The following is a 922,746-nucleotide window of genomic DNA, read 5'->3' as shown; positions in this document are numbered from 1 at the left end:
GCTCCATAAGCGAGGGCATCCGCGCGGATTGCGGCACCGATCCATTCCCGGTACGGATTCAGATGCATCCGTACCCGCTCCTGCCGCAGCGGCCAGTCAGCCGGCTTCTCCCCGTGCAGATGGGAGGTCTCCTGAGCAAAGTTCATATAGCTCTGCGTTTCCGCCGTGCAGACCTGACTATAGGTCAGATGCCCGTGCCACAGCTTGCCGATATCCCAGGAATCCCAATTCAGCCCTTTTTGCTCCAGCAGGATAAGGCCAAGCACGGTATAACGGATATCATCATCACTCTCCATATAGCTGATCTTCTCGCGCGTGCTGGTGAACGACCAGTCGCTTAAGCCCAGGCCGTATTCCTCCCGGGCCGTAGAGAATTCCGGGGTATAGCCCGTAATCGGCCAGGCATCCGCACCACGGAACCACAGCTCGATATTCTCCCATCCGGTCCGGCCGTCCTTCCCGTACAGATAGTCCCAATATTCCAGCGGCTTGCCCAACGCGCAGCCTACACTCCGCCCAAGCCAGGCACCGTAGAATCTGTCTCTCCACTGGTCCGGCGTCCAGTCCACTGCAAGCTTACGCGGACCCTCCGGACGAAGCTGTCTGATCGCTTCCAGATCCGACGGCTCCTGGTAAGGAAAGCCCCCGTCCACGGGAAGTGCCATCAGCTCCCGGTATACCTCCATCAGCTTGTCCTCATCGCTCCCGGCTGCATCCAGCTTCTCCGCCAGGCTGCCCGGCTGGCAGCCCTCCTCGATCCGCTGCTGCAGCTCGAACCTTACCGTCTCCTGCAGACGTTCCCAGCCCGCCATCTGCTAAGCTTCTCCTGCCGGCGACTCCAGCTGCCGGTCTAAGCGGTCCAACGAATCGAATAGCAGCTTGATGAAGGCTTCGCGGTCCACGCCAAGCAGCACCTCCGTATTCGCAGGCTGCTCCGGCTTCTTGCGGCGGTCGGCCACGGTCATGCCCCGGGTAAGTTTGCCTTCGGTCTCTACCGTTACATACAGGTGCTCAGATTCGAACAGCTCCGGATGCAGCAGCCAGGCAATGGCGCAAGGGTCATGCAGTGCATTGCCGACAAAGCCCATTTTCTTCCCGTAGATCGAATAGAAATCCAGCAGCTCACCGACCATGACGGACACGGGGCCGCGCGTCTTGAGCTCCTGAATCTCCTCTTCGAAGATCGCTGCCTTATCCGTTACATCCAGTCCGCTCATAACAATCGGAATGCCGGATTCAAAAACGATCCGCGCCGCCTCCGGGTCCACATAAATATTGAACTCCGCTGTCAGGGTCACATTGCCGTAAGCCAGCCCGCCGCCCATTAGAGAAATCTTCTCGATCCGCTCCTTCACTTCCGGGTAAGCGGTAATCAGCAGGGCGATATTCGTCAGCGGAGCGGTAGGCACCAGGGTAATCTTCTCTTCCGAGGCACGGATAATTTCCAGCATGAATTCCACTGCGCCCTGCTCTACGGGCTTGAACTTGCTCGCCGGCAGCGCCGGGCCGTCCATCCCGGACTCCCCGTGGGCTTCTTCCCCGGTAACAAGCTTGCCCAGCAGCGGCGCCGCCGCGCCTTTGGCTACTGGAATATCTGCATTTACAAAGCTGAGAATCTTGAGTGCGTTGTCGGTGATTTTGTCCAGAATCTGGTTGCCGCCAACGGTTGTAATCCCCCGGATATCCAGCTCTCCCGGATGTGCCAGCGCAAGCAGAATGGCAATCGCGTCGTCATGCCCCGGATCGCAGTCAATAATGATAGGTGTTGGCATCGTTGTCGCTCCCTTAGATTAGTTGTGAGTGGATACTTTATTTCGTAACAGTAGCCTTAAGCTTCTTATTCTTCTTCCGTGTCTCGGAGATGGCGTAGATAATCAGACCAATGACCGTTGCCACATAAGGTAGCGTAGCGATCAGCTCGGCTGGAATCTTCAGTACCTGCAGAGCATTGGAGAGCGCGTCAGCTGCGCCGAAGAGCAGTGAGGTTAGCGCTGTGCCCACGGTGGTGCTGCGGCCCATGGATTCAGCGGCAATGGCAATCCAGCCCCGGCCGGCGATCATATCACGGGTGAACAGCGACAGGTAGCCCATCGACATATAGGCTCCGCCCAGACTGGCGAAGAAGCCGCTGAGCAGCAGCGCGCTGTACTGAATGCGGACCACACTGACACCTACGGACTGGGCAGCATGCGGATTCTCGCCCACAGAGCGGATTCGCAGTCCCAGCGGTGTACGGTTGAGCAGATAGTAGACTACGAGCACTGACAATATAGAGAAATACGTCAGAATGTGGTGCCCCGACAGAATCGGGCCCAGCACCGGAATATCCTGCAGGAGCGGAATATCTATACTCGGCAGCACTTTACTCGCTAAGGAGGTGGAAGATCCTTTGTCGCCGCTCAGGAGATACAGAATAAAGACCGTACCGCCGGAAGCGAACATATTAATCGCCACCCCGCCGAGAATAATATGGGTCTTGAACTTCAAGGTGAAAAAAGCCAGAATCCCCGCAATCAACGTTCCCGACAGCACCGCCCCAAGCAGCCCCACCCAGGCACTCTGCGTGTAGGCACTCACGATAACCCCGGCCAGCGCCGAGACCAGCATGATCCCTTCCATTCCGATGTTGATAATTCCGGCACGGTTCGAGATCAGCGCCCCCAGTGCAGCGAACAGTATAGGCGTAGTTACACGCAGGACAGAGAAGGCAAAATCCGTAGTCAGTATGACATTCAGCAGACTGTTCATGCTTCCTTCGCCTCCTTCAGCAGCATGCGGTTCTTCCAGAACTTGAGGAACTGCTCAGCGGATATCAGCAGAATAATGACAGCCTGGATAATCGAGATCATCTCGGACGGCACATCGGAAAGGCGTGACATCATATCGGCGCCAATGCGGATATAGGCCAGGAAGAGCGCCGAGACAATGACGGAGAACGGATTATTCTTAGCCAGCATGGCCACCAGAGCACCATCCATACCGTAGCCCGGCAAGGAGGTCCACTGAAACCGGCTGTACATCCCGAGCACCTCCACCGAGCCTCCCATACCGGCAATGAACCCGGCGATCAGATGGACCAGAATGATCACCTTGGCCGTCTTCATCCCCGAGTAACGGGCGAATTCCCGGTTAACCCCGGTCATCCGCAGCTCGTAGCCCCATTTGGTCTTGTAGAGGAACAGATGGGCCAGTACGATTAGCACCAGCACAATAATAAGTCCGGTGTGAATCCGCGTTCCTGCAAACAGCTTGCTGAGCTGGGCCGTTTTCTCAAATTTAAAAGAAACATTGGCAAACGCCTTGGCATCCCGCAGATGATAGTTCAGCAGATACAGCCCCACCCCGAACAGGATGTTATTGAACATCAGCGAAGTGACCAGCTCATTGGCATTCCACCTGGCTTTGAGAATACCGGGGATGGCGGAGAGCAACGCCCCCACGATGGAGCCTGCAAGAATCGCCACTACCGGATGCAGCCAGCTGTTCAGGCTGAGATGAATCGCCAGGACCGTGGCTACGATACCGGAGAAATAGAAGATGCCTTCTGCTCCCAGGTTGAACATATTGGCCCGGAACAGCAGAGAGACCGCAAGACCGGTGAACATCAACGGGATCGCCATTTCAATGACGTTGCCGATATGGCCCTTCGTGGACAACGGCTCCCAGAGGAAAATTCCGATCGTCTTCACCGGGTGGTCACTGACCAGCGAGATGATCAGGAACGCGATAATAAGTGCAATGACGATGACCGCCGCTGTGCGGATCGCCTCGAAATATTTGACTTTAAACATGATTTGCGGCCCTCCCGGTCTGCTCTTTGTCCTGCCGGTTAATTCCCAGCATATAGAGCCCCAGCTCTTCCTCACCGACTGCTGACGGATGTTCGAAATAGGCCACAATCTGGCCCTCATACATCACGAGAAGACTGTCACTCAGCTCCAGAATTTCATTCAGATCCGCTGATACCAGCAGCGTGGCACAGTTCGCCGAGCGCAGCTCCAGCAGCTTCTGGTGAATGAACTGGGCAGCCCCGATATCCACGCCCCGGGTCGGCTGCTCGGCGATCAGCAGCTGCGGATTCGTGGAGCACTCTCTCGCTACGACCACCTTCTGCATGTTACCGCCGGACAGCATGCCGATCGGCTGCTGCGGACCGGAGCACCGCACCTTGAATTCCTCTACCAGCGCAGAGGCCAGCGCAGCAATTCTGGACCCGTGCAGAAATGGCCCCTTATTCATATCCTTCTGGCGGTAGCGCGTGGAGATCAGGTTGTCGGCAATGCTGGCTTCTCCAGCAGAGCCCTGGCGCATCCGGTCCTCAGGGATATAGGATACCCCCAGGTTGCGGATGTCCAGAATATCCAGTTCACGGATATCCTTCCCCTTCACCTGTACCGACCCGCTGCCGCCAACCCCGCGCAGGCCGCCGGTCAGCGCCTCGATCAGCTGCGTCTGTCCGTTCCCTTCAACGCCGGCGATGCCGACAATCTGGCCTTCACGGACCGAGAAGCTGATCTCGGAGAGCAGCGCTTTGCCTTGGCTGTCTGAGACGCTCAGCCCTTCCACCGCAAGCACCGGCTTGCCGTAGGGAAGATCGCTTTTGTCATACTTCAGCACCACATCCCGTCCCACCATCAGCCGCGAAATCTCCTGCTCCGTTACTTCCTTGGTCTCGAAGACGCCTTCACTCCGGCCGCCGCGCATGATGGTAATCCGGTCACAGATGGCTTTGACCTCCTTCAGCTTGTGCGAGATGAACACAATCGTGTGTCCCTGCTCCTTAAGCTGCTGCAGCTCATGGAACAGCTCCTCCGTCTCCTGCGGAGTCAGCACCGCTGTCGGCTCATCAAGGATGAGTATCTTGGCCCCGCGCACCAGCGCCTTCAGAATTTCCACCTTCTGCTTCATGCCGACGCTCAGGTCCTCCACCTTCGCCTTGGCATTCACCGAGAGATTATATTTACGCGCAGTTGCTTCCGTCAGACGTACGGCCTCTGCATAATTGAAGCCCACGCCCTTCTTCGGCTCCATTCCCAGCACCATATTCTCCGCCACTGTAAAAGAAGGCACCAGCATGAAATGCTGATGCACCATACCAATGCCGCGGTCAATCGCGTCCTGCGGAGACTGTAGCTTCACTTGTTCTCCCCGAATGTAGAGCCCGCCTTCGCTCGGGCTCTCCATTCCGAACATAATTTTCATCAGAGTCGATTTACCGGCTCCGTTCTCACCCGCAATCGCATGGATCTCGCCTTCGCGCAGAGAGAACTCAACGTCCTTGTTGGCAACCACACCGTTCGGATACACTTTGGTGATTCCCCGCATTTCCAGCAGAGCATTTGCCATGGGTCATCAACGCCTTTCAACCAAAGTTAGATTCATGTCCTTAAGGTTTAACGGCATTACGGATCGCTTCCACTTCAGAAGTCTCCATACCCATTGCGTTATCCACCTTAATTTCCTTATTGATCAGCTTCTGCTTCACTTCTTCAATCTTGGTCTGCAGTTCCGCCGGGAATGCTGCCTTGTAGATCTCGTTCTCGGCAATGCCCACGCCGTCTTCAACAAAGCCAAGCACATCGCGTTTACCCATTTCAAGCGTACCGTCCTGCAGCTTCTTCACTGCACCAAGGATGGCAGAATCAATCTTTTTAATCGCAGAAGTAACGATCAGGTTGGCTTTCACACTGTCTGTATCCTTCAGCAGCATCGCCTGGTCAGAATCGACGCCGATGGCATATTTGTTCTTTTCCTTCGCTGCATCGAAGATGCCAAGGCCCGTACCGCCCGCTACGTTGAAGATAATATCCACACCCGAGTTATACTGGATCAGCGACAATTCCTTGCCCTTGGCAGGGTTTACGAAATCTCCGGCATAAGAGACAGCTACCTTCACTTCCGGATCAACATACTGTGCTCCCTGAATGTAACCGACCAGGAAGGCATTGATGCCGGGAATGTCCATTCCGCCCAGGAATCCGATCACATTGTCCTTGTTGGCATTAGGCATATCGGACTGGGTAGCAAGCGCCGCAGCCGCTCCGGCCAGGAAGGAGACCTCATTGGTCGAGTAAGACATATTGTACATATTGGCAGGCGCTTCCTCGATGTCAGTATCATAGTTGATGAATTTTTTATCAGGATTCGCTTCAGCCGTTGCATTGAACATTTCGGTAATTTCCGAGCCGCCGGAGATGACAACATCCCAATCCTCAGCAGCGATATCATTAAAAGTCGGCTCCCATTTCGTCTTGTCAGCGCCCATTTCCACAACCTTCGTTTCCGCGCCAAGCTCGCTTTTCACCTTCTGCAGACCATTGTTCGCCGCATCAAAAAACGACTTGTCCCCCAGCGTCCCTGGAATCAGCAGCACCACCTTGAGCTTGTCCCCCGCAGCCGCGCCGCCTTCCGCATTCGTTCCCGGAGTTGCTGCCGCACCATTTCCATTACCGGATTTGTTGTTTCCGCACGCAGCAACCAGTACCATAACTGCCAGTAACATTAAAGTGAGCATTTTCTTTTTCATTTTCTAAGTTCACACCCCTATTTGTAATAGATCCACCCTGCTGAATAGCATAAAATCCCAATTACACGTTTTGTTGGTCCCTTCGAATCGGGAAGCATGAATAAGCGACTGTTGAAATTCTGAAAATAAGCAATTTACTCTGAAAACCAAACATTTCATGTTACATTTCGCTAAAAAACCGTAAAATATCCGAACAAGATGGCCAGTCCAGTTGAGAATCTTCGGTTTTATTGATAAGATCATATCAAATGAAAACATAAATATTTATATATTTTCGGTCATGTTTTTGTACGATTCGGCTAAATGACGATCAAGGGAGGCTCATCATGGATCGTGTCCTATATATTGTAAATGCAGAACATGAAGCGGGTACCTATATCCCTCCGCACCAGCATGAGTGCTTCGAGCTTGTCTATTACATCCATGGTCAGGGCACCTGCAGCATCGGCCAGCGCAGCTATCACTTCCGGCCCTCTACCTTCGCCCTCATACCGGCAGGCTTCAAGCATGATGAGAATCATCAGCCCAGCCCGGAGGTGCTGTTCGTTGGCTTTCACTGTGGCAATCCGGTGATTAATTCGCTGTCCGGTGTGTTTGATGACGATAAAGAGCACACCGTACTACAGACCCTGCAACGGATGAGCGCCGAGTTCAAGCGCAAACGCGACGGGTTCAGCGAGCTGCTGAATCTGCAAATGAGTGAAATTACCGTCTATCTCCAGCGGCTGCTCAGCGCCTCCGATTTCCATTCCCCGGCAGAGGATCAGATGCAGTATGTGCTCAATTATATGAACGAGCATTACCGCCACAAGCTCTCGGTGGCTTCGCTGGCAGAGATGTCCGGATACAGCTATGACCGCTTCCGGCATTTGTTCAAGGAGCGGTTCATGCACTCCCCTCACCGTTATCTTTTACTAAAACGCCTGGATTATGCCAAGTCGCTCCTCCTGCACAGCCAAATGCATATTTCCGAGGTCTCGGCTGCAGCCGGATTCGTCAACGATGCCCAGTTCTGCAATATGTTCAAACGGGAGATCGGCCTCTCCCCGCGCACCTTCCGCATTCAGAGCAGAGTTTTATAGGAATAGTCCTCCCTGGCACAAGTAGCTTTTGTACACGAATCTTGCATTTGTTCACTGTGCAGGGGTCCAGCCAGTTCACTGTTGTAAGCTTGTTCCACTGTCCTGTTCATAGGCTGGAGCTTATAATCGTACTATGAACATTTAAGACAAAGGACGGTACCCGCAAGAATACACAGTGAGTCAGGGGGGCTACTTGGATGAGACTGAACAAGATCGGCAATCAACGGGCACTGTACAGCAGACTGCTTGTGAGCATAACGCTTTGCGTATCCTTAACCTTTCTGGTCTCCACCATCATTTATTACAACTACTATATCGGCGTAGAAAAGAAACAGACCTTCCAGTCCGATCTCGGCAACCTAACGCAGACCAGCCGGGAGGTCATGAACATGACCGATGCTGCGCAATCGCTTTCTTTTCAAATCTACCGCAACAGCACCATCTCCAAAATCGTGTTCTACGATAAGCCGGACATCTACGATGTCACCGCCGCCATGTCCGAGCTGGGCAACTATCTGAGCTCCATGCCTTATATTGAATCCATCTATGTATATAATCCCAAGGGCGGGCAGCTGTATGTTGCCTCCTCCCATGGCCAGAACGGCGTATATACCGAAAAGGAGCTGGTCGACACCTCCATTCTGGATATCCTGAGCCACTATCAGAACTATAAGGCGTTCACCCCAATTCCCAGGGTCTATTCTAACGGCGCACTGGAGAATGATCAGGTCCGTGCCTACACCTTCCTGTGTCTGGATGCCATCGGCTGGGACCGGGCCATCAATTCGGCAGTGATTGTGAATATTTCGGCTCCGTGGATTAACAAAGAGATCGCCGGCCCGGCGGACTCTACCAGCGCGACCTACATTCTGGACGACCAGTGCGCGTTCCGCTCCAGCAACAGCCTGCAGCCGCAGGAGCTTACCCGGGAAGAAACGGGTTTCATTGAGCAGCGGATCAAAGGCCGGGAGGCCGGATATTTCATCGCGCCCTTTAAGGGGGTCAACTCGCTAATCTCCTATACCTCGCCGGATGATTTAAGCTGGCAGTATGTGCGGATTACGCCTTATGAGATCATTACGAAGCAGACCAACAACATCCGTAACACCACCCTGCTGATTGCAGGTCTTGTGCTCGTGGCCGGCATCGGCCTCTCCTGGATCATGTCCAGAAGCCTCTACCTGCCAATGAACCGGATTGTCAGCGAGATGCATATCCTGGAGACCGAGAAGCGTGACAGCATGTTCATGATCCGGCAAAATACACTGCGGGACCTGATCCTCGGCCTGAAGCCGCTGCAATCCATGCAGCAAGTGGAGAAGCTGCGCCAGCTGGGCATTCATTTCACCTTCAATGATGATTACCGGCTGATCCTGCTGCGGATTGACCGTTACCGGGAGTTCCGGGAAGCCCGCTCTTCTTATCTGCTGGCCTCCAAGTTCGCCATTATGAACATCGCCTCCGAAATTTGCGGCCAGACCTACCGCGTGGAGACTGTGGATATGAACGATGACGGAATTCTGGTGCTGCTGAACATTATCGATCCCGTGGAGTATACGGATACCGGCCTGATCGAGGCCCTGCTCCGGCAGATTCAGCAGGCCTGCTCCGACTATCTGAAGATCAGCCTTACCCTGACCTACAGCCATATTGACCGTAATGCCAGCCAGCTGCATCAGCTCTATCAACAGGTTCGCGAGGCGTCGAATCACCGCCTGTTCTATGGACATGGCTGCATCCTTAATGCCCGGGACATCTGTGCGCTGGATTCAAGCACTTATCATTATCCGGCGGACAAGGAGAAAAAACTGGCGGATGCGCTGCTGAGCGGCAAGCTGACGGACGCCGCCGAACAGTTCAGCGCGATGATCCGCGAGACCGGGGCCTTCCCTTACCAGACCGCGCAGTTAACCGTGTCCAGGCTCAGCGTCACCGTCAGAGAGATCATGAACACTATCCAGAAGCGTAATCGCTTACAAATCGATGGAATGGCTGAGCTGCCTAGCCTGGACGCTATCGAAACGATAGACGAGCTGGAGGAGGCCTTCGCCGCCCTCTTCCATACCCTGCAGGAGCAGCTGGCCGGCAAAAAGAACACCAAGCAGCACGATCTCATCTGCCAGATTAACGCGAAGATCAACGAGGATTACATGAAGCCTCATCTGAGCCTGAACCAGATCGCCGATGAGCTGGATATGTCACCCATCTATATCAGCCGCCTCTACAAGCAGCAAACCATGAACAGCATCGTGGATGTCATTCTGGAGGTGCGGATGCGTGAGGTGTGTGCCCTGCTGGAGAACACCGACCTGCCCGTCACTGCGATAGCCGAGCGCTGCGGCTTCACCAGCAGCTCCTACCTGCACCGGATGTTCAAGCGCAGCTTCGGTACAACGCCTACCGATTACCGGCGGTTGAAGAGTGTGCGGATGAACTAGGATGGGGTTAAACAAACTAGCCTGATCGAAATGTTGCAGAAACTGCAACCTGGAGACCTGAATCCTTAGCTTCTGTGTTAAATTGTTGCACCAAATGCAGCAACTCGCTCAAGTATCCGCTAAACCTGAGCGGAATGCTGCATTCCCTGCAACATTTGCTGCTCAGGTCCCATTTATAAAGTATAATGATGCAATTTGTGCAAGATTTCGTCATGGAGCCGCTTTTGTTTTTGCTTTGGTGGAACACCAAGCCCCTGCCGTTAGCTTTTCTGGTTTAGTGAAGCACCATGCACCTCAGGTGTCACTAACCCGCACATTGTCGAGATACACATATCATCTGAACAAACTCGGCCAGTCGAGATGTTGCAGTTAATGCAACTTGGAGCCCCTATCCTTAGCTATTTAGTTGAATTGTTGCACCAAATGCAGCAACTCGCCCAAGTATCCGTCGAATTCAAGTGAATTGCTGACTTTTCTGCAACAATTCCCACCTGGAGCCAGTTTTAGAGTGTCGAATGTTGCAATTCATGCAGGATTTTAGAAATCGAGCCGTTCCATGCTTTGGTGGAACACCAAGCCCCCGCCGTTAGCTTTCCCGCTTTGGTGGAACACCAAGCCAGTGTTTTGGCACCTTGCATTTGCTCTGTTACGCTTTAGATGTAGAACAACATCAGCCCGTCTCCAAATCCATGGAGACGGGCTTCTGCTCTTCCCTCCTGCCGCAGAGGCCGTAGGGCTGACGCGGCCCTGCAGCTGTGGTCCGGTTGCGCCCAGCGCTTAAACAGCGGAGAAAACGGAATGAATGTGGAGAAGCGGAGCGTTCGCCTTTGTGTCCGGATTTTCACCGCTAAGGTAAAATCAAAAAAATCCGGACACAACAGCGATCGGAACATCATTCCGTTTTCGGAGCGTCCACCCAAGCGCCCAAACGCCCAAGCATCCACCCAAGCTCCCACTGCAGCAAAAACAAGCCCCTAAAGCCATATGGCTCCCGGGGCTCACCTCTCTACTCCAGCAACTCTACTTTAGATTCTTCTCCGCAACATAAGCCTCCCACTGCTTCGTCCACTCCGCCTGAATTTTCTCCAGGCCCGCCTGCTTGGCCTTCTGCATGAAGGTCTCCAGGCCCTTATCCACATCATCTACCAGACCGGCCTCCAGCGGGAACAGATACTGCTTCTCTACCTGCTCAAGCGCAGCCTTCTCTGCCTGATAAGAGCTGTAGTCCTCGGCGAAGCCCAGGAACAGATCCGGCTTCTGGATTTTATCCAGCTCATCAAAGATCGCCTTGACCCCGTCAAAGCCCTTGTCGAACAGCATGAACTCCGGATTTCTCCACGCCCAGCCGTTCATGCCTTCCCGGGTGAAGCCGTTGGAGGTGCTGGTGCCAACAAGCTTGTAGTAGCCATCTTCGACCGTGTAGTTCTTGCCTTCAATGCCGTATTGCGTCAGCTGATTATACCGTTTGTCCAGCACCATCTTCTGATAGAAGGCCAGTGCCCGTTCCGGGTTCTTGCTGCTCTTCGGAATCGCGAATCCGTTGTGAATCGGATGGACCGGAGTCGCATAGCCCGTAGTCAAACCAAACGGAGAATAAGCCATTTCCCAATCCGGGTGAGTCGTGCTGATCTTCATCTTCATATCATTGAACCGGTTAGGGTTATCTCCGAACATACTGGCGGCTTTGCCGGAGGTCATCGGGTCCTGCATCGTATCCTTGATGTTCAGCACGTTCTTCGGAATGAAGCCCTTGTCCGCCCAGCGCTTCATCGTCTTCAGCTCTTCCTTCTGCTCGTCCGAGCCCCAGTAGGAGTAGACGGTTCCCGGGGAGTCATACTTCACACCCATTCCATAAGGCAGCGCGCCAATCATCTTGTTTAGCTCCGTGTAGATGTAGTGCAGGTTATTGCCCACATCGCTGTTCAGGGACATCGGCATCATATCCGGCTCATTTTTGGCAATGCCGTCCATGTAGGCCTCATAGCTGGCCAAGTCCTTGGGCACCGGTAGATTGTATTTCTTGCGCAGATCCTCGCGGTAGACGAACCCGTTGGTGACATACTCCTTGAAGGTCGCCGGAACCGTGTAGATTTTACCGTCAACCTTAACATCCTCCCACATTTGCTCAGGGACGAACTTCTGCAGCTCAGGAGCCGCCTTCGGCAGTAGATCATCCAGTGCCAGGAAGGCACCGCGCTTCGCATAGGATTGATATTGAGTCCAGTCCGCCGTAAAAATCAGATCAATCGCCTGCCCGGAGGACAGCAGCAGCTTATACTTCTGATCCCAGTCCGTCCAGCTGGTGAAGTTGAACTTCACCGTGGCGTTCAGGTCTGCCTCAGCCATTTTGTTGACTTCAGCCTGGATGGCCGGAAGATCCTTAGGAGCATCGCCGAGCATATAGAATTGCAGCTCCACCTTCTTCGAGGTGTCGATCCCGGTATCCGCTGCCTTCGCCGCTCCCTCTGATGCAGCCGGTGTGCCTGCGTTGCCGTCCTTCCCGGCACTGCTGCCCGTGTTGCCATTGCTGTTCCCCCCGCCGCAGCCGGCCAGGAGTGATAGAGCGAGCACCCCCGCTGTAAGCGTAACCACAGATCGTCTGCCTGCTTTCTTTCTCATGAATGAACCCTCCTAGAATTTTTTGTAAGCTCAGATTCCTGATGCCCCTCGTGCTGTTCTCTCCCCGGAAGCATACCGCCCTTGTGTGTGACTCTATGTTAGCCGATATAGCAGCTGTACGGTAAAGGTACAATCTGCCACACGGTTCTAACCTTTGACCGCTCCGATTGTCAGTCCCTTCACGAAATAACGCTGGATGAACGGATACAGGAACAGAATCGGCCCCGTGACCACAATGGCCATCGCCATCTTGGTGGATTCTGTAGGCAGATCACTGCCTAAGCTGACCCCGGTACCCGCGCCCATATTGGCGATGAAGGAGGCCGAATTGATGACATTATACAAATGGAACTGCAGCTGATACTTATGCGGATCATTGATGAACAGCGACGAGGAGAACCAGTCGTTCCAGTAGGCCAGCGCAAGGAAGAGTCCTACCGTAGCAATCCCGGGCATCGAGAGCTGCAGCACAATGCGCCAGTATATTTTGAAATCCCCCGCCCCGTCAATCTTGGCCGATTCGAACAGCTCCTCCGGCACCGCCGAGCGGATGAAATTCTTCATCAGAATAATCAGGAACGGCGTCATCAAGCCGGGAAAAATCAACGCCCCATAAGAATCGGTCAGATGCAGATACTTGGTAATCATAATGTACCAGGGCACCAGCCCCCCGCCGAACAGGGTCGTGAAGTAAATATAGAACGAGAAGGTATTGCGGTATTTGAAATCCTTGCGGGCCAGCACATAACCGGCCATCGTCATGAAGAACAATCCCAGCGTCGTACCAATCACCGTAGTGAACAGCGTCACCCCATACGCCCGCAGCACCTCATCAGGAAAAGTAAATACTGTCTTATAGCCCTCCAGCGAGAACTGCGCCGGGATGAAATGATAACCGTCCTTAATGATGGACTCATTAGCCGTCAAGGATGCTGAAATAATCAGCAGGAACGGAATCAAACAGGCTAAGGAGCCCAGTATAATTACCGTATAAGCTACTCCCTGCAATAGCCTGGTGTACGAGTCGTCTTTGATTTGCATGCTCTTTCTCTCCTTCCGCAGCAGGTTCCGCACAACCTAGAACAAGGCGTAATCGTCATTTATTTTACGGATGATATAGTTGACCGTCATAATCAGGATGAAGCCGAACAGCGATTGATACAGGCCGGCCGCCGTAGCCATCCCGACATCGAAGGTCACCTTGAGCGAGCGGAACACGTACGTATCCAGAATATCCGTTGTATTGTACAGCACCCCGTTATTGCCAATCAGCTGGTAAAAGAGGTCAAACTGCCCCTTCATAATACTCCCCAGAGAGAACAGCAGCAGCATGACAAAGGTCGATTTCAGCATCGGCACCGTGATATACCAGATCCGCTGAAAAATGTGGGCACCGTCAATTTTGGCCGCTTCATAATATTCCTCGCTGATGCCCGTGATGGAGGCCAGGTAGATGACCATGCTGTAGCCGAGATTTTTCCAGAGATAAAAGAGAATAATCAGGAAAATCCAGATGACCGGATTATTATAGACATCCACAGGATTCGCCCCGAATTGCGTCAGTAGCGTGTTGAGGAAACCGTTATCATAATTGAACACATTGTAGACGATAACGCTTAAGATAACGAACGATACGAAGTACGGCAGGAACATGACCGACTGGGTCAGCTTCTTGAACCACTTCACCCGCAGCTCGCTAAGCAGAATCGCACAGATAATCGCCAGCACATTCCCGAGTAAAATAAACGCCAGATTGTAGCCGATCGTATTGAGCGTCAGCTTCACCAGCGTGCCGGACTTCCAGAGAAATTCAAAATTCTTCAGCCCCACGAACGGAGCGTCGAACAGCCCGGAATTGAAATCAAACTGCGTGAATGCATAATAGACCCCGACCATCGGAAAATACGAATTAATTAGAAAGAACAATAGCGTAGGCAGCAGCATCAGGAACAGAATCCGGTTATGGACCAGCTCATGCACGAAGCCCTTCTTCCTTTTCTTACGGGTACCGGAGTCAAGCTGCGGGGACAGCCCGCTTGTTCCCTTCAGGGGAAACTGGGCGACAAGCGGCATACCGGTCTTGCGTTTGCGGTGTCTCAAAGCCTTCACTCTCCTATGCCTATAGATAAGTTGCCGCGTCACTTGGTCCGAAGCCTACGTCCTTGATGGCCCCTATAGCTTCGTTAAGTCCAAGTGTATGACTTGTATGACCTGAGTATAGAAGAAGCCTCCTGCGACTGAACAGTGAAGCTTCGGGATATTCCTGTACTTTACAGCTAACCGCACTGTGCACTTATCATACATTTGTGCAGAAATCGCAGGTTCAACGCAAATAAGCCCCCGGAGTACTCCTTAAGGAGAAGAATCCGGGGGAATTCGGGAGGTCGCGCAGGACCTATCCATAGCCTTACGATTTAAACTTGCCTGTAATAAATTATAGATGATATACTCTGGAAAATGTACTAATTCTCCAACCTAAACTTTCAATATCCAAACTTTTCTTCAGGAGGCCAGCCCATGAACCCGCTTCTGTTCCGCATCCCTCCCCTGCCGCATTATATAGCCAGCGGCCTCAATTACTGCCAGCCCGGCTATAAGCACCGGAGCCGCCAGCAGATCAAGGTATTTGATTTGCTCATTGTCCAGCAGGGCTGCCTGTATCTTGGCGAGGAGGAGCAGCGGTTCACCGTGAAGGCAGGCGATGCCTTGATTCTGCGCCCCGACTGTCACCACTTTGGAACCGAAGGCTGCAGGGAGGAGACGGCCTATCATTGGCTTCACTTCCAGACCTTCCATGACCTGCCTTCCTTATCCGCAGCAGGGTCCGCTTCCGGCAACCCCAACGAGACTACAGGAGAGCTTGCTGCTTCTCTATTCGATATCAGCTCCTTCAATTTGGTGTTATCCCAGTTTGTTAACTTACTTCTGCCGGACAGAGCTTACGGGGTATTGGAGCAGCTCACACAATTGCAGGCCACCGCCCACCTTGAAGCCGTCCGCTTCCGGCAGCAGCTCCTCTTCCAGGATCTCCTGCAGCAGCTGGCCGCTTCTGTGAACCCGGAGCACCGCAGCTCCCAAACCACCCTATGTGCCGAGCAGGCCGCCTCCTATCTCCGCACCCACTACCGTGAAGAGATTACAACCGCCATGCTGGGAGACAGCCTCAACTTCCATCCGGTCTATATTGCCCGCTGCATGAACAAGGTATATGGCTGTTCACCCATGGAGTATCTGCTCCGCTACCGTATCGGGCAGAGCAAGCTGCTGCTGATGCAGACCAGCTTCCCGATTGCCCGGATTGCCGAAGAGGTGGGCTTCAACCAATCCTCCTACTTCAGTTCCACCTTCATGAAGCTGGAGGGGTTGTCGCCGCGGGAGTACCGGCAACGCTTCTCATGAAACAGGCCATCAGCGAAGCATACGCTGATGGCCTGTTTCTATATGATTCTTACACCTCCGGCAATGCCGCCGTCAGTGTGAACTCGAATTCCAGCTGCTGATTAGCTGCGATCCGGTATTCCGGATGCACCGGCGCTCCCCAGCTGTCATCCCCGCCCACACCCATCTGCTGTGCCGCGAGGGTGACAACCGTGTAGTGCACCTTAGGCAGCTCATAAGCATGTGCTGCCTGCTCCAGCTCGAACGCTGTATACGGTGACAGCGTACATTCCAGCGGCTGGCCTGCAGCCGCCTGAACCTGCAGCCCATACCCCCGGCTGTCCGTGATGCTCACCTCACGGACGCCCGTCCGGTTGCCGGATTCCTGCGGCACCAGATACGGTGACGGCAGCTCCGTCACCTTACGCCGGAAGCGGGTGAGCCGCGCTCCATAGGCGCGGTCACTGTAGTTCTCTTCCGGTCCGCGGGCATACCACTCGGAGGCCTCGTAGTCTGCCGACATCCGGAAGGCTACCGCCACAACCGGAACATCCGGCAGGCCGTCTGCCCCGGTGTAGACCATGCGTACACGGACGCTGCCATCGGCATGAACCGTGTACTGAATACTTGCCTTCAGCTCACTGCTGATGCTGAAGGCATAATCGAAGCTGACCGTAGCCCGGTCTGCTTCCGCTTGCAGTCTGACCGCCGTGCACTGGCGGGTCAGACTGGCTGCAAACCAGCCGCCGGCATGGTACCCCAGCGCGGTCCCCTTGTCATTGTCAGTCGTTGCCCGCCAGAACAATGGAGCCGGCGGAGTCGCAATCATCTCGCGCCCCCCGTAACAGAGCGATACCAGGGAGCCTGCCTGCTTGGAGAACAAGGCGGAGAAGCCGCGCCCGGTGACCCCGATGTTCACATCCCCTTCAATCACGCGGAACTCCGCTGCCGCAGGCAACAGCGCCGTTTCTCCGCCTGCTTTTGCCCCGGCCGCTTCTGCGCGAGCTGCTTCAACCCGGAAGACATGCTCTCCATAAGCAGTCTCGAACCCCCGCTCCGCCCATAGCTCGGCTTCCTTCAGCACCAGACCTACAGCCAAAGTGTACTCCCCTGGAACTGCTGACACATCTGGCAATTCTAACGTAATTCTCGCCTCTTCCTGAGCCGCAACCGCAAGCTCCTTCTGCCCCTTGAAAATCTCCCGTCCCTCTTTCAATAACCGGAACTCCAGCAGCAGCCGCCCCGTCCCCTCGAACAGATTCCCGTTGACCACTGTCACCGCATCCCGTTCAGGAACAAGCCGGAGATTCTGGTAGAGGAACTTCACCTCCTGCATCTTCGGCGTGATCGTCCGGTCAGCGAACACAATCCCGTTGCCGCAGAAGCTGTAGTCCGTCGGCCGGTCATCGAAATCTCCGCCATACGCCAGATACTCTTCACCGTAACGGTTCTTGGCTACCAGCGCCTGATCGATGTAATCCCAGATGAAGCCTCCCTGATACAACGGATAACGGCTCTCCAGCTCGATATATTTATGGAGTCCCCCTACCGAATTGCCCATAGCATGCATGTACTCACAGCTGATATATGGCTTCTCCGGCTGATTCTCCAAATATTCTATAATATCTGCAGGCTTGGCATACATCCGGCTCTCCATATCACTGCTGTCATTATATTTGCGGTTATGGAAGACTCCTTCATAATGCACCAGCCGTCCCGGATCAGCCTTGCGGAAGTAATGGGACACCTTCAGAATGACCTCGCCCGCATACGATTCATTGCCGCAGGACCAGATCAGGATCGACGGATGGTTTTTATCGCGCTCCAGCATCGATACTGCCCGGTCCATGACAATCCCCTCCCATTCCGGCTTATCCCCCGGAACGTTCCAGGACGGCTCAACGGCGCCCATTTTCTGCCACGAGCCATGGGATTCCAGATTCATCTCATCAATCACATACACCCCGTATTCATCACACAACTCATACCAGAGTGTCTGATTCGGATAATGCGAGGTCCGCACCGCATTGATATTGTTCTGCTTCAGGATGATGATATCCTTAATCATATCTTCCCGGGAGATGTTCCGGCCCGTGCGGGGGTTGAACTCGTGGCGGTTGACGCCTTTGAACATGATCCGTTTGCCGTTCAGCAGCATCAGCTTGTCCTTCAGCTCGAACGTGCGGAACCCGGCCCGCTGCACAATCGCCTCCACCAGTTCCCCTTCGCCATTACACACAGAGATACAGACGTTATACAGGTACGGATTCTCCGCGCTCCACAGGAACACCTTGCCTGCATCTATACTTAGAGCCGCCTTGCCCGCCACAGCCTGTCCTTCTGCTTTTGCCACCACAACGCCTTCCGCATCCTTCAGCTCCATTCGGATCACAGCTTCGGCCTCTGACGCCATGCGAAGCTCAGCCGTTAACTTGCCTTGCTCATAGGAAGCATCCAGCCCCGCCTGAATTCGCAAATCCTGCACATGCAGCTCAGGGACCGTATACAAATACACCTCGCGAAAAATCCCCGAGAACCGCCAGAAATCCTGATCCTCCAGCCAGCTCCCCGTACAGCGCTGATACACCTCAACCGCCAGCTTGTTGGCTCCTTCCTGCAGATAAGGCGTCAGCTCGAACTCGGCAGGAGTGAAGCTATCTTCGCTGTAGCCGACGAAGTGTCCATTTAACCAGACATAACAAGCCGCCTCTACGCCCTGAAAAGAAATAAACACAGGCCCCTTCTTCCACTCTGCCGGAACCTCGAACATCTTCACATAACTGCCCACCGTATTGCTGCTCACCGGAATGTCTGGCGGGCGTACAGCATCCAGGCCATCCCACGGGTACATGGTGTTGGCATATTGCGGCCTGCCGTATCCCTGAAGCTGGATATGGCCCGGTACCTGAATATCTCCCCAGCCCCTGGTATCGTAATTAGCCTTATAGAAATCCTGCACACGGGCTTCCGCATTCACCGCATAACTGAATTTCCAGTCTCCGTTCAGAGAACGGCGCAGCGCCATCGCTCCTTGCCGCTCCGCTTCCTCCATCGTTCTATAATAGCGGTGGTCCGAATGCGCTTCCAACCGGTTCACCTTAAATACAGATACATCGCTTAGCCAATCCAGACTTGGTTCATTGCCAGACATCATCTTGTCCTCCTTCATCTTCTTGAAGTGAATCTGGTCCTTATTCTACCCAAAGTTGGCCCCGGCTCCAAGTAGCGGATCACAACTTCGGTGCAGATAACTGACTTTTCAGGTGATTTTATGATTTCCGGAGGCTGTCGCTTCATTCTCTAGTGAGGCGAAATAAGCAATCTTATGATCAATCTTCCGGGCAAAGCTCTGAAAGAACTTAATCTTCTCATCGATATGCTGTTTATGCTCCTGCAGCAGCTTGCGCTGATCGGGCAGACGGTCCCTGCCTTCCTGCGAGAGCGCAATGAATTGCTTAATGTCGGCGATAGCCATGCCGGTATCCTTCAGGCAGCAGATTAAAGAGATCAGCTCCAGATCCTCGTCATTGAAGCAGCGGTTGCCGTTGGCATCCCTGCCCACAACCGGCAACACTCCCTCCCGCTCATAGTAACGCAGCGTATATTGGCTTAGTCCGCTTTTTTGTGCTATGGTTTTGATGCTGTAGCCCATCTGTGCAGCTCCTCTCTGTCAGCAAGCGTTGGTTTCCCTTATAACGTACACCAATCGGATGCGATGAACAACTACTCTATCAATCTATTGACTTACACCTAACTCTAAGGTCTAAGCTTAACTCAGAACCTTTCATTTAAGGAGTGAAATATTAATGGTAAAAAGAATTAACGTCGCGAACGGCACACTTGACGTCTCCGAGATTTCTCTGGGTTGTATGCGGATTGCCGATTTATCGCCCCAAGAGGCTGAGGTCCATATCCACAGCGCCCTTGAAGTGGGCATAGACTTTTTTGACCATGCGGATATTTATGCCGGCGGTCAGGCAGAGGAAGTATTCGGCCACGTTCTGGCTGCAAATCCCGGCATGCGCAAACGGCTGATGATTCAGGCCAAATGCGGCATCCGCAACGGCTTCTTCGACTTCTCCAAGGAGCATATTGTCAGTTCAGTAGAGAACAGCCTGAAGCGGCTGCAGACTGATTATGTAGATGTCCTTCTCCTGCACCGTCCCGACACCTTGATGGAGCCGGAGGAAGTAGCCGAAGCCTTCGATAATCTGGAGCGCAGAGGTCTGGTCAAGCATTTTGGCGTCAGTAACCAGAACCCGCTGCAGATTGAGCTGCTGAAAAAAAACGTCAAGCAGCCCCTCCTGTTCAACCAGCTTCAGCTCAGCATTATGGTAACCGGAATGATTGATGCTGGCTTCAACGTCAACATGACGAATGCCGGTTCCGTAGTCCACGATGGCGGTATCCTGGAGTACAGCCGCCTGCACGATATGACCATCCAGCCATGGTCGCCGTTCCAGTACGGCTTCTTCGAGGGCGTATTCCTGGGCAACGAGAAGTTCCCTAAGGTGAACGAAGTCATTAACCGTATCGCCGGGGATAAAGGAGTAGCCGATACTGCGATTGCCATCGCCTGGCTGCTTAGACACCCGGCCAAAATGCAGCCGATTGTCGGCACCACCAACACCGCCCGCCTGCTCGACATCGCTAAGGCCTCTGACATCACCCTCAGCCGCGAGGAATGGTACGAGATTTACCGCGCAGCCGGGAATGTGCTGCCTTAAGGAAAACCTTAACTTTTTGTATGACAAAACCCGCAAACCTCTTAGTATAGAGGGTTTGCGGGTTCTTTTATCACATGCAAAAATTTTTTATATCATAATAGTCTTGTCACAGACATCTAGGTGTAAATTGTAATTATTCAAAAATCATTAAATCATCTATCTCTCCTAACGCAACATACAAGAATCTCTTAAATTTATCAATCGTAACATTACTTAAAATATCAACAAAATCCTCGTAATCTTTTATTACTTGAAAATTATTAAAGTACACTATATTCAATATCTCTGCTTCGCATTCACTTCGACTTATTGGACCAAAACTATTACTGTGTACATTTATCCTTAACTCTTCTTTTAACTCATAGAAATTCACATTTTCAAGCATAAGATTTATGATTTGTTCCAAATTTAGCGTTATCTTATTTGGAGTCTCGAAAATATCATTGCTGCTCATTAATTCAAATATATAGTAAATTTTAGTAGAATCTTCATTACTAAAGAATATAACTTCAAATTTACAGTTATTTTTGACACCATAAGCTTTATCTAATAATTTGCAAATACTTATCATGTACAATTCATTGAGAATCGTTTGTTCTTTGTTAAAAATCCTAGAGAAAAAAGCGCTAGAAAGTGCAGCTTTTTTATTACTATTACCAAATACTTTTAATATTTGAAGATCTATATTTGAATTAGTTGTTATCCGTTCCAACTCTTTGTCATGGAATTCCTGCTTTTCTTCACTACCTCTTCGCTTTGTTTTTTGAGGCAAGTCACAAAAAACAAATTCATTTTTTTCATGATCAAAAATGAAATATCTTAAATTTTCTGATACATAAGTACTGCTTAAAGTATCAAATAATTGGTCAATGTTCAAACCTTTAACGTCCTCAAGTAGGCCTATGGGACGAGAAAAAATATCATTATTTAAAGAATGAATCATTACATTGATCTTTGTCGCTTCATTGTGTTTTGATAGTATCTCTTCCTCGACCTCTCTAATTGCCATTAACATTAAGTCATAATATTCATTTTTATCATTTAATATCTTCATCACATAATTTTCAAATTCAAGAATAAGGTTTAACCCGACTTGGTAATTCGCATTGCTCCAGCTATACAAGCAATAACAGTAACTTGTTTGTCCTCTCAAATTGCTTTTTCTCTCTGGGAAAAAATCTTTGAGCATCGCCAGTATAACAAAGTGCTCTAGAACGTGAGCTAAACCGTTTTTGCTAATGCCATCTTTTTCTGATCCCGCTTCGCATAAAATAAAAAATGAATACATCCACTACCTTCTTTCTGAACTCTCAATTCATTTTTTCCTTGATGTGATTTTAACTATGCATAATGCTCACTCTAAGAAGTAAAACTCATTTTATTAAACCGTCTTTGCAAAAATAGTAGGAGTAAGAATAAAACTGCAACAGTAATGGAAGGAACGGCAATGATTGTTGAAATACCCCCATAGGATTCAAAACTTGTATAATAGCTGTTGAACTCGGCTATCTGCATGGGTAGAAAGTTACCCATGTAATGTTTCAGAAAGAAAACATCGCTCATCTGAACGGCATAAGATATGGCTATTGTGAACAATAACAGGGCGTAGCCAGTATAAACCTGTGTGACTAATATGCTGATCAATAAGGTTATCCCTGTCATCAAGGAGATTGCCACATAACCAATGACCAGGTTGATCAAAAACTGCTCGAAATAATTGACCTCAACCATTGATAAAAAAAATTGTGGGTTACTTTGTATAGGCAAATCTGCTCCTTGCAGACCATACATGAAGAATATAGGCGTAACGTAAATCGCCACCCCCACCAGATAAAGCAATAAAGAGAGTTGGAAGGCGTTGATAATTCGTATTCTACTCAGCTTACGTTTCCCAAACTTCGTGGAATTCACCAGTCCGTCCACGCCCAGGTTCTCATCCTCATTAAAAATTGGAACCAGTATAATGGAAATTAGAACCAGGACAATGAAAACACACTGACTCATTCCAGAGTTAACGTTCTTCCACCCCTCGCTATAACCCATCCGGATAGGTTCGGAGAGAGAAGTTGCTGCAAAAATCCCATTGCTACTTCCTTCCCCAGAGCTCCCCGCTTCCTTCTTTGCACTTCTGATGATGTCTGCCCTATCCTGATTGAATTGTTCTGCTGAAACATCCCGTATTCCAGTCCAGTCCCAGCCATATACCTGGATAATCATATCCAAGGCTGGCAAATCTGCAACATCTGCTTTATTTCTGTCTTCTGGTAGGCTTAGTTCTCTGTATTTATTCAAGATTTTATTAATCTCAACTTCATCCAACACCTGCGGTTGATAGATATACCGGTATTCCGTCCCATCTGTTACCTCATATCTTGCCTGATTTAAATAACCTGATTTGATGGTGCCTAGATTGTAAAAAGTAAGTATCAGAAACAAAGCCAACAAAAAACCGAATACATTAATATTTAGGATTTTACTTCTGTTCAATTTTGATAAATAGCTCATGATTTCACCTACCTTCCTCTACTGTAAATAATATCTTCTCATCCAGATAGAGATAGCGATTCGAGATAAGAGAATGTACACAATGCCCAGAAACAGGGCGACAAAAACATAGGGAAACACAGTATTACCCACAAAATATAATTTTTCTATGCCTAGAAGATTATTGATAAAATTCTGGGGCATGAAGATCATCACTTTTTCAATCAGCGCCCCCCTCCCCATTTGATAAGTATTGACGAGATAGAAATAAATCAATGAAAGTGCTAATACCATTTTCCCTCTTTTAAAAACCACAGATAAGAACAGGATAAGATGCGTCACGACAAGTGTGGAAAAGTATCCCATTAAAATATAAAGTAACCCCTCTTGAAGCTGATTAATGGAATAAAATGTAGTTGTTCCGATTTGAACCGAAGAGTCCCAGCCGTGCAGCGTATACACTGCAGTAATAAACAACAGTACAATCGCAATATATACAAAATAGGCTATCGTAGAAAACACACAGGCGGAACCAAGCTTATAGCTGAGCAACTTCCCCCTGCTCTCCTTAGTGGATAATATTACTTTGTCAATTCCTTTGCTGCTGTTTTTGGAGAATCCCTCGCATAGAATAAAGGCCAAGAACATAAAGAACAGATAGATTGTATTTAATAGACCTATTTTCAGGTACTCCCAGCCACTATCGTATTTGAATATAAATGGGGTGTGTACTTTTTGCATTTTTTGGGATATGATTTCGATTTGTTTGTCTGTATAAGGAAATAGATTTTGTTCAGTGGATAAATATTCGGTAAAGCTGCCCTTCCAATCCACATAATAATTGGCGAGCTGCTTATCCTTTAAATTCAAGCTGTTATCGAGCGTACGGTATTTTATATATGGAAAGTTCAGTTCCCAGTTCAGCGCGTCGTGAGGGAAGGTCAATCTTTTTCCCAGCTTACGGTCTGTATCCACTGTGCCCTCAATATAAGGTTTGTCTACGCTGTGTTCGTAGTTTTGCTTCATTTTTAATAAGTAATCCAGCGTCATTGTACCCTCAACCGTGCGCTCCCTCAAAATTTTCCAGCCTCCAATACCGCTATGTATGGTTCCCTCATCATCCAAGACATCGATGCTTTTGGCCGTTTGTATCCAGGGAATCAGAATAATTATGAGAAAAAGCAGGCTGATAATCAGCGTACTTTTATTTCGCATTTTTTTCAGTTCTAGAGGAATGAAATTACGCATGGCTTCCACTCCCTAAGTAGATGTAGTAATCTTCCAGCGTGGGTTCGCATTCAATTGCGCCATATTCCATTTTTCCCAAGTAACGTACATTGACAACGTTCTCTTCCTGACGGATCCGTACGACAAGGTGTTCCTTTTTAAAGGAGGCGAGCCGCTCTCTGTCCATCTCCGCGGTGAACACTTTCCCTTTAATCCCCGATAACATCTTTTGCACATTACCTTGCTCTTTAATTTTGCCCTGATTTAGGATGATCACATTGGTGGTGATTGCTTCAATGTCCGAAATAATGTGGGTAGAAAACAAAATGATCTTATCCTGCCCCATTTCGCTTATGATGTTTGAAAAACGGATTCGCTCATTGGGGTCAAGCCCAGCGGTAGGCTCGTCAAAAATTAATATCTTCGGATCGTTAATTATGGCTTGGGCAATGCCCACCCGCCTTTTCATCCCTCCGGAAAAAGTTTTGACCTTTTTATTAGCAACCTTCTCTAGGTTAACAAACTGTAGTACCTCTGGAACTTTGTGCTTCAGTTCCTTTTTTGACAGACCTTTCAGTGCCCCCATATATTCCAGATATTCTGATGCCGTAAATGCGGGATACACCTCGAAATCCTGAGGAATATATCCCACAAGATTCCGGTATTCATCGTTCATATGAAAAATGTCTTTGCCGTTAAAGGTAACCTTGCCACTAGTTTGATGGTCGATTGCCACTAGAATTCTCATCAGGGTGCTCTTCCCTGCCCCATTATCTCCCAAAAGCCCATACACGCCTTCAGGCAATGTAAAATTCAGTTCATCGTTTGCCCGTTTTAATCCAAAAGTTCTTGTTAAATTCTCCGCTTTAATTTCCATCGCTAATCTCCTCTCTCAATTGATATACGTCTCCTTCCAAGAGAACTTTCCATTCCTCTCCCGCAGACTTTCTCCCTAACAGGAGGTTGGTATATTCTCCGTTCAGTTTTTTCACTTCCCAAGCTACCAGATTTTCATTTTCGAATCCTGCTATGATACCTGATTTTTCTCCTGCATATAGAATATTTTGAATTCTCGGATCATCCGTGTTTCCCCTGGTGCCATCGTCCGCTGGTTCGGGAAACCGATCTGCATTTTTCCTCATGTACGCATCAACAGTTTTGTAGATTCCTATTACATCCTCAATAGAAAGATGCGGAACTTCTATTGTCGGTCTAAATGCTGACTCTTTTCTTCCTTGCTCCCGATAAGTTCTTTCATTTTTTTTCCTCACTTCATCAAGACGTTTGTCCAAGGCAATATCCTCAAAAGTCCTTTTATTATTTACCTTTGCATTCTCCGGATGTTTCTCATTGCCCGGATTCTCATTCTTTGTCGTTTCAAACTTCGGATTATTATCTACGGTAATTAACTCCTCCGGGATGGTTTTATCATCCTGTAAGCTTGCATATTCTGAGTAGCTACTTTGATTTTGAAAGTAGAGGCTTCCTCCAATCAAAATGGTTATAGTTAATACAATCATTAAGATTTTTTTCACTAAGACACCTCCGTCTTTAACATGTGATCCTACATTTAAACACTCCGAGTACAATCCGAGAAGAATAATTGCCAAACCTGATATTCTTACTGCATTGGGTTTGCTGTTATATAGCGGACCACATTCCCCTTTCTTCATTTCCATTTTATACCTAATACTGGTATCAGTATAGACTCAACAACTTAAAAATCTAGGTGTGTAGATCTTAAATTTTTCTTAAATAATATAATCCAACAAATTTTAAGATTAAAAAAATATGATGTCACTATTTTTAGATTGATATATTTTAATTTAGCAATTATAATAAGCACAATCTACTATATAAAGGGTGAATGATATGAAAAAACTACCAAGAATCAGTCAAAAAGAACAAGATGTAATGTTTGTTTTTTGGCGAGATGGTGGAAATATGACCGCATCTGCCATCGCAGATAAAGGGGATGGATTGGGTATTAATACTGTTCAAGCAGCGGTTCGGAATTTATTGAAAAAGGAGTATATTGAAATTGCTGACATTGTATATAGTGGTACCGTACTAACAAGAAGCTATAAGCCTGTCATAAGTGCAGAACAATTTGCTGCATACCAATTGCAAATTCTAAAAATAAATGCTAATAACTTTTCAGTATCGAGCTTTATAGAACATTTTAAAGCAAATAATGAGATAGAATGTTTCAAAGAGTTGACATAGTCATTAATGATATGCTGCAAAGTTCCCCCTTTCAACTACTCTCCTGCAATAGCAGGCTCTTTAATGAATCCTTTATAGTTGTCTGCTTGAATGTCATACAGCTCTGCGTATATTTTATTATTGCTCATTAGCAAATTATGATCACCCACAGCGTCTACTTTGCCTTTGTGTATAACAATTATTTGATCAATATTTTTTATATTAGTGAATCTATGAGTAATAATTATATTAATCCTATCTGTTTTTTTGTTCACCATACTTTTAAAGACTTCCCCTTCTGTCTTAGCATCTAGTGCTGCTGTCGGTTCATCAAATACCATAACATCTGCTTCCCGGACGAAACTTCTTGAGATAGCCAGTCTTTGCCATTGTCCTGTCGAAATATCTTCACTATTCTCCCATCCAATTAATAAATTCGTATCAAACTTTCTATTCAATTCATTAATAAAATCATGTGCTTGACCTAAGACTGAAGCTTCTATTATAACTGGCATATTGTTAATATTTTCAACCATGGAAATCCCAATATTTTCTCTTATTGAAAGCGGAAACTTCACAAAATCCTGAAACATTGCACTCATTTTTTCGAAATACGCTTCTTTGTCATACAAAGTTCTATTAATGCCATTGATTAATATCTCGCCTTTTGTTGGTGCATACAACCCTAAAATGAGCTTGATCAACGTAGTTTTACCGCTTCCGTTATATCCGACCACTGCATAATCAAATCCCTTTTTCAATGTCAAATTTATATCTTCTAAAATATAGTGACATGAGCTTGGATATTTAAAATAAACTCCTATAAACTCAATTGAATCCACGACGAAATCCTTTATTAAATCCTCCCTAACCTCCTCGTTTTTTGTTGATTTTAATTTGTTTAACCTTTCAAAACTCAACAAATACAAACAATTTTCATATAGAGTCAAAGTACAGCTTATTAAATTGATCAAAGCATTTTGCAGCTTAGTAGCAGTTTCAATGCTCATTATAATAACACCGATTGACAGTTTACTTATAACACCATTCACAACTATGATTATTTTCAATAAATATGTAAGTAAATGTTGAATAGAATCGCCTAAGGTAGATTTTATAGTCAAAGCTCTTTTTACATTTTTATCTTGCTCAATGATCTGTTCAAAAATATTATTAATAATATTCTGTATAAAAGATATATTGGAAAACAACTTCATTTCTTTGAAATTTTCATATGTAACTATCATTTCCTTCAAAGAACCATAGTATCTGATTTTTTCATACCGTTTATCATATACTTCAAATAACTTTGACATAGATTTTAAATTAATTATTGTACTTGGGACTATTGATAGTATGATGATAATCACTATACTTACCTGGTACGATGCCAATATACTTATTGTCCCAACGAATATAGTTATATTCATGATAATCTCAATAATGTTATTCAAGATGCCTATACTTCTCACTGTGGACTCATCATTTGTTTTTTGGATGTCATTATGTAGCCCCGGATCTTCAAAATCTTGCATTTCCATGCTATTTACAATTTCAATAGTTTTATTTGTTATATACTTATCAACTAATACAGTATAAATTTCCTTTACATAATTTGTAGTTTTATTAAGTATCAATTTTAGTAGTACAATAATGAAATGAAGAAGGAATAGATATATTACGATCATATAATCTTTGTTATTATTTATTAAAAGAGAACCTATTTGATCTATGATATGCTGCCATACAATTAAGTTTATGATATCAGGTAAAGCCATAACAGAACTTAAAACTAAAATTAATATGAAGTATTTTCTTGAAGAAGCGAATAAAACACCTAGAGCAGTTTTCATAATAGCCAAGTAGTTAATAACGTGTCTAAAATTGTTGAGTTTCTTCATCTGATTATCCTCCAGTATTCATTGTGTTCTAAGTACTAAGGACGTGACTACACCCTGAAGAATAATAAGGTTATTTTATTATATTCGACATAGCTCCTAGCCTACCGATGGGTAGCAACTCTAGTTGAACAACCTTAGATTTGAATACAACAATGTCTTCGCCCATTTCTGACGAAGACACTGTTGTATTATGCACTTAGTTTCTTGCCTCGTCGAAGTTCTACGTGTTTTTTACAGAACCGGCGCAAGAGCATGTTTAGTCAAGTGCTAAAATTTTAGTTACTGAATAGTTCGTTAATTGAGAATTACACATACTGCTGGTTTCTAAAACTAGTTTCTTGCTGCGTCTTGGTTAGCCGCTTCATTCACAGAACCGATGCAAGAGCATTGACAACCAGTTCCTGAAACCTTAGTAGCTGCTTGGTTATTTAATTTAGAGTTACATACACATGGTGCACGAAAAGCGATACTCTCATTGTCAATAGCTTGCTGTTGATATGGATTCATAATTTTCAGCATATTCTCACCTCCTTTCATTTATGTATTTATCCAGGTTTAAATGAGAACAATTAAACCGAGAAATCAATTGTTATAAAAGAACATCGTCATTAAAGATTGCTAACTGTTCCGGTGATGTCCTAAGTAAGTTGTGATAATTCTTTAAACTACGTTCTGTTGTACTTCTATAATATTCACACTCTGCAAGGTCAGGTTCCCTGACGCCCGAAGAATCCATTCTATCTACATAACAACTACTACAAAGTTTAGCGGCCCAACAATCAGAGCAAATATTTTCCCAAACTTCGGAAAATTCATAAACGTATTTATTATAAATCTTTTCCTCAATAATCCCTTGATTTATATCTCCTATTGAAGGACTGTTTCCTATTCTTTCACATGCAAGAAAATCGCCATCTGCAGAAACAAATAACCGTCGGGATCCAACAACACAACAACCATTCATTGGCACAAAATTAGTAGCTCTTTTGGTTACGCTTCTTTTATGAATTCTATCAAGTGAATTAAAAATAGTTTGTTCTTTAAGCTCTTCCAAATTGCTTGTAATACTGAGTTGCTTATCCTGCCATTGACGTAACGATTGATCATTATAATCAGAGCTTTTAAGCAATTCTTCCGGCACAGTGCCAGGACCGGCATAGCCTAATTGATATCGAAAATCTTCATGAGTAAAATCTAAATTTGTAAAAAATTCATCTATTTGAGAAACCTTTTCGACGCTATAGGGAGGCATGTACACCGCATTTGCACTTATGTGCATTTTCTTGCCATTTTTTCTGGCTACGCTATTTAATAATTTGAATTTCTTGAAAACGTCATCAAATGAGCCAGTGCCACTCTTATAAACCCGATACATATCATGTATTTCTTTGGGACCATCAATGCTGCAAAGAATAGATAAATTATCAACGGTAGCAAAATATTCAGCCATTTTGGGGGTTAATACAGACAAGTTAGTAGTAAAAGAAAATTGTATAGTCCTGCCCGCTAAAGCAACCTTTGAGTATTCAATAACTTCTTTTAATAGCTCGAATTCAAGTAACGGCTCTCCGCCATAAAAAGTAATAGAAACCTCCTGCTGATCCCCATAAAGTTTCATGTAATCAATAGATTTAAGCGCCGTATCAGATGACATTCTTTTTGAAGTAAAAGCCCGATTATGAGGATACCCATCATGGTAAATGCAATAGCGGCAACGCATGTTGCATTTACCAGTTAATTCTAAAATGAGTTGTGTTGTACCTGTATTCATTTCTTTTTTTATATACTCTAGGGATATGTCATTATATAAGTGTTTAATTTTGAACCCTTTGAATAAGTCCTCCTCATTAATTGAAGTCATTAATTCGTCTACATTAACGTTGTGAGCATAAATATATTGATTTAATTCATCTAAACTTTTAGTAGAGGAAATTAACAATTCAAATAACTGAGCTATATCATTGTCAAGCATCACAACCTTACTTGTACCACTATCGTAGAAGTAATAAAAGTTATGTTCTGAAAATATCTTCCCCATAGAAAGTGCTGTTTGTGCTGGTTTCTCTTTTTTGTATTCTTGGATGTAATTAAAAAGCTCTGAAAAGTTCTCGAAGTTATCTTTATATGTATCCATCCCATTCCCTCCTACCATTAAAATACAACTATTGAATATTATTATAATGACAAATTAAAAAAATATCAACAAATTATTTTTTTGACATATAATAATTTTCTTTCTTAACTCATTTGGCTTGTAAAGTTTAGTAGGCGAATACTTTGCTTGATATGACAAAAACTGAGCCCCATACTTTAATAGACAAATTCGCATAGGAACTTGCAACAGTCTAAACCAAAAAAGAGCAGCATAAGCGCTGCTCTTTTTTGCTAAACTGGGATCGAATTCTTAATCTCTAGAGTCATACTATTTACTTTTGTTGTGTGTGCTACCACGATATAAATGTTTCTTCATACTACCCTTCAACCTTCTTAAGAAGAAGCTTCATTGCTCTGCGCCTGGCTCTGGTCAAATAGGATCTAATATTAACCGCTTGGACATTCATAGAAGCAGCAAGCTCGTGATCACTCCATTCAAGAATATACTTGTTATACAATAACGTCTGATCCCGTTCTGATAACTCACTGAGTACCTTGGCAATCTCTCTATAATCCTCCTTGAGGCTATACATCTCCTCAATGCTGGGTTGCTTGTCTGCAATTTGTTCTAAACTTTCAACGGTTATTCCCGCATAGATATGATTCAGATACCCCTTTCGCTGCTTCGCATGATTAATAGTAGTATTATGTACTGTATGAACCAGATAGGAAACTTGTTTATACGGTTCCAGGGAACGCAATAATGTAGCTTTACTGATTAATCGGACGAAGGACTCCTGTATCATATCATCGACAACATGATAGTTCCGCAAGATCTCATAAGCCTTCTTTTTCATTATAGAATAATACTTATCATATAGTTCAGTTAGAAATACAACATCCTCATTAACTTCAAAAGTCGATAGGATAGTGAAGAACATGAATAATTCCGCCTCCCTTTCACTTACATTATAATACATAATTATAATTTAACTCCTTATTTTGTAAGTGACATATGTTTCACTGGATGCTACTAATACAGCATCAGCTTTAAAATAGTTAAAATATGGTGAATGTGAAGATGAGAGTCCGATGAAACCGGCAAGCAGCTGAGAGAAGACTCCGAATACGTAAGCCATAGAACTTGTAGTATCTTTATTTTCACGTAACCGCTTGCGGGACATTGCTGAAGTGGAAACTAGACTTACTATAAAATGCTAAAACTCGCAAAAATCCTTGTAAATTCAAGGTTCTTGCGAGTTTTTTTGTATCCACTAATTCTATCTTAATATGTACTCATTTATTACATTCCGTGTTATTTTGTCATAATTTGAATCCGATGATTGGTTCACTGTTGATCCCGTCAAATGTTAATGCAGCTACTGAATCTGAGAATACATCGGCTAAGATCGTGACCGCCGCGTCCTTTACTCAAATAGATTCGGGCTACAGTTCTTATCGTACATTGGCCCCTGGAGCAACAGAGTCATTCAAAATCACTAATAGCAGTCCTTACGCCCGGGGATTTCAACTAACTGTTAACAGCCCAGGAGCCAATCATTATCCATCGTACATTAACTTTACTGGTTCAGGAAGATTCCCCCTATGTCGCAGCAATTCGGACTCTATGTATGTGACATTATAATTCAGCCGGTTCAACTTGTAACATTGAGATAACCGGCGCCACATATCAGACTGGCCCCAGTAATTATGTAATTACTGTTTATTAAATTATTGCCCTTCCTTCTCAGCAACCGTTAGTTACAGAAGTCTCAAAAAACACCGCCAGACTTTAGACCTTTTCGGCTAAAGCTGGCGGTGTTTTTTTACTACCTCGTGATTGGACTTGCTTTTTTACCCATCCTATAAATTCCAATCCAGGCTAACAATAATACAATTTGAGCCAGAACGACCAGCCACAAGACTTCCGTGAAACCTCCTATGAGGCAAAATATAGTATTAACCAGCGGGAATCCTACGAAAGTAAACATGATCGGAAAATCTTTTTTGGGCGTGATTGAATAATTAGCCTTCCGGTCCCAGAACTTTATGAAGGTTAATGCTAAAACTCCGATGGTAATGACAGAAAGTGCAATCAACATCACCCATTGCATATTAGAGGTTCTTTCGAAGAACGGCCCCATATAGTTAAAGAAGTTAGATAAAGGTGAGAACATACAAGCCAATGACGCAATGGCCGCCAGAAACGGATAGATGTAACCCACGGATTTACTGTAGCCTTTCTTTTTATGCCACCATTCCCCAATTAGAATAAAGACTGTCCAATACCCCGCTATATAAATCCATCCTGTAAAATTCATCACCGGTTCCCCATAGATTTGAGGTTCACCGGCCAGCGGATAATACGTCCATCTTGCAATGGTTCCATCCATGGTCTCAAAAATCTGTTTAACAGCCACCGGGTCGAGTGAAAAGTCAAACACCATAGCGCTTAATCCCGTAATAAAGGGCTTCGTCCAGGACGGTATATTAACAGACTTTAGAACACGCAAGGTGGAATAAATGATCAGGAACTCAATAATAGGTACCGTAATCGGTATATTAAATAACATTAACATACTCCGGCCATAAGCGTAGAAGCCTTCCCCAAGCGATGAAGCCGTAATTTCAAAAACGGCGGCGTAAAAAAACACAAAACCTATAAATTGCAATAGAACCGTTTTGGGATGCGTTTCCTTATCAAGGATATAAAAAAACATTAGAATAGCAGCAATTAAGACGGTAATATCTTGAATTATCCATACAGGTACGACAGTTAGTTCACCCATATTGTTCCTCCAATTAATTTAATTTGAATCGAACGTTCAAATAAATTATAATATCACCGTGTTAGTAAAACAACAGACTGTTCGTTTGGATTATGTTAGTTATCATACAAATCATATTAGATTTGTTCATTTACTATTTTATTATTTTAAATTGGGAGGATACGATGTCAGACAAAAAAACAGATCACAGAGTGAGATATACAAAAATGGTGATCAAAGAAAGCTTGTTGAAGCTGTTGACAGAACGCTCTATCAACAAAGTTACCGTGACCGACATTTGCTGCGAAGCAGGGATTAACCGCAACACCTTTTATTCACACTATGCGAATCAGTTTGAGCTTCTTTCAACGATTGAAAATGAGCTTTACGAAGACATTAAGCAGGTCGGGATGAGTTCGTCCAACCCTCAGAAGCTATCTTATGAATTATGTAAGTATATAAAAGCGAATAAAACGATATGTGAGGTTCTATTCTCCGAGCATGGCGATAAAGAATTATTAGAAAGAATCCTGTATATCAGTCACGATCTAACCATTGAGCGCTGGAAGCAGGAATTAAAATATTTTGATCCCCAATTATTTGAGTCCTGGTATACGTTCACCGCTCATGGCAGCATAGCCATTATTAAAAAGTGGGTGAGCAGTGGTCTCAAGGAAAACCCGAGTAAGGTTGCGGCTTTTATTGATAAAGCGACTGAGGCCGTATCAAAAGCATTTTATGCCGAAAATTCATAATCTATTAAAATAAGCGGCCGCTCATTGTTGAGGGCCGCTATTCTACACTCTTACTGCTTTATCCCTTAATAGCTCCCACCAGGGCGCCTTTTACAAAATACTTCTGCAGAAAGGGATAGATGACCAGAACAGGTACCGTAGAGATCACGATGGTTGCATATTTGATCGTTTCGCCAATTTTCGCGGCCTCTCCTACGCCCGCCCCGTACGAAATATTATCCGTGGCGTTATTGAGGAGAATCTCGCGCAGGACGAGCTGCAGCGGATACAGCGTACGCTCCTGAATGAACACGGAAGGAATAAACCACATATTCCATTTGTCTGCTGCCGTATACAGTACAATAACGCTAATGACCGGCAAGGACAAAGGCAGCACGATGTTGAGCAGCAGCGTCAGATGGTTAGCGCCGTCGATCTGGGCCGACTCCTCAAGCTCGGCGGGAAGCGACAGAAAGGCGGTGCGCAGAATAATCAGATGGAACGTATTGATTGCAAACGGAAGGAGCAGCGCCCCCAGAGTATTCATAAGCCCCATCCCTTTTACCACAAGATAGAACGGAATCAGGCCTGCGTTAAAGAACATCGTCACTACAACGAATTGCATGAACAGCTTATTCCACAGCACCAGACGCCGCGAAAGCACATAGGCCGCCACAATCGTCATGGTTAAATTAAGAACGATACCGCCGGCAACAAGCTTGATTGTATTCCCGTACCCCGTCCAAATCGCCGGATTGGCAAGCGCTCGCTCATAGGCCAGTATACTGAATCCGGCCGGCTTCCACAGCAGGCTGCCGCTTGCCATAAGCCTATCCCCTTCGCTAAAGGAAGCAAACAGGACATACATTAGCGGATACAGGGTAACAACCACAAGAACCGTCAACAGAGCATATACGATAATACCAAGAATCCGGTCCGACAATTGCATAGATTTGGCCTCCTACCATAAGCTGTTTTGATTTATTTTGCGGCTGAGCGCGTTGGCGGACAGCAGAAGCAGGAGATTAATCGCGGAATTGAACAACCCAATGGCGGAGCTAAAGCTCCAGTCGTTGTCAAGCAGCCCCTTACGGTATACAAATGTGGAAACGACGTCAGCCGTCCCGTAAATGACGGGATTGTAGAGTAACAGGATTTTCTCATAACCCACCTCCAGCAAACGGCCCATCCGCAATATACCCATGACCATAATCGTCGGCAACAGCCCGGGCAGCGTTATGCTTATCATCTGACGGAGCCGACTGGCACCGTCTATTCGTGCCGCCTCGTACTGCTCCCTTGGAATTGTGGTGAGCGCAGCCGCATAAATGATCGACTCCCAGCCCATCCGCTGCCAGATTTCGGACAGTACATAGATGCCCCGGAACAGCCCCGGCTGCTGCAGCATATCCTGGCCATCCCCGCCGGTCAGCCACGTATAGGCCAGATTCACAATGCCGCCGCTATGGGTCAAGTCCTTGATCAGGCTGCTGACAACGATCAGCGAGATGAAGTAAGGCATGAACGATACCGTCTGCACAAAAGACTTGATATAACGGGAACGAACCTCATGGATCAGCAGCGCGAGGACGATAGGAGCCGTAAACTCAAACAGCAGTGAGTATAGGCTCAGCAGCACTGTATTCCCGAGCAAGCGCCAGAAATAGTAGCTGTTGAAGAAGGAGCGGAAGTGCTCCAGTCCTATCCACTCGCTTCCCCAAATCCCTTTCATAGGCGTATAATTCTGAAAAGCAATAACTGCTCCGTACATGGGCAGGTATTGAAACAACACATAATAGATGACAACCGGAAGCGCTAATACATACAGCCATTTATTGCGTTTGAAATCCCTGGCGATACTGCGTCTGTTCATCGGCTAAGGAAGCGCTCATAAGCAGCTTGCTGAATTTCGAGCGCGCGGCCGATGCCCAGTTGCTCAAGCTGGTCCGCAAACCTGCGGTAAGCGTCATCCGCAGACACTGTGCCCAGAATAATCTTAAGCGTTGTCTCGTCGACAAGTGTATTAATATCGGCCATAATACGCGCATATTCGCCTGATTCCTCCGCCGTAATCGAGACGGGAGGCAGAACATGCTTCAGATTGTCCGTTTTCCAGCGGTCATAATTATGATCCTCGTTCGTCAGGGCCAATTTGCCGATCAGCTCTTTGGATTCGACATAGGGGCCTGGATTCACAGTATGGGTATACAGAGTCAACGCTTCAAGATAGGACAGGTTGTCCGGATTTTGTGTAATCAGACCAGTTACCTCCGGCTTGCCGTCTTTCATGATATAGGACTGCCCCTCCGTCCCATAGTTGAACAATAGATAGCCCTCTTCTCCATAAGCATAATCAAGCACCTGAACGGCGAGCTCGGGATGCTTGCTGGTGGCGGACACGGCAGCGGATGCTTCAGCCCCGTATAACCAGGCTTCCTGTCCGAACTTTGGAGTCTCGCCCTTATTCAGTACGGGATACGGCGCAAACACGAAGACTGCCTGCGGATTCCCGGCGGCAAGCGCCGTCTCCCATTTATCTATATTGGCACCTGAAGAGAAGGTCGCTCCGGAAGCTCCGGTCATGATATTGGCATCCTGCGTTTTGCGGTCGTTCTGGGAGAAGCTCTGGTCCAGCAGCCCTTCCTTGTACCAGGCGTTCATCGTCTCCAGAAACTGCCTGTACCCAGGCTGCAACGGGCCATACTTCACCTTCCCGTCTTCAACGTAGAAGTCACGAATGACCCCGAACGCTCCGATGAATGCCCCGTCCAGGAAACCCTGCAGCGCACTAGATTGACTATTGAAAGTCAGCGGGGCCCGCGCTCCCTTTTGTTCCTTGAACGCCGTAAGTACTTTGTGCCACTCCTCAATAGTCGCCGGAACGTCCAAATTCAATTCCTGCAGCCAATCCTTTCGCAGCACCGGACCCGCCCATTGCGTGGTCATCCCTCCCTCTTTGAGAAACGGGAAAGCATAATAGTCTCCGTTATCCGTTTTGACCAGCTTGTCGATGTCGGGGTGCTCCTGCAAATACTTTTTCAGGTTCGGCGCGTACTGATCAATCAGATCGTTTAACCGCAGAATGTAGCCATCCTTAATCGCCTTTTCCGGTCCCCCCGGTAAGCCGGTCAGCCAGTTGTATTCGATAATGTCGGTCAGCTCCCCCGAAGACAGCATAACGCTGAACGCTTCCTTCGCCTGAGCCGAGGAGATTTCCGAGAACCGGACCGGTACGCCAATCCGCTTCTGCCATTCCTGATAAAAGGGGATATCCTTGATGCTTGGTTTAAGAGTCGTCTGAGTTAGCAGCCAATAGGTTAGTTCAGTATCCGTCTGAATCGGATAATCCGGGCCTGAGCCGTTGCCCGACTGCACCGCTTCCGGTGCTTCGCCCCGTCCTGAGCACGCTGTGATTAGGAACAGCAGAGCCATCACAAACGGCAGCACGAATGTTTTTTTCATTGTCAGCATATCTTGAAGGTTCACTCCTTATGAGCTGCGGTTGTCACTCTTGTAAACAGAGGGCCCGCTTTGCTATAATCCATAGTAAATATAGATAATTACTCGACATTCCTGCAAAAAAAAGAGGAGGCTCAACAATGATCAGGTACCGCAATCACGATTTCATGTGCACCTCCGAAATTGCCCTGGGGTTGATCAGCGGCAAATGGAAGCCCTTGATTCTAGGCCATTTATCGCAACAAACCTACCGGTTCAATGAACTGCTGCGCTTGATGCCCGGAGCCACGCAAAAAATGCTGACGATACAGCTAAGAGACCTGGAAACCGCCGGTTTAATCGTCCGCAAAGTGTATGTCGTCGTTCCGCCGAAGGTGGAATACTCCCTTACCGATACGGGTAAAAGACTTATGTCCATCTTAGTCCAGCTCTGCGACTTTGGCGCCGATTATATACAGGCATTTCCGGAGGAGGACCAGACGGCTGCGGAGCATCGCGCTTAACCTCCTCTGCTGCTGAACTCCTTCCGGTAAACTTAGGAAATGCCGCGGTGGAGCAGGAATTTAGCACCGAATTGTTTGCCTGCCCGAAGCGCCCCTGCGTATTCATCCGCCCCACCTCCGCCGATCACGACGACGTTCTGCGGGAACAGCTTACCGAGCAGTCCCAGGAGGAGAGGCGTGTTTCCTTTAGCCGAAACATAGTATATGCTGTCCCGGGAGCTGTCCGCCAGACCAGGTAGCCCTAATAGATCAGCCGCTTCGTACTCAAGCCAACCGGAACGTCCTTCACTCCCAGAGGTGGGACTGGAGGATTCTGATTCTGTGGAAATAACAGCCTCGGGACGGTACATATAGCGCTGTCCCCGCAGAGCCTGTCCGAGATCCACACCATACTCCCTTCCCTCAGAATCAGTCAACCGCAGCACAAGCGAAGCGCGTCCCGGCTCAAGCATCCGGGGTACGATATCGGCATCACTTCTAAAATGCAGACTTGCCGCATTGGTCTTGTCCCCGTTTGACTTGCCGGGCGCACAAGAATCAATCCAGCTGCGGGGCGCCGCCCCGTAATCAGCCTGCTCATAATCGAAAGCGATTGCTTCCGTATTCCCGGCTTCCGAACCTGGCAGGATTTGTGCAGGGTGCCAGCGGAGCAGGCACGGGGCTGCGGTTACCGGCGACTTCCCGACCGCTGCGGGCAGCACAGTCCCGAGCCGGTATTGGAATCCGTAACCAACCGTGACAAGCTCCGGGCACAACACCTTCTGGGTAAAGCGTACGATTTCCTTGTGTCCAATCCGTTTGACAATCAGCTCGGTGAAGAAGCTGTCCCGCGCTGGTTCAAGGTTACGCAATCCAATGACCTCGCGATCCTCTCCAATCTCCAAGGGAACCTCCTCCCAATTTTCATATGGAATCAATATATCCCTGAGCAACACAAGCTGATGCAAATACTCGTTGAACAACTGCATGACTTCCGGGCTGCCGGCCGGTCCCATCAAAATACTTACCGCCTCCAGCGTCCATAAATGCTGATCGCACCGGCTCCGATGAACGAGCCGGAGCAAGGCATCATATCCATACCTTTGCCTTCCCGTCTGCTCAGTATAAATTTCCCGCGCCCAGCCTGATAGAGCTGTTCCGATTTGCTCTGCCTGGGCGAGGAACAGGCTCTTTCGCTCCTCGCCCGCCGCAAGCGAAGCGAACGGCAGCACTGCTTCTCTCCCGGAGACCGCCAGGCTTGCTTGAAGATTCTTTAACAGCGGCCCAGCAGAAGCAGCTCCCAGCCGGGCACACACCGCTTCGAGCAGAATTCCGGCTTCACGGACAATCTCCTTGGCCCGGTACACACCAGCAGGAATATCCCACTTTGCCAGCTCCCGGACAGTTTTAGAATTCCACGATAGCGCTTCTGGTGTAGGGTCCAACTGCGTTCCAAAGCGCAGAGTTCCTCCCTCCATTCGGATCCGATAATCCACTTGCGACCTCCCCCAATCATTATGTTTGACTCAGTATAGAATCATTCCTCCAGCTTGAAAAGTACGCACTTTAAAGTATGTTAATTTCATTTCCGTAAGTCAGTTTCAATAAGGAAACTGTCCTTCCTTTTCATTCTGATTGATCTAATTGATCCTTTGCCTTTTGTAAAAGTGCAGTCTCTTGAGCGGAAAGCTCATTTAGAGTCGTAAAAAAAGGTTCTATAGGTATCATCACACCACAGGTTGAACCTAATCCCAGCATCAATCTGAGGTAAAATTGAACCTTTCTTTTCTCACTGGCAATTTGCTCTAATTCTGAGAGACCCGGTTTTTTTTCTTCATCACCTGATGCTTCCTTCCGTCTCGAATTAAATATCTTCATTTCCGTTAAACTTCCCCTCGGAGTATTCTTCGGCGCGCGCCAACAAATCACTCATGAACTTCCCAATCGTCTGTAATTCAGCCTCTGAATAAGCTTCAATAAACTGATAAAAACCCTCTTCTTTCTCTTGATGCATCTTTTGGTGCAGTTGATACACCTGTCTTCCCTTATCCGTTAGACTGAAATAACTTTCCTTTCGGTTGTTGTTCATTTGACTTCTCACAATGAAACCCATCTCCAATAACTTTGAACTAATATTTGTAATGCTTGCTTTGGACAAATTCATTTTTTGGGTTATTCCGGTATGATTAATCGGCTCATGATCACCAATGCAATCAATAACGTGCACACTGGTAATATTATTGGAGAGCATATCGATTTGAAGCTTTTGTGCTTGCTCCCGAAACACGTTAATTTCATGTTCTGTATATAATTCGTTCAAATGCAGCATTCTGATATATTGCTCATAAAGGTGGCCTTTAGAATGATTTTGAAATTCCACTTGCCGGGTCTCTCCTCTCTTGTGTTTGATTCAGCCCATGGTTAAAGGCAGCCATCCATTGCTTTTATTTTTGTTCACAACTGAACAAAATCATATTAGCACGACTGAGATTGAGAATCAATATCATTTTCATCTTTTCAAGCCGAATTGAATCTGCTATAATTCAACCAAAGTACCAAACATCCTACGTTTGCAAAGGAATGATACAATTGTTAGCTCAGACTCAACGTTTAACCTTGGTGGAACAGGTGGCCTACCAGATCCAAGAGAAGATCGAAAGCAGCGAATGGCAAGTAGGGACGCGTATTCCTCCAGAGCCGGAGCTAATGGAGCAGCTTCATGTCAGTCGTAATACCTTAAGGGAAGCGATTCGGGCTCTAACCTATGCGGGTCTGCTCAAGACCAGACAAGGGGACGGCACATATGTCTGCTCCTCCAGTGTTTTGGGGTCAGTGATTAGAAAAGTAATAGAACATACCGATAAGTTTGAGAGCCTGGAGGTCCGGTATGCATTAGAGAGAGAGGCGGCTGCCCTGGCTGCGCTCAGGAGAGACGAGGAAGATTTGGCGGCACTTCGGACATGTCTTGACCAGTGCAGACAAGCAGCCGCCCGGCAAGATCTTGAAGCTTATGCCTATTTGGATGTGGAGTTTCACAAAATGGTGATAGCCGCTTCGCATAACCAATTGATGTCGAATTTATACAATCATATTTCCGCGGCGCTGCAAAACATGATTTTGGAAATGAAGGATCTCAAAACCGTAGATTTTTATCTCGATTCTCATGCCCTGCTCTATCAAGCCATTGCTGACCAGAATAGTCATCAAGCGGAGGAGGCTGTTCGTTTATACATTGATAAAGCCCGTACACAGGAGGCACATCTATGAGTTCACCAGAACAATTGTTAAACAAGCACGATGGAATATCCAATACCGGTATTAAGAAGCAAACGACACTCTGGTTCATGATCATAGGAATTATTTTTATCGCAGCGAATTTGCGCGCCCCTCTCACATCAGTGGGACCCTTGGTCAGCCTTATTCGGGACAATGTGCATATTTCTAATACTTTAGCAGGCCTGATTACTACAGTTCCACTAATTGCATTTGCCCTATTATCACCTTTTGTACCCAAATTAGGACATAGATATGGTATAGAACGAATTATCCTGATTTCTCTGATTTTTTTAGTCATAGGTATTGCTGTTCGGTCGTTATCTGGAGCAGCGACATTATATGTTGGAACTGCAATTCTGGGATTTGCTATTACTATATGTAATGTATTACTTCCCAGCCTGATTAAACGGGAATTTCCGCAGCAAATGGGGACTATGACAGGGGTCTATTCAGTTTCCATGAATCTATGCGGGGCGATTGCTTCCGGTATTAGTATTCCCTTAGCTGTGGGAGCAGGTATGAACTGGCAAGGTGCTCTGGGAGTATGGGGAATACTTAGCATCATCTCCATTCTCTTTTGGATACCGCTGCTCAAGACTCCAACGAAACCCGCCATTATTAGTAACAGCACAGGTAAGAACCATCAGGTTAAAATATGGCGCTCTCCATTAGCTTGGCAGGTGACTCTTTTTATGGGAATTCAATCAGCCATTTTCTATGTGCTGGTTGCCTGGTTGCCTGAAATCCTAAAAGAACAAGGCATCAATTCAAGTCAATCCGGCTGGTTTCTCTCGGTTTTGATTATGGCTTCCCTCCCCTTTGCATTTATCGTCCCTGTTATGGCAGGGCGTATGTCTAACCAGCGGTCCTTAGTGGTTATTACAACAATCCTACTTTTAATCGGAACGCTTGGGCTTCTCTATAGCAGTATCCAACTGCTTCTGTTGTGGGTAATTATTCTTGGAATTGGAGCGGGCTTTGCCTTTGGCTTGTCTATGATGTTTTTCGGCTTGCGCACTCAAAGTGCCCATCAAGCGGCGGAATTATCGGGCATGGCCCAATCCATCGGGTATCTGCTGGCAGCCATCGGCCCGGCGCTGATTGGATACCTGCATGATGCCACTCATAGTTGGAGTGCTCCACTCCTGATTTTGGTTGGCGCTTCTGCTCTCCTCGGTATTGTTGGTCTAGGTGCAGGCAGAAATCAATTTGTGGGTTCGGCGCGCAAAAAATTAAAAATTTCATAAATGAAGAGCCCATATCCGATTCCGATGTGAATTCATGAAATCAAAAAAGCGATAGTCATGGACGAGAAATAAATTCCCAGACTTTCGCTTTTTCATTGAAGGAAACCATAAAACAGAGCGCAGACCCTCCCCAAAGTCTTCCTTCAGCAAGCCGCGCAAAAGCACCTCCGAACCGGGTATATATTCCTCTGACGGCATGGTTGTTACATTCATCATTCCTAATTGCTGTTCCATGGGGCAGCCTCCTTTGCAATATCCCCCCCTCTCCGCCTGAGCAAACTGACAGCGGTCAGCTCATACAAGGACGAATGGGGATTGTTTCGCGGTACCACCCAAGTTCGCTGCCACCCTCGCGGATGCAGCCTCATGAGGTAAAACTAATGCCTTACTTGTGCGTTATCGAGTACCATTTCGGTTAAGCTTTATGATTATTGAGCTCTTGTACCCGGTAGGTTAACGATAGAAGTCAACCATTTCTCCAAACAACCGTTTAATAAATTCGAGCTCGCTTTCGTTATATTTTTCCAAAAATTCGTACATTCTTTGCTTTTCCTTCGCATGAAGCTCATCATGAGCAGCAAATAGCTTTTTGCCGACAGACGTTAGCCGAAAGTACACTTCCTTTTTGTTGTCGTTGAGCTGGGCTTTTCGAACCCAACCTGCCTTTAATAATTTATTTGCGATCTTGGAGGTATTTCCTTTGCTTAAATTTATTCTCTCCGCGATGGAAGTGAGATTGATCGGCTCCTGCTCACCGATGCACGCAATGATGTGCAGTTCCGTCATATTCAAGCTGAATTCTGATTCAATATGTTTCCGGATATCCTCCAGGTATGTGGCAGTTATTCGGGTTTCATACTGCTCTTTTTGCTCAAGAAACTGAACGAAAAATTCATGAATGGCGGTTTTGTTCTTACTGGCAGTATCCATGATTATGCTGGCTCCTTAACTTGTTTTTATCATTATATCACATATTGTTTTACATGAAACAAATTATCATAACTTATTATTATTGGGGTTGACAGAACAAATAGCAACAAAGTAAACTAATATTGTTTCATATGAAACTAAATAAGCATATAATTTTCATCACACTTGTTTTAACAGGCAGTAAAAAAGGTTCTAACGAAACAATAATTGATGAAGGAGGTTTACTGGAAATACTTGACCACTTTTCAAGAGAAGATTTATATATATGGGAATGGAGCCTACCTGCCTATGGAAATTGTGAATCCGAAGATATTGACGGACAAGGTTACATCTGTAATTTCTCATGTCGTGGTAACTACTGCCTCCAAATTGGCTTTCATCTCAGGTCAGGTCTCTGTAGATGAATCAGGAGCATTGATCGGTTCAGGGGATTATTACGCGCAAGCGATTCAAGTGTTCACCAATCTTAAGTATGCTTTGGAAGCCGTGCAAGCGGATCCCTTGTGCATTGCAAAAATGAATATTTTTGTCGTAAACCACAGCCCGGATTTGATTTCGATTATTTTTAAGGCCGGATTCCATGTGTTTGGCCCTAACTGGCCGAGGACAGCAAGTACCTATATAGGCGTTCAAGCACTAGCCGATCCTGAATGGCTTATCGAAATAGATGCTATCGTGATCTTCCCATAATGTATAAGAAAAGAGGTTGTTGATATGAAATATGAAGTCATCCTGATCGGTGGCGGTCCTGTCGGCATGATGTTGGCTGGAGAATTGGCCTTAGCCGGTGTAAAGGTGTGCGTCATTGAGCGACTAAAGGAGACAACCCCATATTCACGTGCGCTTACCGTACATCCACGCACGCTTGAAATATTAGATATGCGTGGAGTGAAATCACAATTAATCAAGCAAGGCCGCTTACTTTCGAGAGGACATTTCGCCGGATTGGAAACTCCTTTGGATTTCTCGGTGTTGGATTCTTCTTCCAATCACACCCTCTTTTTACCGCAGAGTGAGACAGAGAAGGTGCTGGAGGATTGGGCTCTTAGTCTTGGCGCGGAGGTCTTGAGAGAGGTCGAGGCTCTGTCTGTGCATCAGGATGAGAATGGGGTCGACGTTAAGATCGCGGGACCGCATGGAGAAACAACGTTAAGATCAGCTTACGTGGTAGGTACGGATGGAGCCAGAAGCTTGGTTCGCAAACACGCAAATATATCCTTTGAAGGTACAGATGCGACCTTCACGGCTATTCTGGGGGATGCTGTTCTATCTGATTTGGCTCCTATGAGTGTCATATCCCGAATTACAGAACAAGGATTGGTCAGCATCATTCCAATCAATGATCATATCTATCGAGTCTTGATGATCGATATGGAGAGACGTAACGTCTCCAAGGATGAGAGCGTTACATTGGAAGAGTTTCGTTCATCGCTCATCCGTACGACCGGAAGTGACCTGGGATTGAACGATGTGAAATGGATGTCCCGATTCGGAAATGCTACGCGGCAAGCGGAACGCTATCGGAATGGCCGATTGTTCTTGGCGGGAGATTCGGCGCACATTCATTTTCCCGCTGGTGGACAGGGAATGAACGTCGGCTTACAAGAAGCGATGAACTTAGGCTGGAAGCTTGCAGGAGCAATCAAAGGCTGGGCTCCAGACTGGCTATTGGACAGTTATCATGCCGAACGTATTCCATGGAATACGGCCTTGCTCCGGAATACCGAGGTCCAGACCCTGCTTCTGGACGTGACGCCTCTCATCATGGAACTGCGAAGCATGCTGGCTAATCTGATTCAAATACCGGAGGCTAATTATCAAATCGCTGCACAAATTTCTGCCCTAGACGTACATTATGTACCCGACGCCGAAGCGCCTTCCCATCCTTTAAACGGGAAACGTTTCAAAGATCTAAGCTTAAAGCTGAAAGACGGGCAATTAATTAACTCCTACCCGCTCTTGCACAAAGGTACTTTTCTTCTGTTGCATTTCCATTCTGATGAACAGAATAGCGGTCAATGGGAAACGTATAGCAACCTTCAAGTGGTACATGCCTCTTTGACTGAGGCTGACGCAGATTGGAACGACGTCCACACGGCGCTGATTCGGCCGGATGGACATATTGCCTGGGCGATTTCTCTATCCGATCCCAATCCAATTCAAACCATAAAAGAAGGAATCATTCGCTGGTGCGGAGACATTACCGTGTAGTAATTCGCTTGAGGTGTGTAACAATAGATTTTGAATGATCCGAGAAAAATAAAAACGGCCCATTAGATGAAGAGTCTAATGGGCCGTTCCTTTTAAAAATAATACCGGCGAGAGGACTCGAACCTCCACGGTTTCCCACTCGATTTTGAGTCGAGCGCGTCTGCCATTCCGCCACGCCGGCGTATACATATACAATTCCTAAAAAATAATGGAGGTGCCACCCAGATTTGAACTGGGGATAAAGCTTTTGCAGAGCTTTGCCTTACCACTTGGCTATGGCACCGAAAAAATGGAGCGGACGACGGGAATCGAACCCGCGACCCTCGCCTTGGCAAGGCGATGCTCTACCGCTGAGCCACGTCCGCATATAATGGCTGGGGATATAGGAATCGAACCTATGAATGACGGAGTCAAAGTCCGTTGCCTTACCGCTTGGCTAATCCCCAACAACTTATTGAATAAAAATGGGGCGACTGATGGGTCTCGAACCCACGAATGCCGGAACCACAATCCGGTGCGTTAACCCCTTCGCCACAGTCGCCATATGAAGCTTTTAAGTTGTATTCCTATGTAATTCTTATAAAAGAAATGGGGCGACCGATGGGTCTCGAACCCACGAATGCCGGAACCACAATCCGGTGCGTTAACCCCTTCGCCACGGTCGCCATATGATTCTTTTATATGAAATTACTTGGCAGGGGCAGCAGGAATTGAACCCACACCAACGGTTTTGGAGACCGTTGTTCTACCTTTAAACTATGCCCCTAAAAAATGGTGGAGGCTGATGGATTCGAACCACCGAACACGTACGTGAGCAGATTTACAGTCTGATGCGTTTGGCCACTTCGCTAAGCCTCCACGGGATGGTGCCGGCGAGAGGACTTGAACCCCCAACCTACTGATTACAAGTCAGTTGCTCTACCAATTGAGCTACACCGGCATATTAAGTTGTATATGGTGGCGCGGGAGGGAATCGAACCCCCGACACAAGGATTTTCAGTCCTTTGCTCTACCGACTGAGCTACCGAGCCATAAAAGTGATTCTGTAAAGATGGCGGAACCGACGGGATACTCTTCACTACGTTACGAGATTGCGGTGTAATGCTAACGAAGCTTATGCTCCAACGAACCCATAATGGATTCTCATCCCTGAAGCAATTAAAGATGGCGGAACCGACGGGATTCGAACCCGCGGTCTCCTGCGTGACAGGCAGGCATGTTAGGCCAACTACACCACGGTTCCAGGTTTGGTACTTTGTGAAGATTGGTTGCGGGGGCAGGATTTGAACCTGCGGCCTTCGGGTTATGAGCCCGACGAGCTACCGGGCTGCTCCACCCCGCGTCATTGAACATAATCTATTCGGTTAAGATAGATGGTGGAGGCTGAGGGGTTCGAACCCCCGACCCTCTGCTTGTAAGGCAGATGCTCTCCCAGCTGAGCTAAGCCTCCATATATGACTCGTATGGGATTCGAACCCATGTTACCTCCGTGAAAGGGAGGTGTCTTAACCCCTTGACCAACGAGCCATGCTGTAAATACATTTACTCTCATCCCCTTGCAGGGAGGTAACGCTACGGAGAGAGAGGGATACTCTTCACTTCGTTACGAGATTGCGATGTAGTGCTAACGAAGCTTATGCTCCAACGAACCACAGAGGGTTCTCATCCCCTTGCAGGGAAGTACAGCTACGGAGAGAGAGGGATTCGAACCCTCGAGACGCTTGTGGCGCCTACACGATTTCCAATCGTGCTCCTTCGGCCAAACTCGGACACCTCTCCATATGGCTCCCCGAACAGGACTCGAACCTGTGACAACTCGATTAACAGTCGAGTGCTCTACCAACTGAGCTATCAGGGAATATACATACCAGGCTTAATCGCCTGAAAACTGAATCCGAAACGAATCTGCGTGATCGAAATTTGGATAAGCCCTCGACCGATTAGTATTGGTCAGCTCCATGCATTGCTGCACTTCCACCTCCAACCTATCTACCTCGTCGTCTTCAAGGGGTCTTACATACTGGGAAATCTCATCTTGAGGGGGGCTTCACGCTTAGATGCTTTCAGCGCTTATCCCGTCCGTACGTAGCTACTCAGCCATGCTCCTGGCGGAACAACTGATGCACCAGCGGTACGTCCATCCCGGTCCTCTCGTACTAAGGACAGCTCCTCTCAAATTTCCTGCGCCCACGACAGATAGGGACCGAACTGTCTCACGACGTTCTGAACCCAGCTCGCGTACCGCTTTAATGGGCGAACAGCCCAACCCTTGGGACCTACTTCAGCCCCAGGATGCGATGAGCCGACATCGAGGTGCCAAACCTCCCCGTCGATGTGGACTCTTGGGGGAGATAAGCCTGTTATCCCCAGGGTAGCTTTTATCCGTTGAGCGATGGCCCTTCCATGCGGTACCACCGGATCACTAAGTCCGACTTTCGTCCCTGCTCGACTTGTAGGTCTCGCAGTCAAGCTCCCTTATGCCTTTGCACTCTGCGAATGATTTCCAACCATTCTGAGGGAACCTTTGAACGCCTCCGTTACTCTTTAGGAGGCGACCGCCCCAGTCAAACTGCCCGCCTGACACGGTCCCCGTACCCGCTTAGGGTACCAGGTTAGAACCTAGATACGATCAGGGTGGTATCCCAACGGCGCCTCCACAGAAGCTTGCGCTCCTGCTTCTACGGCTCCCACCTATCCTGTACAGATCGTACCCAAATTCAATATCAAGCTGCAGTAAAGCTCCATGGGGTCTTTCCGTCTTGTCGCGGGTAACCTGCATCTTCACAGGTATTAAAATTTCACCGGATCTCTCGTTGAGACAGCGCCCAAGTCGTTACGCCATTCGTGCGGGTCAGAATTTACCTGACAAGGAATTTCGCTACCTTAGGACCGTTATAGTTACGGCCGCCGTTTACTGGGGCTTCGGTTCACAGCTTCGGATTGCTCCTAACCGCTCCCCTTAACCTTCCAGCACCGGGCAGGCGTCAGCCCGTATACTTCGCCTTACGGCTTCGCACAGACCTGTGTTTTTGCTAAACAGTCGCTTGGGCCTTTTCACTGCGGCCCCCTCGGGCTATTCACCCTACCGAGGCACCCCTTCTCCCGAAGTTACGGGGTCATTTTGCCGAGTTCCTTAACGAGAGTTCTTCCGCGCGCCTTAGAATTCTCTTCTCGCCTACCTGTGTCGGTTTGCGGTACGGGCACCTTCTCCTGACTAGAGGCTTTTCTTGGCAGTGTGAGATCATGACCTTCGCTACTGTAATTTTCGCTCCCCATCACAGCCCAGCCTTCACGGTGTGCGGATTTGCCTGCACACCAGCCTCACTGCTTAGACGGACATCCATCAGTCCGCGTCACTACCCTCCTGCGTCACCCCATCGCTCATAGCGGATTACGGTGGTACAGTAATTTCAAACTGTTGTCCTTCGACTACGCCTGTCGGCCTCGCCTTAGGTCCCGACTTACCCTGAGCGGACGAGCCTTCCTCAGGAAACCTTGGGCTTTCGGCGGATCAGATTCTCACTGATCTTTTCGTTACTCATACCGGCATTCTCACTTGTGTAGTGTCCAGCGCTCCTTACGGTACACCTTCAACCCCTACACAACGCTCCCCTACCCCAGATGCAAAGCATCTAGCCATAGCTTCGGTGGTGTGTTTAGCCCCGTTACATTTTCGGCGCAGAGTCACTCGACCAGTGAGCTATTACGCACTCTTTCAATGGTGGCTGCTTCTAAGCCAACATCCTGGTTGTCTGTGCAACTCCACATCCTTTCCCACTTAACACACACTTGGGGACCTTAGCTGATGGTCTGGGCTGTTTCCCTTTTGACAATGGATCTTAGCACTCACTGTCTGACTCCCGGCAAGAAGGTAATGGCATTCGGAGTTTGACTGAGCTTGGTAACCCTTGCGGGCCCCGCACCCAATCAGTGCTCTACCTCCACCACTCCATTCACCGAGGCTAGCCCTAAAGCTATTTCGGGGAGAACCAGCTATCTCCGAGTTCGATTGGAATTTCTCCGCTACCCCCACCTCATCCCCGCATTTTTCAACATGCGTGGGTTCGGGCCTCCAGTGCGTGTTACCGCACCTTCACCCTGGACAGGGGTAGATCACACGGTTTCGGGTCTACGTCCACATACTCAGTCGCCCTATTCAGACTCGCTTTCGCTGCGGCTCCGGCTTCTCACCTTAACCTTGCATGTTAAACGTAACTCGCCGGTTCATTCTACAAAAGGCACGCCATCATCCATAAAGAGGACTCTGACTTTTTGTAAGCACACGGTTTCAGGTTCTATTTCACTCCCCTTCCGGGGTGCTTTTCACCTTTCCCTCACGGTACTGTTTCACTATCGGTCGCCAGGTAGTATTTAGCCTTAGCAGATGGTCCTGCTGGATTCATACGGGGTTTCACGTGCCCCGCACTACTCGGGATCCGTCTCGGAGAGAATACCATTTCGGCTACAGGGCTTTTACCTCTATCGCGGGCCTTTCCAGACCTCTTCGCCTACCGTATTCCTTTGTAACTCCATGTGAGACGTCCCACAACCCCAAGGGGCAAGCCCCTTGGTTTAGGCTGTTCCGCGTTCGCTCGCCGCTACTGACGGAATCACTATTGTTTTCTCTTCCTCAGGGTACTTAGATGTTTCAGTTCCCCTGGTCTGCCTCTGCGTATCCTATGTATTCAGATACGAGTAACTGCGAATTACCACAGCTGGGTTTCCCCATTCGGACACCCCCGGATCAAAGCTTGCTTACAGCTCCCCGAGGCAGTTTCGTTGTTCGCCACGTCCTTCGTCGGCTCCTGGCGCCTAGGCATCCTCCGTGTGCTCTTAGTAGCTTAACCAAATCGCTCCGGTATTGGCTTATTCGCTCATCTTGTTTTGAATAGCGCAACCGGATCACTCCGCCTGCTAGAATATTCAAAGCCAAAAGTCCCTCATAATCCAAAACCATCGCTCAGTATCGCTAAAAACTTCAAAACTTGTTTACACAAGTTCAGCTTAAAGGAATGTTCTAAAACGCAAATTCGTTTCGGTATCCAGTTTTCAAGGATCAAGTTTCTTGCGTGAGAGTTTGAGCTCTCAAAACTGACCAACGAGTGAGTAACTAGCCGACCGGCTAGATTTAAGATTTGAATGTTTCCGTTGCAGGAAACGATTCTCCATAGAAAGGAGGTGATCCAGCCGCACCTTCCGATACGGCTACCTTGTTACGACTTCACCCCAATCATCTACCCCACCTTCGGCGGCTGGCTCCCTTGCGGGTTACCCCACCGACTTCGGGTGTTGTAAACTCTCGTGGTGTGACGGGCGGTGTGTACAAGACCCGGGAACGTATTCACCGCGGCATGCTGATCCGCGATTACTAGCAATTCCGACTTCATGCAGGCGAGTTGCAGCCTGCAATCCGAACTGAGACCGGCTTTGCTGGGATTGGCTCCACCTCGCGGCTTCGCTTCCCGTTGTACCGGCCATTGTAGTACGTGTGTAGCCCAGGTCATAAGGGGCATGATGATTTGACGTCATCCCCACCTTCCTCCGGTTTGTCACCGGCAGTCACTCTAGAGTGCCCAGCTCAACCTGCTGGCAACTAAAGTCAAGGGTTGCGCTCGTTGCGGGACTTAACCCAACATCTCACGACACGAGCTGACGACAACCATGCACCACCTGTCTCAACTTTCCCCGAAGGGCACCTGATGCATCTCTGCTTCGTTAGTTGGATGTCAAGACCTGGTAAGGTTCTTCGCGTTGCTTCGAATTAAACCACATACTCCACTGCTTGTGCGGGTCCCCGTCAATTCCTTTGAGTTTCAGTCTTGCGACCGTACTCCCCAGGCGGAGTGCTTACTGTGTTAACTTCGGCACCAAGGGTATCGAAACCCCTAACACCTAGCACTCATCGTTTACGGCGTGGACTACCAGGGTATCTAATCCTGTTTGCTCCCCACGCTTTCGCGCCTCAGCGTCAGTTACAGCCCAGAAAGTCGCCTTCGCCACTGGTGTTCCTCCACATATCTACGCATTTCACCGCTACACGTGGAATTCCACTTTCCTCTTCTGTACTCAAGTCACCCAGTTTCCAGTGCGACCTCAGGTTGAGCCCAAGGTTTAAACACCAGACTTAAATAACCGCCTGCGCGCGCTTTACGCCCAATAATTCCGGACAACGCTTGCCCCCTACGTATTACCGCGGCTGCTGGCACGTAGTTAGCCGGGGCTTTCTTCTCAGGTACCGTCACTCCGGCAGCAGTTACTCTACCGGACGTTCTTCCCTGGCAACAGAGCTTTACGATCCGAAAACCTTCATCACTCACGCGGCGTTGCTCCGTCAGGCTTGCGCCCATTGCGGAAGATTCCCTACTGCTGCCTCCCGTAGGAGTCTGGGCCGTGTCTCAGTCCCAGTGTGGCCGTTCACCCTCTCAGGTCGGCTACGCATCGTCGCCTTGGTGGGCCGTTACCCCACCAACTAGCTAATGCGCCGCAGGCCCATCCCCAAGCAGCAGATTGCTCCGCCTTTCATTCTCTCCTCAGGAGAAGAAAGAAATTATCCGGTATTAGCTACCGTTTCCGGTAGTTATCCCAGCCTTGAGGGCAGGTTGCCTACGTGTTACTCACCCGTCCGCCGCTAAGTCTGAAAGGAAGCAAGCTTCCTCTCAGACTCCGCTCGACTTGCATGTATTAGGCACGCCGCCAGCGTTCGTCCTGAGCCAGGATCAAACTCTCCAAATTGGTATTTAGAAAGAGCGATTGCTCATTTTGAAACATCTGACGAGAATTTACATTCTCTAATTTTGGATCTCACCGAAGTGATCTCCAGATACTCACTCGTTGTTCAGTTTTCAAAGATCAAGTTCATCTTCCGTCGCCGTTTTTTGTCTCAGCAGCGACCTTTATAATATATCACAGCGCCCTCGTTTTAGTCAACCTTTTTTTCAATTTCTTTTTTCGGCTGATTTACGACTGCATTGCTGCGCATCGTTATGTCAGAGGGACGAGTTATAATTTATCATAAGAACTGCACCCTAGTCAACCCTAAATATTATGCTCTCCCTCAGCTCTTCTACAAACCCGGAAAAATAAAAAAAGAGAGTATATTCACTCTCTCCATTCTCCCGCTAATGCTATCTATATAGAGCTACTACCGCCAGTGGGCGATTTATTAGTTTAGAGCGTATAACGAATGGCATGACCATCTCCGGCGTCCACTGCCCAGGATGCTATCTCCCGAATTAATGAACGGGATACCAGCTTGCGAAGCACAAGCGGCAATTCTGCCTGGAGCGGGCTGAGCCCCGAATGCTGCAGAAGCTCCTTCATACTCCACGCCTCCTTACGGCTGCCCAGAATATGAAGCAGCATGGTACAGCACTCCTCCATTTTTGACATGAGGGCAAATTCACAGGCAAGCAGAATCAGTTCAATTCTCTGGTCCAGTGTCTCTGTGCTGATAGTCAATTCTTCGTATAGCTTATGGACCGGGGAGTTGAGGCTTTTCACCTGCCCCCATACTGCCGGTTCCGGGAAATCCCCCGCTTCACTCACTTCAATGCGCGCCCAATGATACAAAGCAATAAGTACGCAATTATAGGCGTCCATGGTACAGCCTGCCTCAATATACCGCTTGGACTTAATATACATATGTAAAAAACGGGCGAATTCCATAAACATTACCCGTTCTTTAAGCGGGCCCTCAAACTGAATGAGCTGCTTGCGCATCTCCGCCAAGATCCCCTTCGGGTCCCAGAGTACCTCTCCGGATATCAGGCTGCTCAGCAGCTCGTTGTTATCCCCTGCCATGACAGCACGTTCCAGTGCAGACAGACCTACATGCACCGATTGTGTCCGCTTATCACCGGCAATGCTATGGGTTATGATGCGTTCCGTCTCCTGTTCCTCGTGCAGCAGAAGGACCACCATATCAAAATCATGCAATAGCGCACTTTGAAACGTGGCATCCCCTCTTTGCCGCCAAGCAACGGCTCCAAGAACATTCTCCTCAAATGTCTCCCCGCTTAATAGGGTCAAATTGGACAGTTCCATACTTCCCTCCATCAAATTTGGCGATTTTGCGTCCGTCAGTTATAATCTCTATACATAAGCTTATTCTACATATTCATGCCAGTTCCTCCTGAACAACCGAACTATATTTCAGTTAGGAGATCATACTCATGAAATTTAAATCGGCCAAAATCAATGCTTTTCGCACCTGGGGACTGCTTCTGACCATGCTGGGCATGGGTCTCATGATCATGGGAACCGCAGGCATCGTATTCTGGGGATCTGCCGGAAAAGTCGTCGCTGCTGTCGGTCTTGTCATTGGACTCGTCTCCATGATGGCCAGTCTGGCTATTTATTTCTGGGCGGGCATGCTCTCAACCAGTGCAGTTCAGGTGGAATGTCCGGAGTGCCATAAGCTGACCAAAATGCTGGGCAAAACCGACCGCTGTATGTTCTGCCACACCATCCTCACCATGGACGCTGCACAAGCTACTATTACCGCCGAAGAGCTTGAAATCCAACAGCTTAAACATTAACCCTGTTCATGAAGCGTTAACTTCAATCATTTGTTGTGATGTGGGCATTCAGATTTTCTTGCAAAAAAGGTGTTGTCCTCCCTAGGACAACACCTTTTTTATGATTATGATCAGCAGGAGATCATTCTTATTTAATAATTCCCTTCAATGCTTCCCAAGCCTCCGGACTGGCGAAGCTCCGGTTCCAGGCGGCCACTCCGCCCAGCTTCAAGGACTGGGCCAGCTCTACCCTGGCTGTGAGCGAGGTGCTGTCCTCGATCCAGATTTTGCGGAGAACATCATCTTCCTTATACTCCACATAGTTCTGTCCGGCTTCCTTATCGAATACCGGTGTCAGCTTCTTCTCGGCGATAATCTCCTTGACCGCATTCATGCTGACGGCCTTGGAGCTTACTTTGGTCTTGCCCTTCTCGGTGGCTTCCGTCCAGATCCGCGTATAGAGCGGCACTCCCAGAATCAGCTTCTCTGACGGCACCATATCCTCCTCGATAATCCGGTTCATAGAGGTCTTAACCCATGGTAGAGAGGCTACTGAGCCTGCAACCGGACTGGCTGCCCAGTGCTCGTCGTAGGCCATTACAATCAGGAAGTCTGATGCGGCTGCAAGCGCCGAGCGGTCGAGGAACAGGGACCACATCTCGCTCTTGGACTTCGGCGTTACGTCAATAGAGACAATCAGATTCCGGCTCTGGGCCATCGGCTTGAGTTCCCGCATGAACTGGGTTACGTTCGGTCCATCCTTGGTGTACACATTCTCGAAGTCGATATTAATCCCGTCTAAGTTATACAGGTCTGCATACTTAAGCATCTGCACAATGGCATTCATCCGATTGTCATACGTGGATAAGGCTTCCGTAGTCAAATCAGGTTCAAAGCTGTTGCTCAGCAGCCCCCATACCTCCATCCCCTGATTATGCGCCCAATCCACATAAGAGCGGTCCGCCTGGCTGCGCACATTCCCCTTCACATCAATAATGCTGAACCAGGTGGGGCTAACCACATTAATTCCAGGCAAGGCTGCAAATTTGGCCGGGTTTGGCTTGCGTTCGTACACGGCTTCCCAGAACATGTTAACCGGTTTATCCTTCCAGCTGCGCTGCGCACGTGTAGGTGTTTCGGGCTTCTTTTCTACCGTTCGGGTGCCGTCTCCGGTAATATCATCAGCCTGGGCGTAGCCCGAATAACCATTATCAAGCTGGGCGTATACCCAGTCCTTGGTGTCCGTGTTCCAGATCCGTACAACATCGCCAGGATTCATATCGGCCAAAATCGGTGCATGCACCGAAGGTTCACTGCGCAGGGCTTTCGTTTTCCCGCCTTCTTTACCCTTCACCTTGCCAAGCGGCACCGATTCTCCCGCAGTCATTAGCAGCACCGCACCGGTATTCGCATTCTCTTCGATCTCGAAGCCGTACAGATTCTCCAGTGTATCTGCCGGAAGATAGGTCACTTTATCTTTAACCTCGGGAGCAAGGCGAAGCTGCAGAGGTTCATTGTTCAGAGCTGCGGCCTTGGATTCCTCCTGCATGTACAGCAGACTGCTGTCCGTTGAGAGGATGACTGATTTGCTCTCTTTTTCATAACGGATAGAAGGATCTACATATTCCTGCAAAAAAGGCAGCGGTAAAAGCAGACTGTCCCCCGTACCCGATGCTGAATAGCCGGTAAGCTGTCCCTTCACAAAAATCGGCTTGTCCAGCCCCTTCCAGTCCGGGTCCAGATGCTGGCGGTTCGGCAGTACATAATAAACAACCCAAAAGGCTGCGGCGGCTATGATGACAAGTCCCAATAAGCGGCGAGTAAGACTTCCACGCTTCGTGACGCGTCTTTGTCTCTGTCTTCTGTCCAAAATAGGTCCTCCAAACCGTTCGTTGAATTTTAAAAGCAGGCAACACTTCTGTTAAGTATACGCCATGCAGGCGAGCTTGGTTGCGCGAATCTGTTGGAAGGTTTGTATTTTTGTAACAGCTTGATTGTATCTCCATACAAAAAAAGCGTGCAGAATCCGTATTTGGACTCCACACGCTTACCGGTACTATTTCATTCAGTGCTGCTTCTCGCCGCAGCCTTTGCACACACCGTACAGCTCCATACGTAATCCATGAATCTTGAAGCCTGTAGCCTGTTCGGCCTGCAGCTCTACCTCATGAAGAGTAGAATAGCTGAAATCCTCAATCTTGCCGCATTCCTGGCAGATAACATGATAATGATCAGATACATTGGCGTCGAAACGGCTGGAATTATCACCGTAGGTCAGCTCACGGACCATACCTGCTTCCATGAACATCTTAAGATTGTTATACACAGTTGCCACGCTCATGCTCGGAAATTGAGGCTCAAGAGCCCGGTAGATGTCGTCTGCCGTAGGATGATTCATCGCTTCCATCAGATACGTTAGAATCGCATGACGCTGAGGCGTAATACGAACACCGGTTGTTTTGAGTTGCTCCAATGCATGCTGTACGCCACTACCCATCCATGCCACCGCCTTTGATTATACAACTTAATAATAATTCTAATGTAATTGTATGACTCTGCTTTCTACGTTGTCAATGAAGTCATTACATTATATTCATTATTATATAATAAAAATTCCTTATTTCAATATTTGCTCACATTTAAATTGCTGTTTCCGTCTACGCGCAGCTTGAATTCGCCGGTTCCGATTTGGCCGGAAAGCACCTTTTTATCAATCACAAGCCCTGGCAGGTCTGTTACGATGTCTCCATAGCCGCTGGAGCCTTCCACCGTATAATTACCCGTCAGCGGCAGGAATAGTTCAATATCCCCCACTGCACTGTAAATATCCCAGTCTCCCCCGAAATCTCCGGAGCGGATGCTGATCCGGCCGTTCAGGGATTCGGCATGCAGCTTGGATCTTGCTCCGGATACCTCCACATTGCCGTTCTTCGTGGACAGATCCAGTGTATCCCCGCTGTCATATGCCGTAATGTTGCCGACTGCCGTGGACAGCTTCAGAGCGCCTCTGACATCCCAGGCCCCCATATCGCCTCCGCTTGTCCCCAGCTCCACATTGCCCAGGACATCTCTGGCGCGTACTGCGCCGTTTAAGGTTTTACCTTTTACATTGCCGTAAATGCGGTGCAGGATCAGCTCCCCGTTCCCTGTCTCCAGCGAGATGTCTGCAATAGCTTCCACATTCTGCAGCGTAATTCCGCCGTTCATCGTACGGACGTTCAGGTCGAACCGCCGGTCTTCCGGCAGGGAGATATCGAGGTTAATCCGCGGCTGGCGTTTGCCGGATTCACCGTACGCCTTACTCTGGGGTGTAATCTTGATCGTTGTGCCCTCTGTCACCTCGACAAAAGACTGATCGGCTATGGATTCAGCCAGTACCCCGTCCAACTGGTCCACCCATACGGTTGCCGTAATCTCGATATCCTCCACAGCAGCCCGGTGAATGAGAATGTCTCCATTAATAGCGTCAATATTGACCTTGGAGGTGTTCAGTTCGACCGGCACCATTACCGGAGCCTTCGTATAAGAGCTTCCTTCCGCTTCCCCGTAATCGACCGCCGCCACGGTCAGGTTAAGACTCACCTTGTTCCACAAATGCAGATAGTGCTCCTGCTCGGTTACGATAAACACACAGGCAGCCAGTATTACCGCAGAGAACAATCCCCGCAGATCCATACGCGCTCTTCCAGCCGTACCATTCTGCTTCAGCCGGCGGAAAAGAATATAGATCAGCAGATACTCTACTCCCCATAATACCGGAATGATGGGCCACCATTTGAGCAGCAGCATCATATAATCTGTTCCATCGCGCCAGTCCAGGAGAAGCAGGATTCCGACAGCAGCCAGCGTTACTGAGGCCGTATATCTGCCGATCCGCCGTTTCTTACGCTCCTTGTCCTGACGCGCTATGGAGTCCCTGGCCATTTCTCTGATTCCCATAAGCAGGCCAAGTCCTATCAGCACCACGGAGACGGCAGCACCGGCAGAGGTCTCAATGAATACGCGAAGCCAGGGCGGCTTTTGCTGAAAAAGGAAGAGCAGCGCCCCGCCGATAAGCAGCAGGAGGCCAAAGGAAATGCCCGGCTCGCTGATCCTTACGCGTCGTCTTGAGGTGGTACCGCCACTCATGGTCTCCAGCTCTTCAGGATCATGCTCTTCAGGATAACGCAGAATCCGGTCTGCGGTCTGGAGCGCGTCAAACACATTATAGAAGTATAACACCGGGATCAGCAGCCCCAGTAAAATCAGCAGCGGTACATTAATCTGCATCCCGATAGATGAGAAATACAGCAGTGCCACAATATCCAGCACAATAAGGAAAATGACAGAAATCCCTTTGCGGAGCAGCCCGAGATAGAGATGTCCCGTGCCGGGAAGCACTGCAGCAAGCAGGCCGGCTATAAATTTACGTTTGCGCGGACGGCGCTTGGGACGGGGAGGGATGTAGGGGCGCTTCAATTCTCCGTCTGCTTCAGACAGCGGCATGTCTGCCTCGTTCTCTTCCTCCCGCACGGGAAGCTCCTCATGATTCTGATAACCGGAATTCATTCTCGGTACTCCTCCTTTCTAAAGTGGGATGTACTCTTGTCATTTCAGCCTGCCTGGCCGGTGAAGCTCCAGCAGTTCTACTCCCGGAGCCACCTCTTCGGACCCGGCAGGAATGAACCCATGCTTGGTATAGAGCGTCACTGCCGGAAGGTTCAGCTTCCCCGTAGATACGATAAACTGCTCCATCTCCGCATAACGGGCAAAGATAAATTCTAACATCCTTCCGGCCACGCCTTGGCGGAAATGATCCGGGCTGACCATCATCCGGGTAACCGTTAGCTTGCCGGGAGACTCCTCTATGACTGCGACAGCGCCGAGCAGCTCTTCCGTCTCATTGAAGCAGCCATAGAACTCCTCTGTGACCCGGCTGAGCATATCCCTCGTCTCCAGCAGCGGCGGTATGTCACGAAACCCGATGATCTCAGCCTCCAGGCGGTAGGCCTTATGCTGAAGGCTCCACAGCTCATCAAGCAGGAACTCATCCTGCAGATCCAGTTTCACGATTGTATCCATCCGTACATTCCCCTTATATACTGCACAGGGCCTGCCGTTGCCGACAAGCCCTGTGCCAAGATTCTATGATCTATTACCCAAAAGCAGTCTATCTGTTCAACACTTCTGTGAGCAGGGTGTTCGCAAGACCCGGGTTAGCCTTCCCTTTGCTTGCCTTCATGACCTGTCCTACAAGGAAGCCGATGGCTTTTTGCTTACCCGCCTTGTAGTCTTCGACCGATTGCGGATTGGCCGCGACCACTTCCTCAACGATTCGTTTGATCGCCCCTTCATCGCTGATCTGAACGAGGCCTTGCTCTTCCACAATAACCGCCGGCAGCTTTCCGCTCTCCAGCATTTCTTTGAATACCGTTTTGGCGATTTTGCTGCTGATGGTTCCGCCTGCGATCAGGCCGATCATCTCGCCCAATCCCTGCGGCGTAATCTTCACCTGGGATAATTCCAGATTATTGCTGTTCAAATATCCGAGCAGATCGCCCATCATCCAGTTAGCGACAGCCTTGGCATCCTGCGTGAAGGCCAGACTGCCCTCGAAGAAGTCCGCAAGCGGCTTGGAGGAGGTGAGCACTCCGGCATCATAGGCAGTCAGGCCGAATTCTTCGCTGTAACGCGCCCGACGGGCATCTGGAAGCTCGGGAATGGTGGAGCGGATCGCTTCCCTCCATGCATCGTCGATATGCAGCACAATCAGATCCGGGTCCGGGAAATAACGGTAGTCATGGGCTTCCTCCTTGCCGCGCATGGACAAGGTCTTGCCTCCGGCTTCATCCCAGCGGCGGGTCTCCTGTACAACGACTCCCCCGTCATCCAGGATCTCTGCCTGGCGGATCTGTTCGTACTCCAGCCCGCGCAGAACCCCGCGGAAGGAGTTCATATTCTTCAGTTCCGCACGGATACCGAATTCTTCCTGGCCTGCCGGCCGCAGGCTGATGTTGGCATCACAACGCATGGAGCCTTCCTCCATCTTCACATCGGACACATCGCAGTACTGCATAATAGCGCGGATCTTCTCCAGGTAAGCACGCGCTTCCTCCGGCGAACGCAGATCAGGCTCCGACACAATCTCAATCAGCGGCGTTCCCACACGGTTGAAGTCAACCAGTGAAGCGAAGCCTCCATCCACATGCGTCAGCTTACCCGCGTCCTCTTCCAGATGAAGACGGGTGATCCCGATCCGTTTGGTCTCTCCGTTCACTTCAATATCAATCCAGCCGCCGAGGCCGATAGGCTGATCGTATTGCGAAATCTGGTAGGCTTTTGGAGAGTCAGGGTAAAAATAGTTCTTGCGGTCGAATTTGCTGACATCGCCGATCGTACAGTTCAGAGCCATTGCCGCTTTCATGGCATACTCCACCGCTTGGCGGTTCAGCACCGGCAGTACACCGGGGTGACCGAGACAAACCGGGCAGGTATGTGTATTAGGCGGCGCGCCGAATTCAGTGGAGCAGCCGCAGAAGATTTTGGACTTGGTATGAAGCTCCACATGAACTTCCAGCCCGATGACCGTTTCATATTTAGACATAGATAATCTCATCCCTTAAAAGTTTATGGTCAACTAACTTCAAGCTACAGTTGCGGGCGGGCCTTGTGATGCTCTGTATGTTGTTCAAAGGCATGCGCTACGCGCAGTACCGTACTCTCATCAAACTCCTTGCCGATAATCTGCAGGCCCACAGGCAGACCTTCCGCGAAGCCGCAAGGGATACTGATGGCAGGAATACCGGCAAGGCTGACAGGAATGGTTAGGATGTCATTCAGATACATGGTCAGCGGATCTTCAGTCTGCGAGCCCAGCTTGAAGGCTGTAGTTGGCGCAGTCGGCCCGATGACAACATCATACTTGCGGAACACTTCGTCGAAATCCTGCTTGATCAAGGTGCGGACCTTCTGTGCCTTCAAATAATAGGCATCATAATATCCGGAGCTGAGCGCGTAGGTGCCGAGCATGATCCGGCGTTTGACTTCAGGGCCGAAGCCCTGGCTGCGGGAGTTATGGTACAGATCCAGTAATCCGCCCCCATCATCCACACGCACTCCGTAACGGACACCGTCAAAACGGGCCAGGTTGGAGGAAGCCTCCGAGGAGGAGAGCAGATAATAAGCGGCTACAGCATATTCTGTATGCGGAAGAGAGACCTCTTCCCACACTGCCCCAAGGCCTTCCAGCACTTTGAGTGCTGCGAGCACCGATTCACGGACCTGGGCATCCACACCTTCACCTAAGTACTCCTTAGGTACGGCAATCCGCAGACCCGAGATGTCACCGGTCAGCGAGTTCAGATAATCAGGTATGTTAACCTTAGCTGAGGTGGAATCCTGGGCATCGTAACCGGCAATTGCCTGCAGGACATATGCGGAATCCTCCACGGTACGGGTAATCGGACCGATCTGATCCAGGGAGGAAGCAAAAGCGACCAGCCCGTAACGGGAAACCAGGCCATACGTAGGCTTAAGGCCGACTACTCCGCAATAGGAGGCCGGCTGGCGAATGGAGCCGCCTGTGTCTGAACCGAGGGTGAAGAAGACTTCCCCGGCTGCAACCGCTGCTGCCGAACCGCCGCTCGAACCGCCTGGAACACGCTCCAGGTCCCATGGATTGCGTACAGCGCCGAAGCTGGAATTCTCATTGGACCCGCCCATGGCGAACTCGTCCATGTTCAGCTTCCCCATTGTGACGGCATCAGCCTGACGCAGCTTGGAGACTACGGTCGCATCATAGACCGGCTGGAAATTGGTGAGAAATTGGCTGGCACAGGTGGTGCGCAAACCTTGGGTCACGATATTATCCTTAATACCGGCAGGCAGTCCGAAGAGCAGACCGCGTGAAGCCCCGGACGCGAGCTTGTCATCAAGCTCGCGTGCCTTGGCACGGGCCCCCTCTTCATTCAGTGTCAAAAAGGCATGAACCTTGCGCTCACGCTCCGCAATAACGGATAGCGAATCCTCGGTCAGCTCACTGACCGAGACCGCTTTGGTGTTCAGCATGTTATGTACTTCAGGTAATCGGTATTGAAACAGGCTCAACTTGCTTCCTCCTCTCAGGTATGGGGTTATTCCAGAACAGCGGGAACCTTGAAATGTCCGTCTTCGTCTTCAGGTGCGTTAAGCAGAGCTGCCTCCTGGGCCAGGCTCTCCTTGACCACATCGTCACGCATTACATTGCTAACCTGCAACACATGGGTGGTCGGCGGAACATTCTCGGTATCCAGCTCATTCAACTTCTCGGCATATTGTAAAATAGCATTCATTTGTTCGGTGAAGGTAGCCTCTTCTTCCGGGCTTAATTGCAGTCGGGCCAGCTTGGCCACATGCTGCACATCTTTGACGGTGATGCTCATAATGAATATCCCTCCTGTTTAAAGGGCTAAAGCGCCCGGATAACGTTTTTAATTATAGGGTAGACGGCCTTACAATTCAATGCGCTTGTCGATTGAGGGGGATATATGGAGAGTAAGCTTACAGAATTCCTGCAGCTAGGGGGCGGCACTGCGATTGTTGCACATGGAGTCACATGGAGCAGGTTTAATGCAGCTTAGCAGATCAAATACGGGATTGGTGTACGTTGTGCAGGAAGCAGAGGATACAAAAAAGCCGGCATTTCGCCGGCTCTTACTTAAATCCAAGCGCGAAGATTCACCTGCTTGATGAAATCCGCCTGGGACAAACTTTCTGGGGATGTTGTCTCTATCTCTTCCGCTTCAACTTCTTCGCCGTTCATCAGGTGATGGAACAGCTTCTCGTTGTACGTTGACAGTGCATAATCTATCAGCGCTTCGTGCGTGGCTCTTTCAGCTTCTGCTACCAGCAATTGCTCCTCGGCCTCAATATCCTCTGCCGTAACATAGAAATTCCGGTTAGCTTCGGGAACACGAATGACATAATCAAACGCATTATCTGGATTGCGGTCGTAAGCAATCAGGTAGCCATAGTCTCCGATAGGAAGACTCTGCTCAAAAGCGTCTGCGACAATGACAATCTTCTCTCCTAAACGCAGCATCATCCTACCTCCTGACAAAATCTATCATGGATTTGCTTGTTTCAACAGTCTACTAAAAAAAGATAGAGCTGTCCAGCAGCAGGATGACTGTACGATGAATTTTCGCAGAAAACACTCTGAAAACTCATGAAAGATCGCTTTCTTATTGCAAAGCTTGCTAGACTGGTAATTTATTTCTTCCAGCGAGCAGTGAGGCACCGGTAATACAAATCATAATCAGGAGCAATGCAGAGACAATCGGTGCCACGCTCACTCCGGTGCCCCCATCTGCAAGCACAGCGGCAGACATTCCGGGCAGAGCAGCAGGCATCCAGTTCAGCTTAACTGGCAACAGGCCATTTACGAGACTCATGACCGCTGCCAGCAAGAGTGACAGGCCGGCAGCTGCAGGCCCGCGCAGCCAGGCACTGAAGAGCAGCGTAAGCGACACTGCACAGAGCAGCCACAGCGCATACAATCCAGACGCTACAATGACATCCCCCCAGGATAAAGCTCCCATAAGCTGTACTGTGTAATAAGCTGCTCCCGCTGCCCCAAGCCCAATGGCAATAACCAGCACCGTGAAGTTCGCGGCCCATTTGGCTGCAACAACGGATATAGAGGAGACCGGCTTAGCCATTAACAGTTCGGAGGTGCCGCTGCTGCGCTCTCCTGCCAGGCTGTTCATCGTTCCCAGCACCAGAATCAGCATGCCAATTGTTCCATACTGGCTTAGGGCCTGAGCCATTACAGAGGACGCGGCCGGTCTCTCCATATTCTCCATCAGTCCAGCCGGGACATTGGAAGAGAACGCCAGGATATCCGCCATATAAAAGCTCACCAGCGGCTGCATAATTCCCAGAACAATAAACACCACGGGAACCCATATCAGCTTATAGCTGCGCACATTCTCCAGCATCTCCTTCAAATACAGAGCCCAAAGCTTCCTCATGTTCCCACCACCTTCATGAACAGGTCCTCCAGTGTCGATGAGCCTGCTTCAAATTGCAGCAGCGGAATATCCAGCTCTACAGCTTCCTTCAAAAGCGTCCGGCGGGCGAGTGCTACATCCGTGACATTGAACATGGCCTTGCTATCCGAAATTAGCGCTTCTTCGATAAAATCCTTGTGTCTAAGCCCTTCTAGCCAGCGGACAGCCGATTCTTCCTTCCCAGTAGTGAGCCGGATTACTGGCAGACTGTATTCTGCGCGGAGACTGGACAAGGTTCCTTGAACGGCTATAGCCCCCTGGTTCATCAATACGACATCATCGCATATCTCTTCCGCATCATGCAGCACATGCGTGGAGAAAATAACGGTTGTCTCCTCCCGGATTTCCCTAAGCAGCTCCATGACTTCCCGGCGTCCGATAGGATCAAGCGCGGAGACAGGCTCATCCAGCAAGAGCAGACGCGGGCGGTGTACCAGGGCCTGGCCCAGCCCGAGGCGCTGCTTCATACCCCCGGAATAACCGCCAATCCGCCGCCGTGCCGCAGAACCCAGTCCCACACGCTCCAGCACATCGCCCGATGCCGCCGCAGCCTCCCGCGCATTCATGCCGCTCATCCTGGCGGCAAATACGATATATTCGTGCCCGCTCATCCAGTTGTAAAAAGCCGGGGCTTGCGGCAGATAGCCCAGCTGCCGGCGGTAATCCGTCCCCGGAGACCCGTCAAAAGTGATTGTTCCGGCAGTCTGCGGCAGAAGACCGGCAAGCATACGCAGCGTAGTTGTCTTCCCGGCTCCATTGGGTCCGAGCAGCGCGACACAGCGTCCCGCTTCAATTCCAAAGCTGATGCCATTCACTGAGGGATGCCCCTTAAAGCTCTTGTGAAGATCCTTAACCTCTAAGAGCGGCATCAGAACTCTTTCCTTCCCAGCGTGAAATAAGCCACGCTGCCCAGCAGGTTGCCCAAAATCAAGAACAGCACCCACATCCATTTTGGTCCGCGTACCTGCTCTGTCTTGCTCAGAGAAATCAGACCGATTATTGCCAGCACGACCTGCAGTGCAAGCAGCGGCCCAATCAAACCCCAATTCAAATCATTCATAGCCATATCCTCCTTATCTCCCCGGCAATCAGCTATTGTCTCAGCGGCTCCTTCCGGCCTTCCGTCTGCGCTTATCTGGAAGAACTACAAACAGCAGGTAACATACTGCCGGTGAGGGCGCCCCAGTAAGTCCCCAGATTCCCCACAACCAGGCCTTCATCCCCTGACCTCTGTCTCTGGCATCGTGGAACAGCCAGGTTCCCTGCAGCAGCAGTAAGGCCGCAATAATCATCCAGAGCCAAATAGGTATCTCCTGCAGCTCCTTCACGATTATGATTCCTCCCGCCCGTGTCTGATCCGCGCTGCTCCCAGGCTGCCAAGTGCGCCCAGGATGAACACTGCCTGCAGACTCCAATACAGCACCGGCGCTGTGCTTAGAACAGAAATCACTATGGTAACCAGCACAAGAGCCACCAATAGGAATAGCAGCAGCTCCTTACGGCGCCGCTTCCTCCGGCGGACAGCTTCCCCGGCAATAAGCTGCTCCAGCTCCGGCAAGGAGGGCGGAGTAACATCGGCATACAGCATATCCAGATGATCCAGCTCCGTGGACAGCTTACCCAGCAGCTCCTCGTCACTCTTAAACCTCATCCTCATTCAGCTCCTTTCGCAGTTGACCCAGTCCGGCAGCTACCCGTGATTTGACCGTTCCGGAAGGGATCTCCAGCATCTCCCCGATCTCATCATAGCTGTACCCGTAATAATGCTTCAGCAGTACAGCCATTCTGTGCGCAGAGGATAGACGCGACAAGGCGTCGAGCACTTCACTCCACTCCATATTCCGGCTCTCAAAGCTCCAGCGTAAACTGCGGTTCCCCTGCTCCTGCATCTGCCCTTCCCGCCACTGCGCCTCACGGCTCCAGCGCCGCTTACGGTCAATGTACAACCTGCTGCCAATGGTAATCAGCCAAGAAGAAAATGCCGAGGTCCCGTTATATGTCCCGATCTTCTCCATGCATCTGACCATCGTGTCCTGCGCAATCTCTTCCGCAAGCAAAGGGTCAAGTGTCGCTTTGATCAGATACTTGTACAGGAAGGGATAATGCTCCTGCAGCAGCACGGCCAGTGCAGCAGCGTCACCCTGCTGTGCCTGACTGATCATCTCCAGCGTCCTGTCGCCCATAGCCCCTCCCCTTATCTCTTCTGTCACACCTGTAATACGTCTATGTAATAGCTATCGTTCATTCAGAGTCCGAATTATTCTGCAGCTCCCACAGTCTGCGTCTCCATGGCTGTACAGCCCCCTTGCCTCCGGGAAAGCTCCAGAACAGCGTATACTTAGTATCACTCTTCCCGGTCAGATCATTCACTTCATTCCGCTCTGCTATCAATGAATCATTCGCTTCCAATTCCCCGTAATCCAGCTGGCAATGCATATTATTCTTCATTCTGCTTCCCCCTAAAAAATTCATATCTATAGGCAAAAAAAAGAACGCAAACCGGGATTATTCCACAGTCTGCGTGCTTCGCTGGGTAAATGTTACATTTAATTAACCATATTGTAACAACCTGGCCCCGGCTTGTCTACCTCTAATTTCCCGGTTTGTGTCAAATCCAGCCAGAGGATGTCGTTACAATGCACAATCATCCCAATTGATATTCCTTCCTACATCGGAACATACGGGTTGTGCAGCTTCTCATAGCCGATTGAGGTTCGCGGACCATGTCCCGGGAACACTCTCACTTCTTCATCCAGCCGGTAGAGCTTGCCGCGGATCGAATCAATCAGATCCCGTTCTCTGCCGCCCGGAAGATCGGTACGTCCCACTCCCATTTTGAACAAGACATCACCGGCGAACAGATCATTCCCGCATAAAAAGCTGACGCTGCCCGGCGAATGTCCCGGCGTATGCAGCACACGGAAAGAAAGGCCGAGCAGCTTCAGAATCTGGCCTTCCGCCAAATCGTATTCTGCCGGATCTGTGCTGATGGGAGGCGTGGTATCAGGCCACATCAAGGAGCCGTTCAGCTTCGGGCTGCCCAGCCACTCACTCTCCAGCGGATGGATATAGACCGGGCACTTCTTGGCTTTGCGGACCTCGTCCAGCCCGGCAATATGATCGAAATGGGCATGTGTCAGCAGAATCGCCTCAATCTCCATTCCTTCGGCGCCGCGGAGAAGACCCGCAGGATTAGCCCCCGGATCAATGATGACACCGCGCTTAGGGTCTGCCCCTGTCAGAAGATAGGCATTGGTCTGGAGTGCCCCCAGATTATAGGAACGAATATTAAGCATCGGCATTAGAATCCGGAGATCAAACTGCGCAGCTCTTTGGCGATAACCGCGTGTGATTCCGTTCCTTCTCCGTAGGCTTGCCCCATTGCTTTGCGCACTTCGGTAATTTTGCTGTCATAGTCCGCTGCTTCGCGGTCCGGGTTCTCCCGTTTGAATTCTCTCATCAGGGTCTGGACATGCTCCGGACGCGGTCCCCACTGCCCCAGTACATAACCTCCGGTATCCGCAAATATCACGATGGGTACGGAGCGTCCGCCCATGGTCAGGAAGTTGTCCATCAGCTCCTGGTTCTCTTCGAGAATCAGCACTTCCGTCTTGATGCCTGCAGTCTCCAGAATCCGGAAGACGACCGGAACATTGCGGACCACATCTCCGCACCAGTCCGCAGCCAGAATCAGCACACGCAGATCATCACGGTGATTCAGGCTCTCGAAATATTCGCGGTCACTCTCGTCTTCCCAGGCGAACTTCTCATACCAGGATTCAAAAGCCTGCTGGTTCTTCGTCATGGCTTCCACGAACTGGCGCGGAGTCAGGCCTTGGCCAAATTTGGATGCTACATTCTGCTTCATACTGCACTACCCTTCTTTTTGGATTTGTACCACTTGAACAGGAAATACAGAATAATTACCGCAATGGCGCCCAGAAGAATCTCATGAGTGTACTTGGCTGCGACCTCATCAATGGTCTTCCACTTGTCTCCGAGCGTATACCCCAGATAGACAAACAACGCGCTCCACGGAATAACTGCAAGGGTTGTCAACAAAGTGAATTTGCCCAGCGGCATGCAGGAAATACCAGCCGGAACCGATATGGCATGGCGGACAACCGGGATAAAGCGGGCTGTGAAAATCACACCGGTCCCATACTTTTGAAACCATTCTTCGGAGTGGTCAATATGCTTTTTGGAGATAAAAATGTACTTGCCGTACTTCTCCAGCACAGGCCTGCCGCCATAACGGCCAATCCAATAAACGAAGATCTGGGCGACTACTCCCCCGACGGTACCGAACAGCACGGCACCAAAAAAGTTAATATCGCCTTGTGAGACCAAATAGCCGCCAAACGCCAGGACAATCTCACTTGGAATGACTTCAATCATGAGCCCGATCATAATCCCGAAGTAGCCCAGAGACTGAATCCATTCAAACAAATGTGAAATGATATCAGATATAAATTGCACTGCAGGTCTCCTCCCGTATGGCGTAATAGCCTGGTATTCTGCTGGCAGAACCCATCTGCTTAACCGCTCTATGTATCCAGCTTCTCCTAGCCTATTCTAGCATATGCAGGCTTACGACTTCTACTTAAGGAATGCAAGCGTAAACGGCTTTGCTGTTCTTTTAAAGGACGGTAGCGTTTCAGCGGGACATGAAGGATAATTTATAGCGTGAAGCATATAGGAGCTTCTGTATTGACAAAGATTGGACATGGAGTTGAATGAATCGTTCAAAGCGCTCTCCGACCCGACCCGGAGGCAAATTCTCCGGCTGCTGCGTGAAAAAGACCGGACGGCCGGGGAAATCGCGGATTTTTTCAATATGACCAAGCCCAGCATCTCTCACCACCTCAATGCGCTGAAGCACGCGGGGCTGGTGCAGGACGAACGTAACGGGCAATTCATCGTCTATTCGCTGGACTCCACGGTACTTGAAGAGGTGCTTGGCTGGTTCCTGGAATTGACGGGTACGGGCAAGGGAAACAGGGACCGCCAACCGGAAGCTCAGGCGGATGCTGGCTCAAAGGGCTCTGGGACCAAAGGGAAAAGTAACCCGCACGCTATTAAACATACGGAGGATGAACATTGATGAAGAATTTCACATGGAAGTGGCAGGATACGCTGATTGTCATTCTCGGGCTCCTCTCACTGGGCTACGCGCTGGTCAATTACGGCAAGCTGCCGGATCAGCTGCCCGCCCAATTCGGTATAACCGGCCAGGTCAATACTTACTGGAGCAAGGGTTCGGTTATCGCCTTGTTCTCTTTTTTGGGCTTGGTTTTTCCGCTAATGATGCAGTTCATACGCAATGTTGACCCCAAGGGAGAGAATTATAATAAGTTCCCTGGCGCTTACAAAATGATCCGTCTCACCGTTGCGGTTATGTGTGATGCCGCTCTTGTCCTGTCGGTCAGCTTCGGGCTTGATGAGCAATTTGCCGCCGGAAAATGGGTGCTTGTAAGCATCGGACTGCTGCTGGCTGCAACAGGAAATTTCCTGCCGCAGATCAGAGATAATTATTTCACGGGAATCCGCACGCCCTGGACGCTCCATAACCCTGCCGTATGGCGGAGAACCCACCGCTTCTCCGGAAGGATGTGGGTGACCGGCGGTCTACTAATTGTGCTTGCCGCCTTCATGCCCGTTACGCTGTCGATCAGCATGATCATCACCGCTCTGGTAATCATGATTGTTCTCCCTATTGTTTACTCATGGCTGATCTCGCGGCGTGTTAAGGCTTGAGATTAGTTGGAGGATGGGTAGGAACTGAGACTCGGGTGATGAGCAGCGGCAGGCAGTCCTAGTAGCTCATCAGATTTAAACGTGTGAAAATTACTTTGACTAATAGCTTGCTGAGGGTTTACCTCACCCTAATTAAGGTGCACGGGGTAGGCTTAGTTGTAATTTGTACAACTAAATCACCCGATGTGCTTCCAAATCTCCGTTTAGTTGTAGTTCGTGCAATTAAAATACCTCTAGTTCTGGATTTTCGCCCATCCGGGTAAATTTAGTTGTACAGACTACAATTAGACGAGGAAGTCCACCCGTTTCACTGTTTTTAGTTGTACAGAATACACTTATCCCTGTTTTTGGCTACGAACGCAGCTTCATCCCTTACCACATTTATGAAATGAAATCGCTTGTTTGAATCTGATGTTCTACTAGGTTGAAGCTGCGGTCATTATGCTGATGTATTTACCGCAACGGCGGTCAAGCTCCGAATTACACTCTGAGATGCGTCTTATCTGTCATTGGAGCTAAGCGCCGCCCGGAACTGTAAATGTGTTAACTGAAAGTAGATCTCTTCGCTCTGCGGAAGCAGGGTAAAGTTGCGGTCATTGTGCTGCGGTCCTCTGTCCTGCTCCATGGTGGTCAGCAGGCTGTACTGCCGCAGCAGCTCTAATCCCGCCGTCGCGCTGTCCGCCGCTATACGTCTGTCTCCCTCTGCCAAGCTGCGTTCCCCCATCTCAAGCATTCCTCTTAAAGCGGCAAGCCGCCCCGCAGCATTAAAGTGATCTGTCTGTTGACTTCGGCGGACCCAGTACAACGCTGCTCCAGGATCACTGCCGTGCAGATAACTTGCCGCAAGCCCCCTATAAAGAGCAACATCCCCCGGAGAGAATGACAGGCTTCGCAGGAGCAGATCAACCCCCTGCTTCTGTGGAAGCAGCCGCGATAAAGCAACCGCAGTCTGCGGCTCTCTCGGATTCCATCTCAGTGATTGCTGCAGCAGTATAATTCGTACGGCAGGATCATTCTCTCTGACCGCCTGCTTGAATAGGGCAGCCCCCTTCATGGCCTGAAAGGAAAAAGCGCTGCACAGGAGGGTCAGCCCACAGAGAACGGTTATGCCTGCATAAATCCATAATCGGCGCGGCCGGTTCCTTCGCTGCCCATGCGGCTTGCTGCGCCACCAACGGGAGTCATGCAGAACTGTAGGCACAGCCGTCCCAGCGGTCCGGCTGTTTGCTTCGGCAATTGCCCAGGCGGGCAGCAGGAGCAGCAGCAGCCAGACCAGTCCATAGCTCCAGTCGAAATCGGCTGCGCTATGCAGCACGATTACGAGCAGAGGCGGAAGCAGTCTTGGTGACGCCTTGAATACCAACCCTCCTGCGGCCAGAAGCAGCAGGAGGACCGCAGCCAGACCCGCCATCCCGAGGTTCAGCAGGATGTCGAGGTAACCGCTGTGCACCTGGCTGCCTACGTAGGGGCGGGACTGGGCGGCAAGGTACGTATGCCGCCAGGTCTCGCCCCCGCGCCCCAGCCAGGGCGCTTCTGCCGCGAGCTTCCAGGCATCGCGGTAGAACAGCCCGCGCGCGGCGGCCGTCGGTGACGGCCCGGTGATCCGCGCGCGTACCAGCAGCAGGACGGCGCTGGCCGCCGCCGTCCAGCCCGCCGCCGCCAGCGCCAGCACGGCGGCGCGGACCCCGCCCGCCGCATGGCAGCTGCGGCGGTGCAGCCATAGGCCGGCCAGCCACGCGCCGGCCCAGAGCCCGGCCAGCAGCAGCAGGCCGGGCAGGGGCTCTGCCGCCAGCCCGGAGCGGGCCAGCTGGCGGTAGAGCAGCGCCGCCGCGGCAACGGGGGCGGCGCCGGTGATTAGAAGCGGCACGAACAGTTGCCGCTTCAGGAGAAGGGCTGCGGCACCGGCGGCAGCCGCAGCCAGCCATGCGCCGCGCGACTCGCTGAGCAGCAGCGCGGCGGCGTACGGGAAGAGCGGCAGCAGGCGCGCCGCTCTTAGCCATTGCGAAGCGGACCAGGCTCTGGTCCGCTTTGCAATGATGCCTGCATCTCCTGCACCTGACTCATCTACTCCGCCGACACCTGAACGTACCGAATTATTGCCCGCACCCGCAGTTTCTGCACCTGACTCATCTACTCCGCCGACACCCGTGCATACCCAATTATTGCCCGCGTTCACACCTTCTGTACCTACCTCACCCGCTCTGCTAACATCCGTACGCTCAGCAATATTTCCCGCCCCCGCACCTTCTGCCCCTACCTCACCCGCTCCGCTGACACTCGCACGCACCGCACTGCTGCCCGCACCTTCCTGAGACTCTCCAGGCCAGAAGCTATAAGCGGCAGCAAACAGCCGTTCCAGCAGATACACCGCCATCACCGCACCAAAGGCATTCGGATACTGAAGCAGTCCGGCCAGCCTGGCACCAGTAGCACTGACCCCGGGCGATTGGGTATAAGCCACCGCATAAGGAACCGGCAGACCTCCGCAGACCGCCAAAAGGGCTGACAAACTAATAGCAATTCCAAGCAGATGCCACACTGCCGCAAGAAGGGCCCCTCCCCGACGGGTTCGTGCCGCCAACAAAGCAAATATCATAAAGCTGGTGTAGAAGCCTGAGCGCAGCATTTCATTTAGCGTTCCTTGCGCGGATACGGGACTGCCCAGTGATTGAATAGCATACAAGAGACATAGTAGCACACAACCGCTGAGTAACCCCCAGACAGCCAGCCCCCTTACTCTACCTATACTGCCAGCCAACTCCCGGGTATTCTCTCTGCGTTCAAACTGTTCCTCAATTTGCGTCCTATTTAAGTAACCACCAGACAACTTCGGATCTACCTTGTGCAGCCTCAGCCCAGCCCCTCTGCCAGCCGCCATATAGATAATTACCAATCCCAGCAAGACCCCGCACAAGCCAAACCACACCGTCAAGAACAAATACATCTCCCCGGTGAAAAAGAAACCTCTCAGCACACAGGCCGCTGTCCCCGCTGCTATTAACGCCAACCCGCAAACCAAAGTAACCAACCATTCACTTTGCCGTTCATGCCCTTTCACGCGCATCCTAAATCTCCTATTACTCATGATGCTTAACAGTCTGCCCATATATACTGGAAAACAGAAGAGGCAGCTGGTCCCCCTAAGTTAACTCAAACGCGCGAATGAAGGGCACTTATACACCTGATTCCACCAAAAGTAGCTCACACGCTCAAATGAAGAGCACTTATGCTCCTCATTCCACCAAACACAGCTCTCACGCTCAATTGAGGAGCACTTATGCACCTAGCAGCAAAAAAACAGCCGCCCCCATCAGGAAGCAGCCGTTCTGTCATACCCTTAACTATTCATCACATAAATTAAGCTTCCGGACTGCCGGCGGGCAGCAGGTCGGAGCAGACGCGCTCCAGATAAGGCTTCGCGCCGAGGAAATCGCGGAATGCCGTGTATTCGCGCCATTTGGCGGCCTGATCGCCGCTGTCGCTGCGGACGGCGCGAATCAGGATGTTCTTCGGGGTGTGCTCCATGTCGATGAATTCCAGCAGCTGGCTGCGGTAGCCCATCAGGTCCAGCAGCTTCGCCCGGATCGCATCGGTGGCGAGCGCCGAGAACCGCTCCTTCAGGATGCCGTGTGACAGCAGCGGATTCAGCACCTCGCTCTCGACCTGCGCGAACAGCTCATGCTGGCAGCAGGGCACCGAGAGGATTACCGATGCGCCCCAGCGCACGGCCTTCTCCAGTGCAGCATCGGTGGCGGTATCACAAGCATGCAGCGTGACCACCATGTCCACCTGATCCAGCTCATTATAGTCCGCGATATCGCCCACCAGGAACTTCAGCCGGTCATAGCCCAGCCTGGCAGCCAGCGCATCGCAGTGCGCAATGACATCCGCCTTAAGGTCAAGACCGACGATATTCAGCTCCCGCTGCTCGCGGACGGCAAGATAATGGTACAGGGCGAAGGTCAAATAAGACTTGCCGCAGCCAAAATCCACAATTGTCAGCGGCCGGCCTACCGGCAGATCGCCCAGCACATCCTGAACCATCTCCAGGAACCGGTTGATCTGGCGGAACTTATCATATTTTTTGGCCAGCACCTTGCCTTCGCTGTTCATAATGCCAAGCTCGACCAGGAACGGCACCGGCTCCCCTTCATCCAGCACATACTGCTTCCGGCGGTTATGAGCCAGATCTGGTGCTTCCTGCTTGCTGGCTGATTTGGTCAGAATAGATACCTTGTATTTCTTGCTGATCAGCACTTGGTAGTCGGCACCAGCCGTACACAGCAGACCTTGGCGGAAGGTGTCCCTCAGCAAAGAGAGCATCTCTCCAGCGGCCTCCTCTGCGGGAATGTTGCGGTGTTCGACCTTAGGGCCGATGTAATAGGCAAACTGATAATGCAGCTTTCCTTTTAGCTCAACAGGCTTAACCTGCACTTTATTGTAGGGGGCGTCGCCCTTGCTGCGCAGTTGGCTTAGTGTAGCCGTAATCAGAGTGCGGCCGGTCATCACTTGCTCGATCAAGTCCTTCAACGCTTCCAAATGGGTACATCTCACTTTCGGGTTCATAAAATAGAGCACGTAGTCTCCTGAATATCGTTACATTATAGCATTAACGGTAAGCTTGCTCCATTCTTCCATGCCCTGCCGCACTTCCTCTAGCGGAAGACCGCCCTGGTCTAACTGCTCCGGACATAACAGCAGCAGGCGTTCATACAGCGCCCTGCCTTCCTCCGCTACATTCTCCCCCTGCTCCCAGAGCCGGTAGAGACTGTCCTCCGCCTTGGCGTATAGTCCCCGGGATTCGTGGTAAGCCATCAGGAGGCGTTCGGTCTTGGCGGGAAGGCGATACGGCCCCACCTCCTCAAGCAGCTCATGGATCTCTTCCGTCATGTTCAGCAGTTCACGGTCCGCACCATGAAGATCGGCATAGATGAATAAATGCAGGGAACGCATCGCCCTGAACAGGGCTGCATCCCGGTCTCCTTTGGCCGCGTAAATCCCGCCTTCCTCCTTCAGCAGCCGGGCTACTCCTTGCAGCTTATCAGCCTCCAGCACTCCTCCGAGACGAAACATATCAATAATATCCTCTACAGACAACGAATTAAGCAGACGCGAATTCAGGCGAAAATGCCGCATCAGCAGCTCATCTACCTCCCACAGCGCCTCCGTTGTTTTTTTATCCTGCTTCAAGGTCAGCACCTTGGCGACCATCGCCGTCATATCCTCAATCATCCGTACAATATAATCTCTCCGGAACATACCGAGCTCCTTTCGTTACGCAGTTGCTTCTCTTCTGTATCAAGCTCAAAGGCTAGTCCCTAGCCCAATCCTTGCAATATCACATGGCTAGTTTCAGTAGGTTTTGAGCAGCATTTACATCCCGATCATGATGCACGTTACATTCTGGACAAGTCCACTCTCGCAAGGCGAGATTCTTCACCTCTGCGTTCTTATAACCGCAACAGGAGCAAAGCTGACTGCTTGCATAGTGCTTAGGGGCAATAATAAGCTCTCTGCCATACCATTGAGCCTTATATTCAAGCATCGAACGGAACATACTCCAAGATACCTCGCTAATCGCTTTTGCAAGTTTGTGATTCTTCAGCATATTCTTTACACGCAAGTCTTCCATCACGATAACTTGGTTTTCGTTTATCATTTGGGCAGACGTTTTATGCAAGAAGTCTTTACGCTGATTCGCTATTTTTTCATGGTGCTTGGCCACTTTCAGCCTAGCCTTATGACGGTTATGGCTTCCCTTCTTCTTCCGTGATACATCCTTTTGCAGCTTCGCTAACCGCTTTTCAGACGTACGCAAGTATTTAGGATTGGATAGGATTTCGCCATTTGAAGTTATCGCAAAGTCTTTCAGCCCAAGATCAACGCCAATCTTCGTATGCATGTTGGGCAACTGGACGATATCCGTTTCAACCAATACGGAAGCATAATACTTTCCCGTTGGTGTTTTTGAAATCGTGCATGATTTGATCAGCCCCCCGAATGGGCGGTGTAGCTTGATTTTGATGCCCGTTTTTAGCTTTGGAATCTTGAGATATCCATCCTCTATGGCCACTGCTCCATTTTGGTTATTCGTTGTGAAGCTATGATGATTCGTCTTCTTGCTCTTGAATTTAGGAAATCCCGTTTTCTGATCCCGAAAAAATTCGTATAAGCCTTGTCTAAATTCAGTTGTGTATTCGCTAAGGCAAGACTATCGACTTCTTTCAGCCAGTCGAATTCCTTTTTGTATTGTGCGGGTGTATTCCTCAGCATCGTTTCCGTTTGCTTGTAATGTTCCATTTTATCTGCAAGCATTCTGTTGTAGATGAAGCGAACGCATCCGAACACTTTAGCGAAGTAGTGTTGTTGCCCATGGCTTGGATAGATACGGTATTTGTAGGCTTTCAGCAATGGTGATCACCCTTTCCCCCTTGGGTTTCGATGTATTTTTGAATGACGTCTATTGGCGCTTCACCCGTTGTAAGCAAGCAATAGGAGCGTGACCAAAAGGCCTCTTTCCAAAGTGATGTTCGGAGGGTAGGAAACTCCTTCTTGATCAGCCTAGATGATGCACTCTTATAAGCGTTGAGAAATTTAGAAATGTCGGTATTAGGATGAGTTTTCATTAAAATATGAACGTGATCCCTGTCATGATTCCATTCCTGCAAAGTCACATTGTAAGTAGGCTGAATGGATGCAAATATCTCTTTCAGACGTTCGGATATGGGATCTGTAATGACTTTCCTACGATACTTGATGACTAGAATAAGGTGAAAGTGAAGGGAGAACACTGAATGGTTATTTGAGTCTAATTTCATTAACTTCACCGACCTTCCCAAGATACGACTGAACACTTTAATTATAGCATCTCAGGCGGTTAGAATCCATGTAGATTAGACCGTTTCCATTCATCCCCCACTTAAAGAAGATGGGAGAATTCTGTCAACTGAGGGTTAAACTATTCGTCTCTCCGGCGCCACTCTGCGGAGTTAAGTCTTGACCACACTATAACGATGAACTATAATCCAGTTATCCAATCTGTATTACAGATCGAACTATTTAACAGACCGTAAATTGGATACAGACTGTATACCTGTTAATACGGACCCTGCATAGGAGGCTTATTGATGACCAAACCAACCGGCAAAATGCAAGACTCCTTCACAACAGCCGTTTCAGCTCAACCGGACTTGCAGGCAAGCAACCGGCTTTTGAACGTTACCCCGGAACAGGATAAGCTGCTGGAGAGCGCCTTACGGATTAAAATTATGCACACGCTGTCGGCAGAGCCGCTTACATCCAAGCAGGTTGCGGAGAAGCTGAACAAGACTCCGGGTAATATTCACTACCATATCGTCAAGCTCTATGAGGGCGGTCTGCTGGAGCTTGTCCGTACAGAAGCCGCAGGAGGCATCATCCAGAAATTTTACCGTTCCAAAGGTACGATGTTCCACTCGGAAGCGCTTCGCAGCCTTAACTTCCGCAAAGAAGACCAAACCCGGCATTTCACTACCAGACTTACTCTCTCTCCTCAGGAGCTTGCGGAGTTCCACCAGGAGCTGCTGCAGCTGATTACCGCCTGGGAGTCCAAGGTAACGGAAGGTGACGAATACGGCGTAGAAGTGATGCTGGGCCGTTTGCAGTCTGTCGATGCTGCTGCACAGCGGGAAGAGGAGGCACAGCAATAGATGAGCACCACTGGCCCTTCCGGACAACTGAAGCATCATCCGCTTGAAGGCTTCGCGGCCCCTTTCCGGCAATCCCGCGCCTTTCCTTACCTGTGGCTGGGACATTTAGTTTCTTTTTTGGGCAGCTCGGTAACCATGGTTATCCTGCCTGTCCTGGTCTATTCCCTGACCGGCTCCACCACCATTATGGGGATGGTCATGGCCGCCTATATGCTGCCTAATGTAATTATGCTGCCGGTATCCGGCCATATTGTCGACCGCTACGACCGTGTACGGATTATGATGCTGGCCGATATTGCCCGGTTCGTCGTTATGATTACGACGGCTGTGCTGTCCTTGACCGGAGTGCTGAGCATTCCGTTGCTCTATGGACTTGTTGCCTGCTACGGCCTGCTGGACGGCTTATTCCAGCCTGCCTACGCTGCCGTCCGCGCTACCGTATTCACTCCGGATATCCGCGTAGCAGCGAATTCTCTAACTCAGATCACAACCCAGTCCGTGCGGCTGATCGGTCCCGCGTTAGGGGGACTGCTGATTACCCGCCTGTCCGCGGGCATCGGCTTCGGAATTGATGCCTTCACCTATCTTATCTCCCTCATCTGCCTGATCTATCTGCGCAGAGTGATGATGGCCCGGCTGCAATCTGCTGCCGTTGAGACGGAAATCCCGGCTAAGCCTGCTGCCGGGACCTCTGCCACTCCGCACTGGAGGAAGGATTTCGCCGAAGGAATACTTGTTCTCCGGAGCCAGCCCTGGCTCTGGATTACAATTCTCGCCTTTTGCTTCGTCAATATATGTTATACAGGGGTAATCAGCGTCCTTCTTCCCTGGCTGTTCAAGGTCCATCACGGCTGGCCTCCCTATTTCTATGGCCTGGCCGTTACGTTCTCCGGTGTCGGGGCCATAGCGGCCGGCCTGCTATACGGCCTGCGGCCGAAATGGAATCACCGCGGCATCCTGGCTTACGGCGGCGCCATGATCAGCGGGGCTGCTCTGCTGCTGCTCCCGTTCGCAGGCACTCCGGCAGCAGCCGTCACCTTATTTGCCGTAGAAGGCTTTGGATTAATGATCTTCGGACTGATCTGGGAGATCAGCCTGCAGGAGCTTGTTCCGAAGGAAGCCTTCGGACGGGTAGCCAGTCTGGATATGTTCGGGTCCTTCGCCCTGCTGCCGGTCGGATATATCTTAGTCGGCTGGCTGGCCGACCGGATCGGAGGAGTACCGACCATTATTATTTTTTCCGGCCTGGGCCTCTCTTGTGTTGCCCTGGTGCTGTGCGTTCCGGCGATCCGTAAGTTTCAATAAAATCCAGGCAAGCGGAAACAGCTTTGCACAACAAACAGAAGGCAGCACCCGCCGGAGAGCGGAAGTGCTGCCTTCTGTCCTTAATGCCTGATGTCATTTACTTCTTCACAGGCGAATATACGAAATCCTTAATAATCTTCGCCAACTGCTCCGGTGCTTCAAACATCCCCATATGGCCTACACCCGGCAGCGTCACCTTGGTGATGTTCCGGTTGTCTGAGGTGAACGTGCGCTCCGGTGTCACCTTCGAATCCTCTGCTCCGGCAACCAGCAGCACCGGCAGCGCCGTTGCCGAGATCACATCGCGGCGGTCCGGGCGCTCACGCATAGCCAAGGACGCGCCAACCGCACCTTGCGGCGGAGTCTTGTAGCCAATCTCCTTGGCACGTTCCAGCAGCTTGGATTCCGCACCAGGGGCAAAGAGTCCGGGCACCAGCTGATCCACAAAAGCAAAGATGCCTTCGCTCTGGATCATGGTGACGCTCTTCAGCCGGTTCTCCTTGGCTTCTTCACTGTCCGGATACCCGGAGGAATGAATCAGCCCGAAGCCCTTCAACCGGGAGGCATGGCGCTGGGCAAACGAGAGGGTAATATAGCCTCCGAGCGAATGTCCCAGCAGATAACATTCTTGAATCTCCAAGGCATTCAGCAGCGACAGCACATCATCAGCCATCTGCTCGATGGTATAGGCTCCAAGCGGAGCATCCGAAGCCCCATGCCCGCGCAGATCCGGGGCAATGACACGGTAATTGTCAGTCAGGCTTGGAATCACCTTTTCCCAGTACTCGGCACTCCCGCAGAATCCATGCAGCAGCACGATTACATCCCCTTTGCCTTGATCACTGTAGCAGATGTTGCTTCCCTCGCATCGAACATTTTCCATGGCTGTTTACCCTCTTTCTATGTAGTGGTCTATATTAATAAGCTAGAACAGGCTGATTTGAAACGCTCTCAATCCGTAAGTCTGAATCCCTGTGCAGCTGCCTTGGCAATCTGATCTGCCATAACCATTACCCGGTAGAGCGGGGTAGTCTGTATCGTCCGGTAAGGGCGCGGACTGTTCACGTCAACGATTGCTGCCAGACTGTAATTCCCAACAGCTGGCAGGAGTCCTCCTACCGATTCTGCCGGACGCAGCGGCTGCGCCGCCGCAAAATAACAGCCCAGTGCGGCCGGCGGTCCCAGGCAGGCATCGACAGCGATAATAATCTGCCCTTCCGGAATCTCTGTTATCCGCTGGACCAGATTATCCGCATCGCAGGGCGCCGGAAGCGTACCCGTTACATTCGGAAATCCGTACTCCAGCAGGCGGCTTCCCGTCAGCGGTCCCAGCGCATCTCCGGTGGAGCGGTCTGTTCCGATACAGAGAAAGGTCAGCTGCTCAGCGGAATACACATCTGCGATTCCGCGGAAGAAAGCCGCCAGCTCCCCGGCATTCATTTTACGCCGCTTTCTGCTCTCTTCTTCTCTGATGGCCAAAGACTCTCTCCTCCTTGCTAAGCAGCCTGTTATATTTATCTTTAATTTAACATGTTTGCGGGATCTGGACAAAAAAATGGTCATCTGCTGCCCGACATGATAAGATATTTGAACTATATCAATTCACATTCTATATTACTCAGGAAGGACGGTTATACTCAATGGATTTGTCTAACCCAAGCCAGGAGAACGTTGAATATATGATTGAAGGCATCAAAAACAAGCTGAAAATGGCCAGTGCTGCTGCCATGCAGGCCTCAGCCTTTTCGGTGGAGCAATATGAGGATATCCAGGATATTTACGAGGTGGCGATGGGCAGTGACCGGCTCAGCATCTCCCAGGTGGAGGCACTGGTCTCAGAGCTTGGACGTCTGCGCAAGAAATAACACCAGCCCATAAGAAAGCCCTTCAGCTTCATTGTCCGTAAATCCGGACGTTGAAGCTGAAGGGCTTTTATATGCTGCAATAATACTCTTACTGTCACGCTCCGGCTGTTATGGAAGATCAATCAGAATGAATTCTGCATCTCCTGAGCTGCTGATGCCTTTGAGTGTAAGCTCACAGCTCTTGCGGATACGCGCCGCATCCCCCTGCTGGAGCTGGAATGTACCATCCGCGCAGGAGATCTCCAGATTCCCGGAAATGACATACAGATGGGTGCGCCGCTCCTCCTGCTGGGGATAACACAGCTCACGGTTCGTCTGCAGCACGGACAAGTAGATGTTAACGTCATTCTCCAGCTGCAGCGAGCCCTGAAGCCCTTCGCTTGAAGCCACAGGCAGCAGGTGGTTGAGCTTAAGCTCTGCCGGGAAGAACCGGGCATCCCATTTCGGGTCCTTCCCGGGCCGGTCGGGCAAAAGCCAGATCTGCAGGAACCGGACATCCCCATGGCCTGAGGGATTCGTCTCCGAATGATTAATGCCTGTTCCTGCGCTCATCAGCTGCACACTGCCCGCCTGCAGATCTGCATGATTCCCCAGGCTATCCTGATGCTTGAGCACACCAGACACTACGTACGTGATAATCTCCAGATCATGATGCGGATGCTCATGCATGCCTTGCTCCGGCTTCAACTCATTGTCATTATGCGCCAGCAGCGCACCGAAGTGGGCATTGCTGGGGTCATCATAATCGGCAAAGGAGAAGCTGAATTCACTGTGTATCCATTCTCTATTCGAAGTATGACGCTCGGCTGCTGTAACTACTTTAATCATAATAATGCACCTCCATAGATGTTAGAAACTTATCAATATCCTAAGCAGGGAAATGAATGCTCCTTAATATGAGATGTATATGGGCGCTATAATTTACTATTTCTTACCCCCTTCTTTTCCAGGTCAATCAACATTGTAAAGCCGCAAATTCTGCGGAAAAGGGTTACTAAAGCACGTTTTTGACAGCCATGCTTCTTTATTCTCCGGCAATCTTTGCCAAGCTGTTCCGCTGTTTCAGCCGATAGCCCAAAGTTTATATACGAAGTAAGAACATTCAGGCTAACCTGAATTTGAATGACAATTCTGATAAGGAGTGATTGATAATGAATAAAGCAGAGAAGGAATTTCCGGTAGAAAGCGGCAGCACGTTCTTTAAAGGGATCTTCATCGGCGGTCTGCTCGGAGCAGCAGCGGCCCTGTTATTCGCACCAAAGCCTGGACGCGAGATGCGTAGCGATCTGTCAGATAAGCTGACTGTAGCTACGGACAAGACTAAAGAGGTTGCCGGAACGGTAACGGACAAAACCAAATCCTTGGCTACAACAGTTAGCGAAAAGGCTACCGATCTGGCCGGCACAGTATCCGCCAAGGTCTCTGATATCTTCACAACCGTTAGTGACAGCAAACAGCAGATCGCAGCTACTCTTGCGGAAACCGGTAAAAAGATTGGCGAAACAGTAACGGATGCTTCCAAGGATATTTCGGAGAACGTGAAGGATGCCTCCGGCGAGGTAGCCGACAAGGCGAAGGATGCTTCCAAAGAAGTTGCAGACGAGGCGAAGGACGCTAAAGAGGAAGTTAAGAGCACTTACAAATCCTCCTATTGAAGCCGGGGCTCCGGCTGAATAGACATTCAAGAGAGCGGCCAGATCGTCTATAGCTGGCTGCTCTCTATTTATGCATGCCTTATATTCCATTAAAGCCTGGTTCAGGCTACAGAAAGCAGGTACGCCTTATGGGAGAAGCGGACAACAGAACCAAAGCTTATGACGTAGATGAGCATCCCTTCGAGCTGCGGCATGAGGTCAAACGCTTGAATGCGAGGCTGGACAAGATCGCTGACTCACTGGAGAAATCCGAGTTCAAGGATATCCTGGAGAACTATACAGACCCCAAGAAGCGGATCATCACCAATCTGATGGCCGGCATCTCCAGAGGCCTGGGCCTCTCACTCGGTACCTTTCTCATTCTCGGTATTCTTGGCTATATTCTCAGTTTGTTTCTCAATGTACCGGTTATCGGGGAATATCTTGGAGAAATCAAAAAGTATATCGATGCGAACTAAATACATTTCCCGCGCATCCCTCCTGCAGCCTACTCTACCGTGAATAGACTGCAGGAGGGATGTTGCTACGACGCATAAAAAGGGCAGGTTCCATCCCATAAGGGATAGAGCCTGCCCTGATAAATATAATGGCATTGATATTTAATAGGATGAATTAGCCATGATCTGCTTCAGCTTCTCGGTGGCCCGCTTCTGGATACGGGAGACACTCATCTGCGAGACGCCCAGCTTCTGGGCAATAGCCCGCTGGGATTGACCATCCTGGAAGGCCAAGAGCAGCACCTGCTGCTCCTGCTCCTTCAGCTGTCCGAGCGCCTGCTGGAGATCCATACGCTTCTCCACCGTCTCGTAGTCATTCGCATCGGAGCTGATCAATTCACCGAGTGTAGCTCCACTCTCTTCCTGGGAGAGCGGTGAATCCAGAGAGACATAATGATAACACTCTCTGCCGGCCAGTACTTCTACAGTTTCTTCTACAGTAAGATCCAGATAATGGGCGATCTCTTCAACCGCCGGAGAACGTTCGAGCCGGATGGTCAGTTCATCAATGGCCTGCTGAACAAGCGCGCCTTTTTCCTTAATCCGCCGCGGAACCTGTATGTACCAGGATTTATCGCGCAGGAAGTTTTTCATATGTCCAATCATGCTCTTCATCGCATACGGCTCGAAGGGAATCCCCAAGCTGATGTCGTATTGCTGCAGCAGCCGGATCAGCGCCATTTGCCCCACCTGGTACAGATCCTCGTAGAGATCCGGACGGTTACGGGCAATTTTGCCGGCGGCCATCTTCACCATGGGTTCATATTTGCGGATGAGCACTGTTGCAATTTCATTGTCTTTCGTCTGCTGGTATTCCCAGATCAGGCTTACCGCTTCATTCATGGACTCTGGGGGAGTCACTTTGTCATTCATACTTTCTCCTCGCTGAAATTGAGCCGTTTAGTCAGGGTAACGACTGTCCCTTTCCCTGCTTCGCTAACGACGCTAACGTCATCCATCAGCGCCTGCATTAAATAGAATCCGAGTCCGCCCACTTGAACATCATTCAGCTCCTTGTCATGAAGCGTCAGACGTTCTCCGGACGCATCCAAACTATCAAAGCTCTCCCCCTCATCTTTGACAGTAATGGATAAGACGCTTGTTCCTACCTCAAAGATTACATCAACCATACCGTCTGCCTGCCCATAGGCATAGAGCACGGAGTTATTACACGCTTCTGAGACGGCTACCTTCATATCTTCAATGTCTTCATAAGTGAAACCCATCTTGGAGGCAATGCCGTATAAATTAAGTCTGACAATATCGACATATTCTGCACTGGCGGGTAACTGAAGAACTACTCTTTGTATGTCATCACTCATTCTTAGTTCGATCCTTTCCTAGTGGGAATTCTCTTGGGAGGCAAAAAACTTGGAAATGCCGGTCATGTCAAACAGCTTCTGTATTTGCGGGGGAACTTCAGCAACGGTGAATTTAACGTCCATTCCATGTCTTGCTTTGAGAATCGACAACAGGATTCCGATACCGGTGCTGTCAATGTATTTCAGATCCTTCAGATTAATCACGAGATCAAGCCCCGTGTCTCCCACTAGCGGTTCCATCACCAGACGAAAGTCAGGCGCTACAGACAGATCGAGTTCACCTACAAGATAAACCGTACATACCGAACCAACGGTTTCGGTCTTTGCGTGAAACTTTTCGCTTTTATGTGTATTCATAGACAACTCTCCTGGTTTAAATGTTTTCTTTACCAATAACCCTAATAGCCTAGGCTTGAAACAATAAAGGGACAATGCCGGCGCTGGTAATTCATGGGTCAAGCATTAAAAAGTGAAGTGTTCCGCTGGGTGGCGGGATTATCTCTGCCTGAATATCTGGAGATCATTTGTTTGATGCTGCTAAGCTTGAGCGGCTTGCTGATGTATCCGTCCATCCCGGCAGCGGTGCAGCGGTCTTGAATCCCCTCCATCACATTCGCAGTCATCGCAATGATCACTGTCTTGTCCGGAGAACCGCTGCCTTCCTGACGGATCAGGGAGGTTGCTTCCAGTCCATCCATCACCGGCATCTGCAGGTCCATGAAGATAAAATCATAAGCCGATTTCCGGGCCAGCTCAACAGCCTGATTCCCGTCCTCGGCCACATCGGCCCGGTACCCGAGCTTATCCAGCATGCTAACCATAAGCCGCTGGTTAATCGGATGGTCATCCACGACCAGCACTTTGCTCCGGTTTGCCTCGTCTGCCTGGGCCGCTGTGCCTTCCTCTTCCCCGCTGCTGCCCTCCAGCTCATGCTCAGGCACGGCTACCTGAATATTGAATACAAAGGTAGCCCCCTTCTCTTCCATTGACTCTACACGGATATCTCCGCCCATCATGCCTACGAGGGATTTACAGATGGCGAGGCCGAGGCCCGTTCCTCCGTACTTACGTGTCATGGAGGAATCAAGCTGGGAGAAGGGCTGGAACAGCCGGTCGCATTTCTCCGGCGAGATTCCGATGCCGGTATCTTTAACCGTAAATTCCACTACCAGTTTATTATCCGCTGCAGGCAGGCTGGAAGCAACCAAATACACGCCGCCCTGGTTGGTAAATTTCACCGCATTGGATACAAGGTTAATGAGCACCTGACGCAGACGGGCCATATCGCCATAGATCAGCCGCGGCAGCTTCTGGTCGATGAAATAGGCCAGCTCCAGATTTTTTTTGCCGGCTTCCGCCGAAAACAGGCTAAATACCTCCTGAACGGTGGTATGCAGCTCGAATAATTGCTCTTCCATTTCCATTTTGCCCGATTCCATCTTGGTGAAGTCAAGAATATCATTAATCACGGTTATTAGGGTGTCCGCACTTTTACGTATAATCTCTGTATATTCCTTCTGCTCCGGAGCAAGCTCGGTCTCCATCAAAAGATCAATCATCCCCACTACACCATTCATCGGCGTGCGGATCTCATGGCTCATCATCGCCAGAAACTCGGTCTTGGCCTTAGCCGCGATCTCTGCTTCTTCCTTGGCTTTGATTAATTCGCCGTTCATACGCTCAAGCTCCAGCGTCTTTTGCTGCAGCTGCATCGCTTGAATCTGCTGCTTCTTGCTGGTCAGATACATATTCACAAAGCCTTCAATCTTCGACTTCAGAATCTGCGGGATAAACGGTTTGACCATATAATCAATGGCGCCGGCAGAATACCCTGCGAACAGATGCTCCGACTCCCGGCTGTTGGCTGAGATGAAGATGATCGGAATATCCTTGGTTTTCTCCCTGGCTTTGATTAATTTGGCGGTTTCGATCCCGTCCATACCTGGCATCTGAACGTCCAGAACAATCACGGCGAATTCATATTTCAATAAGCACCGCAGTGCTTCTTCTCCAGAATTGGCTTTGACAAGCTTGTAATGCTGACTCTCAAGGACGGCTTCGAGTGCCAGCAAATTCTCGGGACGGTCGTCAACCAGCAGTATATGAATCGGTTCCTGAACCCCCATAGGTCCCTCCTTACCCGCTATTTATTTTTGCGGTATATTTTCTCAACCCGGTCCAGAGGCTCATAGCTGTCACTGTAGCGAGTGAAATGAATGGATTCCTTGGAACCGAGGACCAGCACTCCGAACCGGCTGAGGCTCTCATGGAACAAGCCATGCACATGATCGCGGAGCTCATCGTTGAAGTAGATCATTACGTTCCGGCACAGGATCACATTGAATTCATTGAAGGAAGTGTCCGTTGCCAGATTATGCTCTGCAAAAATGATATTCTTGCGCAAATACGGCTGCAGAATCACTGAGTTATATTTCGCTGTATAGTATTCCGAGAAGACACCTGTGCCTCCGGCCTCCAGGTAGTTCTTGGTGTATTGTTTCATCTTGCCGATCTCGTACACGCCTTCTTTGGCCTGCTGCAAGGAACGGGCGTTCATGTCCGTGGCATAAATTCTTGCCTTGTCATACAGTCCTTCCTCATGCAGCATAATTGCCATCGAGTAGACCTCTTCGCCTGTGGAGCAGCCGGCGTGCCAGATCCGGATATAAGGATAGGTCCGCAGGAGCGGAATGACCTTCTGACGGAAGGTCAGGAAGAGTCCGGGATCACGGAACATCTCTGTCACAGGGATCGAGAGACTGTACACGAACCGCTCGAAGCATGCACGGTCATGCAGCACCTTTTCCTGCAGGGCAGAAATGGTAGGTAAGCTCTCTGCATGGACATGATGCCAGATGCGCCGCTTCAAGGAGGGCAGGGCATAATTCCTGAAATCATATCCATACAAACGGTGTACTCCGTTCAGAAGCAGCTCAATCTCAATCTGTTCAAGCTCCTGCTTGTTCTCCGGCGGATTCCCCTGCCCCTCATATCCGTGCTCCATCGCTGCCATTGTCATCAATACTCCCTTGCCTGCGCCTTATTTCCGTACTTGGTTTGAACCTGCTGTATAGGTATTACCCCGAAATCACCCTTACGAATACAACCAGACGCGCATTAACGAAAGAAGCTGATCTGTACTGATCGGTTTCTTCATATAATCGGAGGCTCCGGCTTCAATACACTTGGCCCGGTCTTCCTTCATAGCCTTGGCTGTGAGGGCGATAATCGGCAATTTCTGGTACTGCGGCATCTGCCGGATGCGGCGCATCGCTTCATACCCGTCCATCTCGGGCATCATCATATCCATCAGCACCAGGTCATAATCAGTCTGTTCGACAAGCATGTCGATGGCCTCGCGGCCGTTCTCGGCAAATTTCACTTCCATGTGATAGCCTTCGAGCACACTGGAGAGGGCAAAGACGTTGCGGATATCATCATCGACGAGCAGAATTTTTTTGCCGTCAAACAGCTCCTCTTTATTGTGCAGCTTTTGCAGGATTTTACGCTTATCCTCCGGCAGATTTGCTTCTACCCGGTGCATGAAGAGCGTTGTCTCATCCAAAAGCCGTTCCGGCGAGCGGACATCCTTGATGATAATGGATTCCGCATATTTGCGCAGCTTGGTCTCTTCCTTGCTGTCCAGATCCTTGCCGGTATATATAATAATCGGCAGATCGTTTAGCTCCTCATCGTCACGGATCTGATCCAGCAGCTCGAAGCCGGTCATATCATCCAGCATCAGATCAAGCACCATACAATCATATCTCTGCTTGTGCAGTTCATTCAGAGCCTCTTGACCTGAAGACACCGCCGTAATCACTACATCATCATGTCCGATAAGCTCCTCAATAGAGCGGCGCTGGATATCGTCGTCCTCGACGATCAGGAGATGCTTCATCGTGCTGGCGGTGTAATTCTCAATCTGCGAGAAGGCCCGGTCCAGCGCTTCACGCGAGGACGGCTTTCTAAGATAGGCCATCGCTCCCATCATGAGCCCCTGCTTCATCTCATCATTCACAGAGATCACATGCACCGGAATATGGCGTGTCTGGGAGTCGCTCTTAAGCTCCCTCAGAATCGACCAGCCGTCCATGACCGGCAGCTGGATGTCGAGAATGATCGCGTCCGGCAGCAGAGTCTTCGCCATCTGCAGGCCGGTATCGCCCTGCAGGGCTACCAGTCCCTTGAAGCCGCGCCCGCGGGCCATGCCCAGCAGAATCTTGGCAAAGCTCTCGTCATCCTCAATAATCAGCAGCACCTTGTCGCCGCTGGCCAGAGAATCGCGGTCATCTTCCACAACTACAGGCATAACAGGTGTAGGCGCGATATCCCCTGCTCTATCCCATGACAGTTCCTCCCGGAACTCCTCAAGCTGCAAGGGCTCCCCGGCAGGAGCGGCTTCTACCGCTCCCGGCAACAGGCTGAAGTTCCCCTGAACCGGCAAATACAGTGTGAATACACTTCCTTGCCCTTCGCGGGACTCCAGTCCGATGGCTCCGCCCATCAGGCGGGCTAATTCGCGGCTGATGGAGAGACCAAGCCCCGTGCCGCCATATTTGCGGCTCGTCGTCCCATCCACCTGCTGGAACGCCTCGAAGACGATATCCATCTTATCGGACGGAATACCGATGCCGCTGTCCTTAACGGCTATGGCAATATAATCATAATCATGCGGCAGATAGGCAGGCAGCCGCTTGACGTCCGCACGGCTGACAGAGAATTCCACATACCCTTCGCTGGTGAATTTGAAGGCATTGGACAACAGGTTACGCAGGATCTGCTTCAGTCTGTGACTGTCGCTATATACGCTGTCCGGCAGCGGCTCGTCAAAGGACAGGCGCAGCGACAGCCCCTTCTTCGCAGCCAGCGGAGCAAAGTTCTGCTTCACGAAGGTCTTCAGCTCAATCAGCGGAATCTCTTCGTGATTCAGCTCCATTTTGCCGGCATCGACCTTGGACAAATCAAGAATCTCGTCAATCATCTTAAGCAGATCTGCACCTGACATATAGATGGTATGGGCAAATTCCACCTGCTTCTCGCTCAGATTGCCTTCCTTATTCTCCGTAAGGAGCTGGGAGAGAATGAGCAGGCTGTTCAGCGGTGTGCGCAGCTCATGGGACATATTGGCCAGGAATTCGGATTTGTATTTGCTGGTTACTGCAAGCTGCATAGCCTGCTTCTCCAACTGCATGCGGGCATGCTCGATTTCATCCTTCTTCTCCTCAACCTCCTGCACCTGATCCTGCAGTGCACGGGTCTTGGCGACCAGCTCTGTATTGTAATGCTCCAGCTCTTCCTGCTGGCGCTGCAGCAGCTCCTCTGAACGCTTCAGGGCATCCGTCTGCTCCTCCAGATTCTCGTTGGAGCGGCGCAGCTCCTCCTGCTGGGTCTGCAGCTCTTCCGACTGGCATTGCAGCTCTTCGGTCAGTGCCTGCGATTCGCGCAGCAATTCCTCAACCACTAGCCTGCGGCTGATGTTGTTCAGAATAATCCCCAGATTACTGGAGAGCTGATGAAGCAGTTCATTCTGCAGCACCGAGAACGGTGTGAAGGATGCGAATTCTACTACACCCAGCACTTCATCCTCGAATAAAAGCGGGTGAATGGAAATATAACTCGGATGCGCTTCCCCGAATCCCGAAGACACCGAGATATAGTTGTCAGGCGCCTCTGTCAGCTTGATCGGCAGCTTATCCAAGGCGCTCTGCCCGATTAGGCCCTGGCCAATCTCGAAGCTCTCCTTCGGCGTAACCCCCTCCTCACCGGCATAAAAGGCACTGCTGACCAGCAGGTTCGGATTGTCCTGGCTCTTCAGGTAGACGGCACCATACTGTGCTCCCAGCACCGGCGTGAACTCACTGATGAAGGTCTGGGATACCTGATCCAGTGAGCTGACACCGCGCAGCAGCTCGGTAATCCGGGCAATGTTGGCATTCAGCCAAGCCTGGTCACTCTGTGCCTGGGAATAGGATCTCTCCAGCTCCTGCTTCTGCTCAATATCCTCAGCCATCCGCTGGAATACCCGTGCTACATCGCCAATCTCATCCTTCGATTTCACCTTGATCCTGCGGATCGCCCGCATCTTGCCGTTGCCGAAGCTGGTAATCATCATGGAGACGACGCTTAGGCCGCGTGTGATACTCGGTATCACCCACAGAATGACACCCAGCCCCAGCAGCAGCCCCAAGACCATGATCAGTGTGACCATCTGAATCGATCGGCTCGAAGCCTCCTGGGCATTGGCCGTCTCCTCGGTCATGCGGAAGGCATTATAATCAGACAACGCATTCAGACTGTTCAGCACCTCGTTCTGAACGTCCTGTCCTTCTGCGTTACGGTACGTGTTGGCATTCTGAAAGTATCCGGCTCCCAGCATCTCCAGAACCTTATCCTGATATTTCAGATACGCAGAATAGGAGTTCTCAATCCGGGATAATATTTGCAGTTCCTCTGCGGTCTTCAGCGAAGCCTTAATGTTCTTCAGATGCTCCGCTGACTTGAGAACCTTGCTGTCAATCTCCGCCTTCTGCGCTTCCAGGGTTACAGTATCGGCATTAAGCATGGAGGTGGTCAATATCCTTGCCATGTCGTTCACTTCCCCGCGAAGTCCTGAAGAAGCCCGGCCCTTGCTGTATCTCTCCTGGTAGCTGTCCAGCTGGCTGCTCATATAATGAAGCCTGTCATACCCGATCAGGGTCAGCGCAAGCATAATTGCCAGCATGGCACTGAACCCGATCAGCAGTTTAGCCTTTATCTTCATTCCATATCGGTTCCTTTCTTCAGCGAGATCCAGACCAGACATTTATCGTCATCCCGGTCCGCGTTAACAGGCTCGCTCAGGAATGCAGCGCGTACCAGTTCTTCCTGCCAGTCATGAGTGGTATTCAAATGTCCGATCATGAATTGCAGCTGCTCCTCCTGACCTCCCTCCACCATCTCCAAAAGGCCGTCCGTGAACAGCACCAGATGCCCCTCATCCTCATAGCTAAGGCTCTGCTGCTGGATATCGATCCGGTCAAACAGGCCCACAGGGTGACAATTGCTCTCAAGCAGCACCGGAGTCTTAGCGTTCCCTTCAAAGAACAGCGCCGGCGGATGCCCGGCATTCACATAATTAATCCGCTTCATGCGGGTATCAATGACAAGATAAATGGCCGTGAAATAATACTGGACCAGCTGCTTCTCAATATAGAGCTGATTGAATCGTCTGTTCAGCTCCTGAATGACTTTTTCCGGCTCCACATACGTAGTTACAGTATCCTTCAGCACAGAGGCCAGGAACATACAGAACAGGGAAGACGAGATCCCATGGCCCATCATATCCAGCAGAATCACCGCATAACGCCCGTCCCCCAGCGGATACCAGGCATACAGATCTCCGGCCAGCTCGAAGGAAGGCTGATAGATGGCATGCACCTCCAGGCTCTCCTCGGCCAGCGGCAGACTGAGTACCGCATTCTGCACCAGGGCAGCCAGCTTCAATTCATCCTGTATCCGCTGGTCCCGCTCCTTATGCCAGTCCTTCTCACGCTTCAGCCGCAGCGCGAGGCGGATGCGGGCCATCAGCTCCACCTTGTTGATGGGCTTCGTTACATAATCCACCGCTCCGGCATCCAGCGCCTCGGCAAGCTTCTTAGAGTCACCTACAGCCGTAACCATAATAATAGGAATATCCTTCAGATGCTCATATTGCTGAACTACACGGCAGGCTTCAATCCCATCCATCTCCGGCATCATCATATCCAGCAGAATCAGGTCCACGTCAGACGGCCGGGGCTGCCCGTTCTCTTCCCCTGCACCGACGCCGAGCAGCTTCAGCATATCTTTAGCGGACGAAGCCGTTATGAAATTCCGGTAATCTTCCTTCTTGAGGATCTCACGAATGATAATTACATTGGTAGGATTGTCGTCTACGATTAATATTCTCAAGCTCTTCACCTCACGCGAATGATATTAAGACCATAAACCCGCAACTCTATCGTTCTATCATACGATATTTACACGGCCTGTTACCATCCAGCTAGATATTGGCATAAACAGGTTCCGGTTTCAACAAAGTAACCTCCAGCTCCACTACGTTTAGTGGGACTGGAGGTTACGCTATTGTACTATTGAGGTCAACGAAGCTGACCCGCGATTATTGTGGGTTTCTTTTGGCAATCACCAGAACCTTGCCAGTATCCAGCTCTTTCTCGTAAAATGCCGCCTCCGCTGCGCTGAAGCCCAGTGAAGTAATCTTGAAGCGTAAAGCGTCGCCACGCGAACGGAAGAGGTTGGCAATGGCACCGAACAGCCCTTCTTCGCTCAGCCCCACTTCATTAGTATCTGCGGCGTCTACGATACGCCCTTCGCGGTCTTCATCGTGACTGATCACATAAAGATCCTCTCTGGTGTAGCCGCTGCTGCGGAGCCGATTCACTTCTTCTATCGCTTGAACGCCGTTCTCCAGCAGCTTGGCATAAGCCTGTGTACCGGTTGAATCCATGAAATCACTCTCCTTCATAATGAATAAGGGCCCAGCCACCGGATAGATGACTGACCATTCATTAACCAATACCGCCGTATTTGAATCAGCCTCAGAAGGAATATGCGTCGAACAAATCCAAGCCGTCCCATTCGCCGTTCTTCATATTACGGTAGATCTTGAGCGCGGCCTCTCCTCTAATGTAAACATCCCCATCCTCGGCTTCAAAATCAGGCGCTCCCAGCATATCCTGCACATTCATCGTCCGGGGATGGAGCATCAGCCCGTTAAGGCTCAGACCGTATTGCCCTGCCTGGGCAGGGGAAACATGTACATAGAGGACCACACCGCCACATACCCCCGCCGAGAGATCGGCATATTGATATTCAAGGCAGCCCGCCCAAGGATCTTCAGCAATCTGCTGAGGCGTTCCTTTGGCCTGCTGCAGCTTCTCTTCTGTCATATATAAGCTAATCCCGGACAGGGAATCGAAGCTGCTTATGTAAGGATCGGCAACTGCGCTATGCCCGAAGGCGAACATTGCCGGCAGCTGTGCGGCGGTAACGGGACCGGGCGTAACCGTCTCTCCTTGCGGCGGTGCAGAAATGAAGGGAGCAAGCAGACTAAGCAAGAGAATAACCATTTTCATAGAGTTCCCGCCTTTCATGTGCTGGTATTGCCCCGTCCTGTGCCCCGCCGTATATCATTTCATTAAGGTATTAGTGGCGGAATTTCTGCCAGATCGCGGCGGCTGCATCCACGCCTTTGAGGGCTGCAGCAATCTTGCCCTTGGGTTTGGTTGAACTCACTGCCTCATAGGATTGAACGGTTCTCTCCTCCGCCGGTGTTAACGGGACTTCTGCGATAGATACCGATTTTGCCTTATCCTTCAGTTCACGTGATTTACGGAATTTCTCAATTACCGTTACCGATACCTGCTTCACGGTCAATGTCAGCTCGTTCATGACATCGCCCAGATTCTTCACGGAATCCACGATCGGGTCAATCTTCTGGATTTTGCCCTGGACATCAGCAGTGATGTCATTGGCATGCCGGACTGTTGTTTTCACTTCATAGGTAAGCTCATCGATAGTCTTCTGAACCTCCTGCAGCGTCTGGCTGACCTTGTCGAGCGAGTCCTTCGCCGATTTCAAGGTTTTGATTAAAAAGAATACGAGTACTGCAAAGGCGATAGCAGCCAGTGCAACGCTAAGTTCAATGATCATAGCAGATAACCCCTTCCAAAATGTTTAAATTGTCGGTTTGCCCTGTGTGATACTGCATAGTTACCCTTACAGAATTCGGCCGAAACAAAGGCCAAGCACCTGGAATCCTCTTCCTTTCCTCCCTGTTTCAAATGGATAAGCCCCGTTTAAACAATGACTACATCAACGTACAGAAAGGATGACATCTCATGCTCAGATGGTCCATAATTCTGCTGGTAGTGGCCCTGATTGCCGGTATCTTCGGCTTCTTCAATATCGTGGCGGCGGCTGTCGGCATCGCCAAAGTATTGTTCTACATCTTCCTGATCCTCTTCGTGGTCTCACTCTTTATGGGGCGCAGGGGACGATCCATGTAGGTAAGCATACCGTTAACTGACTGCCGGCCAGGCAGTGCTCAAGGCCCGGAGTTCTTCGTCAGGAAGCCTCCGGGCTTCTTGCTGCCCTTCAAAAAGTATAGGCCTTTCCGCTCAGAATGTCATCGGTGATTCAGACCGGATGAAGCGGTTCCCGTCAAGCTGGACAAGAAAAATAAAATTTCTTGGTTACGCTGGTTCATTCAATGCAAATTATGTTTACATCCATATTAGCACAGCAAGAACATAGAACATCACACCAACATACCTAGGAGGAATCATCGATGAAAAAATTAGCCAGTTTAACAGTAGCAATGGGTCTTATGGCTTCCCTGGCAGCAACAGCTTCCGCTGCTGAGGTAGTAACAGGAACAACAGCAACTACCAAAACCACTTCTTCCGATGCAGTAACCACTGTAACCGGAGCAACTTACCTGAATCCGGCAGACCCGGTCATTACTGCAGCTAATGTCAAGCCTGCAACTCCTCAGATCATTCTGACCAAACTCACAGCATTCCATCTTTCTGCGGGAAGCACGACTGCTATTGGCTGGCTGGGTGCACAGACTGTTGATACTACTGGTGTGATCACGAGAGACACTATGGGCAACGAATGGAGAGAAATCTACACTTGGCTGGGTAAAGCCTGGATCAAGGTTCCTGCTTCCGCATACGTAATCAATCCATAAGCGATTCGACACATAAGAGTCATAGCTGCTCCACTCCTATGCTGCAGCTATGACTCAACGGATGTACCCTGACAAGGCACGTGGACGCCAATCCAAACGGCCTTTTTTTTGTGTCTAATTCATGTGAAAAAGGGTTATCCCTTCAGCAGAATCTTCTACTGAAGGGATAACCCCGCCATACACCCGCTTGTAGTTCACCCGTCACAAACTTGTACTGCCTGTCGCTTCTTGCTGTCCTGGCTGTATATATTAGCGGATGACCGAGCCTCCGTACAGGAAACGGTTCATCCAAGAAGCGCTAAGATTATCTACTCTTACACCGCCGGAGCTTACTGAATAGGTATGCAGCAGCTTCCCGTCACCCAAATACATAGCGACATGCGTAATTCTTGCCGTAGACTTGTTGATTCCGGCATAAGCAGAGGGCGAAGTTCCTTTATAATCCATGAAGAACATCAAATCACCGCGCTTCAAGCCGGAGATATCCGTAGTTACACCGCTGTTCTGCTTCACCCAGTCCCCTTGCTGCCGGGAATCGGCAGGCAGCTTGAGGTTCGCTGCATCCATGAAGATCTGGCGGATGAAATCCGAGCAATCGAAGGTACTCGTATCATTACGGCTGGAACCGAATTCATACGGTGTACCCAGATAGCCCATCCCCGCTGCGATCACACGTTCAATCACGGCCGTCTGACCGGCTGTAGGTACAGGTGCCTGTGTTGGAACAGGCGCCGGCACCGGCGTCTGAACAGGTACCGGTGTTGGAGCTGGAGTTGCTGGAGCAGACGGCGATGAAGCACCCGCTGTAATATATTGATCGGATGAGCTGGTATAACCCACCGTCCCATTTGCCGTTCTTATTTTGTACCAATAGCTGTTGGTCTCTTCAAGGATGGTTACCTGATCATTCTTATAGAGATATCCAACCACTTGACCACTGGTTGCAGGGGTCTCCCTTACACGGACCGTGGCCTGAATCACTGCTGTCCGGGACGCAGGTGCGGAAGCCGTAAGCAATCGGATGTAGGAATCTCCCGAGCTCATATACCCCACAATGCCCTCTGCCGTTCTTACTTTGTACCAGTAGCTGTTCGCAGCTTCCAGAATAACGACCTGGTCGCCTTTATTTAGATATTTCAGTACCGTGCTGCTGGTAGACGGATCTGTACGCAGCCGGACCGAAGCTTGAATAAGGCCTGTCTGTCCAGTGGAGGCCGCAAGTGTTGTAATCGATGAATCGGTTGCAGCGAAAGCCTGACTTGGACTGAACACTCCCAAGGATAATGCCAGTGATGCGGAAACCCATAACGATGCTGTAATTTTCTTGCGTGATACGATCATAGCGTTCCCCCGCTTAGCGTATTAAGAAATTCAACAACGGCGCGCGCTACGTTTGTTGCTTTCTGCCCTCATTATAGGCTGGCCCGGGATTTGGAACATGCTCCAAATTTCACAAAAAACCTTTCCATCTTATGGTAACATGCAGGTCTAAAGTCGCTATTTCTCCTTGGATTTGGTGGAAATTACAGCTAACTAGGAGAAATCATGGAATGTTAGTCCTTGGGCTCCACGTGAACTTGCACATGCATGATATTATGCAGCTTGGTCATCCGCTCTTCAATCGAATCGCTGATCTCATGCCCTTCCATGACCGTCATGCGGGCATTCACCTCTACGACTACATCCACCAGCACATGATTGCCGTGTACACGGGCTTTTAAATCCTTGATACCCTCTACGCCAGGGGTCCGGGCAATGGTGCTTCGCAGGTCAAGCAGCTTATCTTCGTCAAAGCCGTCTGTCAGCCGGTACGTGGAATCGCGGAAAATATCCCAGGCTGTCTTGATAATCAGCAAGCCGACTCCGATGGCAGCCGCCGAATCAATCCACGGCAGTCCGAACTGCGCCCCAACAATGCCTACAGCCGCCCCTACGCTTACAATGGCATCCGAGAAATTATCCTTCGCTGCAGCCATCAGCGCATGGTTATTAATTCGCTCTGCCAGACGCTTGTTATATATATATACCCCCATCATCGCTACTGCACACACCAGCGCAACGCCGGCAGACCAGAGCTGCGGCGTGGCCTTCCCGCCCTCGAACAGCGAGCGCACCGCCTCCACAATAACCTGAATGCCCACCAGCGCCATAATAAAAGAGGCCATCAGCGCCGCAATCGTCTCGGCCCGGAAATGCCCGTAGGTATGATCGGAATCCGGCGGCTTCCGCGAGATGCGCAGCCCGATCAGCACCGCCAGCGAGGCCACAATATCGGTTAAATTGTTGAATCCGTCCGCCAGGAGCGCACTGGAGGCGAACAGATAGCCGCAGATCAGCTTAAAGGCTGACAGAATCAGATAAGCGGCGATACTGACCAGCGCACCCTTCTCACCCTTGCGAATATCTTCATAAATATCGGTCATCTCTGCCTCTCTCCCTATTCCTGCCGCATAAATACAGGAAAACTTTCTTTGAGTTATTCTTGCCCTTGTAGCAGCATTTAAAAACATTTAGAATAAGGAAAAGGACTTGCTGCCTAAGGGGGTAACATAATGAGCGAGAACAACGAGAAACCAAAAATTAATTTGGCTGATGCCATCCGCCAGAAGCTGGAGCAGAAGAAACAGCATGCTTCGGGAAAACCGGGTTCAACCTTCCAGGCCGGCTCCGCGAAGCCGCTGAAAAGCCAGAATAACAAGAAGCCTAACAATCAGCGCCGCCGGACTGGCGGTTCCTAGACCTTAGATTTCAAGTGGAAACGGCTGCGTTATCCCTCCGGGGACGACGCAGCCGTTTTTCATATGAACTCATAACTGTTCATTCTGTCTATATCTGATTCTTAAGCCTCTACAGGGTACATCCGGGCCCGCATTTCCTTGATCTCCGGGTTCTCCAGATATTCGTCATAGCTCATCGTACGGTCAATGATGCCAGCCGGAGTAATCTCAATGATGCGGTTGGCAATCGTCTGGATGAACTGATGGTCATGGGAGGTGAACAGGATTGTGCCGTCAAAATCGATCAGGCCGTTATTGAGCGCGGTGATCGATTCCAGGTCCAAGTGATTGGTCGGCTCATCGAATACCAGCACGTTGGCTCCGTTCAGCATCATCTTGGCCAGCATACAGCGGACCTTTTCGCCCCCGGACAGTACGCTTGCCTTCTTCAGTGCCTCTTCGCCGGCGAACAGCATCCGGCCCAGGAACCCGCGCAGGAAGGTCTCGTCCTGATCCTTGGAGTATTGGCGCAGCCATTCCACCAGGTTCATGTTCACCCCGTCGAAGTAGCTGGAGTTATCCTTAGGGAAATACGCCTGGGTAGTTGTCACTCCCCAAGTATACTCGCCTGCATCTGCTTCCTTCTCACCCATAATCACATCGAACAGCAGGGATTTAGGCTGGGAATGCGGTCCTACAAAAGCGATTTTATCTCCTTTGTTGACTACAAAGCTGATTTCATCCAGTACCTTCTCACCGTCCACTGCCTTGGTCAGGCCGCTGATCGTCAGCAGCTGCTTGCCGGCTTCACGCTCCGGCTTGAAGTTCAGGAACGGATATTTACGGTTGGACGGACGGATGTCATCCAGGGTAATCTTCTCAAGCTGCTTCTTACGGGAAGTCGCCTGCTTCGATTTGGAAGCATTGGCCGAGAAGCGCTGAATGAAGGCCTGCAGCTCCTTCATCTTGTCTTCCTTCTTCTTGTTGGCATCGCGCTGCAGCGCCTGGGCCAATTGGCTGGACTCATACCAGAAGTCGTAGTTGCCGACATACATCTGGATTTTGCCGAAATCGATATCCGCAATATGCGTACAGACCTTGTTCAGGAAGTGACGGTCATGGGATACCACGATAACGGTGCCTTCGTAATCCATAAGGAAATTCTCCAGCCAGCCAATCGATTCAAGATCCAAATGGTTGGTAGGCTCATCGAGCAGCAGGTTGTTCGGGCGACCGAACAGGGCCTGGGCCAGCAGGACCCGCACCTTCTCGTTGCCGCTGAGTTCGGCCATTTTCTTGTCATGCATCTCACGCATGATCCCAAGACCTATCAGCATAGCAGCAGCGTCAGGCTCAGCATCCCAGCCGTTCAACTCCGCGAATTCGCCTTCCAGCTCACCGGCACGAAGTCCGTCTGCTTCAGTGAAGTCGCTCTTTGCGTACAGGGCGTCCTTTTCCTTCATAATTTCATACAGGCGGGTATGACCCATAATTACGGTCTCCAGCACCTGGAACTCGTCATACTCGAAATGGTTCTGTTTCAGTACGGCCAGCCGTTCACCGGGTGTGATATGCACATCGCCGATGTTCGCTTCGATCTCTCCGGACAGAATCTTTAGGAAGGTCGATTTGCCGGCGCCGTTCGCGCCAATCAGACCGTAGCAGTTGCCGGGTGTGAATTTTATGTTTACATCCTCAAATAGTGCGCGTTTTCCGTAGCGGAGTGTTATACCGCTTGTGCTAATCATTAAGCATTACCATCCTTTTCACATAGGTTCCGGCTCATTATAGCATAAATCTAAGCAAAATGGCCCTTATTACGGCTCTTATTTAAGTAGAAGTGTTTAATACAAGCCTTCTCCGGGTTATTGCCCCTCCGGGCGTTCTTCGGGCTGGACGACCAGCGTCTCCCCATAGCCCAAGGTACGGATACGCTCCTCACCAAGCCCTTGCGCTACCCTCGCCTGCTCCATCCGGTCCAGCGCTTCGCGCGCGGTATCATCGGCCAGCCTGAAGGTTCCGAAGTGCATCGGAATCATCAGCTCGGCGCCTACATCCAGGAAGGCCTGCACGGCCTCCTCGGGATTCACATGCTGGGAGTTCATGAACCATTCAGGCTCATAAGCGCCAATCGGCATCAGCGCGACATGCAGCTTGAAGCGTCTGCCGATCTCCTTAAAGCCCGGGAAGAAGCCGCTGTCTCCGGCAAAATAGAGGTTCGGCGGAAGCAGCTTATGCTGCGCCTTGCCCTCCTCCCCCTCCGGGTGCTTCTGCGGATCTGCCGGCTGAAGCACATAACCGCCCCAGTGCGAGGAATTCGTATCGAACGGCGTTCTCCGCGTCCAGTGCTGGGTCGGGACAAATGTCAGCTTGACGGCACCCAGCGTAATCTCCTGCCACCACTGCATTTCCCGGCAGTTCGGGAAGCCTTTGCGGAGCATTTTGCGCTTAAGCCCCGCAGGCACCACAATGGTTGTCCCTGCCCGGTACAGCTTGCGGATGGACGCTATATGCAGATGGTCATAATGGGAATGGGAGATCAGAATCAGGTCGATCGGCGGGATATCCGCGAGCGGAATGCCCGGCTGACCGATCCGCTTCTCGAAGCCCAGCCGCCGCGCCCAGATCGGGTCGGTGATGATATTAAGCCCTTCATATTGCAGAAAAAAGGTAGAATGCCCGATCCACGTAATCGTCGTCTCCAGCCGGTTCCCGGCCAGATAGTCGAGGCGCGGCGGATGATTCGGCACTTTATAGCTGTAATCCTTCTTTTTCCTGCGGCGCTCCTCACGCCATTGGCGGAATTCCTTAAGTGTTTTATCGGTGCTGACATTGTCGATGTTGTTGTAACGTATTCTGGCCATGCAAGAACCACTCCTTATAGCAGATTTGCCGTTTCTGTTGCCGGGCGGCAAACCACATATCTTAACTATAGGGTTCCGCAGAATCATTTGCAAAATTACAGGGCTCTGCGGGACGCTTACTACAAATTGTACCCAAATGGGTGGGCGGGAAACGTCGGGGCATCTTTTGTCAGGGATGTTGCGGACTTAGCGGCGGTATCGGGCGGGAGGGGACGGTATGGGGAAGGATGAAATCCTGCACGGATTGCAACATCCCCTCCCTATCTTCAGCCTCATACCCAAGATTATTGCATAAATATCAGCATTTCTACTCCACCGTGGGGTCTTAGCGGGACATTTCCTTCATTTTATGCAACATTCCCCAACAACCCGGTTATATATGAAGTCAAAATTGCAAAAAGTGCAACACTTTCCGTTTGAGTTGCAATATTTAAAATTTTAGAGGGTTCGCGTCCGCCCCTTTGTATTCACTTGCTTAAATGAGGTAAAATGCGGGTAAAGCAAACGGTGCTTATGCTACTTAGAAGAGGAGCTGACATATGAAGATTACCTTTATTGAACCAACCCCGAGTCCAAATACCATGAAGCTTCATCTGGACGAAAGCCTTGCCCCCGGGATCCGCCGGACGTATACCCCGGAGACCCGGCGCTCCGCCCCTTCCTGGGCGCAGGAGATGCTGGAGATTCCGGGCGTGACCAGTATTTATCATGCCGCTGACTTCGCCGCGCTGGAGCGCAAGGGCAGCGCGGACTGGGCGGCGATTCTGCGCGAGGTCCAGAACCGCTTCGGGGCGGATGGCCTCAGCGCGGAATATAGTCTTGGCGATGAGAATGACGGCGCCCACTTCGGGGAGTCCCAGGTGTTCGTGCAGATGTTCCGCGGTATCCCGATTCAAATACGCGTCAAGACCGGCGCGAAGGAGGAGCGCATCGCCCTCTCCAGCCGCTTCACCCAGGCGGTGACTGATGTGGCCAGCGCTGTGATGATCAAGGAGCGCAAGCTCAGCGATTACGGCGTACGCTACGGCGTGCCGCCGGAGATTGCCCGCGAGGTCGAGCAGGAGCTGGAGGCGGCGTATCCGCAGGAACGCCTCGACTCCCTCGTGCAGCAGGCCATCGCGCACGGGGCTGCCGGCGAGTTCGTCGAGCAGCGGCACAAGAAAGAGCAGGCCGAGCTGCTGCGGGACCTGCACGATGCGGATTGGCGCGTGCGCTATGCCGCGCTGGAGGATCTGGCGCCGGGCGAGCAGCTCCTGCCGGAGCTGCGGGCGGCGCTGCACGACCCCAAGCTGCAGATTCGCAGATTGGCGGTCGTGTACCTGGGCGATATCCGCACCCCGGGCGCGATGGAGCTGCTCTATGAGGCGATGAAGGACAGCGCCCCGGCCGTGCGGCGCACCGCCGGGGACACGCTCTCCGACATCGGCGACCCGGCGGCGACGCCGGTGATGACGGCGTCGCTGAGTGATGCGAGCAAGCTGGTGCGCTGGCGGGCGGCACGCTTCCTCTACGAAGTCGGCACAGCCGAGGCTCAGGACGCGCTTAGCGTGGCTGCCGAAGACCCCGAATTCGAGGTCGGGCTCCAGGCCAAGATGGCACTGGAGCGGATTCTGTCCGGCGAGGAAGCAGCGGGTACGGTCTGGCAGCAGATGTCTGAGCGCCGGCGGAGCTGACGTGAACCTGCCGTATTTTGTCATTGCCTGAGAAGCCGCTATGCCTTATACTGATTCCTGTTGTTCATATCGTTCAAAGATAGCCTCATCATACCTAGGATGAGGTAGAGGTCGCGGATAAGAAGAGTAAGCGCGTGGAGATGCCTAAGAGCCATCGGTGATACGCGCCCAAAGGAATATCCGCCGAAATCGTTAACTGCTGCTCTTAATCCGCAGTTACGATTGGGGCCGTTTGCCGAAAGGCGCGGAACTGTCACTGTGCATGCCCCCTGTCAGGAGACTGCGGGAGCTGCACCGTGTTGCGCTATCTTAACAGGGAGTATGATGCGGAGCCTATAATCAGGAAACCGCAGCGTCCGTCTGCGGTTTTTTTGCGTGCAGCATGCCGGGAAGAAGACACTGGCCCATGCAGGCAGCGGCACTCCCCCTGTGAACAGAACCATCAATCTAAAGGGAGTGTCTTATTCATGCAAGCACAGCAGCCTAAACGGCCGGCAGTACAGGCGGGTAACGCCAATACGCCGGGCCTGCGCAAATCCTTCAAAGCAAGACATCTGACCATGATCGCCCTCGGCGGCTCGATCGGAACCGGACTGTTCCTCGCCAGCGGCGGGGCCATTGCCTCCTCCGGTCCGGGCGGAGCCCTGCTCGCCTACACGGCCGTCGGCATTATGGTCTATTTTCTGATGACCAGCCTTGGGGAGCTGGCCACCTACCTGCCCGATTCCGGTTCCTTCAGCACCTATGGCACACGGTTCGTCAGTCCCGCCTTCGGCTTCGCTATCGGCTGGAACTTCTGGTACAACTGGGCAGTGACCATTGCAGCCGAACTCTCTGCAGCTACCGTTATCATTAAGTACTGGTTCCCGGACAGTCCTTCCTTCCTGTGGAGTCTGCTCTTCCTGGCGCTCATGTTCGGCCTGAACTTCCTGTCTGCGCGGGGGTACGGTGAGTCAGAATACTGGTTCGCCATTATCAAGATTATTACGGTGGTCGTCTTCCTGACGGTCGGCGTCCTGATGATCTTCGGAATTCTGGGCGGCAAGGCGGTGGGCTTCAGCAACTTCCACCTCGGAGGCAGCTCCTTCCATGGCGGCTTCTTCGCCTTCGTCGGGGTCTTCATGGCCGCCGGGTTCTCCTTCCAGGGAACGGAGCTGGTGGGCGTAGCCGCCGGAGAGAGCGAGAACCCGCGCCGCAATGTGCCGATCGCGATCCGCCAGGTATTCTGGCGCATTCTGATCTTCTATATTTTTGCAATTGCCGTCATCGGTATGCTGATTCCTTATACGAATCCCGATCTGCTCCGCGGCGGTATTGATGATATCGGCGTCAGCCCGTTCACCATCGTCTTCAACAAAGCAGGGCTGGCGATTGCCGCTTCGGTAATGAATGCCGTAATTCTCAGCTCCGTGCTGTCTGCCGGGAACTCCGGGATGTACGCCTCCACCCGTGTCCTGTACGCCATGGCCAAGGATGGAATGGCACCGCGCGCGCTCGGCAAGCTGAACCGCAGAGGTGTTCCTGTAGGCGCACTGCTCGTGACGACTGCTGTCGGCATGCTCGCCTTCCTTGCCTCCTTCTTCGGAGACGGCGCGGTGTACAATTGGCTGCTTAACGCTTCCGGGATGTGCGGCTTCATCAACTGGCTCGGGATTGCCGTCTGCCATTACCGTTTCCGCCGGGCCTTCGTGAAGCAAGGCCATTCCCTGGAGGAGCTGCCTTACCGGGCAAGATGGTTCCCGTTCGGTCCGCTGTTTGCCTTCGCTCTGTGTATGGTCGCCGTATTCGGCCAGAACATGGGCGCCTTCACCGGTGCGAAGATCGACTGGTACGGCATTCTGGTCTCCTATGTCAGCGTGCCGCTGTTCCTGCTGATCTGGCTGGGCTATGGATGGTTCCGCAAAAGCAGCCTGATCCCGCTGGAGAAGTGTGATCTGAGCACCCGCGCAGACTGATTCATTGCAGCATAAGTGGAACCGGCATTGCCGTCCGTTTAAGGACGGTACCGTTTCAGCGGATAAGATAAGGTAATTATAGCGTGAAGCATATGAATTTTTATTTTTCAGCAAAAGACCGGTTTTGATCCGCAGCAGCGGGCCAAAACCGGTCTTTTAAATATAGCTAGTACGTTATCAGATTTAAAATAGTGGAACAGATGCAATCCCCCTTCAAATTACATCTTTTTCCAAGCGGATCTTGTTCTTCAGGGGCGTTTGGCTTCGCGTAACGGACTGAGTCCATTAAGCTGCAAAAAGTGGCGTTTTCGCGGGGATAAGATTCTCTCCGGTCCGTTAGATATTCGTGGGAATTCCTGCAACTGTTGCTTACGCCCAGGTTGTGATCGTATCGACCGGCAGGCGGTAAGATGGATAGCCTTCCTTGGCAGCCTTGCCAATCGAAATTAACATGACCGGCTGGAACCGTTCCTTGTCAAGGCCAAATACTTCGGCAATATGCTCCTTGTCATACCCGGCCATCGGATTGGTATCGTATCCGTGGGCGCGGGCCACCAGCATTAACTGCATCGAAATAAGCCCCGAGTCAATCAGATTCACATCCCGCAATTCGGACGCTGAGATGTTGGCATAATAAGGTTTGACCTGCTGCAGCTGCATTTCCATTACCTCGCGGGGCATGTACCCAAGCTCTACAGCTTTGCCGAAAATTTCGTCCATATATTCAGTGTTGTTAGCATCATAGAATACCGCAATTACAGCAGCGGATGTGAGTGCCTGGGTCTGGTTGAAGGAGGCCAGCGGCGCAAGCTTTGCTTTGCCTTCAGCGCTGTCAATGACGAGGAACCGCCATGACTGCATGTTAATGGAGGATGGGGCACGGGTGGCTTCCGCCAGAATCTCGGTCATTTCCTCTCTGCTGATTTTAACCTCAGGATCATAGACCTTCACGGAACGGCGCTCCAGGACAATTGTGTTGAAATCATTGGTTGTGCGGAATTTACCTGTCGTTGTGCTCATGGTTATTTCTCTCCTTTGTATATAATGTGCTGATGTTGAATCATCACTAGGAGAATTGTAAACTATAAACTATAGTTCATAGCAAGAACAAACCATGAGGTGATGGCATGAAGATCAGTGAAGTCGCAACAAAGGTCGGTCTTCCTATTTCAACCCTGCGTTATTATGAGAAAATGGGCATCATTACGGAGGAGTATATCCTTAGAGAAGAGAATAATTACCGGAATTATGTCCCGGAAATCGTTCAATATATTGAAGTGGTAAAGAACTGTATAGCGGTCGGATTTTCAATTCAGGACATTAAAGACATGATTGCCAAGCATGGAATATCCAAGAATGAGCAAGCACGCATTATACATCACAAAATAGCAGAGATTGAAGACGCGCAGAAAAAAATGGAGGCTTCCAAGCAATCTCTGTACGAGATTCTGGATATGAACATCACGTGTGAGAACGGGTTCGGGAAAACCTGAATCCATAAGAAGCAATCCAGGCATAGAAGCGCCTTAGAAGGGACACGCTAACCAGTATTCACACCCCAAGGAGGCCGCTATGAAAATGAAAAAAAACTGGATGATAGCCTTGCTGATGCTCCTGCTTGTCACCGCCGCCCCTGTTAGCATGAGCTCCGCTGCGCCTGAATATGCCCGGTGGGGAACCATCGCCGTCAAGGAGACGCAGCAGAAATACAACGCCGAGATCATCGATTACAAGCACATCGGCCGGACCCAGATCCAGCCGAAGCTTGCAGAAGAGAAGTTCAAGCTGCTGGTCCGCAGCAAGGCGGGCCGGGAATTCGGCGTAGTCGTGATGGTCCGCTTCAACCCTTCAACAAACAAGCTTCAGACCATTCAGTTCCTGGAGACCAAGGCCTGAAATAAACTCCACCCTGGCTGGTTCGCCGGACAGCTGACACTCTTTTATTTCCAGGTCGCATATACCTTAAGATCTCCTGTATTCTCGAACGGCGAGCTGTTGAAGGCCAGATTGTTCAGTCCCAGCCCATAGAGCGCCTGCAGATCCTGCCTAAGCAGCTTGTCGCTTCCGCGATAGCGGAACAGCAGCGATTGCTGTCCGGCCTCTGCCGCCTGCTTCGCAAGCGCCTTGAGCTGTTCCGCCGACGAAACCACCTGATTCTCCTCGTACAGCCAGTAGTTCAGGTCCTTCTGCAGCGTCTTGTATGCCTCCCCCCCCTGGTCCCCTTGATTAACCAGCTTAGTCAAGGTCTGGGCATAACTGGTGGAGGCCGCCGGATAGGACTTGGTCCAAGTGTGGTCAAGCCGCATCTGGGCATCGGTCCTCATATAATAGAGCGTGCTGATTCCGCCCTCCGGACTCGGGTCCGGGTCATCCCAGGTGGTATCGAGATGATACCATGCCCCGTTCAAGAGCACCAGATTCCAGGCATGGGACTGGGTCACACCGTCTGCCGCCCTGGCCGTCCCTTCCACAATTCTGTTCGGAATGCCCGCTCCCAGCAGCAGCTTATAGGTTAGCAGCGTATAGCCCTGGCAGACCGCACTTCCGGTCTGAAGTCCCTCATAAGCGGTGTATTTGCGGTGCGAGTGATCATATTCCAAATTCAGCACGACCCAGTCGTGAATCGCTTTTACCTTCTGGTGATTGTTCATGCCCGGTGTTATGATCTGCTGCAGAATAGCCTTCACCTGCTTGTTAACATATGCCGTCTGCTGCAGCGTCTCCCGGTATTCCACCTGAACCGTCACATAAACAGCCCGCGTGCTTCCACGGTAAGAGAAAGCATAGCTGTCAATAATATAATACAGGTACGGGTCGCTCCCCATCGCCTGATTAATGGCCGTCTGGATCTCACTTTTCAGCTTGGCAGTCTTACCCTGATAAGTGAAGGTAATCGTCTCTCTGCGGTTACTCATCGCTCCGGCCAGCTTCTGCGTCATTCCTTGTGTCGTCTGCACCACCGCCGAATCCGCTGCAGCATACGCATGCTCGTATCCCCAGTACATCGCAGGCGGAATAGCTGCACACACAAGCATAAGTCCAACCGCCGTTTTCATCAGCGATCTATATCTCTTCCCCATATGATCCGCGTGCCTCCTGCAATCTATATTATCGGCCATAGCCGTATACTCTATATTAAATGCCAATAATGCCCTAATTACAACTTCAACCTGAAGAATAGGCAGGCGGTCGTGCCTGTACTCTCCATTACATTATATCGGCTCTGCCCTCTCCCTGCATCATAAGCCATTCTCTCCCCGCTGTGAGCATTAAACCAATGTGTAGAGGTGAACACAGGAATATACGCCCCCCTCACACCCCCACAAAGTACACCCCGCCAGCCGTAACCTCAAGCACACCGTTCAGCGCCTGGCGGCGGCCGTCTGCAAGCTGTAACTTCAGCTCTTGCGTATACCTGAGACGAAGTGTTCCATCGAACCGGGCTGTAATTCGCGCGGAGACCAGTACTCCAGCCTGCCATTCCATGTCGACCGTATACCCTCCGCGCGCCTTCAGGCCGCTGATAGATCCGTTCTTCCAGACTCCCGGCAACGCCGGGAGCAGCGTAAGCTCCCCGAGATGACTCTGCAGCAGCATTTCTGCGATTCCGGCGGCCGCACCAAAATTACCGTCAATCTGAAACGGCGGATGTGCATCGAACAGGTTGGTGTAGACGGAGCGGGTTAGCAGCGTGCGCACATAGCCGTAAGCCGCATCCCCGTCTGCGAGCCGGGCATAGAGGTTGATCAACCAGGCACAGCTCCAGCCGGTATGTCCCCCGCCGGAAGCAACCCGCTGCTCCAGTGTTATGCGGCTGGCTTCCAGCAGCTCCGGCGTGTCCCGCCTGTTAATCCGGTTGCCCGGATACAGGCTGTACAGGTGGGAGACATGGCGGTGCCCCGGCTCAGCTTCGGCGAAGTCATAGAGCCATTCCTGCACCCGTCCGCTCTTGCTGATCTTCAGCGGAGACAGACGTACGAGTGTCTGTTCCAGCTCCTCCTGAAACTCAGCGTCTACGCCAAGAATACGAGCAGCCTCCAGGCAGTGCTGCATCAGCTCAGCGATGAGGCTCATATCCATGGCCGAGCCCATAGATATACTGCAAGCTCTGCCGTCCTCCGCGATGAACCGGTTCTCCGGCGAAGTAGACGGGCTGGTAACCAGCCGGCCCTCCGGTCCTTCCACCAGCCAATCCAGGCAGAAGAGGGCTGCTCCTTTCATTAGCGGATAAGCGCTCTCGCCCAAATACTCCAAATTGGGGTTGAATTCGTAATGCTCCCACAGGTGACGGCATAGCCACACGCCGCCCATTGGCCAGAAGGCCCAGCTGGCATCTCCGCCCGACGGTGTGGAGGCCCTCCACAGGTCCACATTATGATGAGCCACCCAGCCGCGCGCCCCGTAATGAATAGCCGCCGTTCTGGCTCCGGTCTCACTAAGCTCCTTAATTAACTCAAGGAGCGGCTCGTGGCATTCGCTGAGATTGCAGACCTCCGCCAGCCAGTAGTTCATCTGTGTATTGATATTGGTCGTGTAATTGCTGTTCCATGGTGGCTGAACATGGGGATTCCAGATCCCCTGCAGATTCGCTGCCTGTGTTCCGGCCCGTGAGCTGCCCATCAGCAGATAGCGGCCATATTGGAACAATAGGGCCTCCAGCGCCGGGTCTTCTGCCCCCTCCTGATATGCAGCCAAACGTTCATCGGTTGGCCGCTCCTCCGCCTCGTGACCGCCCAGATCCAGATCCATCCGGCAGAAGATCGCCTGATGCTCCCCGGTATGCCTTCTCCGCAGCTCCTCATAAGTCTTACCCGCCGCAGCGCTTAATCTGCTGGCGCACAGCTCTGCCGGACTTAGCATAGCTGTGGAATACTGAGCTGGCGCTGCGGCTCTATGGCTTGCTCTTGACCGCACCTCCTCATAGTCCGTTCCGGCAGCCAGCAACAGCAGCACACGCTCCGCGCCATTGATTACAAGCTTGTCTGCGGAATGCCGGATACTTCCCCCGGTGGCCTGTACATGCAGGTGCAGCTCGAACGCAACTCCAAGCCCCTCCTCATAGAGCACCGCAAGCGGATGATCCTGGCGGTAATTGTCGGCAATATGTGAGGGACAGCGGCCCTGCATTACAAGCCCAAGCCCGTTCCCCTCCAATGGGCTAACGCTATGCTGTAATTGGCTGTCCAGCTCCAGCTCTAACTGAATTCCCCGCGGCTGATCGCTTGTCAGATACACGACACCGACCTGGTCCGGCGTGCTGATGAATACTTCACGGGTGAAGTTGCCCTGCTCCGTCTGATAAGTCACTTTGGCAACCCCGCTATCTAAATCCAGCTCTCTTTCATAGGCCGTACAGTTCTCTGCGCCCGGCTGCGTAAGAATCAGGTCCCCGAGCGGCATGTAGGCCTGGGCGTTGACCCCCAGCATATGGGCATTCACCATATCCTCGGCCTCGCCATAGTGGCCTGCAGCAATTAGCTCCCGGGTTCTTTTCAAATACCTGAGCGCTTCGTAATTATTGGTATCCCGGGGGAACCCGGACCATAAGGTATCCTCATTCAGCGAGATCAGCTCTCTGGCGGTACCGCCGAATACCATAGCTCCCATATGCCCGTTCCCCAGCGGCAGCGCCTCTTCCCAGGCGGCTGCGGGCTGGCTGTATCTAAGCTTCCACGCGGATTTCCTTTGTTCAGTTTCCATATTCTCCTCATCCTTCCTGCTAAGAGTTCTGAATACAGCAAAAGGCCCTGACCTAAGTCGGGCCTTTCTGCCTCCTGCTCTACTCTAAATCATGCTACATCTCATTAATGATTACAGATTTTTGCCTGTCCACAGGGATACTCTCTTCTTCACCAGCTCAGTGAATTCTTTTTCCATATCCTGAGCGCCGGCTTTGTCCAGCTCGGCCAGGAAGGCATCATAGACTTTATCGAAATCACCCGGTTTGGACAGAATCGCTTCCGGGATACGTTTACGTACGATATCCTGGGTCTTTTTGAAGATGACCTGATATTTGCCGTCTGTCGGAACCGGCAGGTTGTACAGGGCACCTGTTTCTTTTACAGGGAATTCATCCTCTTTCGGGAACAGATCCTTCCAGGTAGTCGCCTTGTATCCGGCAAGGGATTCCTTCTCAGCTTCGGAGTACGAAGCAACAATCTGCTCAGGGAAGCTTGTGGTGTAGTAGTTGTCTGTTGAATCCTTCACTCCGTCGCCGTAACGGGCACCGAAGATCAGGTACTGGCCGATCCCGGTTGTTTTTTGAGTGTTCGCTGTATCATTGGCTAAGCCGTCACGGATTTCAGGCAGAACCTCACGTTTGCCATTCGCATCCACAGTATAGTGCTTGTCTTTAATCCCCCAGGTTCTCAGGATCTGGCCTTCATCGGAGGACATCCAGTCCAGCCATTTGATGATCCGCTCCGGATCTTTGGCAGCCGTAGTGATCGCAATCCCGTAGCCGTCGATTCCCGTCTGCATGAAGGAATGATCCTTATACTCTTCGGACAGAGTTACAGGGAAGTGTCCATAGGTATACTCGTCTTTACCAGCAGCCTTCAGCGCATTTTCGCCATCCTGGTACTCCCATTCCTGGGAGATCAGACCGAGCACGCGCCCGCTGGCCACTTTCGCTTTGTATTGGTCATCTTTTTGCACGAAGGTGTCTTTATCCAGCAGGCCCTGGTTATACATGCCGTTCAGCCAGCGGAAATATTCCTTTTCTTCAGTACGTTTATAATGAAGCTTCGCTTCAAAGGTCTCAGGGTCCACATAATATTCACCATCATCCGGTGCACCGGTTGTAATAAAGGCCGGGTTCGTCACGGTGATCATAATCTTCCAGTCATCGGCATTTAGCGTCAACGGAATGGTAGGCTGCCCATCGGTTTCCGGATGCAAGGCGACATAATCCTTCAGCACCTTTTCAAAATCAGCTACTGTACGCACTTTCGGATAGCCCAGTTCTTTAAGCACACGATGCTGAATTTCAAATCCGCCTGTGGCATCGAAGGATTTCTGGCCGACACCCATATTCGTAGGAATCTGATAGATACTCTGATCGTCCAGGCTGTACTTCAGACGGTTCATGTTCTCGCCGTAGACTTTCTTGAGGTTGGGGCCATATTTGTCAATCAGGTCCGTCATATCAATGATCAGGCCGGCATCCACCAGGGTACTCAGACTTCCTTTAGCGAAAATAATATCAGGAACGTCGCCGCTGGCCGCCATCATGGCGATTTTTTGGTCACCGCCGCCGCTGCCTACATCGAATTCTGCCTCAAGGGTGACGCCTGTCTTTTCTGTGATGGCTTTACCGACATCATCCTGCATCTTGTTCCAGTTCGGGCTGGCATCCGCTCCGAAGAAGGTGAACGTAGCCGGTGAGGTATCTAGAGCCGTATCATCTGCTGCAGCAGTAGCATCAGGTGTAGTTCCTGAGTTGTTAGGCGTCGTATTGTTGGCTGGATTATTGCTGTTGCCTCCACAACCAGCGATCAGCATCGAGCTCATCAGCAGGAGCGTGAAGATCGTCTTGGTACTCTTGCGGTTCATTGTGTATCCCCCTTATATCTTAATATGTTGCCTTTATGCATATCAGGTGAGACCTGAATATACCATTGTGAACGCTTGCAAAACTACTATAAATATAAGTTCCCACTAATTAACACTTCACCCACAGCGGGTAAGCTGCCCGGCTCTGCACTGAACCCGGCAGCTTCTCCCCTGTCGCTCTGGGTTAAGGCCTATGCCTTGACTGCACCCAGCGTCATCCCGCCGACAAAATACTTTTGCAGGAACGGATAAACCACGAGAATCGGCACGGTTACGACAATGGTAATCGCCATCTTGATCGACTCCGGTGAAATCTGGGCCATCTGTCTGGCCATATCATTCGCATTCACCATGCCGCTGCCCTGATTGGTCGAAGACAGGACCTTCATCAGCTCGAACTGCAGCGTAGTCAGATGCGGCTTGTTGCCGTTGTAGAGATAGGTAGTGAACCATTCATTCCATTGCCCCACGGCCAGGAACAAGGCGATTGTCGCCAGCACCGGCTTACAGAGCGGAAGAATGATTTTGTAGAAAATCATAAAGTCATTCGCCCCGTCCAGCTTGGCGGATTCCTGCAAGGCAAACGGCAGGCCGTCCATGAAGGAGCGGATAATGAAGACGTTGAACGCGGATACCATACCCGGCAGGATGTAAATCCAGAACGTTCCGATCAGGTTCAAGTCCTTCATGAGAATGTACATCGGAACCATACCGCCAGAGAAATACATGGTCAGGGCCAGGAATACCGAGACGAATCTTCTGGCTCTGAACTCCGGACGGCTGAGCGTAAAGGCCAGCATGGAAGCACTGACTAGCCCTAGAAGAGTACCGGAAATAGTACGCAGAATCGATATTTTGAAGCCTTGAATCAGCCCTGTATAACTGAAGATCCGCTGGTAATTCTCCAGAGTCCAGGCCCGCGGGAAGATATAGATGCCGCCCCGGACTGTATCTGTAGATTCATTGAAGGAAATTGCCAGCACGTTCAGAAAGGGATATAACGTCACAATCATAACCAGGATTAGAGCGATGTAGAGAAAAATATCGAAGACACGTTCACCTTTTGACATTTGGAATGCTTTGCCACCCATAGTTGATCCCCTCCTTACATAATGCTTTCTTTAGCAAATTTCTTCATCAGACCGTTGGCGGTAAACAGCAGGATGACACTGACTACCGAGGTGAACATGCTTATCGCTGTACCGTAGGAGAACCGTGAAATCTGTATCCCGTATTTAAGCGCATACAAATCCAGCACTTCCGAATAATCGGTAACCATGTTGTTCTGCAGCTGGAATTGCTTCTCGAAGCCGATGCCGACCAGATGGCCGATATTCATAATCAGCAGCACCATCACCGTTGTGCGGATACCCGGCAGCGTAATATTGAACATCTGCTTGACCCGTCCTGCACCGTCTACTTTGGCCGCTTCATACAGCTCTTTATCAATGCCTGTAATCGCTGCCAGATAGATGATCGCATTCCAGCCCGTTTCCTTCCAGATGTCAGCAGCTGTTAGGACTCCCCAGAAGTATTTCCCTTGGGCCATGAACTGAATCGGCTCATCAATAAGATTCGTCCAGAGCAGCAGATCATTCACGATCCCTCCGTCGATGGCAAGCGTCTTGTAGACAATCCCTCCTACAACGACCCAGGATACAAAGTGGGGCAGGTAAGAGATCGTCTGGACCGTTCTCTTGAAGACGTTCCCGCGCAGCTCGTTGAGCATCACGGCGAACAGGATAGGAACCACGAAGCCGAAGATCAGTCCCAGCATGCTCATCGCCAGTGTATTTCTTAATACGAGATAGAAGCGTTCGTCCTGGAACAGCTCCCTGAAGTTGTCCAATCCGACCCATTTCTGCTCGCTGAACGATCTGACCGGCTTATAATTCTGAAAGGCCATTAGCCATCCCCATATGGGTACATAGCTGAAAATAAATACCCAGATTACGAATGGAAGGGACATCAGGTATAAGTACTTTTGCTGGAGTACGCTTTTCCAAAATCCACTATTCCGTTTCGCAGGTGGGCGGGGGGTTACGCTTTCATTTGCTGTAACACCGCTTTCAGTGAGCGCTTTCACGATCAATATTCCCCCTTCGCTTTGATAGCTTTATCTTATCCCAGCGCCGGGGGCGAGAATACCCAACAGATTTCACGTAAAAACCTATAGAAATTAGACATTCTCCCCGCCAGTATCCCCTTAAGCCTTCAAATCACTGTCCCTCGGGATTGAAAATGTAATCCGGGTCCCCTCTCCTTCCCGGCTTGAGATGTTCAGCCCGTGCTCCGCTCCGTAATACAGAGTCAGTCTCTGCTGCACATTACGCAGCCCGATCCTGCCCTGCTCCTCTTCCTCCACCTTGGTGATGACCTCCATAATCTCGGACAGCCGTCCTTCCCTCATGCCGATCCCGTCATCCATTACAATCACCTGAATCTCCTGATTCTCTGTGAGGGTAACAGCGATGCTGACATGCACGGTGCCCTCCTTGTTCTCCAGACCATGAACGACCGAATTCTCCACCAGCGGCTGGATAATCAGCGGCGGAATCATCACCTCAGCGGCGGCAGGATCGCAGGTAATCTCATATTCCAGCCTGTCCTCGTAGCGGAACTTCTGAATCTCCAGATAGGAGCGGATCATCTCAATCTCTTCCTTGATCGGCGCTCTCTCCCGGCCTACTTCCAGATTCTTGCGCATCAGCTTGCCCAGCAGCCTGACAATATTTGCAATCTCCTTCTCTCCCCGCAGATGGGCGTTCATACGGATGGACTCCAGGGCGTTGAACAGAAAATGCGGATGAATCTGACTGGCCATCATCTTCAGCTTAATCTCCCGCTGCGCAATCTCCAGCGTACTGTTCTTCTCATTGCTCTCTATCACCTGGTTAATCAACTGGTTAATGCTGGCTACCATGTAGTTGAACTGGCGCGACAGCTGGCCGATCTCGTCTGTTCCGTCTATGTGGGAGACGACATTCAGGTTCCCGAGGGCCACTTGATTGAGCTGGCGGCTCAGCCGCAGCAGCCGGTTGCTGGTCAGCAGCGAGATCGTATAGACCAGTACAAGCGCAACCAGCAGCACCCCGATTACGATAAGCAGGCCCAGCTGACTCACCTTGTTGGCATCGCTCAGAATACTTTTAGTCTCAAATACCGAGATAATCTTCAGCTTGCTGACACTCAGCTCAGGGATCATCTCATCGATGATGACGTAGGAATCCTTGTCCTTCACCTGGGTCGTGAACACACCCTTGGTCTGCGCCTGCACATCAATCCCTATGTCGAAAGCATCCACCGTGCTGCCCACCAGCTGCGGATTCTTAGCGGATACAATATAGCCCTGCTCATCGATAATAATGGTCTCGAACGGCTCCTGGTGCAGCATCTGGTTCAGCTCATTCTGATTCACCTGCACCATCAGAATTCCTGACTTGCTGTATTCCGGGTAGGGCACCTGGCGGACCAGGCTCAGCTTGTTGATCGTTCCTTTGGGACTGTTGAAATAAGGGTCCTTGTCGTGGATATACATCCAGTAGATCTGATTGTTCTGCATAGCCTGTGTATACCAGTTTCTCGTGCGGATCTCCGGCGTTACCGGTGCGATGGACATATCGTCCACCAGTGTGGGATTATCGATGAAAAAGCGGATATTGGAGATTTCCCGGTACCGCAGCACATATTCCTTGAGGTCGGTATAATTCAGGTAAGCCTTGGTCAGCTCCAGGATACTCGGATAATGCGTATTGACCAGCCGCTCCAGATCCTCATCGAAATAGAGCAGATTCGAAATATCTGTAGGAACCCGCAGCTTGCTGTACAGCTGGCTTTTGATCTTTTCCACATTGTTGGTGGCCTGATCTATCGCTCTGTTCAAGGCTCCCTCCCGAAAATAATTCGTCAGAATAATCCCGGCAATCAGCACGGGAATCATCACCACTATGATATAAAAGAAGATCAGCTTGTATTTCAGCTTCATGTTATTGACCATCCGCACCAGCTTCTTGATATCAATCTCCCCTCTCTATACAAACAGGCTGCTCCCGGGTCTTCTGCAAGAAGGGGAACAGCCTGTATATCATAAGCCTCATACCTGATTTTCTGCAAGCTTGCCAATGGTCTAACGAAAGCGCACTAAAAAATTCGAACTCAAAGCTTGGTCGTCACTGCGGTGAACATTTGGAGTTACGGCCGCTGTTGTCTCCAGATGTTGTTGATTATATGGCTTGCAGCAGGTTTACCGCGCCCCATTTAGTGTGCGGGTGGAGACTTAATTGCAATTTGTACAACTAAGTCGTCTGATATGCTGCCAAATCTTCGTTTAGTTGTATTTCCTACAATTAAAATGCCTCTATATCTGGATTTTCACCAATCCGGGCAAATTTAGTTGTACAGACTACAATTCGACGAGGAAGTCCACCCGTTTCACTATTTTTAGTTGTACAGAATACACTTATCCCTGTTTTTTTGCTACGAACACAGCTTCATCCCTTACCGCATTTATGGAATAAAATCACTTGTTTAAATCTGATGGTCTACTAGTTCTCCTTACGGTACGCGCTAGGGGAGACGCCGACATATTTGCGGAATTTGGCGTTGAAGTAGTCGGAGTTCATGTATCCAACCTGCTCGGCCACCTCATAGACCTTCATGCCCTGGGTAAGCAGCTGCTTAGCCTTCTCGATCCGCACCTTATCCAGATACGTGTTGAAGTGCTCGCCCACCTGGTTCTTGAACATTTTACCCAAATAAGCACTATTGTAGTTAAAAATCTCCGCAAGTGTGCCCAGCTTCAAATTCTCCTTATACCGGCGCTGGATCAGATCCGTGATCCGCTTAATCTCATCGCCGCGTCCGCCTCCACTGCCCGTCAGCCGGGAGAGCTGCTCCATGTAGCCCGACACCAGCCGCTCTGTATCATGCAGGTACCTGCTGCTGTACACCTCGCCCATCGGCGAGGCTTGTCCGGCAATCAGCGGGCGCAGCTCAGGACTCGCCGCCTCCAGCCGGGCAATGGTACTGCTGACAATCCGCAGCAGCTGATCCTTGATGTAAGTCTCATCCCGCTGGGTATGCACAAGCTGGCGGATAATCTGCAGCGTAAGCTCCCTGGCCACCTCGCTGCTTCCAGCCTCCACTGCCAGTAACAGCTGCACCTCAATATCACGCTCGGGGTCCGGCTCCTCCTCCAGTTCCACCGCGCCTTGTGCAGGCTCCTCCCACAGGTCCGGTATTCCGCAGAGGAGGGTATTCTTCTGCCCGAAGAAGGCATCGTCCAGCCGGTCGCGTGCAGCCGCGAAGGACTGTCCGGCCTCCTCCGGCCGGACAGCTGCTCCGCCCGCTGCGGCCACGAACTCCAGCCCCTCCTTCGAGATCAGCTGGTGCAGCTCCTGCCAGAGCGCTGCCCGTGCACCTTCATCCCGGAGCGGCTCCTTCAGCAGAATTCCCATGTACGGGGGAAGGGTGAAGAAGAAGCCGCGCTCCTCCTCCTGCCAATGCCGCTCCATCAGCCGCTTCACTGCATCTTCGCGGGTATCCTCGCCCTTGTTAAGCCCTTTCAATTCCAGCAGCACCACTTCGCAGCTGCTGTCCTTAAGGCCCAGCTCGGCCGCCGACTCTCCGGCTTCCTTCGACTGCAGCAGCTCCCGCACCAGCACCTCGGTAGTTCTTGCCGGCTCCAGCGCCTGCCATTCATTGATCCGTTCCTCCAGGCTGATCTTCTCCCGCAGCTCCTGCAGGTAGCTGATCAGCTCCTCTTCATCCACCGGCTTCAGCAAGTAGCCGTCAATATGATAGGAGATGGCCTGCTTCGCATATTCAAAATCGGCATAGCCGCTCAGAATCAGCACATGGCAGCCTGGATTCTCCTTACGCAGTTCAGCGATCAATTCCAGTCCGGTCATGCCCGGCATGCGGATATCCGCCATTACAAGTCCAGGCTTCAGCTCACGGAATTTGTCCAGCGCTTCATAACCGTTAGCCGCTGTCGCCACCACGGTATACCCCTCTTCCTCCCAGGGAATCAAGGTGCGCATCCCTTCCCTCAGCTTGGGCTCATCATCCACAATCAGTACTTTGATCAATGGGGGCCTCCCTTCACAGAGCTTATTACAAACTTTACAGCAAGCTTATACCATAACCTATACAAGTGGAAACGGCATTGCCGTCCTTTTAAAGGACGGTACCGTTTCAGCGAGAAATAGAAGGATAAATTATCGTGTGAAACATATAAATTCTTATATTTTAAAAGAAAATAAGCTGCCACCCTGTACAGGATGGCAGTCATTCCGTGCGGATATTCTATTTACGGTAAGAAGCCAGCTTCTCATTCAGCTCGCGGGTCTGGCCGTATACATCCTGATACAAAGCGAAGATCCCGTCATATAGCGCCGCCTGATCTGCATTAGGGGTATAGGTCTCTGCCGGACGGATGAAGGCTTCCGCACATGCACCCAGGGATTCAAACCAGCCTGCGCCATAGGCTGCCAGCATAGCTGCGCCCATAGCCGGACCCTGCTCGCTCTCCAGCTTGATGATCGTAGCACCGAAGATATCCGCCTGCATCTGCAGCCAGGCTTCATTCTTGGCCCCGCCGCCGATCGCTACAACCTCGGTAATCTCTTTGCCGGATTCACGCACAATCTCGATGGATTCACGCAGCGAGAAGGTGATGCCCTCCAGCACAGCCCGGGTAAAGTGGGACAGAGTATGTCCGGAATCCATGCCGATAAAGCTGCCGCGGATGCTCGCATCCGGGTGCGGTGTACGTTCCCCGCTGATGTAAGGGGTGAACAGCAGCCCGCTGCTGCCGGCCGGGATTTCATTCACACCCTTAAGCAATTCGTCAAAGCTCTTGTCCGCTGCAAAGGTCTCCTTGAACCAGGTCAGGCTGTGTCCTGCCGCCAAGGTAACACCCATGATATAGAAGGCATCCTTCTCACTGTGGTTGAAGAAATGCACCTTGCCTTCGAGGTTAAGATCCTTATTGCTCTCGTAGGACAGCACCACACCGGAGGTTCCGATGCTGCACATCGTCCGGCCTTCACCCAGAATGCCGGCACCCAGTGCGCCGCAGGCATTGTCTGCCCCGCCGGCGAACACCTTGGTGGTAGGCAGCAAGCCGGAGGCTTCGGCAACTGCCGGAAGCAGGGTTCCGGTCTGCTCGAAGGATTCCACGAGTCTCGGGCAGAGGGAGACCGGCAGATCGAACGCCCCGGCAATCTCCGCACTCCACTGCTTCGCACCAACGTCGAGCAGCAGAGTTCCGGCTGCATCGGAGTAGTCCATGGCGTAATCACCTGTCAGGTGGTAGCGCACATAATCCTTCGGCAGCAGGAATAGTTCAGCCTTCGCGAGTACCTCCGGCTCATGCTCCTGGACCCACAGAATCTTCGGAAGCGTGAAGCCTTCGAGCGCACGGTTCCGGGCGATATCGATCAGCTTGCTGCCAAGCTTCTTCTCAATCTTGCGGCATTCCGCAGTTGTACGCGTATCATTCCATAGAATGGCGGGACGCAGCGCCTTGCCTTCGCCGTCAACGAGCACAAGCCCGTGCATCTGGCCGGAAAAGCTGATACCGTCGATCTGTTCAGGCTTAGCGCCGGATACTTCCATCAGACGCTTCAGACTGGCGATGGTTCCCTTCACCCAATCCTCCGGATTCTGCTCACTCCAGTTCGGCTGGGGTCTGCTGAGCGGATACGCTTCAGAGTGCTCAAAAGCCACCTTGCCCTGAGGATCTACCAGTACAGTCTTTACCGCGCTGGTTCCCAGATCGACACCAATTACATATTTCATAGTTATCCTCCTAAAAGTTATATGAAGCAATTCTTCTTATGAAACTTCTCCGCAATATAACTCGCTTCGTAAGCACAATCTTAAGTTTTGCGGGGGGCCCGCATCCTGTAGTCACTTCGAGCAAAACTCGTTTCGTAAGCATACGCTTAGTTATATGAAGCAATTCTTCTTATGAAACTTCTCCGCAGCGGTTCAAAAACACCTTCCACTTAAGGGATGGCCAAAGTACGCGAGAGGTACACCTAAGATGCAGCCGCAATTGTATTTCCTGCAATAGATTCTCGTTAAATTGGCCGAAAATCGTAGGCTATTGCACTTTGTACACTAGAATTTGTTGAAAAGGCTGTTTTGTACATGATCCTCAAATATCTGTTGTACGAAATACAGCAGAATGCTATTTTCCAGCGAAATTAGAGCATTCTATTGCACAAAATACACTCACACAGTTTGAGCCATACTTCATACTTACCGCGTTTACGGAATAACTTCACTTCTGCAATCCTGATGCCCTGCTTCGCAGCAAACCCTACCATCTCAGTATTAAAAAAGGGGCTGCCGAAGAATGCTCTCTTCAGCAACCCCCGTTGCGTGTATTCTCTAATGAATCTGCGGGCACTCCCGCAAATCCGGCAGCGTCTTACTCAGCAGTCAGGATGTACTGGTTAAGTGTAGCTCTCAGCAGTTCCTGACGTCCGGATTTGTTCGGACGCGGGCTCTCGTTGTTCAGCGCGTAGTCAGCCAGCGAAGCCAGTGTTGCTTTGCCGGATACGATGTCAGCGCCAACGCCTTCGTTGAAGCTGCTGTAACGCTCAGCGATGAAGTTCTCGAATACGCCGTCTTCCAGCAGCTTAGCAGCTACCTTCAAGCCCTTAGCGTATACGTCCATACCGGAGATGTGTGCCAGGAACAGATCCTCAGGCTCGAAGGAAGGACGGCGTACTTTGGAGTCAAAGTTGATTCCGCCTTTGCCCAGACCATCGTTCTTCAGTACTTCATACAGAGTCAGTGTAGCATCGTAGATGCTTGCAGGGAATTCATCTGTATCCCAGCCGAGCAATGGATCGCCCTGGTTCGCATCGAGTGATCCCAGCATACCGTTGATACGGGCTACATGCAGCTCGTGCTCGAAGGTGTGGCCGGCCAGTGTAGCATGATTCGCTTCAAGGTTCAGCTTGAAGTGCTTATCCAGGTTGTACTTCTGCAGGAACGCGATGCAGGTTGCAGCGTCGAAGTCATATTGGTGCTTGGTAGGCTCTTTCGGCTTAGGCTCGATCAGGAATTGTCCGTCGAAGCCGATTTCCTTCGCATAATCAACAGCCATGCTGAACAGACGGGCAATGTTGTCTTGCTCCAGTTGCATGTTGGTGTTGAGCAGAGTTTCATAACCTTCACGGCCGCCCCAGAATACATAGTTGTCAGCGCCCAGACGTTTACCCACTTCCAGACCTTTCTTCACTTGTGCAGCAGCGTGTGCGAATACGTCAGCGTTACAGGTAGAACCTGCACCGTGCATGTAGCGCGGGTTGGTGAACATGTTGGCAGTGTTCCACAGCAATTTTTTGCCGGAAGCCTTCATGCCTTGTTCAAGGATGTCTACGATAGTATCGATGTTGCTGTAGAATTCACGCAGGGACGCGCCTTCAGGAGCGATGTCCACATCATGGAAGCAGTAGTACTGCAGGTCCATCTTCTCCATGAATTCGAATGCTGCTTCCGCACGTGCCTTAGCTTTGTCCAGTGTGCTCAGTTTGTCCCAAGCGCGGACTGCAGTTTCAGCGCCGAACGGATCGGAACCGCCAGCTGTTAATGTATGCCAGTAAGCCATTGCAAATTTCAGGTGCTCTTCCATTGTTTTGCCGGCTACGATTTCTGTAGGATTGTAGAATTTGAATGCATAAGGGTTGGTGGAACGGCTTCCCTCGTAAGAGATCTTGCTCACTGTTTCAAAATAAGCCATTTGTAAAATCCTCCTCGATATTTTGCTTCGCCCGCAAGCGTTTACAGCATCATCTTAACACATCTCTTTAACTTTGTATATTGGTTAAACAAAGTTTTTTTATTTTTATTTTTCCCGCTGTATTGAGCGATCCCGGTACCTGTTCCCACCTCTATAAGTTCCTTATATTTAAAAATATGTAACATCCGGATCGTCCTAATTCAATGGATGCAGTTGCATTTTTGCGCTCTTCATTCTAGACTAGGGGGCATACCCGCGCAGCGGAGAGCGTCTTCACGCTCACGTTTCAGCGGGAATTAGAACGTTAGGTTATAGTGTGAAACCTATAAATTCTTATATTGCAGAAGGAAGTGTGCCGCTTGAAAGTTACCGGTGATCAGGCGCTGGTCAAAAAAATAAACAAATCGATTATTTTACATACCATCCGTATGCATTCCCCTATCTCACGGGCCAAGGTATCCGGGGTGACAGGCCTTAATAAAGCCACCGTCTCCAATCTGGTAGCCGAGCTATGCGGACAGCAGCTGGTTACTGAGGCCGGACCCGGAGAATCCAGCGGCGGGCGCAAGCCGCTGATGCTGCATTTTAACGAAATGGCGGGAAGTGTGATCGGGATCGAGCTGCGGGTGAAACAGCTTAAGGCTGTACTCTGCGACCTGGGGGGCGGCATTCTTCATGAACGGGACAGTGTGCTGGAGACCCACGACTTCCCTTATGTGCTCGGGCAGATGCAGCAGATGATCTCAGAGCTGATTGCTACGGCCCCGCCTTCTCATTACGGGCTCGTCGGCATTGGTGTCGGCGTCCCGGGAATGGTCGATGAGCAAGGTGTTGTCCTGTTCGCGCCCAACCTGGGCTGGGAGATGGTAGACCTGCGTTCGATTCTGGAAAGCGCCTTCGCGGTGCCGGTCACCATTGATAATGAGGCCAATGCAGGCGCCCAGGGTGAGCTGAACTTCGGAGCGGCCCGCGATGTGCGCCATCTGCTGTATATCAGTGCGGGGTCGGGGATCGGGTCGGGGATTATTATTGGCGGAGAGCTGTACAAGGGCGCGCGCGGCTATGCCGGTGAGACAGGACATATGACGATTGAAGCGGAAGGCAAGCCATGCAGCTGCGGCAGCCGGGGCTGCTGGGAGCTGTACGCCTCCGAGAAAACCTATGATAACCCCGGCCTCTCCCTCCCGGCCCGTACTACGACCGGACTGGTCAAGTATGCACTTGAGGGGCAGCCCGATACGTTAAGCCATTTCAACTCCATTGGCGAGTATCTGGGGATCGGAGTTACCAATCTGATCAACAGCTTCAACCCCGAGCTGATCGTTATCGGCGGCGCTTTATCGGAGGCGGAGCCTTGGCTCGGCGAGCCGCTGCGCCGGGTGGTAGCTGAGCGTACCCTCCCCTATCACAAGCAGCAGCTCGAAATCACCTTCTCCAGGCTGGGAAGCCGGGGAACCATGATTGGAGCGGGTTTTTCAGCGGTTATGCATTTCCTGGGCAACATTCGCGTGACCCTATAGACGAATTGACGTAAAATCGCCGCATTTTTTTCTGCATTTCCTGCTCTAAAGGGAGTAGCTATCCTATATAATAAGGATACTTGTGTGACATTTGTCACCATACCCCTTTTTTTGAAATGGAGAGAGAATCCATGACTTATGTTGATACGTCTGATATTTCGGCGAAGATGTTCATCGCGGTGCTGCTGCTGCTCATCGTCATTGCTCCGCTCGTCAGCCTCGGTGTCCTGCGTCTGTTCCAGTCGCGGAAGAAATCGGGATTCCTCCTTATCGCCAGCGGCATTGCCGTTTATGCTGTCTTTCAGATGTTCATGTCTCTTACCTGAGGCCTGCAAGCAGACAGTAACAACGCAAGCAAGTGGAGAAGCAGTATTTAAGATTGTTCATATTCGTTAAAACAAGTCAGACCCATGGGCAGATTTAAATGTTGTTTTTCCGCCGCCGTACGCAAAGAGCCGCCTCCCATCGGGAAGCGGCTCTTTATATTTCAGGATTGCCGGCTATTATTCCGTTGCAGCCAGAGCCTTGTCGAACTTGGTCTTGTTCATTCCGACGATCTTCATATCCCCGATCACCGTAATCGGCACGGCTCTCATGCCCATATCCCACACCTGCTGGGCGTACTCTTCATTCTGCTCGATGTTGCGTTCTTCGTACGCTACCCCTTTATCGCTCAGGAAGCTTTTCACCTGACGGCAATGCGGGCAATTCGTCGATGTGTATACAATTACATTCTCCATAGTATGATTTCCTCCTCGTATCTAAGTATTAGACTCTGAGATCTATTGTAGCACCGGAATCCTTGCTTCTCCAAATGCCAGACTTACATAATTACTGCGCTGTGCTCCAGGCTCTCGATATATTTCTCGGCATCCATAGCCGCCATACAGCCGCTGCCTGCAGCCGTGATGGCCTGTCTGTAACGGGTATCCTGCACATCGCCGCAGGCGAATACGCCGGGAATGTTCGTCTCGGAGGTTCCGGGGTTCGATACAATATAACCGTTCGCATCCGTAGTAATCTGTCCGCCCAGGAATGCCGTATTCGGATGATGGCCGACCGCCACGAATACCCCGCTGGCTTCAATGAACTCTTCTTCGCCTGTCTCGTTGTTGACCACCTTCAGCCCGGTTACCCCCTTGTCTCCGGCAACCACTTCAACAGGGGTGCGGTTCAGTCCCCAGCTCACTTTGGCGTTATCGCGGACACGGTCCTGCATAATCTTCGAGGCCCGCAGCTCTTCACGCCGGTGTACCAGGGTTACCTTGGAGGCAAAACGTGTCAGGAAGCCCGCTTCTTCAAGCGCGGAATCGCCGCCGCCGACCACCACGATCTCTTTGCCGCGGAAGAAAAATCCGTCACAGGTGGCACAAGTGCTGACCCCGCGTCCGATGTTATCCTGCTCCCCGGGAATCCCGAGATACTTGGCCGTAGCACCCGTGGAGATAATCAAAGTATCCGTGATCAGCGTGCCCATGCCTTCCACATTCAGCTTGAACGGACGGTCGCCCAGCTCCACGCTGTTCACCCAGCCGGTCACGAACTGTGCACCGAAACGCTCTGCCTGCTTGCGCATATTATCCATCAGATCGGGACCCAGAATGCCTTCCGGGAAGCCCGGGAAGTTCTCGATCTCCGTTGTAGTTGTAAGCTGTCCGCCAGGCTGCGGACCTTCGATAACGAGCGGGTTCAGGTTCGCACGGGCCAAATATATAGCAGCTGTCAATCCGGCCGGTCCAGTACCGACAATAATTGATTTGTACATGATGATATCCCCCTTGAGATGGACGGAAAAGACGCCGTTCCTTATTTAAAATAATTATAATCTAGTATTTATTATGATCACCTCAAGGGGAGTTGTCAATATGTCAGAACCGTTGTAAACGCTCCTTTTTGTGAACAATTCAATTTTAAGCAATTAAGTTGAACCGGCTTTGCCGGCCCTATGGAGGACGGTACCGTTTCAGCGGGAAATAGAAGGATAATTTATAGAGTGAAACCTAAAAATTCTTATATTTTTAAAATATTAACGCAGTAGACGCAATCCGTTAAGGATGACGAGAATCGTGCTTCCCTCATGCCCAACCACCCCGAACGGCAGCGCAATCCCCTGCACAAAGTTGCTGATCATCAAGGTGGCAATGACCGTTACGGCAAAAATCATATTCTGCTTCACAATCCGCTGCGTCCGGCGCGCCAGGGCAATCGTCCCGGCAATCTCTTCAATGTTGTCATTCATCAGCACCACATCGGCAATCTCCAGGGCAGCCCCGCTGCCCTTCATTCCCATGCCCATGCCAACCGTTGCGGTAGCGAGTGCAGGTGCATCATTCACCCCGTCGCCTACCATGATGACATGACCGTATTGCTCCCGAAGCGCCTTGACATGCGATACCTTATCTTCCGGCAAAAGTCCCGCGAACACGAAATCAACGCCGCTCTGCCCCGCAATGACCCGGGCTGTAGCCTCGCGGTCTCCGGTCAGCATCGCTACCTTGATCCCCAGAGCATGCAGCTTGCGCACGGCAGCCGCCGCCTGGGGGCGAACGGTGTCCTGCAGGGCAATCATTCCGGCGATGATCTCGCCGGCAAGGATCAGCGATACCGTTTTGCCTTCCTGTTCCAGCCTGCTGCGCAGAGCCTTCCAATGGTCCGCAGCCGCCCCTTCTGCTTCATCCAGCAGATTCGACTTGCCGATCCGCCACAGCTGGCCGTCTATGACGCCTTCAATTCCCCAGCCGGTAACCGACTGGCTCTCTTCAATCTCACGCAGTCCGATCTGCTCCGCTTCTGCCAGCGCGACAATGGCTTCTGCCAGCGGATGCCCCGACAGCTTCTCGATGGATGCACTCACGGCCAGCAGCTCTTCCCGCACATACCCTTCTCCGGCGATGAAGTCCGTGACCTGCGGAATTCCCTCCGTCAAAGTACCGGTTTTGTCAAAAGCAACGACCGAAGTCCGCGCCATATTCTCCAGATGAACTCCGCCTTTGAACAGGATGCCTTTGCGGGCGCTCTTGGAGATGGCCGACAGCATGGCAGGCATGATTGAGGATACCAGCGCACACGGGGATGCCACGACCAGGAAGACCATTGCCTTGTAGAACGTATTGCTCCAGCTCCAGTCCAGCACAAACGGCGGCAAGGTAATCAGCAGGACTGTGGCAGCCACCACAACCCGGGCATATACGGATTCCAGCCGTTTGATAAAACGCTGCGAATCCGGCACTTCGTTCTCCGCCTCTTCCACCATGCGGATGATTTTGGCAAACAGTGTATTCTCGGCAGTCTTCGTCACTTCTATATAGAGGGGGCCTTCTCCATTGACGGTACCGGCGAATACTTCACTGCCGACAGCTTTGTCTACGGGAAGCGATTCTCCCGTGATAGAGGCCTGATTCACAGAGGATTCCCCCCGGCATACCTTGCCGTCAGCGGGAACCAGCTCACCCGGACGGACCAGCAGCAGATCGCCCAGCACAAGCTGATCAATGGGCACCTCGCTCATCGTTCCCTGCTCAATGCGCACAGCGGTAGCCGGCTTGAGGGCCAGCAGAGAGGAGATATCCTTTTTGCTGCGTTCCATCGTATAGCTCTCCAGCGCTCCGCTCAGGGCAAAGATGAAGATGAGCATCGCCCCTTCATTCCAGTATCCGATGGAGGCGGCACCCAATGCTGCAGCAATCATCAGCAGGTTGACATCCAGGTCACGCTCTTTGACCAGCGTCTCCACGCCTTCCTTCGCCTTCATCCAGCCGCCCAGTGTATAAGAGATCACGTAGAGAATTACGGATAAGACCTCCGACCAGCCGCTGGCAGCCCAGGCTACCAGCATAATCAGCCCGCTCCCCAGAGCAGCCTGCATTTCGGAGTTACTAAGCACCGCCAGCGGATCGAAGCGGCGCGGTCCCGGAGTCCGGGGCTGCTGCGCCCCTCCTTGACGCGCTATGGATTTGGGCATTGATTTCGAGGTTGCTTGCATCATAAATCACCTTCCTGAATGGTTTTGGTTAAGCGCACACTTGAGAATGAGAGCCATTATTAACACCCTTAAAATGACACATGCTGCCCCGGCATCGCCGGGACAGCATGTTGAATAGGTATGGTTGTTGAGGATAATGACTGGGATGATGGCATGACTCAAAGTGATGACTGGAAGATAGTCATGCCTGGAAGAGAGTAAGAGATAAATGAATGACTGAGAGATGAATGAGAATGATAATCATTGTTGCGATAGAGCAACTATATTTCCTTCGTGCAACTTATACCTATACTATACCACGCAAGGCGTAAAAGTAAACCCGGGGGCAAGCCTGATTTTTGAGGAGAGAGGGTTGGCCTGGAGACAGGGTAAGGGTTGCTGGGGCGGATGAAGAGAATTCGGGTTAGGGAGTTATTGAAGGTGCTTGGGAATTTGTTTAACGTCATTAACAGTAATTTCTGGTTCACCTGCGAATTCAGGTGCACTTCTGCACCTCATTGATCCAGCGATTTCAAGTGGTGGGGCCAGGTGCGCAGTTCCTGTTTGCATCAATCGGCTGATCGTTGAACGCCAAAAAAGTGCCCCGTACGGGCGATGCTAGAGGCCGCCCACGGGACACTTTTAAATACTGCTTATACACTCTGTCTCTACAGAAAGCCTGCAGCTACATTATGACCTCCACTTTCACTGATGGTTTGTGCGGGTATGAGGGGATGACTGTGCCTTCGAGCCGTTCGCCATCCACCCGGATTTCTTGTACGCCTGAGCAGACACGGCTGTTGTTCTTCACGGTAATCTCATACTCGCAGCCACGGAACCGCCGGGTGACCGAGAAGCCCTCCCAGGCAGACGGGATGCACGGGTTAATGGACAGTCCGGCCAGCACCGGCTTGATGCCCATAATATACTGCGTAGCGGCCACATACATCCACGCGGCCGTCCCGGTCAGCCAGGAGACATTCGCCAGACCGAATCTGTCGGACTCCGGCCCGAACAGGTTCGAGGCATAAACATACGGCTCCGCTTTGTAGCGCCGGATTCCGGCCTGCTCCATGGCGATGTTCGGGATGAGCTGACGGTAATATTTATACGCCTGGTCCCCTCTGCCCAGCATACACTCCGCAATAATCGCCCAGGTATTGGCGTGGCAGAAGACGGCACCGTTCTCCCCGGTTCCTTTGTTATAGTTGGTTAGCGGATCGGCGGGATCGGGGAAGGTGGTGATGGACGGATGCAGTTTTTTGATGCCCAGCTCTGTATCGAGAATGTCGCGCACACTATCCATCGCCTTCAGCCCCTTGTCAGCCTCAGCCATCCCGGACAGGGTAGCCCAGGTCTGGGCATTGAGCCAGATCTGGGCCTCCTCATGCTCAGCGGTACCCAGATACCGCCCGTCATCCATCACCGCACGCCGGAACCATTGGCCGTCCCAGCCCAGCGTGTTCACGAGTAACTTCTGCTCCCCGTAGAGCCGCTCATAGTCCGCCGCATGCTCCGGGTAACCGGAGGCCGCCGCCAGATCCTTCATGCGCAGCAGCACCGTCCCGAACTGCATCGCTGTCCAGATGCTTTCCCCCCTGCCCTCACGGCATACACGGAAGAGCTGGTCATTCCAGTCCGAGCGCAGCATCAGCGGGAAGCCGTTCGGTCCCAGCCGGGAGACGGTGAAGTCCACCGCCCGCTTCAAATGATCATAGAGCGTCGCTTCACCGCCGTCATAGAATGGAATATTTTCCTGGAGGAATGAGGCATCCCCGGTCTCGGCAAGAATGTCCCATACCGCCAGCGCCGTCCACAGGTGATCATCCGAGTGGATGCTGGTCACCGGGTCCCATCCCTCATTCGGGAAAAAGTAATGATTCACATGCCCGTCCTGATATTGCTGCCCCAGGAGCAGGCGGACTTTATCTTTGGCGGCCTCCGGATCGTAGGGTACAACCGCCAGAATATCCTGGGCCGTATCCCGGTAGCCTACACCCCGGAAGGTGCCGGTGGCATAATACGAAATATTGCGCGAGAACAGGAAGTTCCGCTGTGACTGGTACGGATTCCAGGTGTTGAGCATACGCTGCGCATCCTGATCCGGCAGCTCACAGCTCCACGCCCCGAGGTAACGCTCCCAGTTCTCCTGAAGCGCCGCATAGGAACGGGTGACGAAATCTGCCTCCCGCGAATGGCCGATGGCCCGTACAATCTCTTCCTCGTTCATCGCTGTCCCCAGGAAAAAGTTCACGGTGCGGGTCTCGCCGGGCGCAAGCGTTACCCGGACCTGGAGTGCGCCGCAGGGGTCGCCACCCAGAATGGACGAACCGGTGCAGCCCCCCTGCTCAATAGCGGCCGGATTGGATTCGCTGCGGTAGCTGCCGATGAATTCTTCACGGTCTCCGTCATACCCGGCGAGCGGTGCATCGGACATCATATAGACCAGCGGGGTTTCGTCCGGCTTGGGCTGATTCTCCACCCCGTATTTGTAGATCAGCGCTTCCTTGTCATGGTACTGCACCGACACCTGATGCTTGTTATAGCATTGCCATTGCAGCTCGCGCATGAATTCCATCATCCCAAATTCGGCGTAGGCATACACGTTCAGCTCCTTGACCTTGCTGCTATGGTTCGTCAGCGTCAGATTCCAGATCAGGGAATTCTCATGGGGCCCGACAAAATAAACTGTCTTCGCCGCCAGCTCATCCGCCTGCGCTTCAAAGCGGGTATAACCCATTCCGTGGCTGCTCTTCCACTCCTGAGGTTTCTGGAAGGCCGGCTCATAGGTAGGACACCAGTAGCTGCCTGTACCGGCATCCTGCAAATAAATATAAGGGCCGGAGCGGTCGGTGGGCAGATGGAAGAAACGGTAGCGGGTAATCCGCCAGATCTGCGGAGAATTATAGAAGGCCAATCCGCCGCCTGCATGGGACAGCATCGTATGGAAGGTCCCGTTGGATAAATAGTTCAGCCAGGGAGTCGGCATATCATGCCGCTTGAATTCCACCTCCCTCGCCTCATCGTTGAAGGCAAAATACTGGTCAAGCTCAGCAGTGCGGGCAAGCAAATTGTTCCCATAAGGCGGTTCTACAGTATTGTTACTCTGTGCGTGGCCAGATGAGTCTACGGGTGGTACGGATGATGTGGACGGTGCGGGTGATGCAGATGCTGCGGATGGTACCGGTTCATTGGCGTTCATATCGGTCTGCTCCTCTCTATTGCTCTTGCTCACTTGGGCTCCACCTCATCCATCGTCAGGCGGAATTCCAGATCATTCATATACGTGCCGTCTGTATTCAGGAACACCATGCCGAAGGCAATATCCTCCTGCGTTCCCCGGACGATGGCGATCAGGCGGTTGATTCCGCTTGTCAGCGTAATCTCCTGTTCAGGCTCCGGCACTAACCGGCCATTCATGTAGATGTCAAAAGCACAGGCCGATTTCACCCGGAGTCTGCCGGTTCTTGTGCCGTCCGGCTTCCCGCTGCCTGTGGCTGCGGCTGCGGCTTCGGTAGTGGCTGCAACTTCGGTAGCAGCTGCGCCCGCCGTCTCCGGCAGGTATACGAAGCAGCTCAGGAACAGGGGCCGGCCTTCCGGTGCGGGGATGAGGAAGGTTCCGTCCGGGCGGCGTTCTTTTTTCTTCATCCAGCCGTATAGGCCTTCCCCCAGATTGTTCAGGGAGAACTCGGGGTCGGTATAGTAATCCTTCATCGCCTCGTAGTCGATGTGCGGCGGACAGAACAACGTCATTGCGGCCTCCACCGCCCACTGCGCATCCTCCTTGTCATGAAGCAGCAGCTCATCGGCGAACGAGGCTCCGAGATTGCCGAGCAGGCGGGTGTAGAGCCTGAGACTCTTGTCACTGTCCGGATCGGCGAGCAGCTGCGAGCAGAGGATCTCTCCCGCTCCGGCCGCCTGCCGGATTACAAAAGCCCCGGGAGCAGCGGCCTGGCGGCGGTTCAGCTCGACCAGCGCCAGCCGGCTGTATTCCGCCGTATGCTGCCCGGCGAAATAGTCCTTCCAGGCTGTGCCTTCGACGCTGGTGCACAGCACCTCCGCGTCCGGCACCTCCAGCCTGCAAACGGCAAGCTCCCGGTTGACGACATCCCGGGGCGAGAGATGCACCTTGTCGAAGCCGAACAGGTCGACCGGGCTGATGCCCTGCATGGCGGCGTGCGCATAGTCCGCCGCCAGATGATACGTCCCGTGCGGCGCGATGCGCACGGGAGCATCCAGCAGGCGGGCAAGTGCCTCCTGCCCGCCGGGCTCCGCCGGCAGCACCAGCACGCTGCCGCCGGCCAGGACCGCCTGGCGCACGGCTTCCGCCGCGCCCGGCGCGTCCAGCAGTGCGGCCTCCACGACGAGGAGGCCGGGGGGCAGGCCGGACAAGCCTGCGGCGCTGTCCAGCCTGTGGCCCTTGAGGCGGAGCTTGCTGAGCAAGGCCTCCGCCATGCCGCCGCTGCGGACCCAGACCGCAGCGGACCCAGCCGCCGCGGGCGCCAGCGCGGCGGCTGGCTTGGCTGCGGCGGAACGCGCAGCCGGGGGTGCAGCCGCGTGGACCGCGCGGCCCGCGTACTGCAGCAGGCTGCGCAGCAGCAGCTGTGCCTGGGGAACCCGCTGGAGATGATCCATAATCTCCAGCTGATTCGCCAGGAGCATGCCCGCACCGCTGCGGTATTCGAGCAGCGGCGACCACAGATCGCCGCCGTCTCCGAAGTCCCCTGCGCTGCATTCCAGCAGCAGGGTGAAGTCGCCGGTTACCGGCTTCTCGAATGCCGCCCGGATGATTGGCAGCGGCCCGTCCTCGCGCAGCTCCCCATGCCAATACATCAGATCCTCCGCGCCTAATCCCCGGAGCACCGGATGTCCGTAATCCCCGCTATGTGCGCGGATGAATTCCCGGCGGTTGAGCGGCAGCCGGCCAGGAGAGAGCTGAAGCTGCTCCAGCAGCAGCAGCCGGCCGCCCCGCTGCACGAAGCCTCTCAGCCTCCGGTCCAGCGCCCCGTCCTTATCCTGCATTTTGCTGCCGACAATCAACAGGGTTCCGGCCGCAAGCTTATCTACCGCTTCCGGCTCTGCCCGGACCAGCGCAGGCACCAGCACGTGAATCGCCTGGAAGTCCCGGTCTGAGCCGATGTATGCTGCGGGCAGAGCGATCTCTACCCGCTCCGTCCGGCAGCTCCCGGACACCAGGCGGTAGCTTACCTCAAGCTCATGCATCAGTTCACTGCCATGGAACAGCCGGGCAGACAGCTTAGCTTCGCCTTCACTTGCCGTTGCGCCTATTTCAGCCCCATCTCCTGCTGCTGGCCCAGTTCCTTCACCATTGACCGGGTCCGGCATCCACTCCAGCCGGATGCTCCGGCGCTGAGCAGGCTCATGACGGAAGCGGAAGGCCTCGCTGTGTACCCTGCGCCCGCCCTGCATAACTTCACATTCAATCGTCACATCCTGCGCGGACAGCGTATCGTTATAGACATCGAAGCTGCGGGAGACCGGCGCATCATCGAAGAAGCAGCGGTTGTATTCGGCTGCAATCAGCGTGACCGGCTTGAAGGCCGCAGCCATAATGGCAAAAGCAGGATTAGGCAGGTAGACCGGATACTCCTCGGGCAGCAGCCCGTTGTTCAGCGAAAGCGAGTAGGCCGGAATCACAGCAGGCTTAGGGCCGGGTGTGGTCAGGTCGGCCTGCGGCAGCTTCAACTCCTGCTCCGGCATGGCCCGCATGAAGTAGTGGACAAAGTTAAAGGTGGAGATCCCTGAGACGCCTTGCCGCCGTGCATATTCCACAAACAGCCGCTCCTTGTGGGCCAGCCCGGCTGCACTTGCGTCCGAATCCTTATATACCTCCATTCCTGAGTACATACTGCTGTTCTGCGGGCAGATGTACCACCAGCCGCCATGCTCGCCGAAGGTGAGCGGAACCTTCCGGTCCCACTGCGCGATCGTGCCGTCAATGTTATAATGACGGCTCTCCACCTCGGTCTGCTGCTTGGAGACCAGACGGTTATCTCCTTCCACCATCACCGGACGGGTATCATCCAGCACCTTCATCAGCTCAATCAGGCCTGGGATATGCTGCTTGTATTGATCGCGCCCATCCACCCAGCGCATCTCGTTCTGCACACTCCACAGAATGACCGAAGGGTGATTCTTGTCCCGCTGCACCAGCCGCTGCACATGCGCGCGGCAATTGCCGATGAAATCGGGATGGGCGGCATCCATGCTTTTGCTGGAGCCGTAGATGGCCGTCTCATCGACAATCAGCATCCCCTCCTCATCGGCAATCCGCAGATAATCGGACGGATACGGCTGCGCATGAAGCCGGATGCTGTTAATCCCGGCCTGCCGGCACATCCGGTACCAGCCCCGGATATAGTCCTCTGTCTGCTGGGCCGCCCCCTGAAAATGCCAGGAATCCCCCCGCAGATTAACAGGAATCCCGTTCAGCATAAATTGCGGCCCTTCGCACCAGAACTCCCGGAAGCCGAAGGTCTCGCTCCGGCGGTCCAGAATCTCGCCGTCCGCTTGCAGCACAAGCTCCAGCTCATACAGGACAGGGGAATCCGGGCTCCACAGCATAGCCTCCTGCCAAGGCAGGCTGAAGGCCGCTCCGCCCCATTCCCGGCTGCCGGTATTGACGCATAACTGCCGCCCGGCCGCACCCTCCGCAGGGCGGGGCGTTACTCCCGCTTCCGCTTCAAGGACGGGCAGCGGACGGGCGGACGAGAGCGGCTGCGGACGATTCTGCGGCTCTGCCAGCGCGGCCTGTACGCCGGTCTCCCGCTCGCGGACCTGCAGGAGCAGCCGCAGCCCTTCGGGTGAAAGCCCGTCTTCTGTGCTGCTGCTTATCAGAGTATCCACTTCCAGCCTTCCCTGGCGGACAGAGGTGCGGATCGTAAGATCCTCCAGCGAGACCTGCGGATAACCCTCCAGGACAACATCCTGCCAGATGCCCCGGGCGATTCTGCCGAACCAGGAGCCGGAGAGTCCGGTGATTTTGGTCTCCCCGGAGGGGAGCACCGCCGTGTCGAAGCTGCCGCAGACTACATGGAGCTGCTGCTCCCGGCCGGGCTTCACCAGCGCGGTGATATCCAGCCGCAGGGGCAGGAAGCCGTCCTCCCAGAGCGCAATCCGCTCGCGGTCCAGATAGATGGCCGATTTTTGCAGAATGCCCTCGAACCGCAGTACGACCCGCTGCCCAAGCATCGTCTCCGGCACCTGAAAGCTGCGGTGAAGCACCCCGGCTTCAGCTTCGTTCCATTCCTCGGGGTATCTATACACATCGAAGGGCTGGAACTGGTATTCGGCGACTTCGCCGAATTTGCTGCCCGAAGGCGCAGTATAGCTGTAGCGCCAGCTTGAGGGAACCTGTATTTTGCGGGCCTCGTATTGCAGTCTCTTTGGAAGCGCGCGGCTGCGCGGCTGGCCATAGAGCGGCATGAAATCCCACTCACCATTGAGACATATGGATGTACGTAGCATAATCATTCTCCTTTTCCTGTATGGGGGCGGGGGATGGTAAGGACGTGCGCAAGCTTTTTCCAAATGGCCTGATCCGGCTCCACCTCACTCCATTTCCTGAAATGCGGGTCCATCACCTCACCCCAGTTGTCCGGCCGCAGATTCGTGGTAAGCTTCCCGTTGTATGGTGCAGGCTCTACCGTTGCAGGCAGCTCGGAATAGAAAAACAGCAGGTTCTCATGCAGCCCGATAATCCCGTACTTGTCACCGTCTCCCGGGTGCTCCTCCTGGTACTGATAATGGTGATACACATAGCTTGCGACCTGCTCCGGCTTCAGTACCGCCACTCTTCCGTAGGGGGTTCCCGCCGAATGACTGCGCTTCCAATGCTCTGCGGAAACCGGCTGCTGATAATGAAAAATATCCATCATAGGCACCCACAACCGGGGCTGCTCCCCTCCCGGCCATTCCTTGAGAATCTCTGCCGCACCCTGGAATAACTGCTCCGGCTCCACCTCCCGGCTGGTGCACTCATAGTACAGAAACAGCTCCTGGCCATCCTGAAAAATACTCAGCCATTCAAGTCTCAGCCTATCCATACGTTCATTCAGTAACGGGGTATGTGCATCCCAGAACGCTGACGAATTAGCTTCGTCCCTGCACTCGGCTCTATATAAACAACGCTGCATCCGTGTCCCTCCAACCTTATGTCATCTACCCCTTTAGAGTACCGTATCCGTCGGGCCGATTCCTTGACGATCATGCCCTTCTTTAGCATGATAACGACATGCGAAAATGCGGCTAAACGTGCACATGATACGGCAGCGGGACCAATGGTGGATTGGCCGTAATGTGGTGCATTTATGCTCTTCATTCGTGCGCCTGTGGTGAATTTTCGGAAATATAGTGTATTTATACCCTTCATTCGCACTCCAACGGGAGATTTCCAGAAATGTAGTGTATTTATGCTCTTCATTCTCACACCAATGGTGGATTTCCAAATATGTGGTGTATTTATACCTTTCATTCGTGCGCCGCTGTCCGCCCCCGTTTCCGTCACGGGTTTATGAGCCTAATCCTCCTATCAACAATCCCCCCTGCGGCCACTCCCAATTGTCCATCGCAATAATTCCGAAAGGTACGGTCTCCTGAATCGAGCCTTGCATATCCTTCATCCGCTCAATGACACGGGCGATATGGCCTTCCAGTGCTGTTCGTGACACGGTCTTCATCCTGTTCCCCCTTGTGAATGTCCTGACCAGGGCCTGCTGCTGCTAAGCTGCTGCCCAATCGCCCTGTTCGCCACCTCAGTGTAGCCAAGCGGCGGAATGCCGTCCATTAACAAGAATCTTGCTAATCGCCCTCCATTCTGGCATTGTTCTTGGTGGAGCCGTATTCGTCTTAGGCGGGAGCGGTGCTCACATGCATATTCGGTATATTTTATAGTCAGGGAGGATAACAGCAATGAGAGTTAAATTCGATCTTTTTCCAGGCGGAGTTTCTAAAGCGCTAACAACGAGCTGGGATGATGGAAGAATCCACGACCGTAAGCTCGTGGAGATTCTGAATGGGCATGGACTGAAGGGGTCTTTTCATCTGAATTCGGGGTTATTCGGCAATGAGGGCTACATCTCGCGGGACGAGGTGGCTGCGCTCTATGAGGGGCATGAGATTTCGGCGCATACCAGCACCCATCCCTTCCTCACCATGACCCCGCGCGAGGGGATCGCCGATGAGATTCTGACCGACCGTAAGGCGCTGGAGGCGTTGGCCGGTTATCCGGTAAGAGGCATGTCCTATCCGTTCGGCAATTACGATGATCAGGTGATCGGCTTGCTGCCTGCCCTGGGCATTGAATATTCCCGCACGGTGAATTCCCACCGCAGCTTCAGCCTGCCGGACAACCTGCTGGCCTGGCACCCTACCTGCCACCACAAGGAGATGCTCAGCCTGGGCCAAAAGTTCCTGGAGGAGAAGCCCCGCTTCTCGTACATGCAGCTTCTCTATGTCTGGGGACACAGCTATGAGTTCAATGACGATGACAACTGGGGAGAGCTGGAGCAGTTCGCCGCTATGATAGGCGGCCATGAAGACATCTGGTATGCGACAAACATTGAGATTGTGAACTACCTGTCTGCTGTACAGGGACTGCGCTTCTCCGCTTCGCAGGAGATGGTCTATAATCCTTCGGCTACGGAGGTGTGGGTCTCTGCGGGGGATGAGGTCCGCCGGATTCCGGGCGGGGGGACGGTTAGACTGGGGTAGAAATTGCTGGCCACGAAGGAGAAATGTTGCACAAATTGCAGCTTTGATTCATTACTCCCGGGGTTTTGAAAGGAATGTTGTACAAAATGCAGGAATTGTCTCTCCCATCAGTTCGGGGGATGAGAAATGCTGCATTTCATGCAGCAATCCATAGTTACAGCCGACTTAACGCGGGGAATGTTGTATTTAGTGCAGGATTTCGGCTACAGCATCCGAAAGGTACACGGTGGTGTGGCAACTCCCTGCCTTAAGCAGCACAAGATAACCCGATTCCGCCGCAGCCTGAATGGCTGGAGGAATCGGGTTATTGTTATAGCAGAGTCGCTTAGGCACTGAGAGTTATCGGTAATGATGTATAGTCTGGCGGCCCAAAGGCCTGATCACCGGCGTGTGTCGGTGATCAGGCTTAGATGGTGGCAGCAGCTTGAGCACAGTTCGCGGTTCTAGATGAATTAGGAACAGCCGCCCTGTCTGCCTCCTACTGCCAGCTTCCGGCGGCAGCATCGGAATGCTCCTGCCTCGCTATCCAAGTGAGGCAGGCCGCCCGCAGCAGCGCTTCGGTCCGCTGGGCCGCGCTGCAAAAGATCCCGCTCAGGCCGATCTCATACAGATCAGCCAGCGCGTACGCCGCCGGTGCCCCCGCGGCGAGCACTGCCGCCGCCGGCCGCACCCGGCGCACGGCGGCCAGCACCCCGGCCGCCGCCTGCGCGAAGCCCTCGGCGGCGCTCTCCCCCGGCGCGGCTTCGCCCGCCGCGCCGTCCAGCACCAGGAAATCGGCGATGCGCGCGATTTCCCCGGCGGCAGCCTGCCCCACATCGGGCGCGAGCAGCGCCCCGATACGGCAGGCTGCCGCATAAGCGTGGCCGAGGGTCTGCTCGGCCACGCCCTCAATGAATTCGCGCTGCGCCGCGAATTCCTCCAGGCTGGCGGGGTACGGCGCCAGCAAGTCGATGCGGCTGTCGCCGCCCAGCCGCTGGCTGTGCAGCGCGGCAGCGAACAGCGCGTCAAGCTGCGCATCCTGAAGCGCAGCGAGCCTGGCCGGGCGGGCAGCAAGCTCCGGCGTATAGAGCAGAGCCACTGCGGCCCAGACGCCATCCGCCGACTCCAGGAGGTCGGCAGCAGCAGCCCGCAGCCGGTGATAGATCCGCTGCAGGATACGCTCCGCCTGCTCCTCATCACTGCATGACATCCAGCTTGAATAGAGTGTTGCAACCTCCGGCGCAAGCAGCCATTCTTCGCCCCGGATCAGGCAAGGGCCCGCAGGGTAGACACCCGGCTCTGCGCGTTGAAGAGACCGCTCGCCCGCTCCATCGCGCAGGACCAGGAATGCCTGTCGCTCACCCGGGCGGCGGGAATACGTCCGGTCCCGGTTCACCTTTCCCTTACGCGGTTCCCCTTCAGCAAGAAATTCCGCTGCGGCGGAAGCGACAGATGCGGACTGGCTCATCTCTATGCCAAGGGTCCGGTCGCCGGTGTTATACTTGAACGGGCGCTCTTCCTTGTTTGGATCATCCTTCTGCTGGCGTTCACCCTTCATCCTCGCACCCACCCTTTACCTTTGAATTACTGCCGCTCCGCTCTCCCTGGGGAGAAGCTGCCAGCATTTTAAGAGGCTTCAATCTATAAATACTGGCAATGACACTGAAATATGCAAGCGGTAACAAATGAATGCGACAGCAGCACCTCACCGGATGAGTAGTGAGCAGGCGGTGGGGCGGCGAGTTAAGGTGGAACGACGACCTGGAGTCCGTGGGTAAGCTGACGTGAGTGGGTGAGCTGGAGTGAGTGGAGCGAGTTGGAGCAGGTAGGAAGTAACCTTTACATATTTGTTGTTAATCTCTTAAGGCTTTGAAATGGTTCGGGGTCGGGGTTGGAGTTCGGGTTGGCTTCGGCTTGACGCTTGAGTGATCTATTGTATTTACTACAGCAGATTTTCTCCCGCTCCTCTCACGAACCGCTTTTCTTGCGAACCGCTTTCCTCACAATCCGCTTCCTCATTTCTCACATCCCCGCCCCTTCTCCCTCTTCCCATTACTCCCCCCCATCTCCTGCTCCCGCTAAAAAAAGACCACCGCCTAATACAGAAACATTCTGCATCAAACAGTGGTCTTTAATTTCTCTTCCTAAGTTTCTTGGAGGAATACACGGCTTCTGCTCACCGTCTATCCGGCTGCAACTCTCCGGCAGCTCAGCGGCTCAACCGCTCCCCCAAACACAGCCCGTTCCCGCTAGACTAGCCCTGCTGGCTGGCAGCGATCGCCTGCTCCAGGTCGTAGAGGATGTCATCGATGGATTCGGTTCCGATCGACAAGCGCAGCAGCTCCGGCGTTACACCAGCCGCCTTCTGTTCCTCATCCGACAGCTGCTGGTGGGTCGTGCTGGCCGGGTGGATGATCAGCGACTTGGAATCGCCGACATTGGCCAGATGCGAGAACAGCTTCACGTTCTCGATAACCTTCACCCCTGCGGCAGCCCCGCCCTTGATGCCGAAGGTCAGGATCGCCCCTTGGCCCTTAGGCAGATATTTCTGGGCCAGCTCATAGGATGGATGGCTCTGCAGTCCGGCATAGCTGACCCACTCTACATCATCATGCGCCTCCAGATACCGGGCAACCTTCAGTGCATTCTCGCTGTGGCGCTCCAGACGCAAATGCAGCGTCTCCAGACCCTGCAGCAGCAGCCAGGAGTTGAACGGGGAGATCGCCGCGCCAAGGTCGCGGAGCAATTGCACGCGGGCTTTGATGATGTAGGCGATTGGCCCCACCGCTTCCGTGTAGACTACACCGTGGTAGCTCGGGTCCGGTTCGGTCAGGCCCGGGAACTTGCCGCTGGCCTTCCAGTCGAACTTGCCGCCGTCCACGATGATACCGCCGATGGAGGTTCCGTGTCCGCCGATGAATTTGGTGGCCGAGTGTACGACGATATCTGCCCCGTGTTCGATTGGACGCAGCAGATACGGGCTCGGGAAGGTATTGTCCACAATCAGCGGAATGCCGTGCTCGTGGGCGATGGCGGCAACTTTTTCGATATCCAGAATGTTCCCTTGCGGATTGCCAATCGTCTCGGCGTAGAGCGCCTTGGTCTTATCTGTGATCGCTGCCCGGAAGTTCTCAGGGTCATCGGAATTCACGAAGTTCACCTTAATCCCCAGCTTGGGCAGCGTCGTGGAGAACATATTATAGGTTCCGCCGTAGAGACTGGCCGAAGAGACAATCTCATCGCCTGCTCCGGCAATATTCAGAATAGAGAAGGAAATCGCCGCTTGCCCGGAAGCGGTCGCCAGTGCCCCTGCCCCGCCCTCCAGAGCAGCCAGCCGCTGTTCAAACACATCAGTCGTCGGATTCATCAGCCGGGTGTAGATATTGCCGAACTCCTTGAGCGCGAACAGATTTGCAGCGTGCTCCGCATCGCGGAACCCGTAGGAAGTGGTCTGGTACAACGGCACGGCACGGGCTAGAGTAGTGGGATCAATCTCCTGGCCTGCGTGGACAGCGAGGGTTTCAAAGGACAGCTTGCGCTCTTCTGACATGGTGTTTCCTCCTCTAAAATAGGTAATGTCAAATGTTAACTCTACAAGATTGTACCTATTCTCTCACAAACCATGTCATTTGAAAAGATAAAATTCTTATTAATTCACTGTGTTTTATTAAGTTTAGTAAATCCCCGGCAGAGCCTCATGGCTGCTGCCCCATCCCCTTCATGAAGCTCATGAATTTCTCCGCAATTTCTGCGGGATGAGAACGGTATAAATAATGATTGGCATCCAGCAGCTCCATTTCGGCATGGACGGAATTCTGAATCAGCTTCTCATGCTCAGGAATCCATTGATCGGTTGCCGGATGCTCTGCTTGAACAAAAAGAAGGACAGGGAGATTGGGAGGGAATGTTACCCCCCGCTGTTCAGCCTCTTTAAAGCTGGAGTACATGTTCTCCGCCTCATTTAACAGCGTCGTATTGTACATATTTTTCTGTATCAGCAGGTTCAATTGTTCTTTGGTATGTTCATCATACGCCAGTCCCTCGTAAGGGTCAGCACTCAGCTTCAATTGCAGCCGGGCAAAGCCCAAATTGCGGAACCATTTAACCATAGTTGTCTCTGAAGACTCAATCTTTTTCTCGCTCAGCGAGGGTACACTGTTGTCCAGTCCGACAAATGCACTGACTTCATCTGAGTATTTATTCACATAATCCAGACTATAAATGCCTGATATAGAATGGCCCATAAGGATATAACGGTCAATATCGAGCTGCTGCAGTGCTTCATGGATTTCACTTACGATATTCTCTGAGGTTCGTTCTTTCTTCGTTGCGTCGCTTAAGCCGTAGCCGAAAGGCTCCACCACTACAACCTTGTAATGCGCAGACAGCTCATCGATGAGCAGCTTGAAATCAAGCACCGGTGAAGCGGTTCCGAAGCCGGGAAGCAGCACGACTGTGTCCGGGCCGTCGCCCTCTATGAACACATTCATATTCTTGCCGTCTACGGATACATGCTGGCCGTAAGGCTCTATCCTTTTGGCCTCGGCATTGCCGCTGATGACATTCGTGATATACACAATCCCTACAAAAAGCACAATAGCGAGTAGGATGGCTCCCAATATTTTAAACAGAATCTTGCGCACTTTCTTGAACTTCGTTTGCTCTCCCGTTGTCTTCTTCTCCGGTGGTCTCATGATCATCTTCCCCTGTCTGTTAGTAGGCTTGCTTCATGGCCGTTCATGCAAGCTTACTGGATGAAGATGTCCTCTTTATGACGGCAATATGAACGGAGGATGAACGGAATATGTACTATCCAAGTGGAAACGGCTTTGCCGTCCTTTTGAAGGACGGTACCGTTTCAGCGAGAAATAGGAGGAGAAGTTATCGCTGTGCAACATATTAATTATATTTGAACAAAATCACCCTAACGGGTGAAGGATGCCTGCGCCCGATTGTGTTTGATTTTTCGAATACAAGCTAGCTCTTCATTCCGATGAATCAAAGATTACTTACCCTCAAATTTATCACGGTTTTTTCCATAACAGAGGAAAATCTTAATTTCCTAAAAGCAAAAATGCCACGGCTGCCAACAAGCAAGCTTGTGTGCAACCGTAGCATTGTAATGAGAGTGACGAGCCTCAAGTGTCGTAGCTGACCAGATAATGATGCAGCTCCGTATTATAGCAGCCGATACTGTGTTCGATCAGCCGGCCTTCCGCATCATAGGAGTTGCGCAGGCGCTTGAGTACATACGCACCGGGAGGGAGGTTCAGCAGCAGGCATACCTCAGGCGGCGCCGGCTCCACGAAGAAGCGGTCCCTGAAGTTCTCCAGCACAATGTCGTTCTCCTCCAGCGAGTCGTACAGGGACTGGATGTCTGCCCCCATCTCTGCTGTTCCCCCGCCGGGCAGAGCGGCTGCCGTCAGAAAATGCACCAGATGGATATAGGGCTGGCCATCCAGAATATACAGGCGTTCGATCCGCTGGCAATACGGCCCGTAACGGCTGTATTCCTCTGATCCTGCTTCATTCGCGAGGCGCTGGGATGCGAGCAGCTTCTTTTCCAGCTTATGGCCCGCTTCGACCAGCAGTTCTGTGAACCGCTTGCCCTTGGAGAGCTTCTGGTAGGCGGTATTGCGCATGACAATGGTTCCGACGCCGCTCTTCTTCTGCACATAACCTTCCTGGGCCAGCTCCTGAACCGCGCCGCGGACCGTCATTTTGCTGACACCGAACTCTTTCTCCAGCTGCGGCTCGGAGGGGATAATGCTGCCGAGCGGATATACCCCGTGCAGAATCCGGTCCTTGAGGATCTTCTGGATCTGCTGGTATAAGGGGCCTTGCTTGCGTTTCAGTGACACCTTACGTTCACTACCTTTCAACATCTGAGGTATGGCCATCCAGCGCCCGGAGCACCTCACTCTCGGTGAACAACGCTGTATCGCCCGGGATGGTGTGGGCCAGCATCGCTGCGGCTGCTGCCATATCCACCGTCTGCTGCTGCGGATAATCCTGCAATTCACCATGAATAACGGCGCTGGCAAAAGCATCCCCGGCACCAATCCGGTCATACACCGGGAAGGTCAGCTTGGGGGAGAACGCAAATGTACCTTGACGGTACAAATATCCTGTCAGGGAATGCGTATTGTCCGCATTAATCTCACGGTGGGTGCCCGCTGCCGCTCTGATTCCGAAGCGCTCCGCCACAGCGGGAACGGCTTGCTTCAACTGTGTTATTCTATCATAATCTGCCGCTTCGGTGCCAAGAATGTACAGCGCATCCTTTTCGTTCATCAGCACCAGATCGGCAAGCGCAAGCAGCTCCTCATAATGCGGGCGGGCCTTGGCATAGCCGTCTTCGCCCCATAACGCCGGACGGTAGTTGCAGTCGAAAACCACTCTGCCCCCGGCACGCTTCACCTCTGCTGCAAGCTGCTTCATTTGCCCGCGTACCCCGTCATTCATAGCCAGCGTAATGCCGCATAGATGAAGCACATCCGCCCGGGAAGCCAGCGCCGCCATATCATATTGATTGGCTTCTGCGGTATTGAAGCTGCTGCCCAGCCGGTCGGTATACGTGACTCTTCCGGGACGGGCCCCGAACCCGTTCTCCAGGAAGTACATCCCGAGGTGCCTGCCGCCCCGGCGGATCAGTGACGTATCTACCCCAAGCTTGCGCAGATAAGCGATGGCGGCTTCCCCCACCGGAGTCTCCGGCAAGGTCGAGATCAGTGCTCCGTTATGACCATATCTGGCCAGCGCTGCCGTTACATTTACCCCGCTGCCCGAAAAAGAGTACTCCAGCCTGCTGCTCTGGGCCAGTGTCTCCACCCCCGGAACCTGTAGCCGCATCATCACTTCGCCAAAGGCAGCGATTCTAGACATACCGGTCCACCAGCAATTTCATCGTGCTGAGCAGCGTGCGGACATCCTGCACCCTTGTGCTTCCCGTCTCGGAATCAATGATGGAGGAATAGACATGCGGGATCACCTGCGGCACCCCCGCCTGAAGCGCAATCTCCAGAATGGGCGCGAAGTTATCCAGATCGATGCCGCCCGTAGGCTCCAGGGCAAAGCCTTCTTCTCCGCAGGCCTTGGCTACCGCACGGTACTCTTCTTCCAGCTCCAGCCCCTTCATCGGATAATATTTGAGCGCATTGCCGCCCATATCCCGGACCAGCGCAATGGCAGCGTGCACCGGAACGATGGCCTGCCGGGCATTCCCCGCACTGACCGGCCCGGTGGAAATATTGACATAGCCCGGCTGTCCGCAGGGAGAGACCAGGCTGTTAATCCAGCTGTCCTTCGCTCCCAGATTAGCACGGGTTGCGCCTACAGCCGGAAAGACCTGGTTGATATGGCTGCCCGCGTAGCTTGCAGCAATCTCTGCGACCACCGCCGCCTGGCGGTTGTCCCCGGCACCAAGCCCGATGGATACGGCATCCTGGATCGCCTGTCCGTACTCCGTCATAGCGGCGGACGCTTCCTGGGCGTTGGCGTAATTCTTGGAGAGTACGCCTACCAGCACATGCCCGTCGGCAGCCTCGTAGATGTCCTTGGCGTTCGCGATGCTGCCGGACAGTACATTCAGTGCCGCTCTGTTCTTATAGAAACGCTCCTGAATTTTGCTCATTATGATCTGCCCCCTATAATCTCATGAATTCTGCTGACGATAACCTGTAGATCATCGCCCTGCAGCGATCTCGGATCGATATCGAAATATCCCTGCTTCACGCCATAGTCCCGCGTATACACGGCAATATTGCCTTCCCGCAGGCGGTCATTGACCTCTCGCGCATTCACGCCCGCAGCAGCGGCATCAATCTGGATGCGTCCCCGGTAAATCGCCCGGCCCGCTTCATCCTGCACGGTGCGGACCGATACTCCGGGAAGACCTGCGAGCGGCTGAAGTGCTTCCAGCGCCTGCTTCTCCTGCTGGCTGTTCTCCGCCTTGTCCTGATATTCATCCAAGGCCTGAAGCAGTCCGAAGGTCGTCTCTTTGCCGACCTTCATGCTGCGGCCGATTCCGTGCAGCTGCACCTTCAGCCACCCGATGTACTTCTGCTTGCCCGCTACAATGCCCGAAGTAGGACCTTCCACCGCCTTCGAGCCGCTGTAGATGGCCAGATCGGAATACTGGACATATTTGCGCAGGTCCTCTTCCGCAGCGGCGTCGACAATCATCGGCACGCCCCTGCGCTGTGCAACCTCCCAGGCTTCCTCCACCGAGATCATATTCTTCTGGACGGCGTGGTGGGATTTCACATAGAGAATCGCTGCGGTATGTTCCCCGATGGCTTGTTCAATGTGCTCTGCGCGGCCTTCGTTGGCATACCCAACCTCGATCACCCGGCCGCCGCCGAGGAAGACCATCGTCTCCATCGGTGCTCCATACTGTACATTATGGCCCTTCAGCATAATAATCTCATTCTTCAGCACCGGCTCCTGGTGCAGGCGCAGACTGAGGCGGGGATCTCCGGCGGTTACAATCGCCGCCACCGACAGCGCAATGCCGCTGGAGGCTGAGTTCACGACAACGGCTCCTTCGGAGCCGAGCAGGCGGGCGATGTAATCGCCCGATTTGTCCACCAGATCCGCGATCTCCACATACCGCTGCCCGCCCTGCTTCATGGCCTCCATCACCGAATCAGTCGGTGCGGAGACGCCGAGGATGCTCATTCTTCCACTGGCATTAATCACACGCTTTAATCCATATTTAGCCTGTAATGAGTGATCCATTGATAAAGACTCCTTTTGCTTCAATATAGTGGTGCGCAGTCCGGACCTCACCCTCTGAGTCTGTAAGCTGTTTCTCACCGTCTTCCAGGGAGAACAAGGTCAGATTCGCCTGCTCCCCTACCCGGATCTGCCCAAGCTCCGGCTTGCCGAGCCACGCTGCGGCGCTGCTGGTTACGGCACGGATCACCTCTTCCAGACTGTAGCCGAGATAGAGAAACTTGGTCAGTACATCTGACATACTGTACACCGGACCGTTAAGCCGGTTCCCCCGGTAGATATCTGTGCTGATCGTATTCAGTGCAATTCCGGCCCGCTTCGCCTGCTCAGCCACCTGGAAGGAGAAGCTTGCCGTGCCATGCCCGACATCCAGATGAACACCCCGGGCCACAGCATATAGCAGCTCTTGCAGCGGTGTGCCGTCCGGCCCGAACAGATTATTGGCTTTGCCGTTCAGGTAGTGGGTAATTACATCGCCCGCCCGCAGCAGCTCCAGCACCTCAGAGATAGCAGGTGGCGCGGAACCGATATGCACCATGAGCGGAAGCTTCGTCTCATCCGATAATGCCCGTGCCAGCTTAAGCGGCTGTATGCCGCTGCCCTTAACGACACTTTGGCTGATGCGGGCTTTCAGGCCGACGATGAACTCAGGATAAGCCTCCGCTGCCTTAAGGGCGCGAGTCCGGTCAATCCAGTCCAGCTTGGAGAGCTCATCGGTCCGCGCGAGGCCGATTCTTGAGATATTGAGCAGTGCGTATACCCGGGTAGCAGCTAGAAGACTCGCACTGTAAAAAGCCCCGATCCGGTCTGCCCCGCAGCTTCCGGCATCCACCAGTGTCGTCACCCCCTGCTTCACCCCGATCTCGTCGATCTGATCGCCGTAGGGGTCAAGCTCCGGCACAGCATGTACATGCAGATCAATCCATCCGCTGGAGCCGTATAACCCGGAGCAGTCCAGCAGGGTCCTGCCTTCCGCCTGGCCCGGCGGGGTAATCCCGGTGATGACCCCCTCCTGAATGGAGATATCCACCGTCCGGCCGTCCACCAGCCGCAAATTGCGCAGCACGTTCTCTGTGCCCACTCATCCCATCTCCTTCTTCAATTACAGATTTACAGGGGAATTACAAAAAATGATTAATGACATGAACTCCATACATCCTTATATTTAACAAGTAGCAACGGCGGTGCCGTCCTTTAATAAAAATATAAAGCTGCTTCATTCTAAAGATTATAATGTTATAATGTTTATAGTAGCACAAGTATAATCCGAAAGAGAACTGCGATTTCTATTCCAAGAGGCTCCATCCAAGAATTCTAATCCGAATATCTTAACACTGGAGGTACTGCTGCATGTCCAATCCCGCACCCCAGCCATCCTTGCTGCACCGGTTCCGGCTGACCTGGAATCATTTCAAGTCAAGGCTGCTGCTGAAATACGCTTTTTCCTATATCCTCATGTTCCTTATTCCTCTAACGGGCGTTACCATCTTCGTCTATGAAAACGCCGTCAAGGGCCTGCGGGTCGAAATTGAACAATCCAATGTTAATCAGCTGAATCAGGTGAAAAGCACCATCGACGGCCGGATGAATGAGCTTCAGGAGATCGCCGGCAGAATCGCCTATGACAAGCATCTGACCCCTTATATGGTCCGGCATCCTTATTACAGTCTGGAGGCGATTCAGGCACTGGCGAATTACAAGGCCAGCAGCAGCATCGCGGAGGATCTGCTCCTCTACTTCCACGGCGACTCCAATATCTATTCTTACCGTGGGCTGGCTGATCTTCATGTCACCTTCGATACCCTCTATCAGTTTGAGCGCTGGACCCCGGAGGAGCTGCGGCGTGACTTGAACGAGACCCGTCAGCCGCTGGTACGGCCGGCTGAGAATGTGACCGTCAACTCGCGTGTGGAGCCAATGCTGGCCATGCTCGTCCCGGTGAAGCCGAATGACCCGTTCCCCTACGGAACGGTAGTCTATCTGATGAAGGAATCCAACCTAACAGGCGTCATGGATTCGGTTCTAAGTGATTTCTCGGGCAGCAGCTATATCTTCGGCCCCTCCGGCGAGGTGCTGACCGCGAACAGCCATGGCGTCAGCTTCCCCCAGAACGAGCTCCAGACTCTCTCCGTCCTTGAGCCGGGAATTCACAACCTGGAGCTGGACGGGGAGCAGTACTCCGTGGTCTCTGTAAAGTCTGAAGAGAACGGCTGGACCTACGTCACCACAATGCCCAGCTTCCAGTTCTTCAGCCGGGTTGCCCATGTCCAGACGCTGATTCTGATCGTCTTCTGTATTACAGTCGTTACCGGCATAGCAGCGGCGCTGCTGCTGGCCAAGCGGCAATACCACCCGATCCGCGATCTGATGGAATTCGCCAAGCCGCGGGGCAGCGGCAATGACGCTCCGAAGCTGCGCAATGAATGGGAGTCCATCCGGCAGACGCTGCATGACTACAGTGCCCGGATTGATCTACAGGAGCCTTTTGTCCGCAACCAGTGCATGCTGCTGCTGCTCAAGCACGGCCAGCCGGATGATCCCGAGATTGAGCAAATGATTCTGAGCGCAGGCTTCCGGCATCCGCAGGGACAGGGCCTCTACTTCTCAGCCATCCTGTCTTGGGATGATACCGCTCCAGGCGGCAAGTCCTGGCAGGAACGCCATCTGCTGCAGGAGATGCTCAGTAATATCTGCCTGCCGGGCCCGGATGCGCAGATCTTCGGGATTGAATTCTCGGTCAAGGACCAGTTCGCCCTGATTATCTCCCTTCCAGGGGAGGGAGAACTGGCCGTTCAGAGCCGGATGGAACAGGTCATTGAAGGAATTCAGGCAGTGATCCGTGAACACTCGCAGCTTGCGCTGAGCATCGGTGTCGGTATGGCCTACCGCGATCTCGCCCGGCTGAACCAGTCCTTCATTGAAGCCTCTGCTGCTCTTGAGCACCGGATGATCCGGCGCAGCGGCCAGGTCACCTACTTCGAGCAGCTTGCGGAGCTGAACCCCGCCGCGGCCGAGAGCTTCTGGATTCCGCGCAAATCCATGCTGAAGCTGGAGCAGAGTCTGAAGCAGGGTAACGAATCGGTAGCCGCCCAGATGATTGCCGACACCATTGATACGATCAAGGACGAGCCGCTGCAGGTTCATCTGCTGCGGTGTATCTGCTTCGATTTGTTGAATGCTTTTCTGCGTACCGCCTCGGAGCTGGGCATGGATGATGTGTTCACCAATATGCCGGAGCTGACCTCCTTCGAGACGCTGGAGGAGCTGGAGAGCCGGCTGCTCTCGCTGGCTTCCGCCATTTGCGCCCAGGTAGAGCGGAACACCGAGACCAGAGAGTCTTCCCTGATGGATGACATTCTGGCCTATGTGGACCAGCAGTTCGCCGACTACACCCTTAGCCTGGAGCATGTGGCGCTGAAGTTCGCCATCTCGACCTCTTATTTAAGCCGGAGCTTCAAGGAGAAGACCGGCAGCAATTTCTCGCAATATATCTGGCAGCGGCGTGTGGACGAGGTCATCCGGCTGCTGGAGAACACCAGCGCACCGCTCAAGGAGATTATCGAGCAGGTCGGTTACCTGGATGCGCCCAATTTCATCCGCAAGTTCAAAAAAGAAACCGGTCTGACGCCGGGGCAATACCGCAAGGAACATGCCTTGAAGGGGACCGCTGCGAAAAGACCGGTTTGAAAAACGGGCGGAGCGTCCGCCATGGATGTTGAGATACCACCAATACTGCACTTAATGCAACATTTCACTCATCGGATTGGCAAGAACGCGTAATTGTTGCACAAAAGGCAGGATTCCATCTTTTCCAGGCAGTGTGGCAGGATTATTCCTGCATTCTATGCAACATTCCTCCCGCAAAGCTGGCTATCTGTGAACCGAAGCTGCAAAATATGCAACATTTATGTCACTATATAAATTGAACTAATGGTTTTTATGTTTTGGGATTATCCGTAACTCCAGAGAAGTTTTGGACTTCCGGCCGCTGTTGTCTGCAGATTTCTTGATTTATCCCGTTTTTAACGGTTGAAATCCGCAGACAGCTGATGCTTCCGAAGTGAGCTTTCCTGCGGAAAGCTTTCAGGCGGTCGCTACCGCTCCTCCAGTTCCAAAATTCCCCTCCGCCACTTTTCCTTTAACTTAAATTTTTAGTTCAATATATAGCCGCTATACAGGAGACTCGCCACCGCGCCATTTGCTGTAATCAGGCGTCCGACTTAGCTGGTGCTTCCGGCTACTCCGCTTCCTGCAGAATATGCTCCACCAGTTCATCCAGCGGCACTGTAGCCAGCGCGATCGCTGTGTCGGTTACGCCGTAGTAGATATAGAGCAGGCCGTCCTTCACCACATTGCCGGTCGGGAAGATGACATTCGGAATCTGGAAGCCGAATTTCTCGTAATACGTCTCCGGCTCCATAATGAAATTATGGGTCCGGGCAATGATTTTCTCCGGCTGCTCCAGATCCAGCAGCATCGCTCCTACGCGGTACACGATATCCTCATCTACTCCGTGATAGAGTACCAGCCAGCCCTTGTCTGTACGGATTGGAGGCGTTGAGCCGCCGATCTTCCGCGATTCCCAGGACAGGTTCCCGGCGGTGGCGAGCAGCTTGGGCTCTTCCCAATGCACGAGATCCTCGGAATAGGTAATCCACATAGCGGCTTTTTCCGTTCCGTAAGCCTCGCCAACATATTCTTCGGGGCGGCGGAGCAGCACGAATTTGCCGTTGATTTTCTCAGGGAACAGGATGTTGTCCCGGTCGTTGATGTCCAGCGGTGTGGTGTCGGCCACGAACTCCCAGTCCAGCAGATTGGTTGACTTCAGAATCGAGGAGCGGGTCAGCCAGTGGCCCTCCTCTTCCCCCCAGCCGTCCGGGTATTTCGGAATGGAGCGCTCAGGGACGCCACGCCCGGTAGGATAATAGCTCATGGCGCAGGGGCGCAGGGCATAGTTCAGGTAGAAGGTTCCGTCGATCTTCACAATGCGCGGGTCCTGCACACTGCCGTACGGGAAGCCCAGCATATCCGGTGTAACAATTGGCTCATCCTTCACATGGGTGAAGTTCACGCCGTCCTCGCTCTCCAGCAGCCCCAGGAAGTTCTTGCACGGGGTCAGGGAACCAGCGGTACGTTCGATCATATAGAATTTGCCGTTATCAATGATAACCGCCGGATTGAACACGGTCACCTTACGCCATTCATAGCCGCCCGGGACGACAATCGGATTATTGGGATGTCTTGTAATTTGCATGTCTATTCCTCCTGCGAATGATGTTCGTGGTATATAGGAAGCATTTGAGTTGTGAACTTGAAGCTTCATCGTCACTCCGGTGAACATTTGGACTTCCGGCCGCGGCCCGTATACAGATTTCTTGATTCAAGCCGCTGGTTGCGGTTGAAATCCGTTGACTGCTGATGCTTCCGAAGTGAGCTTTCCTGCGGAAAGCTTTCAGGCGGACGCTACCGCTCCTACAGTTCCAAATTTCCCCTCCGCTCTTTGCTTTCAGTTAATTTCATTCATGCTTCTTATATAACTTAAGCGTCTGCACCTCGTAAGGTCTGAAGGACAGCGGGATCACACCGCTGGCGGTATCCACGGAGCCGATAGTGCTCTCCAGCAGATTGACGCGGCAGGCGCTGACGTTCTCGTCCTTCCAGTCCAGTGTAGCCGTCTCTCTGCTGCCCGCCGCTTCATACAGCCGGACAATCGTGCCGCTGCCGTCCTCGGCCGGCTTGATCGTGTCCAGCATGACATGATTGCTCTGGAAGGCCAGCCAGGCATGGGTGCTTGGATAACGTCCGGTATGCGGGGCTTCGCTCACCGCCAGCAGTGGCTCATTCAGCGCCGCCGCTTCGCGTACTACATCGGCCTGCCGCCAATCTCCGCTGTGCGGATAGAGCGAGTAGGTGAATTCATGCTCCCCCTGGTCGGCATTGCGGTCCGGCCAGCGCGGGGAGCGCAGCAGCGAGAGCCACAGCACCCCGTCATGGATGTCATAGCCGTATTTGCAGTCGTTCAGCAGGCTGACACCGTAGCTGCCTTCAGATAGATCAGCCCACCGGTGTCCGCAAACCTCGAATTTCGCCTGCTCCCAGCTGGTGTTGCGGTGGGTCGGACGCTCCAGCGCGCCGAACGGAATCTCATAGGTAGCCTTCGCAGCCACAATATCGACCGGAAAAGCAACCTTCAGCAGCTTATGCTGCTCCCGCCAGCTTACACTGGTGCGGAAATCCACTCTGCGGCTGTTCCGGGGCAGGACGATCTCCTGCTCAATCTGCGATTCACCGAGCTGCCAGCGGAACTTCAGCACAGTCTGCACAGGTCCGCTGCTGACTACCCGGCGCTCAAGCAGCTTTGCCTTGCCCGCCGGCTGCTGCTCATAACGCGGGTCTATATCCCAGGCATCCCACAGCGGCGGGGTATCATGATAGAACTGCAGCTGGTTGCCGGTCTGGCCGGGCTGGAGCAGCTCGCGGTCTGCGCTTTTGTCATACCAGTTGCTGATCTCGCCGTCTTCATTGAACTTCAGGATATAATGGTCTGTCTCCCATTGCTCCGGGAAGCCGTCTCCAGTAGCAGAATCTGCACGTGACACATGCCTTACTCCGGCTGGCTCCGCAGCCTCCCGCAGCCAGATCGTGCGGCAGCCGAAGGCCGGAACCTTGCGGACCTGCACAGCCAGCGTGTAGCTATCCCCGCCAGCCTCCGTGTTCCAGTATTCGCTTGGCAGCAGGCCATCTTCATCGAATACCTGCACCGCAGCCAGTTCAGGACCGCCTTGCAGCCGGATGACCTCCGTCCGCTCCCAGCTCAGGCTGTTGAAGACCACATAAGGGCGGCCTTCGCCCGATGTATTCACTTGGCCTGCCAGAGTGTGCAGAGCGGTGTCCAGCACCTGCCCGCCCAGACGGAAAATCTCCGCGTATTCCTCCCGCGAGGTTGTATACACCTCCGGGATTGAAGTCCCCGGAATGATGTCATGGAACTGGTTGAGCAGCAGCAGCTTCCAGCCCTCGGCCAGTCCCTGGGCAGGCATCATACGCTGCAAATCGGGCTGATCCGGCTGTTCCGGCTGATTCGGCAGCTCCGGCTGATCCAACCCCAGAGCACCGTCCTTCTGTGCCAGCACGCTCCAGATCTCCGCCTGCCGGTATAAGATCTCCGCCTTGCGGTTGCTGCGTTTATTGAAGGCATGGGTCGTGAAGGTGCCCCGATGCAGCTCCAGATAGAGATCGCCGTGCCACGCCGGAAGCTCCGGCTGGCGTGCACCGATCCCCGAGAAGAAGGCTTCTGCCGTCGAGAATGTGCTGACCGGCTGGCCCGTCGCGAGGCTGGTGCGGCTCACATATTCCAGCATCTCGTGAGTCACTCCGCCTCCGCCGTCCCCGTGGCCGTAGAGCAGCATCAGCTCATCATGCTCTTCCTTCTGGGTGTTGGCCTGCCAGTGCTCCTGCACATCCTTCGGATGCGTATGCTCGTTCACCCCATGGTTCTGATAGGCCACAATCTTCGTCCCGTCAATGCCGACCCAATGGAATAAGGTATGCGGGAAGGGATTGGTATCATTCCAGCCCAGCTTGGTGGTCATGAAATAATCGATGCCTGCCTGCTTCAGCAGCTGCGGCAGGGAGGCGCAATAGCCGAAGGTATCCGGCAGCCATTCAATCGTGGAATGCTTGCCGAATTCCTTCATATAGAAATCCTGCCCGTACAGCATCTGCCGGACCAGCGACTCCCCGCCGGGAATGTTCAGATCCGGCTCCACCCACATACCGCCGACTAGCTCCCATCGGCCTTCGGCAATCCGCTCCTTGATCCGCCCGTACAGCTCGGGATAATGCTCTTTGGCGAAGGTATAGAGCTGGGGCTGGCTCTGCGAGTACCGGAAGTCCGGGTACTTGTCCATCAGGGTGCAGACGGTGGAGAAGGTCCGGCTGACCTTGCGCACCGTCTCCCGGACCGGCCACAGCCAGGCCACATCAATATGCGACTGGCCGACCATATGCATCGTCCCGGGGTCCAGTCCCGCAGGCCGTTCCGCCTCTGCCGCAGCCCGCAGTTGCTGTTCAGCCGCAGTTACAGCACCGCCGTCAAGCAGCAGCTCCTCCTTCATATAGAGCGTGTCCATCACCCGCTCCAGCGCCTTAAGGCTGCGGATGCGGCGCATGTCGCCCTCCGGCAGCAGGAGGGCCGCTTCGTGCACGATTCTCACCGTATGCAGCAGGCTGTATACCGGACGATTGACGCGCACCAGCTTGATTTCAATGCCCGTCAGCGGCGGCTTAATCACCGCCTGCCGGTTCAGCGGGTCCTCCGGCTCCGGCACCGGATCATACAGCTCGATGTCCAGCTTCAGGCGTTCACCCGCAGCGCCGGACGGCAGCGGAATGAACCAGTGATTGCTGTCCAGGCCATGATACGGCGCTCCGTCCAGCCTCAGCAGGCCTTCCCCGCGTCCCAGATAGAGCAGCGCCGCCTCTTCAGGTGCCCAGTCTCCCGGAACCGTAATCTCCCGGTGAAGGAAATACGTAGTGCCATACCCGCCGTCCAGCAGAGAAATATTGTATTCCTGATGCACTTCCTCCTCATGCTCATAGCAGCCGGGAGTAAAGTAGCGGGATTTACGCATAGTCCATTCCGCAAGCTCTCTCTTCTCAGCCCACTGCCGCTTGGCCAGCCATCCGGTGAACCGGTCCATTCGCTTCATGGCTTAGCCCTCCTCTCTGACCTGGAGAGGCGCGCTCAGATACTCGGCGGAGTTCGGACCAGCCATCACTGTGAAATCTCCCGGCTCGACGATCCGCGTCAGATCCGCCGATACATACTCCAGCTCCTCCCGGCCTACACGGAATGTCACCGTCTGCGTATCTCCCGGCTGAAGGCTGATTTTGCGGAAGCCCTTAAGCTGCTTCTCGGGACGGGTAATGGAAGAGGCGAGGTCAGAAATATACAGCTGGACCACCTCGCTGCCCGCCCGGTCCCCCCTGTTAGTTACATCCACGTAGACCAGCGCTTCTTCCTCCGCAGAGATGACAGCAGGCTCGACCTTCAGATTGCTATAGTTGAATTCAGTGAAGCTAAGACCATAACCGAAGGGGTATTCAGCATGGAAATCCGTCTCCAGATATCGTTTGCCTCTTGTCCGCCGCTTGTAGTAATACACGGGAAGCTGGCCGACATGCTTCGGAATGCTGATCGTCAGCCGCCCGGAAGGGTTCACCTCACCGAACAGGATATCGGCAATCGCATGTCCGCCCTCCTGCCCCGGGTACCAGGCCTCCAGAATGGCATCGGCGTGCTCTACAATCCAAGGCTCGGCAATCGGGCGGCCGTTGATATAGACCACAATCAGCGGCTTGCCCAGCTTATGAAGCTCCTGCGCCAATTCAAGCTGCACGCCCATCAGATTCAGCGTGGACCGGTCGATGCCCTCCCCGCATTCCATGTCGCTCCAGGAATGTTCGGTCACGACAGAAGCGCCGGTGAGCAGATCAATCGTCCCCTCACCGAAATCCCTGGCGCTGGAGCCGCCGATCGCCAGCACTATCGCATCGGCTTCAGCCGCACAAGCCAGCGCAGGGGCGAAGCCTTCCCGGGAATCGCCCTTGATACGGCAGCCGGGTGCATACGATACCCGGTCCGCACCGCCGCCCAGCGCTTGCCGGATGCCCTCCAGCACGGTAACAATCGCGCCTGCGGGCTGCGGCGAGGTGTAGTCGCCAAGCTGGTTGTACGGGGCATCCGCATTGGGTCCGATTACGGCAAGCTTGCGAATCCCCTTACTCAGCGGCAGCGCTGCGTTCTCATTTTTCAGCATGATGATGCTCTCACCGGCGATCCGCCGGGCTAGCTCGCGGTGCTCCGGCTTGCCGATGGTGCTCTCCGCCTGCTCAGGATCAGCATAAGGACGGTCGAACAGCCCCAGCTTGAATTTCAGCTCCAGAATCCGCGCCGCTGCGCGGTCGAGATCGGATTCCTGAAGCCGTCCATGCTCGATAGCAGCCGCGATATGCTGCTCAAACATTTCACCCGACATCTCCATGTCGATGCCCGCCAACAGTGCCTGGGCTACAGCCGTTTCTCCGCTGTCTGCGGTGTTATGACCATTCGTCAGCATCCCCAGCGCTCCGCAGTCCGTGATCACGAACCCTTCGAAGCCCCACTGCTCCCGCAGCACATCCTGCAAAAGATAACGGTTCGTCGTACAAGGAACGCCGTCAATCTCGTTGTACGCTGTCATGATAGACAGTGCTCCGGCCTCCACCGCCTTACGGAACGGCAGCAGATCGACCTCATGCAGCTCGCGCAGTCCCATGTGCACGGGCGCAGAGTTCCGCCCGCCTTCAGAACTGCCATAGGCGGCGAAATGCTTCAAGGTCGCCAGCACGGAATCCTCCGCCTCCAGCCTTTCTCCCTGCAAGCCCTTCACGGCCTCCACGCCCATAGCCGCAATCAGGAACGGGTCTTCGCCGAAGGTCTCCTCCGTCCGGCCCCAGCGCGGATCACGCACCACATCCAGCACCGGCGAGTAGGTCGCCGCCCCGCCCTGGCTGCGGGTCTCAAGCGCTACCACCCGGCACATCTCCCGGTACAGCTCCGGGTTCCACATGCTGCCCAGTGCAAGCGGCACCGGAAATACAGTAGCCCCGATCGCCATATGCCCGTGGGAGCATTCCTCCCCGAACAGAATCGGAATCCCGAGCCGGCTCTCCTTCATCGCATAGGCCTGAATCGCATTGACCGCCTCCGCCCCTTCCTTCGGGGACAGGCCGGTCTCCAGCGTAACTCCGGTCCACGGGTCGGCACGCAGCGTTCCATACAGGGAGCCGACACCACCGGCGGCAACCTGCCTTTTGAAAGCCTCCGTCATACCCGTAGTTCCGTCCGCGTGCTTCTCATAGCACTGCCAGCCGAAAGGCTGGACTAATTGTCCAGCCTTCTCTCCAAGTGTCATGCGCTGCAGCAGGTCCTGTACCCGATCCGCCACAGTCCGCGTTTTATCCTTATAGATCATTTTTACAGCACCTTTCTGCTGAGCCTGAATCAGTTAGTCTTCCAGCGGTCATACGCAGCCTGGTTAATCTCGGCTACACGCTCTCCGCCCATCTTCTTGACAGTTGCCACATAGTTGTCCCAGCCGGTCAGCGGCTCGGCGCCGGTGATGAACTTCGCTTCCATCTGCTTCACATAGGTGCTCAGATCTGAATTCAGACTGCTGATTTCAGTCTGCTCTTCCACCGTGAGGAACAGGGCCGGGAACGGAATCCGCGCGCCTTTATCCAGCAGCTTCTGCTTAGTCTCCTGCTCTACCCAGAGGTCGAAGTCTGTCTTCAGCCCCTTGTTGATGTCATCCATCGACAGGGTTGGTGCAGGAATGCCGTAGTTCGGCGTCAAAGTAGCCCGGAAATCCTCCATCTCCTTGCCGTCCGGTACAGGCAGGTATTGCTTCACGCGGTTGTCTTTGTCCGTGTACTCCCAGAGCGTACCCTCCGGCCCTTTGTTGAAGAACAGAGCGCCTTCATAGGAATAGAGGTAATCTACCCAGCGGAGCGAGGCTTCCGGTGCAGGGTTACTGTTCGTAATGGCGAATGCGCCTGTTGTAATCCCTCTGTTCTTGGCAATCGCCGGAGCGGACACCGATTCACTGCGCACAGGGGCGAACATCGGATCTGCCGTGGACGGCTCTCCGCCCTTCGTCATATAAGCATGCCAGTCGGAAAAGAGTGCCACGCGGTTGTTCTGCGCCTTGGCCTTCTTCTGCTCCGCCGTCTGCGAGAAGCTCTCATGATCCAGCAGCTCCTCGGACCACAGGCGGTTCATATACGTCAGGTACTCCTTATAGCCTTCTTCAAGCGGGGTATAGTGGACCTTGTCCGCATCGTCTACATAGATTTCTTCTTCATAGATGCCAAAAGCGCCCAGCAGCCAGGTGCGGATATCGCGGAGGTTCGCAGCGGTTGTCGTCACCGAGGAGATTGGAATCTCATCGGCCACCCCGTTGCCGTTCGGATCTTCATCCTTGACGCGCTTCAGGTAGGTGTACAGCTCCTCTGTCGTTTCCGGCAGCTTATCGATGTTCAGCGCCTTCAGGAAGTCGCCGTTATACCACATCGGGTTGCGGTACCAGTGCTGGCTCATTTCCACCACCGGCAGGGAGTAGATATGACCGTCCGGGGCGGTAATCGATTTGCGCACATCCGGGTTCTCCTCCAGCAGTGCCTTGAAGTTCGGGGCATACTCTTCGATCAGGTCCTCCAGCGGGATCAGAATCCCCTGTTCACCGTAATTCATCTGCTCGGCAGTCGTCAGACCGGCCGCATAGAAAATATCCGGGTAATCGCCGCTGGCGAATACCAGATTCTTTTTGGTATCGAAGCTGTCCTTCGGCGCATTTTTATATTCCATCGTAATCCCGGTCTTCTCCTTCATCTGCTGGAGCACCGGCATGTTCTCCCAGTTCTGAATGCCTACATCCGGGGCCATCATGGACAGAGTGATCGGCTCATTCACAATCGGGAAGCCCTCTTTGTTCACTGTAGCCTCTGCGGTACCCTTGTCCGTTTTACCTTCATCTGACCCCGAGCTCCCGCAGCCTGCCAGCAGCCCGACAATCACAGCCGAAGACAGCAGAATCTTCCATGGTTTACGTGTGATCTGCATTCATAATTCCTCCCTTAGGTTCATTACATTTTAACCTTTAGCCTTTCACAGAGCCAATCATGACCCCTTGGACAAAATAACGCTGCAGGAACGGGTAGACCGCCACAATCGGCAGCGTCGATACAACGATAACTCCGTATTTGACCAGCGATGCTGTCTCTGCCTTATTATTCATGGCCATAGCTACCTCGCCGTTGATCGCAGCGCCTGTGGTCTCGGCCGACATCTCCTGTAGGACCAGGATCTGGCGCAGCACCATCTGCAGCGGATACTTCGCTTCATCATTCAAATAGATCAGGGACGGGAAGTAACTGTTCCAGTGTCCAACCCCGTAGAACAGGGCCATTACGGCGACAATCGGCGCGGACAGCGGCAGGATAATGCGGATGAACAGCTTCAGATTCGTACAGCCGTCGATGTGGGCCGCTTCCTGTAGTTCTTTTGGAATGGTGGACTGGAAAAAGGTGCGGGCGACCACGATGTTCCACACCGACGCAGCCACCGGCAGGATCAGCGCCCCCATGCTGTTAATGAGGCCCAGGTTCTTAACCAGCAGATACGTCGGCACCAGCCCGCCGCTGAAGAACATTGTGAACAGAATGAGGCCCATGAACAACTGGCGTCCGACAAAATCAGACCGGCTAAGCGCATAGGCAGCAGGCAGTGTAACCGCCAGATTCAACAGAGTGCCCACCGCAGTGTAAATGATAGTATTCAGATACCCGTTCCAGATCTTCGGGTTCTCGAACACCAGCTTGTAGCCGTCCAGCGTCACATTCTTCGGGAACAGCCACATGGCGCCCGAATTGACATCCTGCGGCGAACTGATGGACGCGCTGAGGATGTAGATCAGCGGATAGAGGACCACTACCAGCGCAAGGCACAGATAGATGTAGGTGCTGATCAGAAACAGCTTATCTCCCCTGGATTCTTTCATCGCAGTAACCAAAGACTTCAACTCCTTTCTACCAGAGGCTGTTCTCACTGGTGCGTTTGGCAATCCGGTTGACGGTAACGAGCAGTATTACATTGACCACCGAGTTGAACAATCCGACAGCGGTCGAGAAGCTGTATTGGGCGTTCACCAGACCGGCTCGGTAGACATAGGTGGATATGACATCAGAGGCTTCCATGTTGAGCGAATTCTGCAGCAGCAGGATTTTCTCGAAGCCCAGGCCCAGAATGTTACCCATGTTCAGAATCAGCATGATCGTAATCGTGGGTATAATCGTCGGCAGATTGATATGCAGCACCCGCTTGATCCGGCTCGCTCCATCCACAATGGCCGCTTCATGCAGCTGTGGATCGACGCCGGACAGGGCCGCGAGATAGATAATCGTCCCCCACCCGGTGCTCTGCCAGACGCCTGAGAAGACGTACACCGTCTTGAACCAGGCCGGATCGGTCAGGAACTGTGCGGGCTCCAAGCCCAGGAATTCAATCGCCCGGACGATCATTCCGCTGGAGGGCGACAGGAAGGTAATAATCATCCCCGCCATGACGACCACTGAGATGAAATGCGGCGCATAGGTAACCGTCTGGACCGACTTCTTGAACGGGCCGTTGCGGACCTCATTGAAGGCCAGGGCCAGAATGATCGGCAGCGGGAACCCGATGGCAAGCTCATAGAAGCTGATGCTGAACGTGTTCCACAGCAGATCCCAGAAGAAATAAGAATTGAAGAACCGTTCGAAATGGTCGAAGCCTACCCAGTCGCTGCCTGTAATTCCTTTAGAAGGTACGAAGTTTTTGAAGGCAATCTGAATGCCGTACATCGGACCATAATGAAAGATGAAGAAATACAGTAACGCGGGAAGCATGAACAGATAGAGCTCCCAATTCTGCCAGATTCGTTTGCCAAGGGACTTGTTCCCCTTCATTCTCCCACTCCTCTCTATGTTAGTTTTCATTACAAGTAAATCTGTATCCGCTTCGCATTATTGTGAAGGCCCTTCCTGCTAACGCTTACATCCCAAATTGTAGAGAAACTAAGCTGACATCGTAAATATGTAGGTTGTGCATTGTCATGTTAACCAAGTGTAAAACCGCGCTGCTACGGGGCTTACGGGCTGAATAGCTTGTCTGCGCTGCTCCCCGCTGTCTGCGGTAAATGTGTGAATTATGAACCCTCCTCCCCTCTGCAAAAGTTACATATTGTGCTCCCCCGGCAGGTATGCAAACATTTGCTACGAATGCCAACGCTACAACACCCGACTGACATATAGGAGGTTTCTGTCATGACCCGTACAACTGCCCACCTGATCTCACACACCCACTGGGACCGGGAATGGTATATGCCTTATGAGCGGCACCATGTGCTGCTGGCGAAGCTGATGAACGAGCTGCTGGAGACGCTGGAGCAGGACGAGCGCTACCGGTACTTCCACCTGGACGGACAGACCATAATTATTGAAGACTATCTGCAAGTGCATCCTGAGCGGAGAGAGCAGCTCGAGCGGTTCATCCGCGAAGGCCGGATTGTCATCGGTCCCTGGTATGTGCTCCAGGATGAATTCCTGACCAGCTCCGAGGCCAATGTGCGCAATCTGCTGATCGGCCATCAGGATGCGGCGAAATATGGCGTGATCTCGAAGCTCGGCTACTTCCCCGATTCCTTCGGCAATATGGGCCAAGCCCCCCAGCTGCTCAAGCAGGCTGACATCGAGACTGCGGTGTTCGGCCGCGGCGTGAAGCCGACAGGCTTCGATAACATGGTCGGCGAGCTGAACAGCACCAGCTATGAGTCGCCATACTCGGAGATGTACTGGGAATCCCCGGATGGCTCGGTTGTACTTGGATTACTGTTTGCGAACTGGTACAGCAACGGCAATGAGGTGCCGGTGGATGCCGCGGAAGCTAAGGTTTTCTGGGACAAAAAAATCGCAGATGCCGGCAAATACGCCTCCACCCCGGAGCTGCTGTTCATGAACGGCTGTGATCATCAGCCGGTGCAGCGTGATCTCGCGGATGCGCTGGAGACGGCCCGGAAGCTGTACCCGGACACGGACTTTGTCCATTCCAGCTTCGAGAAGTATCTGAAGGCACTGGCTCCTTCGCTTCCTGAGGATCTGGTCACCGTGCATGGCGAGCTGCGCAGCCAGCATACGGACGGCTGGGGGACGCTGGTGAATACCGCTTCTGCCCGCGTCTACCTGAAGCAGCTCAACCAGCAGGGCCAGACGCTGCTAGAGAAGGGCGCTGAGCCGCTGGCGGCACTCGCTTACCTGGTCAGCGGGCAGGCTTATCCCCATGCCCTGCTGACCTACGCCTGGAAGACGCTGATGCAGAATCACCCGCATGACAGCATCTGCGGCTGCAGTGTCGATGAGGTCCACCGCGAGATGATCAGCCGCTTCAAGAAGAGCCGCCATGTCGGCGAAGCTATTATAGAAGACAGTCTGAAAGCGGTCTCCGCGCAGATTGGCACCCGGAAGGTCGCGGCCTGGAGCGAATCGGCCCGGCCGGTGACGGTGTTCAATACTACCGGCTGGGAGCGCAGCGGAACAGTAAGCGTGGAGGTGATCTTCGCCAAGCGTTACTTCAAGGAAGGACCGAATCCGGCGGCGATTGCTGAAGCGCTGGATCAGCTTCCGCTTGACCTTACGCGCGGGCGGCTGCTCGATGCTGAAGGGCGGAGCGTGGCTTGCAAGGCGGAGGATCTCTGCACCCGGTTCGGCTATGAGCTGCCGGATGACCAGTTCCGCAAGCCTTATATGGCCCGGATGGTCCGGCTGACCTTCGAGGCCGCACAGGTGCCAGCGTTAGGCTACAGCACCTACGCCTGGGTAGAATCGGCGGATGAATCCGCCGGGGCTGCTGCTGAGGGCCCGCTTAAGCTGCTGGAACGGGGGATGGAGAATGAATTCCTGGCTGTCCGTATCCGCGAAGACGGTTCTTATGATGTGGCCGACAAGCGGACGGGCCGCAGCTTCACTGGACTCGGCGTCTATGAGAACTGCGGCGATATCGGCAATGAATATGTGTTCCGCCAGCCGGAGGGCGATGCTGCACTGACGACCAAGGGCCTCGCTGCCCGCATCTCGCTTGCCGAGCATGAGCCTTACCGCATCACGTATGAAATTGTGCACGAGTGGACGATTCCGGTCTCCGCCGATGCTTCGTTCGAGGATGAGAAGCGCAGAATGGTGCAGTTCCGGCAGCGCAAGGCCGGACGCTCTACGGAGCAGGTGCCGCTGCGGATCGTGACCCGGATCAGCCTGGAGGCCGGCGAGACCGGCGTTCAGGTCTCGGCCGCGTTCAATAATCAGGCCAAGGACCACCGGCTGCGCGTGCTTTTCCCTACCGGGCTGGCCGCTTCCACCCTGCGGGCCGATTCCATCTTCGAAGCCGCCGAGCGCGACATTGAACCGGCTGCGGACTGGATCAATCCAAGCAATGCCCAGCACCAGCAGGCTTATGTCAGTGTGTCGGACGGCAGCGCCGGACTGCTGGTGGCCAACAAGGGGCTGAACGAATACGAGGTGCTGCGGGACGGCAGCAATACGATTGCCGTTACCCTGCTGCGCAGCGTATCGGAGCTGGGCGACTGGGGTGTGTTCCCTACACCGGAAGCACAATGCCTTGGCGAGCAGACCGTGGAATTCGCGATTCGTCCCTTTGCCGGGGATGCAGACTGGACGGAGGCTTGTGCCTGGGCCTACCAGTACCAGGTGCCTTGGTTCACGGTCCAGACCGGCTGGCAGGAGGGCTCCCTCCCTGCGGTTTATCAGCCGCTAGAGTGGCAGGGCCGCACCCTGGCACTGTCCGCCTGCAAAATGTCCGCAGACCATGAGGACATTATCCTGCGCTGGTACAATCTGGCGGGAGTAGAGCAAGAGCTTGCGCTTACGCCGCATTTTCCGGTGGAGGCTGTCTATGCCAGTGATATTCTGGAACGGCGCAAGCAGCGGGAAGCCCTGGATGAAGGCACTATCCGCCGCTCTATCGGTAAAGCTCAAATCGTCACCTATGCCTTGCAACCCGTACAACCCTAAATTCACTAAGCCAGGAGGAGTTATACTATGAAGTTGCCCGCTTCCATTACCGCCTATCTGAATGAGGCCGATGAACGGCTAGCGCATCACCCGAAACTGCAGCAGTTGTTCCGCAACTGCTTCCCGAACACGCTGGAGACCACAACCAAGCTGCTGGATGACGGCACGACCTTCGTGTTCACCGGCGATATTCCGGCCATGTGGCTGCGTGATTCGACGGAGCAGGTGCGGCACTATATTCCTTTTGCCAAAAACGACCCTGAATTGCAGCGGATTCTCCGCGGCCTGATTGCCCGCCAGATGTTCTATGTAAATATTGATCCGTACACCAATGCCTTCAACGAGACGGCAAGCGACAAGCATTACCGGGATACGGACGACTGCAACTTGAATCCGTGGATGTGGGAGCGCAAATATGAGCTGGACTCGCTCTGCTTTGTCGTTCAACTGGCTTATATGTACTGGAAGGAAGCGGAGCAGACCGACATCTTCGATGCCGCCTGCTATCAGGCGCTGACCTCGATTGTAAACACGATTGAGACTGAGCAGCGCCACGGGGAGAAGTCTCCGTACCACTTCATCCGCCAGACGCTGAAGGATACCGAGACCTTGCAGAATGAGGGCCGGGGAATGCCGGTCAACTATACGGGGATGAGCTGGTCGGGCTTCCGCCCGAGCGATGATAGCTGCGAATTCGGCTACAATATTCCCTCGAATATGTTCGCTGTAGTCATTCTGGGGTATATCGGCGAGATGGCCAGCGAGGTCTACCAGGACGAGCGGCTGGCGGCGAGAGCGGCGAAGCTGCGCAAGGAGATCGACTTCGGCATCCGCACCTACGGCATCGTGAACCATCCGAAATACGGCAGAATCTATGCCTATGAGACGGACGGCTACGGCAACTACTCGCTGATGGACGATGCCGGAACCCCGGGGCTGATCTCTATTCCTTACATTGGTTACGTGGGCGTGGAGGATGAGATTTATCAGAATACCCGCCGGTTCGCGCTCAGCTTCGATAACCCCTTCTATTTCGAGGGCAAGCACGCCAAGGGCATCGGCAGTCCGCACACCCCGGGCGGTTACGTCTGGCATATGGCACTCTCGATGCAGGCGCTGACGGCGGATAACGATGAGGAGATCAAGGCGCTGATCGACATGCTGATTCGCACCGACGCCGATACCGGCTACATGCACGAAGGCTTCCACCCGGATAATCCGGCCGACTTCTCGCGCGAATGGTTCGCCTGGTCCAACAGCCTGTTCGCTACGCTGATCGGCAAGGCGATGGATAAGGGGCTGGTTTAAGGGGGCTCGGTAAGGGGGGAATTGAACAGTCATTTCTCTCTCACCGATCAGTTATATAGAGAGCATTGTTGCATATTTTGCAGAATTCTTCTATAACTTGATTGTGGTAGAAGGTTGCATTATTTATTCCCTGGAAATCAACCTTCAATAATGCCTACTGCCTTGCCCCTCAACCATAGATCATTCATAAAATTGGCTACCTGGAATATATATGGAAATGGGGCGAGGGGATTAACTATGCTAAAGCTCAATAATATCAGTTGTATGTATGCTTTATTATTATTCATTGAATTACAATTAATGGGGAATGTAAATAGATTGAGTAGGACAACTGGTTTAGATTTCGTTTTTACAAATAGATTGGTCTCAATTTTTAATATAATATTTTTTATATTAGGCACGGCTTTCTTCGTTTTTTATACCAACAAACATTTTAAAGAATCTAAATTAAATTATTTCACGGCAATTCTATGGTTGCCATACTTCGCCATTTTCGTATTTGTTTTTACCGCAATATGGCCAAATGTGAATCCTGCTGAAATGGTTCCTCCAGTGCATGGACTCCTTGCTATTGGTGCTATGGTTACATATCCTTTTTATATAACTTTTATTAATTTGTTAAGCACCCTTAAATACAATTAATTAAAAAGTGGTTCGGCAGCGCTCATTCGTTCATTAACAGTTGGAGGAAATCCATCTCCCCTACTTCCCACAAGCAGAAAACGGCTGCGGCTCCCTTGAACTCAAGGACGCCGCAGCCGTTTCTTCATCTAGCTGTATTTTGCTTAGTAACCGCTCTGGCTCTGCTCGCCCTTGGCAATGGCTACGCCGCCGCTGGTTCCGATCCGGCTGGCGCCTGCGCCGATCATCACGAGGGCGTCTTCCGCGCTGCGGACTCCGCCGGAAGCCTTCACGCCGATCTCCGGTCCGACCGTTGCCCGCATCAGGGCGATATCTTCCTTCGTTGCCCCGCCGGTCGAGAAGCCGGTCGAAGTCTTCACGAAGTCTGCTCCCGCTTCTACAGCAAGCTTGCAGGCACGGACCTTCTCCTCTTCAGTCAGCAGGCAGGCCTCAATAATGACCTTGGTCAGCGCTTTGCCGCGCGCGGCTTCGACTACAGCAACCATATCGCGCTTGACCAGCTCGTCATTGCCGTCCTTCAGTGCGCCGATATTAATGACCATATCCACCTCACCGGCGCCGTTCGCAATGGCATCCTTCGTCTCAAAAGCCTTCGTCTCAGGCGTCGATGCCCCCAGCGGGAAGCCGATTACTGTACACACCTTCACTTCTGGCGTATCCTTTAGCACAGCATGCGCAGTAGCTACCCAAGCCGGATTCACACACACAGAGGCGAATTTGTAGGCTTTAGCCTCTTCGGCAAGCTTGATAATATCGTCTTTCCGGGCATCCGCCTTCAGCAGCGTATGATCAATAATCCCGGATATTGTAGTTTCACTCATGTTCAATTCCTCCATATAATCGGTAATAGATGTTCAACATCCCTTGTAATCATACCAATAGTCGTAAGCTTTTGAAAGCTGGAGGGCATAACATCTGCTAATCCTGTATCCACTCCGGGCAATATATAGATCAAGCCCACTGAACCTCTTGCCTTATACATTCACCTGCCGGATGGCCTCCCGCAGATCGCCCGTACTCGCGCTGACGCTTAGTGAAGCCTCATAGACTTCTTTGATTCGCGCCAATTGCAGATCGGTCAGCTCACGGATCTCCCGGGTCTGCTCCGAGACCTCTCCGGCAATATCCGCCATGCTGCCCACCGCTGCCGCAACCTCCTCCGAGCCGGCGGAGAGCTGCTCCGCTGTCGCCGACACATCAATGATCTGTCCGGCCACCTCCCGGAAGGCGGCGGAGGCCTCCAGCAGAGCAACCTCCGCCTCGGCTGACATCCGCACCCCCTCCTTCACTTCAGCAGCCGCTTCCGTCATCTGTACCCCGATGCTCGCCGAAGCCTGGCTGATATGCAGCAGCAGCTCAGCCACCCGCTCGGCCGAGGCAGCGGAGCCTTCCGCCAGCTTGCGTACTTCACCGGCTACGACAGTGAAGCCTCTGCCGTGCTCCCCCGCACGCGCCGCCTCAATCGAGGCATTCAGCGCCAGCAGCTTCGTCTGATCTGCTGACTGCCTGATCGCAGCCAGCGCGCCTTCTATCTCATCCGTGTACCCTTGCAGCCGCTGCACAATATCCAGCGTCTCCCCGGTGGATATAGAGATCGACTTCATCTGCTGATTGGTGTGGTTCATAGCCGTCTGGGACGCCTCTGCAATGTCCAGCGCCTTGACTGCGAATTCCGAGACCGCAGCCGAGGCCTCCGAGATGCGCGAGATGCCCAGTGCCATCTCATCCATAGCCACAGCGCTGCTCTGTGCGCCTTCCGTCTGCGAGTTAGCCCCCGCATGGATATCGCTGATTCTGCCGCTCACCGTCTCACTCATCTTCAGCACATCATCGGCATTCCTGGCGAAGGTCTCGGAAGAGCCGTAGAGACTGTCGGATGCGGTAGACACCCCGGACACCATCCCCCGCACTCTGGCATTCAGATCCCCTGACATCTGGAGCATCGCCTGATAAGCCCTGCCAATCTCATCCCGGGAGGTGACCGGACGGGAATGCAGGATACGGGCAGCCCCAGCGAGCTCTCCTTCAGCCATCTTGCCCGCACTCTGCGTAATCGTCTTCAGCGGACGCAATGACCTGGATACGAACCATGCCAGCACCGCGAGTGCGCCCAGAGACAGAGCCAGAATAATACTATAGAGCGGCAGGCTCTCGATCAGGACATCACGGGTCAGCGTACTCAGCACAGCCACATCCGTATCAATGCCCAGCGCCCCGACCAGCTTCCCGGCGGTGTCCTTCATAGGAACGAATGCCGAGATATAATCTCCGTATTCGGGATTGCTGATCAGCGGCGTGCTGGCATTCTCCCCGGCAAGCACAGCCGTAACTGCGGCCGCTGGCATATCGGTACTCTCATTAATCCCCGAAGCCAGCGGGTCTCCCTCCGGCCTGCCGTCAATCATCAGCTGCGGCTGGCGGGCATCATCAATCCGCACAAAATATACATAACGGGCACCAATCGACTTCCGGAACTGATCCAGTTCATGACGGAGCGACCAATACAGGTCCGACTGCTGCGGATCGGCCAGGAATTCACTGTAGCGCCCGGCATCAATCTGCGTCACATAATGGCTGGCAATACTCATGTTGTAGCTGCTGATCGTCCCTTTGACCGCTGATCCGGTGTTCACCCACTGAATGGCGGCATTGCCTGCTGTAATGCAGAGAATCACTAAAGTCATAACACACAGAATACGGGCAATCAATCTGGTTTGGATAAAAGAAAACATGGAGGCCTTCCCTTTCGCGCATCACAATTGCGTAATTATAGTAGGGCCATCCGAAGAAGCAATGACAAATGTCCCTCTACCGGAAAATTTCGACAAACTTTTTAAAAACCCTTTTCCTAAGACGGCACAAATGATTAAATTTTGAATATTCAAATAAAGAAATTTTATATTATAAAAAAAGGCTGCTTCCGAAGCCCGCTCGCTCCAAAAACAGCCTTCTGTCCTACCGGTTAACGGTATAATCCCGAAGCCTTCACTTCATTGAAGAAGGTGTTGAACTCCTCAATATTAAGCTGCTGCGCCGCATCGGACAAGGCGGTGGCCGGATCAGGATGCACCTCAACCATAATCCCGTCGGCACCGGCAGCAAGCGCGGCCTTGGCACATGGAATCAGGATATCCTTGCGTCCGGTGGAATGGGTGACATCGACCAGCACCGGCAGATGGCATTCCTGCTTAAGAATCGGCACCGCCGAGATATCCAGCGTATTGCGCGTTGACCGCTCATAGGTGCGGATACCGCGTTCAATCAGCATAATCTCCATATTGCCGCGGGACATAATATATTCTGCCGCATGAACGAATTCATCCAGCGTGGCGGATAGTCCGCGCTTCAGCAGCACCGGCTTATTCACTTCTCCTACCGCCTTAAGCAGCTCGAAGTTGTGCATGTTCCGCGCGCCGACCTGAATGACATCCACATAATCCAGCGCTTCTTCAATATGCCGGGGATCGACAATCTCACTGATCGTCAAAAGCCCGTATTCACTCGCCGCTTCACGCAGAATCCGCAGGCCATCCATGCCCAGCCCCTGGAAATCATAAGGGGAGGTCCGGGGCTTGAAGGCTCCGCCGCGCATCACCTTCACGCCTGCCTTCTGCAGGGCCGCAGCTACCGTACGGGTCTGCAGCTCACTCTCCACCGAGCATGGTCCAGCTACCATCAGCGAGGATAATCCGCCAACAGTAACGCCGCCCGGCAGCTCGATAACTGTATCTTCTGCATGGTCTTTACGCGCTACCAGCAGGGTCTTCTTATGCTCCGTGCTTTGCAGATCAAGCGAAGCAGAGAAAATCTGCTTGAACAGCGTGCGGATGGTTCCATCCGTGAACGGCCCTTTATTGCCTGCCACCATCTTCTCCAGCATCGCCTTCTCCCGTTCAGGATCGAACTTCGGCACGCCCTGCTTCTCTTTGAGCACCCCAATCTCCTGAACGATTCCGGCACGCTCCGAGATCAGCTCCAGCAGCTGACTGTTAATCTCATCCAATCTCGCTCTCAGATCATCCAATTCCACATTACTCATTCCCAGACACTCCTTTGTGATATTAATAATTAAGGCTATGAACGAACGCAAAAAGACCCCCCGCCGCAAGGGACGAGGAGCCGTGGTACCACCCTTATTTAGAGCTGAATCCTGCTGACGAAGCAGCATATGACGGCATCCCTGAAGGTTACCGGCCATAGATTCATTCTGTCTTACATCCGTTAACGCAGGAAGCGGGCCACCCTACTCATACCTGCTGCAGCAGTGTACTTCAGGGACCGACTCGGAAGTGAACTTCGGCACTAAACGTCTCATGAGGGTGCTCTCAGTCTCCGGCACGCCTTCCCTGTTAAGATCCGCTATGAAGTGCTTACTCTCTTCGTCATTGTCATTACTAGGTATATCAGTGCTCTTATGCACCAGTTTCTGCTATCTTAATCAAAAAGACTTCCATATGCAAGATAGTACAGCACTGCATTGCAGCTTTAGCTCAGTATTGTGATTATTCTGTGAAGAGAGAACCGCTTATTCCTGTTCTGCAAAAAATTTCCCGATCACTTTAGCAATGCTGCCAGTTCTCAGCGGCTTGCTGATATACTCGTCCATTCCTGCTTCGAGGCACAGCTCCCGGTCGCCCTTAAGCGCGTTGGCCGTTACTGCAACAATAACCGGCTGCCGGTCTGCCGGCTGCTCTGCCCTGATGGCAGCTGTGGCCTCCAGGCCATTCATCCCGGGCATCTGCACATCCATGAAGATCAGATCATAGCCGTGCCGGGCCGTCATATCGACCGCCTGCCGCCCGTCCTCGGCCACATCGACGGTGAAGCCGCGCTTCTCCAGGATCTTACGCAGGACGATCTGGTTGATCACATTGTCCTCGGCGACCAGAATATGCAGGGAACGGCCTGCTGATTGCTGCTCCGGCAGAATTCCCTCCAGCCCGTCAGCCGGAAGCGCCTGCGCTTCTGTCCGGAGGACCACGGTGAACACAAAGGTCGCCCCTTGCTCGGCCGCTGTATCCAGATAAATGCCGCCGCCCATCCGTTCGGCCAATTGCTTGCTGATCGCCAGCCCCAGACCGGTGCCTTCCCCCTGACGGCCCCTGAAATGCTCCAGCTGATAGAACGGCTCGAACAAGCGGCTGCGGGCCTCCTCGGGAATGCCGCTGCCCGTATCCGCCACGGTGAACTGGAGCGTTACTCCTGCCGGGCCATCGGCAATGCGCTTTACGCTTACCTTTACCCCTCCGGTACAGGTGAACTTCACAGCATTGCCGGCCAGATTGAGCAGGATCTGCTTCAGCCGCTCCCCGTCCCCGATCAGCCGCTGCGGCACATCCGGCCCGGTCTCCACGCTAAGGGTCAGCCCCTTGCGCTCCGCCTTGAGCTGAAGCAGCTCCAGCACGGAATCCAAGCAGTGCCGGAGAATGAACGGCTCGTCCTGGAGTGAGATTTTGCCAGCCTCAATCTTGGAGAGATCGAGAATGTCGTTGATGATATTGAGCAGGGATTCGCCGCTCTGGCGGATAATCTCCAGGAACTCCCGCTGCTGCGAACCCGGCTCACTGCTCTCCAGGAGCAGGTCGGTCATCCCGATCACCCCGTTCATTGGGGTACGGATTTCGTGGCTCATCATGGCCAGGAACTCACTTTTGGCGCGGTTCGTATTCTCTGCGGTCTCCTTGGCAATCAGCAGCCGCTTCTGCTCGGTAATATCCTTGACGATAATATAAAAGCCTACGGTAGACTGGTTGATAATAATCGGCGCAAGGGTGGTCAGAACCTCGACCGAATGCCCGTCCTTATGCCAGATCAGGTTGATATCCTGTCCCGCGGAGCCGTTCTGCCGGCGGGGACCGATTACATTCTGCAGCTGGCGCTCGCCGATGATCCGGCTGACACTCATGCCCACCAACTCAGCTATCGTATACCCTGTCAGCCGTACCGCCTGTTCATTCCCGTTAATAATATGGCCTTCCAGGTCCAGCGATATGATCGCGTCATGATTATATTTCTTCAGCGAGGTATAACGCTCGACGGACTCCTGAAGCTTCTGCTCCACAATCTTGCGCCGGGTCACATCGCGGCCGACAGCCAGCACCCCGCGCTCCCCGCCGTCTTCCACCGTTCTCAGAGAGAATTCAATCCAGATATATTGGCCATTCGCATGTAATATCCGGAGCTGGACATCAGGCGATTCTGCCATCTGCTCCGCACTGATTAAGGCCAGATCCTCAGGATGAACCAATCTGCTACTGTCACGGCCGATCAGCTCTTCCGGTCTATACCCGAGCACCTCTTCCACTGAGGGGGAGCAATAACGGCAGACTGAACCCGGCGCCGCATAGTAGACAATGTCCCTGATGTTGCCGGCAATCAGCCGGTACAGCCGCTCAGACGGTCCGGGAAGTGTCTCAGCCGGTGCCTCAAGCAGCCTTCCGGCCAAGTGAACGATATAATATAACCCCTCTCCCGTAGAAGGCTCGCTCACCCTCGCTACATGCAGCAGCACTGGAACCGCCGAACCGTCCGCATGGCGCAGCTTGATTTCGGCTTCAAAAAAAGGGGCTGCTCCGCTCCTGAGGCTCCCCATCCTGTAACTATGTATGTGCAGGCTAGCTTCATCCCAGAACGCTTGGAAGCTGCGTCCCAGCAGCTGCTCTTCGGAATATCCGAGCAAGAGGGTTACCGCCGGATTCACTTTCATCCATTCTTCAGCCATGGAGAGAAAGGCTACTCCGGCAGTTCCTGTCTTAAATGCCTGTTCAAATGGAGAAGACGACTCCGTATGATGCCCTAGCATAAGATCCACCGCCCGTTTGTGAAATATTGAATGCAATTCTTTTATATTAAATCTGCAATATAAATATCTTGCATAATCGGGCGAAAGTCAAATCATTATGTCGAATACCAATAATTCCTTATTCAGCGGATTACAGCAGTTCGTGAACCCGCCGCCAGACAGAGATCTCCCCAGCTCCCCACCTTAATGAATCCCCTGTTACTGTTTTCGTGCTAAATCTTCTGTAGGTCTTCTCCGTAGAGCAGCCTTTTCACGGTTTCGGTGAACGCTTTAACCTGAAAGGGCTTGGTGATATATTCGGCAAAGCCCTTCTTCCGGGCCTTTTCAATATCCGAGTTTTGCGCAAACGCACTGGTTGCCAGCACCGGAATATGACAGGTTGCCTGATCCTGCTGCAGTATTTCCAGGGCTTCATATCCGTTAAGTCCGGGAAGCCCGATGTCCAGGATGATCAGATCCGGCAGAGCTTCCTGTGCTATTTGCAGTCCAAGCTCTGCCGTTTCAGCCTTCAGCAGCAATACGGAGGGCAGATTTCTTTTGAAGATATGGTGTACTAAGGCCATATTGAGCTGATTATCTTCTACATATAATACCGTCCACTTGCACTCCTCCATCCAGCTTATCCTCCTAAAAAGTCTCAGCACCCCTAACTGCAGATGGGCAGAAAATAAAAAAACCGAAGAAAGGGACCATTCCCCCTTCTTCGGCTCATGTTCGGCTCATTTGCATGTCCGACTCATTTCCACCCATATATGGTTAGACTTCAGTGAAAAGTATAGGCTATCACGCTGGTATCTTTGTCGAAATCCCAGTCCACATAAATATCCGACAGCTCTTTGCCAAGCATCTGGGCGATTGTGGTGGTATCCTCCAAATATCGTTTTTCCATCTTCCGCTTGGTGGTCTTCAGTGTATTCTCGTAGCCGAGGCCAATCAATTCCTTCTCCAAAGGAATCATGATGCCTTCGCGCTTGATAATCAGAATGCGGGGTCCCAGCCACCAGGAGTCTGTATAGACCGGTTCCTTTTGGACCTTCCTGGTTACCTCGTTAATCTGGGTATGGACTTCTTCGCGCCCGGCATAATCATCAACCGGTACGTCGTCATTCTTGATGAGTGCCACGATCATACCCGATGCGTTATGAATGCCCCAATCATAAAAAAGCTCGCCGACCTCAATAGCCATGCTGTCCTTCAGGTACGCTGCAAGCTCGGGAAGCAGGGACTTCATCAGAAGCTCCCGTGTATAACGAAACGCCTGTTCTTCTTCCTTATTCAATAGAAACCTCTCCACAGGTCCGATGAAATTACGGATATGCAGTGCAATACACTGCTGCCCGATCGAGGCGTGTATCGATTCAGGTCCCTTCCCGAAGCGTTCCCGCAGTAGCCTTCCTGTAAAACTGGAAAGTTGGCTAGTAAGTTCTGTAATGCTCATTCAATTTCCTCCAGCATAATATTCTAGTGTCTGTGTGTGTACATCTGGGGAGACGCTCCGCCTGCTGAAGAAACGGTTCGTTCAACTTAGTATAATCTCAACCGCCCAGTTAGTATATATAAAACTTTATGGGCTGTCTCCAGCTACTCCGGTTAAGGACACAGAAGCTCCTATAAATAGGGTACCCAATATTCAGAACTTCCCGCCGTACACACAGAACAATAAAGGCGCTCCACTGCCTTGAACCGCAGCGGAACACCTTCAGACACTCAGGTTATTCAGCTGTTATTCAAGCTGCCAATCGCTGATATTGAAATCCTTCTTGGCCAGCTTCTCATCGACGAGGAAATTCTTGGTGCCCTCCAGCAGCTTAAGGCCGTCATCCGTGAAGGCTGTATCCTTGATATCACTGATCGGAGTGACCTGCTTCGCGATTTCCGGGGTGGTATCTCCGATCTCCGCCAGGAACTGATAATATTCATCTTCATGCTGCTTCAGATCGGCCAGTGCCTTCTCCCGTGCTGCATTCCAGACCTTAGGGAAATCCGGGAATTTCGCAAGATACTCCTCCGACACTACGGTAGCGCTGCTTCCGAGCAGATCCGGATGGGTCGAAGCATCATCCAGATGGGTGTACCCCTGCTCTATCTGCTTAAGCGCCGCTACACCGTTATTGGTGGTCGCGTCTACATCGCCGCGGGCCAGTGCTGCGGTTGCATCGGGAATCAGCATGTGAACCAGCTTATAATCAGTTACGCCCTCCTGCTTCAGTAAGCCGACTACGTAACGGTGCATAAACGAACCTTTTTGGATGGCAATCGTCTTGCCCTTCAGATCCTGCACCGTCTTCGGCCCGTCCTTCTTGCCGATCAGATAACCAACCGTATGCGCTGAAGTCTGGGCGATCAGCCGGGTCTTGGCTCCTGAGGCGTAGGCGATAATCGCCGGGGTATCCCCGAGGCTGCCGAAATCAAGTCTTCCGCTGATTAAGGATTCCGTCTGATCCGGTCCGTTCGGGAAGCCGGTCAGCTTCACTTCGGTAATCCCATACTGTTTCAGTTCTTCCTGAATAATACCTTTGTAAAGACCCCACCCTTCCGCCCCTCCCGGCAGATTCAGCTTGTTGGAGCCGATGTATCCGAAATTCAGCACGGCCGGAACATTGCTTGCCGCCTTACCGCCAGCTGCTTCAGCGGTATTGGTACCTCCACTGCCTGCTGCCGGGCTGCCTCCCGAGCCTGTGTTATTGCCGCAAGCCTGCAGTACCAGCATGATCATCACCACAGCTGTAATCAGCGTGAGGCGTCCCCTTTTGCTCCATACACCTGTAATCTCTCTGTACAATCTGCTCATTGCTGTATTCTCCCCTCAGTCGTCTACTGGATGTTGTTCACGCATATCTGAAATCAGAATCCTGCCCGGGCCGCCAGCTTCACCATGAAGTCATGACTAGCCACCGGCTGTCTGCCCTTGCCCCAGCCTACCTTCTCGCGGTAGCCGCCAAGCAGGCCTTGCTGCTCAAGCTCTGCCTCTGTAATGCCGGTAAGCCCCTCGGAATCCGGAGCCACATACAGCGCGTCCACCGGACAATACAGCTCACACATGAAGCAGGTCTGGCAGTCGCTCTGCCGGGCGATTACGGGAATTCCGTTCTCTACCCGGTCGAATACATTGGTCGGGCAGACGGATACGCACTGGTTACATTCTACACACCGGTCAGCGCTGATGACTTCAATCACAGCAATACACTCTCCTTCGCTACCTCTTCTGCCTTCACCCATATCTGATCCAGTCCGCCGCTGATTAAGCGGTGATGCTGGCTGTCATCACTTCCCTTGAAGTCCTCCCGTTTGTGCATTCCCCGGGTTTCGGTGCGGGCCAGTGCGGAGTTGTACATCCAGCGTGCCGTTGCCGTCATCGCTTCGGCTTCACGCGCCTTCACGCCTTCCGGCGTGCGCTGGATTTCCCGGCTGCGCTGCTCCTTCCATAGTCCGTCCAGACGCTCCAGCGAGGACGCCAGCCCCTGCTCTGTACGGAACAGATTAATATCGTACGGTTTGACTTCTGCCTGCACAGCCTCCACATACTCTGCGGTTCTGGCCGCAGCTCCCGCCCTCACTTCCTGGTGAACCAGCGGTGAAGAGGATAGCCCGGCAGGTGCGCGGTGATCTGAATACCGGCCGAGTCCGGCTGCATAGGCGGCCGCCCCTTCTCCGGCGAAGGAGCCGGAGGACATCGCCCAGGCGGCATTATGACTGCCGCCTCCGGTGAATCCGCCGCAGATCAGCTCGCGGGTGGCGGCATCCCCCGCCGCGTACAAGCCGGGTACGCCTGTACCGCACTGCTCATCCGTAATCCGGATGCCGCCGGTTCCCCGGACGGTCCCCTCCAGCCGCAGGGTTACCGGGAAGAGATCCTTAAAGGGATTAATTCCCCGCCGGTCGAACGGCAGGAAGAAGTTCGTCTGTGCCACCCGCAGCAGCGGCTGCAAGGCCTCATCGGCTCCGTCCAGCTTCGCAAACACCTGGCGGCCGGCCAGCAGATTCCTGGCAATGACCGAGCGGCCCTTTTTGGAGCCCGCTCCTTCCACCACGCTGCCGTCCTCATAATAGAAGCTGGCATAGCTGTAATACGCGGTCTTCGTTACAGAGGAGAAGGTCGGGCAGATCGCATAGGCATTGGAGAACTCCATGCCGGACAGGCTCGCCCCTGCTTCCGCAGCGAATAAGTAGCCATCACCCGTCAGGACGTTGCAGCCCAGCGCCTTACTGAGGAAAGCGCAGCCCCCGGTGGCGATAACTACCGCCCCGGCATGCACACTCCAGGCTTCCCCGCTCTGGGTCTGCACGCCGGCCGCTCCGGCTACCCCGTGCTCATCGGCGAGCAGCTCCAGCACGGGACTGTGGTCCAGAATCTTCACCCCCGCCTTCTTCACCAGCTTGCGCATCAGCCGCATATATTCAGGTCCCTGCAGACCCCGGCGGTATGGATTGCCTTCTTCGTCCACCGGGAACGGATAGCCGCTGACGCCCAGTCTGTTCATATTCTCATACGTACGGTCCAGCACCCGGTCCATCCAGCGCTGCTCGGCCAGCTTGCCGCCCATCGCGTAGCGGCTGGCCTTCGCTGCCTCGCGCAGCTCCGCCTCCGGCTTCACGTACCACACGCCTGTTCCCGACGGGGCAGTCGCACCGCTGGTGCCGCAGTAGCCCTTATCGGCCAGGATCACCTTCACTCCCTTGGCTGCGGCTGTAAGTGCCGCCCATGTTCCTGCCGGACCTCCGCCGATTACCAGTACATCTGCTGTCAGTTTCAATGCTTCCTTCAGTGCCGGTTGGTTCATGTTGTTGCCCCCTTGGTTTCATTAGCGTTAGCGTTGCAATAACCCGTCTTTACCCTTGATAGCTGTCCCGCCAGTACAGGAATCTGCGTTCAATGATGCGGAATAGCGAATCGATTAGCTTGCCGACCACGGCGAAAATAAGTATCCCGACAAATATAACTGCCGTATTGGAATTCTGCTTCGCTTCATTAATGAGAAAGCCAACCCCGGACTGTGATCCGATCAGTTCAGCAACCACCAGACCGATCCAGGCCACCGCCATCGATAAGCGCAGGCCCAGGAGAATGCCGGGCAGCGCAGCCGGCAGGATCAGCCGCCGCAGCTTCTGCAGCGGACTGAAGCCGAGCACCCGGGCCACTTCGAACAGCTTGTTGTCCACTCCCCGGATGCCCATGAAGGTATTAACATAGAGCGGGAAGAAGGAGCCGCTCATGATAATCACCACCTTCGAAATCTCCCCGAAGCCAAACCACAGAATAATTAGCGGGGCTATGGCCAGATGCGGAACCAGACGCAGAATCTGTATACTTGGGTCCAGCAGATAGGCTGCGCTGCGGAACAGGCCGGTCAATGTCCCCAGCAGCAGGCCGAGAATTCCTCCAATCAGGAACCCGAGGCCCGCCCGACCGATGCTGACGCCCAGATGGTGGATAAGCTCCCCCTTAACGGCCAGATCCGCAAATGCGGAGAGAATCGTCAGCGGTGCCGGAAGGAACTCCGGCGAGATCCAGCCTGTGTTCCCGCCAAGCTGCCATATGGCTAGTACTGCTGCGGGAATGGCTGCCCCGGTGCCCCAGTCATACAGAAGCTTTTTCCAGACTACAGATTCTGTCTCTCTCTTGTTGTTAGACGTAGTAATTGAAGCAGTTCCGCTATAATCACGGGCTTCCCTTACCCCCTTGGCTGTCTTGATTATGGCTTCGATCCCTTCACTCATGCTACGCTTCCCCTCCTATCCCTGATAACTGTCCCGCCACCGGAGCAGACGCTGTTCAACCAGGCGGACAATCGTGTCACTCAGCAGCCCGACAGCGGCAAATATAATAATTCCGACAAATACAACCGGCGTATCAGCGAACTGGCGGGCATCTGACATCATGTAGCCGATCCCCGAGGTAGAAGCAATAAGCTCCGCGACCACCAGTCCCAGCCAGGAGAGTCCCAGCGACAAACGCACCCCGAGCATAATATTCGGTACCGCCGCAGGCAGCACCAGCCGTACAATCTGCTTCCCTCTGCTGAAGCCAAGGACTCTGGCTACCTCAAACAGCTTGTTATCCGTCCCGCGTATACCGATAAAGGTATTGATATAGACCGGGAAAAACGCGCCTTTGGCAATCAGCAGCACCTTGGATTCTTCGCCGATGCCGAACCAGAGAATGAACAGCGGCACTACGGCAAGGCTCGGAATCATCCGGATCATTTGCAGCGAGGGGTCCAGCAGCTTCTCCGACCGGCGGAATAATCCGACCAGTATGCCAAAGAATAGGCCGAGCCCGCCGCCAAGCAGAAAGCCTGACAATGCCCGCAGGGCACTGATTCTCAGGTTGCTCCATAAATCCCCGGCAGACGCCAGCGTAATGAAGGACTGGGCAATCGTATAAGGCGTCGGGAACAGCATCTCCGAGATCACTCCGTAATGGCCCAGCATCTGCCACAGGATCAGCACTCCTGCCGGAAGCAGCAGCCCCAGACCGGCAATGACCACTTTTCCGGGTCCATCGGACCGTCCGGTTCTTCCGGCATTTCCTGCCGCTACAGTTCTTTGAGCCATGGCTGTCCCTCCTTCTGAATCAATTAATAAATTCGCATGGATTGAGTCGGATATAAATCGGAGCTTAGCCTCACTTTTCGACAATAAGCATCTGGTTTACTTTATATTCCGGCCCCGTCCTTCAGCTCCAGCTCATCCACCTTCTCGAAGTAATTCAAGACCTTGAGCCGCAGCTCCTGAAAGGAGGTTGTAGTTTTGGTGCGCGGATACGGCAGGTCAATGGGAACGATTTTGCGAATTCGCCCGGGACGGGGCTCCAGAATGACCACCCGGTTGCCCAGGAACACGGCTTCATCAATATCATGTGTCACAAAAATCATCGTTGTCCGGTTACGCCGCCAAATGTCGAGCAGCACCGCCTGCATATGCGCCCGGGTAAAAGCATCCAGCGCGCCAAAGGGCTCATCCAGCAGCAGAACCTTGGGACTGCGCAGCAGCGCCCGGGCAATCGCTACCCGCTGGGCCATCCCTCCCGACAGCTCGCGGGGATAGGATTTCTCGAAGCCGCCAAGCTTCACCAGCTCAATCAGCTCATCTACCCGCTGCCGGATATCCGGCCTGCCCAGCGGCAGATCCGAGGCAATATTCTTCTCTACCGTAAGCCAGGGAAACAAGCGGTGCTCCTGAAAAATAAACCCCTTATCGATTCCCGGCCCGCTGATCGCTGCCCCCTCCAAAGTAACACTGCCCGTATAGCCGGTATCCAGACCGGCGATGATGCGCAGCAGGGTGCTTTTGCCGCAGCCGCTGGGTCCAATCACCGTAATGAACTCACCCTCCTGCACCTCCAGCTCCACATCCTCCAGCGCATGCACCAGGCCCCCGGCGGTACCAAAGTGCTTATTCAGTTCTGTGATAGACAACAAAGCCTCGCCCATATCTGCTCCTCCTTCTGGCTGAATTCCCTTAGCAAGTGGAAACGGCTTTTCCGTCCTTTTAAAAGGACGGTACCGTTTCAGCGAGAAAGATAAGAATAGTTATAGCGAGAAGCATATAAATTCTTATCTTTCAACAAAAAAACAGAGGAACCTCGCGCAGCAATCACGCAGGCACCTCTGTATGTACAGTCGGCAAATTATAATCCAAAGTAAGTTGATTGGAATTTGTAAATTTAAAATATCATCCCCCAGGTGATCTGTCAATAAAAATACACAATATCCGGGCGGATTAATTTGATTTAGTACTGACATTCTTCTAAAACTATGAAACAGTAACTAGGAAGCAGCCACGATGAAACAGCAAATGTTAATAAGTTCGCAAACTTCCACTCATATACTTACAATTAGTAAGTATATGTGTTATACTGGGCTATATCTTTGCATTAACGGACAAGCTTACAAGATAACTGCTGCTCACTATTATGGATGATAAGGGGTCTGTACCATGAATGATCAAGGGAACAATGAAGGAAATACACAAGCTAATGAGCAACTAAATACTCAAGCGAATATAGAAGCGGATGCGCAAGCGGATATACAAGCGAATACGAAAGCCAAAGAAGCAAGCCTGCCGGAGTTTGAATTCGGCATTTATACATTGGGCGATATCGTCACCGATTGCCATACCGGACAACGTATCAGCCCCGCCCAGCGCCTGAAGGAAGTGATTGCCGCCGCGAAGCTGGCCGATGAGGCCGGGCTGGATGTGTTCGGCGTCGGGGAGCATCACCGGCTGGATTTCGTGATCTCTTCGGTGCCCGTTGTCCTGGCGGCCATTGCCCAGGTTACACAGCGGATCAAGCTCACCAGCGCCACGACCGTGCTAAGCACCATTGATCCCGTGCGGGTTTTCGAGGATTTCGCCACCCTGGACCTGCTGTCGGACGGGCGGGCTGAGATTATTGCCGGGCGCGGCGCTTTTCTGGAATCGTTCCCGCTATTCGGCTACGAGCTGGAGGATTACAAGCAGCTATTCAGCGAGAATCTCGATCTGCTGCTCACCCTGAACCAGCATGAGGTCATGAACTGGCAGGGCAAATTCCGCTCCCCGCTGCATAACGCCGAGATTGCTCCGCGTCCGCTCCAGCAGAAGCTGCCGCTCTGGGTCGGCATCGGCGGCTCGGCCGAGAGCGCAGCGAAGGCCGGGGCCCTTGGCATCGGCATGGCGATCGCGATCCTGAGCGGCAGCCCGGAGCCGTTCCAGAACCTGGCCGGCACCTACCGCCGCGCCGGGGCCGCCGCCGGCCACCAGCCGGAGGACCTGAAGATCGCCATCACCAGCCATGGCTACATTGCCAAGACCTCTCAGCAGGCACTGGATGAGTATTATCCTTATTACTACAGCTACCGTAACAGCATCAGCCCGCGCCCCGGTCAGGAGTACCGGATCTCCCGCAGCGAATTCGGCAGGTTCACCTCCCCGGACAACACCCTGGCCGTGGGCAGCCCGCAACAGATTATCGAGAAGATTCTCTATCAGCATGAGCTGTTCGGCCATAACCGCTTCATGACCCAACTCGACATCGGCGGCCTCCCCTACCCCAAGGTAGCCGCCGCCATTGAACTGCTCGCCACCGAGGTCGCCCCGGTGGTGCGCCGCGAGCTTGCGAAGAACCCGCGCGGAATTGCCTCCGCGCAATAGGGGACTATTGCGCGGGATGGGGTGCCGCCTAACTGATTGGCTCATTTAACTAACAGCTACTTGAATCAGGTGCACTTGTGCTCCTGATTTGCTCGTTTAACTAACTTTTACTCGATTCAGGGGCACTTGTGCTCCTGATTTGCTCATCTAACTAACTTTTCCTTGATTCAGGTGTACTTGTGCTCCTGATTTGCTCATTTAACCAACTTGCACTCCTCATCCGACCTACTTTCAGCACCATCAAGGGGATTTATCCCTCTCATTTCTACATCCAGTCCACTTTCAGCTCCATCAAGGGGATTTATCCCTCTCATTTCTCCGTCCAGCCCACTTTTCAGCTCCATCAAGGGGATTTATCCCTCTCATTTCCCCATCCAGCCCACTTTTCAGTGTCACCAAGGGGATTTATCCCTCTCATTTCCCCATCCGGCCCACTTTTCAGCGCCACCAAGGGGATTTATCCCTCTCATTTCTACATCCGGCCCACTTTTCAGCGTCACCAAGGGGATTTATCCCTCTCATTTCCCCATCCGGCCCACTTTTCAGCGTCACCAAGGGGATTTATCCCTCTCATTTCCCCATCCGGCCCACTTTTCAGCTCCATCAAGGGGATTTATCCCTCTCATTTCCCCATCCGGCCCACTTTTCAGTGTCACCAAGGGGATTTATCCCTCTCATTTCCCCATCCGGCCCACTTTTCAGCACCACCAAGGGGATTTATCCCTCTCATTTCCCCGTCCACCCCATTTTTCAGCGCCACCAAAGGGACTTATCCCTCTCATTTCCCCGTCCACCCCATTTTTCAGCGCCACCAAAGGGACTTATCCCTCTCACTCTCACTCTCACTTTCCCCGCCGCAGCACTCGGCCCGCTTCCAGCAGAGTCCACAGAATCACCCTAATTCTTATATTAGTTTAAATTCAAGACCGGGCAGACAAAGAAAGCCACGGATGTGAGTGAGCAGGCGCATCAGGATAGCTTCTAACCTAAGTGGCGGCGGCCGTTCGTTCCTTCATTCGTTCTTCGTTCCGCCATTCGTTCAAAATACAAAAAAAGCCCCCAGCAATCGCTGGGGACCTGTTCAATAATATGATTTAGCCAATGTTCAGGCAAATGATGGCTTGTTATTATCCACTTTACCGCTGATCAGCTTCTTGTACTCGTCGTCTCCACCCTCCACGGATGGTGCCAAATACACGCTTGACGCTGAGGGCGTAAGCTTGGGGCCGGATTTGCGTCTTGTGCGGCCTTTGCCTCCCGCGCTGTTGCCGTCACCGCTTGCAGACCGGCGGACAGTACTGGATACACTAACGGCATTCTTCATATTCTTCATCCTGTTAGTCCCCTCCCACTAAATGATTGACGGTGCGGAACAAATCCCGGTTATAGGCCACGACTGCTGTAATATCCTCTGCCGATAATCCCTGACTTCCTGAGAAGTGCACGGACAGCACATGGTTCTTACCTAAAGGATAGCATAGGATATATACCTCCGCAACTTCCGTACGCTGTAAAAAAGTCCATTCTTTTGCCAAAAAAGCATCCAGCACCCCCGGCTTCACACTCCCGCCCTTGAAGGCGGAGAACGGATACATCTGCCCGCGTCCCACATTGCCGCCGACCTGCTTCAGGGCCGTTTCCGCTTCGGCCCGCCACATGGCCGCTCCGATGACCCGGCAATCCTCCGGAGGCAGGAAGGAATTGCGGACGGCTTCACTCAGTGCCTGATATTTCTCGGCTGCCTGAGGCGGGGTTACATTATTATTATATTGCCAAAAGAAGTGAAGGATACTTTCTTTTCGCCTAAGCTCTGCCCGAAGCTGCAATAACTCTACAGCCGGGTCGTGATACATCCCCTGTGCCTGGATGCTGTCGATGATTTTGCCGCAGCTCACATCCACCGCCGCAGTAACATTGTCATGCTGCCACTCATATTCCAGCGGGGTTAGTCCCGACAGATCCGACAGCAAATGATACTCTTCCACATTCTCACCCGGGATCAGATCACCGCGGGCGGGCACCTGATCCGGCAGCAGGCAGAAGACCCGGCCTCGCCGCAGCCTTGCCCAGAACAGGCCCATTTCGAACTGGGTGTTGTCCCGGGTCACATAATAATATTTACCCCTAATCCGGGCTACATCATCCGGCGAGAACACAAAGACGGCAAAATCGCTGATATCCAGATTCCGCTCCAGCGCTTCCATGGTGTATTCATTCGGCCGGAAAGCTGCGGCATACCACGGATGGACCTCGGCGGTCCGCTTCAGCTGTTCGTGGATAGCCCTGGCATAGCGGATAGATTCTCTGGAAGAACCAATGAATAATCTAGGTCTGATCACGGCGGCACTCCTTTGTCTGTTTCCCCAATATGTAATAATTATACAGACATTTCCTGCCAACGAATAGGGCTTCGGGCGATATTCAACTGCTGCAGAGGAAGATAAGAGGATTGTAATTATCAGCGTTGTTAGCGGTAGTTGGAGTAGGTATTTATCTTCAATTTTAATTTTTTGGTATTCTCCTGCCGATGAAACGGGTAATAGAATGTTATCTCTAGGGGAAATGGGGCTTTATTTGTATGCGACAAAAAATACATACCGCAGTTCTGTCAGCCTGTCTGCTGACTTCATTCATACTGGCACCTGTCCTGCCGTCTTCTACCGCTTATGCTGCAACTGCTTACACAGCCAAAGTGTACGCCAGCTCCCTGAATGTACGCAGTGAGCCTGCTGCAAGCGCCGCCGTCACAGGCTCTCTGGCTGCCGGAGCCACCGTTACCGTAACTGAGGAGCAGCATGGCTGGCTCAAGGTCCGGGCCGGCTCTGTCTCCGGCTGGGTAGCCGGTTACTACCTGAAGCGAACCAGTGGAAGCTCCTCCACCAGTGCCTCTTCCAGCTCTACCGCCTCCAAGGCATCTGCCAAGGTGGCGGTGAAGACCACCTCGGCTTCCAGCGGAACGGCTGTCGTGACCGCGTCTTCCCTGCGCATCCGCAGCGGGCCGGGAACGGGCTATGAGGTGGTCGGCTCCCTGCAATCCGGCAACAAGGTGACCCTCCTGCTCCGGCAGGGAGAGTGGGCGCGGGTCCGCACCGCCGGAGGAACGGTCGGCTGGGTATCCTCCGGGTATTTGTCAGGCGGAACCGTCCGCAGCGCAAGCACGGTCAGCTCGAATAGCCAGGCTCAGAGTGTGGTACGGAAATCCGGCAGCATCCGGGGCAAGCTGATCATAGTGGACCCTGGCCACGGCGGCACCGATCCCGGCATGCTCGGGACAACCTATGACACGATGGAGAAGGATCTGACGCTCCAGACCTCCCTGTACCTGCGGGATTATCTAACCGCCAAGGGAGCCAGAGTGGAGATGACCCGGACCCGCGGGGACCAGAAGCCTGCGCTCTCCCAGCGGGTGCAGCTCGGACGGCAGCTCGGTGCGGACGCTTTTGTCAGCATTCATTATAATTCATCGCCGAAGAATGTCTCCGGCACGCTGACCTTCTTTTATTCGCAGCAGAATGATCTGCGGCTGGCCCGGGCAGTGGAGACCCGGCTGGGTGAGGGCATCGGTCTGCGCAGCAACGGCCTCTCCTTCGGCGACTACCATATTCTGCGGGAGAATCCGCTGCCGGCCACCCTTGTAGAGCTGGGCTTCCTGTCGAACCCGTACGATGAATCGATTGTGCGCAAAGCGGCTTATCAGCGGAAGGCGGCTCAAGCAGTCGCTGAGGGAGTGGCCGATTATTTCAACCAGTAGACCGGAATCAGAGGCTGATCTCCCGGATGTTAAGCTCCGTTCTTTTGCTCAGATCAATATATTCATCCCCGATGCGGATCAGCGGAGTCTCGATGTCATGCGGGTTCAAGTAGACAATCTCGCCGACCCGGCCATCGGTTAGGACAACTTCACGCCCGACAGACCGCTTCACGATATTTTCCAGAAAAACGGTTACAATATGCGGGTCCAGCGCGCCGAAGCTGCCTCTTCTCATCTGATCCACAATCATATGGAACGGCGTCGGTTCATGATACGGGCGCTTGCTGGACATCGCATGAAAAATATCGGCCACGGCCACTATTTTGCTGTACGGATCGATCTGTTCGTCCTTCAGCCCCAGCGGATATCCCTTGCCGTCGTTTCGCTCATGATGCTGAAGCGCCACCAGGGCAATGCGTGAATTGGCTCCGGCGGTTTCTTTGAGGATCTCGTAGCCATAGACGGTATGTTTCTTCACCTGAGTGTATTCCTCGTCCGTCAGCTTGCCGGGCTTATTCAGCAGCTCTGAGGGAATCTTCAGCTTGCCGATGTCATGCAGAGTTGCAGCCATGGAGAGCACGGACAGCTCCGCTTCACTCATCTCCAGCCATCTCCCGATCAGGGTAGAGAGCACCGCAACGCCGACATTGTGCTCATATGTATAATCATCCTTGCCCTGCACCGAATGGAACAAGGCGAAGATATCCGGGTTGCGCGAGATCTCCTGGATAACCGGAAGAACTTCCTTGCGTATATCCGCCAGCGGGATTTTGCGGGAGATCCGGTAGGATTCGAATAATTCCTTGGACAGATCCACTGTATTGTTGACCATCTTCTGGTAGGAGGGCGTCTGGTCAGCCTCATCTGCAAAAAGAATGTCGAATCTGTCGATTTTTTGTTTGCGGATAAGCTCCAGATGCTCGGCAGTCAGTCTGCTTCCCGCCGGAATTACAGTCACTCCATAGGCATTAATCAGGTCATTCTTAATCGTTCTTCCCAGATCATTGTCCATATTATCCAGCTCTCCCCTATAACCGCAGCTATGTATTCATTGCCCATATAGCTATTATCGGTTGCAGACCGGGAAATGCTGAAAGGCAGGCTGTGAACGATACATACTCACGCTTCTTCTTCCTGCTTGCGGTATTCTCTTGGCGTAAGGCCGGCGGTTTTCTTGAAGACACGGCTGAAATACTTCTCATCCTCATAGCCCACCAGCTCCGCGATCTGCGACAGCCGCAGATTCGTATTCTGGAGCAGCGTCTTCGCCTTCTCCACGCGGAGGCCGGTCAGATAATCCGACAGATTCTCCCCGGTAACCTGCTTGAACTTGCGCGACACGTTCTCCCTGCTGATGAAAAAGCGTTCCGCAATATGCTGCAGTGTCATCTCCTGCGCATAGTTCCGGTCCAGGTACTCCCTGATCTCCTGGACGAGCCGGCTGTCCGGGGCCTGCGGGCTGCTCTTGGACAAGCGGTGCAGCAGCGATTTCAGCCGGAACTGCCAGTTCTCCACCGAGAACAGCCCCTCGGCGTCATAACAGCGCTCCAGGCTGAGCTCCTCCTCCGGCCGCCAGCGCTTCAGAACCCCCAGAATCTCCGTCTGCTGCTGGAGCAGAACGCGCTCCGTGAGCAGCGGCAGCCCGGCCAGATGCCCGGCCCACTCCTCCGCCACCCGCTCCATCCGCTCCAGATCGCCGGACAATACGGCGATTCTAAGCTTATCCAGCCGTTCCTCCAAGCCGTAGTCGTGTGCAGGTCCACTTCCGTCCCCATGCGCTCTGAAGGGATGGATTCGCCCGTCCCGCTGTAATAGATTCCGCTCCGCAAGCGCCTGTCCTGCCTGTTCAAAAGCAGACCGCAGCCCTTCCGGCAACGGGTTCAGCGGACTAAGCCCGATATCCAGCTGAACGCCAAACGCCTGGCGGATGGCTTCATTCATGCGGTTAAGCATCTCCTCCGCCTGGGCCGCAGCGCTCCACAGCAGAACTACAAGCTCGCCGCCGCCCTGCCAATTGCGGAAGGCATAGCCGTTCTGGTCTGCGGCCATCACTTCATTGCAGACATTAGCCAGCACGAAGGCCGTCAAGGCCACATCCCCGCGGAATCTCCGCAGCAGGTGGCAGTCTGCAGCTTGCAGCGGGATGACGGCGATTCTGCACTCCTGCGCCCCGATCGGCATCCCCAGCTCTTCACAGAGGGACAGCTTCAGCTCATGGAACGAGGCCTGTCCGCTCACCAGATCGGACAGCATCTTGTCCCAGTAGAGCGGACGCAGCGCGTTGAGCTGCATGTTCTGGCGCTGCCGCCGCTTTCGTTCCGCTTCCTCTTCCATCCACAGCTTGAAGGCATGCTCCGCAGAGGCAATCAGCTGCTTGCTGTTCAGCGGCTTCAGCAGATAATCCGTACCGCCGTATACGATGGCCGGCTTCACATAATTGAAATCCTGATATCCGCTGATGACAATCGTCTTCGTATGCGGATAATGCCGGTGCAGCCATTCCAGCAGCTCCGCCCCGTCCATCAGCGGCATCCGCATATCCGTGAACACGACAGCCGGCTGATGCTCCTCCATGATCCGTGTCGCCTCCTGCCCGTTAGTCGCCTCATAGATCCCGGAGATGTTATAGCTGTCCCACGGAACAAAATAACGGATGGCCTCCCGCACATGCTTCTCATCATCTACAATCAGCACCTTCATCTCAGCCGCTCCTTTTAAGGATCATTTATCGTGTTAAATATTTATGCTGTGAGCTTCACTGGACAAAAGCCCAAATTAACGGTCTATCTCCTCCAGCGGAATAATCAGCGTAACGGTAAGTCCCTGGCCGTTTTCATTATTCTTAAGCTGCATTTCCGCTGCGCTGCCGAACTGGAGCCGCAGGCGGGCCAGCACATTGTACAGGCCGATCTCCTCCTGGCCTTGCTGGCTGCTGCCTCTGAGGCAGGCCGTAATCTCCTCCAGCCGCTCCGGGCTCATGCCCCGGCCGTTATCCTTCACAGCAAGCACCAGCTTGGCCACCCCCTCCAGCCTGCACTCGATCTGGATCAGCCCCCCGCTTATCCCGTCAGCGAAGGCATGCTTGAAGATATTCTCCACAATCGGCTGCAGGATCATCTTCGGCAGGATCAGCTCCAGAGTCTCCGGCCCCGCTTCAACCGCAAGCTGCAGATTCTCTTCGCCGAACCGCTCTGTCTGGAGAACCATATAGTTCTGCACATGCTCAATCTCATCACGCAGCGGTACCTGGGTCCGCTCGGTATTCATTGAATAACGCATCATGCTGCCCAGGGAATAGATGAGATCATACACCTTCGGCGCATTATAGCGCAAGGACAGGCTGGCGATGGATTGCAGTGCATTGTAGAGAAAATGCGGGTTCACCTGGGCCTGGAGCGCCTTCAGCTGATTCGTCTTGTTCGCCAGCTCCAGCCGGTATTCCTTAACGATCAGCTCATTGATCGTGCGGGTCATGCCGGTGATCTTGCGGGTAAGGAGCCCGAATTCGTCCTCCCGCTCGGCATCCATATGCGCATCCAGCTGGCCGGTCTGCACCTTCTGTGTGAAGTGAATCAGCTTCTTGATCGGACGGGTGAAGCCGATGGAGATCAGCACGGCACTGATGCCCCCGATCAGGAGGAACAGCAGTCCGATGCCCATATTGAACCGGGTAATTACCCTTGCGTCTGTGTAGAGATCCTCATACGGCACCAGCTTGATAATGCTTCCGCTGAACAGAGGGTCCTTGATCTGCTTGTACATTACAATCCCCTGGAAGCCGTCCTTCTTCCAGGCGAAATGCCCGCTGTCCTGCTCTGCGGGCAGACGGCTCCAGCCCGCAGTGACCGGCTTCCCGATCCAGTCCGGATCGGAGGCGAACAGCGCCTCGCCTTGCTCATTCAGCACATACAGGCGCTCGGTGTCTGAATTGTACATCGACTCCACAATCCCCTCCAGCTCCCCCAGCGTATAATCAATCGACAAATCTGCCAGTACGCTGTCACTAGGGGTCCGGTAGATGGGAAAATGAGCCGTAAAAACCGGCACGCTCCCCGGCTTCAGATTGGGGAAGCCGGACTTCACTCCATATTGATGGTCCATATGCGCCACTTCGAGATATGGTCGGTAGGTGCCTGCGGCAAGCCCGCTCGCCGCGGCATAGCTGCCGTTATCCTCACGGCGGAAATACCCCTTAAGCAGCAGATTGGACTGCCTGGCAGCCCTCACATACAGATGAATCTGATACGTATTGCGGTCAGAGAGAAACAGATTGTACAGCTGGGTAGAGATGATGGCCCGGGTGTCCGGCAGAATCGTGCCAGGCGGGGCCTGAGCGGAATTTTTGGCGGTAAGCAGGGTGGTGTAAAAGGAGCCGGGAACATTAATTCCACTATATAGCGACATCGCCCGCTGATTCATGCCGCTGAAATAACTCCGGAGATTCGCCTCCCCCAGCGTCAGCAGCTTCGTATTCTGCTTCACGGACTGGTCCGTAACCGACTGCCTCGTATAGAGATAAGAGAAGGTCACAGAGATGCCTGACGGGATCACTGACGCCAGCAGCACTAAGGCCATCAGCCGTGTACGGATGCTGTTCTTGAACATGGGGGAACCTCCTAGAAGTTGTGTGAGCCGTACGGCCTGCAATATAATCCACTTTTCCCGGCATGAAATGAAGTGTTAGCGGTGGCCCGGGCTTTCTATAATCAAGCTGTGAACCCGTAGATAGCTTACCCAAACTTACCCAAAGGAGAGTCTATATGAGAAAAACTCTAGGTATACAGCGCGGCTGGGGACAGCAAATCGTATTTCTCGGCCCCTGTCTGCTCTTTTTCCTGACCATTGTGGTCACCCCGTTCTTCCTTGGCTTCTACTACTCCTCCACGGACTGGAACGGGCTGGATCTGGACAAAGCGGTCTGGACCGGCGCGGCCAACTGGAAACGGATTTTCATGAATGACGATAAGTTCTGGGAGTCCCTGGTCTTCACCCTGCGCTTCACCGTAATCTCGGTTGTGGCTGCCAACGTGCTTGCGCTGCTGCTGGCCTTCATTCTAATGACGACGCTGAAGACGAAGAAGCTGCTCCGTACTGTCTTTTTCATGCCCAATGTGATCGGCGGCATTCTGCTCGGCTACATCTGGCAGTTCATCTTCACCAAGGGCTTCGCTACAATCGGCGAGCTGACCGGGATTTCATTCTTCCAGCTGCCCTGGCTGGGCACGCCAAGCACCGGGTTCTGGGGTCTGGTGATCGTGTTCGTCTGGCAGACGGCCGGTTATATGATGGTCATCTATATCGCCGGGCTGGCCGGGATTCCGAAGGATCTCATTGAAGCTGCCCGCATAGACGGTGCCCGCGCTCCGCAGCTGTTCAAGAGCGTCTACATCCCGCTGATTATGCCGGCGATCACCATTTGCCTGTTCCTGACGACCTCCAATGCCTTCAAAATGTTCGACCTCAACCTGTCGCTGACCAAAGGCGGGCCGGGCACCTCGACCCAGTCGCTGGCCTATAACATTTATGCGGAGGCGCTGATCAACAACCGGTATGGCCTGGGTACAGCCAAAGCGCTGCTCTTCTTCGCCGCCGTCTCCCTGATCACCGTCACCCAGGTCTGGCTTACCAAACGAAAAGAGGTGTCCGCCTAATGAACAGCAGCCGCTACCGCCCGGGCAACTTCATCCTCGAAATTGCCGCCATTCTGCTGGCTATTGTCTTTCTGTCACCGTTCTATCTGGTCCTGAGCAACTCGGTTAAGGGGCTGAAGGACATCCTGATCGATGCCGCTTCCTGGCCGCAAGTATTCCACTGGAGTAACTATTCCAAGGTCTGGGATGCCATTAACTTCCCGCAGGCCTTCTTCAACTCTCTGTCCATTACGATTCTAAGTGTAATCTTCATCGTCCTGTTCAGCTCGATGGCCGCTTACCAGATTGTGCGCAAGCCGACACGCTTCAATTCCTTCGTCTTCCTGCTGCTGGTCTCGGCGATGATCATTCCGTTCCAGTCACTCATGCTGCAGTTGGTCCGGGTGACCAGCCTGCTGGAGCTGCGCGGCGAGCTATACGGCATTGTGGCCTGTTATCTAGGCTTCGGGATGCCGCTGTCGGTCTTTCTGTTCCACGGGTTCATCAAGACAGTGCCTCTGGAGCTGGAGGAAGCCGCGCGGGTGGATGGCTCGAATCCGTACGGCGTGTTCTTCCGGATCGTCTTCCCGCTGCTGCTGCCGATTATTGTAACCGTCATTATCCTGAATACGCTATGGATCTGGAATGACTACCTGCTGCCTGTCCTGGTGATCGGCGGGAATAAGGATCTGACGACCCTGCCTGTAGCTGTGACCAAATTCTTCGGACAGTACACCAAGAAGTGGGATCTGGCCCTTGCGGGTCTCGTCATGGCAATTACGCCTATTCTCTTGTTCTTCCTGTCGCTCCAGCGTTATATTGTGGAAGGCGTGACGGCAGGCTCCATTAAAGGGTGATCTCTCGGCCGGCTTTCCTTTGCAGCAATAATATCCACTTTTTCGAGCAACATATGAAGTGTAAGTCATCTAACCATTCCATTAAGCTCTAAGAGCAGGAACCACAGACCAGGGAGGTTATTCTATGAAAAGAAAGTTCGCGTTCATCATGGCAACCGTTTGCACCCTCATTATCGCAGGTTGCGGGAACAGCGGCAATACGAATTCCGCAGGCAATGGAAGCGCTACGAATGCTCCTAACGCGTCAACCGAATCCGCAGCACCGGAAGCCAGCAAAGCGCCTGCCAAGGATGTTACAATTAAGATGTTCCAGTTCAAGGTGGAAATTGCCGAGCAGCTGAATGCGCTCGCTGAAGAATATGAGAAGGAGACGGGGGTGAAGGTTGAGGTCGAAACGCACGGCGGCGGTGAGGATTACGGTGCACTGCTGAAGGCGGAGATTGCTTCCGGCTCTGAGCCTGAGATTTTCAATAACGGCGGGTATACAGCCCTTGTTCCTTATATGGACCGTGCCACTGACCTGAGCAATGAGCCTTGGGCCGCCCAGCTGATTCCGACCGCCAAGACACCGGCAACCGTAGACGGCAAGCTCTATGGCATGCCTATGAATGTTGAAGGCTACGGGCTGATCTATAACAAGGATCTGTTCGCCAAGGCCGGTATTACGGAAGAGCCTAAGACACTTCCCCAGCTCAAGGACGCCGTAGCCAAGTTGAAGACCGCTGGTATCACGCCGTTCGAAGCGACCAATGAGTGGTGGTCCATGGGGATTCACCTTGTTAACGTGGGTATGGCGCACCAGCCTGATCCCAAGCAGTTCATTGATGATGTGAAGGCGGGCAAACAGACCATCAAGGGCAACGCTGTCTTCAAGCAATGGCTGGATCTCGTAGATGTGATCATAGGCAATGCCCAGGACAACAAGATGACTACCGATTACGCGACCCAGGTGGCTGAATTTGCCTCCGGCAAGGCCGCCATGATGCTGCAAGGGAACTGGACGCAAGGCGATATCGACAAAATTGATCCGGCCCTGAACCTGGGCCTCCTCCCGCTCCCGATCAATAACGAGGAAGGCACCATCCTGGTGGGCGTGCCTAACAACTATATCGTGAACAGCAAATCCGCACATCCGGAGGAAGCCAAGGCCTTCCTGAACTGGATGGTCAGCTCGGAAACGGGCCAGAAGTATCTGACCAAGGAATTCAAGTTCATTCCGGCGGAAGCGAACATCACCGCAGACGCTGCCGATATCGGCCAGGTCGCCGTTGCCGTGCAGGAGAAATCCGGGAATGCGCTGGGCTGGAACTGGGATATGTTCCCTGACGGCGTCACCCAGGGCTTCGGCGCAGCCATGCAGGAATACCTCGGCGGCCAGCTGAACCATGACCAGCTGCTGGAGAAGCTGGACAAAGCGGTGCAGGATATTGTGAAGCAATAGCAGCAGGCTGATCCTTTAACAGAAAAGAGGTGTCCCAGAAGCCGGCAAACGGCAAATGAGACACCTCTTTTGTTATGCGCATGATTTACGTACGACGCCCGGTGAGCACGCTCCGCAAACGGAATGTTGTTCCAATCGCTCTTGTATCCAGGTTTTTTTCATTCCCCTAATCGGTGAAAATCCGGATACAAAGGCGAACGCTCCGCTTCTCCGCGGATCATTCCGCCCGCTCCGCTGTTTAAGAGTGGGAGTTACAAACTCTAATTCAAGTGCACATCTGCTCTTCATTCTCGCCTATCGCCCGCCTCCGGCAAGTTCAGGTGAACTGTACGTGGTATCCAATGTAGCTTCTTCCTTTCCTGGAGGTGCTCCACCTATCTCTCGCCAATTCCGAGACTTTCCGCTCACGGATCGCTTGTATGGATCGCATTGTTGCACATTTTGCAGGATTCCTCTAAAAAAGTTACGGGCTACGGTAGATTGTTGCATCTTTTGCAGGAATTCTGGTGTTTATAGCAAGTTAGCGCTGAATTTGTTGCATTTTATGCAGGATTTCAGCATAAGGCGCTTCTATGGGGCAGTATTGTTGCACATCTTGCAGGATTCCTCTATAAATGTTACTGGCCGTGGAGCATAGGGTCCACACTTCAAATAATCAATTCCATGCACAACTTACACAAACATCTCCACTACCAGAAACAGGTTCAGCGCGACCACCAGGGCGGAGATGATCCAGCCGAGGATGGTGGTGATCCGGTGGTTCACCAGCCCCTGCATGATCCGGCGGTCACTGGTGAAGATGACGAGCGGAATCAGGGCGAAGGCAATCCCGAAGGAAAGGACGACCTGGCTCATCACCAGTGCGCTGGTCGCATTAACGCCTAAAGCGATGATGGCGAGCGGCGGAATAATGGTGATCGCCCGGCGGAGGTAGAGATTGATTTTTTTATTAATGAAGCCCTGCATGACCACATCACCGGCCATTGTGCCCACCGACGAGCTGGACAGACCTGCGATCAGCAGGCTGAGGCCGAAGGAGATCGCTGTAACCGGACCCGCCAGATTGCGGAACTGCTCGAAGGCGATATCCAAATCCTCGACGACCAGACCATTCTTGAAGAACAGTGCTGCTGCGACGATGACCATAGCCATATTTACTGCACCGGCAATCAGCATCGCAATCAGGATATCGATGAATTCGAGCCGGAAAATCTGCTTCTTCTCCTTCTCATTAGCGCCGACGATACGGCTCTGGGTCAGCGAAGAATGCAGATAGATGGCATGGGGCATAACCGTTGCACCGAGAATCCCGGCAGCCAGCAGAATGCTGTCCACGCCTTCGAATCTGGGGGTGAACATCCCCGCCACTACGCTGCCTGCATCCGGCTTCGCCATAATGACCTGGAATACAAACGCCAGAACAACGATCATCACCATGCCGGCGATTCCGGCCTCAAGCGTACGGTAACCGCGCCGCTGTAATTCCAGAATAGCAAACGATCCTACCGCGGTAATCAGTGCCGCCGGAAGCATCGGGATGCCGAACAGCAGATAAAGTCCTAGCGCTGCGCCGATGAATTCCGCAAGATCGGTGGCGATAATGACGATTTCACTCTGAATCCACAGGAAGATCGACACGCCCTTCGGGAATTGCTCCCGCGCGACCTCCGGCAGATTCTTGCCGGTAGCAATGCCAAGCTTGGCAGATAAGGATTGAATTAGTACAGCCATCAGATTCGAGGCGAAGATGACCCAGAGCAGCAGATAACCGTATTTCGAGCCTGCGGTAATATTAGTGGCGAAATTGCCGGGGTCCAGGTAAGCTACGGAAGCTATAAAAGCCGGGCCCAGAAAAGGAAGAAGTCTCTTCAGTCCTTTGACATCTCCGTTAAGCACCGATTGCGCCGAATGTTTGTTAGTATGACCTGTATGACCCTTAAGTATAGGGGATGATTCTACTGCGGTATTTTGCTCCATCATGTTCTGTCCTCCTCTTGCCCGGAAAAAGTTGTCTATACACACGAAAGTTTCCCTGGTGCAACATTTGATCTGGTTTTATTATAATCCTCAAGATGAGAATTGTAAATGTATTTTCACTGGGTTTTCATACGCTGCCTGATCTTATGCCTGCACACCTAATCCTTCACCCATATTATGTAATTCGACTCTATAAAGTGAGGCTTATGCCTTATGTTATTACCCGCTCCCACAATCGGGCGAACTCCTTTGCTGGAGGTGATTGTACTTTGTGCGCTGTATAAACTACAATAGAAGCCGTTTTTTGATCGATTTTAATGAAATCTAATGTACAAAGTGCAGACAACGCTCTACTCCCAACCGGAAACGGTATTCTCCCGCTTGTCGACCCTTAACATGGCAGACGCCTCACGCAAATCAGCGATGCTCCCATAACAAGAGCATCGCTGATTGTGTAACTCTGTAAGCTTTTAAGAAATAGCCTTAGCGTAGCCAGTCCGTACAACGTTCCTAGAAGGTGTGAGAAAGGTCTTGTACTTATTACACTTCCGCAGATGTTGCTGCGTTGCCCTTCCAAGTGTCCTTAAGCGGGACAATTCGGTTGAACACCAGCTTCTGAGCTGTGCTATGCCTGCTGTCGATGCAGAAATAGCCGTGACGCAGGAACTGGTAGGTATCCCCGGGCTGAGGGTTACCGGCAAGCGGCTCCAGCAGGCAATCCTTAAGCAAGGTTGCGGAACCCGGATTGATGTATTCCTCCCAGCTCTCCCCTTCCTCCTTCGGCCCGTTGTTATCCGTCAGCAGTTGCTCATACAGATGTACGTCACTCTTCCGCGCATGAGCAGCCGAGACCCATTGCACGGTCCCCCTCACCTTCCGGCCGCTGAGTGTACCGCCGCTCTTAGTCTCCGGGTCGTAGGTACACCGCAGTTCGAGAATGGCTCCCGTCTGCGCATCCTTAATGACCTCATGGCAGCAGATAATATAACCGCCCTTAAGCCGCACCTCGCCGCCTGGAACCAATCTGCGGAAGCCCTTCACAGGCACCTCCATGAAATCGGCCCGCTCAATATAGAGCGTACCGGAGAACGGCACCTCTCTTGAGCCCAGCCCGGCATTCTCGGGGTTGTTATTGATAGTAAGCAGCTCGGAGGCCCCGGCTGCGTAATTGGTAAGCACGACCTTCAGCGGGTCAAGCACAGCCATGACAGCCGGCACCTTGGCCTTAAGATCCTGTCTCAGGCAATGCTCCAGCAGCGAGAAATCCACCATGGCCGTATTCCGGACCATCCCGATCTCCCGGACGAAATCCCTGATGCTCTCCGGCGTGAATCCCCGTCTGCGCAGTCCGCTGAGTGTTGGCAGCCGCGGATCATCCCAGCCGTCCACATAGCCCCCGGCAACCAGCTCCCGGAGATACCGCTTGCTGGTGACCACTCCCGTCAGGTTCACCCGGCCAAACTCCCTTTGCCTAGGGGCTTCAGGAATTTCCAGTTCCCGCAGCACCCACTCATACAGCGGCCGGTGATCTTTGAATTCGATCGAGCACAGCGAATGCGTCACTCCTTCCAGCGCATCCTGAATCGGATGAGCGAAATCATACATGGGATAGATACACCAGGCACTGCCTGTTCGGTAATGTTCTGCATGAATAATCCGGAACAGCACCGGATCTCGCAGATTCATGTTCGGCGAGGCCATGTCGATCCGCGCCCGCAGCACTTTGGCGCCGTCCGGGTATTCCCCCTCGCGCATCGCCCGGAACAACCGCAGGTTCTCCTGCGGCGTGCGGCTGCGGTAAGGACTGTCCTTGCCCGGCCCGGTTAAGCTTCCCCGGTAAGCCGTCACCTCTGCTACCGTCAGATCACAGACATAGGCTTTCCCCTTCAGAATGAGCATTTCTGCCCTGCGGTAGATCTCCTCCGAATAATCGGAGCCGTAGTAGACATGTTCTCCCGGGCTGCAGCCCAGCCATTCAAGATCACGGATGATCGCCTCCACGTATTCCTTATCCTCTTTGAGCGGGTTGGTATCGTCGAAGCGCAGGTGGAAGCGTCCGCCATATTTACGGGCGATTCCCACATTCGTGTGGATGGCAAAAGCACTCCCGATATGCAGATAGCCATTGGGCTCCGGCGGAAACCGGGTGCAAATCTCCCGGCTGAAGACTCCCGCCTCCACATCCTCTTTAATCAGCTTATCCATATAATTCTCCGGCAGAGCCGGTCCATTATTCTCTGTCATTCCAATCTCCTCCTGTTCATGGGTGGTACACCGCTTGATCTGGGTACAACAAAAAAGAACCTCACCTCCAAGACCGTAAGTCTTGGGGACGAAATTCTCGCGGTACCACCCCAGGTTTATTAATATGTCACCATATTAATCTCATCAAGTACGGCGCTGCCATCCGGCAGGGCTTATACTCTAGCTCTGTAACAGGAGCTCCTGTCGTACCATCCCCGGCTGCTGCCTGGTTCCGGTAAGCCGCTCAGAGGCTTGTTTCCATCCAGCCTTCCCTGCTCCTTCACACCAGCCGGAGCTCTCTGTGAGGGAAGAACCTGAATGTACTCTTCTCGTCATCGCGTTTAAATTATTGGATACAGAATATCAAATCTCACGCAGCGTGTAAAGGCCGGCTGCTTGCGGCAGGAAGACAATTACCCTAATGGATGTGCGATACTGGCGGTAGCCGGTTGGCCCATGGCCAACGTGCCTTTGCACCGTCCAATATAACCCCAGCCCAGAAGCTCCCCATCTACCCTACGCTTCGCTCAGCGCCGCCAGCAGCTCCAGTGCTTCCTCATGCTCCGGCTCGATCAGCAGGGATCTGCGCGTATAATCCAGCGCCGCCTCATCATCCTCCTGCTCATAGCTGCAGATCGCCAGGCAGTACAGCACGGTAATTACCGGCTCCTCCTCACTCGCCGCCAGCGAATGCTCCAGGAAGCGGCGGGATTCCCCGTACTGCTCCATCTCGAACAGCAGCAGGCCGCAGTCCAGCGCCAGATCATACTTTTGCGGCATCGGGTAGAAGCCCCGCCACATCCGGTCAATCCCCCGCTGAAGGTCCAGCAGCTCCTCGTCGCTGGCATCCGGCAGCAGCGCGGAGATCCGCTCGGCGCTCTGAATGAACAGCTCCGCGTCATATCCCCCCAGCCGCCAGAAGGCCAGGATCTGCTGCATGCCGATAGTGTCATAATTCTTGTCGATCCACACCTTCAGGCTGAAGAAATCATCCGGCCCGAACCGCTCGACAAACCGCCGGTAGGCCAGCCGGGTATGCGGATGCAGCATCGGCTCCTCCAGCATCAGGATGCAGCCCACATTGAGATTCTTATAATGATGCTGCGTGAACTGAGACTGTGCGCCTTTCCGCTCAAAAAAATGCACCAGCGCATGATAATTCGCCGTAAGCGAGATGCTGCCGTGGTGCATCAGCTTCGGCGGCTCGATAAATTCCCAGTTCTCCAGCCGGTGATCGCCCTTGTCGGCAGTGAGCAGCAGGAAGCTTCCCCGGGACAGTGCCCCCAGACGCTCCATGCAGGACAGGGCTGCCTCCGGGAACAATACATGTGAATCCTCCAGCTTGTCCAGATAGAAGGAAATCACTTCATGATAAGGATACGAGCTGTCTTCATAGCCCGCTGCACGCTTGTAATGGTATTCCGGCACCAGATCACGAAGCACCTCGGACGGCCCCATCGTAGCGGATTGCTCAGGATATTTCAGCGAGACCTCACATTCATAGATTTTGCCTTCATCCACATAGAGCAGCTCCTGCGGGATACTGTCGAAGAAATAGTTGGCGATCACCATCAGCGGCTGCTCCAGCTCCCCGGGCTTAATCACCAATCCGCTCTGCGTTAAGGACAGCTCCGTATCCCGGACCGCATCGAAGCGGGCAAAATCAAGCATTCCCTGCTCTACAAAAGGCTTCAGCCCCTCATGCTGCTGCCAGCCTTCAATGTTCTTCCACGGTAAATCACTCATCACGTAACGGAACGGCGGCAGCGGCACGCCCGCATACTGGATCAGCTCACAGAGCTGCTGGAGCACATGGAACGCCAGACGTCCCACTCCTGCACCCAGCTCCAGTACCACTACCGGCTCTCTAGTGAATCCCTTCTGCGCACGGTCCTGAAGAAAGCCGAAGATGATCTCAGCATACGCCGTTCCAATCATCGGATTGCTTGTAATATACTGCGGAACCTGGTCATTGGCCCAAGCCTGGAGACCCAGCTGTTCATAATAGGTGCGCTGCAATTCCCATATAGGCGCTTCGCTGAAGCGGTAGCGTTCTTGTCCACTTAATGTCATTAGTTCTAACCCTGCTCTCTGATTATCGTACGGATCTTTGTCCGGTAGTCAAATATTATCACATTTGCGCATATATTTTCTTGAAATGCTGTGCGTTCCAGAAAGGAGCAATGTGATGAATCCTGAGCATCCCCGTTCTCCAGGCCAGCCCGTCATTCCCCAGCCCATCCGCAGTGACGGTGCAGGCAATGTCGACCTGGGTCCACGTGACATCATGCGCGACCGGGAGAATCCCGATATGTTCGTTCCTCCGGTCACAGACAACGGGCTGATCCCGAATCTGAAGTTCTCATTCTCCGACGCCCATATGCAGCTGAATCATGGCGGCTGGTCCCGTGAGGTGACGGTCAGGGAGCTGCCGGTGGCCACTACCCTTGCAGGCGTGAATATGAGCCTGACGCCGGGCGGTGTACGTGAGCTGCACTGGCATCAGCAGGCAGAATGGTCCTACATGTTACTTGGCAGCGCAAGGATTACAGCCGTGGACCAGAATGGCCGCAACTTCATTGCCGATGTCGGTCCCGGCGATCTGTGGTATTTCCCTCCAGGCATCCCGCATTCCATTCAGGGTCTGGCTGAGGGATGTGAATTCCTGCTTGTGTTCGACGATGGAGGCTTCTCGGACCTGAACACCCTGTCAATCTCCGACTGGTTCGCCCATACGCCGCGTGAAGTCCTGTCCGCGAACTTCGGTGTACCTGAATCTGCATTCGCCTATCTTCCCAAGAAGCAGGTGTACATCTATCAGGATCAGGTGCCCGGCCCGATTGCAAGCCAGCGGGTCGAATCGCCCTACGGGGAGATTCCGCTGAGCTTCAAGCACCGGCTGATGGCCCAGCCGCCGCTTAAGACCCCGGGAGGCAGTGTGCGGATTGTCGACTCCAGCAATTTCCCCATCTCCCGGAATATCGCCGCAGCACTGGTAGAGATTGAACCCGGGGCGATGCGCGAGCTGCACTGGCACCCGAATAATGATGAGTGGCAGTATTACCTCAGCGGCCAAGGACGAATGACCGTCTTCGGAGGCAACGGCGATGCCCGCACCTTCAATGTCAGGGCCGGGGATGTCGGCTATGTGCCTTTTGCACAGGGGCATTATGTTCAGAATACCGGCACCGAGACGCTCTGGTTCCTGGAGATGTTCCGCAGTGACCGCTTCGCCGACGTCTCCCTCAACCAGTGGATGGCGCTCACGCCACAGCAGCTGGTCAGCAGCAATCTGCATGCCGGGCCGGAGCTGTTGAACGCCCTGCGCAAGGTGAAATGGCCTGTGGTGAAGTACCCGGAGCAGGAACAGGAGAAGACGAAGGAATGATAGGCTTAGATTTCACAATAGCCCCACAAAGTGTGGCTTTAGCTTCGATGATATTCAGGTAATTTGCGGGGACCCCAATCAAAAAAGAGCGGTCAGACTAAGGTCTGCACCGCTCCTTGTATATTATGAATGGTACACGGGATCGTGGCCCCCAGTTCGCTTACCAGATCCCTGATCAGAGCCACCTCAGCTCCAGATATAGACCCAGCAATGTGATGAACAGTGTGGGAACCGTGAGGATAATCCCTATTTTGAAATAGGTGCCCCAGGAGATCTTCACACCCTTGCCGGACAGCACATGCAGCCACAGCAGGGTGGCCAGTGAACCGATCGGTGTAATTTTCGGCCCCAGATCCGAACCGATAACATTGGCGTAGATCAGAGCCTCCTTCACCAGACCCGCGGCGTGTGCGGTATCAATGGCCAGCGCCCCGATCAGCACCGTCGGCAGATTATTCATCACCGAGGAGAGCAGCGCAGCCAGGAAGCCCATGCCCATCGTGGCTGCGAACAGCCCGTGCTTCGCAATCCCGCCGATCATCTCTGCAAGCACATCCGTCAGTCCCGCATTACGCAGGCCATACACCACCACGTACATACCAATAGAGAAGAAAACAATCGCCCAAGGTGCCCCCTTGACCACTTCCATCGTCTTCACGTAAGGACTTCTGCGGGCCATCAGCAGGAAGCAGATGGCGATTACTCCCGCTACCACGGATACTGGAATGTCCAGGAATTCACTGACGAAATATCCGGCTACCAGAAGCGCGAGTACGAACCAGGAGAGCCGGAACATCCGCTGGTCCTTGATGGCATCTCCCGGAAGCTTCATGCCAGCGGTGTCATATGCCTTCGGGATGCTGCGGCGGAAGTACAGATATAAGACCAGAATACTTGCTCCAAGCGAGAACAAGGTAGGCAGCCACATATGTCCTGCGTACTGCATGAAGGTAATGCCGAAGAAATCGGCGGATACAATATTAACCAGATTACTGACGGTCAGCGGCAGCGAGGTGGTATCAGCAATGAAGCCGCTGGCAATAATGAAAGGAAAGACCTTGCGCTCGTCGAGATTCAGCGCGCGGACCATCGCCAGCACGATCGGTGTCAGAATCAACGCTGCCCCGTCATTGGCGAACAGCATCGCCACGACTGCACCCAGTACAATCACATAGATGAACATCAGCGTGCCGTTGCCGCGTGCCGCCGCCGCCATATGCAGTGCCGCCCACTCGAAGAAGCCGACACGATCAAGAATTAAAGAAATTAGAATAATCGCTACGAAGGCAAGCGTCGCATTCCAGACAATCAGCGTCACATCACGGACATCGCCGAAGCTGACCACTCCTGCTGCAAGCGCGAGAATCGCCCCGCCGCAGGCGGACCAGCCAATCGATAAATTCCGCGGCTGCCAGATCACAAAAACCAAAGTCACAACAAAAATCAGGCAGGCTATCACAACCATAATTCAGCCCCCCATTTGATCTGCAGCATTCCCCGATGCACTCCTTACAGTAGATATAAATATAAGCCAATTTATATATACTAAAGCAGCCTTATCCGAAGTACAAGCTAAAAATTGCTGGAAGGTTCACCTGCGTTACGCAAGGCTGGTTAGAGGCATTGCCGCTCCGCCCGGCAGACGTCTGCTGCAATAATATTTATATGCTTAAGTGCTAAGTGTATGTATGAATACATAGGCTGGATTATGGGGAACGAAGCAGCTTCTTGGAGAGGAGATGCAGGTCCGTAAAGAGCCATCCTTGTTACGGGATTGGAGGTTCGGACTACCATGAGTACAGACCAGCTCATCGCACTGCTCGTTCTCGTTATTATGATTGTACAGCTTGCCGTCAAGAAGGATAAATCCTGAATCCTGAAGACAGCAGGCCGCCAAAGAGGCCGGGGCAACCCGGTCTCTTTGGCGTGGAGAAGTGTAGACCCTCGCCCCCTCGTACCTGGCAAAATGCCCATTGTAATCGGTTCTTCGATTACATTTCGCCTACGCGCCGCGTCCGGTCCAATTGTAATCGGTTTTTCGATTACATTTCGCCTACACGCCGCGTCCGGTCCAATTGTAATCGGTTTTTCGATTACATTTCACCTTCGCGCCGCGTCCGGTGGTAGCGTCAAGAAGTTTGTGTAAGAGAGTAGAAGTACCTCCCCCGGGTTACGGGTTGGGGTGCAGTGTTTCTGGGGGGAGGGGGAACCCCGACCCCCAGAAACTGGATTTCTCTGCTACGCCTCTTCCGGTGCGGGTAAAGAGGGGTAGCGTGTTTCGAATAGCTCTTTTAGCTTCTTTTTAACGGCATCCATGCCAAAGCCTTGGGCGACCCGCCCTGCATGACGTTCATTGTATTCCAGCATCTCCAGGTACACGATTTTCTCTGCCGCATCCATGTTCGTCAGACTGTTCATCGGTTTCAGACGCTTGCGGATTTCCTTGTTCATCCGTTCGATGGGGTTCGACGTGTAGATCGCTTTACGGATCGATTCCGGATACTTGTAGAACGTCAGGAGTGTGGATAACTGTTCCTCCCAGGACCTCATTTCCTTCGGATATAGCTTGTTCCACTTCGCTTTGACCGTATCAAAGTTAGCCCGGGCTACCACTTCATCCGGTGCGGTATATACGGTTTTCAACGCTTCAAGGACATCAGTTTTGTGCTCCATCCGGATTTTAGGGAACGTGGCCCGCACTTTGTGCACTACGCAATGCTGTACATCTGCCTGAGGATAGGTCTCTTTAAACGCCGCATCCAGCCCCGGTAGTCCGTCAAACACACCCAGCAGGACTTCCTGCGCTCCGCGGTCGTACAGGTCTTTGAGTACCTCCCGCCAGCCATTCGAACTCTCTTGGCCGCCCACGTAAAACCCGAGAATTTGACGCTGTCCCTCCTCGTCAATCCCCATCGCAAAGTAGACCACTTCGCCACGGACCGTGCCCCGTTTCAGCTTCACGTACAGCCCATCCAAGTAGATCACGGAGTACCGTTTGCTCAGGGGCCGTTTCTGCCACTGGTGGATATCGTCCAGCACCGTAGCCGTAATATTGCTGACCGTGGTGGGGGAGTAGTGGCTGCCAAACATACTTTCAATGAACCGGGCCACATCCCGCGTGCCCATGCCCGATTTATACATTTGGATGACAGCCTCTTCTAACCATCCGTCCCGCCGCTGGTACGGCTCAAACATCTGCGTCTGGAAAAGGCTTTGGCGGTCCCGGGGCACCTGAAGATCCTCGATATGGCCGTATTTCGTGTGTAAGTCTCGCGTATAATAGCCGTTACGACTATTACTGGCACCCGCTTCTTCACTGTCCATAAACCCCTGGATTTCGGCGCGCAACAGGCGTTCCATGTTGTCTTTCACAAAATCTTTAACAAGTTTTTCAAATAGATTATTCAGAGAACTTTCGGGTAAAATATTCATTGGTAGGGTTCCTCCTTGGTGGTTTCGCAATCCCGAGGATACCCTACTTTTTTGGTGTCTGACTAGACTCCAAATCTTGGTACACAACTTACTTTACGCCATCCGTCCGGTCCAATTGTAATCGGTTTTTCGATTACATTTCGCCTACGCGCCGCGTCCGGTCCCATTGTAATCGGTTTTTCGATTACATTTCGCCTTCGCGCCGCGTGCGGTTCAATTGTAATCGGTTTTTCGATTACATTTCACCTTCGCGCCGCGTCCGGTCCCATTGTAATCGGTTTTTCGATTACAATCGCCTACACGCCGCGTCCGGTTCAATTGTAATCGGTTTTTCGATTACATCCGCACACGTCCCCACGTACTTGTCCAGTGTGTTCGGTTTTTCGCATACATCGGCGCGTCCTGCTAATCACGGAGTCTTCCGTATATACTAATAAAAATCATCCATTTCACTTACTAAAGTTGAGAAACATTAAAAAGTATAGTAGAATGATGACATGAAGAAAGGGGCGGATCATTATGGCCGAGGATAAGAAAATTATGGAAATTGGGATAAGTACGTTTTTGGAGACTACACCGGACCCGGTGACAGGGCAGACGATCAGTCATGCAGAACGGCTGCGGGAAGCTGTCGAGGAGATCGTGCTCGCTGATCAGGTGGGCCTGGACGTATATGGAATAGGCGAGCATCACCGTAAGGATTATGCAGGAAGTGCCCCGGCTGTAATCCTCGCCGCAGCGGCAGCGACAACCAAGCGGATTAGACTGACCAGTGCGGTCAGCGTCTTATCTTCGGATGACCCGGTGCGGGTTTACCAGGATTTCGCTACGCTGGACGGCCTCTCGAACGGCAGGGCAGAGATTATGGCCGGACGCGGTTCGTTCACTGAGTCCTTCCCGCTGTTCGGTTACAGTCTGGAGGATTACGATGAATTGTTCGAGGAGAATCTGGAGCTGCTGCTGGCGATCCGCGCCTCCGAGAAGGTCACCTGGCGCGGCGGGCATCGTCCTGCAATTCACAATCTGCCGGTCTATCCCCGTGCTGTTCAGGACCCGCTTCCGGTCTGGGTCGCCAGCGGCGGCAATCCCGAATCTGCCGTGCGGGCCGGAACACTGGGTCTGCCCATTGCCTTCGCCATTATTGGCGGAATGCCGGAGCGGTTCGCTCCGCTGGTGAACCTGTACAAGGAAGCAGCAGCACGCGCCGGGCATAATCCGGACAAGCTGCAGATTGCCACACACTCCCATGGCTTCGTAGGTGAAACTAACGAACAGGCCGCGGCCTTGTTCTACCCTTCCACCCAGGCCCAGATGAATGTCATCGGACGCGAACGCGGATGGGGCGGAACCTACAACCGCGCAGCCTTCGACGATGCCCGCAGCTTACGCGGCGCCCTCTATGTCGGTGACGCAGAGTATGTCGCCGAGAAGATCATTCTGCTGCGTAAGAATCTCGGCGTGACCCGGTTCTTCCTGCATGTGAATGTAGGCTACATGCCGCACCGTGAGGTCCTGCGCGCCATCGAGCTGTTGGGCACCAAGGTGGCCCCTATCGTGCATGCAGAGTTAGCCCGTGCTGAGGGGAAATAACTGCACGCAAGCACAGCACAGCATACCCAAAACACCTCAAGGCCCATTCGGCGCCGGAGGTGTTTTTGCTCACATCATCTGAAGCTTCCTATCTTATCTTCGTATCGTCCGGCTTTCCTTCTCCAGTTAAGATTGAACCAGGGCCTGAATCACAGGATAAGAAATCAGATTCCGGTCTCTGTAAGCCGCCGTGATTACATCCTTGTGCGAGCTTAGAATCCCATTCTGCAGCAGCACCGCCTTAATTCCCCTCTCGGCAGCACCGTTATACGTGAACAGAACACAATGCTCAGCGGCATAGCCGGAGAGGATCAGCAGATCGATGCCCTGCTCCCGCGCAAGCTCCTCCAGATCCGTCCTCCAAAAGGCGTTCGAGTATTCCTTCTTCACATTGAAATCCGTCTCCTGAACCTCGACTCCAGGGATAATCGCGAACCTCGCTTCCTCAGACGGCTGCATGCCCTCAATATCCTGAATATGAATAACGGCATGTCCCTTGGCGCGCAGCAGTCCCGAGACAAAATTGATATACTCGCAGGCGCGGTCAATTTCCTTCTGCTCTACCCCGCTTACATGGACCTCTTGCAGGTCGATAATTAACAATCCGATTTTCACTGCTGCTTCCCCCCTATCCGTTGATCCTTCCACCTTACCTGATGCCGGATGTTCATTCAACCCGCCGCACACAAAAAACTGCAGTAGAATGTTCCACCGGAATGGACCTTCTCTGCAGTATGGTTTGTCTTCACAGCTATCCTGATCCGGTTATTCTTTGACTCCGCCCAGTGCTACACCTGCGATAATATAACGGGACAGCAGGAAGTAGACTACGAACAGCGGCAATGCCGTCAGCGCCAGCCCCATGTAAATCGAGCCGAAGGAGGTCTTGTATATATCCCCCCGGAGCAAGCTGACCATGATCGGCATCGTGTACTTCTCCTTCTGAGTAAGGAGGATTAACGGCATAAACAAGTTGTTCCAGTTGCCCACGAAGGCGAAGATGGCCTGCGTTGCGACTGCCGGAACCATCAGCGGCAAGATGATGCGGTTAAAGGTTTTGAACTCACCGGACCCGTCCACGCGTGCTGCTTCCACAATCTCAATCGACAGTGTGGCCAGCAGATACTGGCGCATAAAGAACACTACAGCCGGCGCGGCAATTGCAGGAAGAATCAGTGGAAGGAAGCTGTTCGTCCAATGAATTTTATACATAAACTGATAGAAACCAATGGCACTTGCCTGAGAGGGAATCATCATTACACACAAAATAAAGGTAAAGAATGCCCCGCGCAGCTTCCAGCTATAAGTCACTAGACCATACGCCGCAAGGGATGAGAAATAGACAGTCAGGAGAGTGGCTGAAGCCGAAATAATAAATGAATTCATGAACCCCTGAATCGGATCGAAGCTCTTTTCGAGCAGCACCCGCAGGTTGTCCATCATATGCGTTGAAGGCAATAGCGAGAGACCTGCTTGAATTTGTGCCGAAGAGCGGGTGGCGTTAACAAACATGATCCAAAACGGTAAAATGCTGAGCAACGCCAGGCTGATACAAACGATATAAATAATCGTTTTATTGATCGTCCGGGTGACATTTCCGCCTTTTTGATTATTGTCCATGTGCTACGCCCCCCTTTTGGCTGCTCTTGGTGGATTTCCGGTGCATTTTTTCGATTTTTTTAAGTCTGGCCGCGTCACGGTCACGCATTAGATAGAACACAAATGCGGACAATATCCCCGAAATCAGGAACATAATCATACTCGCAGCAGCTGCACGGTTGTACAAATAGCTTCCTTTAAAGGCTTGCCCATAAATGAACATGGAGGTGGTAAGCGTAGAGTCATCCGGTCCGCCTGCAAGGAAGAGCTGCGGAATATCAAACATAGTCAAGCCACCGACCATCGATGTAATCAGCGTGAATAACATAATGGTACGTAAACTTGGCAGCGTGATCCGGAAGAACGTCTGAACTCCGTTTGCACCGTCAATCGCCGCAGACTCGAAGAGCGCAGGATTGATCCCCATAACACCTGCGATAAGGATGATCATGGTGTTTCCGTACCACATCCAGAACTGGATGAATGCCACAATGCCCCGCGCTACCGTCTTATCCTGAAGGAAGTAGATTGGAGCGTCGGACCAGCCCATCATTTGAAAAAAGCTGTTTACCGGACCCATCGGATAGCCAAACAGAGTGCTGAACAGCAAGGCGATGGTACCCGCAGTAATAACATTTGGCATGTAGAGCAGAACCTTGAAAAAGCCCTGTCCCCTAATTTTAAGACGCTGGTTAGTGAACCATGCAGTGAGTAAGAGCGCAAGAAGGATCTGAGGAACGAAGTTAAGGAACCAGAGCAATCCGGTGTTAATTAGTGATTTCCGGAAAGAGGCGTTACTAAAAAGCAAATCTTTGAAATTCTGAAAAGGATTATCCAAAATATGTATTGGTTTTGGTATTAATCCCTGCAAATCCGTGAACCCGATGAATGCGGTGTATAAAATAGGATAGAGTGAGAAAATCAGAAATGCCAAAACAAACGGAAACGTAAAAATATAGCCAAATTTAGAGTAGTTCACACCTTTGCGGCGCATGCTCTCACCCCTTTAGTTGATATGAAGGGGCGGGATGACTCCCCCGCCCCTTCGTTTAATTTTTATTCGCTATCAATATTAAGTTGGTCTTTGACTTGCTGTTTGAAGGTTTCGATTGCTTTATCACGGGTCTTATTGCCTGCCGTATATTCGCGTACTTGATCACGCCAGAGCTTGTTGATCGTTTCGTCGAATGCAGTCAAGTTCTTACCGGAAGCATTGGCATTCGCCGGAACAAAGATATCGAAGATGTTCTGTCCGCCAACGAGTTCCAAGTCACCCTTGGACTTGTCCATGACAACGGAGGAAGCAACGCTGTCCTTCGCGCCTTGCTCGCCATCTTTCAACGTTCCGTTAGCCCAGTAGTACTGGAGTCCGGTTTCAGTGGTATCGAGCGTTACCCACTTGATAAAGTCTGCAACCGCCTTTTTCTTGGCTTCGTCCTTGACTACGTCTTTGTTAGCGAGCAACCAAGTGCCTCCCCAGAAGAATCCTGTTGGGGATTCAGTAACTGCCCAGTCACCCTTTGTATCTTTGGCATGTTCGCTTAATGTATAGTTAATGAGCCAAGCCGGACCGAAGAATCCGAAGACTGGTTTTTCGCCAGTGCCGTTCATATCAGCGAACCAGGCTTCTTGCCAATCTGTCGTATCGTTGTAGTAGTTATTGTCTTTAAGCTTCTTAGAGAGATCAAGGAATTCTTCACGCTTCGGATCGATATGCAGCTTGCCATCGACAATCCAGCCTTTATCCGAGCTGTTTTCGATCGCGTGCCAGATATCGCCGTCACCGGAAACTGCAGCATACCCTTTAGCTTTCAGCTTCTCTGCTGCACTGAAGAATTTATCCCAGCCTGGACCCACCTCATCCTTAATCTTAGCCGGGTCATCTGTTCCAAATACATCCTTGGCAAGCGAGCGGCGATAGATAAAGGCTCCGCCTGTGGCCTGATAGCCGAGACCTTTCAGCTGTCCGTCAGTGCTGCTGCCAATATCTACAGAGTACTGGGCAATGCCTGCATCCTTAACCATTTGATCAGTAAGGCCCAGGTCCGCATAGTTGGCTGCAAAAGTGGATGCATCACCTTGTGTATATTTGAGTACGAATGCGCCTTCAGTAGCATAAATATCAGGTGCATCTTTGCCGCCGGCAGCTAGAGCCTGGTCAAGCGCAGGCTGATATGCGCCGTCTGTAGTTGCAACAATCGTAGTTTTGAACTCTACATTTGCCTCGGGATGGATTTCCAAATACTTCTTAGTCATGTTCGGAATTTCATCGGTGAAGCTCCACAGATTGATCGTTACCTTCTCACCGCTACCTGCATCAGGAGCTTTGGTTGCCTCTGCCGCATTCGATGCCGGAGCCGTTGTTGCAGCTGCGCCGGACGAGCTATTACCTGAGTTCCCGCCGCAGCCTGCCAGAGCAGATGACATTACGAGTACTGTTGAGAGCCCCGCTAAAACACGCTTCATACTTTTCATACTTTGCCTCCCCTTTTATATTCATCCTCGGTTTTATGTAACCGCCTTCATATTATAGTGCCTGTCCCTCTCCGGCATAAGGAACCCTCATTGGGAAAAATACCACTTTTTATGGGTTTTGCTCTAAAAGTACAAAAAAAGACGCCTGGGCATGGCCCTTAGCGTCTCTGGTTCCGCAACACTATAACTATTTTCTTTGATTTTATACAAAAGCCGCCCTTTGGGGTATAAGTAATTAGCCGCCCGGGCTGAAAATCTTGAAACTTGTCATACTATATAACGTAAATTTGGACCATACAGACTAAAGAATAACTAACGGGAGAGGAGCTTGTACCTGATGGAATATTACCGCCGCCATATATCAGACACCCTGGAAGAAGTCGGCAGTTCCGCAAGCGGGCTTACGTCTGCTGAAGCAGAGAACCGGCTGGCCAAGGAAGGCTACAATGAGTTGAAGGGCAAAGCGAAGGACCCGCTATGGAAGCTGTTTCTGGAGAATTTCAAAGATCCTATGGTCATTGTGCTGCTCATCGCGGCTACCGTTCAGATCGTAATGGGACATATTATGGAATCCGTCATCATCTTCGTGGTGCTGATTCTGAATGCTGTTATCAGTGTGGTGCAGACCCGGAAGGCGGAGAGCTCACTGGACGCCCTGCGCAAAATGTCCGCACCCGAAGCCAAGGTCATGCGTGACGGGGCCTTACTGTCGATTCCGGCAAGGGAGCTTGTCCGGGGAGACATCGTCTTCCTGGAGGCTGGTGATTATGTGCCTGCGGATGGACGGATTATTGAATCCGGGAGTCTGCGGATTGATGAGGGCATGCTGACCGGCGAATCCGAAGCCGTGGAAAAGCATACTGACCCGATCCCGCAGGAGGCTCCGCTGGGTGACCGGCGCAACATGGCCTTCAGCGGCTCACTGGTCGTCTATGGACGGGGAACTCTGGTGATTACAGGAACGGCACTCGGCACCGAGCTCGGAAAGATCGCCGGGCTGATCGAGAGTGCCGAAGCCAAACAGACGCCCCTGCAGCGCAAGCTGGAGAGCTTCGGCAAAAAGCTGGGGATCGCCGTCCTGCTGCTGTCGGTGCTGATCTTCGCTATTCAGGCCGCACGCGTCTGGCTCTCGAATGACACGGTGGACACCACCGAAGCCATCCTGAATGCCCTGATGTTCGCTGTTGCAGTAGCCGTCGCCGCTATCCCCGAGGCGTTGTCTTCTATCGTAACCATTGTACTCTCCGTGGGCACGAACAAAATGGCCCGTCAGCATGCAATTATCCGTAAACTGCCTGCTGTAGAGGCACTGGGATCAACGAGCGTCATCTGTACGGACAAGACCGGAACGCTGACCCAGAATAAAATGACGGTTGTCGATTATTTCCTCCCCGGAGGCCCGAAGGAGCAGTTCAAGCTGAAAGCCGATGACTGGTCGGAAGAAGCCCGCAAGCTGCTGCATATCGCCGTACTCTGTAACGACTCCAATATTAATGAAGAAGGCAAGGAGCTGGGCGACCCGACCGAGGTAGCACTGATTGCCTTCAGTAATAACAAGGACAGGGATTACCGCGAGATCCGCGATAACTTCCCGCGCGAGGCCGAGCTGCCGTTCGATTCGGAGCGCAAGCTAATGACCACGCTGCATACATTCGAAGGACAGAAAGCCCTGCTTACCAAAGGCGGCCCGGATGTTCTGTTCAGCAGATGCTCCCATGTCCTGCTGGAGGGCCAGGAGGTTCCGCTGACGGCGGAGGTCCTGGAAAACTTCAATGAAGCGAATGAACAGTTCTCCAGCAGAGCGCTGCGCGTGCTTGCTTATGCCTATAAGAACGTGCCGGACACGGTGACTGAGGTGGGCCTTGACGATGAGCATGACATGGTTCTGGTCGGCCTGTCGGCGATGATTGACCCGCCGCGCGAGGCCGTATATGGCTCTATTGCGGAGTCGAACAAAGCAGGTATCCGCACGATTATGATCACCGGGGACCATAAAACCACCGCCCAAGCCATCGGCCGCGACATCGGGCTGATGGCGGAGCATGAGATCGCCGTTACCGGTCAGGAGCTGGATGCCATGTCCGACGAAGAGCTGGACAGCAGGCTGGAGCAGATCGGCGTGTATGCCCGCGTCTCCCCGGAGAACAAGATCCGGATTGTCCGGGCCTGGCAGCGCAAAGGCAAAATCACCGCCATGACCGGTGACGGCGTCAACGACGCCCCGGCCCTGAAGCAGGCGGATATCGGGGTTGCGATGGGCAGCGGTACCGATGTCGCCAAGGATTCGGCGGCTATGATCCTCACCGATGATAACTTCGTATCCATCGTCAACGCAGTGGCCGTTGGCCGGACAGTGTTCGATAACATTAAGAAGGCAATCGCCTATCTGTTCGCCGGCAATCTGGGTGCGATCATCGCCATCCTGTTCGCCCTGATCTTCGACTGGATCAATCCGTTCACGGCGATTCAGCTGTTGTTCATTAACCTGGCGAATGACTCCCTCCCGGCGATTGCGCTGGGTATGGAAAAGGCCGAGCCGGATGTAATGAGCCGCAAGCCGCGGGACATCAGCGAAGGCATTTTTGCAGGCGGGATGATGCAGGCAGTGATTACCCGCGGTCTGCTGATCGGGATTGCCGTGATTATCTCCCAGTATATCGGGCTGCTGCATTCGGATGAGATGGGGATTGCGATGGCCTTCACCACGCTGATTCTGGCGCGCACCCTGCAGACCTTCGCGGCCCGCTCCAACAGCCAGACTTCTGTGCAGGCCGGATTCTTCAGCAACAAATATGTAATCGGCGCAGTCATGATCTGCTTCGCCTTCTATGGCATCGCGGTCCTGCCTGGTGTCAGAGAGATCTTCTCGATCCCTGCCTCCTTCGGGCTGAACCACTGGCTGACCGCCACCGGTCTCGCCGTGGGTGCTGTCATTGTGATGGAGCTGGCGAAGCTGATCCGCCGTCTGCTGCCTGCGAAGCAGGCTGCTTGAGCCAAGCTAACTTAACGAACCTTAATAACAGCAAGAAGCCTGCACGCCCGGTATAGAGGGGGGCAGGCTTTTTTACAATCCATCACTTCTTCAAATGATAAGGCACTGTAGTGACAATCACATCGCTACGGAACAGCAGACGGGCGCGTATCAGCAGACTCGATTGATTATGAAGGATATTATGCCAGCCTTTCTTCGGAATGAACTGTGGAATAATTACCGTCACCCTATGGTTCAGCTCTGCGGCCTTCCAATTTACTTTATCAATAAACTTGGTCAATGGCTGTACGATGCTTCTATAAGGAGTATATAGGGTTACTAACCTTACGTCCGGCTGCCACTTTCTCCACTTCTCCTCGAACACCGCTTCATCTTCCCGCTCGAAGGGCACGTAGACGGCTATAATCTGCTGCGGAGACAGCGACTTGGCATATTCCAGGGAGTTCATTACGACATGAGTGATTCCGGCAACCGGCACGATAATCACATTGCCTTCAATCTTGATCGTTTCCTCACAGGTCGTAATTCTAAGCTGGTCCGCAATGGCCTCATAATGCTTATGAATCCGGTGGAACACCAGGAGCAGAATCGGCAGGAAGACAAATACCGGCCATACCTGAGTAAACTTGGTCATGAAGAACATCATTGTCACCACGAAGCTGATTAGAGCGCCAACCGTGTTAATGATGAACTTTTGCACCCAGCCTGCTGGCTTTTCCCGGAGCCATTTCACCATCATCCCGCTCTGCGACAACGTAAAGGGAATGAACACACCTACAGCATATAAAGGAATCAGCTGCTCTGTTTTCCCCTCAAAGACATAAATCAGAAGCATGGACAGAACACCCAATATGATAATGCCGTTGGAGTAGCCCAGCCGGTCCCCCCGCATAGTAAACATTCGCGGAATGAATTTATCCTTGGCAAGGTTCACAGCCAGTAGTGGAAAGGCGGAATAACCGGTATTGGCAGCCAGTATCAAGATTAATGCAGTCGTTCCTTGGATAAAATAGTACATCGCATTCCGGCCAAAGGTTTGCTCGGCAATTTGCGACACCACAGTGACGTCAGCGCGGGGTGCAATCCCGTAATAATAAGCTAACACCACAATGCCTGAGAACATGACAGCCAGTAACACGCCCATGGCGATTAAGGTTTTGGAGGCGTTGGACGCTTCCGGGCTTTTGAAATTCGGTATGGCATTGGAAATCGCTTCAACCCCCGTTAACGCAGAGCTCCCGGAAGAAAATGCGCGCAATAATAGAAATAGGCTTATTCCCGCTACAGGAGTACCCAGCGAGGTATGCAGCTCTGCCGGAACGTTACCTGACAAGATGTTGTACAGACCTGTACCAATAAGGATGAATAAGGCCAGGACGAATAAATAGACCGGATAAGCGAGGACGGAGGCAGATTCCGTTACTCCTCTTAAGTTCAAAATCGTGATCAGCAGAACAAAAGCAATGGCGATCACCACTTTATGCTCATGCAGGCTTGGAAACGCTGAGGTGATAGCATCCGTACCCGCCGAAATACTTACAGCAACCGTTAGAATATAGTCAACCAGCAGCGAACCGCCAGCAATTAACCCCGGGTACTTGCCCAGGTTCTCCTTGGACACCACATAGGCGCCCCCGCCGTGAGAATAAGCAAAAATAATCTGCCGGTAGGACAGAATGAGCGCGGTCAGCAGGATCAACACACCCAGTGCTATCGGGATCGAATACCAGAAGGCGGCTGCCCCAACCGTAACCAGAACAATCAGTATCTGCTCCGGCCCGTAAGCCACGGATGACAGTGCATCAGAAGACAGTATAGCCAGTGCTTTCTTTTTATTTAACTTTTGCTCTCCGAGCTCACTGGACTTTAAGGGTCTGCCAATTAAAAACCGTTTTACAAATGAAATCACTCAGTTTCACCACTCGCTTGTTATTTGTAGGACACAACAAAAACACCACAGAAGACTATTCTGTGGTGTTCAACATATCATGTCCGGCATTAATATAGCGTTAAGGAATATGCAAGAACATTAAGATTGCATTAAGATATTGGAGCTGGCTGGTCGACCCATAGCCTCTGCTTGTTCACCTTCTGGTGTATCCCAATCCAGTTTTTGAATAAGTGCTTGAGTATCTTCCACGCACTGCCTCCTACTTTGCAATAGTCTATTTCCTCTGTTCTACTGCCCACGCTCCATCCTTATAGATGAAATAACGGGAATTTCCCTCCTGGTCGCGTGCAACAATCTCTCCGGTAAGCCCTTGTCTGCTCTCCTCCAGCACTTCCAATGAAGCTTCATCTTCAGCAGAGGGCATCCGGTACACGTACTCCAGCCCGTCTTTTCCCGAATTGCTGCGTACAACGTCACCCTTCGCGGCAAAGATCAGATTAACCTCCAACCGGATGCCGCCGCCCGGGACAGGCAATATTCCAAGGATTCTGCGCTGGGAGTCGATGACGTCAAGCCCCATTTTCCAAAAATCCGTAAGCCCTTGAACCTGATAATCCCCAAGCGGATGCACCTGTACGGCGGCCTCTGGAGTTAGCGTGAATTTACGCGGAAGCCCTTGCTCCAGCTGCATCAGCATGGCAAGCTTAAGGCCGAGATACAGGACAATACACACAGCACAGGCTGCACTCAGCACCCGTCTCCTGCCCAATGGCACCGGAAGCACAAAACTCATAACACCCACCAACATAGGCACCCACACCGTAGGATCACCGAGGTAGATTAATGGCAGGGTGTAAGCTTCGCTGGACAGAGGATACACCAAATGCACCCCATGTCCCAGAGAGTCTACCAGAATATGCCCCAGCACACTCCCCGCCAGACATAGATATAACTGAATGTACGAATATTTCTTGAGTAGCAGCTTGAATAAGAACACGATTGGTACCATGACCAGCCCCATGACGACAATGGAATGCGACCAAGGAGACACATACCTGTTCCCCAAGAGATCCGGCACAATTCCCAGGAATGAGGCCAGTCCGAGCAGAACCACTTTTTCCTTAAAAGATATCGCCTTGCGCATAAGCACAATCGATACAACAAAACTGCCTGTAAGCAGATGTGTCATCACATGCATTGCCAGTATAACCGTCACCTGTAGCCCTCCACTTTGCTGCTCTGAACAGCCAGACGTTCCCCACTACCCAGAGCCTGTTATATCATTAACAATTGAAGGAGGAATAAGGTTCATTTACGTTAATGTTTTGGCCTCACTATGCTCCGTACTTCTTGAATTCATTCTTATAGATTTCCAAGTTATTTTCATCAAAGCATACAAATATAACCCTCTTAATGTTTGTTTCATTCTTCGATAAATACCCGGACACTTCCTCAACCGCGATGGAACACGCCGGGTCTTTCGGGTATCTGTAGATGCCAGTGCTTATATTAGGAAAAGCAATGCTTGCCACTTCCTTTCCTTCAGCCTGTGTTAATGCATTCCTGTAACAATTTCTCAGCTTATCCTCCTCCTGATTCCCTCCGCCATTCCACACGGGGCCAACGGTATGAATGACATAACGGCTTGGCAAGTTCCCTGCTGTGGTGACTACCGCTTCTCCAACCTCACAACCACCTTGCTGATTCCGGATCTTCATACATTCTTCTAAAATAGCTTTTCCCCCGACTCTATGGATTGCGCCATCTACACCACCCCCACCCAGCAAGCTGGTATTAGCTGCGTTCACTATCGCTTCCGCCTCAATCTTGGTTATATCACCTTGGACCAACTGAATCCTAGAGTTCTTCACAGTAAGTTCCATAATTACCCTCCTGGTATTTAGTTTATCTCTTCCCATTATATACACCAAATAGCGGTACCCTGGCCCCTTAAGACCGGCTACCGCTCCTTATTCAACACACTACTGTCTACTTACGCCGGGCAACCATCATAATCTCCATGCTGCCGAGCTGTAAGGGATGCTTCCCGAATTGTCCCGGGCTACAGCCATATGCGGCCTCCACTGCGAAACCTTCACTGCCCAGAAGCATCTGCAATTCCCGGAAGGTAAAAGCGGTGGTATAGATCAATACCTCTTTGGATTCACCCTCGGGACTATGAATCTCTTCTTTATCGATCACGGTGCAGGAATACGGATCAAATAACGACTCATCCTGTATACGCCGGGCTAAGTTAAACGCATTAATTACCGTAAGAACAAATAGAGCACCCGGCTTCAGCGCCCGATGAACTCCTCTAAGGACCTTCCGGTGATTCTCTTCACTGCCCGCCAGTCCAAAAGCCCCTTCACACAGACAAATCGCACCATCGAACTCCTGATCAAACATTAGCTCGCGGGCATCCGCCGCCAGAAATGTTGCCTCTAACTCTTCCTTCGCAGCTTCCCGGTTCGCGTGTCTGATAAATTCCGCAGAAATATCCACGCCCACTGTTCTCACTCCGCGCCGGGCCAATTCCAGACTATGCCGCCCCGGACCACAGCCAATATCCAGAATGCGAGTACCCTGCCGCAGATTCATTAACTTCATTAAAAAGTCTGCTTCCTGCATCGTTCCCTGGGCGAAACCATATTTCAAATACTGCTCCCGCATGAAATCTCCGATGGCTTCATAATAATCCCCATTGTACTCAAAGCCTGCTTGCGTATTCTTCAAAAGCTATCCCTCCGTATCTGTTGTGCCTACACGGAAGTGAATTGGCATGAGCGCTTAACCCCTTCCGTGTCCCGAATGACAACGTTCAGCTTGTCAGCGCTTCTATTCATAGGTTCACTCGCTTTCCTTATTATGTAACTTCAGGGTAGACATTCGTAGCCGGGAAGTCAAAAGAAAGAACCGTTTTACTCATTCTATACGGTTAACCTAACTTAGCCCTCGCACCCGCATCTGCAACTTCTGCACAGCAACCGCGTCCATAACAATATGGTAAATCTATCTATTCTCTGAAAACAATAGGACAATTAAACACCACAGGAGGTTAATATATGCGCTATATGACAGCAATTGTACTAGCGGCGGCTCTGCTCACAGGATGTCAGGCGGCGGACAAGAAAGCTGTGGACAACTCTTCCTCAGCACCATCCACAGCTTCCCCAACGATCGGATCACCCACAGCTACATCAACTACACCTTCCGCTTCAGCATCTTCAAGCATGGAGGAGCCGCTACTTTATATTGAGCAATTGAAATCTATCGGCGGAGGCGGACAACTGATACAGGTGAAGTCGAACAGCGATATCGACCAGAATTCACTGGAGCAAGCACTGAAAAACAGTCTACAGACCAGTGATCCCGAGACAGGGTTCCGGTATACGCTGGAATGGGAGTCCCCGCGGTTTCTGCAAATCCGTCTGCATCTGGATGAAAGCAGCGCCTGGTCCGGTACGTTCAATCTGGATGAAGCCGTTACCGCAGACGGGCGTAAGTATGCCAGTACGGAGCAGCCATACCGTAACTCGGTTGTGGTCAGAACTCAGGCCGGCGAGGGCAGTCTGCTGTTCCAGGGCATCACCTCCGGCATCCGGCGCGTAGTACCTGCCTGGAACACGGGCTGGATTAAGTCCATTCAGACCCCGAAATCGGTGGCCCCCTCCTATCTGTTCTACGGGCAGGAGAAGCATCATCTGGTTCACGCCCTGACTGGCGAGGCGCTGGAGATTCCGGCTTTTCCCGAGGAGAAGGAGGCCTACGGTAATGACTATGGTTACCAAGAGATGTACTCTGACCGCTTCTACGGGGACTTCACTTATATGATCTCAGGCAATAAGACGCTGTACCGGGTGGACCTGAAGGACTTCACCCGTATGAAGCTTCATGTGTTCGACATGCCGGTCTACGGAATGTCCTCCTCGGCTGACGGTAAGCGTATCGCTGTACTTACCGCACATGACGAGTTCATCGGTCCCGGGGCAGACTTGGCAGTGCTAGATCAGAAGGGGAAAATACTGCATTCGCGGGAGAACGCCGTCTTCCTCTCCCACAGTGACGGCTTCCTGTTCGTGTATCCGCTGGCTTGGGCGGATGATTCGTATCTGATTCTTCCCGCAGACAGAGGTGAGAATAACACTCTCGGCCAAATCCGATACAATACCGGAAGCGGAGATTCTTCGGTGATGCAGGATCAGCGGATCACGGTCCAGGTACAACAGGATATCTCGGAGCATGAGCGGCAGCAGCGAGATGACTTCCTGTTCGCCGAACTCCACTGGTCACCGGACAACAGATTTGCAGCCTTCAAATCCGGCACAGGTGCCATACAGGTCTACGACACACAGGAGCGGACCTTTAGCTTCGTGGCCGCAGGCACACTGCTGGACTGGATGCCGGATGGAACGCTGGCCTGGGCGGATGCCGGGGATCATGTGTATACCTTTTAACTATACTTCTCCTATTTTGTTTTCTTTGGAAAACCATATACGAATAGGATCACACCAATTAACGTAAGGACTGGAACAAAGATATTATCGAAGAAGCCTGCGATAGGCGTTTCTGGCTGGAAATTCAACAAGTTAGCTTCGTATAACGCAGAATATTCATGACTTCGCGCGATCATAGTCCCTACACGTTCGATCGTGTAGATTAACCCGGCAGCAATCAAAAAAGCCGCACCTAGTTTTCGGTATAAGTTGTTGCCCATGAAATATTGTTGCCTCCTCTACTCTTAGTCGATTGATGTAGTTAAGGCTTCACCACGCCGGCCGGAAGCCCGGAAGCCGGTGGCCAGACGATGGTTCCGCTGCGGTTCATGTACCCTCTGATTTCCTCGCGTGTATCTGGAACGAGCAGGGTGATTTCCGCCAACTCGCCATTGAACGAATCGGCCCAATAGAGTTGCGGCTTGACCACGAAGCGGCCGGAGGTATTAATGTAGCCGTACCTCTGCCCCGGGCTGACTGGAGCCAGACCGCCCTTGAACAAACCTCCGGCCGTATATCCCTGGATGACTTTGACACCCTTCTTATTAATATAGAAAGTGACTCCATTGCGCTCAACGAATGCCAGTCCTTCCGAGAACGGCTGCGCCATGCTGAACTGCGGCTTGATCAGGTAATTGCCTTTTTTGTCGATGTAGCCGTATTTGCCATTCACAGACACGACTGCTGCCCCATCGGAGAACGGTGTGGCGTAATCATACCGTGGGGTTATGCGAAGCTTGCCGGTGGTGTCGATGTAGCCGTATTTGCCGCCAACGGCAAGCGTAACAGCTGCCATGCCTTCGGAGAAATCAGACGTAAAGCTGTACCGGTACGGAACGATAAGCTCGCCCTTCGTGTTGATGTACCCTGAGGCTTTGCCCAAATTAACCCGGGCCAGACCTTCGGAGAAATTAAAAGCCCGGACGTAGCTTGGCTGTATAGCCACCTTGCCTTGACTGTCGATATACCCGTACCGGGTCGCCGTAGCCCCGCCAGCGAGTTGAATCTTCGCTGTATACAGCGCACGGTCATTATACAGAATGCCGGCATCTCTCAGCTTGTATTCAAACAGCTTGGTGCCCTCCGAACTGAAATAGTATTGCTTTTTAGCCGCGTGGTCCTCGACATATACTGTCCCTCCGGGCACTCCTGAATACCCGTATCCGTCGTATACCGCTTCGATAACAACCTTACCTTTTCCGTTAATGAAGCCGTATTTCCTGTTCACTTCAACCGGATACAATTGATCGGCGGTCTTGGCCTGTACAGCCCCAGCACCGGCGGCCTGGACCTTGGCCTGCGATTGCGATGGACCCGCTACACTTGCACTGAACACCATCGTCGTCATTAGAAATGTTAAAGCCAGCTTTTTGAACAATTGCGGTTCACACTCCTTTGAGACTATTTTCCATTCTTTATGTATAGACGGCGGTTGTACCCGTTTTGTTGTGCATGTTTTGGAAGAAAGATAAAGAACACTTGCCAAAAAATAGGACTGCCCTTTGCGGATGCAGCGTATCTCCTTCAGGTTGAACTTTTCTCAGGAAAAATCCACTCCAAATACTTGGAATGGATGCAATGCAATATAGAAGGAGTAGGGTGCCAGCCAGATGAAAGCAACACAATCGTCCATTTTTCATCATCTGGTTTCTATTAGAAAATAGAATTCAATCAAACAAAAACTCCCCATACAGCAACAGGCTTTATTATCTCACCTGTCTACCATATGGGGAGTCAATCAGTACAGAAACACTGTCTTCTTGTGGTGCAGATCAGCCTTTACTGTGAAGAGTAATCAAGTATCCGTCCGGATCGGCGAAGGTAAAGGTACGTCCGAAGGGGCCATCGATGGGTGCGGATGTAATTTTTACGCCTGCTGCTGCGAGTTTATCGTGAATATCTTGCGTATCCGGAGCATAGAGCCATAACGCAACACCAAGTCCAGGCTGAGTTCCCTTACTAAGTTCGACTCCCGGCATGAGGTCACGAAGTGCAAATGCAATAGGCTTGGTCTCAAAAACCACCGCATGAGGCGGGCCCGCCTGTGAACGGACGAGTCCAAGATAGTGTTGATAAAATTCAGCCGAGCCTTCAAGATCGCTGACCTGAAGTGAGATGAAATCGGGTCCAATGACTGACATAATATAGCCCCCTAATATTCGCGTTTGTAGGTTAATATAGTCTTCATTATACCCACCCTTCCTGACAACGTTATGTCAGTAGCGTTTTATTAAGATCAACATCTCTTTTACGCAATTTCTGAAATACCGAGTATTCCTTATCAGACTTAATGTAGTTTAAAATCTGTTCGGCGCATTCCGCCGGATTCAGCTCTTCCGTGTTCACTTCGAGATCATATTCATCAAAGCCATAGACGATGTCGAACTGCGCATCCGCCAGTCCAATCTGCCGGTCGCCCCTTGCCTGCTCTCTTCTAATTAGCTCTTCCCGGGAGCACATGACACCAACAAATAAAGTAGGCCGGCCCGCAAAATGATCCAAAAACTCATTAAATCTCTTATCGTCCTCGAATACGGTATCCACGATGACATTGAAGCCCATTTCCGCTAACAGCTTAATCGTTGAATAGAACACGGAGCAGATGGAATCGTCCAGAATATCAGAGACCACCTGATGGTCGATTTCGCGTACTGGCTCATCTGGATATTTATGATTAATGAAATCATTGTAATTCATGAAAAAATCATCAATCGACACATGATAAAACGGGATCTCTTTCTGTTTTACAACCTCAGCCGAGATGGACGTCTTCCCAGAGCTTGAGGTTCCATTTAGAACAAGCAACATGCCTTTATTCAATTCGTTCCCTCCTATTCATCCTTCCATTATAAACCATAGGAGATAGAGGAAGGAACTCATCATCTGCTTCAGTTAAACCCGCCATTGACGCGAATCGTCTGCCCGGTGATCCAGCGGGCCTTGTCACTGACGAGCAAGTCGATTACATTCGCAATATCCTCCGGTTCACCAAGCCGTCCAAAAGCATTCATCCGGCGGAAGGAATCCACCAGCTCATCGGATTTCCCGTTCAGGAATAACTCCGTCGATACTTGCCCGGGTGCAACGCAGTTCACGACGATATCCTTCGCTCCGAACTCCTTCGCTAATTGGCGGGTTAACTGCTCGACTGCCCCTTTGGTTGCGGCATAGACGCTATAGGTCGGCAGCATCGCGCCTGATACTGAGGTCGAGAAATTAATAATTGTTCCACCCCGCTCCATATGCTTCATTGCTTGCTGGCAGGCGAAATACGTGCCTTTTACATTTACAGCAAAGTGCCGGTCGAACATTTCCTCCGTTACATCTGCGATAGGCACGCAGTCCATAATCCCGGCATTATTCACCAAAATATCAACACGCCCGAATTGCCCGATTGTCTCCGAGAAAAGCGCTTCGACCTCACTGACCTTGCTTACATCACCTTGAACGGCTATCGCTTCCCCGCCGAATTCCTTGATGATTTGCACGACCTCGTCCGCTTTTCCCCGGTTGGATGAATAGTTGACAGCTACTTTTATTCCTAAACCGGCCAACTGAATGGCGATTTGTCTTCCTATACCCCGTGATGCACCTGTGACGATGGCTACTTTTCCGTTCTGACTCATTAGGAACACTCTCCTTAAGTTTGCTTAGGCCGGATGATGATCTGTTGGCCTTATGGATTCATTGTAAATCATTCGAAGAGCATCCCGTTATAACAGACCTGTTCACTTCTTGCCTATTTCTCTTCAACTCGCTATGATTAACAACAACCCTACGTATATGTGAAAAGGAGGCTACTAACTTGAACGATTCATTGCGGACCGGGCCGCTTTTAGAGCAATTGGCCGCGCTGATCCTTTGCCATGCTCCATCGGCAGGCACCCATCAGACGCTTATTCCTTCCTTGCAGCTGATGCACGCCACGGATGTAGCAGAACCGCTGGAGTCGGTCTATAAGCCATCGATCTGCGTCGTTGCTGAGGGAGCTAAAGCAGCCACCCTGTCGGGTGAAACATTTCATTACGATCCGTCAACGTACCTGGTGACCTCTGTCGAGCTGCCGATTAACGGGAGAATTACCGGGGCTACGTCTGAGCATCCTTTTCTGGGCATCAAGCTAAGCTTCGATCCCGGGACCATCCTGGAAATTGTAAAAGAAATGACGGACCCCACCCTTGTTGCGGGTGAAACCTCCCTTGGCATCACGGTTGCCCGAACCTCTGAGCCCTTACTCGAAGCCATCGTACGGCTTATCCAGTTACTTGGCGCACCTCAGGATATTGCCATTCTATCCCCGCTCGTGATCCGCGAGATTCTCTATCGTGTTCTTCAGAGTGACCAAGGCGCACACCTGTATCAATTCGCCATTATCGGCAGCCATGCGCACCGGATTGCTGAGGCCATCCAGGTGATCACCAGGCAATACGCCGAGTCCCTTGTCGTTGAACAGCTTGCAGAATCCGTGAATATGAGCACCTCTGCCTTCCACAAGCATTTCAAGCGTGTCACCGCCATGAGCCCGCTGCAATACCAGAAGGTCATCCGCTTGCAGGAAGCCCGCCGCCTCATGCTGACCGAATCGCTCCAAGCCTCCGATGCTGCCTTCCGTGTAGGCTATGAGAGCCCCTCCCAATTCAGCCGCGAATACGCCCGCCAGTACGGGAGACCTCCGGTGTCGGATGTTCAGGGGATTCTGAGATTATCTAAGTAGTACATTAAAAAGGCCGTCCTATCGTTTCAGGACGGTCATAATTTCACTGGACTTTAAGCTGGAGAATTTGCGTATAATCGCAGTGCTTCACATTTTCGATACTGAATCCGTGATTTTTAAAATACTGTTTCAGATCCTTTTTCAAAAAGTGTTCAAAGTTATCGAATTCAAGCCGCTTAATGATGGAGAACATACATTTCTGAAACAAGCCCTGAGGCTGCTCCCACTCAACTACTAAGATCATTCCCTCCGGTTTTACAACCCTCCGTGCTTCGCTTAGCATTTTGCTGGCCAAGGGTTTTCCCATCTCATGTAATATCAATGAAATAATCACCACATCGAAAGAGCATCCGGCAAATTCCAGCTTCACGGCATCCATTTCAAGCATGTTCACACCGTGAAGCTTTTTTTTGGCTATTTTCCTGCGGGCTATGGAGAGCATCTCTTTGGAATTATCAATTCCGACCACCGTAGCATTGGATTTCTGCTCTGCAATCAGAATGTCATTGCTGGCTGTGCCCGCACAGATATCAAGGATATGGACCGGTTCATCCGGTAAGAAGCCTAATAAGGCTTGGCGGGGACTCCTTCCGGGTCGGCTGAAGAACAGCAAATCACATACATCATATAACCTAGACAGAACTCGGTAATTCAAGCTCAGCTTCACCCGCCGCTTCCTCCTTAGGCCGGCCTTTGGAGGCACAATATCTGAATATGCCCGCTCTTTCACTTGAAACTCTGCATTTTTTGGCAACCTCAACGGACAACTCAGGCGGCATCGGCGTTAAGGAAGTATCAATATTTTCTTTGGCAATGACACTGCTGGATGAAATTCCGAAGCAGGCACAATTGGAGCTGGAGAAGATGGCTCCCATATCATTATATATTTTCTCCAATGTATGGTCATATACGCTTCCGAATGAGGAGGGCACTGAGACGCATGGCGACACATGGCCGTCATTATTAATCGCAATATAATTGGAGCCTGCACCGCATCCAAAGTAATCTGAGCTTTCAAACTCGCAGAAATTAATAATGACCGGGAATGCCTCATTGGCTGCATTTTCTCGTTTTAGCTGTTTCAACAATCCCATGGCTTTTCCATAAAATCTGCCTACCTCTTGACCTTCCAGATTACCCTGCGGAATAGGCATCACTACCCGCACCTCTTGAACCCCAAGCCCCCCGACAAATTCGAAATACTGCTGCAATGCCCCTTCCTTCATCAATTCATGCGTAATGCAGACCGTCACAGCCGTATAGATATCCTTAGCCGTCAGTGCTTGAATGGCTTGTACAGCATCCTTGAAGGCGTTACGGTTACGTCTGAGCTTACAGCAAATTTCCTCATCGAAATGATCCAGGCTCAGTATACATCTGGTCAAACGGGTATGCTCCAGCTTGAGCGCAAAAGCATCATCAATGCCAAGACCGGTTGAGAATAGAACCCCTTCCATTCCTTCCGGTATGGCTCCGATAATCTCCATAATGTCCGTCCGCAGCATAGGCTCCCCTCCAGTAATTCCCACCGAAGCAGCCCCGAGCTCCGCTAAAGCATTCATACATTCCTTAATTTTATCCAGACTCATATCTTCTTGTCCGTATTTGGCTCTGAAGCAGTGCCAGCAGTCGCAATGGCATCTTCCCGTAACCACAATATCAGCTTGAAGCGGAACTCGCTTGTCCTCATAGACAATGTCATGAATACCAGCGATCAGCCGATTCCAGGCAGGGCTGGGGAAGGAGGGGAAGAAACTGCTCATATAAAAATTGCCGCCGGCCGGGTTGTACGTAAAGCTCTCATTCTTACCTTGAAAAAATTCCCCCACATATCCGGCCAATTCGCTTAAATCGCATTGCTGCATTGCACTTAAGGCCTCTTCATTCAGAACAGCTTTCTTCATCAATACTGTCATCCTCTTCACCTCTTCTATTCGGTTTTTAGAACTGTCTGGCTTGACGCCTGGTGCTTTAAGACTGCATTCCTCACATCTTCCACCGTTTGAATACCTTTCAGCATTTTCTCATCGACCTTCAGACCGAATTCTTCTTCCAGTACAGACAGCAGACATACTAAATCAAAGGAAGTGAACCCCAGATCGCAAATCAGCTTGGATTCCATCTGAATCTCCTGAATATCAACATCTGTAAATGGAGAGATCACTGTTTTGATTTTCAGCATCGTCTCGTCATTCTGTTCTCTAATCATGATTTACCTTCTCTCTGGTTATTCTAGTAGGCGCTCTTAGCTCCTTCTTCAATGCAAGCTTATCGAAGGGCTTCTCGCTTACCTCTAGTCTCCGAATCCGTCTGAATGCAGGCGAATTGTCATTTAGCATCTGTATGAGTTCGTCTAAAGCTAACCTCACATCAGTATATCCGTTGTTAACTGCATAATCATAATCAGGGTGTATGATGGCCGCCAGGGTCTCCCCACCCTTCTTACCGTCCGCATAAACCAGTGACTGATCTACTAATGGGTGCCGTTCGATACTTTGTTCTATTCCCACCGGTGAAATATTGTTGCCGTCCTTCAGAATGATAAGGTCTTTTTTGCGCCCTGTAATATAGAGGTAATTATGCTGATCCAGATAACCCAAATCTCCCGTTCTAAACCAGCCCTGGTCAAAAGCCTCCGCTGTGCTCTTGCAATCCTTGTAATATTGCTTCATCACAATACTTCCTTGAACCTGAATCTCGTCATCTTCGATTCGTACCCGGCAATATGGCTCTGGCCCAACCAGCCCCACAGAATGACTGATGATCCCGTTAGGCCGGTTACAGGAGACAAGCGGTGAACATTCGGTAATTCCGTATCCGTTCAATAGGTTAACTCCCAGCTTCTTATATTTCACCACCCATTCCGCGTCCAGATAAGCCCCGCCGCAAATAATCGTACGCAACTGTCCGCCAAAAAATTCAAGGTTCAACTGCCCCGTCCTTGCTGCCTCTCGCGAGATCCGCTTATGTAAGCCTTCCACAAGCATGGGAACCATAAAGAGCACCGAGGGGCGGAATTGCTGTATACTGCTCAGATAGCCGCTTAACCCGCCACTAAGGCACAGCGTCAAGCCGTAAAACAACAGCGGAACCAGCATCCCTGACGTAACGGCAAACATATGATGCGGCGGCAATACGACAACTGTGCACCCTCCGGGCTCAAAGGCTTCTATGCCAGCCAGATAGACGGAGCAGATGATATTATGGCAAATATTCCGGTGGGAGAGCATTGCGCCTTTGTAGCCGCCTGTTTCACTTGAGGTGAAGACAATCATAGCCGTCTGATCTGCATCCACATGAGTGGACCTAAGTTTCTCGCTGCACCGGGTATCTCTTATGAATTCAGCTATACTTGGAAAGGGGCCTCCCGCTTGAAAACACACGATCACTTCCAGAGTTTCGCAACTGTGCCTCAACTGCTGTACAATGTGCGACATGCTGCTATCTACAAACAACATGGATATATCGGCCTGAAGAACCAGGGTTACCAGATCATCCAGGCTTAAATCCTTGTCCATAGGAACGGCTATATTGCTAGAGCCTGTCACTCCAAAAAAAGCAACCAGCCACTCGTAGCTCAAACCGCCGATAAAAGCAACATGTTTTTGGCTCAGCCCCCTCGCTTCAAACGCAGCGCTCAGTGCATCCGAATCAGACTTTAACTGCAGGTATGTTTTTTGAAGCCTCTCGCCGTCTTGCTTGGCCTCAACCGCTGTTTGATGGCGGTATCTCCCTGCACTGTGAGACAGAAATTCAGGGATACTATCTGCTCCTCCCATGAACATGGCGATTCGCTCTAATTCACTCATTTGACCAGTCTCCTTAAGAGTTTCCAACAATGGCAATGCGAGAATCAGCAGCTAACAAGGTATCCGATACCAACTGTCCATCCTTGACGACTATATTTCTGGTGCCATAGCCGATCAATTCTGCATTATGGGTGATATGTACAATGCTTGTTTGCCAAATCCGGTTAAGCTGCTGCAGCATTTCCATCACCTGAACCGCCGAGGCGGTGTCCAGATTTCCAGTAGGCTCATCGGCAAGAATCAACGGGGGATTATTAATAACTGCCCTGGCAATCGCCACCCGCTGCTGCTGCCCTCCTGACAATTGCGCAGGAAGCTTCCGCCTATGTTCTGTCAGTGCCAGAAGCTCCAGTAGTTCCTCCAGCCTAGATGCGGCAGTGCTTCTCTTTCTGCCTGCTAACAGAACCGGCAGCTCAATGTTCTCCTCCACGGTCAGATTTTGAACAAGATTATAGTTCTGGAATACAAAGCCTATTTCACTTTGGCGAATTTTACTTTTTTGTCTGTCCGACAATTTGTTAAGATCGCGTCCAGATAAGTGGACAGTCCCGCTGGTTGGATACTCCATACCACTCATAATGTACAGGAGTGTGCTTTTCCCACTGCCCGACGAGCCCATTATTGTGGTAAATTCCCCCTCTGCAATGATTAGTGATACGTCCTTCAGAACAACAGCATCCTTGTACTGCTTGTAAACATGATTCAGTTCAAGTAATGAGATGACGGTCCCCTCCTAATCCATTGCCCTTATTCTAAATTTAATTTCTTGATGAAAATATAGTTTATCGTGCTGTACATAAGACCGCAGATCAACAACTGAAACAATACACATATCCCAATCAAGGACAACATATTGCCGCTCTGATTCACGGTATGGAGTCCGAGCAGATATATAGTCGGCACCAGCAGAGCCACCAGCAGAATTTGCATTACAATATAGACGACAATGCCTGCAATAAAAGTGCCTGCCAGTCTGTTTTTACCCATAAGAATTTGTCCCAAGGCTATAGCCGTGTACATAAATAAATTAATGGTCATGGAAGAAACCATGTATATAGCTACTATTGAGCTTACAGCTATAACCAGCCTCGTCCCCGGGCCAGCCGTTCCTGATTGAAAAAAACCTTCCAATGCTTCCCTAAAAACTCGAGAATTGTCTGGGGAATAAAAGACTACCGCCAGCGAAGCCAGCACCAGCAGCATTGTCGCAGCATTCCAGCTTACTGCGGTTATAAGCTTGGAAAGGGTCAAGTTCCGGGTAGGAGCAGGCAAAGTGAAGGTTAGATACCCTTCATCAGTAACCATGCTGGTATAATACCGGATAGCCTGCAGAGCGTATGTTATAAGAATGACCGCTGCCAGCATCAGCTCATAGGTCAGCTTGGACACAACAGGAATGAATGCGAAGACTCCAGAAAATACGCTCCAACGGGTCGTTCCCCAGGCCAATACTGTAAAAAAGACGAAAATCAGATACACAGGAAACATATACCTCATCGTTGATTTAAAATCATATTTGATCAGTTTTTTTAGCATAAAGCCTCCTAAAATATTGATCGACAGTCATTTCATTTCCGGTCCTGATGTCTTTGGCTGCCGCCGCCTGTACAAGGCATCCCTGATCGATAAGGATTACATCATCCAGAATATGCTCGATATCCGCAATCAGATGGGTGGAAATTAAAATGGAGGCTTTTCGGTTATAGCATTTCAGAATCGTATCGATGATATAGTCTCTGGATGCGGGGTCTACCCCGCCGATTGGCTCATCAAGGCAGTATAGCTCTGCATCACGGCTCATCACAAGAATAATTTGTATTTTCTCTTTTGTCCCCTTAGAGAGGGTCTTCAATCGGGAACTGGAGTTGATATTCAGTTTATTTAGTAACTCATAGGCCATGCTGCGGCTGAAGTCTGGATAGAAATCGCTGTAAAAGGCGACCAGCTCCTGCACCTTCATCCAATTGTTCAGACAATTCCTCTCAGGAAGAAAAGCGATCTGCCGCTTGGTTTCTATGCCTGGGCTCCTTCCATTGATTCTCACCTCTCCACTCGACGGCACCAGCAGACCGTTGATCAGCTTGAGCAGAGTTGTCTTGCCGCTGCCGTTGGGTCCGAGCAATCCGACAATCCTTCCCTGCTCCACCGTCACGTTGATATTATCAAGCGCGGTATGATGCTCATACCGTTTGCTCAATGCAAGGCACTCCATAATAGCCGTCACCCTATCCCATCCTTTTCCCATTTTGGCTCATTCGTATTTCAATTCCTGGACGACATTCAAGCTTGGGATTCTTCGGATCGACAACGCTGAAGCCATCATCAGAAGAAGGAACATCCCCCCCAGTAATGTGCAGGCGGCCGCCACATCCAAGCTTATGCTTACGTATTCACCGATGCAAAAAAGAATCTGCTCCAGCGCCTTTGCAAGAACCAGGCCAAGACCTCCGGCAAACAAACAGCCTGTCACAAAGGTTCCGGCTAGCTCCATAACAACCATCCGCTTCAACTGTGACCTGCTCATTCCGAGGGAATATAAAACTGCATACTCCTTTTTACGCTGAAGAAATCCGATCAGTTGATTAATGAGCACGCCCGTAAAGGCAATCAAGGCAGACAAGCCTATAATCAGGTTGATCAAAGACAATAAAGAATCAATCTCACTTTTGTTGCCGTCCAGGAACTCCTTCACAGTCTGCACATTGACTCCTGTTCCAGCCAGTATCCGGATCAACTGATCTTTCACCTGCTCCGGTTTTCCTGTAATCCCGATTTCAATGGTGGCTGGAATCCGGCTCACTTTTTGCAGATATTGCTCTGGAGAGATCACAACTACATTTCTGCTTGAAGTGAATTCTCCAGCATCCACATAGCCGGCTATCTTCACTGTAAATGCCTCCTTCCCTGCACTCCTCAGGGTCAGCAGGTCACCGATGTCCAGTTGGTTGCGAGGCCCATAATATTTGTCGATCAAAGCTTCTCCTGCTGACAGTCCACTCATTTTATCCGAGGTATCCTTGATTCCGAGCATCTCATGATCCATCCCAAAGATGCCTATATTCATGGCTTGATGATTAACCGTAATATTATTGAAGCTGTAGTATACAGGCTGAAGGGACTGCACCCCTTCCACAAGTTCAAGTCTGCTGTACATGTCAGCGCGCTCAGACAAGCCCGTCAGTTGAATATCCCCTTCAAAGCTCTCGCCCACCCGTGAAAATACCTGATTAATCGATAATGTTGTTAAATAGATGATTAGCATTATAGATAGAGTGACTGTTACCAGTGTAATACTAGAGTGAATGGTTTTGCTGCCCGCAAGATTCTTGCTGCACAGATGATTGCTCGCTCCAGCCCGCAATCTTGTTATCCTGGAGAGAATTCTGGATAAGCCTCTAATAAGCCAAGGAAGCATACAAATCGTACCTGTCAGCAGCAGTATAAATACCAGACCTGCCAGCAGCAGGCTATACTCTGTATTGACAATATACAAAAGAATGGAGCATCCCCAGAGGACGAGCCCGCATAGACTTCTTGGCCTGGAGACTCTGGCCTTGGCATACACAGTATCCAGCATAATGGCTCTAATCGATTGGCGGCTTGCCGATAGAATTCCATACATAGAGACCAGAATCTGAAAAATCACTGTCAAAGCCAGCGAATATACTACATATCGAATTTCAAATTTATCCGGAATATTCAAATAGGAAGCCTTCCCCCCGTAGGAGCCCAGAGCGGACATCACTGGCTCTTTCAGAAGAACTCCTGCAATTACACCAATAATACCGCCAAACAATCCATATAGCGCATGTTCAGCAAGCAGAATCAGATTCATTCTGAAGCGGGTGGCCCCAATGCTGCGGAAGGTTGCTATTTCGGGCATTCTTTTGGCCACAATGATCCTGGTATTACTGGCGTTTAAATAGAAAACCATCAGAATTACCGCGAGCAAAACAATAAACAGCAACTGATTGGTTTTCTCCAGCTCTGCCTTAATGGCAGCCTCATCGGCAAGCATGTCACCAGTAAAAGCTGGATTATCAGCCCTAAACTGGGTGTCGAAATGCTCCGGTGCCATCGCAAGGTCCTTCTGGACATAGACACCTGACACCTTGTCTCCCATTCCATTTAAATATCCTACATATTGAGGAGAAGAGAATAACATCAATTTATTATTTTCCTTCAAATATAAGCCTTTATTCTCAGCAATTCCGCCCACTATCAGCTTTTGTTCCCCAGCCAGAGTGGATACCTGTAAGGTATCATTAATATGAAAACCATACTTTTCCGCTGCACGCTGACTGATAATCACTTGTTGCTTAGCGGCAGGATCAAAGCCGGCCTTCCTCTCTTTAAGTACCAGCAGCTTGTTTTCCAGTACCAGGCTTAAGTCCATGCCATAGATATTCAGCGGAGTGACTCCCTCTTTTAATTGGCCGGCACCGGGAGCTTTTGTAAGCCCCAGTAGGTTTTTGACCTTTAGATTGGATAAATTCAGCTCATTTACACTAAAATACCTATCCTGCTCGCTGGAGACGTTGCTTTTATATACATAGTAATTAAAATCCTGGTATGTTCCCTGAAGGATCGACTTATACTGCAACAGCATTTGATCTTTGACCGTCATATTCAAATAAATCATTGCAGTAGAGAGGGTCAAGGCAATAACGATTAACAGACTGATTAGCCGGTTCGCAGCCATATGTTTGAGGATGTATTTTGTAATTATTTTCACGTACGCCAGCACCTTTACAGAAAGAATAGGTTAGGAGTGTAGACTGCCTTCATTTGCTCCAATCTAGCGTATATTTGCCTTTTGCTTTTATAGCCTTGATTTCGATTTCATAATTTTGGGTCTTATCTACAATGAAGTCGACCTCTCCTGAGCCCTCTGTCTTGAGAAAAACCTCGTTGTCAGCCTCGTCCCTTACTTTCATCTGGAGGGTTCCTTTGGATAATTCAATGGAGTAAGTCATCTTGACTTGGTCTCCTTTGTTGAATTTCAGCTTTTTAGTGTTAGTACCGTTAAAATAATAGAAAGAGGCGTTCAGTTTGTTCCCATAGCTGTTTTCGCCGTATCCCACTCTGACATCAGGACCAAGGAAGCCCGCCCCAATAAGCACGACCGATATTAACAGCAGCAATCCGGCAGACAACAGGATAAAGATTTTTTTTCTGCTCATATTTAACGCTCCATTTCCTCTTAGCAGTTAATCCCTACATAGAAGCGGTGCTGAAAATAGTTTTGATAGCTGTAAACTGTCGCTGCTCTGATACAATAATCTTCTCCCAAACCTGAAGAGCCTGCAGCAGATTTGCGGCCAGTTCTCCTTTATTATGTGCAATCCTGCTGAACAAGGTGAAGAGCTCTTTCCATAAAGATGTTATTTGGGCAAACTCGCAACCTGTATCATACAAATAAGGTACATTATATTTTAAAGCACAGTATTTTATGCATCGTCCAAACTCTTCTCGGAATGCAGAATAACTCCCGAACAACAGATTGTTGCGCAAAAAAACTATCTTTAGCCGGATAATCGCCGAGTTGCCCTGGGTCTTGCATTGAAGCAGCAGCCTCTGTAAATCCTCTTGCAGCCTCTTCATGCCCTGAATCCCCCAGGAGTCTGATTCACCAATAAATAGCCCTAGATCCGATTGGGGCCGCTCGCCTTCGTTCAGCATGATATTCGTGGTCGCAATAATACTGTTGAGTACAGCCTCCCTAATGTCAGGAGAACGAATTCCGGCGTCCCCATCATTCGGCTTCAAATAATAGCACAAGCCTCCCGGTGAGAACGGTACGCAACTGGAGTGTCTGTAGGTCTGGAATTCACCTATACTGATTTCGTTCACGCTTTCCCGCTCATCATCGTTGGTCAACACGACCAGCGCCTGATCCTGTTCTTCATCATAGCCAACCAGCAATAAGGTAGACAGATAATACAGGTTAAGTTTGAGTGCTCGAGGAGCAGCATCCTCAGCCCCTCTCAGGAAGCGGCTGTCAATTTTGAACAACACAGGAATGTCTTGATCTATTAAGCGCTTGAACTGTTCCCAGCCCGGAAGATCACCGGATATATGCTCCTGATGATATTGGATATTTAAATTTCGGAAAAAACGGATTTCCACCTGATTCTGTGATGCTACAGCGTAAGGCAATGCCTCAATGGCTACCCCGGGTATTTTGATTCGGTCATACATGAAGGTATAGCTTTCACTTAACAGCATAATTTCATAGGAATGAAGATTTAAGCCGTAGTGCCGGACCCATTCCTGAAGAGACTTAATTCTGCAATCCAGCATCTCTCTCCGTGCAATCTGGCGGTAGGTTTCAATCAACTGCACAGCGTACCTCCTCCGGCACACGCGTGCGTTTTTTTTTGATTTGAAGAAGCACTTTCTTGACCATAAAACGCCAAACCAGATTCAGGAAAAAGAACAAGGCAATATATGTAGTGATTCTGTCAGACAAATATCTGACCGCTTCAGCAAAGCTGATATTGACCTGTGAAGGAGTCAGCTTTAACAAAGCTGTGATATCATGGCTGAGGTTGTGGAACGCCAGAATCCAGCTCTCTACCAGGAACCGGATGAACGATGCGAAAAAGCACACGGTAAGCAACGAATATATATACATCACGGCTTTTTTTCCTTTACTCAGTAAAACTGGAACTGCCGGTCTGCCCAAGACCTTATAAAACAGATTGGCCCATAATTGATATATAACTGTCTTCACCTCTGTAATCCCCAGATAATCAACCAGCACCCAATACCCGTCAAATTTGATAAAAGGATTAAAATTGCCGAGAATCGTAAATCCAGAGAGTAAAATAGCTATATTCAAGAGATGACTATGCAAGAATAGCGCATTGAACAGGAAGGACAGCATCAAGAAAACACATTGAAGGTACATTCCTGCCAAATCCACAATTACACGCTGATGACGTTTGATTCTCCAAATTCTAGTGACATCCGAGAACATTACCGGCATCACAAAATATACTCCAACACCAATTCTGCCTGGAGCAACACCATAGGACATTGCTGCAATGGAATGACCAAACTCATGAATCAATCCTGTTGCAAAAATAAAAAATACGCATAAGGCAATATCCTTGATACCCAGACTGAACATGCTGCCAATTACCTGTGTATTGGAATAGGCGAATAAAATATAGGCAAGCCATATAACAGCAAGGGAACTAAGACCCGTCAACGTCTTTTTATGGAATAAAAAAATAAAAATTTTGAGCTTTGCGATTACACTTGGACGGAGCAAAGTGAATTTGCCCCACATCATTTTATTATGAGGGGGTTCGGTTGTAGCTATCGTACCTTCCAGAATTCCATTACGGACTAAAGTTAGCTCAATGACTTGCTCCAATTTCTGCTTACTGATTCTCAGTGAATAACGATCATGCAAAAATTCCTGCAGTTCTTCCACCGTCCGCTGGCCGTCCATGCTGAACAGGATATAATAAATAGTCTCTGATACCTTCCATTGACGTCCGTTCATCGTAATCAGATAGCAGGGCTGTTCATTGCCATCGTCAAATACTGAAATTTCCACTTCTTCCTTCACCTTAAGGACAGGGTTGCTCCATGAATAGCTGTTGACTGGGGTAGCTGTATTCATAAGTTCCTCTCCCTTCTTGTTTAGGCCGTATCCCCTTAACAGACCGAACCAACACGAGAACTCAGCCTGCAGTCCGGTCTGCCATCTAATATTTAGGCTACGTGCAGCCCCAGGAAGCAGACAGAAATACCGACACAGCCGGCGGCACAGGCTTGGCCACCACATGGGTTGGCAGCGGCGCCACAGGCATTAAAAAAACACAGCATCTCATCTCTTTCTTCGAGCTCATTCATGAATAAGTCCAGTTCTTCATTGTCGATCGCAGAATTCATAGAAGTAATCACAGGTTACGCTCCTTTCTAAGCAGGTAGAGTCATTAGTAGGGTTAAAGGCCTTCCGCTTGCGCTCCACAACCATTTCCAGTGCAAGCCATTTCTCCGCGTTCAGCCAGCTCCGATATCAGTTGCTCCATTTCCTGGCTGTCAGTGTCAAGTTCTTGGTTCAGCATCTTAATCTCCATAATATGCTTATCCTTTCTGTAACCTGTTAATTGGGCTTAATTCACGCCACAGGCTTTAGCTCCGCATCCATCCAGCGTACAGGCACATTCTTCTCTTTCCACCAACTCGGCAATCATATCCTCGAAATCCTCACTGCTCATTTCAATCTGGCGGTTCAGGGATTCAATCCGGTTCATTGTCCACACTTCTTTCGTTTGATTTATTTGATGCCACAAGCATCCCCACCGCAGCCATTGCCGGTGCAGGAACACTCTTCCCTTGCTACCATCTCCACAATCATCTTCTCGATGTCTTCAATGTCCCCTTCCAGGTGCTGATTCAGAGTAACAATAGGAACCATAATCCACCTCCTTTCTGGTTAGAAAGACTAATTATTGCTTAATGATCTGTGGAGCGCCTATGATGGCACAGCGGAATATTCTTCACACAGATCCACGGCAACCTCATCAAAAAGAGCAGTAAAATCATCACAATACACCTGATTCATGTCATTGTGCATTACTTTAGCCTGGGCAGAGCAGCCGCCGCCGCAAAACAGCATATATCTGCATTTGCTGCAATCGCTGATACGGTCTACCGTTCTGTCTTTCCAGGTACTATGTACGTCAGTAAGGACAAATTCTCCTTGCTGAACATCTACCGTGCCAATACGGCTGTCCGCCTCGGATAACACATCCCAACAAGGATAAATATCTCCAAATGGATCTATCGTGTACATTCCTGTATTTGCACCGCAAAAACCTGAACGGAGCGGTGCATAGCTGTTATTTTGCAGCATATATCTAATCCCTTCGGCTAATCCGCTGTAAATACTGTTCAGGTTAAAGCGGTCCGTGCCCTGGCCTACATACTCTCCTAACTGCTGCATCAATTCCACATCAGAGAGGGCGTTCTCGTCCTCCTGCTCATAACATCTGATATTTGTCTTAAAATAATAATGAAAATTAGGTTTGCCGATCCAGCCTTCTTTTTGATATTCTTCAATTAAAGCCTTTACGGAATCGGTATTCTTACGGTTGACATTGGTTCGCAATGAAATATTATTACCTTTTTCCAACGCTAAGCTGATGTTGGCTTTTATTCTGTCATACGTTCCCTGTCCCCCTACCAGAAATCTTCGCTTATCATGCTCTTCCCCGATTCCGTCAATTGTAATTTGAACTTTTTGAAACTTATATTCATTGATCAAATCGACATATTCATTCAGAAAATAACCGTTGCTGATGCAACTGATAGGAATATTCATTTCCCGGCATTTTTCGCATATGTAAGTTACAATATCCTTACTGCTTTTCAAAAGCGGCTCTCCGCCAAATAAGTAGACACTCCCGATTTTATAACCCTCAGCTTTATATTTAGCTAATTGGACAAAGATCGCATCCACTGTTTCTACTGATATTTTCTTATTAAGAAACTCCTTACCTTTAGCCAGCAAATTTTGTTCAAAGCAATATTCACATCTGAAATTGCAGTTATAGGTAGGCATGATGGTAATACATAAATTTTTTCGGCTGCTGGCGTTCAAGGTGTGACTGATTCTCTCAATCACTTTATACTCTTCCTCATCTGTTAGAGTGGTAATATATCCTCTGTTGGCCAGAACCTCTTTGTCCTCAATGCTGATGGCATCCAGCACGCTGCTATCCGCTTCACCTTTTTCCAGAATTTCAGCGATGGAATGATCCACAATATCAAAGGCTCCGCGAATTCCCTGAATCATCAGTTTTTTATTCTGATCCCGCTTCATTTCCAAATAAATGTTGTATTTGCTTACTCTGTACCCGGACATAGAATTTCTCCTCTTCAACAAATTTAGTTAGTAAAAAATCTAAGATATGTGATTATTTTCACTTAAAAAACAAACGAATTACACCTAATCCAAATAATAGAAACAACTAAACTCTATCACCGCTTATAAAGGACGTCAAATACATTTTTTTAAGAATTTACCATAGTTAATCATTAAAAATTAATATCATTTTCCCTAAAATAGAGAGTTCAATGGGAGTTGGAGAGGAGATTACATGGAGGCTATTTCCTAATTGTTATATTAAATTCGGGAGATAAAGCTTCAACTATAAGTCAACGGATAAGTTAAGCAATTATTTTTGTCATTGCCAACTACATTTAGTCAAATTAAGTCCGTTTTTTTATAAAAAAAGGACTCTCTATTGTACAAATAGAGAGTCCCATTACGAATTATTTATGCAGAAGCATGATTGTAGCGGAATCTAACGTCTAATTCCCACTTCTATTTTACGAATTCAATGATTAGTTACCTACATTTCCCCCTACTCCACAGTAACACTCTTCGCCAGGTTTCTTGGCTTATCGACATCATGACCCAGGGCCAGAGATGCGTAGTAGGCCAGCAACTGCAGCGTAACTACTGACAATGCAGCGGTAAGCAGCGGCAGGGTCTGAGGGATCACGAATACCTGGTCAACAGAGCGGAGCAGGTCGTATTTGTGCTCTTCGTGGGTGATGGCCATGACATGAGCGCCACGAGCTTTTACTTCTTTGATATTGCTGACGGTCTTCTCGAGCACGGATTCCAGGGTAGCCAGAGCGATGACAGGAACGCCTTCTTCGATCAGGGCCAGGGTACCATGCTTCAGTTCACCCGCAGCATAGGCTTCCGAGTGAATGTAGGAGATTTCCTTGAGCTTCAGCGAGCCTTCCTGAGCTACAGCGTAATCTACGCCGCGGCCGATGAAGAACAGGTGCTTGTGCTCAGCGATTTGCTCGGCATAGGCTTTAATCGCGTCTTTTTGACTCAGAATGACTTCAACTTGCTCCGGCAGAGACTGCATAGCGGCCAGAATCTTCGTAACCTCAGCCTCAGACTGTGTGCCGCGTACTTCTGCCAGATACAGACCCAGCAAAGTGAATGCGATCAGCTGGGAAGTGTAAGCCTTGGTCGAGGCTACAGCGATCTCTGGACCAGCCAGCGTAACCAGTACACTGTCTGCTTCCCGGGCAATAGAGCTGCCTACTACGTTAGTGATTGCAAGTACATGAGCTCCATTCGCTTGACCTTCACGAAGTGCAGCCAGTGTATCAGCAGTTTCACCCGATTGGCTCACTACGATAACCAGTGTCTCTGGAGTTACGATTGGTGAACGGTAACGGTATTCAGAAGCGATATCATTCTCTACAGGAATGCGTACCAGGGACTCAATCAGGTTACGTCCAACCAATCCGGCATTATATGCAGTACCGCAAGCTACCACTTGGATATTGCGGATGTTCTTGATTTGTTCTTCTGTCAGGTTAAGCTCAGGCAGAATGACTTTGTTGCCTTCCGCATTCATCCGTCCGCGCATGGTATCGCGGTATGCCTTAGGCTGCTCGTGGATTTCTTTCAGCATGAAGTGCTCATAACCGCCCTTTTCTGCGGTAACGGCATCCCAATCGACAGTAATCATTTCCCGAGAAATAAAGTTGCCTTCAATCGTCATCAGTTCGACAGCATCCCGTGTCAATACAGCCATTTCGCCGTCGTTCAGAATATATACGTTGCGGGTGTATTCCAGCAGTGCCGGAATATCGGACCCGATAAAGTTCTCGCCTTCTCCAAGACCGATGATCAGCGGGCTCGCTTGACGCACAGCTACCAGCTTATCCGGTTCATATTCAGTCAGTACACCCAAGGCAAACGCTCCGCGCATGTAAGAAATCGCCTGCTGTACCGCCTTAACGATATCTCCCTTGTATTCGCGGGCAATCAGGTGGGAGATAACTTCTGTATCTGTCTCAGAGGTGAAGTGGCATCCTCCGGCAATCAGCTCTTCCTTGAGATCCAGGTAATTCTCGACAATCCCGTTGTGTACTACCGAGAATTTGTGACTGTTGTCAGTGTGAGGATGAGAGTTCTCATCGGATGGCTTGCCGTGTGTAGCCCAGCGTGTGTGACCGATCCCGGCGCTGCCTGTCAGCGGAGTCGCGTCCAGACGGGATTCCAGGTTCGCCATACGTCCCTGTGCTTTTACCACCTGCAGACCATCCTTCGTGAACACAGCAATACCAGCGGAATCATACCCGCGATATTCCAGTTTCTTCAGACCCTCGACCAAGATCCCCTGCGAATTCTGATTACCAATATATCCTACAATACCACACATTATATTTTCCTCCGTCCAATTTATCGTAATTAGGCGCGCATGAGGAAAGAAACGTGCCGTGCGGCATGTTTTGAAGAAAAGCAAATATGATGTTGTCCATTACAACCAACATGATAACCTGTCAACTACATCGTTAGTCACGATTATGCACAGTCTTCTCCTCTGCCGTGGCAGAACCGTCCTGTCTTCCTGCAAATGCGCATACCCATGCTTTGTACATCTTTAAGTTAGCACCCACAAAAGCGTTGTGTGCAAGGTCGCCCTCGCATTTTCCGCTTCCATTTACGGCTCTGGTGCATCACCGGGAGGTCCCCGCCGAACATTTCGAACACCTCCACCTCGTCAGCTTACATCTGCCGTGATCCGTTCAGACCGAGCTGCACTGCTCACGCAGCCACCGGTCCTCCCTTCTCCCCCGCGCAAGATCAAGCTCTGGCGCTTGTGTTGCAATAACCTTACAATCCCCGCTTTCCTTCTGGAATGACACTTAGTCTATTATATGCACCTCAACCCGTTTTTGCAACGATGTGGTGAAGAAAACCTTTTTCATCCATTTCACACTTTTTCCAAACAGCCATGACCTCATTAATAATTCAGCCGGTGAACGAATCGGATTGATCCATCCACCGGCCATCTGTCCTGCTACTTCAGTGAGTGATTACACCAGCTCGCGCTGAACCACTTCAACAATCTGCCCTACAAAAAGATCCAGCTCCGCCTTATCCGGCCCTTCGGCCATTACACGGATCAGCGGCTCGGTTCCCGAAGGACGCACCAGGACACGCCCATTGTCGCCCAGCTTGCTTTCTACCTCTATGATCGCGGCCTCAATGGCCGGATTGTTCGGATAATTGGTTTTGTCCTGCACCCGCACATTGACCAGCACCTGCGGATATTTAGTCATCATGGACTTCAGTGTGCTTAGCTTTTTGCCGGAAGCCTTCATGGTATTCACCAGTTGAATCGCAGTCAGAATTCCGTCACCCGTAGTATTATAGTCCAGGAAAATCACATGGCCGGATTGCTCCCCGCCCAGATTATAGCCGCCGCGGCGCATCTCTTCCATGACATAACGGTCGCCGACCGCGGTCTTCGCTGTATTCAGGGACAACTTCTCTGTCGCCTTGTAGAATCCGATGTTACTCATGACTGTAGATACAATAGTGCCGTCCTTCAGCTTCCCTGCACGGTTCATCGCATCCCCGCAAATGCAGAGAATGAAGTCGCCGTCCACCTCGTCGCCGTTCTCATCGATAGCAATCAGGCGGTCCGCATCCCCGTCAAAAGCAAGTCCCAGATCCGCACCATGCCGCAGCACCTCTGCACGCAGAGTCTCCGGGTGTGTGGAGCCAAAGCCGTCGTTGATATTCAGCCCGTCCGGCTCTGCCCCAATGGCAATCACTTCTGCGCCCAGTTCCTTGAATAATCGCGGTGCTAGTTCATAGGCTGCGCCGTGTGCGCAGTCAAGCACCACCTTCGTACCCTTGAAGCTCTGGTCGATGGTGGTCTTCAGATACTCCAGATAGAGGTATTTCGCTTGATCATCCACCCGCAGCGTGCCCAGACCCGATCCTACCGGACGTGGCAGCTCATCCTGCTCGGCATCCATCAGCTCCTCGATGCGCAGCTCCGTTTCATCCGTCAGCTTGAAGCCGTCTCCGCCGAAGAACTTGATTCCGTTATCCTCCACCGGATTATGTGAAGCAGAGATCATCACTCCGGCATCCGCCTTCAGCAATCTAGTGATATAAGCTACAGCAGGTGTAGAGACTACACCCAGACGGATCACATCTGCCCCAATGGACAACAAGCCGGCAATCAGTGCCGATTCCAGCAGCGGACCGGAGATTCGTGTATCCATCCCGATGACCACTTTAGGCTTTTCCACATTTCCTGCCAGCACATATCCCCCGCAGCGTCCAATACTGTAGGCCATTTCTGCTGTTAGTTCACGGTTAGCCACCCCGCGTACGCCGTCTGTTCCGAAATACTTACCCATCTTTTTTTCTCCTTTTGAATACGCTGCTTCAGCTTAATAAATTATAGTATGAATGATTCGATAATTCGTGTATGTCAGGTGCATATAAATAGACTCGTACTTACATGAAAAGTTACGTTCCGCCCGTACTGTCGGCATTATTTCCGCTTGCAGGCGGCGTTGGTTCAGCAGTCTCCAGCGGAATATGTGTCGGTGCCGGAGTCTCCTCTATAATCTCACCGGTATGCTCCGGGGTCGGCTCTACGAGCGTCTCATCCCCTGATGCAGGTTCAGCGCTGGGCTCCGGCGTAGGCGATGATGAGGCCGGGCTGCTGTCCGGCGCGGCAGTCGCGGCTGGAGCAGCAGGTGCCGACAGTTCCACCTTCGCCACAAGCTGCGAGGCGGCATTCTGCAGGGTAATGAACCGGGGGAGCGAGACCTGCAGCGTAACATCGTGAACGCCAGCCGTAAGCCCTACTACATCTGCAACCACGCTGATGCTATCCTGGTCGAGCTGGTCCAGCAGCGTTGGCGCGCCTGAAAGGGTCAGATCTATAGTAGCACCCCCAGGATCTATGACACGGGCTGTCAGCCCGCTGCTGACGCCCTCCAGCTTAATGGGAATAGCAGAGAGAGTCCGCTCGGTAATCTCCGCCGCTGAGACCGCCACAGTCATTGCTGCAGGCTCAATCTTGCCGGTACCCTCGGGCGGCTTAAGCTCCAGCTTCATCTGCTCTGTCCCCGCATTCTTGATAGTGCTTAAATCCAGGACAGCCTCATACGAAGATAAGGTCTTAAGGGTCTCTGCACTGCCGTACACTGTTACCATATCCTGCTCAGGCGTTACCCTAGAGAGCACCAGTGAACCCGGCAGACTGCCCGTGAAGCTGATGTCCAGCGGCAAGGTTTTGGACGGGAGGGTAACAGGCAATTCTACAGCTACTGTAGAGGGTTCAATGACCGCATCCTCCAGCGTATTCCCCTTACTGTCAAGAGCAAAGAGCTTCAGCCTCTTCTCGCTAAAAGTCTCATTTTGCCCATCCAGCTCCACCTTCCCCTGCACCTTCGCTACCCGTGCAAGATCACTAGCCGGAAGGGTAACTTCCACAGATACCGGGTCAATCACAGGACTGCCTACTTCATAGCCTGCTGCCGGCTCTCCCATAATATTCAGTGAGACGGGAAAAGACTTGGTCGTCCGCGGCTCGATATGCACATTCACCTGATTCGGGACCATAGCTTCCAGGGTTACACCACTTGGAGTCGAATACATCAGCGGAAGTGTGTTATCGCCGGGCTTCACATCCTTCAGATCCAGCCATACCCGGTAGGCATCGGAGAACTTGTAGGTCAGATCGGACTTCTTGCCCATTACCTCCATCCTGACGCTATCCACATCCTTGGTCAGTACATAATTCTCACTGTCGAAGCCTTCAATCTCCACTTTGACATTCTCAATCGTCTTCGATTCGGTATTAACCGTAGTCTGGTACGTTGGTGCGGTATCCACATGCACAATGGTCCACAGAATAATCCCCAGAGCCAGGGCAAGGATCTTGTTGAAGTTGTTATTCTTCATCCACTTATCCATTGTTTTTATTCCCCCTCCGTCTCCAGAAAGCGGAGCTCTTCTCCATCAGGGGCGAGCTGCTTGCACTCAGCTCTTCGTGCAGCTTCGAGATCAGGGACTCTTCCTTGATATCCCGGACAATTTGTCCATTAATGGCCAGTGAGATCTGCCCCGTCTCCTCTGAGACGACTACAGACACCGAGTCTGCCACCTCACTGATACCGATGGCGGCACGGTGCCGGGTTCCCAGCTCCTTGCTGATGAACGGATTCTCGGAGAGCGGCAGGTAACAGGCCGCCGCCGCAATCTGGCTTCCCTGCATAATCAGCGCCCCGTCATGCAGCGGTGTATTAGGGATGAAGATATTAATCAGCAGCTCCGAGCTGACCTCAGAACGCATAGCGATCCCGGATTCCGTATATTCATTAAGCCCCGTCGCCCGTTCGAATACGATCAATGCCCCGATTTTGCGGACAGCCAGATAATTCACGGCTTTAATCACTTCGCCGATTAATTTGCTGATCTCTTCATCGCTCTCCGCATTCCGTCCGAAGAATTTGCCCCGTCCCAGCTGTTCCAGTCCCCGCCGCAGCTCCGGCTGAAAAATAATAAAGATCGCAAACACCCCGAACGTAAACATCTGGTTCATCAGCCATTTCAGCGTGTATAAGTCGAGCAGCGTACTGCCGCCCCAGATCACGACCAGCACCAGAATCCCCTTCAGCAGCTGAACCGCCCGCGTCCCGCGCACCATATTGAGCACTTTATAGATAATGTAGCTGACAATTAGAATATCGATTATATCTTTAATGGATTCTTTCCATGTAAGGTCAGTAAAGTAGCTCATGGCCGAAAACCCCCGTCATATCAAATTAGCTGGGTTTATGTAAATTGTCTGTTAAGCTTGAATCTTATTCTAGGTTATAACGTTACGCCTCCGGTTGCAAGTTTGTCGGCTGGTAAATTGAAGAACCTGTCATTTCAGGCAACAAAAAAGCGCCATCTTTCCGGAAAAAGAGGCGCAAATGAGTTATCTGCTACAAGCGACCAACATATAGCTATCGGTAGGCAACTTCAGAGAACATGTTCGTCACTTTATACCAGATCCAGCTTACTGCTTGGTCTATACTTTTGACTTGCCCGGAGATATGGGCGGTTGAAGCCTGATACAGCGAACCGTCGATCACCGTTACGTTCCCGTTGACTTCCCCGTAGACTTGAGTCTTCCCGTTCTCCACCGTCAGATCACCGGAGATAATTTTGCCGGAGGGTACAATCACCGTATTCCCCTTGATCACAACCTGGTCGAGGTCTGCCCCTCTAACCACAAGCTGCCGATCCTGATTCCAAAAGGTTACGGAGCTCATCAGCATCACAAGAATGAACAGGGACGCCGCCGTCAGGGCCGGATGCCGCTTGATCCAGGTGATGAAGGCTCTTTCCTTCTTGGGTTTCGGTAATGAATCCATAATCCGGCCAACCAAATCCTCCGAGGCCACAGGTGTCTGGTGCATCAGGGAAAACATCAGCATATCGGTCTGTTCCAGTTCTTTGAACCTCGCACGGCACTCCGTACAGGATAAAAGATGCTCCTTCAATTCCCTCTGCTGCAGGTCGGGCAAGTCGTCATCCAGGTAGTCGTGCATCATAGAGACGGCCAGTTTGCATTCCATAGGAGCCAATCCTTTCATACGTGCTAATTTAGTGCATAAGACTTGCTTAACTTACATACGTCCCTGCAATGCAGGAGTTTCATAAAAAATAATCTATTTTTACAATTTGGGTCCTAATTTCTTACGTAAAAACTCACGGCCCCGGTGCACCCGGGTCTTAATCGTCGTCACGGGCATATCCAGCACATCGCCGATCTCCTGAAGTGACAAATCCTGCAAATACCGCAGAATCATCACCGACCTGTACTTCACGGGCAGGCTGTCGATGGCTTCATAGATGAGTCTCTGTGTCTCCGAGAGCAGAAGCTCCGTCTCCGGTGTCACATTATCGCTCGGAATCATCGAATACCCGTCAATCCCCTCCTGGTCGTTCATCTCGGCATCCAGGGAATAGGTCGGGCGCCGCTTACGCAGCCGGTCAATGCAGAGGTTCGTGCCAATCCGGTAGATCCATGTCGAGAACTTCTGCTTATCATCATACCTGTCCAAATTTCTGTAGACGCGCAAAAAAGTCTCCTGAACAACATCCTCCGCCTCATGGCGGTTATTCAGCATACGGTAAGCTAAATGATAAATTTTATCTTTATATAGATCCACAAGCTCGGCAAATGCCCTTTGGTCACCCTTCAGGGCGAGCTTTGTCAGTCTGCCTTCCAGATTCTCCACCTGTTAATTCCCCCAGACTTGCCGCCCTTGGACTGTCAGCTCTTCGAAGACCACGGTACAAGCATTTAAATCGTAAATCATGTGTGTTCAAAAATCAAGGTTTGTATTGTTACCTTCTATATAATGTGCTGGAAAAGCTGGCTGCCGGGTTGGCTGGAGGCCCCCTGGACCCCTGGCGGCTGATTGCAGCGGGAACCCCCTGGCGGCTGATTAGTCGGGGGCTGCGCAGAACATTTGGACTTCCGGCCGCTGTTATTTGCAGATTTCCTGATTGGAACCGCTAGCTGCGGTTGAAATCTGCCAATAAAGGCGAACGCTACCGCTCCTACAGTTCCAAATTTCCGCTTCGCCCCCTCCATCAGCCTGGGTTCCCCCACAGCTTTTCTTGTTGCCCAAGTATATCTCAGGCAACAATGGGGTGGGGCATGGGGCTCGGCCGGGTCTGTGACTCCCGGCCTCGCTGGAAACAACTAAAATATACAGAGAGGGAGAAACGCGCGCAGACTGAAGCCCTCCTTATCCCCCTCTAACTCCCAAACCGTATTTGTACAATCAAAGTAAAGGGTGGTCACTTTGCATGATGGAACATTAGTTGGATAAACGTATCTTAAATTGGAGGTTTTGGAGCGCCAGAGGAAATTAATTGGATAAATGTTATTTAATTATGTTACTTTCTGCTAACGTGATCTATTTACAGCAGATTAAGTGTCCTTTTTCCAACTAACTTCTGTCGAGGGCTTTTCTGCTTATTAGCAAGTGTAGTAAATCCAACTATTCCTGCCTTTCGCCAAAGTTTCATCCAATCCCCTACTGTTTCCAGTTGGTCTATCTGCTTCTTCGGAGATGTCCACCTTGTTGGTATTATTTCCTGAATAACCAAAAAACCGCCCACCTCCAGTTAAGGAGGCGGACGGGTGTTCTGAAGCGGTTTAGGGCCAGCTTCAATGCTGAAACCCCAAAAATCTAAACCCTAAAGCGGCTTCGCCGACTTTCAGATCCAAACCCTAAAGCGGCTTCGCCGTTTTTTTAGATCAAGACCGGCAGAGCGGGTGCCCATAAACCATCAGCCGGTATTCCGAAGACCGGCGGCAATACCATTGATCGTGAGCAGCACTTCACGCAGCAGTTCAGCGTCGTCCCCCTCAGCTTCACGCAGGGCGCGAAGCTCGGCGAGGAGCTGAACCTGCAGGTAGCTGAGCGGATCAACGTACGGATTACGCAGGCGGATGGATTCCTGAATGACCGGGACATTATCCAGAATATCCTGCTGGCCGGTGATCTGAAGGATCAGCTCAGAGGTCAGCTTGAACTCGGCTTCGATCTGGCCGAAGATCCGCGCACGCGCCTCCTCGTTCTTGCCCATGCCGGCGTATTCCTTAGCGATGACAAGATCCGCCTTCGCAATAGCCATCTGCAGCGTATCGATCAGGGTCGTGAAGAATGAGAAGTTCGCATACATATGCTGCATGATCTTCATATTCTCTTCCTTGCCCTCATAGAAGCTCTGCAGACCGGTTCCGGCAGCATACCATGCTGGAAGCAGATAACGGCTCTGCGTCCAAGCGAATACCCAAGGAATTGCACGCAGATCCTCGAAGCGCTCGCTATTCTTCCGCTTGGAAGGGCGCGAGCCGATATTCAGCTCACCTACCTCCGGTAGCGGCGTGGACTCTTTGAAGTACGTCAGGAAATCCGGATCACGGAAGATCAGATCCTGATATTTATTCAGGGAGACTTCAGAGATGCGGGCAATAATCTCATCCCACTTGGCTTCGTACAGATCCGCCTGTGGCGATCTGGCATGGATGGCCGCTGTAATGAGCGCAGACGTCGCCTGCTCCAGACTGCGGTAAGCAATGCCTTTCATCGAATACCGGGAAGAGATAACCTCACCCTGCTCGGTAATCTTAATCCCGCCGCCGATGGTGGAAGCTGGCTGGGCTAGAATACTCCGGTTAAGCGGCATACCGCCGCGTCCGAGGGCGCCGCCCCGTCCATGGAAGAACTTCAGCTTAATGCCGAACTCATCGGCAGTCGCTGTGATCTCTTTCAGGGCCACACGCAGCTCCCAGTTCGCTGTAACCACACCGCCGTCTTTATTACTGTCAGAATACCCCAGCATGATCTCCTGCAGATCATTCATCGCACTGACGGCATCACGGTAGATCGGCATGCTGAGCAGCGTACGCATAATCTGCGGCGCATCATGCAGGTCGTCAATCGTCTCGAACAGCGGCACCGCCTGCAGAGTACAGACTACCGTCCCGTCGTTGTCTTTGCGGAACAAGCCGACTTCCTTGGAGAAGACCATAACCTCCAGAATATCGCTTGCCGCCTCCGCCATACTGATCAGATAGCTAGTGATGCACTGCACGCCGTATTCTTCCTGCGCTTCATAGATCGCACGGTATACCGCCAGGCATTCCTCTGTCCCTTCACTATAAGACTGGTAAGGGGAAGTCAGCGGACGCGGATCATTCAGCAGCTTCTCCAGCAGCACAATCTTCTCTTGCTCCGACAGCTTGGAGTAATCCGGTGTAACATTCATCTTGGCCAGAACCTCTGTCATTGCATTCTCATGCTCCTGACTGTGCTGGCGGACATCCAGCGTAGAGGTGTGGAAGCCAAACAGCTCCACCTGACGAATCAGCTTCTTAATGTAGGTATCGGCTACATAATCGGCATAGTGATGCCGCAGGCTGCGGTCAATCACGTTCAGGTCGTCGATGAATTGCGCCGGGGATGCGTAGCGCTCCGGTGTTCCTTTTTTCTCATCGTCCAGCACATTCTGGGTCTTCGAGATCATATAGCTGAGCTTAATCCGGTAAGGCTCGTTATCATTACGCCAGGCATCAACCCGGTTGAGATTGATAATATTCCGGTCAGCCTCAATGGATTCCAGCAGCTCCGGCGTCACATTTACAATGCTTGTACTAAAGCTGAGATACTGCATCAGCTCGCGCATAATACGCTGGTATTCACGAATAGCCAGCTTACGCTGCAGACGAAGGGTCTGCAAGGTTACTTTTGCCTTCACGGAAGGGTTGCCGTCGCGGTCTCCCCCGATCCATGAACCGAAACGCAGATAGGTCGGCACATGCCAGTTCTGGCCCGGATAATATTTGCTCAGACAGCGCTCCAGCTCCTGATATACATCCGGCAGCACTTCAAAAATCGTCTCATGGAAGTAATACATCCCGTTACGCACTTCATCCAGCACCGTAGGCTTGCGGTCGCGCAGTTCATCGGTCTGCCACAAGGTAATAACCTCATTCAGCAGCTTCTCCCGGAGCTGTTCGCGTTCGCGGAAGGTTAGCGTCGGATTATCAAGGCCCATGACATCGTCGGAGATCCGTTTGTGGATATCGAGAATCGCACGGCGCATAGCTTCAGTTGGGTGAGCGGTCATAACCAGCTCGAGCGACATGCCGCTCATGATCTCAAGAACCTCTTCGTGGGAGAAATCCCGTTCGCGAAGCTCCTGAACCGCGCTCTCAATCGACCCCGGCTGCACCGTCTCCCCGGCAGAACGTTCGTAGTCGCGTTTACGGCGTATACGGTGGTTCTGTTCAGCGATATTCACTAACTGGAAATAAATAGCGAACGCGCGGATTACCTGATGGCGATTCTCCGGGTCCAGTGAGCTGATCAGCTCTTTAAATTCATTGTGCAGTTCAGGCAAAAACAATGAGCGCAGCGATTTGCTGGTCTCCCGGATCTTCTCCACAATATCCAGCAGTTCGTTGCCGCCTTGGTGTACCAAGACTTCGCCCAGTATGTTCCCCAGGAACCGTACGTCCCGCCGCAGCAGATTGTTGGAGTTGCTTTTGCTAACGGTAGTCGTAAGTTCGGTCATGCTGCTCCCCCCATCCTCTTCCGGATCAATGCTCTTAACATTGTCTATTTGAAAAGCTTTCTACATATCATACAATAAAACAGCCCGGAAATCTTCAACTTTATTGCGCGGTAAAGCAGTGCAGTAATTTCGATTATACACCAAACCGGCTATTTATGCAGTCATAAAAAATTATGTATTTCTTGCTATTATATTCTCTCTTTTATAAGTGTTTCATGTGGTTTTCATGTAAAGTTATGTGACGTAAAACGACAAAAAAGGCCAGCTCCGCAGAGCCGACCGTTGATTACAGGTTAACTTTTATTTCATTGTATGGTCTGAGCGGTTGTTGAATGCCAATTCAAATAATCCGGTAGCCGACAACCCGGCCAATCCGCCTGCCCATAGACGCAAGGTCAGCTCCAGCTCTGTAAAAGGATACGCCGCCGCTCCAACCAGTAGCCCGATGCCTAGTCCAATAAAAGGGATGCTGTTACGCGGCAAATGGGTATTATTTTTGATCAGCTGCACTAGGGCAAGAATAAAGACGGACAGAATGGAGGCAAAAGCCAATACATTATCCAGCAGTTCGCGGTTCATCATGAAATCGCTCCTTTCTGCGGTGTGGTGGTGATTTCGACGATGTTGGCAGCCGGATGATAGGCAATCTGAGCGCCCAGCGCCTCCGCAATTTTACGTGCAGGAACATAGGTGACCCCATTCTCCAGCCACCCGTCTGCAATCTTCGTTCCATTCACCTGTACTGCAACTTTCATCTGAGTCTTCACCGCTTGTTCCTCCTTGGGCTTGATTCGTTCTATCGCCGCCTCCACCGCGTCAGCCGCAGGCTTTTTCCCCGTTCGCAGATCTGCCAGACCTAGTCCGAAGCTCATCTGCAGATGCGGGTAATCCTTGAAGCTGGTCCAGTCGCCGCCCCATTCGAATCCAATGGCCTTAGCATGCTGCACCACCTCCAGCCAATCCCGGGTCCCATTCTGGTTCCCGTCCCTGTTCATATCCCAAGAGACGCTAGAGCCATCTTGAAGCAGCAGCGCAAAATCCGCCGCCAATCCATAATTGTGATAGCTGTACCCGCCGCGCGCATTCGTCACGATCGCTCCCGGCCGGGTTCGCCCCTGGGCATAGAGCGCATCCTGTTCGGCAATCGTCCGCAGGCCTTGCGTGATCAGGATGGGAACCCCGCCAGCATAACTGCGTTCAATCAGTGCGGTCGCTGCGGCAAGGACAGCGGGATGAAGCCCAGACAGACGGGCAGCGGATTTATTCAGTACCTGAGCCAGCGTCAGCATGCGACTTCTCCCCTTTCCTGATTTCAGAGAGGACCACGAACAGATCCTTCCGTCTGGTGTACATTAAGAGGGTTAGAATGACTAGCCCTATGGTTGTTCCCGTCTGGGCAATAGCCCAGGCATCCGATTGCAGCGAGCTTCGTATAGCATCCGGGGCCGGCGCGGAGCTGAATCTGATCCAGAAGGCCACCGCCATTTTAACCGTATACGCCCCGAGGAAAAAGAACGCCGCCAACATAAACAGACTGACTACGCGCACCCGGAATCTCCGGCGGAAATACAAAAAAAGCGCAGCCATCAGCAGCAGCGCACAGATAAAGGATATAGAATAGGCCAGTAACAACACCATATCAATGCTGCTCATCTTCTGCCCCCCGATCATAGATTAGGAACTGGGCGAACCCATTGTTCCTGATTTCATCCTGAATGTCCTGAGAGACATTCTTGTACCTGCGGATAGAGAGCGACACCTTATGTCCTGCCAGCGCTAGCCTCCGCTCTCTGTCCCGGTGCAGGGGCGATAGACGCTTGATCCACGCACTCAGCACGTTATCCCCCCCTGTCTTCTTCATTAATACTATTACTACCCGTATAATTGCCTGCGGAATGGTCTATCTTCAATCGCTGTAAGACTTCAAGCGTAGGTGCCATGAAGTCTGACCGCTCTTTGTCGAGGATATTCTGCAGCCTGTCCCGGTCTTCCTCAGCACGCTCCAGCAGTTCACGCGGCACCAGATTCCCCTTCACAATTGACCGCAAAAGCACAAGCATAATCATGAGCAGAATCAGAGCGATAATATAAGCCAGTCCATACTTATCCGCAAGCGGCAGCAGCTTCTCCAGATTCGCAACATCGTTGCTGTCCATTGCTTCACTCCCTTCTGTGTGGTTATTAAAATAGTTATATAAGCGCACTTAAGATTTAAACTTGAAGCTTCATCGTCACTGCGGTGAACATTTGGACTTCCGGCCGCTGTTGTCCCCAGATTTCTTGATTTTGAACCGCTGTTCGCGGGTGAAATCCGGTGACTAGCTGATGCTTACGATGCGAGCTTTCCTGCGGAAAGCTTTCAGGCGGACGCTACCGCTCCTACAGTTCCAAATTTCCCCTCCGCTTCTTTTGCTTTTTGTTTATTTTTTTAGTGCTTCTTATATAGCCCCCGGACGAATCCGAGGGCAAAATAAAAACGCCCTCAGCGGGGCCTCTGGCAATCTACTCTTCAGTGACAAGGAACGTAAGTCCGTTCTCCACCAGAATCTCCTTGATGGCAGACTTCAGCGTAGAGGGAACCTCGCTATACTTCGTCTTCCCCAGCGTGACGCGTTGTGCAAAAAACAATGCCATTGCTCTCACCACCTTTCTATTAATATGTGAATAGCTTAAGCAAACCAGCCGAACGTTTAAGAATAGACTTGGGTTGCTATTTCGGCAATAATGTCCTCGATAAAATCTGCACGCTCGGATAGCGCCTGATTCTGCGCCCTCAGCATCATATTCTCTTGCTGCAGCTGCTCCATCTCCGTCAGCACCGGCGGCTTGTTCGCCTCAGCCTCCTGGTACGCTTCCCAGGCTGCCTGCAGCTCAGCTTCCGTCGGCTGCGGCGCATCCAGCTTCCAGACCGCAATATACGGCCCCCGCTCCACCAAATCATAATCCTCGCCTTCGGTCAGCAGATTATAGTCAATGCCGTGGCGGTAGTGGACGCCCTCTACGGGTTGTTCACCGATTTCTGGCGGCTTGATCTCGTAGCGGACCCGGCCTTTAGTTTCGGCTCCCGCCCGCAGGACGGGTTCAGGGCCGTTGTCCCATACTTCGAAGTCTTTGATTGGACTTGCATCTCGATATATATATATTACAGCTTCTGCTAGATTCATTTTTCTTCCTCCTTAAGAAAGTCGAATACTTTCAAATCTTGAATATTGTGCACTTGGCATAACTGTTGTGGCCACTCCCGATACTATCTGCGGAACAAATGTATCACCGGCTCCCATATAAAGTTTTATATCACCGCCAACTTCGAGATCCGTATTAAAACCATGAGCGTATGCAATATCCCTATATGCTTCTCCATGTACAATACGAATAAATACTGCAATTCCCGCTGGTATTGTTGTGCAAATTACCCTAATTTTAAAGTGATACCACCCTGTTTGATTTGCTGTAAAGTAACCGGTTGTGGTGTTGTAAGAGTAGTTATTATCCGTTGACTTCACATTAAATACCAAAGCCCTAAAAACATTCGCCTCAATAATTTGAGCTGAATTATCACGATAGGCCCAGACTGTGGGACGCAAGTTTGTTGTATTATCTCCCCATGGGTTAATAACCCCTTTGCCCTCAACATGTATTGTTCCACCATACGCTGTGCTATACATAGAGGTGGCTGTCAGCGTAGATGATTGGATTGCTATCACACCTCCATACGCTGCGGAGAGTCCGTTTGTACACCCCGTACCATATAAAGATTGTACCAATACATCAGCGTTTACATGTGCGTAAACGCCCCAAAGTCGGTTACTCACTTGACATTCGTTTACATAAACCTTTGAACAATCGATGAAAAATCCGTATGTCGTTGCAGATGATATCACAACACAACGATATAACAATATGTTTGAACTTCCGGCAATATTAAAAGCTGCACCAGTAGTCTGTGAAGCATTTAAACCAATAACTTCTACGCGGCACAAACAGTCAACTACACTAACATACTGAACGGTTCTTGAGGTGCTTAACATCGAATCCCCGTTTATTTGGATAACACCACGACCTGAGAAACCAGATATGACAACTTCTTCAGCATACGTTCCTGCGGCCACATTAACAATAACTGTATGATTAACAATTTGCGGTATCGAATTGATAGCTTTTTGCACTGTCTTGAAAGCTCCGGCAGCCGTGTTAGTAAGCCCAGAATTACTATCACTTCCATCTAAACGGACATAGTAAGTAATGGTTGTCGTCGTCTGCTGCGGTGTAGTAGTCAGATTCGCCTTCCCATTGATCTGCCCCTGAATCCCCGCCGTCACCCCATCCAAATACCCAAACTCCGCATTCGACACAACCCCCGTTCCGATCTTGCTGGCATCAATCCCGGCGGCTGCATTAACATCCGCATTAACAATCACTCCAGGAGAAATTGCCGTTACGCCATCCGAAGAACTGGTTACATACCCGGTATGATTGGGATGCACATAATTATTAGCCCCCTGCGCCACCCCATCCAGCTTCGACTTATCCGCTGCGGCCATCAGACCCGCAGAAGTCGTGGTCGCAACCGCCGTAGACGCCTTGGCGTTCCATGCCGAGCGCTCCGTCGCTGTAATATGCTTGACTGTATCCGCGGCATGATCCTGCGCGGCCTTGACGGCGGTATCCAGAATATCCATATTGCCGTTCAGGTCGGTGATATCTACAATGTCTGTACCATCGGGCTTTTTCAGCCCCAGATTACCCGTTGTTTTCATCGCTCACACTCCTATTCATATACTCTTAGTTCGTTCCAGGTCTTGCTGTGCGCAGCGTTCCAGGTGAGGGACTTCAAGGAGTCCCACCAGGTGTAGCTGTATACGAAGCTATAGTCCAGATGAGCCGGCTTAATCTCCTCCATGATCTGAATCAGACCCGCCATATTGGCCGGGATACCCAGCGTGCCGACGAAGCGCACCTCGAAGCTATACGCTCCGGGCACCTCGACTACCTCCACATCTCCCCCTGAAAAAGCAGACGCCGTCCGCCGGATCATCTCCGGTGTCGTCGTGCCGCTGCCCCGCAGCTTGGCCTTGATCATCTCGCGGCGGGTCGCGTAGGACTTGTTTGTATCTGTGTTCAACCCCAGCATCCGCTCCCAGCGGGCCAGCCCCCATGTCGCCGACTCCAGCGTCTTCTGATCGTCACTGTCGGCCATGGCGTAAGCCACTTCACCGCAGGCTCTACCTGCGCTGCCCTGTACTGCCTCCATCTCAGGCACGCCCTGATAATAATCAGGCAGGTATTTCATCAGATCGGGAGCGGTAATCTCCGGCCCTTCCCCTGTCACACCATCTGCCGAATACGCCGCAAGACCATAGATACTGTCTCCATAAGCCACAGCTACACCCCCTTCAGCTGATTCCAGGTCAGCGGACCCTTCGGCATATAATCATGGGTATGTGCAGCTGCCGGATAGACCGAAGGCTTGCCGTCCACCCCTGACCACGGAACCGTATCCGCAGCCTGGGCATAATCGACCTTGCCGTTGTTATTCGTGTCGTAGATGCTTTTTAGCATATCGCCTGTGCTTTGGCCTGCCGCCAGCAGCATATTGCTGCTGCCGCTGCCGATGAACAGCTTGCCGCTATCCGTGCAGTAGCCCAGCTCGCCTGCGGCCAGCGTACCCAGCGCACTTTCCAGGCCGCGGCGGATTTGAATCAATGTCTTCCGTGCCATGGTCACCGCCTCCTAGAATGTTCCGCCGTCGATAGTGCCTACCGTGAGCTGGTTGCCATTGGCCGAATCGTAAATGATGCTTGAGCCGTCGATATTGACCTCGATGCCCGTGGAGTTTACCAGAACTCCCTTACCCGGCTTGGCTGCAACACTCGTTGAGCCGACAATGATCCCGTTGCCTGCCCCGACGGTCAGCGTGACACTGTCCGCCTGCCCGCCGCCGGTAAGCCCATTCCCCGCCGTGATCGTCTGCAGCGCACCGCCCGTCCGCACCCAGGCGCTCCCGTTCCAGCTGTAGATTTTCTGCTCGTCGTCCACATAAGCCGTCCAGCCGACAGCCGGAACATAATAGGCCCAGCTACCTGAGGCATACTCCGCAATCTGGTTCGTTTTGCCTGCCCAGACGCCGGTTGCGCCGGAAGGAATGATATACCGGTCCGCTTCCGCGGGACTGGAGGGCGGAGCCGTCAGATGCTGATCCTTCACCGAAGCCTGCGGCTCAATATTATGCTTGGCCAGCTCGATTTCGTTTTTGATTTTTTGTGCGGACCACAGATCTGTAATCGTCGACCCGCCATCGTTGATCACCCTGTGCTTCGCGGCATCGTTAAGATGCGTTGCAATTTCTGCGGCGGTCTTCGTATTCGTGCCGTCCGACACTTTATTGGGATGCCCTGCTGTAAGATCTGCCTTAAGCACCTTGGCATACGTGGAGCCGTCAGCGATATCGTCCACCGTTCCGCTCACATCTGTTAATTTCTGCGCGTTAACCCGCCGCCAGGCGGTCCCGTCATCGAAATACAAATACCCGTTGTTATTCCCGCTGCTCACCACATACAGACGCCCCGCCGAGGCTGCCGCAGGACGCGAAGCTTCAGGACCGGACAAAGCCCGGCCCACCATGGAGTTGGACGAACCATCTCCGATATAGACCTCCTTCGTATCTGTACAAAAGCCCATTTCGCCTGCCTTCAGCATCCCGTAAGTGGACAGCTCGGCCCGGGTACCGCGTTTGACCTGAATGGTCTGTGCCATATTACACCTCTCTTCTAAAAGATCCGCCGTCAATCAGACCGGCCTGTTTATAACGCTCCAGCTCACGCTGCGTAGCCGTAAGTCCGCCCTGCAACTGGTTCACATCATCCGCTTCGACGGTATCCCCCGGAGTCTCGTAAGTCACATAGACTTCGGGCACATCTGCATAGATGTTGATGAGCCGCCGCCAAGGGGCCTCGTCCGGGAAAGAGACCGAGTAATTCCGCACCTCTGTCCCGCTGAAGCGTGAGCCTGTGTACACGGCCAGCGTCTGATTGTTAATATTGTCGTGGGCCAGCAGTCCGCTGAATGCACCACCTGTAAGCCGAAGCTTCTCCTCTACAACATGACTCCCGCCGTTTGCCTTTTTGTTCAGCTTATCCTGAAAGACATCGATCTGCTCCGGATATCCCATACCTACACCTCCAGTACGACATTGCCGAACAGCGGCACTTCTGTCTCCAGCAGAGGGATATTTGCCGTCCCGCCGTTCAGCTTCAGCCCGCTATAGTCTACTACGCCCTCCGTATTCAGCAGCAATGCGCCAATGACCGATTGACTGATATAGGTAGCGGCAAAAGCCTTCTCCTTACGATACTTCTCCAGGCCCGCCGTAAAAGCATCTATCACCGGCTGCAGCGCATAACCTGCCGCCAGTGTAACCTTAGCTGAGACGTCAACCACCTTACCTGTAGCCGATTCCACCGTCACCACCGCCCCTACCGGAGCCTGGCCCTCGCCAAGACCCGGCGCAGGATCAATGAACTGCTGCACCTGGGAGACCAGCATCGGGGAGGCGGGCTGATGCTCCGCATTCACAATGACCACCTTGACCGTCTTAGGTCCGGCCCACAGCGGGAAGACCCGCGCTCCCCCTACGCCCTGAATCTGCTGCGCCCACTCCATATAATGATATTTATTGCCGCTCGTTGCAGGCCGACGGGCCGAATCGAAGTACCGCTGCCGCAGCGCTTCATCCGTCTCCGCATCCGTGCCGGGAACCAGCAGGCCCGTAATCTCCCCCCGGGCCAGCCCCGGGATATAATCGACCGGCAGCAGCGCGCCTGAATACTGATTCCCCTCAGCCCCGGCCGTCTCGCTATCCAGGCGGTACGTCCCGGGAGCCAGCTTCTCCGCTGCACTATAATGAAGCAGTCCCAGGGAGAAACGGCTGCCCAGCGGAATGTCCAGAGGCTGTTCGCCGCTGGTATAGAACCTCGCGCCCAGCTGCGCTTTGCCTGCCGGATGACGCTTCAGTCCCGTCCAGGCAATGGCTCGTTCCAGATATTCGCCGTCCGCCGTATCCGGGAAGAACAGATTATTGCTGACCTCAAGCTCAAGATACATCTGGGCCATCTCAGCCGCTGCCGGCGCAAGCGCATCATAGATAATACTTCCCTCGCGCTTGTCCAGCCCCTCTGGAACCCGGTCCAGCATACGTTCCAGCAGAGCCTCGTACGTCTGATCCTCATACACTGGCCATCCCCTCCTTTCTAAGCTCCAAATCACCGTATATTGTGACAGCCGTACAGCTGAAGCTAACCGTATCTCCGTCAAAAAGAATCTCCACATCCTCAAGCGCCTGAATCCGCTCATCCTGGAGCAACGCATCGCTGATCAGGCGGCGCAGCTCAGGCCGGGCCAGCAGCCTGTCCTGACCCAGCACCAGCTTCCACTCCGTTCCGTAGTCAGTGCTATAGATCAGGTGCTCATAACGGTTGGTCTGCAGCACCTTGATTGCTGCCTGCTTCACCGCTTCAAGCCCGTCTACCCGCCCGCCGATCCGCCCGCGCTCCCAGTCCATCCGGTACGTCAGGCTCGGGGCATTCCCCGGAGCGGTCACATTTCCCTCCAGAGCTCCCGTCACCGGACCGGATCTGCCTATCGCCGGAATCATAGGTCCACCAGCCGATCGAGGACAATATAGCTCTGCCCGCCTTGCATCCGCACGAGCAGCACGCGGTCTCCCGCTTCAAGTCCACGGCGCAGCAGGATCTCCCGGCCTTCGATCTCGGCCTTGCTCTCCATCACGGATTCAACCACAACCAGTGCGGCTCCCGTCAGCAGCAGCCGCTGCTCCACCTGAATCTGGAGCGGCTGTGCCAGAACCACCGTCCCATAAGAAAAAGCCACCGGATTCGTATTCGATACGGCCCCGAGGCTTGCCTGTTTAATAATATCGAGCATGTTGTCTACACCACCTTAATGTCTAGGGACATCGTATGCTCCCCTCCGGAAATTTTATGGCTGCATTGATCCACCAGGAACAGCTGGGTCTGGAATTCATCCAGCAGCACATAAATGAAGTTCCCCGCCCTCACCCGTATATCGCCAATAGCCTGCACGGAGAGACTGACCTTCTCGCGGTTATGCTGCTTGAGCAGATTGCCTGCCTTTTCCTGAATCTGCGCAGCATTCGCCTTATCGTCCGCCTTCTGGTAGAGATGCAGGATCCCCCAGCGCTTTACATTTTCTTTATCTGTGACCGGATAGAACTCGCGTTTGCCGGTCTTTTCGTTGTCCTGATAGAGCAGAATCGTATTGTACGTATTATCGTCGATGCTTTTTTTCAGCGAATAATCATACAGGTAATGGCCTGCCCCCAGAATCACCTTCAGCAGCATGGACTGCGGACTGCGCAGCGTCAGCTTGCCGAAATCATCATAGAACGCCATCAGCCGGCCCTTATACTGCAGCTCACTGCCGACCGCACCCATAATAATATCGAGCAGCTTCTTGCCGTCTTCGATCAGCGAGGGAATCTTGTACTCCGCCGGTTCCAGTAATCCAAGCCGCAAGCCGCGGTCCTTGGCAATGGTGCTGATGACCTCAGCCACAGTAACATCCTGAAGCACATAACTGCCATTGCCCAGCAGATAGCGGATCTGATCGTACGCCGTCAGCTTGATCTCCTGATTCGCACCCGTGTCGATGCTGAAAACGAAGCCGTAGAATACATCGACCCCGTCTCTGCGGAACTGCACTATATCCCCGTTGCTGATCGCGAATTTCTTATGCTGATATATCCCGCTGTCCACCAGCGTAAGCTCAAGCGTCGCAGGCTTGCCGGTCCGGGTTGTTTTCCACGTGATATCTGTAACGATTCCGGCAATATTCCAGATGGCGCCTTCCTTATTAATAATGATTAATTCCATCGCCACGGCCTCCTAAGACAGCTTGATCACTCGGCCAATTTTGAGCTTCTTCAATTCGCTGTCCGAGATATTGTTAAGCTTTTGCAGCGTTTTGTATTTACTGCCGTCACCGAGCAGCTTTTGGGCCACCGACCAGAGCGTATCCCCGGCTTTGAGCGTGTAGGTAGCAGGTGCTGTCTTCTCGCTTGCCCGTTTTTGCCGCTTCTTCATTTCACCGGTGCTGCCCATCTTCACAGCCAGAGCCTGATAGAACACATACTTTTTGAGCCCAAGTGTATAATCGATATCCCCCGAGGACCCCGCACTCAGCTTCCAGGAGAAGTTCTCAATACTGACCGCCATATTAATGCCAATATCCCCGGTAAAAGTCTGCTGCGCCTGGGACCTGGCCTGCTTCAGCCAATCTGGAGTCTGCGTATTCTGCACGTTCGCCGATTTCAGTCCTGAGAAAACAAACCGGACCGGCCTGCGGCTGAGCATCCATTTGCGGATCAGCTCTACATACTCATAGGGCTTCAGCAGCTTGCCGGCATTCTCGCCGGAATACACCACGAACGGATAATACTGTGCCGGGAACATACTCTCAATCGTAATCTCCGTCAGCTTCGGATAAGCAATCGCATTAATTTCACCAAAATCCACAATCGTATAGCTTTTGCCATCGCTGTTCTCCTTGATCTCCAGCGTCTCAGGATTCACCGGAAGCCGGATCACCTCTTCATAATTATTGAAGCTAAGATAGAATCCATACTCCTCCATGTTACGTGTACACCCCCTGCGCCGTAGAGACGAACTCCTCTTTCAGCTTTTGCCCGATCTTCGTGATGATGGAGTCGATATCGCCGGAATTATTAATATTTCCTGTTGTTACCTGAACCGTTGGCGTCAACTCGACAAAATTCTGAATCGACTGAATCTCCGCCAGCTCCCGCAGCATATCCAGATCATCGCTGGAGATATCGACCTTTTCATTGATCTTGCCTACCTCGCCTACCTTGTTGACGTTGTTCATGTTTGTGGCAGCGGCCTGGGCAGGATTTGAAGAAGGAGCATCCTTGGGCTTGACCGGCTCCAGCTTGGTATCAAATTTATTAAGGAGATTTTTTGTTTTCCCAGCATATTCCACCACACTCTTGGAGGTATCTACGAATTCCTTCTTCGGAGTATTGTATACATCCTTAGTCGATTTAGGTTCTACCAGCGTCCCTTGAACATTCTTGATCATATCACTGAAGACATGCGGGTTCTCCGGATCCAGGAAGTTAGGCTTGAAATCGGCCAAGAATTCAAAGCCCGGAACTTTGCTTAACCACCCTGCCAGCATTTGAACTCCTCTAAGCACGAAGTTTATACCCTCGGCTATGGCTTTGACGAACCCGCCTGCAAAGCTTTCAACGCCTAATGCCATTTGATACATGAAGCCAAGGAAGTTCGTAGCCAGGTCATAAAACAGCTTTTGCACCGCATACGTCGGATCAACAAACAAGTTACGGAAGAAGTCTGCAAAGGAAACAAAGTTATTGTACAGACCGATCACAAAATTCTCTATCGTTGCCCTCAGCCAGCCAAACGCTCCCCCGATAAAAGCCACTACCGCGTCTACGGATACCCCCGCTTGCTGCAAAATATAAATAAGCAGGGCTACAGCAGCAACAATTAAAAGGATCGGCCACATGCCTACAAGCCACGCAGCAGCAAGACTATACAACTGCACAATCATCGCAGCTATGAAGACAATGGCAATGGCTGCAAGGATCGGCCCTACAACATCCCAGTTCTCCTGAAAGGCTGTGAACATATACATGATACCGTCCACCACTTCGCTAATCACCGTAGCAATGACCAAAAAGCCGTTCGCGATCAGATTTAGCGCCGTAGTCATTCCTTCAGACTGAAACGCATTGTTCAAGGTATCCAGAATCGGACGCAGCGCAACGATCGCTTTTTGCCCCATCATTTCAACTGCGTTATCCATGTTGCCCTGCAGCTTGCCCCATTTCGCCTTATCTTCGTCAGAAGCATTGGCTACTACTGCCTTGGTGCCCAGTTCTTTGACCTTATCAAATACGCTCCCAAGGTCCAGTGCTCCTAAGGAGTCCTTTGCTTTAGAGAGAAATCCGGGCTCCGCTGCCTTTTTCTCCTTCTCAGCCTTTTCTTTTTCCTTGTCTTCCGCCTTTTCCTTCTTCTTGTCCAAAATATACCCTACTGCTTTTTCACCCACGTAGGTGATTAACTCAAATCCGCTGACATCCAGAGCCTTCATTATTTTTTGGACTTTACCCATGAACCCGTTTTTGGCATCACGGACCTCGCCGTCATCTGGACCGTTATCATCCGCCCCTCCAGCAGAGTGGCGGAATCGTGACGAATCACCTTCCTCCGACAATCGTCTGGCCGTATCCTGAGACTGCATGAACCCTTCCATGAAAGACTTGTTCTTCTCTTCATACACCCGCTCCAGGATCTGCTGCAGACCACTAAGCGAGTGGCTGGCCCGGTTAAAATTCTGGTTCAGCCTGTCCCACTGTGAGTTTACATTTTGCCAGACGGTTAGTGCAGTTACGGGAACCAGCGCTGTACTTGTAATTTCCATTCTTTCACCCCCTTCATCGCTTCTTCCCCTTGCTCCGCGCGCGCTCCCGCTTCTCCTTGTCCACGCGTACGGAGATCATGGCATAGATCGCCGCGCGTTCGCGGACGGAGAGCTTCATCAGCTCATGCGGGAGAATATGCAGCTCATGGAGGGCGTAGTAGGCCAGATTAGCCTCACCATCGCCCTCGTTAATTAGTTTTTTACTTCATCCACCAGCTCGTTCATATCAGTGGCGAAGCCGTTCAGGGCCTGTACCCGTTCCCCAAGCGCAGCGAATTCTCCGGGCAGCAGCATTTTGCGCAGCAGCGATTCGGCACCCATCACCCCGTAGGAGCGTTGAAGCTCAGTGTTCTTCAGATCCGGGTGCACAATGCTTGCCGTCATCAGCTTCGCCATATATTCATTGGGATCGATGTCCGTAGTGTAGGTGCCGTTCTTTCCTTTGACCTTGCGGGTAGCTGCCTTACGGCATTCCTGGTTCTCTTCCTCATTCATACTGCGCAGCTTCCAGACGGCAGGGTTACCATCCTTGTCCTTGAACCGCAGCGAGACCGCGAATTCCTCTGTTGTATCACAAGCCGCATTTTGCGCAAAAAACAAACTTAATTCACTCATGTCGTACCTCCCGGATTATTATTATATTAGGGCAGCGAAGAGGCCCGCCGCAGCATACCGCCGCTCAGCGGCAATGGCTTCATGCGGGAGCCCCGGAGCCTATTCAGTCATCTATTCTTTTACAGCATGCGGATAGCCCGCTTATGCTTTATTGGCCGGAATTCGCCGGTGCCGCGAAGGGCTGCACCAGTTCCACATCCTCGAAGGTAAAAGCAACCTCTTCCTCCAGCGCATCTGACTCCGTATCCAGCGAAGCCATAATGACGCTGTCGAGATTGACATCCTTCAGCATGATGCGCTGGGCGCCCACAGTTGAGGAAGGATCTTCATTGGTCACGATAATGCTGAAGTATTGGTCAATCCCTGTCTTCATGTACTCCAGCATCATCTGGCGGAAACGGCTCGTCATATAGAAAATTGTCATCGTACCGCTGCCCGACCAGCCGGTCGCCTTATGCTGCACCCCGCGGCGTCCCAGCGTCTTCACTTCCGCCTTCTGCTTCTCAACAGTGGCTTCCAGGGTTTTGACATAGAACATCTCTTCCGTCTGTCCGTTAATCGTGGCATACGCCCGGCCCTCCTGGCCGGACAGCGTATCGCTGGCTCTCAAGAATGTCATCTTAGACCACCTTCACTTTCATATATACTTTTTCTACGGAATCTACCGGCTTCACGGCTACCTCCAGCACTACACTGTCGCTGTCCGCCCCAGGAGTCACTACAATGTCGCTTTGCGCATTGAAGTTCTCAATCGCCCCGAGGTTCTGCAGATCATTCATATAAGTGACGCACTGCGACCAGAAGAGCGCGCGCCCGTCCTCATTATTCGGCAATTTGCCAATGAAGTAGCTCTCAAAAATCCGCTTCAAATCTCCAGCGATCCCATCCAGCACACGCAGCACGCGGTTCTTGGAGAAGGCCTTGCCTTTGTCTGTGGAGAAGGAAGTGAACGTGTTAATGTCCTGCTCCACTACTGCACGGCCTCCGCTATAGGTGAACAGCAGCTCTCCGTCTGTAAGTGCTTCTACAGTCTCGGAATGGCTGAAACGCACATCCGCGTCTACAGCATCGTCATAGGCCTGATAAGTCAGGGATTCGTTCACAGCAGCAGCGGCTGTTGCACCCGCAACCCAAGCTACGGCATGCGCTTTATCCACTACCGTTCCATCACTCAGAATAACGCCGTTCGCCACGCTGATGATGCCTTCATGATCAGCCGTAGCGTAATCGGACAAGACCGCCTGCACCTTCTTGCCTTCCGTGTTACGCAGACGCTTCACATAGGCGCTATACAGCGACTTCAGCGTGTTATCCTGCGATACCAGACCTACCGTCTGGAAATCCTGAACCTCCAGTGCCGACAAGAACGCACTATGCTCCGCATTCGTGACCGTACCATTTGCCCCTCCTGCCAGCGGCAGTCCAGCACTCACTGTCAGCGCACCGGAATCATTCGGCTTAAATTCCACATAAGCGTTCGCAGCCAGACCGGCAGCAGCACTTACCGTTTGCTTGTCCACCTCACTACCATCAAGCAACGTCCGGACATCGAACTTAGTAGCGTCATCGATATTTTTCTCAATCACTACCTTAAGCGCATTCCCGCGTTCCCCGCCATATAGCGCAGTCGCCTGAACTCCGTTATTGGTCACCGCAGCCTTCACACCCTGATTTAGACGGTAGAGCAGCAGTGTGCCCGCCCGCTTCAGCACCTCTCTCACCGGCAACAGCTCCGCAGCCGTCAGACCGTAGCCCAGCTTTTGCTGGAAATCATCCTGAGCCGTAAGCTTCAGAATGACACCCGCAGGCCCCCAAGGCAGCGCAAGCGCCAAAGCAGCCGTACCGCGTTCCCCCATTTTACCTGCCACAATGCCGTTCGAGGCCACATTTACGTATACCCCCGGACGCACCTTGTTTTGTGTTGTCCATGTTCCTCCAGCCATTAGATAACCTCCTTATTTAGATACAGCTCCATTAGATGCTTAGCCTCTTCCAAGGTATAGCTTCCGTCCTCTTGCAGAACTACCTCAAGTACATCCTTTTCCCGCGGTGCAAACAGAGCCGACTTCATCAGCTGCTTCTTTCCAAAAGCATCCGCTCCCCCGCTCCTGCGTCCCTGCTCACTTACTGTCATTTCCTTAGAACTCATTTCAGCCGCGCCCCTTCTGTGAAGTGTCCCATCAGCTCTGCTTCTTCCTCCGGCAGCTTCTGCTTCTGCAGATAGAGCATATAGTCCACGGTGAACAGCGCCCCCCGTCCCTCTGCTCCGGCCACCCAGGACTGGCGCACCACCCGATAAGCGGGATTCACACTTTCTCTTGCGTCCAGTGCCTCACAGAGCCCGTCAGCCATAGCCTCTGCGTCCAGCAAACTTCCTTGCTCATAGCGGATACCGAAGCGGTAGACTGCCATGTATCTGCCTTCTCGCTGCCTGTCGTAGGTTGCCGAGAGCAGCTCCAGCCTGAAGTAGGCTGACTGCGGCTTATCCCCTTCCACATAGACAGGAATATCCGGGAAAAACTGCACCAGCGCAGCAGTAATATTTCCCCGTAGTTGCTCTACTGTCATGATTTCATTCCTCTCATGAATAGATGTGGTAATCCCTCCTGCCTTTCTTGAAGTCACCCGCGGATTCGATTCAGGAAGAATGGGACCCGTCTTGTACCCGGCAATGACCGAAGGAGCTTTCACCGCGCTGGTCTGTCAGCCTGTCTTAGGCTTCGAGGATGTGGAGCATTCATGCTCCTGCGGTGTCCTTCTGCTTCATTTGCCATGTTATAATCATAGCCCCCCTGAGACCTTACGCAGGCGCTATTACAGATGAGTTAACGATAACTTCCGGTGGTAAAAGGGATGGTAAATGGTGCTCCCCACCTTAGCCCCGTCTCTCCTGCACGGCCTGCTTCAATGGAAGGATTCAATATGCGGGGGTCCGCCAGAACATATAAGCTCATGCAAAAAAGCCGCATTACCCCGGTGGGCAATACGGCAATGTTGATTACATATGGAAGCTGCATTTTGTGTACAAAGGATTTCTATCCCTTAGGCAGGTTCCCTACGGCCGGAGTCTTCGTGAGCGTAGCCAGAGACAGCAGCTGCAGATCAGCGAGCGCCAGCGCCATTTTATAGAACGCCTTCGACCTGATTTTCACATAAGTATCCTTGCTCACCGGAGGATCGAACACATGATTGTAGATCGTGTAGTCATAGCTCTCCTCTCTGCGCATGTATCTCTCCCGTACCAGCTGCTGTTCCCTCTGGGTAAGCCGCTCTACAACTGAATCGATTAGCGCACAGTATGCCCGTCTTGCAGCAGGCACATCTACATTATGCGTGGCAATTGCTGCTGTCTGATCGGTAACCGTATGGGTCGCGCCATGGAAGCGTTCTGTGTAGGAATAAGTAATCCCAGCCTCCTTAGCCTCGAACGTTACAGATTTGAAAATCCGGTACTTCTCCAGCATATTCTCTATAGTGACCTGAGTCCGGCGGCGGTCAAGCTCAGGCAGCGAAGATAGAATCATCATCATTTATACCACTCCTTAGATGTTATACAGATTTAAGAACTTTGTTGCGGACCTTTCCAGCCAAATGTGTTAAAATTCTACTTGTTCGTATAGTGTTCGCTTTTTTTGATAATATACCACTTAACTCCCAATTCAGTAAAACCTCATTTTAGCCCGTTTTGGAGCATAAACAAGCTATATGCATGCCTAATCTTACCTTTTGGCAATAATAGACTCTTTATTGTTTACCTATTGGCATAAATAGCTTATAGTAAGTACAACAGCTTTTTAGGTAATTAGGGATAAGGAGTGGTTATCGATGGCAGAGGAATTCGGATACTATCTGAGACAGCTTCGGGAAGGAAAGGGACTGACCATTAATCAGCTGGCAGCGCTTGCCGGTATCAGTGGAGCCCAAATCTCACGGATTGAGAATGGATTACGGGGTGTCCCCAAGCCGGCTACCCTGCGCAAGATTGCTGAAGCAACCGATGTGTCTTATGAGGAGCTGATGGCCCATGCCGGTTATTTAACCGAGACTGAGAGCACTACAGAGGGGGCTGTGCCTGCCTGGGCGACCAGCAAGGATAAGCGGGACTTCCGCCAAATGCTGGAGGATGACGGTGAGCTGATGTTTGACGGGATTCCCCTGAACAAGGAAGACAAACAGCGGATCAAGGACGTATTAACCGGCTTGTTCTGGGAGGCGAAGCAGATGAATAAGCGGACCAAGCCCAAGCCCCATCCAGGCAAAGAGTAAATACCAGGCAATCCAACTACTATTAACATGCTGCGGGTGAAGAATATGGATGAGCTAATCAAGCGTTTGGTCAAAAAATACAATACCAGCAGCCCCTTCGAACTGGCTGAAGCACTCGGGATTCACATCCGGTTCATGCATCTGGGTGACGGCACCAAGGGCCTCTATTACCGTAAGTTAAGAAGAAGGTTCATCGTCATTCATAATCAGCTACCGCTGGAGTGGCAACGGTTCGTATGCGCCCATGAACTCGCACATGACCGTCTGCACAAAGGGATCAACCGTTTCTTTCTGGAGGAGAATTCTTACTTCTCGCCAGGCAAGCTGGAGCGGCAGGCTAACTTATTTGCGGTTAAGCTGCTATCGGTCGGTACTGCCATTGAGCAGGATGAATCCCTACAGAGCTATTATGCAAGGATCGGCATCCCGGCTGAGGTTGTCTTTTTTTTAGACGATTAAAGGAACATACGTTCCTTTAATGACATAACAAAAAACTCTTACCGCAGTAAGAGTTCATTGCCAGCCATAAGCTGTTCGATCGGGATGACACGATTTGAACATGCGACCCCCTGGTCCCAAACCAGGTGCTCTACCAAGCTGAGCTACATCCCGAAACTATTAGATTATTATGGAGCGGGTGATGGGAATCGAACCCACGCTATCAGCTTGGAAGGCTGAAGTTCTACCATTGAACTACACCCGCACAGGTGAAATGAAATATCGGGATGACACGATTTGAACATGCGACCCCCTGGTCCCAAACCAGGTGCTCTACCAAGCTGAGCTACATCCCGTTAATAATTAATGAAGTAGTAATGGCGCGCCCTGAGAGATACGGATGCTACGCATCCGATTGCGAAGTAATCCTATCGAAGCATATGCTCCAACGAACTCGTTCGAATCTGACGGACACTTAGATAATTCAAGGAAGCAATATATGGCGCGCCCTGAGAGATTCGAACTCCCGACCTTTTGATTCGTAGTCAAACGCTCTATCCAGCTGAGCTAAGGGCGCAAAAAAATTTGGAGCGGACGACGGGAATCGAACCCGCGACCCTCGCCTTGGCAAGGCGATGCTCTACCGCTGAGCCACGTCCGCAAATAAGTGGTGCGCGTGAAGGGACTTGAACCCCCACGTCTTACGACGCCAGATCCTAAGTCTGGTGCGTCTGCCATTCCGCCACACGCGCATAAATCAATAAAAGTGAGCCATGAAGGACTCGAACCTTCGACACCCTGATTAAAAGTCAGGTGCTCTACCAACTGAGCTAATGGCTCATATTTGGCAGGGGATATAGGATTCGAACCTATGATGACGGAGTCAGAGTCCGTTGCCTTACCACTTGGCGAATCCCCTACAATAGATACCTATATAATGCCCACAATCTCCCTCAAATATCAAGAACATTATGGTGGAGGCTGAGGGGTTCGAACCCCCGACCCTCTGCTTGTAAGGCAGATGCTCTCCCAGCTGAGCTAAGCCTCCATATGTATGGTGACTAATAAGGGTACTGATAAAAAATGGTGACCCGTATGGGATTCGAACCCATGTTACCTCCGTGAAAGGGAGGTGTCTTAACCCCTTGACCAACGGGCCTTAGTAAATTTGTGGAGCTCTCAACCGGATTCGAACCGGTGACCTCTTCCTTACCATGGAAGCACTCTACCTGCTGAGCTATGAGAGCATGGCTCCCCGAACAGGACTCGAACCTGTGACAACTCGATTAACAGTCGAGTGCTCTACCAACTGAGCTATCAGGGAATATTGTCCGCTTGGCAACGTCCTACTCTCCCAGGACCCTTCGGTCCAAGTACCATCGGCGCTGGAGGGCTTAACGGTCGTGTTCGGGATGGGTACGTGTGGAACCCCTCCGCTATCGCCACCAAACGGGCATTTACAACGTAAATGCTTCAGGAATTTGATTCCTGAAAACTGAATCCGAAACGAATCTGCGCTCGCCCTTCTTACGGGGCCCCCGGAAAGTACTCGGAATCCGCTTCGTCAGCGTCATCTTCACTTTTTGGGGTAGTTTTTTGGATAAGCCCTCGACCGATTAGTATTGGTCAGCTCCATGCATTGCTGCACTTCCACCTCCAACCTATCTACCTCGTCGTCTTCAAGGGGTCTTACATACTGGGAAATCTCATCTTGAGGGGGGCTTCACGCTTAGATGCTTTCAGCGCTTATCCCGTCCGTACGTAGCTACTCAGCCATGCTCCTGGCGGAACAACTGATGCACCAGCGGTACGTCCATCCCGGTCCTCTCGTACTAAGGACAGCTCCTCTCAAATTTCCTGCGCCCACGACAGATAGGGACCGAACTGTCTCACGACGTTCTGAACCCAGCTCGCGTACCGCTTTAATGGGCGAACAGCCCAACCCTTGGGACCTACTTCAGCCCCAGGATGCGATGAGCCGACATCGAGGTGCCAAACCTCCCCGTCGATGTGGACTCTTGGGGGAGATAAGCCTGTTATCCCCAGGGTAGCTTTTATCCGTTGAGCGATGGCCCTTCCATGCGGTACCACCGGATCACTAAGTCCGACTTTCGTCCCTGCTCGACTTGTAGGTCTCGCAGTCAAGCTCCCTTATGCCTTTGCACTCTGCGAATGATTTCCAACCATTCTGAGGGAACCTTTGAACGCCTCCGTTACTCTTTAGGAGGCGACCGCCCCAGTCAAACTGCCCGCCTGACACGGTCCCCGTACCCGCTTAGGGTACCAGGTTAGAACCTAGATACGATCAGGGTGGTATCCCAACGGCGCCTCCACAGAAGCTTGCGCTCCTGCTTCAACGGCTCCCACCTATCCTGTACAGATCGTACCCAAATTCAATATCAAGCTGCAGTAAAGCTCCATGGGGTCTTTCCGTCTTGTCGCGGGTAACCTGCATCTTCACAGGTATTAAAATTTCACCGGATCTCTCGTTGAGACAGCGCCCAAGTCGTTACGCCATTCGTGCGGGTCAGAATTTACCTGACAAGGAATTTCGCTACCTTAGGACCGTTATAGTTACGGCCGCCGTTTACTGGGGCTTCGGTTCACAGCTTCGGATTGCTCCTAACCGCTCCCCTTAACCTTCCAGCACCGGGCAGGCGTCAGCCCGTATACTTCGCCTTACGGCTTCGCACAGACCTGTGTTTTTGCTAAACAGTCGCTTGGGCCTTTTCACTGCGGCCCCCTCGGGCTATTCACCCTACCGAGGCACCCCTTCTCCCGAAGTTACGGGGTCATTTTGCCGAGTTCCTTAACGAGAGTTCTTCCGCGCGCCTTAGAATTCTCTTCTCGCCTACCTGTGTCGGTTTGCGGTACGGGCACCTTCTCCTGACTAGAGGCTTTTCTTGGCAGTGTGAGATCATGACCTTCGCTACTGTAATTTTCGCTCCCCATCACAGCCCAGCCTTACGGTGTGCGGATTTGCCTACACACCAGCCTCACTGCTTAGACGGACATCCATCAGTCCGCGTCACTACCCTCCTGCGTCACCCCATCGCTCATAGCGGATTACGGTGGTACAGTAATTTCAAACTGTTGTCCTTCGACTACGCCTGTCGGCCTCGCCTTAGGTCCCGACTTACCCTGAGCGGACGAGCCTTCCTCAGGAAACCTTGGGCTTTCGGCGGATCAGATTCTCACTGATCTTTTCGTTACTCATACCGGCATTCTCACTTGTGTAGTGTCCAGCGCTCCTTACGGTACACCTTCAACCCCTACACAACGCTCCCCTACCCCAGATACAAAGCATCTAGCCATAGCTTCGGTGGTGTGTTTAGCCCCGTTACATTTTCGGCGCAGAGTCACTCGACCAGTGAGCTATTACGCACTCTTTCAATGGTGGCTGCTTCTAAGCCAACATCCTGGTTGTCTGTGCAACTCCACATCCTTTCCCACTTAACACACACTTGGGGACCTTAGCTGATGGTCTGGGCTGTTTCCCTTTTGACAATGGATCTTAGCACTCACTGTCTGACTCCCGGCAAGAAGTAAATGGCATTCGGAGTTTGACTGAGCTTGGTAACCCTTGCGGGCCCCGCACCCAATCAGTGCTCTACCTCCACCACTCCATTCACCGAGGCTAGCCCTAAAGCTATTTCGGGGAGAACCAGCTATCTCCGAGTTCGATTGGAATTTCTCCGCTACCCCCACCTCATCCCCGCATTTTTCAACATGCGTGGGTTCGGGCCTCCAGTGCGTGTTACCGCACCTTCACCCTGGACAGGGGTAGATCACACGGTTTCGGGTCTACGTCCACATACTCAGTCGCCCTATTCAGACTCGCTTTCGCTGCGGCTCCGGCTTCTCACCTTAACCTTGCATGTTAAACGTAACTCGCCGGTTCATTCTACAAAAGGCACGCCATCATCCATAAAGAGGACTCTGACTTTTTGTAAGCACACGGTTTCAGGTTCTATTTCACTCCCCTTCCGGGGTGCTTTTCACCTTTCCCTCACGGTACTGTTTCACTATCGGTCGCCAGGTAGTATTTAGCCTTAGCAGATGGTCCTGCTGGATTCATACGGGGTTTCACGTGCCCCGCACTACTCGGGATCCGTCTCGGAGAGAATACCATTTCGGCTACAGGGCTTTTACCTCTATCGCGGGCCTTTCCAGACCTCTTCGCCTACCGTATTCCTTTGTAACTCCATGTGAGACGTCCCACAACCCCAAGGGGCAAGCCCCTTGGTTTAGGCTGTTCCGCGTTCGCTCGCCGCTACTGACGGAATCACTATTGTTTTCTCTTCCTCAGGGTACTTAGATGTTTCAGTTCCCCTGGTCTGCCTCTGCGTATCCTATGTATTCAGATACGAGTAACTGCGAATTACCACAGCTGGGTTTCCCCATTCGGACACCCCCGGATCAAAGCTTGCTTACAGCTCCCCGAGGCAGTTTCGTTGTTCGCCACGTCCTTCGTCGGCTCCTGGCGCCTAGGCATCCTCCGTGTGCTCTTAGTAGCTTAACCAATGTGTTTTCCGTTAGGAAAATCACGGTAGCAACTAATAACTATTTCAACTTGCTTCCACAAGTTTCAGCTAAAAGATGTTCTAAAACGCAAATTCGTTTCGGTATCCAGTTTTCAAGGATCAAGATGCTGTTATTATGAAACATTCACGACTGTGATGTTCGGAATAACAGACAATGTGCATATACTTTTGTAAAGAAGTTTTGGTGGAGCCAAGCGGGATCGAACCGCTGACCTCCTGCTTGCAAGGCAGGCGCTCTCCCAGCTGAGCTATGGCCCCATATAATACCCCAAAAAGTGAGGTGCAGCTTCGAGGTTAATTCCGATTACTTTTCGGGGACCCCGGTACTTGCTATTCAATTCCAAATTGTTATATGGTGGGCCTTGGTGGACTCGAACCACCGACCTCACCCTTATCAGAGGTGCGCTCTAACCAACTGAGCTAAAAGCCCATATAACAAAACTTACAGTAGTGAAGCAATCAATGAATTGATTGTTCGCTTGGCGGCGTCCTACTCTCCCAGGACCCTTCGGTCCAAGTACCATCGGCGCTGGAGGGCTTAACGGTCGTGTTCGGGATGGGTACGTGTGGAACCCCTCCGCTATCGCCACCAAACGCATACGAAAGAGACTTGCTCTTTCAAAACTGAACACGAGTGAGTGTCCGAACCCGAAGGTTCTATTGTGGAAGCTGAGCTTCCGATTTGAATGTTTCCGTTGCAGGAAACGATTCTCCATAGAAAGGAGGTGATCCAGCCGCACCTTCCGATACGGCTACCTTGTTACGACTTCACCCCAATCATCTACCCCACCTTCGGCGGCTGGCTCCCTTGCGGGTTACCCCACCGACTTCGGGTGTTGTAAACTCTCGTGGTGTGACGGGCGGTGTGTACAAGACCCGGGAACGTATTCACCGCGGCATGCTGATCCGCGATTACTAGCAATTCCGACTTCATGCAGGCGAGTTGCAGCCTGCAATCCGAACTGAGACCGGCTTTGCTGGGATTGGCTCCACCTCGCGGCTTCGCTTCCCGTTGTACCGGCCATTGTAGTACGTGTGTAGCCCAGGTCATAAGGGGCATGATGATTTGACGTCATCCCCACCTTCCTCCGGTTTGTCACCGGCAGTCACTCTAGAGTGCCCAGCTCAACCTGCTGGCAACTAAAGTCAAGGGTTGCGCTCGTTGCGGGACTTAACCCAACATCTCACGACACGAGCTGACGACAACCATGCACCACCTGTCTCAACTTTCCCCGAAGGGCACCTGATGCATCTCTGCTTCGTTAGTTGGATGTCAAGACCTGGTAAGGTTCTTCGCGTTGCTTCGAATTAAACCACATACTCCACTGCTTGTGCGGGTCCCCGTCAATTCCTTTGAGTTTCAGTCTTGCGACCGTACTCCCCAGGCGGAGTGCTTACTGTGTTAACTTCGGCACCAAGGGTATCGAAACCCCTAACACCTAGCACTCATCGTTTACGGCGTGGACTACCAGGGTATCTAATCCTGTTTGCTCCCCACGCTTTCGCGCCTCAGCGTCAGTTACAGCCCAGAAAGTCGCCTTCGCCACTGGTGTTCCTCCACATATCTACGCATTTCACCGCTACACGTGGAATTCCACTTTCCTCTTCTGTACTCAAGTCACCCAGTTTCCAGTGCGACCTCAGGTTGAGCCCAAGGTTTAAACACCAGACTTAAATAACCGCCTGCGCGCGCTTTACGCCCAATAATTCCGGACAACGCTTGCCCCCTACGTATTACCGCGGCTGCTGGCACGTAGTTAGCCGGGGCTTTCTTCTCAGGTACCGTCACTCCGGCAGCAGTTACTCTACCGGACGTTCTTCCCTGGCAACAGAGCTTTACGATCCGAAAACCTTCATCACTCACGCGGCGTTGCTCCGTCAGGCTTGCGCCCATTGCGGAAGATTCCCTACTGCTGCCTCCCGTAGGAGTCTGGGCCGTGTCTCAGTCCCAGTGTGGCCGTTCACCCTCTCAGGTCGGCTACGCATCGTCGCCTTGGTGGGCCGTTACCCCACCAACTAGCTAATGCGCCGCAGGCCCATCCCCAAGCAGCAGATTGCTCCGCCTTTCATTCTCTCCTCAGGAGAAGAAAGAAATTATCCGGTATTAGCTACCGTTTCCGGTAGTTATCCCAGGCTTGAGGGCAGGTTGCCTACGTGTTACTCACCCGTCCGCCGCTAAGTTTGAAAGGAAGCAAGCTTCCTCTCAAACTCCGCTCGACTTGCATGTATTAGGCACGCCGCCAGCGTTCGTCCTGAGCCAGGATCAAACTCTCCAAATTGGTATTTAGAAAGAGCGATTGCTCATTTTGAAACATCTGACGAGAATTTACATTCTCTAATTTTGGATCTCACCGAGGTGATTTCCCACTCACTCGTTGTTCAGTTTTCAAAGATCAATGTCTCATTTTAGCTCTTCACCGCATCTCAGCGGCGACCTTCATAATATATCATAGTGTTTCGTTGTTTGGCAAGCTTTTTTTTGAAAAAGTTATTTTTCATTATTTCTTGCCTGCGTCTTCTCTATAAACATTCAAAAGGAGCGCGAGATATAATGTATCATGTCGGCTCCCTTTTCGTCAAGCTATTTCATTCATTTTATTTATTCCGGTTAACATCCCACTCCAAACCTAGTGTTTGAACTGAGAAGAACGTCCGCCCCACGCGTACTTAGACAGCTCTTTCTGTGGAGCAAATCGTGCATACATACGGAAAACTGTTTTATATCGATTGGCAATTGCATGCCTAATGTTCTGATCTAAACGCTGGTCACTCATATCCAGAAGCATCTCATCCAGCTCTTTGCGCAACACATAGTCCAGCTCCTTGCATTCCTTCTCATTGAATAACATTCCGAGCATATGCTTGGCCTCCTTCATGAAATTCATAGTTATCCTAAACCATCAAACGCCGTTTCATTTCATTCAAAAAGCCATTTGATGCGGGAAGCTCTATTGAAGTGCTTACACTAAATTAACCGGAGTATTGAACCTATAACCATTATCATAAGAAAATTCCATTACTGGACTCTCTTTATTCAACCTGGCAGCAGATCCAAATGTTTCGGCTTTACTGTTATGCACAATTCCCCAGGATTTTATGATAAAAGCCAAAATGTAATTGTGCTCTCGATGATTGCTGCAACAAATAACAGAATCACGATCCAGATTGAGGCGGTGAAGGTCTGCCGCATAAAGGCCTGCCAGCTCACCGGCTCTCCCCCGCTCCGCTTCATCGCTCCAAAGAGTGCAGAGAGCACCTTACTGCCGAACTTCAGTCCAAAGGCGCAGGCAATGATGATCGCCGGAATCTCAATGATGCCGTGCGGCAGCAGTCCTTTTACAATCAGCGTGAACAGATCCTGTCCCTGTATCGCAGACAAATGAATCAGATAGCCGATAACTGCACCGTTGATGAGCAGGAAGAATGCCGGCAAGAGACCGAATAGGGCTCCCAGATAAATGATGACTACGCTTTTGATACTATTGTTCAGAAAAATGAATACAAAAAAGCTCCACTGCGGATTGGACGACTCTCTAAGATTCCCGCTAATCTTACTGATTCCCTTCAATTGCTCATTCAGCAGCTGCTGAAGACTTCCTGTACCGATCCAGCCCAAGATTCCCCCCGCTATGAATAGAATTGTGGCCATTAGGAGCGAGGTGCGAATCGTCCTTAGATCCTTGATAAATGTATTAAAAGATAACATGCCTACCTCCTGATTTAATTTCTGCCGGATTGCAATTCGTATGGATTGATTCATATCTGAGGTCATAAGCGCCCTGTACGAGCATACATTTAGAACAAACAAGCATTTCGCATGGGAGAGGAGCGCTGACATTATGAATTCTTTTTATGTATTTAGCGGCAAAAAGATCAAACGGTTCCTGTACATTTTTGCTGCTGCGCTTCTTACCGCCGGCGTTGTCTATGTGGAGAGGGGCAATATCACCGTATTCTCTGAAGCTGCCCCTTCTGCCATTTACAGTGTGCCGACGGAAAAGAAGCTGATCGCCTTAACCTTCGATATCAGTTGGGGAGAGAAACGGCCTGAGCCGATTCTGAAGGTGCTGGAAGACAAAAAGGTGGATAAAGCGACATTCTTCCTGTCCTCACCTTGGAGTAAAACCCATCCCGAAATCGTGACCAGCATCAAAGACGCCGGGTTCGAGATTGGCAGCCACGGTCACAAGCATGTGAACTACAGTACGTTAAGCAACGATGAAATTCGCACGCAGATTAGTACGGCCCATACAGTATTGACGGAGCTAACCGGTTCGCAGCCTAACCTGATTAGAATGCCTAACGGTGATTTTGACAAAAGAGTCCTGCAGGTTGCGACCGATCTAGGCTACAAAGTTATTCAATGGGACACGGACTCACTGGACTGGAAGAACATCGGTGTAGATAACATTGTTAACCGTGTAACGAGCAAAGCCCATCCCGGAGATATTGTGCTGCTGCATGCCAGCGACTCCTGCAAGCAAACGCATGAAGCCCTGCCCCAGATTATTGACAAGCTGCGCAGCCAGGGGTATGAGTTCGTAACCGTCTCGGAGCTGATCAGCCAAAGCAGTGCAAACGGCAAGGAAGTCCGCGATTCCGCCTTGCTGGATAATGGCCTGGAAGGCGCTGCAGGAATGTAACTCCCTTACCTCTGCATGGCATCAGTGACGCGGTGAGATCAGCTGAGAGATATCAGGCGTCGGTGTATTCAGCTTCGGGTAGCTCAGGTCAAGCCCCTCCAGCGTTTTGACTACAATCTTGAGGGCCAGATAGTTGCGGTACCAGCGGTGATTCGCCGGAATCCAGTACCATGGAGCCTTATCTATACTGCTCTCCTGAAAAACATCCTCATATGCCTTTTGATAATCGTCCCAGTATTCGCGTTCCTGCAGATCACTGGCATCGAATTTCCAGTGCTTCGCCGGATCTTCAAGCCGCTCCTTAATCTTCTCCAGCTGCTTCTCCTTGGAGATATGCAGAAAGAGCTTAATGACCGTCGTTCCCTCTTCCGCCAGCATCTCCTCGAACTGGCGGATGTAGCGGAACCGCCGCTTGGCATCCTCCTTGCTAAGAGCGCCATGCACCCGGGGCACCAGCACATCCTCATAGTGCGAACGGTTGAAGGCGGCGATATAGCCCTTGGGCGGGGTCTTCATATGGACTCTCCACAGGAAATCGTGCGCTTCCTCCTCCAGCGAGGGCTTCTTGAAGCTGGTTACGACGAACCCTTGCGGATTGATGCCGGAGAAGATGTGTTTGACGGTTCCGTCCTTACCGCTTGAATCCATTCCTTGAAGGATAACCAGCAGCGAATGCTTTTTCTGCGCAAAAAGGATATCCTGCAGCTTAACCAGCCGTTCCTTCAGCTTCTCCATTTTGGCTTCGGCTTCTTCTTTGGATTTGAAGTCTCCACGTTCATCAGGATCGAGGTCCTTCAGGCGTGTTTCACTTGTGTCTTTTATCATATAGCGCTTGATGTTCATATATTCCCTCCTCCACTCTGTTCTTTAAGATTAACCTCTTCATCTTCATTCTAACCGCTCTCTAAAGGCAATGCCAAAACCCCGTCTCCCTGGTTGTATACAGAGGGCGGGGTTGTGAGCATGAGTGCTATAGTCAGATTGCGGCAGGCTTCAGTACACGGTGCAGCATCAGAATCTGGAAGGCATTACAGGCGACCAGCGGTACAAGAATAAAGACGGTGGCGCTATCCACGCCGATCCGCAGCACGCCGATAATCTCCACTATAGTGATGGCTGTCATGAAGAAAAAGGTCGGGACCCAGGCCGACGCGTTCGTGCTGCGTATTTTGAGCCAGGATACAATAAGTGCAGTGAACAGAATAGCTACGCCCAGCGTCAAATCCGTCCGGGCGCTCTGTTCTCCGCCGACAAAGGTGCGCAGAAACATCAGCTCAAACAGCGCCAGCACGGCCAGCACCAGTTGTATGTAACGCCACGCCTTGCGCGGAAACACCCCGATGCCCGTGTAGTTGAGGATCAGATAAGCAAAAAATCCGAGCTGGGCGTATACGCTTACAAGCACTCCGTAGCCCAAAAGAATCAGGGAGTACAGGAGAAGATCGGCAGTGCCTTTAAACTCTATACCGCCATTCCCTATCTGCAGAGCAAGTCCAGCAATAACAGCCCCGCCCGCACCGATCAAAAGCGTGGTCCAGAACAAATAAAACCATTTTCTCAAGCTCAGCGCTTTCACCTCCCCGTGTCAGATTTATTTTACCAAGGTTACCGTCAAAAAACCATTCCGCTTCAACATAAATGTTCCCTCGCGCGGCATACTACAAGCAGTAATTCTATAAAGGAGGGCAGCGCCAATGAAATGGAGGGCTATCTGGTCTGGAGGCTTGGCACTTGGCTTGATGATCACCTTGACGGCCTGCGGGGGCGAACAGAGCAGTTCTTCTTCGGGGCAAGGCGGATATAAGGAAATGAAGACGATGGTTGTCGATATATTAAAAAGCGATGAAGGGAAAAAGGCTGTAGAGGAGGCCTTGTCAACTCCAAGCTCAGAGGGAGGCAGCGCCGCCAGCGGCTTAAGCATGAAGATGATGCCTATGCAGACGACGGAACAGATTCGGATCGCTGTTAAGGATACCCTCACTGCACCCGAGTATCAGAAGGAAATCGAAAAGATTATGACCGACCCGCAATTTGCCGGGGATTTTGCCAAAGCGATTAATAAAGAGAGCAAGGAACTTCATCTTCAATTGATCAAGGACCCCACTTATCAAAAGTCGGTTGGAGAAATTATGAAGTCGCCCGAAATGACGAAAATGTTCCTCGATCTTACGAAGACACCGGATTACCGCAAGCAGTCCATGACCATTATGCAGGAGGCCATGCAGAACCCGCTATTCCGTATGGAGGTACTTACGCTTCTCAAATCCGTGGTTCAGGATGAATTGCAGCCCAAGGTTGAGAAAAAGGATGGGGGTAAAGGCGAAAGCGGCGGCGGCGAGGACAAGCAGGGCGGTGACAGTCAGAAGCAGGAAGGCGGAGACGATTCCGGTTCGGGCTCTTAACCGCAATAAGGCCATGCCCCGTAGAAGGGACATGGCCTTATTTGTTTATGTGCATGGCAGAGCCAAAGGTAATTACTGCTCGTACTTGGCGATCAGCTTGTCTGCAATGTCTGCGAACAATACTCCGGTAGCCGTATCCGCCTTATATACTGACGGTGAGAAGTCCGGCTCGGAGATATGGTTGTCCGGAGCACCCAGCGGCACCTGAGCCAGCAGCTCTGTATGCAGTGTCTCTGCCAGACGGGCTCCGCCCCCTCTGCCGAAGATGTAATCCTTTTTGCCGCAGGAGGAGCATTCGTAGTACGCCATATTCTCAATGACGCCAAGAATCTCATGCTCGGTCTGCAGAGCCATAGAGCCCGCTCTCGCCGCCACAAAGGCAGCCGTAGCATGCGGGGTAGTGACAATGATCTCCTTGCTGTGCGGCAGCATCTGGTGGACATCAAGAGCCACATCGCCCGTACCTGGAGGCAAATCCAGCAGCAGGTAATCCAGCTCACCCCAGCCGACATCACTGAAGAACTGGCGCAGCATTTTGCCAAGCATTGGTCCTCTCCAGATGACTGGACTATTCTCCCTTATGAAGAAGCCCATCGACATGACCTTCACACCGAAGCGCTCTACCGGGATAATCGTTCCTTCTTCCACAATCGGCCCTTCTTCAATTCCCATCATGTCCGGGATACTGAAGCCGTAAATATCTGCATCGATCAGACCGACTCTCTTGCCCTTGCGGGCCAGTGCCACCGCCAGATTAACGGTTACGGTTGATTTCCCCACCCCGCCCTTGCCGCTGGCGATTGCGATGAAGTTCACCCCTGAGTTCTCATTAATCAGCTCATGCTCCTCAAGGCCCGCTGCGTGTCCTTTGAGCTTCTCCCCTTCATCTGAATCCGGCTCATCTCCGCTGCCTTCTCCGCGAAGCATAGCCCGTTCATAATCGGTGGCATCACGCAGGCGGATGTGAATCTGTTCTCCCCCGCCCTCCGTAAGCAGGTCACGCACCTGCTGCTCCAGCTCCATCCGCTTCTTCTCATCCGAATCCAGACATACGATGGATAACGAAATACGGTCCTCCTTGATCATGATATCGCGGATTAACTGTAGTTCGATCAGGCTTTTTCCGGATTCCGGGTCTGTAAGCGGCTGTAAAAGTTCCTGAATTTGTTCCCTGGTCTGCATGGAAAAGCACCTCTGTTCCTATCCGGCGGTAAGCCCCGGTATTTGTACCCATTATAGCATTACCCCCGGAGGGAAGAGTAGTCCCACCCTACACCGCTATGGCTGCTCGGAGCTGTACCGCAGGATGCCCCTGTAGATGCTGGTTGCCACCTTCCGCTGGTACAGATCATCCCCTAGGAGCAAGGACTCCTGAGGATGTGACAGGAAGCCTACCTCAACGAGCACGGATGGCATCTTTAACACTTTTAACAAATAAATAGTACTTGCTGTCTTCGCCACACGGTCCGTATTCTCAAGGGTAGCTCTCAATTCATCCTGTACCAGCCCGGCCAGGGCCTTATTTCCCTCGTTGCTTGGATAATAGAAGGTCTGCGCCCCGCTCCAGCGGTTGGAAGGAATGCTGTTCATATGTACGCTGACAAACAGATCGGCCCCCTTCTTTTCAATGCTCCGCACCCGCTGCTTAAGATCCTCCGTCTTGCGCCTGGCGTACCCCTTGGTGCTGTCCTGAGCCAGATCATAATCCCCTTCACGGGTCATCACCACAATTGCCCCAGCCTGCTGCAGATAATCGCGCAAGTACAGCGACACGGAGAGATTGATATCCTTCTCAATCAGGCCTGAGCGGCTCACTGCCCCCCCGTCCGGTCCCCCGTGACCTGCATCAATGGCAATCACCTTGCCCGAAAGCGGCAGGCTCCAATAATTGACCGTCCTCGCAGTGGGCATGTCGTAGGCGATGATTCCGATCATTATAGTGAGCAGCACTGCGCCCAGGATACTTTTTTTGATGCCGCGCCAAGAGATCCAGACCGAGACTTTATGCTTCTGCCCTCCAGACATAACAAAGACCCCCTCGTCCCGATAGATTCTACTCATCTATATGGGACAAGAGGGCCAAATAGTACTGGCTGTGCTCCCTATTCGTTTAGGACTTCACAGCGGCTTCCGGTGACATACCTTCAATCAGGATTTGCGCCACCTCAGGGCGGGTGAACTCAGGAGGCGGACATTGTCCGTCACGCAGCAGGGCCCGTACCTTCGTACCCGATAGCGTCAAGTGCTGGTCGGCCGGGTGCGGACAGGTTTTGCTGGAGGCCATGTTGCCACATTTCACACAAAAGAAGCTGTGTTCGAAGAATAGCGGTGTAATCCCAAGCTCCTCTGCGGTGAAATTAGCAAAGATTTCCTGCGCTTCGTACGTACCATAGTAATCTCCCACACCTGCATGATCACGCCCGACAATAAAGTGTGTACAGCCGTAATTCTTACGCACCATGGCATGGAAGATGGCTTCACGCGGACCCGCATAACGCATTGCTGCCGGGAAGACGCCCAGGAAGGTACGGTCCTCCGGATAATAATTCTCCAGTAAGGCCAGATAACTCTTCATCCGCACATTGGCCGGAACATCATCCGACTTGGTCTCACCTACCAGGGGATTGAGGAACAGGGCGTCTACAACCTCCATAGCGCATTTCTGGATATACTCATGCGCCCGATGTACCGGGTTACGCGTCTGAAAGCCTACAACCGTTCTCCAGCCCTTATCTGCGAAGATCCGGCGGGTCTCGGCGGGGTCAAAATAGAATTCAGCAAATTTCTCCGGCTGCGGGCGGTTCAGTACCGTTATGGGTCCGCCTACATAGGTCGCTGGCCGGGACAGCAGCTTGCTGACTCCGGGATGCGCGGGGTCGGTTGTTTTGAATACATTCTGCGCTTCAACCTGCTGATCGACCGTATAAATACTCTCAATATCCAGCAAACCGTAGATAACACCGTCGTCTTCACCGATTAGAGAAACCCTGTCGCCTGTCTTAAGAGTTGCTGCAAGCTCGTCACCGACAGCCAGTGTAACTGGTATACTCCATACCGTACCGTTAGCCAGCCGCATATTGCTTACTACCGAGTGATAATCCTCTTCGTTAAGAAATCCGGTGAGCGGCGAGAAGGCGCCTACCCCAATTAAATCCAAATCAGATAAAGTCCAAGTATTAAGGGAAATCGATTGATGTGCTGAAGCTTGCTTCAACAGTTCTTCTCTCTCTTCTCCGTCTGCTATGCGCCGGATCAGCGTTCCTCCGTGAGGAAGTATTGAAGTCATCCCTGTTCTCTCCTCCTGTGTAATGCTAGCATCTTATTTGTGCAAACCGCATTCTGTCTTGTCCGAACCGGACCATCTGCCGGCACGCGGATCTTCACCAGGCATAACAGCCCGGGTGCATTGCTCACAGCCAATACTCGGGAAATTACGGTCATGCAGCGGGTTGTAGACTACATCGTTCTCGCGGATATAATTCCACACATCCTCCGTAGTCCAGTTCGCAATCGGATTGAACTTGACCAGCCCGAACTTATTATCATATTCTATCTTCTTCGCATTGGCCCGGGTAGGGGCCTGATCCCGGCGAATCCCGGTAATCCATGCGTCGTATTGTGAGAGAATACGGGTCAGCGGTTCCACCTTACGGATCGCGCAGCACTGGTTAGGGTCAGTATTCCATAACGCCTCCCCATACTGTAAGGCCTGCTCCTCTACCGTAATCTGCGGAGACACCCGGACGAACTCCATCCCGTACTTGTCAGCCATAATATCTCTAGTCTCATAGGTTTCCTTGAAATGATAATCCGTATCTAGATAGAACACATCTGTAGAGGGGCTCACCTTCTGGATCATATCCACCAGCACCACATCCTCCGCCCCGAAGCTGCAGGCAAAGGTTATATTCGGAAAGGTCTCCACCGCCCAGCGGATAATCTCCTCTGGAGCCGCATGCTCCAGCTCTTCCGCTTTCACTTTGATTAAATCCTCTTTCTCGAGCAGGTTCATCTAAGTTTCCTCCATCCGGATATCGTCAAGATCGAAACCTACGAGGTTAATCCCGACTAATTCTATAAGATATAGTATAGCCGTTTATCCGGCGAAGTCAATGGGTTTTGTTCAATTTGGAATAAAGTATTGATTGGAGGGAAGAAGGAGCAGAATATAAATAAAGCTCCCGACGATGAAGACGCCAAGAGCTCCTTTTAAAAAAATCAATTATTCTTTACAGCTTGTGCAAACATTTTAAAATATTGTTCTTGAGTGTACTCATTGGTTATCTGAGCCTCTGAAGTATACGAAAGCTCATTATGACGAGTATATATCAATAAATTATCTTGAACTTTTGTATAAAGTAATTCAAGGTTATCGATGTTTTTAGTTTGCATCTCATTACCATAATCAACTTTAACTTTGCTTATAGATAAAGTTAGGACTTTCTTTCCCTCATAGGGACCATAGAGTACTGAAACATCAGAGTCAGTATCAACATCTTTAACAATTTCCCCCTTTTTGTCAGTGTACGTAATGACTACAGTATTTCTAATTCCCTCTTGTGTCCCCTTATCAATATTCAGAAAAATTGATCCTACCTCCAACCCCGAAATTGCCGGCACTTTTGCAATATCAAAATGGTTTTTTAATTCGTCATCAGCTTTTTTGAACCCATGTTGTTCAGAAGAGCATCCTGTTAATGTAGTTAACAACAAAATAAGCATAATAATTTTTTTCATAATTCCTCCTTGTTATCAAAAGATTATCAGGACCTTATCACAAGGTCCTGATGATCTAAGGCTATTTTATTGAATTCACAAAGTTTAAAACTTGTGAATTCTCTATTCCATTCTTTGCAACAACAAAATGACTTGCTCCATTAGAGAACCAGTTATAGATTTCTATCCCCTTTTCTTCACTCTGCAAGTACTGACCTTGAACACCATTTATTTCAATTTGTTGAACATTTTCATCTACAAGTTCTATTTCAATTTTTTTTGTAGTGTAATCTATCCATTTAGTAGAGTCCGTTTGATCTCTATATCGTATAGTTACTTCTTTTACGGAATCTGCATTAAAATTACGAAGTGAATCCTTTATTCTTGCTGGTGGTTCATTATATATAACGCTCTCTTGTTTGAAATCATCTGGCAAATAAGTTGGAAATTGAAGGTCGATATTGTCCATTAATAAATTCGCTTTCTGTAGATCAACAATTTCTGCTGATGTAGTAACTCCTTGGCCACTCGCAGTAAAGTCTTTATTATCACTAATTTCAGGAGATGCTAAAGCTGTTCCAAATACAGCTGTAAGCACAAGAATTGAAATTAAAGTTATTAAATATCGTTTAATATTCATTCACGCCCAACTCCTCTTTTCAAGTTTGTTCATTAGTTTTTTTGTATATTCGTATCAGTTTGTATATGCGTATCGATCATATCTAACGTTACTTTGAGTTCCATCAATCCCTTGGGGATCTGCGTATACAGTCATCTCAGTATAGAGGCTTCCCATGTTAGCCGTATAGTCCATGTCTACAGATCTCACAGTACTATTAAGATTTGCTGTATACCAGTTTAAAAATCTTTTTTCAGTCAGATCAACAATTTTATAAACACCAAACTGAGCGCCAGATGGGAAGCTAGCCCCGTTACTTGTTGTTACGTTAAAAAATCTTAGCTTAGTAGGACTGTTGCTATTTCCTTGTGCAGTTTCTGATCTCCAATACGAGTAAGCTAGAGAACCATTAAAACTTGAACCATTATTTGCGGTACCATAAGTAGTCTTACTGGCGTTAGGATAGAATATCCCCTGTAAATCTGCAAAAGTATTATTTGAGAATAGAATAGATGAAATTAACACTGCGGAAAGTAAAGCAAGTGTATAAGATAATAAATTCTTAAATTTAAACTCATTTTTAATTTTGACAAACATAATTATACCTCCTTATTTTTTAAGTTTATTCCCTCTATAACCAGACTTTCTCCTTTCATTAATATTTTTACATATTTATTATATCGTAGTAGATGTTTGTTTTATGTCGAAAAAGGTCGTTATTCCTTAGGTGTTTAGTACCTATTTTCCCTGAATCATACTTTGTTAAAAATGTTCACTGATATTGCATTACTTAGCCTCCTAACCACCATCACACCCTAGGCTGATGTCCATATAATTGGGGTATATACTTAGATTATCGGAGGCTATGCGTATGGAGTAGGGTTTACCCTTATTGGTACCGGGTACAGTTCGTCCCTGTCTGGGCTACATCTAAACAGAAGCGCTTGAATTAATAAGAACTTTGGTCCAGGGGGAGCGAAATGATGAGCTGTTCTGCAGCCAGCTGATTGCACTCGCCCCCAATCCGGAACAGGCTTAGGTGATCACTTCGATCTGGCCGAATGAAAGACAGCATAATCAGATGTTTCCCCAGATGTACAAGGACTTAACTGGGCAGGAGGTGACAGGGATCAGCTGAGGCTCCAGTCCCTGTTACTTCGTATACGGCGGGCCTGCAGCAAGCCTTCCAGGGCAAGTTATCGGTTGTGGAGAAATACCGGAAGATCTGGTCCGGGCTTCCTTACGGAATCTACAAGGACACTATGTATGGCATCATTCTGGATGAGCAAAAGCATGCGAATAAATGTTATATCCTTCCATTTTAAAACCTGGCCGTTCCTCCGATGTAAATCAAAAAGCCCTAGATCACTGGGCTAACCGACTAACAGCATATAAAAAAAGCTCCTGACCGTAAAGGCCAGGAGCTTCCATTCCTTGAGAACAAGGGAATATTAACGTTTCGAGAACTGTGGAGCGCGACGAGCAGCTTTGAGGCCGTATTTCTTACGTTCCTTCATACGTGGGTCACGTGTCAGGAAGCCGGCTTTCTTCAGCGTACCGCGATATTCAGGGTCAACTTTGAGCAATGCACGGGAGATCCCGTGGCGGATTGCGCCAGCTTGACCAGAAATGCCGCCACCATGTGCAAGCACGATTACATCGTAGCTGCCCAGAGTTTCAGTCAGGTTCAAAGGTTGTCTTACGATCATTTTCAGTGTTTCAACACCGAAATATTCGTCCATCTCACGTTTGTTAATGACAATGCGTCCTTCACCCGGTACAAGGCGAACACGTGCTACCGAATGTTTACGACGACCTGTCCCATAGTATTGTACTTGTGCCATGAAACTGTCCTCCTTTATTCTTATCCGCGAAGTTCGTAAACTTCAGGTTTTTGTGCTGCATGTGGATGTTCAGCGCCTGCATATACTTTGAGTCTCAGCTTCATGTGATTACCTTGACGAGTCTTAGGAATCATGCCATGAACTGCGAATTCAATCATACGCTCAGGTTTGGTCTTGATCAGGTCTTCTGCAACAGTAACCTTCAAGCCGCCTGGGTGCATCGAGTGACGGTAGTATTTCTTGTTTTGCATTTTCTTACCTGTGAGGTGAATCTTCTCAGCGTTGATAACAATTACGAAATCACCAGTATCAACGTGTGGAGTGAATTGCGGTTTGTGTTTGCCGCGGATTAGGGCAGCGGCTTCGCTTGCCAAACGGCCAAGTGTTTTGCCTTCGGCATCAATGATGTGCCAATTGCGTTCAACTTCGTTCGGCTTCGCCATGTAGGTGGTACGCATGAATGTTTCCTCCTTGTTCTCGTACGAAAATCATCTGTTTCGTATATCTTGTTTCGCGATTGAATTACAATTTAGTGAGTTGAAAAAACTTATTTGTTGGCATTTTCTTGATCGGGGCTGTGGGATAGCCATCAAGAAAACACAACTTTTATATTACAGTATAAACATGACAAGCGCAAGCGATTTTTAAACATTCAGTACTAATTTTTATAAAAAATATAGTACCGGCCATTTAATCCTCCATCTCGTCATATTCCACACTCCAGAGTGCCAGCCCCTTAGACACAGCCGTAGGTCCGGCCGCTGCACGATCACAAGCCGCAAGTATTAAAGGCATTCTATCTGCGCTGATTTTCCCTTGGCCCACCTGCATCAGCGTCCCCATAATAATGCGTACCATATGCTGCAAAAAGCCGCTGCCTGTAATATAGGTATGGATCACTCCCTGGTCAGAAGAGCCCGGGCGGCACATGCTGCGGTCTACTTCAAGATAAGCCTCATAAATGGTCCGCACATGTGAAGTCTTAGTGGACTTCCTGGAGGCAAACGAGGTGTAATCATGGGTACCCAGCAGCGCGCTTAGCCCCATCTCCATCGCAGGAACATTCAGCTTCATCGGATGATGATGCTGCCAGCGCCGCTGGAACGGGTCGGGGAACCGGTTGCCGTTAATCGTGTACCGGTAGGTTTTACGCTTCGCCCCTCTACGGGAGTGGAACGAGAGCGGAACCTCAGCGGCCTCTGTAACCACGATGTCCTGCGGCAGCCTGGCATTCAGAGCCAGACACCAGCGTTCCAGCGGAATCTGGGAGGAGGTTATGAAGTTAAAAGGTTGGCCATAAGCGTGCACCCCCGCATCAGTCCGTCCTGAGCCCGTGATTTTGAGCGTCTCACCGGTCAGATGCTGAATTGCATGCTCCAGCTTGTCCTGAATCGTATTGCCCTGAGGCTGGGTCTGAAAGCCATCATAGTGGGTGCCGTCATAATTGACTTTCATCAATAGATTGCGCATTTCATTCTCCTCTTTCAAAAAAAAGAGCCCCGGCGGGAGCTCCTTCTACTCTATACAAGGTGATTCCCGCGGTTATTTGCACGGCAGGGTAATATGCCCTGCAGTACAATAACGTTAAATACGTAAAGCGTACATCCGGAAATCATAGCTTGTGAAACTACGCGCGGTCTACCAGTTCAAGATAAACCATAGGCGCAGCATCGCCACGGCGAGGTCCCAGCTTCAGGATACGAGTGTATCCGCCTGGACGCTCTGTGTAACGTGGAGCAATGTCAGAGAACAATTTTTGGATTGCATCTTGTTCACCATCTACAGTCTCACGACGAACAAATGCAGCTACTTGACGGCGAGCATGAAGATCGCCCTTTTTCGCTTTAGTGATCAGTTTCTCAGCGATGGAACGAACTTCCTTCGCTTTGGCTTCTGTTGTCTGAATACGTTCGTATAGGAACAGATCCGTTACCATATCGCGGAACAAAGCTTTACGCGCGCTGGAATCACGGCCCAATTTTTGGTATGCCATTTGTTTTCCCTCCTTCACTCAAGTCTCAAGAACTCCTGAGTCCTATTCTTCTGTACGAAGTCCCAAACCAAGTTCCTCAAGCTTCTCTTGAACCTCTTCCAAAGATTTGCGGCCCAAGTTACGAACCTTCATCATATCTTCTTCAGTTTTCGTAGTCAGCTCTTGCACGGTATTAATACCGGCACGTTTGAGGCAGTTGTAGGAACGGACAGAAAGATCAAGCTCCTCGATCGTCATCTCAAGTACTTTTTCTTTTTTGTCTTCTTCTTTTTCAACCATAATTTCGGCGTCTTTCGCTTCATCCGTAAGACCTACGAACAGAACGAGGTGCTCGTTCAAAATTTTGGCTCCAAGGCTAACGGCTTCTTCCGGTCGGATACTGCCATCTGTCCAAATTTCCAGCGTCAACTTGTCGTAGTTAGTCACTTGACCAACACGGGTATTATCAATACCGTAATTCACACGTGAAATAGGAGTGTAGATAGAGTCAACTGGAATTACACCAATTGGCTGATCGTCGCGTTTGTTCCGGTCCGCTTGGACGTAGCCGCGACCACGGCCTGCAAAAATGCGCATGTGCAGTCTCGCGCCAGGTCCCAGCGTTGCAATATGAAGATCCGGGTTCAGGATCTCAACATCGCTGTCCGCACGGATATCACCCGCGGTAACGATGCCTTCTCCTTCAGCATCAATCTCGAACACTTTCTCTTCATCCGAATGAATCTTCAGAGAAAGAGCTTTAAGGTTCAGGATGATTTCCGTCACATCTTCCATTACGCCGGGAACGGTCGAGAACTCATGCAGAACGCCGTCAATTTGGACCGAAGTCACTGCGGCTCCCGGAAGGGAGGAAAGCAGGATCCGGCGAAGCGAGTTCCCCAGAGTCGTGCCATATCCACGTTCCAGCGGTTCAACTACGAATTTCCCATAGGTCCCATCATCATTGGCTTCTACGGTCTCAATCTTCGGCTTTTCGATTTCTATCACGAGTGTACCCCTCCTTCAAACGTCGCTCCTATATGAAACAGTCACCCCATCAGGTGTATCATGTAGTATGCCTAAACACCTATTATTAGCAGATGCGTCAGAATTATACCACAATCACAATTCTGATTATACTAAACGCGGCGACGCTTCGGCGGACGGCATCCATTGTGAGGAACTGGAGTAACGTCTTTAATGAGGTTTACTTCAAGACCAGCGGCCTGAAGGGAACGGATGGCTGCTTCGCGGCCCGCGCCCGGTCCTTTAACCATAACTTCAACGGACTTCATGCCGTGTTCCATAGCTGCCTTAGCAGCTGTTTCGGCTGCCATTTGCGCTGCAAATGGAGTCGATTTACGGGAACCTTTGAATCCTTGACCGCCGGAGCTTGCCCAGGAAATTGCATTTCCGTGGGGATCCGTGATCGTAACGATAGTGTTATTGAACGTGGAACGGATATGTGCCACGCCAGACTCGATATTTTTCCGGTCGCGACGTTTCGTACGTACGACTTTTTTCGGTTTAGCCATTGTCTCTTATCACCTCTTCTTATTTCTTTTTGTTTGCTACAGTACGACGCGGGCCTTTACGGGTACGAGCATTGGTTTTGGTACGTTGACCGCGAACAGGCAATCCACGACGGTGACGAACACCGCGGTAACAGCCGATCTCAGTAAGACGCTTAATATTCAAGGAAATTTCACGACGAAGGTCACCTTCAACCTTAACCTCTTTGTCGATCGTTTCACGCAGTTTGCTGACTTCATCTTCCGTCAAATCACGGACACGTGTGTTAACGTCAATGCCTGTTTCATTAAGAATTTTCTGGGAAGTCGTTTTACCGATTCCGAAAATATAAGTCAAGGCGATCTCAACGCGCTTATCACGTGGCAAATCCACTCCAGCTATACGAGCCATTTTACGCTACACCCCCTTCTTAACCTTGTTTTTGTTTGTGTTTCGGATTTTCGCAAATTACCATAACAGTCCCTTTGCGGCGGATGACTTTGCATTTTTCGCAAATGGGCTTTACAGAAGGTCTTACCTTCATGTTAATTACCTCCTCAAAGTTTTGCGAAGCAAAACTTTTGTTGTAGTTCCCATCTATTTACGGTAAGTTATACGGCCTTTTGATAAATCATAAGGCGATAACTGCACGACCACTTTGTCTCCGGTTAGGATACGGATAAAGTGCATCCGCAATTTCCCGGACACATGGGCAAGTATTTGATGACCGTTTTCAAGCTCAACCTTAAAAGTTGCGTTAGGCAACGGCTCAATGACCGTTCCTTCTACCTCAATGACGTCTTCCTTAGCCACAGTCAGTCTCCTTTCTCATTAGCACTTTGTCCAGCGGGCAGGCCATACTTCATCACTGCAAACCGCAGCTTTCCGTTGGTGACCCGGCCGGTTTCTTCCAAACTGTCTACAATCTCACTGCTGATGAAGGGTATGAGCTCCAAGTGCTGAATATTCTTCTTCTTTGGGCTGTCAAACTTACGTTTGTCCCCATCAGCAATATATACAAATCTGCTATCTACAACTGCGATAACAACGGCAGCCTCTCCGGCATTCTTGCCTTTGAGAATTCTCACGATTTGACCAACCTGCGGGCTGCTCCCAGTATTCACGTGAAGATCACCTACGCATTCAGTTTTGTGAAAATCTCCATGCCGTCCGGTGTAACTGCTACTGTATGCTCGAAGTGAGCGCACAGTGAACCGTCTACCGTAACGACCGTCCAGTTATCATCCAGTGTTCTGACATAACGTTCTCCAGCGTTAACCATCGGCTCAATGGCGAGTACCATACCCGGCTTCAAACGTGGTCCGCGGTCCGCTAAGCCATAGTTCGGAATTTGCGGTTCTTCATGCAGTTCTGCCCCAATGCCATGACCAACATACTCGCGGACAACGGAGAACCCGGCGTCTTCAATGTATGCTTGAATTGCATGGGAGATTGTAAACAAGCGCACATCCGGTTTGACTAACGCCAGTCCAGCGTAGAGAGAGCCCTCCGTGACATCCAGCAGACGCTGAGCCTCTTCGGAAATGCTGCCCACCCCGTAGGTCCAGGCGGAATCACCATGATAACCACGGTACTCTGCACCGATATCCAGCGTAACGATGTCGCCTTCTACCAGTTTGCGTTTCCCTGGAAATCCGTGCACTAATTGTTCGTTGACTGAAGCGCAAATGCTGGCAGGAAAACCGTTGTAGCCTTTGAAAGACGGCACAGCACCCTGACTGCGGATGTACCCATCGGCGATTCTGTCGAGCTCACCGGTAGTAATGCCTGGCTGGATAGCTTCAGCAATAAGACGGTGACTCTCGGCAACAATTCGACCAGCTTCCCTCATAAAGACAAGTTCCTGTTCGGATTTGCAAATGATCATTACATTAACCCCGCAGCATAGAGACGATTTCAGAAGAAACGACATTGATTTCGTTTTCTCCGTTTACCTGACGCACAAGACCTTTATCGTCATAAAATGCAAGCAGCGGCGCTGTCTTGTTATCATACTCATCCAGACGCTTGCCTACACTTTCTTCGTTGTCATCCGGACGCTGATACAATTCTCCGCCATCAATGTCGCAGATGCCATCTTGCTTCGGCGGGTTGAAAATTAAATGGTAGGATGTTCCGCATACCGAGCAGATCCGGCGTCCGGTAAGACGCGCCATCAGCAGTCCGCGGTCCACATTCAAGTTAACAACGTGATCTAGTGAAGTTCCAAGCCGGCTGAGGATTTCTCCCAGCGCTTCCGCTTGCGAAAGGGTTCTTGGAAAGCCATCCAATAAAAAACCTTTTTCGCAATCGGACTGCTGCAGCCGTTCTTCGACGATTCCAATAGTCACATCATCCGGTACAAGCAAACCTTGATCGATGTAAGATTTAGCCTTCAGCCCGATCGGCGTTCCCTGCTTGATTGCCAAGCGGAAAGCATCACCGGTCGAAATATGCGGAATACCAAGTTCTTTAACAACCACTGCGGCTTGTGTTCCCTTGCCTGCCCCAGGAGGGCCCATGAATAAAATGTTCACGATTCTCTTCTCCCCCCAAAAGTTCGCCACCAAGCAAGAAACAGCACAATAGGTACCGGGAAGTTTAAAACATTAGGTACTTCACCGGAACCTATCGCCTATTTATTGATGAAGCCTTTGTAATGGCGTTTGATCAATTGGCTCTCGATCTGCTTCATGGTATCCAGTGCAACACCGATAACGATCAGCAGTGCCGTACCACCAATCTGCACTTGCTTCGGTAACCCGGATAACGATCCAAATAATACTGGCAGTACAGAGATTAATGACAGGAACAGCGCACCGGACATCGTCAGACGCGACATTACTCTAGTCAGGTATTTCTCAGTAGCCTTACCTGGACGTATACCTGGAATGTATCCGCCATTCTTTTTCATATTGTCAGCCATTTGCTGCGGGTTCATCTGGACGAACGTATAGAAGAACGTAAATCCGATGATCATGACTACATACAGCAGCATGCCGAGCGGCTTGGTATGATCCAGATTGGCCGAGACCCATTTAGCCCAAGCATGGGTGGACCAGAAGCTCGATAAAACGACCGGGAATTGAAGCAGCGAAACGGCGAAGATAACAGGAATTACACCAGCCGCATTAATTTTAAGCGGAATGTGCGTATTCTGTCCACCGTACATTTTGTTACCGACTACGCGTTTGGCATATTGTACAGGGATTTTACGGATACCTTGTTGAACAAAGATCACCCCGACAATAATCGCAACAACCACGATCAGTACAATAACGACTTTAAGAATATTCAGGAACATCTGACCCGGCTGGATAAAGCTTGATTGCGCCGTAGTGGTGATATATCCCGGAAAGGCGGCGACGATTCCCGCAAAAATCAGGATCGAAATCCCGTTTCCTATACCCTTTTCAGTGATCTGCTCACCTAACCACATCAAGAACGATGTACCCGCCGTCAATATGATCGCAATAAGCAGGTAATCCGCAAAGGTTGCATTTGGAATCATCTCAGTGCCATAAATCCGGTTAAACCCGATAGATGTGGCAAACGCTTGAATCAAACCTAGCACTACTGTGCCGTAACGCGTAATTTGCGCCAGCTGCTTTTTCCCGTGTTCCCCTTGCTTAGCCCATTCGGCAAACTTAGGAACAACATCCATCGAAAGCAATTGAACGATGATGGATGCTGTAATATACGGGTAAATGCTGATCGCAAAAATCGAGAAGTTTTTGAGCGCTCCGCCCGAGAAGGTGTTCAAAAGACCCATCAAAGCGTCTCCGCCCTGATTTGTTGATTCCAGTACTTCTTTGTTCACACCGGGAACCGGTACAAACGAACCGATGCGGTAAATGATCAGAACGAACAGGGTAAACAGGATCTTTTTGCGCAAATCTTCAACATGCCATATATTCTTAAGCGTCTTGAACATTAGATCACCTCGGTTTTACCGCCGGCAGCTTCGATTTTCTCTACCGCAGATTGAGAGAACTTATTTGCTTTGACAGTCAATTTAACAGCCAGTTCACCGTTGCCGAGAATCTTGATGCCGCTCTTAGTGTTGCTGACAACACCAGTTTCAAGCAAAAGCTCAGGAGTTACTTCTGTTCCTTCTGCAAAGCTATTCAGATCTTCCAGGTTCACAATCGCGTACTCTTTACGGGTAGGATTGACGAAACCACGTTTAGGCAGACGACGATAGAGTGGGTTTTGTCCACCCTCGAAGCCTGGACGTACACCACCGCCGGAACGGGAGTTTTGACCTTTATGACCACGGCCCGAAGTTTTACCGTTACCGCTACTTGGTCCACGACCAACGCGGTTGCGTTCTTTCCGTGATCCAGGAGCTGGAGCAAGTTCATGTAACTTCATCGTTTGCACCTCCTTATGTTTGTTAATTTATTCGAGGCTATTAGCCTTCAATTTCAGTAACGGACAGCAAGTGGCTCACTTTGTTGATCATTCCGCGAATTGCAGGAGTGTCGTTGTGAACCACGGACGAGTTGGTTTTGCGCAGGCCGAGCGTCTTAACAGTAACACGTTGTGTTTCTGGACGTCCAATTACACTGCGTACGAGGGTAATTTGCAATTTAGCCATTGACGTTCCCCTCCTTAACCGCGTAATTCTTCGACAGATTTGCCGCGAAGCTTCGCGACCTCTTCAATGCGCTTCAGACGGGAAAGACCCTCTAAAGTAGCATTGACCATATTCATGGAATTCGAAGAACCCAAAGATTTTGTCAAGATATCGCCAACGCCTGCCAATTCAAGCACCGCACGAACCGGTCCACCAGCGATAACGCCGGTACCTTCGGATGCTGGTTTCAGCAGAACGCGTCCTGCGCCGAAATGTCCAGTAACCAGGTGAGGAATCGATGTTCCTACGATTGGAATGTGGATCAGGTTTTTCTTGGCGTCTTCAATGCCTTTACGGATGGCATCCGGAACTTCGCCGGCTTTACCGATACCAGCACCAACGTAGCCGTTGCCGTCGCCCACAACAACAAGTGCACTAAAGCTGAAACGGCGTCCGCCTTTTACAACTTTTGCAACACGGTTGATGTGTACAACTCTTTCTGTCAGTTCTAAACTGTTCGGATCTACACGCAAGTCGTTAACCTCCTTTTAGAAATATTCTAGAATTCAAGACCAGCTTCGCGAGCTGCGCTAGCCAGAGCCTGAATCCGTCCATGGTACAAGTATCCACCGCGGTCAAATACAACCACTGCATGACCCTTTTCTTTAGCGCGCTCAGCGATCAATTGACCTACTTTGCTTGCAGCTTCAACGCTGCCGCCATTTCCGATTGTAGCACTCAATTCCTTATCAAGTGTGGAGGCAGATACGATAGTAACGCCGTTCACATCATCAATCAGTTGAGCGTAGATGTGTTTCGCAGAACGGAACACATTCAAACGTGGACGCTCAGTAGTACCCTGGATCTTCTTACGAACACGCAGGTGTCTTTTGAGACGTGCCTTGTTTTTATCCTCTTTTGTAATCATGACTTCCCTTTCACTCCCTTCAGTTTGCCGTAAACAGCTTCACTTTAAGATGCACGGGGTATCTTACAATTAAGGTAGAGCTGGTTATTTCTTCTTACCAGCTTTACCTTCCTTGCGGATGATACGCTCGCCTTCATATTTGATACCTTTACCTTTGTATGGCTCAGGTTCACGTACGGAACGGATTTTGGCAGCGTAAGCGCCAACGCGTTCTTTGTCAATCCCTTTAACGATGATCTTCGTGTTCGCAGGAACATCGAACTCGATACCCGCTTCCGGTGTAATTTCAACCGGGTGGGAGTAACCAACGTTCAATACGATTTTATCTCCGGATTTGCTTGCACGATATCCGACCCCAACCAGTTCCAGAGATTTCGAGAAACCTTCAGTCACACCACTCACCATGTTGTTGACAACGGAGCGGGTTGTGCCGTGAAGTGAACGATGCAATTTGTTGTCCGACGGGCGAACAACAGTGATTTCGTTATTTTCAACTGTAATCTTCATGTCTTTATGAAGCTCACGAGTCAAAGTGCCTTTAGGACCTTTTACTGTAATAACGGTGTTGTCCAAAGTGACATCTACACCGCTAGGTACTGCGATTGGTTTGCGACCAATACGAGACATGTGTTGCACCTCCTTATCTTGTGACGTTTATTACCAAATGTAGCAGACAACTTCTCCGCCGGATTTAGATTGACGAGCTTCTTTGTCGGTCATAACTCCCTTAGATGTGGAGATAATCGCGATTCCAAGGCCACCGAGTACACGAGGAACTTCATTGCTCTTCGTGTATACGCGAAGACCTGGTTTACTGATTCTTTTCAGACCAGTGATAACACGTTCCTGGCTTGGGCCGTATTTCAGGAAAATACGGATAATCCCTTGTTTGCTATCTTCAACGAATTCAGCATCACGGATGAAGCCCTCACGCTTCAAGATGTCCGCGATTTGTTTTTTCATAGTAGAAGCAGGCATTTCTACTGTCTCGTGACGCACAGTGTTGGCGTTACGAATACGAGTAAGCATATCTGCAATAGGATCAGACATAGTCATGTGTGTAAACCTCCTTCCCGTTTATAAACTTCTTACCAACTTGCTTTTTTCACGCCAGGGATCTGGCCTTTATAAGCTAATTCACGGAAACAAATTCTGCAAATTTTGAACTTTTGCAGTACCGAATGTGGACGACCGCAACGCTCGCAACGTGTATATGCACGTACTTTGAACTTAGGCTCGCGTTGTTGTTTAACTTTCATTGAAGTCTTTGCCACTTAGCCTGACACCTCCTAAACATTTTCGGAGAAATGGATGATTCTTATTTTGTGAAAGGCATTCCCAGCTGATTCAGCAGCTCACGGGATTCCTCGTCCGTCTTAGCAGTCGTTACAATAACGATGTCCATACCGCGAACCTTATCCACTTTGTCATACTCAATTTCAGGGAAGATCAATTGTTCTTTAAGACCCAGTGTGTAGTTACCGCGGCCATCGAAGGCTTTGCTGGAAACACCACGGAAGTCACGAACGCGTGGAAGCGTTACGTTGATCAATTTATCCAGGAAGTAATACATACGCTCGCCGCGCAGTGTTACTTTAACCCCGATCGGCATATTTTCGCGCAGTTTGAAACCGGCGATGGATTTCTTTGCTTTGGTGATAACCGGCTTTTGACCAGAAATCAGTTGCATATCGTTAACTGCAGCGTCAAGTACTTTGGAGTTTTGAACAGCGTCACCTACACCCATGTTGATGACGATCTTCTCGATCTTAGGCACTTGCATAACTGTTGTGTAGTTAAACTTCTGCATCAAAGATGGTGTGATTTCATTCAGATAACGTTCTTTCATTCTTGCTGCCATGAAGATTTACCTCCTTTCATTAGGACTGTATTAGTCGATAATCTCTCCGGATCTTTTTGCTACCCGAACCTTCTTACCGTTATCTAGTACTTTATAGCCGATGCGCGTAACTTTCCCGCTCTTCGGATCAATGTGCATTACGTTGGACACATGGATCGAAGCTTCCTGCTCGATGATTCCGCCTTGCGGATTCAACTGGTTAGGCTTCTGGTGTTTCTTCACCATGTTCACGCCTTCTACCAGGACGCGGTTTTCACGAGGATAAGCAGCGATGACACGGCCTTTTTTACCTTTGTCTTTCCCGCTGATCACAAGCACCACATCATCTTTTTTCACGTGCAGTTTATTGTTATGGGATTCCAGAACTTTTTTAACTCTAGGCATTGATTACACCTCCTATAACTACCTTTTCAAGTACAACCGAGTATCACTCGGATTTTTAGATTACTTCCGGTGCCAAGGAAACGATCTTCATGTAGTCCTTGTCGCGAAGTTCGCGAGCAACTGGTCCGAAGATACGTGTTCCGCGCGGGCTTCTGTCGTCTTTAACAACAACAGCTGCATTTTCGTCGAATGCGATGTAAGATCCATCTTTACGGCGTACCGAACGTTTTGTACGAACAACTACCGCTCTAACAACATCACCTTTTTTGACAACGCCGCCTGGTGTTGCTTGTTTAACGGAACAAACGATCAGATCGCCGATTGCTGCTGTACGGCGTCCAGTACCACCCAGTACGCGGATACACATCAGTTCCTTCGCACCAGAGTTGTCAGCCACATGCAAACGTGTAAATGGTTGAATCATTATTTTTTTCCTCCTTCCGGAAAGGGATTTGCTTCATGTCTTAGATGATTACCGCTTTTTCAACCACTTCAACCAGTCTCCAGCGTTTGTCCTTCGACAATGGACGTGTTTCCATGACTTTCACGACATCACCAATTTTAGCTACATTCTCTTCATCATGTGCCTTGAATTTCTTCGTGGACTTGATGCGTTTGTGATACAGATTGTGCTTTTTATAGGTTTCAACAGCAATTACGATGGTTTTATCCATTTTGTCGCTGACTACTTTACCGATCAGCACTTTACGTGCATTACGTTCTTCGCTCATAATTAGCCTCCTTCCTGATTACGGATTATGCATCCGCCGTCACTTAACTAATCCCAAGTACTCTTTGATGGATAACGGTTTTAGCACGAGCTATTTCCTTACGCACATCACGAATCCGAGTCGGGTTATCCAGTTGGCCTGTTGCCAATTGGAAACGGAGATTGAAAAGTTCTTCCTTGAAACCGGCGATTTTCTGTTCAATCTCAGCAGTGGTTAAGTTGCGAAGTTCATTAGCTTTCATTTGCTTCACCACCCAATTCTTCACGTTTCACAAACTTAGTCTTTACAGGCAGCTTGTGAGCGGCAAGACGCATCGCTTCACGAGCGATTTCTTCCGACACGCCTCCGAGTTCGAACATAATCTTACCCGGTTTAACTACAGCTACCCATTTCTCAACGTTACCTTTACCACTACCCATACGAACCTCGAGAGGCTTCTGAGTGATTGGCTTATCCGGGAAAATCTTGATCCAAACCTGACCGCCACGTTTGATGTAACGTGTCATTGCGATACGTGCAGCTTCGATCTGACGGTTAGTGATCCAAGATGGCTCCAGTGCCTGCAAACCGAATTCCCCGAAGTTAAGTTCGGTTCCGCCTTTTGCCATACCCTTCATGTGACCGCGTTGTTGCTTGCGGTGTTTAACGCGCTTTGGTACCAACATGATTAGTTGCCTCCTTCCTGAGCAGCTTGTTTCTTAGCTGGGGGAAGAACTTCTCCACGATAAATCCATACTTTTACGCCGATACGGCCGTAAGTTGTATGTGCTTCAGCTGTTCCGTAATCGATATCAGCACGAAGCGTATGAAGTGGAACTGTTCCTTCGCTATAACCTTCTGAACGGGCAATCTCAGCGCCGCCAAGACGTCCGCCAACCTGAGTTTTAATACCCTTTGCGCCGGAACGCATAGTTCTTTGAATCGCTTGTTTCAGAGCACGACGGAACGATACGCGACGTTCCAGCTGTTGTGCAATGCTTTCAGCAACAAGAATAGCATCCAGTTCAGGGTGTTTGATTTCATTGATGTTGATGTGCACTTTCTTACCGCCAGCGATAGCTGTAACTGCGCTGCGAAGTACTTCTACTTCTGCTCCGCCTTTACCAATTACCATACCTGGCTTGGCAGTGTGAATTGTAACGTTCACTCGGCTTGCCGCTCTTTCGATCTCGATGCGGGAAACAGAGGAATCTTTCAACTTGCCTTTAAGGTATTCCCGGATTTTGACGTCTTCCATTAAAAGAGTACCGAAATCTTTGCCTGCATACCATTTTGATTCCCAATCGCGAATAATACCGACTCGGAGTCCGACTGGATTTACCTTTTGACCCACGTGTTATCCCTCCTTATTTCTCAGATACCACCAAAGTAATGTGGCTGGTACGTTTATTGATCCGGCTTGCGCGGCCCATGGCGCGCGGACGGAAACGTTTCATTGTAGGACCCTGGTTAACGAAAACTTCGCTTACGAATAAGCTGTTCACGTCCATAGAGTAGTTATGCTCAGCGTTCGCAATCGCCGAGTTCAGTAGCTTCTCAACAACCGGAGAAGCGGACTTCGGAGTGTGGCGAAGAATTGCAATTGCTTCCCCCACTTGCTTGCCGCGAATCAAGTCAACAACCAGTTTCGCTTTACGAGCGGAAATCCGCACCGATCTTGCATGTGCTTTTGCTTCCATTGTTTTCCCTCCTCTCAAACGAAGACGTTAATTATCTTCTGGTTTTCTTATCGTCACCCGCGTGGCCTTTGTAAGTACGTGTTGGCGCGAACTCGCCCAACTTGTGACCTACCATATCTTCTGTTACGTATACAGGCACGTGTTTGCGGCCGTCATATACACCAAACGTATGTCCGATAAACTGAGGGAAAATGGTTGAGCGACGGGACCAGGTTTTTACTACGACTTTCTTGTCTGTCTCGTTCAAATCCTCAACTTTTTTCAGCAGGTAGCCATCGATGAACGGCCCCTTCTTTAAACTGCGACCCATGTGTGAATCCTCCCTTCATCCGGTTCTTCAAAACCGCGAATCGACGCTTCGCGCTTAATCAACTTGCCTGAAGCGTCTTATTTTGTGCGGCGACGAACGATATATTTATCAGATGCTTTGTTTTTCTTACGCGTTTTGTAGCCGAGGGTTGGTTTGCCCCAAGGTGACATTGGCGATTTCCGTCCGATTGGAGCGCGGCCTTCACCACCACCGTGTGGGTGATCGTTAGGGTTCATGACAACACCGCGTACTTCAGGACGACGTCCGAGCCAGCGGCTGCGTCCGGCTTTACCAATCTTGATCAGCTCGTGATCTCCGTTACCTACGGCTCCGATAGTCGCACGGCAAACGCTGAGGATTCTGCGAACCTCACCAGAGTTCAAACGAACAGATACGTATTTATCTTCTTTACCCAGCAACTGAGCTTCAGTACCGGCAGCACGAACCAATTGTCCGCCTTTGCCTGGTTTCAACTCGATATTGTGGATAACTGTACCTACCGGGATGTTGATCAACGGAAGGCTGTTACCAATTTTGATATCCGCAGTAGGACCGGACTCAACTTTATCCCCAACTTTAAGGCCTTTAGGAGCGATGATATAACGTTTCTCTCCATCAGCATAGTGGATCAAAGCAATATTGGAAGTACGGTTCGGGTCATACTCGATTGTAGCAACGCTACCTGGTATGCCGTCTTTAGTCCGTTTGAAGTCGATGATACGGTATTTACGTTTGTGTCCGCCGCCATGGTGACGAACCGTAATTTTACCTTGGTTGTTGCGTCCGGCATGCTTGAACAGCGGGGACAGCAACGATTTCTCTGGCTGGTTTGTTGTGATTTCTTCAAACGTAGACACAGACATGTTGCGTCTTGCCGGAGAGGTCGGTTTGTACTTTTTGATTGGCACTATAGTTTCCTCCTTACTTTAAGAGTATTATTCTACCGCTTCAAAGAACTCAAGCGGCTTGCTGTCCGGGCTAAGCTTCACGATGGCTTTTTTCCACTCCGGAGTATAACCGGAATATTTGCCGTAACGTTTCAGTTTACCAGGTACGCGCATTGTGTTCACACTAACGACTTTCACTTTAAAAATAGCCTCGACAGCTTTTTTGATTTCGGTCTTGTTAGCACGGATATCCACTTCAAAAGCGTACTTCAGTTCGCTCATGTATTCGGATGTGCGTTCCGTAATCACTGGACGCTTAATTATATCACGAGGATCTTTCATTACGCGAACACCTCCTCTACCTTCAGAACTGCTTCTTTAGTGATGATCAGTTTGTCGTACGTCAGTACGTCAAGAACATTGATGCCGTCAGCCGCTACGAATTTCACCCCAGGGATGTTACGAGCGGAAAGTGCTACATTGTCATCATAGCTAGGAGCTACGATCAGGGCTTTGCTGCCCACTTTAAGATTGTTCAGAATCGCTGCGAATTCTTTCGTCTTCGGAGCATTCAGAGTCAAGCTATCCAATACGATAATGTCATTCTCAAGTACTTTTGAGGACAACGCGGATTTGATGGCCAACCGGCGAACCTTCTTAGGCAATTTCCAGGAATAGCTGCGTGGTGTTGGTCCGAAGACTACGCCGCCGCCTTTCCATTGTGGAGAACGAATGGAGCCTTGACGAGCACGACCTGTACCTTTTTGTTTCCAAGGCTTACGTCCGCCGCCACGTACTTCAGAGCGTCCTTTTACTTTGTGTGTACCGCGACGAAGGGAAGCTCTTTGCATAAGTGCAGCTTCATGCAGCACATGTACATTCGGTTCGATACCAAAAACTGAATCACTCAGTTCAACTTCGCCAACTTCGTTACCACTAGTATTGAAAAGTGTTACTTTTGGCATTTCATGTTCCTCCTTTCTTCAGTAATTATTTCTTAACGGTTTCTTTAACTTTCACGAAGCTGTTTTTAGGGCCCGGAATAGCGCCTTTAACCAGCAGTACATTACGTTCTACGTCAACCCGGATGATTTCAAGCTTTTGAACCGTTACGGTTGTGTGACCCATATGTCCTGGCAGGCGTTTGCCCTTAGGAACACGGTTAGCCTGGATGGAACCCATCGAGCCCGGTCTTCTGTGGTAGCGCGATCCGTGTGCCATTGGTCCGCGGCTTTGTCCCCAGCGTTTGATGTTACCCTGGAAGCCTTTACCCTTCGAAGTACCTGTTACGTCAACAAACTCGCCTTCAGCGAAGATGTCAGCCTTAAGCTCTTGTCCAACCTCGAGTGACCCGAGGTCAACACCGCGAATTTCGCGAACGTAGCGCTTAGGTGTTGCATTTGCCTTTTTGGCGTGACCCTGTTCAGGCTTGTTAGAGCGACTTTCCTTTTTATCGGAAAAACCTAACTGCACTGCTTCATATCCGTCGATATTCAGGTCTTTCTTTTGCAGTACCACACAAGGTCCAGCTTCGATAACAGAAACCGCGATTACGTTACCTTCTGGAGTAAACACTTGAGTCATACCGAGTTTTTTTCCTAAGATACCTTTCAATGTTGACACCTCTTTTCTTTTCCTGGTTACTTAATGAATTACAATTTGATTTCGATATCTACACCGGACGGTAGATCCAAGCGCATCAAGGCATCCACAGTTTGTGGTGTTGGGTTCACAATATCGATCAAACGTTTGTGAGTCCGTTGCTCAAACTGTTCACGGGAATCCTTGTACTTGTGTACCGCACGGAGAATGGTAATGATTTGCTTCTCAGTTGGCAGCGGAATCGGCCCGGATACACCAGCACCCGAACGTTTTGCTGTTTCAACGATTTTCTCTGCGGATTGATCAAGAATTCTGTGGTCGTATGCTTTCAAGCGAATACGAATTTTTTGCTTTGCCATTTTAGTCCCTCCTTCTATCGCCCAATTTATTATCGGACATACTCCGCGAAAATTTTCTGACGTCGACCTCATGGCAAAGGGGCCGGGTGTGTCAGTAACCTCTCACATCATCGCAACGTCTCAGAACAACATTTATTATTATATCTAATAGGCGGCTATATTGCAAGAGCCTTTGCAAAACAAATCACCTTTTCCAGAAAAAAAGTTAAAAAACTAAAGGTTTTATCAGAAAATTATTAATTACTGATTTCAGCGAGCTGAATTAGAGCCTCCATCTCCAGAATATTCACAGTTCTTTTATGCATAGCAATGATCTTCAGCGCTTCCAGCTTGTTCAGCTTACGGCTTAGGGTCTCGGCAGTAGTGCCGATCATCGCTGCCACTTCTTTTTGCGCCGAAGGGAGATCAACCGAGTATCTCAAGTCTTGCATGGTCACTGCTGGCTCTGGCAGATTTCTCGTATACAAGTAGACCAGAAGCCGGGCTAACCGTTTTTCCACTTCCAACATATGTAGCGCCCCTGCTGTTTCTTCCGCCAGATGCAGCTGCTCACTGACTGACATCAGAAAACTAAACGCCAGGCCCGCATTCTGCTCCAGCAGGGGAATGAAATCCTTCCGGTGCATCCGGCAGACCACTCCGCTCTCTATAATCTCTGCCGTTACATCATTATTTTTATTATGAAGCAGGGCAAACTGCCCGAAATAATCTCCCGGGAAAAGAAAGCGGACAATGTGCTGCTTGCCTTCTTTACTGTTCTTCGTCAGTTTGATAAGACCGCTCTTCACTACGTACAAGGCTTCAGACGGCTCTCCTTCTCTGCAGACCTGGCTGCCCTTTTTATATGAATGAGATTCTGTGATTGATTCTATGATAACCAATTCTTCATCAGATAAGCTCCTGAATACCGGAACCTGGCGCACACAGGCATGAGAGCTGCACGTATTACAATCCATACATCATTCCTCCTTTACTGTCGCTTATCCCACCATATCAATGATCGAAGCCCTACCGGGTGACTGGACGCACAGATTTTCATTAAACTTGATCTATATCAAGGATTAACGTACCGGCTGGCTATACAATAAGTTCATAGAGAGAAAAGGAGTTGATGGGCTTGCAGCAATACACTTTTGAGGATATGCGCCAGATGGATAGAACAACTCTGGGCAACATGGTACCCCTTGAACTATTCCGGACGATCCGTCTAATTGGAATGAACCAGGGATTGCCGTTAGGCGGAAAGGGAACGACTGTTACCATTGGCAGAAAGATCGGCGAGAGCCTGCCTGTCCATTCCGTGGAAGAGCTGCTGCAGATCTTTGAGGAGCTTAAAATCGGGATTCCACGTATAGTTCATTCCGATGAACGCAGAATTAATATTGCTGTTGACGATTGTTTCTGCAAAGGACTGCCTTCCCTTGAAGATGAAAAAATGGTCTGTGATCTGGAGGGAGCCATCATTGAAGGTGCGCTGTGCCGGATTCTCGGCCGCAAGGTTTCAGTTAAAGAGATCAAATGTAATGTCACCGGTCATGAGCATTGCGAGTATGAAGTTAAGCTTTAGATAATACAATATAATGAAAGCAGGGATTTATAATGGAAAAGAAAACATTAGCTGAGGCAGTACAGTATCAGGAGGAGCGCTTTACCAAAAAGATCATTTTCCAAAAAGGGGATAGTGTTGTATTCGTGCTCAACTTCATGCCTGGGCAGAAGCTACCTCTTCATAAACACCCCGGAGCAGATGTATATATCCTCGCCTTACACGGAGACGGTGCAATCCATGTTAATGAGGAAGAGTTCTCCTTCATCCAAGGAGAGACTATCTACATTGCCGGTGACGAGTCCTTCGCTTATACAAATAATAGTTCTTCCCCTTCTAGCCTATATGTCGTACTGTCCAAGCTGCCTAGTGCGGAGTATGCGAAAGAAATCTAATTCATAAACTTTATCATAACAAAACAGGCCCCCTTCTAATGAAGGGGGCCTGACTTATATTCAGTCTATCCTAATGGATAGAGCCTGAATTACTTCTGGATGGAAGCTACGGAACCGGCACCAACTGTACGTCCGCCTTCGCGAATGGAGAATTTAGTACCTTCTTCAATAGCGATTGGGGAGATCAGTTGAACAGTTACGGTGATGTTGTCACCAGGCATAACCATTTCAGTACCTTCTGGCAGGTTGATGATGCCAGTTACGTCTGTTGTACGGAAGTAGAACTGTGGACGGTAACCAGTGAAGAATGGTTTGTGACGTCCGCCTTCTTCTTTTGTCAGAACGTAGATCTGAGCAGTGAACTCAGTGTGCGGGTTAACGGAGTTTGGCTTAGCCAATACTTGACCGCGCTCGATGTTGTTACGGTCTACACCACGCAGCAGTGCGCCGATGTTGTCGCCCGCTTGTGCGGAATCGAGCAATTTACGGAACATTTCTACGCCGGTAACAACGGATTTTTTCTTCTCTTCGTGAATACCAACGATTTCGATTTCTTCTCCGACTTTAACTGTTCCGCGTTCTACGCGACCAGTTGCCACAGTACCGCGGCCAGTGATGGAGAATACATCTTCGACAGGCATCAAGAAAGGCTTGTCAGTCTGACGTTCTGGAAGCGGGATGTATGTGTCGATCGTTTCGAACATTTCAACGATCTTCTGTGCATACTCGCCATCAGGGTTCTGCAGAGCTTCACGAGCTGAACCGCGAACGATTGGAGTGTCATCGCCTGGGAAGTCGTATTCGCTAAGCAGATCGCGAACTTCCATTTCAACCAATTCAAGCAACTCTTCGTCCTCAACCATGTCGCATTTGTTCAGGAATACAACGATGTAAGGAACGCCTACTTGACGGGACAGCAGGATGTGCTCGCGAGTCTGTGGCATAGGGCCGTCAGCTGCGGATACAACCAGGATCGCTCCGTCCATTTGCGCTGCGCCAGTGATCATGTTTTTAACATAGTCGGCGTGTCCAGGGCAGTCTACGTGAGCGTAGTGACGGTTAGGAGTTTCATATTCAACGTGAGCGGTGGAGATAGTGATACCGCGTTCGCGTTCTTCAGGAGCCTTATCGATTTGGTCGAATGCTACAGCAGCACCACCGTATTTTTTGGACAATACAGTTGTGATTGCAGCAGTCAGAGTTGTTTTACCATGGTCGACGTGACCAATAGTACCAATGTTAACGTGCGGTTTGTTACGTTCAAACTTTGCCTTTGCCATTTGAACAGTTCCTCCTTATTGTGGGGTCCATATATTTGAGCCGTCCGCCTATTTGCAATTCTAAGGTGACTTAAGTGTTATACCCGGACGGCAAGTTAAAAATTAAGCTTATTCTCCGCCTTTGTTCTTGGCTACGATTTCTTCAGCAATGGATTTAGGCACTTCTTCATAGTGAGAAAGTTCCATTGAGAATACGCCGCGTCCCTGAGTACCGGAACGGAGTGTTGTGGAGTATCCGAACATTTCGGAAAGAGGCACCTTTGCACGGATAATCTGCGCACCACCACGGGAATCCATACCTTCGATCCGACCGCGACGGGAGTTCAGCATACCCATTACATCGCCCATGTATTCCTCAGGAACAGTTACTTCCACTTTCATGATTGGCTCAAGCAGGACAGGCTTACACTTGTCTTTAGCTGCTTTGAGTGCCATCGAGCCGGCAATTTTGAATGCCATTTCGTTGGAGTCAACATCATGATAGGAACCATCTACGATGGTAGCTTTAACGTCTACAAGCGGGAAGCCTGCAATAACGCCGTTTTTCATTTGCTCTTCAATACCGGCAAGTGCAGGAGCGATGTATTCTCTAGGTACAGAACCACCGACAACTTTACTTTCGAACTGGCTGCCAGTACCCGGCTCGAGAGGTTCAAACTCAACCCACACGTGACCATACTGACCGCGACCGCCGGATTGGCGAACGAATTTACCTTCAACGCGTGCTGGTGCTTTGAATGTCTCACGGTAAGCAACCTGTGGTTTACCCACGTTGGTTTCTACCTTGAATTCGCGGCGCATACGGTCGATGATAATATCCAGGTGAAGCTCACCCATACCTGCCAGGATCGTTTGGCCTGTTTCTTCATCAGTATGAGCACGAAGAGTAGGATCCTCTTCAGTCAACTTTCCGAGAGCAACACCCAATTTATCTTGGTCAGCTTTGGTTTTTGGTTCAACTGCGATTTCGATAACCGGATCAGGGAAGTTCATGGACTCCAGGATAACCGGATGTTTCTCATCACAGAGTGTATCGCCTGTACTTGTATCTTTCAGACCAACGGCTGCCGCGATATCACCAGCGTATACGATGGAGATTTCTTGGCGGCTGTTCGCATGCATCTGCAGAATACGGCCGATACGCTCACGCTTGTTCTTAGTAGCGTTAACTACATAAGAACCGGATTCCAGGATACCGGAGTATACACGGAAGAACGTGAGTTTACCCACATAAGGGTCTGTCATGATTTTAAATGCCAGTGCAGCAAATGGTTCTTCGTCCGAAGAGTGACGAACCGCTTCTGTACCGTCCTCCAGATGACCTTGAATAGCCGGTACATCCAGTGGGGATGGCAAGTAATCAACAACAGCATCCATCATGAGCTGAACGCCTTTGTTACGGTAGGAGGATCCGACAATTACAGGGAAGACCTTAACTTCACATACGCCTTTGCGCAGTGCAGCTTTGATCTCGGCCACAGTGATTTCTTCGCCTTCCAGATACTTCATAGTCAGATCTTCGTCAAGTTCTGCAACCTTCTCAATCAGTTCAGTACGCAGAGTCTCAACTTGCTCCAAGAATTCAGCAGGAATATCAGTAACTTCGATGTTCTGACCCAGGTCATCCTTGAAGATGTGAGCTTTCTGCTCAACAAGGTCAATGATTCCTGTGAAGTCGTTCTCGGCACCAATCGGCAATTGAATGGCAACTGCATTGGCTTGCAGGCGGTCACGCATGCTGTCGATAACGTTCAGGAAGTCTGCACCGATGATATCCATTTTGTTCACATATGCGATCCGGGGAACGCCGTAACGGTCAGCCTGTCTCCATACGGTTTCGGACTGAGGCTCAACGCCCTCTTTCGCACTAAATACACCAACTGCCCCATCCAATACACGAAGGGAACGTTCAACTTCAACAGTGAAGTCAACGTGCCCTGGGGTATCAATGATATTGATGCGGTGACCCTTCCAAGCAGCGGTTGTAGCAGCGGAAGTAATCGTGATTCCGCGCTCTTGCTCCTGTTCCATCCAGTCCATTGTAGCAGCACCCTCGTGAACTTCACCGATTTTGTGCGTACGGCCTGTGTAGAAAAGAATCCGCTCTGTGGTAGTAGTCTTACCAGCATCAATATGTGCCATGATCCCGATATTACGTGTATTTTTTAAGGAGAACTCTCTTGACATGAAATGGATCTCCTTCCAAAATAGAAGTTATTTGAACGACTGCAATCCTACCAGCGGTAGTGAGCAAACGCTTTGTTCGCTTCAGCCATTTTGTGTGTATCTTCACGTTTCTTAACGGAAGCGCCTGTGTTGTTGGAAGCATCGATAATCTCAGCCGCCAAACGCTCTTCCATAGTCTTCTCACCACGGTTGCGTGAGTAGTTTACAAGCCAACGTAATCCCAAAGCAGTACGTCTTTCAGGTTTAACCTCAATAGGTACTTGGTAGTTAGCACCGCCGACACGACGAGCTTTAACTTCCAATACAGGCATGATATTCTTGATGGCTGCTTCGAAAACTTCCATCGGCTCTTTACCTGTACGTTCTTGAATCAACTTGAACGAATTGTACAAAATGCTTTGAGCGACACCTCTTTTACCACCCAGCATAATACGGTTGATCAAACGAGTAACCAACTTGCTATTATACAATGGATCTGGCAATACATCTCTTTTAGTAACTGGACCTTTGCGTGGCATGGATATCCCCCTTTCTTATATGGTTATTATTCTGATACTGATAAGCTCATCTTATTTCTTGACTTTAGGACGTTTCGCACCATACTTGGAGCGAGCCTGCATCCGGTTAGCAACACCTGCAGTATCCAGTGCACCACGAACGATGTGGTAACGAACTCCTGCAAGGTCCTTAACTTTACCTCCGCGCAGCAATACTACACTGTGCTCTTGAAGGTTGTGTCCGATACCCGGAATATAAGCAGTCACCTCAAGACGGTTCGTCAGACGAACACGGGCATACTTACGAAGTGCTGAGTTTGGTTTACGTGGAGTCATTGTGCCTACACGAGTGCAAACACCGCGTTTCTGCGGAGCGCTCAAATTTGTAGCCTCACGCTTGAGGGCGTTGAACCCTTTTTGAAGAGCGGGAGATTTGGATTTTTCGATTTTGGCTTGACGGCCTTTACGAACCAATTGATTGATAGTTGGCATGTTGTGCCACCCCCTTCCTGAAATGATAGTCAATTTACAAACATTAAGTCCACAGACCCAGGTGGTTCATAAAAAGACAAATGAAAAGTCCTTGCTGCCGAAGTGTACCCCGGTACAAAAACGTTCTCTTGCTGCTATTGTTTTAAGACGGCTGCCATCGCAGCACCAACTTCTATACCGCAGGCCTTGCCCAAATTCAGCATTGTGTCCACATACGTGACCTTCACACCTTGTTTGTTGCAAAGCATTACAATTCTGGAAGTAAGCCGTTGATCTCCGTCCTCTGCCACATAGACTTCTGCGGCTTGGCCCAACTCCACCGCCTTGACGGTTTGCTTGGAACCGATCTTGACCTGAGCATCCTGTAACCCTCTGTCATCAGTCATGAAAACCATTACCTCCACTGAATAAGAATGACAAGACTACTCACGCACCTTAGACATATTAGCATCCTCAGCACATGATGTCAAGAAAAACGACAATAAATTTATTAATAATCACAGCAGACAGCCGCGTCACGCCAAAACACTGCGTGACGCTGATACTGCTTGCCATGAGTATTCAATTATTCAGCGGGTACCGGCTCTAAAGCTTCTTCACTGCTTTCAGCATTCGGGTCGCTCAACTTCACATTACGGTAACGATTCATGCCTGTACCTGCAGGAATCAGCTTACCGATGATTACATTCTCTTTCAGACCGAGCAGTTTATCCACTTTACCCTTAATAGCTGCATCTGTTAAGACGCGGGTAGTTTCCTGGAAGGATGCCGCAGACAGGAATGAATCAGTTTCCAGGGATGCCTTGGTGATCCCGAGCAGAACCGGTTTGGCGACTGCGGGTTCATTTCCGGAAAGAATAGCTTCCTTGTTGGCTGCTTCATATTCATGAATATCCGCAAATGCACCCGGCAGGAGACTGGTATCTCCGGCATCGATAATGCGGATTTTGCGCAGCATCTGCTTGATCATAACTTCAATGTGCTTATCATTGATTTCAACGCCCTGGTTACGATATACACGCTGTACTTCTTGCAGAATGTAGTTCTGTACCCCGCGGATCCCTTTGATACGCAGCATTTCTTTAGGGTCAATTGAACCGTCTGTTAATTCATCGCCGGCCTCAATCTCCTGGCCTTCGCTGACACGCAGACGGGAGCCGTAAGTGATGGAATACGTCTTGGACTCTGCTTCACCCTGGACCTCGATTTCGCGGCGGTCCTTGGTTTCACGGATTTCCTTAACTACCCCGTCAATCTCACTGATTGTAGCCTGACCTTTAGGGTTACGGGCTTCAAATAGCTCCTGGATACGCGGCAAACCTTGCGTGATATCGTCTCCGGCTACACCACCGGTATGGAATGTACGCATGGTAAGCTGTGTTCCCGGTTCACCGATGGATTGTGCGGCAATAATACCGACAGCTTCCCCGATTTCCACGAATTTACCTGTTGCCAGGTTACGTCCGTAGCACTTCTTGCAGACACCGTGACGGGCACGGCAGCTGAGTACAGAGCGGATCTGCAGCTTGGTAACACCAGCATTCACGATCTCTTCAGCCTTATCTGAATCAATCAGATCATTACGGTGAACGATGATTTCCTTCGTCTCCGGATGACGGACGGTCTCGAAGGAATAACGGCCTTCAATACGGTCGTAGAGATCCTCAATGACTTCTTTACCATCCTGAATCCGGCTAACCATGAAGCCTTTATCAGTACCGCAATCTTCTTCACGGACAATAACATCCTGCGCTACGTCAACCAGACGGCGTGTCAGGTACCCGGAATCCGCTGTACGCAGCGCTGTATCGGCCAGACCTTTACGCGCTCCGTGAGTGGAGATAAAGTACTCGAGGACGGTTAGGCCTTCACGGAAATTCGCTTTGATTGGCAATTCAAAGATTCGGCCCGAAGGTGTTGCCATCAGACCACGCATACCACCGAGCTGGGTGATCTGCGATTTGTTACCACGCGCCTTAGAATCGACCATGAGCATGATGGAGTTGAAGCGGTCCATCGATTTAAGCAATACGTTAGTCAAATCATCCTTGGTCTTCGACCAAATCTCGATAACGCGGTCATACCGCTCATCATTGGTAATCAGACCGCGGCGGTATTGATTCGCAACCACATCAACCTTAGCTTCGGATTCCTTAAGGATGGTAGCTTTTTCCTCAGGCACGATAACATCCGATACGGCAACCGTAACACCGGAACGTGTAGAGTACGTAAAGCCTAGTTGCTTAATTTTATCCAGAATCACTGAAGTCTTGGTAGTGTGATACGTCTCAAAGCAGCGGGCGATAATGAGGCCCAGATATTCTTTACCTACAGCACTGGCCTCCGGAGCAGCCATGATCAGTTCGCGGACATCCGCACCCTTTTCATAGATGAAGTACTTCTCAGGAGTTCCCTGCAGCAGGTTAGTTTTGGTAGCTTCGTTGATATACGGGAAGCTGCTTGGATAGATCTCGTTGAAGATAATCTTACCCACAGTTGTGATCAGCAGTGCATTCTGCTGCGCTTCTGTGAAGCTGGTTTTACCCAGAGCCTTAGCAGGGATGGCCACACGTGCATGCAGACCCGCCGTTCCGCGCTGATATGCAGAGACTGCTTCGTTCACATTGCGCAGAATCATTCCGGTACCCTTCTCTTCCTTGTTGTCCATGGTCAGGTAGAAGGTACCAAGGACCATATCCTGGGAAGGAGTAACGACAGGTTTGCCGTCTTTAGGGTTGAGAATGTTACCGGATGCCAGCATGAGAATACGTGCTTCAGCTTGAGCCTCAGCAGACAGAGGAACGTGTACCGCCATCTGGTCACCGTCAAAGTCGGCATTGTAAGCCGTACATACGAGCGGGTGAAGACGGATTGCGTGACCTTCTACCAGAATCGGTTCGAATGCCTGGATACCCAGTCTGTGCAGCGTAGGGGCACGGTTCAGCAGAACCGGATGCTCTCTGATTACCTCTTCAAGCACATCCCATACTTCAGGACTTACGCGCTCAACCTTGCGCTTCGCGCTCTTTATGTTGTGGGCAAGCCCTTTGTTAACCAGTTCTTTCATTACGAACGGTTTGAACAGCTCCAGTGCCATCTTCTTAGGAAGACCGCATTGGTACATCTTCAGGTAAGGTCCTACAACGATAACCGAACGGCCGGAATAGTCAACACGTTTACCGAGCAAGTTCTGGCGGAAACGCCCCTGTTTACCCTTAAGCATATGACTGAGCGATTTGAGCGGACGGTTACCTGGTCCTGTTACAGGACGGCCGCGGCGGCCGTTGTCAATCAGGGCATCTACAGCTTCCTGAAGCATCCGTTTCTCATTCTGAACGATAATGTCAGGTGCGCCGAGGTCCAGCAGTCTTTTCAGACGGTTGTTCCGGTTAATTACACGGCGGTACAAGTCATTAAGGTCAGACGTAGCAAAACGGCCGCCATCGAGCTGAACCATTGGACGAAGCTCCGGAGGGATAACCGGGAGAACATCCATGATCATCCAGTCAGGCTTGTTGCCGGAATTGCGGAAGGCCTCAATGACTTCCAGACGTTTAATCGCCCGGTTGCGGCGCTGTCCTTGAGCGGTACGCAGCTCTTCTTTGAGGAATTCCAGTTCTTTATCGATGTCGATATCCTGAAGCAGCTTTTTGACAGCTTCTGCACCCATGCCGGCCTGGAATCCGTAACCGTATTTCTCACGGTAGCTGCGGTATTCTTTCTCGGACAACAGTTGCTTCTTCTCCAGCGGAGTTTCCCCTGGATCAGTTACAACATAAGATGCAAAGTAGATAATCTCTTCGAGCGATCTAGGAGACATATCAAGCGCCAGACCCATACGGCTTGGAATACCTTTGAAATACCAGATATGAGATACAGGAGCAGCCAGTTCAATGTGGCCCATACGTTCGCGGCGGACTTTAGCGCGGGTAACTTCCACGCCGCAGCGGTCGCACACTACGCCCTTATAACGGACGCGTTTGTATTTACCACAGTGACATTCCCAGTCCTTTTGCGGTCCAAAAATACGTTCGCAAAAGAGACCCTCTTTTTCCGGTTTCAATGTACGATAGTTAATGGTTTCCGGTTTTTTAACTTCTCCGCGGGACCAAGAACGAATTTTTTCCGGGGAAGCGAGCCCGATTTTCATAAATTCAAAATTGTTAACGTCCAACAAGGAGCAACCCTCCTTAACCTATATCCTGATTTAGTACCACAGCCCTCTCTTGACGCTTAAGGTCAACAGAGGGCATGGTCCTTTGTGTAATGAAATTAGTGGCTTGCTGGTGAACTACTCTATGCCGACTTCTGCGCCTTCCAAGTTGAGGCTCAGCTTATCGCCTGACGTCTCGTCCTCATCGTCCAGTTCCTTCATCTCGATCTCCTGCTCGTCACCGCTGAGGATTTTGACATCCATACCGAGCGACTGCAGTTCCTTGATCAATACCTTGAACGATTCCGGTACACCCGGTTCTGGAACATTTTCACCTTTGACAATGGATTCGTACGTTTTCACACGGCCGACCACATCATCGGATTTCACGGTCAAAATCTCTTGCAGTGTATACGCCGCGCCGTAAGCTTCAAGCGCCCACACTTCCATCTCCCCGAAACGCTGTCCGCCGAATTGAGCTTTACCGCCCAGTGGCTGTTGTGTAACGAGTGAGTAAGGACCTGTAGAACGGGCATGAATCTTATCGTCAACCATGTGCGCGAGCTTGATCATGTGCATGACACCGACAGTAACCTCACGCTCGAAGCGCTCACCTGTACGTCCGTCATACAGCACTGTCTTACCATTACGCTGCATACCGGCTTCTTCCATCGTATCGAACACGTCATACTCACGGGCTCCATCGAATACCGGAGTAGCCACGTGGATACCCAGACGCAGTGCAGCCATACCAATATGGACTTCAAGCACCTGTCCGATGTTCATACGGGAAGGAACGCCCAGCGGGTTCAGGACAACCTGTACCGGCGTACCGTCCGGAAGGAACGGCATATCTTCTTCTGGCAGGATACGGGCAACGACACCCTTGTTACCGTGACGTCCGGCCATCTTGTCACCTTCAGAAATCTTACGCTTCTGGGCGATGTAGACACGAACCAGTTGATTCACGCCAGGAGGCAGCTCATCGCCGTTCTCGCGTGTGAATACTTTGACGTCAACGATAATACCATCACTACCATGCGGAACGCGCAGGGAGGTATCACGAACTTCACGGGCTTTCTCACCGAAGATCGCATGCAGCAGGCGTTCCTCAGCAGTCAGCTCAGTTACACCCTTCGGAGTAACCTTACCTACCAGAATATCACCGGCATTGATTTCCGCACCGATACGGATAATTCCGCGCTCATCCAAGTTGCGGAGCGCCTCTTCACCGACGTTAGGAATATCACGTGTGATCTCTTCAGGTCCGAGCTTCGTATCACGGGCTTCAGATTCGTATTCCTCGATATGAATCGAAGTGTATACATCTTCCTTCACCAGCTTCTCACTCAGCAGGATCGCATCCTCGTAGTTATAACCTTCCCAAGTCATGAACGCAACGACTACGTTGCGGCCAAGCGCAAGTTCGCCCATTTCTGTGGAAGGTCCATCAGCCAGGATGTCACCCTTTTTAACGATATCCCCGCGCTTCGCCAGTGGACGCTGGTTAATACAGGTACCCTGGTTCGAACGCATGAATTTGTGTAATTTATATTTAACGATATCGCCTTTGACTTCCTTGCCCTCAACTGCCTCCACACGGCGCAGCCAGATTTCATTGGCAGAGGAGCGTTCGATAATACCGTCATATTTGGAGACAATACATACGCCGGAGTCTTTAGCAGACTTATGTTCCATCCCTGTTCCTACAAGCGGAGCCTTAGGGATAAGAAGCGGAACGGCCTGACGCTGCATGTTCGATCCCATCAGTGCGCGGTTGGAGTCATCGTTCTCAAGGAACGGAATGAGCGCCGTCGCGACGGATACAACCTGTTTTGGCGAAACGTCCATGTAGTCTACACGATTGCTAGGCATGGTAGTGATGTTGTCTGAATCCTTGTTGTAACGAACGATAACCTGGTCTTCCTTGAAGGAGCCGTCCTCATCGATCAGTACATTCGCCTGTGCAACTACATAGTTATCTTCTTCATCGGCAGTCAGATAATCGATTTGCTCAGTTACCTTACCTGTCTTCGGATCTACCCAACGATACGGGGCTTCGATAAAGCCGTATTCATTGATGCGGGCGAAGGTGGACAAGGAGTTGATCAGACCGATATTCGGACCTTCCGGAGTCTCGATAGGACACATACGGCCATAGTGACTGTGATGGACGTCGCGGACTTCAAAGCCTGCGCGTTCACGAGTCAGACCGCCGGGTCCGAGTGCAGACAGACGGCGCTTATGCGTAAGCTCGGCAAGCGGATTCGTCTGGTCCATGAACTGGGACAGCTGCGAGCTGCCGAAGAACTCTTTGATAGACGCGATCACTGGACGGATATTGATCAGTGCCTGCGGTGTAATCGCATTGGCATCCTGAATCGACATTCTCTCGCGGACCACGCGTTCCATACGGGACAGACCGATACGGAACTGATTCTGCAGAAGCTCACCTACAGAACGCAGACGTCGGTTACCCAAATGGTCAATATCATCCGTGTTGCCGATACCATGCAGCAAATTAATAAAGTAGCTGATTGAGGATATAATATCAGCCTGAGTAATATGCTTAACTGATTTATCAATGTTGCCATTGGCAATCAGTTTGATGATACGACCTTCTTCGATTGGCGAGAATACGTCAATGGTCTGAAGCGGAATATCTTCACTGTCCATTACACCACCGGTTACACGGTAGTTTTTGGCAGCCATACTTTTCTCGAAATAAGGAATCAACTCATCAAGCAGGCGGCGGTCCACCATTTGGCCGGATTCTGCCAGAATTTCTCCGGTAGACTCATCAACCAAAGGCTGTGCCAAACGCTGATTGAACAGACGATTCTTAATATGCAGCTTTTTATTGATTTTGTAACGGCCTACATTGGCCAAATCATAACGTTTCGGGTCAAAGAAACGTGCGACGAGCAAGCTCTTGGCATTATCAAGTGTAGGTGGTTCGCCCGGACGCAGACGCTCGTAGATTTCAATAAGCGCCTTCTCCGTGGAATCCGTGTTGTCTTTATCCAGCGTGTTGCGAATATATTCATCATTGCCAAGCAGTTCCAGAATTTCAGCATCACTGCCGAAGCCCAGAGCACGCAAGAGGACTGTTACCGGGATCTTACGAGTCCGGTCGATACGGACATACATGATGTCCTTAGCGTCGGTCTCAAGCTCCAGCCAGGCTCCGCGATTCGGAATTACTGTGGCGGTGTAAGTTTTTTTGCCGTTCTTATCCACTTTTGTGCTGAAATAGACGCTTGGAGAGCGAACCAACTGGCTGACAATAACCCGTTCCGCACCATTGATAATAAAAGTGCCGGTTTCCGTCATCAGAGGGAAATCTCCCATGAACACTTCCTGCTCTTTTACCTCACCGGTCTCCTTATTGATGAGACGCACCTTCACACGCAGAGGAGCTGCATATGTTACGTCCCGCTCTTTAGCGTCGTCAACCGTGTACTTCGGTTCACCCAGGCTGTAATCAATGAACTCTAGCACCAAATTCCCTGTGAAATCCTGGATCGGCGAGATGTCCTGGAACATTTCCCGCAATCCTTCCTCCAAAAACCAATCATAAGATTTTTGTTGGATCTCGATCAGGTTCGGGACCTCGAGTACCTCGTTAATTCTCGCATAGCTCCGCCGAGTGCGTCGACCATACTGAACAAGATGTCCTGCCAACTTTACTCACCCCTCATGTCTACTCACTTAAAAATTGATTGCGAACCCTTGTTTGGACCCGTATAATGGAACCATATCACAAGGATTCAGCCATAAATACAGAAAAGCCCCTTATCGAAATCTTTCGAAAAAAGAGCACATCTATCCACGGCCAAAATACTCCTTATCCAGTAGATTTGCCCAAAACGTGCGTATTATACGTCACCAGGCTACAGTTCATGCGCTATTATCTATTGCCCCGGCGACCTTCGCCGTGACAGGAACATAGAGAACGGAATTCGCAAAAACCTGCCGTGCGGCATGCGCTTACCGGGCGACAATATATCACTTGACATTTCAGCAAACTAAAGACATGGAGCCTAGCTTAATACTGACATTTTATAATAATACCACTACGGACATCGCATGTCAATGAGTATTATTATTTATTTCTGAGCTTTTAAGATTCTATAGCCCTTGTCTTTCCCCACTTCTTCTACCACCGGAAACATACTCTCCAGCTTGGCAACCGCCGACGGCGCACCCTGCTTCTTCTGAATGACAACCCACAGACAACCGCCCTCATTCAAATGCTCATACGCCTGTTCAAAAATCGCATGCACTACGGCCTTGCCGGCGCGAATCGGCGGGTTGGTTAGAATCACATCGAAGGTCTGCCCCTCTACTGCCGATAGCACATCACTTTCCATCACCGTAACATTGCGGATTCCATTATGCTGCGCATTCTCGCGGGCAAGCTCTACCGCACGGCTGTTGATATCAATCATCGTCACATGTCCCTTGGAAGCGAGATGCGCCGCACTTATCCCTATAGGCCCGTAACCACAGCCCACGTCCAGTACCTTCGCATCCTCCGGAATCTCCATCGCCCCAATCAGAACACGGCTGCCATGATCAATATCTCCTTTAGAAAAAACACCGGCGTCGCTGGTAAAGCGGAGGCGTTTGCCTCTCAGCTCCGTATCGATGCTCCGTCTATCATGACGCGCTTCCGGCTGCTGCGAGTAATAATGCTGCGACATACCATCCTCCCTTTCACATTGAACTACGTATACCTGCAAGGCTCCCTTATAGAGCAACCCCCTTGAACAAGTTCAAGGGGGTTGCGGGAACCGGAGAGAATGACTTCTGCTCCGGGGCAGTACCTAGTGAATCAACTTATTTTACTTCTACAGCTGCGCCTGCTTCTTCCAATTTTGCTTTGGTAGCTTCGGCTTCTTCTTTGCTTACTTTTTCTTTGATTGCTTTTGGAGCGTTATCTACAACTTCTTTAGCTTCTTTCAAGCCAAGACCTGTGATTTCGCGAACGATTTTGATAACGTTGATTTTGGAAGCGCCAGCGCTTGTCAAAATTACGTCGAATTCGGACTGTTCAGCTTCAACAGCTGCTACAGCGCCGCCAGCTGCTACTGGAGCTGCTGCAGTTACGCCGAATTCTTCTTCGATTGCTTTTACCAGGTCGTTCAGTTCCAGTACGCTCATGCCTTTAATTTCTTCTAAGATTGTTTCTTTGCTCATGATTGAACCTCCATTATATTTGAATTGGTTTGTGGTCTTGATTATGAAACCAGAAGCAAAGGCTTACGCGCTTTGTTCTTCTTTCTCAGCAACAGCTTTAACTGCAAGCGCGAAGTTGCGCATTGGAGCTTGAAGCACGCTAAGCAGCATGGACAGCAAACCATCGCGGGATGGCAGTTCAGCCAGTGCTTTCAGTTGGTCCACATCGATAACTTTACCTTCTACAACGCCGCCTTTCAGTTTCAAAGCGTCGTTCTTCTTAGCGAAGTCATTTAGAATCTTAGCTGCTACTACCGCATCAGTCTCACTGAAAGCGATCGCTGTAGGACCCGTCAGGACAGCGTCCAGATCAGTCAGCTCAGCTGCCGCAGTTGCACGGCGAAGCAATGTGTTCTTCAGGACCTGGAACTCAACGCCAGCTTCACGAAGCTGCTTACGCAGTTCGGTCACTTGCGATACGTTCAGACCGCGGTAGTCTGCAACAACAGTAGAGACACTGTTTTGCAGTTTGCTGGTAACAACATCAACCGCATCCTGTTTTGCTTGGATTACTTTTGCATTTGCCAATTGTATACACCTCCTGAAAATTTATGTCACGGCGATTCTTCCGGAGAAACCGCGCCGTTCCTACGCAGGCATTAGAAAAGCCTCCGCAGATTCACGAAGGCTTGATAAAACGGAAAGTTAATCAGGCGAGCCTGGCACTTTTTGTTTCTATCACAACACCTCGGTAGGAAATTAAGCCCTACGGCACCTACTGTCTACGGTAAGCATATTCACATTTAAGATTGATCACCTTAATGTTCACAACTGTTATAGATTATCAAAGATTACTCTAGGAGTCAACCTTTAATTATCTGAAAGCAGCTGCGTTTACACGAGCGCTAGGTCCCATTGTGGACGAAATAGCGATGCCTTTAAGGTATACACCCTTGGCAGCAGCCGGTTTCGCACGGTTCAGAGCGTCCATAAGAGCTTTAAGGTTCTCGTTCAATTGTTCAGCGTTGAAAGACACTTTGCCGATTGGCGCATGAATTTGGCCCGCTTTGTCAAGACGGTATTCGATCTTACCGGCTTTGATTTCTTGAACAGCCTTGGTAACGTCGAAAGTAACTGTACCTGCTTTAGGGTTAGGCATGAGACCTTTACCACCGAGCAGACGACCCAGTTTACCGACTTCACTCATCATGTCAGGTGTAGCTACGCAGACGTCGAATTCGAACCAGCCCTGTTGAATCTTGTTGATCATGTCAGCATCACCAACAAAATCAGCGCCAGCAGCTTCCGCTTCCTTCGCTTTTTCACCTTTTGCAAATACAAGCACGCGTTGTGTTTTGCCTGTGCCGTGAGGCAGGACAACAACACCACGAACTGCCTGGTCTTGTTTACGCGGGTCTACACCCAGACGAACTGCTGCTTCAACGGTTTCGTCGAATTTGGCAGTTGCCGCCTTTTTCACAAGCTCTACAGCTTCTGAAGGCTCGTAAGTCGCTTCGCTGTTGATCAGCTTCGCGGATTCTTGGTACTTCTTACCATGTTTAGCCATGAAATGTTCCTCCTTTGTGGTATTAGCGGAAATTCCTCCCACATATTGCGGTCATGAATGACCGGTTCATCGAATACTTATTAGTCTTCGATTGTGATTCCCATACTGCGGGCAGTACCTTCAACCATACGCATTGCAGCTTCAACAGATGCAGCGTTCAGATCGGGCATTTTGGTTTCAGCGATTTCACGAACCGCTGCGCGGCCCAGCTTCGCTACTTTTTTCTTGTTTGGTTCGCCGGAGCCTTTTTCTACTTTTGCAGCGATGCGAAGCAGAACAGCAGCCGGAGGAGTTTTGGTGATGAAGGTAAACGAACGGTCTTCAAATACTGTAATTTCAACCGGGATGATCAGGCCAGCCTGGTCGGCAGTACGAGCGTTGAATTCCTTACAGAATGCCATGATGTTGACACCCGCTTGACCTAACGCCGGACCTACTGGAGGCGCTGGATTCGCTTTCCCTGCAGGAATCTGCAGTTTCACCATTTTAATAACTTTTTTAGCCATGAGTGACACCTCCTTGCGTAAATAGTGGTATTCGAATGCTAAACAGCATTCTCCCACAAGAAACCCTTGTGCTTGTTATATCTTCTCCACTTGAGTGAAATCCAACTCCAGCGGGGTTTCCCGTCCAAACATGTTGACATGTACCTTAATCTTGCTTTTGTCTGCCAAAATCTCTTCCACGGAGCCCACAAAATTCGCAAATGGACCGACCATAATACGTACGGATTCCTTAATTTCGAAATCAATCTTCGCTTTAGGTTCAACCATGCCCATATGCTTCAGAATCTGTTCAACCTCTTCGGGTAGCAGAGCGGTAGGCTTAGAGCCCGAACCAGTTGAACCGACAAATCCGGTAACGCCCGGCGTATTGCGGACAACATACCATGAATCATCAGTCTGAACCATTTCGACCAAAACGTAACCAGGGTAAACTTTGCGCATGACAGTTTTTTTCTTGCCATCCTTGTTTACCAGTTCTTCTTCCATAGGAACAAGAACGCGGAATATTTTGTCTTCCATGCCCATGGACTCAACGCGTTTTTCCAAATTGGCCTTGACCTTATTCTCATACCCGGAATAGGTATGAACAACGTACCATCTTTTTTCCATATCAAGCCACCTGGGACCTCTCTAAATAATCGCTTCAATCACAGCGGAAATACCGATGTCCAGAACCCAGAAGTAAAGAGAAATAACTACAATTGTACCGAGAACGATCAATGTATAGTTTTTCAGTTCTTTACGGCTAGGCCAGCGAACCTTTTTGAGTTCACTCCAGCTCTCAGTGAAAAAGGAAAACAAAGACTTGAAACTACGTTTCACGCCGACTACACCTCCAAAAGACTATCTGGTTTCGCGATGAGGAGTTTGCTCGTTACAGAACTTGCAAAATTTCTTCATCTCCAAGCGGTCGGGGTGATTTCGCTTGTTTTTGGTTGTTGCATAGTTTCTTTGTTTGCAACTTGTACAAGCCAAAGTGATAATTACCCGCATGATGTGCACCTCCCGAAGACGTACTTCTAATCATCAAATTAGAAGACGTAGATATTGATTCAAAAAAAAGCCGCGAATTTAGGCCTACCTAAAACACTTTAGCATAATATCAATGTCTGTGTCAACGAAAGTTTCCCCCATCGCACTGGGTAATTCCGGGTGCTGTAGCCTTATGCCATAAGTCATCTTTGATCCTGCTTTTTCAATTACCGCTAGCTGTCTTCCATACTCATTATGCTGCAATTCGCTTGTGTATAAACCTGCCATCCACCAACGCTTAACCTGTCGCAAATTCGCCGTATCCAAATCTAGCGGACACTAAAAAAAGACTCGAGTCCCGAGCCTTCCTAGTCATTATATCATTAATTGTCACGCACTTCCAGATATCTTTCCAATTTGCGTTTCACTCGCTGCAAAGCATTGTCAATGGACTTCACATGCCGCTTCAAATCCTCGGCAATCTCCTGATAGGACCGTCCGTCCAGATAGAGCATCAAAACCTTACGTTCCAAATCACTCAGAATTTCAGCCATCTTATCTTCCAGTCCGATGAACTCCTCCTGGTTGATAATCAGCTCTTCCGGGTCCAGCACCTGACTTCCGCATATCACATCCATCAATGTCCGGTCGGAGTCCTCATCATAAATGGGCTTGTCTAACGAGACGTATGAATTAAGCGGGATATGCTTCTGGCGGGTAGCGGTCTTAATGGCGGTAATAATCTGACGGGTAATGCACAGCTCGGCAAAGGCCTTGAACGATGACAGCTTGTCACCCTTAAAGTCACGGATGGCCTTGTATAAGCCAATCATGCCTTCCTGCACAATATCTTCACGATCTGCCCCGATCAAAAAATAGGAACGGGCCTTGGCACGCACAAAATTACGGTACTTGTTAATTAAATGCTCCAATGCGCCACTGTCGCCACTACGGAAGATCTCGACAATTTCTTCATCACTTATGAAATCATACTCGGACAGCATTAATTCCTTGAGGTCGACACTCACCAAGAATCCCCCCGGCTGCAACGCAAGACACATCGTTACTTCTCGAAATATAGGAACAGTATATATTATGTTACCTTACACCGTCAACCGGATTTGTCCAAAAACAATCTTCAATAACATATTATGTCATTTTCTTGTAAGGGCCAACTACTATTCCTGTCCTACTGTCTACGCCAGTCCTCCAGCCGTTTACGAGTCTCCGGCGGCAGCTTGTCTTCCAGCGAGTGACGGGTACCGCTCACGCTTCCCGGCTCGATGGCCTTCTTCACCTGCTTCTGGCTCTCCTCAATCTCAAGCCTCAGTTCCCTGGCCGAAATCCGGAGTGCGCCCTGGGCAAAAACGACATGCTGCTCCACAAAATCGCTGGTGGCTACCGAGATCTGTCTGCGGCGGTGCGTGAATTCCCCAACGAGCCGTTCGATGCATTCATCTGCCGTTTCCTTCTCCTTGGTGAAGAAGACCTGGATTTTCCCTTGTTCGAACGATCTGCCCAGTCCCGGCACCCGGTAAGCATCGAATACAGCAATGACGCGCAGCCCGGAGAACGCCTGATAATCGGCCAGCATATCGAGCAGCCGGTCGCGTGCCCCCTGCATACCGGTCTGCGACAAGGCCGCAAGCTCCGGCCAGCCGCCGATCATGTTGTATCCGTCCACGAGCAGGATATCGCGCCAGTCTGCCATAGTTATCCCTGTTCTTGGCGGCGGCGGAGTACCTCGTACATGATTACCCCCGCTGCCACCGAAGCATTCAGAGAGTTGATTTTCCCGGCCATCGGCAGCTTAAGCAGCACATCGCATTTCTCACGGATCAGGCGGCCCATCCCTTTATTCTCATTGCCGATCACCACGGCTACCGGTCCGGTAACAATATCCGATCCGAACAGATTCTGATCGGTATCCACATCCGTGCCGACTACCCAGACTCCCAGCTCCTTCAGCCGGTCAATGGTCTGTCCAAGATTCGTTACGCGGGCCACGGGCACATATTCGACTGCACCAGCCGAGGTCTTGGATACGGTGGCTGTAATCTGCGCGGAGCGGCGCTTCGGCACGATGACTCCGTGCACACCTGTGCAGTCAGCCGTACGCAGGATAGACCCGAGGTTATGCGGATCTTCAATTTCGTCCAGCAGGAGCAGAAACGGCGGTTCTCCCTTGGCTTTAGCTATGGCCAGAATATCAGCAACCTCCGTGTAGGCAAAAGGCGCCGCTTGCGCCACCACTCCCTGATGCTGAACGCCCGGTACGAGCTGATCCAGCTTGCGCTTGTCCACATGCTGAATGACAATGCCCGCCTTGCGCGCTTCCGCAACGATAGGTGCGGTCAGATGCTTTTGCGCGGTCTCGGCGATCCAGATTTTGTTGAGTGTCCGTCCCGCTCTTAGGGCTTCAAGCACCGAATGCTTGCCTGCCAGTATTTCCTCTTCAGTTCTCAATTCTTCCATTGTTTTATCTCCTGTTCTGTATACTCACTTGGGGCGGTGCATCATATATTCGATACTGCTGTGAACGAGCTCCTGGATTCTCGCCTGCTGTCCTGTGTAATATAAATAGCCTATCATGCATTCAAAAGCGGTGGCGTGGCGGTATTCCAGCACATCCGCATTTTTGGGAATGCTGCCGGATTTGGCGTTGCGTCCCCGCCGTACCACATCCTTCTCCTCCTCGGTGAGCACCGGGTCCAGAAAAGCGAGAATGGTGCTCTGCGCTTTGGCGGATACCAGCCCGGTCGCTGACCGGTGCAGATGCTGGGGGCGCAGATTAGGCAGCGAGATCAGATACTGCCGGACTGCAACTTCATAGATGGCATCCCCGGCATACGCAAGCACGATAGGCGGCAGCAAATGGACAGGCTTGGAGGGTTCATACGGAAACCATGCGCGGTTCAGATCAAACAGCCCGTTCATTTACGCCGCCACCGCATTCCCTGTGGAGTATCTTCCAGCAGAATCCCGAGCGCGTTCAATTCATCCCGGATTTCATCCGACCGGCTCCAGTTCTTGTTCTTGCGCGCTTCCGCACGCTCTGCAATCAGACGTTCCACCTCTTCGCTCGCCACTTCTTCCTCAGTCTCTACCGTGAGGCGAAGTACAGCATTCATCTCGGCAAAAGCCTTCAGCAATGCGGCGAAGTCAGCCGGATTCGCCTCAGGATCAGCAAGCGTAAGATTCGCCAGGCTCACCCAGTCGAACACCGCCGTAATGGCATCCGGTGTATTAAAATCATCCTGCATCCGGGCGTGGAAATTGCTAAGGATAGCGGTCAACCGCTCTGTAACCTGCAGACTGGCCTCCCCTTCTGCCCCATCCGCCGCCAGCTCAAGGCGGTGCTTCACATTGCCTTCGGCCAGAGCGATCCGCTCTACGCTTTTCTCAGCAGACAGCAGGGCTTCCTCGGTGAAGTTCAGCGGATTGCGGTAATGGCTGGATAACATGAAGTAACGGATAGCCCCCTGCTTGAAGCGCGCACGGATATCCTTTACGAGCAGACCGTTTCCGAGTGATTTTGACATTTTCTCATCGCCGATATTCAGAAAAGCATTATGCATCCAGTAATTCGACAGCGGTTCACCCGTCAGCGCTTCAGTCTGGGCACATTCGCATTCATGATGCGGGAATTTCAGATCCTCTCCGCCGCCGTGAATGTCGATCGTCGTTCCCAAATATTCGCGCACCATCGCCGAGCATTCAATATGCCAGCCGGGACGGCCCTCACCCCATGGACTGGACCAGTGTACTTCGCCCGGCTTGGCTGCCTTCCAGAGTACAAAATCCTCCTGGTTCTCCTTGCGCGAATCCACCTCGACACGGATACCGAAGCGCAGCTCCTCCAGATTCTGGCGGGACAGCTTGCCGTAATTGGCAAATTTGCCGGTACGGTAATACACGTCTCCACCGTTCTCATACGCGTAGCCTTTATCTTCAAGCTCCTTAATGAACTCGATAATCGTGTCCATGCTCTCCGTAACGCGCGGATTCATCGTCGCCGGCTTCACGCCCAGCCCGGCCAAATCCTCCTGGTAGGCGGCAATGAACATTTCGGCAACCTCGGCTACGGTGATGTTCAGCTCCTCTGCCTTGCGGATCATTTTATCATCCACATCGGTGAAATTGGTCAGATAGCGGACCTCATTACCAAGCGCCTCCAGGTAGTTGCGCACCATGTCAAAAACGATGACCGGTCTTGCATTCCCGATATGCATATAGCCGTAGACCGTGGGTCCGCAGACGTACATCTTCACCTTATCCGGCTCCTGCGGTACAAATTCTTCCTTCGTGCGCGTCATTGTGTTGTAAATATGCAAAGCCATTCTTGTCCCAACCCTTTCTATAGTCCCCGGATTCCTGAAATGCCGGTGCTTTTAAATTTCGTAATCACCGATATATTGCTGGCTTTCGAGCCGCCGCTGTTCCTTCTTCTGCTTATCTTCAGCACCCATCTGTTCTCTTAGCTCCTCGATTTCCTTCTGCAGGAACTTGAGGGAATCAATCAGCGGGTCTGGCATCTTGGTATGATCCAGCCGGTCGGATACACGTTCCCCGTTACGCTTGACCACACGCCCGGGATTGCCGACTACTGTACTGTTGTTAGGCACTTCACGCAGCACAACTGCGTTAGAGCCGATGTTAGAATTATCGCCGATCCGGAAGGAACCCAGTACTTTGGCACCAGAGCCGATGACTACATTGTTGCCGACGGTAGGGTGGCGCTTGCCCTTCTCTTTACCGGTTCCCCCAAGTGTAACGCCCTGATAGATAATGACATCATCGCCAATCTCACAGGTCTCACCAATGACAATACCCATTCCGTGGTCAATAAACAACCGACTGCCGATGACCGCGCCCGGATGAATCTCCACTCCCGTCATGAACCGGCTGATCTGCGAGACTATGCGTGCCAGGGTAAACCAGCGGCGTTTGTAAAAAGAGTGGGCCATCCGGTGTGCCCATATCGCGTGAAGCCCGGCGTAAGTGAAGACGACCTCGAACCTGCTGCGGGCGGCGGGATCATTGTCGAATACTGCCCGTATGTCCGACTTGATATGCTTAAACATCACGGTTCCCCTCTTCTTTGAGATGCATTCTTATATTTCAACAAAAAACGCCCCTGCAGCATGATAGCTGCAGAGACGTTTAACCGCGGTCCCACTCTGCTTGAACATTCGAATACGTGAGAGCTGTTAAACTTCGCAGCCCCTATACCCGGTGTTCCTCTTGGTGTCTGTAACGGCGACAGCCCGGCACAATCTACAGCCCCGCACAGGGACGTTCAACCATGCAGCTCACAGGTGCATCTTCAGCGGCAGACAAATGAATAACTCCCAGCCTGCAAGGGCGTTCACCCTTAAGCGGTTATTCTCTCTGGTAATTGTCCGGATACGCCTACTTTTCCTGATCCCAGCTATTCGTATATTCTTCTATCTTAGCGAAAAGACGCAGAACTGACAAGGGTCTCTCCCCTTGCATGTCCCTGCCTAAGCGCCTTTGATTTGTGATTTCAGGCGTTCAATCACCCGGCTGCGGCCGAGCAGCGCAATCGTTGCATTCAAGTCACGGCCATGCATCTGTCCGGTAAGAGCGACACGAATCGGCATAAACAGCGCTTTGCCCTTGTGTCCGGTCTCCTTCTGCACTTCCTTGATCAGAACAGCCATATGCGGAGCGCTGAAGTCTTCGGCAGCCTCCACTTTGGCCAGAAATACAGACAGCACTTCAGGAACCTGAGCTTCGGCAAGCACCCCTGCCGCTTCGGTCTCCAGCTCCAGATGGCCTCGGAAGAATAGCTCGGAGAGCGCGACAATATCCGATGCGGCTGTCATTTGCTCCTGGTACAGCGCAACCAGGCTCTCCGCCCAGCTCTGCTGCTCCTCATTAAGTACCTCAGGCAGACGGCCCGCCTTCTGCAAATGAGGAATGGCGAGTGCCGCAATCCGCTTAGGATCGGCATGCTTGATATAGTGATTGTTCAAATGCGCCAGCTTGTTCGTGTCGAACACTGCCGGGCTTTTCGACAAGCGGTCTGCCGTAAAGATCGAGATCAGCTCTTCCCTGGTGAAGATCTCCTCTTCCCCCTCAGGCGACCAGCCCAGCAGGGTGATGAAGTTGAACAGAGCTTCCGGCAGGTAGCCCAGCTGATCGTACTGTTCGATAAACTGAATGATCGATTCATTCCGTTTACTCAGCTTCTTATGATCATCGCCGACAATCAGCGTCATATGGCCAAAGAGCGGAGCTTCCCAGCCCAGTGCCTCATAAATCATGAGCTGGCGCGGGGTATTGGAAATATGATCTTCTCCGCGCAGCACATGAGAGATAGCCATCAGATGGTCGTCCACCGCTACGGCGAAGTTATAGGTCGGAATACCGTCCTTCTTCACGATGACGAAGTCGCCCATTTCTTTGCTGTTGAACGAAATGCTGCCTTTTACGATATCATTGAAGGTATAAGTGCGGTCTTCCGGCACAAGGAACCGGATGCTGGCCACGCGGCCCTCTGCCTCAAAGGCCAGTCGCTGCTCCTCGGTCAGATTACGGTGTTTGCCGGAATACCGCGGGGTTTCGCCGCGTGCCGTCTGCTCCTCGCGTTCAGCCTCCAGCTCTTCCTCCGTGCAATAGCAGCGGTAAGCCAGGCCGCGGTCCAGCATATCCTGCCAGTAGACACGGTATAGATCCAGACGCTCAGTCTGGCGGTAAGGCCCGTATTCGCCGCCCACATCCACACTTTCATCCCAATCGATTCCCAGCCACTTCAAATACTTCAGCTGGCTCTCTTCACCCTCTGCAATGTTGCGCTTAAGATCTGTATCTTCAATCCGGATAATGAATTTGCCGCCCAGATTGCGGGCGAACAGATAGTTAAACAAGGCTGTTCTGGCATTTCCGATATGTAAATGTCCCGTAGGGCTCGGTGCGTAACGCACCCGAACTTGATCCGCCATGGGTTTCCCTCCGCTTCATATTGGTTAAAATTAGGCCTTTACTTGCGCTAAAGCCATCTCACGATGATATCACATCTTGCAGCAGACAGACAATAGATTGGGCGGCAATTCCCTCTCCGCGCCCCGCGAAGCCAAGCTGCTCAGTCGTTGTTGCTTTTACATTCACCTTCGCTGCGTCAGCACCCAGTGTACGGGCAATAATCTCCGTCATCTGCGGAATATAAGGTGCCATCTTCGGTTTTTGCGCAATGATGGTTGAATCAATATTCCCCAGCCGGTATCCGCGCTCACGCGCAAGTGCCCATACCTGCTCCAGCAGCTTCAGGCTGTCAGCATCCTTGAAGGCCGGGTCTGTATCCGGAAAATGTCTGCCGATATCCCCAAGGCCCAGCGCTCCCAGTATAGCGTCGCTTACAGCATGCAGCAGCACATCCGCATCGGAATGCCCCAGCAGCCCCTTTTCATAAGGAATACTAACTCCGCCGATAATACACGGCCTTCCCTCGACCAGCTGGTGTACATCAAATCCTTGTCCTACAGCAATCATCTGTGTTCCTCTCCCCTGCTTCTTACTGTGAATTCAGCGAAATCCAGGTCCTCCGGCGTCGTGATCTTAATATTCATATAGCTTCCTTCTACAACTGACACGGTAATCCCGCTGCGTTCCGCCAGACTGGAATCATCGGTTCCGAGAAAACCGTCCCGCTCTGCCTGCTCATAGGCCGACAGCAGATCGGACAAACGAAAAGTCTGCGGGGTCTGAATCGCCCACAGACTTCGCCGGTCCGGCGTTGACAGCACCTTGCCTTCACTGTCTACCTGCTTAATCGTATCCTTAACCGGTACTGCAAGCACCGACGCTCCGGCGGACTGCGCCCGCTCGTAGCAAGCCTCTATCTCGCTGTCCTGCACGAATGGCCGTACCCCGTCATGAACCATGACCCAATGGGTCTTAAGTTCCTCCAGTCCGCGGCGAACCGAATGCTGGCGCTCCGTCCCCCCGGGAATGACCGCAACCACCTTGTCCAGCTTGAAGGCTTGTACCCATTGCTTACAGCGCTGCACATCCTCTTCCCCGGTGACAAGCACAATCTCGGAGATCAGCTTATTCCGCTGGAACACCTCCAGGGTATGCACAATAATCGGCTTGCCCTGCAGCAGCAAATATTGCTTACTCTCTGCCGTTCCCATCCGGGTTCCTCTGCCTGCCGCTACGATAACGACGCCAACACTGTTTGACATGCTTTCGGCTCCTGTCTTTCTTTCACGTATACTCCCATCATAACGTGTTTGACTGGCATTTCCAAGCCCGAAAGGGTGCTGCCGGAGACCAGGGCTGAACTTATTGTGCTTTTTCCAGAAGCTTCGGTTTGGCAAAAATCATCCGTCCTGCCGATGTCTGCAGCACGCTCGTCACCAGAACCTCCATCGTAGTGCCGATATAATCCCGGCCGCCCTCCACCACAATCATCGTGCCATCGTCCAGATAAGCTACGCCTTGTCCATGTTCTTTGCCGTCCTTAATCACCTGAACAATGATCTCTTCGCCCGGCAGAACCACCGGCTTCACTGCATTTGCCAGGTCATTAATGTTCAGCACCGACACACCCTGCAGCTCACACACCTTGTTAAGGTTGAAGTCGTTGGTAACGACCTTGCCGTGCAGTACTTTCGCCAGCTTGACCAGCTTGCTGTCCACTTCCGAGATCTCCTCGAAATCCCCTTCATAGATTAGCACCTTGACGTCCAGCTCTTTCTGAATCTTATTTAGAATATCGAGCCCTCTGCGCCCGCGGTTACGCTTCAGCAGATCTGATGAGTCCGCAATATGCTGGAGCTCCTCTAATACAAACTCAGGAATAACAATCGTGCCTTCGATGAAGCCGGTTTTACAGATGTCAGCAATCCGTCCGTCAATAATCACGCTGGTATCCAGGATCTTATGCTCCTGAGTTCCACGCTCCTCCGGTTCAGTGGCGCGTGCCCAGCGTCCCGTATTCCAGAAGGAAGCCAGCTCCTCCTTCTTCTCCAGACCGATCCGCAAGCCTATATAACCCAGAGCAAGCGTAGCAGCTACCTGCAGCAGTTCCCCTGCTTTGCCCAGCCAGGACATAGCGGGATACAGCAGCAGAGACAGCAGCAGACCTCCCGTAAGCCCTGCTGCGCCTGCAGCAAGCTCATTCATCGGGATACGCGAGCAATACGCAACCATCTCCCGCAGCTTTGAACTTGCCCATTCCGCGCATAAAGTCCCCGCAATCAGAAAAATAATGGCACCCAGCACCGCAAACAAAATGCTTCCTTCCATAGGCAAGCTATTCTCCAGTTTCCCAAGGCCTGCCGGGAACCCTCTTTCTGCCGCGTGATATAGCGAATAACCGGACCAGGCTCCACAACACCCGGCAAGTATCAAAACAAACTTTTTCCACATAACCTCGCACCTCCTTTTATTCATCCATCAATCCTCTATACCTCACCAGTATGTTCCAATTTTTAGGACAATAATCCGAGGAAACGTTATTTTTTCTGCAAGCCCGGAATTTCCAGTCGCCTCTATTGCCGTAAACTGCTATTCTTGGTTGAAAATGAGGGAGGCCCTGGCATATAATGAACTCAATTCGAACCCAGGGGTGAATGGAAAATGAGCGCACCAAGTTTACAGGCCTTTCAGGATCAAGTCTCCGAACTGCTGCTCCGTCACCGTAGTCTTCTGGATGTAATGTCCAAGAACGGACAGAGCAGTGCTTCCGTCAACCGGGCTGTCGTCAAAGCCATTACCGAATGCGGCTGCATTCAGCTGCATGCCACCAAGCAGGTCTTCGAGCCGACTCTGGGACTTGAGCAAGCCAAAGAGCTTGCCGGGACTCATCTGGCAGGAGAGCTGTGTGAGAACTGCCGCGAGGTCATTGGCTCCGAGCTGGGCCGCGAGCTGTTCTACATGTCTGCACTCTGCAATTTGCTTGCTATCAATATGGACGAGGTTGTCGCCAAGGAATCGCAGAAATGCGCAACACTCGGGTTGTTCAACTTGTCCTGAGCAGACCGTCCGTGCTCTCCTTCATCCATTCCGCCAGCTCCGAAGGGCCGTATTCCGTATACTTCCCTTCCCGCAGGCAGCAAAAAGGCATTGCACTCTCCTGATATTCAGGAAAGGCAATGCCTTTTGTACTAACCATTCTTGGAATGATATACCTTATCTTCCGCGCGTCTTCTGCGGCGGCGTTGCCGCCGTACCTTAAATAGTCCTAAGCTCTGTCTAAAGCCATACAAAGCATACAGCGCCAGCAGTCCAAAGATCAGCTTGGCAATCTGTTCAGGGAAGACCACCGCAACAGCTACAGCGATCACGATAACTACAGGTGCGCCAATAACTGCTTTTTTGGGAAAACCGATCTTCTTGAAATTGGGATACTTCACTGTGCTGACCATCAGATACGACAGCAGCAGGGTAGCGACAATCATGAATGGTGCAGATACATCCTTATGGAAAAGTGCAAGCGTGGCCAGAACCCCGCCTGCAGCAGGAATCGGCAATCCTACGAAATATCCGGGAATCCCCGGACGGACATTGAACCGGGCCAGACGCAAGGCTCCGAATACAGGGAAGATCGCTGTGACCGTCCACCCCAGTGCAGGATTCAGCTCCTGCAGACTTGTTAAATACATAATCAGCGCCGGTGCGACTCCGAACGAAACGACATCGGATAAAGAATCCAGCTCCTTGCCGAATTCACTCTCGCATTTCAGCGCACGGGCCATACGGCCATCCAGCCCATCGAGCAGCATCGCGATAATCACCATGATAGCGGCCATGCTCAGCTTACCGTCAAACGCCATCATGATACCAAACATTCCAAGCATCAGATTACCTATCGTAAAAAGACTTGGAATTGATTTTTGTATCATTTCTTCACCTCAATTTTCCTACTTGTACTGCATGGGACTGCAACATTACGTGATTGTATGGTATTTACATTTGTCTGTCAATAAGAACTTGTTTCTGGAGCCGCTTCAGCCCGTCCTGAATATTACGTGCCCGAACCTCGCCAATGCCGTCTACTTCATCAAGCTCAGCTATGCTTGCCGTCATCAGGTTAGGCAGCATTTCGAAGCGTTCCACCAAGTTGTGGATGATTACATTCGGCAGCCTTGGGATCTTGTTCAGCAGGCGGTAACCGCGCGGAGTCACAGCTTCTTCGGAGGAAATGGCTGTTGAGGAATAGCCCAGCAGGCGGGCAATGTGGTTGTCATCCATCAGTTCATCATCGCTACTGCGCTTCAGCCCGGCAATGATCTCACGGATCTTCTCCTCCTGCTCTTCTCTGGCATAGTCTCTGTACAGCAACCATGCTTCTTCCTCTGTATTTCCAACCAATTCTTCCATCTGCATACTGATCAGCCGGCCTTCATTGCCAAGCTCGTTGATGTAACGCTTAATTTCCATTTTGATTCTCAGCACCATCTCCACGCGCTGGATTACACCGACGACCTCGGCCACAGTCACAATCCCTTCGTATTCGGAAGCGGACAGGTTGGTCAGCCCTTGGGTCAGAACGGCTTTGTACTTCTCCAGAGTCTGAATCGCCTGGTTGGCCTTGGCCAGAATGGCGCCAATTTCCTTGAGCGCGTAACGGATGGAACCCTGATACAGGGTAATAATATTCCGGCGCTGGGAAATGGAAACGACGAGCTTGCCGGTCTGCTTCGCTACACGTTCAGCCGTCCGGTGCCGGATTCCTGTCTCGATCGAAGAGATGGAGGAATCGGGAATCAGCTGCGTATTGGCGTACAGAATCCGCTTCAGATCCTCGCTTAGAATAATCGCTCCATCCATTTTGGCCAGCTCGTATAAATAGTTTGGCGAAAAATCGCAGTTAATGGAGAAGCCGCCATCGACAACCTCCATAACCTCCGGACTATATCCGACAACAATCAGTGCTCCGGTCTTCGCGCGAAGCACATTCTCCAGCCCTTCCCGGAAGGGTGTTCCGGGTGCAGCCATTCTAAGCAGATCATTCATATTATCTGATGGATTATATTCTTTCATGTCCCTGTGCCCCCTAATCTAACGCGACCGCTAGTGCCTGTGCTACTGTGCTGACGCCTATAATCTGAATATCCTGCGGATGCTTCCAGCCCTTCAGACTCTTCTCGGGCATAATGACCCGCCGGAAGCCAAGCTTGGCCGCCTCCTTCACCCGCATCTCTGCGCGTGATACCCCTCTCACCTCACCGGTAAGCCCTACCTCCCCGAAAAACACATCATACGGCTTGGTCGGAAAATCACGGAAGCTGGAGGCAATGCTGATGGCGACAGCCAAATCCACCGCCGGCTCATCCAGCTTCACCCCTCCCGCAACGTTGAGGTAAGCGTCCTGATTCTGCAGGAACATGCCCATCCGCTTCTCCAGTACAGCAATGATCAGCGCCATCCGTTGATGATCCATACCTGTGCACATTCTGCGGGGCGAAGGGAAATGTGTCGAAGCAACCAGCGCCTGCAATTCAACAAGAACCGGTCTTGTACCCTCCATGCTGGCGACCACCGCTGACCCGGCCACTCCAAGCGGGCGCTCGGACAAGAACAGCTCCGACGGGTTCTCCACCTCAGTCAGCCCGATTTCCCCCATTTCAAAGATCCCGATCTCGTTGGTGGAGCCGAAGCGGTTCTTCACTGCCCGCAGCAGACGGTAGGTATGATGGCGTTCCCCTTCAAAATAAAGGACACAATCCACCATATGCTCCAGCATACGCGGGCCGGCAATCGCACCTTCCTTGGTTACATGCCCTACAAGCACCGTAGCAATTCCCCGGATCTTAGCAATCCGCATGAATCTTGTTGTACATTCCCGCACCTGTGCTACACTGCCCGGCGCACTGGTTACTTCCGGCATAAATACAGTCTGAATCGAGTCAATGACCAGAAATTGAGGCTGAATCTGCTCAATGGCTTCCTCAATGCTCTCCATGTTGGTCTCGCACAGAACATACAATTCCGCAGACAGCGCTCCGAGGCGGTCAGCCCGCAGCTTGGTCTGCCGCACAGATTCTTCCCCCGAGATATACAGCACGCGCAGCCCTTGTGTAGTCAAGGCATGCGAGGTCTGCAGCAGCAGGGTCGATTTCCCGATTCCGGGGTCGCCTCCAACCAGTACCAGCGAGCCGGGTACGATCCCGCCGCCAAGCACGCGGTTAAGTTCGCCGATGCCCGTCAGAATACGCGGCTCCTTGTCACTTTCTATATTTATGATCGATTGCGCCTTTTCTTTACTCTGAAAAATAGGTGCATTCATGCCTTGTGTTTTGACGACGCTTTCCGTTTCCTCTACCATCGAGTTCCATTCCTGGCACCCCGGGCACTTCCCGAACCATTTCGGTGATTCATAGCCGCATTCGGTACAGAAAAATTTTGTTTTAGGTTTAGCCATGTGCACTCCTTACCGTCCGAACTTGCTAAAATTGCGGATATTTTACTCTTATTCAAAGTTTACCATTTCTGCACACTGAACGGAAGGACACTTAAGATCTAGTTTTCATTTGCGTCTTTTTTTAGGCATGGTTAGGCATGCCTGGGGAGAGGAAACAAATAAAGCTCCCGCCCCTCTATACGGAGGAGCGAGAGCTTTGTTTCATTTTCCGGAACAATTATTCAGTTTCGACTGTTTTCTCCAGGGAGACTTCGGCCGGTGCTTCAACGGTGGTTACGACCAGTTCGCCGTTCACCTCATCAATGTTAAGGGAATCCCCTTTCTTGATGTTGCCTTTGAGCAGCTCTTCGGAGAGGCGGTCTTCGATATGCTTCTGAATCGCCCGGCGGAGCGGACGGGCACCAAAGGCCGGATCATAACCCTCTTTGGCCAGGAACGCTTTGGCCCCGTCGGTAAGCAGGAAGTCTACATCATACTCACGCAGACGCTTGCGCAGCTCGTCGGACATCAAGGTAACGATCTCTGCGATATGCTTCTCCTCCAAAGAGTGGAAGACGATGATCTCATCGATCCGGTTCAGGAACTCAGGCCGGAAGCTCTTCTTCAGCTCTTCCATAACCTTGCCCTTCATATTGGTGTAATCGGCGCCTGCATCTTGAACGGCCGTGAAGCCAAGCGTCGAATTCTTCTTGATTGCCTGTGCCCCGACGTTCGAGGTCAGGATGATCAGGGTATTGCGGAAATCGACCACGCGGCCTTTGGAATCGGTCAGACGGCCGTCTTCCAGCACCTGCAGCAGAATATTGAATACTTCAGGGTGGGCTTTCTCGATCTCATCCAGCAGGACAACCGAGTACGGCTTGCGGCGCACCTTCTCTGTCAATTGTCCGCCTTCTTCATACCCGACATACCCCGGAGGCGCTCCGACCAGACGGGAGGTGGAATGCTTCTCCATGTACTCCGACATGTCGATGCGGATGACCGCATTCTCGTCGCCGAACATTGCTTCGGCAAGCGCCCGCGCCAGCTCGGTTTTACCAACCCCGGTAGGTCCGAGGAAGATGAAGGAGCCCATCGGACGTTTCGGGTCCTTCAGCCCCGCACGCGCCCGGCGGAGTGCCCGGCTTACCGCCTTAACGGCCTCATCCTGGCCGATAACACGTTCATGCAGCAGAGCTTCCATATTCAGCAGACGGTCCGTCTCCTCTTCCTTCAGCTTGCTGACCGGAATGCCGGTCCAGCTGGCCACCACCTGTGCGATATCCTCAGGTGTAACCTGGGAATCGGTGCGGCCCTGCTTTTCTTTCCACTGGTTCTTCGTAGTATCCAGCTCTTCACGAATCTTCTGCTCGGTATCGCGCAGTGCAGCAGCCTTCTCGAACTCCTGGCTCTGTACTGCGGAATCCTTCTCCTTGCGGATGTCATCCAGACGCATTTCGAGTTCCTTCAGATTCGGCGGAATGGTGTAAGAATTCAGTCTGACCTTGGAGCCCGCTTCATCAATCAGGTCAATCGCCTTGTCCGGCAGGAAGCGGTCTGGAATATAACGGTCCGACAGCTTAACAGCTTCCACAATGGCTTCATCCGTAATTTTCACCCGGTGATGGGCTTCATAGCGGTCACGCAGGCCGAACAGGATCTGAACAGCTTCTGCAGGCGAAGGCTGATCCACCGTGATCGGTTGGAAGCGGCGTTCCAGGGCAGCGTCCTTCTCAATATATTTGCGGTATTCATCAAGCGTTGTAGCACCGATGCACTGCAGCTCACCACGGGCCAGGGCAGGCTTCAGGATGTTGGAGGCATCAATTGCGCCTTCCGCCCCCCCCGCTCCGATCAGCGTATGCAATTCATCGATGAAGAGCACGATATTGCCTGCTTGGCGAATCTCATCCATGATTTTTTTGAGGCGGTCTTCGAACTCACCGCGATATTTCGTACCGGCCACTACAGAACCCATATCAAGGGTCATGACACGTTTGTCGCGCAGTGTCTCCGGAATTTCATTGTTGATGATCTTTTGGGCCAGACCTTCGGCAATCGCCGTTTTACCAACCCCGGGCTCACCGATCAGTACCGGATTATTCTTGGTCCGGCGGCTGAGCACCTGAATAACACGTTCAATTTCCTTGCTGCGGCCAATCACAGGATCGAGGTTACCATCCTTGGCATAAGCCGTCAGATCACGGGCCAGACCGTCCAATGTTGGCGTACTGACGTTAGCCGGAGCTCCGCTGTGGCTGGAGGTGGCTTCACTGCTGCCAAGGAGCTGCAATACCTGCTGGCGGGCCTTGTTCAGACTAATGCCGAGATTGTTTAGCACACGGGCTGCTACGCCTTCTCCCTCACGGATCAGACCGAGCAGGATATGCTCTGTTCCCACATACGTGTGACCCAGCTTGCGGGCTTCGTCCATGGACAGCTCGATTACCTTCTTGGCACGAGGAGTATAAGCGATGTTGGTCGGTTGTTCCTGACCTCTGCCAATCAGCGTTTCCACTTCATCCTGTATCTTCTCCAGACCCAGACCAAGTCCGATCAATGCCTTAGCGGCAATGCCGTCTCCTTCACGAATCAGTCCGAGTAAAATATGCTCTGTCCCAATGTTGTTGTGTCCCAAACGTACGGCTTCTTCCTGCGCCAGCGCCAGCACCTTTTGTGCGCGTTCCGTAAATCTTCCAAACATCATATCTCCTGCACCTCCACGGATAATAAATATCTATAATTAATGTTGTGATCCCAGTGTCTCCCGGAGCAGCTTCGCCCGGTACATATCGCGTTCAGTAGGCGACAGCTCGTCACCGAACAGCTTCTGCAGAAAGCCCGGCTGAGTCTTTACATTCAGCTCATTGAGCACTGAAATCGAAGGCCCTTCCAGAATCCCCAGATCTACACCAAGCCGCAGATCGGAGAGCCGCTGTGCCGATTCTTTCAGTTCCATCACAGCAGCATAGGCCAGAATTCCGTAGGAGCGCTTGATACGGTCCGTAATCCGCAATGCGGAATCCGCCAGCAGGCGTTCACGCGCATTTCGCTCATGCTCTATAATCTGGGTGACTACACTGTGAAGATTCTCAATAATCTCACCTTCGGTCTGTCCCAGCGTAATCTGGTTCGAGATCTGAAAGATATTCCCTACTGCTTCGCTGCCTTCACCATAAATTCCTCTAACGGTAAGCCCCACCTGATTAACCGCAGATAAAATGCGGTTGATCTGATGAGTCATCACCAAGGCCGGCAGATGGACCATAACCGATGCTCTTAGCCCTGTTCCCACATTGGTGGGACAGCTTGTTAAGTATCCTCTGCGGTCATCGAAGGCGTAATTGACAGCAGCCTCGAAAATATCATCGATGGCAGTCGCCCTCACCCATGCTTCTCTGACCTGCAGTCCAGGGAACAGACATTGAATACGGAGATGATCCTCCTCATTAATCATAATGCTGACCGACTCGTCCTCATTAAGAATGACTGCCCCGCCTTTGGAATCATCCGCCAGATTAGGACTGATAAGGTGCTTTTCCACCAGCACTTTTTTGTCCAACTCACCCAGCTCATCCAGCCTCAGCAGTTCAAAGCTGCCGAAATCTGCAGAGGCATCGCCCTGAAATACAGGGGCAAGCTGCTCCAGCACCTCCTCCGACTGCTCTGTTGAAGCGAGCAGCGGGAACGGAAGATGCTCCAGATTACGGGCGATACGCATACGGCTGCTGATGACAATCTCCGAATGACTGCCGCCGCAGCGCATCCATTCACTAAGTGCTTGTTCGGTATACCGGAGACTTGACATGCCTGATCCCCCCTATATATCAAAGACTTTACTCTTGTGGCATTTCTTTTTCAAGCTTGCGGATTCTGTCCCTCAGCTCAGCTGCGGTCTCGAATTCCTCCTGCACAATACTCTGCTGTAATTCCTGCTTCAGCTCATCAATCTGGCGCTTGCACATAATCTGTGCTCCAGCCCGCTTAGGAAGCTTGCCGACATGTGCTGTACTGCCATGCACCCGTCTGAAGAGCGGGTCAAGCGTACTGTCGAAATACTTATAGCAGGAGCTGCAGCCGAACCGTCCCAGCTTGCTGAACTGTGAATAGGTCATGCCGCAGTTTTCACAATGCAGACCCTGCACACTTTGTGCTGCTGCTGATTTGCCCTTGCCCGAGCCCTCCAGATCCAGGAGACCGGAAAGCAAGCTGTGGATAGAGAAACCGCCCGCAGTTCCGGGAATCAGTTCACCCTTCTCCCGCGCACAGCTTTCGCAAATATGAAATTCCGTCTTCTCCCCGTTCACGATCTTCGTGAAGTGGAGTGTAGCCGGTTTGACGCCGCATTCCTGGCATAGCATGAGCGGTGTCCCTCCTTACCATTTGACAAATTATTTGCCCAATAAAGAGATTAGCATAGCCTTCATAAGCTTGGCACGAATCTCATCCCGGTACGGCAGATTAACCGTCAGGCATTCCCGGGAAACCGCAGACCGCATCAGACACGCTTCACGTTTGGAGAGGAAACGGGCCTCCTCCAGCTGATAAATCAGCCCTTCGGCAGAATTCTGATCAATATCATTCCCTATCGTGGAGTTCAGATGTGCGTATAAGGCCACATTCTGAGGCAGCTCATAGCGCTGAATCCGGATATATCCACCCCCGCCGCGTTTGCTCTCCACCACATATCCCTTTTCCAATGTGAACCGTGTGCTGATGACGTAATTGATCTGTGACGGGACACAGGAGAACTGGTCCGCCAGATCATTGCGCTGAATTTCCACCGTACCTTCGGGACTTTCATGCAAAATATTCTTCAGATATTGTTCAATAATATCGGAGATATTACGCATCACTCATCCTCCAGTGTGTAAGCATTGGTTAAATCTGTGCTGCGCCAACGCCTGCCGCCCAGTGACATGCTCTTAAGAACTTAACCCTGGCAATGCAATAAGAATCGGCTGCAATAGCCTCTGCACTGCGCTTTTTCTCTAAATGTTACATTCCTGAGAACGATCCTATCCGGCCTGCGTTGACTTTGACTTTCTTTGACTTTTTCATATTATAACATATTCTCACTGAATTCCAAGGGGTTACTCTTATTTTTTACTTTTTGGCTGTAATGTATTCCGGTTGCCTGCTTAGTTCACTGAACTTGGGCATTATGTATAGGAAAGCTCCTCCGCTTCCAAGGAAAGAAGAAGAGCCGTTCGCTGTCAGAAAAAATCGAATAATGCCGTCTCAGCCTGCGGAATCAGCGCTTCAAGCCAAGCAGTCGCCTCAGCAGTCCCGGATAGTTGTCCGTACTTTGCCGCTTGAAGCGGACGCTTGTATCCCATCAGCAGCACAGTAAGCGTGCCGATACCACATTCCAGGTCAGCGTCTGACCGCTCGCCCTGAATCCGGATAAACGTCGCCTCCCCCTGCTCCGACACCGTCCACCGCCATAACCCGTTGTTCCAGGGCGCATGCTTATCTTCAATATAGAGCACCCGCTCCCGGTCACCCTCCGGCACATTGAAGGTCATGCTCTCCACAAAAGCCTTAGCATTGACGATTCGCGCCATGAAGTATGGATAATTCTCCTGTTCAATCCGCGGATCAGGGAGGAGAAAAGGCAGAATGTCGTCAGCAGGCACCAGCTTCAGCTGCGCAGCCGTAATCATGGAGTCATGATTGGCAAGGAAGGTCCACAAGCCCTGGCGGGCAAGCTCGTTCCCATAGATGAACTCATCTATGACCAGCTCCTGCTGCACTATTTTATACAGCACATAGCCTTCCGGTTCACCCTCCTCTGAATAAAACACACAGGAATGCGTATCATCATCAAGCACACTTTCCTTCCACCAGGTCTCAGTACGCTGGAGACTCCCGTTATACCTCATGGCGAATTGATCATACAGCTGCTGGAATACTGCAAAATCAGGAGTATCGCGCTTCACGCTGCCCTTAATCTCCGTCTTGTGCGGGAACTTCCCTACCGGAAGAGTGTACTTCTTATATTCACAATAGATCTCCCAGCCGAATTTACGGTAAAAGGGAATCAGGAACGGATGCAAAAAGGACAATGTCTGACCGGCTTCGTTCATGGTCTGGAGCGCATGGGTCAGCAGATGGGCCACATACCCCTGCCTGCGGTTCTCCGGCCAAGTCGCTACACCGGCGATGCCCCCCATAGAAACGGGCTTGCCTTGTATATATACCTGTAACGGAAGAAGCGTCAGCTTCGCACCGATGCTGTCCCCTTCAAAAATCGCCCAGGTTTGTTCCGGTTTGAATTTTTCCTTGGCACGTACTCTATCTTCTGCTGAAACCTTATATTTAAAAGCATATTCGGACAAGCTCAGGCTGTCCTCAAATTCTCCGGCACGTAATTGCCTGATTTCCATTCTGTTCCCCCCGTTACATTTCATAAACTAGCTCCAGTTATTTGCTTAATAGAGAGTATAACAAGCGAAGCCGCCAGATGCTAATAGAGGCTTGCCATCAGCTACAAAAAGAATAGTTATCCACAGCTTTTGCACAGCAACGCAAAAAACCGGAAAGAGATTCTTTCCGGCTGAAATGAGTTATCCACGAATACGTTTTATCTATCCACAATATTCACTTTTTATCCACAAAATCGGTGTATTACTTATGTTTTCGCTTGACTCATCCACAATATTATGCGTTATGTTCCCATAATCCGGGGATCAATTCGTTCCTGCAAAGGTATCCACATGTGCGCAACTTTTCTGTACTTACTGAAATCTATCCACAGCTTTTCCACAGCCCTGCCTGCACGCAAAAAAACCACTGTCGATTGCTCAACAATGGCTCATGCGCTTGGCAACGTCCTACTCTCCCAGGACCCTTCGGTCCAAGTACCATCGGCGCTGGAGGGCTTAACGGTCGTGTTCGGGATGGGTACGTGTGGAACCCCTCCGCTATCGCCACCAAACATGATTTTTGCGCTGCGTGGACATCTGTGAGATCACTCCCGCAAAATATCAATCCTTAGAAAGGACATGCAGCTTAAAATCGTTCAGGAATTTGATTCCTGAAAACTGAATCCGAAACGAATCTGCGCTCGCCCTTCTTACGGGGCCCCCGGAAAGTACTCGGAATCCGCTTCGTCAGCGTCATCTTCACTTTTTGGGGTAGTTTTTTGGATAAGCCCTCGACCGATTAGTATTGGTCAGCTCCATGCATTGCTGCACTTCCACCTCCAACCTATCTACCTCGTCGTCTTCAAGGGGTCTTACATACTGGGAAATCTCATCTTGAGGGGGGCTTCACGCTTAGATGCTTTCAGCGCTTATCCCGTCCGTACGTAGCTACTCAGCCATGCTCCTGGCGGAACAACTGATGCACCAGCGGTACGTCCATCCCGGTCCTCTCGTACTAAGGACAGCTCCTCTCAAATTTCCTGCGCCCACGACAGATAGGGACCGAACTGTCTCACGACGTTCTGAACCCAGCTCGCGTACCGCTTTAATGGGCGAACAGCCCAACCCTTGGGACCTACTTCAGCCCCAGGATGCGATGAGCCGACATCGAGGTGCCAAACCTCCCCGTCGATGTGGACTCTTGGGGGAGATAAGCCTGTTATCCCCAGGGTAGCTTTTATCCGTTGAGCGATGGCCCTTCCATGCGGTACCACCGGATCACTAAGTCCGACTTTCGTCCCTGCTCGACTTGTAGGTCTCGCAGTCAAGCTCCCTTATGCCTTTGCACTCTGCGAATGATTTCCAACCATTCTGAGGGAACCTTTGAACGCCTCCGTTACTCTTTAGGAGGCGACCGCCCCAGTCAAACTGCCCGCCTGACACGGTCCCCGTACCCGCTTAGGGTACCAGGTTAGAACCTAGATACGATCAGGGTGGTATCCCAACGGCGCCTCCAAGAAAGCTTGCGCTCTCTTTTCTACGGCTCCCACCTATCCTGTACAGATCGTACCCAAATTCAATATCAAGCTGCAGTAAAGCTCCATGGGGTCTTTCCGTCTTGTCGCGGGTAACCTGCATCTTCACAGGTATTAAAATTTCACCGGATCTCTCGTTGAGACAGCGCCCAAGTCGTTACGCCATTCGTGCGGGTCAGAATTTACCTGACAAGGAATTTCGCTACCTTAGGACCGTTATAGTTACGGCCGCCGTTTACTGGGGCTTCGGTTCACAGCTTCGGATTGCTCCTAACCGCTCCCCTTAACCTTCCAGCACCGGGCAGGCGTCAGCCCGTATACTTCGCCTTACGGCTTCGCACAGACCTGTGTTTTTGCTAAACAGTCGCTTGGGCCTTTTCACTGCGGCCCCCTCGGGCTATTCACCCTACCGAGGCACCCCTTCTCCCGAAGTTACGGGGTCATTTTGCCGAGTTCCTTAACGAGAGTTCTTCCGCGCGCCTTAGAATTCTCTTCTCGCCTACCTGTGTCGGTTTGCGGTACGGGCACCTTCTCCTGGCTAGAGGCTTTTCTTGGCAGTGTGAGATCATGACCTTCGCTACTGTAATTTTCGCTCCCCATCACAGCCCAGCCTTACGGTGTGCGGATTTGCCTACACACCAGCCTCACTGCTTAGACGGACATCCATCAGTCCGCGTCACTACCCTCCTGCGTCACCCCATCGCTCATAGCGGATTACGGTGGTACAGTAATTTCAAACTGTTGTCCTTCGACTACGCCTGTCGGCCTCGCCTTAGGTCCCGACTTACCCTGAGCGGACGAGCCTTCCTCAGGAAACCTTGGGCTTTCGGCGGATCAGATTCTCACTGATCTTTTCGTTACTCATACCGGCATTCTCACTTGTATGCTGTCCAGCGCTCCTTACGGTACACCTTCAACCCACATACAACGCTCCCCTACCCCAGGATCGACTTCACTCCAGCTTCGAAGTCTGTGTTTATCCCCTGAGAGCATTTAGCCATTCATCCCTTCGGATATTTCACGGCATCAATGTCAATCTGGATAAACACGCCTCAAAGGCGCAGTGAAGTCGATCCTAGCCATAGCTTCGGTGGTGTGTTTAGCCCCGTTACATTTTCGGCGCAGAGTCACTCGACCAGTGAGCTATTACGCACTCTTTCAATGGTGGCTGCTTCTAAGCCAACATCCTGGTTGTCTGTGCAACTCCACATCCTTTCCCACTTAACACACACTTGGGGACCTTAGCTGATGGTCTGGGCTGTTTCCCTTTTGACAATGGATCTTAGCACTCACTGTCTGACTCCCGGCAAGAAGGTAATGGCATTCGGAGTTTGACTGAGCTTGGTAACCCTTGCGGGCCCCGCACCCAATCAGTGCTCTACCTCCACCACTCCATTCACCGAGGCTAGCCCTAAAGCTATTTCGGGGAGAACCAGCTATCTCCGAGTTCGATTGGAATTTCTCCGCTACCCCCACCTCATCCCCGCATTTTTCAACATGCGTGGGTTCGGGCCTCCAGTGCGTGTTACCGCACCTTCACCCTGGACAGGGGTAGATCACACGGTTTCGGGTCTACGTCCACATACTCAGTCGCCCTATTCAGACTCGCTTTCGCTGCGGCTCCGGCTTCTCACCTTAACCTTGCATGTTAAACGTAACTCGCCGGTTCATTCTACAAAAGGCACGCCATCATCCATAAAGAGGACTCTGACTTTTTGTAAGCACACGGTTTCAGGTTCTATTTCACTCCCCTTCCGGGGTGCTTTTCACCTTTCCCTCACGGTACTGTTTCACTATCGGTCGCCAGGTAGTATTTAGCCTTAGCAGATGGTCCTGCTGGATTCATACGGGGTTTCACGTGCCCCGCACTACTCGGGATCCGTCTCGGAGAGAATACCATTTCGGCTACAGGGCTTTTACCTCTATCGCGGGCCTTTCCAGACCTCTTCGCCTACCGTATTCCTTTGTAACTCCATGTGAGACGTCCCACAACCCCAAGGGGCAAGCCCCTTGGTTTAGGCTGTTCCGCGTTCGCTCGCCGCTACTGACGGAATCACTATTGTTTTCTCTTCCTCAGGGTACTTAGATGTTTCAGTTCCCCTGGTCTGCCTCTGCGTATCCTATGTATTCAGATACGAGTAACTGCGAATTACCACAGCTGGGTTTCCCCATTCGGACACCCCCGGATCAAAGCTTGCTTACAGCTCCCCGAGGCAGTTTCGTTGTTCGCCACGTCCTTCGTCGGCTCCTGGCGCCTAGGCATCCTCCGTGTGCTCTTAGTAGCTTAACCAATGTGTTTTCCGTTAGGAAAATCACTTAGCATCACTAAAATATTGAAACTTGTTTACACAAGTTCAGCTTAAAGGAATGTTCTAAAACGCAAATTCGTTTCGGTATCCAGTTTTCAAGGATCAAGTTGTATCCAATATTTTAGACATACAAATAGATGAAGTTTGTTGGTGGAGCCAAGCGGGATCGAACCGCTGACCTCCTGCTTGCAAGGCAGGCGCTCTCCCAGCTGAGCTATGGCCCCGCAAATTCCATCAAAACCGAACAAATGGAAACGCTCAAGGCTTTACAAAGTAAAGCCTGCTTCAGGAAGTAAGCTTCCTGAAGACTTTTATTTGAATGTCACCATTGCAGGTGACGATTCTCCATAGAAAGGAGGTGATCCAGCCGCACCTTCCGATACGGCTACCTTGTTACGACTTCACCCCAATCATCTACCCCACCTTCGGCGGCTGGCTCCCTTGCGGGTTACCCCACCGACTTCGGGTGTTGTAAACTCTCGTGGTGTGACGGGCGGTGTGTACAAGACCCGGGAACGTATTCACCGCGGCATGCTGATCCGCGATTACTAGCAATTCCGACTTCATGCAGGCGAGTTGCAGCCTGCAATCCGAACTGAGACCGGCTTTGCTGGGATTGGCTCCACCTCGCGGCTTCGCTTCCCGTTGTACCGGCCATTGTAGTACGTGTGTAGCCCAGGTCATAAGGGGCATGATGATTTGACGTCATCCCCACCTTCCTCCGGTTTGTCACCGGCAGTCACTCTAGAGTGCCCAGCTCAACCTGCTGGCAACTAAAGTCAAGGGTTGCGCTCGTTGCGGGACTTAACCCAACATCTCACGACACGAGCTGACGACAACCATGCACCACCTGTCTCAACTTTCCCCGAAGGGCACCTGATGCATCTCTGCTTCGTTAGTTGGATGTCAAGACCTGGTAAGGTTCTTCGCGTTGCTTCGAATTAAACCACATACTCCACTGCTTGTGCGGGTCCCCGTCAATTCCTTTGAGTTTCAGTCTTGCGACCGTACTCCCCAGGCGGAGTGCTTACTGTGTTAACTTCGGCACCAAGGGTATCGAAACCCCTAACACCTAGCACTCATCGTTTACGGCGTGGACTACCAGGGTATCTAATCCTGTTTGCTCCCCACGCTTTCGCGCCTCAGCGTCAGTTACAGCCCAGAAAGTCGCCTTCGCCACTGGTGTTCCTCCACATATCTACGCATTTCACCGCTACACGTGGAATTCCACTTTCCTCTTCTGTACTCAAGTCACCCAGTTTCCAGTGCGACCTCAGGTTGAGCCCAAGGTTTAAACACCAGACTTAAATAACCGCCTGCGCGCGCTTTACGCCCAATAATTCCGGACAACGCTTGCCCCCTACGTATTACCGCGGCTGCTGGCACGTAGTTAGCCGGGGCTTTCTTCTCAGGTACCGTCACTCCGGCAGCAGTTACTCTACCGGACGTTCTTCCCTGGCAACAGAGCTTTACGATCCGAAAACCTTCATCACTCACGCGGCGTTGCTCCGTCAGGCTTGCGCCCATTGCGGAAGATTCCCTACTGCTGCCTCCCGTAGGAGTCTGGGCCGTGTCTCAGTCCCAGTGTGGCCGTTCACCCTCTCAGGTCGGCTACGCATCGTCGCCTTGGTGGGCCGTTACCCCACCAACTAGCTAATGCGCCGCAGGCCCATCCCCAAGCAGCAGATTGCTCCGCCTTTCATTCTCTCCTCAGGAGAAGAAAGAAATTATCCGGTATTAGCTACCGTTTCCGGTAGTTATCCCAGGCTTGAGGGCAGGTTGCCTACGTGTTACTCACCCGTCCGCCGCTAAGTTTGAAAGGAAGCAAGCTTCCTCTCAAACTCCGCTCGACTTGCATGTATTAGGCACGCCGCCAGCGTTCGTCCTGAGCCAGGATCAAACTCTCCAATTAGGACGCTTACGAAGTAAGCGTCACCTGCAAACTCTTCGGTCCAGCTCAGCTGAGCAGATGAAGAGTTTGCAGTATAGAAAGAGCGATTGCTCATTTTGAAACTGACGATTCATTGAATGAATCTTGTAAAAATTAAAGCGTTCCATTTGTTCAGTTTTCAAAGAACTTGCTCCCGGCATATCAACTTTATGTCTCTTGCACAGGAATTAGATCATATCATTTTATTACGTTTGTTGTCAACTTATTTTTCTTCCGCCGCTCCATTCAGCGTCGATGTCTCATAAGCACAAGAGATAATATATCACGCGCTCCAAGCCTTTGCAAGCTTTTTTTCAAATGAAGATTAGCCTCCCTTTTTTTTGAGTTAATTATGAATAGTTCACCGCAGCCCTGCACAAATTGATTCCCATAATACTTCATTTGTCGCTACAATAGAATTTATCTTCATATCCATAGATAACTAACTTATTAGCTATTCTGAAAGGAGTTCAAATGTCCAACAAGACTCTGCCTCAAGCTCCACCCGGCCCTCTGGGGGAATCACGCAATCTGCAGCAGGCTACCATCTACCGCATTTTGCTCGCTGTCAGCTTTGTTCATTTATTCAACGATTCCATTCAGGCATTGATTCCGGCGATGTTCCCTGTACTGAAAGATAATCTGGTGCTCTCCTATACCCAGATCGGCTGGATAGCATTCGCGCTGAATCTCACCTCCTCGGTAATTCAGCCTATTATTGGCTTCGCTGCTGACCGTAAGCCGCGTCCGATTCTGCTGCCGCTGGGGATGTGCTGCACCTTTGCCGGAGTGTTCCTGCTCGCTTTTGCCGGTAATTATGTATTAGTGATTGTGTCCGTAATGCTGGTGGGCTTCGGATCAGCTGCGTTCCATCCGGAAGGCATGCGCGTGGCTCATATGGCTGCCGGTCAGCGCAAGGGGCTGTCGCAATCCATATTTCAGGTGGGCGGCAACGCCGGTCAGGCCTTGGGTCCTCTATTAATGAAGTGGGTATTCATTCCCTTCGGTCAGATGGGTGCGCTCGGCTTCACCGTTATCGCTGCGGCCGGAGTCGCCATCCAAGCCTATGTGGCCCGCTGGTACCGGGAGATGCTGGATGCCGGATACACCTTCCGCAAAAAGTCGGCAGCCCGCTCCATCGACCCTGCCCGCAGCAAACGCATTCTGATTACAACGGTTATTCTGGTCTTCATCGTATTCGTGCGGTCCTGGTACGGCGCCTCCATCGGCGGGTATTATGCCTTCTATTTAATGGACAAATACGGGATGACACTGGATAAGGCACAGATCTATATCTTCATCTATCTCGCTGCCGGTGCTGTCGGCACTTTCTTCGGGGGCCCGCTTGCAGACCGCTTCGGCCGCCGCAATCTCATCCTGGTGTCGATGATCGGGACGGTACCGTTTGCGCTGGCCCTGCCTTTTGTGAACCAGTTCTGGGCAGCCGTGCTGCTGATCATCTCCGGGTTCATTCTGCTGTCCAGCTTCTCCGTCACTGTGATCTACGCACAGATGCTGTATCCGGGCAATATCGGGACGGTCTCGGGTCTGATTACCGGCCTTGCGTTCGGGCTTGGCGGAATTGGTTCTGTCGTGATTGGGCATCTGATCGACACGATTGGAATCGCCACAGTGTTCGTAGCCTGCGGCTTCCTGCCCCTGCTCGGCCTCTTGGCTCTGCTGCTGCCCGGTGACAAGAAGCTGGAGGAATGGGCTGCCGAATAAGCACAACTATTCATAGCATCGAAAGAACCTTGGAGAACATAGCAGCCGCAAGCCCGCTGCCGGCAGTCATATAGTTGTCCGGATCAGAGTGGTCGAAGCCCATCCATACCGCTGCGGTCCATCTGGGGGTATAGCCTACAAACCATAGATCCCGGTTGGCTTTGCCGGGAACTCCCGGCAGATCCAACTGCGTGGTTCCTGTCTTACCGGCGACCGTAACCTCCATTCGCGCCCGTTTGCCCGTCCCTTCACTCACCGCCTGACGGAGCATTCCGGTCAAATCCGCTGCGGTTCGCGCCGAAATGACCTGCTGCGGCGCAGAGACATGCGAGTAAACTACCCGGTCCTGCGTATCCCTGATACTACGTACCAGATATGCCTTGTTAAGAATGCCTCCATTCGCAAAGACAGTGTATGCCTGGGCCATCGTGAGCGGGGAGACGCCGCCATGCAGACCTCCAAGGGCAATAGCCAGATGATTGTCCTCTACCCCGAGTTCTACCCCCAGCTTGGCAGCAAACCCGCGGGCGTAGCTGACCCCCACCTGATGCAGCAGCCATACCGCAGGGGCATTGATGGACTGCTGCAGGGCTACCCTCATGCTCACCTGCCCACGGTATACTCCGTTCAGGTTAGCGGGTCTGTAGCTGCCATAGGCTGTTTTAATGTCAGGCAGGAGACTGTCCGGCGTATACTTGCCGCTCTCCAGCGCCGGCCCATAATCTATAATGGGCTTGAGCGCGGAGCCTGGCTGCCGGGAAGGCGTTACGGCTCTGTTCAGACCGCCAGTACGCGGGCTTCGCCCGCCCAACAGTGCGGCCACTTCACCGGTCCGCTGGTCCATGATGACCATGGCTGCTTCTGCTCGCTGGTTTTTGCCATCCGGCGGAAATGCCTCTTCCTGTGAGAAGGCCCGCTCCATAGCCCGCTGCGCCTCAATATTCATGCCCGTCACCAGTGTATATCCGCCTGTGCTTAACTCCTTTTGCGATAATCCTGTCTGCCGCATCGCTTCCTGAATTGCCGCATCCATATAGGACGCCCCGACTATCTCAGTCTTATCCTTAACCGGAGGTACGTAGGTGCTCTTCATTGCTGCCGTCATCTGCCCGGTTGTTATCAGCTTGTGCTGCTGCATTATCCGCAAGACCAGATCCCGTCTGCCTGCTGACAATTCAATGTTGTCTGCCGGGTTATAGATGGAAGGCCCTTTGGGAATAGCCGCCAGTGTCGCGATCTGTCCAATCTCCAACTGCTTCAGATCAGTTATACCATAATAACGCTCCGCTGCAGATTTCACCCCATATTGCCCTTGTCCCATATAAATTTGATTAAGATACAGCTGCAAAATCTCTTCCTTCGATAACTGCTTCTCCAGCGCCAACGCTATTGAGGCCTCGTTCAGCTTACGCAGCAGATTCTGCTCCCGGTTCAGATACAACCCCCTTGCCAGCTGCTGAGTGATGCTGCTTCCGCCCTCCGATACCCCCATATGTACGGTATTGTTGACTAATGCACGGGCTATTCCCTGGTAGTCCAGACCTTTATGGCTGTAAAAACGGCGGTCCTCTACAGCAATGAAAGTATCTATGAGCAGCTGCGGCATTTCTCCTAGTCCTGCTTTGCTTCGATAGCCCGTTTCAGGCAGCGGTATTCTCCGCAGCACTGTTCCGTCAGAGGCCATAATGACGCTTGATTCCGGTAAAATCATTTTCTCCGGATAACGGTCCAGCATCAGCTTTCCATACTGACTCATATAGATCATTCCTGCTAGCATGAGAATAGCAAGGATGACTGTTAGATCAAAAACGGCATAGCAAATACGCAGCAGCGATCTCCGTCCTGTTCTCATACCTGCCGAGTCCAATTCTCCAGAAGCTTTTCCAGTCCGAGCGCCTCGTGCTTAGCCATTACCAGATGCTGCAGAACTCCACTGGGGATAATATTGACCGCTTCCTCTGACTCCGCCACTGTCTGTTCCAACGTGCGGATCAACGCCCTCGTCCGCAAAATAAGCGCTATGAACTCTTGTGCATCCGGCTCCGGCATTTGTATTTGCGGTGCAGGGGCCGCTGCCGGCCGCAATCCGGCCTGATGAATCCGGCGCAGACTAGCGGCCAGCCGTCGGAATTCCCCACCCGATTGCACCTCAAGGTCCGTAAGCTCACAGGAGCCGTTAACCGCCAGTTGTTCTGCGGCGCGAAGCAGCGCTGTGGTATCGTTGGCTGCTTTGTGTGAACGGAGCAGGAACAGCCCTGCACATAGGGCGGTGAACATCATGACAGCCGCCGGTCTTGCGCCGATATGATTGATGACCCAATGCATGAAACGGACAAACAGCGCAGTCGATTCCGGCGTATACCAGGAATAGAGCATAGTAAAAATCCCCCGCATAAGCAGCAACAGCAATGCACTAAGCAGAGCGCTACCGCAGAATATGTAGAGGTAAAGTGTGCGGATCGTGTGTATTTTTGACATCAGCCAAGTTCTCCTGCCTCCCCGGGTCTCATCCCATAGCCCAAGGATATCGGCTAAATCTTAAGAAACACCATTGCCACTTCTTAAGAAATACTGAAGATTGTCAGGAGGATACCGGAAATCGGGTAACAAAGTCAGTCCGGGTTCTGGTGCTGTGAGCCGTAATCTCCCCATGATGCCTTTCCACAATTCCCTTGGCAATCGCCAGACCCAATCCCGATCCCCCGGTAATCTGCGATCTGGAACGCTCCGCCCGGTAGAACCGCTCAAAAATATGTGGAAGATCCCCCTCCGCAATCATCTCGCCGAAATTGCTGATCCGCACAACTGCATCGTTACCTTCACGGCTGAGTCCAATCTCAAGCCGTTTCCCGTCCTTCCCGTACCGGATCGCATTGGCAATCAGATTCTCATACGCACGTACCAATTCATAAGGAGCCGCTTCAATCCACAGCGATTCGGTATCATCCTGCAGTTCATAAGTCATGCCTTCACGGGTCAGTGCCGGAACCGATTCCTCCGCAAGCTGGCGCATAAATGCTTTGAGATCGAGCCGCTCGAGCACTAACGGCAGTCTGCTGCTGTTAACCCGCGTGTATTCAAACAAGTCGTCTATCAGCTTGCGCAGCACCAATGACTTCTGATAGGCAATCCCTACATAGTAACGTATCTCCGTCTCTTCCCGGCAGCGGTCCTGCTCAATATATTCTAAAAACCCAAGCACTGAGGTCAACGGCGTGCGGAGATCATGTGATACACCGGTAATCAGCTCGTTTTTAGACTCAACAGCCTTGCGTTCTTCCAGCAGCGAATGCTGTAGCCGCTCAGACATAATGTTGATGTTCTCTGCAAGTACCCCCAGCTCGTCCGACGTTCGAACCTCAATCCGGTGCGATTCATCAAGCTTCGTGATCTGCTGGATACCGCTGGTGATCTCTTCGAGGTACGAGACGATTTTACGCGTATAGATGAAGAAGAAAATCAGGAAGCTGGCAATCCCGACAGCAGTCATGAGCGGCGCTGAGCCGATATGGTTGATGATCCATTTCAAAGTAAGCGAGTACAGCGCAGAAGGCTCCTCCGGATTCAGATAAACTAAGGAATTGACCAGCCGATAACCAGCCAAAAGCAGAGCTCCCCCCGACAAAATACTCAGCACAAAGGCCCAGATAAACTTCCAGCGGATGGTGCTTATATATTTGGTGTTCAATACAGTTCCCCTCAGCTTTCAGGATGGATGATCCAGTTTGTAGCCAATACCCCATACGGTCTGCACATAACGGGGCTGCTTTGCGTTCAGCTCGATTTTGTCGCGGATATTGCGGACATGCACCATCACGGTGTTGCCGCCATCCAGAAAAGGCTCGTTCCACACTTTCAGATAAATCTGCTCCATACTGAGCACCTGTCCCTGATGCCGCGCCAGAAGTTCCAGGATAGAAAACTCGCGGGGTGTCAGCTTCACCTTGCGATTGTCCACACTTACCTCATGCCGAAGTGTATCTATCAGCAAATCTTCAAAGATCAGTTCATGCTCATTCGTTCTGGCAGAAGTGCCGCGATTCAATTTATGGTAACGGCGCAGCTGCGATTTGGCCCGCGCCACCAGTTCCAGCGGATTAAACGGCTTGCCCACATAATCGTCTGCACCGATGCTGAGTCCAAGGATTTTGTCCATATCGGCATTCTTGGCGGAGAGCATAATAATCGGCATGTTGCGTTCTTCACGAATCTTCATGCAGGCGGCAATCCCATCCATGTGTGGCATCATCACATCCAGTATAATGAGATCCACCTCTTCCTTGCCAAGGCATTCAAGGGCCTCCCTTCCGTCAAATGCCTTAAGCAGCCGGTACCCCTCATTGCGAAAATAGATATCCAGCAGTTCCACAATCTCCACTTCATCATCCACCAGCAGTATCGTTTCTTGGTTCACGGGCATTTAATCCTTTCCTCAGCTCTTTCCATTAGTCTATAAGAAAAAGTTCAGCGAAGGCAACCATACGGCCGGGCTTAATCGGGGTAATATTATTCAGCGGTGTTTTTTTGCGGTACAATTAGTTAAAACTTAAATTAATAATGATGTTGGACACTTATTCATCAACGGGAGGGGCTGCAGGTGAAAAAAATATTGACCGGCATCCGCAAGGGTTACGGAAAGAAGCTCGTCTCGATTCACTTGTGGAATGCCTGGCTGGTCTTAATCCTTGCCGTTAGCGGTCTGATGCTGGTGGGCGGCTTCTGGAGAGAGCTGCTGGGTGAAGGCAGAGTGTGGCTGAAATGGGCCCATATCGTGTTCGGTCTGGCGCTGTTGATCCCTGTGGTCTATTATCTGCTCCTGGCGGCGAAGCACTGGAAACGGCTCAAGGGTAAACCTGCGCAAAAGGCCAACGTCCTCTTCGTGCTGACGCTTTTGACCGGCTGGCTGATCTCAGGGGTTGTGCTCTGGCAATTCAGGCTTGCCGGGCCGAGAGCAGCGAATACTGCGTTATTCATCCATGATCTGCTGACCTGGGTTGGCCTTCCAGTCATCATCTATCACTCCATTACCCGGGTGAAGTGGCTGAAGGAGCCCAAGAAGCGCACGATTGTGGCAGAAGCTGGACGGGCGCAGCCTGGGGCTCCTTCTGAAGCCCAGCCTATGTATTCACGCCGTGGTTTCATCAAGGTTGCGGTAGGCGCAGGGCTTGCTGTCACGCTCGGTCCAACTTTTGTCCGCTGGATCGGTAAATCCCTGCAGTTTCCGGGTGCAGCCGACTATGCGGCTACCAATGCCAATGCATTGATTCCTGACCCTGTTCCGCTGGCGGAATCTGCACCTCCTATCGGCGGGGGAGCCGAGGGCAGCTTTCGCGTATATACGGTCACGGCCATTCCTGCGTTTGATAACTCCAACTGGTCTTTTACTATTGATGGCCTGGTGGATAAGAAGCTGAGCTGGAACTGGGAAGAGTTCGTCAAGCTGCAGCGCGAGGTGCAGGTCAGTGATTTTCACTGCGTGACCGGCTGGTCTGTGTACAAAAATACATGGGAGGGCCTCCCCCTCTCGAAGCTGCTCGATATGGCCGGTGTGCAGCCTGGGGCCGTCATGGTCAAGTTCTACTCGGGCGACGGTGTCTATACGGACTCACTCACTCTGGATCAGGCGAGGATGGACGATATCATGGTGGCCGTGATGCACGATGGCAAACCTATCCCCAATCAGCTTGGCGGGCCGGTTCGTCTCGTTACTCCGCAAATGTATGCCTATAAATCAGTCAAATGGCTGAACCGGATTGAGTTAATCAATGAAGATTATGTCGGGTACTGGGAACAGCGGGGGTACGATAAGGATGCCTGGCTGCCGGGTGCGAAGCGGGTATAATGTAGCATCCACCTTCTATTTAAATTTTAAAAACCTCCGCTCCCAATTAGGGATTTGGAGGTTTTTTGTGCTTGCATGATAGATTACAGGCTTCTGAAGGAAGCATCGTACAGGCGGAACATGGTTTTGTAGCCGGACTCGTCAATCTTGATGCCGACATCCAGGCGCCCCGATATTTCCAGCGGACCTGAGGTGTGGCGGAGCTTACTGCCTTCAGGAACAAACACGATCATAATCTTGTTCCAGTAGGTCTCATCCCCATTATCGAACGGACACTCTGCACCCGGTTCGGGAATAAGCAGAAACCAGTTTTTCTCAAAAGAAAGCACCTCACCCATGAACCCCTTAATAGTGACCTGCTGTCCGCTGAGGTCCCAGAAGTGCTCTGAGGGCCGGGTCTGATCGTCTCCGTCAAAAAAACCGTTCCAGTCTATGGCTGTATTTCCTGTGGAAGAAGTCCCTGACGTAGCTGGCCTAGCCGCTACAGCTGTAGGGGATAGAGACGGGCTTAACGCCGGAGCTGGATCAGACTTAACGGGCTCTGCTCCAGCGCTGCTCCCTTCATTACCCTTAGGCGCTGCCGCTGGGCGGGGGCTTTGTACAGAAGAAGAGGCGGAGGGACTCGGGGGAGTAGTTACAGTCTTCCCGGAAGGCTGCCGGGTAGCCGTTCGTACAGGTGCAGCAGTTGGAGCGGGAGACGGCTTGGACGTAACCGTCACCTTAGGGACGGCATCCCCACCTTTGGATGGAGCAGCGGATGCCGCAGCTCCGCCCTTGGCAACTGGAGCATTGGCCTGCGGGGAAGGGGCGGCGGATATCTGTGCTTCCGCCGGGACTTCCGCAGTGCTCTGCGGAGCTTCCGCCACTGCTGCAAAGGATTCTCCGTTGCCTTCGGTAGCAGCATTCTGGCCACATGCCTGAAGCAGCAGCATACCTGTCACAGCTCCCGCCAGCAGAAGCTTTCTTCCTTGTAGTCGTATCAATTGAACGTACCTCCTATGATTTGAACAAGGCAAGCGGATGCATCCGGTACATCCGGAAGGCTGGTCCAAGCGAGGACAGCAGGCCGATAGCCAGCGCCCCAAAGACAATAAGCCAATGCTCCGGTGTCCAGTGGTAGGGCTCAATTTGAATGCCCGCCTGCGAGAAGAGCATATCCCTTAGCAGATAAGCGCCTAGATGACCGATTACAAGCCCCGCGATGAGTCCGGTTGCAGTCACCAGCAGGCCTTCTGTGGTCAGGGAGAGCCATACGTAAGCCCTTGATTTTCCGAGAAGACGCAGTATTCCAACATCCTTGGTCCGCTCTGAGGCTGCTGCAACAAGAGATAATAGAATCGCAATACCTGCGAGCAGCACACATATGGACGTCAGCATTCCAAGCAGGCGTGAGCCCTGATCCACTGCATTCAACACATCGGACACAGCCTTGCTGGTATACACCGCCTGAACACCGCTGCTGCCATCGAACGCCTGCTTCAAATCATGAGCCCCCAGCAGACTAGCCGGCTTAACCAGCACTGCCGTAATCTCCCGCTCCTCAGGCGCCAGACCGTGTACAGCCCAGGCATAGTCCACCGTTGTAAAGACCGCACGGTCATCAGGAGTATGGAGTTCTGGAAGAATACCCGCTACCCTGTACCGAAAATCCTCATGGGCATGCCTGCCTGACTCTGCGGATTCATGTTCTTCCTCATAACCCTCTTCGTGCTCAGCCGCTGCGGATTCATGGTCTTCTCCCTGCACAAGTCCATGCGCCCCCGCAAAGGTATCGCCTACCTTCAGTCCCAGAGACCGGGCGACATAAGCTCCTACAATCGTATCGCCAGTATCGGCATACATCTTGCCTTCCTGTAGTCTGCTGCCGCCGTAGCGGGTGAAGAAGTACCCGGAATCTACCCCGACAATTGGATAGCCCTTGTAGTTGTCGCCCGTGGTCATTGCATAAGCGGCTTCCACAGACGGGTCACGCCGTGCCTCATCCAGTACAGCGAGCGGGATATTCCCGGTTGGTGCGCCGATATGATAAAAGGTATTGAGCACCAGCTGTGTCTCACTGCCCGCTGCTCCTATGACAAGATCAAAGGGCCCATAGCCTTTCTTGGCCCCCTGCTCAACACTCTGACGGGATAGAACAAGTAAGACAATAAAGGCAACTGTAATCGCCACGGCGCACACGGTAAGCAGAGACAGGAACCGCCGGTGCAGCACATTGCGGAGGGTGAGCCGGAACAGGCTCATAGTGAAATCCCCTCCTTGTCTATCCCGCTGAACGAAGACCGCTGCCGGGGGAATACCTCCCGGCGTACTTCATTGATATCTTGAATGTTTAAGCGGCGCGGAAACCGTTCAGCCATATTGAGATCATGGGTTACCACGATTAAGGTGTGTCCATGCGCTGCGCTAAGCTCCAAAAGCAAAGAGGATATCTCATCGGCAGTCTCCCAGTCCAAGCTGCCTGTCGGTTCATCTGCCAGCAGAAGCGGCGGGTGATTGACCATGGCCCTTACAATGGCAACGCGCTGCTGCTGCCCGCGTGAGAGCTGGGAAGGCAGCTGCCTTCCGCGGTCCTCCAGGCCCACCTGCTCCAGCCAGCCGTCCACTATGCGCCGCCGATCCTTGTGCGGAAGCCGGGCCGTCATGGCAATCTCGACATTCTGCCGTGCGGTCAGCGAGGGAATCAGATGGAAGTCCTGCAGCACATAGCCGACAGCAGAAGCACGGAAGGCATCGCGTTTCGCCTCAGTTAACTCGTGAAGCGGTTGTCCATCTACAGTAATTCTGCCGCTGTCTGCACGCATGATGCCGCTGATCAGGTGCAAAAGTGTGCTTTTACCGGACCCGCTGGGTCCGGTAATGGCTACGCGCTCTCCCTTTTCAACCTTCCAAAGCGGGATATCAAGAATCGGCACAGCTCTGCCGTCCACTTTGAATTGTTTGGTTACATTCTGAATCTGGAGCAATAAGTGCCACTCCTATCTGAGGACAATCCGCTCGGACAAGGCATCCCAGGTTAAGGTCGTGCCCTTCAACTGGTTGAAAGCACTAAGCGGAAGGTAGAGTACATTGTTATCGACATCCACCGTGTATGCAGCCGCTTTGCTGTTCAGCTTCGCTGTTTTACCGGTCAGATCGACTTCAATCGTATTCTTTCCAATAGTAAGCTTTGCAGCAGAAGTGCTTCCTGTATAGGTTCCTCCAAGCGCCTTCACCAGAGCCTGTGCCGGGTAGAGCACTTCATTGTCGCGGCTGATTTTGAACTTCGGATAGACATATTTCGACTGCAGCTCGGCGGAACGCTTGTTCAGATCCAGTCCCAGTATTCCTGCTCCCATAGTGGCGATCTGCGTATTATCGATCTGTCCCTTCACCTTGTCCGCAATCGGGCCATACGCCCATACCCCAACATCCACCGCAGAGTGTCCATGACCCGACCAGCCGACCAGCAAGCGCTTGGAAATCACTGCATTATATGCGCCTTCACGTTTGTAGGAAGAACCGTCGCCATTCATAATCTGGGTAACTTCCTCATCCGTCAGATCTGTAATCCAGGTGTTTGCCGTTACGATCTTGCGGATCTCTTCCGGTGTCTGTGCGGCTTCAAGATCGGCTGCCAGACTCTCGGAGGAATGCTTCTGCTTGTTCCACAGATCGATGTTGATCTCATAGATATTATCACGCGAGAGGGAAAGGCCGCCTGTCTCATGGTCAGCCGTAACGACCACGGAGGTATTTCCATTTTTCTTCGCAAAATCAACGGCTGTCTTGAAGGCTGCGTCGAAGTCGAGCGCTTCCTGCACGAGGGTCGGCAGATCGTTGGCATGACCGGCATGGTCGATACGCCCGCCTTCAATCATCATAACGAAGCCGTCTTTGTCGGTGGACAGAATATTCAGGGCCTTGGAGGTCATCGCCGAGAGGCTCGGAATTTCCGGAGTGCGGTCTGGAGTGTACGCCACATGGGAGTTACCGAACAAGCCTAACACCTTGGTATTCTTGGAAGTGAGCGCATTTAAGGCTGTGGTATTCTCAACAACCGTGTACCCTTTGGCTTTGAAGTCAGGCAGCAGGTTCTTATCCGTACGTTTGCCCTTCTCATCCTTGGTCAGGAAGAACTGCTTCCCGCCGCCCATAAGCACATCTACACCGCTCTCCAGATACTGCGAGGCAATCGCCGATTCATTGTCACGGTTACGGACATGGGATGCGTATACGGCTGGTGTGGCATGGGTGATACGGGCAGTGGTCACAAGACCGGTGGCCTTGCCCGCGCTCTCCGCAGCTTCGATTATAGAAGCAAACGGCTTGGATACATCCTCATTAGAGACACTGATGCCCGCGTTATAAGTTTTATGGCCCGTAGCAAATGCCGTACCGGCTGAGGCGGAGTCTGTGACGATCCCGGATACGATTTTACCGCTGTCCTCTCCCCGGTCTGCATATGTAGTAGCTTGTCCCACGTAGTATGGATCGAGGTTCAGGTGCTTGACACCCTTGGTATATTGCTGAAAATATCTTGCCGCCGACACTTGGGCCGGGCCCATGCCGTCGCCGATCAGAACGATTAGATTCTTAGACTGGGCCTTGGCAGCGCCCCCGGAATTAGCCGGGCTCTTGGCCGCACCTGCAAGGGTTGCTCCTGATACTACAGCTGCCGCCAATCCTCCAACAATCATGCCCCTCATTAACTTGTTCATCATATACCCCTTCCTCATTGTGACGGTTCTAATCCCAAGCTTACCTTGGAAAGATTAACTAACTGTCAAAATAAGTATGGAGTTGTATTAAATTATCAAGTGTTCATATATAAAAAGCCCTGTCCCCCCGCTGCCGTTAGGCAAAGGAAGTACAGGACTCCGTATAACTACTCTATCCGTCGATCGTTCCCAACTTACAGCTCCAGCAGCCGGATCAGCTCATCTTCATCCTCAATGACCTGAATACCGAGCTGCTGGGCCTTGGCCAGCTTGCTGCCCGCCTTCTCCCCGGCGATGACGAGGTCAGTCTTCTTGGAGACGCTGCCGGATACCTTGGCTCCCAGAGCTTCCAGGCGTTCGGCGGCTTCTTCGCGGGTCATTTTGTGCAGCGTACCTGTGAGTACAACAGTTAAACCGCTGAAGTAAGAGTTGGTAGCAATTACACGCGGAGCTTCTGGAGCCTTGGCCTCTACGCCCAGCGCCCGCATACGGTCGATGCTTACCACTACGAACGGGTCGGCAAAATAGTTCACGATGCTCTCCGCCACTATCCCCCCGATATCCGGCAGCCCGGCCAGCTCCTCCGCTGTAGCAGACATAACGGCTTCCAGGCTGCGGTAATGGTCGGCCAGCATTCTTGTTGTGGCTTTGCCGGTATTAGGAATGCCGAGCGCATAGAGGAAGGATGCCAGATCTCTGCCTTTGCTGTCTTCGAGTGCCTTCAGCAGATTCGCCGCCTTCTTCTCTCCGAACCGCTCCAGCTTCACCAGCTGGTCGAAGGTTAGCTCATACAGATCCGCAGGCTCCCGTACACTAAGCTCCTCATGCAGCTGAGCGGCCGTCTTCTCACTGAACGTCTCAATATCCATCGCATCTCTGGACGCGAAATGGGTAATCCGGCTGACAATCTGCGGCTTGCAGTCAAGCTTGTTGTTGCAGAACAGATGAGCGCCGCGCATCTCCAGCGGGAACCCGCAGGCCGGGCACTCCTCAGGGAATAGAATCTCCCCGCCGTCACTCTCTTCTGTCACCTTGCTCAGAATCTCCGGGATGACATCATTGGAGCGGCGGATGAACACCCGTGTGCCCAGTGCAAACTTCAGATTCTTGCGCTCAATATCGCCCACATTGTTAAGGGTGCAGTTCTGCACCGTAACCCCGGCTAGTTCTACAGCCTCCACCCGCGCGAGCGGAGTCACTTTGCCGGTGCGTCCGACATTCCAGCTTACAGATTCCAGAATGGTTGTGGTCTCTTCCGCCTCGAATTTATAGGCAACCGCCCAGCGCGGGAACTTGTCGGTATAGCCCAGCGCCTCACGGATGCGGAAGTCCGTGACCTTAATCACTGCTCCGTCAATCAGATAATCCAGACCGGAACGGCTCTCTTCAATCTCGGCCAGCTGCTCGGTTACATCATCGAAATTGCTGAAGTAGTTGAGGTAAGGGTTAACCTTGAACCGGTTGCTGCGCAGGAAATCCATCATCTCCTGATGATCGCCAAACTGCACGCCCTCTGCATACCCCACATTATAAAAGAAAGCATTCAGCCTGCGGTCGGCAGTCATCTTGGGATTCAGGTTGCGCAGCGCGCCCGCCGCACCATTGCGTGCATTCTTCAGCGGCTCTGCTGCGCGGGTATTATAATCCGCCAGTACAGACAGGTTCATAATTCCCTCGCCCTGCACTTCAATAACGCCTTCCTTGAACGGGATATTCAGCGGAACGGACTTAATCGTCTTCACCTGGGCCAGAATCCCCTCGCCTGTCACCCCGTTGCCGCGGGTAGCTGCTTGTACAAGCGCCCCGTCACGATAGGTCAGGTTCAGCGTCAAGCCGTCGAACTTCAGCTCCACGGCATAACACGGCTCCGGCAGCGGATTGTCCGGGTTCTTGGTATTATAATCATTCACCAGCTTCAGCACACGGGTGTTCCAGGTACGAAGCTGTTCAATATTCTGCGCCTTATCCAGACTCCACAGCGGTGCCAGATGGCGGTGCGGTGTGAAGCCCTTCAGCAGCTCCCCGCCTACCCGCTGGGTCGGGGAATGCGGCAATACAATTCCGCTCTCCGCTTCCAGTGCTACCAGCTTATCGTAGAGTACATCGTATTCCTTGTCGCTGATCTGCGGGGCATCCAGCGTATAGTAGTGATAATTGTATTGATTCAGCTCGGCAACAAGCTCTTCCATCGTGAACATAATATCCATCCGGCACATCCCTCCGTCAAATGGGTTTCCTACGGTTAGCGTGATCCAAAAGCACTGCCGTTAATCGCAAGCTTGATTTATTCAACTTTGGTGATCGGCGCAAAGCCGGCCAGCAGGCGCTTAACGCCTACCGGTGCCGGGAAGGCAATCTGCAGCTCCGTATCGTTGCCGCTGCCCTTCACGGCTACAATGGTGCCGGTGCCCCATTTGCCGTGGGCGACCTTGTCCCCCGCCTTGAAGCCTCCGGCCTCCGCAGCCGCCCCGGCCCCGCCCGTCGTGCGCTGCGCGCCTCCGGTCGTTACCACCACACGGCCCGCGCCAGGTACCGCGCTTGCCGAACTGCCGCTGCCGAAGCTGGCGGAACCGCCGCCTCCCGGCACGTTCCCGGCAGCAGCGGTGCGGCTGCCGAAGTTCCCCCGGCTGCCTCCGCTTCCCCCGAAGCCGCGCCCGCCATAGGCACCGCCTGCATCCGCGCCTCCGCGCCGGAAGCGGTCCGATTCACGGACGGTATCTTCCTTCAGCTCCTCCGGAATCTCCTCCAGGAAGCGGGACGGCGCATTCGCGTTCGTCCGCCCGAACAACGTGCGCATCCGTGCGCAGCTGAGGAACAGCTGCTTCTCCGCACGGGTAATGCCCACATACGCCAGCCGGCGTTCTTCTTCCAGCTCATCATTGTCCTGGAAGGCACGGCTGTGCGGGAACACCCCTTCCTCCATCCCGATGATGAAGACGGTCGGGAACTCCAGCCCCTTCGCGCTGTGCATAGTCATCAGCACCACCGCATCACTGCGTTCCTCATCATCGTTCACGCTGTCGATGTCCGCGATCAGTGCCAGATCGGTCAAGAAGGAGACCAGCGACTTGTCTTCATTGTTCTTCTCAAATTCCATCGTCACGGACAGGAACTCGTCAATGTTCTCCAGGCGTGAACGGGACTCCAGCGTATTCTCATTCTGCAATTCAAGGCGGTACTGGGACAGCTCGAGAATCTTCTCCGTCAGCTCTGTCACCGAGAGGAATTCCACCATCCGGTGCAGGGCTTCGATCATATCGTAGAATTCCACCAGCGTATTGCGGGTCCGTCCGGCGAACCCTAGATCATCCACTGTCTGCAACGCCCGAAAAATCGAGACGCCCTGAGAAGCAGCCGCTGCCGCCAGCTTGCCAACGGTTGTATCCCCCAGCCCGCGCTTCGGAACATTGATAATCCGCGTCAGACTGATATCATCATCAGGATTAGACAGCAAGCGGAGATACGCCAGCAGGTCCTTAATTTCCTTACGGTCATAGAACTTGATCCCCCCGACGATCTGGTAGGGAATATCCGATTTGATCAGAATTTCTTCTATTACACGGGACTGGGCGTTTGTACGGTACAGAATCGCATGGTTCTGGTAAGCCTGTCCCTGCTTCACATTCTTGCTGATCTCACCGGTGACGAAATATCCTTCGTCATGCTCAGTATCACCGCGGAACACCTTGATCTTCGCGCCTTCATCGGAGTCGGTCCACAGCTTCTTCGGCTTGCGGCCCGTATTGAGGGCAATCACACCGTTGGCGGCATTCAGAATATTCGAGGTGGAACGGTAATTCTGCTCCAGCAGAATCGTCTGGGCTTCGGGGTAATCCTCTTCGAAGTTCAGAATGTTCGAGATATCCGCCCCGCGCCAGCGGTAAATGGACTGGTCACTGTCCCCGACCACGCAAATCCGGTGGTGGCCTTCAGCCAGCATGCGGCAAAGCATGTACTGCGCACGGTTCGTATCCTGATACTCATCCACATGAATATACTTGAACTTCTTCTGATAGAAATCCAGTACGTCCGGCTTCTCCTTGAACAGCTCGATCGTCTTCATAATCAGGTCATCGAAATCCAGAGAGTTGTTGCTTCTCAGCCGGTGCTGATATTTGGTGTACACTTTAGCAACCAAGCCTTCAAAATAATCGCCGGCCTTCTGCTCATACTGCGCCGGTGTAATCAGTTCATTCTTGTTCGTGCTGATCACGGCCTGGATGGCCTTCGGCTCGAACTTCTTGGTATCGATGTCCAGATCCTTCATACAATTGCGGATGACGGACAGCTGGTCTGTCGAATCCAGAATGGAGAAATTCGAGGTGAAGCCGATCTGATCGATATCCTTCCGCAGAATCCGCACACACATGGAGTGAAAAGTGGAGACCCAAATATCCCGGCCCTCCGGCCCTACCAGCTTGGAGACACGATCCTGCATCTCCCGGGCGGCCTTATTCGTAAACGTAATCGCCAGAATCGCCCACGGCGGTGCCTTGCGGTTGGCAATCAGCCAGGCAATCCGGTGGGTCAGCACGCGGGTCTTGCCGCTGCCTGCGCCAGCCATGATGAGCAGGGGTCCTTCAGTTGCTTCTACAGCCTGACGCTGCGGGGGATTCAGACGGCTTACGGCGTCTTGTATGTTAACAAGTTGCATGTGTTACATGCTCCTTTCTGAATAAAAGCTATATCAAGAGGCACTTAAGGTTTGAACTCTAAGCTTGGTCGTCACTGCGGTGAACATTTGGACTTCCGGCCGCTGTTGTCACCCGATTTCTTCAATTTATTCGCTGTTCGCGGTTGAAATCCGTTGACAAAGGCGAACGCTAACGCTCCTACAGTTCCAAATTTCCCCTCCGCTTCTTTTTGCTTTTCGTCAAGTTCTTTGCGCTTCTTATATATGCTCATGATCTATCGGTTCTCCCAGTCCATCCGCGGAGTATCCCGCACAGCCTGGACCGTCAACAGCGCTTGCTCCACATTACTATAAATAATATTGCCGACCACTACTGTATCACATAGCGCGGCTACATGCATGGCTTCCTCTGCACCTGTAATTCCGCCTCCATAGAAAAGCTGGCTGTGCTCAACCACTTCCCTGACCTCGCGCACAATCTCCAGATCTCCGTAACGTCCGCTGTATTCAAGATAGACCACCGGGAGGTTCATCAGCTTGTCTGCAATCTGCGCATAGGCTCCCGCACCAGCCACATCCAGCGAGCAGTCCGCACCGGTCAGGCGCGCAACCGAGGAATCGCTGTTCAGCACAATATAGCCCTCTGTCAGCAGCAATTCCCATGGGATCAGACTGCCGAAGCGTTCAATCGCCCGGCGGTGATGGCCGAGAATCCATGAAGTATCGTCAGTGTTGAGCACCATGGGAATCATATACAGGTCAAAACCGGGCACAGCGGCCTCCAGATCCGAGATCTCCAGCGCGCAAGGCAGGTCATACTGCCGGATTCTCGCAAGCAGACTCACCGTATTCTCATAAGTCACGCCGGTAGAGCCGCCTACGAGAATCGCATCGGTTCCCGACTGGCAGACCGCGGCCAGCTCCTTGTCACCAAGCACACGGTCCGGGTCCAGCTTGAATACATGCCGCCATGGCCTGATCATTTGCCGCATCTCGTTCATCCTTGTCCATCCTCATTGTTCATCTAAGTGAATATACACACTCCTGCGCACGCAAAAATCCGTATCTCTAGTCTAAGTCAGTACGAAGGGGAGTGTCAATTTAAAAGAGAACAAAATGCGAACATTTTTTCGCATATTAGCCTTGGACTTCTCCCCGATCAGCGGAGACCCTTGATCCGGTTCAAATCATTTTCCGGGACGAAATCAGTGTAGAATCCGTTGACGCCCAGCCGGGACAGCTCCACAATTTCCTGCTCATCGTTCACGGTATGCACATAGACTCTGGCGCCCGCTTTTTTCAAGTTATGCACGAAGCTCTTGGTAGCCCTGGTTGTCGGCATCGTGATGTCCACGCCGGTCTGCTTGACGAATTCAATGACCACCTCGTCGCTGTCCTCAGTCTGATATAGGGTATAGATGATTTCCGGAAAATCGTACACCTGCTTCACAACCTCGAGCATATCCCGGTTGTAAATCTGCGGAACAATCCGCTCCAGCAGCGCCGGGTCCTTTTTCCGGGCCGCTTCTACAATGAGCTGAAATTGCTTCGTTACCTGCTGCGGCTCCAGCTCCTTCGTGTCCGTTACAATATAGGTATCCGGGTAGATCTCCATCAGATTGACGATTTTCTCAATATCCAGCGGAGAGTAGAGCTCCAGCACCGGGCTGTTCATCACTTCATCGTGAGTCAGCACCTCCCCCTGCTTGTCGGGAGGAAGGACCTCTTGTTGACCCAGCTTTTTACTCATACCTGTGGTCCATTCATGGCGGGCTACCAGCTCGTCATCACTGGTCAGCAGCAGGTCCGCCTCAAAGATCCGGGTCCCCTGCTCATAGTTCGCGATAAAAGCATCCTTGGTATTGGTATACGCCTTGTCATTGATTCCGCCCATGGCATGGGCAATGACCCTGTGGGCTGCGAAGCCGGTAGCCGGCTGTTTTTCTTTTCCTCCAAGCGTCAGTATAAGCAGAAGTGCAACAGCCCCGATCATAGTAATAGAAGCAATAAGCTTTGTTCTCTTCATGATGGCAGTCTCCTTTGCAAGTAGTAGAGAGTGTCTGCTAAAAAAGCAAAAACGGCTGTGTCATCCTCAAGGGGCAGCAACCGTTTTTTAGCGGAGAATATAATATAGATAAGACCGTGTATTAATAAGCGTTCTTGAAGCCGTTACGAATCGTCTTGGCAATAATCCGGATATCGAACAGCAGAGACCAGTTCTCGATATAGAAAATATCATGCTTGATCCGGTCCTCAATCGAGGTATCGCCGCGCAAACCGTTGCTCTGAGCCCAACCGGTAATCCCCGGCCGCACATGATGCTTCACCATATACTTCGGAATCTCGCCGCGGAACTGCTCTACATAATAAGGACGCTCCGGCCGCGGACCAACGACACTCATTTGTCCGAACAGCACGTTAAAGAATTGCGGCAGCTCATCCAGACTCGTCCGGCGGATAAATGTGCCAAAGCGGGTCCGGCGCGGATCATCTTTGGTGCTCCAGCCTGTGTCCACTTCACCGTCCGTCTGCATTTTCATGGAACGGAACTTGTACATCATGAAATTACGGCGGTTAAGACCCACCCGCTCCTGCTTGAAAATCACCGGTCCCGGTGAAGTCAGGCGCACTCCGAGCGCTACAATCAGCATCACGGGAGACAGCATGAGGATTGCGAACAAGGCGAACACAATATCAAACGCACGCTTCGCCATTTTGTTCCCGGCCATATCCAGCGGAATATCGCGCACATTAATCATCGGCATCCCGGCAAAGTTATCGAAATACGGACGGGCCGGCAGGTAATCGAAGAAGTCGGGGATAATCAGCGTCCGCATCCCGGCTTTCTCACAAGTAGCAATAATAGCCGGATATTTCGAGTGGGCATCCAGCGGCAGCGCCAGAATCACCTCATCGACAGGAAGCATCTCCAGCATAGCCTCCAGCTGATCCACTGTACCCAGAATCGGCTTATACCGCTGCTCCTCAATGCCATCCCACTGATGGAAGTCATCCAGGAAGCCAATAGCCTCATAGCCCAGCTCCGGATACTGCTCCAGGTTGTTATAGAATCTTTTACCCAATGTGCCTGCACCAAGAATCAGGACAAACTGGCGGTTGAAGCCTTTTTCACGCAGCGACTTCAGCATCTTCTTCAGCACATAACGGTACAACATAATGGACAGAATATTGAAGCCCATATAGATCGCCAGGTATTGCCGGGAGATATCAATCTCTCTCAGGAAGAACATCAGACCCAGCAGAATGAAGATCCCCATGGCATGCACCTGAAAAATCTTCAGGAACTCATCAATGAACCGCTTCTTCCGCTTGGGCAAATATAGAGATACCACAATACCGATCAGTACGGTTATGGCCCCGTAGATGATGCTCCAGTACCCATAGGATTCTATAGGCAACGTCCGGTAGGATTCCAGCAAGCCGCTTTTGAACTTCAGCCACCAGGCTGCAAGGAAGGATATCTGAATCACAAGGAAGTCAGCCACCATATATAATTGGGTCAAAAACTTTTGATTCCGGCGAATCATAATCTCACCTCAGCCTTCGATTCATTGCGGATACCAGCTTCCCCGGGAACATTCAGACTCTGTGCGGGTGTAGGTACCTTACGCGGGGCAATCAATGCGTTGCGCAGCAGCGAGAGTGTGAACTTAACGCCGACGCCCGCATAGACCGCTCCATTTATCATACTGTTGTAACGGCTGCTATAATGCTTCTTATGAAATAAAATCATCGCCCGGTGGAACTCATACACAATCTTGAACGGTCTGCGGCGCGCACTGCCACCCTTCAGATGTACGATGGATGTCTGCGGATAATAATAAATTCCCCAGCCGGCTTCCTTGATCCGGTAACACCAATCCAAATCTTCTCCGTACATGAAAAAAGACTCATCCAGCCCGCCCACCTGCTCAATCGTCTCCCGCCGCAGCAGCATGAACGCTCCAACCAGACAATCTACCGGATATTCGTCATCCGGGTCCAGATAGCCGAGCTGATAGCCGTTGAACTTCGGACGGTCGGGGAACAGCTTACTGAAGCCAAAGGCATAATAGAACGACGCAGACGGAGTCGGGAACCCTCTCCGGCAGGCCTTATCGAGCGACCCATCCGGCAGAATCACCTTACACCCGGACGCGCCAAGATCCGGACGGCTGTCCATGAACCGGATCATCGTCTCCAGCGTATCCTTGCGGATTACAGTATCTGAATTGAGCAGCAGCACATAACGCCCAGAAGCGACCTCCATCCCCTGGTTATTCCCCTTGGCAAAGCCTACATTCTCCGAATTAGCGATTAACAGCACCTCCGGGAACGCCTTGCTTATCGTCTCCACCGAGTTATCCTGGGAGTTATTATCTACTAGAATAATTTCATAGGAATATCCTGTCTCGGAATCATACACCGACCTCAGACAATCCATCGTCAGGCGGCATGTGTTGTAATTTAGAATCAATATACTAACATCTACATTCACTGCTATACTCTCCTGACAAATATATTGACATTCCCGAAGTTTAAACATTGGGATTCTTAAGTGATTAAACCGAAATGTATTTCTACTATCGGAGTATGACCTTAAGGTGAGGCTATGTCGTTAGCCCTCCTAAGACAGTGCGTTTAGCATCTTAGGCTGATCGGCTATTACCACCAATCACAGGCGCGTGAATGATATTCAATGCACCGACTTTATCACGATGTGTGTGAAACCCGCATAGGCATGAATATTTTCTATCTGTCGCTTTATTTAGTGTAGAGCAAGAAGGACATTTTTGAGATGTATACGCAGGATCTACGTATTCCACTTTTATTCCAGCCATATTTGCTTTGTACTCAATAAATTGTGCTAAGCGATAGAATGACCATGTATGCAAGTTTTTTTCGTTTTTACGACTTGTTCTTGTCGTTTTCCTGATATTCGTTAACTTCTCTAAGTGGATGACAGACACTTGATTCTTGATGGCAAAATTGATAATTTGCCTACTTGCTTTGTGGTCTTTATCTTTCATCCATCTTTGTTCTTTATTATCAAATCTACGAATTGCATGTAGTTTTTTCTTCTTTCCTAATACTTTTCTTACACTACGAAACTTGCGTTTCCTATATTTATTCTCTCTACCATTCCCAAAAAAACCTGTCTTTCCTCCGCTAGTAACTGCCACGGCAGGGACCTTCAACCCCAAATCGACACCCATTACATGTTCGCCTGTTGTTATCTCTGTGGGAACTTCAAGTGAAACCTGCGCAAACCACTTTCCTGATTTTTCAACAATTCGCATTAAACCACATTTTGCATGTTGAAGGTATTTCTTATCCCTTTCTGTCAAAACAGCAGGAAAAACCGTCTTCTTCACAATATTGTTTATGATTATAGGAAATGCAATGGAAGAATCCCTAATGGAATAGTTTTGATTGTTGATATAATAGGTTGGCTTCTTTAAAATTGGGCGCTTCCTGTCTTTCTTTACTTTCTTGAATATGCTCTTAGCATCACGAATAGCTTGATTAATTACAGCAGAAGGAAGTGCAGCTTCTACATGTTTTGTCGTGAGCTTTGGGAATGCCCCTTCTTGCTCTGCTTGTTCAGTTAATAAATTTATAACTCGAATATATTCTTTACTCAAGGATTTCAATTCGATGGAGCTATTTGGAAAGAATCTAATCTTTATGGTGACTGACTGCAAGGTCCTCTCCCCCCCATCATGTATTGTTCGACGTATTATTTCAAAAAAACTTATAATCTATCGACAATTATTATAACATGAAAGGCACATCGATAGGCGGAGCCTGTTTAGGTTTTTTTTACATACTTAGTATGATTTATATCAACCTTGTTTGCGCTTGACCCTCTCCTGAATATACCGGCGCTTGCGCTTCAGGGCAGTTCGCTGTGCAAAAAAAGATCTCCAGGCTCCCAGCAGCTTAAGCTCCTTCAATAGGGAGTAGCCATGTGCAGCAAGCTCATAAGGAAGAGAATTTAGCAGAGTCAACAGCAACGTACGTGAGGGCTCGTTCTTGTATATCATTTTATAACGATTAATGTAGGAGATCCGCTTGATGAACATCGCCTTGCCGCTCCGGCCCGACGTCTTCCACCCCCGCTCATGGTAGCCTATCGCTTCCGCATCATAGTAGGCCTTCCAGCCGAACAATTCCGCACGCCAAGCCACATCCACATCTTCCTTATACGCAAAAAAATCCGCGTCGAAAAACTCCCCCTCCACGCTGATATCCTCAATCATCCGCCGCGCGTACATCGCCGCTGCACCGGAGACACCGAATACTTCACCAGACTCATTCCACTGGTCAGCAGGCTCTCCCGCCCCACGGTCGAACGCCCGCCGCGCCTTGTTCATCCGCAGTCCGGTACTGTCCACCAGCGAATGATCCGCCTTCAGCAGCAGCTTGCCTGTGGCACTCCCGATCCGTGAATCAGCCTCCATCCTGGCGACCAGCTTGGAGATATAGTCCGGGGCCAGCGTAAGGTCCGGGTTCAGCACCAGCACATAATCGGTCGTAGTACCGGCAATCGCCTGATTGTGTGCAGGGGCAAAGCCGGTGTTATGTTCATTTTCCAGGAGGACGAGGTTTGGGATAGAAGGGCTCTCCAAACTTCCTACATAGTTGGCTGATGCTGCAGTATGTGATGAGATTGCTGCTGCGTCTACGGAGTGTAACGGATCGTTACGCATACGCGCTGATCCCTGAGTAAGCTCATGATAGAACGCCCTAACCTTCTCCGCCGATCCATCCGTGGACGCATTATCCACCACCACAATCTTTTTGACTGGATAATCTTGAGCTAACACAGCCGACAAACATTCCGCAATATCATCTGCGCTGTTATACGTAACAATATGCACACTGACCGTTTTAAGTTTCATGGGGTACCTCGAATTCCATATATTCATTGTTCGAACCTGTTACTCTCCATTATAGCGAAAAGAGAGGTGCCGGGCTATGGAAGGTTGCTAAGTGCAAGAAACCCCTAACCATTAAAATGGATTAGGGGTTCTTCAACATATCCTGTAACTACTTCAGCTCCAGCAAAAAATCTCTCAGCCCTTCACGCCATGGACGGATATCCTGGAACCCGTTGGTACGGATCGCCAGATGCTCCATCACGGAGTTACGAGGGCGCGGCGCCGGACGCGGAAATTGCTCTGTAGCACAAGGCTCAAGCTTCGCCGTGAACTTAAGACCCAGTAATTCTTCAGCTTCAGCGAAGATCGCCTGAGTGAATTCGTACCATGTACAGGAATCACTGTTCGAGGCATGGTAGACTCCATACTTTTCCGTCTGGATCAGCTCCAGCAAGAATCTGGCCAAGTCGACAGTGTAGGTAGGCGAGCCTTTTTGGTCATCAACAACTTGTAGCAACGGCTTTTCCTGCCCAAGCTTCAGCATGGTTTTCACAAAATTATTGCCGTATTTGCCGTAGACCCATGAGGTTCGTACGATGAAATACTTGGAGGATAACGACTGGACCAATACCTCTCCAGCACGCTTGGACTTCCCATAGATACTCTTGGGGTCGGTATTATCATATTCATGGTAAGGCTGCTCCCCCATGCCGTCGAACACATAATCCGTGCTGATATAGACCAGCTTAGCCCCGGCCTTCTCAGCAGCGAGCGCTACATTCCGGCTTCCTGTAGCATTAATAAGGTACGCTACATCCACATCAGTCTCAGCTGCATCCACCGCGGTATGAGCCGCACAATGAATGACCGCATCGGGAGCGAACGCACCAATCGTCTGCTGACACTGGTCCAGATCGGTAATATCCATCTCCTGACGGTCACAGCCTAGCACCTCATAATCCTGACCCTGAAGCAAAAGCATAAGATCCTGCCCCAGTTGCCCGCCAGAGCCTGTGACAAATACCTTCATCTTCGCCATTACAGGGAATCCCCCAGACGGGTACCGTACTGGAGTGCGGCATATTTCTGGTATTCGCCAGACTGAATGCGGGTCCACCATTCCTTGTTATTCAGATACCACTGAATCGTTTCCTTAATGCCGGTTTCGAACGTGTGCTTAGGCTTCCAGCCCAGCTCATTCATAATCTTCGTTGGATCAATACCATAACGGCGGTCATGCCCGGGACGATCTTGAACATATGAGATCAGCGAATCCGGCTTACCGAGCTCTTGAAGCACAGTATTCACGATATGCACATTCGTCCGCTCATTGTTGCCGCCGATGTTGTACACTTCACCATTCACACCTTCATGAATAACCAGGTCAATTGCACTGCAGTGATCCTCAACATACAGCCAGTCACGTATATTCATTCCGTCACCATACACAGGCAAAGCCTGATCTGCCAGCGCACGCGAGATCATCAGCGGAATCAGCTTCTCCGGGAACTGATAAGGGCCGTAGTTATTCGAGCAACGGGTAATATTAACCGGCAACCCAAAGGTTTCGTGATAAGCACGCACCAGCAAGTCTCCCCCTGCTTTACTTGCAGAATACGGGCTGTTCGGCGTCAGCGGAGTCTCTTCCGTGAACAGGCCTGTAGCACCAAGCGATCCATAGACCTCATCTGTAGAGACCTGCACAAACTTCGTAATGTTGTGTTTCTTGGCGGCATCCAACAGCACCTGCGTCCCTAACACATTCGTCTTCACAAACACTTCCGGCTCCAAGATACTCCGGTCTACGTGTGATTCAGCAGCAAAGTTAACCACTACATCCACACCGTCACCGATCAGCTTATCCATCTCCACTACATCAGTAATGTCTGCCTTCACAAACGTGTAGTTCGGATGATTCTCAACAGATTTCAGGTTCTCCAGATTTCCCGCATACGTCAGCGCATCCACGTTAACGATCTGGTAATCCGGGTGTTGCTGCAGCATGTAGATTACAAAGTTGCTGCCGATAAAGCCGGCTCCGCCGGTGATTAGGAGTTTCATTTGTTGACCACCTTTGACTAGTTGTGATGACGATTGAGTACCACTCTCTGTAAAAGAGGCAGGAAGCATATTGCATATAATTTCAATCTAAGTTTACAGCTCAAAGTTAAACTCCGCATCTTTTAAAAGCGGATGACGCTGATCCTTATCTGACAACACCGGATTCGTGGCCGGCCAGTCAATTCCCAGCGCCGGATCATTCCATAGTATGCCACGATCATGCTCAGGGGAATAATATTCGTCCACTTTGTATAGCACTTGGGTGTTGGGCACAAGCGTGCAGAATCCGTGTCGAAGCCCCTAGGTACAAGAAGTTGACGCTTGTTGTATTCGCTGAGAATGACCCCGACCCATTGTTCGAATGTAGGAGAGTTGCGGCAGATATCCAGAATCAAAAAATCATTCTAAAAAGACTAGAAAATGAGTTATATGCTTATTTATAATCCTTCTTTTAAAGTTTTTCTTTCAATAGTTCATTTCTGTTATGAAGTTTAACATCATACTTCTTTAAAGATAAGTTCAATAAGGTATTAATCAAGAGCCAATTCCCCTTCAAAGGACTAATCTTTGTAGGTATTTTCCCTTTTGGATAAGAACGTGATACAGGAATTTCGATTACTTTGTATCCTAATTTGGGAGCTTGAACAGACAGGTATCCCAACAACTCATAAGTTTCGAATATTTCTCTAAATGGTTGCACCTTACGATCCAACAAGAAATCTAAAGAATGCGCTCTAAAACCATTAGTTGTATCAGTATAATGAAATCCAGATATAAAAGAAATAAAAGGAGCATGTATAAACTTAATTGCTAATTTTCTGCTTAACGGTGTATTTACCTCAGTACCTCCCGGCACATAACGCGAACCTTGCACAAAATCATATCCATCCTCAAGTTTTTCAATAAATCTAGGAATATCCTCAACACTATCTTTATTGTTTCCATCTACTGTTACAATCCCTTGATATTGTTCACTAATTGCATACGAAAACCCCATCCGTAATTGAGCACTTAGTTTTCCCTTGTCCTGTTTAGTTAGAAGTGCGCGTACATTCATCTTTTTTAGGAATGAATCCCCTAAAGAACCATCAGTACTGCCTCCATCGAGAATAATAATATCTATAATATTCGAAAAATCCTTTAGTTTCCCCAACTGCTTTTGAATTTTCTCGCCTTCATTAATAACAGGAATGCATACACAGTATTTATTAGCTTTAGGCTTATATTCGATAAGTGTATAATTTGGTATTTTCCATTCAGCATTCAACATAATTTAATTCCCCCCATCAGTTGTAGATCGTCATCGCATATGACAACGCTCTTTCAACGCTCTCAAGATTATTACTCAAGAGATTATCTTTCATTTCAATAGAGACCCAATTTGAATATCCCAAAGTTTTTAGAGCATGGGCAATCTCTGCATGAGGGGTAGCATTCGAACCTATTAGATTAAGATAGGGTTCACTAATATGGAAGTGATTCAAAAAAGGAATCCCTTCCTCTATAGAAATGAGGATATTCTCCTCATTCAAAAACATTGCTCCTGAATCTAAGTGCAGTTTAAACCCAGGATTCCCCACCTCTCGAATTAGAGATACAGCATCTTTTGTGTTAGTAATAAAGTCACAATTGTACTGAACAGGATTGGGCTCAATACAAAAAACAACATTATTTTTTGTAGCTTCATTTCCTAATTCATAAAAAAAGGGAAGTGCAATTTCAAATTGTTCATTCTTCGACAGATCTCCTGCAAATCTATTTTTAGGAGATCCAAAAACAAGAGACTTGACACCTAACTGTCCAGCTAATTTTATTATCCCAGATAAATAGATAAACATTTCCTCACGCGAATCTTTGCTAAACAAATTAAATTGATTCTGACCAAATAACAAAGATTGCATAGCAATCAACTCAAACCCTTTAATAGCCCAGCGTTGTTTGACCTTTTCAACTTCGATTCTCGAGGTATCTAATGGAGCTCGCCAAATTTTTGTAGGTGCAATCTCAAGTCCTTTGATACCTAAGGTATTAAGAATGCCTATGATACTTTCATCTTCTTTAGGATTCCACGCAATATTAGAAATTGATAGATTCATTTTCTAGCCTCTTTCTTGCCTAATAAATTCTGAAATATCAGAAAGAATATCTTTTTTTGATGCCATATACCCTTTATTGGGCTCTGATGTAAATAAATGCGCATATCGACTTAGCATATTATAAAAAACAGGATTTTTCTCTGTTTCATTCCTAAAAGAGGTCCCCATTGAAATCTCTGAAATTTCAGAAGCGCTAACTGGCTCAGTAGCAAAGTTTACGATTTCCAGAGAATTTACAAGTGCAGTCTGAATATCACTCCATAGATTGTTCATATTATAAAATTGGAATTCCGATTTGTAGTGTGTCAAATCTAGTGTGTTGGAGTGAATTAGATCATAAATAAAATTTTTTTTCAATCCTTTACCGAATAAACCCGGAAGTCTAATAATTAAGTGTTCTGAATAATTCTCAGTAACAAACTGTTCTAAATAAAATCGATGGCGTCCGTAAGGTTCGGTTATCTCCGGATCAATCAGAAAATCTTCATTTACGTTAACAGGATTTGCATAGACATCTACTGTAGAAATTAGTACAAATTTATCTGCCTTTACACTTCTTAAAGAGCTGATTAATTTTTCTATATTATTGATATCTTCCTGCGGAGCTTTATTAGCCTTCCATTTCACTGCCGGCGCTGCTGCACAAACAACAAGACTATAATCTTTATTTTGTATCGTTTCGATATTAGAAGAATTATATAAATCATCGAAACTAGTCTGAGTGAGCAGTGTTTGGCCTACGAAGCCTGTATAACCCACAAGACATCTCTTCTTCATTATAAAACCTCCCGATTAATGATTTGAAACATTGTCTCGATCTTGAACTAATTCCAAGCGAGTTTTCTTTTCTTTATACATTTCTACCGATTTTGTGCTATAGAAGGGACGATTCTGTATCTCAATCAAGATTCTTGATGTATACTCCCCAATGATTCCACCTATAAAGAATAATCCAGCAAACCCTAGTGAGATCAGAATCATTAATGTTGTCCATCCTTCTACTAATGATTGATTAAATAAATAATTGTAAAAAGCATATCCCCCCATAAATAATGAGAAAACAAAAAATACAAATGTAAGTAGATGCGCAGCTCTTAATCCAAAGTGGGAAAAAGAAACCAAGGCATCAATTGCAAGAGTGATATTTTCTCTATTTACGGCCCTGCTTTTTTTCTTATTAAGTGCTTCATATTGAATTAATGTTTTCGAATACCCTGTCAACTCATAAAGAGCTTTCCGATATCTAACCCGTTCTTTTAAATTTTGCATTGAATTCAAAGCACGACGTGTAACTAACCGAACCGTCTCGGTTGAGAGTGACACATTTAGATAAGAGAGTTTATTTAAGAGTTTATAAAATGCTCTAGATTTCCATCCAGCTTCTCCGGAGGAAGCAACAACTATATCAAAACCCTTGCTGGTAGCAGTTTTAAACATTTCGTATAGTAGTTCCGTATCAAAATCAATGGATAGTGATTCTATTTCAAATACAAAATCCCCCATAGACTTATTCAGGCCGGCCATCATAGCATGTTCCACACCATGCTTTCGCGACAAATTAATGATAGTAGTATCGCCATATATATCTTTTATGACATTATGCATGTTTTCAAGTGTACCATCAGAGCTGAAATCATTAACTAATATTAGTTCGTAGTTTTTAAAATAATTCATCATTGTATTATCAATTTGAACTAATGCAGTTTCAACGTCTCGTTCGTTATTATATGCATAAAGAACAACTGATACAAAGACTTGTTCCTTCATAACACTTCCTCCAAATCATATATTGTATTAAACTTCCCTGAAAAAACCGATATAAACCTAGGACTCTCCGAAAATTCCTTAATTACAGTTGGGCGGGAATCATCTAGCTCTGATGCACTAATTAAAGCTTTAACAGCATATAATGATTTTCTTTGATGAATCTCAATTTCAGGTATAAGATATTTTTTAGCCAACTGATGCATTCTCGTCCAAGCCGAATCAGGTTTAGCGAAACAAGAATTGCAATTTGCTAATTGATTGGGAGTACAATTGGAATTAAACTGCTGACAAGACAATTCAGGCAATGCGCTAAAACAAGATTCATGTGGGGTATGCCCCACTGAAGTAAGAGAATGATAACCGCTTTCTCCAAAAGGCATTAAAGAGAAGAATGGACCATCCATAACTGTAATCCCGACATCTTTTACATTATGTGTAACTTCGGTCATAATAACTTCACAAATTTCATATTTAGTTGTAAATAACTCATAATCAAACTTGCGAAGAATTTGGTTAATACTAGCGTAAGTAGCGTTGAGTATATTTGAGGCAGTAGTTACTGTTCCGTCATTAAAATCAAGCACAAATTGATTTTCGAACTCACTAACCTTTTCAAGTATTTTATTAAAATACAAATGAACATTCTTGAATTTGCCCAACTCACTCATGTACCATTCACGAATTATATTAGCATCATAACTATACTCTAGTGTCTCGAATGTAGCTTCCACTGTTCCAGGGTTAAAGTACGCTTTGCTGTTTATCTCAGAAGCAGGAATATCCACATATTCACAAAAGTTCAAAAATTGTTCTGCATTCGTGAGCGAATCATTAGCTGAAATAGCATATACTTTCTTGAATCTATTATTAATAGAAAATGAAAAGTCCTTTACAAACCGCTCATAATAATGAGCTGATTTACTTGCAGTAGAGACACTACGCGGATAATGATACCCGTTATGAACTCTAGCCTGATTTATGAAACTCGCTCGTTGTAATGGTTTGTCATCAATCTCCATCACTGCAACATTCAGATCTTTTTTTGCCAATAAATGAGCAGCATATAAACCATATATTCCAGCACCGAAAATCACATAATCAAATTTCAAAATAAGTCAATCCCTTCAGGATATTACTTTTCATTAATAAAAACAAAATCAGATATTTTTATAGTATCTTCTCCTTTAAAAATATCAAAATCCAGTCTTAACTCGACAATATTTTTGCTGTTAATCCATTTTGTATTCATCCCCATTGGAATTACATAAGATTTGACCCCATTAGTAATATTAAAAGTAACTGACTCTTCTTCAGAAAATCCACTACCACTGTTCCAAAACAATTGACCCGATCCATTGTTGCGGCCATTATTAATTTTCAATTTTATCAAATCATTTCTTTTTACTAAATGATTAAATTCCAAGACTAAAAATGGATCATTTCCAACCATTTGGAACTCATAGTCATTTATTAATTTCAAATTATTCAATTTAAAAGCATTAGTCCCAAGTAGATTCTGACTGAGAGAATCAGCATTTAAGGACTCTCCTAATTTTAAAGGAATACTTTTGAGTTCTTTCTTATCTAAGAATGTGGTATACCTTTTATCATGATAATTTTTTATAGATATATCCTCGTTAATAAAATGATTTTTTATTTTAGACGCTAGATTTTGATTTGTTTGAGCTGTGTCTAGCATAAAGTTAGTTGTTAAGAAGCAAGTCATTAGCATTACTATATAACCCACAGTTCGTTGATACTTTAAAAAAAACAATTTTTGAATAAGAATCACTGTCAGAATTATCATACTTAGAACATTCATATATAGATATCTTCCAATTATCACATCAACATCCTCAGTGATGGTTCCATAACCTAAAACCATAATATTTAGTATAACACCTGATAAAATCAAAAAAATCAATTGTGTTTGAACATTCCGCAGATTTTTCAAATTTTTAAAAGAATATATCAACATCGTTATGATTACAACTAATATAACTCCATTTAATAACGTTGTTATTGTATAAAAAGGCTCTCTTATTCCTGGAAAACCACTTTCTTGAGGATTCCAGAAGGAACCAAAAAAGAAAGAGATTTTCTGGAAAATATAATATGGCGTCAGTTGGATATTATCAGGATTAACAATCCCTTTTACAAACTCCACATGCAAACTTGTTCCAGTTAGCTTGTTATAATGATAATAATTAAAAATAAACCATGGCAATGTTATTAACAGAGTAACTGACATATAGCAAATGGACTTATATATTTGCTTATAAAATAAACAAAGTAATACAATGACTCCTAATATATAGATCGATGTGAATTTCGTTAAAATCATCCCCCCAGATAACAGAGATAGAAAAAACACCTGTTTAAAAGAAAGGGGAGCGCCAATTACTTTAACTACGTTAAAGATCAAAATGGTCATTATACAAACAATAAGTTGTTCATTACTAATTGATATCATTCTGGTTACATAACCCGGGCTTAATAAAAAAGCAAATGTAATACTATGAAATAACAAATCATTTTTCTGAATAATATTTTTTCGTATTAACTCTTCATAGGTTTTATTGATGAAGTAAAATACAACAAGTGAAAGAAACACCCCAAACATTCTCAATACAATAACACTAAATATCAAGTTCTTCTGAAAGGCAAACATTATTATGGCAGAAATTAAATAATAAAGTGGGGGATGAACTGCTTCGTATTGAGAATTTATGGGCACTAAATTCCCGGTTACTTTATTCAATTCCCCACTATTTATTACATCGGATAACAATGGGAGTCTATGATGTTGAACGATGTGCAAAATATAATCGAAATGAGCACCTTCATCAATGGGAGAGAATAGTGGAATAAATAGGATATAATAACAACCGAGAAAAATAATCACAAGAGAAATGTATCTTTTAAACTCATTAAGCCTAAGAATTGTAAAATATAAATAGCAAAGCATAATAGACGCAATCAAATAATTAACATACGATATTTTTTCAGAATCATTTATATAAAAATTATATAGCAAACCAAATATATAGGAAACAAAAATAAACGCTACAACATAAAATTCGAATCTAATATTGTTTTTATATTTCTCTAAATTCAAGTTCCACTCCCCCTACTCTGTATCTTGACTACCGAAAAATCAAAATAGCCCCCACCACTAAAAACACAGTGCCGATTGCTTTTGAAAGCGTCATATTCTCATGAAAAAATACAACCGAAACAAATACCAAACCCAATATAGTTAACGCTTGGGCAATTGGAGATAATCTCCCTATCTCCCCTTTAGATAAAGCAAATAAATAAACAAAAAAGCTCCCCCCATAAAGCATCGCTCCAAACCAAATATAAGGGGTAGCAATTATCTTCAGTATACTTTCGGCATTTATATTTCCTAATTGCAAACTGTTTAAACCAAATTTAAGAATGGTTTGAGCTGCCACATTTAATATGACAGAAATAAATAAGTAAACCAACAAATAATCCACTTCCTTATCATCAAACTGTATCATTGCTTAATAAATGTCTTAAAGTGAACTTAAAAGCTGTTCAATAAAACCAAATTGCTGTTGATCGTCCAGATAGAAACCAATCTCTTCAGCTTCACCTATTAATTTATTTTGAGCGAACAGGTCACAGAGTCTCTTTAATTCTTTTGCCATATTATCGGGACTAATATCCTCTAAAGAGAATATGTTCCCATGTAGCTTTGATAAATTTTTATTTTCATATGAATTCGTAAGTACTAACATTCCGAAATGAGCCATCTCTAATGGCGGATAGCTAGGATGTGGAGAAATCATTAAAGAGAACCCCACAGCACTTTCTTTTAGTTCTGCTGCATAATCCTCAAGCGACATCTTTCCTCGAGACTTGATAATCATACCATTCCCAATATTAAGGTCTGCATGCTGTTCACCAGCAGATATAATTTCCCATTGAGCTATATCTGGTTGCATCCAAACCCATTGTCTGAGAGTTTCGACAATTAGTGTAAATGCATTTCTAGCAACTGAAGGCCTCCCATAAATTAAAATTTTCTTTTTTTTATTCATTTCATGTAAAGGAACCATATACTGTTTTAACGAGTTATTTAGCTTAGGCTCAAAACAATATTCCTCAGAAAACTTAAATCCATGATTATTAAAAAAATCTTTTAATAAAGTGGAATTAAAAACAGCTATCTGTTCACCTTTGTATAAATAAGTACTTAGTGCTAATGAATATTGACTCGACCACGAATAGAAACCAGGTTCAAAATCTTGAATGAAATAAATAATTTTTTTTGTGGGCTGATTGTACATCTCTGACTGCCAATTGACAATTCTCTGAGCAAAATACGCAGTCCACCAAGAAGTTGCAATGAATATATCTCCTTTCCCAATTGGAATTGTTTTATTATACCTATCATTAAATGGTGTAATTAAAGAATCCTCATGTGTATCTAAATCAGAAAATGCAAGAGTGTAATCTGAAAATCTAATCAAGTCTTCATTTCCTGGAGAAGCATCTGTAGTAATTATCCTTCTTTTTGCTTGTGCTTCTAAATCATATAACTGATTAAAAAAGTGTAGGGCAGTAGAAATTCCGCCAAAAAGATGCTCCTGATTTATAGAAGGAACAAGCAGATTGAACCTACATTCATTACTCTCAGAAACTCTTGGATTAAATGGGGTGATCTCTCCGATATTAGTATTCAAATAAGAGCTTACCGTAGATTGGTAAGCCTTTTTTATTGTCTTGTTATTCTTCGCCTTTCTGGCAATATACTCAATAAATCTTGACATATTTATCATTCTCCTTGAGCTAACTTTGGTGCAACGCTGCTTAAACTCAGGTTCCTATTATAGTATGGGTCCCCTTTTTCTAGATACGGTCCATAGAAAAACTTAGACAATTCAAAATCAATCGGAGGAATATATGATGATCGCGACTTAGACTCTAAGTGATACAATCTAACATGAGGATCATATATATTGACAAGCCCGTGTTCGATTGAGCGTAATGAGATCTCAACATCACTTCCGCAAATTATAAATTCCTCATTAAACAACCCGATTTTATCCAATGTTCTTTTGGAAATTGCAAGGCATGCTCCTGTCGAAGCTGTCACATTTCTTGTAACCATTGGAGATACATACGGAGATCCGAAATGGTTAGGTTTCATCCCTTTAAATATATGATCTGCCCAACCCCCTAAGCCAATTACTACCCCTGCATGTTGAATTGTATTGTCTTCATAAAGCAGCAGGCCCCCGACTGTCCCGACATCCTCACGCAGAGCCTTTTCCATTAAGCGTTGTAGCCAGTCCTCACTAATAATTAAAGTATCATTATTCAAAAAGACATATACATCACCACTAGCTTCTCTTATCCCATGGTTGTTAAGTTTTGACCAATTGAACTCATAGTTAGCATCAATGATACGTACGACAGATCTTGATTTTTGCTGCTCAAACCATTCAAATGTTTCTTTTTCAACAGAGTTATTGTTAATAATTAGAATTTCATAATCAGCGTAGGTAGTCTTTTGCAGAATACTTGAGATACATGGTTCTAATAGTTCAACCTTATCCTTGGTAGGAATAATAATGCTCACTTTTACGGAATCGGTTCTATATCTGCTATCATATACAAAGAGATGATCATCTTCTGTAGCGTAAGCATTCCCATCACCATAAACTCTTGTCAGATGTTCATTTAATGCCGCAAGACCAGCAGTATGCGCATAAGGTTTGGAGTATGGATTCGCTGCTGTAGATGTTTCAAGTTCCCTCCAAGAATATAGTACTTTTGGAATATGATGAATCCTCTGAGCACATTCGCTCATTCTTAAAACCAGATCATAATCCTGACTTCCATTAAACGCTGTCCTAAAACCTCCAACCTTTTCAAACAACTCTCTTTTAAATACAAGGAAATGTCCGATGTACATTTGAGATCTCAATAAATCTGGAGACCAATCAGGTTTGTGTAGTGGGTTTTTCTTAACTCCATGAATGTCCACTTTATCTTCATCGGAATACATAATATCTGCGTCGAACTCGTTAATCGCTTTAACAACTTCAAATAATGCATTTGTAGCAATTTCATCGTCATTGTCCAACAGTGCTATATATTCGCCTTTTCCAATGGAAACAGCCTTGTTAGAAGCATCTGATATTCCTGAATTTTCATCTAATCTCATTATTTTAATACGCGAATCTCTAATGCTCTCCAAATACTGAAGAGTTTCTTTATTGGTAGAGCAATCATCTACTATACAGATTTCCCAATGAGGATAAATTTGATCTTTAACAGATTTGATGGCTATATCTAACCATTTAGGAGCCACATTGTATACAGGAATGACTAGAGAAATTAGCGGCTTCTTGAAAAACAGATCAATCTCAGATTTCATAAGCTCAGAATCATCAAAGCTGATATCGTGAGTTACATAATCTGATGTTAGCTCTCCAACAGTCATTACAGACTGAATTTTATTATTGAGCGAACGTAAGCCATTATGACGGACCTCTTGAAGGCCTTTTTTAGCCAGTGCAGGATTATTCTTCAGCTTTTTAATTATGTTCATGCTTAATCTGGCCTTTTTACGAATAGCTTTAGGCACCATTTTTTTTATTCTATTTTTCATACGCAACTGCTGCGCAACATGCTCCAGTTGGCTAATATATTCATCCTTAATTACTAATGCTTGCTGTGAAGATTCTAATTCTCGTAAAGATCTTTCCAATTCCTGCTTCAGATTAAAGAGTTCTTCCTTTAAGCTAGCTCTGTCCTTTTCCACAGCATCTATATTTAAGGCAAGTTGTTTTGAGTTGTTCTCATTTTCAACTTTTAAAGAGTCATTCTCGTATAAAAGTTCTTTTTGTTTATGAATTGAATTAGTTAATTCAATCCCCAGTTGCTCAACTACTTTATTTAATTCCTCTGTTTTCTGCACCTGAGTTGTCAATTCATTATTAAGATTATTTATTTGCAGATCCTTTTGAAGAATTCCTTCATTCTTTGCTGCATACTCATTATGAATCAAATCGAAACTGCTTAAATTAACCAAATCCATTTCGAGTTGAGTTAGCTTTTCATACAAATCGGAATCAAGTCCACGTGTGCTTCGTCCGCTTACAAAAGCTGTTGCCTTATCCAATAACCCCTTACTTTTGGACACAAAGAAAAAATTACGATAGCACGGTTCTCCGTAGTCCGCATTATATATATAGTTATTATAGTAATCGTCAATAGTTGCCCGATAGTCATATAGAGAAGTTCTTCCAGCAGCCAAAAAATGGATTTTAATCATTTTTTCCCATACTTTTAGACTACCATGTGAAAAGTTAAGATACGGCATGTGACTAACATTTAAATAATCTATCAATTCCCCTATCTCTGGGAGCCCATTTTCACGGTGTTCTTCAAGCCATTGGTAATTAAATCCATACATGGTTTCAAAAAATTTATTAGCTCTTATTTCCGCTTCTTCAACACCCGTAGTATTAAACGGTGCCGCTAGAATGAAGCCATATTTGGAAACTCTCATAAGCTCTGAAACGAAAGTGTTTCTAAGAGGACCGCTGATATGTTCAAACACATCTAGTGCTACAATAAAATCAAATTCGTTGTCCCCAAGGGGCATATTAGTCGCATCCCCTTCAATGTACGACGGATCTTGCTTCAAATGTTCTGGAACAACAATATCTAAATAAGTAAGAACATCATCTTGAAGAAATTTCTCAAGATTTTTATGTTCGTTAGCCCCTACCTCCAAAATCGAAAAAACTTGTCCAGCTTCGCGAACAGTATTTATTAAATCAGAAGTATGCATATATCGCTGGTATTGGTCGAATGGTACTATCATCAATAACAACTCCAATTCTAAGTACTGTGAATTTATTTTAAAATTTCCCAACCATGTTCAATATAAATAAGACCTTCTGAAAAGTATTTATTTACAACTGTAAAACTGACTACTTCCTGCTTATAATCTAAACATACTATACCTTCATTATTAAATAGACCCACATCGATATCGTAGGTACCCCCAAGTAATGGCAACTTAGGAATTATATACTTCACCCTGTGCCGCCCCAAAGTATTGGGTACTTCTACTTTTTCCAGGTAAGTATTAGGTCCAAAAATATATTCTCTGTCAGGAGTATACAACGCAACGCCAAGCAATAATCCTTGGATTACCTTGTCATATATTTCATATTCTACTTGTACTTCCACCTGATCAAAAGTTTTAAATTTATTTCCGTTGATATTGACTTTAGAAACTGAAGCTACAATATCGGGATTATTAGGGAAAATCATCTCCTCATCAATATCCCCTTCAAATTCAGTATCATTTATATTCGTGTTACTACTCTCAAAATCTTCGCTTTCGCTATTATATTTCATATAGTCCTCGTACATATCGACAATTTCACTGGACTCTCCGATTGCTTTAACCTCTCCATCTTTCAACCAGACAGCTCTGTTACAGAATCTTTTCACTTGTTCCGTAGCATGAGATACAAAAAGGATAGTCGTTCCGCCTGCCTTAAGCTCTTTCATTTTTTCAATACACTTCATTTGAAAACGCACATCCCCAACTGCCAATGCCTCATCAACTATTAGAATATCCGGATCAACATTGATAGCCACAGCAAACGCTAATCTCGCAAACATACCGCTAGAATATATTTTTACTGGTTGATCAATAAATGATCCAATGTCAGCAAAGTCTATAATTCCATCCATTTTTTTATCAATTTCGTTTCTGCTTAGACCAATCATCAGACCATTAAGATATATGTTCTCTCTACCTGTATATTCTGGGTTAAAGCCCGCTCCTAATTCGAGAATTGCAGACATTCTTCCATTAACTTGGATGGTGCCGCTAGTTGCAGATAATACTCCAGTTATCAGCTTTAACAAAGTCGATTTCCCCGAACCGTTTCTACCCAAAATACCGAGAGCATCTCCTTTATTGATTTCAAAAGAAATTCCATTTAAAGCATTAAAATTTTCATGATACTGCTTTCTATTAGGAAATACCGACTCTTTAAGACGATCTGTAGGCTTTTTATAAAGCTTATATGTTTTTACAACATCCTTAACTTCAATCATGATTCCCATTTTCTAACCCCTCTTCTTATATGACATCCGCAAAATGGGGTTTTAATTTCCCAAAGGTTTTAATACCTGCACCAAGAGCTGCAAAACAGAATAACCAGAAATAAAAAGTCTGATAAGGATGATTATAAAATGCTATATGTGAAATAAAGCTATCTCTAAAACCCTCTACAATGTAAAACATCGGATTAAGCTTAAAAATAAATAACCATGCGGAGGGTAACATAGTATAAGACCATCCTATAGGTGTAAACCAAAAGCCCATTTGTAGTACAATCATTATAATTTGATTTAAATCTTTAAAAAACAGAACTAACGCAGAACTAAAGATACTGATTGAAATCACTAATACAATAGAACAAAATACATAATAGATGATTTGAAGATTAAATATTGAAGGGAAATATCCGTAAACGCTATAAATTATAAAAATAAAGATTAAAAAGAAAATATGAACAAAAAAGGCAGATGTAATCTTAACCATAGGCAACAATTCAATTTTAAATACGACCTTTTTGACGAGATAACTATATTCGGAGAATACATTCGTCGCACTAGAAAATGCCTCTGAGAAGAAGAACCAAGGTACTATTGCAACCAAGAACCAAAGAATAAATGGCATTTCTGAAACATTCCCACTTCTCAACCCTACCTGAAATACGAACCAATATGTGGCAATTGTCATCAATGGTTGAATAAATCCCCATGTTACTCCAAGATATGATGAGGCATACTTAGTTTTGAAATCATTTCTCGCTAAATTCATCACCATACTTCTACCTAAATAATTCATTTTTATGAAGTGTAATACGTCTTTAATAGTTAAACAGACAAAGCTTATTAAAAGCCCTACTAAACAACTCACAAAAATATTAATTATATTTTTAATTAAAGATGTCCCTTGTAAACTCTCATCAATTACAGATTTAATCGAGAAAGCGATATATGGGTCTCCCCCCTGGGTTATGAGCGATAAAGATGTTTCATTTTTAGACGAAGTTTCTAATTGATTTTCATCGTATGCTAAGTTTTGCAAATCCATCTTCACATTTATATTTCCACTAACAACCAAATTTTTCATATTCAACGTTGTAGCCTTAGTACCAAAATCGAGTCGTACGTTGGTTGCGTTTTTAGGTAATTCTACCTCCATATTCACCCATTCAAGAGTTTTTACGTATGGAATATGGACGGACTTCTCTTCAGACCATTTCTCTTCAGAATTAGTTAAGTAAAACAACTGGTAATCATCTGCGACATCTGACTTAACTTGAAAGCTTATATTAATTTTCGCACTATCAGATTGATAATTTCTCACAAAACCAAACATAATAAATGAAAAAATTATAAATAATAAAACAAAGACTATTTTTTTGCGATTCATCAATATAACGTTCCTTTCATCCATTTACTTTTACTCACCAAGAGACTTACTTCAGAAAATGAGCCCATACACTATGTTCAATAAGTGAACATAGGCATAGGCCAAGTAATCTTATTTTCATTATTAAAATGCGTTGCTAATGGTATTAGGAAGACGATATCAATAAAAATATGCTAAAATAACTCTTAGCTTTTGTATTTTCGAAAAAGGAGATTAAAAACGTGTCGAAACCAGTATACGGTAAAAATGCGGTTCAGTCGAGAAATGTTGAAAAGATATCCAGTTACATATGGGCGTTAGCGATAGGGTTCATTGTTTTTTTGGTCTGGGCTCCGTTTCAAGTGGGATTATTTAATGGGCAGCAGATTGACTTCGAAAAGCCGATCTATCTGTCTTCGCTGCTCAGTAGCCTATTGCTGCTGGTGTGGGTAGGCTTGTACTTCACGAAGTACAAGCTGGAGGGACAGCGTGATCTGCTGGCTATGGCCTCGCTGCTGCTACCTGCTACTTATGCGTTGTCGCTTATTGGCGCTGCTTCGCATTATATGGCGATGAACCTGCTGTTTGTTCAGAGCATGTATGTCGCAATATTCATTATAGCGTTATATTTGCTCCAGCAAAAGCAACTAAATGTTGTCATTCAAAATGCCATTCTGGCGATTGCTTATTTCATCGTCGGTTTCGGTCTGCTGAACTGGCTTGGCAGCTGGAAATTCGCCGGTGGGTTGGTGGGCTGGTTCTCCAACACGGTGGGTAATGGTAAATACTTGGATGCAGTCATGACGGATTCTAACGGGCTGCGTCTGACCTCCATTTTCCAATATGCCAATACTTATGCAGCCTTCCTCATGGCCTTCCTGTTCGTAGCGGTGTATGCTCTGGTCCGCTCCAAAAAGTGGTACGGTACGCTGACACACAGCTTCATGCTGGTACCGATTATTGTATCTCTGCTGCTGACCTTATCCCGTGGGGGACTTGTCATGCTGCCGGTAGTGTTCATCCTGCTCCTGCTGTTCTTGAAGCCTGCGCAGCAGATTCTCTGGATTATTCATCTTGCGCTATCTGGCCTGGCGGCTCTGCTGGTTACCAACCCGCTAACAACACTTGGCACAGAGTTAAATACGGCTTATACCTCATCAGCAGCACTTAAAGCCTGGGCCTATCTGATCGGAGCCTCGGCAGTGGTTGCTGCTCTGGGATGGTTGATTCAACGTTATGTTGCACCGTGGCTGCATGGGAAGCTCGGCGGCTCGGAAACACGCAAATTCACAGGACTATGGATTCCACTCGGATCAATCGTGGCTGTAGCTGTTGTTGCTTTCCTGCTGATTGGGACAGGCTTGAAAAGTGTTTTACCGGATAATATCGAGACGCGGCTGGAGAACATCAACTTCAAGCAGCACAGTGTACTCGAACGCTTTACTTTCTATAAGGATGCCATGAAAGTAGTGAAGGATTATCCGATTCTCGGATCGGGTGGGGGCGGCTGGTCTGCTTTATATGAAGAATACCAGAACAATCCTTATGTGAGCCGTCAGGTCCATAACTTCTTCCTGCAGTATTTGATTGAAGTCGGCATTGTCGGGTTCATTGTGTTTATGGGCTTTATCGGATTTATTTTCTACAAATATATCCGTGCTTACCTGAAGCGTGACAAGGATGAGTTCAATAACGGCTTCTTCTTCTACATTATTGCGCTGTCTATCCTTGTACACAGTCTGCTGGACTTTAATATGAGTTACGCGTTCATGGGTATTCTAGTGTTCATCGGTCTGGCTGGTATGGGTGCTGTAATGGATAACAAACCGCTCCGTCAGAACTGGAATAAAGCCGGCATTCGGATGGGATACATGGCTGTTCTGACCATCGGCACAATATTCCTGCTGTTCCTGTCGAGCAGCTACATCGGGTCCAGCAATGCTGCACTCAAGGGCAAAAACTTAGTTTCTGTGAGTACTTCCTATGAGGAGATCAAAACTCCGTTGGTCAAAGCATTAGATGCCCGTCCATACCATCCGGAAGCAGCATTATACTTGTCCTCTCTTGACATGCAGGTATTCAAGCAAACTCAAGATGAGCAGTATCTGGCTGAAGTATCCACTGTGTTGACGCGTGCTTTGAAAGATGAGCCTTACAATAAAAATCTATTGAATCAACTGGCCAGCTATTACGATCTGAAGGGCCAACCTGACATGGCGTTAGCAGTATACAGCGACAATGCCTACAAATTCAACTGGGATATCACCTGGTATGAGTCATTAATTAACCGCGCTCAGACACTTGCTGCAGCAGCTACTGAGCAGAAGGATGAAGCCAAGAAACAAGAATACCTCACGACCGGCCTGGATGCGTATAAGCATGTTGTGGATGGCGTGGAGCATTTGAAAACCTTGCCGCCTGAGCAATTGCAGGGCCGTCCGTTCTCTGTTACACCTACGATGGCATTGAACGCTGGCAGACTTCAGTTACTTACAGGCAATAATGAAGCTGCAGCCGCTGCCTTGAAAATGGGCTTCAACGATCAGTACTCTGATGTCATTAATAGCGCAAGTCTCTGGGATACCAACTGGTATAGCTTGCTAATTACTCGCGCATATGACTTGGCTCAACAGGCGTATACTCAGAAGAATGATGCCGATAAGACACTGCATTTGGAGATCGGACAGATAGCCTACAGACAAATAAGCTCAGATCTGCAAGCGAAAAATATTCCACTTGCTATTACGCTCAATGCTGGAAAAATCCAAGTAATGTCTGCACAAGAGCAGGCTCCAGCACTACAGACGGCCATATCTACCCTAAAGTCTGGATTGGGTGAGGATTACAGTGATCCAAATAATCGTGAGATTGCACGTTGGTACCTAGCGGCACTTGCAAAATCAGGAAGCGACCAAGATCAGGTGGTCTACGGAAAACTGATTGCAGCTGATCCTGCAGAAGCTGATCGGATAAATGAGATTGTTAATACCAACTTTAAGGACCTTCAATAATTTAAAAAAGCGAACTACTGTCTGAGTACAGTGGTTCGCTTTTTATATATTATTTGGTATACAGCCGTTCTTCCTGCTCAATAACTTCCTTCAAATACTCCAACAGCCCTTCCTTAAGCTCTTCATGCTGAAGCGCATAATGAATGGTCGTTTGGATGAAACCCATCTTCTCGCCGACGTCATGCCGTCTGCCTTCAAAGTCATAAGCAATAATCCGCTCTACTTCGCTTAAACGGGAAATCGCATCTGTAAGCTGAATCTCGCCACCTACACCTACCTGCTGTTCGCCAAGCATATCAAAGATACGCGGAGTCAGGATATACCTTCCCAGGATTGCGAGGTTGGATGGAGCGTCCTCACGCTTTGGTTTTTCTACAAGCCGGTTGGCTCTGTAGACACGTTCTGCTATTTCAGAACTGTCCACTACCCCGTAGCGGGACACCTCTTCCCAAGGCACAGGCTGCACACCAACAATGGATGATCTGTATTGATCGTATACTTCGATCATCTGCTTCAGGCAAGGCTTGTTCGACTCCACGATGTCATCCCCCAGCAGGACGGCGAAGGGCTCGTTACCGATGAACTTCCGTGCACACCAGATAGCATGTCCGAGACCGCGCGGTTCTTTTTGACGAATGTAGTGGATGTCGGCCATCTCGGAGGATTTGCGCACCGATTCCAGCAGCTCCCACTTCTGCTTCTCTGCCAGATTGAATTCCAGTTCGAATGAATTATCGAAATGGTCTTCGATTGCACGCTTGCCTTTACCTGTCACAATAATAATATCTTCGATCCCGGAAGCTACCGCCTCCTCCACAATATATTGAATCGTTGGTTTGTCTACGATGGGCAGCATTTCCTTGGGCATCGCTTTGGTCGCAGGCAGGAAGCGGGTTCCCAGACCGGCAGCGGGAATAATCGCTTTACGGATCTTCATCTCATGGCTCCTTTAACAGATATACTCATAATCTCAATTATAACAGTTCCTGCTGATTTTGGGCAGTATACTAAGGCAGGGACAAATAGGGACGATCGTTCCGGGTGTACACCCGGCGTTGACGGTCTCATTGGATGTTGATATAACAGCACTATAACAAGTATTTTGTAGAGGAGGATAGCCATGTTAGAATTATCCAGTCCGGTGTGGCAACAGCTTCACGGTCCTTTTGGTTCGTCCGAAGCGGTCCCTGGCTTGCTGCAACAGTTGCAGGAGGACTACACCGCAGAGGTTAAAGATGAGCTCTACTGGGAGCATCTGTTCCATCAGGACTCGATTTACAGCATTACTTATGCTGCTTTGCCTTATTTGTCGCAGCTTGCCAGGGAGTCGGATGATCCCGAAGTTCGAATGGATATCTATGCGAGCTGCGGGATCTTCGTGGCAAATCAGTTGACAGTCCACAGCGGAAATCTTCCTGCTGAATTTGCACATCAGAACCCGCCGCTTGCTGAGGAGCTTGTTCAAGAGATTTATACGGCCTACCTAACTGCCGTTGAACAACTGGGCATGCTGTCAGAAGAGATCTTTCGCTATGCGGAGGGGGCTCAAAAGGATGATCAGGAGAAACGATACATCCTAGCCGCAGATGCTGCTTACCGGGGAGATCGGGCAGTAGCGGGTATATTGTTGATCTATTCGGAAGGCGATGAATACATGGTCGGATGCCCGAACTGTTATGAGGAAATGTATATTTGGCCAAATGAGAACAGCCCCGGTATGACCGCCTATTCAGACGATCCGGTGTTCAACGGCAAGGAGAATGGTCAAGCTATTACGCCTTCCGAGATTGGCAGTGTCCGGCCGGAAGACAGCCCGTTAGCACGCCTGTGGCAAGCAGCTTATACCATCAAGAACGGTCAACTGCTGGAGCAACTTCCCTATCTGTGCGGCCATGTAAACTGTCCAGCCTGCGGTGAAAAGCTGGATATCTGGCCGGAGCTGTTCCCGTTGTGAGAGATGTATTTGGGTATAAGCATTAGTGGAATGGGGCCAGGATGCAAAAAAAGGACCCGGAAGAATAGCGGAGCCATCTGGTTGGATGGCTCCGGCTTCTGCCGGGCCTTTTATTATGGCCTTAGCCGGTTATGTGCGTGAAACACACGAAATCAGCCCTCTTGGGGTTGGGCCTGATTTATTTACTTCGCATTCACCAACTGCCCACGGGTTACCCCGAGCTGGTTAGTAGCCTTCAGGCTTTTCCAAACCTGGGTACCGGAGATTTCGCCACGCAGTGCGCGGCTGTAGAGATTAATGACCTCTGCTACCTGCTCTGGAGTTTCCTCCAGGAACTCTACACGGAAAGAAGCTACGCCTAACTCACGGAAGTTATTGAGGTATTCAGCGCCCGACTGCTCTACCGCGTTATAGACGGTATTGCGGCAGCCTTCGTCCACTCGGACGGGATGGGACATGCCGATCCGGTCCTGCAGCGAGGCCCGCTGCTCCTCACAAGGACGGCCGCAGTTGGTGTAGTCCGTGCCTTCACTCATAAAGGTACAGTAGACGCAGTGCTCTGTATGGAACATCGGCAGATGCTGGTGAATGACGACCTCCATGCGGGAGGTGTCGCTGTGCCCGAGCAGATCCACCATCTGCTGAATGTTCAGGTCATACGATGGTGTCACCTTGTCGAGGCCGGCGTCCAGGAACAGATCCACTGCCCGGTGATTGGCGATATTCAGTGAGAAATCGCCGATCAGCCGGGGATGCGCAGCCTCCGGGTGCTCCCTGCGGTGGCGCAGGTAATAATACAGCGCACCCGTGTTGCGGACCAGCACAGCATCCGGCTGCAGCCGCAGGATGTTGGCATGGTAGCCGTTCTCGTTCGGCATATGGATGCGCGGGGTGGCCAGCGCAATGCTGGCCCCAGCAGCCCGCACAGCGTCTACTGCCGCCGGGAACTGCTTGATGAACTCGAAATCGGCGTATATATTCGTTACGCCGGCTTCGAGCGCAGCCTGCACCTGCGGCAGGCTGCGGCACAGCGCGGTGAGCTCAGCTTCACCGCGACCCACAACCGCTGCGGCGCCCCTGCGGGAGGCGCCGCCGTAGACCTCTACCTCCCGTTTCACATACACGGGAGGCTTAGGGCGCTCGCCCGCAAGCAGCTCCACCGCCTGGCGGCGGATGCTGTTCAGCTCGCGCATGGGCACGATCACGTCGCCTTGCAGATGCGACTCCAGCGCTTCAAGCTGGAACAGGGTCCCGCCCAGGCGGCCGAATTGTTCTTCCAGCAGCGCGGTATCCATCGGACGCTTCTGCGCTGTCTCCAGCGCGAGCTCCGAATCCACACGGACAGTGACGTTCTTCTGAACGTCTGTCCACCAGGTCGTCAGCTTCTCGCCTGCGCAGCCCTGTACCCGCACATGAACCGGGAATACCCGGTACGGCTTCTCGGTCTCGTAGGACTGGCGCAGCGCCTTGTCGAGCGCCGGGTCGTTTGTCTTCCAGATGCGGTCCCCCACATGCAGACGGCGCAGATCGACGTCATTACGGCCAGGAACGATGTCAATAATCCAGCCTTCTCCGGCCTCACCCTCCAGCTTGACGCCCTTGCGCCGCAGATCATAGACTCGGCCGCCCTCTTCCTTCTTCGTCGGATCTCCGGCATCGAACACAATGCCGTCTCCGCGCTTAAGCGGAGCATGAATGCGGCAGACTACACCATCGCGCAGGATCTGTTCCACGGTGCCCAGGTACACCCCGCGGCTTTTCGGGAAGGTGCCATCGACTAACTTCTTATTATTAGTGCCTTCAAGGAAACCATTCGTGAACCCGCGTGAGAAGCTCTGTTGCAGCTCACGCATGTCTTCCTTCGAGGTCGGCGTCCAGTTACCTTCAAAATACTTATCAATCGCCTTACGATACTTACTGACCACATTAGCGACATATTCCGGGGTTTTGAGCCGGCCTTCGATCTTGAACGAGGTTACTCCGGCTTCAATCAGCTCCGGCATCAGGTCGATGGCGGCAAGATCCTTCGGCGACAGCAGGTAAGTCACATCGCCCATCGGCTTCACTTCACCGTCAATCATCAGATCATACGGCAGACGGCAGGCCTGGGCGCATTCCCCGCGGTTCGCGGAGCGTCCGCCCCACATCTCGGAGGTCAGACACTGGCCCGAATAAGACACGCAGAGCGCACCATGCACGAATACCTCCATCGGCAGGCGGGCTTGCTCGCCAATCGTGCGGATCTGCTTCAGATTATTTTCACGGCCGAGTACGACGCGTTCCAGCCCCCATGGCTTCGTGAATTCCACCGCTTCCGGCGAGGTAATCGTCATCTGAGTAGAACCGTGAATCGGGAAGTCCGGCGAGATCTCGCGGATCATCTGCACCAGCCCCAGGTCCTGAACGATAACGGCATCCACACCCGCGTCCACGCAGGCATCAATCAGTCCCTTGGCATCCGGCAGCTCATTCTCGAACACCAGTATATTAAAGGTCAGGAACCCCTTCACTCCATAGCTGTGCAGAAACGCCATAATCTCCGGCAGCTCGTCCATCCGGAAGTTGTTCGCTCTGGCCCGTGCATTGAATTTCTCTACGCCAAAAAAGACAGCATCCGCCCCGTTCGCCACCGCTGCACGCATACAGTCCCAATCTCCCGCCGGAGCCAGCAGCTCTACGTCTTCTCTGCGTATTCCTTGCTCTTTCATTTATATCCTCCCAAACCGCCTGTTCGGCGGGTCATTTACAGCTTTTTAACTTATTAATTGTATCAAATATCACAGCTGTCTGCCAGTAAAATAGAAACACTTGGATTTTGCTTTCCCTAGGGATCTATCTTAAAATAGGCCAGGAGCTCCCGCTTTAATAGACAAATGAAGAAGAACCAGCGTAAAATATGAATAGAAAAGAATAAATACGTAAATGATCTCATCGTTCCCAAAATTTATATGCAGCAAAAGGAGAGTTGAAACAGTTATGAAAGGCATAATTCTTGCGGGAGGAAGCGGAACCCGGCTATACCCTCTCACAATGGTAACCAGCAAACAATTACTGCCGGTCTATGATAAACCCATGATCTATTATCCGCTGTCCACATTAATGCTGGCAGGCATCCGAGAAATTCTTATCATCTCTACCGCTGAAGACACACCGCGCTTTGAAAATTTACTCGGAGACGGCTCCCAGTTCGGAATCTCGTTGCAATACAAGGTACAGCCAAGTCCTGACGGGCTGGCGCAGGCTTTTATTCTGGGGGAAGACTTCATCGGGAAAGACTCCGTAGCCATGGTGCTCGGAGATAATATATATTACGGCAATGGAATGACTAGGATGTTGAAACAAGCTGCCGATAAAACAAGCGGAGCGACTGTATTCGGCTACCATGTTCCCGATCCCGAACGTTTTGGTGTGGTGGAATTTGACGAAGACGGCAAGGTCCTCAGCATCGAAGAGAAACCGGAGCATCCAAAATCCAATTATGCGGTTACCGGCCTTTATTTCTATGACAACCGGGTAATTTCTATTGCTAAGGAAGTCAAGCCGTCGCACCGCGGTGAGCTGGAAATCACTTCGATTAATGAAGCCTATCTGAAGCTGGGTGAGCTGGATGTTGCTCTGCTTGGACGCGGATTTACTTGGCTTGATACCGGAACCCACCAGAGTCTGGTGGATGCCACCAACTTCGTCAGAACGATTGAAGACCATCAAGGGATCAAAATCTCTGCACCCGAAGAAATCGCTTTCATTAATGGCTGGATCACCAAGGAACATCTCCTGGAATGCGGGCATAAGCTGAGCAAGACCGGATACGGCCAATATTTAATTAAGGTCGCTACAGGTAAAATCCAATTTTAAACCATAGAAAGAGTGGATACAATGAAGTTTATCAAAACCCATCTGGAGGATGTTCTTGTCGTTGAACCGGCAGTCCTCGGAGACCACCGTGGCTGGTTCATGGAGACCTACAGCGAGGCTAAATTCCATGAACAAGAGCTTCGGTATCAGTTCGTTCAAGACAATCAGTCTTATTCAGCTGTAAAAGGTACTCTACGTGGGCTTCACTTCCAGCTTAACCCGAAGGCACAGACCAAGCTTGTACGGTGTACACGCGGTTCGATCTTTGATGTAGCTGTGGATATCCGTCAAGGCAGTCCTTCCTACGGCAAGTGGTATGGCATTGAACTCAATGCCGAGAATAAGAAACAGCTGCTCATCCCCAAAGGGTTCGCCCACGGCTTCATGACACTAACGGAGGATGTCGAGGTCCAGTACAAATGCGATGAGCTGTACGCACCCGAATGTGACGGCGGAATTCTTTGGAATGACCCCGATATTGCCATTGAATGGCCGATCGATGTAATTCCTGTACTGTCTGCTAAGGATGAACAAGCACCGCTGTTAAAGGATGTAAAGCATAATTTTGTTTATCAGGCTTAAGTAAAAATATTATTCGTTTGTTACAAAAAAACCGTCCCAGCTGATCAGCAGCTGGGACGGTTTTTTTCATATACTCCTACTCGTATTCTCCCCCTACTCCCCCACCCACCCAAACGACCCCAGCACCCGCTCCAGCACCGCCTGCTGGCTCGCCGTGGCGTTGGCGGTGTTCAGTGTGACAGTGAGCGTATAAACCACATCATTGCGGCTGAAGACGATGATCTTCGTGCCCACCGGGATGCCGCTCTTGGTCTGCTCAACAGTGAGTATCGTGGCTGGCATACCGGCGAAGGTGGTTTCTGTGACGCTTTTTACCTGTGGTCCCTTAGGGTCTTGCTTGGTGTTCTGGTAATAGCTCTGCAGCTGGCCGATGGCATATTCCGGCGTAACCTCGGGGCTGGCGTAGAGCTGGAACCGGCCGCCGGTGAAGCGGTATTCCACGCTCTGGCTCTCAAACAGATCCTGAACCGGGCTCCAGAGCCGCGGAATCTCAAGCTTATAGCCGTAGGTTTTGGAAATCTTGGTGACCGAATTCTGGCTGAGCTGGTTATAATCCTCTGACGCCAGGCGTCCGAAGTTGCTCTTGGTCTGGGCAAAATCAATATCGACCGAGTTCAGCACCTCTGTGAAGCGCGCCTGATCACTACTCTGCCCCGGCCCGGAAGCCGCAACATATTCAAAATAATAACGGTACCCGTTCTTCAGCAGCAAAATCTGGTATTCGGTGCTCCACCCGCTGCCCGGGTTAAGCCCGATCTCATTGATCAGCACCGGCTCACCGGAGACCTTGCCCGCTACGCTGTCCTTCAAGGTGTAAGCCTCAGCCACATAGGTGTCACGGAGCTGAGAACGCAGTTCCTCGTTCCAGCTTGCCAGCGTGGAGCCCGCAGGGGCGGAGCTTACTTTTACACGCAGATAACTTCCTTGCTTGCCTGCATAGTAGAGCTGCTGGTCATCTGCACTCCAGTCGGCAGGGACCTTAAGTGCAATCCCGTAATCATCGTTGTAGCCTGCGCGCAGGCCGTTGCGGATGGTGGAGAGATCGCGGATGCTCCGGTCGGATGCGTCAAAAGAGGGCTGAAACGAATTCAGCAGCGCCGCGTATTTGCCCAAGTCCTTATAATTCGCTGCATTATCATCTGTCAGATAGATCTCATACAGCCTGCCTCCGGCATAATATTGCCTGCCCTCCCAGAGCGCGCCGCTCGAATCCTTGCTCACAGTCCGGGCGTAAGGAACCTTGGCCTTAGACACAGCCTCCCGGTCGAGCACAATCTCCCCGCCCTCTTCCGAAGAGCGGACCAGATTCTCCAGCAGCCCTTCGGGATCAAGCGGAACGGCCAGCGGCGAAGCATGCACCTCCAGATAGTAACCGTTCTCTGCACTTGTAAAAGTCGCTACGCTCTCATTCCCTCCGCTGTCGCCTACCACCAGCCCTGGCGGATAGTTCATGCTCCACTCCAGATAACTGTTGCCGATCCGGGTTTTGCCGGCGTCACTGTCGATCCCGCTCTGCGCTAGAGCGTCTACTGCTGCTACCGGAGAAGATAGCGTAACCAGTACTCCTCCACCCTCCGCCGGAGCCATCCGCGCGCCGAGCACTTCAGCCACGAATCTCAGCGGCACCATCAGCACACCGGATACCATACGCGGGGGCGCGGCGAGCTTGATTTTGACGCCATCCTTCCAGGCAGTCGTACTGCCTATCGTCATCGCACCGGTATGCGGCCCGTACATAATCTTCACCACATCATCGCCTTGCAGGGAGACGGTGCTGCCGAAGGCTTTTTTGAAAATCCCCAGCGGGACCAGCAGCGTTCCATTCTCCGAAAAAGGCTTCGGGATCGTGACCGGCTTCCCGTTAACCGTTGCAGAAGCACTGCCCGCTTGAAGACTAAGCTGTAGCAGAGCACCCTCCGCCGCCTGGGCCTTTCCCACAGGAAATAGGCTGAGCAGCAACAAAAGGACTACAATAACAGTCACTCCGCGCCGTAGTTGTCCCGCCCTGCTTCCCGGCACGGCTGTATCTGCCGCCTCCTCACTCTGTCGTCTGATCATCGGTCTCCTCCTCCGTCTTAGCGGCGCTCACCAGAGGATCACCTTGTCCAAGAACAAGGCTTCTGGCCACGATATCGCCGTCACTCTGCATCAGCAGCTTGACCACTGCCCCCGGCTTGTACTGTCTGAATAACTCATTAACATCGACAAGTGAGGTTACCCGGTGTCCGTCTATGGCGTACAGTGCATCCCCCGCCGTAATTCCTGCCTTGCGTGCTTCTGCCGTAAGCACCTTTGTCACCGTCAAGGGCTCCTGCCCCGGCAGTCCGACAATCACGGGCCAGCTCTCCTCAAGCTCCACTCCAAGGCTCGGACGCCGCACCTCTCCATATTGGAGCAGCTGATTCATGATGTACTTCACCGTATCTGCGGGAATCGAGAAGCCCATATTCTCCACACCCACAGCTGCGAACTTCATACTGTTGACCCCGAGTACCTCCCCCTTCATATTGACCAGCGGTCCTCCGCTGTTGCCGGGATTGATCGCCGTATCGCTCTGGATCAGCCGGTACGCCGCATCCACCGAACGGTTGAGACCGCTGATTACGCCTACAGTAGCCGAATTTCTCAAGGAAAAAGAGATCGGCGTCCCAATCGCAATCACCTTCTCTCCTACCTGAAGATTGGCGGCGCTACCCGCGAAGGTTGCGGGCTTTAAGGCTTTGGCTTTGATTTTGACCAATGCAAGATCACTGAATTCATCCGAGTATGTATCTGTGATGTTATAGCTTGTCCCGTCTGAGGTGACCACTACCGCCTTCTCCAGCCCTGCCATCACATGAGCATTGGTAATGATCCATCCGTCTGCTCTGACGATAATGCCGGAGCCGTGGGTCAGATTGTAGCGGTCATCCGGCCCGCCGGTTTCTCCGCCCGCTTTGCCGATAATGCCGACAACAGACGGCGAGACTCTGCTTATGATCTGCGGAACCGGGTCTGCTGCTGCGGGCTGGCTCCATTGCCCCTTGCTCTCCTTTTGCACAATACCTGCTTGTCCGGCCTTCATTACGTTGACAGCCGCGCCTCTCTCAGCCGCTACTGTCCCGCTGTAGACCGCCCCATGAACAACACCGGCTGGACTTACGAATCCCGACAATACCCATAGCATCGTGCCCAGCAGTACCACCCTGCCCCGGGCTGTCCCGCTCCTCCCCATTCCCATGGCTCTCCCCTTCTTTCCTGCGCTGGAAGCATATAAATTCTTATCTTTAAAAAAAGACGCCTTTAGGATCGCCGCTGGCGGTAAAGGTGTCTTTAAGATGAGCTTGCCTCTGAGGTTATGTGTGCCTTACTCTAGCTGAACCAGTTCATAATCATTGCATAATCGGATACCACAAAAACCAGCAGGCTTACCACTGCAAAACCGATGGCAAATTTGTTCTTCTGCGGAGCTCTAAGCAGCCGGACCACACCGATAAGTATCAGGATCGTGAATACAATCATAAACGCATCGAAGGTATGAAATTTAGACGGTTCTTGCGCGGCAGCTTCTGCAAGCAGCATGGCAATCCCTCCCTGAGAGTGTTGTCAAGCAAGTTGCTCTAATCCATATCACCTTCTATGTTATCGTTACCATTTCCGTCACGCAATAGAAATATTTTAAAAACGGCGTATTTGTCACAAAAAATATTCCTCATGGCAAAACTCCGCCTCGGATTGGCGATATTTATCATTGACCGCTGTTGTATCTTTAGTTTTCAATGAGCCCATCCACCTCAATCCAGCCAACAGCTGCTGCTATCCATTCAACGTAAAAGCTTCTCACTAGAATATTACGGCAGACATGCTGTAGATATGCCTGTTTGGACTCGGTGGATTGGGTGGACTTGTCGGACCTCAGTACCACAAAATCACACTATTTTAACACCTTTAATTAAATCCTCATTAATGAGCGCTAAATCGCTATCCACCATCATCTTGATCAATTGTTCAAATGTAACCTCCCGTTCCCAACCCAGCTTTTCTTTAGCCTTGGAGCAATCCCCAAGCAGTAGATCCACTTCAGCAGGTCTAACAAATCTCTGGTCAACCACAACATAATCTTTCCAATCCAATCCTACATGCGTAAATGCAATATCTACAAGCTCTTCAATCGTATGCGTCTCCGCAGTCGAGATTACGAAATCATCCGCTTTATCCTGCTGAAGCATCAGCCACATCGCTTTAACATAATCGCCTGCGAAGCCCCAGTCTCTTTTGGCATCCAGATTCCCCATCCGGAGTTCGGTTTGCAGACCCAGCTTAATTCTCGCAACAGCATCAGACACTTTACGGGTTACAAATTCAATGCCACGGCGTGGCGATTCATGATTGAACAAGATTCCAGAGCAAGCAAACATGTTATAGCTTTCTCTATAGTTAACAGTAATCCAGTGACCATAAACTTTAGCTACACCATATGGACTTCGTGGATAAAATGGGGTCGTTTCTTTCTGAGGTGTTGCTAACACCTTACCAAACATTTCACTGCTTGAGGCTTGATAAAATTTAGCATCCGGTTTAGTCAAACGCACCGCCTCGAGCAAATGGGTAACACCCATTCCGGTAGCTTGGGCAGTTGCAACGGGTTGAACCCAGGAGGTTGCTACGAAAGACTGGGCGGCCAGGTTATAGACTTCATCCGGATCTGAAATGCTCACCGCTCTCATCAGTGACCCCAGATCCAGCAAATCCCCCTCAATAAATTCGATTTCATTCTTTAGATGTCCGATGTTATCCATAATTGGTATACTCGTTCTGCGGCGCAAACCAAATACTTTATATCCTTTTGACAAGAGAAGCTCTGCCAAATAAGATCCATCTTGTCCTGTAATCCCTGTAATTAGTGCATGCTTTGTCATTTTACGATCTCCTTTTTCAAAGGTAATTGAGCTTACTCATACCTATTAACAAAGCCTGACTAATATGTCTAAGCGCTTTCTTGTCCAGTATCCTTACAAAGCAGACTCATTGACGAGAATACACACGCCTGCTCCGAATCCATCTCGGGACTCATTATTAAGAAAGAACGGTGACTACTCCTTGAAATACATCGAATTTGGAATCGGAAATACGTGGTGGGTGCGAACAGAGATTGAACAGCCGGATGGCACGGAGGTCGAAATACAGGGTATCGTCCGGCCAATTATCTTCCGTTCCTGTTACATTCGCGTCTGGATCGGAAGAACCGTCTGGATTGCAGACTCACGGGAAGGATTCAAACGGGGATTTAAAGCATCCCGCCGGTTCAAAATCATCTTGGGCATCCGCAGTGAGCTGTAGCGGGGAGCTGATACTATAAATTGCTGATTGGGCAAAATTACTGCTTCGTGTGTTTTTGCTTACCGCCGTAGTGGGAGTGCGAGGGATATTCAGTGGAATTCGTACATTTATTTTGGCGAAACCCTTGCAATTATGATCAATAGCTGGAAAAACAACACTTCTTTAGTCCAATTTTCGCAGAATCTACAGAGTTCCATGGAGAGAAGTGGACTTTTTCCAACTCCGTTCGTTCAACACACCGTTCAGGCAGTATTAAGTGCCTTATTTCCAATTACGTCCGCTCTACAACTTAGAGACTCAATCGAGAGCGTTCTGACTCCCCAAAACGTATGAAGCTTGTGAAACCTGCCGCAATTTCAAAAACACCCCTTGCCTCTCCTGTAAAAAGAGATAAGGGGTGTTTGGGTTAATGAAGTTATTAGGTTTTGTACTGCTCTTCCTGCACTTACACCATCTCAGAAGCCTGCAGTTCCATAGCCTGCGTACGTTCCGTATCACGGATCAGGACCGGCTTCAGGTAGCGGCCAGTGTAGGATTCTTCAACGCTAATCAGCTTCTCCGGTGTTCCGGTAGCAAGGACGGTACCGCCGCCGCTGCCGCCTTCCGGTCCCATATCGATGATATAGTCGGCTGTCTTGATGACATCGAGATTATGCTCGATGACCAGCACCGATTCACCGGAATCGACCAGGCGGTGCAGCACCTCAAGCAGACGGCCGATATCATCGACATGCAGGCCGGTTGTCGGCTCATCCAGGATATAGAGCGTCTTGCCGGTGCTGCGGCGGTAAAGCTCGGAGGCCAGCTTCACACGCTGGGCCTCACCGCCGGACAGTGTGGTTCCCGGCTGCCCGATGTTGATGTAGCCTAGGCCTACATCCAGTAAGGTCTGCATTTTACGGTGAATCTTCGGAATATTCTTGAAGAACTCCGTGGCATCCTCCACCGTCATCTCCAGCACATCCGAGATATTCTTGCCTTTATATTTCACTTCCAGCGTCTCGCGGTTATACCGTTTGCCTTTGCAGACTTCACAAGGTACGTAGACATCCGGCAGGAAGTGCATCTCAATCTTGATAATGCCGTCTCCACGGCATGCCTCACAGCGGCCGCCCTTCACATTGAAGCTGAAGCGCCCCTTCTGGAAGCCGCGCACCTTGGCCTCGTTCGTCTTGGAGAACAGATCACGGATATCATCGAACACGCCTGTGTACGTAGCCGGATTGGAGCGCGGAGTACGTCCAATGGGGGACTGGTCAATCTCGATGACCTTGTCCAGATTCTCCAGGCCGCGGATTTCTTTGTGCAAGCCGGGACGGACCTTGACCGCCTTGTTAAGCTGGCGGGCCAGACTCTTGTAGAGGATCTCGTTGATGAGCGAAGATTTGCCGGAGCCGGATACCCCGGTTACTGCTGTGAAGACGCCGAGTGGAATTTTTACATTCACATTCTTCAGGTTATTCTCCTTCGCTCCACGGATCTCGATCCAGCGCTCATTATCGGTTGGCCGCCGCTTCGAAGTCACCGGGATGAACTTGCGTCCGCTCAAGTACTCACCGGTCAGAGAACCGGGGTCCTTCATAATCTCCTCCGGGGTCCCTTGGGCGATGACCTGGCCACCGTGCTTCCCGGCACCCGGTCCAATGTCGATGATATAGTCAGCCGCCATCATGGTATCCTCATCATGCTCAACGACGATAAGCGTGTTACCCAGGTCGCGCATATGGGCCAGCGTAGCAATCAGGCGGTCATTGTCCCGCTGATGCAGGCCGATACTTGGCTCATCCAGAATATATAGGACACCCATCAGACTGGAGCCGATCTGGGTAGCCAGCCTGATGCGCTGGGCTTCCCCCCCGGATAACGAGCCGGCTGCCCGGCTAAGAGTCAGATAGTTCAGCCCCACATTCACCAGGAAGCCGAGCCGGCTGCTGATTTCCTTGAGGATCAGATTGGCAATCGCTGTTTCTTTCTCACTAAGCTTGAGTTCTGCGAAGAAGTCCAGGCAATCCCCAATCGAAAGATCCGTTACATCCGCAACATTCCGCTCGTTGATGGTCACTGCCAGAATCTCTTTCTTGAGCCGCTTGCCCTTACACGAATGGCAGGGCTTGGCGCTCATGAAGCCCTCAATGAACTCACGAATCCCTTCGGAAGCTGTATCACGGTAACGGCGCTCCAGATTAGGAATAATTCCCTCAAACGCAACCAGGGCGTCTTTGCGCTGGCCGAAGTCGTTCTCATACCGGAAACGGATCTTCTCGCTGCCCGTTCCGTGCAGCAGCTTGTTCATATGCTCCGGGGAGAGGCTGCTAACCGGTACATTTTGCGGAATCTTGAAATGCTCGCATACGGATTTCAGGAACTGCGGATAGTAGTTCGACGTACTGCCTGTCCAGGCCAGGAAAGCTCCTTCTTCAATCGATTTCTCTGTATCCGGGATCAGCAGATCGGGATCGACTACCATATTCATCCCCAGCCCGTCACACTCAGGACAAGCCCCGAAGGGGCTGTTGAAGGAGAACATGCGCGGAGCCAGCTCTTCGATGCTGAATCCGCAGACAGGACATGCAAAGCTGGCACTGAACAGCAGCTCTTCCTGGCCCATCACATCAACGAGAATCTGACCACCGGAAAGCTTCAGCGCAGTTTCCAAGGAATCGGTAAGCCGGGTCTCGATGTCATCCTTAATTACAATCCGGTCAACAACAACCTCAATCGTATGCTTCTTATTCTTTTCCAGTACAATCTCTTCCGTCACTTCGCGCAGCTCACCATCCACACGTACACGGACGAAGCCTTGCTTCGAGATATCTGTGAACAGACCCTTATGCTCACCCTTACGGCCGGAAATGACCGGGGCCAGAATCTGCAGCCGGGTCTTCTCCGGGTATTGCATAATCCGGTCGACCATCTGTTCAACGGTCTGCGAGGTGATCTCTATGCCATGATCCGGACAGTGCGGATGGCCGATCCGGGCAAAAAGCAGCCGCAGATAGTCGTAGATCTCGGTAACCGTCCCTACCGTGGAACGCGGGTTGCGGCTAGTCGTCTTCTGGTCAATCGATATGGCCGGGGAGAGTCCGTCGATGGAATCTACATCCGGCTTCTCCATCTGGCCCAGGAACTGGCGGGCATAGGCAGACAAAGACTCCACGTACCGGCGTTGTCCCTCGGCGTAGATGGTATCGAAGGCCAGGGAGGATTTGCCCGAACCGCTCAGTCCCGTTAGCACGACGAAGCGGTCACGCGGAATCGTTACGTCGATATTCTTGAGATTATGGGCCCTTGCGCCCTTGATTACTATACTTTCATGTGCCAACGGTACCTCTCCTTTAAGGGGAATTTAAAATGGAAAAACATTTTGGGAAAATATTTTCGATCCCTCCCAAACCCTCCCTTCCAAGGGAGGGCCCCAAGGGTTGCACCCTCTGGACACCCGCAAGCTCGGCGGAAGGAATTAAGTTGGTGAATGGACGACTACTGGGGCAATGGGCCCGCTAACCCCTACGGGGCCGCTCCTACGATTAGAGCGATTCGGCTCACTGTGGCTTGCCGACAACGCTGTCCCTTCGGGATACGCGCTAAGAAATTAACTGCGGGCTGTTCCTGCGGAATGCGCAAAGGGCTTCAACGGCACGCCGTCCCTCCGGGATACGCGCTAAGGGCTTAACTGCACGCTGTCCCTCCGGGATGCGCAAGGGCGTGGCCCCTTTATCTTCAAAAGGAACGGCCTGAGTAGCGCCGTTCCCTGGATCGTTAACTTCTGCGCCGGGTTACTCTGCCCGCAATTCAAGCAAGGCATCGCGCAGTTCGGCGGCGCGTTCGAATTGCAGGTTCTTGGCGGCGTCCTTCATCTCGGCCTCCAGACGCTGCATCAGGCTCTGCTTGTCTTTCTTGTTCAGCTTGCCGCCGACACCGGTGAGGTAATCAGCCTTGGACTCGGCCACCTTAGTCGCCTCGATGATATCGCGCACCTTCTTGTTGATGGTCGTCGGGGTAATCCCGTGCTTCTCATTATGAGCGATCTGAATCTCACGGCGGCGCTGGGTCTCGCTCATCGCCTTCTCCATGGAGTCGGTGATGCGGTCGCCGTACATAATGACCCGGCCCTCCGAGTTACGGGCGGCACGGCCGATCGTCTGGATCAGCGAACGCTCGGAACGGAGGAAGCCTTCCTTATCAGCATCCAGAATCGCGACCAGCGACACCTCAGGCAGGTCAAGACCCTCTCTGAGCAGGTTAATACCGACCAGCACGTGGAAGGTACCCAGACGGAGATCACGCAGGATCGCCATCCGCTCCAGCGTCTTGATATCGGAGTGCATATAACGTACCTTGATACCAATCTCCTTGAAGTAATCCGTCAGGTCCTCAGACATCTTCTTCGTTAGAGTGGTTACGAGTACACGCTCATCGCGTTCTACCCGGTCACGGATTTCGCTAATCAGATCATCGATCTGTCCTTCGGTTGGACGCACTTCAATGATCGGGTCAAGCAGACCGGTAGGACGGATAATCTGCTGAACCATAGTATCGCAATGCTCCATCTCATAAGGCCCCGGTGTTGCGGACACATATAAAATCTGACTCACCTTGTCTTCGAATTCCTCGAATTGCAGCGGACGGTTATCCAGCGCAGACGGCAGGCGGAAGCCGTGCTCCACCAGGACGGTCTTCCGCGCACGGTCACCGTTATACATCGCCCGGATCTGCGGCAGCGTCACATGGGACTCGTCAATCACAATCAGCATGTCATCCGGGAAATAGTCCATCAATGTGTAAGGAGTCGCTCCCGGCTCCCGGAAGGTAAGCGGACCGGAATAGTTCTCGATCCCCGAGCAGAAGCCGACTTCCTTCATCATCTCGATATCATAACGGGTCCGTTGCTCCAGCCGCTGCGCCTCCAGCAGCTTGCCTGCTTCGCGGAGTACAGCCAGCCGCTCCTCCAGCTCACGCTCAATATTGACCAGCGCTACACGCATCGTCTCTTCCTGGGTTACGAAGTGAGACGCCGGGAAAATCGCGATATGATCGCGTTCGCCGATCAGCTCGCCTGTCAGAACATCAATCTCCGTAATCCGTTCGATCTCGTCTCCGAACAGCTCTACCCGGATCGCATGCTCGCCCTGGGATGCCGGGAAGATCTCAACGACATCCCCGCGCACACGGAACGTACCACGCACGAAATTAATATCATTACGCTGATACTGGATATCTACGAGCCGGCTCAGAATCTGATTGCGCGGCTTCTCCATCCCTACACGCAGAGAGAGCAGCAAGCTTCCGTATTCCTGCGGCGAACCGAGACCATAAATACAGGACACACTCGCCACAATAATAACGTCACGGCGTTCGAACAGTGAGCTGGTTGCCGAGTGGCGGAGCTTGTCGATTTCTTCATTTATGCTGGAGTCTTTCTCAATGTAGGTATCGGAGGAAGGAATGTACGCCTCTGGCTGGTAGTAATCGTAGTAACTGACGAAGTAATCCACGGAATTGCTCGGAAAAAATTCTTTGAACTCACTCGCCAGCTGCGCAGCAAGCGTCTTATTGTGCGCAATGACCAGCGTCGGGCGGTTCAACTTGGAAATCACTTGTGCGATGGTAAAGGTCTTGCCTGTACCTGTCGCTCCCAGCAGCGTCTGGTGCTTCTTGCCCTGCCGGATGCCGTCCAATAACTCTTCTATGGCATGAGGCTGATCGCCCTGGGGTGTATACTCGGACTCCAGTGCAAAAGTCTTCGTACTGACGACAATATCACTCATTTGCCCGTCTCCCCTCTATCGTCTAGAATATATGAATATATTATAATTTTAACCCTAATCATCCTTCATCCATACCAAGCTGAAAAATATGGAAGATAGGAATGCACGTTCCCGTTTATTATACAGCGTTGCCCAGACTGTTGCAAACCATAATATATAGAAATTTAAGGAGCCTGAATTTATGGATTTCATTACAATACTCGGCCTGCTGGCCGGAATTGCCGCTATGATCGGCGGTTTTCTGTGGGAAGGCGGCAGCCTGTCCGGCCTGCTGCAGCCCAATGCTGCCCTGATCGTGTTCGGCGGTACCCTTGCAGCAGTGCTCATCAGCTTCCCCGCGTCCAAGCTCCGCAGTATTCCGGCGGCGCTCCGCCTGGCTTTTGGCCGGCAACGGGATACCAGCCGGGAACAAGCCGAAGAGCTGATTGCCATGGCTGCACTCACGCGGCGCGGCGGTGTTCTCGCATTAGAGAAGCGGGCGGAGGAGCATCCTGATCCTTTTACCCGTGAAGGCCTGTTTCTGATTGTCGACGGCAATGACCCCGATCAGGTCCGCCAGATCCTGGAGCTCGGGATGGATGCCAAGGAGCTGAAATATGAAGGCTATGCCAAAATATTCGAAGCCGCCGGCGGCTATGCACCGACCATGGGGATTATCGGCACCGTTATGGGGCTGATCCGGGTTCTGAGCAACCTAACGGACCCTTCCAATCTGGGCGGGTCAATTGCCGTAGCTTTTACAGCAACACTCTATGGCGTAGCCAGCGCTAATCTACTCTTTTTACCCATTGCCTCCAAAATCAAATCCCGCAGCCAAAGTGAGCTGGGCACCATGGAGATGCTGCTCGTCGGCATTCTGTCCCTGCAGAACGGAGATCACCCGCATCTGGTCCGGCAAAAGCTGGCCCCCTTCCTGACAGACGCTCCTAAACGCAGCAGCAGTACCAGCCCGGGGGAACCGCTATGAGACAAAGAAACCGCCGGCAGCCCCGCGTCTCCGCAGGCAAGGAGAGCCGGGACCGCTGGATGATTACCTACGCGGATCTGATCACGCTTCTGCTGATTTTCTTCGTGATTCTGTTCGCCATGAGCAGCCTGGATTCGCAGAAATATGCCATTGTCAGCGGCTCCTTATCGGATACCTTCAAGAGCGGAAGTACAGTGCTGGAGGGCGGAAGCGGCGTACTTGAAGGCAATCAGGGAATTACAGGGACTGACGTTTCGAAGGGTCATACTGAAGACAGTGGAACCGCTGGCGGTCCTTCTGCTACAGGCTCCGCGGATTCGGACGGGCTGAATGGAAACGGACAAACAGGAGATGGGGATGGACACCAGCCGTCAGCGCGTGAGCTTGCTTTTCGGGAACAGGAAGCGAAGCTGGCTGCTCTTATGGGCGTAATCACCCAGTATGTGGAGGAGAATAACCTCGGGGAACAGATTTTTGTTGCCGATAAACCGCAGGGCATTGCCATCACGCTGAGTGACCGGTTCCTGTTCGATGCGGGTAAGGCCGAGCTGAAATCCCCTGCTTTCCCTGCCCTGCGCCAGCTCTCCGGCCTGTTTCGCGGTATCGGGGCGACGATCAGCATCGAAGGCCATACCGACAATGTTCCTGTGACCCCCGGATCGTTATACAGAGACAACTGGGAGCTATCCGGCGCCCGTGCGCTGTCCGTCCTGCGCTTTTTTCTGGACAAAGAGGGGCTAAGCCCTGATACCTTCCAATATGCAGGGTACGCCGATACCCGGCCCGCCTATGATAATACAACCGCAGAGGGAAAGCAGCGGAACCGCCGGGTTGAATTGATTGTGCTGCGGCAGCTTCAGGAGGAAGAATAGCCGGCAACCGCTCAGTCTATGGCAGATCATCACTGGCAAAGATACAGTAAAGCTGATCAAGGAGTTGGAGCTTCGTGCACGCAACAAAAGGAACGCCGGATGCTACCCGTTTTTTGGAGCTTCTGCGGCTGTCGGTTTCATTGGTATTGATTATTTTCGCCCAGATTACTATCACTGGCTTCGTAGGCTTTTTTGTTGTATTTCTGCCCTTTTTGTCCTCCTCTTATTCCCCGGGAAGCCTGCTTACCGGAATGAAGTTTCTGATTGCCGGCTTTGCCTTTGCGCTGCCTTGGCTCGGATACTGGTGGATGATGTACAGCTTATCCGGGAATGGCCGCATCCGTGGCTTTTTTCTACTTTTGCTCACCTCGTATTTAGCCCTTATATTTATTTGTATGCAGATCGATCCGGTCTACAATCCGGAAGCCATGATTCCCGGTTCTGCAAGAGAATCTACCTTTCTCGTTTGTATGGCCATGTCTGCCGTAATACTTTTCCCGTTTTATTCGCTTGGCGTTTATATCTTCGTGCTGAGACCTGTCAAGCGTCCCCGAAAAAGATACCGTTTCCTGCTGCTGTGCCTTCTGTTTGCTGTGGCGGGCCTGGTTCTCTTGCCCTTTCTGTGGCACTCTGCTCCCATCGTCTATCCCGGTTTGCTCAGCTTCCCGGAATAGCAGACAGACGCAAAAAGACAGACCTCTCACATTAGTAACATCTAATGTAACAAAGAGAAGTCTGCCGTATTCAGCGCTTTCGCGGATAAGCTAACTTTTATTCCCCAACCAGTTCCTTGTACGCAGCCGCATCCAGCAGGCCGGTTACTGCCTCTGCGAACTCGGTATCAAGCTCCAGCTCAAAAATCCACCCGTCTCCGTAAGGCTGGTCATTGATCAGCTCCGGGCTGGCCTCCAGCGCATCGTTGATCTTGGTCACCTTACCGGATACGGGTGAATATAGCTCCGATACGGTCTTCACAGATTCGATACTGCCCACACTGTCGCCTGCTGAGATCGCCGCGCCCACTTCCGGAAATTCTACAAACACGATATCGCCCAGCAGATGCTGCGCATGATCCGTAATCCCTACACGTACTACGCGTCCCTCGCCCTGCTGCGCCCACTCATGCTCTTCGCTGTATAGCAGGTTGTCAAGCACTTCACTCATGTCCAAGCCGCCTCTTTTCCGTAATTGGAGTTCTAAATTTAGTTATAGCCTAAGTTATCGGCTTGCCTAATGTCAATATAACTGACAGTAAAATTAAATTTGTCAACTTTTTGACGTTTTTTGATTGACAGGGCGGAGGGTTACCCGGTTTAATGGAGTCAGTAGAAAAACATATGGTTTGCGAATGATGGCATAGGGAGAGACTGTCTCACAGGAAGACAGCGCCGAAGGAGTAAGCCCGGGATGGGTGAATCTCTCAGGCAAAAGGACCTTTGCCGGACGCATCTCTGGAGAGCATCCGGGTGCCTGCGCTGCAGGCTTCACGGATCACCAACGGGGAAACCTGCGCGGCATGGCAGGGTAACTCTCAGGTACCAAGGACAGAGCGAAAGTCCATTTATGCATACGTGCATAATGGCTTTCGCCTGTCCTTTTTCGTATGTAATCAGACCAAGGGAGTGACAAGATGGATGCTTTGAGAAGAACGCCTTTTTATGACCTCTATGCGGCTTATGCGGAGTCCAGATGTATTGATTTCGGCGGCTGGGAGCTGCCGGTGCAGTTCACGGGCATCGTGAAGGAGCATGAAGCCGTCCGTGAACGGGCCGGACTGTTCGATGTCTCCCATATGGGAGAATTCATGGTTACCGGGAGCGGCGCGGAAGCTTTCCTGCAGAGAATGACCACCAATGATGTCTCCCGCCTGAAAGACGGCGCAGCGCAGTACACCCTGATGCTCTACCCAAGCGGCGGAGTGGTCGACGATCTGCTCGTATACCGGCTGGGTGAAGAACGTTACATGCTTGTCGTCAATGCGTCCAACATCGATAAGGACTTCCAGTGGCTGCAGGAGCATCTAACCGCTGAATTCGGCGGCGTCACCCTGAAAAATATCTCGGATGAGACGCTGCTGCTCGCCTTGCAGGGGCCGCGCGCGGAGACGATTCTGGCAAAAGTCACGCAGGTGTCTCTAACAGAGTTAAAACCGTTCCACTTCATCGAACAGGCTGAAGTCTGCGGCGTCACCGTCCTGCTCTCCCGTACCGGATATACTGGTGAGGATGGCTTCGAGCTATATGCTCCCGCAGATACGGCAGCAGCACTCTGGAACGGCCTGCTGGCTGCTGGCGCTCCGCATGGTCTGACGCCTGCCGGACTCGGCGCACGCGATACCCTGCGTTTCGAGGCCAAGCTGCCGCTGTACGGCCAGGAGCTGTCGGCGGATATCACTCCGCTCGAAGCGGGTGTCCAGTTCTTCGTGAAGCTGGATGCAGGGGATTTCATCGGCCGTGATGCCCTGCTGAAGCAGAAGGAAGCCGGTCTGCCCCGGCGTCTTGTGGGCCTGGAGATGGTCGACCGCGGCATTCCCCGCTCCCACTATCCCGTGTACGCGGACGGAGTGAAGATCGGTGAAGTAACGACCGGCACCCAATCCCCTACCCTGAAGCGGAATCTCGGACTCGCCCTGCTGGACGCTGCCTATACGGAGCCGGGCACAGAGGTGTACGTGGAGATTCGCGGCAAGCAGCTCAAGGCTGCCATAATCAAAGCCCCATTCTACAAAAGAAGCCAAGGAGTGAAGCCGCAATGAAGCACCGCTATCTGCCTATGACTGAGCAAGACCGCACAGAAATGATGGAAGCCGTAGGCATCCAGTCCATCGATGAGCTGTTCGCCGATATTCCGCAGTCTGTCCGTTACCAGGGAACCCTGCCGATGTCCGGCGCTCTGGACGAATATGCACTGCTTCGCCATATGAAGAGGCTCGCAGACAAGAATGCCGACTTCGACACCCACGCCAGCTTCCTTGGTGCCGGATTATACGATCACCATGTTCCGGTCGTCATCAACCATGTGATTTCACGTTCGGAATTTTATACCGCCTATACCCCTTACCAACCGGAGATCAGCCAGGGTGAGCTTCAGGCGATTTTCGAATTCCAGTCCTATATCTGTGAACTGACCGGAATGAAGGTCGCCAATGCCAGTATGTATGACGGCGCAACGGCCCTGTCCGAAGCGGCTGTGCTGGCCGCAGGCGCCACCAAACGCAAGAAGCTGATTGTCTCCCGTACGGTTCACCCGGAAGCGCGTCAGGTGCTCCGCACCTCCGCCAACGCCTGGGGACTGCAAATTGTAGAGATTGACTATGCTGACGGGGTAACGGATCTCACCAAGCTGGCCGATGCCATCGACAGCGATACCGCTGCTGTTCTGGTCCAGTCCCCCAACTTCTTCGGCGGGATTGAGGACCTGCGCCAGATTGAGCCGCTGATCCATGCGGTCAAAGGACTGCTCGTGGTCAGCGCGAACCCCATTGCGCTTGGCGTGCTGGAATCCCCTGGACGGCTTGGCGCAGACATCGTAGTCGGCGACGCGCAGCCGCTGGGGATCGCCGCCTCGCTGGGCGGCCCTACCTGCGGATTCTTCGCGGTGGCTGAGCCGCTTATGCGCCGGATGCCGGGCCGGATCGTCGGCCAGACGGTTGACCGGAATGGCAAGCGCGGCTTCGTGCTGACGCTGCAAGCCCGCGAACAGCATATCCGCCGGGAGAAGGCGACCTCGAATATCTGCTCCAACCAGGCGCTACTAGCGCTGTCTGCTTCCGTCTACCTGTCCGTGATGGGCAAGGAGGGCATGCGCGAGGTGGGTGAGCTGAACATCCGCAAGAGCCATTATGCCGCCGGGCGGCTGGCTGAAATCACTGGTGCAGAGCTTGTCTTCACTGCCCCGTTCTTCAATGAATTCGTCCTGAAGCTCCCGGAGGGCAGCAGTGTGAGTGCGGTGAACTCCAGGCTGCTGAAGGAAGGCTATCTGGGCGGTTATGACTTAGGCCGGGATTATCCCGAGCTGGCCGGACATATGCTGGTTGCCGTAACGGAGAAACGAAGCAAGACCGAAATTGACGAATTTGCAAGCGCACTGGAGGGCTGTGTATGAAACCGGAACAAAGTCTGATTTTTGAATTAAGCCGTCCCGGCCGCTCGGCCTACTCCCTGCCTCAGTGTGATGTGCCGCAGGACGAAGGCCTTGATGCACTCATTCCCGGAGGGCTGCTGCGCAGTGAGCCGGTTGTGCTGCCAGAGGTATCGGAAGTGGATGTTATCCGCCACTATACCGCCCTGTCCCGCCGCAACTTCGGAGTCGATAACGGCTTCTATCCGCTCGGCTCCTGTACGATGAAATACAACCCGAAGATCAACGAGGATGTCGCCCGCTTCCCGGGACTCTCCAAGATCCATCCGTACCAGCCGGAGGAGAGCATCCAGGGTGCGCTTGAACTGATGTACACGCTGCAAAAGGATCTTGCCGCCCTGACCGGCATGGATGCTGTATCCCTGCAGCCTGCTGCCGGTGCCCACGGCGAGTGGACCGGCCTGATGATGATCCGCGCCTACCATGAGAGCCGCGGTGAGGTCCGCTCCAAGGTCATCGTGCCGGACTCCTCGCATGGCACCAACCCGGCAAGCGCCGCAGCCGCCGGCCTTGAGACGGTCACCATCCCGTCCAATGACAAGGGTATGGTTGACCTTGAGGCGCTGAAGGCAGCTGTCGGCAGTGACACCGCTGCGCTGATGCTCACGAACCCGAGTACCCTCGGCCTCTTCGAGACGCAGATCGTCGAGATTGCCGCGATTGTCCATGAAGCGGGCGGTCTGCTCTATTATGACGGAGCGAACTCCAACGCGATTATGGGCATCACCCGCCCGGGCGATATGGGCTTCGATGTGGTGCATCTCAACCTGCACAAGACGATGAGTACGCCGCACGGCGGCGGGGGGCCGGGAGCCGGACCGGTCGGCGTGAAGGCGAAGCTGATCCCCTTCCTGCCGCAGCCTACAGTGGCGCAGAACGGGGACGGCAGCTTCACACTGGACTGCGGCGGGCCGGAATCGATTGGCCGCGTCAAAGCCTTTTACGGCAACTTCGGGATTCTCGTCCGTGCTTATGCGTACATCCGCACCTATGGTCCTGACGGCCTGCGTGAGGTGTCCGAGAACGCCGTGCTGAACGCCAACTATATGATGCACCGGCTGGCCCCTTACTTCGAGATCCCCTTCCCGGGCGTCTGCAAGCATGAATTCGTCATGTCCGGCAAGAACCTTAAGCAATACGGTGTCCGTACCCTCGATGTAGCCAAACGGCTGCTCGACTTCGGCTATCATCCGCCAACCGTCTACTTCCCGCTGACAGTAGAGGAATGTATGATGATTGAACCTACCGAGACCGAGAGCAAGGAGACGCTCGACGGCTTCATTGAGACCATGATCCGAATCGTTAAGGAAGCCGAAGAGACGCCGGAGATAGTGATTAACGCACCGCATACGACTGAAATCAGCCGCCTGGATGAGACGCAGGCCGCGCGTAAGCCGGTACTCAACTGTTCTTGCGGTTAACCAGATCAATTCATATATTTTCAAATAGCCGGGTCAGGGATACATCGTATCGCTGCCCGGCTATTTGGTATGTACCCGGAAGCGGATTCTCCCGGCTATGGCGTAAGGCGCTTCACGAACTGGAAGCGGTCATTCACCCGCATTTTACTGTAGATACTCTTCAGCATATTGCGCACGGTGCCTTCACTGATCCCCAGATCGCTCCCGATATGCAGCGCGCTCTTCTCCATCAGCCACAGCCTCGCCACCTCCTGCTCCCGCGCGGTCAGCTTATATTCCAGAAGCGTGGCTTCCAGCCGGTACCGCTGCATCTCCGGGTTCTTCTCCATCCACTTCTCCATGATATTCTCGGCAATCTGCTGCACGAAGGGAATGGCGAACTCAATTGGCTCTCCTCTATTAAAAGAAATATCAACATATCCGTAAACGCTATCATCATCCTGCAATGGAGCGCACACACAGTTCCAATCCCGGAAGGTCTGATCCGTATGCTCCGTTCCCCGCACCACCCCGATGCAGTTCATCTCCATCGCCAGCGATACGGCATTCATTCCCGCCTGCTGCCTGCTTAAGCTGACCCCCGGGCGCAGCTCCGCCTGCTCCATCTCCGCCTGCGTCTCCGGAGAAGAATAGACCAGCTCCAGAATGGTACCCGCCTTGTCCGTCAGGAATACCACATAAGGAATAGAGAGCAGCTGGCTTAATTTGTTCATTTCACTGCGGATCGAAGAAATCATAGCTCTATGATAGATATGCTCTCTGGATTCTTCAGATACACCCGCCACAGACATCCCGCCTTGGACTTGGGCCCTAACTGCCTCCAGAGGCCGGAAGGCTTCAAGTTCGCTTGCTTCTAAATCCCCAGGCATACTCCATGCTCTTGATTGATTAAAGACTCTCACAAACGATCCCTCCATATTTACCAATTCCTATATTATCAATTTTAAAAGAAAGCATTATAACATACAATTACGGAATAATGAACATTCAGTATTGGATCTGTAAATCCCCGCGTTAGCGCTGTAAAATGTAGAAATCTGTTCATCTTATATTTCTACATAATTCCAGGAGGTTCGACATGCTTCGCATCGGCTATCTATCGACTACCCTCAATTTGGCTACCGCAATGGTATCCTTCCTGCGCTTCGGCAGTAATTATGCCCTGTTCATTATGGCCAGCTACACACTCTTAACCCTTGCGGGATACCGGCTGCTGCAGAATAAAAGGACCCTGCATCTGGTTCCGCTGCTCACCTTCAGCTGTTCATTCCTCTTATACAATGTGACCTATGTATTGTTGAAGCAGATTAACCTCGTAGACCTGTATGCGGTAGACTGGAGACTTGAGGTTCAGCTGGCGCTGCCCCTGCTGGTAGGGTTCGCCGTCCAGACTCTGCTTAAGCGCAGTGGCAAATCCCGGTTGGTATAGCTATCGGGGGTTGCCGCTTTTTTTTGCAAAATCGACCTAAACTGATAGTTTTCGACATCGGCTCAGTGATATATTTACTCTTACGTCTTTGAGCCAGCTGAGGATTCAGATATTTTCTCCGCAGCCATCTGCGGTAACGCTTTCAAAGCAATGAACAGGAGGGTTAAGCTTGAGTATGATTGAAGCCAGAGGACTGAGTAAGTCCTTTATGCAGGCGGTGAAGGAGCCCGGCCTAAAGGGAGCGGTGAAGCATCTGTTCCTGCCCCGGCATATTGAGAAGGTGGCGGTCAAGCCGCTGGATCTGAGCATTGAAGCCGGAGAGACGGTGGCCTACGTGGGACCGAACGGTGCCGGTAAATCGACTACCATCAAGATGCTGACCGGCATTCTGATGCCGTCCTCCGGGAGTATCTCGGTGAACGGCATCAATCCGTACCGCAAAAGAATGGAGAACGCCGCCCAGATCGGCGCAGTTTTCGGGCAGCGCACCCAGCTGTGGTGGGATATTCCGATTGCCGAGTCCTTCTCGCTGCTGAAGGATATCTATCAGATTCCGGATGCCCAATATAGGAAGAACATGGACTTGTTCACCGAAATGCTCGGGATGAGCGAATTCATCCACCTGTCCGCGCGGAAGCTCTCGCTGGGTCAGCGCATGCGTGCCGATCTGGCTGCTGCCCTGCTGCATAATCCGCCGATTCTGTATCTCGATGAGCCGACGATTGGCCTTGACGTATCTGTGAAGGAGAAGATCCGCGGGTTCATCAAGCAGATCAACCAGGAGCAGCAGACGACTGTGATGCTGACGACCCACGACCTGGGCGACATTGAGGACCTGTGCAAGCGGCTGGTCATTATCGATCACGGCGCGATTATTTATGACGGTACGCTGAGCGAGGTCAAGGCCCGTTTTGCCAAAAACCGGGTCATCTTCTTCCAGGTACGCTCCCCTATGCCGGAGTTGTACAAGCTGCTGGAGCAGAGTCCCGGGCTGAAGCTGGAGCAGCAGAGCAGCCAGGAGTTCTCGGTCACTTTTGACCGGTATGAATATACCGCCAGTGAAGTGGTCAGCCGGGTGATGAAGCATGGGGAGGTCCTCGATTTCCGCATGGAAGATACCCACATTGAGCAGGTCATTAAGGCTGTCTATGACGGCCAACTGGACTTGAACGAGCACCGGGGAGCAAGGGGGCAGGGGCACCATGACGACAGCAGCCCGGCTTAACAAATACAGAAGCATTGCCAATCGCTCCTTGCAGAATGTGATGGCCTACCGGAACTCCTACATCATTAATTTACTCGCAAACTCCATTAATCTGGTCGCGATCTTCTTCCTCTGGCAGGGAATCTATGGCGGGCGTGAGGCGGTGGGCGGCTACTCCTGGGATCAGATGAAGACCTATCTGCTGGTGACCTTCCTGGCCAATTCCGTCTTATCCTGGTATTCCGAGACCGCCATCTCCGGCAAAATCCTTGACGGCAGCGTCGCCATGGACCTGCTGAAGCCGATTGATTTCCAGACGGCCCGATTCGCCGAGACCCTGGGCGCCAGCCTGCTGGAAGGGGCTATCAGTACGGTAATGCTGATCGTGTTTGCCACCTTCCTTACCGGAGTGACCTTCCCCCACTCGCCGATCGTCTATCTGCTGTTTGCGGTCAGTCTGCTCTGCGCGGTTGTGGTCAAATTCGGCGTGGTCTATCTGGCGGCTCTGTTATGCTTCTGGTCGACGGGGTCCCTCGGGATTGTCTGGACGCGGATTGCGCTTACTAACCTGCTGTCGGGCGCACTGGTGCCGCTGGCATTTTTCCCGGACTGGCTGGAAAAGCTGGCGCTACTGCTGCCCTTCCAGGCCATCATTCATACGCCGACGATGATCTTCCTCCAGCAGGCAGATACCGGGGAGAGCCTAAGGCTGATCGGGATTCAGCTCTTTTGGGGAGCAGGACTCTGGATGGCGGGCAAAGCCATGTGGAACTGGGCGGTCCGCCAGGTGACCATTCATGGAGGCTAAGGCGGAAGGAGGACGCAGAATGAAATTATCGCAAATGCTCTATCTCTATAGAAGGCTATATGTGCAGCAGCTTAAGGCGATTCTGGAGTACAACAAAGACTTTTATATCCTAATGTGCTCGGCGGCCTTGACGCAGGTATTGGGATTCGTGTTCCTGTGGGTGATCTATGACCGGATTCCGGATATTCAGGGCTGGCAGTTCTGGGAGGTCACCTTCATGTACGCCATGATCTTCCTGACGGAGGGGGCGGGTTCGCTGTTCTTCGAGGGCAGCTGGCGGCTGGGCAGACTGGTCAACACAGGGGAGCTGGACCGTTATCTGCTGCGGCCGGTGCCGGTGGTTCTTCAGGTGTTCTGCACGGGGATTGGGATTAACGGACTCGGTAATCTGCTCATCGGCGGAGTGATCATCTGGCAGTCGCTCATGCACAGCCCTATCCACTGGACTGCGGGCAAGGCGGCGGTGCTGCTGCTGCTGTTCATCACGGCAGTCATCATCCGGGTATCCATTAATCTCATGGGCAACTCGGCGGCCTTCTGGATTCGCAATGCCGGGAATGCGTTCCCGCTGATGGTGCATAATCTGTCCGATCTGGCCAAATACCCGATTACCCTGTTTCCGCAGGCGATCCGCATCTTTATTTCGACGGTGCTGCCCTATGCGTTCATCAGCTTCTACCCGGCAACCTATATTTTCGGTAAAAGCGGCTGGTCCGGCTGGTGGCTCCTCGCCCCTGTCGCGGCTATCGGAAGCGCGGCTGCAGCTTACGGAGTCTTCCGGTACGGATTGTCCCGGTATGAGAGTACGGGGAACTGAGGGGTGTGGCTGCTTGGCAGTCCGCCGCTCACTTGCGGCGGGTTCTTGCGGTATGGCAGTCCGCCGCTCACTTGTGGCGGGTTCCGGCGGTATGGCAGTCCACCGCTCACTTGCGCGGATTCCGGCGGGAGGTGGGGTAGCTGCCAGTAAACAGGGCAAGGAGAATGAGGTGCCGGGGGTGATGAGGCGCAGAAGTGCAACTTATTTGCTGGATTGGCGCGCATTTGAGGATTTCAGGTGCATTAGTGCACTTCATTTACTGGTTTTAATCACATTTGAGGATTTCAGGTGCACTAATGCTCCTCATTGGCTCCTCCAGCCCACTTCCGGCCGCATCTGGGGGATTTATCCCTCTCATTTCGCTCATCCGCCCACTTCCGGCCGCATCTGAGGGATTTATCCCTTTCATTTCGCTCACCCAGCCCACTTCCGGCCGCATCTAAGGGATTTATCCCTCTCATTTCACTCACCCGCCCACTTCCGGCCACATCTGAGGGATTTATCCCTCTCATTTCACTCATCCGCCCACTTCCGGCCGCATCTAAGGGATTTATCCCTTTCATTCCGCTCACTAGTCCGCTTCCGGCCACATCTGAGGGATTTATCCCTCTCATTTCACTCACCCGCCCACTTCCGGCCACATCTGAGGGATTTATCCCTCTCATTTCGCTCACCCGCCCACTTCCGGCCGCATCTGAGGGATTTATCCCTCTCATTTCGCTCATCCGCCCACTTCCGGCCGCATCTAAGGGATTTATCCCTCTCATTTCGCTCACCCAGCCCACTTCCGGCCACATCTGGGGGATTTATCCCTCTCATTTCACTCACCCGCCCGCTTCCGGCCGCATCTGAGGGATTTATCCCTTTCATTCCGCTCACCAGTCCGCTTCCGGCCGCATCTGAGGGATTTATCCCTCTCATTTCGCTCATCCGCCCACTTCCGGCCGCATCCTGAGGGATTTATCCCTCTCATTTCGCTCATCCGCCCGCTTCCGGCCACATCTGAGGGATTTATCCCTCTCATTTTGCTCTTCCGCCCTCTTCCGGCCGCATCTGAGGGATTTATCCCTCTCATTTCACTCACCCGCCCGCTTCCGGCCGCATCATCCGCTCACCAGTCCGCTTCCGGCCACATCTGAGGGATTTATCCCTCTCATTTCGCTCATCCGCCCACTTCCGGCCGCATCTGAGGGATCCGCCCGCTTCCGGCCACATCTGAGGGATTTATCCCTCTCATTTTGCTCTTCCGCCCTCTTCCGGCCGCATCTGAGGGATTTATGCTGTTAGTGTTAACCGTGGACACCCGTTAAGAGAATAGAGATAATGAGTTTAACGAGGAGGTGTCCGCATGAGTGGAACACACGGAGAAGCTACAATGAAGAATACAAAAGACAGGCCGTAAAGTACATCCAGGAGCAGACGAAAACGGTGGCGGAATTGGCCCTGGAGCTGGATGTCCCCGCCAAAACGTTGCATAAATGGCTAGGTCAGTACCGGCAGTTTGAGAATGAGCCCATCATTACTCCAGACAAATACAGAGAGCTGGAACGTCAACTGAAGGAGCGGGAGCAAGAACTCGCAGACCTGACAGAGGAGATGGCCATCCTAAAAAAAGCCGTGCACATCTTCAGCAATCCAAAGAACTGAGATTTCGGTTTATTGAAGATCATCGCTCCGAGTTCCGCGTGGAGAAGATGTGCAGTGTCTTTCAGGTGTCCCGGAGCGGGTATTACAAATGGAGAACAGCGAAGCCCAGCCCTCAAGCCACTCGTAAAGCCTTGTTGCTAAAGCGGATTGCCTATCATTTTCACGACTCTAAGGGTCGCTATGGCAGCCCCAAAATCAAGGTTCTCCTAGTGCGTGAAGGGCACCAGGTCAGTGAACGCACGGTAGGCAAGTACATGAAAGAACTGGGGCTGCGCTCTTGTGTCGCAAAGAGATTTCGCGTATGCACCACCGACTCCAACCATCCGCTACCCATTGCCCCCAACTTGTTAAACCAGCAATTTCACACGGAAAAGCCGAACCAGACGTGGGTAGCGGATATCACCTACATTCCCTGCCGGGAAGGACGAATGTACTTGGCGAGCGTGTTGGACCTGTGTACCCGGGAGATTGTCGGCTGGCGGCTTAGCGACCGGATGACCACTGACCTCGTACAGGGCGCTCTGGACGCTGCCTACCAGGCCAAACGCCCCGGAAAGGGCTTGATTCACCATTCGGATCGAGGCTCCCAGTACGCCTCTGCAGACTACCGGGAACGCCTAAAGACGTACCAGATGACCGCAAGCATGAGCCGCAAAGGAAACTGTTATGATAACGCCTGTATCGAATCTTTTCACAGCCTCTTAAAAAAGAGTTGGTGTACTGGAATCGATTTAAAACGAAGCAACAGGCGTATGATGCCATTTTCCAGTACATTGAATTTTTCTACAACCGTAAACGAATCCATGGGGCACTGGGGTACGTTTCTCCGGTTCAGTTTGCAGCCACATTTAAGCGAAAAACGTTGTAGGTTTTGTCTACTTTCTTGACAGGAGTCCATTATCCCTTTCATTCTCGCTCATCCGCCCACTTCCGGCCGCATCTGAGGGATTTATCCCTCTCATTTCGCTCATCCGCCCGCTTCCGGCCGCATCCTGAGGGATTTATCCCTCTCATTTCGCTCATCCGCCCACTTCCGGCCACATCTGAGGGATTTATCCCTTTCATTCTCGCTCATCCGCCCACATCCGGCCACATCTGAGGGATTTATCCCTTTCATCCGCACAATCCGGCATGCCTCCGCCAGCCTCCCGAACCACTTCCCTTTGGATTTCAGCCGCTTATTATATGCTAAAAACCCCCCTTTGATTACCTGAAAAAAACTCCAGATACAAGGGAGGTTTTACTCTACTTCGTTCTACTGTGCAACAAATTGCCGCTTATCGAGGTCCAGCTCATAACTCTGTGGTCCTGGTCCCGGTTCGCCCCCGGCACCCTGTGGCAAGTATACCACTAACTGTTCATTCTGGCCCTCCGGGAACGGAGGCAGCTCGGAGTAGACCAGTGTATCGTGTACGATTTCTCCCTGCTTGAAGGATAACGGAAACACTTCTCCGCTCCCCTTCTCCCTAGCAAAGGCGTAAGCAACCAGTCCATGTCCTGATTTATATTGGGAGCAAGCAGATAGACTTCTGCCCTCGCAAAGGAGACCACACCAAACTCCAGCACGCGGTCTGTCGGCTGTACGAACAAGAAGGCCGGCAGCTTAAGCAATACCTGATCCTGCTTCCCCTCCCGGTATACGATGGAGTAATCTGCCTGATACGTCGGTTCCCCCTCCAGACCATCGTTACTGGAGGACAACAGATGTCCCCGCTCCTCCGGACCGCTTGCGATCATCAGCAGCTCGCCTTGTCCGGCTGAGGTTCTCGCCCGAACCGTCCCTTTGGCATTCACGGAATCGATAATGACCGATCCGGCCAGCCCCTCCGGCGGGAACTGGCTGGTGAGGCCAGACGTAGTTGCCGGGGTCACTGCGGATGCAGTTTCTGAGGCGGCTGCCGATGCAGCTGGTACAGATGATACAGTCTGTGCAGGAGCAATAGGAGTTGCAGACGGCGATGCAGAAGCAGACGCTGAGCCAGATGAAGCTGGTTCTGCCGCCGGAGTACCGGTGACGGATGTATTTTGGCTGCTGCATCCAAGCAGCAGACTAAGCGACAAGACCGCGCCCGCTGCCAGTGTTGTAGCTGTAGACCGGATTGGACTCATTCCCCTCTAATCTTTTTTGGTGTACAACCCATTATATAAGATTAGCCCGGTCCATAAATTTAGAGATTGTCTTTTTTTCTTTAAAAAATAGTCACCCGGATCAGCCTGGCAGATCCCCCGGTGCCGGAACGGCGGCAGCCTGCCTGCGCTGTTTGGCAGATTTGCGGAAGTAGAGCAGCTCGTAGATGGCCGGAACGACCAGCAGGGTCAGCAGAGTTGCTGCTGTCAGGCCGCCAATGACTACAATCGCCAGACTCTGCGAGACGATGCTTCCCTGCTCGGATTGCCCAAATAACAAGGGAAGCATGGCGCAGACGGTGGCAATCGCCGTCATCAGGATCGGACGCATCCGTGTACCCGCAGCTTCCAGAATGGCCTCGCGGATGGTCATCTGCTCCTCATTATGCTTGATCCGGTCAATTAGTACGATAGCATTGGTAACCACTATTCCGATGAGCATCAAGGCACCGAACAAAGCGGTGAAGTCAGGAGTGATCCCCGAGATCAGCAGCGCAATAATAGCTCCGATGGCGGCAAGCGGCAGGGAGAACATAATCGCCAGGGGCGCACGCAGCGTCTTGAAGGTCAGAACCATAATCAGGTAGACCAGTCCGATGGAGATCAGCGCCGTCATCCCCAGGTCGCCGAAGTCTCCGGCCTGCTGCGCTGAAGCACCGCCCGCGAATAGCGTGACCCCTTCTGGCAAGGTAATGCCTTCCGTCTGCTTGCCAATCTCCGCGCCAATGGCCGAGACCCGCTTCGGGTCTACCTCTGCTGTAATGCGGGCATAGGGCTTGCCGTCTTTATGATATAGCATAGCCGGCTGGTCGCTCACCGTAAGCTCAGCCACCTGTGACAGCGGCTGCGGACCGGATACCGTCATGATTGTCAGCTGCTGCAGTTCCTTCTGCGATGCAGGCTGCACTATGGGTTCAAGCACCACCGCAGCCGGAGAGCCGTCCAGCTCGATCTGGCCTAGCGGCACCGGATTCAGCATAGCCGCAAGCTGCATGGAGATCTCCTGAGCATTCGCCAATGCCGGATCTACCTTGAAAGCAAAGACCGGACGCGTGTCCTCCATATTGCTGGCGACCTTTTCCACCCCTTTAATCCCTTGTACTTTGGCGGCGACTTCCTTGGCTACGGTATGAATGACCTCCGGATCATCGCCTACGATATCAATATACTCACTGGTCGAGCTTGCGCCCATCATACTGGCCGCTCCTGTGGTCAATGTAGCTCCGGCATAAGAGGATTGCAGACCGCGGATATGATCCATGAAGGCCTGTGCATCACTGCCTTCCTTCATCATAATCGTATAATCCACCTGCGTCAGGGAGACCACACTCCCCCACTGCGCGGAATCCGCACTATTGCCGGACTGCATAATAACGGTCTGCGCCTGCGGCTGCTTCATCAGCTCAGCTTCCAGCAGCTTGCCGTTCTCCAGCACCTCCGTTACAGGAACATTATTCGGATAGGCCAGCCGGACGGTTACAGTGCTGGCATCTGTAGCATCCAGCGCACCCTTCGGCATGGCGATATAGGCGCCAATGGAACCCGCCAAGAGCAGGAGTCCCAGCGATAACGTTAGCCATTTCCGCTGCAGATTCCATTCCAGGAAGCGGCTGAATCTACGGGAAGGCTCATGCTTCTTCAGCGCCGAACCCTTGAGCAGCCGGGAGCTCAGGACCGGTACAATGGTCAAAGCAACTACCAGCGAAGTCAGCAGCGAGTAGGTCACCGTCAAGGCAAACGGCAACAGGAAAGCCTGAAGGCCCCCGCGCAGCAGCCCCATCGGCAGGAAGACCGCTACCGTCGCGATGGTGGAGGTGGTAATGGCCCGGGCTACCTCCCCGGTAGCGCTGATGACCATGGAGCGGGACAATCGCTCCTGCTGCATCCGCCGGTAGATATTCTCAATCACTACGATGCTGTCATCGACCAGCCGTCCAACCGCAACGGCAACGCCGCCAAGAGTCACGATGTTGAGGGTGATCCCTGACATTTTCAGCAGATACAAGGTAACGGCCAGCGATAACGGAATGGACACCGCTGTGATCAGCGTAGCCCGGAGATTGCGCAGGAAGACCAGAATAACAATAGTAGCGAATAGAGCACCCAGCAGCACCTCCCGCAGCATACTGTTCACCGAGGTCACCACCATATCCGAGCTGCTGAAGATCATCGATACATCGGCATTCGGGATACTGGCTGTAAGCTCCTTGGCAGTAGTACGGACCAAGCCGCCTACATCCACCGCATTGGCACTGGCCTCTTTGGTGACTACGAGGAACAACACATCCTTGCCGTTCGAGCGGCTGACACTTTCCTGATCAAGCTTGGGCGCTACAGCCGCAATATCACCCAGCGTGACTCCTGCTGCCACCGGCAGCTTGGCAAGCGAATCCACACTCTCGATGGCGGAGACCACATTCACATTTCCGCTCTGTCCGCCAATGGTCAGCTCCCCTACAGATGCCGATACGCTGCGGCCCTGAAGCAGTCCCATCACCTGCGCGGTATTCACGCCCTTGGCGGCCATCGCTGCCGGATCAAGCTTTACTTGCACCTGCGGCGAGGTTTTGCCGTATAGGGCTACGCTGGCTACACCCTTGATCTGCTGCATAGCAGGAAGAATCCGCTTCTCGGCAATCTCCAGATTCTCCTTCGTCATTCCTTCATCGAATGCAACCGTGACCTGCGACACAGGAATCATCGAGGTGTTCAGCTGAATGATGAACGGGTCCATCACCCCTTGCGGGAACTTCAGAGCGCGGACCGCCTTCTCCACCTCCTGCGCAGCTTCCTTCATATCCGACTTGCCGTCAAAATAAAGATCCACCTTGGCATAGCCGTCCGCCGATGTGGACATCTGTTCCGTCTTGCCTTTGATGAGTGCGGTTGCGGCCTCTATCGGCTTCGTCACCTGTGTCTCCATGGAATGCGCATCCTGCCCGGGTCCCAGCACGGCAACCGTCACCTGCGGGTTATCCGCCTCCGGCATGAATTCCATGGGCAGCGAGGTATAGCTCATCATTCCAACGACCAGCGCCATCACCACCAGCAGTCCGAGCGCCCCCTTATTGCCAAACGACCATTTCGTCAACCAAGTCATTATTGTGTACCCCTTCCATTCCATTAATAGTTCGAATGCGGGTAGTCTGTTCACGTATGTATACACGGCCGATTCTTGTTTCAGTGTAAGGGCTGAAGGCCAATGCCAAAACCGTCTCCCGGAGGGTTTCGCGGTCAGTCTTAAGGCGGGCGGCTTCTCCTCCATCAGACATATAGGCACAAAATAATGATGATTCAGGTACTTTGCAGGGAACCCAAAACATATTAAAAGGCCCCCAACAGAGGAGGCCGTTAATGGATCATTTATATAACATTAAGCGGGCTACAAGCATTCCGCACCGGACGGTTTACCGGAACATTCCCTTGAGCAGCGGCGGCGTGACCAGTGTAGTCAGAATCACAGCGATAATGACACTGGTAAAATATTCAGGAAGCAGCAGCCCGCTCGCCAGACCCGTAGAAGCGATAATCAGAGCGACTTCGCCTCTGGAAATCATGCCTGCGCCGATAATGAGCGAGGACCGCGTATTGAACCCGGTCAGCCGCGCGCCGATTCCGCCGCCCAGCCATTTGGCCAATATAGCGAATATGGATAACACCACCACAAATAGGATGTGGCTGCCCAGCCCCTCAAAGCTGACATTCAGCCCGATGCTCACAAAAAAGACCGGCACAAACAGCGTATAAGCAATCGGCTCTACTTTGGACTCTACCACCTGCTTGAAGGGTGTCTGGGCAATAGCAATTCCTGCGGCAAAGGCGCCGATGATTCCGGCCATTCCCATTTTCTCGGCAAAATACGCATAAGCAAAGAGAATCACCAGCGCAGCAGTCATGACCGCCTCGGTTACCCGCAAGGGGGCGAGCCAGCGCATCAGGCGTGGAACAGCAAGCCAGCCGGCAATGACAGCTACGGCGAAGAACAGCAGTTTTTGGCCGATCAGAAGACTTATCGGGATATTTCCCCCCGTACCGAAAAAGCTCATCAGCACCGCCAGCAGAATCACAACGAGAATATCATCAATCACCGCGGCCCCCAGAATGGTCGAGCCTTCCGGCGAATTCAGCCGGTCCATCTCCTTCAGCACCTGAACAGAGATACTGACCGAGGTCGCGCTCAGAATCACCCCCAGGAACAGCGCATTGTGATCCGCGAAGCCGAACCACTCCCCGATAGCGAAGCCGCCGGCAAAGGGCAGCAGTATCCCGCCCACAGCTACCGCAAAAGCCGCCTTCCAGTTCTCACGCAGCTGCCTCAGGTCTGTCTCCAGTCCCGCCATGAACATCAGCAGCAGCACGCCAATCTCCGACATGTAATGTATGAATCCGCCCGGCTGCACCCAGCCGAGCACGGCGGGTCCGAGAAGGATGCCGACCAGCAGCTTCCCCAGCACCGCAGGCTGCCCGAGCCGCACAGACAAGTCCCCGGCCAGCTTGGTGAATAATAGAATCAGCAGTAAATACAGTATGAATTCCACTTGCGCTTTTCACTCCTTTTCCTAAAAAACCCGTAAAACGACAAAGAGAAGCCTTGGTGACAGGCTCCTCCTAATAACACTGAATTATTCAGTTCGCTTAAATGATTCTCTCCAGTATATCTCCAATCAACATTGCTGTAAACCGGATTACTTCAGATAAAAGACCTCGCGCAGCGGCACCATCGGAACCGCATCGTTGAAATCAAAGGAGCCCTCGACCATCTTCGAGGTGATCGCATTCCAGCGGTTGCAGGCCTCACTCCCGGCGATGTAGGCGAACGCAGCTTCCGTATCATTACATTCAAAGCAATAGAAGAACTGGTTGCCGTTCTGAAAAATCGAATAATTGCGGATGCCCGCCTTGCTGTGCTCCTCCAGAATCTCCGGCCACGGCTCCAGATGCATTTGTACGTATTCCTCTAAGTATTCCTCTTTCACCTTCCAGGTCCAAGCCAGCTTATTGCTGCCCATCCACGTATCCTCCTGTCATATATTCCTTTGATTCGATCATATCACATAATTATACAATTTGAATATGTCCGTTTTAGACATGAAGGGCAGCAAGGGTACGCTTTGGTCTCAGGTGCTGATTCCCGCTTCATTCGGACGGAGAATGGCAGAGCCAATCGCCAGCAGAACGGCAGCCATCAGGCCTAGAATCGCAAACGGCAGCCACAGTTCATTCCAGCCGCCGCCGGTTGCGGCAATGTCCACCGCCTGAATCGCCCATTTCTGCGGTGTAAAGTTGGCTAGTTTTTGCATATATTCCGGCATGATGGAGACGGGCCAGAAGCAGCCGCCCAGCATACAGGTCGGAGTGAGAATCAGCGAATTCAGCATCCCCGCATTACGCGGATTGCGGATCAGGCCTGCAACGGTGCTGGCGATGCCCATAGATACCAGCATGAAGGCCGCCAGCACCAGGAAGTAGAGAAAGAGCGGCATCTCGTAATCGTAGCGGAGCACCCATTTTCCCAGCACCAGCACAACTAGAATCTGAATCATTCCTACAAGGAAGCTGCCCAGGAAGTTGCCAAGCGCAATTTCATACGAACGGACCGGCGCGCTGAACATGCGCATCATGGTACGCCCTCTGCGGTCATCCGTGATCTGGGAGACGGAGCTGGTCACCAGTGCCATCAGGAACATAAGCGTCATCCCTGTAACCACGCCCAGCGTCTGCCGCGGATAGAGATCATAATCGGTGCGGGTGCCGCCCACATTGTGCTGCTCCGACTGCTTCAGTACAGCAGCGAGCTGCGCCTGCATATCACCTGTTCCTCCGCTTGCGGCAGCAACGGTATGCGCTGCTTCGGCAATCTGAGCGGCATTGGCGGTGATCTTCAGCTTCATCATGATGGAGCTTTCACTTGCCCGCAGCTCATAGATGCTGATCTGCGGCGGCTCCCCCGCCAGTAAGGCCGCAGTGTACCCGGCAGGAATGAACACCCCCACCGTTCCCTCCTGCTTAATTGTTGCTTCCTTCAAAGCGGCCTCATCGCTGCGCGGCTCGAACTTATATTCTCCGGCCTGCTCCAGCTCCGTAATCAAATGTCTGCCGGCTGCCCCCGTATCCGAGTTGACGTATAGAACGGTTGCCGGTCCCTCCGCCATCCCTCCAGTAAGGGAGATAATTGCTGCCACTACCACGCCGGGAAGCAGAATGAATACCATAAGCCCTCTGAAGGTGCCTATGCTACGTCTGATCATATTCCAGGCAATAATTAATATTTTATCCACGGTAACCCACCTTCCGGTATGAGACAATCACTGCCGCGAATAATGCCGCGCTAATGAAGCACATCACCCACAGATTCGGCAAAAGCTGGTCCAGACCGGAATGCAGCATCATCCGGATGACCGCCTGCTGCACCCAATGGTTAAGCGTAAATGCACCTGCGCTGTTCACCCAGGAATCGGGAAGCGGCGCCATTCCTCCGCTGACGAAGGTCATCACTATAGTCAGGACACTAATGATATTCGTAGCAGTCGCCGAGGTCCGGCTGAAGAAGCAGATCAGTACGCCCAGCGTCATTGAGGCGGCAATCATCAGCAGACAGAACAGCAGCAGCAGTCCCGGGCGGTTGCCCCAGTAGACGCCGAACAGCCAGTCAGACAGCAGAATAATCGTAAGGCACTGCAGGATGCTGACCAGGCCTACGCCGAGCATTTTGCCAATGAACAGATGGCTGCCTTTTACCGGCATGGAATGGATTCTGAACAGCGTATGGTTCTCTTTATCGTTAAAAAGTGAGGCTGTCACAGTAAGTCCGCTGTACATCAGGAACATCAGCAGCATGGACGCCGCATAGAACTGAGCCGCCGAATAGGTCTTCCCGCCATTGTTCAGATCTCCCAGCACCACCCCCGGCTTCCCGGCAGGCGCCGAAGTCGCTGTAAGAGCCTTCGGTCCAAGCGTAACGGCTGCCGCCTGCTTATAATTCAGCTCCATCAGCAGATTGTCGAAGGCGGTTCCGGCTACCCGGTTATCTGCATGGCTCCTGCCCAGAATGAACTCCAGGCTCACCTTCTTACCGCTCTGCACCTCTTCATCAAAACCCGAAGGAACAATAACACCATAGGCATATTTGCTCGTGCGCAGCCCGCTCTCTGCGGCTTCACGGCTCTCTGTCTTGACAGGAATAATCAGCCCCTTCACCTCAGGCGTCTCCAGAAAAGCTGTAAGGATTGCAGATGCCTCTGCCCCTCCGCCTCCATTATTCACAATAGCTACACGCACAGGCTTGATCTCATCTGCCCCCTGTACCCCGACCACCCCGGAGAGCGAAGCGCCCAAGAGGAAGATCAGCACCAGCGGCAGCAGGAACATATTAAGCAGCAATGTGCGTGAACGGAGCTGTCTGCGCAGCTCAAATTTCATAATAATCCAGATATTCACGTTTCTTCCCCTCTCTAGTCCCGCAAGGTCCGGCCGGTCAGACTAAGGAACAAGGTCTCCAGATCCGGCTCTTCAATATTCAGGGAGGCAATGACCCCTTCGTGCTTGGAGAAAATAAACAGAATATCCTGGAGCGCACTTTGCGAGGAGGGAAGATACAGCTCGATCGCATCCTGTACCGCTTCTACCCGGTTGATCCGGGGATGCTGCCCCAGCTCGTTCACTAAGGCAGGGGTGATGCCCGCTGCCTTCACAACGATTTTCTCCTCGTGGGCCACCCGTTCGCGCAGCTCGTTCTCCGTACCGCAGGCAATGATATGCCCCTGGTCCATAATGGCTACCCGGTCACAGATCGCAGCTACCTCCTCCATATAATGACTGGTGTAGATCACCGACGACCCCATCTTATTCAAGGCCTTCACGGATTCCAGAATGTGATTGCGTGACTGCGGATCAATGCCGACTGTAGGTTCATCCATAATAATCAGGCGCGGCCGGTGCATGATGGCACAGGCGATATTCAGCCGTCTTTTCATCCCTCCCGAGAAGGTGGACGGCTTATCCTTGGCACGGTCGCTAAGTCCGGTGAACTCCAGCGCTTCCCGGGTCCGCTCCTTCAGCAGTTGTCCGCGCAGCCCATAGAGTCTGCCGAAAAAGCTTACATTATCGCTGGCCGACATATTCTCGTATAAAGCCAGTTCCTGTGGCACTAGGCCAATCCGCTTCTTCACCTCAAGCGGCCGCTCCCTTACGGACAGCCCGTCGATCCGGATCTCGCCGCTGTCGGCCTGGAGCAGTCCGCAGATCATGCTGATGGTCGTGCTCTTCCCGGCACCGTTCGGGCCCAGCAGGCCGAAGATTTCGCCCTCCTGGATATTGAAATTCACGTGATCCACAATCAGCTTACCGTCATATCTCTTCACAACATCGCTCAGTACCGCAAGTGCCATTGCCGATGCCCCCTATTCCTTCATTCTCGTATTCTTATTGTACAGTAGGGCAGGCACAGCCGAAGGTACTAAAGGTCATGATCCGGAGGTGACCAAAGTCATCTCCTGAAGAGCAGGGCTCTTATGCTAAGATGGATGTACCTGTGAAGAATGTTGACCGATAAGGAATATTGTATCTAAAAGGATGAGCTTACTTGACCAGAGAACTGATGCTGCTGCGCTACAGCCTGCTTATCATCCCGGCGATCCTCTCGATGCAAGTCTATGAATTCGCCGATTATGACTGGTTCACTCTGCATTTCATGCTGTTGATGCTGCTGGTCACACTAGGTACAAGGCCATCTGGATCTCTCGCCGCACTGACCGGAGGCATAGAGCTGGTCCTCACTGCCTGGCTTTGTTATGAATACGGGCCGCTGATGGTTTTTCCGGCCTTGTCTGCGGTGATCTCCTATACCCGGCGGCAGCCCAAGAATACAGCCCTTACCTTCTTCTGTATTCATCTGGCCCTGCTGAATGCCGCCCTGCTTCATGCGGCTCCGGCAGTGCTTGTGTTCACGAACCTTACCTTCCTGCTGTGTGCCGGCTTGAACCTGCTGCTGCTCCGGACAGGGCGCGGGCGTGCCGATACCTTATTCCTCTATGACGAGCTGCGCAAGAAGCATTTCGAGCTGGAAGAGGCCCGCGCAAGGCTGCTTCAGTTCACCTCGCACATAGAGGTGGCCGCGCAGGCCGAGGAACGGGTACGGATTGCCCGCCAGCTGCATGATGACATCGGTCACCGGCTGATCCGGGTCAAGATGATGACTGAAGCGGCCATTCACACAATTCCTGCCGCACCCGAGACGGGACTTCAGATGATGAACCAGATCCGGGATCAGCTCTCGGGCAGTATGGATGATATGCGTGCGGCGCTGAAGCGGATTAACCCGACTCCGCAGTCAGAAGGTGCCTATGCGCTGGACCGGCTGCTGGAGGAAGTGGGCCGCGATACCGGCATTGCCACCTCCTATACGGTGCAAGGGATTCCTTATCCGCTCTATCCGAGCCTTCAGGTTGTGCTGTACACCAATGCCCGGGAGGCCATCACCAATGCGCTGCGGCACGGTCAGGCCAGCTCCGTATGGGTGGAGGTCACCTATACGGAGCATGAGGTACGGATGGAGACCGGCAATAACGGGAAGCTGCCGGTAGCTGACCCGCTGAGCCGTCTGCCGGGCAGCAGCGGGATGGGCATGAAGGGCATGAGCGAGCGCTGCTCCATGGTGGGCGGGACGCTGGAGCTGCGGCTGGAGCCGCAGTTCACGGTTGTTACCCGGCTGCCGGTGTACCGGCAGCCGGAGGGAGTGTAGACTGGCAGGATACGGGACTGCGGGGATGCAGGGAAAGGTGGGTGACACTTCTGGAGGGATATGACGAGTCGATGGGGCGAGCGCTACCGCTTCTGCTCCAAACTGGAGGGGATATGACGAGTCGATGGGGTGAGCGCTACCGCTCCTGCTCCAAACTGGAGGGGATATGACGAGTCGATGGGGCGAGCGCTACCGCTCCTGCTCCAAACTGGAGGGGATATGACGAGTCGATGGGGTGAGCGCTACCGCTCCTACTCCAAACTGGAGGGGATATGACGAGTCGATGGGGTGAGCGCTACCGCTCCTACTCCAAACTGGAGGGGATATACTACCTTCTGCTCCAAACAAGTGGAAAAATGTATGTTAATTCCACATTTTTCGATGATTTTGGGAAATTAGTTGGAAAAACAGCATCTACTGTTGCTGGTTGTGATGCTGACGGACGAATTGGGAGTAATTAAGTGTCATTTTTCCAACTGTTGTCCCCAGAGAGGGCATTTGCTAATCAGGAAGTGCTCAAAATCCAACTATTTTCCCATGCTAGAACATCGGCAGACTAATCTGCTGTCCTACTATTCGCTCGAACTGTGGCATCGGCAGAATGGTCAGTTCTTCAACAATCCTTGTTTCGCAGTATCGCCAAACTGATCAGTTGTCTAACTATTTCTCCACGCCACAACACCAGCAGACTGATCCGCTCTCCAACTGTAACGTATGCTGCTGCTTCCCGTTATATCGCATCCTCCAACTTCCTATATTAGTTTTATAAGAGAGGAGCCAGATGGGAAGTTTGCGCACACTCATCGAGTTCGCCGGGGATGGATAGCGGGAGTATACTCACAGACAAGAGGTGCCGAACCATGATTAGAGTATTGATTGTTGACGACGATTCTTTTATCCGCGAGAGCTTGAAGGTATTGATCGGAATGGATGCCGGCATTGAAGTGGCGGGAACCGCAGGGGAGGGCCGGGAGGCTCTCTCCTTGCTGGGGGAGCTGCCCGGCGGAGCGGATGTTGTACTTATGGATATCCGTATGCCGGGATGTGACGGAGTGGAAGGTACAAGGCTGATCAAAGAAGCTTATCCGGCCGTAGCTGTTCTAATGCTGACGACCTTCGATGATGACGAGTATATTATTGAGGCTCTTCGCGCCGGGGCCAGCGGATATCTGCTCAAGAACATCCCGCCGGACCGGATCATTCAAGGCATCAAGACCGTACATGAGGGCAATATGCTCATTCATCCCGAGATCGCCCGCAAGCTGGCGGGCTTCCTCCAGCCATCCGCGCGTCAGGAAGCCTCCGAGGCGGCTCAGCCGCTTGCTGCCTACGGCCTGACCAGGTCCGAGCAGGCAGTCGTCACCTCCATTGCAGAGGGACTCACCAACAAAGAAATCGCCGCCAAGCTGTTCCTGAGCGAAGGCACCGTCAAAAACTATATTACCGACATCCTCAGTAAGCTCGGCGTACGTGACCGGACACAGATTGCGATTCTGTATCTGAAAACAGAGCGGGGGAACCCTTGAGCCACAGATTGGCCACCTCTCGCCAATCCTGAGAGTTTCCTCTCACAGATTGATTGCATGAATCGCATTGTTGTACATTTTGCAGGATTCTTCTAAAGTGTTACGGGCTACGGGCTACGGGCTACGGGCTACGGGCTACGGGCTACGGGCTACGGGCTACGGGCTACGGGCTACGGGCTACGGGCTACGGGCTACGGGCTACGGGCTACGGGCTACGGGCTACGGGCTACGATACATTGTTGCATTATTTGCAGGAATTCCGGAGCTTAGTGCGATCCACACCGTCCGAGTGTGATCGGTTTTTCGATTACATTTGGTCCACGCACCCAAGCAGCGCCGAATGTGATCGGTTTTTCGATTACATTTAGTCCACGTGCCCAAGCAGCGCCGAATGTGGTCGGTTTATCGATTACACTTGGCCCACGTGCCCAATCAACGCTGAATGTGATCGGTTTTTCGATTACATTCGCCCCGCACACCACCACCCGGCGCATTGTATTCAGTTTCCCGCATACATTCCAGGTACCTCACACCACTCCCTTAACAACTATTAATATAAAGAGGCCCGTTCCCCCTGAACTTAGTTCAGGGAGAACGGGTCTCTTTAACCTTCCGCGCCAGCAACCGCTGGGGGAGCCAATTACGTTGGTAATCTACCGTCAGACGCCGTCAGACACCAGCAGATTCCTGCTTGGCCTCTGCCGGCGAGGTCTGCTTAGCCTCTGCTGGCGGCGTCTTCTTCGTCCGGCCCAGCCGGTCACCCTGCACTCCACGCTGCCGTATGCCTGACCGCATCCCGATGATGCTGAAGATGCTGGAAGGCTTGGTCTCTGCGGTGATGCCCCCGTCCGGGTCCGGCACCAGAATGATGCCTAGCTGATGATGGTCCCCGGCATAGATCGCGCGCTGCAGATACTTGCTCTCGCCTTCGCGATTCTGCACCTCCAGCTTGCAGAACGCGGGGTTCATGCGCAGCGCCTCATGCAGCTGCGCCGCGCTGGTCAACAGGACCCCGTTGACCTTCAGCAGGATCTCGCCGGGCAGGATGCCCAGCTCCTGCGCGGGGCTGCCCTGCAGCACGGCCAGCACCTTGCGGCCGGCTGGGGGATGCACGAAGACGGGGCTAAGGCTGCGCTCCTCCAGAGCGCTGTACCAGCTTAACCCTTCGTGCAGCAGAATAGCCGCGAGCGCCGCGACAACCGTCAGCGGGCTCCATAGGTCCGCAAGCAGGCTAAGGCCGAGCAGGACGGCGCTGTAGACCAGCAGCCGTCCGAACGTCCGGGCCGCCTTGCGTCCGGGCAGCATGCCCTGGGTCATCTCGCTGAAGCCGATGATGACCGGCAGCGAGACCAGGCCGAGGCCCCCGCCCAGCAGCGGATGCCACGGCAGGTCACCGATTCCGCTGCCTGCCGGAATCAGCACGAACAGCGGCAGCGGCCAGAAGGCCTGCAGCTGATAGCCGCCCACCACCTTGCCGCGCTTGCCGGCAAGGAACAGCGGCGTCGCCAGCCGGGGCCCCTGCCAGCGCGCCAGCAGCGCCTCGGCCACGTGAAGCAGCGCGGCGAGCGCTAGCAGCGCGGGAATATCCATCTCCCGCACAGCACCAGCAACCGTTCCGGCGACTCCGCTCTGTAGCGTCTCCGGGAAGAACGACAGTACAAACTGCACAATGCCAAGCACGCCTATGGCATACGCAAAGCATAAATAACGCACCCGAAACAGCATTAAGATAAGGCTGACCACCCAGATACAGGCTACAGCCGTATAGGTCACTGAGACTCCCAGTGCAACCGCGGCAAGGGAGACCACCAGCCCCATAAGTCCGCCGGTCCACACGGTCCGCCAGGTTTCCGGGCCCCAGCTATGCAGCTTCACATGAATAAGCTTCCGTTCCAAGACCACCTGCCTGCGGTAATACAGGGCAATAAATAGAATAGCGATATAGTAATAGGGCTGCATCAGCAGATGAAGAACTGCCGTGCCCCAGCTGGTTAGCAGCTCCGGGAGTACATTCAACGTTTCGCACACTCCTTTTCATAGCCTAGAGCATAGATGATTCTTTGATTCAAGCGGAAACGGCATTGCCATCCTTTTTAAAGGACGGTACCGTTTTAGCGAGAAAGATAAGGATGATTATAGCGCGAAGCCTATAAGTCTTATCTTTGAACAAAATCATCCTAACGACGAGCACATTGTATACTGTTTTTCACATACATTCGGACCATATGCCTGCTTGCGAACACATTGTATGCTGTTTTCACATACATTCGAGCCATATGCCTGCTTACGAGCACATTGTATGCTGTTTTTCGTTACTACTTAGGTCTCCATGAAAAAACATCCACACTATTCCACTTTCGGAAAGGAGTTTTACTCTCCCCTGTCGAAAGAAAAAGACAAAACCCGGGAGGTGAATGAGGTATGGATGTTAGCCCACAGCAAGTCCTTCAGATCAGTAAAGGGGATCCTGAAATTGCAGGCTTCATCCAGATGCTCCTCGACCAAAATCGGGCCTTGACCGAACAGAATCAGCGCCTTCAACAAATCGTTGACACCCAGGCGAAAGAGATTCAATCGCTGAAAAAACGCGTGCATGAGTTGGAACGGCAACTCCAGCAGAAGAGTCATAACAGCAGCAAACCTCCATCTAGTGACGGGCTTCGCAAGCCTCCCAATCTGCGAACCCCTGGTGGTCCCAAAGGCGCACCGAAAGGCCATCCTGGGACGACGCTCCACGTTATCGACAATCCCGACGAAGTCGTGGTCTGCGAATTAACCACCTGTCCGGACTGTTTGGGCTCGCTCGCAGGTGCTCCTTGTGTGGGGGAAGAACGGCGTCAAGAATTCGACCTTCCTGTGTCTCGCATCTGGACCACCGAGTTTCGTGCCGAGCAACGCTACTGCGCTTGTTGCCAAAAAGTCCAGCGTGCAGCCTTCCCGTCCCACATCACTGCTCCGGCCCAATATGGCCCCCGGATGGCGGCGTGGACGGTCTATTTGCATGCCTTTCACTTTCTTCCGCTTCAGCGGATGGCTCAGCTCTTCGAGGACTGGACCACGTATCGGCCCAGCGAAGGTACCTTGCTTTCCTTTTTAGAGACCGCCCATGACCGTTTCGCTCCCATCGAAGAGCATATCCGTACCCAGTTACATCAGAAAGTCAAAGTCCATGCGGATGAAACCGGGTGCCGGGTTGACGGACGGACCCAGTGGATGCACGTCATGTCTGACGAAACGTATACCTTGCTCCAGCTGCACGCCAAACGGGGAGCTCCCGCGATGAAAGACATCGGTTTTTTACCTACTTATACGGGAACCGTCGTCCATGACTGCATGAAAGGATATTTTAATGAGAGGCATAGCTATTCCCATGCCTTGTGTAATGCCCATTTGCTCCGGGAATGCATAGGGATTGCCGAGCACGACGGACATCAGTGGGCGAAGCAGATGAAGGATCTGCTGACGGAGGGCTGGGCCCAGGCGCTGCGTTCCCGTCAAGCAGGGATTCCTTTGGCGACAGAGGTCATTCAATCGTTTCGTGAACGATATGACGCGATTCTCCAAACGGGCGAAGGGGAATGGTCGAAAGACTGGGTACGGGCGAAAACGTGTAAAAAAGGTCGTGCCATTAAGAGCAGGGCCGGCAACTTGGGAGAACGCTTTGAGGTTCACAAAGAGGCGATTCTCAAGTTTCTTTGGTGTCCCGAGATTCCCTTTGATAACAACCAAGCCGAACGTGATCTCCGAATGGTCAAGGTCAAGCAAAAAGTCTCCGGTTCTTTTCGTACCGAAGCCGCGGCGCAATGGTTTGCCCGCTTACGGAGCGTCGTCTCCACCTACATTAAACAACAACTCCCTGTCCTTTCCTCGCTATCTCTTGCTTTTTTCGGTAACCCTGTTTTGAAGTGACCTAAGTAGTAACTGTTTTTCACATACATTCGGACTATATGCCTGCTTGCGAACACAATGTATACTGTTTTTCACATACATTCGGACCATATGCCTGCTTGCGAACACATTGTATGCTGTTTTCACATACATTCGGGCCATATGCCTGCTTGCGAACACAATGTATGCTGTTTTTCACATACATTCGGGCAATATGATGCTGTACCAGGCAATTTGATTCGATTTTGAGCATACCTTTAGCCTTCAGTCACATTCAGCACCGAGCATATTGATTCTTTTCCTGTAAAGAAAAAAAGAAGGCTGAAATCAGCCTTCTTACTTTTTCGACGCCGCAGCCTTGATTTCCTTCTGAATTTCTTCGATCCCCTTATTCCGCTGATTATCATTCACCGGATCCTGGATCACCTTGATCAGGGCCAGCTCCAGCGCTTCCGCGGTCTTGGCGTCAATCGCGCCTGTCGACTTCAGCTTGGCTGCGCTCTGGAATTTCTTGACCGCTTCTTTGGTCCCGGCATCGAAGTAGCCGTCCTTGCGGCCCGGCTTGTAGCCTAATCCATCCAGCATCGTCTGTGCACTTTTGACATCTGCATTGTTCATATTATATTGCAGCGTAACGCTCTTGTTAATCGGCGCCACCGAGAAGTAGTCCGGCTGGGCTACGGCGATATCCGGCTTAATGCCCTTGCCGTGAATCCAGGTGCCGTCCGGCGTCAGCCACTTGGCAATTGTAATCTTCAGCAGGCTTCCGTCACCGAGCTGCTCCTCGAAGCTGGTCTGCACGGTTCCTTTGCCGAACGAATTCTCACCGATCAGCTTGGCTCCGGCCGATTGCTGCAGGGCTCCGGCCATGATCTCCGAAGCGCTCGCGCTGCCTTTGTTCATCAGCACGACTACCGGGTACTTCTTGCTTGATCCCTTCGAGGTGCTGACCTCGCGCCGCTTGTTCTTATCCTCCACCTGTACGATGGCCTTGCCGGAAGGAACGAACTGCTCGACCATCTCAATGACCACCGGAAGCACACCGCCCGGGTCATTGCGGACATCAATAACGAGTCCCTTCATGCCCTGCTTCTCCAGCTTCGTCAGCTCTTCCTTGAACCGCTCCGAGGTGTTCTGCGAGAACTGCGTAACCTCGATCACACCGACATGCTCCTTCTCCATCGTCGCATAGACCGTCTCCAGTCTGACGTCATCACGGGTGATGACGAATTGCAGCGGCTCCGCTGTTCCGGTCCGCTGGACCTTCAGGGTCGCCTTGCTGCCCTTGGGACCGCGGATTTTGGCTACAGCCGCATTCAGCTCCAGCCCTTCCAGCGATTCACCGTTCACGGAGAGGATTACATCCTTGGCCTGAATGCCGGCCTTCTCTGCCGGTGAGCCCTTGATCGGGGAGACTACAACGACCTTGCCGTTGTCGGAGGAGACTTCAGCGCCAATCCCCGAGAAGGAGCCTTCAATGCTCTCCTCGAACCGCTGTGCCGTCTCCTTGCCCATGTAGTTCGAATACGGGTCGCCCAGTGCTTCCATCATTCCGTTGACCGCACCGTCAATCAGCTTCTCCCGGTCGACCTTCTCATAATAATTGCTCTCGATCAGGCTAAGAGCGGTACCCAGCTTCTTCGATTCCTTCTCCTGTAGTCCGGCAGTCTGCAGGACCGTTGCCAGCCCTTCACCTGCGGCTTGTCCGAATACCTGTACATAACCGGTCACGCCCAGGGTCAGCAGACTGCCGCACAGCAGTGCCGCGACGATCATAAAGGCCGCAGTGCTTTTCTTTAACATGATGTTCCCACCGTCCCTTCTTGTCCATCTTAACACCAGCATGGGCCCGTTCCATGAGAAACGGCATCTCTTCCAGTATATGCCGCAGCACGAAAATATATTTATTTTATAAATTGAACTGATGATTTTTATGTTTTAGGATTGGACGGGACTCCATTTTCTCAGTTCAATCTAAATAGTTCAGCCAAACTTAAAATCTTTCCATCACTCCGCCTACAGATAAGGCATAGGATTCACCGGTTTCCCGTTGATCCGCACTTCAAAATGCAGATGCGGGCCGGTAGAACGTCCCGTTGAACCGGATTCCGCAATCGTCTGACCGCGCTCCACCCGGTCTCCCTCGCTCACTCTAATGCCGCCTTCGCGGATGTGACCGTACAGCGTCCACACCCCGCCGCCATGGTCGATAATGACACAATAACCATAACCGCTATACCAGCGTGCTACCACAACTGTTCCGGAATCCGCTGCATGGATACTCGTACCCTGCGGTACGGCAAAGTCTATACCGGTATGCAGCTTGCCGACTTCATGCGTCACCGGATGGGTCCGGTAGCCAAAAGGAGAAGAGATCCGCGCGTAGCCCACCGGCCGCAGGTAAGGACCATCGCCGCCGGAATATTCTTCAACGCTCGCAACGGAGGAACTGCCGCCACCGGAAGACTTGGACGCTTTCGCGGCCAAGGCAGCTTCAGCTGCCTTGGCTGCGGCTATTGCCGCCCGGCGCTGCGCCTCAGCCTTCGCTGCAGCCGCTCTGCGCGCCGCTTCCTCCGCCTTTAGCTTGTCCTTCTGCGCTTCTAGAGAAGAGCGGGTGCTAGCCAGCTCTACCAGCTTAGCATCCTGTTCAGCAGAGATGACCTCCGAATTCTGAATCTCCTCATCATAATAAGCAATGAGCTCCTGCTTCTCCGCTTCCTTCTCCTTCAGCATACTGCGCTGGGCTTCCAGATCGGTATACAGCTGCTTCGCCGTGGCATATTGCCCTTCCAGCTCCTGCTTCTTGGTAATCACGGTCTGCTTGTCCAGCTTATGCTGCACCAGCAGGTCCTGATCCTGATCCACGATCATCTTCAGGGAATCGGCCCGGTCCAGGAAATCGGAGAAGCTGGTCGAGGACAGCAGCACATCCAGATAGGAGACTGCGCCATCCGTGTACATGAGACGGACACGGGATTCCAGCAGCTTTTCACGGGAGGCCACGCGCGCCTCCGCCTCATCCAGCTCCGTTGCCGTCACGGTAAGCGACTTCTCCGTGCTGGCAATTTTGCCGGATATCGTGGTCATCTCACCCTTCACCTGGGCAATCTGCCCCAGCACATAGTCCAGATTCAGCGTGGTCTTATTCTTATAGTGCTTCGCCTCTTGATTACGGGAGTCCGCCTTCTCCTGCGCCGCCTTGGCCGCCTGGACCTCCTGCTGCAGCTGCTTCAGCTGCTTATCGATTTCGGCAACACTTGTTTTCTTCGCATATCCGTCAGAGGGTCCGAACATTGTGACAGCCAGCAATATTACGGCCATTCCGGCAGCAATCTTTTTCAACTTGCACTCTCCGTCCTTTGTTCAAATATAAGAATGATACAGGCTATACCTTCAAGAACTTGCGGATCGACACCGTGCTGCCCCATACTCCAATCAGTACACCGAGGCCCACCAGCAGACCGCACAGCAGCAACCAGATATTTTCAAACGGAATCAGTTGAAGCCCCAGCATCGGATCTCCCTTCACGGAAGATACCAGACTGCTGTAACCGGCGTAGAGCACACCCGAGGTTACCACTGAACCAATCAATCCGATCAGAGCGCCTTCGATAAAGAAGGGCCAGCGGATGAAATAATTCGTCGCGCCTACAAGCTTCATAATGCCGATTTCCTTGCGGCGGGCCAGAATCGTTACCCGGATAGTATTCGAGATCAGGAACATCGACATCAGCGCCAGTCCCGCTACAAAAATAAACCCGATATTCCGCACCGCCTTGGTTACCTTGAATAAAGTCTCTACAGAGCCTTTACCGTAGTTCACCTTGTAGATCGGCTGCTCTTCATGTGTCTTGTTCAGTGCTTCTATCTTCTCCGCTACAAACGGAACCGTGGTCGGCTCAATGACTTCAACGAGCAGCTTGTCCGGCAGCGGATTATTGTCTTCATCGAAGCCTTCAAGGAGCTCGGCGGCATCCGGCCCCATATCTTCACGGAATTCCTTCAAACCCTGTTCTTTGGAGACGAACTCCACCTTGCTGACTTCCGGCATATTGCCGATTTCGTTTTCCAGCTTCTCCCGCATCTTCTGGTCCGTATTCAGCGTCAGATGCACATTGATCTGCACCTGGCTGTCTGCTTTGTCCGCAATTTGATTGACGTTGAGCACCAGCAGGATGAACACTCCGAGTACGAAGAGAGAGACAACGATGGAAGTGATGGACGCCACCGACATCCAGCCGTTGCGGAATACGTTTTTGAAGCCTTCCCGCAAATGCCGCAAGAAGGTTTTAAAACTCATAACCGTATTCCCCTCTCAATTGGTCTCTGACGATCGTTCCATTCTCAATGGCAAGCACCCGTTTGCGCATTTTGTTCACAATATCCCGGTTGTGGGTCGCCATAACGATCGTGGTGCCGCGAAAATTAATCTCATCCAGCAGCTGCATAATGCCCCACGAGGTCTCCGGGTCCAGATTGCCGGTGGGCTCGTCCGCAATAATAACTGAAGGGTTGTTCACGATGGCCCTGGCAATCGCGATGCGCTGCTGCTCTCCCCCTGAGAGCTGTGAGGGCTCACGCCCCGCCTTGCTGCGCAGTCCCACCAGATCGAGCACTTCATTCACACGCTTCTTGATAATCTTCTTCGGCGCCTCAATCACATCCATCGCAAAAGCCACATTCTCATAAGCCGTCATCTTCGGCAGCAGCCGGAAATCCTGAAAGACCACGCCGATGTTACGGCGCACATAAGGGATCTTACGGGGCTTCAGCTTGCCGATATTGAACCCGCCTACAGAGATCTGTCCTTTGGTTGGCGTTTCTTCTCTATAAATTAATTTCATGAACGTTGATTTCCCTGCGCCGGACGGTCCAACTACATAGACGAACTCATTCCGGTCGATTTTGACCGATATTCCTTGCAATGCATGGGTCCCGTTGGGATAGGTCTTCCATACATCCTGCATTTCAATCATTGTCTCACTTCCCGATTCTGACATCTTCCGCCGGTCCACTGGGCCGGGGGCTTCCATAAACTGCATGATTATCGCAGGCGTATCTATTGTAACAAATCCATAACCCCTTGAGTACCCGAAAGTTTTACCGAATCCTTACATATACATAAAAACATCAGGTTTCGCCCCATAGAAGGAGAGATTACTTATGAAAAAAATACACGCCGCTCTCATCGCGGGTTTTGGTCTGATGCTGGCCGGTTCACTGGCTGCCGGAGGGCTTCATCTGTACGGCAGTCAGCCCACCCTGCCCGCAAACACCGCTATCGCAGGCTGGGAGGTAGGCGGCATGAACATCGCCGACGTAGCGGCCGGAATGGATGCAAGACTTCAGGCGCTGGAAGCTACTCCGCTCATGCTGAAGGCAAAAAACAACGCCGGTCTCCAGCTTACCCTTAAGCAGGCAGGTGTGACCTATGAAGCCGGGGATTTCCTCCAGGCGCTGAAGACACTGACGGACGGCACGCTGATGGAGCGGGTACAAGCCCGGCGCAGCTGGCCCGGCAGCTGGAATATGGAGATTCAGCTGCAGACTTCGCAGCTTAAGAGTCTCTTGAATCCCGAGTGGGAAAAAGAAGCCTTCGGCGTTCCCGTCGATGCGGTCCGGCAGATCACCGGAGATGACCGGGTCGTATATACGCCGGGCACCTCCTCCTACGAGGTGGACTGGCAGGCCCTGGAGCTTGCGATGCAGGCGGCGGTGCCTACCCGGCTGGCCGCTGACGGCAAGCTTCAAGATCAGCAGATTCAGCTGGAGGTTCCCCTTGCCGTCAAGCAGCCGAAGATCACGCTGCAGGCGCTTAAGGATCAGGGCATCGAACGCAAAATTGTCCAGTTCAGCACCTCCCTCGGGGCCAGCGGCCCCGGGCGCAGCTTCAATGTAGAGGCCGCCGCCAAAGCCGTGAACGGCACGGTGCTGCCGCCGAATGCGGTTTTTGATTACGGAAAAGCAATCCAGAAGGCCCAGACCGAATACGGCTTCCGCGAAGCCCCGGTCATCGTGAATGGCAAGCTCCAGCCCGGCACGGGCGGGGGGATCTGCCAGGTCTCCAGCACCCTGTATAATGCCGCGCTGCGCTCGGGGCTTGAGATCGTAGAACGGCGCAACCACTCGCTTCCGGTCAGCTATCTGCCCAAGGGGCAGGACGCCACTTTTGCCGAAGGATATATTAATTTCCGCTTCCGCAACAATACCGGCAAATATCTGATCATCAAATCCGAAGTCCAGGGGCGCACGCTGACCATCAAGCTGTTCGGCACGTTCCCGAAGAACGTCACCTATTCGATTGAATCCAGAACCGTAGAAGTGCTGCCTCCCACCGATAAATATGTGAGCGATGCCTCGCTCCCCAAGGGCGGAACCCGGGTCGTGCTTGCCGGTAAAACCGGCTATGTAGTTGAAACTTACATTACCCGCCATGTGGATGGAAAAGCGGTAGAAAGAAATCTGCTCTCCCGCGATACCTATTACGCCCAGAAACGTGTCATCGCCATCAACCGCGGCGGGATGAGCAAATCCGATCAGCCCGAATCCCCGCGCAGACAGCTTGTCGAGGATGGAGTGAAGGTGCGGTAACGTCTATGCCCCCTGAAAGGTACGGCAAACAGAAACGGCTGTGCTCACCTTGTGACAAGGTCGGCACAGCCGTTATTTCAGGAAGCGCTGGACGGAACCTGAAGCCGCTTCTTAGAACAGAGTAGCCGGCGACATATCAATTCTCCAGTAGCCGTTCACCTTCTTCAGCTTCACCGTTACTACCTCGGGAGATCCAGTCGGTCCTTCCGCAGGTACAGTCAGCTCGAACACCGCGGTCTGTGCAGTCTTGGAGACCATCCGGGCAGTGGCTTTAGTGAAGTCCAGCGAGTTACCCAGATCGGCATTGACCTGCGCCATTCTGCCCTCATGCTCCAGGAACTGTGTCTGTGTGTAGTAGGCCGCCGCATTATGCGTGAATCCCTTCTTGATATAGCTCATCAGCTGCTGCTTCGTGCCCAGATCACTGGACAGATAGCGGTACTCCAGTGTTTTATAAGTGAACAGCTGCGGATTGAATGTATTGCCTCCCCGGCTGGCATACGTATATAGCTTCTTGGCATGAACCACCAGCGGAACAACGCTCCATTCCGTGAGATTGTTAATGGTAGCCGGCCCTTCCTTGCCCAGTGCAGACGCCGCAACCGTTCTAACGCCCTCAATGCTTGCCACCGGTGAAGCCGCAAGCGCTCCGCCCCCCGCAGAGACAAGACCCAGTGATAATGCCAGTGAACCGATCATCCATTTTTTGTTCATCATGAACGCCTCCTCATATTCCTGTGTGGTAGTCCGAAGCATGCCCCAGACTAAGCTGCTGCGATAAGTACTCTATACCTTACAATAGCCCGTAACCTGTAATACCCAAACCACCCCGGGGTATAAACGGCTAAGTGGGGAAAAGCGTAAAAAAACTCCGTTCCCAAAAAAGGGGAAGCGGAGCTGCTTATAAATTAATGGCTAATTATTTACGCTCGGGGTTGGAGCAGTATTCTCATCAGCAGCTGCCGGATCTTCACCTTCTGTACCCCCGGCATCCTCGAAGTAGGCTGTAAATGAGACATTCGCCGTGATAATACTGGAAGTCCCTCCTGCCCCACCTCCGTCCGAGGACCGCTGAAAGGTTAATGTATCCACATTCACTATGCGGGGCAGCTGTTGCAGCGCATGAAGCCAATTACTAATGCCCGAATAATCCCCTTCGACTACAGCCGTCATAGTCAGCGGCTTGACTGTGGGGTACACCGCCGTTCCTGAACCTGTCATGGTCTGAATCGGATTCTCTTGGCCTATACTGAAATTGACATCCTTTAGCTTCGCCCCGGATACTGATCCGATAGAGCGCAGATCCAGAATCATTTGTTCACTGTTGTCACCTTTCGGAAGCTGAGTGAGCAGTGCAGCCTCTTCGGCTTGCTGTGAGGTGTCATTCTTGCGTTCATCAATTTTGCTCTCAAGCAGACTATTCTGTTCATTCAACTGGCTGAGCTCCGATTCCTGATCTTTGACAGTTCGGCTGGTAGGCTGTAGACCAAGCATGAAGAAGGCGAACAGCAACAAAAACAGGATAAGCACGCCCAATGTAATAGGGGACCTGTATTTATTAATTTGTTCCACTGCCATCCCCCTCCCCTGGTGCTTTTAGTAAGCTCACATGATAAACCGCAGTATACGTACCGTACCCTGAAACTGAACCGGACTGTACGGTGGTATCCCCTTCTGTCAGCTTCTGAATTTCAGCCTCCTTTGTGAAGGACATTTTGCGCAGATTGGCCAAATACATCGAGGAAGCTTCCATACTCGGCACCCTTAACGTGAGATCGATGGAATCATGATACGTATAGTTTATACTTCGCAGCAGGCTATCCTGCGGCAAACCCGAAGATAGCTCATTCAATACCGGTACAATAATTGTCCTATAGGAGAGAATTTCATCCACTGCAGCTTTTCTATTCAGAATCCCGGATGTTCCATTTATCTTGGCGAGTTCGCTTTGAAGCATCAGTGAGCGGTCCTGGGCCCCCTGAATTTGTTGCTCGTTCTCTGCGATCTGCCCTTTATTCGTTGCAAAAAATATACCGACCCCTACCGCACCGATTAGCCATATTCCAACAAGAGCGACAGCAACATAGGGGAAAAGCAAGGCCTCCCGGTCTTCCCGCGGCAGCAGGTTAACGGCAAGGGTATTCCTATCCTGCAGGGCTGCTCCGGCAGCTACACGATAATCATTCAGCTCCAGATCAGGAGCACTGTCACCAGCGACATCTTCGAGTCCGATCGTTGTTACCTCAAGCTCCGTCAAGGATTGCTGCAGTTCCTCAAGCAGTTGGTTGCGAATCTGTAGCGGGCCTGTAATTAGGACACTTTGAATTCTCGTACTTCCGTCATGAAGACTGTATTGATAGAAGTTCAGCATGCGCGATATTTCAGCGGTGATCTCCAGCATCCGCCCAGGCCCAAGTAAACCGCCGGCCAGACTAGTCGAGGTAGCCGCAGCTTCACTCATATATTCTATTCCAGCTTGTACAGTGGGCTGTACTCCGCTGTTCAAATCCATTTGATTAATGGTTCGGATAAACACCGGATTACCGCTGCGGAACATATATACGTCAAGAACATTCTGCTCGATATTAATAAGCATCGTATCCTCAAACTCTGCCCTGCGGCCAATGGTCAAGCTACGGGCAAGCGCCGTTGCCGCAATCTCCACCGTACCTACGCGCAGACCTGCTCCTTCAAGCACATCAATATAATCTTGAATGGGCTTACGGGGGGCAGCGAATACCAGAAGATGACTGTTCTCCTCATCCACATCAATCGTGACATAATCATAAACAGGGCTTTCAAAGGGTAAATGAAGTCCTGTCTCCACCTCCAGCTTCACAAGCTGCTCTACCTGCTTCGGATTTGTGCTGGGAATACTCATTTTACGGATGATGATCTGTGATGGCGGAATCGACAGCGAGACCCGTTTACCGCGAAGCCTCTCAACCTTCACCCAGTGCTTGACCGTTTCCAAGAGAGCATCACCATCGGCAACCTGGTTCTCAACAATGAATCCGGGCGGAAGAGGAAGATGCCGCTTCTTGCGTACTTCCCATGACTTTTTGTTCTTAAAGCTGATATAGCGGATTCCCGTCTGCTCAATCGCAAGACCGGCCACCGGGTTCTGAAGTCCAAGCATAAGCCATAAGCCTCCTAATGAATAAGCGAGAGATACCCGCCGATAATCTCTGAACCGTAACCGTAAGCAAGTAATGCTCCCAGAGCAAGCCAAGGACCAAAGGGAATGGGCTGCCCGCGCTTAACGATACCCGCCAATTGGAGTGTACCGCCAACCAGTGTACCTAATAGACATGCTGTGAAGAAGGCAAGCAGCACATTGGGGAACCCTACGGCCAGTCCCAGCAATGCGAACAGCTTACAATCTCCCATACCCATTCCCCCGAACCAGGCAAAGGGTAGAATGATCGCTCCTCCAACAACAGCACCTAGAAAGAATAACCATAACGATCCTTCAATATTTATTAGAGTGAGCACTAACAGGAACGGTGTGAAAAATAGCAGGATTTTGTTCGGTATCAGCATATATTTGAGATCAGCCACTGTCACAATAACAGCCAAACTCGACAATACAATCGCCGTTACCCCTCTAACGGTTACGCCGAATTCCAGATAGGACCACAAGAATAGCAGTCCAGTCGCAAGCTCGCCTAGCGGGTACAGCATGGATACTTTGGCACCGCAATGCCTGCATTTACCACCGCTGGCCAACCAGCTGAGTACCGGCACCAAATCCCGCGGCTTCAGGCGCGTTCCACAACCAGTGCAGTGCGAAGGAGGATGATTGAGCGATTCCCCCGCTGGCACACGCAGAGCAACAACGTTATAGAAGGAGCCTAATATTAGCCCGAGCAGCGTGATATATACAGCAATTACGATGGTCATAGTCCATTCCTTTTGTGTAATGTGATTTGTAAAAAAGGAACCGGAATGATCCGATTCCTAGATAATTAATATTTATTTTATTCTTTCTTTTGACTTAAAACTTGTTCTCCGGTAAAGCTTATTGGTGCATTAGCCCCAGTCCCCGTTGGAGTATGTGAGCTTGTATACAATATCACACTAGTTAGATTTCCGCTTGCGTCAAACGTAACAGTGCCACCACTAATAACCTCCTTATTGCTTGGTAAATAAATATTACCTTCAATGTAGCCTTTATCAGTCAAATCATCAGTAGCTGAACTATCTTTTACATTCACAACTTGACTTTTGAAGGCGCCGTTTTTCTCTGCTGTAACATATAATCTAGCTGCGTCATAGACTTGCCGAGCAGTTGCTAGATCGGAATCCTCCTTAGATTTATTAATAATATTCCCGATCAAAGGAATCGCAATAACCGCAATAATCCCCAGAATAACAATAACCGCCAGTAACTCGATCAGCGTAAAGCCCTTCTGGCCTTCCTCTTTACTCAATCTCTTCTTGATTGCATTTGCTAACATTTGATTTCCTCCTAAAATATAATTTTAAAGGTCTGAATGAGTGCTTGATTCGTTGTATCTGCATTCGTCAGTACGAAGGCTACCTGCCCGCGCCCGGCGTCACCCCTCTCAAAGATGTCTCATCACATATTGCTATAGATACTGAACATTGGCAGCATAATGGCTGCTACGATCACACCGACTACTCCCGCCAGGAACGCTATCAATAACGGCTCAAGTAAAGACTTCAGCCGGTCAACAGTGTTCTCCACATCCATCTCATAGAAATCTGCTATTTTAGACAGCATCTGATCGAGTGCCCCTGTCTCTTCGCCTATAGCGATCATCTGTGTAACCAGCGGCGGAAAGACCCAGGCTTTTTTCAACGGTTCCGACAGAGGCTTTCCTTGTCTGAGTGAGTCCCCTGCGCTGCGTATGTACTTTCCAATTACCTTGTTGCCCGCAATTTCTTCAACAATCGCCAGCGATTGCAGGATCGGCACTGAACTGGCATACAGCGAAGAGAAGGTTCTGGTGAACTGCGCGATAGAACCCTTCTGATTCAGCTTCCCGAACACAGGCACCTTCAGCTTGGCATAATCCAATGCGTAGGCCCCCTTCTCTGTACGCTTCGTTACCTGAAAGGCTACTATGATCACAATCAGACCGATCAGCCAAAAATACCATTGCCCTTGTATACTCTTACTAAGCACAAGCACCATCTTGGTGATAGCCGGAAGCTCTGCATTCATCGACTCGAACATAGTTACGAACTGTGGAACGATAGCCCACAGCAGATAGATAACGGCTGCCACCGCCATAACGCCAACGGTGATCGGATACATCAGCGCAGATTTAATTTTCTCAGTGGTGGTATGCTGCTTCTCAAAATACATCGCCAGCCGTTCCAGCGTTCCTTCAAGGTCCCCGGTCTCCTCACCCGCCCTTACCATACTCACGAACAAATGCGGGAATATCTTTTTGTGATCCTGTATGGCTTGCGAGAAAGCTATTCCCCGCAAAAGACTGGAACTGACATCCTGCAGTGCTTTGGCCAGCGGCTTGCTGTCTGTCTGCTCCGCCAGAATTCGGGTCGCATCAACGATAGATACACCTGCACGGATTAACGTGGCGAACTGGCGGCAGTAAATAATGAAATGAATGGTTTTCACCGGATTACCGATATAAATCTCCATCGACAGAATAGAGCTTTTCTGCTCATTCAGTGAGAAAACAGTAAGTCCCCGCTTGCGGAGTTCCTCCATGGCAATGGACTTATCTTGTGCCGTAAGTTTACCTTTAAGCTGTTTGCCCGCCGAAGTCTTAACCTGATATTCAAATTGAGGCATCGGAACTCACCCCCGCAAGATAGGTTTTAGCTGCCGATGTATCAATTAGCCCTCTAGCCAGACATTCACGGATATTCATCTCCAGCGTATGCATCCCCTGAGCTTTACCGGTCTGCATGATATTCTTGATCTGATGTGTCTTCTCGCTCCGTATCATATTACCGACTGCGGGCGTATTAATCAGAATCTCAGTTGCACTGATTCGCCCCTGGCCTTGAGAGCGTGGGAACAAGCGCTGGGAGACTACTGCCAATAGTACGGAAGCCAGTTGCAAACGGATTTGGTTCTGCTGATGTCCAGGAAATGCATCGATAATCCGGTCTATTGTCTGCGGTGCGTCTGAGGTGTGCAGGGTTGCCATGACCAGGTGGCCGGTTTCAGCTGCGGTTACCGCTGCCGATATCGTCTCCAAGTCGCGCATTTCTCCAAGAAGGATCACATCGGGATCTTGCCGGAGCGCCGCCCTTAAGCCGGTTGGGAAGCTGGCCGTGTCACTTCCAATCTCTCTCTGATCGATAATGCAGGTCCCATGGCTATGTAAAAATTCAATCGGATCTTCCAGCGTAACAATATGTTTACGTTCACGGCTGTTAATATGCTGGATCATTGCCGCTAATGTGGAGGACTTGCCGCTCCCAGTTGGGCCTGTTACCAGAATTAAGCCCTGTGGCTTAAGCGCCAGTGATGAAAGTATCGGCGGGAGCGCCAGCTTCTCCAGGGTCGGAATATCTGCTGGAATACTCCTGGCAGCAATACTGATTCCCCCTCGCTGACGGTAGACGTTCACGCGAAAGCGGACTCCGCCTTCCAACGGGTAGGAGAAGTCATACTCACCCGCTGCCCGGAATGCAGATTCTCTCTCGGGCCCCAGCAGGTCAAGAGCCATCTGTTCAGACTCACCGGGACCAATGAATGCACCCTCCACATTCTCTAACCTGCCGTCAATCCGCAGCACAGGAGGCGAGCCTACAGAGATATGCAAATCAGACGCTCTGGAGGAGTGAGCCAAGTGCAGAAGCTGCATAATCGTTCTTGTTGAAACTGGCATTATGTCTCCTCCTAATCATTAATGGGATACCGTCTCCCGCAACACTTCCTGCAGAGTGGTCATCCCTTGCGAAACTTTAAGCAGACCGTCTTCCATCAGTTGGACCAGGCCGCGTGATTTGGCAGCGGAGCGCAGTTCTTCTACCGAAGCGGAATCAGTGACCAATTGCCGCATTTGATCATCAATAGTCAAAACCTCATGAATGGCAAGCCTGCCACGATATCCGGTAGAGTTACAGCTTCCACAGCCGCTTCCCCGGTGAAGGATATCCGTTCGGAGTCCGTAGCGTTCAAGCATAATCGCTTCCTGCTGGGAAGGTTTATAGGTCTCCTTACAGTCTGTGCAAATTTTGCGCACCAGCCGCTGGGCAACGACACCGATCAATGACGACGCAATCAGATAGGGCTCGACACCCATATCGCGCAGTCGGGATATGCTGCTTACAGCATCGTTAGTATGTAGTGTTGACAGTACCAAGTGTCCTGTCAGTGAAGCCCGGACCGCAATTTCAGCAGTTTCGGTGTCCCGGATCTCTCCAACCATGACAATATTGGGATCTTGACGGAGTATAGAGCGTAATCCCGCTGCGAATGTAAGGCCAATGGCTGGATTAACATGCACCTGATTAATTCCTTCAAGCTGGTACTCCACAGGATCTTCAACCGTGATAATGTTAACAGTCTCCTGATTCAGCTGGCTTAGCGCCGAATACAATGTCGTTGTCTTTCCGCTGCCTGTAGGCCCTGTAATGAGCATGATGCCATACGGACGGCCAATCATTTCCTTGAACAAAGCTGCATTGCCTTCACTGAATCCCAGTGTATCCACTGCCTTGATACCGGTACTGAGATCCAGCAGCCGCAGTACAATTTTCTCCCCATGCATCGTCGGCAATGACGAGACACGAATGTCGATCATCTTGTAGTCGAATTGCATTTTTATCCGGCCATCCTGGGGAAGGCGGCGTTCCGCTATGTTCAAGCGCGCCATGATTTTGAGTCTGGCTGTAATAAATCCCTGCATTTGCTTGGGAATCAGCCGCTCGGTGCGAAGCGTTCCATCAATCCGGTAGCGGATAAGCAGGTTATTCTCGCCGGGATCGACATGAATATCAGACGCGCGCAGTTGAACCGCCTGTTGAATCATCTGATTCACAAGCCGGACAATGGGCGAATCCTCGTCCGTAATTTCTGTCTCTGTAATCTCTTCCTGTGTCGGCAGCTCAATCAGCATCTGGTTCATAGAGTCGCGCATACCATAGTGCCGGGCAATAGCACGCTGCAATTCGTCTCTGGTAGAAATAGCTGGTTCAATCCGGAATCCGGTACTCATCCGCAAATCTTCAATTGCGAAGTAATCCAGCGGATCTGCCATCGCCACCATCAGCTTCCCTCCCTCTTTCAAGAAAGGGAGAACCTGATACCGCTTGGCCATACTTTCTGGAATAATCTGCGTAATCGCCGGATCAATATGGTATTTATGCAAACTGACATGAGGGATACCCAACTGGAATTCCAACACCTCAATCAATTGCTGCTCTGTAATATATCCTTGTGAAATCAGCAGGTCACCTAATTTGCGCTTGGTCTTACGCTGATCTACCAGCGCCTCCTGAAGCTGCTCCTCTGATATAATTCCGTTCTCTACCAGCAAATCTCCCAATCTCTTTTTTATGATTGCCAACCGCAGCTCATCTCCATGCCATGTGGATTATGTAGATTATCGGTTCATATGTGAATCAAAGTACCTATTTTAAATTTTTATAATAAAAATTTAGATAATTAACTTTAAAAATATAATTCTAAAGACTCAAATATCGGGGTATATTTACACATTCCCTCATTGCCTATCTGTGAAATTTATCCTAGAATGATATATAGCATATTATAGGTGATCTTACAATAATTTTAGGGGAAAAATTCAAATTCACTAGTTTAGCCAACTTATATTTTTGTATTGATATAACGGGGAGCGATGGGGATGAAGATGCACAAGTCCGGAACTATGCTTTTTAGCCTTATTTTTATTCTGGTAATCCTGCTTGTCCTTTCAATCAGGACAATAGTCACATCAGTAAATGCAGAATCTTTTGTCTACCCGATTCGAATCTTGGAAGTTACAGACACTGGGACCAGCGAACTCTCACCACTTGTCGCCAAAATGGCAAACGTAGAGTTAAGCACACTAAGCATGAAGCGTTTTGTCGCCCAGCGTGATGATATTGACGGCAAGTATGATATGTTCTATCTTGGCAAAGGTACCTACAGCCCAAGCGGTGTGTCCAGCAAATCTACCGATTCACAGGCAGTCCGTGCAGCAGCACATGTAACTTCAGGGGTGATGAATGACATCACTGCATTGAAGGCCCAGGAAATCATTAAGAATTACATTGATAAGGGACTTCTGGTCATGTTTAATAAACAGCCCTTTGAGATACAAACCGATAGCCAGACCAGTATCTTGTTCAATACATTCAGCAAGTATCTCGGAGACTCGTCTTCAAAATCAAATGTGATTTTCATAAACAGTACAGAATTGCCCGACTGGTTCAATGCACTGAAACAAGGAAATTCAAAGTATTCTCAAATGCTAAATCAACGTCCGAGATTAAGCATAAATAACAAAGATTCAATTATCGATTACACCACCGATCAAACTCACATTTATCGTCCAGGCGATAAGCTGAATTTTAATTTCACCGTACATAATGTTGATGATTTCAATACCCACCCCATATTAGCCAAGCTGTATGTAAGTGTCGATAAATCTATTCCAATGACTGAATCTCAAGTCGTAGAAATTAAAACTCTGAATGATGGTCCAAACGGCAGTATTACCTATACACTCCCCAACACGCTTTCCGGCTTGATATACTGGAAGCTTGAAATTACCGATCATCTTAATCAAAGCAAACTCAAAGATTATAGTAGCGGGACAATCCGTTTCCACGGCAAACAGACGGTCGTTAATATCCTTCAGATTCTGCCTACTATTAGTAATTCTGAACGAAACAGTAGTCTGCTTGATCCGAATAATATGGATTCAAGATTCTTGAAGACAGAAGATTACGAATTGAATATCAGTACGAAGACCATTACCGAGTTCAATAGTTATGTATCTGCTAAATATAAGCAGGACAAGACTTACGGTCTTAACGGCGTGTACGACATGCTGATCTTCGGATTCAGAGATTCTTATAATGCGAATGCGGCTATCAGTAATCTTGCGGCTGAGGGTGTAGTAAATTTCACTCAGATCACCAAGCAGAGTGTCATGTTTACACATGATACAGTTTATCGGCCAGATAGTAATTGGGTTAAATATTTCAAGGAAATTACAGGACAAATTGAGCCTTTGACCAATCTGGGATTAAATGCTCCTAATACCTCCAGAACGGTTACACCGGTTAATGATGGATTACTTACCCAATTTCCATTTTATTTGAGTTCAATTGATAAAAATAACAATCAGATCAATATCCTCACGCCGGCAGTTGCCAATACGCATAATCAGTATTACACACTAAATTTGGAAGATCCGTCGGTTATTCCATGGTATAACATCACCGGCAGTAAACGGGATGTGAATGATAGCTGGAATCACTACTATACTTATTCCAAAGGAAATGTAACCTACTCTGGGACTGGCCATATATTCGTTGCCAACAGTACTGAAAAGTTTCCACTCTGGGAGCAAAAACTGTTCGTAAACACCATGTACCGGGCCTACATTGGCTCTAACCACAAGCCGGAAATTACAGTAAATATGCCTCGGGAGAACGATCTCATTCCGACCTACCAGAATGAAATTACTGTTGATTACAAAGTGGAAGACCCTGACTTAAATGACCGGCAGTTATATACGTCCATTCGCTTTAAGGCAGGAGACAAGTATTTAACTTCCATAGGAATGGCTGAAAAAGAAGTGTTATCTGGAAAACCGGTTCACCAGACATTCACTAATCCGCTGCCGGAAGGCGGAACGCTAACTGTTGAAATCTCAGCCCGGGATAAGCAGGGGGCTCTGGCTGACATCAAGACAATTTCAATTGTTATATTAAAATCCAATGCCAATCTGGAACTATCACGGACCTTGTCTTCCAACGTCAGCCCTGATGGAGTTATCAACAGGAATGAGACATTTACCATGAACTATGTAATACAACCCAAGTCTGTCCGTCTTGACCCAATAGGTACAGCGGATCAGGCGTTCCCATCACAGGTCATTTCCAATATCGAATTTCAGGAGCAACTGCCTGCCAATCTGGAACCTGTAGAAGATTGGCCAGAGGGAATTGAAGCCTCTAGAAATACGGACGGAGGATACACTTTAAACAAAATGCTTGGAAATATAAAGTATACCTTGAAGATGGTAGACGGCAATCAGACGTTTGTTCCCGAATCCAACAAGCCGCTCTCAATCACTCTTAAAGTTAGAGCTGCCGTCACTGGAGCCTACAACCTGGATTATGGGCGAGTCAGTTTTATTGATATCCATGCTGATCCTGACGCGCTGCCAGTGGTATCGTCTCAACCTTCTCCAAGCCCAACTGCCAGTCCTCCCATAGGTCCTGTCTTTAATCCGGCCGTTTCTTCTTCAGGCTCTGTACTCGGGATTGCTGGAGATTATAATGCCTTTGTATTTGGAGACGCTAAAGTAACAGCAACCATAGAAGGAAATCTTGCAGCGAAAGGAAATACCACGGCACGCGCAGTCGATATTAACAAAGCTCTAGGTAGTAAGGTCCCTTATGCCATTGTTACTGGCGGCGATTTAGATTTTCATAATGGACATGTGTACGGCAATATCCTTCATCAGGGAAGCTTTAACAAGGTAGACAGCGGGACCATTGAGGACGGCACTTATGCCAGAGGATCTTTAATAGATTTTGATACAGCTGAATTCTATTATAAGAATTTGTCGGATCAGTTAGGGGCTGCAGTACCTAACGGTACACAGGAATCTAAGTATGGAGGAATGTACCTTCATGGTAACGGAACTGGCACCGATGGCTTAGTTAACTTCAGCATTACTTCTGCGGAATTCGCCAATGTAGGCTGGACAAACACAGAGAATCTCTCGGGCAAAAATATAGTATATACCATTACGGGTTCTGAGATTAATGTGAACAAAGCATTTAGTCTTCCAAGCGGTGTTACAGGCGGGGACCATATCATCTATAACTTCCCGAACGCTGAGAATGTCTCAATATCTGGTGTTCAGCTTTATGGCTCAATTCTTGCGCCTAGAGCGAAGGTAACCTTCACAAACGGCCAAGTTCATGGTAATGTGATTTCCAAGTCGCTGGACGCATCTTCACTGCTGGGTAATCTTCCATATAAAGGTCCTCTTCCGGTTACACCACCGGCGGCTACACCTACAATAGCACCGACACCATCTGCATCACCGACACCATCTGCGTCACCTATTCCGTCGTCCAGTCCGCTTAATCCGACCTATATTAAGTTCCCAGCCATCGCACTCACGGTGATTGAGCGTATTACAGAACTAGCTGTAGAGGATGCAACCCTGCTGATTGGTGACGAACAAATGATGTCTTGGACAATTAAACCTGCTAACAAATCTGATGAGGCCTTAAGCTGGAATTCAAGTGATGATAATATTGTCCATGTAGACTCGAGTGGTATCGTTTCAGGACTGAAGGCTGGTACGGCCACCATTACAGCATTCACTATGGATGGAAGCAATCTGTCGGACACTGCTGAAGTAACAGTTCTTAATCCTACATTAAATATCATCGGGAAAGATGTGGCGAAAGCAGATGAAACTGTAAGATTCACCGCCGAATATCGGCAATCCCATGAAACCGGTCATGAATATTATTGGTCAGCAGTAAATGCTCTGACTGGACAGACTGTAGCGGCAATAACGGGGGTTCCATCCCATCCATCAGAGGCTGACTTTAAGATTAGACAAATCGGCAGTTATACCATTAGTGTTATTGTTAAAACGAATCAGAATCCGGATGGTATTGCTGCAACAAAAAATATCACAGTTGGACTAAATGGCGTAAGCATCTCAGGTCCTACTCAATTGTACATCAATGATAGTAAAACATTGACTGCAATAACAGATCCACTGGACACCGGTGTTTCCAATTATGAGTGGAGCTTAGTCAATATTGAGGATCTGAAATATGCAGGTTTCGTAAATGAAGAGAAGCATACGGTAGCTACTCTAACTACATCCAGTCCTACCGTTAACTTCAAAGGGACAGACATAAAAGATGGAGTGGGCATTGTTGTCAAAGCTGCTGGAATCTCTAGCAGTACCTTTGTAATAAAAGTAATGGAAGAGCCCGATCTGATGTTCGATCCAAGCTCAGGAGCTATTAATGTAGGCACAAGACTTGAACTGCTCTCCAATCTGTATACCACTCCTTATGGGGCTATTCCTGAATATATTGTTCCTAAACTACAATGGTCCATAGTCGGCGGAACTGCTTCAACGATTGATTTAACGTCTAGGGGAGTCGTAACAGGAATTAATCCTACTAAAGCAGATCAACCTGTACAGATCCAAGTTAAATACCTAACGATAAACGGTGACTATAAAACAGCCGTCTATACATTAACCGTGTTGGGCGCCCAAGCCTCTGGTGATAACCGATACTAAGAGGAGATTGTCCAGTTACAACTCATATATGATTTTCACCAAATTAAACAGCCTTGATTCCAAGTGTATGGAATCAAGGCTGTTTAATTTGTCTATTTACTTTGTGGCTTTAATTCGACTGGCCCGGCATTAATACTGATCTGTTTGACTCGCGGCAGGCCCACCTTTTGATGCTCAAATACCTTCTCATTATAACGAATACTGAACCTAGAAGCAGAAGGATCTGGCTGATTCTGGTCTTCGAAATTAAATTCGTATTTCCCAGGCTCATTGATTACATGATCTCCCACTACAGCATTGATTGTAAGTGTGCCTTTTGCAAAAAAACCTCCATTTAGTGAAAAAATCGATCCAACTCCGTACAGTTCCGCTGTGCTGTCTGTATAGAAAAAGGCTTGCAGATTCGTAGCCTTCTCTTTGAACTCATCCACTCTATTAAGTAAGACTGGGCCTTTGGAGATCACGACCAGTTCTTTCTCATCTTTTCCTGAGATGCTTGCATTAATGATCTTTGTCTCTCCAAGAGTGTACAAAGTAGAGTCGAATTTTACGTTCCCCTCTATATACAAATCTCCCGTCACCAGGAGATTTGCTTGAATGGTAATCCAGCTACTTGGATTACTGCTGACCAGCTTAAGATCTCCGTTGATGATTACCCAGTTGGAGAACTGCTCACCGGAATTGTCCGTACGATTGGCTTTAGAGATATCTGTAATATTATCTATATAAGTGTCTTTATTAATGTCACCTAGATACAAATTCCCATTATATATAGCGCTGGTAGACAAGTTAGCTAACTTCGCCTTAAAGGCAGCAAATGCCTCCTTATACTGCTCCTCTCTCCAATCCTCCAGTTCTTTCCCTTCCAGCTCTTCATTCTCAATCTGGTCATAATCACTTCGTTGGGGCATCTTAAGTACTTCAGGAATTTGGTTACTTGTTCCATTAGGATTAATGAAAGAGCTTACCAGCCTTTGTCCTCTTTCTGTCGGAGTTTCATTAGATTCCTCAGGTAATCTAAATCCATAGTATACATTTGAGAAATTCCGTTTATTCGCCACTGATCCCGAAGCCTCAGAAATTTTATCTAAAAAAGAGTCCTCCACATCGATTTGTACTAAAGTCTTTTTTTTCTTGATCAGCGAGTTTTCATAGGCTTGCTTCACCCTTTCATTAACCAGTTTATATTGTTCTCCCTCAGTGGGCACTTCCACATAACTTCCCCCGTTCCAATACTGTATCTCATTAAGCGACTGTACGTGGGCCTCTCCTTCGAGCAAAGGATAGAGCGTGGGCTGATTTAGCTCTCTCCCATTATGCATATAGAAGGCAAGAGGGCTAAGTTTCAGTTGTCCGCCAGCATACAAATTCCCCTTAATAAATGGAGCACCATTCAGAATAACATCTCCCTCAGATCCTAAAGAATAATTTAAGAAGTCGGGGAAAGTTGTAACGGTTACTCTCTGCTCCAGATTCCGGGAGATGCCGTTCACATCTGCATTGGCTTGTATCACCACTGCATATTGACTCCCGGTAGATGCCGATTCATCCAGAGTTATGCTGGTAATACGGTTGGCTGCCCCATTGATATTGGTTAAAGACTGGAATTCTGAGGCTTGATCTTGCAGTTTTTTTAGAAACTGTTGAATGTCGCTATTCAACTCATTCTGTGGCCGATCAATTCCCTGCTCCAGCATCTGGTTTAACCTCTGAGTCATATAAGCAATAACCTCGTCTATTTTCTTCTGGGCCAAATGCAGACTCTGTACATCGTTCTCACGGGTCTCTGCACGCTTAGCCCCTCCTACTGTTGCACTAAGGACTCCTACACCAAGGATGGTTAGCAGCAGGACTATAAACATAACCAGGACAAGCACTGACCCCTGTTGCGAAGCCAGCCGTTTTTTCAAATTAACTTCACGTTCACCACCGCAACTTGGATTTCCTTGATTACGCATCTCCGCCCTCCTAATATCCAAATTGGCTTTTTAATTCCAGCATATTGTCTGAGCTGCCTTTATATTTCAATACCAGATCAATTTCAATGGTTCCCGAGCCGCAAAGTGAGCTGATTGTACATTCCCGCCCGTCTGCCGTATATGCAGTAACCTTGGAGTCACCAAGCTCTGAACGAATTGCAAGTGGTGAATTCGTCCCCTGTTCGGTTCCGTTACCAGAGATAATTATTTGATTCCCCTCGACTATAATTGCCTCTTTCTTTTCTCTGCCGCTTCTGCTGAGTTCTATCCCCCCATTTATGTTCTGAACCTTATCTGGTGCGTATGTATAGAGTTTAGTAATTATAGCTGACATAATTAAATCGGCCTCATCCCGGAGCTCATTCTGAATTGTAATCTTGTCGTAGCTTCTTACACCAAATAGGGTAAGTCCGGAAATTATGCCCGCGATCATAGCAAACACTGTAAGTGATGCAATCAATTCAATCAAAGTAAATCCCTGCTCCCGAGATTGCATACGTCTAACGAATTCTTTCATCGGTGATATACCCCTCCACCTTTATGTCATATACCGGCTGATTCCCCGGATCTACGCGTCTTACTTTCACCAACACGGGAAGAAGATATTTTTGCGAATTAGACAGGTCAATGGAGGGTGCGCCACTGGAAGGTGAAGGCTCTTCTTCCTTGTTCCATAATTCGGGCTGGTATACCACATCAATCTGATAGGCAATTCCATTAACTACGGGATTTAGAACACTAGCTGGAGAACCTGTAAAATTAATAACATTTGTTAATACACAGCCGCTGCTCTTACAGTCTTCTGCTTTAATAACAGCATCGGAAGGATGATCAATAAAATACTTATTAATCTCCCCAAAATCCTGCTTCTCCATATAAAACAAAGCGTTCCGCGCCAGATTGACCATGATCGTCTTGTTCTGGTTGGACTTGGAATAGGTCATGGCATTGGTAAAATAAGAAGTCAGCACCAGGGACACTATCGACAAAATGACGATGGCGGCCAGCACCTCGATTAAGGTGAAGCCCGCTTCCTTGCCCCGCTCGCGGCTGCGGTTCCATGGGTCTTTCCAGGACATTGTGTTCGCTCCCTATACTCTATTGAAATTCAATTATGGGTTTATCCATGTCTTCAGTCCTGTGTCCTTGCGTGTTTCTATGAATCTTTCTACCTACTTCCATTATATTCTTTCTCCTCCGACAGCAGCAATGCCTGCGGGCAATAAATCTACAGTTTATATCAGGTAGGGGCTGTGCTATCATGTGGGCAGAAAGGGGATACGCAAATGGCTTTGATTGAATGTAAATTTTATTCGGAGGTGCTGGGGCTCAGTACTTCGATGACTGTTATTCTGCCGCAGCAGACCACTACGCAGATCGGAATGAGCAATGTCTCCAAAGGGAACCTACACCCCACCCTGTACCTGCTGCACGGTCTGTCTGACGATGATTCGATCTGGCTGCGCCGGACCTCGATTGAGCGTTATGTGGCGGAGCTGGGTATCGCTGTTGTTATGCCGCAGGTTCACCGCAGCTTCTATACGGATATGGAGGCAGGCGGCAAGTACTGGACGTTCATCAGTGAGGAGCTACCGGCGCTGGCCCGTTCCTTCTTCCCGTTGTCGGCCAAGCGCGAGGATAATTTCGTGGCGGGATTGTCAATGGGCGGATACGGGGCGATGAAGCTGGGACTGCGCAAGCCGCAGGACTGGGCTGCTGCAGCAAGTCTGTCGGGAGCACTCGATATGGCACATAATTTCTTGAACTTTGAAGATCCCTCGCAGAAGACCAAGGATTATTTGCAGATTTTTGGGGACAAGGACATTGCTGGCACTCCGGAAGATCTGCTCTGGCTGCTTGAGGAAGTGAACCGCTCCAAAGGGCCGAAGCCGCTGCTCTATCAGTGCTGTGGAACCGAGGATTTCCTCTATGAGGACAATCAGGTCTTCCGTAAGGCCTGCTCCAAGACCAAGCTGTCTCTAACCTACGAAGAGGGGCCGGGAGCGCATGAGTGGGGATACTGGGATGCCAAGATCCGCGATGTACTGAAGTGGCTGCCGCTAAGCAAGTAGAGGGTTTGATATTGTAAGCGGATAAATTCATAAGTGGAAACGGCATTGCCGTCCTTTTAAAGGACGGTACCGTTTCAGCGAGAAGGATAAGGATGATTTTAGCGCGAAGCATGTACATTCTTATCTCTACATAAAAGGGACCTGGACAAGTCATCCAGCGTCCCCTTTTTATTAGGCTCCCACGTATTCATGTGCCGCTCCCTGCCAGCAGATTCACGATGATGTCCATTTGTTGTTCTATTGAAATCGGATCACTGAAAAGAAATTGGTTGAAGTCAATATTGTAGACCTTGCCCGCTCTCCCGGCCGGTGAATTCTGAATGAGCTTGTCCACTTTCTTCAGATCAGCCTCGGCCCCTTCATTCACAGCGAGAAATAACCGGTCACCGATGAACTCAGGAATCAACTCGTTAGAGATTTCCCAGGTATCTCCGTGAATGACCTCTTTCTCAATCTTATCGTTAGGCTTCAGGCCCAGATATTTATACACGATGTTGCCGCCCAGATTGGTATCGCCGTATATGAATACTGCACCGGAACGCACATTCAGAATGGAGAAGGTTTCGCCCGGTTCAATGTACGGAGTAATCTTTTCTTTGGATTGTTGTATTTTTGCCGCAAAATCCTTGTTCCACTGTTCCGCCTCCGCCTGCTTGCCCAGAATGTCACCGAACATTACCACATCCTTGACCGGATCATTATACTGTTCCACCACAAGGGTTGGCGCAATCTGACTGAGTGCTTCGTACCCTCCATCGACTACCTCCGCGAATGGCGCTGTTGTAATAATCAGATCAGGCGCAAGCGACAGGATCTTCTCCGCATCCGGCGTAGAACCGACATCTTCAATATCCGAGACATCGCTTAACAGCGGATTGTTCAGGATGAAGGTGGTGGCACCTACCGGCTTCACTCCCAGCGCCATCAATTCCCCCAGATGAAAAAGACTGACTACCCGCTGGGGCTTCACCGGAATCTCAGTCTCCCCCTTCAAATGCCTATACATACGCGTATCTGCGGACCCTCTGTCTATAGCGGTATTAGTAGAAATAGGCTCAGAGCCTGCAGTTCCAGTATTGCTGCCTGTCTGACATGCACTTAGGAATAAGGCTGTGCATAACAATAGTGTGGCCCCAAAGGCCGGCCTTGAAAATCTAAACATCGATAGTTCCCCTTCCTCACTATGTTGATAATAATTCTCATTATCATTATGAGAAACAGGCTCATCAGATACAATAGACGATTTCAGCAGAAGCAATGGATTATTCAGAACCCTGTGGCGGTTGTTCTCCCGGAAGCGCTGCGGCGGGAAGCCGGTATGTTTTTTGAACAAACGGCTGAAATAATAGACGTCGGCATAACCAACTCTGCCAGCTATCTCCTGGATTCGGGCTTCTGATTGCAGCAGCAGCTGCTTGGATCTGCGGATACGTACATGAATCAGATAATCGATTGGGCCAAACCCCAGCTGATTTTTGAACATGCGGAATAAGTAGCTTGTGCTGCAATTGCACATTCCGGCCAACACCTCTGCGGTAATCGGTTCGCTGTAATGCTCATGAATGTAGTGAATGGCTTCGGTGACAACCTTAGGCCGGTTCGTCTCCTGTGCTGAGATGTGAACTTGCCGCATGACCTCGTACACAAATTCATGAAAAACACTCTGTGCCTGAAGCTTATCCAGCGGGGCGGTATGCTGGCACAGTCTATTCATTGCCTCGCACTTCTCCTGCAAAGGCAGCATTGCATAGGGAGCGAACGCATACGGCACATTGAAGCTCTCCTGGTCCTCCTTTGACTCACAGACGGCTTGGTAGCAAATGAAATAACCGACAAATTCGTGATCTAGCGGCGTAAGCTTGAGCTCCATCTTCGGGCCCCCATGCAGAATAGGTGCAGACCGGGTGGAATAGACCGTTCCCGATAAACTTACAGACGTCTCACCGTGCACAGTCAGCAGGAAGAAGCTCGCGGATGCCATGTGATACCCAGGTACCGTCCCCTTTTGCACAGCGAACTGTTGAACATCCAGCAGTCTGACAGCGGCGCGGCTCCAGCGTTCCATGTGAACTTCCCAATCCATACCTTCCCTCCTATCAACAGATCCGCATAGACATTCTTATATCTCAAAAAAAGACTGTCCTTCTGCAGCCTCAGCTGCAAAAGACAGTCTCTAAATGCCTTCTGCAATCCTCTGCCCCTGGCAGGCATTGCAGACGATCTGCGTTAATCTTACACGGCTCCGCTATGCTGCTTCACCCATTCACCCGCCGCCAACAGAGCCGCCTCGGCCCGTTCAATAGCAGCCTGCACCTGAACCGTGGCGGTACCGCCGTAGACATTACGGGCGTTCACCACAGCCTCCGGCTGGAGCACCGCATAGATCTGGTCGTCGAACAGCGGCGAGAACTGCTTGAATTCGTCCAGCGTCAGATCCAGCAGGAACTTGCCCTCGTTGATGCAATACAGGACGGTCTTGCCGATCACCTCATGCGCCTGACGGAACGGCAGGCCTTTGCCTACCAGGAAGTCGGCGATATCGGTCGCGTTGGAGAAGTCCGTATTCACCGCTTCGCGCATCCGCGCCTTGTTCACCTTCATGGTGGAGATCATCGGTGCGAACAGCTGCAAGGCCCCTGTAAGGGTAGCAACGGTATCGAACATGCCTTCCTTGTCTTCCTGCATGTCCTTGTTATAGGCCAGTGGCAGCGACTTCAGAACGGTCAGGAGTCCGATCAGGTTGCCGTAGACACGGCCGGTTTTGCCGCGTACCAGCTCCGGCACATCCGGGTTCTTCTTCTGCGGCATGATGCTGCTGCCGGTGCAGAAGGCATCGTCCAGCTCCACGAAGCTGAATTCGGTGCTGCTCCACAGCACCAGCTCTTCGCTAAGACGGGACAAGTGAGTCATCACGAGCGATGCATTCGCCAGGAACTCCACGATGAAGTCGCGGTCACTGACTGCGTCCAGACTGTTCTCATAGACGCTATCGAAGCCAAGCTGCTCGGCCACGAAGTGGCGGTCGATCGGGAACGTCGTTCCCGCCAGCGCCCCGGCACCCAGCGGCAGCACGTTGATCCGCTTGTAGCTGTCGGTCAGGCGCTCCGCGTCGCGGCGGAACATCGATACGTACGCCAGCAGATGATGCGCGAACAGAATTGGCTGTGCCCGCTGCAGGTGGGTATATCCTGGAACGATCGTCTCCAGGTTATCCTTGGCCTGCCCGATCAGCGCACCCTGCAGCTCATGCAGCAGGGCTACCAGCTCCACCACGCGGTTACGCAGGTAGAGGTGCATATCTGTAGCCACCTGATCGTTGCGGCTGCGTCCGGTGTGCAGCTTGCCGCCAACCGGGCCAATCTCTTCGATCAGGTTCTTTTCAATATTCATGTGGATATCTTCATCGGCAACCGAGAACACAATCTCCCCCGCCCGTACCTTGTCCAGTACCTTCGCGAGCCCGTTCTTGATCGTCTCGACATCCTCCTGCGGCAGAATTCCGCATTTGCCCAGCATCGTGACATGCGCCAGACTGCCCTGCACATCCTCTTCCGCCAGCACTTTATCGAATTCGATAGAAGCCGTATATTCCTCTACCAGCTTGTTCGTTCCTTTGGTAAAACGTCCGCCCCACAGCTTACTCACCAGTTGTTCCTCCTTGATAGACGTTAGAAGGGCCGCCCCTGTCCAGTTGGGAGGAACGGCCTTCTTGTGTCCGCTTTTATATGCTGCTACTTATTGGATTCTGCTACGCCCGCCGATACCTTCAGACGCAGAGCATTCAGACGGATGAAGCCGGTCGCATCGCCCTGGTCGTAGGCCTGGGTAGGATCTGCCTCCATGGTGGCGATATCCGGGTTGTACAGGCTGACCGGACTCTTGACTCCGGCGCCGATGATGTTGCCCTTGTAGAGCTTCACGCGTACCGTACCGGTCACGTTCTTCTGGCTCTCCTTCACCAAGGCCTGCATCGCAATCCGCTCCGGTGCGAACCAGAAGCCGTTATACACCAGCGTGCTGTAACGTGTGATCAGGCTGTCACGCAGGTTCATCACTTCACGGTCCATGGTGATTGACTCCATTTTGCGGTGAGCGGTGAACAGAATGGTTCCGCCCGGAGTCTCATACACGCCACGGCTCTTCATGCCGACAAAACGGTTCTCGACCATATCCACGCGCCCAATCCCATGCTTGCCGCCCAGCTCATTGAGCTTCTCCATGACTTGCAGCGGAGTTAACGCTTCGCCGTTCAGCGCTACGCAGTCACCCTTGAGGAAGTCCAGCTCCAGGTACTCTGCTTCATCCGGAGCATCCTCCGGGGCACTCGAGAGCAGGAACATTTCCTTGTTCTCCGGTGCGCTTGGGTCGAACCATGGATCTTCCAGTACGCCGCTCTCATAGCTGATATGCAGCAGGTTGCGGTCCATTGAATACGGCTTGGCTGCAGAGGCTTGTACCGGAATACCATTGGCTTCGGCGTAAGCGATCATCTCGGCCCGGCCCGGGAACTGGTTGCGGAACTCTTCCAGACGCCAAGGCGCGATTACCTTAATGCTCGGCGATAATGCCGCAGCGTTCAACTCGAAGCGTACCTGGTCATTCCCTTTACCCGTAGCTCCATGAGCAATGGCAGTTGCGCCTTCGGCGATAGCGATATCGACCATGCGCTTGGCGATCAGCGGACGGGCAATGCTGGTGCCCAGCAGATATTGGCCCTCATAGAGTGCGCCCGACTGGAACATCGGGTAGATGAAGTCATTTGCGAACTCGTCGCGCAGATCATCGATGTAGACCTTGGATGCGCCGGTGGCGAGTGCTTTTTCCTCCAGGCCATCCAATTCTTCCTTCTGACCAATATCCGCTGTAAAAGCAATAATCTCCGCATCATACGTTTCTTTCAGCCACTTCAGAATGACTGAGGTATCCAGCCCGCCGGAATAGGCGAGTACAATTTTTTCTTTTGGCATGGGGTGTTTAGCTTCCTTTCGGTGTGAAGGGTGATAAGATGATTTTTAAAAATATGCTTTTACAACCCGGTGCTTTAGGCGCAAGCTGCGTGAATGTTTGGACTTTCGGCCGCTGTTGTCTCCAGATATTCTTGAATATACCGCCAGAGCGGATACTATCCGGAGACAAAGGCGGACGCTGACGCTCCTACAGTTCCAAACTTCACTCCGTTGCTTAGCACCGACTTATAGCGCACCTATTCTAAGTTCATCTTATATATGTGTTGTATATATATTTAAATTACTTCAACCCAGCGCTTGCTGGAGGTTAGCGGTGTACTGATTAAGGTGCGCTTGTTAGACTTAATTGCAATCTGTACAACTAAATTGGCTGATATACCGCCGAATGTGCATTTAGCTGCAGTTCGTACAATTAAAATTCCTCATTACCTGCATTCTCGCCCATTCGGGCAAATTTAGTTGTACAGACTACAGTTATAAGAGAAAATACTTACTTTTAACTGTTTTTAATTGCACGGAATACACTTATCTCTAAATATCCGCAGAAAATGTACACTTCACTTCATAACATCAGCGCATTCGTTGGTGGAATGAGCTCATTTCTCAGCTCTTAATGCTCTACTAAACTCCATCTACATCTAGCCCATCAAGGCCGCCATAAGCGCCTTCTGCGCATGCAGGCGGTTCTCCGCCTGATCGAAAATCACGGAGTTCGGGCCGTCAATGACGCCCGTGCTGACCTCTTCCTCCCGGTGGGCCGGCAGGCAGTGCAGGAACAGATAATCGCTCTTCGCGCCCTTCACCAGCTCCTCGTTGACCTGATAGTCCTTGAACGCCGCTTCACGCGCCAGCTGCTCGGCCTCGAAGCCCATGCTCGCCCAGACATCCGTGTAGATTACATCTGCGTCCTGTACTGCCTCCTGCGGGCTGCGGGTCACAGTGATGACTGAGCCTGTCTCCTTGGCGATCTCACGCGCTTCAGCCACAACTGCCTCGTCCGGCTCGTAGCCCTCCGGTCCGGCAATAGAGACATGCACACCCAGCTTGGCGCCGCCGATCAGCAGAGAATGGGCCATATTATTGCCGTCGCCGATGTACGCCAGCTTCAGGCCCTTCAGCTTGCCCTTGTGCTCGTATACGGTCTGGTAGTCTGCCAGCACCTGGCAGGGATGCGCAAGATCGCTGAGGCCGTTGATTACAGGCACTGAGGCATAACGCGCCAAATCTTCCACTTTATCATGGCCGAACGTACGGATCATGATACCGTCCAGATAACGCGACATGACCTGGGCCGTATCACCAACCGTCTCGCCGCGGCCCAGCTGAATATCATTTTTGCTGAGGAACAGTGCATGTCCGCCCAGCTGATACATCCCCACTTCGAACGACACCCGGGTACGGGTAGAGGATTTCTCAAAAATAAGGCCGATCGTCTTCCCCAGCAGCGGCTGGTAGACTTCACCGTTCTTCTGCTTGCGCTTCAGCTCAATAGCGAGATCAAGCAAATACGTGATCTCCTCCGGGCTGTAATCATTCAGCTCCAGCAAATCACGGCCCTTGAGCTGTGCGGCAATCGTCTCTGTTACGCCTGGTGTACCGTGACTCATCAATTTGCCTCCCCGCTTACTTTGTTAGCATAAGTATGAATTAGTTCCGATAGGATGTCCACCGCCTGATCAATCTCGTCAGTGCTAACATACAGATTAGGCAGCAGCCGGACCACATTCGGGCCAGCCTGAACGAACAGCAGTCCGCGCTTCTGTCCGGCAAGCACGATCTCGGCCACCGGCTCCTGGCATTCAATGCCGATCAGCAGGCCTTTGCCGCGAATCTCCTTCACAAAGGAAGTGTCCGCCAGCTTCGCTCTCAGCTGTCCGCTTAAGTATTCGCCCATCTCCGCAGCCCGCTCGGGCAGCTTATCTTCAAGCATGGTCTCAATGGTTGCTTCCATCACCGCTGCCGCCAGCGGGGTGCCGCCGAAGGTGCTGGCATGGCTGCCCGGGCTGAAGGCCTCGCGCAGATAGCCTTTACCCAGCATCACACCAGCCGGGAAGCCGCTCGCTACCCCTTTGGCCAAGGTGAAAATATCCGGCTCAATGCCGTAATGCTGATGAGCAAACAGCTTGCCCGTACGGCCCATGCCGGTCTGCACTTCATCCACGATCAGCAGCAGCCCGTGCTCCTTGCACAGCGCGACTACAGCATCAAGGAATTCCTGCTGTACCTCAAGCACACCGCCCTCGGCCAGCACCATCTCCAGCATAATCGCTGCCGTATGTTCAGTAATGGCGCCTTTCAGCGCCTCCAGATCATGCAGCGGAACCGTCTTGAAGCCGGCGGGAAGCGGCAGGAAGCCTTCTTTCACCTTCGCCTGGCCTGTTGCTGTCAGTGTAGCCAGCGTACGTCCATGGAAGGACTGCTCGAACGTAATAATCTCGTAGCGGTCTGCACCCTGCACCTTCTGGTGATACCGGCGCGCCAGCTTGATGGCCGCTTCATTCGCTTCCGCTCCGCTGTTGCAGAAGAAGACCTGATCCGCACAGCTATTCTCTGTCAGCAGTGCAGCTACCCGGTCCTGGCCGGGAATGTGGAACAGGTTCGAGACATGCCACAGCGTATCAATCTGCTCCTTCAGCTTCGCACCGACCTTCTCCGGTGCATGGCCCAGACTTGTTACCGCAAGTCCGCACATGAAGTCCAGATACTTGTTACCCTGCTCATCCCATACCCAGCTGCCTTTGCCTTTGACCAGACTGATATCATATCTGCTATACGACGGGAATACCGCGCTCAGCTTGGCAGGAGCGGCCCCCTGTCCGTTCGTTCCTGCTGAACGCTCCTGCGGCGCCCCTGTCAAAGAATTCTTGTCCGTTTGCGTAAGCTCACTCATTCTTAGTCACTCTCCCACCATGCTGCTGCCGGCTTCCCGTCAGCGCGTCTATTTTCACTTGCCACTCTATCTGATAATCCAGCTCATTAGCCTATCCATGCCCCGGTTTCTGCACATCTGTTATCTTACAATCCGCGTGCCCAGCGCTTCGCCCTTCAGCACCCGACTGAGGACACGCGGCTCTTTGCCGTCTACAATAATAACCTCGGACACCTGACCCTGGATGCAGTCCATCGCGGCACGCACCTTAGGAATCATTCCGCCGTAGATTTCACCACTCTCAATCAGCGCTTCGATCTGGGCCACCGTTACGGACGGAAGCACGATCTTCTCCCCGTCCACCGTCCGCATAATGCCCGGCACATCCGTAACCACGATCATGCTCGGTGACCCTATATAAGAAGCCACAGCTCCGGCAGCAGTATCCGCATTGATGTTGTACCGCTGGCCATCGCCATCTACGCCTACAGGTGCAATAACCGGAATATAGCCCATCGCGAGGATACCCGTCACAATCTCCGCTCGAACACCGGTCACTTCACCCACCAGACCCACTTCATCGTGATTGGCCACCGGGTGCGCGAGGATCAGGTTGCCGTCAACGCCTGACAACCCGAGTGCCTGCCCCCCGCTGGCCTGAATTCGGCGGACAATCGCCTTGTTGATGCTGCCGGACAGAGTCATCTCCACCACATCCAGCACCTCTTCCGTCGTTACCCGCAGACCGTTCACGAAGCGGCTCTCGATACCGAGCTTCTCCAGATTGCCGGAGATCGCCGGGCCGCCGCCATGCACGATTACAGGCTGAATTCCGCTGGCCTGAAGCTCCCGCAGATCCTCGAAGAACGAATCCGGCAGCGCCGCCAGCGTACTCCCCCCGCATTTCATTACGAACAGCCCGGCAGTCCCCGCCTGCGCTTGAGGCTCTATCGGTTCTACTGTCATCTCCCTACCCCCTCTGTACAAGCTTCTACACGCCGCTGCACAGATTACGTGCGGTAAGCCGCGTTAATCCGCACATAATCATAAGTCAGGTCACAGCCCCAGGCTGTAGCCTGCCCGCTGCCGTCCGACAAGGTTACCGTGATTAGCACGGTATCGCTTTTTTGCAGATATTGCAGCGCCTGCTCCTCATCAAAAGCCACCGGACGCGATCCGCGCAGCACCTCGATCTCACCCAGCTTAATATCTACCCGCTCCGGCGATACCGGAACGCCCGCGCGCCCTACGGCCGCGATAATCCGCCCCCAGTTGGCATCCGCGCCGAAGATCGCCGACTTCACCAGGCTTGAGCCGACCACGGTCTTGGCAATCGCCGCCGCAGCCTCATCATGCACCGCCCCGCTCACCTGCACCTCAATCAGCTTCGTGGCCCCTTCGCCGTCACGGGCAATCGCCATCGCCAGACTCTGGCACACATGGGTGAACGCCGCCGCAAAAGCTTCCCAGTCCGCATGCAGTCGCGTCAGCTTCTCATTGCCGGCAAGTCCGCTGGCCATCGTGACCAGCATATCGTTCGTACTGGTATCCCCATCAACTGTAATCATATTAAAAGTAGAATTAGTAGCTGTACGCAGCAAGCTGAGCAAATCCTCGCCGTCAATGAGCACATCGGTGGTCATGAAGCCCAGCATCGTCGCCATGTTCGGGTGAATCATCCCGGAACCCTTCGCCGCTCCGGCAATAATAACCTCTGTACCGCCTACCGTTACTTTGACGCAGCTTTCTTTTTTGACCAAATCGGTGGTTAGAATCGCTTGGCTGAATTCCTCCGCACCGGCAGCGCCTGCGTCCATCTTCTCCGGCAGTCCGGCAATCCCGCTGCGCACACAATCCATCTTCAGCAGTTCCCCGATCACGCCCGTGGAGGCGACAGCGACATCCAACTCATTCACGCCCAAATAACGGGCAGCAGCCGCACGCATCTCATACGCATCCGCCTCGCCCTGGTCCCCTGTGCAGGCATTGGCATTGCCGCTGTTCACGATAACCGCCTGCAGCGTCCCGTCCGCCAGACTCTCCCGCGTTACCTTCAGCGGAGCCGCCTGAAACACATTGGTCGTATACACTGCAGCCGCCGTAGCCGGCACCTCACAGAGAATCGCGGCAAGGTCATTGCGCTCTGTTTTTTTGAGTCCGCAATGCAGGCCGCCGGAGGTGAAGCCCTTAGGTGCAGTAATGCTTCCGCCTTCTACGACGGTATATAGTGGTTGCTCACTCATGATATTGTTTGACCGCTTGCGCTTATGGATACACTGGTGTGTAACCAAGCCCGCGGGTTTCCTCCCATCCCATCATCAAATTGAGGTTCTGAATCGCTTGCCCTGCGGCGCCCTTGACGATATTGTCGATCACCGACACAATGGTAACCCGTCCGGTACGCGCGTCTGTGGCGAAGCCGATGTCACAGTAATTCGACCCGCTGACTTCCTTCGTCGCCGGAACCACTCCGGGCTCACGTACCCGCACATACGGCCTGCCTGCATAATAGTTACGGTATAATTCCACCAGCTCCTGCTCGCTGTGTTCGCCATTCAGTCCGGCATACATCGTGCTCATAATTCCCCGGGTCATCGGCACCAGATGCGTAGTGAACGTTACCGTGACCTTTTCCCCCGCGATATCGGTCAGCACCTGCTCAATTTCCGGGATATGCTGATGCTTGTTGATTTTGTAGGCTTTGAAGTTCTCATTAATCTCGGCAAAATGCACCATCAGGCTCGTTCCCCGCCCTGCCCCGGACACCCCGGATTTCGCATCAATAATGATGCTGTCCGGCTTAATCCAACCTGCCGCAAGCGCCGGAATCAGCCCCAGCAGCGTAGCTGTCGGGTAACATCCCGGATTCGAGATGAAGTCCACTCCCGCCGCACGTTCTCCATACACCTCGCATAAACCATATACCGCCTGCTTAAGATAAGCTTCCGGAGGAGCCGGATGCTTATACCACTGCTCATACTCCGCGCCATCCTTCAGCCGGAAATCCCCGGACAGATCGACGACCTTAAGTCCTGCCGCAAGCAGCCCAGGCACCAGCTTCGCGCTCACTCCCGAAGGGGTAGCAGTGAATACAACATCTGCCCGGCTTGCAATCTCTGCTGCGTCAACACCATCGAGCTTGCGCTGCACCACTCCCGTTAAATGCGGAAAACCCTCCTCAATCGGCGCACCCGCACTCGAAGAGGAAATCACTGAAGTAATCTCTATATCAGGGTGGCCCTGCAGCAGCCTGATCAGCTCCACGCCCCCATAACCTGTTGATCCGACAATTGCCGCTCTCAGCTTGCCTGTCACTGTCATCCCCGCTTCCCGTTTCTCATTTCTATCATTATCGCCTGACTTGAACCGTTCTGCAAATATGTATTATTATACGACCGAATTAATATAAATACAACATGTTACGTTAAGTTTATTCAGAGGATTCCAGCCCAAAAGAAAAAGCGCAGTGCCCCCTATGGGAGCCTACGCTTCTCTTTTAAACCCTTCGCCCAGCACTTCGTGAGCCTCTGTAATAATCACAAAAGCACCCGGGTCCACCGAGCGGACAATCGCCTTCAGCCTGGTAATTTCATTCTGGCCTACTACGGCCATCAGCACCGTCCGGTTGTCACCGGTATAGCCGCCTTGCGCATTCAGCTTGGTCAGCCCGCGGTCCAGATCATTCAGAATCGCCTGCGAGATGTCCTCGGTCTGATCCGAGATGATATAAGCCACCTTCGTGGTGCTGAAGCCCACCTCCAGCGCGTTGATCACCCGGCCGGTGACGAACAGCCCGATCAGTGCATACATCGCCTGCTCCATCCCCAGCACAAATGCCGCCAAGGTAATCACCGTACCATCCAGCAGCACGACAGACAGCGAGAAGCTGAAGCCGGTAAGCTTTTGAATAATTTGAGCCGCAATGGTCAGTCCGCCTGTAGAGCCGCGCCCCCGGAAGACGAGTCCCAAGCCGAGACCCACACCAATTCCCCCATAGATAGAGGCCAGAAGCGGATTCGTGGTCGGCACCGGCCCATCCTTCGTCAGAAAAATAAACAGCGGCAGCACAAAGCTGCCCAGCAGCGAGCGGATGCCGTACTGTTTGCCGAGGAAAATCACGCCGAGAATGAAGAGCGGAATATTCAGCGCCCACTGGGTAAAAGCAGGCTCCGCCCCAAACCAGGCCTCAGCCAGCACAGACAGTCCAGATACACCGCCTGAGGCAATCTGATTAGGCAGGAAGAACAGGTTGAACGCCAGCCCTGTGATCAGCGAGCCGATTAGAATTAGCGCAATATCCACCGTATGACGCAGCGGTCCGTTCAGGGGGATAAGCGGAGGTTTGTTGCGTGAATTGATTTTTTGCATCGTTATAGCCTGCTCCTTTATGTTCAGAAAAAAATCCCTACACCTCCGAAGACGCGTAGGAATGTGATTACCTTTATTCAGCTTCTGTCTTGATCTGGCTCCGCAGATACCCGTCAATGAATCCGTCCAGATCGCCGTCCATTACCGCTCCAACGTTGCCTGTCTCTACAGAGGTGCGGTGATCCTTCACCATGCTGTAAGGATGGAATACGTAGGAACGAATCTGGCTGCCCCAAGCAATCTCGGATTGTTCTCCGCGGATCTCATCCAGCTGTGCCTGCTGCTCCTGAATTTTGCGCTCATAGAGCTTGGAACGCAGCATCTTCATCGCCTGCTCCCGGTTCTTGATCTGTGAACGCTCATTCTGACAGGTGACCACCACGCCGGTTGGCATATGCGTAATCCGCACCGCTGAATCGGTTGTATTGATGTGCTGACCGCCCGCGCCGCTGGCCCGGTACGTATCAATCTTCAGATCTTCTGTACGGATATCCACCTCAACATCGTCTGCAATCTCCGGCACCACATCGCAGGATACGAAGGAGGTATGCCGTCTGCCTGAGGAGTCAAAAGGCGAAATCCGCACCAGCCGGTGCACGCCCTTCTCTGCCTTAAGGTACCCATATACATTGTGGCCCTTAATTAACAAAGTTACACTCTTAATTCCTGCCTCATCGCCCGGCAGATAATCCAGCACGTCTACCTTGAAGCCCCGCTTCTCCGCCCAGCGTGTGTACATGCGCAGCAGCATCTGGCCCCAGTCCTGAGACTCCGTACCGCCTGCTCCCGGATGCAGCTCCAGAATGGCATTCAGCTTATCGTAAGGCTGATTAAGCAGCAGCTGCAGCTCGAAGTCATCCACTCTGGCGCTTATGCTGCGGATCGTTCCGGCTGTCTCTTCGGCCAGTTCGTCGTCGCCTTCCTCATCGGCCAGCTCCGCCATCATGGCAGCATCGTCATAATCCTGCTGGAGCTTCTCGAATTGGTCAACCACCGACTTCACGGCATTCATCTCGCCAATCACGCTCTGCGCCTGCTCGGAATCATCCCAGAACCCGGGAGCCGCCATCTTCTCTTCGAAGTTCGCTATCATCTCCAGCTTCAGGTCTAAGTCAAAGTGACCCCCTAAGGTTGGTTAATTTCTTGCCCATTTCACGCAGGTCCTGCTTCACATTAGGATCGATCACTTGGATCACATCACCTTTCAAATTAAAATATTGCGGCCGGGACTGCCGGTTTGGACTCACCGGCATGGACGGACATCTATGCTGCTGTCGCTTCACTTCAGCTGCTGCATGGCCAGGTGTACGCCGTAACTGCGGGGAATGTTTGGACTTCCGGCCGCTGTTAGGATTGAATTTCCTCATTTAAACTGCTCATCGCAGTAGAAATTCAATCCTAAAGGCGGACGCTACCGCTCCTACAGTTCCAAACTTCCCCTCCGTTACTTCCACCTCAGCCATTAAACATCTGGAAGCTCCCGCCCTGACGCACAGCTATGCGTCCCATACCACTTTAAGCCCAAAAAAGCAGCCGGGCCGCAAACGGGGGAGTCCCCCGGGCCCAGCCGCTTTTTATTGTCATTATAACCTAAGTGCCCGCGAACAAAACCGGAAATGCGGTGTGGTGAAAGGTATTCGCAGCTTCGTGCCTGCTCATTATTTCACCGTGTACACAGAACCGTCCTATCTTACGCCTGACCGTGGCAGTTCTTATATTTCTTGCCGCTGCCGCATGGGCAAGGATCGTTACGGCCGACAGTGGATTCCACATGCACCGGACGCTTCTCAGCAGGCTCTGCATTGGTGGAGATCTTGTCTTCCTCCACTACCGATTGCCGCTCCTGATTCGTCTCGATGTGCGCCTTCATAATATAGGTCGCTACTTCCTCCTGAATGTTCGCTGTCATGGCGTTGAACATCTCGAAGCCCTCGAATTGATATTCGCGCAGCGGATCGGTACCGCCGTAAGCACGGAGGTGAATCCCTTGACGAAGCTGATCCATAGCATCGATATGATCCATCCATTTGCTGTCTACGGAGCGAAGCACAATAACCTTCTCGAATTCACGTACCAGCTCCGAGCCAAGACGCTCCTCACGGGCAGCATATTTCTCAAGCACACGGGCGAAGATGAATTCGATGATTTCTTCCACTTCTTTGCCCCACAGATCATCGCGGGTCAGCTCATTCTCTTCGAGAAGCTTGCTGTTCACATAATCCGCAACCTCCTGCAGCTCCCAGTTCTCAGGGATATCGTCACTACAGTGGGCATTCACAACACGGTCAATGACCGGCTTGATCATTTCCACTACGATGTCTTTGATATTGTCCGACTCCAGAATTTCGCGGCGCTGCTTGTAGATAATCTCACGCTGCTGGTTCATAACGTCATCGTATTGCAATACGACTTTGCGGATGTCGAAGTTATTGCCTTCTACCCGCTTCTGGGCAGATTCAACAGCCTTGGTAATCATACGGCTCTCAATCGGCTGATCCTCCTCGAATCCCAGACGGTCCATCATATTCAGCACGTTATCCGCACCGAAGCGCTTCATCAGCTCATCCCCAAGGGACAGGTAGAACTGTGTGGAGCCCGGGTCGCCCTGACGTCCGGCACGGCCGCGAAGCTGGTTATCAATCCGGCGTGATTCATGGCGCTCTGTACCAATAATATGCAGACCGCCAACATCGGTTACCCCTTCGCCCAGTACGATATCCGTACCGCGTCCAGCCATGTTCGTGGCAATCGTTACTGTTCCCGGCTGACCGGCATAAGAAATGATTTCGGCTTCGGCCGCATGGTGCTTCGCATTCAGCACCTGGTGTCTGACACCCTTGCGCTTCAGCATTTCAGATACGCGTTCTGAATTCTCAATCGATACCGTACCTACCAGCACCGGCTGATTCTTCTTGTGGCGTTCCACAATTTCAGCTACAACAGCGTTGAACTTGCCGTTCTCGCTTTTGTAGACCACATCAGGCATGTCGATCCGTTGATTCGGCTTATTCGTAGGAACCTGAAGAACCTCAAGACCATAGATCTTCTTGAACTCCTCTTCCTCCGTCTTCGCCGTACCTGTCATGCCGCCCAGCTTACGGTACATCCGGAAGTAGTTCTGGAAGGTGATCGTAGCCAGCGTCATGCTCTCATTCTGAACTTCAATCTCTTCCTTGGCTTCAATCGCCTGGTGCAGCCCGTCACTGTAACGGCGGCCCTGCATCAGACGCCCAGTGAACTCATCGACGATCATAACCTCATCTTCATTCACCACATAATCGACATCCCGGCGCATAATAGCGTTCGCCTTTAAGGCCTGTACAATATGATGGTTCAGGGTAACATGGCTATGGTCATACAGATTCTCTATCCCAAAAGCACGCTCAGCCGTAGCCACGCCCTTCTCGGTAAGCGCTACAGACTTCACCTTAATATCTACGGTGTAATCCTCTTCGGCAGTCAGCTTCTTCACGAAGCGGTCTGCTGCATAATACAGCTCTGTCGACTTCTCAGCCTGGCCGGAGATGATCAGAGGAGTACGCGCTTCATCAATAAGGATGGAATCGACTTCGTCAATAATACAGAAGTAGAGCGGGCGCTGTACCATCTGTTCCTTATAGAGCACCATGTTGTCGCGCAGATAGTCGAACCCGAATTCATTATTCGTTCCGTACGTAATATCGCAGGCATATGCCGCTTGTTTATCATTATGGTCCATGCCGTTCAGGTTGACCCCAACGCTCATGCCCAGAAAGTTATAGATTTGTCCCATTTGCCCACTGTCGCGCTGAGCCAGATAATCATTTACGGTGACGACATGCACGCCTTTACCCAGCAGCGCATTCAAATACACCGGCAGCGTTCCAACCAGTGTCTTGCCTTCCCCGGTCTTCATCTCGGAGATCCGGCCTTCATGCAGCGCCATACCCCCAACCAGCTGAACGTCAAAATGCCGCATGCCCAGCGTCCGTTTGGAAGCTTCGCGTACGGTAGCAAAGGCCTCGGGAAGAATCTCTTCCAGGGTCTCACCTTTCTCAATACGGGCGCGGAATTCCGCTGTCTTCGCCTGCAGCTCTTCATCCGTAAGCGATACGAAATCCGGCTCCAGACCATTAATTACTTCGACCGTCTTCATGAGACGTTTGACATCCCGTTCATTAGTGTCGCCAAAAATTTTCTTAACAAGTCCTAGCATGGTTAACCCCTTTCATGCAACACAGATGGTGGAACCGAGCCCATCCTCATAGATTGAAAGGGCCATATATGATTTCGATTCCGCTGCTTCATAAATTGTAACAGTTTGTAAGAGAAGCCGCAATACAAGCCGCCCTAACCTTATTCTGTATAATCCCCTTACAAGAGGCCAGATGATGGCATTTTAATGAAACTTCTATATATACGCACAAGAGCCCTATTCGCTTCAGGCGAATAGGGACTCGTCTAATTGTCCACGTTAGGCTGAACCGAAGCCCTTGCTTATTCCAACAATTCCCGGTCCGCGGGTTAGTTCTGTTCGATCAGACCGTACTTGCCGTCATCGCGTTTGTATACTACGCTAACTTCGGAAGTCTCAATGTTGGAGAACACGAAGAACGTATGTCCAATCATGTTCATTTGCAGAATCGCTTCTTCCACATCCATAGGCTTCAAGGTGAAGCGTTTGTTCCGCACAACCTCAAGATCATCATAATCCGGTTCCTGCTCTTCAACAGCTACGGCGCTGGCCGAACCTTCAACGAACAAGGTCTTCAGGCTGCCTTCCTGGCGGAACTTGCGATTTAGCTTAGTCTTGTGCTTGCGGATCTGACGTTCCAGCTTGTCCACTACGGCATCGATGGATGCATACATATCATCGCTGCGGTCTTCCGCACGAAGCGTCACACCAGCTAGAGGAATTGTCACTTCCACCGTATGAAGGCCGCGAACGACGCCAAGCGTCACATATCCTTCAGAGGTAGGGGGTGCTTCGAAATACTTCTCAAGTCTGCTGAGCTTCTTATCAACATAGTCTCTCAAAGCGTCGGTCACTTCAATTTGTTGACCTCGAATGCTGAATTTCATAAGGCACTCCTCCTTTGTTTACTTTTCCATTATAGCAAATTGTCAGGGCTAAGTAAAAAACAAATCATGACAGACTTTACATTCATCTAACAATCGATGTAACAGACCTGTCTTAACAACAAACGGCCCGGCTCGAGCATAAAGCCGCCCTCGCCGGACCGAATACTGATGCTGTATTATTTCACTCTAAAGCCTGAATTATGAACGTTTAAATGATTGCTTTCATCAAGCTTACTTATTTAGTGTGAATCCGCAGAAGCTCTACAGGTGACAAGGTGCCATTAGCGTCTGTGATAATGAAGACTTTATACGCTGTATCGGCAGTAAGTCCAGTCAGGTTAATACTTTGTTTCACTACTGGATTACCTGTAAGAGTTCCAGTCCAAGGTGCTGTTAATGTAACACCTGCACTGTTCTTAGCTTGGGAAATCTGCAATGCGGTTGGATTAGCCTCTGTTGCTTTAACCACCACATATTTCAGAGGGGTTACCGGTGTACCCGCCTGCCCGTAAGCAGCGTATACATCTGCAGACACTGATGTTACGTTGGTGATCCCAACTTGAGAAACTGACCAGTTGCTGCCTGCTGCTGTTTTCAATTGAAGCGGTGTTACGCCGGACCAGTTCCCAGAAGCATCAGCCAGAGCAACGTATACCGTATAATCCGTATTTGCAGTCAGACCATACACAGAGAAAGCAACAGTAGTATTGCTGGTTGCAGCGATTATGCCGGAATGAACGCCAGCTGTTGTAGCATTAATCAGTCCGTCTTTCACTTGTGCTGCGTTTGGCGGAGTTACGTTCACGCTGTAAGGAGCAACTACATAATACACGGCTCCTGTAACAGAAGGCGTAACATATACATCAGCAGTAACAGAACCTACATGACCGTAAGTCACGTTGCTTACAGTTGGCGCGGTCACGCTACCGCCTCCGCCACCACCGCCTCCTCCTCCAGTGCCGCCACCACTACCGCCGCCAGGAGCTGGAGTAGCTGTTGGGCTGGTGCTTGGCACAGGTGTTGCAGAAGGAGCTGGGGTTGCTGTTGGTGTTGGGGTAGGCAATACTCCGCCCGTAGCCGGCTTATGCACCACCGAATTGCTTATAATTCCAACCGCTTCGGCACGGGTAAGAGATTTCTTCGGACCGAAGGTGCCGTCAGGATAACCGTTGATGATCTTCTTCTCTGCCGCTGAGGCTACTGCTACCTTGGCCCAAGCTGCGATCTGAGCGTTGTCCTTGAACTTAAGCGGAGTAGAGCTTGTACTCAGCTTAAGCAGCTTGGCAGCAATAACTGCTGCTTCCTGCCGGGTGAGCGGGTTGTTGGCCCGGAAGGTATTATTCTCATATCCGCCAATGTATCCGGCCTTCACAGCCTCGGCTACTTCGCTGTAGACCCAGTTGGATTTCTTCACATCGGTGAAGCTAAGGGTAGCCGATTCGGTGAACCCGAACAGACGATTAATCAGTGCCACATATTCACCACGGGTAATTGCCTTATTCGGCTTAACCGTTCCGTCAGGATAACCGCCCAGGTATCCTTTATCCAGCCAGCTCTGCAGCTGTTTCTGCGCCCAGTGTCCTTGAATATCCTTGGGCGTCGGCGCTGCCGACACACTCCCCAAAGAACCGAGCAGCATTGAAATACCGAGTACTCCGGCCGTAAGGCCACGCCACATTTTCTTCATTCGTTTGTTCATCCTCCTGTGAGTTTGATGGGCATAGGCTTCACTGCATGACTTCTTACCAAAGCTCTTTCGGAAGCATACGCCTAAGCAATAATGTGAGTGCAAACTAGGCAACAAAAAAAGCCCAACGGTTCCCATTACCCATAATTTGGAGGAAGAAAACATTTTTCCGCGACTAATTTTTACAAAGTGTCCAATTTCGGACTCTTTTCGCCTCGAAATATAGGATATTTATAAGGAATTTGTAAAGTACCTACGGCTTCTCAAAGCCCCCGGCATCATAAACACCCTCTCCCCAACAGAAATTCTGAAGATACAATAAAAAAGACCCCAGGGATATGCCCCAGGGTCTAACGCTAGCGTTGTCTCAATTGCTAACCATCTACCATATATGTAGGTCGGCTGCGCCGGATGATTATAATTTGATGACGTTAGCTGCTTGTGGTCCGCGTGCGCCTTCAACGATATCGAACTCTACGGATTGGCCTTCATCCAAAGTCTTGAAACCGTCAGTTTGAATCGCGGAGAAGTGTACGAATACGTCGCCACCATCGGCAGTTTCGATGAAACCATAACCTTTTTCTGCGTTAAACCATTTAACTTTACCTTCCATTGACTAAACATTCCCTTCGTCATCAGATGAACGTGAGTCTTGCTCACAATTCGACTATACCACCGCAGCTTCTCTATTGTCAATTGGAATAGTAAATGATTACTTTCAATATTTTACCAGACAACAATCGACATCAGAAATGGATAACATTCGGTAATATAAGTTACAAAAAAAAGGAGCAGACGCTTGTAAATACCCGTCCACTCCCCTATTGAAACAGGAGGAAATCTATTATTCTATCTTTATTTTTTGCGGTCCATCAGAAAGCTGTCCGGGGTGTAGGCCGTCTCGTAGGCGTTGCGTTGGATTTTGGCTTGACCCCGCTTCTGGAGGAAGTCTTGGGCTTCTTGGCGAAGGGCGTTCATCCGGTCCAGCAATTCATTATCATGTGACAAAATGCGATTTATTTCCTGCTTTTGCGCAGGTGTTGCCGGACAAACTTCGACCTCTTGTGTAATGGAATCGACAAGCTTCTGCCGCTCCTCTACGAATTCTTCCAGCTCCTCATAGGTCGCGTCCTGGAGACCATCCATCATCTCCCCAGTCAGCAGATCCAAGTCACGGATAAGCTCATCCATTCGCAATCTCAGTCTGGCTAGCCGCCAGCTTGGACGCCTGCAGCCAAGTCTCTCTGAGGTCGGTAAGATAGCCAATGGCTTCTTCGGCCTTCTCCGGGCTCTTCTGGATGTTGGCTTGAATTAATAGATAGTTCGTATATTCGTAAAGGGAGTATAGCCCCTTCGAGACTTCAATAGAGTGATCCAGTGTACTCATCAACTCACTGACGATGGTCTGCGCCTTGCCAAAGTTCAAATTGGACTTCTCCAAATCCTGCTTGTTCAACCCGTCCACCGCAGTCTTCACGAAGCGAATGGCCCCATCATACAGCATAATCACGAGTTGCGCAGGCGTTGAAGTCTGGACAGAAGACTGGCGGTATTTATCATAAGGAGATTTAATCAAATTGGTCACCCTCTATTGTGAAATGTTCTTATTTGCCGGTGGAGAAAAGGCTGTTGGACTGGGATTGCAGTTTGTTCATGGCGGTTTCCATGGCGGTAAATTGTTTGTAGTAACGGGTCTCTGTGTTATTTAACATCGTGGTCATGAGAGTGAGCCGCGAGTTGTATAACTTCATTTTCTTACCCATCACACTTTCTTCTTTGAACGTACTGGTAAGATCCATGGAGAATCTGTTCGTGCCTGCCCGATCCGATAGTTTCTCGATGGCCGCTGTGATTTTGTCAGCCATTTTGTCGAAGATCCCGTCTTTGGGGGCACTGGCCGGACCTTGCAGCAGATCCATAGCGAGCTGCGGATTGGCATTGATCGCCGTATTCAGCTTCTCCTCATTAATCTCAAGCTTGCCGTTCGACATATAATTCCCGGTCGTAATGCCTAAGGTACTTAACGGCCCTAGTTTATCACTAATAATACTGCGCATTTCAGACAACACGGACTTGATAATATCATCATTCTTGAGTAGTCCGCTCTGCGCCTTCTCGGTCCAGGTTTTGATGTCAGCCTCTTTCATCTCAGCCTTCTGCTCATCCGTCAGCGGCCTGAAATCACGATATTTCGCTTCGTCAATCTTGGAATTCAAGGATAGAATCAGACTGTTATAATCTTCAACGAAGCTCTTGATGGACTCTACTGCTTTGCTAGAATCGGTCTGCGTCTTGATGATGACAGGCTCATCCGCTTTGGTAACCTCCAGCAACGTGAGCTGGACGCCGTTAATGGTGAACGTATTATTGGTTACATTATCAATATCCACATTATTAATCTTGACTTCACCATTCTCGCCTGTGATGGTCTGTTTAATAGAGTTACTGTCTGCCGGATTGGATTTCATCCCGTTAAAGAGCTTCGTGAATCCGTAAGAATTGCCTCCAAGGTTGACAGGACCATCTGATTTCCCGGTCAGCTTCAAAGTGCCGTCTGAGGTAAATTCTGCACTTACCTTGGCATCAGGGTCATTTTTGATGGTATCCACAATTTTATCAATAGTATCAGAACCCTTAAACGTAAACGCTTTGCCGTTGATACTAAATGTAATATCTTTCACTTCATCGTCGGTCAGGACAGAGTCATTAAGCTGGTTCGTAAGTTGTGTCAATGTAGTAGAGCCAGTAGCGCCTGTAAGCTTATTCGTCTCTGCAACCTTCTTTGTAGAGAACAACCCTAGAACTGTATTGCTACTGGCAGGGGTCCCCATCGTTACCGTACCATCTGTGCCACCCGTCTTGGAGGCAATAGTCAGCTTCCCGGTGATTTCATCATAGCTGGCGATCGCATTAGCCTTCGCTGAAGCATTAATCGTTGCGACCAGCGTCGAGATCGAGGTCATGCCGTTGAACAGGGATTTCCCATCCTTATCCTTGAAGGTCTCGCCGTTGATGCTAATGTCAAAGCCCTTCTTCAGATACGCCTCCATATCTAGGCCCGACATACTTCCCAGATCAACACCATCTAATGCAGCCAAGGAGGTCGTAGCAGGTATGCCTTGTCCTAGACCAGCTGTCTCATAGGTAGTTCTTGTTGCAAGCTTTGTGACAATAACCTTCATATCCTGGCCAGTTGCCGTTGATGTTGCTTCTGCCTTAATGGCGGTCGTGTTGCCGCTCAGCACAGCCTTCTGGGCATTTAGCGCTGCGTCTCTTCCATATTTGGTAACTAGTTTATTGGTCCGGAAATCATACAGCTTGCTGTTCATCTCCCGGTAGCTCTCACGCGTCCATTGCAGAATTTGCTTGTCCTGATTAAGCTTGTCCAGCGGTACCCGCTTGGCAGCCATCATACTCTTCACCATACTATCGATATCCATACCTGAGAATCCATTGACCCGAGTAACCAAAACAGCACCTCCCTCTATTAAATCTTCTCGTCTATAAGAATACCTGCAAGTTCCATCATATTCGCCACTAGATCCAGAGTCTTCTCCCGGGGAACTTCACGTATTAACTCACCGGTATCTTTGTTAAGAACCTTCACCATAATATCATGTGTCTTCTCGTGGATGCTGATCTCCAGCGTGGTCTGGGGGCCCTGCAATGATTTCACTGCCCGTTCTATGGTGCGGATTAACTGTTCCTCACCTACTGACACACTCGCTCCCTGTTTCTCCTTCAGGCTCATATCCTTAAAATCCCGGATGCCCGATGCTTGATCCACAGGCACTGCTGAAATACTACTGGATGGTACTGCCTCTGGCTTACCCTGTCCACTTGCTGTCGTACTAGCAGTTAGCGAAAACTGTACATTCATTAACCCCGACCTCCACCAACACTCATTTTATACTTTATATATCGGTTAGTTTGAGGGATAATTTAGGATTTTGTTGCAGTCAAGCAAAAATAAAAAAAGCCCCGGGGGATTCCCCGGAGCCTAAGGTGAAGCGAATATAAATTAACGAAGCAATTGCAGAACGCCCTGTGGCTGTTGGTTAGCTTGAGCCAACATAGCTTGTGCAGCCTGTGCAAGGATGTTGTTCTTAGTCTGTTGCATCATTTCCTTAGCCATGTCAACGTCACGGATACGGGATTCAGCTGCAGTCAGGTTCTCGGAAGCTGTTCCCAAGTTGTTGATGGTGTGTTCCAGACGGTTCTGAGTCGCACCCAATTTAGAGCGTTCGCTGGATACAGTTGCAGTAGCTTTATCCAGAATTGCGATAGCAGCAGCTGCGCCTTCTTTAGTAGCAATGTTCAGAGCAGCTTCGCCCTTCACATCGTTAGTTCCGTCAGTTACTGTGTTAGCAGCTGTGAAGCCAGCATCGCCGGCTTTACCAGTGATACCCAGAGCTTTGGAACGCATGTCGTTGATCGACAGGCTCATGGATTGACCAGTGTTAGCACCGATTTGGAAGGAAGTTTCGAATGCCTTTTGAACGCCGCCATCCGAGAAAGCAATCTTTTCACCAGCATCACCTGCTGTAGATGCAGTTATCACAAGGTTGTTAGCATTCGCAGTAATTGTAACACCTTCAATTTTTTGACCCACAGTATCAGCAATGGCCTTAACCAATGCATCCGCTTTGTTTGTATTTGTTGCTTCTGCTAGAGCGGTATCGATAGCAACTCCTATCGCATTTCCAGTATACGCACCTTTACTCGAATCATAAAACTCGATCTGTTTGTCATTTACTGTAAATCCAGTACCAACAAGCTTTTGTAATTGAGTATTCATATTAGCAGCAGTTCCAGTTAGGATAGTATCAAAATCAATAGATTTTGTCGCTGCTACTGCTGCATTAGTTGTACCTAATACTGCTGCAGGTGGTGTGATAACAAAAGCACCAGTTTCTGTGGTAATACCTAAGTTTCCAGCTGCCCCTTCAAACGTTCCACCTTTAACAGCTGTAAGAGTAACGTTTGTACCAGTTCCTGAAACAGTATACTGACCTTTAAGGGTATCATTTGCATCAATCATTTTTTGCAATGCATCACGAATTGCACCACTCTCGTTTGCTGCAGTATTATTAGCGCCAGTAGCAGAGAGGTTAACTGCTGCAGATGTTCCAGTTACAGAAGATACCGCGAAATCTGCTTTTGTTGTATCATTGGCAGCTGCAGTAATAGTCAAATCAACACCTTGAACTTTAAAAGTAATTGAATCACCAGCTGTTGTAGCACCTGTTGTGATTGCTGTTGTAGAAGTTGCTTCAACTGTAGTTCTTTCGGAGCCATTGAGTAATGTTCCAGCAGTAATTCCACCTGTACCTGTAAGGTTCGATTTTCCATCACCCTGCAGCAATTTCTGAGTATTGAACTCAGTTGTATTACCGATACGGTTGATTTCGGAAGTCAGAGCGTTCATTTCATCTTGCAGCGCTTGACGGTCGGAATCAGTGTTGGTTCCGTTCGCGGATTGGTTGGCGATTTCGCGTTGACGTTGCAGGATGGAGTGAGTTTCGTTCAGAGCACCTTCAGCTGTCTGAATCAAGGAGATACCGTCTTGAGCATTACGGGAAGCCTGATCCAAACCGCGGATTTGACCGCGCATTTTTTCGGAGATTGCCAGACCGGCAGCATCGTCACCGGCACGGTTGATGCGAAGACCGGAAGACAGCTTCTCAATATTTTTGTTCGTGTTGGCAGTGTTAATGGACAATTGGCGGTGAGTATTCAACGCCGGTACGTTGTGGTTAATAATCATTTGATATTTCCTCCCTGAAATTGAGTTAGTTCCACATCCTTGTGGTAAGCACTGAACCATTAAGGTCGGCCGCCCTGCCGGCTCAATGCCTAATACATATATCGACGGCTTGCCCCTAACTGTTTAGATCTTTTTTTCTTTTTTTATTATTTTTTTAATTCTTTACTATGATCACAAAAAAACCCGAGCCACTTAAGCAGACTCAGGTTCATAAATCATCTTTTATACTCTTAAAAACTACACTTAAGAATTCGATCCTCGAAGACGGTGTATCAAGGCGTTCAAGTCTGAAGTTTGTGGCGCTACGGACTCACGGTTCGATTCCTGTATCGATAGGTAGACTTCTTTGCGGAAGATATCCACATGTTTCGGTGCGGAGATCCCTACTTTTACGGTGTCGCCGTCTACGCTCAGAATCGTCAGTTCAATCTGATCCTGGATGACGATGGTCTCCCCTTTTTTGCGGGACAGTACGAGCATGTTAACCCCCATCCTTTCCATCAGCCACTAACTGCTCTTGCAGCAGACTGTGCTTCGTATGATATGAGGTGCGGTGTATTACAATCTGCTTTCCGGTCAATCCATTGGGATTGAAAATAATGGGTGCTAACAAATTAATGGTTGAGGCTTCTACTTGTTCCTTCAGCGTAACAATACAGCGGACAAGCACATCCGACTCAATACCCAGTTCTTCTGCTTCATCATCCGGAAGTTCAAATTCATAAGAAGGATAGAATGTAAAAGGATCAGCAAGCAAAAACGAATGACCTCGCTCCTTAACGGATTGTAAGACCCAAAACGGAGACTCTTCCAGAGCCACAAGCGCAAAGTCTGCTTCTTCATCAAACCCTGGAATTCCTTTGGCGAAGTGGAACACCTGATCCTCCCTAACTTCAAGTGTACCCATAGATAGCGTTTCTATAATCAAGTTATTCACTCCTTATCAATCTGACTGTTGTTAGATAACAGAAAAGCTATAGAAGTGCCCAGAGCACATCCATAGCTTATTACATTACATTTGCACATTCAATTCCGGCGGAATAAACTGCACGGAAGCATATTGCTGCATATAAATATCAAGCTTGCCGCGTGTATATTCCGTCTCCGGGCGGTGTCTTTCCACCTGAATATCCACTGTCGCGGGTCTGAAATTAATCTCCGGCGCTCTTGCTTCGTAACGTAAGTCCACATTATCATATGACGCCGGGCCACAAGGCTCGGGAAAGGAATTCGGCTCGGTATCTGTTCCGTAAATCTCAGCAATGCTGTTACCGGGCTTGAAAAACTCAGCCATGCGCGTGCCTTGCTCCACTCTACGGGCAATGGCCTGAAGATACAACTGCTGAATTCCCGAGTAGATTCTACGGTTCATATCCAGCACACTGCCACCATTATAAGCGGCGCGTGCCCTGGTCTGGTCAATAATAAGCTCTGGAGGCGTGGATTGAACGCTTAGCTCACCGGGTGTTGTCGTGATGCTGACGTCTGCCTTCGGTTGAGTGATAGAGAATGACCCAAGATCCGCATCAATACCGATCCGCGCAGGTGTCTGTCGAATTTGCAAAATAGGCTGCATCAACAAAAACCACCTCCGTTATCGGATAAAGTCTACAAGCGTTGTAGAGATAATCTTCGCTCCTACAGACAGCGAGGCATTATAAATATTCTCTTGGATCTTGGACTGCATGATCAGCCCTTCATAATCAGCATCCTCTGTCTTAGCCTGAAGATCCGTTAAGTTAATGTTCAGATCGCTTAAGCGGTCCTGCATCAGCTCCACGCGGTTAGTCTTGGCTCCGACCTCAGAACGTGCGGATAGAATCGTCTCGGTGCGGGTATCGATTTTATCAAGCTGGCTGGAAATACCTGTAATGTTACCGGCCTTCAAAGCAGATGAAAGATTATTAATTAATGAGAAAATATTATCTGATTCACCAGTATTACCAAATACCGAATTTCCGGTTAAATTGATCGGCATTTGAACCCCTTCGCCGACAATGTACTGAATTTGCCCGGCGTCCGTTGTAACCTCCTTTGAGGTGTCATAGGTGCCATCGGCTCCCTTGGCAAAATCATAAGGCTTGGTAGTATACTGCTCACCATTGAAAATGTACTTTCCGTTCAGCTTACTGTTCGCTATATCGACCAGCTGTTCTTTGAGCTGCATCACTTCTTCATTAATACTGTCCAGAGCGGACTGCGGATTACTGCCAGTAGAAGCTTGTACAGTCAGATCCCGCAACCGTTGAATTACATCCCCAGCCTGGCCCAATACCGTATCATTATAATCCAGCCAGGACAGCGCGCTGTCCACGTTCTTCGTGTACTGCTCGTTAGAGGACAGCTCGGCGCGGTAGCGGAGGGAATAGGTGATGCCTACCGGGTCGTCGGAGGGCTTGTTGATTTTGCGGCCGCTGGCCAGCTGGAGCTGGGTCTCGTTCATGGTACGTGCATTGCGGTTCAAGTTAAGCAGCAGCTGTGAGCTCATCATATTGGAGGTGACTCTGATCATGGTATGGCCTCCTTATCTTCCGACTGTGCCGGTAGAATTAATCAATTTATCAAGCAGTTCATCATAGGTGGTCATGAAACGTGCAGCAGCACTGTAAGCGTGCTGGAACACCAGCATATTGGACATTTCCTCATCCAGCGACACACCGCTTACGGATTGGCGTCGGGAATTGACTTGCTCCACCAGATAATCGGCGTTACTCGCCTGGCGTGTGGCTTCTTGAGACTGGATACCCAATTGTCCAACCATGGAGCTGAGATATGATCCAACCGTACCGGTCTTGGTGCCGTCCGCTGTAGCAAACGTATTGTTATCCTTCATGTTGCTGAACAGCAGCGCCAGGGTGTTATTTCCTTTTACTACGGATATATTGCCTGAGGTGTCTGTAGTAGTACGCAAGGAAGTAGCAAACAGCGTGGGATCAGCAGCGATTTCCGGATTCAGCTTGAGATTGGCAGCAGTGATCGCTTCTCCGGCTACCGCTGAGGTGAAGAACGGCCGGCCCGAAGTCCCATTTAATGCGTACCCCAGCTGATGGAGTCCATTCAGACCTTTGACTGTTGTTCTTAGATCACCCGGCAACGGGTTAGGTACCGCGCTTCCTGCTGTTAGTGTTGTTTTGGTGCCATCAGCATTAATAATCTCTGAATCCTTGAGCACAGTGGTTCCTGCTGGCAGGTTAGAGCCTGCCGGTATGGTCACCTGCACTTCACCATTGGCAATGGTATTGGCCATCGCGTCGAGCTGCTTCCTGTAATCTGCTACATAGGTGTTTTTGGAGAAAAGCATCCCATAAGCTTCACCGGCCTTCAAATCCCCGGAGGCGAAGGCGGTATTAAGAAACGTACTGTCTACGGCCGCAGTTACGGTTGCTCCTTGAACCAAGGGCTGTGTACCCAGTGAGATGTTATATCCGGCATCTGTATCCAGAATGGTGATATTGGCAATCTTGGACAGCTTGTCCGTCAACAGATCGCGCTGGTCGCGCAGATCATTGGCTTTGTCGCCCATGCCTTCTATCTTGGAGATGGATTGATTGAGGTCAGCGATAGAGCTGAGGTAGCTCTGGATCTCTTTGCCTTTGACATCAATATTGGTGCTTAGATCGCGGTCCAGATTGCTGAGCTGTGTACTCATATAGTTCATGGCATCCGTGAGGGCCTGGGCCGTCTGCACGACGATCTTGCGGGCTGTGGGATCTTCCGGGTTCTTACTGAGGTCCGACCAGGATTTCCAGAAGTTATCCAGCACGATACGGACACCGGTATCTGAAGGCTCATTCACGATCGCTTCCAGCTTATCTAAGGTATCCGACTGAATGCTCCAGTTCCCGCTTGCCGAGTTCTCTCCACGAAACTGATCGTCCAGGAACATCTCCCGAATCCGCTCGATGGAACTGAATTCAACCCCGGTCCCCAGCTGCCCTGGCATCGTCGAGTTATTCATGCCATAGGCTTCAATCGGGATGGCTGCCTTCATATTCACACGCTGGCGGGTATAGCCCTCTGTGTTGGCGTTGGCAATGTTGTGGCCGGTGGTGTTGAGCGCCGCTGTCTGGGTAAACAGGCTTCGTCTTGCGGTCTCGATGGAGTGGAATGTAGATGTCATACTGCGTGTTCCTCCCTTGTGATTGCTGCGGTGGGCGCAGCTCAGCGGATAACCTGATTATCCACGGGCATCAAAAAGACCCGGCCGAGTTACACTGCTGCCCTTGTCGGACGGATGATGGTACGTCATTTCCTGATTTGGTCTTCCGACAAGCAAATCCAGGGAATAATCTATAAAGGTAAGCGACTGCTCAATCAGCTTCTGATTCAGCTCATTGGCCTTTTTTAATTGCTGCAATGTGCCGGAAAGCTTCTGCTGAATATGCAGCAGGCGTGATTTGTCTTCGGGATCAAATACAAGGCGGGACAGCTCGGTAAGATTCAGATTCAGATTGGAACGGATTCCAACCCCCTGCAAAAACTCGAAGGCTGCTTCTGCGCGCCGTTCTTCCAGCTGTCCGATCACCTTCATCAGCTTGGACTCACGGTTCAGGATATCAATAAGACCCTCCACCTTGTTGTCCATAATGGTCTGTTTCTTGACTGCGGCCAGATCCAGCATCTGCACATGCGCCTCGTCCAGCCGCTCAAGCAATTCTAATAATGTTGTAAGTGCCATGGGTGTGTTCACCTAATTCTCGGAGGATTGCTTAAAGTAGGGGGCGAGTGTCTCGGCGAGCTTGGCTGCGTCAACCTGGTAGGTACCTGCGGATACTTGCTGTTTCAGGCTCTCGATCTTGTTCGCACGTTCAGTGTCAATCTTCCCGCTCTTCTGTGCCTGAAGCAGCTTGATGGCTTCGTCCGAAATCGATACCTCATCCTTGCGTGTACTTTTCTTCATCTGTTCCTGCCTTTGCGATTCCGCACTTCGTTGGTATGGATTAATCGCATTGATTCGTCCGGCATCGTTAATTTTCATAACTTCACCTTCCTTCTGTAATAAAAAAGCCGATAATCTTTACTAAGTTTATCGGCCCCTGTTGAAACATTCTTTATAGCTGCAAGCGTTTTTTTGCAGAATTGTTTAGTTGCGGAACTTGTCCACTGCGCGGTAAGCGCCATCTGGAGCCTTCTTGGAAGCGCTCGAGTCTGCACTTTCCTTGGCTGCATTCGCAAGATCCTTGGTCAGACGGCTGCGGCAGCTGTCGCACATATGCCCGTCCCGGATCAGGGTTCCGCATACCTCGCAAGGATACATCATATTAGGTGCATTGGCGATGGAAATCCGGCCCTCCCGGATAAAACGCGTAATTTCCTTGATGGAAATATCGGTGGCATCGGACAGCTCCTGTATGTTGGTGCCTCTATTTTTACGCAAATATTCTACACAGATTTCATATTCATGCTCTAACTCTTTGATGCAGGGCTGGCACAGGTTCATCAGGTTCTTGACATATAACCGGCCGCATCTCGGACAATTGTCTACATTCATTTCTACCGCGGCTCCCTTCTATCATTCTGCACAACTCATGAATCGCTTATGCTACTAAGATTACATGATCGCCGAAGATCCGTCTATGATTAGTATCGGTCAGGGAAGCGGTTTTATTGAATTCCGGAGCGGCGGCAGCTGCTAGGAACGGGCCCAGGTCAGAGAGTATATCTCGGCAGTGCAATCCAGGCTGCGGCAGAGCTGCTGAAGCGCCCCGGCGCAGGCACGAATCGTACTCCCCGTAGTGTAGATATCATCGACAATGATGATTCGTAAGGGACGCTGTTCAAGCTGATGCGTCATACGGGAATGCAGGTATTCCTTCAGAATTTGCAGAACCACCGGATCTGTATTTCCGGCAAAAGCATGCTTCATATCGGCCAGCCGCTCCCTTCTGCTTTTGAAGCTCTGCTTGGCGGTGTGATGGGTGCGGACCAGCAGCGGAAGCTGGGGGACTCCTCTACGCAGAGATACCACTTCAGCCAGCCGCTCCGCCTGATTGAAGCCCCGCTCAGACAGGCGGACAGCGCTCACAGGTACAGGGACCAGCAAGTCGGCCTGCCACAGGTTAGAACGCATACGAAGCTTTGAATGCAATATCGGGAATGGTTTGCTAAAAAGGTTGCTCTGTGACGCTCCGTTCAGTTGTTGTCCACTCTGTTCGTGTTGCAAAAGCGCGTATGCCCTGTCCAGCATCAGACCGAGTACGGGCGCGAGCCGCTCATTCCCCCGGTATTTATACTGGCCTAGTATTTCGCGCATATCACTGGTGTACGCTACTGTGCTCCGGTTGCATACGATTGGTATGGGTCCATTGCTGCGGCTGCAATCGGGACAACCCACATGCCTTCCGCAGATCTGGCACCGGGGAACGCGAATCCATGGAATGCCGCTCTGGCAGTGTACGCAGATACCGGGCCATTCGTGAGAAGGACGGCCTCTGCGGCCGCAAAACAGACATTCCGTCTGCGAAGGTGCGATTAGGGAGCGGGCTTGCTTCATCCATGATGTCAGCTGACGCATTGTAATCCTCCTAATAAAATAGATTGTGCAGAGTTTAAAAGTACAGAGTGTATAGAACTCAAATTGTGGGAGCTGGGCTTTCACAGCTATTTCCAGGAACTCCTCACAAAATCATTAAGACTTGAGATATCCTTGTCTGCGGGCAATGGCGTTCATACTGCGGATCTGTGATATGGCGGCGCGCTGCGAGCGGCTCCACTCTGCGGAAGCGAAGATGACGTTGCCTGCCGGATCATCCTTGGAACGTCCCGCACGGCCCGCCATCTGCACCAAAGCTGCCTCATCAAAGAGTCCGCTGTCCGCATCCAGAATAAACACATCACTATGCGGTACCGTAACCCCACGCTCCAGTATCGTGGTCGTTACCAGCAAGGAAATCGTACATTCCCTGAACTTAAGCACCTTCTCTGCCCTGTCCGGGTCTTGAGAGGAGGTTCCCTCTATAGAAATCCCGGGGAACATCCGCCGCAGCAGCTGCAGCAGTCCCTCAATATGGGCAATCCGGGAGACGAAGAGGAAAATCTGCGCCTTACGGTCAAGGGACCGCTGTAACGCTGAACGCAGTCCTGCCGGAAGTCTCCCCTGCCTCAGACAGCGATAGAGCGGCTGCATGCGGATATGGCGCGGAACCGGCAAGGGATGGCCGTGAAAGCGGACCGGTACCCTTGCATGCGGTAATTTGCCGGAGCGGGCAAGACGCTGCAGCTCCGCAGGCGGCGTGGCGGAGAGAAGGATGAATCGCCCGCCGGGCTTGCAGACCTGCCTTGCGGCATAGTCCAGCATAGGGTCGTTGTGATAGGGAAACGCATCGATCTCATCGATGATGACCAGATCGAAGGCCTGACCAAACCGCAGCAGCTGGTGCGTGGTCGCCAAGGTAATCCGGCTGCGGCGTAAGCGGTCCTCGCTGCCTCCGTACAGCACGGCGGGAACATCCGCCGGGAATGCCTTCGCCAGGCGCGGCGCAAGCTCCAGCACGACGTCACGCCGCGGCGTGGCGATCAGCGCCCGGCCTCCGGCCGCGAGCGCCGCGTCCAGGAGCGGGAAGACCATCTCCGTCTTCCCCGCTCCCGTCACTGCCCAGAGCAGGAACCGCTCTGGGTCCGGGCCGGCGGAGCGCCTGCGCGGCTCCGCCAGGAACCCCAGCGCAGCGGCGGCGGCTGCCGCCTGCGCTGCGCTAAGCCCCCACCGGCGCGCCGCTACGGTGGGGGACACGCCTGCCGTGCAGCGCACGGCAGGCAGCGGTGCGCTGCGCAGCAGCAGCGCGCAAGCCCGGCTGCGCCCCAGTGCGAGGCAGGCCTCGCAATAGGCGCAGCCGGCAAGGCCGCACGCGGCGCAGGCCGTGCGGCCCGTGGGTACGCTGCCGCAGCGCAGGCAGCGCGGCACTTCGCGGCGGCGCAGGCCTAGCCGCGCGGTGCCCGCAGGGCCCTGGACGGCGGCCGTAAGGCGCAGCCGTCCCTGGAGATAGGCGAGCTGCGCCGCAGCCCGCCAGTTCTCCCCCAGCTCCGGGAGCTGCTCGGCCACCAGTGCCTCTGCTTCACCCTGAAGCAGAGAACGCCCGTCCAGCGCCGCAACCAGCCGGTCTGCTCCCGCTGCAAGTACCGCCATTTCTCTCCTCCGTAAGCTCTCCTGTTCGTTCCTTCGCAATTTTGTCCTCGTACTCGCCTGCACGCCGACCTGTTCGTTCTCTTGCCAATTCTCCCTCACATTCCCCTGTCCATCCGCCTGTTCGTTCCCCCAGGCACCCTCCACCCCATACCCGCTCCATCCCCTATCCTCCGGCAGCCTGTACACCTTAGCCTCCTCAAAAGGCCCCCCCTCTCCCCGGCTACCTCCAGCAGCCTGCTCCGCCTTAATCTCTGCCTTTAGGAGCGCTGCGGCATATCTCCCCCAGTCCGTCTCCTTCCAGCGCTGCATGGGGGCCGTGAACTTGCAGACTGCTGCCAGCTTCACCGCCCAGCCGAGCGGCAATGACCGTGAGAGTAGAACAACCCGGTATTCCTGCTGGAATTTACGATCTGCCAATCGCCCCTTCCGCTCCGCCGCTTCGTTCTCCCCGTCTACCCATCGCCCCTCCCAACCCACAAGCCCCTCCGCTTCACCCGCCCACCATGATTCATCCACCGCCAAATTCAGCGAAATCCGGGCCTGCCACCCTCCGCCCTGCTCCACCACATACACAGCCGCCTTCAATCCCATCGCCTCCTTATCTATTGACGCACACAACAAATCACCCTGCGGGTGAACGATGGTGCCTCAAGCTTACGTATAGGTAATATTTCACGCTCTTCCACTTGTCTGCTTTTTGGCGGCAAACAGCGTTAATCATAAGTAGCACAGAGACTTTGACTTCGATTGTATTCAGTTTTTCGCATACATTTGGTCCAACTGCGGTAGCACTAGCCTATTGTATTCGGTTTTTCACATACATCTGGCCCATGCACCTTGTGCTGACCGATTGTATTCGGTTTTCCGCATATATTGGTCCATGTACCGTTGTATCACTAAATTTTGTTCGGTTTTTCGCATACATTCAGCCTTTGAGCACACCTTGTCCACAACAGACGGAAACTATAATTTCCTAAACGCCAAAAAGCACACCGCCCCATTCCTGGAGAGTGTGCTTCACCCGTACCTTACATATTCAGCTGTCATTCGCCGTGCTTGGATGGGGAGCTCCCGCTTCCCGGCAGCCGCATCATCCGCAGCGGCAGCAGCGGCTCCTGAACCCGCAGATCCACTGTAACCCCCTGGAGTGTATCCCTGTCCGCGAGACCGTATAACGGCACCGCAGGCGCAAATTCAATAGAAGAGTTGTAATAAGCCATCCGTGAGGCTACCGCCATGGTCCTGTCCTCTGAACCGTCATCCACCAAGGTAACCCGCAGGGGCTTGCCGATCCAGTAAGCATGCACTACAAAGACCCTGAGATACCACTCCACCACGGCCTCATGATTACGGGTAATCAGAATATAGTGAAGCCGCTTACCAGTCCGTGCTGCTGCCCGGGTCTCTTCCCGATGATGCAGGAGTTGAACAAGGGCTGCTGCGGATGCATAAATAGCGATAATCCAGATTAACTGGGCGATCATGAAGATGCACCTCCCTCTTATACCCACACTATATGCCGGTGATAAAAGGACGGTGACAGCCCACTTGTACGGGAGCCCCTGCCGCCAGTTTAACTTAGGGTACATATTTAAGTTAGCATTTTGCAAAATTCGAATAGAGTGCGGACTGAAACAATACTATGGCTGCAGCTCGCGGCTGCATACAAGTTATGTACCGTTTATAAGGATCATTAGGATTCTCCAAAACGCTCAGTTAAAAGTTTATGAGGGAAGCTATAAAGTTACCCAGCCATATTTGATAGAATTAATTACAGCTTGCGTGCGGTCATCCACTTCCATCTTTTGCAGAATACTGCTGACATGGTTTTTGACCGTCTTCTCGCTGATAAACAGATACTCCCCGATCATCTTGTTGCTCTTGCCCTCTGCCATCAAGCGCAGCACCTCTGCCTCACGGCGGGTCAGCGGATTGTTGTCGCCTGCAACAAATTTGACACCGGCTTCCTTCACGGCCGTCTCGGCCATAGCGCCAGTCTCGTTAAGGTACGTCATGCGCCGCAGCTGATTAATCAGCTTGCCGGTCACCTTCGGATGGATAAAAGCATGTCCTTCGCATACGGAGCGGATCGCATTAATCAGCGACTCGGCTTCCATATCCTTCAGCAGGTATCCGTTCGCCCCCTTGCGCAGCGTCTCAAACACATAGCTTTCATCGTCATGAATCGAGAGGATAATCACTTTGACATCCGGGAACATTTCACGGAGCTTTTGCGTAGCCTCCACGCCGTTCTCAATCGGCATATTGATATCCATCAGCACGATATCCGGCTTGTTGCCGTTGCAGAATTCAAGCACCTGGATGCCGTCCCCGCATTCGCCAATGACCTCGATGTCATCCTCCATATTCAAAATACGCTTAAGCCCTTCACGAAACAATTGATGATCATCGGCCAAAAGAACTTTGATGGGCGCTTTGCCAGAGATTTGGTTCTCCATCACATTACTCCTTTCCCTTTTCCACATTCGTCGGAATGTGAATTACGATTGTTGTGCCCTGGTTCTCGGCTGACTGTATTTCCATTCTTCCCTCCAGCAATTCCACGCGTTCGCGCATACCCACCAGACCGAAGCTTTCCCGGTTGGCTTGTTCACTGATTTTTTTGACATTGAAGCCTAAGCCATTGTCTTTCACGACAATCTTGATCAATTGGGCCTGATAAGTAATCTCCACCAGCACGTAGCTCGGATAAGCATGCTTCGCCGCATTGGACAGGCCCTCCTGCACCAGCCGGTATACCGCCGCTTCCATCGCTGAGGACAAACGGTGCTCCTTCCCCCTGGTTTCAAAAGAGGTACGGATCTTCGTCTTCTCCTCATAATCATGCACATACTTCCGCAGAGTCGGAATCAGCCCCAGATCATCAAGCGCCATAGGACGCAGGTTGAAAATCACCTTGCGCATTTCTTCCAGGCTGTATCTTACCTGCCCCTTTAAGTCTATTACTTCGGCTTGTACCAGCCCAAATTCCTGCTTTACCAGCATTCTTTCTACAATTTCCGTCCTTAGGACTAGATTCGCCAGCATTTGAGCAGGACCGTCATGAATTTCCCGGGCAATTCTTTTCCGTTCCTCTTCCTGAGCCAGGATTATTTTGAGTCCGATCATCTGGCGGTTCTTCGCAGATTCGACAATTCGCGTCACTTGACCTAGTTCTCCGGACAGATATTCCAGGACAACGCTCATTTGCGAACCAATCGATTCGGCACGCTCTACAGAATTTTCGACACTGCGAACCCGCATTTGCAGTTCATCGCGTCTGTTCCGCAGATAAGCCTCCCTCTCCCTGGTCATCATCAGCTCCAGCTGCAGCTCCGTCGCCTTCTCATAGGCAATCCGGATATCCTTCTCCGTGTAGCGGACAAAATCCCGGCTGACCTCTGTCAGCCGGATCCGGGAGCGGTGGTACTGCTGCTCCAGCTTGTCTACCTTTTGCAATGTTTCATCCGTTTCTTCCATAACCCGCTGCAGCTCTTTGTTGAGTGCAGCAAGCTCATCCCGTGCCACCTGCAATATTTCGAATATCTGATACTTGCTGCTCTCCATCACGTCGATGGTGTTCTTAATCACCCGATCTATTGCATCGGCTTGAAATTCCACGGATGCTTGCCCCATTTCTATCGAATCGTATTAAAGGCTTTCCTTTATACTAACATATCACGATTCGATAGTTACGGTCTTAGTGTTCTGTTCCCATTTTACAGTGAGTCCGAGCTGTTCTGTCACGAGTCTGAGCGGTACTAAAGTCCTGGCATTCAGGATCATAGGTGCTACTTCAGCACTCTGCCGCTTCCCGTTCAGTACGAATTCCTTCTTGTTCACGGTCAGATCCAGCGCCTTGGCGCCCCGCAGGACCATAATCTTCTTGGTCTTTGCATTCCAGACCGCATTGCCGCCGAACGCGTCCAGTACATATTTTATCGGCACATACGTACTGCCGTCCTTCACAATCGGTGCGACATCAATCGGCCGCTTGGTGCCGTTTACCGTCATCGCCTTGCCGCCAATGCTCATCGCTGCCGTCCCTTTAGGTAGTCCCGCCTCACTGGAGAGCGATGGCATCACGAAGGAAATATTATCAAAGGCCACTGTTCCTGTCTTGGCCCGTTCATCCTGTCCTTCTTCTACATTTACCACGTAAAGTCTCTTAAGGGAAGCTGGGAATTTAATCCCTGAGCCGGACAGATCGATATTAAGCGTCTTCCAGCCATTCCAGTCGATGACTTTCGCCAGATCAATATAGGCCGTTTTCCCGTCGGCATCCGTCAGTTCCGCACGCAGCCAGTTCAGGCTCATATCACCCATGACGTCCACCGACATCGAGGTTGCCGCCGCAGGAATACTTTTGCCGGTTGTGCCGTTGAACTGGGCGTATGCGTACATTTTGCCGGTGCCTTGTGTCATATCATAGCTTAGCGACAGAACCTTCGACCCGGCACGCTCTGCGCTGCCCGCAGCTATGGCTGCTGTACCGGTAACCCCCGCTGCATTCGTAGTGAACGCAATCGGATAGGCGGTGTTCTCGAAATCCTCCCACGCCGTGGCAGCCGCAGTAGACAAGACAACCGCCGTGCTGAAGCCGTCATAGCGGGCAATCGCATATCCGGTAGTTACGCCAGCATCAACCGCCTCCACCTTAAGCTTGCCGTCCCCCACACTTCCTTTGAAGCCGATGAACTCCCACTTCAGTGCGGTTGCCGGAACAGCTATCGTTGCCCCGCTCTTCGACACTGCACTAACCGGAACTGATACAGTGGCCCCTGCTTGCAGCGGTGCAGTTGCAGTACCTGCAATCAGGCTGGACAGGTCTTCTCCGCCCAGAACGGTGACCTCGGTCTCGGCACTCGCTGTTCCGCTGGTCGCCTTCAGCTTGACGGTTCCCGGCTTGACGGCCGTGGCTTCTCCCGCATTCACAGTGACACTGCCGCCGCTTGCGGTCCAGGCCGGATTAGCCGCTGCTACATCCACCGGATTGTAGTACGTATCATAGCCCTTCAGGGAATATGTGGCCTTTTGTCCGATTAACAGTACCGAACTGCCGCTGATCTTGATCCCTTTCACTTCACCTTGCGGAGCGGAAGTATATACCCCCACGCCGTTAACGATTGTGCGCTGCTCCTTGCCGTATTCAGTATTGAAGGTAAGTGTAGTCGAGGTTTCAGCCAGCGGGCGGTCCACCATCGTTGTAGAGCCCCCTCCGTCCAGATTCATCCCTTTCCACACCCCGATATTCGTCATGAAGGATTGCAGCTCTGTCAGCGACAGCCCCGCACTATTGCTGTTCTTCTCGGCTGCAATGACATATACGTATCTGCCATCCTGGGAATAGCCCAGTGCTGTACGCGCCCGGTACCCGCCAATGCTGCTTGTAGAACGGGAGAACGATGACGCCTTGCCGTTATTGACCAGAATGGTATGCCCCCCGATCATCATCTGCAGCGTAGAAGGATCGAGCTCCTGCTGGGTGGTTTTGGAACGGAGCGCATAGGTACTGCTCAGCTTCTGCCCTACAACCAGATGAGCCTTAACGAACTGGGCAGCCAGCCCGTGCGTCCGCAGAATATAGGCCCCTTTGGGTACGGTCACCGGCAGAGCCGAATCCAGCGAGATCTGGGTAATCGTATCATTCTCTACCAGCACCTCTGTGGGAGTGGTAGAGCTGCCCTTAGGGCGTTCCAGCGCTGTCCATGCATCTGTATAGATATAAGCAGCGTTAGCGTGACTGTAAGTCGAACTGCCGCCTTCGGGATTGTAGGCCCCTTTGTTGATGCCGGACAGCGGGAACTGGGCACCATCCTCTGCGGTCAGCATCCCCTCAAACGTATATTCATCAATGATAGGTTTACGGTCCTTGGTTACTGCAAAAGCATACATTCCGTTCAGCTGTGATGGAGTAGACACCAGCACACCGCCGGATACCTGACCGCCGATCGGTGCCCCTTCTCCGCCAGTATTGAAGTAATCCCCGTTCACTGCCGCGACCGCTCCTGTCTCCGTCGCCATGCCCCCGGTGCTCTGCCGTGTCGTCAGATTCCCGCCTTTGCCGGTCATTACATCCAGAGAGACGTAAGGATTATTCAGATCGACACGAATGACGCTGGCCAGTCCTGTCGCACTCTTACCGGAACGCACCGTGGTAAACTTATATTTCATCATCATCGCCCCGGAAGTGATAACCTCTTCACTAAGCTTCGTCGCCGAGAAGGACGCTGCTGCTTGTGCTACCGGCGCAGGGCCTGCGCCCAGCCATCCTGCACCTTCACTCCCGACAACCGGCATGATCCAGATTACACCCGCCAGGGATGCAGCAATCCACTTTTTGGCAGGCGACCATTGATTTCCCCGTGTTTGCTCTGTACTCTTTTTCCCCATGAAAAGCTCATTCATTTCAGTGTAACTCTCCCATCTATTTGTACTCTTCTACCTCGCTATCAAGACCTGGATATCAGTTCATAGTAATAGACTATACCTTTAATAGACTGAATTCAGCTCGAAAAGTTGCGAAAAAGCACCCGGCCCATAGACCGGATGCTCTGCTTAACTATGCAATTCTCTTACAAATAGCCTGCTGTCTTCAGCATCCGCTGCAGCATGACCGCAGCCTGTCCCCGGGTAGCATTGCCTTGCGGCTGGAACTCTGTGGTGCTGACTCCCTGAATAATTCCCGCCTTAACCGCCTTGGCTACAAATTCGAGGCTCTGGCTCAGAATTCTCGCCCGGTCCTTGAACGGACTAAGCGTATCCATAGACGATGCACTCAGCGTTACAGGCTGCCCCGTATACTCCAGCGCCCTCACCATCATAATCGCCATCTGCTCACGGGTAATCTTATCCTCCGCACGGAAGGTTCCGTCCGTATTACCGTTGATAATGCCGGCTTTGGCGGCGGCTTCTATGAAGTCACTTGTTTGTGTAAACGGACGTACATCCTTGAACTGGGAAGCTCCGCCGCGTACTGCCTGTAGCCCCAGCCCCCGGCTGAGCATCACAGCAAACTCGGAACGGGTAATCGGCTTATCAGGAATAAACGCAGTTCCATAGCTGCTGTCGATGATATTTTTGGCGGCCAACTCTGCTACAGCAGTCTTACTCCAATGGGAGGTTATATCTCCAAAGGTACGTAAAGAAATGAACACCCCGACTACCTGGTTACTATTCGTGCGTGCACTAACAACGCTATTATTGCCCACTGTAGCAATTTGGGCCGGCAAATAAATAGCATCATTATATGTCGAATCTACTCCGGCAGCCATCGTTTGTGCAGAATTCAGTACAGCAGCATTGCGAACAGTGTATTGTCCTGCTACATTTAACTCCTTTGCATTGGAGTAGTTATCTTTAATAGAACCGGTTAGACGTAAATCCATAAGCCCGGTAACGTTACGCATGGCCTGGCTTCCGATTTTTTGCTCGAACGAATAGAACGTCCCTCCTGGAACACTCTCCATACGCAGAACAAGTGAGACCTTATTGATATCTGTCCCCAAACTGGCTATTAGCGAATTTACATCAATATCGCTTAGTTTTACACCATACATATGATCTCCGTACCGGATAATCAGTTTTGCATTCTTGTTACTAGCGGCTGCATCCGAAAGAGCTTTTAGCGGAATGGTAACATAGGCTGACTTCTCTGTAGAAGGAACCTCGAACACCAACTCATCCGTACCCGCAAGCTTCAGATATTGATAACTGGCAGCCATCCGTTCTGCATTCAGATCATATCTTTTAATCATTTGTTTGTAGACCGAAAGATCTGTAACTGCAAGAGCAGAATCACTCTTCAGTAACGGGTATTCCTTGCCAAATTCACTGGCAGGCAGGGTTCCCAGATAAGAGGGGCGGCTTCCATTGCCCGTTACACCAGTGGTCAGATTCTGAACAGATAAGGAATTGAACGACGGAAGAGAGTTACCATTCGTGTCTGTAATGATCCCCGCACCTGACAGGTAAGAGAGCTCCACCTTTTGCCCGGACGTCACTGCCTGCGAGAGATTCAATTTCAAAAGAGTTCCGGCCAGACTGAAATCCTGAACATCAATACTGCTTCCATCCGCCTTAATTCCAAACTGATTGGCATACAATTTCGAGGAGGACTGCATGTTCTTCGTAAAGGTAACATTAAGTTCATTGCCCTTCACTGTAGCTGCGCTGATCTCGGATACTATCGTGGTTGAAGTTACAGACACTGGCTGAAGATCAACATAGGCTGCACGATTACCATTCAGATCACTAAGTCCAAGAGTACCCGGAACATAGGATACCGTCACCGCTCCGCTTAGCGGCAATGTATTCTGAAGGGTCAATATAGCCTGTGTACCATTCACCGATACGTTAGTAACATAGTTAGGTTTGCCGCCAACCAATACAGAGAACTGGCTGTTCATTGGCAAATTAATTGTAGACAGACCTTCGTTATAATTGAGAAGTATCTTATTGCCCGCTCCCGTCGCATTCTGGAACACGGGCGGCACATTATCCTTACTATTGCGGATGTTAAACTCAGTGAAGCCCGCGATATTCTGTCCCAAAGAGCTAACCAGCGGATACGAACCGGCGTAATAGGATACCCGGACCGACTCCGAATTGCCCACCTCAGAGCTTACAGTTAAATATAGGGTGTTACCGCTGATACTGATAGAATTCACTCCGAGCGAATACCCGTCAGTCGTGACCACAAACTGTTCATAGGCATATGGAGAGACCGGTTTGAGCGTATCATTGAAGGTCAGTGTCACTGTTTTACCTGTAATTCTGCCTTCTTTGGGCGTAGGAAGCGCCGATTCTATAGTGTTGGTGATCTGCTGCCCAGAAAAGGTAGCCGCAGCATTCCCGCTAGTATCCTGAATGGTCCGCACACCGCCGGTATAGCTGATTTTTACATTTTGGCCTACAGCGATGCCTGTGCTAATCACTACAAATACACTGTCTCCTTGAACATAGGCGTTCTCAATATTCCGGGTTTCCTCATTGACGGTTACCCCGAAGCTGGAAGCCAGCAGAGCCACCGAAGCGTTAAGCGGCTCATTATACCTCAGGCGGATCGTCCGGTTGTTCTCCAGCACTGCACTCGTCAGCGATGGTGGGGTCTTATCTATGGCTACAGTACGGAAGCTCCAGGATTTGGTGCCGTTTAATCCCTCATACTGCACACTGGGGTCTGCAGCATCCGTGAACGTGCCTTTGGCAATGTCGATATAATAGATCGTATCCGATTCCAGTGCAGCGGACGGCTTAATAATAAATTCCTTGGCAGAGGCGCCCTGCTGAACTGTCGCCGTCACTTTAGAGCCATTGCTTTTATATAGAACAACCCCGTTAGTCACGGTGCTGTTATAAACAACATCACGGTTGAAATTAACCGCAATTGTCTTGGAGATATCTACGGACTCACTGCGGTCCGCTGGTGATAATGCGGCTACAGACAGACTTGTTAATGAAGCTGTTGTAAATGTCCAGGAATACGGGCCTGAAGCCGGAAAGAGATGACCATCCTGATCATAAAAAGCACCCTGCGGTATAGTAACTGTATATAGCGCACCGCTCAACAGCGGCGAGGCCGCGGAGGCTGGCAACAGTGTAATTGTCGAGCTCCCCCCGCCGGTAACGCTCGTTGAATTGATATTCAGCCATCTTGTTCCAGGGTCCCCAAATGCACCTGGAGAGACTGAGATCACTCCAGAAGCCGGACTCACCGGGCGGTCGAAGTACAGCTTAAGTGCTCCGCTGACCGATGCACCGAAAGAGGCGTTGACCGGAGCCGTAGATGCAGAAATAGTCCCCGTGCCGATCGTGGAGAAGGTCCAGCCACTGCCGCTGGCTATCCCCTGATAGGTTGTATTACTAGCATCCTTGAAGGCATAAGCATCGATAAGTACATAATAATTCCCGCCGGACGGCAGCTTATTAGCCAGTGTCAGCGTAACCGTCGTCGAGGAATCTGCACTCTGGAAGGCAACCCCAGCTTCTCCCTCCCGGATCGCAAACTCCTGTATAACCGCGTTATCCGCTGATGAGAGCAGCCTGACGCTGCCTCCCCCGGCTGTAAGCACTCCAGATAAGCGTATACTCAGTTCCGTTAAGCTTGCAGCCTCTACCCTGGAATTAGGGGCTGGAGACATACTGCTTGCTATAATCGCCGGATTCACCTCCGGGGCTGTCGTGAACTTCCAGCTTGTTGCTGCTGACTCATTACCTGCACTATCCTTGAACAGCCCCTTAGGTACACTTACGCTATATGTTTTGTAAGGAGCGAATTTAAGACTGGAGCCTAGCTTGATCTCGTAGCTTGCCGAGTTTCCGATTAGCCCTGCACTGCCGATTGCAATTTCCGTAAATACCGTTTCGGCATTTACATCTGTAATGGTGATTTTCCCGGCTTGCGGGATCACCTGGCGGTCAAAGCTAAGCCCCAGTGAAGCCCCGGTATTTACAAAAGCAGACCCGTTTGCAGGAGAAATGCTGATTCCGAATTCTGAAGCGGCGTATACCGCTGATGTATGTATACCGATAACCGGACTGCCCAAACCAAGCAGCAGATGACCTGCAATAATAATCGCTGTGCCTATTCTTACCTTCTTTTTCATTCTTGATAAAGCTCCCTTCAGCCCCTCGAGCGTTTCTTGTATACTGTTATATTCGGCTAAAGGGCTTCCAAAGTTTAGAAGATGACGGCTGAGGGCATATCCGCTTGCTCTTTTCACAAAAAAAGCCCAAAAAGCACCTTCTTCATGAGGGTGCTTTTTGGGCTAACTATGACGATGCATAGTAAGCTCTATTCGCTTAATTAACTCTTAGATTCCGGACTGGGCTTTTAACAAATCCGCCTTATCCACGCGTTCCCAAGGAAGGTCCACATCTGTACGGCCAAAATGTCCATAAGCAGCTGTCTGTCTATAGATAGGCTTACGCAGGTCGAGCATCGAGATGATTCCCGCCGGGCGAAGATCAAAGTTATCGCTGATCAGCTGAACCAGCTTCTCCTCACTAATCTTCCCCGTTCCATATGTATCCACATTGATCGATACAGGGGTTGCAACACCGATAGCGTACGCCAATTGAATCTCGCACTTGTCAGCAAGGCCGGCAGCGACCAGATTCTTCGCTACATAACGGGCAGCATAGGCTGCTGAACGATCCACTTTGGTCGGATCTTTACCGGAGAAGGCTCCGCCGCCATGACGGGCATAACCGCCATATGTATCCACAATAATCTTACGTCCAGTCAGACCGGCATCTCCTTGAGGACCACCAATAACAAAACGTCCAGTAGGATTAATGAAGTATTTAGTGGCTTCATCCAATAGTTCAGCTGGAACAACCGGAAGAATGACATGCTCTTTGATGTCTGCCTGAATTTGCTCAAGGGTGATTTCTTCTGCATGCTGGGTAGATACGACGATCGTGTCCACACGCACCGGCTTGTCGCCCTGGTACTCAATCGTAACCTGGGTTTTGCCATCCGGACGCAGATATTTCAAAGTTCCATCCTTACGGACCTCCGCCAGACGACGGGCAATCCGGTGGGACAGGGCAATCGGAAGCGGCATGAGCTCAGGCGTCTCATTCGTAGCGAACCCGAACATCAGACCTTGGTCACCGGCACCAATGTTAGCAGTCTCTTCAGCTAATGATGCAGGATCACGGTGCTCAAGAGCAGCATTAACACCTTGGGCAATATCTGCCGATTGCTCGTTCAACGAGCTAAGGACGGCACAAGTATTATAGTCAAAACCAAACTTCGCGCGGGTATAACCAATTTCCTTAATAGTATTACGTACGATTGCCGGAATATCCACATATTCAGACTTGGTGCTAATTTCCCCGATGACAAGCACGAGACCTGTTGCTACAGCTACCTCACAAGCTACACGGGCATTAGGATCGTTAGCAAGAAATGCATCTAGTACCGCGTCGGATATCTGATCACAGATTTTATCGGGGTGTCCCTCCGTTACGGACTCAGAAGTAAACAGATGACGCCCTTTGATCGACATATACAACAACCTCCCATATTGTTGATCTGACACTGTATTCAAGGGGGCTCCCTAGTAGAAAACAGGCCAAATATAAGTAGTAGAATAATAATAGCCTATGCCTGTTTTATTCAAAAAATGAACCTTTTCCGAATGGAAAAGGTCTACGGCCTTCCTCAAAGGTCATATTATCTTATTTACCGGGTGCTGTCAATTGAAGCCAGTTATGCGAAAAGAGACTGCTCCGCCTGTTTGATCAACCTCTTTGTGATTTCCCCGCCAACAGATCCATTATCTCTGGAGCTTAGATGCCCCAGATATGGAGTTCCTCCAGAAACGCTTGCTCCGCCAATCGTCCCCAGCTCAGAAGCAAACTCCGTGTCCATTCCACCGCCGTATGAAGCTCCATATAATCCGAATTCAGAAGCAATTTCATATTGCATTTGTTTCAGCATTGCCCGGCTCTCTGGTACCACAGTGCGATTTGTACGTGCCATGTTACAGCACCTCCTGCGAATTTTTTAAGATTACAGGTGATATTGTGTACGAATTCCAAAGGCCTAAGTCGGCTCAATGTTTGTCAGCTGTGGGAATGAGTTCCGGGGTATATTGAAGTGCAATACAGGGCATTCTTTATATAGAAAGAATAATGTCGATTGAAGTGAACTTTAAAACGAGTTGCTGTTTATTTCAGAGTATATGCACCACGGACCATAACAACGATTTTCATCGTCTGACCGTCCTGTACGGCGATCCCCCGGCCATCCCGCGGGAAAGATAACAGATGATTCGTAGGCGCAGCGGCACCATTCGCCAAATCGACACCATCCGTCAAGTCAGCCACCCCATTAGCATCCTGGGAATAAATGACCGCTTTGCCGGCACGGACAATGAATTCTGCACCTGCTCCAGCAATAAGGGTCTGTCCAGGCTTCACATCAACAATTTCACTGGCATTACCAGTATTGCCTGTATCCCCTGAAGCGGAAGCCGGCGCTTTGGTAGGAGCTGTAGTTGCAGCCGGTGCATTAGTTGCTGTAGCGGCCGGAGCTTGAGTAGGTGGACTTATTGTCCCACCCTGCAAAACCTTTTGAATCTGCTGGTCCACATAGCTCTTTGTAACCACCGGGTCCTCAGCCGTTCCTGGCTGTGATCCAACACCGGCTCCTTCAGCCGTAATATTGAGCATTGAGCCTGCCCACAGGCCACCCGCCAGCAGCACTGCTGACATCGTAACTTTCCAAGCGGTCTTCAAATGTGATTCCTCCTTATGGTGGGATAAATGGCTATAAAAAAAGAATAGCCTCCGAAGAGGCTATTCTTGAACTGCAGTAATCGGAGATTACTTAGCGTCAACTTCTGTTCCAGTAACGATAACGTTTTTGGAAGTATCTGTGATGTTAGAAGTGGTATTAACTTTAACCTTAACTGTGTTGATATTGTTAGCGTTAAGATCAAGAAGCTTACCAGTTGCCTTCACAGTGAACGTTACATAGTATTTACCGGAATCGTTACCTGCACCAGCAGTTACAGTGTTTGCAGTGTACAGGGAATCTTGGGCAGTTGTTGCAACGCCATTGATAATGAATTCGAAGTCTTCCTTCTGAACAGTTGCACTATCCAGTTTTTCAGAGAAGCTCAACACCAGAACTTGAGTATCACCAGTGGAAACAGTGGCTCCAGTCAGTGTAGGTGCAACTCCATCAGTCAGGCTCATGTTTTGAGGGAAAGCAACAATTCCATTTCCTGCAGTATCCACGATACCGGAAGCTACGAAGTTATAAGTCTTAGACTCAGTGATCGACGAGCTAGGAATAGTGATTGTAAGTTCTGCTGACAGTGGTGCAGAAGAGTTGTCGCCAGTTGTCTTGGTGATGAAAGAGTAGGCAGTGTTTGGCAGAGCCTTGCCATCCAGTGTATAGCTGTTAAGGTCGCGAAGGCTGGCAACATTCAAGCCTTTGTTATCCTGAGCAGATACAACAATGACAACATTTTCTTTCTTTCCATTAGCAGTAGTTTCTTTGTAACTAACACTAGTTACAGTAGGTCTTTCCGTATCCGTTGTCGAAGCAGCAGCAGCAGTTACAGTAACTGTAGTCGCTGCAGATTTGTTTCCAGTGAGGGAATCATCAACAACGAATGCAGCTGGCAGACGAAGTGTATAGCTTCCGCTCAAAGCAGCTACGTTAGGGTAAGTTACTTTCGCGCCATCAATTGATGGGGATGCGAAGTTCGCATTTACCAACTGACCAGTGGATTCATTGATCAATGTTGGAGCACCGGACAGAGAAAGGATATTCTCAGAGAAGGTAACAACCAGACCCTTGCTGCCGTAAACAGCACTGATTACTGTTGGAGCAACTGTGTCCTTAGTGATTGTTACTGGCTGAGTCAGTGCAGTTCCCAGAGTGTTACCAAGTGTATCCTTAACGGATGCAGCGAATACCAGGTTTCCAGTGAATGCAGCAGTATCAGGAACCTTGAAGCCTGCAGGAACTTGCAGTCTAATTGTGTCGCTGTCTTTAGTTGTCTTCACAGACAATGTACCTTGGCTTTCACCATATACATTCAACAAGCGAACATTAGCAACAAAGGACTGATAGCTAACTTTCTTGTTGAAAGTGATATCGAAGTACTTGTCACTTACATTGACAATCTTAGTGATGCTTGGAGCCGCTGTATCAGAAGTTACAGCAACAGTAGTTTTGATTGGGTTAGGGGTAGCAATGTTTCCTGCATAGTCAGATACGTTCAACAGGGATACATCATAGCTGGAACCACTGTTCAGAGCAGCACCAGTAGTGAGTGTAATTGTGTCATAAGTATCATCAGATACAGTAGCAGATGCAGCCGCACCGTTAACATAAGCGATAATTCCAGCTTTTTTCACTGGCTCGCTTACTTTTACAGTTACAGTATTAGTAGTAGTCTTAGCTACTGCTGTTGCACTAACAACTGTAGGAGCAGTAGTGTCAGCAACATTCAACAGGGTAGTATAAGTAGCGAAAGCAGTTCCTGAAGAAGTCTTAACTGCATCAGTAACTACAACGGAGTACTGGCCCTTCATGAACTCAGTGCTTGGGAAAGTGATAGTTGCTTCATTTCCGCCAGCATTCACAGTAGCATGAGCACCTGCAACAGTAACATTATTAGTTCCAGTTACGGTAACTACTTTGATTGTGTTAGCGATAACCTTATCATCAGAGATCAGGGAATCAGTGCTGATAGCACGGTTGAATTTAACAACCAATTGCTTGGAGTTTGGAGCTTCAACAGCTACAACCTTAGGCGCCTGCAGAGTTACTTTTGCAGTGTAGTCCTTTTCAAGGTGTTTGAAGTTGATTGTTTGTTCAACGCCTTCTACCAGGGCAGTTGTCAATTCAACGTTTGCAGTTGTCTTATCAGAGAAGGTAACAACTACTTGAGTTGGGCTTACTGCTTCAGCAGAAGCTACAGTCAATGTAGGAACCTTACCGATTTGCTCAGCATAGTAAGCTGTTTCAATTACCAAAGAGCGGGTAGCGTTAGCTTTGAAGTTGTAATCCTTAGCTACCAGACCAGCGTTGATTACTGCTTGAGCATATCCTTTAGCCCATACAGATGCACTGTTGTCAGTTGTTGTTGGTTGTTCCAGCTTAAGAGCGATAGCCAATACTTTAGAAACTTCTTCAACTGTTACTTTGCCATTGAAGTTGAAGAGTCCCTTAACTGTATCTTGACCTTGCATCAAGCCAGCAGCTGTAACAGCTTCGATATAAGGAACGGCCCAGTTTTTAGCGTCGTATCCTTTATCTTTGTAAGACAACTTGCCAGTTACTTCAGTAAGACCAAACAATTTAGTAACGATCTTAGCGAACTCTCCGCGAGTCAGATCCTTTTCAAGGTGAGCCTGACCATCAGGGAAGCCATTCACAACACCCTTTGCTGCCAAAGCATCAAATGCTTGTTGTGGAGTTACCTTTGCTGTTTCACCAAACGCTACAGAGGCAAACATCGAGAATGCCATTGCTGTAGACAATGCTACGGATAAAATTTTCTTCATAACCTTTTTTTCTCCTCCTTGGACATTCATAAACTGGGATTTTTCTTTAGTTGTGTAGCTCATATCACTCATTTGTCGAGCACCCCCTTTCCCGAGTTGAGCAGATTAAGTATAAATAATGTCTGTGACGGGTATCACAGAAACTTGTAAACAGCTTCAAGGCATAGTAATACTAGATTCCTAATTCTACCTAAGTATTATACAATGTGCCTCTAGTCACGTAAAGCTAATTTTTCCATTTAGCAACGGGCTGTGCCTTCAGGGCATTCCGCAATTGCCTTGTGCAAATGACTCTACACCTTAAACGCAGTAGTTTCAAAAAAGTTGCGCTTTGGTTAAAAAAACTTTTTCTGCCCTGCTGTATCCCTGCCCCGAAACTCTAGAAGATACAATATGTATGTTCTACTAACTATTGTTAATGTTGGGTGGCTACGGGAATCAGTATAGCATAGAGGCATTCTAAACGTCATTAAACAATATTTGCTAAGTTTATAAACAAATATTGCATACTAAAAGTGATGTATTTGTTAATAAGCATTCAAGCTAATAAGTATATACCCACATTACAACAGGGTTAACACGTTCTCGAATAATGATTTACACAAGTGGAAACGGCATTGCCGTCCTTTTAAAGGACGGTACCGTTTCCGTGAGAAATAGAAGGATAACGTATAGCGTGAAACCTATACATTCTTATATTTTAAAGAAAGACTGCTGAGGTTACCTCAGCAGTCTTTCCTTCATCTTAATATATCCGGGACTACCGAATCTTCATCGATAGCTGTATTAACTCCTGGCGCTTCTCTGGGCTTGAATTTACATTCTCATACATGGCATCGATTGCTGCGCGGTTCTCGCGGTAGCTCTTCTCATGCTTGATTGTGCTGTGGGACCATTCAATCAAAGCATTCTCAGCAATAACCAGTTCATTATAAGCATCATGGAAGCCCGTTGCTTGAACAAGCTCTTCCATTACCTCCTGAGTGATCTCCTGCAGGGCCCGCTTCGCTGCAATTTCCTTTTCCATAACCTTTGCTCTATTCTCAAACATATTCTTTGCTTTCGTGTAATCCAATTGTGCTTTAGATAAAATCGGTTTCATCGATGGCTTTCACCTTTCACGTAAAAATGGTTTCTTTGACATTGTAACGCAAATGGGAGCAGATTACAAAGATGTCCGAATGGTAATTTAACCTGAATAAGGTTTTTACTATAGGACTGTTACTGCCTAGCTCAGAGTTTTAGGGAAAATTGTAGTGCTTTTCTTCAAAAGCTCCACAGCAATTTTACCAGCCTCGGCTCTTGTCATATTGGCTTTGGGATTAAAGTTGTAAGAAGCCTTCTTTTGACCCGTGGTGGTGACTTCAGCCCCGTTCATTATTTTCGCCTTTGACACGGCCTGAACTGCGGCTAATGCATAGGACTCTATTTTACCGGAATCCAGGAATGACTTGGCTACTGCATCCTTTAATTTCTGATCATTAACCGGCAGCTTCAGCTTGAGTGCTCTGGCAATCATCACTGCCGCCTGCTCGCGCGTAATCGGTTGATCTGGTCCGAATACCCCATCGGTAAGTCCAGTCACAATTCCGGCTCTCGAGGCTGTTTCAATATGTTCATAATCCCAAGTCACTGAACCGGCCCCTGGAACCAAATCAGCGTAAGTCTTATTGTCATCATAGTTAAGCGGCAGATTCAAGCCTTTTACCAGCAGGGTTGCGAACTCTCCTCTTGTAGTCTGATCGTCTGTGCCAAACTGTTCAAAGCGCAGGTTATTCATGATCCCCTTGGCATAGAGGGCATTGAGAATGTTCCGGGCCCATTGATGATTCGTAATGTCATTATAACCGCGGCTCATCTTCATAACCTTGTAATAACCAAACTCATCAAACGGAACACTGATCGTATGCTTGTTGGTATCTACAGTACCACCAATATTCACCCATTCACGGTTGGAATTATATTGAAATACAGTTACAACAGTCCCTGCGTCATCAACCACATTAGAGTCGAAGGCCAGTGTTAGTTTTCCCCGCTTGGATGGAGTGATCTTGCGTTCTGCCGGAGTCTGCGGATCACCGAACAAACCATCTACAGAATATGGAGCCAGGCCATTCGTTGCAGGAATGTAGCCTGCAGTCGATACAGCCCCCTGTTCGCCTAGTCCTCCGCTAATCCAGTACACATCAGATATTCTTACAAAGTTGCTGCTCTCATATGGAGAGCTGAAACGAAGTGAGAATTCATCCGGAATAGTCCAGTTAGGAATTCCGCTCTCCTCAAAGCTTACCGGGAAGCCGATGACATTGCCATAATCGTTTCGGCGTTCTACCACACCTGTTGTCGGTTCAGCAATGCCGAAGCGAAGTTTGGTATCCGGATAGAACTTCTTCAGGTTGCGTGTATCTGTACTTTGCATTACAGTCCCTTTCGGGAAGCTCAGTTCCAGCTTCTTATTAAATACACTGTATTTGTCCGCTACCTTAGGAGCCATATACTGCGAATCAACAGCCACAGTACCCGTATAGAATATCGAGATAGTATCTGTACTTGTACTGCTTCCTCTGACAACTTGAATTTTGATGCTGTTTGCCTTATCCGGCTTCAAGCCTACATAATCCAGAGCAAATCTGCCAGGTCCCAGATCCGTTCGCTTAACAGCCTGCTCTTTATCAATAACAACACTTGTAGCTCCCTCAGCCTCAATATCAAAATGAACAAAGTTCTTATTCACAACATACTGAGTCCCCACAGAGGGCTGAGGAGACAGAATGCGGTAAGCACTGACCTCCCGGATTAACTCCAGCTTCTGGCTAGTTTTGGCACCAGTGCTGTTAATCAGTTCCAGCGTATAAATGTAGGTTCCCGGTGTATCATTAGTAAGATCCTGAATCCGCATTACGAAATCCCTCTGACTGCCGGCAAAGCTGGTAGTGTAACGTTGATCCGCAAACACCGGGCTTGCTGTATTTGTAGTACTGGCGTTTGCCGGAATATCAAGCGACAAAATATTTTTGGTACCCAGGTTCAGGTTCAGCTTCACAGCCCCGCTGCCCCGCAGCACTAAATCGTAGGTTTTTAGACTGGTTGTATACTTTGTTTCATTATAAATAAAATCAGGTGTCAAATTAAACAACTTCGTGAGCAGTACATCCGTTGGTCCAAAATTAGTGTCCGGGAATGTAGATCTCCCTGTGCCTAAGGCTGGCTGGAACTTGCTGATGGTTGATACGTTCTCATCGAGAATATAGACGCGCAGTTCCTTGCGAACCTCACGAACCTGTCCTTTTTCATCTACCCCTGTTCCTGTAAGAACAATTTTGTTCTCCCCGAATACGATGGGTCCTTTGCTTGCATCAATATCTAAATCAACTGAAAAAGTACCATCACTTGGGTTAAGCCATTTCTCAGTTCCCGTGGGCTTCTTCTTCGTTCCATTCACATACATTTCAGCCAGGAAGTAGCTGCTGCCCAGATTAAAATCAATATATTGTCCTTTTACGTTCAATACTGTACTTTCTTTGGAGTTTATTACATAAGTTTGGCCATCCGTAAGGTTGGATACATAAATGTAGCTCTTGGAAGCAAATGAAATATTCACATCCTTGTTTGATGACGAGCCATCAATCTTGAATCGGACAGTCTGATTGCCGTTCTGGAAATCCGTAATTTTAAAGATGTGCTCTGTAAGGGATAGTGATTTTATCCATTTAGGTTCCAGTTTCCTAGTGGACAAAGGAAGATAGCTTGCCAACAGTTTTACAGGAGTAGTTACTTTATCAGACGCAGCAGCATTGGTCTTGACCAAGATATAGAATTCTCCAGAATCCACCTTAGCCCCATTCAGCGTTACTCCGGCAGGTACTGTATCTGTAGTCTCATTATATCCCTGCAAATACTTCATATCTGTAATTACAATGTTATTCTTCATATACTGAAAATCAATAGACCGGTTAACGGTCTTGGTGCCATATGCTACTGAAAGATTGTGCGTTTGCTTTTCTAAGCGGTTAGCGGGTGTTGCATTATCCTTGTTTAGAGTCAGAGGGACCTGGAAAGTTACCAACCGGTAAGCCGGCGCATCCTTAACTGGAGATGGCACCAAAATTTCACCATTGCCTACTTTTAACTCTACAGTACCACCACTTCCAAGGGTCAATCCTTCCCCATATTTAATAGCGGGGACTACACTATCCAGCTTCACAACTGCCGATCCGCTAAAAGATACTCCTGCATTATCAGGAACCATCATCTGGACAAACAGATTGGCGGTATCGCTGTCTTCTGTCATCACTGGCTGGTCTCCGTATAAGAAATCCTGACCCTGGCCCTTTGAATCTCCTAAGTACATGGCGACTATCGGGTTCTTCTCATCATAGTAGAAAATTGAATATTGAAAGCTGAGTGTGTCAGAACCATTCTGGACAACCAGCTTAAGGCTATTTACCCCAGGCTTAAGCTCCATACGCTGGGAAAAGAAGGTGCCGTCCTGCAATAATGATGTGCTTGAAGCCGTACCGTCATTAAGAGAGACTGTAACCTTGGTAGCATTCTGGGCCTTACCTTCCAAGGTGATTTCCTTATTGGCTACTACCAACTGCGCGCCTTCATTTAAATTCAGCTTCTCAGATCCTCCCAGAACCTGAAGCTTCTCTACATACGGGACCTTATCGAACAGAACGTAAAATGCCTCTGAGCGGTCATTACTGCCCTGTGATCCGGTCAATGTAATCCGGTTCATACCGGGATATAAGGTCAAATTGGCACTGAAGCGGTTGTCAGGACTATCAACATCCAGCTGAACAACTCCAGGCGTAACATGTGTAGGATCTTCCAGCCATTTGCCGTTCTTCTGATCCCACGTCAATAACTGTACATTGGCTCCAAGTGTAGAACTGGTTACCTTGGTGAAGGTTCCTGTTACTGTCAGACTCGCATCTGTCACCTGCAATACATTGCCTCTGGCAATTTGCGCAGATGACGATGATGAAGCTGGCGGCAGCAGGGTCAGATCAACCGTATTCCGCAGCTTTTGATTGTCCGGTGTGAAGTAACTGGTCGGCTTGTCTGCAGCCGCCGCAATATTCATAAGTCCCGGGGGGACTAAGGATACCAATAAAGCGAACAGAAGTGTCCAGATAAATGTTTTTCTCATGCGCTGCATGTCATTAACCTCTCCCTTTTGTTGATGATAATTATTTTATCGGTCCAGCAGCCCATAATTTGAAGGACTACGCACAACTTTTCTGTAAGCGGCATCCAGATCTGCAATAGCAAAGGGCTTCAGCCTGCCCGGCTGCAAGCATAAGACAAAAAAAGGCGTACCCTCATGAAAGGATACGCACTAATATTTAATGAAACTAATGATGAGTTAAGCTAAGATGCCGAAGAATTTATAGCTTGCTGCCCCGCTCTTGCCCAACCTTCATCCGCATTCTCAAAAACAAATCAATCACCGGACGCTTGGTCTTACTGATGACCCCGGTAATCTCTGCACCGATCTGCAGGAAGAAGAGCATGACACAGATGACTACAAAGGTAACCCAGTTGGCTTCGTAAAGCGAAGCTGAGGTCTGGATGACCGCCAGGATGCCGAAGAATGCGGCAATGCCGTAGATAATAAGTACCGTCTGGCGGTGGCTAAAGCCAAGTTCGCGCAGACAGTGATGGAGATGGCCTTTATCCGGAGCGAAGATTGGCTTCTTCTGCAGCTTGCGCCGGACGATGGCGAAGAATGTATCCGATAACGGAACTCCGATGATCAGGAGTGGTGTGATGAATGAGACTACCGCAATCTGTTTGAAGCCTAGCAGTGCGAGCAGCGCCAGGCAGAAGCCCAGGAACAGCGAGCCTGTATCGCCCATGAAGATTTTGGCGGGATGGAAGTTGAAGAACAGGAATCCCAGAATGCTGCCCAGAAGCAGCAGACAGAGCAGGGCAACCATGGTGTTCCCCATCAGGAAGGCCATGACGGCAATCGTTGCAATTGCGATACCGGATACGCCTGCTGCAAGCCCGTCCAGTCCGTCGATCAGGTTCACGGCGTTCGTGACACCGACTATCCAGAAGATCGTCAGAGGGATGGCAATCCAGCTCTCTAAGGAAGAATAGCTATTATGAAAAGGAATATTTACGAAATCAACCGTGATGCCAAACCCGAAAACCACGATGCAGGCAGCGGCAATTTGGCCCAGCAGCTTCACTTTGGCTGACAGCTCGAAACGGTCATCCAGACCGCCGATCAACACAATCAGACCGCCGCCGCATAGCAGCGCCTTAATGAAATTAGCCTCCCGGGGAGTGAAGTCATAAGGAATAATCGGTAATACGGCAAGCAGGCCTAACACAAACGCCAGAAATATGCCGAGTCCGCCGAGGCGGGGCATGATCTTCGTATGCACTTTACGGGCATTTGGCACATCTGTCGCACCGATCTTAATAGCGAATTTCTTCACGAACGGCGTCAAAAGCAGTGCAAGCCCCATGCACACAATGAATCCGGCGATGTATATAATTAACATGTGAAAAGTCGACCTCCATTTCTCTACCGCATTGAATTATACGCTGAACCAAAAACAAATTCCAATACTGTTTTTAGGCGATACCACGGATTTTTTCGGTAAATTTCCTCAATTTACTGATCTTTTGTTACTTTATCTTTCTCTCGTACCACTTTTACTGCGAATTTCGGCAGCGCAAGCATTCTTTTGTAACGTGTAGGTTCCTTGAGCAGCCGATATAACCATTCTGCCCTTAATTTCTGAAAGGCAACAGGGGCACGGCGGCTCTTGCCGGAGATCACATCAAAGCTCCCGCCAACCCCCATCATTACCGGGATCTGCAGCCGGGACTTGTATTTGGCGATCCATGGCTCCTGGCTGTCCGCTCCTCTGGCAACAAAGAGCAAGTCAGGCTTCGCTTCAAGGATTCCGCCCACAATCTGTTCGTCCTCTGCCGGACCAAAATACCCGTCATGATATCCTGCGATAACAATACCGGGATATCTTGTTTGTAACCGGGAAGCCGTCTCGCGAATCACCTCAGGGGTAGAACCGAGCAAATATACTCTCCAGTTATAGCTTTCGCCCTGGTGCAATAATTCATGTAAAAGATCAAAACCGGCTACACGCTCAGCTACAGGCTCATGACAGTATTCCGCTGCCCATACCACTCCAGTCCCGTCGGGGACGACCAGCTCTGCTGATTTCATAATCTCCATATAAGACGGATTCTCCAGTGCCGCCATAACCATGATTGGATTGGCAGTAATTACCTGATGAGGCTCACGCTTATGAACCGCCTCCGTTAAATAGGAAACGGTTGTTTTCATATCCGCCTTGGATACTCGTATGCCAAAAATGGGCACTGTCGGTATTGCGCTATCTGCTTTCACTTGTCACTCATCCTTTATGGCCGAAATATTGGGCAATTCGCCGGGCCGGAGCCTCTGCCTCTTGGGTGAGCGCGGCAATCAGCGGCTCCCGCTCCTGCTTCCAGTTCTCCCCCGAGTTCAGCAGCTCCAGTAGCCCGGCAGCCACCTTGTCTGCCTCCAGTGTATCCGTCTTCCCCACCGGCTGACAATCCACCCGCTCCAGAAAATGATCAATCTTCGGATCATAAGAGACGCCCATCAGCGGAACACGCTGTCCCGCAGCATAGATCAGGCTGTGCAGCCGCATGCCTATAAGTGCCTGACACTGAACTACCTCGCGCAGCATCCGCAAGGGATGGAGCGTATCCTCACGGATATTTACCGTCCCACCGTTGTTTTCAATCCCCCCGCCCAGCTTCTGCATCACGTAGCGGGAAGCCTCATTATCAGCAGGATGATGGAAGGGAAGAAAGCGAACGTCTAGCGGCTGCACCGCAGAAGCCCTCAGCAGACCTTCAGCCAGGGCATCCAGCTCCTTGCGGGACTGCTCCCAGAAGCGCACGGAGACACCTACAGTAGCGGGCGAACCTTGCATGCCGGAGTTGGATGTTCCAACTGCCTTATCTGCTTCTGAATGCTGTTCTGGCTGCATATTCTTAGGCAGCTCCAGCCCCATAACCGGGTCGGGTACAACGTCTATCTCATCAATGCTAAGCCCCATAGACTGAAGCAACAGGCGGGACTGTTCATCCCGCACCGAGATATAAGCGCATTTCCGGAAAATCGATTTGATCAGCGGATGAAACAGCTTGCGGTTCACCGGTCCGATCCCCTGGGAATAGATAAATGTCGGCTTCCCCATCCACTGGGCCAGCTTAATAATACCCAGGTAATACGGAATGGTCTTACTGCTTGTAACATCCTGAAGCAGGCTGCCGCCGCCGCTGATCAGACCTGCACTTTCCGATATGGCTCTCCGCACCTCTCCCAGCTTCATCCGGTGTACTGACTCCACCCCGTACGTAGCAGCCGTCCACTCCGGATCAATGGATAAGACCACAGGCGCAAGCGTTACTCCGGCGGCTTGGGACTGCTTGCGCACAGCATTCAGAATCGACTGCAGAACGGCTTCGTCTCCACTGTTGTGGAAGCCGTAAAAGCCTGAAATTACAATTTTTTGAGCAGAGGTGACCATCGTTTCCAACATCCTTCCGCAATCTGCCATACCCCAACAGCGATAATACCGATAATCAGGCCGAGTCCAAGACCTAGAAGTCCGCGGACCAGCGAGATCAGCACAGGCGAATGAATATGGGCAAAGGTATCCACCATAGACAACTGCCCAATGACTGCAATAATCATGATGAAGGCTGCACTCCGGTATTTATAGGCCAAGAATGCGCCGAGGATGAAGAGCGGATGCGCCAGCAGGAATTCCTTGTTACGGGGTCTAACCCCTACGGTATTCTCAAGGAAGGTACGAAGGAGCTTCTCCGGTGCGCTTACGCTTCCGGCATTCCCGGTCCGGCTTAAATAATACATTCCCACGATACCCAGTACACCTGCGGCAATAACCATAGCGAGTGTAATCGGCGTCCGCAGCAGCTTACCGGTTTTGTTAAAGGCAAATTCGCCACGGTACAAAAGCACATAGATTGCGGTAAGCCCGATCGGTGCCAAATGCAGCAGACTTACCCCGCGGAACTGTTCCAGTACCAGGGCATAGGTAATATTATTCAGCAGCGCAATGACGAAAGGCACCGCACTGAATGTAATTAATGCAGTTTTGACATACAGAACGAGACTATGCGTCAGACGGCGGCGCGGGCTCATCACGGCAAAGGTTAACGGATTGGCGCGTAAAGGCGGACCCATCTCATTAATTTTGCGGATAGCCAGCACGATAGCTAGGGTAGGTGCACTTATAGCTACAGCAAGCGCAAGCGCCTGTTCAAATAATGTCGGCTTCAGAATCAGCAGTCCCGCACTTCCAACCAGTCCAAGCACCCATACAGGCAGAGTAAGCCAAGGAATGAAGTAGGAGAACAGCAGGGCAACCATAGCCACCGCTCCGATTACCGCAATCAGCTTGAAATAACGCTGGAAGGACGAATCACTCACATCAAATGCTGTAGCCTGTCCAATGTTGAAGCCGTTCGCCTCAATCTTGGCCACCGCGCCCTCAGGTCCGCTGAGACTCTCAATCAGGTTATCCATCGTATCTGTGATGGCAGCCTTCTTGGTATCTCTGGAGGGAATCGTATTCAGATAGATCATGCGGATATTACGGTCTTTTGTGCCCAGTGCGAACCGGTCAGCAATCACCTCAGTCTTCAGGCTGGAATCTGCCTCGCTGAGGGAATACAGGCGAGTCACGTTGTAATCCAGCATATAAGCCAGCTTGGAGAAGCCCTTCTGTTGAACCTTAATATTCTCGATTGCCGCTATTCCCATCCCGTGTTGCTTCAGGAGGTCAGCGAAGGCGGTTAGACTGCCCGTATCCGCATCATCGGAGTACCCCTTAACCGACTCTCCTTCAAAAAGAATCCGCTTGACGCCAAGCTCAGCGTAACGGTCCAGCAGCTTCTTCACGGCATCCTGATTGTATGCCAGCGAGTCTACAAGCCGGGGCACAATGCTGAAGCCCTTCTCATGCAGCATTTCCAGTGTAATCGGGTCCGGCTGCAGCGGCTTAAGCGTTGCATCCTCCAGCGGCGTCTGGATGATCAGCCCCTGCTGGCCGCGGTAGTTCCATTCTTCCGTCCGGATGTCCAGTCTGCTGAAGGCATCGCGGATAACCGGTGAGAGCATTTCACTGTTCTTCGCACTGGTAAAGAGGACATATGTATAGTTCTCATTCTCCGGAATCACAGTATCAGTAAGATTGGCGATATCAGACGCTCCCCAGATCATCAGACGGCGCGCCTTGCGGAAATCCTCCAATGTATTTTCATAGATAGCCATACTCTGAACACCGGCTGTCTTCAGCCGGTCCAGCTGTTCATTGATATAATCCTGCGGATTCTGCCGGTAGCTCGCAACCTCAACCAGATCCCGGTAATCAAAGACAAACTCAACCGATTTGGAAGACTTCTCTGTCTGTAGACGGTCGTATACGACCGGAAGCGCACCTATAAGCCCTATCACCATAATGATCCATAACCACTTGCGTGATGCTATATTCCAGCGTTGCCATTTCTGCTGCACCAAAGTACCTCCTCTTTCACTTTAAACCTGATTGCCTTACGTCACAGCTGCCGGCCCAACCCTCTTGCCAGCGGCAAATTTAAGCGGAAACGGAGGTCTGTCCATCTGGAGCAGCTCCGTTTCCGCAGGGAAGTTATCTATTGCTTATTATTTCCCGTCAACCCGTGCCATAACCTGACTGGTCAATTCCGCAACCTTGTGCTTGGCGTTGTCCAGGGATTCACCCACCACGGCAAAATACACTTTGATCTTCGGTTCCGTGCCGGAAGGGCGCAGGCAGAACCATGAGCCGTCCGACAGCAGATATTTCAGCACGTTCTCCTTAGGCAGACCATCAAGCCCCAGGGAATAGTCCAGCACCTGCGTCACGGAAGCACCGGCGATCTCGTGCGGAGGGCTGGTCCGCCAGTCATTCATAATCCCCTGAATCTGAGCCACTCCATCCTTGCCCTTCAGCGTGCGGGACTCCAGGCTCTCCAGGAAGTATCCGAACTGTGCATACAGCTCTTGCAGCACATCGTACAGGGTCTTGCCCTGGGCCTTGTAATAGGCACCCGCTTCAGCGATCAGCATCGCAGCAAGGACTGCATCCTTGTCACGGGCATAGTTGCCGGCCAGATAACCGTAGCTTTCTTCATATCCGAACAGATACGTATACTCGCCGGACTGCTCGAACTGGTTCATCTTCTCCCCGATATATTTGAATCCGGTCAGTGTGTTGAACACCGTAGCACCATAATGGCTGGCTACAGCAGCACCCATCTCACTGGTTACAATAGTCTTGACTACAGCGCCGTTAGCCGGCAGCTTCCCTTGTTCCTGTAAACGGCTCAGGTAATAATGAATCATGAGCGCACCGGACTGATTCCCGGACAGCACTACAAATTTGCCTTCGTTGTCACGAACCACAGCGCCCATACGGTCAGCATCCGGGTCTGTACCGATCAGCAGATCCGCGTTCAGCTCCTCGCCCAGCTTCATCGCCAGGGTGAAGGCTTCACGTTCCTCCGGATTCGGAGATTTCACAGTAGAGAATTCGGAATCCGGCTGTTCCTGCTCAGGAACCACATGGACCTGAGTGAAGCCGATCTTCTCCAGGACACGGCGGACCGGAAGATTGCCTGTCCCGTGCAGCGGCGTATAGACAATGGAGAAATTACGGCCCAGCGAAGAGGCAATCTCTTCACGGCTGACACTTACCGCAGCAACCGTATCCGTAAACGCCTCGTCCTCTTCGGCTCCCAGCCAGTGCAGCAGGCCTTCGCTCTCTGCAGCCTCCTGAGATATGCGCTTTACCCCATTGAAGGAGTCGACATTCAAAATGTTAGCAATAACCTTCTCTGCTTCATGCGGCACCAGCTGTCCGCCCTGGGCATTGTAGACCTTGTATCCGTTATATTCAGGCGGATTGTGGCTGGCAGTGATTACAATGCCTCCAGACGCCTTCAAATGACGGACGGCGAAGGACAGCTGCGGCGTGGAGCGCAGGGACGGGAACAAGTGGGTCTCAATTCCGTTGCCGGCGAGTACAAGTGCAGCCTCCAGCGTGAATTCGGGCGAGAATCGCCGGGAATCGTGGGCAATAACCACCGAGGGTCTGCCTTCTCCAGTATGTTGTCCCAGAATGTAATCGGCGAAGCCCTGAGTAGCCCGGCCTACTGTATAACGGTTCATCCGGTTACTTCCAGCTCCGATGACTCCGCGCAAGCCGCCTGTACCAAATTCAAGATCTCTATAGAATCGTTCTTCCAGTTCCTTCGGTTCACCGGCAAGAGCCTTCAGCTCTTCTTTGGTGTTCTCGTCGACAGAAGGGTCCTGCAGCCAGCGTGTCAGGGTCTCCTGCGCCTTCGGGCTTAATCCAGTCATGTCAATCTCTCCTTCTCCATCTATAATAAATAAGTTTATAACAGGAACTAGCTGAGTGCGAACATAATCTCGCCGGACGCTACCGTTTTGCCGTCCACCTTGGCAGTGGCTTGTCCTTTGCCGATGCTGCCTTTCAGCCGGGTAATCTCTACCTCAAGCACAAGGGTATCGCCAGGGACAACCTGTCCGCGGAAGCGGAAGCCGTCAAGCCCGGCCAGAAAACCGATTTTGCCCCGGTTAGCTTCCACTCCAAGAATAGCCACAGCACCTACCTGAGCCAAGGCTTCCGTAATCAGCACACCCGGCATTACCGGGAAGCCAGGGAAGTGTCCGGCGAAAAACGGCTCGTTTACCGTTACATTCTTGATACCGACTGCACGTTTGCCCATTTCTATTTCTGTAATTTTGTCCACCAGCAGAAATGGGGGCCGGTGGGGGATTATTTCTTGAATTTGATTGGTATCCATCATAATTATTAAAGCTCCCTTCGGTTGTAACCGCGTCTTATGAACCTCCGCCTACAGCAGCACTTTTGTTTATTCTCCGCCGTCTCTGCATAAATATGGACAGCTTCGGCAAAAACTATAATTATCCTTCACCACCTGCAGCAGTGGAGGTTAAGATAAGGGGCTTTCTCCACCGCACGCGGCAGCATGGCGGAGAGAGCCCTTTTTGGCGCTCTTAGGGCACGCCATCATTATACATTTTCCAGTATAAAAAAGAAAACTCCCCTGCACAACAAGGGAGCCTTAAATATCGGTATACCATAACGTTTCAAGGTGCGAACACCAGATCATATACATGCTTCCAGGTACTCCACAGGAGCACATCGCCCAGTTCCTTTTTGCCGAGAATCACATACCCTACGACCAGCCCGCCTCCAAGTGCGGCCACCAGCAGCAATGGAATCAGGAACCACTGAATGATGGTCCAGGCTCTAATCCTGCGCCGCTTCACCGGCCGCTGTTGTTCGTCTTCTGCATTCTGTGCAGTCTTAACCTTCTCACGACTCATTCCTTCACCTCACGCGCGCATGTTATTAGCCAGGCCCAGCATCTGGTCACTGGAGGACAGCGCCCGGGCAGCAAGCTGATACGTACGCTGAATCTGCATCATCTCCGTCATTTCCCGGCTCAGATCCACGTTAGAGGATTCCAGATAGCCTGAGCGAACGCCTACATCCTTCGCTTCGCCCGCTGCTCTTTGCACGAATGCCTGCTGCGTTGTCACGCCTTCAGCCAATACATAGAAATTACCATCTACAGCTTGCAAAGCATTCTTGCTGAGCGGCTCAACAATCATTAAGCTGCCTGCCAGAACAGGTGGCTGTGTCTCATCCGTCTTGGTCCACACCTGCCCGCGCTCATCAATAGCGGCACTTACATTAGCCCCTACGCTGATCGGGGTGCCGTTAGCACCCAGCACAGGATTGCCGGTATTGTCCACAAGAATCATCTTGTCCTTATTGGCGGTATCCGGGGTAAAGTGGAAAGCGCCCTGACGGGTATATGCCGTTTCACCGTTCACCTGAACGCCGAATAATCCGTTGCCTTGAAGCGCCAAGTCCGTAGGCTTCCCGGTCTCCTGGAGCGTGCCTTCCTCCCAATTACTTGACACTGTAGGCACACGCACCCCAAAGCCGATATTGAAGCCCAGCGGCATACTGCGTCCAGGCTGATTATAATCCTTGGATTGCTGCTGTACACGGGTAAGCACATCCTCGAACGAGCCTTGCTTGCTCTTATAACCGTTGGTATTCATATTGGCAATGTTATCCGCTATAATATCCAGCCGCTGCTGCAGACTGGCCATTGAGACAGCGGCACCGATTGTCGAGTTGTTCACAGGTCTAACCTCCTACAAGCTTAATAAGAAGAAACAGGCTTACACTCTCAATAAAATGATCCGTACAGCCTATACCCGGCCGACCTCATTCACAGCCTTCTGCAGACTGCTGTCATAGAATTGGATCACTTTCTGATTCGCTTCATACGCGCGGTAAGCGGCATTCATATCCACAGTGACCTGAGTGGCATCGACATTAGAGTTCTCAAGGTAGCCCTGCCGTACCTGCAGATTATCAGTTCCATTGGAAAAGCGGATGTCTGCAGCCTCGGCATCATCAGCATGGAAGACACCATTACCGTCACGCACCAGCTCCTGCGGTCTTGTGATGACGCTGATTCCGATCCGGGTACCTGAAGGCTGCCCGGTAGCATTGTTAATCAGATTGCCCTGCCCGTCCACTTTAAGGTTATCCTGGGGCCCTGTCAATCGCAGCGGATTGCCGTCACTGCCCAGCACTCTGAATCCACCTGAGCTAAGCACTTCCCCTGTAGGAGCAACTGTAAAGCTTCCGTTACGTGTATATAAATTATTGCCTTCATTGTCTTGAACCGTAAAGAACGCCTGGGGCCGGTAAGTAACCTCGCCATCTGCACTGATAGATTTACCCGAGCCGTCAAAAACAAGATTTACGCCCGGATTCTCCGGGTCTGGGACCTGCAGATCGGTAGACAGCGCAAAATCCATGCTCTTGCCGCTCTCAATGAGGTCGCCCTGCAGGTATTGGGAGACGGACTGCTCGGCAAAAACCCCGGTATTGATACGTCCGACAGGCTGAGTTACGCCCCTGTTCATCGCGGTGATCAGCACCTCGGGAAATGCGTGGCTGACACTGTCGACCTGCTTGTACCCCGTAGTATTTAAATTGACCAAGTTCTGCGTCGCCGTATCATGTCTGCGCTGCTGCGTCACCATTCCTGCTGCGGCTGTATATAATCCTCTGAGCATGAGGTCAGTCCCTTCCTGGAATCTGCTGTTCTCCCTTATTATCGGCAGGCTAGAACTTTTTCTTAACCACCTTGTCCAAATGGTCCAGCATAATTCCCGTGCCCTTGACTACGCAGTGCATCGGATCTTCAGCCACCCACACCGGAACATGCAGCTGTTCAGAGAGCAGCTCGTCCAGTCCGTTAAGCAGGGCGCCTCCGCCGGTCAGCACAACTCCACGGTCAATAATATCTGCCGACAGCTCTGGCGGTGTACGCTCCAGCACCGACTTGGCCGCAGCCACAATCGAAGAAACCGGGTCCCACAGCGCTTCCTTCACCTCACCGGATGAAATAGTAAGGGTCTGGGGAAGTCCGCTCACCATATCACGCCCGCGGATATCCATCTCTGACTTCATGCCGCCCGGACGTACCGAGCCGATGGTCACTTTGATATCCTCCGCTGTACGTTCACCGATCAGGAGCTTATATTTCTGTTTGATATATTTTAAAATGGCATCGTCGAACTTGTCCCCCGCAATCTTAATGGAAGAGGCGGTAACGACGTCGCCCATGGACAATACGGCTACATCCGTCGTTCCGCCGCCAATATCGACGACCATATTTCCGCTAGGCTGATAAATGTCCATTCCTGCGCCTATGGCTGCAGCTTTGGGCTCTTCCTCCATGAAAACCTCTTTGGCCCCGCTGCGCTCTGCCGCCTCACGGATGGACTTCGTTTCCACAGATGTAATATTGGTGGGAGCACAAATCAAAATACGGGGCCGCGAATACCAGGTCCGGCCGCCAACGCTGTCAATAAAGTATTTGAGCATCATTTCCGTAATGGCAAAGTCGGCGATTACACCGTCACGGAGCGGACGAATCGTCGTTATATTTCCAGGTGTCCGCCCGACCATCCGGCGTGCCTGTTCACCAACCGCAAGGACCCGCTTCGTATCACTTTCAAGTGTGACCACGGAAGGTTCATCCAGAACGACTCCCCTTCCCTTGACATGAATGAGCACGTTGGCTGTGCCGAGATCGATTCCGATATCCTTGCTAAGCATAATGAAAGAGCCCCCAAAGTGTTATTTTAAATGAGAAAAGAAGATTGTACCAAATTTAAAAATACCATACTTTAGGGGGTGAGTACAATGGACCAAACCTGAATTATCGCGTGAAAATCCGAAAATCTTATGGCTTTGAGGCTACGGCAACCTCGCGCTTCTTCCCTGTGGTTTTCTTATATTTAATTTTTGTGGCTTCTCCCCCCCGAAGATGACGGATGGACTTGTGATATTCGAGAATGTGCTTCACCTGATCAGCCAGATCCGGATTGATTTCCGGCAGCCGTTCGGTTAAATCTTTGTGCACCGTGCTTTTTGAAACGCCAAATTCCTTGGCTATGGTCCGGACCGTGTGCCTGGTTTCCACGATGCAGCGTCCGATTTTAATGGTACGTTCCTTGATGTAATCGTGCACGCTCCCGCCTCCCAACTGTGAATAGTTTGGTACATTATATGAGGGGCGGGCCTATATATTCGCGCTTTCAGGACATGACAAGCTTAGGAAGGCTCATTTTATTTGTCGGACAACCCAATTCACTGCATTTCACTGCCCATTTCCAGAATAGAACCTGCCGGACTGTCCATTTCGGGGAGAAGCAAAATAACCCCACAAAGTGGGGCTTCAGCGTAGATGATAACTCAGGTACTTTGCGGGGACCCCAAAACATATAAATTCTCTTTAAAAAAAACAGGAGGCTTCCGCCCCCTGTTATTCATTCGGCTTAGCGCTGTGGAAGCAGATCCGAAGGATTCACAATCTTACCGTCCTCATGCACCTCAAAGTGCACATGGTTGCCAAGACCCTTTTCCATCTCATTGCGTCCCGCTGTCGCCAGCGTATCGCCTTGCTTCACTTCGTCGCCCTGCTTCACTTTGGTTTCACCCAGACTCTGATAGACCGTCTTCAAATCGCCGGGTGAGGTAATCTCAATGACCTTCCCCAGTACAGCAACATCTTCCACTCTGGTAACTTCACCGCTGAGCGCCGCCTTCACATCAAACGTCTTGTTATCCTCACGGGCAATATCAATTCCGGTATTGGTGACAAAGGTATTATTGTACTGCACCATCGCCGCAATGTGATTCTCTTCCGTGCCGTTCTCATCATAGTACGGTTTGACCACTTCCACTTCACTCGGGCTGGCTACCGGCCAGGCCAGGCTTTCGGCTGATGCGACAACTTCCAGGGCTTCGGGATCACCGTTTGCGGCTCCGGTTTTGCTGCCGGCCTCACCTTGGGATACTACCGCGGCGTTATCAGGATTCAGCGGCTTCTGGCCGGCATCCTGATAGACCCACACCAAGGTTAGTATAAGTGCCGCTGCCGCCGTGTAGACTGCCGGGAATACCCAGCGTTTGGATAACAGTCTGCTCCATGAAGAAGGCTTGGCGCCTGAATCTCCCTGATTGTTTTTGAGAGATTCATCATGGGTTGATTTGATTTTGTCTTGTTCATTCATATGGTTATCACCTCAGTAACCAGTGTTACCGGGCGCTTCGCTTTTATACGTATCTTGCAGATTATTTTTTCAGGAGAGTTGAGATTCCGGTAAAAGAGACCCCGCTGTAGTAGTGTTTGAGAATCTGTGTGGCCGTCTTCCCCTGCTTCGCCATTCCGTTCGCACCCCACTGGCTCATGCCGACACCGTGGCCGTTACCATACGTGGTGATCTGTACCTTCCCCGCTTGGCGCTTCCAGGTGAACTGGCTCGAACGCAGCCCCAGCTTCTCTCTCACTTCCCGCCCGGTAAACACCTTCCCTCCGATAGAGATCTGTTTGATCCGGTGGCCGGCGGTAAGCGACAGTACCTCCGCCGGCAAGCTGGCAGAGGATTGAGCGGAGACTGGCGTTGCCTTGCCCGAAGCTCCCAGACCGGCTGACACCGGAAGGTCCTTGGTTCCAAGGCCCAGCTTGCTTCTCAGCTCAGAATTGCTGAAGGTGTAGCTTACCGCCAGGTTCGGAGTGATCTGCAGCTCCCACGGGCTGGCTACACTGCGCAGGTAGGGAACCGCAGCGTTCCAGTACTCCTCGGAATTCTCAGTATACCCTCCGCTGGAAGCGAAGAAGGAAGCCGTGATCGGCTGCCCCTGATAGGTCATGATCGTCCCGCGCGTCTCTAAGGCCGCGCGGCGGATCTTCGCCAGTCCGGCACGCTTGCTGCCGGACGCCCAATCCCGTTCCAGCACGGCCTTCGATACGTAAGCCTGATGGCTTACCGTATCGCTTACATCCGCTTCGGGAACGGGTACCCCGCTGTGGTCGCCGGCGGCCAGACGGCGGGCAATGAAGGTGCGGGCCGCTACGGCCTGCGCTTTGAGCGCTTCGAGCTCAAATTCGGCCGGCATCTCGGCCGCCAGCACGCCGCTGACGTATTCCTCCAGCGGCAGGGTCTCGATTTGTCCGCTCCGCGACAAATAGACGGAGACCTCCGGCTGCGGCGCCGCTGCGGCAGCCGGTGCCGGCGCCGCCGGAGCGGCCGTGGCCGGCGGCACGGCCGGGGGCGCCGGCGGCTGTTGTCCCCCGCGCTGCGGGACAACAGCCAGCGGCAGCAGCAGCGCCGCCAGCAGGGGCGCTGCCAGCCAGGCGGCGGGGGCCAGTCGCCGCAGGGGGCGCGCGCCGCGCCGCCGCGCGCGCACTGCGCTGCGCGGACGCTTCAGGATGCGCCGCAGCTTGATTAACTCTTTCATCTCTATGGCTCCTTCCGTAAGCACCGGTGATTCTTATAGATATGAATTTGCGCCACCTGCTAGAACGGAATTTTGAGAGAAAGAGAGTTGCGGAATCCCCCGGTACGTATAAGATCTATTTCAAAAAAAGGACCAGCCGCTAAGCGGCCGGTCCTCATATTTTTAAGAATAACTATTATACCCAAGACGGCTGAATCTGGAAGCGGGGTCTGATCTCTTCGGCTTTGGAGGATTCGCTTCTGACCGGTTCAGGCTTAAGCGCTTCTTCCTTCGCGGCAGGAACAGACGATTCTTCCATGGAAATACGCCATATGTCCGCACCAAGTCCTGACAGCTTCTCAGCCAGGTGCACATACCCGCGGTCAATGTGATGCGTTCCGCTAACTTCTGTAGTGCCTTCCGCCACAAGTCCTGCCAAAATAAGCGCAGCCCCTGCACGCAGGTCCGTAGCACATACCTTAGCGCCGACCAGACTGGCATTGCCCGTCACGATCGCAGAGCGGCCTTCAATCTTGATCTCCGCGTTCATATTGTGGAATTCATCCACATGCATGAACCGGTTCTCGAAGACGGTCTCCGTCACTACGCTGGTTCCTTCCGAGCGGAGCAGCAGCGCCATCATCTGTGACTGCATATCTGTCGGGAATCCCGGGTAAGGTAATGTCTTGAGATCGACAGCCTTCAGCGGCTTGTCGCTGATGACACGGACTCCGTTCTCATCCGGGATAATCGTAACGCCCATTTCCTCCATCTTGGCAATCACCGGACCCAGATGGTCGGCAATTGCTCCCTCAACATATACATCACCGCCTGTAATCGCCGCTGCTGCCATGTAGGTTCCAGCTTCGATCCGGTCAGGAATGACATGATGTCTTACGCCGTGCATACGCTCAACGCCTTCAATCCGGATTACTCCGGTACCGGCCCCGCGTACAATGCCGCCCATCCCGTTCAGGTAATTGGCAAGGTCAACAATCTCCGGCTCTTTAGCCGCATTCTCAATCACTGTGGTGCCTTCGGCAAGCGCGGCAGCCATCATTATATTTTCGGTCGCACCTACGCTGGCCACATCCAGATAGATCTTGGCTCCGCGCAGTCTTCCGTTACTTTTCGCATCGATGTAGCCCTGGCCCAGACTGATCTCGGCTCCAAGCGCTTCAAAACCCTTCAGGTGCTGGTCAATTGGCCTAGTTCCAATGGCACAACCGCCAGGCAGAGAAATACGAGTATGCCCCATGCGGGACAGGAGTGGGCCCATAACCAGAAAAGAAGCCCTCATTTTGCGTACCCATTCGTATGGTGCTTCACAGGAAGTAATATTAGTGGCATCTACTTCAATCACATCGTTCTGGTATGTAATACCTGCACCCAGAGATTCCAATACCTTGTTAATCGTCATTACATCGTCTAACGGAGGTGCGTCCACAATGACGCTAACTCCTTCTTCTGCCAATAGAGAGGCGGCTATGATCGGTAGTACGGAATTTTTTGCGCCGCTAACTTTCACGCTCCCGGTCAATCTGTTGCCACCGCGGACGATAAATTTGCTCATTTCGGTTTCCCTCCGCGTCCATTATTTCTGAAATTAATTTTGAGGTTAAAATTCGTCTGTTAAGATATTGAATATTCCGTCATTGCGTCTTAGGTGCAGATTCCTTGCTTAACTTCAGTGTTGACATAATAAAACCTTATTATTCGACACTTTTTTCACTGCATCAGCCTATACAGATATAACCAAAGCTGCTGCCGTTAAAACATCCGTAGGGTAAGTCCGCTCCAGCCCAGATAATCAAGCAGGAACCCGGCTACGAAATGACCCAGGACAATCGCCAAGAGCAGGTGCAGCAGTCTGCCCTGAGGGCTCTTAGGATATCTTATGACCAAATCCAGCTTAAGGTTCTGAAGTGACCACCAGGATAATGCAACGCAGATCAAGGAAATAACCATCGATATCATATTGCTGGTGCCGATCGCACCCGACAACTCAGCGGATAAGCGTGTGTTCATATTAGCCCCCTGTGTTAGGTACTCGGAAATCGACTCTTATATCATACTTGTGCAGGGGAAAAGAATCCAGTACTTTTACGAAATTTTAAACAAATGGGTCTTTATATGCAGATCTGATGACGATATGTTCATAATCTGGTAGATTCGCTAAGCAAAATCCCCCCGCAAAGTGGGCTTTAGCTTCCCCACATATAAATTCTTTCAAAAAAAGCAGTCAAGCCCAGGGCTTGACCGCTTATCTGCTACTGTTGTCCTTTACCGGTCGAAACTTTGATGCGCGTTACAGCACGCTGTAACGCCAGCTCCGCACGGCGGTGATCGATCTCATCCTGCTTGCTTTGCAGCTTAAGGCGGCGCTCAGCCCGCTCCTTAGCCGCTTCAGCGCGCTCCACATCAATATCCCGGGGCAGCTCAGCACTTTCAGCCAGCACCGTTACCTTATCTTTGTGCACTTCAACGAAACCGCCATGCACAGCGATGGAGACTGTAACGCCGTCTGCCTTAACGCTAAGCGGAGCAACCTGAAGCGGGGTGACGAGCGGAATATGTCCCGGGAGAATCCCCAGTTCGCCATTCACGCCGCGTACCGTCAGACTGTTCACTTGCTTGGAGTAGACCAGATGCTCCGGAGTAACTATTTCGAGCAAAAAGGTATTCACTTCCATTCCTCCTCAAAGCTTTACAGAATAAAGCCCGATCCCCCAGCATAAGCATGCTTAGGGTTACAACGTTTTCGCTTTTTCCACGGCTTCTTCAATCGTACCTACGAACAGGAACGCTACTTCCGGAAGATCATCATGCTTACCTTCCAGGATTTCCTTGAAGCTGCGTACGGTTTCTTTGATTGGCACGTATTTGCCTTTGAAGCCGGTGAACTGCTCTGCTACGTGGAACGGCTGGGACAGGAAGCGCTCAACCTTACGGGCGCGGGCCACAATGACCTTATCCTCTTCACTCAGCTCATCCATACCGAGGATGGCAATGATATCCTGAAGCTCGGTATAACGCTGCAGCAGCTGCTTAACGCCCTGTGCCACGTTATAGTGCTCTTCGCCGACGATTTCCGGTGCCAGCATCCGCGAGCTGGAAGCAAGCGGGTCAACCGCAGGGAAAATCCCTTTTTCGGAGATTTTACGCTCCAGGTTGGTCGTTGCATCCAAGTGGGCAAATGCCGTAGCCGGTGCAGGGTCAGTATAGTCATCCGCAGGTACGTAGATCGCCTGGATGGATGTAACAGAGCCTTTCTTCGTGGACGTAATCCGCTCCTGCAGCTGACCCATTTCTGTAGCCAGTGTAGGCTGGTAACCTACCGCAGATGGCATCCGGCCGAGCAGGGCCGATACTTCGGAACCCGCCTGGGTGAACCGGAAGATGTTATCGATAAAGAGCAGCGTATCGCGGCCTTCCACATCACGGAAATATTCCGCCATAGTCAGACCGGTCAGTGCTACGCGCAGACGCGCGCCCGGAGGCTCATTCATTTGTCCGAAGACCATCGCCGTTTTCTTGATTACACCGGAGTCGGTCATTTCGTGATAGAGGTCATTCCCCTCACGTGTGCGCTCGCCAACGCCCGCAAATACGGAGATCCCGCCGTGCTCCTGTGCGATGTTGTTGATCAATTCCTGGATGGTTACTGTTTTACCTACGCCAGCACCGCCGAACAGGCCGATTTTACCGCCCTTGGCATAAGGAGCCAGCAAGTCGATAACCTTAATTCCGGTCTCCAGAACCTCTGCCTGAGTTGACAACTCATCAAAGGTAGGAGCCAGACGGTGAATCGGGTTTCTAGCTGCGACTACATCAGCGCCATTATCGATTGGGTTACCAAGTACGTTAAATACGCGGCCTAGTGTTGCTTCACCAACAGGAACCGAGATCGGCGCTCCCTGGTCAATAGCGTCAATCCCGCGAACCAGTCCATCTGTAGAGGACATGGCAATACAGCGCACCAGGTTATCTCCAAGATGATTGGAAACTTCAAGAGTCAGATCCATGTTGCGGCCATCGCTGAGGCTCGCAACAATTTTGATGGCGTTGAATATCTCGGGCAGCTGGCCGCGTTCAAATTCAATATCGACAACCGGACCCATAATGCTCACAACGCGTCCTTTGTTCATCTTCATTTCCCTCCTCGAAAGCTGTTACATATGGACCTTGAGGCCCACTCATATTAAGACTGCGCGTTCGCACCAGCCACGATCTCGGTAATTTCTTGCGTAATGGCCGCCTGACGGGCACGGTTGTACGTAAGTCTAAGTTCTCCGATCATTTTTGACGCGTTCTTCGTTGCACTGCCCATGGCTGTCATCTTAGCTCCCAGCTCACTGGCCTTGCCGTTCAGAAGAGCACCGTAGATTAAAGTCTCGGCATATTTCGGAAGCAGAACTTCCAGTACGCCTGCAGGTGAAGGCTCGTATTCATAAGCAGCAGATGCTCCGTGATGCTCGCCCTCCCCGACGCCTTCCATAGGCAGAAGTCTGTCTACAGTCGGAATCTGGCTGATCGCATTAACGAACCGGTTGTAGCAAATGTAGATCTCATCATAGACGCCTGTCTCGAACTGGTTCACCGCCGAATAGGCAATCGACTTGATATCGGCAAATTTCGGGGTATCGGACAGCTCGGTGATTTCTTCTACAATGGGATATTCACGGCGCCGCAAAAAGTCACGGCCTTTGCGCCCGATCACAAACAGCGCATACTCATCCTTGGACTTATGGCGTTCTGCGATCAGCATCGTTACTTTACGCAGAATGTTCGCATTGTAGCCGCCGGCAAGACCTCTGTCCGAGGTGATGATCAAATAACCTGTTTTTTTGACAGGCCGGCTGACCAGCATCGGGTGCTGGAGATCCTGCGTACCGGCAGCAATACTAGAGACGACCTCTTTCAGCTTCTCTGAATACGGACGGGCTGCTTCTGCCTTCTCCTGCGCCTTGCGCAGCTTGGACGCAGCGACCATCTCCATCGCTTTGGTGATCTGTCTGGTGTTCTGAACGCTCTTAATTTGACGTTTAATATCGCGCATGCTTCTTGCCATGATTTCACCACCTTAGAGCTTTGGCGTAGCCAAAGCTAACTTCGTAAGCATAAACGGTAATCTCTATAGATTAGCTTGTAGCAAAGCCTCTTTTGAATTTCTCGATGGCATCCTTGAGTGCTGCTTCGTTGTCAGCTGTCAGATCCTTGGTATCCGAGACGGATTTCAGGATTTCAGTTGCACTGCTGTCGATAAAGGCCAGGAATTCCTTCTCGAAACGCTTAACGTCCTTGACAGGAATATCATCCAGATGCCCTTTGACAGCGGTGTACAGACTAAGCACTTGATGCTCAACGCTGAGCGGCTGGTTCACACCCTGCTTCAGAATCTCCATCATACGCGCACCGCGGTTCAGACGGGCCTGCGTTGATTTGTCCAGATCGGAGCCGAACTGGGAGAAGGCTTGAAGCTCGCGGTATTGAGCCAGATCCAGACGCAGGGAACCGGCGACCTTCTTCATAGCTTTGATCTGTGCGGAGCCCCCTACACGGGATACAGAGATACCAACGTTGATCGCCGGACGCTGTCCGGAGTTGAACAAATCGGATTCAAGGAAGATTTGGCCGTCTGTAATCGAAATTACGTTCGTTGGAATGTAAGCCGATACGTCAGAAGCCTGTGTTTCGATGAATGGCAGGGCGGTTAATGAACCACCACCAAGCGCATCGCTAAGCTTGGCCGCACGTTCCAGCAGACGGGAGTGCAGATAGAATACGTCACCAGGGAAGGCTTCACGGCCCGGTGGACGGCGGAGCAGCAGGGACAATTCGCGGTAAGCCGAAGCCTGCTTGGACAGGTCATCATAAATGACTAGTACATGCTCGCCCTTATACATGAAGTATTCGCCCATAGCGCAGCCTGCGTACGGAGCAATATAGAGCAGCGGAGAAGGCTCGGAAGCCGACGCGGTTACAACGATAGTGTAATCCAGCGCGCCATGACGGCGGAGGGTTTCTACTACCTGTGCTACAGTAGATTGTTTTTGTCCGATAGCAACATAGATACACTTCATCCCGTTGCCCTTCTGGTTGATAATCGCATCAATTGCGATTGCGGTCTTACCTGTCTGACGGTCACCAATGATCAGCTCGCGTTGTCCGCGGCCGATTGGCACCATGGCATCGATTGCCTTGAGACCCGTCTGCATTGGTTCGTGTACCGATTTACGGTCGATAACCCCCGGTGCGTTATGTTCAACCGGACGGAATTCAGTAGTAGCAATCGGTCCTTTGCCGTCAAGCGGCTGGCCCAGTGCATTGACTACGCGGCCCAGCATGGCTTCGCCAACCGGAACCTGCATAATCTGGCCGGTACGTTTAACCTGGTCGCCTTCGCGGATCTCTTTGTATTCACCCAGAATAACAACACCGACGTTGCTTTCTTCCAGGTTAAGCGCCATGCCCACTACTCCGTTGGAGAACTCCAGCAGTTCCCCTGCCATTGCGTTTTCCAGACCGTAGACACGGGCGATACCGTCGCCGACTTGAATGACGGTGCCAATTTCGGCCACTTCGATATCGGCTTTATATTGCTCAATTTGACTTTTGATCAAAGTGCTGATCTCTTCAGGTCTGATGCCCAATATCCTCACCCCTATCTTCTTTGCTTATCATTAAAGGATTTCTCAAGACGCGTAAGCTTACCGGCCAGACTTCCGTCATACAGCGTATCGCCGATTACGACCTTCAGTCCGCCGAGCAGGCTTGTATCGACAACATTGGTTACACGAATCTTACGGCCAGTAAGCTGGCTGAATTCAGCCGCAACACTGTCCTGTTCTGCCTGGTTCAGGGAATAAGCGGAATAGACAGTAGCGTAGCCAATGCCAAGGGCATCCCCTTCAATCTTGATATACTTAGCCAGCAGCTCTGCGAAAATATCGGTTCTGCCCCGCTCTACCAATAGCTCTACCGTGTTCATGACCGCTTCCGAGACTTTACCTTGAAGTGTCCCGCGCAGCACATTCAGCTTGTCGGATTGCGAGATACGGGGTGCCAGGATAAACCGTTTCACCTCTGCATCATTATGAAGCACTTCGACGACTAATTTGAGCTGTTCTTCCACTTGAAGCGTAATGCCTTCATCCACTGCTGCACTGTACAAGGCTTTGGCATAGCGCCCGGCAACTACCGTATCGCGGCTCATGATCGGCCTCCTACCTCTTTGAGGTATTGATCAACAAGCTGTTCCTGCTCGCCGTCAGCTGCAACTTCCTTCTCAAGCAGCTTCGAGGCAATGCGGACCGAGGCTGTACCCAGCTCGCTGCGCAGCGCTTCAACCGCTTTGTTCTTCTCGTTCTCAATGTCGCGTACCGCTTCGTCTTTCAGACGGCTCGCTTCCACATGGGCCTGCTCGAGAATCTTGTCAACCTGGTTGTTGCTGGTAGCCTGGGACTGCTGAATGATAGCCTGTGCCTCTTGGCGCGCCTGCTGCAGGGCCTGCTTCTGCTCTTCTACATAAGCGACCGCCTGCTCTCTGGTCTTGGCTGCTTCATCCATTTGCTGCAGCACCATTTCGCGGCGCTTCTCCATAATTCCGAACAGCTTGCTGAAGGCAAACTTGCTGAGCAGGAAGTACAGAACTCCAAAGGCAACAATGGAAAATACTATATTGGTCCAAACGATATTCACTGAGGTCACTCCCTTCCGTTACCGCGGCTTGCGGACATATACAAAAGTAAGGCGCGGATGGCACTTGCCCTCCCCGCCAAACCGTAAAAACGGTTTATTAAGTAAACATGATCAGGAACGCGATAACTGTAGCGGCCAAAGGAATAACTTCCACGATACCTACACCGATAAACATTGTTGTCTGCAGTGCGTTACGTGCTTCCGGCTGACGGGCGATAGATTCCACCGTCTTGCTGACGATCATACCGTTACCCAGACCTGCGCCGAGTGCGCCCAAACCAACCGCGATTGCTGCTGCTAAAAATTCCATTTGTAAATATCCTCCTTTAATTTCGGTTCTTTGTGTAATGTCTTAATAATATAAAATCTCCCGCGAAGGTTTCCGGCACCTGCCGCTATCCTCACGGCAGCTTATTAATGCGCTTCTTCCTCGTGGATCGTCATCTGTGCGATGTAGACCATCGTCAGAATCGTAAAGATAAAGGCCTGAAGCGCCCCGACAAAGATACTGAAGCCTTGCCAGATGGCCAGAAACGGAATACTGAACAGTCCCAGCTTCAGAATAACGGTAATCAGAACCTCGCCGGCAAAAATGTTAGCGAATAGACGAATGGCAAGCGCCACTGGCTTCGCCAGATTCTCAATGATGTTCAGCGGCAAGAAGATTGGAAACGGCTCAATATAGTGTTTGAAATAATGCTTGCCGTTCAGCTTGATGCCCAGATAGTTCATCAGGAAGAATACGACGATCGCTAGTCCTGCTGTTACGTTGATGTCTGCAGTCGGCGATTTGTACCACAGAATCTCAGCATGCGCGCCATCGGCCAGGTTCTTAGTGGCTTCGATAACATGTCCGAAGACTGTAACCGGACCATCGGCCTCTGTAATAACGGAAAACGGCAGACCAAGGAGATTGGAGACGAAGATAAACAGTATCAGCGTCAATCCCAGTGATATGTAAGGCTTTCCCTTCTTCAGATCCATCGCGCTGCTGATCAGTCCCTGTACAAATTCAACCACCCATTCCATGAAATTCTGGAGCTTGGACGGATTCTCAACCGACAGGTTGCGGACGGAGAGCATGACCAGTACGAACACTATCACCGAGCTGATTACCAGCATCAGCACAGCAGACAGGTCAATCGGTATTCCGCCAACATAGATTAAAGGCATTTCGTGCATAGTATCATCCCCCTTTCTCGTTAATATGGCTACAGCTTATTCTTGATTCCTAGATATATCCCCACGGGAATAGCCAGAAGCTGGGGGATGAACAGGCCGATAATCGTTGCCTCCAGCGAGAAATGCTCATATTTGACTGAAAACATGGTAACCAGAATTCCAAAACTGATTCTTGTAGCAAAACCAAGGCTGAAGGAGCTTTTCTCTTGCTTCGCCACCGCTTCTGTCACTCTTCTGACCTTAAGGGCCAGATAACGGAAATTAACCAGTCCTGCCAGCAAGCCGAGTGTCATGCCCAGAGTAACTGCACGGGTCTCATGATGGAGAGCCCACCCCATTACCAATCCTGCCATAATGATTACTGTCACCCTGGTGACGATATTGATTACGGGAGTCATATTATCCATTTTGCTCCCCCAAAAAATTTTTGATTAGCAAAGCAACATTCACAACGCCGAGAAGTAGCCCGGCAATTGTTCCGATAGCCAGCCAAAAAGCAGGTCCGTCCATCAGATTGCGCAGCCACTTTGCCACAAAAAAGCCTATTACAATGTAAGCGGCAAGCAAACTGCCCGCACCTGCGAGTACTAGAGCTGTACGCCCCAGTCCAGGCTCATTCTTTGGTTCCTTCATAGGCTACAATCCCAACTAATTTTACTGAATATCCAGACTCTTTGTCAATTCACAGAAAATTGCCCAAAATCGCATGAAAATATGAAAATAATCACAGCAAAAAACACCAAAACCATATAAACCGTACAGTTTAACTGTATGCTGCTTTTATTAACGTTAGTATATTAGTTGTCTTGCCCTGTTTCATCATTTGTGAACATTGTGTGAAATTCTTCCGGACGCTCTGAGGCAGCTCCGAAATGGTGCAAAATCGCATTGACAATTCTCTCGGAGGCTTTGCCGTCTCCATACGGGTTGGCGGCCCGGCTCATCGACTGATACAGGTTCTGATCGGTCAAAAGAGCATGTGTCCGTTGATACACCTTCTCCTCGTCCGTCCCCACAAGCTCCAGTGTTCCGGCCTCGATCCCTTCCGGGCGCTCGGTGGTATCACGCAGCACAAGCACAGGAACTCCAAAGGAGGGAGCTTCCTCCTGCAGGCCGCCGGAATCGGTCAATATCAGGTGGGTATGCGGATAAAAGTTATGCAGGTCAACGACATCCAGCGGATCAATCAGCTTGATTCTAGGGTGTCCGCCGAGGATCTCATGCGCCGGTTCCTTCACTGCCGGACTCGGGTGCACGGGATACACAATGGCTACATCTTCAAATTCATCAGCGATTCTTTTGACTGCACGGAAAATATGACGGTGCGGTTCGCCTTGGGATTCTCTGCGGTGCGCCGTCATCAAAATAAGTCTTTTTCCTGAAGCAAAATCAAGGACCGGATGCCGGTAGTCCGGCTGTACGGTATATTGAAACACATCGGTTACGGTATTGCCTGTGATATAAATACTTGATTCTTTTTTGTTCTCGTGTCTCAGGTTGCCCGCTGACCAGTGAGTCGGAGCAAAATGCAGATCAGCAAGCACGCCTGTCAGCTGACGGTTCATTTCTTCCGGATAAGGCGAAAGCTTGTTCCATGTCCGAAGACCTGCTTCCACATGCCCAACCTGAATCTGCTGCAGGAAAGACGCATAGCTGGCCAGGAAGGTGGTCAGGGTATCGCCGTGTACAAGCACGAGGTCCGGCTTCACTTCACGGAGCACGGGCTCCAGGCCTTCAAGCACCCGGATGGTGATCTCGTTAAGCGTCTGGCGGTCCTTCATTACGTCCAGATCATAATCCGGGGTAATCTTGAACACCTCAAGCACCTGATCCAGCAGCTCCCGGTGCTGCGCAGTTACACAGACAATGGACTCAATCTGCTCAGGATGTCTGTTCAGCTCCAGAACCAGAGGCGCCATCTTGATTGCCTCGGGGCGCACTCCGAAAATCGTCATTACTTTAATTTTGGACATAAGCCCTTCCCTCTCTTCTGAAAACCGTGGTCTAGTGGATTCATACTATTATTGTCTGTGCTTCTTACTTGGTACCGTACAGTCTGTCCCCGGCATCTCCGAGGCCCGGAACGATATAGCCATGATCATTCAAATGATCGTCAAGTGCTGCAACATAGATATCCACATCCGGGTGAGCAGCTTGTACAGCCGCAACGCCTTCCGGTGCAGCAATCAGGTTCATCATCTTGATCTGGGTGCAGCCGCGGTTCTTGAGCGAGGTAATCGCCGCAATGGCAGAGCCGCCTGTCGCCAGCATAGGATCGATTACGATCAGCTCACGTTCCTGGACATCCGTAGGAAGCTTAATGTAGTATTCCACCGGCTGCAGGGTGTCCGGATCACGGAACAGGCCCACATGGCCTACCTTGGCTGCAGGAAGCAGCTTAAGCACACCTTCGAGCATCCCCAGACCGGCACGCAGAATCGGGATCAGTCCCAGCATTCTCCCCGAAATCACCTTGCTCTGTGTTTCAGTCACCGGCGTCTGTACCGTAATGGTCTCCAGCGGGATGTCACGGGTAATCTCATAAGCCATAAGTGTTGCTACTTCATCGACATGCTCCCTGAAGTCCTTTGTGTTGGTCCGCACATCGCGAATGAATGTCAATTTGTGCTGAATCAATGGATGATCGCAAATCACCAATTTTCCCATGTTGTCCCTCCGGTAATTGTAAGTCTTATTTATAGCCAAAGTAAGCGCTGTGCTTCTCAGGTGGCTAAATCCTATCTATTATATCATCACCAAGACCGCTTTTCACCTACAGATGGACAAATCTGCAGGCCCCCCCGTTTACCGGGGATTACCACACCATGGAAGCTTAAGGCAATATATCCACCTCTCTGGATATAAAACAAAGCTTAGTTTGTACGATTAAGCGCTTTTAATACTATTCACACTTCTTTCACCACTTTTATTGAAAATTTCATGAACTTTCATGCAACTTTCAGTATAATTCAAGCGTTTTCTCAGCAGCTATTTGTGAACATTATGTAGCAGCAAAAAAGCCCTTGCGTACATCCGGCAGAAACCGGATACGCAAAGGCAGTGTTAGAGGGGCTCAGATTAATACTGCAATCCAGGGTAGATCGGATATTGTTCAGTCAGCTTAGCAACCTCGCGGGCCGCCTTACTCAAGTTAGCTTCATCCTGCGGATTCTTCAGGACACTGGCAATAATCCGGCCGATCGTAACCATAGCCTGCTCATCCATTCCGCGCGATGTAACAGCCGGGGTGCCGATGCGGATGCCGCTGGTGACGAACGGGCTGGTCGGGTCAAACGGAATCGCGTTCTTGTTGACAGTAATTCCGATGGAATCCAGCACCTTCTCGGCGTCCTTACCGGTAATGTTCAGGTTACGGGTATCGAGCAGAATCAGATGGTTATCGGTTCCGCCGGATACAATATTAACGCCTTCGCCGACCAGAGTCTCGGCCAGCACCTTGGCATTCTTAACTACGTTCTCGGCGTAAGTTTTGAATGATGGCTGCAGCGCTTCACCGAACGATACGGCCTTGGACGCAATCACATGCATCAGAGGTCCGCCCTGAGAACCAGGGAAGACTGCTTTATCAATAGCGGCAGCCCATGGCTGTCTGCATAGAATCATCCCGCCGCGCGGACCGCGCAGGGTTTTGTGCGTAGTTGTAGTAACGAAGTGGGCATGAGGAACCGGGCTCGGGTGAAGACCGGCAGCCACCAGACCGGCAATATGGGCCATATCGACCATGAACAGGGCGCCTACATCATTCGCAATCGAACCGAGTGCGGCAAAATCAATGGTACGCGGATATGCGCTCGCACCGGCAACGATCATTTTGGGACGGTGCTTGAAGGCGGCTTTGCGCACTTCATCATAATCGATCAGGAAGGAATCCTCCTGTACGCCATAAGCCACGAAGTTATACAGAATGCCGGAAGCATTCACCGGGCTGCCGTGGGTCAAATGGCCGCCATGTGCCAGGTTCATACCGAGAACGGTATCGCCGGGCTTGAGCGCAGCCAGGTATACAGCCATATTGGCCTGTGCGCCGGAATGCGGCTGCACGTTGGCATGCTCGGCACCGAACAGCTCCTTGGCACGGTCGCGGGCCAGGTTCTCTACGATGTCCACATCTTCACAGCCGCCGTAGTAACGCTTGCCGGGATAACCTTCGGCGTATTTATTGGTAAGCACGGAGCCCATAGCTTCCATGACGGCTTCACTTACAATATTCTCTGAGGCAATAAGTTCAATGTTCGCACGCTGGCGGCTCAGTTCGAGGCCCATCGCTTCCAGTACTGCCGGGTCACTTTTACGCAATTGTTCCATGTTTCTAATTTCCTCCCTATAACTCTGATTTATGTGGTGTTAAGACGAAACCGTTAAATAAAGCCCATCACTTCAGTCACAATTCGCGGAACCGCTAGTCTCAGGCGTGCGGTACACAGCCCGTTCCCCGCCGATCAGCGGCGGTCTGCTCCATGCGGCATTGACCCGGGCAGCCCCGATATACCGCAGGCTAGGCCGGTAAGGTACAGCTATCCTGCGCAGATGCATGCCGATCAGGGTCTCCCCGATATCTATACCGGCATGAGCTTCAATGGTCTCTGCCAGCACCGGATCTGTCATGGACTGGTAGGCCGCAGCAGCCATGGAGCCCCCAGCTCCCGGAATGGGTACAGCCGACACCTCTCTAAGGCCAAGGGCTTCCAGCAGGGCACGTTCCATCACCAGCGAACGGTTCAAATGCTCGCAGCACTGATAGACCGGGTGAAAACCAAATTCATCCGCAATCTGCGTAATCCCCTCCAGCAGCTGCCGCGCAACCTCCAGCGCACCGCCTGTCCCAATCCGCTTCCCCGCCACTTCACTCGTGCTGGCTCCTACGGCCAGGATTTTTCCCGGACCGAGCTTTCCCGCTACTGCAAGTTCACGCGTTACCGCAGCAGTGGCCGCGGAGAGCGAAAGCTCCCCGCTGTCCGTTAGCTGCTGCTCTGCAGCCGCCATACCGGATAAGCGCTCATCTCCTGACTTCTGCTTCAGGATTTCCTCCATCTTACCGCCCCCTTCAACCGTTTCTGATTTCCATGGAGATGCAACTTTTAAACAAAAAAGAGCAGTCCGCAGGTTGAACTGCGGATGTGCTCTTTTGCCCAGGCGACCGGCCGTTTATTCCAGGTGCTCCATCGTGGTTTCATCCACACTTGTCGCCAGTTACACCGGAACCGGATCATATTTATTACATCTTAAGGGATAGTCCACAAAAAATCAACCACTTCAAAGCCGTCTTAGCGATTCAAGCTTATCGAGCAGACCGTACAGCGCCGTGCGGATCTCGGATGCCGCCAGCTCGTAATCTTCCCGCGAGCCGCCGAACGGATCACTGATATCGAAGCTGGGGATACGCTGGCGGATCTCAATCATCCGCTGCATAGCCGCTGCATCCGGTTCGGTGCCCAGGGCCAGGTTCAGCTCCGCCTCTGCATACAAGCTGTCCAGCTCCCGGATATCGGCATTCACGGATTCCTGCGTCTGGACATACTCCTTAAGAGTATGGGTCTTGGTAACGGCGTCAGGAAAATACTGCAGCAAGTGCCGCTTATGCGCTCCTGTCAGGGTAAGAATCAGATCGGCCCAGGCTACCGCCTCCCCGTCCAGCTGTGAGGATACGATGCGGTCCTGAATCCCTTCATCCTGCAGAATGCCCGCAGCATGTCTGGATATGGAAGTACCCGGGACAGCAGAAACGCCGGCAGACCGCACCTCCACCTGAATGCCCCGCTCCTTCGCAAGCTTCCGCAGAAGCCCTTCGGCCATGGGACTACGGCAGGTATTACCTGTGCAGACAAATAAAATATGCAGCAACCTTTCCACCTCCGGTAAACATTATAATTTCGATTGGTACAGCCTAAAAATTATGGGTATTGCCGTTATTGTATCAAAAGATGAACATCAAGCCAAACGCAAGGAGAATGGCTCCGCCCAGCGCTTCCCCGTACTCTCCGAGGCCGCGGCTCACCCGCCTGCCCAGCAGCAGCCCAGTAATGGACATAACACCGCCGCAGGCACCGAAGGCCAGCACGGTTAGTATAATACTATTCACAAACATCCCGAGTGAAACCCCGACCGAGAAAGAATCCACGCTTACACTGAGTGAGATCAGCAGCATCCCCCAGATCGTCCGGTGATCCATCTGCCGGCTGCTGCCGCCGTCGTCCTGGCGGAAGGAATTGAACACCATATGTCCGCCCAGCAGTACAAGCAGACCTCCGGCTGCATAGGTGGTAACCTGTCCCAGCAAATGGCCGACATAGCTGCCCGTGAACAAGCCCAGCAGCGGCATCAGCACATGAAAAAAAGCAATCAGCAGGCTAAGCTGCAGCACATGCAGCAGCCGGATACCCCTCATCCCGATGCCCACGCCCAGCGAGAACGCATCCATTCCCAGCGCAATTGCCATAATAGCTATTGTTACTAACTGGCCCCAGCCGCCATGTATCCCGCCCCAACCCCCATATATTCCGTCCCAGCCCATGAATAACCCTCCACCCTGAGTCCGTAAGTTCTTGTACAACAACGATATGCGGACAAGATGGTATTCATGACTGTGAGGTGGATGGCAGGGTGGGCCGGAGGGACCAGGGCCTGCGTGAAATCAGGTGTATCAGCTTAACTGAAAATTCATTTTTCGGGTTTATCGAAATATTCCTTTGCTTTTTTGAGGATGGCCAGCTCTTCCTCCATCTCAGCCAACTGCCCCTCCATCTCCGCCAACTGCTGACCGCGTTCCTTCAGTTGGCGTTCAAGCTCTCTGAGTTTGTCCAGATCGGCTTCCTGATCCTTTCCACTCATAGAAACACCTCCACGTTAATCTTATGAGTTCCAGTCTCTTAGCAGTAGGATATGGTCCATGCCATGCTAACAGCAGCTTGCTAACCGGCGTCGATCACCGTATCACCGGCAGCTTTCATCAGCCGGTTCATGATGGCTGCGCCGAGGCCCGTGACCGGGCAGGCCTCGGCCAGAATGTACGTGGCCCCCGCTTCATCGAAGCGCCGCAAGGCGGCATACAGGAAGCGGGCGGCCTCCTCCGGCGAGGACAGCGAGCCGAGAGACACCGTGCAGGCGGCCGGGTCGGCGGGATACAGGGCCCTGTGATCCTCGAAGAGGAGCAGGCCCGTGATCTCGCCCGCCCGCTGCGCCGCCTGCAGCAGCCCGGCGGCGGTCTCCGCCACGCGCTGCGCGGAGGAGCCGCGTACGATGCCAAGCGCGCCGCGCGGGGCATAGTGCGTGTACTTCATGCCCGGCGCGCGCGGCGCCGGGCTGCTGCCGGCGGCCGGCGCCGCGGCGGCCGCTTCAGTGCCGGTCACCGCCGCGAGCTGCTCGGCGGTGATGCCTCCGGGACGGAGCACGGCTACCGTCCCGTCCGGCTGCACCTGCACCACGGTCGACTCCAGGCCGACCCCGGCCGCGCCGCCGTCCAGAACCCCGCCGATATATCCGGCGAGGTCTTCCAGCACATGGGCGGCCAGCGTCGGACTCGGCCGCCCGGAGCGGTTGGCGCTGGGCGCTGCAACCGGGCAATCCGCCGCGCGCAGCAGCGCAAGCGCCACCGGATGATCCGGCATACGCACGCCAACCGTATCCAGGCCCGCCGTTACCAGCGGCGAGAGAACGCCGGGACGGACCGGCAGCACCAGCGTCAGCGGGCCGGGCCAGAAGGCATCGATCAGTGCCGAGGCCACCGGATGCACCTCCGTCACCAGACGTTCGAGATCCTCCCGCCGGGCAATATGTACGATCAGCGGGTTATCGGAGGGACGGCCTTTGGCTGCGAATACCGCTTCAACCGCTGCGGTATTCCTCGCGTCTGCGCCCAGTCCGTACACCGTCTCCGTCGGAAAGGCCACCGTCTCCCCGCTCCGCAGCAGCGCTGCCGCTTCCGAGATCATGCCGTGGTCACACCCGCCCGGCTGCCAGCCGGCAGAACTCCCCAATTCGCCGTCCGTTCCCGCCTCACCGGAAGCAAGGCTCCAGTACAGAGTGGACTCTATATGACCGCTGCGGCGCTGGGCCGCAAACGGTGAATATTGATCTTCAGTCATCTATCATCACTAGCTTTCTTATTGAATTCTTATATTTCGAACAAAGTCACCTTGACGGATGGACAGGATTACCTTCACGCCAAAACAATGTATGCTGTTTTTCACATACATTTGGGCCATGCGCCTGCGTGGCAGCCATTGTATGCTGTTTTTGGCATACATTTGGGCCATGCGCCTGCGTGGCAGCCATTGTATGCTGTTTTTGGCATACATTTGGGCCATGCACCTGCGTGGCAGCCATTGTATGCTGTTTTTGGCATACATTTGGGCCATGCACCTGCGTGGCAGCCATTGTATGCTGTTTTTGGCATACATTTGGGCATGCGCCTCCCGTGCCAGCACAATATATACTGTTTTTCACATACATTAGAGCATGCGCCTCCCGTGCCAGCACAATATATACTGTTTTTCACATACATTAGAGCATGCGCCTCCCGTGCCAGCACAATATATACTGTTTTTCACATACATTAGAGCATGCGCCTACCGTGCCAGCACAATGTATGCTGTTTTTCACATACATTCGGTTCATAAGACCCGTACCAGTTGATTGCATTTGGTTTCAAGCACCTTGTCCACAACAGGAAGAAAAAATAGTTTACTATACGACCAAAACGGCCCCCTCAGGCGGAGCCGCTTCTGCTCAAGTGCTGCAATCATCGTACCATATCCGGCGCAAAAACTGTAGAATCCAATGTACGTTTATGCCATGCTTTTCAGGACATTCAGGAGAACAGCCCGCAGATCCAGCTCCAGATATTCTTCAGCAGCTCCCACACGAAGAACTTTACCTTCGGTGCCTCAGCAGCATCCCCCGCGCTTTCTTCCTTGTTAGATGAATCAGATAGACTGGATACTGCCCCTTTCGCTGTTCCATCCGCAGCCTTCACCTTCGCGCCGTCTTCCGAAGCCTTGGCTGAGACCTTAGTAACATCCTTCGCCCCTGCCTTCGCAGCAGCCGGTTCCGCAGCCGCAGCATCCCCGGTTCCCGCATCGATGAAGCAGAGCGGCGGAAACAGCACACACCACCAGTTCTGCCCTTTGCCTGCGCCAAGCGTGACCCGGACAGCCTCATATTCTCCGGCAGGGTAGACCCGGCCGCCATACATTTTGGTCGGAAAAGGAACCGTGCCCAGCTCCACCTGATAGCCGTACTCAATCCCGCGCTGCGCCAGCTCTCTGCCCACCAGCTCATTCAGCTCCGGCAGATGATTACGGATCAGGGCACGGGCCTGCTCCAGACTCTGCGGATCTTCAAGCCCCGCCACCCACTGATTAATCTGCTCCACGATCCGGTCACGAATCTGGCGCTTCACCAGCTGATCCCCGGTGCCGTCCGAATTCGCCAGAATACGCAAGCGGATGGACTCCTGCGGGATGGATACCTCTGCTACGGCAGCATCACTTTTTTGCCCTTCCCAGGCCATCATCAGAATCATAAAAAAACAAATTAAAATGGCAGTATACTTAAAGGTAATCCGCAGGGAATCCCCGCGCTCCAGCTTAACATCCTCCATCTTCCGCAGCCCCTCTCCCTCTGAACCTCTTATGCTCCCAGTATGTCCAGGAATGAGAGACTGCAAACCTAGTAATCTATTATTTATGAAGCAGGAAATCTAGCGGCTAGATTTTGGACAAGAGGGATTTGCCCTTCGTGTCCGGCTGCGGCAGCGGAAGATCATCCTCCACATCCTGCCCGTAGAGCCTTACGCTCATCGCTATCCCCATACAGGCCATATTAATCAGCAGCGAGGTCCCGCCGTAGCTGATGAACGGGAGAGTAATGCCGGTAAGCGGCATCAGTCCGGTCATTGCACCGATATTCTCCAGAATCTGATACAGCAGCATCGCTACGATCCCGACGATCAGGAGCGGCCCGCCGCGGTCCCTGCATTCCAGGGCAATCAGAATTAATCGGTGGATCAGGATGAAAAAGAGCAGCAGCAGCGCCGCAGCGCCCAGGAACCCGAATTCTTCCCCGATCTGCACAAAAATCGACTCCGAATACAGATAAGGCACGCGGTTGCTCTGTACGGAGCTGCCCTGCAAATAGCCTTCTCCCTTCAGGCCCCCGGAGCCGATCGCTGTCTGGGCATTTTTCGTCTGATAGCTCGCAGTACTGCTCGCCAGCTCAGGCACCAGCCAAGGGTCAAACCGGCTGACGAAATGGTCCCGGCCCAGCGTTTTTTCAATGAAATTAACCGTCTGTTCGTGATAGTTGATATAGCACAGGATGAAGCCCAGAATTGCTCCGCCCGCGATAATCAGCCCGATCAGCGCATGGGAGAATTTGATATGCCCGATCCATAGCAGGCCAAGCAGGATTACGATATAGCTGAGCGCATTGCCCAGATCATTCTGGATGATGACCAGTGCGCATGGCATCAGTGCAATCAGACCCAGCGGCACGACATCGCGCCAGAACTGGAGCCGGGCTTTATTTTTGCGGACAAGCACTGTGGTCAGACAAATAATCAGAATCAGCTTGAACAGCTCCGCCGGCTGAATGCTTAAGTCTCCAATACCGATCCAGCCCTGGGCACCATTCTTGACCTTGCCGAAAAAGCTGACCGACAGCAGAATCCCGATCCCGGCGATGTATATATAGAGTCCGTAACGCACCAGCAGGCGGTAATCGAACAGGGTAATCAGGATAAAAGCGATAAAACCCAGCGCATAATATTTAAGCATGGTGATATGCATACCATCCAGGTCGTCTCTTCCGTGAGTCACACTGTAAATGGAGAAGATACAGATCCCCATCAGCATAATCAAAATAAGCACAATGCTGCCGTCTATTCTTTTGATTCTCTGCAACATAAGGATATACCCCTCAACCTCTCCGGATTAGGAATCCGCCCGCTGCACCCAGCCCAGGCTTCAACCCACTAATCTCCATTGTAATTCAATTGGGAGCAAAAAAATACCGGAACCCTTCGTATACGAAGAATTCCGGTATAGATGAAGCATCCAGCTTCCCCATATGCGCGGGCTTTACTATTCTTAATGAGTTAACTTCTTTTGGCGGGAGCCGGGGAAGAATACAGCGCAGGACTCGGCAAATCCTCCTCCACCTCTTGCCCGTGCAGACGCACGCTCATGACAAGCCCTATGCTCGCCATGTTGATCAGCAGTGAGGTTCCCCCGAAGCTGATGAACGGCAGCGTAATCCCCGTCAGCGGCATCAGGCCCAGGAAGGCCCCGATATTCTCAAAAATCTGGTACAGCAGCATCGCCACCACCCCGACGATCAGGAATGGACCGCCCCTGTCCTTGCACTCCAGTGCAATTAGTATCATCCGGTGAATCAGGATAAAGTACAGCAGCAGCACCAGCGCCGATCCGACAAAGCCGTATTCCTCCGCGATCTGGACAAAAATGGAGTCCGAATAGGTGTATGGCACACGGTCGGTCTGCACTGAGCTGCCCGTCATGTAGCCTTCACCGCTCATCCCGCCGGAGGCGATCGCTATTTTGGCGTTCTTTGTATGATAGATCGCTTTGGCCGTCGCCTTATCCGGCACCAACCAAGGGTCGAAGCGCTCGATCCAGTGCGAGCGTTTGATATCTACCAGGAAATCCTTAATTTCATCGTGATAATGAATATAGCTCATAATTCCGGCAGCCGCAGAGCCGCCTATAACCAGCAGTCCGATCAGCGCATGGGTGAATTTAATATTACCGATCCACAGTAGGCCGATCAGAATAACGATGTACGAGAGCGCATTTCCCAGGTCATTCTGGCTGATTACGATCACAAACGGCAGGAGACTGAACAATGCCAGCGGAACCACATCGCGCCAGAACAGCAGCTTATTCTTTTTTTTGCGGACCAGTACAGCCGCCAGGAACAGAATTAGAATCAGCTTGAACAGCTCAGCCGGCTGAAGACTGAAGCTGTTGCCGAACTTGATCCAGCCTTGCGCACCGTTCTGCTCTGTGCCGACAAAGCTGACCAGGATCAGAATGCCAATCCCCGTGATGTACACATATAACGCATATTTTACAAGTAACCGATAGTCCACGAACGTCAGTCCGAAAAAGGCAACGAAGCCTATGATATAGAACTTGATCATCTTGATATGCGACCCGTCCAGCCTATCGCGCCCGTGGGTCACACTGTATATGGAGAAAATGCTGACCACCATCAGCAGCATAAGAATCACCACGATGACGCCGTCAATCTTCTTAATCTTCTGAAGCATATTCTGTCTCCTTACTCAGTACTGGTTCTTCCCGTTCTTGTCTCCCGGCAGCAGCCCAGGCAGAAGTTCCGTCCTGTCTATTGTAAAGGATGGGAGCGCCTAAATACAATTTCCATCGTTTGGGGGGGCTCTGTCAGGTGAACAGCCGGACCGCCTTCCCTGCAGCGGACTAAGCGGACCTTATTCGCTGCAAAAGCACCTTCCCGGGAGTTATGCGGACAGAAAGGACGCTATTCGTTCAGTTGGTTCCTCAAACAGGCCTGTTTACAGGTAATAAGCTCCACTCAGTCCGTTCCCCGTCCTCACCGGGCTATCCCGAGCACATGCCGGGGAATCCCGGCGAGATCATCGATGGTGATGATCTCGTCCCAATATCCGGCTGCCCGCAGCAGTCCGGCTACCTGCTCGGCCTGCCCCTGGCCGAGCTCAAAGCCGACCAGGCGCGGCGGAGCCGGGAGCAGCGGCAGCTGCTCCATCATGCGGCGGTACGGGTCCAGCCCGTCCCCGCCGCCGTCCAGTGCCGTACGCGGCTCATGATCGCGCACCTCGCGCTGCAGCCCGGCGATGTCGCCGCCGGGGATGTACGGCGGGTTGGAGACGAGGATATCCGTCTCCAGCCCCGCAAACGGCTCGAGCAGATCGCCGAGCCGCAGGTCAACGGCCGTGCCGTGCCGCTGCGCATTGCGCCGGGCCACGGCCAGCGCGCCGGGCGAGATATCGCCGGCGCAGACCCGCCACGCCGGCGCTTCCGCCGCCAGCGTGACGGAGATCGCTCCGCTGCCGGCGCCGATATCGACGGCGGTCAGCGGCCGCGCGGCGCAGGCGAAGCCCGCGCCGCTCTCCCGGCGGGCGGCGGTGCGGCCCGCCCCGTAGTGGGCGGCTGCTTCATCCGCAGCCGCCTCATTTCGCGGTCCCGCTTCGCCCCGCACCGCCCCAGCCTCACCGCCCGCAGCTGTCCGCCGCTCGTCTCCTTCAGCTTCACGTGCGGCTTCGCCCCGCACCCCCGCCAGCCCGTCCGGCCACAGCTCCGCGCCGTACTTCAGAATCGCCTCCACGAGCAGCTCTGTCTCCGGGCGGGGGATCAGCACATCGGGCGTGACCTCGAAGGTCCGGCCGTAGAACTCCTGCTCGCGGGTGATGTATTGCACCGGTTCTCCCGCCGCCCGGCGGGTCACCAGCGCTTCCCATTCGGCCTTGCGCGCCAGCGGGAACGGATCAGCCAGCGCCATGTAATAAGCCGCCCCGGACAAGCCCAGCACATGCTCCAGCAGGAGCTGGCTGCTGCGCTGCGGCTCCATAAGGCCGTGCCCGGCCAAAAAAGAAGAAGCCTCCGCAAAGGCTTCCCGGATGCTTTGCAATTCCGACATGACGTAAGAGTCGTGTTTCAAAGCATTATTCTCCTTTTTCCATCAATTCTGCTTGTTCCGCAATCGACAGCGCCGAGATAATCTCGGTAATATCCCCGTTCATCACCTGGTCCAGACGGTGGAGGGTCAAGCCGATCCGGTGATCCGTCACACGGCTCTGCGGGAAGTTGTAAGTACGGATACGCTCACTGCGGTCACCGGTTCCCACCTTGCTTTTGCGTTCTCCGGAATACTTCGCTTCCTCTTCCTGACGCTTCAGATCTGAGATCCGGGTACGCAGCACCTTCAGCGCTTTATCTTTGTTAGAGTTCTGGGACTTGCCGTCCTGGCAGGTAGCCACGATCCCCGTAGGTACATGGGTTACACGCACTGCCGATTTGGTCGTATTAACGGACTGTCCGCCCGCACCGCTCGAACAGAAGGTATCGACACGGATATCCTTGTCATGAATCTCGATTTCGAAGTCTTCCGCTTCCGGCATTACAGCAACCGTAGAGGTAGACGTATGGATACGTCCGCCGGATTCTGTAGTAGGGATGCGCTGCACACGGTGTGCGCCGCTTTCGAATTTCATTTTGCTGTACGCGCCGCGTCCGGTAATTTGGAAGATCACTTCCTTGAAGCCGCCGAGATCATTTGTGTTCACATCCATCAGCTCCACGCGCCAGCCCTGGGTATCGGCATAACGGGTATACATCCGGTAGAGGTCAGAGGCGAACAAGGCCGCTTCGTCACCGCCGGCTGCGCCGCGGATTTCCACGATTACGTTCTTGTCATCGTTAGGGTCCTTAGGCAGCAGGAGCAGACGAATCTTCTCCTCAAGAACAGCCTGACGCTCCGACAGCTCCTCGATTTCCATCTTGACCATTTCTTTCATTTCATCATCAAGCTTCTCGGCCTGCATCATCTTCGCAGCTTCAAGCTCTTCCATTACGTTCTTATATTCGCTATACGCCTCGAAGGCGGGCTGCAAGTCGGATTGTTCTTTGGAATAGTCCCTCAGTTTCTTACTGTCGCTTGCAACATCCGGGTCACATAGCAGTTCACTGAGTTTCTCATAGCGGTCCGCCAGGGATTGCAATCGGTCCAACAAGGGAATTCACCTCTCCTGATTCAAATTCTTCGTTCAATATTACTTTAAATTGTTGCTACAACTGAAGTAGATATACGACTTTATATTATACCACCACAAGCTTCAATTGGCTACACTGCCGGCGGCGGGGATGGGGAAATCTTTTTGAAAATGATTCAGATGACGCAAAGAAACCATCCAGCAAGCAAACCTCTACCCCTGAATGGCCTCTCTATAATAAGCGAAAAGTATCTATACGTTGAACCGGAAATGCATAACGTCGCCGTCCTGCACCAAATATTCCTTACCTTCCAGACGCAGCTGCCCGCGTTCCTTGGCACCGTTCATTGAACCTGCCGCCACCAGATCGGTGTAGGCTACAACCTCCGCCCGGATAAACCCGCGCTCGAAATCCGTATGAATCACGCCCGCTGCTCCAGGGGCCTTGGTGCCCTTGCGGATGGTCCAGGCACGAACCTCTTGAACGCCCGCAGTGAAATAAGTGTACAGGCCCAGCAGCTTGTAAGCCGCTTTGATCAGACGGTTAAGCCCGGATTCCTGCAGCCCCAGCTCCTCAAGGAACATCGCCTTGTCTTCGCCTTCCAGCTCTGCAATCTCCGCTTCCACCTTCGCACTGATCGGCACGACTTCAGCATTCTCGGCTGCTGCGAATTCACGGACCTGCTGCACATAAGGATTCTCCTCGGCAGTCGCCACTTCATCCTCGCCCACATTCGCCGCATACAGCACCGGCTTCAGGGTGAGCAGGTGAAGATCACGCACGATCAGACGCTCATCGTCAGACAACTCCAGACTGCGTGCAGGCTGGTCCTGATACAGGGCTTCCTTCACGCGCTCGAGTACTTCTACTTCCTGGGCGTATTTCTTGTCGCCGCCCTTGATGTTTTTGCGGGAACGCTCAATCCGTTTCTCCACGCTCTCCAGGTCAGCCAGAATCAGCTCCAGGTTAATCGTCTGGATGTCGCTGATCGGATTCACCTTGCCGTCTACATGGGTCACGTTCTCATCAACGAAGCAGCGCACCACATGAACAATGGCATCCACCTCGCGGATATGGGCCAGGAACTTGTTGCCCAGGCCTTCGCCCTTGCTCGCGCCGCGCACCAGTCCTGCAATATCGACGAATTCAAAAGCGGTCGGAACCGTCTTGTTCGGCTGTACCAGCTCTACCAGCTTATCCAGACGTTCGTCCGGTACTTCTACAACCCCGACGTTCGGGTCGATGGTGCAGAACGGATAGTTGGCGGATTCTGCGCCCGCTTGTGTAATTGCATTGAATAATGTCGATTTGCCTACGTTGGGAAGTCCAACGATACCTGCTTTCAAAGCCATTTATATGACAACTCCTATTTTCGGTTGGTTTGATCACCGCATGAAATCCCGAACTGATCTCAAACCATTATATATTAGAACAAATTCTCCAGCAACAGCGGATGTCAAGGGCAAGCGAACAAACTCATCTTACCGGGTAAAAAATATTTACTTGGCGCTGTCCATTATGTTCGGGTTATTGCGTACATTTGGCCCACACGCCTCACCCTAGCCCATTGTGGTCGGTTTTTCGACTACATCCAGCCTACACGGCGCGTCCGCTCCAATTGCAATCGGTTTTTCGATTACATCCAGCCTACTTGGCATGCCCGCTTCAATTGTGGTCGGTTTTTCGATTACATTTCGACTACACGCTGCACCAGTCCCATTTTATCCGTTTTTCCGTGAATCCTTGGCTCACACACCGCCGCACTTACTCCCGAACACTGCCCCTTTAAGCAAAAAGACTCCTTGAGGAGTCCAGTTACTTTGGCTGGTGCTATGCAGAACCTTATGCCTGCCTTGTGCTACTTTCCGCCTGCAGCCTACAACGTCTTGGACATCGTGATGTCTGTAACCTGGAAGCCCATTTTCATATATAGCCCGAAGGCGCGTTCGTTGTGACCGAAGACATGCAGGCCGATCTTGGCCGCCTTCAGCTTCCGGGCTTCTTCATCCAACAGGAGCAGTGTCCGCTTGCCATAGCCCCGGCCCTGGAACGGCTCGAAGATATAAATGTCATAAATGAACGCCTCCCGCACCCCGCGGTTCTCGGTCACGTTGAACCAGAGATAACCGGCCTCAGTCCCCGAAGTCTCCTCTACTACCGAATAGAAATAAGCTCCCGCCGTATTGAGGCCTTGCGGCAGGTAGCGATTCATCGATTCCCGGGCCTGCGCTAACGCTGTATCTGCATCCCAGGCACCGGCTTGTACTTTCTCTTCTGCGTAGTCGCGGGTAGATTGCTTCAAGAACGACTGAAACGCAGTTTCGTCCATCGGGATTAGTGTAATCGTCATTTGGATACATACCTTCCTTCGGTTCTGATTATAAAAGCAAGCCTGGCATCAGCGCCGGACCAGACGCGGCGTTCCGCGCAATGCGGCAAGATCCGGCGCGCCGATGCCGAACATCACTGTCCGCAGCTCCAGCTCTACCTGGGCCAGCGCCTGATCCAGCGCCTCCTCGGAGCTGACGGCCGGACCCAGCAGTCCCCGTCCGAAGCCCGCCAGATCCGCGCCAAGAGCCAGCGCCTTGGCGGCATCAACGCCGTTCTTCAACCCGCCGCTGCCGATCAATGCCCCGTGCGGAGAGACCGCGCGAACCTCGGCAATGCACTCCGCCGTGGGAATGCCCCAGTCGGCGAAGGCCTCCGCTGCCGCACGCCGCACCGGATCGATGCTGCGGAACTTCTCTACCTGGCTCCAGGAAGTGCCGCCTGCTCCGGCGACATCAATGAAGGCAGCGCCAGCCTGATATAGCCGGGCGGCGGTATCGCCGTCAATCCCCCAGCCGACCTCCTTGATCCCCACTGGAATCTCAAGGCTCCGGCATAATGCCTCTATCCGCTTCAGCAGGGAACCGAAGCCGGTGTCACCCTCGGGCTGGAATACCTCCTGCAGCCCGTTCAAATGGAGAACCAGCCAGTCCGCTCCGGCAATCTCAACCGCCCGGCGGCATTCTTCTACCCCGAAGCCGTACGCGAGCTGCACAGCTCCAACATTTGCAATAACCGGAATCGTGGGGGCATTGGCCCGCACATGGAAGGTAGCCGCCAGCTCAGCGCGTTCTACAGCCGCGCGCACCGAGCCGACTCCCAGCGCCCAGCCCCGGCGCTCCGCCGCTTCGGCCAGCCGCTCATTGATCTTCCCTGTAGCCGCGCTTCCCCCGGTCATAGAGCTGATCAACAGCGGGGTACGCAGCGCACGGCCTAAGAATTCAGTATCCAGTGAGATAGTATCATAATCCAGCTCCGGCAGCGCGTTATGGCGGAACCGGTACTGCTCGAACCCGGTCGTAATTCCGCTGCCGGCCACATCTTCATTCAGGCAGAGCCGTACATGCTCAATCTTCCGTTCTCCGGTTCTGGAGTCGGGCAGCAGAGATTTATGTCCGGCAAGACCTAAGCCTGCTGCCTCCTGCCCTGGCTGAGGCCCTGTGCCTGACGGCTCCACAGCGCTCTGCGGCACACCGTTTCGCGGCATATCATTCATGCTGTCTTCCTCCGTTTCTGCTGCACTATTTTCAAACCAACATCACCGTGCGGAGAATGTATGCTGTTTTCCACATACATTCAGACCTTGTGCCTGCCTCCGAGCACAATGTATGCTGTTTTCCACACACATTCAGACCTTGTGCCTGCCTCCGAGCACAATGTATGCTGTTTTCCACATACATTCGGCCATACGCCTGCCTGCAAGCACCATGTATGCTATTTTCCACACACATTCAGACCTTGTGACTGCCTCCGAGCACCATGTATGCTGTTTTCCACATACATTCGGCCATACGCCTGCGTGCGAGTACAATGTATGCTGTTTTCCACATACATTCAGACCTTGTGCCTGCCTCCGAGCACTATGTATGCTGTTTTCCACATACATTCAGACCTTGTGCCTGCCTCCGAGCACAATGTATGCTGTTTTCCACATACATTCGGCCATACGCCTGCGTGCGAGTACAATGTATGCTGTTTTCCACATACATTCAGACCTTGTGCCTGCCTCCGAGCACAATGTATGCTGTTTTCCACATACATTCGGCCATACGCCTGCCTGCAAGCACCATGTATGCTGTTTTCCACATACATTCGGCCATACGCCTGCGTGCGAGTACAATGTATGCTGTTTTCCACACACATTCAGACCTTGTGCCTGCCTGCAAGCACTATGTATGCTGTTTTCCACATACATTCGGCCATACGCCTGCGTGCGAGTACAATGTATGCTGTTTTCCACATACATTCAGACCTTGTGCCTGCCTCCGAGCACAATGTATGCTGTTTTCCACACACATTCGGCCATACGCCGTTATACCAGCCGATTGTATTCGGTTTTTAGCATACATTTAGCAACAAATAGCAACAAAGTCACACTACGAGTTACTCAAAGACCGATGCCCCTAGAAGGCGGCGAAACCGTCTCCACTTGCTATATATCCCGCTCCACAATTACCTTCCATTATAGCACAACTATAGCTCAACCCCGCTCGGCCGTTGAACGCTGGCGGGGTGCTCACTTTTCATATATGGCTTGCAATGTATTCGCCCACCAGCCTGCCGGACAAGGACACCACAGGGGTTCCCCCGCCTGGATGCGTGGTTCCGCCCACATACCACAGTCCCTTAACATCGCTGGAACGGTTGCCTGGACGGGAAAAGGTCTGCTTCACCGTATTGGAGGATATCCCGTAAATGGCTCCCTGATGCGCCAGCGTATCGCGGGCGATATCCTGCGGGGTATACCGCTCCAGCACATCTGCGGACGACAGACCGCTCACACCGTGGCTCTCCAGCACAGACAATACCCGCTCCCCGTACGCATCCCGCTCCTCACTCCAATCGCACGCCGGGCTCAGATAAGGCGCATTAGCCAGAATGAACAGGTTACTGCCGCCCGCAGGCGCCATCTCAGGCTCGGAATAACCGGAGTGGCATACATACACTGTCGGCTGCTGCGGCGGGCGCTTATGCTCGAAGATGTCCTTGAATTCCTGCTCATAGTTCTCCGGGAAAAACACCGTATGATGCAGCAGCGCATCATATGTACGCGGCACGCCCGCCAGCGTTACCAGCCCGGACAGAGAGGGCTCGTACGCTTCAATCCTTCGGTCCGTCATTCCCGGACGAACCGCTTCAGGCAACAGCATCCGGTTGATGCTCAGGACATCGCCACCGGCAATCACAGTCTTGGCCGGGTAGAAGCCCTGCGCCGTGTCCACACCTTCTACCGCACCGGAGACTACGGAAATCCCTGTTACCTCTATGCCTGTAATCACCTGCACGCCCAGATTCCGGGCGAGTGAAGAGAGGCCGCTGATTAATTCATAGGTGCCGCCCTTCACCCCGTATACGCCTTCCTGAATCTCCAGATGACCCAGCATGGCGAAGATGGAGGGGGAACGATACGGCGATGATCCGACATAAGTGGCATAGCGGCCTAGCATAGCCAGCGTATTCGGATGGCTGAAGTAGCGGAGCAGCAGGTCATGCAGGCTGAGAAAAGGCCGGACCCGCACCAGATCCCTTACAAGTGAAGGGGAAAGCTTATCCCTCCAGGATAGCAGCAGCCTGTTCAGGAACTGCTTCTCGCTAAGCTGATACAGCCGCGAGGCTTCCTCCAGAAACTCCGGGAACTTCGCAGCATCTGCCGGGCTATAAGAGGCCATCTGCTCCAGCATTCGCCCGGTATCCCGTGAGAAATCAACCACCCTGCCGTCTGCGAAAACATTGCGGGTGCGCGGCTCCAGCTCATAGAGCTGGACATAATCCTCCATGCGGGCTCCCGCAAGCTCATAGAGCGAGCGGAAGACATGGGGCATCGTAATCGTACTTGGGCCGCGGTCGAAGGTATAACCCCCTGCCTGCACACGCTGCAGCTTGCCGCCGGGCTGCTGCTGGCGTTCCAGCACAGTGACTTCCCAGCCCTGCGCGGCAAGGGTGACCGCACAGGACAGCCCCCCGAATCCGGCGCCTATGATGACTGCCTTCGGTTTCATCCATAACGCCTTCCTTTCCATTCATAGCCTGCGCGCGTGCGGCTTCCGCGCCAGGATGCCACAGCAATCAGCGACAGGCAGAGTATACTCGCCGGCAGTAAGAGACAGAACCAGAACGGCTGCCGTCCGGCAGCATCACTGGTCCGTTTCACGGCCAGACCGGCAAGCAGCGCAGCAGCAGGCCACAGCGCCGCGCCTGGCTCTCCGCTTAAGCCATAGTATAGAACTGCGGCGGCTGGCACCACATACAGCGACAAATATACAATAAGCACACCCAGCAGCAGCAACGGGTTGCGGCCGATACCGGCATAGATATTCTTCCGGTAGCCGTTCCATACTTGCCGGGCGTTGTGGTACATCCGCATGAACACCTGCTCTGTAACATCCATGAGCGTCACTGTCCCCCCTGAACGTTTCACAGCTCTGGCCAGCGCCATGTCATCCACCAGCTCACTGCGGATGGCCTCATGCCCGCCGCAGCTGTCATAACTGTCCCGGTGAATCAGGATGAAGCCTCCATGCGCCGCAACAAATCGCGAATCTCTGGAGCCGCGGACCAGCGGAATGGGCAGGTGGCAGATGATGGTGAAGACCATCAGGGGAACCACCAGCCGCTCCAGCCAGGTTCCGGTCATCTGCCGGGGGAAGCCGGTAATCATGCCGCCGCCCGCTGCTTCAGCAGCAGAGAGCGCCGCCTGAAGCGCCCCCTGCTGAAGACGGACATCTGCATCCAGGAACAGCAGCCAGTCCCCGCTTGCCGCTTCTGCAAGCTGCGCACAGGCATGGGACTTGCCCAGCCAGCCCTCTGGCAACGGCCTTCCCTTCAGAACGCGTACCCTGCCGCCGCCCGTCTCTTCGGCAATAGCCCCCGTTCCGTCAGCCGATGAATCATCCAGCACAATAATCTCTGCCCCGATACTACCGGTGCAAGAGGCCATTACGGAGGTGAGACAATCCCCAATATTATCCGCTTCATTCCGGGCGGGGATCAGCACCGACAAGCGCAAGGACCGGGAGGAAGCCGGTGCTGACAGCACCTGTGCCGCTCTAGCTCCTGGCGCTGCCCCCAGCTTAGGGAGCTGCGCTGCATTCCACCTTGCGAACAAAAGCTGGAGCAGCAGCATACCAGTTACAGCCTGAAAGAACACATTCATCCTCTCCCTCCGCCCGGCCGCAGCAGATCAAGCCATTCATTGGTTGATCTCCCCCGGCGGAGGAGCGGCCGGAATTCATCCGGCATATAGCCTTGATGGTTAAGCACTTTGCAGCGGTGGGACTCCAGTTGTCCGCCAAGAACAGTCTCCAGCAGCCGGGCTATCGCCGAGCGGTCCATCTCCGCCCAAGGGAGCAGCAGCGGCGCACCGGCCAGCAGCGTAGCTTCCGGCTTGGTATGCCGGAACAGGCCGTGGTATAGCGTCACTGGGACTACCGCCGCCCTCGGACTGAGCCGCAGCGCCAAGGAAGCCCCTTCCTTCAGACTCAGCGGCCGTTGCTCCAGCGGCCGGATTTCCCCTTCAGGATACATCCAGACACTCTCCCCCGCCTCCAGCAGCCCGGCTGTATAGCGCAGGGAAGCCCGCGCATCTCCTGGACTTCCGGGGTCAATCGAATACGCGCCAAGCTTTCTGAAGAAGGCATACTTACGCAGCTGCTCCTCTTCCATCATAAAATAATGACGCTTCCCCGGCAGCTTGCCCACGGCATGATAGGCCAGCAGCCCGTCCCACCACGAGCTGTGATTCATGAGGTAGAGAATCCCCCGCCCCGCAGCCGCAGCGGGCTGAAGCTCTCCGCTGATTCCGATGAAGTGGAAATGTCTGCGGAGCAGATACATGGAATTATAGCGGTAGAATAACCAGTCAAATCTTCCCGATGGAACGGCTTCCAGCATAGCGCAGACTCCCTTCGGCTAAGAAAGCGCCTGCCACAGCGATCATCGCGCAGGCAGGCAGCCCCTCTGTCAGGCTGATCAGGCCGAACAGGATCAGGATCGCCTGATACAGGCGGGTGCCCCGGCGGGCAGCCAGGCGGGTGAACGGCACGGCCGGGAGCAGCATAGACAAGGCAGCACCTGCAATCAGCCACCCGCCGAAATTGCTCCAGGGCACCTGATAAAAGCCCCCGCCGCCCTCCCAGTGCCAGAAGTTCCTGGCATGGGCAACAGGGTCAAGCACCATATCCATCAGGACCGTCCAGAAGCCCACCTGCACGGCCCGCAGCAGCAGGAGCCGGAGGCCCCGCTGTCCGAAATTATGGCTGATCAGCACGGCATTGCAGACAACAGCAATCCAGGCGAAGCCCAGGGTAACCGGCACACCAAATAATAAAGGCCCGAGAATAGTAGAATAATTATAATCCCCAAACAACCGGCCGGAATGCACGCCTACCCATTCAACCGCCATTCCGCCTAACCAGATAAGAGCCGCCGCATACCAGAACCGCTTGGTCATCCGGCCTCCTGAAGAATTGACTGACCAGTCAGACATGAAGGGTTTGAATTGCCCCTTGATTACTAAGTCCAACCCGTAGGCACCGTAGAATACGAGAAATAATCCGTTAGAGAACTTCAGACTATCCGGAATTCCGAACACGATTAAGAGCAGCGCACCGATGGCATACCAGATCCAAAAAAGGGTTCGGACCATGGTCAGACCACCGCAGTTCTTACACCGGCATAACGCACGACCGTACGCTGGAACAGCTGAAGCTTGGCTTCATCGCTGACATAGGATCTTTTGCGGAAAACATCATACCCGTCTGCCTCCACAGCATCCAGAATAGCAGCATAGAAGGATGCGGCAAGCTCAATGGCAAGACCGCTCTCCAAAGGATAACTATCCACATGCGCAAGTCCTTGCCGGAACCAGTCCAGCGCTTCTGTCCGCAGCTCCTGAATAACAGCGGTGAACCGGTGATTGACCTCTCCGTCCTCCAGCTCCTGCTGGCTGTAGCCATGTCTGTCCATCACCTCAAGCGGCACATATCTGCGTCCTCTTCTGAGATCCTCACCTACATCGCGGATGATATTCACCAGTTGCATTCCTATCCCCAGCGCAATTCCCGAGGTCCGTGCCGCTTCACTCTGATCCTCCCGCAGAACAGGCAGCAGCATCTCCCCTACCGTTCCCGCTACAAGATAACAATAATCCTTAAGCTGCTCCATCGTGTCATAGGCTGTGAAGGTAAGATCTCTAAGCTGTCCCTCCATTTGCAAAAGAAACGGCTCACGCTGAAGCTGCGGGAAGCTGCTGAACAGCCAGCGCAGCGCCGGCCAGATGAAATGCCCGTCCGCCTGCTCCAAATTCATGAAATGCTCCCGAAGCTCATGGATGCTGTACGGCGCGCCTTCCGGCTCATCCACACTATCGTCTATAATCCGGCAGAAGGCATAAATAACATGCACCGCTTCTCGCCTGGGACTTGGCAGAACATCAAACGCCTTATGGAACGAAGTGGACCCTTTCTTCATCAGTTCCTCACATTGCTGCAGTATCCTTTCATCCATGTACGCTCATCTCCTTTATCATTTCCTGAACGGCAAGCTTCGCTCCCTGCATCACAATCGGCACACCGCCGCCCGGATGGACGGAAGCACCAGCGGCATAGAACCCCTTAAGCGGATACGGCTTCGGCTGGGGCCGGAATACTCCCGACTGGCTCAGCAGCGGTGCAATACCGAAGCTGCCCCCGCCGTACATTCCTTCCTGCTCCGCATCGGCAGGCGTTCTCAGTCTGCGCCAGATCACACTCGCGGTAAGCCCGGGGAAGCCCCGCTTCTCGGCATCCGACATGACTGTATCGGCTAGTGCTCCGGCTATTTCCTCCCAGTTCTTGTCCGGCGCCGCCGGGACTGGAACAAGGAAATAGAGCACGCTCTGTCCGGGAGGGGCTGCACTATCGTCCAGTGCTGCCGGATTAAATACATAATAAGATGAATCCTGGGGAATTTGTCCCCGGTCAAACAGCTCGTGAAGGCTGCTGTTCAGACTGTCCGGCAGGAAGAACTGGTGCACCAGCGAATCCGGCCAGCGCTTATCCGTGGCTGCATAGATCAGCAGACAGCCCGAGGAGGGCTTCCAGGTGCCGCGTTTTATGGCCTTAGCTGTTACGGCTCTGCCCATATTCGCCGTCACAACCGGTGCCTGTTCCTGCTTGAACACACCAGGAGGCAGCAATTGCTCGACATTCGGGAAATCCCCATTGTACAGAACGGCATCATAGGAAATTGACTGCCCCTGAACAACAACTCCGCAGCAGCGGCTCTCTTCAACAATCAGGGATTCCACCTCTGTGCCCGTATGAATCTCTACCCCGCGGTTTTCCAGCTCCCGGGCCATGATCTGTGGCAGCGTCCCATATCCGCCCTTCAGCATCCAGATGCCGAAGGCATGCTCGGCGTAAGGAAGCATGGTGTAAATGCCAGGTGTACGGAAGGGTGCTCCTCCAATATACAAGCTCTGAAGGGAGAACGCATCCTTAAGCTCCTCACTGCGGAAATACTGGCCGATAGCAGAGCGCAGATTCCGGTAAGCACGCAGGCGGACCATCAGCGACAGGTTAGCCGGACTGAAGAATTCCCGCCCGCTTGCATATCCCCGCTCCAGGAACGAGGTCCGCCCCTGCGGATACAGCACCGACATGTCCTTCATGAACCGGGTGAAGCCCTTGCCCTCTCCGGGATAGAGCCGGTCAATCTCCTCCGCCTGCGCCGTAGCATCCGCGAATTTGGTCAGCACCCGCCCGCTTCTGAAGTGAACCCGGTAGAGCGGATCACAGTGCAGCAGCTCCAGGCTGGATCGCGGAAGGCCGCCTTCCTCCAGAATACCCAGAAGCATCTCCGGCAGCAGCACAATGGTAGGACCGCGGTCAATCCGGTAGCCGTCCTGCTCTTCAAAAGCCACCCGGCCGCCTGCTTGGGCTGCCCGTTCATAAATAATCACCTCATGCCCCTGACGGGTAAGCAGCAGCGCTGCCGTCAGCCCGCCGATTCCGCTGCCTACAATGGCAACGCGGCTCATAGCGGAACCCCCGCGCCTGCGCCTGCCTGTACGGTGAACCGCCCCCGTACAGCCTGGTCATGCTCCCGCAGCAGCCGTGTGCTGATCTTGGCCGACTCAAAGATCGTGGGCAGGCCGCTGCCCGGATGGGTTCCCCCGCCGACCAGCCAGATGCCGCGAACCTCCTCGAAGGTATTATGCGGCCGCAGATGCATCATCTGCCCGAGATTATGGGCCAGATTAAAGGTGGCCCCGTTGTATACATTCTGCTGGTTCTGCCAGTCCAGCGGAGAGAAGAACAGGCTCTCTTCTACCCGTCCGGCGATTCCGGACAGCTGCGGAATCTGCTGCAGCCGCTCCATCATCCAGTCCTCTACCTCCTCACGCTCCTGCTCCCAGTCGATACCGGCATTCAGATTAGGCACCGGCATCAGCACGTAGAGCGAGGACTTACCCGGAGGCGCCAGTGTCTTATCAATGACTGACGGATTATGAATATAGATAGATGCATCCTCCGACAGAACGCCCAGCTCGGTGATCTCTCTGACATTACGCCGGTAATCGTCCGCGAAATGAACGGAATGATGTCCCAGATCCACCTCTCCATCCACACCGAGGTAGAGCATGGCGGTGGAGCAGGAATATCTTTTGCGGGCAATCTTGGCCGGGGTATATTTCTTCAGAAGTCCAGGTTCGAACAGCTGTGTCATTGCCGAACCAAAATCTGCACCAATCACAATATAATCCGCATCCACCTTCTCCCCGTTCTCCAGCAGCAAGCCTGCGGCCTGCCCGTCCTTGACGATAATGCGCTTCACTCCGCTTGCGGTATGGACCCGTCCGCCGTGCTCCTGGATGACCTCAGCCATAGCCTGAAGCACGCGGTTAATTCCGCCAGTTGGATGGTACAAGCCATAACGGTGCTCCATGTACGACAGAATCGTGAAGGTGCCCGGACATTCCCAAGGCGACATCCCCAGATACTTGGCCTGGAACGTGAACGAGAACCGCAGCCGCTCATCATCGAAATAACGGGACAGCCGGTTGTACACAGTGTCTGTAGCGTTCAGCTTGGGCAGCGCGTGGAACACATCTCTTTTGACATAATCCCCTAACGATTGGAACGGACGCTGCAGCAGCGGAATCACCCGCTCCAGCTTGTCGGCTTCTTCTGCCATGAACCGGCGGTAGCCGCTGCCGTTGCCGGGGAACAGCCGCTCAATCTCCTCCGCCGTCTGATCCTGGTTCGTAGAAGGCGTAAATACGGTATCTCCAAAATGCAGGGAGTATAGCGGGTCAAGCGGCGTAAGCGCAACATAATCATGCACTGAACGCCCGGCCAGAGTGAACAGCTCCTCGAGCAAATGAGGCATCATCAAGAAGGTAGCTCCCCGGTCGAAACGGTAGTCTCCCAGCTTCAATTCTCCTGATCTTCCGCCAACCACCGCTTGCTGTTCATAGAGATCTACTTCATATCCTTCGGCGGCAAGCAGCATGGCGGCGGCCAGCCCGCCCGGCCCTGCGCCGATTACTGCGACTTTTGCGGTATCTGTGGTTCGGATCAAGCGATATCCTCCTTCGTTCAAACATTATACAAAAACTATACAATAGTGATACAAGTATCATACATACTTTGCCGGGCCATGTAAATATCATCCGCCGCACTTCCAGCAATTTGGTTGCTAGACTTGTCCATAGCAAAAGAACCGGCCAGCCCTGTACAAGGGTTTTGACCGATTCCTATGGAATCGCATACTCTATTAAAATTCACTATAATTGCTGCAAAAGCTACGCCCTATGCCGGCTTCCGGCATATTCCTGATCGAACCAGGCCTGCCACTGCTCCGGCGGCTCCGCCATCACATAGGTGGCGTTGGTATCCTGGAGGCTGATTCCCTCATAGGCTTTGCCGCCCGCAATGAGCTGCATCTCGGGGTATAGTCCACCCAACCGCTCAAGCAGCTCCTCCGTATAAGAGACCAGAGTGCCATTCGTAACGGACAGGCAGACAGCTCCGATCCGCTCTTGCTTCGCCAGCAGCTCCATCACACCGTCCTCGGGGGTATTGGACCCCAGATAGATGACTTCAACCCCGTTCCTGCGCAGGAACAGCGAGAACAGCAGCAGGCCGACCTGGTGATGCTCTCCCGCCGGGCAGAAGGCAAGCACCTTGTGCAGATGGGCATACACCGGGAACACATGAAAGAATTGGGATAGCCGGTTCGAGATCATATGTGTCATATAATGCTCCTGGGCAACGGTTGCCGTCCCTTGCTCCCAGGCATCACCAACCTTCACCAGAACGGGCACCAGCACCTGATGGACCATCGCCTCATAGCCATACAGGGAGAACCCGAAATCGATCAGGGCGTCGGCCCGCTCACCCTGGATGTCGAGCAGGGCTGCATAGATCTGCTGCCTCATTTTGTCCAAGGCATCCTTGGGGTCACCGCCCGCAACGGCCAGCCGTTCATCCAGGTCCTTCTGCTTATGCTGCTTCAGCATCCGCACAGCATGTGAGATACTGATGCCCGGTTTATCGGTCTGTTCCTTCAACCAGCGGAGGTCCTCAATATTCTCTTGGTTGTACAGTCTATAGCCGGACTCGGTACGTTCCGGGACGACAGCCTGATACCGGTTCTCCCACGCCCGCAGAGTGACAGAGGGAATATCGAGCATTTCGACGACCTGTTTGATGGAATACACGATGGTTCTCACTCGCTTCCTGTTTACACTGAATACTTTGAAGATTCAAACCTTATACAAATTATTTACACTCATTATACAATCGCTTCCGTGTTATGTCACCAGAACTTGTATGATGCAGCTTGCCGGTACAGTGCGGATGAAATGGAGGGCTTTTTGTAACACTAGATTTTTCAGGGATTTTACACTCAGCTGCTTCACTTCTCCTTAACGGGCGTTATAGGTACTTACAATGCCGGGCCACCCTATAGCCACTCTGGCCCGGCAGCAGACCCAGGAGGATGAATATGAATCAAGGCCGCCATCCCGTCACACCCGAACAATTACAGATTACGCTGGCTTCAGGTGCCATTACGGCATCCCGCCACAAGCGCCAGACACAGCTCTTCCTGCGCCGCCGTTCCAAGCTCCTGATTGCCCTGATCCTTCTTCTCCTCTGGCTGGCCGGGGTGATGCTCTATCAGACCCATAAGCCGCTGCCGCCCGGACTTTCTGCGGAAAGCCCTGCTTACAAGGTCAATACGGTTGCCTTCTGGCATGACCTGACTTATCAGGACAACAGCGGCAAGCAGGCGAGGGAAGAACAGATTCTGCCCAGAATTCTGCAGATTATTGAAGAATCCCGGCAATTCCTTGTGATTGATCTGTTCCTGTTCAATAACTATACCCATACAGACCAGCAGTTCCCCGCTGTCAGCCGACAGCTTACCGATAAGCTGCTTGCCCAGAAAGCCGCTCATCCCGCCATGGAGATCGTCTTCATCACCGATGAGGTGAATACGAATTACGGCTCTGCACCTAACGCCCTTCTGGATGAGATGAGCGCGGCCGGGATCAAGGTCATTATTACGGATGTGGATGATCTGCGTGATTCGACTCCCGCTTATTCGGCGGTCTGGCGTACCTTCATCCAGTGGTTCGGGCAATCCGGCAACGGCTGGATTCCGAATCTGATGGCCAGCGGAGGACCGGACATTACCGCCCGTTCTTATCTGAAGCTGCTGAATGTCAAAGCCAATCACCGCAAGGTCGTGCTGAGCGAGAACACCGCTCTGATCTCCTCCGGCAATGTACATGACGCCAGCGCTTATCACTCCAACATCGCTCTGGAGGTGCAGGGCCCTATTCAGGAGGATATTCTGCGGAGTGAGCAGGCAGCGGCTAATCTGTCAGGAGCCGGCTCCCTGCTAAGCAAGCCTCCCAAGTTCAAGCAGCCTGCCGCCGTATCCGGGGAAGCCCCGCTTGAGGTCCGCTATCTGACCGAAGGCAAGGTGTACAAATATGCGCTGGAAGGAATCGCTGCGGCAGGACCCGGGGATGTCATCTGGATGGGGATGTTCTATCTGGCGGACGACAAAATTATTGATGCCCTGCTTGCCGCAGATGCCCGCGGTGCCCAGGTCAGACTGCTGCTTGATCCTAACCAGAATGCCTTCGGACGTGACAAAATCGGCATCCCGAACCGCCCGGTTGCGATGGACCTGGACCGCCGCTCGGATGGAAATATCCTGATCCGCTGGTACAACACAGGCGAGGAGCAGTATCACAGCAAGCTGCTGTTCATTGCCAAGGCATCAGGCGACTCCATCCTGCTCGGCGGATCGACGAACTTCACAGCCCGGAATCTGGACGACTATAACCTGGAGAATGACCTTTGGGTGTCTGTTCCACGGGAGCAGCCGCTGTATGCAGAGGTAGAGGGTTACTTCAACCGGCTGTGGAACAACGAGGGAGCTCAATACAGCCTGCCACTGGGGGAATATCAGAGTGACGCCACCTGGTTGAAATATATCCTCTACCGGATACAGACCCGGCTTGGATTCACCACCTTCTGAATGGAAAAAGAAAAAACGGTACCGTGCCCCAAAAGGCCGGTACCGTTTTTCGATCTGCTCGTCCGCTTACAGCAGCGGAGACATCAGCCGGGCAGCGGATTCCAGCAGCCGCTCCAGCAGTCTTTTCTCCATGAAGGTCTCATGGACAATCTGCCGCGTGGACTGCAGGTCACGCTCGAAGTCTGCGACAATGCGCGAGACACTCTCGGTCTGCAGCAGCAGCGCGTTCACCTCGAAATTAAGATGGAAGCTGCGCATATCCATGTTCGCCGTTCCGATCGTAGCAATCTCCCCGTCGGCAATCAGCAGCTTGGAGTGGATGAAGCCCTTCTCATATTCATAGATCTTCACGCCGGACTCCAGCAGCGCCGGGAAGTAGGAATGGGAGGCCAGGAACGGAATCCATTTATCCGGCTTGGCCGGGAACAGCAGGCGGACATCCAGCCCCGACATCGCCGCCACACGCAACGCAGTCAGTATATCCTCATCGGGGATGAAGTAGGGACTGGCGATCCAGACGGATTTTTCCGCTGTAGTTATCATGGAGAAGAAAATGTTCTTGAGCGCACGCCGCTCATTATCCGGGCCGCTGGCAATAATCTGCACCGCCCCGTCCCCGGTCGTGAAGCGAAGCTGGGGGGAGAGGTAATCCTGCTCCAGGATTTTCTCACCGGTCGTGTGCATCCAGTCCTGCAGGAAAATAATCTGCATCGTCCGCACCGCTTCGCCTCTCAGCAGCATATGTGTATCCCGCCAGAACCCGTAGGTCTTGCTGCGGCTCAAGTACTCGTCCCCGACATTCAGCCCGCCCATGAAGCCGACATCGCCGTCGATGACCACGATTTTGCGGTGATTGCGGTAATTCACCCGGCTGGAGAAAAAGGAGGTGGAATTGCCATAAGCAGCCACCTGCACCCCCGCATCGCTAAGCTCCTTAAGGAAGGCTCTGGAGAGCTGAATACTCCCGACCGCATCATACATGAACCGGACCGCCACGCCCGCACGGGCTTTCTCAATCAGAATCTGCTGAATGCGCGTGCCGATATGATCCGCCCGGAAAATATAATATTCCATATGGATATGATGCTGCGCCTGCCGCAGCTCCAGCAGCAGCGTACCGAAGGTCTCTTCACCGTTGGTTAAAATGCGCGTCTCCGAGCTGAACGAAATCGGCGTCCGGCCCAGTCTCTGCGACAGACCCAGCAGCTTCTGCCGCGCAGGGCTGAACACTGACCAATCCTGGTGCATCCGCAGCGCGTCATTCTCAATCCGTTCATAGGCCATGAGATCGCGCTGGGCTTTTTTGTCATACTTGCGCCGTTTGAACACATTCTGTCCGAACAGGAAGTAGAACACCAGCCCCAGCACCGGAATCAGCGCAAGCAGCAGAATCCAGGATACGGTGGTAGAGGGATTGCGGTTCTCCATGAAGATACCGAGTCCGATGGAGATGACCGTCAATGTGGAAAAAATACTGATAATGGTTCCGGCGGTGCTGCCGAAAATCCCAAATCCAAAATAATAGAAAGCCACAAAAGCCGCTATAATGACTATGGCCTGCAGACCTCTTCTCATAGATACCCTACCTTCTCATTCCGCCGATTATCACCAAAATGACACATGTATATCTTACATGAAGAATCCGTTTCTTCCTACTGAAACCTGCAAATTTGTATTGCTGCAGGATATATAATATAATCTCCCTGACCAATCAGTCAAATACAGAACTGTCTAGTCAGAACGGGGGCTTATATCGCCTTGACCGCTAAAAGCATCAACAAAAAAGAACAAATCATCAAGACCGCCATGCAGCTGTTCGCTGTAAAAGGCTCCTCCTCCACCTCCATGCAGGAAATTGCCGAATTATGCGGGATCTCCAAAGGAAGTCTATATCTGATCTTCAAATCTAAAGAAGAGCTGGAGCTCAGCATATACATCTACTGCTTCCGGATGATTCATGCTCCTCTGCAGCAGGAGGAGCAGGCCGCAGACAGAGAGCCCCGGGAGAAGCTGCGCAACCAGCTCGAAATTCTGCTCAGTCATGTATACGAGCTGCGCGAATTCCTGCAGCGCCAATTCCAGGAGGTGGCTGGCAGAGGTGTGGCCGAGATTCCCGATTGGGTGAAGCAGAACAACGCCGCCCTGCTGCGCTGGTTCCAGCAGAAGCTGGAGCTCATGTACGGGCCAGAGATTATGCCCTATGCAGGCGAGCTATGCGTGCTCAGCCACGGCATGATCAGCTCCAGCATCAAGCTGCTGTTCGGCCGCGAGACCGCCCTCTCCATCCCTGAGCTGGCTGACCGGCTGGTGGACTGGCTGGACATTATGGCCGCCGGCCTGCTTGCCGGGCAGCCCGCCCCTCTGATCTCTTCCGCAGTCCTGGCCGGCTGGGCCGAGGGCCAAGGAGAAGGTCCGCGCCAGAGCCCGCTTCAGCTGATCAAAGCAATGAAGCTCCGGCTTAGTGAAGCGGACGGAATCAGCCCGGAGCATGCCGAAGACGGTCTGGAGTCTCTGGGCATTCTGGAGAGCGAAATCCTCACCACCCGGCCACGGAAAGCGATTATTCAAGGGATGATTGCCAATCTTGAGGGGTACCCCGGGCTATCCGTTGAGCTTAGCCAATTGAAGAAAGAATTCACACCTTATATGCACACTTCCTGCGGACTTCATTAAGGACAGATACGGCACGCCCGTAAAATCAAGAATAATTGTACTGGAGGTTCCCTTTACTGATGAAAAGCTTAATTAATTTCTCACTCCGCAACAAATTCGCCGTCTGGCTGCTGACGATCATTATTGTCTTCGCCGGTCTGTTCAGCGGAATGACTATGAAGCAGGAGACCCTGCCTAACATTAGTATCCCTTATCTCAGCATTACTACTATTTATCCCGGAGCCGCACCCGAAGGCGTCGTGAATGATGTCAGCAAGCCGCTGGAGCAGAAGCTCCGCAATGTGGACGGGGTCAAAATGCTGACCTCCACCTCTCTTGAGAATGCCTCCAGTGTCACTATTGAATTCAACTACGGCACCAACCTGGACAACGCGACAGCAGCAGTCCGCGAAGCGCTGAACGAGGTGAAGCTGCCGGATGGGGTGCAAAAGCCGCAAATCTCCCGCTTCAGCCTCAGCTCGCTGCCGGTCATCTCCCTCAGTATCTCGGATGAGAGCTCCGGCGATCTGGAGGAGCTGACCCGGGTTGCCGAGAATGATATCCGCCCGGCGCTGGAGGATATTGAAGGTGTCGCCTCTGTGCAGATTGCCGGACAATATGTCAAAGAAGTCTCCCTGAAATTCAATCAGGAGAAGCTGAAGCAGTACGGACTGACCGAGGATACGATCAAAGGCATCATCCAGGCTTCCTCCCTGCGGGTGCCGCTCGGATTGTTCGAGATGGACAAAGCACAGAAGGCTGTTGTCGTGGACGGCAACATTACTACTGTGGAGGACCTCAAGAATGTCAGCATTCCGCTGGTTCCCTCTGCCCCTGGCGCTGCCGGCGCGGGTGCCGGGGCCGCTGGCGGCGCAGCTTCAAGCGGTGCTGCGGCTGGCGGCACTGGCGGTACCGGGGCTGCGGCTGGCAGTAACGGCGCTGGCGCGGCTGCCATGACCGGGCTTCCGACCGTGAAGCTGAGCGAGCTTGCCGCTATTGAAGTGGTCGGCAAATCGGAATCGATCTCCCGCACCAACGGCAAGGAGTCCATCGGGATTCAGATTGTGAAGGCCAATGACGCCAACACCGTTGATGTCGTGAACGGGGTCAAGGACAAGACCGAGGAACTGAAGAAACAATATAAGTCGATGGACCTCACCGTGCTGCTGGATCAAGGCAAGCCGATTGAGGATTCGGTGAACACGATGCTGTCCAAGGCCGCCTTCGGCGCCCTGTTCGCCGTGCTTATCATCCTGCTGTTCCTGCGCAATATACGCTCTACCATTATTTCCATTATCTCGATTCCATTATCACTGCTGATTGCGATATTATGCCTGCGGCAAATGGATATTACATTGAATATGATGACGCTCGGCGCCATGACCGTGGCCATCGGGCGGGTAGTCGATGACTCCATCGTCGTCATTGAGAACATTTTCCGGCGGCTAACGCTGTCCGGCGAGAAGCTGCGCGGCAGAGAGCTGATCAGCGCGGCTACCCGTGAGATGTTTGTACCGATCATGTCCTCAACCATTGTGACGATTGCCGTCTTCCTGCCGCTCGCTTTTGTCAGCGGGATGGTCGGTGAGCTGTTCCTGCCGTTTGCCCTCACTATGGTATTCGCGCTGCTGGCTTCACTGGTAGTCGCCATTACCCTGGTGCCTGCGCTTGCACATACCCTGTTCCGTAATGGACTGAAGAAGGGGAAAAAGGGCCACGAAGACAAGCCCGGCGCATTGGCGGGCGGGTATGTCCGCATCCTGGACTGGTGTCTCTCGCATAAGCTGATTACCTTGGGTGTTGCTGTCCTGCTGCTGGCTGGCAGCCTGTTCCTGATCAAGCCGATCGGCGTCAGCTTCCTGCCTTCCCAGGAAGAGAAGAATGTTACGCTTACCTTCTCCCCGAAGGCCGGGCAGACGCTGGAGGATGTGAAAGCGCTGGGCCTGAAGGCTGAGAAGTTCATTCTGGCCCAGAAGCATCTGGACAAAATGCAGTATTCCATCGGCGGCAGCGGCCCGTTCGGAATGGGCTCAGGCAATTCAGGCTTGTTCTATGTCACGTATGACAGCAATACGCCTGATTTTGATACCGTGAAGGAGAAGTTAATTGAAGGCTTGACCAAAGAGGTGCCGGATGGCGTGTGGGGCGATCTGTCCGGCATGGCCGGAGGCGGGCTCGGCGGCAGCACTCTCACTGTCAATATCTACGGCGATACGCTGGAGCAGCTCAAACCGGTGGCAGATGAAATTGCCGGAATCGTTCAAGCAGACACCAAGAACTTCAAAGACGGGAAGACCAGTCTCTCTGAAGCCTATGATCAATATACCATCGTGGCGGATCAGGCCAAGCTTAGCTCACTCGGCTTAACCGCCGGACAGCTTGCGATGAAACTGAGTCCTTCCGGAACCCGGCCTGTACTGACTGAGGTAGAGCTGGACGGCAAGAATTACAAGGTCTACATTGAGACGGACAAGGATTCCTACAGCAGCATAGAAGAAATGAAGGCCGCCACGCTCACTTCGCCGCTGGGCATTACCGTCCCGATTGGCGAGGTAGCAAGCATTAAGCAAGGCCAGTCACCGGACTCCATTACCCGCGAAGACGGCAAAATGAAAGTCGAGGTAACCGCCGACATTATCTCCAGTGACATTAATAGTGCCTCCAATACTGTGCAGGACAAAATAGACGCTCTTGATCTCCCGGAAGGCGTAACCATCACCTTCGGCGGAGTCACCGAGCAGATTAATGAGACCTTCGGGCAGCTTGGCATCGCCATGCTGGCGGCTATAGCGATTGTATACTTCGTGCTCGTAGTCACCTTCGGCGGCGGTCTGGCACCGTTCGCCATCCTGTTCTCCCTGCCGTTCACAGTCATCGGCGCTCTGGTCGCCCTGCTCCTGGCTGGCGAGACCTTGAACGTCTCGGCACTGATGGGCGCACTGATGCTGATCGGGATCGTGGTCACCAATGCCATTGTCTTAATTGACCGCGTCATCCATAAGGAGCATGAGGGGATGTCTACCCGCAAGGCGCTGCTTGAAGCCGGCGCTACGCGTCTTCGCCCGATTCTCATGACTGCGCTCGCGACCATCGGCGCTCTGCTGCCACTGGTTACTGGCCTTGAGAACAGCGCCGGAATCATCTCCAAGGGGCTTGGCGTAACCGTCATCGGCGGTCTGGTCAGCTCCACGCTGCTGACCCTGGTCGTTGTACCGGTGGTGTATGAGTTCCTGATGAAGTTCCGGAGTAAGAAAACTTACGAATAAATAGGGGATGAACTTCAGTTTCAGTTATTTGGAGTGATCGTAAGAACATAGCGTAAAGCTCAGACGTCACTACGGTGGATATTTGGACTTCCGGCCGCTGTTGTCTCCAGATTTCTTGATGGTACCGCTTGTTGCGGTAGAAATCCGGAGACAAAGGCGGACGCTACCGCTCCTACAGTTCCAAAATCCCCCTCCGATCCTACACGCTTTTTGTATTTTCTTTCAATCAAAACCTATAAAGTGAAAGCTTAAATTCAAGACCCCGCGAGCAGAAAAAGGCGCCCTTCCGATTGATGGAAGGGCGCCTTGAGTATGTGTACTTATTACGCCATGGCTGCTGTGCTGCTCTCCAGCGAAGCCTTCCAGGCACGCAGCATGTGCAGATCCTGCGGCAGGAATTCCTCCAGCATATGGCTGAGTCCCAGATAGAGCGGGCTGTCGGTGGCAGCGTTCATTCTTTCGCAGAATTGTGGAGTCCACTTCAGCAGATGCTCTTCAAGGAACTTCTCCTGAATCTCCAGAAGCTCCATCGCGCTGCGGATTGAGAAGCTGTTGTACAGCATCCGCTCGTGCAGCACCGCCATAAATTCCAGCTCAATGGCAATATGGTCGTCGGCTTCGCCGCTGCACTTCTTGAAGACAATGCCTGCCGAAGCGTACACATCCGACAGCACATTGCAGAATTCTTCCTCACGGCCCAGCTGAGCCGCTTCACGGGCTACGAAGGAGCTTACGGCGCGTTCATTCATCAGACGTTTGTATTCGAGCTTCTCTTTCTCGCAGATGGCCGGGAGCATGGATGGCTCCTGGCTGCACAAGTAACGCTTCAACTCACGGCCGCCTTCGGTCATCTCTGCAGCAACACTCATCTCACGGTTACGGCTCCACTGGGCGACCAGGGAGAGAGACGGTTTTCTTCCATAGAAGTCCACCAGAAGCTGATATATTAATCCCCGACTCTCCAGCCAGCGGCTGCAAGCCTCCGGCACAACAAGCGATGGAACAGTTGGTATAGTCATTTTGCAAATCCTCCCTACTTAGTTTGCCGGATGCCCGGGTTATCCTTAGGGATTGCCGCCTGAGCCTTCCGGTATCATAGCTGTGCTTCGCAAAAGTAAAAGTATCTAAAGTTTGAATCTTCCGCACCTAAATTATATCGAATATGTTAAACGCTTTCGGTGAGCATTCTATGACCATTCCCGGTAATTGTCGCACTTTTGTCATAATTAGGATGCTGCTTTGGCCTTCTGTCCCCCTATGCTTTAGGTTGTCTGCTTGTGCATTGACGCAGCGGAAAGCTTTCTTTAAAATTTAAACTAAAATGAACAGGTGAAGGAGCAACGTTATGGAGCCGCTAACTGATCCTTTTGGACGCATACATGATTACCTCCGCATTTCGGTTACAGACCGCTGCAACCTGCGCTGTATCTATTGTATGCCCGCAGAAGGAATGCAATTCCAGCCGCAGGACGAGATTATGAGTTACGAGGAAATTGCCGCTGTGGTGAAGGCGCTGGCCCCGCTGGGCTTGAGGAAGGTCCGGCTAACCGGGGGCGAGCCGCTGGTCCGCAAGAATCTGGAGAAGCTGGTCTCCATGATCGCCGTCATACCTGGCATCGATGATATATCATTGACTACGAATGGCCTGATGCTGCCAGCCAAAGCGGCTATCCTGAAGCAGGCCGGGCTGTCCCGGGTGAATATCAGCCTGGATTCGCTGCGGCCGGAGCGCTTCTCGATGATTACCCGCGGCGGTGATGTCGCCAAGGTATTGAAGGGAATTGAAGCCGCTGAAGCCGCTGGCCTGTCCCCGATCAAGCTGAATGTCGTGCTGATGAAGGGCATTAACGATGACGAGATCAAGGATTTCATCGCCTTGACCTTGAATAGCCCGCTGAATGTGCGCTTCATTGAATACATGCCGATTGGCAGCGCCAGCGATGCCTGGCGGCAGACCTATCTGCCGCTGGAGACTGTAGTAGAGGCTTGCAAGGAAGCTGGCTGGACCACTGAGGAGGCCGACATGCCCTCTGGGAATGGCCCCTCCCAGAACCGGCGTGTCACCGGCGCGAAGGGCACCTTCGGGCTGATCCACCCGGTCAGCGAGCATTTCTGCGACAATTGCAACCGGCTGCGCCTGACCGCCGACGGCAACATCAAAGCCTGCCTGTACTGGCAGGACGAATATAATGTGCGCCCGCTGATTAGCGACCCTACGGCGGTGCAGGCCCTGTTCCGCCAGGCGCTCGGCAACAAGCCGCATAACCATGAAATGGCCTTGGCCCTGGAGCACAAAGCCCAGAGCCACACGCCCACCGCCCGCCGTATGTCTCAGATTGGCGGGTAGGACGCAGACAAATGTAACAGGCCCATGAACAAGTTCATGGGCCTGTTTAAGTAGAGCAGATTCATAGTTCAAATGTTAAGCTACTCCAACACAGTCATTGAAGCAACCGCCTTTTCATAAGCCTCTGGATCAATATCCTTGGCAGATTTCATGCTAAAGTAAATTCCATCAACCTCAAAATATATAAACTCCTGGTCCCCTTTTTCCTTAATCCAATTTCCCGTTATGGTTTGAGTAAGCTGAACTTTTCTTGTTGTTTCAATTTCATGTAACGGTTCAAGCTCTCTGGAGGACTCCGTAATTAAACCACGAATGAACGAGAGATTAACTTCATTTTCTTCGGCCTTAACGCTATGCAGGTAGTCATCAACACCCAAGCCAATTGTGGGTATGTACACTTTACTAAGTCCAGCTTTCTTCGCAGCAGTAAGGATTTCGTTTTTTTGCTCATCGGTGTAACTTAACAGTTCACCTTGTTGCTCCTCTGGATTGTCCTTCTCTCCTGGATCGTTATCAGCATTTTCGGTTTGGACCAGCTCAGTCACAGGCGGCCTGGCGGTCTGGGCTGGATCAGAAGAAGATATGTTACTAACCCGACTACAACCAACTAACAATATTTCTATTAATACGACACTCGCCAATAATCTTCTTTTATTGTTCATTCTTTATTCCTCCCACACTTCAGAAACCTATTTATCCATCATAGGCTAGACTGCCTGTGGAAAGTTCTCATAATGGTCTCAATAATATCTCATTTTTGGAAATCTATAATAATTCTATGCTGTCCAACGCATAAAGCCTGAGATTCCTTGAAGGATCTCAGACTTTATATAAGGAAAATCTATAGTTAAAACCAATCCTGAATACACATCAGCCCGACTTCGGAACATCCGATATCGCAATCTCGAAATCGACGGATATGGTCCCCCGGATCACTTGCTGCTCGCTGTCTAATTTGGCGGATAAGTCTACGCTTTGCATAATCACATCATCGCCTTTGTACCGCCTGCGGGATAAATAGTAGGTTGCCAGTTCGCTGCAGAATTGGGTGTAGTTTTTTTCATGGAGGAATTTGTTATGTTCACCAAAGATACTGTAAATCTTCCGATAAGGAATGTAATCCGCAAATCTCTGTAAAACATGATCCACGTCCCACTTATACTGATTAGCCATTTGAACGATCTTGAACAGCGCCATGAATATTTCATTTTCGTGATTTGCGATGTATTCGACATATGCATCAAGAACCTCAATCTGCCCATCCATTAAGCGGTAAAGATACGTATTAGCCGTTCCCCACTCTATATATTGAGCCTTAATACGCCATGCTTCTTCGTCATCTTCCCGTATCCAGCTATGATCCATATATATAGGTATCATGTCGAGTGCAGTTTTGTAATCTCCAATCTCTTCATAAATACAGGATCTCATAAGCTGAGCATATAATATATATGTGTACAGAGGCCTTTTATATAACTTATGATCTCTATGCCTACGGCCTGATTCACCATGAAGGTCATAATGGACGGAAGCCACTCGGAGCATTTCTTCTACAACCTCAGATACCTTGTCCCATTTCTGAAGCGCAAGATAGATATCCGCCAATTGCTTCAACGCATCCAACTGATTGACTTCGTCCAGCTTATCGACATAATTCTCTAATAAAGTAGCAGCGATTAGATTTTTCTGCGGATCATCGCCCAGATTAATCAGGAAGAGCCGATACTGGCAGAGCGCCAGCCGTTCGGAATGCTGGTATTTCTCGCTGGCTCCCACATTTTCGTAGATTAATGCTGCGGCCTGCCAGTTTTTCTGCTCAAATAACTCCTCCGCAACCTCGAAGAGCAGCGGTGCATACAGCAGGTTATCCAGTAAATTCTGCGCCACCCGCTCAATACAATCCAGACGCGATAACGCCGCACATTGCAGCAGGAACGGCCGTAAACGCCGCCAGGTCGGTGTCGAATCGTATAAACATTCATCCACATACTGACTGTAAAAGTAATCCTCCGGCAGCCCCATCCCGCTGGTCACGCGGGTCAGGTGATTCATCGCCAAGGACTGCTGGCCTTTCATGACCCGGCTGAGTGTGCCGGAATGAATTCCGCTGGCAATCGCAAACTGATTAATAGACAATTTATGTTTTGTGAGATACGCCGCTATCTCGTCCCGGATTTTGACTGTATGCTCCACTTCAGTTACCACCTTTTTTATACACGTATCCGTTGGATTTTATATTTGAATTTTAGTTATTTTCCAGATCAATGCTTAAGCAGGCGGCCGCTTGTTCATCCGATAGGCATTATCGTAGGCATTGAGCAACTCATCCAGCACTACGGATTGCCGCAAGACCTCCGGATGATTGAAACCGCCATATTGAATATGTAATTTATGAAGCATACTTCTAGCTTGCTCTATACGAATTCTAACGATTGCTGGACTATGCATGGGAATCCCGCCTCCTTATGCAACATTATAGATTTTTATGTAAAACTACAAAATATTGGACTGATTGCATTATCTGTTAAAGTGAATATATTGGCAAAGCTCTGAGGCGATAAGAGTTGTCCATAAAAAAGACGCCCCACCGACTCTGGAGCGTCCATTCTAATCTTATTTTATTTTAAATAAACGCTGATATGAGACTTCTCTCAATATCCACCATGTCCATGTCCCGTTGGTTCAACCAGCACTGAAAGTTTACCTGTATTATTGGTATTGACTGGTTCACCATATGCCACTGGAGCAACGAGCATTAATACTGTACTACACAAGACTAGGAGTAGTGTTCCTTTTCTTCTCATAATGGTTTCGCACCTCACTAATGTAATTTTTGTACTGGTTCTTTTGTTCGTGATTAGCTCTATCACGGTGCTGTTCAAATAAATCTATACATTTAATGATCTTGAATTCACTGTTAATTTGGATAGAGAACAGAAGACTCTGTAGTACAGTCTGGACCCCTTCAGTTCGATTGTGCTGTAAGTAGTAAGTTGCTAATTCAATTAGAAACTGTGCGTAGTGGTCTAACGTTACTTGTTTATGATAGTCACCAAACAGGTTGGAATAATCTCGTAATGGCAGATGTTCATCGAACCTTAATAAAATATGGTCAACATTCCATTCATAACGATTTGCAGCCTGAATAATCCTGAATAATCCTGTGAAAATTTCACTCTCTCTTGTTGAAATATATTCAACATATTCTGCTATTATTTCTTGCTCACCATCCATGATACGGTACAAATAGTTGTTTGCCGTAGCCCACTCTTGAAATTGAGCAATGGTCTGCTCGGCTTCCTCAGTTTGCTCTTTTATCCAACTACCGTCCGCATACAAGGATACAAGCTTTAAGGCCTCTGCATAATTCCCTTCTTCTTCACAAACCAAAGACTTTAGCAAATGAGAATATAATATGTAACCATATATTGGCCTTTTTGGATGCCTGAGCGTGTTCCGATTCCAGTTCGAAGAAAATTGTAAGTTATATTGAATTGAAGCAATTCGGTATAATTCATTGGCAAAATGTTCGACTTTGTTCCATTTATGAAGCGAGCTATATACATTGGCTAGATCCTTCAGCCCATCCAGCTGATCCGCCTCATTCAACCGCGGGATGTAGCTCTCGAACAGCGTGGCCGCGCGCAGGTTCGTGCTCTGATCATCACCCAGGGCAATCTGGAACAGGCGGTATTGGCAGGTAGCCAAGCGTTCGGAATACTGGTATTTCTCGCTGGCGCTGACATTCTCATAGAGTAGTGCCGCCGCCGCCAAGTGGCCCTGCTGGAACAAGCCTTCCGCAACCTCGTATAGCATGGGGACATACGTCAGATTATCCAGCAAGTTCTGCACCAGCAACTCGATACAATCTGTACGCCCGAGTTCCGCACATTTCACAATGAACGGACGAAGCCGCCGCCAGGTCGGTGACGAATAATAGAAGCATTCCTCTACATACAAGCTGTAAAAAAAATCTTCGCCAAGCCCCATTCCTGCAGTGATTAACTCCAGATGGCTCATGGCAATGGGCTGATGGCCATTAATGATCCGGCTCAGTGTTCCGGAATTAATACCGGATCTAATGGCGAACTGATTAATGGACATGTCATGCTGGGTTAAATAATCTGCAAGCTGGTCTCGAATCATGACTGCAGGCTTCAAAGGAACATCACCTCCTACATCCCAGAATTTAGAACATTATGTTTATATCTGTAATAGTAGGGGATCAGATTTGAAAATTCAATAGAATAGAGTCAAATAAAACAACTATATCGCGAAAGTGTGAAGAATTCGAAACAGTTTGGCAACGGGCTGGCCGAACCTTACGGATAAGGGATGAAACTATGTTTATTATGGGAGAACTGATTAATCAGTCTCCATCTTTTTTCAGTAAGGGGGAAGTTGAAGTTTATGAGAAAAATCAGCATCATTTCAATTTCATTATTATTACTTGTTTTAACATATATTTTAGTCAGACCACAGCCTGAGATTATTAGCGTCAGTCTTATTTCCGAAACAGCTGAAACTACTTACATTGATAACGATAGCATTCGAATATTCAGCGATGCTATAAGAACTGTGAAAAAAGTACGCGGGGCTGTTGATGTGGGTCCACCAACATATCGAATGAATGTTACTTACGCGGATAGCGAAGTTGTGAAATTCAGCCTTTATTTAGATTTTAAATCCAAAAGTGGATTTTTGATTAATCATAGTAATAGCGAAAAAATGGTGAAATTAAAAGAAAGCAGTTCTAAAGAATTAACAGATCTATTGAGTAAAGACTAATTTAAGGGAGATCACTTAGCCTGTAACAGCTCCCACAGCTGAACTCCCATGTAGACGGCGATCGCCCAGATCAGCAGTGCTGAAACGGTATTCATCCCACTCATGACCTTGCCCGAAGCATCCAGCCTGCCGAGCTGGCGGCCCGCTGCAGCAAGACCCAGGAACCAGAGCCAGGAGACGGCCACTGTCGCCGTCGCGAAGGTCCAGCGCACCGCCCCTTCGTATTGCAGCGAGCTGGTCCCGATCACGCCCACCGTATCCAGAAGGGCATGCGGGTTCAGGAGGGACACAGACAGCGCATAGAGGATCTGTCCCTTCGCTGATAGCCGGCCCGACTCATCCTTCGCCGGAGCAGAGTGCCAGATTCTCCAGCCCATGAAGGCGAGAAACAGAATACCCGCGCCATATATAACAGGTGTGACCCAGCGCAGCGATAAAATGACCAAGGAGACTCCACCGACTGCCGCAGCGATAAGCAGTGTGTCGCATACCGCTGCCGTCAGTACGACAGGCATTACACTGCGGAATCTGGGATGCTGTGCCCCTTGGTTGAAGACGAATATATTCTGCACGCCCAGCGGCAGAATCAGCCCGAAGGCCAGGATCATCCCATGTAGAATGGCCTGCACCATTTCTTTTCCTCCTTATATCTTCCTAGTAGTGCTTCCAGATAAACAAGCCTCTCAGACTTCCTCCGGTTATAGCCTAATGATCGTACCCTGCCATTGTGGCTGCCGTAACCATCCAAGTTCTGCGACACATACCAACCAAGACGAATGAAAGAGGAGGAATCATGGTAGACTGGAAGAAAGAAGGAACGAGAAAGAGAGAACGAAATGAGAGATAATGTTAGTCAGTAGCGGCTGTGAGGGGGCAATGTGTTCGGTTTTTCGCATACATTCAGGCCGCTTGCCTGCGCTGAAGCACAATGTGTTCGCTTGTTCGCTTTTGTACATCATTCGCCCGGAAGGAGCCCACTCTTGACCCAACCTCAACGGCCCCACCCTACAACAGACTTAAGCACGCCCGGCCCATCCGTACATACGGAAGCTTCCCGGAACGCAGCTCCTGGAACGCAGCAAGCTGGTACCCTCTCCTTCCTGACGGACACCTGGAAGCCGGACCTGGCTTCTCCGCTGCCGCTTCACGGCCAGATCTCAGCCCACTTCCTCGCTAAGATCAGCACCGGGGCCTGGCCTCCCGGTATGCGTCTGCCCCCGCAGCGGGTACTGTGCCGTCAGCTCGGAGTGAACCGCAGTACGGTGGTTACCGCACTGGGCCAGCTGACCGCGCTGGGCCTGATCGAAGGCAGACGCGGCGGCGGAACGATAGTTACAGGCGTGCGTTCAACGCCCCCGGCTTCCGGTGGTTCCGCCGGACAGTCCGGAGAAGCCGGGGAAGCGGAGCCCTCTGAGCGGCAATACTCAGGCAACTGGAACGATTATGTGGAGGAGGGAATTCATTATCCCAACCTGCCTACCGTGCAGGACATTAACCGGCTCGAATATGTGCCCGGTCTGATTCGGCTCGGGACCGGTGAGCCTGCACCTGAGCTGCTGCCTGGAGCAGCGATGAATGAGGTGCTGGCTGGACTCGCGCAGCGTATTCTTCCTCCGCTCTCCTATGAAGAGCCGCTCGGTAATCCGGTGCTGCGGGCGGCGGTCAGCCGGTTACTGGCCCGGAGCGGCATTACCGCCGGACCGGACTCCATTCTGATTACCTCCGGCGCCCTTCAGGGGCTTCAGCTCATTGCCCTCGGGCTGCTGCCGCGCGGCTCATCTATTCTGCTGGAGAAGCCGTCTTATCTGTATTCGATTCATGCCTTTCAGTCTGCGGGGGTGAAGTTCAGCGGACTGCCTATGGATGAGCGTGGTCTGATCCCGGAGCAGCTTGCCGCCGAAGCGGTCCGCAGTAAGGCCGCGATGCTGTACAGCATCCCTTCTTTTCATAACCCTACAGGGATCTTGATGGATGCCGGACGCCGCCGGGAGCTGATGGAGGTCACAGGCCGACTCGGGCTGCCCATTCTGGAGGATGGGGCCTACCAGGAATTATGGCTGGACGTTCCGCCTCCGCCGCCGCTGAAGGCGCTGGATCAGGAGGGGCGGGTTCTGCATCTCGGCACCCTGTCCAAGGCCGTCAGTCCCGGGCTGCGCATCGGCTGGATTGTAGGCCCTGAGCCGGTCGTCCGGCGGCTGGCCGACATCAAGATGCAGAGTGATTACGGTGCAAGCTCCCTGTCTCAGCTTGCGGCCGCCAGTTGGCTTACGGGCGGTTATCACGAGGAGCATCTGCAGGTGCTGCGCGGCAGACTGCGCGCGCGCCGCAGCCACATGCTTGAACTGCTGCAGCTCCATTGCACCGGACTGGCAACCTGGAATGTGCCGGCAGGAGGCTTCTATATCTGGCTGTCTCTCCACCAGGCCGTCCCTCCGCGCAAGCTGTTCAGTGCAGCGCTAAGTGCCGGACTGCTGCTGAATACAGGCGATCTGTATGACCGCAGCGACGTCCGGCATCTCAGACTGTCCTATGCTTATGCCTCAGCGGCTGAACTGGAGCAGGGTCTCCCCCTGCTGGCAGAGCTGATCCGGCGGGGACTGTGACTGGAGGCAACGCAGCCGTCTATCGTCTCTCAAGCGGATATGGATGCGCAAATAACCCCTAACCCTGACAACATCATCTGTGTGTCATGGTTAGGGGCTAAACTGTTCAGACGCCTGGCCGTTGAAAGCCCGGACTGGGTTGCCGGGGCGGACCCTCCGCATCAACGGCAGGTTCATCTGCTCTGCTGCGGCAGACGCACGATGAAGGCCGTCCCCTCTCCGGGACGGCTCGTTACTTGTACGCTGCCTTCGTGGAGCTCCACGATCTTCTTTACGAGCGGGAGGCCCAGACCGCTTCCGCTTCCGCTGCTGACGCTTCTGGACTTGTCCGCCTTGTAGAATCGTTCGAAGATCCGCTCCAGCTCCTCTTCGGTCATGCCGATCCCGCTGTCCCTGACCTCCACCTCCACCCATTCCTCCTTGCTGCGCACAAAGACGGTTATCCGTCCGCCCTGCGGGGTGAACTTGATGCTGTTATGCAGCAGGTTGGTCCATACCTGGCTGAGCAGATCCTGTACCGCGCTCACGGCGGTCTCCTGAAGCTCTGCCTCTACCTCAATCTCCTTGCCAAGCCACTGCGGCTCTGCGGCCAGGATCATCGCCTGCACCTGCTTATCCAGCCTGTAGGGCTTCTGCTCGAACGGGAAGCTCTCCGCGTCCAGCACGGACAGCTTCAGCAGATTGTCGCTCAGGCCGGACAGACGGCGGCTCTCCGCTTCAATGATATCCAGGTAATGCTTGCGGATATCCGGACTGAGGTTCTCCTCTTGCAGCGCAGCAGCGAACCCGCGGATCGAGGTCAGCGGGGACTGGATCTCATGGGATACGCTTGCGATGAAGTCCTGCCGCATCAGCTCCATCCGGCTTAGCTCACTCGCCATTTCGTTGATTCCTTCCACAATCCCGCCGAACTGGCGGTACTGGCCGCTGTTCTCCAGTTCAATCTTGAAATCGCCCTGTGAAATCTGCCGCATAGCCGTAAGGATCGGCCTATAGAAGTTCTGATCCTTGCCGCGTGTAGCGAAGGCAATAATCGCCCCGCTGACGAAAAAGATGATAATCTGCATCGCCATCACAAACAGATGATACCCGTATTCAGAGAAGGACCAGCCGAAATGACGGACCAGCAGTCTAGATCCGAAATAGCTCCCGTTCCAGGAGATATAGAGCATAATCAACATTCCGGCTATAGGTCCAACTATACCGATTTTCTCCCATATCTTCATGATTCTGCGCTTCATGCCTATCCCTCCAGCCGGTAGCCAAGCCCCCGGATCGTGCGAATGGAGAATCCGAACCGCTCCTGCGGAAACCGCTCACGCAGACGGCCCACATGTACATCCAGCGTCCGCTCATTTCCTTCATAATCGTAGCCCCAGATCTCTTCAATGAGCCGGTCGCGGGTCAGCGTCTGCCCCCGGTAACTGGCCAGCTTGAAGAGCAGCTCGAATTCCTTCAGCGGCAGCGTGAACCCGCCATGCTCGGAAAGCACTTCATAGGTTGCACGGTTCATCCGCAGACTGCCAACGGTAACACTCTGGGCGGCCGAAATCTGGTAACGCTTCAGCAGCGCCTTGACCCTGGCGATCAGCACCGGCGGCTCGAACGGCTTGACCAGATAATCGTCTGTGCCGAGCTCGAAGCCTTTGACAATCTGCGAGGTCTCCCCTTTGGCCGTCAACATCAGTATCGGAAAATCATAATGCTTGCGCAGCTCCCGGCACAGCTCCCAGCCGTCCATATTCGGCATCATAATATCAATGATTGCCATATCCGCCACGCTCTCATCGAGCAGCCGCAGCGCCTCCATTCCGTCAGAAGCGCTCAGTACCTCGGCCATCCCTTCAGCTCTCAGGAACACTCCCACCAATTCGCGGATATGCGGATCGTCGTCCACTACCAATATTTTGACCATAGTCTGTAGAACCCTCCTCTATCTCTTGGCTCAGAAGCTCGGGTGTGTTCAGCTGCAGCTGCTGCTCGGCGAACTCACGGTACAGCTCATGATCCTTCAGCAGCTCCTCATGCGTGCCCTTGCCGGTAATCCGGCCCTTCTCCATGAAAATAATCTGGTCCGCGTTCACCACCGTAGCTAATCTGTGGGCGATCACAATCGTGGTCCGGCCCTGCATCAGATTGCCCAGTGCCTTCTGCACCACAGCCTCCGACTGGCTGTCCAGGCTTGAGGTAGCCTCATCCAGCATGAGAATCTTTGGATCGCGCAGCAGCGCTCTGGCGATGGCGATCCGCTGCCGCTGTCCGCCGGACAGCTTCACCCCGCGCTCCCCGACATCCGTGTTGTACCCGTCCGGCAGCTCTTCAATGAAGCCGTCCGCGTAGGCCATGGCCGCAGCCCGCTTCAGCTCCTCCTGGCTGATCTCGCGGTCCAGCCCGTATCCTAGATTCTCGGCAATGGTACCGGCCAGCAGCGGACTTTCCTGAGAGACATAACCGATTCGCTTCCGCCAGGATTTCAGGGAGAACACGGGCGCCGGTTTGCCATCCAGCCGGATGACTCCGCTCTGCGGCTCATAGAACCGTTCCAGCAGCGAGAACAGAGTTGTTTTACCGCCGCCGCTCGGCCCGACAATGGCTGTCACCTGCCCCGGCTGCATAGTGAAGCTTACCTTGCTCAGGACCTTCTCCCCCGCCTTGTATCCGAAGCTGAGGTCTTCCACCGCAATTGGCCCCTCTGTGCCCTCAGCCTCTTCCACACCTTCATATACCTCTTCCTCTGCTTCAAAGGTCTCAATGATCCGCTCGGAGGCACCCTTGGCCTTCTGGAGCTGGGTGAAGAATTGTGTCAGCTGTGTCAGCGGCATAATAATCTGAATCAGATACAGAATAAAGGCGACCAGTTCACCGGCAGTGAGCGCCCCGGAGGATACCAGCATCCCGCCATAGCCGATAATAACCACCAGCAGCATCATGAAGACGAAGGAGATCAGCGGGCTGATCAGGGCGCTGATTTTGCCCTCACGAATTCCGAAGCCCAGCAGGTTCATAATTCCTTGCCGTCCGGCTTCATACTCCTTCTGCTCCGCTCCCGAGGATTTCACCAGCCGAATCTCGGACAATACGCCGCTGAGCACAGCGGTGAAGGAGGCCGTCTCGTCCTGCGTGCCCTTGGAGATCTTGTACATCTGCCGTCCCAGCGGCACCAGAATCAGCGCCGACAACGGAAGGACCGTGAACAGCACCAGCGTCATTTTCCAGTTCAGATAGAACAGCACAAGGACAGAGCCGACAATAGAGATGAGTCCGGTGAACAGACTGGCCAGATGCTCCGAGATCAGTGTCTTGAGAATTCCTGTATCATTAGTCATCCGGCTGACGCTCTCGCCTGTCCGGTTCTCATTATAGTAGGATACGGGCAGTACCAGAAATTTGCGCCACAGCCTGTCACGCAGTCCGGCCACGACTTTTTGCCCGACAGCATTCAAAAGGTAAATCGAGACTCCGCCGGCCACGGTCTGCGCAATGAACGCTCCGGCAATGCCGGCAATCTGCAGCTTGCTGACAGAAGCCAGCGAGAAGCCGTCCACCAGATTCTTCGTGAACATGGGAATCACCAGACCGACGAGGGTCGAAATGATGCTGAGGCCAAGGGCCAGCGCCAGCAGCAGGTAAGATGGCTTGGTTTCATGCAGCAGCTTCAGGAACGGCTTCATGGCCGCCCCCTGTTTCTGCGGTGCTTGCTTGTTTTTCATAAGAAATCCCCTTTTCCGGCAGATAGATGGTTGGAGCAGTGGGGCCCCGCCTCCGCCTTAGAACCCAGAATAACTGGCCTATGTAAACTGAAGTTAAACAGATATTTTGCCATTGATTTGTAATTCCCTATAAAAGTTGGTTTGTATCCCTTTTCAACAAATGTTACAGTGATATCAGCGGCAACCTAAGGCGGCCACAGCAAGAATACAGGGCATCCTAACGGGAAAGGAGTGCAAAGTTTGCGGGATCATCTCGATAAGCAGCTGTCTTTCACCTCTCTGAAATGGTTCAACTTCTTCGTATATGGAACGGTTGTCCTCTTCACCAGCTTCTTTCCCTTATATCTTCAGGATGTAGGAATGAATAAGCTGGAGATCGGGAGCCTGATGTCTGTAGGCGCACTGGTCTCCATTGTTGCCAACCCCTTCTGGGGCATCTGGAGTGACCGGTATCAGAATATCCGGCGGATTGTCCTCGTCATGCTGACAGGAACGCTGGTCTTGTCCCAGCTTGTCTTTCAGGCCAATACATATGAAATGATCTACATATCCATTCTGTTCTTCTACTTCTTCCAAGGGCCACTGTTCGCCCAGAGCAACACGATGATTCTCAGCTATATTGACGGAACCCGCCGCAAATTCAGCTCTTTCCGGCTATGGGGGTCGCTTGGCTGGGCGTTCACTGCCATCCTTGCCGGTCCCGTGATTGAATGGGCCGGCATCTCTGTGCTGTCCTATCTGTTCGCCTCCTTGCTCTGTGCGGCGATGATTGCACTGATTATGCTGCCGAAGCTGGACCATTCGATCGGAATCGCCCCCTTGCCCTTCAAGGGAATGAGCCAAATCTTCCATAATCCGTTCTTCCTGTGCTTCATCCTCTTCGGCATTCTGGTCTCGATTCCGAATACGATGAATAACACCTTTGTGTCACTGTACATCACGGAGCTGGGCGGAAGCAAGACCATGATCGGTCTCGCAGTGTTCCTGTCCTCCATCCTGGAGATGGGGGTGCTGCTCCTGTGCAATTACATTCTACGGCGCAAAATCTCTGTCCTGTTAGCCTCGCTCACGCTGGTCAGCGCGCTGTTCTTCCTGCGGTGGTGGCTGATGGCCGATGCAACGACTCCGCTGCAGGTCGCACTTATTCAGGTGCTGCACTCCATCACCTTCGGCGGCTTCTTCTATGTCGGAACCCAGCTGACCATGCTGCTGGTGCCAAGGCCTTACCGTTCCTCGGGACAGGCTCTCTACACGCTCACCTGGAGCGGGATCTCCGGCATTCTCGGCGGGGTTCTCGGCGGCTGGATGTATCAGACTCTCGGCGCGCAGACGATGTATCAATCCGGTGCGCTTCTTGCCCTGTTCGGGGCGTTTGGTTTCGGAATGATGTGGTTCACTGTCATTCGCGGCAGCTACCGTCCTCCGGCTGATCCCGAGGATGAGCTGGCAGAAGGCTAGCATAGCAAACAGGCTTGGCCTCCCGGCGGGAGACCAAGCCTGTTTGCTTATATGCAGCTCTTCTAGCCTTTCTTGGGCTGGAAGGAGCTTTTGAGGGATACAATCAGATTGAACACCAGGTGCTCCGGCGACGAATACTTGCTGTCTACGTTGAAGTACCCGTGACGGAAGAACTGGAACTTGTCCTGTGCCACACTGTCCTTCAGCCCAGGCTCCACGAAGCCCTGCAGGATCTCGATGGACTTCGGATTCAGCTGATCCAGGAAGGTTGGCTCCGGCTTGTCAGCAGAAGGTTCCAGACCTTCTACTTCGGCATCCGTCTCCGCCTCTTCAGCAGAGATCAGCGGCTCATAGAGGCGGAATTCTGCCGGTACAGCCTGTCCTGCATCTACCCAGTGCAGCGTTCCCTTAACCTTGCGGCCGGTGAACCCGCTGCCGCTCTTCGTCTCAGGATCATAGGTACAATGCAGCTCCACCACTTCGCCGTTCTCATCCTTGATGAAGTCGTTGCACTTGATGAAATAAGCATTCTTAAGACGCACTTCATTGCCGGGGAACAAGCGGAAATACTTATTCGGCGGAACCTCCATGAAGTCATCGCGTTCAATATAGATCTCACGGGAGAACGGAATCTGGCGGTTGCCCATCTCCGGGTTCTCCACATTGTTCTCAATTTCGAAGTATTCGGTCTCGCCTTCGGGATAATTCGTAATAACCACCTTAAGCGGCCGCAGCACAGACATCGTCCGGGGAACCGTCAGCTTGAGATCTTCACGGATGAAGTGCTCCAGCATCTGCAGGTCCACGAGCCCCTGGCTCTTCGAGATGCCGGTCTCATGCACGAAGCTGCGAATGGCCTCCGGCGTATAGCCGCGTCGGCGCAGCCCGGAGATCGTCGGCATGCGGGGATCATCCCAGCCGTCCACATGGCCTTCATCGACCAGCAGCTTCAGCTTGCGCTTGCTCGTAACCGTCTGTGCCAGATTAAGGCGTCCGAATTCATATTGATGCGGTGCAGCCTCCATCTCACATTCCGCCACAACCCAGTCATAGAAGGGGCGCTGATCCTCGAACTCCAGGGAACAGAGGGAATGGGTGACATGCTCTATGGCATCCTCCAGCGGATGTGCGAAGGTATACATCGGATAAATGCACCATGCGTCACCCGTATTATGGTGATGGGAGTGGGAGATCCGGTAGATGACCGGGTCACGCAGATTGATGTTAGGAGAGGACATGTCAATTTTGGCGCGCAGAACCTTCTCGCCGTCCTTGAATTCTCCCGCCTTCATGCGGTGGAACAGATCAAGGTTCTCTTCTATCCCGCGTTCGCGGTAAGGGCTGTTCTGCCCCGGCTCCGTCAGCGTGCCCCGGAATTCACGGATCTGCTCGGCGCTGAGATCATCGACATAGGCCTTGCCCTTCTTGATTAGCAGCTCAGCCCGCGCATACATCTCTCCGAAATAATCCGAGGCGAACCGCAGCTCCTCCCATTCATACCCGAGCCATTTCACATCCTCCTGGATGGAGTTGACGTATTCGGTATCTTCCTTGAGCGGATTCGTGTCATCGAATCTCAGATGGGTCTTGCCGCCGAACTCATCCGCCAGCGTGAAGTTAATCCAGATCGCCTTGGCATGTCCGATATGTAAATAACCGTTCGGCTCCGGCGGAAAGCGGGTGACGACTTCCTTTACCTTACCCGAGCGGAGATCTTCGGTAATGACGTTCTTAATGAAATTGGAGGGTGTACCCTGGTTCTCCACATTGATCAACCTTTCATTCTGTAATATAACTACTTCCTTGTATGAACATGTTTCCTACTAATATACCCGTTAAGCAGGGAATGTTCAACAAGTGGAAGCGGCAGGTGCCGTCCTTTAAAGGACGGTACCGCTTCAGCGAGAAATAGAAGGATAATTTATCGTGTGAAACATATAAATTCTTATATTTTAAAAGTTAAGAAGCAGCCCCCGCATCCTTTGACTTCTCTCCCGGCGATGGAGTAGCATGATAAATATAGGAATATTACGCTAAAGGGGGATGCTTATGCAGCCGGTAAAACTGCCTAAAGAGCAGCGGGAGATGATTACGGAGAATATCCGTGCCTACTTCGAGGCGGAGCGCGGGGAAACGATCGGCCACCTGGCCGCAGACAATCTGTTGGAGTTCTTCCTGAAGGAGCTGGGGCCGGCGATCTATAACGGGGCGCTTAGTGACTGCCGCACGCTTGCCCTCCAGCGCATGCAGGCCCTCGAGGAAGACATCTACGCCTTGGAGTGGCAGAAGCGTTAGTTCAGCGAAGCTTATATCTCACAACGCATAGGGGGCAGCCGCATGTTTAATTATGTCATAGATGAAGAGCTGAAGCTGAAGCTGCTCATGCCGGAGCATGCCCGTCAGATGTTCGCCCTGGTGGAACGCTCCCGCCACCGGCTCAGGCAGTGGCTGCCTTGGGTGGATGGCGTGACCGAGCAGGCTCATCTTACCACGTTCATCAAGAACTCTGTGAAGCAGGGCATTGATAACGGCGGCTTCACCGCCGGACTATGGGTCCGGGAGGAACTCGCCGGAATTATCGGCTATCACGAGATTGACTGGCATAACCGCTCGGTCGGCATCGGCTACTGGCTGGGCGAAGGCTATGAGGGACAAGGCTATATGACCAGCGCCTGCCGGGTCTTTGTTGATTACGCCCTGCTGGAGCTTGAGCTGAACCGCATCGAGATCCGTTGCGCTACAGGTAACCTGGCCAGCCGAGCGATCCCGCAGCGGCTGGGTTTCATCTTCGAAGGGGTTATCCGCCAGGCCGAGAAGCTGCCTGCCGGTTATGTGAACCACGCAGTGTACGGCCTGCTGCGCAGCGAATGGAAGCTGCTGGGCTGAACGGAGATTCCGGCCCATGCCCTGCGGGGCAGCGAAGCCGTCCTGTCAAGGGACGGCTTCGTTTCTGCTATCACGGACATGTATAAGGCAGAGCAACAAGAACAGCTATAGAGCATAAAAGGCAAGCTGTGCGCTAACCGGAAGTAGTTGGATTTTGTGCACTTGCTGAAGAACGATTTGCCTGGGTGCGAACAATAGTTGGATAATCAACACTTAAGTGAACACATTTCGTCTAACAGAGCTCAAACTAACTATTTTAGTTGCTCTTTTTCCACTTGTTTTCGGTTATTTGCCAGAAGTAGGCGAGTTAAGATACGTTTTTCCACTTATTTACTTGAAAGGCGGGTTGAGGGCGGCGGAGCGGCAGAGTGGCATGTGCAGGTGTGGAGTGGAGAGGGACGAATGCCCCAGTTCCCACCCCGTACCGCTTCCCCTTCACCACCCTAGCTCTCCGCCGCATCCAGCCAGCCCCGGAACCGCTCCCGGAGGCCAGCTGCAAGGCTCTCCAGTCCGGCGAGCTCCGCGAGTCCGGTGTGATCCTTGCGCCCGTGCTCCATCGAGTACAGGACCTGTCTCACCGGGATACGGCCTGCTCCGCTCGCAAGCTTCACAATCCGGTCCCCGGCTGCCAGGCTGCCTTCACGCAGCACGCGGAGGTAGAAGCCGCTGTAGCCGGTAGACAGCACCTGGGCCGGCATATCTGCCGGTCCATGCTTTTGCGTAAGCTTGAAGCACGGGAAGCGCGGCTGGCTCACCTCCAGCAGGGCTGTACCGATCTCGAAGATATCCCCGATACATACCTCGGTCTCCAGCAATCCGCGCGCCGTGATATTCTCGCCGAAGGCGGAAGACTCCAGCTTCCGGCCAAGCCGCTCCTCCCAATGGGCATAATGCTCCACCGGATAGACGCAGACTGCCTTGTCAGGGCCTCCATGGTTGACCAGATCCGCTTGCCCGTCCCCGGTGAACCCATTCGCCCGAAGTGCAAGCGGCCCGGCAACCGGCAGCTTGTAGATTCCGGTGTCCAGCGGCTTGCCGCGGTAGTCCACCGTCTTCGGCTTGCCTACATTCAGCGAGACAACTTGCATCTTCAGTTCAGTCTCCATCCCCTTCTCCTCCCGTCAGCCAGCAGCTCATGAATACTTCATCTACATAACGTCCGCTTAAGTAGAATTCCTCCCGCAGCCGTCCCTCTTCCTCGAACCCGCATTTGCGGTAGAACTGCAGCGCCGGTGTATTGCAGGACAGCACACGCAGCCGCAGCTTGCGGATGCCGTGCTTCGCGGCATGGCGCTTGATCTCTGCGATCAGCCGCGTGCCTACACCCAGCCGCTGAAAGTGCGGGTGCACCGCGATATTCACCTCGCATACATGTCGGTTGCTCTCCATCCCGCTGGGACAGCCGAAGCCGACATAACCGCATAGCTCCCCGTCCTGTAAGGCCACCAGCTGGGAGCCGGGCGGCGCATGCAGCAGATAGTCCTCCCGCGAGCGCCACATCAGCGGACCCGGGGTTGTATTCTCTGTCCAGATCATATTATCCAGCACGATCAGCTCACGGGCATCCCTGATTTCGGAGGGCCGGATCAGCAGCGCAGCATCTCTGTTAATTGGTTGCATTATTTATACACCCCTTGCCTTACTAAGCATATAGTAAAAGGTTTAGTTCCAGCGTGAACGATTATGCAGTCCTGCGCTCAGGCAGAACGGCTGCACGGTTCATATAGGCGTGCAACGCGAAGAACCCAACGGACAGCACAGCCATGCCGCAAGCGAGCCAGCCGGTTGGCGCAAGACCGCCCCTGTCGAACTGAATGCCCATCAGATATGGCCCGATGACACGGCCGATTGCGCCGATTCCGCCGCTAAGTCCGAGATAGAACGGTGCGCTGCGCTGGGCATGCTCCGAGATGAAGGAAGGCATCGCTGGAGAGATCAGCATCTCCCCGAGGGTAGCCAGCACCATGCCCAGCAGCATCCCCGGATAGCTTGGCATCATTAGAATTACAGCATACCCGCTCAGGTAAAAGACGGCGCTTGCTGTCATCTGCGCGGTTGACGTCTGCGCGAACCCGCGCTTGATCAGGCTGACCAGCGGCTGCGCCGCGAAGATCAGTACGCCGTTCAGCGTCCAGAGGAAGCCGTATAGCTGCTTCGACCAGCCTTCCGAGATAATGAACGGCGAGACTCCGCTGTTCCAGATCGAATTGCCGATCAGCAGGAACATTGAACCCAGCGCCATGAACAGATAGATGCGTATATGGCCGAGAAGTCTCCAGCCGGACACTTCATTCTGCGGCTGTTTTTTAACGGCTTGGCCCTGAGCCGGTGCCGCTCCTACCTTGCGCAGATAGACGAAGAAGAATCCGGCAAATACGGCCGAGGTGACCCCGTTGAGCACAAAGCTCAGCATATAATTGCCCAGGAAGCCGCTCAGCGAAGTTCCCAGGGCTACCCCTATATTATTGGCAACATAGATGATATTGAACAGCTCTGCGCGCTGCTCTGCGAACCGGAAGCCGATAAAGGCCTGAATGGCCGGGAGGGAGAGGGAGTTGAACAATCCCATCAGCCCCATCACGATAATGAATACGCTCCAGCTTCCGCTCGCCCACGGAAGGGCAAACAGCGTCAGAGCATTCATGGCCAGAGCGCCGACAATCAGGCGGTTGACCCCTACCTTATGGTAGAGCGAACCGCCCAGCAGCTGACCGGCAATCCCGCCAAGCGACTGCACCAGCAGAACGATTCCCGCGTCCTTCATACTGCGTCCCAGTTCATCGAATACATACATTGTAACCAGCGGCCACATCAGCGCACTGCCGGTAGCATTAATAAGACTGGCAATCAAGAATACTTTAATTTCCTTCGGATAGGCCTGCATAAATCTCATATCTTGTCTGTCATCCCCTGTAACATAGCTGTCATTAATCCATCCAGTATCATCCCAACACAGGGGGCAGGGCAAGTATTCGCGTTAATGCTGTATCGCGGCAAACCAGGGAATTATTCTATTGAAAATCAATTCCGTCTTCACCGCCGCCAGCGATATTAATATTCTATAACCCGCTCTTTCTCACGTAAACAAAAATACCTTGCCGGCACTGATTCGTTCCCCGGAACCCGGGGTAATGATCCATATGAAACACTCCCTATTTTATTCACCGTGAGATCCGATTTCGTTCCCCCGAATCGGATTGCACGGTGAATTTTGTTTAAATATAAGAATTTATAAGTCTTACTCTATAAATTATCCTTTTAAAAGGACGGCAAAGCCGTTTCCACTTGTGTCGGGAGAATGATTCTGTTATATTCACGCAAAAACACTCCCTGTCTCTGCGAATCCCTTGAAGCAGGGTACCGAGAAGCAGGAAGTGCTTAGGCCAAGCTATGTTACAATCCGGCGATATACACCGGGTCAGGTCCGATAATGATTAAGCGTGTTTCTTCAAGCCAGCAGCAGGGACGCCTGCAGCCGAGTTCACTGCTCCCGGCTCCTTGCGCAGATAGGCCATCCAGTACGCAGCAGCCACGAAGATCGCGCCGCCCGTCAGATTGCCCAGCCAGACCGGAACGAAGTTGGCCGCATACTGGCCCCAGGTGAAATGTCCTTCGAAGATTGCAGCAGGGATAAGGAACATGTTAGCTACAACGTGCTGGAAGCCGATGGCCACAAACGCCATGGTCGGGAACCAGATACCGAGGATTTTGCCGCTGAAATTGTCAGCCCCGTACGACAGCCATACCGCCAGCGCGACGAGCCAGTTACAGCCGATCCCGGAGATAAAAGCCTGCAGGAACGTAGCATCGATCTTATGCTCCGCCATGCTTACCAGCTTCTCCAGATACACACCATCTGATGTAAGGCCAACGATGTGACCGAAGAAGTACGCGACGAACAAGGCACCGGCCAGGTTGCTGAGCGTGATCAGCACCAGATTCTTCATCACTTCCCAGAACGAGATCTTCTTCGCAATGAATGCCAGCGGCACCGCCATCATATTGCCTGTCAGCAGTTCCCCTCCGGCAAGCAGCACCAGAATGAGTCCAACCGGGAACACCGCAGCCCCGATGAAGTTAGCAATGGACCCCCACTCGGCAGGTGCACCGGCAATGACACGAATATCCAGCAAAAATCCGAGCGCGATAAACGCTCCTCCCAGAAAACCGAGAATGAGTACAGTGCTAAGCGGATTGTGTGCCTTCTTGACTCCGTTCTCTACCGTAACTTCAGCGATTCCCTGCGGTTTGTTATAAGCCATGATTCCTATCCCCTTCTAATTACTTAAAATTTGTTCCTTTATGCCATTGTAACGTGATCCTAATCACATTTACGTGATAAAAATCACTATCCGAAAAACCAAGTGAAAGTTTTCACTGACATGTCAAATTTACCATAAAAGCTGGCGGCATGGTATATTTTTTCATCCCCGAGCTACTATTGCAGAACAAAATGCCTGCGGCATCCCCTTCGTGATCGGTTTTTCGACCACATCCGGCCCACACGCCTCTGCCGTACCCAAAAAAAGAGCCCTAAGCGGGCTCCGGCAAAATGTTAGCTTTTATACATGTACAGGTTCTTTGACTGGAGCCGGTTTCGGCAGAGCCTGAAGGCCTGCGGTGTTCAGGAAGTTCCAAGGCTTGTTGTAATGCGGCTGGAAGAAGAAGTCGATGAAGGCCAGCTGGTCAACGGTCATCTTATTCTGGATGCAGACCGATACGGTATTGATCGACTGCGTCAGATCCATCTTGGACATAATCTGCGCGCCCAGTATGCGGCGGGTGGCACGGTCAAAGACCACTTTTACCTGAACCTGCTCGAAGGTCGGCATGAACTCCGGACGGTAGTTGTCGATCAGCATCACACTCTCCGTATCCATTCCCTCGGCTGCAGCCGCCTCTTCCGTCAGTCCGGTTCCGGCAATATTGTCCTCATAGATCTTGATGCCCGATGTTCCTTGCGTACCCATGTAAGGGATCGTATTCGAGACCAGATTGCGGGCGACCAGCGTTCCCATGCGCACTGCGTTGGTGGCCAGCGGGATATACGCGTGTTTACCAGTAGGATTGTAATGAATCGCGCAGCTGTCACCGGCAGCATAGACATCCGGCAGGCTGGTCTGCATATAATCGTTCACCATAATCGCGCCGTTCGGCAGCATATCCACTTGACCCTTCAGCAGGTCAGTATTCGGACGGAAGCCAATGCAGAGAATCACCAGATCCGTCTCATGCTCACCCTTGCTCGTAATCACCTTGGTCACTCTGCCGTTCTCCCCTGCGAAGGAGGCGACCTTCTCGCCCAGCGCCAGCTTAATGCCGTGATCCTCAAGCGACTGCTGGATCGGTGCGGTGAACTCTTCATCGAGATATTTGCTCAGGATGCGGTCTTCCCCATCAATCAGCGTAACTTCCTTGCCGTTCATCTGAAAAGCTTCCACCAGCTCGACCCCGATATATCCGGCACCGACCACAGTAATTCTATTCACCTTCTGCGCTTCTTCGATAATGGTGTTGGAGTGATTGTAGTTTTTCGAGAGCAGGATGCCCTCCATGTCTATTCCTTCGAGCTTAGGCACGATCGGCCATGAGCCGGTTGTCATAATTAGTTTGTCATAAGTATCTTCCATTTCCTCGCCGGTCACGAGGTTGCGGGCTTTCAGCGTCCGGCGGGCGGTGTCAATGTTGATTACCTCATGGCGCATCTTCGTCTGCACACCCAGCGCAGCCAGCTGTTCCGGGGAGGAATAGAATAGTCCCTGCGGGTCCTTGACCACACCGCCAACGTATAAGGCAATGCCGCAAGACAGGAATGAGATATTATCGTTTCGCTCGTACACCGTTATTTGTGCATCCGGGTATAACTGTGCGGTATTTACTATGGCGGCCGTTCCGGCGTGGGTACATCCAATGACTGCTACTTTCATGATTTCTTCCTCCTCCAAGTTGAAAAGCTTATTTAGTAGGGCTTGTGTTTACATTTGTGATTGTTTTCACTTTATACATTGATTATATTGTGATATTTATCACATTACAAGTAGTTTTGTGATTTTTATCACAATGTTCACAATTTTAAATTTTAATAACTTTGGAGTTTCACCCCGTTATCCACTCCACTAGTACCGCCGATGCGCTCTTCAACCTTGGCTTAGTTTCCCCCGGAGGAGGGGCATTATGTCTGCCAGGAGCTGGAAACCGCAGGAGAGAGCTTGACTGAGGTGGCGAATCCCGGTCCCATTGTGATCGGTTTTTCGATTACATTCGGCTTACGCGACGCTCCCCGTCCATTTGTGATCGGTTTTTCGATTACATTTGGCCTATGCGGCGCTCCCGGTCCAATTGTGATCGTTTTTTCGCATACATTTGGTCCATGTGCCTGCGACATCTCCCATTGTGATTGGTTTTCCGCATACAAAATAGCCTCACCCTCCGCAGCATACCTGCGGTAAAGTGAGGCCACACTAGAACTATTAGCTCAGGGATGCCTTATTCCAGACCGGAAATTACGCCATCCTCATCCACCAGTATTCCTTCTGCCGCCGGCTTGGCGGGGAGGCCCGGCATCGTGACCATGTTGCCGGTGATCACTACAGCGAATCCCGCCCCGAGGGACAGGGTGATGTCCCGGACGCCCATGGTGAAGCCTTCCGGGGCTCCGAGCAGCCGGGGCTGATCCGAGAAGGAATACGGGGTTTTGGCCATGCAGACTTGAAGATGGTGCAGGCCCAGCCGGTCAATAATAGCTAGACTGCGCTTAGCGGCCGGAGAGAAGGCTACTCCAGCTCCACGGTAGATCTCCGTGACAATGCGGTTAATTTTGGACGGAATATCCAGATGGTCGTCATATAGCGGTGCGTACTGCACAGGCTCCTCCTGGTCCAGCAGCTTCAGCAGCTCCTTCGCCAGCTCCTGTCCGCCCGCGCTTCCCTCCGCCCATACCTTGGATACCGCAGCAGGTACACCCAGCCGCCTGCAAGCCTCCAGCACCTCATTCACTTCAGCAGGGGCATCCCCTTCAAAATGATTCAGCGCCACCAGCACAGGCACGCCGAACTTGCGCAGATTCTCAATATGCCGCTCCATATTGGACAAGCCGGAGAGCAGCGCCGGCCGGTTGCCCTCATACAGCTCTTCCTTGCGGACACCGCCGTTGTATTTGAGCGACTTCACCGTAACCACCAGGACAGCCGCAGCAGGAGCAAGCCCCGCCTGGCGGCATTTGATGTCCATGAATTTCTCCGCGCCCAGGTCCGCGCCGAAGCCTGCCTCGGTCACCACCACATCGCCCAGCTTCAGCGCGTAGCGGGTTCCGATCACACTGCTGCAGCCGTGGGCAATATTGGCGAACGGGCCGCCATGCACAATGACCGGGGTTCCTTCCAGCGTCTGCACCAGATTCGGCTTCACCGCCTCCTTCAACAGCGCAGTCATCGCCTCCACAGCTCCAATTGCCTGGGCGGTTACCGGTTGTCCTGCATGGTCATACCCGACCAGAATACGGCTAAGCCGCTGCTTCAGATCCGTAAGGTCGCTGCACAGGCAGAGCACGGCCATAATCTCCGAGGCTGTTGTAATCTGAAAACCGCTCTCCCGCACAGTTCCGTTGCCGTCACCAATGCCGGTCACAATATTCCGCAGGCTGCGGTCATTCATATCCATAACGCGTTTCCAGACGATCCGCTGCGGATCAAGCCCCAGGCTGTTGCCCTGGAACATATGATTGTCGATCATCGCCGAGAGCAGGTTATGCGCCGCTGTTACAGCATGGATATCCCCGGTGAAATGCAGGTTGATCTCATCTGCCGGAACGATCTGCGCCTTGCCGCCCCCGGTCGCTCCGCCCTTCATCCCAAGACACGGACCAAGCGAAGGCTCACGCAGCGCTGCTACCGTGCGTACACCCGCTGCATTCATCGCCTGGGCGAGCCCGATCGTCGTCAGCGTCTTGCCTTCACCTGCCGGTGTAGGATTCATTGCGGTAACCAGAACCAGCTTGCCGTCCGGTTTGTGCTTCAGCTCTGCCCAGAGCGAGGGCGCCAGCTTGCTTTTATATTTGCCGTACAGTTCCAGATGCTCTTCCTTAATCCCCGCTGCCGATGCTACCTCTGTAATTAACCTCATGCCTGTATGTAACCCTCCTGCCGTTATTATCCTGCATCCTTGCTTCCTGTAAGCCATTCATGGTGTCACGCGAAACATGTCTCTTCAAAGGATACAGTGTCTCTGAAAAGATTCAAGGATAATTTTCATAAAGGGTGCCTCCAGAGCGGTTAATTTCAGCCTCATTACAGCAGGGATTCGATAAGCGCCTTCATACTCTCCGGTGATTCCTTCGGCTCGACACGGGCCACTACATTGCCGCTGCGGTCCACCAGGAACTTCGTGAAGTTCCACTGGATATCACTGCTCTCACCGTCACCCGGCTGTTGGCCCTTCAAATATTGAAACAGCAGACTCGCCTCCGGACCATTCACATCGACCTTGGCGAACACCGGGAACGTGACTCCATAGTTAATTTGGCAAAAGGACTCCGCTTCCTCGCTTGTGCCCGGTTCCTGACCCCCGAACTGGTTGCACGGAAAGCCCAGCACTACCAGCCCCTGGTCCCCGTAATGCTCGTGCAGCTTCTGCAAATCTCCGTATTGCGGGGTCAGTCCGCACTTGCTGGCCGTATTGGCGATCAGCAGCACCTTGCCCTCATAGTCCTTAAACGGCACTTCAGTACCCGAAGGCTTCACTCCGGAAAAACTATAAATTGACATTTCTGCTTCGCTTCCTTTCGGCTATATAATTCACCTCTTTATTTTACCCTATTCGCAGCCAAAACCAAATTCCGGCGGGGATGGCTACGCCCTGCGTTCCAGCCCGCAGGCTTCGGCGATGAGCCGGATGGATTGCAGCTTGTCCGCGAAGTCATGGATATGCGAAGAAATCATCAGTTCCCCGCAGCGGTACTCTTCAGCCAGCAGCTGAAGCTGCTCCCTGACTTCAGCAGGCGAGCCTATGACCATCCGCTTCCGGTTATCTGTAATGGTGAAGCGGTCGTACGGGGTATATGTATAGTTCAGCGCAGTCTCTACGGACGGAGTCGGGGAAGAGATGTGTTCTCTCTCCAGGCTGACTAGCGAGAGATCCATACTGGCAGCCAGCCGGTCTGCCCCCGCCGATGTCTCCGCACAGACGGCGAACACCGCAAGCAGCGACTTCGGCGTTGCAGCAGCCACGGACGGCGTGAAGCTGTCCTGGTACTCATGCACCGCGCCTGCTCCTCCATTCCGGGCAATGAACCGGGCGAAGGCATACCCGGTTCCCAGCCGGGCCGAGAGCGCCGCACTCTCCCGGCCTGAGCCCAGCAGCCAGACCTCCGGCGCTGAATCCACCGCAGGTGTTGCCCGTAATCCGGCATACCGCTGCGGGGAGGCTCCGCCCTCAGATTCATAGAGATAGGCCACCAGCTCCTGAATCTGCTGCTCGTACCGGTCAACGTCGTCAATAGTGACACGGGTATCCTGCAGTGCTTTGGCGGCCAGAGCACCGCCGCCTGCCGCCCTCCCTATCCCAAGGTCGATCCGCCCGGGATAGAGCGCCTCCAGGACACGGAAATTCTCAGCGACCTTGAATGCACTGTAATGCGGGAGCAGCACTGCTCCCGAGCCGATGCGGATCGCTGAGGTCACCGCAGCAAGATGCGCCATCAGCACTTCAGGGCTGGAGCCGGCGAGGCCCGGCGCAGCATGATGCTCCGCGACCCAGAAACGGTGATAGCCGAGCCGCTCCGCCTCGCGGGCCAGCAGCGCCGTCTGCCGGAGCGCTTCGGCCGGAGTGCTTCCCTCCGGCACCGGGGATTGATCGAGAATGCTTAATTTCATATGAGAGCAGCTCCAATGGGTTGGATTTTCGAGGCTTCAGCATACCGTACATCCTATACTAACTATACCCGTACCGTTGTAATTCACAAACGGAAGACTATAATCCGCCCAAACAAACGCACGGGCTGAAGATACAGTTCAGCCACAGACAGATGTGTCAAAGGTTACTTGCACAGGAAACAGGCGGCTCTTCAAGGATCACGGAGCCGCCTGTTTAATTTTCACTAGGAAGGAATGCATCAACGCTGTTCATGTTCCTTTTTCAGGGAGCCATGTTACCCGATGCTGTTGGTGATACTGGTAGTGCTCCTGTTGCTTACCGGCGCTGCCTCTTTTACTGTTGCACCATCTTCACCAGCATATGCGCCAGACGGTGGCGCTCCTCCTTGTTGCCGGCCTTCCACAATTCCAGCAGCAGCTTCTCTTCACTATTGCGGGGCTCCTCATACGCTGCCAGGTAACCGGCGATTTTCTCGGCGGCCAGTGCCAGCTGTTCGTCGCTGAGACCGATTTTTTGCGCAAGTTGAATGCGCTTTCCTAAATACGCCTTGAAGTGCTCGAAGTTGTCCAGAATCATCTCCTTCTGCCCCGGATCGATCCGGTCGAGCGCCTCCGTTACCCGTTTCATGGTCACACTGCCGTCCTTACTCACCACATGATTATGTTCAGACATCAAGAAACGCCTCCCATTTCATAGTGTGCGGTTTCCCACTACTTAACCAGCGTTCCCGGGGGTGAACCACCGTTCACGAACGAGTCTCCGCCCGCTTCAGCAGCATGCAAGGCATGCAAGTGGATAAACGTATCTTATTTTCCCGGTTTCAGCGGATTGTCAGGAAGCAAGTGGATAAACAGCATCTAATTGGTGGCGTTTGACTACTTTTGCTGAATATTGATTAATTAAGTGCTCATTATCCAACTGCTGCCGGAGGATAGCTCAATCGCGCCGCAGCAGCTGGATGAAATCCACTTATTTCCTGAATGGAAGGACAGAAACTGCTGAACGAGAGCCACCGCCTGCCCAGACACACAAACGGCCCCGCAGATTGCGGGACCGCCTGATTATAGTGCGGGTTTAATTCGACACCGGGACGGCGTCATAATATTCTTCGAGTGTAATCCCTCTTTCGGCGATAGAAGCGGCTATCTCCTTGCCTACATAACGGACATGCCAAGGCTCGTATTTGTACCCGGTAATGGCCTCCTTGCCCTCAAGGAACCGGATGATATAGCCGTATTCAGCGGCATGGGCGGCAAGCCACTCTGCTTCCTTCGTCCCTGCAAAGCAGCTCTCGGCTGCACATTTGCCGTCTCTGCCGGACAGGTCAATGGCCAGTCCCGTCTGATGCTCGCTGTGTCCCGGCATGGCACTGTAGGTGCGGGCCTTCTCTTCACCGTCTCTGGCGACATAGTTATTGAACAGCCTTTTCTGGGTCGATTCCGAACGGTAGCCGGATACACCGGCCAGATAGACCCCGTCCGCCTTCGCCCCTGCGAACATCTCCTCCAGCGCCGTAGCCGCTTCACGCCGCAGCATGCGCTTCTCAATCTTTTCCGAGAAAATAAAAGGAACATCCGGGTAGACCAGATCGGAAGGCTTATATTTATCAGGCAGGCTGTACTGCTTATTGACCATGACCGCGATGCTCTCGGGCTCGGCTACGACCATCTCCGCAGCGTTGTTCCCGGAAGTACCATTGCCTGAAGCGCCAGGAGCGGGCTGATCCGTAGGCTCCGGCACTGCCGAAGCTTCAGGCGCTGCATCCGGCCCCTCGGCTCCCAGATCTGTACCTGTGTTTATATTGGTCCCGTTCTCCGGGGAAGCGGAGGGGGCTGTATACTTCCCTATTCCCCAGCCGACCGCAATGACGACGATGAGCAGAATGACAATTTTGGCGGTTTTGGACATACTGTGTAATCCTCCTAAACGTTGTGTACCCTCGCACTCTTGAATGCGGCAGAACCCCGCCTGATCCAAAAGTGCAGGTTACATTCTATATCTCTCTATACTTGTACCCGAATGTTTCCCACGGTATCTATTAGACAGGCCCGATAGCCAAAAGGTTTCAGTAAATAAATATTACCATAGAATCATTGGCTGTTACGCCAACGGCCCTATGGTAACAAGGATTAGCTATGCATGTAAAGCGCCTTTATCTGGAGGAGCCGCGTCCGCCGCGTGAACCGCCGCCGGAGCCGCCGCTGCTGCGTCCGCCTGAGCTGAAGCCGCCTTTACCGCCCTTGGAGCTGCCTCGTGAGCCGCCCTTGGGAGCGGAGGCGTTATAGCCCCCGGCATCGTTGCTGCGCGCTACATGCGCCCGGAATTTCGGGCTCGACTTCGCGCCGCCGGGATTATATCCGGCACCGGAGCCGGCACCCTTCGAAGCGCCGTAGCTGAAGCCCCCGGCTTCCGCGCCCCGCGATACGTTGGTGCTGTAGCCGCTGCTCGGCCCGCCCTGGGAGGCGTTGCCTCTCGCGGCTCCGCCCCGCGTAGCGCCGCCCTTGCCGCCGCGCACGCCGGCGGCACCCGCACCTGCACCCGCAGCATAGCCGCTGGCTGCTGCGCTGTCGCCGCCGCTGGCGAAGGCGCCGTAGCCGCCGCCAGGTCTCGGCTTCTTCGCCGCGCCTTGCCCGGCGGAGTCGCCCTTCGGCGCCGCAGCCGCGCTGTACGCGCTGCGCTTGCCGCCTCCGGCCGCGTCCTTCCGGCTGCGGCCGCCGCCTTCCGCAGGCGCGCCCCAGCCGCCTGCGTCCTTGCCGCTGCGTCCGCGCCCGCCCGGACGCCCTGCGGCTTCGCCGCGCGGCGCACCGCCGCTGCGGCCCTGCCCGCGGCCGCCACGGCCGGCGCGCGCCGCTTCAGGCGCAGCGCTCTGCCGCCCGCGCGGCGAGCCGCCGCCTTGGACCGAGGTGAATTCGCCTACGCCGAATTCATCCTTCTCGTACCGGCGGCGGTCCAGCCGCTGGGAGATGCCGTGCTCGATCAGTGCGAGCCCGTCGCGCTCGCGCGGCGAAGCGAACGTGATCGCGAGGCCTTTGCCTCCGGCGCGGCCCGTGCGGCCAATCCGGTGAATATAACTGTCCGCATCCAGCGGAAGATCATAGTTGAAGATATGGGTGACCCCTTCAACGTCCAGGCCGCGTGCCGCCACATCCGTAGCCACCAGCAATTGCAGCTTGGCGTCACGGAACCGCTTCATGACAGCTTCGCGCTTGCCCTGCGACAGATCGCCATGCAGCTCGTCGCTTTCATAACCGGCCGCCTGCAGCGCCTCGTTCAGCTTGATGGCCCGGCGCTTCGTGCGGCAGAAGATGATCGCCAGATAAGGGCGGTCGCGCTCGATCAGGGAGATCAGTGCCTCTTCCTTATTGCGGTCCGAGCATTCCACCACCTGCTGGCGGATATTGTCCAGAGGGATCGGCGAGCCGCTCTTAATAATGACATCCAGCGGCTCCTTCATATAGTTTGCTGCCAGCCGCTTGATCGGGTCCGGCATCGTCGCAGAGAACAGCATCGTCTGACGGCGGTAAGGCACCGCCGTGATGATCGTCTCCACATCCTCCAGGAAGCCCATATGCAGCATCTGGTCCGCTTCATCCAGCACCAGCATCTTCACGCCGCTGAGGTCCAGGGTCTCCCGGCGCAGGTGATCCAGCAGCCGTCCCGGCGTACCGATGATCAGATGTCTGCCGCCTTCCAGCTTACGCAGCTGCTTCTCCACATCCTGGCCGCCGTAGACCGCCAGAATCTTCACGCCTGTATGACGGGCTAGCTTACGCGCCTCTTCGGTAATCTGCAGCGCCAGCTCACGCGTCGGCGCAAGAATCAGCGCCTGCGGATAAGCGGCCTCGACCCGGATCTTGTCCATAATCGGCAGCAGAAAAGCCAGCGTCTTCCCCGTTCCAGTCTTCGCCCGCGCAATGACATCCAGACCCTGCACCAGCGGCGGAATCGCCTCTTCCTGCACCGGCGTCGGCTTCACGATACCCTGCCCCTTGAGCAGATCGATCAGCACTTCTGATACTCCTAAATCTTTAAAACCCGGCAATTGCTCCACCTCACTAATTTCCCTAAATTTTCATTCCATCCTGTCAGTCCATAACTTATATTCACATTCTTATCGTTTCAAAACAAAGCGGAAGCACCCCGTCACCGGAGCCCTTCCGTCCCATGGGCCCGCAAGGCAGCGGTCGAACGTTCGGTTATACGGCGCAGCAGCGATCCACCGGACGTTCAGACGGCACTCCATTTGCGTTCCATTACACTTTAATTGTGGCAAGTTATCTTAATATTGTACTTGATTGTGCAGCCTTTGTGTGCATCCGGCAAAGAATAATTATTTATCCGGCTCTTCCGGCTAGAATCTGCCCGATTTGAAGATGGAGAACAGCAGCCACAGAATCATCAGCAGAGCGATAACCGAACCGATCTCGACAATCGGAAAGTCCCAGAGCAGCGACGGCTCGCCGCGCAGGGAGGAGGCGACAATCAGTCCGGCCATGATAATGCTGAAGGCCAGCAGCACGATACTGAAGGAGAGGCGGTTGCCGATCCGGCTGAACTTATGCTCCAGGTCCTGCAGCTCGGGTACCCCGATCTCTACCTTCAGCTTCCCCTTGCTGATCAGCGAGGAGAGCTGCCGGGCCTGGGCGGGAAGCTCAACCAGACTCTCGGCAAGATCAGCTACTCCGCCCAGCAGCTTGCGCTGCAGGCGGCTTCCGCTGAAGCGCTGCTTGATCAGTTGCCTGCCGAACGGCTCGGCCATCTGCATAATGCTGAAGGCCGGGTCCAGGCTGGCAACCATGCCCTCCAGGGTCAGCATTGTCTTGCCCAGCAGCGCCAGATCCGGCGGAATGATCAGCCGGTGCTTGCGGGCAATGCTGAACAGATCATTCAGCGCCTTGCCGATGCTGACCTGCTTGAACGGGATATCATAATACTGCTCGCGCAGCCGGTCCATATCCTCGTGCAGCGCCATCCGGTCAGCCTCCTCCGGAATCACTCCCAGACGCAGAATGGCCCGTACCATCGAGTCCGTATTCTTCCGCATGAGTGCAATCACCAGCGCGGACAGGCCATCCTTCATATCCTCGCTAAGCCGCCCGACCATTCCAAAGTCGATCAGAGCCAGCTTTCCGTCCTCCAGCACCATGACATTGCCCGGATGCGGGTCGGCGTGAAAGAAGCCATGAATAAAAATCTGGTTCAGCATCATCTCCACAAACTGCTGGGCAATGGTCTTAAGCTTCATGCCCGAATTCACCAGCTCGTCCTTGCGGTTCAGTGTAATCCCTTCCATATACTCCATGGTCAGAACCCTGGTGGAGCTGAAGTCCCAGTAGATGGCCGGAATATATATGTTATCATGAGCGGACACCTGCCCGGATATACGTTCGGCATTGCGCCCTTCCTGGGCGTAATCCAGCTCCGCCATCAGAGCCCGTGAGAATTCCTCGACCATCCGGGCTAACCCGTATTGCCTGGCCCAATCCATCTTGCGCTCGGCGAGCTGGCTTAGATCCGATAGAATCTCAAGATCCCTGCTCATCGTCCGCATGACGCCTGGACGTTGTATTTTGACCGCTACACTCTGCCCGCCATGCAGCACAGCCCGGTGCACCTGGCCGATGGAGGCGGCAGCGAGCGGATTGTTCTCGAAATATTCGAAGACCGCATCAATGGGCTGATCCAGCTCCTGCTGCAGAATATTGCGGGCCGTCTCGGCTGAGAACGGCGGCACATTGTCCTGCAGCTTCACCAGCTCCTGAATAATCGCATCAGGCAGCAGATCGGAGCGCGTACTGGCAAGCTGGCCCAATTTGACGAAGGTCGGCCCCAGCTCCTCCAGCACCCTGCGGACCCGTTCAGCAAGGGTCACACTTTCATGAACCTCCTGTGTGATGATCCGGCGGGGAAGCGACAGAAGATGGTAGAGGCCCAGTTCCTCCACCATATAGCCGAAGCCATGACGCATAAGCGCCATGGCGATTGCCCGGTAACGTCCGGCATGCCTTATGCGGACAGCCATTTATTCCGTACGCTGTTCCGGCACGGTGGTCTCCTGGGGTGACTTGCCTTCCAGCTCGGCAACACGGCCCTCAAGCTGGGCAATGCGCGACTCCAGCCTAGTGATATCCTCCTGCACAGGTACCTTAAGCTCCTTCAGTACCCGCTGAACCTGCTCCTGCACGGCAGACTTGAACGCACCCCGTTCTTCATCTCCGCGCTCTACCAGCCGGTCCACCAGAGCCTTGGATTCCGACGGGGCCAGCTCGCCCCGCTTCACAAGCTCGTCTACGACCTTTTCAACCTTTTCCTTGCTGACAATGGTGAGGCCTACGCCTAATGAGATAGCTTTCTTCAACAGATCACTCATGGTACTTCCCTCCCAAAGATTGCAGTTATGGATAAAGTATACCCCTTCGCCCGCCATTTCACAAAATAACCCCACAAAAGTGGGGCTTAGCTTCGGGTATTGCCGATTATTGGCTGATTATCTGGGGATACGCGCCGCCCAGGTGGCTGCCCGCAGAATCAGCTGGCGGATAGCCGGATGCCGGAATGACGGCTCATGATGGCCGGGCATCAGATAGACCACCCGCCCGAGGCCATAGCTGTGGCACCAGGCCGCAGGCAGCATCTCCCCGTCCGCCTCGTATTCGAGCAGAATCTGCTTCTCGGTGAACGGATCGAACTCGAACCGGTACGGCTCTTCATCGAGCTGGAAGTCTTCGATGCCTTCGGTAATATCATGCTCCTGTACCTTGAACTGAAGCGGAGTATAGGCCGGGTGGCCGGTGAATCTGGCACCGATCAGCTGGGCCAGCTCATATCGCTTCGCCAGGGATACCCCGGTGTGCAGGACGATCAGACCGCCTCCTCCGCTGACATAACTCAGCAGACCTGCAGTCTGCTGTGGAGATACGGTTTCATTCCACAATTCATTATATGCGATGCACAGATCATATCCGGACAAATGCTCGCTCAGCATCAGCTTCTTGTTCTCCGAGCATTGCACGGTCAGAAGCTCATTCAGAATTTCACTGACCTGCTTGTCCACACCCTGCAACGGGTGAAACCGGGGGTGTGTGTAATCGCCTAACAACAGGCATTTTCTCTTATCCATAGGTCTCCTCCTCCATATCTCTCTGTATTTGTAGTTGTAGTTGTAATTGAACTTCCGCTGCTAGCGGGTAGCTGCAATATAGCGGCCCAGGGTAACAAACATGCTGCCCATCCGCTCGTGCTCCGGCATGACGATCCGCTTCACGCCCTCTTCCTTCAGGGCCTCCGAGGTCATACGGCCGACAGATACCGCCAGTACCTTGTCTTCAAAAGCCTGCACCAGCTCCGCAAGCCGCCCCTGCTCCCTCGCATGCTGTGCCAGAAAGCGGAATTGCGGCGCACTTGTGAATGCCACCGCATCCACCTGCCCTTCGGTGATCTCTGTAAGCAGCAGCTCCAGCGCTCCAGGCTCCGGCTGAGTATACCGGTAAGGCTGCACACAGCTTACAGCTGCGCCTGCCTGCTCCAGCCATCCGACCAGCTGCGGGGCGGTCTCCCCGTGCAGCTGAAGCATGACGCGCTTGCCCTGCAGATCATATTCCTGCAGGCCGCGAATCAGTCCGGCAGAGCTGCCGTCATCGTCACGCACGACCGGCTCAAGCCCGCGCTTCTTCAGGGCATTCACTGTCTTATAGCCACGGGCAGCAACAGGCGAGCCAGAGAGAACCTCCAGGAAGCGGTCCGCAAGCGCAAGCTTCGCAGCCGTCTCGAACAATGCGTCCAGCCCCATACCGGTAGTCAGAATAGCCAGATCCGGCGGCTGCTCCGTCCAGGCAATCAGCCCCTCACGCAGAGCGGCATCATCCAGAAAGGTAGTCCCTTGAGCGGGACGGTGCAGCGCGGTTCCTCCCATATTCTCTACCAGCTTAGCCATATCTTCCGCTTTACGCGGACCGGCCAGGGCTACGGTAATGCCCTTCAATTGCTCTGCCATGAACGCTTCTCCCCTTCATCACCCCGTATTGTTGCTTATCAGTATACTTGCAAAGTGAGGTAAAAGAAAAGAGGGATGAAGCTGTATTTGTAGTTAAAAGTAATTCTCACACGTACAAATTGGAGACTCTACTGATTACCCGGTTGCAGCTTGAAGCGTCCGACCAGCTGCTGCAATTCATCGGCTTGGCGGCTCAGGTCGGCTGAGGAAGAGGCGATCTCTTCCACCGAGGCAAGCTGCTGCTGGGCTGCTGCCGAGATCGTCTCGGTACTGCCTGCCGCAGCCTCGGTGATGCCGCGGATCTCGCTAATGGCTTGGTCCAGACTGTCTGCTTCTGCGCTCAGGGTCTGAACGCCTTCGTTCATCCCGCTTATAGTCTCTGCGGCCCCTTTAATTGCCCTGCGGATGCGCGAGAACGAACGCCCCGTTGTATCCACAGCCATAATGCCGTCCATTACCTTGCTCTTCGCCTCCTCCATGGATGCCGTAGCACGGATCATCTCTGCATGGATAGAGGCAACCTGTTCGGAGATCAGGCTTGCCGACTTCCCGGATTCTTCCGCCAGCTTGCGGACCTCCGAGGCTACCACAGCGAATCCGCGCCCCTGTTCACCGGCTCTGGCCGCTTCTATGGACGCATTCAGCGCCAGCAGGTTCGTCTGCCGCGAGATTCCCGAGATCACACCGGTAATCCCCTGGATCTGTCCGACCCGCTCACTCAGCTGATCGATGACGGTACCCATCTCCTCCACGGTCTCATGAATACCGTTGATTTTGTCGACTACGCTGATGACCGAATCATTGCCCTCCGAAGCCGACAGCGAGGTCTTGTCCATCATTCCCGACACCTGCTTCATGAACTCCGAGATATGGGCTACCTCGGATGTGGTGGCAGCTGTGCTTGCCATCCCTTTATGTACACTGCCCACCTGCTGCTGTGTGCCGGCAGCCACCTCCTGGATGGCCACTGTAACATGCTCTATAGCTTTGGTCGTCTGCTCTGCCCCGGCGCTCAGCTGCTCGGCGGAGAAAGAGACCTTATCCGTCATGGTCTGTACCCCGATAATCATCTGCCGCAGATTATCCACCATCTGGCGGAAATTCACAGCCAGCAGGCCGATCTCATCTCCCCTGAAGTCCCCGATATCCTGCGACAGGTCGCCGCCGGCAATCCGCTCGGTTGCCTTGCGCAGGCGGATCAGCGGCTTCAGAATCGACGCGATATTGAAATAGACCAGCACCAGCGCCAGCAGCACGGATATAGGGAGGACCAGCCAGACCGTCTCACGGATATCGCCGGTTGCCTGCGTAATCTCATTCAGGCTGATGGTGCCCCCGATTCTCCAGCCCGTCAGCTCATTCACCATGAAGGTCATCTTCTTGGGTGCATCCTTATATACATAATCGAAGCTTCCGCCCTCGCTCCCGAACATTTGCTTCACGAACTCAAGCGAGGATTCCACGCCAATTGCTTCTGTGGGATGAACCAGGAATTTCTTGCTGCTGTCGATAATCAGAATGTAGCCCTCCTGTCCGACCTTGATTTTCGTCATATCGGCAAGGGAAGACAGATTCAGATCAAGGCTGACTACGCCGTTTCCGCCCGCCAGTACCGATGATACCGCAATGGCGCTCTCCCCCTTCACCGTCTGAAATACCGGGGAGATCACTGTACCGCTGCCTTGCTTAAGCGCATTGATATATGTATTTTCCTTGCGGGGATCATAGCCTTCCGGCAGCTCCAGCTCTGCGGCACGGATGCTCTTGCCTTTGCTGGTTCCGGCATAAATATCAAGCACATCGGGATGCAGCGCCGCGTACTCCCTTAATCTGCTCTCCAGCTCAGGGGCGGTCAGACCAGCCGCCTCGTTATTAATGGAATCTGCCGGAAGCTGTGCGGCAAAATAGAGGATATCATCTATTTTCGACTGAATATTGGAATTTATGATCTGATTCACTGCCATTACACTTTCCTGGGCATTAGTAGTAAGCTGCTCCTCCATGGTGCTGCTGGCCGATTGATAGGTTAACCAGCCTATAATGATGCTCGGTACCAGCAAGACAAGCAAATAGGTAGTAATCAGCTTCGTACGGATGTTCAGACGCACCTTTTTATTCATATGATGGACTCACTCTCTCTTTCTCTCTTTCTTCATGGGTCTTAAGATGGATCATGGCGGCAGGCTTTATATATAATTAAATATCAGCCCCCGAAACCCTCTTTTTCCCCGTATTTAATGATAATTTCCCTATGTTTATTGATAATTTTTATAGAAGCACAGTAAAAAGACCGTTCCAATGAAAACGGTCTTTTGTTATATTCCGTTACTATGCGGACCCTCGCAGCTCATACAAATGTCCTAGTTCTGGCGTGAATTCCTGCTCTGGCAAGCCGGGCAGATCCCCCCGAATACCACATGTGTATGAGTGATCGAATATCCCGTATCCGCCGCTACCGAATCGCTCCACTCCTGCGGGACCTGGCTCATTACTTCATCCACAGCACCGCAGATTTCACAGACGATATGCTGGTGGTCGTCCAGACGGGCGTCATAGCGGCTGGCCGCCTCGCCCAGCTTCAGCTCGCGGATCATCTGCTTATCTGTAAGATAGCGCAGGGAATTGTAGACCGTTCCATAGGCCAGGTTATGCCCCTGCTCGACCAGCCGGTTCATGACTTCGGCAGCGGTAGGGTGATCGTGGGAATTGCGGACGATATCGTATACGGCTTGACGCTGAGAGGTAAGGTTCAAGGTTCTCATCTTTATCATCCTCTAATTTGTTTTTAGATCAAGTATAAGTCCTGATGCCAGAAGCGTCAATGCGGCAGACCCCAAGACCTGTCCAATGCGATGTACGTTCAGCCCGGAAGCACTCGCTCCTATCACAGCTTCGCTTACTAACTGGCCTTAGGCTGCTGTCTGCCCTTCTTCTTCATCTTTCTGTTGCGGATAGAGCCCACGATCCATAGCAGCAGTGGCAGCAGGATGAAGAGGACAGGAAGGTTGAACGGCACAGCCACCAGCTTGGGAAAGAGAATCGAGCTATCCACAAAGTTGCGCGGCAACATGGAGAGCACCAGTGCTATGGGAGCCGCGATAAAGATGACAATGCGCCAACGCTTGATGCCGAACCATTGCGCACTTCCGTATGAGGCTGCAAACAAATACAGTGATATTTTAATGAAAATCCCCATAATCCAAATTGCTATAACAATGGCATCTAAATTCTGCAGGAAGCCAAAGGAGACGAAGCGCACCAGATTAAGAAACGGATAGCTTTGTCTGGACGCGGTTGAATGGCTGAAGATTGCAATACACTGCATTGCAGACAGCATCGTGAAAAGTCCGGCCACCACTGAGCCGATCACCGCCCCTTTCATGCCATCACGCGGATGAGCAAGAAAGGGGAGGACCATCATGAGCAGAATGTTGTCTCCCAGAAATGACGCGGTTGGCAGCGCCCCCTGCACCAGCACTGACAAGCTGTTATCAGCCAGAACCGGCAGCAGGTTATTGACTTGGATCTGTGAAATATTGAGCAGCAGCGGCACCATAATACCAAGCAGGATGAGCGGTCCCAGCACCTCACTGCATCTTGCCAGCACCTCGATGCCGGCGAAGGATACATACGCCGCTATAATGAGCATGCCGATAATGGGGACGATAACCGGTGTCAGCTGAAGAATCGTCCCAATCATGAAATCCCCATATTGCCGCAAAATAATCGCCAGCACAATGATCCAATACACGACATACAGCAAAATAACGATATGCCCCAGAATCTTGCCCAAGATTTTCGGCGCGTAGGTAATCAGGGATTCACCTGGATACATTAAGCTGATACGGGTCAGCACGTAGGCCAGACCTGTCGAGAACAGCGTGGACAGCAATATGGATATCCAGGCGTCCTGCTTGGCGATGGCAATGGTAGGATTGATGGTGAGCAGAATGGTCATGCCAATCTGCATGGTGGAAATCAGCCAAAACACCTGATTGCCGCTGATTTTCTCCTTGCTCATGAAGGCTGCTCCTCTAATTGGATTGTTGGGTGTTGAACATGCCGGGTCGCAGAATGGAGGCCTTGGCTTGTACCGCAAACTTGATTGTCGGGAAAATAGTGTCCCATTCCTTCTCGTGTTTCTTCCACAGCTGCGGATATTTCCGGTGGAACGCACCTGCAATATTGAAAATATCGGCTTTATATTTGTTCCGTGCCTCATCCACTGCCAGATGAATACGCTCTTCTATATTATGCTCAAGCTGCTTCTCAATACTGCTCAAGCTGGCAGCGCTTTGAGCGATATTAATCCCCGTTGTGTTTTGAATCAGTTGATTTTTGCATGAGACATGAATCGTAACGGACCATTCGCCGTTTGTATAGACGGGTTCAAGGAAGGTGCGATTTCGCAGCAATTGAACGGACAAAGTACCCTCTGAATGCTCCGGACGTATCGTTATGATCGCATTATCCATTTTATCAACGGCCCACAGAATGCCCCGCGATACACGGTTGTTGGCTACACCGATTAACCTGCCTTTATACAGGATTGCCGTTCCATCAATATAGCCGATGCCCTTGGTCTGGTCGTTCTGATGAGGGGTCTGCAGTATATCCACCCAGGGCAGCAGGGCAGTCTTACTCTCGTCCTCCAGCATCTCCATCAAATGGGCCATGGTCGAGCTGATGCTTGTTTTGTTGAGAGCCATCTCGCGCAGAACCTCAGACGTATTACGCTCCAGCACGGAGTGCTTCTCCAAAATCTCCCTCGCCCTTCCTTTGCTGACGAAGATAAAGGAGCGCTCGCGCGGTTCTGTATCCCGCATAAGGTAGTCCAGCTCATTCTTCACTCCTTGCTTCGTCTTGTCTTCGCCAAATATATATACCGCGGTGTGCCCCCAGAATATCCTGCGTGAGAACTTCGTCTGCAGCTGGGCGAGCGCATCGGCAATATTGGAGCCGGAGGCTGTCTGAACAAAGGTCGTGCCTATTCCCCCTGTAGCCTCCCCGCTGCTCTGATCGCCCTGCGAGGAGTCTTGAGGAATAAAGATTTGAACACTAACCTCAATAAGGTCATCATCACGCTGGTCAATGGCCAGACCTGTGACAAGCGCCAGGTCGTTCACCTCCTTGCGGTCCCAGCAGCCTCCGAGCAGGGGGGCCAATACCAGGGCAGCCAGCACAGCTGAAGTAAGTCGCGTGCGCCGGCTCATGGGGAAGATCCTTCCTCTCCTGGCCGGGGACGGTCGAAGGAGGACTGCCGGATTGTTTTTCGGCGTCCGGTTAAGCTCGGCCGCTTGCGGTTACTCCAGATGGGCCCGCGCATGAGCGTATCCAGCATTTCACTCCATTTCATCGGCGCAAGGGGCTGCAGATAGGGTACGCCAAGCGAACGGATGCTGCACAGATGAATAATGATGGCGATGACGCCAAGCATCAGGCCTAGAAGACCGAACATCCCCGACAAGAACATAATGGGAAAACGTAACAGCCGAATGGCAATACCAGCGCTGTATTGCGGCAGCAGAAAGGAGGCGATACCGGTAATCGCCACAACCATAACCATTGGGGAGGATACGAGCCCTGCTGAGGTGGCAGCCTGCCCGATGACCAGCGCGCCGACGATGCTGACTGCGGACCCCACCTGCTTAGGCAGGCGTACACCGGCTTCACGCAGCGCCTCGAAGGAGATCTCCATCAGCAGCGCCTCGATCAGTGCGGGGAACGGAATATTCTCCCTTGATTTCGCAATGCTAAGCAGCAGCGAAGGGGGCACCATCTCCTGATGGAATGTCAGCACCGCCACATACAGCGAGGGCAGCAGCAGCGAAGTGAACAGGAACAGAAATCTCAGCCAGCGGATGAAGGTGCTGATGATGAAGCGCTGATAATAGTCCTCCGGCGATTGCAGCATGGAGAAAAAGGTCGTTGGTGCAATGAGGCAGAAGGGTGTGCCGTCCACCATAATGCCGATTCTCCCCTCCAGCAGGGCAGCGCTGACCACATCGGGACGTTCGGTGACTTGAATCTGCGGAAATGGCGAATACGGGTGGTCTTCAATCAGACCCTCGATATAGCCGCTTTCCAGCACGCCGTCGATGTCAATTTTCTCAATGCGGGTTCTGACCTCCTCCACCAGCGAATGATTGGCCACGCCTTCGATATGGGCAATGATGACTGTCGTCTTCGTGTAACGGCCGACCTGAATCGGAGTTAGCTTCAGCGAAGGATCTTTAATTTTGCGGCGCAGCATGGAGGTGTTGACCCCCAGCGTCTCCGTGAAGCCTTCACGCGGCCCGCGAATGATGGATTCTGCTGCAGGCTCCTCGATGCTGCGCTGTTGCCAGCCAGGCAAGCAGAAAGCAATGCCGAACGGCAGCTGATCGACGAGCAGTGCGACGCTTCCATTAGAAATATAGTGCAGCAGATCGTTGAAGCTGGTAGCGATGACAACCTGGCTGGTAGTGACGACTGAGCATATATAGGCAAAATCAACCTTGGCCGAATTAGCCTGGGGCTCCAGCAGCGGGGCCAGAACATGCAGATCCAGAAGGGATTGGTTAACCATTCCGTCAATATACATCAGGAAGGCGTCTGCCTGGCCGGCGAGCGGGAAGGTTCTGGTTTTGACATCTGAGGAATCACTGTATATTTTTTTGATAATGTCCATATTATCTGCCAGCCTAGGGCTGAAGGGCATATCCCGGTACTCTAGCACACCCGCCATTTGAATGCTCCTTACGTGATGAGTGATTGTGATTTCTTCATAGGTTGGCACTTTCTGGCGGTTTTCATGCACCTGCCGGGGAAGCGGAGCGTTTCTTTTCACGGAAGAGTGGTAATAAATGAAATGGATCATTACTTAGGAGGGACTAGACTATGAATACACAGGAGCCCCGTTCGCAAGGTCTTCCGCAATTTCCGGAATCGTTATGGGTAGGCAGCACCGGGCGGCCGTCTTTTCCGAGACTAGCGGAAGATCATGTCACAGACGTAGCTATTGTAGGGGCAGGAATTACCGGGATTACTACCGCTTATCTGCTGTCCCAGGCCGGATATAAGGTCACACTGCTTGAAGCCGGGCAGATCCTCGGCGGGGCTACCGGCTATACCAGTGCCAAAATCTCCGCCCAGCACGGTATGATCTATCATGATCTGGTGAAGCATTTCGGCGAGGAGCAGGCCCGGATGTATTATCAGTCGAACAGCGAGGCCATGGAGTGGATGATTGCCACAGCGGAGGAGCTGGACCTGTCCTGCGGGATGAAGCGGGAGGCTGCCTATCTGTATGCGGATCAAGGCGACGAGAAGACACTCAAGGCGTTGAATAAGGAATTCGAGGCTTATGGCAAGCTGAGACTGCCCGGAGAGTGGCTGGATCAGGTCCCCCTGCCGCTGGGCGCGGGCGGGGCCATCCGGATGCCGGATCAGGCCCGTTTTCATCCGCTGGAGTATCTGAAGGGGCTGCTGCAGGCGGTTCTGGACAGGGGCGGCACCGTATTTGAGCATACGATGATCGGGGAGAAGGTCGATACGGACGGACAGATAACCCTGCATACCGAGGGAGAGAAGTTCCAGATCCGTTGCCGCCATGCCGTGTCGGCTTCCCACTTCCCCTTCTATGACGGCGGGTCCCTCTACTTCTCGCGGCTGCATGCCGAACGCTCCTACTGCCTGGCATTCGAGCCGGAGACGGATTATGAGGGCGGCATGTATCTGAGTGCCGGTGAACCGACCCGTTCGCTGCGGGCCGTGGAGTGGGGAGACAGGAAGCTGGTCATCGCCGGCGGGGAGAACCATAAGACTGGCCAAGGCATCTGTACATTCGGCCACTATGAGAATCTGGAGCGGTTCGCCGGGAAGCTGTTGGGCATCCGCAGTATTCCGTTCCGCTGGTCCACCCAGGATCTGATCACGCTGGACCGGGTTCCCTATATCGGCAAGCGCGCGGAGGACGAGGAGATCTATATCGCCACCGGCTTCGGGAAGTGGGGCATGACGAACGGAACCGTGGCTGCCCGCCTGATCGCAGACGGCATTCTGGGGAGCAGTACCCCCTACACCGGGCTATATGATCCCTCACGCTTCAAGGCGGTGCCCGCCATCAAGAACTTCATTGTGCAGAACCTCTCGGTTGCCAAGGAGCTGGTCGCCGGAAAAGTGGAGATTGTACACACCAAGACAAAGGATCTGGAGCCGGATCAGGGGGCTGTTGTCTTCCATGACGGCAAACGCATTGGTGCCTACCGCGACCCTGAGGGCCAATTGCATCTTGTCGACAGAACCTGTACACACATGGGCTGTGAATGCGAATGGAATAACGCCGAGCGCTCCTGGGATTGCCCCTGCCACGGCTCCCGCTTCTCCTATGAAGGCGATGTACTCGAAGGTCCGGCAACCGTGCCGCTTAAGACAATTACGCCGGAAGACTAAAGAAGGAAGACCTGTCGCTGCGGGACATTAGCGGTACGGGGGGGCCTGGGCCAGCAGCCTGCACTGCCGGAGCTGCGGCTCCGGCGTGATTGTGCCCGGCCGCTCAGGTATAATAGACAGTATCTTCTAGAATTACCCTTCATTCTATATACAAGGAGCGTGACGACAGGTTATGGATTTGAGAGGAACCAGTATTGTCATTACAGGTGCAGGCAAGGGAATCGGCAAGGCGCTCGCTATGGCGCTGGCTAAGGAAGGCGCCAACCTGGGGCTGATCTCCAGAACCTCTGCGGATCTGGAGGCACTGAAGGCGGCGCTGACTGAGGTGTACGACATCAAGGTCAGTATCGCCGTGGCCGATATTGCAGTCCGTGAAGAAGCAGAGCGGGCAGTAGTGGCGCTGCAGAAGGATCTCGGGCCCTTCGACGCGCTTATTAACAACGCCGGGATCGCCCAGTTCGGCACGTTCCTGGAGATGGACCCGGCAGACTGGGAACGGCATATGCAGATCAACCTGTTCGGGGCATACTATGTGACCCGCGCGGCACTGCCTGCGATGATTGAGCGTTCGGGCGGCAATATCATCAACATCTCCTCCACCGCAGGAGAACGCGGCTTCGCCACAGGCTCCGCCTACTGTGCCTCCAAGTTTGCTCTCATGGGCATGACGGAGTCACTGGCGATGGAGGTACGCAAGCATAATATCCGTGTCGTAGCGCTAACCCCAAGCACCGTGAATACAGGCCTTGCTTCCGATGCGGGTCTTAAGATCGGGGACGAGGACCGGATGATGCAGCCGGAGGATGTGGCCGAGCTGACGCTGGCTGCGCTTAAGCTGCCTGACCGCGTCTTCCTGAAGACCGCAGGCATCTGGACCACGAATCCGCAATAAAGACAGTCTTTATGTAAAGTAAAGCCCTACAAGGAGGACTTGGCATGCTGGTAGTTACCAATACGATTAAGATCAAGGAAGGGCATGGTGAAGCGCTGGCCTCCCGGTTCAGCGCAGATAACGGGGTGCAGAGCATCCCCGGCTTCATCCGCATGGAGGTGTGGCACGGCGCGCCTAAGGAAGGCGTGGAAGAGCTGAAGATCTGCACTGTGTGGGAGAATGAGGAAGCATTGAACGGCTGGACCTCCAGTCCCGCCTTCCGGGACTCGCACCGCGGTGCCGGCCGGAACGAAGCTATTGTCGGTTCCTCGCTCGACAAGTACGAGCTGGTGCACAGCCGCACTCCGGACGTTCAGGCTGACTAGTCTGCTTCTTAAGCAGCACTTAGTGGAGAGGCCGGCCGTTTAGGACGGTCCTCTTTTCTGCGTGAAGGATAAGATTCTTGTGAGACATACTATGTATATGCTGTGTGTACAGCGTAGCTCATAGCTTTGGTGTCCTTCTCAACAAGTGGAAACAGCTTTGCCGTCCTTTTAAAGGACGGTACCGTTTCGGCGAGAAATAGAAGCATAATTTATAGCGCGAACATATAAATTAAATTACCTTCACGCGAGCACAATGTATGCTGTTTTTCGCATACATTCGCTTCATATGCCTGCTTGCGAGCACAATGTATGCTGTTTTTCACATACATTTGGACCATATGCCTGCTTGCGAGCACAATGTATGCTGTTTTTCACATACATTTGGCCCATGCGCCTGCTTGCGAGCACAATGTATGCTGTTTTTCGCATACATTTGGTCCATATGCCTGCTTGCGCACCGAATGTATGCTGTTTTTCGCATACATTCGCTTCATATGCCGCTATAACAGCCTATTGTATTCGGTTTTAAGCGTCCCTTCAGTCACATTCAGCATCACAGTCACTCTACGTATCATTTCGAAGAACTCTTATCCACAAATGTACATACCTTTTTACAGTGGAGGAAACTGTAGTTTTCTATAATACAAGTGGACACGGCATTGCCGTCCTTTTAGAGGACGGTACCTATTCAGCTACAAAGATATGGATAATTATAGCGCGAAGCATATAAATTATCTTTAAACAAAAGGGGCTGTCCCAAAAGTAAATATTCTATAGGTGGAAACAAAACCTGCAACTTTTTCAAAGCTTACCAAGTAAAAAAAGGAGCGATTCTCCGTTATTGGAGGACCGCTCCTTTGCGTTTCTGGTCGTTCGCTGCTTGCTTCAGCAGGTTGTGGGCGAGCGAAAGCCAACCGACCTCCAGCGTCACTTTTTCCAAGCCGCGAAGCAGAAAGCGCCGGAAGCCCCGGTTATTCTTTAATTGTCCAAATACACTTTCCGGCTCCGTCATTCGACGTACAGCCAATAGATAGCCTTCCTCGCTTCGGAGGATTTCTTTCGCCTGTTTCTGGTATCTAAGCCGCTCCAAACTGACTGCGATTTCCCGGTTTCCGCTTCCCTTCGTGCAGTTTTCTTTTAGCGGACAACCTCCGCAGCTTTGACTTTGGTAGTGACGCTTCTTAATTTCGTATCCACTCTCTGTGGTTTCCTTGCTTTCTCGTTGGAAATACAGCGGGTGTCCAGCTAAACACGTCCAACGATCCTCGGATCCGTCGTAGGTCCAGTTCTCGATTTTTCCGACGTCGGCTTTCCAGGCTTTGCTCTTTTCTTTGTGGTAGGTGCTGTATTTCACGACGGCCTGTATCTCGCTCTTTTCCAGATAGGCGTAGTTTTCTTCACTTCCATAGCCGGCATCTGCAATGACCGTCTTTGGAAGTTTCCCGAGGAACTGCTTTGTTTTTTCCAGATGTGGTTCTAAACAGCGGGTGTCACCCGGTCTTTGATGGAGACTGTAGGCCACAATAAACTGGTTTTCGGTCCCGATCTGTAGATTATAACCTGGCTTCAGTTGGCCATTTCGCATGTGATCTTCTTTCATCCGCATAAACGTTGCCTCTGGATCGGTCTTGCTGAAACTGTTACGGTCCCCAAGCAGCTTTTGATATTGTTCGTACTTCTGCAGTCGAGGGAGCAAATCCTTACGCAACTTCCGAACCGTCTTTTTTAGGGGCGTGTCTTTCGGTTTTTCGGCAAGCTGAGCTTCAAGCTTTTGCATGGCTTGTTCGAGTTTCTCACTGTCCATTTCTGAACCCGTGCGGAGTTCAGCCAGATCTTTGCCCTGGTTCTTTTGTTCTTCCTGCTCTTCCGCTACGTCAATGTCAGCGAATAGGGCCTGTACCTTATCTTGCAGTTTCGCTTTGTGTTTGCTGACCGCTTTGCTCCAGACAAAGGTGTAGCGATTGGCATTCGCCTCAATCTTAGTGCCGTCCACAAAATAATGCTCCAGAGACACGTATTTTTCGTTAGCCAGAAACTGAAGCACGGCGGTAAATACCGTTTCGAGGACATTTCTCATCCGCTGGGAACGGAAGCGATTCAGCGTGCGGAAGTCGGGTCGCTGCCGTCCGGCCAGCCACATGAAGGGAATGTTCTCCCGGACCGCTTTGGCGATTTGGCGAGACGAATAGATTCGCTGAGTGTATGCGTAGATGATGACTTTGGTAAGCATTTTAGGATGGTAGCTGTCACGGCCGCCGCCGGGATAGGCCGCGTCAAAAATGGCGTTGTCCAGCCGGTTGACGGCAGCATTCACGACGCGAACGAGGTGATTTTTCGGGATATCTTCTTCCAGATCCATTGGCAAGCAAAGTTGGTCCATGGTATATTGAATGTACAAAGAAACCTCTCCTTTGAAATGGTTGTGTGGTAACTCCATTTTAACAAAAGAGAGGTTTCTTTGTGTGATTTTAGAAAGATTTGAAGAACCTTTTCCCGCTTAAACAGCGGAGAGGACGGAACGATTGTGGAAAAGCGGCAGCGGTCGCCTTGGTCTCCGGATTTTCACCGTTAAGGGGAATGAAAAAAATCTGGAGAGCACAGCGATTGGAACAACGGTCCGTTCGCGCAGCGTTCACCCAAGTGCTCACGTTGATCCTACTACAAAATAAAGAGCTGTCACAAAAGCCATTTCATGGCTTTTTGTGACAGCCGCTTTGTTATTGCTGTGTATCCGAAGCAGACGCTTCACTGATCTCCTGATGCTTGCCCGGCCAGAAGGCTACGCGGCCAAAGAGGACGGTGATGGCCGGGACCAGAAACGGACGGACAACGAAGGTATCCAGCAGGACACCGATCGCAGTGATAATCCCGAACTGGACAAGCACCTGAATCGGAAGGCTTGCCAGCACGGCGAACGTACCGGCCAGGATAAGTCCGGCAGAGGTGATGACCGAGCCGGTCTCATTCACACCTTCTGCAATCGCCTGCTTCAGAGGCATATGCTTCCGCTTTTTCCAGATATTCGAGATCATGAAGATGTTGTAATCCTCCCCGAGCGCCACCAGGAAGACGAAGGAATACAGCGGAATGGAGCCTTGTATCGCGTCTGCTCCAAGCACATAATGAATGATGATCCAGCCAAGGCCCAGTGCTGAGAAGAACGACAGGATTACCGTCCCCACCAGATACACTGTGGCTACGACAGATCTGAGATAGACCAGCAGCAGCACCGTAATCAGGCCGATAACGACCGGTATGATCAGATCGGTGTCCCGTTCTCCAAGCTCCTTGGTATCGTGCTGGGTAGCAGTCTGGCCGCTGATCCATACCTTATCCTGCGCGTTCTCAATCCCGGATTCCGTCAGAGCCGACTCAACCGTAGCCTGTAGTGCCGGGATATGGTCCATCGCCTCAATTGAATACGGATTGTCCTTGAACTCAATATCATAGGCAGTAATCTTGGGGTTGACGGCACCCTGCTGCGGGTCTGAGACCACATCCACATAGGATAGGCTGCTCAGCACGGATTTCAGGTCTTCTCCGCCGGATAACCCTTCCGTATCCACCATCAGCTTGGCAGGGGCCAGCTCACCGGGGGAGAATTGCTTGCCGATCAGGTCGAAGCCTTCCCGCGACTCCATAGTCTTCGGGAACGACGACAGAATATCGTAAGTGAACTTAATTCCGCTGGAGAATGAGGCCAGCACTCCCAAAAGCACCACTGTAATTCCGACAATGGCCCACGGGCGGGATACCACCAGGTATCTGATTCCCTTGCGGCGTACTGGCTGCGGCTGCGGCACCGGTTTGCCCTTGGCCTTAGCCCGCTCCGCTTCCATCTGCGGCGTACGCGGCACGAATGGGAAGAACGAGGTCCGTCCGAAGATCGCCAGCAAGGCCGGAACCAGGGTCAGACTGGCTACCCCCATAATCAGAATGGAGACGCTGAACGGCACTGCAAACCGGTGGTACGCGCCGTATTTGGCCAGCAGCAGAGCGAAGAGAGCCAGCACTACGGTGAAGCCGCTCATCGCAATCGCCCCCGAGGAGTGGGAAATGGCGCTCAGCAGTGCACGCCCCTTATTCTCCTCCACCTTCAGCATCTGGCGGAAGCGCGAGATCAGGAACAGGCAATAGTCTGTCCCTGCCCCGAAGAGCAGCACCGTCATAATCGAAACCGCCTGCGAATCCACCGTAATCCAGCCTTCCTTGGCCATCAGACCAAGCACCGGGCTGGTTACGCCATAAGCAAAGCCTACAGCAACCAGCGGAATCAACGCCAGGATAGGTGAACGGTAGATCAGCAGCAGGAAGACCAGCACCAGAATGACGGTGGCAATCAGCAGCGATACATCGGCATTCTTGAATAGCCCTGTAGCATCTACTGAGATTCCAACCGGGCCGGATACGCGCAGGCTTAAGTCTCCGCTGTCCGGCTTGGCGGCAGACGGGTCAGTCCCCGTCTCCGTCCGGACCAGCTCCTTCAGACTCTTGAGCGACTCCCCAAGCTGGTCGCTGTCTGCCGTCTTGTCGAACAGTACCGGGGTAACGAGCGTGCTCCGGTCCTCCGACAGGGACGCCTGCAATGCTTGCGGCGGCAGCTTGCCCAGCGGCGGCACGAAGTTCTGATGCTCAAGAGGCTGCTGCTCAAGCTTGCTGTATACTGCGGTTATATGTACGAGATCCTCCTCCGGGATTCCGCCGTCACGATGCCACACGAGCAGTGCCGGCACTCCGCTTCCGGCGGGAAATTCTCTCTCGGCAACGGCCGATGCCCGCACCGACTGTGAATCCTCCGGCAGATTGGAAGCATTGCCCGCAACCTGCGAATTCACCGAAGGCCATAGCATTGTAAGCACCCCAACCAGTACAATCCACACCAGCAGCGTGATCCATTTGGTCTTGCTCCCTGCTACCCATTTTCCGTAGCCCGACATACCTTTCATCCTCTCTCCTATCCGTCCGCCCAAAAAATGAGCCGCGGGTCATTTTGATATCCTTATCATATATACCCCGAAAATTTTAAGCAAATCTTTTTTCTGAAATTTAGAACAACTAAAGTTATCACTGCCGTTACTGCCCCCTGGAATGCCTGTACTTGTGCCGTAGATGCCGTGGACACAGGGGAATTCCACACTCTATTTCTAGTATAATCTGGAAACTACTATATAATACACAGGCGGCTACAGACTATGACTTGAACCCTGCATAGAAATCTTGCAGAAATTGCAACTTCCCCCTCACAGACAAGCTGGTATTTAGAGGATTGCTGCACAAAATGCAGGAATTTTTATTAGTAGCCTATGGATGGAGCAGGAATGCTGCTTTCTGTGCAACAATTTGAGATTTAGGCTAATTGGATGCGGGGAAATTTGTATTATATGCAGGAAAAGTTAGATTGGTGGAATCGAGTGGCGGCAAAGGTAAGCGGTGAGTTGGTGCGTGGGTTGATGAGTGAGTAAGTCAGTGAGTGAGTGCAAAAAAACGTTCATACAGAGAATGTCCGAAGACGCTCTGCATGAACGCTGGTTAAAGTCGGCTGTGGTATACAGCTGTCTGTAGAACTATTCTATTACAAACTCAGATCAGCCTGCGTCCGGCAGATCATCCCCGGAGAACTGGCTGTTATAAAGATCGGCATAGAAGCCGCCGGCTTCCAGCAGTTCCACATGGGTGCCCTTCTCGATGACACTGCCCTGGTTCATCACCAGGATCAGGTCGGCGTCCTTGATGGTGGACAGGCGGTGAGCGATCACGAAGCTCGTTCTGCCGTGCATCAGCGTGTTCATCGCCTTCTGGATCTGCACCTCTGTGCGCGTATCTACGCTGCTGGTGGCTTCATCCAGAATAAGGATGGACGGATCAGCCAGAATCGCCCGGGCGATGGTAAGCAGCTGCTTTTGACCCTGGGAGATGTTGGAGGCCTCTTCATTCAGAATCGTGTCATACCCGAGCGGCAGCGTACGGATGAAATGATCGGCATGCGCAGCCTTGGCTGCACGCACCACATCAGCCTCCGTAGCCCCTTCCCGGCCGTAAGCGATATTATCGCGGATCGTTCCGTTGAACAGCCAGGTATCCTGGAGCACCATACCGAATTTGCTGCGCAGCTCGCTGCGCTTCATATCGGTGATGTTCACCCCATCGATCACAATCTCACCGCCGCTGATCTCATAGAAGCGCATGAGCAGGTTGATCAGCGTGGTTTTGCCGGCTCCGGTTGGCCCTACAATCGCGATGGTCTGTCCCGGACTGACCTCGATGTTCATGTCTTCAATCAGGAGTTCACCCGGCTTGTAGCCGAACTGCACGTGACGGAACTCCACAGAGCCCTCTTCTGCATCTGCTGGACGTTTCGCCAGTGTAGCAGCCGTTTCAGGAACTTCCTCTTCCTCATCCAGCAGTTCAAATACACGTTCTGCCGAAGCGATGGTTGATTGAATGATGTTGGCAATATTCGCGGTCTGCGTAATCGGCATAGTGAATTGGCGCGAATACTGGATGAACGCCTGGATGTCACCGACATCGATTGCTTTTTTGGTCACGAAGATCCCGCCGACCACACATACCAGCACATACCCCAGGTTCCCGATGAACATCATCAGCGGCATAATAATCCCGGAGATGAACTGGGAGCGCCAGCCGGAGTTATAGAGGTCCTCATTGATGGCATTGAAGTCCTTCAGGGAGTTCTTTTCCCGTCCAAAAGCCTTGATAATCCGGTGCCCGGTATACATCTCCTCCACATGTCCATTCAGCTGGCCCAGCGATTTCTGCTGTCCGACAAAATAGGTCTGGGAGCGCTTGGTGATCAGCATAATCACCACGAAGCTCAGCGGCAGCGTAACGATCGTAATCAGAGTCAGCCACGGGCTGATCGTCAGCATCATCACAATAACCCCGACAATCGTCACAATGGAGGTGATCAGCTGGGTCAAGCTCTGCTGCAGGGTGGTACTGATGTTGTCCACATCATTGGTCGCCCGGCTGAGAATCTCCCCGTGGGTCCGGGAATCGAAATATTTCAGCGGCAGCCGCTCCAGCTTGCTGTTGATCTGCTCACGCATATCGTATACAACCTTCTGTGCCACACCAGCCATTACATACTGCTGAATATAACTGAACAGCGCACTGAACAGATACAGGCCTGCCAGCAGGATCAGAATATCATTCACATAGCCAAAATCAATCTTAGCTCCAGGCACGCCCATTATTTTGCCATAAGCGCCCTCGAACAGCTTGGTCGTTGCCTTCCCCATGACCTTGGGGCTGAAAATACTGAATACGGTACTGGCAATCGCCATCACGAATACAATCAACAGCTGGACCTGGCGCGGACGTAAATACCGGACCAGGCGGCGCAGGGTGCCCTTGAAATCCTTCGCCTTCTCCGCCGGCATTCTCATGCCGGGACCGCCGCCCGGCCCCCCGCCGAAGCCGCCGTGTCTGCCGCCCTGCGGCGGCTTGACTGCTTTGTTCTGCTCACTCATGCTATTTCCTCCTCTGACAGCTGCGAGGATACAATCTCGCGGTACACCTCATTGTTGTCCAGCAGCTCGCGGTGCGTGCCCATTCCGACAATCTTACCTTCATCCAGTACGATAATCCGGTCTGCATCCATTACCGTGCTTACCCGCTGTGCGACGATAAGGACCGTAGATTCCGTGGTCTCCTCCTTGAGCGCAGCACGCAGCTTGGCATCGGTCTTGAAGTCCAGCGCGGAGAAGCTGTCATCGAACAGATATACCTCCGGCTTGCGGACGAGGGCACGGGCGATCGACAGGCGCTGCTTCTGGCCGCCGGAGACGTTGCCGCCCCCCTGGGAGATGCTTGAATCGAAGCCGTCCTTCATCGCCGTGACGAAGTCATAGGCCTGTGCCACCTTGGCGGCATGAAGAATTTCTTCCTCGGTAGCATCCTCTTTACCGTAACGGATATTCTCGTTGATGGTACCGGTGAACAGCACGGCTTTTTGCGGAATATAACCAATCTTGCTCCGCAGATCCTCCTGCGTCATCTGGCGGACATCCACACCGTCCACACTCACCGTACCCTCTATTGCATCATAGAATCTAGGAATCATGTTCAGCAGCGTGGACTTGCCTGACCCCGTTCCGCCGATAATGGCGGTAATCTCACCGGGACGCGCACTGAAGGTAATGCCCGACAAGGCTGCCTGCTCTGCACCCGGATAAGCGAAGGATACGTTGTCGAACTCCACATACCCGCGCAATCCGTCACGGCCGTCCCCTTGTGTAGCTGTAGCCGTAGTCTTCAGTTCCGCAGAGGTAGGGTCCTTAATCTCAGGCTGCATATCCAGCACTTCATTAATGCGCAGCGCTGAGGCAGAAGCTCTTGGAATCAGCACGAACATCATCGATACCATGATCAGCGAGAACATGATCTGCATTGCATACTGAATGAAAGCCATAAGGGAGCCGACCTGCAGATCCCCGTCTCCGATACGGATTCCTCCGTAATACAGAATGGCAATCATCGAGAAGTTCATGACGATCATCATCAGCGGCATGAGCCCCGCCATTACCTTGTTGACTTTAATCGCCGTGTCGGTAAGGTCGCGGTTGGCCGCACTGAACCGTCTGTTCTCATGCTCAATCCGGTTGAAGGAGCGGATGACACGGATACCGGTCAGGTGCTCACGCAGTACCAGATTTAATTTATCCAGCTTGATCTGGATCGCCTTGAACAGCGGAAGGCCCTTCATTCCGATGAAAAATATCGCTCCGACCAGCAGCGGAATCACCACTACAAAGATCAGCGAGAGCTTGGCGTCCTCTGACACCGCCATAATAATCCCGCCGATCATCATCATCGGGGCACCGACCATCATGCGGAGCATCATAGTCAGGACGGTCTGAACCTGTGTAATATCATTAGTGGTACGTGTAATCAATGAGGCCGTACCCAGCTTATCGAATTCATGGAGCGTAAAGTTCTCTACATGATTGAAGACCCGGGAACGGGTATTCTTCCCGAAGCCTGCCGCCACCCTGGCTGACAGATAACTGGCAATAATAGAGCATAGCACACCTCCAGCAGCCACCAGCAGCATGAAGCCGCCGATTCTCCAGATATAAGGCTGGTCTCCGTCCACAATTCCTTTGTCGATAATGTCGCTCATCAAGGTAGGCAGATACAAATCACCCATGGATTGCAGGAATACCAGAATCAATACCCCTGCGATGGCCAAGCGGAAGGGCTTCAGTTGTTTCATTAATTTAATCATGCTTCTCATCTCCGTTCATTTGTAGCCGGTCTAGATTAGGCGGAGGATTATCCTCCATAAAGGCATAGACTTTCAGCAGCAGTTCCGCCAGTTGATCAGATTCTTCCTCACCCAAATACTCCACCATCCGGTTAAGTGTGGCGTCCATATGATCCCTGGCCCTGCGGGTAATTATTTTCCCCTGTTCAGTCAACTTGATGCGCACTACCCTCCGGTCAGACGGATCAGCCTGCCGTTCTACCATCTGCTTGGCCTCAAGACTGTTAATCAGCTGGGTTACCGTTGGCGGAGTCAGTCCCAGGAAACGGCTGATCTCCGACACCTTAAGTCCCAGATCTGAAGTATGCGACGCCCGTGCAATACATATCAGTAAAGTCATCTCACTTGGCTTATGCCCCTCCACCGAGTGATGCCAATGCCCTTTGCGCAGCTTCCGAAGTGCAGAGAAAAGCTTGTGTCCGACTGAGTTTTCACCTTCGCGATTTATCCCAATGCTTCCACCCCATTTTTAGTTAGGTTCCCAAATAATTAAACCATGCATTAATTAGGCTACCTAATTATATTTTCGTACCTGCAATTTGTCAATTCCTGATTATGCTCTTACTATGTAATTTATTTCACATTACCACGCACAAACGCTCCCTCGACACAGAAGGCCGGGGAGTCTCTCTTAGCTATACAATTAACCGCTCTAATCCGCTTTAGAATTCCACTCCGTGTTCAACAGCGGTAAAGCCTTTCACCTTCGACCTCTGGTCTGTTCCTGTACCCGCAAGAATGAAGCTAAACAATACCAAAACGCTGGCCGTCATCAACAGTGATCTCTTCATGCGCTCTCACCTCCCTGATCAGTTCCCGGTACGCATTCTGCTGGGTATCCGAAGCGTAGTCTCTGTTCACTTCAAATAAGGTTACACAATTAATAAAGTCCTTGCCGCTGTTCAGCCTGATGGTCAGTCGCAGACAATGAATGATATAGTCAATTCCCTTGGTATACTGGTTGCGGGAGATATGGTAGATCGCAATCTGATAATAGAGACGATACACCCGGTCTACATTAATCGTATCCTGGAATTGTTCAAACCGCAGCATCTCCCGGGAAAAGCGCGACATCACCGCATCAGCGGAGAACCCGAAGCGGTTGGCCGACTCCATAATGATCACCATGCCGGACAGAATCTCGCCGGGATGCTCGGACAAGAAAGCGATATAGGACGGCAATACAGAGATATTGCCCATCAGAATCTCCAGCGTGAACCCGTTGGCCGTAGCAAACAGCTTGAAGCTGTCCACACTGCTGCGCCCCTCGTCATCCAGCATCTCGAACCATCCCAGGTCCGCATAGCCGGCGGTATATTTCTTGGCCTGCTCATACTCCCCCTGCTTGGTAAGCGCCGATGCCTTCAGCAGATAACCGTGCCCGTAATAGACTACCAGCGGACGTTCTGCCTGAAAGGGCTCTGCCCTCTTCCCCTTAATGCGGCGCAGCTCCTCACGGTAGGTTCCGCTTGCTAATGCCCTCAGCTCGTCGGCGAACTTCTCTACATCCTTCCAGCGGTGCAGCGCGAAGCATACCTTCGCCAGCTTCAGCAGCCCGTCCAGCTGCATCTCCTCGGGAAGCAGTCCACGATACGGCTCGAAGCTGATTACAGCGCGCAGCTTCTGCTCCATATCCACATCGGGCGTGGACTGCAGCGACTTGAAGATACGGTACTGGCTAATCGCCATGCGCTCGGAATAGCTGTCTTGTTCATGGTCTACAATCAGCTTGTAGAATACGATGGACTCCTGTACTTTGCCGCTGCAGAATAGCCTCTCTGCCACCCTGTAGATGATATCCAGCGGCCGCTGATATTCCATAATCCGCCTCAAGACCTCTTCAATGCATTGCTGCTTGCCCATCTCGGCACATTTGACCAGGAAAGGCTCAATGCGGCGGCGGGAGATCCGTTCTTCACTGAAGCACTCATCCACATACAGCGGATACAGCCAGCCTTCCGGGAAGCCGAAGGCCCGGATCATGGCATCAAGCTGTCCCAGCGAGATGGGCTTCGGCGGATTGCCGTGAAGAATGGCGCTGAGACTGCCGCGGTTCAAGCCGGAGATTTTGGCAAATGAGGCAAGATTATGGCCCGAGCGGGACAGACTCTTCTCGATTTCTGTACGTAATGTAGTCAGCTTCGCCTCCACCCGGCACCTCCCTATCCATCATTCAGGTTATCCTTCTATTAATTGCCATTATAGGACAACACTATGAAAAGCACAACAAAATGGCCCCACATTAGTAGGACCATGATTAGCATTCACCATCGATTATTGCTGCAAAGCCGCCTGATTCCTGATCCGCTGGCTCTTCTTATTCTTGCCGTAGGGCGCGGCTCCATTCTTCCGGCTGCGCAGGCTCTCCATCATCAGGTTCTGGGCCATCACAATATATCCATCCAGCCGCTGGCTTAACTCCAGCACCGCATGATCGCTCAAACTCCGCTCCTGGGCTACCTCCAGCAGCTCGCTTCTTAAATTCTCTATAGTAAGGAACAGCTCATCTTCTCTGTAATCCCGGCCGTTAGCATCAGGAGAATTCTGGTAAAGGTTCACGGTTACTCACCTTCTCTCTATCAACTTCTCCCCTATCATAAATCATGATGCCAAAAAACAAAATTTGCAAAAAAAGAAAAAAATGTCGGCGGAAGTATAAATAAGCTCTGTTATTTATATATCCTCCGCAGGCTCAGACGGCGAATACCGCTCCCCGAGCATATTCATCGCAAAGGCAATCCACTCCCTGGCGGCAAAGGAGAGATAGCGGTCCTTGCGCCAAATCATACCCAGCTGCCAGGGAATCACCGGCTCGGTCAGCGGAATAACTGCAATCCGCGTACGGTCGATATCCCGGCAGATGGTCTCCGGCAGCAGCGCAATGCCCATTCCGGCGGCGACCATCCGGCTGATGAGATCCCACTGGGAGCTTTCATAGACCACCTTGGGCTGAAAGCCCGCCTTGACGCATTCCGAGATGATCCGGTCATGCAGAGCGAAGTCTTCCCGGAACAGGACGAACTCCTCTTCGGCCAGCTCTTTCAGCGGCACCTGCTGCGCTGCGTCCAGCCGGTGTCCGGCGGGAACCAGCAGCTCCAGCCGCTCCTCCACGAAGGTAAAGCTATGGAACCGCGCCTGGTCCACCGGGAGCACAATCGCTCCGATATCGAGCAGGCCGGATTCTACGTCATCCTCCACTTTCTTTGCCCCGTCCTCATGCAGCCGGATCGTCACCTCGGGGTACTTGCGGTGGAATTCCCCGATGACCGCCGGGAAGAAGCTCGCCCCCACCATGGGCGGCAGTCCGATACGGATATGCCCCTGCTTCAGATTGCGCAGGCTGTCCAGCTCGGCGGAGAGGCTGGCAAAGGACTCTACAATGTTCTGCGCCTTGATGAGCAGCAGCTCTCCGGCATCCGTCAGGCGGATGCTCCGGCCCTCGCGGTAGAACAGATCGGCCCCCAGTTCCGTCTCCAGATTGCGGATCATCTTGCTGATGGTCGGCTGGGTGATATACAGCGATTCTGCGGCTCTGGAGAAGCTGTTCAGCCTTGCGGCCTGCACGAAATACTCCAGTTGTCTGATATCCATTAGGCACCCTCCATGTATAGACAATTAGAATGTGAGATATTCAATCTATTCATTGTACCTATGAAAGAATCAGATGTAAAATTTCAGTAAGAGATGAAAGGAGGTAATCATGATGAAAAAGATTGCCTTAGGCTTACTGCAGGTGGCCGGACTAACCGTGTTCTCCCTGCTGGTTAACGGATTAACCTCACTGCTGCATATTCCGCTTCCCGGAAGCATTATCGGGATGATTCTATTATTCCTGCTGCTCGAATCCGGCGTGATCCGTCTGAACTGGGTGGAGGCAGGAGCTTCGTGGCTGCTGGCTGAGCTGCTGCTGTTCTTCATTCCATCGGCTATCGGGGTGATGAACTATTCGAAGCTGCTGGAATCCTTCGGCCTGCAGGTGTTGGCTGTTGTGCTCGTGGGCACCTTTGCTGTCATGGCCAGCTCAGGTCTGCTGACAGGTATGATCTATAAAGTAAAGGAGCGTAGAAGCTCATGATGACTGGACTATTATTCCTTGGACTTACCATTACGGTATATCTTATAACTAAACGGATCTATGCGGCCAGCGGTAAAATGTACACTTCTCCGCTGATCATCACTCCGCTGGTAATTATCGGCTTCCTGCTAATTACAGGCAGCTCTTATGAATCCTACAATGCAGGCGGCAAATGGCTGTCAGACCTGCTTCAGCCGGCGACCATCGCCTTCGCGATTCCGCTGCACAAGAACTTCAAGCTGCTCAAAAAGCACGCCGCCGAAATTGCGGCAGGCGTGCTGTCAGGAACGGTAACAGCTGTACTGTCTTCCATGCTGCTGGCCAAATTAATGCACCTGAGCGGAGATCTCGCCACCAGCCTGGTCCCCCGTTCGGTAACTACGCCGATTGCCATGAGCATCTCGCAGAGCATCGGCGGAGTTCCCAGCATCACCGCTGTCTTCGTCATTCTCACGGGCGTACTTGGAACCATGATGGGGCCCTCGGTGCTGCGCCTCTTCCACATTGAGAATGAAGTGGCGCGCGGGGTCTCCCTTGGCACCGCAGCGCATGGCACCGGCACCTCCAAGGCCTTCGAGCTTAGCTCGCTGACCGGCACCATCTCCAGTATCTCAATGATTCTGGCGGCGCTGTTCTCCATCGGCCTGGCACCCGCACTGATCGCCGTGTTCATTCATTAAGCAGCCCTTTGGCCCTAAGACAGAGTCCTACAGCTTCACAGGCAATCCGCTCTGGGCGGATTCATACGCGGCGCAGGTTACCTTCAGCGTCTTGTACCCGTCCTCATAATCGCTGAGAATCCGGGAGCGGTCTCCGGTGCGGACAGCGTACAGGAAGGCCTCGCTCTCTACCGCGTAAGGGTTGCCCGTATTCTTGTATTCCTTGCTGTCCCCGCTGCGGACTTCGAGCAGACGCTCCGGATTCCAGTCCAGCATGCCGTTGTCATTATAGAAGCTGATTCCGGCCTTGTTCACCTCACCGGGCAGCACACAGGTATTGGAGATGCTGGCGATAATGCCGCTTGCAAGCTTGAGCGACACAGTGCCCACATCGGCAACGGTCACCCCTTCATGCTTCTCATGCATAATCCGGTTGCCGAACATGCCGTAGACCTCGGTCACCTCACCGGCCAGATAACGCAGCAGGTCAACAATATGCGTCGTCTGCTCCGTGAATTGCCCGCCCGACTGCTCCTGATTGCGCCACCACGCCACGCCGGGCATTCCGCCCATCCATTCTCCGGTAATCATCCCTACCTTGTCTCCGGCAAGCGTCTGCTTCAGCCGCTGGATATTCTCCTGGTAGCGGAAGTGATAGCCTACCGAGGTCAGCAGCTGATGCTGCTTGATATCCTCCAGCAGACTTGCCGGAATGGCCGTACTTGAGCCTAGCGGCTTCTCGATGAAAAAGGGGATGTCTCTGCGGATCAGCGCCCGTTCAATCGCTCCGTGCGACTGTGGCGGCACACAGATGTAGACAGCATCCAGCTTGTGGCTGTCCAGCATCTCGGTAATCTCCCCGTAGCCTTCGGCCCCGTAAGGGCGGGCCATCTCTTCTCCCTTAAGCTTACTGCTGCCGCAGACTGCCTTCAGCGACACATCCTCCATGCCTGCCAGCAAATCCGCATGTACCTTGGAGAACCAGCCTGTTCCAACAAGTCCGATATTAAGCGTCATGTCATTACCTCCTGAGTTGTCTGGTGAATGCCTTTTCAGTAGATTATACCCGCTTAAGTCATCACAGAGTAGTCCCGCCACTCCTCTGGGAGCAGTTGCCTGTAGGATTGCTGCATGAAGCGGTCGTCAGCGAGCACAATGACTCCGCTGTCGCTCTCACTGCGGATCAGCCGTCCTCCGGCCTGTTGCACCTTGCACATGCCGGGGTAGATATAAGCATAATCGAAGCCGTTCTTGCCCTGTGACTGGAAATAGCTCCGCAGCAGATTGCGCTCCAGCCCCACCTGCGGGAGTCCGACCCCAACCACCATCACCCCGTTCAACCGGTCGCCGGGCAGATCCACCCCTTCGGAGAAAATACCGCCCAGCACGGCAAAGCCAAGCAGCGGCTCCGGGTTATCCGGGCGGAAGGCTGCCAGGAAGCTCTCCCGCTCCGGCTCGCTCATCCCGCTGCCCTGCAGCAGTGTGGGGACTTCAGGGTACTTCTCCGTGAACACCTCATAGACATGCTTCAAGTAGAGATAGGAGGGGAAGAAGACCAGGTAGTTGCCCTTCTTCGAGACCAGGCCTTTGAGCGCATCACTAAGCGGCTGTATAGAAGCCTCACGGTCATGAAACCGGGTGGATATAGGCAGCACAGATACCTGCCACTGCTCTTTGTGAAAAGGTGAGGCCAGGCTCAGACTGTAGTCCTCCGCGCCTGCCCCGATCATATCTCTGTAATACGAGAGCGGCGAGAGGGTCGCAGAGAACAGAATCTGGCTGCGAAAGCTCTTGCCCATCTGCTGCAGCAAATGCGACGGATCGAGATTGAACAGCTTCAGATACACATCACCGCTGCGCACCTCGGCATACGTGACGTAGCGTTCATCGTAGGTTTTGAAGGTGCGGAGCATCGCCTGTACCGCGTAATAGGTATCCAGCAGGCTGTTCTCCCCCTCCTCCTCTGCCAGCGCAGAGCCTGCAGGAGCAGAGGGATTCAGCAGCTCCAGCTCGGCTTCGGCCGCGAAGTTCTCCAGCAGCTCCGGCAGCTCCTCCGGATAGGCCGCCCACTCTCCCGCACCCTTGTCACTACAGCTCTTGCGCAGTGCAATGAAGAAAGCATTCACCGCTTTGGCGGCAGTGCCGAGCCGGGGATTCGCGGTTTTGCAGGTCCGGCTAAGCGCCAGGAAGGGAGCCTTGGTAAGCGAAGCAGAATACATCTCCCGGCCCCGGTCTACCAGATTGTGCGCTTCATCCACCAGCAGCACGGTGTTCTTCTTACGCTCCTCGGACATGCGCTTCAGACTGATACGCGGATCGTAGATATAATTGTAATCGCAGATCACAACATCGCAGGCATAGGCAGCATCCAGCGAGAATTCAAACGGGCAGACCTGATGCTTATGGGCATAGCCGGCAATCGTCTCCCGGGTCATCAGCGTCTCATGCTCCAGCATGTCAATCAGCGCGCCATTGATCCGGTCATAGTACCCTTCTGCATAAGCGCAGGACTCCGTGCCGCAGATGCCTTCCTCCCGGAAGCAGGCCTTCTCCTTCGCCGTCAGCGCAATGACATGCAGATGCAGCCCGCGGCGGTTCAGCATCGCGGCCGCCTCCTGCGCCGCGATCCGCGTAACAGTCTTGGCGGTCAGATAGAAGATACCGGCTGCCTTGCCTTCGCCCAGCGCTTTGACCGCCGGGAACAGGGTGGACATGGTTTTGCCGATGCCTGTCGGTGCCTGGGCGAAGAGGTTCGCCCCCTCAGCAATGGAGGTGTAGACTGCGGCTGCGAAATGGCGCTGGCCGGGCCGGTAGGCTGAGAACGGAAAGAACAGCGCCGTGATACTCTCCCCTCTCTTCGCCTTATACCGGACCATCATCTCGGCATACGGTGCATACCTGCTTATGGTCTCTAGCGCAAAGGCCGTCAGTGCTTCGCGGGACATCTCCCGGTAGAGACTGTACTGCGCCTCGCTTCCCCGCTGTACATAGGTAAGCTTCACGTGGATATAGGGAAGCTCAAGATCTGTTGCCAGCATGTAAGCGTACATGTAAGCCTGGGCCCAGTGTACGTGCTTCCCTTCAAAAGCAGGGTCCGGGATTCCGGCCATGGACTTAATTTCCTCCACTGTCAGGCTCCCATCCTCTGCCGTAAGCAGGCCGTCGCAGCGCCCGTCAATCTGGAACAGCAGCTCTCCGTAAGGAATTCCGGTCTTCAAATAGACCTCCTTGCGGTCTCCTTCCTTGTATTGCTTCTGGATCAGCTGATGGCTGCGTGTCCCCTCCGCCATGGCGGCTCCGCTGCGGAAGCCCGGCTCCAGACTGCCGCTGCTGTAGGCAAATTCTACAAGCGCCCTCACGGACAGTGTGATTTCTGTATGCTCCATCCGTCCCCACCTCCAATAATTTCCGCCAGCTTCCGCTGCGTAAGGCTCATATTCTTCGGTTAACGCCGATATTCCCCCGCCTGAGGGAGTGGCCTGCGCCGGATTCGTTCTAGCCGTAGTTTACGCGCGCTTCAGGGAGTATACGGCCGCTTCTGATTTTTGACATTCCTTCCCTGGCACTGCATAATAAGTTCTATTGATAATGGTATTCTTATGTCCTCATGCCGCTGTTTCCTATCAGCCGGAAACCTGTTCATTCTTCAGAAAGAAGGCGAAGCTGTGTCATCCCAAACTGTGAAACGATGGCTCCTTAAGCCATTTGTGTTCTTTTCCATTCTTTTTCTGTTCAAAAGCCTGCTGGCCTGGGGTGTAATCTTTGATGATCTGAAATTCTGGCAATCGCTGCTGACGGAGCTGCCCTTTGTCTGGGCCCTGTTTTTCCTGATTGAGCGCTTTGCCTCCAGACGGAAGCTCGGCTATTACATGACGGTCAATCTGCTGGTTACCGCGATCTTTTTTGCCGCCATTATGTACTTCAAATATTACGGGGTCATTGTCACTTACCATGCCGCCGAGCAGGTGAACCAGGTCACGGCTGTCAAGAACAGTGTATTCTCCTTGATGGATCCTTATTATCTGCTGATTTTCACCGATATTATCGTGCTGGGCTTCTACTTCTTCATTAACAAGAACGGCCGCAATTATAAAAAAGACCAAATCAACCGTCCGAATGGCCGGACGCTGCATGTCGTACTGTTCGCGGTCTCGCTCGGACTCTGCCTGTTCAATATTCTTCCGAATAAGGCGAGCATGAATGAGATCAAGAAGGCCCAGGAGATGGGCATCCTTAATTATGAAGCATACACGATCTTTGCCAAAGATAAAACCGAGCTGGTCCAGGCCAGTGAAATCACACAGAGCACGATTAACCAGCTCAAGGGCATCGACCCTTCAGCAGTCTCGGCTTATGCCGGTGCTGCCAAGGGCAAGAATCTGATTGTGATCCAATTGGAGTCCTTTCAGAACTTCCTGCTTGGACTGAAGGTAGACGGCCAGGAGATTACCCCTAACCTGAACCGCCTGATGGAGCAGAGCCTGTACTTCACGAACTTCTATCAGATGGTCGGCCAGGGCAACACCTCCGATGCGGAATTCGTGGTCAATTCGTCCTTCTATATTCCTCCGCAGGGTGCGGCTACCATGTCTTATGTCGACAAGCAGCTGCCAAGTCTGCCAAGTCTGCTGGGAGACAACGGCTATCAGACAGCCACGTTCCACACCAACGTGGTGGAATTCTGGAACCGGGGCGAGCTATACAAGGCCCTCGGCTGGCAAAAGTATTACGATCACCAGTTCTTCGGTGACGAGGATGCCTTCTTCTTCGGTGCTTCCGATGAGGTGCTCTACCGCAAATCCTCGGAGAAGCTGAAGGAAATGAGTGATGCGGGCAAGCCGTTCTATGCCCAGGTCATCTCCATGTCGGCGCATCACCCGTTCACTATTCCTGAAGAGAAGCACAAGATGAAGCTTCCTGAGCGGTATGAAGGAACCTTTGTCGGCGATTATGTGCGGTCGCAGAACTATGCGGACTACGCCTTCGGACAGTTTGTAGATGAACTGAAGGCGAATGGATTATGGGAGAACAGTCTGGTTATGGTCTACGGCGACCATATGGGACTGCCGATCTATTCGCTGGATCATGACGACAAGCAGTTAATGAAGGAAATCTACGGATATGATTACAGCTACGCCAATATGCTCAACATTCCGCTGCTCATCCATGGCGAAGGAATGGCTCCGCAGAAGCTTGCACAGGTAGGCGGAGAAGTCGATATTATGCCTACTGCCGCCGGCCTGCTGGGGGTATCGATGGATAAGAATATTTATTTCGGCCAGGATCTGCTCAGCCAGTCCTACAATTTGCTGCCTCAGCGGTATTACCTGCCTACCGGCTCCTTCATTTCCAGCTCTGCCCTGCTGATTCCGGGCAACAGCTTCGAGGATAATACCCAATATCCGCTGGCTACCGGAGGTACTGCTCCGGCCGGCAACGAGGATGAATACAACCGCGCGCTGCGGCTGCGCCAGCTGTCTGACAGCTACGTTACACAATTGCCGGACAAAGAACCTGCCGCAGAATAGCCAGTTTTGGGGTAAGCTTGGGCTTACCCCAAAACTGGCTTATCTTTTAAAAAAATCATCCTAACGGATGATTAGGACTACCTTCGCGCGAGCACAACGTATGCTGTTTTCCACATACATTTGGTCCATATGGGTGCTTGCGAGCACAATGTATGCTGTTTTCCACATACATTTGGTCCATATGGGTGCTTGTGAGCACAATGTATGCTGTTTTCCACATACATTTGGTCCATATGGGTGCTTGCGAGCACAATGTATGCTGTTTTCCACATACATTTGGTCCATATGCCGCTGTATCAGCCCAATGGATTTTATTTTAAGGAAAATAATAAATAAGGGTACGCTTGGACTTATCCCAAAGCATATAAAATCCATCAAGACAAGAGGCAGCGTCTCTCCTTAGTGGAGAAGCGCTGCCTCTTTGTAATGCTTATGTTAACGCTCCTGATTCTCCAGCATGAGATAATAATCCGCGAAGTTCTCCAGCTCTGCCGGCTCCAGAATGGCCAGATGCTCTTCCAGCAGCAGCAGTGACCGGCGCTGTGCTTCTTCCAATACCTCTTGTCCCTTGCCCGTGATCGTGACGATTACCGCTCTGCGGTCGTTCTCGTCCGTCACGCGGGCGATCAGCTCCAGCAGCTCCAGCCGGTCCAGCATGACGGTGACTGCACTGGACTTCACTTCCATCTTGTCCGCCAGCTGGATCACCCGTGCCTGCTTCTCCTGAAAGATCATATGCAGCAGCCCGAATTGCGGCACAGTCAGCCCCAATTCCTTATGCATTGACATCTGCGACATAATTCTGCGCTGAACCTTCCACATGGATAATCCCACACGTTCGATCAAAGGATTGACTTCTTGTGACATTCCTTCAGCTCCCAGTCCGTTTGTTCTGCTTCAAGCCTACCATTATACCGGTCCGACATTCAATATTTTTTTGAATAAGCGCCTATTTTTCAATGATTTTTTATACATAATTCATCATTTTCCGACACAAAAATTCTTTTTTCTGACGTATGCTCAAACCGCAGCGTATGCGCTATAATCGTAGCAGTGAACCCCATAATTCACTTAATCTTTTAGAGTCAGGGCTGGTGATATTTGTTATGAAATTGGCAACAAAATTAACATGGATGATGCTGATTGTATTGCTGTTGGTTGGTTCATCCATAGGCTTCTTCGGTTATCATGCTGCTTACAAGCAGATCGATGAAGCTGCGGGCATTGAATTGGTAGGCTGCGCGAATATAACTACCGGCCTTATCGATCCTGCCGACATAACCGCTCTGGCTGCCGGGGATACCAGCAAGCTGACTGCGATTGAAGACCGCATCGGATGGATCAGTGATCACAAGCCTATTTTCAAAGAAGCCTTCATCTTGTCACTGGACGGCAAGGTATTGGCTGCTGACAAAAACTTTAAAAAGCGTGGCTACAAAGCCGGAGACTCCTTCTACTTCTCAGATGAAGATAAAAGAATGATTACTACCATGAAGCATTCCGCCTACTCGAAGGTGTATACATATCAAGGCACCTCCCTCAAAACCGGCTACGGCCCCATCTATCAGGACCATGACCCTACCAAACCCATCATTGCATTAATGGCGATTAACTTCGACGGCCCCTTAATTCAATCCCGGACCATGGATATCATCACCCAGCCCTTCCTGATCGGCAGCTCCATTCTGATTATTGCGATTCTCGCTGCTTATTTGCTGATCCGCCGGATGGTCAGCCCGCTGACCAAGCTGTCCGCATCTGTCAACACGGTAGCCAAGGGCGATCTGACCCGGGAACCGCTGCTCTTCACGGCTAAGGACGAGATCGGCGAGCTTGCCCGTGACTTCAATGCGATGACCCTGAATCTGCGCGACCTGATTACACAGGTCAACGATACATCCATGCTGGTTGCTTCCTCATCCCAGGAGCTGTCCGCCAGCGCCCAGGAGACTAACCGGGCCGGAGAGCACAGCGTTAATGTCACGCTGGAACTGGCCGACGGGGCACATACCCAGCTGCAGAATCTGGAGGGCAGCTTCAAGGCTGTACAGGATATGTCGCATTTCATTACCGAAATTGCAGGCAATGCCGACAGCGCAATGAACCAGGCGGCCATCAACTCCCAGAAGGCCCGGACAGGCCGGGAATCGATGGACTCAACCACCTCTCAGATGGCTATAGTGGGTGCAAGTATCTCGGATCTTTCCGGCATTATCGAGACGCTGGGCAGCCATTCCAAAGAGATTGAGAATATTGTCGGCACTATAGCCAGTATTGCCGAGGAGACGAATCTGTTATCCCTCAACGCGGCGATTGAAGCCGCACGGGCCGGAGAAGAGGGCCGCGGCTTCGCCGTTGTCGCAGGCTCTGTACGCAAGCTGGCTGAACGTTCAGCCGGATCTGCCCGCCAGATCGGCGAGCTGGTCAGCCTGATTGTCCAGCAGATGGACAAGGCGGGAGAGACCATGAAGCACTCCACAGAAGAGATGCATCACGGCAAAGAGATGATTATAGCTGCCGGGCATTCCTTCTCCGAGATTGAGACGTCCGTCTCCGAGATGTCTGCACATAGCCAGCAGATCTCAGCCACAGTGCGTGAGCTGGCCCTGCTCTCTGACGGGCTTGTCGCTTCGATCCAGAAGATCGTAGCGGTCTCCAATCAGACAGCTGAGGGCGCGGAGACCTTGTCCGCCTCTTCCCAGGAACAGCTTGCGGCCATGCAGGAGGTCGAATCCTCCGCCGCATTCCTCTCCTCCCTGGCAGAGAAGCTGCAGGTATTAGTCGAGAATTTCAAAATTTAGGCCGGAGTATCATACATTCTTCACAACAAAATCACCCTGCGGGTGAAGGTTGCTCGCGCCTTCTCTCACCGACCGCTTGTAAGGGGCAGCATTGTTGCACATTTTGCAGGATTTCTCTATAAATGTTACCGGCTATGGAGGATTGTTGCATCATTTGCAGGATTTTTGGTATTTAGAGTAAGTTAGCGCTGGATTTGTTGCAATTCGTGCAGGATTTCAGCATAGACCGCTCCTATGGGGCAACAATCTTGCACTTCTTGCAAGATTTCTCTATAAATGTTACTGGCTTTAGAGCATGGGGCCCTTCCCCCGGCATAGCAGCACCCATTGTATTCGCTTTTTCGCATACAATTCTTAAGTAACTAAAAAGGCTGCCCTGATGCGGGACAACCCTCCACATCCAGGACAGCCTTTTTGTGCAACAGCACCCAGAAACATTATGCCGTATTCTCAATAAACCATTGGCCTAATTCATTAACCGGCATCGGACGCCCATAGTAGAAGCCCTGCATTACCCGGCAGCCCAATGATTGCAGCAGCTCAATCTGCTCCGTAGTCTCCACGCCCTCGGCCACAACCTCCATGTTCAGATTGCTGGCAATGGCAATGATGTTGCTGATGATCGCTTTCTTGGAATGCATTTTGCTCTTACGGATGAAGACCTGATCAATCTTCAGAGTGTTCACTGGAATCTCATCCAGATTGCCGAGCGAAGAGAAACCGGTTCCGAAATCATCCAGGGATACGCGCACACCGAGATCCCGCAACTTGGAGAGCTGGGCAACCGTCTCTTCCATATTGTTCATCGCAATCGATTCGGTAATCTCAAGTTCCAGGAAATGCGGCGCAAGGCCAGAACGCGACAGTGCCTCTTCCACTACCTCATACAGGCTCCCGCCTTCAAACATCCGCGCCGACATATTAATCGAGACCGCTACACTGGCAACCTTCGCCTGATGCCAGAGCATATTCTGTCCGCACACCTCATGCAGCATCCAGTAGGTAATAGGGACAATCAGACCGGTCTCCTCAGCAATCGGAATGAACTCTCCCGGAGAGATGACGCCATGCTCCGGATGTCTCCAGCGCAGCAGCGCTTCAAGCCCCACTGTGACATTCAGCAGCGAATCCCATTTGGGCTGATAGACTACCATGAATTCCGAGCGGGCCAGCGCCTTGCGCAGATCCTTCTCAAGGGACATTCTTCGGACCTGATGACGGTTCATCTCCAGATCGAACACACTGAATTTATTCTTGCCAGAATCCTTGGAGGTATAGAGCGCCGTATCGGCTGCCTTCATTAACGCCGAACGGTCGGTGCCGTGCGCCGGAGTCATGCTGATTCCCACACTCGCAGTTACGTACAATTCATTACCTGCAATACTGTAAGACTTCTTGAGCTCCTGGAGGATATGCTGTGCCACTTCCTCGGCCGCCAAGGCGGTGCAGTCCGGCAGAGCAATCAGGAATTCATCCCCGCCAAGCCGGAACACCTTCCCCTTCCCGCTCACACAGCACGTCAGTCTGGCAGAGACATCCCGCAGCAGCAAGTCGCCAATATCATGCCCCAGCGTATCATTAATCGATTTGAAGCGGTCCAGGTCAACAAAAAACACGGCGCCCGAGACCCCGCCGAAGAAATCATCCTTGAAGTAGCGCTCCAGACCATGCCGGTTAGGCAGCTCGGTGAGCGGGTCATGATAGGCCATGCGCTCCAGTACATCCCTGTCCAGAAACACAGTCCCGCCGGAGATCGCCAGCACGAACAGGGTAACCAGTGAAATCCCTGTCAGCAGAACTACATCGGTCTCCATCAGCATCGGGGAGGGCGCCTGCCAGCTGTAATGATGCAGGTCGCTTGCTCTCAGACTCGTATAATGCATACCGGTAACTGCCAGAGCGATGAATAGTGCCGAATACAGCTTCCAGCGGCTATAGCCCGTATGATCCTTGAACCTGCGGAACATTAGAATTCCTATGTAGGAAGCAGCAAGGGCAACCAGCACCGATACAGCCTGATCCATTGCCCTGTAATGAATCTTGGCCTCCATCTCCATCGAGGACATTCCGGCATAATGCATGAACGATATACCGCTGCCGAGTATGCCGCCTCCCGCAAGAAGCCGCCAGCTTCTCTGGCGGGGAGCCGTAACTATCTGCAGGGTTACATAGCAGGAGGACATAATAATGATCAGAGACAAGGCAGCCATCAACGGATGGTAGCTGACCTTGAACGGCAGCCGGCTGGCCATAATGCCGATATAATGCATGGCCCAGATCCCGCCGCCAAGCACACAGGCACCCGAGAGCAGCCAGAGACGTCTGACCCGGCCCGCGGAATGGGAAACCTGCGAAATCAGATTAAGCGCGGAATACGCTGCGGCGGCAGCAAGCGCATAGGATAGTAAAACAATCCAGATATTATAGTGGATTCCCATTTGATCCATAGTTGACCTCTTCACTGGTTATAGTATCAGCGTCGTTTCAGCGTCTATCTTAAGTTAAAAATCAATATACGAATAGCGGATAAATGGAAGAGTATATAATGATTGCAGGTATTCTCTGAAAACTAACTTTAGCTGTATTTTACCTTGTATTCACCGGGCTGTCTAAGTAAATAATGGAACTTGGACCCTTTTTTGAACGCCGGCAAAAATTGTCCATATTTGTCCTCAGCCGCCTGCGCGGAGGGTTGGAAATCCGTTGTCCCGGGAGGTGTCCGGCAGGAAGGCTTTGCGCCAGATCCAGGCATTTGCAGCTACCAGAATTACCATGTAGATGTATATTCCTGCAGGAATCAGGGTGAAGACATAGTGCACTCCGGCCAGCCCCCCCAGAATGAATAACTGCACAAAGGCACTGCCTGTGAAATCCTTCCGCTGCACTGCCTCATACTTCTCCGAGAACGGGAGCGCCTTCGGGAACGTAAGGAAGCATATCACAGCATACAGCAGCAGAGCCAGCAGAACCACTGCCATGTCTGCAATAATGCTGGAGCCTAAGAGAGCGATGAACACCGCCGCCTCCAGCAGAAAGAGCGGCACCAGCAGCTTCACGACCGCTGCCTTCAGCATTCCCCGGTAGACCATCCCCTTGCCCGGCAAAGGAATTACCTGATAGATCCATGCCCCCTTATAGCTGGCTGAGTAACGGACCATCTGCACAACTGTCATCAGCAGCAGCGCACTGTAATAGATAAACAGAAAGGACTTGGAGCTTCTGATCCCGGCCAGATCGCCGCTCCACACCTGATTGAAGATGAAGATAAAGGGAAAGATCAGCGAGAAGCCGATGGTCGGATAGACCCGGAGCTTGAACTCGCGCTCATTCTTCATCATCGACCAGGTGAAGCGGAAGAACATAGCCTCCGCTTTGTTCCGGCACACGGTCTCTGACAGCACCCGGGCAAGCCGCCCGCTGTCCCTGCCCTCTGCGCCATGCTCAGCCAGCTTCTGAAGGCTGCGTTCAAATACCGGCATCAGCCGGGTATAGGCGGCGAACATTACGGCAGGCACCACTACAGAGAGCGCTGTCAGAATAATCACGGACCGGCTTCCGGTTCCGCCGCCCAGCAGCTCGAACGGCGCCCCGAACCAGACCGGAGCCAGCAGAAAATGCCACCAGGCGGGAGTGAAATCCAGGCCCAGCGCCGATAGATTGAACATCCGGCTAACCAGCTGGGCACCGACAGTTACCGCCACAGACAGGATAATCTGTACGTAGTTGATAATATCCTTCAGCTTTTCCCCGTCAAAGAACCTCAGAATCAGCAGATAGATTAGCGCCGTGAACACCAGAATGAAGCCGTCCATCAGCAGAATCTCAGCTGCGTACACGAAGAAGAAGCCCGGCCCATGCCGGAATAGAGAGAACAGCAGCGAAGGACCGGTGAAGGTCAGCGTTAAGGTCATTAGATAGATCAGAGTATGTAAGCTCTTGGCCATGTTCAATGTGCGGCGGTCCACCGGCTTGGAGAAAAGGATGTTCTTGTCGCGTAAATCCAGCATCACGGTCGAGAAGTCGGAAATCAGCGTCGTGGTAATCAGGAACATCACCATACTGAACAACAGACTCATCGTCAGGATATGATGGCCTCCAGGCGCAACAAACACAATCAGCATCAGCCCCAGCAGCAGATAGAGCCACTGGACTCTGAAGGGCGAGCCCTCCATCTCCAGCTTGGAATTCTGCGACCCGGAGAACAGGGTAGGCGTCCGTCTGCCGTCCATGGTCAGCTTGACCTGAAGAATGCGGCGCATGAGCGCATAATCGGCTCCCAGGCCCTTAAAGATCCACTGTACCCGGTCAAGCAGCTTCAGAATCCGGAATTCAGTCATACGCCGCACCCTCGCCAATCACAGCCACGAACTCACTTGCAATATCCCTGTATTGATCGAACCCGGTCAGCTGATTGAAAATCTCCTCCAGCGATCCCTCCCGGCTCTGCTCCCGCAGCTGCGTGAAGGTTCCGTCCGCGACAATATCGCCTCCGTCCAGCAGGATGATCCGGCTGCTGATCCGCTCAACCACATCCATAATATGCGAGGAATAAAAGATCGTCTTCCCCCTGGCGGCAAGCGTGGCGAAGATCTCCTTGACCACCATGACACTGTTGGCATCCAGCCCGCTGAGCGGCTCATCCAGAAACAGAACATCCGGGTCATGCAGCATGCTGGCAATCAGCAGCACCTTTTGCTTCATTCCCTTAGAGTAAGAGGCAATCCGCATATCATAGGCCTTCTCCATGCCTAGCAGCCCTATTAACCTCCGCGCCTTGTCATCGGCATCCGCCTGCTTCAGTCCATACAGCTCACCGGTGAAGGTCAGATATTCACGCGCTGTCAAGCTGTCGTACAGCTCTGCCACCTCAGGCACGTAACCGATTCTTTTTTTGTAAGCCGTATCCCCGTCCGAGATATCCCTGCCAAAAATCCGTATCGTTCCGTTATATCCCTCCACCAGCCCGAGCATAATCTTGACTGTCGTGCTTTTACCGGCCCCATTGGGCCCGATATATCCGATAATCTGTCCGCGGTATACCTTCAGATCAATCCCCCGCAGCACCATCCGGTCACTGTAATTCATCCACAAGCCCTCAATTGATATCACCGGCTCTTCCGTTAAGCCCATTGACGTCTCTCCCCCTTCGGTAAGCATACTTTTCCTTCCGGCAACAGAAAGTACCATTAACCCTATTCTAGCAAATTTTAGCACTTGATTCCTGTGATTTATCGCAGCCCGATTTCTGCATAGGCCCGCAAACAGCAAAAGAGCAGCCCTTAGGCTACTCTTAATAAACTTGCTATGCTGCTGAGGAAGCGCTGCTATTGCGCCAGCAAATTGTAAATAACCTGGGCCGCCTGTGCTCTAGTGGACAGCGCAAGCGGTTGTAATCTGCCGCCCTCACCCTTAATCACTCCGCGTTCCGTGAGAGCCTGCAAGGCTTCTTGCGCATAGCCGGCAATCTGCGATGCATCGCTGTAAGCGGCAAGTGTTACGCCTTCAGCCTGCCCGGGAAGCTCGCCCAGCGTATTCAGTGCGCGGTACAGCAAGGTGAATAGCTCCTGCCGTGTAATCTGCCGGTCCGGCTTGAACTGGTTATCGCCGGAGCCGGAGGCAATCCCCAGCTTCTTGGCAGCAGCCAGATAAGGGGTGTAATAGGCCGCTCCTGCATCGCTAAAGTTCGCTGCGCCTTTACTCTCCGGCGTTATTCCGTAAGCCTTAAGCAGCAGAACAATGAATTGGCCTCTGGTTACGGCGGCATCCGGGCTGTACTGATTGTCATCTGTCCCGGAAGTAATTCCTCTCGCAGCCAGGAAGCTTACCGCGTTGTTAAACCAGGCCGTCTCCGGCACATCGGCAAAGCTCACTTTGTTATATCCGATGATGTACTGGGAGAAATGCGGAGTCACGAAATTCACACTGGCTGCCGCTTGGTTGTAGCCGCCGCGTATCGTCTCCAGGGTACCGGATTCCGTAATATAGTAGATCACCAAGGCATTGGCATCCTCAGTTTCCTTCAGAGTGTACGGCACACTGATATGGGCTTTGCCGCCGCCGAACGCCTTGATCTCACTCTCGCCCGCCGTCAGAGACAGATCATAGACCGGCCGGTTGCCGAGTACCGCCTGCCCCTCCTCGCTCAGCGAGACCTTGGCGATCCGGAGATGGATATCTCCACCGTCTGCCGCGCTGCTGATGCTGGCTACCGACCGGGCATCAAGGGTAATCGTCCCCACGTTCAGATAGCTGACTTTAATGTCAGCCTTGGTCCCCGAGGCTAAGGCATTGAATGCACTTCTCGGCAAAATCAGCTCTGCGGTCTGCGTATCAGTCTTTGTCTCCACCTTAATTTCCAGGATGGCTTTTTTACCGGCTGCTTCAGCCTTTGTGAGACTCTCCACAAGCCTAGACAGTGTATCCGCTGTAAGGGACGCTGTAGTTACTCCGGTAGTGTCATCGGTAGTGGCCGAAGCGGCTGCACTTACCGTCACCGTGGACCCTGCTGTTGTCGTAACAGGCTCGCTGCTGACAGGCGTAGCCGGTGTTGATCCTGGTGCTGATCCTGGCGATGTACCGCCGGGGGATGCAGGTGGATTGCCGCCGGAAGCCGGTACATATTCAGGCACAGTGACGCTGGCAGCGGCACCCGCCTTGTAGCCTTCTTTGGCTGAATATCGGACGTCATATGTGCCCGGAATCAGACCGGTAATCTCTGGACCCACAGCATACACGTAACTCGTAGCCGTAGACAGCTTATATTCCTGCGCTGCCGTGGTGCCGGTGATCCGGCCGTCCTTATTCTCGGAAGATGTCGGAGCAATTCCGGCCAGTCCCGTTGGGGCTGCCTGTTCTGCCGTATAGGCCGGCACGGTCACATCCGCTGCGCGCCCCGCCTTATAGCCTTCTTTGGCTGCAAATCTTACATTGTATACGCCCGGCACAAGACCGGTAATTTCACCCTCCGTCGCATAGACATAATCTGTGACTGTGGAGAGCTTGAACTCTAGTAGCGTAGTGGTGCCTGTTATGCGTCCATCCTTATTCTCAGGAGTGGTCGGTGCAATGCCTGCCAGTCCGGTCGGCGCTGCCTGTTCCCCGTAAGCAGGAACCTCAACCTCCGTGGCCGGGCTGGTGCTATAGCCTTCTCTGGCAGGATATCTCACCAGATAGATCCCCGGGGTCAATCCAGCGATGAACGAACCTTCTACCTTAAGGTATTCAGCGCCTTCAGCCAGCTTATATTCCTGTCCGGCAGCCGTTCCTGTGATTTGCCCGTCATTATTAGCTTCTGTAGTGGGAGCTACTCCCGTTAGTCCGGAAGGTGCTGCTTGAGACTGAGTATATTCCGGCACCACTACCTTCACCGGAGCTCCTGCCGGGTATGAGATGGCTACTGCACCGCCGGTGGATGTAATCGGTCCCTGATACCCCGGCTTGGAGGCATAGCGGACTGCGTAGGTTCCCGGAGCGAGTCCGGTAATTGCTTCACCTGCTACAGGGGTGAATGCAGCTTCCCCCTCCCTCGCATACTCCAATGTTCTGTTGCCTGTGCCTGTAATCTGCCCGTCAGTCTCTGCGGCCGCAGTCGGGGCTATTCCAGTCAATCCGCCCGGCACGCTCTCCAGTCGCGAATACAGAGCCGACAAGGCCGTTACGGTATTGGAATACCGGACGCCGACTGGATACACAGAAGGATATCTGGTATCCACATAACCCGGCTGAATGTTCGTCCAGGAGTACATCAGCTCCACATGCCCCAGGATCGGAGCACTGTTCCCGGCGGCATCTGTATTGCTTTTGCTATAAGTGAACAAATACGGAACCTGAAGCCGGTCACCGCTTACCTTAACGCCGTTGCTGTCAGTATAGCTGATTACGTTAGGCTTCGCTGCCGTATTGTTCTCTGTCTTGATGTTGGTCAGATAGGTGTTAACCAGATCTACATACAGGTTCGCGTAGGGATGGCCTGTCGCCCGGATCTGAAGCTCCTCATTGCCATGAGGATTGACCGGATAGGTACCGCCGCTGTTATTATCCGGCTCGGCAACATTCACCCCGGAATCCAGCTTGGTATCGAAGAAATATATTTTGTCCACCTGATATTTCTTGGCATACTCGTTAATGTATTTGATTACAGCTTGCGTATTCGGGCACCAGGACCCGCCGAACAGAATCGCATAATTCCCGTCACTGGCCAAAATCTGCTTGAGCTGATGGTAGGTTACATGCTCATAGACAAGACTGCCGTCCCCTTCCGTGAAGATTGCCGGCTTGCCCGGATTCTCCCCCAGATAGTTCTTATTGAATGCCGCCTTAATATAAGCTGACTCATCAATTGTGTTAAAGGAAGTTGCTGAGCGGAATACAGGCTCAAGCAGGGCTTTGTAATCCGCCACCTTAACAGGGTCAAGTGTTCCGCCCGTCTGGAAATCACTCCAGGACCTGCTCTCGTTCAGATAGGAGACGATCGGAGCACTATTGCCCTGGCTGTCTTTATGATCCTTGTTGTAGACGAACAGAAAAGGCGCTTCCAGCTTGTTCGCAGTAATTACAGCTCCTGCTTTGTTGACGTAACTGACATTATGCTCGGGAATGCTTTTGTCGTACAAGTCGAGGTTCTTCAAGTACTTATTAACCAGGTCCACGTATTTATAGGCATATTTATTGTTGCTGTCCGCAATATCCAGACTGTCACCATCCAGCTTCGTATCAAAATTATAGATAGTGGATACACCATACTGCTTGGCCGCCTCATTAATAAAACCTATCTCCGCCTGGGTATGCTCGCTCCATGCTCCGCCCACCAGCACCGCATAGCTTCCTTCACTCTCAAACAGATGGACGATATCCTCATACGTTGCTGTCTTGAACACATGATTCTCATCCTTCAGATGGCTGTAGACATTGTTGAAATAGTTATAATGGCTTACGCCGCCCTTGGAAGCTGCTTGAACTAAGGCCTCTGCTTCCGGCAAGGCGTCCTGGTCTGCTGTTGCCTGGTGAACCGGGAGAACGAATAGAGAGGCTGCCAGCAGCAGCGGTACTATTTTTTGGAGCTTACGCAGTTTTGTCATTATGTGCACCTCGACTTGTATTGGGTTAGGGTCTGTAACAGCTAAATTCTTATATTTGAAGCAGGCTTGCCCGTCAAGGGCAAACCTCTTCTGTAGCGGCCGGAGCCGGAGCAGCCTCTGCAGGAGCAGCTTCTGCCGGTGCTGGCGCAGGAGCGCTAACCGGTTGTTGCGGTACAGCATTAGCTGTGTTAGCCGCAGAAGCAGGTGCTGCAGTAGCTTTGGCTTTGACCACTTCGGTTGTCGAGAATGTAACGGCCTTGGCTGGAGCCTGTGTGGCAGCAGGGGCCTGTGTTACAGCAGGCGCTGCGGCAATCACAGGCTGTTGCGTGGCGGTAACAGCAGCCGGAGCGGCCGTAGGAACCGCTGCAACGGCTGATTTAGGAGCAGGGGTGCTAATAACAGGAGCTGCTGAAGGAACGGCAGCTTGCGGGTTGGCGGCGGCAGCCTTCACTTGGGGAGCTTGAAGGGCAGGTGCGGAGGTAGCCTTCGGCTGAGCCGCCGTCTTCGCTGCGGCATCCTTCGGTGCTGCTGAAGCTGCTGCGGCTGGAGCCGCCAAGGCTGGGGCTGCCAAGGCTGGGGCTGCCAAGGCTGGGGCTGCGCTGGCCTTAGCCTGCACGGCGGCAGCTACAGCCGGGGCTGCTGATGCCTCAGGCTGGACCGCTGCGGTCTGGGCCGCTTCAGCCGGGGGTGCTTCAGCCTGCACCGCTACAGCGGGAGAACTCGTCTGCGCCGGTGCCGCCGTTGGCTGGCTGGCCGCTGCGGCACCGGCGGCCTTCTCCTGAACCGGCTCAGCCTCCGCTGTTTTTCGAGTGGCGGATACTGCGGCAAAGGTCAATGCCGAGAAGACTACCGCTGCGGTAATAACGGATACCGTAAGCTTTTTCATAGATGAATCATTCCTTTCATTTCGCCCTAGGCTGATAGTTGGCATTGCCGGCTACAGGGCCCTAGAACGCAAAAAGAGATTCAACAGCACGCATGATTATGCGCTTCTGTTGAATCTCTGGCGGTCCAGTCGATCCCGTAACGGCTTGCAGATAAGTTCCATATTATTCATCCTGGTATCGCTTGTCAATCACGAATTTATTTATCACATGTGTTTTATCGGAATTAATAAATATTAACATATTTATACATTGACATTCATAAAATTACCATATACATTTAAAACCATTAATTCCGACCAAAAAACTATTATTTAGGAGGCTTTAGCGCAGCATGAATAATATCGACAACAATCTATTAACCGCCATCGAGACGAACTGGCATGGCTTCGTGGTTTCTATTATCGTATTCGCCATCCTGTTCTTCATGGCCCGCAAGAGAATCGGCTTCGGCACCCGTGTGCTGGCAGGGCTGGGCATTGGACTAATCGCGGGTATATTTTTTCAATATTTCACATTGGAGACTAAGGCCATCAGCACGTTCGGCAGCATCTATGTCAGTCTAATCCGGATGCTTGTTGTGCCACTGGTGTTCATTCTGGTGCTGAACAGCATCTCTTCCTTAACGAACCTGGAATACCTGCGCAAAATCGGCATCAAGACCTTCGCCTGGTTCCTCGGCACCACCGGAATCGCTTCCATCATCGGCCTGTCCGTGGCTCTGCTGTTCAACCCGGGCAAAGGCATCCAGCAGACCGTTCCCGAGGACTTCACCGCCCGTGAAATCCCCACCTTCTCACAGGTGATCCTCGACCTTGTCCCGTCCAACCCCGTGAATGAAGCGGCTACTGGTAAGGTGGTACCACTGCTGATTTTTGCGATCTTCCTGGCTGTGGCCATTATTAAGGTCGGCTCCAAGAAGCCGGAGGCCGTGAAGCCTGTCCGTGATCTTATCGAATCCTTGACAACCGTGCTGCATCAGGTCGTAAAATTCGTTATCCGCTTAACGCCTTACGGCGTATTCGCATTGATTGCCGGAATCACGGCACGCTACGGCTGGGATACCTTACAGGAGCTGGGCAGTGTCATACTCACCTCTTACGCCGCACTGATTCTGCACTTTGTTCTGGTCTTCGGCGGGCTGGTGCTGCTTGTGGCCAAGGTGAACCCTATCCGCTTCTTCCGCAAAATCTACCCGATGCTGACCGTGGCCTTCACCACCAGAAGCAGCTATGCCACCTTGCCGGTGAATCTGGAGGTGATCACCAAACGGCTGCATGTCTCACCGCGCATTGCCAGCTTCGTGGCTCCGCTGGGCGCGTCCGTCAACTTCAATGGCTGCGGCGGCGTATGGCCGGCCATTGTAGCTGTATTCACCGCCCAGGTCTACGGAATTCAGCTTACCGGAACCGACTATATTACGCTGGTGCTGGTCAGCATCATCTCCTCCATCGGGGTAGCAGGCGTGCCCGGACCGGCTGTCATCTCCACCACTGTGGTATTGACCGCACTCGGCTTGCCGCTTGAAGGTATAGCCATTGTTGCCGGGGTAGAGGCTCTTATCGATATGGGCCGCACCGCAGTGAATGCTACCGGAACGACCGTTACAGCCCTGCTGGTCGCCAATTCGGAGGGTGAATTCGACCGTGAAGCCTTCAACCGTGGCGGCAAAGACGAGGATGAGCTCCTTCTGAACCCAATCTAACCTGGACCCTCTCCTCACCACAAAAGCAGCGATTCCTCCGTAACTGGAAGAATCGCTGCTTTTTGGCGTTGTTTATGAAAATGAACTCAAATGATTACCCTAAGCGGATTCGCTCACGCCTCCGGGCGGATTCCAGACAGCTCTCGATTAACCTCATATTCAGCAGCGGGTCCTCTTCCGCAATCCAGGGCTTGCCGCTGAAGACTGCCCTGGCGAAATGGTCGGCCTGCTGGACGTAAGGGTTGGCTCCGACGGCTGCGACACGCCGGGGCTCACCGCCGCCGTACACGAAGAACTCCGCATCATCGAATCTCGCATTGAACGGCATCGGAACCTCAATCCGCCCCTGCGTACCGAGCACCTCCAGCAGCTGGCGGTTGTACGCCCACATCCCGCAGTCGAAGATCAGGCTCTTCCCGCCGGGGAACTCCACCAGCCCGGAGGCAACCATATCTACATTGTCATGCTCCGGCGAGAACAGCGCGTGCACGGTTACAGCCTCCGGCTCTGTACCGAACAGCAGCCGCGCCGCAGTGAGCGGATAGCAGCCGACATCATAGAGCGATCCGCCTCCCCAGGCAGCATTGAAGCGGATGTTGGAGGTATCCGTAGCATCGTTGTAAGTGAACGTGCCGCGGATGGTACGCACTGCACCGATCTCGCCGCTGGCAATAATCACCTGCAGCTCATTGATGCGCGGATGATGCCGGTACATATAAGCCTCCGCCAAGTGAACGCCCGCCTTCTGGCAGGCCCCGACCATCTCGGCCGCCTCACGGCTGTTCAGCGCAATCGGCTTCTCGCATAGGATATGCTTACCGGCTTCAGCCGCGCGGATCACCCACTCACAGTGCAGATGATTCGGAAGCGGAATATAGACAGCATCCACCTCCGGGTCCGCAAGCAGCTCTTCATAGCTGCCGTATGCCTGCTCAATGCCGAATTCGGCGGCTACGCTGCTGCTCTTCGTGAGTCCCCGGCTGGCCACCGCCCGGATCACCCCGGTCTTGGACTCCTGGATAGCCGGCATGACCGAGCCTGTAGCGATCTGCGCACAGCCCATGATTCCCCAGCGAAGCTTCTCTGCCAAAGTTATCACCTTCCTTATCTTAGTGTGACCCATATAACAGCTATACCCAGCACAAGGATTCTTGCCGCACTCATCAGCACGAAATTCTTCACCGCCAGAATGAAGGTCGTGCCTTTATGCTGCTCCTGATAGAAGCGTGCAATATTGCGGCGCAGCGGAATCAGGGTCAGCAGGAGCAGCAGGACCAGGACCGGATGGACCCCGAGCAGCACCAGTACAATCAGATCGGCAAAAGACACATAATAGAGCAGCCTCCACAGCAGCAGCACATTCTCCCGTCCGATGTACACCGGCAGCGTGTATCTGCGGTTCTCAATGTCATCCTCAATATCGCAGATATTGTTCGCGAGCATAATTCCGGCAATCCCCAGTATTGCCGGGACGGAGAACCAGAACAGATACAGCACCTCAAGAAAATTAATATGCAGGCTGATCCATTCGCCCTTCAGCAGCAGCGTGACCACCGCCTGGTCCGAATGAATATAGGCCGAGATGAAAATAATGACGAACCCCATGAACAGCCCGGAGAACAGCTCACCGAGCGGCATCCGCGAGATGGGGATCGGTCCGAAGGAGTACAGGATGCCGATCAGGAAGGAGAGTCCTCCAAGCAGGAATACCAGCAGTCCAGTCTGGAATACCAGGGCAATGCCCCCGCCTGCCGCCAGCACAAGGAGAATGACGATCAGCGTCACCACCGTAGACTCCTTCAGCTTGAAGCGGACAATCGGATTATGGGTCTCATACCCGTAGCCATGGGTTTTGGCGGCCTTTTTGAAATCATAATAGTTGTTGATCGCTGTTGTCGCCATATCAAAGCTTAAGAGGGACACCAGCATCAGCACGAAGCGCAGGATATAGAAGTCCTCGAACCGGTACAGGGCATACAGCGTCCCCAGCAGCAGCGGAAGCATACTGGCCACCTTCGTCGGCAGCTCGACAAACTTGAAGAAAGTTCTTAGATTCACGGCTATTCATCCTTATCAGTCATATGAGCACGTTACTGTGCGGTGGTTGTGATAGTAACCGGCGACCATTCAGCTATAACCGTCTGGCCATGTGCCGACACGCTGCCTTCCGGGGTCAGGTCCTTCTCCGTCATAATGCCCAGAGCGATGGTGAAGCTGTTGAATTTCACGGGCACATTCCGCTCGCGCCGCACTTCATTCCCATTCACATAGAAGACAGCCTCATTATTGCCCCGATGGTAGGTGATGGCGTACGTGTTGAATTCACGCGGCTTGAAGTCCGTATCCTCCTTGAAAATACAGAAGTATTTGGTGCCTCCCGTCTCGGGTACGGTCACCCCGGGGAACGGAAGGATGCCGTACACACTGGCATATTTATCATTGCCCGCAAAGAAATCAAGTGCCGCGCCTGTGGTAAAGTCCAGCAGATTCAGCGACACATAGCCGTCATACAGATCCCCCGGAGCAGTCCCCTGCGTGCGGGCGCGGATCTGGAGCTCGAAGCGGATTTCGCCTTCCTCCGGAATCTCTACCGGCTGGGCCGAATAGTACATATGCTTGGCATTATCCAGAATTTGCACCTGATCATGGCGGCGGCTCAGCTGAGCCCGCACATACAGATGATCATTACGCACGATCACCACCGCTTCCGGCTCACGATACGCCCAGAACGAGCCGTCCGGCAGCTTGAAGCCGCCCGTTTGCCAGACCTTTCCTTCCTCCAGAATGGTATGGAAATCCCCGATTACCGTTTGCTTGCCCTGCGTTGCAGGTATGCCTTCGTTCGCTGGCAGCTGCTTGTCCATGAATTCTCCCGCTTTCTGTAGTGTAGTAGCCTATCATTGATATATATTTTAAAAAAGACCCTGGATCAGCAGCGCCACTGTCATGACCGCCCCGCAGCGTACCGATGCGCGCTGTGAAGCCCCCATAAGCGGCAGGTAGGCTTCCGACGGATTCTCCGGCAGGAGGCTGCGGTAGATCCGTATCGGGGCAATGGCTGTCAACAGAGCGAGCAGCGCATATACCGGCAAAATATGAAGCAGCACACATGCAATCAGCGAAGCGTAAGAGATATAAAGCAGCACCTGGGAGAAGATCAGCGCTCTGCGTTCCCCCCATACCACGACCAGTGTAAGCTTGCCGGCCTGCTTGTCAGCTCTCCAGTGCAGAAAGTGATGATTGAACAGCAGCAGGGTAGTGAGCAGGCCGCTGGGCAGCGACAGCAGCACCGGCTTCAGGCTGAACGCCCCGGTCTGAACGAAATACGCGCCTAGCACCGGCATGAGTCCAAAGGACAGGAAGATGGCAAGCTCGCTGTAGCCCTTGCCACGGTATCCGAACTGCAGCGGCGGCGCCACATAGAAATAAGCGATCAGTGCCCCTCCGGCCACGAACCAGAGAATCTCCCAGCCGCTGTACAGGCTGAGCAGCAGGCCGCAGCCAGCCGCAACGGCCAGCAGCCCCCAGGTCAGCAGGGCAAACAACGACTCACGCATGACGCCCCCGGACAGGAACCCCGAGTTCGTGGAGATCGCTCCAGGAGTATGCTGGGCCTCCGTATCGGTTCCGTTGCGGAAATCCCACAAGTCATTTACCATATTGGAGAATAAATGCGCAGCAGCCGCTCCAATGAACGTGATTACAAATAAAAACGGATGGAATACTCCCTGCCATACATAGGCCCCGGCCGTTCCCAGGACAACCGGTATGAGCATAACAGGGATCACTCCAAACCGTGAGGCTTTCTTAAATAGAGTCCACTTCTCCATCATGCCAAGAGTAATCTCCTTTTATTATTATTTGATAATTATTATCATTAAATTATTATACATCAAAATTCGACACTTCGGGCAGATTTACGCTGCAAAATATTCCCTAATCGTGGTACACTATAATCGATGGTACTTATTTCCTATTAAATCTTAAATAATGAAGGGGATCAGATGAAACTCCGCAAAAAAATAATCATCTTCATTAGTTTTGTCGCTATCCTCGGCATTGGCACCACCTATCTGATGCTTCACCTGATTCTGCTGAACCGCTTCGAGAAGCTGGATGAGGCAGAGCTGGAGCGCAACCTGAGCAAGGCTACCGCCGCTTATCATCAAGAGCTGGAGAACCTTAGAACAGGACTCCTTGATGTTGCCGTCCGTGATGAAACCTACCGGTTCATGGAGAGCGCAGCGGCTACCGGCTCTGCTGACACCCGCAGTCCAGCTGCCGCCTTCATCCGCAGCAGTCTTGAACCGGCTGCTTATCCAATGAATCATTTCGATATGATTGCCCTGCTAGATCTGGACGGACAACCGCTGTATGGCGGCTCTTATGATCTGCAGGCAGGAATAGTCACCCCTTTAACCCAGGAGCAGCTAACGCTAATGAAGCTGATTCGAAGCCGTCTGCCTGTGCCGGGGGCTCCCGGCGAGAGCAGGAGCGGCTTCGTTAATCTGGACAAGGGGACTATGCTAATTACCCTTACCCCTATTCTTAACAGCACCAAGGGCAAGCCGGTCATCGGAACAGCCATTGCCGGACGGATGCTGCACCAGGACGGGATCGCGCAGATCTGGGAGGATACCCTGTCCACGGTGGAGATGTCGCGCCTCACCACCCCCCTGCTTGCAGACAGCGGAGGCGAGCGCGTCTGGACCGGCCCTGTCCGGGGCGGGCAGATGTGCATCCATACTGTACTAGACGATCTGTTCGGTGATCCCGGAATGGTCCTCACCCTGAAGGAACCCCGCCAGTTCTACAACAGCGGGCTCAAGTCACTCTCCACCTTCCGTATGTTCTATTTCATCTCCATTATGTTAATGCTGGGCGCAAGCCTCCTCTTCGTGAACCGGTTCATTCTGAGAAGAATGTCTTCTCTGGTCCGCAACATCCGTAGAATCGGCAGCAGCAAGGATCTGTCGATCCGGATTCCCAGCTCCGGGCAGGATGAATTCAGCGAGGTTGAGGTCGAATTCAACCGGATGATTGATTCGCTGGAGCAGACCCAGGACGAGCTGCGGCAGCAATCGATGCTGGACCCGCTGACCCGGCTGCCCAACCGCTCACTGTTTTTCGACAAATTGAATGAAGCGATTGCCGCCGTCAAGGGAAGTGACCGGCAGATCGTCTTGGTCTTCATTGATCTGGACCATTTCAAGACGGTGAACGATACCCTTGGCCATGACTTCGGCGATTCTATCCTGAAGGAGACTGCGTTCCGCATCACACAGGTTGTCGGCAAGCGTGATGTGGTCTCCCGGCTCGGCGGGGATGAATTCACCATTCTGCTCTACGATGTGCCTGATGAAGACAGCATTGCCCGGCAGCTCTCCCGGATTCAGGAAGCCCTGTCCATGCCGCACCGGATCAAGGGACATCTTCTATATAATACCGCCAGCATCGGCATCAGTATTTATCCGCAGAACGGGGAAGACGCCGATTATCTGGTCAAACAGGCGGATCTGGCCATGTTCCACGTCAAGGAGACCGGCCGCAATAATATTTTTCAGTATTCAGAGGATCTGGAAGCAGGCATCCGGCGCAAAAAAGTGCTGGCCCAGCAGCTCCTCTCCGCTGCCGCCGGGAACGAGTTCGAGCTGCACTACCAGCCGATTCTCAGCACGGGGCATGGACAGGTGTCCAAGGTGGAAGCCCTGCTGCGCTGGAACAATCCGGGCTATGGCAACATCTCACCGGCCGAATTCATTCCGCTTGCGGAGAGCAGCGGCTCCATCGTCGGCATCGGCAGCTGGGTGCTGCGCCAGGTGTGCTCTGATATGCGCGATTTCCGCAGCCGGGGGCTTGAGCTTACCGCCGCAGTGAACATCTCCGCGCTGCAGCTCATGCAGCCGGGCCTGCTGGAGCTGCTCTTAGAGCTGCTGGATGAATATGAGCTGCCGGCCTCCAGCCTGGAGCTGGAGATCACGGAGAGCGTGCTCGTCTCCGGCGACGGCATCTTCCTGTCGCTGAAGCAGCTTCGGGCCCACGGGTTCCGGATCTCACTGGATGATTTCGGTACCGGCTTCTCCTCCCTCAGCTATCTGCGCCGCTTCCCGGTCGATGTGATCAAGATTGACCGCTCCTTCATCTCCGAGATGTCACGGGAGGCCCAAGGGGATGTGCTCGTCAAGGCGATTATCGAGCTGAGCCATAATCTGGGACTGCGCGTAGTCTCTGAAGGCATCGAGCATAGAGAGCAATTCGACATGCTGCGGGAGCTGGGCAGCGACGAGCTTCAGGGTTACTATATCAGCCGTCCGCTTCAGGCTCAGGCGCTGTATTCTTTTCTGGAGCAAGGTAATTATTACACCGGGCGGTAACAGACTTCTTTTATAGGCAAGCTACGGGCGATATGATATGATAGGCAGGCTGATAACAGCACCCGGTCCAGGGTGCTGTTATCCTATGCGAACACTTATGAAAATTGGAGGCTTTCATTGTTATGTCAGCGCAACCGCACACCTCACAGTCCGTCAAAATCGTTACCGCCGACCCCAGCGCCATCGGCTTGTTCGGACTAGCCATCGTTACCCTGGTCGCTTCTTCACAAAAGCTCGAAATTACAACAGGTCTCAGCTATGCTATTCCATGGGCCATCTTCCTTGGAGCCTTCGCCCAGCTATTTGCATCCATCCAGGATGCCAAGCACAACAATACCTTCGGCATGACTGCCTTCGGCGCCTATGCGTTCTTCTGGTTCGGCATGGGAGCAAGCTGGCTGATCAAGCTCGGTGTGTTCGGTGCAGTGCTGGCAGAGGGCGTTGATCCCAAGCAGCTGGGATTTGTTTTTGCAGGATATCTTGTGTTCACACTCTTCATGACGCTCGGCGCCGTTGAGGCGAACCGCGTACTGCTGATTATCTTCATCCTGATCGACTTCCTGTTCCTCGGTCTCTCGATGGATGCCTTCGGCGTTGCTGCGGAATTCTTCCATAAGCTGGCTGCCGTATCGGAAATGGCGATCGGTATCGTATCCCTCTACGGCTGCGGCGCATCTGTGCTCAACGCCCACTTCGGACGTACCTTCCTGCCGATGGGTGCCCCGCTGGGCATCTTCAAAAAATAACTCCGGCCTTCCTGCCGGGCAGGGCCATGCCCTTCTGTCCAAAAACTCGGATAAATGCTTACTGCCCTTTTATGCAGACGGTGTTTATCCGTTTTTGGATTCAGCCGGGTTTTGTTAGGAATTCCCTTGCGCAAACACGATAATAATGACATGCTATAGAGACCCAAGCGACATTTATCGACATTTCCCTGCGGTCTAGGAACCGCTTATTATATGCTTTGACATCTGCGGCTTTTATTTTTCCGGTATCGGGGGCAATCCATGGCTTTCCTCAGTAAAAAGCCTTTAAGCATCATCATCGGCTTCATTATCGTCCTGCAGCTCTGCCTGTTCTATTACTATTCCGTATCCCTGGCCCGGGAATATAGAGCCGAGAAGGCGGATCTGGCCTCACAGGCGGTCATGCTGGCCTCGAACATCGAAGAACGGGTGGCCATTGTGAAAGGGGTCAGCTCCTTTATCCAAACCGTCGGCTTCGATGCCGATCCGGCCCTGATTCAGAGCTACCTGGCCACCGCACACGCCAAGAACACCAGCAACGTCACGAATATCATGATCGCTCCGGATGGTCTGATCCGCTACCTCTACCCGCTTGAAGGCAATTCTTCACTGCTAGGCAGAAGCCTGCTGCTGGATTCCTCCCTGGCCTCTCCCGGCATGATCCAAGAAACGCTACGTTCCCGCAGCATTACAGTAGACGGTCCGCGCACACTTGCCCAGGGCGGCTATGGCATGGTGATCCGGCAGGCCATCTATAAGGATAACTCTCTGGAGGGCATCGTCTCCGTCACCGTGAAGATTGATAATATCATTAACCAGCTCGTGTATAAGGATAGTAATATCTATGTCACTGCCAAGGATCATACCTTCCTGTTCGGCAATAAAGCCCGTGCGTTGGACCCGCGGCTCACGGTTCCCGTCAACACCTACAATCAGCATTGGCTGATGGGGATTTCCCTGCCCTCCCACAAGAAATGGCAGGTGCTGCTCAGCGTGCTGTGGATTGATCTTGCTTTTCTGCTGGTGATTGCCTTCATTCTATATATCTTCTGGTATCAGAGCCGCTTCAACCGTGAACTGGAGCGGTTGGTCAGCATCCGGACCCGTGACCTGCGTATTTCCAAGCGTCTCTATGAGAAGCTTGCCCATTACGACAGCCTGACAGAAATCCCCAACCGGCGCTTCTTCATGGATGAATTCGAGCGTCTGCTGCAGAGCTCGGAGCCGACGCAGACCTATACCTTATTCTTTTTCGACCTGAACCGGTTCAAGGAGATTAATGATACGCTCGGGCATTCTACAGGGGACCAGGTGATCAAGACCCTGGCCGGACGGCTCAAATCCGGGGGTCTGCCCTTCAAGCTGTTCGCCCGTACCGGCGGAGATGAATTCGTGATGATCTTCGCGGGTCTGCCGCACACGGATATTCCTGTGATCGCCGGGCGGATCAGCACGCTGATCTCACAGACTCTCCTGATCTCGGGAGCGCATCTGAGCCTGTCGACCAGTATCGGCATCTCCCTGTACCCCGAGCACTCGCAGAAGACGGATGATCTGCTGAAATTCGCCGATATGTCGATGTACCAGGCCAAGTCGCAGGAGGATGCCAATTACTTCATCTTCGACTGGGATCTGCGCGAGAAGCTGGAGCAGAAGACGATGATCGCCAAATATCTGCACTCCGCCCTGGAGCGGGAAGAATTCGTGCTCCACTATCAGCCCCAGATCAACGCCATCACAGGGGAAATGATCGGGATAGAGGCACTGATCCGCTGGAATCACCCCGAGAAGGGGCTGATTGGACCAGGGACGTTCATCACTGCAGTCGAAGAAGCGGGGCTGATGATCCAGCTGACCGACTGGGTGCTGCGTGAGGTGTGCCGCCAGCTCTGCGAATGGCGCAGCCTGGGGATGCCGCTGCTGCGGACTTCAATTAATATCTCCAACAGCTGGTTCTACAACCGTAACCTGATTGAGAATCTGCTGGCCGTGCTTGACGAGTACGGACTGGATACCGGTGTGCTGGAATTCGAGATTACCGAGAGCACCGCGCTGCTGGAGGAGCATTATCCGCTGCTGCAGCAGATGCGCGATCACGGCATCATCGTCTCCATCGATGATTTCGGCACGAAATATTCTTCGCTGAATTACCTGAAGCATTTTCCCGTGAACAAAATCAAGATTGACCGCACCTTCATCACCGGCATCGGCGTCAGCTCCATAGATGAGACCATTATTAAATCCATCGTCTTCGTCGCCTCCCAGCTTGGCTATGACCTGATTGCCGAAGGGGTCGAGACGCCGGAGCAGCTGGCCTTCCTGGTGCAGCATAATTGCCCGCATATTCAGGGATTCCTGTTCTTCCCTCCGCTGCCTGCCGATGAGATCCGCAAGCTGGCCTCCTGAAGCTGTCAGGATGCTTTGCACGCGGGTATGGCGGTCGTTATAATTAGCTTAATTAAGATGTTACCCCGAAAGGATTCTGAGACCATGAATAGATTAACCATCGGCGAAATGGCCGGAACCGCCCTGTTTGCGCTGATCCTCGCCCTCCTGGCGTACCGGATTATCCGCGGCATGCCGAAGATGGCCGGAGACATTACCGCCTTCCGCAAACGGACCCTCGTCTGGACCCAGGTCGCCCTGGTGCTTACCGTCCTTCAGCTCAACTTCAAGGCCGGGGACTGGCGCTTCGGCATTATCCTCGGCCTGATCGTCCTGTTCACCGGTAGCATCTGGCTGTCCGCCCGCCGCTATGACAACGCCCGCCAGGCTGAGTCTGAGCATCGGGATGGGCATTGAGGCATACGGTACGAATTAGTATCAGAGAGCAGAGATAGCGGATTGGGCGGCAACCTGGAGTAACCCGGCCACCAAATGTATGCTGTTGTTCGCATACATTCGGGCCATGCGCCTGCGATGAGCACAATGTATGCTGTTTTCCGCATACATTCGGCCACACGACCTGCATGTGAGCACCATGTATGCTGTTTTCCGCATACATTCGGCCACACGACCTGCATGTGAGCACCATGTATGCTGTTTTTCGCATACATTCGGGCCATGCGCCGCTGTACCAGCTAATATATACGTTTCAGGCTCCCGCCAGGGAGCCTTTTCTGTGTCTTCCGGCCGGACGGCAGGCATACTTTCCCTCTCCCTAACCATACTAATGACATTCTATGGATACCGATGGAGGGCTGATGAATGGGCAAAAAACTGAATCTGCTGATGTTCAGCGGGGAGTATGACAAGGCGATGGCCGGGCTGATTCTGGCGAATGCAGCCAGGGATATTGAAGTGGAGGTTACGATGTTCTTCTCGTTCTGGGGGCTGTTTCTGGTCCGGGACCCGGAGACTATGACGCTGGAGGATAAGAGTATCTACGAGAAGCTGATGGATGTCATTACACCCAAGGGACCGGAGCAGCTGCCGCTCTCGCGGATGAACTTCAGCGGGCTTGGCAAGCTGATGCTGGAGGAGATGATGGAGGATCAGGGAGCACCGAAGCTGATCCATTTCCTGAAGGGCGCGCGCAAAAAGAACATCAAGTTCTACGCCTGCAAGCTCTCGGTGGAGATCATGGGCTTCAAGCCGGAGGAGCTTCTGCCCGAGGTGGAGATTATCGATGCCGCCGCATATCTGAAGGATGCGCTGGAGAGCGATATTCAGCTTTTCATCTGATCGTTATGGGCGTTAACCTAATTACATCACCGGGCATATACTGAGGCAGACGAAGACGGACCGGTTACGCCCGGCGGGTATGCGGAGGCTGCGACACACACTTTACTTGCCTTGAGCAGCACCAGTGCCTGCCGGAATCCGTCTCAAATGATAGAGCATTCATTGCCTGGAGGGATTGTCCGTGCTGAGTATCCACCGCGCCGCTGCGGCAGACGCGCCGTCTTCACTGCAAGAGCATTTCGCGGCATTCCGTGAGCACACTGTCGGCAGCCGCCATCTGATCTCCACCCCCTATGGACGGCAGCCGCTGCTGTATGCCGACTGGACGGCCAGCGGCCGCCTGTATGAGCCGATTGAGCGCAAAATACAGGAGAGCTTCGGCCCCTATGTCAGCAATCCGCATACTGATTCCAATACCACGGGCCTGACCATGACCCTGGCTTACCATGAAGCACGGAGCATCATCCGGCAGCATGTGAATGCCGCCCCCGCAGATGCCCTGCTCTTCTGCGGCAACGGCACCACCGGCGCGGTGAACAAGCTGCTGCGGATCATGGGCCTGAAGCTGCCGGAATGGCTGAACCAGGAAACCCTCTGCGCACCGGAGGAGCGCCCGGTTATCTTCGTCAGCCATATGGAGCATCATTCCAATCTGCTGCCCTGGCAGGAGAGCTTCGGCGATGTGGTTACCGTTCCCTCCGGGCCGGGCGGAGAGGTGGATCTGCAGCGGCTCGGGGAGCTGCTGCAGCTCTACCGGAACCGCCGCTTCAAAATCGGCTCCTTCACCGCCTGCTCCAATGTCACCGGCATCGAGACCCCGTATCATCAGCTTGCCTCACTCATGCACCGGCATGACGGGGTATGCTTCGTGGATTTTGCAGCAAGCGCCCCTTATCAGGAGATCAATATGCATCCGGCAGACCCGCAGGAGAAGCTGGATGCCATCTTCTTCTCGCCGCATAAATTCCTCGGTGGCCCGGGAACCGGCGGCGTGCTGCTGTTCGACACCGCGCTCAGCAACGGCCGGCTGCCGGATGAGCCCGGCGGCGGCACCGTGGTATGGGTGAACCGCTGGGGCGGACGCCGCTACATCGATGATGTGGAAGTGCGCGAGGACGGGGGCACTCCCGGCTTCCTGCAGGCGATCCGCACTGCCCTTTGCGTGAAGCTGAAGGAGCAGATGAACGGAACCGGACAATATATGATCGTCCGCGAACAGGAGCTATGCCGGAAGCTGCTCTCGGGGCTGGTGCAGATTCCCGGCTGCTCCGTGCTGGAGGGCACACACCGCAAGCGGCATGGCATTGTCTCCTTCACGCTGAAGGAGATTCATTACAATCTCGCGGTACGGCTGCTGAATGACCGCTTCGGCATTCAGGCACGCGGCGGGTGCTCCTGCGCCGGTCCGTACGGCCATCAGCTGCTCGGGCTGAACCCGGCGCAATCCCAGGCGTTCATCCAGGCGATCCATGCCGGGGACCAGTCGCTGAAGCCGGGCTGGGTCCGCCTGTCCCTGCACCCGATCATGACGGACCGGGAGATAGAGCACATGGTCTTCGCTGTACAGTCTATCGTCAGTAATATTGCTGAATGGAGTAAGGATTACCGCTACAATGCGGTCACCAACAGCTGGCCTCATACCGGAGAGAGAGGCGTTACAGAAGGTGTGGAGGAGATCCGTGAATTATTTGCGCTGTAGCGGCGCTTGGCCGCGCAGCTCCCGTTCCCGCGCCAGCCGGGCAAACCTGGCTTCAATCGCTTTAACCCCCCAGAGTGATGCTCCGATAAACAGCAGCACATAGATAATCTCCACCGGATGGCGGATGAACCGCTGCACATCATTGCCGATGTAGGATACCGCAAATACCATAATGGCTTTGCCGGCACACAGCGCAATCAGGTAGGAACGCAGCCGCATTCCGGCCAGCCCCGCCGCCATATTAATCGCCACGAACGGACCCACCGGAAACAGACTAAGCAGGAACACATAGCTGAACCCGCTCTGGCGGACCCAGGTCATCGCTTTGGCTACCTTGGGCCGTTTGGCCCACTTGGCGAGGTAGGGATGTCCGGCAATTTTGCGGATGATCAGGAAGGTGACCGTGCAGCCTGCAACCAGACCGATCCAGGAATACAGGAACCCCAGCCATAACCCGTACACCGCTCCGTTAAGCCCCACAATCGCTATAGTCGGCAGCGGGGGGACGAACGATTTCATGAAGGTAAGCCCCACACCCGGCAGCGGCCCGAACGAGCGGTATTGCTCCAGCAGCTGCATCAGGCGCTCCTCGGTCAGCCATGACATAATATTTAGAAAGAACATTTCTTCAGCGCTCCTCAGGGTACGATATGAAATTCAATTATACAACACTTCCGGCGGGAAGTAGAAGGAAGCTGGACAAGCGCAAGCTGCCGGAGATATGATGAAATCATGAGAACATTTGATTATAATCTGCTGGCCAAAAGAATGCTCGCCCTGTTATGCATAGGCCTGCTCATCGCAGTGGTGTTGATTCCCCTGCTCAGCCCCTCATCTAACTGCAACAGCCCACGGTCAGGTTGGGCCGATTTGTCCACCTGCACCTTCGATAATTCTGCCGTCTACCCGCTTGAAGGGGAATGGGAATTCTATTGGCAGGAGCTGCTGAAACCGCAGGATACCTTATCCGGAACAGCAGAGGCACCGGCCTATATGCCTGTGCCGGGCGCATGGGGCCGGGGATCGGAGGCTACCGGCTTCTCCCGCTACGGATATGCAACCTACCGTCTGCTGGTTCAGCTGCCGCCGGAGGTTCCTGCCTTCGCCCTCAAGGTGAGCAATATCCGCAATGCCAGCGAGGTATATGTGAATGGTGAGCGGCTGGGCGGAAGCGGAACACCGGGGAAAGCCCGGGAGACTACCACGCCGCGCAACCAACCGTATTCCCTGACTTTTCACAGCAGGGATAACCTGGCGGAGATTCTGATACATACATCCAATTTCACCTATTCAAACGGAGGCATTGCCGAATCTATCCGGATTGGCACTCCCGCTGCTATAGCTGCCATCGATCAGCGGAAACGGACCTACGACACTTTGCTGGTGGCAGGCTTTGCTTTTATCGGCTGCTATTTCATCGGCCAGGGCTTGCAGCGCAAAGAGGACAAGTCTTCGCTCCAGTTGGCCGTCTACTGCTTCGTGATCGCTCTCTATATGCTGACTCACAGTGAGAAGCTGCTCTTCGAGTACCTTCCATCCCTCTCCTATGAAGGATTCAGCAAGCTGCAGGCGGTGTCGGGTGTAATCGGATTCTATTGCGTGTCCAGCTATACTTATTCCTTATTTCCCGCACTCTATTCCCGGCTCTTCAAACGGATCTGCTTCGTATATGCCTTGAGCTTCTGCACCATTGTACTGTTCACCACACTGCCTGTATATTCGCGGATTACCGGGGTGCTGCTGGCCTTCAGCTTCATCTCTGTCTGCTATACCTTCTATGTCATGGTAAAAGCCGCCTGGCGGAGGGAAAGCGGCTCTAACTATCTGCTGATCGGTGTGATTGCCGCAGTCATGTTCACCTTGTCTTTAGTCAGCAATCTGTTCTTCGGTACTGAACTCTATGCCACTGCGCCGGTAGCCGGTCCGATCTTCATTCTTGCCGAGGGACTGTTCCTGTCTGCGCGCCATGCCCATGCCTATGAGACCATTAAGCAGCTGTCCCGGCAGCTGGAGCGCAAGGACAGGGACAAGGACGAGTTCCTGCTGAAGACCTCCGCCGAGCTGCGTACGCCGCTGAATGCCATCATTAACGTAGCGCTATCCATGCATGAGGGAGCCGGAGGACCGCTAAGCCCCTCCCAGCGGGAGGATATACGGCTGATTCTCGGTACTGGCAGAAGGCTGGCCTTCCTGGTCAGGGATATTCTTGATTACGAGCAGATCAAGCGCCAGCGCATTAGCCTGCAATGGGGGACCGTCGATATCCAGGGTGTGGCTTCCATTGTCATTGAGGTCTTCCAGTTCCTGAACAAAAAAGGCAGCATCCGCATCAAAAATCATATCCCGCCGGGCCGTTTCCTGGTCCAGGCCGATGAACAGCGGCTGATGCAGATCCTCTATAGCCTGCTGGATAATGCACTGAAATTCACGGACCGCGGCAGCGTGGTCATTGAGGCCATCTGGCAGGAGGAGTTCCTCTCCATTGCTGTAACCGATACCGGAAAGGGCATTCCCGAGGATCAGCTGGAGTATATCTTCCGCGACTATGAGCAGATCAGCGAGGCCGATTCCCTTGAGACCGGCGGCCTCGGGCTGAGCCTTGCGATTAGCCGTAAGCTGGTAGAGCTGCATGGCGGGAGCATCTCCGTCTCTTCCCGGGTTGGCCGGGGCAGCACATTCTCCTTCACACTTCCGGGCACCCAGGCGGAAGCTGCCGCTGCCGCCCAAGCAGAGCAGACACTCCCGCGGCCAGAGTACACCCAGCCAGAGATGCTGGATGACCTCTGGAAATACCGGTCGGCTGATCCGCCGCAGTCCAGCGGACAAGCTGCGCCCTATGCGCCGCGTATCCTGATCGTGGATGACGATTATGCGAGCCTCAAGGCACTGACCAACCTGCTGTCGCTGGAGAATTACAATATCACAAGCCGCAGCAGCGGCAAGGAGGCACTGGCCCTGCTGGCTGAAGACCGGAATTTCGATCTCTGCATGATCGATGTCATGATGCCCGGAATGTCGGGCCTTGCGCTGTGCAGGATCATCCGCCAGACCTATACCCCGCTGGACCTGCCGATCCTGATGGCCACGGCCGGGCAGCAGCTTCACTTCAATGAGGCGGCGTTCCGCGCCGGAGCCAATGATTTTATCCATAAGCCTTATATCTGGAGCGATCTGAAGGGACGGGTCAACACGCTGGTTCAACTACGGCGATCTGTCTCCGAGCGGCTCAGCTCGGAGATCGCCATGCTGCGTGCACAGATCAAGCCGCATTTTCTGTACAACGCCATTAATACAATTATCTGGATGAGTACGCGTGACACCGAGAAGACACAACAGCTGCTATACGATCTGAGCCATTTCCTGCGCGGCAGCTTCGACTTCAGCAACCAGGAGACTGCCATTCCGTTCGAGAAGGAGCTGGAGCTGATCGAAGCCTATCTGTCGCTGGAGCAGGCCCGGTTCGGGAAGCGGCTGAATGCCGAGTATCATATTGAGGTCAGTGAATTCCCGCTGCCGCCGCTGATTGTGCAGCCCATCGTGGAGAACGCCGTCCGTCACGGACTGATGGAGAAGATCGACGGAGGAACGGTAATCATCTCCACCCGGCAGGAGGGGGATGATATCCTGATCACCGTCTCGGACAACGGGAAGGGAATGAGCGATGAACAGCTAGCCTCATGGATGAAGGATGATTACCGTTCTCCGCATGGCGAAGGCACCGGAATCGGCCTGCGGAACATTAACCGCCGGCTGCTCACACAGTTCGGACGTCCGCTGATTCTTACACGGGGAGCCAGCGGAGGTATAGATGTACTGATTACAATCCCATGGAAGGAAGAGGTCTTCTGAGTATGAGCATCTCTGTAATGGTAATTGATGACGAATGGCCGGCACTGGATCACATGAAGGAGCTGCTGCTCCAGTGTGAAGGAATATCCTCTGTCCTGACCTACGATAACCCGCGTGAAGCCCTCACTGCTGCTTCCGAGCTGAAGCCGGATGTTCTATTCTTGGACATCCAGATGCCGGAGCTGTCCGGTCTCACTTTTGCCGAGAAGCTGTTGCCCTTCTCTCCGGACACAGACATCGTATTCGTAACCGCCTACCGCAATTATGCTGTCGAAGCCTTCGACCTGTCTGCAATGGATTATCTGCTCAAGCCTGTTGATCCTTCGCGGCTGCGGAAGACCTGGAATAAGCTGCTCAGTAAGCGCCTATCGCCGGAGGCTGCCGGGGCAACCGCCGCAACCGGGAAGGCAACCTCGTTCCGGCTGCTGGGGGATTATGAGCTAATCAGCCCTCTGGGCCTGGTGAAGTGGAGGACACATAAGGCACAGGAATTATTTGCTTATCTGTGGATTCACAGGCAGGGCAGCGTCAGCTTGATTCTCAATGACGTGTTCCCGCAGTGGAACTACGAGAAGGGCAAGCAATATCTGCATACTACGGTCTACCAGATCCGCACCACCTTGAAGAAAGCCGCGCTGGAGGACAAGATTGAGCTGACCTTCGGCAGGGAGAATTACAGGCTTGAGTCGGGGGGAATTGAGGGAGACATTGAGAAATTCCAGGAAGCTGCCGCCCTTGCGCTGCAAACTAGCAGGCTTGAGGACATGCAGCAGGCCGCCGTCCTGTACACCGGTGACCTGCTCCAGTCGCTGGACAGCCTCTGGGTATATTCCGCCCGTGACAAATACCGCCGCCTGTACCTCAAGCTGCTGGAGCAGCTTACTATGGGATTGATGGAGGCTGAACGGCCTAACGAGGCCGAAGATTACGCCGTGCGCCTGACGGAGCTGGAGCCACTGGAGGAGAGCTACGCCCTGCGGCTGATCGCCATCTATTACGAAACCGCCAAGCCCCTGCGCGCCCAGCGCAAATTCGCCCAGTTCAGTGAGTCCTACATCGCAGAGACCGGCGACGCCTTGCCGGACTGGTTCGTTGATGAATACCAGCGGCTGGGTAAATAGCCCGGGGCATTTCCAGGGGGAAATTGGATTGTGTTATACTATTTTAAAATAAATCTCAATATCCAAGTGAGGTGCTATCCTAATGCTGCCCCAAAGAGAAGAATTGCAACGGTTACTAAAAAAAGCCAACCAGCATGCAGTCGCAGAAGCCAAGAAGGCCGGAGCTTCCATCTATTATATAAAAAACGGGAAACGAATTCGTGAAGATGCCACTGGACAAAAATTCGAAATCACTTATGATGTAGCTGGTAACCGGACTGAGCTTGTTAGTCATGACTAAATCTAAATCTGTAATGACGGTTTTTGCCGGAACTAATGGAGCTGGAAAAAGCACAATCAGCTTCCAGTTAAGGGACTACGTTGGAACCATTATCGATCCTGACCAGATTGCCAAAAGGATTGGTTGTGATGGAGATTCAGAACTCGCGAATCAGCTTTTGCAGAGATGAGGTTCCTGCATGGGCTAGAGGAGCTTTAGAATTTTTTATATAATACAAGCATTTTTTCGATATTTTACGCCATGGTTCGACGTTTATCAGTGTTTTATCAGTGACAATTGTTACCATTGTTCATATACAAGATCATTCGTGCATAGGGATGCATCATTATGATGGCAATGGGGGATGTAACATGAAGAAGAGAAATAGATTCAAGCAGGCAATCAGAGGAATGAAGGTACTGCCGCTTATGATGTCCATGATTCGTGAGGCTGCAGCGGATAACACCGCACCTGCGATGTCTGTTGAGGTTACCACTGACAAAGAGGTTTATACTCCAGGGGAAGAGGTTACCGTGCTGGTGCATTTAAAAGACTTCGCGCCAAATGACCGCGGCTACAGCTATCTTAACTTCATTGTCCAATATGACAGCCAGGTATTCGACAACCTTGAATATACGCAGCACTCGGTCTACGCAGAAGGGAATTATACGGCTGGAAGCGAAGTCGATAACCTGTTCCAGTTCAATTTCCAGAGTCCTGTGGATGGCAGTATCTATCTCGGGAAAAACACAAGCATGCGCGGCATCGATATTCAGGTCGAAGCAAGCAGCGGACAGCAGACGATTCCGGCGGTAGAGCAGACGCTGGTCACCTTCAAGCTGCGGGTCAAGGAACTTACACTTGCCTCCTCCTCAACAATCAGCCTGGCCAATGAATTCACCAGAATCCGCACCTCCGAAGCCGCGAGCAGCTTCTATCTCTACTCGCCCGATGTCACAGCGAACTCTCCGGCAAGGGTCGAAATTACCCAATCCCCGTCCGTCTCTGTCTTCTCTCCACAGGAGTCCGTTAACCGTCTGACGTAGCAGCGCATCCTGCAACAGCGGCAGCTCCTTTTACATACATATCCCTTACATAATTGGCTGCCGTCTATAATTCTTGTACTTATGAAGCGTCCGGCTTCAAAAAGGAAGGCACCCTCCGCGATTGTATACGGACGGAGGGTGGATTTGAATCGCTGACAATCATGTCGATCCTTCGTCAGGAATATAAGGGGGATTAATCACTGTAACGCGTGTTCACCTATGAATCTCAGCAGCAGTCTGTCTGGTTCGGCTAACAAGCAGCGTCGTCACATGCTTGCGCGCGTCCGCTGTGAGCAGCAGCAGCTCCACCGGCCCGCCGGCCGGCTCACTGCGGATGAACGTAACCCTGGCACCGTCCAGATCCTCGTAGATCCCGGCAACGGTATAACCTAGCCCGATGAGATTGTCGATTTCCTGCCGTTCCCGGTCGAACTCTGCAAATGCTGACATCTCAGACCACTCCTCCGCTGATTTCTGCCTGTGCCGGATGGGGAGCTTCGGCCTCGAAGCGCTTGCGGTGCAGGTATTTCCCCTGTCCTGCGGCACCGACGAATATCTTGTCCTTGATGACAAACTCGCCCCGGCTCAGCACGGAGACCGGCTCGCCCTTGACCGTAAGCCCCTCGAACGCATTGTAGTCCACATTCATATGATGGGTCTCTGCCGACAGCGTCCGCTCCACTGCCGGGTCGAAGATCACAATATCGGCATCGCTGCCCACGGCAATCGTGCCCTTCTGCGGGAACAAGCCGAACAGCTTGGCGCTTGAGGTGGCGATGATATCCACGAATTTGTTCAGTGTGATCCGGCCCTTCTGCACCCCTTCGGAGTAGAGGACACTGAACCGGTCCTCGATGGTGGGTCCACCGTTCGGGATCTTCGAGAAATCGCCCCGGCCCAGCTCCTTCTGCCCCTTGAAGTTGAACGAGCACTGGTCAGAGCCAATGGTCTGCAGCGTCCCGCTCCAGAGGGCATCCCAGAGTACATCCTGGTTCCACTGTTCGCGCAGCGGAGGAGACCAGACATACTTGGCGCCTTCGAAATCCGGCTTCGCCAGCGCCGACTGATCGAGCACCAGATACTGCGGACAGGTCTCGCCGTAGACACGAAGCCCTTTCTTGCGGGCTTCGGCAATCTTCCAGGCCGCCTCGGCGCAGGTGACATGCACCACATAGAGCTGTGAATCCGTCAGCCCGGTCAAATAAGCTGCCCGGCCAGTCGCCTCACCCTCCAGTTCAGGGGGACGGGTCAGCGCATGATAGAGCGGATCGGTATTGCCTGCGGCCAGCGCCTGATCCACCAGATATTCGATAACATCGCCGTTCTCGGCATGCACCATGACCAGCGCCCCTTCGCGCTTCGCCGCCTGAAGCGTCTTATACAGAACTCCGTCGTCGGCCTGGAAGGTGTTCTTGTAGGCCATGAACACCTTCAGCGAGGTGATGCCCTCCTGCTCAATAATCTGCGGCAGCTCGCTGAGCACATTGTCATTCAGCTCTGACACCATCAGGTGGAAGCTGTAGTCAATGACCGCTTTATCCTGCGATTTGTGATGCCAGGTATCTACGGCCTGCTGGAGCGGCTGCCCCTTCGTGGTCAGGCAGAAATCGATCACCGTGGTGGTTCCGCCGTAAGCAGCGGCAATCGTACCGGTCTCGAAGTCATCGGCGGTAACCGTACCGCCGAAGGGCATATCCAGATGGGTATGGGGATCAATCCCTCCCGGAAAGACATAACAGCCGGAAGCATCAATGATCTCCGCTCCCGGCGCTTCCAGATTCAGGCCGATGCCGCTGATGATTCCGTCCTCAATCAGGACATCTCCCGTATACGTATCCGCCGCTGTAACGATAATTCCGTGCTTGATGATCTTCTTCATCTTAACCCACCTCCGCTTCCGAATAAGCACCGTTGACCCCGCTGATGATCCGGCTCCGCTGATTCCAGCTCATCGGGGCCGCTCCGCTGTCCAGTGCTATCATATCAATGGCTCCCTCTGCCGGGCAGACAATCGAACACAGATTGCAGCCTACACAATCCTCCTCACGCACTTGCAGAATCGCCTTACCCTCCGCATTCGTCAGCATATCGATGCATTGATGAGAGGCGTCTTCGCAGGCAATATGGCATTTATTGCAGTTGATGCAGTTCTCCTCGTTAATCCGCGCAACGACTTGATAATTAAGATCAAGATCGCCCCAGTTGGTATATCTGGGCACCGACTTGCCAATCAGCTCGGTTACCGAAGCCAGTCCCTTCTCGTCCAGGTAATGGTTCAGACCGTCGATCATCTCCTCCACAATCCTGAAGCCATGATGCATAACCGCTGTGCAGACCTGAATTCCGGTTGAGCCCATCAGCATGAATTCGACGACATCCTGCCAGGTGGAGATGCCGCCAATGCCGGAGATCGGCACGCCGACTTCACGGTCCCGGGCACATTCCGCCACCATGCTAAGAGCAATCGGCTTGACAGCCGGGCCGCAATAACCGCCGTGTGCTCCCTGGCCGCCGACATTTGGAATCGTATTCCAGCTGTGGATGTCTACCCCGGCCAGACTGTTGATCGTATTGATCAGGCTGATTGCATCCGCTCCGCCCTTGACGGCATGCCGGGCCACCACGGTAATGTCAGTGATGTTCGGTGTCAGCTTCACAATGACAGGGGTGGTCGCTACCTCCTTGACCCAGGCGGTCTGCGCCTGTACCAGATCAGGCTGCTGGCCCGAAGCCGCGCCCATCCCGCGTTCAGCCATGCCGTGCGGACAGCCGAAATTCAGCTCCAGCCCGTCTACGCCGATGGCCTCCACGCGCTTCACAATTTCATGCCACTTCTCCCGCTTCGGCTCCACCATCAGGGAAGCAATAATCGTATGCTGCGGGAATCTTCGCTTCGTCTCATAGATTTCCTTCAGGTTAACCTCCAGCGGACGGTCGGTAATCAGCTCAATGTTGTTGAAGCCCGCTACACGCTGTCCGCCAAAATGAACGGCGGCGAACCGGGCCGAGGTGTTGATGACCGGCTCCCCGAGCGTCTTCCACACCGCGCCTCCCCAGCCTGCCTCGAACGCACGCTGCACCTGATAGCCTGTATTGGTAGGCGGCGCAGAGGCCAGCCAGAACGGATTCGGTGACTTGATGCCTGCAAAATCAATACTGAGATCTGCCATTGCCATTCCTCCCCCATCTATGAAATCTGTATTATACGGCAGAGCCGATTGCGCTGTCCTGACGGCCTGACCACTGCTTCACAATTGCATAGGCAGCATCCTTGCCCTGCTGCGCGGCAGAGACCACCATGGCCTCCCCCGTCCCTGCGCCAAAAACAATATCGCCGGCCGCATAAATCTGCGGATCTGAGGTACGGCCGGTCGCGGGATCAATCTCCACTACGCCCCGCGTATGCTTAAGCCCCAGCGCCTCAATAAGGTCCATCCGCCGTTTCTGGCCGATAGCCACCACTACGGCATCCACCGGGAGCAGGAATTCCGAGCCGGCCACTGGCACGGGAGAGGGGCGTCCATCCGGCCCGGCCTCCCCGGTCAGCTCCATCCGCACACATTCGAGTGCCGCAACATTTCCCTCTTCATCCCCTACAATCCGCTTCGGCAAGGTCAGCCAGTTGAATTCCACACCCTCCTGCTTGGCGAACTCATATTCGAAATCATAAGCCGTCATCTCCCCGCGCGTCCGGCGGTAGATCATCTTCACGTTCGCCGCGCCGAGCCGCACCGAGCAGGTAGCCGCATCAATGGCCGTATTGCCTGCACCAATGACAGCGACACGCTGTCCCATCAGCTCCAGGGCAGGAATCCCGGTCTTGGTGGTCTCCACCAGCCCGATCGCATCATAGACACCGGACAGCTTCTCGCCTTCAATCCCCAGCGGAGGGACATAACCCATCCCGGCCGCCAGCACGATGGCATCATAGCCGGCCTTAAGCTCTTCTATGGAAATATCCACTCCCACCTTCATTCCCGTACGGATCTCTACGCCCAGTCTCTCCACCTGCTCCACTTCCCAGAGCGAAATGTCCTGCGGCAGCCGGAAGGAGACAATCCCGTGGGTATCCAGGCCACCGGCCAGCGGCTTCGCCTCATAGATCACCACCTGGAAGCCTTCGCGCGCCAGCTCTCTGGCCGCTGACAGACCTGCCGGTCCGCCGCCGATCACCGCTACTTTTCTGCCGTTAGGCTCACCCGCCCGGAACAGCTGGAGCCCGCTGCGGATCGCCCAATCCGTGGCGTAACGCTGCAGCAGGCCGATCTCAATCGGCGCGGAAGTGCCGTTCAGCACACAGGCTCCCTCGCACAGCTCCTCCGTGGGACATACCCTCGCGCAGCTTGCGCCGACCGGGTTGGCATCCATAATGGTCTGCGCCGACCCTCTGAGATTGTCCGTCGCGATTCTTTTGATGAAGGAAGGGATATTGATGCTGGTCGGACAGGCCTTGATACACGGCGCATCATAACAGTACAGACAGCGGTTGGATTCCTCGATGGCTCCCTTGCGGGTAAGCCCCGGCTCTGCCTCGGCAAAATTACGCATGAACAGCTCAGGTGTCAATGTGCTTAACGGTGAAGATTGCTCCATCGGGTACCCCTCCTTCTGGCCAAAGTAGCTTCCACTCTCGGCTTTGATTTATGTTATATAATATAACATTATTACGATGATCGCCTTAATATTTTGCATACTTGTAAGAATTATTGTAGTAAAATAAACTTCAAGCCGATAAAAGCGCTAATCACACTCCAATTTAAGTTAAGTTTTCTGACATATTATATTCAAACTATAGTCAATCCGCTTTTTCGTTACATTAGACAGATTGTCTAATTTCAAAAGTCACTTTTTTACCTGTGAGAATGGCCTGAGAACGAAGGGAATGAGGGGGAAGCTTATGGACTGGGAACTTGTATTTACGATCCGCGACGCGCTGAAGCGGCCGCTGTTCGCTGAAGCTGAGCTGATCGGGGGAAGAAACGGCCTGAACCGGGCCATCCGCTGGGTGCATGTGCTGGAGAGCGCAAGCCTGGAGAGTCTGATTCACGGGGAAGAGATGATTCTGACCACCGGAATGAGCGCAGGCACAGATCTGGACGCCGCCCTGTCTTTCATGCAGAATCTGATTGATAAGAATGCCGCCTGCCTGTGCATTGAGCTGGGAGCTTACTTCAGTGCCATTCCGCAGGAGATGATCGCTCTTTCGAACCTGCATGATTTTCCGCTGATTCAATTCACCCGCACTGTACGGTTCGTCGACATTACACTCGATCTGCATTCCCTCATCATCAACCGCCACCACCGGATGCTGCAAGAGCTGGAGAGTATTTCCCGCGAATTCCACCGGCTGACCCTAACCTCCCAGGGAACCCTAAAGGTCCTGCAATTGTTATGTAAAAGCACCCGCACACAGATTCTCTATATGCAGCTGCAAGGCAAACCTCTCTTCTTCCCGGCCCTTGCGCCCGAGGAGCAGCGCCCGCTGCTGGACTTCTTCGAGACCTTCAGCGAAGAGATGGAGGGAGCAGTCCCGGAGGCCGCCCCCTATATCCGGGAATACGGCCACAAGACCATCGCCGTAAAGCCCGTTGGAGCCTTAGACCAGACCTGGGCCTATATCCTGATGGTCTGTAATCATAAGCCGCAGGAATTCGACTGCCTGCTGCTCGATTCGGCCTCCTTATCCATCGCACAGGAGCTGCTGCGCACGCGGTACATGGAGGAACGGAAGCTGTTCTCGGAGAATCTGTGGGTGGATGAGCTGGTAGGGGGACGCACTCAGGACGACAACCGGCTCAAGGGACTGGTCGGCCCGGACTTCAACCTGGTCAATGAGCTGCCCTACCGGGTCTGCCTGATCGAGATCGAGAATCCCCGGGATGTCAAATGGAACAGCTCGGAGAATGACTGGGAATCCATCACCTTCCACCTCTCACTCATCCTGCGCTCCATCTTCGAGAAGTACTCCCTCCGGCCGCTGATCACCCTGAAGAACAACCGGCTGACCGTCATTGCGCTGGATATCCAGTCTAAGCTGCCCGGCAAGCTGCGCCTGCAGCAGGCGCTTGATTCCCTGCAGCATATCCGCGCCGATGAGAAGCTGAAGGACCTGCAGCTCGTCATCGGAGTCAGCAAGTCCCACCGGGGCCTGAAGCATGCTCATGCCGGTTACCAGGAAGCCGTACAAGCGCTGTCCCTCTATTCCTGTTACCAGAAGCCGGTCCTCATGTATGAGGAGTTAGGCGTCTTCCAGCTGCTGCTGAGCCTGAACGACGGCAAGACGCTGGAGAATTTCATCCGCAGCTATATCGGCCCGCTGATTGACCACGATGAGGCAAAAGGCAGCGAGCTGCTGCTGACGCTGCGCGTCTACCTCGATCATGACGGGTCGAAGCAGATCGCCGCCCGCAGCCTCTTCATCGTCCGGCAATCCCTCTACTACCGGCTGGACAAAATCACCGAGCTGCTCGGAGAGGACTTCATGCTCCCGGAGAACCGGATCTCCATTCAGGTCGCCCTGCGCGCCTACCAGTTCCTGTACCCGGAGAAATTCACTCTGCCCAGCTCCCGTTCAGCACAGCTGTGAAGGTATCGATGATGAACTGCACATCCTCATCCGTCGAGGATAACGGTGGAGCGAAGGTGAGCACATTATTGAAGCCCGCTACCGTATCGCCGTTCTTGCCGATGATCAGCCCCTTGGCTTTGCAGTCGGCAATAATCCCCTTAACCACACTTAGCTCAGCGGGCTGTTTGGTGGATTTATCCGCCACCAGTTCAATCCCAACGACCAGCCCGAAGCTGCGGATATCGCCAACCAGCTTATGCCCAAGCAGCCCGGCGAACCCGCCTTCCAGCCTGCGGCCCAGAATCCCGGCGCGTTCAACCAATTGTTCCTGCTCCAGAATCTCCAGGTTGCGCAGGGCCAGCGCACAGGCAGCCGGATTGCCGCCGAAGGTGTTCACATGACGGAAATGCCCGTAATCATCGCTGTTATCCTTGAAGGCCTCATAGATCTCCTTGCGTACAGCGGTAGCCGATAACGGCAGATAGCCGCTCGTCAGCCCCTTCGCCATTGTGACAATATCGGGCTTGATTCCGAAATTGTGGTGACCGAACTTGCGGCCGGAACGCCCGAAGCCGCAGATCACCTCGTCGATAATCAGCAGTACGCCGTGGGTACGGCAGATCTCCTGCACCCGGTCCATATAGATCTGATGCGGGACGATCACACCCCCGCCGGTAATGACCGGCTCCATAATCACCGCCGCTACAGACTCTGCACCTTCCCAGACGATCATATCCTCAATCGCCTGCGCACACTGGAGGTTGAACGCCTCTTCGGTCATGCCGGCCGGACGGCGGTAGCTGTCCGGCGGCGCCACATGCAGGAACCCGCCGCCCAGCGGCTCGTACTTGTACTTGCGCTGCGCCTGCCCGGTCGCCGCCAGGGCGCCAAGAGAGCTTCCGTGATAGCCCCGGTAGCGGGCAATGAATTTATGGCGGTCAGGCTGGCCGATCTGCTGCTGGTACTGGCGGGCGATTTTGAAGGCTGCCTCGTTCGCCTCAGAGCCGCTGTTGGAGAAGAAGATGACATACTCATCCTCAAGCCATTCATTCAGCTTCTCAGCCAGCGCGATGGCCGGCATATGGCTCTGTGTCAGCGGGAAATACGGCAGGCTCAGCAGTTGATTGTACGCCGCCTCCGCCAGCTCCTTACGACCATACCCCACATTCACACACCACAGGCCGGACATGCCGTCCAGGAATGTGTTGCCGTCGATATCGGTTACCCATGAGCCACTTGCGGAAGCGGCAATCATCGGCGGATGCTGCTCACTGTAAGGGGTCATATTATGCCACAAATACCGCTGGTCCTTCTTAACCGCCAGCTCGCTTTCTTTACCCAGACTCTGCACGGCACACTCTCCTCCTTGGGTTTCCTTCTTTTAGTAACGCGCGGTAATCATTTTCTTGCGGGTGTAGAACTCCACACCATCACGCCCGTTCGCATGCAGATCTCCATAGAATGATTTCTTGTATCCTGAGAAAGGGAAGAATGCCATCGGCGCAGGCACGCCAAGATTGACACCCAGCATCCCGGCATCGATCTCCTCGCGGAATTCGCGGACCGCCCTGGCGCTGTCCGTATAGATGCACGCTCCGTTGGCGAAGGGCGACTCATTGGTGACCGCTATCGCCTCCGCCAGATTCTTCACCCGCACCACTGACAGCAGCGGCGCAAAAATCTCGTCACGCCAGATCTTCATCCCCGGCTGCACATGATCGAAGATCGTCGGGCCCAGGAAATAGCCGCTGCCCGCAGCTGCAGCATCCTTGCGGCCATCCCGCACCAGCACCGCCTTCTCGGCAAGTCCCGCTTCAATGTAATCGATCGTCCGGTCTTTGTTCGCCTGCCGGATGACCGGGCCGAGGAATACGCCCTCCTCCTTGCCGTTCCCGATCTTCAGCCCGTTCGCAGCCTCTGCAATCCGGCTCACCAGCTCATCGGCAATGTCCTCCTGCACCACCACTACGGCGCAGGCCATGCACCGCTCGCCCGCAGAGCCGAAGGCTGCGGATAAAATATTCTTCACCGCATGGTCCAGATCGGCATCCTTCAGCACAATCGAATGGTTCTTCGCGCCGGCCAGCGCCTGCACCCGCTTACCGTGCGCAGTCCCCTGCTTATAGACATATTCCGCCACCGGCTGGGAGCCGACAAAGGAGACCGCCTTCACCTCCTCATGCGCCAGCAAGCCGTCCACCACCTCATGCGCCCCATGTACCACATTCAGCACCCCCGGCGGGAAGCCCGCTTCTGCGAACAGCTCGGCCAGCCGGTTCACCAGCAGCGGCGTCCGCTCGGAGGGCTTCAGCACGAAGGTATTCCCGCAGGCTACCGCCAGCGGGAACATCCAGCAGGGCACCATCATCGGGAAGTTGAACGGGGCGATGCCACCCACAACTCCCAGGGGATAACGGAACATGCCGGACTCTACACCTGTCGCGATATCCGGCAGCTGGCTGCCCATCATCAGCGTGGGAGCGCCGGCGGCGAATTCCACGCATTCGATGCCGCGCTGCACCTCGCCCAGCGCTTCCTCCAGGCTTTTGCCGTTCTCCAGCGTAATCAGTTCTGCCAGTTCCTTGGTATGCTGCACCAGCAGCTGCTGGTACCGGAAGAAATAGCGGGCCCGGCGCGGGACAGCGACTCTTTTCCACTCGGAAAAGGCTCTCGAAGCTGCCCCCACCGCTGCATCCAGCTCCTCCCGGCTGGAGATCGGCACATAGGCAATCACCTCACCTGTCGCCGGGTTGAACACTTCCTCCTGCCGCCCGGAGGAGGACTCCACCCAAGCTCCATTCACATAGTTCATCACTTTACCGGCCTGCCCCGTAAGCAGTGTCATCGTCTGCACCTCTTTTCCTGTGTTCGTCCGCTACCTAGAAGAGATGACCGCCTTACCAGGCGGCCATCTGCTTCAGCTATGAAAGAATCCTGTTACCTGTTATTTCGCCGCCATCTCGACAATCTCGTTCGTGTAAGCCTCCTCCACCTTGGAAGCCGTCTTAATGACCCCGAATTTCAGCGCGATATCGGCGGTCTGCTGGAAGGCGGCAGCATCCGTATAGCCCAGCCTGGAAGCATCGAAGCCCTCCGGCTGGATCAGCTTGGCAACCTCCGTCATCATCGTCAGCTGATGCTCCCGGGTCGTGCTGCCCGCTTCGGCAAGCTTCATCACACTGTCAACAGCTGCTTCGGGATCAGCAATCGCATCCGCCCAGCCCTTCAGGGAAGCGCGGACGAACTTGGCCGCCGTCTCTTTGTTGCCCTCCAGCCACTCCTTGTTAGCGAACAGATTGTCTTCGAGCATCGCCACACCTTCATCATTCATGTCGATGACACTCAGGTCCTCTGCCTTGATGCCCGACTCCAGCACCACCTGATATTCGTTATAGGTCATGGCCGAGGCCGCATCCAGCTCACCGCCCAGGAACTGGTCCATCGTGAAGCCCTGCTTGGTGAAGTTCAGATCCTTGCCTGAATCCAGCTTGTATTTATCAAACAGCGCCAGAATCTCAAACTCATTGCCGCCCATCCAGTTGCCCACCTTCTTACCCTTCAGCTCAGCCGGTGTAGTGATGCCCGCCTCCTTCTTGGATACCAGCACCAGCCCGCTCTTCTGGAAAATCTGGGCAATCTGCACCAGCGGCATCTCCTGCTCCTGGCTGGTCAGCAGACTCGCCACCCAGTCCACCCCGATATCGGCCGAACCGCCGGCCACCTGCTGCTCAGGCACGATATCCGGCCCGCCGGGCAGAATCTCGACCTTCAAGCCTTCTGCCGCATAATATCCTTTGTCCTGCGCCAGGAAGTACCCGGCGAACTGGGCCTGCGGCACCCATTTGAGCTGCAGCTTCACGGTGACCGGCTCAGCCGCCGGTTCCGTGGTTGCCGCCGCTTCCGGCGAAGCCGTTGCCGCATTCCCCGCAGTTGCTTCTGCTCCGGAGGGGCTGGCGTTGTTGTTGCCGCCGCAGCCCGCAAGCAGCGAGATCAGCATTAGAGCCGCCGCAATCCATAACCCGCCACGAGTTTTGCCCTGTTTACCCTTCATCATAGCAACTCCCCCTACCACTCAAGTTTTTTGTAATAAGACAGACTGACACAGCATGATTTCGCTCTTGTTGCTATATGCATACAGCTTGTGCCTGGCAGCTCTCTATCTCCTGCCAGTGTACAAACCGGATGTAACAGTTCCAGGGTTGCGGATATTGCGATTACAGGCCTTGCGATTACGGGTGCAGCGGATACTGCGGGAACTACACACTACGCTCTCCGGGAAGGGTGCCACTTGATAAATACCTTTTCCAGGCGCTCCACGACCAGGTAAAAGATTACTCCGGCAATCGCAGCAAGCACGATGCAGGCCCAGCCCAGCGGCATCTTGGCCACCTTGATGGAATTGGAGAGCAGATAACCCAGCCCCCGCGAGGAAAAGAAGAACTCCCCGACAATCGCCCCGATCATGCTCGCTGTAGCGTTGATCTTCAAGGCAGTGAACACATAAGGCAGACTGTTCTGAATCCGCAGATGACGGAATACCGCCCGCTTGCCAGCCGCATAGGAATGCATCAGGTCCAGCGCCAGCGGGTCCACAGCCGCCATGCCCTTGTAGGCATTGATCGCCATAGCCGCCATCGTGGTCGCGGTCACAATCGCCGCCCGTGAGCCGATGCCGTCTCCGAACCACAGGTTCATGATCGGGGCAAGCGCCACAATGGGCACGGCATTGAGGGCAGCTACCATCGTGAGGCTGCCGCCACCCCAGCGGGGCCAGACCGTAGCAGCCAAGGCAATCAGGAAGCCGCAGCCGGAGCCGATCAGCATACCAAGAACAGCTTCAGTGAGGGTATACCCGGTGTAGGAGAGCAGCAGACTGAGATTGTCCCGCATCGCTTCAGCGATGGCGGAGGGCAGCGGCAGCTGGTATTTCTTCAGATCGAAGATGCGGTGAAAGATCTGAAGCTCCCACAGCAGCAGGAACAAAGCTCCGGCAAGCAGCGGCAGCACGAACCCGGGGTTCAGCCATTTCAGGAATTTCCAAGGGTCTCCGCTGTGTTCTGTATCTGGCGCAATAACGTTGTTAGAGGACGGGAATTCACGAGCCGTATTGCTGTCCATTAGCGGCCGCCTCCTTGGGGACGGAATTCCGGCTGCCATGGGGCTACCAGACGTTCCACCAGACTCATCAGCCAATAGCTGGCCATACCCAGCAGAGCACCGACCAATACCGTGGACCAGAACATATACGTATGGGAAGGTCCGTAATAGAGATTGCGGAGCATAATAACCCCGATCCCGCGCTGCGCACCCATCAGCTCAACCAGAATTGCGCCCGTTACAGCCAGCGGTGCTGCAATCTTCAGCCCGCTGAACAGACCCGGCAGCGCTGCCGGGAAGCGCAGCTTCCAATATACAGCCCACGGCTTAGCGGCATAAGAGTGCATCAGCTCCAGAGCAGAGGGGTCCACACTCCGCAGACCGCGCAGCATATTCAGCGCCACCGGGAAAAAGGTGATATAGCCGGATATGATGATCCTCGACAGCTGCTCATCCCGCACAATTCCGTATATGATCGGTGCCAGTCCCAGAATCGGAATCATCTGCGAAGCAACGGCATACGGGAAGGCAAGCTGCTCTATCGTCCGGGAGAGGCTCATCAGCACGGCCAGCAGCACTCCAGAGAGCGCTCCGATCAGGAAGCCCACCCCAGCATTGCCGAAGGTGGCGCCCCCTTCCCGGAGAAGGGTGCCGCTGTACTGCCACAGGGTGAGCGCCACCTCGTGGACATAAGGCAGCTTGGACTGGGCCAGCGGCGTCTTCGCCACATGCAGCAGCCACCAGGAGACCGCCTCCCACAGCACCAGCAGACCGCAGATCCAGACAAGCAGCGGCAGTGCTCGCCCCCGCATTAACGCACGGTTCAGCTTCATGACTACACCCCTTCGAAGCTGTCGCGGATACGGGCGATCAGCTCGAAGAACTCCGGACTGTTCCTCATGTCCGCCGTACGCGGACGGGGCAACGGAATATCAACAACCGCCGAGAGCCTGCCCGGATGCGGAGACAGGACGAATACCCGGTCCGACAGGAAGATCGATTCGGGAATGCTATGGGTAACGAACACAATCGTGCTCTGTACCTTACTCCAGACAGAGAGCAGCTCCTCATTCAGCCGCTCGCGCGTGAATTCATCCAGCGCCGAGAACGGTTCATCCATGAGCAGAATTTCCGGCTCCATGGAGAGTGCCCGGGCAATGGCTACGCGCTGCTGCATCCCCCCGCTGAGCTGCCAGGGATACTTGTCGGCGAACCCCTGGAGGCCCACGAGATCAAGCAGCTCCAGCGCTTTGTCCTCACGGACCGATTTCTTTACGCCCAGCAGCTCCAGCGGCAGCGTAATATTATGCTTGACCTTCCGCCAGTCATACAGCACCGGACTCTGGAACACAATGCCGTATTTCTGGGCCAGCCGGGCCTCCTTGGCGCTTTTGCCTGCCACCATGATATTCCCTGCCGTTGGTGTGATAAGATCTGCCATCAGCCTCAGCAGTGTAGTCTTTCCGCACCCGGAAGGACCCAGCAGAGAGACGAACTCCCCCTTGGCAATATCAAGACTTACCTGATGCAGGGCCAGCACATCTGCCGTCTCCGTCTGATAACGCATTTCGACATGCTCCAGCTGTATTTCAGGAATTGTTGCTGCTACTAGTGACATCTCCAGTCCCCCTCCATCCCTGAATCTATTTAATGTTAATTAACATAACATAATCATCTTAATCTCTGTACTCATTCTTATTTCATGTAGGATTATTTAACATGTTACACGTTGCCCGGGAATCCCACATTAGACAAAGCGTAAGATTGAGGCTGTGAAATTCCGTCACTTTGTCTAAGGGGCCGCTTACAGTGTAAATAATAGAACAGATTGCCGATAAAAATAGTAATCACATGTAGAAGCGGCTTTGCTGTCCTCACAGGGAAGGTACCGTTTTAACGTGAAACAGAAGGATACGTGTTCGCGTGAAACATATACATTCGGACCATGGGCCCACGCCGCGCCGAATGTGATCGGTTTTTCGATTACATTTGGACCACGCGCCCACGCCGCGCCGAATGTGATCGGTTTTTCGATTACATTTGGACCACGCGCCCATGCCGCGCCGAATGTGATCGGTTTTTCGATTACATTTGGACCACGCGCCTACGCCGCGCCGAATGTGATCGGTTTTTCGATTACATTTGGACCACGCGCCTACGCCGCGCCGAATGTGATCGGTTTTTCGCATACATTCTATGTTGCTCGCGTCTCTCCCACAGCCGCACCAGTCCGAGCCCTGGGATGCATCCTCTTAATTCGGATGTGTGCTTTTTCTTTACTTGCATTTCATTTTGTGTCCAGGAGACTATTCACAATGTCCAATGCTTATCCCAACCCATGGAGGCACGCCCCATGGCATCTATGATTTCCAACTACATTATTATCGTTTCGATTTCCGGTGTGCTGAACGCCTTGCTCGCCCTGTTTGCTTTTTACAGGAAGACTGACTTCTCGGGTCTGCGCGCATTCATCGTCAGCTCCGCCGCCTCGGCGGTATACACATTCGCCTTTGCGCTTGAGCTCTCCGGGAACTCGATGGAACAGATTAAGTTCTGGATCAAGCTGGAGTATCTCGGAATGCCGTACATCGCACCTTCCAGTCTGCTGATGATCATGCATTTCGTGGGCTTAGAGAAGCTGATCTCCCGGAAAATGCTGGTCCTCCTCTACTCCGTCCCCGTGATCTCCACGGTGCTTGTCTGGACCAACGACTCCCATCACCTGTTCTATAAGTCTATCTACTTCCGGGGAGATGCACCTACACCGCTGGTGGATATCGTCATGGGACCCTGGTATATCGTGCAGGGCAGTCTGACCTTTGGCTGTATGCTGGCAGGTATGTGCCTGATCCTCTGGCGCTGGGGACGGATGCGGCGGGCTTACCTGCGGCAGATGCTGATTATTTTTGTCGGACAATTCCTGCCTGCGCTGGGGGCCTTCCTCTATCTGATGGACCTGACCCCGTATGGAACAGACCCTGTTCCCGTAGTGATGAGCGTAACCTCGTCCCTGTATATATGGGCCATTCTGTCCAGAGGGATGCTGACCGCCGCACCGATTGCCCGCGAGAATCTGTTCGAGAGCATGCGCGACGGTGTATTGGTCACAGACCTCTCCGACAAGCTGGTGGACTACAACCGGGCTGCTGCCGAGATGCTTGAGGATCTGGATGCCGCCGCTATCGGACGCCCGCTAGCCCAGCTCTTCCTGCCTGCCGGCAAGGAGGCGGTCGATTATGTAATGAATTCCAATCCGCAGATTAGCGAGGAGCAGGAGCTGGTATGGCATTCCGGCGAAGAAGTCCGCTATTACCAGGTCCGTTCCTCCCCGGTGCAAAAGCATGACGGCCATCTGGCCGGGCGGATGATCATGCTGATCGATGTTACCGAACGCACCCTGCTCCAGGAAAAGCTGCTGCAGCTCGCCACCATCGACAGCCTGACCGGCATCTACAACCGGACCCACTTCATGGAGCTGAGCCGCGAGCGGCTGAAGGAAGCTGCCGGCTCAGCCGCCCCCTTTTCGGTCATCCTGCTGGATATCGATTTCTTCAAGAGCATTAACGACCGCTACGGGCACCATCACGGGGATATGGCCTTGCAGCATGTAGTAAGCGTATGCCGTCAGCATGTCCGGGAGGGGGATGTCTTCGGACGGTACGGAGGCGAGGAATTCGTCTTAAGCCTGCCGGGAGCCTCCTTGAAGGAAGCGGCCCTGATCTCTGAGCGCATCCGCAGGGACATCGAGCACAGCACCTTCTCCACCTTCACAGGAACAATTAAAATCACAGCCAGCTTCGGCGTGACCGAAGCCCTCGGCCGTTCGATCTCACTGGAGGAGCTGCTCTCAGAAGCAGACCATGCCCTCTACTCCTCCAAGCGGAACGGCCGCAATAGCGTTCATCTGTATGGCGTCTCCTCCATCACCCGCTTCAAGCCCATGTGATGGAGGCAAGCCCTCTTTTCCTGCCCCGCGCGGCACCTCCCGCTTCCCCTGCGCATATCAAGTAGAAAGAATAAATAACACCCGCCGGGTATATCCGCCTGCTCTTTTGGTGATACCAGCTTCCATAGCCCTTTTCCCTCCAGTTCCTTCCTGTTTCTGCACTGATTTCAGTCACTCCTGTTCTCCTGTTGTTTGCATTGGCGGGTTTTCAGTTTAATAAGAGTTAGCCGATCCGTTCGGTCTTCATTCCGTAGTTGCGAGGGGGAGGGACTATGATCAAGATTGGGCTGACCGGCTTCGGAGACCATGAGGAGCTGTACGGCAAAATCAAACCCGCCGACCGCCTGCCCGCCTACAGCGCCCATTTTCCCATTGTGGAGATTGACAGCTCCTTCTATGCGGTTCAGCCGGTCCGAAATTACGAGAAGTGGGTACGTCAGACGCCAGAAGCATTCCAATTCATTGTGAAGGCTTACCAGGGAATGACCGGACATCTGCGGGGGAAAAAGAACTACTACGATACGCCGGAGGAGATGTACCGTGCCTTCCATACCTCTATCGCCCCTGTCCGTTCAGCGGGGAAGCTGGCGATGGCCCTGTTTCAATTCCCGCCCTGGTTCGACTGCACCAAGGACAACGTGAATTTCCTGCGTGAGGCGAAGGAGCGGCTATTGGATGTGCCCGCTGCCATCGAATTCCGTAATGATTCCTGGTACAACCCTGAGATGCGTGAACGGACCCTCCGGTTCCTGGAGCAGGAAGGCTGGATTCATACGATAGCCGACGAGCCGCAGGCTGGCTCCGGCTCCATCCCGATTGTCCCTGTCGCCACCCGGCCCGATCTCACCTACGTGCGGCTGCACGGGCGCAACACCGCAGGCTGGAATCAGAGCAGCCACCCGGACTGGCGCAAGCTCCGCTATCTCTACTGCTACAGCACCGGGGAATTGACGCAGTGGCGGGACCGGCTGCTGGAGCTTGAACAGACCTGTAAGAATATTTACGTGGTATTTAATAATAATTCTGCCGGGGATGCCACTCCTAATGCTCTGGAGCTGCAATCGCTGCTCGGGATCGACGGCGGACTGGCCCCGCGCCAGCTGGACTTGTTCACCTGATGTACAGAGGTCTACATATCTCTCTTCTACTCCTTGCTTAGGTGCCAGCATTAGCAGAATCTCCAGATCAGGATAACCGCCGGAGTCGTCTTACACATGTAAAGGAGGCCTACTAATATGAAGAGAAATCATACAATGATGCAGTTTTTTGAATGGCATGTCGCGGCGGATGGACAACACTGGAAGCGTCTTGCCCAGATGGCCCCGGAACTGAAGGCGGCGGGAATGGATGCGGTGTGGGTCCCCCCTGTTACCAAAGCCGTCTCCCCCGAAGATACCGGCTATGGGGTCTACGATCTCTACGACCTTGGTGAATTCGATCAAAAGGGCGACGTGCGCACGAAATACGGTACCAAGCAGGAGTTAATCGACGCAATTGCCGAGTGCCTGAAGAACGGCATTGCAGTCTACGTGGATCTGGTCATGAACCATAAAGCCGGAGCGGATGAGACGGAGGTCTTTGAGGTCATTGAGGTGGACCCGAACGACCGCACCAAGGATATCTCCGAGCCGTTCGAGATTGAAGGCTGGACCAAATTCGATTTCCCTGGGCGCGGGGATGAGTACTCCAGCTTCAAGTGGAATCATACTCACTTCAACGGGACCGATTTCGATGCCAAGGAAGGCCGCAGCGGCGTCTTCCGGATTGACGGCACGAATAAAGGCTGGAATGAGAATGTGGATACCGAATTCGGCAACTACGACTATCTGATGTTCGCCAACATCGATTACCTCAATGCAGATGTGAAGCAGGAAATGCTGAACTGGGGCAAATGGCTGGTCGATACGCTGCAATGCAGCGGATACCGGCTGGATGCGATCAAGCATATCAACCACGAGTTCATCAAGGAATTCGCCATGGAGATGAAAAAGAAACGCGGCGAGGATTTCTACATCGTCGGTGAATTCTGGAACTCCAATCTGGAAGCCTGCCGCGAATTCCTGAACACTGTCGATTACCAGATCGATCTGTTCGATGTCTCTCTTCATTACAAGCTGTACTCCGCTGCACTGGCAGGCCGGGACTTTGACCTGACGCATATCTTCGACGATACACTGGTCCAGACACATCCCGCGAATGCTGTCACCTTCGTTGACAATCACGATTCCCAGCCTCATGAGGCGCTGGAATCCTGGGTAGGCGACTGGTTCAAGCAAAGTGCCTACGCCCTGATTCTGCTGCGGCGCGACGGATATCCCGTGGTCTTCTACGGGGATTATTACGGCATCGGCGGCCCTGCCCCGATGGAAGGCAAGAAGGACGCCATCGATCCTCTGCTCTGCGCCCGCTATACCAAGGCCTACGGAGAGCAGGACGATTACTTCGACCATCCGAACACCATCGGCTGGGTCCGGCGCGGCGTTCAGGAGATCGAAGGCTCCGGCTGCGCTGTAGTCATCTCCAACGGAGACAACGGAGAGAAGCGGATGTTCGTGGGCGAAGCGCGCAGCGGAGAGATATGGGAGGACTTCACCCATAACCGCGGGGAGTCCGTCACTATCGGCGAAGACGGCTGGGCCGTATTCCCGGTGAACGGCGGGAGCGTGTCCGTCTGGGCGCTGCCCGAACCGAAGCCGGCCGATGCCTGCGCGGAGGAGTAAGCTTGTAGAAATGACGAATGCCGTCCCTGTTGTTAGGGGGCGGCATTGTTTTATAGGTTAGAGGTGACTCGGGGTGGAGTCAAGGGCACTAGTAGACCTTCAAAGTTAATGAAGTGATCTCCTTCCATAAATGTAGTAAGGGATGAAGCTGCGTTCGTAGCGAAAAACAGGTATAAGTGTATTCTGGAGACAATTTCATAATTCAAAACCCTTGCTATACCTGGTTTTTTTGAGCATAGAAAAAGGAGTACCTCCCCAAATTCTCGAAGTTATAGGTGACGAAACCAACACCCGAGAAGAAAAGAGGTAATCCCTATCTATTCTATTCGACAAGAAGAACTGTTTTCCTTTGAGGAATTGCTCCAGATGGCTCCGGAAGATAAATATAGCCAAATCTTTGAACACTTACATTTAGCTCCAGTTCTGTTCGCACTGCGGAAAAAGAGCCACCGTGGACGGCCTGAAAAACTAAACGTACCTGCCATGATCTACTCGCTGCTGATTGCCAAAATGGAGAACATCGAGTTTGTCTCTGCCTTGGTCCGGCGATTGAATCATAGCCACGAATTTCGAGTCCAGTGCCGGTTTACGGGCTCGGACAATATTCCCAGTCAGGCCTCCTATTCTCGTTTGATTCATGCCCTAGCGCAAACGGGAATGCTGGAACAACTTCAGGATCGCCTAGTCACCTCTGCCCTAGAAGAAGGTTTTGTGAGCGGCACCCATCTGGCTGTGGATTCCTCGATGGTTGAGGCATGGGATTGCCAATTTAGCGAATCAGCCTCCAAGCGTCGTGCGGCTCGCCGGGAGCAAAAGAAAGGCGAAGCTCCGGTGGCCGAACAGCTTCAGCTCGAACATCAAGAGCCTGAGCCGAAGGCGGTGAACGCGCCGCTGAAGAAACCCAGGTACAGCAAGCCAGGTCGTCCATCCCAGGCCGAAAAGGAACGTCGGCGCGAGGAAATGGAAGCCTATGAACAAAGTCTCGGACCGTTCCAGAAAACCATTGAAGCGATGTTGCCGTACACGTACGATGAACTGCTGACCGAGTTGCCCCGGCATGCTGCGCGTTGTGATAAGAAAAATACGAAGGGCCGAATGACCAGCTATTACGGGTTCAAGGCGAATCTGCTAGTCGACACGGACAGCCAGTATATCCTCAGTGGGCTCTTTAGTTCGGCCAATCCGAATGACCAGCGTATGGCGGTCGTCCTTCTCAAAGGCCTGCTCCTAAAGTTTCCGATGCTAAAGGTCAAGCATATCTTGGGCGACAAAGGCTACGACTGCGCGGCAATCTACCAGTTGATTCATACGCTCGGCGCCTATCCTGCGATTTCCCTGATTCACCATAAAGACCCGCCTGCAGGAATGAATCTGGATTACACGCCGGTGTGCGCTCAAGGACATACGTACCGTTACGACAGTTTTGATGCCAAGTATGAGACCCTGAAGTACACCCGGCCTAGCGAATGCAAAGGCTGTGAGCTTTCCGGTTCCGATTGCCAAAAAGTGTTTAAAATTCGCATGCAAACGGATTTGCGGTTGCACACTTATCCCGCCAGAGGTAGCGAAAGTTTTACCACCCTGTACAACAAGCGGACGGCCGTGGAGCGTGTGTTTGCCTATCTCAAAGAGTATTTCGGGATGAAACGCACACGTCACCGGGGTGTCCGGGCAAGTGTCGATTTCCAGCTCAGTACGCTCGCGTACAATTTGAGTAAGTTTGCATTAGACAAATTGAATCAGCAGTTGAGAGACTCCCAGCAAGTGGCCTGATTTTTTTAAAAAATATGACCTTAGATTTTGGACCAATCTTGCTTTTCAGTAAACTGAATTATGAAATTGACTCTTCTGTGCAACTAAAAACAGTGAAACGGGTGGACTTCCTCTTCTAATTGTAGTCTGTACAACTAAATATGCCCGGATTGGCGAAAATTCAGGTATAGAGACATTTTAATTGCACGAACTACATCTAAACGGAGATTTGGCGGCACATCGGACGATTTAGTTGTACGAATTACAATTAAGCCTACTCTTGCACCTTAATCGGGGCGAGGTAAACCCTCAGCAAGCCATTAGTTAAAGTATTTCTCACACGTTTAGATCCGATGAGCTACTGTGCTCCGTTTCACCTACGACTTCCTTGCTTCCGCAATCAATCTCCCATTTTACCCACATATTATCCACAAAAGAAATATATTACTCTCTATGAACCAAAACATGTTACTCATTTACTCATCCGGCCCACTCCGAGCTCAGCAAACGGGATTTATCCCCGATGTTATCCACATTTTATCCACAACCTGCATAACAACTGATGAATGCCTACAGAATTCCTATTGTGAATAACGCAAAATAGGCGAATCCACGCCGCAGGGGCTATGAATTCGCCTGTTTATGCTGTGCAAGACATAGCTTGCAGTTAGCATTTACATTTATTAGTGAACAGCTTGTGGCTAGCGGCTTGTGGTTGTGTTGTCCCCGTCAGCCCAAACGCCTGTGTCATGGTTCAGAATACGTTCGATCGGATATACCTTCCATACCGCTGTTACTACAGCCGAACACAGGACTGCTTTGAGCAGGTCGCCCGGAAGAAACGGCCACATGCCAGCCGTCAGTGCCTTGCCGAGTGTATCCATGCCTGTAGAATAGGCAAGCCAGCCCACACCGCCCGGATAAACTAACAGTGCCCCGAAGATGAAGTTAGCCGCCATCAGCTTCACAAAGGTGTATTTGTCCTGCCTAATGCGTTCGGCGAAAAAGCCAATCAGCCAGGCCACGAACGGCCAGGAGAATATATATCCGGCGGTAGGGCCAACCAGGACCGCTAATCCTCCGCTTCCGCCCATCACCTGGAACCCGGCAGCGGCAAGTCCGATTACGATTAGTACTGCAAGTGCCCCGTATCGGGCCCCAAGAATAGAACCAGCCAGCATTACCGCGAGGGTCTGCATGGTGATGGGTACCGTGGAGAAGGGCAGCGAGATTTTCAAATAACTCAAAGCTATCATGACAGCGGCAAATAAAGCACTGAATATCAGGCCGCGGGTTGTCCATTTCTTCATGGCCGGGAGGTTCCCCCTTTTTTTAAAAATATGAGAATTTATATGTTTCACGCTACAAATTATCCTTCTATTTCCCGCCAAAACGGTACCGTCCTTCAAAAGGACGGCAAAGCCGTTTCCACTTGGCATCACTATATCATCCCCCTCCAGATACATCAATCCTGAAATCTTTGTTATAATGGGTAGCAATTGTTGACTAGAGCTGGACGGAAAGCAGGCATGAGGATGATCAGGGCGCATAATATAAGCTTGTCCGTGCGGGAGGGTCAGCATCGCCGTACGGTATTGCAAGGGATTAATATTCATATAATGCCTGGGGAATGGGTAGCGATAACGGGAGCCAACGGCTGCGGCAAAACCTCGCTCATCCGCTCCTTCAACGGACTGAACACCCCCTCCGGCGGCAGTCTGTCCGTGGCCGGACTGGACCTGCGCCTGCCGGAGAACCGGACGGTTGTGAAGCAACGTGTACAGCTTGTATTTCAGAATCCCGAAGCACAGACGGTGGGCTCCACCCCCTTCGAGGATATCGCCTTCGGGCTGGAGAACCGGGGACTGGAACGGGAGCGGATGATTGCACGAATCCATGAGATTCTACAGCAGGTAGGGCTAAGCCATAAAGCAGAAGCAGAGGTATCCACGCTGTCCGGTGGAGAGCGCCAGCGCCTGGCGGTAGGCAGCTGCCTGGCACTGGAAGCTGAAATGATGATCTTCGATGAGGCCACCTCGATGCTGGACCCTGAGGGGAGATCGGATATTATGGAGCTGGCTCAGGGGCTATGGCAGACGGGCACTACCATCCTCTGGGTCACGCAGCGGATGGAGGAACTGGCCGCAAGCCCGCGCATTGCGGTGCTGGGCGAGGGACAGCTGCTCTATGACGGCAGCCCGCGCAGCCTGTTCTATACCTCAGAGCTGCCGGAGACCCTCGGCTGGCTTCCTTCTCCGGCCGTCCGGGTCGGGAAGCTGCTGCTGAAGCAGGGCTGGCCGCTTCATCTGCTGCCGCTGACCGGGCAGGATCTGGAGGAGCTGCTATGAGAATTCATACGGAACAGCTCTCATTCTGCTATGTAGGCGGCAGGCCAACGGTTCAGGATATCTCTCTGGATATCCCTACAGGTACACTGACCATCCTCTGCGGAGTGAACGGGAGCGGCAAGTCTACGCTACTACGTCTGCTCGCGGGTCTTGCACAGCCCTCCTCCGGGCAGATACTATACAATCACGGGAAGAAGCCGGACTACAAGAACCCTGAAGCAGTATCCATGGTATTCCAGCAGCCGGAGACGCAGCTGTTCGCGGGTACGGTGCATAAAGATATTGAATATGGCCTGATAGAGCGCAGGGTGTCCAAGGAGAAGCGGACGGAGATCATCGCCAGCGCCCTGGCGAAGACCGGGCTGGCTTATGATGAATTCGCCGGGCGTTCGCCCTTTCTGCTTAGCGGAGGGGAGAAACGGCGCGTATGTATTGCAGGAGCCCTGGCCGTACAGCCCGGGCTCCTGATTCTGGATGAGCCGACCGCAGGGCTGGACCCGCAGGCGGAACAGGCACTGCTCGAAATGGTGCAGGAGCTGCGTAGCAGCGGCCTGACCTTGATCATCGGCACCCACGATCTGGACAGCTTCCTGCCGGTTGCCGACAAGGTCATCGTGATGAAGCAGGGGGCTATCCATTATGACGGTCCTGCTCCGGCATTGACTGCCGATCCCGGCCTGCTGGCAGACGCCGGACTCACGCTCCCCGTCTATGCCTCCATGGGACGCAGAGCAGTGCAGCATGGCCTGCTGGAAGCAGTCCCGGATAGTCTGGAGGAGCTGCTGACCGCATTGGAAAAGCACCCGCTGCCTATCCCGCAGATGGACAAACGGCAGGCAGGCGATGTAGCCGCTGCGGGCAGAGGCGCCATATGGCCCGGCAGCCCGAACGGCAGCGCAAGCGAACACGGAACGCAGCATGGCAACGCCAGCGAACACAGTGCGCAATACAGCACAGTAGAGATCCGGCACCGGGAACATTCCCCTCAAGCCACCGGAGCGGAGACGGCCCAGGCGATCATCAAGCCCGGCAACCCGAGACAGGAGCCGACTCCTCCCCGCAGGCCCGGCTGGCAAGCTGTTGATCCCCGGGCCAAATGGCTGGGGATGATTCTCGGATCGCTGGTTCTGTTAGGGATGCACACTCTGCTTCCGCTGCTGCTTACCGCCGGGCTACTGGCCGGGCTCGCGGCTTCGGCCCGTATCTCCTGGCGCCGGGCCTTCCGCTTCTTCCGCCCGTTCCTGCTAATGTTCCTGTTCCTCTGGCTGCTGTCCGGGCTTAGCTGGAGCGCTCCCGACTTCGCACTCGGGCCGCTCAGCTTCAGCTATGCAGGACTAATGCGCGGGGGAATCAGCGTGCTGCGCTTCCTGCTTCTGATTGCCCTGGGCTTCCTGTTCACCGAGACAACCACCGGCGCCCCCTTGCGCGAGGGGCTGGAATGGGGCATCGCTCCGCTGCGGACCCTGGGCATCCGCACTCGTAACTGGTCGCTTGCCGTATCCGTGACCCTGCAGTTCGTGCCGTGGATTCTCGGCAAGCTGGCCCAGCTGCAGCTTGCGCTGGGCTCACGCGGAAGACGCGCACGCGGAGTGGCCCGCTGGTCCCCGAGGCAGATCGCCCTAATCATCGTGCCTCTGCTGATCCTTGTCCTGGGCATGGGCGACGAGCTGGCGACAGCCGTAGAATCACGGGGGTATGATCCCGCCAAGCAGCGGACTCCCGTCTATCAGCTCCGCTGGAGCAGGCGCGATACACTGGCAGCGCTAGGTATTCTGGCGGCCGCAGCCATGCTGTGGTGGTTAGCGCGGATTAGCTGAGCGGATGCAGAGCGAGTCCGCGAACAAAATCACTTTAGCGGATGGATCATGCAGAAACAGTTACCACCACCTTCCCCATCGCCCGTTTGTGGGAGATCCCTCACATCAGCCCAATGTATGCTGTTTTTGGCATACATGGGCCCGTGCGTCTGCGCGGCAGCACATTGTATGCTGTTTTTGGCATACATTGGCCCGTGCGTCTGCGCGGCAGCACATTGTATGCTGTTTTTGGCATACATTCGGCCCGTGCGCCTGCGCGGTAGAACATTGTATGCTGTTTTTCGCATACATTCCAAACTCCTCATTCGTATGATTGAAATAGTGCTTATCCCTTACCCTATGCGTACACTTGCCCATCACAGACGGAAATCATAAATTCCAAAAAAACAACAAAATGCCGCTCTCCAGCTTTCGGAGAAGGGCGGCATTTGTTTGAACGGATGCATTTTTATATGCTTGTCTAACTTTTCATTATGCACAACACTCTGAACACTCCAGGATACCTTCCAGTATGAAGAGCTCACTCCTCCTCCGGATGCCTGGAGACCAGCCTCACCAGATCCAGGGTCAAGAGAGGGAGAGTCACAGCAGCGGGATAGGCCAGATACCGCGGCTCCCATACCGGGTTGAACTTCTCCTTATACCGGCGCAGACCGGAAAAGCCGTACCAATGGCCGCCGCGTTCAAAAACAAGCCGGGCAAGCTTCTCCTCCCTCAGCGCTCCAAAACGGCCCCCGACATTGGACAGCGGGGCAGACCCGAGATTGAAGCTTTTGTATCCGCGCGCTTTCGCCCATTCCAGCAGACACAGGAACAGGTAATCCATAGTCCCGTTCGGGGTATCCTTGTGATGGCGCATCAGATCCACCGAGACGCTCTTCTGCCCGTCATAGCCAGGAGCCATGGAGGCGAAGGCCAGCAGATGGCCCTCTGGTCCGCGCAGCAGTGCCAGCGGTGCGAGCTGGAGATACGACTCGCTGAACCAGCCCAGCGAGTAGCCTTTTTCCATCCGCCCGGCCAGCCATTCCTCTGACAACAGGCGAAGCTCCTGCAGCAGCTCCTTCGAATGCTCTGCCTCTGTGATCTCGAAACGGTAGCCCTCGCGCTCGAACCGCCCCTTCACATTACGCAGGCTGGCGTTCCGCGAACCGCTAATGCCGAAGTCCGCCAGCGGGACAAGCGCTTCTTCCCCCAGCTTGAAGAACCGGTAGCCCTGCTCATGATAGAGCGGAAGATGCGCCGGGGTCGCCTGATAGAAGACTACAGATAGGCCATATAAGTCCGCAGCCTGCCTGAACTCACTGATTCCATTGTTAAGGAGATCCATCGGCCCCAGCGGGTCACCCAGTACCACCAGCTTGTCCCGGACTCTGGCGAAGGCGAACAGCACCCGGCCTTCCTGAGCCCAATAGAAGCTTTTATCGCCGAGGAACAGCATGTGGCTTAAGGCATTGCCCCAGCCTTCCGAGAGAAAGCGCTCCAGACGCACCATATCCTTATCCGCGAGAAGCGTATCTGCCTTGTGCTGCGGCCTGAGGGCTACAAGCATCGTCAGCAGCAGCCAGGAGACAATCAACCCGCCGGCTGCCGTGGCCGCCACATTACTGTGCTGCCGCAGCCATTCCGGCTGGATGCCGGGCGGGAGATGCTTCAGGAAGCCGTGATGGGTATAACTCGCCAGCCCGTAATAGCTGAGGGCTACAACGGAAGTCAGGAGCAGCCACCATAAGGTGCTTTTGGCGCTAAACGGAACACTGATCCGGTAGAACCGGCTTCGCGAGATCCAGAGAATCATCGCAACCACCAGGAGGAACAGGGCCTCCTCGTAGTCAAACCCCTTTGTGAATGCAAAGACCGCCCCGCTGAGCAGCAGCAGGCTAGTCCAGACGTATGCCCTGCGGACACGCAGGGAGATCCCGCGCGACAGCAGAATCAGCATAAAGCCGATTACCACGGACAGATGGTGCGAGATCTGCATCACGGGCAGCGACAGCAGTTCCTCTGTCACCTTCAGCCTGTAGAGCAGCTCAGGCGTAGCTGCGGACAGCAGCAGAAGCAGACCGCTGGCCAGGACCAGTTTGCCGAGCGCCCATACCCCCAGATCACTGAGGAAGGTGTACTGGCCGGGCCAGCCCCATACTTTTTGCCAAACCGTCAGAGGGGCTTCCACTCTGTCGCCGCTGCGTTCAGCACCCTTCGTACCCGGCAATCCGAACTCCAGCGCAGCCAGCACCAGCCCGAGCAGCCAGGGGATAATGTAATAGAATAATCTGTAGATGACCAGGACTGCCATAGCATGGTCGCTCTTGATGCCTAGCTGGGTAAGCCCGAGCAGCGCAATCAGATCGAACGCACCGATGCCGCCGGGAGCCATACTTAGAATTCCCGCTATCGCAGCCACTACATAGATACTGAAAACGGTGAGAAACGGAGCACTTCCGAGCATCTCACCGGCAATGAACCAGAAGGTCAGCCCGGCGAACACCCATTCCAGGAAGGAGGCACCCACAGAAGCAACCACAGTAGGCCAGGCGGTTCGCCCCTCACCCCGGTTGATCCATTTGGCGAAGAGCGCAGAGCGCTGGAGGAGTACAAAGAACGGCAGATACAGCGCTATCCCCCAGACTGCAAAACCCAGCCAGCGATGCGCCTCCAGCAGCCGGTCAGCCGGTAGAAGCCCGGTGATCGTCCCCCACCCGAGCAGCGACAGCCCCGTAATCATAAGTGGTGACAGAAACACAATAGCCGGCGCGAGCAAGGACGCAGGTACACTGCTCCTCTTATAGAGCAGCGTTCTAAGGCCCGCACCAGCCAGACCGGCGAATCCGATCATATTATTGAATGTATTGGCAATCCAAGCATAACGGAAGGTCCGCAGCCAGCCGATCTGCAGGCGGAAATGCCGCCGGATCAAATAATCATACGTACTCATAACCGCCACCGACAGCAGTGATATTCCCAGCATCTGCATAATAGAGGGCACGGGAACGGATTTCAGATCACGGATGATTTTGCCTAAGTGAATCTGCTTCAGCTCATGCTGCCCCTCCAGATAGACAAGCCCGATAATCAGCAGCGGAAAAAGCGCCCGCACCGCCTTAATCCGGTAAATGGATATCAGCAGCCGTACGATTTTGAAGCGTTCCAATTTATTTTTGATTACAGTATGCATGACTTCACCTGTCCTCACTGCCGAACGCTCTTGTTGCCTGAACATATTCAGCCCTCTTCATACGAACCCATTATAACAAGATCCGCAGCAGAACTCCCGTATAATGGTCACACGCTTACAAGAGTTAGACGGCCGGCGGAGGGTTAGTCCCTGCAGCAGAATTGATATTTATTCAGTGATGGTGAGAAGCATATCCCTCTATATTTTCAGCACAAAATCACCCTAACGGGTGAAGGATGTTGGCGCCTCATCGCATTCTGGTAGCATACATCCAGCCCATATTTTTTCTCTCTCACCGACCGCTTGCATAGAGCATTGTTGCATATTTTGCAGGGTTTCTCTATTAAGGTTACTGTATGCGGGTACAATGTTGCATTATTTGCACAAATTCCGGTGCAGAAAGCAAGTTAGCGGCTGACGTTGTTGCACTTCGTGCAGGATTTCGACATATACCGCTCCTGTTGGGCTGTATTGTTGCACTACTTACAGGATTTCTCTAAAAATGTTAATACAAAAGAAGAAAATCATAATTTCCTATACAAGATAAAAGCACCCGGACTGCGATTAGTCCGGGTGCTTTTATCATTGTGCCGAGGGTTGTCATCTCCTGACAGAGGGCCTGCCACCACGGCAATGGCGGCTCTCTCCAGAGACATACTGTTCTAGTTGAGGCTATACTCTAATATCGAATCTCCCTGCGCTGTCGGTGGTTGCATTAGCAATCTCCTGAACGGATGCTGCTGCCAGCTTATTGTTCCCGGCAGGCTTGTCCAGAGACGCAGCAGCGCTGTTGGCAGAAGCGGAGCTGCCCGCAGCCTGTGACTTCTGGGCAATTTGCGCTTCGATCTGCTTGATCTGCTGTTCCAGCTGCTTGGTTTGCGTTTCTTTGGCTTGCTCCTTGTCCTGGCTTGCGCTTACTTTCTCAAGCTCAGCTTCCAGCTTCGCCTTCTGCTTCTCAAGTGCAGCGGTATCGCTGGCGCTGGAGGAGGTATAAGTTACGGATGCTGAAGCGGCTACGGATGAGACATTCATGGGCGGTCCCTCCTTTCACCTCTTCAATATATCCCTTTTCTCTCAACTGAACGTTAAAATGCGCTGAAAGTTTGCTGAAAATCCACTCTTAATCCTTCCGCGCTCTCCGGTTCACCAGCATAACGCTCAGCAGGATAATGACCAGCCCGGCAATGGTGTTGACATAAACCTGCTCCCGCAGGAAGATTACGCCCCATAATAGGCCAAATACAGGCACGAGGAAGGTAACGCTGACGGTCTTGACCGGTCCGACACTGGCAATCAGCCGGAAGTAGAGCAGATACGCCACCGAGGTGCAGATCAGCGACAGGCCGAGGACAGAATACACAGCGGCGGAAGAAGGCAGATGATCCGGGGCAAAAAGCACCGCCAGCGGCAGCAGCACCACACTTGCACCCAGCTGCTGTCCCGCAGCAAGCGCCAGCGGAGAGAGACCGGAGCCTACGCGTGATGCATATAATCCTCCGAACGCATAGCAGAGCGCAGCTCCAAGCGAATAGCCTACGGACAAAAGAACCGTACTGGTCAGCGGGAGCGGGCTCCAGCCGACCAGCACACCCACACCCACCAGACCTATAATCAATCCGGCCGATTTGGCCGCTCCCGGCTTCTCCTTCCGGGTCCCCCACGCCGCCAGTGCCGCGAACATCGGGGTTGTAGCATTCAGAATCGCGGCCAGCGAGGCGCTTAAGTGCAGCTCTGCCATACAGATCAGCGTGAACGGAAGCGCCGCATTAATTGCGCCGAGCAGCAGGAAAGACTTCCAGTGCTTCAGGAGGCCCAGCCTGCGCCTGGTCAGCAGCGCATAGAGCAACAGAGCAGCCCCGGCAATCGTAACGCGCAGCTCTGTTGTGAAGACCGGACCCAGCTCCGGCGAGGCAATCCGCATGAACAGGAAGGAGGCTCCCCAGGCAAAAGCAAGCAGCAGCAGGGTAGCGAAGTCCTTGCGGCTCAAGGCTTGGCCTCTCTTCTGCACAGCAGCAGATAGGACAGAAGCGACAGGAGACCCGCTCCCGCGATGACCAGCGCCATCGGCAGGGCCGAGCCGCTGCCTCCAAGTCCGACCAGCGGAGCCGCGCAGCTCCCCAGCAGCAGGGGAAGCAGACCGAGGAGCGCAGAGGCACTGCCTGCCGTCTCCCCCTGATCCTGCATCGCCAGCGAGAAGCTGGTCGTACCCACCAGGCCTACACTGGAGACCACGGCGAACAGACAGGGCAGAATCAGCGCCAGCCCTCCCCCCGCGAGGAGAGTGACCAGCAGCAGGATGCCGCCTGCGGTGCAGAGAAGAAGGCCGCAGATCAGCAGCTTACGCTCACCCACTCTGGCCGACATCCGCCCGGCAATCTGCCCGGTCAGAATAATACCGAGGCCGTTCACGGCGAAGATCAGGCTGTACATTTGCGGGGATACCCCGTAAATGGTCTGCAGCACAAAGGATGATCCCGAGATATACGCGAACATGCCTGCCATAACAAAGCCCTGGGAGAGCGCGTAGCCCATGAAGCCGGCATTGCCAAGCAGTGTGCGGAAGGTACGCAGGGTTCCTGCCAGTCCGCTGCGTATACGCCGTTCCTTAGGCAGAGTCTCCGGCAGCCGCAGAAGAATGAGCGCCGCGAAGAGCAGCCCGCATACGAACAAGACGATAAATACACCCTTCCAGTCTGTTACCCTCAGCAGCTGTCCCCCGATGACCGGAGCTGCAATCGGTCCCAGTCCGTTGACAATCATCAGCAGCGAGAAGAACTTGGTTAATTCAGAGCCGCTGTACATATCGCGGACCGCCGCGCGGGAGATCACCACCCCTACCGATCCGGCCAGGCCTTGAATGAAGCGCAGCACAATCAGCAGCCCGATGGACGGGCTGAACGCGCAGAGGAGTGAAGACACCGCATAGATAATCATCCCGAACAACAGCGGAATCCGGCGCCCATGCACATCACTGAGCGGGCCGGCTACAAGCTGGCCCGAAGCCAGCCCCAGCAGAAAGAAGGTCAGGGTAAGCTGAATCATGGCGGGGCTGGTATCGAAATAGAGGCCAAGAGCCGGCAGTGCCGGCAGATACATATCAATCGACAGCGGACCAATGGTCGCGATGGCTCCCAGAATCACGGCAAGCTGCAGCCGCTGGCTTCTGGACGGCCCGCTATCAGCCAGGCTTGTCACCGAATTTTGCTTCATCATAAACAGGATACATCCTTTCTTGCCCGTAACTTTCAGTAAGACGGCAGTGCCATTTCTGTTCAGGCCCGTTAATATATTTCTCCATACTACCCGATTACCGCCGGATTGTTCAATGAATTTCTGGTTCAGGCGGGGTGAAGCAGCGGCGGAAGGAGCGGCCCGGCAGGAAAGGATGGATAGATGCGACCTGCCCGTAAATCCTGTACAGAATGCAACAATGTTACTCAATAGAAGCCGTCTGCACGGAAATCCTGCACGATATGCAACATTCACAGCCCAACCTGCACCAGAGCGCCCGAATTCCTGCAAAAGATGCAACAATGTGCCAAAGCCACTAACAAATTTAGAAATATCCTGCAATATCTGCAACATTGTGGCTCGACAAGAGCGACTGTGCACATATCCTGCACAATATGCAACAATCACACCCCAATTAACGCCGAATTTGAGCCACGTACCCGCTTGCCCTCCGCAACTACCCAATGTGTTTGGTTTTCCGCATACGTTTAGTCCACGCACCCCCCACCCAATCTTCACCATACAACAAACAACCGCCTGCGGCAGCCGCCAATGCTCTCTGATCGGCAGGCCCGCAGGCGGTTATTCCGGGTGGAGCTATTGTTATTTCACTGAATCCGCCAGAGCGGCCAGCCAGTCTCTGGCCGCCTCCGCCTCAGCGGCGCTCAGGCGGTGCCCCTGATTGCCCCAGTGTGAGGTAACCTCTGCTCCGGCTCCGCTGAGCAGAGCCTCCAGCTCCCGGGTCTCCTCGGAGCGGATAATCGGATCATTGGTCCCGGCCCCGATAAAGACCGGAACACCCTGCAGCGAAGGAATCGCCAGGCCGCGCAGCGGAACCATGGGGTGCAGCAGCACTGCTGCCCGGAAGAGGGGCCCGTAATGGAAGAGTAGGCTGCCCGCGATGTTCGCACCGTTGGAGTAGCCGACAGCGACCAGATTACCGGCATCGAAGCCATATTTTGCAGCCGCTTCCTCCAGGAACTGCTTCACCTCACGGGTGCGGAAGATCAGATCCTCCTCATCGAAAATCCCCTCCGCCAGCCTCCGGAAAAAGCGGGGCATGCCATTCTCCAGCACGTTGCCGCGGATACCCAGCACAGATGCTCCAGGAGCCAGCAGCCCGGCCAGCGGCAGCAGATCACGCTCATTGCCGCCTGTGCCATGGAATAGAACCAGCGTTGGCTGTGTTACATCCGAGCCTTGCTCAAATACATGAATCATACCTTCTTCACCTCCAGTTCACGGATTTCAAACGGGCTTAAATTGTCTTCAATTGCCGCACGCTGCGGCTCAAACCACGCCGGAAGCATCAGCTTCTGCCCCAGCGCCTCAGGTGCTTCATCACGGGCGAAGCCCGGAGGATCGGTTGCAATCTCGAACAGAATTCCGCCTTCTTCCCGGAAGTAGATGGCATTGAAGTACTGGCGGTCCTGCACCGGGGTCGGCTGGTAGCCGTGGCTCTGAACCCGGCGGCCCCACTCCAGCTGCTCACTGTCATCTGCCGCCCGCCACGCAATATGGTGAACCGTACCTGTACCGCCGCCCCCCTGAGGAACCGGAGTCGCCTTCAGATCAATAATATTGCCGATGTCTCCAGCCGCTCTGTACCGGATATAGCCGTCCCCTTCAGCGATACGCTCCATTCCCAGTGTGCGGGAGAGTGTATCAGCGGTCCGGTCCGGAGCTTTGCTGTAGAGAACAGCTCCTCCGAAGCCTTTTACCGCATGTTCTACCGGAACGCCGCCGAACGACCAGGTGCTCAGCGCACCCTCTTCCCGCTCCACCAGCTCAATCCGCAGTCCGTCAAAATCCGCGAAGGAGAGATACGACTCGCCAATCCGGGTAACCTTAGTCACAGGGATCTGGTAAGCGGCCAGCCGCTGCTCCCAGAATCCGAAAGAGCCGGCCGGTACAGCATAAGTGGTCACACCGACCTGACCGCCGCCGATTCTGCCTTTACGGCCATGAGCCCATGGGAAGAAGGTGATGATTGTACCCGGTGCACCCTGCTCATTGCCGAAGTAGAGGTGATAGACCTCAGGGGCGTCGAAATTGATTGTTTTTTTGACGAGCCGCAGGCCCAGAATTCCGGCATAGAAATCAGCATTACGCTGTGCGTCTCCTACAAAAGCGGTAACATGGTGAATCCCAGCAGTATGCATAGTCATAAGTGAACCCTCCTGGTATATGGTGTAAAGCTAATTTTTATAGAAAGAAAGTGCTAAGGTTGTATACTTTTCAGAATGGCGCCGTCTTGACGTACGTATTAGTTGAAGAACAGGGCGTCCAGTGAAATCGAACCCGCGCCTGTCAGCGCTATACCTACAGCGACCACCAGCACCGTCAATGGAAACTCAATCCCGTTCGCCGTGGACCAGAATCCGTTAGGAGCATGAACCTTCACAATGGCACCGAGCATCGTTGCCGCAATCAGTACCGCAGCCACCGGAGTCAGCAGCCCAAGAGTGAACAGCAGGCCACCGACCAGCTCCATCAGACCTGCCAGCACCGCCATACGCACGCCCGGCTTAATACCAATCGACTCCATCCAGCCGCCTGTTCCCTTAGGCCCATATCCGCCGAACCAGCCGAACAGCTTCTGTGCACCATGCCCGATGAACGCTACACCAATCACCAATCTCATCAACAATAAACCTACACTAACCATTTTAAACACTCTCCATTCTCTTGTTTTTAATTATCTTAACGTTAAGATATTGGCTAAAAAAATTGCTGCTCGACTATTCTCTCCAGTAGTACAGTGTACTAGCACGCAGACAACCTTACCGCCGCTGAGCTGCGACGTACTCACCTCTATACGCCCTTGCCCAGCTTCTTCAGCAGCCGTGTAGCCTGAGCCTTCTCTTCGCTGTCCAATCCGCCCATCAGGCTATGAATAGAATCGACATGCTGCGGAAAAATATGATCGAACAGCTCACGCCCCGACTCTGTAATCTCGGCATACGTAACCCGGCGGTCATCCTCGCAAGGAACGCGCTTCAGCAGTCCCCGCTTCTCCAGCTTGTCGATATTGTAGGTGATGCTGCCGCTGGTGACCAGAATCTTCTCGCCAATCTGCTGAAGCGGAATCCGGTTTCTATGATACAGCACCTCCAGCACCATGAACTCCGCCGAGGCCAGCCCGTGACTCTTCATATCCTTCACCGCCTGATCCATCAGGCTCTTATATGCCTTCGACAGAACGACGAACAGCTTCAGCGATGCTGCCTGCTCTTGTTCCTGAGCAGTATCTGCTTCTGTTCCTGCTGTCTTATTCTTGCTGCTCATTAGGTGCACCTCCTGTCCGGCTGTGTTTGTCTTTAAGTTAATTATCTTTAAGTTAAGATAAATATACGGTATCGGGAGCAGTCTGTCAAGTGTATTAGGTGAATTAATTATCATTCCACCCGCCCTGGCCTTTGCAACAAATACTCTACCTTCATGCTTCCGCAAATACTCTACCTTCGCGCTGCCGCAAATACTCCCCACAACCTGCGCAACAATCACCTCCTCTAACTCCCGCAACAAACAAGTGGAAAGCCGTATCTTAATTTTTCTGTTTCCTTAAATTGTAAGGAAGCAAGTGGAAAATCTACATCTAATAGAGCTGAATACCGCCGCTTTGGATGAATCACCCTTAATGAAGTGCCTTTTATCCATCTGCTGTTTTAGCAGGGTTTATTCACTCATCAGCAAGTGGACAAAATCCATCTATCTCCCGCCCCCGCATATTTGACCTGCCCTTCAAAACGGCGTAGACTTTCAAAAGGTGAGTATGAACTGAGGAATATAAATAATATCTATAGAAGGAGGCTGATTATGGAATCGAAGGATCATCATCAATCCGGGACCGCCGCGCGCAGTGCTGCGGCGGAGGAAGCCGCCGCGCCGCGCGTGCTGATCGTGACCGCCGTCGCGGCTGAGCGCGATGCGGTCCTGCGCGGCCTGGCCGGAAGCCGCCGCTTCGACGTTATCGCAGCGGGTGCCGGCACCGCTGCGGCAGCGGCGGGCACCGCCGCCGCCCTGGCAGCCGGCTCGTACGGCTGCGCCGTCAGCGCCGGGATCGGCGGCGGCTTCGCGGGACGCGCGCCCGTAGGCTCGCTGGTCGTAGCCAGCGAGATGCGGGACGCGGCCCTCGGCGCAGAGACGCCGGAGGGCTTCCGCAGCGCTGCCGAGCTGGGCTTCGGCAGCGTGTCCGTGCCTGCACCGGGCGCTGCGGTGCAGGCCCTTGCGGCCGCGCTGGCAGCGGCCGGCCTTACGGTAAGCACGGGCACCGTGCTTACCGTGTCCACCGCGACCGGCACCGCCGGGACGGCCGCGGCTCTGGCCGCGCGCCATCCGGAGGCGGCGGCGGAGGCGATGGAAGGCCACGGGGTCGCCGTGGCCGCCCAGGCGCTGGGGATCGCGGCGCTGGAGGTGCGCGCGATCTCGAACCCGGTCGGCCCGCGCGACCGGGCCGCGTGGAAGATCAATGAAGCGCTGGACGCTCTGGCAGCGGCGGCGGCTATTTTACGGGAGGTGCTGTAATGACTCAAGAGCTTCATATTGCTTATTCCCCTTGTCCGAACGATACCTTTGTCTTTCATGCCTGGGCGCATGGCCTTGTGCCTGACGCTCCCCGGCTCAATGTGACTTTTGCCGATATCGATATTACGAACGGGCTTGCCGCAGACGGCACCGGGCCTGAGGTACTCAAAATCTCCTACGCCGCACTCCCCTGGGTGCTGGACAAGTACAAGCTGCTCCCTTGCGGCGGTGCACTGGGACGGGGCTGCGGCCCGCTGGTGCTGACCCGCAAAGGCACAGGTGCTATCAAGCATCCGCGCGAGCTGTCCGGCCGCAGAATTGCTGTACCGAGCGAACGCTCTACGGCATACCTGCTGTTCCGGCTTTGGGTAGCGCAGCAGGTGCAGGACGGTCCGGCCGAGATCATCGTTATGCCTTTTGATGAGATCATGCCTGCCGTGCAGAAGGGAGAGATCGATGCAGGACTCGTCATCCACGAAGCCCGCTTCACTTACCCCTCCTACAATCTCAATCTGCTGACTGACCTCGGCAGCTGGTGGGAGAGCGATACCGGCCTGCCCATTCCGCTTGGTGCGATTATTGCCCGCCGTGATCTGGACCATGAGGCCATCAGCGGCTGGATTCGCAGCTCGCTCCAGTATGCCTGGGATCACCCTCTGGACTGCCAGGAGTATGTGCTGAGCCATGCCCAGGAGCTGTCGCCGGAAGTCGCCAAGTCCCATATTGACCTCTATGTCAACGGATTCACGATGAATCTGGGTGAGGATGGCTATGCAGCCATCTCTGCACTATTGACCCGGGCGGCTGCCGAAGGGCTTGTGCCTGCGGTTGATCCGGAGCTTTTGCGTTAACAGGGGGAGCTTCATGGCCCTCCGTTCCTTTTGAACAGCAGCCATGACTAACTTATCCTACACTTTGCTACCTATAGCGAGGAGGCCGTTCCTATGATTCCTTCAGGCAACAGCAAGGCTAATATCGACCGTTTTCTAGGGTACCAAAATGACTACGACCGTTACCGGCCGGAAGCCCCGCCGATGATTATTGAACTGCTGACCAGTTATCTGGGCCGCCGTCCTAGCCAGGTTGCAGATATTGGCTGCGGCACCGGCCTGTCCACCTTCCTATGGAAGGATGCCGCTGATGCGGTAACCGGTGTAGAGCCTAATCCCGATATGCTCAGCAAGGCACAGGAGAAGCTGCGTCTTCTCGGCAGTGAAGCGGATAACCTGTCCTTTATCCCAGGTTACTCGAACCAGCTTCCTTTCGATACGGAGAGTGTGGACATCATCACCTGCTCGCAGTCGTTCCACTGGATGGACCCGGACAGCACCCTTAAGGAGATCGCCCGTTGTCTGCGGCCAGGCGGAGTCTTCGCAGCTTATGACTGCGATTGGCCCCTGGTGCTGCAGCCTTCCATTGAAGCCCGGTACAACCGGATGATTGCCGCTTCAGACACCCTGCTTGCGGAGCTTCAGACCGGTGCAGATCAGGCCAGCAAATGGGACAAGGAAGGACATCTGGGCCGGATCAAAGCCAGCGGATGGTTTACGTACGCGCGCGAGATTGTTTTTCACAATACAGAATCTTGCGATGCACAGCGCTACATCGGGCTGGCCCTCAGCCAGGGCGGTGTCCAGTCCCTCCTGAAGCTTAGCCCGTTCTCACTTGAGCAGGATATTGCCGAATTCTCGGCAGAGGTAGAAGCATTCTTTCAGGGCCGGACCTTACAGGTGCCGATTAGCTACCGGATGCGGACCGCTGTGAAGTGACCATACCAGTTAGCACCCGAGCTCTTGTCTGATAGTACAAGCTGAATCAAAAACGGCCCCGGTTATTCCCGCAAGGGAACCGGGGCGTTTCAATGTGTCACGGTAAGCTTAACCAGAGATATGATTCCAATCTCCCCTTTCCTTTGTTCACCGTATCTACTAATCCGCTCTATTGACCATTGGAATATTATCACATATTATTACACCAATGAATTAAAAATCTATTTACTGGGATTAGGTCAGGTGGTGTTTGTATGAAGTCCACAACCACGATTCGCGATCAGGTAACCAAATATTTGTCCAATCAGGGCCTGTCCATTAATCAGTTTGCCATCTCTTCAGGAATTAATTCCGGCACGCTCAGCCGTGTCATTAAAGACCGGCAGCCGATTGCCATGGATCATCTGGAGCGCATTACCCGGGGCATGGGCCTGCCGGAGGACTACTTCTATAGCTTATATGTGGACGAATGCTTTCACCATTCGGCTCCTACCTGGCGGCGTTTGCGGCCATTTCTTGTGCGTTCAGCGGCACTCGGCCGTCTCGATTGTGTTGAACAGGTCGTTCTGAACCTGCTGGAGAATCTGGTCTATGCCCCTATGCTATTCGAGGTTGCAGAAGGACTGTTCGAGCAGGGATTGTGGCACGCAGCAGCATTATTGTATGAGAATGTGAGTACCAGTGAGAAATATCAGAATTCCGAACGGCTGGCCGTATGCCAATACCGCTTGTTCCGGATTGGCCTCGGTGATGACCAGAGCAGTAATCTGCGGGTAGCCATCCTGTTCGAGTGCTTCATCGACCGGCTGAATGAGGCGGATCAGCTGGACGGATTGAAAGACCTGCTGGATGTCTACTACTCTCTGCAAAAGTGGTCCAAGGTCAACGAGCTTGCTGAGAAAATGCTCCAATTGGCCACCCTCCGTTACAATCTCCAGCTCCGGTCAAAACGTAAACCGGACAATGAAAGATTGCCTTCAAGTCCGCTGTATTTATATATTCTAAATGCTCGGCTTTTAATCTCGAGCATTTATATGGAATATGGGGATTACAAATCTGCGATTGAGCATGTCCCTCACTATATGGATGGTAGCTGGATACAAGAGAAGGATGATGAAGCAGCTCGGACATTAGCACAGTTCAGGGAGTGGGGGAAGGCAAATATCTTCCTATATCGTCTGCTTGATGGACAGCTAGAGGTATTATCTGATTATGTGGAGTATATCTCTAAGCAGCCAGACGAGATATTTACAGCTATGTACCATATTGTTAAGTCAGCGAACCGGTATGATTGGAATGTGGATGATATTCTGGAACGCTTCTCTGAGCACATCCCATACCGAACTTATAAATCGGTATTTGGAGAATATAACCAGCAAGTTATGGCAGACAAGCATACCCGCTTTCTTGCTGAATTAGCAGCCTATTACCTCCACAATAAGTATTATGAGAAGTTTACGAATGTACTGCGAAACCTGGAATCCTCCGCTAAAATCAACAACGAGAGTATAGCCATTACTTGTGTGGATCTATTTGAACAATACAGGTATACAGCAGGAGAAGAAGAAATGGAGAAATACAAACTTTTAATTAGAACAGCACGAAATTTAAAAGCAACAGCGTTCTAGCTTCCTCCCAGCATTTACTTTATACTTAACATCAGCGAGACGAAGAACGTCCCGGTTGCCCTTTGTGGGGAAGCCGGGGCGTTTTCTATTTTCCGGAGAGGATGAGGAGCATGACTTTTGAAGAAGCACATGAACAGTTTATCAGCGGACACTTGACTAGCAGACCTGAGGGGGAACGAAGAGCACGCTTGGAAAGGGGGCATCGGCATGCCGAGGTACTGTTCCTGAAGAATGTATGGTGGCCTTTGCGGGGACATTTTACCGGACTTCACCCGGAGTATGAGGTCATGGATTGGCGGGGGAGATCTTATTTTGCCGACTTCGCCTGGTTACCGGGGTACGTGAAGCTGCTGATCGAAATCAAAGGCTATGCTTCGCATGTCCGCGATATGGACCGCAACAAATACTGCGGCGAACTGAACCGCGAAACCTTCCTCTATGCCATGGGTTATCATGTGATTTCCTTCGCATACGATGATGTTGAACAGCGGCCCGAGCTCTGCATGACGTTGCTGCGGATGGTTCTGGGCAAATATCAGCCTGCCGAAGCCCCGGTATCACGTATACGGCTATTGGAGCAAGAAGTGATCCGGTTAACCCTTCATCTGGCCCGGCCGATCCGCCCGCAGGATGTGAAGCAGCATTTCTCCATCGATTACAGAACCGCCGTCCGGACGTTACGAAGTCTCTCTGACAAAGGCTGGCTTCTCCCGGTTGCCACCAACCAGCAGCAACGCATCGCCCGGTATGAGCTGAACCACGGAGTGCTGGAATATTTCAATTAGCCTTCGGCAAATAATTGGAAAAGTGCATCTTAATTTCGCTATTCCCAAGCAATACCCAACAACAAGTGGAAAAACAGCAACTGCTGCTCCTGGTTTTGCCGCTATGGGGCGATCCGGGGAAATATAAGTGCTGTTTTTCCAACTCTCTCCCCCACAACCCCTTAATACTCATCAGTAGGTGGACAAAATCCATCTGTTACCCGTTTCCGCAGCATTATCACCCGATTCCACCAACATAGATTACTCCACAAACATCGGCAACACCCGTTCTTATCCTCTACCAAACCATCAGCCGCCAGTACCCCACTCCTTCAATCCTAGTTAGTCCCCATTCCTCCACGCCGTTATAGTCCCGCTCTTATCCCCTATGCAACTCCCGCCACCTACTTCCACCTTACCCCCTGGCAAGCAAAAGCCCCCCGCCTACGCAATACGCGCATGCAGGGGGCTTCTGTACTCTTCCGGCGCTTACGCCGGCTACTTCTTATTCATCTTAAACATCAGGAACAGCTCATTATAATGGGCAAGCATCCGCTTGCCGAGGTTGTCGTAGACCTCCAGCCGGTCGGTGATCTCGGCGGGCGGATAGAAGCGCTCATCGCCGGAGATGTCCTCCGGCAGCAGCTTCAGGCCGGGAACGTTCGGCGTGGAATAGCCGACGTATTCCGCATTCTGTGCGGCGACTTCCGGCCGCAGCATGAAGTTGATGAACTTATGCGCGCCCTCGACATTGCCTGCGGTGCGCGGAATGACCATATTGTCGAACCATTTGTTCGAGCCTTCCTCCGGCACGACGAAGTCCAGCTTGTCGTTGTCATCCATGATCTCCGAAGCGTCGCCGGACCAGACGATGCCGACCGCCGCTTCTTCGTTGGCGAGCAGCATTTTGACCTCGTCACCTACAATGGCCTTCACATTCGGGGACAGCTTGTTCAGCTTGGCGAGCGCCTCCTGCAAATGCTCCTCCTTCGTGTCGTTGACGGAGTAGTGCAGGCTGTTCAGCGCCATACCCATGACCTCACGGGCTCCGTCCACGAGGAAGATGTTATTCTTCAGCCGCTTGTCCCACAGGGAATCCCAGCTGCTGAAATCAATCCCCTTCGTCATATCGGGGTTAAAGATGATCCCCACCGTCCCCCAGAAATAAGGGACCGAATACTTGTTACCCGGATCGAAGGACAGATTCATGAACTTGGAATCGATGTTAGTCAGATTCGGCAGCTTGCTGTGATCCAGCGGCAGCAGCAGATTCTCTTCCCGCATCTTGGCGATCGCATAGTCAGACGGGATGACGACATCGAAGATCGTGCCGCCCTGCTCGACCTTGGTCAGCATCGCTTCATTGGAATCAAATGTCTGGTAGATGACCGTAATTCCGGTCTCCTCCTGGAACTGCTTCAGCAGATCGGGGTCCACATAGTCGCCCCAGTTATAGATCGTCAGCGTATTGCCGCCCGAGTAACCCTGGGCTGAGTTCAGCCGGGAGGCCAGGAACATCAGCCCGAAGGCGACGATCAGAATCGCCAGGAACGTATTGACTAGCTGCTTCATCTAGGCACCCCCGCTTCTGCTACCGGCTCGGCAATCTGTACCGGCGGGCGGCTCTTACGCTGGTTCAGGTAGTAATAACCGATGACCAGCAGAATCGTGAAGAGGAAAATCAGTGTCGACAGCGCGTTAATCGACAACGAGACCCCTTGCCGGGCGCGGGAATAGATCTCCACCGACAGGGTGGAATAGCCGTTGCCCGTGACGAAGAAGGTGACCGCGAAATCATCCAGGGAATAGGTCAGGGCCATGAAGAACCCGCTGAAGATTCCCGGCTTGATAATCGGCAGAATGACCTTCGTGAGCACATCCCGGCGCGTAGCCCCGAGGTCGCGGGCGGCATCCGTCAGGGTCGGGCTCATCTCCTGCAAATGCGGCAGGATCATAATGACCGCAATCGGAATACTGAACGCCACATGTGAGAGCAGCACGGAGGTGAAGCCCAGCTTGATCCCCACAATCGTGAACAGGATCAGGAAGGAGGCTCCGATAATGACATCCGGGCTGACAATCAGCACATTGTTCAGCGAGAGCAGCGTGTTCTTCGCCCGGCGGCTGCGGACATGGTGAATCGCCAGCGCACCGATCACCGCTATGATGGTCGCAATAGCCGATGACAGGAGGGCAATGACCAATGTGTTAATCACAATAATCATCAGCCGGGTATCCGCAACCACTTCACGGTAATAATCCAGCGTGAAGCCTTCGAACTTGTGCATGGTGCCGCCGCTGTTGAACGAGTAGTACATCAGATAGAAGATCGGCGCGTACAGCACCAGGAAGACCAGCACCAGATAGATATTGGCGATGCCGTTCTGGTTCTTAACCCTGCGTTTGTTCTTCATCCGCGCCCCCCCTTCCGCGAGCCGCCGGTCAGAATCATGAACAGCGCCATAATCGCGATCAGGAACACCGCAACGGTCGAGCCCATCCCCCAGTCCTGTGTGACCAGGAAATGCTGCTCAATCGCGGTGCCGAGCGTAATCACCCGGTTCCCGGCAATCAGACGCGTAATCATGAACAGTGACAGCGCCGGAATGAACACCGCCATACAGCCGGAGCGTACACCCGAGATCGTCAGCGGAAAAACCACCCGCCGGAACGTCGTCCATCCCGATGCACCCAGATCGCGCGCGGCATCCACCAGTGACAGATTCATCTCATCCAGAGCACTGAAGATCGGCAGAATCATGAATGGAATGAAAATGTAGACCGACACAAACACAAAGCTGAAGCCCGTGAACAGAATCTGCTGCTCGCCCAGACCCACCAAATCAAAGAAGTTATTGACCGGGCCGAAGGTGCCGAAGATCCCGATGAAAGCATACGTCTTGAGCAGCAGGTTGATCCAGGTCGGCAGAATAATCAGCAGCAGCCACAGCTGCTTGTGCTTGGTGCGCGTCAGCAGATAAGCGGCCGGATAGGCCACCAGGAGCGAGAACACCGTGATCAGAAAAGCGTACCAGAACGAATTCAGCATCATTCTCATATAGACCGGTTTGAAGAAATTGACGTAGTTATTCAGCGTCAGCTTCCCCTCCAGATCGAACAGGGAATAATAGACCACCAGCAGCACCGGCGCAATGACAAACAGCGCGATCCACAGATAGTACGGGATGAGATAATACGACTTGCCCTTAGTCATCATGGCTCTCCACCTCGGCGTAAGCCTCCAGCCGCTTGTCGAACTCTTCCTCCGTTTCACCGAAACGCATAACATGGATTGCTTCCGGGTCAAAATACAGCCCGATCTCGGAGCCAACCTCCGCCTTACGGGTGGAATGCACGAGCCATTCATGGCCCGATCCGTCATAGCAGCTGATCTCGTAGTGAACCCCGCGGAACAGCTGGGAATCCACCCGCACCTTCAGCTTGCCCGCTTCCAGGGTGGCAATCTCCAGATCCTCAGGGCGGATCACAACCTCCACCGCTTCATTTGGCCGCAGACCGGCATCGACACACTCGAACCGGTGGCCGTTAAATTCCACGACATAGTCCTCAATCATCACACCCGGCACGATGTTCGACTCTCCGATGAAATCGGCCACGAACCGGTTAATCGGTTCATCGTAGATATCATTAGGCGTGCCGCTCTGCTCAATTTTGCCGCCGTTCATGACGAAGATCCAGTCGGACATCGCCAGCGCTTCTTCCTGGTCATGGGTGACGAAGATGAAGGTGATGCCCAGCCGCTGCTGCATCTCCCGCAGAATATACTGCATCTCGGTGCGCAGCTTCAGATCAAGCGCAGACAGAGGCTCATCCAGCAGCAGTACCTGCGGCTCGTTGACAATGGCGCGCGCAATGGCGACACGCTGTCTCTGCCCGCCGGACATTTCATTAATGGCCCGCTGATCATAGCCGACCAGGTTGACGAAGCGCAGCGCTTCCTGCACCTTTTGCTGAATCACATCCTTCTTCAGCTTCTTGATGCGCAGTCCAAACGCCACATTCTCGAATACGTTCAGATGCGGAAACAGCGCATAGTCCTGAAATACCGTATTGACCTGCCGCTCATTGGCGGGAATGTGGTTGATTTTTTTGCCGTTCAGATAGATCGAACCTTCAGTCGGCTCCGCGAAGCCGGCGATTAGACGCAGAATGGTCGTTTTTCCGCAGCCCGAAGGGCCCAGCAGCGTGTAGAATTTACCGCGTTCAATTTCGAAGCTCACGCCTTTGAGTACAGCCTCTTCGTCGTCGTATTGCTTAATCACCTGGTCAAAAGAAATAATAGTGCCTTCCGGGGTAGCTATAGCTAACAACCTCCCTTACTTATGTAGTACAACCTATTTTACCCGCTTCTTGCGGGAGACAATCCGGCAGCGGCATGCCCAGCACGGATAAGCGACAATTCCTGCCCTCGTTCGACAGACTTCAATATATATAGCATAAAGGAATCCTGCAATATATGCGATAGCTTACATTGTGAAATCACGCACAAAAACTTAACAAGTTCGTAAAATCTTGCCCGCCTCCGGCCTGTTTTGAGGTGCTATAATGAAAACGGATGAAAACCATAAAATTTTTCCTATTTACATGAAAGAAGATGACAACCATGAACGAGGGCTTACAGGAGCGCCTTGAAAAGTTCGGATTATCCTTATATATGATACGGATTACGCTCGCCGCTTCGCTCTCGTGGCTGGCCGTGCACATTATCTACGGGGACCATTACCTGTACTTCGCACCGCTGGCGGCGATTCTGATTACCCAGAGCAGTGTCAAGGCCTCCCTTGAAAAAGGCGTCTACCGCATGACCGGTGTGGTCCTTGGCGGCATCGTCAGCCTGATCGTAGGCAAGTTCTTCGATGTGGGCGCGCTGTCGATTCTGCTGATGCTGCTGATTGGCATTGGGGTGGCTACCGCCTGCCGGATTAATATCCAGGCCGTCTCCCAGGTCGGTGTCACCTCGGTGCTTGCACTCACCTTCTATCATGAGGGGTATATCGTCTGGAGAGTCGCCGAGACGCTGATCGGCGTGCTGATTGCCCTGATCATCAATATGATTATCGTGCCGCCCAAGAGCTTCGTCAAGGTCAAGGACCTGGCGCTGAAGGGCAGCCTGACCTTATCCGATGCTTTAACCGGATTCGCTGCAAGCGGCCGTGATGCTGCACAGGCCCAGGCTGCTCTTGAGCGCTCCGGCGAGCTGCTGAAGAAGAGCGACCGGCTGCAGAAGGAGATGCATTACACGCTGTCTCATTACCAGTGCCGCAAGGACATTGGCAAGCTGACACAGTCGACCACCCATCTCATCAAGGTTCACTCCTATGTCAAAGCCATAAGCGAAGAGATCGCCCTGCTGCCGGCCCATTATGCCGCCGCTGATTGGATGCTGGAGGTTGTAACCGCAACGGCAGACTGTATCGCCCTGTACGGCACACGGACGCTATCGGATGCCGAATGCAGCGGACGTTCACTTCAGGAGAGTCTGAGAAGAGCCCGCGATGTGCAGCTCGCCTGGTTCTCGCAGCTGCAGGATCAGTGCCCGCTGGCGGCCTTCCGTGATCTCGGTGCGGTATTCTCCCACCTGAACCGGATTCTTGAAGAGATTGAACGCGCCGATTACGCGGCCCTTTCCACCGCACCACAGCATGTCAAGGCACAGCCTGCACGCGCCATTCAATTCATACAAAAAGGACTCTTCCACAAGCTATAAGCTTGGAAGGGTCCTTTTTTTGTTGTGTCCGGGTAGTCCTGCACCTGGCTGGGTCGTCCTGCACCTACCCGTCTCTCCAGCTCCTCGCCGGAACATTTACCGTCTTGATGCAGAGCGTTGCAGTTGAGTTACCTTGCTGGTAGGATAGTGCGCGCGGATGGCGTGGATGGTATGGTGGCTTGGTTAGCTTGGTTAGCTTGGTTCACTTGAGTAGCCTGTGGCATACACAGGCGTCAGCACGTAAAGTACAGTTGGAAAAATGACACTTAAATCAGCCGAATCAACCGATTGGACTGAAGCAGTTGGATAAAGTACATCTAATCCGCCGAATTCTATGGTATCCTTTTAAAACGGGTAAAATAAGTGCTGTTTATCCATCTGCTGTTCCCATAGGCGGTAATCATTCAGCAGCAAGTGGACAAAATCCAACTAATTACTATAAGTGTAACGATGGCGCGAAAGGGTACACAAATATCAGCAATTATCACCTTGGTATATTGCCGCACTTCGGGCTGAACGCCGAAAGCGGTATATTATTCAGCCGGAAGATATCTCCAGCCCCCGTAGGCTGTAACATTCTCGGCTCCGGGGGCGGCATAGCCCTCGCAGATGAAGCCCGTCACTTCGCGGCCATCGGCAAGCGCTACCCGTCCCAGGCCCAGCGGAGCCGGGATAAGCGTCGCGAATGCGCCCAGCGATTCCACAGGCATCTGCCACAGCTCCAGCTCGATTGCGCTTCCCCCTGCCGCCTGTCTCAGCAGGCCAGGCTTCGCCGGCACGGTAGGGAGCTTGACCAACTCGTAACAGGCAGCGGTCCGCGCTTCCTGCCAGAAGCGGGCACCATGCTCCAGCATCTGCTTCTCCAGCGGGAAGCCGCGCATATGCAGCCCGCAGACCGCAAGTGTAACCATGCCGGACACTGGCAGATCGGCATCAGTAGCAGCTCCAGCAACAGCTCCAGCAACAGCTCCTGCTCCTGCTCCTGCTCCTGCTTCAGCACTAGCACCATTTCCAACGTTAGCCCCAGCAGTACCACCTGCATCACTACCCGCAGCACTAGCACCTAACTCCTCTTCCAACTCTAGCGATTGGCGCTCTGCCAAAAGCTGAGCCCCGGTCCCGGCAGAACTCCCCGCAATCTCACCACCATCAGCCTCCCGACCCGCTGAATTCCCCTGCGCCAGAAACCGCGCTCCGGCTCCGGCCAGCAGATGCTCGCTGTCCGCCAGCGCGAACAGCGTAATGCCGAACGGCAGGTTCTCCGCCGCTTCCCCGGCGGGAATTGCCACCGCCGACAGGTCTAGCAGGTTGCAGTGATTGGTGTAGCGGCCCATATCGGAGTTGGCCCCTACCGGGTTCGCGGCCACCTGCTCCCGGGTCCAGGTTCCGCCGCAGGTCGGCAGCACCAGCACCGCATCCCGCAGCAGCAGCTCCGTCTCGCGCTTATACTGCTGCAAGCGGTGCATGGCCTGGAACAGGCTTGAAGCGGTGTGGCGCTCCGCTGCCCCGGAAGAGAGGATCGACTCTGTCACCGGCAGCACAGCTTCACGGTGACGCTCCACGAAACCGGCCAGATCCGCCCAGCGCTCAGCTACCCAGGGGCCATCATACAGGATGGCTGCCGCTTCAGAGAACAGCGTACAGTCCACCCGTTCAACCGGCAGCCCCAGCGCCTGCACCACCGCTTCGGCCCGTTCCCAGGCCCGGCGGTATTCGTCCGCATGGGGGCCATAGAAGTCCAGCGGCGCTTCCGGCAGCAGCAGCTTCCCGGGCAGAGCGGCAGCCCCCCGCTTCACGGAACGCGACCAAGGATCGGATGCATCGAAGCCGCGTGCTGCGCGGTCCACCGCGAGCGCATCCTCCAGATTGTGCGCGAACACGGTGACACAATCCAGGCTGGCACACGCCGGCACTACACCGCGCACCGGCCAGGCGCCCAGGCTGGGCTTGTAGCCGACCAGCCCGTTCAGTGCAGCCGGCACGCGGCCCGAGCCGGCGGTATCGGTGCCCAGGCTGAACACCGCCTGGCCCCGGGCTACGGCAACCGCCGAACCGGCGCTCGAGCCGCCGCTGATGTATTCCGGACGCAGGGCATTGTGCGTCTCGCCGTAAGGGCTGCGCACACCGACGAGTCCGGTGGCGAACTGGTCCAGATTGCTTTTGCCGACAGGGATCGCACCCGCAGCCACCAATCTCGCCACCACCGCTGCATCCGTGTCCGGCTGATAAGCGAATTCAGGACATGCCGCCGTAGTGGGCAGGCCCTTCACATCAATATTATCCTTCACCGCAAACGGAATGCCCCATAAGGGATGCTCCTGCGGATTCAGCTCTTTGAGCGCTGCCAGGTAGGGAGCGATCTGCGCCTCCGCGGGCGCTTCAATCCAGAGGTTCATGTCCTTGTCCCGCTCAGCGCGGCGGATGATCTCCCGGATGACCCGCTCCGGGTCCAGCGTGCCGTTCAAATACTGCCCCCGCAGCCAACCGGCAGTCAGCTTGGCGGGCCATTCTGTTGTTGCTGTCATCAGGCTTCATCTCCTTCTCTGCATATCGGTGCCGGACCTGCGGCCCTTGCTCATCTCATACAGCTTCAGCGCAAGCTGCAGCTCCAGCATATCGTCACCGTCATCCTGGCTTAGTCCCAGCAGCTCACAGGCCCGGTCGATCCGGTAGGTGACCGTATTATAATGAGTGAACAGCTCCCCGGAGGTCCGCTTCACGTTGCGGTTGCACTTGAAATACAGCTGGAGCGTCTGGAGCAGCGAAGCGTTATGCTTGCGGTCGTACTCCAGCAGCGGAGCAATATACTGATCCCTGTATTCCGTGATTTCCTCCAGCTCGGGCAGATGGTACAGCAGCCGGAAGACACCAAGCTTCCGGTAATCGACATAAGACCCGCTGTAGCCGCTGATTTGGCGGATACGGGCGATTTTGCGGGAGGATTCATAGCTGAACCGCACCTGATCGAGACCGTCCGCAAGATCGCCAATACAGAAGGCGCAGCTCCCGCTGACAAACACCCGGTTCATCTCGGCCAGCAGACGCCCCAGCGTCTCCTCCAGCGGAAGCTCCGGCTGCTCCGGCACAGTCAGGACCAGTTCCCCTTCAAGGATGGTGAGCTTCACATGCTGGAGGTCTGCCCGGGCACGCACCCGCTTCACTACCTGCTGCAGCTGCTTAAGCTCCGGCTTATCCTCCAGCCAGCCGGCGGTTACCGCACGCAGCGGGCGCTCCGGCAGCGGACAGCCGCAGGCCGCGCCGCGCAGCTTCAGATCCTCGGCAGCCGCAATCCGGCCGCTAATCCAGTCCTGCAGGAACTGGTCCACATACTTCAGCTCCACCTCACGGCGGGCTCCGGCATTGATCATCTCCAGCCCGACCAGCACTCCGACCCGGTCAATCGTTAACTGATCCACCACCGACAGCTCGCTGTTCCACTCCAGCAGCACCAGCAGACACTGGTCTGCCCCCTTGTCATTGACGGCCGAGACATAAGCGCGGATACGCCGTTCTCCTACTGTGAGGAACGTGATACCGAGACTGCCTTCCTGGCGAAGCTGTATCCAGGCCGGAAGCTGCTCCTCCAGCTGTAGCGCATCCGCCTGCGGAGAACAGAAAAGCTGATCGGTATCGTCCAGCAGGACGACCGGATTATGCAGCATCCCGTCCAGGGTCAGCAGGAAATCCTCAATCCCGTCGCCATGGAGAAGCTGCTTCGACAGCTTCTGGAACCGGCTCTGCAGCTGCGAGAGCTCCCGTGCCTCCTGCACCAGCACCCGCTCCATAATGTCGCGGACCACATCGGAGAAGGAGGTGGAGACGGGCAGCTCGAAGATCGGGAAGCCCAGCTGATCCGCCAGCTCCAGCGCGCGCGGCGGAATCTCATCGATATAACGCTTGGTTTTGATCCCGAGCGCGGACACTCCCTTCTGGTTCAGCTGCGGAATAATCTCTGCGAGCAGCTCCGGCCGGTTATGAAAGGGGAAGCCGCTCGTAATCAGGAACTCTCCCGGACGGACCCAGTCAATGACATCGGGAACCTCCATGACATTGACCCGGTTAATATAACGCCCAAGGCCGCCGGCTCCGGCCAGCAGGGCCCCTTCCTTGAGGTCGGGAATCAGCAGAATATCGCTGCAGGTCAAACCGGTAATTACATTGCTGCCCATAGCTCCGCCGCCTTTACTATAGCTTGGAAGAATAGATATCCTCGATTAGTGTAGTGCCGAAGAAGCTGTTAGTTGGCACCTCCGCCTCCGCCGGCACAAAGATACTGATCTGCTCCGAAGGAGCATCCCCTGTATTCCTGACAGAATGAACGACGCCCGCAGGCACGTGGAACGTATCCCCGGCCCGGTAGCTGTACCACTCTCCGTCACATAGCAGCTTGACCTCTCCTACGGTAATATGAATGATTTCGACTACATCATGATAATGCGGCAGCACCTGACCGCCGATCCCCAGCTTCTCCCACAGAATCGAGCTCATGCGGATGCCCAGGCGGTCCGCCTCCTTTGCCGAGACAATCTCCCGGTGATACAGCTCTATGTGATTCGGCATAAGCTCCCATGTCATATCTGCTGCGGTCAGCACTTTCGTTTCCTGTGTATGCATATTCGAATCCCCCATGATGGATAAAATTTTTCCTTCAACTTAAATTTCCGGTTCAATCTATATAGCTCTGCTACCTCCGGCGGAACACAGCCGCCACCGGCCCTCCGCCCTTCGGTCCCTGATGCTCGCCTCCGCCGGAGACGTAGATCATCGGGTCGCCGCCGACATAGGCCAGCACACCGCCGACTACAGCCCGCGCATGGCGGGTATGATTGATATCGGAATCATCCAGCATGATATGGCGGCGTCCGCGGATGACGCCATCGGGATCGGCTTCCGCCTTGGCCAGCACCTGCACCAGCTCTTCACCGGGATACCGGTCCAGCAGGCCCTGAAGCGCAGCGCCATCCACAGCATCCTGCATCAGGGCATGGTCAATGTGGTACGGGCCGTCCGCAGACAGTGAATTCCCGAATACAATGACCTCACAGCAGGACAGCTCACTGCCCGCTGAAGTGGAGGCTACTGCGCTGAATTGAGTCCAATCGGTGCAGATATCGCCTTCCTGTAAGGCCGCATGGTCCACCTCACCCAGCGCTACCCCGGCACCCAGTGCAGAAGCTCCTCTGGAATAGCCCATCGATTTATAAGTATCCTCTGTGATGAGCGATACCTCACGGCTGTGCGCCTCATAGATCTGTTCAGCGGTAAGCAGCGGACACTTGATCTGCACAAAATGCACATCATCCGGTGAGGTGATGCCCGCATCCATAACCGCACGGGCCACGGCATCTGCAACGGCATCTACCTGAGGGAGCCGTCCCAGCTCCTCCGGCCGGAAGCTCCGGGTTCTTGCCACACCAATGGCGAGCGACTTCAGGCCATCAGCGGCCACCCCCGGCTCCCCCCGTCCGCTGCGGCTGATAACCGTGAAGTGCGGGCTGAGCACCCCTTCCGTACCGCCGGACATCACATAAGAGATGCCGGCAGCTCCTCCTTTTGCCGCTTCAGCAAAGAATCCCTTGAGGGCCATAACCGCATACCCCCGCGTAAAATCATTCACACAGCCGTTGCCCTCCGTCTTCCCCAGTACCGCAACCACTTCCTCCGGCCGGAACAGGCCTGCTTCCACCGCTGCCTCAAGGCCCGACATATCATGCGGCGCGCCTGCAGGGATTCTGATAACCGAGCAGTTCATCATAGATCATCGCTCCTTGTCCAGAAAATAACCCGTTTCTCCAGCAGCCCGATACACCAGAACAGCAGCAGGCCGCACAGCGCTGAAGCAATAATAGCCGAGAACATCACCGGCGTATCCATATGATAGGAAGAGACCAGTACTACATAACCCAGTCCCTTATTCGCTCCTACAAATTCGCCGACTATGGCACCAACTATGGCGAGTGAGGTGGAGATTTTCAGGGCAGAGAAGATATAAGGCAGACTCGTCGGCAGGCGCAGCTTCCAGAAGATTTCACTCTTCGTCCCTTTGTAGGTGGAGAACAGCTCCCAGGCTTCGTATTCAATCGCCTTAAGCCCCTTAACACTGTTCACCAGAATCGGGAAAAAGCAGATCAGCATCGAAGCGATGACCTTCGAGGTATATCCGGTCCCCAGCCAAACCACCAGCAGCGGGGCCAGCGCCACCAGCGGTGTAGTCTTAAGAGCGATGGCCAGCGGGAACATCCCCTTCTCGATCGGCTTGGAATGAACAAAAATCACAGCGGTAGCCAGTCCGAGGATATTGGCAAGAATGAAGCCGGTCAGGGCTTCGCCCAGCGTAACCAGCGTATGCGACCAGAGCGAGCCATTAATGGCCGAGACTACCTGCGTAGGTGCAGGCAGCAGATACATAGGAACCGACAGGAGACGTACAGCCAGCTCCCACAGCAGCAGGAAGCCGAGCGCAAACGTGACCGGGTAAAGGGTGTCTTTGATTTTGACCGTCATAGATGCTTCACCCGCTTTCTCAGTTCCTTGACAATCCGGTGGAATTCCGGCAGCTCTTCCATGCCCGCTTCACGCGGGGAGGGCAGCGTCACCGGAATAATATCCGTCACACCGGCAGGCCGGGGAGACATCATCACAACCCGGTCTGACAGCAGCGCGGATTCATGGATCGAATGGGTAACCATCACAATGCTGCTGAGACTGGTCTCCGGGCTCTCCCATAGCCGCAGCAGCTCGAAATTCAGCTTCTCACGCGTCAGCTCATCCAACGCGCCGAACGGTTCATCCATCAGCAGCACTGTCGGATCGGCTGCCAGAGCCCGGGCAATCGCTGCCCGCTGCTGCATCCCTCCGCTGAGCTGATGCGGGAAGTGGTTCAGATAATCCTGGAGGCCGACCAGACACAGGGCACTTTCTGCTTTTTCGCGTGCCTCGGCCTTGCTGAATTTCTTCTTCTCGCCCAGCTCAAGCGGCAGCATTACATTCTGTAGCGCACTAAGCCACGGCATCAGGACCGGCTTCTGGAAGACCATGCCCAGGGACAGATCCGGGGAGGCATACGCCACCTCTCCACCGGCCTCCGGACTTAACAATCGCAGCATTAGCCGGAGTGTTGTAGATTTCCCGCAGCCGCTTGGTCCAAGAATTGAAATGAACTCATTGCGGTATACGTCAAGGCTGACCTGATTAAGCACAGGCACGTTGCCGAAGGACAGAGAGCAATTGCGCAGGGAGAGCATCGTTTCCCGGGTACCGGGATGCTGCACGGCGGCAGCCTCCAGCTGTTCTTTGATCGCTGTTGTCATTATCAGGCCCCTCCTTATTTCAAAAACTCGTTGGTGAACAATCCGCCTATGTCCTGTTCCTTTTTCACAAAGCCCAGCTCGACCAGATTCTTCTGCAGTGTCTCCCAAGATGCCTCGTCCATCGAGCCCAGCGGGAGCTTCTCCGGATCAAGCAGCGGAATGCTGGCCTTCATCATATTGACCTCATGCTTCAAATCCAGCTTCTCGCCATACTTAAGACCGAATTCTGCCGCCTCCTCCGGATGCTTGACCGCATAATCCCAGCCCTGCATAGAGGCCTGCACGAAGCTTGCGACCATCTCCGGGTCCTTCTTAATAACAGACTCCGTGGTGAACAAGGTATCGGCATAGAAATTGATGCCATAGTCGTTTGGATCGATAATATTCACTTCCTTGCCCTGCTCCTCTACAGCCAGCACTTCATTAATGACATATCCGGGCCAAGCCTTGACCTGACCGGTTAACAGCGGACTCAGATCATATTTGACCGGCATCTCTTCGATTTGCGAAGGGTCAATGCCTGCGCTTTTCTCCATGGCACGGAAGGTTAGCTCTTCGTTGCCGCCCAGCTTGATGCCCACCTTTTGCCCGGTAAGATCCTCCATTGTCTTGATCCCCGACTCTTTGAGTGCGAACATGACGAACGGGGTTTTGCGGTAGATTGCGGACAACGCTTTGACCGGGACGCCCTTTTCTCTGGCAATGACGACCTGATCGGCACCGGTAACCCCGAACTCCTCACTGCCGGAAGCTACCATCTGCACAGCCGGGAAATCCGAGCCTCCCGGGCGGATCTCAACATCCAGCCCCGCTTCTTTATAGAAGCCTTTTTCCACTGCGGTATAAAAGCCGGCAAATTGCGCCTGGTGAATCCATTTCAGCCGGAGCACCACCTTTTTCAGCTCGCCCGAGCCTTCCGCTCCTTGTCCTTCGGCCTTCCCGGCTTCCGTATGGTTACCGCAGGCGGTCAGGAGCAGCATTAGCGAGGTTAACAGCATCAGCGCTTTCGTTCTGGACTTGTTCCACATGGTAATTCCCCCGTTTATGAATGATTTAGTATTGCTCCAGCGCCTTCAGCACCGCTTGTGAATCACTTACACTGCCGAACACCCCGCCCTGCATTTGAACCATACTCAGTGCCGCCAGGTGATTCGCTTCATCCGTCGCTCCTGTACAATCAGCAAGAATCAGACACTCGTACCCCCGGTCATTGGCCTCCCGCATCGTGGTGTGTACACAGACATCCGTAGTAATACCAGTCAGAATCAGATGGGTAATTCCTTTATTCTTCAAGATCAGGTCCAGGTCCGTTGCATAAAAGCTGCCTTTGCCCGGCTTGTCTATAATGTACTCTCCGGCAATAGGCGCCAGCTCCTCGATGATCTGCCAGCCGCGTTCCCCCCGTACGAGGATTCGTCCCGCCGGTCCATCGGAGCCGATCTCAGCCCCGATCTGGCGGCTTCGCCACCGCTTGTTCGCCGGCAGATCCGACAGATCCGGCTTATGCCCCTCGCGGGTATGAATCACGGTGAACCCTTCGATGTCCCGGATACGGGCCAGCAGGCGCTGAATGGGCTGAATCGCCCGCGCTGTTAATGAGAGGTCATAGCCCATTCTCTCGACGTAACCGCCCTTGCCGCAAAAATCCGTCTGCATGTCGATAATCATCAGCGCTGTCTTCGCCGGGTCCAACGCCCCGTCATAAGGCCAGATGTAAGGTGTTGCTGCAATTTGCATGGTTTATGCTCCTCTCCTGATGCCGTCATCTCTATTAACGTTATATTTGTTAACATCAATTCGCGTTTCCTTGGTATGAGTTAGATTATATTATAATGAATTTGGGATGTCTTCGGTTTTATTACGAAATAATGCATTGAATGTTTGTGTTAATTTACATAACTAACACATACATAACATATTCACTCACAATACTGCTTATTAAAAAGGAACACTCCGGGTTTTGCTAAGCCCAGGATGTCCCAACCGTTGAATACCCACAATCCCTCTCCTATTCCCCTTCCATAAGCTGTAAGCGCTGGGAAACCAGTTTTTTTGTCGAAATAGAGCTGCATATTTCGAGTTTTTTGATAAATAGGCATAATATAGTTGAAAAATAGCTCTTTAAGTACTAGAATTAAGCTTGTTTGCAGAAGTTAATGACGCATAAGAACTATTTATGATTCTTTTTGTCGATTGCAGTCGATCACAATTCATCGCCTCTACAGGATGTATATCATTGATCTATTTCTAAAGGCAAACTCCCCGAAAGGGCAGGACGCAAAGCTATGGGCCTAAGAACGCCGGAATCCGCGTTTACGGTTGCCAGGCTGCCAATAGAGACCACTTAAGCCAGCTGTTCAGGAGGAAGATAAGACTTCCGGGCTTGATGATGTTCTTTTTCTGTACGAATTGCCATTGATCATACGAAAAAGTGAGGTTACAACCATGCCGCAGCAGGATATCGAACCAAGCCGATATGAATTCGTAGAGTCCCTGATGCTTGAACGTAAAGGTCTCCTGGATTCATTCTCTGTGGAGGGCCGAGCTTCTGACGGGACAACTGGAGATAAGAATGGAATTATCCTCGTGCAGGACAACCAGATATTCATTACTCCCCCGCTCCCCGGAGGCGCTCCCGCCCGTATTTCTGCGATCCACCCTGTTGTCCTGAAGATCAACTGGAAGACCGTTACAGAGCCAACTGAGGTGACCAAGGCAGATTATATTACCTGGGAGATCTGCGAGAAGCCGCAGTATGAAATCACCGTATCGCCTGACAAGCTCAAGGTCCACTTCACTTTATATCGTGCAGAGAAGTACGCCTGGAATCTGGTCAACTGTCCCGCCGCCTTCGAGACGGTCGTCCGTGCCCAGCCCAACCCGGCGGTGCTGCTGTCCACGCTCACCATAGAACAGATTATTTCCTCACTGGACAACCGTTTCATTCTGCAGAGCCTGAACATTTCCGCCCTGTACGCGGAGCTTACGAATCCTACATATCTTCCCGTATGTATCGCTGAAGGAAGAGCCCCGCTGCCCGGCAAGGAGGCCCGGCTGGAATTCCAGCTGCCGGAGCATACACTGGAGGGGAACAGAATGCTTGGGGGGCAGGAAGCCCCCGCTCAGAAGCCCGCGGAACCCTTGGAGTATCTCCGTTTCCCGGGAGCCCCCTTCACCTATGCAGGTGAAGTCTTCGCCCGCAAGCTGCCGCCGGAGGAAGGCATTCCCGGCCTCGGCACAGACGGAAGGGTCCTGCCCCCTCCCCCGCCGCAGGATATCTACTTCGCTGCCGGTAATCACGCCAAGCTCCTTCCCTGCGGTAATATCGTAGCCAACCGCACAGGCAGACCCCGCATCTGCGGAGGAAGCGGCAGCGTCCGGATCTGCGACTTCCCTCCGGTCTGTCTGCTGACCAGAGAGATGACTGAGCCTGCGGGCGACGTTATGTTCGCAGGCGACATTATTGTACCGGGAGATCTGGAAGGATCTGTACGGATCGAAGCCCTGGGAAATGTGTACGTCTATGGCGATATCCGCCAATCTACGATTATAGCGACCGGCAGTATTTATGTTAGCGGCCAGGTCACCGGCAGCGGCCTGTACGCCGGATATGCCGGGGTACAGCAGCATCGTCTGCACAGCCTCGCAGGACTGCTGCGTATAGAAGTGGACGGACTGCGCGAGGCGGCACGCCAGCTTGCCAAGAACGTAGAGTCCCGGCAGCAGTCGGTGAATTACGGACTGGTGGTCATGCTGCTGCTGGAGGATAAATACAACCACCTCGATAGCCTGATCCGCGATCTTGAAGCTGCCCTGAGCCGTATGAACGGAGAGTTCGGCTCAGGCACAGACCCGCTCCGGCACATGCTTGAGGTGTTCACCCACCCGGGGCAATTCACCGGATATATTACGGATAGTGTCCTAAGCAGCTTCTCCAGGCTGCTCCTCAAGCTGGGCGAAGAGATTGAACTGCTCCAGGAGGAGCATGCAGTGATTAATCTTGCCCAGTCGCAGGGCAGCCGCCTGGAGTCCGGCGGCAAGCTGCTTGTGCGGGATTCTTGTTAAGTACTACTACTGACGGTGACGTTCATATCTATACACACACAAAGCGAGCCCCCGTATACAGATACGGAGACTCGTTTTTGTGTTTTTTGGCTCATATTGAATTAGTATTATACCGCAGCGATGAACCGCTCCATGTCTTCCTGCACGGTAGTAATACCGCCGATACCGAAGGTATCTACCAGAACCTTGGCTACATTAGGCGACAGGAAGGCCGGAAGCGTAGGGCCCAGATGAATGTTCTTCACACCCAGATGCAGCAGCGCCAGCAGGACGATCACCGCTTTTTGCTCATACCAGGCAATGTTATAGGAGATCGGAAGATCATTAATATCCGCCAGACCGAAGACTTCCTTCAGCTTAAGCGCTATGACCACAAGAGAATAGGAGTCATTGCACTGGCCGGCATCAAGCACGCGCGGAATTCCGCCGATATCACCAAGCGCCAGCTTGTTATATTTGTATTTGGCACAGCCTGCGGTCAGGATCACCGTGTCACTAGGCAGCTCTGCTGCGAAGTCGGTGTAATAATTCCGGCTCTTCATCCGTCCATCGCAGCCGGCCATGACGAAGAATTGCTTGATAGCGCCGCTCTCTACCGCTCCAACCACCTGATCCGCCACATTCATTACAGCCGCATGGGCGAAGCCGCCGACAATCTCTCCGGTCTCAATCTCTACCGGAGCACTGCAGCTCTTAGCCTGCTCGATCAGAGCTGAGAAATCCTTCTCACCGTCAGTGCCTGCCGCGATATGCTGAACTCCCGGATAACCGGTGTTGCCTGTCGTGTACAACCTGTCTTTGTAGCTGTCCTTCGGCGGCACGATGCAGTTCGTGGTCATCAGAATCGGACCGTTGAAGCTGGCAAATTCCTCATTCTGCTTCCACCATGCATTACCGTAGTTGCCTACGAAGTGGCTATATTTCTTGAAGGCCGGATAGTAGTGGGCCGGCAGCATCTCACTGTGCGTATATACATCCACCCCAGTTCCCTCGGTCTGCTTCAGCAGCGCTTCCATGTCCTTGAGGTCATGACCGCTGATCAGAATACCGGGGTTCGTGCCTACTCCAATATTGACTTTGGTAATCTCCGGATTACCGTAGGCTGCGGTGTTGGCCCGGTCCAGCAGCGCCATCACATCCACGCCGAACTTGCCGCATTCCAGCACCAGAGCCGTCAGCTCACCGCCGCTCAGATTGTTATCCAGCGCAGCTGCCAAGCCTTTTTCCATAAAAGCATGTGCTCCTGCTTCATAGAAGCCCAGTACCGCAGCATGCTCCATGTAAGCAGCCATTCCCTTCAGACCGTAGGTCAGCAGCTCGCGCAGGGAACGGATATCCTCATGCTCTGTAGCAAGCACACCCACCGTTACCGCCTTGTCCATCAGCTCCTCATCGGTCACCGCACTCCAGTTCGCCGCGTCATGCTCCGACAAATAGGCCATCACTCCGGCATCAGCCACTCTGCTGCGCCACAGATCCCGCAGGGCCAGTCCTTCCCGGATCTTCGCCGTGAAGTATTCCGGCACGAAGTTGGCATTGGTAATCGTAGCGAACAAGCTCTCTATAATGAATTTCTCCGTCACCGGATCGGTAATCCCCAGCTCACGCCCGCTGCGCGCGAAGATGGCAATACCCTTGAGTGTATACACCAGAAGATCCTGCAGATTCGCTACCTCACTGGTCTTGCCGCATACCCCCTGAATCGTACAACCGGTCCCCTTAGCTGCCTCCTGACACTGGAAACAAAACATTTCGCTCATTACCTGAATCACTCCTTATCATTAATGGAACCGCTCTGTGCCTCGCCTTTACAGTTACCAATAATTGTAGTAGACTTTCGTCTATCAATCGGTAACGAATGTTACCAATCACAAATCATCAGGAGGAAAAGTATGAGACCGGAGCCCGCTTCGCTGCAAGCCTGCCTGCTGTTTCGCGGAAAATCCGCAGATGAGATCGAACAGCTGCTGCATACGCTGGCCTACTCTGTCAGCTCCTACCATAAGAATGCGATTATTCTGGCAGAGGGCGATCCGGCGGACCGGCTTGGGATTCTGCTCTCCGGCCGCATCGAGGTGCAGAAGACACATCCCACCGGCAGCAGTGTGACCATCGCGCATCTGAAGGAGGGGCAGACCATCGGCGAAGCCGTATTATTCCGCAGGAATAACACCGTGCCCGCCACCGTCACAGCCACAGGCCCCTGCAAGGTAATGTTCATCAGCAAGCAAGAGCTGCTGAGATTATTCGCGGCCGACACCGATATCCTCACCCGCTTCATCGAGAATCTGTCCGAGCGGCTGGTGCTCGTGAACCGGAAGATTGAGAACCTGTCCGCCGGGCCGCTGCGCCGCCGTATCGTAGACTTCCTGCTGGAGCAGGGAGAGCAGCAGGAATCCGATACCTTAAAGCTCCCCTTCAGCCGGAAGGAATGGGCCGAGCATATGAATACCGCCCGCCCTTCCTTGTCGCGGGAGCTGGGATTCCTGCGCGATCAGGGCTGGATCGAATTCAAGGGCAATGAAATCACCCTGCTGAACCGGAGCCGGATGCATGATTACATCCAGACTCTGCCCTCTTCGGCAGGCAATCTATAGGAACCGCAACCGTTCACCTCAGCCCGCAATCCGCCCCGCCACCCAGCCCGCGACCTCTTTCTCAGGAATAGGCTTGCTGATATAGTAGCCCTGAATCTTATCACAGCGGGTCCGCTCCAGAAAAGCAAGCTGCTCCGGGGTCTCCACCCCTTCAGCGGTAACGTTCAGTCCCATTTCATGGCCGATGGTGACGATGGAGCTGGCCAGCGACATATTGTTCGGGGTATCGATGCTGTCGATGAAGGACTTGTCGATCTTCAGGGTAGTAATCGGGAGCTGCTTCAGATAGCTGAGTGAGGAATAGCCCGTTCCGAAGTCATCCAGCGCAATGCCAATGCCTCTCTCCTTGAGTGCCTCCAGCTTGGAGCTGATCGCCTCGAAGGATTCCATGAAGATCGATTCCGTAATCTCCAGCTCCAGATACTCCGGCGCAAGCCCGGTATCCTCCAGCACGCCCAGCACCAGGTCTGTGAAGTCATCCAGCATCAGCTGGATGACCGAGATATTGACTGAGATATGATAGCCCTCATAGCCCTGATTCTGCAGATCCTTAGTGAACCGGCAGGCGGCGCGCAGCACCCACTCACCTATGGGGACGATCAGGCGGCAATCCTCGGCAATTTTGATGAAGGATAAGGGGGAGACGAAGCCTAGCACCGGGCTGTTCCAGCGGATCAGCGCCTCGAAGCCCCAGAGCTCACCTGTGCCGGTATCCACCAGCGGCTGGTAATGCAGCGACAGCTCATTATTGGATACCGCGCTTCTTAAGTGATTCTCAATAATCATCCGTTCGTCAAAATACTGCTGCATCTCATGCCCGTAGATCATATAGCTGCCCTTGCCTGCTTCTTTGGCCTTGTACATGGCAATGTCGGCATTCTTCAGGAGCTCCTCCGCATTCTTCCCGTTCTCCGGGTACCCTGCAATTCCGATGCTCGCGGAGATATGCACCACACTCGCATGAAGCTGGAACGGCTCCTTGAAGCCCTGAACCAGGGAATCCGCATAGCGGATTACCTCACCCGCCTCAGCCACATCCTTGAACAGAATCACAAACTCATCGCCGCCGAAGCGGAAATGCTTACTGCGCCCGTCAGCGCGGCTAAGCAGCCGTTCACCCACCTGCACCAGCAGCTCATCCCCGAAGGTATGGCCCATGGAATCATTAATGTACTTGAAGTTATCGATATCCAGGAAGAACAGCGCCGCATGACCGCCGGAGTGCTCTTCAATGAACCGCTGCAGCTCCTCGGATAACGACAGCCGGTTCGGCAGACCGCTAAGCACGTCATTATAAGCCAGCAGCCGGTATTTCTCCTCACTGGTCTGCAGCAGCGCCTGATTCTCCACCACCTTGTTATACTGCTCCAGCAGCTCATCCTGCAGGGCAGTCAGCTCCTCATAGGTCGATTCCAGCTCCTGATAGCTCGTTTGCAGCTTGCTCTCATAGCCCTTGCGGTCCGTCACATCCACCATCGACCCGGCAAACCGGATATATCCGCCGCCCGCATTACGCAGTACCTTGCCCCGCGCCTGAAACCACTTGTATTCGCCTGCCTTGCTGCGCATCCGGTATTCAGCGTAGTAGTAAGAAGAACGACCCTCCAAGTGCTGGATGCGCAGCCGGTTCTCCTGCTCGGCATCCTCCGGATGGAGGATATCCCGCCAGCCGCCGCGGCTCTCATTCAGCTCATCCCGGGCATATCCGAGCACCTCATACCAGCTGTCCGAGAAATAGTAGATCATCGTAGACATATCAACGTCCCAGATTACCGCATCCGAGCCGTAGGTTGCCAGGCTGAAGCGTTCATTGCTTTTTTCCAGGTTGCTTCTAATCCTTCTGACCAGCTGCACATAGAATAACAACACCATAATGAAGGTTACCAGCACCGCAAAAGCAGCCACGATGCTTAGCACCAGCACCTTGTAGGTCTGATAGAAGGAGAACGGTTTGTTGATTACTTCGCTGCCCTTCGGCAGCTTATCCGGTGATATCTGGAAGCGCTGCAGCTCATTGTAATCAAATACCTTGCGTACATTGCTGTCGGTCACCACCGGGATATCCCCGGCACGCTCCCCCTTCAGGATACGCAGCGCCAGATCTGCCGCCGTCTGCCCCTGCATTCTGCCGCTGATCAGGCTCCCGCCGAAGGCGCCATGGTTCAATCCAAAATCATAGATATGATACACCGGAACACTGCTGCTCTTGCCCAGCTCGCTTGCGAACCTGTCGAACTCCACAATTCTTCCGGTTGAGTCACTATAATATGTAGTCATCAGCACAATGCTGTCCGGGGACAATGCCGATGCGGTAGCTTTGATCTGTTCCATGGACATGCGGTTCATGGGGAACAGTTCCAGCCCCGGATTCAAGGAGCTGATCTGATCCATCACCATCCGGCCGGTCGACAGCCCGCTCTCCGAATTATCGAAGACGACATACACCTTTTTCAGAGAAGGGTTAAGGTGCAAGGCCATGTGGATGGTAGGCGCAGCATCAATTTTCTCAATAACGCCTGTCATGTTGCGCCTATCCGCGAGGCTGTCCACCCCCAGCTCGTTGACCCCGCTGAAAATAATCGGAGCCTCGTTCAGAAGCTCATGGCGGTACTTCATCGCGAAGCTAAGCGCCGCATCGTCCGTTGTAATGATCGTATTAATATGGATGTTCTGATACTTGAAGCGGATGGTTTCGTAGAAATGTTCGAGGTTCCCCTGCGTGGGGTACCTTTTCCAGTCCATATATTCAGTGTAGATGACGGGAGGATTTGCCGTGCCCTTGAGACGTTCCTCTATTCCGGCACTTTGGTCATCGGTCCAGGCGAAGCCCTTCTGATAAGAATGCAGCACCAGCACGTTCCGGGCGGGAAGCTCCCCGGCTGCGGCGAATGCAGCTCCTGCCGGGCCTGTTGTACACAGGAAGATCAGCAGAGGCACAAGCAAGTTTCTTAACAACCTGAGATGAATATGATCTACACTCATTCGCACACTCCCGTTCATCTATCTCATAATCGGAATCTGACAAGTAGAAGGATAATGTATACATGGGGCTTCATTACGGGGACTGCTTTGATACAATTATAGGGGGAAAAGATGTTTTTAGAAACAACAAAAAGCGACAGCAGCCGTCCATATTGGACAGAGCCGACCGCTCACGTTAGAATGAATCTGCAGTTGACTGCTCAGACAGGAGGCCTGGCCATGCCGACCATCAAAGACGTTGCGCTGAAGGCTGGCGTATCGGCAACCACCGTATCCCGGGTACTGAACAACAGGGGTTACTTAAGCGAGGAATTGAAGCACAAGGTGCACCAGGCGATGGAGGAGCTGAATTACCGGCCGAACGAACTGGCCCGCTCCCTTAGCCGCTCGAAATCCAACATCATCGGACTGATTATTCCGCATGTGTCTTTGCCTTTTTTCGGCGAATTGACCAGTCATATTGAAGAACATGCCTACCGGGAGGGCTATAAGCTGCTGCTCTGCAATTCGTGGCAGGACAAGCAGAAGGAACAGGAATACATCCACATGCTGCGCGCAAGCCGGGTAGACGGCATTATTATGGGCAGCCATACGCTGGAGGTGGAAGCCTACCGGCAGATGAATCTGCCGCTGGTGACGTTTGACCGGCAGATCTCACCGGATATCCCTTATGTCTGCTCGGATAATTATGAGGGAGGCAAGCTGGCTACCACTCTTCTGATCCAAAAAGGCTGCCGGCACCTCGCCCATATCGGCGGGCATCCCAAGCTGAATATCTTATCCCATCTGCGCTGCGTGGCCTTCGAGGATATGGCGAAGCAGCACAGCATGGAGTATGTCACCCTTCATACCGACAACAACAGCTTCGACTTCGAAGCCTACGAGCAGCTGCTCGGGCAGCTCTTCGCGGAGCATCCTGAGGTGGATGGGATTTTTGCAGGCAGTGATATCATCGCCGCCTATGCCCTGAAGGCCTGCCGCACCAGAGGACGGCGTGTCCCGGAGGATGTGAAGATCGTCGGCTACGACGGCATCGCGCTCCGCAGCCTGCTCGACCTGCCGATCACCACCATCCGCCAGCCGATGGAAGCGATAGGCCAGCTGGCCGTGGACCTGATCCTGCAGCAGGTGCAGGGCCACAGCGTGGCCGCTGCGCACATTCTGCCTGTGGAGCTGGAGGAGGGAGAAACAACTTGAGTGGAGCTGATACCTGCGAGCGCTACTACTTGAGGATGCTGATACTTGAGGGAACTGATACCTGCGAGCGCTACTACTTGAGGAGGGCTACCTCTTAAAGTAGGTGGAGACTGAGGGTTTGCTCGTCGCACCCGATTAAGATGCAAGTGGTAGTGTACTTAACTGTATTCCGTACAACTATATCGTCTGATTTAACGCCGAAAACCCGTTTAACTGTATTTCGTACAACTAAAATGCCAGCCGTACCCGGTTCCCGCCCTTTTGGGCAAATTTAGTTGTACAGACTACACTTAGAAGAAGAAATTCTGCCTTTTTACGGTTTTTAATTGTACAGAATACATCTATTGCCGAAAGTTGGCCTCGAACAAAACTCCATACATCGCTGCATATATGAGTGTAGCAGAACAAGCCTCTGCATAGCTGCAGAGGCTTGTTTAATCTCAATTGTGTTAGTGGTCTACTCCGTGTCCTATTGGCACAAACCCGTATCATCTTTTAGTTTAACCAAGTTTTCCAAATAATGCAAAAGTGTATTAGCAGCATCAAATATATTCCCCTGAAGGGAGTAGTAGGCGGCATGCGTTAAGCTAACGGGAAGAGCTTAGACTTTTTTTGAAAAGAGGGTTTTGTGGTATTATATGTAATTATATTTTGTAAAATAAATGGAATGGGGGAATCAAAATATGGAACGTAAAATTCAACTAATGGAAACCCACGTAAATATCGACCTTGGAAACTCACCCTTTTTAAAATTAGATAAAGGGTTGCAAATTCCATACTCTTCAATCAAGGGAATAACAACAGGCAGACCGATACCAAATGCTTTTAAACTATATGGTGCTTTATTAGGAGAAAAGAGAAATGGGTTATTCAGATCAAAAGGTGGTTTTCAACTGCACTTTTTTGAGAATGAGCTAGAAACTCTTCATTTCGATTTGGATAGCTTTAAAGTTGGTAAGTTCAAAATATCAAAGTTGATCATTGGCATTAAAAATCCTGAAGAAATAAGTAAAAATATTTCGGAAAGAGTTGAATTAACGTCGAATGATAGTTGAACAAGTATAGTACTCCGGCACTCTGCTTCTTACCCTAGAGATGACGCCCATGCTGGACGTACACCGAAGGAAGCCTCTGCATAGCTGCAGAGGCTTGTTTAATCTCATAATAATGGTGTGTAATATGAACAAAATCGGCTTTTGAGTAAATAACGTTCTATTTCTCGCCAGCACATTGTATTCGCTTTTTCGCATACATCGGCCACACGCCTGCTCCCTTACTATACGGACAGCAATTCCGCTGTCCGATACCGCCTACCGCCAGCGGCTAACGCGCGAACAGCTCAAGCAGCTTCCCGGCATCCAGCTCCGCCGTAGAAGGCAGCACCAGGTCGGCCGTGCCAAGCTGCCCGGCCGCCCCGATGCCCACAGCCTTCATGCCCGCCGCCCGGATCGCGGCCACGCCTGCGGCTGCATCCTCCACGCCGATGCAGTTGCCCGGCGGAACACCCAGCCGCTCTGCCGCCTGCAGGAAGATCTCCGGATCGGGCTTGCCCTTCCGGAGTACAGCCGGGTCGGCAACCGCCTGGAACCACCGGGCTGCGCCGAGGCGCTCCAGAATCAGCGGCGCATTCAGGCTGGCCGAGGCCAGCCCCACAGCGATTCCCCGCCCGCGCAGGGAATCGAGCAGCTCCCGGATACCCGGCAGGAGGTCCGCCGGGGTGATCCGGCCGATCATCTGCCGGTAATGATCGTTCTTCTTCTCCGCCAGCCGGAGCTTCCCGGCTTCAGGCAGGTTCGCAAGGCCGCTGCCCTCCAGCATAATCTCCAGCGATTCCATCCGGCTGACGCCCTTCAGCCGTTCATTCTTCTCCCGGCCGAAGGGTACGCCCAGCTCATCTGCGAGAGCCTGCCAGGCCAGATAATGAGCCTCGGCAGAATCTGTAATCACACCGTCAAGATCGAAGATTACAGCCTCCAGCCGCTGCGCCAGCGAAATCCTCACCGGCTTCTGCGGAAGCAGCCGCAGCGGCTGCCCCCTATGCCTGATCTCAAGCGTTGTCCCCTCCAGCAGCGTATACACTGCCGCCTCCCGTTCAACGAATATATCCAGCAGCTGACCGCCTACTGTAACCTTGAAGCGGTAGCTCTCCCACTGCTCCGGCAGGACAGGGGTAAAACTCAGCTCCCCTTGAGCCAGCCGCATGCCGCCAAAGCCGTTCACAATCGACATCCAGGACCCGGCCATCGCTGCCATATGCAGCCCGTCCTTGGCATTGTGGTTGATATCATCCAGGTCCATCCGCACCGTGCGGCCGAAATAACGGTATGCCCCGTCCAGATCGCCGATCTCCGCAGACATAATACTGTGGATACAAGGAGACAGCGAGGAGTCATGCGTCGTTAACGGCTCATAATAATGATAGTTGCGAAGTTTATCCGCCAGGCTGAACTTGTCCCCGAGCAGGAACAGCGCCATGACCAGATCGGCCTGCTTCAGCACCTGATGCCGGTAGATGACCAGCGGATGATAATGGAGCAGCAGCGGATACCGGTCCGCAGGTGTATGCTCGAAATCCCATTTTTGCTTACTCAGGAACGTGTCATCCTGGGCATAGATGCCGAGCGGTTCGTCAAAAGGAATGAACATCGCTGCGGCGGCATCCCTCCAGCCCTCTGGCTCTTCAGGAGTCAACCCGATCGCCTGCCGCAGCCGTTCGTAATCCGCCGGATAGTCCCGTTGAAGCAATAGTGCTGTCTCATAGGCATACTGGAGCTGATCCTGCACCATGAGATTGGTGTAAGCATTGTTATTCACAATTGCTGTATATTCATCCGGGCCTGTTACTGCATCGATGCAGAAGGTCCCTCCACGAGCAGGGTTGTAGTGGCCCAGATCGGCCCAGAACCTTGAGGTCTCGAACAGTATCTCTGCCCCCCGGCTAACCAGAAAATCCATATCACCGGTGGCCTGAACATATTGCTTCAGGCCGTAGGCAATGTCGGCGTTGATATGCGCCTGGGCAGTACCTGCGGGGAAGTAGGCGGAGTTCTCCTCGCCGTCAATCGTCCGCCAGGGGTACAGCGCCCCTTTCTGTGACATGACCGCCGCCCGCTCCCTGGCCTTGCCGAGCGTTGCATACCGGAAGTCCAGCAACGCGCGGGCGATCTCCGGCTGCGTGAAGGTGAAGAACGGCAGCATGTACATCTCCGTGTCCCAGAAATAATGCCCCTCATAGCCTTCGCCGGTTAAGCCCTTGGCTCCGATATTCGTTGCTCCGTCCCGGCCCACGGATTGCAGCAGCTGATAAGCATTGAAGCGGATGCCCTGCTGGAGGGCAGGATCACCGCTAATCTCCACATCAGCATGTGCCCAGAATCCGTCCAGATAAGCCTGCTGCTCCTCAGCCAGACCGGCGAAGCCCAGCTCCTTGGCTAGTGCCAAGGCTTCAGCACTCCGTCCGGGCAGCTCCTCCTCCCCGTAATCTCTGGAGGTGTGATACGTAATATATTTGGTAAGCGTCACCGTCTCCCCGCTGCGGACAGCAGCGGCATAACAGACGGAGATGCGCTGTCCGATCAGCTGGTGACTCATCTTGCGCCCGGACTTCGCCTGCAGCGCATGGCTGACAGCAGTCAGCAGCGCGAAGCGTGTATGCCGCGTCCGCTGCTTCATCCACAAGTCCCCGGACGCTTCGTCATAACCGGTATCCTCAAGCAGCAGGCTGGGTAACGCACTGCCCGCTCCCAGCCTGGGATCATCCGTTGCCTCCGGCCGCCGGATCTCGCCATCTACCGCCGAATCGAACTTCAGTGTCCCGGAGAAGTTCAGCGCCGTCACGGCATATTCGATAGCCGCCAGATGCTTGTGCGCCAAGGCAACCATCCGGCGGATCACCAGCAGCACCCGCTGCCCGGCTGGAGATTCCCATTCCAGCTCCCGGTGCAGCATGCCGCTCCGCATATCCAGCCGTCGCTTATACCGGTGCAGCTTCCCCTGATCCAGCCGGAATTCATGGCCTTCGATGCTGAGACGGATGATACGGGCATCGCTCACATTCAGCATAGCCTGATTGCGGGAGGGGTAACCGAAGGCCCCCTCAGGATAGACAACCGGCTCAGAATCAAAGAAGCCGTTCAGATAATTTCCGGCTACCGAAGTCCCCGCCTTGCCGTGATAACCTTCCTCGAAATTCCCGCGCATGCCGATATATCCGTTGCCTAGTGCGAAGACACTCTCGCTCCGCTGATTGTATTCATCCTCGTAGTGTTCCTCTTCAATACTCCACTCCCTGTAAGGATATAAGGCGGGAGGATGCTCACAGGACTTCATCTTTATTTTCATCTCCGCGCGTATCTCCGTACTTATCTCCGTACTTATCTCCGTTCTTGTCTCCGGTCTCATCTTCGTATTCTCCTCCCGATTGCCGACTTCTCTTGTCCCAGCGCAGGTCAGCCCTTGACTGAGCCGCCCATCAGACCCCGGACGAAATACTTTTGCAGCAGGAAGAAGATCGCCAGCGGCATCAGCATCGAGATAAAGGCGGCCGAGGTCAGCAGATGCCAGTCATTGCCGCGGGAGCCGACCAGATCGGCGATCTTCATCGACATGACCTGCACCGACGGCTGGTTGCCGATGAAGATCAGCGACACCAGATAATCATTCCATACCCAGAGGAACTGGAAGATCCCGATGGAAGCGAGTGCAGGTACGGAGAGCGGCAGAATCAGTCTGCTGAAAATAGTAAAGTGGCTGGCGCCGTCAATAAAGGCCGATTCAACCAGATCCTTAGGCAACTGGCTGATGAAGTTGTACATAAAGTACGTAACCAGCGGCAGTCCGAAGGCCGTATGTGCCAGCCAGATTCCAAGATAACTGCCGTTCAGCCCAAGCGCCGTGTAATCCTTAAGTACCGGAATTAGCGCAACCTGAATCGGAATGACCAGCATCGCAATAATAATGACGAACAGCGTCTTCCGTCCCGGAAACCTTAGCCAGGCGAAGGCATATGCGGCAAAAGAGGCGATCAGCACCGGAATCACCGTCGCCGGAACAGCAATCGTCAGTGTATTCCAGAACGCCTGGGATAATCCGCTCCCCTTCTGCACCGTTTCACTGCCGTCTGCTTCCTTGAGTGTGTACTCCTTGCCGGACAGCACATTCTTGTAGTTGTCGAGCGTAAGGTCCGGCACCGCCTGCCAGCCCTGCTCCTGCATATTCACCGTGCGTGCCCTGCGGTTCTCCCACATCAGGCGGCTGCCATCCGCCTTCACCCCTGCCTTGAGCTGTTCATCCGTATAGGTCTTGCCGTTCACCTCAATCGGCTCCCGCAGATCCACTTCCTTGGAGAGCTGCACCGTCTCGCCCGCCTTCCATTCCTGATGGGGGAACACCTTCCACCAGCCCGTCTGCAAAATATCCGCTGCGGGACGGAAGGAGGAGGCGAAGAGGCCGAAGGTCGGCAGAATCCAGAGGAAGCAGATGAGGCCCAGAATCAGATTGACGGCCGTTTTGCTGCCCTTTCTTTTCTTGGTTCCTACCATTAGAATCCCCCCTGCTTGCGGAACTGCCGCAGATTAATAAGGATAACAGGCAATACCGCGATCAGGAGCACGATAGCCAGTGTAGAGCCGTAGCCGAAGTTACGGTACATGAAGAACTGCCGGTAGAACTGCGTCGCTACAACTTCTGTATCGTATTGACCTCCTGTCATCACCATGACAACGTCAAATATTTTCAGCGTAAAGACAATAATGGTAGTGGTCACCGTCAGAATCGTGGTGGAGATGTAAGGAATCATGATGCCAAAAAAGATCTTCACCTCACCCGCGCCGTCCACCCGTGCAGCCTCCAGAATATCCTCGGGCACTCCTTTGATGGCCGCTGAGAAAATAACCATCGCAAACCCCGTCTGCATCCAGATCAGAATGATAATAAGGAAGAAGTTGTTCCACGGCTGCAGCATACTCGTCCAGGCCTGCGGTTCACCGCCGAAATAGGTGACAATCGCATTCAAGAGTCCAATCTGCTCATCGCCCGGCTGATAATAATAGACGAACTTCCAGATGACCCCGGCGGCAACAAAGGAAATAGCCATCGGCATGAAAATAATAGATTTGGCGATCCGCTCATAGCTGCTACGGTCGGCAAGAATGGCAATCAGCAGCCCGAAGCAGACACAGGCCAGCGTGCCCACGAACACCCAGAGCAGGTTGTTGCGCAGAGCCGTGGCCATCAGACGGTCACTGAAGATCGCGGCGTAATTGCTGAGTCCGACGAACTTCTCTGAGGACGCGTTGAAGAAGCTTAAGTACAGCGTCCGCAGGGCAGGCAGAATCAGCAGCCACCCGAGAATAAGGACCGCCGGTCCGACAAAAACATAAGGCAGCACCTTCCTGCGGACATAGTCCGGGTACTGCTCCACTGCCCAGGTCAAGGTGTAGTAGATCAGATATACGCCCAGCACGCCCCACAACACGGCGAGCACCGCAGTCAGCAGCGGTTGAAGCGTTGAATCGCGGAAAAACAGGAAAATCAGCCCGTTGACCACAATATTCGCAAGCAAGACGCCCAGCGACAGCAGCACTGCCCTGCCGCTGATTCTCTGACTGGCCTGCGCCCCGGCGGCACCCGGCTCCGGCCTTATTTGTGCATCCATATCGGTTCCTCCTATAGGCTCTGTTAGAGCAGAGCCCTCTTCATAAACAACCGTTAACACCAGTTGAGGGGCAGGCCTGATTGCTCAGGACCGCCCCTTCAACCTCTTGGCGTCTAATTCCCATGCTGCCTGGTCCTTAGTTCTTCCAGCCTGACTGAATCTGCTCCAGAGCCTGATCCAGCGTAGCAGTTCCGCTCACATAGTCAGTCATGCCTTTCCAGAAGGTACCTGCACCCACCTTGCCCGGCATCAGGTCCGAGCCATCGAAGCGCAGGGTCGAGGCATCCTGTACCAGCTTCGCCATCCTGCGGTCGGATTCGGACTGGTACCAGTCCAGGGAAGCATCATTCATAGGGGCAATGACACCGCCGGATTGCACCCAGCTTTTGATCGATTCGCCAGTGGTGAAGAATTCCATTACAGCGCGTACCTCAGGGCGGTCATTGAACATAGCGTAGATGTCGCCTGCCACCAGGACCGGCTTGCCGTACTGCTCATCAATCGGCGGGAGATAGAACCAGTCATAGTCTGTATCCACCTTGGCCGTTTCCGGGAAGAAGCTGGTAATAAAGTTCCCCATCAGGTTGAACCAGGCTTTGGGAGGATTCTCGAACATCGGCTTCGGAGCATCGCCGAAGGCAGTAGTGACAATGGATTTAGCACCGCCGTAGACATAATCCTTATTCAGCCAGATCTTGGACATCACTTCCACCGCGTTCTTCACTTCCGGCGAAGTGAACGGCAGCTCCCCGCTTACCCACTTGTCGTAATTCTCAGGCGTCGTGGTCCGCAGCATGATGTTCTCCACCCAATCGGTTGCCGCCCAGCCGGTTGCCGCGCCGCTCTCGATACCGATTGCCCAGGCCGGATCACCGTCTTTGGCGATTTGCTCCGTCAGAGCCATCATCTCATCCCAAGTCTGCGGAACCGTATATCCCGCTTCATCAAATTGCTTCTTCGGATACCAGACCAGGCTCTTCACATTACTGCGGTTCCAGATCCCGGCCATAATCTTGCCATCCTTGCCGTCCATGGTGGACATATCCAACCAGCTCTTATTGTAATTGGCCGTCAGCTTCGCCTGATCCAGCACCCCGGTCAGATCGATAACCTTGCCGGTCTTGGCAATAGAGGCCAGAAGGCCCGGCTGCGGGAAGTCCGCGATATCCGGCGCATTGCCGCCATCAACCCGGATATTAATCGTGGCTTCGAATTCCTTGGAGCCTTCATATTGAATATCAATGCCGGTTTTCTCTTCGAATTCCTTAATGCTGCTCTCAAACTTCACCTGGTCCGCATCAACAAACGGTCCGAACATCGTGACCTTCGTGCCTTTATATTCACCCTTCATCGCCAAGTCCAACGGGCTGCCTGATGCAGCGGGATCTGGGCTGTCTGTTGATGCTGCGTTGTTATCTGCCGACGGTGCTTTTGGCGCTTCTGTAGCCGCCGGGGCCTGCGTTGGTGCAGCGTTGTTATTGCCGCCGCAGCCGCTGAGCATCATGGTGAAGGATAGACACAGCACCATCGCAAGTGACAGTTTACGTGCTGGAGCTTTCTTCATTGTTTTATACATCCCCTTTAATTGTTTTTAGAGACTGCATCAATCCAGCTTCGTTACCGGAACCCCTTCCGGCAGAGCAGCAACTCACCCCCTTATCGAAATTCACGGACACCAGGCACCCGCACCCATTAACACCGCCAACTCAAACGTACATTCTCCATATTCCACTATAATGTATGCGCTTCCAATAGTGCGTTAGTACCTTCTGCTGCAGGTGGGTTTCCTGAAACAGTTCCTGAACCGGTTCCCGAAACGATTCGCTCGTATTTCTGTAACCCTCCGCTCTGAAAAGCTTTTCAGAATACCGCGAAGAAACCGTGCTGCCCTATCCCGGGCAGCCGCGCTTCAGCCCGCCGGAACTACCTTTCACTTCTCACGCGAGGATTCTCTTACGATTAGCTTATGTTCCATCTTCTCTTTCATGACAGCCACCTTGCCCGTGGTCAACAATTCATGCAGCTTCTCGGCCGCCCGGTATCCCAGCTGATAGATAGGCTGTGCAATTGTTGTCAGCTTCGGAATGAACATCCCCGACATCCGCAGATTATCGAAGCCGATGACCGACACCTGACCGGGAACCAGAATATTGCGGTCCTTCAAGTAAGAGATGGTTCCCATAGCGAACTCATCCGCTACACAGAATACTGCGGTTAGCTCCGGATATTCAGTGAACAGCTCGTGCGTTGCCTGATAAGCCTGCTCAAAGCGGTGGTTGGCGTACTTGATTTTCGGGATATTACGCTCCAGCCCCGATTCGCCCAAGGCTCTCACGAACCCCGCCATCCGCGGTGGCCCGGACACCGAATTATCATGATTGAAGCCGATCATCCCGATCTCCCGGTGCCCCAGCTCAATCAGGAATTTCACAGCATCATACGCCGCCTTCTCATCATCCACCTCGACCGACGCTACCTCGTACTCATCGGAATGGGAGGAGACCAGCACAAAGGGAATTCTGCAGTCCACCAGCTTCTCATAATACTCAGGGTGCAGAATATCACTGGCGAACACAACGCCATCCACCTGCTTCTCATGAAAAGTATCCATATAGGACAGTGTCCGCTCCTTGTCACGGTCTGTATTGCAGATCATCAGACTGTAACCGAGCTTAATGCAGGCATCCTGCATTCCCCGGATCACGCCTGCGAAATACAGGTTCTCAATATCGGGAATGAGCAGCCCGAGGGTGAATGACTTCCTGTAAATTAGCCCCCGTGCGAATGCATTAGGCTGATACTTGAGCGCTTCTATCGCTTCAATGACCCGGACGCGCTTGCTCTCCACTACCGTATCCGGCGCATTCATTACACGGGACACGGTACTGATGGATACTCCGGCCATCTTGGCGACATCTCTGATTGTTGGCTTCATAGTCTGACTTCCTTCTTATTCGTTTAGCCCGAAACGTGTGCCCTCCTTATCAGGATTGGCCTAGCCGCTTAAGTTAGAAAAGCTTTTCAAAGCGATTATAGCAAGGCTCCCTTAAATTGGCAAGCAAATTGTTATGCGCTTATATTATTGTCTAAGGAGCGCATGCTGCATGGTTGTAGCAGTCCAAATTCATTCCAGAAGCAACTGCACTTTCCTCCCTCCAGATCGCTTCTCCCCGTCATGCTGCTTACTTAAAGTGTGTAAATTATATTATTTCATGTTATAATTGGCGGGTATCTTGATTCATGGCTGCAAATAATGCTACTGATGCTGTAGGCATCTACTATAGGAGGGATTCATGTGAAGCAATTGCACGACATACCATTCTCCGTACTGGATTTGGCCCCTATCCGGGAGGGCGGAACGGCGGCGGATTCTTTTCATAACACCCTTGACTTGGCCCGTCATGCTGAGAAATGGGGGTATAACCGTTACTGGCTGGCAGAGCATCATAATATGACCGGCATTGCCAGCTCCGCTACCTCCGTTGTTATCGGACATGTGGCGGCCGGAACCAGCTCCATCCGCGTGGGTTCAGGCGGCATCATGCTCTCCAACCATGCACCGCTGGTGATTGCCGAGCAATTCGGCACGCTGGAGTCCCTGTATCCGGGACGGATTGATCTGGGTCTGGGCAGAGCCCCCGGCTCCGACCAGGCAGCCGCCAGAGCACTGCGCCGCAGCCTCGGCAGCGATGGCAGTGAATTCCCCGAGCAGCTAAGTGAGCTGCGGGCTTATTTCGACCCTGAAGGATCAGGCTCCCGCCCGGCCGGTGTCCGCGCCGTGCCCGGCGAAGGACTGAACATCCCGATTTGGCTGCTTGGCTCCAGCGGCTTCAGTGCCCAGCTTGCGGGCCAGCTGGGTCTGCCTTTTGCTTTTGCCAGCCACTTTGCACCGGATTATCTGCTGCCGGCCCTGCATCTGTACCGTACCAGTTTCAAGCCTTCAGCTGTACTGGGCGAGCCTTATGTTATGGTGGGCTTGGGAATTACGGCGGCGGATACGGTAGAGGAAGCGCGCAGACTTGCCACTTCCCAGCAGCAGCAATTCCTGAACATTATCCGTGGCCGCACCGGCAAGCTCCAGCCGCCTGTAGACAGTCTGGACGGAATCTGGACCTCCCAGGAGAAGGCGCTGCTTATGAGCAAACAGCAATACTCCATTGCGGGCGACCAGGCCCTGATCGAAGAACGGCTGCTGCAGATTCTCGAAGAGACGGATGCCGATGAGTGGATTATCGCTTCACAGATCTATGATCACTCTGCCCGCTTACATTCGTATGAGCTTGTGGCCGACCTGTTGAAGAAGTAACAAGCTGTAGTACGGTGTCAGATTTAAAAGGGTGGATAAGCTTGTGAAACTCGGCGGTTCGTGTAATAAAATCCTATCATCCCAAAAAATCTAACGGACCGAAGAGACCTTATTCCCACGAGAAAGCCACCTTTTGCAGCGTAACGGACTCAGGCGACCTTATCGTCGTTCTGCGGGACGTTTGGAGTTGAGTTGCAGGGGATAAGGTCCTTGCAGTCCGTTAATCTCCCAAGTGACGACTTTCTTCCCGGATAAGAGCACCTCAGTCCGTTACGCTAAGCCAAACGCCCCTAAAGAACTAAAGCCCCCCCCTTTGGAAAAGATGTAATTGAAGGGGATTTGCTTCGGTTTACTAATTTGATTACTGGCCAGTCTATATATTTAGCCCATTTAACTACCTGTGGAGTACTCCATTGGGTAGCTAAGTGGGCTATTTTAGCATTGGAGCAAGTGATTATTAAAAAACCAGATTAAGAATGAAGAAAATCTTAGCTGCTCAGTGAAATATATAAAGTCAATTTTGCAAAAGACAAATGTGTTCGGTGCAGAAATTATTGAGCCGAGCCTCCCCACCCACATCGTTCTTTATAAAACACAAAATTAATAAAAAACAGAGAATTAATGAGTTAACCGCAGTGAACATTAAATAAATTCCGTTTATTCATAATAAACGCCCGAATTCATTCACTTAAAGTATCTTTTCCTGTTTTTCTTTATGCTTAATTTCGATTATACTGTAACTAATATTCGTTATAACGAACAATAGCGTATTCTTACCATTCCGGCCTATTCATCGCATGTTCAGGCTTATCCAGACCCGCTAATACTCGTTCTGATTTATACTATCGCTTTGATATGTAGTAGTTCTTTAAAAAACTACTTTATTCGACAAACTACGATTCAGAAGCGCGAACCTGGGCGGATTATGGCTGGGGGCTGCCGGAGGTCTGCAACGAAAGGGGCGGGGAGAGTGAAGAAGAGACATACAACCATAATCGGCGCGTATATTTTGGCTGTTCTTGCAGGTATGATCTGGCATGCCGGAGGGGTCAGCGCTGAGGATACGATCAAGCTCACCGTCAACTCGCATACGACCAGCACGGCAACCATGAACAACATGCAGCCGGGAGATACGATGGCTTCGGATTATAAGATTATCAATGACGGAAATGATCCGTTCGATTATGCAGTTGCCTTCCAGTTCCGCTCCGGGGACGCAGATCTGTACAATATCCTGCAAATGACTCTGCAAAAAGAGGGAGTAATCCTCTATTCAGGGGTCATGAGCGAGGCCCCGGGTGTGGTGACCATCGGCTCGCTTGCCGGAGGGGAAGAGGAAGCTATCGAAATGAAGGTGTTGTTCCCGCCGGAGGCAGGCAACGAGTTCCAGGAGAAGACGGTAAGTGTCGCCTTTGAATTTACAGCTACAGCGGAGCCTGCGCCTACAACCGCGCCAACCTCCTCACCGCAACCGACGGCTGAGCCAGCGGCTTCAGCTACACCTTTACCCGGGTCAACACCGGACACCACGGTCAGTCCCGGAAGTACGCCAGCAGCAACAAGTGCCCCTACGGATTCAACAGCAGGCACAGTCTCTCCTGGCGTTACACCATCGCCATCACCAGCAGCGACGGCAACACCGCCTGCGGGTGGAGTAACTGTAAGTGAAGATCCTGTTCCGCTAGGCGGAGGGGAAGAGGACGGCGGCAACCATCCGTCCGCAACCCCGGATTCCGGAGCCGCTGCACTTGGCAGCACACCAGCCCCTTCACCAGGGAAAGAGGTCAACCTCACAGACGACACGCTTCCGCTGGGCGGACCGGAGGAAGACGGCAGACTGCCGGACACAGCCAGCCCTTGGTACAATCTGATTGCGGCCAGCCTGGTTGCCGCCATGATCAGTGCGCTTGTACTCCGCAGGCTGGGCCAGAAGAAGTAACTTTATGTATAGGTAAGGAGGAGAGAGAGCATGAAGATGCGCAGCGGGTTCACTTTAGCCGTCAAGCTGATCTTCCTGCTCTCCTTGTGCGTTATGGTGTATTCCGCCTTCCAGATCCTCAAAGCGCCCGCCGAAGCCCGAGAAGCCCTGAGAATCTGGGACAAAAAGAGGGAGGAAGCCCAGCTTCCCGTAACTTCCGAAGAAGAAACGCCGCTTCCTGAAGGTATGATCAGCAGCGCGGAAGCACCAAAGGGTGACCAACCTGCTTATATAGCAGGAGAGGTAATTGGAGAGATCTATTTTCCGAAGCTGAAGAAGCGGGTCGCCATTCTGGAGGGAACCGGACGGGCGGAGCTTAAGCAGGGTGCCGGACATGACGAAAGCAGTGCCGCCCCGGGCGCCTCCGGGAACAGCGTGCTGGCCGGACACCGTGACACCGTCTTCCGCAGCCTCGGCGAGCTGGAGACTGGAGACACACTTGAGCTTGCGACAGCGGACGGAACCTTCACCTATGAAGTGACCGGCAGCCGGATTGTTGATGGAGATACACGGGGAGCGATTAAGCCCAGCAGAGACCCCATACTCACCTTGATTACCTGTTACCCGTTCTCTTACGTGGGCGCAGCGCCCGACCGCTACCTGCTCTCAGCCAAGCTTATCTCCAGCCAGTCTACGGTGCAGCAGCCATAATCCGGGTTCCCTCTCCTTCCCCCTCTCCCGCTTCCCTACTGCCTTCCTCACTCCAACTTTTCCCTCGCCTCCCTCCAGCCAGCTATCCCCCTTCACTCCACACCATCCGCCTAAAGTATGAGACCCGGGCCGGATCGTGATAATATAGACATACGAAGCTGAAGAGGAGATGACCCGCATTGAAGGAAGAGTTAATTAGACGTTTTGTATCGTATGCTGAAATGGATACCCAATCCAGCGAGGACAGCGAGACCTGCCCGTCCACTCCAGGCCAAATGGTACTGGCGCATAAGCTGGCAGAGGAGCTGCAGGAGCTGGGACTGACGGAGATTACGGTGGACGAGCATGCCTATGTCATGGCCTCGCTGCCCGCTAATACAGATAAAGAGGTTCCGGTAATCGGCTTCCTGGCCCATCTGGATACCGCCACGGATTTCACCGGTACGAATGTGAAGCCGCAGATTGTAGAGAACTATGACGGGCAGGATCTGGTGCTGAATGAAGCCCAGAATATTATCCTGTCCACGAAGAGCTTCCCGGAGCTGAGCGGCTACAAGGGGCATACGCTCATTACGACTGACGGCACCACCCTGCTGGGGGCGGACAACAAGGCAGGCATCGCTGAGATCATGACGGCTATGGCCCATCTGCTGGCGCATCCGGAGATTAAGCATGGCAAGATCCGCGTCGCTTTTACCCCCGATGAAGAAATTGGACGCGGCCCGCATAAGTTCGACGTTGCCGCCTTCGGCGCTTCCTATGCCTACACCGTGGACGGAGGCCCGCTCGGAGAGCTGGAATATGAGAGCTTCAATGCCGCCGCCGCCAAAATCAGCTTCCATGGAGTCAACGTCCATCCCGGTACAGCCAAGGGCAAGATGATCCATTCGTCCAAAATCGCCATGGCCTTCCATCTCCGTCTGCCCGCCGGTGAAGCTCCTGAATTCACAGACGGCTACGAGGGATTCTACCATCTGATCTCCATGCAAGGCAGTGCCGAGCACAGCAAGCTGCATTATATTATCCGTGATTTTGACCGCGACAGCTTCGAGAACCGCAAATCGAATATCGCCGCGATTGTGGAGGAGTTCAAATCTACGTACGGGGCGGACAACATCGTGCTGGAGATGAATGACCAATACTATAATATGCGCGAGAAAATCGAGCCCGTCCGGCATATCGTCGATATCGCCCGGGAAGCGATGGAGGGCCTCGGAATCACGCCGGTTATCCGTCCAATCCGCGGAGGGACTGACGGCTCACAGCTCTCATATATGGGGCTGCCTACACCGAATATTTTCACCGGAGGCGAGAATTTCCACGGCAAATTTGAATACGCCTCTGTAAACGTCATGCTGCAGGCTGTACAGGTGATCGTTGAGATTGCCCGTCTGGCGGAGCAGAAAGCATAAGCAGGGCTATAGGATGCAGCAAGGAAATCCCCGTTCAAGCGTACTCCGCTCATTCGGGGATTTCCGTGCTGCGCGGAGCTCTATCTTCACCTCTTGCGAGTACCTCGCGGTATCCCTCTCCCCAATGCTTGATGCTAAGAATCGCGGTCTCCAGGCCCTGTGCCCATTCGGTCAAGGAATACTCTACCTTCTGCGGCACCTGCGGGTACACCTTCCTGTGGACCAGGCCGTCACGCTCCAGATCCCGCAACTGCATCACCAGCATCCGCTGAGTAATGCCGGGGCATAATCTGCGCAGCTCGTTGAACCGCTTCGGCCCGCTGATCAGATGATAGAGCAGAACACCCTTCCACTTCCCGCCAATAACTTCAAGGGTCCGCTGCAATGAGCTGTTCTCCGCCCCGCAATCCACGCCCTCTGCCTCATCAGAGCCTCCGTCTCTTCCTTGTACGTTCATCTCTGCCGCACCCCATTTCCGGTCGTCCCTGATTTAGTACAATTGTATCATAGATGCCGATACGGCAAAAACCCCGTGCCGCCTGGAACAACGGGCGCACGGGGTTCTTAACATGCTATGGTCACAGACCGTTATCTGTCTGTCAGACTTATTTCTTCACCGGCAGCCAGCCCGGCGTATGGATCAGCGCTCTCCAGAGCGGGTCCGGGATCACAAGCTCTGCTTGGGCATCTGGATCAAGCTCTGTCTTAATCTCATCGGCCCGGCCCCCGGCCAGCTTCTGCACCCAGTCCGGTTCAATCAGCAGCGGGCGGCCCAGAGCCACCAGGCTGATGCCGCTGTCCAGACTCTTCAGGGCGTCGGCGGCAGAGTAGAGCGAGCCTACGCCAATTACCGGAGCCTTGTCTCCCGCCCGGTCTACGATCTGTTCAATGCGCGGACGGCTGTCCTCCGTTCCCCGGCGCGGCAGCGACCACAGCTCCATGAGGGAGGCGTGCAGGTAATCCAGTCCCTCCGCTGTCAGCGCATCGATTAGGGCAAACGTGTCAGCCATTGTAATTCCCGGTGTCTCCGGCTCTTCAGGCGAGAAGCGGTAGCCTACAAGGAATGCCCCCTGCGCATGCTGCTTCACGGCAGCCTTGACACTGCGCAGAACGGCCAGCGGGAAGGTGAGCCGCTTCTGTAGATCCCCGCCCCAGCGGTCTTCGCGTCTGTTGGAATGCGGCGAGAAGAATTGCTGCAGCAGATATCCGTTCGCGCCGTGAATCTCAACGCCATCGAAGCCGGCCTCAATCGCCCGGCGTGTGGCTTCTCCGAAATCAGCGATAATTCCGGTAATCTCTTCGTCTGTCAGCGGGCGCGGAACAGTACCCTGTCCACCGCCCGGCAGCTCAGCCGGCACATCGCTCGCACTGACAGGCTGCCCGTCAACCAGCTGCTCCGGCGGGCATTGACGTCCGCCATGGAAGATCTGGAGCACAGCCTTCGCTCCTTCGCCCTTGATGGCCTCTGCCAGCTCACGCAGGCTTGGAATCAGACCATCATGGTCAGCTCCGAATTCGCCCGGGAAGCCTTTCCCGCCGCGTGAGACATAGACACAGGCGGTGATGACCATCCCCGCCCCGCCCGATCGGCGGATATAATAGTCCAGCTCCGGCCGGGAGACGGTTCCATCCTCATTCGAGGAGAAGTTAGTCATCGGCGCCATGACCACACGGTTCTTCAGTTCAATCCCGTTCTTGAATTTGAATGTCTCCAGCAGCGGGCTATATTGTGTATTAAGCATACCTACCAGCCTCCATTTATAAAATCTTCACAAATGTTATTATACAATTTAATTTTGCGCAATACAAATACAGTGACTTCGTTTACGGATGCTATTTATCACAGTGAGGTGAATCTTTCCAGATTACCTTCTCCCCGTAATTCTTGCCCCAGTCATACATCATACGCAGCACCGGCATCAGAGTATGTCCATACTCAGTCAGGGAGTATTCGACCCGCGGAGGAACCTCCGCATAGACCTTCCTGAATACCAGCTGATCCTCCTCCAGCTCGCGAAGCTGGTTGGTCAGCATTTTCTGGGTGATATGGGGGATCAGCTTCTTCAATTCACTGAAGCGTTTGGTCCCTTCCAGACCCAGGTGCCACAGTATAATCAGCTTCCACTTGCCGCCGATCACAGCGAGCGTGAGCTCCTTCTCGCAGTTGATCTCCTTCAGATTGATGCGGTCTTTAATTTCAGTAGCCAATATCCAGCCCCCTTCCGGCTATAATCATAATACAAATCCATCAGCCACTGCACATAGGCAGCAAAGGATGCCCTCCCGTCAAGGAAAGCATCCGTGTGATAGCTTTATTGTATTCCAAGCTCTATTCTATTCCAAATCGTATACTATTCCAAATTGGCATGCTTGCCGAACATCCGGCCGGAGGTCTGCCCCGTCTGCTCCATAATCCGCAGGATGACTGCATCATAGAATACAAGCAGCGTCTGTTCAAATAAGGAGGCCATCGGCTGCAGCGTTGTATAGCCGCCATCCGGCCGTTCCTTGGGAGCGCCAGGCAGCTTGACTGCATGATCTGCGAGACGTCCGAGCGCCGAGTCCGGCTGAATGGTTACCAGGACAACAGCTGCTCCGATTGCCTTGGCTTTCTCAGCCATGGAGACAAGCCCCTTCGTCTCGCCTGAGCCGGAACCCAGTACAAGCACATCGCCGGGGCCTATGCCCGGCGTTACCGTCTCTCCGACCACATAGGCTGTCCGCCCGGCCTGCATCAGCCGCATGGCAAAGGCCCGGCCCATCAGGCCGGAACGTCCGGCACCGGCCACGAAGATCTGGCCCGCACGCAGCAGCAGCTCCACCAGCACCTCGCCCTCTCCGGCATCCAGCCCGGAGAGGGCGCCTTCCAGCTCCTTCACAATTTCACGTGCGTAATGCTGCGTGTCCATGGCTGCTTAAGCCTGGCTTACAAGGCGCTTCATTTCCGCTGCAGCTGCCTTCATGTCGGCTTCGCCGGTAATACCGCCGCCCACGATTACCAGATCAGGCTGCGCAGCAATCACTTCAGGCAGCGTACTCAGCTTGATGCCGCCGGCAATTGCAGTTTTGGCGCGGGTCACCACGCTCTTAATATCTTTCAGATCCGCGAAGGAATTCTTGCCTTCGGCCTGATGGTCATAGCCGGAATGCACGCAGACATAATCCACACCCAGCGCATCCACTTCAGCGGCTCTGGCCTTGAGATCCTTCACGTTAATCAGATCGACCAGGATCTCAGCGCCCGTCTTCTTCGCTTCCTCCACCGCACCGCGGATCGTTGAATCATCGGATACACCCAGTACAGTCACGATGCCCGCGCCCGCTTCTACTGCCTTCATAACCTCGTATCCGCCAGCATCCATGATTTTGAGATCGGCCAGCACCGTAAGCGCCGGAAAAGCCTCCTTGATCGCTTTTACCGCATGCAGCCCCTCATTGATAACGACAGGTGTTCCAATCTCAACGATATCTATAGATTCGGCAACCTCTGCAACAACCGCCTTGGCTCCAGCAATATCCACCAGATCGAGTGCTAACTGTAATTTCATATGTGTAAGTTCTCCTTTTTCGTTAATGATTTTGTGAAGTGTTGTTTCTCAGTTTAGGGATATACTGCCGATAAGGGAAGTAGGCACTTTTTTGTGAGGTAGTCACCTGGAGGATACTATTGGACAAAGCCGGGGCATTTCCAGGCAACATGCCCGAAAATCCTACTGCATTTTCACAACAGCTGTGCTACCATACATTTGATCCGAAGATTCACAGCCGTATGGAATCCTAATAAGAAGGTGTACGATGGAAACAAGTAAGCCCAAAACATTCAACCTAATGAAGCTGACCTGGCCGATCTTCCTGGAGCTGTTCCTGTTCATGCTAATGGGCAGTATGGATACCTTCATGATCAGCTCGGTGTCCGATGATGCAGTCTCCGGTGTTGGAGCGGCCAATCAGATTATTGCCATAGCTATTCTGGCGCTTAGTGTCATCGGGAATGGCGCGGCGATCGTCGTGTCGCAATACCTCGGCTCCAAGCAGCCCAAGGAGGCCGCCAAAGTGATCGGCAATGCGGTTACCCTGAACCTTGCGGTAGGAATCGTACTTAGTACAGTCATGCTGCTATTCGGAGGTCATCTGCTGCAAGCACTGAACGTGAAGGGCGACATTCTCGCCTACGCCCGCTCGTATATCAACATTGTCGGAGGCGCGATCTTCCTGCAGGCCCTCATCAACGCGCTGGCTGCAACTATCCGCACCCACGGCTTCACCAAGCAGACGATGGCAGTATCGCTGCTGATGAACGTTATCCATGTCGGCGGTAACTATCTGCTGATCTTCGGCCATTTCGGTCTGCCTGCGCTTGGCGTAGAGGGTGCTGCCGTATCCACCGTAATCAGCCGCTCCATCGCTCTCCTGATCTTCTTCCTGCTGCTCTACCGGATTATGGAGGTACGTGTGAAATGGAGCTATTACGTTCACCTCTCCAAGAAATATGTGCTGCAGATTCTCAAAATCGGTATTCCATCCGCCTTCGAATCGGTAATGTACCAATGCTGCCAGCTCGTCTTCACCCTGTACATCACCTATTTGGGGGCCGAGGCCATGGCTACCCGCCAGTATGCGGTTAATATCTCGAACTATATCTTCCTGTTCAGCGTAGCGGTGGCAATGGGGACCTCAATTATTGTGGGCCATCTTGTAGGTGCAAGGCGGACGCAGGAGGCTTACTCACGGGTATTCACCAGTGTGAAGTGGGCGCTGCTGGTCACAGTGATCATGGATCTGATCGTCATTCTATTCCGCAAGCCGCTGCTGGGCCTATTCACGGATAATGAGCTGATTATCACCATGGGCGCCCAGGTGATCCTGCTCAGCTTCTTCCTGGAGACCGGGCGGACCTGCAATCTGGTCATTATCAACTCGCTGCGCGCGTCGGGCGATGCCAAGTTCCCGGTCTACATGGGCATGATTTCTATGGTGTGCATGAGTCTGCCGCTGGGCTACTTCCTGGTCTTCACGCTTGATCTGGGTCTGGCCGGGGTATGGCTGGCCACCGCGTTCGACGAATGGGTGCGGGCCGTCATTATGTATTTTCGCTGGAAAAGCAGAGCCTGGGAGAAGCACGGCCTGATCCAGCATGAACCGCAGGAAGCCGTTCCGGCAGCCCCGGCGCACTAATTCTGCGGCCGCTCCCCGCACAAATAAGGGATGTTAATCAGCCACCGGAAATACGGCTGATTAGCATCCCTTTGTCGCAAGCTTGTCCCCTGCTCAGTTCCCTTTGGCTACTGCAATTTTATGCCTGGCTGCGAACTGCTCGGGCGTGACCGCTTTGCCGAACAGCGCCTGAATCATATCCAGATGGACCTGGGCAGCATTCGGCTTCATCTGCACATCCGCGAACAAGGTAATACTGCTGGCATTGTTCAGTTCATTCAACAGATCCACGTATAGCTGCGGCAGCTTCTCATTCGTGGTATCAACCTTGGTCGCCGGTATCACCCCCGCACTCGTCACTGAAGCCTCGCCCCATTTGAAGACGAAGTATTCGACAAAAGCCTTAGCCTCCTCCTTCACTCTGGACGATTCCGCTACGAACAGTCCGACACCCGGACCGCCTACCCAGTCGCCGGAATTCCCCTTCCCGCCTTCCACCGCAGGGAATTTGAAGAAGCCAACCTTGTCCTTGAAGGCCTGCGGAATCTCCGGGTTGGTCGTGAAGTTGGGCAGCTCCCAGGTACCGGTCAGGTACATGGCCGCCTTTTCCTCCATGAATTCCGATTTGCCCTCATCATATGACAAGCCGTTGAAGCCGTTGTTGAAGGCGTTCATATCAACGAGGTTCTGTACTTCCGCCGCAGCCTGCACCAGTCCGGGATCATCGAAATAACCCGTCCCGTTCGTCGCCCGCTTCAGCGTCTCACTTCCGGCCATGCGGTCTGCCAGATACATATACCACAGCGAGCCTGTCCACCGGTCCTTATTGCCCAGCGCCACGGGAGGCACACCATGACCGGAGAGCACTCTCACAACTGCCTTGAACTCCTCATACGTTGAAGGCACCTGAAGATTATATTGGGCGAAGATTTCTTTATTATAAAAGATCGGTGAGATGTTCATCTCCAGAGGCAGCGCATAGGTCTTGTTATCGACAACATAAGACTCTGTAGTACTCTTCACGAACTTATCCTTAAGCTGCCCGCCGTTCAGGATGTCATCCAGCGGAGCGAATAATCCGCCTTTTACATAAGGCTCCATGAAGCCGGCGGCCCAGGTTATGCCCACATCGGGAAGGTCATTGGAGGCGGAGAGCACCTTGAGCTTGCTTTTATACTGCTCATTCTCCAGCACATCCTGCCTGATGAAGATACCCGGATGCTCCTTCTCGTATTCTGCGATAATCTGGCTGACCAGCTTATACTGCTGCGCAGAGAGTCCGGCGGGCCAGATGTGCATCATATGAATGGTTATGTTGGGGGAAGAGGCGCCATTAGCTGCCAGCGTACTATTATTGTCTCCCGCAGAGCCGCAACCCGTCAGAACAAGCACCCAGATACAGGCCAGGAGCAGCCCCTTGGTCATGTGATTCCTTCGCATTGCATTGCCTCCCCATCTCACATTGCAAAAGGCCGAACTTACCCATGTAATCGCTATCATTAAAATTCTAGCATCGTACTCCGAGGCAGATAAGGGCACACTTATTGGCTAAAATACCACATTTATTGGATTTCCTGAGCTCCGCCCTTCATCTGCTGACGGTAACGGCTAGGGCTTATGGCCTCCAGGGACTTGAATACCTTAATGAAATATTTATCCGTCCGGTACCCTACACGCTCTCCGATCTCCCCGACCGGCAGCGCAGTCTGGAGTAATAACTCCTTCGCCCGCTGAATCCGCAGACGGGACAGATATTCAGTGAAGGACACCCCGGCCTGCTCCTTGAACAGCACGCTGAAATAGCTGGCATTCAGGTGAATCAGCCCCGCTACCTCAGCCATCGTCAGCTGTTCATGCAGATGCTGCTCCACATAGGCAATTGCCTCCTTAACCGGCTGCCCCATCCCGGCCTGCTCCGGGTCAATCTCCAGCAGCTTGTGATCCACCAGCTTCTCCAGCTTCACATGGCGCTGCTGCTCCTCCTCCCGCTTCAGCGCATCCTCAACCACTGTCAGCAGCTCGGACTTGTCCAGCGGCTTCAGCAGATAATTGACCGCCCCCAGCCGCATTGCCTGCTGAACATAATCGAACTCCGCATAGCCGGAGATGACAATGATCACCGGCTTCCGGGGAGATTCCTGCAGCGAATGGATCAGATCCAGCCCGCTCACCTCCGGCATGCGCACATCTGTAATCAGCAGATGAACCCGCTCCTGCCGCAGCCGCTCGCGCGCTTCCACCCCGTTGTCACAGGTCTCCACGATATACCGGCCTGCCGCCCATACCTCCAGCGTCTGCTTAATCCCCTGACGCGTTCTTGGTTCATCATCTACGATTAGAATCGTCTTATTGCCCAGACTCATCGGTATCTCCTCCATTGCTTGGAATCTCAAACCTTATTACGGTCCCCTCCGACCGCCGGCTCTCCACGATCAGGCCTTCCGTCTGCATGCCCGCTTCCGCGTAGTACAGCTTCAGCCGCCGCTGCACATTCACCAGCCCCACTCCGCTGCCCTTGGCAGAGACCGGCGGCCCGCCATCCAGCGCAGCGCGGAGCGCCAGCAGCGTAGCCTCATCCATACCCGGCCCGTTGTCCGACACCTCCACTGAGGTCCACCCCTTGCGGGAGGAGGGGGTGATTACGACTCCAATCACGCCCTTGCCCACGCGGCTCTCCACTCCATGGAGAATCGCGTTCTCGACAATCGGCTGAATCAGCAGCTTGGGCACCGGTACAGCAGCCTCATGCGGATCAAGCCTGATGTCCCAGGACAAGCGTTCCCCCATCCGCATCTCCATAATCCGCAAATACCGCCTGATCTGCTCGACCTCTTCGCTCAGCGTTACCCATTCATCCTTGTTATGGGGGCTGCCGATAATGTAGCGGAACAGCCTGGACATCATGACCACGAGTCCGGCCAGCTCCTCCTCCCCCTTCTCCTCCAGCGACCAGTTGAAGGCCTCCAGCGTATTGAACAGGAAATGGGGATTGATCTGCGCCTGCAAGGCTTTTAGCTCAGTCCGGCTCTGCAGGACCTCCTTTTCATAGACCACCCTGATCAAATCATTAATATTAGCGACCATACCGTTATAAGTATTATTCAGCTCCCGCAGCTCCATGGTAGATACCTTCTGCGAATTGGGGGTCAGCACCCCCATGCGGGATTTGCGCATCGCCCGGATCAGGTGAATGATCGGCCGGGTAATCATTGTCGACAGCAGGAAGGATATAATCAGAAACAGCAGGGTTCCGATTCCGCCGGACACCAGCAGCACCGTCCGCAGCACAGACAGCCCCTTGGTCACATAGCTGACAGGCGTCAGTACCAGCAGCGTCCAGGAGGTCTTATCCGAGCGCAGCTTGACCTGCACATACTCCTTGCCCCGGAAGCTGACCGTCTGATCCCCGCTCTCCAGCAGCGGCAGCAGATCCTCCTGCGGTGTTCCGCTGCTCCCGAGGAGCTGGCCTTCATCATTCACGAGCAGCACTGACTCCCCGCTGTCGCTGCCGGAGAACGGATCATCAAGCTGGAAGTAGCTGCGCTGGATGCGGGCCATCAGGTAGCCTCCCCGCGAGAACCAGCGGTCCATCAGGCTGACCTGGCGGATCGCCAGCAGGCTCTGTTCATCATGCGGATCAACGCCGATCCAGACCAGCCGCCCCTTCTGGGCGTTAGCCTCACTGATATGCTGCTCGTTAATTCTGCTCTCCAGGCTGCCTTCCTTAATCGGGAACAGAAGCCTGTAATCAGCGGTATATAGCTCCAGCGAGCCCACGCTCGGCATGTACGCCTGATAGCTGGAGACAATCTGCAGCAGCGACTGGCGCTGATTGAAGGACACCTCATTGCCGTCCAGCTCCTCCAGCAGCAGCTGCTGGACGGTAGGATGATTGGCCACCTGCTCCATCAGACCGTCAATCTGACCGGTCAGCGCGTCCAGCCTTCCGTTGGCCTGAACCGCCGTCTGCTGGATATGCCGCTCGGCATTATTTTTGAGCAGAATAGAGACACGGTCATACACAAATATCCCGGACACCAGAATAATAATGAGCATCACCAGCAAAAAACCGATGAATATCTGATTGCGCAGTGTGTTGAGCTCTCTGAACCTCTGAAGCATCAGAATTCCCTCTTTCGTTGGCAGCGTTTCCAACTCTATTCTCCAAACCCCGGAAGTTTTGTCAAGCTAAATCATTGCCCATCCTAACATATGAACGGGCTCACTATGTCGCCGCCACACGCATACATTCGGCCCATAGGTCTGCGTGCCGCCACAATGTATGCTGTTTTTAACATACATTTGGCCCATGCGCCTGCGTGCCACCACCTCGCCATCCTTTGTAAGCAGTGAGAAACCTATAAATTATATTTCAACAAAAAAAACCTTAGCACAGTTCTCCCGCTTCAAGGAGCTGCCCTAAGGGCTTACACAAAAGACTACTTAGATGAACATCAACGGAGTAATCCATTCGAAATGCAGGGCAGCCCACAGCAGAGCCAGCAATACCGCGCCGATGCAGTAACTCATGACTTTGCGGCGGGTCGGCTCCAGATATATATCCAGCGGAATCAAGATCAGAATCAGACCAATCGCAATGATGTTCAGCATAGGCTTATGATAAAAAATCCCCGCTGCATTCAAGGCAACCGCAAGGAGCGTCAGAAGCAGAAAATATTTTCTCATAGCTCCATCATCCCTGTATTTGCCATTATTGTCAAACAAAAAAAATAGCCCATTGCGGGCAAGAAAAAGACAGCTGTATAAGCTGGCTATCCTCTAATTCTGTATGAACCGGCCAGAGAGCGGCAGCCTTAGCGGATAGTCACACTCTTCTTAACAGCCTTCGCATCCAAATTCTTATTGACGAGCGCAGGCAGCATCTTCATGCTCCGGGTCATAGGCGAATTGCATTGCCAGCAGGTCGGCACATGTTGGAAGGCAAAATTGTCGCGTATCCATCCGGTGCATTCTTCCTTGGTGCAGGACCAGATGGCCGTCTCTTCCTGTGGAAGATCTACTACCGCTTTTTTACGAAAATACATAAGTACCCCTCCTAATAGCTTGGTTAGTGCGTCCTACGGACGGTCATGGCAGAACGGAAGCTACTCCTCTACTACCTGGCCACAAAAAAAACTACCCTCAACTGATGTTAAGGGCAGCTTATTTGTGATATTACAGTTTTACAACGTTTTCAGCCTGTGGTCCACGAGCGCCTTGAGTTACGTTGAACTCAACGCGTTGGCCTTCGTCCAAAGACTTGAAGCCTTCGCCAGTGATTGCGGAGAAGTGTACGAATACGTCGCTTCCGCCTTCAACCTCGATAAAACCGAAACCTTTGTCTGCGTTGAACCATTTTACTGTACCTGTTTGCATGATATTACCTCCAAAGTTTATTTAACACATGTCCTTTTATTCCTACGTATTGTACGAACAAATAAAAATTCACACATTGGAAAAGGATTCATACACAAATGATAACCTTTTACAATATGTGAATTAAGGGTTAAATTTATGATTGACTTTATTGTAGCACATCAATCCCCCAAATGCAAAGCATTATTGCCAAATACCCAAAATAAATTTTAAATTTTAGAGAAGCCTTGCCGGACGCACGGGTTCTTGGCATCAGCCATGCGCCTCCGGCTACAGGATTCAGTCGATATATCCGGCCAGTCCCTTGTCCATCAGGTAATCCATTTCCGCATCCAGAATGGTCTCCACCGTAAGCTCGTCCAGCTTCACATCGCGCTGCGCAGTCACGTAGTCGACCAGATCATCATTATCGATATCAATTTCGCCTTTGGCATTGGCCTTGGCCTTATTGATGAACGTCTGCTCATGCTTCAGCACCAGCCGGATAACAGCCGGGGCCACCTTCGTCTGGGCAGACAATACCTCCACCAGTTCCTGCTCGTTCACTTCATTACTCATCTTCGTTCGTCAGCTCCTTGGATTCTATGAATCCTGATTGTACCACAAGTCCCCTTCGGGCGCGCAGCCTCATCTCCACCAGGGAATAACCGGATATCCGGCAGCCCCTGCGGTTACAGTCTCCCCGATTCTCGGCGTGGCCAGCCGTACCCCTCTCAGCGCCGCAGCAGCCGAGACCCGTTCTGCCGGGTCGGTCCAGTCATGCATCGACAGGGTAAATGCGCCCCAATGGATGGGAATCAGCAGACCTCCCTGCACATCAATGTGCGCCTCGACAGTCTGTTCCGGCAGCATATGGATATCCGCCCAGCGCGGATCGTATTGGCCGCATTCCATCAGCGTGAGATCGAAGGGGCCATAAGTGCGCCCGATCTCGGCAAAATGCGGGCCATACCCGCTGTCTCCGCTGAAGAAGACCTTAGTCTTCTCCCCTTGAATAATCCAGGAGCACCACAGCGTGGTGTTGCGGTCCAGCAGACTCCGCCCTGAGAAATGCCGCGCTGGAGCACAAGTGAAGCTTACCCCTTCATAGGTAAGCGTATCGCCCCAGTCCTGCTCGCGAATCTTGTCGGCGGCCACCCCCCAGCGGCGCAGATGGGCGCCGACACCCAGCGGTACAATGAACAGGCCTACCTTATCCTTCAGCTGGCGGATGGTTCCATAGTCCAGATGATCATAATGATCATGGGAGAGCAGAACCATATCCAGCCGCGGCAGAAGAGCCGCCTCCAGCGGAAGCTGCTTGCTGTAGCGGCGGCCGCCGAGGAACGGAAACGGTGACGGTGCATGGCCCAGCATAGGGTCAAGGAACAGGGTCAGACCGTCCATCTCCAGCAGTACCGCTGAATGCCCGAACCAGGTTACCCGGGTGTCGCGGCCCTGTCCAATAGAGGACGGTAACAGCGGCTGCGGCTGCAGAGGCTCAGCCGGTCTGGAGTGGGGATTGCCCTTAATAAAATCCCTCAGAATGGAGAGTCCGCTGCTTCCGGCCTTCTCGCCGCTCAGGTCTGCAGTCTGCGGATAAGCAAATTTGCCCTTGCTGTATTGGGCGGAACGGAGGTTACGGGCCTTCTCCTGCGTCCCGGCCCTCCGCCCGAACGCCGGATAGACGGTCATGATAAGATACGCAGCGGCAACCACTGCAAGCAGGATGGAAGCAATAATAATCAGGGTCATGCGGTAATCCTTCTTTCTGCGGGTTCGTGCAAATCTCCTATTTCGCCTGGCCCAGCTTGCGGGCAACGATGAGAATAAGCAGCAGCGAGACTGCAATAATGATGGCATTGAAGCCCCAGCGGCCCTGAAGCCACCAGCTTGTGCCGGGCGGATCTGCTGCCGTTACCGGTACCCGGGTCTCTGCACCCAGCGCGGCCTGTACAAGCTTCTCCCCGCCGATCCGGTCTTTGAAATTAATAATATCATACTGCGGAGCAGTTGCCAGTGTGTTGCCATAGAGCAGGGAATACGGCGTCTTCTCCCCACCCGCAAATACAAGCCGGTCTACCAGATACTCTATCTTAATACCAGTGATGGAGATAGGGGCATCATCCAGATTGTAGATAACCACGCGCAGGCTATTAGAGGAGACTGGGGCCTCTGGCTGAATCTCCGTCCGGGAGATCCGGGTATCCTTGAAGTCCAGCCGGTACAGCTCCCCGCTTCCGGTGACCGGTATCTTGATCCCCGCACTGTCATACAGCTCATAGCGCCGCAGGAAATTCCCGGTGCTGCCGAGCATCACCTTCCCGATTTTCAGCCGGTCCGTGTTGCTTATCATGATCTCGGTACGGTTCTCCACCTGCTTAATCTCTGTCTGCGGCGTCTTCTGCCGCATGAATGCAGCCGTGCTCCACTCCCTGCTGCTGTCCACCAGCGTCAGGCCGGGGAACTCCAGCCCTTCCGGGTTGTTCTTCACTACAAGCCGGTAATAACCGAATTTGTAGCTGCGCTCCAGCGTAATGCTGTCTGCACTTAACCCGTTCGTGGCATACAGATCTCCTGTGCCGAGCTGCTCCCAGGCCTGCCCGTCATAGCCGCCCCACACCTCCACATGCTTCAAGAAGGATTCTGCGGGCAATTCGAACACCAGGCGGCTCCCCTGAATATCGACATCCTCGGCAAGCGGCTTAATCTGATAATCCAGCAGGGTATCCGTTCCTCTCACTGCCTTGTGGATCAGGGCTGAGGAGTAGACGACACTATGCTCCTCTACCGTCTCTGCTCCGCTCTCTATATAATAAGGAACCGTAGCACCAGTGTTGTCCTGTATGCGCAGATCACGCAAGTCCTCTGCGGCCGAGCGGTACACCGCTTCATCCAGATACAATTCATAGTACGGAGCCGCCTCCGGGACGGAGATATCACGCGAGAGCTTCCATTGCCCGCCGTCCGTCTTCTCCGCTCTGCCGGATGCCGCTGCCGCACTGTGCGCGGGGATGGTGCCGGAACCCAGCACGAGTCCACTCAATACAGCGAGCAGCACAGCCGCCCTAGCTCTCCGGCCTGTCTTGTTCAGCAAGCGCATAAGCTTCCTCCATTCTGACTGTTATCCGCTGGTAGAGGTAGGATATCCCCAGCAGGCAGAGTCCGAAGCTGAAATAAGCGATGATCTTGCTGCCGGTATTCAGCAGAGTCAAGTCATAGAGCAGCAGCTTGCCGGTTGCCAAGAGGGACAGCGCGAGTCCGAAACGGCGGATATACAGATATCTTTTCCAGAAGCCGTACATAATGAACAGCACGGCCAGCAGCAGATAGAGCAGACTGAAGGCCAGCCCGCCGTCACGCACCTGCATCTGAACCCCCAGGAATGCCGTAACCATCACCAGCAGATAGATGCCCATAGCTACCGGATACAGCTCTATATTCTTATAATCGTGCAGCAGCGTTGTCCGCAGCAGCCTTGCACTGCTGAACCATACGAACACGTTGAATAGAATCAGCACACCCAGCGCCACTACATCGGCTGCAGTGCTGCCGGACCACCCTTCCGGAAGACTGGGCAGACCCAGCGTAATGCCGATACAGACCGCATAGGCAATCCCGTGCAGCACCAGAACCATGATTCGGACCACCTTGTCATACAGAACGTTCACCTTCGGCAGCGCATAAGCCAGTCCAGAGGTTAAGAGACCCGCCAGCAGCAGCTTGTAAAAAGCATTGTGCGCCATATCCTCCGGCACCATCCAGTCATACAGGCGTAATGCTTCATACAACACATACCCGTAGAAATTAACGATAGCCGCATATTTGAACCAGACGGTAGCCTGCACCTCCGCAGGCGTACTGCGGAGCAGCGTCTCCTGAATTGAATAACGGATGGCATATAATAAGGCTACAATCACCATTCCCGCCGTAATAAATGTATATTTCAGATCGAAATAGGAGTTCGTGTAGTAGATGACCGCATTATAATCCGAGAGCTGCAGCAGAACGTCGAATCCGAAGAAGGTCAGCAGACAGAGGGAAAGGATGCCCCAGCCTGCGCGTTTTACCATTTTGAAGCGGTACAGATGTCCGTAGACCGTAAGCGCCACGCCTTCCACCAGCCAGCCGATCGACCACCACGCCGCTCCCAGCTGGAACGGAATCATCAGGATCGCGAAGGTCAGCGAGGTGACATAGAAGAGCAGACGGCTCTCGCGTTCCTGCGGCATCTGCTTCTCCAGCAGCACGCCAAGCCCCAGATACATGAGGCAGAAGGCCAGCGCCAGCGCGCCTTTGAATTCATCCAGCCCGGCATTCAGGAACAGAAGATACAGCGTTATGCAGCTAACGAGCGTGTTACAGCCCAGCAGGCCGAAGTCCAGCCAGTTAAGCTTCGTCTTGAACCTGAACGGATACCACAGTGTAATCCCCAGATACATGGCGAAGGTCAACACAACGCAGAGAATGCCCACAGTGTAGCTGTCTGCCAGATAAATCAGCACCAGGATAGACGGTGCATTGAACAGGAAGCTGATGTAATTGACGACCACCCAGCGCTTGCGCAGAGAGATCAGCAGAATCAGCAGGTTCAGCACGAACAGATAACCTATCGCCGCATACACTGCACTGCCCTCCAGCCCGAAGGCTCCCATATAAGAGAAGAGCGGCAGATAGCCCCCCACAAGCCCCATGGAACAGATCGTCCGTGACTCATAGCGCAGCGACAGCAGCACAGCGGACAGCGTGACCAGCACCGACAGGCCGATCCCGGCCCATAACCCGATAATCTCCAGCAGAAAATAACTGTAAAATATCGAGCCGTACAGCACCGATATCCCGCCGCCAATCAGCCCCAGAGCGAAGGCTCCCCGCCCCTTGCGGAACAGCCACTCCCCGCCCGCCAGCATGACTGCGCCCAGCAGGAAGAAGGCGCTGCCCTTCATATAATCATTGAACCAGGTGGAGTAGGTGTATCTGAACCCGGCGCCCACTGCCAGGATCAGCAGCAGAATCCCCAGGCGGTTGATCCAGTTCAGGCCGATCTTCATTTCGATCCGGTTCTGCTTGCGGCGGCGCAGCAGGGTCTCCTCGTCAACCCCTTCAGCAGCCAAATCATCCAGTCCGCTGTCCATTGTCCCCCTGAGCGAACGCTCTGCTTCCTGCTGCCATTGTCTGCGCAGCAGAATACTCTCATTCAGCTTCGCCTGCACCTCATCCAATATATAAGTGATCTGGGTCTTCTCCTGGCCCAGCTCGCGGGCCCCGATATTGTACATCTCCTCTATACGCCGCTTGGCGTCCTGCTCGAAGGATGTCAGCCGGTCAAGATACGCATGATCCCGTGAGGCAAAATAAGTCTGCAGCTTCTGCCGCGATACCCGGAGAATACCCAGCTTCTCATCCAGAATCTGCTCCGCCAGCGCAGTCCGCAGCTCCGAGTTGTCGCGCTCAAGCCCCGCAGCCTGAGCCTTCAGCTCCGCCAGGCTCTGCCTGTTCGCCCCATTTTCCCGTCTTAATACTTCGTTCTCGCGGACAAGATCACTGCTCTCATATTCTTCAATTAAAGACTGGTATTCCTTCAAAAGCCCGTCCTGCTGCTGCTGCACAGCCCTCATCCGATCTCTGAAATCCTCCATAGCTTCCCCCCAGTATCTGCTAATCGGCAAATTGTTAATCTATTGATATTACTATATTTCTAATTACCACCACAGACCTTACAGAAATCACACCGCTTAGTTAAGATCCTGTCACATTTTTGTCTTGGCAGACGTTATAGGTTTATTATTGTTGTATATTCGGGAGATGGGGAGAATCGGACATTGAAGCTAAACCTGCACAAACCGCAAACACGTTATATCCTCATCCTGCTGCTGCTGGTGGTGGTCTTCCTGCCTGTGCCTTTTAGACATAAAGCCCTGACCAAGCTTAGCATTACCGGCCTTGACGGAGTCGAATTCAAGACAGATGCCTATGCACTGACCGCAGACCATAAGCTGATGATGGATAAAGACCTCGCTGAACGGATTCTTAATGCGCGTATCGGCTGGGAGAAGGAGGCTCCGCTTCCCAAGGGTGTGTACTACAAGGATCATGTGGCGGTACTCATGTATCACCATCTGGCGGAAACGCCGTTAACGCTCTATCCAGGCGTATTACCCGCCGCACAGTTTGATGAGCAGATGCAGCTCCTGAAGCAGGAGGGCTTCCAGGTCATTACGATGAAGCAGTACCGGGAATTCATGCTGGACCGCGCGCCGGTTCCCGATAATGCGGTTCTATTGACCTTCGATGACGGCTATGAGAGCTTTTATAAGCTGGCGTTCCCCATTCTGCAAAAGTACGGCTACACCGCAGTGAACTTTGTCATTGTCTCCGATGTCGATCACCCCGGTAAGCACCAGGTGCCCAAGCTGACCTGGGAGCAGATGCGGGAGATGAAGCGCGCTGGAATGGACTTTTATAATCATACGTATAACTTGCATTATTATGCAGTTGTTGATGCAGAGGGCGGCACCCGCCCGGCGGCGAGCTCCTTGCTGTACATTCATGACGAGAACCGGAATGAGCTGAATGAAGAATACTACAGAAGAGTAACCGGGGACCTGGCTCATGCTGAGCGCAGGCTGAAAGAAGAATTGGGCAATACGGATTCGGCTATCGCTTTCCCTTACGGCTCCTATAACGAAAAGCTGCTGGAAATCTGCGATTCCCTCGGCATCCATCTGAAATTCAATATCGGGCTGGGCCTCGGCTCCAGAACCACGCTGAACGCTCCACGAATCAACGAAGGGAACCGGACACTCACCCCAGAGCTGTCCATCCAGCAGCTGAAGCAATTCGAGCCGCCGATGATTCTGACCGTGAACGGGAGGAAGGTTCTCCTTACCGGAACTCCGCCGGTGCTGCGGCACGGGAAAGTTATGATCCCGCTGGATGCGCTATGCTCCGAGCTGGGCGTAGCGATTCATTACGACCGCAGCAGCGCGGTCCTGAAGCTGACGCCTACCCCTTAGCCGCCTGACGTACCATAGGCTCGCGGCCTAAGGTTACCCGGTTCTTCCCCATGGCCTTGGACAGGTAGAGCGCCTCGTCCGCCTCGCGGTACAGATCCTCGAAGGTCACATCTGTGCGATCCGTAAAAGCAATGCCGATGCTCACCGTGAGCTGGATGTGATGCCCTCCATCCAGCTCAACGATGTGCTCGCCCATTGCGGTGCGGAAGCTCTCCGCCTCCAGCAAGGCCGCAGCTTCGCTGCCGGCGAAGAAACAGACGGCGAACTCTTCGCCGCCTACGCGCCCGGCAATCCCTTTGTTATGGTATACCTGCATAATCTTGCCCGACAAATCCACCAGCGCCTGGTCACCGGCCATATGCCCATATGTATCATTGATTAATTTGAAATCATCGATGTCGAACAGCAGCAAGGCCATTCCTGCACCGATCTCCGCGGAATAATTCTGCACCAGCCTCATGAAGTGCCTGCGGTTGTACAGCCCGGTGAGATCATCTACCGTGGCCTGATGCAGCAGCTCCCGCTCATACCTCTTCTTCTCACTAAGATCACTGAATACCAGCAGCATCCCCGCCCCCTTCGCCCGGGCCTGTTCTGTGGCGATGAGCGCAAGCCCATAGCAGGAGCCGTTCCGGCCGGGAGGCTCAATCTCGAACTGGCCTTCCCGCCGCTCCGCGTAACAGGCCGAGAGCTGCCCGTGCTGCCTTAGCAGCGGCTGAATGCTTGTGCCCATCCAGCTCTCCGGCTTCTCCTCCAGCAGCTCGGAGAGCATGGCGCCCGCCGCCTCATTCACATCCATTATGTAATCGTAGCGGTCCGTCAGGACGATGCCGTCCTTCATATTCTCGAAGATCTTATTCTTAGCCAGCGGATACAAGGACAGTCTGGGATCGCGGAACAAGGTGAGGTAGGCGGCCACGATGGGCGGCAGGTAGGTGAATGCCGTGAAGCCTGTAATCGTAATCCGCAGCAGCGGAAGCAGGAACACCGCCAGGACCGGAACCAGCAGACTGATTAACAGCAGCGCATTATGGCGGAAATAATATTTGGTTCCGTTCAGGAGAGAGATCGCCAGCAGATACACTGCATACAGTGCGAATAACTGATCATATGCGATGAAGATCATGCTTAACACCGTGGGCTTCAGGGCGATTCCGGTGACACCCGCCACCGTAGCCAATCCGACTTCGCTGCGCATCAGATGATGATAGGAATCCGTGAAGATCAGGAGCACATCCGCCGCCACGGGGATACACATGTAAATAAGCCTCTTGGACAACCCCTCAGAGGAACGGGACACATACTCTTTAATCACCGCATAGGTAAAGATCGCACTCAAAAAAAGCGGGCCTTGCTGCACATTTTTCCACCATAGCTTCGCTTCAAAGGAACCGGATAGAATCTCTCCGGCCGTAGCCGCGAAGATCATGCTGACCAGCAGCATCAATATCCATAAATAGCATCTTCCTGGTGTATGGCGGTGCTTGTAAGAACCGATGCCCATGTAGAGACTTAGAACGCTGCCCATTACCAAGTAGAACGGATAACCCTGCATCCACGGCATGTCATATTTCTCCTATTTTTGAGATTGATTTGCCTTATTATATCCTACTCTTTCGCACAAATGAATCATTCTGACAAAAGTAAGCAAAACAAAGAGGATACTCCTTCACCATCTGCATGGATGCGGGAATATCCTCTATAGGAATACCATTATTTCTTCTGAGCGAGACGTTGTTTGAACTTGTCAACGCGGCCGCCAGTTTCAGTATCTCTTTGTTTACCTGTGTAGAACGGGTGGGATGCAGAGCTGGAGTCTACACGGATCACCGGGTAAGAGTTGCCGTCTTCCCATTCCATAGTTTCACCGGATGATTTGGTGGATGAGCTAAGGAATTTGTAGCCTACGCTAGCATCGAAGAAAATAACCTGGTTGAACTTAGGGTGTATGCCTTGTTTCATTGTAGTAACCTCCTTTCCGTACTAATACAACTAATGAAGAAGTATTAAAGCCATCTCTTGGTCTATTTAAAAAATCCGGTTAGACAAAGGGAGATGCGTAAATCTTCCGATTTTTACACGCCATACTATCATACGTGAAATGAGCCGCTGAGTCAAGAGCCTGTCCTAGAGCGATTTCACCATTCCGCCGTCGATCAGCAGGGACTATACATCGTATTCCAGTTCCTTTTTGGCCTGGACAATGAAATCCAGCGGATTCTCGATGGTGTCCGCCGCATATTCCACTGCACCGATCTTCAGCCCCAGGGTAACCTTGTACTTGCCGGAGAACTCCGAGTCATTTAATTCCTGCAGCCGCTGTTTAATCCGCTCAATGACAATCTTGGCCCCTTCCCGGTCCGTGAAGAGCAAGAGGCCCCAGGTTGCATCCTCCTTGTCCAGCAGATACAGCGCGTCATTGGTACGGATGCTCGACTGGCTGAGCTGGGAGACATCGTAGATCGCCTCAGACAGCTGCTCCTCCGGGATCAGGCGGCGGATCTCATTCCAGTACTTCACCTTCACCACAAGCAGCGTCAGCGGGATTTTATAACGGACTGAGATTCCAGTGAACAGGCTGGCATCCTTCTGAAAAGAAATGCTGTTGCGCAGATCCGTATTCTCGTCCACCGCAGCCAGATTATTCGTGCGCTTCAGCAGCCGTTCATTCTCCGCCTGCAGCTCACGGGTGCTTGAGGTGAAGACCCACAGCACCACCGTAAGCAACGGAGTCATAATCAGCCAGAAATACGTCTCTACACCGATCGATGCGCCTTGGGAGACCGTCTGATAGACCACGAAGAAGCCGTAGCCGAAGACAAACGCCAGATTCAGCGTCAGGCCCGCCGTGACCGTGGTGAAATACGTGACCAGCGCCAGGATGAACGATACATTTAGAATAATAATGTTCTGAACGTAGTTATCCGGTGAGCCCGCAATATATACGATGCAGGCGAAGATCAGGACCAGAAAGGCCAGGAAGCCTAAGTCCGAGGTTAGACTGCTGCGGTTACGTCTCACGCTTGATCACCACGTTTCTTCTTATGTTTGCGCAGCATCAGAATCAGCGCCACGACCACCAGCGTCACGATCATCACCGCTGCGGTCACGAAGCCCAGCACATCACTGCGCTCCATCACCCGCGAGACCAGAGAGTCCGGCGCAGCGCCGGAGACTGTCTTGAAGCGGTAGGCATTTACCGTGCCGTCCTTATCCGCTACAACGCCGTCACCGTACACCCTCCACCTGTCCTTCTCGCTCCCGATCAGCTTGGAGACTACGAAGTAGCTCTCGGAGCTGACCGCAGTCACCGCAAGCAGGCCCCGTCCGCTCTCGTAAGGGGATTCCAGGAGCTGGAGCGTGCCGATGCCGGCTCCGTACTGCTCATCCAGGGCCATTTTCTCATTGGAGAGGAAGGCCAGACCCTCTTTGTTATACTTGAAGAAGAGCTTGCCGTTGTTGTCACGGATTACCTTATTATTCTTATAGCTCCCGATCGCAATAATATTGTTGTCCTTCAGGTTATCCGCTGCGGCGTTATCGCTGTAAAAGTGGACATCACCGGTATTTCCTCCGGCAAACTGCCCGAGCATATTGAAGACATTCCCGAGGCTCCGGTAGGTGTAATCATCCTTCTCCTTCGGCAGCACCACCGCCACACGGTTGAAGATGCCGTCCCGCAGGAACGGATAAGGGTAATTGCTCAGCAAAAGGTCAGTGCGGTCCTTCGTGTTCAGGCGCATCAGGGATTCCTTGCTGATATAGGCCCACGGCATCTCCTCTTTGTTCGGTGTACAGAGCATGCTCGCAAGCTCCAGATCAAAGGCCACCGTCACGGTGAAGTTGCCGGAGATATTCAGGCTCTGCGGCACATTCAGATTCAGCACATCGCCGTTCGCCAGCTCCTTCGTCAGCTTCTTGCTGCCGATGGGCGTATTATTGATGCTCACCGTCACCAGGGAACGGTTGAAGTCCAGATTCGCCGCATACCGGAAATCGAGGCTGATTCTGCCGTCATCCGCAATGGAGCGGTTGGACGGGAGAGAGACGAAATACGTCTGCTCCTGATGATTCGGCCCGGTGAGCTTGTCCCCCGTCTCCGTGAACGTAATGTTCGAGCTGATGGCCGGCGCAGGGTTGACTACATCGGTAGCATTAGTAACAACCTTCAGATCCTTGCGGAGCTGGCTCATCAGCTCCCGGCTTGCCATCAGCCGTCCGGCCTTGATCAGCAGGCTCTCGTCCTTGGAGGTCACGACCAGCGTAGGCAGGGAATCCTTATTGACCAGCTGAATGACCGCATGGGTGCCGAGATCGTCCGCCGTACTTACCAGCTTCTTCACTCGTTCCGGCAGATGATCATACGTAGCTACCAGCACTACTGCACTCTTGTCCTTGACGGTATCCTCGCGGTAAGGCAGCAGCGGAATGGTTCTGTCGTTCAATGTGTTGCCTTTGGCGAATCCCGAGAGGGCGTAGGCAGCGCTCTCCAGCTCTGCCCCGCTGGCGTTCTGCGGCACGGCGAGCAGGCTTTGCTCATTTTTCACCGTATCCATTCCTGAGAATCTGGCACTGAAATCCTGAATGCCTCCAGTAATGGGCTTCGGCGTATAATTCACAGCAATGTTCGAGGTGTTGAACAGATGCAGCCAGCTGTCCTGCATATCATCGATATTACACAGCTCATAGCCGCCCGTCGTGGTTCTTAAGCTCCCCTGTATCCGCAGCGTATTGCTGCCCTTCGTCAGGAACCCTTTGGGCGCTTCCACGCTCAGGCTCTGCTGCCCGTTATTGTCCAGGGACGGCCGGAAGGAATAGAACGGAATACCGTTCAGCAACAGTGTTACGCTCGACAGCTTATCCTCACTGATCTGTGAGGTCTGGAATTGCAGATTGATCATCACCTTATCTACATTCCAGTAATCCATCACTGTGAAGAACTGCTGCTGGGAGCTTGAGCCCCTCAGCGAGACATCGCTGGTGAACAGCGTCTCATACGTTGCTCCGGCTTCACCGGGAAGCACCGCCGCCTGCGCCGCAGGGATTTGAACCAGGAAGAGGGAGAGGCAGAGCAGCACTGTTAGGATCTGTTTTTTCATCATGTTCCGTATCTCCTGTATATCTTATTTCTGGACCTCCGGCGCACTAGTAACGCTCGGTTTTGTACCACTTGGCTTCCCGTTTGAAAATAACGTCTTTGAAATAGTTGTACAGCCCGTAAGCGGCCACTACCATCCAGAGCTGGCAATACGAGACGTACATCAGCAGAATGATCCACAGGTTCGACAGGCTCATCTCGCCCTTCTCTGTGGTCAGGGTAACGAAGATCCCCACCACGAAGAGCACAATGGCGAGCAGCCACAGGAAGCTGCTGAGTCCGGCGATAGTCGTATGTACATACCCCATGGCATGCAGCACAAGCAGAATATCCGAGGTGACCAGCGAGATCAGCAGCAGGAAGTAGATGGAGACATAATACAGAATATCGAAGCGGATCTTCGCCGCCTTCCGGTCGATGAGGAGCGGAAGGTTCTTCACAATGACATAGATGTTACCCTTCGCCCAGCGTGTCCGCTGCTTGAACCATACCTTCACCGTCTGCGGCTCCTGCTCCCAGGTGACCGACTTCGGCTGGAATTTGATCCGGTAGCCCATCATATAGATGCGGAAGCTGATCTCCGTATCCTCGGCAATCGCCTTCACATCCCAGCCGCCGATGCTCTCGACAATGCTCCGGCGCATAATGAAGTTCGTTCCCGGAATCGTGCAGAGCTTGAACAGCTTCCAGCGCCCCGCCTGCGCCATCCACTGGAAGGACAGCGTCTCAATATTAATGAACCGGGTCAGCAGGCTGGCATCCCGGTTGCGGGTTCTGAACTTGCCGATGACCGCCCCCAGGGAGGCATCATTCATAATCTCTGCCACCAGATATTTCAGCGCCGTGCGCTCCGGCGTATTGTCGGCATCATAGATCGCGATCAGCTCCCCGCTGCTGCGGGTGAAGCCGATGTTCAGCGCATTGGATTTCCCTTTGCCGCCTGTGACGGCGTCCGTATTGATAATGATCAGCTTGCGCTGCGGATTCCGCTCCTGGATAGCGGCCAGCAGCTCGGCGCTGTTGTCTGACGAATTATCGTTGATGACGATAATCTCATAGCGGTCATGCGGGTAATCTAGTGCCAGCAGGGATTCCACGGTTTTACTGATGACAACCCCCTCATTGTGAGCAGGAACCATAATCGTCACCATGGGATGCTCCCCGGTAATCTCCGGCACCGGTTCGTTTTCCGTTTGAATGTAGTACAGATAGCCCGCTATAATCAGCATCACATTCACCAGCAGCAGGGACCAGATACAGATGACCGCGATCACCATCAATACGTCTGAGATCGTCATAGTATTCTCCTAAACTCGCTATATTTTTCCGGGATTACTTGTTCAAATATTTCCTGCGGTACAGCCTGTAGCCGATAGTGAGCAGGCCGCCGAACAAGAGCAGTGCAGCCAGGATCACGATGATGAAGAATTGATTCTGCACGCTGAACAGCCGGTTGAAGCTCGTCGCCTGCTTCTCCTTGTACTGGAAATCAACGGCGACCTTCTGCGGGGTATAATCGACATCCAGTATGTTGCCATCCATGCGGATCACCCCGTCAGCAGACTCAAGGCTGTGCTTATCGGTGCGGACCGTATGGGCCTCCTGCTTATAGTCTGCGAAGGTATACCATTCCGCATTCATATTCTGCAGAAGTTCCTCCAGTCCGTGCTCATCCTCCGGCAGATCCAGCGTTACCGCCGTATTCAGCGGAAGCTCCGGCATCGCCTTGCCTGTTCTGCCAATCCCCTGCAGCAGCTCCGGAGGCAGACTGTACAGAGAGGAAGAGAAGGCCACTGAAGTGTCAGTCTGTTCCATATAGTGAGTCTCTCCATCCGGGAAAAGCACCGCCGAATTGAAGAACCCCATGCCTGCGGCAGAATACTCCTTGTCATACGTCCAGTAGCTCTCGGCAGCAACGCCGAGCGGTGCCACGCCCCCCTCCGCCAGCACATTAATGAACTGATTCATCTTCCCGCGCAGCGACCGGTCATTCGAATTGATCGGCGGTCTGACCGCAGGGGCATTGACAATGATGCTGCCGTTGCGGGACTGGACGGCTCTGAGCGCCTCCAGATACCGCTTCATGGCGGGGAAATCGGTATTTGCGAATACCGGACGGACACTCGCGATGAAGGGAATACCGCTTGTATAGAGGCGGTCAGCCAGCTGCTCCAGCAGATTCAGATCCGAGAAGGGATAGATCTCCTTGATGACCAGATACATTTGCGGCTGCGCGGTATAGTGCAGCCAATCCTTCAGCACATAGGCCGCTGCTATGGCTGTGAAATCGCCCTGCTTCAGATAAGGCAGGTAGGCGGAGCGGCCGCTGCTTACCGCAAACGGCACTTGTGCCCCCCCGTCTGATGAGGACCACGTTCCATAAGAACGCCCTGCGGCCGAAGCGGTTATATAGGGCATCCCTTCGGCCTCCAGCGGAATGCCGGTGAAGCCGCCGATGGAGAGGCTTGCGCCCGCTCTATGCCATACCCCGGTCTTCAGCCGCAGCGTCTGCTGCATCCGGGAAGGCGGTCTATATCCAACATGCAGCATAGCCCCCTTATACCCGGCTGCCTCCTGAAGGTAGGCTTGATTCGTAACCTCAAGCTCATCATTGTTAATTACAGTGATCACGCCAGAATAGCCCTTCATGCCGCCAGGCGCATAAGAGGAAATAGGCTTCAGCGTGACCTGTGCGCTGTAAGCGGCAAGCAGCCGCTGCAGCTCGGCCACATTCCCCTCCTGGCCTGTATTCTTCGCCAGGCTGTCGAACAGCAGCAGAATCCGCTGCGCCGGAGCCGGAGAAGCGGCAGCGGATGCCGGCCCGGCAGAGGGCAGCAGCTCAGCCGTCAATACAAGGAACAGCAGAATGACGATCCCTCTGCGTCTCACATGCCCACCCCTTTATTCAGTGCCGGATATTCCTTGAGCGGCCGTGCAGACGGTGCAGACGGCACCGATCGGCGTGAAGAGATTCCACGGCCGATTACGCTGGCAGCCGTCTGGAAGATAATCAGATCGAAGGCTAGAGTGAACAGGAATTCATGCTTGGCAATATCCGCGTCACCCGCACCGATAATGGAGACTACAATACCTGACAGTCCGACCAGCATCGTAGCCAGAATCACCAGCAGACGCTGCATGCCCCGGAAATCCCGGGTGCGGACAGACCGGGCGAACGATGGCATATAGACCCCTATTGTTACGGCCATCCAGAGAAGAATGAAGGCGAAGGGACGGGGGGCCAGCTTCTCCTTAAGCGTGCTGTACAAGCTGAAGAAATGGCTCTGCGCCCGGAACTCCTTACCTGCGGACTGTTCATAGTTCCCCATAGCCGCCGGCTTAATTTTATAAGCACTCTCAGCAGCCGTGTCCAGAATCGAGCCCAGCTCATTCGGGTGCGAAGCATAATAGGTCAGAATGGAGACAAAGCCGTAACGGCTGTAGAAATTTTTATCCAGCAGCTCGGATTTCACATCCACCGTCCCGTATTGGTCATAGTACGTATTCTCTTTGAGAATCGCGTACTGTTCATTGATCCCGAAGGAATCAAGGGCGATCTCCGGATTCTTGGATTCCATCAGCACCCCGCGCGTCATCGCATGGTACTGGTTAATATTCACGAACTCTTTGGAGATATTAAGATACGTCGCAATTCCGGCGAACATCATCAGACCGGCCGACAGCAGTGTAACCCAGCGGAACAGCTTGTCCCGGCGGATCAGCACCAGCGGAATCGAGAGCAGGGAAATCACCATCCCCACCGGAGCATTCTGCTGCTTGGAGGTAGTCAGGATCAGGGTGCTGATCAACAGGATCGCCAGCATGGCATAATCGTTATATCTCTTCCGGTACAGCAACAGCCAGGAGGCGAACACCAGAATCATGGTCACCATCACCAGGCTCTCGCCGAAGAAGGAGCTGAAATAGTTGGTATAGCCTGTATCCCCGAAAATGAACACCGCAAGCGCCGCGACTGCCATACCCCGCTTAGGTGACATTTTCACCGTGATCGCTTCAACCAGCAAGTAGACTGCGGCAACATACAGCACGGTGTAGATTGCAGCCTGGAAGCGGATATCGAAGACCTCGCGGCTGAAAAACAGCTTGTTGACGAAGATTGCCAGCTTGATGAACAGGGACTGGGAGGAGACCACCATCGTGCTGTTCTCGTTGAAATATTGAAAGATTCCGAACTGCTTCACGAAATAGCCGAAGTACTGGCTGTCATAGTCCGGAGCGTTGAAATACAGGCCGTTGCTATATATAATCCGGTAAAAGTCTCCGTTATCCGCCATGCCGATATAAGGGGAGGTAAACAGCGAAATAGCCGTCACCAGCAGCACGCAGAACGCGGCGGCAAATGCCGGAGTAATCCGAAAGCCAGCTAACGTGATACCGGGCCGGGTCGATGTAAGCTCTAGGTTGTCTATCATTCCGATTCCCCTTTTGGTTATATTATGGAGCCTTATAGGAGTAAGCCAGCAGTGCCATCAGGTTATCAAAAGAATATGCCTGCCCGGAGGCAGGATCACCAAAGCCGCCGTATAGCGGACTTGAAGGATCTGTCACTCTGAATTCATTCATCCGTTCTATACTGGACCGATAGAGCTCACCATCCTCCAGCACGGCTCCAATCATGGCTGTGAGTGCATAGACCGCTGTTGAACGGATATCATTAGCCGGCTTGCCCTCACGTGTATATTGTCCGAATAAGGTTCCCGCTGCGACCTGAGCTTTGATGAAGCTGATGCTTGCCGGCTTTTGTCGGCCGGTCTCTGCCAGATGAAGAATAGTCAGCAGAGATTCTACCGAGTTGATGCCTTCGGAGCTGTACTGTCCACTCTGGTAATCGAAGCGGGTCTCATAGAATGGAAAAGAATCGGACAAATATCCCTCCTCCAAAATACCGCTCATATTCTTCAACAAATTATCTTGTAATTCGCTAGATATCGACAATTTCTGCAATACACTCAGATCAATATAACACAAAGTTACGAATCCGTTGACCACTTTCAAATAATTGTCATAGATGTCATAAATGTAACCTTTTTTAGTATTGTTTTTATAGAACCGTTCTCCATATTTATCGGCTTCTCTGGTATATTCCGGCTGGTTAAATGCCTGCCCCGCCTCATATAAAGCTCCGATCATCCGCAGGTCATCCACCGCTGCATTCACGGGATAACGCTTCTGCTGCTTGGGACTGTAGCGGTAGCTGAAACCGCCCTCCATATCGAAGGTTCTGCGGGCCGTCTCCCACTGCCGGTCAAACAGCTCCTGATTGCGGGTCCGGACTGCCGTCTCCATCAGGAGAGAAGCGGACTCACTCAGAATCTCATGGCCGGTAGCTACCTCTGCCGCTTCAGAGGTCTCCTTCAGATTCGTATATACCCCGTCGGGGCCTGTAAGCTGCGTATTTATGAAATGGAATAATTCCTGCTGTTCCCTTGTAGGCTCAAGCTGCGGCGCTTCATCCGGCCGGGTAGTCCCTGCGGGAGAGACCGCCGGAGTATAGACGGGAGAGGATGGCGCCGGGCCGGCCTGATTGCCGCCGCAGGAGGTTAGCAGGAGCAGCGACATCCCCAGAACAGCAGCCTTCTTATATCTGCTTTCCAATCGATCACATCCTTAAATGACAACTACCAATTGATCCATACTAATATAACGGTAATTATTGTCACATTATTTACTGTTTCTTCGAACATTATGTGTCAGCATCACATATTTCTCCTTTTTCTCCAAAAAAAAGAGCTGCTCCTAGTCTTAACGACCGGAACAGCTCTTATGAATGCTTAGGTATTATCTCTAGCTCTCTTTAATTCTCCGGTACGTGGCCTCATCGGCGACGATGTAGAGTCTGGCATCTGCCGGAATCGGCTGGTCCAGCTTACGGTTAATGCCCAGATCACCGCGGTCGGACAGCAGGGTCGCCCCCTCGCGCAGCAGGTCCTGAAAGGCCTCACCATAGGTTGTCCAGCCGCGGCGGCGGGGAATTTCATAGATATCATCCCCGTGCTCACGGCTGAGAAGCTGGGTGATCACCTCAGAATTCCCCTCCTGCAGGGCAGAGCGGACGGCCAGTCTGGAGATCGCATCATGGGAGAGCACGAACTCGTTCACCTGCACATGCTTGAAGTTCTGAATGTTCTTTTCCTGCATAATCTCTACGGTTGTATGTACCTGCGGGGCAATCCGCTCAATGCTGGAAGCAATCAGCAGCGACTTGCCGTCGCTCAAGGAAGCTTCGTCGATACGGGTGTCGCTGAACACAATCGCTGCTCTGGCGCTCCCGATATTTGCCTTCAGCAGAATGTCATCGCTTGCAGCATCGCCGCTGATGAAGTGGACCTGCTCCATGGCTTCCAGCGGATGCCGTCCGTTCTCATCGATAATGACCACTTTGCATTCCCTGTCGTAACACAGAATCTCATCTACTGCCGCCTGTGTCTTGCGGTTCCAGTTAATCAGCACCACATGATGTTGTCCGTGAAAGGTCAACGTTCCGGCTCCTCTCCTGCGCTGCATCTCGCCCATGGCATCGATAATCTTGCCGATCACCAGACTGAGCAGACCAATGCCAAAGATATATAAGAAAATCGTAAATACTTTGCCGGTAACGGTAGCGGCGAAGTAATCGCCATACCCTACAGTAGCCATGGTGGTCATCACCCAATAAAAGGCGTTGAACCAGCTATGAAACGTGTCCGGCTCCAGCAGGAAGGCGATGGTTGCACTTAGAAGAATGAAGGCCAGAATAATAAAAGCAATGGACTTCTTCTTCAGATGAAGCAGCTTGCCGGATAATTGGATTAGAAAATGCAACGCTCATCCCTGCCTCCCGGTTGAATTGAGCCGGCGGGCAGCAGCCTGCGTCTAGTCCCTTGCGGGGCACAACTGCCGGCCGCCTGCCAAAACTAAATAATCAGACTGCTGACTGCGAAGGCCGTCCCGATGAACACCATGCAGAGCATGACGCCGACCGCCACATTCCCCTTCTGCAGCTGCTCTGAAATCCGGAAGCCGGGTGTGAACAGCTCGAAGATCCAGTAAGAAGCGATCAGGCAGACATAGCCCACCGCGAACCAGAGCATCATGAACCAGATGGAGGTATTGGTATAAGCCGCTACTCCAAGAATGACCGCCGTCGCCAGGAACTTGCCGCCGAACGCCAGCGCTACCGCCACATTCCCCTTCTTCAGCTCCTCCATATCCTTGAAGGGAGTCATGAGCGCGAAGATCACCATCCCCAGCACTTGAAGCAGAACAATGGTCAGAATACTGACCACCAGATTAATTACGATCGTCATTTAGCCCACCCCCGAAATTTCGCATAGGCCGAATCATAGTCGGCGAAATCATGTACTTCCTCCAGCACCACAGAAGCTGTCTTCTGCTTCTCCAGCGCGGCATAGCGCTTGTCATCAATCGGCTGCTTGATCCGGTTGCCGGAAGGCAGCTCCAGCACTGCGAAATTTCTGGTCTTGCTCTGGTATTCCGTCTTGTACACGCCAACCAGGTCCACATCCGTAGTGATAGATACCTTGAGATTAGCCAGATCCTCCGTGGCCGCCTTCTGGTCGGCGTAGGATTTAAGCGTCGTCCAGGCGGACAGCTTGATCTCATTCTTCTGGTCGGCATCCGTCACCAGCTCGGCGTCCATGAACTGAAGCGTCCAGACAGTGTCGCCTGTAGCATAATTCCCGTCGTTGGGAAGCAGCTCATTATCCGGCAATATCGTCATATCGCTGCCGACCAGATCGCCAACCTTGCCTTCCACCACCCGGTAATCCCACGGTACACGTGATACGTTATCCGTTGTGTCCGTACCCGTATGAAATACACTGTCGCTATTCGCCGAACATGCACTCAGCACCATAACCGCCAGCAGCAGCAATGCAGTCAGCAGGGCGCTCCGGGATCTGCGCCCGGCAGCATGCCCCTCTCTATCCTTGAACATCTTCAAGCCCCCTCACTCCTAGCGCGATAAAATGACTGGCATTGCCTGTAATCGGCCCGCCGGCCCGGCCAAGCAGCCCGCAGGGCGTTCCGTTAATGACGAACATGCCGGTCAGCAGGTGCAGCTCACCCTCCGCCGTCATGATCCGGGCCATTTCGGCCCTTTTCTGATAGACCACGGGGAATAGCTGGCTGCTGTCGTAGCCCTCCTCGTCCTCGATCTCAAGCACGCCACTGTCATCAAAGATCCGTACAGATCCGCCTTCGCGGCCGAATACCGATTTGGATACAAAGCTCTCTGAGAAGACTGCCTTATTGTAAGTTGGCAGGATGTACCGGGAGATGGCCTCGCGTTCCGGCTCCGTGAACAGCAGGCCAAGCTCATACATTCCCCAGACAGCAGCCATCAGCCCCTTGGACTGGAGGATGATGCTATGCGGTCCGTTGAACAGCTGGAGCTTCCCGCTCTCAATGGCATAGGCCAGAGCCTCGCCGCCTTCATCTACGGCCATCCACTCCTTCGGATACAGCGCGAACATCCGCTCTATGATCCGGTTCTCCCCGTCCTTGACCACGCCCTCATCAATCCACAGATCCAGACAATCCACACAACGGACATCCAGCCCGCTATGCGCAGCGAGCGCCTCAATCGTTCCGCTGTCTTCCTCGTGGCTGCCATAATCCACACAGGCTACCGTGTCGGGCCGTTCTACACTCCAGGCTGCGGCAAGCTGCTGCTTCATGGCCGCATTCGCGCTTCCGACGCCTGCTTCCGCGCAGATCCACGGCGTAGCAATGGAGGCTTCCACATAACCTGTCGGAGTATCCGCATTCAGCTCCAGCAGCTTAATCGTACCATCCCCGGCCACAGCAAAATCGAACCGGGCATACCGGCTGATTAGTCCCGGCTCCGGCAATGGACAGTCATCCAGCATCTGCCACAGCACCGGAGGAATCCCCAGGAGGTCGTACAGGTCATGTCTCAGATGGACATAACGCACGGCCTTATCCAGAATCGCCCATAGCGCTGCGGCGGCTTCCTTCAATTCCTGGTAGGTCTCACTGCGCATCACAGCCACAGCGTCCAGCCAGTATTCCTCATCCTCCAGGTCGGCCCAGGTGAAGCCCAGCTCATGCAGCCGCTCTACCCGGGGAGCACGTTCCAGACCGGACTGGTCTATATATTCGAATGCCTGCTCCGCCTGGATCATCCGCCGAACCCGCTCTTGCCGGAGCGCACCGAGCTTTTGCCGGAGCTTTTACTGGAGCCGGATTTGGATTTGCTCGAACCCAATCCGCTGGAGGTGCCGCCGATACCGCCCGATTTGGAAGAGGTATTCCTTCTGGTAATGGAACCGGTGGATGAAGTTGAGGTCTTCGGCTTCACCACCGAGCCGGCCACCGGCTTGTTCTGGAATCGTCCGCTATTATAGGAGGGCGGTTTATAGGTATTGCGTGTACCTCCATAATAAGTAGGCCTGTCATTGTACCAGCCTCTGGAAGAATAGAACGAACCGCTATTGAAGAGCATGTGGTACAGAAGCACATCATCCCAGCCGAACCCCGAGTTGTAGCCGCCGTAGTTGTTGATTACCGTCGTACCGCCGGAGGTTACTGCCCCCTGCCCTTCCTGAACCTTCTCTTCCTGGTCTTCCGGGTATGGAATATTCCAGTCTACATTCTTATCGAAATATTGCTTAACCTCCTCGGTAGACCAGGAGACCAGCTTAGGCTCCTCGCCTCCGGTGCCGCTTGCGCCTGCGCCGCCGGGAATGAATAATGCGTTCGCCAGCAGCGCAATCCCGAGGGAGGTGGATAATACGCGGACGGGTTTGCCGTCCGGCGTGAACAGCCTGCTGATTGCGGGCTCTTTAGCACTTTCGTCTTTTTCCAACTTGGGACCTCCTTTCCTGGTATTCATTCTTAACCTTCCGTACGCATGGGAACCAGCAGAAGCTCCAGCTTCCCTTCATCCACATTCAGCCTTCCCTCAACCGCCTCGAACTCGCGGCCGCCAACGACAATATAATTGACATGTTCAAGCGCCGTGACCATATTCATGCTCCAGACACGCTCTTCAATCATTTGCAGGTCGCCTTCAGGCAGCTTCTCGAACAGGATGACCTTCAACCCGTTATCCATTCCCACTCCATCTCCTCTTGAATATTCGTATGCTTCTGATACGCTGTCATGACGCTTTCGTTTCAACTCCCGCAGCCTTGAATATGTATACCACAGCATATAAATAATAATGACAACAAGCAGTTTTGCAGTGGCCGGCTACGGGCTTACAATACCTTCTGGACCCAACTGTCCATAACCTGGTCGGGGCGGATACCCAGCTCATTCTCCAGGAGCTCCTTGTACTTATCGTAGTGTGTCCTGAACCCGATGAAATCCCCCAGGTCGGCGTAACTTCGCAGAATCAGCCTGCAGAGCTGGTCGGAATAAGGATCTGCTGCCTGCAGATCCAGCAGCCGCTCCAGCGCCAGCCGGGGACGGCCGGAGGACAGCTCATATTCGGCGGAATGCAGCGCCATGCGGATATACCGGACCTGCAGCTCCTTGCGCCGGATTTCTGCCCAGTCGTAATGATGCTCCTGCAGATAGTCCCCACGGTACAGCTTCAATATTTTTTCCCGGCGCAGCCATTCCTCTTCTGACTCCACCGGCGTACCGGCGTAGCCCAGCTCGAACTCCTCCACATCCAGCAGCACCTGCTCCTTGGTCAGCCTGTACCGCTCCTGTGAGAATTCGACGAGCACCTCCATATCCCAGGCCTTCAGCAGCTTGCGGATATGGTATACCGTGGTATGCAGGTTAGTGACGGCCTTCTCAGGCTTGAAATCGGGCCAGACGAGATCCACAATGGTGTCCTTGAGTATCCACTGGCCGCGGTTATGCAGCAGCAGGGCGAAGACCTCCTGCGCCTTGCTTGTTCTCCACTGCATTTTGCGCCCCGGCTCCGTGCTGTCTGTGAATTCAAGGCGGTGGAAGCAGAGGATGGACAGCTCCTTAACGGGCGCCGCAGACGCCTGGGCAGGCAGCATCTTCAGTTCAGCGCTCTCCTTGCCGACCTCCAGACGCTCAAGGGTTTTGCTTAACCGCTGGGAGGTCACCGGCTTCAGTAAATAATCTGCAGCATTGAGCTCAAAGGCTTCGATGGCATACTCACTGTACGCGGTGATATAGACAATCCGGATACTCCGGTCCATCCCGGCAATGTATTCACCGGCTTCCAGTCCGTTCATCTCCGGCATCCCGATATCCAGGAATACAATATCCGCCTTCTCCCGTTCCAGATGCGCAAGCCCCAGGCGTGCCGAGGTGAATTTCCCGGTAATCGTAAGACGCCCATCCTTCTGGAGCATCCGCTCCAGATGCTGCAGCGCTGGTTTCTCATCATCAATCAATATGGCCTTCATCGTCCGGACTCACCTCCTCTTCGTCGTTCTCAGCTGCCTTTAGGTGGGGATGGTATATGATATAGCAGTTCCCCTTCCCGGTGCACTGTCGATATTCAGGCCTGCTCCGTACATCTTCAGCAGACGGTTCTGAATATTGCGCAGTCCGATGCCCCCCTCTGTCCGCTCTTCCGAGAGGATCTCTGCAATCTTCTCCGGGGTCATGCCTACACCGTCATCCGTGACCGCTACCTTGAGCCTGCCCGGCAGCAGCTCGACGGTCAGCCTTACGGTCCCCCCGCTCTCCTTCTGCATCAGGCCATGATTCACAGCATTCTCCACAATCGGCTGAATGCTCAGCGGCGGAACCATCGCCATTACATCCTCCGGCACATCGAACTCGATATTCAGCCGTTCATCGAACCGTGCCTGCTCCAGCGCCAGATATGATTTGACCAGTCCCAGCTCCTTCTCCATAGAAACCGTCTGTCCCCGGTTCTGGAAGTCGAAGCTGCTCCGCAGATATTGGCTGAGGTCCAGCAGCAGCTCTGTGGCCTTATCCGGGTCCTCCGGACAGACCGAGATAATCGCGTTCAGCGCATTATATAAGAAATGCGGTTTGATCTGCGCCTGCAGGAAAGCAATCTCTGACTGGACGGATACACGGATCGACTTGCGCATATCCAGCAGGGTCTGCATCCGCGCCTTGAATTCGCGCACCTCCACCGGCTTGCTCAGATAATCATTCGCTCCAGCCTCGAAGGCTGCAAGAATGTCATCAGGCCGGCTGCTCGCCATGAGCACCAGAATCGGCAGCTCAGACAAGGTGAACCGTTCACGGATGGCCTTACAGAGCAGAAGCCCGGGCATCTCCGGCATGACCCAGTCGGCAATTACCAGATCAAGCTCAGGATGCTGCTGAATGATCTGAATCGCTTCAGCCCCGCTGCTGGCGGTAATCACTGAATGGTTCTCCAGCTGTAGTACACCAACCAGCACGCGAAGATTAACAGGATCATTATCCACCACAAGGATGGAGCAACAGTCCTCAGACGGCGGCGGCACAGGCTCTTCCCCGGGAAACGTGTACGAAGGCGCTGTCTCCCAGCCTTGAAGTTCCCCGAATTCCTCCAGCAGCGCATTGCTTCGCTGCAATACCGGCTGGGTGAAGCTGAAGACCGAGCCGTGCCCCAGCTCGGAACGCACCGTAATCTCCCCGCCTGTCAGCTCTACAAGTCTCTGGGTAATACTGAGGCCAAGCCCGTTCTCCCGGTAGACCTTACTCGCGGCAGGACCGCTTGGATCATTTGCATCGAAGATCGTACGCAGACGCTCAGGCGGGATGCCCTGACCGGTATCCGTTATGATAATAGCAACATACTCTTCTTTAACCTCAGCAGACAGCGTTATCACGCCTCTGGGCGTATAATTCACTGCATTTGCCAATAAATTATGCAGGATCTGGGCAAGCCGCTGCTCATCCGTCTCCAGCAGCGGAAGCTGCCCGGGCAGATTCAGCCGGAATTCCAGCTGGCTGTTGCCATACACTTGACGGGTGACAGCCATAATGGAGGAAGCTGCCATGCGGAGATCGACGGCCTGCCGGCGGAGGAAGAGCGCGCCGTGATTCAGCTTGGCGAAGTCCGACATATCATGGATCAAGGCTGTAAGCCGCTTGCCGGTGGAGACAATCGTGAGCAGCTGATCCTGCTGGGCAGTGCTGATGGAGCCGGCCGTACCCTGCGCCAGCACCTTGGCCATGTTGACAATCCCCTGCAGCGGTCTCCGCAGCTCCTGCGAGGTGTCAGAGATGAAATCATCCTTCAATCCGTCAAGCGACAAAAGGCGGCGTGAGAGCTGTTCCACCTCTTGGAAGGAGGCTGCGTATTGCCGGGTCATCAGAATTGCCTGTACAAATCCGAACAGGAGAATCTCGTAGGAGATGATGAAATAGCTGAAGCCCAGGCCCATGAAGCTGACCAGATAATAGATAATAACCACGCTCAGGCTCTCGATGCTGACCATCATCAGGAACATATTCTTCGGATTTCGCCGGGTGCCCTGCACCATGGAGTAGAGCACGAAGCCCAGGCTTACCGAGCCCCAGGTCAGCAGCAGCACCTCCAGATAGCTGAACAGATAGGCCGGGACGAAGGCAGCAATCAGCAGCAGGAATGCCGTAACCAGCCTGGAGGCCTTAATTACCCCGATAGACATCGGGTAATTCACTGAATTGGCGACATAGTGAAGCAGATAATAATACACCAGGGTAGAGGACGCGAGCTGCAGCTTGAGTATAATCTCGTAAGGGAAGCCGGGCAGCGCCGTCAGGATGAGCTTTTCGCCATGCGTGAAAATGTAGACAAAGGCCGCTATGCAGAACAATCCCAGGTATAATGTGACCCCCCGGCTCTCCCTTACCTTGGAGAACATCAGCAGAAAGAGGGATAGCACGAAGAATCCTATTAGCGCAGCCCCGTCTACAAACAGGGAGAATTCCCTATGTTTCATAATAGCGGACTGATTACCTATCACTATCGGCTGGACGATCCCGCCTGAGGAGTAGCTATAGTTAGCCACCTGCACAATAATCTCCAGGGTATCCCCGGTTACAGAGGCGAATCCCATAAAAGGCATGTTATTCTGTCTGCCCTCAGAGACTGAGGCTGCCGGAGTCCCGCTGCTCCCAATCTCCTGCCCGTTCAGATAGACTTTGCTTGCACTGCGGATGTTGCTGGTGCGCAGGCCGTAGACCATGGGTTCCCCTGGGGTAATCTTCGCCTGAAGGCGGTAGGTAGCATAGCCTTTGGCTCTGCGCTCGCCCTGTTCAGCGATATCATCGTTCCACTTCCCCGGAACCTGAATCATCGTAGAGGCGGCGGGAACCTCCTTACCTGCGTTTACCGGATGGAAATCCTCAGGCGAGAGCAGCACATCGCGGTACAGCTCCCACTCTCCATCCAGCTTCATAATTCCGTCGTGGCGGGAGTCCCAAGAGCGAAGGTCAATCACTCCCTGCACGGCCTGCGGCCTGTCTCCCTTGATCTGATGTGTCTGGAGGACCGAGAGCAGCGGAACGATCAGCACCAGCACCAGACTGCCGAGAATACTCAGCCAATACTTTCTCATACCCTCTGCCAGTCCCTTCTAGTTGTCATTGTATAAATTATACAACAGGCTCCGTTCATCTGAAGCAAAAAAAAAGCCGAGTTCCATTTATTTCGGAATCGGCTGTTCATCTGATTAGAGTTACGTGTATGGAATATTTTACTTCGTTTCCGGAGCGGCGGCTGCAGGAACCGCACTCTCCTGGGTCTTCGACAAGAAGATATTGAGAATGATCGCTGTCAGCGATCCGGATACGATTCCGTTCTGCAATAACATTCTGGCGAATTCGGGAAGCTGGTCGAACATGGACGGAAGCACCGCAGAGCCGAGGCCCACCGCGATGCTGCAGGCGGCGATCAGCAGATTGCCGTCCTTGCGCAGATCCACATCGGACAGAATCGACATGCCGGAAGCAGCAACCGAGCCGAACATAACGATCATCGCCCCGCCCAGCACTGCATTCGGCACAACTGTAGTCAATGCCGCCAGCTTCGGCAGCAGCCCAAGTACGACCATAATTCCGCCTGCCGCAAAAATAACATTCCGCGTCTTCACCCGCGTCAGCGACAGCAAGCCGACATTCTGGGAGAATGCGGTGTACGGGAAGGCGTTGAACAGGCCGCCCAGCATGATGGCCAGTCCCTCAGAACGCAGGCCGTTCACGATCTGCTTCTGCTCCACCTGCTGGTCCGTCGCCTTACCAACGGCAAAGTAGACCCCTGTCGATTCGACCATAGACACGATATTCACGATAATCATTGTGAAGATTGCGGTGATGCTAAACTGCGGCCAGCCGAAGTAGAACGGCTGTGCGACGCTAACCCACGAAGCTGTGGTCACGGTAGAGAAATGCACGATGCCCATGGCATAGCCGATTACAGTACCCACTACAAGTCCTACCAGTACGGATACGGAGCGAAGGAACCCTGTAGTCAGCCGGTTCACGGCCAGAATAACGAGCAGAGTAATCAGAGCCAGCAGCAGATTGCGGGGCTGCCCGAAGTCGGCGCTTCCCTGTCCGCCGGCCACATTATTCATTGCGACGGGAATCAGCGACAGTCCGATGATTGTGACTACCGAGCCGGTGACCACGGTCGGGAAGAACTTCAGCAGCTTCCCGTACACCGGGGCTGCCAGCACCACGAACAACCCGGAGATAATGATTGCACCATAAGCGGTCGCCAGATTGGAGCCTGAAGCGATAGCGATAATCGGGCTAACGGCCGTGAAGGTACAGCCGAGAACCACCGGCAGCCCGCTTCCGAAATATTTGCTGCCCATAATCTGCAGCAGAGTTGCCAGTCCGCAGGTGAACAGATCCGCTGCAATCAGATACGCCATCTGCGTACCGTTCAAATTGAGCGCTCCCCCGACAACCAGCGGTACTATGACCGCTCCGGCGTACATCGCCAGCACATGCTGAAGCCCTAAGGCGAATATCTTCTGTTTGCTTAACATCCTGCACGCTCCTTGATTAATCCTTCATTATCTATGAAATGAATCTCACCCGGCGACATGGAAGCAATCCGCGCCAGGGAATACACCGGAACTCCGCGCTGCTCCAGCAGACCGCGTCCCTCCTGGAAGCTCTTCTCGATGACACAACCGACCCCGGCCAGCTGCGCCCCGGACTCTGCTACGATATCGCATAACCCTACAAGTGCCGCACCGGTAGCGAGGAAATCATCGACAATCAATACGGTATCGTCCGGCCCGAGATATTTCTGCGAAATGCTGATCTGGTAGTCCTCCTGACGGGTGAAGGAGTGAACCGGTGCCGAATATACCGCTTCGGACAAGGTGACTGCCTTCTTCTTCTTGGCATAGATGAACGGCACGCCCAGCGCAATGCCCGCCGCCATGGCGAACTGGATGCCGCTGGCTTCCACAGTCAGCACCTTGGTGATCTGCCGGTCCCCGAAGACCGCTGCAAATTCCTTCCCGATCGCAAGCGCAAGCGCCGTGTCTACCTGGTGGTTCAGAAATGAGTCTACTTTCAGTACAGTCTCCGATAGAATTAAGCCTTCTTGTCTAATACGTTCTTCCAATACTTTCATTACGGCGGATCTTCCTCCTTAGAAATAAAAAAGGACAGATTCCCTGAGTGCTTCTCTCAAGTGAATCTGTCCTTCTGGGTTTTTGTCCCTTGGTGGTGTAACACATATACGTGTCCGCATCGCTTGGACCAGCCTCCCCGTGCCGCAGCACAAGAAACGGAACCCTAGATGCGCTATTTCACTCATAGTCGGATAATTACAGTGGCTATCCGGTAGAAACTTATGGGCCATATTCCCAAGATTATATGAGTTATATGAATCTGTTATATGAAATCTATTCATGAAGCATGTCTGTTATCTTACACGCTCTCCCCGCTGCTTACAAGCAAAATTTTAAGTAAATTGCGGTGATTTCAAAGTTTTCATGAAACCCCAGGCAAAAGTGGGGCTGCCTCCGGAAAGCCTTGTAAATTTTAGGTTTCCGGTGTTTTCTTCATGTCTTCTATATCACTGAAGCTCCATAAAAGCTATAATTATATAGCTTAACATTCTAACTGAACAAAGGCGGCGAACAATGAGAATAAAACAACAGGTTTGGTTAGCAACTTCAGCTACTATACTGCTGCTAGGCAGTATGATTACTATATCAATCCTCTTTATGGAGGGTGGCTCGCGCCTGATTGCAGCAGGGTTAGGTTCAGGCGGCATTCTGGTCAGTATCGGACTTCTTTACAGTATCGGACGGAATGTAGACCGCGGCCTGAAGCGCATTATGGAGATCTCGCAGGATATTGCCGCAGACCGTCTTAACCCTGCGGCGGCGGCTACTGTGCGGACGGATGAATTCGGGCAGCTGGCGGCTTCCTTTTTCGGGCTGGCGTCTGACCTTCATCACAGAACTGCCGAAGAGCGCGAGCTGCGGCTTAGAGCCGAGGAACAAGCCTGGATTAATACGCAGGTGTCAGAGATGGCGCTGCTGCTTCAGGGCTCTGTCCAGCTGAAAACTGCCTCACGTGTGTTCATCGGCAGGCTGGCTACCGCTGTCGGCGGAAGCTACGGGGCTATCTATCTGAAGCAGGGGGGGCAGGTGAACTTCGCAGCCGGCTATGCCTTCGATGATACCGCCGGGCAGCATGAGTCCATACCGCTGGGCAGCGGCCTGGTCGGGCAATGCGCACTGGATGAGCAGATGATCGTTCTGGAGGATCTCCCGGAGAATTATATCAAGGTCCGCTCCGGCCTGGGAGAAGCTGCGCCTTCCTCGCTGGTTATCGTTCCTATTAAGCATGAACAGGAAGTTGTAGCTGTCATGGAGCTGGCTGCCTTAAGCCCGTTCAGCCCCAAGGAGATGCAGCTGATTGAACGAACCGGGCAGAACATGGGCGTGCTGATAAATACGCTGGCGGATGTCGCCAGAATTGAAGAACTGCTGAATGAGACACAGCTGCAGAAGGATGAACTGGAAGCTCAGACCGAGGAACTGCTGGCCCAGACGCAGGAGCTTGAGGCCCAGACCGAAGAGCTGGCGGCTCAGACCGAGGAGCTCCGTATGCAGACCGAGCAATTACATGACCAGAAGACAGAGCTGGAAGTGCAGGCCGAGAGCCTGCTGACCTCTAATGAGCAGCTCCAGACGCAAATGAAGCTCACTGAGGCCCAAAAAGACGAGATTGAAGCCCAGACCGAGGAACTGCGGCAGCAGACAGAGGAGCTGCACGCCTCCAATCTGGAATTACAGAATCAAATGGAGATTTCCCGCCGGCAAACCATGGAGATCAAGGCCCAAGCCGATGAGATCTCTGCAGCGAACCGCGATATGCAGAAGCAGCTGCAAATCACGGAGCTGCAAAAGTCCGAGATTGCAGATCAGGCCGAGGAGCTGCAGGCCCAGACGAGTGAATTACTGGAGCAGAAGGAGCAGCTCCAGGCCCAGACCGAAGAGCTTCAGTCTCAGACGGAGGAGCTTCTGGCCCAGACTGATACCTTGCAGACTCAGGCCGATGAACTGCTGATTCAGAAGGAGGAGCTGGCTGCCTCCCATGATCAGCTGCTGCTTCAAGTCGAGCTTACCGAGAAGCAGAAGGAGGAGATCCAGGCTCAAGCTCAGGAGATCTTCATGGCCGCACAATACAAATCGGAATTCCTGGCCAATGTCTCCCACGAGCTGCGCACGCCGCTGAACAGCCTGCTGATCCTCTCGCAGATTCTGGCTGAGAACAAGGACGGCAATCTGGAATCGAAGCAGCTGGAATACGTCCACACGATCTTCTCGGCAGGCAAGGATCTCCTGCAGCTGATCGATGAGATTCTTGATCTGGCGAAGCTGGAGGTCGGCAAAATGACCCCTGTCATCGAGCCGGTCTCCCCGCAGGATCTCAGCAAACATGTCCACCGCCATTTCGAGCAGCAGGCCAAGAAGAAGAACCTGCGGTTCGATGTCCATTCCGACAACCGGCTGCCTGATTATCTGATGACTGACGGTCACAGATTGCAGCAGGTCTTAAATAATCTGTTATCCAACGCTATCAAATTCACACCTGAGCAAGGCTCTATCTCCCTGTCGATCCGCACCAGCGGCGAAGAGGTCGTCTTCGCCGTCAGCGACACCGGTATCGGCATCGCCGCCTCTAAGCTGGAGAGCATCTTCGAGGCCTTCCAGCAGGCGGACGGCACCACCAGCCGCAAATACGGCGGCACTGGCCTTGGCCTCACGATCTGCCGGGAGCTGGCTACACTCCTAGGCGGAAGAATTGAGGTGGATTCCGTGGAGGGCAAGGGCAGCACCTTCTCGCTGATCATTCCCGCTGTGGAACCGGGAGAGGACGCCCAGACCCTTGCTGCCGCAGCCTATTCAGCAGCAGCCTCTCCGGAGATTCCGGCTTCCGAGCCTATCCGCCGCGAGAATCCGGCCTTCCGCGAGTCCTTCGTGCCCGACATTTCCATCTCCAATCCGAAGCTGCTGCAATATGCGGAGATGGATGATGACCGGAGCAATCTGCTAAGCGGGGATATTACCCTGCTGATCATTGAAGAGGACGCCGAATTCGCCGCCCGGCTGCTGGAGCTGGCGCGCAGCCGGGGCTTCAAGGCCATCGTCGCCTTCCAGGGTGATCAGGGACTTGCCCTGGCCCATGCCTACAAGCCTGATGCGATCCTGCTGGATCTGCATCTTCCCGTTCTGGACGGCTGGTCCATTATCAGCCGCCTGAAGAGCCGGCCGGAGCTGCGGCATATCCCTGTGCATGTCATCTCAACAGCTGAAGAGAACCAGCAGAGCCTGTCGATGGGCGCTTTGTCCTTCTGGAAGAAGCCGAATGATTATGCGGAGCTGGAGGCAGCCTTCCTCCAGATTGAGACTTATATCCGCCGTCCGGTGAAGAGCCTGCTGATTGTCGAAGACAATCAGATTCTGCGTAACAGCCTTGTCGAATTCATCGCCCATCCCGATGTGAATATTATTGCCGTCGGCACCGGAAGAGAAGCAATGGAACATCTGGCGAGCCACCATTTTGACTGTATGGTACTGGACCTGGGCCTCTCGGATATTTCCGGCTTCGACCTGCTGGAGCAGGTTAAGACCAACCGCAAGCTGCAGACCCTGCCGGTGATCATCTATACAGGCAAGGATCTCAGCAAGACAGATGAGCAGCGCCTTAAGCACTACGCCGAGAGTATTGTAATCAAGAACGTGCGTTCAATGGAACGTCTCTATGACGATACAGCCCTGTACCTCCACCGCAAGCATGCAGACCTGCCTCTGGATAAGCAGCGTTTAATTGAGAACCTGCATAATCCGGAATCCGCTTTTGCCGGAAAAAGCATTTTGCTTGTGGATGATGATATGCGTAATATTTTTGCGTTATCCAGTGTGCTGGAAGGTTATAATATGGAGATCAGCTTTGCCCAGAATGGCAGAGAAGCCCTGGAGCATCTGGAGACCCACCCGGGCATTGAACTGGTCTTCATGGATATCATGATGCCGGAGATGGACGGCTACGAGACGATGGAGCATATCCGGCGTAACCCGGGCTATGATCAGATTGTCATTATCGCGCTGACCGCCCGCGCCCTGGAGGAAGACCGGGTCAAATGTCTCGAAGCTGGGGCGAGCGATTATATATCCAAACCAATTAATACCACACAGCTGGTGAGAGTGCTCAAATCATGGTTGATTCAATAGGAGGCAGCATGGAGTATCCGATTAATATTTTGGTTGTAGATGACCGGGCAGACGAGTTCCTGTCCGTTCAGGCTTTGCTGGCGGAGTCGCCCTACCGGCTGGTTCATGCCCTCACCGGCATGGATGCTCTGAAATGCCTGCTGGAGCAGGAATTCGCCCTGATCATTATGGATGTGCTCATGCCCGGCATGAACGGGTTTGAAACGGCGAAGCGGATTAAGATGCGTCAGAAATCACGGGATATCCCTATTATTTTCTTAACCTCGCTGACCTCCGAACTGGAGAATTATATGATGGCCTACTCGGCCGGCGCGATTGACTATCTGACCAAGCCGTTCCATCCGACCGTGTTAAAAAGCAAGATTGACGGCTTCGTCCGTCTCTACCAGACCCGCAAGGAGCTGCAGCTCAAAACGCAGGAGCTGGAGACCGCCAACAGCATCCTGACCGAGCTGAAGGAGACCGCCGAGGTAGCCTTGCGGATTAAGAGCGGCTTCCTCGCCATGATGAGCCACGAGATCCGCACCCCGCTGAACGGGATTATTGCCATGTCGGATGTGCTTCGTTCCTCCGAGCTGTCCGCTGACGACCAGGAGATGGCCGAGATCATTCATACCAGCGGTCACGCGCTCGTCTCTGTCATTACACACATCCTGGACTTCACCAAGATCGAATCCGGTAAAATGGAGCTGGATTACGAGCTCTTCAATCTCCACTCCTGCCTCAAGGAGACCGTTGATCTGTTCCGGGCGCTGGCCAGGGAACGCAGCCTGACCCTGGAGACCTCCATTGATCCTGACATTCCTGCCCTGCTCATCGGTGACCCCAACCGTCTGCGGCAGGTACTGAATAACCTGATCGGCAATGCCATCAAGTTCACGCATTCCGGCGGCGTCAAGGTGGATGTCCGCCTCCGGCAGGTCATGGACAAGCTGCTGGAGCTGGAGTTCATTATCGAAGATACCGGGATTGGCATTCCGGCGGACAAGATGAAATATCTGTTCCAGCCGTTCACCCAGATCGGTGCCACCATCAACCGCAAGTTCGGCGGCACCGGACTCGGTCTGTCCATCTGCAAAATGCTGGTCGACCTCATGGGCGGTAGGATCTATGCTAAGCCTGATGTAGTGGGCGGAGCTACCTTCATCTTCACCATCCAGGTCGCTGAAGGCCAGCCGGACTAAGGCCAACTCCACGGAAGACACAAGAAGCTCCCCTTCAGATGATGAAGAGGGAGCTTCTTTGTTATGAATAAGGTTTATTGTAGAATGGAATGAACAAGCCGCGGAAGGGGATGAGCTCTATAGATGGGAACCTCCAGATTCCCTTTGTTCCAGCGGAACTTTGTTCTGCAAGCGCGAAGTAAGACTCATCCTTGGGAAGGCGCTGGACCCCTTTGGAGTGTAACGGAATTCAGATGGTGTTGAGTATTGCTGAAGACGCGCGGTTCGATCATCCCAGCTCGGTGTTCTATTTCCAGGTTGACAATATTCACTCATCGTATGAAACGTTGGTCGAGCGGAATGTACATGCTCTGATGAGTGAGGTACCCGTGTCCGAATAATTACTTCCAGGGGCGTTATTGCCCCTCTTTTCGGTTTTTCCCATACATCCGGCCCCGCTTGCCTCCGCCACGCCAATTGTAATCGGTTTTTCGATTACATTGCGCTCGCACGCCTCCGCCACGCCAATTGTAATCGGTTTTTCGACTACATTCCGCTCGCACGCCTCCGCCACGCCAATTGTAATCGGTTTTTCGACTACATTCCGCTCGCACGCCTCCGCCACGCCAATTGTAATCGGTTTTTCGATTACATTCCGCTCGCACGCCTCCACCACGCCAAATGTAATCGGTTTTTCGATTACACTGCGCTCGCACGCCTCCGCCACGCCAATTGTAATCGGTTTTTCGACTACATTCGGTGCCCCCTATCCCCCCACCGCCGCAATCAGCACCGGCAGGACCAGGAAGGAGGCCAACGTCGTCCAGACGATACAGCGCGAGACCAGCGCTGGCGAGCTGCCGAAGCGTTCGGCCAGGACGACGGAATTGACAGCCACCGGCATGGAAGCCAGAATCAGCAGCACCGAGAACAGGGTGCCTGTGATGTTCAGGGCGAGCAGCACCAGCGCGGCCAGCAGCGGAGCCAGCACCAGCCGGACGGTCAGCCCCGTCCAGAAGGCCAGCTGCACATTGCGTTCCGTATGTGCGGCTCTAACCTTCACCATCTGCGCACCCAGAATCGCCAGCACAACCGGCGAATAGGCCCCGGCGACCATCGACACCCCCGAAGCCAGCTCATGCGGCATATGCAGGCCAAGCGCCCGCAGCAGCAGCGCCAGAATGGCGGCGTAGATGGCCGGAAGCGAGAAGACTGACTTCAACGCGCTGCGTACAGAGAACTGTGAACGGGCGGCAAAATACACGCCGATCGTATTCACGATCACCATCTGGGCGATGACGTAGACCGATGCCTTGTCCAGGCCCAGCTGGCCGAAGGCCAGCAGCACCAGCGGCAGGCCATAATTGACGCTGTTCGTGAAGGTGGAGATGAGCGTAAGACCGGCGGCCTCCGGCGGAGCCAGCTTAAGAATTTTGCCGATCAGCGTCGCCACACCCCATAAGAGGAACAGGTTCAGCAGCGAGAATGAGAGTGTCTTATAGACATCATCGAAGGAGATATCCGCCGTAGCCAGTGTGTCGAGAATAATGGCCGGACTGAGAAAATACAGGTACAGCGTCAGCAGAGGCTTCGTATCGAGCTGCTTATACCGTCCAAGCAGCGCTCCGGCGGCCACCGGAATGGACAGCGGTACGATGACCTCAACAAGTGTCGTGAGTACAGTCTGAATCACAAGCCAGGACTCCTCTATGTATTAGTTATTTCTACTATAACCCTCCTTGGCAGGGAGCGTCTAAGACAAGGAAGCAATATCCTTGATAGCAATTGCCTATGAGCACCAGTCATTCTCCACAAAAAATCCCGCACCCTTCAATTAAGGGCCACGGGATTCCGGTTAGGTCTTCGGTTTACAGCATTTTGATCTCCAGCAGCTCGTATTTGATGATCCCCATCGGGGCGTTGACGCTGATGATATCGCCTACCTTTTTGCCGATCAGCTCTTTGCCGAGCGGGCTCTCGTAGGAAATCTTGTTGTCCAGCACATCGGCTTCCGCCGGTCCGACCACTCGATATTCAATCTTCTCCGAGTACTCCACATCATTCAGCGTCACGATGCAGCCTACACTGACTGTACTGAGATCCATAGTGCTGGCATCCACGATCTGCGCCTTGATCAGCATCTTCTCCAGAATCATAATGCGGGTCTCCATGAAGGATTGATCCTCCTTGGCAGAGTGGTATTCACTGTTCTCCTTCAGATCGCCGTAGCTGATCGCCAGCTTAAGCCGGGCTGCAAGCTCCTTGCGCCCTGCTCCCTTGAGTTCCCTCAGCTCTTCCTCCAGCTTGGCCAAGCCTTCTTTAGTCAAAAATACTTCGTCATTATTAGACATGTATACAACTCCTATTATTTGCTCGCTTTATAGTATTCTAACTCATATTCGCCCAACATGCGAAGAGAAAGCGCTATTACGCATGATAAAGGAGTATTTACGGCACAGTCACGGCTTCAAGCCTCCACCTGCGGAGCAGTGGCAGCTGCCGGCTTGCCGCTACTGCCTCTCAGGAGGAAGGTCATCGGAATAGCCAGCAGCCCCACTGCCGTAGCGATCAGGAAAATATCCTGTACGCCCATCGTCATCCCCTGCGCCTTCAGCAAAGAACCCGCTGCCTGGGACGTCCCGTCTGCCAGCTCCTGCTGATGGGCCAGCGATCTGGAGGCGAGCAGCGAGCTGAATACGGCAATGGACAAGGCACCTGTAGCCTGGCGGACCCAGTTGGTTACGGAGGAGGCATGGCCGGTAATGGCTCTTGGCACTGCCGACATACCGGCATTGGTCACCGGCATGAAGGACAGCGCAATGCCGACATTGCGCACCGCCATAAGCACGGCCACACGGGTATGAGTCACGGCCAGCGTGATGTGGGCAAGCTCCCAGGTCGAGGCGCTTAGCAGCAGAATGCCGCCCAAAATCAACCAGAACGGTCCAATCCGGGAGTACAGCTTACCGACCACCGGTGACAGAACGGCCATCACGATGGAGCCCGGCAACAGCACCAGCGCGGTCTTCAGCGGGGTGGACTGCTGGATATCCTGCAGGAAGACCGGAATCAGGAAGGTGCCCGAGTATAACGCAACGGTAATAATACAGTTGATGATCAGGCTGTAGGTGAACCGGCTCTGCCTGAATACCTTCAGATTCAGCAGCGGCTCCTGGAGCGACAGCTCTCTGCGGATGAAATACGTTAAGGCCGCCGCCCCAACCAGTAGCAGGGTCAGGGTATTCCAAGATGTCCAGCCCCAGGCGCCCCCTTTATTGAAGGCCAGAATAATGAAGGCGCTGCTCAGAATGACGGTGACGAAGCCCGGCAGATCGAAGCGTTTGCCGCTTGCAGCCTGCCGCTGAAGCGGCAGACATTTCAGAGCTACGCCAATGGCGATCAGGCCAATCGGCAGATTGATCACGAACAGCGATTTCCAGCCGAAATATCCGGTCAGCCAGCCGCCGAGTGTCGGGCCGAAGGCAGGCGCCAGCATCGAGGACAGGCTCCAGAGGCTCATGGCGAAGGCCTGCTTTTCTTTGTCGATAAACTGATAAATCATCGTCATGGTGGTAGGGATGATCAGGCCGCCGAATATTCCCTGGATAATGCGGAAGGTAATGAGTGAGTGAATATTCCAGGCCACCGTACACAGTGCCGAGAACAAGGTGAAGCCCGACAGGGCGAATACGTAGAGAACCTTATAGCTCCATTTATCCCCGAAATAACCCACCACAGGCGCAATGACGCCGGTAGCCAGCAGATAGCCGGTAATCATCCATTGTACAGTGCTGATCCCGGCGTGAAAGTCCTTCAAGAAGACCGGGAACGCTACGTTAATGGTGGTTGTACTGAGAATAGCCATGAAATTACCGAAAAAAATGGCCAGAATGATCAGCCAGAATGATGAATGTTTTGCCGCCGGACTGCTCAAGGGCGCTCTCTCCTCTATTTTGCGGTTCACCTTCATATAGGTGTATGATACAATCAACTTAATATATGTGTATTATACAACTATGTGTTTGAAAGTCAATGTGACTTATTTCATGAGTCTTTCAAAATGAGGCAAGAATCTCAGGCAGCCTTAGCATAAGGCCGGTATTATCAATTATACTAGGGATACATATGACAAAGTTACCAGTAAAGGACGGAATCTAACTATGGCTGATGAACAGAAGGACAAGCACCTCGAAGCTCTGAATCAGGAGCTGATTACGCTGATCCGCCACGGCTCGCTGGATAAGAAGCATGGCGGGCTGGACCGCTCCTCGTATACCCTGCTCCACCATTTGTCGATGCACGACAAGGTAGGCGTTAAGGCGCTTGCTGAACAATTCGGCCTTGACACCTCTACCATCAGCAGGCAGACAAGTGTCCTGGAGGCGAAGAACTATGTGGAACGGGTGCCTGATCCGCTGGACGGGCGCTCCAGCTATTTTCAGCTTACTGCGCTTGGTGCACAGACCTTCGCCGAGGCCCGGGACATCCGGCTTGCACGCTATGGAGAGATCTTTGGGGACTGGTCCCCGGAGGACTGCGGACTCTTCAGCGAACTGCTCGCCCGGCTCAACCGTAGCCTGCAGCAAAAATAGCACGAAGAGGATTGACGGATGCTGGCGAAGCTGGTAGATTGAATTAATCATACAAAACAACTCGGAATTATATTTTAGTCAAAGGGGCCGGTCTGCATGAACTTTATTTTCTTTTCCCCGCATTTCCCCAAGAACAGCGCTGAATTCTGTACGCATCTGCAGGAGCAGGGGGCCAACGTGCTCGGGATCGGCGATGCAGCCTATGACCAGCTGGAGGACAAGCTGAAATCGGCACTGACCGAATATTATAAGGTAAGCAATCTGGAGAGCTATGAGGAGATTCTGCGGGCTGTCGGCTATTTCACCCATAAATACGGCAAGATTGACCGCTTCGAGTCACTGAATGAATACTGGCTGGAGCAGGATGCCGCGATCCGTACGGACTTTAACATCTACGGCACCAAGTCGGATTTCGTCCATAACCTGAAGCAGAAGTCCAAGATGAAGGAATTTTTTCGCAAAAGCGGGGTAAGCACCGTCCAGTTCTCCACCGGCACAACGCGTGAGAGCGTCGAGAGCTTCATCCAGAGCGCCGGCTTCCCGCTGGTGGTGAAGCCCGATCTTGGCTCCGGGGCCAGTAATACGTATAAGATCAATAACGAAGAGGAGCTCCAGCACTTTTTTGACACGAAGCCGGAGAATGTTGCCTTCATTATTGAGGAATTCATAGACGGGGTTATCCTCACCTATGACGGCCTGGTGGACCGGGACGGGAATGTACGCTTCGCGGTCAGCCACCTGTTCGAGAACAGTGTGATGGATGTCGTCAATACGGACAATCACCTCTACTACTTCTGTCTGCGGGAGATCAGCCCGGAGGTCGAGGAGGCGGGCCGGAGCATTTTGCAGGCTTTTGACATCCGGGAACGGTTCTTCCATATCGAGCTGTTCAAATCGCACAAGGATGGCCGGATTATTGCCCTGGAAGTGAATATGCGTCCGCCCGGTGCCTGGATGACTGATGCGATTAACTTCGCCTATGATGTCAATGTGTATAAGGAATGGGCCAGCATGGTCGTGCATAATGAGGTCGGCGGTCCGTACGAAGGCAAATATTATACCGGCTATGCCAGCCGCAAGAATCATAAGCATTACGCTCACAGCCATGAGGACATCTACCGTGAATTCGGCGGGAAGATTGTCAATTATGACGAGATTGAAGAGGTCTTCAGCAGAGCAATGGGCAACCGCGCTTATCAGTTCCGTTCCCCCGAGCTTTCGGAGGTCAGAGACATTAGAGGCTATATTCAACAAGAAGAGGGATAGGATGTGTTAACGGATGAGGATAAGCTACCATAAGGAGTACAGCCACAACCTGGGCAGAGACATGGAGTATAAAATATACGGCCACGCCGGCAAACCAATGCTCGTTTTCCCCACCTCGCTTGGACGCTTTTATCAATATGAGGATTCGGGCATGATCGATACGCTCTCGTCCTTCATTGAAGCGGGCAAGCTGCAGATCTGGGCCTGTGACAGTCTGGATGAGGAAACCTTCTTCTCCACCCACTGGAACAATGAGGACCGGATCCACCGTCATGAACAGTATGACAAATATATTGCGCATGAGCTGATTCCAGGCATCCTCCATGGGAGCAAACGCAGTAACGGCGGGACCGACCAGCGCATTCTGATCTCCGGCTGCTCGATGGGCGCTTATTACAGCGCCAGCTTCTTTTTCCGTTATCCGCACTATTTCGATACCTTGATCGCCCTGAGCGGCGTCTACTCCACCTACCACTTCTTCGGTGACTATATGAGCGGGAATGTCTATCTTAATTCACCGCTGCATTATCTGCCGGGGCTGACGGATGAGCATTATCTGAACCAGTACCGCAGCAGCAACATCATCGTCTGTGTCGGTCAAGGGGCGTATGAGGACGAGATGCTTCATGAGACCCGGCTGCTTCAGGAGGTGCTGGGGCAGAAGGGCATTCCGGCCCGGATCGACTACTGGGGCCATGATGTCAGCCATGACTGGCCTTGGTGGAACAAGCAGATTCATTATTATGTGGAAGGCTGCCTGGGCTAGTGAAGCTTGAACGCGAATTCATTTCAACTGGAAACTGCTTTGCCGTCCTTTTGAAGGATGGTACCGTTTCAGCGAGAAATATAAGAATGTATAGCGTGAAACCTATACATTCTTATATTTGAATAAAATCATCCTACCGGATTACCTACGCGCCACCGCAATGTATGCTGTTTTTCGTTACTACTTAGGTCTCCATGAAAAAACATCCACACTATTCCACTTTCGGAAAGGAGTTTTACTCTCCCCTGTCGAAAGAAAAAGACAAAACCCGGGAGGTGAATGAGGTATGGATGTTAGCCCACAGCAAGTCCTTCAGATCAGTAAAGGGGATCCTGAAATTGCAGGCTTCATCCAGATGCTCCTCGACCAAAATCGGGCCTTGACCGAACAGAATCAGCGCCTTCAACAAATCGTTGACACCCAGGCGAAAGAGATTCAATCGCTGAAAAAACGCGTGCATGAGTTGGAACGGCAACTCCAGCAGAAGAGTCATAACAGCAGCAAACCTCCATCTAGTGACGGGCTTCGCAAGCCTCCCAATCTGCGAACCCCTGGTGGTCCCAAAGGCGCACCGAAAGGCCATCCTGGGACGACGCTCCACGTTATCGACAATCCCGACGAAGTCGTGGTCTGCGAATTAACCACCTGTCCGGACTGTTTGGGCTCGCTCGCAGGTGCTCCTTGTGTGGGGGAAGAACGGCGTCAAGAATTCGACCTTCCTGTGTCTCGCATCTGGACCACCGAGTTTCGTGCCGAGCAACGCTACTGCGCTTGTTGCCAAAAAGTCCAGCGTGCAGCCTTCCCGTCCCACATCACTGCTCCGGCCCAATATGGCCCCCGGATGGCGGCGTGGACGGTCTATTTGCATGCCTTTCACTTTCTTCCGCTTCAGCGGATGGCTCAGCTCTTCGAGGACTGGACCACGTATCGGCCCAGCGAAGGTACCTTGCTTTCCTTTTTAGAGACCGCCCATGACCGTTTCGCTCCCATCGAAGAGCATATCCGTACCCAGTTACATCAGAAAGTCAAAGTCCATGCGGATGAAACCGGGTGCCGGGTTGACGGACGGACCCAGTGGATGCACGTCATGTCTGACGAAACGTATACCTTGCTCCAGCTGCACGCCAAACGGGGAGCTCCCGCGATGAAAGACATCGGTTTTTTACCTACTTATACGGGAACCGTCGTCCATGACTGCATGAAAGGATATTTTAATGAGAGGCATAGCTATTCCCATGCCTTGTGTAATGCCCATTTGCTCCGGGAATGCATAGGGATTGCCGAGCACGACGGACATCAGTGGGCGAAGCAGATGAAGGATCTGCTGACGGAGGGCTGGGCCCAGGCGCTGCGTTCCCGTCAAGCAGGGATTCCTTTGGCGACAGAGGTCATTCAATCGTTTCGTGAACGATATGACGCGATTCTCCAAACGGGCGAAGGGGAATGGTCGAAAGACTGGGTACGGGCGAAAACGTGTAAAAAAGGTCGTGCCATTAAGAGCAGGGCCGGCAACTTGGGAGAACGCTTTGAGGTTCACAAAGAGGCGATTCTCAAGTTTCTTTGGTGTCCCGAGATTCCCTTTGATAACAACCAAGCCGAACGTGATCTCCGAATGGTCAAGGTCAAGCAAAAAGTCTCCGGTTCTTTTCGTACCGAAGCCGCGGCGCAATGGTTTGCCCGCTTACGGAGCGTCGTCTCCACCTACATTAAACAACAACTCCCTGTCCTTTCCTCGCTATCTCTTGCTTTTTTCGGTAACCCTGTTTTGAAGTGACCTAAGTAGTAACTGTTTTTCACATACATTCGGGCCATATGCCTGCATGTGATCACAATATATACTGTTTTTCACATACATTCGAGCCATATGCCTACATGTGAGCACAATGTATGCTGTTTTTCACATATATTCGGGCCATATGCCTGCATCCGAGTACAATGTATGCTGTTTTTCACATACATTCCGGCCATACGCTGCTTTAGCAACCGATGGTACTCGTTTTTCAGCATACCAAGTTCACTCTTGCTCCTCGCAGCTACCCTCAGCCACATTCAGCAACTAAGTACTCTGCGAATCATTCAACACGAGGAAACTATAGTTTCCTATACAAGCACAAAAAAGGAACTGATGAAATCAGCAGTTCCTTTTTCTTGAGACCATTATCGCCTTGTCCTATACAGGAACATGCTCCGTACAGAACTGAAGCAGCGCGGCTTCCTCATCGTCTTCCATATCGAAATCGAGCAGCTGGCCTGAGGAGGTCTCCAGCAGATCGTAGCTGACCATGCTTGTCTGCTCTTCTTCCACTTTGACAATCACGCGGGCGGACACGCCGTTCTCCACGTACAGCTCATCATCCTCCGGCACATCAATATTCACGACGAACTCATACCGCTTGCCGCTTAGGATATTAAATGGATCTCTTACGTTCTCCACGGTGTAGCTTGTAAATGTCAACAAGTTGCATTCCTCATTTCTCAATTCACTGCCAGATTATTGTAACACAGTATCTGCGGCTTTGCCTTTGGTCTTCTTGATCTGCTTGCTGCGCAGCTGCCCGCAGGCCGCATCAATATCGACGCCCTGCTCAAGCCGGGTGCTGACGCTGACGCCCTGCTTCTTCAGCGTATCGAAGAACGCACGCACAGACTCCCGCTCGCTCCGCTGATACTGGCTATGCTCATCCACAGGATTATAAGGAATCAGGTTGACGTTCGCCAGCTGGCGGCGGTCTCCGATTAACTCGGCCAGCTCCAGCGCATGCTCCTCGCGGTCATTGATATCCTTCAGCAGGATATACTCCAGCGTGATTCTCCGGTTCGTCTTCTCCAGATAGTAATCAATCGCCGGCATTAATTTCTCTATAGGAATGGCCCGGTTAATCTTCATAATCTGTGTCCGCAGCTCATTATTCGGGGCATGCAGCGAGATCGCCAGATTGACCTGCATATTAGCATCAGCGAATTCTCTGATTTTGTCCGCCAGGCCGCTGGTGGATACAGTGATTCCTTTGCCGGCAATCGCCAGACCCTTGTGATCCTTGATGGTAGTCAGGAAGTTCAGCAGATGCCGGAAGTTATCGAACGGCTCGCCAATCCCCATAACCACGACATGGGTGACCTTCTGGCCGTGGCCGGCCTGATCCAAATAATGCTGAACCTTCATAATCTGCTCCACGATCTCGCCGCTGGTCAGGTCCCGGCTCTTCGCCAGCAGCCCGCTTGCACAGAAGCTGCACCCGATGTTACAGCCGACCTGAGTAGTGACACATACGGATAAGCCGTATTTCTGCCGCATCAGCACGGTCTCTATCAGGTTGCCGTCATGGAGGCGGAAGAGGAACTTCACCGTACCGTCGGCTGATTCCTGCTTCACATGCTCTTCCATCGTCTGAAACACATAATTCTGTTCCAGCAGCTCTATGCATTCCTGATTCATTCCGTCCATCTCAGCGAAGCTGGTGATCCGCTTGCGGTACAGCCATTCCCAGACCGCAGTGGCCCGGGATTTCTTGTGGCCATGCTCCAGCAGCCATGCCGTCAACTGTTCCAAAGTCAATCCATAAATGGATTCTTTATTCATTTCATATCCTCTTTTCAAAACATTAAAGTTCAATCTATCTATTCTACCTTGACAGGGACATTAGCAGCAACAATACCTTATTGTCTCAAATTTCGTTTATTAAAACAAGAGGAAACGCTGTGGAGTTGGGCGCTTGGAGCAGGGAAAACATAAAAAAGCGCAGTCCGCAGGGACCACGCCTTTTCTGTCAAACCTTATTTATACAAAACCTTCTCGACATTGTATTTCGCGCGAAGCTTGTTCACAATGTAGGTCTCATAAATCTCTCTGTCCACCGGATCTTCGACAAGGCAGACTTCAATGCGGGTAACCTCATCACGGTGGGGCTTCATCACAGATACATTGTCCTCGAAATGCTTCTTGATCCGCGGTCTCAGCTTGCGGGCCTTGCCCACAAACAACAGCTCGTCCTGATCATTGTAGAACATGAAGATGCCGCCGGCCTCGCGGGTAATCAGGTGGAAATCGGTGAATCCGTAAATATGGCTCAGCTCAGGGTTAGCTTGCTTGTAAATAATAACTTCCGGTGACGGAATGGTAATGCTGATCATTAAGCTTCACTTCCTCAATTGGATATAGAAATAAATAGTATCACAGAATGGGAAACGTGACTATTTCTATCTTGGAATAACGGTGATTGGCCAGTCACTACCCTTGTACTCTCCTGCTCATAAGTTACTTGCGCTTCGGCTTCAATTCCGGCATGCCCAGCGTAAGAGCCATATTGCACAGCATAGAGTTAGCCAGGAAGGTACTCACCTTCACCTCAGGGTGCGCAAACCCGGCAGCGGTGAACTTACTCTCCATCAGACCGGTTACCTCCTGCATTCCAGCCTGCATGGCCTGCCGGATCGCTTCATCCCGGATGCCGCTTGCCTGCACCTGCAGAATCAGCTCGTTCGGATGAGTGTCCATCAGCTGTTCATATAACTGGATCGCTTCGGCTAGCATTTGTTTTTTGGGGGCGCGAAATCCGGCAAAAGTAAGGAGAATCCGTTCAAACGCACGCTCCAGTGCAGCTAAGAACAACTCCTCCTTGTTCTTAAACAGCTTGAAGATGTACGGCTGGGAGATTCCCACCTTCTCCGCCACCTGAGCGGTTGTTGCCCGGTAGTAGCCATACTCGGCAAAAACAATCACCGCCGCCTCCAAGATCTGCTCCCGGCGATTCACAGTAAGGGTCTCATCTCCCTGTGAACGGATCTTTGCGGATTGCTTATTCATATAGGCTTCCCCCTTATGCCGAAGCATCCGCTCCCGCACTGATTGGTTATTGATCAATCACTTTTGATGGACTGATGGAAAGGACATCCCTTCGCTTCCGCAGCTTCATGCTGCCCAGAGTCCGCCTGTTGCTTCTTCCGGTAGACGAAGCGCGGGCTTAGCTGCAAATCACGCAGCTTGTTGTCATTCCAGATCGGTGTAGAGGAAGGCGACATCGGCGGAATCAGCCAGCCCCACTTGCCTGACACTTCCCTTCCCTGCTGCTGTTCCTGTTCCTGGAAGCGGACGAATTGATCTGCGGCTGTATGATGGTCCACAATGCTGACCCCCGCCTGCTTGAAGGAATGGAGGACGGCACGGTTCAGTTCCAGCAGCGCCCGGTCCTTCCACAACGAGGTATTAGTGGAGCGGTCCAGGCCCAGCAGGTCTGCCACCGCAGGCAGGCGGTTGTAGCGGTCCGCATCGCCGAAATTCCGCGAGCCGATCTCCGTCTCCATATACCAGCCGTTGAAGGGCGCTGCCGGGTAACGGATGCCGCCGATCTCCAGGCACATGTCCGAGATGATCGGAACGGAATACCAGCGCAGGCCCAGCTCCGTGAATTGCGGGATCTCCGGGTGGCTGAGCGGCACCTCCTGTACAAGTCCTGCCGGAATAGGGAAGCAGCGGGGTTCCTCACCGCCGATGCTGATCACGAGCGGCAGAATATCGAAATCCCCGCCCGTGCCCTGCCAGCCCAGCTTAAGGCAGACGGCGGTGAATTCATCCGAAGCCGGATCACCGGCACGCGGATGCTCCCGGTCCCCGGGATAACCGGCATAGCGGATGAGCTGATGATTCCAGATCCGGATGGTACGGCCTTGCTCCTCTTCACTGCGGAAGACGGTAATGACCGGCCGGATCCGGCCGCCGTTATTCGCATGCTCCATATGATGCAGCAGCGCCTCCGCCACCTCTTCTACAGTCTCTGCTCCGCGGGCGTCAATCACATCTAAGGAATGCCAGAATAGTCTTCCGATGCAGCGGCTGTTATGGCGCCAGGCCATCCTTGCCCCGTGTGCCAGCTCTTCTCCTGTATGCCTGTATGTACCTGTGCGCTGCACCTCTTCCCGTATGTCTGCCAGACGTTGATCCCGTTCACCCTCTGTTAACCCCAGCTCCTGATAGCAGGCCGTAATGAAGGACTCGGCCTGCCCGATCAACTCCTGAGTGTTATGCCGTGAGACTGTGTGTTCCATCTTCTCTCTCCTATCCATGCGTTCCCTGCATCAGTACCCTCAGCGTATCATCTCTGCTCCAGCTCTGCCAGTCTGGAGATAATCCGTCTTTTGCGGTAGAGCATCCGCGCAGCCTCCGTGACCTCCTCCAATGTCTTCCGGTTGAGGTAAGCGCCGAAGAACATACCAGCGACCGGAACGGTCTGGAGCAGTTTTTTCCAGCCCCAATTGTCGCGGTATACGGTCACTACCTCCTTCCAGCCCTGAATCCTGGAGACGGTCTCCTTGGTTGCGGCCAGAATATTGCCGTCCCCGCCTGCCTGCAGATTCAGCTCCTTCAGCAGCGTGCGCTTCCCCACTACATCGGAGGAGGCGAACTGCATCACCTTCACGGTGAAGATCCGCTCCGCCTTATCGGTCGGATCGTAGCCATAACAGAGGCCGATCTCCTGGATCGCCTTCAAGGAAAGGCCCAGGACAGCAGGAATATCGGCAGCCAGCGTGAAAATCCCGCCGAATCCCGTCGTCGCCCCTTGGGCCGTAGCCGTATTCCGGCTTCGCCCCGCGAGCTTCTGTGCCACTTCATCCATCACAGCCAGCGGGAACGGCCCGTCTTCCGGAGCCCCCGCCGCCCGGCTTGTCTCTTCCATCAGCTTGCCCACCTTGCGCCCGGCCACCAGATAATTGCCACCGTTCTGGATGTAGCCGCCCAGTTCATCGAGCAGCCGGCCTACCTTATCGTGGATCACCTTTGGCGTGATTGCATCCAGCAGCTTGAACGGCAGCCGGGTAATCCGGTCCCAGATCATCAGCCTGTTCTGCTCCTTCTCCCACTTGGTAATCTCCTTAAGCGCGGCATACAGCATCTCCGGTGTCTCCGGAGGGCTCCATGAATCAGTGTTATCCGCTTCTGGCATAGGTATGTGCCTCCCCTGAATGATCTCGTCATTACCTTATAACCTATTTCACAGCAAATGATTGCAAGGGCCCTCCATTCTTCCCTTGGGTACCATTAAAAGCAAACAGGCACCCCGGATCAACTCCGGGAATGCCTGTTCAACATAGCCTGTGTCAGGCTTTAATCCTGGGACCCGCCAACCTGCCTATCCATCGAAGACAATCTGTGCTTCTCTTCCTCCAGCCGCTCTTGGACCAGATCTACCCCTTGTCTGCCGACCGAACCTTCCGGGGCATGGCGTACAGCTTCTTCAGCGTGCTCCAGGCTGTTCTCTGCCTGCTCCAACATCTGCCCGGTCGGATGACTCGAAGCCTGAGTTACAGCGTTGTGCAGCTTCGTCACCGCATCATGCGCCTGATCAACCGTACTGTTGGTGCGCAGACTGGATTCGTAATGCTTCATAAGATCCTTCCCCCTCATCACGGTTTCGGTTCCTCTCTAGGATGGATTGGAGAGCGCAATCTTATGCGGAGGTTCCGGTCCTGGCACAGAATCGCCTACACCAGGAACATGGCGACAATCGTCATGGCCGTAAGACCCAGCAGGACCGGCTTCAGATTGCGCCGGGCCAGCTCGAACGGGCTGACGCCGCAGATCGCAGCGGCGGGAATGAGCGCCCACGGGATCAGGGTGCCGCCGCCCACCCAGATGGCGGCCACCTGCCCAAGGGCGGTCAGCGTCGCTGCGCCGGAATGGATCGCGGCGGCGAACAGCCCGGCAATCGAGCCGGCCAGCGAGATGCCGGAGAACCCGGAGCCGTCGAGGCCGGTGATCGCGCCGATCACCGTCAGCGTTACGGCGGATGCAGCCCCGTTCAGCGGCACGTGATTCGCCAGGGCCACGCCCAGGTCGTTCACGATGCCGTGCGAGCCGTCCGGCAGCACCTTGCCGTACAGCTCGGTGAAGGCAGCGTCGCCCAGATAGAAGAAGGCGGCAATCGGGATGACCGGCCCGAAGACCTTGAAGCCGAAGGTGAAGCCTTCTATGAGATAGGCGGTGATCTTCTCCAGCCCCTGCCCCTGGCCGCGATGGGCCAGAAGGGTAATGACAATAAGGATCAGCACGGCGGTTCCCCCGACCAGCGCGGTAGCATCGCCGCCTTGCAGGTGAAGCACGAACATGCCGGCCACATCCAGCAGGAAGAGCAGCGGAATGGCGATCGCCAGCCCTTTGCGCAGACGGTCACTCAGGAGGACTGGCTGGTCTTCACCCGTCCCTGACTCAGCCAAAGGCTCTGCTGTTCCCGGGGAAGAGACCAGGCCGTCTCTCCATGTGCCGTTCTTCTGGTCCCGCTTCATCATCCAGAATGCGCTCACCGTCGTGACAAGACCCATAACAACAACCAGCGGGATACTGGCCTGCATTACGCTGGACACCGGAAGGCCGGCGGCATCCGCTGTCAGCTTGGGAGCACCTTGAATAATATAATCGCCGGAGAGGGCGATCCCGTGCCCGAACAGATTCATCGCTACCGCTGCGCCCAGCGCAGGCAGGCCGACCCGGATGGCCACGGGCAGCAGAACCGCCCCGACCAGCGCTACGGCAGGCGACGGCCAGAAGAAGAACGAGGTCACCATCATAATCAGCCCGATTCCCCAGTAGGCCATCGCCGGTGTGCGCAGGAACCGGGTAAGCGGAGACACCATCGTCTCGTTGATGCCCGTTATAATCAGAATCCGGCTCATCGCCACGATAATAGAGATAATCATTATGGTGCCGAGCAGCTCCTTAGTCGCATAGACAAAAGAGTTAAAGATCCCTGACACCGACCCGCTGAGCGTCGCCGTTGCCAGCAGCCCGAGCGCCAGAATCCCGGTCACACAGATCATGGTTGTATCACGCCGCCTGATCAGCAGCGCCAGAATGAACACAATAAACACCAGATACACCCAATGAATCGCAGTAAGCTGGATACCCATTAGCCACGCGCCCCCTTTCCACTTACAAATAGCAAGCAGGTGCTATATGCTATGCAGCAGGATGGGCCATTGTTCGCCTTAGGGACACGCATGCCAGCAGCACAAAAAGACCCCCGCCTCCACATCACATGGATTCAGGGATCTTATTTGCGGATTACACTCTCTTACCGGTGCCTGCCTGCTCTCCTGGCCCGGAGGAACGCGAGCTGCTTCAGCATGTCCTGATCGTATAAGCTGCCCGCGATTTCCGGTTGCCCGGTATGTAGATGGGTAATCTCCTGCACTGCTGCCGGTCTTGCGGCGGCAGGAAGAAGAGTGGAGGTGCCGTCCCTGTGAATGATCAGGCTATGGCCGGGCGAGGGGTGCGGCCCGCGCACATACTCGTCAAGATAGCCATATACCCTACGCTGCATCACAGGATCTTTGCTCATCTGCTGCAGAATATTAGGAGCGATTACAAGCTCCCGCTGATCCCTCCGCTCTCCTGCATCCGCCTTCTTCCCCTTGCTGCCTTCTTTGGCTACCGCCATAATGCGGACTGACAGGCCGTACCTTGCCTTGATTCTGCGTGCCTGATCTTCAATTGCCGCTCCCACAGCCGCCATCATCTCCGGGAAGCTGAGCGAAGAGCGCCCGGCGGAAGCGTGCTCCGCCTGTTGCGGTGAGCGGGTCAGCGAAGCGGCGTTGATTCGTGATATGGGAATATACATCGAACGTTCCTCTTCTCGCGCGTAAAGTTCAGGACAACTCTTTATCGGCAAAAAGAGGAAAATTACTTATAAAGGGCTATTCCCTAGCCAATGCGCCCGCAGCCGCATCCTCGCCGCCGAGCCGCCCGGAGGTGAAGGAGTAACCCAGTCCAACGCCGTTGCCTACATAGGTATCATTGAATAACACCCCTTCAGACTCTACACCCACGGCATACAGCCCTTTGACCGGCAGACGCTTATCATTCAGCACCTGGAACTTGGTATTGACCAGCAGACCGCCTACTGAACAGAGGTTGTTAATCTCGGCTATAACGGCGTAATATGGTCCGCTGCTACCCATCGGAACCAGATATTCCTTCGCCTTGCCGAACTCCGTATCGGTGCCTGTCTTCGCTGCTTCCTCATAGAGCTTGAAATCAGCGGTGAACACTTCAGGGTCCATCCCTGCATTCTTCGCCAGCTCTTCCAGCGTATTGCCCTTGAAGCCGTCGCCGCTGGCTACCATGGATTCGAAGACTTTATCCGCATCCTTCCAAGGCTGGTCCAGTGTGAACTTGTCTTTATAGGAGGCATAGAATTCCGGCGGCATACCCGGCAGCTTAGGCGCCTGAAGCCCCTTCATTCCCTTCGTCTTAAGCGCATCCAGCTGCGCCTGCGAGACAATAACCAGATGATATGCTCCGTTAAAAGCACTGGTATTCGCTGCCGCAACCGCTGTAAGCGTCGCCGCCTCATCTCTGAATCTCGCGCCCGAAGGGCCGACATTCATCAGGGTCGGCAGGTAAGACAGCATCATCGGATAGCTCGCTTCAAACGGCTCGTACTCCGTCTTCAGCTTGTCTGTAGCTCTCGCCAGCGTCTGGTGCAGCATCTGCCCGCCGAAGTTGTCCGGCACCTTCGCGCCGATCTCCCAGGACATCTTGAGCCCTTCGCCGATGTTCTGCCCAAGCCCGCCGTTCACGCCTTCGAAGCCAAAAGCTTCCTTAACCATCTCTTTATTCCCGGCATATCCTCCGGTAGCCATCACAACGCTCGCTCCTGCAATCTCCAGGGTTGTTCCGTCAGACTTCTTGGCCACGACTCCGGTAACCTCTCCATTAGCGCCAGTCATCAGCTTCTGGGCGATGGCCTCCGTGATCACCTGTCCGCCGCCCTTCTCTACGGATGCTGCAAGCATCTTGCGCAGCAGCTCCTGGCGGGTCTCATAAGGGGGCAGCATATGGAGCTGTTCCCCGGCGAAGTTCAGGAAGGTCGTGGTGTAACCCTTGCCGGTCAGCCAGTCATAGGTCTCGCCCGACTTCGTGACGTACTGGCGGATTGCCGCAGCATCCACGCGCCAGTGATTGTTCACGATCCAGTCAGCAATCTCCTTCTCGACTTCTACTTTCAGCCCGCTGCTTAGCGCGGCAGAGGAGTTGTAGAATTTGCCCGCCCAAGACAGGTTGCTCGCGCCGCCGATCGTCGCTGTTTTCTCGATCAGAATGACCTTCGCGCCCTTATCCGCCGCTGATACCGCTGCTGATACACCCGAAGCACCTGCTCCCACAACGACAACATCTGCCGACAGCTGCTCGGTCTTGCCTTCTCCCGATTTCACTACAGCCTTCGTTTTAAAAGCCTCCACATTGCCGCCCGCCTGCTTAAGCGCATCCTCCACAGCGGTCAGAATCGCCTTGCTGGACTCGGACGCCCCGCTAACAGCATCAATATTCAGGGTCTGGCCGGATAGAATCTCCTCCTTGACCTTGTTGATCGCCTCTACTCCGATTCCGGCGGTTTCATTCTGGCTGACCACATTGATTCCGGTAATGACCGACTTATCGTCAAGAGTGACCTCAACCTGAATCTTGCCGTCCTTGCCTTCAGCCTCTGCTTTATAGGTTCCCGCTTTGAAGCCTGCCGGTACAGCACTTGTATCCGCTGGCTGTGACGCCTGCGGTGAAGCGGACGGCTGCTCTGAAGCTGCCGGTGCGGCGGAATTGTTACCGCTGCAGCCGCTTAGGAGCGACAGGACCAATACCAGACATACAGTGAATAGAAAAACCTGTTTTGTTGCTTGCTTACGCATCCATTTCTCCCCCTGTGCGGTTAATGCAGCCCCTTTTCTCTCTCTAATAGGACTGCTGACTACCGCACAAAGTGTAAACCTTGGTACTGTACCAAGGTCAATGAACATTATGTGAAATTTTTCTCAAAGTGGAGCAGATGCTATTCCGTTTCTACCGGAATGTTAATCTCCAGATACGTTTTGCTGCCGTTACCCGTGCGCTCGGTGAACAGAATTTTACCGCTGATGTCCCCGCTAATCTTATAATTCTGCGCCTGCACGTAGTCCAGCATGAACCCGAAGGCATCCCGCTCCAGGTAATCCTCCTGGCCGCTGACAATGACAGCAGAGATGCAGACCGCAGGCTCCAAATACTCCACGCCATCATTCAAGCAGACCCCGAGCTTCACCTGATCCTCCGCAAGCAGGCCAAGTCCCCAGCTATACTCCAGCTGCCCTAATCCACAGACACATTCGCTTGCCTTATTCCCAACCCGGAAGGAGTAGAAGGTGAACGGCAGCAGCTCCATCCACGCCTGGACGGTGTCTTTAAGCTCCTCCTTTTGCAGCAAATGATTCTTGTTCGTCTGCTGAATCCGGTACATGCCCGGCACCTGCTTCATCTTGCATGTATATAGGGATGCGCTGACCTGCGCCAGCTCCGCCTGAATCTCCTGAATCTTGCCGAGCAGCAGTGTGCTGCGCCGGATCTCCTCCTCCAGCTGCATACCCGCAGCGGCAATTGACCCCATCACTTGCTCACACGGCGCGTCCTTAATCAGCCCGGCTACATCCTGAAGCGGAATCTGCATGCTCCGGTACCATCTGCTCGTCAATAGATTCCGTGCATCCAGATCGTTGAAATACCTGTAGTTATTATGATGATCCTTCATCGGCCGGACAATATCATGTTTCTCATATAAGCGCAGTGTATCTGCCGTCACTCCAAGAATGGATGCAAATTCACCGATCGAATACTTCATCAGCAGCCCCCCAGCTTACTTGATCGCATACGCTCATGCCTATGGTTCATGTCGTTAATGATAGAGGGTTTGGCCGGGAGACATTGTGGATTATGTCACACCGCCTTCCGCCGGAGGACCGGGAAGAGCTTTTCCTGTCGCAGGTGGAGGCGGCATGGTCTATACTTGAAGGATACGGAAGAAATTGACGAACGGAGGCGGCTGCCATGTCCGCACAGTTAACAGACAAAGTCGCCGGACTGCCCTTGACGCCTGGCGTATACCTGATGAAGGACGGCCTGGGTCATGTGATTTATGTCGGCAAGGCGAAGCAGCTGAGAAAGCGGGTCCAGTCTTATTTTTATAATAATAAGGGGCATTCGCCCAAGGTGAAGCAGCTGGTTAAGCATATCCGCGATCTGGACTACCGGCTGACCGATACAGAGCTGGAGGCCTTCATGCTGGAATGCCAGCTGATCAAAGAGATCAAGCCGATGTATAACCGCAAAATGAAGAATCCGCTCGCCTACAGCTATATTTCCATCGTGGACAAGGCGCCTTACCGGCAGATTGAGATAGGCTACGAGCCAAGTACAGAGGCGGGCAGCCTCGTGTATGGCCCTTATACCAGCCGGAGTACGGTGGAGAGAGCGGTGCTGGGCATCAAGGAATCACAGCGCATTCTGTGCAGCAGTCCCCATGCCCGCAGCTCCCGCTGCCTGAACCATTCGCTGGGCTTATGTATCGGCATGTGCGGAGGCGGGGAGGCAGCTGTGGCGCAGTATGAAGCCGTCATAGACGAGATGATCTGCTTGCTGGAAGGCAAGGGCAGCGGAATTGTAGCCGGACTGGAATCCCGGATGGAGGACGCTGCGCTGCGGTTCGACTTCGAGACCGCCGCCAAATTCCGCGATTATCTGGGAGCCGTCCACTCGCTGCTGCAGAAGGAGCAGGTGATTGAATTCACCGGAGCGAACAAGAATATTATCGTGCTGGAGCCGGTGGACGAACAGTCCCATAAGCTGATCCTGATTAAGGGCAGCGTGATTCTCTACCGTACTCTGCTGGCAAGAGACGCGCTGAACGAAGGGCAGATTACCGGGATGATCGCGGCATCCGCCCGGGAGGTCTTCCGCAGCAGCAGCCAGACCGCCGCCGCTACAGAAGAGATGAGCCGTCACAAGATCGACGAGGCCCAGATCATCTACAGCTACCTGAAGAGCAGCTCCAGCCATTATCTGCTCGTCCCGCCGGAGTGGCTGGAGGATGATGGAGTGAGCTGGTTAGAGGAAGGGATAGCGGAATTGGTTCAGTCATCTGTCTTGGATATGTAGTAATTGATTCTGCCTCCCCTCAATACACCGCCTGCGGCGCAAACGGCCCGGTGCCTTTTAACGTATAGTCGTAGAATTCAAGAATCATCCTGTTCATGGTCTCAATACAGTAATACTTATTGATATCCGCCTGCCCGCGCTGCAGCATATTCGCAAGGATGGGGGAGAACAGCGGCAGATCGGTCAGGCTCAAGTGCTTGGCTCCCTGAAAATGAACGGTATACGCGTCCTTGAAGTTCGGATTAGCGGTGTTATTCGCTGCGTAAGCCGAGTTCTTCCCGAGCTGTCTCCACACATCGTCGGTGTATATGTTCAGCAGCGGTACGCGGTAGGGCTCATTTTTGGCAGCCAGATCATTGATCTTCCGGTCATATACCAGTTCTGTGAAGAACGGGGCATCCAGATTCACGGCAGCATCCACATCGCTGCGCTCCCGGCCAAGCGCGACGCTTGCCGCACCACCCATGGAGTGGCCGAATACACCAATGTGCTCCGTATCAATCCGTTGGTACACGGGGTCCTGGTCACTTGCCGCTTTGTCCAGAATCGTGTCGATTACCAGATTCATATCTCCGGTGCGCAGCTTCATCCATTTACGCGTAAGGCCATACAGCTCTTCCACGGTGTACACTCCGTCCTTATTGGAATCGTTGACCTCCCGCATATATTCTGCATTAACCATAGTGACCTTCCCGTCCACGCCTTGTGTATAAAAAGAATGGTAGGGATGATCGATGGATACCACGACATACCCGTGGCTGGCCAGCTCCGTGAAGGTTGAAGCGTTGCTCTCCCTGATCCCGAAGGCTCCATGAGAAAAGATGATCAGCGGATACTTGCCCTCCGCATTACCCGGATACCAGAATTTCACATTCACCCTCCGGCGCTCCCCCGTATCTGTAAACTCCTCCACCCGGGTAGGGTCTGTATAGGTGTAGACAGCCGTTCTGACTTCATATTTCCCGGTCACTTCAGGTGCACGGTACTGCGGGAATAGAACAGGCGGGATAAGTGCGATGAGCAGCGCCACAGCGGTTAGCAGTCTTTTACACACCCGGGCTGAACGTCTGGACGTTCTCACGCCTGTCTTCTTACAGATCAGATCCACCGTGCCTTTCAGCGCAAAAACAAACAGCAGTGCCGCCAGTAATACCCAACTGAAGCTCCAATCAATTACGGGGGACAATGTCAGAATAACGAATACGATAAACAGGGTGATTCTAATCCAGCTTATGAGCTTGATGCGGCTGTGCATAGGGATTCTCCTTTTCGCGTTAGTTCATGAATTCATCATAAAAAACTGCGAAAAGGGTGTATACCCATTTCCGGTAAGCTGTAGCTACAGGGCAATAAGATGCACAAAATCATCATTAAGCGGGGAGTTAACTCCAAGATTACTCGCGGACTTCCTGCTTCACCGCCTTCAGCCGCTCATTAATCTGCCCCGCTTCCTTCTTATCCTTCTCATAGGACAGCAGACGGACGATGGCATAGACTACAGCGATTTGCAGGGCAAACAGAAGTGCAGCGGACACACTGGCCACAGCTCCAATCAGGCTGGCAAGGGTGATGAGCAGAAGCTCCAGCAGGAGAAAATGAATAACGATTCTAACACGCATCGCCCGCTCGCTCACCCCGTCAGGAACGTACAACATCAAGCCTGTCAATGCCCCAAGCAGGGAGAAGCCCATAATCGTATAGATGGATATCAGGTCAAAGGCGAGTTCCGGCATAAAAATCTGTCTCAGCACCGTAATGATAATGATAATGGATGCGAAGATAACCAGAAAATCGCGGATGATGTCTTTGACAACCTCAGAACGCTTCATGCTATGATCCCCCATTATAATCCAAGTCTTTGTTTCAGTACGGGCACATACTGTCTTGAAATGACTACACGCTCCCCATTATCAAGCAATGCTGTGAACCTGCCGCTGAGGGACGGACGCACGCTCTCGATCTTGGCGATATTCAGAATCGTGGATTTGGAGGCGCGAAAACAGTTCTTGTCCCGGCACAGCTCCTCCAGCTCATACAGCTTCTGCTTTACTTCATACACCTGGTTCTCGCTGTAGACGAATACCTTACCGTCCACGGCTTCGAAGTAATAGACATCACTGAGCTTGATGCGGCTGACCCGCTCTTCCTGTACCCCCAGGAGGACCAGAGTCTCTGCCTTAAGCTTATGTACAATCTGACTGATCTCTTCAGTTGCTTCATAGCATCTGATGATGATTTCCTCTTGCTGCTCCCTGCTGATATGTTCGATGGAAATTCGGATAGGATCACCTGCGATAATTCAGATTTGGATATCTGTTGCCTAATTAGTGTACATGATACGGGAACCGCTCCCATACGACAAATATAACTTACATACAGGTACGCCAAAAGGCTGTCCTCCGGTTGGACCGGGCGGACAGCCTCATATGCGATGTAGAGTTTCCAGGAATGTAATGCCCCAATCCTTACTCTAGCGTATTCTCCTGCCTGTTATGATAACGCCCTCTAGGCACGACCAGCGGGGAACCGGAGACCGGATCAGGAATGACCGTACTATCCAGTCCGAAGATCTCTTTGACCCGCCCGCTTGTGATGACCTCTGCTGGCGGGCCCTCGGCAACCAGCCTGCCGGAATGCAGCGCAAAGATGTGGTCGGCATACCGGGCGGACAGGTTGATATCATGCAGCACCATGACGATGGTGGTTCCGTGCTTGCGGTTCAGATCGGTGAGCAGGTCCAGGATCTCCACCTGATAGGTGATATCCAGGAAGGTCGTCGGCTCATCCAGGAACAGGATATCGGTCTGCTGGGCCAGGGCCATCGCAATCCAGACCCGCTGCTGCTGGCCGCCGGACAGCTCATCGATATTACGGTTAGCGAATTCGGTGATATTCATAATCTCCATCGCTTCGGCCACGGCCTCGTAATCCTTCCGGGACCAGCCCCCAAGCAAGGACTGGTGCGGGAACCTGCCGCGCCCCACCAGATCGGCAACCGATATCCCTTCCGGGACAATCGGGGATTGCGGCAGCAGCCCGATGACCCGGGCCAATGCTTTGGCCGGAATCTGCGAGATCGGCTTGCCGTCCAGCGTCACCTGGCCTGCTGTATGCTTGATCAGCCTGGCCATGGTTTTGAGCAGGGTGGACTTTCCGCAGCCGTTGGAGCCGATAATCACGCTGATCTGATGATCCGGGATCACCAGGTCTATCCCGTGAATAATCGTCTTATTCTCATAGCCCGCTATCAACTGCTCAGCTCCAAACACATGTGCCTTGTTCATTATAATTCTCCCTTTCGATTCATGCGGATTAACAGGAAGATCAGATAAGGCGCTCCGAGTAATCCGGTAATGATGCCTACAGGGAATCTGTACTCAAAAGCAAATTGTCCAATCAGATCGGATGCCAGGACCAGATTCACGCCGACCAGACCTGCGGGGATGATGCTGGAGGCACCTGTACCCACCAGTCTTTTGGCAATCGGCCCTGACAGGAAAGAGACAAACGCAATCGGTCCGGTAGTAGCCGTAGCCATCGCCACCATGCAGACAGAGCTGACAATCAGTGCAATTCGGGTCCGGTCTGTGCGGACTCCAAGCGAGGTAGCCGACTGCTCCCCCAGCTCCAGAATACTCAGATGCTTGCCCAAGAGGATGATGATTGGCGAGCAGATCAGCACGATGATTATCAGCGGCGGAAGCTCGCGCATCTGTGAGCCGTTGAGACTGCCGGTCAGCCAGCGGACTGCTGAAGGGATGTCCTTCTCGGAGCCGATCAGCAGCAGATAGGAGATCACGGCGTCCAGCATCGCCTGAAGGCCGATCCCGATCAGAATTAACCGCCCGATGGAGAAGGTTCTTCCCCTGGAGAGCACGTAGATCAGCAGCACCGTAGCAAGGCCTGCGATTACCGAAGCAACAGAGACTACAGCTCCACTGGCTTGCAGGATCACGATGCAGTATACCGCCGCCGCGCTTGATCCGGAGGTAATGCCAATGACATTCGGGTTCGCCAGCGGATTGCGCAGCATCGTCTGGAAGGTGTACCCGGCCATGCCGAAGGCGAATCCGGCAAACAGACCCGCCAGCATCCGCGGCAGCCGGATAATATTCACGGCGAAGGAGACACCCTTCAGCTCTTCGCCGGAGAGTGCGCGGAAGACCTCGGCAACCGGATAGATGGTATTCCCGAGCAGAAGCATCGCGCAGCACAGTACACAGGCAAGTACGGCAAGCAGGCTGGTAACGATCAGACCCCGGCGGTGTCTCCGGCGTCTGCCCGCCATAATGAATTCAATCGTTTCATTTCTCATAAGGACCGCACTTTCGATTTCATCGCTAATAGAATCAGGATTGGTGCCCCTACAAAGGCTGTAACCACACCGACCTCAAGCTCTCCGGGGCTGCCAATCAGCCGCCCGCCTACATCGGAGACCGTAAGGATAATAGCCCCGGTGACCGCTGACATCGGGATTACGAACCGCAGATCCGAGCCGAGGATCAGGCGGATCACGTGAGTGGACAAGAGGCCGATAAACCCGATAGGTCCGGCCAATGCTGTCACTGCTCCGCATAATAATACTCCGGCCAGTGCGGCGATAAGCCGCAGTGTTCCTGTGCGGACCCCGAGGCCGGTCGCCACATCATCGCCCAGGGCCAGCGCATTCAGGGCCGGAGCTGTAAGGAAGGCAATCAGCATGCCGATCAGCAGGAACGGAAGGAAGGTTGTAATGCCGCTCCAGGTCCCCGCACCCACGCTGCCCACCTGCCAGAACCGGAACTGGTCCATGACGTAAGCGCGCGGAATCATGATGGCGGTAACCAGAGAGGACAGAGCCGCGCTGATCGCAGCACCCGCCAGAACGAGCTTAATGGGCGTGGCTCCGCCACGCCCCATCGAGCCGATTCCGAATACGAATACCGCTGTAATTGCAGCTCCGGCTAAGGCTAACCATATATATTGGCCCGCAGTGCTTATGTTCAGGAAGGCAATTCCGCAGACCACGAACAAAGAGGCCCCTGTATTCACCCCGAGGATGCTGGGATCGGCAATCGGGTTACGGGTCACCGACTGCATCAAGGCTCCCGATACACCGAGCGCCCCGCCGCACATCAGGCTGAACACCGTCCGGGAGATCCGCTTGCGCACCACGTTTGCCCCATAGCTGTCCACCTCTGGACGGAATAGCCCGTCCATCAGCTCATTCCAGCCTACATGACGGGCTCCCAGTACCAGTGAGGCAATGATGCACAGGACCAGCAGGACCATGCAGCTCACCAGCACCAGGATGAAATTCTTCGGCATATGCAATTTTAGCTTGTTGTCGTCCGAGACCGGTGAACTCATCATTTTATTTTATCAATAGCTCCCCCAATTAAGGCAAGGTATTCATCAATCGTATACGCAATGGACAGCGGGTTCGGTGTTCCGGCAGCAACCAGCGGAGTATCACTGTCGATAAAAGCTACCGATCCCCGTTCAATGGCCGGGATTTTACCGATTAGTGAATCTGCCTGGAGCGTCTTCAGCAGTTCGTCATTGCCATAACCTACGATCAGATCTGCATCATACAGGGCTTCCACATTCTCGGAGCTCAGGCTGAGCGAGTAGCTGGTAGGGTCTGTAATCTGTTTGGTAATGCTCTCGGGATACGTCATGCCCAGCTCATACAGGAATGCGACCCGGGAGTCCACAGGTGTATAAATATGCAGTTTCGATAAGTCCTCAGCGGAGAAATTGACCCAGACTACTTTTTTGCCGGCAATCTGCGGGTATTTGCTCAGCTTGTCCTTAACCAGGGCTTCAGTGTCCTTGATGAGCTGCTCGCCTTCAGGCTTCATGCCCATGCCTTCTGCGTTCAGCAGCACCTGCTCACGCCATGTCGTAGCCCAAGCAGCTGTCGGGTAAGCCACCACTGGAGCGATCTTGCTCAGGGTCTCATAGTCTTCCTTCGTTAGGCCCGAGTAAGCGGCCAGAATAACATCCGGGTTAGCATCAGAGATCGCCTCGAAATCAAGACCATCGGTATCCTGGAACACATTCGGATCGGTTACATTCAGCTCCTTGAGCTTATCTGCGGTCCAAGGCAGCAGCCCGCTGCCATCCTGCACGCCAAAGTTCGCAGCCGAGAAGCCTACAGGGACAACGCCCAGAGCCAGAGCCACATCATGGTTAGCCCATTGCACAGTAACTACGCGCTCCGGCTTGCTCTTAATTACAGCTTCACCAAGCGCATGCTTGATGGTAATCGGATAGGTCACAGCATCCTGCGCCGCCGGTGCTTCTGTGCTTGCCGCTTCGCTGGTTGCAGCTGCTGCCGGTGCCGGTGAAGGTGAAGCAGCAGAATTCGACTGGTTGGAGGAGCAGCCTGCCAGCACTAGAGTTAGCGCTAATGGAATGAATAATGTCTTGAACGAGAATTTCTTGGTACTGTACATGTGTGGACCCTTCCTTATCTGAATAGGTTTTTTATGCGATAATGAGAATCATTATCGATAAATATATACGTGTCTGGACAGGTTGTCAATGTAGAATATGGATTTCGCGCGCAACAAAAGCCCGCAAGCGGCACCTGTTACAGTGAGCCGCTTGCGGGTTTGATCTACTTTTGGCCTCGGTTTAATCCTGGCCTAATATAGAGGATTAACCTCTGCACCTTAAATTACATAGTCTTAGTCAGGGTAATGGACTGATCTGTGTTGCCCCATTGTACGTTCCAGCCCAGCAATTCGGTGATGAAACGAAGAGGAACTACGGTTCTGTTGTCGCCGTTCACGAAGACTTTGGCGCCGACGGATTGTCTCATGCCGTTGAGTTCCATGAAGTCTTTGTTCATCCAGAATACAAGGGTGTCGTTGCCTGCTTTGATCGTAACCTGCTGAGCCTGCTTATCCCATTTCACCTCAGCGCCGATGCCTTCACTCAGGTAGCGAAGCGGGATGTAGGTCATTCCGCTCCAGATAAACGGCTTAGTATCCATTTGAGTGACTTGTCCGTTAATGTTCAGGACCTCGCTGCCTACCTTCATCCAGACTTTCACCATAGAAGCAGGATCTGCTGGTGTTGCAGGTGCGGGTGCTGCTGCTGCATCCTGGAACTTGTCGTTGAACTGCGTAACAATCGCATTGCCCAGCGCTTGGCCTACGCCGAACATTGTCTTGTAGCCCTCGCGGTTCGTCTTGTAAGAAGCGTCATAGCTGCCCGCTGCATACTGCGTAAGCACCTGCTGTACCTGATTCTCGTGAGTGGTCAGTGCAGATTGCCCCGCTGACTTCGGCAGGTTGCCTGCTGTAGCCGAATCAAGGAAGGCTGCGAATTCAGTGGTGAAGCTGGCAATACGCGCTTCAACTGCCGCTTTTGCCGCTGCATCATTGTTCTTCACTGCCGCTGTGAAATCAGCCTGGGCATTCACTTGATTCGTGACCCAGATTTTCTCGAAGGCCGCTGCCCCGTCTGCACCATAGATAGATGTAATGGCTGCCTTGAAGTCTGCCGTATTCATAGCTTCGGCTGCAATCAGCGCATTGGAAGCGGCTCTTCCGTCATATTGCTCCTGCATTTGCAGGACGGACAAGGCGAAGTGTTCACCCGCTAACTGGTTGAGTGCCGATCTCAGATCAGCAGCCTTGGTATCTGCCTTGGTATGCTCGAATTTGGCAGGCATTTGCGTGGTAATCGCACTGGACAAGGCCTTGCTGATGCCAAACATCTCTGCATAACCCTTACGGTAAGCTTCATACGCGCCCTTGTAATCACCGGCTGCATAATCCTCGAACACTTCCTGGACATGGTTCTCATGACTGCGGATAACCTGCTTCGCGGACGCGGCCGGAAGCTTGCCCTCCGTTGCTTTGCCGAGGAAATTCCCGAATTCGTCTACAAATCCGCTTACTTTATCTTCTGCAGCTTTGACGGCTGCGGCGTCCTTGCTCTTCGTCGCCTTCACCAGATCGTCGGTATACTTGTTATGTGCACGGAAAATCCGTTCAAATTCAGCTGCGCCAGCATCACCGTACAATGAAGCAATGGCGGGCTGCATATCGAGTGCGTTCTGATCAAGCGCCTGGTAAGCCGCTGCCGCATCCTTGGTACCGTCATAGGCCTTCGTCATTGCAGTTACGGCAAGGGTGAAATGCTCGGAGAGCAGATAATCCAGGCCCGCTCTCAGCTCGGCTGCCGGTGTATTCACCGAAGCCTTCATCATCGCGGCTGCCGGGGCTGCCTCCGCACCTGCCAGTGCAGGTATCATCAGGGTCAAGCTTAACATCGGGACGACTAATTTCTTCATCTTCATCTCACTTCACTCCTTAGGTTGGGGTAATATGTGGTGTTCACGTTGCCTGTTTGTCTGTACATACACTGAAACGCAGCGAATTCAGGTTTGGATCACCATCCCGGCCAAAAAAATAAATAACCCCCTCCAACCTTCGCCCCAAGCGGGGGTTGTTCTTCAGGGGCGCTTGGCTTAGCGTAACGGACTGAGGTGCTCCTATTTGAGAAGAAAGTCGTCAATTGGGCGAGTAACGGACTCCACAGGCCTTATCCTTTGCACTTCAGCTCCGAAACATCTCATAGAGAGACGATAAGGTCGCCTGAGTCCGTTAAGCTGCAAAAAGTGGCGTTTTCGCGGGGATAAGATCTCTCCGGTCCGTTAGATTTTGGGGTGATAAGATGAGTTTCGATAATGACTCAGGTACTTTGCGGGGACCCCAAAACATATAAATTCTTATCTTTCAAAAAAAGGCTGCCCCACCCGGTTGTCTAAACAACCGGTACGGGACAGCCTCTTATCATAGCAAGTCTGCCAATCTACATCTGGCGGGCCTTGCTCAGCCAGCAGCAGTTACGCCAGCAACGCGCTTACCCCTTCACTCAGCGGGGTAAGCGGACGGTTCAGCAGCTTCGCAAGGTCGCCGCTCTCGATATTCAGCGCGCCATCACGGATGGCTGCCTGGATGGCAACCACGATCGGCAGTGCCGCTTCCGGCACGCCTGCTTCGCCCATTACCTTCGCATAGGTGGCATCATCCACCTGCTGCACGGCAACCTCCTGGCCCAGAACCTCGCCGACCACTGCTGCCAGCTCTGCCTGGGTAAGCGGAGTGCCGGACAATTCGTAGATGACACTCTCACGGCTCTCTCCAGCCAGAACAGCCGCTGCCGCTTCAGCATAATCGCCGCGTGTAGCCCAGCCTACCTTGCCGTCTTCGGCTGAGGTCAGCCAAGGAGCGCCGGCCTTCACGGCCTGAATGGAGCCGGCTTCATTCTCCAGGTACCAGTTATTGCGCAGGAAGGCATAGGGAATGCCGGATTCGCGGATGAACTCTTCTGTGGCACGGTGTACCGGGGCCAGGAACAGGGAGCTGTTCTCGGCATCGCCTACACTGGTGTAGACGATGAAGCCTACACCTGCACGGACAGCGGCGTCTACAGCCGCCTTATGCTGGCGGATGCGGGTGTCGTTGTCGCCGTCAGCCGAGACGATCAGCAGGCGCTCCACTCCGGCAAAAGCGGTATCCAGCGTCTCCGGCTGATCGAAATCACCATGACGGACATCGACGCCGCGCGCCTTCAGGGCTTCTGCATTCTCCGGGTTTCTGACACTGGCTACAATATTCTCAGCGGGTACGGTCTTCAGCAGAGTCTCTGCTACAATGGAACCAAATTTACCTGTTGCTCCTGTTAATGCGATTGTCATCTTAATTCCTCCAATTAGGTTCTTGTATTTCAATCTCAGCTCTAAGCTCTCGTTGACATCGGTAATCATCACTCATGTAACCATTGTAGTTACAAGTAGACCGGATGTCAAATAGATTGTGCAAGATTCACCCAACCGTCTTGAAATAGCGGTAGATCTGCTCCAGCTTCTTGCTATGCTTCCCTTTCTTGCTCTCCATATTACCGAACTCGAAGAACTTCACCTTACGGATGCCCACGTAGTTGAACAGGGCTTTGCGCATCAGTATCTTATGCGAGTTCCCCAGCCACAGCAGCGGGTAGTGGGTCGGCCCCTTCATGCTGGAAATGCAGACCACACTTTTCCCCTTGAGCAGCCCCTCCGGCAGCAGGCCGCCCTTATCCCGGTAGGCGAAGCCCGATGCGAACATCCGGTCGATGTAGCCCATCAGCATCGCTGGCGGGCGTCCCCACCAGATCGGATAGACCAGAACGATCTGATCGGCCCACAGCAGCTGCTCCCTGTACTCTGCCAGCTCCGGTTCACGGTACATATCCCGTCTACGCCGGTTCTCATTGAACACCAGGACCGGATCGAATCCGGCCGCATACAGATCAAGCACCTTGACCTCCGTAATCTTGGCATTCTCCTTGCTGCCGCGCAGCACTTCCTCCAGGAAGGCGTAGCTCAGGCTCTTATGGTTCGGATGGGTGTAGATCACAAGTGTATTCATCAGTGGTATTCCCCTTTAGTTGTCATTTGATAACCAAAACATAGCACAGCCGTAAATTACTTGTCAAATGATAATTGTTTTTTGATAATTAATCTGGTATCGTGACCTCTGAGGTGATCTTATGGACAACAACCATCTTTTTCAGAAATTTATAGCCTTCACTGCCGCCGTCCATCAAATAACGAACGATATCTCCAAGGACGTGAACTCAGACGGCTTAACGCCGCTGCAATATAAGATTGTGGAATACATCGCCGTCAGCCAGCCTGTTACGCTCAGCGAGATCAGCGACTGCATGAACATGTCGATGCCCAATACGAGCCGGGAGCTGAAGAAGCTTAGCGAAAAAGGGCTATGTACCCGCATCACTGACCCCGCTGACCGCCGCAGACAGGGAATTACGCTCTCCGCCGCAGGCGAGGCGCTCATGAATGAGGCCTTCGGACAGATCGCTGTCCGGTTCGAGCAGCGCATTGCGGCGCTGAGCGCTGAGGAACGCAAAGAGACCGAGCGGGCGCTCGATCTCTTGCAGCAGAAGGTATTTTATTTGAGCTGAGGGTAAGGGCTGCCCTGCATTCTATGAGCGGTTATTTCACAGCAACGCCCTTCGCCGCAATCTCGGCAGGCGCAGGAGCCTCCTTCCGCTTGATGAACAAGGACAGGATCAGCGCAGCCACCGCGGCGCCTGTGGTGACCATAGAAGCCACATTCATTCCGTGAATTAAGCTATGGACATCGCCTGTCTGCTTCAGACCGCCGCCGCTGTAGGTCATTATAGTAACAAGCAGGGCCGTCCCAATGGAACCGGCGACAGTACGCAGTGTAGTGTTAACGGGGATGCCGTGGCGGATCAGGTCAGGCGGCAGAGAATTCATTCCGCTGGTGATGACGGGCAGCAGGGTCAGGCTGACGCCAGCCATCCGCAGAGAGTAGCCGACCATCAGGAACATATAGGACGTGTGCTCCGTCAGATTGGAGAACAACAGTGCAGAGATGACCGTCAGGCTGATTCCGGTAATGACCATCGTTCTGGCACCTATTTTATCGAATATTCTTCCCGCTATCGGGGACATGATACAAATCAGAATCGCACCCGGCAGCAGCATCAGACCTGACTTCAGCGCAGTATAGCCAAGCATGGTCTGCATATACAGCGGCAGCAGGAGCTGCGCGCTCAGCATGATAATCATCAGGATCATACTGATTACCGTAGCCAGGGTAAAAGAGGGGCTGGTGAACACCCGCAGCTCCAGCAGAGGATTCTCCATCTTCAGTTGCCGCCACACGAACAGGCAGAGCGCGATGAACCCGAACGAGAGGGAAATTAGCACCTCGGTGCTTCCCCATCCTTGACTGCCGGAGACACTGAATCCGTACAGCACACCGCCGAAGCCGAGCGAGGATAACGTCATGGAGAGCGCGTCGGCCTTACTTTTCACCTGTGGCGTCACGTTCTTCACCAGAAACACTCCCAGGAGCGTAAGCAGCAGCGAGCAAGGAGCCAGAATATAGAACAACAAGCGCCAGGAATGATCCTCCACAAGCCAGCCGTTCAGCACAGGCCCAATCGCCGGAGCGAAGTTAATCGCCAGCCCGATCAGCCCCATCGTGAACCCGCGCCGGGCAACCGGGATCAGAATGAACGTCAGGGTCTGCACCAGAGGGAGCATAATGCCCACTCCGACCGCCTGGATGATCCGTCCCGTAAGCAACAGACCGAAGCCGGGGGAAACCGCACACAGAAGCGTCCCCGCGCTCAGCATCCCCATCGCAAAGACGAATACCTGCTTCGTCGTGAAGCGCTGAATAAGATAAGCTGTGATCGGAACAACAATACCGGTAACCAGTGCAAAAGCAGTCGTTAACCACTGCACGGTACTCGCAGACAACTGGAACTCACCCATAATGTTCGGCAGTGCCGTATTCAGCGAGGATTGATTCAATAGCCCTGCCATTGTCCCGATAATTAGAATAGCCATGATTAAATTGGTTCCCTTTGGTGTCTTCTCCATCTCTGCTCCTCCTCTATCTCTACTTTTAAAACTAACTAGTTGTTTATATTTGTCTTAAAAAAAACCGCCCTTACAATAAAGACGGCTCCATGACGCCATGGATAATAAATTGCACGATCTGACTGGTGGCCTGCTCTCTATTCTGCGGGGAATCCAGATTGCCGAACACGTGCTCGAACCTTGAAGACGACTGCAGTGTCATAGCAATCATGTTCATGGCCAGCATCGGAAAGAGCGCGGGGTCCAGATCCCGGCGGAGGATTCCGTTCCTCTGGGCGGCCAATGCAACCTTATACATCTGAGGATCATCGTCAAGACGGTAGCTGATCTGATTCAAGGTCTTCCAGCCTTCCGCAGCCTCCCAGAACAGGATTCTCAGGTAAGTCCGGTGCTCCAGCAGGAAGGAGACCGTCTGACGGGTCCAGTAATCCACGAAATTTTTGAATGCGGACGGGTCCTTGAGTTGCTGCTCATCCTTCAGCAATTCGCTGATGAACGAGCCGGTGATCTGTTCACTAACCTGGTCCGCCCGCTTGACCACTTCCGTGTACAACCCTAATTTGTCGCCATAATATTGGTAGATCAGGCTTTTGTTATACCCGGAAGCCTTCGCAATGGCATCAATCCGTGCCGCTGAGAAGCCGTACTCGGCAAAGATCTCCTCGGCTGCATCCAGGATAACGCCCCGGGTCCGGGCGGCATCGTAGATTTTGGCGCTGCGTTTATTCCCAGTTGTGGTTATGGTTGTTACCCCCTATTCTTATTTATAACTAACTGGTTAGATTGTAATCTCCATCCTAGCGGATGTCAAGCTCAGTTCTTACAGCCTTGTCTGCGAAACGTTGCCAACAATTGGCACAAAACCAATTCACACCAATCGCGTCTAACTGGAGAGAGTTAAATCTATCCATAAGGTGATGAATCCATGACAACCAGAACAACTATGCTGCTGTCTCTGCTAGGACTGGCCCTGACCGCTACGGCGGGCGGTAATGCCCATGCAGATGCAGCACCCTCACCCCAGCCCATCTCCATTTACCTGGACGGGCAGCAGCTTCAGCCGGAGACCCGGCCGCTAAATATCGGCGGGACTGTACTGGTTCCTATGCGCGGACTGTTTGAAGCCCAGGGAGCTGAGCTCTCCTGGAACAATGCAAGCAAGACCGTAACCGCCGTCAAAAGCGGCACTGCACTTACCTATACCTTAGGCTCGTCCACAGCTCTGCTGAACGGGAAGACAACCCAACTGGCTGTACCGGGACAACTGACGCAAGGCTACAGTATGATTCCCCTGCGCTTCGTCAGTGAAGCCCTGGGCAGCCAGGTGAGCTGGGAGCCGGCTTCGGGCTCCGTCCTTATCTCCTCGGCGTCCGCCTATGAGACCTCGGTCACCTGGGGAGTCAACCTGCGCAGCAACCCGGATGCCGGGAGCAGCGCCTCTAGCCTGGGCCTGCTGCCCGCCGGCAGCAAGGTCCATGTCATCCGTGAGGTTGACGCCCTCTGGCTGGAGGTGCAGACCGCAGATCATAGGAGAGGATATATCTCATCCAAGCCGAAATTTACGGATTACAGAAGCCCTTCCCTGCTGCAGAAGCAAGGGGAAGCCCTGATCGCCTCAGGTAAGAAATACCTGAATACCCCTTATGAATTCGGCGCTTCTCCTGACCAGACGAATACGTTCGACTGTTCTTCTTTTGTGAAGCGTGTATTTGGGGATACGCTGGGGATTGAGCTTCCCCGCGTCTCTTACGATCAGGCAGATGAAGGCCGGAAGGTTGGCCTGGACGAGCTGCGAACCGGAGATCTGCTCTTCTTCACCGCCAGGGGTCTCGACATCGGACATGTAGCCATCTACGCCGGCAATAACCGGATACTGCATACCTACTCCAAGGAGCAGGGTGTACATATGGAGGATTTCAGCAGCAAGTGGAAGCAGCGGTTTGTTACCGCACGGCGGATTCTATAGCGGGGAGAGCAAGCGGAAATTCAGCGGTCCCCTGTAACAATTGGATTTTCTACACTTGCTGCTAAGCAAATGCTCGGTTCAGGAGTAACAGTTGGAAAAAAGGCACTTAATCTGACCAAACACAGCCGATTCCATAAGATTCGGTGAATTAGGTGTACTTTCTCCAACTGCTTCTTCATATGACTCCATTCCGCCAGAAATAAGTGCCTTCTTTCCATCTCTTCCGATCCTGCTTCATGCTATGCCTTGCGCACAAACTCCGATTTCAGCTTCATCGCGCCGAACCCGTCGATTTTGCAATCGATATCATGGTCACCGTCCACCAGCCGGATATTCTTCACCTTGGTGCCGATCTTGAGCACGGACGAGCTGCCTTTGACCTTAAGATCCTTGACCACCGTTACGGTGTCCCCGTCAGCCAGGACATTGCCGTTCGCATCCTTCACTACCTTCTCATCCTCGCCGCTTGCGCCCGCTGCATCCAAAGACCACTCATGTGCACACTCCGGGCAGACCAGAAGCGCTCCATCCTCATAGGTATACACAGAGCCACACTTCGGGCAATTCGGTAATTCATTCATTGATTAATAATCTCCATTTCTGCTTCATGCACGTTGTATTGGGATAAGTCTGCTTTATTTTAGCATATTCCTGCGCATGGTAGTTGATAAGATCATGTAATTATATTATTATCTAATTAGATATATAATTAATTATAAGCAGGTGAATATATGATTTGGTTAGAACCCGTACCGGACCCGTTAGTGCCGGAGAGTCTGGATATTCAGGCCTCCATCCTGAACTCTCAGCCTGAATTCAACCAGATGGTCGTGCATAAGACGTATCTGGAACCTCTGGAGCTGGAGGAGGAGAACCGCAACAACCTCGCCATGGGAGAGAAAATGCTATACATCAGAAGCCATGACCGGATTGCCGGTCTGATTACCTACCTGCCTGACTATAGCGCGGATCATTATCCGTGGATCGGCCTGCTGGTGATTCACCGGCAATACAGCCGGCAGGGGATCGGGAAAACCGCCGTACATGAGCTGGAGCAAATGTTCAGGAATCATGGCCTCAGCGCCGTCAGACTAGCCGTTCAGCTGGAGAATAAGGCTGGGGAGGCCTTCTGGACCAGGAACGGATTCGCCCCGGTCAGAAGAGCGACCGATAACCACAATAACGAAGTGGATGTTTACGAGAAGCAGTTTAGATGAATGGCCGGTGTGGTAAGAATTAGGATGTAGATTATTCCATTTCATTGGATATGCGGGAGGGGTATGAGCGTGAATGAGGGCAAAAATGAAGCTGAACTGGACAGACAACTGCCGGCAGGGGAGCAAGCTGGGGCTGAAGGGCTGGCCGCTGAGGCAGTAGACGCGATCGAGAACCTGTCCGGTGTCCATCCCGGATATCGCCGCGCCCATGCGTCGGGTGTCTGCTGCCGCGGCTTCTTCCGGCCGAGCGGGCTGGGGATGGAATTCACGGAGGCGGAACACCTTCAGGAGCAGCAGGTGAATGCCATTATCCGCTTCTCGGGCAGCTCCACCGATCCGGCACTGGCGGATCTGCTCTCTCCTGCCAAGGGAATGGCTGTCCAGTTCATCCTGCCGGATGGCGAGGTTACGAATCTGGTTGGAGTGACCGTGCCTGTCTTTTTTGCGCGGACCCCGGAGTCCTTCATCGACATTGTACATATGGCCCACCGGCTGCGGACCGGGACACTCGGACCGATTGAGCTGATGAAGGAGATTCTCAGCCACTTCAGCGAGAGCAAGGAGGCCCTGCTCGCGGTGCGGCGGCTGATGCCGCCTGCCAGCTACGCGGAATGTCATTACTACTGCATACATGCTTATGTGCTGGTCAATGCAGAGGGCAGGCAGCAGCCAGTCCGGTTCGAGTGGGTTCCCGAGTCGGGTGTGCGCACACTGACGCTGGAAGAGGCTGCGCAGCAGCCGGACCGCTATCTGGAGGAGGAGCTGGAGCTGCGCCTGAAGGACGAACCGGCCATCTTCCAGCTTGTCGCTGTTCTGGGCGAGGAAGGCGATGCGACAGATGATCCGACCCGGGCCTGGCCGGAGAACCGCCGGAGAATCGATCTTGGCCGGCTGCATGTTTCCGAGATCTATCCTGATCCGAAATATCTGCTTATGGACCCAACGGTCATCACCACCGGGATGCTGCTCTCGGATGACCCGATTCTGAGGTTCCGCAGCGCAGCCTACGCCGAATCTTATGGACGGCGGATCGAAGGAAGATAGCCGCAGCAGGCAGCGGCAGCTATGCACCGGCCCAGCGCCAAAGGGAAATGCGCCCTTTGGCGCTTTTGATTCAAACGCTATACTTAGTTGGTTAATGGATATTAATCCGGTTACAAGAGAGAGGAGTGCAGTATGCAGCAGGCCATGGTCATCATGAACCCGTCGTCCGGCAAGGCAGAGGCGCGGGATTATATCAGAGCAGCGGAAGAGGTGCTGCAAGGTGCAGGATATCAGGTTACCGTCCAGGAGACCGCAGGGGAAGGAGATGCAACCGCCTTCTGCCTCCAGGCCTGCGCCGAGTGCTATGATCTGGTGGTTGCCATCGGAGGAGACGGGACCCTTCACGAGACGATGAACGGCCTCACAGATCAGCAGCACCGCCCCACACTTGGCATTGTGCCAATGGGCACCGTCAATGATTTCGCCCGTGCGCTGCAGATTCCGCTTGTTCCTGAGGAGGCAATTCGCAATCTGGCTTCGCCACGGACCCGAAGAGTCGATATGGGCCGGCTGAATGAGCGGCTGTTCGTCAATGTGGTGGCCGCAGGCTCGCTGGCAGGCTCCCTCTCCTCGGTCAGCTCCGAAGACAAGAACCGGCTCGGGTTCCTTGCCTATCTAAGAGAGGGCATTAAGGAACTGGCCAACAAGACTGCACACACCCTGACGATTACTCACGACGGGGAGACCTGGGAGGGCTCCTCCCCGCTGTTCATCGCGGCCCTGACCAATTCCGTAGGCGGCTTCGAGAAGCTTGCTCCTGCTGCCGCTGTAGATGACGGCCTGCTCCATTGTTTCATCGTTAAGGACCTGCACCTGCTGAATTCCGTTACCGTAAGCATCTCTCTGCTGCTCGGCAATCTGCGCAATCATAAGGATGTCATCTACTTCACAGCCAAGGAGGTCTCCATCCGCTCCACCGAGCCGGTTCAGACGAATGTGGACGGCGAGCAAGGTCCGCCGCTGCCAATCCGCTTAAGCACCATTCCGCGCCACATTCAGGTCGTGGTGCCGGAGGACTGATCAGCCCGGACAACTCAGGCGTTCCAGGCTATAGATTACTGGCATCCGCCAAAAGCCTCTTCTTCAGTTGATTCCCTGCAGCTCTGCGAAGTCCTCATCCAGTGTCCATTCGAGACGTCTGACCCATTCACGCTGCACTTCCTTCGGGGCTATCTGCAGGCGGTGCAGGATATTCCATACCCTGTACAGACTCGCCGCCTTCATCTGTTGCGGCGTGAAGGACAGCGGGTTAACAGACAGATAGCCCTGCAGGAAGGCCGTATTAAGCAGCATGGATTGCACGGGATAATGGTGCTTCGTGAACCAGCAGACCCAGGCTACATCGTTCAGCGGGCTACCCCATTCCGCCCATTCCCAGTCCAGCACATGCAGCAGATCATCGGGTTCACAGAGCAAATTATGTACTCCGTAATCGCCATGGGTCAGGACCCAAGGAAGCTCCCCGGCCTCCGCAGCGGACAGAAAGTGAAGCGACTGCCTGCCAAGAGCGGCGGGGACGAATTCCAGCTTCTGAATCACTTGACTCAGTGCAGACCTGTTGCTGAGCCGGATCTCTGTCTCTTGCGGCTGATAAGGGCGGGAATGAATCTGGGCAGCCAGCAGTTGCCCCATTCTGCTGTAGATCCGCTCGGCTCTTGACCAGTCCCTGGCATCCAGAACGGATTGGGCGTTCCTGCCCTGCATGCAGTCCATAATGATGATGCGCATTCCGTCCATCTCTGCCACCTCATGCACCACCGGGGTATCACAGCTTCCCTGTACCAGCCGCATGACCTCAACCTCATTGAGCGTATCTTCGTTGGACATATTTGTTATTTTGGCTACAAGGGGCGGCTCCGCCCCTGCCATCAGATAGGTGAGATTCGTATACCCCCCTGTCAGCCGTTCCAGCCGGCAGGCATACCTTGCTTCCAGACCTCTGATGATGTTCTCAATCATGATATGAATCCCTCTCTTTTCCCTTCAGTAGACCCTATGCCAAGCGGAAACGACTTTGCCATCCTTTTAGGGACGGCACCGTTTCAGCGAGAAATAGAAGGATAAGTTATCGTATGCAACATATAAATCCTTATATTTCAAGAATATCACATGCTCCAGTTCATTACAGATTAAGCTATTCTGCACAAGCAGATCCAGGCTACAGCCCGCATTATATGTATGACAAAGAGACCGGCAAGAGAATCCCGTCCAGTCTGCTTGAGCCATGCCTCATAGCGGTTCCCCTGCACAGCCCAGTAACTGCCCTGAACGGGCTTATGCCTGTGGCCCGGCCGGGATGTACAGCTTGCGGATCAACACCATTTGGCCGATATGATAGGCATTATGAGTTGCCGCATTACTGATGATCTCCCACCATGCAGCCGGTACCGGGAACCCGTTCACCTTCCCTTCCAGCCCTTCCTCAGACAGCAGGCTCTGCCAGTTCAAGAGCGTCTGCAGCAGCCTTCCGCACAGCTCACTGAACACAGTATCTGGCGGAAGCCGGAAGCTGAGGTTATTATCCTTAACCGGAGGCACAGCATCCACATGCCCATCGCGGTACCGTGTCTGCCAGGCTTCATTCCAGTACAGCAAATGCTGGCTAAGCTCAGCAATGCTGCTGACTCCTTCACCAGGCTTCCAAAACGCTTCCTCCTCGGACACGTTCTCTACAGCCTGCATATAGGGCAGATGCCAGCTGGGATCGTTGGCCCCGGCCAGCAATTGATTGGCAAGCACATCCTTTGCGTGAACCATTGCTTCACTCTCCTTTTCACTGAAATATCACACTCCCGGCGGAATAAGCCAGGTAAGCTTCTTGTATAAACAAAGTCACCCTGCGGGTGAAGGACTGTATACTGTTTTTCACATACATTCGGTACGTGTGCCTGCTTGTGAGCATAATGTATGCTGTTTTTCACATACATTCGGTACGTGTGCCTGCTTGTGAGCATAATGCATACTGTTTTTCACATACATTCGGTCCGTATGTAGCTGTACCAGCCAATTGCTATTCGGTTACACCTATACAACAACAAAGTCCCCCTCCCCTACCGGGAACGAGACTTCTCTAACTGCTGTCTATCTGCCGGAAGGCTGATAATCGCTCAGCTTGCCGTAATAGACCAGATGCAGCCGGTCGCTCTGCCGGAAGTCATCCGGGGTGACAAGCGCAGGCAGCTTATTCCACAGCTTAATGCCCGAGCGCTCCAGAATCTCGGCAACGAACTGCGAACAGAAATACGAGTTGCTGAACTCCACCGGCTCCTTCAGTGCAATGCCGATGACGCCGAGGATATTGTAGAGATACTTCTGGCGGCTGCGGATGAAGACCTGGAGCACCCGCTTCATTTTCTCAATCTCCCGGTCCGTAACCTGAAGCTCGTAGATGACACAAGTCGTCTCCGGGTATTTGCTGTAGGTGCCTGTGCGGATATCCTCCTTCACGAACCCGCCGTTCAGCGGATTGGCCGGATGCTTCCTTCCGAAGCTATATAGCTCGGACAGCTCCCTGTTAAACGAGATGGAGGCATGATTATACGGCGCTTTGGTATAACCCTGAATGAGCTTCGTGAACAGCGTTCCCGTATTGGTGAGCATGATGTACACCGATGGATCTGCTGACATTTACAATATTTCCCCTTATCAAGTCAGTTGTTTTACTTCATAATAAGCTGGACGCTCTGTCTATTTTAGCATAAAATTCCTATATTGAAATGATACCCGAGACAAGTTGGTGATTGTAATGAACCGTTCTATATTCACACTAGTTCTGATCTTTGCAGCTCTATCGGTGATCCATGTGCTGTATCTTGTGGTGAGCAAATTACAGAAGGACAAGGATTATACCGGAATCGGCTTCCGCATCCGAACCTGGTGGGGCATGCTGTTCATTTTCTGCCTGGCTACCCTGTCCAATTCGGTCGTGTCCCTGCTGTCCCTGATGGTCCTGAGCTTCTTCGCCCTTAAGGAATACTTCTCCATGATCCGCACCCGAAAAGCAGACCGCAGGCTGTTCCTCTGGGCATACCTGTCCATTCCGCTGCAGTTCTACTGGATCTACATTGAGTGGTACGGGATGTTCATTATTTTCATTCCTGTCTATGTGTTCCTGCTGCTGCCGCTTCCCCGGCTGATTAACAAGGGAACGCTCGGCTTCCTGCGCGGTGTCAGCGCGGTGCAGTGGGGACTGATGCTGATGGTCTTCGGACTTAGCCATCTGGCCTATTTCCAGTTCGCCACGCCGGAATACGGTGCAGGGCTGGTTCTCTTCCTGGTGGTGCTGACCCAGCTCAATGATGCCGTGCATTATCTGGCCTCGCTCTACATCGGCAAGCACCGGATCGTCCCGACCGCGAATCCCCATCTGACCTGGGAAGGCTTCGCCTGCGCGTTCGTGGTGACTACAGCAATCTCGTACCTGAGCTATTCTCATCTTACACCGCTGAATCCGGCCTTCGGCTATCTCTCCGGCATGCTGATCAGCCTCAGCGGCTTCTTCGGCAGTCTGACCGTCTCTGTACTCAAGCGGGATCTGCTGATCGGGGATGACGACAAATTCGCAGCGCTGCAAAAAAGCTACTTAAGCCGCGTAGACAGTCTTGCCTACACCGCGCCGGTATTCTTCCATGTCATCCGCTACTATTTCGACTTCATGTAGCCGCTGATCACACTTAAATTTCCAAAACAGAGACTATCCGCTAATGGATAGTCTCTGCTGTGCTGTCCCGCTTAATTCGTGCTTGTACCTGCGCCCTCTGGAGCTGTAGTGCCCGCATCGGCCGGCTTCGTAGTACCAGCGTCCGCAGGCGGCGTGCCTCCTGCTCTGCCCGGTCCGCCTCCGGATCTGTTGCCTCTGCCGCCGCCTCCCGGCCCGCCCATACTGCTGCCGCCTGTGGTTACACCCGATGCATTCACCCAGGTCACCGTACCGGTGATGTCAAAAGCAACGAATTTACTGCCCCCGCTGTACGTCCCGCCGGTATACAATCCGTCTGTGACTGTTCCGGTAGAGCTGCCTCCGGTGTAGACGGTATAAGAGCCGTCCGTAAGCTCTGGAGCGCTGACCACTACGGTCTGGAAGCTCTTCGCCGGAGCGAAGGTCAGAATGGCCTTGCCGTCAGCGTCTTCCAGATGAACCATCGTTCCAGCCTGCTGAGTTGCTGCGAATTCCACGCTTACCGAATACTGGCCGGAGTCCTCGCCAGGCGCCTGTGCCATTCCTGATGCACCTGCGGCTACCAGGAATCCGCCTGTGATGTTGAAGGCTCCGTCATAATCAAGCGCGCCGTTACCGGAGTTCTCAGGACCATTCACAATGACGGTGCCGCCGGTCATAGTCACTGAGCCGTTGGAGTCCAGGCCATCGCCTGCGGCATCTACGGTCAAGGTGCCGCCGCTGATGGTCAGCAGGTTGCTGCCGGTGCTGCTGAACGAATCCTGAGCCTGCGTTTCTGCTGCCGCATTGGTATCGTTGCCTCCAGCCACATTGACGCCATCGTCTGTGGCGGTCACATGAATCTCGCCGCCTGAGATCGTGATGTCCGCCCCTTCTATCCCTTCATAGCTCCGCGTAATATTGACGGTGCCGCCCGATATGGAGACCAGTGCATCGGCGTGAATTCCGTCATCGCCTGTAGCGATCTGGAATTCTCCATCTGTCACGCTGATGTTTCCGTTACTGTGCAGCGCATCATCTGCGGCATCGACTGTAAAGCTTCCGCCGTTCACCGTCAGATCGCCGCCTGCTTTAATCCCTTTGGCGCTGACGGATTCCGTCTCTGTCGTCGCCGCGGTGTCTGAGGTGTCCGTCTGTGCCGCTGCCGCGGTGCCGCTCTCCGCTGCTTGGGAATGGTCAGCCGCCGGTGCAGCATCCATCGCAGGCGGTGTCCCCCCGTCTTCTCCCGGAGCAGGGAAGCTGCCGTCCTCCGGCCGCTGGCCGAAGCCGCCGCCGCCCATTCCCGGCCCGCCCTGATCGCCGGTCTTCACTTCGGCATTCACATAGCCGCCGCCAGTCACCAGCGAATAGGTGCCGCCGTCGATGACAGCAGCGGTCTCCGCTTGAAGCCCGTCATTACCGGCCGTAATATCAAAGGTCCCGGCAGCAATAGCGATGAAGCCCTTAGCGGCATCCTTATCATTGGTTGATTTGATGCCGTCACCTTCTGCATGGATTGTAATATTGCCGTCCTGAATGGCAATCATGTCCTTACCGACAATACCGTCATCCGCTGCCTTCACTTCGAGGGTGCCGGACATGATTTTCAGATCATCCTTGCCGGTGATGCCGTCGTTATAGTTGCCGGTAACCGCCAGCTTGCCGGTGCCGTTGATGGTCAGGTCCGCTTTGCTGAAGATCGCTGCGCTCGGCTCGTCCTCAGACCCTTCTGCGAATACGTAGGTGGCGGCATCGGTCACGCTGTTCTCTGTGCCTTCCTGCAAGGTGATAACCACCTTGCCCGCCTCCTTGATATAGATAGGAGCATTGTCTTTATCCGTCAGGCTCGCACCGTTCAGAACCAGCCGAACGGTCCCTTTTGCCTGTTCATCCACAATAATTTGCCCGTCGCTGAGGGTGCCGCTAAGCACATAAGTGCCTGCCTCCGTGATAGTGACCACACCGCCTTGCGCCTTGGCCCCTGCACCATCAACGGCAGCCGTTGTTCCTGACAGGGCAATCGCGGTTGAATCCGCTGCCGTCCAGGCGGTTGCCGTATCCTCTGCATCCCAAGTGACGAGATCTGCAGCCTTCGCGCTTGCCAGCTGCACGGCAGCAGAGGTAATGTTCGCCGCAGCTGTAATAGCTGTACCGGTACTATTGCTTGTATCTGCTGGCGTAGCGGCCTTAGTGCTGCATGCCGACATGACTGCGGCGCATAAGAGCACCATTCCAATTCTGCTCACTGTATTATATTTTTTCATTATGCTCATTCCTTTCGTATTCACACTTTAATAATCATTCATCGTTGGAGCCATCGTCAGTGAGAGATCCAGGTTCCCGTTACGTGTGCGGATGGCGTCCAGCAGCTCCTTCTGGCTCGTATGCTCATCAATCGTTACTGCATAGACCAGCTCATACAGGCTGCCCAGCTCCGTAGTTCTGATCTTCTTCAGCTCATAGGCCACATTGAAGGTGTTGAAGACCTCCGCGAAGGCTTCCTCATAGCCCAGATTCTCAGGGATCGTTACCTTTAGTGTCTTGTGCATCGACTGCTTGCGCCCGAAGCCCGTCCGGTTAAGCAAGACCATCAGCATGCAGAGGATCAGGGTGAAGAAGACCGCATAACCGAATGCTCCTACGCCGCAAGCCAGCCCGGAGGCCATAGTGAACAGGACAAAGGTGATGTCCTTCGGATCACCGGGGGCGCTGCGGAACCGGATGATCGAGAAGGCGCCCGCCAGGCTGAAGGCCCGGGCCACATTGCTGCCGATAAGCAGGATGATGATCGCTACAATAACCGGCAGCAGAACCATAGTCAGCGTGAAGCTCTGTGAATATCCGGCAGGGCTCGTCTTCATGTAGGTGAAGCTGATCAGCCCGCCGAGGATAATGGCAATGACGATGGTTAAGGCAGCATTCATGAATGTTAGTTCTGAAGTAGACTCAGCTACGGAAAATATCGAATCAAGCATAGCGGACACGCTCTCTTTCTGATTGGCTGTTTCGCAGCATTTTTTTGTATTCGTTGCCGTACTTGGAGAAGCTGGTGCGGTACATCTGATGCTCCGACAGCATCTTGGCCAGCCAGACCGGAATGGTCTTCTCCGCCTTCACTTCCATCAGCCATTGTCCCGGCTCCAGCAGCTCCTCACCATACACGCCATGCTCCATCTTCAGATCATACCGGCGGCAGCGGATATTGGTGTCGAAGGTGATGCGGAGATCGCGGTTATTTTTGCAGAACATAGCCTTACGGTCATAGGACAAATACAGCTTCGGCTGCAGATCATAGCGGGTCAGCATGTACTTGATCTCTTCAATCACCTGCTTGTTCATATAGCTCTCGAATACAGGCTCCCTGCCGCTCTCGATGAAGGCATAGGCTTCATCCAGCTTCAGCGGGGTTCTTCTTTTGTTAACCAGGCCCAGCACCTTCTTCTTGATCTCCAGATAGACTCTGGTGTCGCCTTCAGGAATGCCGTAGGCTCTGATGCGCAGCTTCTCCTTGTACTTCGGCTTCGCCAGACTGCTGCGGATCAGGGAATTCTGCGGGGTGTCATAATACAGATTGGTGATGGAATAATATTCGTGCTGCTTGTTGTATGCATCAGGCTCCATATATTCCAGCAGTTCGTGATAGAGCTTCAGATAGGATTCGTGGTCGAACAGATACTTGTTCTCGTAACGGTTGAAGACCTCAATAGCCATGGTGATCAGTTCCTTTCAGGGGAGTAATGGTTGCCGCTTGCTTATGGATGTATCTTAGCCCCCGAACCTTTAACGAATCTTAACGGGTTAAGGTTGATTAAAGGTCCCCTTGATATAATGGCATCAGCAGCAAATCCATTACTTAAGAAGAGGATGAGCCATCCCATGAGAATATTAATCGTAGAAGACGAGATCCATCTGGCGGAGGCCTTAACCCAAATCCTCAAAAAGCACCATTATTCGGTAGACGCAGTCCACGACGGCCGTTCCGGTCTTGATTATGCGCAGAGCGGGATCTATGACCTGCTGCTGCTGGATATTATGATGCCGGAGCTGGATGGAATCAGCGTGCTGAAGGAGTTGCGCAAGGACGGCTTCTCCACACCGGTTATCATGCTTACCGCTAAAGGAGAGATCAACGACATGGTGACCGGACTCGATTATGGAGCTGACGATTATATCGCCAAGCCATTCGCTTCAGAGGAGCTGCTGGCCCGTATCCGGGCTGCTCTGCGGCGTAAGGGCGAGGTGATTCCAGACGATGCCTTGAAATTCGGGGATCTGGAGCTGAATACGGCTAATCCGAAGCTGACGGTGAAGGGCAAGGAGATGAAGCTGAATCTGAAGGAAACGGAGCTGCTGGAGCTGCTGATCCTAAGGAAGCAGGCGGTCACCTCGAAGGAGCAGATCATTGAGAAGCTGTGGGGGTTCGATTCTGATGCGGAGCATAACAACGTGGAGGTCTATATTTCTTTTTTGCGTAAAAAGCTGACCTTCCTGAGCTCGGAGGTGCGCATCAGCACGATTAGGGGCGTAGGGTACGTGCTGGAGGCGAGTGTCTGATGTTCAATAAACTCCGGACCCGGTTCCTGATTGTCAATCTGGTCACCATCTCCATTATCATGCTGGCGGCCTTCGCCGCCATCTACATCTTCACGTACCGCAATGTGCAGGCTGACATCTATATGGCACTCCACCGGATTGCGGACATGCAAGAACGGGGTCCTGGCGACGGACAAGGCCCGCGCGGTTCTGGCGGCGGTGGCGGGGCAATGCCCACAGGCCAGGGGCCGATCGACCCTTACCAGCCGGAGCGTTCCGTCTCCTTCAAGGTGCAGACTGATGCCAGCGGCACGCTGACCGGCAAGGAATCGAAGTTCACCATGGACGATGAGCTCTATACCGCCGCGCTGAAGGAAGCGCTCAGCCAGGGCAAGGACACCGGCCGGTTCACACTGGACGGCAGCCGCTGGATCTTCATGGTGAAGCCTGCAAGCAGCGGACAACAGTTCGTCTTCATGGATATCACCGCCCAGCAGCAGATCCTGACGAACCTGATCTATACCTTCGCGGCTGTCGGCCTGCTGACGCTGGTCATCCTGTACTTCACCAGCCGCTACTTTGCGGGGCGCTCGATTGCGCCGGTAAGGGAAGCTTTTGACAAGCAGAAGCAGTTCATTGCCGACGCCTCCCATGAGCTGAAGACACCGCTGACGATCATTAACACCAATGCGGATGTACTGCTGGCGAACAGTGAGGATACAATCCGCAATCAGGCCAAATGGCTGCAGTACATCAAGTCCGAGACGGAGCGTATGACGCGGCTGACAGGTGATCTGCTGTATCTGACGGAGATGGATGACTCCCGGACCGGGAAGCTCCACAGCAGGTTCAACATGAGCGAGGCGGTAGAGAATATTATTCTGACCATGGAGGCGGTCATCTTCGAGAAGAATCTCTCCTTCGACTATGACATCCAGCCCGATCTTACCGTGCCGGGCAACAGCGAGCAGATCAAGCAGGTAGTGATGATTCTGCTGGATAACGCAGTGAAATATACGAATCCCAAGGGCTCTGTACACATCTCGCTCTATAAGGTAAACACCGGTGTGCTCCTCTCCGTCGCAAATACCGGGGAAGGTATTGCGGCGGAGCATCTGGCACGGATCTTTGACCGCTTTTACCGTACGGATACCTCCAGAGCGCGCAAGCAGGGCGGCTACGGCCTGGGTCTGGCTATCGCAAGGTCGATTGTGGACCAGCATAAAGGGAAGATCTATGCAAAGAGCGTAGCCGGAGAGTCTGTGACATTCTATGTGCAGTTGCCTTGAGGGAGCTGCAGCAGCTCCAGGCTCTTGCAGGCCGAGACTGAACGAAAATAAGGGTGCCCCCGTCAGCTATGTGCTATAGCTGGCTGGGGCACCCCCTTCCATATTGTAGCCTCAGTTAATTTCCAGATAATCAAGGTAAGCGTCCCAAGTCCCGTCATCGGCGGTAACCACCAGCTCAATCACCTGATTGCCGGTTCCATGGCTGACGTTGCTGATCGTATAGACCGCAGGGCTGCTTCCGCCATAGTAGAAGGTCCCCTTCGTCACCCCGCCGATTTTGAGATCCACCCTGGCCATATTGGCGTTATTGGAGGCTCCGCGCAGGGAGAAATTATGGGTGCCGCTGGTGAAATTCTGGGTGTACTTCACAGAATCATTATTCGCGTACAAGGCAACTCCGGAGAAGGGTGCGCTGATATTAGCAGTATATTGGCCCGCCTTAGTCATACTCTCCGCCTCTACCTTCGTTGCAGCGGGGCCAGGACCATTGCCGCCGCCATCAGGCGCAACCGCCCTGCCGGTGGACGGCGAGATCATGCCTGAACACAGGTTACGGTTCTTGAGATTCTGTGCAATCTGCGGTACCGCCTGGAGTGTGGTCTGGTATTGGTCATGCATCAGGATGACATCCCCATTCTTCATCGTGCCTACGGCGGACACAATCTGGCCGGTGCTGGCTCCGTTCCAGTCCTGGGAATCCACGTTCCAGAGCACTTCGGTAAGGCCGTTCTGGGCCTCAATGGATTTGAGAGTCGCGTTGGTAGCCCCGTACGGCGGACGGAACAGCTTCGGAGCAGTGCCGGTAATGGACTGCAGCGTCTGCTGGGTATTTGTAATCTCCGATGTGATCTGGGAGGTGCCCACCTGGGTCAGATTCGCATGTGACCAGGAATGGTTGCCAATCCACATCCCTGCGTTCTTCTGGGCCAGGACGAGCGAAGGATTATTCTGCGCATTCTGCCCGACATTGAAGAACGTGGCGCGCAGACCATTCTGCTGCAGAGCATTCAGCAGGTTCGTCGTGTTGCTTGGATTCGGCCCGTCATCATACGTTAGAGCTACATAGCCGGCCGAGCAATCGGCGGCGAACACCTTCTCCCCGCCCACCGCCAGCGACCCCACAAATAAAGACACCACCAGCGACCCGATAGCTGCCCATTGTATAGCTTTCATTCTAAACATTCTCCTAATTCCCCTCTCGGCTTGAATAGTTTGCTGACTGTAACCGTTAAGCAGTAAAATCTTAAGGATGAAGCCTTTTAGGCTGTAACTGTATGTATACGCTCCGTTGAAGTCAATCGCTTACATTAGTAATTATAGCAATAATTCCCTTTTTAAGCTAGATGTGATTCTTGTAGCTTCCCTGTTTTATTCAATAATTTTCCATAATTTAGACTTGTCCGGGATGAATAGGTTTTCATTTTACCCGTATGATATAAAGTTCGACTTTATCAAGAACCATATACGAGGAGGAAGATGAATGACCTTTGGTTTCAGGACACTGGGGAAAATGCTTTTGGCTCTAACACTGCTTGCAGGTACCGCCGCTATTGCCGGACAGCCGGTGAAGGCTGAGGGGGCAGCGAAGCTTTTTTATCACACCTCGGGCAGCCGGATTGTAGATTCGCAGGGGGACCCTGCCGTGTTCAACGGACTGAACTGGTTCGGCTTCGAGACGCCGAACTACTCCCCGCACGGATTATGGTCGCGTTCCATGGATGATGTGCTCGATCAGGTCCGCGCAGAAGGGTACAACCTGATTCGCCTGCCGTTCAGCAGTCAAATGTTCGACCCCGCTTCCCAGGCCAACAGCATTGATTATGCCAAAAACCCGGACCTGGCCGGTCTGACTCCCATCGAAATTATGGATACCTTAATCGAAAAAGCCGGCCAGCGCGGCATTCAAATCTTCCTGGACCGGCACCGTCCCGATTCCGGCGGGCAGTCGACGCTCTGGTATACCGCCGCATATCCTGAATCCCGCTGGATCAGTGACTGGGTGATGCTGGCTGCACGTTATGCGAATAATCCTACGGTAATCGGTGCCGACCTGCATAATGAGCCTCACGGCACAGCAAGCTGGGGGACCGGTGATCTCAGCACAGATTGGCGGCTCGCGGCCCAGCGGGCAGGGAATGCCATCCTTGCGGTGAATCCGCATTGGCTGATCATCGTCGAAGGGGTCGAGCAGAATGTGCAGGGTAACACCAGCAAATACTGGTGGGGCGGCAACCTCACCGGGGTGCGGAATTATCCGGTAACGCTTACCGTGCCGAATCAAGTGGTGTATTCTCCGCATGATTACGGTCCCGGGGTAGCGGAGCAGCCGTGGTTCAGCGATCCTGCTTTTCCGGCGAACCTGCCTGCGATATGGGATCAGACCTGGGGCTATATCAGTAAAGAGAACATCGCCCCTCTAATTATGGGTGAATTCGGAGGCCGCAGCGTGGACACCCTCTCGGTGGAAGGGAAGTGGCAAAATAAACTCGTCGATTACATCGGTACGAATGACCTTTACTGGACCTACTGGACACTGAACCCCAACAGCGGGGATACCGGCGGTCTGCTGCAGGATGACTGGGCAACCTGGAACCGGCCGAAGCAGCTCATGCTGAACCGGATCATGAAGACGGTCACCTTCCCTCCTATTGAACAGCCTGGAGGCCCAGGAACAGGACCTGTAACCGCCACTCCGCTCTACCGCAGTGATGAGACCGGCAACAATGTGGGCTCCATCCGGGCAAGTCTCCAGCTGAAGAGCACTTCCACCGTCCCCGTCCCGCTCAGCCAATTCACGATCCGTTACTGGTTCACCCAGGACGGCAGCTCTGCGCACACCATGGAGATTGACTACGCCGTCGTCGGCAAAAACAATATCCAGACCACCATCGTTCCGCTCACAGTACCGGTCCCGAACGCCGACGCTTACGCGGAAATCTCCTTCAAGGATGGAGCAGGGACCCTGGCTGCTTCCGGCTCAACCGGAGAGATCCAGTTCCGCATTCACAAGGATAACTATGCGAATTACAGCCAGGCTAACGATTACTCCTTCCGGCCGCTGCTGACCAGCTTCACCGCCAATGATCGGATTACTGTGTACCATAATGGCACGCTCATCTACGGCATAGAGCCATAAAACAAAAACGCACGGGTACAGAGAGATTCGCCCTCTGCCCGTGCGTTTTTGTGATTGTGGGCCCAGGCTACTCTGCCTGTTCCTCCAGCCTCGCCCGCATCTGCGCATAGGCCTCCGGGGTGCCGACATCCTCTATCGTGCCCTCCGTATAGTAGGCCCGCATCTCCTGACGGGAATGCAGCCATTCGGGAAAATAACTCGGCGCATCCGGGTTGCCCCCTTCAGCCAGATAACGGGAGAACAGCGGCAGCGTAGACCGTTTGTAGATGTACAGCGCGAATACGCCAATGTTGGAGCGGGGCGCCTGCGGCTTTTCCTCCAGGGATAAGACCCGATTCTGCGCATCCAGCTCCGCCACACCGATACTGCGCAGCTCTTCTGGATCATCCACCGTCCGCACCAGAATACAGTCGGTATCCACCTTGTGAAAATAGTCCAAATACCCAGCGAGGCCGAAGCCCAGCACATTATCGCCAGCCAGCACCAGCAGATCCTCCTGCGGCTGCACCCGCTCCAGCACAAACTGGATATCGCCAATCGCGCCTAACCGCCCCTCGGGAGAAGAAGTGCCATCGTTCAGGATACGAACCGGCTTGCTCCCCCGGTACTGCCCGGCCCACTGTTCAAAAGCATGGAAAAACCGCTCATTCGTCACCACAAGAATCTCCGAAATCTCCTCCAGCACCTCCAGCCGCGCGGCCAGCAGATCCAGAATGGTCCGCTCACCCTGCACCGGCAGCAGCGGCTTAGGGGTATCTAATGTTAAGGGATACAGACGGGTAGCATACCCCGCAGCCAAGATTAATGCGATCATTCGCTTATCGCTCCTCTATCCGGTTCGGCAAACAGGGATTGGGAGAGCATAGCCATCGTCTGTTTGTATACAGCATGGGCGGCTTCGGCATCGCCAAGGAATCCGCCCATATACAGATGAATTACACCGTGCAGTGAGGACCATATGACGGCGACAAGAGCCCCGGTCTCTTCCTTGTCCGAAATAAGCCCCTGCTGCTGGGCGGTAATGATTAGAACCTGTAGTCGGCGTATGGCGGTCAACGTTCCCTGCATACTCTCCGCATCCGGCTTGAACTCGGCAAAAGCCCCTCCGAACATCAGCTTGTAGTAGCTGCTGTAATCCTGTCCGAACTGCCAGAAGGCTTCGCCCAGCTCCAGCAGATGCTGCCGGAGGTCAGCAGACGGCGGCACCTCATCAAACCGCCGGGCCAGCAGTTTGCAGCCCTCCAGATAGAGCTGCTGGGCCAGGCCCTCTTTATTGACAAACAGACTGTAGATAATCTTCGTGGAACAGCCCATTCTTTGCGATACTCTGCGTACAGTAACGGCCTCCGGCCCCTCTTCCTGCAGGATGGCTGCGGCGGCATCTACCACTAGCTTACGGAGATTTTCTGTATTTTGCAGGCGGGCTTCCTGATAGGTCTTCAGTGTCCGGCCCGTGGGTGGTGCCGGCTTATCTTCGTTATGAATAGGAATCACCTTCATTCGGTTATCAATGTTATTGACCAGCAACAGGGTTGCCGGGTTCTAACAGGAATTCTAAACATTCGAACATAGGATGTCAATTGAACCCTTACGCGATAAAATCAGGTTGACACATGTGTGATGTTTTAGTTACTATGATTCACATAGGTAACGTTGTTACCAAAACAAAACATCGGTTCAAAAGGAGTAGGAAAAATGAATATTAAAGGGAAATGGTCATTGGTCACCGGAGCCTCTTCGGGAATCGGAGAACAGTTCGCAAGACAATTAGCCAAGGAGGGCAGTCATCTGGTGCTTGTAGCCAGATCCAAAGGCAAACTGGATGCACTCGCAGCCGAATTGACCCGAAGCCATGGAATTCAGTGCCGGGTGATTCCCCAGGACCTATCGCTCGAAGGCGCTGCCGGAGATTTGTACCAGCAATGCCAGGAGCTTAGCTTGAATATCGACCTGCTGGTGAACAATGCGGGTTTTGCCACCCATGGCCTGTTCGAGCAGATCTCCGGCGAGCGCCAGCATGAAGAGGTCATGCTCAACGTAGCCGCTGTAGTCGATATGACGCATCTCTTCCTGCCCGGAATGCTCCACAGAGGAGCAGGCGCTGTGATCAATGTATCGTCTACCGCAGGCTTTCAGCCGCTGCCTTACATGGCGGTCTACGGGGCGACCAAAGCTTTTGTCTTGTCCTTCACCGATGCCCTTTACTGGGAGAATCGGGATCGCGGCGTACAATTCTTCGCCCTGTGCCCAGGCTCGACAGAGACCAATTTCTTCAACGTGGTAGGTACGGAGGATGCCTCTGTCGGCGGCGCAAAAGACTCACCCGAGCGGGTAGTGGCTCTTACACTGCGTGCTATGGCCAGAGGGAAACAGTACGTTGTTCCCGGATTCCGCAATTACCTGGGTGCCCAGATTACCCGGTTCATGACCCGCAGACAGAGTCTGCGGCTGGTCGGGGGTATGCTTCGCCCTGCCTCGAAAGAGCACTAATGGACAGCCGTCATAACCCTGAAGGAACATTGTATGGTGTCACCGCTGCCCTAAATCAAGTATCTCACTGCAACTTTTAAGCAAACAAAAAGCAGCTCATCCGGGCAGGAGGGCTGCTCTTGTGGTTGGAATTACCGCTACGCGCGCGGACGATATGCTACGCCGTCGATCTGGACCTTAAGTCCATCCGGGCCTCCCACATGCGCGAACTCGGTGGAGATCGTTTTGCGGGCAGGGTACTTGCCTTGGAATCTGCGCTTGAATACCTCTTCCATAACTGGAATCTCCCATACATCCCGCAGCAGAATGTCCACTTTCACCACATCTGTAAGTGTAAGTCCCACCCGTCCGAGACGATCACTCATGTCATTCAGCGCACCTTCCACCTGCTCTTCCACCGTTCCGCCCACATTGCCTACACAGAAGCTCAGGAAAACAAAATCCCCCGCCTCTACAAAACCGGAGTACGCATACTCCTCATTCACATCATGTCTGGTGATCCCGCCCATACTGGTTCTTGTCCCCTTATCGCCTGAGATATGATCAGTATAGCGGAATAAACCGAACATTTGTTTGTATTATTTTTTGCAGGGATAGTTCATGAAAAAATCCGAATCTGGACTCCCGCATCCGGAGGTTCATGAAGCCCCAAAACAACCTGCGCCAGACAATCTGCCAGCACCTCATCATACCGTCGGCTCTCTTCTGCCGTCACTTTTCCACGCAATGCTTCAAATGACGCCAGACAACGCTTGAAGTTGCTATCGTGTCTGGACTGGTGGGCCAGTCTTAAAGCTTGCATCATCCAGTCCATCGCCTCCGGGAGTCTGCCTCCCCGCTTGTGATATAGAGCCAAATGATAGCAATAATTCAAATAATAAGAGAGATTCCCTGCATCTTCATAGTCCCCAAACCCGGCACTCTGCTCCGCGAACGTATGCAGCAGATCATCCACATCTAACCCGTAATCCACCGCAGCCTGCAAAATTGTCCCTAACCCCGGCAACAGCTCCTCCGGATGATCCTGCAAGAAACAGCGATATTCCTCCAGAAGTCCATTCTTCCCTGAGAGAATATCCACCATATACAAGTTAGCACGTGCCAAGCCTCTGAACTCCTCGGCAATCGTCTCCCCTTCTACCCCCAAATCCTCCATCCAGCCAAGCTCAGCATAGCGGTATATCATCTCTCTAGCCTCGTCATACTTCTGCTGCTTCTGATAAGCGATGCCCCGCATTAGATGACTGAACCCGAAATAATAGACAAGCGGACGCTGCATGTCCATAAGCGGTACCGGAAGCCCTTTAGCCTTGTGATACTGCCGCTCCTCATAGATGCACTGCGCATAGCTGTGGAGAATACCTGCCGTATTCAGCACCTTATTCCAATCCTCTAAGCGATTTGCCATTTCCAGCATTTCAACGATAATGTCGGGATTGAGTAATTTCAGAATAGAAGGGCGCATGATGGTGCCTCCTTTTTCTTTATCAAATAGTTGAAAAGTAGTACAATAAATTAAATATACTACTATAAAGTAGTATTATCAATTACTTTTACCGCCTTTGCGACCCTGCTATTTAAGCACGTACTCTCCTAACCTTTAGGAGAGGTGATTACTATGACAGACTTACGAAACACGGTCGGAGACCGAATGCGCGCTATAAGAAAGGCCCAAGGATTAACACAACAGCAATTAGCCGAGCTAGCCAACTTGGATGATGCGTACATAGGAGCAGTTGAACGCGGAGAGCGAAATTTTTCTATAGATACCTTGGAGAAGATCGTAAACGCATTACAAATTCAACCCAGCGAGTTATTTCTCCATTCTCAGGATCTCAACGAGACTGAAGCTGCACAGCGGAAAGCCCTTGATGAATATGCGGTTATTGTCAGCGGGTTGAGCGTGAAGCAAATCAGCTCTTTGCAGAGGATTGTTAGCGAGGTAAAAGGAGCTTTTGAGGCATAAGTATTCCTGAGGTGATCCCATGAATTTACCAGAAAGTGTAGGAAATCGGATACGTGAACTCAGAAAGGCTAAAGGATGGACCCAGGAACAACTGGCGGAAGCTGCGTCACTTCACTACAGCTATATAGGTGGGGTTGAACGCGGAGACCGCAATATTTCTTTGGAGACTCTGGAGAAAATAATAGCTGCTTTCCAAATCCCTGCTGAAGAAATTTTCCGTTTCGAGGATCATACCGACCGCCGCAAGGCGTTAGATGAACATATGACTTTGATAAGTAGCAGGAGTACAAACGAGATAGAAGCTCTTACCAAGATCAATCGGGAAGTGCTGGCTACACTGGATATTCAACCTGAAAAAAGTAACGGGGTACTTTGGAGATGCGCACGGACCATTGTTTAATGCTTGAGTTTTGGTGACGGCACCCTTACATATGAAATCTAACTTAGCTAGAATCTGATTGGAAAGGCGAATAGTATTATCTCTGAGCGCTTTGCTAGAACCTCAAGATAATAAAAACAAAACCATGACTCAATGAGCATGGTTTTGTTGAAGAAGCTTCACTTTCTTTTTCGTCTGCTAAAAAAAATGCTGATATTATGAAGCAGAATAGCGATGCTTATCGCTACCAAAAAATAATAGTTGTCATTTTTATCCGCCAAAAGCAGTGCGGCTGCCAATAAGGTAAAGGTAGTTATAAGACTAAGTGAAACACTTTGAGGACTGCGATCTTTTTTATAAGCTGAGTAAATGCTATAGTAAGCAAGCCAAGCGATACCCATTCCTATAAGTATATTTAGTATCATAGTAGATCAAACCCAACTAATAGATTTTATAGTTTAACCATATAAGTATAAGCTTTCTGCATATCATTCTTGGCAGTATTAAATGAATTAATAGTTATACCTGCAAGAACTGCCACAGGCGCACCAGCAGCAACCCATCCCCATCCAGTCCAAAGAAGTATAGCCCCCGTCCATCCTGATGCAACAGCTTCAGCGTACATTACATATTGAGCCTGTCTAAAGTCTGCGTAAGAATGGCTAAACAAATCCACTGCGTTTTTAGTAGTTGGAAACCAAGTGTTGCTTGGCTTAATACCACTCTTGTACACATGAGCGCCTTCTGGTTCTCCATGTGAGTTATTGTTCCCAATCCAATTATAATTCATTGACTGGTAGCCAGTAAATACATAAGAGGATAAATCGTTTGTACTGTAGTAATGACTAAGCCATGTTATGCCCCCAGTATCTTGTAATGGTGTGATAAGTGGGTTAGTGACGGCATTTAAATCTCCGATATTCAATTCTTCGTCATTGACTAAAATCTTATGATTTAAGTTATCATAAAATATTTCCGATGTAGTTGAGTCATCTTGGAAAATTGTCTTATAACTCTCTACGTTCTCATATTCAGGTAATAGTGTAAAATCTCTTGTCGTTGTAACTGTTGTAGTTAAACCTTCAGTTGCCTCAATTATCTTTACCGTATGTGTTTTAGCTACTGACCCAATTAAATCCCCCTCTTTTGAATAAATGTCGCTAGTTTCCGTAATTACTTCAGTTGTTGGTTTGGTTTCTGCTGCATACACAGAAGGATTAACACCAACGAAGGCAATTGCCAATGACAATCCTAAACTCGCTAAAATTTTCATCTTCTTCAATTCTCAAATCTCCCCTCCAAATAATTTATAATTACAGATATAAGTATGGATGATAACATTTTTGGTTTCATGAGTATTAAATACTAAATTTTATCAATTAAGCGATTTAAATGGTAAGGTGCTTTCGATTCAATTTTGTGTTTTTCTTTACATAGTTCGACTTTTAACAACAAAAATAGAGTTACATAGAGTAACCCTTGAATTTTATTCTACTTATTTTGTATATAAAGACCCACATTTATTAGCCTTCTACAAATTCATAAGCCAAGCGTCTCAGTAACGGTGAATTTGAAAATGATCGAGGTGCCACCAACTACAACTATCCCCCTTCACTTTCCCCACATGCCACAATACTGGGCTGGCACGTAATCAGATAACCTCTCCAATTAGCACCCTTATAAAAATACGGGACTACCCATATACAGGCAGCCCCGTCTGATTCGGCCTAATCCAGCTCCGCGCGCGAGAACAGATCGCGGATGAGCTCATCGTCCTCACAGGCCCGCTTGAAGGCAATGGCGAACTTGACCAGCGCCTCGCCGTCAGAGGAATAGGCGCAGAACATATCCGCTTCCGGGTCAAACCGGATGATCTGGGCCAGCTCAGGCATCCGCTCCTCCAGGAAGACCGCTGCCAGAGAGGCCCAATCATACCCGCCCCCTTCGAAGCCCTCGTCTTCCCTCGCGGCGAATACTTCTGTCTTATAGCTTCCTGCGTTCAGAATCACGGACTTGCCGCCGTTATCCTGTTCCACGATAATAAAAGGCTTCAGATCCGCTGTTCCCCTTGCCCCAGCTTCCTTCAGCTTACGAAGCAGTTGTTCCTTCGCCTCATCCGTGAACCGGAGCGTCCCGTTCGTGTTCACGATCATGCCTTGGCGGACCCGGTCATCCAGCCAGTCCGTGATGAATCCAGGGGCATATCCGCCTGTGCTGAATTCACCGCCGAACGCGATCATTTTGGAATACACCTCAAGATATTGGTCACGGTTCGTATTCGGATAGGCGCTGGTGTAGAGCCAGAATTGCAGATCATACATCAGAGTGGAGCGTTCATCTGCATGAAGACTGAAATGCCCCTTCTCCTCAACGATGGCGGTGCAGATCCTGCGGATGATGCCCTCTATATTGTCCACTTCCGTCACCTTATCGCACAGTTCTTGAAGCAGCGGAGAGAACTGCGCAGAGGCCACCTTCGTCAGGTCTGCCTGCTTGTCCTCTTCAGAGGTATCGAACACCTCATCGTTCACCAGCCCGCGGATGAAGGTCTCGAAGTCGGGGGCCAGGAATGTTATCTCGTAATTGCCCTCCTGATCCACATGAATCACCTCAGGCTCCCCCTCCGGCCCGCAGTGGCGGTAATCCAGCATAATGACATCATGTCCGGCAGAAGGACAGTCGCCGAAGACCACGCCAATATCGGGATAACCCCACTCCTCAATCATGAAGCGGCTGCCCAGGTCTCCGCAGAGGGAGTAGCTTTTGTCACGGCCGATTCCGGCTATCCCCGAGATCGCAACATGATCCTCCGCCCAGCACGTAGATTCACTCACCGGAAAACAGGTATTGCGCGGAATCCCCCCGTTATGCTGCTTCATCATGGCGATATAAGAGGCCGGCAGCTTATAGCCAAGCTCTTCCTCGACTGAAGCAATCAGCTCGTCACTGGGCAGCGGAGAGACATACTCCTTCAAGGCATAGTCGCTGTCCTCCCAGAAATCTGCACAGAAATCAAGGAAAGACCCAAGGTCTCTGCCGCCGCTCTCTCTGAGAAATTTAGCATTATGTATCGCTTCGGCGCGTCTAGCCTGCTCTCTGGCCTCCCGCTGCGCACCCTCCCGGCTATACTCCAGCATCGCCTGAATATCTCCGTCTCCCGGCTCCAATTCATCTGCACGTGCAAACGCTTGGACCGCCTGCTCGTACTGCTTCAGATGATAATAGGAATATCCTATGCGAAAATGCCACAGCGGATCGTCCGCGCCCTCCTCCGCCACACTAAGCAGCAGCTCCAGCGCTTCCCCGTATTGGTCCAGGTTATTGTAGGCCCGGCCTAACCGGCTGGTTAACTCATACCCTCTCTCGTCTACCGGAATCTCCAGAATGCGGTCCACGATCTGCTGGTGTTTATCCTCTTCATGCCAACGCTTGAATTGTGCAAGCAATGCTTCATCCATCTCTGTAGCCTCCCTGTTTAGACACTGCAAAGCAAGCCCGTCCCCAAATCCCGCAGGCGCGCTTGCTGTCAGTTCATTTCCTACTACCCATTCACCGGAAATTCAGGAAATTAAACAGGCCCCTGGATCATCCCCTGATCCCTAACGGTGCGGAGTGCTTCTCCAGACTCATACTTCGGGCGGCTGATCAGCTTCGCACAATACAGCTCAGGCACCTGCAAAGGTCAATGTCACGGTTGTCCCCTGCCCCGGCGTGCTGTCAATGGCGATGGAGCCGCCATACCGTTCCATGATCGCTCTGGCAATAGCCAGGCCCAGACCCGAGCCTCCCTGCGAGCGGCTCCGCGAATGCTCTGTACGGTAGAAGCGTTCGAAGATATGCGGTAGCTGCTCCGCGCAGATCCCGATTCCGGTATCGGCTGCAGTCAGCACCACCCTGCCATCTTCCAAGCGGGAATGCCTGATCACCACCGTTCCGCCTTCCGGCGTATACTTCAATGCATTCTCGATGATGTTGCGGAGTACCTGATAGCAGGCGCTGCCCGGTATCCTTACCAGTACCTCCTGTCCGCTGGAGCCGCTGTCATAATCAAGCTCTACGCCGGGATTAACATGAACCGTCTGCGGCAGCAGCTCGCTTAGCGTGGTCTTCAGACTGCAGACGCCCTCCCCGTCCTCCGGCACGAATGCCTCTGCCTCCGCTTCGGCAAGCAGCAGGAGCTGGGAGATCAGCGCCTTCATCCGCCGTGTCTCATCCATCATGAAGGCCAGCGATTCATCCAGCACCTCCGGCGACTGCTTGCCCCAGCGCTGAATCATATGAGTATGGCCCTCAATAATAGCCAGCGGTGTCTTAAGCTCATGCGAGGCATCCGCGATGAAGCGGCGCTGCTGATCGAAGGAGACCTCCAGCTTATGCAGGAATCCGTTGAAGGTCTCCCCCAGCTGCTGGAGTTCATCCTTAGCGGCGGGAACCTGTACACGCCGCGATAAGCTGTTCGTTCCGATGCTGCGGACTTCGCCGATCATACTGCGGATGGGCTTCAGCGCCGAACGGGAGACCAGCCCCCCGGCGATTACCGCCATTCCCGCAGCCAGCAGCAGGCCCAGCAGCAGCAGCCGGCCTACCTCCTTCTGGGCGGTGGCACTGCGCGACTGTCCGCTGTCTGTAAGCTGAAGCCGGACAAGGCCATACACCGGCAGCGATATCTCCTTCTCCGCCTGATATACATCCGAGCCGGGTTCTGGCTCCCCTTCCCTCGCTTCGGCAAGCACGCGCCCGCGGGCATCCAGCATCTGCAGCACCTGCCCCTTCTCCAGCTCAGGAGCGAACATGGAGAAATCCGGCTTCAAAAAAGCTGCCGCACCGCCCCCCCGGCCCAGTCCGGGCTGAAGCAGGGACGGCAGAAATTCCACTTCGCCGACCCGAAGCTCGAACTGCTTCAGCTTGGCATCCAGCACCCGTGTTTCCTGGCTGTCTGTCCAGTGCTTGAAGGTAATATAGACAAATCCGCTGACCACTGCCGCAACAGCCAGCGCCGTCAGCGCAATCGAAGCACTGACCTTACGGGAGAATGTCCATGGCTTCATTCCCTCACCTCAATCTCTCAGGATATAGCCGCTGCCACGGACGGTATGGATCAGCTTCTCCCCGAAGCCCTCATCCACCTTCATACGCACATACCTTATGTACACATCTACCACATTCGTCTCACCTTCATACGAATAGCCCCATACCAGATTGAGCAGTGCCTCACGGTTCATCAGCCGGTTCTTATGGACCAGCAGACAGTGCAGCAGGTCGAATTCACGCTGCGAGCATTCAATCTCGCGTCCGGCCCGGCTGACCCGGTGGGCGGCCGTATCCAGCATCAGATCCTTAGCGCACAGCACCTCATCCCCTGGTTCAGCCGCATGCAGCCTTCGCTGCAATGAACGCATGCGGGCCAGCAGCTCTTCGATAGCGAACGGCTTCGGCACATAATCGTCAGCCCCGGTATCCAGTCCCCTTACCCGGTCACTGACCGTGTCTCTGGCCGTGAGCATAATAATCGGAGTCTGCTTGACCGCACGTACCCGCTTGCAGACTTCGATTCCGCTGATGCCCGGCAGATTCAAATCCAGCAGAATCATATCATAATGCTCGCCCAGCGCCTTCTCGGCACCTGTAATTCCATCCCCTGCAACCGTGATATCGTAACCCTCATAGAGCAGCTCCAGCTCCAGCAGGCGGATCATGGCCGCCTCATCCTCAATGATCAATACGCGTTCCTTCAACCCTTGTCCACCTCTTTACAAGATCAGTTCTGCATCAGCGATAACCCTGCCATAGCTTTAGCGTGAATCTGATAGGTACCTGCGCCAATCCGTCCATGTGCCTTGTGATTCTTCACAGTCAGCGGGAAGTCCGTTTCAATCTCGTCAAAACCTGACTCCGCATCCACCTCGACTCCCGCTCCTCCCGGCCAGGCCAGCTCCAGGTCTCCTACCGCCGTAGTCACTGTCCAATTGCCCCCGATTTTCCGGCTCTCCACCTCAATATTCCCCGCCACGGTAGACGCACGGACCGCAGCCAGCGCATCCTTCACCGTGAGATTCCCGTTGACCGCCTTCACTGCCAGATCTCCCGAGATCTGCGAAGCCTGCACATTGCCATTGGTCAGCTTAACCTCAACGCTGCTCTTCGCTTCCGAGACCTGAACGTCACCGTTGACCGTATGCAGAACAAGCTCCTCCGGGATGCCGGTAGCGGTGATATTGCCATTCACTGACGATAATTTGATTTTACCTGTACTAGAAACTTTTGACAAAGAAAGATTGCCGTTCTCCGTCCTTGCCTGCAGCTCCGCCTTCATGCCCTGCGGCAGGGTTACCGTCAGCTCCAGGCTCGGCGACTGGTGGTTGCCATAGAATTCGCTGTACGTCTCAATCTCCAGATTAGCTCCTGTGCCCGCCTTCATCCCGGACTTGTTAGCGATTTCCTTTGCCACTTCTGCCGTCGCCTGATGGACAACCACCGTCATCTGGATCTCAAGCTCCTTGACATTGCCCTGCTTGATCTCAATATTACCGTTGGTATTCTTAATAGAGACACTGTCCGTCCCGGCAGGCAGCGGGATGTAAGTAGTACCTTTGTCAAAAGAATACCCGGCATCCCCGGAAAATGAGCCCGCCCCCTCTGCCTGCCACGATTCAATAACCTCAGCAGCAGTAGAGATCGCCCCGGAAATAGATTCTGGTAGGGACACAGACGCACCCGAGACGGATTCGGTGACCCTATCAGGAGCTGCAGAGACTGTGGCGCCCGCAGGCGCAGAGACGAAGCCTTCCTCGCTCAACTGCCTAGCTTCGGCCGCCCCGCCAATCCCCTTGCCTATGTATAAGAATACCGCCGCCAGAGCGACACCCGTAAGCAGCCTTTTCCAAGTAACCTTCATCTTCCCATCTCCTCCATCCTTGTGATTACTCTTAGGTTATACCGGATTAGATGAGAAAGACTTTGCAGGAAGATTAGAGTTTGATGAGAAAAAAAACAGCCGGGAATTCATCCTCCCGGCTGTTCAGCTTCAATTCTATTCCATTCCGTACGCCTGAACGCGGCATTTCCTTGCCCGCTACCCCTGCTTAATCGGCGCTGTGAGAATCATCTTCCCGCGCGGGGTAACACCTGCGCCATCCGGCTCCAGTGTAACGGCTATAGTATCATAGGCCTTCGGGTCAAAAGAATAATATAGTGCCCCGTTTCCGCCCTGTGAGATGAATGTGCCCGCATTGACCGGCGAGTCCCCTTTGATTAGCCATACCTGATAGACCTCGGTGCCGGTAAGCTCCGGCAGATCCTCTGCCTGAAGCACAAGGTGGGTGCCGGTAGGGTCCGCGACAATCGTTGCTGTACCCTTGGCGTTAACCCCTTCTCCAGCCGGACTAAGCGCTACCGCCTCATTCACCTTAAGCCCCTGGAGCGGTCCGGTGCCGGAGGCCAGCCGCTCCTTCAGCTCGGACACATTCCCGCGCAGCTGGCCGGTGTAGACGACCAGGAGCAGCACAGCCACAGCCAGTCCAAGGCTCAGGTACCCCCAGAAGCGGGTTCTCTTGGGCTCCGGGATGCTTAATTGGGGCAAGCCCTGCTCTGCCGGAGGAGTCCCCGCTGGCTCATGCTCCGCCGCCCGCTCTGCATCAGGCTGGATATTCAGCAGGCGGGTCTCCGGCCGGGCAGCCGGTGCAGCCGCATTCCCGGACTCCAGCACCCGTGACAAAATGCGCTCCTTCATGCCGGAGGGCGGGTCTGCCGGCTCAGAGGCAAGCGGAAGATGGTCCAGTACCTGCCGGTATTCCTCCACCAGCTCCCTGCATTCCGCGCATTCTGCCGCATGGGCAGCGAATTGCTGCATTTCCTCCGCCGTCAGTGCGCCCAGCGTATATAATTCAGCCAACTCACAGAGTTCCTCATTGTGTTCACTCATGTGCATGATCCCTCCTTCCCCAGTGCCGTAACGATTTGTGAAGCTGCTTCATCGCCAGCCGGACTCTTCCCTTGACCGTTCCCAGCGGGATAGCCGCAAGCTGCGCTACCTCCTGCTGAGTGTAGCCCTGGTAATAGATCATATCCATTACCTGCTGCTGGTCGCGGCTTAATCCCAGCAGCGCCTCTCTGATCTGTTCCCCTGCCATCTGCAGCTCAACGAGATCCTCGGTCAGCACACCATGGTCCTGAACCTGCTCCAGATTCCCGGTATCGGCGGATTGCCGCGGCAGCCTGGCGTCCCGCTTACGGAGGTAATCGATCGCCAGATTGCGGGTCACCGCGAACATCCAGGTGAGCAGCTTGCCTTTGCCGAAGTCAATCTGCCCCGCATTCTTCCACAGTCGCAGGAACAGCTCCTGCATAACCTCCTCGGCAGCCATCGAATCCTTCACGATCTGGTAAGCAAAGCTATAAATGACCCGTTCATACCGGTCATAGAGCAGTTCGAGGGCATTCGAGTCTTTCTGTGCAATAAGCAGAATTAACTGCTTATCGTCAGCTGTGTCATTCAATTGCCATCCCCCATTCAACAGACAATATAGTAGTGCCAGTGGTTCCATGCTGAAAAACCTGCGTCCACTGAGTATAACCGCTTTGCACAACCGTCTCAACCTGCCGGGCTGACGGCTGACGGCATGCGGCTGCAGTTATTGAAGCCCTGGCCGCTTCCATATATGATAGCTATATCATATCCGCAAAGGGAGGAGCATTTCCGTGGCCGTACTGATTAATGAACAGATTAAGGCAGCCGAGGTCGAGCTGACCGGGCTGAAGGGCGAGAAGCTTGGCACCGTGGCCAGAAGCGAGGCTCTATCCATGGCCAGAGCCGCAGGGGCCGACCTGGTCTGCACCTCGCTGATGAGCAGCCCGCCGCCCTGCAGCCTGGTCGCCAAGGGCAAAGGCAAGGCGGCAGCGCAAGCGGCCCGCAAGGGCGATACCAGCCGTCCGCAACAAGGCGGCGGAAGCAGCCGGGAGAAGGTGAAGGAGCTGCGCTTCACCGCCCATATCGAAGAGCATGACTACGACACGAAGCTGCGTCAGGCGGACAAGCATCTGCGCTCCGGCAAGCCGGTGCAGCTTGTCGTGAAGTCCTCCGGCGCCAAGGAAGCCGCCGCTGCGAAGGCAGTGCTGGAGCGGCTCGTGGCCGATCTTAAGGAGGCCGGAACCAAGGCCTCCGGGCTGCAGACCAGCGGCAAGGGCGCACAGGTTAGAGTTAATCCGCGTACGTAAGTTTTCTTATAAACGAACACTTACGCCTGAATGATGTGCGGGTTCAGAACTGGCTGGACTCTACTTCTGTTGCACTTTGTACATTAGCCGACCCCGAAATTGGCCTAAAAATTGATTCTATTGCACTCTGTACAGCAGAATCTGGACAAATAAGGGCTTTCGGGCAGAATTCAAGAAAACCATTGTATAAAATACAACAGATGATTATTTAGCTTAGCTAAGCCCGAATTCTATTGCAGAAAATACAATCAGTCTAAAAAACTGCTCCAATGCCGCATGAGACAGCGATAGGGAGTCCTGCTCATACACAACAGGTGCCATCCTATAAGGACGGCACCTGTTACTAAAATACGGCTTAGCAAGCCGTAATCTCTAATCTTCCGATCTTCTTCCGATCTTCTTCCATGCTTCTTCCCAATTATATACTCCGCTCATCCTCCGCTCATTTCCCTCCGCCGTTCATCGCCCGTCTGCTCAGCCTATAGTTATTTCCTGCCTTTAAGCCGCTCCACAAACCGCTCCTTCGTCAGCACATGCAGCAGTTCCCCGTTGCAGTCCTCATAATCTCCGGTCAATCCGGCCAGCTCCTGCTCCACCCGGAAGCCCAGCTTCCGGAGCACCCCGAGCGACGCGGTATTGCGCCGATCTGCCTTGGCGTATAGCTGCTCCAGTCCGATCACATCGAAGGCGTAGTCCGCCAGCGCCGCAGCGGCTTCGGTAGCATATCCCCGGCCCCAGTGTTCACGCCCGATCAGATAATACAGCTCTGCATCCGGCGCCCTGAACTCCAGCACACCGGCCCCGCACCAGCCGATCAGCTGCCCGGTCGCCTTATCGCAGATGGCAAATGAATACTTGAACGGCAGCTCAAACGGCGTATGATAGCTGAACATCAGCCAGCGGAACATGCCCTCATACTCATGCCTCGGCATGACCTCCATATGCATGAAGGCCAGCACCTCCGGGTTCTGCATGAGCTCGAACGAAGCCATCAGATCACTTTCCATATAGGGACGGATGATTAACCGCTCTGTTTCGAGCTTCATCCTGGACAATGCCAGATTCATAATACACATAACCTCACCTTCGAGTTCTATCTGCCACCCAGCATAATTCAGGGGAAGGATAGTCCACAAGGTAAAAGACAGTTTAATCCGTTTGCCCCCTGCCGTTATTCCACAGCGTACGGAAGGAAGGGCAGTCCCGGATCAGGGAATCGAAATCCCCCTCCCCCGCCAGCCTGCCTTGCTCCATGACCAGAATCTGGTCCACGCCGCTGATGAAATTCAGCCGGTGTGCGATAATAATGACCGTCTTATGCCTGAACTCCGCGAACACCGTCTCCATCAGGCTGCGCTCCGTAATATTATCCAGGGCCGATACCGGCTCATCGAGGATGATCAGATTCCGCTTTTGCAGGATCGCCCGGGCAAAAGCCAGCCGCTGACGCTCCCCGCCCGACAGCTTCAGCCCCCGCTCCCCAACCCTCGTCTCCAGCTTCTCCGGCAGCTCCAGCACCTTATCCTTCAGGTGAACCTTATCCAGTACCGCGTACAGTTCTTCATCCGGGACATCTTGCTCAAACACCATGTTGCCCCTGATGGTGGTGTCGAAGATCGGACTGTCCTGCGACAGATAAGAGATGTGATCATAGTAGCTGTCCAGACTCAGCTCATCGATATCCGTGCCGTCGACCAGCAGCTCACCGCCGCTTTTTTTGAGCAAGCCTGTAATCAGCTTAATGACCGTTGACTTGCCGCTGCCGCTTAGTCCGACCAGAGCCACTGAGGTTCCGGGCGCAACCGTGAAGGACAGCCGGTCCAGCACCTGCACCTCTCCATAGCTGAACGTTACATCCTTGAATTCGATGCTGCCCTGTAGCTGCGCAAGCGTCTTGCCCTGCTCCAGATTCGGGTCCTCCGGGGCATTCAGGAAGTCCTCGAACCGCTGATAGGTGACCCTGTTCAGCTTATAGCCGACGAATAATACGTTGAAGATGGCGATCGGCGTATAGATTTTCTCAATGAACATGAACAGCGCGACCATGACCCCGATTGAAGCCTGCCCGGAGACGACATTCTTCACACCGTACAGCAGAACAACCACCTTAATGACCGTAATGAACAATTCGAACAAGGCGAAGAAGGATTCATGAATCATCTGCAGCTTCGCGCTCTGCCTGATGATCTGTTGTGCGGCTCTGTTCAGTCTGCCGATCTCCTGCGTGTACTTCTTGTTAGTGCGGAAGACGACCAGCTCCATGAAGCCGCGGACCCCGTACCGGGACATGGCCTCCTGCTGCATAAGCACCGATTCCTTGATCCGGTAGAGAACTTTGAGCAGAACATTCGTTAACCCGAAGATAACCACGTACCCGCCCGCAATCACCAGCATGATTCTGAGGTCATAGTAGCTGATGAAGAGCAGACTGAAGAGAATGGTGGGCAGCAGCTCATGCAGCGTCTTCAGGATAAAAGAAAACAGGATACTGTTCCCGGCCGCCGCGCCGTTCTCGATCACCTTAATCATCTGGCCTGTGCCCATGTTCTGGTAGGCGGAATAATCCATTCTGGAGATTTTGGACAAGGCCATAATCTTCAGTCTTTCTGTGATGCTGTAGGGCAGATAGGCGCTGGGATATTCATCCGCATAATTCAGCAGGACGTTCAAGCCGAGCAGCACCCCGTAGAGGACAACCCCGTAGAGGATTTCACGGAAGCCCGTTCCCGCCACCGCCTGATCCAGAATCCGCTGAAAGACAACAATGCCCAGGCTGCTTAAGAGCTGAATGGCGAAGCCGAGACCTATATACAGTGCGGCCCACCCTCTGAGGTGGACAAGACATTTTTTTAACATGATTACAATCTCCAATCTTATTCATAAGAGTATGGCAAAAAGCCGGGAACTCTCCCCGCCACCCCGCGCCAAAGACTCCTGCCTCAGCAGTATAGTCTTCAAGCGGAATAACTCAGTGTCCCGGCTCACAAAGAATGACCTTCCAGGCACCGTTCAAGAATCCAGTTAACTGTGACCAAGAGGACAGACCTCCCCCTTGGTGGCTGGTACGCGTTCTACCCAGCCCGATAACTAGTTCCTTGCGACGGTACGGAATGGCATCCATTTCACCTCTTAGATAAGATTGACTATCATTGTATGCTTCGTCCAGACTAGCCGTCAAGCCCTAGTGCTTAGTCTCTTTTGCCGCATCCGATTCTGCATCGGGACCGGCCTCTGAAGCGGCATCTGCTTCGGAAGCTTCGTCTGCATCCTCGCTGTCCTCGTCCGCAGCGGCCAGCGCCGCCTTCTCACTGCGGCTCCATTCCAGGAATTCGATGGTATCCTGATCCTCAGGGTCCAGCTTGTTCGCCTTCTTGAACGCCTTGATCGCCTGGTCGTACTCGTCCAGATAATAGTGGGCGTAGCCGACACGGAAATGCCACAGCGGGTCTTTTTTACCCTGATCTGCCGCTTTATTGAACCATTTAAGCGCTTCCCGGTAGCGGCCCAGATTGTTGAGCGCCCGGCCCAGATGTACCGCTAGCTCTTCATCGATCAGCGGTGTCGGCACCTCTTTGATGCGGGATACGATTTCTTCATATTCGTCCGCCTCATGCCAAGCGTTCAATTGCGCGATTAATTCTTCTCTCATTACCCATAGCCTCCCGGTTAATAGTTCCAACTTCTCTTAGAGATACTTTATCATTTTCACACCAAGTTTCCCACTGTTGCCATGCGCTAGGCCGGGATGATAATCCGGAAGACAGTTCCCTTGCCCTTCTCGCTGGTGACCTCAATACGGCCCTTGAGCTTGTTAATCGTGTTATACGCCATGACCATTCCGAGCCCCGTCCCATCCGCCTTGGTGGAGTAATACGGCTTGCCCAGGCGCGAGATCTCATCCTTTGTCATTCCGACACCGGTGTCGCTGATGGCAATAATAATACTCTGCCCGCTCGCGAAGACACTAATGGACAGGACGGCATCCTCCACCCCCTCCATCGCTTCAATCGCATTCTTATACAAATTAATCAGACATTGCTGCATCTCATTACTGTCATAATGGGTGCTGAGCGGGTTGTTGAAGCTGAACTCAACCGCAACCTTGTGGATCGTGGCATACGGCAGGATCACATTCTTGGTGTATTCACATTCTGCCATCAGGTTGGAGTAGACCCGGCTCGCCGACTGCGGCTTGGCAAAAGACAGATAATCGCTGATAATCTTCTCCGCCCGGTTCAGCTCCAGCAGTGACAGCTCAACATACCCCTTCTCTTGCTGGGTGAGGTTCTTGGAGAGATTAAGCAGCTGCAGGAAGCCGCTGGTCACGGTTAACGGATTGCGCATCTCATGGGAGACACTGGCCGCCAGCTCACTGACCACATTCAGCCGCTCCGACTGCATAATCCGCTCTCGGTTCCTGAGATTCGCCAGGATCTGCTCCAGCAGGATCATTAGGATCGCCATAACCACCGCATGCGTAGTTAAGGCATAGAAGGCAAGCGTCCAGAACTGGGTATCCAGCTTATCCATGATCCGGCTCAGGATGATCAGATAACAGCCCATCGTCAGGACCACGATGGAGGTAGCCCGCAAGATCCGTCCCTTAGGCTTAGAACGGATAAATCTGGCGCTTATGGAAGGAACCAGAATGAAGACTGCTGTCGAAAAAAGTAAGGATTGGACGGTTCCCTCACCGCCTATGTAGAAACGGTATACATTCAGAATCACATATAAGGGCAGCGTATGTTTGTACCCTCCATACAAGGCCGCAATCACAAACGGAACATACCGCAAGTCAAAGATGAACCCGGTCTCCAGCCGGATCGGCTTGGCGATGCACAGAATCATGGTGGCGGCGATGAGCAGTACAAGAATCTTATGATTGTAGGCGTGGGGCCTGTTCTCGAAGAAAATCAGAAATATCAGCACCGGAAACAGCATAAACAAAAAATTGAGCAGCAGCGTCTCAAACAAGGCTAACTTCCTTTCGGTTCTAATGCTGGTGTCAGGAGATACGTTTGTATTCTGAGCACTATACTTAGAACATTACGCTAACCTGATATTAGAAGTAAAGGAATTATTGTATGCGTTTTTTTCTGCCGGAATTCAAGGATACCCGCGAGAAGTGTCGAATACGTATGCTTTGAAGGCATGATGCACAGCATTGCATAACTATAGCTACCGAAGGAGCGGGTATCCATGGCTTTTACCATTAATAACCTAAAGGACAATTCCAACGTTATCATCAAAGAACAGCTTGGCGGCTTCAGCATCATCGAATACAAAGAGGATCTCAGCACCACTACCCGGTATGAAGCAGAGACCAACTTCTTCATGAGCAAGAGTAATATGCGCAACAAACAGCTGATGATTGAGCTGAATAACAATGAGGTGATGCTGAGTGCCGGGGCCATGCAATATATGATCGGCAATATCGAGATGACCTCCGGCATCAAAGGCGTAGGCGGACTGATGCGCAATATGCTGTCCGGGGCGGCCACCGGAACCAGTGCAGTCAAGCCGCTCTACAAGGGAACCGGAACGATTCTGCTGGAGACCACCTACAAATACCTCTGGCTGATCGATGTGGACAACGACCATATCGTGATCGATGACGGCATGTTCCTGGCTTGTGAGACTACGCTCGACATCTCCGTTGCGGCACGCAAGAACATCTCCTCTGCCGTCCTCGGCGGTGAAGGACTGTTCAACCTGAGCGCACGCGGCAAAGGGATTCTTGCCCTCGAAGCTCCCATTCCTTCTGAGGAAGCTGTCGTGGTTGAGCTGCAGAATGATGTATTGAAGGTGGACGGTAACTTCGCTCTCATGTGGTCCAACTCTCTGGACTTCACGGTTGAGAAGTCAGGCAAGACCCGTCTGGGCTCCGCCGCCTCCGGCGAAGGCCTGGTCAACGTGTACCGGGGAACCGGCATGGTCTGGCTCGCCCCGCTCATGAATTACAGAAACAGCCTGCTACAGGGCGGGTCTACTGCTTAATTCCGAAGCGTGGCTCCCGGGTGCTTGATTTCATACCCTATGACATTGAACGAAATGTCTTAGGGTATTTTTCTGCTCTTACGTCTAAGTGCAGAACTTTTCGTGAATAACTAGAGGAAAACAGCAACTATTCTCGAATATCTATCTTAAGCAATTGTGAATGGTGGTGAGTTCATGGACGAGCAGATTTTGATGGAGGCGATGCGAGTTCTAGAGAAACATAATGGTTTTGCCCGAACGAGAGATTTCTTAGAAGCAGGGATATCCCCTTATTACGTAAAAAAACTGGAATCCATCGGTGAAATTGAACGGGTAAAGCAAGGAGTTTATCGGCTTGCGAGCGCGGGAAACGAACCATTAAATGAAATGCTTGAAGTGTCACGACTGGTTCCCAAAGGAGTCATTTGCCTCCTCTCCGCCCTATCCTATTATGAACTGACCACATATCATCCTTGGGAATATCAAATTGCTATTCATCGTGGCGAAAAAAAACCGCGGCTTCCAGACTATCCGCCCATTAAAGTTATGTTCTTTGCGGAAGCTCAGTTTAAAGTAGGAATAGACGATGTTTGTATAGAGGGGGCCACCGTTAAAATCTACAACCGGGAGAAAACAATTTGTGATATTGTACGATACCGTGAAAAGATGGGGATAGATTTGATGAAAGAGGGTTTAAGAAACTATCTTAAATCTCCTTATAAAAATATAACGAAATTAGTTTCCTATGCTGACCAGTTGCGGATAAGGACCGTTTTGCAAAAATATCTCGAGGTGTTGATCTGATGAGTGATATTAAAAATATCCCTGCCTCTGTTGCCGAACGTTTAAAAAATATTGCTAAGACCTCTGGAAAAGCATTCGATACCTTGCTGCTCCTGTACCTTCAAGAGCGCTTCTTATACCGCTTGTCTATATCGGATTATCGGGATAAATTCATCTTAAAGGGCGGGCTGTTTCTATTCTCGCAGACTCAGCTCAAAGCGCGTCCAACAAAAGACGTTGATTTTCTGGCCAGACAGATTGCAAATGAGCTTGAAATTTTAAGAGAGTCGTTTGTGATAATTTGTTCGATTGATGTTCCTGCAGATGGAGTTGAGTTTCAGCTGGACAACATGACAACGGAGAGAATTAAAGAGGATGCCGATTATGAGGGGGTAAGAATCAAGATAACGGCACTTCTGGGGAGAATGAGAAAGAGCCTGCAATTTGATATCGGATTTGGCAATATTGTAGTTCCTAAGCCGCAACTTATTGATTACCCGGTTCTGCTTAATATGGAAGCCCCGCAGGTACAAGCCTACTCGAAGGAATCCGTCATATCTGAAAAGTTTGAAGCCATGATTACATTATCCGTCATGAACAGCCGAATGAAGGATTTTTATGATATTTATACGCTTCTGAGCACCAATAATTTTGATGGGCGTGTACTGTATGAGGCCGTGTATGAAACCTTTCAGCGCCGGAAGACAATATTGGAAAAGGATCATCCTTTGTTTCAGACTACATTTGCTGATGATGACATCCGTTTAAGACAATGGTTGGCATTTATGAATCGCCTTGGTATAGAGGGACCGCTCACATTTCAAGATTTGATGAAATGTCTTGTTGATTTTCTGGAGCCAATATATCAATCATTGATTCATGGCGATGAGTTTTTTGGACAATGGAATTATAACCAAAGGGTTTGGCTTAACCGGCACTAAAATAAATTAGATCCCTTCAGCAATTGAAAGGGATCTTTTGGCAAGGATATAGATGTGAATCCAATCGATTCTAAGACTTCTGCTTACCCGCAAGCTGCTCCTGGGCCAGGCGCACCATCTCACGGACCATGGAGCCTCCGATGCGGCCGCCAATTTGTCCCGCCGATTCGGTGGTCAGCTTGCCGTTATTTCCGGCTTGCAGCGGCATACCCAGCTCCTTCGCCACCTCGTATTTCACATCGTCCGGGTGATTCGGATCTACGTGATATCCTTCCTGCCGCATAACCTCCGCTTTGAACGTCTGCATTCCCTGGGCGGACCCTGGTACCGCATATTTTCTGCTTCTTCTTGCCATTTACGGACACGCTCCCTTGCTGTCTTTCCTATAAGTTGCCCAGGAGCGCGGGTCTTCATTCCCTGCCGCCCTCTAAGACTGCATCCCATCCTCAATCCGCTGCATGAATTCTTCCACCGCACTGTATCCGAGCTGCTTGAGATACCAGTTGTTCGCAGCCGCTTCAATCAGACCGGCTACATCACGGCCCGGCTGAAGCTGGACCTCGATATGCGGGATCTGCACCCCGAGATATTCGGTGAACTGGGGCACCAGCTCCAGCTCGTTGTTGAGCGAATTCTCCTGCCAGGGGGCAAGCTCAATATCGAGTACGATCCGCGTCTCATCCTGGAACGCCCGCCGCCCGTACTGCCGCACGACGTTGATCAGGCCGATGCTGCGCAGCGCCAGGAATTCACGCGTGGTCTCATTATGGGTCCCGAGGAGAGTCGCCGGACCCAGCTTCTTCAGCACCACAATATCATCCGCCACGAAGCGGTGGCCCCTGCGGATCAGCGTATGCGCCGTCTCGCTTTTACCAATCCCTGACTTGCCGCGCAGCAGAATGCCGATCCCCGACACGTTGACGCATACCCCATGAATCGACAGCTCCGGCGCCAGCGTCTTCACCAGGAAGCTGTCCAGCTTGGCGATGAACTCGGTGGTCACCTCCGGCGTCCGCAGCAGCGGAATGCCCTCCTGATCGCAGAACAGCGTCAGATAAGGAATCTCCTGCTGGCCGCTGGTCACGATGAAGCACGGCGGATGATATTTGACGATATTGCCGATATGCAGCATCCGCTCCTCTACACTCAGCGTTAACAGGTAGTTAATCTCTTTACGTCCAAGGACCTGCACCCGCTCCATCGGAAAAAAATCAAAATAACCGACAAACTCCAGACCCGGTCTGTGCGTCCTTGGACGGGTGATATTCCGGTCCATCCAGCCCGCTCCGGCGAGCACCTCCAGATGGAATTTCTCTACAAGACTCTGCACGCTAATAGACTTCATTTGGTCCCCTCCCAATCCAATATTTTCCGATAGATTTATCTAAAAATCTTGTAATCTGCACACGCTAATTATATATTAAAAACAATATATAAGACCTAAGACCCACAAAAATCAATAAATACTATTAAAATCAAGAAGGTGTAACATATTGGCTTTAGCCTCTTGGATTGACCTGATTATGTGCTTCCTTCTGTTCCTGCTGCTCATCTATATTGTGGCTACGGTCACGATTACCAAGCTGCACAAGGTCTATTTAGGGTTCCATTTCGCCATGCTGATCTGGCCCTACTGCCAGTTTGCCATCAGGACCGTCGATGATCCTCTCTATCAGCTCTTTTATGTGAAGCTTGCCTTCGTGGATGCTTCCCTGCTGGGCCTGGGCTGGATCTTCTTCACGATTCTGCTCGCCGGACAATCCCAATTCCTTACTAAAAGAATGGTGTCCGTGCTGGTAATCCCTGCAGTACTGACATCCCTTGGAGTGGTGCTCAATCCTTATGGATGGTTCGTCCGTCCGGTGAACGGCGGATATGTAGAGCGGACCTACGGACCTATTTTCTGGATCAGCATGACCTTTCTTGTCCTTGATGCGCTCATATCCATGTATGTCATATACGTGGCTCTGACCTCTAACCAAGCCGCGCGGATCAAGAATCAGGTTATGTACATGCTCAAAGGCATTACGGCGCTATGCGTCTTCCTTATGATCGACGTGCTTCTCAATGTCCTTCTGGATGACTATCTGCCGGTAATTCCGGGCTTCACTTCGCTGGGTATAGTGGTGTCGGCTACGTTCTTTGTGATTACGATCCACCAGGACAAAGTATTCGATATCGTAACTATCGCCCATCAGGATATTATCAATACCATGGAATACGGGATTCTCGTGCTGGATGACCAGGAGCAGGTGGTAGAGATTAATCATGCCCTGCATCCCTATATCCCGCTTGTGACGGGTGCGGCGTTCAACATGAGCAGCTATCTGCCGGATGGTCCTGCCGAGAAGATTGAACACTTCCTGCAGAAATACCATGAGTACCCGCTGGAGACGGCCGAGCTGGAAATACTGCATCCCGTTATCCAAATGGTTGTCAGTATTCATGCAGCACCGATCATAGTAAGCGGCAGCCGGGTCGGGCGGATTGTCACCTTCCAGAATGTTACCGAGATCCGGCGGCTCATCGATGAGACGAACCAGCAGAACGCCATCCTGAAGGAACGCAACGACTCACTGGTGAAGGTACAGGAGGAGCTGTTCCAGACGAACGGCAAGCTGAGGAAGCTGGCGATCACGGACAGCCTGACCGGCTGCTACAACCGGCATTATCTGATGCAGCAATTGGAGCAGGAGGCGCTTCGGGTCAGCGGTACCCGGACACCTTCGACTATTATACTGATCGACATCGATTTTTTCAAAAAAATCAACGATCAGCACGGCCATCTCGCCGGAGATGTGGTCCTGTGCAGCACGGTGGAGCTGCTGCAGCGCAGCCTGCGGCCCTCCGATATCCTGGCCCGCTACGGCGGAGAGAAATTCATCATCTATTTGCCGGATTCGGATGGAGCCGAGGCCCGGCGTCTGGCCGAGCAGCTCAAATCCGAGGTTGAACATAACACGATCTATATCGATTATATCGATGAGCCCGTGTCGATCACCATCAGCATGGGGCTGCTCAGCATCGCCGAATTCAAGATCCCGCCTGCCATGGATGCGACCACCTACTTGAACGACCTATTCAAGTCTGCTGATAAAGCCCTCTACGCCGCCAAGCATCAGGGCCGGAATCAGATTGTCGCGGCGGAGGTTTAATTATAATCAATCTTTCTCTATACATCTGTGTTTCTCCCCTAGGATAATGAATAGCAGTTGGAGCCATTCATAAAGGGGACGCTGCCAGATGAACCATGATCATCTTATCCGTGAGATTAACCAATCCTACCCGTTACGTATTGAGCAGATCAAGCTTCACCGCGATATGATTGGCTCGGTTTATTTGGCAGAAGGCGGGAATAAGCGTTATGTGCTCAAAATATACCGCAGCTTCAAAACGGCCGATGCCATGCAGTCTCTTCGAATTCTTGACTACTTGCACGCTCATTCCTTTCCGGCTGTAACGGTCCTCCGGACTTCTAGACACAAGAACCACATTCTTCTTGAAGCTCAGGAGGGCTGGCTTACCGCTGTGCTCTACGACTATGCAGAAGGTGACAATCCTGATGGAATTGCCGAAGCGAAGCTTATCGGTTACCAGACAGCCGAGCTTCATAAGCTAATGCAGAATTACCCTGAAGAACAACTGATTAAGCGTACAAAAAATGAATATATTGATGATTATCTCTCTATTATGAGCGAACTGGACTGTGATTCAAACTCCGTGGCTGCTCTTGAACAATATGGAAATCAATTGTGGGGCCGTATGTCCAAGCTTCCACATGGCTTTTGTCACGGCGACCTTCATACAGGCAACATGATTAAGAACCGCCATGGGCAGTATATCTTTATGGATTTTGATGATGCCTCCGGCGACTATCCCGGCATGGACGTGGCCTACATGTCTGACGCTACTCATTTCAATCGATATCACGACTCCATGTATGATGCTACCCAGCGTTTATTTGAACGCTTCTATACCGGGTATTGTAAGGTGCGCACCCTGAGTGACAATGAGATCCGCGCGATTGTCGACTTCATTGCGGTAAGGCATTATCAGATTATCTCCCGCATTGTCCGCTGCCAGGGGCTACAGTCTGTAACGAAAGAATTCTGCGATGAGCAGTATGGATGGCTTATGAGATGGCAGGAGATTTGTATGAGAAAACGGCACTAGCCCTAAGCGGCCAGTGCTTTTTTTATAATTTATTTTTTTATTTTTACTGGAACCTTTTTGACTACGCCGCCGTCTATGATCACAAATAAACTACAAACTACTCACGAGGTGACTGGACATGAAGAAGACATTCAAGATGATCACCCTATCCGCAGCAGCCGCTCTGGCGCTCAGCTTCACAGGGCAACAATTCGCCTCGGCCGCAGGCTTCAAGGATATCCATAACGTGCAGGATAAAGACAAGATTATCGCGCTTCAGAACAGCGGCCTGATTAAAGGCATCAGCGCAGATCTGTTCGGCCCGAACCTCAGCATCACAGCAGCCCAGGGGGTGCAGATGATCGTCAGTGCCCTTGATCTGAATCTGGATACGATTCGGTTCGTGAAGGAGCCGCATGCCACAGACTATTTCAAGAATGCCAATGACTCTGCCTGGTATGCGCAGGCGCTGATTATTGCCGGTGTGCACGGCTTGGACCTGCCTGCCGATCTGAAGCCTGGTGAGAAGCTGACCCGCGAAGCTTTCACCTACCAGCTCATTCATGCGATGGAGAACACGAACCGCCTGCCGATGATTAAGCCAGTGGTGGTAGAGTACGCCGATCAGGATCAGGTGAAGGTAGAATACTCCGGTGCCCTGCAGCGTGCGCTGAATTACGGTGTCCTGAAGCTGGATAACAGCGGCAAGCTTAACCCGAAACAGGAGATCACCCGTGCGGAAGCGGCAGTAGCCATCAGCAATGCACTCGCTTATCTGAAAGCCCATCCGGCGCCGGTGGTGACGGACGAGGTGCTTACAGCAGCACAAGCTGTACAGGTGATAAAAGAGGTTGTCGGACCTGAGGCCAACCTGCAGATCAAGATTGATCCGGCGGCCAGCATGTCCCGTGAAGAATTCACTTATCTGCTGATCCATACTCTGCAGACCAGCGGGCAACTGCCGATGATTAACGTCATTCCGGTAGAGGTGAAGGACGGCGATCAGATCAATATCCTGAACTCGGGTGCCATCCAGGCCGCCATTGCCTTCGGCTTCGTGGAGCTGGATGCTGCAGGTAACTTCAATCCCAAAGTAGGGATTACCCGCCCTGAAGCTGCTTCTATTGCCGGGAATGCGGCGAACTATCTCAAGGCACATCCCGCGCCCGCTGCTATAGGTAAGACAATCACTGCCACCGAGGCCGTACAGTTCATCAAGGATGCTGCCGGACCTGAGGCGAATCTTCAGATCAAAATTGATCCGAACATGAGCGTAACCCGTGAATCGTTCACCTATCTGCTAATTAACACGCTCCAGACCAGCGGCCAACTGCCGATGATCAAGCTGATCCCGGTGGAGATCAAGGATAATGACAAGATCAATATCCTGAACTCGGGAGCCATTCAGACCGCGCTTGCCCTCAAGATCGTGAAGCTGGATCAAGATGGAAGCTTCCGTCCGCAGGACGGTGTCACCAGCGCTGACGCAGCGGCAATGGTCAGCCAGGTGAAGGCGATCCTGAGCGGAAAATCTGCGAAGTAAGCAACCTTCCCTTCATACTTGCCCCTTCTGCCGAAAAGGCGGGAGGGGCTTTGCTGTATTTTACAGCATCAGCACCATCAGATCCTCATCCAGGTACTCGCTGCCAAGCTTCATCGCCTTCGGCTCTGTGCCGTAGCGCACGAATCCCAGAGATTCGTAGAGTCTTTTGGCCGGAACGTTATGGGAGGTTACCGTCAGCATCAGCAGCTCCAGTCCCGGCGCGGCCTTCGCCCGTGCTATCAGCTCAAGCATCAGCGCACGGCCCGTGCCATGTTTACGGGCTCCTGGATCTACATATACTGCATAGACATGAGCTTTGTGCTGAATCTTGGGCCTGCTCTCCCGGAACAAGGTAGCCATTCCCGCCAGCCTTTGCTCCCCATCCAAGAAGGCACCCAGGGTGAAATGCTCATCCGAGGAGTCCAGCTTAATCCGGGTAGTCTCGATAGACAACTTCGCTTCCGCTTTATAGGAGCTTAGAAAAGCTTCCGGGTGCTGCTGCAGCGACTGCAAACGAAGCGCCCGGTATACTTCGGCATCAGACGGGGTTAACGTTCTTATATATATCACTCTTCTTGCCCCCTTACATTCCAATTTTACGATTTGTAGTAAATTGACAAATATCAAAAAGTCCGGTATATTTAAGTTCGTAAAATTATATTTTGCACAATTTAAATGATAGGCTTAATTCGACTCACATCACTTGAAAAGAGGGACTCTTTATGATGACTGTAAGTTCAATTCTTGTTGCCTTAGTAGCACTAGAGCATGTCTACATACTAGTACTGGAGATGTTTCTATGGACCACCCCGAGAGCACAGAAGGCGTTCGGATTGACCCCTGCGTTCTCCCGGGAGACGAAGTCGCTTGCTGCCAACCAGGGCTTGTATAACGGCTTCCTGGCAGCCGGTCTAATCTGGGGCCTGCTGCATCCGAGCGCAGACTTCGGTTACCAGTTGCAGCTGTTCTTCCTGATCTGCGTGGCGGTTGCGGCCATCTACGGCGGACTCACCTCCAAGAGATCCATCCTGCTGATGCAGGGCCTACCAGCCTTCCTGGCGCTGGCGGCTACAATTATCGCACATCTGTAAGATTTGCGGGCTTATCCAGGCAGCTTCCACACTTACCCTCACAGCTTCTGCGCGAACTGATTCAACTGCTCAGACATCGCCCGAATCTCCTCAATGAAGCTGGACATCTCTTGCGTTGAAGCTGCCTGCTCTTGTCCCACTGAGGCAATCTGACCGATGGATTGGCCGATTCCCTTCATCGCTGTCTGGATCTCCCGCAGGGTGTCCCGTATCCGCTGCGCGGATTGCTCGGTCTCCTGTGAGAACTTGCGGATTTCTCTGGCGACAATATCGAAGCCCCGGCCCTTCTCTCCGGCATGGGCAGCCTCAATGGCCGCATTAATTCCAAGCAGATGCGTCTGGTCGGCAACCTTCCTCAGAACAGCCAGCACTTCATCGCTTTTTTGGACACTTGCAGCAGTGGTCTCAGACTGGACCAGCAGCTTCTGAGAGAAGCCGGCCAGCTGGTTAGACCCGCCCGCTACCTGCATGATCCGCGCATTAGCCTGATTCAGGGACAGTGCCATCCGGTCGGCAATTTCCCGCAGCTCGGTCTGTCTGCGCACCTGAATACAGACCGCCCCGCAGACACGTTCATCCTCTCCATGTACCGGAAGGACCGTACCCACAAATTCGTATCCATAATACTCTTTGGGAACGTTGGCCCTTGAGTATTCATCATTTGCCAGTGCGTGATACAGAGGTTCGTCCGCGTGAATAATCTGCCCGGCGCGAATCCCCAGATCAATGGAATCCCCAGGGTAATAGGCGAGAAACTTCTCGGTATCACAGACGGCAATCGAGATATCGTATGGAAAAGCAGCTTTCAGAACGGGCGCGAGATTTATTATATCTTCAAGGGAGCGTACGATGTTTTTCATAGGTGAGGGTCTCCTTTTATTCAGTTAGCTTCAGGGTACAGCGAAATTAAGAGTTAAGTTCGACATGTTGCGACAAACCTCCTTTATTCAAAAATGAATAATTAAAATTTGATCATTGTGATCGCTTTTTCGATTACATTTTGCCCGTGAGCCCTCGACGTGATCAATGTAGCAAAATAGCCGGAGCCCTCAGTTACTACTGACAGGCTTCGGCTTATTGGCGTTCTTCTATTACGCTACACTTGATCCTATGAAATCCTTCAACCGGTTCAGCTGCAGCAAGTGATGGCGGTAGTGCATTTCAATCAGCAGATACCATTCTGCCGCAGACAAGGGGCCGAACCGGGGATGGGGGGCGGTGCTGTGCTCAGGTGCCTGCGCAAGCTTCGGCAGGGTCTCGCGCATACGCTCCATCACTGTGTTCAGGCCTTGGATCAGCTGCTCCTTGCTCTCCGGCTGCACCGGCGTATACTGCGGGGACGGCGGAACATGAACGCGTACAGGCGGGAAGCTGCCCCCGGCAAAAACCGCTTTACCATCCGGAGTCATCTCTGCTTCCTTCCCCGCTGCTTCCCCGTTCCCGGCCAGACAGAGATCGATATTACGGAGCTGCATGTACAGCGCCGATTGTATCAAGTGCTGGACCATCTGCCCAAGGGACCACTCTCCCTCAGCCGGCTGCCGCAGCAGCTCTTCCATACTGAAGGTATCTAATTCCATAAGATAGTGATTCGCAGTCTTTTCAAATTGCTGCAAGGCTTCTGTAGGGTTCATATTCATAATATTCAGGCAACTCCTTTATTCTTAAGGTCTGACCTGAATATACACAAACGCTACTGACAACGTTATGTCAGTAGCGTTCCAGCATTCCCGCCGCTTCCTCCCGCACAAGCTTACGCAAGGCTTCCGGCTCCAGGACAACCGCCCCCGCTCCCCAGCCAAGCACCCATTGCAGCAGGTCCCCGGGCTGGCGCACACGGAAGGTCATAAGCCTGCCGTCTTCCTGGTCCTCCACTGCCTCCAGATAAAAGTTATTCGATTCAGCAGCCTTGTCAGCGATCTCGGGATGCACCAAAATGCACACGCGCACATGGCGGTCATCCTCCGGCTGGTACTCGTGCAGATCGAAACCCACAGGCACTTCGAACCGGTCATCCAGAAGGGTAAGTCCGCTCATTCTGGATAACCGGAAATGACGGATCTCCTCCCGCAGCCAACACCAGGCGACCAGGGTCCAGGCGCCTCTGTTCAGAACAAGTCCATATGGCGAGGCGATTCGGACACTCCGGTGACTTCCGTCAGCTTCCTGTCTGCCCTTCGTATACCCGAAGCTGATCTTTCGCTGCTCCAGAATCGCACGGCGGATCTGCCCGATATAATCCTTCTCCTGTCCTTGCAGTCTGTCTTTAGAGGTATTCAGCAGCAGGACGCTCTGACGGATGCGGGAGGCATTCTCCCGGACATCGACCGGCAGAACCGCTTCAATCTTCCTGCCGGCTGCGGAGGCCCGGTCCCCGTATTCCGTATCGAACCGCTGCTCCACGAAATCCGTTCCGATCAGCAGAGTCACAGCCTCCTCCGCGGTGAAGCTGACCGGGGGCAGGAAATACCCCTTTACCAGCGAATATCCCTGACCTGTAGCTCCTACCACCGGCACTCCGGCTTCACTAAGCGCCTGTATATCGCGGTAGATGGTTCTTACGCTAGTCTCGAAGACAGACGCCAGATCCTCTGCCCGTACGACCCCTTTGCGCTGCAGCTCCAGTACGATGGCTAACATGCGGTCTGTCTTGTTCATACGGCGGCTGCACCCTCTTCATCCTGAAATCAGTTTATGTATTGATTATACTGATTTCCTGTTCACTTTTCTCCTTACGGCTTCTGATGGAGTACAGAACGAACAGCAGGATGAACCAGAGCGGAGTGAACAGCAGCGCCGGACGGGTCTCATCGGCAAAGAGCATGATCACAAGAATGGCGGCGAACAGCGTCAGGACAGCATAGTTAATCACCGGGGTGAATGGCGCTTTGAATTTGGAAGCGGCATGTAAGTCCGGGCGGTTCCTTTTATACTTGATATGGCAGACCAGCACAACGCCCCAGACCCAGATGAAGCAAATGGCACTGATCGTAGTCACGATGCCGAAGGCCTGGCCCGGAATGAGCTTGCTGAGCAGTGCTCCGGCAGAGATCACCAGGGTGGAGAGGAATAAGGAATTCGCGGGCACATGATTCCGGTTCAGCTTGCCCAGCTGCGGGGAAGCCTGATTCCGTCTGCTCAGATTGTAGAGAATCCGGCTGGTCGAGAACATCCCGCTGTTGCAGGCGGAGGCCGCCGAGGTTAAGACTACGAAATTGATAATCCCCGCAGCAATCGGAATCCCGACTAGACTGAAGGTGCGCACGAACGGACTTTCAGACGCGCTAAGCTGGGTCCAGGGATTAATGCACAGCAGCACGAAGAGCGCGCCTACATAGAAGAACAGAATCCGCAGCGGAATTTTGTTGATCGCGGACGGGATGTTTTTCTCCGGATTCGCCGTCTCTGCTGCCGATACCCCCACCAGCTCCACGCCAACATAAGCGAACACTACCATCTGGAAGGAGAACAGAAAGCCCTTCACCCCGTTCGGGAACACGCCCCCGTGCTCCCAGAGATTGCGGACCGACACGGAGCCTGCATCCGTCTTGAACTGGGTCACCAGCAGGACAATGCCCAGGCCGATCAGAGCCAGTATCGTAACTACCTTGATCAGGGCAAACCAGAATTCCAGCTCCCCGAAGCTCTTGACCGTCAGCAGATTCAGCCCGAGCAGAATGATCAGGCAGATGACGGCCGGTACCCACTGCGGAATATCGAACCAGTACTGCACATAGACGCCCACCGCAATCACATCGGCCATCGCCGTCATAATCCAGCAGAACCAGTAGGTCCAGCCTGTAATGAACGCCGCGCGCGGCCCCAGGTAATCCTCAGCAATATCCGTAAAAGATTGATACCCCGCCTTCGAGAGCAGCAGTTCCCCGAGCGCCCGCATCACAAAAAACACGGCAATCCCCACGATCAGATACGTGAGCATGATGGAGGGCCCGGCCTGCTGAATGGCTTTGCCCGATCCCAGGAATAACCCTGTGCCAATCGTTCCCCCGATAGCGATAAGCTGGACGTGACGGTTTGCAAGCTCTCTTTTTAATTCTGTCTGTGCCATTCCTGTTTCCCCCTTAATGTATACAACATTGTACGTAACGCAAAAAAGGAGACTGGATATCATCCAATCTCCCGGTGCATAAAAAGTTCCAAATAAGCTTCTGCAGCAGCGGCTGATCCGCATAGCAAAAACAAATCCGGTACTCTTCTGTCCTTCTGCCTGAGATTGTGAACCCTTCGGCGCTGCGGAACTCCGCAGTCTCTCCAGAAGCTGCTCCAGCTATAGTGTGATCCATAGCCTTCATAGCTCTTGTACTGTATTAAATTGGTGCTGCGTTAATGCATTCCGATATTCTAACATATTACTTGCAATGTGAGCAATCCTCTGTGAAAAAAGTCTCAATGCTTAGCAGGAGTTTTGCACAATGAGGTCATTTTTGAATAAACAGAGTCATTTGCAAGAAAGAATTCCGTTCATCTGCTCTACTATAATAAATTCATCCAGAACAAGTAGAGTGAGGTTAGAACTTATGGCAAATCCCGCACCACAAGCTATGAACACCAAGTCAGCGACACCGCCCCAGGGCCGTTTCGGCCGTCTGCTGCACAATATCGTGCGATACCGGGTGCTGCTGCTGATGCTGCTGCCCACGTCGATTATCTTTTTCATCAACTGCTATATTCCGATGTTCGGATTATTCATTGCCTTCAAGAATATCAACTACATTGACGGCATTATGGGCAGTCCTTGGGCCGGGCTTGACAACTTCCGGTTCCTCTTCGCCACCTCTGACGCCCTGCGGGTGACCATCAACACCGTGGGTTACAATGTAGTCTTCATTATCTCAGGCCTTATTCTCTCCGTCTCGCTGGCGATTGCAATCAATGAGGTGCGTAACAAGCTGGCTTCGAAGTTCTTCCAGACGGTGATGATTATGCCGAACTTTCTGTCCATGGTTGTAGTCAGCTTCATCGTATACGCCTTCCTGCACCCGGAGTATGGCTTCCTGGTCAAGCATATTCTGCCGATGTTCGGCTACTCCTCGGTGAATGCTTATATGCATCCTGAAGCTTGGCCTTACATCCTGTGGATCACCAAGATGTGGCATTCGATCGGTATCGGCAGTGTCATCTATCTGGCGGCCATCACCGGCATCAGCGAAGAGCTGTACGAAGCTGCGGTGATGGACGGGGCCAGCAAATGGCAGCAGATCACCAAGATCACCCTGCCGCTGCTTACGCCGATCATGGTCATTCTCACCATTCTTAACATGGGCGGCATCTTCCGCTCTGACTTCGGGCTGTTCTACCATGTGACTCTGGACTCCGGTGCGCTGCGCTCAACTACGGACGTCATCGACACCTATGTCTACCGGGGCCTGATCCAGCTCAATGACCTGGGGATGTCCTCTGCGGCGAACTTCTATCAATCGGTCGTCGGATTCTTCCTGGTCATCGGCGCGAACGCTCTGGCCCGTAAGCTGAACCGCGATACGGCTCTTTTCTAGAAACGGAGGATTCTAATGACTACTGCATCCCGAAGCAACCCTTATACCAAAGGCTCCACCACCGCCCAGATTATTCTGAATGTGTTCTTCATCGCCTTCAGCCTGGCGTGTATCCTGCCGATTGTGCTCATTGTCGCTATCTCCTTAACGAACGAGAAGGCCTTGACGCTGCAGGGATACAAGTTCTGGCCCGATCATATCGATGCTTCCGCGTACCAATATTTGTTCAAGCATTCGGAGACACTGGTTAAGGCGTATGGCGTCAGCCTGACCGTTACCCTTATCGGAACTGTTCTGGCCGTGCTGCTGATTGCGCTGTATGCGTATCCGCTCTACCGGAAGGATTTTCCTTTTAAAAAGACATTCAACTTCTACCTGCTGATCACCATGCTGTTCTCGGGAGGGCTTGTCCCCTTCTATCTGCTATACGTGAACTATCTCGATCTGAAGGACTCGCTGGTTGCGCTGATTCTGCCCGGCTTGTCCAATGCCTTCTATATCTTCATCACCCGTACCTTCTTCCAGCAGACCATCCCGGAGGAGATGATTGAATCCGGTAAGCTCGACGGAGCTTCGGAATGGCGGATCTTCTTCCAGTTGGTGCTGCCGATCTCCCTGCCTGTGCTGGCGACCATCGGACTGTTCACTACGCTGATGTACTGGAATGACTGGTTCAACTCCATGCTGTTCATTAATGACACCAATAAGTTCTCCCTGCAGTACGTTATGATTCAGATGATCCGCCAGGCCGAGTTCTTCAAAACCCAGCTTGCCGGCACCGGTGTCGCCCTGATGGTACAGGAATCCGTTCCAACCGAAAGTCTGCGGATGGCCATGGTCGTGCTGTCGATTGGTCCGATTCTGTTCATCTATCCGTTCTTCCAGAAGTACTTCACCAAGGGCCTCACGATTGGGGCTATCAAAGGTTAATGGGTCTAGCTCTGGCATAAATGCCGGTTAGAATATATGATCTAATTATCATTGAGGAGGTTCATACAAATGAGAACAACCAGAAGCTCGGGCGCGGTGCTTGCTGCCCTAACCGCCGTGATACTGGGCATTACCGGATGCGGCGGGGGCAATTCAGGTGCATCCGCACCCTCCAAGGCAGAATCGACAGCAGCAGCTACAACAGCAGGCACGGAAGGCAGCACGAATCCTGACACCTCAACGTTCCGCAAGCTGAAAGTGTACACGGTCGGAAATTTCCCGCAAAATGATACCAAGGCGGTTGTAGACGAGATCAACAAGTATCTCAAAGAAAAAATCAACGCCGAGATTGACTTCCAGGGACTCCCTTGGTCCTCCTGGGCCGAGAAGATGGCACTGGCCTATCAATCCGGTGAACAGGTCGATTTGACCTTTGCCCCGAACTGGGCGGATTTCGCCAATAACGTAGCCAAAGGCGCATTCCTGCCGCTGGATGATCTGTTAGCCAAATATGGACAAGGCATCAAGGACACCCTGGACCCCCGCTTCTTTGACGGCGGCAAGGTGGACGGCAAAATCTACGCCATTCCGACCAATAAGGAAATCGGCGAGAGCCATACCATTATGTTCCGCAAGGATCTGGTGGATAAATACGGATTCGATGTGAACTCGATTGAGACGCTGGAGGATCTGGAGCCATGGCTGCAGACGATCAAGGAGAAGGAACCGGCCATCGCGCCAATCTGGCTCTCCGGCAGCGGCTCGGACACCCTGGGCTACTTCGACAAGACCAGAGAGAGCATGAAGGAGAACTTCCGCTATGAGCTGGTGGCAGGCGCTCCTGCCGGAATCGTCCTGGATACCAAGACCGATAAGATGGTGATCAGCTCGATGGAATCTGACACGGCGATCTACCGTATGAAGCTCTACGGCGACTGGTTCGCCAAAGGCTACATCAATAAAGATGCGGCAACGACCAAAACCAGTACTGAAGACGCTTTCAAGGCCGGCAAGACCTGGATGAAATTCGGTTCAGACAAACCGGACTCCGACAAGGAAGATTCCATTGCCACCGGCATTGAACTGGTGAAGCTGAAGGGGAATGAACCCGAGATCAGCACCGCCAGCGTCAGCAACTCCATGATGGCCATCGGACGCACCTCAATTGATCCAGAGCGGACAATGATGCTGCTGAACCTGCTGCATACCGACCCGGTTCTGGTCAATCTGATTGACTTCGGCGTAGAGGGACGGCAGTATGTCAAGGTAGAAGGCAAGGACAACTTCATCAAGCTGCCTGACGGCATTGCTACCCGTGCCGATACCGGCTGGGCACCGGGAATTGAATGGATGTTCGGCAACCAGACCATAACCTATCTGTGGGAAGGTGAAAGTGCCGATAAATGGGAGAAGTTCAAGGCTTATAACGAGAGTGCCCATAAGGTGAAGTCCTTCGGCTTCAACTTCAATACCGACGCTGTCAAAACACAGGTCTCTGTGGTCAGCAATATTATCAAGGAATTCCGTCCGCTGCTGGAAACGGGCAGCCTGGGAGTAGACAAGGTGCTGACGGAATACAATAATAAGCTAAAGGCTAACGGCATTGAAGAGATCCGCGCCGAGGTTCAGAAGCAATACGATGCGTGGAAGGCTAAACAACCAAAATAAACAAGTGGAAACGACTATGCCGTCCTTATTTAAGGACGGCACCCGTTTTAGCGAAAAATATAAGGATATGTTGTCGTGTGGAACATACAAATTCTTATATTTTAAGCAAAGGGGAAGGACGGCAGCCGTCCTTCCCCTTTCCTGCCGCTCAGCGTGTAAATGTACCTAAGGATAAGGGGGATGACTGTGAAACTATCATTGCGATTCAAAGTGAGTGCCCTTGTCCTGCTGCTGGTCACGCCGCTGTTCCTTTTCCTCTCCTACACCAATCTCTATTCCACCAACATTGTCCGGGAGAAGGTTGCGAAGTCTGCTTCAGACACGTTGACCCTGCACTTAGGTACACTCGATGAGCTGCTGGAGCAGACCAGCCATTATCTGCTGCGTACCGCCAATGAAAATATGCTGCTGGAGCTCTATTCGGACAGCGGTCCCGACAGCGTCAATTATTACCTGTCCATCCGTAAGCTGATGGACCAGTGGTACAGCGATGTCAGCTACTACACCATTATCCGCAGTGTCTTCGTCTACCATCAGGACCGGGACGAGTTATTCCTCAGCAGCCAGAGAGAATATTACCAGGAGAAGGAGGTCATTGCCTCCGGGCTGTCCTCGCGCCTGAAGTCGCCTAATCTCCAGGGCTCCCTGAAGTGGGAGACTGTGACCCTCGGCGACGAGCCGGTGTTATTCAAGGTGCTGCCGGACAAGAGCGGACGGCTTCTCATGGGGGTACTGGTCAGTATCGATTCTCTGGCCCAGCCGCTGACCCAGCTGGAGTCTACCGGAGGCAGCGGGCAGGTGGGCATGATCGACAATGACGGTAAATTGCTCTGGGGCCAGTTCGCCAGTGAAGATCTTGCGCTCATTCGCACCCAGCTCGGCCGCCCTGACCGTCCGGTGGATGCAGCGATCCGGCTGAGCAACGGCAATTCTTATCTGCTGATTGACAAGCCTTCGCAGTATTCCAATCTGAATGTCTTCTTCCTGCTTGACGAGAAATCGATTCTGGACGAGCTGCCGATCTTCCAGCGGATCATCAAGGTTATTCCCTTCGCCATTATCCTCGTGATGGTTATCCTGCTGGCTCTGCTCAGCAGGCTGGTGTTCAAGCCTATCCAGCAATTGACCAGCGGGATGCGTATCCTTGGTAAGGGACAGCTGGAATACCGGCTGAAGGATGGCAACAGCAGGGAGTTCCAGATCATTACCATGCAATTCAACCAGATGGCCGAGCAGATCGGCAATCTCAAGATTGATGTGTATGAGGAGCAGATGAAGGTGCAGCAGGCCGAGCTGAAGCATCTTCAGGCGCAGATCAATCCCCATTTTTTCATGAATTCCCTGAATATCGTCTTTCATCTGGTAGAGCTGAAGCAATATGCGCTGATCAAAAAGATGATCGGACATCTGGTCTCCCACTTCCGCTTCATTATGAATACCAATGACGCCTGGATTCCGCTGCGCGGCGAGCTGGGTCATATTCAGAATTATATCGAGATTCAGATGGTTATGTATCCGAACAAGCTGTCTTATGAGGTGCAGCTTCCGCAAGAGCTTGAGTCTACACTGATTCCGCCGCTGCTGATCCAGCCCTTCGTTGAGAATGCCATCAAGCATGGCTTCGTCAACAATTCGAAGCCCTTCAACGTTGGCATAACTGTCCGTGAAGAAGCCGGGGAGAGCGGCAACTCCTGCATTGCCATTCAGATCCGCGATTCCGGGCCGGGCTTCTCCGCGGCTCAGCTCGACATGCTCAATCAAGGCGTGTATGAGCGCAAGCCGACAGACCGCCATCTGGGAATATGGAACGTATACAGACGCATGCTGATGTTCTATAACAACCGGGCACGGCTTACCTTCCATAACGCTCCAGACGGAGGCGCGGTTGTGGAGATCAGACTACCCGTTCAAAAGGAGCTGTGACGTTCAATGTACAGAGTACTAATCGTTGACGACCAATACTTCGCCTTGCTGGGCCTCCAGCAGGGGGTGGATTGGAGCGCGCTTAGCGTGTCGGATGTCTGTCTGGCGGAGAACGTGGATCAGGCGATTGCTATTCTTGAGCAGCTACCCGTAGATCTGCTGATCTGCGATATCGAAATGCCCGGCAGAAGCGGCCTGGAGCTGCTGGCCTGGGTGAAGCAATCTGCTCCCGGCACGCTGACGATTATGCTGACCTGCCATGCCGATTTCGAGTATGCCCAGCGCGCGATTTATCACGGAGCCTTCCATTATCTGCTCAAGCCGGTAGACTATGAGGAATTGATGAAGATCTCCCGTGAGGCGCTATTCGAGATCAGCAGGCAGAAGGAGCAGCAGCAGTTCGAGACCCTGATCCAGGAGTACCGGAGACAATGGGAGCATCAGCTTCCCCTGCTGGTAGAACGGTTCTGGCAGGATATTCTCAGCCAGCGGGCGGCGCCCGTGCTGGAATCGCTCACCCTTCCGGCGAACACCTACAATCTGGATCTGCAGCCCGGGGACCGCTACTTCCTCGCTCTGCTGGGACTGGAGCAGTGGAAGGAGAACCTTAGCGCACGGGATGAGACGATTATGGAATATGCACTGCGCAACATGGCCGATGAGCTGCTGCTAAGCGGGCTGGAAGGCACTGTGCTGCAGGATCAGGTCGGCCATAATCTGGCGGTCATCTACGTGCGGGGCGATATGAACGCCGCCCGGCATACGCTGGAGCAGAATGGCCGCACCTTCCTGGATACCTGCGGGCGGCTGCTGCATTGCTCCCTGTCAATCTACATCAGCGCAGGTGTCCCTCTGTCCGGTATCATGAGCGCATACACGGATGTCACGGAGCGGGAACAACGCAACCTGAACCGCTCGCGTCAGGTGTTCGGACCGGAGGATCAGATGTATGGCCGGGATCAGCCGCTTGCGCCCGTGCCTCAGGCAGCACCCATGCATATCTTCGGAGAATGGGCGACCCTTCTGGAGCTTGGCGAGCTGGAGGAGCTGGAGCGCCGAGTGACCCTGTGGTTCTCGAGCATTGAGGCCGGCCGCTGGACAAGTGAGCTGCACCGTCAGCTTATCCACGGCATCCTGTTCATTGTACACACCGTTCTCGCCAAAAAAGGCTTATCCGCACACGCCTCAGCCGAGCTGAAGCCCTTGATGGATAAGGAGAATTATCCGAAGCAGTCCGCTTCGCTCCAGCATTGGGCGGTGGAATGCCTGCGAGCCGTAATGCGCTTATTGCAGACCAGCAATAACGTATCCTCGGCCACGGTCACCAAGATCCGGCAGTATATCCGCTCCCGCCTGAGCGAAGAGATCACCCGGGACGAACTTGCGGCCTATGTCTACCTGAACCCGGCCTACTTGTCAAGGCTGTTCAAGAAGGAGACCGGACTATCAATCTCGGATGTGATCATACAGGAGCGGCTGCAGCAGGCCAAGCAACTGCTGGAGGAGACCGAGCTGAAGATCACCGACATCGCAGAGCAGGTCGGATACACCAGCCTCGGCAGCTTCTCCAACCTGTTCAAGCGGATCGTCGGCACCACGCCGCAGCAATACCGTGCGCGGAATAGGAAGTGAGCGGGGCGGGCGGGACGTTAGGGGCACCAGGAGCACCAGCCATACCAGAAGCACCAGCCATATGAACCGCTGCGCTAGCGCATTCGGCAGACTGAACGCTGCGGCTGCGCATTGTGATCGGTTTTTCGATTACATTGGAGCCGATTGCCCAGCAGCGGCGCATTGTGATCGGTTTTTCGATTACATTCGAGCCAATTGCCCAGCAGCGGCGCATTGTGATCGGTTTTCCGCATACATCTTTCACACGCTTCCCGGCAGGATTGGCAGATATCTTTTGCATACTGCCGCCGCGCCACCATACCTGCCAAACAAAAAGAGCGAGAGGGCTATACGCCCCTTCGCTCTTCTTAACATGCTTTACTCTAACAAGTAACTCTTATTACTTAATAATCACGTATTCCAGTCCTACCAGCTTGGCGTAGGTAACGATCTGATCAGTAGTGAGGTTCAGCGATACAACGGTATGGTGGCCGCCGCCGTTCTCGATCCAGGCTCTAACGCCGTCCTGGAAGTTAGGCTTTACCTGCCACAGTACGCGAGCTACCGGCAGCTTCGGAGCCGGAACGGTTGGCTCGAAGGCGGTAACTTCGTTAATCAGCAGCTTGTAGTGGGTGCCGAAGTCGGCCATCGATACCACGACGCCCTCGCCTGCCTTACCGTCGAAGACGAGACGGGCCGGGTCTTCGCGGTCGCCGATGCCCAGCGGGGAGACGATGATCTTCGGCTGGTTTGCGGCCAGGCTCGGATCAACCTCCAGCATGTGGGACTGAAGAATCGCTTCCTGTCCGGCAGCCATTTCATAAGTGTAATCTTCCATGAACCCGGTGTTCAGGTTGTGGCTCATCACCTTCATCAGACGGTCCAGGGCAGCGGTCTTCCAGTCCCCTTCACCGGCGAAGCCGTAGCCTTGGGCCATCAGGCGCTGAACAGCCAGACCCGGAAGCTGCTTCATGCCGTGCAGATCCTCGAAGTTGGAGGTGAAGGCATTGTAGCCGCCTGCATCCAAGAAGCGCTTAAGGGCAATTTCATAGCTCGCCTGCACCTTCACGCTGGCTTCCCAATCTTCCTTGCTGTACGTGCCGTAATCAACGGCATACAGCTTGGTATATTCTGCGAACAGGGCATCGATCTCTTCCTGCTTCACTTCATTCACATAAGCCACCAGATCGCCGATGCCGAAGTAGTCTACGGTCCAGCCGAACTGGATCTGGGCTTCTACCTTGTCGCCTTCGGTCACGCCAACGTTACGCATGTTGTCGCCGAAGCGGGCAACCTTGATGTTGAAGCCTTCGTTATAAGCTACGGCAACGTCCATCCATTCTGCAATCTGCTTCTGGACTTCCGGGCGTTCCCAGTATCCTACAACGACCTTATTCTGCTTCTTCAGACGGGCATTAATGAAGCCATACTCACGGTCGCCATGGGCAGCCTGGTTCAGGTTCATGAAGTCCATGTCAATGGTCGCCCAAGGAATGCTCTCATTGTACTGGGTAGCCAGGTGCAGCAGCGGCTTCTGCAGCAGCTTCGTGCCGCGAATCCACATTTTGGCCGGGGAGAAGGTGTGCATCCAGGTGATTACACCGGCAACCTCGTCACGGTAGTTCACTTCTTTCATGATGGAAGTGATTTTGTCTGCGCTAACGGCCAGATCCTGCAATACCAGCGGATAAGGAAGCACTCCGCTATTGTTGAGCGCATCGGTCATTTCCTGGGCATGAGCCTTCACTTCACCCAGCGCTTCATCTCCGTACAGGTGCTGCGATCCTACGACGAACCAGAATTGCTTGTCACTTACTGTCGACATATCATTCATCCTCTTCTCTATTAGTTTGGTGAAAATTAGTTTGGTAAAAGTCAGTTACTTCTGCCCGTAATACGCGTCCTTGCCGTGCTTGCGCAGATAATGCTTGTCCAGAATCCGTTGCGGCAGCTCCTCGGCGAAGGTGTTCAGCTGGCGGGCGAAGTGGTTCATCTTGGACACTTCCTCCAGCACCACACTGTTCATCACAGCGGCGTGGGCATCCTTGCCCCACGTGAACGGCGCATGGCCCTTCAGCAGAACGCCGGGAATCGCCATGACATCCAGCCCCCGCTGTTCAAAAGTCTCAATGATCACATGCCCGGTCTCTGCTTCATACCCGCGGTCAATCTCTTCCTGGGTCAGGAACCGTGTACACGGTACAGAACCGTAGAAGGTGTCTGCATGTGTCGTCCCCATAACCGGAACATCCAGTCCGGCCTGAGCCCAGATGGTTGCCCACGTAGAATGGGTATGCACGATACCGCCGATCTCGGCATAATGCTTGTAGAGTACAGCATGAGTAGCTGTATCTGAAGAAGGCCGCATCTCTCCTTCCACCACATTGCCGTCAAAGTCCACAACGACCATATCACTCGGCTTCATTTTGTCATAGCTGACACCGCTCGGCTTGATGACGAACAGGCCGCTCGCCCGGTCCACCGCGCTCACATTGCCCCAGGTGTATTTGACCAGCCCGTGCTTAGGCAGCTCCAGATTCGCCTCGCATACCTCTTCCTTCAGTTGCTCCAGCATGTGTTAATTCCCCCCATTCTCTACAAGATGATCTACAGCGGCCTGCTCAATCGCCAGACCCGCCGTGTAGCGTTCCATGAACAATTCAAAGCCCTTCACATCCGCCGTAACCGGATGAATGGTCTCGCCTTCGATATCCTTGAAGACCTTCTGGTCGAGGAAATCATCCAGACGCTCCTGCTGCGCTCTGTTCTTCATATAAGAAGCCAGAATCGCCATCCCCCACGCGCCGCCTTCTCCGGCTGTTGACATCACAGAGACCGGAACATTCATCGCAGCAGCTACGATTCTCTGTCCGACAACAGGCGTCTTGAACAAGCCGCCATGCGCCAGAATGCTGTCGATGGACACCTGCTCCTTCAAGGTCAGAATATCCATACCGATCTTAAGCGCGCCAAAAGCAGAGAATAAATGCGTCCGCATAAAGTTGCCCAGCGTGAACCGGCTCTCCGGCGAACGGACGAACAGCGGCCGTCCCTTCTCCAGCCCGGTGATGTTCTCACCCGAGAAATATCCGTAGCTGAGCAAGCCGCCGCCATCGGCGTCTGCCTCCAGCGCTTTATTGAACAGAACACTGAACAGCTGCGCCGGATCAACCTTGACGCCCATCGCCTCCGAGAATTCCCGGAACAAGCCGACCCAGGCGTTAATATCGCTGGAGCAGTTGTTGGCATGTACCATGCCCACAGGACTGCCGTCCGGGGTAGTCACCATGTCAATCTCAGGGTATACCGCCGTAAGGTCCTTCTCCAGTACGATCATGGCGAATACGGAGGTGCCTACAGAGATGTTACCAGTCCGTTTGCGGACACTATTCGTAGCGACCATTCCTGTTCCGGCATCGCCTTCCGGCGGACAGAGCGGAATGCCTGCCAGCAAGTCCCCGGACTCATCCAGCAGTCTAGCACCGGCTTCTGTTAACACACCTGCCTGCTCGCCTGCAGCGTAGACCTTGGGCAGAAGATCACTCAGCTTCCAAGGGTAATTCTTGGCGGCAATCAGCTCATCGAACTGGCTGACCATGGCCGGATGGTAATTCTGCGAAGCTTCATCTATAGGGAAGACCCCGGAGGCATCGCCAATCCCGATCGCCTTGCTGCCGGTCAGCAGCCAATGGATGTATCCGCCCAGCGTCGTTACGAACGTTGCCTGCGGAACATGCTCTTCCCCGTTCAGAATAGCCTGATACAGGTGGGCAATGGTCCAGCGCTCCGGAATATTGAACTGGAACAGCTCTGTTAATTCCTTGGCCGCCGCACCGGTTGTAGCATTACGCCAGGTCCGGAACGGAACCAGCAGCTCGCCCGCGCTGTCAAAGGCCATATATCCATGCATCATTGCTGAGAATCCGATCGAACCGACAGTAGTAACCGTAACCCCGTATTTCTGTGCAACCTCCTGCTTCATCTCGCGGTAAGCCGCTTGCAGGCCCTTCATAATATCCGTCAAAGGATACGTCCAATATCCGCCTTCCAGCAGGTTCTCCCACTCGTAGCTTCCGGATGCAACCGTCTCGAATCCATCATTAATCAGGACGGCCTTGATACGTGTGGACCCAAATTCGATACCCAGTGATGTCTCTCCCTTAAGTATCGCTTGCTTGATGTTCTGATCCATGCCCACGTTACTCCTCTCTGAACCAAACTGTGTTACTTACCAATCTAAAGAATGCGCTTCCTTTATGAACAGGTTTAGTATATTTTTTGTTCGTACATTTGTCAACAATAGATATAAGATATACCTACAAATTTACCGGAAAAACACCCCTATTTTACGCAAATCATTAGATATAGTAGACACCGGAGGATATTAAGCTTATATTCAAGCTATAATATGTACGTACAACTACAATAATTTATCCATTTCAAATAAGAACAACTATGAAAGAAGTGACCCGTGTGCGAACCAAGTACCAGATCATATTCGATGAACTCAAAAGCAATATCCTGTCCGGCACCTACAGTGTAGGCGAACAAATTCCTACGGAGTCGGCGCTGCAGGAGATGTACGGCGTCAGCCGCCAGACCGTGCGGAAGGCCATTCTGGAGCTGTCCAACGAGGGGTTCCTGCGGAGCGAAAAGGGCTCAGGCACCTATGTCAGCCACCAGTTCCGGTCCAAATCCGGGAATGGCGCGGGCAAACGGACCATCGGCGTAATAACCACGTACCTCTCCGATTATATTTTCCCCTCCATTATCCGGGGGATTGAAGGCAGGCTCAACGAGGACAACTATTCCCTGCTTCTCGCCAGCACCAATAATGATGTGGCCCAGGAGAAGAAGGCGCTGGAGATGATGCTGTCCTTCGGGGTAGACGGGCTGATTATTGAGCCAACGAAAAGCAACCTGTACAACCCGAATATCGCCTACTACCTGTCGTTCAAGGAGCAGGATGTCCCGTTCATCATGATTAACGCTTATTATGAGGAGCTGGAGGTGCCGTTCTTCTGTCTGGATGATGTACAGTCCAGCTATCTGGCGACCCGGGAGCTGATCTCGAAGGGGCATACCCAGATCGGGATTATTGCCAAAATGGATGATCTCCAGGGCAAATACCGTATGAAGGGCTATATCAAGGCGCTCGGCGAAGCCAAGCTGCGCTTCCACCCGGAGCAGGTGCTCTCCTTCGATACGGAATCGAAGCAGGCGCTGTCGGCCAATCTGGAGCAATTCCTGACAGATAACAGAGAGGCGCTGACCGCTATCGTCTGCTATAACGATGAAGTGGGGCTGGAAGTGGTCAAGGTGTGCCGCGAGCTTGGGATCTCGATCCCGGAGGATCTGTCGATTATCGGCCAGGACAACTCCTATATCGCCAAGAACGCAGGCATCAAGCTGACGACCTTAACCCACCCGCAGGAGCAGATGGGCCGGGATGCGGCCGAATGGGTCATTAAGAAGCTTCAAGGTAAAAAAGATCTGAAAAGCAGCACCTACTATCTGCCTGAACTGATAGAGGGAGAGACGGTGCGGGTGCTTGCGCCAGCGGAATAGGGTAGTCCGTCCGGAAATAAATACACAGACAAACAGCCCTGACCGCTTCATGATCGTTACAGGCCGTGAAGCGGCAGGGCTGTTCTTAATTCATCCGGCTGAACCGGGGGATAGGCTTAGTCCAGCAGCGTAGAGATGCTTATGCTTTCAATCTTAGCGCCCTTGACATGGAACAGGATATAATCCACATAGTTGCTTGGGGCGAACCGGTAGTCATCCTCTTCCTCAGGTGCCCCGTCTCCGGTCAGCTTGCCTTCGGGATAGGCTTTTTTGAGTGTATCCAGGCTGTCTCCGACCTTGATATTACGGACCGTAGTGTACTTCGGATCAGTAATCTTAATGCTGAAGATGTAGAACTGCTTGCCATCACCCGAATCAATTGTCTTAATCTCAAGGCCCGGGAAGGTATACGTGTTCTCTGTTCTGCCGATCAGGGTATCCATATTCTTACCGTCATCCAAGGAATATGTGTGCGATTTCTTCGCCGTTGCCTTGCCCAGCATACTCTCCAGCTTAGCATCATCCACAATGTCGGAGAGGGCGATGGTGTGATCCTTATGGACAAAAGCCAGCTCCTTCAGAATCACATTTCCTTCCTTCTCAATGGTTCCTTCCTTGATCGCCTCGGAGCTGGCCGCTGTAGCCGCAGGGGTTGGCTCAGCTGTAGCAGCTTCAGTTGCCGCAGGCTCAGCAGCAGGGGTAGCCGAAGCTTCCGGTGCCGGTGTGGACACCGCTTCAGCTGTAGGTTCTGCCGAAGGAGTGGCCGCCGGAGCAGCTGAATTGGACTGGCATCCGGCCAGAAGTGTCATTAACAATACTGCGGACAGCAGCAGCGCTGCCGGTTTTTTAAATGTTCCCATAAGTAATCCCTCCATGAATGTACGCGTTTGGCGCGTTGTTTGTTTGGTATGAGGTTAGTATACGAAAACCATTTATTAGTGTAATAACAGAGTTGTATCATTCTTGTAACGCCTGTTCACAGGAGCGGAAGATGGATGGAGACGGTGGTTCCGGTTCCGAGCTGGCTCTCTATGCTGAGGTGCCCGCCGAACTTCTCGGCGATCTCCTTACAGATGGATAACCCCAGCCCCGTTCCGCCTGCCGCGCTGGCATTCCGTGCCCGGTAGAAGCGTTCCTGGACGCGGGTAAGTTCATCTGCGCTGATTCCGATGCCCTGATCGCTGATCTGCACGACAGCTTCCTGCCCCCGGACCGAAGCTTCAATGCTTACCCGGGTACGGGGACCGGAGTATTTAATGGCATTGTCCAGCACATTAGCGATGGCATGGGACATCAATACCCGGTTGACATAGACGAAGACGGGCAGTCCCTGCCGGATCGTAAGCTCTATCCCCTTACTGTCCGCCTTGGCCCTCAATCCGGCGGCTACCCCTTCGGCCAGCTGTGCCAGGTCTGTCTTCTCGGCATCGATACCATCCTGCCCTGCCTTATCGAAGCGCGACAGCATGAGCAGCTCATTGACCAGCCGGGTCAGGCGGTCCGATTCATTCACCAGATGGAAGTAGATCCGCTGCAGCTCCTCATTCTCGTCCTCACCTTCGTACAAATATTGTGAGAACCCCTTGATCGCAGCGAGCGGCGTCTTCAGCTCATGGGATACGTTCGAGACAAACTGCTTCTGATACTGGATATAGTCACTGAGCTGAATGCCCATCCGGTTCAGGCCCGCAGCCAGCATGCCCAGCTCATCCTTCCTGTTCAGGCGCACCTCCCGGAACTGCTGGTTGGAGAAGCTCTCTGTCGCGCCAAGCAGATATTTGATCGGCTTCGTCGTATTGCGGGCGATGAACAGGCTGGAGAGCGTAATCAGAATAATGAACCCTCCTGCACCGGCGAACAGGATATAGCGGATCTGGTCCATCATTGTATAGAAATAAGAGACATCCTCCACGAACTCGTACACATAGCTGTTCTGATAATATTTGTCTTGAATCGGAACCGCGAAGTACAGCAGGTGATCCTCGGAGACCGTATAGGCATAATTGCCCTTAAGGGCGTTCTGGATATTCCCGGCAAAAACAACGGGGGTCTTGTTATTAATCACAATCCCGTCAACAGCGAGTCCCAGCAGCTTCTGGCTGCTGTCATAGATGCGCACCTCCTTGACGGAGGCTTTTAACGTCTCCAGCGCGCTTCTCGCCACTGCCTCCATCTGCCCGGCATCCACCTCTTGTTCGTGCCTGGAGAGTACCTCCCTGAAGGACATCTCGCCCAGATCCGCCTTCTCCATCATTTGCTTCTCAATCGTTACGAAGCTGAAATAGTCAATTGCCTTATTCACCGAAAGAATGATAACGGCAAAGGACAGCACCGAGAACAGCAAATACATTAGCACCAGCCGGGTCGCGTATTTCAGGCGGAGCCACCTCCCAGCTGATACCCGAATCCATATACGGTACGGATGTATTTCGGATTCTCCGCGTCATCCTCCAGCTTCTTCCGCAGACGCATAATGGTCATATCCACGCTGCGGGTGTCCCCCATGAAATCATAGCCCCAGACGAGCTCCAGCAGCTCATCCCGGGTATAGATTTTGTCCGGGCGTTTCAGCAGCGTCTCCAGAATCCGGAATTCCTTGGCCGTCAGAGCCACCGGAACGCCGCTCTTCTGCACCACCCGGGTCTCCAGATCGAAGGTCAGCTCCTCATGAGTGATCCGGGTATCTTCACCATCTGCGGGCAGACCGCTGTTCTGGGCTCTCCGGAGCACCACCTTAATCCGTGCCAGCAGCTCCCGGTTATCGAACGGCTTGGTCATGTAATCCTCGGCCCCCAGCTCAAGCCCCAGCACCTTATCTATAATCTCATTCTTGGCCGACAGCATAATGACGGGAACCGCCTGCCGTTTGGTGATCTCCTTACACAGGTCATAGCCGGAGCAATCGGGCAGCATCAGATCCAGCACCACCAGATCCGGCTGAAAAGCATCCAGGGCCGTAAGCCCCTCACTTCCGTTCTCTGCCGTCCGCACCTCATAATTCTCTCTGCGGAGCACAAGCTCGATCAGATCTCTAAGGGCCGCTTCGTCATCGATTACGAGAATTTTGTTCATCCGATCCCTCCTCCTATACCTAATATTAACACCGTGGGAGAACGTTAGACTCTCTGTCACCGTTCTAACCCCCGCTTACGACCCATTACGTTCGGTTCTCAGTCCTGTTAGAGCTTGGCAACAAGTGGAAACGGCTTTGCTGTCCTTTTGAAGGACGGTACCGTTTCAGCGAGAAATAGAAGGATAATGTATAGCGTGAAACATATACATTATCCTATTTAAATAAACCTTCGGCAGATGGTTCACCTTATCCCTATTTCAACATACCTTGAATAAACCAACTAGAAAGGGGACAAATCAATGTATCTGCTCTGGGTAATCATCGTAGGGGGACTAATCGGCTGGCTAAGCGGCAATCTGATCGGACGTGATGTTCCGGGAGGCGTACTCGGCAATGTAATCGCCGGGTTCATCGGCTCCTGGCTGGGTTCCGAGCTGCTTGGTCCAAGGGGCCCTGTAGTAGGTGGCTTCCACATTGTTCCGGCCATTATCGGCTCCATCGTTGCGCTATTGATCTTCTTTGCCCTGGCCCGCGGCGGCGCCTTCCGTCGCCGTTAATTCTTCCCGCCGGCCGCTGTAAAGTCAACACAGAGCCCCTCCTGTTCACCCCAGGCAGGGGGCTCTGCCATGTCATCCTTACAGAATCCTTAGAATCTGCCTTTAGAGTAGGGGGAGAGAAAGGATGATATACTATGCAGGATCATATTCTGGAAATACAGGATCTATGTAAAAGCTTCAAGCGCCAGACAGCCGTCAACAACGTATCGTTAACTGTTGCACGCAATTCCGTCTACGGGCTGCTTGGTCCGAACGGTGCAGGCAAATCGACCCTGCTCAAAATGATTACCGGGATGCTGCATCCCGATTCAGGCACGATCCGCTTCCAGGGGCATGAATGGACCCGGCAGGACTTAACCCGGATAGGCGTATTGATTGAAGCACCGCCGCTGTATGAGAATCTGACCGCCAGAGAGAACCTGAAGGTGCGCACACTGGCGCTCGGACTGCCGCAGTCGCGCATTGATGAGGTGCTTGCCGTTGTCGATCTGACCGCAACCGGCAAGAAGCGGGCCGGACAATTCTCCATGGGCATGAAGCAGCGGCTCGGCATCGCTATTGCCCTCTTGAACCAGCCGGAGCTGCTGATTCTGGACGAGCCGACGAACGGGCTGGACCCGATCGGGATTCAGGAGCTGCGGGAGCTGATCCGCTCCTTCCCGGAGCAGGGAATCACCGTCATCCTGTCGAGCCACCTGCTCTCCGAGGTGGAGCAGACCGCCGACCATATCGGCATTATCGCAGGCGGCGTGCTGGGCTATCAGGGAGCGGTCTCCCCGGATCAGGATCTGGAGGCGCTGTTCATGCAGGTCGCCGCAGCCCACCGGAGGGAGGGTGCAGCCCATGCTTAATATCGTTAGGGCGGAACACCTGAAATGGCGGCGTACCTTCATTCCCAAGCTGGTCTGGCTTGCCCCGTCAATTGCGCTTCTGCTCTGTGTGGCGCTTATGGGTGGAATCGATGTCCAGAACGGCTCCTACAACTGGTGGTACACCCTGTTCCTTCCCGGAGCGCTGAGCCTGGTCTGTTCGCTGGCGCTGCAGAAGGATGCGAAGCTGAAATACCGCGGACTGCTGGCCTTACCCTTTACACCGGGTACGCTCTGGACCAGCAAAATCCTTGCCTGCACCGGTTGGCTGCTCACTACTCTAGCTGTATTCCTGATCGGCATTACCGCCGGGGGCCTGCTGTTCGGGCAGACGATTCCACTGATGAGCAGCCTGGCAGGCAGCGCCCTGATCTTCCTTACCTTCCTGTGGCAGATTCCGTTGTGCCTGTTCCTGGCGGCCCGCTTCGGGTTATTCGCAGCGGTCCTGCTGAATATGGCCGGTACTATTGTGGGTGTAGTTCAATTCGACAGGGGCGGCTTATGGGATTACATTCCTTATACGATTACCGCCAGGCTCATGTGTCCGGTGCTGTCCATCCTGCCGAACGGCCTGCCGGTCCCTGCGGACAGCCCGCTGCGCAGCACGGATATGATTCTTCCGGGTACCCTGGTCTCTCTCGGCTGGTTCGCCATTCTGTTCCTGCTGACCACCTTATGGTTCCGTAGACAGGAGGCGAAGTAGCATGAATGCACTTCCCGGTCTGCTCAGAGCCGATCTGCTCAAAATGCGGCGCACCCCGTTTCTCCTGATCCATCTGCTGACCCCGCTGATCGGTGCCGGTCTGTTCATGGCCTATTACTCCATCTCTGCTGCCAGTGAAGCGGGCAAGGTGATGGGGTTCATGCAGGCAGTCGCTTGTGCGTTTCCTACCCTCATCGGGCTGGTCTGTGCGATGGCGGCGGAGCAGGAGGCTAGCACCGGAGGATTCCAGGGAATGCTTGCTCTGCCTGCGGCAAGAAGCACTACCTATACAAGCAAGCTGCTGCTCCTGCTGGGCTTCAGCCTGGGGGCTGTCCTGCTGATCTTCGTCCTCTTCAGCGTGGGCTTTGCCGGAATGCTGGGGCAGGACCGGCACGGCATACTCTTTTATCTCACCGGGTCCGTGATCCTGTTCGCAAGCAATATTCTGCTCTATCTGCTTCATTTCGCGCTCAGCCTGCGCTTCGGCCGGGGCGTCTCTATCGGCATAGGAATCACTGGAAGCCTGCTCGCTGCCCTGATGCTGACCGGTCTTGGCGATATCCTGTGGCCGTATATCCCCTTCGCCTGGGGGGGCCGCTTCCTCTCCCTGCTGGAGTTTCAGCATTCGGGAGGGTTGCCGTCTTTTGCCGACACGGGATTGGCCACCGGCGTATCCATCTGCATAGGAGCAACGATAGCTGCGGGCCTCCTAAGTATGTTATGGTTCTACAAGTGGGAGGGCCGTTCTGCGGATAACTAGCCTACTAATCTGTAAATGAGGGAATCCATAACTATGGCCAAAATACTTGTGGTAGACGACGAACCCGCCATCCTGTCCCTGATAGCCAACGCGCTCAGTACCGACCGCCATCTGGTAACCACCTTCTCGGATTCCACGCTGGTGCGCGGGACTGACCTCGGTGCATATGACCTGATTCTGCTGGATGTGATGATGCCCGGCGTGGATGGCTTTACCCTGTGCCGGGAGATCCGCACGGCGGTGGATTGTCCCATTCTTTTCTTGACGGCGAAGACGCTGGAAAGTGACCTGATGTTCGGACTGGGGCTGGGGGCGGATGACTATATTATGAAGCCTTTCGGCATAGGTGCGCTGCGGGCGCGGATCAACGCTCATCTGCGGCGGGAGAGCCGGGAGAAGCGCAACATTCTGTACATGGACCCTGTGCGCTTCAACCTCTCCGGTAAAGAGCTGTACGCCCGGGAGGACAAGGTGCCGCTGACCAAAAGTGAATATGAAATCTGCGAGTTTCTGGCCCGCCACCGCGGTCAGGTCTTCTCCAAGGAGAATATCTATGAAGGGGTCTTCGGATACGACGGGGAGAGTGACAGCAGTGCCATTACGGAGCATATCAAGAACATCCGCGGCAAGCTGGGCCGGTACGGGCTTGAAGCCATTGAAACCATCTGGGGGATCGGATATAAATGGAAGCTGTAAAACAACGCAAAACCGTGCGGCTGCGCACTTTTTTCCTGCACTACCTGCTACTGTTGAGTCTCGGTACCGTTCTGCTGCTGGGCGTATTGCTTGGCGCATTCACACTGGCGTTCGCCCGGGGAGCGCTGCTGCCTGCCAACTATGACGAGAAGGAGATCGCCCAGTTCAAGCAACAGCTGGCTGCTAGTGGAACAAATGCGGCTCCCCGGGTCCCAGACCGGCTGGAGTACACCGTATTCACCTTAGAAGGGAAGCCGCTGGCCGGCAATCTGAATGCTAAAGAGGCGAAGCAAGCCTGGAAAATTGTCCGGGAGGGGAACAACAGAAGCGCCTACTATTACACCACCGCCGAGCATGGACAGGAGCTGTGGATCTTCCGCTATGTTCTGACACCGCAGTATGCTTCTCCCCTGCTGCGCAGCGCGCTGCCGAATCCCCAGCTCCTGGGGCCCTTGCTCTTCGTGCTCGGGTTCCTGCTGATGGCCGCCCTGCTCGCGGCCCGGTTCGGCCGGAAGCTCTCGGAGCGGATGGCCGGACTGCAGGAAGCGACCGAGAACATCCGGCGCGAGAATCTGGAGTTCACCGTCCAGCCCAGCGGCATCCAGGAGATTGACGAGGTCCTAGGCTCACTGGACCGGATGAAGGATGCCCTGCAGACTTCACTGGAGAATCAGTGGGAGCTGGAACGCTCCCGCAGGGAGCAGATCTCCGCGCTGGCCCACGATATTAAGACGCCGCTGACCATTATCCGGGGCAATGCCGAGCTGCTGCAGGAGATTGTAGAGACGGAGCCGCAGCGTGAATACAGCGGCTATATCCGCCGCAGCGCCGAAGACATCGAAGCCTTCGTGCAGGAGGTCATTGACTTGTCCAGCCTGCAGGCGGGCTCATCCCGCCAGCAGGCGCGGGTCCCGGCGGCAGAGATCATGGCCGAGCTGGAGCTGCAGATGAAGGCCCTGGCTGCGGGCAGGGACCTCAAGACCTCTGTCCGGCAGGAGAAGCTGCCGGAATTCCTGTACATCCACAAGGAGCTGCTGCTGCGGGGAATCATGAACCTGATATTCAATGCGGCCGAGCACACCCCGCCCGGGGGAAGTATCGCTCTACTTGTCCAGGGCGAGGCGGCGGCGGTTCAGTTCACGGTTACCGATACCGGCAGCGGCTTCTCGGCGGCCGACCTCCGGGAGGCGACTAACCAGTTCTACCGGGGCGATCCCAGCCGCAGCTCCGGAGATCATCACGGAATGGGGCTCTACATTGCGCGCTCTGTGGCTGAACAGCACGGAGGCACCCTGAGCCTCAGCAACGCCGCCCCCGGAGGGGGCGGGAAGGTCACGATGCGCATTGCATTGCCCGGGCAGCAGCGCAGTCCGGGGATGGAGTAAATCGAATATCAAGGGATTGCCGGTCCAGCCGCAAGGCTGGGGGCCATCCCCTTTTGAATTTGCGCTTAGGCGGCGTCTATTTCCAGCTTTCTTTTCAGCTCCGGGTAGATCCGGCCATACAGCTTCCGCCGAAGTGCCGAATGGTACAAGGCCAGCACCAGTGTCACTACGATCAGCGCGGCGGGTACGATATACAGCACCGGATGATCCACGAAATAGCCGAACACATCATAACCCCGGTTAATATACCTGCCGTAGATTGCAGCGATGGCAACCACCAGCAGCACCGGCAGGGCGAACAGACCGGACAGGATGTTGACCTTCTTCATCTTTTTGTAGGTGGATTGGAACGCGCTTTCACCCTGGGCTTCTTCGAGCAGCATGACCTGCTTATCGAAGGAGTCGCTTTTGCGCACCGGCATCTTGGATTGTGTAATGTAGTTGTGCAGCACATCGAGTTCGTGGCTGAATTCCATTGTTCTTACTATTGCTCTTCCTGCGTTCATGGATGGTTTCCTCCTGTAGTTTATCAGTATGGGATTAGTTCTATCTCCAATATTGGACTTAAGCTTCGCCCCAGTTCCGCTGATATAAGCGGCGGGAGGGGGTGTGTTCCGTATGCTCTGTGTACAGGCTGGTCGCAGTTATACGCGCAGCCATCTTATCCAGGAAGACCGCCTTCGGCAGCTCCTGGCCGACAATCACCTCGTAGACCTGCTGCAGCTCCGCCAGGGTGAATTGCTCAGGCATTAAGAGCAGCGCGATTCCTGTTCTTTCCGTCTCCTGGCGCAGCCGTTCAATGGCATAGGCAATGATCTTGGCGTGATCAAAAGCGAGTCCGTCATTGGACAAGACGGCATATTGCACCGATCTGGCCGCCGGAGTAGCCGTCACCGTCTGTTCGATCACCGCGGTTAGCGCTTGGCCTGCGGCTTCCAGCCGAAGCTCATAGGTACGGGTGCGGATGCAGCCCGGCTCCAGCAGCTCTTTATGCTCCTGCCGGAGCTGGTAGCTTACTTTGAACCAGGCCGCAGCCTCGGCATCATCTCCGGCCTCTAACTGGATATGGCGGCTGTCGACCAGCGCCATATAGCTGCTGCTGATCACCCACGTACGGGGATCGCGCCCGGGGTCAGAGAAGGTGCGAAGCTGCTCCAGATATACACCGGTGACGCCGGTCTCCTCCTCCAGTTCGCGTGCGGCCGCCTGATCCGTGGTCTCGTCCGGCTGGGCGAAGCCGCCCGGCAGCGCCCACTTGCCCAGGCAAGGGTGCCCGCCTCTGCGGATCAGCAGGAGGCGCAGCTCCTTCGCCCCAGCCTCAGATTCCTGGTCCGCCGCTGTATCTGTAACGGTGAAGATCACCATATCCGCCGCCACGGAAGGCCGCTCATAGTCGCCGGCCCGGTACTGATCCAGGAATTCACGCTCTGTAAGTCCGTTACCATCTCTCAATTCCACTCTCTCCGCCTCCTTCTGTCACTGGCTCAATGCTCCAGCTCTCCGAAATAATTCCCGTACGGCTTGAACGCGGCAAGCACCCGGTCCACCTTGGCCATCCGCTCTTCGAGGGTGCCCCGCAGCGGAATATAGGGAATCCGCCGCTCCTTCAGGTCCCCGATAATCTGCTGGTGGAATACATGCCGCTTCTGGTCCCCGCTGCGGTCCCAGGTATCGTCATACGGAATGTCATCCTCGCACAGGAAGAACAGGTCGTAGCGCTGCGCATTCTCCAGGGCCAGCCGGGTTAGCAGTTCGGGAGCCTTCCCATGGTAATCCAGCGCATACATATACGTGGTGATCGCATTCGTATCGACGAATAAATACCTATTGGCCTCAAGCAGCACCTGCTCCTCCCGCTCCAGATGCCCCACCGCAATCTCGTCAAAAGCCTCCAGCCCAATCCGCCGGTCCACCTGATGGTCCGTCCAGTAATCCCGCCCGTATTCGCTGGCGAAGGACGTGCCGTACTTCCGGGCAAGTGCTTCGGTAATCGTCGACTTACCGGTAGACATCGCCCCTACAAACACGACCTTCGTAATCAAATCGCGGTACACACTCCCGCTTACGTAATCACGGTATTTGTAGGGGTCGGAACGGACCATCGTGGCCGATACCGGCACCTGCACCCTCGCTTCATCCACCCGCCGGTCAATAGCGCCCAGTGCCAGACTCATATGCTCTCCATAGAATTCACTCGAATAAAAATGCGTCACCCGCTCGCCCTTCAGCAGCCCGAGAATATACTGCTCCTCCCGGATCTCATGCTCCCTGTCATCGGAGTATCCGTCAGGGCCATCCCAGGCTTCTATTACCCGGACGGCAGGATAGAGCTTGCGAATCCAGTTGGCCCTAACCTGCAGCGGCACCGGAGAGACGGTCGTCTCATAGATCACCACAATCAGCTCGTCAACCTCCCGCAGCGCCGTCTCGAACATGAACTGATGCCCTTTATGCAGCGGAGCGAACTTCCCGAGTGTTAATCCAAGTGTCTTCATGACAGCGCCTCCTTAGCCCCTTTATTCCAGTTGTAGTAGCCGTAGACTGCATTAATCAGATAGGCGCTCCACATGACAATCATCAGCAGACCCTCCCCGCTGCCTTCCAGCGTCCGGATCACCCAGAGCAGCACGGTGAACATATTCAGCACAATATAGACCAGCCACTGCTCCTTGAAACGCCGTACCATCAGGATCGTTGCCACCACCGATAACACGGTAGTCAGGGCATCGATATAAGGTGAATTCTGCGCGGGAATGAACGATAAGCCAAAGCCCAGCAGCAGTGCCCCCGCCACACAGACTGCTATGGTGAGCAGAATGCCCCTCGACTCCATTTGGCGCATGGACAGCTTGCCGCCCTGCATGTTTCTTTTCCACATATAAAAGCCTACAATATTCATGGGCACAAAGAATAGCAGATTCAGCATAACCTCGCCAAATAATCCGTTGATATAGGCCAGATAAGCATAACCAAAAGTATTATACATCCCGAATCCATAGCTTGCCAGCTTCCCCTTCGCCGTCAGCACTACACATAGTACCCCGGTGATGAAGACCGTGAACCCGAAGAGCGAATCCTTGGAGATCACCGTAAAAACAACCGCAATCAGCGTAAATATCACCAGCCAGGCGAGTTCAAACCCGCTCCAGTTGCCGAGTGCCTTCTTCATGCTCATCCCTCCGATTCCTCTGCATCCCCTCAAAACTGATTACTTATTAACTAATTGATAATTACATTTTGTTAATATCAAGATAACAGATTTTATGGCGGGATGCAAGCATTACATTCCACAATTCTGGAAATGGAGCTTACACTCTCCTTATCGACAGGCTCAATGGCTGTACGCTACAATATGAAGAATCTTTGCACAGCAGAATTCAGAACCGCTAAGGGAGGACAATCATGAAGATCAGACAATTGAAGCTGAGAACCAATCACTTGGAGGATATGAAGACATTTTACAGTGAAGTTCTTCAGATGCCAGTAATTGAAGAGAGCGATACATCGTTTGCGGTGAGTGCGGGCGAGAGCGTAATCTCTTTTGAAAATAATTCCCAGCACGTATTCTATCACTATGCCTTCTATGTAGATGAGCTGCATTTCGGCAGAGTCCTGGATACCATCCAGGCTCATGTCCCCCTATTGCAGGATGAAGAGGGGCAGACCGAATTCTTTTCCGGGCTCTGGCAACGCAAGCAGCTCTATTTCCGGGACCCGCAAGGCAACATTCTGGAAATTCTGCCCTCCGGTGAGAGGTCTGCGCTTGAGAACGGCTGGCTGCGGGTGCAGGAAATTGGGCTGCCAGCCGAACATATAGATGAACTGCGCTTCCAGATACACATGATTAAGGACGAAATGGCAAGAGCCTCAGAGACTATAGCGTTCTATGGCGATTCGTATGGCGTATTTGTGCTCGTCCAGGAAGGCCGGGCCTGGTTCCCTACAGAGGAGGCCGCCATCGCTTCGCCCGTGGAAGTTGTTATAGAGCATGACCAACCGCTGGAAACTTTGCATTACAGTTATACTGGTGCTTGCAGGCGCAGGCTCCATCATCGGCTACAATTCCTCCGAGGCGAAATACAAACTATTCCGCGAGCATAGCAGGCAGTTTGAGGCCGTGAAGTCGGAGATCCTGCTGCTGATGGACAGCTTGGATGAACGGGGCGATATCGGGAATACGTTCATCTATTCCAATAATGGGAATGCCGCTGCCTCCCAGCTCCATGACAGTATGAATACCGGCCTGCAAGACAAGATCCGGCAGATCGCTGCATGGTCCGGGGACAGCCTGGACTTCGTGCGCTACAGCAGGCAGAACGGGAAGCCGCTCCTCCGGTTCGTATTCGGCTGGGAAAGGGAGCATGGCCCCACCTATCATATTGTGTATTGCGCAAGTCAGAGCATGGTTCAGCAGACCTATGCAGCAGAGCCGGTGAAGTATAAGCTGACTCCGCTGGCCGACGGCTGGTATGGAATTAAGATTGAGTAGGGACAAAACCACCCTAACGGGTGAAGAATACTGGCGCCTTCTCTCACCGGCCGCTTGTAAGGAGAACATTGTTGCACATTTTGCAGGATTTCTTTATAAAAGATACTGGCTGAATTACAATGTTGCATGATTTGCACAAATTTCAGTGGTTAGAGCGAGTTCGCGCTGGATTTGTTGTATTTCGTGCAGGATTTCAGCTTAGAGCGCTTCAATAGGGAGGCATTGTTGCATTTTTTGCAGGATTCCTCTATAAATATTACTCGTATTCGGTTTAATAAAAGAAGGGGTGTCCCACGCCATGTATGGCTGAGACACCCCTTTCTTTTGAACAAACAGGTTGCACGCTCTGCTCACACCACATATTCGGCCATAATCTGCTCGATGTGGTACGGAGTGACTCCCTGGTCCACCGAGAACACGGTATCCGCCTCTTGCGGTGACGCGGCCAGATCGCCCCGGGCCTTGGCATGAAGCGTGAACAGATCATACAGATCAGGCTTCTTCAAGGAGGTCATTGCTTTCCCGATAATCACCATCCCCTTCTGGTTCGCCTCCACATTATTCGGATAGAACGGGTCTCTGGTCAGAGACAGGTCAGTCCAGATGACGGTGCGCTCCACCAGATCGAGTATGACAGGAATGGCGAGTTGAGTATCCGCTGTGACATCAATCTTGTTCGATACCGTGGCTGGCTCATAAATTTCACCGGACCCCGGCTTCTTCCGCATCATCCACCCCGCGAAGCACTCTGGCAGATTGCAGTACGGCTGGCCTGTAAAAGAATGGAGGGAAGCCACCACATACCTTCCGCCATACTCAACAATAGAAGGAATATGCAGGTCAATGAACTCACTGGCCCCGTAAGGTGCCGTTACAATATCCCCGCTATGGACTGCACGATATTGTGCCGAGCGCAGATTCGTATAAGAGATATGCTCTATATACTTCCAGTTCTGGTCGTACACCACCGCAGACAGGTCGATATCAACACGGCCTGTAGGGGTACCGTCCATCTTCCCTTCCTTCCACCAGCAGAAGAAACGGACCGTGTTCCCTTCTTCCATCGGAATCCGGCTTCCCCGTACCAGCGTATGCAGCGCTTTGCTGGCCGACCGCTGGGAGAACGGCACCAGATAGTCCTTCAGGCGCTCATCCACATATACCTTTCCCAAAGACGGCTGGGCCGCAAACCGAGCCACCAGCGTCTGCTCGCACAGGTCCACCATATCCCGGCAGTCTTCTTCACTGATCTCCGGCAGGGTGTTCGGGGTAGCCCAGGCTTTGGCGACATTTCCCTTAGGGAAAAACACTCTCAGCTCCGGCAGCTCCCGCTGGTGCGCAAAGTAGTTCTTCACCTGCAGCAGCACCGGGGTGGATACCTGGTCTGCCACTTCTCTGAAGGCCATCACCACGTACTCCGGCTCGCGGGTCATCCGCAGCAGCTTCGCCAAGCGGCGTGCGAATTCGCCCGGGCGCTTCGCCAGCAGGTCCAGTGCCGTCCAGAGCTGCTGGTACTGAAGGGCAAGCTCTACACTTCCGTTATAGGTGGTGAAGGGCTTTTTATTACGCAGCACGGCAAAAGCTTCCTCACAGCGCACATACCGCTGCTTGTATTCCGAAGGGTGCAGGATTTCGCCGAGGCGAATCCAGCGCTCCCGGTACCGCAGCATATCCTCGGTGATTGTCTGGCACCGTTCCAGGAGCCCCAGCAGCAGCCGGCGCTCAAGCCGCTTGAACTTGCGGAAGCGGGTAGGTGCGGCCAGGCTGACATCGCCTTCCGACCAAGCCACCGCCAACCGCAATACATCGGTGGCTGTCTTGAAATAAGGGCTGATCCGGCCCACATCGGCCTTCTCATGCTTAAGCAGCGAAGCGGCTACGAATCCGGCATTCTCCTTGAACGGAATCTCGGGCGGCAGCAGCTCATCCAGCTCTGCTGCGGGTGTATTTGCAATAACGGCATCGATATCCTTCTGATCCTCTGCCGAGATCGAGCCCCTGGCCTCCATCAGCTGGCGGATTAGGGTCCGGAACTCTGTGATGCTCCCCAGGTCAATGACCTTCAGCGTTACCTGCTCCTGAAGCGGTTCTTTCTGTACAGGCTTATCGTATGGCACTTCCCAGGTATAGTAATGGAACATTGCATTGAAATACAGCTCCGCCTCATCCTCCTGCATGACCTGCTCCGGGAAGCCCGGATACATCGGAGCATAATTCACATGTGCCCCAACCATCCGCTTCACATCTGCAATCATTGGATGGTACAGCTGCTCGAAGGCCTCGCGGGACAGCCTCTGGACCGCCCGGAACAAGGCAGGCGACAACGTGTACCCCAGCCCCTGGAGATTGCGGAGGGCTGCGGCCAAGTACCCCTTTGGGAGCTGCTTCGTATCAACAGTGTCAGCGGAATATTTCACCATCATTTTGCCTGCTCTGCGCAGGTAGATTCTATTCATCATCATATTCATAGTACAGTGTCCAGGAGAGCCGTATCCCTACACGGTTTAAGGTTTCCATTGGGTAGAAGGAAGGAATACAATAGCCTGGACGCCTCCTCTCAAGATAAGCATCCTTCAGGAGCGCTGCGGCCCTAATTCATCCAATTTGAGTAGAAGGAAGGACCGCAATAGCCTGAAGATCTCCCGGCGATATTGCAGCCGTTTGATGTTTCCATCTTCGCACACGATCCAGCGGGCCAACAGGGCGAAAGTATTACGACAGAGGGAAATTTTAACTTATGGTATGTCTCGCCTCTTATCGCACCCTGTATTTTAGTTTCTCTTGAGGGTATGTTATCATTCATAGAGTAAGTTAAATTTTAAATGATTAGGAGGGATACCTGATGAAAAAGAGATCGATTCGATATCTGTCTGCCGGAATCGGGTATTCGACTGCTGTTTTCTTTTAGAATTTATGCGGACGGGACAAGTCTGTCTATTTTCTAACAAAAACAGCCCATTTAAAAGGAGACTTACCATCATGAATTTAAATAATAAGGTCGTCCAAAGATATAACCCTGAAAATATAGCAAAACCGGTTGGAAGCTACAGCCATGTGACCAAGATCAGCCGGGATGCTGAAATGTACGTCTTTTCCGGTCAAATCGGAATCGACCAGAACAATAATATCCCCGCAGATTTCAACCAGCAGGTTACGAATACGATGAGCAATATTGTGGACATCCTGTCCTCACAGCAGCTAACCCCGGACCATGTCATCAAAATCAACATCTGGGCCACGGAGGAAATCGATTGGGATCATTTCTATTCCATCTGGAATAATGTATTCGGCCACACGCCTCCCTCCATGACGGTTGCCTATATCCAAGGATTAGGGCTCCCTGAAATCAAAATCGAGCTGGATGTGTGGGCCGCAGGATAGAGGATAGTGTAATTTAAAACATCCAAAACAAGCCCTAGATTATATTCTAGAGGCTTGTTTTGGGGTATCAGAACCATTCCCTGCTTCATTTGCTTTGCTCAAAAGCTTCTTAAAAGTAAAACATGTCTTCAAACTTGTTATCCAGTGCAATACATAAAATCAAAGCCAATTTTGCGGTGGGATGTATGCTGTTTCCCACATACATTTGGTCCGTGTGCCTGTATGCGAGCACAATGTATGCTGTTTTTCGCATACATTTGGGCCATGCACCTGCGTGTGAGCACAATGTATGCTGTTTTTCGCATACATTTGGGCCATGCACCTGCGTGTGGGCAGAATGTATGCTGTTTTCCACATACATTTGGGCCATGCACCTGCGTGTGAGCACAATGTATGCTGTTTTCCACATACATTCAGCAACAAAGTCACTGTTTGAATTATTCAAAGAACTCTTATTCACAAATTTACATGCACTTGTCCACAGTAGGAGAAAACTAGAGTTTCCTATACAATATGAAAAGCAGGCCGCCTTCCCTATCACTCCCCCTCCCACTTCTTCGCCGCAGGCCGCTCATACACCACAGCATAACTCTCGCTGCCCAGCAGCAGCCGCTTGCCCTGGAACTCGTCATAGATGTTCACCCGTACCGTGGCACCGTTGAGAGTCTTGTATGCCCGGTTGTTCAGCGTAAAGGAGACAGTGTCCTGCAATCCTGCACTTGTCAGTTCCTCGCCCAGAGGCAGAACCTTCTCCGAAGGCTGGCCGAACGGATCGATCAGCTCGGCCACCAGCTTATGCTCATTCGTCCCGGCTACGTACAGCCCGCTGCGGGTTAACCGGTAGCTAAGCTTCGCCTCGATAGACTCGCGGTCCTCCGACAGGGTTGCGGTGGACTGGGTCACCGACATGACGAAGGGGAACAGCTCCAGCTTCTGAAGAGACGGCTGCGGTGCAGGATTCGTAGCGTTAAGAGCCAGACCTGCGGTATCAATATAAGCGGTCGGCACTGCCCCGGGTGCTGTCAGCTTGCCTGCGGCGATCCCTTCCCCGAGATAGAGGGTCAGCTCTGAAGCATTAATCTCCGGCGGAAGCTTACTCCAGACGGTGACGAGACTTTTCTCTAGAGGATTTAGGGCCGCCTCCGGCTGGCTGATTACCGCTTCGAAATACTGCTGATCCGCAGTTCTGTAATAACCCACCAGCTGTGACGGCTGGGTCTTGCGTAACTCCTCGTTGGTCAGTATCAGCTCTGTATAGATCAGCTTGGAATCTGTCCCCGGATAGATCCGGGTCTGTCTCTCCAGCACCTCTGCCTTCTTGCCGGTCAGTCCTATATGGAGAGGCTCACCGGCAGCAGCCGTTCTCAGGGTATTGTCCACTTGGCTGGTGAACAGGGTCAGGAAATTCGCTTTGGCCTCTCCCGAAGTATACTGAAGAATGATCTTCAGCTTCGTGAGATTATAGGAATAGGGAAGATTGCCTGCGATATACAATACGGCTGTCTCCCCGGGAACCAGATGAGTATCGGAGCCATTGATTACAAGCTGCGCGCTGCCGCTGATGTCCTTATCCCCCGCTTTCAGCAGCGCTGTAAGCGCCGGGAGCTGCACCGTGGACGCACCAGTATTGCGTAGGCTCACCTTAGTCACCACCTGATCCTGGTCCGACCACGGCAGACGTTCCACCGCTTCGAGCTTAACCACGAAGGTCCCCAGAGGGTTCTGCACAGGGTACTCTGTAGCCAGCAGATGATCCGGCTGCAAGGAATATGGAATCTGGAAAATCGCTGCCGGGAAGGCAATCCGGTCCGCTTCAGCCGGTTCAGTCATCTGCAGCCGGAGCACGCCCTGCTTGAGCTTCAGGGGCAGCTCGGCGCTGAGTTCTACGGTCTGCTCCTCCAGCGGCTTCAAGATAAGGCCCGCCAGGGCTGTATTGCTGACCGGGTAGCTGTACCCCTCGGCTGTGATGAGACTGAACGGGTACGCCGGCAGCGTCACTGCCTGATTGCCAGTGTTCCGTACACGGAATTTCAGGCTCCACTTCGCCAAATTGTCCTCCGAATACACCGCCGCACTGGCTAACTGGGTCTCAATCAGGCTGTTATTGACCTTGAGCCGTTTCATAGCGTTCACAGGTACATTAAAGTTAGGTGATTCCGCCGCAGGCAGCTTATATTCGGCAACCGGCAGCTTCATTTGCAGCGCATCGTCCTCCTGAACGAATTGCAGGGACATATTGTCCGGCTTCGTATAAGAAGGAAGGTCTGCCAGGTAATAGAGGATTCTTTTCTCCTTGGGCTGGATAGGGGTGTCAGCCTTGTCCGCCTTCAGCTCGAACATCGGGCCTCCCGGCGATACAAGGTATCCCTTCAGGCCCGTATCCTTAAGCACCTTGGCTCCCGAGTTGGTGAAGCTGACTCCAACCCTGGCATATACCTTGCCGTCCACCTTATAGATATGCATGCTTTCTGCCTTGCCGGTCACCGGCAGCCCTCCCAGAGTCAGCTTCTTGCTCTGGCCCTTGGGAGTCACTGTAGAGTAGGAGCCGGGAATCGTGAACATTCCCAGCTTCTTCTGGTAATTCGCCTGGCTGAAATCCCAGCCGAATAAGGCGATGCGGACTCCGTTAATTTTGGCAGCTTTTCCTGCATTGACGTAGTACGTCACCGGTTGACTGCTGTTAGCCGGAATAGACTTGACCGCAGCACTGCCTGTTACCGGCTTGCCTTGAATCACAGCACCGCTTGAAGTGGTGACCTTAGAGAAATAATCGATCAGGCTTACATTGCTGCCCGTTCCGTTGTAGTAATTCAAGGTGTACGTGAGTATATTCCCGCTCTCCTGAGGCTGAAGTGCTGCGTTCAGGAGCTTCACACTCACGCCGCTTTTCAAGGAGACCGCCCCCAGTTCCTCGAGAGTAGGTAAGGCGGTGGCCGCCGCTGTTCCCGCTGAAGATTTAGCGGCAGCCGTATAGGCTCCGAAGGCGATGGACTGGCTGAGAACCACCAGGCTTAGCATGGCAGCAGCATATTTTCGCTTGGAATGATACATGATTCTGATTCTCTCCTCCCTTAACTTCGCTTACGCTTGCGGCAGCCGCATCTCGAATCTTGTCCATATCTCGTTACTCTCCACAGACAGAGTTCCCTCATGCTGCTCTACGATGTTCCGCGCAATGAACAGACCCAGACCCGTGCCGCCATCCTGATGAGTCCGCGCCCGGTCCCCGGAATAATACATCTCGAAGATATGCGCCTGCTCCTCCGGCGGAATGGGATTCCCGTAATTGATCACCTCAACCGCTACTGCACCTGAATCAGGACGGCTGTTAATATCCACATATACGCCTTCCTGCCCATAGCGGGCGGCATTGGTCAGCAGGTTCCCTAAGACCCGTACCAGCAGATCCCCATCCCCATAGACGTTTAGGCCGGGGGTAATCTTCAGCCGGGAGGTCAGGCCATTCCGCTCAAATACCGGATATAGCTCCTCGTTCAATTGCCGGAGCAGCTCGCCGATATCCAGGTGCGTCTTCACCATAGGCAGCGTGCCATAGTTCATCTTGGTGATTTCGAACAGTCCGTCAATCAGCTTCTCCAGCCGCTGGGACTTGGTGAAGGCAATGGTGGCGTAGTGTCTGATCGTCTCCATCGGCAGCTTCTCCTCCTTAAGGATCAGATCCAGATAGCCAAGCACAGAGGTGAGCGGCGTACGCAGATCATGGGCCAGATTGACAACCAGCTGGTCCTTGCTGCTCTCAGCGAAATCCCCCCGTTGCACCGCTGCCAGCAGCTTAGCCCCTGCCGCATTCAGATCCTCTGCAATCGCGCTGAACTCATCCCTTGAGGCAATCTTCACCTGATTCTGAAACTCCCCGTTAGCCAGATGGTGAATTCCGCTAGAGATCTCATTAAGATAACGGATATAGGGCTTGGTGAACTTGAAAAAGAAGATCAGCATCAGCGGAATGAACAGCATCAGCGATACGTTGAAGTCCCCGAGCTTGTAGATGAACCGGCGCACTTCCGCCTCCGGGTCCTCCCACTTCACCCCGGAATAGTAGAGCTGAAGCAGCTTATGATCCCATAGGTCAGACCGGCTGAGAGCAGCATGCTTACCCCCAGGAACTGGACTAATCTGGCCCGGAAGCCCCGGGTCCGCTTAGTCATTGAACGTGTACCCGACGCCCCAAATGGTCCGGATGAAGCGGTCCTTATTCTGATCCTCGCCCAGCTTCCTGCGCAGCGTACGGATATGCACCATCACGGTATTGCCGGATTCGTAGTACGCTTCGCCCCATACCTGCTGAAAAATATTCTCCGCACTAAACACCTGCTTGGAGTGGCTGGCCAGCAGATAGAGGATATCGAATTCCTTGGGCGTGAGGTCAATGGCCTTCCCGTATAGCGTAACTGTATGCCGGTCAGGGGATATAACAAGCCCGCCCGACTCCAGCACCGGGGCCTGCTGGGCAGCCGGAGGCTGGCTGAACTGCCGGGAACGCCGCAGCTGGGAATTGACACGGGCCAGCAGCTCCATAGGGTTGAAGGGCTTAATCATATAATCATCCGCTCCCATCACAAGGCCGGTAATCTTATCGAAGTCTGAGGTCTTGGCGCTTAAAAAGATAATCGGCAGGTTATGCTTCGCCCGGACCTGGCGGGTAACCTCGTACCCGTCCAGCTCCGGCATCATAATATCCAGGATCGCCAGATCAATGGACTGTGACTGAATGGCCTGCACCGCGGCCCGGCCGTCAGGCACCTGGATACAGTGATACCCTTCCTTCTGAAGGTGCAGGGCAATCAGGTCGGCAATCTCCATTTCGTCCTCTGCGATTAGAATCGTGGTTCGCTTCATACCGGGACCTCCCAGGCCTTGATCTATTCGTTAAGGTACGTAGTCGCCTTGTTCTGAATCAGCTTGGCCACATCCTCAGCCGTCTTCTGTCCGCTGAAGAACGCGTTTGCTTCCTCGCCGATGATGCTCAGAATCTTCACATCCATCATGGCGAAGTTATCCGCTGTATCCATCATGTCTTGGAACACCTTGAATTGTCCCTCTGGAACACTGGCAAGCTTGCCGTCCGGGAGCTTATACGTTCCGCTCTTCACCTGCTGCTGAAGCTCACTGAACTGCTTGTCATTAAGCGATCTGAGCAGGGAAAAGCCTTCTCTGCTCTGCAGAGACTGAACTTCATCAGAGAGCAGGAATTCCATGAACGTCCAGGCTTGTTCGGCAACCGGCGATTTGGCCTGTATCGCAAACGTATAGTTCGGAATAATTCTCATGGCACCGGAGTTTCCGCTATGCGGCTTATACAGCAGCTTCGGATTGGCGAAATTGGTATACGGAACGTTGATGAAATCCGCCGGGTTCTGTATAACGGCAGAATAGAACAATTGATTCTCGGCTTCGACCGGCTCGGTGGTCATCAATTTCTCCTGATACATCTCGTTAATCTCCCGCATCATAAATATGAAGGCAGGGGAATTGAACTTGGCCTTGCGCGCAGCTACGTCTACGAACTGGTTATAGCCGTCGACCACCATCTCCTGAAGTAGCATATCCGGCGGATTATTCGGAAGCGCATAGCGGTGTGCGGACCCCTCCTGCTGCTCCGATGCAATCAGCGATTTGGAGATTTTCTTCCAATCCTGCCAGGTCCAGCTCTTATCGTTGATCTCCGCTTGCTTAAGTACATCCCCGTCTCCAAGGAATGCTCTCAGGCTGAACCCGGACGGAATGATATAGGTGCCCCCGTTCACCTTCAGCGCATTCAGCACATTCATTTGCAGGTCCTCCTTCTTCAGCGTCTTCGACTGCTTGAGGTAATCATCCATATCAAGGAATAGCTTCTTGCTCACGTAATCACTGGCGGGCAGGCTGCCCGTTTCATAAATATCGGCTCCTTTGCCTGAGAGCAGTGCCGTACCGGCGGTTTTCTGATACTTCTCATAATCCGGACCCTCCATCTTCTCGCTGATCCCCTTATACGCCTGAATCTGCAAGTCTATATCCGGATAAGCCTGTTCAAACTTCTGCTCTACCGCACGGTAGAACTCACTATCCTGCTGAACCGATAACGTAAGAACCGTCTTTCCTCCTGCGTTTGGAGCTTCTGCACTGTTCCCTGAACTACATGCTGACATCATCGTTGTAAAAGCAAGGCTCATCCCCAGCCAGCCCATTTTGTTAATCCTCTTCATCTTTCACTACCTCCAATAATTGTTCGTATAGTAGACCGTACTCCTACGGCTATTGCAGACGTACGCGGTTCCCGTCCTGCAAGGGCTCACTGCTCTCCAGAATAATCTTCTCATCCCCATACAGGTTATCCGCCATAATCATGCTGTCCGGGCCGTTCGTGATACTGGAGCGGATCTGAACCTCACGGGCGACAAACGTATTGCCTAGTGCCCCCCGCTGCTCCTCGATGGTATAAACGAAACTGCGCCCGCCCGTCTGATGGATGGCCTTAGTCGGTACCACCACTCCCTCCTGAAGGGACGGCTTCTTCATCTGGAACTGAACCTGCTCTCCCCCCTGAAGCGAACCGTCATTCATTACAATGAAGACCGTCTTCTGTGCGATGTCCTCCGCCCTGCTGGTATCCTCACTGGCCGGACTTCCGGCACGCGCCTCAGCGCTCTTGATCTCTGCAATCTGTCCCGGCAATATCCGGGCCGATGGCCCCTCAGCAGAATGAACCTCTACTTCAAGCTTCTCCCCCAAGGTAATTCCCAGGCTGGATAATAGCCCCGCGTCCGCTGTGAAATCGAATTGGAATCCCTCACGGCTGCTCGACAGCACCAGATCCGGCTCGCCTGATGACATTATCCCCGGGAGGGCATTCAACCGGGTTACAATCCCGTCGAAGGGTGCCTTAAGCTGCTGCTCCGCAGTTAACCGGTCTCTCATCCCGGCAATTTTACGCGCCTGCCTGGCCTGGTCCTGCTTGCCTGCTTCAATCTCGCGCCGGGCCTTGCGAATCTGGAGCTCATCCCCTTCCGCATACGTCTGAATGAATTGATCCTGCAGGGTCTGCTGCCCGAGCTTTTGCTGATCCAGCAGCGCGATTTCATCCTGCAGCCCGGCTTCGGCAGACTGGCTGTCATAGAGAATCAGCCTCTGTCCCTTCTTCACCCGCTCCCCCTCCTGCACAAGCACCTCCCGGGGCTTCCAGCCGCTGCCATTCTGGAGCTTCACTTCATTTACGGGCCGCAGTATTCCGCTGCCCTCCAGTGTGAATTCAAGGCTCTTGCTCTGCGGCGTGACCGTCGTCACCTTAGGCAAGGTCAACGACTGCAGCGTATTGCTGAAGAAGGTGAAGAAGAGTAACACGCCCAGCAGCAGCAGGAAAGCTATTTTAATGTTTTTTTTGCGCCTGCGGTCTGCGGGCACTCCTGTAATCTCCATTTCCCCGTTCTCCTCCTATTTCTCATAAGTCCCTCATATGCAAGCCCTAGCCCTTGATCCCGGATAACTGAATGCCCTCAATGAAATACGTCTCCGCATACAGGAAGAGCAGCACCATCGGAGCCATGTAGATGACGGAAGCAGCAAACGCAAGCCCCTTCTCACTGCTGACATTCGATAAGTAGACGGACAAGGGCTGACGCAGCGGATCATCCAGGAAAATCAGCGGCTGCTCCACCATATTCCAGTAATCGACGAATAAGAGAATCGTAAGCGCGGCCAGACCCGGCTGAACCATGGGAACAATAAGGGTAGCAAAAATCCGTAAATGTCCGGCTCCATCCATCTTGGCCGCTTCGATATAGGCATACGGAATATCCAGCATGAACTGCCTGAGCATGAACACACCGAAGGCCGCAAAAATACCAGGCAGGATAATGGCCCCCGGGCTATTCAGCAGTCCCAGCCGCTCGGCCATGATATAATTAGGCACCAGGGTTACCTGAAAGGGCATAAGCATCGTCAGGACATAGACCAGAAACAGGAGCTCCCGGCCCCGGAATCTCAGCTTGGAGAATGCGTAAGCAGCCAGTGCAGCTATAAGCGTCTGTCCGGCAATGATAGGCACCACCAGGAACACCGAATTCCAGAACATCGACAGGTACACCGGGCTCTCCAGCAGCACCTTGCCGTACTGCTCCAGGGAGACCTGATCGGGCAGCCATTTCAGATTGGCGAATGGATCGCTCCTGCCCTCTATGACCGTGTTCATTTGTCCGACGGGACTGTAATTGATCTCAATCTCACGGCTGCTCATGAACGAATTGATGAGTGTGACCCCAATCGGGAACAGCATCAGCAGGGCAATGACTCCCATAATGACGGTTAATATTAGCTTGGGTAAGACTTTATCCACTGGCATAATCTCTCCACCTCTATTCCATATTTCGACGGTACCGGCGCTCCATGGCGAACAGCCCGAGAACAAGGATAAGAATGCCGCCGACCATCAGGGCAGATGCCGCTGTCATCTTCGGGAGGTCCAGGGACAGGAACATATTGTTCATAAAATGCTGCAGCATATAGATGCTGTCATGCGGATACGGTCCGGCCAGCAGATACGTCTCCCGGAATACCTTGAAGGAGTTAATGACCGACATCATGACGACAAAAAACATCGTAGAGGTTAAGTAGACCAGCGTAATGCTCCGGAACTGCCTGAGACGGCCGGCCCCTTCAATCTGGGCGGTTTCATAGTAATCCTTCGGGATCTGCTGCAGTCCGGCCAGGAACAGGATCACGTTGTACCCGATGTTTTTCCACACATACATCATCATAATGACATTCCACGCGGCCTCCGTCTTCATCCAGTCCACCCGGGCCAGACCGAAGCTGCCCAGCCACGCATTCAGCGCCCCGTTCCAGTCGAACAGGATCTGCCAGACCAGGATGATGGACGCGACAGGCACGACCAGCGGGAGAACATAAGCAGTTCTTAGCCATTTCTGAAAATACAGCTTCTTATGGAGCAGCAGCGCGAGTCCCAGCGACAGCACGATCAGCAGCGGAACACTTACCAGGCTGAAGTAGAAGGTATTGAAAGCCGCCTTGCGGAAGGAGTCTCCCGCGATCAGCTCCCGGTACTGCTGCAGGCCCACATACTGCCCGTCCACCGCACGGTCCATGAAGGAATAGAACACGCCCATGCCAAACGGAATCAGATAAAACAAGGCAAACCCGATGAGACTGGGTGCCAGAAATAACCAAGCCGCTGATGAATCCTTACGGGCCCAATTCTTCAAGTCGCTCCCTCCTTGTATTCAAGAATAGGCCCAACTATTTAAGAACAAGTCGGGTAAAGATTAAAACTTTCTTAAATTCATCACATCACAAAAAAGCCGCGGACGGATGTCTTATCCATTCGCAGCTATATTCGTGTAGCGAAAACTCACTACTTCACTGGCTGTATCTCCATGATCTTATCCCTGAACCGGTACGTCACACTAATATTCTCAATAATGGCTGTATCGTCGTAGGCCAGGGAGCCCTCGAACGCTAATGTATCGCTATTGCTCCACACCAGATGGTCCGCATAGCTGTAATTCTCATGATCACTGCGCGTCCAAGTATCCCGCTTACGCTGCGCGCCATGTCTGATTCTCGCCGACTCTACCAGCTCCGGGCTGATCGTCCCCTTCTCCACATTCAGAATTTGCACGAATTCGCTTTTATTGGAGCTCGTAACCACCGCAAGGAGCTTCCGGTCCGGGGACGGGAGGATTTCCTTAATGTACATGGAAGGGGCCGCGAAGCTGAAATACGGTTCCAGCACATCATCTTGTATACGCCAGAGTACATTCTGGGTACCGTAATCCGAATAATTGTTGAATAAGGCAAATACGATGCTCCCGTCAGCCATTTTGTGGAGATACGGACTCTGGTAGCTTTTCGACAGGATATCTGTGGCAAAAGCAGCCGACTCCGCGATCTTCGCGGAATCACTGGTCAAGAAGGGCCGTAGCTTCTGCAGCGCCAGCTCCCGCGCCTTGGGATCGTTGAAGCTCTCCACCAGCCGGTTCACCGCAATATATATCTTACCATCGTTGCCGCTGGCTAACGCCTTCAGGAATTTGTCCGCCTCATACTGCGCACGGGGGGCCAGCTCCATATCCTCCGCTGTCAGATAACGGATATAAGGCTCCTCCGTTTTATTTCTGGTGTATTCTGTGGCAAGCAGTACGGTAGAAGTCGAGCTGTATACGACTAGACAGGCGACTACGGCGATCCATCTTTTGGAGAACCTGTGGCTCCTGCTCCTGCCTCTTACTCCGCTGTGTTCAGCTGCTGCAATCAGCTCCTCGTCAATCAGTCCAATCTCCTTATACAAGTCCTCCCGCTTCATAGGTGAACACCCCCCTGGTCTAAATGAACTCTAAGCTTGTTCCGGGTCCTGAATAGGCTCGACTTCACCTTACTGCTGCTCATACCGAACCTGCCGGCGAGGGATTCTATCGAATCCGCATACCAATACCGCCTGATGAATAAATTTCGCGCTCCCTCCTCCAGCCCGTACAGGAATTCATTGATCAACTGGGCCGTTTCGCCTGCGGCATGCTCCGTTTCTACCGTCTCCGCCGCAGGCAGGCAGTCCTCCAGCTCCTCCAGAATCACCTCGAACTGGCGGCTCCGCTTCTTGGCTGTGTTATACCCATGCTTGTCGAGCGCAATATTGCGGGTGATTCGCCCCAAGAATACCAGTAGCCTCCTGGGCAGGTGAGGCGGAATAGCGTTCCACGCAGCCAGGTATGTATCGTTCTCGCACTCTTCGGTATCGGGATGGTTCGCGACAATGTTCCTGGCGATCGCCCGGCAGTAAGCACCGTATTTGTTCCGGGTCTCCGTGATGGCCTGCTGCGAGCGCTGTAAGTATAGCTGGACTATCCCCTCATCTTCCATCTGCTGTCCTCCTATACGTCCTCTTATGTATATAGTAGAGAATGCTTAGCATCCGTTGCATCCCTCTCACCAAAAATGCGATTAGCCCCCGGTTCATCACCGTTACGCTAATCGCATCCTGATTCCAACCTTAGATTAAAGCGTCGAAATGGCCCTCCGCATCCACCGTCGCCGTCCGGGGATCGGTCTGGCCGATACCCTTCAGACCGCCCTTCCACTCCATCCGCCAGGGCGGAGCCTGAACATTCTGGGCGGCAGCGCTCACATCCGTAACCGCGCTGCTTCCGGCTTTGTGCGCGAGCTGAACCTCAAGGAGACGGATCTGCCGCTGGAGCTGCTCCCGGCGGTAGGACGTCGCCTGCCCGCCCTGCGCCGCATTCACCCGGTCCAGCTCCATCATCAGCCGGTTCCGCTGCTTCTCCAGAGAACTGACATCGCTCTGTGTGCCGCCGTAGGCCATGATGACCTGTACCGGACTGACTCCTGATACACTCTGTCCTAGCATGATCCATCCCTCCAGTCCCCGGCTCCCGCCTCAAATCCAGATATCCAGATATTTGGAAGCTTCTATTCCTATCTATTAGCCTGCTGATCCCGGTATGACAACATTAAGATGCACTGCCGGCCCCCCTGATTCTGAGAATCCCCGAAAACAATTTACATAATACCCCATTTATGGTATCCTCAATGTGGATGCTATTACATAATATGTCAGGAAAGGAGGAGGCGGCTCCGTTTCTGTAGAGGGAAGGCAACTCAGCTTTACCAATCGAATCAAGGAGGAGATATGAAATGAAGAAAATAATGACCCGAATTGCAAGTCTCGCTCTCGCGACAGCCCTGCTGTTGCCTGCAATGTCGTATGCATCACCTGTGACAGAGGAGCAGAATCTGAGTCTCTCTGCGGATGCCGCTGCGGCTGTAACCAGCACCATCACTCCCGCTCCTCAAGGCTATGCATCATACCGCAATAATATTCCGCACGGCAACGTACAGCAGATTTCTTATTATTCGACTACCGTAGGCAAGTCAAGAAACGCGATGGTATACACCCCTCCGGGCTATACCCCTTCCAAGACCTACAATGTTCTCTACCTGCTGCACGGCATCGGCGGGGATCAGAATGAATGGCTGAACGGGATGAATCCGCGTAATATCCTGGACAACCTGTACTCTGAGAACAAGCTTGAACCGATGATCGTGGTGTTCCCGAACGGCCGCGCGATGGCGGATGACCGCCCGATCGGCGATATTTATGCACCGGATAAGGTAGCCGCCTTCGAGCGGTTTGAATTCGATTTGATCAATGACCTCATTCCTTACGTTGACTCTCACTTCCCTGTATACAAAAACAAGCAAAACCGTGCCCTTGCCGGTTTATCCATGGGCGGCGGACAGACGCTGAACTTCGGCCTGAAGCATCTGGACAAGTTCTCCTGGATCGGCGCATTCTCCTCTGCTCCGAATACGAAGTCAGCCTCACAGCTGATTACTAATCCGGCGCAGACGGCCAGCCAGCTGAAGCTGCTCTGGATCTCCTGCGGCGCTTCGGACGGCCTGCTCTATGTCAGCCAGAATTTCCATAACAGCCTGACCAGCATGAACGTTCCGCATCTGTGGTATCTGGATGTAGGCGGACATGAAGGCAAGGTCTGGAGCAGCGGACTGTATCAGTTCTCGCAGCGGATCTTCAAGTAATCCTGATCATAGCCTGCCCTCCCCTGATCCGCTAAGGTAGGGGGAGGGCAGCATTTCAAGATGAGCCCGGCCATACTACAAGGAGGGCAATACGATGGATGCGATAATCGATTATTATGATTCCTATGATGAGGAGGGAAGGCTGTTCAGGGATAACGGGCATCAGATCGAATGGATCACAACGATGTCTTACTTCAAAAAGCTGTTTAAGCCGGATGCCTACATTCTCGACGGCTGTGCAGGAACGGGGAATTACTCCTTTCAGCTTGCAGAATTGGGGCATAAGGTAGTTGCCGGAGATATTGTTCCTCATAATGTAGATGTCATCAGAGAGAAGCAGCGGATACGCCCGGTATTGGCTGACATGTATACAGGAAGCATCACGGATTTATCACGTTTTGACAGCGGAGTTTTTGATGTTGTTTTGAACATGGGAGCCTTTTATCATATCGGCAATGAAGACCGGCAGCTTGCCATGACCGAATGCCTGCGCGTACTGAAGCCGGGCGGATTACTCGCGGTCTCCTATATTAACAATGCCGCCGTTTCGGTATTGAGCATAAGTGATGGACTCAGGAACATGGAAGATGTACTTACCTGGCATACCAGCCAGACGAAGGATGGTCTATTCCTACATATGTCACCTCAGGAAATGGAACACATGGCGTCAGCCTATCATACAGAGATCGTTGCCCATCTTGGAACAGACGGGATCGGCTATCTTCTAGCTAATCATATCAATGGGGCGCGGCCAGAAGATTTCGAACACTGGCTTCAGTTTCATCTGCGGACCTGTGAGGATAAGAGTCTGCTCGGGTATAGTTTGCACGCACTGGTGATTATGCGAAAAGTGTAAACACAGACTCCCCTAACGGATGAATTACGTTCTGCTACGCAACCACACATTTATACATCCGGCCCACTTGCCCACGCAACGCCGAATGTGATCGGTTTTTCGATTACATTCGGCAGACGCACTCCCCATAACATAAAACAAAGCTGCACGCTCATCGCATGCAGCCCTCTCCAAGCCTCTTACAGCGCATCGACACGTAACACCTCTCTGCCGGAATCTTCTTGATGAAATGCCCGATACTCTCCTATTTCGGTTTCTACTCTACCCAAGCTCCGTATAAATCTGGAACGTCACTCCGAACTTGTCCGTCAGATCGCCGAAGCCGGGGCTGAACGGCTCCTCCCGAAACGGCATATTGACTTTACCGCCCTCCTGAAGTGCATCAAAAATTCTCCGCGACTCCTCCACACTATCCGTAGTCACGCAGATGGTTACCCGCTTCCCGCTCTCAACCGGCATACCGCCGGGAGTATCCGAGAACATCAGCTCCGTGCCGCCCACCTGTACCTTGGCATGGGCCACCAGGCTCCGTACCTCATCCGGGAACGTGTCCGGGAGGTCCGGCATATCACCATACGTCAGGATGG

Annotated in this window: 784 protein-coding genes, 31 tRNA genes, 9 rRNA genes, 5 pseudogenes, 7 riboswitches and 2 other annotated features (2 of these 838 running past the window's edge); of the genes and pseudogenes, 171 read left to right on the top strand and 658 right to left on the bottom strand. The window is 52.4% G+C overall.

Features of this window, described 5'->3' with window-relative positions:
• The 6 genes in view from MKX63_RS09500 to MKX63_RS09475 are tightly spaced (at most 40 nt apart) and all read right to left on the bottom strand, a layout consistent with a single transcriptional unit that may run on beyond the window.
• Positions 1 to 812: the 5' portion of an ADP-ribosylglycohydrolase family protein gene (locus tag MKX63_RS09500; protein ID WP_341016713.1), read on the bottom strand. Its footprint begins 592 nt before the window's first position; only the first 812 of its 1,404 coding nucleotides appear in the window; the start codon lies at positions 810 to 812; its stop codon lies beyond the left edge, outside the window.
• 3 nt (positions 813 to 815) lie between these two features.
• Positions 816 to 1,772: a nucleoside hydrolase gene (locus MKX63_RS09495; protein WP_341016712.1), complete on the bottom strand. Its 957-nt coding sequence runs from the start codon at positions 1,770 to 1,772 to the stop codon at positions 816 to 818.
• A gap of 37 nt (positions 1,773 to 1,809) precedes the next feature.
• Positions 1,810 to 2,748 carry an ABC transporter permease gene (locus MKX63_RS09490; RefSeq protein WP_340994435.1) on the bottom strand — a complete coding sequence of 313 codons (939 nt, stop codon included), beginning with the start codon at positions 2,746 to 2,748 and terminating at the stop codon, positions 1,810 to 1,812.
• Positions 2,745 to 3,791 (bottom strand): ABC transporter permease, encoded by a 1,047-nt coding sequence (locus tag MKX63_RS09485; protein ID WP_341016711.1) that lies wholly within the window; start codon positions 3,789 to 3,791, stop codon positions 2,745 to 2,747. The genes MKX63_RS09490 and MKX63_RS09485 overlap by 4 nt, the downstream gene beginning before the upstream one ends.
• On the bottom strand, positions 3,784 to 5,346 hold the full coding sequence (locus MKX63_RS09480) for an ABC transporter ATP-binding protein (RefSeq protein WP_340751703.1): 1,563 nt from the start codon (positions 5,344 to 5,346) through the stop codon (positions 3,784 to 3,786). Before MKX63_RS09480 ends, MKX63_RS09485 begins: the two co-directional genes overlap by 8 nt.
• A gap of 40 nt (positions 5,347 to 5,386) precedes the next feature.
• A complete protein-coding gene (locus MKX63_RS09475) occupies positions 5,387 to 6,502 on the bottom strand; it encodes a BMP family ABC transporter substrate-binding protein (RefSeq protein ID WP_341016709.1) in 1,116 nt (371 codons plus the stop codon).
• A gap of 350 nt (positions 6,503 to 6,852) precedes the next feature.
• Between MKX63_RS09475 and MKX63_RS09470 the strand changes: the two genes are divergently transcribed.
• The gene (locus MKX63_RS09470; protein WP_341016707.1) at positions 6,853 to 7,608 is read left to right on the top strand and encodes an AraC family transcriptional regulator; all 756 of its coding nucleotides are present in this window, start codon (positions 6,853 to 6,855) and stop codon (positions 7,606 to 7,608) included.
• A 197-nt stretch (positions 7,609 to 7,805) separates the two neighbouring features.
• On the top strand, positions 7,806 to 10,046 hold the full coding sequence (locus tag MKX63_RS09465) for an AraC family transcriptional regulator (protein ID WP_341016705.1): 2,241 nt from the start codon (positions 7,806 to 7,808) through the stop codon (positions 10,044 to 10,046).
• Positions 10,047 to 11,066: 1,020 nt separating this feature from the next.
• On the opposite strand, the gene MKX63_RS09460 is transcribed toward MKX63_RS09465, so the two are convergent.
• The 3 genes from MKX63_RS09460 to MKX63_RS09450 form a co-directional block, all read right to left on the bottom strand.
• On the bottom strand, positions 11,067 to 12,665 hold the full coding sequence (locus tag MKX63_RS09460; protein WP_341016703.1) for an extracellular solute-binding protein: 1,599 nt from the start codon (positions 12,663 to 12,665) through the stop codon (positions 11,067 to 11,069).
• A 147-nt stretch (positions 12,666 to 12,812) separates the two neighbouring features.
• The gene (locus MKX63_RS09455; RefSeq protein WP_341016702.1) at positions 12,813 to 13,706 is read right to left on the bottom strand and encodes a carbohydrate ABC transporter permease; all 894 of its coding nucleotides are present in this window, start codon (positions 13,704 to 13,706) and stop codon (positions 12,813 to 12,815) included.
• A 36-nt stretch (positions 13,707 to 13,742) separates the two neighbouring features.
• The gene (locus MKX63_RS09450; protein WP_339314977.1) at positions 13,743 to 14,609 is read right to left on the bottom strand and encodes an ABC transporter permease; all 867 of its coding nucleotides are present in this window, start codon (positions 14,607 to 14,609) and stop codon (positions 13,743 to 13,745) included.
• Between the two features lie 573 nt (positions 14,610 to 15,182).
• Between MKX63_RS09450 and MKX63_RS09445 the strand changes: the two genes are divergently transcribed.
• Positions 15,183 to 16,064, top strand: a complete 882-nt coding sequence (locus MKX63_RS09445) for a helix-turn-helix transcriptional regulator (RefSeq protein ID WP_341016701.1) — start codon at positions 15,183 to 15,185, stop codon at positions 16,062 to 16,064.
• Positions 16,065 to 16,113: 49 nt separating this feature from the next.
• Here MKX63_RS09445 and MKX63_RS09440 read toward each other — a convergent pair whose 3' ends face one another.
• Together MKX63_RS09440 and MKX63_RS09435 are read right to left on the bottom strand one after the other, a co-directional pair.
• The gene (locus MKX63_RS09440) at positions 16,114 to 19,194 is read right to left on the bottom strand and encodes a glycoside hydrolase family 2 TIM barrel-domain containing protein (protein WP_341016700.1); all 3,081 of its coding nucleotides are present in this window, start codon (positions 19,192 to 19,194) and stop codon (positions 16,114 to 16,116) included.
• A gap of 108 nt (positions 19,195 to 19,302) precedes the next feature.
• A complete protein-coding gene (locus tag MKX63_RS09435) occupies positions 19,303 to 19,695 on the bottom strand; it encodes a MerR family transcriptional regulator (RefSeq protein WP_341016699.1) in 393 nt (130 codons plus the stop codon).
• A gap of 154 nt (positions 19,696 to 19,849) precedes the next feature.
• Between MKX63_RS09435 and MKX63_RS09430 the strand changes: the two genes are divergently transcribed.
• Positions 19,850 to 20,770: an aldo/keto reductase gene (locus tag MKX63_RS09430; protein ID WP_341016698.1), complete on the top strand. Its 921-nt coding sequence runs from the start codon at positions 19,850 to 19,852 to the stop codon at positions 20,768 to 20,770.
• A gap of 133 nt (positions 20,771 to 20,903) precedes the next feature.
• On the opposite strand, the gene MKX63_RS09425 is transcribed toward MKX63_RS09430, so the two are convergent.
• The 5 genes from MKX63_RS09425 to MKX63_RS09405 all read right to left on the bottom strand — a co-directional run bounded on the left by MKX63_RS09425 (position 20,904) and on the right by MKX63_RS09405 (position 26,016).
• On the bottom strand, positions 20,904 to 22,058 hold the full coding sequence (locus MKX63_RS09425) for a hypothetical protein (RefSeq protein WP_341016696.1): 1,155 nt from the start codon (positions 22,056 to 22,058) through the stop codon (positions 20,904 to 20,906).
• Between the two features lie 71 nt (positions 22,059 to 22,129).
• On the bottom strand, positions 22,130 to 23,275 hold the full coding sequence (locus tag MKX63_RS09420; protein WP_341016695.1) for a hypothetical protein: 1,146 nt from the start codon (positions 23,273 to 23,275) through the stop codon (positions 22,130 to 22,132).
• Positions 23,276 to 23,293: 18 nt separating this feature from the next.
• Complete coding sequence (locus MKX63_RS09415; protein ID WP_341016694.1) at positions 23,294 to 24,502, bottom strand: hypothetical protein; 1,209 nt, start codon at positions 24,500 to 24,502, stop codon at positions 23,294 to 23,296.
• Positions 24,495 to 25,358 carry an ABC transporter ATP-binding protein gene (locus MKX63_RS09410; protein ID WP_341016693.1) on the bottom strand — a complete coding sequence of 288 codons (864 nt, stop codon included), beginning with the start codon at positions 25,356 to 25,358 and terminating at the stop codon, positions 24,495 to 24,497. Before MKX63_RS09410 ends, MKX63_RS09415 begins: the two co-directional genes overlap by 8 nt.
• The gene (locus MKX63_RS09405) at positions 25,348 to 26,016 is read right to left on the bottom strand and encodes a hypothetical protein (RefSeq protein WP_341016692.1); all 669 of its coding nucleotides are present in this window, start codon (positions 26,014 to 26,016) and stop codon (positions 25,348 to 25,350) included. Before MKX63_RS09405 ends, MKX63_RS09410 begins: the two co-directional genes overlap by 11 nt.
• 337 nt (positions 26,017 to 26,353) lie before the next feature.
• On the opposite strand from MKX63_RS09405, the gene MKX63_RS09400 reads away from it, so the two are divergent.
• Positions 26,354 to 26,707 (top strand): BlaI/MecI/CopY family transcriptional regulator, encoded by a 354-nt coding sequence (locus tag MKX63_RS09400; RefSeq protein ID WP_341016691.1) that lies wholly within the window; start codon positions 26,354 to 26,356, stop codon positions 26,705 to 26,707.
• A 35-nt stretch (positions 26,708 to 26,742) separates the two neighbouring features.
• On the opposite strand, the gene MKX63_RS09395 is transcribed toward MKX63_RS09400, so the two are convergent.
• The 5 genes from MKX63_RS09395 to MKX63_RS09375 form a co-directional block, all read right to left on the bottom strand.
• Positions 26,743 to 28,587 carry an ABC transporter ATP-binding protein gene (locus MKX63_RS09395; protein WP_341016690.1) on the bottom strand — a complete coding sequence of 615 codons (1,845 nt, stop codon included), beginning with the start codon at positions 28,585 to 28,587 and terminating at the stop codon, positions 26,743 to 26,745.
• Between the two features lie 330 nt (positions 28,588 to 28,917).
• Positions 28,918 to 29,106: a hypothetical protein gene (locus MKX63_RS09390; protein ID WP_341016688.1), complete on the bottom strand. Its 189-nt coding sequence runs from the start codon at positions 29,104 to 29,106 to the stop codon at positions 28,918 to 28,920.
• A gap of 70 nt (positions 29,107 to 29,176) precedes the next feature.
• Entirely contained in the window at positions 29,177 to 30,721 is a 1,545-nt protein-coding gene (locus MKX63_RS09385; protein WP_341016687.1) for a radical SAM/SPASM domain-containing protein, read from the bottom strand.
• A 337-nt stretch (positions 30,722 to 31,058) separates the two neighbouring features.
• Positions 31,059 to 31,622, bottom strand: coding sequence for an RNA polymerase sigma factor (locus MKX63_RS09380; RefSeq protein ID WP_341016686.1), 564 nt, complete (start codon positions 31,620 to 31,622; stop codon positions 31,059 to 31,061).
• A gap of 888 nt (positions 31,623 to 32,510) precedes the next feature.
• Complete coding sequence (locus tag MKX63_RS09375) at positions 32,511 to 33,470, bottom strand: carotenoid biosynthesis protein (protein WP_341016685.1); 960 nt, start codon at positions 33,468 to 33,470, stop codon at positions 32,511 to 32,513.
• Positions 33,471 to 33,634: 164 nt separating this feature from the next.
• Here MKX63_RS09375 and MKX63_RS09370 point away from each other — a divergent pair, with 164 nt between their 5' ends.
• Positions 33,635 to 34,204: a TetR/AcrR family transcriptional regulator gene (locus MKX63_RS09370; protein ID WP_341016684.1), complete on the top strand. Its 570-nt coding sequence runs from the start codon at positions 33,635 to 33,637 to the stop codon at positions 34,202 to 34,204.
• 58 nt (positions 34,205 to 34,262) lie between these two features.
• On the opposite strand, the gene MKX63_RS09365 is transcribed toward MKX63_RS09370, so the two are convergent.
• From MKX63_RS09365 to MKX63_RS09355, 3 genes are read right to left on the bottom strand one after another with little or no spacing between them, the layout of a single operon-like run.
• Entirely contained in the window at positions 34,263 to 35,132 is an 870-nt protein-coding gene (locus MKX63_RS09365) for a carbohydrate ABC transporter permease (protein WP_341016682.1), read from the bottom strand.
• Positions 35,133 to 35,144: 12 nt separating this feature from the next.
• The gene (locus MKX63_RS09360; protein WP_341016681.1) at positions 35,145 to 36,056 is read right to left on the bottom strand and encodes an ABC transporter permease; all 912 of its coding nucleotides are present in this window, start codon (positions 36,054 to 36,056) and stop codon (positions 35,145 to 35,147) included.
• Positions 36,053 to 37,645 carry an extracellular solute-binding protein gene (locus tag MKX63_RS09355; RefSeq protein ID WP_341016679.1) on the bottom strand — a complete coding sequence of 531 codons (1,593 nt, stop codon included), beginning with the start codon at positions 37,643 to 37,645 and terminating at the stop codon, positions 36,053 to 36,055. The genes MKX63_RS09360 and MKX63_RS09355 overlap by 4 nt, the downstream gene beginning before the upstream one ends.
• Positions 37,646 to 37,782: 137 nt before the next feature.
• Here MKX63_RS09355 and MKX63_RS09350 point away from each other — a divergent pair, with 137 nt between their 5' ends.
• Positions 37,783 to 38,145, top strand: a complete 363-nt coding sequence (locus MKX63_RS09350; RefSeq protein ID WP_341016677.1) for a winged helix-turn-helix transcriptional regulator — start codon at positions 37,783 to 37,785, stop codon at positions 38,143 to 38,145.
• Between the two features lie 32 nt (positions 38,146 to 38,177).
• On the opposite strand, the gene MKX63_RS09345 is transcribed toward MKX63_RS09350, so the two are convergent.
• The 3 genes from MKX63_RS09345 to MKX63_RS09335 all read right to left on the bottom strand — a co-directional run bounded on the left by MKX63_RS09345 (position 38,178) and on the right by MKX63_RS09335 (position 40,504).
• Positions 38,178 to 39,620 carry a hypothetical protein gene (locus tag MKX63_RS09345; RefSeq protein WP_341016676.1) on the bottom strand — a complete coding sequence of 481 codons (1,443 nt, stop codon included), beginning with the start codon at positions 39,618 to 39,620 and terminating at the stop codon, positions 38,178 to 38,180.
• A gap of 130 nt (positions 39,621 to 39,750) precedes the next feature.
• The gene (locus MKX63_RS09340) at positions 39,751 to 40,002 is read right to left on the bottom strand and encodes a hypothetical protein (protein ID WP_341016675.1); all 252 of its coding nucleotides are present in this window, start codon (positions 40,000 to 40,002) and stop codon (positions 39,751 to 39,753) included.
• Positions 39,989 to 40,504 (bottom strand): MarR family transcriptional regulator, encoded by a 516-nt coding sequence (locus MKX63_RS09335; protein WP_341016673.1) that lies wholly within the window; start codon positions 40,502 to 40,504, stop codon positions 39,989 to 39,991. The genes MKX63_RS09340 and MKX63_RS09335 overlap by 14 nt, the downstream gene beginning before the upstream one ends.
• Before the next feature lie 209 nt (positions 40,505 to 40,713).
• Between MKX63_RS09335 and MKX63_RS09330 the strand changes: the two genes are divergently transcribed.
• Both MKX63_RS09330 and MKX63_RS09325 read left to right on the top strand, forming a co-directional pair.
• Positions 40,714 to 41,391: a FadR/GntR family transcriptional regulator gene (locus MKX63_RS09330; protein WP_341018581.1), complete on the top strand. Its 678-nt coding sequence runs from the start codon at positions 40,714 to 40,716 to the stop codon at positions 41,389 to 41,391.
• Positions 41,388 to 42,647, top strand: a complete 1,260-nt coding sequence (locus MKX63_RS09325) for a CynX/NimT family MFS transporter (RefSeq protein ID WP_341016672.1) — start codon at positions 41,388 to 41,390, stop codon at positions 42,645 to 42,647. Before MKX63_RS09330 ends, MKX63_RS09325 begins: the two co-directional genes overlap by 4 nt.
• Here MKX63_RS09325 and MKX63_RS09320 read toward each other — a convergent pair.
• Both MKX63_RS09320 and MKX63_RS09315 read right to left on the bottom strand, forming a co-directional pair.
• Entirely contained in the window at positions 42,642 to 42,881 is a 240-nt protein-coding gene (locus MKX63_RS09320) for a hypothetical protein (RefSeq protein WP_341016671.1), read from the bottom strand. The genes MKX63_RS09325 and MKX63_RS09320 overlap by 6 nt on opposite strands.
• A gap of 219 nt (positions 42,882 to 43,100) precedes the next feature.
• A complete protein-coding gene (locus MKX63_RS09315) occupies positions 43,101 to 43,577 on the bottom strand; it encodes a MarR family transcriptional regulator (RefSeq protein ID WP_341016670.1) in 477 nt (158 codons plus the stop codon).
• Positions 43,578 to 43,811: 234 nt separating this feature from the next.
• Here MKX63_RS09315 and MKX63_RS09310 point away from each other — a divergent pair, with 234 nt between their 5' ends.
• Together MKX63_RS09310 and MKX63_RS09305 are read left to right on the top strand one after the other, a co-directional pair.
• The gene (locus MKX63_RS09310; RefSeq protein WP_341016669.1) at positions 43,812 to 44,267 is read left to right on the top strand and encodes a RidA family protein; all 456 of its coding nucleotides are present in this window, start codon (positions 43,812 to 43,814) and stop codon (positions 44,265 to 44,267) included.
• Positions 44,268 to 44,291: 24 nt separating this feature from the next.
• Positions 44,292 to 45,788 carry a monooxygenase gene (locus MKX63_RS09305; protein ID WP_341016667.1) on the top strand — a complete coding sequence of 499 codons (1,497 nt, stop codon included), beginning with the start codon at positions 44,292 to 44,294 and terminating at the stop codon, positions 45,786 to 45,788.
• A gap of 102 nt (positions 45,789 to 45,890) precedes the next feature.
• Here MKX63_RS09305 and MKX63_RS09300 read toward each other — a convergent pair.
• The 19 genes from MKX63_RS09300 to MKX63_RS09210 all read right to left on the bottom strand — a co-directional run bounded on the left by MKX63_RS09300 (position 45,891) and on the right by MKX63_RS09210 (position 53,831).
• Positions 45,891 to 45,969, bottom strand: a tRNA-Leu gene (locus MKX63_RS09300).
• A gap of 28 nt (positions 45,970 to 45,997) precedes the next feature.
• Positions 45,998 to 46,071 (bottom strand) — tRNA-Cys (locus tag MKX63_RS09295).
• A gap of 7 nt (positions 46,072 to 46,078) precedes the next feature.
• Positions 46,079 to 46,153, bottom strand: a tRNA-Gly gene (locus MKX63_RS09290).
• A gap of 6 nt (positions 46,154 to 46,159) precedes the next feature.
• Positions 46,160 to 46,234 (bottom strand) — tRNA-Gln (locus MKX63_RS09285).
• Between the two features lie 19 nt (positions 46,235 to 46,253).
• A tRNA-His gene (locus MKX63_RS09280) sits at positions 46,254 to 46,329 on the bottom strand.
• A gap of 48 nt (positions 46,330 to 46,377) precedes the next feature.
• Positions 46,378 to 46,453: transfer RNA gene (locus MKX63_RS09275), tRNA-His, on the bottom strand.
• A 27-nt stretch (positions 46,454 to 46,480) separates the two neighbouring features.
• Positions 46,481 to 46,554: transfer RNA gene (locus MKX63_RS09270), tRNA-Trp, on the bottom strand.
• Positions 46,555 to 46,560: 6 nt separating this feature from the next.
• Positions 46,561 to 46,646: transfer RNA gene (locus tag MKX63_RS09265), tRNA-Tyr, on the bottom strand.
• A 6-nt stretch (positions 46,647 to 46,652) separates the two neighbouring features.
• A tRNA-Thr gene (locus tag MKX63_RS09260) sits at positions 46,653 to 46,728 on the bottom strand.
• Positions 46,729 to 46,743: 15 nt separating this feature from the next.
• Positions 46,744 to 46,819: transfer RNA gene (locus MKX63_RS09255), tRNA-Phe, on the bottom strand.
• A 134-nt stretch (positions 46,820 to 46,953) separates the two neighbouring features.
• A tRNA-Asp gene (locus tag MKX63_RS09250) sits at positions 46,954 to 47,031 on the bottom strand.
• 22 nt (positions 47,032 to 47,053) lie between these two features.
• Positions 47,054 to 47,130, bottom strand: a tRNA-Met gene (locus MKX63_RS09245).
• A gap of 32 nt (positions 47,131 to 47,162) precedes the next feature.
• Positions 47,163 to 47,238 (bottom strand) — tRNA-Val (locus MKX63_RS09240).
• 5 nt (positions 47,239 to 47,243) lie between these two features.
• A tRNA-Glu gene (locus MKX63_RS09235) sits at positions 47,244 to 47,315 on the bottom strand.
• A 162-nt stretch (positions 47,316 to 47,477) separates the two neighbouring features.
• Positions 47,478 to 47,567, bottom strand: a tRNA-Ser gene (locus MKX63_RS09230).
• Positions 47,568 to 47,570: 3 nt separating this feature from the next.
• Positions 47,571 to 47,646, bottom strand: a tRNA-Asn gene (locus MKX63_RS09225).
• Positions 47,647 to 47,708: 62 nt separating this feature from the next.
• Positions 47,709 to 50,635, bottom strand: a 23S ribosomal RNA gene (locus tag MKX63_RS09220).
• A 324-nt stretch (positions 50,636 to 50,959) separates the two neighbouring features.
• Positions 50,960 to 52,520 (bottom strand): 16S ribosomal RNA (locus MKX63_RS09215).
• Together the 16S and 23S rRNA genes with 16 tRNA genes alongside form the textbook arrangement of a ribosomal RNA operon.
• Positions 52,521 to 52,955: 435 nt before the next feature.
• Positions 52,956 to 53,831 carry a nucleotidyltransferase-like protein gene (locus MKX63_RS09210; protein WP_341016665.1) on the bottom strand — a complete coding sequence of 292 codons (876 nt, stop codon included), beginning with the start codon at positions 53,829 to 53,831 and terminating at the stop codon, positions 52,956 to 52,958.
• A 128-nt stretch (positions 53,832 to 53,959) separates the two neighbouring features.
• Between MKX63_RS09210 and MKX63_RS09205 the strand changes: the two genes are divergently transcribed.
• Positions 53,960 to 54,325, top strand: a complete 366-nt coding sequence (locus MKX63_RS09205) for a DUF2614 family zinc ribbon-containing protein (RefSeq protein WP_341016663.1) — start codon at positions 53,960 to 53,962, stop codon at positions 54,323 to 54,325.
• A gap of 127 nt (positions 54,326 to 54,452) precedes the next feature.
• On the opposite strand, the gene MKX63_RS09200 is transcribed toward MKX63_RS09205, so the two are convergent.
• The 18 genes from MKX63_RS09200 to MKX63_RS09115 all read right to left on the bottom strand — a co-directional run bounded on the left by MKX63_RS09200 (position 54,453) and on the right by MKX63_RS09115 (position 68,811).
• A complete protein-coding gene (locus MKX63_RS09200; RefSeq protein WP_341016662.1) occupies positions 54,453 to 56,174 on the bottom strand; it encodes a glycosyl hydrolase family 18 protein in 1,722 nt (573 codons plus the stop codon).
• A gap of 195 nt (positions 56,175 to 56,369) precedes the next feature.
• On the bottom strand, positions 56,370 to 56,801 hold the full coding sequence (locus MKX63_RS09195; RefSeq protein ID WP_036696300.1) for a Fur family transcriptional regulator: 432 nt from the start codon (positions 56,799 to 56,801) through the stop codon (positions 56,370 to 56,372).
• 125 nt (positions 56,802 to 56,926) lie between these two features.
• Positions 56,927 to 58,852 (bottom strand): DUF4097 family beta strand repeat-containing protein, encoded by a 1,926-nt coding sequence (locus tag MKX63_RS09190; protein WP_341016659.1) that lies wholly within the window; start codon positions 58,850 to 58,852, stop codon positions 56,927 to 56,929.
• A gap of 39 nt (positions 58,853 to 58,891) precedes the next feature.
• Entirely contained in the window at positions 58,892 to 59,365 is a 474-nt protein-coding gene (locus MKX63_RS09185; RefSeq protein WP_341016658.1) for a GNAT family N-acetyltransferase, read from the bottom strand.
• An 88-nt stretch (positions 59,366 to 59,453) separates the two neighbouring features.
• Positions 59,454 to 60,899: an Asp-tRNA(Asn)/Glu-tRNA(Gln) amidotransferase subunit GatB gene (gene gatB, locus MKX63_RS09180; protein WP_341016656.1), complete on the bottom strand. Its 1,446-nt coding sequence runs from the start codon at positions 60,897 to 60,899 to the stop codon at positions 59,454 to 59,456.
• A gap of 32 nt (positions 60,900 to 60,931) precedes the next feature.
• Positions 60,932 to 62,389, bottom strand: coding sequence for an Asp-tRNA(Asn)/Glu-tRNA(Gln) amidotransferase subunit GatA (gatA, locus tag MKX63_RS09175; RefSeq protein ID WP_341016654.1), 1,458 nt, complete (start codon positions 62,387 to 62,389; stop codon positions 60,932 to 60,934).
• Between the two features lie 26 nt (positions 62,390 to 62,415).
• Entirely contained in the window at positions 62,416 to 62,703 is a 288-nt protein-coding gene (gatC, locus tag MKX63_RS09170; protein ID WP_341016652.1) for an Asp-tRNA(Asn)/Glu-tRNA(Gln) amidotransferase subunit GatC, read from the bottom strand.
• Positions 62,704 to 62,978: 275 nt separating this feature from the next.
• On the bottom strand, positions 62,979 to 63,362 hold the full coding sequence (locus tag MKX63_RS09165; protein ID WP_036696310.1) for a hypothetical protein: 384 nt from the start codon (positions 63,360 to 63,362) through the stop codon (positions 62,979 to 62,981).
• 157 nt (positions 63,363 to 63,519) lie between these two features.
• On the bottom strand, positions 63,520 to 64,293 hold the full coding sequence (locus MKX63_RS09160; protein WP_341016651.1) for an ABC transporter permease subunit: 774 nt from the start codon (positions 64,291 to 64,293) through the stop codon (positions 63,520 to 63,522).
• Entirely contained in the window at positions 64,290 to 65,147 is an 858-nt protein-coding gene (locus MKX63_RS09155; protein ID WP_341016650.1) for an ABC transporter ATP-binding protein, read from the bottom strand. The genes MKX63_RS09160 and MKX63_RS09155 overlap by 4 nt, the downstream gene beginning before the upstream one ends.
• A gap of 53 nt (positions 65,148 to 65,200) precedes the next feature.
• Positions 65,201 to 65,392 carry a PLD nuclease N-terminal domain-containing protein gene (locus MKX63_RS09150; protein ID WP_341016649.1) on the bottom strand — a complete coding sequence of 64 codons (192 nt, stop codon included), beginning with the start codon at positions 65,390 to 65,392 and terminating at the stop codon, positions 65,201 to 65,203.
• Positions 65,393 to 65,432: 40 nt separating this feature from the next.
• Positions 65,433 to 65,660, bottom strand: coding sequence for a hypothetical protein (locus MKX63_RS09145; protein ID WP_341016648.1), 228 nt, complete (start codon positions 65,658 to 65,660; stop codon positions 65,433 to 65,435).
• A gap of 2 nt (positions 65,661 to 65,662) precedes the next feature.
• On the bottom strand, positions 65,663 to 65,983 hold the full coding sequence (locus tag MKX63_RS09140; protein ID WP_341016647.1) for a DUF5345 family protein: 321 nt from the start codon (positions 65,981 to 65,983) through the stop codon (positions 65,663 to 65,665).
• Positions 65,973 to 66,515 (bottom strand): RNA polymerase sigma factor SigY, encoded by a 543-nt coding sequence (sigY, locus tag MKX63_RS09135; protein ID WP_341016645.1) that lies wholly within the window; start codon positions 66,513 to 66,515, stop codon positions 65,973 to 65,975. The genes MKX63_RS09140 and sigY overlap by 11 nt, the downstream gene beginning before the upstream one ends.
• Positions 66,516 to 66,573: 58 nt before the next feature.
• Positions 66,574 to 66,780, bottom strand: coding sequence for a hypothetical protein (locus MKX63_RS09130; protein ID WP_341016643.1), 207 nt, complete (start codon positions 66,778 to 66,780; stop codon positions 66,574 to 66,576).
• A 218-nt stretch (positions 66,781 to 66,998) separates the two neighbouring features.
• Positions 66,999 to 67,628 (bottom strand): MBL fold metallo-hydrolase, encoded by a 630-nt coding sequence (locus MKX63_RS09125; RefSeq protein WP_341018579.1) that lies wholly within the window; start codon positions 67,626 to 67,628, stop codon positions 66,999 to 67,001.
• Between the two features lie 5 nt (positions 67,629 to 67,633).
• A complete protein-coding gene (locus MKX63_RS09120) occupies positions 67,634 to 68,200 on the bottom strand; it encodes a thioredoxin family protein (RefSeq protein WP_340751667.1) in 567 nt (188 codons plus the stop codon).
• Positions 68,197 to 68,811 (bottom strand): DedA family protein, encoded by a 615-nt coding sequence (locus MKX63_RS09115; RefSeq protein WP_341016642.1) that lies wholly within the window; start codon positions 68,809 to 68,811, stop codon positions 68,197 to 68,199. Before MKX63_RS09115 ends, MKX63_RS09120 begins: the two co-directional genes overlap by 4 nt.
• 253 nt (positions 68,812 to 69,064) lie before the next feature.
• Here MKX63_RS09115 and MKX63_RS09110 point away from each other — a divergent pair.
• Together MKX63_RS09110 and MKX63_RS09105 are read left to right on the top strand one after the other, a co-directional pair.
• Positions 69,065 to 69,325 (top strand): annotated as a pseudogene (locus MKX63_RS09110) (autorepressor SdpR family transcription factor); the annotation flags it as partial.
• A gap of 110 nt (positions 69,326 to 69,435) precedes the next feature.
• Positions 69,436 to 70,089, top strand: coding sequence for an SdpI family protein (locus MKX63_RS09105; protein WP_341016640.1), 654 nt, complete (start codon positions 69,436 to 69,438; stop codon positions 70,087 to 70,089).
• Between the two features lie 499 nt (positions 70,090 to 70,588).
• Here the strand turns inward: MKX63_RS09105 and MKX63_RS09100 are convergent, their stop codons facing one another.
• The 5 genes and pseudogenes from MKX63_RS09100 to tnpA form a co-directional block, all read right to left on the bottom strand.
• Positions 70,589 to 72,598 (bottom strand): O-antigen ligase family protein, encoded by a 2,010-nt coding sequence (locus tag MKX63_RS09100; protein WP_341016639.1) that lies wholly within the window; start codon positions 72,596 to 72,598, stop codon positions 70,589 to 70,591.
• A gap of 848 nt (positions 72,599 to 73,446) precedes the next feature.
• The gene (locus MKX63_RS09095; RefSeq protein WP_445323492.1) at positions 73,447 to 74,628 is read right to left on the bottom strand and encodes a class I SAM-dependent methyltransferase; all 1,182 of its coding nucleotides are present in this window, start codon (positions 74,626 to 74,628) and stop codon (positions 73,447 to 73,449) included.
• Positions 74,629 to 74,685: 57 nt separating this feature from the next.
• Positions 74,686 to 75,348 carry a DUF6483 family protein gene (locus MKX63_RS09090; protein WP_341016638.1) on the bottom strand — a complete coding sequence of 221 codons (663 nt, stop codon included), beginning with the start codon at positions 75,346 to 75,348 and terminating at the stop codon, positions 74,686 to 74,688.
• A 79-nt stretch (positions 75,349 to 75,427) separates the two neighbouring features.
• Positions 75,428 to 76,500 (bottom strand): annotated as a pseudogene (tnpB, locus tag MKX63_RS09085) (IS200/IS605 family element RNA-guided endonuclease TnpB).
• Positions 76,494 to 76,907, bottom strand: coding sequence for an IS200/IS605 family transposase (tnpA, locus tag MKX63_RS09080; RefSeq protein WP_341018577.1), 414 nt, complete (start codon positions 76,905 to 76,907; stop codon positions 76,494 to 76,496). Before tnpA ends, tnpB begins: the two are co-directional and overlap by 7 nt.
• 309 nt (positions 76,908 to 77,216) lie before the next feature.
• Here tnpA and MKX63_RS09075 point away from each other — a divergent pair, with 309 nt between their 5' ends.
• Both MKX63_RS09075 and MKX63_RS09070 read left to right on the top strand, forming a co-directional pair.
• Positions 77,217 to 77,777: an ArsR/SmtB family transcription factor gene (locus MKX63_RS09075; RefSeq protein WP_341016636.1), complete on the top strand. Its 561-nt coding sequence runs from the start codon at positions 77,217 to 77,219 to the stop codon at positions 77,775 to 77,777.
• Positions 77,778 to 79,082, top strand: a complete 1,305-nt coding sequence (locus tag MKX63_RS09070; protein ID WP_341016635.1) for an MFS transporter — start codon at positions 77,778 to 77,780, stop codon at positions 79,080 to 79,082.
• A 97-nt stretch (positions 79,083 to 79,179) separates the two neighbouring features.
• On the opposite strand, the gene MKX63_RS09065 is transcribed toward MKX63_RS09070, so the two are convergent.
• Both MKX63_RS09065 and yyaC read right to left on the bottom strand, forming a co-directional pair.
• Entirely contained in the window at positions 79,180 to 79,965 is a 786-nt protein-coding gene (locus tag MKX63_RS09065; RefSeq protein WP_341016633.1) for an alpha/beta fold hydrolase, read from the bottom strand.
• 68 nt (positions 79,966 to 80,033) lie between these two features.
• Positions 80,034 to 80,561 carry a spore protease YyaC gene (gene yyaC / locus MKX63_RS09060; RefSeq protein WP_341016632.1) on the bottom strand — a complete coding sequence of 176 codons (528 nt, stop codon included), beginning with the start codon at positions 80,559 to 80,561 and terminating at the stop codon, positions 80,034 to 80,036.
• Positions 80,562 to 80,722: 161 nt separating this feature from the next.
• Between yyaC and MKX63_RS09055 the strand changes: the two genes are divergently transcribed.
• A complete protein-coding gene (locus MKX63_RS09055; RefSeq protein WP_340751658.1) occupies positions 80,723 to 80,947 on the top strand; it encodes a DUF1128 domain-containing protein in 225 nt (74 codons plus the stop codon).
• A 108-nt stretch (positions 80,948 to 81,055) separates the two neighbouring features.
• Here the strand turns inward: MKX63_RS09055 and MKX63_RS09050 are convergent, their stop codons facing one another.
• Positions 81,056 to 81,775 carry a pirin family protein gene (locus tag MKX63_RS09050; RefSeq protein WP_341016630.1) on the bottom strand — a complete coding sequence of 240 codons (720 nt, stop codon included), beginning with the start codon at positions 81,773 to 81,775 and terminating at the stop codon, positions 81,056 to 81,058.
• 323 nt (positions 81,776 to 82,098) lie between these two features.
• Between MKX63_RS09050 and MKX63_RS09045 the strand changes: the two genes are divergently transcribed.
• Positions 82,099 to 82,602 (top strand): YtxH domain-containing protein, encoded by a 504-nt coding sequence (locus MKX63_RS09045; protein WP_341016629.1) that lies wholly within the window; start codon positions 82,099 to 82,101, stop codon positions 82,600 to 82,602.
• Between the two features lie 128 nt (positions 82,603 to 82,730).
• Positions 82,731 to 83,060 (top strand): DUF5665 domain-containing protein, encoded by a 330-nt coding sequence (locus MKX63_RS09040; protein WP_341016628.1) that lies wholly within the window; start codon positions 82,731 to 82,733, stop codon positions 83,058 to 83,060.
• Between the two features lie 141 nt (positions 83,061 to 83,201).
• Here MKX63_RS09040 and MKX63_RS09035 read toward each other — a convergent pair whose 3' ends face one another.
• The 10 genes from MKX63_RS09035 to MKX63_RS08990 form a co-directional block, all read right to left on the bottom strand.
• The gene (locus MKX63_RS09035; protein ID WP_341016627.1) at positions 83,202 to 83,972 is read right to left on the bottom strand and encodes a sigma-70 family RNA polymerase sigma factor; all 771 of its coding nucleotides are present in this window, start codon (positions 83,970 to 83,972) and stop codon (positions 83,202 to 83,204) included.
• A complete protein-coding gene (gene rsbW / locus MKX63_RS09030) occupies positions 83,969 to 84,421 on the bottom strand; it encodes an anti-sigma B factor RsbW (RefSeq protein WP_341016625.1) in 453 nt (150 codons plus the stop codon). Before rsbW ends, MKX63_RS09035 begins: the two co-directional genes overlap by 4 nt.
• A gap of 18 nt (positions 84,422 to 84,439) precedes the next feature.
• Entirely contained in the window at positions 84,440 to 84,778 is a 339-nt protein-coding gene (locus tag MKX63_RS09025; RefSeq protein ID WP_036694974.1) for an STAS domain-containing protein, read from the bottom strand.
• A gap of 98 nt (positions 84,779 to 84,876) precedes the next feature.
• Positions 84,877 to 86,547: a response regulator gene (locus tag MKX63_RS09020; protein WP_341016621.1), complete on the bottom strand. Its 1,671-nt coding sequence runs from the start codon at positions 86,545 to 86,547 to the stop codon at positions 84,877 to 84,879.
• Between the two features lie 17 nt (positions 86,548 to 86,564).
• Positions 86,565 to 87,434 carry a CheR family methyltransferase gene (locus tag MKX63_RS09015; RefSeq protein ID WP_445321823.1) on the bottom strand — a complete coding sequence of 290 codons (870 nt, stop codon included), beginning with the start codon at positions 87,432 to 87,434 and terminating at the stop codon, positions 86,565 to 86,567.
• An 81-nt stretch (positions 87,435 to 87,515) separates the two neighbouring features.
• A complete protein-coding gene (locus MKX63_RS09010) occupies positions 87,516 to 91,184 on the bottom strand; it encodes a response regulator (RefSeq protein ID WP_341016620.1) in 3,669 nt (1,222 codons plus the stop codon).
• Positions 91,181 to 92,353, bottom strand: coding sequence for a SpoIIE family protein phosphatase (locus MKX63_RS09005; protein WP_341016618.1), 1,173 nt, complete (start codon positions 92,351 to 92,353; stop codon positions 91,181 to 91,183). The genes MKX63_RS09010 and MKX63_RS09005 overlap by 4 nt, the downstream gene beginning before the upstream one ends.
• A 208-nt stretch (positions 92,354 to 92,561) precedes the next feature.
• Complete coding sequence (locus tag MKX63_RS09000; RefSeq protein ID WP_076080447.1) at positions 92,562 to 92,909, bottom strand: general stress protein; 348 nt, start codon at positions 92,907 to 92,909, stop codon at positions 92,562 to 92,564.
• Positions 92,910 to 93,000: 91 nt separating this feature from the next.
• On the bottom strand, positions 93,001 to 93,537 hold the full coding sequence (locus tag MKX63_RS08995; protein WP_341016616.1) for a hypothetical protein: 537 nt from the start codon (positions 93,535 to 93,537) through the stop codon (positions 93,001 to 93,003).
• 70 nt (positions 93,538 to 93,607) lie between these two features.
• Complete coding sequence (locus tag MKX63_RS08990) at positions 93,608 to 94,114, bottom strand: DUF948 domain-containing protein (protein WP_341016615.1); 507 nt, start codon at positions 94,112 to 94,114, stop codon at positions 93,608 to 93,610.
• Positions 94,115 to 94,302: 188 nt separating this feature from the next.
• Between MKX63_RS08990 and MKX63_RS08985 the strand changes: the two genes are divergently transcribed.
• Entirely contained in the window at positions 94,303 to 94,470 is a 168-nt protein-coding gene (locus tag MKX63_RS08985) for a DUF1328 domain-containing protein (protein WP_036694965.1), read from the top strand.
• 281 nt (positions 94,471 to 94,751) lie between these two features.
• Positions 94,752 to 95,156 (top strand): hypothetical protein, encoded by a 405-nt coding sequence (locus MKX63_RS08980; RefSeq protein ID WP_341016614.1) that lies wholly within the window; start codon positions 94,752 to 94,754, stop codon positions 95,154 to 95,156.
• 249 nt (positions 95,157 to 95,405) lie between these two features.
• Here the strand turns inward: MKX63_RS08980 and MKX63_RS08975 are convergent, their stop codons facing one another.
• Complete coding sequence (locus MKX63_RS08975; RefSeq protein ID WP_341016613.1) at positions 95,406 to 96,497, bottom strand: C40 family peptidase; 1,092 nt, start codon at positions 96,495 to 96,497, stop codon at positions 95,406 to 95,408.
• Positions 96,498 to 96,709: 212 nt separating this feature from the next.
• Positions 96,710 to 97,579, bottom strand: a complete 870-nt coding sequence (locus MKX63_RS08970) for a cation diffusion facilitator family transporter (protein WP_341016612.1) — start codon at positions 97,577 to 97,579, stop codon at positions 96,710 to 96,712.
• Between the two features lie 129 nt (positions 97,580 to 97,708).
• On the opposite strand from MKX63_RS08970, the gene MKX63_RS08965 reads away from it, so the two are divergent.
• Positions 97,709 to 97,894: a hypothetical protein gene (locus MKX63_RS08965; protein ID WP_036694961.1), complete on the top strand. Its 186-nt coding sequence runs from the start codon at positions 97,709 to 97,711 to the stop codon at positions 97,892 to 97,894.
• Positions 97,895 to 97,995: 101 nt separating this feature from the next.
• On the opposite strand, the gene MKX63_RS08960 is transcribed toward MKX63_RS08965, so the two are convergent.
• The gene (locus MKX63_RS08960) at positions 97,996 to 99,621 is read right to left on the bottom strand and encodes an ABC-F family ATP-binding cassette domain-containing protein (protein ID WP_209876806.1); all 1,626 of its coding nucleotides are present in this window, start codon (positions 99,619 to 99,621) and stop codon (positions 97,996 to 97,998) included.
• A 117-nt stretch (positions 99,622 to 99,738) separates the two neighbouring features.
• Positions 99,739 to 100,737: an MBL fold metallo-hydrolase gene (locus MKX63_RS08955; protein ID WP_341016610.1), complete on the bottom strand. Its 999-nt coding sequence runs from the start codon at positions 100,735 to 100,737 to the stop codon at positions 99,739 to 99,741.
• A gap of 539 nt (positions 100,738 to 101,276) precedes the next feature.
• Between MKX63_RS08955 and MKX63_RS08950 the strand changes: the two genes are divergently transcribed.
• On the top strand, positions 101,277 to 102,410 hold the full coding sequence (locus MKX63_RS08950; protein WP_341016609.1) for a conserved virulence factor C family protein: 1,134 nt from the start codon (positions 101,277 to 101,279) through the stop codon (positions 102,408 to 102,410).
• A gap of 97 nt (positions 102,411 to 102,507) precedes the next feature.
• A riboswitch (Lysine riboswitch) is annotated at positions 102,508 to 102,725 on the top strand.
• A 152-nt stretch (positions 102,726 to 102,877) separates the two neighbouring features.
• A complete protein-coding gene (locus tag MKX63_RS08945; protein WP_341016607.1) occupies positions 102,878 to 104,365 on the top strand; it encodes an amino acid permease in 1,488 nt (495 codons plus the stop codon).
• Between the two features lie 369 nt (positions 104,366 to 104,734).
• Here MKX63_RS08945 and MKX63_RS08940 read toward each other — a convergent pair whose 3' ends face one another.
• Positions 104,735 to 105,385: a nitroreductase family protein gene (locus tag MKX63_RS08940; RefSeq protein ID WP_341016605.1), complete on the bottom strand. Its 651-nt coding sequence runs from the start codon at positions 105,383 to 105,385 to the stop codon at positions 104,735 to 104,737.
• Positions 105,386 to 105,492: 107 nt separating this feature from the next.
• On the opposite strand from MKX63_RS08940, the gene MKX63_RS08935 reads away from it, so the two are divergent.
• The gene (locus MKX63_RS08935; protein WP_341016603.1) at positions 105,493 to 105,858 is read left to right on the top strand and encodes a MerR family transcriptional regulator; all 366 of its coding nucleotides are present in this window, start codon (positions 105,493 to 105,495) and stop codon (positions 105,856 to 105,858) included.
• A gap of 79 nt (positions 105,859 to 105,937) precedes the next feature.
• A complete protein-coding gene (locus MKX63_RS08930; protein ID WP_341016602.1) occupies positions 105,938 to 106,261 on the top strand; it encodes a DUF3889 domain-containing protein in 324 nt (107 codons plus the stop codon).
• A 44-nt stretch (positions 106,262 to 106,305) separates the two neighbouring features.
• Here MKX63_RS08930 and MKX63_RS08925 read toward each other — a convergent pair whose 3' ends face one another.
• From MKX63_RS08925 to xylA, 9 genes are all read right to left on the bottom strand, one after another.
• Positions 106,306 to 107,445 carry a transglutaminase domain-containing protein gene (locus MKX63_RS08925; protein ID WP_341016601.1) on the bottom strand — a complete coding sequence of 380 codons (1,140 nt, stop codon included), beginning with the start codon at positions 107,443 to 107,445 and terminating at the stop codon, positions 106,306 to 106,308.
• A 232-nt stretch (positions 107,446 to 107,677) separates the two neighbouring features.
• Positions 107,678 to 110,065, bottom strand: a complete 2,388-nt coding sequence (locus MKX63_RS08920) for a glycoside hydrolase family 95 protein (protein WP_341016599.1) — start codon at positions 110,063 to 110,065, stop codon at positions 107,678 to 107,680.
• Between the two features lie 111 nt (positions 110,066 to 110,176).
• Positions 110,177 to 111,919 (bottom strand): ABC transporter substrate-binding protein, encoded by a 1,743-nt coding sequence (locus tag MKX63_RS08915; protein WP_341016596.1) that lies wholly within the window; start codon positions 111,917 to 111,919, stop codon positions 110,177 to 110,179.
• Positions 111,920 to 112,110: 191 nt separating this feature from the next.
• Positions 112,111 to 113,010, bottom strand: a complete 900-nt coding sequence (locus MKX63_RS08910; RefSeq protein WP_341016594.1) for a carbohydrate ABC transporter permease — start codon at positions 113,008 to 113,010, stop codon at positions 112,111 to 112,113.
• Between the two features lie 14 nt (positions 113,011 to 113,024).
• Positions 113,025 to 114,011: an ABC transporter permease gene (locus MKX63_RS08905; RefSeq protein ID WP_341016591.1), complete on the bottom strand. Its 987-nt coding sequence runs from the start codon at positions 114,009 to 114,011 to the stop codon at positions 113,025 to 113,027.
• A gap of 114 nt (positions 114,012 to 114,125) precedes the next feature.
• Positions 114,126 to 115,904, bottom strand: coding sequence for a sensor histidine kinase (locus MKX63_RS08900; RefSeq protein ID WP_341016589.1), 1,779 nt, complete (start codon positions 115,902 to 115,904; stop codon positions 114,126 to 114,128).
• Positions 115,905 to 116,463: 559 nt separating this feature from the next.
• Positions 116,464 to 118,008, bottom strand: a complete 1,545-nt coding sequence (locus MKX63_RS08895) for a response regulator transcription factor (protein ID WP_341016588.1) — start codon at positions 118,006 to 118,008, stop codon at positions 116,464 to 116,466.
• A gap of 217 nt (positions 118,009 to 118,225) precedes the next feature.
• Positions 118,226 to 119,722 (bottom strand): xylulokinase, encoded by a 1,497-nt coding sequence (gene xylB / locus MKX63_RS08890; RefSeq protein ID WP_341016586.1) that lies wholly within the window; start codon positions 119,720 to 119,722, stop codon positions 118,226 to 118,228.
• 637 nt (positions 119,723 to 120,359) lie between these two features.
• On the bottom strand, positions 120,360 to 121,679 hold the full coding sequence (gene xylA / locus MKX63_RS08885; RefSeq protein WP_036730361.1) for a xylose isomerase: 1,320 nt from the start codon (positions 121,677 to 121,679) through the stop codon (positions 120,360 to 120,362).
• A gap of 359 nt (positions 121,680 to 122,038) precedes the next feature.
• On the opposite strand from xylA, the gene MKX63_RS08880 reads away from it, so the two are divergent.
• Complete coding sequence (locus tag MKX63_RS08880) at positions 122,039 to 123,199, top strand: ROK family protein (protein WP_341016583.1); 1,161 nt, start codon at positions 122,039 to 122,041, stop codon at positions 123,197 to 123,199.
• 131 nt (positions 123,200 to 123,330) lie between these two features.
• Complete coding sequence (locus MKX63_RS08875) at positions 123,331 to 123,525, top strand: hypothetical protein (protein ID WP_341016581.1); 195 nt, start codon at positions 123,331 to 123,333, stop codon at positions 123,523 to 123,525.
• Between the two features lie 177 nt (positions 123,526 to 123,702).
• On the opposite strand, the gene MKX63_RS08870 is transcribed toward MKX63_RS08875, so the two are convergent.
• From MKX63_RS08870 to MKX63_RS08840, 7 genes are all read right to left on the bottom strand, one after another.
• Positions 123,703 to 123,939, bottom strand: coding sequence for a glutaredoxin family protein (locus tag MKX63_RS08870; RefSeq protein ID WP_036694922.1), 237 nt, complete (start codon positions 123,937 to 123,939; stop codon positions 123,703 to 123,705).
• An 83-nt stretch (positions 123,940 to 124,022) separates the two neighbouring features.
• A complete protein-coding gene (gene trxB, locus MKX63_RS08865) occupies positions 124,023 to 124,964 on the bottom strand; it encodes a thioredoxin-disulfide reductase (protein ID WP_341016579.1) in 942 nt (313 codons plus the stop codon).
• Positions 124,965 to 125,225: 261 nt separating this feature from the next.
• Positions 125,226 to 127,181, bottom strand: a complete 1,956-nt coding sequence (locus MKX63_RS08860; protein WP_341018575.1) for a heavy metal translocating P-type ATPase — start codon at positions 127,179 to 127,181, stop codon at positions 125,226 to 125,228.
• Positions 127,182 to 127,845: 664 nt separating this feature from the next.
• Positions 127,846 to 130,395, bottom strand: a complete 2,550-nt coding sequence (locus MKX63_RS08855; RefSeq protein ID WP_341016578.1) for a GH36-type glycosyl hydrolase domain-containing protein — start codon at positions 130,393 to 130,395, stop codon at positions 127,846 to 127,848.
• Entirely contained in the window at positions 130,392 to 134,648 is a 4,257-nt protein-coding gene (locus MKX63_RS08850; protein ID WP_341016577.1) for a glycoside hydrolase family 2 TIM barrel-domain containing protein, read from the bottom strand. The genes MKX63_RS08855 and MKX63_RS08850 overlap by 4 nt, the downstream gene beginning before the upstream one ends.
• 2 nt (positions 134,649 to 134,650) lie before the next feature.
• Positions 134,651 to 135,226, bottom strand: coding sequence for a hypothetical protein (locus MKX63_RS08845; protein WP_341016575.1), 576 nt, complete (start codon positions 135,224 to 135,226; stop codon positions 134,651 to 134,653).
• A gap of 465 nt (positions 135,227 to 135,691) precedes the next feature.
• Entirely contained in the window at positions 135,692 to 135,859 is a 168-nt protein-coding gene (locus MKX63_RS08840; RefSeq protein WP_341016573.1) for a hypothetical protein, read from the bottom strand.
• Positions 135,860 to 136,091: 232 nt separating this feature from the next.
• Between MKX63_RS08840 and MKX63_RS08835 the strand changes: the two genes are divergently transcribed.
• Positions 136,092 to 136,892 (top strand): polysaccharide deacetylase family protein, encoded by an 801-nt coding sequence (locus MKX63_RS08835; RefSeq protein ID WP_341016571.1) that lies wholly within the window; start codon positions 136,092 to 136,094, stop codon positions 136,890 to 136,892.
• Between the two features lie 478 nt (positions 136,893 to 137,370).
• On the opposite strand, the gene MKX63_RS08830 is transcribed toward MKX63_RS08835, so the two are convergent.
• The 8 genes from MKX63_RS08830 to MKX63_RS08795 all read right to left on the bottom strand — a co-directional run bounded on the left by MKX63_RS08830 (position 137,371) and on the right by MKX63_RS08795 (position 146,688).
• Positions 137,371 to 138,441, bottom strand: a complete 1,071-nt coding sequence (locus MKX63_RS08830) for a hypothetical protein (protein WP_341016569.1) — start codon at positions 138,439 to 138,441, stop codon at positions 137,371 to 137,373.
• A 684-nt stretch (positions 138,442 to 139,125) separates the two neighbouring features.
• Positions 139,126 to 140,421, bottom strand: a complete 1,296-nt coding sequence (locus MKX63_RS08825) for a homocysteine synthase (protein WP_341016567.1) — start codon at positions 140,419 to 140,421, stop codon at positions 139,126 to 139,128.
• A 145-nt stretch (positions 140,422 to 140,566) separates the two neighbouring features.
• The gene (locus tag MKX63_RS08820) at positions 140,567 to 141,565 is read right to left on the bottom strand and encodes an alpha/beta hydrolase (RefSeq protein WP_341016565.1); all 999 of its coding nucleotides are present in this window, start codon (positions 141,563 to 141,565) and stop codon (positions 140,567 to 140,569) included.
• A 444-nt stretch (positions 141,566 to 142,009) separates the two neighbouring features.
• The gene (locus MKX63_RS08815; protein WP_341016564.1) at positions 142,010 to 142,732 is read right to left on the bottom strand and encodes a GntR family transcriptional regulator; all 723 of its coding nucleotides are present in this window, start codon (positions 142,730 to 142,732) and stop codon (positions 142,010 to 142,012) included.
• Positions 142,733 to 142,742: 10 nt separating this feature from the next.
• Positions 142,743 to 143,756, bottom strand: coding sequence for a sugar kinase (locus tag MKX63_RS08810; RefSeq protein ID WP_341016562.1), 1,014 nt, complete (start codon positions 143,754 to 143,756; stop codon positions 142,743 to 142,745).
• Positions 143,749 to 144,504, bottom strand: a complete 756-nt coding sequence (gene dagF / locus MKX63_RS08805) for a 2-dehydro-3-deoxy-phosphogluconate aldolase (RefSeq protein WP_341016560.1) — start codon at positions 144,502 to 144,504, stop codon at positions 143,749 to 143,751. The genes MKX63_RS08810 and dagF overlap by 8 nt, the downstream gene beginning before the upstream one ends.
• Complete coding sequence (locus tag MKX63_RS08800) at positions 144,504 to 145,610, bottom strand: DgaE family pyridoxal phosphate-dependent ammonia lyase (protein WP_341016559.1); 1,107 nt, start codon at positions 145,608 to 145,610, stop codon at positions 144,504 to 144,506. Before MKX63_RS08800 ends, dagF begins: the two co-directional genes overlap by 1 nt.
• Positions 145,588 to 146,688 carry an amidohydrolase/deacetylase family metallohydrolase gene (locus tag MKX63_RS08795; protein ID WP_341016558.1) on the bottom strand — a complete coding sequence of 367 codons (1,101 nt, stop codon included), beginning with the start codon at positions 146,686 to 146,688 and terminating at the stop codon, positions 145,588 to 145,590. The genes MKX63_RS08800 and MKX63_RS08795 overlap by 23 nt, the downstream gene beginning before the upstream one ends.
• Positions 146,689 to 146,957: 269 nt before the next feature.
• On the opposite strand from MKX63_RS08795, the gene MKX63_RS08790 reads away from it, so the two are divergent.
• Complete coding sequence (locus MKX63_RS08790) at positions 146,958 to 149,294, top strand: helix-turn-helix domain-containing protein (RefSeq protein ID WP_341016557.1); 2,337 nt, start codon at positions 146,958 to 146,960, stop codon at positions 149,292 to 149,294.
• Between the two features lie 550 nt (positions 149,295 to 149,844).
• On the opposite strand, the gene MKX63_RS08785 is transcribed toward MKX63_RS08790, so the two are convergent.
• The 6 genes from MKX63_RS08785 to MKX63_RS08760 all read right to left on the bottom strand — a co-directional run bounded on the left by MKX63_RS08785 (position 149,845) and on the right by MKX63_RS08760 (position 160,151).
• A complete protein-coding gene (locus tag MKX63_RS08785) occupies positions 149,845 to 150,861 on the bottom strand; it encodes a glycoside hydrolase family 130 protein (protein WP_238653091.1) in 1,017 nt (338 codons plus the stop codon).
• A 262-nt stretch (positions 150,862 to 151,123) separates the two neighbouring features.
• On the bottom strand, positions 151,124 to 154,318 hold the full coding sequence (locus MKX63_RS08780) for an alpha-mannosidase (protein WP_341016555.1): 3,195 nt from the start codon (positions 154,316 to 154,318) through the stop codon (positions 151,124 to 151,126).
• 3 nt (positions 154,319 to 154,321) lie between these two features.
• Positions 154,322 to 156,625: a glycoside hydrolase family 3 N-terminal domain-containing protein gene (locus MKX63_RS08775; protein ID WP_341016552.1), complete on the bottom strand. Its 2,304-nt coding sequence runs from the start codon at positions 156,623 to 156,625 to the stop codon at positions 154,322 to 154,324.
• Between the two features lie 29 nt (positions 156,626 to 156,654).
• The gene (locus MKX63_RS08770; protein ID WP_341016550.1) at positions 156,655 to 158,271 is read right to left on the bottom strand and encodes an extracellular solute-binding protein; all 1,617 of its coding nucleotides are present in this window, start codon (positions 158,269 to 158,271) and stop codon (positions 156,655 to 156,657) included.
• A gap of 37 nt (positions 158,272 to 158,308) precedes the next feature.
• Positions 158,309 to 159,220: a carbohydrate ABC transporter permease gene (locus MKX63_RS08765; protein ID WP_036694906.1), complete on the bottom strand. Its 912-nt coding sequence runs from the start codon at positions 159,218 to 159,220 to the stop codon at positions 158,309 to 158,311.
• Between the two features lie 16 nt (positions 159,221 to 159,236).
• The gene (locus MKX63_RS08760) at positions 159,237 to 160,151 is read right to left on the bottom strand and encodes an ABC transporter permease (protein ID WP_341016548.1); all 915 of its coding nucleotides are present in this window, start codon (positions 160,149 to 160,151) and stop codon (positions 159,237 to 159,239) included.
• 357 nt (positions 160,152 to 160,508) lie between these two features.
• Between MKX63_RS08760 and MKX63_RS08755 the strand changes: the two genes are divergently transcribed.
• The 3 genes from MKX63_RS08755 to MKX63_RS08745 all read left to right on the top strand — a co-directional run bounded on the left by MKX63_RS08755 (position 160,509) and on the right by MKX63_RS08745 (position 165,215).
• Positions 160,509 to 163,265 (top strand): alpha-mannosidase, encoded by a 2,757-nt coding sequence (locus MKX63_RS08755; RefSeq protein ID WP_341016547.1) that lies wholly within the window; start codon positions 160,509 to 160,511, stop codon positions 163,263 to 163,265.
• A 27-nt stretch (positions 163,266 to 163,292) separates the two neighbouring features.
• Positions 163,293 to 164,573 carry a glycoside hydrolase family 125 protein gene (locus MKX63_RS08750; RefSeq protein ID WP_341016546.1) on the top strand — a complete coding sequence of 427 codons (1,281 nt, stop codon included), beginning with the start codon at positions 163,293 to 163,295 and terminating at the stop codon, positions 164,571 to 164,573.
• A gap of 150 nt (positions 164,574 to 164,723) precedes the next feature.
• Positions 164,724 to 165,215, top strand: coding sequence for a hypothetical protein (locus MKX63_RS08745; RefSeq protein WP_341016543.1), 492 nt, complete (start codon positions 164,724 to 164,726; stop codon positions 165,213 to 165,215).
• A 143-nt stretch (positions 165,216 to 165,358) separates the two neighbouring features.
• Here the strand turns inward: MKX63_RS08745 and deoC are convergent, their stop codons facing one another.
• The 12 genes from deoC to MKX63_RS08685 form a co-directional block, all read right to left on the bottom strand.
• Entirely contained in the window at positions 165,359 to 166,036 is a 678-nt protein-coding gene (gene deoC, locus MKX63_RS08740) for a deoxyribose-phosphate aldolase (RefSeq protein WP_339311648.1), read from the bottom strand.
• A 153-nt stretch (positions 166,037 to 166,189) separates the two neighbouring features.
• Positions 166,190 to 167,899, bottom strand: a complete 1,710-nt coding sequence (locus MKX63_RS08735; RefSeq protein ID WP_341016541.1) for a methyl-accepting chemotaxis protein — start codon at positions 167,897 to 167,899, stop codon at positions 166,190 to 166,192.
• 278 nt (positions 167,900 to 168,177) lie between these two features.
• Positions 168,178 to 169,254, bottom strand: coding sequence for a bifunctional 3-deoxy-7-phosphoheptulonate synthase/chorismate mutase (locus MKX63_RS08730; protein ID WP_341016539.1), 1,077 nt, complete (start codon positions 169,252 to 169,254; stop codon positions 168,178 to 168,180).
• 486 nt (positions 169,255 to 169,740) lie between these two features.
• Positions 169,741 to 172,017, bottom strand: coding sequence for a PAS domain S-box protein (locus MKX63_RS08725; RefSeq protein ID WP_341018574.1), 2,277 nt, complete (start codon positions 172,015 to 172,017; stop codon positions 169,741 to 169,743).
• A gap of 212 nt (positions 172,018 to 172,229) precedes the next feature.
• Entirely contained in the window at positions 172,230 to 172,631 is a 402-nt protein-coding gene (locus tag MKX63_RS08720; RefSeq protein WP_341016537.1) for a response regulator, read from the bottom strand.
• A 149-nt stretch (positions 172,632 to 172,780) separates the two neighbouring features.
• Positions 172,781 to 173,455, bottom strand: coding sequence for a Na-translocating system protein MpsC family protein (locus MKX63_RS08715; RefSeq protein ID WP_341016535.1), 675 nt, complete (start codon positions 173,453 to 173,455; stop codon positions 172,781 to 172,783).
• A 285-nt stretch (positions 173,456 to 173,740) separates the two neighbouring features.
• A complete protein-coding gene (locus MKX63_RS08710; protein WP_341016533.1) occupies positions 173,741 to 174,808 on the bottom strand; it encodes an ABC transporter substrate-binding protein in 1,068 nt (355 codons plus the stop codon).
• Between the two features lie 53 nt (positions 174,809 to 174,861).
• On the bottom strand, positions 174,862 to 175,194 hold the full coding sequence (locus tag MKX63_RS08705) for a ferredoxin family protein (protein WP_341016529.1): 333 nt from the start codon (positions 175,192 to 175,194) through the stop codon (positions 174,862 to 174,864).
• Positions 175,191 to 176,798 (bottom strand): FAD-binding protein, encoded by a 1,608-nt coding sequence (locus MKX63_RS08700; protein WP_341016527.1) that lies wholly within the window; start codon positions 176,796 to 176,798, stop codon positions 175,191 to 175,193. The genes MKX63_RS08705 and MKX63_RS08700 overlap by 4 nt, the downstream gene beginning before the upstream one ends.
• A gap of 49 nt (positions 176,799 to 176,847) precedes the next feature.
• Positions 176,848 to 177,735 (bottom strand): ABC transporter permease, encoded by an 888-nt coding sequence (locus tag MKX63_RS08695; RefSeq protein WP_341016525.1) that lies wholly within the window; start codon positions 177,733 to 177,735, stop codon positions 176,848 to 176,850.
• A gap of 15 nt (positions 177,736 to 177,750) precedes the next feature.
• Positions 177,751 to 178,572 carry an ABC transporter permease gene (locus MKX63_RS08690; RefSeq protein WP_341016524.1) on the bottom strand — a complete coding sequence of 274 codons (822 nt, stop codon included), beginning with the start codon at positions 178,570 to 178,572 and terminating at the stop codon, positions 177,751 to 177,753.
• A gap of 101 nt (positions 178,573 to 178,673) precedes the next feature.
• Positions 178,674 to 179,450 (bottom strand): ABC transporter ATP-binding protein, encoded by a 777-nt coding sequence (locus MKX63_RS08685; protein WP_341016523.1) that lies wholly within the window; start codon positions 179,448 to 179,450, stop codon positions 178,674 to 178,676.
• 505 nt (positions 179,451 to 179,955) lie between these two features.
• Between MKX63_RS08685 and MKX63_RS08680 the strand changes: the two genes are divergently transcribed.
• Positions 179,956 to 181,152: an LLM class flavin-dependent oxidoreductase gene (locus MKX63_RS08680; RefSeq protein WP_341016522.1), complete on the top strand. Its 1,197-nt coding sequence runs from the start codon at positions 179,956 to 179,958 to the stop codon at positions 181,150 to 181,152.
• A 194-nt stretch (positions 181,153 to 181,346) separates the two neighbouring features.
• Here the strand turns inward: MKX63_RS08680 and MKX63_RS08675 are convergent, their stop codons facing one another.
• From MKX63_RS08675 to MKX63_RS08665, 3 genes are all read right to left on the bottom strand, one after another.
• Positions 181,347 to 181,499 (bottom strand): hypothetical protein, encoded by a 153-nt coding sequence (locus MKX63_RS08675; protein WP_341016520.1) that lies wholly within the window; start codon positions 181,497 to 181,499, stop codon positions 181,347 to 181,349.
• 758 nt (positions 181,500 to 182,257) lie between these two features.
• Positions 182,258 to 182,485 (bottom strand): hypothetical protein, encoded by a 228-nt coding sequence (locus MKX63_RS08670; protein ID WP_341016518.1) that lies wholly within the window; start codon positions 182,483 to 182,485, stop codon positions 182,258 to 182,260.
• 4 nt (positions 182,486 to 182,489) lie between these two features.
• On the bottom strand, positions 182,490 to 183,491 hold the full coding sequence (locus MKX63_RS08665) for a TIR domain-containing protein (protein ID WP_341016517.1): 1,002 nt from the start codon (positions 183,489 to 183,491) through the stop codon (positions 182,490 to 182,492).
• A gap of 239 nt (positions 183,492 to 183,730) precedes the next feature.
• Between MKX63_RS08665 and MKX63_RS08660 the strand changes: the two genes are divergently transcribed.
• The gene (locus MKX63_RS08660) at positions 183,731 to 184,903 is read left to right on the top strand and encodes an N-acetylmuramoyl-L-alanine amidase (protein ID WP_341016516.1); all 1,173 of its coding nucleotides are present in this window, start codon (positions 183,731 to 183,733) and stop codon (positions 184,901 to 184,903) included.
• A 7-nt stretch (positions 184,904 to 184,910) separates the two neighbouring features.
• On the opposite strand, the gene MKX63_RS08655 is transcribed toward MKX63_RS08660, so the two are convergent.
• The 3 genes from MKX63_RS08655 to MKX63_RS08645 form a co-directional block, all read right to left on the bottom strand.
• Complete coding sequence (locus MKX63_RS08655; protein WP_341016515.1) at positions 184,911 to 185,915, bottom strand: HD-GYP domain-containing protein; 1,005 nt, start codon at positions 185,913 to 185,915, stop codon at positions 184,911 to 184,913.
• A gap of 107 nt (positions 185,916 to 186,022) precedes the next feature.
• Positions 186,023 to 187,603, bottom strand: a complete 1,581-nt coding sequence (locus tag MKX63_RS08650; RefSeq protein ID WP_341016513.1) for a response regulator — start codon at positions 187,601 to 187,603, stop codon at positions 186,023 to 186,025.
• A gap of 75 nt (positions 187,604 to 187,678) precedes the next feature.
• On the bottom strand, positions 187,679 to 189,508 hold the full coding sequence (locus MKX63_RS08645; RefSeq protein WP_341016511.1) for a sensor histidine kinase: 1,830 nt from the start codon (positions 189,506 to 189,508) through the stop codon (positions 187,679 to 187,681).
• Between the two features lie 155 nt (positions 189,509 to 189,663).
• On the opposite strand from MKX63_RS08645, the gene MKX63_RS08640 reads away from it, so the two are divergent.
• The 3 genes from MKX63_RS08640 to MKX63_RS08630 all read left to right on the top strand — a co-directional run bounded on the left by MKX63_RS08640 (position 189,664) and on the right by MKX63_RS08630 (position 192,831).
• Positions 189,664 to 190,554 (top strand): carbohydrate ABC transporter permease, encoded by an 891-nt coding sequence (locus MKX63_RS08640; RefSeq protein WP_036730439.1) that lies wholly within the window; start codon positions 189,664 to 189,666, stop codon positions 190,552 to 190,554.
• Entirely contained in the window at positions 190,554 to 191,390 is an 837-nt protein-coding gene (locus MKX63_RS08635) for a carbohydrate ABC transporter permease (RefSeq protein WP_341016509.1), read from the top strand. Before MKX63_RS08640 ends, MKX63_RS08635 begins: the two co-directional genes overlap by 1 nt.
• Before the next feature lie 124 nt (positions 191,391 to 191,514).
• A complete protein-coding gene (locus tag MKX63_RS08630; protein ID WP_341016507.1) occupies positions 191,515 to 192,831 on the top strand; it encodes an ABC transporter substrate-binding protein in 1,317 nt (438 codons plus the stop codon).
• A 672-nt stretch (positions 192,832 to 193,503) separates the two neighbouring features.
• On the opposite strand, the gene MKX63_RS08625 is transcribed toward MKX63_RS08630, so the two are convergent.
• The 3 genes from MKX63_RS08625 to MKX63_RS08615 form a co-directional block, all read right to left on the bottom strand.
• On the bottom strand, positions 193,504 to 194,811 hold the full coding sequence (locus MKX63_RS08625; RefSeq protein WP_341016505.1) for an Nramp family divalent metal transporter: 1,308 nt from the start codon (positions 194,809 to 194,811) through the stop codon (positions 193,504 to 193,506).
• 537 nt (positions 194,812 to 195,348) lie between these two features.
• A complete protein-coding gene (locus tag MKX63_RS08620; RefSeq protein WP_341016503.1) occupies positions 195,349 to 197,052 on the bottom strand; it encodes a glutamine--tRNA ligase/YqeY domain fusion protein in 1,704 nt (567 codons plus the stop codon).
• Positions 197,053 to 197,133: 81 nt separating this feature from the next.
• Positions 197,134 to 197,397: a binding site (T-box leader), on the bottom strand.
• A 171-nt stretch (positions 197,398 to 197,568) separates the two neighbouring features.
• Positions 197,569 to 199,125 (bottom strand): tetratricopeptide repeat protein, encoded by a 1,557-nt coding sequence (locus MKX63_RS08615; protein ID WP_341016502.1) that lies wholly within the window; start codon positions 199,123 to 199,125, stop codon positions 197,569 to 197,571.
• Between the two features lie 115 nt (positions 199,126 to 199,240).
• On the opposite strand from MKX63_RS08615, the gene MKX63_RS08610 reads away from it, so the two are divergent.
• On the top strand, positions 199,241 to 200,440 hold the full coding sequence (locus MKX63_RS08610; RefSeq protein ID WP_341016501.1) for an oxalate decarboxylase family bicupin: 1,200 nt from the start codon (positions 199,241 to 199,243) through the stop codon (positions 200,438 to 200,440).
• A gap of 175 nt (positions 200,441 to 200,615) precedes the next feature.
• On the opposite strand, the gene MKX63_RS08605 is transcribed toward MKX63_RS08610, so the two are convergent.
• Complete coding sequence (locus tag MKX63_RS08605) at positions 200,616 to 201,905, bottom strand: arsenic transporter (protein ID WP_341016499.1); 1,290 nt, start codon at positions 201,903 to 201,905, stop codon at positions 200,616 to 200,618.
• Between the two features lie 773 nt (positions 201,906 to 202,678).
• Complete coding sequence (locus MKX63_RS08600) at positions 202,679 to 203,872, bottom strand: IS256 family transposase (RefSeq protein ID WP_341016497.1); 1,194 nt, start codon at positions 203,870 to 203,872, stop codon at positions 202,679 to 202,681.
• Between the two features lie 540 nt (positions 203,873 to 204,412).
• Between MKX63_RS08600 and MKX63_RS08595 the strand changes: the two genes are divergently transcribed.
• Positions 204,413 to 205,462, top strand: a complete 1,050-nt coding sequence (locus tag MKX63_RS08595) for an LLM class flavin-dependent oxidoreductase (RefSeq protein ID WP_341016495.1) — start codon at positions 204,413 to 204,415, stop codon at positions 205,460 to 205,462.
• A gap of 126 nt (positions 205,463 to 205,588) precedes the next feature.
• On the opposite strand, the gene MKX63_RS08590 is transcribed toward MKX63_RS08595, so the two are convergent.
• The 4 genes from MKX63_RS08590 to MKX63_RS08575 form a co-directional block, all read right to left on the bottom strand.
• Positions 205,589 to 206,077 carry a cysteine hydrolase family protein gene (locus MKX63_RS08590; RefSeq protein WP_341016494.1) on the bottom strand — a complete coding sequence of 163 codons (489 nt, stop codon included), beginning with the start codon at positions 206,075 to 206,077 and terminating at the stop codon, positions 205,589 to 205,591.
• A 150-nt stretch (positions 206,078 to 206,227) separates the two neighbouring features.
• The gene (locus MKX63_RS08585; RefSeq protein WP_341016493.1) at positions 206,228 to 207,082 is read right to left on the bottom strand and encodes a carbohydrate ABC transporter permease; all 855 of its coding nucleotides are present in this window, start codon (positions 207,080 to 207,082) and stop codon (positions 206,228 to 206,230) included.
• Positions 207,072 to 208,055, bottom strand: a complete 984-nt coding sequence (locus MKX63_RS08580; RefSeq protein WP_341016492.1) for a carbohydrate ABC transporter permease — start codon at positions 208,053 to 208,055, stop codon at positions 207,072 to 207,074. Before MKX63_RS08580 ends, MKX63_RS08585 begins: the two co-directional genes overlap by 11 nt.
• A gap of 62 nt (positions 208,056 to 208,117) precedes the next feature.
• The gene (locus MKX63_RS08575) at positions 208,118 to 209,536 is read right to left on the bottom strand and encodes an ABC transporter substrate-binding protein (RefSeq protein ID WP_341016491.1); all 1,419 of its coding nucleotides are present in this window, start codon (positions 209,534 to 209,536) and stop codon (positions 208,118 to 208,120) included.
• A gap of 337 nt (positions 209,537 to 209,873) precedes the next feature.
• On the opposite strand from MKX63_RS08575, the gene MKX63_RS08570 reads away from it, so the two are divergent.
• Entirely contained in the window at positions 209,874 to 212,528 is a 2,655-nt protein-coding gene (locus MKX63_RS08570; RefSeq protein WP_341016490.1) for a cation-translocating P-type ATPase, read from the top strand.
• Between the two features lie 82 nt (positions 212,529 to 212,610).
• Here MKX63_RS08570 and MKX63_RS08565 read toward each other — a convergent pair whose 3' ends face one another.
• From MKX63_RS08565 to MKX63_RS08550, 4 genes are all read right to left on the bottom strand, one after another.
• Positions 212,611 to 214,437 carry an APC family permease gene (locus MKX63_RS08565; RefSeq protein WP_341016488.1) on the bottom strand — a complete coding sequence of 609 codons (1,827 nt, stop codon included), beginning with the start codon at positions 214,435 to 214,437 and terminating at the stop codon, positions 212,611 to 212,613.
• Positions 214,438 to 214,693: 256 nt separating this feature from the next.
• On the bottom strand, positions 214,694 to 215,635 hold the full coding sequence (locus tag MKX63_RS08560) for a metal-dependent hydrolase (protein ID WP_341016487.1): 942 nt from the start codon (positions 215,633 to 215,635) through the stop codon (positions 214,694 to 214,696).
• Positions 215,636 to 215,753: 118 nt separating this feature from the next.
• Complete coding sequence (locus tag MKX63_RS08555; RefSeq protein ID WP_341016486.1) at positions 215,754 to 216,302, bottom strand: O-acetyl-ADP-ribose deacetylase; 549 nt, start codon at positions 216,300 to 216,302, stop codon at positions 215,754 to 215,756.
• A gap of 106 nt (positions 216,303 to 216,408) precedes the next feature.
• A complete protein-coding gene (locus MKX63_RS08550; protein WP_341016485.1) occupies positions 216,409 to 217,155 on the bottom strand; it encodes an SAM-dependent methyltransferase in 747 nt (248 codons plus the stop codon).
• A gap of 329 nt (positions 217,156 to 217,484) precedes the next feature.
• On the opposite strand from MKX63_RS08550, the gene MKX63_RS08545 reads away from it, so the two are divergent.
• Positions 217,485 to 218,876: a hypothetical protein gene (locus MKX63_RS08545; RefSeq protein ID WP_341016483.1), complete on the top strand. Its 1,392-nt coding sequence runs from the start codon at positions 217,485 to 217,487 to the stop codon at positions 218,874 to 218,876.
• A gap of 11 nt (positions 218,877 to 218,887) precedes the next feature.
• On the opposite strand, the gene MKX63_RS08540 is transcribed toward MKX63_RS08545, so the two are convergent.
• From MKX63_RS08540 to MKX63_RS08520, 5 genes are all read right to left on the bottom strand, one after another.
• Positions 218,888 to 219,136 carry a hypothetical protein gene (locus MKX63_RS08540; RefSeq protein ID WP_341016481.1) on the bottom strand — a complete coding sequence of 83 codons (249 nt, stop codon included), beginning with the start codon at positions 219,134 to 219,136 and terminating at the stop codon, positions 218,888 to 218,890.
• A gap of 41 nt (positions 219,137 to 219,177) precedes the next feature.
• The gene (locus MKX63_RS08535; protein WP_341016480.1) at positions 219,178 to 220,263 is read right to left on the bottom strand and encodes a WG repeat-containing protein; all 1,086 of its coding nucleotides are present in this window, start codon (positions 220,261 to 220,263) and stop codon (positions 219,178 to 219,180) included.
• Between the two features lie 424 nt (positions 220,264 to 220,687).
• A complete protein-coding gene (locus MKX63_RS08530; RefSeq protein WP_341016479.1) occupies positions 220,688 to 221,056 on the bottom strand; it encodes a VOC family protein in 369 nt (122 codons plus the stop codon).
• A 70-nt stretch (positions 221,057 to 221,126) separates the two neighbouring features.
• Positions 221,127 to 221,723 carry a chloramphenicol phosphotransferase CPT family protein gene (locus MKX63_RS08525; protein ID WP_445323519.1) on the bottom strand — a complete coding sequence of 199 codons (597 nt, stop codon included), beginning with the start codon at positions 221,721 to 221,723 and terminating at the stop codon, positions 221,127 to 221,129.
• Positions 221,724 to 221,803: 80 nt separating this feature from the next.
• Positions 221,804 to 222,541 (bottom strand): SDR family oxidoreductase, encoded by a 738-nt coding sequence (locus MKX63_RS08520; protein ID WP_341016477.1) that lies wholly within the window; start codon positions 222,539 to 222,541, stop codon positions 221,804 to 221,806.
• A 179-nt stretch (positions 222,542 to 222,720) separates the two neighbouring features.
• Here MKX63_RS08520 and MKX63_RS08515 point away from each other — a divergent pair, with 179 nt between their 5' ends.
• Complete coding sequence (locus MKX63_RS08515) at positions 222,721 to 223,629, top strand: AraC family transcriptional regulator (RefSeq protein ID WP_341016475.1); 909 nt, start codon at positions 222,721 to 222,723, stop codon at positions 223,627 to 223,629.
• Between the two features lie 43 nt (positions 223,630 to 223,672).
• Here MKX63_RS08515 and MKX63_RS08510 read toward each other — a convergent pair whose 3' ends face one another.
• From MKX63_RS08510 to MKX63_RS08280, 47 genes are all read right to left on the bottom strand, one after another.
• On the bottom strand, positions 223,673 to 224,296 hold the full coding sequence (locus tag MKX63_RS08510; protein WP_341016473.1) for a class I SAM-dependent methyltransferase: 624 nt from the start codon (positions 224,294 to 224,296) through the stop codon (positions 223,673 to 223,675).
• A complete protein-coding gene (locus MKX63_RS08505; protein ID WP_341016472.1) occupies positions 224,262 to 225,533 on the bottom strand; it encodes a radical SAM/SPASM domain-containing protein in 1,272 nt (423 codons plus the stop codon). The genes MKX63_RS08510 and MKX63_RS08505 overlap by 35 nt, the downstream gene beginning before the upstream one ends.
• Positions 225,534 to 225,559: 26 nt before the next feature.
• Entirely contained in the window at positions 225,560 to 225,838 is a 279-nt protein-coding gene (locus MKX63_RS08500; protein ID WP_341016470.1) for an acyl carrier protein, read from the bottom strand.
• On the bottom strand, positions 225,831 to 227,438 hold the full coding sequence (locus MKX63_RS08495) for an AMP-binding protein (RefSeq protein WP_341016469.1): 1,608 nt from the start codon (positions 227,436 to 227,438) through the stop codon (positions 225,831 to 225,833). Before MKX63_RS08495 ends, MKX63_RS08500 begins: the two co-directional genes overlap by 8 nt.
• Positions 227,439 to 227,451: 13 nt before the next feature.
• On the bottom strand, positions 227,452 to 228,105 hold the full coding sequence (locus MKX63_RS08490; protein WP_341018572.1) for an ABC transporter ATP-binding protein: 654 nt from the start codon (positions 228,103 to 228,105) through the stop codon (positions 227,452 to 227,454).
• An 80-nt stretch (positions 228,106 to 228,185) separates the two neighbouring features.
• Positions 228,186 to 228,974, bottom strand: coding sequence for a hypothetical protein (locus MKX63_RS08485; RefSeq protein ID WP_341016468.1), 789 nt, complete (start codon positions 228,972 to 228,974; stop codon positions 228,186 to 228,188).
• Positions 228,949 to 229,662, bottom strand: coding sequence for an ABC transporter ATP-binding protein (locus MKX63_RS08480; protein WP_341016466.1), 714 nt, complete (start codon positions 229,660 to 229,662; stop codon positions 228,949 to 228,951). The genes MKX63_RS08485 and MKX63_RS08480 overlap by 26 nt, the downstream gene beginning before the upstream one ends.
• A gap of 27 nt (positions 229,663 to 229,689) precedes the next feature.
• Positions 229,690 to 232,173, bottom strand: a complete 2,484-nt coding sequence (locus MKX63_RS08475) for an ABC transporter permease (RefSeq protein ID WP_341016465.1) — start codon at positions 232,171 to 232,173, stop codon at positions 229,690 to 229,692.
• Positions 232,174 to 232,222: 49 nt separating this feature from the next.
• Positions 232,223 to 232,621, bottom strand: coding sequence for a hypothetical protein (locus tag MKX63_RS08470; RefSeq protein WP_341016464.1), 399 nt, complete (start codon positions 232,619 to 232,621; stop codon positions 232,223 to 232,225).
• A 34-nt stretch (positions 232,622 to 232,655) separates the two neighbouring features.
• Complete coding sequence (locus MKX63_RS08465) at positions 232,656 to 233,783, bottom strand: BtrH N-terminal domain-containing protein (protein WP_341016463.1); 1,128 nt, start codon at positions 233,781 to 233,783, stop codon at positions 232,656 to 232,658.
• A complete protein-coding gene (locus tag MKX63_RS08460; RefSeq protein ID WP_341016462.1) occupies positions 233,770 to 235,074 on the bottom strand; it encodes a hypothetical protein in 1,305 nt (434 codons plus the stop codon). Before MKX63_RS08460 ends, MKX63_RS08465 begins: the two co-directional genes overlap by 14 nt.
• A gap of 92 nt (positions 235,075 to 235,166) precedes the next feature.
• Positions 235,167 to 235,358 carry a hypothetical protein gene (locus MKX63_RS08455; RefSeq protein ID WP_341016461.1) on the bottom strand — a complete coding sequence of 64 codons (192 nt, stop codon included), beginning with the start codon at positions 235,356 to 235,358 and terminating at the stop codon, positions 235,167 to 235,169.
• 41 nt (positions 235,359 to 235,399) lie between these two features.
• Positions 235,400 to 235,534 carry a hypothetical protein gene (locus MKX63_RS08450; protein ID WP_341016460.1) on the bottom strand — a complete coding sequence of 45 codons (135 nt, stop codon included), beginning with the start codon at positions 235,532 to 235,534 and terminating at the stop codon, positions 235,400 to 235,402.
• 36 nt (positions 235,535 to 235,570) lie between these two features.
• Positions 235,571 to 235,711 (bottom strand): hypothetical protein, encoded by a 141-nt coding sequence (locus MKX63_RS08445; RefSeq protein WP_341016459.1) that lies wholly within the window; start codon positions 235,709 to 235,711, stop codon positions 235,571 to 235,573.
• 23 nt (positions 235,712 to 235,734) lie between these two features.
• Positions 235,735 to 235,875, bottom strand: a complete 141-nt coding sequence (locus MKX63_RS08440; protein ID WP_341016457.1) for a hypothetical protein — start codon at positions 235,873 to 235,875, stop codon at positions 235,735 to 235,737.
• 57 nt (positions 235,876 to 235,932) lie between these two features.
• Complete coding sequence (locus MKX63_RS08435) at positions 235,933 to 237,324, bottom strand: radical SAM/SPASM domain-containing protein (RefSeq protein WP_341016456.1); 1,392 nt, start codon at positions 237,322 to 237,324, stop codon at positions 235,933 to 235,935.
• Positions 237,325 to 237,826: 502 nt separating this feature from the next.
• Positions 237,827 to 239,659: a glutamine--fructose-6-phosphate transaminase (isomerizing) gene (gene glmS, locus MKX63_RS08430; protein ID WP_341016454.1), complete on the bottom strand. Its 1,833-nt coding sequence runs from the start codon at positions 239,657 to 239,659 to the stop codon at positions 237,827 to 237,829.
• A gap of 658 nt (positions 239,660 to 240,317) precedes the next feature.
• Entirely contained in the window at positions 240,318 to 241,658 is a 1,341-nt protein-coding gene (gene glmM, locus MKX63_RS08425) for a phosphoglucosamine mutase (protein ID WP_341016453.1), read from the bottom strand.
• Between the two features lie 112 nt (positions 241,659 to 241,770).
• Complete coding sequence (locus MKX63_RS08420) at positions 241,771 to 243,228, bottom strand: CdaR family protein (RefSeq protein ID WP_341016452.1); 1,458 nt, start codon at positions 243,226 to 243,228, stop codon at positions 241,771 to 241,773.
• Entirely contained in the window at positions 243,221 to 244,054 is an 834-nt protein-coding gene (cdaA, locus tag MKX63_RS08415) for a diadenylate cyclase CdaA (protein ID WP_341016450.1), read from the bottom strand. The genes MKX63_RS08420 and cdaA overlap by 8 nt, the downstream gene beginning before the upstream one ends.
• A gap of 211 nt (positions 244,055 to 244,265) precedes the next feature.
• On the bottom strand, positions 244,266 to 244,880 hold the full coding sequence (locus tag MKX63_RS08410; RefSeq protein ID WP_341016448.1) for an anti-sigma factor family protein: 615 nt from the start codon (positions 244,878 to 244,880) through the stop codon (positions 244,266 to 244,268).
• A 99-nt stretch (positions 244,881 to 244,979) separates the two neighbouring features.
• Positions 244,980 to 245,546, bottom strand: coding sequence for an RNA polymerase sigma factor SigW (gene sigW / locus MKX63_RS08405; RefSeq protein WP_341016446.1), 567 nt, complete (start codon positions 245,544 to 245,546; stop codon positions 244,980 to 244,982).
• Positions 245,547 to 246,609: 1,063 nt separating this feature from the next.
• A complete protein-coding gene (ppc, locus tag MKX63_RS08400; RefSeq protein WP_341016445.1) occupies positions 246,610 to 249,402 on the bottom strand; it encodes a phosphoenolpyruvate carboxylase in 2,793 nt (930 codons plus the stop codon).
• 300 nt (positions 249,403 to 249,702) lie between these two features.
• A complete protein-coding gene (locus MKX63_RS08395) occupies positions 249,703 to 249,981 on the bottom strand; it encodes a holin (RefSeq protein ID WP_341018570.1) in 279 nt (92 codons plus the stop codon).
• Positions 249,981 to 250,691 carry a M15 family metallopeptidase gene (locus MKX63_RS08390; RefSeq protein ID WP_341016444.1) on the bottom strand — a complete coding sequence of 237 codons (711 nt, stop codon included), beginning with the start codon at positions 250,689 to 250,691 and terminating at the stop codon, positions 249,981 to 249,983. The genes MKX63_RS08395 and MKX63_RS08390 overlap by 1 nt, the downstream gene beginning before the upstream one ends.
• Positions 250,663 to 251,055 carry a hypothetical protein gene (locus MKX63_RS08385; RefSeq protein ID WP_341016442.1) on the bottom strand — a complete coding sequence of 131 codons (393 nt, stop codon included), beginning with the start codon at positions 251,053 to 251,055 and terminating at the stop codon, positions 250,663 to 250,665. Before MKX63_RS08385 ends, MKX63_RS08390 begins: the two co-directional genes overlap by 29 nt.
• A complete protein-coding gene (locus MKX63_RS08380) occupies positions 251,042 to 251,263 on the bottom strand; it encodes a hypothetical protein (protein WP_341016441.1) in 222 nt (73 codons plus the stop codon). The genes MKX63_RS08385 and MKX63_RS08380 overlap by 14 nt, the downstream gene beginning before the upstream one ends.
• Positions 251,241 to 251,558 carry a hypothetical protein gene (locus MKX63_RS08375; RefSeq protein WP_341016439.1) on the bottom strand — a complete coding sequence of 106 codons (318 nt, stop codon included), beginning with the start codon at positions 251,556 to 251,558 and terminating at the stop codon, positions 251,241 to 251,243. The genes MKX63_RS08380 and MKX63_RS08375 overlap by 23 nt, the downstream gene beginning before the upstream one ends.
• Before the next feature lie 346 nt (positions 251,559 to 251,904).
• Positions 251,905 to 252,036, bottom strand: a complete 132-nt coding sequence (locus tag MKX63_RS08370) for a hypothetical protein (RefSeq protein WP_341016437.1) — start codon at positions 252,034 to 252,036, stop codon at positions 251,905 to 251,907.
• Between the two features lie 56 nt (positions 252,037 to 252,092).
• On the bottom strand, positions 252,093 to 252,566 hold the full coding sequence (locus tag MKX63_RS08365) for an XkdW family protein (RefSeq protein ID WP_341016436.1): 474 nt from the start codon (positions 252,564 to 252,566) through the stop codon (positions 252,093 to 252,095).
• A gap of 12 nt (positions 252,567 to 252,578) precedes the next feature.
• Positions 252,579 to 254,159: a hypothetical protein gene (locus MKX63_RS08360; RefSeq protein WP_341016435.1), complete on the bottom strand. Its 1,581-nt coding sequence runs from the start codon at positions 254,157 to 254,159 to the stop codon at positions 252,579 to 252,581.
• Positions 254,160 to 254,170: 11 nt separating this feature from the next.
• Positions 254,171 to 254,782, bottom strand: a complete 612-nt coding sequence (locus MKX63_RS08355; protein WP_341016434.1) for a putative phage tail protein — start codon at positions 254,780 to 254,782, stop codon at positions 254,171 to 254,173.
• Positions 254,783 to 254,784: 2 nt separating this feature from the next.
• Positions 254,785 to 255,120 (bottom strand): hyaluronate lyase N-terminal domain-containing protein, encoded by a 336-nt coding sequence (locus MKX63_RS08350; RefSeq protein WP_081751111.1) that lies wholly within the window; start codon positions 255,118 to 255,120, stop codon positions 254,785 to 254,787.
• Positions 255,121 to 255,132: 12 nt separating this feature from the next.
• On the bottom strand, positions 255,133 to 256,155 hold the full coding sequence (locus MKX63_RS08345) for a DUF2793 domain-containing protein (RefSeq protein WP_341016433.1): 1,023 nt from the start codon (positions 256,153 to 256,155) through the stop codon (positions 255,133 to 255,135).
• A 1-nt stretch (position 256,156) separates the two neighbouring features.
• Positions 256,157 to 256,570, bottom strand: coding sequence for a phosphoglucomutase (locus MKX63_RS08340; protein WP_209879667.1), 414 nt, complete (start codon positions 256,568 to 256,570; stop codon positions 256,157 to 256,159).
• 2 nt (positions 256,571 to 256,572) lie between these two features.
• Entirely contained in the window at positions 256,573 to 257,631 is a 1,059-nt protein-coding gene (locus tag MKX63_RS08335) for a baseplate J/gp47 family protein (protein ID WP_341016432.1), read from the bottom strand.
• The gene (locus tag MKX63_RS08330; RefSeq protein ID WP_341016430.1) at positions 257,624 to 258,052 is read right to left on the bottom strand and encodes a DUF2634 domain-containing protein; all 429 of its coding nucleotides are present in this window, start codon (positions 258,050 to 258,052) and stop codon (positions 257,624 to 257,626) included. The genes MKX63_RS08335 and MKX63_RS08330 overlap by 8 nt, the downstream gene beginning before the upstream one ends.
• Positions 258,049 to 258,342, bottom strand: a complete 294-nt coding sequence (locus MKX63_RS08325) for a DUF2577 domain-containing protein (protein WP_341016428.1) — start codon at positions 258,340 to 258,342, stop codon at positions 258,049 to 258,051. Before MKX63_RS08325 ends, MKX63_RS08330 begins: the two co-directional genes overlap by 4 nt.
• 5 nt (positions 258,343 to 258,347) lie before the next feature.
• Positions 258,348 to 259,310 (bottom strand): XkdQ/YqbQ family protein, encoded by a 963-nt coding sequence (locus tag MKX63_RS08320; RefSeq protein WP_341016427.1) that lies wholly within the window; start codon positions 259,308 to 259,310, stop codon positions 258,348 to 258,350.
• A gap of 12 nt (positions 259,311 to 259,322) precedes the next feature.
• Positions 259,323 to 260,069: a LysM peptidoglycan-binding domain-containing protein gene (locus tag MKX63_RS08315; protein ID WP_341016426.1), complete on the bottom strand. Its 747-nt coding sequence runs from the start codon at positions 260,067 to 260,069 to the stop codon at positions 259,323 to 259,325.
• A 1-nt stretch (position 260,070) separates the two neighbouring features.
• Positions 260,071 to 261,903, bottom strand: coding sequence for a hypothetical protein (locus MKX63_RS08310; protein WP_341016424.1), 1,833 nt, complete (start codon positions 261,901 to 261,903; stop codon positions 260,071 to 260,073).
• Positions 261,904 to 262,095: 192 nt separating this feature from the next.
• Complete coding sequence (locus MKX63_RS08305; protein WP_341016423.1) at positions 262,096 to 262,518, bottom strand: phage tail assembly chaperone; 423 nt, start codon at positions 262,516 to 262,518, stop codon at positions 262,096 to 262,098.
• Positions 262,519 to 262,666: 148 nt separating this feature from the next.
• Positions 262,667 to 263,137: a phage tail tube protein gene (locus tag MKX63_RS08300; RefSeq protein WP_340937760.1), complete on the bottom strand. Its 471-nt coding sequence runs from the start codon at positions 263,135 to 263,137 to the stop codon at positions 262,667 to 262,669.
• A gap of 1 nt (position 263,138) precedes the next feature.
• A complete protein-coding gene (locus MKX63_RS08295) occupies positions 263,139 to 264,461 on the bottom strand; it encodes a phage tail sheath family protein (RefSeq protein ID WP_341016422.1) in 1,323 nt (440 codons plus the stop codon).
• On the bottom strand, positions 264,461 to 264,667 hold the full coding sequence (locus tag MKX63_RS08290) for a hypothetical protein (RefSeq protein WP_341016421.1): 207 nt from the start codon (positions 264,665 to 264,667) through the stop codon (positions 264,461 to 264,463). The genes MKX63_RS08295 and MKX63_RS08290 overlap by 1 nt, the downstream gene beginning before the upstream one ends.
• Positions 264,664 to 265,086 (bottom strand): phage tail terminator family protein, encoded by a 423-nt coding sequence (locus tag MKX63_RS08285; RefSeq protein ID WP_341016420.1) that lies wholly within the window; start codon positions 265,084 to 265,086, stop codon positions 264,664 to 264,666. Before MKX63_RS08285 ends, MKX63_RS08290 begins: the two co-directional genes overlap by 4 nt.
• A 467-nt stretch (positions 265,087 to 265,553) precedes the next feature.
• A complete protein-coding gene (locus tag MKX63_RS08280; protein ID WP_445323518.1) occupies positions 265,554 to 266,042 on the bottom strand; it encodes an ArpU family phage packaging/lysis transcriptional regulator in 489 nt (162 codons plus the stop codon).
• 301 nt (positions 266,043 to 266,343) lie between these two features.
• On the opposite strand from MKX63_RS08280, the gene MKX63_RS08275 reads away from it, so the two are divergent.
• Complete coding sequence (locus MKX63_RS08275; protein ID WP_341016418.1) at positions 266,344 to 266,784, top strand: helix-turn-helix domain-containing protein; 441 nt, start codon at positions 266,344 to 266,346, stop codon at positions 266,782 to 266,784.
• Between the two features lie 45 nt (positions 266,785 to 266,829).
• A complete protein-coding gene (locus MKX63_RS08270) occupies positions 266,830 to 267,243 on the top strand; it encodes an ImmA/IrrE family metallo-endopeptidase (protein ID WP_341016416.1) in 414 nt (137 codons plus the stop codon).
• A gap of 79 nt (positions 267,244 to 267,322) precedes the next feature.
• Here the strand turns inward: MKX63_RS08270 and MKX63_RS08265 are convergent.
• The 20 genes from MKX63_RS08265 to MKX63_RS08170 all read right to left on the bottom strand — a co-directional run bounded on the left by MKX63_RS08265 (position 267,323) and on the right by MKX63_RS08170 (position 275,472).
• Positions 267,323 to 267,396 (bottom strand) — tRNA-Pro (locus MKX63_RS08265).
• Between the two features lie 17 nt (positions 267,397 to 267,413).
• Positions 267,414 to 267,487, bottom strand: a tRNA-Gly gene (locus MKX63_RS08260).
• 17 nt (positions 267,488 to 267,504) lie between these two features.
• Positions 267,505 to 267,578: transfer RNA gene (locus MKX63_RS08255), tRNA-Pro, on the bottom strand.
• A gap of 144 nt (positions 267,579 to 267,722) precedes the next feature.
• Positions 267,723 to 267,799, bottom strand: a tRNA-Arg gene (locus MKX63_RS08250).
• Positions 267,800 to 267,808: 9 nt separating this feature from the next.
• Positions 267,809 to 267,883: transfer RNA gene (locus MKX63_RS08245), tRNA-Gly, on the bottom strand.
• Positions 267,884 to 267,890: 7 nt separating this feature from the next.
• A tRNA-Leu gene (locus tag MKX63_RS08240) sits at positions 267,891 to 267,974 on the bottom strand.
• 15 nt (positions 267,975 to 267,989) lie between these two features.
• Positions 267,990 to 268,062 (bottom strand) — tRNA-Lys (locus MKX63_RS08235).
• Between the two features lie 5 nt (positions 268,063 to 268,067).
• Positions 268,068 to 268,141, bottom strand: a tRNA-Gln gene (locus MKX63_RS08230).
• Between the two features lie 53 nt (positions 268,142 to 268,194).
• A tRNA-Val gene (locus tag MKX63_RS08225) sits at positions 268,195 to 268,270 on the bottom strand.
• A 36-nt stretch (positions 268,271 to 268,306) separates the two neighbouring features.
• Positions 268,307 to 268,381 (bottom strand) — tRNA-Glu (locus MKX63_RS08220).
• Between the two features lie 12 nt (positions 268,382 to 268,393).
• Positions 268,394 to 268,469: transfer RNA gene (locus MKX63_RS08215), tRNA-Thr, on the bottom strand.
• A gap of 1 nt (position 268,470) precedes the next feature.
• Positions 268,471 to 268,546 (bottom strand) — tRNA-Asn (locus tag MKX63_RS08210).
• Positions 268,547 to 268,555: 9 nt separating this feature from the next.
• Positions 268,556 to 268,672 (bottom strand): 5S ribosomal RNA (gene rrf, locus MKX63_RS08205).
• Between the two features lie 146 nt (positions 268,673 to 268,818).
• Positions 268,819 to 271,744, bottom strand: a 23S ribosomal RNA gene (locus MKX63_RS08200).
• Between the two features lie 204 nt (positions 271,745 to 271,948).
• A tRNA-Ala gene (locus MKX63_RS08195) sits at positions 271,949 to 272,024 on the bottom strand.
• Between the two features lie 95 nt (positions 272,025 to 272,119).
• Positions 272,120 to 272,196: transfer RNA gene (locus MKX63_RS08190), tRNA-Ile, on the bottom strand.
• Between the two features lie 47 nt (positions 272,197 to 272,243).
• Positions 272,244 to 272,360 (bottom strand): 5S ribosomal RNA (rrf, locus tag MKX63_RS08185).
• A 124-nt stretch (positions 272,361 to 272,484) separates the two neighbouring features.
• A 16S ribosomal RNA gene (locus MKX63_RS08180) occupies positions 272,485 to 274,045 on the bottom strand.
• A 348-nt stretch (positions 274,046 to 274,393) separates the two neighbouring features.
• Positions 274,394 to 274,624 (bottom strand): hypothetical protein, encoded by a 231-nt coding sequence (locus tag MKX63_RS08175; RefSeq protein ID WP_036692450.1) that lies wholly within the window; start codon positions 274,622 to 274,624, stop codon positions 274,394 to 274,396.
• Between the two features lie 236 nt (positions 274,625 to 274,860).
• Positions 274,861 to 275,472: a stage II sporulation protein M gene (locus tag MKX63_RS08170; RefSeq protein ID WP_341016414.1), complete on the bottom strand. Its 612-nt coding sequence runs from the start codon at positions 275,470 to 275,472 to the stop codon at positions 274,861 to 274,863.
• Between the two features lie 133 nt (positions 275,473 to 275,605).
• Between MKX63_RS08170 and pdaB the strand changes: the two genes are divergently transcribed.
• A complete protein-coding gene (gene pdaB / locus MKX63_RS08165) occupies positions 275,606 to 276,409 on the top strand; it encodes a polysaccharide deacetylase family sporulation protein PdaB (protein ID WP_341016412.1) in 804 nt (267 codons plus the stop codon).
• A 21-nt stretch (positions 276,410 to 276,430) separates the two neighbouring features.
• On the opposite strand, the gene MKX63_RS08160 is transcribed toward pdaB, so the two are convergent.
• Together MKX63_RS08160 and MKX63_RS08155 are read right to left on the bottom strand one after the other, a co-directional pair.
• Positions 276,431 to 277,252, bottom strand: a complete 822-nt coding sequence (locus MKX63_RS08160) for a PPK2 family polyphosphate kinase (protein WP_341016410.1) — start codon at positions 277,250 to 277,252, stop codon at positions 276,431 to 276,433.
• Between the two features lie 133 nt (positions 277,253 to 277,385).
• Complete coding sequence (locus MKX63_RS08155) at positions 277,386 to 277,976, bottom strand: KinB-signaling pathway activation protein (protein WP_341018566.1); 591 nt, start codon at positions 277,974 to 277,976, stop codon at positions 277,386 to 277,388.
• A gap of 127 nt (positions 277,977 to 278,103) precedes the next feature.
• On the opposite strand from MKX63_RS08155, the gene gerD reads away from it, so the two are divergent.
• On the top strand, positions 278,104 to 278,811 hold the full coding sequence (gene gerD / locus MKX63_RS08150; protein WP_341016409.1) for a spore germination lipoprotein GerD: 708 nt from the start codon (positions 278,104 to 278,106) through the stop codon (positions 278,809 to 278,811).
• A 72-nt stretch (positions 278,812 to 278,883) separates the two neighbouring features.
• On the opposite strand, the gene MKX63_RS08145 is transcribed toward gerD, so the two are convergent.
• The 42 genes from MKX63_RS08145 to MKX63_RS07940 all read right to left on the bottom strand — a co-directional run bounded on the left by MKX63_RS08145 (position 278,884) and on the right by MKX63_RS07940 (position 303,750).
• Positions 278,884 to 279,993 (bottom strand): Mrp/NBP35 family ATP-binding protein, encoded by a 1,110-nt coding sequence (locus MKX63_RS08145; protein WP_341016408.1) that lies wholly within the window; start codon positions 279,991 to 279,993, stop codon positions 278,884 to 278,886.
• A 96-nt stretch (positions 279,994 to 280,089) separates the two neighbouring features.
• Entirely contained in the window at positions 280,090 to 280,836 is a 747-nt protein-coding gene (gene cwlD / locus MKX63_RS08140) for an N-acetylmuramoyl-L-alanine amidase CwlD (protein ID WP_341016407.1), read from the bottom strand.
• An 85-nt stretch (positions 280,837 to 280,921) separates the two neighbouring features.
• Positions 280,922 to 282,097, bottom strand: coding sequence for a sulfate adenylyltransferase (sat, locus tag MKX63_RS08135; RefSeq protein ID WP_341016406.1), 1,176 nt, complete (start codon positions 282,095 to 282,097; stop codon positions 280,922 to 280,924).
• A gap of 33 nt (positions 282,098 to 282,130) precedes the next feature.
• On the bottom strand, positions 282,131 to 282,823 hold the full coding sequence (locus MKX63_RS08130; protein WP_340937748.1) for a phosphoadenylyl-sulfate reductase: 693 nt from the start codon (positions 282,821 to 282,823) through the stop codon (positions 282,131 to 282,133).
• 206 nt (positions 282,824 to 283,029) lie between these two features.
• Positions 283,030 to 283,548, bottom strand: a complete 519-nt coding sequence (locus MKX63_RS08125) for a lipoprotein (protein ID WP_341016404.1) — start codon at positions 283,546 to 283,548, stop codon at positions 283,030 to 283,032.
• Between the two features lie 61 nt (positions 283,549 to 283,609).
• The gene (locus tag MKX63_RS08120; protein WP_341016402.1) at positions 283,610 to 284,167 is read right to left on the bottom strand and encodes a hypothetical protein; all 558 of its coding nucleotides are present in this window, start codon (positions 284,165 to 284,167) and stop codon (positions 283,610 to 283,612) included.
• Between the two features lie 54 nt (positions 284,168 to 284,221).
• A complete protein-coding gene (locus MKX63_RS08115) occupies positions 284,222 to 284,743 on the bottom strand; it encodes a hypothetical protein (RefSeq protein ID WP_341016401.1) in 522 nt (173 codons plus the stop codon).
• Between the two features lie 854 nt (positions 284,744 to 285,597).
• Positions 285,598 to 285,990 carry a 30S ribosomal protein S9 gene (gene rpsI, locus MKX63_RS08110; RefSeq protein ID WP_036692433.1) on the bottom strand — a complete coding sequence of 131 codons (393 nt, stop codon included), beginning with the start codon at positions 285,988 to 285,990 and terminating at the stop codon, positions 285,598 to 285,600.
• Between the two features lie 20 nt (positions 285,991 to 286,010).
• A complete protein-coding gene (rplM, locus tag MKX63_RS08105; protein ID WP_036692430.1) occupies positions 286,011 to 286,448 on the bottom strand; it encodes a 50S ribosomal protein L13 in 438 nt (145 codons plus the stop codon).
• A 232-nt stretch (positions 286,449 to 286,680) separates the two neighbouring features.
• Positions 286,681 to 287,460, bottom strand: coding sequence for a tRNA pseudouridine(38-40) synthase TruA (gene truA / locus MKX63_RS08100; RefSeq protein WP_341016398.1), 780 nt, complete (start codon positions 287,458 to 287,460; stop codon positions 286,681 to 286,683).
• 157 nt (positions 287,461 to 287,617) lie between these two features.
• Positions 287,618 to 287,983: a 50S ribosomal protein L17 gene (gene rplQ / locus MKX63_RS08095; protein ID WP_019908254.1), complete on the bottom strand. Its 366-nt coding sequence runs from the start codon at positions 287,981 to 287,983 to the stop codon at positions 287,618 to 287,620.
• Between the two features lie 42 nt (positions 287,984 to 288,025).
• Positions 288,026 to 288,970, bottom strand: a complete 945-nt coding sequence (locus MKX63_RS08090) for a DNA-directed RNA polymerase subunit alpha (protein ID WP_036692422.1) — start codon at positions 288,968 to 288,970, stop codon at positions 288,026 to 288,028.
• A gap of 131 nt (positions 288,971 to 289,101) precedes the next feature.
• Positions 289,102 to 289,497 (bottom strand): 30S ribosomal protein S11, encoded by a 396-nt coding sequence (gene rpsK / locus MKX63_RS08085; RefSeq protein WP_020427052.1) that lies wholly within the window; start codon positions 289,495 to 289,497, stop codon positions 289,102 to 289,104.
• 19 nt (positions 289,498 to 289,516) lie between these two features.
• Positions 289,517 to 289,885: a 30S ribosomal protein S13 gene (gene rpsM, locus MKX63_RS08080; protein ID WP_036721817.1), complete on the bottom strand. Its 369-nt coding sequence runs from the start codon at positions 289,883 to 289,885 to the stop codon at positions 289,517 to 289,519.
• Between the two features lie 19 nt (positions 289,886 to 289,904).
• Complete coding sequence (gene rpmJ / locus MKX63_RS08075; protein WP_003322638.1) at positions 289,905 to 290,018, bottom strand: 50S ribosomal protein L36; 114 nt, start codon at positions 290,016 to 290,018, stop codon at positions 289,905 to 289,907.
• A gap of 53 nt (positions 290,019 to 290,071) precedes the next feature.
• Positions 290,072 to 290,287, bottom strand: a complete 216-nt coding sequence (gene infA / locus MKX63_RS08070; protein ID WP_018753971.1) for a translation initiation factor IF-1 — start codon at positions 290,285 to 290,287, stop codon at positions 290,072 to 290,074.
• A 2-nt stretch (positions 290,288 to 290,289) separates the two neighbouring features.
• A complete protein-coding gene (locus tag MKX63_RS08065; RefSeq protein WP_341016397.1) occupies positions 290,290 to 290,598 on the bottom strand; it encodes a KOW domain-containing RNA-binding protein in 309 nt (102 codons plus the stop codon).
• Positions 290,599 to 290,609: 11 nt separating this feature from the next.
• On the bottom strand, positions 290,610 to 291,362 hold the full coding sequence (gene map, locus MKX63_RS08060) for a type I methionyl aminopeptidase (protein WP_341016395.1): 753 nt from the start codon (positions 291,360 to 291,362) through the stop codon (positions 290,610 to 290,612).
• A 4-nt stretch (positions 291,363 to 291,366) separates the two neighbouring features.
• Complete coding sequence (locus MKX63_RS08055; protein ID WP_341016393.1) at positions 291,367 to 292,011, bottom strand: adenylate kinase; 645 nt, start codon at positions 292,009 to 292,011, stop codon at positions 291,367 to 291,369.
• Positions 292,012 to 292,109: 98 nt separating this feature from the next.
• Complete coding sequence (gene secY, locus MKX63_RS08050) at positions 292,110 to 293,408, bottom strand: preprotein translocase subunit SecY (RefSeq protein ID WP_036721825.1); 1,299 nt, start codon at positions 293,406 to 293,408, stop codon at positions 292,110 to 292,112.
• Positions 293,408 to 293,848, bottom strand: a complete 441-nt coding sequence (rplO, locus tag MKX63_RS08045) for a 50S ribosomal protein L15 (RefSeq protein WP_036692409.1) — start codon at positions 293,846 to 293,848, stop codon at positions 293,408 to 293,410. Before rplO ends, secY begins: the two co-directional genes overlap by 1 nt.
• 40 nt (positions 293,849 to 293,888) lie before the next feature.
• Entirely contained in the window at positions 293,889 to 294,074 is a 186-nt protein-coding gene (gene rpmD, locus MKX63_RS08040; RefSeq protein ID WP_019908243.1) for a 50S ribosomal protein L30, read from the bottom strand.
• 14 nt (positions 294,075 to 294,088) lie between these two features.
• Positions 294,089 to 294,586, bottom strand: coding sequence for a 30S ribosomal protein S5 (gene rpsE / locus MKX63_RS08035; RefSeq protein WP_036652980.1), 498 nt, complete (start codon positions 294,584 to 294,586; stop codon positions 294,089 to 294,091).
• 26 nt (positions 294,587 to 294,612) lie between these two features.
• Positions 294,613 to 294,981 (bottom strand): 50S ribosomal protein L18, encoded by a 369-nt coding sequence (rplR, locus tag MKX63_RS08030; RefSeq protein WP_341016391.1) that lies wholly within the window; start codon positions 294,979 to 294,981, stop codon positions 294,613 to 294,615.
• Between the two features lie 84 nt (positions 294,982 to 295,065).
• Positions 295,066 to 295,608, bottom strand: a complete 543-nt coding sequence (rplF, locus tag MKX63_RS08025; RefSeq protein ID WP_341016390.1) for a 50S ribosomal protein L6 — start codon at positions 295,606 to 295,608, stop codon at positions 295,066 to 295,068.
• Between the two features lie 30 nt (positions 295,609 to 295,638).
• Entirely contained in the window at positions 295,639 to 296,037 is a 399-nt protein-coding gene (gene rpsH, locus MKX63_RS08020; protein WP_036692403.1) for a 30S ribosomal protein S8, read from the bottom strand.
• A 32-nt stretch (positions 296,038 to 296,069) separates the two neighbouring features.
• Positions 296,070 to 296,255: a type Z 30S ribosomal protein S14 gene (locus tag MKX63_RS08015; protein ID WP_036589425.1), complete on the bottom strand. Its 186-nt coding sequence runs from the start codon at positions 296,253 to 296,255 to the stop codon at positions 296,070 to 296,072.
• Positions 296,256 to 296,299: 44 nt separating this feature from the next.
• Positions 296,300 to 296,842, bottom strand: a complete 543-nt coding sequence (gene rplE, locus MKX63_RS08010; protein ID WP_209878863.1) for a 50S ribosomal protein L5 — start codon at positions 296,840 to 296,842, stop codon at positions 296,300 to 296,302.
• 30 nt (positions 296,843 to 296,872) lie between these two features.
• Positions 296,873 to 297,226: a 50S ribosomal protein L24 gene (gene rplX / locus MKX63_RS08005; protein ID WP_019908235.1), complete on the bottom strand. Its 354-nt coding sequence runs from the start codon at positions 297,224 to 297,226 to the stop codon at positions 296,873 to 296,875.
• A 55-nt stretch (positions 297,227 to 297,281) separates the two neighbouring features.
• Positions 297,282 to 297,650: a 50S ribosomal protein L14 gene (gene rplN / locus MKX63_RS08000; RefSeq protein WP_036680556.1), complete on the bottom strand. Its 369-nt coding sequence runs from the start codon at positions 297,648 to 297,650 to the stop codon at positions 297,282 to 297,284.
• Positions 297,651 to 297,690: 40 nt separating this feature from the next.
• Positions 297,691 to 297,957, bottom strand: a complete 267-nt coding sequence (gene rpsQ / locus MKX63_RS07995) for a 30S ribosomal protein S17 (protein WP_036692400.1) — start codon at positions 297,955 to 297,957, stop codon at positions 297,691 to 297,693.
• A gap of 43 nt (positions 297,958 to 298,000) precedes the next feature.
• On the bottom strand, positions 298,001 to 298,198 hold the full coding sequence (rpmC, locus tag MKX63_RS07990) for a 50S ribosomal protein L29 (protein ID WP_019908232.1): 198 nt from the start codon (positions 298,196 to 298,198) through the stop codon (positions 298,001 to 298,003).
• Entirely contained in the window at positions 298,188 to 298,622 is a 435-nt protein-coding gene (gene rplP, locus MKX63_RS07985; protein WP_020427064.1) for a 50S ribosomal protein L16, read from the bottom strand. Before rplP ends, rpmC begins: the two co-directional genes overlap by 11 nt.
• A 2-nt stretch (positions 298,623 to 298,624) precedes the next feature.
• A complete protein-coding gene (gene rpsC, locus MKX63_RS07980; RefSeq protein ID WP_341016387.1) occupies positions 298,625 to 299,290 on the bottom strand; it encodes a 30S ribosomal protein S3 in 666 nt (221 codons plus the stop codon).
• Positions 299,291 to 299,303: 13 nt separating this feature from the next.
• The gene (gene rplV / locus MKX63_RS07975) at positions 299,304 to 299,636 is read right to left on the bottom strand and encodes a 50S ribosomal protein L22 (RefSeq protein ID WP_019908228.1); all 333 of its coding nucleotides are present in this window, start codon (positions 299,634 to 299,636) and stop codon (positions 299,304 to 299,306) included.
• Between the two features lie 31 nt (positions 299,637 to 299,667).
• Positions 299,668 to 299,946 (bottom strand): 30S ribosomal protein S19, encoded by a 279-nt coding sequence (rpsS, locus tag MKX63_RS07970; RefSeq protein WP_036692395.1) that lies wholly within the window; start codon positions 299,944 to 299,946, stop codon positions 299,668 to 299,670.
• A 77-nt stretch (positions 299,947 to 300,023) separates the two neighbouring features.
• Complete coding sequence (rplB, locus tag MKX63_RS07965) at positions 300,024 to 300,854, bottom strand: 50S ribosomal protein L2 (RefSeq protein ID WP_341016385.1); 831 nt, start codon at positions 300,852 to 300,854, stop codon at positions 300,024 to 300,026.
• Positions 300,855 to 300,881: 27 nt separating this feature from the next.
• Entirely contained in the window at positions 300,882 to 301,175 is a 294-nt protein-coding gene (rplW, locus tag MKX63_RS07960) for a 50S ribosomal protein L23 (RefSeq protein ID WP_019908225.1), read from the bottom strand.
• Positions 301,175 to 301,798 carry a 50S ribosomal protein L4 gene (gene rplD / locus MKX63_RS07955; protein ID WP_036721837.1) on the bottom strand — a complete coding sequence of 208 codons (624 nt, stop codon included), beginning with the start codon at positions 301,796 to 301,798 and terminating at the stop codon, positions 301,175 to 301,177. Before rplD ends, rplW begins: the two co-directional genes overlap by 1 nt.
• Positions 301,799 to 301,823: 25 nt before the next feature.
• Complete coding sequence (gene rplC / locus MKX63_RS07950) at positions 301,824 to 302,447, bottom strand: 50S ribosomal protein L3 (RefSeq protein WP_341016383.1); 624 nt, start codon at positions 302,445 to 302,447, stop codon at positions 301,824 to 301,826.
• 38 nt (positions 302,448 to 302,485) lie between these two features.
• Positions 302,486 to 302,794 (bottom strand): 30S ribosomal protein S10, encoded by a 309-nt coding sequence (rpsJ, locus tag MKX63_RS07945; protein WP_017692074.1) that lies wholly within the window; start codon positions 302,792 to 302,794, stop codon positions 302,486 to 302,488.
• 236 nt (positions 302,795 to 303,030) lie between these two features.
• Positions 303,031 to 303,750 (bottom strand): Crp/Fnr family transcriptional regulator, encoded by a 720-nt coding sequence (locus MKX63_RS07940; RefSeq protein WP_341016382.1) that lies wholly within the window; start codon positions 303,748 to 303,750, stop codon positions 303,031 to 303,033.
• Between the two features lie 194 nt (positions 303,751 to 303,944).
• Between MKX63_RS07940 and MKX63_RS07935 the strand changes: the two genes are divergently transcribed.
• Together MKX63_RS07935 and MKX63_RS07930 are read left to right on the top strand one after the other, a co-directional pair.
• Positions 303,945 to 304,361, top strand: a complete 417-nt coding sequence (locus tag MKX63_RS07935) for a V4R domain-containing protein (RefSeq protein WP_341016381.1) — start codon at positions 303,945 to 303,947, stop codon at positions 304,359 to 304,361.
• Between the two features lie 32 nt (positions 304,362 to 304,393).
• Positions 304,394 to 304,735 (top strand): cupin domain-containing protein, encoded by a 342-nt coding sequence (locus tag MKX63_RS07930; RefSeq protein ID WP_341016380.1) that lies wholly within the window; start codon positions 304,394 to 304,396, stop codon positions 304,733 to 304,735.
• A gap of 89 nt (positions 304,736 to 304,824) precedes the next feature.
• On the opposite strand, the gene tuf is transcribed toward MKX63_RS07930, so the two are convergent.
• The 25 genes from tuf to MKX63_RS07805 form a co-directional block, all read right to left on the bottom strand.
• Positions 304,825 to 306,015 (bottom strand): elongation factor Tu, encoded by a 1,191-nt coding sequence (gene tuf, locus MKX63_RS07925; protein ID WP_341016379.1) that lies wholly within the window; start codon positions 306,013 to 306,015, stop codon positions 304,825 to 304,827.
• A 108-nt stretch (positions 306,016 to 306,123) separates the two neighbouring features.
• Positions 306,124 to 308,202 (bottom strand): elongation factor G, encoded by a 2,079-nt coding sequence (fusA, locus tag MKX63_RS07920; RefSeq protein WP_341016378.1) that lies wholly within the window; start codon positions 308,200 to 308,202, stop codon positions 306,124 to 306,126.
• Positions 308,203 to 308,249: 47 nt separating this feature from the next.
• Positions 308,250 to 308,720, bottom strand: coding sequence for a 30S ribosomal protein S7 (gene rpsG / locus MKX63_RS07915; protein WP_020427074.1), 471 nt, complete (start codon positions 308,718 to 308,720; stop codon positions 308,250 to 308,252).
• A 51-nt stretch (positions 308,721 to 308,771) separates the two neighbouring features.
• The gene (gene rpsL, locus MKX63_RS07910) at positions 308,772 to 309,191 is read right to left on the bottom strand and encodes a 30S ribosomal protein S12 (protein WP_036721853.1); all 420 of its coding nucleotides are present in this window, start codon (positions 309,189 to 309,191) and stop codon (positions 308,772 to 308,774) included.
• Positions 309,192 to 309,325: 134 nt separating this feature from the next.
• On the bottom strand, positions 309,326 to 309,577 hold the full coding sequence (locus MKX63_RS07905; RefSeq protein ID WP_036692367.1) for a ribosomal L7Ae/L30e/S12e/Gadd45 family protein: 252 nt from the start codon (positions 309,575 to 309,577) through the stop codon (positions 309,326 to 309,328).
• Positions 309,578 to 309,756: 179 nt separating this feature from the next.
• Positions 309,757 to 313,368 carry a DNA-directed RNA polymerase subunit beta' gene (gene rpoC, locus MKX63_RS07900; protein WP_341016377.1) on the bottom strand — a complete coding sequence of 1,204 codons (3,612 nt, stop codon included), beginning with the start codon at positions 313,366 to 313,368 and terminating at the stop codon, positions 309,757 to 309,759.
• 114 nt (positions 313,369 to 313,482) lie between these two features.
• On the bottom strand, positions 313,483 to 317,028 hold the full coding sequence (rpoB, locus tag MKX63_RS07895; RefSeq protein WP_036721858.1) for a DNA-directed RNA polymerase subunit beta: 3,546 nt from the start codon (positions 317,026 to 317,028) through the stop codon (positions 313,483 to 313,485).
• A 425-nt stretch (positions 317,029 to 317,453) separates the two neighbouring features.
• Positions 317,454 to 318,050, bottom strand: coding sequence for a class I SAM-dependent methyltransferase (locus MKX63_RS07890; RefSeq protein ID WP_341016376.1), 597 nt, complete (start codon positions 318,048 to 318,050; stop codon positions 317,454 to 317,456).
• Positions 318,051 to 318,186: 136 nt separating this feature from the next.
• Positions 318,187 to 318,546: a 50S ribosomal protein L7/L12 gene (gene rplL, locus MKX63_RS07885; RefSeq protein WP_036721862.1), complete on the bottom strand. Its 360-nt coding sequence runs from the start codon at positions 318,544 to 318,546 to the stop codon at positions 318,187 to 318,189.
• A gap of 63 nt (positions 318,547 to 318,609) precedes the next feature.
• Positions 318,610 to 319,113 carry a 50S ribosomal protein L10 gene (gene rplJ / locus MKX63_RS07880; RefSeq protein ID WP_341016375.1) on the bottom strand — a complete coding sequence of 168 codons (504 nt, stop codon included), beginning with the start codon at positions 319,111 to 319,113 and terminating at the stop codon, positions 318,610 to 318,612.
• Positions 319,114 to 319,177: 64 nt separating this feature from the next.
• Positions 319,178 to 319,331, bottom strand: a sequence feature (ribosomal protein L10 leader region).
• 68 nt (positions 319,332 to 319,399) lie between these two features.
• Positions 319,400 to 320,092, bottom strand: coding sequence for a 50S ribosomal protein L1 (rplA, locus tag MKX63_RS07875; RefSeq protein ID WP_036692357.1), 693 nt, complete (start codon positions 320,090 to 320,092; stop codon positions 319,400 to 319,402).
• A gap of 80 nt (positions 320,093 to 320,172) precedes the next feature.
• The gene (gene rplK, locus MKX63_RS07870) at positions 320,173 to 320,598 is read right to left on the bottom strand and encodes a 50S ribosomal protein L11 (RefSeq protein ID WP_019908208.1); all 426 of its coding nucleotides are present in this window, start codon (positions 320,596 to 320,598) and stop codon (positions 320,173 to 320,175) included.
• Between the two features lie 75 nt (positions 320,599 to 320,673).
• Positions 320,674 to 321,207: a transcription termination/antitermination protein NusG gene (gene nusG, locus MKX63_RS07865; RefSeq protein WP_020427084.1), complete on the bottom strand. Its 534-nt coding sequence runs from the start codon at positions 321,205 to 321,207 to the stop codon at positions 320,674 to 320,676.
• A 21-nt stretch (positions 321,208 to 321,228) separates the two neighbouring features.
• Complete coding sequence (secE, locus tag MKX63_RS07860; RefSeq protein ID WP_036692354.1) at positions 321,229 to 321,420, bottom strand: preprotein translocase subunit SecE; 192 nt, start codon at positions 321,418 to 321,420, stop codon at positions 321,229 to 321,231.
• A gap of 21 nt (positions 321,421 to 321,441) precedes the next feature.
• A complete protein-coding gene (gene rpmG, locus MKX63_RS07855) occupies positions 321,442 to 321,591 on the bottom strand; it encodes a 50S ribosomal protein L33 (protein ID WP_074086515.1) in 150 nt (49 codons plus the stop codon).
• 362 nt (positions 321,592 to 321,953) lie between these two features.
• A complete protein-coding gene (gene sigH, locus MKX63_RS07850) occupies positions 321,954 to 322,598 on the bottom strand; it encodes an RNA polymerase sporulation sigma factor SigH (protein WP_341016374.1) in 645 nt (214 codons plus the stop codon).
• Positions 322,599 to 322,759: 161 nt separating this feature from the next.
• Positions 322,760 to 323,281, bottom strand: a complete 522-nt coding sequence (locus MKX63_RS07845) for an NYN domain-containing protein (RefSeq protein ID WP_341016373.1) — start codon at positions 323,279 to 323,281, stop codon at positions 322,760 to 322,762.
• Between the two features lie 2 nt (positions 323,282 to 323,283).
• Positions 323,284 to 324,045 carry a 23S rRNA (guanosine(2251)-2'-O)-methyltransferase RlmB gene (gene rlmB / locus MKX63_RS07840; protein ID WP_341016372.1) on the bottom strand — a complete coding sequence of 254 codons (762 nt, stop codon included), beginning with the start codon at positions 324,043 to 324,045 and terminating at the stop codon, positions 323,284 to 323,286.
• A 24-nt stretch (positions 324,046 to 324,069) separates the two neighbouring features.
• Positions 324,070 to 324,507, bottom strand: coding sequence for a Mini-ribonuclease 3 (locus MKX63_RS07835; RefSeq protein ID WP_341016370.1), 438 nt, complete (start codon positions 324,505 to 324,507; stop codon positions 324,070 to 324,072).
• The gene (gene cysS / locus MKX63_RS07830) at positions 324,504 to 325,910 is read right to left on the bottom strand and encodes a cysteine--tRNA ligase (RefSeq protein WP_341016369.1); all 1,407 of its coding nucleotides are present in this window, start codon (positions 325,908 to 325,910) and stop codon (positions 324,504 to 324,506) included. The genes MKX63_RS07835 and cysS overlap by 4 nt, the downstream gene beginning before the upstream one ends.
• 51 nt (positions 325,911 to 325,961) lie before the next feature.
• Positions 325,962 to 326,654, bottom strand: a complete 693-nt coding sequence (gene cysE, locus MKX63_RS07825; RefSeq protein ID WP_341016367.1) for a serine O-acetyltransferase — start codon at positions 326,652 to 326,654, stop codon at positions 325,962 to 325,964.
• A 420-nt stretch (positions 326,655 to 327,074) separates the two neighbouring features.
• Positions 327,075 to 328,538, bottom strand: coding sequence for a glutamate--tRNA ligase (gene gltX / locus MKX63_RS07820; RefSeq protein ID WP_341016366.1), 1,464 nt, complete (start codon positions 328,536 to 328,538; stop codon positions 327,075 to 327,077).
• A 58-nt stretch (positions 328,539 to 328,596) separates the two neighbouring features.
• Positions 328,597 to 329,085, bottom strand: coding sequence for a 2-C-methyl-D-erythritol 2,4-cyclodiphosphate synthase (gene ispF / locus MKX63_RS07815; protein WP_341016365.1), 489 nt, complete (start codon positions 329,083 to 329,085; stop codon positions 328,597 to 328,599).
• Positions 329,082 to 329,780, bottom strand: coding sequence for a 2-C-methyl-D-erythritol 4-phosphate cytidylyltransferase (gene ispD / locus MKX63_RS07810; protein WP_341016363.1), 699 nt, complete (start codon positions 329,778 to 329,780; stop codon positions 329,082 to 329,084). The genes ispF and ispD overlap by 4 nt, the downstream gene beginning before the upstream one ends.
• Before the next feature lie 100 nt (positions 329,781 to 329,880).
• On the bottom strand, positions 329,881 to 330,969 hold the full coding sequence (locus MKX63_RS07805; protein ID WP_341016362.1) for a PIN/TRAM domain-containing protein: 1,089 nt from the start codon (positions 330,967 to 330,969) through the stop codon (positions 329,881 to 329,883).
• 210 nt (positions 330,970 to 331,179) lie between these two features.
• Here MKX63_RS07805 and MKX63_RS07800 point away from each other — a divergent pair, with 210 nt between their 5' ends.
• Positions 331,180 to 331,575: a hypothetical protein gene (locus MKX63_RS07800; RefSeq protein WP_036692322.1), complete on the top strand. Its 396-nt coding sequence runs from the start codon at positions 331,180 to 331,182 to the stop codon at positions 331,573 to 331,575.
• Here MKX63_RS07800 and MKX63_RS07795 read toward each other — a convergent pair.
• The 13 genes from MKX63_RS07795 to MKX63_RS07735 all read right to left on the bottom strand — a co-directional run bounded on the left by MKX63_RS07795 (position 331,562) and on the right by MKX63_RS07735 (position 347,069).
• Positions 331,562 to 331,714 (bottom strand): hypothetical protein, encoded by a 153-nt coding sequence (locus tag MKX63_RS07795; RefSeq protein WP_341016361.1) that lies wholly within the window; start codon positions 331,712 to 331,714, stop codon positions 331,562 to 331,564. The two genes, MKX63_RS07800 and MKX63_RS07795, sit on opposite strands and share 14 nt — an antisense overlap.
• Entirely contained in the window at positions 331,707 to 332,444 is a 738-nt protein-coding gene (gene pssA / locus MKX63_RS07790; RefSeq protein WP_076081725.1) for a CDP-diacylglycerol--serine O-phosphatidyltransferase, read from the bottom strand. Before pssA ends, MKX63_RS07795 begins: the two co-directional genes overlap by 8 nt.
• Before the next feature lie 64 nt (positions 332,445 to 332,508).
• Entirely contained in the window at positions 332,509 to 333,585 is a 1,077-nt protein-coding gene (disA, locus tag MKX63_RS07785) for a DNA integrity scanning diadenylate cyclase DisA (RefSeq protein WP_076161525.1), read from the bottom strand.
• Positions 333,586 to 333,598: 13 nt separating this feature from the next.
• Complete coding sequence (radA, locus tag MKX63_RS07780) at positions 333,599 to 334,966, bottom strand: DNA repair protein RadA (RefSeq protein ID WP_036692317.1); 1,368 nt, start codon at positions 334,964 to 334,966, stop codon at positions 333,599 to 333,601.
• Positions 334,967 to 335,183: 217 nt separating this feature from the next.
• Positions 335,184 to 337,652, bottom strand: a complete 2,469-nt coding sequence (gene clpC, locus MKX63_RS07775; protein WP_341016360.1) for an ATP-dependent protease ATP-binding subunit ClpC — start codon at positions 337,650 to 337,652, stop codon at positions 335,184 to 335,186.
• Between the two features lie 36 nt (positions 337,653 to 337,688).
• Positions 337,689 to 338,753 carry a protein arginine kinase gene (locus tag MKX63_RS07770; protein WP_341016358.1) on the bottom strand — a complete coding sequence of 355 codons (1,065 nt, stop codon included), beginning with the start codon at positions 338,751 to 338,753 and terminating at the stop codon, positions 337,689 to 337,691.
• 28 nt (positions 338,754 to 338,781) lie between these two features.
• On the bottom strand, positions 338,782 to 339,306 hold the full coding sequence (locus MKX63_RS07765; protein WP_036721899.1) for a UvrB/UvrC motif-containing protein: 525 nt from the start codon (positions 339,304 to 339,306) through the stop codon (positions 338,782 to 338,784).
• Between the two features lie 30 nt (positions 339,307 to 339,336).
• Positions 339,337 to 339,798: a CtsR family transcriptional regulator gene (locus tag MKX63_RS07760; RefSeq protein ID WP_036721901.1), complete on the bottom strand. Its 462-nt coding sequence runs from the start codon at positions 339,796 to 339,798 to the stop codon at positions 339,337 to 339,339.
• Positions 339,799 to 340,161: 363 nt separating this feature from the next.
• Positions 340,162 to 341,334 (bottom strand): GNAT family N-acetyltransferase, encoded by a 1,173-nt coding sequence (locus MKX63_RS07755; RefSeq protein ID WP_341016357.1) that lies wholly within the window; start codon positions 341,332 to 341,334, stop codon positions 340,162 to 340,164.
• A 434-nt stretch (positions 341,335 to 341,768) separates the two neighbouring features.
• Positions 341,769 to 341,885: ribosomal RNA gene (gene rrf, locus MKX63_RS07750) — 5S ribosomal RNA — on the bottom strand.
• Between the two features lie 207 nt (positions 341,886 to 342,092).
• Positions 342,093 to 345,138, bottom strand: a 23S ribosomal RNA gene (locus tag MKX63_RS07745).
• 167 nt (positions 345,139 to 345,305) lie between these two features.
• Positions 345,306 to 345,381: transfer RNA gene (locus MKX63_RS07740), tRNA-Ala, on the bottom strand.
• Positions 345,382 to 345,508: 127 nt separating this feature from the next.
• Positions 345,509 to 347,069, bottom strand: a 16S ribosomal RNA gene (locus tag MKX63_RS07735).
• A gap of 492 nt (positions 347,070 to 347,561) precedes the next feature.
• On the opposite strand from MKX63_RS07735, the gene MKX63_RS07730 reads away from it, so the two are divergent.
• The gene (locus MKX63_RS07730; RefSeq protein ID WP_341016356.1) at positions 347,562 to 348,812 is read left to right on the top strand and encodes an MFS transporter; all 1,251 of its coding nucleotides are present in this window, start codon (positions 347,562 to 347,564) and stop codon (positions 348,810 to 348,812) included.
• 10 nt (positions 348,813 to 348,822) lie between these two features.
• Here the strand turns inward: MKX63_RS07730 and MKX63_RS07725 are convergent, their stop codons facing one another.
• The 4 genes from MKX63_RS07725 to MKX63_RS07710 all read right to left on the bottom strand — a co-directional run bounded on the left by MKX63_RS07725 (position 348,823) and on the right by MKX63_RS07710 (position 353,226).
• Complete coding sequence (locus MKX63_RS07725) at positions 348,823 to 350,568, bottom strand: transglycosylase domain-containing protein (protein ID WP_341016355.1); 1,746 nt, start codon at positions 350,566 to 350,568, stop codon at positions 348,823 to 348,825.
• A 92-nt stretch (positions 350,569 to 350,660) separates the two neighbouring features.
• The gene (locus tag MKX63_RS07720) at positions 350,661 to 351,290 is read right to left on the bottom strand and encodes a hypothetical protein (RefSeq protein ID WP_341016354.1); all 630 of its coding nucleotides are present in this window, start codon (positions 351,288 to 351,290) and stop codon (positions 350,661 to 350,663) included.
• Between the two features lie 103 nt (positions 351,291 to 351,393).
• Positions 351,394 to 352,500: a sensor histidine kinase gene (locus tag MKX63_RS07715; protein ID WP_341016352.1), complete on the bottom strand. Its 1,107-nt coding sequence runs from the start codon at positions 352,498 to 352,500 to the stop codon at positions 351,394 to 351,396.
• Positions 352,501 to 352,518: 18 nt separating this feature from the next.
• Complete coding sequence (locus MKX63_RS07710) at positions 352,519 to 353,226, bottom strand: response regulator transcription factor (protein ID WP_341018564.1); 708 nt, start codon at positions 353,224 to 353,226, stop codon at positions 352,519 to 352,521.
• A gap of 183 nt (positions 353,227 to 353,409) precedes the next feature.
• Here MKX63_RS07710 and MKX63_RS07705 point away from each other — a divergent pair, with 183 nt between their 5' ends.
• Positions 353,410 to 354,654, top strand: a complete 1,245-nt coding sequence (locus MKX63_RS07705; protein WP_341016350.1) for a molybdopterin-dependent oxidoreductase — start codon at positions 353,410 to 353,412, stop codon at positions 354,652 to 354,654.
• An 83-nt stretch (positions 354,655 to 354,737) separates the two neighbouring features.
• Here MKX63_RS07705 and MKX63_RS07700 read toward each other — a convergent pair whose 3' ends face one another.
• The 26 genes and pseudogenes from MKX63_RS07700 to MKX63_RS07575 all read right to left on the bottom strand — a co-directional run bounded on the left by MKX63_RS07700 (position 354,738) and on the right by MKX63_RS07575 (position 387,305).
• Entirely contained in the window at positions 354,738 to 355,637 is a 900-nt protein-coding gene (locus MKX63_RS07700; RefSeq protein ID WP_341016349.1) for a hypothetical protein, read from the bottom strand.
• 13 nt (positions 355,638 to 355,650) lie between these two features.
• Positions 355,651 to 356,895, bottom strand: coding sequence for an ABC transporter permease (locus tag MKX63_RS07695; RefSeq protein WP_341016347.1), 1,245 nt, complete (start codon positions 356,893 to 356,895; stop codon positions 355,651 to 355,653).
• Positions 356,892 to 357,617, bottom strand: coding sequence for an ABC transporter ATP-binding protein (locus tag MKX63_RS07690; RefSeq protein WP_341016346.1), 726 nt, complete (start codon positions 357,615 to 357,617; stop codon positions 356,892 to 356,894). Before MKX63_RS07690 ends, MKX63_RS07695 begins: the two co-directional genes overlap by 4 nt.
• Before the next feature lie 12 nt (positions 357,618 to 357,629).
• Complete coding sequence (locus tag MKX63_RS07685; RefSeq protein WP_445323517.1) at positions 357,630 to 359,351, bottom strand: alkaline phosphatase; 1,722 nt, start codon at positions 359,349 to 359,351, stop codon at positions 357,630 to 357,632.
• Positions 359,352 to 359,545: 194 nt separating this feature from the next.
• Entirely contained in the window at positions 359,546 to 361,558 is a 2,013-nt protein-coding gene (gene ligA, locus MKX63_RS07680; RefSeq protein ID WP_341016344.1) for an NAD-dependent DNA ligase LigA, read from the bottom strand.
• Between the two features lie 77 nt (positions 361,559 to 361,635).
• Positions 361,636 to 364,005: a DNA helicase PcrA gene (gene pcrA / locus MKX63_RS07675; protein ID WP_341016343.1), complete on the bottom strand. Its 2,370-nt coding sequence runs from the start codon at positions 364,003 to 364,005 to the stop codon at positions 361,636 to 361,638.
• A gap of 254 nt (positions 364,006 to 364,259) precedes the next feature.
• Complete coding sequence (locus MKX63_RS07670) at positions 364,260 to 364,976, bottom strand: heptaprenylglyceryl phosphate synthase (RefSeq protein WP_341018563.1); 717 nt, start codon at positions 364,974 to 364,976, stop codon at positions 364,260 to 364,262.
• Positions 364,977 to 365,143: 167 nt separating this feature from the next.
• Complete coding sequence (locus MKX63_RS07665; protein WP_341016342.1) at positions 365,144 to 366,010, bottom strand: phosphatidylinositol-specific phospholipase C/glycerophosphodiester phosphodiesterase family protein; 867 nt, start codon at positions 366,008 to 366,010, stop codon at positions 365,144 to 365,146.
• A 121-nt stretch (positions 366,011 to 366,131) separates the two neighbouring features.
• Positions 366,132 to 367,532 carry an undecaprenyl-phosphate glucose phosphotransferase gene (locus tag MKX63_RS07660; RefSeq protein WP_341016340.1) on the bottom strand — a complete coding sequence of 467 codons (1,401 nt, stop codon included), beginning with the start codon at positions 367,530 to 367,532 and terminating at the stop codon, positions 366,132 to 366,134.
• The gene (locus tag MKX63_RS07655; protein ID WP_341016339.1) at positions 367,529 to 368,530 is read right to left on the bottom strand and encodes a glycosyltransferase family 2 protein; all 1,002 of its coding nucleotides are present in this window, start codon (positions 368,528 to 368,530) and stop codon (positions 367,529 to 367,531) included. Before MKX63_RS07655 ends, MKX63_RS07660 begins: the two co-directional genes overlap by 4 nt.
• A 103-nt stretch (positions 368,531 to 368,633) precedes the next feature.
• Positions 368,634 to 369,689 carry a transposase gene (locus MKX63_RS07650; RefSeq protein WP_341016337.1) on the bottom strand — a complete coding sequence of 352 codons (1,056 nt, stop codon included), beginning with the start codon at positions 369,687 to 369,689 and terminating at the stop codon, positions 368,634 to 368,636.
• A 141-nt stretch (positions 369,690 to 369,830) separates the two neighbouring features.
• Positions 369,831 to 370,889, bottom strand: coding sequence for a glycosyltransferase family 2 protein (locus MKX63_RS07645; RefSeq protein WP_341016336.1), 1,059 nt, complete (start codon positions 370,887 to 370,889; stop codon positions 369,831 to 369,833).
• Positions 370,890 to 371,037: 148 nt separating this feature from the next.
• Complete coding sequence (gene rfbD / locus MKX63_RS07640) at positions 371,038 to 371,898, bottom strand: dTDP-4-dehydrorhamnose reductase (RefSeq protein WP_341018561.1); 861 nt, start codon at positions 371,896 to 371,898, stop codon at positions 371,038 to 371,040.
• An 8-nt stretch (positions 371,899 to 371,906) separates the two neighbouring features.
• Positions 371,907 to 372,929, bottom strand: coding sequence for a dTDP-glucose 4,6-dehydratase (gene rfbB, locus MKX63_RS07635; protein ID WP_341016334.1), 1,023 nt, complete (start codon positions 372,927 to 372,929; stop codon positions 371,907 to 371,909).
• A 93-nt stretch (positions 372,930 to 373,022) separates the two neighbouring features.
• A pseudogene (locus MKX63_RS07630) lies at positions 373,023 to 373,324 on the bottom strand (dTDP-4-dehydrorhamnose 3,5-epimerase family protein); the annotation flags it as partial.
• A 56-nt stretch (positions 373,325 to 373,380) separates the two neighbouring features.
• The gene (locus MKX63_RS07625) at positions 373,381 to 374,199 is read right to left on the bottom strand and encodes a glycosyltransferase family 2 protein (RefSeq protein ID WP_341016333.1); all 819 of its coding nucleotides are present in this window, start codon (positions 374,197 to 374,199) and stop codon (positions 373,381 to 373,383) included.
• Between the two features lie 16 nt (positions 374,200 to 374,215).
• Entirely contained in the window at positions 374,216 to 375,025 is an 810-nt protein-coding gene (locus MKX63_RS07620; RefSeq protein WP_341016331.1) for a sugar phosphate isomerase/epimerase family protein, read from the bottom strand.
• Positions 375,026 to 375,028: 3 nt separating this feature from the next.
• Positions 375,029 to 375,802, bottom strand: a complete 774-nt coding sequence (locus tag MKX63_RS07615) for an NAD-dependent epimerase/dehydratase family protein (RefSeq protein WP_341016330.1) — start codon at positions 375,800 to 375,802, stop codon at positions 375,029 to 375,031.
• A gap of 15 nt (positions 375,803 to 375,817) precedes the next feature.
• Complete coding sequence (locus MKX63_RS07610; protein ID WP_341016329.1) at positions 375,818 to 376,792, bottom strand: glycosyltransferase; 975 nt, start codon at positions 376,790 to 376,792, stop codon at positions 375,818 to 375,820.
• Complete coding sequence (locus MKX63_RS07605; RefSeq protein ID WP_341016327.1) at positions 376,789 to 377,901, bottom strand: FAD-dependent oxidoreductase; 1,113 nt, start codon at positions 377,899 to 377,901, stop codon at positions 376,789 to 376,791. Before MKX63_RS07605 ends, MKX63_RS07610 begins: the two co-directional genes overlap by 4 nt.
• A gap of 23 nt (positions 377,902 to 377,924) precedes the next feature.
• Positions 377,925 to 379,910 (bottom strand): hypothetical protein, encoded by a 1,986-nt coding sequence (locus MKX63_RS07600; RefSeq protein ID WP_341016326.1) that lies wholly within the window; start codon positions 379,908 to 379,910, stop codon positions 377,925 to 377,927.
• A gap of 28 nt (positions 379,911 to 379,938) precedes the next feature.
• Positions 379,939 to 380,319 (bottom strand): hypothetical protein, encoded by a 381-nt coding sequence (locus MKX63_RS07595; protein ID WP_341016325.1) that lies wholly within the window; start codon positions 380,317 to 380,319, stop codon positions 379,939 to 379,941.
• Positions 380,320 to 380,334: 15 nt separating this feature from the next.
• A complete protein-coding gene (locus tag MKX63_RS07590; RefSeq protein ID WP_341016324.1) occupies positions 380,335 to 381,594 on the bottom strand; it encodes a rhamnosyltransferase WsaF family glycosyltransferase in 1,260 nt (419 codons plus the stop codon).
• Positions 381,595 to 381,599: 5 nt separating this feature from the next.
• Positions 381,600 to 384,662, bottom strand: coding sequence for a glycosyltransferase (locus MKX63_RS07585; RefSeq protein ID WP_341016323.1), 3,063 nt, complete (start codon positions 384,660 to 384,662; stop codon positions 381,600 to 381,602).
• Between the two features lie 32 nt (positions 384,663 to 384,694).
• Positions 384,695 to 385,915 carry an ABC transporter ATP-binding protein gene (locus MKX63_RS07580; RefSeq protein WP_341016321.1) on the bottom strand — a complete coding sequence of 407 codons (1,221 nt, stop codon included), beginning with the start codon at positions 385,913 to 385,915 and terminating at the stop codon, positions 384,695 to 384,697.
• Positions 385,916 to 385,940: 25 nt separating this feature from the next.
• A complete protein-coding gene (locus tag MKX63_RS07575) occupies positions 385,941 to 387,305 on the bottom strand; it encodes an ABC transporter permease (protein ID WP_341016320.1) in 1,365 nt (454 codons plus the stop codon).
• Between the two features lie 221 nt (positions 387,306 to 387,526).
• On the opposite strand from MKX63_RS07575, the gene MKX63_RS07570 reads away from it, so the two are divergent.
• Positions 387,527 to 390,295 (top strand): O-antigen ligase family protein, encoded by a 2,769-nt coding sequence (locus MKX63_RS07570; RefSeq protein WP_341016319.1) that lies wholly within the window; start codon positions 387,527 to 387,529, stop codon positions 390,293 to 390,295.
• A gap of 49 nt (positions 390,296 to 390,344) precedes the next feature.
• On the opposite strand, the gene galU is transcribed toward MKX63_RS07570, so the two are convergent.
• On the bottom strand, positions 390,345 to 391,232 hold the full coding sequence (galU, locus tag MKX63_RS07565; RefSeq protein ID WP_341016317.1) for a UTP--glucose-1-phosphate uridylyltransferase GalU: 888 nt from the start codon (positions 391,230 to 391,232) through the stop codon (positions 390,345 to 390,347).
• Positions 391,233 to 391,415: 183 nt separating this feature from the next.
• On the opposite strand from galU, the gene MKX63_RS07560 reads away from it, so the two are divergent.
• Entirely contained in the window at positions 391,416 to 392,249 is an 834-nt protein-coding gene (locus MKX63_RS07560) for a hypothetical protein (protein ID WP_341016316.1), read from the top strand.
• A 182-nt stretch (positions 392,250 to 392,431) separates the two neighbouring features.
• On the opposite strand, the gene MKX63_RS07555 is transcribed toward MKX63_RS07560, so the two are convergent.
• Positions 392,432 to 394,957 (bottom strand): DUF3656 domain-containing U32 family peptidase, encoded by a 2,526-nt coding sequence (locus tag MKX63_RS07555; protein ID WP_341016315.1) that lies wholly within the window; start codon positions 394,955 to 394,957, stop codon positions 392,432 to 392,434.
• A gap of 268 nt (positions 394,958 to 395,225) precedes the next feature.
• Here MKX63_RS07555 and rfbA point away from each other — a divergent pair, with 268 nt between their 5' ends.
• Entirely contained in the window at positions 395,226 to 396,104 is an 879-nt protein-coding gene (gene rfbA / locus MKX63_RS07550; RefSeq protein WP_341016313.1) for a glucose-1-phosphate thymidylyltransferase RfbA, read from the top strand.
• Between the two features lie 21 nt (positions 396,105 to 396,125).
• Positions 396,126 to 396,686: a dTDP-4-dehydrorhamnose 3,5-epimerase gene (gene rfbC / locus MKX63_RS07545; RefSeq protein ID WP_341016311.1), complete on the top strand. Its 561-nt coding sequence runs from the start codon at positions 396,126 to 396,128 to the stop codon at positions 396,684 to 396,686.
• 93 nt (positions 396,687 to 396,779) lie between these two features.
• Here the strand turns inward: rfbC and MKX63_RS07540 are convergent, their stop codons facing one another.
• From MKX63_RS07540 to gmd, 4 genes are all read right to left on the bottom strand, one after another.
• Positions 396,780 to 398,744, bottom strand: coding sequence for a stalk domain-containing protein (locus MKX63_RS07540; protein ID WP_341016310.1), 1,965 nt, complete (start codon positions 398,742 to 398,744; stop codon positions 396,780 to 396,782).
• Positions 398,725 to 399,906 (bottom strand): S1C family serine protease, encoded by a 1,182-nt coding sequence (locus MKX63_RS07535; RefSeq protein ID WP_445323487.1) that lies wholly within the window; start codon positions 399,904 to 399,906, stop codon positions 398,725 to 398,727. The genes MKX63_RS07540 and MKX63_RS07535 overlap by 20 nt, the downstream gene beginning before the upstream one ends.
• Positions 399,907 to 400,037: 131 nt before the next feature.
• Positions 400,038 to 400,247 carry a hypothetical protein gene (locus tag MKX63_RS07530; RefSeq protein WP_036721132.1) on the bottom strand — a complete coding sequence of 70 codons (210 nt, stop codon included), beginning with the start codon at positions 400,245 to 400,247 and terminating at the stop codon, positions 400,038 to 400,040.
• 347 nt (positions 400,248 to 400,594) lie between these two features.
• Entirely contained in the window at positions 400,595 to 401,584 is a 990-nt protein-coding gene (gene gmd, locus MKX63_RS07525; protein WP_341016309.1) for a GDP-mannose 4,6-dehydratase, read from the bottom strand.
• Positions 401,585 to 401,765: 181 nt separating this feature from the next.
• On the opposite strand from gmd, the gene MKX63_RS07520 reads away from it, so the two are divergent.
• Positions 401,766 to 402,005 carry a DUF3977 family protein gene (locus MKX63_RS07520; protein WP_341016308.1) on the top strand — a complete coding sequence of 80 codons (240 nt, stop codon included), beginning with the start codon at positions 401,766 to 401,768 and terminating at the stop codon, positions 402,003 to 402,005.
• A 445-nt stretch (positions 402,006 to 402,450) separates the two neighbouring features.
• On the opposite strand, the gene uvrA is transcribed toward MKX63_RS07520, so the two are convergent.
• Together uvrA and uvrB are read right to left on the bottom strand one after the other, a co-directional pair.
• Complete coding sequence (gene uvrA, locus MKX63_RS07515; protein WP_341016307.1) at positions 402,451 to 405,327, bottom strand: excinuclease ABC subunit UvrA; 2,877 nt, start codon at positions 405,325 to 405,327, stop codon at positions 402,451 to 402,453.
• Positions 405,328 to 405,781: 454 nt separating this feature from the next.
• Positions 405,782 to 407,773 carry an excinuclease ABC subunit UvrB gene (gene uvrB, locus MKX63_RS07510; protein ID WP_341016305.1) on the bottom strand — a complete coding sequence of 664 codons (1,992 nt, stop codon included), beginning with the start codon at positions 407,771 to 407,773 and terminating at the stop codon, positions 405,782 to 405,784.
• A gap of 181 nt (positions 407,774 to 407,954) precedes the next feature.
• Between uvrB and MKX63_RS07505 the strand changes: the two genes are divergently transcribed.
• The 3 genes from MKX63_RS07505 to MKX63_RS07495 all read left to right on the top strand — a co-directional run bounded on the left by MKX63_RS07505 (position 407,955) and on the right by MKX63_RS07495 (position 410,286).
• Entirely contained in the window at positions 407,955 to 408,740 is a 786-nt protein-coding gene (locus tag MKX63_RS07505; protein WP_341016304.1) for a flagellar motor protein, read from the top strand.
• A complete protein-coding gene (locus MKX63_RS07500) occupies positions 408,737 to 409,612 on the top strand; it encodes a flagellar motor protein MotB (protein WP_341016302.1) in 876 nt (291 codons plus the stop codon). The genes MKX63_RS07505 and MKX63_RS07500 overlap by 4 nt, the downstream gene beginning before the upstream one ends.
• A 74-nt stretch (positions 409,613 to 409,686) precedes the next feature.
• On the top strand, positions 409,687 to 410,286 hold the full coding sequence (locus MKX63_RS07495) for a hypothetical protein (RefSeq protein WP_341016301.1): 600 nt from the start codon (positions 409,687 to 409,689) through the stop codon (positions 410,284 to 410,286).
• 97 nt (positions 410,287 to 410,383) lie between these two features.
• On the opposite strand, the gene gcvH is transcribed toward MKX63_RS07495, so the two are convergent.
• Positions 410,384 to 410,776: a glycine cleavage system protein GcvH gene (gcvH, locus tag MKX63_RS07490; protein WP_341016299.1), complete on the bottom strand. Its 393-nt coding sequence runs from the start codon at positions 410,774 to 410,776 to the stop codon at positions 410,384 to 410,386.
• Between the two features lie 184 nt (positions 410,777 to 410,960).
• Positions 410,961 to 411,058, top strand: a riboswitch (glycine riboswitch).
• A gap of 3 nt (positions 411,059 to 411,061) precedes the next feature.
• Positions 411,062 to 411,162: riboswitch (glycine riboswitch) on the top strand.
• A gap of 80 nt (positions 411,163 to 411,242) precedes the next feature.
• Between gcvH and gcvT the strand changes: the two genes are divergently transcribed.
• From gcvT to gcvPB, 3 genes are read left to right on the top strand one after another with little or no spacing between them, the layout of a single operon-like run.
• On the top strand, positions 411,243 to 412,367 hold the full coding sequence (gcvT, locus tag MKX63_RS07485) for a glycine cleavage system aminomethyltransferase GcvT (RefSeq protein ID WP_341016298.1): 1,125 nt from the start codon (positions 411,243 to 411,245) through the stop codon (positions 412,365 to 412,367).
• Entirely contained in the window at positions 412,364 to 413,716 is a 1,353-nt protein-coding gene (gene gcvPA / locus MKX63_RS07480) for an aminomethyl-transferring glycine dehydrogenase subunit GcvPA (protein WP_341016297.1), read from the top strand. Before gcvT ends, gcvPA begins: the two co-directional genes overlap by 4 nt.
• Positions 413,713 to 415,173 (top strand): aminomethyl-transferring glycine dehydrogenase subunit GcvPB, encoded by a 1,461-nt coding sequence (gcvPB, locus tag MKX63_RS07475; protein WP_341016294.1) that lies wholly within the window; start codon positions 413,713 to 413,715, stop codon positions 415,171 to 415,173. Before gcvPA ends, gcvPB begins: the two co-directional genes overlap by 4 nt.
• Before the next feature lie 95 nt (positions 415,174 to 415,268).
• On the opposite strand, the gene MKX63_RS07470 is transcribed toward gcvPB, so the two are convergent.
• Positions 415,269 to 416,042, bottom strand: a complete 774-nt coding sequence (locus MKX63_RS07470; protein ID WP_341016291.1) for a LuxR C-terminal-related transcriptional regulator — start codon at positions 416,040 to 416,042, stop codon at positions 415,269 to 415,271.
• 209 nt (positions 416,043 to 416,251) lie between these two features.
• Here MKX63_RS07470 and MKX63_RS07465 point away from each other — a divergent pair, with 209 nt between their 5' ends.
• The 7 genes and pseudogenes from MKX63_RS07465 to MKX63_RS32540 all read left to right on the top strand — a co-directional run bounded on the left by MKX63_RS07465 (position 416,252) and on the right by MKX63_RS32540 (position 421,946).
• Positions 416,252 to 416,602, top strand: a complete 351-nt coding sequence (locus MKX63_RS07465; protein WP_341016290.1) for a hypothetical protein — start codon at positions 416,252 to 416,254, stop codon at positions 416,600 to 416,602.
• A gap of 175 nt (positions 416,603 to 416,777) precedes the next feature.
• Positions 416,778 to 417,827 carry an ABC transporter ATP-binding protein gene (locus tag MKX63_RS07460; RefSeq protein ID WP_341018559.1) on the top strand — a complete coding sequence of 350 codons (1,050 nt, stop codon included), beginning with the start codon at positions 416,778 to 416,780 and terminating at the stop codon, positions 417,825 to 417,827.
• Positions 417,805 to 418,614, top strand: a complete 810-nt coding sequence (locus tag MKX63_RS07455) for an ABC transporter permease (protein ID WP_341016289.1) — start codon at positions 417,805 to 417,807, stop codon at positions 418,612 to 418,614. The genes MKX63_RS07460 and MKX63_RS07455 overlap by 23 nt, the downstream gene beginning before the upstream one ends.
• Positions 418,615 to 418,633: 19 nt before the next feature.
• Positions 418,634 to 419,431: an ABC transporter permease gene (locus tag MKX63_RS07450; protein WP_341016288.1), complete on the top strand. Its 798-nt coding sequence runs from the start codon at positions 418,634 to 418,636 to the stop codon at positions 419,429 to 419,431.
• A 1,323-nt stretch (positions 419,432 to 420,754) separates the two neighbouring features.
• A complete protein-coding gene (locus MKX63_RS07445) occupies positions 420,755 to 421,078 on the top strand; it encodes a transposase (RefSeq protein ID WP_341016286.1) in 324 nt (107 codons plus the stop codon).
• Positions 420,964 to 421,740, top strand: a pseudogene (locus MKX63_RS32545) (IS3 family transposase); the annotation flags it as partial. The gene MKX63_RS07445 and the pseudogene MKX63_RS32545, both read left to right, overlap by 115 nt.
• 53 nt (positions 421,741 to 421,793) lie before the next feature.
• Positions 421,794 to 421,946, top strand: coding sequence for an IS3 family transposase (locus MKX63_RS32540; protein ID WP_445323486.1), 153 nt, complete (start codon positions 421,794 to 421,796; stop codon positions 421,944 to 421,946).
• Between the two features lie 482 nt (positions 421,947 to 422,428).
• On the opposite strand, the gene MKX63_RS07440 is transcribed toward MKX63_RS32540, so the two are convergent.
• A complete protein-coding gene (locus MKX63_RS07440; protein WP_341016285.1) occupies positions 422,429 to 422,950 on the bottom strand; it encodes a hypothetical protein in 522 nt (173 codons plus the stop codon).
• Between MKX63_RS07440 and MKX63_RS07435 the strand changes: the two genes are divergently transcribed.
• Positions 422,922 to 423,197 carry a hypothetical protein gene (locus MKX63_RS07435; RefSeq protein ID WP_341016284.1) on the top strand — a complete coding sequence of 92 codons (276 nt, stop codon included), beginning with the start codon at positions 422,922 to 422,924 and terminating at the stop codon, positions 423,195 to 423,197. The genes MKX63_RS07440 and MKX63_RS07435 overlap by 29 nt on opposite strands.
• 90 nt (positions 423,198 to 423,287) lie before the next feature.
• Here the strand turns inward: MKX63_RS07435 and MKX63_RS07430 are convergent, their stop codons facing one another.
• From MKX63_RS07430 to MKX63_RS07405, 6 genes are all read right to left on the bottom strand, one after another.
• A complete protein-coding gene (locus MKX63_RS07430) occupies positions 423,288 to 426,305 on the bottom strand; it encodes an efflux RND transporter permease subunit (RefSeq protein WP_341016283.1) in 3,018 nt (1,005 codons plus the stop codon).
• 307 nt (positions 426,306 to 426,612) lie between these two features.
• On the bottom strand, positions 426,613 to 427,743 hold the full coding sequence (locus MKX63_RS07425) for a cation:proton antiporter (protein ID WP_341016280.1): 1,131 nt from the start codon (positions 427,741 to 427,743) through the stop codon (positions 426,613 to 426,615).
• A 147-nt stretch (positions 427,744 to 427,890) separates the two neighbouring features.
• Positions 427,891 to 428,214: an L-rhamnose mutarotase gene (locus tag MKX63_RS07420; protein WP_341016278.1), complete on the bottom strand. Its 324-nt coding sequence runs from the start codon at positions 428,212 to 428,214 to the stop codon at positions 427,891 to 427,893.
• 108 nt (positions 428,215 to 428,322) lie between these two features.
• Positions 428,323 to 429,483, bottom strand: coding sequence for an ABC transporter permease (locus MKX63_RS07415; protein ID WP_341016277.1), 1,161 nt, complete (start codon positions 429,481 to 429,483; stop codon positions 428,323 to 428,325).
• Positions 429,476 to 430,642 (bottom strand): ABC transporter permease, encoded by a 1,167-nt coding sequence (locus MKX63_RS07410; RefSeq protein WP_341016275.1) that lies wholly within the window; start codon positions 430,640 to 430,642, stop codon positions 429,476 to 429,478. Before MKX63_RS07410 ends, MKX63_RS07415 begins: the two co-directional genes overlap by 8 nt.
• Before the next feature lie 14 nt (positions 430,643 to 430,656).
• Complete coding sequence (locus MKX63_RS07405; RefSeq protein WP_341016274.1) at positions 430,657 to 431,592, bottom strand: ABC transporter ATP-binding protein; 936 nt, start codon at positions 431,590 to 431,592, stop codon at positions 430,657 to 430,659.
• Positions 431,593 to 431,786: 194 nt separating this feature from the next.
• Here MKX63_RS07405 and MKX63_RS07400 point away from each other — a divergent pair, with 194 nt between their 5' ends.
• A complete protein-coding gene (locus tag MKX63_RS07400; RefSeq protein WP_341016272.1) occupies positions 431,787 to 432,944 on the top strand; it encodes a sensor histidine kinase in 1,158 nt (385 codons plus the stop codon).
• Between the two features lie 860 nt (positions 432,945 to 433,804).
• The gene (locus MKX63_RS07395) at positions 433,805 to 434,470 is read left to right on the top strand and encodes a response regulator transcription factor (protein ID WP_341016270.1); all 666 of its coding nucleotides are present in this window, start codon (positions 433,805 to 433,807) and stop codon (positions 434,468 to 434,470) included.
• 669 nt (positions 434,471 to 435,139) lie between these two features.
• Here MKX63_RS07395 and MKX63_RS07390 read toward each other — a convergent pair.
• Complete coding sequence (locus MKX63_RS07390) at positions 435,140 to 436,486, bottom strand: PDZ domain-containing protein (protein WP_445323485.1); 1,347 nt, start codon at positions 436,484 to 436,486, stop codon at positions 435,140 to 435,142.
• A gap of 405 nt (positions 436,487 to 436,891) precedes the next feature.
• On the opposite strand from MKX63_RS07390, the gene tnpC (MKX63_RS07385) reads away from it, so the two are divergent.
• Complete coding sequence (tnpC, locus tag MKX63_RS07385; protein ID WP_341014754.1) at positions 436,892 to 438,379, top strand: IS66 family transposase; 1,488 nt, start codon at positions 436,892 to 436,894, stop codon at positions 438,377 to 438,379.
• A 315-nt stretch (positions 438,380 to 438,694) separates the two neighbouring features.
• Here the strand turns inward: tnpC (MKX63_RS07385) and MKX63_RS07380 are convergent, their stop codons facing one another.
• The 4 genes from MKX63_RS07380 to ftsE all read right to left on the bottom strand — a co-directional run bounded on the left by MKX63_RS07380 (position 438,695) and on the right by ftsE (position 443,334).
• The gene (locus MKX63_RS07380; RefSeq protein WP_341016268.1) at positions 438,695 to 440,161 is read right to left on the bottom strand and encodes a S41 family peptidase; all 1,467 of its coding nucleotides are present in this window, start codon (positions 440,159 to 440,161) and stop codon (positions 438,695 to 438,697) included.
• 213 nt (positions 440,162 to 440,374) lie between these two features.
• The gene (locus MKX63_RS07375) at positions 440,375 to 441,700 is read right to left on the bottom strand and encodes a murein hydrolase activator EnvC family protein (RefSeq protein WP_341016266.1); all 1,326 of its coding nucleotides are present in this window, start codon (positions 441,698 to 441,700) and stop codon (positions 440,375 to 440,377) included.
• 43 nt (positions 441,701 to 441,743) lie between these two features.
• Entirely contained in the window at positions 441,744 to 442,658 is a 915-nt protein-coding gene (gene ftsX, locus MKX63_RS07370; protein WP_341016265.1) for a permease-like cell division protein FtsX, read from the bottom strand.
• Positions 442,648 to 443,334, bottom strand: coding sequence for a cell division ATP-binding protein FtsE (gene ftsE, locus MKX63_RS07365; RefSeq protein ID WP_341016263.1), 687 nt, complete (start codon positions 443,332 to 443,334; stop codon positions 442,648 to 442,650). The genes ftsX and ftsE overlap by 11 nt, the downstream gene beginning before the upstream one ends.
• Before the next feature lie 187 nt (positions 443,335 to 443,521).
• Here ftsE and MKX63_RS07360 point away from each other — a divergent pair, with 187 nt between their 5' ends.
• Entirely contained in the window at positions 443,522 to 444,949 is a 1,428-nt protein-coding gene (locus MKX63_RS07360; RefSeq protein WP_341016262.1) for a VanW family protein, read from the top strand.
• A 111-nt stretch (positions 444,950 to 445,060) separates the two neighbouring features.
• On the opposite strand, the gene MKX63_RS07355 is transcribed toward MKX63_RS07360, so the two are convergent.
• From MKX63_RS07355 to MKX63_RS07320, 8 genes are all read right to left on the bottom strand, one after another.
• The gene (locus MKX63_RS07355; protein ID WP_341016261.1) at positions 445,061 to 445,663 is read right to left on the bottom strand and encodes a DL-endopeptidase inhibitor IseA family protein; all 603 of its coding nucleotides are present in this window, start codon (positions 445,661 to 445,663) and stop codon (positions 445,061 to 445,063) included.
• 201 nt (positions 445,664 to 445,864) lie between these two features.
• The gene (gene pilO, locus MKX63_RS07350; protein WP_341016260.1) at positions 445,865 to 446,521 is read right to left on the bottom strand and encodes a type 4a pilus biogenesis protein PilO; all 657 of its coding nucleotides are present in this window, start codon (positions 446,519 to 446,521) and stop codon (positions 445,865 to 445,867) included.
• Entirely contained in the window at positions 446,508 to 448,088 is a 1,581-nt protein-coding gene (gene pilM / locus MKX63_RS07345) for a pilus assembly protein PilM (RefSeq protein ID WP_341016258.1), read from the bottom strand. Before pilM ends, pilO begins: the two co-directional genes overlap by 14 nt.
• A gap of 14 nt (positions 448,089 to 448,102) precedes the next feature.
• A complete protein-coding gene (locus MKX63_RS07340; protein WP_341016256.1) occupies positions 448,103 to 448,852 on the bottom strand; it encodes a prepilin peptidase in 750 nt (249 codons plus the stop codon).
• 77 nt (positions 448,853 to 448,929) lie between these two features.
• Positions 448,930 to 449,409: a type II secretion system protein gene (locus MKX63_RS07335; RefSeq protein WP_341016255.1), complete on the bottom strand. Its 480-nt coding sequence runs from the start codon at positions 449,407 to 449,409 to the stop codon at positions 448,930 to 448,932.
• Between the two features lie 122 nt (positions 449,410 to 449,531).
• A complete protein-coding gene (locus MKX63_RS07330) occupies positions 449,532 to 450,737 on the bottom strand; it encodes a type II secretion system F family protein (RefSeq protein ID WP_341016254.1) in 1,206 nt (401 codons plus the stop codon).
• Positions 450,724 to 451,785 carry a type IV pilus twitching motility protein PilT gene (locus MKX63_RS07325; RefSeq protein ID WP_341016252.1) on the bottom strand — a complete coding sequence of 354 codons (1,062 nt, stop codon included), beginning with the start codon at positions 451,783 to 451,785 and terminating at the stop codon, positions 450,724 to 450,726. Before MKX63_RS07325 ends, MKX63_RS07330 begins: the two co-directional genes overlap by 14 nt.
• Before the next feature lie 18 nt (positions 451,786 to 451,803).
• Positions 451,804 to 453,468: a GspE/PulE family protein gene (locus tag MKX63_RS07320; RefSeq protein WP_341016250.1), complete on the bottom strand. Its 1,665-nt coding sequence runs from the start codon at positions 453,466 to 453,468 to the stop codon at positions 451,804 to 451,806.
• A 297-nt stretch (positions 453,469 to 453,765) separates the two neighbouring features.
• On the opposite strand from MKX63_RS07320, the gene MKX63_RS07315 reads away from it, so the two are divergent.
• Complete coding sequence (locus MKX63_RS07315) at positions 453,766 to 458,421, top strand: DUF5057 domain-containing protein (RefSeq protein ID WP_341016249.1); 4,656 nt, start codon at positions 453,766 to 453,768, stop codon at positions 458,419 to 458,421.
• A 92-nt stretch (positions 458,422 to 458,513) separates the two neighbouring features.
• Here MKX63_RS07315 and MKX63_RS07310 read toward each other — a convergent pair whose 3' ends face one another.
• From MKX63_RS07310 to MKX63_RS07300, 3 genes are read right to left on the bottom strand one after another with little or no spacing between them, the layout of a single operon-like run.
• Positions 458,514 to 460,379 carry a hypothetical protein gene (locus MKX63_RS07310; RefSeq protein ID WP_341016248.1) on the bottom strand — a complete coding sequence of 622 codons (1,866 nt, stop codon included), beginning with the start codon at positions 460,377 to 460,379 and terminating at the stop codon, positions 458,514 to 458,516.
• 10 nt (positions 460,380 to 460,389) lie between these two features.
• Entirely contained in the window at positions 460,390 to 460,917 is a 528-nt protein-coding gene (locus tag MKX63_RS07305; RefSeq protein ID WP_341016247.1) for a PulJ/GspJ family protein, read from the bottom strand.
• Positions 460,901 to 461,479 (bottom strand): type IV pilus modification PilV family protein, encoded by a 579-nt coding sequence (locus MKX63_RS07300; RefSeq protein WP_341016245.1) that lies wholly within the window; start codon positions 461,477 to 461,479, stop codon positions 460,901 to 460,903. Before MKX63_RS07300 ends, MKX63_RS07305 begins: the two co-directional genes overlap by 17 nt.
• A 207-nt stretch (positions 461,480 to 461,686) precedes the next feature.
• Between MKX63_RS07300 and MKX63_RS07295 the strand changes: the two genes are divergently transcribed.
• Complete coding sequence (locus MKX63_RS07295) at positions 461,687 to 462,472, top strand: alpha/beta hydrolase (RefSeq protein ID WP_341016244.1); 786 nt, start codon at positions 461,687 to 461,689, stop codon at positions 462,470 to 462,472.
• 187 nt (positions 462,473 to 462,659) lie between these two features.
• Here the strand turns inward: MKX63_RS07295 and MKX63_RS07290 are convergent, their stop codons facing one another.
• The 89 genes from MKX63_RS07290 to MKX63_RS06850 all read right to left on the bottom strand — a co-directional run bounded on the left by MKX63_RS07290 (position 462,660) and on the right by MKX63_RS06850 (position 567,696).
• Positions 462,660 to 464,555, bottom strand: coding sequence for an AraC family transcriptional regulator (locus MKX63_RS07290; RefSeq protein WP_341016242.1), 1,896 nt, complete (start codon positions 464,553 to 464,555; stop codon positions 462,660 to 462,662).
• A gap of 149 nt (positions 464,556 to 464,704) precedes the next feature.
• Positions 464,705 to 466,117, bottom strand: coding sequence for an argininosuccinate lyase (gene argH, locus MKX63_RS07285; protein ID WP_341016240.1), 1,413 nt, complete (start codon positions 466,115 to 466,117; stop codon positions 464,705 to 464,707).
• Between the two features lie 86 nt (positions 466,118 to 466,203).
• Positions 466,204 to 467,439: an argininosuccinate synthase gene (locus MKX63_RS07280; protein WP_341016238.1), complete on the bottom strand. Its 1,236-nt coding sequence runs from the start codon at positions 467,437 to 467,439 to the stop codon at positions 466,204 to 466,206.
• Positions 467,440 to 468,077: 638 nt separating this feature from the next.
• Positions 468,078 to 469,046, bottom strand: coding sequence for an ornithine carbamoyltransferase (gene argF, locus MKX63_RS07275; RefSeq protein WP_341016237.1), 969 nt, complete (start codon positions 469,044 to 469,046; stop codon positions 468,078 to 468,080).
• Positions 469,046 to 470,329, bottom strand: a complete 1,284-nt coding sequence (locus MKX63_RS07270; RefSeq protein ID WP_341016234.1) for an aspartate aminotransferase family protein — start codon at positions 470,327 to 470,329, stop codon at positions 469,046 to 469,048. Before MKX63_RS07270 ends, argF begins: the two co-directional genes overlap by 1 nt.
• 120 nt (positions 470,330 to 470,449) lie before the next feature.
• Positions 470,450 to 471,274: an acetylglutamate kinase gene (gene argB, locus MKX63_RS07265; RefSeq protein WP_341016231.1), complete on the bottom strand. Its 825-nt coding sequence runs from the start codon at positions 471,272 to 471,274 to the stop codon at positions 470,450 to 470,452.
• A gap of 44 nt (positions 471,275 to 471,318) precedes the next feature.
• Entirely contained in the window at positions 471,319 to 472,551 is a 1,233-nt protein-coding gene (gene argJ, locus MKX63_RS07260) for a bifunctional ornithine acetyltransferase/N-acetylglutamate synthase (protein WP_341016227.1), read from the bottom strand.
• 22 nt (positions 472,552 to 472,573) lie between these two features.
• The gene (gene argC, locus MKX63_RS07255) at positions 472,574 to 473,629 is read right to left on the bottom strand and encodes an N-acetyl-gamma-glutamyl-phosphate reductase (RefSeq protein ID WP_445323484.1); all 1,056 of its coding nucleotides are present in this window, start codon (positions 473,627 to 473,629) and stop codon (positions 472,574 to 472,576) included.
• A gap of 162 nt (positions 473,630 to 473,791) precedes the next feature.
• Complete coding sequence (locus tag MKX63_RS07250; RefSeq protein WP_341016226.1) at positions 473,792 to 474,676, bottom strand: YitT family protein; 885 nt, start codon at positions 474,674 to 474,676, stop codon at positions 473,792 to 473,794.
• Positions 474,677 to 474,749: 73 nt separating this feature from the next.
• A protein-coding gene (gene prfB / locus MKX63_RS07245) for a peptide chain release factor 2 (protein WP_445321869.1) occupies positions 474,750 to 475,863 on the bottom strand; the annotation gives its coding sequence in 2 pieces (ribosomal slippage) (positions 474,750 to 475,790 and positions 475,792 to 475,863; 1,113 coding nt in all).
• Positions 475,864 to 476,366: 503 nt separating this feature from the next.
• Positions 476,367 to 478,871, bottom strand: coding sequence for a preprotein translocase subunit SecA (gene secA, locus MKX63_RS07240; protein ID WP_341016225.1), 2,505 nt, complete (start codon positions 478,869 to 478,871; stop codon positions 476,367 to 476,369).
• A gap of 308 nt (positions 478,872 to 479,179) precedes the next feature.
• The gene (hpf, locus tag MKX63_RS07235; protein ID WP_341016223.1) at positions 479,180 to 479,737 is read right to left on the bottom strand and encodes a ribosome hibernation-promoting factor, HPF/YfiA family; all 558 of its coding nucleotides are present in this window, start codon (positions 479,735 to 479,737) and stop codon (positions 479,180 to 479,182) included.
• A gap of 235 nt (positions 479,738 to 479,972) precedes the next feature.
• On the bottom strand, positions 479,973 to 481,424 hold the full coding sequence (locus MKX63_RS07230; protein ID WP_341016220.1) for an S-layer homology domain-containing protein: 1,452 nt from the start codon (positions 481,422 to 481,424) through the stop codon (positions 479,973 to 479,975).
• A 415-nt stretch (positions 481,425 to 481,839) separates the two neighbouring features.
• Positions 481,840 to 482,037: a cold shock domain-containing protein gene (locus MKX63_RS07225; protein WP_019915069.1), complete on the bottom strand. Its 198-nt coding sequence runs from the start codon at positions 482,035 to 482,037 to the stop codon at positions 481,840 to 481,842.
• 242 nt (positions 482,038 to 482,279) lie between these two features.
• Complete coding sequence (locus MKX63_RS07220) at positions 482,280 to 482,615, bottom strand: flagellar protein FliT (protein ID WP_341016217.1); 336 nt, start codon at positions 482,613 to 482,615, stop codon at positions 482,280 to 482,282.
• Positions 482,608 to 483,000: a flagellar export chaperone FliS gene (gene fliS, locus MKX63_RS07215; RefSeq protein WP_341018553.1), complete on the bottom strand. Its 393-nt coding sequence runs from the start codon at positions 482,998 to 483,000 to the stop codon at positions 482,608 to 482,610. The genes MKX63_RS07220 and fliS overlap by 8 nt, the downstream gene beginning before the upstream one ends.
• Before the next feature lie 28 nt (positions 483,001 to 483,028).
• Positions 483,029 to 484,864, bottom strand: a complete 1,836-nt coding sequence (gene fliD, locus MKX63_RS07210) for a flagellar filament capping protein FliD (protein WP_341016214.1) — start codon at positions 484,862 to 484,864, stop codon at positions 483,029 to 483,031.
• Positions 484,865 to 484,911: 47 nt separating this feature from the next.
• A complete protein-coding gene (locus tag MKX63_RS07205; protein ID WP_445323483.1) occupies positions 484,912 to 485,304 on the bottom strand; it encodes a flagellar protein FlaG in 393 nt (130 codons plus the stop codon).
• A 141-nt stretch (positions 485,305 to 485,445) separates the two neighbouring features.
• Positions 485,446 to 487,191, bottom strand: coding sequence for a flagellin N-terminal helical domain-containing protein (locus tag MKX63_RS07200; RefSeq protein WP_341016211.1), 1,746 nt, complete (start codon positions 487,189 to 487,191; stop codon positions 485,446 to 485,448).
• Between the two features lie 243 nt (positions 487,192 to 487,434).
• On the bottom strand, positions 487,435 to 487,671 hold the full coding sequence (gene csrA / locus MKX63_RS07195; protein ID WP_341016210.1) for a carbon storage regulator CsrA: 237 nt from the start codon (positions 487,669 to 487,671) through the stop codon (positions 487,435 to 487,437).
• Position 487,672: 1 nt separating this feature from the next.
• Positions 487,673 to 488,128, bottom strand: a complete 456-nt coding sequence (locus MKX63_RS07190; RefSeq protein ID WP_341016208.1) for a flagellar assembly protein FliW — start codon at positions 488,126 to 488,128, stop codon at positions 487,673 to 487,675.
• Positions 488,129 to 488,203: 75 nt separating this feature from the next.
• On the bottom strand, positions 488,204 to 488,767 hold the full coding sequence (locus MKX63_RS07185) for a DUF6470 family protein (protein WP_341016207.1): 564 nt from the start codon (positions 488,765 to 488,767) through the stop codon (positions 488,204 to 488,206).
• An 18-nt stretch (positions 488,768 to 488,785) separates the two neighbouring features.
• A complete protein-coding gene (gene flgL, locus MKX63_RS07180) occupies positions 488,786 to 489,703 on the bottom strand; it encodes a flagellar hook-associated protein FlgL (protein WP_341016206.1) in 918 nt (305 codons plus the stop codon).
• 12 nt (positions 489,704 to 489,715) lie between these two features.
• Positions 489,716 to 491,311: a flagellar hook-associated protein FlgK gene (gene flgK / locus MKX63_RS07175; RefSeq protein ID WP_341016205.1), complete on the bottom strand. Its 1,596-nt coding sequence runs from the start codon at positions 491,309 to 491,311 to the stop codon at positions 489,716 to 489,718.
• A 57-nt stretch (positions 491,312 to 491,368) separates the two neighbouring features.
• The gene (locus MKX63_RS07170; protein ID WP_036694669.1) at positions 491,369 to 491,869 is read right to left on the bottom strand and encodes a flagellar protein FlgN; all 501 of its coding nucleotides are present in this window, start codon (positions 491,867 to 491,869) and stop codon (positions 491,369 to 491,371) included.
• 12 nt (positions 491,870 to 491,881) lie between these two features.
• On the bottom strand, positions 491,882 to 492,169 hold the full coding sequence (flgM, locus tag MKX63_RS07165) for a flagellar biosynthesis anti-sigma factor FlgM (protein ID WP_036694667.1): 288 nt from the start codon (positions 492,167 to 492,169) through the stop codon (positions 491,882 to 491,884).
• A gap of 105 nt (positions 492,170 to 492,274) precedes the next feature.
• Positions 492,275 to 492,682, bottom strand: a complete 408-nt coding sequence (locus MKX63_RS07160; RefSeq protein ID WP_036694666.1) for a TIGR03826 family flagellar region protein — start codon at positions 492,680 to 492,682, stop codon at positions 492,275 to 492,277.
• 141 nt (positions 492,683 to 492,823) lie between these two features.
• A complete protein-coding gene (locus MKX63_RS07155; protein ID WP_341016202.1) occupies positions 492,824 to 493,705 on the bottom strand; it encodes a ComF family protein in 882 nt (293 codons plus the stop codon).
• Positions 493,706 to 493,819: 114 nt separating this feature from the next.
• The gene (locus MKX63_RS07150) at positions 493,820 to 495,898 is read right to left on the bottom strand and encodes a helicase-related protein (RefSeq protein ID WP_341016200.1); all 2,079 of its coding nucleotides are present in this window, start codon (positions 495,896 to 495,898) and stop codon (positions 493,820 to 493,822) included.
• Positions 495,899 to 496,356: 458 nt separating this feature from the next.
• On the bottom strand, positions 496,357 to 496,797 hold the full coding sequence (locus MKX63_RS07145; RefSeq protein ID WP_341016199.1) for a glycosyltransferase family A protein: 441 nt from the start codon (positions 496,795 to 496,797) through the stop codon (positions 496,357 to 496,359).
• Positions 496,798 to 497,049: 252 nt separating this feature from the next.
• Positions 497,050 to 497,772, bottom strand: coding sequence for a response regulator transcription factor (locus MKX63_RS07140; protein ID WP_340751349.1), 723 nt, complete (start codon positions 497,770 to 497,772; stop codon positions 497,050 to 497,052).
• 4 nt (positions 497,773 to 497,776) lie between these two features.
• A complete protein-coding gene (locus tag MKX63_RS07135) occupies positions 497,777 to 498,934 on the bottom strand; it encodes a sensor histidine kinase (protein ID WP_036699270.1) in 1,158 nt (385 codons plus the stop codon).
• Between the two features lie 57 nt (positions 498,935 to 498,991).
• A complete protein-coding gene (locus MKX63_RS07130) occupies positions 498,992 to 501,721 on the bottom strand; it encodes a stalk domain-containing protein (protein WP_445321819.1) in 2,730 nt (909 codons plus the stop codon).
• A 167-nt stretch (positions 501,722 to 501,888) separates the two neighbouring features.
• Entirely contained in the window at positions 501,889 to 505,920 is a 4,032-nt protein-coding gene (locus MKX63_RS07125; protein ID WP_341016196.1) for an Ig-like domain-containing protein, read from the bottom strand.
• A gap of 207 nt (positions 505,921 to 506,127) precedes the next feature.
• Positions 506,128 to 507,330, bottom strand: coding sequence for a methionine adenosyltransferase (metK, locus tag MKX63_RS07120; RefSeq protein ID WP_076084485.1), 1,203 nt, complete (start codon positions 507,328 to 507,330; stop codon positions 506,128 to 506,130).
• Between the two features lie 203 nt (positions 507,331 to 507,533).
• Entirely contained in the window at positions 507,534 to 507,806 is a 273-nt protein-coding gene (locus MKX63_RS07115; RefSeq protein WP_209868427.1) for an alpha/beta-type small acid-soluble spore protein, read from the bottom strand.
• Between the two features lie 188 nt (positions 507,807 to 507,994).
• Positions 507,995 to 508,564 carry a hypothetical protein gene (locus tag MKX63_RS07110; RefSeq protein ID WP_341016195.1) on the bottom strand — a complete coding sequence of 190 codons (570 nt, stop codon included), beginning with the start codon at positions 508,562 to 508,564 and terminating at the stop codon, positions 507,995 to 507,997.
• Between the two features lie 87 nt (positions 508,565 to 508,651).
• Positions 508,652 to 511,423 (bottom strand): hypothetical protein, encoded by a 2,772-nt coding sequence (locus tag MKX63_RS07105; protein WP_341016191.1) that lies wholly within the window; start codon positions 511,421 to 511,423, stop codon positions 508,652 to 508,654.
• A 688-nt stretch (positions 511,424 to 512,111) separates the two neighbouring features.
• Positions 512,112 to 512,453, bottom strand: a complete 342-nt coding sequence (locus MKX63_RS07100) for a hypothetical protein (protein WP_341016189.1) — start codon at positions 512,451 to 512,453, stop codon at positions 512,112 to 512,114.
• A gap of 126 nt (positions 512,454 to 512,579) precedes the next feature.
• Entirely contained in the window at positions 512,580 to 516,515 is a 3,936-nt protein-coding gene (locus MKX63_RS07095; protein WP_341016187.1) for an S-layer homology domain-containing protein, read from the bottom strand.
• A gap of 229 nt (positions 516,516 to 516,744) precedes the next feature.
• Positions 516,745 to 517,872, bottom strand: a complete 1,128-nt coding sequence (locus MKX63_RS07090; protein ID WP_341016184.1) for a glycosyltransferase family 4 protein — start codon at positions 517,870 to 517,872, stop codon at positions 516,745 to 516,747.
• Between the two features lie 113 nt (positions 517,873 to 517,985).
• Positions 517,986 to 518,681 (bottom strand): WecB/TagA/CpsF family glycosyltransferase, encoded by a 696-nt coding sequence (locus tag MKX63_RS07085; RefSeq protein WP_341016182.1) that lies wholly within the window; start codon positions 518,679 to 518,681, stop codon positions 517,986 to 517,988.
• Positions 518,682 to 518,751: 70 nt separating this feature from the next.
• Positions 518,752 to 519,918 (bottom strand): polysaccharide pyruvyl transferase CsaB, encoded by a 1,167-nt coding sequence (gene csaB, locus MKX63_RS07080; RefSeq protein WP_341016179.1) that lies wholly within the window; start codon positions 519,916 to 519,918, stop codon positions 518,752 to 518,754.
• Positions 519,891 to 521,930, bottom strand: a complete 2,040-nt coding sequence (locus MKX63_RS07075) for a DUF5693 family protein (RefSeq protein ID WP_341016176.1) — start codon at positions 521,928 to 521,930, stop codon at positions 519,891 to 519,893. The genes csaB and MKX63_RS07075 overlap by 28 nt, the downstream gene beginning before the upstream one ends.
• Positions 521,931 to 522,077: 147 nt before the next feature.
• Positions 522,078 to 523,796 (bottom strand): phospho-sugar mutase, encoded by a 1,719-nt coding sequence (locus tag MKX63_RS07070; RefSeq protein WP_341016174.1) that lies wholly within the window; start codon positions 523,794 to 523,796, stop codon positions 522,078 to 522,080.
• A 47-nt stretch (positions 523,797 to 523,843) separates the two neighbouring features.
• Positions 523,844 to 524,266 carry a 3-hydroxyacyl-ACP dehydratase FabZ gene (gene fabZ / locus MKX63_RS07065; protein WP_036699258.1) on the bottom strand — a complete coding sequence of 141 codons (423 nt, stop codon included), beginning with the start codon at positions 524,264 to 524,266 and terminating at the stop codon, positions 523,844 to 523,846.
• 304 nt (positions 524,267 to 524,570) lie between these two features.
• On the bottom strand, positions 524,571 to 524,810 hold the full coding sequence (locus MKX63_RS07060) for a DNA-directed RNA polymerase subunit beta (protein ID WP_341016172.1): 240 nt from the start codon (positions 524,808 to 524,810) through the stop codon (positions 524,571 to 524,573).
• Positions 524,811 to 524,819: 9 nt separating this feature from the next.
• Positions 524,820 to 525,641 carry a flagellar hook-basal body protein gene (locus tag MKX63_RS07055; protein WP_341016169.1) on the bottom strand — a complete coding sequence of 274 codons (822 nt, stop codon included), beginning with the start codon at positions 525,639 to 525,641 and terminating at the stop codon, positions 524,820 to 524,822.
• Between the two features lie 69 nt (positions 525,642 to 525,710).
• Entirely contained in the window at positions 525,711 to 526,589 is an 879-nt protein-coding gene (locus MKX63_RS07050; RefSeq protein ID WP_341016166.1) for a flagellar hook-basal body protein, read from the bottom strand.
• Positions 526,590 to 526,638: 49 nt separating this feature from the next.
• The gene (gene mreB / locus MKX63_RS07045; protein WP_341016163.1) at positions 526,639 to 527,637 is read right to left on the bottom strand and encodes a rod shape-determining protein MreB; all 999 of its coding nucleotides are present in this window, start codon (positions 527,635 to 527,637) and stop codon (positions 526,639 to 526,641) included.
• A 127-nt stretch (positions 527,638 to 527,764) separates the two neighbouring features.
• A complete protein-coding gene (spoIIID, locus tag MKX63_RS07040) occupies positions 527,765 to 528,052 on the bottom strand; it encodes a sporulation transcriptional regulator SpoIIID (RefSeq protein ID WP_019915029.1) in 288 nt (95 codons plus the stop codon).
• 307 nt (positions 528,053 to 528,359) lie between these two features.
• Entirely contained in the window at positions 528,360 to 529,097 is a 738-nt protein-coding gene (locus MKX63_RS07035) for a M23 family metallopeptidase (RefSeq protein ID WP_341016162.1), read from the bottom strand.
• A 61-nt stretch (positions 529,098 to 529,158) separates the two neighbouring features.
• Positions 529,159 to 530,325 carry a stage II sporulation protein D gene (gene spoIID / locus MKX63_RS07030; protein ID WP_341016160.1) on the bottom strand — a complete coding sequence of 389 codons (1,167 nt, stop codon included), beginning with the start codon at positions 530,323 to 530,325 and terminating at the stop codon, positions 529,159 to 529,161.
• 175 nt (positions 530,326 to 530,500) lie between these two features.
• The gene (gene murA / locus MKX63_RS07025; RefSeq protein ID WP_341016159.1) at positions 530,501 to 531,877 is read right to left on the bottom strand and encodes a UDP-N-acetylglucosamine 1-carboxyvinyltransferase; all 1,377 of its coding nucleotides are present in this window, start codon (positions 531,875 to 531,877) and stop codon (positions 530,501 to 530,503) included.
• 197 nt (positions 531,878 to 532,074) lie between these two features.
• Complete coding sequence (locus MKX63_RS07020) at positions 532,075 to 532,332, bottom strand: DUF1146 family protein (protein WP_341016156.1); 258 nt, start codon at positions 532,330 to 532,332, stop codon at positions 532,075 to 532,077.
• Between the two features lie 242 nt (positions 532,333 to 532,574).
• Positions 532,575 to 532,991, bottom strand: coding sequence for a F0F1 ATP synthase subunit epsilon (locus tag MKX63_RS07015; RefSeq protein WP_036699230.1), 417 nt, complete (start codon positions 532,989 to 532,991; stop codon positions 532,575 to 532,577).
• A 63-nt stretch (positions 532,992 to 533,054) separates the two neighbouring features.
• Positions 533,055 to 534,452 (bottom strand): F0F1 ATP synthase subunit beta, encoded by a 1,398-nt coding sequence (gene atpD, locus MKX63_RS07010; protein ID WP_341016155.1) that lies wholly within the window; start codon positions 534,450 to 534,452, stop codon positions 533,055 to 533,057.
• Between the two features lie 53 nt (positions 534,453 to 534,505).
• Positions 534,506 to 535,375 (bottom strand): ATP synthase F1 subunit gamma, encoded by an 870-nt coding sequence (atpG, locus tag MKX63_RS07005; protein WP_341016153.1) that lies wholly within the window; start codon positions 535,373 to 535,375, stop codon positions 534,506 to 534,508.
• Positions 535,376 to 535,445: 70 nt separating this feature from the next.
• Positions 535,446 to 536,957, bottom strand: coding sequence for a F0F1 ATP synthase subunit alpha (atpA, locus tag MKX63_RS07000; RefSeq protein WP_341016152.1), 1,512 nt, complete (start codon positions 536,955 to 536,957; stop codon positions 535,446 to 535,448).
• Positions 536,958 to 536,968: 11 nt separating this feature from the next.
• Positions 536,969 to 537,520 carry a F0F1 ATP synthase subunit delta gene (locus MKX63_RS06995; RefSeq protein ID WP_341016151.1) on the bottom strand — a complete coding sequence of 184 codons (552 nt, stop codon included), beginning with the start codon at positions 537,518 to 537,520 and terminating at the stop codon, positions 536,969 to 536,971.
• Entirely contained in the window at positions 537,517 to 538,005 is a 489-nt protein-coding gene (gene atpF / locus MKX63_RS06990; protein WP_209868445.1) for a F0F1 ATP synthase subunit B, read from the bottom strand. The genes MKX63_RS06995 and atpF overlap by 4 nt, the downstream gene beginning before the upstream one ends.
• A 97-nt stretch (positions 538,006 to 538,102) precedes the next feature.
• Positions 538,103 to 538,315, bottom strand: coding sequence for a F0F1 ATP synthase subunit C (gene atpE / locus MKX63_RS06985; RefSeq protein ID WP_036699216.1), 213 nt, complete (start codon positions 538,313 to 538,315; stop codon positions 538,103 to 538,105).
• 104 nt (positions 538,316 to 538,419) lie between these two features.
• Positions 538,420 to 539,187 carry a F0F1 ATP synthase subunit A gene (gene atpB / locus MKX63_RS06980; RefSeq protein WP_341016150.1) on the bottom strand — a complete coding sequence of 256 codons (768 nt, stop codon included), beginning with the start codon at positions 539,185 to 539,187 and terminating at the stop codon, positions 538,420 to 538,422.
• A gap of 29 nt (positions 539,188 to 539,216) precedes the next feature.
• Entirely contained in the window at positions 539,217 to 539,594 is a 378-nt protein-coding gene (locus MKX63_RS06975) for an ATP synthase subunit I (protein ID WP_341016149.1), read from the bottom strand.
• Complete coding sequence (locus MKX63_RS06970; RefSeq protein WP_341016146.1) at positions 539,587 to 539,820, bottom strand: ATPase F0F1; 234 nt, start codon at positions 539,818 to 539,820, stop codon at positions 539,587 to 539,589. The genes MKX63_RS06975 and MKX63_RS06970 overlap by 8 nt, the downstream gene beginning before the upstream one ends.
• Positions 539,821 to 539,984: 164 nt before the next feature.
• Complete coding sequence (wecB, locus tag MKX63_RS06965; RefSeq protein ID WP_341016145.1) at positions 539,985 to 541,160, bottom strand: non-hydrolyzing UDP-N-acetylglucosamine 2-epimerase; 1,176 nt, start codon at positions 541,158 to 541,160, stop codon at positions 539,985 to 539,987.
• Positions 541,161 to 541,224: 64 nt separating this feature from the next.
• Complete coding sequence (upp, locus tag MKX63_RS06960; RefSeq protein WP_341016143.1) at positions 541,225 to 541,854, bottom strand: uracil phosphoribosyltransferase; 630 nt, start codon at positions 541,852 to 541,854, stop codon at positions 541,225 to 541,227.
• A 411-nt stretch (positions 541,855 to 542,265) separates the two neighbouring features.
• The gene (gene glyA / locus MKX63_RS06955; protein WP_341016141.1) at positions 542,266 to 543,513 is read right to left on the bottom strand and encodes a serine hydroxymethyltransferase; all 1,248 of its coding nucleotides are present in this window, start codon (positions 543,511 to 543,513) and stop codon (positions 542,266 to 542,268) included.
• Between the two features lie 72 nt (positions 543,514 to 543,585).
• A complete protein-coding gene (locus MKX63_RS06950) occupies positions 543,586 to 544,191 on the bottom strand; it encodes a TIGR01440 family protein (protein ID WP_341018549.1) in 606 nt (201 codons plus the stop codon).
• 137 nt (positions 544,192 to 544,328) lie between these two features.
• Positions 544,329 to 544,412, bottom strand: a riboswitch (ZMP/ZTP riboswitch).
• A 49-nt stretch (positions 544,413 to 544,461) separates the two neighbouring features.
• Complete coding sequence (locus tag MKX63_RS06945; RefSeq protein WP_341016139.1) at positions 544,462 to 545,049, bottom strand: low molecular weight protein arginine phosphatase; 588 nt, start codon at positions 545,047 to 545,049, stop codon at positions 544,462 to 544,464.
• A 73-nt stretch (positions 545,050 to 545,122) separates the two neighbouring features.
• Positions 545,123 to 545,719: a manganese efflux pump MntP gene (locus MKX63_RS06940; RefSeq protein WP_341016138.1), complete on the bottom strand. Its 597-nt coding sequence runs from the start codon at positions 545,717 to 545,719 to the stop codon at positions 545,123 to 545,125.
• A 146-nt stretch (positions 545,720 to 545,865) separates the two neighbouring features.
• Positions 545,866 to 546,036 carry a hypothetical protein gene (locus MKX63_RS06935; protein WP_341016136.1) on the bottom strand — a complete coding sequence of 57 codons (171 nt, stop codon included), beginning with the start codon at positions 546,034 to 546,036 and terminating at the stop codon, positions 545,866 to 545,868.
• Positions 546,037 to 546,116: 80 nt separating this feature from the next.
• Positions 546,117 to 547,289, bottom strand: a complete 1,173-nt coding sequence (locus MKX63_RS06930; protein WP_341016134.1) for an L-threonylcarbamoyladenylate synthase — start codon at positions 547,287 to 547,289, stop codon at positions 546,117 to 546,119.
• Positions 547,290 to 548,014: 725 nt separating this feature from the next.
• Positions 548,015 to 548,806, bottom strand: coding sequence for a stage II sporulation protein R (gene spoIIR / locus MKX63_RS06925; RefSeq protein WP_341016133.1), 792 nt, complete (start codon positions 548,804 to 548,806; stop codon positions 548,015 to 548,017).
• Between the two features lie 106 nt (positions 548,807 to 548,912).
• Positions 548,913 to 550,109, bottom strand: coding sequence for an FtsW/RodA/SpoVE family cell cycle protein (locus MKX63_RS06920; protein ID WP_341016132.1), 1,197 nt, complete (start codon positions 550,107 to 550,109; stop codon positions 548,913 to 548,915).
• A 191-nt stretch (positions 550,110 to 550,300) separates the two neighbouring features.
• Positions 550,301 to 551,494, bottom strand: coding sequence for an FtsW/RodA/SpoVE family cell cycle protein (locus MKX63_RS06915; protein WP_341016130.1), 1,194 nt, complete (start codon positions 551,492 to 551,494; stop codon positions 550,301 to 550,303).
• A gap of 302 nt (positions 551,495 to 551,796) precedes the next feature.
• The gene (locus MKX63_RS06910) at positions 551,797 to 552,861 is read right to left on the bottom strand and encodes a N5-glutamine methyltransferase family protein (RefSeq protein WP_341016128.1); all 1,065 of its coding nucleotides are present in this window, start codon (positions 552,859 to 552,861) and stop codon (positions 551,797 to 551,799) included.
• A gap of 25 nt (positions 552,862 to 552,886) precedes the next feature.
• Positions 552,887 to 553,954, bottom strand: coding sequence for a peptide chain release factor 1 (gene prfA / locus MKX63_RS06905; RefSeq protein ID WP_341016126.1), 1,068 nt, complete (start codon positions 553,952 to 553,954; stop codon positions 552,887 to 552,889).
• A 231-nt stretch (positions 553,955 to 554,185) separates the two neighbouring features.
• A complete protein-coding gene (gene ychF / locus MKX63_RS06900) occupies positions 554,186 to 555,286 on the bottom strand; it encodes a redox-regulated ATPase YchF (protein ID WP_341016125.1) in 1,101 nt (366 codons plus the stop codon).
• A gap of 524 nt (positions 555,287 to 555,810) precedes the next feature.
• The gene (locus tag MKX63_RS06895) at positions 555,811 to 556,284 is read right to left on the bottom strand and encodes a GNAT family N-acetyltransferase (RefSeq protein WP_341016123.1); all 474 of its coding nucleotides are present in this window, start codon (positions 556,282 to 556,284) and stop codon (positions 555,811 to 555,813) included.
• A gap of 48 nt (positions 556,285 to 556,332) precedes the next feature.
• Positions 556,333 to 557,478 (bottom strand): type 2 isopentenyl-diphosphate Delta-isomerase, encoded by a 1,146-nt coding sequence (fni, locus tag MKX63_RS06890; protein WP_341016122.1) that lies wholly within the window; start codon positions 557,476 to 557,478, stop codon positions 556,333 to 556,335.
• A gap of 1,027 nt (positions 557,479 to 558,505) precedes the next feature.
• Positions 558,506 to 559,981 (bottom strand): phytoene desaturase family protein, encoded by a 1,476-nt coding sequence (locus MKX63_RS06885; RefSeq protein WP_341016121.1) that lies wholly within the window; start codon positions 559,979 to 559,981, stop codon positions 558,506 to 558,508.
• Complete coding sequence (locus MKX63_RS06880) at positions 559,978 to 561,135, bottom strand: glycosyltransferase (protein WP_341016120.1); 1,158 nt, start codon at positions 561,133 to 561,135, stop codon at positions 559,978 to 559,980. Before MKX63_RS06880 ends, MKX63_RS06885 begins: the two co-directional genes overlap by 4 nt.
• The gene (locus tag MKX63_RS06875) at positions 561,132 to 561,872 is read right to left on the bottom strand and encodes a lysophospholipid acyltransferase family protein (RefSeq protein WP_341016119.1); all 741 of its coding nucleotides are present in this window, start codon (positions 561,870 to 561,872) and stop codon (positions 561,132 to 561,134) included. Before MKX63_RS06875 ends, MKX63_RS06880 begins: the two co-directional genes overlap by 4 nt.
• The gene (locus MKX63_RS06870) at positions 561,841 to 562,626 is read right to left on the bottom strand and encodes a carotenoid biosynthesis protein (RefSeq protein WP_341016117.1); all 786 of its coding nucleotides are present in this window, start codon (positions 562,624 to 562,626) and stop codon (positions 561,841 to 561,843) included. The genes MKX63_RS06875 and MKX63_RS06870 overlap by 32 nt, the downstream gene beginning before the upstream one ends.
• 2 nt (positions 562,627 to 562,628) lie before the next feature.
• Positions 562,629 to 563,486, bottom strand: coding sequence for a phytoene/squalene synthase family protein (locus tag MKX63_RS06865; RefSeq protein WP_341016116.1), 858 nt, complete (start codon positions 563,484 to 563,486; stop codon positions 562,629 to 562,631).
• A complete protein-coding gene (locus tag MKX63_RS06860) occupies positions 563,479 to 564,999 on the bottom strand; it encodes a phytoene desaturase family protein (RefSeq protein WP_341016114.1) in 1,521 nt (506 codons plus the stop codon). The genes MKX63_RS06865 and MKX63_RS06860 overlap by 8 nt, the downstream gene beginning before the upstream one ends.
• Positions 564,996 to 566,543 (bottom strand): phytoene desaturase family protein, encoded by a 1,548-nt coding sequence (locus MKX63_RS06855; RefSeq protein ID WP_341016112.1) that lies wholly within the window; start codon positions 566,541 to 566,543, stop codon positions 564,996 to 564,998. Before MKX63_RS06855 ends, MKX63_RS06860 begins: the two co-directional genes overlap by 4 nt.
• A gap of 223 nt (positions 566,544 to 566,766) precedes the next feature.
• Positions 566,767 to 567,696: a MerR family transcriptional regulator gene (locus tag MKX63_RS06850; protein WP_341016110.1), complete on the bottom strand. Its 930-nt coding sequence runs from the start codon at positions 567,694 to 567,696 to the stop codon at positions 566,767 to 566,769.
• A gap of 275 nt (positions 567,697 to 567,971) precedes the next feature.
• Here MKX63_RS06850 and MKX63_RS06845 point away from each other — a divergent pair, with 275 nt between their 5' ends.
• Positions 567,972 to 569,519, top strand: coding sequence for a phospholipase D family protein (locus tag MKX63_RS06845; protein WP_341016109.1), 1,548 nt, complete (start codon positions 567,972 to 567,974; stop codon positions 569,517 to 569,519).
• Between the two features lie 66 nt (positions 569,520 to 569,585).
• On the opposite strand, the gene cls is transcribed toward MKX63_RS06845, so the two are convergent.
• Positions 569,586 to 571,094, bottom strand: coding sequence for a cardiolipin synthase (gene cls, locus MKX63_RS06840; RefSeq protein WP_340751264.1), 1,509 nt, complete (start codon positions 571,092 to 571,094; stop codon positions 569,586 to 569,588).
• A 183-nt stretch (positions 571,095 to 571,277) separates the two neighbouring features.
• Between cls and MKX63_RS06835 the strand changes: the two genes are divergently transcribed.
• Both MKX63_RS06835 and MKX63_RS06830 read left to right on the top strand, forming a co-directional pair.
• Positions 571,278 to 572,192 carry a TetR/AcrR family transcriptional regulator gene (locus tag MKX63_RS06835; RefSeq protein WP_341016108.1) on the top strand — a complete coding sequence of 305 codons (915 nt, stop codon included), beginning with the start codon at positions 571,278 to 571,280 and terminating at the stop codon, positions 572,190 to 572,192.
• Positions 572,193 to 572,251: 59 nt separating this feature from the next.
• Positions 572,252 to 575,437, top strand: a complete 3,186-nt coding sequence (locus tag MKX63_RS06830) for an efflux RND transporter permease subunit (RefSeq protein ID WP_341016106.1) — start codon at positions 572,252 to 572,254, stop codon at positions 575,435 to 575,437.
• A 323-nt stretch (positions 575,438 to 575,760) separates the two neighbouring features.
• Here the strand turns inward: MKX63_RS06830 and MKX63_RS06825 are convergent, their stop codons facing one another.
• Complete coding sequence (locus tag MKX63_RS06825) at positions 575,761 to 576,456, bottom strand: TorD/DmsD family molecular chaperone (protein WP_341016105.1); 696 nt, start codon at positions 576,454 to 576,456, stop codon at positions 575,761 to 575,763.
• Between the two features lie 326 nt (positions 576,457 to 576,782).
• Between MKX63_RS06825 and moaA the strand changes: the two genes are divergently transcribed.
• A complete protein-coding gene (gene moaA / locus MKX63_RS06820; RefSeq protein WP_341016104.1) occupies positions 576,783 to 577,784 on the top strand; it encodes a GTP 3',8-cyclase MoaA in 1,002 nt (333 codons plus the stop codon).
• 80 nt (positions 577,785 to 577,864) lie between these two features.
• Here moaA and MKX63_RS06815 read toward each other — a convergent pair whose 3' ends face one another.
• From MKX63_RS06815 to MKX63_RS06800, 4 genes are all read right to left on the bottom strand, one after another.
• Positions 577,865 to 578,446, bottom strand: coding sequence for a hypothetical protein (locus MKX63_RS06815; RefSeq protein ID WP_341016102.1), 582 nt, complete (start codon positions 578,444 to 578,446; stop codon positions 577,865 to 577,867).
• Between the two features lie 208 nt (positions 578,447 to 578,654).
• On the bottom strand, positions 578,655 to 579,977 hold the full coding sequence (locus MKX63_RS06810) for a helix-turn-helix transcriptional regulator (RefSeq protein ID WP_341016101.1): 1,323 nt from the start codon (positions 579,975 to 579,977) through the stop codon (positions 578,655 to 578,657).
• Between the two features lie 75 nt (positions 579,978 to 580,052).
• Positions 580,053 to 580,232, bottom strand: a complete 180-nt coding sequence (locus MKX63_RS06805) for an aspartyl-phosphate phosphatase Spo0E family protein (protein WP_341016100.1) — start codon at positions 580,230 to 580,232, stop codon at positions 580,053 to 580,055.
• A gap of 318 nt (positions 580,233 to 580,550) precedes the next feature.
• On the bottom strand, positions 580,551 to 581,945 hold the full coding sequence (locus tag MKX63_RS06800; protein ID WP_341016099.1) for a helix-turn-helix domain-containing protein: 1,395 nt from the start codon (positions 581,943 to 581,945) through the stop codon (positions 580,551 to 580,553).
• Between the two features lie 249 nt (positions 581,946 to 582,194).
• Between MKX63_RS06800 and MKX63_RS06795 the strand changes: the two genes are divergently transcribed.
• Positions 582,195 to 582,572 (top strand): hypothetical protein, encoded by a 378-nt coding sequence (locus MKX63_RS06795; RefSeq protein ID WP_341016098.1) that lies wholly within the window; start codon positions 582,195 to 582,197, stop codon positions 582,570 to 582,572.
• A gap of 11 nt (positions 582,573 to 582,583) precedes the next feature.
• Here MKX63_RS06795 and MKX63_RS06790 read toward each other — a convergent pair whose 3' ends face one another.
• Positions 582,584 to 583,204: a LysE/ArgO family amino acid transporter gene (locus tag MKX63_RS06790; protein ID WP_341016097.1), complete on the bottom strand. Its 621-nt coding sequence runs from the start codon at positions 583,202 to 583,204 to the stop codon at positions 582,584 to 582,586.
• 468 nt (positions 583,205 to 583,672) lie between these two features.
• On the opposite strand from MKX63_RS06790, the gene MKX63_RS06785 reads away from it, so the two are divergent.
• Complete coding sequence (locus MKX63_RS06785) at positions 583,673 to 585,175, top strand: aminotransferase-like domain-containing protein (RefSeq protein WP_341018546.1); 1,503 nt, start codon at positions 583,673 to 583,675, stop codon at positions 585,173 to 585,175.
• 173 nt (positions 585,176 to 585,348) lie between these two features.
• On the opposite strand, the gene MKX63_RS06780 is transcribed toward MKX63_RS06785, so the two are convergent.
• From MKX63_RS06780 to MKX63_RS06770, 3 genes are read right to left on the bottom strand one after another with little or no spacing between them, the layout of a single operon-like run.
• On the bottom strand, positions 585,349 to 586,416 hold the full coding sequence (locus MKX63_RS06780) for a sensor histidine kinase (RefSeq protein ID WP_341016096.1): 1,068 nt from the start codon (positions 586,414 to 586,416) through the stop codon (positions 585,349 to 585,351).
• 2 nt (positions 586,417 to 586,418) lie between these two features.
• Positions 586,419 to 587,090, bottom strand: coding sequence for a response regulator transcription factor (locus MKX63_RS06775; RefSeq protein ID WP_341016095.1), 672 nt, complete (start codon positions 587,088 to 587,090; stop codon positions 586,419 to 586,421).
• Complete coding sequence (locus tag MKX63_RS06770) at positions 587,020 to 588,885, bottom strand: ABC transporter ATP-binding protein (protein WP_341016092.1); 1,866 nt, start codon at positions 588,883 to 588,885, stop codon at positions 587,020 to 587,022. The genes MKX63_RS06775 and MKX63_RS06770 overlap by 71 nt, the downstream gene beginning before the upstream one ends.
• 240 nt (positions 588,886 to 589,125) lie before the next feature.
• Here MKX63_RS06770 and MKX63_RS06765 point away from each other — a divergent pair, with 240 nt between their 5' ends.
• Positions 589,126 to 590,343: an MFS transporter gene (locus tag MKX63_RS06765; RefSeq protein ID WP_341016091.1), complete on the top strand. Its 1,218-nt coding sequence runs from the start codon at positions 589,126 to 589,128 to the stop codon at positions 590,341 to 590,343.
• 62 nt (positions 590,344 to 590,405) lie between these two features.
• Here the strand turns inward: MKX63_RS06765 and MKX63_RS06760 are convergent, their stop codons facing one another.
• Positions 590,406 to 592,109, bottom strand: coding sequence for a glutamine--tRNA ligase/YqeY domain fusion protein (locus MKX63_RS06760; protein ID WP_341018544.1), 1,704 nt, complete (start codon positions 592,107 to 592,109; stop codon positions 590,406 to 590,408).
• A gap of 283 nt (positions 592,110 to 592,392) precedes the next feature.
• Between MKX63_RS06760 and MKX63_RS06755 the strand changes: the two genes are divergently transcribed.
• A complete protein-coding gene (locus MKX63_RS06755; RefSeq protein WP_036690395.1) occupies positions 592,393 to 592,638 on the top strand; it encodes a DUF2164 domain-containing protein in 246 nt (81 codons plus the stop codon).
• A 42-nt stretch (positions 592,639 to 592,680) separates the two neighbouring features.
• Positions 592,681 to 593,229: a GNAT family N-acetyltransferase gene (locus tag MKX63_RS06750; protein ID WP_341016090.1), complete on the top strand. Its 549-nt coding sequence runs from the start codon at positions 592,681 to 592,683 to the stop codon at positions 593,227 to 593,229.
• Between the two features lie 443 nt (positions 593,230 to 593,672).
• Here the strand turns inward: MKX63_RS06750 and MKX63_RS06745 are convergent, their stop codons facing one another.
• The 20 genes from MKX63_RS06745 to MKX63_RS06650 form a co-directional block, all read right to left on the bottom strand.
• Complete coding sequence (locus MKX63_RS06745; protein WP_341016089.1) at positions 593,673 to 594,335, bottom strand: MOSC domain-containing protein; 663 nt, start codon at positions 594,333 to 594,335, stop codon at positions 593,673 to 593,675.
• Positions 594,325 to 594,849, bottom strand: a complete 525-nt coding sequence (locus tag MKX63_RS06740) for a GNAT family N-acetyltransferase (RefSeq protein ID WP_341016088.1) — start codon at positions 594,847 to 594,849, stop codon at positions 594,325 to 594,327. Before MKX63_RS06740 ends, MKX63_RS06745 begins: the two co-directional genes overlap by 11 nt.
• Before the next feature lie 61 nt (positions 594,850 to 594,910).
• Positions 594,911 to 596,122, bottom strand: a complete 1,212-nt coding sequence (locus MKX63_RS06735; protein WP_341016086.1) for an MFS transporter — start codon at positions 596,120 to 596,122, stop codon at positions 594,911 to 594,913.
• 541 nt (positions 596,123 to 596,663) lie between these two features.
• The gene (locus tag MKX63_RS06730) at positions 596,664 to 597,491 is read right to left on the bottom strand and encodes a formate/nitrite transporter family protein (protein ID WP_341016084.1); all 828 of its coding nucleotides are present in this window, start codon (positions 597,489 to 597,491) and stop codon (positions 596,664 to 596,666) included.
• A 300-nt stretch (positions 597,492 to 597,791) separates the two neighbouring features.
• Positions 597,792 to 599,156, bottom strand: coding sequence for an FAD-dependent oxidoreductase (locus MKX63_RS06725; protein ID WP_341016083.1), 1,365 nt, complete (start codon positions 599,154 to 599,156; stop codon positions 597,792 to 597,794).
• A gap of 559 nt (positions 599,157 to 599,715) precedes the next feature.
• Positions 599,716 to 601,350 carry a formate--tetrahydrofolate ligase gene (locus MKX63_RS06720; RefSeq protein WP_341016082.1) on the bottom strand — a complete coding sequence of 545 codons (1,635 nt, stop codon included), beginning with the start codon at positions 601,348 to 601,350 and terminating at the stop codon, positions 599,716 to 599,718.
• A 164-nt stretch (positions 601,351 to 601,514) separates the two neighbouring features.
• Positions 601,515 to 601,991 carry a glutathione peroxidase gene (locus MKX63_RS06715; protein ID WP_341016081.1) on the bottom strand — a complete coding sequence of 159 codons (477 nt, stop codon included), beginning with the start codon at positions 601,989 to 601,991 and terminating at the stop codon, positions 601,515 to 601,517.
• Positions 601,992 to 602,075: 84 nt separating this feature from the next.
• The gene (locus MKX63_RS06710; RefSeq protein ID WP_341016080.1) at positions 602,076 to 603,098 is read right to left on the bottom strand and encodes an LLM class flavin-dependent oxidoreductase; all 1,023 of its coding nucleotides are present in this window, start codon (positions 603,096 to 603,098) and stop codon (positions 602,076 to 602,078) included.
• Positions 603,099 to 603,432: 334 nt separating this feature from the next.
• A complete protein-coding gene (locus MKX63_RS06705; RefSeq protein ID WP_341016079.1) occupies positions 603,433 to 603,771 on the bottom strand; it encodes a DUF3243 domain-containing protein in 339 nt (112 codons plus the stop codon).
• Positions 603,772 to 604,173: 402 nt separating this feature from the next.
• Positions 604,174 to 605,007 carry a M15 family metallopeptidase gene (locus tag MKX63_RS06700; RefSeq protein ID WP_341016078.1) on the bottom strand — a complete coding sequence of 278 codons (834 nt, stop codon included), beginning with the start codon at positions 605,005 to 605,007 and terminating at the stop codon, positions 604,174 to 604,176.
• A 244-nt stretch (positions 605,008 to 605,251) separates the two neighbouring features.
• Positions 605,252 to 607,108 carry a DEAD/DEAH box helicase gene (locus MKX63_RS06695; RefSeq protein WP_341016077.1) on the bottom strand — a complete coding sequence of 619 codons (1,857 nt, stop codon included), beginning with the start codon at positions 607,106 to 607,108 and terminating at the stop codon, positions 605,252 to 605,254.
• Between the two features lie 342 nt (positions 607,109 to 607,450).
• Positions 607,451 to 609,121, bottom strand: coding sequence for an ABC1 kinase family protein (locus tag MKX63_RS06690; RefSeq protein ID WP_341016076.1), 1,671 nt, complete (start codon positions 609,119 to 609,121; stop codon positions 607,451 to 607,453).
• Complete coding sequence (locus tag MKX63_RS06685; protein ID WP_341016074.1) at positions 609,122 to 609,469, bottom strand: phasin family protein; 348 nt, start codon at positions 609,467 to 609,469, stop codon at positions 609,122 to 609,124. It lies immediately after the preceding gene.
• Between the two features lie 117 nt (positions 609,470 to 609,586).
• Positions 609,587 to 610,219: a ThuA domain-containing protein gene (locus MKX63_RS06680; RefSeq protein ID WP_340751203.1), complete on the bottom strand. Its 633-nt coding sequence runs from the start codon at positions 610,217 to 610,219 to the stop codon at positions 609,587 to 609,589.
• A gap of 60 nt (positions 610,220 to 610,279) precedes the next feature.
• Positions 610,280 to 611,092 (bottom strand): uroporphyrinogen-III synthase, encoded by an 813-nt coding sequence (locus MKX63_RS06675; protein WP_341016072.1) that lies wholly within the window; start codon positions 611,090 to 611,092, stop codon positions 610,280 to 610,282.
• A 128-nt stretch (positions 611,093 to 611,220) separates the two neighbouring features.
• Positions 611,221 to 613,212, bottom strand: coding sequence for a methyl-accepting chemotaxis protein (locus MKX63_RS06670; protein WP_341016070.1), 1,992 nt, complete (start codon positions 613,210 to 613,212; stop codon positions 611,221 to 611,223).
• Between the two features lie 240 nt (positions 613,213 to 613,452).
• Positions 613,453 to 613,854, bottom strand: a complete 402-nt coding sequence (locus tag MKX63_RS06665) for a Fur family transcriptional regulator (protein WP_036692190.1) — start codon at positions 613,852 to 613,854, stop codon at positions 613,453 to 613,455.
• 137 nt (positions 613,855 to 613,991) lie between these two features.
• On the bottom strand, positions 613,992 to 615,113 hold the full coding sequence (locus tag MKX63_RS06660; protein WP_341016069.1) for a GerAB/ArcD/ProY family transporter: 1,122 nt from the start codon (positions 615,111 to 615,113) through the stop codon (positions 613,992 to 613,994).
• A 13-nt stretch (positions 615,114 to 615,126) separates the two neighbouring features.
• Positions 615,127 to 616,305: a Ger(x)C family spore germination protein gene (locus MKX63_RS06655; RefSeq protein ID WP_341016068.1), complete on the bottom strand. Its 1,179-nt coding sequence runs from the start codon at positions 616,303 to 616,305 to the stop codon at positions 615,127 to 615,129.
• Complete coding sequence (locus MKX63_RS06650) at positions 616,302 to 617,819, bottom strand: spore germination protein (protein WP_341016067.1); 1,518 nt, start codon at positions 617,817 to 617,819, stop codon at positions 616,302 to 616,304. The genes MKX63_RS06655 and MKX63_RS06650 overlap by 4 nt, the downstream gene beginning before the upstream one ends.
• Before the next feature lie 152 nt (positions 617,820 to 617,971).
• Between MKX63_RS06650 and MKX63_RS06645 the strand changes: the two genes are divergently transcribed.
• From MKX63_RS06645 to MKX63_RS06635, 3 genes are all read left to right on the top strand, one after another.
• Positions 617,972 to 619,525 (top strand): FAD-dependent oxidoreductase, encoded by a 1,554-nt coding sequence (locus MKX63_RS06645; protein ID WP_341016066.1) that lies wholly within the window; start codon positions 617,972 to 617,974, stop codon positions 619,523 to 619,525.
• A 172-nt stretch (positions 619,526 to 619,697) separates the two neighbouring features.
• A complete protein-coding gene (locus tag MKX63_RS06640; protein WP_341016064.1) occupies positions 619,698 to 620,417 on the top strand; it encodes a 3-ketoacyl-ACP reductase in 720 nt (239 codons plus the stop codon).
• A 44-nt stretch (positions 620,418 to 620,461) separates the two neighbouring features.
• Entirely contained in the window at positions 620,462 to 620,782 is a 321-nt protein-coding gene (locus MKX63_RS06635) for an antibiotic biosynthesis monooxygenase (RefSeq protein ID WP_341016063.1), read from the top strand.
• Positions 620,783 to 621,620: 838 nt separating this feature from the next.
• Here MKX63_RS06635 and MKX63_RS06630 read toward each other — a convergent pair.
• From MKX63_RS06630 to cidR, 8 genes are all read right to left on the bottom strand, one after another.
• A complete protein-coding gene (locus MKX63_RS06630; protein ID WP_341016062.1) occupies positions 621,621 to 623,180 on the bottom strand; it encodes an IS1182 family transposase in 1,560 nt (519 codons plus the stop codon).
• A 319-nt stretch (positions 623,181 to 623,499) separates the two neighbouring features.
• Entirely contained in the window at positions 623,500 to 625,728 is a 2,229-nt protein-coding gene (locus MKX63_RS06625) for an MMPL family transporter (RefSeq protein ID WP_341016061.1), read from the bottom strand.
• 639 nt (positions 625,729 to 626,367) lie between these two features.
• A complete protein-coding gene (locus MKX63_RS06620; protein WP_341016059.1) occupies positions 626,368 to 628,272 on the bottom strand; it encodes an ABC transporter ATP-binding protein in 1,905 nt (634 codons plus the stop codon).
• Positions 628,269 to 630,029, bottom strand: a complete 1,761-nt coding sequence (locus tag MKX63_RS06615) for an ABC transporter ATP-binding protein (RefSeq protein WP_341016058.1) — start codon at positions 630,027 to 630,029, stop codon at positions 628,269 to 628,271. The genes MKX63_RS06620 and MKX63_RS06615 overlap by 4 nt, the downstream gene beginning before the upstream one ends.
• Positions 630,022 to 630,408 carry a MarR family winged helix-turn-helix transcriptional regulator gene (locus MKX63_RS06610; protein WP_339251986.1) on the bottom strand — a complete coding sequence of 129 codons (387 nt, stop codon included), beginning with the start codon at positions 630,406 to 630,408 and terminating at the stop codon, positions 630,022 to 630,024. Before MKX63_RS06610 ends, MKX63_RS06615 begins: the two co-directional genes overlap by 8 nt.
• Before the next feature lie 404 nt (positions 630,409 to 630,812).
• Positions 630,813 to 632,219 (bottom strand): DNA-binding protein, encoded by a 1,407-nt coding sequence (locus tag MKX63_RS06605; RefSeq protein ID WP_341016057.1) that lies wholly within the window; start codon positions 632,217 to 632,219, stop codon positions 630,813 to 630,815.
• 123 nt (positions 632,220 to 632,342) lie between these two features.
• A complete protein-coding gene (locus tag MKX63_RS06600) occupies positions 632,343 to 632,627 on the bottom strand; it encodes an aspartyl-phosphate phosphatase Spo0E family protein (RefSeq protein ID WP_341016056.1) in 285 nt (94 codons plus the stop codon).
• A gap of 114 nt (positions 632,628 to 632,741) precedes the next feature.
• Positions 632,742 to 633,659: a cidABC operon transcriptional activator CidR gene (cidR, locus tag MKX63_RS06595; protein ID WP_341016055.1), complete on the bottom strand. Its 918-nt coding sequence runs from the start codon at positions 633,657 to 633,659 to the stop codon at positions 632,742 to 632,744.
• A 112-nt stretch (positions 633,660 to 633,771) separates the two neighbouring features.
• Between cidR and MKX63_RS06590 the strand changes: the two genes are divergently transcribed.
• Together MKX63_RS06590 and MKX63_RS06585 are read left to right on the top strand one after the other, a co-directional pair.
• The gene (locus MKX63_RS06590; RefSeq protein ID WP_036728241.1) at positions 633,772 to 634,143 is read left to right on the top strand and encodes a CidA/LrgA family protein; all 372 of its coding nucleotides are present in this window, start codon (positions 633,772 to 633,774) and stop codon (positions 634,141 to 634,143) included.
• On the top strand, positions 634,143 to 634,823 hold the full coding sequence (locus tag MKX63_RS06585) for a CidB/LrgB family autolysis modulator (RefSeq protein ID WP_341018542.1): 681 nt from the start codon (positions 634,143 to 634,145) through the stop codon (positions 634,821 to 634,823). Before MKX63_RS06590 ends, MKX63_RS06585 begins: the two co-directional genes overlap by 1 nt.
• A 27-nt stretch (positions 634,824 to 634,850) precedes the next feature.
• On the opposite strand, the gene MKX63_RS06580 is transcribed toward MKX63_RS06585, so the two are convergent.
• Positions 634,851 to 635,819 carry a Gfo/Idh/MocA family protein gene (locus tag MKX63_RS06580; RefSeq protein WP_076159248.1) on the bottom strand — a complete coding sequence of 323 codons (969 nt, stop codon included), beginning with the start codon at positions 635,817 to 635,819 and terminating at the stop codon, positions 634,851 to 634,853.
• Positions 635,820 to 635,872: 53 nt separating this feature from the next.
• Complete coding sequence (locus MKX63_RS06575; protein ID WP_341016053.1) at positions 635,873 to 638,188, bottom strand: ATP-dependent DNA helicase; 2,316 nt, start codon at positions 638,186 to 638,188, stop codon at positions 635,873 to 635,875.
• A 213-nt stretch (positions 638,189 to 638,401) separates the two neighbouring features.
• On the opposite strand from MKX63_RS06575, the gene MKX63_RS06570 reads away from it, so the two are divergent.
• The gene (locus MKX63_RS06570; protein WP_341016052.1) at positions 638,402 to 640,330 is read left to right on the top strand and encodes an LTA synthase family protein; all 1,929 of its coding nucleotides are present in this window, start codon (positions 638,402 to 638,404) and stop codon (positions 640,328 to 640,330) included.
• A gap of 435 nt (positions 640,331 to 640,765) precedes the next feature.
• Here the strand turns inward: MKX63_RS06570 and MKX63_RS06565 are convergent, their stop codons facing one another.
• Positions 640,766 to 641,197, bottom strand: coding sequence for a MarR family winged helix-turn-helix transcriptional regulator (locus tag MKX63_RS06565; RefSeq protein WP_341016051.1), 432 nt, complete (start codon positions 641,195 to 641,197; stop codon positions 640,766 to 640,768).
• Positions 641,198 to 641,436: 239 nt separating this feature from the next.
• Here MKX63_RS06565 and MKX63_RS06560 point away from each other — a divergent pair, with 239 nt between their 5' ends.
• Positions 641,437 to 643,131 carry a methyl-accepting chemotaxis protein gene (locus MKX63_RS06560; protein ID WP_341016050.1) on the top strand — a complete coding sequence of 565 codons (1,695 nt, stop codon included), beginning with the start codon at positions 641,437 to 641,439 and terminating at the stop codon, positions 643,129 to 643,131.
• A 437-nt stretch (positions 643,132 to 643,568) separates the two neighbouring features.
• On the opposite strand, the gene MKX63_RS06555 is transcribed toward MKX63_RS06560, so the two are convergent.
• The 5 genes from MKX63_RS06555 to MKX63_RS06535 all read right to left on the bottom strand — a co-directional run bounded on the left by MKX63_RS06555 (position 643,569) and on the right by MKX63_RS06535 (position 653,094).
• Positions 643,569 to 645,578, bottom strand: a complete 2,010-nt coding sequence (locus MKX63_RS06555; protein WP_341016049.1) for a putative bifunctional diguanylate cyclase/phosphodiesterase — start codon at positions 645,576 to 645,578, stop codon at positions 643,569 to 643,571.
• Between the two features lie 225 nt (positions 645,579 to 645,803).
• Positions 645,804 to 647,468: a hypothetical protein gene (locus tag MKX63_RS06550; RefSeq protein ID WP_341016048.1), complete on the bottom strand. Its 1,665-nt coding sequence runs from the start codon at positions 647,466 to 647,468 to the stop codon at positions 645,804 to 645,806.
• Complete coding sequence (locus MKX63_RS06545; protein ID WP_341016046.1) at positions 647,461 to 648,261, bottom strand: ABC transporter ATP-binding protein; 801 nt, start codon at positions 648,259 to 648,261, stop codon at positions 647,461 to 647,463. Before MKX63_RS06545 ends, MKX63_RS06550 begins: the two co-directional genes overlap by 8 nt.
• Before the next feature lie 194 nt (positions 648,262 to 648,455).
• On the bottom strand, positions 648,456 to 652,208 hold the full coding sequence (locus MKX63_RS06540; RefSeq protein WP_341016045.1) for an S-layer homology domain-containing protein: 3,753 nt from the start codon (positions 652,206 to 652,208) through the stop codon (positions 648,456 to 648,458).
• 73 nt (positions 652,209 to 652,281) lie between these two features.
• Complete coding sequence (locus tag MKX63_RS06535) at positions 652,282 to 653,094, bottom strand: hypothetical protein (protein WP_341016044.1); 813 nt, start codon at positions 653,092 to 653,094, stop codon at positions 652,282 to 652,284.
• Between the two features lie 332 nt (positions 653,095 to 653,426).
• Between MKX63_RS06535 and MKX63_RS06530 the strand changes: the two genes are divergently transcribed.
• Positions 653,427 to 654,797 (top strand): dicarboxylate/amino acid:cation symporter, encoded by a 1,371-nt coding sequence (locus tag MKX63_RS06530; RefSeq protein WP_341016042.1) that lies wholly within the window; start codon positions 653,427 to 653,429, stop codon positions 654,795 to 654,797.
• A gap of 94 nt (positions 654,798 to 654,891) precedes the next feature.
• Here MKX63_RS06530 and MKX63_RS06525 read toward each other — a convergent pair whose 3' ends face one another.
• The 4 genes from MKX63_RS06525 to MKX63_RS06510 are packed head-to-tail and all read right to left on the bottom strand — an operon-like array spanning position 654,892 to position 658,630.
• Positions 654,892 to 655,887 (bottom strand): Gfo/Idh/MocA family protein, encoded by a 996-nt coding sequence (locus MKX63_RS06525; RefSeq protein WP_341016041.1) that lies wholly within the window; start codon positions 655,885 to 655,887, stop codon positions 654,892 to 654,894.
• A 14-nt stretch (positions 655,888 to 655,901) separates the two neighbouring features.
• A complete protein-coding gene (locus MKX63_RS06520; protein WP_341016040.1) occupies positions 655,902 to 656,855 on the bottom strand; it encodes a 1,4-dihydroxy-2-naphthoate polyprenyltransferase in 954 nt (317 codons plus the stop codon).
• 32 nt (positions 656,856 to 656,887) lie between these two features.
• Entirely contained in the window at positions 656,888 to 657,661 is a 774-nt protein-coding gene (locus tag MKX63_RS06515; RefSeq protein ID WP_341016039.1) for a DUF6081 family protein, read from the bottom strand.
• 48 nt (positions 657,662 to 657,709) lie between these two features.
• The gene (locus tag MKX63_RS06510) at positions 657,710 to 658,630 is read right to left on the bottom strand and encodes a prenyltransferase (protein ID WP_341016037.1); all 921 of its coding nucleotides are present in this window, start codon (positions 658,628 to 658,630) and stop codon (positions 657,710 to 657,712) included.
• Positions 658,631 to 658,801: 171 nt separating this feature from the next.
• Here MKX63_RS06510 and MKX63_RS06505 point away from each other — a divergent pair, with 171 nt between their 5' ends.
• The 6 genes from MKX63_RS06505 (at position 658,802) to MKX63_RS06480 (ending at position 667,300) form a co-directional block, all read left to right on the top strand.
• On the top strand, positions 658,802 to 661,171 hold the full coding sequence (locus tag MKX63_RS06505; protein ID WP_341016036.1) for a bifunctional diguanylate cyclase/phosphodiesterase: 2,370 nt from the start codon (positions 658,802 to 658,804) through the stop codon (positions 661,169 to 661,171).
• Between the two features lie 122 nt (positions 661,172 to 661,293).
• Positions 661,294 to 661,917 (top strand): acetate uptake transporter, encoded by a 624-nt coding sequence (locus MKX63_RS06500; protein ID WP_341016035.1) that lies wholly within the window; start codon positions 661,294 to 661,296, stop codon positions 661,915 to 661,917.
• A 261-nt stretch (positions 661,918 to 662,178) separates the two neighbouring features.
• Positions 662,179 to 664,323: a bifunctional diguanylate cyclase/phosphodiesterase gene (locus MKX63_RS06495; protein ID WP_341016033.1), complete on the top strand. Its 2,145-nt coding sequence runs from the start codon at positions 662,179 to 662,181 to the stop codon at positions 664,321 to 664,323.
• An 84-nt stretch (positions 664,324 to 664,407) separates the two neighbouring features.
• Entirely contained in the window at positions 664,408 to 664,719 is a 312-nt protein-coding gene (locus MKX63_RS06490) for a hypothetical protein (protein WP_341016031.1), read from the top strand.
• A gap of 405 nt (positions 664,720 to 665,124) precedes the next feature.
• Positions 665,125 to 665,601: a DsrE/DsrF/DrsH-like family protein gene (locus MKX63_RS06485; RefSeq protein WP_076080972.1), complete on the top strand. Its 477-nt coding sequence runs from the start codon at positions 665,125 to 665,127 to the stop codon at positions 665,599 to 665,601.
• 181 nt (positions 665,602 to 665,782) lie between these two features.
• Positions 665,783 to 667,300, top strand: coding sequence for an aminotransferase class V-fold PLP-dependent enzyme (locus tag MKX63_RS06480; RefSeq protein WP_341016030.1), 1,518 nt, complete (start codon positions 665,783 to 665,785; stop codon positions 667,298 to 667,300).
• On the opposite strand, the gene MKX63_RS06475 is transcribed toward MKX63_RS06480, so the two are convergent.
• Positions 667,286 to 667,924 carry a TVP38/TMEM64 family protein gene (locus MKX63_RS06475; protein WP_341016029.1) on the bottom strand — a complete coding sequence of 213 codons (639 nt, stop codon included), beginning with the start codon at positions 667,922 to 667,924 and terminating at the stop codon, positions 667,286 to 667,288. The genes MKX63_RS06480 and MKX63_RS06475 overlap by 15 nt on opposite strands.
• A 108-nt stretch (positions 667,925 to 668,032) precedes the next feature.
• On the opposite strand from MKX63_RS06475, the gene MKX63_RS06470 reads away from it, so the two are divergent.
• From MKX63_RS06470 to MKX63_RS06455, 4 genes are all read left to right on the top strand, one after another.
• A complete protein-coding gene (locus tag MKX63_RS06470) occupies positions 668,033 to 671,149 on the top strand; it encodes an ATP-binding protein (RefSeq protein WP_341016027.1) in 3,117 nt (1,038 codons plus the stop codon).
• A gap of 2 nt (positions 671,150 to 671,151) precedes the next feature.
• Positions 671,152 to 672,270 (top strand): response regulator, encoded by a 1,119-nt coding sequence (locus tag MKX63_RS06465; protein ID WP_341016025.1) that lies wholly within the window; start codon positions 671,152 to 671,154, stop codon positions 672,268 to 672,270.
• An 82-nt stretch (positions 672,271 to 672,352) separates the two neighbouring features.
• On the top strand, positions 672,353 to 672,550 hold the full coding sequence (locus MKX63_RS06460; protein ID WP_341016024.1) for a hypothetical protein: 198 nt from the start codon (positions 672,353 to 672,355) through the stop codon (positions 672,548 to 672,550).
• 350 nt (positions 672,551 to 672,900) lie between these two features.
• On the top strand, positions 672,901 to 673,575 hold the full coding sequence (locus MKX63_RS06455) for a hypothetical protein (protein WP_341016023.1): 675 nt from the start codon (positions 672,901 to 672,903) through the stop codon (positions 673,573 to 673,575).
• Positions 673,576 to 673,788: 213 nt separating this feature from the next.
• Here the strand turns inward: MKX63_RS06455 and MKX63_RS06450 are convergent, their stop codons facing one another.
• Genes MKX63_RS06450 through MKX63_RS06435 form a run of 4 tightly spaced genes read right to left on the bottom strand, consistent with a single transcriptional unit; the run spans position 673,789 to position 678,168 of the window.
• A complete protein-coding gene (locus tag MKX63_RS06450) occupies positions 673,789 to 674,025 on the bottom strand; it encodes a hypothetical protein (protein WP_341016022.1) in 237 nt (78 codons plus the stop codon).
• Between the two features lies 1 nt (position 674,026).
• Positions 674,027 to 675,454, bottom strand: coding sequence for a dihydropyrimidinase (hydA, locus tag MKX63_RS06445; RefSeq protein WP_341016020.1), 1,428 nt, complete (start codon positions 675,452 to 675,454; stop codon positions 674,027 to 674,029).
• 1 nt (position 675,455) lies between these two features.
• Positions 675,456 to 676,745 (bottom strand): NAD-dependent dihydropyrimidine dehydrogenase subunit PreA, encoded by a 1,290-nt coding sequence (gene preA, locus MKX63_RS06440; protein ID WP_341016019.1) that lies wholly within the window; start codon positions 676,743 to 676,745, stop codon positions 675,456 to 675,458.
• A 31-nt stretch (positions 676,746 to 676,776) separates the two neighbouring features.
• A complete protein-coding gene (locus MKX63_RS06435; protein ID WP_341016017.1) occupies positions 676,777 to 678,168 on the bottom strand; it encodes an NAD(P)-dependent oxidoreductase in 1,392 nt (463 codons plus the stop codon).
• Between the two features lie 304 nt (positions 678,169 to 678,472).
• Here MKX63_RS06435 and MKX63_RS06430 point away from each other — a divergent pair, with 304 nt between their 5' ends.
• Positions 678,473 to 680,161, top strand: coding sequence for a PucR family transcriptional regulator (locus MKX63_RS06430; protein ID WP_341016015.1), 1,689 nt, complete (start codon positions 678,473 to 678,475; stop codon positions 680,159 to 680,161).
• On the opposite strand, the gene MKX63_RS06425 is transcribed toward MKX63_RS06430, so the two are convergent.
• From MKX63_RS06425 to MKX63_RS06400, 6 genes are all read right to left on the bottom strand, one after another.
• Positions 680,127 to 681,494, bottom strand: coding sequence for an aspartate aminotransferase family protein (locus tag MKX63_RS06425; protein ID WP_341016013.1), 1,368 nt, complete (start codon positions 681,492 to 681,494; stop codon positions 680,127 to 680,129). The two genes, MKX63_RS06430 and MKX63_RS06425, sit on opposite strands and share 35 nt — an antisense overlap.
• Positions 681,495 to 681,524: 30 nt before the next feature.
• A complete protein-coding gene (locus tag MKX63_RS06420) occupies positions 681,525 to 682,988 on the bottom strand; it encodes a CoA-acylating methylmalonate-semialdehyde dehydrogenase (protein WP_341016011.1) in 1,464 nt (487 codons plus the stop codon).
• A gap of 99 nt (positions 682,989 to 683,087) precedes the next feature.
• On the bottom strand, positions 683,088 to 684,197 hold the full coding sequence (locus MKX63_RS06415) for an ABC transporter substrate-binding protein (RefSeq protein WP_341016009.1): 1,110 nt from the start codon (positions 684,195 to 684,197) through the stop codon (positions 683,088 to 683,090).
• A 209-nt stretch (positions 684,198 to 684,406) separates the two neighbouring features.
• Positions 684,407 to 685,261 carry an ABC transporter permease gene (locus MKX63_RS06410; protein ID WP_341016006.1) on the bottom strand — a complete coding sequence of 285 codons (855 nt, stop codon included), beginning with the start codon at positions 685,259 to 685,261 and terminating at the stop codon, positions 684,407 to 684,409.
• Positions 685,261 to 686,073 carry an ABC transporter permease gene (locus MKX63_RS06405; RefSeq protein WP_341016005.1) on the bottom strand — a complete coding sequence of 271 codons (813 nt, stop codon included), beginning with the start codon at positions 686,071 to 686,073 and terminating at the stop codon, positions 685,261 to 685,263. The genes MKX63_RS06410 and MKX63_RS06405 overlap by 1 nt, the downstream gene beginning before the upstream one ends.
• 2 nt (positions 686,074 to 686,075) lie before the next feature.
• Positions 686,076 to 686,858, bottom strand: a complete 783-nt coding sequence (locus tag MKX63_RS06400; protein ID WP_341016003.1) for an ABC transporter ATP-binding protein — start codon at positions 686,856 to 686,858, stop codon at positions 686,076 to 686,078.
• Between the two features lie 735 nt (positions 686,859 to 687,593).
• Here MKX63_RS06400 and MKX63_RS06395 point away from each other — a divergent pair.
• The 4 genes from MKX63_RS06395 (at position 687,594) to MKX63_RS06380 (ending at position 693,679) form a co-directional block, all read left to right on the top strand.
• Positions 687,594 to 689,186 (top strand): histidine kinase N-terminal 7TM domain-containing diguanylate cyclase, encoded by a 1,593-nt coding sequence (locus MKX63_RS06395; RefSeq protein WP_341016001.1) that lies wholly within the window; start codon positions 687,594 to 687,596, stop codon positions 689,184 to 689,186.
• 272 nt (positions 689,187 to 689,458) lie between these two features.
• Positions 689,459 to 690,304: a DUF72 domain-containing protein gene (locus MKX63_RS06390; protein WP_341015999.1), complete on the top strand. Its 846-nt coding sequence runs from the start codon at positions 689,459 to 689,461 to the stop codon at positions 690,302 to 690,304.
• A gap of 117 nt (positions 690,305 to 690,421) precedes the next feature.
• Positions 690,422 to 691,906, top strand: coding sequence for an alpha-amylase (locus tag MKX63_RS06385; protein ID WP_341015998.1), 1,485 nt, complete (start codon positions 690,422 to 690,424; stop codon positions 691,904 to 691,906).
• A 366-nt stretch (positions 691,907 to 692,272) separates the two neighbouring features.
• Positions 692,273 to 693,679: a transposase gene (locus MKX63_RS06380; protein ID WP_341015997.1), complete on the top strand. Its 1,407-nt coding sequence runs from the start codon at positions 692,273 to 692,275 to the stop codon at positions 693,677 to 693,679.
• A gap of 680 nt (positions 693,680 to 694,359) precedes the next feature.
• On the opposite strand, the gene MKX63_RS06375 is transcribed toward MKX63_RS06380, so the two are convergent.
• On the bottom strand, positions 694,360 to 694,968 hold the full coding sequence (locus MKX63_RS06375) for a biotin transporter BioY (protein WP_341015996.1): 609 nt from the start codon (positions 694,966 to 694,968) through the stop codon (positions 694,360 to 694,362).
• A gap of 255 nt (positions 694,969 to 695,223) precedes the next feature.
• On the opposite strand from MKX63_RS06375, the gene MKX63_RS06370 reads away from it, so the two are divergent.
• Both MKX63_RS06370 and MKX63_RS06365 read left to right on the top strand, forming a co-directional pair.
• A complete protein-coding gene (locus MKX63_RS06370; protein WP_341018540.1) occupies positions 695,224 to 696,006 on the top strand; it encodes an ATP-binding cassette domain-containing protein in 783 nt (260 codons plus the stop codon).
• Entirely contained in the window at positions 696,003 to 697,823 is a 1,821-nt protein-coding gene (locus tag MKX63_RS06365; RefSeq protein ID WP_341015995.1) for an ATP-binding cassette domain-containing protein, read from the top strand. The genes MKX63_RS06370 and MKX63_RS06365 overlap by 4 nt, the downstream gene beginning before the upstream one ends.
• A gap of 520 nt (positions 697,824 to 698,343) precedes the next feature.
• On the opposite strand, the gene mprF is transcribed toward MKX63_RS06365, so the two are convergent.
• The 8 genes from mprF to MKX63_RS06325 all read right to left on the bottom strand — a co-directional run bounded on the left by mprF (position 698,344) and on the right by MKX63_RS06325 (position 707,514).
• Entirely contained in the window at positions 698,344 to 700,995 is a 2,652-nt protein-coding gene (gene mprF, locus MKX63_RS06360; protein ID WP_341018538.1) for a bifunctional lysylphosphatidylglycerol flippase/synthetase MprF, read from the bottom strand.
• A 672-nt stretch (positions 700,996 to 701,667) separates the two neighbouring features.
• The gene (locus MKX63_RS06355; RefSeq protein ID WP_341015994.1) at positions 701,668 to 702,027 is read right to left on the bottom strand and encodes a FlxA-like family protein; all 360 of its coding nucleotides are present in this window, start codon (positions 702,025 to 702,027) and stop codon (positions 701,668 to 701,670) included.
• An 88-nt stretch (positions 702,028 to 702,115) separates the two neighbouring features.
• A complete protein-coding gene (locus MKX63_RS06350) occupies positions 702,116 to 702,982 on the bottom strand; it encodes a DMT family transporter (RefSeq protein ID WP_341015993.1) in 867 nt (288 codons plus the stop codon).
• Positions 702,979 to 704,208 (bottom strand): multidrug effflux MFS transporter, encoded by a 1,230-nt coding sequence (locus tag MKX63_RS06345; protein ID WP_445323480.1) that lies wholly within the window; start codon positions 704,206 to 704,208, stop codon positions 702,979 to 702,981. The genes MKX63_RS06350 and MKX63_RS06345 overlap by 4 nt, the downstream gene beginning before the upstream one ends.
• A 621-nt stretch (positions 704,209 to 704,829) precedes the next feature.
• Positions 704,830 to 705,447: an alpha/beta hydrolase gene (locus tag MKX63_RS06340; RefSeq protein WP_341015991.1), complete on the bottom strand. Its 618-nt coding sequence runs from the start codon at positions 705,445 to 705,447 to the stop codon at positions 704,830 to 704,832.
• Positions 705,444 to 706,394 (bottom strand): ring-cleaving dioxygenase, encoded by a 951-nt coding sequence (locus MKX63_RS06335; RefSeq protein ID WP_341015990.1) that lies wholly within the window; start codon positions 706,392 to 706,394, stop codon positions 705,444 to 705,446. Before MKX63_RS06335 ends, MKX63_RS06340 begins: the two co-directional genes overlap by 4 nt.
• A 98-nt stretch (positions 706,395 to 706,492) precedes the next feature.
• Complete coding sequence (locus MKX63_RS06330) at positions 706,493 to 706,894, bottom strand: DoxX family protein (protein WP_341015989.1); 402 nt, start codon at positions 706,892 to 706,894, stop codon at positions 706,493 to 706,495.
• Between the two features lie 146 nt (positions 706,895 to 707,040).
• Entirely contained in the window at positions 707,041 to 707,514 is a 474-nt protein-coding gene (locus MKX63_RS06325; RefSeq protein WP_341015988.1) for a MarR family winged helix-turn-helix transcriptional regulator, read from the bottom strand.
• 531 nt (positions 707,515 to 708,045) lie between these two features.
• Here MKX63_RS06325 and MKX63_RS06320 point away from each other — a divergent pair.
• The 5 genes from MKX63_RS06320 to MKX63_RS06300 all read left to right on the top strand — a co-directional run bounded on the left by MKX63_RS06320 (position 708,046) and on the right by MKX63_RS06300 (position 712,935).
• Positions 708,046 to 708,753, top strand: a complete 708-nt coding sequence (locus tag MKX63_RS06320; RefSeq protein WP_341015987.1) for a futalosine hydrolase — start codon at positions 708,046 to 708,048, stop codon at positions 708,751 to 708,753.
• A complete protein-coding gene (locus MKX63_RS06315; protein ID WP_341015986.1) occupies positions 708,753 to 709,604 on the top strand; it encodes a 1,4-dihydroxy-6-naphthoate synthase in 852 nt (283 codons plus the stop codon). Before MKX63_RS06320 ends, MKX63_RS06315 begins: the two co-directional genes overlap by 1 nt.
• 93 nt (positions 709,605 to 709,697) lie before the next feature.
• Positions 709,698 to 710,522 carry a class I SAM-dependent methyltransferase gene (locus tag MKX63_RS06310; RefSeq protein ID WP_341015985.1) on the top strand — a complete coding sequence of 275 codons (825 nt, stop codon included), beginning with the start codon at positions 709,698 to 709,700 and terminating at the stop codon, positions 710,520 to 710,522.
• Between the two features lie 254 nt (positions 710,523 to 710,776).
• The gene (locus MKX63_RS06305; RefSeq protein ID WP_341015984.1) at positions 710,777 to 712,150 is read left to right on the top strand and encodes a helix-turn-helix domain-containing protein; all 1,374 of its coding nucleotides are present in this window, start codon (positions 710,777 to 710,779) and stop codon (positions 712,148 to 712,150) included.
• A gap of 110 nt (positions 712,151 to 712,260) precedes the next feature.
• Positions 712,261 to 712,935 carry a hypothetical protein gene (locus MKX63_RS06300; RefSeq protein WP_341015982.1) on the top strand — a complete coding sequence of 225 codons (675 nt, stop codon included), beginning with the start codon at positions 712,261 to 712,263 and terminating at the stop codon, positions 712,933 to 712,935.
• A 477-nt stretch (positions 712,936 to 713,412) separates the two neighbouring features.
• Here the strand turns inward: MKX63_RS06300 and MKX63_RS06295 are convergent, their stop codons facing one another.
• The 4 genes from MKX63_RS06295 to MKX63_RS06280 are packed head-to-tail and all read right to left on the bottom strand — an operon-like array spanning position 713,413 to position 717,245.
• A complete protein-coding gene (locus MKX63_RS06295) occupies positions 713,413 to 714,486 on the bottom strand; it encodes an ABC transporter substrate-binding protein (protein ID WP_341015981.1) in 1,074 nt (357 codons plus the stop codon).
• The gene (locus MKX63_RS06290; RefSeq protein WP_341015980.1) at positions 714,483 to 715,328 is read right to left on the bottom strand and encodes an ABC transporter permease; all 846 of its coding nucleotides are present in this window, start codon (positions 715,326 to 715,328) and stop codon (positions 714,483 to 714,485) included. The genes MKX63_RS06295 and MKX63_RS06290 overlap by 4 nt, the downstream gene beginning before the upstream one ends.
• The gene (locus tag MKX63_RS06285; protein ID WP_341015979.1) at positions 715,325 to 716,131 is read right to left on the bottom strand and encodes an ABC transporter permease; all 807 of its coding nucleotides are present in this window, start codon (positions 716,129 to 716,131) and stop codon (positions 715,325 to 715,327) included. The genes MKX63_RS06290 and MKX63_RS06285 overlap by 4 nt, the downstream gene beginning before the upstream one ends.
• Positions 716,121 to 717,245 carry an ABC transporter ATP-binding protein gene (locus MKX63_RS06280; RefSeq protein ID WP_341015978.1) on the bottom strand — a complete coding sequence of 375 codons (1,125 nt, stop codon included), beginning with the start codon at positions 717,243 to 717,245 and terminating at the stop codon, positions 716,121 to 716,123. The genes MKX63_RS06285 and MKX63_RS06280 overlap by 11 nt, the downstream gene beginning before the upstream one ends.
• A gap of 284 nt (positions 717,246 to 717,529) precedes the next feature.
• Here MKX63_RS06280 and MKX63_RS06275 point away from each other — a divergent pair, with 284 nt between their 5' ends.
• Positions 717,530 to 718,642 carry an FUSC family protein gene (locus MKX63_RS06275; protein ID WP_341015977.1) on the top strand — a complete coding sequence of 371 codons (1,113 nt, stop codon included), beginning with the start codon at positions 717,530 to 717,532 and terminating at the stop codon, positions 718,640 to 718,642.
• A gap of 533 nt (positions 718,643 to 719,175) precedes the next feature.
• On the opposite strand, the gene MKX63_RS06270 is transcribed toward MKX63_RS06275, so the two are convergent.
• The 8 genes from MKX63_RS06270 to biuH form a co-directional block, all read right to left on the bottom strand.
• A complete protein-coding gene (locus tag MKX63_RS06270) occupies positions 719,176 to 721,167 on the bottom strand; it encodes an allophanate hydrolase (protein ID WP_341015976.1) in 1,992 nt (663 codons plus the stop codon).
• 6 nt (positions 721,168 to 721,173) lie between these two features.
• On the bottom strand, positions 721,174 to 722,811 hold the full coding sequence (locus tag MKX63_RS06265) for a PucR family transcriptional regulator (RefSeq protein WP_341015975.1): 1,638 nt from the start codon (positions 722,809 to 722,811) through the stop codon (positions 721,174 to 721,176).
• Positions 722,812 to 722,827: 16 nt separating this feature from the next.
• A complete protein-coding gene (locus tag MKX63_RS06260) occupies positions 722,828 to 723,256 on the bottom strand; it encodes a cupin domain-containing protein (RefSeq protein WP_341015973.1) in 429 nt (142 codons plus the stop codon).
• A 70-nt stretch (positions 723,257 to 723,326) separates the two neighbouring features.
• On the bottom strand, positions 723,327 to 724,397 hold the full coding sequence (locus MKX63_RS06255) for a ring-opening amidohydrolase (RefSeq protein WP_341015971.1): 1,071 nt from the start codon (positions 724,395 to 724,397) through the stop codon (positions 723,327 to 723,329).
• Positions 724,394 to 725,146, bottom strand: a complete 753-nt coding sequence (locus MKX63_RS06250) for an ABC transporter permease (protein ID WP_036728133.1) — start codon at positions 725,144 to 725,146, stop codon at positions 724,394 to 724,396. The genes MKX63_RS06255 and MKX63_RS06250 overlap by 4 nt, the downstream gene beginning before the upstream one ends.
• Positions 725,143 to 725,952, bottom strand: a complete 810-nt coding sequence (locus tag MKX63_RS06245; protein ID WP_341015970.1) for an ABC transporter ATP-binding protein — start codon at positions 725,950 to 725,952, stop codon at positions 725,143 to 725,145. Before MKX63_RS06245 ends, MKX63_RS06250 begins: the two co-directional genes overlap by 4 nt.
• 14 nt (positions 725,953 to 725,966) lie before the next feature.
• Positions 725,967 to 726,980: an ABC transporter substrate-binding protein gene (locus MKX63_RS06240; RefSeq protein ID WP_341015968.1), complete on the bottom strand. Its 1,014-nt coding sequence runs from the start codon at positions 726,978 to 726,980 to the stop codon at positions 725,967 to 725,969.
• A 25-nt stretch (positions 726,981 to 727,005) separates the two neighbouring features.
• Positions 727,006 to 727,689: a biuret amidohydrolase gene (gene biuH / locus MKX63_RS06235; protein ID WP_341015967.1), complete on the bottom strand. Its 684-nt coding sequence runs from the start codon at positions 727,687 to 727,689 to the stop codon at positions 727,006 to 727,008.
• 505 nt (positions 727,690 to 728,194) lie between these two features.
• Positions 728,195 to 728,287: riboswitch (cyclic di-GMP riboswitch) on the top strand.
• Positions 728,288 to 728,367: 80 nt separating this feature from the next.
• Here biuH and MKX63_RS06230 point away from each other — a divergent pair.
• Positions 728,368 to 730,017 (top strand): flagellar assembly protein A, encoded by a 1,650-nt coding sequence (locus tag MKX63_RS06230; protein WP_341015966.1) that lies wholly within the window; start codon positions 728,368 to 728,370, stop codon positions 730,015 to 730,017.
• Between the two features lie 107 nt (positions 730,018 to 730,124).
• Here MKX63_RS06230 and hcp read toward each other — a convergent pair whose 3' ends face one another.
• Complete coding sequence (gene hcp, locus MKX63_RS06225; protein ID WP_341015965.1) at positions 730,125 to 731,777, bottom strand: hydroxylamine reductase; 1,653 nt, start codon at positions 731,775 to 731,777, stop codon at positions 730,125 to 730,127.
• Positions 731,778 to 731,909: 132 nt separating this feature from the next.
• On the opposite strand from hcp, the gene MKX63_RS06220 reads away from it, so the two are divergent.
• Positions 731,910 to 732,614, top strand: a complete 705-nt coding sequence (locus tag MKX63_RS06220; protein ID WP_341015964.1) for a Crp/Fnr family transcriptional regulator — start codon at positions 731,910 to 731,912, stop codon at positions 732,612 to 732,614.
• Positions 732,615 to 732,632: 18 nt separating this feature from the next.
• Here MKX63_RS06220 and MKX63_RS06215 read toward each other — a convergent pair whose 3' ends face one another.
• Positions 732,633 to 735,596, bottom strand: coding sequence for an ABC transporter substrate binding protein (locus tag MKX63_RS06215; RefSeq protein WP_341015963.1), 2,964 nt, complete (start codon positions 735,594 to 735,596; stop codon positions 732,633 to 732,635).
• Positions 735,597 to 735,815: 219 nt separating this feature from the next.
• Here MKX63_RS06215 and MKX63_RS06210 point away from each other — a divergent pair, with 219 nt between their 5' ends.
• Both MKX63_RS06210 and MKX63_RS06205 read left to right on the top strand, forming a co-directional pair.
• Positions 735,816 to 736,793 carry a LacI family DNA-binding transcriptional regulator gene (locus MKX63_RS06210; protein WP_341015961.1) on the top strand — a complete coding sequence of 326 codons (978 nt, stop codon included), beginning with the start codon at positions 735,816 to 735,818 and terminating at the stop codon, positions 736,791 to 736,793.
• A gap of 683 nt (positions 736,794 to 737,476) precedes the next feature.
• Entirely contained in the window at positions 737,477 to 737,848 is a 372-nt protein-coding gene (locus MKX63_RS06205) for a hypothetical protein (protein ID WP_341015960.1), read from the top strand.
• 268 nt (positions 737,849 to 738,116) lie between these two features.
• On the opposite strand, the gene pgmB is transcribed toward MKX63_RS06205, so the two are convergent.
• The 5 genes from pgmB to MKX63_RS06180 form a co-directional block, all read right to left on the bottom strand.
• On the bottom strand, positions 738,117 to 741,122 hold the full coding sequence (gene pgmB, locus MKX63_RS06200; RefSeq protein ID WP_341015959.1) for a beta-phosphoglucomutase: 3,006 nt from the start codon (positions 741,120 to 741,122) through the stop codon (positions 738,117 to 738,119).
• Between the two features lie 119 nt (positions 741,123 to 741,241).
• Positions 741,242 to 742,333 (bottom strand): carbohydrate ABC transporter permease, encoded by a 1,092-nt coding sequence (locus tag MKX63_RS06195; RefSeq protein ID WP_341015958.1) that lies wholly within the window; start codon positions 742,331 to 742,333, stop codon positions 741,242 to 741,244.
• A complete protein-coding gene (locus MKX63_RS06190) occupies positions 742,333 to 743,448 on the bottom strand; it encodes a carbohydrate ABC transporter permease (RefSeq protein WP_341015957.1) in 1,116 nt (371 codons plus the stop codon). Before MKX63_RS06190 ends, MKX63_RS06195 begins: the two co-directional genes overlap by 1 nt.
• A 136-nt stretch (positions 743,449 to 743,584) precedes the next feature.
• Positions 743,585 to 745,012 (bottom strand): ABC transporter substrate-binding protein, encoded by a 1,428-nt coding sequence (locus tag MKX63_RS06185; protein ID WP_341015955.1) that lies wholly within the window; start codon positions 745,010 to 745,012, stop codon positions 743,585 to 743,587.
• Between the two features lie 366 nt (positions 745,013 to 745,378).
• Entirely contained in the window at positions 745,379 to 746,383 is a 1,005-nt protein-coding gene (locus MKX63_RS06180; RefSeq protein WP_341015954.1) for a LacI family DNA-binding transcriptional regulator, read from the bottom strand.
• Between the two features lie 360 nt (positions 746,384 to 746,743).
• On the opposite strand from MKX63_RS06180, the gene MKX63_RS06175 reads away from it, so the two are divergent.
• From MKX63_RS06175 to pepT, 4 genes are all read left to right on the top strand, one after another.
• On the top strand, positions 746,744 to 747,754 hold the full coding sequence (locus MKX63_RS06175; RefSeq protein ID WP_341015952.1) for an LLM class flavin-dependent oxidoreductase: 1,011 nt from the start codon (positions 746,744 to 746,746) through the stop codon (positions 747,752 to 747,754).
• A 970-nt stretch (positions 747,755 to 748,724) separates the two neighbouring features.
• Positions 748,725 to 749,693: a hypothetical protein gene (locus MKX63_RS06170; RefSeq protein WP_341015951.1), complete on the top strand. Its 969-nt coding sequence runs from the start codon at positions 748,725 to 748,727 to the stop codon at positions 749,691 to 749,693.
• A gap of 30 nt (positions 749,694 to 749,723) precedes the next feature.
• Positions 749,724 to 750,383: a sortase gene (locus tag MKX63_RS06165; RefSeq protein ID WP_341015950.1), complete on the top strand. Its 660-nt coding sequence runs from the start codon at positions 749,724 to 749,726 to the stop codon at positions 750,381 to 750,383.
• Positions 750,384 to 750,562: 179 nt separating this feature from the next.
• Positions 750,563 to 751,795, top strand: a complete 1,233-nt coding sequence (gene pepT, locus MKX63_RS06160) for a peptidase T (RefSeq protein ID WP_341015948.1) — start codon at positions 750,563 to 750,565, stop codon at positions 751,793 to 751,795.
• 49 nt (positions 751,796 to 751,844) lie between these two features.
• Here pepT and MKX63_RS06155 read toward each other — a convergent pair whose 3' ends face one another.
• From MKX63_RS06155 to hxlA, 5 genes are all read right to left on the bottom strand, one after another.
• A complete protein-coding gene (locus tag MKX63_RS06155) occupies positions 751,845 to 752,252 on the bottom strand; it encodes a winged helix-turn-helix transcriptional regulator (protein ID WP_341015947.1) in 408 nt (135 codons plus the stop codon).
• Positions 752,253 to 752,400: 148 nt separating this feature from the next.
• Positions 752,401 to 753,537, bottom strand: a complete 1,137-nt coding sequence (locus MKX63_RS06150) for an NADH-dependent flavin oxidoreductase (RefSeq protein WP_341015946.1) — start codon at positions 753,535 to 753,537, stop codon at positions 752,401 to 752,403.
• 91 nt (positions 753,538 to 753,628) lie between these two features.
• The gene (locus MKX63_RS06145; RefSeq protein WP_341015945.1) at positions 753,629 to 754,003 is read right to left on the bottom strand and encodes a winged helix-turn-helix transcriptional regulator; all 375 of its coding nucleotides are present in this window, start codon (positions 754,001 to 754,003) and stop codon (positions 753,629 to 753,631) included.
• A gap of 143 nt (positions 754,004 to 754,146) precedes the next feature.
• Positions 754,147 to 754,704, bottom strand: a complete 558-nt coding sequence (hxlB, locus tag MKX63_RS06140; RefSeq protein WP_341015944.1) for a 6-phospho-3-hexuloisomerase — start codon at positions 754,702 to 754,704, stop codon at positions 754,147 to 754,149.
• A gap of 6 nt (positions 754,705 to 754,710) precedes the next feature.
• Positions 754,711 to 755,343 (bottom strand): 3-hexulose-6-phosphate synthase, encoded by a 633-nt coding sequence (gene hxlA / locus MKX63_RS06135; protein ID WP_341015943.1) that lies wholly within the window; start codon positions 755,341 to 755,343, stop codon positions 754,711 to 754,713.
• Between the two features lie 247 nt (positions 755,344 to 755,590).
• On the opposite strand from hxlA, the gene MKX63_RS06130 reads away from it, so the two are divergent.
• Positions 755,591 to 756,970, top strand: a complete 1,380-nt coding sequence (locus tag MKX63_RS06130; RefSeq protein ID WP_341015942.1) for an MATE family efflux transporter — start codon at positions 755,591 to 755,593, stop codon at positions 756,968 to 756,970.
• Positions 756,971 to 757,063: 93 nt separating this feature from the next.
• Here MKX63_RS06130 and MKX63_RS06125 read toward each other — a convergent pair whose 3' ends face one another.
• The 10 genes from MKX63_RS06125 to MKX63_RS06080 form a co-directional block, all read right to left on the bottom strand.
• Positions 757,064 to 758,389, bottom strand: coding sequence for an extracellular solute-binding protein (locus MKX63_RS06125; RefSeq protein ID WP_341015941.1), 1,326 nt, complete (start codon positions 758,387 to 758,389; stop codon positions 757,064 to 757,066).
• A gap of 122 nt (positions 758,390 to 758,511) precedes the next feature.
• Positions 758,512 to 759,312, bottom strand: coding sequence for a response regulator transcription factor (locus MKX63_RS06120; protein ID WP_341015939.1), 801 nt, complete (start codon positions 759,310 to 759,312; stop codon positions 758,512 to 758,514).
• Entirely contained in the window at positions 759,296 to 761,071 is a 1,776-nt protein-coding gene (locus tag MKX63_RS06115) for a cache domain-containing sensor histidine kinase (protein WP_341018535.1), read from the bottom strand. The genes MKX63_RS06120 and MKX63_RS06115 overlap by 17 nt, the downstream gene beginning before the upstream one ends.
• A 321-nt stretch (positions 761,072 to 761,392) precedes the next feature.
• Entirely contained in the window at positions 761,393 to 761,635 is a 243-nt protein-coding gene (locus MKX63_RS06110; protein ID WP_341015938.1) for a hypothetical protein, read from the bottom strand.
• Positions 761,636 to 761,763: 128 nt separating this feature from the next.
• The gene (locus MKX63_RS06105) at positions 761,764 to 761,994 is read right to left on the bottom strand and encodes a cold-shock protein (protein ID WP_341015937.1); all 231 of its coding nucleotides are present in this window, start codon (positions 761,992 to 761,994) and stop codon (positions 761,764 to 761,766) included.
• A gap of 130 nt (positions 761,995 to 762,124) precedes the next feature.
• Complete coding sequence (locus MKX63_RS06100) at positions 762,125 to 762,325, bottom strand: cold-shock protein (protein WP_036722718.1); 201 nt, start codon at positions 762,323 to 762,325, stop codon at positions 762,125 to 762,127.
• Positions 762,326 to 762,604: 279 nt separating this feature from the next.
• The gene (locus MKX63_RS06095) at positions 762,605 to 762,883 is read right to left on the bottom strand and encodes a hypothetical protein (protein WP_341015936.1); all 279 of its coding nucleotides are present in this window, start codon (positions 762,881 to 762,883) and stop codon (positions 762,605 to 762,607) included.
• A gap of 69 nt (positions 762,884 to 762,952) precedes the next feature.
• Positions 762,953 to 764,059: an MBL fold metallo-hydrolase gene (locus tag MKX63_RS06090; RefSeq protein WP_341015934.1), complete on the bottom strand. Its 1,107-nt coding sequence runs from the start codon at positions 764,057 to 764,059 to the stop codon at positions 762,953 to 762,955.
• Between the two features lie 37 nt (positions 764,060 to 764,096).
• The gene (locus MKX63_RS06085) at positions 764,097 to 765,401 is read right to left on the bottom strand and encodes a DUF3999 family protein (RefSeq protein WP_341015933.1); all 1,305 of its coding nucleotides are present in this window, start codon (positions 765,399 to 765,401) and stop codon (positions 764,097 to 764,099) included.
• Positions 765,373 to 767,943 carry a DUF2339 domain-containing protein gene (locus tag MKX63_RS06080; RefSeq protein ID WP_341015931.1) on the bottom strand — a complete coding sequence of 857 codons (2,571 nt, stop codon included), beginning with the start codon at positions 767,941 to 767,943 and terminating at the stop codon, positions 765,373 to 765,375. The genes MKX63_RS06085 and MKX63_RS06080 overlap by 29 nt, the downstream gene beginning before the upstream one ends.
• A 183-nt stretch (positions 767,944 to 768,126) precedes the next feature.
• Between MKX63_RS06080 and MKX63_RS06075 the strand changes: the two genes are divergently transcribed.
• Positions 768,127 to 769,320 (top strand): polysaccharide deacetylase family protein, encoded by a 1,194-nt coding sequence (locus MKX63_RS06075; RefSeq protein ID WP_341015930.1) that lies wholly within the window; start codon positions 768,127 to 768,129, stop codon positions 769,318 to 769,320.
• Here MKX63_RS06075 and MKX63_RS06070 read toward each other — a convergent pair.
• From MKX63_RS06070 to MKX63_RS05985, 18 genes are all read right to left on the bottom strand, one after another.
• Positions 769,310 to 770,884, bottom strand: a complete 1,575-nt coding sequence (locus tag MKX63_RS06070; protein ID WP_341015928.1) for a sensor domain-containing diguanylate cyclase — start codon at positions 770,882 to 770,884, stop codon at positions 769,310 to 769,312. The genes MKX63_RS06075 and MKX63_RS06070 overlap by 11 nt on opposite strands.
• Before the next feature lie 149 nt (positions 770,885 to 771,033).
• Complete coding sequence (locus tag MKX63_RS06065; protein WP_036722727.1) at positions 771,034 to 771,282, bottom strand: type B 50S ribosomal protein L31; 249 nt, start codon at positions 771,280 to 771,282, stop codon at positions 771,034 to 771,036.
• A gap of 204 nt (positions 771,283 to 771,486) precedes the next feature.
• Complete coding sequence (locus tag MKX63_RS06060) at positions 771,487 to 772,341, bottom strand: diguanylate cyclase domain-containing protein (RefSeq protein ID WP_076081509.1); 855 nt, start codon at positions 772,339 to 772,341, stop codon at positions 771,487 to 771,489.
• Entirely contained in the window at positions 772,338 to 774,422 is a 2,085-nt protein-coding gene (locus MKX63_RS06055) for a cellulose biosynthesis cyclic di-GMP-binding regulatory protein BcsB (protein ID WP_341015926.1), read from the bottom strand. Before MKX63_RS06055 ends, MKX63_RS06060 begins: the two co-directional genes overlap by 4 nt.
• Positions 774,423 to 774,465: 43 nt before the next feature.
• On the bottom strand, positions 774,466 to 775,716 hold the full coding sequence (locus tag MKX63_RS06050; RefSeq protein ID WP_341015925.1) for a glycosyltransferase family 2 protein: 1,251 nt from the start codon (positions 775,714 to 775,716) through the stop codon (positions 774,466 to 774,468).
• A gap of 34 nt (positions 775,717 to 775,750) precedes the next feature.
• Positions 775,751 to 777,307 (bottom strand): hypothetical protein, encoded by a 1,557-nt coding sequence (locus tag MKX63_RS06045; RefSeq protein ID WP_341015923.1) that lies wholly within the window; start codon positions 777,305 to 777,307, stop codon positions 775,751 to 775,753.
• Complete coding sequence (gene wsfD / locus MKX63_RS06040) at positions 777,304 to 778,851, bottom strand: glycan biosynthesis hexose transferase WsfD (RefSeq protein ID WP_341015922.1); 1,548 nt, start codon at positions 778,849 to 778,851, stop codon at positions 777,304 to 777,306. Before wsfD ends, MKX63_RS06045 begins: the two co-directional genes overlap by 4 nt.
• Positions 778,852 to 778,873: 22 nt before the next feature.
• Entirely contained in the window at positions 778,874 to 780,034 is a 1,161-nt protein-coding gene (locus tag MKX63_RS06035) for a hypothetical protein (RefSeq protein WP_341015921.1), read from the bottom strand.
• A gap of 189 nt (positions 780,035 to 780,223) precedes the next feature.
• The gene (locus MKX63_RS06030) at positions 780,224 to 781,240 is read right to left on the bottom strand and encodes a potassium channel protein (RefSeq protein ID WP_341015920.1); all 1,017 of its coding nucleotides are present in this window, start codon (positions 781,238 to 781,240) and stop codon (positions 780,224 to 780,226) included.
• A 92-nt stretch (positions 781,241 to 781,332) separates the two neighbouring features.
• On the bottom strand, positions 781,333 to 781,725 hold the full coding sequence (locus MKX63_RS06025; RefSeq protein ID WP_341015919.1) for a DUF350 domain-containing protein: 393 nt from the start codon (positions 781,723 to 781,725) through the stop codon (positions 781,333 to 781,335).
• On the bottom strand, positions 781,722 to 782,375 hold the full coding sequence (locus MKX63_RS06020; RefSeq protein ID WP_341015918.1) for a signal peptide protein: 654 nt from the start codon (positions 782,373 to 782,375) through the stop codon (positions 781,722 to 781,724). Before MKX63_RS06020 ends, MKX63_RS06025 begins: the two co-directional genes overlap by 4 nt.
• Positions 782,362 to 783,585 (bottom strand): glutathionylspermidine synthase family protein, encoded by a 1,224-nt coding sequence (locus MKX63_RS06015; protein WP_341015917.1) that lies wholly within the window; start codon positions 783,583 to 783,585, stop codon positions 782,362 to 782,364. Before MKX63_RS06015 ends, MKX63_RS06020 begins: the two co-directional genes overlap by 14 nt.
• On the bottom strand, positions 783,582 to 784,268 hold the full coding sequence (locus tag MKX63_RS06010) for a hypothetical protein (protein WP_341015915.1): 687 nt from the start codon (positions 784,266 to 784,268) through the stop codon (positions 783,582 to 783,584). The genes MKX63_RS06015 and MKX63_RS06010 overlap by 4 nt, the downstream gene beginning before the upstream one ends.
• 29 nt (positions 784,269 to 784,297) lie before the next feature.
• Positions 784,298 to 784,516 carry a hypothetical protein gene (locus MKX63_RS06005; RefSeq protein WP_036691939.1) on the bottom strand — a complete coding sequence of 73 codons (219 nt, stop codon included), beginning with the start codon at positions 784,514 to 784,516 and terminating at the stop codon, positions 784,298 to 784,300.
• Positions 784,517 to 784,662: 146 nt separating this feature from the next.
• Positions 784,663 to 785,799: a response regulator gene (locus MKX63_RS06000; protein WP_341015914.1), complete on the bottom strand. Its 1,137-nt coding sequence runs from the start codon at positions 785,797 to 785,799 to the stop codon at positions 784,663 to 784,665.
• A gap of 39 nt (positions 785,800 to 785,838) precedes the next feature.
• The gene (locus MKX63_RS05995; protein ID WP_341015913.1) at positions 785,839 to 788,907 is read right to left on the bottom strand and encodes an ATP-binding protein; all 3,069 of its coding nucleotides are present in this window, start codon (positions 788,905 to 788,907) and stop codon (positions 785,839 to 785,841) included.
• Between the two features lie 138 nt (positions 788,908 to 789,045).
• Positions 789,046 to 790,344, bottom strand: a complete 1,299-nt coding sequence (locus MKX63_RS05990; protein ID WP_341015911.1) for a nucleobase:cation symporter-2 family protein — start codon at positions 790,342 to 790,344, stop codon at positions 789,046 to 789,048.
• Positions 790,338 to 790,943 (bottom strand): xanthine phosphoribosyltransferase, encoded by a 606-nt coding sequence (locus MKX63_RS05985; protein WP_209868713.1) that lies wholly within the window; start codon positions 790,941 to 790,943, stop codon positions 790,338 to 790,340. Before MKX63_RS05985 ends, MKX63_RS05990 begins: the two co-directional genes overlap by 7 nt.
• A gap of 165 nt (positions 790,944 to 791,108) precedes the next feature.
• Positions 791,109 to 791,212, bottom strand: a riboswitch (purine riboswitch).
• 329 nt (positions 791,213 to 791,541) lie between these two features.
• Here MKX63_RS05985 and MKX63_RS05980 point away from each other — a divergent pair.
• Positions 791,542 to 795,063 (top strand): response regulator, encoded by a 3,522-nt coding sequence (locus tag MKX63_RS05980; RefSeq protein ID WP_341015910.1) that lies wholly within the window; start codon positions 791,542 to 791,544, stop codon positions 795,061 to 795,063.
• 8 nt (positions 795,064 to 795,071) lie between these two features.
• On the top strand, positions 795,072 to 796,247 hold the full coding sequence (locus MKX63_RS05975; protein WP_341015909.1) for an ATP-binding response regulator: 1,176 nt from the start codon (positions 795,072 to 795,074) through the stop codon (positions 796,245 to 796,247).
• A gap of 307 nt (positions 796,248 to 796,554) precedes the next feature.
• Here the strand turns inward: MKX63_RS05975 and MKX63_RS05970 are convergent, their stop codons facing one another.
• From MKX63_RS05970 to MKX63_RS05955, 4 genes are all read right to left on the bottom strand, one after another.
• Entirely contained in the window at positions 796,555 to 796,953 is a 399-nt protein-coding gene (locus tag MKX63_RS05970; RefSeq protein WP_341015908.1) for a hypothetical protein, read from the bottom strand.
• 39 nt (positions 796,954 to 796,992) lie between these two features.
• Entirely contained in the window at positions 796,993 to 797,919 is a 927-nt protein-coding gene (locus MKX63_RS05965) for an AEC family transporter (RefSeq protein ID WP_341015907.1), read from the bottom strand.
• A gap of 175 nt (positions 797,920 to 798,094) precedes the next feature.
• Positions 798,095 to 798,577 (bottom strand): transcription elongation factor GreA, encoded by a 483-nt coding sequence (greA, locus tag MKX63_RS05960; protein ID WP_341015906.1) that lies wholly within the window; start codon positions 798,575 to 798,577, stop codon positions 798,095 to 798,097.
• A 116-nt stretch (positions 798,578 to 798,693) separates the two neighbouring features.
• Positions 798,694 to 800,091: an MDR family MFS transporter gene (locus tag MKX63_RS05955; RefSeq protein ID WP_341015905.1), complete on the bottom strand. Its 1,398-nt coding sequence runs from the start codon at positions 800,089 to 800,091 to the stop codon at positions 798,694 to 798,696.
• A 295-nt stretch (positions 800,092 to 800,386) separates the two neighbouring features.
• On the opposite strand from MKX63_RS05955, the gene MKX63_RS05950 reads away from it, so the two are divergent.
• The 4 genes from MKX63_RS05950 (at position 800,387) to tnpC (MKX63_RS05935) (ending at position 804,624) form a co-directional block, all read left to right on the top strand.
• Positions 800,387 to 800,818: a MarR family winged helix-turn-helix transcriptional regulator gene (locus tag MKX63_RS05950; protein ID WP_341015904.1), complete on the top strand. Its 432-nt coding sequence runs from the start codon at positions 800,387 to 800,389 to the stop codon at positions 800,816 to 800,818.
• Between the two features lie 96 nt (positions 800,819 to 800,914).
• The gene (locus MKX63_RS05945; RefSeq protein ID WP_341015903.1) at positions 800,915 to 802,084 is read left to right on the top strand and encodes an ATP-grasp domain-containing protein; all 1,170 of its coding nucleotides are present in this window, start codon (positions 800,915 to 800,917) and stop codon (positions 802,082 to 802,084) included.
• Positions 802,085 to 802,097: 13 nt separating this feature from the next.
• On the top strand, positions 802,098 to 802,850 hold the full coding sequence (locus tag MKX63_RS05940) for an esterase family protein (RefSeq protein WP_341015902.1): 753 nt from the start codon (positions 802,098 to 802,100) through the stop codon (positions 802,848 to 802,850).
• Positions 802,851 to 803,136: 286 nt separating this feature from the next.
• Entirely contained in the window at positions 803,137 to 804,624 is a 1,488-nt protein-coding gene (tnpC, locus tag MKX63_RS05935) for an IS66 family transposase (RefSeq protein WP_341014754.1), read from the top strand.
• 396 nt (positions 804,625 to 805,020) lie between these two features.
• Here tnpC (MKX63_RS05935) and MKX63_RS05930 read toward each other — a convergent pair whose 3' ends face one another.
• The 11 genes from MKX63_RS05930 to MKX63_RS05880 form a co-directional block, all read right to left on the bottom strand.
• Entirely contained in the window at positions 805,021 to 805,308 is a 288-nt protein-coding gene (locus tag MKX63_RS05930) for a DUF6509 family protein (protein WP_341015900.1), read from the bottom strand.
• Positions 805,309 to 805,341: 33 nt separating this feature from the next.
• Positions 805,342 to 806,430, bottom strand: coding sequence for a 23S rRNA (adenine(2503)-C(2))-methyltransferase RlmN (gene rlmN / locus MKX63_RS05925; RefSeq protein ID WP_341015899.1), 1,089 nt, complete (start codon positions 806,428 to 806,430; stop codon positions 805,342 to 805,344).
• A 194-nt stretch (positions 806,431 to 806,624) separates the two neighbouring features.
• On the bottom strand, positions 806,625 to 806,981 hold the full coding sequence (locus tag MKX63_RS05920; protein WP_036722768.1) for a nucleotide excision repair endonuclease: 357 nt from the start codon (positions 806,979 to 806,981) through the stop codon (positions 806,625 to 806,627).
• A 124-nt stretch (positions 806,982 to 807,105) separates the two neighbouring features.
• A complete protein-coding gene (locus MKX63_RS05915) occupies positions 807,106 to 807,654 on the bottom strand; it encodes a TetR/AcrR family transcriptional regulator (protein WP_341015898.1) in 549 nt (182 codons plus the stop codon).
• Between the two features lie 53 nt (positions 807,655 to 807,707).
• The gene (locus MKX63_RS05910) at positions 807,708 to 808,892 is read right to left on the bottom strand and encodes a nitric oxide synthase oxygenase (protein WP_341015897.1); all 1,185 of its coding nucleotides are present in this window, start codon (positions 808,890 to 808,892) and stop codon (positions 807,708 to 807,710) included.
• A 47-nt stretch (positions 808,893 to 808,939) separates the two neighbouring features.
• Positions 808,940 to 809,788, bottom strand: coding sequence for an EcsC family protein (locus MKX63_RS05905; protein WP_341015896.1), 849 nt, complete (start codon positions 809,786 to 809,788; stop codon positions 808,940 to 808,942).
• 161 nt (positions 809,789 to 809,949) lie between these two features.
• Positions 809,950 to 810,231, bottom strand: coding sequence for a hypothetical protein (locus MKX63_RS05900; protein ID WP_341015895.1), 282 nt, complete (start codon positions 810,229 to 810,231; stop codon positions 809,950 to 809,952).
• Between the two features lie 95 nt (positions 810,232 to 810,326).
• Positions 810,327 to 811,748, bottom strand: a complete 1,422-nt coding sequence (locus MKX63_RS05895; protein ID WP_341015893.1) for a hypothetical protein — start codon at positions 811,746 to 811,748, stop codon at positions 810,327 to 810,329.
• Between the two features lie 164 nt (positions 811,749 to 811,912).
• Entirely contained in the window at positions 811,913 to 812,458 is a 546-nt protein-coding gene (locus MKX63_RS05890) for a hypothetical protein (protein WP_341015892.1), read from the bottom strand.
• A 76-nt stretch (positions 812,459 to 812,534) separates the two neighbouring features.
• Positions 812,535 to 814,526: an FAD-dependent oxidoreductase gene (locus MKX63_RS05885; RefSeq protein ID WP_341015891.1), complete on the bottom strand. Its 1,992-nt coding sequence runs from the start codon at positions 814,524 to 814,526 to the stop codon at positions 812,535 to 812,537.
• Positions 814,527 to 814,666: 140 nt separating this feature from the next.
• Positions 814,667 to 815,488 (bottom strand): MerR family transcriptional regulator, encoded by an 822-nt coding sequence (locus MKX63_RS05880; RefSeq protein WP_341015890.1) that lies wholly within the window; start codon positions 815,486 to 815,488, stop codon positions 814,667 to 814,669.
• 206 nt (positions 815,489 to 815,694) lie between these two features.
• Here MKX63_RS05880 and MKX63_RS05875 point away from each other — a divergent pair, with 206 nt between their 5' ends.
• Positions 815,695 to 816,801: a GIY-YIG nuclease family protein gene (locus tag MKX63_RS05875; RefSeq protein ID WP_341015889.1), complete on the top strand. Its 1,107-nt coding sequence runs from the start codon at positions 815,695 to 815,697 to the stop codon at positions 816,799 to 816,801.
• 19 nt (positions 816,802 to 816,820) lie between these two features.
• Here MKX63_RS05875 and MKX63_RS05870 read toward each other — a convergent pair whose 3' ends face one another.
• The 10 genes from MKX63_RS05870 to MKX63_RS05825 all read right to left on the bottom strand — a co-directional run bounded on the left by MKX63_RS05870 (position 816,821) and on the right by MKX63_RS05825 (position 827,213).
• Complete coding sequence (locus tag MKX63_RS05870) at positions 816,821 to 818,056, bottom strand: alpha/beta hydrolase family protein (protein ID WP_341015888.1); 1,236 nt, start codon at positions 818,054 to 818,056, stop codon at positions 816,821 to 816,823.
• A 139-nt stretch (positions 818,057 to 818,195) separates the two neighbouring features.
• Entirely contained in the window at positions 818,196 to 818,630 is a 435-nt protein-coding gene (locus MKX63_RS05865) for a DUF3021 family protein (protein WP_341015887.1), read from the bottom strand.
• A gap of 14 nt (positions 818,631 to 818,644) precedes the next feature.
• Positions 818,645 to 818,929: a LytTR family DNA-binding domain-containing protein gene (locus MKX63_RS05860; RefSeq protein WP_341018534.1), complete on the bottom strand. Its 285-nt coding sequence runs from the start codon at positions 818,927 to 818,929 to the stop codon at positions 818,645 to 818,647.
• Positions 818,930 to 819,266: 337 nt separating this feature from the next.
• Positions 819,267 to 820,085, bottom strand: coding sequence for an ABC transporter ATP-binding protein (locus MKX63_RS05855; protein ID WP_341015886.1), 819 nt, complete (start codon positions 820,083 to 820,085; stop codon positions 819,267 to 819,269).
• Positions 820,085 to 821,116: a FecCD family ABC transporter permease gene (locus tag MKX63_RS05850; RefSeq protein WP_341015885.1), complete on the bottom strand. Its 1,032-nt coding sequence runs from the start codon at positions 821,114 to 821,116 to the stop codon at positions 820,085 to 820,087. The genes MKX63_RS05855 and MKX63_RS05850 overlap by 1 nt, the downstream gene beginning before the upstream one ends.
• Positions 821,113 to 822,153 carry a FecCD family ABC transporter permease gene (locus MKX63_RS05845; protein ID WP_341015884.1) on the bottom strand — a complete coding sequence of 347 codons (1,041 nt, stop codon included), beginning with the start codon at positions 822,151 to 822,153 and terminating at the stop codon, positions 821,113 to 821,115. Before MKX63_RS05845 ends, MKX63_RS05850 begins: the two co-directional genes overlap by 4 nt.
• Complete coding sequence (locus MKX63_RS05840) at positions 822,150 to 823,241, bottom strand: iron-siderophore ABC transporter substrate-binding protein (protein WP_341015883.1); 1,092 nt, start codon at positions 823,239 to 823,241, stop codon at positions 822,150 to 822,152. Before MKX63_RS05840 ends, MKX63_RS05845 begins: the two co-directional genes overlap by 4 nt.
• 224 nt (positions 823,242 to 823,465) lie before the next feature.
• Entirely contained in the window at positions 823,466 to 825,097 is a 1,632-nt protein-coding gene (locus MKX63_RS05835; RefSeq protein WP_341015882.1) for a copper amine oxidase N-terminal domain-containing protein, read from the bottom strand.
• A 549-nt stretch (positions 825,098 to 825,646) separates the two neighbouring features.
• Positions 825,647 to 826,501 carry an SDR family oxidoreductase gene (locus MKX63_RS05830; protein ID WP_341015881.1) on the bottom strand — a complete coding sequence of 285 codons (855 nt, stop codon included), beginning with the start codon at positions 826,499 to 826,501 and terminating at the stop codon, positions 825,647 to 825,649.
• Between the two features lie 127 nt (positions 826,502 to 826,628).
• On the bottom strand, positions 826,629 to 827,213 hold the full coding sequence (locus MKX63_RS05825) for an NAD(P)H-dependent oxidoreductase (protein ID WP_341015880.1): 585 nt from the start codon (positions 827,211 to 827,213) through the stop codon (positions 826,629 to 826,631).
• A gap of 121 nt (positions 827,214 to 827,334) precedes the next feature.
• On the opposite strand from MKX63_RS05825, the gene MKX63_RS05820 reads away from it, so the two are divergent.
• On the top strand, positions 827,335 to 827,769 hold the full coding sequence (locus MKX63_RS05820) for a MarR family winged helix-turn-helix transcriptional regulator (protein WP_036722792.1): 435 nt from the start codon (positions 827,335 to 827,337) through the stop codon (positions 827,767 to 827,769).
• A 31-nt stretch (positions 827,770 to 827,800) separates the two neighbouring features.
• Here MKX63_RS05820 and MKX63_RS05815 read toward each other — a convergent pair whose 3' ends face one another.
• Both MKX63_RS05815 and MKX63_RS05810 read right to left on the bottom strand, forming a co-directional pair.
• Positions 827,801 to 829,225 (bottom strand): DHA2 family efflux MFS transporter permease subunit, encoded by a 1,425-nt coding sequence (locus tag MKX63_RS05815; protein ID WP_341015879.1) that lies wholly within the window; start codon positions 829,223 to 829,225, stop codon positions 827,801 to 827,803.
• Between the two features lie 70 nt (positions 829,226 to 829,295).
• Entirely contained in the window at positions 829,296 to 829,901 is a 606-nt protein-coding gene (locus MKX63_RS05810; RefSeq protein WP_341018532.1) for a TetR/AcrR family transcriptional regulator, read from the bottom strand.
• Between the two features lie 249 nt (positions 829,902 to 830,150).
• On the opposite strand from MKX63_RS05810, the gene MKX63_RS05805 reads away from it, so the two are divergent.
• Entirely contained in the window at positions 830,151 to 831,191 is a 1,041-nt protein-coding gene (locus tag MKX63_RS05805; RefSeq protein ID WP_341015878.1) for a C40 family peptidase, read from the top strand.
• Between the two features lie 239 nt (positions 831,192 to 831,430).
• Here MKX63_RS05805 and MKX63_RS05800 read toward each other — a convergent pair whose 3' ends face one another.
• Positions 831,431 to 831,772, bottom strand: coding sequence for a zinc ribbon domain-containing protein YjdM (locus MKX63_RS05800; protein ID WP_341015877.1), 342 nt, complete (start codon positions 831,770 to 831,772; stop codon positions 831,431 to 831,433).
• A 150-nt stretch (positions 831,773 to 831,922) separates the two neighbouring features.
• Here MKX63_RS05800 and MKX63_RS05795 point away from each other — a divergent pair, with 150 nt between their 5' ends.
• The 3 genes from MKX63_RS05795 to MKX63_RS05785 all read left to right on the top strand — a co-directional run bounded on the left by MKX63_RS05795 (position 831,923) and on the right by MKX63_RS05785 (position 834,472).
• A complete protein-coding gene (locus MKX63_RS05795; protein WP_341015876.1) occupies positions 831,923 to 832,408 on the top strand; it encodes a GNAT family N-acetyltransferase in 486 nt (161 codons plus the stop codon).
• Between the two features lie 69 nt (positions 832,409 to 832,477).
• Positions 832,478 to 833,452 carry a catalase family peroxidase gene (locus MKX63_RS05790; RefSeq protein WP_341015874.1) on the top strand — a complete coding sequence of 325 codons (975 nt, stop codon included), beginning with the start codon at positions 832,478 to 832,480 and terminating at the stop codon, positions 833,450 to 833,452.
• A gap of 132 nt (positions 833,453 to 833,584) precedes the next feature.
• Positions 833,585 to 834,472, top strand: coding sequence for a diacylglycerol/lipid kinase family protein (locus MKX63_RS05785; RefSeq protein ID WP_341015872.1), 888 nt, complete (start codon positions 833,585 to 833,587; stop codon positions 834,470 to 834,472).
• 63 nt (positions 834,473 to 834,535) lie between these two features.
• Here the strand turns inward: MKX63_RS05785 and MKX63_RS05780 are convergent, their stop codons facing one another.
• From MKX63_RS05780 to MKX63_RS05770, 3 genes are all read right to left on the bottom strand, one after another.
• Positions 834,536 to 835,411, bottom strand: a complete 876-nt coding sequence (locus MKX63_RS05780) for a phosphotransferase family protein (protein ID WP_341015870.1) — start codon at positions 835,409 to 835,411, stop codon at positions 834,536 to 834,538.
• Between the two features lie 315 nt (positions 835,412 to 835,726).
• On the bottom strand, positions 835,727 to 836,209 hold the full coding sequence (locus MKX63_RS05775) for a DinB family protein (RefSeq protein WP_341015868.1): 483 nt from the start codon (positions 836,207 to 836,209) through the stop codon (positions 835,727 to 835,729).
• 324 nt (positions 836,210 to 836,533) lie between these two features.
• Complete coding sequence (locus MKX63_RS05770; RefSeq protein WP_341015867.1) at positions 836,534 to 837,079, bottom strand: hypothetical protein; 546 nt, start codon at positions 837,077 to 837,079, stop codon at positions 836,534 to 836,536.
• Positions 837,080 to 837,197: 118 nt separating this feature from the next.
• Between MKX63_RS05770 and MKX63_RS05765 the strand changes: the two genes are divergently transcribed.
• Positions 837,198 to 838,112, top strand: a complete 915-nt coding sequence (locus MKX63_RS05765) for a phosphatidate cytidylyltransferase (RefSeq protein ID WP_341015866.1) — start codon at positions 837,198 to 837,200, stop codon at positions 838,110 to 838,112.
• A 71-nt stretch (positions 838,113 to 838,183) separates the two neighbouring features.
• Here the strand turns inward: MKX63_RS05765 and MKX63_RS05760 are convergent, their stop codons facing one another.
• From MKX63_RS05760 to MKX63_RS05750, 3 genes are read right to left on the bottom strand one after another with little or no spacing between them, the layout of a single operon-like run.
• Positions 838,184 to 840,382 (bottom strand): carbohydrate-binding domain-containing protein, encoded by a 2,199-nt coding sequence (locus MKX63_RS05760; protein ID WP_341015865.1) that lies wholly within the window; start codon positions 840,380 to 840,382, stop codon positions 838,184 to 838,186.
• Positions 840,383 to 840,400: 18 nt separating this feature from the next.
• Positions 840,401 to 841,084, bottom strand: coding sequence for a DUF4956 domain-containing protein (locus MKX63_RS05755; protein ID WP_341015864.1), 684 nt, complete (start codon positions 841,082 to 841,084; stop codon positions 840,401 to 840,403).
• Positions 841,077 to 841,820 (bottom strand): polyphosphate polymerase domain-containing protein, encoded by a 744-nt coding sequence (locus tag MKX63_RS05750; RefSeq protein WP_341015863.1) that lies wholly within the window; start codon positions 841,818 to 841,820, stop codon positions 841,077 to 841,079. Before MKX63_RS05750 ends, MKX63_RS05755 begins: the two co-directional genes overlap by 8 nt.
• 165 nt (positions 841,821 to 841,985) lie before the next feature.
• On the opposite strand from MKX63_RS05750, the gene MKX63_RS05745 reads away from it, so the two are divergent.
• Together MKX63_RS05745 and MKX63_RS05740 are read left to right on the top strand one after the other, a co-directional pair.
• Positions 841,986 to 842,663, top strand: a complete 678-nt coding sequence (locus MKX63_RS05745) for a response regulator transcription factor (RefSeq protein WP_341015861.1) — start codon at positions 841,986 to 841,988, stop codon at positions 842,661 to 842,663.
• A complete protein-coding gene (locus MKX63_RS05740) occupies positions 842,663 to 843,931 on the top strand; it encodes a sensor histidine kinase (protein ID WP_341015860.1) in 1,269 nt (422 codons plus the stop codon). The genes MKX63_RS05745 and MKX63_RS05740 overlap by 1 nt, the downstream gene beginning before the upstream one ends.
• 111 nt (positions 843,932 to 844,042) lie before the next feature.
• On the opposite strand, the gene MKX63_RS05735 is transcribed toward MKX63_RS05740, so the two are convergent.
• On the bottom strand, positions 844,043 to 845,113 hold the full coding sequence (locus MKX63_RS05735) for a polysaccharide deacetylase family protein (RefSeq protein WP_341015858.1): 1,071 nt from the start codon (positions 845,111 to 845,113) through the stop codon (positions 844,043 to 844,045).
• A gap of 298 nt (positions 845,114 to 845,411) precedes the next feature.
• On the opposite strand from MKX63_RS05735, the gene MKX63_RS05730 reads away from it, so the two are divergent.
• Entirely contained in the window at positions 845,412 to 847,067 is a 1,656-nt protein-coding gene (locus MKX63_RS05730) for a cellulase family glycosylhydrolase (protein ID WP_341015856.1), read from the top strand.
• A 67-nt stretch (positions 847,068 to 847,134) separates the two neighbouring features.
• Here the strand turns inward: MKX63_RS05730 and MKX63_RS05725 are convergent, their stop codons facing one another.
• Both MKX63_RS05725 and MKX63_RS05720 read right to left on the bottom strand, forming a co-directional pair.
• Positions 847,135 to 847,881, bottom strand: coding sequence for a nucleotidyltransferase family protein (locus MKX63_RS05725; protein WP_341015855.1), 747 nt, complete (start codon positions 847,879 to 847,881; stop codon positions 847,135 to 847,137).
• Positions 847,878 to 848,567 carry a TetR/AcrR family transcriptional regulator gene (locus MKX63_RS05720; RefSeq protein WP_341015854.1) on the bottom strand — a complete coding sequence of 230 codons (690 nt, stop codon included), beginning with the start codon at positions 848,565 to 848,567 and terminating at the stop codon, positions 847,878 to 847,880. The genes MKX63_RS05725 and MKX63_RS05720 overlap by 4 nt, the downstream gene beginning before the upstream one ends.
• Before the next feature lie 195 nt (positions 848,568 to 848,762).
• On the opposite strand from MKX63_RS05720, the gene MKX63_RS05715 reads away from it, so the two are divergent.
• Positions 848,763 to 849,557, top strand: coding sequence for an SDR family NAD(P)-dependent oxidoreductase (locus tag MKX63_RS05715; RefSeq protein WP_341015852.1), 795 nt, complete (start codon positions 848,763 to 848,765; stop codon positions 849,555 to 849,557).
• Positions 849,558 to 849,694: 137 nt separating this feature from the next.
• On the opposite strand, the gene MKX63_RS05710 is transcribed toward MKX63_RS05715, so the two are convergent.
• Entirely contained in the window at positions 849,695 to 850,126 is a 432-nt protein-coding gene (locus MKX63_RS05710; RefSeq protein ID WP_341015850.1) for a RidA family protein, read from the bottom strand.
• Between the two features lie 29 nt (positions 850,127 to 850,155).
• Positions 850,156 to 851,022 (bottom strand): DNA-binding protein, encoded by an 867-nt coding sequence (locus MKX63_RS05705; protein WP_341015848.1) that lies wholly within the window; start codon positions 851,020 to 851,022, stop codon positions 850,156 to 850,158.
• A gap of 153 nt (positions 851,023 to 851,175) precedes the next feature.
• On the opposite strand from MKX63_RS05705, the gene MKX63_RS05700 reads away from it, so the two are divergent.
• On the top strand, positions 851,176 to 851,523 hold the full coding sequence (locus tag MKX63_RS05700) for a helix-turn-helix domain-containing protein (RefSeq protein ID WP_341015847.1): 348 nt from the start codon (positions 851,176 to 851,178) through the stop codon (positions 851,521 to 851,523).
• Positions 851,524 to 851,542: 19 nt separating this feature from the next.
• Positions 851,543 to 851,923: a helix-turn-helix domain-containing protein gene (locus tag MKX63_RS05695; RefSeq protein ID WP_341015846.1), complete on the top strand. Its 381-nt coding sequence runs from the start codon at positions 851,543 to 851,545 to the stop codon at positions 851,921 to 851,923.
• A gap of 430 nt (positions 851,924 to 852,353) precedes the next feature.
• Here the strand turns inward: MKX63_RS05695 and MKX63_RS05690 are convergent, their stop codons facing one another.
• The 7 genes from MKX63_RS05690 to MKX63_RS05660 form a co-directional block, all read right to left on the bottom strand.
• Positions 852,354 to 853,184: a hypothetical protein gene (locus MKX63_RS05690; RefSeq protein ID WP_341015845.1), complete on the bottom strand. Its 831-nt coding sequence runs from the start codon at positions 853,182 to 853,184 to the stop codon at positions 852,354 to 852,356.
• A 445-nt stretch (positions 853,185 to 853,629) separates the two neighbouring features.
• Entirely contained in the window at positions 853,630 to 855,360 is a 1,731-nt protein-coding gene (locus MKX63_RS05685; protein WP_341015844.1) for an Imm51 family immunity protein, read from the bottom strand.
• A 207-nt stretch (positions 855,361 to 855,567) separates the two neighbouring features.
• Positions 855,568 to 856,950, bottom strand: coding sequence for a sensor histidine kinase (locus MKX63_RS05680; RefSeq protein ID WP_341015843.1), 1,383 nt, complete (start codon positions 856,948 to 856,950; stop codon positions 855,568 to 855,570).
• Between the two features lie 9 nt (positions 856,951 to 856,959).
• Positions 856,960 to 857,637: a response regulator transcription factor gene (locus MKX63_RS05675; protein WP_341015842.1), complete on the bottom strand. Its 678-nt coding sequence runs from the start codon at positions 857,635 to 857,637 to the stop codon at positions 856,960 to 856,962.
• Positions 857,638 to 857,660: 23 nt separating this feature from the next.
• A complete protein-coding gene (locus MKX63_RS05670) occupies positions 857,661 to 858,797 on the bottom strand; it encodes a DUF4097 family beta strand repeat-containing protein (protein WP_341015841.1) in 1,137 nt (378 codons plus the stop codon).
• 177 nt (positions 858,798 to 858,974) lie between these two features.
• Positions 858,975 to 859,823, bottom strand: coding sequence for an anti-sigma factor domain-containing protein (locus MKX63_RS05665; protein WP_341015840.1), 849 nt, complete (start codon positions 859,821 to 859,823; stop codon positions 858,975 to 858,977).
• Positions 859,816 to 860,397: an RNA polymerase sigma factor gene (locus tag MKX63_RS05660; RefSeq protein ID WP_341015839.1), complete on the bottom strand. Its 582-nt coding sequence runs from the start codon at positions 860,395 to 860,397 to the stop codon at positions 859,816 to 859,818. The genes MKX63_RS05665 and MKX63_RS05660 overlap by 8 nt, the downstream gene beginning before the upstream one ends.
• A gap of 202 nt (positions 860,398 to 860,599) precedes the next feature.
• Between MKX63_RS05660 and infC the strand changes: the two genes are divergently transcribed.
• Entirely contained in the window at positions 860,600 to 861,115 is a 516-nt protein-coding gene (gene infC, locus MKX63_RS05655; protein WP_341015838.1) for a translation initiation factor IF-3, read from the top strand.
• Positions 861,116 to 861,600: 485 nt separating this feature from the next.
• On the opposite strand, the gene MKX63_RS05650 is transcribed toward infC, so the two are convergent.
• From MKX63_RS05650 to MKX63_RS05635, 4 genes are all read right to left on the bottom strand, one after another.
• Positions 861,601 to 862,161 (bottom strand): GNAT family N-acetyltransferase, encoded by a 561-nt coding sequence (locus tag MKX63_RS05650; RefSeq protein WP_341015836.1) that lies wholly within the window; start codon positions 862,159 to 862,161, stop codon positions 861,601 to 861,603.
• A 103-nt stretch (positions 862,162 to 862,264) separates the two neighbouring features.
• Positions 862,265 to 863,971 carry an ABC transporter ATP-binding protein gene (locus MKX63_RS05645; RefSeq protein WP_341015835.1) on the bottom strand — a complete coding sequence of 569 codons (1,707 nt, stop codon included), beginning with the start codon at positions 863,969 to 863,971 and terminating at the stop codon, positions 862,265 to 862,267.
• 325 nt (positions 863,972 to 864,296) lie between these two features.
• A complete protein-coding gene (locus tag MKX63_RS05640; protein WP_341015834.1) occupies positions 864,297 to 864,764 on the bottom strand; it encodes a tetratricopeptide repeat protein in 468 nt (155 codons plus the stop codon).
• 86 nt (positions 864,765 to 864,850) lie between these two features.
• Positions 864,851 to 866,044: an ATP-binding protein gene (locus MKX63_RS05635; RefSeq protein ID WP_341015833.1), complete on the bottom strand. Its 1,194-nt coding sequence runs from the start codon at positions 866,042 to 866,044 to the stop codon at positions 864,851 to 864,853.
• A gap of 270 nt (positions 866,045 to 866,314) precedes the next feature.
• On the opposite strand from MKX63_RS05635, the gene MKX63_RS05630 reads away from it, so the two are divergent.
• The 3 genes from MKX63_RS05630 (at position 866,315) to MKX63_RS05620 (ending at position 868,815) form a co-directional block, all read left to right on the top strand.
• Positions 866,315 to 867,112: an AIM24 family protein gene (locus MKX63_RS05630; RefSeq protein ID WP_341015832.1), complete on the top strand. Its 798-nt coding sequence runs from the start codon at positions 866,315 to 866,317 to the stop codon at positions 867,110 to 867,112.
• 174 nt (positions 867,113 to 867,286) lie between these two features.
• Positions 867,287 to 867,895, top strand: coding sequence for a type IV toxin-antitoxin system AbiEi family antitoxin domain-containing protein (locus tag MKX63_RS05625; RefSeq protein ID WP_341015831.1), 609 nt, complete (start codon positions 867,287 to 867,289; stop codon positions 867,893 to 867,895).
• A complete protein-coding gene (locus tag MKX63_RS05620; protein ID WP_341015830.1) occupies positions 867,895 to 868,815 on the top strand; it encodes a nucleotidyl transferase AbiEii/AbiGii toxin family protein in 921 nt (306 codons plus the stop codon). The genes MKX63_RS05625 and MKX63_RS05620 overlap by 1 nt, the downstream gene beginning before the upstream one ends.
• Before the next feature lie 70 nt (positions 868,816 to 868,885).
• Here the strand turns inward: MKX63_RS05620 and MKX63_RS05615 are convergent, their stop codons facing one another.
• Complete coding sequence (locus MKX63_RS05615; protein ID WP_341015828.1) at positions 868,886 to 869,170, bottom strand: alpha/beta-type small acid-soluble spore protein; 285 nt, start codon at positions 869,168 to 869,170, stop codon at positions 868,886 to 868,888.
• 72 nt (positions 869,171 to 869,242) lie between these two features.
• Complete coding sequence (gene hprK / locus MKX63_RS05610) at positions 869,243 to 870,160, bottom strand: HPr(Ser) kinase/phosphatase (protein WP_341015827.1); 918 nt, start codon at positions 870,158 to 870,160, stop codon at positions 869,243 to 869,245.
• A 148-nt stretch (positions 870,161 to 870,308) separates the two neighbouring features.
• Between hprK and MKX63_RS05605 the strand changes: the two genes are divergently transcribed.
• The 3 genes from MKX63_RS05605 to MKX63_RS05595 all read left to right on the top strand — a co-directional run bounded on the left by MKX63_RS05605 (position 870,309) and on the right by MKX63_RS05595 (position 874,510).
• Positions 870,309 to 871,970 carry a histidine kinase N-terminal 7TM domain-containing diguanylate cyclase gene (locus tag MKX63_RS05605; protein WP_341015824.1) on the top strand — a complete coding sequence of 554 codons (1,662 nt, stop codon included), beginning with the start codon at positions 870,309 to 870,311 and terminating at the stop codon, positions 871,968 to 871,970.
• A gap of 88 nt (positions 871,971 to 872,058) precedes the next feature.
• Positions 872,059 to 872,988 (top strand): phosphotransferase enzyme family protein, encoded by a 930-nt coding sequence (locus tag MKX63_RS05600; RefSeq protein ID WP_341015823.1) that lies wholly within the window; start codon positions 872,059 to 872,061, stop codon positions 872,986 to 872,988.
• Between the two features lie 118 nt (positions 872,989 to 873,106).
• The gene (locus MKX63_RS05595) at positions 873,107 to 874,510 is read left to right on the top strand and encodes an S-layer homology domain-containing protein (RefSeq protein ID WP_341015821.1); all 1,404 of its coding nucleotides are present in this window, start codon (positions 873,107 to 873,109) and stop codon (positions 874,508 to 874,510) included.
• A gap of 60 nt (positions 874,511 to 874,570) precedes the next feature.
• On the opposite strand, the gene MKX63_RS05590 is transcribed toward MKX63_RS05595, so the two are convergent.
• A complete protein-coding gene (locus tag MKX63_RS05590) occupies positions 874,571 to 875,080 on the bottom strand; it encodes a GNAT family N-acetyltransferase (RefSeq protein ID WP_341015820.1) in 510 nt (169 codons plus the stop codon).
• Positions 875,081 to 875,232: 152 nt separating this feature from the next.
• Here MKX63_RS05590 and MKX63_RS05585 point away from each other — a divergent pair, with 152 nt between their 5' ends.
• A complete protein-coding gene (locus MKX63_RS05585; protein WP_341015819.1) occupies positions 875,233 to 875,601 on the top strand; it encodes a DUF1304 domain-containing protein in 369 nt (122 codons plus the stop codon).
• A gap of 38 nt (positions 875,602 to 875,639) precedes the next feature.
• Here MKX63_RS05585 and MKX63_RS05580 read toward each other — a convergent pair whose 3' ends face one another.
• The 4 genes from MKX63_RS05580 to MKX63_RS05565 all read right to left on the bottom strand — a co-directional run bounded on the left by MKX63_RS05580 (position 875,640) and on the right by MKX63_RS05565 (position 879,670).
• Positions 875,640 to 876,461, bottom strand: coding sequence for a methyl-accepting chemotaxis protein (locus tag MKX63_RS05580; RefSeq protein WP_341015818.1), 822 nt, complete (start codon positions 876,459 to 876,461; stop codon positions 875,640 to 875,642).
• 231 nt (positions 876,462 to 876,692) lie between these two features.
• Positions 876,693 to 877,235, bottom strand: a complete 543-nt coding sequence (locus MKX63_RS05575; RefSeq protein WP_341018530.1) for a DinB family protein — start codon at positions 877,233 to 877,235, stop codon at positions 876,693 to 876,695.
• 76 nt (positions 877,236 to 877,311) lie between these two features.
• Positions 877,312 to 878,259 (bottom strand): helix-turn-helix transcriptional regulator, encoded by a 948-nt coding sequence (locus MKX63_RS05570; RefSeq protein ID WP_341015816.1) that lies wholly within the window; start codon positions 878,257 to 878,259, stop codon positions 877,312 to 877,314.
• Positions 878,260 to 878,293: 34 nt separating this feature from the next.
• Complete coding sequence (locus MKX63_RS05565; protein WP_341015815.1) at positions 878,294 to 879,670, bottom strand: amino acid permease; 1,377 nt, start codon at positions 879,668 to 879,670, stop codon at positions 878,294 to 878,296.
• Positions 879,671 to 879,807: 137 nt separating this feature from the next.
• Positions 879,808 to 879,887: riboswitch (glycine riboswitch) on the bottom strand.
• 276 nt (positions 879,888 to 880,163) lie between these two features.
• On the opposite strand from MKX63_RS05565, the gene MKX63_RS05560 reads away from it, so the two are divergent.
• The 5 genes from MKX63_RS05560 (at position 880,164) to MKX63_RS05540 (ending at position 887,270) form a co-directional block, all read left to right on the top strand.
• The gene (locus MKX63_RS05560; protein ID WP_341015814.1) at positions 880,164 to 881,117 is read left to right on the top strand and encodes an ABC transporter permease; all 954 of its coding nucleotides are present in this window, start codon (positions 880,164 to 880,166) and stop codon (positions 881,115 to 881,117) included.
• A gap of 15 nt (positions 881,118 to 881,132) precedes the next feature.
• A complete protein-coding gene (locus MKX63_RS05555) occupies positions 881,133 to 882,047 on the top strand; it encodes a carbohydrate ABC transporter permease (protein ID WP_341015813.1) in 915 nt (304 codons plus the stop codon).
• 69 nt (positions 882,048 to 882,116) lie between these two features.
• Entirely contained in the window at positions 882,117 to 883,715 is a 1,599-nt protein-coding gene (locus MKX63_RS05550) for an ABC transporter substrate-binding protein (protein WP_341015812.1), read from the top strand.
• A gap of 186 nt (positions 883,716 to 883,901) precedes the next feature.
• Entirely contained in the window at positions 883,902 to 885,638 is a 1,737-nt protein-coding gene (locus MKX63_RS05545; RefSeq protein WP_341015811.1) for a sensor histidine kinase, read from the top strand.
• Positions 885,639 to 885,644: 6 nt separating this feature from the next.
• The gene (locus MKX63_RS05540) at positions 885,645 to 887,270 is read left to right on the top strand and encodes a helix-turn-helix domain-containing protein (RefSeq protein WP_341015810.1); all 1,626 of its coding nucleotides are present in this window, start codon (positions 885,645 to 885,647) and stop codon (positions 887,268 to 887,270) included.
• Positions 887,271 to 887,649: 379 nt separating this feature from the next.
• Here the strand turns inward: MKX63_RS05540 and araA are convergent, their stop codons facing one another.
• From araA to MKX63_RS05525, 3 genes are read right to left on the bottom strand one after another with little or no spacing between them, the layout of a single operon-like run.
• Positions 887,650 to 889,074 (bottom strand): L-arabinose isomerase, encoded by a 1,425-nt coding sequence (gene araA, locus MKX63_RS05535; RefSeq protein ID WP_341015809.1) that lies wholly within the window; start codon positions 889,072 to 889,074, stop codon positions 887,650 to 887,652.
• Positions 889,075 to 889,128: 54 nt separating this feature from the next.
• Positions 889,129 to 889,824, bottom strand: coding sequence for an L-ribulose-5-phosphate 4-epimerase (locus tag MKX63_RS05530; protein ID WP_341015808.1), 696 nt, complete (start codon positions 889,822 to 889,824; stop codon positions 889,129 to 889,131).
• A 3-nt stretch (positions 889,825 to 889,827) separates the two neighbouring features.
• On the bottom strand, positions 889,828 to 891,441 hold the full coding sequence (locus MKX63_RS05525) for a xylulokinase (protein WP_341015807.1): 1,614 nt from the start codon (positions 891,439 to 891,441) through the stop codon (positions 889,828 to 889,830).
• Positions 891,442 to 891,722: 281 nt separating this feature from the next.
• On the opposite strand from MKX63_RS05525, the gene MKX63_RS05520 reads away from it, so the two are divergent.
• On the top strand, positions 891,723 to 892,817 hold the full coding sequence (locus tag MKX63_RS05520) for a GntR family transcriptional regulator (protein WP_341018528.1): 1,095 nt from the start codon (positions 891,723 to 891,725) through the stop codon (positions 892,815 to 892,817).
• Between the two features lie 116 nt (positions 892,818 to 892,933).
• Here MKX63_RS05520 and MKX63_RS05515 read toward each other — a convergent pair whose 3' ends face one another.
• The 3 genes from MKX63_RS05515 to MKX63_RS05505 all read right to left on the bottom strand — a co-directional run bounded on the left by MKX63_RS05515 (position 892,934) and on the right by MKX63_RS05505 (position 895,889).
• On the bottom strand, positions 892,934 to 893,677 hold the full coding sequence (locus MKX63_RS05515) for a hypothetical protein (RefSeq protein ID WP_341015806.1): 744 nt from the start codon (positions 893,675 to 893,677) through the stop codon (positions 892,934 to 892,936).
• A 116-nt stretch (positions 893,678 to 893,793) separates the two neighbouring features.
• The gene (locus MKX63_RS05510) at positions 893,794 to 895,167 is read right to left on the bottom strand and encodes a sensor histidine kinase (protein WP_341015805.1); all 1,374 of its coding nucleotides are present in this window, start codon (positions 895,165 to 895,167) and stop codon (positions 893,794 to 893,796) included.
• Between the two features lie 23 nt (positions 895,168 to 895,190).
• Positions 895,191 to 895,889: a response regulator transcription factor gene (locus MKX63_RS05505; RefSeq protein WP_341015804.1), complete on the bottom strand. Its 699-nt coding sequence runs from the start codon at positions 895,887 to 895,889 to the stop codon at positions 895,191 to 895,193.
• A gap of 300 nt (positions 895,890 to 896,189) precedes the next feature.
• Between MKX63_RS05505 and MKX63_RS05500 the strand changes: the two genes are divergently transcribed.
• The 6 genes from MKX63_RS05500 (at position 896,190) to MKX63_RS05475 (ending at position 900,860) form a co-directional block, all read left to right on the top strand.
• Positions 896,190 to 896,447 (top strand): GlsB/YeaQ/YmgE family stress response membrane protein, encoded by a 258-nt coding sequence (locus MKX63_RS05500; protein ID WP_036722871.1) that lies wholly within the window; start codon positions 896,190 to 896,192, stop codon positions 896,445 to 896,447.
• A gap of 134 nt (positions 896,448 to 896,581) precedes the next feature.
• Complete coding sequence (locus MKX63_RS05495; RefSeq protein ID WP_341015803.1) at positions 896,582 to 897,298, top strand: lantibiotic protection ABC transporter ATP-binding protein; 717 nt, start codon at positions 896,582 to 896,584, stop codon at positions 897,296 to 897,298.
• Positions 897,291 to 898,019 (top strand): lantibiotic immunity ABC transporter MutE/EpiE family permease subunit, encoded by a 729-nt coding sequence (locus MKX63_RS05490; protein WP_341015802.1) that lies wholly within the window; start codon positions 897,291 to 897,293, stop codon positions 898,017 to 898,019. The genes MKX63_RS05495 and MKX63_RS05490 overlap by 8 nt, the downstream gene beginning before the upstream one ends.
• A gap of 1 nt (position 898,020) precedes the next feature.
• A complete protein-coding gene (locus tag MKX63_RS05485) occupies positions 898,021 to 898,779 on the top strand; it encodes a lantibiotic immunity ABC transporter MutG family permease subunit (protein WP_341015800.1) in 759 nt (252 codons plus the stop codon).
• Between the two features lie 33 nt (positions 898,780 to 898,812).
• A complete protein-coding gene (locus tag MKX63_RS05480; RefSeq protein ID WP_341015799.1) occupies positions 898,813 to 899,475 on the top strand; it encodes a response regulator transcription factor in 663 nt (220 codons plus the stop codon).
• A complete protein-coding gene (locus MKX63_RS05475; RefSeq protein WP_341015798.1) occupies positions 899,463 to 900,860 on the top strand; it encodes a HAMP domain-containing sensor histidine kinase in 1,398 nt (465 codons plus the stop codon). Before MKX63_RS05480 ends, MKX63_RS05475 begins: the two co-directional genes overlap by 13 nt.
• Before the next feature lie 65 nt (positions 900,861 to 900,925).
• Here MKX63_RS05475 and MKX63_RS05470 read toward each other — a convergent pair whose 3' ends face one another.
• From MKX63_RS05470 to pnuC, 4 genes are read right to left on the bottom strand one after another with little or no spacing between them, the layout of a single operon-like run.
• Complete coding sequence (locus MKX63_RS05470) at positions 900,926 to 901,366, bottom strand: DUF6097 family protein (protein ID WP_341015796.1); 441 nt, start codon at positions 901,364 to 901,366, stop codon at positions 900,926 to 900,928.
• 58 nt (positions 901,367 to 901,424) lie between these two features.
• On the bottom strand, positions 901,425 to 902,318 hold the full coding sequence (locus MKX63_RS05465; RefSeq protein WP_341015794.1) for an NUDIX hydrolase: 894 nt from the start codon (positions 902,316 to 902,318) through the stop codon (positions 901,425 to 901,427).
• 26 nt (positions 902,319 to 902,344) lie between these two features.
• Entirely contained in the window at positions 902,345 to 903,355 is a 1,011-nt protein-coding gene (locus MKX63_RS05460) for an AAA family ATPase (protein ID WP_341015793.1), read from the bottom strand.
• On the bottom strand, positions 903,352 to 904,029 hold the full coding sequence (gene pnuC / locus MKX63_RS05455; RefSeq protein ID WP_341015790.1) for a nicotinamide riboside transporter PnuC: 678 nt from the start codon (positions 904,027 to 904,029) through the stop codon (positions 903,352 to 903,354). The genes MKX63_RS05460 and pnuC overlap by 4 nt, the downstream gene beginning before the upstream one ends.
• A 233-nt stretch (positions 904,030 to 904,262) precedes the next feature.
• On the opposite strand from pnuC, the gene MKX63_RS05450 reads away from it, so the two are divergent.
• Entirely contained in the window at positions 904,263 to 904,961 is a 699-nt protein-coding gene (locus MKX63_RS05450) for a VOC family protein (RefSeq protein WP_341015788.1), read from the top strand.
• Positions 904,849 to 905,349 (top strand): hypothetical protein, encoded by a 501-nt coding sequence (locus MKX63_RS05445; RefSeq protein WP_341018688.1) that lies wholly within the window; start codon positions 904,849 to 904,851, stop codon positions 905,347 to 905,349. Before MKX63_RS05450 ends, MKX63_RS05445 begins: the two co-directional genes overlap by 113 nt.
• Before the next feature lie 350 nt (positions 905,350 to 905,699).
• Here the strand turns inward: MKX63_RS05445 and MKX63_RS05440 are convergent, their stop codons facing one another.
• Positions 905,700 to 907,811: a TerD family protein gene (locus tag MKX63_RS05440; RefSeq protein WP_341015786.1), complete on the bottom strand. Its 2,112-nt coding sequence runs from the start codon at positions 907,809 to 907,811 to the stop codon at positions 905,700 to 905,702.
• Between the two features lie 517 nt (positions 907,812 to 908,328).
• Here MKX63_RS05440 and MKX63_RS05435 point away from each other — a divergent pair.
• The gene (locus MKX63_RS05435) at positions 908,329 to 908,730 is read left to right on the top strand and encodes a RidA family protein (RefSeq protein ID WP_341015784.1); all 402 of its coding nucleotides are present in this window, start codon (positions 908,329 to 908,331) and stop codon (positions 908,728 to 908,730) included.
• A 537-nt stretch (positions 908,731 to 909,267) separates the two neighbouring features.
• Here the strand turns inward: MKX63_RS05435 and MKX63_RS05425 are convergent.
• The 10 genes and pseudogenes from MKX63_RS05425 to MKX63_RS05380 form a co-directional block, all read right to left on the bottom strand.
• Entirely contained in the window at positions 909,268 to 911,781 is a 2,514-nt protein-coding gene (locus MKX63_RS05425) for a hypothetical protein (RefSeq protein WP_341015783.1), read from the bottom strand.
• Positions 911,782 to 911,811: 30 nt separating this feature from the next.
• Positions 911,812 to 912,899 (bottom strand): annotated as a pseudogene (locus tag MKX63_RS05420) (ATP-binding protein).
• Entirely contained in the window at positions 912,892 to 913,590 is a 699-nt protein-coding gene (locus tag MKX63_RS05415) for a response regulator transcription factor (RefSeq protein WP_341015780.1), read from the bottom strand. The pseudogene MKX63_RS05420 and the gene MKX63_RS05415 overlap by 8 nt, the downstream one beginning before the upstream one ends.
• Positions 913,591 to 913,613: 23 nt before the next feature.
• A complete protein-coding gene (locus tag MKX63_RS05410) occupies positions 913,614 to 914,939 on the bottom strand; it encodes an ABC transporter substrate-binding protein (RefSeq protein ID WP_341015777.1) in 1,326 nt (441 codons plus the stop codon).
• Positions 914,940 to 914,988: 49 nt separating this feature from the next.
• The gene (locus tag MKX63_RS05405) at positions 914,989 to 916,149 is read right to left on the bottom strand and encodes an efflux RND transporter periplasmic adaptor subunit (protein WP_341015774.1); all 1,161 of its coding nucleotides are present in this window, start codon (positions 916,147 to 916,149) and stop codon (positions 914,989 to 914,991) included.
• Between the two features lie 46 nt (positions 916,150 to 916,195).
• Positions 916,196 to 917,071 carry a carbohydrate ABC transporter permease gene (locus tag MKX63_RS05400; RefSeq protein ID WP_341015771.1) on the bottom strand — a complete coding sequence of 292 codons (876 nt, stop codon included), beginning with the start codon at positions 917,069 to 917,071 and terminating at the stop codon, positions 916,196 to 916,198.
• Between the two features lie 13 nt (positions 917,072 to 917,084).
• Positions 917,085 to 917,951, bottom strand: a complete 867-nt coding sequence (locus MKX63_RS05395; RefSeq protein ID WP_341015768.1) for a carbohydrate ABC transporter permease — start codon at positions 917,949 to 917,951, stop codon at positions 917,085 to 917,087.
• 149 nt (positions 917,952 to 918,100) lie between these two features.
• A complete protein-coding gene (locus MKX63_RS05390; protein ID WP_341015767.1) occupies positions 918,101 to 919,051 on the bottom strand; it encodes a hypothetical protein in 951 nt (316 codons plus the stop codon).
• Positions 919,048 to 919,605: an RNA polymerase sigma factor gene (locus MKX63_RS05385; protein WP_341015766.1), complete on the bottom strand. Its 558-nt coding sequence runs from the start codon at positions 919,603 to 919,605 to the stop codon at positions 919,048 to 919,050. Before MKX63_RS05385 ends, MKX63_RS05390 begins: the two co-directional genes overlap by 4 nt.
• A 130-nt stretch (positions 919,606 to 919,735) precedes the next feature.
• Complete coding sequence (locus tag MKX63_RS05380; protein ID WP_341015764.1) at positions 919,736 to 920,110, bottom strand: hypothetical protein; 375 nt, start codon at positions 920,108 to 920,110, stop codon at positions 919,736 to 919,738.
• 287 nt (positions 920,111 to 920,397) lie between these two features.
• Here MKX63_RS05380 and MKX63_RS05375 point away from each other — a divergent pair, with 287 nt between their 5' ends.
• Both MKX63_RS05375 and MKX63_RS05370 read left to right on the top strand, forming a co-directional pair.
• Entirely contained in the window at positions 920,398 to 921,303 is a 906-nt protein-coding gene (locus MKX63_RS05375; RefSeq protein ID WP_341015763.1) for an alpha/beta hydrolase, read from the top strand.
• 94 nt (positions 921,304 to 921,397) lie between these two features.
• Entirely contained in the window at positions 921,398 to 922,159 is a 762-nt protein-coding gene (locus MKX63_RS05370) for a class I SAM-dependent methyltransferase (RefSeq protein WP_341015762.1), read from the top strand.
• 261 nt (positions 922,160 to 922,420) lie between these two features.
• Here the strand turns inward: MKX63_RS05370 and MKX63_RS05365 are convergent, their stop codons facing one another.
• Positions 922,421 to 922,746 carry the 3' portion of a VOC family protein gene (locus MKX63_RS05365; protein ID WP_341015761.1) on the bottom strand. 94 nt of this gene lie beyond the right edge of the window, so only the last 326 of its 420 coding nucleotides appear in the window; its start codon lies off the right edge, out of view; the stop codon is at positions 922,421 to 922,423.

Origin of the sequence: Paenibacillus sp. FSL R7-0179 (genome assembly GCF_038002265.1) — a bacterium.
Classification (GTDB): domain Bacteria; phylum Bacillota; class Bacilli; order Paenibacillales; family Paenibacillaceae; genus Paenibacillus_AQ.
The sequence above is the reverse complement of the archived record's forward strand: the minus strand, read 5'-3'. Positions and strand labels throughout refer to the sequence as shown.

Bases quoted from the DNA above. Each gene is read 5' to 3' on its own strand.
- MKX63_RS09495 (WP_341016712.1), bottom strand. From the start codon at position 1,772: ATGCCAACACCTATCATTATTGACTGCGATCCGGGGCATGACGACGCG.
- MKX63_RS09490 (WP_340994435.1), bottom strand. From the start codon at position 2,748: ATGAACAGTCTGCTGAATGTCATACTGACTACGGATTTTGCCTTCTCT.
- MKX63_RS09485 (WP_341016711.1), bottom strand. From the start codon at position 3,791: ATGTTTAAAGTCAAATATTTCGAGGCGATCCGCACAGCGGCGGTCATC.
- MKX63_RS09480 (WP_340751703.1), bottom strand. From the start codon at position 5,346: ATGGCAAATGCTCTGCTGGAAATGCGGGGAATCACCAAAGTGTATCCG.
- MKX63_RS09475 (WP_341016709.1), bottom strand. From the start codon at position 6,502: ATGTTACTGGCAGTTATGGTACTGGTTGCTGCGTGCGGAAACAACAAA.
- MKX63_RS09470 (WP_341016707.1), top strand. From the start codon at position 6,853: ATGGATCGTGTCCTATATATTGTAAATGCAGAACATGAAGCGGGTACC.
- MKX63_RS09465 (WP_341016705.1), top strand. From the start codon at position 7,806: ATGAGACTGAACAAGATCGGCAATCAACGGGCACTGTACAGCAGACTG.
- MKX63_RS09460 (WP_341016703.1), bottom strand. From the start codon at position 12,665: ATGAGAAAGAAAGCAGGCAGACGATCTGTGGTTACGCTTACAGCGGGG.
- MKX63_RS09455 (WP_341016702.1), bottom strand. From the start codon at position 13,706: ATGCAAATCAAAGACGACTCGTACACCAGGCTATTGCAGGGAGTAGCT.
- MKX63_RS09450 (WP_339314977.1), bottom strand. From the start codon at position 14,609: ATGCTGCTGCCTACGCTATTGTTCTTTCTAATTAATTCGTATTTTCCG.
- MKX63_RS09445 (WP_341016701.1), top strand. From the start codon at position 15,183: ATGAACCCGCTTCTGTTCCGCATCCCTCCCCTGCCGCATTATATAGCC.
- MKX63_RS09440 (WP_341016700.1), bottom strand. From the start codon at position 19,194: ATGTCTGGCAATGAACCAAGTCTGGATTGGCTAAGCGATGTATCTGTA.
- MKX63_RS09435 (WP_341016699.1), bottom strand. From the start codon at position 19,695: ATGGGCTACAGCATCAAAACCATAGCACAAAAAAGCGGACTAAGCCAA.
- MKX63_RS09430 (WP_341016698.1), top strand. From the start codon at position 19,850: ATGGTAAAAAGAATTAACGTCGCGAACGGCACACTTGACGTCTCCGAG.
- MKX63_RS09425 (WP_341016696.1), bottom strand. From the start codon at position 22,058: ATGTATTCATTTTTTATTTTATGCGAAGCGGGATCAGAAAAAGATGGC.
- MKX63_RS09420 (WP_341016695.1), bottom strand. From the start codon at position 23,275: ATGAGCTATTTATCAAAATTGAACAGAAGTAAAATCCTAAATATTAAT.
- MKX63_RS09415 (WP_341016694.1), bottom strand. From the start codon at position 24,502: ATGCGTAATTTCATTCCTCTAGAACTGAAAAAAATGCGAAATAAAAGT.
- MKX63_RS09410 (WP_341016693.1), bottom strand. From the start codon at position 25,358: ATGGAAATTAAAGCGGAGAATTTAACAAGAACTTTTGGATTAAAACGG.
- MKX63_RS09400 (WP_341016691.1), top strand. From the start codon at position 26,354: ATGAAAAAACTACCAAGAATCAGTCAAAAAGAACAAGATGTAATGTTT.
- MKX63_RS09395 (WP_341016690.1), bottom strand. From the start codon at position 28,587: ATGAAGAAACTCAACAATTTTAGACACGTTATTAACTACTTGGCTATT.
- MKX63_RS09390 (WP_341016688.1), bottom strand. From the start codon at position 29,106: ATGCTGAAAATTATGAATCCATATCAACAGCAAGCTATTGACAATGAG.
- MKX63_RS09385 (WP_341016687.1), bottom strand. From the start codon at position 30,721: ATGGATACATATAAAGATAACTTCGAGAACTTTTCAGAGCTTTTTAAT.
- MKX63_RS09380 (WP_341016686.1), bottom strand. From the start codon at position 31,622: ATGTTCTTCACTATCCTATCGACTTTTGAAGTTAATGAGGATGTTGTA.
- MKX63_RS09375 (WP_341016685.1), bottom strand. From the start codon at position 33,470: ATGGGTGAACTAACTGTCGTACCTGTATGGATAATTCAAGATATTACC.
- MKX63_RS09370 (WP_341016684.1), top strand. From the start codon at position 33,635: ATGTCAGACAAAAAAACAGATCACAGAGTGAGATATACAAAAATGGTG.
- MKX63_RS09365 (WP_341016682.1), bottom strand. From the start codon at position 35,132: ATGCAATTGTCGGACCGGATTCTTGGTATTATCGTATATGCTCTGTTG.
- MKX63_RS09360 (WP_341016681.1), bottom strand. From the start codon at position 36,056: ATGAACAGACGCAGTATCGCCAGGGATTTCAAACGCAATAAATGGCTG.
- MKX63_RS09355 (WP_341016679.1), bottom strand. From the start codon at position 37,645: ATGAAAAAAACATTCGTGCTGCCGTTTGTGATGGCTCTGCTGTTCCTA.
- MKX63_RS09350 (WP_341016677.1), top strand. From the start codon at position 37,783: ATGATCAGGTACCGCAATCACGATTTCATGTGCACCTCCGAAATTGCC.
- MKX63_RS09340 (WP_341016675.1), bottom strand. From the start codon at position 40,002: ATGAAGATATTTAATTCGAGACGGAAGGAAGCATCAGGTGATGAAGAA.
- MKX63_RS09325 (WP_341016672.1), top strand. From the start codon at position 41,388: ATGAGTTCACCAGAACAATTGTTAAACAAGCACGATGGAATATCCAAT.
- MKX63_RS09320 (WP_341016671.1), bottom strand. From the start codon at position 42,881: ATGGAACAGCAATTAGGAATGATGAATGTAACAACCATGCCGTCAGAG.
- MKX63_RS09315 (WP_341016670.1), bottom strand. From the start codon at position 43,577: ATGGATACTGCCAGTAAGAACAAAACCGCCATTCATGAATTTTTCGTT.
- MKX63_RS09305 (WP_341016667.1), top strand. From the start codon at position 44,292: ATGAAATATGAAGTCATCCTGATCGGTGGCGGTCCTGTCGGCATGATG.
- MKX63_RS09210 (WP_341016665.1), bottom strand. From the start codon at position 53,831: ATGGAACTGTCCAATTTGACCCTATTAAGCGGGGAGACATTTGAGGAG.
- MKX63_RS09205 (WP_341016663.1), top strand. From the start codon at position 53,960: ATGAAATTTAAATCGGCCAAAATCAATGCTTTTCGCACCTGGGGACTG.
- MKX63_RS09195 (WP_036696300.1), bottom strand. From the start codon at position 56,801: ATGGGTAGTGGCGTACAGCATGCATTGGAGCAACTCAAAACAACCGGT.
- MKX63_RS09190 (WP_341016659.1), bottom strand. From the start codon at position 58,852: ATGAATTCCGGTTATCAGAATCATGAGGAGCTTCCCGTGCGGGAGGAA.
- MKX63_RS09185 (WP_341016658.1), bottom strand. From the start codon at position 59,365: ATGGATACAATCGTGAAACTGGATCTGCAGGATGAGTTCCTGCTTGAT.
- gatB (WP_341016656.1), bottom strand. From the start codon at position 60,899: ATGAGATTATCTATGTCTAAATATGAAACGGTCATCGGGCTGGAAGTT.
- gatC (WP_341016652.1), bottom strand. From the start codon at position 62,703: ATGAGCATCACCGTCAAAGATGTGCAGCATGTGGCCAAGCTGGCCCGA.
- MKX63_RS09165 (WP_036696310.1), bottom strand. From the start codon at position 63,362: ATGCTGCGTTTAGGAGAGAAGATTGTCATTGTCGCAGACGCTTTTGAG.
- MKX63_RS09160 (WP_341016651.1), bottom strand. From the start codon at position 64,293: ATGAGGAAGCTTTGGGCTCTGTATTTGAAGGAGATGCTGGAGAATGTG.
- MKX63_RS09150 (WP_341016649.1), bottom strand. From the start codon at position 65,392: ATGAATGATTTGAATTGGGGTTTGATTGGGCCGCTGCTTGCACTGCAG.
- MKX63_RS09140 (WP_341016647.1), bottom strand. From the start codon at position 65,983: ATGAGGTTTAAGAGTGACGAGGAGCTGCTGGGTAAGCTGTCCACGGAG.
- sigY (WP_341016645.1), bottom strand. From the start codon at position 66,515: ATGGGCGACAGGACGCTGGAGATGATCAGTCAGGCACAGCAGGGTGAC.
- MKX63_RS09130 (WP_341016643.1), bottom strand. From the start codon at position 66,780: ATGAAGAATAATATGCATTGCCAGCTGGATTACGGGGAATTGGAAGCG.
- MKX63_RS09125 (WP_341018579.1), bottom strand. From the start codon at position 67,628: ATGCTTAATATTCGTTCCTATAATCTGGGGGCACTCCAGACCAATGCC.
- MKX63_RS09120 (WP_340751667.1), bottom strand. From the start codon at position 68,200: ATGAAGCAGAATGTAGCATCCAAATTTGGCCAAGGCCTGACTCCGCGC.
- MKX63_RS09105 (WP_341016640.1), top strand. From the start codon at position 69,436: ATGAAGAATTTCACATGGAAGTGGCAGGATACGCTGATTGTCATTCTC.
- MKX63_RS09090 (WP_341016638.1), bottom strand. From the start codon at position 75,348: ATGTTCCGGAGAGATTATATTGTACGGATGATTGAGGATATGACGGCG.
- tnpA (WP_341018577.1), bottom strand. From the start codon at position 76,907: ATGAAATTAGACTCAAATAACCATTCAGTGTTCTCCCTTCACTTTCAC.
- MKX63_RS09075 (WP_341016636.1), top strand. From the start codon at position 77,217: ATGACCAAACCAACCGGCAAAATGCAAGACTCCTTCACAACAGCCGTT.
- MKX63_RS09070 (WP_341016635.1), top strand. From the start codon at position 77,778: ATGAGCACCACTGGCCCTTCCGGACAACTGAAGCATCATCCGCTTGAA.
- MKX63_RS09065 (WP_341016633.1), bottom strand. From the start codon at position 79,965: ATGGAAAATGTTCGATGCGAGGGAAGCAACATCTGCTACAGTGATCAA.
- MKX63_RS09055 (WP_340751658.1), top strand. From the start codon at position 80,723: ATGGATTTGTCTAACCCAAGCCAGGAGAACGTTGAATATATGATTGAA.
- MKX63_RS09050 (WP_341016630.1), bottom strand. From the start codon at position 81,775: ATGATTAAAGTAGTTACAGCAGCCGAGCGTCATACTTCGAATAGAGAA.
- MKX63_RS09045 (WP_341016629.1), top strand. From the start codon at position 82,099: ATGAATAAAGCAGAGAAGGAATTTCCGGTAGAAAGCGGCAGCACGTTC.
- MKX63_RS09040 (WP_341016628.1), top strand. From the start codon at position 82,731: ATGGGAGAAGCGGACAACAGAACCAAAGCTTATGACGTAGATGAGCAT.
- MKX63_RS09035 (WP_341016627.1), bottom strand. From the start codon at position 83,972: ATGAATGACAAAGTGACTCCCCCAGAGTCCATGAATGAAGCGGTAAGC.
- rsbW (WP_341016625.1), bottom strand. From the start codon at position 84,421: ATGAGTGATGACATACAAAGAGTAGTTCTTCAGTTACCCGCCAGTGCA.
- MKX63_RS09025 (WP_036694974.1), bottom strand. From the start codon at position 84,778: ATGAATACACATAAAAGCGAAAAGTTTCACGCAAAGACCGAAACCGTT.
- MKX63_RS09020 (WP_341016621.1), bottom strand. From the start codon at position 86,547: ATGGGGGTTCAGGAACCGATTCATATACTGCTGGTTGACGACCGTCCC.
- MKX63_RS09015 (WP_445321823.1), bottom strand. From the start codon at position 87,434: ATGGCAGCGATGGAGCACGGATATGAGGGGCAGGGGAATCCGCCGGAG.
- MKX63_RS09010 (WP_341016620.1), bottom strand. From the start codon at position 91,184: ATGAAGATAAAGGCTAAACTGCTGATCGGGTTCAGTGCCATGCTGGCA.
- MKX63_RS09000 (WP_076080447.1), bottom strand. From the start codon at position 92,909: ATGGATTCAACCGGTACACAGGCTTATGCCAAGCTGCTGGAGAACGGC.
- MKX63_RS08995 (WP_341016616.1), bottom strand. From the start codon at position 93,537: ATGAAAATGGTTATTCTCTTGCTTAGTCTGCTTGCTCCCTTCATTTCT.
- MKX63_RS08990 (WP_341016615.1), bottom strand. From the start codon at position 94,114: ATGATCATTGAACTTAGCGTTGCACTGGCTGCTATCGCCTTTGCAGTA.
- MKX63_RS08985 (WP_036694965.1), top strand. From the start codon at position 94,303: ATGCTCAGATGGTCCATAATTCTGCTGGTAGTGGCCCTGATTGCCGGT.
- MKX63_RS08980 (WP_341016614.1), top strand. From the start codon at position 94,752: ATGAAAAAATTAGCCAGTTTAACAGTAGCAATGGGTCTTATGGCTTCC.
- MKX63_RS08975 (WP_341016613.1), bottom strand. From the start codon at position 96,497: ATGATCGTATCACGCAAGAAAATTACAGCATCGTTATGGGTTTCCGCA.
- MKX63_RS08970 (WP_341016612.1), bottom strand. From the start codon at position 97,579: ATGACCGATATTTATGAAGATATTCGCAAGGGTGAGAAGGGTGCGCTG.
- MKX63_RS08965 (WP_036694961.1), top strand. From the start codon at position 97,709: ATGAGCGAGAACAACGAGAAACCAAAAATTAATTTGGCTGATGCCATC.
- MKX63_RS08960 (WP_209876806.1), bottom strand. From the start codon at position 99,621: ATGATTAGCACAAGCGGTATAACACTCCGCTACGGAAAACGCGCACTA.
- MKX63_RS08955 (WP_341016610.1), bottom strand. From the start codon at position 100,737: ATGGCCAGAATACGTTACAACAACATCGACAATGTCAGCACCGATAAA.
- MKX63_RS08950 (WP_341016609.1), top strand. From the start codon at position 101,277: ATGAAGATTACCTTTATTGAACCAACCCCGAGTCCAAATACCATGAAG.
- MKX63_RS08945 (WP_341016607.1), top strand. From the start codon at position 102,878: ATGCAAGCACAGCAGCCTAAACGGCCGGCAGTACAGGCGGGTAACGCC.
- MKX63_RS08940 (WP_341016605.1), bottom strand. From the start codon at position 105,385: ATGAGCACAACGACAGGTAAATTCCGCACAACCAATGATTTCAACACA.
- MKX63_RS08935 (WP_341016603.1), top strand. From the start codon at position 105,493: ATGAAGATCAGTGAAGTCGCAACAAAGGTCGGTCTTCCTATTTCAACC.
- MKX63_RS08930 (WP_341016602.1), top strand. From the start codon at position 105,938: ATGAAAATGAAAAAAAACTGGATGATAGCCTTGCTGATGCTCCTGCTT.
- MKX63_RS08925 (WP_341016601.1), bottom strand. From the start codon at position 107,445: ATGGGGAAGAGATATAGATCGCTGATGAAAACGGCGGTTGGACTTATG.
- MKX63_RS08920 (WP_341016599.1), bottom strand. From the start codon at position 110,065: ATGGAAACTGAACAAAGGAAATCCGCGTGGAAGCTTAGATACAGCCAG.
- MKX63_RS08915 (WP_341016596.1), bottom strand. From the start codon at position 111,919: ATGAACCGCAAGAGTACCAAGACGATCTTCACGCTCCTGCTGATGAGC.
- MKX63_RS08910 (WP_341016594.1), bottom strand. From the start codon at position 113,010: ATGGGTGGCAAAGCATTCCAAATGTCAAAAGGTGAACGTGTCTTCGAT.
- MKX63_RS08900 (WP_341016589.1), bottom strand. From the start codon at position 115,904: ATGAAGCTGAAATACAAGCTGATCTTCTTTTATATCATAGTGGTGATG.
- xylB (WP_341016586.1), bottom strand. From the start codon at position 119,722: ATGAAATATGTAATTGGTGTCGATCTGGGAACCAGCGCGGTAAAGACT.
- xylA (WP_036730361.1), bottom strand. From the start codon at position 121,679: ATGGCTTATTTTGAAACAGTGAGCAAGATCTCTTACGAGGGAAGCCGT.
- MKX63_RS08875 (WP_341016581.1), top strand. From the start codon at position 123,331: ATGACTTATGTTGATACGTCTGATATTTCGGCGAAGATGTTCATCGCG.
- MKX63_RS08870 (WP_036694922.1), bottom strand. From the start codon at position 123,939: ATGGAGAATGTAATTGTATACACATCGACGAATTGCCCGCATTGCCGT.
- trxB (WP_341016579.1), bottom strand. From the start codon at position 124,964: ATGTACAAATCAATTATTGTCGGTACTGGACCGGCCGGATTGACAGCT.
- MKX63_RS08860 (WP_341018575.1), bottom strand. From the start codon at position 127,181: ATGCAAGCAACCTCGAAATCAATGCCCAAATCCATAGCGCGTCAAGGA.
- MKX63_RS08850 (WP_341016577.1), bottom strand. From the start codon at position 134,648: ATGCTACGTACATCCATATGTCTCAATGGTGAGTGGGATTTCATGCCG.
- MKX63_RS08845 (WP_341016575.1), bottom strand. From the start codon at position 135,226: ATGGATAGGCTGAGACTTGAATGGCTGAGTATTTTTCAGGATGGCCAG.
- MKX63_RS08840 (WP_341016573.1), bottom strand. From the start codon at position 135,859: ATGAAGACCGTGTCACGAACAGCACTGGAAGGCCATATCGCCCGTGTC.
- MKX63_RS08835 (WP_341016571.1), top strand. From the start codon at position 136,092: ATGAGAGTTAAATTCGATCTTTTTCCAGGCGGAGTTTCTAAAGCGCTA.
- MKX63_RS08825 (WP_341016567.1), bottom strand. From the start codon at position 140,421: ATGTCAGAAGAGCGCAAGCTGTCCTTTGAAACCCTCGCTGTCCACGCA.
- MKX63_RS08820 (WP_341016565.1), bottom strand. From the start codon at position 141,565: ATGAGACCACCGGAGAAGAAGACAACGGGAGAGCAAACGAAGTTCAAG.
- MKX63_RS08810 (WP_341016562.1), bottom strand. From the start codon at position 143,756: ATGTCTAGAATCGCTGCCTTTGGCGAAGTGATGATGCGGCTACAGGTT.
- dagF (WP_341016560.1), bottom strand. From the start codon at position 144,504: ATGAGCAAAATTCAGGAGCGTTTCTATAAGAACAGAGCGGCACTGAAT.
- MKX63_RS08800 (WP_341016559.1), bottom strand. From the start codon at position 145,610: ATGGATCACTCATTACAGGCTAAATATGGATTAAAGCGTGTGATTAAT.
- MKX63_RS08790 (WP_341016557.1), top strand. From the start codon at position 146,958: ATGTCCAATCCCGCACCCCAGCCATCCTTGCTGCACCGGTTCCGGCTG.
- MKX63_RS08785 (WP_238653091.1), bottom strand. From the start codon at position 150,861: ATGCAAATTACAAGACATCCCAATAATCCGATTGTCGTCCCGGGCGGC.
- MKX63_RS08780 (WP_341016555.1), bottom strand. From the start codon at position 154,318: ATGAAGCGAATGGACCGGTTCACCGGATGGCTGGCCAAGCGGCAGTGG.
- MKX63_RS08775 (WP_341016552.1), bottom strand. From the start codon at position 156,625: ATGATCTATAAGGATAAAACGCGGACTGTGGCGGATCGGGTACAGGAC.
- MKX63_RS08770 (WP_341016550.1), bottom strand. From the start codon at position 158,271: ATGCAGATCACACGTAAACCATGGAAGATTCTGCTGTCTTCGGCTGTG.
- MKX63_RS08760 (WP_341016548.1), bottom strand. From the start codon at position 160,151: ATGAAGGGGAACAAGTCCCTTGGCAAACGAATCTGGCAGAATTGGGAG.
- MKX63_RS08755 (WP_341016547.1), top strand. From the start codon at position 160,509: ATGACCCGTACAACTGCCCACCTGATCTCACACACCCACTGGGACCGG.
- MKX63_RS08750 (WP_341016546.1), top strand. From the start codon at position 163,293: ATGAAGTTGCCCGCTTCCATTACCGCCTATCTGAATGAGGCCGATGAA.
- MKX63_RS08745 (WP_341016543.1), top strand. From the start codon at position 164,724: ATGCCTACTGCCTTGCCCCTCAACCATAGATCATTCATAAAATTGGCT.
- deoC (WP_339311648.1), bottom strand. From the start codon at position 166,036: ATGAGTGAAACTACAATATCCGGGATTATTGATCATACGCTGCTGAAG.
- MKX63_RS08735 (WP_341016541.1), bottom strand. From the start codon at position 167,899: ATGACTTTAGTGATTCTCTGCATTACAGCAGGCAATGCCGCCATTCAG.
- MKX63_RS08730 (WP_341016539.1), bottom strand. From the start codon at position 169,254: ATGAGTAATGTGGAATTGGATGATCTGAGAGCGAGATTGGATGAGATT.
- MKX63_RS08725 (WP_341018574.1), bottom strand. From the start codon at position 172,017: ATGCTAGGGCATCATACGGAGTCGTCTTCTCCATTTGAACAGGCATTT.
- MKX63_RS08720 (WP_341016537.1), bottom strand. From the start codon at position 172,631: ATGGAGGAGTGCAAGTGGACGGTATTATATGTAGAAGATAATCAGCTC.
- MKX63_RS08715 (WP_341016535.1), bottom strand. From the start codon at position 173,455: ATGAGCATTACAGAACTTACTAGCCAACTTTCCAGTTTTACAGGAAGG.
- MKX63_RS08710 (WP_341016533.1), bottom strand. From the start codon at position 174,808: ATGAGCAGATTGTACAGAGAGATTACAGGTGTATGGAGCAAAAGGGGA.
- MKX63_RS08700 (WP_341016527.1), bottom strand. From the start codon at position 176,798: ATGAACCAACCGGCACTGAAGGAAGCATTGAAACTGACAGCAGATGTA.
- MKX63_RS08695 (WP_341016525.1), bottom strand. From the start codon at position 177,735: ATGAGTGAAGGGATCGAAGCCATAATCAAGACAGCCAAGGGGGTAAGG.
- MKX63_RS08690 (WP_341016524.1), bottom strand. From the start codon at position 178,572: ATGGCTCAAAGAACTGTAGCGGCAGGAAATGCCGGAAGAACCGGACGG.
- MKX63_RS08685 (WP_341016523.1), bottom strand. From the start codon at position 179,450: ATGGGCGAGGCTTTGTTGTCTATCACAGAACTGAATAAGCACTTTGGT.
- MKX63_RS08680 (WP_341016522.1), top strand. From the start codon at position 179,956: ATGAATGATCAAGGGAACAATGAAGGAAATACACAAGCTAATGAGCAA.
- MKX63_RS08670 (WP_341016518.1), bottom strand. From the start codon at position 182,485: ATGAAGAATATGAAGAATGCCGTTAGTGTATCCAGTACTGTCCGCCGG.
- MKX63_RS08660 (WP_341016516.1), top strand. From the start codon at position 183,731: ATGCGACAAAAAATACATACCGCAGTTCTGTCAGCCTGTCTGCTGACT.
- MKX63_RS08655 (WP_341016515.1), bottom strand. From the start codon at position 185,915: ATGGACAATGATCTGGGAAGAACGATTAAGAATGACCTGATTAATGCC.
- MKX63_RS08650 (WP_341016513.1), bottom strand. From the start codon at position 187,603: ATGAAGGTGCTGATTGTAGATGATGAGAAGCATGTGCGGGAGGCCATC.
- MKX63_RS08645 (WP_341016511.1), bottom strand. From the start codon at position 189,508: ATGTTCAAGAACAGCATCCGTACACGGCTGATGGCCTTAGTGCTGCTG.
- MKX63_RS08640 (WP_036730439.1), top strand. From the start codon at position 189,664: ATGAGAAAAACTCTAGGTATACAGCGCGGCTGGGGACAGCAAATCGTA.
- MKX63_RS08635 (WP_341016509.1), top strand. From the start codon at position 190,554: ATGAACAGCAGCCGCTACCGCCCGGGCAACTTCATCCTCGAAATTGCC.
- MKX63_RS08630 (WP_341016507.1), top strand. From the start codon at position 191,515: ATGAAAAGAAAGTTCGCGTTCATCATGGCAACCGTTTGCACCCTCATT.
- MKX63_RS08625 (WP_341016505.1), bottom strand. From the start codon at position 194,811: ATGATGGAGCAAAATACCGCAGTAGAATCATCCCCTATACTTAAGGGT.
- MKX63_RS08620 (WP_341016503.1), bottom strand. From the start codon at position 197,052: ATGACAGAGAATAATGGACCGGCTCTGCCGGAGAATTATATGGATAAG.
- MKX63_RS08615 (WP_341016502.1), bottom strand. From the start codon at position 199,125: ATGACATTAAGTGGACAAGAACGCTACCGCTTCAGCGAAGCGCCTATA.
- MKX63_RS08610 (WP_341016501.1), top strand. From the start codon at position 199,241: ATGAATCCTGAGCATCCCCGTTCTCCAGGCCAGCCCGTCATTCCCCAG.
- MKX63_RS08605 (WP_341016499.1), bottom strand. From the start codon at position 201,905: ATGGTTGTGATAGCCTGCCTGATTTTTGTTGTGACTTTGGTTTTTGTG.
- MKX63_RS08600 (WP_341016497.1), bottom strand. From the start codon at position 203,872: ATGAATATTTTACCCGAAAGTTCTCTGAATAATCTATTTGAAAAACTT.
- MKX63_RS08595 (WP_341016495.1), top strand. From the start codon at position 204,413: ATGGAAATTGGGATAAGTACGTTTTTGGAGACTACACCGGACCCGGTG.
- MKX63_RS08585 (WP_341016493.1), bottom strand. From the start codon at position 207,082: ATGGACAATAATCAAAAAGGCGGAAATGTCACCCGGACGATCAATAAA.
- MKX63_RS08580 (WP_341016492.1), bottom strand. From the start codon at position 208,055: ATGCGCCGCAAAGGTGTGAACTACTCTAAATTTGGCTATATTTTTACG.
- MKX63_RS08575 (WP_341016491.1), bottom strand. From the start codon at position 209,536: ATGAAAAGTATGAAGCGTGTTTTAGCGGGGCTCTCAACAGTACTCGTA.
- MKX63_RS08570 (WP_341016490.1), top strand. From the start codon at position 209,874: ATGGAATATTACCGCCGCCATATATCAGACACCCTGGAAGAAGTCGGC.
- MKX63_RS08555 (WP_341016486.1), bottom strand. From the start codon at position 216,302: ATGGAACTTACTGTGAAGAACTCTAGGATTCAGTTGGTCCAAGGTGAT.
- MKX63_RS08545 (WP_341016483.1), top strand. From the start codon at position 217,485: ATGCGCTATATGACAGCAATTGTACTAGCGGCGGCTCTGCTCACAGGA.
- MKX63_RS08540 (WP_341016481.1), bottom strand. From the start codon at position 219,136: ATGGGCAACAACTTATACCGAAAACTAGGTGCGGCTTTTTTGATTGCT.
- MKX63_RS08535 (WP_341016480.1), bottom strand. From the start codon at position 220,263: ATGACGACGATGGTGTTCAGTGCAAGTGTAGCGGGTCCATCGCAATCG.
- MKX63_RS08530 (WP_341016479.1), bottom strand. From the start codon at position 221,056: ATGTCAGTCATTGGACCCGATTTCATCTCACTTCAGGTCAGCGATCTT.
- MKX63_RS08525 (WP_445323519.1), bottom strand. From the start codon at position 221,723: ATGTTGCTTGTTCTAAATGGAACCTCAAGCTCTGGGAAGACGTCCATC.
- MKX63_RS08520 (WP_341016477.1), bottom strand. From the start codon at position 222,541: ATGAGTCAGAACGGAAAAGTAGCCATCGTCACAGGTGCATCACGGGGT.
- MKX63_RS08505 (WP_341016472.1), bottom strand. From the start codon at position 225,533: ATGAAGAAAGCTGTTCTGAATGAAGAGGCCTTAAGTGCAATGCAGCAA.
- MKX63_RS08500 (WP_341016470.1), bottom strand. From the start codon at position 225,838: ATGATTAGAGAACAGAATGACGAGACGATGCTGAAAATCAAAACAGTG.
- MKX63_RS08495 (WP_341016469.1), bottom strand. From the start codon at position 227,438: ATGAGTGAATTAGAGCGAATCGCCATGTTCATGGGAGGAGCAGATAGT.
- MKX63_RS08485 (WP_341016468.1), bottom strand. From the start codon at position 228,974: ATGCTAAAAAAACTGATCAAATATGATTTTAAATCAACGATGAGGTAT.
- MKX63_RS08470 (WP_341016464.1), bottom strand. From the start codon at position 232,621: ATGAGCAGAAAAAAAATCTTTATCCTGTTGTCTGCCGGATTGCTGCTG.
- MKX63_RS08460 (WP_341016462.1), bottom strand. From the start codon at position 235,074: ATGAATACAGCTACCCCAGTCAACAGCTATTCATGGAGCAACCCTGTC.
- MKX63_RS08450 (WP_341016460.1), bottom strand. From the start codon at position 235,534: ATGGAGATTAAGATGCTGAACCAAGAACTTGACACTGACAGCCAGGAA.
- MKX63_RS08445 (WP_341016459.1), bottom strand. From the start codon at position 235,711: ATGAACCGGATTGAATCCCTGAACCGCCAGATTGAAATGAGCAGTGAG.
- MKX63_RS08440 (WP_341016457.1), bottom strand. From the start codon at position 235,875: ATGGTTCCTATTGTTACTCTGAATCAGCACCTGGAAGGGGACATTGAA.
- MKX63_RS08435 (WP_341016456.1), bottom strand. From the start codon at position 237,324: ATGTCCGGGTACAGAGTAAGCAAATACAACATTTATTTGGAAATGAAG.
- glmS (WP_341016454.1), bottom strand. From the start codon at position 239,659: ATGTGTGGTATTGTAGGATATATTGGTAATCAGAATTCGCAGGGGATC.
- glmM (WP_341016453.1), bottom strand. From the start codon at position 241,658: ATGGGTAAGTATTTCGGAACAGACGGCGTACGCGGGGTGGCTAACCGT.
- MKX63_RS08420 (WP_341016452.1), bottom strand. From the start codon at position 243,228: ATGGATAAGTGGATGAAGAATAACAACTTCAACAAGATCCTTGCCCTG.
- cdaA (WP_341016450.1), bottom strand. From the start codon at position 244,054: ATGAGCTACTTTACTGACCTTACATGGAAAGAATCCATTAAAGATATA.
- MKX63_RS08410 (WP_341016448.1), bottom strand. From the start codon at position 244,880: ATGGAATGCAAACTGGCCGTCTCTATGATGCACGACTACCTGGATGAC.
- ppc (WP_341016445.1), bottom strand. From the start codon at position 249,402: ATGACCGAACTTACGACTACCGTTAGCAAAAGCAACTCCAACAATCTG.
- MKX63_RS08395 (WP_341018570.1), bottom strand. From the start codon at position 249,981: ATGAACCGCGAACTGCTGGATAATGTATTGGCTTTTGCCTCCATTCTG.
- MKX63_RS08390 (WP_341016444.1), bottom strand. From the start codon at position 250,691: ATGCTGACGCTGGCTCAGGTACTGAATAAATCCGCTGCCCGTCTGTCT.
- MKX63_RS08385 (WP_341016442.1), bottom strand. From the start codon at position 251,055: ATGAGCAGCATTGATATGGTGTTGTTACTGGCCTATTCTATATCCTTT.
- MKX63_RS08380 (WP_341016441.1), bottom strand. From the start codon at position 251,263: ATGAAGAAGACAGGGGGGGATAACGTGCTGAGTGCGTGGATCAAGCGT.
- MKX63_RS08375 (WP_341016439.1), bottom strand. From the start codon at position 251,558: ATGGACAGCAACGATGTTGCGAATCTGGAGAAGCTGCTGCCGCTTGCG.
- MKX63_RS08370 (WP_341016437.1), bottom strand. From the start codon at position 252,036: ATGGCATTGTTTTTTGCACAACGCGTCACGCTGGGGAAGACGAAGTAT.
- MKX63_RS08365 (WP_341016436.1), bottom strand. From the start codon at position 252,566: ATGAATCTAGCAGAAGCTGTAATATATATATATCGAGATGCAAGTCCA.
- MKX63_RS08360 (WP_341016435.1), bottom strand. From the start codon at position 254,159: ATGAAAACAACGGGTAATCTGGGGCTGAAAAAGCCCGATGGTACAGAC.
- MKX63_RS08350 (WP_081751111.1), bottom strand. From the start codon at position 255,120: ATGGCACGGAAGACATTGATTCAAATCCGCCGCGGCCTGGAAAGTGCG.
- MKX63_RS08345 (WP_341016433.1), bottom strand. From the start codon at position 256,155: ATGGCACAGACCATTCAGGTCAAACGCGGTACCCGGGCCGAGCTGTCC.
- MKX63_RS08340 (WP_209879667.1), bottom strand. From the start codon at position 256,570: ATGGGATATCCGGAGCAGATCGATGTCTTTCAGGATAAGCTGAACAAA.
- MKX63_RS08330 (WP_341016430.1), bottom strand. From the start codon at position 258,052: ATGATTCCGGCGATAGGCAGATCCGGTCCGGTGACGGGAGCTCTGGAG.
- MKX63_RS08325 (WP_341016428.1), bottom strand. From the start codon at position 258,342: ATGCTCGATATTATTAAACAGGCAAGCCTCGGGGCCGTATCGAATACG.
- MKX63_RS08320 (WP_341016427.1), bottom strand. From the start codon at position 259,310: ATGGAATTAATCATTATTAATAAGGAAGGCGCCATCTGGAATATTGCC.
- MKX63_RS08315 (WP_341016426.1), bottom strand. From the start codon at position 260,069: ATGGAGGAGTATGGATTCTATCTTAGCTTCAATAATTATGAAGAGGTG.
- MKX63_RS08310 (WP_341016424.1), bottom strand. From the start codon at position 261,903: ATGGAAATTACAAGTACAGCGCTGGTTCCCGTAACTGCACTAACCGTC.
- MKX63_RS08305 (WP_341016423.1), bottom strand. From the start codon at position 262,518: ATGAGTGAATTAAGTTTGTTTTTTGCGCAAAATGCGGCTTGTGATACA.
- MKX63_RS08300 (WP_340937760.1), bottom strand. From the start codon at position 263,137: ATGACATTCTTGAGAGCCAGCGATACGCTGTCCGGCCAGGAGGGCCGG.
- MKX63_RS08295 (WP_341016422.1), bottom strand. From the start codon at position 264,461: ATGGCTGGAGGAACATGGACAACACAAAACAAGGTGCGTCCGGGGGTA.
- MKX63_RS08290 (WP_341016421.1), bottom strand. From the start codon at position 264,667: ATGAGTTCTAAGGAAATGACAGTAAGTGAGCAGGGACGCAGGAGCGGG.
- MKX63_RS08285 (WP_341016420.1), bottom strand. From the start codon at position 265,086: ATGACAGTAGAGCAACTACGGGGAAATATTACTGCTGCGCTGGTGCAG.
- MKX63_RS08280 (WP_445323518.1), bottom strand. From the start codon at position 266,042: ATGATTCTATCTTCGCTGCCTGAGCTTGACCGCCGCCGGACTCAGGTC.
- MKX63_RS08275 (WP_341016418.1), top strand. From the start codon at position 266,344: ATGGCAGAGGAATTCGGATACTATCTGAGACAGCTTCGGGAAGGAAAG.
- MKX63_RS08270 (WP_341016416.1), top strand. From the start codon at position 266,830: ATGGATGAGCTAATCAAGCGTTTGGTCAAAAAATACAATACCAGCAGC.
- MKX63_RS08175 (WP_036692450.1), bottom strand. From the start codon at position 274,624: ATGCTCGGAATGTTATTCAATGAGAAGGAATGCAAGGAGCTGGACTAT.
- MKX63_RS08170 (WP_341016414.1), bottom strand. From the start codon at position 275,472: ATGTTATCTTTTAATACATTTATCAAGGATCTAAGGACGATTCGCACC.
- pdaB (WP_341016412.1), top strand. From the start codon at position 275,606: ATGAATTCTTTTTATGTATTTAGCGGCAAAAAGATCAAACGGTTCCTG.
- MKX63_RS08160 (WP_341016410.1), bottom strand. From the start codon at position 277,252: ATGAACATCAAGCGCTATATGATAAAAGACACAAGTGAAACACGCCTG.
- gerD (WP_341016409.1), top strand. From the start codon at position 278,104: ATGAAATGGAGGGCTATCTGGTCTGGAGGCTTGGCACTTGGCTTGATG.
- MKX63_RS08145 (WP_341016408.1), bottom strand. From the start codon at position 279,993: ATGCAGACCAGGGAACAAATTCAGGAACTTTTACAGCCGCTTACAGAC.
- cwlD (WP_341016407.1), bottom strand. From the start codon at position 280,836: ATGTCTGGAGGGCAGAAGCATAAAGTCTCGGTCTGGATCTCTTGGCGC.
- sat (WP_341016406.1), bottom strand. From the start codon at position 282,097: ATGACTTCAATACTTCCTCACGGAGGAACGCTGATCCGGCGCATAGCA.
- MKX63_RS08130 (WP_340937748.1), bottom strand. From the start codon at position 282,823: ATGAACCTGCTCGAGAAAGAGGATTTAATCAAAGTGAAAGCGGAAGAG.
- MKX63_RS08125 (WP_341016404.1), bottom strand. From the start codon at position 283,548: ATGAAAAAAATTATTATGCTTATTTTGTTGTTAACTACATTAACAGGA.
- MKX63_RS08120 (WP_341016402.1), bottom strand. From the start codon at position 284,167: ATGAATATTAAACGATATTTAATAACTTTAATTTCAATTCTTGTGCTT.
- MKX63_RS08115 (WP_341016401.1), bottom strand. From the start codon at position 284,743: ATGTTTGTCAAAATTAAAAATGAGTTTAAATTTAAGAATTTATTATCT.
- rpsI (WP_036692433.1), bottom strand. From the start codon at position 285,990: ATGGCACAAGTACAATACTATGGGACAGGTCGTCGTAAACATTCGGTA.
- rplM (WP_036692430.1), bottom strand. From the start codon at position 286,448: ATGCGTACCACCTACATGGCGAAGCCGAACGAAGTTGAACGCAATTGG.
- truA (WP_341016398.1), bottom strand. From the start codon at position 287,460: ATGCGCAATCTATTGATGAAAGTCAATTATGACGGCACCCACTATGAT.
- rplQ (WP_019908254.1), bottom strand. From the start codon at position 287,983: ATGGCATACCAAAAATTGGGCCGTGATTCCAGCGCGCGTAAAGCTTTG.
- rpsK (WP_020427052.1), bottom strand. From the start codon at position 289,497: ATGGCTAAACCGAAAAAAGTCGTACGTACGAAACGTCGCGACCGGAAA.
- rpsM (WP_036721817.1), bottom strand. From the start codon at position 289,885: ATGGCTCGTATAGCTGGAGTGGATTTGCCACGTGATAAGCGCGTTGAG.
- rpmJ (WP_003322638.1), bottom strand. From the start codon at position 290,018: ATGAAGGTAAGACCTTCTGTAAAGCCCATTTGCGAAAAATGCAAAGTC.
- map (WP_341016395.1), bottom strand. From the start codon at position 291,362: ATGATCATTTGCAAATCCGAACAGGAACTTGTCTTTATGAGGGAAGCT.
- secY (WP_036721825.1), bottom strand. From the start codon at position 293,408: ATGTTCAAGACGCTTAAGAATATATGGCATGTTGAAGATTTGCGCAAA.
- rplO (WP_036692409.1), bottom strand. From the start codon at position 293,848: ATGAAGTTACATGAACTTGCTCCAGCTCCTGGATCACGGAAAGAACGC.
- rpmD (WP_019908243.1), bottom strand. From the start codon at position 294,074: ATGGCTAAATTGCAAATTACCCTCGTACGCAGTGTAATTGGACGTCCA.
- rplR (WP_341016391.1), bottom strand. From the start codon at position 294,981: ATGATTACAAAAGAGGATAAAAACAAGGCACGTCTCAAAAGACACCTG.
- rplF (WP_341016390.1), bottom strand. From the start codon at position 295,608: ATGTCTCGTATTGGTCGCAAACCAATCGCAGTACCTAGCGGTGTAGAT.
- rpsH (WP_036692403.1), bottom strand. From the start codon at position 296,037: ATGACTATGTCTGATCCTATTGCAGATATGCTTACTCGTATTCGTAAC.
- rplE (WP_209878863.1), bottom strand. From the start codon at position 296,842: ATGGCAGCAAGAATGAAAGAACGTTATCTGAATGAAATCACACCATCT.
- rplX (WP_019908235.1), bottom strand. From the start codon at position 297,226: ATGCCTAGAGTTAAAAAAGTTCTGGAATCCCATAACAATAAACTGCAC.
- rplN (WP_036680556.1), bottom strand. From the start codon at position 297,650: ATGATTCAACCATTTACACGTTTGCATGTGGCTGACAACTCTGGTGCG.
- rpsQ (WP_036692400.1), bottom strand. From the start codon at position 297,957: ATGAGCGAAGAACGTAATGCACGTAAAGTGCTGATCGGTAAAGTAGTC.
- rpmC (WP_019908232.1), bottom strand. From the start codon at position 298,198: ATGAAAGCTAATGAACTTCGCAACTTAACCACTGCTGAGATTGAACAG.
- rplP (WP_020427064.1), bottom strand. From the start codon at position 298,622: ATGTTGGTACCAAAGCGCGTTAAACACCGCAAGCAACAACGCGGTCAC.
- rplV (WP_019908228.1), bottom strand. From the start codon at position 299,636: ATGGAAGCAAAAGCACATGCAAGATCGGTGCGGATTTCCGCTCGTAAA.
- rpsS (WP_036692395.1), bottom strand. From the start codon at position 299,946: ATGGGTCGCAGTTTAAAGAAGGGGCCGTTCATCGATGGCTACCTGCTG.
- rplW (WP_019908225.1), bottom strand. From the start codon at position 301,175: ATGAAAGATCCTCGTGATATAATTAAGCGTCCAGTGATTACGGAACGC.
- rplD (WP_036721837.1), bottom strand. From the start codon at position 301,798: ATGCCAAAAGTAACACTTTTCAATACTAGTGGTAACGAAGTTGGCGAA.
- rpsJ (WP_017692074.1), bottom strand. From the start codon at position 302,794: ATGGCAAAGCAAAAAATTCGTATTCGCTTGAAAGCATACGACCACAGA.
- MKX63_RS07940 (WP_341016382.1), bottom strand. From the start codon at position 303,750: ATGGATTGTAATACGTGCAGCTCTCATGCCTGTGTGCGCCAGGTTCCG.
- MKX63_RS07935 (WP_341016381.1), top strand. From the start codon at position 303,945: ATGGATAGAACAACTCTGGGCAACATGGTACCCCTTGAACTATTCCGG.
- MKX63_RS07930 (WP_341016380.1), top strand. From the start codon at position 304,394: ATGGAAAAGAAAACATTAGCTGAGGCAGTACAGTATCAGGAGGAGCGC.
- tuf (WP_341016379.1), bottom strand. From the start codon at position 306,015: ATGGCAAAGGCAAAGTTTGAACGTAACAAACCGCACGTTAACATTGGT.
- fusA (WP_341016378.1), bottom strand. From the start codon at position 308,202: ATGTCAAGAGAGTTCTCCTTAAAAAATACACGTAATATCGGGATCATG.
- rpsG (WP_020427074.1), bottom strand. From the start codon at position 308,720: ATGCCACGCAAAGGTCCAGTTACTAAAAGAGATGTATTGCCAGATCCA.
- rpsL (WP_036721853.1), bottom strand. From the start codon at position 309,191: ATGCCAACTATCAATCAATTGGTTCGTAAAGGCCGTCAAGCCAAAATC.
- MKX63_RS07905 (WP_036692367.1), bottom strand. From the start codon at position 309,577: ATGACTGATGACAGAGGGTTACAGGATGCTCAGGTCAAGATCGGTTCC.
- MKX63_RS07890 (WP_341016376.1), bottom strand. From the start codon at position 318,050: ATGTCGCAGCATTATTACTCGCAGCAGCCGGAAGCGCGTCATGATAGA.
- rplL (WP_036721862.1), bottom strand. From the start codon at position 318,546: ATGAGCAAAGAAACAATCTTAGAAGAAATTAAAGGCATGAGCGTACTG.
- rplA (WP_036692357.1), bottom strand. From the start codon at position 320,092: ATGGCTAAACATGGTAAGAAGTACCAAGAATCCGCGAAGCTGATCAAC.
- rplK (WP_019908208.1), bottom strand. From the start codon at position 320,598: ATGGCTAAAAAAGTTATTAAAATGGTGAAACTGCAGATTCCTGCAGGG.
- nusG (WP_020427084.1), bottom strand. From the start codon at position 321,207: ATGGAAAAAAGATGGTACGTTGTTCATACCTATTCCGGGTATGAGAAT.
- rpmG (WP_074086515.1), bottom strand. From the start codon at position 321,591: ATGCGGGTAATTATCACTTTGGCTTGTACAAGTTGCAAACAAAGAAAC.
- MKX63_RS07845 (WP_341016373.1), bottom strand. From the start codon at position 323,281: ATGGCAGACTGGCGCGATATCCTGCTCGTGGACGGATACAACATGATC.
- rlmB (WP_341016372.1), bottom strand. From the start codon at position 324,045: ATGGAAGAATTGAGAACTGAAGAGGAAATACTGGCAGGCAAGCATTCG.
- MKX63_RS07835 (WP_341016370.1), bottom strand. From the start codon at position 324,507: ATGAACGGGCTGTTTGATCTGAACCGCGCATGGTTTCCGTATGAACCC.
- cysS (WP_341016369.1), bottom strand. From the start codon at position 325,910: ATGGCTTTGCATATTTACAACACAATGACGCGCACGAAGGAAGAATTT.
- cysE (WP_341016367.1), bottom strand. From the start codon at position 326,654: ATGTTTAAGCATATCAAGTCGGACATACGGGCAGTATTCGACAATGAT.
- gltX (WP_341016366.1), bottom strand. From the start codon at position 328,538: ATGGCGGATCAAGTTCGGGTGCGTTACGCACCGAGCCCTACGGGACAT.
- ispF (WP_341016365.1), bottom strand. From the start codon at position 329,085: ATGATTGCTGTAGGACAAGGATTTGATGTACACCAGCTGGTCGAGGGA.
- ispD (WP_341016363.1), bottom strand. From the start codon at position 329,780: ATGTCAAACAGTGTTGGCGTCGTTATCGTAGCGGCAGGCAGAGGAACC.
- MKX63_RS07805 (WP_341016362.1), bottom strand. From the start codon at position 330,969: ATGTGGAAAAAGTTTGTTTTGATACTTGCCGGGTGTTGTGGAGCCTGG.
- MKX63_RS07800 (WP_036692322.1), top strand. From the start codon at position 331,180: ATGAGCGCACCAAGTTTACAGGCCTTTCAGGATCAAGTCTCCGAACTG.
- MKX63_RS07795 (WP_341016361.1), bottom strand. From the start codon at position 331,714: ATGGTTAGTACAAAAGGCATTGCCTTTCCTGAATATCAGGAGAGTGCA.
- pssA (WP_076081725.1), bottom strand. From the start codon at position 332,444: ATGATACAAAAATCAATTCCAAGTCTTTTTACGATAGGTAATCTGATG.
- disA (WP_076161525.1), bottom strand. From the start codon at position 333,585: ATGAAAGAATATAATCCATCAGATAATATGAATGATCTGCTTAGAATG.
- radA (WP_036692317.1), bottom strand. From the start codon at position 334,966: ATGGCTAAACCTAAAACAAAATTTTTCTGTACCGAATGCGGCTATGAA.
- clpC (WP_341016360.1), bottom strand. From the start codon at position 337,652: ATGATGTTTGGAAGATTTACGGAACGCGCACAAAAGGTGCTGGCGCTG.
- MKX63_RS07770 (WP_341016358.1), bottom strand. From the start codon at position 338,753: ATGTCAAGTCTCCGGTATACCGAACAAGCACTTAGTGAATGGATGCGC.
- MKX63_RS07765 (WP_036721899.1), bottom strand. From the start codon at position 339,306: ATGCTATGCCAGGAATGCGGCGTCAAACCGGCTACACTCCACTTCACG.
- MKX63_RS07760 (WP_036721901.1), bottom strand. From the start codon at position 339,798: ATGCGTAATATCTCCGATATTATTGAACAATATCTGAAGAATATTTTG.
- MKX63_RS07755 (WP_341016357.1), bottom strand. From the start codon at position 341,334: ATGGAAATCAGGCAATTACGTGCCGGAGAATTTGAGGACAGCCTGAGC.
- MKX63_RS07730 (WP_341016356.1), top strand. From the start codon at position 347,562: ATGTCCAACAAGACTCTGCCTCAAGCTCCACCCGGCCCTCTGGGGGAA.
- MKX63_RS07725 (WP_341016355.1), bottom strand. From the start codon at position 350,568: ATGAGTCAGTATGGAAAGCTGATGCTGGACCGTTATCCGGAGAAAATG.
- MKX63_RS07720 (WP_341016354.1), bottom strand. From the start codon at position 351,290: ATGTCAAAAATACACACGATCCGCACACTTTACCTCTACATATTCTGC.
- MKX63_RS07695 (WP_341016347.1), bottom strand. From the start codon at position 356,895: ATGAGCCTGTTCCGGCTCACCCTCCGCAATGTGCTGCACCGGCGGTTC.
- MKX63_RS07685 (WP_445323517.1), bottom strand. From the start codon at position 359,351: ATGAACAAGTTAATGAGGGGCATGATTGTTGGAGGATTGGCGGCAGCT.
- ligA (WP_341016344.1), bottom strand. From the start codon at position 361,558: ATGGATATTATGTTCACGATGGAAGAGCTTGTTGCCGAGCTGAATCAA.
- pcrA (WP_341016343.1), bottom strand. From the start codon at position 364,005: ATGCAACTTGTTAACATACAAGACGCCGTAAGCCGTCTGAATCCCCCG.
- MKX63_RS07670 (WP_341018563.1), bottom strand. From the start codon at position 364,976: ATGCGGCAAATGATCAGGCCATGGCGGCATGTATTCAAGCTGGACCCG.
- MKX63_RS07665 (WP_341016342.1), bottom strand. From the start codon at position 366,010: ATGAAGAGAACAAAGCTTATTGCTTCTATTACTATGATCGGGGCTGTT.
- MKX63_RS07660 (WP_341016340.1), bottom strand. From the start codon at position 367,532: ATGATTCGCCGGAATCAAAAGTTTTTGACCCAATTATATATGGTGGCT.
- MKX63_RS07655 (WP_341016339.1), bottom strand. From the start codon at position 368,530: ATGTTTAAACTTCGGGAATGTCAATATATTTGTCAGGAGAGTATAGCA.
- MKX63_RS07645 (WP_341016336.1), bottom strand. From the start codon at position 370,889: ATGAAACTTAAAACGGTCAGTGTGCATATTGTTACGTATAACAGCGCA.
- rfbD (WP_341018561.1), bottom strand. From the start codon at position 371,898: ATGAAGGTATTTGTCACAGGCTCTGGCGGGCAACTGGGGCAGGATCTT.
- rfbB (WP_341016334.1), bottom strand. From the start codon at position 372,929: ATGAAACTCCTAATCACCGGCGGAGCCGGCTTTATCGGCAGCAACTTT.
- MKX63_RS07625 (WP_341016333.1), bottom strand. From the start codon at position 374,199: ATGTTGAATGCTGAATGGAAAATACCAAATTATACACTTATCGAATAT.
- MKX63_RS07620 (WP_341016331.1), bottom strand. From the start codon at position 375,025: ATGAATCTATCAATTTCTAATATTGCGTGGAATCCTAAAGAAGATGAA.
- MKX63_RS07615 (WP_341016330.1), bottom strand. From the start codon at position 375,802: ATGAAGAAGAGATGTCTTGTGGGTTATACAGGCTTCGTAGGCCAAACA.
- MKX63_RS07610 (WP_341016329.1), bottom strand. From the start codon at position 376,792: ATGAAGGAACAAGTCTTTGTATCAGTTGTTCTTTATGCATATAATAAC.
- MKX63_RS07595 (WP_341016325.1), bottom strand. From the start codon at position 380,319: ATGATACAGTTTGATGATAAGGAAGTGGATTATTTGTTGGTTTACTTA.
- MKX63_RS07590 (WP_341016324.1), bottom strand. From the start codon at position 381,594: ATGTCAAGATTTATTGAGTATATTGCCAGAAAGGCGAAGAATAACAAG.
- MKX63_RS07585 (WP_341016323.1), bottom strand. From the start codon at position 384,662: ATGATAGTACCATTCGACCAATACCAGCGATATATGCATACTTCTGAT.
- MKX63_RS07580 (WP_341016321.1), bottom strand. From the start codon at position 385,915: ATGATTGAAGTTAAGGATGTTGTAAAAACATATAAGCTTTATAAAAAG.
- MKX63_RS07575 (WP_341016320.1), bottom strand. From the start codon at position 387,305: ATGAATCGCAAAAAAATAGTCTTTGTTTTATTATTTATAATTTTTTCA.
- galU (WP_341016317.1), bottom strand. From the start codon at position 391,232: ATGAAGATCCGTAAAGCGATTATTCCCGCTGCCGGTCTGGGAACCCGC.
- MKX63_RS07560 (WP_341016316.1), top strand. From the start codon at position 391,416: ATGTTAGAATTATCCAGTCCGGTGTGGCAACAGCTTCACGGTCCTTTT.
- MKX63_RS07555 (WP_341016315.1), bottom strand. From the start codon at position 394,957: ATGAAAGAGCAAGGAATACGCAGAGAAGACGTAGAGCTGCTGGCTCCG.
- rfbA (WP_341016313.1), top strand. From the start codon at position 395,226: ATGAAAGGCATAATTCTTGCGGGAGGAAGCGGAACCCGGCTATACCCT.
- rfbC (WP_341016311.1), top strand. From the start codon at position 396,126: ATGAAGTTTATCAAAACCCATCTGGAGGATGTTCTTGTCGTTGAACCG.
- MKX63_RS07540 (WP_341016310.1), bottom strand. From the start codon at position 398,744: ATGATCAGACGACAGAGTGAGGAGGCGGCAGATACAGCCGTGCCGGGA.
- MKX63_RS07535 (WP_445323487.1), bottom strand. From the start codon at position 399,906: ATGGGAATGGGGAGGAGCGGGACAGCCCGGGGCAGGGTGGTACTGCTG.
- MKX63_RS07530 (WP_036721132.1), bottom strand. From the start codon at position 400,247: ATGCTGCTTGCAGAAGCTGCCGCGCAAGAACCGTCTAAATTTCATACC.
- gmd (WP_341016309.1), bottom strand. From the start codon at position 401,584: ATGACAAAGCATGCACTAATTACAGGGATTACAGGACAAGATGGATCT.
- uvrB (WP_341016305.1), bottom strand. From the start codon at position 407,773: ATGAGTGATATTGTCGTCAGTACGAAGACTTTTGCACTGGAGTCCGAG.
- MKX63_RS07505 (WP_341016304.1), top strand. From the start codon at position 407,955: ATGGATTTCATTACAATACTCGGCCTGCTGGCCGGAATTGCCGCTATG.
- MKX63_RS07500 (WP_341016302.1), top strand. From the start codon at position 408,737: ATGAGACAAAGAAACCGCCGGCAGCCCCGCGTCTCCGCAGGCAAGGAG.
- gcvH (WP_341016299.1), bottom strand. From the start codon at position 410,776: ATGAGTGAAGTGCTTGACAACCTGCTATACAGCGAAGAGCATGAGTGG.
- gcvT (WP_341016298.1), top strand. From the start codon at position 411,243: ATGGATGCTTTGAGAAGAACGCCTTTTTATGACCTCTATGCGGCTTAT.
- gcvPA (WP_341016297.1), top strand. From the start codon at position 412,364: ATGAAGCACCGCTATCTGCCTATGACTGAGCAAGACCGCACAGAAATG.
- gcvPB (WP_341016294.1), top strand. From the start codon at position 413,713: ATGAAACCGGAACAAAGTCTGATTTTTGAATTAAGCCGTCCCGGCCGC.
- MKX63_RS07470 (WP_341016291.1), bottom strand. From the start codon at position 416,042: ATGCCTGGGGATTTAGAAGCAAGCGAACTTGAAGCCTTCCGGCCTCTG.
- MKX63_RS07465 (WP_341016290.1), top strand. From the start codon at position 416,252: ATGCTTCGCATCGGCTATCTATCGACTACCCTCAATTTGGCTACCGCA.
- MKX63_RS07460 (WP_341018559.1), top strand. From the start codon at position 416,778: ATGATTGAAGCCAGAGGACTGAGTAAGTCCTTTATGCAGGCGGTGAAG.
- MKX63_RS07455 (WP_341016289.1), top strand. From the start codon at position 417,805: ATGACGACAGCAGCCCGGCTTAACAAATACAGAAGCATTGCCAATCGC.
- MKX63_RS07450 (WP_341016288.1), top strand. From the start codon at position 418,634: ATGAAATTATCGCAAATGCTCTATCTCTATAGAAGGCTATATGTGCAG.
- MKX63_RS07445 (WP_341016286.1), top strand. From the start codon at position 420,755: ATGAGTTTAACGAGGAGGTGTCCGCATGAGTGGAACACACGGAGAAGC.
- MKX63_RS07430 (WP_341016283.1), bottom strand. From the start codon at position 426,305: ATGACTTGGTTGACGAAATGGTCGTTTGGCAATAAGGGGGCGCTCGGA.
- MKX63_RS07420 (WP_341016278.1), bottom strand. From the start codon at position 428,214: ATGGGCAGCAATAAGCTGGCTTGGACCTGGAAGGTGAAAGAGGAATAC.
- MKX63_RS07405 (WP_341016274.1), bottom strand. From the start codon at position 431,592: ATGGCACTTGCGGTACTGAGCGATGTTGTGAAGAGATATGACGGTAAG.
- MKX63_RS07395 (WP_341016270.1), top strand. From the start codon at position 433,805: ATGATTAGAGTATTGATTGTTGACGACGATTCTTTTATCCGCGAGAGC.
- tnpC (WP_341014754.1), top strand. From the start codon at position 436,892: ATGGATGTTAGCCCACAGCAAGTCCTTCAGATCAGTAAAGGGGATCCT.
- MKX63_RS07380 (WP_341016268.1), bottom strand. From the start codon at position 440,161: ATGTTAAAGAAAAGCACTGCGGCCTTTATGATCGTCGCGGCACTGCTG.
- ftsX (WP_341016265.1), bottom strand. From the start codon at position 442,658: ATGAGTTTTAAAACCTTCTTGCGGCATTTGCGGGAAGGCTTCAAAAAC.
- ftsE (WP_341016263.1), bottom strand. From the start codon at position 443,334: ATGATTGAAATGCAGGATGTATGGAAGACCTATCCCAACGGGACCCAT.
- MKX63_RS07360 (WP_341016262.1), top strand. From the start codon at position 443,522: ATGAAAAAAATACACGCCGCTCTCATCGCGGGTTTTGGTCTGATGCTG.
- MKX63_RS07355 (WP_341016261.1), bottom strand. From the start codon at position 445,663: ATGAACAAAAAATGGATGATCGGTTCACTGGCATTATCACTGGGTCTT.
- pilM (WP_341016258.1), bottom strand. From the start codon at position 448,088: ATGCTTGGACTTCAGAACCCGGTGGCCGGTCTTGCGATTGAGCAGACG.
- MKX63_RS07340 (WP_341016256.1), bottom strand. From the start codon at position 448,852: ATGACCATCGTAATTGCTGTATATATCACGCTGCTCGGGCTAATATTA.
- MKX63_RS07335 (WP_341016255.1), bottom strand. From the start codon at position 449,409: ATGTTAGCAAATGCAATCAAGAAGAGATTGAGTAAAGAGGAAGGCCAG.
- MKX63_RS07330 (WP_341016254.1), bottom strand. From the start codon at position 450,737: ATGCCTCAATTTGAATATCAGGTTAAGACTTCGGCGGGCAAACAGCTT.
- MKX63_RS07325 (WP_341016252.1), bottom strand. From the start codon at position 451,785: ATGCCAGTTTCAACAAGAACGATTATGCAGCTTCTGCACTTGGCTCAC.
- MKX63_RS07315 (WP_341016249.1), top strand. From the start codon at position 453,766: ATGAAGATGCACAAGTCCGGAACTATGCTTTTTAGCCTTATTTTTATT.
- MKX63_RS07310 (WP_341016248.1), bottom strand. From the start codon at position 460,379: ATGCGTAATCAAGGAAATCCAAGTTGCGGTGGTGAACGTGAAGTTAAT.
- MKX63_RS07305 (WP_341016247.1), bottom strand. From the start codon at position 460,917: ATGAAAGAATTCGTTAGACGTATGCAATCTCGGGAGCAGGGATTTACT.
- MKX63_RS07300 (WP_341016245.1), bottom strand. From the start codon at position 461,479: ATGTCCTGGAAAGACCCATGGAACCGCAGCCGCGAGCGGGGCAAGGAA.
- MKX63_RS07295 (WP_341016244.1), top strand. From the start codon at position 461,687: ATGGCTTTGATTGAATGTAAATTTTATTCGGAGGTGCTGGGGCTCAGT.
- MKX63_RS07290 (WP_341016242.1), bottom strand. From the start codon at position 464,555: ATGGATTGGGAAGTTCACATGGAACGCTGGAGCCGCGCCGCTGTCAGA.
- MKX63_RS07280 (WP_341016238.1), bottom strand. From the start codon at position 467,439: ATGCCAAAAGAAAAAATTGTACTCGCCTATTCCGGCGGGCTGGATACC.
- argF (WP_341016237.1), bottom strand. From the start codon at position 469,046: ATGAGTCACGGTACACCAGGCGTAACAGAGACGATTGCCGCACAGCTC.
- MKX63_RS07270 (WP_341016234.1), bottom strand. From the start codon at position 470,329: ATGAGTGAGCTTACGCAAACGGACAAGAATTCTTTGACAGGGGCGCCG.
- argB (WP_341016231.1), bottom strand. From the start codon at position 471,274: ATGACAGTAGAACCGATAGAGCCTCAAGCGCAGGCGGGGACTGCCGGG.
- argJ (WP_341016227.1), bottom strand. From the start codon at position 472,551: ATGAGTGAGCAACCACTATATACCGTCGTAGAAGGCGGAAGCATTACT.
- argC (WP_445323484.1), bottom strand. From the start codon at position 473,629: ATGACAGTGACAGGCAAGCTGAGAGCGGCAATTGTCGGATCAACAGGT.
- MKX63_RS07250 (WP_341016226.1), bottom strand. From the start codon at position 474,676: ATGCAAAAAATCAATTCACGCAACAAACCTCCGCTTATCCCCCTGAAC.
- secA (WP_341016225.1), bottom strand. From the start codon at position 478,871: ATGCTAGGACTTGTTAAGAAAATTTTTGGCGACACTAATGAACGGGAT.
- hpf (WP_341016223.1), bottom strand. From the start codon at position 479,737: ATGAAATTCAGCATTCGAGGTCAACAAATTGAAGTGACCGACGCTTTG.
- MKX63_RS07230 (WP_341016220.1), bottom strand. From the start codon at position 481,424: ATGAAGAAAATGTGGCGTGGCCTTACGGCCGGAGTACTCGGTATTTCA.
- MKX63_RS07225 (WP_019915069.1), bottom strand. From the start codon at position 482,037: ATGGAAGGTAAAGTTAAATGGTTTAACGCAGAAAAAGGTTATGGTTTC.
- MKX63_RS07220 (WP_341016217.1), bottom strand. From the start codon at position 482,615: ATGGATGAGCTTATCCGTGACTTGGATCTGCTGACTGGGGAGATGATG.
- fliD (WP_341016214.1), bottom strand. From the start codon at position 484,864: ATGGATATCGATAGTATGGTGAAGAGTATGATGGCTGCCAAGCGGGTA.
- MKX63_RS07205 (WP_445323483.1), bottom strand. From the start codon at position 485,304: ATGAATGTACAGTTTTCGCTAACTGCTAGTACGACAGCAAGTGGACAG.
- MKX63_RS07200 (WP_341016211.1), bottom strand. From the start codon at position 487,191: ATGATTATTAACCACAACGTACCGGCGTTGAATACTCACCGCCAATTG.
- csrA (WP_341016210.1), bottom strand. From the start codon at position 487,671: ATGCTCGTACTGTCCCGCAAAAAAGGGGAGACCATCGTCATCCAGGAT.
- MKX63_RS07185 (WP_341016207.1), bottom strand. From the start codon at position 488,767: ATGCAGCCTATTTTGCAAATTCGACAGACACCTGCGCGGATCGGTATT.
- flgL (WP_341016206.1), bottom strand. From the start codon at position 489,703: ATGATCAGAGTCACCTCCAATATGATGAGCTCACAGCTGCTGCTTAAC.
- flgK (WP_341016205.1), bottom strand. From the start codon at position 491,311: ATGACATCTACATTCCACTCCATCGAGACCGCAAGACGAAGCCTGTTT.
- MKX63_RS07170 (WP_036694669.1), bottom strand. From the start codon at position 491,869: ATGGCACTTACAACATTATTAGAATTGCTTGAGCGGCTGGACGAGGCG.
- flgM (WP_036694667.1), bottom strand. From the start codon at position 492,169: ATGAAAATTAACGATGCCGGACGAATCAATGCGATTAATCCATACCAA.
- MKX63_RS07160 (WP_036694666.1), bottom strand. From the start codon at position 492,682: ATGAATGTAGACAATTGTCCGAGATGCGGCCGGTTATATGTCAAGAAC.
- MKX63_RS07155 (WP_341016202.1), bottom strand. From the start codon at position 493,705: ATGCGTCAGCTGACATCATGGATGAAGCAAGCCCGCTCCCTAATCGCA.
- MKX63_RS07145 (WP_341016199.1), bottom strand. From the start codon at position 496,797: ATGATCGCCCAGTTAATCTGGATTATCGCTATTTATGCATCCGCAGCA.
- MKX63_RS07140 (WP_340751349.1), bottom strand. From the start codon at position 497,772: ATGGAGAACCAAATCTCTGGCAAAGCGCCCATCAAAGTTCTTTTGGCC.
- MKX63_RS07130 (WP_445321819.1), bottom strand. From the start codon at position 501,721: ATGAATGAGCTTTTCATGGGGAAAAAGAGTACAGAGCAAACACGGGGA.
- MKX63_RS07125 (WP_341016196.1), bottom strand. From the start codon at position 505,920: ATGAAAAAGAAGGTAAGAATAGGCACAGCGATTATTATTGCAGGTCAT.
- metK (WP_076084485.1), bottom strand. From the start codon at position 507,330: ATGTCGATCAAAGGGCGTCATCTGTTTACTTCTGAGTCCGTAACGGAG.
- MKX63_RS07115 (WP_209868427.1), bottom strand. From the start codon at position 507,806: ATGGCACGTACAAATCGCACTGTGGTACCAGAGAGCCGGGCAATGCTG.
- MKX63_RS07105 (WP_341016191.1), bottom strand. From the start codon at position 511,423: ATGAGTGATATGAGCTACACAACTAAAGAAAAATCCCAGTTTATGAAT.
- MKX63_RS07100 (WP_341016189.1), bottom strand. From the start codon at position 512,453: ATGAAACCGATTTTATCTAAAGCACAATTGGATTACACGAAAGCAAAG.
- MKX63_RS07095 (WP_341016187.1), bottom strand. From the start codon at position 516,515: ATGCAGCGCATGAGAAAAACATTTATCTGGACACTTCTGTTCGCTTTA.
- MKX63_RS07090 (WP_341016184.1), bottom strand. From the start codon at position 517,872: ATGTTAATTATATACATCGCCGGATTCATTGTGTGCATGGGGCTTGCA.
- MKX63_RS07085 (WP_341016182.1), bottom strand. From the start codon at position 518,681: ATGAAAACAACCGTTTCCTATTTAACGGAGGCGGTTCATAAGCGTGAG.
- csaB (WP_341016179.1), bottom strand. From the start codon at position 519,918: ATGGTCACCTCTGCTCAAAAAATTGTAATTTCAGGCTTTTACGGCTTC.
- MKX63_RS07070 (WP_341016174.1), bottom strand. From the start codon at position 523,796: ATGACTGGATTAAGCCCGAAGGCGCAGGAGACCCTGACACGCTGGCTG.
- fabZ (WP_036699258.1), bottom strand. From the start codon at position 524,266: ATGATGGATACCAATCAAATTCAAGAAATAATCCCCCACCGGCCCCCA.
- MKX63_RS07060 (WP_341016172.1), bottom strand. From the start codon at position 524,810: ATGAGTCGTGAGAAGGTTAAGACTGCACAGAATGCAGAAGACGAACAA.
- MKX63_RS07050 (WP_341016166.1), bottom strand. From the start codon at position 526,589: ATGCTCAGAGGATTATATACAGCCGCAGCAGGAATGGTGACGCAGCAG.
- mreB (WP_341016163.1), bottom strand. From the start codon at position 527,637: ATGCTTAGCAAGGATATCGGAATCGATCTCGGCACAGCCAACGTGCTC.
- MKX63_RS07035 (WP_341016162.1), bottom strand. From the start codon at position 529,097: ATGAATGAACAAGACAAAATCAAATCAACCCATGATGAATCTCTCAAA.
- spoIID (WP_341016160.1), bottom strand. From the start codon at position 530,325: ATGAAAGAGTTAATCAAGCTGCGGCGCATCCTGAAGCGTCCGCGCAGC.
- murA (WP_341016159.1), bottom strand. From the start codon at position 531,877: ATGAGCAAATTTATCGTCCGCGGTGGCAACAGATTGACCGGGAGCGTG.
- MKX63_RS07020 (WP_341016156.1), bottom strand. From the start codon at position 532,332: ATGAACACACGCTTATCCGCTGAGTTGTCGGGTGCGATCGGCACCAGC.
- atpD (WP_341016155.1), bottom strand. From the start codon at position 534,452: ATGAACAAAGGACGCGTTGTGAGCATTATGGGTCCGGTTGTCGATATT.
- atpG (WP_341016153.1), bottom strand. From the start codon at position 535,375: ATGGCAAGAAGCATGCGCGATATTAAACGTCAAATTAAGAGCGTTCAG.
- MKX63_RS06995 (WP_341016151.1), bottom strand. From the start codon at position 537,520: ATGAGCCGCGATACGGTAGTTGCCGGGCGCTATGCCAAAGCCTTGTAC.
- atpE (WP_036699216.1), bottom strand. From the start codon at position 538,315: ATGGAATTTTTAGCAGCAGCAATCGCGGTTGGTTTGGGCGCACTCGGC.
- atpB (WP_341016150.1), bottom strand. From the start codon at position 539,187: ATGCACGAAATGCCTTTAATCTATGTTGGCGGAATACCGATTGACCTG.
- MKX63_RS06975 (WP_341016149.1), bottom strand. From the start codon at position 539,594: ATGGATAATATGACTCCCGTAATCAATATCGTCACCAGGGTGACAGTA.
- MKX63_RS06970 (WP_341016146.1), bottom strand. From the start codon at position 539,820: ATGAAGGAACCAAAGAATGAGCCTGGACTGGGGCGTACAGCTCTAGTA.
- wecB (WP_341016145.1), bottom strand. From the start codon at position 541,160: ATGTCCAAAATTAAAGTAATGACGATTTTCGGAGTGCGCCCCGAGGCA.
- upp (WP_341016143.1), bottom strand. From the start codon at position 541,854: ATGGGAAAATTGGTGATTTGCGATCATCCATTGATTCAGCACAAATTG.
- glyA (WP_341016141.1), bottom strand. From the start codon at position 543,513: ATGGAACAATTGCGTAAAAGTGACCCGGCAGTACTGGAAGCGATGGGC.
- MKX63_RS06950 (WP_341018549.1), bottom strand. From the start codon at position 544,191: ATGGCGGCTGCAGAGCAGCAGCTAACGGACAGCGGGGAGCTTTCGCTC.
- MKX63_RS06940 (WP_341016138.1), bottom strand. From the start codon at position 545,719: ATGGGCTGGGACGGAATATATGGGGGTTGGGGCGGGATACATGGCGGC.
- MKX63_RS06935 (WP_341016136.1), bottom strand. From the start codon at position 546,036: ATGAGTGGAAAGGATCAGGAAGCCGATCTGGACAAACTCAGAGAGCTT.
- MKX63_RS06930 (WP_341016134.1), bottom strand. From the start codon at position 547,289: ATGACTGAAGATCAATATTCACCGTTTGCGGCCCAGCGCCGCAGCGGT.
- spoIIR (WP_341016133.1), bottom strand. From the start codon at position 548,806: ATGGAGGATGTTAAGCTGGAGCGCGGGGATTCCCTGCGGATTACCTTT.
- MKX63_RS06920 (WP_341016132.1), bottom strand. From the start codon at position 550,109: ATGTTGCAGAGAATCAAAAGAATAGACGGCAGCATTGTGCTTATTTTG.
- MKX63_RS06915 (WP_341016130.1), bottom strand. From the start codon at position 551,494: ATGCTTCAGAAGATTAAGAAGATTGACGGCGTCATCGTGGTGATTCTT.
- MKX63_RS06910 (WP_341016128.1), bottom strand. From the start codon at position 552,861: ATGTCGGAATTGCAAAGCATCCGGGAAGCCTTTGCGGAGGCTTCTTCT.
- ychF (WP_341016125.1), bottom strand. From the start codon at position 555,286: ATGGCTTTGAAAGCAGGTATCGTTGGACTTCCCAACGTAGGCAAATCG.
- MKX63_RS06895 (WP_341016123.1), bottom strand. From the start codon at position 556,284: ATGACGATTACACTAATCCCGATGGACGAAACTGCGTTTCAGTCGTTC.
- fni (WP_341016122.1), bottom strand. From the start codon at position 557,478: ATGAATGATATGCCGCGAAACGGTGTGCCGCAGAGCGCTGTGGAGCCG.
- MKX63_RS06885 (WP_341016121.1), bottom strand. From the start codon at position 559,981: ATGAAACCGAAGGCAGTCATCATAGGCGCCGGATTCGGGGGGCTGTCC.
- MKX63_RS06880 (WP_341016120.1), bottom strand. From the start codon at position 561,135: ATGAATGTGTTCTTTCAGGCTGTAACTGGTATGCTGCTGCTCCAGCTT.
- MKX63_RS06875 (WP_341016119.1), bottom strand. From the start codon at position 561,872: ATGCTGGAAGCCGTTCCATCGGGAAGATTTGACTGGTTATTCTACCGC.
- MKX63_RS06870 (WP_341016117.1), bottom strand. From the start codon at position 562,626: ATGGTCCGAACCCTTTTTTGGATCTGGTATGCCATCGGTGCGCTGCTC.
- MKX63_RS06865 (WP_341016116.1), bottom strand. From the start codon at position 563,486: ATGGATGAAAGGATACTGCAGCAATGTGAGGAACTGATGAAGAAAGGG.
- MKX63_RS06860 (WP_341016114.1), bottom strand. From the start codon at position 564,999: ATGAGCCGCGTTGCCATTGTAGGCAGCGGAATCGGCGGGCTGACGGCA.
- MKX63_RS06845 (WP_341016109.1), top strand. From the start codon at position 567,972: ATGAATCAAGGCCGCCATCCCGTCACACCCGAACAATTACAGATTACG.
- cls (WP_340751264.1), bottom strand. From the start codon at position 571,094: ATGAGAAGAGGTCTGCAGGCCATAGTCATTATAGCGGCTTTTGTGGCT.
- MKX63_RS06830 (WP_341016106.1), top strand. From the start codon at position 572,252: ATGAAAAGCTTAATTAATTTCTCACTCCGCAACAAATTCGCCGTCTGG.
- MKX63_RS06825 (WP_341016105.1), bottom strand. From the start codon at position 576,456: ATGACTATACCAACTGTTCCATCGCTTGTTGTGCCGGAGGCTTGCAGC.
- moaA (WP_341016104.1), top strand. From the start codon at position 576,783: ATGGAGCCGCTAACTGATCCTTTTGGACGCATACATGATTACCTCCGC.
- MKX63_RS06815 (WP_341016102.1), bottom strand. From the start codon at position 578,446: ATGAACAATAAAAGAAGATTATTGGCGAGTGTCGTATTAATAGAAATA.
- MKX63_RS06805 (WP_341016100.1), bottom strand. From the start codon at position 580,232: ATGCATAGTCCAGCAATCGTTAGAATTCGTATAGAGCAAGCTAGAAGT.
- MKX63_RS06795 (WP_341016098.1), top strand. From the start codon at position 582,195: ATGAGAAAAATCAGCATCATTTCAATTTCATTATTATTACTTGTTTTA.
- MKX63_RS06790 (WP_341016097.1), bottom strand. From the start codon at position 583,204: ATGGTGCAGGCCATTCTACATGGGATGATCCTGGCCTTCGGGCTGATT.
- MKX63_RS06780 (WP_341016096.1), bottom strand. From the start codon at position 586,416: ATGAAGCGCAGAATCATGAAGATATGGGAGAAAATCGGTATAGTTGGA.
- MKX63_RS06775 (WP_341016095.1), bottom strand. From the start codon at position 587,090: ATGGTCAAAATATTGGTAGTGGACGACGATCCGCATATCCGCGAATTG.
- MKX63_RS06770 (WP_341016092.1), bottom strand. From the start codon at position 588,885: ATGAAAAACAAGCAAGCACCGCAGAAACAGGGGGCGGCCATGAAGCCG.
- MKX63_RS06755 (WP_036690395.1), top strand. From the start codon at position 592,393: ATGCAGCCGGTAAAACTGCCTAAAGAGCAGCGGGAGATGATTACGGAG.
- MKX63_RS06750 (WP_341016090.1), top strand. From the start codon at position 592,681: ATGTTTAATTATGTCATAGATGAAGAGCTGAAGCTGAAGCTGCTCATG.
- MKX63_RS06745 (WP_341016089.1), bottom strand. From the start codon at position 594,335: ATGGAGACTGAACTGAAGATGCAAGTTGTCTCGCTGAATGTAGGCAAG.
- MKX63_RS06740 (WP_341016088.1), bottom strand. From the start codon at position 594,849: ATGCAACCAATTAACAGAGATGCTGCGCTGCTGATCCGGCCCTCCGAA.
- MKX63_RS06735 (WP_341016086.1), bottom strand. From the start codon at position 596,122: ATGAGATTTATGCAGGCCTATCCGAAGGAAATTAAAGTATTCTTGATT.
- MKX63_RS06730 (WP_341016084.1), bottom strand. From the start codon at position 597,491: ATGGCTTATAACAAACCGCAGGGAATCGCTGAAGTTACGGTAGAGAAC.
- MKX63_RS06725 (WP_341016083.1), bottom strand. From the start codon at position 599,156: ATGAAAGTAGCAGTCATTGGATGTACCCACGCCGGAACGGCCGCCATA.
- MKX63_RS06720 (WP_341016082.1), bottom strand. From the start codon at position 601,350: ATGAGGTTAATTACAGAGGTAGCATCGGCAGCGGGGATTAAGGAAGAG.
- MKX63_RS06715 (WP_341016081.1), bottom strand. From the start codon at position 601,991: ATGTCAATTTATAGTTTTTCCGGAGTGAAGCCTTCGGGTACTGAAGTG.
- MKX63_RS06710 (WP_341016080.1), bottom strand. From the start codon at position 603,098: ATGAAATTAAGCATTCTCGATCAATCCCCGGTGCCGGAGGGAAGCACT.
- MKX63_RS06705 (WP_341016079.1), bottom strand. From the start codon at position 603,771: ATGTCTGAACATAATCATGTGGTGAGTAAGGACGGCAGTGTGACCATG.
- MKX63_RS06700 (WP_341016078.1), bottom strand. From the start codon at position 605,007: ATGTCCAAAACCGCCAAAATTGTCATTCTGCTCATCGTCGTCATTGCG.
- MKX63_RS06690 (WP_341016076.1), bottom strand. From the start codon at position 609,121: ATGGCTGTCCGCATAAGGCATGCCGGACGTTACCGGGCAATCGCCATG.
- MKX63_RS06685 (WP_341016074.1), bottom strand. From the start codon at position 609,469: ATGAGTGATCTGTTGAAGAAAGCTATCTCATTAGGCGTAGGCCTCACC.
- MKX63_RS06680 (WP_340751203.1), bottom strand. From the start codon at position 610,219: ATGGATAAGAGAAAATGCCTGTTGTTAGGCGATTACACACACCCCCGG.
- MKX63_RS06675 (WP_341016072.1), bottom strand. From the start codon at position 611,092: ATGGCAGAGCAATTGAAGGGCATTACCGTAGCCCTGGCCGGTCCGCGT.
- MKX63_RS06670 (WP_341016070.1), bottom strand. From the start codon at position 613,212: ATGAATAAAAAGGTGCGTCTGAACATCCGTACGAAGCTGATTACTACC.
- MKX63_RS06665 (WP_036692190.1), bottom strand. From the start codon at position 613,854: ATGAGAACCTTGAACCTTACCTCTCAGCGTCAAGCCGTATACGATATC.
- MKX63_RS06660 (WP_341016069.1), bottom strand. From the start codon at position 615,113: ATGAGCAAGGAGAAAATCAGCGGCAATCAGGTGTTTTGGCTGATTTCC.
- MKX63_RS06655 (WP_341016068.1), bottom strand. From the start codon at position 616,305: ATGAGCCGGCGCACGCGACTTACTTCAGCTGTGCTGGCTGCCCTGGTA.
- MKX63_RS06650 (WP_341016067.1), bottom strand. From the start codon at position 617,819: ATGGCGGGTGTGCTAGAGTACCGGGATATGCCCTTCAGCCCTAGGCTG.
- MKX63_RS06645 (WP_341016066.1), top strand. From the start codon at position 617,972: ATGAATACACAGGAGCCCCGTTCGCAAGGTCTTCCGCAATTTCCGGAA.
- MKX63_RS06640 (WP_341016064.1), top strand. From the start codon at position 619,698: ATGGATTTGAGAGGAACCAGTATTGTCATTACAGGTGCAGGCAAGGGA.
- MKX63_RS06635 (WP_341016063.1), top strand. From the start codon at position 620,462: ATGCTGGTAGTTACCAATACGATTAAGATCAAGGAAGGGCATGGTGAA.
- MKX63_RS06625 (WP_341016061.1), bottom strand. From the start codon at position 625,728: ATGAAAGGTATGTCGGGCTACGGAAAATGGGTAGCAGGGAGCAAGACC.
- MKX63_RS06620 (WP_341016059.1), bottom strand. From the start codon at position 628,272: ATGAGTGAGCAGAACAAAGCAGTCAAGCCGCCGCAGGGCGGCAGACAC.
- MKX63_RS06615 (WP_341016058.1), bottom strand. From the start codon at position 630,029: ATGATTAAATTAATGAAACAACTGAAGCCCTTCCGCTTGGCCATCGCA.
- MKX63_RS06610 (WP_339251986.1), bottom strand. From the start codon at position 630,408: ATGACTTTACTGATATGTATTGCACGGGCGTCGCATACTTCAGATCTG.
- cidR (WP_341016055.1), bottom strand. From the start codon at position 633,659: ATGGATATCAGACAACTGGAGTATTTCGTGCAGGCCGCAAGGCTGAAC.
- MKX63_RS06590 (WP_036728241.1), top strand. From the start codon at position 633,772: ATGAAAAAGATTGCCTTAGGCTTACTGCAGGTGGCCGGACTAACCGTG.
- MKX63_RS06585 (WP_341018542.1), top strand. From the start codon at position 634,143: ATGACTGGACTATTATTCCTTGGACTTACCATTACGGTATATCTTATA.
- MKX63_RS06580 (WP_076159248.1), bottom strand. From the start codon at position 635,819: ATGACGCTTAATATCGGACTTGTTGGAACAGGCTGGTTCTCCAAGGTA.
- MKX63_RS06575 (WP_341016053.1), bottom strand. From the start codon at position 638,188: ATGGAGCATACAGAAATCACACTGTCCGTGAGGGCGCTTGTAGAATTT.
- MKX63_RS06570 (WP_341016052.1), top strand. From the start codon at position 638,402: ATGTCCTCATGCCGCTGTTTCCTATCAGCCGGAAACCTGTTCATTCTT.
- MKX63_RS06565 (WP_341016051.1), bottom strand. From the start codon at position 641,197: ATGTCACAAGAAGTCAATCCTTTGATCGAACGTGTGGGATTATCCATG.
- MKX63_RS06560 (WP_341016050.1), top strand. From the start codon at position 641,437: ATGAAATTGGCAACAAAATTAACATGGATGATGCTGATTGTATTGCTG.
- MKX63_RS06555 (WP_341016049.1), bottom strand. From the start codon at position 645,578: ATGGATCAAATGGGAATCCACTATAATATCTGGATTGTTTTACTATCC.
- MKX63_RS06550 (WP_341016048.1), bottom strand. From the start codon at position 647,468: ATGACTGAATTCCGGATTCTGAAGCTGCTTGACCGGGTACAGTGGATC.
- MKX63_RS06545 (WP_341016046.1), bottom strand. From the start codon at position 648,261: ATGGGCTTAACGGAAGAGCCGGTGATATCAATTGAGGGCTTGTGGATG.
- MKX63_RS06540 (WP_341016045.1), bottom strand. From the start codon at position 652,208: ATGACAAAACTGCGTAAGCTCCAAAAAATAGTACCGCTGCTGCTGGCA.
- MKX63_RS06535 (WP_341016044.1), bottom strand. From the start codon at position 653,094: ATGAAAAAGCTTACGGTATCCGTTATTACCGCAGCGGTAGTCTTCTCG.
- MKX63_RS06530 (WP_341016042.1), top strand. From the start codon at position 653,427: ATGAATAATATCGACAACAATCTATTAACCGCCATCGAGACGAACTGG.
- MKX63_RS06515 (WP_341016039.1), bottom strand. From the start codon at position 657,661: ATGGACAAGCAGCTGCCAGCGAACGAAGGCATACCTGCAACGCAGGGC.
- MKX63_RS06510 (WP_341016037.1), bottom strand. From the start codon at position 658,630: ATGATGGAGAAGTGGACTCTATTTAAGAAAGCCTCACGGTTTGGAGTG.
- MKX63_RS06505 (WP_341016036.1), top strand. From the start codon at position 658,802: ATGAAACTCCGCAAAAAAATAATCATCTTCATTAGTTTTGTCGCTATC.
- MKX63_RS06500 (WP_341016035.1), top strand. From the start codon at position 661,294: ATGTCAGCGCAACCGCACACCTCACAGTCCGTCAAAATCGTTACCGCC.
- MKX63_RS06495 (WP_341016033.1), top strand. From the start codon at position 662,179: ATGGCTTTCCTCAGTAAAAAGCCTTTAAGCATCATCATCGGCTTCATT.
- MKX63_RS06490 (WP_341016031.1), top strand. From the start codon at position 664,408: ATGAATAGATTAACCATCGGCGAAATGGCCGGAACCGCCCTGTTTGCG.
- MKX63_RS06485 (WP_076080972.1), top strand. From the start codon at position 665,125: ATGGGCAAAAAACTGAATCTGCTGATGTTCAGCGGGGAGTATGACAAG.
- MKX63_RS06475 (WP_341016029.1), bottom strand. From the start codon at position 667,924: ATGTTCTTTCTAAATATTATGTCATGGCTGACCGAGGAGCGCCTGATG.
- MKX63_RS06470 (WP_341016027.1), top strand. From the start codon at position 668,033: ATGAGAACATTTGATTATAATCTGCTGGCCAAAAGAATGCTCGCCCTG.
- MKX63_RS06465 (WP_341016025.1), top strand. From the start codon at position 671,152: ATGAGCATCTCTGTAATGGTAATTGATGACGAATGGCCGGCACTGGAT.
- MKX63_RS06460 (WP_341016024.1), top strand. From the start codon at position 672,353: ATGCTGCCCCAAAGAGAAGAATTGCAACGGTTACTAAAAAAAGCCAAC.
- MKX63_RS06455 (WP_341016023.1), top strand. From the start codon at position 672,901: ATGAAGAAGAGAAATAGATTCAAGCAGGCAATCAGAGGAATGAAGGTA.
- MKX63_RS06450 (WP_341016022.1), bottom strand. From the start codon at position 674,025: ATGTCAGCATTTGCAGAGTTCGACCGGGAACGGCAGGAAATCGACAAT.
- hydA (WP_341016020.1), bottom strand. From the start codon at position 675,454: ATGAAGAAGATCATCAAGCACGGAATTATCGTTACAGCGGCGGATACG.
- preA (WP_341016019.1), bottom strand. From the start codon at position 676,745: ATGGCAGATCTCAGTATTGATTTTGCAGGCATCAAGTCACCGAATCCG.
- MKX63_RS06435 (WP_341016017.1), bottom strand. From the start codon at position 678,168: ATGGAGCAATCTTCACCGTTAAGCACATTGACACCTGAGCTGTTCATG.
- MKX63_RS06430 (WP_341016015.1), top strand. From the start codon at position 678,473: ATGGACTGGGAACTTGTATTTACGATCCGCGACGCGCTGAAGCGGCCG.
- MKX63_RS06420 (WP_341016011.1), bottom strand. From the start codon at position 682,988: ATGACACTGCTTACGGGGCAGGCCGGTAAAGTGATGAACTATGTGAAT.
- MKX63_RS06415 (WP_341016009.1), bottom strand. From the start codon at position 684,197: ATGATGAAGGGTAAACAGGGCAAAACTCGTGGCGGGTTATGGATTGCG.
- MKX63_RS06410 (WP_341016006.1), bottom strand. From the start codon at position 685,261: ATGGACAGCAATACGGCTCGTGAATTCCCGTCCTCTAACAACGTTATT.
- MKX63_RS06405 (WP_341016005.1), bottom strand. From the start codon at position 686,073: ATGAAGCTGAACCGTGCGTTAATGCGGGGGCGAGCACTGCCGCTGCTT.
- MKX63_RS06400 (WP_341016003.1), bottom strand. From the start codon at position 686,858: ATGTCACTAGTAGCAGCAACAATTCCTGAAATACAGCTGGAGCATGTC.
- MKX63_RS06395 (WP_341016001.1), top strand. From the start codon at position 687,594: ATGGCATCTATGATTTCCAACTACATTATTATCGTTTCGATTTCCGGT.
- MKX63_RS06390 (WP_341015999.1), top strand. From the start codon at position 689,459: ATGATCAAGATTGGGCTGACCGGCTTCGGAGACCATGAGGAGCTGTAC.
- MKX63_RS06385 (WP_341015998.1), top strand. From the start codon at position 690,422: ATGAAGAGAAATCATACAATGATGCAGTTTTTTGAATGGCATGTCGCG.
- MKX63_RS06380 (WP_341015997.1), top strand. From the start codon at position 692,273: ATGGCTCCGGAAGATAAATATAGCCAAATCTTTGAACACTTACATTTA.
- MKX63_RS06375 (WP_341015996.1), bottom strand. From the start codon at position 694,968: ATGAAGAAATGGACAACCCGCGGCCTGATATTCAGTGCTTTATTTGCC.
- MKX63_RS06365 (WP_341015995.1), top strand. From the start codon at position 696,003: ATGAGAATTCATACGGAACAGCTCTCATTCTGCTATGTAGGCGGCAGG.
- mprF (WP_341018538.1), bottom strand. From the start codon at position 700,995: ATGCATACTGTAATCAAAAATAAATTGGAACGCTTCAAAATCGTACGG.
- MKX63_RS06355 (WP_341015994.1), bottom strand. From the start codon at position 702,027: ATGAATGTCTCATCCGTAGCCGCTTCAGCATCCGTAACTTATACCTCC.
- MKX63_RS06345 (WP_445323480.1), bottom strand. From the start codon at position 704,208: ATGATGAAGCAAAATTCGGTGACAAGCCTGGCTGATAGCGGGCCGTCC.
- MKX63_RS06340 (WP_341015991.1), bottom strand. From the start codon at position 705,447: ATGATTCATGTATTTGAGCAAGGCTCGGATGTAACACAGCCAACGCTG.
- MKX63_RS06335 (WP_341015990.1), bottom strand. From the start codon at position 706,394: ATGACTATGCATACTGCTGGGATTCACCATGTTACCGCTTTTGTAGGA.
- MKX63_RS06330 (WP_341015989.1), bottom strand. From the start codon at position 706,894: ATGGTTAGTGTAGGTTTATTGTTGATGAGATTGGTGATTGGTGTAGCG.
- MKX63_RS06325 (WP_341015988.1), bottom strand. From the start codon at position 707,514: ATGAGCAGCAAGAATAAGACAGCAGGAACAGAAGCAGATACTGCTCAG.
- MKX63_RS06320 (WP_341015987.1), top strand. From the start codon at position 708,046: ATGGAATCGAAGGATCATCATCAATCCGGGACCGCCGCGCGCAGTGCT.
- MKX63_RS06315 (WP_341015986.1), top strand. From the start codon at position 708,753: ATGACTCAAGAGCTTCATATTGCTTATTCCCCTTGTCCGAACGATACC.
- MKX63_RS06310 (WP_341015985.1), top strand. From the start codon at position 709,698: ATGATTCCTTCAGGCAACAGCAAGGCTAATATCGACCGTTTTCTAGGG.
- MKX63_RS06305 (WP_341015984.1), top strand. From the start codon at position 710,777: ATGAAGTCCACAACCACGATTCGCGATCAGGTAACCAAATATTTGTCC.
- MKX63_RS06300 (WP_341015982.1), top strand. From the start codon at position 712,261: ATGACTTTTGAAGAAGCACATGAACAGTTTATCAGCGGACACTTGACT.
- MKX63_RS06295 (WP_341015981.1), bottom strand. From the start codon at position 714,486: ATGAAGCAGCTAGTCAATACGTTCCTGGCGATTCTGATCGTCGCCTTC.
- MKX63_RS06290 (WP_341015980.1), bottom strand. From the start codon at position 715,328: ATGAAGAACAAACGCAGGGTTAAGAACCAGAACGGCATCGCCAATATC.
- MKX63_RS06285 (WP_341015979.1), bottom strand. From the start codon at position 716,131: ATGATGACTAAGGGCAAGTCGTATTATCTCATCCCGTACTATCTGTGG.
- MKX63_RS06275 (WP_341015977.1), top strand. From the start codon at position 717,530: ATGACAACCATGAACGAGGGCTTACAGGAGCGCCTTGAAAAGTTCGGA.
- MKX63_RS06270 (WP_341015976.1), bottom strand. From the start codon at position 721,167: ATGACAGCAACAACAGAATGGCCCGCCAAGCTGACTGCCGGTTGGCTG.
- MKX63_RS06265 (WP_341015975.1), bottom strand. From the start codon at position 722,811: ATGGGCAGCAATGTAATTACCGGTTTGACCTGCAGCGATATTCTGCTG.
- MKX63_RS06260 (WP_341015973.1), bottom strand. From the start codon at position 723,256: ATGCATACACAGGAAACGAAAGTGCTGACCGCAGCAGATATGACATGG.
- MKX63_RS06255 (WP_341015971.1), bottom strand. From the start codon at position 724,397: ATGATGAACTGCTCGGTTATCAGAATCCCTGCAGGCGCGCCGCATGAT.
- MKX63_RS06250 (WP_036728133.1), bottom strand. From the start codon at position 725,146: ATGACGGTCAAAATCAAAGACACCCTTTACCCGGTCACGTTTGCGCTC.
- MKX63_RS06245 (WP_341015970.1), bottom strand. From the start codon at position 725,952: ATGACAACAGCGATCAAAGAACAGCTGGAGGCTGCCGCCGTGCAGCAT.
- MKX63_RS06240 (WP_341015968.1), bottom strand. From the start codon at position 726,980: ATGTGGAACAAGTCCAGAACGAAAGCGCTGATGCTGTTAACCTCGCTA.
- biuH (WP_341015967.1), bottom strand. From the start codon at position 727,689: ATGCAAATTGCAGCAACACCTTACATCTGGCCTTATGACGGGGCGTTG.
- hcp (WP_341015965.1), bottom strand. From the start codon at position 731,777: ATGAGCGAAATGTTTTGTTTCCAGTGTCAGGAGGCAGCTAAGGGGACC.
- MKX63_RS06220 (WP_341015964.1), top strand. From the start codon at position 731,910: ATGAGACCGGAGCCCGCTTCGCTGCAAGCCTGCCTGCTGTTTCGCGGA.
- MKX63_RS06215 (WP_341015963.1), bottom strand. From the start codon at position 735,596: ATGAGTGTAGATCATATTCATCTCAGGTTGTTAAGAAACTTGCTTGTG.
- MKX63_RS06210 (WP_341015961.1), top strand. From the start codon at position 735,816: ATGCCGACCATCAAAGACGTTGCGCTGAAGGCTGGCGTATCGGCAACC.
- MKX63_RS06205 (WP_341015960.1), top strand. From the start codon at position 737,477: ATGGAACGTAAAATTCAACTAATGGAAACCCACGTAAATATCGACCTT.
- pgmB (WP_341015959.1), bottom strand. From the start codon at position 741,122: ATGAAGTCCTGTGAGCATCCTCCCGCCTTATATCCTTACAGGGAGTGG.
- MKX63_RS06195 (WP_341015958.1), bottom strand. From the start codon at position 742,333: ATGGTAGGAACCAAGAAAAGAAAGGGCAGCAAAACGGCCGTCAATCTG.
- MKX63_RS06190 (WP_341015957.1), bottom strand. From the start codon at position 743,448: ATGGATGCACAAATAAGGCCGGAGCCGGGTGCCGCCGGGGCGCAGGCC.
- MKX63_RS06185 (WP_341015955.1), bottom strand. From the start codon at position 745,012: ATGAAGAAAGCTCCAGCACGTAAACTGTCACTTGCGATGGTGCTGTGT.
- MKX63_RS06180 (WP_341015954.1), bottom strand. From the start codon at position 746,383: ATGAAGCCAACAATCAGAGATGTCGCCAAGATGGCCGGAGTATCCATC.
- MKX63_RS06165 (WP_341015950.1), top strand. From the start codon at position 749,724: ATGAAGATGCGCAGCGGGTTCACTTTAGCCGTCAAGCTGATCTTCCTG.
- MKX63_RS06155 (WP_341015947.1), bottom strand. From the start codon at position 752,252: ATGAACGTACAAGGAAGAGACGGAGGCTCTGATGAGGCAGAGGGCGTG.
- MKX63_RS06150 (WP_341015946.1), bottom strand. From the start codon at position 753,537: ATGCTTAATACACAATATAGCCCGCTGCTGGAGACATTCAAATTCAAG.
- hxlB (WP_341015944.1), bottom strand. From the start codon at position 754,704: ATGGACACGCAGCATTACGCACGTGAAATTGTGAAGGAGCTGGAAGGC.
- hxlA (WP_341015943.1), bottom strand. From the start codon at position 755,343: ATGAAATTACAGTTAGCACTCGATCTGGTGGATATTGCTGGAGCCAAG.
- MKX63_RS06130 (WP_341015942.1), top strand. From the start codon at position 755,591: ATGGAAACAAGTAAGCCCAAAACATTCAACCTAATGAAGCTGACCTGG.
- MKX63_RS06125 (WP_341015941.1), bottom strand. From the start codon at position 758,389: ATGCGAAGGAATCACATGACCAAGGGGCTGCTCCTGGCCTGTATCTGG.
- MKX63_RS06120 (WP_341015939.1), bottom strand. From the start codon at position 759,312: ATGAGTCTGGGCAATAAGACGATTCTAATCGTAGATGATGAACCAAGA.
- MKX63_RS06115 (WP_341018535.1), bottom strand. From the start codon at position 761,071: ATGCTTCAGAGGTTCAGAGAGCTCAACACACTGCGCAATCAGATATTC.
- MKX63_RS06110 (WP_341015938.1), bottom strand. From the start codon at position 761,635: ATGAGAAAATATTTTCTGCTTCTGACGCTCCTTGCGGTTGCCTTGAAT.
- MKX63_RS06105 (WP_341015937.1), bottom strand. From the start codon at position 761,994: ATGTATTTTCGTAAAAAAGCGGTAGTAGATCTTCCACAGGAAGAGACG.
- MKX63_RS06100 (WP_036722718.1), bottom strand. From the start codon at position 762,325: ATGCAAACAGGTACAGTAAAATGGTTCAACGCAGACAAAGGTTTCGGT.
- MKX63_RS06095 (WP_341015936.1), bottom strand. From the start codon at position 762,883: ATGAGTAATGAAGTGAACGAGCAGGAACTGGTGGAGGTATTGTCTGCC.
- MKX63_RS06090 (WP_341015934.1), bottom strand. From the start codon at position 764,059: ATGACCCTGATTATTATTGCTTCCATCCTGCTTGCAGTGGTTGCCGCT.
- MKX63_RS06080 (WP_341015931.1), bottom strand. From the start codon at position 767,943: ATGGAGGATTTCAGAGATCGGATGAGGGCTGTGCAGCAGCAGCAGGAC.
- MKX63_RS06070 (WP_341015928.1), bottom strand. From the start codon at position 770,884: ATGCCGTGGATGCAGGGTTATCCGTTCTACTTGGTAATGGGCAGCGTT.
- MKX63_RS06065 (WP_036722727.1), bottom strand. From the start codon at position 771,282: ATGAAACAAGGCATACACCCTAAGTTCAACCAGGTTATTTTCTTCGAT.
- MKX63_RS06055 (WP_341015926.1), bottom strand. From the start codon at position 774,422: ATGATGAAAAAACAGATCCTAACAGTGCTGCTCTGCCTCTCCCTCTTC.
- MKX63_RS06050 (WP_341015925.1), bottom strand. From the start codon at position 775,716: ATGACGATCTCAGACGTATTGATGGTGATCGCGGTCATCTGTATCTGG.
- wsfD (WP_341015922.1), bottom strand. From the start codon at position 778,851: ATGATAGACAACCTAGAGCTTACATCGACCCGGCCCGGTATCACGTTA.
- MKX63_RS06025 (WP_341015919.1), bottom strand. From the start codon at position 781,725: ATGACGATCGTAATTAATCTGGTGGTCAGTATTCTGACCATTGTTCTG.
- MKX63_RS06020 (WP_341015918.1), bottom strand. From the start codon at position 782,375: ATGTTCAAGGATAGAGAGGGGCATGCTGCCGGGCGCAGATCCCGGAGC.
- MKX63_RS06015 (WP_341015917.1), bottom strand. From the start codon at position 783,585: ATGATCCAGGCGGAGCAGGCATTCGAATATATAGACCAGTCCGGTCTG.
- MKX63_RS06005 (WP_036691939.1), bottom strand. From the start codon at position 784,516: ATGGATAACGGGTTGAAGGTCATCCTGTTCGAGAAGCTGCCTGAAGGC.
- MKX63_RS06000 (WP_341015914.1), bottom strand. From the start codon at position 785,799: ATGAAGGCCATATTGATTGATGATGAGAAACCAGCGCTGCAGCATCTG.
- MKX63_RS05995 (WP_341015913.1), bottom strand. From the start codon at position 788,907: ATGAGAAAGTATTGGCTGAGTATTCTCGGCAGTCTGGTGCTGGTGCTG.
- MKX63_RS05990 (WP_341015911.1), bottom strand. From the start codon at position 790,344: ATGTTAAGCAAACAGAAGATATTCGCCTTAGGGCTTCAGCATGTGCTG.
- MKX63_RS05985 (WP_209868713.1), bottom strand. From the start codon at position 790,943: ATGAAAGTATTGGAAGAACGTATTAGACAAGAAGGCTTAATTCTATCG.
- MKX63_RS05980 (WP_341015910.1), top strand. From the start codon at position 791,542: ATGGAGGGTGGCTCGCGCCTGATTGCAGCAGGGTTAGGTTCAGGCGGC.
- MKX63_RS05975 (WP_341015909.1), top strand. From the start codon at position 795,072: ATGGAGTATCCGATTAATATTTTGGTTGTAGATGACCGGGCAGACGAG.
- greA (WP_341015906.1), bottom strand. From the start codon at position 798,577: ATGTCTAATAATGACGAAGTATTTTTGACTAAAGAAGGCTTGGCCAAG.
- MKX63_RS05955 (WP_341015905.1), bottom strand. From the start codon at position 800,091: ATGGCTATTCTCAGTACAACCACCATTAACGTAGCGTTCCCGGTCTTC.
- MKX63_RS05950 (WP_341015904.1), top strand. From the start codon at position 800,387: ATGGCTGATGAACAGAAGGACAAGCACCTCGAAGCTCTGAATCAGGAG.
- MKX63_RS05945 (WP_341015903.1), top strand. From the start codon at position 800,915: ATGAACTTTATTTTCTTTTCCCCGCATTTCCCCAAGAACAGCGCTGAA.
- MKX63_RS05940 (WP_341015902.1), top strand. From the start codon at position 802,098: ATGAGGATAAGCTACCATAAGGAGTACAGCCACAACCTGGGCAGAGAC.
- tnpC (WP_341014754.1), top strand. From the start codon at position 803,137: ATGGATGTTAGCCCACAGCAAGTCCTTCAGATCAGTAAAGGGGATCCT.
- rlmN (WP_341015899.1), bottom strand. From the start codon at position 806,430: ATGAATAAAGAATCCATTTATGGATTGACTTTGGAACAGTTGACGGCA.
- MKX63_RS05920 (WP_036722768.1), bottom strand. From the start codon at position 806,981: ATGATCAGCATTACCATTCCGTCACCGGAAGTTATTATTTACAAGCAA.
- MKX63_RS05915 (WP_341015898.1), bottom strand. From the start codon at position 807,654: ATGAATAAGCAATCCGCAAAGATCCGTTCACAGGGAGATGAGACCCTT.
- MKX63_RS05910 (WP_341015897.1), bottom strand. From the start codon at position 808,892: ATGGAACACACAGTCTCACGGCATAACACTCAGGAGTTGATCGGGCAG.
- MKX63_RS05905 (WP_341015896.1), bottom strand. From the start codon at position 809,788: ATGCCAGAAGCGGATAACACTGATTCATGGAGCCCTCCGGAGACACCG.
- MKX63_RS05900 (WP_341015895.1), bottom strand. From the start codon at position 810,231: ATGAAGCATTACGAATCCAGTCTGCGCACCAACAGTACGGTTGATCAG.
- MKX63_RS05895 (WP_341015893.1), bottom strand. From the start codon at position 811,748: ATGGGTATCCAGCTTACTGCGATTCATTGGGTGTATCTGGTGTTTATT.
- MKX63_RS05890 (WP_341015892.1), bottom strand. From the start codon at position 812,458: ATGTATATTCCCATATCACGAATCAACGCCGCTTCGCTGACCCGCTCA.
- MKX63_RS05885 (WP_341015891.1), bottom strand. From the start codon at position 814,526: ATGCGTAAGCAAGCAACAAAACAGGTTTTTCTATTCACTGTATGTCTG.
- MKX63_RS05880 (WP_341015890.1), bottom strand. From the start codon at position 815,488: ATGAAGTATTCGATCGGTGAATTTGCATCCATTCTTGGAGTGACGGCA.
- MKX63_RS05875 (WP_341015889.1), top strand. From the start codon at position 815,695: ATGTCCGCACAGTTAACAGACAAAGTCGCCGGACTGCCCTTGACGCCT.
- MKX63_RS05870 (WP_341015888.1), bottom strand. From the start codon at position 818,056: ATGCACAGCCGCATCAAGCTCATAAGCTGGATTAGAATCACCCTGTTT.
- MKX63_RS05865 (WP_341015887.1), bottom strand. From the start codon at position 818,630: ATGAAGCGTTCTGAGGTTGTCAAAGACATCATCCGCGATTTTCTGGTT.
- MKX63_RS05855 (WP_341015886.1), bottom strand. From the start codon at position 820,085: ATGAACAAGGCACATGTGTTTGGAGCTGAGCAGTTGATAGCGGGCTAT.
- MKX63_RS05850 (WP_341015885.1), bottom strand. From the start codon at position 821,116: ATGAGAAATGAAACGATTGAATTCATTATGGCGGGCAGACGCCGGAGA.
- MKX63_RS05845 (WP_341015884.1), bottom strand. From the start codon at position 822,153: ATGATGAGTTCACCGGTCTCGGACGACAACAAGCTAAAATTGCATATG.
- MKX63_RS05840 (WP_341015883.1), bottom strand. From the start codon at position 823,241: ATGTACAGTACCAAGAAATTCTCGTTCAAGACATTATTCATTCCATTA.
- MKX63_RS05835 (WP_341015882.1), bottom strand. From the start codon at position 825,097: ATGAAGATGAAGAAATTAGTCGTCCCGATGTTAAGCTTGACCCTGATG.
- MKX63_RS05830 (WP_341015881.1), bottom strand. From the start codon at position 826,501: ATGACAATCGCATTAACAGGAGCAACAGGTAAATTTGGTTCCATTGTA.
- MKX63_RS05825 (WP_341015880.1), bottom strand. From the start codon at position 827,213: ATGAATACACTTGTGATCTACACCCATCCGAACCATAAGAGCCTGAGC.
- MKX63_RS05820 (WP_036722792.1), top strand. From the start codon at position 827,335: ATGGACAACAACCATCTTTTTCAGAAATTTATAGCCTTCACTGCCGCC.
- MKX63_RS05815 (WP_341015879.1), bottom strand. From the start codon at position 829,225: ATGGAGAAGACACCAAAGGGAACCAATTTAATCATGGCTATTCTAATT.
- MKX63_RS05805 (WP_341015878.1), top strand. From the start codon at position 830,151: ATGACAACCAGAACAACTATGCTGCTGTCTCTGCTAGGACTGGCCCTG.
- MKX63_RS05800 (WP_341015877.1), bottom strand. From the start codon at position 831,772: ATGAATGAATTACCGAATTGCCCGAAGTGTGGCTCTGTGTATACCTAT.
- MKX63_RS05795 (WP_341015876.1), top strand. From the start codon at position 831,923: ATGATTTGGTTAGAACCCGTACCGGACCCGTTAGTGCCGGAGAGTCTG.
- MKX63_RS05785 (WP_341015872.1), top strand. From the start codon at position 833,585: ATGCAGCAGGCCATGGTCATCATGAACCCGTCGTCCGGCAAGGCAGAG.
- MKX63_RS05780 (WP_341015870.1), bottom strand. From the start codon at position 835,411: ATGATTGAGAACATCATCAGAGGTCTGGAAGCAAGGTATGCCTGCCGG.
- MKX63_RS05775 (WP_341015868.1), bottom strand. From the start codon at position 836,209: ATGGTTCACGCAAAGGATGTGCTTGCCAATCAATTGCTGGCCGGGGCC.
- MKX63_RS05770 (WP_341015867.1), bottom strand. From the start codon at position 837,079: ATGTCAGCAGATCCATCGGTGTACATCATGCTCACCAATACGGGAACG.
- MKX63_RS05765 (WP_341015866.1), top strand. From the start codon at position 837,198: ATGAACCGTTCTATATTCACACTAGTTCTGATCTTTGCAGCTCTATCG.
- MKX63_RS05760 (WP_341015865.1), bottom strand. From the start codon at position 840,382: ATGAGCATAATGAAAAAATATAATACAGTGAGCAGAATTGGAATGGTG.
- MKX63_RS05755 (WP_341015864.1), bottom strand. From the start codon at position 841,084: ATGCTTGATTCGATATTTTCCGTAGCTGAGTCTACTTCAGAACTAACA.
- MKX63_RS05750 (WP_341015863.1), bottom strand. From the start codon at position 841,820: ATGGCTATTGAGGTCTTCAACCGTTACGAGAACAAGTATCTGTTCGAC.
- MKX63_RS05745 (WP_341015861.1), top strand. From the start codon at position 841,986: ATGAGAATATTAATCGTAGAAGACGAGATCCATCTGGCGGAGGCCTTA.
- MKX63_RS05740 (WP_341015860.1), top strand. From the start codon at position 842,663: ATGTTCAATAAACTCCGGACCCGGTTCCTGATTGTCAATCTGGTCACC.
- MKX63_RS05735 (WP_341015858.1), bottom strand. From the start codon at position 845,113: ATGTTTAGAATGAAAGCTATACAATGGGCAGCTATCGGGTCGCTGGTG.
- MKX63_RS05730 (WP_341015856.1), top strand. From the start codon at position 845,412: ATGACCTTTGGTTTCAGGACACTGGGGAAAATGCTTTTGGCTCTAACA.
- MKX63_RS05725 (WP_341015855.1), bottom strand. From the start codon at position 847,881: ATGATCGCATTAATCTTGGCTGCGGGGTATGCTACCCGTCTGTATCCC.
- MKX63_RS05720 (WP_341015854.1), bottom strand. From the start codon at position 848,567: ATGAAGGTGATTCCTATTCATAACGAAGATAAGCCGGCACCACCCACG.
- MKX63_RS05715 (WP_341015852.1), top strand. From the start codon at position 848,763: ATGAATATTAAAGGGAAATGGTCATTGGTCACCGGAGCCTCTTCGGGA.
- MKX63_RS05710 (WP_341015850.1), bottom strand. From the start codon at position 850,126: ATGTTCGGTTTATTCCGCTATACTGATCATATCTCAGGCGATAAGGGG.
- MKX63_RS05705 (WP_341015848.1), bottom strand. From the start codon at position 851,022: ATGCGCCCTTCTATTCTGAAATTACTCAATCCCGACATTATCGTTGAA.
- MKX63_RS05700 (WP_341015847.1), top strand. From the start codon at position 851,176: ATGACAGACTTACGAAACACGGTCGGAGACCGAATGCGCGCTATAAGA.
- MKX63_RS05695 (WP_341015846.1), top strand. From the start codon at position 851,543: ATGAATTTACCAGAAAGTGTAGGAAATCGGATACGTGAACTCAGAAAG.
- MKX63_RS05685 (WP_341015844.1), bottom strand. From the start codon at position 855,360: ATGGATGAAGCATTGCTTGCACAATTCAAGCGTTGGCATGAAGAGGAT.
- MKX63_RS05680 (WP_341015843.1), bottom strand. From the start codon at position 856,950: ATGAAGCCATGGACATTCTCCCGTAAGGTCAGTGCTTCGATTGCGCTG.
- MKX63_RS05670 (WP_341015841.1), bottom strand. From the start codon at position 858,797: ATGAAGGTTACTTGGAAAAGGCTGCTTACGGGTGTCGCTCTGGCGGCG.
- MKX63_RS05665 (WP_341015840.1), bottom strand. From the start codon at position 859,823: ATGAGTGAACACAATGAGGAACTCTGTGAGTTGGCTGAATTATATACG.
- MKX63_RS05650 (WP_341015836.1), bottom strand. From the start codon at position 862,161: ATGAAGCTCGAAACAGAGCGGTTAATCATCCGTCCCTATATGGAAAGT.
- MKX63_RS05645 (WP_341015835.1), bottom strand. From the start codon at position 863,971: ATGTTAAAAAAATGTCTTGTCCACCTCAGAGGGTGGGCCGCACTGTAT.
- MKX63_RS05640 (WP_341015834.1), bottom strand. From the start codon at position 864,764: ATGAGAGAAGAATTAATCGCGCAATTGAACGCTTGGCATGAGGCGGAC.
- MKX63_RS05630 (WP_341015832.1), top strand. From the start codon at position 866,315: ATGGCTTTTACCATTAATAACCTAAAGGACAATTCCAACGTTATCATC.
- MKX63_RS05625 (WP_341015831.1), top strand. From the start codon at position 867,287: ATGGACGAGCAGATTTTGATGGAGGCGATGCGAGTTCTAGAGAAACAT.
- MKX63_RS05620 (WP_341015830.1), top strand. From the start codon at position 867,895: ATGAGTGATATTAAAAATATCCCTGCCTCTGTTGCCGAACGTTTAAAA.
- MKX63_RS05615 (WP_341015828.1), bottom strand. From the start codon at position 869,170: ATGGCAAGAAGAAGCAGAAAATATGCGGTACCAGGGTCCGCCCAGGGA.
- hprK (WP_341015827.1), bottom strand. From the start codon at position 870,160: ATGAAGTCTATTAGCGTGCAGAGTCTTGTAGAGAAATTCCATCTGGAG.
- MKX63_RS05600 (WP_341015823.1), top strand. From the start codon at position 872,059: ATGAACCATGATCATCTTATCCGTGAGATTAACCAATCCTACCCGTTA.
- MKX63_RS05595 (WP_341015821.1), top strand. From the start codon at position 873,107: ATGAAGAAGACATTCAAGATGATCACCCTATCCGCAGCAGCCGCTCTG.
- MKX63_RS05585 (WP_341015819.1), top strand. From the start codon at position 875,233: ATGATGACTGTAAGTTCAATTCTTGTTGCCTTAGTAGCACTAGAGCAT.
- MKX63_RS05580 (WP_341015818.1), bottom strand. From the start codon at position 876,461: ATGAAAAACATCGTACGCTCCCTTGAAGATATAATAAATCTCGCGCCC.
- MKX63_RS05575 (WP_341018530.1), bottom strand. From the start codon at position 877,235: ATGAACCCTACAGAAGCCTTGCAGCAATTTGAAAAGACTGCGAATCAC.
- MKX63_RS05570 (WP_341015816.1), bottom strand. From the start codon at position 878,259: ATGAACAAGACAGACCGCATGTTAGCCATCGTACTGGAGCTGCAGCGC.
- MKX63_RS05565 (WP_341015815.1), bottom strand. From the start codon at position 879,670: ATGGCACAGACAGAATTAAAAAGAGAGCTTGCAAACCGTCACGTCCAG.
- MKX63_RS05560 (WP_341015814.1), top strand. From the start codon at position 880,164: ATGAACACCAAGTCAGCGACACCGCCCCAGGGCCGTTTCGGCCGTCTG.
- MKX63_RS05555 (WP_341015813.1), top strand. From the start codon at position 881,133: ATGACTACTGCATCCCGAAGCAACCCTTATACCAAAGGCTCCACCACC.
- MKX63_RS05550 (WP_341015812.1), top strand. From the start codon at position 882,117: ATGAGAACAACCAGAAGCTCGGGCGCGGTGCTTGCTGCCCTAACCGCC.
- MKX63_RS05540 (WP_341015810.1), top strand. From the start codon at position 885,645: ATGTACAGAGTACTAATCGTTGACGACCAATACTTCGCCTTGCTGGGC.
- araA (WP_341015809.1), bottom strand. From the start codon at position 889,074: ATGTCGACAGTAAGTGACAAGCAATTCTGGTTCGTCGTAGGATCGCAG.
- MKX63_RS05530 (WP_341015808.1), bottom strand. From the start codon at position 889,824: ATGCTGGAGCAACTGAAGGAAGAGGTATGCGAGGCGAATCTGGAGCTG.
- MKX63_RS05525 (WP_341015807.1), bottom strand. From the start codon at position 891,441: ATGGATCAGAACATCAAGCAAGCGATACTTAAGGGAGAGACATCACTG.
- MKX63_RS05515 (WP_341015806.1), bottom strand. From the start codon at position 893,677: ATGGGAACATTTAAAAAACCGGCAGCGCTGCTGCTGTCCGCAGTATTG.
- MKX63_RS05510 (WP_341015805.1), bottom strand. From the start codon at position 895,167: ATGTATTTGCTGTTCTCGGTGCTGTCCTTTGCCGTTATCATTCTTTCG.
- MKX63_RS05505 (WP_341015804.1), bottom strand. From the start codon at position 895,889: ATGAACAAAATTCTCGTAATCGATGACGAAGCGGCCCTTAGAGATCTG.
- MKX63_RS05500 (WP_036722871.1), top strand. From the start codon at position 896,190: ATGTATCTGCTCTGGGTAATCATCGTAGGGGGACTAATCGGCTGGCTA.
- MKX63_RS05495 (WP_341015803.1), top strand. From the start codon at position 896,582: ATGCAGGATCATATTCTGGAAATACAGGATCTATGTAAAAGCTTCAAG.
- MKX63_RS05490 (WP_341015802.1), top strand. From the start codon at position 897,291: ATGCTTAATATCGTTAGGGCGGAACACCTGAAATGGCGGCGTACCTTC.
- MKX63_RS05485 (WP_341015800.1), top strand. From the start codon at position 898,021: ATGAATGCACTTCCCGGTCTGCTCAGAGCCGATCTGCTCAAAATGCGG.
- MKX63_RS05480 (WP_341015799.1), top strand. From the start codon at position 898,813: ATGGCCAAAATACTTGTGGTAGACGACGAACCCGCCATCCTGTCCCTG.
- MKX63_RS05475 (WP_341015798.1), top strand. From the start codon at position 899,463: ATGGAAGCTGTAAAACAACGCAAAACCGTGCGGCTGCGCACTTTTTTC.
- MKX63_RS05470 (WP_341015796.1), bottom strand. From the start codon at position 901,366: ATGAACGCAGGAAGAGCAATAGTAAGAACAATGGAATTCAGCCACGAA.
- MKX63_RS05460 (WP_341015793.1), bottom strand. From the start codon at position 903,355: ATGAAGACACTTGGATTAACACTCGGGAAGTTCGCTCCGCTGCATAAA.
- pnuC (WP_341015790.1), bottom strand. From the start codon at position 904,029: ATGAAGAAGGCACTCGGCAACTGGAGCGGGTTTGAACTCGCCTGGCTG.
- MKX63_RS05450 (WP_341015788.1), top strand. From the start codon at position 904,263: ATGAAGATCAGACAATTGAAGCTGAGAACCAATCACTTGGAGGATATG.
- MKX63_RS05445 (WP_341018688.1), top strand. From the start codon at position 904,849: ATGACCAACCGCTGGAAACTTTGCATTACAGTTATACTGGTGCTTGCA.
- MKX63_RS05440 (WP_341015786.1), bottom strand. From the start codon at position 907,811: ATGATGATGAATAGAATCTACCTGCGCAGAGCAGGCAAAATGATGGTG.
- MKX63_RS05435 (WP_341015784.1), top strand. From the start codon at position 908,329: ATGAATTTAAATAATAAGGTCGTCCAAAGATATAACCCTGAAAATATA.
- MKX63_RS05425 (WP_341015783.1), bottom strand. From the start codon at position 911,781: ATGTATCATTCCAAGCGAAAATATGCTGCTGCCATGCTAAGCCTGGTG.
- MKX63_RS05415 (WP_341015780.1), bottom strand. From the start codon at position 913,590: ATGAAGCGAACCACGATTCTAATCGCAGAGGACGAAATGGAGATTGCC.
- MKX63_RS05410 (WP_341015777.1), bottom strand. From the start codon at position 914,939: ATGAAGAGGATTAACAAAATGGGCTGGCTGGGGATGAGCCTTGCTTTT.
- MKX63_RS05405 (WP_341015774.1), bottom strand. From the start codon at position 916,149: ATGGAGATTACAGGAGTGCCCGCAGACCGCAGGCGCAAAAAAAACATT.
- MKX63_RS05400 (WP_341015771.1), bottom strand. From the start codon at position 917,071: ATGCCAGTGGATAAAGTCTTACCCAAGCTAATATTAACCGTCATTATG.
- MKX63_RS05390 (WP_341015767.1), bottom strand. From the start codon at position 919,051: ATGAAGCGGGAGGACTTGTATAAGGAGATTGGACTGATTGACGAGGAG.
- MKX63_RS05385 (WP_341015766.1), bottom strand. From the start codon at position 919,605: ATGGAAGATGAGGGGATAGTCCAGCTATACTTACAGCGCTCGCAGCAG.
- MKX63_RS05380 (WP_341015764.1), bottom strand. From the start codon at position 920,110: ATGCTAGGACAGAGTGTATCAGGAGTCAGTCCGGTACAGGTCATCATG.
- MKX63_RS05375 (WP_341015763.1), top strand. From the start codon at position 920,398: ATGAAGAAAATAATGACCCGAATTGCAAGTCTCGCTCTCGCGACAGCC.
- MKX63_RS05370 (WP_341015762.1), top strand. From the start codon at position 921,398: ATGGATGCGATAATCGATTATTATGATTCCTATGATGAGGAGGGAAGG.